General features: G+C 64.1%; 799 protein-coding genes, 21 tRNA genes, 3 rRNA genes, 2 other RNA genes, 5 pseudogenes and 1 riboswitch (2 of these 831 only partly in view). Of the genes and pseudogenes, 389 read left to right on the top strand and 441 right to left on the bottom strand.

Going from position 1 to position 922746, the window contains the following annotated elements; translation table 11 throughout:
- Both hpf and secA read left to right on the top strand, forming a co-directional pair.
- Positions 1 to 475 carry the 3' portion of a ribosome hibernation-promoting factor, HPF/YfiA family gene (gene hpf / locus ACTSLZ_RS06605; protein WP_129314119.1) on the top strand. It extends 227 nt beyond the left edge of the window, so only the last 475 of its 702 coding nucleotides appear in the window; its start codon lies off the left edge, out of view; its stop codon occupies positions 473 to 475.
- Positions 476 to 692: 217 nt separating this feature from the next.
- Entirely contained in the window at positions 693 to 3449 is a 2757-nt protein-coding gene (gene secA, locus ACTSLZ_RS06610; protein ID WP_443094519.1) for a preprotein translocase subunit SecA, read from the top strand.
- 114 nt (positions 3450 to 3563) lie between these two features.
- Here the strand turns inward: secA and ACTSLZ_RS06615 are convergent, their stop codons facing one another.
- Together ACTSLZ_RS06615 and ACTSLZ_RS06620 are read right to left on the bottom strand one after the other, a co-directional pair.
- A complete protein-coding gene (locus ACTSLZ_RS06615; protein ID WP_443094520.1) occupies positions 3564 to 4049 on the bottom strand; it encodes an Rv3235 family protein in 486 nt (161 codons plus the stop codon).
- 521 nt (positions 4050 to 4570) lie between these two features.
- Entirely contained in the window at positions 4571 to 4792 is a 222-nt protein-coding gene (locus ACTSLZ_RS06620) for a helix-turn-helix domain-containing protein (RefSeq protein WP_443094521.1), read from the bottom strand.
- 201 nt (positions 4793 to 4993) lie between these two features.
- On the opposite strand from ACTSLZ_RS06620, the gene ACTSLZ_RS06625 reads away from it, so the two are divergent.
- Entirely contained in the window at positions 4994 to 6571 is a 1578-nt protein-coding gene (locus ACTSLZ_RS06625) for a sensor histidine kinase (protein WP_443094522.1), read from the top strand.
- Positions 6572 to 6682: 111 nt separating this feature from the next.
- Here ACTSLZ_RS06625 and ACTSLZ_RS06630 read toward each other — a convergent pair whose 3' ends face one another.
- Complete coding sequence (locus tag ACTSLZ_RS06630) at positions 6683 to 6931, bottom strand: WhiB family transcriptional regulator (protein WP_030014762.1); 249 nt, start codon at positions 6929 to 6931, stop codon at positions 6683 to 6685.
- Positions 6932 to 7231: 300 nt separating this feature from the next.
- On the opposite strand from ACTSLZ_RS06630, the gene ACTSLZ_RS06635 reads away from it, so the two are divergent.
- On the top strand, positions 7232 to 7690 hold the full coding sequence (locus ACTSLZ_RS06635) for a hypothetical protein (RefSeq protein WP_443094523.1): 459 nt from the start codon (positions 7232 to 7234) through the stop codon (positions 7688 to 7690).
- Between the two features lie 818 nt (positions 7691 to 8508).
- Here the strand turns inward: ACTSLZ_RS06635 and ACTSLZ_RS06640 are convergent.
- Together ACTSLZ_RS06640 and ACTSLZ_RS06645 are read right to left on the bottom strand one after the other, a co-directional pair.
- Positions 8509 to 10203: an FtsK/SpoIIIE domain-containing protein gene (locus ACTSLZ_RS06640; RefSeq protein ID WP_443094524.1), complete on the bottom strand. Its 1695-nt coding sequence runs from the start codon at positions 10201 to 10203 to the stop codon at positions 8509 to 8511.
- Positions 10190 to 11719 (bottom strand): hypothetical protein, encoded by a 1530-nt coding sequence (locus ACTSLZ_RS06645; RefSeq protein WP_443094525.1) that lies wholly within the window; start codon positions 11717 to 11719, stop codon positions 10190 to 10192. Before ACTSLZ_RS06645 ends, ACTSLZ_RS06640 begins: the two co-directional genes overlap by 14 nt.
- Positions 11720 to 12090: 371 nt before the next feature.
- Here ACTSLZ_RS06645 and glf point away from each other — a divergent pair, with 371 nt between their 5' ends.
- From glf to ACTSLZ_RS06670, 5 genes are all read left to right on the top strand, one after another.
- Positions 12091 to 13278, top strand: coding sequence for a UDP-galactopyranose mutase (gene glf, locus ACTSLZ_RS06650; RefSeq protein WP_129314125.1), 1188 nt, complete (start codon positions 12091 to 12093; stop codon positions 13276 to 13278).
- Complete coding sequence (locus ACTSLZ_RS06655; RefSeq protein ID WP_178979655.1) at positions 13275 to 15308, top strand: glycosyltransferase; 2034 nt, start codon at positions 13275 to 13277, stop codon at positions 15306 to 15308. Before glf ends, ACTSLZ_RS06655 begins: the two co-directional genes overlap by 4 nt.
- The gene (locus ACTSLZ_RS06660) at positions 15305 to 16171 is read left to right on the top strand and encodes an ABC transporter permease (RefSeq protein ID WP_178979656.1); all 867 of its coding nucleotides are present in this window, start codon (positions 15305 to 15307) and stop codon (positions 16169 to 16171) included. Before ACTSLZ_RS06655 ends, ACTSLZ_RS06660 begins: the two co-directional genes overlap by 4 nt.
- Positions 16172 to 16216: 45 nt before the next feature.
- The gene (locus ACTSLZ_RS06665) at positions 16217 to 16972 is read left to right on the top strand and encodes an ABC transporter ATP-binding protein (protein ID WP_129314487.1); all 756 of its coding nucleotides are present in this window, start codon (positions 16217 to 16219) and stop codon (positions 16970 to 16972) included.
- 94 nt (positions 16973 to 17066) lie between these two features.
- Complete coding sequence (locus ACTSLZ_RS06670) at positions 17067 to 18143, top strand: hypothetical protein (RefSeq protein ID WP_321201219.1); 1077 nt, start codon at positions 17067 to 17069, stop codon at positions 18141 to 18143.
- Here the strand turns inward: ACTSLZ_RS06670 and smpB are convergent.
- Positions 18140 to 18616, bottom strand: coding sequence for an SsrA-binding protein SmpB (gene smpB, locus ACTSLZ_RS06675; protein ID WP_443094526.1), 477 nt, complete (start codon positions 18614 to 18616; stop codon positions 18140 to 18142). The genes ACTSLZ_RS06670 and smpB overlap by 4 nt on opposite strands.
- A gap of 46 nt (positions 18617 to 18662) precedes the next feature.
- Entirely contained in the window at positions 18663 to 19781 is a 1119-nt protein-coding gene (prfB, locus tag ACTSLZ_RS06680; RefSeq protein WP_443094527.1) for a peptide chain release factor 2, read from the bottom strand.
- A 180-nt stretch (positions 19782 to 19961) separates the two neighbouring features.
- On the opposite strand from prfB, the gene ssrA reads away from it, so the two are divergent.
- Both ssrA and ACTSLZ_RS06690 read left to right on the top strand, forming a co-directional pair.
- Positions 19962 to 20335: a transfer-messenger RNA gene (gene ssrA / locus ACTSLZ_RS06685) on the top strand.
- A 134-nt stretch (positions 20336 to 20469) separates the two neighbouring features.
- Positions 20470 to 21243 (top strand): DUF4190 domain-containing protein, encoded by a 774-nt coding sequence (locus ACTSLZ_RS06690; protein WP_443094528.1) that lies wholly within the window; start codon positions 20470 to 20472, stop codon positions 21241 to 21243.
- Between the two features lie 114 nt (positions 21244 to 21357).
- Here the strand turns inward: ACTSLZ_RS06690 and hisN are convergent, their stop codons facing one another.
- From hisN to ACTSLZ_RS06710, 4 genes are all read right to left on the bottom strand, one after another.
- Complete coding sequence (gene hisN, locus ACTSLZ_RS06695; RefSeq protein WP_129314131.1) at positions 21358 to 22197, bottom strand: histidinol-phosphatase; 840 nt, start codon at positions 22195 to 22197, stop codon at positions 21358 to 21360.
- A gap of 37 nt (positions 22198 to 22234) precedes the next feature.
- The gene (locus ACTSLZ_RS06700; protein ID WP_397554889.1) at positions 22235 to 23344 is read right to left on the bottom strand and encodes a ribosome small subunit-dependent GTPase A; all 1110 of its coding nucleotides are present in this window, start codon (positions 23342 to 23344) and stop codon (positions 22235 to 22237) included.
- Complete coding sequence (aroA, locus tag ACTSLZ_RS06705) at positions 23344 to 24699, bottom strand: 3-phosphoshikimate 1-carboxyvinyltransferase (RefSeq protein WP_443094529.1); 1356 nt, start codon at positions 24697 to 24699, stop codon at positions 23344 to 23346. Before aroA ends, ACTSLZ_RS06700 begins: the two co-directional genes overlap by 1 nt.
- 126 nt (positions 24700 to 24825) lie before the next feature.
- The gene (locus ACTSLZ_RS06710; protein ID WP_443094530.1) at positions 24826 to 25338 is read right to left on the bottom strand and encodes a DoxX family protein; all 513 of its coding nucleotides are present in this window, start codon (positions 25336 to 25338) and stop codon (positions 24826 to 24828) included.
- 331 nt (positions 25339 to 25669) lie between these two features.
- On the opposite strand from ACTSLZ_RS06710, the gene ACTSLZ_RS06715 reads away from it, so the two are divergent.
- Together ACTSLZ_RS06715 and rsrA are read left to right on the top strand one after the other, a co-directional pair.
- Positions 25670 to 26332: a sigma-70 family RNA polymerase sigma factor gene (locus ACTSLZ_RS06715; protein WP_238692249.1), complete on the top strand. Its 663-nt coding sequence runs from the start codon at positions 25670 to 25672 to the stop codon at positions 26330 to 26332.
- A gap of 29 nt (positions 26333 to 26361) precedes the next feature.
- Positions 26362 to 26607 (top strand): annotated as a pseudogene (rsrA, locus tag ACTSLZ_RS06720) (mycothiol system anti-sigma-R factor); the annotation flags it as partial.
- 279 nt (positions 26608 to 26886) lie between these two features.
- On the opposite strand, the gene ACTSLZ_RS06725 reads toward rsrA, so the two are convergent.
- From ACTSLZ_RS06725 to ACTSLZ_RS06735, 3 genes are all read right to left on the bottom strand, one after another.
- Entirely contained in the window at positions 26887 to 26961 is a 75-nt protein-coding gene (locus ACTSLZ_RS06725; RefSeq protein ID WP_443096107.1) for a 50S ribosomal protein bL37, read from the bottom strand.
- Positions 26962 to 27143: 182 nt separating this feature from the next.
- Positions 27144 to 27743 carry a GDSL-type esterase/lipase family protein gene (locus ACTSLZ_RS06730; RefSeq protein ID WP_129314137.1) on the bottom strand — a complete coding sequence of 200 codons (600 nt, stop codon included), beginning with the start codon at positions 27741 to 27743 and terminating at the stop codon, positions 27144 to 27146.
- 170 nt (positions 27744 to 27913) lie between these two features.
- Positions 27914 to 31771, bottom strand: a complete 3858-nt coding sequence (locus tag ACTSLZ_RS06735) for a multifunctional oxoglutarate decarboxylase/oxoglutarate dehydrogenase thiamine pyrophosphate-binding subunit/dihydrolipoyllysine-residue succinyltransferase subunit (protein WP_443096108.1) — start codon at positions 31769 to 31771, stop codon at positions 27914 to 27916.
- Between the two features lie 352 nt (positions 31772 to 32123).
- Here ACTSLZ_RS06735 and ACTSLZ_RS06740 point away from each other — a divergent pair, with 352 nt between their 5' ends.
- The 6 genes from ACTSLZ_RS06740 (at position 32124) to ACTSLZ_RS06765 (ending at position 39334) form a co-directional block, all read left to right on the top strand.
- Positions 32124 to 33602, top strand: coding sequence for a GuaB1 family IMP dehydrogenase-related protein (locus ACTSLZ_RS06740; protein ID WP_443094531.1), 1479 nt, complete (start codon positions 32124 to 32126; stop codon positions 33600 to 33602).
- Between the two features lie 225 nt (positions 33603 to 33827).
- Positions 33828 to 35216 (top strand): hemolysin family protein, encoded by a 1389-nt coding sequence (locus tag ACTSLZ_RS06745; protein ID WP_443094532.1) that lies wholly within the window; start codon positions 33828 to 33830, stop codon positions 35214 to 35216.
- Positions 35213 to 36403 (top strand): hemolysin family protein, encoded by a 1191-nt coding sequence (locus tag ACTSLZ_RS06750; protein ID WP_178979660.1) that lies wholly within the window; start codon positions 35213 to 35215, stop codon positions 36401 to 36403. The genes ACTSLZ_RS06745 and ACTSLZ_RS06750 overlap by 4 nt, the downstream gene beginning before the upstream one ends.
- Before the next feature lie 93 nt (positions 36404 to 36496).
- Positions 36497 to 37471: a metal ABC transporter solute-binding protein, Zn/Mn family gene (locus ACTSLZ_RS06755; RefSeq protein WP_443094533.1), complete on the top strand. Its 975-nt coding sequence runs from the start codon at positions 36497 to 36499 to the stop codon at positions 37469 to 37471.
- Between the two features lie 94 nt (positions 37472 to 37565).
- Positions 37566 to 38396, top strand: coding sequence for a metal ABC transporter ATP-binding protein (locus ACTSLZ_RS06760; RefSeq protein WP_443094534.1), 831 nt, complete (start codon positions 37566 to 37568; stop codon positions 38394 to 38396).
- Positions 38396 to 39334: a metal ABC transporter permease gene (locus tag ACTSLZ_RS06765; protein WP_443094535.1), complete on the top strand. Its 939-nt coding sequence runs from the start codon at positions 38396 to 38398 to the stop codon at positions 39332 to 39334. The genes ACTSLZ_RS06760 and ACTSLZ_RS06765 overlap by 1 nt, the downstream gene beginning before the upstream one ends.
- Here the strand turns inward: ACTSLZ_RS06765 and ACTSLZ_RS06770 are convergent.
- Complete coding sequence (locus ACTSLZ_RS06770) at positions 39301 to 39765, bottom strand: Fur family transcriptional regulator (RefSeq protein ID WP_397554881.1); 465 nt, start codon at positions 39763 to 39765, stop codon at positions 39301 to 39303. The genes ACTSLZ_RS06765 and ACTSLZ_RS06770 overlap by 34 nt on opposite strands.
- A gap of 178 nt (positions 39766 to 39943) precedes the next feature.
- On the opposite strand from ACTSLZ_RS06770, the gene ACTSLZ_RS06775 reads away from it, so the two are divergent.
- The 4 genes from ACTSLZ_RS06775 to ACTSLZ_RS06790 all read left to right on the top strand — a co-directional run bounded on the left by ACTSLZ_RS06775 (position 39944) and on the right by ACTSLZ_RS06790 (position 43196).
- Positions 39944 to 40618, top strand: a complete 675-nt coding sequence (locus ACTSLZ_RS06775; RefSeq protein ID WP_443094536.1) for an MBL fold metallo-hydrolase — start codon at positions 39944 to 39946, stop codon at positions 40616 to 40618.
- Positions 40615 to 41040, top strand: coding sequence for an HIT family protein (locus ACTSLZ_RS06780; protein ID WP_443094537.1), 426 nt, complete (start codon positions 40615 to 40617; stop codon positions 41038 to 41040). Before ACTSLZ_RS06775 ends, ACTSLZ_RS06780 begins: the two co-directional genes overlap by 4 nt.
- A gap of 141 nt (positions 41041 to 41181) precedes the next feature.
- Complete coding sequence (locus tag ACTSLZ_RS06785) at positions 41182 to 42543, top strand: sensor histidine kinase (protein WP_443094538.1); 1362 nt, start codon at positions 41182 to 41184, stop codon at positions 42541 to 42543.
- Positions 42534 to 43196, top strand: coding sequence for a response regulator (locus ACTSLZ_RS06790; protein ID WP_436594255.1), 663 nt, complete (start codon positions 42534 to 42536; stop codon positions 43194 to 43196). The genes ACTSLZ_RS06785 and ACTSLZ_RS06790 overlap by 10 nt, the downstream gene beginning before the upstream one ends.
- A gap of 33 nt (positions 43197 to 43229) precedes the next feature.
- On the opposite strand, the gene hrpA is transcribed toward ACTSLZ_RS06790, so the two are convergent.
- From hrpA to ACTSLZ_RS06805, 3 genes are all read right to left on the bottom strand, one after another.
- Positions 43230 to 47348 carry an ATP-dependent RNA helicase HrpA gene (hrpA, locus tag ACTSLZ_RS06795; protein WP_443094539.1) on the bottom strand — a complete coding sequence of 1373 codons (4119 nt, stop codon included), beginning with the start codon at positions 47346 to 47348 and terminating at the stop codon, positions 43230 to 43232.
- Positions 47349 to 47443: 95 nt separating this feature from the next.
- Positions 47444 to 48322: an alpha/beta hydrolase fold domain-containing protein gene (locus ACTSLZ_RS06800; protein ID WP_443094540.1), complete on the bottom strand. Its 879-nt coding sequence runs from the start codon at positions 48320 to 48322 to the stop codon at positions 47444 to 47446.
- A 74-nt stretch (positions 48323 to 48396) separates the two neighbouring features.
- A tRNA-Arg gene (locus tag ACTSLZ_RS06805) sits at positions 48397 to 48469 on the bottom strand.
- Between the two features lie 201 nt (positions 48470 to 48670).
- Here ACTSLZ_RS06805 and ACTSLZ_RS06810 point away from each other — a divergent pair.
- The 16 genes from ACTSLZ_RS06810 (at position 48671) to ACTSLZ_RS06885 (ending at position 67559) form a co-directional block, all read left to right on the top strand.
- Positions 48671 to 49426 (top strand): urease subunit gamma, encoded by a 756-nt coding sequence (locus ACTSLZ_RS06810; protein WP_443094541.1) that lies wholly within the window; start codon positions 48671 to 48673, stop codon positions 49424 to 49426.
- A gap of 16 nt (positions 49427 to 49442) precedes the next feature.
- On the top strand, positions 49443 to 51158 hold the full coding sequence (ureC, locus tag ACTSLZ_RS06815) for an urease subunit alpha (RefSeq protein WP_443094542.1): 1716 nt from the start codon (positions 49443 to 49445) through the stop codon (positions 51156 to 51158).
- A 28-nt stretch (positions 51159 to 51186) separates the two neighbouring features.
- Positions 51187 to 51675 (top strand): urease accessory protein UreE, encoded by a 489-nt coding sequence (gene ureE, locus ACTSLZ_RS06820; RefSeq protein ID WP_436594251.1) that lies wholly within the window; start codon positions 51187 to 51189, stop codon positions 51673 to 51675.
- Entirely contained in the window at positions 51656 to 52369 is a 714-nt protein-coding gene (locus ACTSLZ_RS06825) for an urease accessory protein UreF (protein WP_443094543.1), read from the top strand. Before ureE ends, ACTSLZ_RS06825 begins: the two co-directional genes overlap by 20 nt.
- Before the next feature lie 24 nt (positions 52370 to 52393).
- Entirely contained in the window at positions 52394 to 53008 is a 615-nt protein-coding gene (ureG, locus tag ACTSLZ_RS06830; RefSeq protein ID WP_397554871.1) for an urease accessory protein UreG, read from the top strand.
- Positions 53009 to 53911 carry an urease accessory protein UreD gene (locus tag ACTSLZ_RS06835; protein ID WP_443094544.1) on the top strand — a complete coding sequence of 301 codons (903 nt, stop codon included), beginning with the start codon at positions 53009 to 53011 and terminating at the stop codon, positions 53909 to 53911.
- Between the two features lie 34 nt (positions 53912 to 53945).
- Complete coding sequence (locus tag ACTSLZ_RS06840; protein ID WP_443094545.1) at positions 53946 to 55037, top strand: HoxN/HupN/NixA family nickel/cobalt transporter; 1092 nt, start codon at positions 53946 to 53948, stop codon at positions 55035 to 55037.
- A 93-nt stretch (positions 55038 to 55130) separates the two neighbouring features.
- Positions 55131 to 56789: an arginine--tRNA ligase gene (argS, locus tag ACTSLZ_RS06845; RefSeq protein ID WP_443094546.1), complete on the top strand. Its 1659-nt coding sequence runs from the start codon at positions 55131 to 55133 to the stop codon at positions 56787 to 56789.
- Positions 56790 to 58277: a diaminopimelate decarboxylase family protein gene (locus ACTSLZ_RS06850; protein ID WP_443094547.1), complete on the top strand. Its 1488-nt coding sequence runs from the start codon at positions 56790 to 56792 to the stop codon at positions 58275 to 58277.
- Between the two features lie 29 nt (positions 58278 to 58306).
- Complete coding sequence (locus ACTSLZ_RS06855) at positions 58307 to 59605, top strand: homoserine dehydrogenase (protein WP_178979672.1); 1299 nt, start codon at positions 58307 to 58309, stop codon at positions 59603 to 59605.
- Between the two features lie 64 nt (positions 59606 to 59669).
- The gene (gene thrC / locus ACTSLZ_RS06860; RefSeq protein WP_443094548.1) at positions 59670 to 60770 is read left to right on the top strand and encodes a threonine synthase; all 1101 of its coding nucleotides are present in this window, start codon (positions 59670 to 59672) and stop codon (positions 60768 to 60770) included.
- 10 nt (positions 60771 to 60780) lie between these two features.
- A complete protein-coding gene (thrB, locus tag ACTSLZ_RS06865) occupies positions 60781 to 61806 on the top strand; it encodes a homoserine kinase (RefSeq protein ID WP_129314155.1) in 1026 nt (341 codons plus the stop codon).
- Between the two features lie 363 nt (positions 61807 to 62169).
- The gene (gene rho, locus ACTSLZ_RS06870; protein WP_443094549.1) at positions 62170 to 64314 is read left to right on the top strand and encodes a transcription termination factor Rho; all 2145 of its coding nucleotides are present in this window, start codon (positions 62170 to 62172) and stop codon (positions 64312 to 64314) included.
- Positions 64315 to 64442: 128 nt separating this feature from the next.
- Entirely contained in the window at positions 64443 to 65525 is a 1083-nt protein-coding gene (prfA, locus tag ACTSLZ_RS06875; RefSeq protein ID WP_443094550.1) for a peptide chain release factor 1, read from the top strand.
- 3 nt (positions 65526 to 65528) lie between these two features.
- A complete protein-coding gene (gene prmC, locus ACTSLZ_RS06880; RefSeq protein WP_443094551.1) occupies positions 65529 to 66482 on the top strand; it encodes a peptide chain release factor N(5)-glutamine methyltransferase in 954 nt (317 codons plus the stop codon).
- A 54-nt stretch (positions 66483 to 66536) separates the two neighbouring features.
- Positions 66537 to 67559 (top strand): L-threonylcarbamoyladenylate synthase, encoded by a 1023-nt coding sequence (locus ACTSLZ_RS06885; protein ID WP_443094552.1) that lies wholly within the window; start codon positions 66537 to 66539, stop codon positions 67557 to 67559.
- A gap of 23 nt (positions 67560 to 67582) precedes the next feature.
- Here the strand turns inward: ACTSLZ_RS06885 and ACTSLZ_RS06890 are convergent, their stop codons facing one another.
- Positions 67583 to 68638, bottom strand: a complete 1056-nt coding sequence (locus ACTSLZ_RS06890; protein ID WP_443094553.1) for an NAD-dependent epimerase/dehydratase family protein — start codon at positions 68636 to 68638, stop codon at positions 67583 to 67585.
- A 221-nt stretch (positions 68639 to 68859) separates the two neighbouring features.
- On the opposite strand from ACTSLZ_RS06890, the gene ACTSLZ_RS06895 reads away from it, so the two are divergent.
- The 13 genes from ACTSLZ_RS06895 to ACTSLZ_RS06955 all read left to right on the top strand — a co-directional run bounded on the left by ACTSLZ_RS06895 (position 68860) and on the right by ACTSLZ_RS06955 (position 81742).
- Positions 68860 to 70845 (top strand): glycosyltransferase, encoded by a 1986-nt coding sequence (locus ACTSLZ_RS06895; RefSeq protein WP_443094554.1) that lies wholly within the window; start codon positions 68860 to 68862, stop codon positions 70843 to 70845.
- Entirely contained in the window at positions 70842 to 72746 is a 1905-nt protein-coding gene (locus ACTSLZ_RS06900) for a polysaccharide biosynthesis protein (protein ID WP_178979677.1), read from the top strand. The genes ACTSLZ_RS06895 and ACTSLZ_RS06900 overlap by 4 nt, the downstream gene beginning before the upstream one ends.
- A complete protein-coding gene (locus tag ACTSLZ_RS06905; protein ID WP_443094555.1) occupies positions 72743 to 73771 on the top strand; it encodes an MraY family glycosyltransferase in 1029 nt (342 codons plus the stop codon). The genes ACTSLZ_RS06900 and ACTSLZ_RS06905 overlap by 4 nt, the downstream gene beginning before the upstream one ends.
- Complete coding sequence (locus ACTSLZ_RS06910; protein ID WP_129314161.1) at positions 73768 to 74256, top strand: hypothetical protein; 489 nt, start codon at positions 73768 to 73770, stop codon at positions 74254 to 74256. Before ACTSLZ_RS06905 ends, ACTSLZ_RS06910 begins: the two co-directional genes overlap by 4 nt.
- Entirely contained in the window at positions 74253 to 74534 is a 282-nt protein-coding gene (locus ACTSLZ_RS06915) for a hypothetical protein (protein ID WP_129314162.1), read from the top strand. The genes ACTSLZ_RS06910 and ACTSLZ_RS06915 overlap by 4 nt, the downstream gene beginning before the upstream one ends.
- A gap of 155 nt (positions 74535 to 74689) precedes the next feature.
- Positions 74690 to 75424 (top strand): F0F1 ATP synthase subunit A, encoded by a 735-nt coding sequence (gene atpB / locus ACTSLZ_RS06920; RefSeq protein WP_178980665.1) that lies wholly within the window; start codon positions 74690 to 74692, stop codon positions 75422 to 75424.
- Between the two features lie 115 nt (positions 75425 to 75539).
- Entirely contained in the window at positions 75540 to 75749 is a 210-nt protein-coding gene (gene atpE, locus ACTSLZ_RS06925; protein WP_129314164.1) for an ATP synthase F0 subunit C, read from the top strand.
- 52 nt (positions 75750 to 75801) lie between these two features.
- Entirely contained in the window at positions 75802 to 76353 is a 552-nt protein-coding gene (locus ACTSLZ_RS06930) for a F0F1 ATP synthase subunit B (RefSeq protein ID WP_238692252.1), read from the top strand.
- Positions 76353 to 77171, top strand: coding sequence for a F0F1 ATP synthase subunit delta (locus ACTSLZ_RS06935; protein WP_436594238.1), 819 nt, complete (start codon positions 76353 to 76355; stop codon positions 77169 to 77171). Before ACTSLZ_RS06930 ends, ACTSLZ_RS06935 begins: the two co-directional genes overlap by 1 nt.
- A 144-nt stretch (positions 77172 to 77315) precedes the next feature.
- The gene (gene atpA / locus ACTSLZ_RS06940; RefSeq protein ID WP_129314166.1) at positions 77316 to 78953 is read left to right on the top strand and encodes a F0F1 ATP synthase subunit alpha; all 1638 of its coding nucleotides are present in this window, start codon (positions 77316 to 77318) and stop codon (positions 78951 to 78953) included.
- 60 nt (positions 78954 to 79013) lie between these two features.
- Positions 79014 to 79943: a F0F1 ATP synthase subunit gamma gene (locus ACTSLZ_RS06945; protein ID WP_129314167.1), complete on the top strand. Its 930-nt coding sequence runs from the start codon at positions 79014 to 79016 to the stop codon at positions 79941 to 79943.
- Positions 79944 to 80012: 69 nt separating this feature from the next.
- The gene (gene atpD, locus ACTSLZ_RS06950) at positions 80013 to 81473 is read left to right on the top strand and encodes a F0F1 ATP synthase subunit beta (protein ID WP_129314168.1); all 1461 of its coding nucleotides are present in this window, start codon (positions 80013 to 80015) and stop codon (positions 81471 to 81473) included.
- A gap of 2 nt (positions 81474 to 81475) precedes the next feature.
- A complete protein-coding gene (locus ACTSLZ_RS06955) occupies positions 81476 to 81742 on the top strand; it encodes a F0F1 ATP synthase subunit epsilon (RefSeq protein ID WP_129314169.1) in 267 nt (88 codons plus the stop codon).
- 87 nt (positions 81743 to 81829) lie between these two features.
- Here the strand turns inward: ACTSLZ_RS06955 and nucS are convergent, their stop codons facing one another.
- Positions 81830 to 82525 carry an endonuclease NucS gene (gene nucS, locus ACTSLZ_RS06960; RefSeq protein WP_129314170.1) on the bottom strand — a complete coding sequence of 232 codons (696 nt, stop codon included), beginning with the start codon at positions 82523 to 82525 and terminating at the stop codon, positions 81830 to 81832.
- Between the two features lie 60 nt (positions 82526 to 82585).
- On the opposite strand from nucS, the gene ACTSLZ_RS06965 reads away from it, so the two are divergent.
- Complete coding sequence (locus ACTSLZ_RS06965) at positions 82586 to 82921, top strand: ATP/GTP-binding protein (protein ID WP_129314171.1); 336 nt, start codon at positions 82586 to 82588, stop codon at positions 82919 to 82921.
- An 84-nt stretch (positions 82922 to 83005) separates the two neighbouring features.
- A complete protein-coding gene (locus ACTSLZ_RS06970) occupies positions 83006 to 83800 on the top strand; it encodes an alpha/beta hydrolase (RefSeq protein ID WP_443094556.1) in 795 nt (264 codons plus the stop codon).
- Positions 83801 to 83812: 12 nt separating this feature from the next.
- Here the strand turns inward: ACTSLZ_RS06970 and ACTSLZ_RS06975 are convergent, their stop codons facing one another.
- Positions 83813 to 85174 carry an AI-2E family transporter gene (locus ACTSLZ_RS06975; RefSeq protein ID WP_238692253.1) on the bottom strand — a complete coding sequence of 454 codons (1362 nt, stop codon included), beginning with the start codon at positions 85172 to 85174 and terminating at the stop codon, positions 83813 to 83815.
- Between the two features lie 144 nt (positions 85175 to 85318).
- Between ACTSLZ_RS06975 and ACTSLZ_RS06980 the strand changes: the two genes are divergently transcribed.
- The 5 genes from ACTSLZ_RS06980 (at position 85319) to ACTSLZ_RS07000 (ending at position 91279) form a co-directional block, all read left to right on the top strand.
- Positions 85319 to 86278, top strand: coding sequence for a tetratricopeptide repeat protein (locus ACTSLZ_RS06980; protein WP_129314173.1), 960 nt, complete (start codon positions 85319 to 85321; stop codon positions 86276 to 86278).
- 208 nt (positions 86279 to 86486) lie between these two features.
- Positions 86487 to 87368, top strand: a complete 882-nt coding sequence (locus tag ACTSLZ_RS06985; protein WP_436594235.1) for an ABC transporter ATP-binding protein — start codon at positions 86487 to 86489, stop codon at positions 87366 to 87368.
- Complete coding sequence (locus ACTSLZ_RS06990; protein ID WP_443094557.1) at positions 87350 to 88927, top strand: hypothetical protein; 1578 nt, start codon at positions 87350 to 87352, stop codon at positions 88925 to 88927. Before ACTSLZ_RS06985 ends, ACTSLZ_RS06990 begins: the two co-directional genes overlap by 19 nt.
- An 84-nt stretch (positions 88928 to 89011) precedes the next feature.
- Positions 89012 to 89338, top strand: a complete 327-nt coding sequence (locus tag ACTSLZ_RS06995) for a DUF3039 domain-containing protein (RefSeq protein ID WP_443094558.1) — start codon at positions 89012 to 89014, stop codon at positions 89336 to 89338.
- Positions 89339 to 89467: 129 nt separating this feature from the next.
- A complete protein-coding gene (locus ACTSLZ_RS07000) occupies positions 89468 to 91279 on the top strand; it encodes a DEAD/DEAH box helicase (RefSeq protein ID WP_443094559.1) in 1812 nt (603 codons plus the stop codon).
- On the opposite strand, the gene ACTSLZ_RS07005 is transcribed toward ACTSLZ_RS07000, so the two are convergent.
- The gene (locus ACTSLZ_RS07005) at positions 91263 to 91898 is read right to left on the bottom strand and encodes an isochorismatase family protein (protein WP_443094560.1); all 636 of its coding nucleotides are present in this window, start codon (positions 91896 to 91898) and stop codon (positions 91263 to 91265) included. The genes ACTSLZ_RS07000 and ACTSLZ_RS07005 overlap by 17 nt on opposite strands.
- Positions 91899 to 91950: 52 nt before the next feature.
- The gene (locus tag ACTSLZ_RS07010) at positions 91951 to 93213 is read right to left on the bottom strand and encodes a nicotinate phosphoribosyltransferase (protein ID WP_443096109.1); all 1263 of its coding nucleotides are present in this window, start codon (positions 93211 to 93213) and stop codon (positions 91951 to 91953) included.
- Positions 93214 to 93339: 126 nt separating this feature from the next.
- Between ACTSLZ_RS07010 and clpS the strand changes: the two genes are divergently transcribed.
- From clpS to ACTSLZ_RS07045, 7 genes are all read left to right on the top strand, one after another.
- Complete coding sequence (clpS, locus tag ACTSLZ_RS07015) at positions 93340 to 93687, top strand: ATP-dependent Clp protease adapter ClpS (RefSeq protein WP_129314178.1); 348 nt, start codon at positions 93340 to 93342, stop codon at positions 93685 to 93687.
- A gap of 4 nt (positions 93688 to 93691) precedes the next feature.
- The gene (locus ACTSLZ_RS07020; protein WP_443094561.1) at positions 93692 to 94246 is read left to right on the top strand and encodes a DUF2017 domain-containing protein; all 555 of its coding nucleotides are present in this window, start codon (positions 93692 to 93694) and stop codon (positions 94244 to 94246) included.
- A 137-nt stretch (positions 94247 to 94383) separates the two neighbouring features.
- Positions 94384 to 95439, top strand: a complete 1056-nt coding sequence (gene murI / locus ACTSLZ_RS07025; RefSeq protein WP_443094562.1) for a glutamate racemase — start codon at positions 94384 to 94386, stop codon at positions 95437 to 95439.
- Positions 95430 to 96224: an MBL fold metallo-hydrolase gene (locus tag ACTSLZ_RS07030; RefSeq protein ID WP_129314181.1), complete on the top strand. Its 795-nt coding sequence runs from the start codon at positions 95430 to 95432 to the stop codon at positions 96222 to 96224. The genes murI and ACTSLZ_RS07030 overlap by 10 nt, the downstream gene beginning before the upstream one ends.
- 67 nt (positions 96225 to 96291) lie before the next feature.
- Positions 96292 to 97053 (top strand): ribonuclease PH, encoded by a 762-nt coding sequence (gene rph, locus ACTSLZ_RS07035; RefSeq protein ID WP_129314182.1) that lies wholly within the window; start codon positions 96292 to 96294, stop codon positions 97051 to 97053.
- Positions 97050 to 97715 carry a non-canonical purine NTP pyrophosphatase gene (locus ACTSLZ_RS07040; RefSeq protein ID WP_129314183.1) on the top strand — a complete coding sequence of 222 codons (666 nt, stop codon included), beginning with the start codon at positions 97050 to 97052 and terminating at the stop codon, positions 97713 to 97715. Before rph ends, ACTSLZ_RS07040 begins: the two co-directional genes overlap by 4 nt.
- A gap of 15 nt (positions 97716 to 97730) precedes the next feature.
- Positions 97731 to 98594 (top strand): phosphotransferase family protein, encoded by an 864-nt coding sequence (locus ACTSLZ_RS07045; protein ID WP_443096110.1) that lies wholly within the window; start codon positions 97731 to 97733, stop codon positions 98592 to 98594.
- Positions 98595 to 98625: 31 nt separating this feature from the next.
- Here the strand turns inward: ACTSLZ_RS07045 and ACTSLZ_RS07050 are convergent, their stop codons facing one another.
- On the bottom strand, positions 98626 to 99723 hold the full coding sequence (locus ACTSLZ_RS07050; RefSeq protein ID WP_443094563.1) for an ADP-ribosylglycohydrolase family protein: 1098 nt from the start codon (positions 99721 to 99723) through the stop codon (positions 98626 to 98628).
- Between the two features lie 79 nt (positions 99724 to 99802).
- Between ACTSLZ_RS07050 and ACTSLZ_RS07055 the strand changes: the two genes are divergently transcribed.
- Genes ACTSLZ_RS07055 through ACTSLZ_RS07065 form a run of 3 tightly spaced genes read left to right on the top strand, consistent with a single transcriptional unit; the run spans position 99803 to position 105443 of the window.
- A complete protein-coding gene (locus tag ACTSLZ_RS07055; protein WP_443094564.1) occupies positions 99803 to 100969 on the top strand; it encodes an exonuclease SbcCD subunit D in 1167 nt (388 codons plus the stop codon).
- Positions 100966 to 104061, top strand: coding sequence for an AAA family ATPase (locus tag ACTSLZ_RS07060; RefSeq protein WP_443094565.1), 3096 nt, complete (start codon positions 100966 to 100968; stop codon positions 104059 to 104061). The genes ACTSLZ_RS07055 and ACTSLZ_RS07060 overlap by 4 nt, the downstream gene beginning before the upstream one ends.
- The gene (locus tag ACTSLZ_RS07065) at positions 104058 to 105443 is read left to right on the top strand and encodes an MFS transporter (protein WP_129314188.1); all 1386 of its coding nucleotides are present in this window, start codon (positions 104058 to 104060) and stop codon (positions 105441 to 105443) included. The genes ACTSLZ_RS07060 and ACTSLZ_RS07065 overlap by 4 nt, the downstream gene beginning before the upstream one ends.
- 28 nt (positions 105444 to 105471) lie before the next feature.
- Here ACTSLZ_RS07065 and ACTSLZ_RS07070 read toward each other — a convergent pair whose 3' ends face one another.
- From ACTSLZ_RS07070 to bcp, 8 genes are all read right to left on the bottom strand, one after another.
- The gene (locus ACTSLZ_RS07070; RefSeq protein WP_178979694.1) at positions 105472 to 106125 is read right to left on the bottom strand and encodes an MBL fold metallo-hydrolase; all 654 of its coding nucleotides are present in this window, start codon (positions 106123 to 106125) and stop codon (positions 105472 to 105474) included.
- A gap of 2 nt (positions 106126 to 106127) precedes the next feature.
- Positions 106128 to 107228, bottom strand: coding sequence for an S-(hydroxymethyl)mycothiol dehydrogenase (locus tag ACTSLZ_RS07075; protein WP_129314190.1), 1101 nt, complete (start codon positions 107226 to 107228; stop codon positions 106128 to 106130).
- Positions 107229 to 107348: 120 nt separating this feature from the next.
- Positions 107349 to 108188 (bottom strand): alpha/beta fold hydrolase, encoded by an 840-nt coding sequence (locus tag ACTSLZ_RS07080; RefSeq protein WP_443094566.1) that lies wholly within the window; start codon positions 108186 to 108188, stop codon positions 107349 to 107351.
- Positions 108189 to 108192: 4 nt separating this feature from the next.
- Positions 108193 to 109269 carry a YihY/virulence factor BrkB family protein gene (locus ACTSLZ_RS07085; protein ID WP_443094567.1) on the bottom strand — a complete coding sequence of 359 codons (1077 nt, stop codon included), beginning with the start codon at positions 109267 to 109269 and terminating at the stop codon, positions 108193 to 108195.
- Positions 109270 to 109508: 239 nt separating this feature from the next.
- Entirely contained in the window at positions 109509 to 110996 is a 1488-nt protein-coding gene (locus ACTSLZ_RS07090; protein ID WP_443096111.1) for a malate:quinone oxidoreductase, read from the bottom strand.
- Between the two features lie 172 nt (positions 110997 to 111168).
- On the bottom strand, positions 111169 to 112791 hold the full coding sequence (locus tag ACTSLZ_RS07095) for an ABC transporter substrate-binding protein (RefSeq protein ID WP_443094568.1): 1623 nt from the start codon (positions 112789 to 112791) through the stop codon (positions 111169 to 111171).
- Positions 112792 to 112903: 112 nt separating this feature from the next.
- A tRNA-Leu gene (locus tag ACTSLZ_RS07100) sits at positions 112904 to 112986 on the bottom strand.
- A gap of 99 nt (positions 112987 to 113085) precedes the next feature.
- Positions 113086 to 113565: a thioredoxin-dependent thiol peroxidase gene (gene bcp / locus ACTSLZ_RS07105; protein ID WP_443094569.1), complete on the bottom strand. Its 480-nt coding sequence runs from the start codon at positions 113563 to 113565 to the stop codon at positions 113086 to 113088.
- A gap of 191 nt (positions 113566 to 113756) precedes the next feature.
- Here bcp and ACTSLZ_RS07110 point away from each other — a divergent pair, with 191 nt between their 5' ends.
- Entirely contained in the window at positions 113757 to 114272 is a 516-nt protein-coding gene (locus tag ACTSLZ_RS07110) for a MarR family winged helix-turn-helix transcriptional regulator (RefSeq protein ID WP_443094570.1), read from the top strand.
- 223 nt (positions 114273 to 114495) lie between these two features.
- On the opposite strand, the gene ACTSLZ_RS07115 is transcribed toward ACTSLZ_RS07110, so the two are convergent.
- The 3 genes from ACTSLZ_RS07115 to ACTSLZ_RS07125 form a co-directional block, all read right to left on the bottom strand.
- Positions 114496 to 114567 (bottom strand) — tRNA-Lys (locus ACTSLZ_RS07115).
- Between the two features lie 34 nt (positions 114568 to 114601).
- Positions 114602 to 114673, bottom strand: a tRNA-Lys gene (locus ACTSLZ_RS07120).
- Between the two features lie 112 nt (positions 114674 to 114785).
- Entirely contained in the window at positions 114786 to 115241 is a 456-nt protein-coding gene (locus ACTSLZ_RS07125) for a hypothetical protein (protein WP_443094571.1), read from the bottom strand.
- Between the two features lie 426 nt (positions 115242 to 115667).
- Between ACTSLZ_RS07125 and ACTSLZ_RS07130 the strand changes: the two genes are divergently transcribed.
- From ACTSLZ_RS07130 to ACTSLZ_RS07155, 6 genes are all read left to right on the top strand, one after another.
- On the top strand, positions 115668 to 117485 hold the full coding sequence (locus ACTSLZ_RS07130) for an acetolactate synthase large subunit (protein WP_443094572.1): 1818 nt from the start codon (positions 115668 to 115670) through the stop codon (positions 117483 to 117485).
- A 2-nt stretch (positions 117486 to 117487) separates the two neighbouring features.
- Complete coding sequence (gene ilvN / locus ACTSLZ_RS07135; RefSeq protein ID WP_129314198.1) at positions 117488 to 118000, top strand: acetolactate synthase small subunit; 513 nt, start codon at positions 117488 to 117490, stop codon at positions 117998 to 118000.
- Positions 118001 to 118175: 175 nt separating this feature from the next.
- Positions 118176 to 119201 (top strand): ketol-acid reductoisomerase, encoded by a 1026-nt coding sequence (ilvC, locus tag ACTSLZ_RS07140; protein ID WP_178979700.1) that lies wholly within the window; start codon positions 118176 to 118178, stop codon positions 119199 to 119201.
- Between the two features lie 119 nt (positions 119202 to 119320).
- The gene (gene serA, locus ACTSLZ_RS07145; RefSeq protein ID WP_129314200.1) at positions 119321 to 120925 is read left to right on the top strand and encodes a phosphoglycerate dehydrogenase; all 1605 of its coding nucleotides are present in this window, start codon (positions 119321 to 119323) and stop codon (positions 120923 to 120925) included.
- 134 nt (positions 120926 to 121059) lie between these two features.
- On the top strand, positions 121060 to 122613 hold the full coding sequence (gene metG, locus ACTSLZ_RS07150) for a methionine--tRNA ligase (protein ID WP_443094573.1): 1554 nt from the start codon (positions 121060 to 121062) through the stop codon (positions 122611 to 122613).
- A 102-nt stretch (positions 122614 to 122715) separates the two neighbouring features.
- Positions 122716 to 122955 carry a hypothetical protein gene (locus tag ACTSLZ_RS07155; RefSeq protein ID WP_443094574.1) on the top strand — a complete coding sequence of 80 codons (240 nt, stop codon included), beginning with the start codon at positions 122716 to 122718 and terminating at the stop codon, positions 122953 to 122955.
- On the opposite strand, the gene ACTSLZ_RS07160 is transcribed toward ACTSLZ_RS07155, so the two are convergent.
- Positions 122943 to 124253 carry an ISL3 family transposase gene (locus tag ACTSLZ_RS07160; RefSeq protein ID WP_179628043.1) on the bottom strand — a complete coding sequence of 437 codons (1311 nt, stop codon included), beginning with the start codon at positions 124251 to 124253 and terminating at the stop codon, positions 122943 to 122945. The two genes, ACTSLZ_RS07155 and ACTSLZ_RS07160, sit on opposite strands and share 13 nt — an antisense overlap.
- A 277-nt stretch (positions 124254 to 124530) precedes the next feature.
- On the opposite strand from ACTSLZ_RS07160, the gene ACTSLZ_RS07165 reads away from it, so the two are divergent.
- The 8 genes from ACTSLZ_RS07165 to ACTSLZ_RS07200 all read left to right on the top strand — a co-directional run bounded on the left by ACTSLZ_RS07165 (position 124531) and on the right by ACTSLZ_RS07200 (position 130630).
- Positions 124531 to 124764, top strand: coding sequence for a hypothetical protein (locus ACTSLZ_RS07165; protein WP_443094575.1), 234 nt, complete (start codon positions 124531 to 124533; stop codon positions 124762 to 124764).
- Positions 124761 to 125498: a hypothetical protein gene (locus tag ACTSLZ_RS07170; protein ID WP_443094576.1), complete on the top strand. Its 738-nt coding sequence runs from the start codon at positions 124761 to 124763 to the stop codon at positions 125496 to 125498. The genes ACTSLZ_RS07165 and ACTSLZ_RS07170 overlap by 4 nt, the downstream gene beginning before the upstream one ends.
- Positions 125467 to 126531 (top strand): 3-isopropylmalate dehydrogenase, encoded by a 1065-nt coding sequence (locus ACTSLZ_RS07175; protein ID WP_129314204.1) that lies wholly within the window; start codon positions 125467 to 125469, stop codon positions 126529 to 126531. The genes ACTSLZ_RS07170 and ACTSLZ_RS07175 overlap by 32 nt, the downstream gene beginning before the upstream one ends.
- 77 nt (positions 126532 to 126608) lie before the next feature.
- Positions 126609 to 127727, top strand: coding sequence for a branched-chain amino acid aminotransferase (locus tag ACTSLZ_RS07180; protein WP_443094577.1), 1119 nt, complete (start codon positions 126609 to 126611; stop codon positions 127725 to 127727).
- Positions 127728 to 127826: 99 nt separating this feature from the next.
- A complete protein-coding gene (locus tag ACTSLZ_RS07185) occupies positions 127827 to 128603 on the top strand; it encodes a fumarylacetoacetate hydrolase family protein (RefSeq protein WP_129314206.1) in 777 nt (258 codons plus the stop codon).
- A 65-nt stretch (positions 128604 to 128668) separates the two neighbouring features.
- Positions 128669 to 130186, top strand: a complete 1518-nt coding sequence (gltX, locus tag ACTSLZ_RS07190) for a glutamate--tRNA ligase (protein ID WP_443094578.1) — start codon at positions 128669 to 128671, stop codon at positions 130184 to 130186.
- Between the two features lie 173 nt (positions 130187 to 130359).
- A tRNA-Gln gene (locus ACTSLZ_RS07195) sits at positions 130360 to 130431 on the top strand.
- 126 nt (positions 130432 to 130557) lie between these two features.
- Positions 130558 to 130630: transfer RNA gene (locus ACTSLZ_RS07200), tRNA-Glu, on the top strand.
- A 349-nt stretch (positions 130631 to 130979) separates the two neighbouring features.
- Here ACTSLZ_RS07200 and ACTSLZ_RS07205 read toward each other — a convergent pair.
- On the bottom strand, positions 130980 to 131705 hold the full coding sequence (locus ACTSLZ_RS07205; RefSeq protein WP_129314497.1) for an IclR family transcriptional regulator: 726 nt from the start codon (positions 131703 to 131705) through the stop codon (positions 130980 to 130982).
- Between the two features lie 200 nt (positions 131706 to 131905).
- On the opposite strand from ACTSLZ_RS07205, the gene leuC reads away from it, so the two are divergent.
- The 6 genes from leuC (at position 131906) to ACTSLZ_RS07235 (ending at position 138678) form a co-directional block, all read left to right on the top strand.
- The gene (gene leuC, locus ACTSLZ_RS07210; protein ID WP_129314208.1) at positions 131906 to 133333 is read left to right on the top strand and encodes a 3-isopropylmalate dehydratase large subunit; all 1428 of its coding nucleotides are present in this window, start codon (positions 131906 to 131908) and stop codon (positions 133331 to 133333) included.
- 12 nt (positions 133334 to 133345) lie between these two features.
- On the top strand, positions 133346 to 133945 hold the full coding sequence (gene leuD, locus ACTSLZ_RS07215; protein WP_129314209.1) for a 3-isopropylmalate dehydratase small subunit: 600 nt from the start codon (positions 133346 to 133348) through the stop codon (positions 133943 to 133945).
- Positions 133946 to 134181: 236 nt separating this feature from the next.
- Positions 134182 to 135513 (top strand): UDP-N-acetylglucosamine 1-carboxyvinyltransferase, encoded by a 1332-nt coding sequence (gene murA, locus ACTSLZ_RS07220; RefSeq protein WP_129314210.1) that lies wholly within the window; start codon positions 134182 to 134184, stop codon positions 135511 to 135513.
- A gap of 2 nt (positions 135514 to 135515) precedes the next feature.
- Positions 135516 to 136328: a lysophospholipid acyltransferase family protein gene (locus ACTSLZ_RS07225; RefSeq protein WP_178979708.1), complete on the top strand. Its 813-nt coding sequence runs from the start codon at positions 135516 to 135518 to the stop codon at positions 136326 to 136328.
- 56 nt (positions 136329 to 136384) lie between these two features.
- Positions 136385 to 137497 (top strand): NAD(P)H-dependent glycerol-3-phosphate dehydrogenase, encoded by a 1113-nt coding sequence (locus ACTSLZ_RS07230; protein WP_443094579.1) that lies wholly within the window; start codon positions 136385 to 136387, stop codon positions 137495 to 137497.
- 53 nt (positions 137498 to 137550) lie between these two features.
- A complete protein-coding gene (locus ACTSLZ_RS07235) occupies positions 137551 to 138678 on the top strand; it encodes a D-alanine--D-alanine ligase family protein (protein ID WP_443094580.1) in 1128 nt (375 codons plus the stop codon).
- A 39-nt stretch (positions 138679 to 138717) separates the two neighbouring features.
- Here the strand turns inward: ACTSLZ_RS07235 and ACTSLZ_RS07240 are convergent, their stop codons facing one another.
- Entirely contained in the window at positions 138718 to 139236 is a 519-nt protein-coding gene (locus tag ACTSLZ_RS07240; RefSeq protein ID WP_238692259.1) for a DUF3515 family protein, read from the bottom strand.
- 145 nt (positions 139237 to 139381) lie between these two features.
- On the opposite strand from ACTSLZ_RS07240, the gene ACTSLZ_RS07245 reads away from it, so the two are divergent.
- The 5 genes from ACTSLZ_RS07245 to rsmD all read left to right on the top strand — a co-directional run bounded on the left by ACTSLZ_RS07245 (position 139382) and on the right by rsmD (position 145627).
- Positions 139382 to 140569 (top strand): hypothetical protein, encoded by a 1188-nt coding sequence (locus tag ACTSLZ_RS07245; protein ID WP_443094581.1) that lies wholly within the window; start codon positions 139382 to 139384, stop codon positions 140567 to 140569.
- 2 nt (positions 140570 to 140571) lie between these two features.
- Complete coding sequence (gene thiL / locus ACTSLZ_RS07250) at positions 140572 to 141708, top strand: thiamine-phosphate kinase (protein ID WP_443094582.1); 1137 nt, start codon at positions 140572 to 140574, stop codon at positions 141706 to 141708.
- A gap of 10 nt (positions 141709 to 141718) precedes the next feature.
- Complete coding sequence (locus tag ACTSLZ_RS07255; RefSeq protein ID WP_443094583.1) at positions 141719 to 142681, top strand: DAK2 domain-containing protein; 963 nt, start codon at positions 141719 to 141721, stop codon at positions 142679 to 142681.
- Positions 142682 to 142684: 3 nt separating this feature from the next.
- Entirely contained in the window at positions 142685 to 144970 is a 2286-nt protein-coding gene (locus tag ACTSLZ_RS07260) for an ATP-dependent DNA helicase RecG (RefSeq protein WP_443094584.1), read from the top strand.
- Positions 144971 to 145063: 93 nt separating this feature from the next.
- Positions 145064 to 145627, top strand: a complete 564-nt coding sequence (gene rsmD, locus ACTSLZ_RS07265; RefSeq protein WP_443094585.1) for a 16S rRNA (guanine(966)-N(2))-methyltransferase RsmD — start codon at positions 145064 to 145066, stop codon at positions 145625 to 145627.
- A gap of 9 nt (positions 145628 to 145636) precedes the next feature.
- Here rsmD and ACTSLZ_RS07270 read toward each other — a convergent pair whose 3' ends face one another.
- Complete coding sequence (locus ACTSLZ_RS07270; protein WP_443094586.1) at positions 145637 to 146905, bottom strand: aminotransferase class I/II-fold pyridoxal phosphate-dependent enzyme; 1269 nt, start codon at positions 146903 to 146905, stop codon at positions 145637 to 145639.
- A gap of 106 nt (positions 146906 to 147011) precedes the next feature.
- Here ACTSLZ_RS07270 and coaD point away from each other — a divergent pair, with 106 nt between their 5' ends.
- From coaD to mutM, 5 genes are all read left to right on the top strand, one after another.
- The gene (coaD, locus tag ACTSLZ_RS07275; RefSeq protein ID WP_129314218.1) at positions 147012 to 147482 is read left to right on the top strand and encodes a pantetheine-phosphate adenylyltransferase; all 471 of its coding nucleotides are present in this window, start codon (positions 147012 to 147014) and stop codon (positions 147480 to 147482) included.
- Positions 147483 to 147698: 216 nt separating this feature from the next.
- Positions 147699 to 148211, top strand: coding sequence for a YceD family protein (locus tag ACTSLZ_RS07280; protein WP_129314219.1), 513 nt, complete (start codon positions 147699 to 147701; stop codon positions 148209 to 148211).
- A 2-nt stretch (positions 148212 to 148213) separates the two neighbouring features.
- Positions 148214 to 148417: a 50S ribosomal protein L32 gene (rpmF, locus tag ACTSLZ_RS07285; protein ID WP_129314220.1), complete on the top strand. Its 204-nt coding sequence runs from the start codon at positions 148214 to 148216 to the stop codon at positions 148415 to 148417.
- A 9-nt stretch (positions 148418 to 148426) separates the two neighbouring features.
- The gene (gene rnc / locus ACTSLZ_RS07290; RefSeq protein WP_129314221.1) at positions 148427 to 149161 is read left to right on the top strand and encodes a ribonuclease III; all 735 of its coding nucleotides are present in this window, start codon (positions 148427 to 148429) and stop codon (positions 149159 to 149161) included.
- A complete protein-coding gene (mutM, locus tag ACTSLZ_RS07295) occupies positions 149154 to 150101 on the top strand; it encodes a bifunctional DNA-formamidopyrimidine glycosylase/DNA-(apurinic or apyrimidinic site) lyase (RefSeq protein WP_443094587.1) in 948 nt (315 codons plus the stop codon). The genes rnc and mutM overlap by 8 nt, the downstream gene beginning before the upstream one ends.
- Before the next feature lie 96 nt (positions 150102 to 150197).
- Here the strand turns inward: mutM and ACTSLZ_RS07300 are convergent, their stop codons facing one another.
- From ACTSLZ_RS07300 to ACTSLZ_RS07315, 4 genes are all read right to left on the bottom strand, one after another.
- Positions 150198 to 150908 (bottom strand): alpha/beta fold hydrolase, encoded by a 711-nt coding sequence (locus tag ACTSLZ_RS07300; RefSeq protein WP_443094588.1) that lies wholly within the window; start codon positions 150906 to 150908, stop codon positions 150198 to 150200.
- An 89-nt stretch (positions 150909 to 150997) separates the two neighbouring features.
- Complete coding sequence (locus ACTSLZ_RS07305; protein ID WP_443094589.1) at positions 150998 to 151591, bottom strand: dihydrofolate reductase family protein; 594 nt, start codon at positions 151589 to 151591, stop codon at positions 150998 to 151000.
- Positions 151592 to 151660: 69 nt separating this feature from the next.
- Positions 151661 to 151810, bottom strand: coding sequence for a hypothetical protein (locus tag ACTSLZ_RS07310; RefSeq protein WP_443094590.1), 150 nt, complete (start codon positions 151808 to 151810; stop codon positions 151661 to 151663).
- A 20-nt stretch (positions 151811 to 151830) separates the two neighbouring features.
- Positions 151831 to 152394 (bottom strand): dihydrofolate reductase family protein, encoded by a 564-nt coding sequence (locus ACTSLZ_RS07315; RefSeq protein WP_443094591.1) that lies wholly within the window; start codon positions 152392 to 152394, stop codon positions 151831 to 151833.
- Positions 152395 to 152500: 106 nt separating this feature from the next.
- Here ACTSLZ_RS07315 and ACTSLZ_RS07320 point away from each other — a divergent pair, with 106 nt between their 5' ends.
- Complete coding sequence (locus tag ACTSLZ_RS07320; RefSeq protein ID WP_443094592.1) at positions 152501 to 153133, top strand: TetR/AcrR family transcriptional regulator; 633 nt, start codon at positions 152501 to 152503, stop codon at positions 153131 to 153133.
- A gap of 646 nt (positions 153134 to 153779) precedes the next feature.
- Here the strand turns inward: ACTSLZ_RS07320 and ACTSLZ_RS07325 are convergent.
- Positions 153780 to 154766, bottom strand: coding sequence for a LacI family DNA-binding transcriptional regulator (locus ACTSLZ_RS07325; protein WP_443094593.1), 987 nt, complete (start codon positions 154764 to 154766; stop codon positions 153780 to 153782).
- 146 nt (positions 154767 to 154912) lie between these two features.
- Between ACTSLZ_RS07325 and ACTSLZ_RS07330 the strand changes: the two genes are divergently transcribed.
- The 3 genes from ACTSLZ_RS07330 (at position 154913) to ACTSLZ_RS07340 (ending at position 158210) form a co-directional block, all read left to right on the top strand.
- A complete protein-coding gene (locus ACTSLZ_RS07330; protein WP_443094594.1) occupies positions 154913 to 156319 on the top strand; it encodes a cation:dicarboxylate symporter family transporter in 1407 nt (468 codons plus the stop codon).
- A gap of 49 nt (positions 156320 to 156368) precedes the next feature.
- Positions 156369 to 157718 carry a class-II fumarase/aspartase family protein gene (locus ACTSLZ_RS07335; RefSeq protein WP_443094595.1) on the top strand — a complete coding sequence of 450 codons (1350 nt, stop codon included), beginning with the start codon at positions 156369 to 156371 and terminating at the stop codon, positions 157716 to 157718.
- A gap of 306 nt (positions 157719 to 158024) precedes the next feature.
- Positions 158025 to 158210, top strand: coding sequence for a hypothetical protein (locus ACTSLZ_RS07340; RefSeq protein WP_443094596.1), 186 nt, complete (start codon positions 158025 to 158027; stop codon positions 158208 to 158210).
- A gap of 57 nt (positions 158211 to 158267) precedes the next feature.
- On the opposite strand, the gene ACTSLZ_RS07345 is transcribed toward ACTSLZ_RS07340, so the two are convergent.
- From ACTSLZ_RS07345 to ACTSLZ_RS07360, 4 genes are all read right to left on the bottom strand, one after another.
- Positions 158268 to 159167, bottom strand: coding sequence for a dihydrodipicolinate synthase family protein (locus ACTSLZ_RS07345; protein ID WP_443094597.1), 900 nt, complete (start codon positions 159165 to 159167; stop codon positions 158268 to 158270).
- Positions 159168 to 159260: 93 nt separating this feature from the next.
- On the bottom strand, positions 159261 to 160385 hold the full coding sequence (locus ACTSLZ_RS07350) for an NAD-dependent epimerase/dehydratase family protein (RefSeq protein WP_129314226.1): 1125 nt from the start codon (positions 160383 to 160385) through the stop codon (positions 159261 to 159263).
- Positions 160382 to 163195, bottom strand: coding sequence for an alpha/beta fold hydrolase (locus ACTSLZ_RS07355; protein ID WP_443094598.1), 2814 nt, complete (start codon positions 163193 to 163195; stop codon positions 160382 to 160384). Before ACTSLZ_RS07355 ends, ACTSLZ_RS07350 begins: the two co-directional genes overlap by 4 nt.
- Positions 163196 to 163226: 31 nt before the next feature.
- Positions 163227 to 164258 carry a 3-oxoacyl-ACP synthase III gene (locus ACTSLZ_RS07360; RefSeq protein ID WP_443094599.1) on the bottom strand — a complete coding sequence of 344 codons (1032 nt, stop codon included), beginning with the start codon at positions 164256 to 164258 and terminating at the stop codon, positions 163227 to 163229.
- Between the two features lie 250 nt (positions 164259 to 164508).
- On the opposite strand from ACTSLZ_RS07360, the gene smc reads away from it, so the two are divergent.
- A complete protein-coding gene (gene smc, locus ACTSLZ_RS07365; RefSeq protein WP_443094600.1) occupies positions 164509 to 168126 on the top strand; it encodes a chromosome segregation protein SMC in 3618 nt (1205 codons plus the stop codon).
- Positions 168127 to 168135: 9 nt separating this feature from the next.
- On the opposite strand, the gene ACTSLZ_RS07370 is transcribed toward smc, so the two are convergent.
- Positions 168136 to 169428, bottom strand: a complete 1293-nt coding sequence (locus ACTSLZ_RS07370) for an MFS transporter (protein WP_443094601.1) — start codon at positions 169426 to 169428, stop codon at positions 168136 to 168138.
- A 94-nt stretch (positions 169429 to 169522) separates the two neighbouring features.
- Between ACTSLZ_RS07370 and ftsY the strand changes: the two genes are divergently transcribed.
- From ftsY to ACTSLZ_RS07475, 21 genes are all read left to right on the top strand, one after another.
- Positions 169523 to 170626 carry a signal recognition particle-docking protein FtsY gene (ftsY, locus tag ACTSLZ_RS07375; protein WP_443094602.1) on the top strand — a complete coding sequence of 368 codons (1104 nt, stop codon included), beginning with the start codon at positions 169523 to 169525 and terminating at the stop codon, positions 170624 to 170626.
- A gap of 249 nt (positions 170627 to 170875) precedes the next feature.
- Positions 170876 to 172195, top strand: a complete 1320-nt coding sequence (locus ACTSLZ_RS07380; protein ID WP_443094603.1) for an ammonium transporter — start codon at positions 170876 to 170878, stop codon at positions 172193 to 172195.
- A gap of 176 nt (positions 172196 to 172371) precedes the next feature.
- Positions 172372 to 173955, top strand: coding sequence for a signal recognition particle protein (ffh, locus tag ACTSLZ_RS07385; RefSeq protein ID WP_443094604.1), 1584 nt, complete (start codon positions 172372 to 172374; stop codon positions 173953 to 173955).
- Between the two features lie 10 nt (positions 173956 to 173965).
- Positions 173966 to 174457 (top strand): NUDIX domain-containing protein, encoded by a 492-nt coding sequence (locus ACTSLZ_RS07390; protein WP_436594209.1) that lies wholly within the window; start codon positions 173966 to 173968, stop codon positions 174455 to 174457.
- A 76-nt stretch (positions 174458 to 174533) separates the two neighbouring features.
- Entirely contained in the window at positions 174534 to 175634 is a 1101-nt protein-coding gene (locus ACTSLZ_RS07395) for a hypothetical protein (RefSeq protein WP_443094605.1), read from the top strand.
- A gap of 8 nt (positions 175635 to 175642) precedes the next feature.
- Complete coding sequence (locus tag ACTSLZ_RS07400; RefSeq protein WP_443094606.1) at positions 175643 to 177079, top strand: sensor histidine kinase; 1437 nt, start codon at positions 175643 to 175645, stop codon at positions 177077 to 177079.
- Positions 177076 to 177810: a response regulator gene (locus ACTSLZ_RS07405; RefSeq protein WP_443094607.1), complete on the top strand. Its 735-nt coding sequence runs from the start codon at positions 177076 to 177078 to the stop codon at positions 177808 to 177810. The genes ACTSLZ_RS07400 and ACTSLZ_RS07405 overlap by 4 nt, the downstream gene beginning before the upstream one ends.
- Positions 177811 to 178023: 213 nt before the next feature.
- Positions 178024 to 178461: a 30S ribosomal protein S16 gene (gene rpsP / locus ACTSLZ_RS07410; protein WP_129314238.1), complete on the top strand. Its 438-nt coding sequence runs from the start codon at positions 178024 to 178026 to the stop codon at positions 178459 to 178461.
- Between the two features lie 2 nt (positions 178462 to 178463).
- A complete protein-coding gene (locus ACTSLZ_RS07415; protein WP_178979738.1) occupies positions 178464 to 178706 on the top strand; it encodes an RNA-binding protein in 243 nt (80 codons plus the stop codon).
- 122 nt (positions 178707 to 178828) lie between these two features.
- Positions 178829 to 179425, top strand: a complete 597-nt coding sequence (rimM, locus tag ACTSLZ_RS07420; RefSeq protein ID WP_129314240.1) for a ribosome maturation factor RimM — start codon at positions 178829 to 178831, stop codon at positions 179423 to 179425.
- Positions 179422 to 180249 carry a tRNA (guanosine(37)-N1)-methyltransferase TrmD gene (trmD, locus tag ACTSLZ_RS07425; protein ID WP_443094608.1) on the top strand — a complete coding sequence of 276 codons (828 nt, stop codon included), beginning with the start codon at positions 179422 to 179424 and terminating at the stop codon, positions 180247 to 180249. Before rimM ends, trmD begins: the two co-directional genes overlap by 4 nt.
- Before the next feature lie 240 nt (positions 180250 to 180489).
- Complete coding sequence (gene rplS, locus ACTSLZ_RS07430) at positions 180490 to 180840, top strand: 50S ribosomal protein L19 (RefSeq protein ID WP_129314242.1); 351 nt, start codon at positions 180490 to 180492, stop codon at positions 180838 to 180840.
- Positions 180841 to 180845: 5 nt separating this feature from the next.
- The gene (lepB, locus tag ACTSLZ_RS07435; RefSeq protein ID WP_443094609.1) at positions 180846 to 181511 is read left to right on the top strand and encodes a signal peptidase I; all 666 of its coding nucleotides are present in this window, start codon (positions 180846 to 180848) and stop codon (positions 181509 to 181511) included.
- Between the two features lie 57 nt (positions 181512 to 181568).
- Positions 181569 to 182357 (top strand): signal peptidase I, encoded by a 789-nt coding sequence (gene lepB / locus ACTSLZ_RS07440; RefSeq protein ID WP_129314243.1) that lies wholly within the window; start codon positions 181569 to 181571, stop codon positions 182355 to 182357.
- Positions 182354 to 183112: a ribonuclease HII gene (locus tag ACTSLZ_RS07445; RefSeq protein WP_238692262.1), complete on the top strand. Its 759-nt coding sequence runs from the start codon at positions 182354 to 182356 to the stop codon at positions 183110 to 183112. The genes lepB (ACTSLZ_RS07440) and ACTSLZ_RS07445 overlap by 4 nt, the downstream gene beginning before the upstream one ends.
- A 197-nt stretch (positions 183113 to 183309) precedes the next feature.
- The gene (locus ACTSLZ_RS07450; protein WP_178979740.1) at positions 183310 to 183681 is read left to right on the top strand and encodes a YraN family protein; all 372 of its coding nucleotides are present in this window, start codon (positions 183310 to 183312) and stop codon (positions 183679 to 183681) included.
- On the top strand, positions 183681 to 185216 hold the full coding sequence (locus ACTSLZ_RS07455) for a YifB family Mg chelatase-like AAA ATPase (protein WP_443094610.1): 1536 nt from the start codon (positions 183681 to 183683) through the stop codon (positions 185214 to 185216). Before ACTSLZ_RS07450 ends, ACTSLZ_RS07455 begins: the two co-directional genes overlap by 1 nt.
- A 44-nt stretch (positions 185217 to 185260) precedes the next feature.
- Positions 185261 to 186553: a DNA-processing protein DprA gene (gene dprA / locus ACTSLZ_RS07460; RefSeq protein WP_443094611.1), complete on the top strand. Its 1293-nt coding sequence runs from the start codon at positions 185261 to 185263 to the stop codon at positions 186551 to 186553.
- Between the two features lie 115 nt (positions 186554 to 186668).
- Positions 186669 to 187520, top strand: a complete 852-nt coding sequence (locus tag ACTSLZ_RS07465) for a uroporphyrinogen-III synthase (RefSeq protein ID WP_443094612.1) — start codon at positions 186669 to 186671, stop codon at positions 187518 to 187520.
- Entirely contained in the window at positions 187517 to 188467 is a 951-nt protein-coding gene (locus ACTSLZ_RS07470) for a tyrosine recombinase XerC (RefSeq protein ID WP_274542730.1), read from the top strand. Before ACTSLZ_RS07465 ends, ACTSLZ_RS07470 begins: the two co-directional genes overlap by 4 nt.
- Positions 188468 to 188645: 178 nt before the next feature.
- Positions 188646 to 189152 carry a DUF3145 family protein gene (locus ACTSLZ_RS07475; protein WP_129314249.1) on the top strand — a complete coding sequence of 169 codons (507 nt, stop codon included), beginning with the start codon at positions 188646 to 188648 and terminating at the stop codon, positions 189150 to 189152.
- 169 nt (positions 189153 to 189321) lie between these two features.
- Here ACTSLZ_RS07475 and fabF read toward each other — a convergent pair whose 3' ends face one another.
- The 5 genes from fabF to aceE form a co-directional block, all read right to left on the bottom strand.
- Entirely contained in the window at positions 189322 to 190590 is a 1269-nt protein-coding gene (fabF, locus tag ACTSLZ_RS07480; protein WP_129314250.1) for a beta-ketoacyl-ACP synthase II, read from the bottom strand.
- A gap of 133 nt (positions 190591 to 190723) precedes the next feature.
- Positions 190724 to 190966 (bottom strand): acyl carrier protein, encoded by a 243-nt coding sequence (locus tag ACTSLZ_RS07485; RefSeq protein WP_129314251.1) that lies wholly within the window; start codon positions 190964 to 190966, stop codon positions 190724 to 190726.
- A 212-nt stretch (positions 190967 to 191178) separates the two neighbouring features.
- Positions 191179 to 192210: a beta-ketoacyl-ACP synthase III gene (locus ACTSLZ_RS07490; protein ID WP_443096112.1), complete on the bottom strand. Its 1032-nt coding sequence runs from the start codon at positions 192208 to 192210 to the stop codon at positions 191179 to 191181.
- Between the two features lie 27 nt (positions 192211 to 192237).
- On the bottom strand, positions 192238 to 193140 hold the full coding sequence (locus ACTSLZ_RS07495) for an ACP S-malonyltransferase (RefSeq protein WP_443096113.1): 903 nt from the start codon (positions 193138 to 193140) through the stop codon (positions 192238 to 192240).
- A gap of 105 nt (positions 193141 to 193245) precedes the next feature.
- Positions 193246 to 195987 (bottom strand): pyruvate dehydrogenase (acetyl-transferring), homodimeric type, encoded by a 2742-nt coding sequence (aceE, locus tag ACTSLZ_RS07500; RefSeq protein ID WP_443094613.1) that lies wholly within the window; start codon positions 195985 to 195987, stop codon positions 193246 to 193248.
- Between the two features lie 349 nt (positions 195988 to 196336).
- On the opposite strand from aceE, the gene ACTSLZ_RS07505 reads away from it, so the two are divergent.
- From ACTSLZ_RS07505 to gndA, 3 genes are all read left to right on the top strand, one after another.
- Positions 196337 to 196750 (top strand): DUF3052 domain-containing protein, encoded by a 414-nt coding sequence (locus ACTSLZ_RS07505; RefSeq protein ID WP_443094614.1) that lies wholly within the window; start codon positions 196337 to 196339, stop codon positions 196748 to 196750.
- Positions 196751 to 196880: 130 nt separating this feature from the next.
- Positions 196881 to 196956 (top strand) — tRNA-Val (locus tag ACTSLZ_RS07510).
- Between the two features lie 198 nt (positions 196957 to 197154).
- On the top strand, positions 197155 to 198684 hold the full coding sequence (gene gndA, locus ACTSLZ_RS07515; protein ID WP_443094615.1) for an NADP-dependent phosphogluconate dehydrogenase: 1530 nt from the start codon (positions 197155 to 197157) through the stop codon (positions 198682 to 198684).
- Positions 198685 to 198885: 201 nt separating this feature from the next.
- On the opposite strand, the gene epsC is transcribed toward gndA, so the two are convergent.
- From epsC to msrA, 3 genes are all read right to left on the bottom strand, one after another.
- Complete coding sequence (epsC, locus tag ACTSLZ_RS07520; RefSeq protein WP_178979747.1) at positions 198886 to 199470, bottom strand: serine O-acetyltransferase EpsC; 585 nt, start codon at positions 199468 to 199470, stop codon at positions 198886 to 198888.
- 210 nt (positions 199471 to 199680) lie between these two features.
- Positions 199681 to 200616 carry a cysteine synthase A gene (gene cysK / locus ACTSLZ_RS07525; RefSeq protein ID WP_443094616.1) on the bottom strand — a complete coding sequence of 312 codons (936 nt, stop codon included), beginning with the start codon at positions 200614 to 200616 and terminating at the stop codon, positions 199681 to 199683.
- Between the two features lie 84 nt (positions 200617 to 200700).
- Positions 200701 to 201228, bottom strand: coding sequence for a peptide-methionine (S)-S-oxide reductase MsrA (msrA, locus tag ACTSLZ_RS07530; protein WP_443094617.1), 528 nt, complete (start codon positions 201226 to 201228; stop codon positions 200701 to 200703).
- 130 nt (positions 201229 to 201358) lie between these two features.
- On the opposite strand from msrA, the gene ACTSLZ_RS07535 reads away from it, so the two are divergent.
- Entirely contained in the window at positions 201359 to 202252 is an 894-nt protein-coding gene (locus ACTSLZ_RS07535) for a Nif3-like dinuclear metal center hexameric protein (RefSeq protein ID WP_129314259.1), read from the top strand.
- Between the two features lie 206 nt (positions 202253 to 202458).
- Here ACTSLZ_RS07535 and rnpB read toward each other — a convergent pair.
- Positions 202459 to 202827: RNase P RNA component class A (rnpB, locus tag ACTSLZ_RS07540), an RNA gene on the bottom strand.
- A gap of 28 nt (positions 202828 to 202855) precedes the next feature.
- Here rnpB and ACTSLZ_RS07545 point away from each other — a divergent pair.
- Positions 202856 to 203620, top strand: a complete 765-nt coding sequence (locus ACTSLZ_RS07545) for a YaaA family protein (protein ID WP_443094618.1) — start codon at positions 202856 to 202858, stop codon at positions 203618 to 203620.
- A gap of 35 nt (positions 203621 to 203655) precedes the next feature.
- Here the strand turns inward: ACTSLZ_RS07545 and def (ACTSLZ_RS07550) are convergent, their stop codons facing one another.
- The gene (def, locus tag ACTSLZ_RS07550) at positions 203656 to 204240 is read right to left on the bottom strand and encodes a peptide deformylase (protein ID WP_129314262.1); all 585 of its coding nucleotides are present in this window, start codon (positions 204238 to 204240) and stop codon (positions 203656 to 203658) included.
- Between the two features lie 285 nt (positions 204241 to 204525).
- On the opposite strand from def (ACTSLZ_RS07550), the gene ACTSLZ_RS07555 reads away from it, so the two are divergent.
- The 7 genes from ACTSLZ_RS07555 to ACTSLZ_RS07585 all read left to right on the top strand — a co-directional run bounded on the left by ACTSLZ_RS07555 (position 204526) and on the right by ACTSLZ_RS07585 (position 210291).
- Positions 204526 to 205161, top strand: coding sequence for a sigma-70 family RNA polymerase sigma factor (locus ACTSLZ_RS07555; protein WP_129314263.1), 636 nt, complete (start codon positions 204526 to 204528; stop codon positions 205159 to 205161).
- The gene (locus ACTSLZ_RS07560) at positions 205148 to 205969 is read left to right on the top strand and encodes an anti-sigma factor domain-containing protein (protein WP_443094619.1); all 822 of its coding nucleotides are present in this window, start codon (positions 205148 to 205150) and stop codon (positions 205967 to 205969) included. Before ACTSLZ_RS07555 ends, ACTSLZ_RS07560 begins: the two co-directional genes overlap by 14 nt.
- A 136-nt stretch (positions 205970 to 206105) precedes the next feature.
- Positions 206106 to 206699: a biotin transporter BioY gene (locus ACTSLZ_RS07565; RefSeq protein WP_443094620.1), complete on the top strand. Its 594-nt coding sequence runs from the start codon at positions 206106 to 206108 to the stop codon at positions 206697 to 206699.
- Positions 206696 to 207844 (top strand): AMP-binding enzyme, encoded by a 1149-nt coding sequence (locus ACTSLZ_RS07570; RefSeq protein WP_443094621.1) that lies wholly within the window; start codon positions 206696 to 206698, stop codon positions 207842 to 207844. The genes ACTSLZ_RS07565 and ACTSLZ_RS07570 overlap by 4 nt, the downstream gene beginning before the upstream one ends.
- Positions 207845 to 207872: 28 nt before the next feature.
- Positions 207873 to 208994, top strand: coding sequence for a thiolase family protein (locus ACTSLZ_RS07575; RefSeq protein ID WP_443094622.1), 1122 nt, complete (start codon positions 207873 to 207875; stop codon positions 208992 to 208994).
- The gene (locus ACTSLZ_RS07580) at positions 208991 to 209683 is read left to right on the top strand and encodes an energy-coupling factor ABC transporter ATP-binding protein (protein WP_443094623.1); all 693 of its coding nucleotides are present in this window, start codon (positions 208991 to 208993) and stop codon (positions 209681 to 209683) included. Before ACTSLZ_RS07575 ends, ACTSLZ_RS07580 begins: the two co-directional genes overlap by 4 nt.
- Positions 209680 to 210291, top strand: coding sequence for an energy-coupling factor transporter transmembrane component T family protein (locus ACTSLZ_RS07585; RefSeq protein ID WP_129314269.1), 612 nt, complete (start codon positions 209680 to 209682; stop codon positions 210289 to 210291). Before ACTSLZ_RS07580 ends, ACTSLZ_RS07585 begins: the two co-directional genes overlap by 4 nt.
- A 91-nt stretch (positions 210292 to 210382) precedes the next feature.
- Here the strand turns inward: ACTSLZ_RS07585 and ACTSLZ_RS07590 are convergent.
- Together ACTSLZ_RS07590 and orn are read right to left on the bottom strand one after the other, a co-directional pair.
- Positions 210383 to 210458: transfer RNA gene (locus tag ACTSLZ_RS07590), tRNA-His, on the bottom strand.
- 120 nt (positions 210459 to 210578) lie between these two features.
- On the bottom strand, positions 210579 to 211196 hold the full coding sequence (gene orn, locus ACTSLZ_RS07595) for an oligoribonuclease (RefSeq protein WP_443094624.1): 618 nt from the start codon (positions 211194 to 211196) through the stop codon (positions 210579 to 210581).
- A 134-nt stretch (positions 211197 to 211330) separates the two neighbouring features.
- On the opposite strand from orn, the gene mptB reads away from it, so the two are divergent.
- Together mptB and ACTSLZ_RS07605 are read left to right on the top strand one after the other, a co-directional pair.
- Entirely contained in the window at positions 211331 to 212860 is a 1530-nt protein-coding gene (gene mptB / locus ACTSLZ_RS07600; RefSeq protein ID WP_443094625.1) for a polyprenol phosphomannose-dependent alpha 1,6 mannosyltransferase MptB, read from the top strand.
- Positions 212861 to 212921: 61 nt separating this feature from the next.
- Positions 212922 to 212997, top strand: a tRNA-Arg gene (locus ACTSLZ_RS07605).
- Positions 212998 to 213549: 552 nt separating this feature from the next.
- Here ACTSLZ_RS07605 and ACTSLZ_RS07610 read toward each other — a convergent pair.
- On the bottom strand, positions 213550 to 213885 hold the full coding sequence (locus ACTSLZ_RS07610; protein ID WP_443094626.1) for a hypothetical protein: 336 nt from the start codon (positions 213883 to 213885) through the stop codon (positions 213550 to 213552).
- 494 nt (positions 213886 to 214379) lie between these two features.
- Positions 214380 to 214805, bottom strand: coding sequence for a CBS domain-containing protein (locus ACTSLZ_RS07615; RefSeq protein ID WP_443094627.1), 426 nt, complete (start codon positions 214803 to 214805; stop codon positions 214380 to 214382).
- Positions 214806 to 215203: 398 nt separating this feature from the next.
- On the opposite strand from ACTSLZ_RS07615, the gene ACTSLZ_RS07620 reads away from it, so the two are divergent.
- Entirely contained in the window at positions 215204 to 216514 is a 1311-nt protein-coding gene (locus ACTSLZ_RS07620) for an ISL3 family transposase (protein WP_179628043.1), read from the top strand.
- Between the two features lie 159 nt (positions 216515 to 216673).
- Here the strand turns inward: ACTSLZ_RS07620 and ctlX are convergent, their stop codons facing one another.
- On the bottom strand, positions 216674 to 217687 hold the full coding sequence (ctlX, locus tag ACTSLZ_RS07625; RefSeq protein ID WP_443094628.1) for a citrulline utilization hydrolase CtlX: 1014 nt from the start codon (positions 217685 to 217687) through the stop codon (positions 216674 to 216676).
- Positions 217688 to 218019: 332 nt separating this feature from the next.
- On the opposite strand from ctlX, the pseudogene ACTSLZ_RS07630 reads away from it, so the two are divergent.
- From ACTSLZ_RS07630 to ettA, 3 genes and pseudogenes are all read left to right on the top strand, one after another.
- Positions 218020 to 218370: pseudogene (locus ACTSLZ_RS07630) on the top strand (single-stranded DNA-binding protein); the annotation flags it as partial.
- Between the two features lie 466 nt (positions 218371 to 218836).
- On the top strand, positions 218837 to 219223 hold the full coding sequence (locus ACTSLZ_RS07635) for a DUF6993 domain-containing protein (protein ID WP_443094629.1): 387 nt from the start codon (positions 218837 to 218839) through the stop codon (positions 219221 to 219223).
- Between the two features lie 23 nt (positions 219224 to 219246).
- Entirely contained in the window at positions 219247 to 220929 is a 1683-nt protein-coding gene (gene ettA, locus ACTSLZ_RS07640) for an energy-dependent translational throttle protein EttA (protein ID WP_129314285.1), read from the top strand.
- Between the two features lie 93 nt (positions 220930 to 221022).
- Here ettA and ACTSLZ_RS07645 read toward each other — a convergent pair whose 3' ends face one another.
- A complete protein-coding gene (locus ACTSLZ_RS07645; RefSeq protein ID WP_443094630.1) occupies positions 221023 to 221943 on the bottom strand; it encodes an acyl-CoA thioesterase in 921 nt (306 codons plus the stop codon).
- 120 nt (positions 221944 to 222063) lie between these two features.
- Between ACTSLZ_RS07645 and ACTSLZ_RS07650 the strand changes: the two genes are divergently transcribed.
- Complete coding sequence (locus ACTSLZ_RS07650) at positions 222064 to 222726, top strand: hypothetical protein (RefSeq protein ID WP_129314286.1); 663 nt, start codon at positions 222064 to 222066, stop codon at positions 222724 to 222726.
- Between the two features lie 49 nt (positions 222727 to 222775).
- On the opposite strand, the gene ACTSLZ_RS07655 is transcribed toward ACTSLZ_RS07650, so the two are convergent.
- Positions 222776 to 223171 carry a globin gene (locus tag ACTSLZ_RS07655; RefSeq protein WP_443094631.1) on the bottom strand — a complete coding sequence of 132 codons (396 nt, stop codon included), beginning with the start codon at positions 223169 to 223171 and terminating at the stop codon, positions 222776 to 222778.
- 56 nt (positions 223172 to 223227) lie between these two features.
- The gene (pepN, locus tag ACTSLZ_RS07660; RefSeq protein WP_443094632.1) at positions 223228 to 225774 is read right to left on the bottom strand and encodes an aminopeptidase N; all 2547 of its coding nucleotides are present in this window, start codon (positions 225772 to 225774) and stop codon (positions 223228 to 223230) included.
- A gap of 112 nt (positions 225775 to 225886) precedes the next feature.
- On the opposite strand from pepN (ACTSLZ_RS07660), the gene ACTSLZ_RS07665 reads away from it, so the two are divergent.
- A complete protein-coding gene (locus ACTSLZ_RS07665; protein ID WP_178979766.1) occupies positions 225887 to 226381 on the top strand; it encodes a ribose-5-phosphate isomerase in 495 nt (164 codons plus the stop codon).
- A gap of 47 nt (positions 226382 to 226428) precedes the next feature.
- Complete coding sequence (locus ACTSLZ_RS07670) at positions 226429 to 227322, top strand: Fpg/Nei family DNA glycosylase (RefSeq protein ID WP_443094633.1); 894 nt, start codon at positions 226429 to 226431, stop codon at positions 227320 to 227322.
- Between the two features lie 201 nt (positions 227323 to 227523).
- On the opposite strand, the gene ACTSLZ_RS07675 is transcribed toward ACTSLZ_RS07670, so the two are convergent.
- A tRNA-Gly gene (locus tag ACTSLZ_RS07675) sits at positions 227524 to 227594 on the bottom strand.
- A gap of 118 nt (positions 227595 to 227712) precedes the next feature.
- On the opposite strand from ACTSLZ_RS07675, the gene ACTSLZ_RS07680 reads away from it, so the two are divergent.
- The 7 genes from ACTSLZ_RS07680 (at position 227713) to ACTSLZ_RS07710 (ending at position 233917) form a co-directional block, all read left to right on the top strand.
- Positions 227713 to 227785, top strand: a tRNA-Pro gene (locus ACTSLZ_RS07680).
- A 156-nt stretch (positions 227786 to 227941) separates the two neighbouring features.
- Entirely contained in the window at positions 227942 to 229282 is a 1341-nt protein-coding gene (tig, locus tag ACTSLZ_RS07685) for a trigger factor (protein WP_129314291.1), read from the top strand.
- 344 nt (positions 229283 to 229626) lie between these two features.
- Entirely contained in the window at positions 229627 to 230229 is a 603-nt protein-coding gene (locus tag ACTSLZ_RS07690) for an ATP-dependent Clp protease proteolytic subunit (protein ID WP_129314506.1), read from the top strand.
- Positions 230230 to 230286: 57 nt separating this feature from the next.
- Positions 230287 to 230970: an ATP-dependent Clp protease proteolytic subunit gene (locus ACTSLZ_RS07695; protein ID WP_129314292.1), complete on the top strand. Its 684-nt coding sequence runs from the start codon at positions 230287 to 230289 to the stop codon at positions 230968 to 230970.
- Positions 230971 to 231248: 278 nt separating this feature from the next.
- On the top strand, positions 231249 to 232544 hold the full coding sequence (clpX, locus tag ACTSLZ_RS07700) for an ATP-dependent Clp protease ATP-binding subunit ClpX (protein WP_129314293.1): 1296 nt from the start codon (positions 231249 to 231251) through the stop codon (positions 232542 to 232544).
- 184 nt (positions 232545 to 232728) lie between these two features.
- Positions 232729 to 233223: a hypothetical protein gene (locus ACTSLZ_RS07705; RefSeq protein WP_443094634.1), complete on the top strand. Its 495-nt coding sequence runs from the start codon at positions 232729 to 232731 to the stop codon at positions 233221 to 233223.
- A gap of 73 nt (positions 233224 to 233296) precedes the next feature.
- Positions 233297 to 233917 (top strand): mycothiol-dependent nitroreductase Rv2466c family protein, encoded by a 621-nt coding sequence (locus ACTSLZ_RS07710; RefSeq protein WP_178979769.1) that lies wholly within the window; start codon positions 233297 to 233299, stop codon positions 233915 to 233917.
- Here the strand turns inward: ACTSLZ_RS07710 and ACTSLZ_RS07715 are convergent.
- Positions 233914 to 235380: an LssY C-terminal domain-containing protein gene (locus ACTSLZ_RS07715; RefSeq protein ID WP_443094635.1), complete on the bottom strand. Its 1467-nt coding sequence runs from the start codon at positions 235378 to 235380 to the stop codon at positions 233914 to 233916. The genes ACTSLZ_RS07710 and ACTSLZ_RS07715 overlap by 4 nt on opposite strands.
- Before the next feature lie 133 nt (positions 235381 to 235513).
- Positions 235514 to 238132 (bottom strand): valine--tRNA ligase, encoded by a 2619-nt coding sequence (gene valS, locus ACTSLZ_RS07720; protein WP_443094636.1) that lies wholly within the window; start codon positions 238130 to 238132, stop codon positions 235514 to 235516.
- Between the two features lie 147 nt (positions 238133 to 238279).
- On the opposite strand from valS, the gene ACTSLZ_RS07725 reads away from it, so the two are divergent.
- From ACTSLZ_RS07725 to cobA, 7 genes are all read left to right on the top strand, one after another.
- The gene (locus ACTSLZ_RS07725) at positions 238280 to 239071 is read left to right on the top strand and encodes an SDR family oxidoreductase (RefSeq protein ID WP_443094637.1); all 792 of its coding nucleotides are present in this window, start codon (positions 238280 to 238282) and stop codon (positions 239069 to 239071) included.
- A gap of 8 nt (positions 239072 to 239079) precedes the next feature.
- Positions 239080 to 239826 (top strand): sirohydrochlorin chelatase, encoded by a 747-nt coding sequence (locus tag ACTSLZ_RS07730; RefSeq protein WP_443094638.1) that lies wholly within the window; start codon positions 239080 to 239082, stop codon positions 239824 to 239826.
- Between the two features lie 75 nt (positions 239827 to 239901).
- Positions 239902 to 241623: a nitrite/sulfite reductase gene (locus ACTSLZ_RS07735; RefSeq protein WP_443094639.1), complete on the top strand. Its 1722-nt coding sequence runs from the start codon at positions 239902 to 239904 to the stop codon at positions 241621 to 241623.
- Positions 241620 to 242324, top strand: a complete 705-nt coding sequence (locus ACTSLZ_RS07740) for a phosphoadenylyl-sulfate reductase (protein WP_443094640.1) — start codon at positions 241620 to 241622, stop codon at positions 242322 to 242324. The genes ACTSLZ_RS07735 and ACTSLZ_RS07740 overlap by 4 nt, the downstream gene beginning before the upstream one ends.
- Before the next feature lie 29 nt (positions 242325 to 242353).
- Positions 242354 to 243316, top strand: coding sequence for a sulfate adenylyltransferase subunit CysD (gene cysD, locus ACTSLZ_RS07745; protein ID WP_129314301.1), 963 nt, complete (start codon positions 242354 to 242356; stop codon positions 243314 to 243316).
- Positions 243317 to 244693: a sulfate adenylyltransferase subunit 1 gene (locus tag ACTSLZ_RS07750; protein ID WP_443094641.1), complete on the top strand. Its 1377-nt coding sequence runs from the start codon at positions 243317 to 243319 to the stop codon at positions 244691 to 244693. It begins immediately after the preceding gene.
- A 13-nt stretch (positions 244694 to 244706) separates the two neighbouring features.
- Complete coding sequence (cobA, locus tag ACTSLZ_RS07755) at positions 244707 to 245912, top strand: uroporphyrinogen-III C-methyltransferase (RefSeq protein WP_443094642.1); 1206 nt, start codon at positions 244707 to 244709, stop codon at positions 245910 to 245912.
- A 20-nt stretch (positions 245913 to 245932) separates the two neighbouring features.
- Here the strand turns inward: cobA and ACTSLZ_RS07760 are convergent, their stop codons facing one another.
- Positions 245933 to 246322: a DoxX family protein gene (locus tag ACTSLZ_RS07760; RefSeq protein ID WP_178979777.1), complete on the bottom strand. Its 390-nt coding sequence runs from the start codon at positions 246320 to 246322 to the stop codon at positions 245933 to 245935.
- Between the two features lie 471 nt (positions 246323 to 246793).
- Between ACTSLZ_RS07760 and ileS the strand changes: the two genes are divergently transcribed.
- The 5 genes from ileS to ndk are packed head-to-tail and all read left to right on the top strand — an operon-like array spanning position 246794 to position 253758.
- The gene (ileS, locus tag ACTSLZ_RS07765) at positions 246794 to 250099 is read left to right on the top strand and encodes an isoleucine--tRNA ligase (protein ID WP_443094643.1); all 3306 of its coding nucleotides are present in this window, start codon (positions 246794 to 246796) and stop codon (positions 250097 to 250099) included.
- The gene (locus tag ACTSLZ_RS07770) at positions 250096 to 251625 is read left to right on the top strand and encodes a bifunctional folylpolyglutamate synthase/dihydrofolate synthase (RefSeq protein WP_443094644.1); all 1530 of its coding nucleotides are present in this window, start codon (positions 250096 to 250098) and stop codon (positions 251623 to 251625) included. Before ileS ends, ACTSLZ_RS07770 begins: the two co-directional genes overlap by 4 nt.
- Positions 251626 to 251634: 9 nt before the next feature.
- The gene (locus ACTSLZ_RS07775) at positions 251635 to 252078 is read left to right on the top strand and encodes a DUF4233 domain-containing protein (RefSeq protein ID WP_443094645.1); all 444 of its coding nucleotides are present in this window, start codon (positions 251635 to 251637) and stop codon (positions 252076 to 252078) included.
- 2 nt (positions 252079 to 252080) lie between these two features.
- Entirely contained in the window at positions 252081 to 253334 is a 1254-nt protein-coding gene (locus ACTSLZ_RS07780) for a hypothetical protein (RefSeq protein ID WP_443094646.1), read from the top strand.
- A gap of 10 nt (positions 253335 to 253344) precedes the next feature.
- The gene (gene ndk / locus ACTSLZ_RS07785; RefSeq protein ID WP_443094647.1) at positions 253345 to 253758 is read left to right on the top strand and encodes a nucleoside-diphosphate kinase; all 414 of its coding nucleotides are present in this window, start codon (positions 253345 to 253347) and stop codon (positions 253756 to 253758) included.
- Positions 253759 to 253880: 122 nt separating this feature from the next.
- Here the strand turns inward: ndk and ACTSLZ_RS07790 are convergent, their stop codons facing one another.
- A complete protein-coding gene (locus ACTSLZ_RS07790; protein WP_321201242.1) occupies positions 253881 to 254528 on the bottom strand; it encodes a vitamin K epoxide reductase family protein in 648 nt (215 codons plus the stop codon).
- 463 nt (positions 254529 to 254991) lie between these two features.
- Here ACTSLZ_RS07790 and ACTSLZ_RS07795 point away from each other — a divergent pair, with 463 nt between their 5' ends.
- The 13 genes from ACTSLZ_RS07795 (at position 254992) to ACTSLZ_RS07855 (ending at position 266611) form a co-directional block, all read left to right on the top strand.
- On the top strand, positions 254992 to 258075 hold the full coding sequence (locus ACTSLZ_RS07795; protein WP_443094648.1) for an Rne/Rng family ribonuclease: 3084 nt from the start codon (positions 254992 to 254994) through the stop codon (positions 258073 to 258075).
- 293 nt (positions 258076 to 258368) lie between these two features.
- The gene (rplU, locus tag ACTSLZ_RS07800; RefSeq protein WP_129314510.1) at positions 258369 to 258683 is read left to right on the top strand and encodes a 50S ribosomal protein L21; all 315 of its coding nucleotides are present in this window, start codon (positions 258369 to 258371) and stop codon (positions 258681 to 258683) included.
- A gap of 48 nt (positions 258684 to 258731) precedes the next feature.
- Positions 258732 to 258989 (top strand): 50S ribosomal protein L27, encoded by a 258-nt coding sequence (gene rpmA / locus ACTSLZ_RS07805; RefSeq protein WP_129314310.1) that lies wholly within the window; start codon positions 258732 to 258734, stop codon positions 258987 to 258989.
- A gap of 140 nt (positions 258990 to 259129) precedes the next feature.
- Positions 259130 to 260737 (top strand): GTPase ObgE, encoded by a 1608-nt coding sequence (gene obgE, locus ACTSLZ_RS07810; RefSeq protein ID WP_443094649.1) that lies wholly within the window; start codon positions 259130 to 259132, stop codon positions 260735 to 260737.
- Positions 260730 to 261935, top strand: a complete 1206-nt coding sequence (proB, locus tag ACTSLZ_RS07815) for a glutamate 5-kinase (RefSeq protein ID WP_129314312.1) — start codon at positions 260730 to 260732, stop codon at positions 261933 to 261935. Before obgE ends, proB begins: the two co-directional genes overlap by 8 nt.
- Positions 261936 to 262043: 108 nt before the next feature.
- Complete coding sequence (locus ACTSLZ_RS07820; protein WP_443094650.1) at positions 262044 to 263351, top strand: glutamate-5-semialdehyde dehydrogenase; 1308 nt, start codon at positions 262044 to 262046, stop codon at positions 263349 to 263351.
- Positions 263352 to 263426: 75 nt separating this feature from the next.
- Positions 263427 to 263666 carry a hypothetical protein gene (locus ACTSLZ_RS07825; RefSeq protein ID WP_129314314.1) on the top strand — a complete coding sequence of 80 codons (240 nt, stop codon included), beginning with the start codon at positions 263427 to 263429 and terminating at the stop codon, positions 263664 to 263666.
- A gap of 148 nt (positions 263667 to 263814) precedes the next feature.
- On the top strand, positions 263815 to 264474 hold the full coding sequence (nadD, locus tag ACTSLZ_RS07830; RefSeq protein WP_238692296.1) for a nicotinate-nucleotide adenylyltransferase: 660 nt from the start codon (positions 263815 to 263817) through the stop codon (positions 264472 to 264474).
- Between the two features lie 86 nt (positions 264475 to 264560).
- The gene (locus ACTSLZ_RS07835) at positions 264561 to 265406 is read left to right on the top strand and encodes a hypothetical protein (RefSeq protein ID WP_443094651.1); all 846 of its coding nucleotides are present in this window, start codon (positions 264561 to 264563) and stop codon (positions 265404 to 265406) included.
- Positions 265407 to 265438: 32 nt separating this feature from the next.
- Entirely contained in the window at positions 265439 to 265864 is a 426-nt protein-coding gene (rsfS, locus tag ACTSLZ_RS07840; RefSeq protein WP_178979788.1) for a ribosome silencing factor, read from the top strand.
- Positions 265865 to 265989: 125 nt separating this feature from the next.
- Positions 265990 to 266062, top strand: a tRNA-Ala gene (locus ACTSLZ_RS07845).
- Positions 266063 to 266188: 126 nt separating this feature from the next.
- Positions 266189 to 266473: an antibiotic biosynthesis monooxygenase family protein gene (locus ACTSLZ_RS07850; protein WP_129314317.1), complete on the top strand. Its 285-nt coding sequence runs from the start codon at positions 266189 to 266191 to the stop codon at positions 266471 to 266473.
- A gap of 65 nt (positions 266474 to 266538) precedes the next feature.
- A tRNA-Ala gene (locus ACTSLZ_RS07855) sits at positions 266539 to 266611 on the top strand.
- 67 nt (positions 266612 to 266678) lie between these two features.
- On the opposite strand, the gene ACTSLZ_RS07860 is transcribed toward ACTSLZ_RS07855, so the two are convergent.
- Complete coding sequence (locus tag ACTSLZ_RS07860) at positions 266679 to 267671, bottom strand: alpha/beta hydrolase (RefSeq protein WP_443094652.1); 993 nt, start codon at positions 267669 to 267671, stop codon at positions 266679 to 266681.
- 301 nt (positions 267672 to 267972) lie between these two features.
- Between ACTSLZ_RS07860 and ACTSLZ_RS07865 the strand changes: the two genes are divergently transcribed.
- From ACTSLZ_RS07865 to ACTSLZ_RS07875, 3 genes are read left to right on the top strand one after another with little or no spacing between them, the layout of a single operon-like run.
- Complete coding sequence (locus tag ACTSLZ_RS07865; protein WP_443094653.1) at positions 267973 to 268956, top strand: metal ABC transporter substrate-binding protein; 984 nt, start codon at positions 267973 to 267975, stop codon at positions 268954 to 268956.
- Positions 268953 to 269726, top strand: coding sequence for a metal ABC transporter ATP-binding protein (locus tag ACTSLZ_RS07870; protein WP_443094654.1), 774 nt, complete (start codon positions 268953 to 268955; stop codon positions 269724 to 269726). The genes ACTSLZ_RS07865 and ACTSLZ_RS07870 overlap by 4 nt, the downstream gene beginning before the upstream one ends.
- A complete protein-coding gene (locus ACTSLZ_RS07875) occupies positions 269723 to 270619 on the top strand; it encodes a metal ABC transporter permease (RefSeq protein ID WP_443094655.1) in 897 nt (298 codons plus the stop codon). The genes ACTSLZ_RS07870 and ACTSLZ_RS07875 overlap by 4 nt, the downstream gene beginning before the upstream one ends.
- On the opposite strand, the gene ACTSLZ_RS07880 is transcribed toward ACTSLZ_RS07875, so the two are convergent.
- Positions 270616 to 271290, bottom strand: a complete 675-nt coding sequence (locus ACTSLZ_RS07880) for a metal-dependent transcriptional regulator (protein WP_178979793.1) — start codon at positions 271288 to 271290, stop codon at positions 270616 to 270618. The two genes, ACTSLZ_RS07875 and ACTSLZ_RS07880, sit on opposite strands and share 4 nt — an antisense overlap.
- A 77-nt stretch (positions 271291 to 271367) precedes the next feature.
- Positions 271368 to 272771: a DASS family sodium-coupled anion symporter gene (locus ACTSLZ_RS07885; RefSeq protein WP_129314512.1), complete on the bottom strand. Its 1404-nt coding sequence runs from the start codon at positions 272769 to 272771 to the stop codon at positions 271368 to 271370.
- A 256-nt stretch (positions 272772 to 273027) separates the two neighbouring features.
- On the opposite strand from ACTSLZ_RS07885, the gene ACTSLZ_RS07890 reads away from it, so the two are divergent.
- The 6 genes from ACTSLZ_RS07890 to ACTSLZ_RS07915 all read left to right on the top strand — a co-directional run bounded on the left by ACTSLZ_RS07890 (position 273028) and on the right by ACTSLZ_RS07915 (position 279539).
- On the top strand, positions 273028 to 274128 hold the full coding sequence (locus ACTSLZ_RS07890) for an App1 family protein (protein ID WP_129314322.1): 1101 nt from the start codon (positions 273028 to 273030) through the stop codon (positions 274126 to 274128).
- A 314-nt stretch (positions 274129 to 274442) separates the two neighbouring features.
- The gene (nrdH, locus tag ACTSLZ_RS07895) at positions 274443 to 274679 is read left to right on the top strand and encodes a glutaredoxin-like protein NrdH (RefSeq protein WP_129314323.1); all 237 of its coding nucleotides are present in this window, start codon (positions 274443 to 274445) and stop codon (positions 274677 to 274679) included.
- Positions 274680 to 274856: 177 nt separating this feature from the next.
- Complete coding sequence (nrdI, locus tag ACTSLZ_RS07900) at positions 274857 to 275321, top strand: class Ib ribonucleoside-diphosphate reductase assembly flavoprotein NrdI (RefSeq protein ID WP_238692269.1); 465 nt, start codon at positions 274857 to 274859, stop codon at positions 275319 to 275321.
- Entirely contained in the window at positions 275291 to 277471 is a 2181-nt protein-coding gene (gene nrdE / locus ACTSLZ_RS07905) for a class 1b ribonucleoside-diphosphate reductase subunit alpha (protein ID WP_156265289.1), read from the top strand. The genes nrdI and nrdE overlap by 31 nt, the downstream gene beginning before the upstream one ends.
- 148 nt (positions 277472 to 277619) lie before the next feature.
- The gene (gene nrdF / locus ACTSLZ_RS07910; protein WP_443096114.1) at positions 277620 to 278594 is read left to right on the top strand and encodes a class 1b ribonucleoside-diphosphate reductase subunit beta; all 975 of its coding nucleotides are present in this window, start codon (positions 277620 to 277622) and stop codon (positions 278592 to 278594) included.
- Between the two features lie 210 nt (positions 278595 to 278804).
- A complete protein-coding gene (locus ACTSLZ_RS07915; RefSeq protein WP_443094656.1) occupies positions 278805 to 279539 on the top strand; it encodes an SRPBCC domain-containing protein in 735 nt (244 codons plus the stop codon).
- Between the two features lie 81 nt (positions 279540 to 279620).
- Here the strand turns inward: ACTSLZ_RS07915 and ACTSLZ_RS07920 are convergent, their stop codons facing one another.
- Positions 279621 to 281075 carry a SulP family inorganic anion transporter gene (locus ACTSLZ_RS07920; RefSeq protein ID WP_443096115.1) on the bottom strand — a complete coding sequence of 485 codons (1455 nt, stop codon included), beginning with the start codon at positions 281073 to 281075 and terminating at the stop codon, positions 279621 to 279623.
- Positions 281076 to 281243: 168 nt separating this feature from the next.
- On the opposite strand from ACTSLZ_RS07920, the gene ACTSLZ_RS07925 reads away from it, so the two are divergent.
- Together ACTSLZ_RS07925 and ACTSLZ_RS07930 are read left to right on the top strand one after the other, a co-directional pair.
- Entirely contained in the window at positions 281244 to 281939 is a 696-nt protein-coding gene (locus ACTSLZ_RS07925) for a lipoyl protein ligase domain-containing protein (protein ID WP_443094657.1), read from the top strand.
- Complete coding sequence (locus ACTSLZ_RS07930) at positions 281918 to 282691, top strand: SOS response-associated peptidase (RefSeq protein ID WP_443094658.1); 774 nt, start codon at positions 281918 to 281920, stop codon at positions 282689 to 282691. Before ACTSLZ_RS07925 ends, ACTSLZ_RS07930 begins: the two co-directional genes overlap by 22 nt.
- 38 nt (positions 282692 to 282729) lie before the next feature.
- Here the strand turns inward: ACTSLZ_RS07930 and ACTSLZ_RS07935 are convergent, their stop codons facing one another.
- From ACTSLZ_RS07935 to ACTSLZ_RS07945, 3 genes are all read right to left on the bottom strand, one after another.
- Positions 282730 to 283239, bottom strand: coding sequence for a GNAT family N-acetyltransferase (locus tag ACTSLZ_RS07935; protein WP_129314329.1), 510 nt, complete (start codon positions 283237 to 283239; stop codon positions 282730 to 282732).
- Positions 283240 to 283388: 149 nt separating this feature from the next.
- The gene (locus tag ACTSLZ_RS07940; RefSeq protein ID WP_443094659.1) at positions 283389 to 284801 is read right to left on the bottom strand and encodes an alpha/beta fold hydrolase; all 1413 of its coding nucleotides are present in this window, start codon (positions 284799 to 284801) and stop codon (positions 283389 to 283391) included.
- Positions 284802 to 284826: 25 nt separating this feature from the next.
- Positions 284827 to 287436: a DEAD/DEAH box helicase gene (locus ACTSLZ_RS07945; RefSeq protein WP_443094660.1), complete on the bottom strand. Its 2610-nt coding sequence runs from the start codon at positions 287434 to 287436 to the stop codon at positions 284827 to 284829.
- Between the two features lie 110 nt (positions 287437 to 287546).
- Here ACTSLZ_RS07945 and ACTSLZ_RS07950 point away from each other — a divergent pair, with 110 nt between their 5' ends.
- Positions 287547 to 289247 carry a formate--tetrahydrofolate ligase gene (locus tag ACTSLZ_RS07950; RefSeq protein WP_443096116.1) on the top strand — a complete coding sequence of 567 codons (1701 nt, stop codon included), beginning with the start codon at positions 287547 to 287549 and terminating at the stop codon, positions 289245 to 289247.
- A gap of 96 nt (positions 289248 to 289343) precedes the next feature.
- Here ACTSLZ_RS07950 and ACTSLZ_RS07955 read toward each other — a convergent pair whose 3' ends face one another.
- Positions 289344 to 290009 (bottom strand): MBL fold metallo-hydrolase, encoded by a 666-nt coding sequence (locus tag ACTSLZ_RS07955; RefSeq protein WP_443094661.1) that lies wholly within the window; start codon positions 290007 to 290009, stop codon positions 289344 to 289346.
- A gap of 181 nt (positions 290010 to 290190) precedes the next feature.
- Here ACTSLZ_RS07955 and uvrA point away from each other — a divergent pair, with 181 nt between their 5' ends.
- The 11 genes from uvrA (at position 290191) to secG (ending at position 303705) form a co-directional block, all read left to right on the top strand.
- Complete coding sequence (uvrA, locus tag ACTSLZ_RS07960) at positions 290191 to 293076, top strand: excinuclease ABC subunit UvrA (RefSeq protein ID WP_443094662.1); 2886 nt, start codon at positions 290191 to 290193, stop codon at positions 293074 to 293076.
- Positions 293076 to 293816: an HAD hydrolase-like protein gene (locus tag ACTSLZ_RS07965; protein ID WP_443094663.1), complete on the top strand. Its 741-nt coding sequence runs from the start codon at positions 293076 to 293078 to the stop codon at positions 293814 to 293816. Before uvrA ends, ACTSLZ_RS07965 begins: the two co-directional genes overlap by 1 nt.
- Positions 293817 to 293949: 133 nt before the next feature.
- Positions 293950 to 294597, top strand: coding sequence for a lysophospholipid acyltransferase family protein (locus tag ACTSLZ_RS07970; RefSeq protein WP_443096117.1), 648 nt, complete (start codon positions 293950 to 293952; stop codon positions 294595 to 294597).
- 18 nt (positions 294598 to 294615) lie between these two features.
- Positions 294616 to 296598, top strand: a complete 1983-nt coding sequence (uvrC, locus tag ACTSLZ_RS07975; protein WP_397554721.1) for an excinuclease ABC subunit UvrC — start codon at positions 294616 to 294618, stop codon at positions 296596 to 296598.
- Positions 296599 to 296687: 89 nt separating this feature from the next.
- On the top strand, positions 296688 to 297605 hold the full coding sequence (gene rapZ / locus ACTSLZ_RS07980; RefSeq protein WP_397554720.1) for an RNase adapter RapZ: 918 nt from the start codon (positions 296688 to 296690) through the stop codon (positions 297603 to 297605).
- A gap of 8 nt (positions 297606 to 297613) precedes the next feature.
- A complete protein-coding gene (locus ACTSLZ_RS07985; protein WP_129314336.1) occupies positions 297614 to 298639 on the top strand; it encodes a gluconeogenesis factor YvcK family protein in 1026 nt (341 codons plus the stop codon).
- Positions 298640 to 298711: 72 nt separating this feature from the next.
- On the top strand, positions 298712 to 299686 hold the full coding sequence (gene whiA, locus ACTSLZ_RS07990; RefSeq protein WP_443094664.1) for a DNA-binding protein WhiA: 975 nt from the start codon (positions 298712 to 298714) through the stop codon (positions 299684 to 299686).
- A gap of 384 nt (positions 299687 to 300070) precedes the next feature.
- Positions 300071 to 301075, top strand: a complete 1005-nt coding sequence (gene gap, locus ACTSLZ_RS07995) for a type I glyceraldehyde-3-phosphate dehydrogenase (protein ID WP_443094665.1) — start codon at positions 300071 to 300073, stop codon at positions 301073 to 301075.
- A gap of 49 nt (positions 301076 to 301124) precedes the next feature.
- Entirely contained in the window at positions 301125 to 302348 is a 1224-nt protein-coding gene (locus tag ACTSLZ_RS08000) for a phosphoglycerate kinase (RefSeq protein ID WP_443094666.1), read from the top strand.
- 131 nt (positions 302349 to 302479) lie between these two features.
- Positions 302480 to 303295 (top strand): triose-phosphate isomerase, encoded by an 816-nt coding sequence (gene tpiA, locus ACTSLZ_RS08005; protein WP_397554716.1) that lies wholly within the window; start codon positions 302480 to 302482, stop codon positions 303293 to 303295.
- Positions 303296 to 303456: 161 nt separating this feature from the next.
- Positions 303457 to 303705: a preprotein translocase subunit SecG gene (gene secG / locus ACTSLZ_RS08010; protein ID WP_129314341.1), complete on the top strand. Its 249-nt coding sequence runs from the start codon at positions 303457 to 303459 to the stop codon at positions 303703 to 303705.
- A 204-nt stretch (positions 303706 to 303909) separates the two neighbouring features.
- On the opposite strand, the gene pgl is transcribed toward secG, so the two are convergent.
- The 5 genes from pgl to tkt form a co-directional block, all read right to left on the bottom strand.
- Positions 303910 to 304671: a 6-phosphogluconolactonase gene (gene pgl / locus ACTSLZ_RS08015; protein WP_443094667.1), complete on the bottom strand. Its 762-nt coding sequence runs from the start codon at positions 304669 to 304671 to the stop codon at positions 303910 to 303912.
- Positions 304664 to 305650 (bottom strand): glucose-6-phosphate dehydrogenase assembly protein OpcA, encoded by a 987-nt coding sequence (locus tag ACTSLZ_RS08020; RefSeq protein WP_129314343.1) that lies wholly within the window; start codon positions 305648 to 305650, stop codon positions 304664 to 304666. Before ACTSLZ_RS08020 ends, pgl begins: the two co-directional genes overlap by 8 nt.
- Complete coding sequence (gene zwf, locus ACTSLZ_RS08025) at positions 305650 to 307161, bottom strand: glucose-6-phosphate dehydrogenase (RefSeq protein WP_443096118.1); 1512 nt, start codon at positions 307159 to 307161, stop codon at positions 305650 to 305652. The genes ACTSLZ_RS08020 and zwf overlap by 1 nt, the downstream gene beginning before the upstream one ends.
- 119 nt (positions 307162 to 307280) lie before the next feature.
- Positions 307281 to 308381, bottom strand: coding sequence for a transaldolase (gene tal / locus ACTSLZ_RS08030; protein ID WP_129314344.1), 1101 nt, complete (start codon positions 308379 to 308381; stop codon positions 307281 to 307283).
- An 83-nt stretch (positions 308382 to 308464) separates the two neighbouring features.
- Complete coding sequence (gene tkt / locus ACTSLZ_RS08035) at positions 308465 to 310585, bottom strand: transketolase (RefSeq protein ID WP_443094668.1); 2121 nt, start codon at positions 310583 to 310585, stop codon at positions 308465 to 308467.
- Positions 310586 to 310878: 293 nt separating this feature from the next.
- Between tkt and ACTSLZ_RS08040 the strand changes: the two genes are divergently transcribed.
- Positions 310879 to 311934 (top strand): heme o synthase, encoded by a 1056-nt coding sequence (locus tag ACTSLZ_RS08040; protein ID WP_443094669.1) that lies wholly within the window; start codon positions 310879 to 310881, stop codon positions 311932 to 311934.
- Positions 311935 to 312261: 327 nt separating this feature from the next.
- On the opposite strand, the gene ACTSLZ_RS08045 is transcribed toward ACTSLZ_RS08040, so the two are convergent.
- From ACTSLZ_RS08045 to ACTSLZ_RS08055, 3 genes are all read right to left on the bottom strand, one after another.
- Positions 312262 to 313275 (bottom strand): COX15/CtaA family protein, encoded by a 1014-nt coding sequence (locus ACTSLZ_RS08045; RefSeq protein WP_443094670.1) that lies wholly within the window; start codon positions 313273 to 313275, stop codon positions 312262 to 312264.
- A gap of 92 nt (positions 313276 to 313367) precedes the next feature.
- Positions 313368 to 314186, bottom strand: a complete 819-nt coding sequence (locus ACTSLZ_RS08050) for an ABC transporter permease (RefSeq protein ID WP_129314348.1) — start codon at positions 314184 to 314186, stop codon at positions 313368 to 313370.
- The gene (locus ACTSLZ_RS08055; protein ID WP_443096119.1) at positions 314183 to 315088 is read right to left on the bottom strand and encodes an ABC transporter ATP-binding protein; all 906 of its coding nucleotides are present in this window, start codon (positions 315086 to 315088) and stop codon (positions 314183 to 314185) included. The genes ACTSLZ_RS08050 and ACTSLZ_RS08055 overlap by 4 nt, the downstream gene beginning before the upstream one ends.
- Before the next feature lie 244 nt (positions 315089 to 315332).
- Between ACTSLZ_RS08055 and ACTSLZ_RS08060 the strand changes: the two genes are divergently transcribed.
- The 5 genes from ACTSLZ_RS08060 (at position 315333) to ACTSLZ_RS08080 (ending at position 320045) form a co-directional block, all read left to right on the top strand.
- Positions 315333 to 316106, top strand: coding sequence for a helix-turn-helix transcriptional regulator (locus ACTSLZ_RS08060; RefSeq protein ID WP_443094671.1), 774 nt, complete (start codon positions 315333 to 315335; stop codon positions 316104 to 316106).
- A gap of 12 nt (positions 316107 to 316118) precedes the next feature.
- Positions 316119 to 317576 (top strand): Fe-S cluster assembly protein SufB, encoded by a 1458-nt coding sequence (sufB, locus tag ACTSLZ_RS08065; protein ID WP_129314350.1) that lies wholly within the window; start codon positions 316119 to 316121, stop codon positions 317574 to 317576.
- 93 nt (positions 317577 to 317669) lie between these two features.
- A complete protein-coding gene (sufD, locus tag ACTSLZ_RS08070) occupies positions 317670 to 318896 on the top strand; it encodes a Fe-S cluster assembly protein SufD (protein ID WP_443096120.1) in 1227 nt (408 codons plus the stop codon).
- A 46-nt stretch (positions 318897 to 318942) separates the two neighbouring features.
- On the top strand, positions 318943 to 319707 hold the full coding sequence (sufC, locus tag ACTSLZ_RS08075) for a Fe-S cluster assembly ATPase SufC (RefSeq protein WP_129314351.1): 765 nt from the start codon (positions 318943 to 318945) through the stop codon (positions 319705 to 319707).
- A complete protein-coding gene (locus tag ACTSLZ_RS08080; protein WP_129314352.1) occupies positions 319704 to 320045 on the top strand; it encodes a metal-sulfur cluster assembly factor in 342 nt (113 codons plus the stop codon). The genes sufC and ACTSLZ_RS08080 overlap by 4 nt, the downstream gene beginning before the upstream one ends.
- A 206-nt stretch (positions 320046 to 320251) precedes the next feature.
- Here ACTSLZ_RS08080 and ACTSLZ_RS08085 read toward each other — a convergent pair.
- Positions 320252 to 321400 (bottom strand): annotated as a pseudogene (locus ACTSLZ_RS08085) (PhoX family protein); the annotation flags it as partial.
- Positions 321401 to 321462: 62 nt separating this feature from the next.
- On the opposite strand from ACTSLZ_RS08085, the gene ACTSLZ_RS08090 reads away from it, so the two are divergent.
- Complete coding sequence (locus ACTSLZ_RS08090) at positions 321463 to 322773, top strand: ISL3 family transposase (RefSeq protein ID WP_179628043.1); 1311 nt, start codon at positions 321463 to 321465, stop codon at positions 322771 to 322773.
- Here ACTSLZ_RS08090 and ACTSLZ_RS08095 read toward each other — a convergent pair.
- On the bottom strand, positions 322742 to 323506 hold the full coding sequence (locus ACTSLZ_RS08095) for a PhoX family protein (RefSeq protein WP_443094672.1): 765 nt from the start codon (positions 323504 to 323506) through the stop codon (positions 322742 to 322744). The genes ACTSLZ_RS08090 and ACTSLZ_RS08095 overlap by 32 nt on opposite strands.
- Positions 323507 to 323935: 429 nt before the next feature.
- On the opposite strand from ACTSLZ_RS08095, the gene ACTSLZ_RS08100 reads away from it, so the two are divergent.
- The gene (locus tag ACTSLZ_RS08100; RefSeq protein ID WP_443094673.1) at positions 323936 to 325534 is read left to right on the top strand and encodes an ABC-F family ATP-binding cassette domain-containing protein; all 1599 of its coding nucleotides are present in this window, start codon (positions 323936 to 323938) and stop codon (positions 325532 to 325534) included.
- Here ACTSLZ_RS08100 and ACTSLZ_RS08105 read toward each other — a convergent pair.
- Genes ACTSLZ_RS08105 through ACTSLZ_RS08115 form a run of 3 tightly spaced genes read right to left on the bottom strand, consistent with a single transcriptional unit; the run spans position 325521 to position 327343 of the window.
- Positions 325521 to 326525, bottom strand: coding sequence for an SURF1 family cytochrome oxidase biogenesis protein (locus ACTSLZ_RS08105; RefSeq protein WP_443094674.1), 1005 nt, complete (start codon positions 326523 to 326525; stop codon positions 325521 to 325523). The two genes, ACTSLZ_RS08100 and ACTSLZ_RS08105, sit on opposite strands and share 14 nt — an antisense overlap.
- A gap of 37 nt (positions 326526 to 326562) precedes the next feature.
- Positions 326563 to 326799, bottom strand: a complete 237-nt coding sequence (locus ACTSLZ_RS08110; protein ID WP_420852865.1) for an acetone carboxylase — start codon at positions 326797 to 326799, stop codon at positions 326563 to 326565.
- A 40-nt stretch (positions 326800 to 326839) separates the two neighbouring features.
- Positions 326840 to 327343, bottom strand: a complete 504-nt coding sequence (locus tag ACTSLZ_RS08115; RefSeq protein WP_129314355.1) for a DUF3099 domain-containing protein — start codon at positions 327341 to 327343, stop codon at positions 326840 to 326842.
- Positions 327344 to 327547: 204 nt separating this feature from the next.
- On the opposite strand from ACTSLZ_RS08115, the gene ACTSLZ_RS08120 reads away from it, so the two are divergent.
- Both ACTSLZ_RS08120 and ACTSLZ_RS08125 read left to right on the top strand, forming a co-directional pair.
- Positions 327548 to 328294: a beta-ketoacyl-ACP reductase gene (locus ACTSLZ_RS08120; protein ID WP_129314356.1), complete on the top strand. Its 747-nt coding sequence runs from the start codon at positions 327548 to 327550 to the stop codon at positions 328292 to 328294.
- Between the two features lie 83 nt (positions 328295 to 328377).
- Positions 328378 to 329121 carry an SDR family oxidoreductase gene (locus tag ACTSLZ_RS08125; RefSeq protein WP_443094675.1) on the top strand — a complete coding sequence of 248 codons (744 nt, stop codon included), beginning with the start codon at positions 328378 to 328380 and terminating at the stop codon, positions 329119 to 329121.
- A gap of 86 nt (positions 329122 to 329207) precedes the next feature.
- Here ACTSLZ_RS08125 and serB read toward each other — a convergent pair whose 3' ends face one another.
- A complete protein-coding gene (gene serB, locus ACTSLZ_RS08130) occupies positions 329208 to 330155 on the bottom strand; it encodes a phosphoserine phosphatase SerB (protein WP_443094676.1) in 948 nt (315 codons plus the stop codon).
- A gap of 110 nt (positions 330156 to 330265) precedes the next feature.
- Here serB and ACTSLZ_RS08135 point away from each other — a divergent pair, with 110 nt between their 5' ends.
- The 5 genes from ACTSLZ_RS08135 to ACTSLZ_RS08155 all read left to right on the top strand — a co-directional run bounded on the left by ACTSLZ_RS08135 (position 330266) and on the right by ACTSLZ_RS08155 (position 334375).
- Entirely contained in the window at positions 330266 to 331060 is a 795-nt protein-coding gene (locus tag ACTSLZ_RS08135; protein WP_443094677.1) for an ABC transporter ATP-binding protein, read from the top strand.
- Positions 331057 to 331839 (top strand): sulfite exporter TauE/SafE family protein, encoded by a 783-nt coding sequence (locus ACTSLZ_RS08140; RefSeq protein WP_178979812.1) that lies wholly within the window; start codon positions 331057 to 331059, stop codon positions 331837 to 331839. Before ACTSLZ_RS08135 ends, ACTSLZ_RS08140 begins: the two co-directional genes overlap by 4 nt.
- A 29-nt stretch (positions 331840 to 331868) precedes the next feature.
- On the top strand, positions 331869 to 332768 hold the full coding sequence (locus tag ACTSLZ_RS08145; protein ID WP_443094678.1) for a TrmH family RNA methyltransferase: 900 nt from the start codon (positions 331869 to 331871) through the stop codon (positions 332766 to 332768).
- A 198-nt stretch (positions 332769 to 332966) separates the two neighbouring features.
- Positions 332967 to 333227 (top strand): type B 50S ribosomal protein L31, encoded by a 261-nt coding sequence (locus tag ACTSLZ_RS08150; RefSeq protein ID WP_129314361.1) that lies wholly within the window; start codon positions 332967 to 332969, stop codon positions 333225 to 333227.
- Between the two features lie 143 nt (positions 333228 to 333370).
- Entirely contained in the window at positions 333371 to 334375 is a 1005-nt protein-coding gene (locus ACTSLZ_RS08155) for an LCP family protein (RefSeq protein ID WP_443094679.1), read from the top strand.
- Positions 334376 to 334385: 10 nt separating this feature from the next.
- On the opposite strand, the gene ACTSLZ_RS08160 is transcribed toward ACTSLZ_RS08155, so the two are convergent.
- The 5 genes from ACTSLZ_RS08160 to ACTSLZ_RS08180 all read right to left on the bottom strand — a co-directional run bounded on the left by ACTSLZ_RS08160 (position 334386) and on the right by ACTSLZ_RS08180 (position 343334).
- Positions 334386 to 336077 carry an ABC1 kinase family protein gene (locus ACTSLZ_RS08160; RefSeq protein WP_443094680.1) on the bottom strand — a complete coding sequence of 564 codons (1692 nt, stop codon included), beginning with the start codon at positions 336075 to 336077 and terminating at the stop codon, positions 334386 to 334388.
- A 9-nt stretch (positions 336078 to 336086) separates the two neighbouring features.
- Complete coding sequence (locus ACTSLZ_RS08165) at positions 336087 to 337538, bottom strand: hypothetical protein (protein ID WP_443094681.1); 1452 nt, start codon at positions 337536 to 337538, stop codon at positions 336087 to 336089.
- A 157-nt stretch (positions 337539 to 337695) separates the two neighbouring features.
- The gene (gene pepN / locus ACTSLZ_RS08170) at positions 337696 to 340323 is read right to left on the bottom strand and encodes an aminopeptidase N (protein WP_443094682.1); all 2628 of its coding nucleotides are present in this window, start codon (positions 340321 to 340323) and stop codon (positions 337696 to 337698) included.
- Between the two features lie 76 nt (positions 340324 to 340399).
- Positions 340400 to 342571 (bottom strand): acyl-CoA dehydrogenase family protein, encoded by a 2172-nt coding sequence (locus tag ACTSLZ_RS08175; protein WP_443094683.1) that lies wholly within the window; start codon positions 342569 to 342571, stop codon positions 340400 to 340402.
- A gap of 61 nt (positions 342572 to 342632) precedes the next feature.
- Positions 342633 to 343334, bottom strand: coding sequence for a TetR/AcrR family transcriptional regulator (locus ACTSLZ_RS08180; protein ID WP_443094684.1), 702 nt, complete (start codon positions 343332 to 343334; stop codon positions 342633 to 342635).
- A 135-nt stretch (positions 343335 to 343469) separates the two neighbouring features.
- Here ACTSLZ_RS08180 and ACTSLZ_RS08185 point away from each other — a divergent pair, with 135 nt between their 5' ends.
- The 16 genes from ACTSLZ_RS08185 to ACTSLZ_RS08260 all read left to right on the top strand — a co-directional run bounded on the left by ACTSLZ_RS08185 (position 343470) and on the right by ACTSLZ_RS08260 (position 361029).
- On the top strand, positions 343470 to 344774 hold the full coding sequence (locus tag ACTSLZ_RS08185; protein ID WP_129314366.1) for an acetyl-CoA C-acetyltransferase: 1305 nt from the start codon (positions 343470 to 343472) through the stop codon (positions 344772 to 344774).
- A gap of 34 nt (positions 344775 to 344808) precedes the next feature.
- The gene (locus ACTSLZ_RS08190; protein WP_443094685.1) at positions 344809 to 346155 is read left to right on the top strand and encodes a 3-oxoacyl-ACP reductase; all 1347 of its coding nucleotides are present in this window, start codon (positions 344809 to 344811) and stop codon (positions 346153 to 346155) included.
- Positions 346155 to 347162, top strand: coding sequence for a MaoC family dehydratase (locus ACTSLZ_RS08195; protein WP_443094686.1), 1008 nt, complete (start codon positions 346155 to 346157; stop codon positions 347160 to 347162). The genes ACTSLZ_RS08190 and ACTSLZ_RS08195 overlap by 1 nt, the downstream gene beginning before the upstream one ends.
- Positions 347163 to 347280: 118 nt before the next feature.
- Positions 347281 to 347369, top strand: a tRNA-Leu gene (locus tag ACTSLZ_RS08200).
- A gap of 212 nt (positions 347370 to 347581) precedes the next feature.
- Positions 347582 to 347905 carry a hypothetical protein gene (locus ACTSLZ_RS08205; RefSeq protein ID WP_129314369.1) on the top strand — a complete coding sequence of 108 codons (324 nt, stop codon included), beginning with the start codon at positions 347582 to 347584 and terminating at the stop codon, positions 347903 to 347905.
- Between the two features lie 111 nt (positions 347906 to 348016).
- Entirely contained in the window at positions 348017 to 348847 is an 831-nt protein-coding gene (locus tag ACTSLZ_RS08210) for an undecaprenyl-diphosphate phosphatase (protein WP_129314370.1), read from the top strand.
- 43 nt (positions 348848 to 348890) lie between these two features.
- A complete protein-coding gene (gene mshC, locus ACTSLZ_RS08215; protein ID WP_443094687.1) occupies positions 348891 to 350195 on the top strand; it encodes a cysteine--1-D-myo-inosityl 2-amino-2-deoxy-alpha-D-glucopyranoside ligase in 1305 nt (434 codons plus the stop codon).
- A 6-nt stretch (positions 350196 to 350201) separates the two neighbouring features.
- Complete coding sequence (locus tag ACTSLZ_RS08220) at positions 350202 to 351314, top strand: M50 family metallopeptidase (RefSeq protein WP_443094688.1); 1113 nt, start codon at positions 350202 to 350204, stop codon at positions 351312 to 351314.
- A gap of 84 nt (positions 351315 to 351398) precedes the next feature.
- Positions 351399 to 352442: a tRNA (adenine-N1)-methyltransferase gene (locus ACTSLZ_RS08225; RefSeq protein WP_178979823.1), complete on the top strand. Its 1044-nt coding sequence runs from the start codon at positions 351399 to 351401 to the stop codon at positions 352440 to 352442.
- A 68-nt stretch (positions 352443 to 352510) separates the two neighbouring features.
- Positions 352511 to 354178 (top strand): proteasome ATPase, encoded by a 1668-nt coding sequence (gene arc / locus ACTSLZ_RS08230; protein WP_443094689.1) that lies wholly within the window; start codon positions 352511 to 352513, stop codon positions 354176 to 354178.
- Entirely contained in the window at positions 354175 to 355761 is a 1587-nt protein-coding gene (dop, locus tag ACTSLZ_RS08235; protein WP_321201023.1) for a depupylase/deamidase Dop, read from the top strand. Before arc ends, dop begins: the two co-directional genes overlap by 4 nt.
- Positions 355762 to 355779: 18 nt before the next feature.
- The gene (locus ACTSLZ_RS08240) at positions 355780 to 355980 is read left to right on the top strand and encodes a ubiquitin-like protein Pup (protein ID WP_129314375.1); all 201 of its coding nucleotides are present in this window, start codon (positions 355780 to 355782) and stop codon (positions 355978 to 355980) included.
- A gap of 5 nt (positions 355981 to 355985) precedes the next feature.
- A complete protein-coding gene (gene pafA, locus ACTSLZ_RS08245) occupies positions 355986 to 357419 on the top strand; it encodes a Pup--protein ligase (RefSeq protein WP_443094690.1) in 1434 nt (477 codons plus the stop codon).
- Between the two features lie 103 nt (positions 357420 to 357522).
- The gene (locus tag ACTSLZ_RS08250; protein ID WP_178979826.1) at positions 357523 to 358530 is read left to right on the top strand and encodes an FKBP-type peptidyl-prolyl cis-trans isomerase; all 1008 of its coding nucleotides are present in this window, start codon (positions 357523 to 357525) and stop codon (positions 358528 to 358530) included.
- Positions 358531 to 358564: 34 nt separating this feature from the next.
- On the top strand, positions 358565 to 358966 hold the full coding sequence (locus tag ACTSLZ_RS08255; protein WP_443094691.1) for an FKBP-type peptidyl-prolyl cis-trans isomerase: 402 nt from the start codon (positions 358565 to 358567) through the stop codon (positions 358964 to 358966).
- Positions 358967 to 359004: 38 nt separating this feature from the next.
- Positions 359005 to 361029, top strand: a complete 2025-nt coding sequence (locus ACTSLZ_RS08260) for a helix-turn-helix transcriptional regulator (protein WP_443094692.1) — start codon at positions 359005 to 359007, stop codon at positions 361027 to 361029.
- 221 nt (positions 361030 to 361250) lie between these two features.
- Here the strand turns inward: ACTSLZ_RS08260 and ACTSLZ_RS08265 are convergent, their stop codons facing one another.
- Positions 361251 to 361448 (bottom strand): hypothetical protein, encoded by a 198-nt coding sequence (locus ACTSLZ_RS08265; RefSeq protein ID WP_129314380.1) that lies wholly within the window; start codon positions 361446 to 361448, stop codon positions 361251 to 361253.
- Between ACTSLZ_RS08265 and tatA the strand changes: the two genes are divergently transcribed.
- The 5 genes from tatA (at position 361447) to ACTSLZ_RS08290 (ending at position 367347) form a co-directional block, all read left to right on the top strand.
- A complete protein-coding gene (gene tatA / locus ACTSLZ_RS08270; RefSeq protein WP_129314381.1) occupies positions 361447 to 361737 on the top strand; it encodes a Sec-independent protein translocase subunit TatA in 291 nt (96 codons plus the stop codon). The genes ACTSLZ_RS08265 and tatA overlap by 2 nt on opposite strands.
- Before the next feature lie 94 nt (positions 361738 to 361831).
- Positions 361832 to 362674, top strand: coding sequence for a twin-arginine translocase subunit TatC (gene tatC / locus ACTSLZ_RS08275; protein ID WP_436594133.1), 843 nt, complete (start codon positions 361832 to 361834; stop codon positions 362672 to 362674).
- Between the two features lie 88 nt (positions 362675 to 362762).
- Entirely contained in the window at positions 362763 to 365612 is a 2850-nt protein-coding gene (locus ACTSLZ_RS08280; protein WP_443094693.1) for a DEAD/DEAH box helicase, read from the top strand.
- Positions 365609 to 366463 carry a hypothetical protein gene (locus tag ACTSLZ_RS08285; protein ID WP_443094694.1) on the top strand — a complete coding sequence of 285 codons (855 nt, stop codon included), beginning with the start codon at positions 365609 to 365611 and terminating at the stop codon, positions 366461 to 366463. Before ACTSLZ_RS08280 ends, ACTSLZ_RS08285 begins: the two co-directional genes overlap by 4 nt.
- Positions 366464 to 366591: 128 nt before the next feature.
- The gene (locus ACTSLZ_RS08290) at positions 366592 to 367347 is read left to right on the top strand and encodes a polyprenol monophosphomannose synthase (RefSeq protein ID WP_129314385.1); all 756 of its coding nucleotides are present in this window, start codon (positions 366592 to 366594) and stop codon (positions 367345 to 367347) included.
- Positions 367348 to 367444: 97 nt separating this feature from the next.
- Here the strand turns inward: ACTSLZ_RS08290 and ACTSLZ_RS08295 are convergent, their stop codons facing one another.
- From ACTSLZ_RS08295 to ACTSLZ_RS08305, 3 genes are all read right to left on the bottom strand, one after another.
- Entirely contained in the window at positions 367445 to 367798 is a 354-nt protein-coding gene (locus tag ACTSLZ_RS08295) for an RNA polymerase-binding protein RbpA (protein WP_129314386.1), read from the bottom strand.
- Between the two features lie 138 nt (positions 367799 to 367936).
- Entirely contained in the window at positions 367937 to 369115 is a 1179-nt protein-coding gene (locus tag ACTSLZ_RS08300) for an SPFH domain-containing protein (protein WP_443094695.1), read from the bottom strand.
- Between the two features lie 49 nt (positions 369116 to 369164).
- On the bottom strand, positions 369165 to 369653 hold the full coding sequence (locus tag ACTSLZ_RS08305) for an NfeD family protein (protein ID WP_443094696.1): 489 nt from the start codon (positions 369651 to 369653) through the stop codon (positions 369165 to 369167).
- 160 nt (positions 369654 to 369813) lie between these two features.
- On the opposite strand from ACTSLZ_RS08305, the gene ACTSLZ_RS08310 reads away from it, so the two are divergent.
- Positions 369814 to 370233, top strand: a complete 420-nt coding sequence (locus ACTSLZ_RS08310; RefSeq protein WP_129314389.1) for a DUF3054 domain-containing protein — start codon at positions 369814 to 369816, stop codon at positions 370231 to 370233.
- A gap of 51 nt (positions 370234 to 370284) precedes the next feature.
- On the opposite strand, the gene trpD is transcribed toward ACTSLZ_RS08310, so the two are convergent.
- A complete protein-coding gene (gene trpD, locus ACTSLZ_RS08315; RefSeq protein WP_129314390.1) occupies positions 370285 to 371340 on the bottom strand; it encodes an anthranilate phosphoribosyltransferase in 1056 nt (351 codons plus the stop codon).
- 252 nt (positions 371341 to 371592) lie between these two features.
- On the opposite strand from trpD, the gene ctaE reads away from it, so the two are divergent.
- The 4 genes from ctaE to qcrB are packed head-to-tail and all read left to right on the top strand — an operon-like array spanning position 371593 to position 375862.
- Positions 371593 to 372231 (top strand): aa3-type cytochrome oxidase subunit III, encoded by a 639-nt coding sequence (gene ctaE / locus ACTSLZ_RS08320; RefSeq protein ID WP_129314391.1) that lies wholly within the window; start codon positions 371593 to 371595, stop codon positions 372229 to 372231.
- Positions 372232 to 372286: 55 nt separating this feature from the next.
- Complete coding sequence (gene qcrC / locus ACTSLZ_RS08325; RefSeq protein WP_129314392.1) at positions 372287 to 373081, top strand: cytochrome bc1 complex diheme cytochrome c subunit; 795 nt, start codon at positions 372287 to 372289, stop codon at positions 373079 to 373081.
- Positions 373082 to 373139: 58 nt separating this feature from the next.
- Positions 373140 to 374231, top strand: a complete 1092-nt coding sequence (gene qcrA / locus ACTSLZ_RS08330; RefSeq protein ID WP_129314393.1) for a cytochrome bc1 complex Rieske iron-sulfur subunit — start codon at positions 373140 to 373142, stop codon at positions 374229 to 374231.
- A gap of 2 nt (positions 374232 to 374233) precedes the next feature.
- Entirely contained in the window at positions 374234 to 375862 is a 1629-nt protein-coding gene (qcrB, locus tag ACTSLZ_RS08335) for a cytochrome bc1 complex cytochrome b subunit (protein WP_443094697.1), read from the top strand.
- Between the two features lie 98 nt (positions 375863 to 375960).
- On the opposite strand, the gene ACTSLZ_RS08340 is transcribed toward qcrB, so the two are convergent.
- A complete protein-coding gene (locus ACTSLZ_RS08340) occupies positions 375961 to 376374 on the bottom strand; it encodes a VOC family protein (protein WP_397554693.1) in 414 nt (137 codons plus the stop codon).
- A gap of 302 nt (positions 376375 to 376676) precedes the next feature.
- Between ACTSLZ_RS08340 and ACTSLZ_RS08345 the strand changes: the two genes are divergently transcribed.
- Complete coding sequence (locus ACTSLZ_RS08345; RefSeq protein ID WP_443094698.1) at positions 376677 to 377855, top strand: Cmx/CmrA family chloramphenicol efflux MFS transporter; 1179 nt, start codon at positions 376677 to 376679, stop codon at positions 377853 to 377855.
- Positions 377856 to 378137: 282 nt separating this feature from the next.
- Here ACTSLZ_RS08345 and ACTSLZ_RS08350 read toward each other — a convergent pair whose 3' ends face one another.
- The 5 genes from ACTSLZ_RS08350 to ACTSLZ_RS08370 all read right to left on the bottom strand — a co-directional run bounded on the left by ACTSLZ_RS08350 (position 378138) and on the right by ACTSLZ_RS08370 (position 383350).
- Complete coding sequence (locus ACTSLZ_RS08350) at positions 378138 to 378539, bottom strand: cytochrome c oxidase subunit 4 (RefSeq protein ID WP_129314397.1); 402 nt, start codon at positions 378537 to 378539, stop codon at positions 378138 to 378140.
- Between the two features lie 11 nt (positions 378540 to 378550).
- A complete protein-coding gene (gene ctaD / locus ACTSLZ_RS08355; RefSeq protein WP_129314398.1) occupies positions 378551 to 380254 on the bottom strand; it encodes an aa3-type cytochrome oxidase subunit I in 1704 nt (567 codons plus the stop codon).
- A 10-nt stretch (positions 380255 to 380264) separates the two neighbouring features.
- On the bottom strand, positions 380265 to 381122 hold the full coding sequence (gene ctaC / locus ACTSLZ_RS08360) for an aa3-type cytochrome oxidase subunit II (RefSeq protein ID WP_443094699.1): 858 nt from the start codon (positions 381120 to 381122) through the stop codon (positions 380265 to 380267).
- 294 nt (positions 381123 to 381416) lie between these two features.
- Positions 381417 to 381779: a HesB/IscA family protein gene (locus ACTSLZ_RS08365; RefSeq protein WP_178979837.1), complete on the bottom strand. Its 363-nt coding sequence runs from the start codon at positions 381777 to 381779 to the stop codon at positions 381417 to 381419.
- Between the two features lie 149 nt (positions 381780 to 381928).
- Positions 381929 to 383350, bottom strand: a complete 1422-nt coding sequence (locus ACTSLZ_RS08370) for a dipeptidase (protein ID WP_443094700.1) — start codon at positions 383348 to 383350, stop codon at positions 381929 to 381931.
- 129 nt (positions 383351 to 383479) lie between these two features.
- On the opposite strand from ACTSLZ_RS08370, the gene ACTSLZ_RS08375 reads away from it, so the two are divergent.
- Positions 383480 to 384016 carry a DUF3043 domain-containing protein gene (locus tag ACTSLZ_RS08375; protein ID WP_238692276.1) on the top strand — a complete coding sequence of 179 codons (537 nt, stop codon included), beginning with the start codon at positions 383480 to 383482 and terminating at the stop codon, positions 384014 to 384016.
- A 90-nt stretch (positions 384017 to 384106) separates the two neighbouring features.
- Here ACTSLZ_RS08375 and ACTSLZ_RS08380 read toward each other — a convergent pair whose 3' ends face one another.
- From ACTSLZ_RS08380 to ACTSLZ_RS08420, 9 genes are all read right to left on the bottom strand, one after another.
- Positions 384107 to 385198 carry a quinone-dependent dihydroorotate dehydrogenase gene (locus tag ACTSLZ_RS08380; RefSeq protein WP_443094701.1) on the bottom strand — a complete coding sequence of 364 codons (1092 nt, stop codon included), beginning with the start codon at positions 385196 to 385198 and terminating at the stop codon, positions 384107 to 384109.
- Between the two features lie 65 nt (positions 385199 to 385263).
- A complete protein-coding gene (locus tag ACTSLZ_RS08385) occupies positions 385264 to 386049 on the bottom strand; it encodes an isoprenyl transferase (RefSeq protein WP_129314403.1) in 786 nt (261 codons plus the stop codon).
- Positions 386046 to 386804 (bottom strand): DNA repair protein RecO, encoded by a 759-nt coding sequence (gene recO, locus ACTSLZ_RS08390; RefSeq protein WP_178979839.1) that lies wholly within the window; start codon positions 386802 to 386804, stop codon positions 386046 to 386048. The genes ACTSLZ_RS08385 and recO overlap by 4 nt, the downstream gene beginning before the upstream one ends.
- A gap of 98 nt (positions 386805 to 386902) precedes the next feature.
- Entirely contained in the window at positions 386903 to 388642 is a 1740-nt protein-coding gene (leuA, locus tag ACTSLZ_RS08395) for a 2-isopropylmalate synthase (protein WP_397554688.1), read from the bottom strand.
- Positions 388643 to 388872: 230 nt separating this feature from the next.
- A complete protein-coding gene (locus tag ACTSLZ_RS08400; protein ID WP_443094702.1) occupies positions 388873 to 390354 on the bottom strand; it encodes an LCP family protein in 1482 nt (493 codons plus the stop codon).
- A gap of 110 nt (positions 390355 to 390464) precedes the next feature.
- A complete protein-coding gene (locus ACTSLZ_RS08405) occupies positions 390465 to 391538 on the bottom strand; it encodes a GTPase Era (RefSeq protein ID WP_443094703.1) in 1074 nt (357 codons plus the stop codon).
- Positions 391535 to 392821 carry a hemolysin family protein gene (locus ACTSLZ_RS08410; protein ID WP_443094704.1) on the bottom strand — a complete coding sequence of 429 codons (1287 nt, stop codon included), beginning with the start codon at positions 392819 to 392821 and terminating at the stop codon, positions 391535 to 391537. The genes ACTSLZ_RS08405 and ACTSLZ_RS08410 overlap by 4 nt, the downstream gene beginning before the upstream one ends.
- A gap of 6 nt (positions 392822 to 392827) precedes the next feature.
- Entirely contained in the window at positions 392828 to 393328 is a 501-nt protein-coding gene (gene ybeY, locus ACTSLZ_RS08415) for an rRNA maturation RNase YbeY (protein ID WP_129314530.1), read from the bottom strand.
- Between the two features lie 29 nt (positions 393329 to 393357).
- On the bottom strand, positions 393358 to 394437 hold the full coding sequence (locus ACTSLZ_RS08420) for a PhoH family protein (RefSeq protein ID WP_238692301.1): 1080 nt from the start codon (positions 394435 to 394437) through the stop codon (positions 393358 to 393360).
- A 227-nt stretch (positions 394438 to 394664) separates the two neighbouring features.
- Between ACTSLZ_RS08420 and ACTSLZ_RS08425 the strand changes: the two genes are divergently transcribed.
- Positions 394665 to 395582, top strand: coding sequence for a GerMN domain-containing protein (locus tag ACTSLZ_RS08425; RefSeq protein ID WP_443094705.1), 918 nt, complete (start codon positions 394665 to 394667; stop codon positions 395580 to 395582).
- Positions 395583 to 395589: 7 nt separating this feature from the next.
- Here ACTSLZ_RS08425 and ACTSLZ_RS08430 read toward each other — a convergent pair whose 3' ends face one another.
- The 3 genes from ACTSLZ_RS08430 to hrcA form a co-directional block, all read right to left on the bottom strand.
- Entirely contained in the window at positions 395590 to 396357 is a 768-nt protein-coding gene (locus ACTSLZ_RS08430) for a 16S rRNA (uracil(1498)-N(3))-methyltransferase (protein WP_443094706.1), read from the bottom strand.
- Positions 396358 to 396366: 9 nt separating this feature from the next.
- On the bottom strand, positions 396367 to 397497 hold the full coding sequence (gene dnaJ / locus ACTSLZ_RS08435; protein ID WP_129314410.1) for a molecular chaperone DnaJ: 1131 nt from the start codon (positions 397495 to 397497) through the stop codon (positions 396367 to 396369).
- A gap of 66 nt (positions 397498 to 397563) precedes the next feature.
- Positions 397564 to 398577 (bottom strand): heat-inducible transcriptional repressor HrcA, encoded by a 1014-nt coding sequence (gene hrcA, locus ACTSLZ_RS08440; protein ID WP_443094707.1) that lies wholly within the window; start codon positions 398575 to 398577, stop codon positions 397564 to 397566.
- Positions 398578 to 398779: 202 nt separating this feature from the next.
- On the opposite strand from hrcA, the gene ACTSLZ_RS08445 reads away from it, so the two are divergent.
- Together ACTSLZ_RS08445 and ACTSLZ_RS08450 are read left to right on the top strand one after the other, a co-directional pair.
- Entirely contained in the window at positions 398780 to 399643 is an 864-nt protein-coding gene (locus ACTSLZ_RS08445) for a DUF3097 family protein (RefSeq protein WP_129314412.1), read from the top strand.
- 141 nt (positions 399644 to 399784) lie between these two features.
- The gene (locus tag ACTSLZ_RS08450; RefSeq protein ID WP_238692278.1) at positions 399785 to 400201 is read left to right on the top strand and encodes a DUF4870 domain-containing protein; all 417 of its coding nucleotides are present in this window, start codon (positions 399785 to 399787) and stop codon (positions 400199 to 400201) included.
- A gap of 33 nt (positions 400202 to 400234) precedes the next feature.
- Here ACTSLZ_RS08450 and hemW read toward each other — a convergent pair whose 3' ends face one another.
- Positions 400235 to 401461, bottom strand: a complete 1227-nt coding sequence (gene hemW, locus ACTSLZ_RS08455) for a radical SAM family heme chaperone HemW (RefSeq protein ID WP_443094708.1) — start codon at positions 401459 to 401461, stop codon at positions 400235 to 400237.
- On the bottom strand, positions 401458 to 403314 hold the full coding sequence (gene lepA / locus ACTSLZ_RS08460) for a translation elongation factor 4 (protein ID WP_178979847.1): 1857 nt from the start codon (positions 403312 to 403314) through the stop codon (positions 401458 to 401460). Before lepA ends, hemW begins: the two co-directional genes overlap by 4 nt.
- Positions 403315 to 403415: 101 nt before the next feature.
- Here lepA and ACTSLZ_RS08465 point away from each other — a divergent pair, with 101 nt between their 5' ends.
- Both ACTSLZ_RS08465 and rpsT read left to right on the top strand, forming a co-directional pair.
- Complete coding sequence (locus ACTSLZ_RS08465) at positions 403416 to 403946, top strand: type II toxin-antitoxin system PemK/MazF family toxin (RefSeq protein ID WP_443094709.1); 531 nt, start codon at positions 403416 to 403418, stop codon at positions 403944 to 403946.
- Positions 403947 to 404165: 219 nt separating this feature from the next.
- The gene (rpsT, locus tag ACTSLZ_RS08470) at positions 404166 to 404429 is read left to right on the top strand and encodes a 30S ribosomal protein S20 (protein WP_129314416.1); all 264 of its coding nucleotides are present in this window, start codon (positions 404166 to 404168) and stop codon (positions 404427 to 404429) included.
- Positions 404430 to 404525: 96 nt separating this feature from the next.
- On the opposite strand, the gene holA is transcribed toward rpsT, so the two are convergent.
- The 5 genes from holA to leuS all read right to left on the bottom strand — a co-directional run bounded on the left by holA (position 404526) and on the right by leuS (position 411782).
- Complete coding sequence (gene holA, locus ACTSLZ_RS08475) at positions 404526 to 405536, bottom strand: DNA polymerase III subunit delta (protein WP_443094710.1); 1011 nt, start codon at positions 405534 to 405536, stop codon at positions 404526 to 404528.
- Positions 405505 to 407205 (bottom strand): ComEC/Rec2 family competence protein, encoded by a 1701-nt coding sequence (locus ACTSLZ_RS08480; RefSeq protein WP_443094711.1) that lies wholly within the window; start codon positions 407203 to 407205, stop codon positions 405505 to 405507. Before ACTSLZ_RS08480 ends, holA begins: the two co-directional genes overlap by 32 nt.
- Positions 407202 to 408137: a helix-hairpin-helix domain-containing protein gene (locus ACTSLZ_RS08485; RefSeq protein ID WP_443094712.1), complete on the bottom strand. Its 936-nt coding sequence runs from the start codon at positions 408135 to 408137 to the stop codon at positions 407202 to 407204. The genes ACTSLZ_RS08480 and ACTSLZ_RS08485 overlap by 4 nt, the downstream gene beginning before the upstream one ends.
- 111 nt (positions 408138 to 408248) lie before the next feature.
- Positions 408249 to 409199: a DegV family protein gene (locus ACTSLZ_RS08490; protein ID WP_443094713.1), complete on the bottom strand. Its 951-nt coding sequence runs from the start codon at positions 409197 to 409199 to the stop codon at positions 408249 to 408251.
- Positions 409200 to 409208: 9 nt separating this feature from the next.
- A complete protein-coding gene (gene leuS, locus ACTSLZ_RS08495; protein ID WP_443094714.1) occupies positions 409209 to 411782 on the bottom strand; it encodes a leucine--tRNA ligase in 2574 nt (857 codons plus the stop codon).
- A gap of 115 nt (positions 411783 to 411897) precedes the next feature.
- On the opposite strand from leuS, the gene ACTSLZ_RS08500 reads away from it, so the two are divergent.
- Positions 411898 to 412896 carry an alpha/beta fold hydrolase gene (locus ACTSLZ_RS08500; protein ID WP_443094715.1) on the top strand — a complete coding sequence of 333 codons (999 nt, stop codon included), beginning with the start codon at positions 411898 to 411900 and terminating at the stop codon, positions 412894 to 412896.
- Between the two features lie 26 nt (positions 412897 to 412922).
- Complete coding sequence (locus tag ACTSLZ_RS08505; protein WP_443096121.1) at positions 412923 to 414014, top strand: glycosyltransferase family 4 protein; 1092 nt, start codon at positions 412923 to 412925, stop codon at positions 414012 to 414014.
- Positions 414015 to 414020: 6 nt separating this feature from the next.
- On the opposite strand, the gene ACTSLZ_RS08510 is transcribed toward ACTSLZ_RS08505, so the two are convergent.
- The 34 genes from ACTSLZ_RS08510 to ACTSLZ_RS08675 form a co-directional block, all read right to left on the bottom strand.
- Positions 414021 to 416177, bottom strand: coding sequence for a primosomal protein N' (locus tag ACTSLZ_RS08510; protein WP_443094716.1), 2157 nt, complete (start codon positions 416175 to 416177; stop codon positions 414021 to 414023).
- Positions 416178 to 416179: 2 nt separating this feature from the next.
- Entirely contained in the window at positions 416180 to 417382 is a 1203-nt protein-coding gene (metK, locus tag ACTSLZ_RS08515) for a methionine adenosyltransferase (protein ID WP_178979855.1), read from the bottom strand.
- Between the two features lie 4 nt (positions 417383 to 417386).
- Complete coding sequence (coaBC, locus tag ACTSLZ_RS08520; protein ID WP_129314423.1) at positions 417387 to 418676, bottom strand: bifunctional phosphopantothenoylcysteine decarboxylase/phosphopantothenate--cysteine ligase CoaBC; 1290 nt, start codon at positions 418674 to 418676, stop codon at positions 417387 to 417389.
- 57 nt (positions 418677 to 418733) lie between these two features.
- The gene (rpoZ, locus tag ACTSLZ_RS08525; protein ID WP_443094717.1) at positions 418734 to 419153 is read right to left on the bottom strand and encodes a DNA-directed RNA polymerase subunit omega; all 420 of its coding nucleotides are present in this window, start codon (positions 419151 to 419153) and stop codon (positions 418734 to 418736) included.
- A 220-nt stretch (positions 419154 to 419373) separates the two neighbouring features.
- Entirely contained in the window at positions 419374 to 419958 is a 585-nt protein-coding gene (gmk, locus tag ACTSLZ_RS08530) for a guanylate kinase (RefSeq protein WP_238692281.1), read from the bottom strand.
- A 4-nt stretch (positions 419959 to 419962) separates the two neighbouring features.
- The gene (mihF, locus tag ACTSLZ_RS08535; RefSeq protein ID WP_129314426.1) at positions 419963 to 420277 is read right to left on the bottom strand and encodes an integration host factor, actinobacterial type; all 315 of its coding nucleotides are present in this window, start codon (positions 420275 to 420277) and stop codon (positions 419963 to 419965) included.
- A 321-nt stretch (positions 420278 to 420598) separates the two neighbouring features.
- Positions 420599 to 421471, bottom strand: a complete 873-nt coding sequence (gene pyrF, locus ACTSLZ_RS08540) for an orotidine-5'-phosphate decarboxylase (RefSeq protein WP_443094718.1) — start codon at positions 421469 to 421471, stop codon at positions 420599 to 420601.
- Positions 421471 to 424788 carry a carbamoyl-phosphate synthase large subunit gene (gene carB, locus ACTSLZ_RS08545; RefSeq protein ID WP_443094719.1) on the bottom strand — a complete coding sequence of 1106 codons (3318 nt, stop codon included), beginning with the start codon at positions 424786 to 424788 and terminating at the stop codon, positions 421471 to 421473. Before carB ends, pyrF begins: the two co-directional genes overlap by 1 nt.
- Before the next feature lie 4 nt (positions 424789 to 424792).
- The gene (gene carA / locus ACTSLZ_RS08550; RefSeq protein WP_129314429.1) at positions 424793 to 425980 is read right to left on the bottom strand and encodes a glutamine-hydrolyzing carbamoyl-phosphate synthase small subunit; all 1188 of its coding nucleotides are present in this window, start codon (positions 425978 to 425980) and stop codon (positions 424793 to 424795) included.
- Between the two features lie 97 nt (positions 425981 to 426077).
- Positions 426078 to 426575 (bottom strand): PH-like domain-containing protein, encoded by a 498-nt coding sequence (locus tag ACTSLZ_RS08555; protein ID WP_443094720.1) that lies wholly within the window; start codon positions 426573 to 426575, stop codon positions 426078 to 426080.
- A 6-nt stretch (positions 426576 to 426581) separates the two neighbouring features.
- The gene (locus tag ACTSLZ_RS08560) at positions 426582 to 427904 is read right to left on the bottom strand and encodes a dihydroorotase (protein WP_443094721.1); all 1323 of its coding nucleotides are present in this window, start codon (positions 427902 to 427904) and stop codon (positions 426582 to 426584) included.
- A complete protein-coding gene (locus tag ACTSLZ_RS08565) occupies positions 427901 to 428896 on the bottom strand; it encodes an aspartate carbamoyltransferase catalytic subunit (protein WP_443094722.1) in 996 nt (331 codons plus the stop codon). The genes ACTSLZ_RS08560 and ACTSLZ_RS08565 overlap by 4 nt, the downstream gene beginning before the upstream one ends.
- Positions 428893 to 429597: a bifunctional pyr operon transcriptional regulator/uracil phosphoribosyltransferase PyrR gene (pyrR, locus tag ACTSLZ_RS08570; RefSeq protein ID WP_443094723.1), complete on the bottom strand. Its 705-nt coding sequence runs from the start codon at positions 429595 to 429597 to the stop codon at positions 428893 to 428895. Before pyrR ends, ACTSLZ_RS08565 begins: the two co-directional genes overlap by 4 nt.
- Positions 429598 to 429956: 359 nt before the next feature.
- On the bottom strand, positions 429957 to 430370 hold the full coding sequence (gene nusB / locus ACTSLZ_RS08575; RefSeq protein ID WP_129314433.1) for a transcription antitermination factor NusB: 414 nt from the start codon (positions 430368 to 430370) through the stop codon (positions 429957 to 429959).
- Positions 430367 to 430930 carry an elongation factor P gene (gene efp / locus ACTSLZ_RS08580; protein WP_129314434.1) on the bottom strand — a complete coding sequence of 188 codons (564 nt, stop codon included), beginning with the start codon at positions 430928 to 430930 and terminating at the stop codon, positions 430367 to 430369. The genes nusB and efp overlap by 4 nt, the downstream gene beginning before the upstream one ends.
- A gap of 89 nt (positions 430931 to 431019) precedes the next feature.
- Complete coding sequence (gene aroB, locus ACTSLZ_RS08585; RefSeq protein ID WP_443094724.1) at positions 431020 to 432120, bottom strand: 3-dehydroquinate synthase; 1101 nt, start codon at positions 432118 to 432120, stop codon at positions 431020 to 431022.
- Positions 432121 to 432189: 69 nt separating this feature from the next.
- Positions 432190 to 432753, bottom strand: a complete 564-nt coding sequence (locus tag ACTSLZ_RS08590; protein ID WP_178979864.1) for a shikimate kinase — start codon at positions 432751 to 432753, stop codon at positions 432190 to 432192.
- Complete coding sequence (gene aroC, locus ACTSLZ_RS08595; protein WP_443094725.1) at positions 432750 to 433970, bottom strand: chorismate synthase; 1221 nt, start codon at positions 433968 to 433970, stop codon at positions 432750 to 432752. Before aroC ends, ACTSLZ_RS08590 begins: the two co-directional genes overlap by 4 nt.
- 77 nt (positions 433971 to 434047) lie before the next feature.
- The gene (locus ACTSLZ_RS08600; RefSeq protein WP_443094726.1) at positions 434048 to 435007 is read right to left on the bottom strand and encodes a shikimate dehydrogenase family protein; all 960 of its coding nucleotides are present in this window, start codon (positions 435005 to 435007) and stop codon (positions 434048 to 434050) included.
- The gene (gene mltG / locus ACTSLZ_RS08605) at positions 434998 to 436212 is read right to left on the bottom strand and encodes an endolytic transglycosylase MltG (RefSeq protein ID WP_443094727.1); all 1215 of its coding nucleotides are present in this window, start codon (positions 436210 to 436212) and stop codon (positions 434998 to 435000) included. The genes ACTSLZ_RS08600 and mltG overlap by 10 nt, the downstream gene beginning before the upstream one ends.
- Complete coding sequence (gene ruvX, locus ACTSLZ_RS08610; protein ID WP_178979866.1) at positions 436209 to 436730, bottom strand: Holliday junction resolvase RuvX; 522 nt, start codon at positions 436728 to 436730, stop codon at positions 436209 to 436211. Before ruvX ends, mltG begins: the two co-directional genes overlap by 4 nt.
- A gap of 28 nt (positions 436731 to 436758) precedes the next feature.
- Positions 436759 to 439443 carry an alanine--tRNA ligase gene (alaS, locus tag ACTSLZ_RS08615; RefSeq protein WP_443094728.1) on the bottom strand — a complete coding sequence of 895 codons (2685 nt, stop codon included), beginning with the start codon at positions 439441 to 439443 and terminating at the stop codon, positions 436759 to 436761.
- Positions 439444 to 439529: 86 nt separating this feature from the next.
- The gene (locus tag ACTSLZ_RS08620) at positions 439530 to 439991 is read right to left on the bottom strand and encodes a hypothetical protein (RefSeq protein ID WP_443094729.1); all 462 of its coding nucleotides are present in this window, start codon (positions 439989 to 439991) and stop codon (positions 439530 to 439532) included.
- Positions 439988 to 440425, bottom strand: a complete 438-nt coding sequence (locus ACTSLZ_RS08625; RefSeq protein WP_178979869.1) for a DUF948 domain-containing protein — start codon at positions 440423 to 440425, stop codon at positions 439988 to 439990. The genes ACTSLZ_RS08620 and ACTSLZ_RS08625 overlap by 4 nt, the downstream gene beginning before the upstream one ends.
- A 163-nt stretch (positions 440426 to 440588) precedes the next feature.
- The gene (rpsD, locus tag ACTSLZ_RS08630; protein WP_129314441.1) at positions 440589 to 441230 is read right to left on the bottom strand and encodes a 30S ribosomal protein S4; all 642 of its coding nucleotides are present in this window, start codon (positions 441228 to 441230) and stop codon (positions 440589 to 440591) included.
- 294 nt (positions 441231 to 441524) lie between these two features.
- Positions 441525 to 442172, bottom strand: coding sequence for a hypothetical protein (locus ACTSLZ_RS08635; RefSeq protein ID WP_443094730.1), 648 nt, complete (start codon positions 442170 to 442172; stop codon positions 441525 to 441527).
- The gene (locus ACTSLZ_RS08640; protein ID WP_179628043.1) at positions 442169 to 443479 is read right to left on the bottom strand and encodes an ISL3 family transposase; all 1311 of its coding nucleotides are present in this window, start codon (positions 443477 to 443479) and stop codon (positions 442169 to 442171) included. Before ACTSLZ_RS08640 ends, ACTSLZ_RS08635 begins: the two co-directional genes overlap by 4 nt.
- A gap of 675 nt (positions 443480 to 444154) precedes the next feature.
- A complete protein-coding gene (locus ACTSLZ_RS08645) occupies positions 444155 to 445543 on the bottom strand; it encodes a replication-associated recombination protein A (protein WP_443094731.1) in 1389 nt (462 codons plus the stop codon).
- Between the two features lie 32 nt (positions 445544 to 445575).
- Positions 445576 to 446013 carry a D-aminoacyl-tRNA deacylase gene (gene dtd, locus ACTSLZ_RS08650; RefSeq protein WP_129314442.1) on the bottom strand — a complete coding sequence of 146 codons (438 nt, stop codon included), beginning with the start codon at positions 446011 to 446013 and terminating at the stop codon, positions 445576 to 445578.
- A 36-nt stretch (positions 446014 to 446049) separates the two neighbouring features.
- Complete coding sequence (locus ACTSLZ_RS08655; protein ID WP_129314443.1) at positions 446050 to 446364, bottom strand: DMT family transporter; 315 nt, start codon at positions 446362 to 446364, stop codon at positions 446050 to 446052.
- Positions 446361 to 446729: a DMT family transporter gene (locus ACTSLZ_RS08660; RefSeq protein ID WP_129314444.1), complete on the bottom strand. Its 369-nt coding sequence runs from the start codon at positions 446727 to 446729 to the stop codon at positions 446361 to 446363. The genes ACTSLZ_RS08655 and ACTSLZ_RS08660 overlap by 4 nt, the downstream gene beginning before the upstream one ends.
- Complete coding sequence (locus ACTSLZ_RS08665; protein ID WP_443094732.1) at positions 446726 to 447286, bottom strand: TetR/AcrR family transcriptional regulator; 561 nt, start codon at positions 447284 to 447286, stop codon at positions 446726 to 446728. Before ACTSLZ_RS08665 ends, ACTSLZ_RS08660 begins: the two co-directional genes overlap by 4 nt.
- Positions 447287 to 447381: 95 nt before the next feature.
- On the bottom strand, positions 447382 to 447777 hold the full coding sequence (locus tag ACTSLZ_RS08670) for a DoxX family protein (RefSeq protein WP_443094733.1): 396 nt from the start codon (positions 447775 to 447777) through the stop codon (positions 447382 to 447384).
- A gap of 114 nt (positions 447778 to 447891) precedes the next feature.
- Complete coding sequence (locus tag ACTSLZ_RS08675) at positions 447892 to 449292, bottom strand: sugar porter family MFS transporter (protein WP_443094734.1); 1401 nt, start codon at positions 449290 to 449292, stop codon at positions 447892 to 447894.
- A gap of 350 nt (positions 449293 to 449642) precedes the next feature.
- Between ACTSLZ_RS08675 and ACTSLZ_RS08680 the strand changes: the two genes are divergently transcribed.
- The 4 genes from ACTSLZ_RS08680 to ACTSLZ_RS08695 all read left to right on the top strand — a co-directional run bounded on the left by ACTSLZ_RS08680 (position 449643) and on the right by ACTSLZ_RS08695 (position 455949).
- Positions 449643 to 451298 carry a fucose isomerase gene (locus tag ACTSLZ_RS08680; RefSeq protein WP_443094735.1) on the top strand — a complete coding sequence of 552 codons (1656 nt, stop codon included), beginning with the start codon at positions 449643 to 449645 and terminating at the stop codon, positions 451296 to 451298.
- A gap of 122 nt (positions 451299 to 451420) precedes the next feature.
- The gene (locus tag ACTSLZ_RS08685) at positions 451421 to 452425 is read left to right on the top strand and encodes a LacI family DNA-binding transcriptional regulator (protein WP_443094736.1); all 1005 of its coding nucleotides are present in this window, start codon (positions 451421 to 451423) and stop codon (positions 452423 to 452425) included.
- Between the two features lie 930 nt (positions 452426 to 453355).
- On the top strand, positions 453356 to 454477 hold the full coding sequence (locus ACTSLZ_RS08690; RefSeq protein WP_156265363.1) for a glycoside hydrolase family 172 protein: 1122 nt from the start codon (positions 453356 to 453358) through the stop codon (positions 454475 to 454477).
- A gap of 62 nt (positions 454478 to 454539) precedes the next feature.
- The gene (locus ACTSLZ_RS08695; protein ID WP_443094737.1) at positions 454540 to 455949 is read left to right on the top strand and encodes a sugar porter family MFS transporter; all 1410 of its coding nucleotides are present in this window, start codon (positions 454540 to 454542) and stop codon (positions 455947 to 455949) included.
- On the opposite strand, the gene ACTSLZ_RS08700 is transcribed toward ACTSLZ_RS08695, so the two are convergent.
- From ACTSLZ_RS08700 to ACTSLZ_RS08710, 3 genes are all read right to left on the bottom strand, one after another.
- Positions 455935 to 457125 carry an acyl-CoA dehydrogenase family protein gene (locus ACTSLZ_RS08700; RefSeq protein WP_443094738.1) on the bottom strand — a complete coding sequence of 397 codons (1191 nt, stop codon included), beginning with the start codon at positions 457123 to 457125 and terminating at the stop codon, positions 455935 to 455937. The genes ACTSLZ_RS08695 and ACTSLZ_RS08700 overlap by 15 nt on opposite strands.
- A gap of 90 nt (positions 457126 to 457215) precedes the next feature.
- On the bottom strand, positions 457216 to 457980 hold the full coding sequence (locus ACTSLZ_RS08705; protein WP_443094739.1) for a crotonase/enoyl-CoA hydratase family protein: 765 nt from the start codon (positions 457978 to 457980) through the stop codon (positions 457216 to 457218).
- A gap of 191 nt (positions 457981 to 458171) precedes the next feature.
- A complete protein-coding gene (locus tag ACTSLZ_RS08710) occupies positions 458172 to 460115 on the bottom strand; it encodes an aconitate hydratase (protein WP_443094740.1) in 1944 nt (647 codons plus the stop codon).
- A gap of 1252 nt (positions 460116 to 461367) precedes the next feature.
- On the opposite strand from ACTSLZ_RS08710, the gene ACTSLZ_RS08715 reads away from it, so the two are divergent.
- The gene (locus tag ACTSLZ_RS08715) at positions 461368 to 462912 is read left to right on the top strand and encodes a sulfatase-like hydrolase/transferase (RefSeq protein WP_443094741.1); all 1545 of its coding nucleotides are present in this window, start codon (positions 461368 to 461370) and stop codon (positions 462910 to 462912) included.
- Between the two features lie 130 nt (positions 462913 to 463042).
- Positions 463043 to 463900 carry a sugar phosphate isomerase/epimerase family protein gene (locus ACTSLZ_RS08720; RefSeq protein ID WP_443094742.1) on the top strand — a complete coding sequence of 286 codons (858 nt, stop codon included), beginning with the start codon at positions 463043 to 463045 and terminating at the stop codon, positions 463898 to 463900.
- Here the strand turns inward: ACTSLZ_RS08720 and ACTSLZ_RS08725 are convergent.
- Together ACTSLZ_RS08725 and ACTSLZ_RS08730 are read right to left on the bottom strand one after the other, a co-directional pair.
- On the bottom strand, positions 463894 to 465087 hold the full coding sequence (locus ACTSLZ_RS08725) for a Gfo/Idh/MocA family protein (protein ID WP_397556145.1): 1194 nt from the start codon (positions 465085 to 465087) through the stop codon (positions 463894 to 463896). The genes ACTSLZ_RS08720 and ACTSLZ_RS08725 overlap by 7 nt on opposite strands.
- 13 nt (positions 465088 to 465100) lie before the next feature.
- Complete coding sequence (locus tag ACTSLZ_RS08730; protein WP_443094743.1) at positions 465101 to 466672, bottom strand: glycoside-pentoside-hexuronide (GPH):cation symporter; 1572 nt, start codon at positions 466670 to 466672, stop codon at positions 465101 to 465103.
- A gap of 223 nt (positions 466673 to 466895) precedes the next feature.
- Between ACTSLZ_RS08730 and ACTSLZ_RS08735 the strand changes: the two genes are divergently transcribed.
- Together ACTSLZ_RS08735 and ACTSLZ_RS08740 are read left to right on the top strand one after the other, a co-directional pair.
- On the top strand, positions 466896 to 467723 hold the full coding sequence (locus ACTSLZ_RS08735) for a sugar phosphate isomerase/epimerase family protein (RefSeq protein ID WP_129316466.1): 828 nt from the start codon (positions 466896 to 466898) through the stop codon (positions 467721 to 467723).
- 11 nt (positions 467724 to 467734) lie between these two features.
- Positions 467735 to 468778: a Gfo/Idh/MocA family protein gene (locus tag ACTSLZ_RS08740; protein ID WP_443094744.1), complete on the top strand. Its 1044-nt coding sequence runs from the start codon at positions 467735 to 467737 to the stop codon at positions 468776 to 468778.
- A 109-nt stretch (positions 468779 to 468887) separates the two neighbouring features.
- Here the strand turns inward: ACTSLZ_RS08740 and ACTSLZ_RS08745 are convergent, their stop codons facing one another.
- Together ACTSLZ_RS08745 and ACTSLZ_RS08750 are read right to left on the bottom strand one after the other, a co-directional pair.
- A complete protein-coding gene (locus tag ACTSLZ_RS08745) occupies positions 468888 to 469385 on the bottom strand; it encodes an ureidoglycolate lyase (protein WP_443094745.1) in 498 nt (165 codons plus the stop codon).
- A 60-nt stretch (positions 469386 to 469445) separates the two neighbouring features.
- Positions 469446 to 470111 carry a DUF2848 domain-containing protein gene (locus ACTSLZ_RS08750; RefSeq protein WP_443094746.1) on the bottom strand — a complete coding sequence of 222 codons (666 nt, stop codon included), beginning with the start codon at positions 470109 to 470111 and terminating at the stop codon, positions 469446 to 469448.
- Between the two features lie 145 nt (positions 470112 to 470256).
- On the opposite strand from ACTSLZ_RS08750, the gene ACTSLZ_RS08755 reads away from it, so the two are divergent.
- Positions 470257 to 471594: an MFS transporter gene (locus ACTSLZ_RS08755; protein ID WP_443094747.1), complete on the top strand. Its 1338-nt coding sequence runs from the start codon at positions 470257 to 470259 to the stop codon at positions 471592 to 471594.
- 19 nt (positions 471595 to 471613) lie between these two features.
- On the opposite strand, the gene ACTSLZ_RS08760 is transcribed toward ACTSLZ_RS08755, so the two are convergent.
- The 4 genes from ACTSLZ_RS08760 to ACTSLZ_RS08775 all read right to left on the bottom strand — a co-directional run bounded on the left by ACTSLZ_RS08760 (position 471614) and on the right by ACTSLZ_RS08775 (position 477071).
- Positions 471614 to 472264, bottom strand: coding sequence for a GntR family transcriptional regulator (locus ACTSLZ_RS08760; protein WP_443094748.1), 651 nt, complete (start codon positions 472262 to 472264; stop codon positions 471614 to 471616).
- A gap of 183 nt (positions 472265 to 472447) precedes the next feature.
- Positions 472448 to 473911: an NCS2 family permease gene (locus ACTSLZ_RS08765; RefSeq protein WP_193554057.1), complete on the bottom strand. Its 1464-nt coding sequence runs from the start codon at positions 473909 to 473911 to the stop codon at positions 472448 to 472450.
- A gap of 166 nt (positions 473912 to 474077) precedes the next feature.
- Positions 474078 to 475400: a guanine deaminase gene (guaD, locus tag ACTSLZ_RS08770; protein WP_129316463.1), complete on the bottom strand. Its 1323-nt coding sequence runs from the start codon at positions 475398 to 475400 to the stop codon at positions 474078 to 474080.
- Positions 475401 to 475463: 63 nt separating this feature from the next.
- Positions 475464 to 477071: a nucleobase:cation symporter-2 family protein gene (locus ACTSLZ_RS08775; protein WP_321201259.1), complete on the bottom strand. Its 1608-nt coding sequence runs from the start codon at positions 477069 to 477071 to the stop codon at positions 475464 to 475466.
- A gap of 757 nt (positions 477072 to 477828) precedes the next feature.
- On the opposite strand from ACTSLZ_RS08775, the gene ACTSLZ_RS08780 reads away from it, so the two are divergent.
- Genes ACTSLZ_RS08780 through xdhC form a run of 3 tightly spaced genes read left to right on the top strand, consistent with a single transcriptional unit; the run spans position 477829 to position 482773 of the window.
- Positions 477829 to 479466: a xanthine dehydrogenase small subunit gene (locus ACTSLZ_RS08780; protein WP_443096122.1), complete on the top strand. Its 1638-nt coding sequence runs from the start codon at positions 477829 to 477831 to the stop codon at positions 479464 to 479466.
- Complete coding sequence (xdhB, locus tag ACTSLZ_RS08785) at positions 479463 to 481976, top strand: xanthine dehydrogenase molybdopterin binding subunit (protein ID WP_443094749.1); 2514 nt, start codon at positions 479463 to 479465, stop codon at positions 481974 to 481976. The genes ACTSLZ_RS08780 and xdhB overlap by 4 nt, the downstream gene beginning before the upstream one ends.
- Positions 481976 to 482773, top strand: coding sequence for a xanthine dehydrogenase accessory protein XdhC (gene xdhC / locus ACTSLZ_RS08790; protein ID WP_443094750.1), 798 nt, complete (start codon positions 481976 to 481978; stop codon positions 482771 to 482773). Before xdhB ends, xdhC begins: the two co-directional genes overlap by 1 nt.
- Positions 482774 to 482785: 12 nt before the next feature.
- Here xdhC and ACTSLZ_RS08795 read toward each other — a convergent pair whose 3' ends face one another.
- Together ACTSLZ_RS08795 and ACTSLZ_RS08800 are read right to left on the bottom strand one after the other, a co-directional pair.
- Complete coding sequence (locus ACTSLZ_RS08795; RefSeq protein WP_443094751.1) at positions 482786 to 483442, bottom strand: ATP-binding cassette domain-containing protein; 657 nt, start codon at positions 483440 to 483442, stop codon at positions 482786 to 482788.
- Complete coding sequence (locus ACTSLZ_RS08800; RefSeq protein ID WP_443094752.1) at positions 483435 to 484976, bottom strand: hypothetical protein; 1542 nt, start codon at positions 484974 to 484976, stop codon at positions 483435 to 483437. Before ACTSLZ_RS08800 ends, ACTSLZ_RS08795 begins: the two co-directional genes overlap by 8 nt.
- Positions 484977 to 485962: 986 nt before the next feature.
- Here ACTSLZ_RS08800 and ACTSLZ_RS08805 point away from each other — a divergent pair.
- The 5 genes from ACTSLZ_RS08805 (at position 485963) to ACTSLZ_RS08825 (ending at position 491021) form a co-directional block, all read left to right on the top strand.
- On the top strand, positions 485963 to 487273 hold the full coding sequence (locus ACTSLZ_RS08805) for an ISL3 family transposase (protein ID WP_179628043.1): 1311 nt from the start codon (positions 485963 to 485965) through the stop codon (positions 487271 to 487273).
- A 328-nt stretch (positions 487274 to 487601) separates the two neighbouring features.
- Positions 487602 to 488096, top strand: a complete 495-nt coding sequence (uraD, locus tag ACTSLZ_RS08810) for a 2-oxo-4-hydroxy-4-carboxy-5-ureidoimidazoline decarboxylase (protein ID WP_443094753.1) — start codon at positions 487602 to 487604, stop codon at positions 488094 to 488096.
- Positions 488093 to 488419: a hydroxyisourate hydrolase gene (gene uraH, locus ACTSLZ_RS08815; protein ID WP_129316446.1), complete on the top strand. Its 327-nt coding sequence runs from the start codon at positions 488093 to 488095 to the stop codon at positions 488417 to 488419. Before uraD ends, uraH begins: the two co-directional genes overlap by 4 nt.
- Before the next feature lie 73 nt (positions 488420 to 488492).
- Positions 488493 to 489377 (top strand): factor-independent urate hydroxylase, encoded by an 885-nt coding sequence (pucL, locus tag ACTSLZ_RS08820; RefSeq protein WP_129316447.1) that lies wholly within the window; start codon positions 488493 to 488495, stop codon positions 489375 to 489377.
- A gap of 90 nt (positions 489378 to 489467) precedes the next feature.
- Positions 489468 to 491021, top strand: coding sequence for a nucleobase:cation symporter-2 family protein (locus tag ACTSLZ_RS08825; protein WP_443094754.1), 1554 nt, complete (start codon positions 489468 to 489470; stop codon positions 491019 to 491021).
- 22 nt (positions 491022 to 491043) lie between these two features.
- Here the strand turns inward: ACTSLZ_RS08825 and ACTSLZ_RS08830 are convergent, their stop codons facing one another.
- Positions 491044 to 491805 (bottom strand): IclR family transcriptional regulator, encoded by a 762-nt coding sequence (locus ACTSLZ_RS08830; RefSeq protein WP_129316449.1) that lies wholly within the window; start codon positions 491803 to 491805, stop codon positions 491044 to 491046.
- 262 nt (positions 491806 to 492067) lie between these two features.
- On the opposite strand from ACTSLZ_RS08830, the gene ACTSLZ_RS08835 reads away from it, so the two are divergent.
- The 12 genes from ACTSLZ_RS08835 (at position 492068) to ACTSLZ_RS08890 (ending at position 508112) form a co-directional block, all read left to right on the top strand.
- Positions 492068 to 493462, top strand: a complete 1395-nt coding sequence (locus tag ACTSLZ_RS08835) for an NAD-dependent malic enzyme (RefSeq protein ID WP_178979893.1) — start codon at positions 492068 to 492070, stop codon at positions 493460 to 493462.
- A gap of 37 nt (positions 493463 to 493499) precedes the next feature.
- Complete coding sequence (gene aceB / locus ACTSLZ_RS08840; protein ID WP_443094755.1) at positions 493500 to 495107, top strand: malate synthase A; 1608 nt, start codon at positions 493500 to 493502, stop codon at positions 495105 to 495107.
- On the top strand, positions 495104 to 496498 hold the full coding sequence (locus ACTSLZ_RS08845) for a DUF6986 family protein (RefSeq protein ID WP_443094756.1): 1395 nt from the start codon (positions 495104 to 495106) through the stop codon (positions 496496 to 496498). The genes aceB and ACTSLZ_RS08845 overlap by 4 nt, the downstream gene beginning before the upstream one ends.
- Positions 496495 to 497337 carry a bifunctional allantoicase/(S)-ureidoglycine aminohydrolase gene (locus ACTSLZ_RS08850; protein WP_443094757.1) on the top strand — a complete coding sequence of 281 codons (843 nt, stop codon included), beginning with the start codon at positions 496495 to 496497 and terminating at the stop codon, positions 497335 to 497337. Before ACTSLZ_RS08845 ends, ACTSLZ_RS08850 begins: the two co-directional genes overlap by 4 nt.
- A 1403-nt stretch (positions 497338 to 498740) precedes the next feature.
- Positions 498741 to 499526, top strand: coding sequence for a hydroxypyruvate isomerase family protein (locus ACTSLZ_RS08855; protein WP_443094758.1), 786 nt, complete (start codon positions 498741 to 498743; stop codon positions 499524 to 499526).
- 31 nt (positions 499527 to 499557) lie between these two features.
- Positions 499558 to 500493, top strand: a complete 936-nt coding sequence (locus ACTSLZ_RS08860) for a 2-hydroxy-3-oxopropionate reductase (RefSeq protein WP_443096123.1) — start codon at positions 499558 to 499560, stop codon at positions 500491 to 500493.
- Between the two features lie 54 nt (positions 500494 to 500547).
- Entirely contained in the window at positions 500548 to 502323 is a 1776-nt protein-coding gene (gcl, locus tag ACTSLZ_RS08865; RefSeq protein WP_129316587.1) for a glyoxylate carboligase, read from the top strand.
- 88 nt (positions 502324 to 502411) lie between these two features.
- On the top strand, positions 502412 to 503611 hold the full coding sequence (locus ACTSLZ_RS08870; RefSeq protein WP_443094759.1) for a glycerate kinase: 1200 nt from the start codon (positions 502412 to 502414) through the stop codon (positions 503609 to 503611).
- 532 nt (positions 503612 to 504143) lie between these two features.
- The gene (gene allB, locus ACTSLZ_RS08875) at positions 504144 to 505463 is read left to right on the top strand and encodes an allantoinase AllB (protein WP_178980702.1); all 1320 of its coding nucleotides are present in this window, start codon (positions 504144 to 504146) and stop codon (positions 505461 to 505463) included.
- 70 nt (positions 505464 to 505533) lie between these two features.
- Positions 505534 to 505995 (top strand): peroxiredoxin, encoded by a 462-nt coding sequence (locus tag ACTSLZ_RS08880; RefSeq protein ID WP_443094760.1) that lies wholly within the window; start codon positions 505534 to 505536, stop codon positions 505993 to 505995.
- 53 nt (positions 505996 to 506048) lie between these two features.
- On the top strand, positions 506049 to 506882 hold the full coding sequence (locus ACTSLZ_RS08885) for an arylamine N-acetyltransferase family protein (RefSeq protein ID WP_443094761.1): 834 nt from the start codon (positions 506049 to 506051) through the stop codon (positions 506880 to 506882).
- A 912-nt stretch (positions 506883 to 507794) separates the two neighbouring features.
- Positions 507795 to 508112, top strand: coding sequence for a hypothetical protein (locus tag ACTSLZ_RS08890; RefSeq protein ID WP_443094762.1), 318 nt, complete (start codon positions 507795 to 507797; stop codon positions 508110 to 508112).
- 5 nt (positions 508113 to 508117) lie between these two features.
- On the opposite strand, the gene ACTSLZ_RS08895 is transcribed toward ACTSLZ_RS08890, so the two are convergent.
- Positions 508118 to 509425: a permease gene (locus tag ACTSLZ_RS08895; protein WP_443094763.1), complete on the bottom strand. Its 1308-nt coding sequence runs from the start codon at positions 509423 to 509425 to the stop codon at positions 508118 to 508120.
- On the bottom strand, positions 509422 to 510138 hold the full coding sequence (locus ACTSLZ_RS08900; protein WP_129315838.1) for an ABC transporter ATP-binding protein: 717 nt from the start codon (positions 510136 to 510138) through the stop codon (positions 509422 to 509424). Before ACTSLZ_RS08900 ends, ACTSLZ_RS08895 begins: the two co-directional genes overlap by 4 nt.
- Positions 510139 to 510310: 172 nt before the next feature.
- On the opposite strand from ACTSLZ_RS08900, the gene ACTSLZ_RS08905 reads away from it, so the two are divergent.
- Positions 510311 to 510865 carry a hypothetical protein gene (locus tag ACTSLZ_RS08905; RefSeq protein ID WP_443094764.1) on the top strand — a complete coding sequence of 185 codons (555 nt, stop codon included), beginning with the start codon at positions 510311 to 510313 and terminating at the stop codon, positions 510863 to 510865.
- 181 nt (positions 510866 to 511046) lie between these two features.
- Here ACTSLZ_RS08905 and aspS read toward each other — a convergent pair whose 3' ends face one another.
- Positions 511047 to 512858, bottom strand: a complete 1812-nt coding sequence (gene aspS, locus ACTSLZ_RS08910) for an aspartate--tRNA ligase (protein WP_443094765.1) — start codon at positions 512856 to 512858, stop codon at positions 511047 to 511049.
- A 110-nt stretch (positions 512859 to 512968) separates the two neighbouring features.
- The gene (hisS, locus tag ACTSLZ_RS08915; RefSeq protein ID WP_397556123.1) at positions 512969 to 514315 is read right to left on the bottom strand and encodes a histidine--tRNA ligase; all 1347 of its coding nucleotides are present in this window, start codon (positions 514313 to 514315) and stop codon (positions 512969 to 512971) included.
- 226 nt (positions 514316 to 514541) lie between these two features.
- Here hisS and ACTSLZ_RS08920 point away from each other — a divergent pair, with 226 nt between their 5' ends.
- Both ACTSLZ_RS08920 and ACTSLZ_RS08925 read left to right on the top strand, forming a co-directional pair.
- Positions 514542 to 515915 carry a DUF349 domain-containing protein gene (locus ACTSLZ_RS08920; protein ID WP_443094766.1) on the top strand — a complete coding sequence of 458 codons (1374 nt, stop codon included), beginning with the start codon at positions 514542 to 514544 and terminating at the stop codon, positions 515913 to 515915.
- Between the two features lie 156 nt (positions 515916 to 516071).
- On the top strand, positions 516072 to 516746 hold the full coding sequence (locus ACTSLZ_RS08925) for a hypothetical protein (protein ID WP_443094767.1): 675 nt from the start codon (positions 516072 to 516074) through the stop codon (positions 516744 to 516746).
- On the opposite strand, the gene ACTSLZ_RS08930 is transcribed toward ACTSLZ_RS08925, so the two are convergent.
- A complete protein-coding gene (locus tag ACTSLZ_RS08930; protein ID WP_129315843.1) occupies positions 516737 to 519124 on the bottom strand; it encodes a RelA/SpoT family protein in 2388 nt (795 codons plus the stop codon). The genes ACTSLZ_RS08925 and ACTSLZ_RS08930 overlap by 10 nt on opposite strands.
- Positions 519125 to 519663: 539 nt before the next feature.
- On the opposite strand from ACTSLZ_RS08930, the gene ACTSLZ_RS08935 reads away from it, so the two are divergent.
- Entirely contained in the window at positions 519664 to 520320 is a 657-nt protein-coding gene (locus ACTSLZ_RS08935; RefSeq protein ID WP_443094768.1) for a hypothetical protein, read from the top strand.
- 107 nt (positions 520321 to 520427) lie between these two features.
- On the opposite strand, the gene secF is transcribed toward ACTSLZ_RS08935, so the two are convergent.
- From secF to ACTSLZ_RS08980, 9 genes are all read right to left on the bottom strand, one after another.
- Positions 520428 to 521612 (bottom strand): protein translocase subunit SecF, encoded by a 1185-nt coding sequence (gene secF / locus ACTSLZ_RS08940; protein WP_443094769.1) that lies wholly within the window; start codon positions 521610 to 521612, stop codon positions 520428 to 520430.
- Complete coding sequence (gene secD / locus ACTSLZ_RS08945) at positions 521605 to 523365, bottom strand: protein translocase subunit SecD (RefSeq protein ID WP_443094770.1); 1761 nt, start codon at positions 523363 to 523365, stop codon at positions 521605 to 521607. Before secD ends, secF begins: the two co-directional genes overlap by 8 nt.
- Before the next feature lie 69 nt (positions 523366 to 523434).
- A complete protein-coding gene (yajC, locus tag ACTSLZ_RS08950) occupies positions 523435 to 524025 on the bottom strand; it encodes a preprotein translocase subunit YajC (RefSeq protein ID WP_129315846.1) in 591 nt (196 codons plus the stop codon).
- Between the two features lie 113 nt (positions 524026 to 524138).
- Positions 524139 to 525197: a Holliday junction branch migration DNA helicase RuvB gene (gene ruvB, locus ACTSLZ_RS08955; RefSeq protein ID WP_129315847.1), complete on the bottom strand. Its 1059-nt coding sequence runs from the start codon at positions 525195 to 525197 to the stop codon at positions 524139 to 524141.
- A gap of 18 nt (positions 525198 to 525215) precedes the next feature.
- Positions 525216 to 525863: a Holliday junction branch migration protein RuvA gene (gene ruvA / locus ACTSLZ_RS08960; RefSeq protein WP_178979908.1), complete on the bottom strand. Its 648-nt coding sequence runs from the start codon at positions 525861 to 525863 to the stop codon at positions 525216 to 525218.
- A 113-nt stretch (positions 525864 to 525976) separates the two neighbouring features.
- A complete protein-coding gene (gene ruvC / locus ACTSLZ_RS08965) occupies positions 525977 to 526639 on the bottom strand; it encodes a crossover junction endodeoxyribonuclease RuvC (protein WP_129315849.1) in 663 nt (220 codons plus the stop codon).
- A gap of 26 nt (positions 526640 to 526665) precedes the next feature.
- On the bottom strand, positions 526666 to 527427 hold the full coding sequence (locus ACTSLZ_RS08970) for a YebC/PmpR family DNA-binding transcriptional regulator (RefSeq protein ID WP_129315850.1): 762 nt from the start codon (positions 527425 to 527427) through the stop codon (positions 526666 to 526668).
- 218 nt (positions 527428 to 527645) lie between these two features.
- The gene (locus ACTSLZ_RS08975) at positions 527646 to 528368 is read right to left on the bottom strand and encodes a type 1 glutamine amidotransferase (RefSeq protein WP_443094771.1); all 723 of its coding nucleotides are present in this window, start codon (positions 528366 to 528368) and stop codon (positions 527646 to 527648) included.
- Positions 528365 to 529660, bottom strand: coding sequence for a Mur ligase family protein (locus tag ACTSLZ_RS08980; RefSeq protein ID WP_178979911.1), 1296 nt, complete (start codon positions 529658 to 529660; stop codon positions 528365 to 528367). The genes ACTSLZ_RS08975 and ACTSLZ_RS08980 overlap by 4 nt, the downstream gene beginning before the upstream one ends.
- 50 nt (positions 529661 to 529710) lie before the next feature.
- Here ACTSLZ_RS08980 and ACTSLZ_RS08985 point away from each other — a divergent pair, with 50 nt between their 5' ends.
- The 3 genes from ACTSLZ_RS08985 to ACTSLZ_RS08995 all read left to right on the top strand — a co-directional run bounded on the left by ACTSLZ_RS08985 (position 529711) and on the right by ACTSLZ_RS08995 (position 531430).
- On the top strand, positions 529711 to 530079 hold the full coding sequence (locus ACTSLZ_RS08985; RefSeq protein ID WP_443094772.1) for a hypothetical protein: 369 nt from the start codon (positions 529711 to 529713) through the stop codon (positions 530077 to 530079).
- Positions 530025 to 530702, top strand: coding sequence for a hypothetical protein (locus tag ACTSLZ_RS08990; RefSeq protein ID WP_443094773.1), 678 nt, complete (start codon positions 530025 to 530027; stop codon positions 530700 to 530702). Before ACTSLZ_RS08985 ends, ACTSLZ_RS08990 begins: the two co-directional genes overlap by 55 nt.
- 104 nt (positions 530703 to 530806) lie before the next feature.
- Positions 530807 to 531430 carry a TIGR00730 family Rossman fold protein gene (locus ACTSLZ_RS08995; RefSeq protein WP_238692406.1) on the top strand — a complete coding sequence of 208 codons (624 nt, stop codon included), beginning with the start codon at positions 530807 to 530809 and terminating at the stop codon, positions 531428 to 531430.
- A 3-nt stretch (positions 531431 to 531433) separates the two neighbouring features.
- Here ACTSLZ_RS08995 and ACTSLZ_RS09000 read toward each other — a convergent pair whose 3' ends face one another.
- On the bottom strand, positions 531434 to 532009 hold the full coding sequence (locus tag ACTSLZ_RS09000) for an HIT family protein (protein ID WP_443094774.1): 576 nt from the start codon (positions 532007 to 532009) through the stop codon (positions 531434 to 531436).
- Positions 532010 to 532114: 105 nt separating this feature from the next.
- On the opposite strand from ACTSLZ_RS09000, the gene ACTSLZ_RS09005 reads away from it, so the two are divergent.
- Positions 532115 to 532618 (top strand): FBP domain-containing protein, encoded by a 504-nt coding sequence (locus tag ACTSLZ_RS09005; RefSeq protein ID WP_129315855.1) that lies wholly within the window; start codon positions 532115 to 532117, stop codon positions 532616 to 532618.
- 3 nt (positions 532619 to 532621) lie between these two features.
- On the opposite strand, the gene bioD is transcribed toward ACTSLZ_RS09005, so the two are convergent.
- The 4 genes from bioD to thrS form a co-directional block, all read right to left on the bottom strand.
- Positions 532622 to 533392, bottom strand: a complete 771-nt coding sequence (gene bioD, locus ACTSLZ_RS09010) for an ATP-dependent dethiobiotin synthetase BioD (RefSeq protein WP_443094775.1) — start codon at positions 533390 to 533392, stop codon at positions 532622 to 532624.
- On the bottom strand, positions 533389 to 535218 hold the full coding sequence (locus ACTSLZ_RS09015; RefSeq protein WP_443094776.1) for an aminotransferase class I/II-fold pyridoxal phosphate-dependent enzyme: 1830 nt from the start codon (positions 535216 to 535218) through the stop codon (positions 533389 to 533391). The genes bioD and ACTSLZ_RS09015 overlap by 4 nt, the downstream gene beginning before the upstream one ends.
- The gene (gene bioA, locus ACTSLZ_RS09020; protein WP_443094777.1) at positions 535215 to 536558 is read right to left on the bottom strand and encodes an adenosylmethionine--8-amino-7-oxononanoate transaminase; all 1344 of its coding nucleotides are present in this window, start codon (positions 536556 to 536558) and stop codon (positions 535215 to 535217) included. Before bioA ends, ACTSLZ_RS09015 begins: the two co-directional genes overlap by 4 nt.
- Before the next feature lie 265 nt (positions 536559 to 536823).
- Complete coding sequence (gene thrS / locus ACTSLZ_RS09025; RefSeq protein ID WP_156265572.1) at positions 536824 to 538866, bottom strand: threonine--tRNA ligase; 2043 nt, start codon at positions 538864 to 538866, stop codon at positions 536824 to 536826.
- A gap of 273 nt (positions 538867 to 539139) precedes the next feature.
- On the opposite strand from thrS, the gene ACTSLZ_RS09030 reads away from it, so the two are divergent.
- The gene (locus tag ACTSLZ_RS09030) at positions 539140 to 540222 is read left to right on the top strand and encodes a pirin family protein (RefSeq protein WP_443094778.1); all 1083 of its coding nucleotides are present in this window, start codon (positions 539140 to 539142) and stop codon (positions 540220 to 540222) included.
- Between the two features lie 40 nt (positions 540223 to 540262).
- Complete coding sequence (locus ACTSLZ_RS09035; RefSeq protein ID WP_443094779.1) at positions 540263 to 540619, top strand: GNAT family N-acetyltransferase; 357 nt, start codon at positions 540263 to 540265, stop codon at positions 540617 to 540619.
- A gap of 42 nt (positions 540620 to 540661) precedes the next feature.
- Here the strand turns inward: ACTSLZ_RS09035 and ACTSLZ_RS09040 are convergent, their stop codons facing one another.
- The 6 genes from ACTSLZ_RS09040 to ACTSLZ_RS09065 form a co-directional block, all read right to left on the bottom strand.
- A complete protein-coding gene (locus tag ACTSLZ_RS09040) occupies positions 540662 to 544114 on the bottom strand; it encodes a DNA polymerase III subunit alpha (RefSeq protein ID WP_443094780.1) in 3453 nt (1150 codons plus the stop codon).
- Between the two features lie 97 nt (positions 544115 to 544211).
- Positions 544212 to 545150 carry a fumarylacetoacetate hydrolase family protein gene (locus ACTSLZ_RS09045; protein WP_443094781.1) on the bottom strand — a complete coding sequence of 313 codons (939 nt, stop codon included), beginning with the start codon at positions 545148 to 545150 and terminating at the stop codon, positions 544212 to 544214.
- Between the two features lie 44 nt (positions 545151 to 545194).
- Positions 545195 to 545509: a hypothetical protein gene (locus ACTSLZ_RS09050; protein WP_178979921.1), complete on the bottom strand. Its 315-nt coding sequence runs from the start codon at positions 545507 to 545509 to the stop codon at positions 545195 to 545197.
- Between the two features lie 474 nt (positions 545510 to 545983).
- Entirely contained in the window at positions 545984 to 547444 is a 1461-nt protein-coding gene (locus tag ACTSLZ_RS09055; protein WP_443094782.1) for a sodium:solute symporter family protein, read from the bottom strand.
- Positions 547441 to 547758: a hypothetical protein gene (locus ACTSLZ_RS09060; RefSeq protein ID WP_443094783.1), complete on the bottom strand. Its 318-nt coding sequence runs from the start codon at positions 547756 to 547758 to the stop codon at positions 547441 to 547443. The genes ACTSLZ_RS09055 and ACTSLZ_RS09060 overlap by 4 nt, the downstream gene beginning before the upstream one ends.
- On the bottom strand, positions 547755 to 548963 hold the full coding sequence (locus ACTSLZ_RS09065) for a M20 family metallopeptidase (protein WP_443094784.1): 1209 nt from the start codon (positions 548961 to 548963) through the stop codon (positions 547755 to 547757). The genes ACTSLZ_RS09060 and ACTSLZ_RS09065 overlap by 4 nt, the downstream gene beginning before the upstream one ends.
- Before the next feature lie 1043 nt (positions 548964 to 550006).
- Here ACTSLZ_RS09065 and ACTSLZ_RS09070 point away from each other — a divergent pair.
- Positions 550007 to 551317, top strand: a complete 1311-nt coding sequence (locus ACTSLZ_RS09070; protein WP_443094785.1) for an ISL3 family transposase — start codon at positions 550007 to 550009, stop codon at positions 551315 to 551317.
- A 382-nt stretch (positions 551318 to 551699) separates the two neighbouring features.
- Here the strand turns inward: ACTSLZ_RS09070 and ACTSLZ_RS09075 are convergent, their stop codons facing one another.
- The gene (locus ACTSLZ_RS09075) at positions 551700 to 553010 is read right to left on the bottom strand and encodes an ISL3 family transposase (RefSeq protein WP_443094785.1); all 1311 of its coding nucleotides are present in this window, start codon (positions 553008 to 553010) and stop codon (positions 551700 to 551702) included.
- Between ACTSLZ_RS09075 and ACTSLZ_RS09080 the strand changes: the two genes are divergently transcribed.
- The 3 genes from ACTSLZ_RS09080 to ACTSLZ_RS09090 are packed head-to-tail and all read left to right on the top strand — an operon-like array spanning position 553002 to position 557211.
- The gene (locus ACTSLZ_RS09080) at positions 553002 to 554057 is read left to right on the top strand and encodes an ABC transporter permease (protein ID WP_443094786.1); all 1056 of its coding nucleotides are present in this window, start codon (positions 553002 to 553004) and stop codon (positions 554055 to 554057) included. The two genes, ACTSLZ_RS09075 and ACTSLZ_RS09080, sit on opposite strands and share 9 nt — an antisense overlap.
- A complete protein-coding gene (locus tag ACTSLZ_RS09085) occupies positions 554054 to 554962 on the top strand; it encodes an ABC transporter permease (protein WP_443094787.1) in 909 nt (302 codons plus the stop codon). Before ACTSLZ_RS09080 ends, ACTSLZ_RS09085 begins: the two co-directional genes overlap by 4 nt.
- Positions 554959 to 557211: a dipeptide ABC transporter ATP-binding protein gene (locus ACTSLZ_RS09090; RefSeq protein WP_443094788.1), complete on the top strand. Its 2253-nt coding sequence runs from the start codon at positions 554959 to 554961 to the stop codon at positions 557209 to 557211. The genes ACTSLZ_RS09085 and ACTSLZ_RS09090 overlap by 4 nt, the downstream gene beginning before the upstream one ends.
- Before the next feature lie 544 nt (positions 557212 to 557755).
- On the opposite strand, the gene ACTSLZ_RS09095 is transcribed toward ACTSLZ_RS09090, so the two are convergent.
- A complete protein-coding gene (locus ACTSLZ_RS09095) occupies positions 557756 to 558952 on the bottom strand; it encodes a TerC family protein (RefSeq protein WP_443094789.1) in 1197 nt (398 codons plus the stop codon).
- Between the two features lie 229 nt (positions 558953 to 559181).
- The gene (locus ACTSLZ_RS09100; protein WP_436594062.1) at positions 559182 to 560204 is read right to left on the bottom strand and encodes a TerC family protein; all 1023 of its coding nucleotides are present in this window, start codon (positions 560202 to 560204) and stop codon (positions 559182 to 559184) included.
- A gap of 272 nt (positions 560205 to 560476) precedes the next feature.
- Between ACTSLZ_RS09100 and ACTSLZ_RS09105 the strand changes: the two genes are divergently transcribed.
- Positions 560477 to 560749: a hypothetical protein gene (locus ACTSLZ_RS09105; protein ID WP_156265597.1), complete on the top strand. Its 273-nt coding sequence runs from the start codon at positions 560477 to 560479 to the stop codon at positions 560747 to 560749.
- Positions 560750 to 561324: 575 nt separating this feature from the next.
- Here the strand turns inward: ACTSLZ_RS09105 and ACTSLZ_RS09110 are convergent.
- The gene (locus ACTSLZ_RS09110; protein ID WP_443094790.1) at positions 561325 to 562956 is read right to left on the bottom strand and encodes a long-chain-fatty-acid--CoA ligase; all 1632 of its coding nucleotides are present in this window, start codon (positions 562954 to 562956) and stop codon (positions 561325 to 561327) included.
- A gap of 244 nt (positions 562957 to 563200) precedes the next feature.
- Between ACTSLZ_RS09110 and ACTSLZ_RS09115 the strand changes: the two genes are divergently transcribed.
- Both ACTSLZ_RS09115 and ACTSLZ_RS09120 read left to right on the top strand, forming a co-directional pair.
- A complete protein-coding gene (locus ACTSLZ_RS09115) occupies positions 563201 to 564538 on the top strand; it encodes an MFS transporter (RefSeq protein WP_129315875.1) in 1338 nt (445 codons plus the stop codon).
- Positions 564539 to 564549: 11 nt separating this feature from the next.
- The gene (locus ACTSLZ_RS09120) at positions 564550 to 566142 is read left to right on the top strand and encodes a TIGR03767 family metallophosphoesterase (protein ID WP_443094791.1); all 1593 of its coding nucleotides are present in this window, start codon (positions 564550 to 564552) and stop codon (positions 566140 to 566142) included.
- Here the strand turns inward: ACTSLZ_RS09120 and ACTSLZ_RS09125 are convergent.
- The 4 genes from ACTSLZ_RS09125 to ACTSLZ_RS09140 all read right to left on the bottom strand — a co-directional run bounded on the left by ACTSLZ_RS09125 (position 566135) and on the right by ACTSLZ_RS09140 (position 570422).
- Entirely contained in the window at positions 566135 to 566398 is a 264-nt protein-coding gene (locus ACTSLZ_RS09125) for a type II toxin-antitoxin system prevent-host-death family antitoxin (RefSeq protein ID WP_443094792.1), read from the bottom strand. The genes ACTSLZ_RS09120 and ACTSLZ_RS09125 overlap by 8 nt on opposite strands.
- Before the next feature lie 128 nt (positions 566399 to 566526).
- Complete coding sequence (gene uvrB, locus ACTSLZ_RS09130; RefSeq protein WP_443094793.1) at positions 566527 to 568674, bottom strand: excinuclease ABC subunit UvrB; 2148 nt, start codon at positions 568672 to 568674, stop codon at positions 566527 to 566529.
- A gap of 78 nt (positions 568675 to 568752) precedes the next feature.
- Positions 568753 to 569718, bottom strand: coding sequence for a D-erythronate dehydrogenase (gene denD, locus ACTSLZ_RS09135; protein ID WP_129315879.1), 966 nt, complete (start codon positions 569716 to 569718; stop codon positions 568753 to 568755).
- On the bottom strand, positions 569715 to 570422 hold the full coding sequence (locus ACTSLZ_RS09140; protein WP_443094794.1) for a FadR/GntR family transcriptional regulator: 708 nt from the start codon (positions 570420 to 570422) through the stop codon (positions 569715 to 569717). The genes denD and ACTSLZ_RS09140 overlap by 4 nt, the downstream gene beginning before the upstream one ends.
- A 139-nt stretch (positions 570423 to 570561) precedes the next feature.
- Between ACTSLZ_RS09140 and ACTSLZ_RS09145 the strand changes: the two genes are divergently transcribed.
- The 3 genes from ACTSLZ_RS09145 (at position 570562) to ACTSLZ_RS09155 (ending at position 574385) form a co-directional block, all read left to right on the top strand.
- Complete coding sequence (locus ACTSLZ_RS09145) at positions 570562 to 571953, top strand: GntP family permease (protein ID WP_443094795.1); 1392 nt, start codon at positions 570562 to 570564, stop codon at positions 571951 to 571953.
- 24 nt (positions 571954 to 571977) lie between these two features.
- On the top strand, positions 571978 to 573333 hold the full coding sequence (locus ACTSLZ_RS09150; RefSeq protein WP_443094796.1) for a four-carbon acid sugar kinase family protein: 1356 nt from the start codon (positions 571978 to 571980) through the stop codon (positions 573331 to 573333).
- A gap of 164 nt (positions 573334 to 573497) precedes the next feature.
- Positions 573498 to 574385 carry an NAD(P)-dependent oxidoreductase gene (locus ACTSLZ_RS09155; protein WP_397556094.1) on the top strand — a complete coding sequence of 296 codons (888 nt, stop codon included), beginning with the start codon at positions 573498 to 573500 and terminating at the stop codon, positions 574383 to 574385.
- A gap of 602 nt (positions 574386 to 574987) precedes the next feature.
- Here ACTSLZ_RS09155 and coaE read toward each other — a convergent pair.
- Positions 574988 to 575599: a dephospho-CoA kinase gene (coaE, locus tag ACTSLZ_RS09160; RefSeq protein ID WP_443094797.1), complete on the bottom strand. Its 612-nt coding sequence runs from the start codon at positions 575597 to 575599 to the stop codon at positions 574988 to 574990.
- Between the two features lie 105 nt (positions 575600 to 575704).
- Between coaE and ACTSLZ_RS09165 the strand changes: the two genes are divergently transcribed.
- Positions 575705 to 576391, top strand: a complete 687-nt coding sequence (locus tag ACTSLZ_RS09165; RefSeq protein ID WP_443094798.1) for an IMPACT family protein — start codon at positions 575705 to 575707, stop codon at positions 576389 to 576391.
- Between the two features lie 398 nt (positions 576392 to 576789).
- Here the strand turns inward: ACTSLZ_RS09165 and rpsA are convergent, their stop codons facing one another.
- The 5 genes from rpsA to ACTSLZ_RS09190 form a co-directional block, all read right to left on the bottom strand.
- A complete protein-coding gene (gene rpsA / locus ACTSLZ_RS09170) occupies positions 576790 to 578283 on the bottom strand; it encodes a 30S ribosomal protein S1 (protein ID WP_129315562.1) in 1494 nt (497 codons plus the stop codon).
- Positions 578284 to 578527: 244 nt separating this feature from the next.
- The gene (locus ACTSLZ_RS09175) at positions 578528 to 579874 is read right to left on the bottom strand and encodes a GNAT family N-acetyltransferase (protein WP_443094799.1); all 1347 of its coding nucleotides are present in this window, start codon (positions 579872 to 579874) and stop codon (positions 578528 to 578530) included.
- Between the two features lie 31 nt (positions 579875 to 579905).
- The gene (gene polA, locus ACTSLZ_RS09180) at positions 579906 to 582680 is read right to left on the bottom strand and encodes a DNA polymerase I (protein WP_443094800.1); all 2775 of its coding nucleotides are present in this window, start codon (positions 582678 to 582680) and stop codon (positions 579906 to 579908) included.
- A gap of 101 nt (positions 582681 to 582781) precedes the next feature.
- Complete coding sequence (locus tag ACTSLZ_RS09185; protein ID WP_443094801.1) at positions 582782 to 583423, bottom strand: ANTAR domain-containing response regulator; 642 nt, start codon at positions 583421 to 583423, stop codon at positions 582782 to 582784.
- A 1015-nt stretch (positions 583424 to 584438) separates the two neighbouring features.
- The gene (locus ACTSLZ_RS09190; RefSeq protein WP_129315559.1) at positions 584439 to 584903 is read right to left on the bottom strand and encodes an SRPBCC family protein; all 465 of its coding nucleotides are present in this window, start codon (positions 584901 to 584903) and stop codon (positions 584439 to 584441) included.
- A gap of 248 nt (positions 584904 to 585151) precedes the next feature.
- On the opposite strand from ACTSLZ_RS09190, the gene ACTSLZ_RS09195 reads away from it, so the two are divergent.
- Positions 585152 to 586228, top strand: coding sequence for a GmrSD restriction endonuclease domain-containing protein (locus ACTSLZ_RS09195; RefSeq protein ID WP_443094802.1), 1077 nt, complete (start codon positions 585152 to 585154; stop codon positions 586226 to 586228).
- 115 nt (positions 586229 to 586343) lie between these two features.
- Here the strand turns inward: ACTSLZ_RS09195 and ACTSLZ_RS09200 are convergent, their stop codons facing one another.
- Positions 586344 to 587654, bottom strand: a complete 1311-nt coding sequence (locus ACTSLZ_RS09200) for an ISL3 family transposase (RefSeq protein WP_179628043.1) — start codon at positions 587652 to 587654, stop codon at positions 586344 to 586346.
- 709 nt (positions 587655 to 588363) lie between these two features.
- Between ACTSLZ_RS09200 and ACTSLZ_RS09205 the strand changes: the two genes are divergently transcribed.
- Positions 588364 to 589674: an ISL3 family transposase gene (locus ACTSLZ_RS09205; RefSeq protein WP_179628043.1), complete on the top strand. Its 1311-nt coding sequence runs from the start codon at positions 588364 to 588366 to the stop codon at positions 589672 to 589674.
- Here ACTSLZ_RS09205 and ACTSLZ_RS09210 read toward each other — a convergent pair.
- Positions 589654 to 590097, bottom strand: a complete 444-nt coding sequence (locus ACTSLZ_RS09210; RefSeq protein ID WP_443094803.1) for a hypothetical protein — start codon at positions 590095 to 590097, stop codon at positions 589654 to 589656. The genes ACTSLZ_RS09205 and ACTSLZ_RS09210 overlap by 21 nt on opposite strands.
- Before the next feature lie 266 nt (positions 590098 to 590363).
- Positions 590364 to 591101 carry a ZIP family metal transporter gene (locus ACTSLZ_RS09215; protein WP_443094804.1) on the bottom strand — a complete coding sequence of 246 codons (738 nt, stop codon included), beginning with the start codon at positions 591099 to 591101 and terminating at the stop codon, positions 590364 to 590366.
- Between the two features lie 248 nt (positions 591102 to 591349).
- Between ACTSLZ_RS09215 and ACTSLZ_RS09220 the strand changes: the two genes are divergently transcribed.
- The 4 genes from ACTSLZ_RS09220 (at position 591350) to ACTSLZ_RS09235 (ending at position 595907) form a co-directional block, all read left to right on the top strand.
- The gene (locus tag ACTSLZ_RS09220) at positions 591350 to 592369 is read left to right on the top strand and encodes an LCP family protein (protein ID WP_443094805.1); all 1020 of its coding nucleotides are present in this window, start codon (positions 591350 to 591352) and stop codon (positions 592367 to 592369) included.
- Positions 592370 to 592584: 215 nt separating this feature from the next.
- Positions 592585 to 592830: a hypothetical protein gene (locus ACTSLZ_RS09225; RefSeq protein WP_443094806.1), complete on the top strand. Its 246-nt coding sequence runs from the start codon at positions 592585 to 592587 to the stop codon at positions 592828 to 592830.
- Positions 592827 to 594290: a sodium:solute symporter family protein gene (locus tag ACTSLZ_RS09230; RefSeq protein ID WP_443094807.1), complete on the top strand. Its 1464-nt coding sequence runs from the start codon at positions 592827 to 592829 to the stop codon at positions 594288 to 594290. Before ACTSLZ_RS09225 ends, ACTSLZ_RS09230 begins: the two co-directional genes overlap by 4 nt.
- Positions 594291 to 595907 carry an amidohydrolase gene (locus tag ACTSLZ_RS09235; protein ID WP_443094808.1) on the top strand — a complete coding sequence of 539 codons (1617 nt, stop codon included), beginning with the start codon at positions 594291 to 594293 and terminating at the stop codon, positions 595905 to 595907. It begins immediately after the preceding gene.
- 31 nt (positions 595908 to 595938) lie between these two features.
- Here ACTSLZ_RS09235 and ACTSLZ_RS09240 read toward each other — a convergent pair whose 3' ends face one another.
- Positions 595939 to 596427, bottom strand: a complete 489-nt coding sequence (locus ACTSLZ_RS09240; RefSeq protein WP_443094809.1) for an ASCH domain-containing protein — start codon at positions 596425 to 596427, stop codon at positions 595939 to 595941.
- A 115-nt stretch (positions 596428 to 596542) separates the two neighbouring features.
- Here ACTSLZ_RS09240 and ACTSLZ_RS09245 point away from each other — a divergent pair, with 115 nt between their 5' ends.
- Positions 596543 to 597520 carry a glycosyltransferase family 2 protein gene (locus tag ACTSLZ_RS09245; RefSeq protein ID WP_443094810.1) on the top strand — a complete coding sequence of 326 codons (978 nt, stop codon included), beginning with the start codon at positions 596543 to 596545 and terminating at the stop codon, positions 597518 to 597520.
- A 78-nt stretch (positions 597521 to 597598) separates the two neighbouring features.
- Here ACTSLZ_RS09245 and ACTSLZ_RS09250 read toward each other — a convergent pair whose 3' ends face one another.
- Together ACTSLZ_RS09250 and ACTSLZ_RS09255 are read right to left on the bottom strand one after the other, a co-directional pair.
- Complete coding sequence (locus ACTSLZ_RS09250; protein ID WP_443094811.1) at positions 597599 to 597856, bottom strand: hypothetical protein; 258 nt, start codon at positions 597854 to 597856, stop codon at positions 597599 to 597601.
- A 9-nt stretch (positions 597857 to 597865) separates the two neighbouring features.
- Positions 597866 to 598396: a RelA/SpoT domain-containing protein gene (locus tag ACTSLZ_RS09255; protein WP_443096124.1), complete on the bottom strand. Its 531-nt coding sequence runs from the start codon at positions 598394 to 598396 to the stop codon at positions 597866 to 597868.
- A gap of 62 nt (positions 598397 to 598458) precedes the next feature.
- On the opposite strand from ACTSLZ_RS09255, the gene ACTSLZ_RS09260 reads away from it, so the two are divergent.
- The 5 genes from ACTSLZ_RS09260 (at position 598459) to ACTSLZ_RS09280 (ending at position 602624) form a co-directional block, all read left to right on the top strand.
- The gene (locus ACTSLZ_RS09260; RefSeq protein WP_179628043.1) at positions 598459 to 599769 is read left to right on the top strand and encodes an ISL3 family transposase; all 1311 of its coding nucleotides are present in this window, start codon (positions 598459 to 598461) and stop codon (positions 599767 to 599769) included.
- A 363-nt stretch (positions 599770 to 600132) separates the two neighbouring features.
- A complete protein-coding gene (locus tag ACTSLZ_RS09265) occupies positions 600133 to 600396 on the top strand; it encodes a hypothetical protein (RefSeq protein ID WP_443094812.1) in 264 nt (87 codons plus the stop codon).
- Positions 600397 to 600614: 218 nt separating this feature from the next.
- Positions 600615 to 601298 (top strand): Ltp family lipoprotein, encoded by a 684-nt coding sequence (locus tag ACTSLZ_RS09270; protein ID WP_443094813.1) that lies wholly within the window; start codon positions 600615 to 600617, stop codon positions 601296 to 601298.
- A gap of 430 nt (positions 601299 to 601728) precedes the next feature.
- Positions 601729 to 601962 carry a hypothetical protein gene (locus ACTSLZ_RS09275; RefSeq protein WP_443094814.1) on the top strand — a complete coding sequence of 78 codons (234 nt, stop codon included), beginning with the start codon at positions 601729 to 601731 and terminating at the stop codon, positions 601960 to 601962.
- A 65-nt stretch (positions 601963 to 602027) separates the two neighbouring features.
- Positions 602028 to 602624: an Ltp family lipoprotein gene (locus ACTSLZ_RS09280; RefSeq protein ID WP_443094815.1), complete on the top strand. Its 597-nt coding sequence runs from the start codon at positions 602028 to 602030 to the stop codon at positions 602622 to 602624.
- Between the two features lie 652 nt (positions 602625 to 603276).
- Here the strand turns inward: ACTSLZ_RS09280 and ACTSLZ_RS09285 are convergent.
- The 10 genes from ACTSLZ_RS09285 to ACTSLZ_RS09330 all read right to left on the bottom strand — a co-directional run bounded on the left by ACTSLZ_RS09285 (position 603277) and on the right by ACTSLZ_RS09330 (position 615984).
- On the bottom strand, positions 603277 to 604131 hold the full coding sequence (locus ACTSLZ_RS09285) for a peptidoglycan recognition protein family protein (RefSeq protein WP_443094816.1): 855 nt from the start codon (positions 604129 to 604131) through the stop codon (positions 603277 to 603279).
- Positions 604132 to 604467: 336 nt separating this feature from the next.
- Positions 604468 to 604905 (bottom strand): hypothetical protein, encoded by a 438-nt coding sequence (locus tag ACTSLZ_RS09290; protein WP_443094817.1) that lies wholly within the window; start codon positions 604903 to 604905, stop codon positions 604468 to 604470.
- A gap of 249 nt (positions 604906 to 605154) precedes the next feature.
- Positions 605155 to 606048: a hypothetical protein gene (locus tag ACTSLZ_RS09295; RefSeq protein WP_443094818.1), complete on the bottom strand. Its 894-nt coding sequence runs from the start codon at positions 606046 to 606048 to the stop codon at positions 605155 to 605157.
- Positions 606049 to 606106: 58 nt separating this feature from the next.
- A complete protein-coding gene (locus ACTSLZ_RS09300) occupies positions 606107 to 607216 on the bottom strand; it encodes a Gp37-like protein (RefSeq protein WP_443096125.1) in 1110 nt (369 codons plus the stop codon).
- A gap of 19 nt (positions 607217 to 607235) precedes the next feature.
- Complete coding sequence (locus ACTSLZ_RS09305; RefSeq protein WP_443094819.1) at positions 607236 to 608123, bottom strand: hypothetical protein; 888 nt, start codon at positions 608121 to 608123, stop codon at positions 607236 to 607238.
- Entirely contained in the window at positions 608110 to 613290 is a 5181-nt protein-coding gene (locus ACTSLZ_RS09310; protein ID WP_443094820.1) for a tape measure protein, read from the bottom strand. The genes ACTSLZ_RS09305 and ACTSLZ_RS09310 overlap by 14 nt, the downstream gene beginning before the upstream one ends.
- Before the next feature lie 79 nt (positions 613291 to 613369).
- Positions 613370 to 613609, bottom strand: a complete 240-nt coding sequence (locus ACTSLZ_RS09315; RefSeq protein ID WP_443094821.1) for a DUF5361 domain-containing protein — start codon at positions 613607 to 613609, stop codon at positions 613370 to 613372.
- Between the two features lie 149 nt (positions 613610 to 613758).
- Entirely contained in the window at positions 613759 to 614040 is a 282-nt protein-coding gene (locus tag ACTSLZ_RS09320) for a hypothetical protein (RefSeq protein ID WP_443094822.1), read from the bottom strand.
- A gap of 143 nt (positions 614041 to 614183) precedes the next feature.
- Positions 614184 to 614654 (bottom strand): phage tail tube protein, encoded by a 471-nt coding sequence (locus ACTSLZ_RS09325; RefSeq protein WP_443096126.1) that lies wholly within the window; start codon positions 614652 to 614654, stop codon positions 614184 to 614186.
- A gap of 19 nt (positions 614655 to 614673) precedes the next feature.
- On the bottom strand, positions 614674 to 615984 hold the full coding sequence (locus ACTSLZ_RS09330) for an ISL3 family transposase (protein ID WP_179628043.1): 1311 nt from the start codon (positions 615982 to 615984) through the stop codon (positions 614674 to 614676).
- Positions 615985 to 617107: 1123 nt separating this feature from the next.
- Here ACTSLZ_RS09330 and ACTSLZ_RS09335 point away from each other — a divergent pair.
- Complete coding sequence (locus ACTSLZ_RS09335) at positions 617108 to 618430, top strand: ISL3 family transposase (RefSeq protein WP_443094823.1); 1323 nt, start codon at positions 617108 to 617110, stop codon at positions 618428 to 618430.
- 274 nt (positions 618431 to 618704) lie between these two features.
- On the opposite strand, the gene ACTSLZ_RS09340 is transcribed toward ACTSLZ_RS09335, so the two are convergent.
- The 31 genes from ACTSLZ_RS09340 to ACTSLZ_RS09490 form a co-directional block, all read right to left on the bottom strand.
- The gene (locus ACTSLZ_RS09340) at positions 618705 to 619148 is read right to left on the bottom strand and encodes a hypothetical protein (RefSeq protein ID WP_443094824.1); all 444 of its coding nucleotides are present in this window, start codon (positions 619146 to 619148) and stop codon (positions 618705 to 618707) included.
- 31 nt (positions 619149 to 619179) lie between these two features.
- On the bottom strand, positions 619180 to 620112 hold the full coding sequence (locus ACTSLZ_RS09345) for a phage major capsid protein (RefSeq protein ID WP_443094825.1): 933 nt from the start codon (positions 620110 to 620112) through the stop codon (positions 619180 to 619182).
- Between the two features lie 11 nt (positions 620113 to 620123).
- A complete protein-coding gene (locus ACTSLZ_RS09350; RefSeq protein ID WP_443094826.1) occupies positions 620124 to 620588 on the bottom strand; it encodes a hypothetical protein in 465 nt (154 codons plus the stop codon).
- Between the two features lie 73 nt (positions 620589 to 620661).
- Positions 620662 to 621462, bottom strand: coding sequence for a VG15 protein (locus ACTSLZ_RS09355; RefSeq protein WP_443094827.1), 801 nt, complete (start codon positions 621460 to 621462; stop codon positions 620662 to 620664).
- Positions 621431 to 622957: a phage portal protein gene (locus tag ACTSLZ_RS09360; RefSeq protein ID WP_443094828.1), complete on the bottom strand. Its 1527-nt coding sequence runs from the start codon at positions 622955 to 622957 to the stop codon at positions 621431 to 621433. Before ACTSLZ_RS09360 ends, ACTSLZ_RS09355 begins: the two co-directional genes overlap by 32 nt.
- A complete protein-coding gene (locus ACTSLZ_RS09365) occupies positions 622957 to 624279 on the bottom strand; it encodes a hypothetical protein (protein ID WP_443094829.1) in 1323 nt (440 codons plus the stop codon). The genes ACTSLZ_RS09360 and ACTSLZ_RS09365 overlap by 1 nt, the downstream gene beginning before the upstream one ends.
- An 88-nt stretch (positions 624280 to 624367) precedes the next feature.
- Positions 624368 to 624679, bottom strand: coding sequence for a hypothetical protein (locus ACTSLZ_RS09370; RefSeq protein ID WP_443094830.1), 312 nt, complete (start codon positions 624677 to 624679; stop codon positions 624368 to 624370).
- 142 nt (positions 624680 to 624821) lie between these two features.
- Entirely contained in the window at positions 624822 to 625139 is a 318-nt protein-coding gene (locus ACTSLZ_RS09375) for an HNH endonuclease (RefSeq protein WP_443094831.1), read from the bottom strand.
- A gap of 618 nt (positions 625140 to 625757) precedes the next feature.
- Positions 625758 to 627206 carry a glycosyltransferase family 2 protein gene (locus ACTSLZ_RS09380; protein ID WP_443094832.1) on the bottom strand — a complete coding sequence of 483 codons (1449 nt, stop codon included), beginning with the start codon at positions 627204 to 627206 and terminating at the stop codon, positions 625758 to 625760.
- Between the two features lie 38 nt (positions 627207 to 627244).
- A tRNA-Gln gene (locus ACTSLZ_RS09385) sits at positions 627245 to 627319 on the bottom strand.
- Positions 627320 to 627493: 174 nt separating this feature from the next.
- Positions 627494 to 628075 (bottom strand): hypothetical protein, encoded by a 582-nt coding sequence (locus ACTSLZ_RS09390; RefSeq protein ID WP_443094833.1) that lies wholly within the window; start codon positions 628073 to 628075, stop codon positions 627494 to 627496.
- On the bottom strand, positions 628072 to 628212 hold the full coding sequence (locus ACTSLZ_RS09395) for a hypothetical protein (RefSeq protein WP_443094834.1): 141 nt from the start codon (positions 628210 to 628212) through the stop codon (positions 628072 to 628074). The genes ACTSLZ_RS09390 and ACTSLZ_RS09395 overlap by 4 nt, the downstream gene beginning before the upstream one ends.
- The gene (locus ACTSLZ_RS09400) at positions 628209 to 628589 is read right to left on the bottom strand and encodes a hypothetical protein (RefSeq protein WP_443094835.1); all 381 of its coding nucleotides are present in this window, start codon (positions 628587 to 628589) and stop codon (positions 628209 to 628211) included. The genes ACTSLZ_RS09395 and ACTSLZ_RS09400 overlap by 4 nt, the downstream gene beginning before the upstream one ends.
- Before the next feature lie 241 nt (positions 628590 to 628830).
- On the bottom strand, positions 628831 to 631386 hold the full coding sequence (locus tag ACTSLZ_RS09405; protein ID WP_443094836.1) for an N-6 DNA methylase: 2556 nt from the start codon (positions 631384 to 631386) through the stop codon (positions 628831 to 628833).
- Positions 631387 to 631604: 218 nt separating this feature from the next.
- Positions 631605 to 632534 carry a hypothetical protein gene (locus tag ACTSLZ_RS09410; RefSeq protein ID WP_443094837.1) on the bottom strand — a complete coding sequence of 310 codons (930 nt, stop codon included), beginning with the start codon at positions 632532 to 632534 and terminating at the stop codon, positions 631605 to 631607.
- On the bottom strand, positions 632527 to 633621 hold the full coding sequence (locus ACTSLZ_RS09415) for a DNA methyltransferase (RefSeq protein WP_443094838.1): 1095 nt from the start codon (positions 633619 to 633621) through the stop codon (positions 632527 to 632529). The genes ACTSLZ_RS09410 and ACTSLZ_RS09415 overlap by 8 nt, the downstream gene beginning before the upstream one ends.
- 264 nt (positions 633622 to 633885) lie before the next feature.
- On the bottom strand, positions 633886 to 634374 hold the full coding sequence (locus ACTSLZ_RS09420) for a single-stranded DNA-binding protein (RefSeq protein WP_443094839.1): 489 nt from the start codon (positions 634372 to 634374) through the stop codon (positions 633886 to 633888).
- Complete coding sequence (locus ACTSLZ_RS09425) at positions 634367 to 634594, bottom strand: hypothetical protein (RefSeq protein ID WP_443094840.1); 228 nt, start codon at positions 634592 to 634594, stop codon at positions 634367 to 634369. Before ACTSLZ_RS09425 ends, ACTSLZ_RS09420 begins: the two co-directional genes overlap by 8 nt.
- A 127-nt stretch (positions 634595 to 634721) precedes the next feature.
- Positions 634722 to 634886, bottom strand: coding sequence for a hypothetical protein (locus ACTSLZ_RS09430; protein WP_443094841.1), 165 nt, complete (start codon positions 634884 to 634886; stop codon positions 634722 to 634724).
- The gene (locus ACTSLZ_RS09435; protein ID WP_443094842.1) at positions 634883 to 635194 is read right to left on the bottom strand and encodes a hypothetical protein; all 312 of its coding nucleotides are present in this window, start codon (positions 635192 to 635194) and stop codon (positions 634883 to 634885) included. Before ACTSLZ_RS09435 ends, ACTSLZ_RS09430 begins: the two co-directional genes overlap by 4 nt.
- On the bottom strand, positions 635191 to 635415 hold the full coding sequence (locus tag ACTSLZ_RS09440) for a hypothetical protein (RefSeq protein ID WP_443094843.1): 225 nt from the start codon (positions 635413 to 635415) through the stop codon (positions 635191 to 635193). Before ACTSLZ_RS09440 ends, ACTSLZ_RS09435 begins: the two co-directional genes overlap by 4 nt.
- A 357-nt stretch (positions 635416 to 635772) precedes the next feature.
- Positions 635773 to 635988: a hypothetical protein gene (locus ACTSLZ_RS09445; protein ID WP_443094844.1), complete on the bottom strand. Its 216-nt coding sequence runs from the start codon at positions 635986 to 635988 to the stop codon at positions 635773 to 635775.
- Between the two features lie 378 nt (positions 635989 to 636366).
- On the bottom strand, positions 636367 to 636708 hold the full coding sequence (locus tag ACTSLZ_RS09450; RefSeq protein WP_443094845.1) for a hypothetical protein: 342 nt from the start codon (positions 636706 to 636708) through the stop codon (positions 636367 to 636369).
- A 72-nt stretch (positions 636709 to 636780) separates the two neighbouring features.
- Positions 636781 to 637233, bottom strand: a complete 453-nt coding sequence (locus tag ACTSLZ_RS09455) for a hypothetical protein (protein ID WP_443094846.1) — start codon at positions 637231 to 637233, stop codon at positions 636781 to 636783.
- A gap of 2 nt (positions 637234 to 637235) precedes the next feature.
- Positions 637236 to 637520, bottom strand: a complete 285-nt coding sequence (locus ACTSLZ_RS09460; protein ID WP_443094847.1) for a hypothetical protein — start codon at positions 637518 to 637520, stop codon at positions 637236 to 637238.
- Positions 637521 to 638577: 1057 nt separating this feature from the next.
- Positions 638578 to 638937, bottom strand: coding sequence for a hypothetical protein (locus ACTSLZ_RS09465; protein ID WP_443094848.1), 360 nt, complete (start codon positions 638935 to 638937; stop codon positions 638578 to 638580).
- Positions 638934 to 639134, bottom strand: a complete 201-nt coding sequence (locus ACTSLZ_RS09470) for a hypothetical protein (protein WP_443094849.1) — start codon at positions 639132 to 639134, stop codon at positions 638934 to 638936. Before ACTSLZ_RS09470 ends, ACTSLZ_RS09465 begins: the two co-directional genes overlap by 4 nt.
- Positions 639112 to 639600, bottom strand: coding sequence for a hypothetical protein (locus tag ACTSLZ_RS09475; RefSeq protein WP_443094850.1), 489 nt, complete (start codon positions 639598 to 639600; stop codon positions 639112 to 639114). Before ACTSLZ_RS09475 ends, ACTSLZ_RS09470 begins: the two co-directional genes overlap by 23 nt.
- 11 nt (positions 639601 to 639611) lie before the next feature.
- Positions 639612 to 640199, bottom strand: a complete 588-nt coding sequence (locus ACTSLZ_RS09480) for an ERF family protein (protein ID WP_443094851.1) — start codon at positions 640197 to 640199, stop codon at positions 639612 to 639614.
- 278 nt (positions 640200 to 640477) lie between these two features.
- Positions 640478 to 640681, bottom strand: coding sequence for a hypothetical protein (locus ACTSLZ_RS09485; protein ID WP_443094852.1), 204 nt, complete (start codon positions 640679 to 640681; stop codon positions 640478 to 640480).
- A gap of 115 nt (positions 640682 to 640796) precedes the next feature.
- Positions 640797 to 641087 (bottom strand): hypothetical protein, encoded by a 291-nt coding sequence (locus ACTSLZ_RS09490; protein ID WP_443094853.1) that lies wholly within the window; start codon positions 641085 to 641087, stop codon positions 640797 to 640799.
- Between the two features lie 64 nt (positions 641088 to 641151).
- Here ACTSLZ_RS09490 and ACTSLZ_RS09495 point away from each other — a divergent pair, with 64 nt between their 5' ends.
- Positions 641152 to 641439 (top strand): hypothetical protein, encoded by a 288-nt coding sequence (locus tag ACTSLZ_RS09495; protein ID WP_443094854.1) that lies wholly within the window; start codon positions 641152 to 641154, stop codon positions 641437 to 641439.
- A 141-nt stretch (positions 641440 to 641580) separates the two neighbouring features.
- Here the strand turns inward: ACTSLZ_RS09495 and ACTSLZ_RS09500 are convergent, their stop codons facing one another.
- The 3 genes from ACTSLZ_RS09500 to ACTSLZ_RS09510 form a co-directional block, all read right to left on the bottom strand.
- The gene (locus tag ACTSLZ_RS09500; RefSeq protein WP_443094855.1) at positions 641581 to 641820 is read right to left on the bottom strand and encodes a hypothetical protein; all 240 of its coding nucleotides are present in this window, start codon (positions 641818 to 641820) and stop codon (positions 641581 to 641583) included.
- Positions 641821 to 641907: 87 nt separating this feature from the next.
- Complete coding sequence (locus tag ACTSLZ_RS09505) at positions 641908 to 642099, bottom strand: helix-turn-helix domain-containing protein (protein ID WP_443094856.1); 192 nt, start codon at positions 642097 to 642099, stop codon at positions 641908 to 641910.
- Positions 642096 to 642233, bottom strand: a complete 138-nt coding sequence (locus tag ACTSLZ_RS09510) for a hypothetical protein (RefSeq protein WP_443094857.1) — start codon at positions 642231 to 642233, stop codon at positions 642096 to 642098. Before ACTSLZ_RS09510 ends, ACTSLZ_RS09505 begins: the two co-directional genes overlap by 4 nt.
- A 153-nt stretch (positions 642234 to 642386) precedes the next feature.
- On the opposite strand from ACTSLZ_RS09510, the gene ACTSLZ_RS09515 reads away from it, so the two are divergent.
- On the top strand, positions 642387 to 642614 hold the full coding sequence (locus ACTSLZ_RS09515; RefSeq protein WP_443094858.1) for a hypothetical protein: 228 nt from the start codon (positions 642387 to 642389) through the stop codon (positions 642612 to 642614).
- Between the two features lie 417 nt (positions 642615 to 643031).
- Here ACTSLZ_RS09515 and ACTSLZ_RS09520 read toward each other — a convergent pair whose 3' ends face one another.
- The 3 genes from ACTSLZ_RS09520 to ACTSLZ_RS09530 form a co-directional block, all read right to left on the bottom strand.
- Positions 643032 to 643340 (bottom strand): hypothetical protein, encoded by a 309-nt coding sequence (locus ACTSLZ_RS09520; RefSeq protein ID WP_443094859.1) that lies wholly within the window; start codon positions 643338 to 643340, stop codon positions 643032 to 643034.
- Positions 643341 to 643542: 202 nt separating this feature from the next.
- The gene (locus ACTSLZ_RS09525; RefSeq protein WP_443094860.1) at positions 643543 to 644289 is read right to left on the bottom strand and encodes a BRO-N domain-containing protein; all 747 of its coding nucleotides are present in this window, start codon (positions 644287 to 644289) and stop codon (positions 643543 to 643545) included.
- Between the two features lie 70 nt (positions 644290 to 644359).
- Positions 644360 to 644629, bottom strand: coding sequence for a hypothetical protein (locus ACTSLZ_RS09530; protein ID WP_443094861.1), 270 nt, complete (start codon positions 644627 to 644629; stop codon positions 644360 to 644362).
- Between the two features lie 174 nt (positions 644630 to 644803).
- Here ACTSLZ_RS09530 and ACTSLZ_RS09535 point away from each other — a divergent pair, with 174 nt between their 5' ends.
- The 4 genes from ACTSLZ_RS09535 to ACTSLZ_RS09550 all read left to right on the top strand — a co-directional run bounded on the left by ACTSLZ_RS09535 (position 644804) and on the right by ACTSLZ_RS09550 (position 646911).
- Positions 644804 to 645241: a hypothetical protein gene (locus ACTSLZ_RS09535; protein WP_443094862.1), complete on the top strand. Its 438-nt coding sequence runs from the start codon at positions 644804 to 644806 to the stop codon at positions 645239 to 645241.
- Positions 645242 to 645253: 12 nt separating this feature from the next.
- Entirely contained in the window at positions 645254 to 645661 is a 408-nt protein-coding gene (locus ACTSLZ_RS09540; protein ID WP_443094863.1) for a helix-turn-helix transcriptional regulator, read from the top strand.
- Positions 645654 to 645779 (top strand): hypothetical protein, encoded by a 126-nt coding sequence (locus ACTSLZ_RS09545; protein ID WP_443094864.1) that lies wholly within the window; start codon positions 645654 to 645656, stop codon positions 645777 to 645779. Before ACTSLZ_RS09540 ends, ACTSLZ_RS09545 begins: the two co-directional genes overlap by 8 nt.
- A gap of 106 nt (positions 645780 to 645885) precedes the next feature.
- A complete protein-coding gene (locus ACTSLZ_RS09550; RefSeq protein WP_443094865.1) occupies positions 645886 to 646911 on the top strand; it encodes a tyrosine-type recombinase/integrase in 1026 nt (341 codons plus the stop codon).
- 61 nt (positions 646912 to 646972) lie between these two features.
- Here ACTSLZ_RS09550 and ACTSLZ_RS09555 read toward each other — a convergent pair whose 3' ends face one another.
- The 3 genes from ACTSLZ_RS09555 to pyk form a co-directional block, all read right to left on the bottom strand.
- On the bottom strand, positions 646973 to 647386 hold the full coding sequence (locus tag ACTSLZ_RS09555) for a hypothetical protein (RefSeq protein ID WP_443094866.1): 414 nt from the start codon (positions 647384 to 647386) through the stop codon (positions 646973 to 646975).
- A gap of 266 nt (positions 647387 to 647652) precedes the next feature.
- Positions 647653 to 647734: transfer RNA gene (locus ACTSLZ_RS09560), tRNA-Leu, on the bottom strand.
- Positions 647735 to 647893: 159 nt separating this feature from the next.
- Positions 647894 to 649363 carry a pyruvate kinase gene (gene pyk / locus ACTSLZ_RS09565; protein ID WP_129315494.1) on the bottom strand — a complete coding sequence of 490 codons (1470 nt, stop codon included), beginning with the start codon at positions 649361 to 649363 and terminating at the stop codon, positions 647894 to 647896.
- Between the two features lie 379 nt (positions 649364 to 649742).
- Here pyk and ACTSLZ_RS09570 point away from each other — a divergent pair, with 379 nt between their 5' ends.
- Entirely contained in the window at positions 649743 to 650279 is a 537-nt protein-coding gene (locus ACTSLZ_RS09570; protein WP_129315493.1) for a flavodoxin domain-containing protein, read from the top strand.
- A gap of 209 nt (positions 650280 to 650488) precedes the next feature.
- On the opposite strand, the gene ACTSLZ_RS09575 is transcribed toward ACTSLZ_RS09570, so the two are convergent.
- A complete protein-coding gene (locus ACTSLZ_RS09575) occupies positions 650489 to 651268 on the bottom strand; it encodes a hypothetical protein (RefSeq protein WP_443094867.1) in 780 nt (259 codons plus the stop codon).
- A 28-nt stretch (positions 651269 to 651296) separates the two neighbouring features.
- Here ACTSLZ_RS09575 and ACTSLZ_RS09580 point away from each other — a divergent pair, with 28 nt between their 5' ends.
- Together ACTSLZ_RS09580 and ACTSLZ_RS09585 are read left to right on the top strand one after the other, a co-directional pair.
- Entirely contained in the window at positions 651297 to 651452 is a 156-nt protein-coding gene (locus tag ACTSLZ_RS09580; protein ID WP_436593988.1) for a hypothetical protein, read from the top strand.
- Positions 651445 to 651657 (top strand): hypothetical protein, encoded by a 213-nt coding sequence (locus ACTSLZ_RS09585; protein ID WP_397556070.1) that lies wholly within the window; start codon positions 651445 to 651447, stop codon positions 651655 to 651657. The genes ACTSLZ_RS09580 and ACTSLZ_RS09585 overlap by 8 nt, the downstream gene beginning before the upstream one ends.
- 221 nt (positions 651658 to 651878) lie before the next feature.
- Here the strand turns inward: ACTSLZ_RS09585 and ACTSLZ_RS09590 are convergent, their stop codons facing one another.
- From ACTSLZ_RS09590 to hisI, 11 genes are all read right to left on the bottom strand, one after another.
- Positions 651879 to 652016, bottom strand: a complete 138-nt coding sequence (locus tag ACTSLZ_RS09590) for a hypothetical protein (protein ID WP_443094868.1) — start codon at positions 652014 to 652016, stop codon at positions 651879 to 651881.
- Positions 652017 to 652352: 336 nt separating this feature from the next.
- A complete protein-coding gene (locus ACTSLZ_RS09595; RefSeq protein WP_443094869.1) occupies positions 652353 to 653813 on the bottom strand; it encodes a glutamate synthase subunit beta in 1461 nt (486 codons plus the stop codon).
- On the bottom strand, positions 653806 to 658467 hold the full coding sequence (gene gltB / locus ACTSLZ_RS09600) for a glutamate synthase large subunit (RefSeq protein WP_443094870.1): 4662 nt from the start codon (positions 658465 to 658467) through the stop codon (positions 653806 to 653808). The genes ACTSLZ_RS09595 and gltB overlap by 8 nt, the downstream gene beginning before the upstream one ends.
- A 418-nt stretch (positions 658468 to 658885) precedes the next feature.
- Entirely contained in the window at positions 658886 to 659731 is an 846-nt protein-coding gene (gene lgt, locus ACTSLZ_RS09605; protein WP_443094871.1) for a prolipoprotein diacylglyceryl transferase, read from the bottom strand.
- 5 nt (positions 659732 to 659736) lie between these two features.
- Complete coding sequence (gene trpA, locus ACTSLZ_RS09610) at positions 659737 to 660594, bottom strand: tryptophan synthase subunit alpha (protein WP_443094872.1); 858 nt, start codon at positions 660592 to 660594, stop codon at positions 659737 to 659739.
- Positions 660591 to 661976, bottom strand: a complete 1386-nt coding sequence (gene trpB / locus ACTSLZ_RS09615) for a tryptophan synthase subunit beta (protein WP_443094873.1) — start codon at positions 661974 to 661976, stop codon at positions 660591 to 660593. The genes trpA and trpB overlap by 4 nt, the downstream gene beginning before the upstream one ends.
- Complete coding sequence (gene trpC, locus ACTSLZ_RS09620; protein WP_443094874.1) at positions 661966 to 662805, bottom strand: indole-3-glycerol phosphate synthase TrpC; 840 nt, start codon at positions 662803 to 662805, stop codon at positions 661966 to 661968. Before trpC ends, trpB begins: the two co-directional genes overlap by 11 nt.
- 115 nt (positions 662806 to 662920) lie before the next feature.
- Complete coding sequence (locus ACTSLZ_RS09625; protein WP_129315485.1) at positions 662921 to 663169, bottom strand: HGxxPAAW family protein; 249 nt, start codon at positions 663167 to 663169, stop codon at positions 662921 to 662923.
- Positions 663170 to 663267: 98 nt separating this feature from the next.
- Complete coding sequence (locus tag ACTSLZ_RS09630; protein ID WP_397556064.1) at positions 663268 to 663909, bottom strand: Trp biosynthesis-associated membrane protein; 642 nt, start codon at positions 663907 to 663909, stop codon at positions 663268 to 663270.
- A 2-nt stretch (positions 663910 to 663911) separates the two neighbouring features.
- Positions 663912 to 665492: an anthranilate synthase component I gene (locus tag ACTSLZ_RS09635; RefSeq protein ID WP_443094875.1), complete on the bottom strand. Its 1581-nt coding sequence runs from the start codon at positions 665490 to 665492 to the stop codon at positions 663912 to 663914.
- Positions 665493 to 665522: 30 nt separating this feature from the next.
- Positions 665523 to 665909, bottom strand: a complete 387-nt coding sequence (gene hisI, locus ACTSLZ_RS09640; RefSeq protein ID WP_420852877.1) for a phosphoribosyl-AMP cyclohydrolase — start codon at positions 665907 to 665909, stop codon at positions 665523 to 665525.
- A gap of 1412 nt (positions 665910 to 667321) precedes the next feature.
- On the opposite strand from hisI, the gene ACTSLZ_RS09645 reads away from it, so the two are divergent.
- Entirely contained in the window at positions 667322 to 668002 is a 681-nt protein-coding gene (locus ACTSLZ_RS09645; RefSeq protein WP_443094876.1) for a maleylpyruvate isomerase family mycothiol-dependent enzyme, read from the top strand.
- A 121-nt stretch (positions 668003 to 668123) separates the two neighbouring features.
- Here ACTSLZ_RS09645 and hisF read toward each other — a convergent pair whose 3' ends face one another.
- The 14 genes from hisF to ACTSLZ_RS09715 form a co-directional block, all read right to left on the bottom strand.
- Positions 668124 to 668888 (bottom strand): imidazole glycerol phosphate synthase subunit HisF, encoded by a 765-nt coding sequence (gene hisF, locus ACTSLZ_RS09650; protein ID WP_443094877.1) that lies wholly within the window; start codon positions 668886 to 668888, stop codon positions 668124 to 668126.
- Between the two features lie 31 nt (positions 668889 to 668919).
- Positions 668920 to 669765 carry an ATP phosphoribosyltransferase gene (gene hisG / locus ACTSLZ_RS09655; protein ID WP_129315776.1) on the bottom strand — a complete coding sequence of 282 codons (846 nt, stop codon included), beginning with the start codon at positions 669763 to 669765 and terminating at the stop codon, positions 668920 to 668922.
- Positions 669766 to 669817: 52 nt separating this feature from the next.
- Positions 669818 to 670081, bottom strand: coding sequence for a phosphoribosyl-ATP diphosphatase (locus tag ACTSLZ_RS09660; protein ID WP_129315777.1), 264 nt, complete (start codon positions 670079 to 670081; stop codon positions 669818 to 669820).
- The gene (ribH, locus tag ACTSLZ_RS09665) at positions 670078 to 670581 is read right to left on the bottom strand and encodes a 6,7-dimethyl-8-ribityllumazine synthase (protein ID WP_443094878.1); all 504 of its coding nucleotides are present in this window, start codon (positions 670579 to 670581) and stop codon (positions 670078 to 670080) included. Before ribH ends, ACTSLZ_RS09660 begins: the two co-directional genes overlap by 4 nt.
- Before the next feature lie 9 nt (positions 670582 to 670590).
- Positions 670591 to 671319, bottom strand: coding sequence for a GTP cyclohydrolase II (locus ACTSLZ_RS09670; RefSeq protein WP_443094879.1), 729 nt, complete (start codon positions 671317 to 671319; stop codon positions 670591 to 670593).
- The gene (locus ACTSLZ_RS09675) at positions 671316 to 672611 is read right to left on the bottom strand and encodes a riboflavin synthase (RefSeq protein ID WP_443094880.1); all 1296 of its coding nucleotides are present in this window, start codon (positions 672609 to 672611) and stop codon (positions 671316 to 671318) included. Before ACTSLZ_RS09675 ends, ACTSLZ_RS09670 begins: the two co-directional genes overlap by 4 nt.
- A gap of 5 nt (positions 672612 to 672616) precedes the next feature.
- Positions 672617 to 673696, bottom strand: a complete 1080-nt coding sequence (gene ribD, locus ACTSLZ_RS09680; protein WP_443094881.1) for a bifunctional diaminohydroxyphosphoribosylaminopyrimidine deaminase/5-amino-6-(5-phosphoribosylamino)uracil reductase RibD — start codon at positions 673694 to 673696, stop codon at positions 672617 to 672619.
- The gene (gene pnuC / locus ACTSLZ_RS09685; protein ID WP_178979966.1) at positions 673693 to 674400 is read right to left on the bottom strand and encodes a nicotinamide riboside transporter PnuC; all 708 of its coding nucleotides are present in this window, start codon (positions 674398 to 674400) and stop codon (positions 673693 to 673695) included. The genes ribD and pnuC overlap by 4 nt, the downstream gene beginning before the upstream one ends.
- A gap of 110 nt (positions 674401 to 674510) precedes the next feature.
- A riboswitch (FMN riboswitch) is annotated at positions 674511 to 674650 on the bottom strand.
- 13 nt (positions 674651 to 674663) lie between these two features.
- The gene (rpe, locus tag ACTSLZ_RS09690; protein ID WP_443094882.1) at positions 674664 to 675356 is read right to left on the bottom strand and encodes a ribulose-phosphate 3-epimerase; all 693 of its coding nucleotides are present in this window, start codon (positions 675354 to 675356) and stop codon (positions 674664 to 674666) included.
- Between the two features lie 87 nt (positions 675357 to 675443).
- On the bottom strand, positions 675444 to 677066 hold the full coding sequence (locus ACTSLZ_RS09695) for a transcription antitermination factor NusB (protein ID WP_443094883.1): 1623 nt from the start codon (positions 677064 to 677066) through the stop codon (positions 675444 to 675446).
- Positions 677063 to 677998, bottom strand: a complete 936-nt coding sequence (gene fmt / locus ACTSLZ_RS09700; protein ID WP_443094884.1) for a methionyl-tRNA formyltransferase — start codon at positions 677996 to 677998, stop codon at positions 677063 to 677065. Before fmt ends, ACTSLZ_RS09695 begins: the two co-directional genes overlap by 4 nt.
- Positions 677998 to 678618, bottom strand: coding sequence for a peptide deformylase (gene def / locus ACTSLZ_RS09705; protein WP_443094885.1), 621 nt, complete (start codon positions 678616 to 678618; stop codon positions 677998 to 678000). Before def (ACTSLZ_RS09705) ends, fmt begins: the two co-directional genes overlap by 1 nt.
- A 19-nt stretch (positions 678619 to 678637) precedes the next feature.
- Complete coding sequence (locus ACTSLZ_RS09710; protein ID WP_178980710.1) at positions 678638 to 679525, bottom strand: PD-(D/E)XK nuclease family protein; 888 nt, start codon at positions 679523 to 679525, stop codon at positions 678638 to 678640.
- 305 nt (positions 679526 to 679830) lie between these two features.
- Positions 679831 to 679902 (bottom strand) — tRNA-Val (locus tag ACTSLZ_RS09715).
- Between the two features lie 273 nt (positions 679903 to 680175).
- Here ACTSLZ_RS09715 and ACTSLZ_RS09720 point away from each other — a divergent pair.
- The 3 genes from ACTSLZ_RS09720 to ACTSLZ_RS09730 all read left to right on the top strand — a co-directional run bounded on the left by ACTSLZ_RS09720 (position 680176) and on the right by ACTSLZ_RS09730 (position 680472).
- Positions 680176 to 680248: transfer RNA gene (locus tag ACTSLZ_RS09720), tRNA-Gly, on the top strand.
- 54 nt (positions 680249 to 680302) lie between these two features.
- Positions 680303 to 680373: transfer RNA gene (locus tag ACTSLZ_RS09725), tRNA-Cys, on the top strand.
- A 27-nt stretch (positions 680374 to 680400) separates the two neighbouring features.
- Positions 680401 to 680472: transfer RNA gene (locus tag ACTSLZ_RS09730), tRNA-Val, on the top strand.
- 581 nt (positions 680473 to 681053) lie between these two features.
- Here ACTSLZ_RS09730 and ACTSLZ_RS09735 read toward each other — a convergent pair.
- Positions 681054 to 681866, bottom strand: coding sequence for a sulfite exporter TauE/SafE family protein (locus ACTSLZ_RS09735; protein ID WP_238692401.1), 813 nt, complete (start codon positions 681864 to 681866; stop codon positions 681054 to 681056).
- 69 nt (positions 681867 to 681935) lie between these two features.
- Positions 681936 to 683006: a cell division protein ZapE gene (gene zapE, locus ACTSLZ_RS09740; protein WP_129315786.1), complete on the bottom strand. Its 1071-nt coding sequence runs from the start codon at positions 683004 to 683006 to the stop codon at positions 681936 to 681938.
- 179 nt (positions 683007 to 683185) lie between these two features.
- Here zapE and ybaK point away from each other — a divergent pair, with 179 nt between their 5' ends.
- Entirely contained in the window at positions 683186 to 683692 is a 507-nt protein-coding gene (gene ybaK / locus ACTSLZ_RS09745; protein ID WP_443094886.1) for a Cys-tRNA(Pro) deacylase, read from the top strand.
- Positions 683693 to 683695: 3 nt separating this feature from the next.
- Here the strand turns inward: ybaK and ACTSLZ_RS09750 are convergent, their stop codons facing one another.
- The gene (locus tag ACTSLZ_RS09750) at positions 683696 to 685051 is read right to left on the bottom strand and encodes an alpha/beta hydrolase family protein (protein WP_443094887.1); all 1356 of its coding nucleotides are present in this window, start codon (positions 685049 to 685051) and stop codon (positions 683696 to 683698) included.
- A gap of 106 nt (positions 685052 to 685157) precedes the next feature.
- Here ACTSLZ_RS09750 and ACTSLZ_RS09755 point away from each other — a divergent pair, with 106 nt between their 5' ends.
- The 7 genes from ACTSLZ_RS09755 (at position 685158) to ACTSLZ_RS09785 (ending at position 691520) form a co-directional block, all read left to right on the top strand.
- Positions 685158 to 685652: a hypothetical protein gene (locus ACTSLZ_RS09755; RefSeq protein ID WP_129315789.1), complete on the top strand. Its 495-nt coding sequence runs from the start codon at positions 685158 to 685160 to the stop codon at positions 685650 to 685652.
- Entirely contained in the window at positions 685639 to 686115 is a 477-nt protein-coding gene (gene msrB / locus ACTSLZ_RS09760; protein ID WP_129315790.1) for a peptide-methionine (R)-S-oxide reductase MsrB, read from the top strand. The genes ACTSLZ_RS09755 and msrB overlap by 14 nt, the downstream gene beginning before the upstream one ends.
- An 80-nt stretch (positions 686116 to 686195) precedes the next feature.
- A complete protein-coding gene (locus ACTSLZ_RS09765; RefSeq protein WP_129315791.1) occupies positions 686196 to 686780 on the top strand; it encodes a DUF3000 domain-containing protein in 585 nt (194 codons plus the stop codon).
- 128 nt (positions 686781 to 686908) lie between these two features.
- Complete coding sequence (locus ACTSLZ_RS09770; RefSeq protein WP_443094888.1) at positions 686909 to 688282, top strand: HRDC domain-containing protein; 1374 nt, start codon at positions 686909 to 686911, stop codon at positions 688280 to 688282.
- A 57-nt stretch (positions 688283 to 688339) separates the two neighbouring features.
- A complete protein-coding gene (locus tag ACTSLZ_RS09775; protein WP_443094889.1) occupies positions 688340 to 690478 on the top strand; it encodes a 3-hydroxyacyl-CoA dehydrogenase NAD-binding domain-containing protein in 2139 nt (712 codons plus the stop codon).
- Between the two features lie 95 nt (positions 690479 to 690573).
- The gene (locus tag ACTSLZ_RS09780; protein ID WP_443094890.1) at positions 690574 to 691053 is read left to right on the top strand and encodes a Rieske (2Fe-2S) protein; all 480 of its coding nucleotides are present in this window, start codon (positions 690574 to 690576) and stop codon (positions 691051 to 691053) included.
- 116 nt (positions 691054 to 691169) lie between these two features.
- The gene (locus ACTSLZ_RS09785) at positions 691170 to 691520 is read left to right on the top strand and encodes a DUF488 domain-containing protein (protein ID WP_443094891.1); all 351 of its coding nucleotides are present in this window, start codon (positions 691170 to 691172) and stop codon (positions 691518 to 691520) included.
- Between the two features lie 300 nt (positions 691521 to 691820).
- Here ACTSLZ_RS09785 and acnA read toward each other — a convergent pair whose 3' ends face one another.
- The 3 genes from acnA to ACTSLZ_RS09800 all read right to left on the bottom strand — a co-directional run bounded on the left by acnA (position 691821) and on the right by ACTSLZ_RS09800 (position 698260).
- Positions 691821 to 694625 carry an aconitate hydratase AcnA gene (acnA, locus tag ACTSLZ_RS09790; protein WP_443094892.1) on the bottom strand — a complete coding sequence of 935 codons (2805 nt, stop codon included), beginning with the start codon at positions 694623 to 694625 and terminating at the stop codon, positions 691821 to 691823.
- 216 nt (positions 694626 to 694841) lie between these two features.
- Positions 694842 to 696305 (bottom strand): class I SAM-dependent RNA methyltransferase, encoded by a 1464-nt coding sequence (locus tag ACTSLZ_RS09795; RefSeq protein WP_443094893.1) that lies wholly within the window; start codon positions 696303 to 696305, stop codon positions 694842 to 694844.
- Positions 696302 to 698260 (bottom strand): APC family permease, encoded by a 1959-nt coding sequence (locus tag ACTSLZ_RS09800; protein WP_443094894.1) that lies wholly within the window; start codon positions 698258 to 698260, stop codon positions 696302 to 696304. The genes ACTSLZ_RS09795 and ACTSLZ_RS09800 overlap by 4 nt, the downstream gene beginning before the upstream one ends.
- A gap of 122 nt (positions 698261 to 698382) precedes the next feature.
- Between ACTSLZ_RS09800 and ACTSLZ_RS09805 the strand changes: the two genes are divergently transcribed.
- Both ACTSLZ_RS09805 and ACTSLZ_RS09810 read left to right on the top strand, forming a co-directional pair.
- Complete coding sequence (locus ACTSLZ_RS09805) at positions 698383 to 699186, top strand: potassium channel family protein (protein WP_129315799.1); 804 nt, start codon at positions 698383 to 698385, stop codon at positions 699184 to 699186.
- A gap of 1 nt (position 699187) precedes the next feature.
- The gene (locus tag ACTSLZ_RS09810) at positions 699188 to 699934 is read left to right on the top strand and encodes a potassium channel family protein (RefSeq protein WP_443094895.1); all 747 of its coding nucleotides are present in this window, start codon (positions 699188 to 699190) and stop codon (positions 699932 to 699934) included.
- A gap of 34 nt (positions 699935 to 699968) precedes the next feature.
- Here the strand turns inward: ACTSLZ_RS09810 and ACTSLZ_RS09815 are convergent, their stop codons facing one another.
- The 4 genes from ACTSLZ_RS09815 to dut are packed head-to-tail and all read right to left on the bottom strand — an operon-like array spanning position 699969 to position 702461.
- Positions 699969 to 700706 carry a DUF3159 domain-containing protein gene (locus tag ACTSLZ_RS09815; RefSeq protein ID WP_443094896.1) on the bottom strand — a complete coding sequence of 246 codons (738 nt, stop codon included), beginning with the start codon at positions 700704 to 700706 and terminating at the stop codon, positions 699969 to 699971.
- A 21-nt stretch (positions 700707 to 700727) separates the two neighbouring features.
- Complete coding sequence (locus ACTSLZ_RS09820) at positions 700728 to 701162, bottom strand: hypothetical protein (protein ID WP_443094897.1); 435 nt, start codon at positions 701160 to 701162, stop codon at positions 700728 to 700730.
- The gene (locus ACTSLZ_RS09825) at positions 701155 to 701994 is read right to left on the bottom strand and encodes a DUF3710 domain-containing protein (RefSeq protein WP_156265376.1); all 840 of its coding nucleotides are present in this window, start codon (positions 701992 to 701994) and stop codon (positions 701155 to 701157) included. Before ACTSLZ_RS09825 ends, ACTSLZ_RS09820 begins: the two co-directional genes overlap by 8 nt.
- 11 nt (positions 701995 to 702005) lie before the next feature.
- Complete coding sequence (gene dut, locus ACTSLZ_RS09830) at positions 702006 to 702461, bottom strand: dUTP diphosphatase (RefSeq protein ID WP_129315804.1); 456 nt, start codon at positions 702459 to 702461, stop codon at positions 702006 to 702008.
- A 174-nt stretch (positions 702462 to 702635) separates the two neighbouring features.
- Between dut and ACTSLZ_RS09835 the strand changes: the two genes are divergently transcribed.
- Positions 702636 to 703199, top strand: a complete 564-nt coding sequence (locus tag ACTSLZ_RS09835) for a DUF3093 domain-containing protein (protein WP_129315805.1) — start codon at positions 702636 to 702638, stop codon at positions 703197 to 703199.
- A gap of 131 nt (positions 703200 to 703330) precedes the next feature.
- Here ACTSLZ_RS09835 and ACTSLZ_RS09840 read toward each other — a convergent pair whose 3' ends face one another.
- Positions 703331 to 703630, bottom strand: a complete 300-nt coding sequence (locus ACTSLZ_RS09840; RefSeq protein ID WP_129315806.1) for a DUF4193 domain-containing protein — start codon at positions 703628 to 703630, stop codon at positions 703331 to 703333.
- 310 nt (positions 703631 to 703940) lie between these two features.
- Between ACTSLZ_RS09840 and sepH the strand changes: the two genes are divergently transcribed.
- Both sepH and ACTSLZ_RS09850 read left to right on the top strand, forming a co-directional pair.
- On the top strand, positions 703941 to 705089 hold the full coding sequence (sepH, locus tag ACTSLZ_RS09845) for a septation protein SepH (protein ID WP_443094898.1): 1149 nt from the start codon (positions 703941 to 703943) through the stop codon (positions 705087 to 705089).
- Between the two features lie 106 nt (positions 705090 to 705195).
- Positions 705196 to 706584, top strand: a complete 1389-nt coding sequence (locus ACTSLZ_RS09850; RefSeq protein ID WP_443094899.1) for a hypothetical protein — start codon at positions 705196 to 705198, stop codon at positions 706582 to 706584.
- A 36-nt stretch (positions 706585 to 706620) separates the two neighbouring features.
- Here the strand turns inward: ACTSLZ_RS09850 and ACTSLZ_RS09855 are convergent, their stop codons facing one another.
- From ACTSLZ_RS09855 to ACTSLZ_RS09865, 3 genes are all read right to left on the bottom strand, one after another.
- Positions 706621 to 707862: an alkaline phosphatase family protein gene (locus ACTSLZ_RS09855; protein ID WP_397556039.1), complete on the bottom strand. Its 1242-nt coding sequence runs from the start codon at positions 707860 to 707862 to the stop codon at positions 706621 to 706623.
- Positions 707862 to 708461, bottom strand: coding sequence for a DUF5998 family protein (locus tag ACTSLZ_RS09860; protein ID WP_129315810.1), 600 nt, complete (start codon positions 708459 to 708461; stop codon positions 707862 to 707864). The genes ACTSLZ_RS09855 and ACTSLZ_RS09860 overlap by 1 nt, the downstream gene beginning before the upstream one ends.
- Positions 708462 to 708590: 129 nt before the next feature.
- Positions 708591 to 711308, bottom strand: a complete 2718-nt coding sequence (locus ACTSLZ_RS09865) for a bifunctional acetate--CoA ligase family protein/GNAT family N-acetyltransferase (RefSeq protein ID WP_443094900.1) — start codon at positions 711306 to 711308, stop codon at positions 708591 to 708593.
- Positions 711309 to 711393: 85 nt separating this feature from the next.
- Between ACTSLZ_RS09865 and ACTSLZ_RS09870 the strand changes: the two genes are divergently transcribed.
- Positions 711394 to 713952, top strand: a complete 2559-nt coding sequence (locus ACTSLZ_RS09870; RefSeq protein WP_443094901.1) for a DNA gyrase/topoisomerase IV subunit A — start codon at positions 711394 to 711396, stop codon at positions 713950 to 713952.
- A 25-nt stretch (positions 713953 to 713977) separates the two neighbouring features.
- Here ACTSLZ_RS09870 and ACTSLZ_RS09875 read toward each other — a convergent pair whose 3' ends face one another.
- The 6 genes from ACTSLZ_RS09875 to ACTSLZ_RS09900 all read right to left on the bottom strand — a co-directional run bounded on the left by ACTSLZ_RS09875 (position 713978) and on the right by ACTSLZ_RS09900 (position 724906).
- Positions 713978 to 715009, bottom strand: coding sequence for an endonuclease/exonuclease/phosphatase family protein (locus tag ACTSLZ_RS09875; protein WP_443094902.1), 1032 nt, complete (start codon positions 715007 to 715009; stop codon positions 713978 to 713980).
- A 66-nt stretch (positions 715010 to 715075) separates the two neighbouring features.
- Entirely contained in the window at positions 715076 to 718819 is a 3744-nt protein-coding gene (gene cydC, locus ACTSLZ_RS09880; RefSeq protein ID WP_443094903.1) for a thiol reductant ABC exporter subunit CydC, read from the bottom strand.
- Between the two features lie 9 nt (positions 718820 to 718828).
- Entirely contained in the window at positions 718829 to 719893 is a 1065-nt protein-coding gene (gene cydB, locus ACTSLZ_RS09885) for a cytochrome d ubiquinol oxidase subunit II (protein WP_129315815.1), read from the bottom strand.
- A gap of 12 nt (positions 719894 to 719905) precedes the next feature.
- Positions 719906 to 721489, bottom strand: a complete 1584-nt coding sequence (locus ACTSLZ_RS09890; RefSeq protein ID WP_443094904.1) for a cytochrome ubiquinol oxidase subunit I — start codon at positions 721487 to 721489, stop codon at positions 719906 to 719908.
- Between the two features lie 172 nt (positions 721490 to 721661).
- Complete coding sequence (locus tag ACTSLZ_RS09895; protein ID WP_443094905.1) at positions 721662 to 722699, bottom strand: malate dehydrogenase; 1038 nt, start codon at positions 722697 to 722699, stop codon at positions 721662 to 721664.
- A 98-nt stretch (positions 722700 to 722797) separates the two neighbouring features.
- Positions 722798 to 724906, bottom strand: coding sequence for a DNA gyrase/topoisomerase IV subunit B (locus ACTSLZ_RS09900; protein ID WP_443094906.1), 2109 nt, complete (start codon positions 724904 to 724906; stop codon positions 722798 to 722800).
- 255 nt (positions 724907 to 725161) lie between these two features.
- Here ACTSLZ_RS09900 and ACTSLZ_RS09905 point away from each other — a divergent pair, with 255 nt between their 5' ends.
- Positions 725162 to 725374, top strand: a complete 213-nt coding sequence (locus ACTSLZ_RS09905) for a DUF7455 domain-containing protein (protein ID WP_443094907.1) — start codon at positions 725162 to 725164, stop codon at positions 725372 to 725374.
- Positions 725375 to 725516: 142 nt separating this feature from the next.
- Here the strand turns inward: ACTSLZ_RS09905 and ACTSLZ_RS09910 are convergent, their stop codons facing one another.
- From ACTSLZ_RS09910 to ACTSLZ_RS09920, 3 genes are all read right to left on the bottom strand, one after another.
- Positions 725517 to 726914 carry an RNA polymerase sigma factor gene (locus ACTSLZ_RS09910; protein WP_129315820.1) on the bottom strand — a complete coding sequence of 466 codons (1398 nt, stop codon included), beginning with the start codon at positions 726912 to 726914 and terminating at the stop codon, positions 725517 to 725519.
- 248 nt (positions 726915 to 727162) lie between these two features.
- A complete protein-coding gene (locus ACTSLZ_RS09915) occupies positions 727163 to 728509 on the bottom strand; it encodes a hypothetical protein (protein WP_443094908.1) in 1347 nt (448 codons plus the stop codon).
- Between the two features lie 140 nt (positions 728510 to 728649).
- Entirely contained in the window at positions 728650 to 729579 is a 930-nt protein-coding gene (locus tag ACTSLZ_RS09920) for a proteasome assembly chaperone family protein (protein ID WP_129315822.1), read from the bottom strand.
- 255 nt (positions 729580 to 729834) lie between these two features.
- On the opposite strand from ACTSLZ_RS09920, the gene ACTSLZ_RS09925 reads away from it, so the two are divergent.
- The 4 genes from ACTSLZ_RS09925 to ACTSLZ_RS09940 all read left to right on the top strand — a co-directional run bounded on the left by ACTSLZ_RS09925 (position 729835) and on the right by ACTSLZ_RS09940 (position 735279).
- The gene (locus tag ACTSLZ_RS09925) at positions 729835 to 731355 is read left to right on the top strand and encodes a leucyl aminopeptidase (protein WP_443094909.1); all 1521 of its coding nucleotides are present in this window, start codon (positions 729835 to 729837) and stop codon (positions 731353 to 731355) included.
- Between the two features lie 187 nt (positions 731356 to 731542).
- Entirely contained in the window at positions 731543 to 732916 is a 1374-nt protein-coding gene (gene lpdA, locus ACTSLZ_RS09930; RefSeq protein WP_129315824.1) for a dihydrolipoyl dehydrogenase, read from the top strand.
- Between the two features lie 68 nt (positions 732917 to 732984).
- On the top strand, positions 732985 to 734784 hold the full coding sequence (gene sucB, locus ACTSLZ_RS09935) for a 2-oxoglutarate dehydrogenase, E2 component, dihydrolipoamide succinyltransferase (protein ID WP_178979990.1): 1800 nt from the start codon (positions 732985 to 732987) through the stop codon (positions 734782 to 734784).
- Between the two features lie 144 nt (positions 734785 to 734928).
- A complete protein-coding gene (locus ACTSLZ_RS09940; RefSeq protein WP_129315826.1) occupies positions 734929 to 735279 on the top strand; it encodes a hypothetical protein in 351 nt (116 codons plus the stop codon).
- Positions 735280 to 735282: 3 nt separating this feature from the next.
- Here the strand turns inward: ACTSLZ_RS09940 and ACTSLZ_RS09945 are convergent, their stop codons facing one another.
- A complete protein-coding gene (locus ACTSLZ_RS09945) occupies positions 735283 to 736890 on the bottom strand; it encodes a protein kinase domain-containing protein (RefSeq protein WP_443094910.1) in 1608 nt (535 codons plus the stop codon).
- Between the two features lie 132 nt (positions 736891 to 737022).
- On the opposite strand from ACTSLZ_RS09945, the gene lipB reads away from it, so the two are divergent.
- From lipB to ACTSLZ_RS09960, 3 genes are all read left to right on the top strand, one after another.
- Entirely contained in the window at positions 737023 to 737703 is a 681-nt protein-coding gene (gene lipB, locus ACTSLZ_RS09950) for a lipoyl(octanoyl) transferase LipB (protein ID WP_178979993.1), read from the top strand.
- Between the two features lie 53 nt (positions 737704 to 737756).
- Positions 737757 to 738764, top strand: coding sequence for a lipoyl synthase (lipA, locus tag ACTSLZ_RS09955; RefSeq protein WP_443094911.1), 1008 nt, complete (start codon positions 737757 to 737759; stop codon positions 738762 to 738764).
- 166 nt (positions 738765 to 738930) lie between these two features.
- Positions 738931 to 739677 (top strand): DUF4191 domain-containing protein, encoded by a 747-nt coding sequence (locus tag ACTSLZ_RS09960; RefSeq protein ID WP_397556151.1) that lies wholly within the window; start codon positions 738931 to 738933, stop codon positions 739675 to 739677.
- 90 nt (positions 739678 to 739767) lie between these two features.
- Here the strand turns inward: ACTSLZ_RS09960 and ACTSLZ_RS09965 are convergent, their stop codons facing one another.
- Positions 739768 to 740244: an RDD family protein gene (locus tag ACTSLZ_RS09965; protein WP_443094912.1), complete on the bottom strand. Its 477-nt coding sequence runs from the start codon at positions 740242 to 740244 to the stop codon at positions 739768 to 739770.
- Positions 740245 to 740473: 229 nt separating this feature from the next.
- Between ACTSLZ_RS09965 and glnA (ACTSLZ_RS09970) the strand changes: the two genes are divergently transcribed.
- Complete coding sequence (gene glnA, locus ACTSLZ_RS09970; RefSeq protein ID WP_443094913.1) at positions 740474 to 741898, top strand: type I glutamate--ammonia ligase; 1425 nt, start codon at positions 740474 to 740476, stop codon at positions 741896 to 741898.
- A 192-nt stretch (positions 741899 to 742090) separates the two neighbouring features.
- Positions 742091 to 742408 (top strand): hypothetical protein, encoded by a 318-nt coding sequence (locus tag ACTSLZ_RS09975; protein ID WP_321201047.1) that lies wholly within the window; start codon positions 742091 to 742093, stop codon positions 742406 to 742408.
- Positions 742409 to 742467: 59 nt separating this feature from the next.
- On the opposite strand, the gene ACTSLZ_RS09980 is transcribed toward ACTSLZ_RS09975, so the two are convergent.
- Together ACTSLZ_RS09980 and glnA (ACTSLZ_RS09985) are read right to left on the bottom strand one after the other, a co-directional pair.
- Positions 742468 to 745554 carry a bifunctional [glutamine synthetase] adenylyltransferase/[glutamine synthetase]-adenylyl-L-tyrosine phosphorylase gene (locus tag ACTSLZ_RS09980; protein ID WP_443094914.1) on the bottom strand — a complete coding sequence of 1029 codons (3087 nt, stop codon included), beginning with the start codon at positions 745552 to 745554 and terminating at the stop codon, positions 742468 to 742470.
- A 4-nt stretch (positions 745555 to 745558) separates the two neighbouring features.
- A complete protein-coding gene (gene glnA / locus ACTSLZ_RS09985) occupies positions 745559 to 746899 on the bottom strand; it encodes a type I glutamate--ammonia ligase (protein WP_129315314.1) in 1341 nt (446 codons plus the stop codon).
- 170 nt (positions 746900 to 747069) lie between these two features.
- On the opposite strand from glnA (ACTSLZ_RS09985), the gene panB reads away from it, so the two are divergent.
- Entirely contained in the window at positions 747070 to 747852 is a 783-nt protein-coding gene (gene panB, locus ACTSLZ_RS09990) for a 3-methyl-2-oxobutanoate hydroxymethyltransferase (RefSeq protein ID WP_443096127.1), read from the top strand.
- Between the two features lie 19 nt (positions 747853 to 747871).
- On the opposite strand, the gene ACTSLZ_RS09995 is transcribed toward panB, so the two are convergent.
- Positions 747872 to 748084: an SPOR domain-containing protein gene (locus tag ACTSLZ_RS09995; protein WP_129315316.1), complete on the bottom strand. Its 213-nt coding sequence runs from the start codon at positions 748082 to 748084 to the stop codon at positions 747872 to 747874.
- A 43-nt stretch (positions 748085 to 748127) separates the two neighbouring features.
- Between ACTSLZ_RS09995 and map the strand changes: the two genes are divergently transcribed.
- Positions 748128 to 749042 carry a type I methionyl aminopeptidase gene (gene map / locus ACTSLZ_RS10000; protein ID WP_443094915.1) on the top strand — a complete coding sequence of 305 codons (915 nt, stop codon included), beginning with the start codon at positions 748128 to 748130 and terminating at the stop codon, positions 749040 to 749042.
- Between the two features lie 37 nt (positions 749043 to 749079).
- Positions 749080 to 749964, top strand: a complete 885-nt coding sequence (gene ppgK / locus ACTSLZ_RS10005) for a polyphosphate--glucose phosphotransferase (protein ID WP_129315318.1) — start codon at positions 749080 to 749082, stop codon at positions 749962 to 749964.
- Positions 749965 to 750354: 390 nt separating this feature from the next.
- Here the strand turns inward: ppgK and nrdR are convergent.
- From nrdR to dinB, 25 genes and pseudogenes are all read right to left on the bottom strand, one after another.
- A pseudogene (nrdR, locus tag ACTSLZ_RS10010) lies at positions 750355 to 750810 on the bottom strand (transcriptional regulator NrdR); the annotation flags it as partial.
- Between the two features lies 1 nt (position 750811).
- Positions 750812 to 752143 (bottom strand): histidinol dehydrogenase, encoded by a 1332-nt coding sequence (gene hisD, locus ACTSLZ_RS10015; RefSeq protein ID WP_443096128.1) that lies wholly within the window; start codon positions 752141 to 752143, stop codon positions 750812 to 750814.
- An 84-nt stretch (positions 752144 to 752227) separates the two neighbouring features.
- Positions 752228 to 755743: a DNA polymerase III subunit alpha gene (gene dnaE, locus ACTSLZ_RS10020; protein WP_156265408.1), complete on the bottom strand. Its 3516-nt coding sequence runs from the start codon at positions 755741 to 755743 to the stop codon at positions 752228 to 752230.
- A 69-nt stretch (positions 755744 to 755812) separates the two neighbouring features.
- Positions 755813 to 756787, bottom strand: coding sequence for an RluA family pseudouridine synthase (locus tag ACTSLZ_RS10025; RefSeq protein WP_397556023.1), 975 nt, complete (start codon positions 756785 to 756787; stop codon positions 755813 to 755815).
- Entirely contained in the window at positions 756784 to 757338 is a 555-nt protein-coding gene (lspA, locus tag ACTSLZ_RS10030) for a signal peptidase II (protein WP_443094916.1), read from the bottom strand. The genes ACTSLZ_RS10025 and lspA overlap by 4 nt, the downstream gene beginning before the upstream one ends.
- Before the next feature lie 121 nt (positions 757339 to 757459).
- Positions 757460 to 758266: a DivIVA domain-containing protein gene (locus ACTSLZ_RS10035; RefSeq protein ID WP_443094917.1), complete on the bottom strand. Its 807-nt coding sequence runs from the start codon at positions 758264 to 758266 to the stop codon at positions 757460 to 757462.
- Between the two features lie 236 nt (positions 758267 to 758502).
- The gene (locus ACTSLZ_RS10040; protein WP_443094918.1) at positions 758503 to 758805 is read right to left on the bottom strand and encodes a YggT family protein; all 303 of its coding nucleotides are present in this window, start codon (positions 758803 to 758805) and stop codon (positions 758503 to 758505) included.
- Between the two features lie 45 nt (positions 758806 to 758850).
- A complete protein-coding gene (sepF, locus tag ACTSLZ_RS10045) occupies positions 758851 to 759588 on the bottom strand; it encodes a cell division protein SepF (protein WP_443094919.1) in 738 nt (245 codons plus the stop codon).
- Between the two features lie 110 nt (positions 759589 to 759698).
- Positions 759699 to 760508, bottom strand: a complete 810-nt coding sequence (locus tag ACTSLZ_RS10050) for a YggS family pyridoxal phosphate-dependent enzyme (RefSeq protein WP_443094920.1) — start codon at positions 760506 to 760508, stop codon at positions 759699 to 759701.
- Between the two features lie 49 nt (positions 760509 to 760557).
- On the bottom strand, positions 760558 to 761352 hold the full coding sequence (locus ACTSLZ_RS10055; RefSeq protein WP_443094921.1) for a polyphenol oxidase family protein: 795 nt from the start codon (positions 761350 to 761352) through the stop codon (positions 760558 to 760560).
- 104 nt (positions 761353 to 761456) lie between these two features.
- The gene (gene ftsZ / locus ACTSLZ_RS10060; protein WP_443094922.1) at positions 761457 to 762716 is read right to left on the bottom strand and encodes a cell division protein FtsZ; all 1260 of its coding nucleotides are present in this window, start codon (positions 762714 to 762716) and stop codon (positions 761457 to 761459) included.
- Between the two features lie 246 nt (positions 762717 to 762962).
- Complete coding sequence (locus ACTSLZ_RS10065) at positions 762963 to 764072, bottom strand: cell division protein FtsQ/DivIB (RefSeq protein ID WP_443094923.1); 1110 nt, start codon at positions 764070 to 764072, stop codon at positions 762963 to 762965.
- Positions 764069 to 765577, bottom strand: coding sequence for a UDP-N-acetylmuramate--L-alanine ligase (gene murC, locus ACTSLZ_RS10070; RefSeq protein ID WP_443094924.1), 1509 nt, complete (start codon positions 765575 to 765577; stop codon positions 764069 to 764071). The genes ACTSLZ_RS10065 and murC overlap by 4 nt, the downstream gene beginning before the upstream one ends.
- Before the next feature lie 2 nt (positions 765578 to 765579).
- Positions 765580 to 766695 (bottom strand): undecaprenyldiphospho-muramoylpentapeptide beta-N-acetylglucosaminyltransferase, encoded by a 1116-nt coding sequence (murG, locus tag ACTSLZ_RS10075; RefSeq protein WP_443094925.1) that lies wholly within the window; start codon positions 766693 to 766695, stop codon positions 765580 to 765582.
- A gap of 69 nt (positions 766696 to 766764) precedes the next feature.
- Positions 766765 to 768024: a putative lipid II flippase FtsW gene (ftsW, locus tag ACTSLZ_RS10080; protein ID WP_443094926.1), complete on the bottom strand. Its 1260-nt coding sequence runs from the start codon at positions 768022 to 768024 to the stop codon at positions 766765 to 766767.
- Positions 768021 to 769583, bottom strand: coding sequence for a UDP-N-acetylmuramoyl-L-alanine--D-glutamate ligase (murD, locus tag ACTSLZ_RS10085; protein WP_443094927.1), 1563 nt, complete (start codon positions 769581 to 769583; stop codon positions 768021 to 768023). Before murD ends, ftsW begins: the two co-directional genes overlap by 4 nt.
- Entirely contained in the window at positions 769583 to 770704 is a 1122-nt protein-coding gene (gene mraY / locus ACTSLZ_RS10090) for a phospho-N-acetylmuramoyl-pentapeptide-transferase (protein WP_129315334.1), read from the bottom strand. Before mraY ends, murD begins: the two co-directional genes overlap by 1 nt.
- Before the next feature lie 18 nt (positions 770705 to 770722).
- The gene (locus tag ACTSLZ_RS10095) at positions 770723 to 772204 is read right to left on the bottom strand and encodes a UDP-N-acetylmuramoyl-tripeptide--D-alanyl-D-alanine ligase (protein WP_443094928.1); all 1482 of its coding nucleotides are present in this window, start codon (positions 772202 to 772204) and stop codon (positions 770723 to 770725) included.
- Positions 772201 to 773901: a UDP-N-acetylmuramoyl-L-alanyl-D-glutamate--2,6-diaminopimelate ligase gene (locus tag ACTSLZ_RS10100; protein WP_129315336.1), complete on the bottom strand. Its 1701-nt coding sequence runs from the start codon at positions 773899 to 773901 to the stop codon at positions 772201 to 772203. Before ACTSLZ_RS10100 ends, ACTSLZ_RS10095 begins: the two co-directional genes overlap by 4 nt.
- A 91-nt stretch (positions 773902 to 773992) precedes the next feature.
- Positions 773993 to 775843, bottom strand: coding sequence for a peptidoglycan D,D-transpeptidase FtsI family protein (locus ACTSLZ_RS10105; protein WP_443094929.1), 1851 nt, complete (start codon positions 775841 to 775843; stop codon positions 773993 to 773995).
- 207 nt (positions 775844 to 776050) lie between these two features.
- Positions 776051 to 776806 carry a hypothetical protein gene (locus tag ACTSLZ_RS10110; RefSeq protein WP_397556015.1) on the bottom strand — a complete coding sequence of 252 codons (756 nt, stop codon included), beginning with the start codon at positions 776804 to 776806 and terminating at the stop codon, positions 776051 to 776053.
- Positions 776803 to 777813 carry a 16S rRNA (cytosine(1402)-N(4))-methyltransferase RsmH gene (rsmH, locus tag ACTSLZ_RS10115; protein ID WP_321201261.1) on the bottom strand — a complete coding sequence of 337 codons (1011 nt, stop codon included), beginning with the start codon at positions 777811 to 777813 and terminating at the stop codon, positions 776803 to 776805. The genes ACTSLZ_RS10110 and rsmH overlap by 4 nt, the downstream gene beginning before the upstream one ends.
- Positions 777814 to 777982: 169 nt before the next feature.
- Positions 777983 to 778414: a division/cell wall cluster transcriptional repressor MraZ gene (mraZ, locus tag ACTSLZ_RS10120; protein WP_129315338.1), complete on the bottom strand. Its 432-nt coding sequence runs from the start codon at positions 778412 to 778414 to the stop codon at positions 777983 to 777985.
- A 328-nt stretch (positions 778415 to 778742) separates the two neighbouring features.
- On the bottom strand, positions 778743 to 779138 hold the full coding sequence (locus ACTSLZ_RS10125; protein WP_443094930.1) for a DUF3040 domain-containing protein: 396 nt from the start codon (positions 779136 to 779138) through the stop codon (positions 778743 to 778745).
- Between the two features lie 94 nt (positions 779139 to 779232).
- Positions 779233 to 780534, bottom strand: coding sequence for a DNA polymerase IV (gene dinB / locus ACTSLZ_RS10130; RefSeq protein ID WP_443094931.1), 1302 nt, complete (start codon positions 780532 to 780534; stop codon positions 779233 to 779235).
- A gap of 98 nt (positions 780535 to 780632) precedes the next feature.
- Here dinB and ACTSLZ_RS10135 point away from each other — a divergent pair, with 98 nt between their 5' ends.
- Positions 780633 to 781772 (top strand): polyprenyl synthetase family protein, encoded by a 1140-nt coding sequence (locus tag ACTSLZ_RS10135; RefSeq protein WP_443094932.1) that lies wholly within the window; start codon positions 780633 to 780635, stop codon positions 781770 to 781772.
- Between the two features lie 54 nt (positions 781773 to 781826).
- Here the strand turns inward: ACTSLZ_RS10135 and ACTSLZ_RS10140 are convergent, their stop codons facing one another.
- A complete protein-coding gene (locus ACTSLZ_RS10140) occupies positions 781827 to 782195 on the bottom strand; it encodes an Rv2175c family DNA-binding protein (RefSeq protein WP_321201051.1) in 369 nt (122 codons plus the stop codon).
- Positions 782196 to 782261: 66 nt separating this feature from the next.
- Here ACTSLZ_RS10140 and ACTSLZ_RS10145 point away from each other — a divergent pair, with 66 nt between their 5' ends.
- Entirely contained in the window at positions 782262 to 783671 is a 1410-nt protein-coding gene (locus ACTSLZ_RS10145; protein ID WP_443094933.1) for a protein kinase domain-containing protein, read from the top strand.
- An 89-nt stretch (positions 783672 to 783760) separates the two neighbouring features.
- Here ACTSLZ_RS10145 and ACTSLZ_RS10150 read toward each other — a convergent pair whose 3' ends face one another.
- The gene (locus ACTSLZ_RS10150; protein WP_443094934.1) at positions 783761 to 785152 is read right to left on the bottom strand and encodes a class II 3-deoxy-7-phosphoheptulonate synthase; all 1392 of its coding nucleotides are present in this window, start codon (positions 785150 to 785152) and stop codon (positions 783761 to 783763) included.
- A gap of 124 nt (positions 785153 to 785276) precedes the next feature.
- The gene (locus tag ACTSLZ_RS10155) at positions 785277 to 786257 is read right to left on the bottom strand and encodes a 1-acyl-sn-glycerol-3-phosphate acyltransferase (protein ID WP_240896349.1); all 981 of its coding nucleotides are present in this window, start codon (positions 786255 to 786257) and stop codon (positions 785277 to 785279) included.
- Between the two features lie 143 nt (positions 786258 to 786400).
- On the opposite strand from ACTSLZ_RS10155, the gene ACTSLZ_RS10160 reads away from it, so the two are divergent.
- Together ACTSLZ_RS10160 and ACTSLZ_RS10165 are read left to right on the top strand one after the other, a co-directional pair.
- On the top strand, positions 786401 to 787258 hold the full coding sequence (locus ACTSLZ_RS10160) for an alpha/beta hydrolase (RefSeq protein ID WP_129315345.1): 858 nt from the start codon (positions 786401 to 786403) through the stop codon (positions 787256 to 787258).
- A complete protein-coding gene (locus ACTSLZ_RS10165; RefSeq protein WP_129315346.1) occupies positions 787255 to 789090 on the top strand; it encodes an AMP-dependent synthetase/ligase in 1836 nt (611 codons plus the stop codon). The genes ACTSLZ_RS10160 and ACTSLZ_RS10165 overlap by 4 nt, the downstream gene beginning before the upstream one ends.
- 101 nt (positions 789091 to 789191) lie before the next feature.
- On the opposite strand, the gene ACTSLZ_RS10170 is transcribed toward ACTSLZ_RS10165, so the two are convergent.
- Together ACTSLZ_RS10170 and ACTSLZ_RS10175 are read right to left on the bottom strand one after the other, a co-directional pair.
- Positions 789192 to 790610, bottom strand: coding sequence for a mycothione reductase (locus ACTSLZ_RS10170; RefSeq protein WP_443094935.1), 1419 nt, complete (start codon positions 790608 to 790610; stop codon positions 789192 to 789194).
- Positions 790611 to 790805: 195 nt separating this feature from the next.
- Positions 790806 to 794252 carry a pyruvate carboxylase gene (locus tag ACTSLZ_RS10175; protein WP_443094936.1) on the bottom strand — a complete coding sequence of 1149 codons (3447 nt, stop codon included), beginning with the start codon at positions 794250 to 794252 and terminating at the stop codon, positions 790806 to 790808.
- Positions 794253 to 794523: 271 nt separating this feature from the next.
- Between ACTSLZ_RS10175 and ACTSLZ_RS10180 the strand changes: the two genes are divergently transcribed.
- Positions 794524 to 795321 (top strand): ParA family protein, encoded by a 798-nt coding sequence (locus tag ACTSLZ_RS10180; protein ID WP_178980017.1) that lies wholly within the window; start codon positions 794524 to 794526, stop codon positions 795319 to 795321.
- 69 nt (positions 795322 to 795390) lie between these two features.
- Here ACTSLZ_RS10180 and ACTSLZ_RS10185 read toward each other — a convergent pair whose 3' ends face one another.
- The 5 genes from ACTSLZ_RS10185 to ACTSLZ_RS10205 form a co-directional block, all read right to left on the bottom strand.
- Positions 795391 to 795972 (bottom strand): MerR family transcriptional regulator, encoded by a 582-nt coding sequence (locus ACTSLZ_RS10185; RefSeq protein WP_129315404.1) that lies wholly within the window; start codon positions 795970 to 795972, stop codon positions 795391 to 795393.
- A gap of 258 nt (positions 795973 to 796230) precedes the next feature.
- Positions 796231 to 796974: a transcriptional regulator FtsR gene (ftsR, locus tag ACTSLZ_RS10190; RefSeq protein WP_443094937.1), complete on the bottom strand. Its 744-nt coding sequence runs from the start codon at positions 796972 to 796974 to the stop codon at positions 796231 to 796233.
- Positions 796975 to 796986: 12 nt separating this feature from the next.
- Positions 796987 to 797439, bottom strand: coding sequence for an FHA domain-containing protein (locus ACTSLZ_RS10195; RefSeq protein WP_129315351.1), 453 nt, complete (start codon positions 797437 to 797439; stop codon positions 796987 to 796989).
- Positions 797440 to 797689: 250 nt separating this feature from the next.
- A complete protein-coding gene (gene gcvH / locus ACTSLZ_RS10200; protein ID WP_129315352.1) occupies positions 797690 to 798076 on the bottom strand; it encodes a glycine cleavage system protein GcvH in 387 nt (128 codons plus the stop codon).
- Positions 798077 to 798175: 99 nt separating this feature from the next.
- Entirely contained in the window at positions 798176 to 801622 is a 3447-nt protein-coding gene (locus ACTSLZ_RS10205; RefSeq protein WP_443096129.1) for a bifunctional proline dehydrogenase/L-glutamate gamma-semialdehyde dehydrogenase, read from the bottom strand.
- A 206-nt stretch (positions 801623 to 801828) separates the two neighbouring features.
- Between ACTSLZ_RS10205 and ACTSLZ_RS10210 the strand changes: the two genes are divergently transcribed.
- The gene (locus ACTSLZ_RS10210) at positions 801829 to 802566 is read left to right on the top strand and encodes a LysR family transcriptional regulator (RefSeq protein ID WP_443094938.1); all 738 of its coding nucleotides are present in this window, start codon (positions 801829 to 801831) and stop codon (positions 802564 to 802566) included.
- Between the two features lie 160 nt (positions 802567 to 802726).
- On the opposite strand, the gene ACTSLZ_RS10215 is transcribed toward ACTSLZ_RS10210, so the two are convergent.
- On the bottom strand, positions 802727 to 803713 hold the full coding sequence (locus tag ACTSLZ_RS10215) for a sugar-binding transcriptional regulator (RefSeq protein ID WP_178980019.1): 987 nt from the start codon (positions 803711 to 803713) through the stop codon (positions 802727 to 802729).
- A gap of 141 nt (positions 803714 to 803854) precedes the next feature.
- Here ACTSLZ_RS10215 and ACTSLZ_RS10220 point away from each other — a divergent pair, with 141 nt between their 5' ends.
- The 5 genes from ACTSLZ_RS10220 to ACTSLZ_RS10240 all read left to right on the top strand — a co-directional run bounded on the left by ACTSLZ_RS10220 (position 803855) and on the right by ACTSLZ_RS10240 (position 809766).
- Positions 803855 to 805606, top strand: coding sequence for an FAD-dependent oxidoreductase (locus ACTSLZ_RS10220; protein ID WP_443094939.1), 1752 nt, complete (start codon positions 803855 to 803857; stop codon positions 805604 to 805606).
- 142 nt (positions 805607 to 805748) lie between these two features.
- Positions 805749 to 806555 (top strand): MIP/aquaporin family protein, encoded by an 807-nt coding sequence (locus ACTSLZ_RS10225; protein ID WP_129315356.1) that lies wholly within the window; start codon positions 805749 to 805751, stop codon positions 806553 to 806555.
- A gap of 96 nt (positions 806556 to 806651) precedes the next feature.
- Positions 806652 to 808181 (top strand): glycerol kinase GlpK, encoded by a 1530-nt coding sequence (glpK, locus tag ACTSLZ_RS10230; protein ID WP_129315406.1) that lies wholly within the window; start codon positions 806652 to 806654, stop codon positions 808179 to 808181.
- A gap of 131 nt (positions 808182 to 808312) precedes the next feature.
- Entirely contained in the window at positions 808313 to 809038 is a 726-nt protein-coding gene (locus tag ACTSLZ_RS10235; protein ID WP_443094940.1) for an alpha-ketoglutarate-dependent dioxygenase AlkB, read from the top strand.
- Positions 809035 to 809766 carry a DNA-3-methyladenine glycosylase I gene (locus tag ACTSLZ_RS10240; RefSeq protein WP_443094941.1) on the top strand — a complete coding sequence of 244 codons (732 nt, stop codon included), beginning with the start codon at positions 809035 to 809037 and terminating at the stop codon, positions 809764 to 809766. Before ACTSLZ_RS10235 ends, ACTSLZ_RS10240 begins: the two co-directional genes overlap by 4 nt.
- Before the next feature lie 70 nt (positions 809767 to 809836).
- On the opposite strand, the gene ACTSLZ_RS10245 is transcribed toward ACTSLZ_RS10240, so the two are convergent.
- From ACTSLZ_RS10245 to ACTSLZ_RS10255, 3 genes and pseudogenes are all read right to left on the bottom strand, one after another.
- Complete coding sequence (locus tag ACTSLZ_RS10245) at positions 809837 to 811294, bottom strand: MFS transporter (RefSeq protein WP_443094942.1); 1458 nt, start codon at positions 811292 to 811294, stop codon at positions 809837 to 809839.
- Between the two features lie 179 nt (positions 811295 to 811473).
- Entirely contained in the window at positions 811474 to 811962 is a 489-nt protein-coding gene (locus ACTSLZ_RS10250) for a GntR family transcriptional regulator (RefSeq protein ID WP_443096130.1), read from the bottom strand.
- Positions 811963 to 812037: 75 nt separating this feature from the next.
- A pseudogene (locus tag ACTSLZ_RS10255) lies at positions 812038 to 812211 on the bottom strand (GntR family transcriptional regulator); the annotation flags it as partial.
- 230 nt (positions 812212 to 812441) lie between these two features.
- Here ACTSLZ_RS10255 and ACTSLZ_RS10260 point away from each other — a divergent pair.
- Complete coding sequence (locus ACTSLZ_RS10260) at positions 812442 to 813131, top strand: HAD family hydrolase (protein ID WP_443094943.1); 690 nt, start codon at positions 812442 to 812444, stop codon at positions 813129 to 813131.
- A gap of 175 nt (positions 813132 to 813306) precedes the next feature.
- Here ACTSLZ_RS10260 and ACTSLZ_RS10265 read toward each other — a convergent pair whose 3' ends face one another.
- The 3 genes from ACTSLZ_RS10265 to ACTSLZ_RS10275 all read right to left on the bottom strand — a co-directional run bounded on the left by ACTSLZ_RS10265 (position 813307) and on the right by ACTSLZ_RS10275 (position 816217).
- Entirely contained in the window at positions 813307 to 814632 is a 1326-nt protein-coding gene (locus ACTSLZ_RS10265) for an MFS transporter (RefSeq protein WP_397556000.1), read from the bottom strand.
- Between the two features lie 169 nt (positions 814633 to 814801).
- Positions 814802 to 815281, bottom strand: a complete 480-nt coding sequence (locus tag ACTSLZ_RS10270; protein ID WP_162421382.1) for a MarR family winged helix-turn-helix transcriptional regulator — start codon at positions 815279 to 815281, stop codon at positions 814802 to 814804.
- 33 nt (positions 815282 to 815314) lie between these two features.
- Positions 815315 to 816217 carry an alpha/beta hydrolase family protein gene (locus ACTSLZ_RS10275; RefSeq protein ID WP_443094944.1) on the bottom strand — a complete coding sequence of 301 codons (903 nt, stop codon included), beginning with the start codon at positions 816215 to 816217 and terminating at the stop codon, positions 815315 to 815317.
- A 162-nt stretch (positions 816218 to 816379) separates the two neighbouring features.
- On the opposite strand from ACTSLZ_RS10275, the gene ACTSLZ_RS10280 reads away from it, so the two are divergent.
- Positions 816380 to 817228, top strand: a complete 849-nt coding sequence (locus tag ACTSLZ_RS10280) for a PhzF family phenazine biosynthesis protein (RefSeq protein WP_443094945.1) — start codon at positions 816380 to 816382, stop codon at positions 817226 to 817228.
- A gap of 10 nt (positions 817229 to 817238) precedes the next feature.
- Here ACTSLZ_RS10280 and ACTSLZ_RS10285 read toward each other — a convergent pair whose 3' ends face one another.
- Positions 817239 to 818255, bottom strand: coding sequence for an NADP-dependent oxidoreductase (locus ACTSLZ_RS10285; protein WP_443094946.1), 1017 nt, complete (start codon positions 818253 to 818255; stop codon positions 817239 to 817241).
- 77 nt (positions 818256 to 818332) lie between these two features.
- On the opposite strand from ACTSLZ_RS10285, the gene ACTSLZ_RS10290 reads away from it, so the two are divergent.
- Both ACTSLZ_RS10290 and ACTSLZ_RS10295 read left to right on the top strand, forming a co-directional pair.
- The gene (locus tag ACTSLZ_RS10290; protein WP_443094947.1) at positions 818333 to 820021 is read left to right on the top strand and encodes an ABC-ATPase domain-containing protein; all 1689 of its coding nucleotides are present in this window, start codon (positions 818333 to 818335) and stop codon (positions 820019 to 820021) included.
- 85 nt (positions 820022 to 820106) lie between these two features.
- On the top strand, positions 820107 to 820292 hold the full coding sequence (locus ACTSLZ_RS10295; protein ID WP_129315365.1) for a PspC domain-containing protein: 186 nt from the start codon (positions 820107 to 820109) through the stop codon (positions 820290 to 820292).
- Here the strand turns inward: ACTSLZ_RS10295 and ACTSLZ_RS10300 are convergent.
- Positions 820289 to 821818 carry an FAD-dependent oxidoreductase gene (locus ACTSLZ_RS10300; protein ID WP_443094948.1) on the bottom strand — a complete coding sequence of 510 codons (1530 nt, stop codon included), beginning with the start codon at positions 821816 to 821818 and terminating at the stop codon, positions 820289 to 820291. The two genes, ACTSLZ_RS10295 and ACTSLZ_RS10300, sit on opposite strands and share 4 nt — an antisense overlap.
- 70 nt (positions 821819 to 821888) lie before the next feature.
- Between ACTSLZ_RS10300 and ACTSLZ_RS10305 the strand changes: the two genes are divergently transcribed.
- Together ACTSLZ_RS10305 and ACTSLZ_RS10310 are read left to right on the top strand one after the other, a co-directional pair.
- Positions 821889 to 822461 (top strand): helix-turn-helix domain-containing protein, encoded by a 573-nt coding sequence (locus tag ACTSLZ_RS10305; protein WP_443094949.1) that lies wholly within the window; start codon positions 821889 to 821891, stop codon positions 822459 to 822461.
- A gap of 1 nt (position 822462) precedes the next feature.
- A complete protein-coding gene (locus ACTSLZ_RS10310; protein ID WP_443094950.1) occupies positions 822463 to 823503 on the top strand; it encodes an arsenic resistance protein in 1041 nt (346 codons plus the stop codon).
- Here the strand turns inward: ACTSLZ_RS10310 and ACTSLZ_RS10315 are convergent.
- Complete coding sequence (locus ACTSLZ_RS10315; RefSeq protein WP_443094951.1) at positions 823500 to 824906, bottom strand: MFS transporter; 1407 nt, start codon at positions 824904 to 824906, stop codon at positions 823500 to 823502. The genes ACTSLZ_RS10310 and ACTSLZ_RS10315 overlap by 4 nt on opposite strands.
- A 201-nt stretch (positions 824907 to 825107) precedes the next feature.
- Between ACTSLZ_RS10315 and ACTSLZ_RS10320 the strand changes: the two genes are divergently transcribed.
- On the top strand, positions 825108 to 825680 hold the full coding sequence (locus ACTSLZ_RS10320) for an RNA polymerase sigma factor (protein ID WP_443094952.1): 573 nt from the start codon (positions 825108 to 825110) through the stop codon (positions 825678 to 825680).
- Positions 825677 to 826282 carry a methylated-DNA--[protein]-cysteine S-methyltransferase gene (locus ACTSLZ_RS10325; protein ID WP_443094953.1) on the top strand — a complete coding sequence of 202 codons (606 nt, stop codon included), beginning with the start codon at positions 825677 to 825679 and terminating at the stop codon, positions 826280 to 826282. The genes ACTSLZ_RS10320 and ACTSLZ_RS10325 overlap by 4 nt, the downstream gene beginning before the upstream one ends.
- On the opposite strand, the gene ACTSLZ_RS10330 is transcribed toward ACTSLZ_RS10325, so the two are convergent.
- The 12 genes from ACTSLZ_RS10330 to ACTSLZ_RS10385 all read right to left on the bottom strand — a co-directional run bounded on the left by ACTSLZ_RS10330 (position 826279) and on the right by ACTSLZ_RS10385 (position 838941).
- Positions 826279 to 826785 (bottom strand): hypothetical protein, encoded by a 507-nt coding sequence (locus tag ACTSLZ_RS10330; protein ID WP_443094954.1) that lies wholly within the window; start codon positions 826783 to 826785, stop codon positions 826279 to 826281. The two genes, ACTSLZ_RS10325 and ACTSLZ_RS10330, sit on opposite strands and share 4 nt — an antisense overlap.
- A gap of 65 nt (positions 826786 to 826850) precedes the next feature.
- Positions 826851 to 828692, bottom strand: a complete 1842-nt coding sequence (recQ, locus tag ACTSLZ_RS10335; RefSeq protein ID WP_443094955.1) for a DNA helicase RecQ — start codon at positions 828690 to 828692, stop codon at positions 826851 to 826853.
- Positions 828693 to 828760: 68 nt separating this feature from the next.
- A complete protein-coding gene (locus ACTSLZ_RS10340) occupies positions 828761 to 829750 on the bottom strand; it encodes a serine hydrolase (protein WP_443094956.1) in 990 nt (329 codons plus the stop codon).
- 297 nt (positions 829751 to 830047) lie between these two features.
- Positions 830048 to 830121 (bottom strand) — tRNA-Pro (locus tag ACTSLZ_RS10345).
- Positions 830122 to 830195: 74 nt separating this feature from the next.
- Complete coding sequence (gene der / locus ACTSLZ_RS10350) at positions 830196 to 831758, bottom strand: ribosome biogenesis GTPase Der (RefSeq protein WP_129315374.1); 1563 nt, start codon at positions 831756 to 831758, stop codon at positions 830196 to 830198.
- On the bottom strand, positions 831751 to 832551 hold the full coding sequence (gene cmk, locus ACTSLZ_RS10355; protein ID WP_443094957.1) for a (d)CMP kinase: 801 nt from the start codon (positions 832549 to 832551) through the stop codon (positions 831751 to 831753). Before cmk ends, der begins: the two co-directional genes overlap by 8 nt.
- A gap of 49 nt (positions 832552 to 832600) precedes the next feature.
- The gene (locus ACTSLZ_RS10360; protein WP_443094958.1) at positions 832601 to 833731 is read right to left on the bottom strand and encodes a prephenate dehydrogenase; all 1131 of its coding nucleotides are present in this window, start codon (positions 833729 to 833731) and stop codon (positions 832601 to 832603) included.
- A 2-nt stretch (positions 833732 to 833733) separates the two neighbouring features.
- Entirely contained in the window at positions 833734 to 834804 is a 1071-nt protein-coding gene (locus ACTSLZ_RS10365; protein ID WP_129315377.1) for a pseudouridine synthase, read from the bottom strand.
- Between the two features lie 76 nt (positions 834805 to 834880).
- Positions 834881 to 835576: an SMC-Scp complex subunit ScpB gene (gene scpB / locus ACTSLZ_RS10370; RefSeq protein ID WP_443094959.1), complete on the bottom strand. Its 696-nt coding sequence runs from the start codon at positions 835574 to 835576 to the stop codon at positions 834881 to 834883.
- Positions 835573 to 836400 (bottom strand): segregation and condensation protein A, encoded by an 828-nt coding sequence (locus tag ACTSLZ_RS10375; protein WP_443094960.1) that lies wholly within the window; start codon positions 836398 to 836400, stop codon positions 835573 to 835575. Before ACTSLZ_RS10375 ends, scpB begins: the two co-directional genes overlap by 4 nt.
- Positions 836401 to 836498: 98 nt before the next feature.
- On the bottom strand, positions 836499 to 837362 hold the full coding sequence (locus ACTSLZ_RS10380; protein ID WP_238692364.1) for a ParA family protein: 864 nt from the start codon (positions 837360 to 837362) through the stop codon (positions 836499 to 836501).
- A 148-nt stretch (positions 837363 to 837510) separates the two neighbouring features.
- Positions 837511 to 838941 (bottom strand): cation:dicarboxylate symporter family transporter, encoded by a 1431-nt coding sequence (locus ACTSLZ_RS10385; RefSeq protein ID WP_443094961.1) that lies wholly within the window; start codon positions 838939 to 838941, stop codon positions 837511 to 837513.
- Positions 838942 to 839113: 172 nt separating this feature from the next.
- Here ACTSLZ_RS10385 and ACTSLZ_RS10390 point away from each other — a divergent pair, with 172 nt between their 5' ends.
- Together ACTSLZ_RS10390 and ACTSLZ_RS10395 are read left to right on the top strand one after the other, a co-directional pair.
- Entirely contained in the window at positions 839114 to 840409 is a 1296-nt protein-coding gene (locus ACTSLZ_RS10390) for an ATP-binding protein (RefSeq protein WP_443094962.1), read from the top strand.
- Positions 840406 to 841095: a response regulator gene (locus ACTSLZ_RS10395; RefSeq protein ID WP_129315382.1), complete on the top strand. Its 690-nt coding sequence runs from the start codon at positions 840406 to 840408 to the stop codon at positions 841093 to 841095. The genes ACTSLZ_RS10390 and ACTSLZ_RS10395 overlap by 4 nt, the downstream gene beginning before the upstream one ends.
- 13 nt (positions 841096 to 841108) lie before the next feature.
- Here the strand turns inward: ACTSLZ_RS10395 and ACTSLZ_RS10400 are convergent, their stop codons facing one another.
- On the bottom strand, positions 841109 to 843022 hold the full coding sequence (locus ACTSLZ_RS10400) for a propionyl-CoA synthetase (protein WP_443094963.1): 1914 nt from the start codon (positions 843020 to 843022) through the stop codon (positions 841109 to 841111).
- Positions 843023 to 843208: 186 nt separating this feature from the next.
- Between ACTSLZ_RS10400 and ACTSLZ_RS10405 the strand changes: the two genes are divergently transcribed.
- From ACTSLZ_RS10405 to ACTSLZ_RS10425, 5 genes are all read left to right on the top strand, one after another.
- Complete coding sequence (locus ACTSLZ_RS10405) at positions 843209 to 844519, top strand: ISL3 family transposase (protein WP_179628043.1); 1311 nt, start codon at positions 843209 to 843211, stop codon at positions 844517 to 844519.
- A gap of 175 nt (positions 844520 to 844694) precedes the next feature.
- Positions 844695 to 845369, top strand: a complete 675-nt coding sequence (locus ACTSLZ_RS10410; protein ID WP_443094964.1) for a GntR family transcriptional regulator — start codon at positions 844695 to 844697, stop codon at positions 845367 to 845369.
- Positions 845370 to 845416: 47 nt separating this feature from the next.
- Entirely contained in the window at positions 845417 to 846937 is a 1521-nt protein-coding gene (locus ACTSLZ_RS10415) for an MmgE/PrpD family protein (protein ID WP_443094965.1), read from the top strand.
- Position 846938: 1 nt separating this feature from the next.
- Positions 846939 to 847862, top strand: a complete 924-nt coding sequence (gene prpB / locus ACTSLZ_RS10420) for a methylisocitrate lyase (RefSeq protein ID WP_129315386.1) — start codon at positions 846939 to 846941, stop codon at positions 847860 to 847862.
- A gap of 50 nt (positions 847863 to 847912) precedes the next feature.
- Positions 847913 to 849058: a bifunctional 2-methylcitrate synthase/citrate synthase gene (locus tag ACTSLZ_RS10425; protein ID WP_178980046.1), complete on the top strand. Its 1146-nt coding sequence runs from the start codon at positions 847913 to 847915 to the stop codon at positions 849056 to 849058.
- Between the two features lie 100 nt (positions 849059 to 849158).
- Here the strand turns inward: ACTSLZ_RS10425 and ACTSLZ_RS10430 are convergent, their stop codons facing one another.
- From ACTSLZ_RS10430 to ACTSLZ_RS10440, 3 genes are all read right to left on the bottom strand, one after another.
- Positions 849159 to 850151 carry a site-specific tyrosine recombinase XerD gene (locus ACTSLZ_RS10430; protein ID WP_443094966.1) on the bottom strand — a complete coding sequence of 331 codons (993 nt, stop codon included), beginning with the start codon at positions 850149 to 850151 and terminating at the stop codon, positions 849159 to 849161.
- The gene (locus ACTSLZ_RS10435) at positions 850144 to 850839 is read right to left on the bottom strand and encodes an NUDIX domain-containing protein (protein ID WP_443094967.1); all 696 of its coding nucleotides are present in this window, start codon (positions 850837 to 850839) and stop codon (positions 850144 to 850146) included. The genes ACTSLZ_RS10430 and ACTSLZ_RS10435 overlap by 8 nt, the downstream gene beginning before the upstream one ends.
- A gap of 489 nt (positions 850840 to 851328) precedes the next feature.
- A complete protein-coding gene (locus ACTSLZ_RS10440; protein ID WP_179628043.1) occupies positions 851329 to 852639 on the bottom strand; it encodes an ISL3 family transposase in 1311 nt (436 codons plus the stop codon).
- A gap of 149 nt (positions 852640 to 852788) precedes the next feature.
- Between ACTSLZ_RS10440 and ACTSLZ_RS10445 the strand changes: the two genes are divergently transcribed.
- On the top strand, positions 852789 to 854243 hold the full coding sequence (locus ACTSLZ_RS10445) for a hypothetical protein (protein WP_443094968.1): 1455 nt from the start codon (positions 852789 to 852791) through the stop codon (positions 854241 to 854243).
- On the top strand, positions 854240 to 854905 hold the full coding sequence (locus ACTSLZ_RS10450; RefSeq protein WP_443094969.1) for an ABC transporter ATP-binding protein: 666 nt from the start codon (positions 854240 to 854242) through the stop codon (positions 854903 to 854905). Before ACTSLZ_RS10445 ends, ACTSLZ_RS10450 begins: the two co-directional genes overlap by 4 nt.
- Positions 854906 to 854978: 73 nt before the next feature.
- Here ACTSLZ_RS10450 and ACTSLZ_RS10455 read toward each other — a convergent pair whose 3' ends face one another.
- The 18 genes from ACTSLZ_RS10455 to ACTSLZ_RS10540 form a co-directional block, all read right to left on the bottom strand.
- Positions 854979 to 856676, bottom strand: coding sequence for a CTP synthase (locus tag ACTSLZ_RS10455; RefSeq protein WP_321201057.1), 1698 nt, complete (start codon positions 856674 to 856676; stop codon positions 854979 to 854981).
- A gap of 67 nt (positions 856677 to 856743) precedes the next feature.
- Positions 856744 to 858468 (bottom strand): DNA repair protein RecN, encoded by a 1725-nt coding sequence (gene recN / locus ACTSLZ_RS10460; RefSeq protein WP_443094970.1) that lies wholly within the window; start codon positions 858466 to 858468, stop codon positions 856744 to 856746.
- Positions 858465 to 859409 (bottom strand): NAD kinase, encoded by a 945-nt coding sequence (locus tag ACTSLZ_RS10465; RefSeq protein WP_129315393.1) that lies wholly within the window; start codon positions 859407 to 859409, stop codon positions 858465 to 858467. The genes recN and ACTSLZ_RS10465 overlap by 4 nt, the downstream gene beginning before the upstream one ends.
- A gap of 81 nt (positions 859410 to 859490) precedes the next feature.
- Entirely contained in the window at positions 859491 to 860285 is a 795-nt protein-coding gene (locus ACTSLZ_RS10470) for a TlyA family RNA methyltransferase (RefSeq protein WP_443094971.1), read from the bottom strand.
- Positions 860282 to 860626 carry a hypothetical protein gene (locus ACTSLZ_RS10475; protein ID WP_443094972.1) on the bottom strand — a complete coding sequence of 115 codons (345 nt, stop codon included), beginning with the start codon at positions 860624 to 860626 and terminating at the stop codon, positions 860282 to 860284. Before ACTSLZ_RS10475 ends, ACTSLZ_RS10470 begins: the two co-directional genes overlap by 4 nt.
- Positions 860623 to 861621, bottom strand: a complete 999-nt coding sequence (locus tag ACTSLZ_RS10480) for an HAD-IIA family hydrolase (RefSeq protein WP_443094973.1) — start codon at positions 861619 to 861621, stop codon at positions 860623 to 860625. The genes ACTSLZ_RS10475 and ACTSLZ_RS10480 overlap by 4 nt, the downstream gene beginning before the upstream one ends.
- Positions 861622 to 861628: 7 nt before the next feature.
- Positions 861629 to 862852: a hypothetical protein gene (locus tag ACTSLZ_RS10485; RefSeq protein ID WP_443094974.1), complete on the bottom strand. Its 1224-nt coding sequence runs from the start codon at positions 862850 to 862852 to the stop codon at positions 861629 to 861631.
- 142 nt (positions 862853 to 862994) lie between these two features.
- Positions 862995 to 864197 carry an acyl-CoA dehydrogenase family protein gene (locus ACTSLZ_RS10490; protein ID WP_443094975.1) on the bottom strand — a complete coding sequence of 401 codons (1203 nt, stop codon included), beginning with the start codon at positions 864195 to 864197 and terminating at the stop codon, positions 862995 to 862997.
- A gap of 12 nt (positions 864198 to 864209) precedes the next feature.
- Positions 864210 to 865427: a CaiB/BaiF CoA transferase family protein gene (locus tag ACTSLZ_RS10495; protein ID WP_443094976.1), complete on the bottom strand. Its 1218-nt coding sequence runs from the start codon at positions 865425 to 865427 to the stop codon at positions 864210 to 864212.
- 95 nt (positions 865428 to 865522) lie between these two features.
- Positions 865523 to 866833 (bottom strand): ISL3 family transposase, encoded by a 1311-nt coding sequence (locus tag ACTSLZ_RS10500; protein ID WP_179628043.1) that lies wholly within the window; start codon positions 866831 to 866833, stop codon positions 865523 to 865525.
- Between the two features lie 322 nt (positions 866834 to 867155).
- Positions 867156 to 867273, bottom strand: a 5S ribosomal RNA gene (gene rrf / locus ACTSLZ_RS10505).
- Between the two features lie 183 nt (positions 867274 to 867456).
- Positions 867457 to 870563, bottom strand: a 23S ribosomal RNA gene (locus ACTSLZ_RS10510).
- Between the two features lie 346 nt (positions 870564 to 870909).
- Positions 870910 to 872439 (bottom strand): 16S ribosomal RNA (locus tag ACTSLZ_RS10515).
- The 16S, 23S and 5S rRNA genes sit together here, the layout of an rRNA operon.
- A gap of 615 nt (positions 872440 to 873054) precedes the next feature.
- Entirely contained in the window at positions 873055 to 874383 is a 1329-nt protein-coding gene (gene tyrS, locus ACTSLZ_RS10520) for a tyrosine--tRNA ligase (RefSeq protein ID WP_443094977.1), read from the bottom strand.
- Between the two features lie 56 nt (positions 874384 to 874439).
- Entirely contained in the window at positions 874440 to 876779 is a 2340-nt protein-coding gene (locus ACTSLZ_RS10525) for a HelD family protein (RefSeq protein ID WP_443094978.1), read from the bottom strand.
- Positions 876780 to 876835: 56 nt separating this feature from the next.
- Complete coding sequence (locus ACTSLZ_RS10530; protein WP_443094979.1) at positions 876836 to 877387, bottom strand: adenine phosphoribosyltransferase; 552 nt, start codon at positions 877385 to 877387, stop codon at positions 876836 to 876838.
- A gap of 154 nt (positions 877388 to 877541) precedes the next feature.
- On the bottom strand, positions 877542 to 878993 hold the full coding sequence (argH, locus tag ACTSLZ_RS10535) for an argininosuccinate lyase (protein WP_443094980.1): 1452 nt from the start codon (positions 878991 to 878993) through the stop codon (positions 877542 to 877544).
- 94 nt (positions 878994 to 879087) lie between these two features.
- A complete protein-coding gene (locus ACTSLZ_RS10540; protein ID WP_397555768.1) occupies positions 879088 to 880290 on the bottom strand; it encodes an argininosuccinate synthase in 1203 nt (400 codons plus the stop codon).
- Positions 880291 to 880527: 237 nt separating this feature from the next.
- Between ACTSLZ_RS10540 and ACTSLZ_RS10545 the strand changes: the two genes are divergently transcribed.
- Entirely contained in the window at positions 880528 to 880947 is a 420-nt protein-coding gene (locus ACTSLZ_RS10545) for an ankyrin repeat domain-containing protein (RefSeq protein ID WP_443094981.1), read from the top strand.
- A gap of 44 nt (positions 880948 to 880991) precedes the next feature.
- On the opposite strand, the gene ACTSLZ_RS10550 is transcribed toward ACTSLZ_RS10545, so the two are convergent.
- From ACTSLZ_RS10550 to argC, 6 genes are read right to left on the bottom strand one after another with little or no spacing between them, the layout of a single operon-like run.
- Positions 880992 to 881465: an arginine repressor gene (locus ACTSLZ_RS10550; RefSeq protein ID WP_129315468.1), complete on the bottom strand. Its 474-nt coding sequence runs from the start codon at positions 881463 to 881465 to the stop codon at positions 880992 to 880994.
- Positions 881466 to 881467: 2 nt separating this feature from the next.
- The gene (gene argF / locus ACTSLZ_RS10555) at positions 881468 to 882412 is read right to left on the bottom strand and encodes an ornithine carbamoyltransferase (protein WP_129315467.1); all 945 of its coding nucleotides are present in this window, start codon (positions 882410 to 882412) and stop codon (positions 881468 to 881470) included.
- A gap of 47 nt (positions 882413 to 882459) precedes the next feature.
- Positions 882460 to 883683, bottom strand: coding sequence for an acetylornithine transaminase (locus ACTSLZ_RS10560; protein ID WP_443094982.1), 1224 nt, complete (start codon positions 883681 to 883683; stop codon positions 882460 to 882462).
- On the bottom strand, positions 883680 to 884675 hold the full coding sequence (argB, locus tag ACTSLZ_RS10565; RefSeq protein ID WP_129315482.1) for an acetylglutamate kinase: 996 nt from the start codon (positions 884673 to 884675) through the stop codon (positions 883680 to 883682). The genes ACTSLZ_RS10560 and argB overlap by 4 nt, the downstream gene beginning before the upstream one ends.
- Before the next feature lie 35 nt (positions 884676 to 884710).
- Complete coding sequence (argJ, locus tag ACTSLZ_RS10570; protein ID WP_443094983.1) at positions 884711 to 885925, bottom strand: bifunctional glutamate N-acetyltransferase/amino-acid acetyltransferase ArgJ; 1215 nt, start codon at positions 885923 to 885925, stop codon at positions 884711 to 884713.
- Positions 885922 to 886983, bottom strand: coding sequence for an N-acetyl-gamma-glutamyl-phosphate reductase (gene argC / locus ACTSLZ_RS10575; RefSeq protein ID WP_443094984.1), 1062 nt, complete (start codon positions 886981 to 886983; stop codon positions 885922 to 885924). The genes argJ and argC overlap by 4 nt, the downstream gene beginning before the upstream one ends.
- A gap of 122 nt (positions 886984 to 887105) precedes the next feature.
- On the opposite strand from argC, the gene ACTSLZ_RS10580 reads away from it, so the two are divergent.
- Positions 887106 to 888068, top strand: a complete 963-nt coding sequence (locus ACTSLZ_RS10580) for a quinone oxidoreductase family protein (protein WP_443096131.1) — start codon at positions 887106 to 887108, stop codon at positions 888066 to 888068.
- A gap of 163 nt (positions 888069 to 888231) precedes the next feature.
- Here the strand turns inward: ACTSLZ_RS10580 and ACTSLZ_RS10585 are convergent, their stop codons facing one another.
- The 9 genes from ACTSLZ_RS10585 to infC all read right to left on the bottom strand — a co-directional run bounded on the left by ACTSLZ_RS10585 (position 888232) and on the right by infC (position 896771).
- Complete coding sequence (locus tag ACTSLZ_RS10585; RefSeq protein ID WP_129315463.1) at positions 888232 to 888849, bottom strand: hypothetical protein; 618 nt, start codon at positions 888847 to 888849, stop codon at positions 888232 to 888234.
- A gap of 64 nt (positions 888850 to 888913) precedes the next feature.
- Positions 888914 to 891466: a phenylalanine--tRNA ligase subunit beta gene (gene pheT / locus ACTSLZ_RS10590; protein WP_443094985.1), complete on the bottom strand. Its 2553-nt coding sequence runs from the start codon at positions 891464 to 891466 to the stop codon at positions 888914 to 888916.
- Between the two features lie 3 nt (positions 891467 to 891469).
- Positions 891470 to 892600, bottom strand: coding sequence for a phenylalanine--tRNA ligase subunit alpha (gene pheS / locus ACTSLZ_RS10595; protein WP_129315461.1), 1131 nt, complete (start codon positions 892598 to 892600; stop codon positions 891470 to 891472).
- A gap of 119 nt (positions 892601 to 892719) precedes the next feature.
- Positions 892720 to 893154, bottom strand: a complete 435-nt coding sequence (locus tag ACTSLZ_RS10600) for a (deoxy)nucleoside triphosphate pyrophosphohydrolase (RefSeq protein ID WP_443094986.1) — start codon at positions 893152 to 893154, stop codon at positions 892720 to 892722.
- Positions 893151 to 894113 carry a cation diffusion facilitator family transporter gene (locus ACTSLZ_RS10605; RefSeq protein ID WP_443094987.1) on the bottom strand — a complete coding sequence of 321 codons (963 nt, stop codon included), beginning with the start codon at positions 894111 to 894113 and terminating at the stop codon, positions 893151 to 893153. Before ACTSLZ_RS10605 ends, ACTSLZ_RS10600 begins: the two co-directional genes overlap by 4 nt.
- A gap of 57 nt (positions 894114 to 894170) precedes the next feature.
- Positions 894171 to 895106, bottom strand: a complete 936-nt coding sequence (locus tag ACTSLZ_RS10610) for a TrmH family RNA methyltransferase (RefSeq protein WP_443094988.1) — start codon at positions 895104 to 895106, stop codon at positions 894171 to 894173.
- Between the two features lie 143 nt (positions 895107 to 895249).
- Positions 895250 to 895630 (bottom strand): 50S ribosomal protein L20, encoded by a 381-nt coding sequence (gene rplT, locus ACTSLZ_RS10615; protein WP_129315457.1) that lies wholly within the window; start codon positions 895628 to 895630, stop codon positions 895250 to 895252.
- An 85-nt stretch (positions 895631 to 895715) separates the two neighbouring features.
- The gene (gene rpmI / locus ACTSLZ_RS10620) at positions 895716 to 895910 is read right to left on the bottom strand and encodes a 50S ribosomal protein L35 (RefSeq protein WP_129315456.1); all 195 of its coding nucleotides are present in this window, start codon (positions 895908 to 895910) and stop codon (positions 895716 to 895718) included.
- A gap of 147 nt (positions 895911 to 896057) precedes the next feature.
- Positions 896058 to 896771, bottom strand: a complete 714-nt coding sequence (gene infC / locus ACTSLZ_RS10625) for a translation initiation factor IF-3 (RefSeq protein WP_129315455.1) — start codon at positions 896769 to 896771, stop codon at positions 896058 to 896060.
- A 249-nt stretch (positions 896772 to 897020) separates the two neighbouring features.
- Here infC and ACTSLZ_RS10630 point away from each other — a divergent pair, with 249 nt between their 5' ends.
- Positions 897021 to 897539 carry a DUF1844 domain-containing protein gene (locus tag ACTSLZ_RS10630; RefSeq protein ID WP_238692371.1) on the top strand — a complete coding sequence of 173 codons (519 nt, stop codon included), beginning with the start codon at positions 897021 to 897023 and terminating at the stop codon, positions 897537 to 897539.
- Between the two features lie 128 nt (positions 897540 to 897667).
- On the opposite strand, the gene ACTSLZ_RS10635 is transcribed toward ACTSLZ_RS10630, so the two are convergent.
- The 7 genes from ACTSLZ_RS10635 to ACTSLZ_RS10665 are packed head-to-tail and all read right to left on the bottom strand — an operon-like array spanning position 897668 to position 902426.
- Entirely contained in the window at positions 897668 to 898525 is an 858-nt protein-coding gene (locus ACTSLZ_RS10635) for an SseB family protein (RefSeq protein ID WP_443094989.1), read from the bottom strand.
- A complete protein-coding gene (gene priA, locus ACTSLZ_RS10640; protein WP_443094990.1) occupies positions 898522 to 899268 on the bottom strand; it encodes a bifunctional 1-(5-phosphoribosyl)-5-((5-phosphoribosylamino)methylideneamino)imidazole-4-carboxamide isomerase/phosphoribosylanthranilate isomerase PriA in 747 nt (248 codons plus the stop codon). The genes ACTSLZ_RS10635 and priA overlap by 4 nt, the downstream gene beginning before the upstream one ends.
- A 15-nt stretch (positions 899269 to 899283) precedes the next feature.
- Positions 899284 to 899451 (bottom strand): hypothetical protein, encoded by a 168-nt coding sequence (locus tag ACTSLZ_RS10645; RefSeq protein ID WP_178979083.1) that lies wholly within the window; start codon positions 899449 to 899451, stop codon positions 899284 to 899286.
- Positions 899448 to 900209: an imidazole glycerol phosphate synthase subunit HisH gene (gene hisH / locus ACTSLZ_RS10650; protein WP_129315452.1), complete on the bottom strand. Its 762-nt coding sequence runs from the start codon at positions 900207 to 900209 to the stop codon at positions 899448 to 899450. The genes ACTSLZ_RS10645 and hisH overlap by 4 nt, the downstream gene beginning before the upstream one ends.
- Complete coding sequence (gene hisB / locus ACTSLZ_RS10655) at positions 900210 to 900824, bottom strand: imidazoleglycerol-phosphate dehydratase HisB (protein ID WP_129315451.1); 615 nt, start codon at positions 900822 to 900824, stop codon at positions 900210 to 900212.
- 58 nt (positions 900825 to 900882) lie between these two features.
- A complete protein-coding gene (locus tag ACTSLZ_RS10660) occupies positions 900883 to 902010 on the bottom strand; it encodes a histidinol-phosphate transaminase (RefSeq protein WP_443094991.1) in 1128 nt (375 codons plus the stop codon).
- Positions 902011 to 902036: 26 nt separating this feature from the next.
- Complete coding sequence (locus ACTSLZ_RS10665; RefSeq protein WP_178980072.1) at positions 902037 to 902426, bottom strand: LysM peptidoglycan-binding domain-containing protein; 390 nt, start codon at positions 902424 to 902426, stop codon at positions 902037 to 902039.
- Between the two features lie 327 nt (positions 902427 to 902753).
- Between ACTSLZ_RS10665 and lexA the strand changes: the two genes are divergently transcribed.
- A complete protein-coding gene (lexA, locus tag ACTSLZ_RS10670) occupies positions 902754 to 903494 on the top strand; it encodes a transcriptional repressor LexA (protein WP_443094992.1) in 741 nt (246 codons plus the stop codon).
- A gap of 104 nt (positions 903495 to 903598) precedes the next feature.
- On the opposite strand, the gene ACTSLZ_RS10675 is transcribed toward lexA, so the two are convergent.
- Both ACTSLZ_RS10675 and hflX read right to left on the bottom strand, forming a co-directional pair.
- Positions 903599 to 905638, bottom strand: a complete 2040-nt coding sequence (locus ACTSLZ_RS10675) for an ATP-dependent DNA helicase (protein ID WP_443094993.1) — start codon at positions 905636 to 905638, stop codon at positions 903599 to 903601.
- A 19-nt stretch (positions 905639 to 905657) separates the two neighbouring features.
- A complete protein-coding gene (gene hflX, locus ACTSLZ_RS10680; protein ID WP_443094994.1) occupies positions 905658 to 907214 on the bottom strand; it encodes a GTPase HflX in 1557 nt (518 codons plus the stop codon).
- Between the two features lie 176 nt (positions 907215 to 907390).
- On the opposite strand from hflX, the gene ACTSLZ_RS10685 reads away from it, so the two are divergent.
- On the top strand, positions 907391 to 908008 hold the full coding sequence (locus ACTSLZ_RS10685; RefSeq protein WP_129315445.1) for a class I SAM-dependent methyltransferase: 618 nt from the start codon (positions 907391 to 907393) through the stop codon (positions 908006 to 908008).
- Here the strand turns inward: ACTSLZ_RS10685 and dapF are convergent.
- From dapF to miaB, 3 genes are read right to left on the bottom strand one after another with little or no spacing between them, the layout of a single operon-like run.
- On the bottom strand, positions 908005 to 909018 hold the full coding sequence (gene dapF, locus ACTSLZ_RS10690) for a diaminopimelate epimerase (protein WP_443094995.1): 1014 nt from the start codon (positions 909016 to 909018) through the stop codon (positions 908005 to 908007). The genes ACTSLZ_RS10685 and dapF overlap by 4 nt on opposite strands.
- Positions 909019 to 909024: 6 nt before the next feature.
- Positions 909025 to 909984, bottom strand: a complete 960-nt coding sequence (gene miaA / locus ACTSLZ_RS10695; RefSeq protein ID WP_443096132.1) for a tRNA (adenosine(37)-N6)-dimethylallyltransferase MiaA — start codon at positions 909982 to 909984, stop codon at positions 909025 to 909027.
- Positions 909985 to 910013: 29 nt separating this feature from the next.
- The gene (gene miaB / locus ACTSLZ_RS10700; protein WP_129315478.1) at positions 910014 to 911579 is read right to left on the bottom strand and encodes a tRNA (N6-isopentenyl adenosine(37)-C2)-methylthiotransferase MiaB; all 1566 of its coding nucleotides are present in this window, start codon (positions 911577 to 911579) and stop codon (positions 910014 to 910016) included.
- Positions 911580 to 911880: 301 nt separating this feature from the next.
- Between miaB and ACTSLZ_RS10705 the strand changes: the two genes are divergently transcribed.
- Complete coding sequence (locus tag ACTSLZ_RS10705) at positions 911881 to 912681, top strand: hypothetical protein (RefSeq protein ID WP_443094996.1); 801 nt, start codon at positions 911881 to 911883, stop codon at positions 912679 to 912681.
- 98 nt (positions 912682 to 912779) lie between these two features.
- Here ACTSLZ_RS10705 and ACTSLZ_RS10710 read toward each other — a convergent pair whose 3' ends face one another.
- The 9 genes from ACTSLZ_RS10710 to dapA form a co-directional block, all read right to left on the bottom strand.
- The gene (locus ACTSLZ_RS10710) at positions 912780 to 913511 is read right to left on the bottom strand and encodes a regulatory protein RecX (RefSeq protein ID WP_443094997.1); all 732 of its coding nucleotides are present in this window, start codon (positions 913509 to 913511) and stop codon (positions 912780 to 912782) included.
- The gene (recA, locus tag ACTSLZ_RS10715) at positions 913511 to 914662 is read right to left on the bottom strand and encodes a recombinase RecA (protein WP_129315442.1); all 1152 of its coding nucleotides are present in this window, start codon (positions 914660 to 914662) and stop codon (positions 913511 to 913513) included. The genes ACTSLZ_RS10710 and recA overlap by 1 nt, the downstream gene beginning before the upstream one ends.
- Positions 914663 to 914876: 214 nt before the next feature.
- Positions 914877 to 915098, bottom strand: coding sequence for a DUF3046 domain-containing protein (locus ACTSLZ_RS10720; protein WP_129315441.1), 222 nt, complete (start codon positions 915096 to 915098; stop codon positions 914877 to 914879).
- A gap of 247 nt (positions 915099 to 915345) precedes the next feature.
- A complete protein-coding gene (locus ACTSLZ_RS10725) occupies positions 915346 to 915798 on the bottom strand; it encodes a helix-turn-helix domain-containing protein (RefSeq protein ID WP_129315440.1) in 453 nt (150 codons plus the stop codon).
- A 221-nt stretch (positions 915799 to 916019) separates the two neighbouring features.
- The gene (locus ACTSLZ_RS10730; protein WP_443094998.1) at positions 916020 to 916529 is read right to left on the bottom strand and encodes a CinA family protein; all 510 of its coding nucleotides are present in this window, start codon (positions 916527 to 916529) and stop codon (positions 916020 to 916022) included.
- Positions 916526 to 917146: a CDP-diacylglycerol--glycerol-3-phosphate 3-phosphatidyltransferase gene (gene pgsA / locus ACTSLZ_RS10735; RefSeq protein ID WP_443094999.1), complete on the bottom strand. Its 621-nt coding sequence runs from the start codon at positions 917144 to 917146 to the stop codon at positions 916526 to 916528. The genes ACTSLZ_RS10730 and pgsA overlap by 4 nt, the downstream gene beginning before the upstream one ends.
- Before the next feature lie 34 nt (positions 917147 to 917180).
- Positions 917181 to 920198: a DNA translocase FtsK 4TM domain-containing protein gene (locus ACTSLZ_RS10740; RefSeq protein WP_443095000.1), complete on the bottom strand. Its 3018-nt coding sequence runs from the start codon at positions 920196 to 920198 to the stop codon at positions 917181 to 917183.
- Positions 920199 to 920312: 114 nt separating this feature from the next.
- Positions 920313 to 922019: a ribonuclease J gene (locus ACTSLZ_RS10745; RefSeq protein WP_129315436.1), complete on the bottom strand. Its 1707-nt coding sequence runs from the start codon at positions 922017 to 922019 to the stop codon at positions 920313 to 920315.
- A 51-nt stretch (positions 922020 to 922070) separates the two neighbouring features.
- Positions 922071 to 922746: the 3' portion of a 4-hydroxy-tetrahydrodipicolinate synthase gene (gene dapA, locus ACTSLZ_RS10750; RefSeq protein WP_178980081.1), read on the bottom strand. Its footprint extends 254 nt past the window's final position; 676 of the gene's 930 nt are visible here — the last part of the coding sequence; its start codon lies off the right edge, out of view; the stop codon is at positions 922071 to 922073.

The following is a 922746-nucleotide window of genomic DNA, read 5'->3' on the forward strand; positions in this document are numbered from 1 at the left end:
TTTCGAGGACGCCTACTCGAAGTTGTTGGAGAGGCTTCGCAGGGCCCGAGACCGCAGGAAGATCCACCGCGGCCACCACCGTCCGGTCTCCGTTTCCGAGGCCACGGGGTCCATTCCCGTGATCGACGGGTCGTCCGGGGGAGAGGTCCCGATCGAGGAAATTGTCCTCGAGAAGAACTCGGACACCGGAGAGAGCGATGCGTTCGATGCGGAGTACCCGCTGACTGACGATGTTCCGCCGGTTGAAATCCGTCGCAAGACATTTCCCACAGAAAAAATCACCGTTGACCAGGCGGTGGACAGGATGGAGCTCGTGGGGCACGACTTCTACCTGTTCGTCGACGCCGAATTGGACCAGCCTGCCGCCGTGTACCGTCGCAAGGGGTGGACGTACGGAGTGATCGTCCTGGGCGACGACGCCCCTCCCGAAGGCCTCAATGAGACGCGACTCTACAAGTCGGTTCCCGAGGGATAATTCCTTATCTCATCACCGGAGACGCTTCGCCCGGGCCCACGGCCCGGGCGATTCGTCTGCGGTCCACAAATTTGTTCTCTTCTGAGGCAAAACCCAGCCGGCATGTTTACACTTGCGTAGACTGGGCTGTCGAGGTCGATCCTCCGGTTGCCCTCGGGCGAGCCGCGGATGCGGCCGCCGAACTCGGAATCTCATCAGCTACTAGGAGTAAGTGCACGTGGCATCCTTCTTGGAAAAGGTTCTCCGCACAGGGGACAAAAGACTGCTCAAGAAATTGAGAGTCTATGCCGATGCCATCAACTCGTTGGAAGAGGATTTCAAGGAGTACACGGACGCGGAGTTGCGCGCGGAAACGGACTCCTTCAAGAAGCGTATCGAAGACGGCGAATCTCTCGACGTTCTGCTTCCCGAAGCCTTCGCGGTGGTCCGCGAGGCGGCGAGCAGGACGCTGGGACAGCGTCACTACGATGTTCAGCTGATGGGTGGCGCCGCGTTGCACCTGGGCAATATCGCCGAGATGAAGACCGGTGAGGGCAAGACGCTCGTGGCCACCGCCCCCGCATATCTGAACGCCCTGACCGGCAAGGGCGTCCACGTCGTGACGGTCAACGACTACCTTGCCGAATACCAGGCCAATCTGATGGGCCGTGTCTACCGGTTCCTGGGCTTGGAAACGGGCGTCATCCTGGCCCAGCAGACCCCCGAGGTCCGCCGCAAACAGTATGAGGCGGACATTACGTACGGCACGAACAACGAATTCGGTTTCGACTACCTCCGCGACAACATGGCCTGGACCGTGGACGAACGCGTCCAGCGGGGCCACAGTTTCGCCATCGTCGATGAGGTCGATTCGATTCTGATCGACGAAGCACGTACTCCGTTGATCATCTCCGGTCCGTCCTCGGGAGAGGCCAACCGTTGGTACAACGAGTTTGCCCGCGTGGCCAAGACACTCGTGAAGGACCAGGACTATGAGGTCGACGAAAAGAAGAAGACCGTCGGCGTGCTCGAGAGCGGCATCGAGAAGGTCGAGGACCACTTGGGAATCGACAACCTCTACGAATCCGAGAACACGCCCCTGATCGGCTTCCTGAACAACGCCATCAAGGCCAAGGAACTGTTCATCAACAACAAGGATTACGTCGTCCTCAAGGGCGAAGTCCTGATCGTGGATGAGCACACCGGGCGTATTCTTCCCGGCCGCCGGTACAACGAAGGCGTACACCAGTCGATCGAGGCCAAGGAACAGGTCGAGGTCAAGGCCGAGAACCAGACTCTGGCAACCGTGACTCTTCAGAACTACTTCCGCCTCTACGACAAGCTCTCCGGCATGACCGGTACGGCCGAGACCGAGGCAGCGGAATTCGTCAATACCTACGAGCTCGGCATCGCCGTGATCGATCCCAACAAGCCGCTGATCCGCAAGGACCAGCCTGACCTCGTGTACAAGAACGAGGTCGCGAAGTTTGCGGCTGTGGTCAAGGACATTGCCAAGCGCCATGAAAAGGGCCAACCGGTTCTGGTCGGTACCACGAGCGTCGAGAAATCCGAGTACTTGTCCAAACTGCTGGTCAAGGAAGGCGTTCCGCACGATGTTCTGAACGCCAAGAACCACGCGAGAGAAGCTGCCATCGTCGCCCAGGCGGGCCGCAAGGGCGCCGTGACCGTGGCGACGAACATGGCCGGACGTGGTACGGACATCATGCTCGGCGGCAACGCCGAGTTCGACGCCGTCGACCGGATGACGGAGCTTGGGTACGACTCCCAGGAGCGACCCGAGGAATACGAGGCCAAGTGGCCTGAGGTCCTGGCCGAGTGCGAACAGGCGGCCAAGCAGGAGCACGATGAGGTCACCGAGCTCGGCGGCCTGTACGTGCTGGGAACCGAAAGGCACGAATCGCGCCGCATCGACAATCAGTTGCGTGGGCGTTCGGGCCGTCAGGGAGATCCCGGCGAATCGCGCTTCTACCTGTCCTTGGCGGACGACCTCATGCGTCTGTTCAACGGTGCGGCCGCGGCGCGTCTCATGGCCGGCGCACCGGATGACACCGCTCTGGAGCATCGTATTGTCACCCGAGTGATTGCATCGGCCCAGAACCAGGTTGAGGCCAGAAACGCCGAGCAGCGCAAGAACATCCTCAAGTACGACGATGTTCTGAACCGTCAGCGCGAGGCCATCTACTCGGATCGCGCCAAGATCCTTGAGGGCGATGACATCCGGGAACAGATCCAGAAGTTCATCGAAGAGGTCCTCACCTCGGCGATCGAGGACAAGACGAAACAGGGGCATGCCGAGGACTGGGACCTCGAACGCCTGTGGGAGTCCTTGGAGACCATCTACCCCGTGTGCATTTCGATCAAGGAGCTCGAGGACTCGGTCGGCGGGCGTTCGAAGATCACCCAGGAGAAACTCATCCAGGAGATCCTCTCCGATGCGAAGGTCATCTACGAGACCCGTGAGGAAGAGGTCGGCTCCGACGCGATGCGCAACATTGAGCGCCGGGTCGTCCTGTCCGTGATCGGTCGTCAGTGGCCCGAACATCTCTACGAGATGGATTATCTCAAGGAAGGCATTGGTCTGCGGGCCATGGCCCAGCGCGATCCGTTGATCGAATACCAGCGCGAGGGCTACGCCATGTTCCAGTCGATGATGGATGCGATCCGTGAGGAAACGGTTGCGTACCTGTTCAACCTGGACCTGACCAAGCAGCGCACCCAGATGTCCTCTCAGGCTCTGACCATTCCGCAGCAGCCCAAGTTCCTCCGTGTCTCGGCACCCAGCGAGGACGGCGGGGAGGAATCACACGTCGAGGCCAACCCGGAGGAGAGCGGCGCGGGCACGAATTCGTCCGGGAAGGATTCGAAGGGCGAGTCTTCGAAGGCCGGAGCGTCCTCCTCGGAGACCGATGCTCCCGCATCGGAAGCACCGCGTAGCGGCGGCGCCAAGAAGAAGGGCCGCAAAAAGCGCAAATAGGCAGCTGGCTCGAGTCGATTCCATCGTTCGTCGGGCCGACCATGAGGGCCGGGACCTGTATTATTCGGGTCCCGGCCCTTATGCGTCCTACCCGATTTCCGCTTGAATGATCTGTCACTGGCCTTTGGGCTTGTGGATGCGCAGGGCCAAGGCTCGGCTTCTTTCCCCATTGTCCACGACCACGCTGGCCTCGTATTCGTCATTCCCCACCGGAATGGCCCGAACTCTCCGCGGCCTCAGGTTCTCCGGATCGAATCGTCTGCCCCCGAACGGAGGCTCGGAGACGACAGGATGCTCGGCGGTCTCCAGGTGAGCTCGTCTCTCGATGCGGTCAAGAACGTCCGGGTGGACCCACCGACTCAATTGGCTCGAGGACCGTTTGCCTGAGACCACCTCGATGATGGCGACTCCCATGGCGCCAGCAATCGCGTGAACTCGGCGCAATTCTTCACGGTAGTCCGTGGTGCGGTTGCGCCACTTGTAGAACGGTGGCGGACCCTCAGGATGTGCACGAGGCGTACCTCGCAGACTTTCGATGGACAGGACGGTGCCCCTTTTGGTGATTCGCCGTCGTCCATGGTGTTCCGGTCGTGAACTCATCGGAGATCCTTTCGTGATGACAGGAGATGGATGAGGCCCACCCTGCGGGCGAACGCTCAAGGCGTCCCGATCCGTTCGGGACAGCCGCGCAAGAGGTATCTGAGGACGCGTCCGGGCTCACCACACGTATGGTGAGCCCGGGGCGGCCGTTGGTCATGGCGGCACAGTACAGTTCGGGGAGCAGGAGTATCCGTGTGCCGAGACTCAAGACCGGAAGCGTGTAGCGGCACCAGCGGGACGTCGTAGCGCGCGAAGCATCTTTCGCCATGCATGGTGGGACAGGGTTTGGTTCGACATGGCGCCGTGGAGGGCTCGTGGCCATCATGGAAGTCCTTTGATGCCGTTTGGTGCGAGTAGATGCCTTTTATATTTACCGCCCGTCTCGCCCCTCGTAAAGACCTGTGGATAACCAGTAGGCCCGAAAAATCAGAGTGTCACGCAATACAGAATGCGCAACAATGGGCGGTGATTCGCTGCTCGTGGCATACCGGGCAGGGTCGTTCGCTCGGGCGGGTCGGCGTTCAGACCTGGTCGGGGTCCTGCGACCCCGTGGCCGCAGCCGACCGGCGGTAGGCCTCGGCGATGTACTCCTCCAGAACTGCACGCTCGACGCGCCATTGTCCGCGGCCTCCTACCTGGATGGCCGGCAGCTCGCCCGAACGGACCATGGCACGTGTTTGGGACACCGAGACGTTCAGGATCTCGGCGACGTCGACCAGCGTGAGAAAGCGTTGCGCGACCATGAGCGAAATCCCTTCGATGAGAAGTCCTGTGGTTCCGAGTCCATTGCTGAGGTCGTGTATATCTCGGGCCGTGCCGTCCGGCAAGTTGCTGGTTGCGGTCGCGGGGCGGCCCGGCGGCCGGACTCCGGACGGGCGAGGACAGGCGCGGTGCTGGGGACCTAAGATGGAGGCTGACCGCCAGATTTCTATCCCGAGGACGACATGACGCTCGCAGAACCTCTGCTCAAGACCGGCGAATTCGGCCCGGGGGATTCGGAATGGCTCCACCTCTTGGTGGGTGACTGGCAGATGATCGCGGATCTGGCGCAGGGGGACCTGGTCCTCTGGTTCCCGGAAGAGTTCCTGTCGAGCGAGAGGAGCGGGCGGGGGCAAGGCGGCCCGGCCCCGGATGCGGGGTTCTCCGGTATGGCGCACGTCCGGCCATCGACGACGCAGACCGTGTTCCATCGGGACATGGTCGGGTTGCGGATGAGCACGCAGGTGGAGGCGGCCGCTCGCGCGTGTTGGTTCGACCAGGCCACACAGTTTTTGGACCGCGTCGACTGGAATGCGGAGTCGACCATGAGGGTCGTGCTCTACCCGCTGGTCCGCAACGGTCGCACCGTGGCTCTGCTCTCTCTGCACCACGGTGAGCAGTCGGGACGCATGCAAGGTCGGCTCGACACGGTGTTCCGGGAAACCGCACGCGAAATACTCAGCATGGTCGCTCGAGGCGCGTGGCCGGACTTCAGCTCATCCAATGAAGCATCCCGGGGGAACCCTCGAGTCAGCGATGGGGTCATCCGGTTGGACGCGGAGGGTCGAGTCACCTTCGCGTCCCCCAACGCGGTGTCGGTCTATCGGCGGCTCGGGTTTGCCGACGCTCTCACGGGAAATTTGTTGGCCGAGCTCACGAGGGATCTGCTTCCTGCGGCCGAAAAAGCGGACGAGACCCTGCCCCTGGTTCTGACGGGTCGCATGCCCTGGAGGGGCGAGGTCAGTACAACAAAGGTCAGCATCACGTTCAGGGCGGTCCCTCTCAGGCGTCAGACTCGTCGAGGCGAAGAGCGATTCGGTGCTCTTCTCCTGTGTCGTGACGTGACCGAACTGCGCCGTCGGGAACTCGAGCTCATGACCAAGGACGCGACGATCCGCGAAATCCACCACAGGGTCAAGAACAACCTGCAAACCGTCTCGGCGCTCCTGCGGCTTCAGGCACGCCGTATGTCCTCACCCGAGGGGAAGCAAGGGCTTGAACAGGCGATGCGCCGTGTGGCCACGATTGCCATGGTGCACGAGGCGCTGTCCCAGGGACTGACTCAGAACGTCGATTTCGACGATCTGATCAATCGGCAGTTCCACCTCGCGGCGGAGGTCGCGTCGCCCGGACAGGCAGTCTCGACGGAGATGACGGGGGAGTTCGGGCACCTCCCCAGTGAATTGGCCACTCCTTTGGCGCTGATCATCAACGAAGTCGTCGCGAACGCGGTCGAGCACGGGTTGGACGGAGAATCCGGAACCGTCACCTTGGACGGCCAGAGGGCCGAGACGGGCGATGGGCAGGAACTCGTGGTCACGGTGGGGGACAACGGCGTCGGCATGGGCGTCAGCTACATCGAGGAGTCAGGGGTCTCCGCGTATCGTCCTCCGTCCGACGGCGAGGGACTGGGCATGCAGATTGTTCGCACTCTGGTGGCCAGCGAGTTGAAGGGCTCCATTGTCTGGCGCCCGCGTGCCGGCGGCGGAACAGAGGTCGTCATCACGGCCCACATCCCCGAGGGCTCGGTCGACAGAACATAGCGCGGGGACGGGCCCGAGCTGTCACGCTTGTCCACGCGAGAACGCCCCCGGCAGAAAGGATCTGCCGGGGGCGTTGACTCCCTGAGGAGCGCTGAGGATCTGTTGCAGAGCCTAGGAAGCGCGGCGGGCGCGAGCTGCGCGGCGCTTCAGCGCGCGTCGCTCGTCCTCGCTCATTCCTCCCCAGACTCCTGAGTCCTGGCCGGTTTCCATGGCCCACTGCAAGCAGGTGTCCATGACGGTGCAGCTGCGGCAGACGGCTTTTGCCTCTTCGATCTGCAGGAGGGCCGGACCGGTGTTCCCGACCGGGAAGAAAAGCTCAGGGTCCTTTTCGAGACAGGCTGCGCGACTGCGCCAATCCATCGATGCACGCTCCTTGTTTCACATGTGATGCCTCGCCCTGAGCGGCCAGTGCGGACCCCAAGGCGAGTGATACAAATAAAGAGCCCCCAAGATCAGGGGGCTTGTCCGAGAACTGTTTAAAGGTTCGCACGTAAACTTCTCGTGAACAAGGGAAACCGTCGACAGGTTGACCCCATACGTGATGTTTTATCTCACACGCGACAGTGCTTGACACGGAAAGTTTGTCCGGCGCAATAGATGGGATCCGGTCCCGAAATCTGTGCGGCAGGAGAGGCCGGATGGCCTCGTTAGAATGAGGTTATGACTGACACCCCCTCGGACGGTACCCGGCACGAAACCGGGCCCGAATCACCGGCTTCGCGACGCCCGCCCCTGCCCGTTGTCGTCCTGGCGGGACTCGTCGCGATCGAGGGGCTGGGGCTGGTTGTTGCCGGCCTGGTGCAGACGGTCGAGGTCTTCTTCCAGGACCACGCGATGCCTTTCGGGGCCATCGTGATCATGTCGCTTCTCTACATCGGATATGGCCTGTGGCTCCTCGGAGCTGCGCGGAGTATCACGAAGGGAAGTTTGTGGCCGCGGGCCCTGATTCTGCTCACGCAGGTCTTCCTGATCGTGATCTTGTTGCAAATGATCTCCGCGTGGGGCCTCTTCCTGGCTCTGCTTCCGGTGGCCTACGGCGCGCTCGTGGGGATTCTCCTGTTCAGCTCTCCGGTCCAGAATCATCTGTTGCGGGCCAACGACCTCCCCGAGAGACGCTGACCGGTACGAATGCCTGGGCGCGGGGCCTCCCCTCCGAACAGCGGGAATCCTGAACCTTGTCCAGGATCCGCGTTCGACCAGGAGTCCTTCCGTCTGGTCGAGAGCCAGCCTGTGCGGCGGAACCGGTTCCGACCGGAAGCTCGCGCAGCCATGACTGAGAGGACCCACGAAGATCGCGGAATGTGCACTGCGGATCGTCTCGGTCCAGGGCGAGGCGACGATGGCGGACGAGTCCATCGGAAAAGTCATGATGCACGCGTCGTGAGAAGCAATGATGTCCGCAAGGATGTGGCGAGGCGCCACCGTCCACGCGGGAACATTCCTCACGACGGCCACGCAGGCATCCGCCCTGCTGATCGTCTTCGCGTCCGGCCCCGTCGGCTTCGCGTGCCGGTGGTTTTCCGGGGGAACGAAAACTCTGAACTGAAGATGTGGATTGAACGCCTCCAGCGCGTCGATCATTCTTTGCTCACCACCGGACGTCGAGTGGACCAAGGCGGTACCTTCCCCTTGGTGCACCCGGGTGCGGCATTCCTCGCCGAGTGGGGATGAGACCCCGAGCAGGATTTCTGTGCCACGGGGAAATTCGGACGTCGCAGTGGGATCAACGGGCCGATCGTGAAGCGACCGTGAGGGCTGGGCGCGGTCCCGCCCTGCGTCGTCGAACGGAACCCAGGACAGGTCCGAGTCGACCCTCCTGAATCGGGGCAGCTGACACGTGTCCTCTGGTGGAGTGAGGCGTGAACGACGGCGGTGGGCCGCGGTGCGGTCGGCATCGTCTTGGGCAATGATCCTGCTGACGGCCGCGGCAAGATGGGTCAACAAGGATTCGGGCGGAGTATTGAGCCCCACGGGGCGCGATTTTCACACACCCGTCCGTCCGCGATCGACAATTCGGCAAGGATTTCCAGGCTCTCACGCGGATGCGCCGCCCTGTACTCGTTGGTCTCGGCACGGTGGGCAAAAACATGGGACGAGCAGTACGGTCTCAGCTCCGGTGGCACCCTCTTTGCACCGAGCAGGACCACATTGCACGGTGCGTCCCCGGCGGTGAGCAGGTTCAGTATCTCAACGCCCAGGTCGTGTCCGCGTGACAGGAAAGCCTCGAAGAGCCGGTCCACTCCCTGGACGATCACGAGCGCATCGGGCCGACTGCCACCTGAAATGACGGGTGCCAGACGACGCAGGACTTCGAGTACGAAGAGAGGGTCGTCCAGACCCGCAATGCCTCGGAGGTCCGAACCTGCGTGACGAGCACTCACGCACGCAAGCCGAGTCGCCTCGTCCGCGGCAAGCACGTACACCACGGATGAGGCGTGGGAGGCGGACAGGACCAGCCGTGCAACAAATGCTCGCTGCTGGGGGACCGTGCCTACCACCTCGAGGACTCCGTGGTCGCGCGCTCGCCAGAACAGTGGACCCTGCCATGCCCGTGCCGGCGCCTCTCCGAGGCCGAGGAACAGCCCCGATGGGTGCCGGCCCGGATCGGCGCCGGTCGGCGGGGGAAGAAGGGGCTGGGAACAGTCGACCTGCGTGGATCGGGGCGGGACGGCGAAACGCAAGGCAACTCGCCCCGGGGCGATGAGGTCCCCGAAGCGAACAACGTCGTCGCCTATCGACGACTCTGGGGGAGACCCTCCCACGACCGGGTCGCCCGAGGGGAAAGTCAAGTGACCCTCGACGATGTGCGGTGCGCCAGGAGGAAGGGCCGGCAAACGGTCCACGAACCACGCGCGGAACCCGAGGACGACGCCGTCCACCTTGACGAGACCGGCTCCGGGCCCTTCGGAGCTCAACGACGCCGCCTGGGGCGTGCCGATCACGCTGATGGAATCCGCGTCCGAGGCCACGCGAAAACAGACATTCACGGACACATTCGCCCGAATGTCGGCGGAGATGGCTCCCTGGGGCCTCTGGGTCGACATGATGAGGTGGAAACCAAGCGAACGACCCGTCGTCGCAATGTGGAGGAGCCGGTCCATGGCCCGGGGAAAAGAGTCCACGAGGACTCGGAATTCGTCCACGACCACGGCGATCTCGGGGAGCACCTCGTCCCGGCCAGGTTTCGTCGCACAGTGCTCGAGATATTCGACCCAATTGCGGGCGCCCACCGTGGCGAAGAGGGCTTCCCTGCGGCGCAGCTCGGCGCGCAAAAAGGCCAAGTCCCTCAAGACAGCTGTTTCATCCAGATCGGTCAGGGTCGCGTGAACATGCTGCAGTCGGCACAAGGGGCCGAAACTCGCCCCGCCCTTGAAATCGATGAGCACGAATCCCAGTCGTTCGGGAGGATAGCGCAAGGCCATACCCAGCACGAGGCTCCGCAGGAACTCCGATTTGCCCGACCCGGTCGCCCCCGCGACCACGCAGTGGGGCCCGACCTCGTTGAGATCGACCACGACGGGAGCACCCGAAACTGGCGCGCGGCCGAGGTCGGCGAGAAGAGCGCGGTCGTAGCGTGTCCTGTTCCACCGCTCCGGGGCCGTTTCCACGGCCAGATCCTCACGCGATGACATGAGGCAGCCGGTATCTCCACCAACCGACCCATTCGAACGGTGTCCCTGAGCGAGTCGTTCGAGGACCTTCGAATCCGGGACGTCCGGGGCAAGGCACTCGACAGCGGACCCGTTCGCGAGGCCCGGACACCGTCCGCCCGCATTGCCATGAGGTACCAGCCGGAGTCCCCGTTGCGTCGGCACGATCACCATGCCTCGCCAGCCCGGGCCGACGGGGACCGGGTCCCTGTCCGCACCGACATAAACCTTCCAGACGGCGGGCCTCGGCCCTTCCTCGGCGGCACGAACCCCGCGACGCACGCACGTCATCTGGAGGACGGGGCTCGTGCGTGCCGAGTCTGCCGGAAGCCGGGACGCAGAGCCGGCCCCACCGACGCAAGAACTCGGTGCAGATCCGGCAGTCCCCGGCGCACCCGACCCATTCGAGCACAAGATGCTCGGCGAGGGCGTGCCCGATGAGCACAGGCAGACCGTCGGTACGCACGCCATCGCTCATGACCAGGACATGTGGAAGAGACAAGCTGGTCACCAGCGGCATGTCCTTGACCTGAGGCCCGGTCTGAGGGGAATTCGGCGAGATGTGCAGGTGACGGGTCCCTCGACCCCAACGAATCCAGAGCTCGTCGCCCGATAACGGGGACGACGCCGTATCTGTCATTCCATTCGACCGGGCCGGCAACGTTCCTTCGATACGGGCCACCGCATCGGCGAGCCTGAGCCCCACCGGAGGTATCGCCTGCGCGAGAACATCCAGCTCCCTGACTCGTGCGTCATGCAAACGACGACGGTTCCGTGCCGCTCCACCGCCTCTCGTGAGCCAATGGGCCCCACTGACCAGGGCGCTCATGGCGCCGAAGAGCAGCATGAACCACATGCCCCACAGCCACGCGGCCACGGCGCCGAAGGCAATCGGCATCAGGCTCGTCGCGAGCATCACCGCCCACCCCTGGGAAGGAGCGAACAAGCGGACCTCATGGGCCGGGATGGGGCTGCGCGAAGCGGCGTGGGTGGGGTGCCCCTGAGCGTCCTCGATGACCAGCGACGATCCGTGGAGACCGAGACGGTGCCCGGGCAGAAGCCGGATGCCACTGAGCCGGCCCACGGGTCGAAGGGTCACGCTCTCTCCACTGACGGAGAGGAACGCCGCACATGGCGGCAGGTGAGGGTTCTCCAACCGGATGTCGACGTCGTCGCGGCCGACGGCGTGGACCCCTCGACCGATGCGCGACCTGAAACCTGCCCCGAATCCCTCCGCGCACGCGATGGACAGTCTGGCCATGTGATCGACGTCCTCGGTGAGCGGACGCGCCCGGACCACGGCTCCGTCGACCAATGGAGCCGTTCCGAGGCTCGTCCCGTCCAGGGGCAGGTCGCCGATGTACCACGAAGCGTTCCTGTCGAGGCGCTCGCTGAGGATTTCCCCGACGAGTGCTCCCGGGGACCCCGTGCGGCCGGAGATCCTGACGGGCCAGCTGAGGGAGGCCTCAGGATCGAACACGGCGAGAGTCAGTTCCATACGGTGATTGAACGCCGAGGCGGCATGAACGGGGGATGAAATCCTGGCAAGGGCGCGAGAATGTGCATTCTCACCCCGCAATCCCCGAGAATTCGGGACTGTGGATGAATCGGTTCGTTACCGCACGTCGGAGACCGGATGAAAATCATGCTGACCATCCGCTGGGGATCGAGGCAAGTTCCCTCGCCGTGTTGTAGCTTGGTAGGTCGGGACTCCCGGTGAAGAGGTGTGGCGGACCGGCAGATGAATGGCCGTCGCGTGCTTTCTACTAGGATCACAGTCGAGAGGTCCGTGCCCGCACCCCGGTCGGGAACGGACAGGTCAGTCGGGGCCTCCCTCGGGCACCGGCTCAAGAGCAACAGGAGTTTTGCGTGAACGCAGATCTAGTGGTCGTAGGATCTGGTCTTTTCGGATTGACCATCGCCGAGCAAGCGGCGACCGAGTTGGGACTCAAGGTTGCCCTGCTTGACCGTCGCTCGCACATCGGCGGAAACGCCTACAGCGAGAAGGAAGAGAAGACGGGAATCGAGGTCCACCGGTACGGTGCGCACCTATTCCACACGTCCAACGAGCGGGTCTGGGAATACGTCAACCGGTTCACTCAGTTCACCAACTACGTCCACCGCGTCTACACGCGCCACAACGACGAAGTCTTCCCCATGCCGATCAACCTGGGGACCATCAACCAGTTCTTCCGTTCGGCCTACAGCCCGCAGGAAGCTCGCGACCTGATCAAGGAACAGGCCGGAGAACTCGCCGGAACGGACCCGGAGAACCTCAACGACAAGGGCATCCAGCTCATCGGCCGGCCCCTCTACGAGGCGTTCATCAAGCATTACACCGGCAAGCAGTGGCAGACGGACCCCAAGGACCTTCCGGCCTCGATCATCAATCGCTTGCCCGTCCGGTATACCTACGACAACCGCTACTTCAGTGACACTCACGAAGGACTGCCGGTCGACGGATACACCGCCTGGCTCGAGCGCATGGCCGACCACCCCAATATCGACGTGCGCCTCGACACCGATTTCTTCGACGACAGCCACGAATTCTCGCGGTCCAAGGTCCTGGGTCAGGTGCCCGTGGTCTACACCGGCCCCGTGGACCGGTACTTCGACTTCGCCGAGGGCGACTTGTCGTGGAGGACCATCGACCTGGAGGAAGAAGTTCTGCCGATCGAGGACTTCCAGGGATGCTCCGTAATGAACTACCCGGACGAGGGAGTTCCCTTCACCCGCATCCACGAATTCCGTCACTTCCACCCCGAGCGCGACTACACCAAGGACGCGACGGTCATCATGCGGGAGTTCTCCCGCTTCGCCGACAAGGGCGACGAGCCGTACTACCCGATCAACACCGATCTGGACCGCCAGAAGCTCCTGAAGTACCGGGACCTGGCTCGCGGTGAGAAATCCGTCCTCTTCGGCGGACGCCTCGGCACCTACAAGTACCTGGACATGCACATGGCCATCGGCTCGGCACTGTCCATGTTCGACAACAAGATCAAGCCGCACTTCCAAGGCGGGGCCAAGCTCGAAAGCGGGGGAGTCGACGCATGAGCAATCATCTGACGGAATCCAAGCCCGAAAACCTCAAGACCCTGCAGCGTGTCATCTTCCCGCCGGCTGAGCAGATGGACACCGTTCCGCTGTACGTCGACTCCGGTCAAGCGGCGGGCGTGCAGCTGTCGACCATGAACGGTGCCCTTGGAACCGATGACTCGCTTCCCACGGGAAAGAAGAAGTCCTCGGACCAGGACAGCTCGGGGTCCTCAGCGGCTTCTTCGGAAGCCCACGCGGAAGATTTCATCGACCGCAGATCGACCCTGATTCGCGCAGGCTCTCGACTGTCCTTCGCGACCTACTTCAACGCCTTTCCCGCGTCCTACTGGAAGCGGTGGACGAGCATCGATGACATCCGGCTGTCCGTCCACACTCAGGGCGAAGGCACGGTCATCATCTACAAGTCCAACGCTCGCGGATCGCTCCAGCGGGTGGACTCGCGCCGGGTGACGGGAAAGACCCATTCGACCTTCGACCTGCCGCTCAAGCCCTTCGGCGACGGCGGCTGGTACTGGTTCGACCTCATTGCGGGCAATGACACGCTCACGCTGGAAAAGGCGGACTGGGAGGGATACACGGACTCCACGTCGGCACCGGGCCGGATCACCCTCGAGATCACCACGCTGAACAAGCCTGACTTCTGCCTCAACAACCTCCGGTCTCTGGCCCAGTCTCCCGAGGCCATGGACGCGATCGAAGAGCTGCTCATCGTTGACCAGGGCAACAAGAAGGTCCAGGACGAGGAGGACTTCGAAGAGGTCGCGGCGAGCCTCAAGGGCAAGCTGCGGATCATCAACCAGTCCAATTTGGGCGGTTCGGGCGGGTTCTCCCGCGGAATGTACGAGTCCGTCCAGAACGGCAGCGACTATGCGCTGCTGTTGGACGACGACGTCGTGGTCGAGCCCGAGTCGATCATTCGGTTGCTGACTTTTGCCGACCTGTGCCGGAAGCCGACCATCGTCGGTGGGCACATGTTCGACCTGTACAACCGCACGGTGCTCCACACCTTCGGCGAGATCGTCAACACCTACCGGTTCCAGCCCGATCTGCCGCACGAGGACCAGACGCTCGGCCACGACTTCATGAAGTCGAACCTGCGCAACACGCCGTGGCTGCACCGCCGAGTTGACGTGGACTACAACGGGTGGTGGATGGACCTCATCCCCACCAAGGTCATCAAGGAGCTCGGGCTCGCACTGCCCGTCTTCATCAAGTGGGACGACGCCGAATACGGGCTGCGCGCCAAGAGGGCCGGCTACCACACGGTGTCGTTGCCGGGTGCAGCAGTGTGGCACGTGTCCTGGATCGACAAGGACGACCTGGTCGGATGGCAGGCCTACTTCCATATCCGGAACCGCATCATTGCGGCACTTCTCCACTCGCCGTACGAGCGTGGCGGCCGGCTGCTGCGGGAGTCGTCCTACGCCGACGTCAAGCATCTGATCTCGATGCAGTACTTCACCGAGCACGGTCGCATCATGGCCTTGCGCGATGTTCTGGCCGGTCCGGACCGATTGCACGAAATCCAGCCCCAGCGGCTCCCCGAGATCCGGTCACTGACGAAGCAGTACTCGGATGCCCAGTTCAAGGAGGACATCGAGGAGTTCCCCGAACCCCACATGAACAAGCCTCCGCGCAATGGGCGGGGCTTCAAGGCACCGTCGTACAAGACGCTCGTTCCCTGGGCGCTCAAGACGGTGACCAAACAGCTGGTCAAGCCCGTGGACGAAGAAACTCACGAGCATCCGCAGGCACACATTGCTCACCAGGACAACCGTTGGTGGCGTATGTCCCAATACGATTCGGCCCTGGTCTCCAACGCGGAGGGCACTGCGGTCTCGTGGTACCGTCGCCAGCCGGAGCAGTTGCGCACCAAGCTTTTCGAAGCCACGCGGCTGCACGCCGACATCTTGCGGAACTGGCCTTCCCTGAGGAAGCAGTATCGTGAGGCGGCATCCCGCATCACATCACTCGAAGCCTGGAAACAAACCTTCGATCAGCATACGGATTCCGAACTCAAACGATGACCACAGAAATCGCCAACAGAGACTTCCGGAGGCCCGGTCGTGGCCGAGGCCTCCTGGACGTCCCCAAGCACACCTTCCTCCTGCGGCTCCTGGTCGACAAGGAACTCCAGGTTCGATATCGGGGCTCGATCCTCGGCATCCTCTGGTCCTACGTCAAGCCGGGCGTGCAGTTCATCGTCTTCTATCTGGCCCTCGGCGTGTTCCTGGACCTCAACAAGGGGATCGAGAACTATGCGGTCTACCTGTTCTCCGGAATCGTGCTCATCAACTACTTCGGTGAGGCCTTCGGAAACGGTGCCCGCTGTTTCGTGGGCAACGGTGACCTGATCAAGAAGATCTATCTGCCGCGAGAACTGTTCTCGGTCTCGACCATCGGGGTGGGCCTGATCCACTTCGTTCCCCAGCTTCTGGTTCTGTTGATCGCCGACTTCGTGGTCGGCTGGCACCCGAACCTGATGCAGCTCGCGTGCGCCGTCGTCGGAATGTGCATTCTCACCGCCTTTGCGTACGGGCTGGGGCTCATCTTCGGCGTGGCCAACGTGTTCTTCCGGGACTCGGAGAACCTGGTGGACCTCCTCGTGATGGTTCTGACCTGGGTGTCTCCGATTATGTACGGCTGGGAACGTGTGGCCGAGAAGGCCCCGGAGTGGCTCCTGCACCTGTACCTCGCGAACCCGATCACGGTGTCCGTGGAGCTGTTCCACTACGCCTTCTGGTTCCCGTCTCTCGAGCACGAGTGGCATGTGCCGCCGCACCTGCTGACCACGTGGACGCCACTTGCCGTTGTCATCGCCCTCGTCACCGTCGTTGTCGGCGACTTGCTCTTCCGCAAGTTCGAGGGCAACTTCGCCCAGGAGCTCTGATTCATCGTGTCTTGGCTCGACAATGATCCCGAACTCTCGAAGCCGATGCCGCCGTACGTTCCCTCCACGGAACCGGTGGTCATCAAGATCGACAACCTGGTCAAGCGCTTCGTCCTGCGGCACACGAGGTCGATGAAGGAAGCCTTCGTCTGGCTCCTCAAGGGCCGCAAGGGCGATCTGTCGGAGAAATTCAACGCCCTGGACGGGGTCTCCCTGGACATCCACGAGGGGGAGAGGGTCGCCCTGCTCGGGCTCAACGGCTCGGGCAAGTCGACCCTGCTCAAGTTGATCTCGGGGGTCATGCACGGCGACCAGGGTGAGATCCTCGCCCGCGGTCGGATCGCCGGCCTGATCGAGGTCGGCGCCGGTTTCCACCCGGATCTGACCGGACGCGACAACGTCTACCTCAATGGCGCGATCCTGGGTATGACCAAGAGCGAGATCGACGAGAATTTCGACTCGATCGTGGAGTTCTCCGAGATCGAGCAGTTCATCGACACCGAGGTGAAGTTCTACTCCTCGGGTATGTACCTGCGACTGGCCTTTGCCGTGGCGGTGCACACCGACCCCGAGATCTTCCTGGTCGACGAAATTCTGGCCGTGGGCGACGAACCCTTCCAGAAGAAGTGCATCAAGAAGATCAAGGAACTCTCCCAACGCGGCAAGACGCTGATCGTGGTGAGCCACGACCTGGACATGGTCAAGCGTTTGTGCGAACGCGGCGTGGTGCTCGAGAACGGAAAGATCGTGGAGGACGGCGACATCCGTGACGCCGTCAGCCACTTGCGTCCCGACGGGTAGAGCACGAATCGCAACGACCCGTGGTGTGGCCCACTGTCATGTCGACAGTGGGCCACTTCTCATTCTGGTGCCAGGCAGGAGTAAAGTATTGGCAATGACGAATGTGCCGGGCCCCGCTGAGATGGTTGTGTACGTGATCGCCGATCCCGGCCTGCCCACCGGGCGAGTCTCGGCGATCCAGGATTCCCTGGAGAGCCGCCTCCAGACCCTTTCCTCTCTGAAGGTCCGGGTCGAGTCTCAGAGCGAGCTCATCAGGATTCGTCCCGACAACACCCTGGAAACCCGGGTCGTGGAACATCTGTCGGAGGGGCGGGTCGACGTCGTCATCCTCCTGACGGAGATCCCGAGGTACCTCGACAAGCGTCCACTCATTGCCGAGGCCTACCCGGAAGAGCGCGTGGCCGTGATTTCCTGCCCCACGCTGGGGGCGTGGGCCACCAAATCCAAGCTGATGAGGGTCGTGACGGACTGCGCGTACCGACTCATGAGCGACGAGCATGTTGCCGAAACATACGTCGATGACGGCTGGGGCAAATGGATCGTCCGCGACGACCGGGCGAGCCAGATCATGCTCGCTGATCCCCGCACGGGCCTGCCACGGACGGTCATGGGTGTGATCATGGCGAACGAACCGTGGCGTACCGTGCCCAAACTGTCCAGAGCACTCGCGGCCGCCTCGGCCACGGGGGCCTTCGGCATTTTCTACAACTCGATCTGGCAGATGTCGGAGGCGCTCAGCACAGGTCGTCTCTTCGTGATCTCGGCGCTGGCCGTCATCTCGATGGTCGGTTGGTTGCTCATCAGCAACCGACTGTGGGAGCGACCCAAATACGACAGGCTCTCGGTCATCGTGCTGCTGTACAACCTGTCGACCGTCACGACCCTCGTCTTCTGCGTGGTCACCCTGTACATAGCCCTCTGGGTCTTTATTTTCGTGGCGGGGGTGATCGTCATCGACCCACGGTTCATGGCGACGGTGATCGGTGGCGACGTCGACCTGGTCAACTATTCGGCGATCGCGTGGCTCAGCGCCTCGATGGGCGTGGTGGCGGGCGCGCTGGGCTCCGGATTCGACGATCAGATGGACTTGCGGCACATCACCATGGGAGCCCGGGAGCGGCAGCGGGCATACACGCAACAGGAGCCGCCCGCGGGACCCACCGTGTCCTAACCGAGATTGCGGTAGCGCATGGCGCGCTCGGCCTCGCGCTTGTCCTGTGCCTCGCGCAATGCGTGCCGCTTGTCGTACTCGCGCTTGCCCTTGGCCAGCGCGATCTCGATCTTCGCCTTCCCGCCACGGAAGTACAGCTGCAGGGGCACGATCGTGTAACCGGTCTCCCGGGACTTCTGGTCCAGCTTGTTGAGCTCCTGGCGGTGCAGGAGCAGTTTGCGGCGGCGTCGGGCCTCGTGGTTGGTCCACGATCCGCGGCCGTACTCGGCGATATGGATGTTCTCGACCCAGAGTTCGCCGCGGGTCAGCTGGCAGAAGCCGTCGGCAATCGAGGCCCCGCCATCACGGAGGGACTTCACCTCCGTGCCCATGAGGGCGATTCCGGCTTCGTAGGTTTCGATGATGTGGTAATCGTGTCGGGCCTTGCGGTTGGTCGCGATGACCTTGCGCCCGTCGTCGTTCTTTGTGGCCATGAGTCTAGTTCTGGTTCTTCTGCCCGTTGGGGCATCGGTGAATGGTCTATGAATGATCCGTCTGGCGCCCACTGGCGCGCCAACGGATTCCGGCATCGATGAATTCCTCGATGGATCCGTCGAAGACCGCGCTGGGGTTGCCCTCTTCGTGATTGGTCCGCAGGTCCTTGACCATCTGGTAAGGGTTCAGCACGTAGGAACGCATTTGGTCGCCCCACGAGGCCTTGACGTCGCCCGCGAGCTCCTTCTTCTTCGCGTTCTCTTCCTCCTGGCGCTGGAGAAGCAGGCGAGACTGAAGCACGCGCAGGGCCGCGGCCCTGTTCTGGATCTGCGACTTCTCGTTCTGCATCGACACGACGATGCCGGTCGGAATGTGGGTCATGCGCACCGCCGAGTCCGTGGTGTTCACGGACTGTCCACCAGGGCCGGAGGAGCGGAACACATCCACTTTGATTTCGTTCTCGGGGATATCGATGCTGTCCGTCTGCTCGATCAGGGGGATGACTTCGACCGCGGCGAACGAGGTCTGGCGACGTCCCTGATTGTCGAAGGGGGAGATGCGCACGAGCCTGTGCGTCCCCGCCTCCACGGACAGCCGACCGAAGGAGTACGGTGCCTTGACCTCGAAGGTCGCGGATTTGAGGCCGGCTTCCTCGGCGTACGAGGTATCGAGGACCTTGGTGGCGTAACCGTGCTTCTCCGCCCAGCGCAAGTACATCCGCATCAGCATCTCGGAGAAATCGGCGGCGTCGACGCCGCCCGCTCCCGCTCGAATCGTCACCACGGCTTCCCTGGGATCGTATTCTCCGGACAGCAGGGTCACGATCTCCAGGTCTGCCAGGGCCTTCCGCACGGAACCGAGTTCTGACTCCGCCTCCGCGAGGAGGTCGGCGTCCTCTTCCTCCTGGGCCAGCTCGACCATCGTTTCGAGGTCGTCGATCCGGCCGGACAGCTTCTCCAGGCGATCCAGTTCGGATTGCCGGTGGGAGAGCTCGGAGGTCACCTTCTGAGCGGCCTCGGGATCATCCCAGAGGCTCGGAGCGGCCGCGGCCTCGGAGAGGTCCGCGATGGTTGCGCGCAGACCGTCGACGTCGCTGACCTGCTCGATCTGGGCATAGGTGGCGCGGAGATCCTTGAGCGCTGCGGAGAAATCGGTGGAAGCCATATTCATCAAGTCTAGTCGATCCGGAGGCTCCCGGTCTCCGCACGGCTGGGGTCGACGGTTCGAGGCTTGGCGGCGTGGGGTTTTCAAGGGCTCGCGGACGGAGTATAGTGAAGAGGCCCGGAGGGGGCGGGGGCCGGCAGGCAACCCAGTCATCCGATGGGATGTTTGAAAAATGCATATGGGGATGATCGGTTTCGACGATGCCAGTTGCGGCAGGTGAAGCGGGCCGAGAATGCAGGGTCATCTCGTAAACGTTCTCTGCAAAACAATAAGTGCCAAATCTGAAAAGCGCACTGACTTCGCTCTCGCTGCGTAAGCAGCCAGAGCAGTCTGCTAGCCCGGGTTCGCTTTCGACCCGGTTCCTAGTATCAGTTTAGAAAGCCACTGCTCCAGTCCCTCTCCGTAGGGGGCTGGTGAACATTTTGTACGGATAGGTTCGGCGGCAACCCGTTCGTGGGAGTGCCGGAGCCGAGAACACCGTGACACGAACTGCGCCCGGAGAAACCCTGGCAAAGCTGCATCGGACCGGGGTTCGATTCCCCGCATCTCCACTCGCTCAATGCCCGGCTCCCCTTCGGGGGAGCCGGGCATTGTTGTACCCCGGGCCACGGGCCGGTGTGATTGAATAATAAATAGTTGACATATGGAAAGACGGGCGTCGAGCCAACGGAAACGAGGAGAAGTCACCGTGACCAACAACCCCTCATCTGAGAACCACGAACCGGAGTCCGGAGGCAGCAGCTCAGCCCCGCGGTTCGGCCAGAACGACCCCCAGGAATCCACGGGCGGTTCCATCCCGTGGCGCGGTTCGGAAAACCGCGAGCAACCCCAGTACGGCACCTACGGAGATGATGGTTCGCCGTCTGGGCGCAATCAGCCCTCGTACGGTCAGTACGGCGAGTCCGGACAGGCCCAGCCGCAGTATGGCCAGCAGAGTCAGCCCGGCTACGGCCAGCAGGGTGGCTACCAGCCCATTCAGGACAACGGCTACGGTCAGCAGGCCGGTGGCTCATACTACGGCCAGCAGGGCGAGAACGGCTACTACAACCAGCCCCAGTACCAGTCGGGCAATTACGCCCAACCGAATTACCAGCAGTATCCGGCTCGTGCCGGAGACCGGCCGAACGGCTGGGGAATGGGCCTGGCTGCCCTGATCTGCGGTATTGCCAGCGTGGTCCTGTGCTGGCTGGTCCTCCCCGGCCTCGCCGGGATCGTGGCGATCGTCCTCGGCATCGTCGCTATCGGGAAACTGGCCAAGACCCCGGGAGCGGGGAAGGCCATGCCGATCATCGGCATCGTCCTGGGCGCGATCGGCGTGATCCTGTCCGTGCTTCTGGGCGTGATCTTCGCGATCGGCTTCTCGGTCGCCAACGAGGCGGCCGAACACTGCGGCGGCTACTCCGCGGCCAACAGTGCAGGCTTCGAAGAATGCGTGAATTCCTACATGGAATCGGATTACTGATTTTCCGAGCATCCTCTTCTCGGATATGCAACGAGGCCCCGTCACCACTCGGTGACGGGGCCTCGTTGCATATGCGGGGACGGAACGGTGCGAACGGACCGTTTCAGGAAAGAGTCAGACCTCGTCCTCGGCGGCTTCGTCGGAGGAGGCCGGTTCCGGTCCCTCGGCGGCCAGTTTTTCCAGGACGCGATGGTGCAGATGCCCGTTCGTTGCGACGGCGTTTCCTCCATGAGGACCGTCCGTGCCGTCCAGCGACGTGAACCGGCCCCCGGCCTCGGTCACGATCGGAACCAGCGCGGCCATGTCGTGGAGACTCAGATCCGGCTCGCAGGCTATGTCCACGGCGCCCTCGGCCACGAGGCAATAGGACCAGAAGTCCCCGAAGGCGCGGACTCTCCAGACGTCATCGGCCAGGTCCAGGAATTGCTGGCGTCGGCCGAGATCCTTCCACCCGGAGAGGGACGAGAAGGACAGGGACGCGTCGCGCATCGAGGTGACCTCGGAGACGCCGATTCGGCGTGCCTTGGCAATCGAACGGCCGGTGAAGGCGCCGCTGCCTTCGGCGGCCCACCAACGACGTTGCAGCGCCGGGGCCGAAACCAGGCCGACGACCGGCTTTCCCTCATCCATCAGGGCAATCAAAGTGGCCCACACGGGGACACCGCGAACGAAGTTCTTCGTTCCGTCGATGGGGTCCACGACCCACTGGCGGGGTGAGGAACCGGTCGAACCGAATTCTTCGCCCACGACGGCGTCCCGCGTGCGTGCCCGGGACAGGTGGGAGCGGATCAGTTCCTCGGCCTCACGGTCCGCATCCGTCACCGGGGTCAGATCCGGCTTGGTTTCGACCGTGAAGTCCTGAGCCTGAAATTTCCCGAGCGTGTAGCGATCGACCGCATCGGCCATGACGTGCGCCAGGCGCATGTCATCGTTGTAGGGGCTCATTGAATTCATAAATTCCAGGCTATCCCATGCGTGGGACACCACCCTGTCAGGTCGTCGTGCCGAGCTCCTTCATCTGGTCCAGCCCGTCCTCCGCCGCGACGCCCAAGAGGCGTCGAAGCGATTCGAGTCGCTGCGCGCCGTACGGCCCTGCGTGCCCCGAATCCACGAGCCGCTGAATGCCGCACCCCGCGGCGTCGGCCGCGTGCGTACACCCCTTGGGACAGTCGGCATATCCGGGGGCCAGATCCTCGAAGGCCTCGACGATGGACTCCTTGGGAACATGCGCCAGACCGAAGGATCTGACGCCGGGCGTGTCCACGACCCAGGTGCCGACGCTGCCCCACGAAGGAGATATGGCAAGGGCGGACGATGAGGTGTGGCGCCCGCGCCCAGTGACCTCGTTGACCCCGCCGGTCGACCGGGATGTTCCGGCCAGAGCGTTGACCAGCGTCGACTTGCCGACCCCCGAATGCCCCAAGAACACGCTGACGTGACCGTCGAGGAGCGACCGCATGGTCTCGACCGTCGTCGGGTCGAGCGGCAGGCTCTCGTGCCGGCCCGCCGGAGCCGCGGCTTCCTCAGGACGTTCGGGCGAGCTCGAAAGGATCCTCAACGAGGTTTCGGCGTAGTAGTCGCGCAGGGGAGCGGCGTCGCCCAGGTCCGTCTTGGTCACGCACAGCACGGGTTCAAGGCCTGCGTCGTAGGCCGCGACGATGCTGCGGTCGATGAACCCCGTCCGAGGCGTCGGGTTGGCCGCTGCGACCACGATGACGAGCTGTCCCGCGTTGGCGACAACGACCCGCTCGACCGGGTCGGTGTCGTCGGCGCTGCGACGGAGGACCGTGGCGCGGTCTTCGATCCTGACGAGTCTGGCCAGGGAGCCTTCCGCGCCCGAGGTATCGCCCACGAGCCCGACCAGATCGCCCACGACCACAGGGACGCGGCGCAAATCCTTGGCACGGACCGCTGTGACTTCGGTTCCTGGCCCCTCGGAGCCGAGGTCGACGGTGTACCGGCCACGGTCCACAGTCACGACACGACCTATCACGGCGTCCTCGTGGGCCGGCCTGTCCTTGGTCCGCGGCCGAGAGCCCCGCTTGTTGGCACGGATCCGTACATCCGATTCGTCCCAATGGCCCGACGAACGACGACGCATCACACGTCCCCTCCGCGGAGCATGGCCTCCCACATTCCGGTGAAGCCGGGCAGGGTCTTGGAGGTTGTTTCGACGTTCTGGACCACGACGTCGGGGACGACGAGGCCGATGACCGCTCCCGCCGTGGCCATGCGGTGGTCCTCGTAGGTTCTGAACACATCTCCGTGACGTACGGGTGAGGTGATCCGCAAACCATCGGTGGTTTCTTCCGCCTCGCCGCCGAGTCGATTGATTTCGGTGACCAGCGCCTTGAGCCGGTCCGTTTCGTGACCTCGCAGGTGGCCGATGCCCCTCAGCCGCGAGGGGCCCGAGGCCACCGCGGCGATGGCCGCGACCGTCGGCGCGAGCTCTCCGCACTCGGAGAGGTCGAGGTCGACGCCGCGGACGCGACCCTCCCGAGCGCCGCCTTCCGGGCCGATCACGGCCAGGTCCGAGCCGACGGTGCGGACCCGGGCGCCGAATTCAGGGAGGATCCGACGCCATTGGTCGCCACCCTGGGTGGTCTTCGAGGGCCAGTCCGGGATCACGACGCTGTTGCCCGTGACCACGGCGGCGGCAAGGAACGGGCCCGCGTTGGACAGGTCCGGTTCGACGGCGACGTCGTGGGCGTGCGGCACGCCAGGAAGCACGGTCCAGGCGGTGGGTGCCTCGGCGCGCACGTCGATGCCGTATTCGGCGAGCGTCTGAGCTGTCATCTCCACATGGGGGAGGGACGGGACCTCGTCGCCGACATGCTCGAGGCGCAGCCCGCCGGGCAGGAAACAACCCGTCAGCAGGGCCGCGGAAAGGAACTGGCTCGAGGCGCTCGCGTCGATCCGGACCGTCCTCGGTGACGCGGAGGAGTCCTCTGGGCCATGGTCGGCCGGGCGCGGACGAACGGCAAAGGGCAGGGTCCCGGTCCCCGCGTCGTCGACCTCGCACCCCAATTGGCGGAGGGCGTCGATGACCGGGGCCATCGGGCGACGCCGCGCGCCCTCGTCCCCGTCGAAGGCCGCCGGAACGTTCAGGGCCGCGGCCAGCAGGGGTACGAATCTCATGACGGTTCCGGCGAGACCGGTATCGATGTGGAGGATCTCATCACCGCGCGTGCCGGTTCCAACCGGGATCGGCGTGACCCGGACCGTCCCGCCGTCCCTGGAGAACTTCGCTCCGAGGCTCTCCAGGGCGGTCATCATCAGCGCGGAGTCCCTCGAGTCGAGAGCCCCCCGAAGAGTGCTGGGACCATCCGCGGCGGCGGCAAGAAGAAGATACCGGTTCGTCAGCGATTTGGAACCGGGCACGCGGACTCGTGCATTCCAGGAAGTGGTCGGGAGGACCTGGGGAGCGGGCCAATCGCCGGTCGCGGGAAGGGTCAAGAATCTACCTCGGTGTCGATGTCTGCGTCAGGGTACATGGCTTACTTTAAGCACCATCGGGGGCCCGTGCGAAGACGGGCCCCCGATGGAATCACGGACAATTACTGCGTCCGAGCACGGCGTGCATCAGTTTCCGAAGACGTCGTCGGACTTCTTCTTCAGATCGTCACCGAATTTGTTGGACTTCTTCTTGACGTCCTCGCTGAGCTTGCCGGCGCGCCATGCGAGAGACGGGTTGCCCTCGGTATCGACCGAGGTCAGTGCGACCGCTCCCACCAGGGACGCGTTCTTGACGCCGTCGGCAATGCGTGCTTCCTGCTGCTCCTTCGTGTCGGCTTCGGCGCTCACGAAATCGATGTAGGCGTTGATCGTGCCGGCGGCCAGCAACAGCGTGGAGGACAGACGCGGGAAGCGGCCCAGGGCGAAGAGTGCACCCGCACCGACCTGGGTGGCGGCGATGGCCTGACCGACGAGGCGTTCCTGGCCGCGCAACGGAGCGAGCTGCGGGGAGGCCTTCGCCGCGGCATCGATCGCCGGCTTCAGGTGCTGGGTCGATTCGGGGGAGCGAAGGCGGTTGACGCCGTTGTAGATGAAAGAAGCTGCCAGGACGGGACGGGCGAGCTTGCGAACAATGGTCATGTTTCCTCCTCAACGTGGGCTGGCGCGCCCCGGCACCGGTGGGATGCCGCACGCCAACCCGTGGGTTCTCCATCATCCTATGTGATGGGGTCAACGAACGTACAAGCTGCCGTGGCGTTTCTTCTCCTGCGAACATCGGCCGAATGTGTCGGAATACAACGCGGTCCGGAGCCGTTGCAATCCACGACAAGCTCATGGAACCGATCTGAGGGAGGGGTGTCAGGTGGTCGCCACCGTCGAGACGCCGTCGAATCCGACGCGTCGAGCATCTGAACCGCCAAACCTTCTAGACTGGGGTGAATTCATCAGTAGGCCCAAGCGGAAGGAATCCGTGGACTCAGTCGATCTGTCCCGTGAATCGGACGAGGAGCGCAAGGCTCGTTTCGAACGGGAAGCAATGCAGTACATCGATCAGCTCTACGCCGCCGCCTTGCGCATGGCTCGCAATCAGGCGGATGCGCAGGATTTGGTCCAGGAAGCGTACACGAAGGCTTTCTCCGCCTTTCACCAGTACAAGCCCGGGACCAATCTCAAGGCGTGGCTGTATCGGATCCTGACGAACACGTACATCAACCTCTATCGCAAGAGGCAGCGTGAACCGCATCAGGCGAACACCGACTCGGTCGAGGACTGGCAGCTCGTCCAGGCTTCGGCTCACACCTCGTCGGGGCTGAAGTCGGCAGAGTCCGAGGCCCTCGAACACCTGCCTGATTCGGACGTCAAGAGCGCATTGCAGTCCCTGCCCGAGGACTTCAGGATGGCCGTCTACTATTCCGACGTCGAAGGGTTCGCGTACAAGGAGATCGCGGAGATCCTCGACATTCCCATCGGGACCGTGATGTCCAGATTGCACCGGGGCCGGCGACTGCTGCGCGAGCAGTTGGCGGAATATGCCTCCGGATTGGGTTTCAGCACCGAGGGGGGCCGGAAGGCGTCCTCGGGGACCCGGAAGAACAAGAATTCGAGCGGCGCCCAGGGCGCCGAACAGCGGTGAGAACGCCCATCGTGAGGAAGGAAAGGATTATGACAGACTGCCAGGAAAGCGGCGGGTGCCGCGACGAACAGATCCAACGGATCTACGAATACCTCGACGGCGCTCTTTCCGCGGAAGACATCGAAGACATCTGCACCCATCTGAACGAGTGCGAGACCTGTGCGAGGGAATACGACCTCGAGTGCGTGATCCGTTCCGCGGTCAAGCGGTCGTGTTGCGAACCCGCCCCGGACGAGCTCAAGCAGTCGATCCTGCACAGGATCGACTCTCTCCGGGACAGCACCGAGTCCACCGAACATGACCACTCCGGTCTGGGCACGCAGAAGCCGTCCGACCCCACGGATCGCCCGATGGCCTCGTGACAGGGGAACGGACCGGCCCATAACGGGCCCCTCCGGGACTCTCCGGTTCGACCAGGGCAGCAAAGGTGCGGGCCCGTATACAGCGAAGGGCTGAGATGCATTCATGCATCTCAGCCCTTCGCTTTCAACCGGACCGCTCGTCACGAGGTGATCAGCGGCTCCGCGGCTGGCCGGGATCCTGAGGTCAGTGACTCAGGAGTTGGGGCGCTTGCCGTGGTTGGCTGAATTCTTGCAGCGATCCTTGCGCTTGCGTCCACGCTTGCTCATATGAGCCTCCTTCCGCGCATCGTCGCCCGATGGGGCGACGTGCGGCCATGGTGCTGGTCAACCCAGTGCGAATCGTCTCCGTGCGCAGGCACGGACACGGGGCATTGGGCACTGTGTTCAATTGTGCCAGATCCTACGAGCCGGGTGCACATTCTCACCCGGGGTCCGGCTGTGACGTGCGCTCAGTGCTGTTCGGGCAGCTGCAACCAGGAGTACCAGCCGCGGTGCAGAACCAGCCACGCCATCAAGCCGTACCCGGCCTGCCCCGGGCGGCCGTCATTCGCCGCCAGGTCCTGGCGCCATTGCTCGTGGTGCTGCAGGGGGTTGAACGTGTCGACGTAGACATGACGACGGCGCGTGGTCACATCCGCGTAGGCCGCGGAAAGATCGGCGATGCGTCGGTTGCGCTCGGAATCGAGGGTCGGCGGGGGACCGACGACCAGGACCTTGATGTTGTTCTGGGAGGCCAGATCCACCATATTGGCGAGGTTGAGGCGACTGCGTGCGCTGGTCAGGCCCGTGTCGATGTCGAAGGTCGAAGGGGCGACGACGAGACGATTGTCCGCGCCGCTGGCAAACCGCCGGCTTGCCTCCTCGAACCAGCGCTCGTTCAGCGTCTCGCTTCCCTCACCGGGAGCCGCCAGGTTGTACGAGACCACCGGTGCCACATTCTGTGGTGTGCGCGCCATGACACGACCGAACCACCCGAGGGCGCGCGGGTCACCAATACCTGCCAGCAAGTCGTCTCCGACCGCCACGATCCGAATGTTTCGTTGCTCCACGAGAATCTTTCTGTTGTTTCCGGCGTCAGACCGATGGGAACCCGTCGAGGGGGAGTCCAACGATCGCATCTAACGTAACGATAAACGTTCTTTGGGGTCTCCGCATGTCCGAGCCCCCGCTCCCACCATGGAACCACGGCGAGAGCAGGGGCTCGACGGCGACATGCCGGTTACTGCTCGACGGCCTGCTGCACGAGATGCTCGAGTTCGGCCTGGTGGCGTTTGCCGGTACCGGTTGCGGGCGACGCGGAGGCCGCACGGGACACCAGACGGATGTCGCGGTCCAGCAGAGGAAGCAGCGACGTCGTCAGGTACGGCCACTGGCCCTGGTTGGCGGGCTCGTCCTGTGCCCACAGAACCTCTGCCTCCGGGTAACGGGACAACTGCTCCTTGATTTCCTCGAGCGGGAGCGGATAAAGCTGTTCGACCCGGACGATGGCCGTCCGGTTCGCGTTCTTCTTCTCCCGCCGCGCGGCCAGATCGTAGTACAGGCGGCCCGAGGCCAGGATGACGCGGTTGACGTCCGCATCGTTGAGTCCCGCCTGGTCCGGAATGACCGTCTGGAAATCGCCTTCCGTGAAGTCCTCGACGCTCGACGTCGCGGCCTTCAGCCTCAGCAGCTGCTTCGGCGTCATGATCACCAGCGGCCGGTGCGGCCTGCTGTACACGTGGCGGCGCAGCAGGTGGAAGTGGTTGGCCGGGGTCGAGGGGACGGCGATCGTCATGTTGTTCTCGGCGCACATCTGCAGGAAACGCTCCATGCGTGCCGACGAATGGTCCGGGCCCATGCCTTCGTAACCGTGCGGAAGCATGAGCACGAGCGAGGAACGCTGCGCCCACTTCTGCTCGGCCGATGAGATGAACTCGTCGATGACGGTCTGTGCGCCGTTGAAGAAGTCGCCGAACTGGGCTTCCCAGATGACCAGCGAGTCGGGTCGCTCGACCGAGTATCCGTACTCGAAGCCCATGGCTCCGTACTCCGAGAGCAGGGAGTTGTAGATCATGAACTTCGCCTGGTCCTCGGAGAGGTTCCGCAGCGGGACCCACTCGTCATTGGACTGGGTGTCATGCAGGACCGAGTGCCTCTGGACGAAGGTTCCGCGCTGGACGTCCTGTCCGGACATGCGAACCTGGATGCCCTCCATGAGCAAGGACCCGAACGCGAGCAGCTCGCCGAAGCCCCAGTCGATGTTTCCGGCGGAGGACATCTCGAAGCGCTTCTTGACCAGTTGTCCCAGCTTCTTGTGAACCTGGAAGCCCTCCGGCATCTCGTTGTGGACCTCGCCCACGCGGGCGACGACGTCCTTCGAGACCGCGGTGGTCTCGGGGGAGTAGACGGAGTCCTCGATCTGCTGGGCCGCGGGGCGTTCGATGTTCGACACCGCGGCGGCGTCCCCGGTGACGAGGGGCGCGGACGAGGTCTGTGCCTCGTGGGTCTCGGTGAAGACCCGCTCGAGACGTTCCTGGTAGTCCTGGAGCGCCCGGTCCGCTTCGTCCTGGGTGATGTCACCGCGACCGACGAGGGATTCCGTGTACAGCTTGCGGGTCGAGCGCTTGGCCTCGATCAGCTGGTACATCATCGGCTGCGTCATCGACGGGTCGTCGGCCTCGTTGTGGCCGCGACGGCGGTAGCACACGAGGTCGATCACGACATCCTTGTTGAACCGCTGACGGTATTCGAAGGCCAGCTGACCCACCCGGACCACGGCCTCGGGGTCGTCCGCGTTCACGTGGAAGACCGGGGCCTGGATCATGCGGGCGACGTCGGTCGAGTATGTCGAGGAGCGGCCCTCGCCCGGCGTCGTGGTGAAACCGACCTGGTTGTTGACCACGATGTGCACGGTGCCGCCGACCTTGTAGCCGCGCAGCTGCGACATCTGCATGGTCTCGGCCACGATGCCCTGGCCGGCGAATGCGGCATCGCCGTGGACCAGGATCGGCAGCACGCCGTAGGAGTTCTCCGAGTCGCCGCCCTCGTCCAGGAGATCCTGCTTGGCACGCACGATGCCTTCGAGCACCGGATTCACGGCTTCGAGGTGGGACGGGTTCGCGGCGAGGTAGACCTGTGTTTCGTTGCCGCCGTCGGAGGTGAACACGCCCTCCGTGCCGAGGTGGTACTTGACGTCCCCGGAACCGCCGACAAGGCGGGGATCCTGCTCGCCCTCGAACTCCCGGAAGACCTGGGCGTAGGACTTGCCGGCGATGTTGGTCAGCACGTTCAGGCGACCGCGGTGGGCCATGCCGATGCCGACTCCGGCGAGCCCGTCGTCCGCGGCCCCCGAGATGATCGAGTCGAGCAACGGGATCAGGGACTCGCCGCCCTCGAGGGAGAAGCGCTTCTGGCCGATGTACTTGGTCTGCAGGAAAGTCTCGAAGGCTTCCGCCGCATTGAGCTTGCCCAGGATGCGCAGCTGTTCATCGCGACTGGGCTTGGTGTACCCGTGCTCGAGTTGTTGCTGGAACCACTGGCGTTCGCTCGGCGATTCGATGTGCATGTACTCGACGGCCAGCGTGCGGCAGTAGGCGTCGCGCAGGAGCTCGAGGATGTTGCGCAGGGAGAGCTTGGGCGCGTCACCGAAGCCGCCCGTGGGCCATTCGCGGTCGAGGTCCCACAGCGTCAGGCCGTAGGTCGCGATGTTGAGGTCCGGATGCTTGCGCATCACGTATTCCAACGGGTTGACCTCGGCGATCAGGTGGCCACGGACCCGGTAGGCGTGGATCAGCTGCTGGATCCGGGCAACCTTGTTGACCTCTTCTTCCGGGTTGACCTGGTTGTCCACGGCCCAACGCACCGGTTCGAACGGGATGCGCAGGACCTCGAAGATTTCGTCGTAGAACCCGTGCTCGCCGAGCAAGTACTGGTCAATGAGCTTCAGGAACTCGCCGGAGCCCGCACCCTGGATCACGCGGTGATCGTAGGTCGAGGTCAGGGTCAGGATCTTCGAGACGCCTTCCCTGGCCAGGGTCTTGGGGGAGGTTCCGCGGCGCTCGGCCGGGTAATCCAGGGCGCCGACGCCGATGATGCACGCCTGGCCGGCGGAGAGGCGGGGCACCGAGTGGACGGTACCGATTCCGCCCGGGTTGGTCAGTGAAGCGGTGGTTCCCTTGAAGTCCTCGACCGAGAGCTTGTTGTCCCTGGCCCGCTTGACCATGTCCTCGTAGGCGTTCCAGAACTCGGCGAAGTTGAGGTTCTCCGCCTTCTTGATGTTCGGAACCACGAGATTGCGGGAACCGTCCGGCTTGGGCATGTCGATGGCCAAGCCGAAATTGATGTGCGCGGGGTGGATGGCCGCGGCCTTGCCCTTGTCATTCTGGCCGTACACGACGTTCTGCGACGGGAAGGCCTTGAGCGCCTTGACCACCGCATAACCGATGATGTGGGTGAAGGAGACCTTGCCGCCTCGGGAGCGACGGAGATAATCGTTGATCAGCGTGCGGTTGTCGATCAGGACCTTGGCGGGCACGGCGCGGACCGTGGTTGCGGTCGGAACCGAGAGGGACTCCTCCATGTTCGTGACCACGGCCTTGCCCGGGCCCCGGAGGGTCTCGACGCGGTCCTCTTCGGTCTCGACGTCGTTCTTCCCGCCCTCCGGCAACTGGGCCGGGATCGGACGCTTGGTGGTGGGGGACTCCTTGGCGTCCGCACCCGCCTGCTGGGGTGCGTCGGTTTCCTTCTTGGCGCCCGCCTTGGGGGTCTCGGCGCTCTGCGCGGGCTGCGAGGACTTCTGCTCCGGCTGGGAGGACGCGGCCTGCTTCGCGGCCGCGGGCTTGCTCGGCGCGGCCTGGGGCTTGGCAGCCTGAGACTTGTCCGCCTGGGGTTGTGCGGGAGCCTGCTGTGCGGGCTTCTCAGTCTTCGTCTCGGTACCCGCCGAGGATCCGTTGTCCTGCTCCTGCATGGATTCGAAGATGGGCCACCACTTCTTGTCCACCGAGTTCTTGTCCTGCTGGTACTTTTCGAAGAGCTCGTCCACGAGCCATTCGTTACCCGCAAATTCCTCAGGGATCTGGTGATGTGGCTGATCTGGCACTAGCTTCACGCCTCTTCCATTAGCTGTTTATGCCGGCAGGGCTGAACTGCTCAGCCTTCCGTATCCTCTTGTGGATCCTACCGAATTCCGGATGCCGCCGAAGCGCGGTGGTTCTCGGGGCGAGCAGGCCCCGGGGAGCCGCCGAAGATCTCGCGACAGTGCGAGATGGCGCAACCTCTCGGGTCGAGTCTATTAGGGTTCGCTCGACGTTATCCACCCGAATACGGGCTGTGTCACGACCGAGATCGGGACATCACGGAACCATGTGTCGGCCGACACGGAATGGGCCAGGTTCTCCACAGGGCGGACGACTCTGTATCGGAAACCGCCGGGCCTGGGTAGCATGGGGCAAGTGCGATTTTTGAATACCCCCACGACCGACCTGACGTACAACGATGTCTTTCTCGTTCCCTCGCGCTCCGAGGTCTCGTCCCGCTTCGATGCCGATCTCGGGACACAGGACGGGACCGGCACCACGGTCCCCCTCGTGGCCGCGAACATGACCGCCGTCTCCGGCGCCAGAATGATGGAAACTCTGGCCCGCCGCGGCGGTCTGGCCATCCTGCCCCAGGACGTTCCCGCCGACGCGGCGCAACGCATCATTGAGGAAGTCAAGGGTGCCGACCCTCTGCTCGAGTCGGCCGTGATCGTCTCACCGGACACATCGATCGATCATGCGCTGCGTCGTCTGGGCGACCGGCGCTTCGACGAGGCCGTCGTCGTCGACGAGGACGGTCGCCCCGTCGGCATCCTCCGGCGGGACGAGAGCCAGAACGAGGACCCGGCCGCCTCGGTGGCGTCGGTCATGCACCCGATTCCCCTTCTTCTCGATGCGTCCGATCTGGCTCCCGGCGCCGCATGGGGAAGCGCGGAGCGCAACGCGGCGCTGCGACAAGTATTCGCCGAATGCGAAGAGCTGGGCATCGAGTTGGCCGTCGTCGTGCGCGAGGGTCTCTACGCCGGTGTCATGTCGACCTCCGGTGCAGTTCGTGCCGCCACCTACCGGCCCGCCCTCGATGCCCGGGGCTCCCTGATCGTCGGCGCGGCCGTCGGGATCAACGGCGACGTCGCGACCAAAGCCGAAGGTCTCCTCCGGGCGGGCGCGGACGTGCTGGTGGTCGACACTGCCCACGGGCACCAGCAGAAGATGTTCGATGCCCTCGCCGCGGTGAAGTCTCTCGACCCCGAGGTGCCGATTGTGGCCGGAAACGTGGTCTCCGCGGACGGAACGCGGGACCTCATCGAGGCCGGAGCGGACATCGTCAAGGTCGGTGTGGGACCGGGGGCCATGTGCACGACCCGGATGATGACGGCCGTGGGGCGTCCGCAGTTCAGCGCGGTTCTCGAATGTGCGACCGCAGCGCGCGAGATGGGCAAACATGTGTGGGCCGACGGCGGGGTCAAGCATCCGCGCGACGTCGCCCTCGCGCTGGCCGCCGGCGCGAGCCAGGTCATGGTCGGCTCATGGCTCGCGGGAACCTTCGAGTCGCCGGGCGAACTGCACCGGGACGACGACGGCCGCCTCTACAAGGAGAGCTTCGGCATGGCCTCGACCAGGGCCGTCAAGCACCGGACCCGGGAGGAAGATCCGTTCACTCGTGCCCGGAAGGCCATGTTCGAGGAAGGGATCTCCAACTCGACGATGTACATCGATGCCGCGAGCCCCAGCGCAGAGGACATCGTCGACAAGATCACGGCGGGTCTGCGATCCTCCATGACCTACGCGGGGGCATCGGACCTGCAAGAGTTCCACGACCGCGCCGTCGTCGGAGTCCAGGCGGCATCCGGGTACGACGAAGGGCGTGCGCGCTCCCAGTCCTGGCTGGTCTGATCTTCGGGCGGCGCCCGAGACACCCGTCTCGGGCGCATCCCGGGCGACTCCAAGTGTCCCCGGAATGTTCGCTCGGATCGAAAACCCCGGACTCCCAGGTTCTTCCCATACCTTCGCGGGTTTCGTCGCGCTAGACTGAAACCCTTATGGACGACCCTTTCAGTTGCTCTTGCTCCGGGCCGCCTTCAGCGCGCCACCATCACCGCGGGATGGTGAATTGATTCCGTGGAATGGTTACTCATCCTCGCCGGTATCCTCCTGATCCTGGGAACCGGGTTCTTCGTCGCGGTCGAGTTCTCTCTCGTGGCGCTGGACCAGCCGACCGTCGTGCGGCACATCCAGGACGGCGACCGGCGAGCCGAACCACTGCTCCGTTGCCTCAAATCCTTGTCGACCCAGTTGTCGAGTTGCCAGCTGGGCATCACGATCACGACTCTGCTGACCGGCTACACGCTCGACGTCGGCATCCAGGGCCTCCTGCGCGAGACGGTCGATGGGTGGGGAATCCCCACCGGCATCGCCTCCGCCGTGACGCTGGTGGTCTCGATGCTCGTGGCGACCCTGCTCTCGATGGCGTTGGGCGAGTTGATCCCCAAGAACCTGTCGATCGCCGAGTCCTACAAGATCGGACGAGCGCTCGCGAGGTACCAGCTCGCCTTCACCGCCGTCATGAAGCCCTTCGTGGTGGTCATGAACGGGACGGCCAACAAGATCCTGCACCTCATGGGCCTGGAAGCGAAGGAAGAACTCTCCGGCGCACGGTCGCCCGAGGAGCTGTCCTCAATGGTCCGGCGATCCGCTGACCTGGGCACCCTGGATGCCGGAACCGCCAACTTCGTGGCGCGGACCCTGAACTTCTCCGAACACACCGCCTCGGACGTCATGACGGCGCGCCGGCAGGTCGTGATGCTCCCGACCACGGCCACGGTCAACGAGATCATCGACGAAGCCCGTCGGACGGGGCACTCCCGTTTTCCCCTGTACGAAGAGGACCAGGACGACGTCAAGGGCGTCGTCCACATCAAGCGCGCGGTGGGCGTTCCCAATGAGCGGAGGGACACGGTCCAGGCCGGGGCGCTCAAGGACGACGTCCTGCGCGTTCCCGAGACGATTCACCTCGACGCGTTGCTGCGCCAGCTGAGGGAATCGGCCCTGCAGGTCGCCGTCGTCCTGGACGAGTACGGCGGTACCGCGGGGATCACGACGCTCGAGGACCTCGTCGAAGAGATCGTCGGCGAGGTCGCGGACGAGCACGACAGGGCAGTTCCCGGAGTGCTCGAGACCGCCGACGGCCGCTGGCATTTCCCCGGCCTCCTGCGCCCCGACGAGGTGACCGAGAAGGTGACCCCGTTGGACGTTGATGACGATCCGGCCTTCGAGACGATGGGCGGATTCATGATGGACCGGCTCGGACGGATCCCCGAGGTGGGTGACACCGTGCCGATCGAGACCGGAATCCTCGAGGTCGAGCGGATGGACCACCGACGCGTCGACAGGATCCTGTTCACGCCGTCCGCCCACGACGCCGACGAGACCATCAAGGAAGATCTCGGGCCGCGTCGGGCCGTGGACGGCGCAGACCGCTTGCCCGCAACGAACGGGGGCTCACGATGAACGACTGGGTTTCTCTGGCTCTGCTCGTGGTCCTGCTCGCAGGCAACGCATTCTTCGTCGGCGGCGAATTCGCCATCATGTCCGCCCGGCGGTCGCAGATCGAGCCGCTGGCCGAGAACGGCAACAAGCGTGCACAGACCGCGCTGAGAGCGATGGAGCACGTGTCCCTCATGCTGGCGTGCTGCCAGCTCGGTATTACGGTCTGTTCCCTGCTGATCCTGAACGTGGCCGAACCGGCGGTCCACCACCTCGTGGCCCTGCCTCTGACGCACCTCGGGGTCCCGACCTCGGCGGCGGACGGTATCGGGTTCCTTCTGGCGCTCCTGGTGGTCACGTTCCTGCACGTGATCTTCGGCGAGATGGTTCCGAAGAATATCTCGGTATCGGTGGCCGACAAGGCCGCGTTGTTCCTTGCCCCTCCGCTGGTGATGATCTCGCACGCGGTCAAGCCGGTCATCGTTTTCCTGAACTGGCTGGCCAACGGCGCACTCAGACTCATGAAGATCGAGCCCAAGGACGAGGTCTCCTCGACCTTCACGCTCGAGGAGTTGCAGACCATCGTCGAAGAGTCCACCGCCGAGGGCCTCGTCACCGACGCCGACGGGATGCTCTCGGGCGCCCTGGAATTCTCGGAGAAGAGCGTCGGAGACGTCATGGTTCCGGTGGACCGGCTGGTGACCCTGCCGTCCGACTGCTCCCCGCACGACTTGGAGAAGGCCGTGGGCCGAACCGGGTTCTCGCGGTTCGTGCTCCGGTCCGAGGACGGCAGCTACTTGGGTTACCTGCACGTCAAGGACGTCCTCTCGATCCCGGACGAAAGGTACCGACGGCCCACTCCGCTGACCCGCGTCCGATCACTCATCAACCTCCGCCCGGACACGACCGTCGAAGCCGCGCTCGGGTCGATGCAGCGCACCCACGGGCACGTGGCCCGAGTCATCGCGCGTGGGGGAGACACCATCGGGGTGCTGTTCCTGGAAGACGTCCTGGAAGAGCTGATCGGAGAGATCAAGGACTCGACGCAGGCCATGGATCACCGACGGACGGGCACGCCGTACCGGGAGGAGACCCAGCCCGTCACGGTTTCGGAGGCACCTCGGCCCCGCCGCGGGCGAGGCCGGGGGACCGGGGACAACGGGTCCACCGCCGCTGCGACCAAGAGGCCGCGACCACCGAAGAACACATAAGTCCGCGCTAAATTGTGAACGATTCGCATCTGAGTAGACTTCTTGCAGATGCGATTCGTTCGCTTAACGAACTTCTAGATCAAGGAGACATACATGCGCGGAACGGGCTGGATGAAGACGGTTGCGGTCGCGGCGGCTTGCGGGATCGCACTGAGCGGATGCTCGAGCGCGAACTCGGACACGAAGAAGGACGACGACAAACTCACCGTGGTGACGTCCACGAACGTCTACTCCGACATCGTCAAGTCGGTCGCGGGTGACGACGTCGACGTCAAACCCGTGATCGACTCGACCAGCCAGGACCCGCACTCCTACGAAGCAACCTCGCAGGACCGCCTGAAGGTCAAGGACGCGGACCTGATCGTCGAGAACGGCGGCGGATACGACGCCTTCATGGACGACATCAGCAAGGATTCGAAGGCGACGAAGATCGACGCGGTCAAGCTGTCCGGCCTGCCCGGTGCGGAGGACGCCGCCGAGCACCATCACCACGACCACGACGAGGACTCGGCCTCCGAGGAACACCACGACCACGATCACGGGTCCTTCAACGAACATGTCTGGTACAACCCCGAGGTCATGGCCAAGGTCAGCCACAAGGTCGCCGAGGAGCTGGGCAGCCTCGACAAGGACCACAAGGATGACTACACCCAGCGCGGAGACCACTTGGCCGACGAGATCGACAAGGTCAAGGACCGGGCCGCAGGGCTCAATGGAGAAGACCGCGAGTACCTGGCCACCGAACCCGTCCCCGGATATCTCTTGGGGGATGCCGGGCTGAAGGATGCCACCTCGAACGACTTCTACGAAGCCATCGAGGGAGACACGGATGCTCCGGCGTCGGTCATCAAGTCCATGAAGGACCAGCTGGCCTCCGGCAACATTGCGATGCTGGGCTTCAACTCGCAGACCGAGTCCTCTCAGACCAAGGACATCAAGACCTACGCCGAGGAACAGGACGTTCCGACCGTCTCCTTCACCGAGACCTTGCCCGATGGCGAGAACTACGTCGACTGGATGAACAAGAACCTCGACAACGTGTCCAAGGCTCTGGAGAAGAAGAACTAGGACAACCATTCACGACGCACGGTGACGCCGTCCCGGACCGGGGCGGCGTCACCGTGTGCCGTTCCCCACCCCGACTCGTCAAGGAGTATTCACCGTGTCCGAACACCGCACGCCGAGCGTCGAGCTCGAGGCGGCCGCCCTGTCCTTCGGGGACCGGACGCTGTGGAAGGATCTGACCCTGGAGATCGACCAGGGGGAGTACTTCGCCGTGCTCGGGCCCAACGGCTCCGGCAAGTCGACATTCCTCAAAACACTTCTCGGGCTGCTGCCTCTCTCCGAGGGATCCGTCCGCGTGCTGGGAGACGGTGTCCGGCGGGGAAATCCCCGCATCGGATACGTGCCGCAACAACGTGCCTTCGGGCCGGACACTCCCCTCCGGGCCCGAGACCTGGTGGGACTGGGGCTGGATGGCCACCGTTGGGGCCCCGGGTTCCCGTCCCGACGCCGCAGGGCCCGCGTCGACGAACTGCTCGAGCGCGTCGGCGCGACCGAATACGCCGCGGTCCCGGTCGGCCTCCTCTCCGGTGGCGAACAACAACGACTGCGGGTGGCCCAGGCGCTGGCCTCCAGGCCCAGACTCCTGCTCTGTGACGAAGCCTTGCTGTCCCTCGACCTGCGACACCAGAGCGCGGTCAGCCAACTGATCGAGGAGTACCGTCGCGAGTCCGGGGCGACGGTCGTCTTCGTGACCCACGAGATCAACCCCATCATCGACGACGTCGACCGGGTGCTGTACCTGGCCAATGGGCGCTTCACGGTGGGAAGCGTCGAGGACGTCATGACCACCGAGACCCTGAGTCGGGTCTACGGGGCTCCGGTTCAGGTCTTGCGAGTCGACGGGCGCTACGTCGTCGTCGGGTCGCAAGCCGCGTCCGAAGCGCCGGGAAACGACTGCCATGCCCACGACGTCGGAGGGGAAGCCTGATGCCGATCGATACCATCGCCCCCAGCGCGCTCGCCGCAGGAGACTTCCTGGGGCGCATCTTCGTCTTCGACGACTACGGCGCACTGTTCTCCCTGCTCAGCCAGTCCATCGTGGCGGGCGCCGTGCTCGCCCTCATCGGTGGTTTCATCGGAACCTTCGTGATGATGCGCGAAGGGTCCTTTGCGGTGCACGGCATCGCGGAGCTCTCCTTCGCGGGAGCCGCGCTGTTCCTTTTCGTCGGTTTGGACGTGATCACCGGTTCACTCGTCGGATCGATCGCGGCGGCGGCCATCATCGGAATCCTGGGAGCGAGAGCGAGCCACAACAGCTCGTTCATCGGGGTGCTGATGCCGTTCGGACTGGGCCTCGGGATCCTGTTCCTGTCCCTGTACCAAGGACGGTCCGCGAACAAGTTCTCGTTGCTCACCGGGCAGATCGTTTCCGTGGACGCGGCCCAGGTCTCCGAGATGGTGATCGGAGCAGTCGTCGTGATCGGCGGACTGCTCGCGGTTTGGAGGCCGCTGACCTTCGCGAGCCTCGACCCGGACGTCGCCACCGCCAAGGGTGTCCCGCTCCGGGGACTGTCCATGGTCTTCATGCTTCTGCTGGGCGTCTCGGTGGCCCTCTCGGTCCAGGTCGTCGGTTCCTTGCTGGTCCTGGCGCTGCTGATCACCCCGGCGGCCGCCGCGATCCAACTGACCGCGTCACCGGTCAAGGCGGTCGTACTGTCCGTCGTGTTCGCCGAATTGTCCACGGTGGGCGGGATCATGCTCGCGCTCGCGGGGTCACTGCCGATCAGTCCCTACGTGACCACGATTTCGTTCCTGATCTACATCGTGTGCCGGGTCATCGCCATGATGCGGCGTCGCCTGACCGGCTCGGGCAGGATCTCGGCTCAGGAGAATCAGGAGGAGCCGGCAACCTCGCGGGTGCACTGAGCGCACAAGCCCGTCAGCTCGATGGTGTGGGCGATCTGGGTGTAGCCGGATGCGGCTCCCACCTGTTCCGCCCAGCGCTCGACGACGTCGGCCTCGATGTCCTCGGCCGCGCCACAGCGCCTGCACAGCAAGTGGTGATGGTGATCGTCGGCCGAGCACTTGCGGTACAGGGCCTGGCCGTCGTCGCCCTGCACCACGTCCACGTCTCCGGTGTCCTCGAGGGACTGGAGAATTCGATAGACCGTCGCCAAGGAGACCCGTCCGCCCCGGTCGGCGACGATGCGGTGGAAGTCCTGCGCCGAATGGAAGTCTTCCAGGGTGTCGAGGGCCTCCACCACGGTCCTGCGCTGACGCGTATTCCGGTGCTCCTGGCTGGAGCGCGCGTCGGTGGACCTCTCCCGTCCCTCGTGCGCGGGTCGTTGCGCCGCCATGCTAGTCCCTCTTTCTGCCGGTTCCTGGAGCGGGCTCGTCCCAGCCCGGTCGGTTGCGGTTCACCGCCGCATCCCATTGTGCACATTCTAGGTGCGACGAGGTCGTCCATCGCGCAGGGCGTAACGGCTCCGACAAGCCCCTTCGCCGTGATGGCGCTGGCGAGATAGTCTGGGTGTCATGCGACTCACCAAGTTCACGCATTCGTGCGTACGCCTGGACAAGGACGGTTCCGTCCTGGTCCTCGACCCGGGCAATTTTTCGACCGCCGAGGAACTCAGGGAGGCGCTGGACGGCGTCGACCACATCCTCGTGACCCACGAGCACCCGGACCACTACGACGCCGACGTCGTCAACGAATTTCTCGACCACCATCCGGACGTCCAGGTCCATGCTCCCGGTTCGATCGCCGGCGACATCAAGAGTGCCGTATCGGCCCCCGATCGCGTGCACGAGGTGCGCGGCGAAGAATCCTTCGACCTTGCCCCGTTCTCGGTCCGGACCTTCGGCGGTCAGCACGCTCTGATCCACCCACTGGTTCCGATCGTCGAGAACATCGGTTTCATGATCGACGAAACCCTGTACCACCCGGGGGACAGCCTCATCGTTCCCGACGGCGTCCACGTGCGGAACCTCCTGGTGCCGATTCACGCTCCGTGGAACAAACTGCACGAAGTGGTGGATTTCGTGATCTCCGTCGGCGCCGACCATGCCTATCCCATCCACGACGGTCTCCTCGCGGAGGAGGGCCTCGCGATGCTGACCAACCATCTGAAGACTTTCGGCGGAAAGTACGGAACAACGTACGCGCGCCTGGACCCGTACGAGTCAGTCGACCTGGAGGAGACACCGTGAGCACCGTATTCACCAAAATCATTGAAGGCGATCTGCCCGGCCGTTTTGTCTGGAAGGACGACAAGGCCGTGGGCTTCCTTTCCATCGCGCCGTTGTCCATGGGTCATGTGCTCGTGGTGCCTCGCGATGAAATCGACCACTGGGTCGACCTTCCCCAAGACCTTGCCCTGCATCTGATGGCCGTGTGCCGGACCATTGGTCAGGCGATCAACGAGGTCTACGACCCGGTTCGCGTCGGACTCATGATTCAGGGCTTCGAGGTTCCCCACGCACATCTGCACGTCTGGCCGACCAACTCGATCGAAGAGTTCAGCTTCGATCAGGTGGACAACGATCCCGACCAGGACGCCATGGACGAGGCCGCCGCATCGATTCGTGACGCGCTCACCCGTGCGGGGCATTCCGAGGCAGAGGTCGGCTGACGGCCCAAGCCGGAGTCGACACCGAAGGGAGCGGTCGCAAGCGCCCGTCGGGCTGGCCCGACACCGTATTGACCAGCTGGTCGGATGGTCCGGGGGCTCCGATGTCACGACGATGGAACCATGAACGCATGTGCCGATGACATGAGCGAAGAATCCGCCTCCGCGACCGACCCGCGGTGGGGGGATGGAGCTGACCTCCAGGGCACGGTCCCGAGAACCCGGGGTGGTTCCTGGTTGCGCCGCTGGGGTCGCGCGAGCGTGTATCTGCTGGGCAGTTTTCCCGTGTCCCTTGTTTCCTTGATCGTGGTCGTCACGCTGCTGAGTGCGGGGGTCGGGTTGCTGCCGGTGTTCCTGCTCGGCGTGTTCCTGCTGTGGGGCGCGATCTATTACGGTCGAGGGGTCAGCTGGATCGAGAGGAGCCAGGTCGCGTGGCTCCGGGGCCGGCCACTGCGACGGCCCATCCCGCCGCGTCCCGGCCAGGGTCTGATCGACAGGTTCAAGGCCGACGCCGGCCACGGGCAGTCGTGGATGAATATTGCGTGGATACTGGTGGACTTCGTGGTCTCCACGGTGGTCTTCTGGGTGGTCTTCGCCTGGTGGTGCGTGGTCTTGGCCGGAATCGCCGGTCCGATCACCTTGATGATCCGGTCCGGGTCGGACAATCCGCTGAACTACGGGTCCCTGGCCGACCTGCTCTCCTGGTCGCAGACGGGAATTCCGTTCGTGTCCGATCACCCGTACCTGACCGAAGCGTTCGGTTACATGCTCCTGGCTCTCGTGTTCCTGGTGACCCTGCCGTGGCTGACCCTCGGGCTGGCCAGAATCCGCTCCGAACTGTCCTCGGCCATGTTGTGCTTGCCGGAATCCGCGCGTCACCGGGTCGCCGCGTTGCAAGGGTCCCGTGCCGCTGCCCGGCGGGCCGAAGGAGATGCCCTCCGTCGCCTCGAACGCGACATCCACGATGGACCGCAACAGCGACTGGTTCGACTCGGCATGGATATTTCCAGGGCCCAGCGTTTCGTGTCCACGGATCCGGAGAAGGCCGACCGCATTCTCCGGGAGGCCGGCGCACAGAACCAGGAAACACTCCAGGAGCTTCGTCAGTTGTCTCGAGGCATCGCGCCGGCCCTGCTGGTGGACCGGGGCCTCCGTGCCGCGGTCAGCGAATCCGTGGTCCGTTCCGGGGTTCCCGTGGCCCTCCGGTGGGATGCGGACGAAAACCTCCCGTCCCACGTGGAGATGCCCGCCTACTTCCTGATCTCCGAGGCTCTGGTGAACGTCAACAAGCACTCCGGTGCCTCGGAAGCCCTCGTGGCGGTTCGCCGGGAGGCCGACCGCCTCGTCGTCGAAGTGCGCGACGACGGCGTCGGGGGCGCCTCCGTGGCCAAGGGCCACGGCCTGGCCGGCCTGGAGGACCGTCTGCGCGGCGTCGACGGCGAGCTCAACATCGAATCCCCGGCCGGGGAAGGAACCCTCATCAGGGGAGTCATACCGTGCGAATAGTGATTGCCGACGACTCGGCGCTCTTGCGGCAAGGGCTCCGGCTCATTCTCGAGGACGACGGGCACGAGGTCATCGCCGATGTCGAGGACGGTCCCTCGATGAAGCGGGCCGCGCTCGAGCTGGACCCTGACCTGACGGTGTGCGACATCCGTATGCCGCCCTCCCACACGGACGAAGGGCTGCGCGCCAGCGTGGAGGTGCGCCGTGAACGCCCGAATGCCCCGATCCTGCTGCTGAGCCAGTACGTGGTTCTCGCCTACGCCGAGGACTTGGTCGCTTCGGGCACGGGATCCATCGGCTACGTGCTGAAGGATCGCGTCTCGGACATCGATGCCTTTCTGGACTCGTGCCGCCGGGTTGCCGACGGCGGGACGGTGCTCGATCCGCACGTGGTCCAGCAGCTCCTGCTCCGGGACAAGCACGGGGGCGACGCGCCGCTCGCCTCGCTGACGGCCCGTGAGACCGAGGTCCTCGGACTCATGGCCGAAGGGCACACCAACGCCGGGATCGCCGAGGCTCTCTTCATCGGCGAGGGCGGGGTCGAGAAACACTGCCAGAGAATATTCGCGAAGCTCGGGCTGACCGAGGCCGACGACGTCCACCGGCGGGTCACCGCGGTCCTGCGGTACCTCAAACGAGGCGGGGCCACCTGATGACCGGCCCCGGGCAACGACCGTGACGGCGTCTCAGGCGTGGGCGATCTGCTCGATCGCCTGCTTCTGCGCTTTTCGGATCCTCTGCGCGGAGACGGGCCGGGCCGTGCCGAGCTCCTGGGCGAAGTAGCTGACCCGGAGTTCCTCGATCATCCATCCGACATCCGCGAGCGGTGGGGGAACGACTCCGTCGACCGAATACTTCTCCGCAGCGGCGTCGTAGTCGTCCTCCAGGGCCTGGACTTCGAGCATCGACGTCGTGTCCTTGGAGAGGCGCTCGCCCATCTTCTCGATCCTCCGGCTCATCCCGTCGAGGTAGCGGGGCACGTGAACGAGCCGGTCGTACCCTGTGGCGGCCACGAACCCGGGATAGACCAGGCTCTCGAGTTGGGCCTTCATGTCGTTGACGTTGTTGATCACCGCCAACGACGCCGAGGTCTTGAGTTGTTTGCGCACCTGAGTGGCCGTCTTGAGGATGCGTGCGACGAGACTCGTGACCGCGAAGACCGTATCGATCAGTTCGGCGCGGACCTCATGGAACAGTGCCTCGAACTCGGTTCGGGTCTTCGGCGCGGTTGCGGGCGTGAGCTTGTCCAAGGCGGCGACCGTACAGTCCGCGATCAGCGATTCGACCGATCCGTGGGGATTCTGCGTGAAGACGATTTTCTCATCATTCTTCAGGTGGTCGGAGACGTACTTCTGCGGGGACGGCACGCGCAGCGAGAGCAACCGGATCGTGGCTTGTCTCTGGGACCGGTCCCGTTCGTCTTCGGAGGCCATGACCCGCACGGCGACGCTCCGGCCCTCGTCCACGAGACCGGGGTAGCCTTCGACCCGTTGCCCAGCAATGGTGCGGGTAATCCTGGGTGGAACATCCGTTTCCGGCCAGTCGTTCAAACCGGACACCTCCACGACTCCCGAGCCTTCGGCGGATCCCGATCCGGCTCGGTCGTTCCGCGAGGCCACGGCGGCTTCTGCCGACGTCCCGGAACCGGGTCCGCCCTTCGCGATGTCGGATGCGCCCTCGCCGGACCCCTGGCCCTGGGAGGCCACCCGGGCCAGTGCGTCCGGCGACGCACCCAGCGATGCGGCCAGCGCGGATCGGATCTGCGGGCGCAGATCCTCCTGGAGCGCCGTCAGGTCCTTCCCTTCGCCGAGAAGCTTGTTCCCGGCATCGCGCACCTGGAACGTCATGCGCAAGTGGTCGGGGACTGCATCCCAATTCCAGGACCCCGGAGGTATCACGTACCCCTTGAGGCGCCGGAGAACCAGCTCGAGGGAAGGCAGAAGCTCGTCGTGCAACGGCTCGAAGTCGGCGTCGAGAGCCTGGACGGCCTGTCTGGCGACGTCGGGCGCGGGTACGAAATTCTTCCGAGAAGCCTTGGGCAACGACTTGATCAGTGCGGTCACGAGTTCGTGGCGGAGCCCCGGAATCATCCACTCGAACGGCTCGGGCTGGATCTGGTTCAGGAAGACGATAGGAACCTGCACGAATACCCCGTCGGCCTCCGGCCTGGTTCCTGGGGCCGCCGGTGCGAACTCGTACGTGAGGTCCAGTCGCAACTGCGAATCCGAGGTCGGAAGGACCCAGGTCCTCGGGAACTGGGATTCGTCGTAATCCCGGGCTTCCTCGTCGATGAGGTTCTCGGGATCCAGGTCGAGCAGATGCTCGTTCTGTGGCCGAGTCTTCTTCCACCACCGATCGAAGTGGCGTTCCGAGACCACGTCCGCGGGGATGCGGGCGTCGTAGAAGTCGAAGATGACGTCGTCGTCCACCCGCAGATCACGACGCCGCAATCGGGCTTCGAGCTGGTCGATCTCGGCCAGCCGTTTCTGATTGCGGTGGAAGAACCGGTGCCTGGTCCGCCAGTCGCCCTCCACCAGGGCCTTGCGGATGAACAGCTCGCGGGACAGGACGGGGTCGATGCGCCAGTAGTTGACGGGCCGATCGGTCACGACCGGAACCCCGAAGAGCGTGGCCTTGTCGTAGGCCATGACCGAACCTCGCTTGGCCGACCAGTACGGTTCGGAGTACGTGTGCTTGAGCAGCGACCCGGCGGCTTCCTCGATCCAGCGCGGATCCACCGAGGCATTGACGCGGGCCCACAACTTGGACGTCTCGACGAGTTCGGCGGACACGATCCAGTCCGGATTCTTCTTGAACAAGGACGATCCGGGGAAGATGGAGAAGCGTGTTCCCCGCGCGCCCTGGTATTCGTGCCTGCGTTGGTCCTTCAATCCGATGTGGCTCAACAGGCCGGCCAAGAGGGACCGGTGGACGGCCTCCTCGGTTTCACCCACTCGAATGGTCCGACCGCGGGACACCTTGACCCCGGCCCGCGAGCCCAGGTTCCGCAACTGCTCGTAGAGGTCCTGCCACTCCCGAACCCGCAGGTAGTTGATGTACTCCCGCCGACACATCTTGCGGAACTGGGACGAAGAGAGCTCCGTCTGTTTCTCCTGGAGGTACTGCCACAACAACAGGTATCCGGAGAAATCGGAGGTCTCGTCCTTGAACCGTGCATGTCGTTCATCGGCTTGGGCCCGCTGTTCGGTCGGTCGCTCGCGCGGGTCCTGGATCGTCAGCGCGGCGGCCAGCACCATGACTTCCTTGGCAACGCCCAGTTCCTGAGCTGCAACGATCATGCGTCCGAGCCTCGGGTCCACGGGGAACGCCGAGAGCTTGCGCCCGACGGCGGTCAGGGGAGAGTCAGTCCTGGAACCGCGGGACCGTCCCTTCTTCTTGGTCCTCTCGGCCCGTTCCGCGTCCCGATCGGAGGAATCCTTGAGGGCGCCGAGCTCCCTCAGCACGTTGACGCCGTCGGAGATCGAACGCTTCGCCGGAGGCTGGACGAAGGGGAACCGTTCCATGTCTCCGGGGGAGCGGACGACGCCGATCGACATCGTGTGCAGGATGACCGACGCCAAGTTCGTGCGCAGTATCTCGGGGTCGGTGAACTCGGCCCGGGAGAGGAAATCCTCTTCCGAATAGAGCCGGATCGCGATGCCGTCCGACACGCGACCGCAACGGCCCGAGCGCTGATTCGCGCTGGCCTGCGAAATCCTCTCGATGGGCAACCGCTGGACCTTGGTCCGCACGGAGTAGCGAGAGATCCTGGCGGTCCCCGGATCGATCACGTACTTGATCCCCGGAACCGTCAACGAGGTCTCCGCGACGTTGGTGGCCAGCACGATCCGGGGCTTGCCGGACGGGCGGAAAACCTTGTGCTGCTCGGACATCGAGAGCCGTGCGAACAGCGGCAGGATCTCCGTCCCGGCCAGCGACCGGTGCTTCTTCGCGAGGTCCTCGAGGGCATCGGCCGCGTCCCGGATCTCGCGCTCGCCGGAGAAGAAGATCAGGATGTCCCCTGGATCCTCATTCTTGAGTTCCAGCACGGCATCGCAGATGGCGTCCAGGGGGTCCCTGTCCTCGGCGTCGAGATCATCGGAGTCGTCGTCGGACTGGGCCGAGCCCTCGAGCGGCCGGTAGCGGATCTCCACCGGATAGGTGCGACCCGAGACCTCGACGACCGGGGCCGCGTCCTCCGGCATCGGCTCGTCCTCCGTGTGCTCGGCAACGGGGTCGAAGCTCGGGGCGAAATGGCGAGCGAAACGGTCCGGGTCGATGGTCGCGGACGTGATGATGACCTTGAGATCGGGCCGCTGCGGCAGGATTCTCTTCAGATACCCCAGGATGAAGTCGATGTTCAGGGACCGCTCGTGCGCCTCGTCAATGATGATGGCGGAATACTTCTTCAGAAGGGGATCGTGAGGGATCTCCGCCAACAGAATGCCGTCGGTCATGAGCTTGATCGAGGTCTGTTCGCTGACTTCGGCGGTGAAACGGACCTGGTAACCGACCGTTTGCCCCAGATCCTCGCCCAATTCCTCGGCGATCCGTTCCGCCACGGATCTGGCCGCGAGCCGGCGGGGCTGGGTGTGCCCGACCATGCCGCCGGCGTCCAGGCCCAGATCGAGGCACATCTTCGGGATCTGCGTGGTCTTGCCGGAACCGGTCTCGCCGGCGATCACCACGACCTGATGGTCCCGAATGGCATTCATGATGTCTTCCCTGCGGGCCGAAACGGGCAGGGACTCGGGGTACGTGATGTGGCGGCGAACGGGGTCGGAATGCACGGGCTGGTCAGACATATCGCTCCCAGTTTACCGGGCGGAGCCCGAGGTGCGGTCGGCCCGGTCCGCACGAATATTCGGTCGGCCGGCGCTTGTGGGGCACCCCGAAAACTTCAGGACAGGTTGGCGGCGCTCCGTTCCTCGACCCAACGGACGATTCTGCGCAATCGCTCGTCGTCGTGGAAAATTCGTGCGTCCGAGTGCTCGGCGTCCGGGACGACCTCGAGCGACGTCGGCACTCCGCGGGCACGCAGGGCGCGGTGCGGAGTGCCGGACTGGATCCAGGGAACGCAGGAATCGTCGGCCCCGTGGACGTAGAACACCGGACGGTGACGCGGAGCCAGTTTCTGGTCCTTCGCGTAGTCGACGGGGTGCGCCCACGTCCACGCCTGCTCCGCCGCGCCGGAATCCGGGGCCGGATATCCGGACCCGAGCAGCCTGGCTTCGGCGCCGTCGTCGTCGGGATGATCCTTCGGGAAACCGCAGGCGATCCTGTCGTCGAATATGGTGCGCAGGTCGCTGACCCCGTAGAAGCTCACGGCGCCGGCGACGTCGCTCGAGGCGACATCGGCATCTGGGCCCTCGAGATAGGCGTTTCCGGAATCGGGAGTCGCCGCGAGCAGCTGGGCGAGATGGCCGCCGGCCGAGGCCCCGGAGAACATGATGCGCTGCGGATCGACGCCGAATTGTTCGGCGTGGGTGCGAAAGTAGCGCACCGCGGACTTGGCGTCGTGCAGCTGCGCGGGAAACAGCGCCCGATGGGACAGCCGGTAGTTGACCGACGCCACGAAATATCCGCTCGCCTGCAGGCGCTCGCGCCCCCTGTGCTGCCCGTTGACCGAGAAGAGCATCGAAGATTTGTCCCCGAACCGCCACGCGCCTCCGTGGAAATGAATCACCAGGGGCGCGGGCCCGGGGAGCGGAACAGTGGGGGAGTGAAGATCGAAGGAGCGGTCCTCTTCCTGCGCGGAAGTGTAGAAGCCGCTCATCATGGGTTCGTCTCCGCTCGGTCCGGCTCGGTACGAAACGACCCCGTTCCCGCTCGGGCGGGACGGGGTCTTGACCGTGCCCTCGATAGGATTCGAACCTACGACTTCTTGCTCCGGAGGCAAGCGCTCTATCCACTGAGCTACGAGGGCAACGCAGAACAGCATACCAGGAAATGGACCTGGTGGAGACCAGGCCGAGAACAACGGTCCGACCCGCACGGATATCTCAGCCTGCTCCCAGACTGCGGGAGTAGTACATAGACTGCTCGATACATAGACTCACTATCTGAGGATCGGTTTGGCCAGCTCACGGCCGCACCGAGGCCCACACCGGACTGAGGAGCGTCTGCTGTGCATCTGCAACCCCGTGAACAAGACAAGCTGATGACGGTCGTGGCCGCCGACCTCGCTCGACGGCGCCAGGCGCGGGGCCTGCGCCTCAATTACCCGGAGGCTGTGGCAATCATCACGTATGAATTGCTCGAAGGAGCTCGTGACGGACGCAGCGTCGCCGATCTGATGAGTTGGGGAACCACGATCCTGAGCGTGGACGACGTCCAGGACGGGGTGCCGGAGATGATCCCCGATGTTCAGGTCGAGGCCACTTTCCCGGACGGGACCAAGCTCGTCACTGTCCACGAGCCCATACGCCCCGCGGGCGAATCGCGGTTCGTGCCGGGAGAGTACCGATTGGCCGAGGAACCGATCGAATGCACGACGGATCGGGAGACCATCAGCCTGGAGGTGCTCAACCGCGGTGATCGACCGGTTCAGGTCGGTTCGCACTTCCACTTCGCCGAGGTCAACCGATCGCTTGCGTTCGACCGTCAGGCGGCCCGTGGGTTCCGTCTCGATATTCCCGCAGGCACGGCGGTCAGGTTCGAACCGGGGGACCGGAAATCGGTCTCCCTCGTGTCCATCGGTGGCGACCGCACCGTCTTCGGCTTCCGTGACCTCGTGGACGGCCCGTTGGATGCCGGCCGACCCACCCATCTCAAGGACGACTCCATGCCTGCGAGGCATGAGTCGGCGGCCGGCGATGCCCCCGCCCCCTTGCCCGCCAGGGATGAGGACGATTACTCGAACCAAACCCGGCCGGACGCCTGAACGGAAGCGAGACCGCATGAGTTTCCATATGAACCGTGACCAGTACTCCAACCTGTACGGCCCCACGGCCGGCGACGCCGTGCGTCTGGCGGATACCGACCTGTACGCCGAGGTCGAACGTGACCTGACGACGCCGGGAGAAGAGGCCGTGTTCGGTGGCGGGAAGGTGATCCGGGACGGAATGGGACAGAACGGACAGCTCGTCCGAGACGTCGGAGTCCCTGATCTGGTGATCACCAACGTGATCATCATCGATTCGACGGGTATCTACAAGGCTGACGTGAGCGTGCGGGACGGCCACATCGCTGGAATCGGCAAAGCCGGGAACCCACACACCATGAACGGTGTCGACATCGTGATCGGTGTGGCCACGGACGTCGTCTCTGGTGAGGGAAAGATCCTGACGGCCGGGGGAATCGATGCCCATATCCACTTCATCAGTCCCGATCAGATCGAGACCGCACTGGTGTCCGGGATCACCACGATGATCGGTGGAGGAACCGGGCCCAGCGAATCGTCCAAGGCGACCACGATCACTCCGGGCGAGTGGAACATCCACAACATGCTGCGATCCTTCGAGGCGTTCCCGATGAATTTCGGCCTCCTGGGCAAGGGGCACGGTTCGTCGGTCTCGCCGTTGAGCGAGCAAATCCGGGCCGGCGCGATCGGTCTGAAAGTGCATGAGGACTGGGGCGCGACGCCGTCGTCGATCAACACGTCGCTTCAGGTCGCGGACGAATACGACGTCCAGGTGGCGATCCATACGGACACCCTGAACGAAGCCGGGTTCGTCGAGGACACCAAGGCCGCGATCGACGGTCGGGTGATCCATACCTTCCACACGGAAGGCGCAGGCGGGGGACACGCCCCGGACATCATTGAGCTCGCGGCCGAGTCCAACATCCTGCCTGCCTCGACGAACCCAACCCTGCCGTACACGCGGAATACGGCCGAGGAGCATCTGGACATGCTCATGGTCTGTCACCACTTGCGGGCCGATATCCCGGAAGACGTCGCCTTCGCCGACTCGCGCATCCGCAAGGAAACCATCGCGGCCGAAGACGTGCTGCACGACATGGGCATATTTTCGATGACGTCATCCGACTCGCAAGCGATGGGGCGGGTCGGAGAGGTCGTGATCCGGACCTGGCAGGTAGCCCATTCCATGAAGAGGCAGCGCGGCAAATTGCCGGAGGACGAAGGCACGGCCGGAGACAACTTCCGAATCAAGAGGTTCGTGTCGAAATACACGATCAACCCCGCGATCGCTCACGGGATCTCAGATTCCGTGGGGTCGGTCGAGGTAGGAAAATTCGCTGATCTCGTGTTGTGGGAGCCGAAGTTCTTCGGGGTCAGGCCAGACCTCATCATCAAGGGCGGCCAGATGGTCCACGGCCCGATGGGAGACCCGAACGCTTCGATACCGACCCCTCAGCCCCGCAACTACCGCAAGGCCTTCGGCGCATACGGAATGGCGACGGCTTCCTCGTCCATCACCTTCGTGTCCCAAGCAGCGGAAAGGTCCCAGGTTCCCCGTCTGCTGGGGCTCAACAAAACGATCCGTACATGCCACGGCATCAGGAACCTGACCAAGAGTGATCTTCGGTTCAACGACAAGACCCCCAGGTTGTCCGTGGACCCGGAGACCTACGAAGTCAGGGTCAATGGGGACGTGATTTCGTGTGACCCGGCACGTGAACTGCCGATGACCCAGCGTTACTACCTGTTCTGACCACACCCCTCGCACAAGGAGGAAATCAATGATCGTGACCCGAATACTGGGGAACGCGCAACAGGACGACATCGCGGCCCGCCTCCGGGAGAGACATGTGGAAAAGGTGTCGTTGGCCGGCGAAGACCTCGTCAAGCGGATACAGCGTTTGAGCACGGACCACGGCACCGAGTTCGGGCTCCGGCTGCCGCCCCGATCTCCCGACCTGAAGGATGGAGATGTGCTGGCGCTTCCCGAGCGCAGCGACGAATCGGCGATCGTCGTCTCGGTCCTTCCGACCGATGTGCTGGTGATCAGGCCGAGGTCGGTCCTTGAGATGGGGAGAATCGCTCACAGTCTCGGGAACCGGCACCTCCAGGCGCAGTTCTTCGCGGACGACAGCGAGTACGAGGCGCAAGTCATGGTCGTGCAATACGACCATACTGTGGAGAGCTATCTCCGCGCCGAGGAAGTCGACTTCGTGCGGCAGTCGCGCATCATGCCCGAGCCGTTCCGCCATGCAGAACACACCCACTGATCCCTCCGAGCCGGAGATGCTGAGCCGGCTGATGGGGCTGTTGCAGTTGACCGATTCCGCTCTCCCCACCGGAGCGTTCAGCCACTCGCTGGGCTTCGAGACCTATATGGCGCGCGGCGAAGTGGACGGCGAGGACACCTTTCGGCAGTGGCTTCGGATGTTCGTCGAACAACAACTGACGTTCACGGATGCGACGGCCGTGCGTTTGGCGTACAGGGCCTCGGAGGACGGTGACCTCGTGGATCTCGACGAGCTGGTGACAGCTCAGTCGTTGCCCCGACAGATCCGGGACGGCGGGGTGACCATGGGGCGGAGGCTGCTCGCGATTGGGGCCGAAACCCACGGGGGGCGGTGGACCGAAGCGTACGGGCGGGCGGTCGACGACGGGCGATGCCAGGGGCATCAGGCCGTCTCCCTCGCGGTCCTGGCCCGAGACCTCGGAGTACCCGTCGATCAGGCAGTGACGGCCCACGTTTTTGCCTCCGTCGTCTCCCTCACGCAGAACGCTGTGCGAGGCATCCCGCTGGGCCAGAACGCGGGTCAACGCATCATCGCGGCCCTGCAACCGGACGTCTTGGGGGCGGTCGAAACCTCACGGAGCCTGGACATCAGAGACCTGGGTGCGGTCTCACCCGGTCTGGAAATAGCCCAGATGGTTCATGAGCGCCAGAGAGCGCGACTGTTCATGAGCTGAGATCACAGGACAAGAAGGAGAATCATGACGCAACCGATCATCATCGGTATTGGCGGCCCCGTCGGGGCCGGAAAGACACAACTCATTGAGCGCATCTCGCGGGCTGTCAGCGAGCAGATCCCGATGGCAGCGATCACGAATGACATCTACACGATTGAGGACGCGAAAATCCTCGCGAGGAATTCGGTGCTCCCCGAGGACCACATCATCGGGTTGGAAACCGGGGGATGCCCGCATACGGCCGTGCGCGAGGACACCTCGATGAACGAAGCCGCGATCGAGGAGATGCGCAAACGGCACCAGGACCTTCAGATCATCTTCGTCGAGTCCGGAGGAGACAACCTCTCGGCAACCTTCAGCCCCGAACTCGTGGACTTCTCGATCTACGTCATCGACGTCGCCCAGGGGGAGAAGATTCCTCGAAAAGCCGGACAGGGCATGATCAAATCGGATCTGTTCATCATCAACAAGACGGACCTCGCCCCCCACGTCGGAGCCGACCTGTCCGTGATGGAGGCCGACTCACGGGTCTTCCGAAAGGACAAGCCCTTTGCCATGACCAATCTGGTCACCGACGACGGTCTCGGGGACGTCCTGAACTGGTTGCGCAACGACGTACTCATGGTGGATCTCGCCTAGATGACAGGCATCGCCCACGGCTCACGGTTGCTCGCCGGACCGACAAGCCCGGACGACCGATACGCTGGCAGGCTGCGACTCGGCATCGACGTGCGCGGCGGTCGATCCTACGTATCGGAGCAGTACCACGAGAGGGCGCTGCGAGTGCTCAAACCTCTTCGACTCGACGATTCGGGGCAGGTGGTCTGCACGATGGTCAACCCCGGGGGTGCCTACTTCGGCGCGGAGACCTATGACATCGACGTGACCGTCACCCCGGGTGCGGCCCTGCTGCTCACCACCCAGTCCGCGACCAAGGTCTACCGGACCCCCCAGGGACCCGCCCACCAGAACATGCGGGTCGTGCTCGGGCGCGGCGCGAGTCTCGAATCGGTACCCGACCAATTGATCGTGTACAGGGACGGCGAGTACGTCCAGGACACCGTGATCGACATGCATCCGGAGGCATCCTTGCTGACCGCCGAGATCATCACCCCGGGGTGGTCTCCGACGGGAGCGGAGTTCGCCTATTCGGAACTCAGGATGCGGACAGAGATCAGGGTCCATTCCGAGGAGCGTCCGAGGCGATTGGCCGTGGACCAGTTGCGGATCAAGCCAGGAGAGGGCTCGGAGATCTCCGGGGTGGGGTTCATGGAAGGGCACAGTCATACGGGCCAACTTCTGTTGGCGGATCAAGGCCTGGACGAGCACTTCTACGAGGCCTTGTGCGACATCATGGACGCCTCCCGGACTCTCTCGGGGCTGACCCGCGTGGGCATCGAGCGGCGGGACGGGCTCAAGTGCTGGGCCCTGCGCAGCCTGGCACACAGGACGGAAGACATCCAGGAACTCCACCTGGCTGCAGCGAACGAGGCCCGGAAGCGATTGCGCGGTCAGCAACCGATGAACCTGCGCAAGTACTGAAAAAGTTTCCGGCGACCAGCGAAGGACTATTCCCATGACACAAGCGTTCACCACGAATTTCTTCACCCATTACGTCCGGCGTCGGGAGCAACTGCCGCTGAGGACGAGGGTCGTCTTCACCGTGGGTGCGGTCGTCCTTCTGCACCTGGCTGCCCTGGGACTGCTCCTGACCGCGGTGGCCCCTGGAGCCCAGCCGCTGGCCCTCGGAGTGGTGCTGACGGCCTACGTCGCCGGTATGAAGCACAGTTACGACTGGGACCACATCGCTGCGATCGACAATTCGACGCGGAAATTCGTGTCCGAAGGCAGGAACCCGGCCAGCGTCGGCTTCGCATTCAGCCTGGGCCACTCCATGGTTGTGACCCTGGCCGGGGTCATGGTCATTGCCGGAGCACAATTCGTGCACGGGGCCTTTGAGGAAGGCAGCACGGCAAATCTGGTGCTCGGACTGATCGGGGCGGGAGTCTCGGGCTTGTATCTGCTGATCCTGGGCCTGTTCAACAGCGGTATAGCCTGGCGGCTGACCCGCAGGATCCGGACAGGAGATGTCGTCCCGGAAGGCCTGCCGGCTCAGGGGGCAGACGAGACCTGGGGCTTGATCTCGCGTTTGCTCAGGAAGCCCTTGTCCAAGGTCCGGCGACCCAGAGACATCTTCGTCATCGGCTTCCTGTTCGGCCTGGGATTCGACACTGCCACGACGATCGGGCTGCTCCTCCTGACTGCCAGTGCCTCGCTGGCCGGCGTTCCGGCCCTGGCCCTCCTGGGACTTCCCCTCGCATTCACGGCCGCGATGACGCTCTGCGACACGATCAATGGTCTCGGGATGATGCGTTTGTACTCTTCGGCTATCGCGGACGGAATGACCAGGATCCGATTCAACGCGAGCGTGACCGCGGTGTCCTCGGTCGCAGCGCTCGGGATCTCCGTGCTGACTCTCGGCGGGTTCGTCCACGATCTCTTTGATCTCGACGACCCGATGACAACCTGGATGGCTGACGTGGATCTCGGTGACGCCGGTCTGGTGCTCGTGGGCTGTTTCGTGGTCCTCTGGGTCGGATTCGTCGCGGCCCACCGTCGCCAGGCAAACCGTCTGGAGGCTATGGAGCCGGCCACGGATCGCCGATGAAAGTCCTGCAAGGAATCCTTGGCTCCGCCGGGGTGTTCGGGCGAGGCGACGTCACGAAACCGGCGGCCGCGGCATTCCTTGTAGACTGACCGGGTGACTCCCGAAGAACTCTCCGAAGCAATTTCCGCGTGCCTGCACGAGGCCATCGACGCCGGCCAGCTCGTGCTGTCCGAAGGCCAGACGCTCCCCGAGATGAGGGTCGAACGACCCAAGAATCGGGCGCACGGCGACTGGAGCACCAATATCGCCCTGCAACTCGGCAAGAAGGTCGGCAAGAATCCGCGCGACGTCGCGCAGATCCTCGCGGAACGGATCGCTTCCGTGGACGGTGTCTCGGGCGTGGACATTGCGGGCCCGGGCTTCCTGAATGTGGTTCTCGACGCCGCCGCGGCCGGCGTCCTGGCCAAGAACATTCTCGCGGCGGGACCAGCGTACGGGCGTTCCTCGAAACTCGAGGGAACGCACATCAATCTGGAGTTCGTCTCGGCCAACCCCACGGGCCCGATCCACCTGGGCGGCACCCGGTGGGCCGCCGTCGGTGATTCGCTGGCGCGCATCCTGGAGGCGAACGGGGCCGACGTGACCCGCGAATACTACTTCAACGACCACGGGACCCAGATCGATCGTTTCTCGAACTCGCTCCTGGCGAAGGCGCGCCAGGAACCGGCACCCGAGGACGGCTACGGCGGCCAGTACATCGAGGACATCGCCCAGCGCGTCCTGCGCGAGGTGCCCGACGCCCTGGACGCGGACGACCCGCAAGAAATTTTCCGGTCCTACGGGGTCGACATGATGTTTGCGGACATCAAGAAGTCCCTGCACGAGTTCGGCGTCGACTTCGACGTCTACTTCCACGAGAACTCGCTGTTCGAATCGGGGCAGGTCGAGAAGATCCTGGAGCAGCTCAAGGGCAGCGACAAGCTCTACCACGCCGATGGCGCGTGGTGGCTGCGCTCGACCGACTACGGGGACGACAAGGACCGGGTGGTCATCAAATCCGACGGCAACGCCGCGTACATCGCCGGCGACATCGCCTACATCGCCGACAAGAGAGCGCGCGGCGCACACCTGGCGATCTACATGCTCGGGGCCGACCACCACGGATACATCGCACGGCTCAAGGCCGCGGCGGCCGCCATCGGGGACGACCCGGACGCCGTCGAGGTCATGATCGGCCAAATGGTCAACCTGGTCAGGGACGGCGAGGCCGTGCGCATGTCCAAGCGTGCGGGAACCGTGGTGACCCTGGAAGATCTGGTCGACGCCGTCGGCACGGACGCCGCACGGTATTCCCTGACCCGGTTCTCGGTCGACTCGAACATCGACATCGATCTCGACCTGCTGACCCGTCGTTCGAACGAGAACCCGGTGTTCTACGTCCAGTACGCTCACGCCCGGACGTGCGCCGTGGCCCGGAACGCGGCCGACGCCGGCGTCGTGCGTTCGGACGAGACCTTCGACGCGGCGCTGCTGAACACCCCGGCGGACGAGGAGCTCCTGGCGGAGCTCGGTCAGTTCCCGAGCGTGATCGCCGAATCGGCCGAATTCCGCGAACCCCACCGAGTCGCCCGCTACCTCGAACGCCTGGCCGGGGCCTACCACCGCTGGTACGACGCCTGCCGGGTGACCCCGAAGGGCACCGAGGACATCACCGACACGCACCGTACGCGGCTTGCGCTGAACGACGCCGTGACCCAGGTTCTGGCCAACGGCCTCCATCTGCTGGGTGTGACCGCACCGGAGAGGATGTAAATGGCGAACTCACCATCTGCCGCCGTGCCCGAGTGGCTGCGGCTGCCCTCCGACCCGGCCGCCCTCGACCGCCACATCTGGACCCCGTCCTTCGAACGGTCGACCGGAGGAGAACTGACCATCGACGGGCACACCGTCTCCGATCTGGTCGATGAATTCGGGACTCCCGGATACATCTGGTCCGAGGACACCTTCAGAAGCCGCGCCCGCGAATACCGGCAGGCCTTCGAAGAGGCCTTCGGCGACCACGGGGCGGAAGTCTCCGTCTACTACGCGGGCAAATCCTTTCTGTGCGCCGCGGTGGTCCGGTGGGCCCAGGAGGAGGGCCTCAACCTGGACACCGCGTCGGGCGGCGAGCTCGGCCTCGGTCTGGCCGCGGGCATGCCCGGCCAGCGCATCGCCCTGCACGGCAACAACAAGTCGGGGTCGGAAATCCGGCGCGCCCTGGAGAACGGCGTCGGCAGGATCGTCGCGGATTCCGTGCCGGAACTGGTCCAGATCGACCGCATTGCGCGGGACATGGACACAACGGCGCCGGTCATGATTCGAATCACCCCGGGTGTCCACGCAGAGACGCACGACTTCATCGCGACGGCCCACGAGGACCAGAAATTCGGTCTCTCGCTGGCCGACGGGACCGCCGCGCTGGCCGAGGCCGACGTCGATCCCGCGCTCCGGTCGGAAACGGCCGTTTCCTCGTCAGATTCGGTGGCGATGCTGGCGGCCCTGGTCGCGGAGGCGCTGGGCGGGATCGACCTGCGCGGTTTCCATTGCCACATCGGGTCCCAGATTTTCGAGGCCGATGGGTTCGCCCTGGCGGCCGAACGGCTCCTCGCGTTCATCGCCGAGGTCACCGGACGCATCGAGCGGGAGATCCCCGAACTCGACCTGGGCGGCGGATACGGCATCGGATACATTCCCGGGGACGCGCCTCGTCCGGCCCGGGACATTGCCAAAGACCTCGCGGACAGCGTGGCGAAGTCCTGCTCGGCGCTGGGGCTTCGGATTCCGCACCTGTCGATCGAGCCGGGACGTGCTCTGAGCGGGCCCGCGGGAACGACGCTGTACACCGTCGGCACGATCAAGGATGTCGCGATCGACGCCGAGTCCGGCCGCACCCAGGTCAGGCGTTACGTCGCGGTGGACGGCGGCATGTCGGACAATGCTCGTCCGGTTCTCTACGACGCCGACTACAGCGTGGTCCTTGCCAACCGGGAACCGCTGGGCGAACAGGTCCTGTCCCGTGTCGTGGGCAAACACTGCGAATCCGGAGACATTCTGGTCCGCTACTGCTATCTTCCCGCGGATCTGCGTAGCGGCGACATCCTGGCGGTCGCCGCGACGGGGGCATACTGCTGGTCCCTGTCGAGCAACTACAACTACCTGCCGCGGCCCGGAGTGGTCGCGACGTCGTCCGGGCAGACACCGCGCACCATCGTGCGCGGCGAGACCGAGGACGATCTTTTCGCCAGGGACGCCGCCCTCTGAGGACGCATCCCGACGCAATAGGAGAGACTATGACCGAATCGACGATCAAGGTGGCACTCCTGGGTGCCGGAACCGTGGGCTCGCAGGTAGCGAAGGCCCTCACGGAGGATTCCGAGGAACTGTCCCGACGCATCGGTGCCGTTCCGGAGCTGATCGGCATCGCCGTCCGCTCGCTCGACGCCGAGCGGGACTACCAGGCGGACCCGGGCCTCTACACCACGGATGCGGAGACCCTCATCGATGGGGCCGACGTCGTCATCGAACTCACCGGTGGCATGGAGCCCGCCCGGACCCGCATCCTTCGGGCCCTGGAGCAGGGCAAGCACGTGGTCTCGGGCAACAAGGCCCTTCTGGCCGCGCACGGTGCGGAACTCCACCGGGCAGCGGCGGAGAACGGCGCCCAGCTTTCGTACGAGGCCGCGGTGGCCGGCGCGATTCCGATTCTGCGTCCGTTGAGGGACTCTCTCGCGGGGGACCGGGTCACCCGAGTCCTCGGCATCATGAACGGGACCACCAACTTCATGCTGGACGCGATGGATTCCACGGGCGCCCAGTTCGACGACGCCCTGACGGAGGCGCAGAATCTCGGCTACGCGGAGGCGGACCCGACCGCCGACGTCGACGGTCTCGACGCCGCGGCCAAGGCCGCGATCGTCGCATCACTGGCCTTCCACTCCGAGTTCACGATCGACGACGTGCACTGCCAGGGCATCAGGGACATCACGGCCGACGACGTCGCCGCCGCGGCCGAGGACGGCTACGTGATCAAGCTGCTCTCGGTGTGCGAACTCGACGGGGACGGGGTCAACATTCGCGTCAATCCCACGCTCATCCCTCGGTCCCATCCACTGGCCAGCGTCCGGGACGCGTACAACGCGGTCTTCGTGGAATCCCGCGATGCCGGAGAGCTCATGTTCTACGGTCCGGGCGCCGGAGGAGCGCCCACGGCCTCGGCGGTGCTGGGCGATTTCGTCTCGCTGGCCCGCCGATCGGTCCTCGGCGGTCCGGGTGTGCCGGACTCGTCCTATGCCGGGCTGAAGGCGACGTCACTGTCCAACGTCGTCTCCCGGTACACCGTCGGTCTGCGGGTGAGGGACAAGCTGGGGGTGCTGGCCGCCATCGCGAACGTGTTCGCCGAACACGGCGTCTCGATCCAGACCATGCACCAGACCAAACATCGGGAAAAGGAGGACGTCGAAGGCGATCACGCCACGATCCGCATCGTGACCCACAAGACCAGCGACGAGAGCCTCCGCTCCACGATCGACGAGTTGTCCTCCCTGTCCACGGTCTACGACGTCACCTCGGTGATCCAGGTCGAGGGCTGAACACACTGTCCACCAGTCCGACCGGGCACCGACCCGGTTTCGTTCAACACAGAAAAGGAAATCCATGGCACACGTCTGGCGAGGGGTCGTCCACGAGTACCGCGATCGGCTCCCCGTGACCGACGAGACCGAGGTCGTGACGCTCGGCGAAGGCGGAACCCCCCTGATCCGCGCGCCCAAGCTCTCGGAACACACCGGCAACGAGGTCTACATCAAGTTCGAGGGGATGAACCCGACCGGGTCGTTCAAGGACCGCGGCATGACGATGGCCATCACCGCCGCCAAGGAACAAGGGGCCGAAGCCGTGGTCTGTGCCTCGACGGGCAATACCTCGGCCTCCGCCGCCGCATACGCGACCCAGGCGGGTCTCAAGTGCGGCGTCCTGGTGCCGGACGGAAAGATCGCGATGGGCAAACTGTCGCAGGCGATCGCGCACGGAGCCGAGCTGCTCCAGGTCGAGGGCAACTTCGACAACTGCCTCGAGGTCGCCCGCAAACTCGCGGAGAGCTACCCGGTGTTCTTGGTCAATTCCGTGAATCCCGCCCGCATCGAGGGGCAGAAGACGGGCTCCTTCGAGGTCGTGGACGTGCTGGGCGATGCACCGGACTACCACTTGCTGCCCGTGGGCAATGCCGGGAACATCACGGCCTACTGGAAGGGGTACAAGGAGTACGCGGCTCCGTACGTCAACGACGCCGGCGAGACGATCGCGCCCGTCGCCACGAAGACGCCGGCCATGTGGGGTTTCCAGGCCGAGGGCGCGGCCCCCATCGTGCTGGGCCATCCCGTCAGCGAGCCCGAGACGATCGCCACCGCGATCCGCATCGGCAACCCGGCGTCGTGGGACAAGGCGGAAACCGCACGGGAGGAGTCCGGCGGGCTCATCGAGTCCGTGACGGACGATGAAATCCTCGAGGCACATCGGTGGCTCTCCTCGCGGGAAGGCGTGTTCGTGGAACCCGCCTCCGCGGCGGGGGTCGCAGGTTTGCTCAAGAAGCACCATGCGGGCCAGGCGCCGACCGGGGCGACGATTGTCATCACGGTGACCGGGCACGGCCTCAAGGACCCCCAGTGGGCGCTTCGTGGTGCGGATGGCGATGACATCGAGCCCACGAAGGTTCCTTTCGACGTCGTGTCCGTGGCCGACGCACTCGGCCTGGAGTAAGGAACCGATCATGGATATCAGCTCATCACCCCTGGTCGACGGCGAATCCGCGGCTTCCTACGGGACGGACCTCATTCCCGTCGGAACGGCGGTCCGGGTGCGTGTCCCGGGATCTACCGGCAACGTCGGGCCCGGGTACGACAGTCTCGGGCTTGCGCTGGGCAGGTACGACGAGCTGACCGTGGAGAGAACCGACGAGCCGCTGGTCCTCGACGTACGGGGCGAGGGCAGCGGATCGGTTCCCCGGACCGAGGAACACCTGGTGATTCGGGCCATGCGCACGGCCTGGCGGGCCATCGGGATGCATGCCCTGCCGGGGCTTCGGGTCGAAGCCGTCAACGGCATCCCCCATTCCCGGGGGATGGGGTCTTCCGCGTCGGCGATCGTCGCGGGCGTCGTTGCGGCCAACGCGATGGTTCCCCAAGACCTTCGATTGTCCGAGAATGCGATGCTCCAGATCTGTTCCCAGATGGAGGGGCACCCCGACAACGTCGCGCCCTCACTCTTCGGCGGCCTGGTGATCTCCTATTCCGGAGCCGATGGTTTCCATTCGGTCTCCGTTCCCGTTCACGACGACGTCGTGCCCGTCGTCGCCGTGCCGGACTATGAGGTCCCGACGCGAATTGCGCGCGGTCTGATCCCGGAATCGGTTCCGCACCGCGAAGCGGCGGTCAATTCCGGCAGGGCCGCGCTCTTGGTCCATGCGATGAAGGATGAGCCCTCCGAGCTGTTTGCCGGGACGGAGGACTCTCTTCATCAGCAGTACCGCGCCAGCGCCATGGGGCCGAGCGCCGCCCTGGTCGCCCACCTGCGGGGCAGGGGGCTGGCAGCTATCGTTTCCGGTGCGGGACCCACGGTCCTGGTGCTCGCAGCTAATGTCTCCGAAGCCGAACGCGCGGCGGAGGCGATGGACGACTTCTACGACACGCCGGCCAACGTCCTCGATGATCGAATCGTGAATTGGGATGTCGAAAGGCTGACCGTGGACGGCAACGGTGTTATAGTTGACCACATTGAGCCCGGAACGCTTCGTTGAAGAACCGGTGCTCGCCGACCGGATGGTCGATCTCCGGGATCGATGTTTTCCTCCGATCGGGACATGAAAATCCGCTGTTCTGGCGGATCGACGCGTCAGTCTCTTGTTCCTGAGCCGTGGTCGTCGCGGAATGACAGCGTGCTCTGCCGTGGGCCGAGTTCGCATGATCAAGCCGCGAGGATCGTTGCACCTCGTCTCGAATTTCTTCGAGTCGACGAGGACTCAGACCGCGTCATTGATTTCCGCACTCTCTGGTGCGGGGATTTCGTACGTATCGCGTTATTTTCTGGCGGCGCGTACTGACCATTAATATTCGGATTCCGCTTCACATGCGGAACCCACGTCGAGGGGGAAGGATCCTTCGTGACCGTATCGACCGACCTATCGGGTGCGGACCAGCCAACCAACGGTTCGGCTGAACAGACTCGCAGCAGCGAGTCCCCAGAATCTCAGAATACGCAGGGCGCCGCTTCTGCCCAGTCCTCCGAGCAGGGCAAGGGCAACGGAGGACTGAGCGCTCTCAAACTGGCCCAATTGCAGGCCCTCGCCTCACAGCTCGGCATCGTCGGAGCCCGCCGGATGCGCAAATCCGCGCTCGTCGACGCGATTTCCGCACACCAGCGGGGATCAGCGGTCGCCGATCGCGAGGAGAAGTCGTCCCAGAAGAAGGGCTCGGACCAGAAGGCTTCGGGCCAGGCCCAGGTCGAGGCGGGCTCCGACGACAAGAAGTCCACGGAGAGCGATTCCGCGTCGGACAAGAACCAGTCGGAACGCTCCTCACGCGGCCGGTCCCGCAGGGGTGCCTCCGGCGGGGACGCGAAGAACGACGCCGCAGGGACCGGGAGCACCGGCCAGGCCGCCGAGACCGGCGACCAGCAGCAGAGTGAGGCCCAGCAGGGCGAGTCCACGAAGGGCGACTCACAGAAGGGCAATCACAAGGAAGACCGCGAGCAGGACCAGAACCGCGGCAAACGCAACGACCAGCGCGGTCAGAACCAGGGCGGCTCCCAGGACCAGGACGGTCAGAACGACCGTCGCAATGACTCCAAGGGAGACGACAAGGGTAACAACGACCGCAACCGCCGCAACAAGAACAACCGTTCCAAGGACAACAACAACTCCGAGGACGGCGGCAAGAACGACGGCGGCAGGAACAACAACAACGACAAGAACGACGGCGGCAAGAACAACAACGACCGTCGGAACAACCGCAACAAGGGCGGCAACAACGGTCCGGAGGACGACGACAACCGCAAGGGCCGGAATCGTCGGAACCGGAACCGGAACGACCGTCGCGACCGTCGGCGCGGCCGCAACAACGGTCCGGAGGTCGACGACACCGAGGTGACCGAGGACGACGTCCTGCTGCCGGTCGCCGGAATCCTGGACGTCCTGGACAACTACGCGTTCGTGCGGACCTCGGGGTACCTGCCCGGTCCGAACGACGTCTACGTTTCGCTCGCCCAGGTCAAGAAGAACCACCTGCGCAAGGGCGATGCCGTCGTCGGTGCGATTCGTGCGCCGCGCGAGGGCGAGAACCAGAACAACTCGCGCCAGAAGTTCAATGCTCTGGTCCAGCTGACCAGCGTCAATGGCAAGAAGCCGGAAGAGTTGAACGAGCGCGTCGAATTCAACAAGCTGACGCCGCTGTACCCCAACGAGCGTCTGCGCCTCGAGACCGAGCAGAAGAAGATCGGTCCTCGCGTGGTCGACCTCGTTGCCCCGATCGGCAAGGGCCAGCGCGGCCTCATCGTTTCCCCGCCCAAGGCGGGCAAGACGCTGATGCTGCAGTCCATCGCGAACGCGATCACCACCAACAATCCTGAGGTCCATCTCATGATGGTTCTGGTGGACGAGCGTCCCGAGGAAGTCACCGACATGCAGCGCACGGTCAATGGCGAGGTCATCGCTTCGACGTTCGATCGTCCCGCAGACGATCACACGACCGTCGCAGAGCTGGCGATCGAGCGAGCCAAGCGTCTCGTGGAGATGGGGCACGATGTCGTCGTCCTCCTCGACTCGATGACCCGCCTCGGCCGGGCCTACAACCTGGCGGCACCGGCCTCCGGCCGGATCCTCAGCGGTGGTGTTGACTCCGCCGCGCTCTACCCGCCCAAGCGTTTCTTCGGCGCCGCGCGGAACATCGAAGAGGGCGGCTCGCTGACCATTCTCGCGTCGGCCCTGGTCGAGACCGGATCCAAGATGGACGAGGTCATCTTCGAGGAGTTCAAGGGAACCGGCAACATGGAGCTGCGCCTGTCCCGTCAGCTCGCGGACAAGCGGATCTTCCCGGCCGTGGACGTCAACGAATCCGGCACCCGCCGCGAAGAGAATCTGCTCTCGCAGGACGAGATCAAGATCATGTGGCGTCTGCGTCGCGTTCTGGCGGGCCTGGATCAGCAGCAGGCCCTGGAGGTGCTGACGAGCAAGTTGCGCGACACCCCGACGAACGTGCAGTTCCTGCTCCAGGTGCAGAAGACCACGTTGGGCTCCAAGTCCGACGACTAGCACCCCACGACCGGCGCCCGGATCCACTGTTGGTGGGACCGGGCGCCGGTTTTTCGCGCTCCGTCCGTGCGGCCCGGAGCGAGTGAGACAATGGAGGCCGCACCAGACTTTCGATCACCGAGGACCTCATGCTCGATTCCATCCAATCCTTGTTCGATGAGCACCAGGAGTTGCAGCAGCAGCTCGCCGACCCGGCGGTTCATGCCGACCAGGGACGGGCTCGTAAGCTCGGGCGTCGGTATTCCGAGCTCAACGGCATCGTCGAGGCATATCGAAGGGTCGAGTCCCTCAAGGGAGACCTCGAGGCCGCACGCGAGATGGCCGAGGAAGAACCGGAATTCGCCGATGAGATTCCGACCCTCGAGGAGTCGCTCGAAGAGGCCGAACAGCGCCTGCACCGGCTGCTCATCCCTCGGGATCCCGACGACGGCCGGAACGTGATCCTCGAGGTCAAGGCCGGCGAGGGCGGTGACGAATCGGCCCTGTTCGCGGGCGACCTGTTGCGCATGTACGCTCGCTACGCCGACCGCAAGGGGTGGAAGACCGAGATCCTGTCGTCGACCGATTCGGACCTGGGCGGATACAAGGATGTCCAGATGGCCGTGAAGACCTCCTCGACCGACCCGGCCGAGGGCGTGTGGGCGCACCTGAAGTACGAAGGCGGCGTGCACCGCGTGCAACGCGTCCCGGTCACCGAATCCCAGGGGCGGATTCATACCTCGGCCGCGGGCGTTCTCGTTTTCCCCGAGGTGGATGAGCCCGAGGAGATCGACATCAGCCAGAACGATCTCAAGATCGACGTGTACCGGTCCTCGGGGCCCGGCGGTCAGTCCGTCAACACGACCGATTCGGCGGTGCGCATCACGCACTTGCCGACCGGAATCGTGGTGGCCATGCAGAACGAGAAGTCGCAGCTGCAGAACCGCGAAGCCGCCATGCGCGTGCTGCGCGCCCGGCTCCTGGCGCACCAGCAGGAGCATATCGACGCCGAGGCCGCCGAGCACCGAAAGTCCCAGGTCAAGACCATGGACCGTTCCGAGCGGATCCGCACCTACAACTTCCCCGAGAACCGGATCGCCGACCACCGGACCGGGTACAAGGCGTACAACCTGGACACCGTGATGAGCGGTGACCTAGAGGCCGTGATCCAGTCGGCGATCCAGATGGACGAGGAACACCGCCTCGCCGCCCTGGGCCAGGACGCCGAGTAGGCCGTGTCGGAACACTCCTCGGACGCCGAACCCGGAGTGGCTTTCTCGGGACGTGACCTCGACGACCTGCCGCTTGCCGAGGCCCTGCGCGAGGCGGCGCGGCGGCTGAAGACCGTGGGTATCGAATCCGCCAGAGCCGACGCGGAACTGCTGGTCGCCCACCTCGTGGCCACCGACCGCGGTGGGGAGGTCTCGCGGGGAGAGGTCATGGCAGGAGCGGCGGCAGGAACCTTGGACACGCCGAAGGGCTTCGACCAGATCGTCGCCGCCCGGGCCTCACGTGTTCCCCTCCAGCACCTGACCGGGCGGGCCTATTTTCGGAATCTCACGCTGCACGTGGGCCCCGGCGTCTTCATCCCCCGTCCCGAAACGGAAGTTCTGATCGACCACGTCAACGCGCACCTGCGTCGACGTGCTCATGAGGCCGAAGCGGCAGGCCGGGACCGACTCGTGGCCGTGGACCTGGCCACCGGGTCCGGAGCCCTCGCCCTCTCGATGTCCCAGGAGAACCCGGGGTGCGAGGTCTACGGCGTGGAGCTGTCCCGCAGCGCGGCGGAATGGGCGACCAGAAACACGGAACTGACGGGCCTGCCGGTATCGATACTGGTCCAGGACGCGACCCGGGCGCTCCCGGGGTGGGAAGGGCGCGTCGACGTCGTCGTGTCCAATCCGCCCTACATCCCGACCACGGCCGTGCCCAAGGACCCCGAGGTCGCCGATCACGACCCGTCCATGGCACTCTACGGCGGGTCCGAAGACGGCCTCGCGATACCGAAGGACATTGCCCAGCGGGCATCCGAACTCGTCCGCCCCGGTGGCCTGTTCGTGATGGAGCACGCCGAGGTCCAGGCCGAGGCAGCAGCGCGCATGTTCTCGAAGCTCGGATTCCACGACGTCGAGACCATCCACGATCTGACCGGGCGGCCACGAGCAACCAAGGGTTACTCTGGTGTCTGAGGATTCCGTCGACCACGGACCGCAACAACCGAAGCAACGAAAGCCGCATCGAACGTGACAGCAACCGTATACACCGTCGCCACCGACGACGAGCGCGAGCAGGCCATCGCCGCCATCGAGAAAGCCGTTCTGGACGGACGGACCGCAGTGATACCCACGGACACGGTCTACGGGATTGCGGCCGACGCCTTCTCGCGCGGGGGCGTGCAGCAGCTTCTCAACGCCAAGGGCAGGTCACGGAGGATGCCGCCTCCCGTGCTGATTGCCGATTCGAGTGTTCTGCCCGGGCTCGCTGATGACCTGAGCGCGGATGCCCACGCCCTGGCCGAGGCGTTCTGGCCCGGAGCCCTCACCCTCATCGTGTTTTCCCAGCCCTCGCTGAATTGGGATCTGGGGGAGACCCAGGGGACCGTGGGGTTGAGGGTTCCGGACGACGAGCTTGCTCGGGAGATCCTCAGACGGACAGGACCGCTGGCGGTATCGAGCGCGAACAGAACCGGGCAGCCGGCGGCAACGACCGGTGACGAGGCCGTTGAACAACTGGGCGAGCGGGTCGAGGCCATCGTCGACGCCGGACCACGGCCGGAGGGCCGCGGAGCCGAAGCCCGCAGCTCCGATGCTGCCCCGTCCACGATCATCGACGTCACGGGCCAGCGCCCGGTCGTGGTGCGGCTCGGCGCCCTGTCCATGGAACGCATCAGGTCCGTGGCACCAACGGCCGTGACCCAGGACGAACTCGATCGGGAGAAGTCCGCAGAGGCGGAAACCGAGCACAGCCCCGCGGACCCGGACGACGCCGGGGGCGAGGACGCCTCCGAAACGCGGGACCCGATCAACGGGCCCGGAGACGGCCCCCGGGCCGCGGACGCCGCGGACGGCTCCGTCGAGGCCGGGCTGTTCGCCGCCGGGACCACGGCGGCGACCCCGTCGCGCACGGAACCGGTCGATCAACTCAGACGCAAGGTCACGGACGGAGCCGGGAGCCCCGGCCGCCCGCGGCCCGCTGCGACGCGTCCTCTCGGGGTCGAGGAAGCACGTCATCTGCTCTTCCCCGACCAGGAGCGAGGCGAGGACTGAGCCCCCCCCGAGGGCTCAGAATCTCAGCGGGTCGACCCCGTAGCGGTGTGCGCCTCCCTGAGGACCGAACCGATGCGACGCTCCGGCAGGAGGCCGTTCTCGACGGCCCAGGTATCGTCCTGGGGCTGACCGAACCACATCAACTCCGCGCGCCGCACGGCGCCCTGAAGACGCTCGTTCATCGCGGAGGACAGCAGGTGCCCGAAGGACACCCCCCAGCGGAGGGCGAATACGGGAATCCTGCGGGGTTCGCGACGTCCGGCATCCCGGATCACGGAGGCAGTCGTGGCACCCTCCCACGGCTGAAGAACGATCGGGGGAAGATCCCCGTCGAACGAGCCGACGGAGACCACGAATTCGGCGAGTGCGTGCACCGAGGTCACCGGCGTCGGACGATCGCCCCTGCCCGCAACCATGGCGAGGGGCGAGGACGCGACACGCGCGAGGTTCGACGTGGTCTTCCGGCCGGAGCCCTGGACCGACGTGGCACGCAGAATGCACAGTTCGGCGGCATGATTCGGCTCGACCCTGGCCGGGGCGTTGCTGGGAGCGGGCGGGAAATCCGACGCAGCGGAGCCCGGTGCGGCCCCGGCCTGGGCGGTGGCATTGATGAAGTCCCGAAGTCGGAGCACGCAGTCCTCACCCAAAGCCTTGGAGAAGGAATACTCGGAGAAGGGCGACGTCGCGTCGGTGGCGTCCAGCTTCGGGCGGGAGCCCTGAACGGCCGAGGAGCTCAGGTGGATCACGCGCCGGACGCCGGTGCGCTGGGCGGCCACGGCGACGATGGTGGGCAGCAAGGCATTCGCTCCGACCAGGGACGGAAGATCGTTCTGGTCCGGTGCCGAGAGACCCGCGGCGTTGACCACGACCTCCGCACCCGCGAAAGAATCGGCCAGGTAGTCGACCACGGATTCGAGGCGGCGTGCCTCGGCGATGACCTGGCCGGACGATTCCGACGACGTGGCCAGCCGCGGCGCCGAGACCGGAGCCGCGCCGATGCCCTCCTGCTGGAGTCTGGTCATGATCGCAGAACCCGCGAAACCCGTGGCCCCCAGAACCCTCCAGGTGCTCTGACTCATGCTTCCTCGCTTTCATCCGCGCGACAGCCCGACGATAGACCGAGTTTGCATCGGGTGCCGGGGTAAACTGTCACGTGCCGTTCCATGGGTGCAATCTTCGCACCTTCTGGACACCACCTTACTGACCGAATCGCCCTAACTTCACCTGACGGGCCTGCGGGCCGCAGGAAGGAAGACCAGCTCGTGCCGTCCGATCGACGAGCACGAGGGGAGAGGAAAGAGTGCAGCCGAACAGCGATGCCGGGCCGGGAGACACCCCGAGCCCACGAGTGGTTGCCGTAGTGGTGACCTACAACCGTCTCCGTCTGCTGAGAACCACTCTCTCGGGCATCGCCGGGGGCCGCGTGGTTCCCGATCAGGTCGTGCTCGTCGACAATGCGTCGACCGACGGCACACCGGAATTCCTCGACGAGTTGGACTACAGCCTGCCGATCGATGTGGTCAGCCTGAGAGACAACCTCGGGGGCGCCGGCGGATTCACGGTGGGCATTGACCGCGCGCTCGCCGTGCACGACGCCGACCTGGTGTGGGTCATGGACGACGACACCGAGCCGCTGGCCGAGACCCTCGCGGAATCCGTGGCCGCCTGGTCCTCCTACGCGGAAGCGCCCGAGGAGCGGCCCGCGTTCGTGGCGAGCAACGTGGTATGGACGGACGGCCGGGAACACCCCATGAACTCCATGATCCAACGCATCGGGGCCACCCACGAACAGAAGGCGCGGGCTGCTGCGGTCGGCGGGACGACGATTCGCTCGGGATCCTTTGTCTCACTCCTCATGGATGCGGCAGCCATGCGGAGAATCGGCTTGCCCTGGGCGGACTACTTCATTTGGAACGACGATTTCGAGTATTCGACCAGGCTCGCGAGGTTCCGCGACGCCGTGTCGCTGCCGGCCTCCGTGGTCGTGCATCACACCAAGACGTTCGGTACGACGGACGCGGACCCCGGGCCCCGGTTCTACAACGACGTCCGGAACAAGCTGTGGGTCTTCACTCGAAGCCAGTCCCTGGCTCCGTGGGAAAAGATTCTGTACGCGGGCGCCACGGGGCGGCTGTGGCTGCGCACCTTCCGCAACAGCGAGGACAGAACGGCGGTACTGCGGTACCTGTCCCAGGGTGTTCGCGATGCCCTGCGCGCGCCCCGGAGCAACGAGGAAGTTCTCGGGGGAAACTACGACCTGACCATCCACGCGGCGCCCCATGGTTCCTCGGATGCGGACCCGGTGCACGGCGTCGAGCCGACCGGAAAAAATAAGCCTGAACTTGAACATGAGGGTTTTTCCCTTCTCATGCCGGTCTACCACGGTGATACCCCGGACGGGTTGCGCCGGGCCATTGCCTCCAACGTCCATGAGCAGACCCAGCCCCCGGCCGAGGTGGTGCTGGTCGTCGATGGGCCGGTCGGCCCCGATCTCGAGGAGGCCGTTCGGGAATCCGTCCGGGGCATCGAGCAGAAGGGGATTGCAGTCTCCGTGAGGAGGCTGGGCCGCAACGGCGGGTTGGCCAACGCCCTCAATGTGGGGTTGAAGCTTTGTTCCTATCCCGTGGTGGCGCGGGCCGACGCGGACGACGAGTCCTTGCCGGAACGCTTCGAAACGTTGGTCCCTTCCGTGAGGGATGGGCGATTCCACGCCGTGGGATCGGCGATGTTCGAAATGGATGAATCATTCTCCGAAATTCAATCTGTACGTGAAGTCGAGACTGGGTCGGAGCAGATTCGCCGCATTGCTGCGCTGCGCAACCCGTTGTGTCATCCCACGGTGGTTTTCGATTCCGAAGCGGTGAGTGCCGTGGGGGGATACGAACCAATCCCTGGGGCCGAGGACTACGGGCTGTGGGCCAGGATGCTCGAGGCCGGGTACGCGGTCGGGAACGTCGCCGAGCCGCTCGTGAAGTACAGGGCCGGTCATGCCTCCTGGGATCGCCGGGGAGGCTGGGGCGCCGCGCGGCGGGAACTGGTTCTCCAGAGGCATCTGCGTGCCTCCGGTTTCATCGGCCCCGTCCGGTGGGCGCGTAATGTGGTGGTGCGCGGCGGGTACCGCCTCGTTCCGAGATCGGTGAGGATCGGCGCATACCGCGCGCTCATTGGTTCCCGGGGCTCGCGCGACACCGAAGGCGCCGACGGTCCGTCCCATGGCCCGACCCGGGAGTCGCGGACGTCCCGCGGTGCCCATGACCCGCGACAGGAAGGAAGCCACCTCGAATGAGCGGTTCCGAACAGTATGGTGACCGGTCGAGCACCGGTTACGAACGTCCACGGTTCTGGATCTGGACCCAGATCTTTCTGGACGCCCTGGCGTGGGTCGTGGCGGTTCTGCTGAGTCTTTTCCTTCGGTACGAGATGGACTACAAGCTGGTCCACGTGCCGGGACTGGTGCTGGTGTGCGTCGTCGCCGTGGCAGCCCAACTCATGGTCGGCAGCCTCTTCGCGCTGTACCGAGGTCGGTACAGCTTCGGCAGCTTCGACGAGGCCAAGGCGCTCATGCTCGTGACGGTCATCGTCACCTCGCTGGTCCAGATCGTGTTGCTGATTTTCGGTGTGTCGTTGCACATGCCCCGGTCGATCCCGCTCATCGCCTTCCCGTTCGCGCTGTTGTTCATGGCCGCGGTGCGCTATCTGAAGCGCATGTACGTCGAGTCCAAGTCGAAGCCCAGCGCGCATGCGCCGCACGCGGTCGTGTACGGTGCGGGGTTCCTGGCCAACACCCTCATCACCCAGATGGTGCAGGACAAGGATTCGCCGTACCTCCCGGTTGCCCTGATCGACGACGACCCCGCGAAGAAGCATCTGCGCATCAACTCTGTTCCGGTGTCCGGCAATATCACGAACCTGCGACAGGTCATGAGGCGCTCCAACGCGAGTGTGCTCATCATCGCCATGGCCAACGTGAAGTCTTCGCTCATGACGCGGGTCAATGAGGAACTCGAGGGCATGGACGTGCGGATCCTGACGGCGCCCCCTCTGCGAGATGTCTTCGGGAACACCACGGGCAGCACCCTCGACCTGCGCGATATCAGGCTCGAGGACATCGTGGGTCAGCGCGCCGTCGACATCAACGTCGAAGGCATTGCCAAGTACCTCACCGACAAGCGGGTCCTGGTGACCGGGGCGGGCGGCTCCATCGGGTCGGAGTTGTGTCGCCAGATCGCGCACTTCTCGCCCGCGGAATTGATCATGCTGGACCGCGACGAGTCGGCGCTCCAGGCGACGCAGATTTCCATGACGGGTCGAGGGCTCCTGGACGGTCAGGACACGGTGCTGGCCGATATCAGGGACCAGGAGGCCCTCTCCGGGATCTTCGCTCTCAGGAGGCCGCAGGTGGTGTTCCATGCCGCGGCCCTCAAGCACGTGTCCTTGCTCGAGCAGTACCCGAACGAGGCCTGGCAGACCAATGTCGAGGGCTCCCGCAACGTGCTCCAGGCGGCGGCGTCGGTCGACGTCGAGGTCTTCGTCAACGTCTCCACGGACAAGGCCGCCGACCCCACCACGGTCCTGGGGCATTCCAAACGCATGGCCGAACAGATGACCGCGTGGATGGGCAATCACACCGACGGCCGGTACGCCTCGGTGCGCTTCGGCAATGTCTTCGGGTCCCGAGGGTCGATGCTGCCCCTGTTTACCGAGCAAATACGCCGTGGCGGCCCGATCACCGTCACCGACAAGGACGCCACCCGATACTTCATGACCATCCCCGAGGCCTGCCAGCTGGTGATTCAGGCGGGCGCCATCGGAGCTCCGGGCGAGGTCCTGATTCTGGACATGGGCCAGCCCGTGCGCATCTACGACGTCGCCCGGCATCTCATCCAGATGAGCGGCAGGAACGACATCGAGATCGTGTTCACGGGACTGCGCCAGGGGGAGAAGTTGCACGAGGACCTCGTCGGCGCCGGAGAGGTCGGTACGCACCGCGGGCACCCGCAGATTTCTCACACCCAGTCCGTCCAGCTCGATCCCGAGAGCCTGGACCGCCACGAATGGAAGGTTCGCGGAAACATTCCGACGACGCAGGAGATACCCGTCGTCCCGCCGCCTGAGAAGGGCACGACCTCGAATCCTTCCGACCTGCCGGACGTCGATGCTGACGGCGAGAGGGGAGAGACGGCGTGATCGAGACGACGTCGCCCGGACTGACCCAATTCCTTGTTCCAGGACTCGTGGCCCTGGTGCTCGGGCTCGCCCTGCCACTGGCCATTCTGCCGTTTCTGCGCTGGCTCGGGATCGTGGACGTTCCTGGCCACAGGTCCTCCCACACGGTTCCGACCGTCCGAGGCATGGGGCTGGCAACCGCGCTCGCCGCGCTGCTCTCGCTGGGCGTCAGCGCGGTCATGGCGCTCGTCGACGTCGATCGTTCCGTCATGACCACCGTGGTCGTCGGAATGATCTGTTCCGCGGCCCTCGGCTGGATCGAGGACTACCGAGGGCTGCCGGTACGGTCCAGGGCGGGTCTCCAGCTGCTCATCGGGCTTGCCATCACCTCGGCCCTGACCTTCGTCCTGGGGACGCCCGCCTGGTGGATTCCGGTGGGAATGCTCGCGATCGCCGGTTACATCAACGTCGCCAACTTCATGGACGGGCTCAACGGAATTTCGGGGCTCCACGGCTTCGTGGTCGGCGCGGCCTACGCCTACGCGGGGTGGGCTACCAATCTGACGTGGCTCGTGGTGTGCGGTATCGCGATCGCGGGCGCCTTCCTGGCCTTTCTCCCCTGGAACCTGCTGGGAAAGCGGGTGTTCCTGGGGGACATGGGCTCGTACTTTCTCGGCGGGGCAATCGCGTGCTGCGCGGTCGGCGCGTTTCTGTCCAACATCTATGTCGAGTACATCCTTTCCCCGCTCATCATCTACCTGGCAGACACCGGATTCACCCTGGTCAAAAGGATCTATCGGGGAGAGGCCTGGTACCAGCCACATCGGCAGCACGTGTACCAGCAGCTGGCGGATTTGGGTTTCGGGCACATCGGTTCGGCCCTGACCGTGACGGCGGCGACCGTCGCGGTCACCATCATCACCGTGCTGGCCCTGCCCTTCGAGGTCGACGGGCTCATGTGGATGGGGTTGCTCGTGGTCTGCATCGTGGTCCTGTACCTCGCGCTGCCCATCATCATCGGTCGAATCCTGGGCCGCCGGCGATGAAGCCCCTCCCGTGGCTTCGGCATGACAGGCAGACGGACACCCCGGGGCGAGCCCTGAGCGAGGCCGCCCTGGGCAACGTCTGCCTTGCCGCTGTAACGTTCGTCACGATCGCGGCACTTTGTGACGCCCCCCGCGCGGCGCCGGCTGCGGCATTCGGCACAGGGATTGTTGTTCTCGCCTCGGCCGTCGCGTGGCTGCTGAGCGTGGTGGTAGCGCGCCTCGAACAGGACCCCGCGCTGTACCTGCTGATCGGCTACGTCCTCAAGGCCATGGTCGGCGGCGTATTTCTGTTGCTGATTCCGTTCCCGCACGGATGGTCCGGGGGATGGGCTCTGTCCGGCGCGATCATCGGCGTCGTCGTGGTCCTGGGCACTCAACTATGGGTCATCCGCCGACTCCGGATACCATATTTCTCAACGGTCGAATCGTTGCCCGAACGGCACGACGAGGCCTCGGACCACGATGAGGACGGCAGGAATCTATGACCTCGGACCGACAGAACGGTGCTGCGCGCAGCGGCGACCAGCCGGATCGGAAGGACCTGCGCAGCGCAGGCGACCTGGTCCAGCAGGGCGGGCTGTCCGGAGCGGTCATGATTCTCGTTTACCTCGTGATCGGTACGGCCTTCTGGAGTTTGGTAGGCTTTTTGCTGGATCGCTTGCTGGGAACGCACTGGATAGTGTGGCTCGGCGCTGGCATAGGGGCCTCCGCCGGCTTGTACCTGGTGTACCTCCATATGCGGCCGCAGGACGGCGACGAATAGTCGCTAACAGACCTCCCTCAAGCAACTGACCGAATACTTGATCGAGGCCTTGAGCAAGCTCTGGCTTCGAGGACGCTAACCTTCCTGAGAAAGGACACGCCTTGCTGGAAACCGGGCACGTCGTCGCGGAATATCAGGCCCCCACGATCGAGGACATGCATCTGCCTGATCTGTTCCACATCGGCAGCTTCGGCTTCGGCAAGCAGATGCTCCTGATGCTGTTGGCGGTTGCCGTGGTGGCCGTTTTCTTCATGGTCGCCGGCCGGCGCCGCTCGATGGTTCCCGGGAAAATGCAGTTCGCCGGTGAAATGGGCTACGGCTTCGTCAGAAACTCGTTGGCGAAGGACATCATCGGCGTCCATCACTTCAAGCCGTTCGTTCCGCTCCTGTTCGCGTCCTTCTTCTTCATCCTGGTCAACAACCTCTGGGGATCCATCCCGTTCCTGCAGTTGCCCACGTTCTCCCACGCGGGCAGCGCCTACTTCATGGCCGGATTCGCCTACCTCTGCTGGATTGCCGCGGGCATCAAGAACAAGGGCCTCGGCGGCTTCCTCAAGGCCATGACAATGCCCTCGGGAGTTCCCCCGGCCTTCTACGTCATCCTGATTCCGATCGAGTTCCTCTCGAACCTGATCATTCGACCGATCACCCACTCCCTGCGTCTCTTCGCCACGATGTTCGCCGGGCACATGGCCATCATGGTGGCCGCGAGCCTCACTGCCTTCCTGATCCAGGAAGTCGGCGGTTTCGGGATTGTGGCTTCGCTGTTCTCCGGCGTCTTCGGAATCTTCCTGTTCTTCCTGGAGCTGCTCATTCAGGCCATCCAGGCTTACGTTTTCACGCTTCTGTTCGCGGTCTACCTCCAGGGAGCCGTGGCCGAAGCACACTAGAATTCCGGGGAAACCTGGATCTGGGTCCCGCCCTGACATGAGCGGACCCACCGCCATAGACATGCCCTCGCGGCACACAGAGCCCGGCATCGGGCATCACGAAAGGAAAAAGCCAATGGAAATCACAGGTTCGCTCAGCGCCATCGGTTACGGTCTCGCAGCCATCGGCGGCGGTGTCGGCGTCGGCCTCATCTTCGCGGCCTACATGACCTCCGTTGCACGCCAGCCCGAGTCCCAGCGCGTCCTGCAGCCCATGCTGTTCCTGGGCTTCGCCGTGGTCGAGGCTCTCGCGATTCTTGGTCTGGTTCTGGCATTCATCCAGTAGCCCCAACCGGTTGCTCAATCCAAGACAGAACTAGAGAACAGGAATCTCCTTTATGTCACTCTTGATGGCAGCGGAAGAGGGTGCAAGCCCTCTTCGCCCTGACTGGTGGGAAGTTCTCATCACCGGCCTCGGGTTCCTGATCCTTCTGTACATCGTCGTCAAGTTCATCGCCCCGACCTTCGAGAAGATCTACCAGGATCGCAAGGAGGCAATCGAGGGTGGATTGGCCAAGGCCGAAAAGGCCCAGGCCGAGGCTGCGGCTGCTCGTGAGGAGTACAACCAGCAGCTGGAGTCCGCTCGACTCGAAGCGCAGAAGATCCGCGAGGACGCTCGTGCGGAAGGCGAACAGATCGTCGCCGAACACAAGGAGCGTGCCGCTACCGAGGCGGCGAGGATCACCGAGAATGCGCAGAAGACCATCCAGGCCGAACGTTCGGCCGCGTTGGTTTCCCTGCGCACCGAGGTGGGCACCCTGGCCACCGAACTCGCCAGCAAGATCGTTGGGGAGTCGTTGAACGACGACGAACGCTCCAACCGCGTGGTGGACCGCTTCCTGGCCGACCTCGAGTCGTCCCAGCAACGAAGTGCAGGTGCGACCAAGTAATGGCAGGCGTATCGACTGAATCACTCACGAAGCTGAGCCGGCTGTTCGAGCAGCGTTTCTCCACCGAGGCCAATGCCTCGATGAGCGAGGAGCTCTTCTCGGTCGCCGATCTGGTGGACAACAACGGCGCACTGCGCCGCGGTCTGACCGACCCCTCGCGAGAGCAGGAAGTGCGCGGCAAGATCGCCTCTTCCGTTCTGGAGGGCAAGGTTTACCCCGCCGTGCGTGAATCCGTGGCGCGCGCGGCGGAGGCTCGTTGGTCTGCCGAGCGGGAACTCGGCGATGCCCTGGAACACCTCGGGGTGCTCGCGGCGGCCTTCGCCGCGGAGAACCGGGCCGGCAAGGATGCACTCTCCGAAGTGATCGACGACGTCCTGGGCTTCTCCAAGGCGGTTCAGGCATCTCCGGAGATCCAGACGGCATTGACCGACCAGCGTGCGGACGCATCGGCGAAGAAGCAGTTGGCTGCGCGAATCAGTCCCGCCAGGACCGAGGAAGGCCGTCTGCTGATCGACCAGATCGTGGAGCACCCGCGTGGGGTTCTTCCGGCCGACCTCGCCGAGAAGTTCGCGGGAATCCTGGTGTCGCTTTCGCAGCGTTTCATTGCGAAGGTCACCACCAGTGTTCCCCTCGACGACCAGAGGCTCGATCGCCTCGAGAAGGCCATCTCCGGCGTTTACCAGCGGGACATGACCCTCGACGTCACGGTGGACCCGGACGTCGTCGGCGGTCTCAAGGTTCAGGTCGGGGACGAAGTCATCGACGGAACCATGTCCACCCGCATCGCGAATTTGGACCAGACACTGTCTGCCTCGTGACGACCGCCCGCAGCGATTCAGTCTGATACACAGTTGGATCACTCGTGAGGCCGTCCGGAATTCACGGTGCGATCCACCCCCATACACGTACACTCGGTTCCAACAGCACGTGGGACCACCAATCAAGGAGAGCAGGGACACAAGATGGCCGATTTGACCATCAATGCCGATGATGTCCGCAGCGCGCTCGACGAGTTCGCGGCATCGTACGAACCCGGCGACGCACAGCGAGTGGAAGTCGGACGCGTCAGCAGCGCAGCTGATGGCATCGCCCGTGTCGAGGGCCTTCCCTCGGTCATGGCGAACGAGCTTCTTCGCTTCGAGGACGGAACGCTGGGCCTGGCCCAGAGCCTCGATACTCGCGACATCGGAGCGATCGTACTCGGCGATTTCGCCGGCATTGAAGAAGGACAGGAAGTTCATCGAACCGGGGAAGTCCTTTCGGTTCCCGTGGGCGATGCATTCTTGGGCCGCGTCGTCGACCCGTTGGGCCAGCCGATCGACGATCTGGGACCCGTCGAGTCGGAAGGTCGCCGTGCCCTGGAGCTCCAGGCTCCGGGCGTGACCCAGCGCAAGTCGGTTCATGAGCCCCTGCAGACCGGTACCAAGGCCATCGACGCCATGATCCCGATCGGTCGGGGACAGCGTCAGCTGATCATCGGTGACCGCCAGACCGGCAAGACCGCCCTCGGCGTGGACGCCATCCTGAACCAGAAGGACAACTGGGAATCGGGAGACGTCAACAAGCAGGTGCGTTGCATCTACGTCGCCGTCGGCCAGAAGGCGTCGACCATCGCCTCGGTTCGCCAGACCCTGGAAGAGAACGGCGCCCTCGAGTACACCACGATCGTTGCCTCCCCGGCATCCGACGCCGCTGGTTTCAAGTATCTGGCTCCCTACGCCGGTTCCGCGATCGGTCAGCACTGGATGTACGGCGGAAAGCACGTGCTCATCGTCTTCGATGACCTCTCCAAGCAGGCCGAGGCCTACCGCGCGGTGTCCCTCCTCCTGCGTCGTCCTCCGGGACGCGAGGCCTACCCGGGTGACGTCTTCTACCTGCACTCCCGTTTGTTGGAGCGTTGCGCGAAGCTCTCGGACGAGCTCGGTGCGGGGTCGATGACCGGTTTGCCGATCATCGAGACCAAGGCGAACGACGTCTCGGCCTTCATCCCGACCAACGTCATTTCGATTACCGACGGTCAGATCTTCCTTCAGTCGGACCTCTTCAACTCGAACCAGCGCCCGGCGGTCGACGTCGGCGTCTCGGTCTCGCGTGTGGGCGGTTCGGCACAGATCAAGGCGATGAAGAAGGTTTCCGGCACGCTCAAGCTGGACCTCGCTCAGTACCGGTCGATGCAGGCATTCGCGATGTTCGCCTCCGACCTGGACGAGGTGTCCCGCCGGCAGCTCGTCCGGGGCGCACGCCTCATGGAGTTGCTCCGTCAGCCCCAGTACACCCCGTACCCCGTCGAGGAGCAGGTCGTCTCGATCTGGGCCGGAACCAAGGGCCATCTCGATGACCTCGAGGTGTCGCAGGTGCTGGACTTCGAGGAGCGCTTCATCGACCACCTGCGTCGGCAGACCAACGTGCTGGACAGCATTCGGGATACCGGAAAGCTCGAGGACGACACCGTCTCCGCGCTGCAGACTGCGGTCGAGAGCGTCAAGCGCGACTTCACGGCGGGCCAGAACAACGCCTCGGGTTCGGTGCAGGCCGGGAACGAGGAGGCCACTCCCGTGAACGATGCGGACGTTGATCAGGAACAGATCGTCAAGCGATAAGACCTGAGGGTGCGCGGTTCCGGAAGGGGCCGCGCACCGTCCGGGCTGAAAGGAAGCTCTATGGGAGCCCAGATCAGGGTTTACCGTCGGAAGATTGCTTCGACGTCGTCCATGAAGAAGATCTTCAAGGCGATGGAGATGATCGCGACTTCCCGCATCAACCGTGCCCGCAGGCGTTCGAACGAGACCGGTCCCTACGCGAACGCCCTGACCAGGGCCGTCAGCGCAGTGGCCACCCAGACGTCGATCACGCACCCGCTCATCAGCGACGGTTCGGAATCACGTCGGTCGGCCGTTCTGGTCATGACGAGTGACATGGGCAAGGCCGGGTCCTACTCCGTCAACGCGATCAAGAAGGCCGAAGGCCTGATTGAGCGGTTGCGCCAGGACGGTCGTGAGGTCGAGCTCTACATCGTCGGGCGCAAGGCCCAGCAGTACTACGATTTCCGCAACCGTACCTACGAGAAGGTGTGGACGGGGGACACGGACAATCCCCACGTCGAGACGGCTCGGGAGATCGGAGAGGTCCTCCTGGACCGTTACTCGACTCCGTACGAGGAAGGCGGCGTGGACGACCTCCACATCGTCTACACCCAGTTCCAGTCGATGGTCTCCCAAGAGCCCAAGATTCTCCGGTTGCTGCCCCTGACCGTCGTGGACGCGAAGGAGATGGGCGAGGAGATCGTACCGGGCGAGGACGTCAGCGACGACGAATTCGACAACGCCGCATCCTTCGAGTTCGAACCGAGCGCGGAGGAAGTCCTCGACCAGTTGTTGCCCAGGTACATCGAAACGCGGATCTTCTCCTGCCTGCTGCAGGCGGCCGCGAGCGAATTGGCTTCCCGCCAGCGCGCGATGAAGTCCGCGGGCGACAACGCCGACGATCTCGTCAAGCAGTACACGCGCCTGATGAACAACGCCCGCCAGGCGGAGGTCACCCAGGAGCTCAGCGAGATCGTTGCGGGTGCCGATTCCTTGGCCGCCTCCTGACCATCCCATCCACAGACACCACGTACAGAACGTGCGCACAGAGATTTCTGCGAAGAGGTAAGTGAAAGAATGACAGCCACCATGAACGAATCGACCAACGCGTCGGTCCAGGGCGGCGTCGGACGCGTAGCTCGAGTGATCGGCCCCGTGGTCGACGTCGAGTTCCCGGCCGGCCAGGTCCCCGACATCTACAACGCTCTGACCACCGAGCTGACCATCGGCGGCCAGACCAAGAAGATCACCTTCGAGGTTGCGCAGCACCTCGGTGACAACCTGGTCCGCGCGATTTCCCTGCAGCAGACCGACGGACTGGTCCGTGGCACCCCGGTCCAGGACACCGGGGCCGCCATCTCCGTTCCCGTCGGTGACGGCGTCAAGGGGCACATCTTCAACGTTCTGGGCAATTCGCTCGACGTCGACGACGACCAGATCGAGGCCAGCGAATTCTGGCCCATCCACCGCAAAGCACCGAACTTCGCGCAGCTCGAGGGCTCGACCCAGATGCTGGAGACCGGCATCAAGGTCATCGACCTGCTGACCCCCTACATCCAGGGCGGCAAGATCGGTCTGTTCGGTGGCGCCGGCGTGGGCAAGACCGTGCTGATCCAGGAAATGATCACCCGTGTTGCCCGCAACTTCGGTGGTACGTCGGTCTTCGCCGGTGTCGGCGAACGTACTCGTGAGGGCAACGACCTCTGGGTCGAGATGGACGAGGCCGGTGTTCTCAAGGACACCGCCCTGGTCTTCGGCCAGATGGACGAGCCCCCGGGAACGCGTCTGCGCGTCGCGCTGAGCGGCCTGACCATGGCCGAGTACTTCCGCGACGTCAAGAACCAGGACGTGCTGCTGTTCATCGACAACATCTTCCGCTTCACCCAGGCGGGCTCCGAGGTTTCGACCCTTCTCGGTCGCATGCCCTCGGCGGTGGGCTACCAGCCGACCCTGGCCGACGAGATGGGCGTGCTCCAGGAGCGCATCACCTCGACCCGCGGCCACTCGATTACCTCGATGCAGGCGATCTACGTTCCCGCGGACGACTACACCGACCCGGCACCGGCCACGACGTTCGCTCACTTGGACGCGACCACCGAGCTGTCCCGTGACATTGCCTCGCGCGGTCTGTACCCGGCCGTGGATCCGCTGACCTCGACGTCGCGAATCCTCGACCCCCAGTACATCGGCCAGGACCACTACGACACCGCCGTGCGCGTGAAGTCGATCCTGCAGGAGAACAAGGACCTGCAGGACATCATCGCGATCCTCGGTGTCGACGAGCTGTCCGAGGAGCAGAAGGTCGTTGTCTCGCGCGCACGCCGCATCGAGCAGTTCCTGTCCCAGAACACTTACACCGCGAAGCAGTTCACCGGTGTCGAGGGCTCGACCGTCAACATCAAGGACACGATCGAGGGCTTCACCGCGATTTGCGACGGCGAACTGGACCACGTCCCCGAGCAGGCGTTCTACAACGTCGGTGGCCTGGACGACGTCGAGCGCCAGTGGGCCGAGCTCAAGGAACAGGGCGGTAACTGATCATGGCATCCGTTCTGAAGGTAGAAGTGGTTTCCCGCGAGGCCGTCGTGTGGAAGGGCGAAGCCAAGTATGTGCGCGCCCGCACCGCCGCCGGTGACATCGGCGTGATGGCGGGCCATGCGCCGACCCTCGCCCTCCTAGCGGAGGACGGGGAACTCGTGATCGACCCCGTTGACGGTGAGCGGAAGACGGCTCGTCTGCAGGAAGGATTCCTCACGGTGTCCAACGACAGCGTCGTGATCGCTGCGACCAGCAGCTCCGACCTGTAGCAGCCCGCGACGCAGAAGTCGTTCGGAACGGACCAAGGGCCCGGCACTGACCACAGTGCCGGGCCCTTGGTGTACACCGCCGGTGATTCAGAACAGGCGGCCCTCGGAATCGTCGACGCCGCGCATCGCGTCGTAATCGAGAGTCACGCAGGCGATGCCGCGGTCCTCCGCGAGTGTCCGGGCCTGGGGCTTGATGAGCTGGGCCGCAAACATTCCGCGCACCGGGGACAGGACGGGGTCGCGGTTGAGCAGTTCGAGGTACCGAGTCAACTGCTCGACGCCGTCAATGTCCCCGCGCCTCTTCAACTCGATGGCCACGGTGTGCCCGGTGGCGTCGCGCGCGAGGATGTCCACGGGACCGATGGCCGTGGGATACTCCCTGCGGATCAGGCTGTACCCGTCGCCCAGCGTCTCGATCTGGTCCGCGAGCAGTCTTTGGAGGTCCGCCTCGACGCCGTCCTTGATGAGCCCGGGATCCACCCCGAGCTGGTGGTCGGACTCGTGGTGTTTGGCAAAGATCCGAACCACGAGCCGGTCATCCGACTTGGCGGCCTGGACGATCCACCGCTCGACGGCGTCGTCGTCGAAGTCCTGGTCCTCGCGGGTCTCGATCCGGGTGGTCGCCGGTGGGGACATCCAATTCAGCGGCTTGTAGGAACCACCGTCCGAGTGGACCAGCACGGATCCGTCGGCCTTGACCATGAGAAGACGCGTGGCCAGAGGGAGATGGGCCTTGAGTCGACCTTCGTAATCTACGGAACAATCAGCTATTACTAGACGCACCCGGCTCACTCTACCGGGACGGCCGAACGGGCGCAGTTTCGCCTGTGCCACAATGATGACATGGCACGATCTCGGAGAAACCCCCGGCGCACCCAGTCGGGGCACGGCAAGGCCGGTCCGAGCAAATGGCAGAGATTCTCCGGGTCCTCGGGAGGGGACATCTCACGTGCCCTGGACCCGGCGCCCCGCATCGAGAGGGATGAGCTCGGCGAATGGTACGTGCGTTACGTCCCGGCGTCGGGAGCGAGGAAGCCGTACACCTGCCCTGGCTGTGGCCGGGGCATCCCCGTAGGGACCGCGCATTACGTCGTGTGGAAGAACGACCATCTCTTTGGGGACCAACGAGCGATCGAGGACCGTCGGCACTGGCACGCCCGGTGCTGGGAGATTCGCTGACTCGCAACGCCGCCTCGGCACGACGACGCACCCCTCGATCTTCACGGGACGTTCGGGGAAGCGTGCGCCCGTAGAATCGAGAGCATGGCGACTTCACAACCTGCTCAGGCCGATACCCGCACCGACGGCCCCATCGAGATCGGGCCGACGACGGTCCTGCCCGCCCGACGGGAGAACATCGAGTTCACGACGGACGACGGCAAGACCTTGGTCGGTGAGCTGGCCCTTCCGGACCGCGCTGACCCTGCCGCGATTCTGCTGTGCCTTCACCCTCTGCCCACGCACGGAGGCTTCATGGACTCCCACGTGTACAAGAAGGCCTCCTACCGGCTGCCCGCCCTGGCGCACCTCGGCGTGCTCCGCTTCAACACGCGCGGAACGAGTTCGCCGAGGGGGACCAGCGACGGTTCATTCGAGGACGGTGTGGGGGAGCAGGCCGACGTCCTGGCAGCGATGCGGTTCCTCCGCGATCGCGGGTTGTCGAACATCTGGCTCGTGGGGTGGTCCTTCGGAACCGAGCTCGTGCTCCGATACGGATCGAGGGAACCCGTGGTGTCGCAGGTCAGCGGCGGCATTCTGCTCTCGCCGCCTTTGCACCGTGCGACCGAGGAGGACCTGGGTGCGTGGGCCGAGAGCGGCCTTCCCCTGACCGTGCTGGTCCCCGAGAAGGACGACTATCTGCAGCCCGACGCGGCCCGCGAACGCTTTGCCACGATCCCTCAGGCCGAGGTCAAGGGAATCGACGGGGCCAAGCACCTGTGGGTCGGTGAAAAATACGTCCGTCGCGCTCACGACGAGATCGTCTCGAGGGTTGCCGGTCGGCCCGTACGTCTCAAGACCAGTTGGGAAGGCGATGTCGGTACCGAAACGAACGACTGACCAGGCCTGTTGCTACCTGCGGTCCTGGCGGGGGATGAACACCTCGCGGATCAGAAGCATGGCGGAAGCCGCCACCGGAATCGCGATGATGGCACCGAGAACGCCCCACAGCGCTCCGCCTCCCGCGACCGCGATGACCGCGACGGAGCCGGGGACCGCCACGGCTTTGCTCATGATTCGGGGCGAAATGAAATAGGCCTCGATCTGGAGGTATGCGAAATAGCAGATGGCATAGACGGCGGCCGACTGCCACCCGTTCAACAGGGCGATGAACGTGACGAGGATTCCGGCCACGACCCCGCCCACCAGGGGCACGAAGGCGAGCAGCAACACCACAAATGCGCACAGCAGGGGAAAATTGACGCCGACGAGGGACATGACGATGAGGGCAAAGGTCGCGTTGAGCAGGGCGACAACGGCCTGCCCCATGACGTAGTTGCCCACGGACTGGGTGATCTTTTCCGTGAGTTCGGCGACGCGGCGACGTCGGGACCGGGGCGCCAGGCGGATGCCCCAGGCCTTGATCGTCGGCAATGAGGTCACGAAGTACAGGGCCAGGAACATGACGATGAGTGTTCCCGTGATGACCTGCGCGACGGCTGACCCGGCGTTGATCAGATTATTGAGGAAGTTGCCGATCAGGCTCGAATCGCTGAATGCCGTGTCGAAGAATTTGCCGGCCTCGTTCTCGACCTTGTCCCTGATACCGAATTGGTCGTCCAATTCCCCCATGAAATTCGAGGACAGGAAATCGTCGAAGGTCTGGGGAAAGCCATTGATGAATCCCAGGGCCTGCCGGGCAATGCTCGGAATCACGACCGTCGCCATGAGCACCACGATGCCGGCGAACCCCAGGAGCACGATCGCGACGCCGCCGATGCGCGGCAGACCCCTGGACTCGAACCACCGGACGATCGGGTCCAGGCCGAGGGCGATGAACATTGCGCCCGTGATCCATCCGCCGAGGGCACCGACGTTGGCCGCGAGGTAGTAGACCAGTAGCGCCAGGCCGACTCCCACGGTGACCAGGAAGCCGAATTGGACGGGATTGCGGACCGGCATGGTCTCATCCATCGCTGTGGAGGCAGTCGTCGCGTGCCCGGGGTCGGCCTGGTCCGGACCGGTCCTCGGGGCGTCGTCGAACTCCTCGGACGCTGAATCCTCCGTCCCGGACGGGGCCCCCAGGGGCGCCTCGTTGCTTGCCCCCTGGCCGCTCGGTCCATGCTGAGGTACATCGACGTCGGGCAGGCCGAACCGCGGCCGTGGCTTGGCCCCGGGGAAGGAAGGAGCGCCGCCCTTCTTTCCCAGCAGAGAACGCAACCGGCTCACTGCGCCCCGGCCCTGGGCCTTGTCCGGCCGTTTGCTGCCTGGCATGCAGCTCCTCTCTCCGACGACGGTCCTCCAGGACCGAGATTACCCGGACGGCGTACGTGGTTGGGACCGCTTCCGCGTGTTTGAGATGATTGTGCCAATATCGTGAGTCTCTCAGGGACATCCCACGGCGAAAGGATTGATGACATGACTTCAGGACCGTTCGGCTCGACCGACGCGCAGCCGCAGCCGGAGGAGAACATTCCGGATTCGGTGCGATCGGCTCCCGACCTGTCGCAGATGAGCGGTTCGGCCCAGCCGGAGGGCGCCCCGAGCCAGACCGGCGGAGGGACGACGTACCGTCGCGCGGTCACCACGACCGAAGAGTTCCAGGAAGTCGCGCAGCTGTCCGGGCGGGGCCCCGTTGTTTTCGCCCTGTACAGCGGCAAGGACCAGCAGGCCGTCGACTCGGTCGCCCAGCTCGAGCAACTCGTGAACCAGGCAGGCGGTCGTATTCTGCTGGCGGCCGTGGACATCGACCAGGCCCCCGAGATAGCGCAGGCCTTCCAGATCCAGGGAACACTTGGGGTCGTCGCCATGCTCGGCGGTCGGCCCGCGCCGATGTACAACTCTCCGGTGCCCGCCGAGCAGATCCAGGAGCTGTTGGGCCAGGTTCTGCAACTGGCCCAGCAGTCCCAGCTCACGGGAACCTTCGAACCCGTCGCCGCCGGGGGAACAACCGAGCCGGCCCCCTTGCCGCCCGAACACCAGAAGGCCCAGGCCGCTATCGAGCAGGGCGATTACGAGGCCGCGGCCGATGCCTACAAAGAAGCCTTGCGGGACAAGCCCGCCGATCGGGAAGCCAAGATCGGGCTGGCGCGCGTCGGCCTCCTGCAGCGTGTACAGGACCAGGACCTGGATCAGGCCCGAGAAGCAGCGGCCTCCCGTCCGGACGACGTCGAGGCCCAATTGGCCGTTGCAGACCTCGACGTCTCCGGTGGCCATGTCGAGGACGCCTTCAACCGGTTGATTCGCCTGATCCAGCGGTCCGATGCGCAGACCAAGGACACGGTGCGCGAGCGACTGCTCGAACTGTTCGAGGTCGTCGGTGCGGAGGACGAGCGAGTGGTCAAGGCGCGGGGAGCCCTGATGCGGGCTCTGTTCTGACCGACTGCGGCAACGGAGCCACCGGACTCCTCCTCGCGAGGCGGCAGCATGGTGCAGGATGAGGCGTGAATTCTGCACGAGACTGCCGCCTCGCTCCGTGTCGATCGACATGGCAGGATCCACACGGCGATGCACGTCGGCCTGCGAAGCTCACGGATTCAACCCGTGGGCTGATGACGCCGGGGTGCGCACGTGATGTGATATTTCCATGGACAGAGACACGAATCACCTCAGCACCACGGGGCAGCAACCGGCCTCCGACGCCGGTGGCCCGCCTCCCTTTGATACGACGTCGCCGGATCGCCAAGGGACCGACGCGGCTTCGGCCCCATCCGTGCGAGAAGCGATCCGCATCGACAGCCTGTCGCGGGCCTTCGGCGACCGCGAAGTCGTCCACGGCATCGATCTGACGATCCCGTCAGGATCGATGTACGGCCTCGTCGGCCGCAACGGAGCGGGCAAGACGACAACCCTTTCCATGGCGACGGGCCTGCTGCGGCCCACCAGTGGCACCGTAAGCATCCGCGGAATCGATGTCTGGCAGAGGCCCCGCGAGGCCAAGAGCCTGGTGGGCGTCCTCCCGGACGGAGTGCATCTTTTCGATCGGCTGACCGGGCGGCAACTCATTACCTACGCCGGCTTGCTGCACGGCCTCGACAAGGAAACGGTCTCCGAACGGTCCGAGGACCTGTTGAAAGCGATGGACCTGACGGACTCCGCAAACACGACCGTGACCGATTATTCGGCCGGAATGCGCAAGAAGATTGCGTTGGCTTCCGCGATGGTCCACGCTCCCAAGGTCCTCGTGCTGGACGAACCCTTCGAATCCGTGGACCCGGTCTCGGCCTCCAATATTCGGGACATCTTGGCAGGATTCGTGAGGAACGGCGGGACCGTCGTCGTCTCGAGCCACGTCATGGACCTGGTCCAGCGCATGTGCGACCACGTGGCCATCATGAACCAGGGGTCGATTCTCGCAGCCGGAACGGTCGACGAGGTCCGGGGCGAGTCGAGCCTCGAGGACGTGTTCGTGGACCTGGTGGGCGGTCGCGTCGAGTCGGAAGGGATTTCATGGTTGGGAACCTCCTGAGCCTGAAGTGGGCGCACTTCGTGGCCTCGCTCAAACGCAGTGGCTGGGCGCTCGCCGGAACGATCATCGGAGCGGTGTACGCAATGCTCGGCCTGTTCGCCGTGTTCGCGGTCTTCATGGCCCAACGCGGTGGCGAGCCCGAGACCGTGCAGGGCCTCGCGGTGATCCTCGGGGCGCTGGTGACGGCTCTGTGGTGCATCGTCCCGGTCGTCATTTCCGGCCAGGACTCGACCCTGGACCCGGACATTCTGGCGCCGTTCCCTCTCAAACCGGGGGAGATCCTCGGGGGCCAGCTGGCGGGGTCCGTGATCAGTATCTTCGGGATGATGACGCTGATCGGATCGTTCTTCCCGGTGCTGGGGTGGGCATCCCCCTTGCCAGCACTGGTGTCGGTGTTCTCCGGATTCCTGGGATTCCTGATCCTCATGATCTGCTCCCGCCTGATGAGCGCGCTCGGCATGGCCATACGCCAGAAACGCTTCTTGGCGGAAGGCATTGGAGCCGTGTTCTTCCTGGCGCTGCTGTGCGCCGGACCCATCGCAGGGTCCTTGACGGAGAGCCTGTTCTCGCCCTCGTGGGTCCACGCCGTCGCTTCGGTTCTGGGATGGACCCCGCTGGGTGTCGCTTGGGCGCTTCCCGGCGACGTGGCACAGGGCCAGTTGCTCGTCCTCGTGCTCCGACTGGTCGTGACGGCCGTGTGCCTGGTCGGGGGCCTTCTGCTGTGGCGGGCGGTCATTGCGCACCAGATCAGCCATGTGGGCGCCGGCGGGGCATCGTCGAAGAGCAGGAGCAAGTCCGGATCCGCGCTCGGACTGTTCTCGAGATTCCCCGCATCACCGGTGGGCGCCGTGGCGGCGCGAACCGCCACCTACTACTTCAAGGACCCTCGTCTGAACCTGAACCTGCTGGTCGCCCCTGGTTTCCTGGTGGTGTTCTGGTTCGTGGGGACCGCGAACGGCGGAGCATCCCTGACCATGGTGGGGCCGCTGGTCGGGTGGATGCTCGCCTGGCAGAGCTCCTACTCCGTCTCCTACGACAACACCGCTTTTGCGCTGCACATGACGGCACCGGTCACGGGGCTCCAGGATCGTTGGGGGCGCACCCTCGGCATGGTCGCGATCTTCGTGCCGCTCGTCGTCGTGGTATCCGCGGTGGCGATGCTCCTTCAGGGCACCCCGGGAGGTATTCCCACCAATCTCGGCGCCTCGATGTGTATGCTCCTGGCCGGTTTGGGCGTGGGCGCCTGCGTCTCGGTTCGCTACGCCCTGCCGGTCGCCGCCCCGGGGGAGAGCCCCTGGAAATCGCGGAAGAACAATTCCGGGATGGCCAACATGCTCATCCAATTCGTCACGAGCTTGCTCATCGTGGGACTGGCGCTCCCGGTCTGGATCCTTCTGGGCGTGGGGGCTCTCACGGGGAACCCCGTCTTCGGCTGGATGGCGCTCGTGGTCGGCTGTCTGTATGGGGGAGCCATGCTCTGGGTCGGCGTTCGCCTCGGGGGAGCCTGGTACGACAAGAGGGCCCCCGAGCTCTACCAGGACCTGGCCAGAATCCGGTAGACACTCATGGAGCGGTTCTGTGCCCCGGACGAGCGACGACAATTTCGGTTCAGCGCGTCCGGGGCACGAGCGTAGAATGGTCGCATGATGTTTGACCGAGCCCTCGAAGTCCTTGACACGTCCGAGCCGCTGGACGATACCGGTTACGGGACGACCCCCGGCGGCACCGCGACCATCGAACGCGAAGAGACGCGTCAAGTCGCCGAGCCCGGAGACCACGAACGGTTCGCGCACTATGTGCGCAAGGAGAAAATCATGGAGTCGGCGCTCTCCGGCGATCCCGTGATCGCGCTCTGCGGCAAGGTGTGGACGCCGGGCCGGGACCCCGAGAGGTTCCCGGTGTGCCCCGAGTGCAAGGAAATCTACGAATCCATGCGCGGCGGCGACGACAACAACGACAACGACGAGTAACCGCTCTCGATCGTGAGTGCCCGACGGCGCGTCATCCCCCGTGACGTGTCCAGCCGGGTGGACGAGTGACGACGCCGCGACAGGACGACGTCGTCACCGGATGCAGTGCGTCCATTCCGCGCAGAACCCGTGACGATCAGGAGTGACCAGACACCAGTGCCCGACGACCTCTCCCAGCCATCGCTTTTCGGCGGATCAGCCGCCGACCTTCCCCCGGCCTATCCAGATCGCGCGGCGTGGGGCACGGCTCCGAAACTGCGTGCCTGGCAGGCCGAAGCGCTGGAGAAGTACTTCGCTGACGAGCCCCGAGACTTCATGACGGTGGCAACACCCGGCGCGGGAAAGACGACCTTCGCACTGCGCGTGGCCAAGCAATTGCTGGACCGGGGGACGGTGTCCCGCGTGACCGTCGTGGCACCGACCGATCACCTGAAGTCCCAATGGGCCGACGCGGCGGCCCGTGTGGGCATCGCGATCGACCCGAACTTCAAGAATTCCGACGGGCACCACGCGCAGGGATACCTCGGCGTCGCCCTGACGTACGCCCAGGTCGCGAACAAGCCCCTGTTGCACAGGGCGCGGACCGAGAACGCCAGGACCCTGGTGATCCTCGACGAGATACACCACGCCGGTGACTCGCTGACCTGGGGCGACGGCCTCCAAGAAGCCTTTGAGCCCGCGCATCGTCGGCTTGCCCTCACGGGCACGCCCTTCCGATCGGACTCCTCGAGAATCCCGTTCGTGAGTTACGAACGGGACCAGGAGGGTTTGCTGCGCTCGCAGTCGGACTATTCCTACGGCTACGGTCCAGCCCTGCAGGACCACGTGGTCCGACCGGTGATCTTCATGGCGTACTCCGGCACGATGCACTGGCGCACGAGCGACGGCGACGAGATGGCGGCCGACCTCGGGGAGGGGTTCACCAAGGACATCACGGCGCAAGCTTGGAGAACCGCGCTCGATCCTCGGGGTGAATGGATCCCGTCGGTGCTGGCCGCGGCCGACCGCAGGCTTTCGGAAGTTCGGCGCACGGTTCCGGACGCCGGTGGTCTGGTCATCGCCTCGAATCACGAGGATGCCCGGGCGTATGCCGAACGGTTGGCCAAGATCACGGGCTCCCAGCCCACGCTGGTTCTCTCCGACGACAAGACCGCTTCGGACCGGATCGACCAGTTCTCCGCCTCCGAGGACCGGTGGATGGTCGCCGTCCGCATGGTGTCCGAGGGTGTTGACGTTCCCCGGCTCGCGGTGGGCGTCTACGCGACCTCGACATCGACCCCATTGTTCTTCGCCCAGGCCATTGGGCGTTTCGTCCGCGCCCGGAAACGTGGCGAAACCGCTTCGGTGTTCCTGCCCTCGGTCCCGATTCTCATGTACCTGGCGCAGGAGATGGAGGCCGAACGGGACCACGCCCTGGACCTGAAAGACAGTCCGGACGAGGAAGAGATCATCGCGGCCGACGAGGGACTCGACGACCACCTCATTGATGAGGCCAATCAGGAGGAGAACGCGAGTTCGCGGTTGGCCTCGGGCAAGTTCGAGGCCATCGGATCCCAGGCGTCCTTCCACGGGGTGCTCTACGACGGGGAGGACTACCACGGGTACGAGGTCGGTTCGGACGACCAAGACTTTCTCGGAATTCCCGGTCTGCTCGACGCCGACCAGGTGGGAACCCTGCTCAAGCAGCGTCACCAGCAGTCACGGGGGAAAGCACCTGAACCCGCGGCCGCGTCCGTTCCCGATCATCGGCAGCTGAAGGATCTGCGCCAGAAACTCGCGAAGAATGTCTCGGCGTGGGCGGCCCGGACGGGGGAGCCGCACGGGTCCGTGCACAATGCCCTTCGGCGCGAGTGCGGCGGCCCCCCGGTGGCCCAGGCGACCGCCGAACAGATTCAGGCCCGCATCGACAAATTGCAGAACTGGTTCATCGGCCGACGCTAGCGGACTCGATGACCTCCACTCCGGCGTCTTCCATTTCTTCGACCGCCTCCTCCGCGGAGTCGTCGTGGATGCTGGCGGTCAGGTCGAGGAGCACGCGGGTGTCGTAGCCGGCGTCGATCGCGTCGAGCGCGGTCGCGCGCACGCAGTAATCCGTCGCAATGCCCACGACGTCGACGTCGGTCACCTCCTGCTCCTGCAACCAGTCGTCGAGCGAAACCTTGAGGGTGCCCTCGGCCGTTTCACCGGGCTCGTGTTCTCCCGGCATGACGGACTCCTCGGGCGCCAGAAGACCTTCGAAACCTGAGTAGGCGGCCTCGTGCTCACCCTTCCGGAAGTATGCGGAGACATAATCCGTTTCGAGATCCGGGTGCAGGGCGGCACCCTGGGTCTCCGCCACGCAGTGCACGGGCCAGGAATCCTGGAAATCGGGGGTGTCGCTGAAATGGTCGCCCGGGTCCACGTGCCAGTCCTGGGCCGTGACGATCACTTCGTAGGCCGCCTGGTGGGTCTGCAGGTAGCCGGAGATCAGGGAAGCGACCTCGGAGCCTCGCGGAGTCGCGAGGGGGCCGCCTTCGCAGAAGTCGTTCTGGACGTCGACGATGAGCAACGCTCTGGTCATGCTGGACCTTTCTGAAGGATTCAGGATCAGTGGTCGGTACGAAGAATTGATGTCAGTGATCGAGGAATTCGGTCGGTACCGCGGGCTCCCCCTCGGAGAGCCGTCGGATGGCCCGCGGGAGTTCCCGAGTCGACTCGTGGTGCCGTGCAACCGCCGAACGCAGTCCTTCGGGCCCCGTGGACCCCGGGAGGATGTCGCCGTCGATCACGAGCGGTTGCATCAGCTGCCGGAAGTCGGGCCCGCCCACCAGGTCCGGTGACAGAGCGACCGATTCCGCGATGGCGGTGCCGTCGCGGTCCAGCCGTCGAGCGGCGTGCTTGCGGCCGCCCGTCGAGCCCTTGCCCCGGGACCGTTTGGCCACGGAAACCAAACGGCCGTCCGCGTCCTCCCGGGCGACCATCTTGTAGACCATAGACGATGTGGGGGCTCCCGACCCGGTCACGAGGCGGGTGCCCACCCCGTAGGAGTCCACCGGCGCCGCGGCCAGGCCGGCGATCGCGTACTCGTCCAGGTCGGATGTGACGGTGATCTTCGTGTCCCGGTTGCCGAGGTCGTCGAGGAGCTGCCGCACGGCGACGGCCTGGGCCGCCAAGTCTCCCGAATCGAGCCGGACGGCGCCCAGCTCGGGCCCGGCGAGATCGACGGCGCGCCGGACGGCCTGCTCGACGTCGTACGTGTCGACCAGAAGGGTCGTGCCGCGCCCCAGGGAATCCAGTTGCGCGCGGAACGCGGATTCTTCGTCGTCGAAGAGGAGCGTGAACGCGTGTGCCGACGTGCCGATCGTCTCGACGGCGTAGCGACGGCCCGCTTCCAGATTGGAGGTTCCCGAGAATCCCGCGACGACGGAAGCCCGCGCAGCAGCGACCGCGGCCCGTTCGTGCGCCCGCCGTGAACCCATTTCCAGGCACGGGCGGCCGTTGGCGGCCCCGGTCATGCGCGAAGCCGCCGAGGCGACGGCGGAGTCGTAGTTCAGGATCGACAGCAGCAAGGTCTCCAGGACACAGGCCTCGGCGAAAGGAGCCTCGACCTGGAGAACCGGCGAATGGGGGAAGAAGGCCTCGCCTTCCGCGTAACCACGAATCGACCCGGAGAAACGGAAATTGGCCAGGTACTCGAGGGTCGGACCGTCCACCACGTGGTGGTCCTGGAGGAAACTCAGCTGGGCGTCGTCGAAGACGAAATTGTCCAGTTCCTCGAGGAAGCGTCCGGTCCCCGCGAGCACCCCGTACCGTCGACCGGCCGGCAGGCGACGCGTGAACGTCTCGAAGACGCAACGCCGTTCGTGCACGCCGGCGCGAATGGCGGCCTGCAGCATCGTGAGTTCGTAGTGGTCCGTCAGGAGCGCGGGGGAGTCTGATGTCACCCCCCAAGCCTACCCAGGGCTCCCGACGGAACCAATGGGGAAGGCGTGACCGCGGCGAAACGTCTAGGATTGAGCATTATGGTCAGTCAGTCTGCACAGAATCTGCCCGTGGCCAGTGAGTCCGCCCCGGGAACGTCCCCGGAGACCACGCCATCGGCGGATGTCGGCCTCTTGGACCGGCCCGCCGAAGACAACCCCTGGCGCGTGATCGTGTGGAACGATCCCGTCAACCTCATGAGTTACGTGACCTATGTCTTTCGTGCGCATTTTCATTACTCTCAGGACAAAGCGAGGACCCTCATGATGGCCGTCCACCAGGAGGGTCGCGCCACGGTGTTCACCGGCGGCCGGGAAGACGCGGAACGGCACACGAGTGCTATGCACGGGTACGGTCTGTGGGCGACATTCGAACGGGACGGAGGCTGAGACCATGGCCAAGGAATTCAGGAGCGGGCGCAAGGGCATCACCGGCGGCCTCGAAGGGCCGGAACGCGAGCTGCTCATCAAACTGTTCCAGGACGTCATCACGACCCTGGAGCCCGATACCCCGGAGGACGAGGACCCGCTGGCCTCCTTGGTGGGCATCTCCGAGGATTCGTCGGTCCCGGAGGACCCCGCCCTGGCCCGGTTGCTTCCGCAGGCCAGCGACGACGACGAGGAAGCCGCCGAATTCCGGCGGCTCACCGAGCGTTCCGTCAGGGAAGCAAAAATCGGTCACCTGAGGATGGCCGCGATGGACTGCGAGTCTCCCAAACTTCTTCTTGACCACGAGCACTCCATGGCCTTCGCCTCGGCGCTCAACGACGTCCGGTTGGTCCTGGCCACCCGGCTGGGCATCGAATCCGAGGAGGATGCACAACGCGTTGCCTCCTACACCGATTGGTCCCAGGCGCAGGACGTCGAATCCTATATGTCCCTGGTCTACCAATTCGTCTCCTGGTTGCAGGACTCACTCGTCGAAGCCATGCTTTCCGACCTCGAGTGATCGGGCATGACGGTGCAATCAGTCCTCCGATCAGCGGATATGCTGTGGTCGGACCGGAGTGAGTTTTCCCGCAATGCCGATCCGATGACCCCGTCGGGCCCCGGTCGAGACCAATAGCCGCTACCCTCGAAAGCACCATGAACAGCCACTTGACTGCCGACGATTCGCAGAAGCTCACCGCGTGGGGCAGTACCGCCCCTTCGGCCCCCACGCCGGGCGCGCCGATCGGCGTCTTCGATTCCGGGGTCGGTGGGCTCACGGTGGCCCGGGCGATCATGGATCAGTTGCCGCACGAGAAGGTCATCTACGTCGGCGACACCGCAAACGGTCCCTACGGACCCCTGCCGATCGCCCAGGTTCGCGCCAACGCCCTCAGAATCATGGACGATCTGGTGGATTCGGGCGTCAAAGCCCTGGTCATAGCCTGCAATACCGCCTCGGCAGCGGTGTTGCGCGACGCGAGGGAAAGATACACGAGGAAGTACGGCATCCCCGTCGTCGAGGTGATCCAGCCCGCGGTTCGTCGTGCGGTCGCCGCGACCCGCAACGGCAAGATCGGGGTCCTGGGGACTGCGGCCACCATTTCATCCAGAGCCTACGAGGACTCTTTCGCCGCGGCCCCACATCTGACGGTTCGGTCGGAGGCCTGCCCCGAATTCGTCGATTTCGTGGAACGCGGCGTCACGACGGGCCCGGAGCTGCTCGAGACCGTGGAAAGACACCTCGTCCCCGTTCAGGACGCCGGGGCGGACACCGTGATCCTCGGATGCACCCATTACCCCCTCCTGACCGGCGTGATCTCCTACGTCCTGGGCCACGGGGTGACCCTGGTGACCTCCTCGGAGGAGACGGCCAAGGACCTGTTCCGCGCCCTGACCAACGAAGGGTTGCTCCGAACCGACGGCGCAGCGCCGGAGCACGAGTTCGTGGCCACGGGAGACCCCGAGGCATTCCAGCAGATCGCCCAGCGGTTCTTGGGCCCCGCCGTGACGGGAGTCAGACACACGCGCAGCATCGCGGAATCCTTTCCGACGGCGTCCCTCGCCGTCGTGACACCCGAGCAGCAGATGCAGGCCAGCGTGACCCTGCCCGCCGAACAGCGCGTCCACTCGGCCGCTGACCCGAGCCCGTCACGGAGCAACCCCGATCCGCACGGAGACCCCGACACGCCGAGAGGAACCTCATGGAACTGAAAGTCATCGGGTGCACCGGCTCGTTCGCCGGGCCGCAGTCCCCGGCGTCCTGCTACCTGGTCTCATCCACTGATTCCGCGGGACGGACCTGGCGGGTCCTGCTCGACATGGGAAGCGGCTCGCTGGGGGAGATCCAGAAGCACATCGAGCTCACGGCGATCGACGCCGTGTTCGTGAGTCACCTGCACCCCGATCACTGTGTCGACCTTGCCGGACTGTACATTGCGGCCCGGTGGGACCCTCGTGGCTGGTCCACCGGACCCATCGACGTCTGGTGCCCCAAGGGAACGGACTCCTACCTGGCCCGGACGCACAGCATGCCTCCTGAAGCGACCCTCGGCGACCAGTTCACCTTCCACGAATGGGCGGACGAGGAAATCGTCGAGGTCGGCCCGCTGTCCGTCCAGCCCTTCCGAGTCGTGCACCCCATCGAGGACCCCTTCGCCCTGCGCGTGACCGAACACGGCGAGCGTGGCGACGTCGTCCTGACGTATTCGGGAGACTCGGATGCCTGCGAGGGACTGACCCGGGCCGCGGAAGGCTCCGACCTCTTTCTCTGCGAAGCCGCCTACATGGAAGGACGCGATGACGGACTCCGGGGCATCCACCTGACGGGGGCCAGAGCCGGACAGACGGCCCAGGAGGCCGGAACCCGGCGACTCCTCCTGACCCACTTGCCCATCTGGAACGACAAAGCCACGGTGCTCGCCGAGGCCCGTGATCACTTCGATGGTCCGGCCGACGTCGTCGCTCCGCTGGCCGAATACACACTCGGCCGGTCCTGACCCGCGGAGTGACTCAGCGGGCCTGTCACCGTGGGTCTTTCCCGCCGGGCGGCGGTATGGTGAAGACATGACTTCTCAGACCTCCCCGAACAGCGCCACGACGAGAGCCGACGGGCGAGCCGTCGACGAACTCCGGCCCATTTCCATTACCCGTGGCTGGTCCCGCAACGCGGAAGGCTCCGCGCTCATCGAGTTCGGCAATACCCGAGTCCTGTGCACCGCTTCGCTGACCGAGGGAGTGCCCCGCTGGCTCAAGGGCGAGGGCAAGGGATGGGTCACCGCCGAATACGCGATGCTTCCCCGGGCGACCAACACGCGCTCCGCCCGCGAATCCGTCAAGGGAAAAATCGGTGGACGCACCCACGAGATCTCACGCCTGATCGGACGGTCCCTGCGGGCCGTGATCGATACCGAGGCCCTCGGCGAGAACACGGTGGTTCTCGACTGCGACGTGCTCCAGGCCGACGGCGGAACGCGCACGGCCGCCATCACTGGGGCGTATGTTGCGCTCGCAGAGGCCGTCGCGTGGGCACAACGCGAGGGGATCGTGGATCGGAAGAAGAGCCCGTTGACCGATTCCGTGTCGGCCGTCTCGGTCGGGATCATCGACGGTACCCCCATGCTGGATCTTCCTTACGTCGAGGACGTCCGAGCCGAGACGGACATGAATGTGGTGGTCACCGGATCGGGTTCCTTCGTCGAGGTCCAGGGAACGGCCGAAGGTACCCCCTTCGACCGTGACGAGCTCAACCTCCTGCTGGACCTCGCGTTGGCGGGCACCTCGGAACTGGCCACGATCCAGCAACAAACCCTCGAGGAGTCGGCATGAGCCCCGAGGGACAGCCTGAACCGGTGCTCGTCCTGGCGAGCCACAATGCCGGGAAACTGGTCGAACTGCGTGAAATACTCCGCGGCCGAGTCCGCGGCCTGGACGTTGACACCCAGGTGGTGGACGCCGGCGCCGTCGGCGCGCCCGACGTCGTCGAGACGGGCGTGACGTTCGCGGAGAATTCTCTCCTCAAGGCGCGCGCGGTGGCAGCGGCCACGGGTCTCGTGGCCGTCGCCGATGACTCCGGCCTGTGCGTCGACGTCATGAACGGTGCACCGGGGATCTTCTCGGCACGCTGGTCGGGCCGGCACGGAGACGACGACGCCAACATCGAGTTGCTCCTTGCCCAATTGGGTGACATTCCCGAGGAACACAGGACGGCCCACTTCGAGTGCGCGGCGGGGCTGGCCGGTCCCGGCGGCGTCGAGGTCGTCGAATACGGGCGCATGCCCGGGCGACTCCTGAGGAGCGTCACCGGAACCAACGGTTTCGGCTACGACCCGATCTTTGCACCCGACGAACTGACGGGTGAGGACGCCGGCCTTTCGGCGGCCCAGATCTCCGCCGAACTGAAGAATGCGATCAGTCATCGGGCGAGGGCCTTCGCGGCGCTCGTCCCGCATATCGACGCTGCGCTCTCATCGGATCTCGCACAGAGGTAGTCATTCGTGTCCCGCATGTCCAGATTCGCCCAGATGCGATACTTCCCCCTCATCAAGGCCGTATTGGACCAGGCAGGTGCTCCCGTCGGGCCCGATGAATGGGACGTGCACTCGAACGGATCCGCGCACATCGTGGTCAACGCTGGCCACCGGCTCAGCGTGAGAGTGGCCAAGAACCTGACGGCCGGCGAGGCCATGGAGACCAGGACCCGATTGCTGCGGGCACTTCCCGACGACCTTCCATTCGCCGTTCCTCGCCCGCTGACCCGGGTGATCTCACGCGCCGGGTACACGGCCGTGGGCCTCAGCTGGATTCCCGGCGAAGCCAGGGACATCGGGCCGGCGCCGGCCCGTCAACTCGGACGAGCCCTGAGGGCCATCGGACGCATGGACCCGGTGCCCCTCGAACCCTATTTGGAGCCGGTCCACCACCACTGGGGCGGGGACGACTGGGAGAAGACGCTGAGAGAGCAGGTCGTGCCGCGGTTGCTCCCCGGCAATCGGCACGTGGCGGAGCGCCTGATCGAGGAAGTCCTGGAGATGGAACCGGTCACGCCGCGAATCATTCACTCGGACTTCTCCGGGCACAACATCCTCTGGAACAAGGACAAATTGACCGGCGTCATCGACTGGGACCATGCGGCTCTTGGGGACCCGTCCTGGGACATTGCCGCCGCGGCGAACTGGTACGGCTGGGATGTGCTGACGAAATGCGTCGGCAAGGAGTGGGCGGAACGGGCACGAACCGTCTACCACCTCATGCCCCTCCAATCCGTCGGCTACGCCATCGTGAACGGGGGCGGGGGAGCGATTACGCGTCAGTCCCTGGAGAGAGCCGATGCGTGGTTCGAGGAGCACCGGGGCGAGCTCCCCGCGTGACCCTGCGGCGTCGGACCGGGCGCTCACGATCTCAGGGTCGCGGCAAAAGGTCATCCCAGGTACGCACGGCGGATGTCCACCGCTCGACGCCGGCATCCACGGCACGCGGCACGACCGAACCGAGACTGGGGGAACCTGCCTGGCCCAGGGAACGCAGGCCGTGCCCTCGGTCCACCGAACGAGCGGCCTCCCTGAGCACCCGCGTGAGGCACCCCGCGACGGTTCCTGATTCGACGGGCGCCTCAGCCTCCATCGCGGACCGGACGGCGTGGACCAGGACCGAAACACATTCGGTTCGGCTGGGGTCTTCCGCCGAAGGGTTCCGAGCCAGACTCTTCACGGCGGCCGTGGTCTCCGGAGCCTCGGCGAACAGGGCGCCGAAGCCTCGGTCGGAGCTCCCCGTCGCCGCATATTGCTGCCGGAGCCCGCGCGGGGCCGGGGCACGTTCGGCGTCGTCGTCGGGCAGGACAGCGGCAACGTCGGCCAGGGCTCGTCCGATTCTCGACGTCGGCGCGGTGGTCTGTGCGGCGTCCTCGGATGAATCAGCGGCGGACGAAGCGAGACACGTCCTCACGAGAAAGACCCAGGCAACCCCGCAGGCAAGGGCCTCGGGCGACCCGTGGGTCAGGCTCGTGACATTGGCGACCAACTGTCCCAGGTGCGGAGTCGAATCCTGCGGGTACAGCGCCAATGGAGTGAGCCGGGGAATGAACGCCGGCGAGACGGCATCCGGAAAATCGTGACGTGCGGGATATTGCATGTCAGCCCGCCCCAGGGCCTGTGCCGTCGTCGGGTCGAGATGGGCCAATTCCACATCGCACCCCCAAAGGTCCTGACCGGCCGTCGTCTCCCAATCAGCCCGGGGCGGGAGGGGAGCCGATGGCTCCACCGTGAGTCCAATGACACGTGCCCATCGAAAGTTCTGCAGCCAGATCGACGCCGTTTCGTCGGCGGACTGGCCCCTGCATGCCCACTCGACGATGTCGCTCATGCCCTCCACGGTCGCGATCGTGCCCACCGCCAGGGCGGGGCCGGTACCGGTCGCGGCTTCCAGTACTCGGTGGACCATGACCCGGTACTCGGTGCTGGCGGGCGACGGCAGGGCCGGAAGGCTGGTTGTTTCGGGCATGGGGATTATTCTAGTCGGCGCCTGCGGGCCGTCCCTCGGGCTGTCTTAACTTGTCGGTCGGGCGGGATAGGTTGAGCGTATGAGAATCCTTCATACCTCGGACCTTCACCTGGGCAGGTCCTTCCACGGTCGCTCTCTGTTCCGGGAACAAGAGGCGTGGGCGCGCGAACTGGTCGCCGTGTGCGAGGCGCAGGAGGTCGGCGCCGTCATCATGGCGGGGGACATCTACGACCAGGCCTCACCCAGGACCGATGTCATCGACCAGTTCTCGCGGCTTCTGACCCGCCTTCGGGATCTCGACGTCGAGGTCGTGCTGACCAGCGGAAACCACGATTCCGCGGCTCGTCTGGGTTTTGCGTCGAACCTTCTCGAGACTGCCGGCGTTCACTTCAGGACGCGTATTGAGGACATCGATCGCCCCGTGCGCCTGGCCGACGGCACGCTGGTTTACGGGATCCCCTATCTGGATCCGCGCTCGTCAGCGGCCGTTCTGGGAACCGGCCCGACGCATCACGAGGTGCTGTCCGCCGCCGTCGAGCGGGCACGCGACGACAGGCTGCGTCAGCCACACCACACCGCCGTGATCGTGGCCCACTGTTTCGCGAGCGGGGCGGAGGGCACGGATTCCGAACGGATCCTCGATACCGGCAACCTCGGCGTCGTCTCCGCGGACATCTTCGATGGGTTCGACTACGCCGCGCTGGGTCACCTGCACGGGAGACAGGCCATACGGGACACGGTCCGGTACAGCGGTTCCCCCTTGCCGTTCTCCTTCTCGGAGGCCAACCACCGGAAGGGATATTGGCTGCTGGATACCTCGGCGGAGACATTGCAGATCGAGGCGGGAGAATGGACCAAGGCGGTCGACTTGGCGTGCATCTCCGGGGAGCTCGAAGATCTCTTGTCCTCGGAGGATGTCGCCTGGGCCGAAAACTGCCTGTGCCAGGTCACCCTGACCGACCGACGCCGGCCGGCCCACCCGATGGAGCGATTGCGCGACCGATTTCCCGAAACCCTCGAACTCAAGTTCTCGGGCCTCGAGGCGACCGAACGGGACACGTACGCCTCACGAATGGCCAGAGCCCAGTCTCCGGTGGAAGCGTGCGCGGCCTTCTACGAACAGGTCAGGGGCCGAGAACTCGATACGAGGGAACACGAAGAAATCACCTCGGCGGTTGCCGAAGCGGAAAGGCTTCGGGCCGCAGGTGACATGGACTCACCGAGCGGGGAAGAGGGGCACGCATGAGGCTGCATCACTTGGAACTGTGCGCGTTCGGACCGTTCCCGTCGAAGGAACGCGTCGACTTCGACGCCTTGAACGAGGCCGGGCTCTTCCTGCTCAGCGGCCCGACCGGGGCCGGCAAGTCGACCGTCTTCGACGCCATATGCTTTGCCCTCTACGGCTCGACCACGCGCCCGGAGAACACGAAGAGCCTCTACTCCGATTTCGCGAAGCCCGGGACCGAACCGTACGTGGACCTCGAGCTGACCGTGGGAGGCCACCGCTACCGAATCCGTCGAACCCCCGAATGGGCCCGCCCCTCCACCAGGGCCAAGAGCGGCTGGGTCACGGAACATCCCCAGGTAGCTCTGTATCGCTGCCTCGCGGAGGACGCCGTCGCAGCCTCCGAGACGGACTGGGAAGTCCTGTCGGTACGCAACGACGAGGCCGGCAGGATCGTCGCGGAAGCATTCGGCCTGACCAGGGAGCAGTTTGCGCAGGTCATGATGCTTCCCCAGGGGCAATTCGCCCGCTTCCTCTCGGCATCATCGGATGAGCGCGAGAAACTCCTGAGACGCCTCTTCCCCGTGGACCTCTACGCCGATGTCCGGGATGTCCTGAAGCAACGCTCCGATGCCGCAGCTCAGCGATTCCGCGACTTGTCGGCCGAAGTCCGGCGGGGCCATGAGGAGGTTGCGGCGCTGCTCGAACGCCTCTCGTTGGCCGAAGGGTCCCAACCCGACCAGGCCGATGGCACGGTGTTCGTCGACATGCAATCCGCGGTGGATCGCCTGGAGCGTGCCCGGTCACAGGCCGCGACGGCCCGTGAGCACGCGGCCGAGCAATCCAGCACAGCCGGTCGACACGCTGATGCTGTGGAAAGAGGAATCGGGGAATGGCGGGAACACGATCGGCTCGTGGCGCGCAGAACCGCCGTGCAGGACGCCGAACAACGGACTGCCAGGGACAAGCACACGGCCGAACGCGCCGCCGCAGCGACTCCGGTCCATGAAGCGCTGGAGCGGCTTCGACAGACACGGCAGCAAGTGGCCGACAAGAAGAAGCAGCTCGCGGACCTTCTGGCTCGTGCTCGCACGCTGACCGAGGAGCCGGTTGCAGCGGTGGCGGAATCGGAATCAGAGCGCGACGTCGAGCGTGCCTACTGGTCGTCGGCCGATCAGGCCGAGGGCGAAGAATACGACGCGCTGCTCGAGCGGCGTCGTGAAACCGTGGGGGAACTGCTGCGCAGGATCCGGGACGCCGAGGAACTCGAGACGGCATTGCTGGAGCCGGTTCGAAGGAAAACCGACGCCGAAACGCAACTTCTTCGCGTGGTCGAACGAGAGAAAGAGCTCGGGCGGACACGCGAGAGAATGGTTCGCGAGCGCGACGAACTCTCCGAGGCGATCTCCGACCTGCCGGAAGCTGCCGCGGCCGAGGCAGAGACCTCCCGGGTGCTCGAGCTGACACGCCGTGCGCAGGGAACCCGAGAGGACCTGGGGAAGGCAACGCAGGAGGCCGAGCGGGCGGAATCACGCCGCAAGGAGGCTTCCGGCCACTACGACGACCTGATGAGCAGGAGATTCCGGCAGGCCGTCATAGTTCTTGCCGACGATCTCGAAGCCGAGCAACCGTGCCCCGTGTGCGGGTCCACCGAGCACCCCGACCCCGCCCGTGCCGAAACACCGGGTCGTGACCACATGGTCTCTGAGGAGGACCTCGAACGATCCGCCCGAGAGAGGGACAGAAGCGACGCGCTCGCGAAGGAAACGTTCGCTCGGTGTGCCGAACTCAGACGCGCGCTCGAGGAGCTGGAGTCCCAAGGTGCGCGACCTCGTCTCTCTGAGGCCGAAGACGCCGCGCGCGAGGCTCGAGAACGGCACCGAAAAGTTCACGATCAGAAACAACGGTGTACGGACATCGAAGGCCGCCTGGACGGCTTGTGGCAGGAAATTCGCGACGCCGAATCACGGTCCCAAGAACTCAGAGTGGAGATCAGTGGGCTCGACTCCACGATCCAGGAGCTTCGGGACCGGCGGGCCAACCTCTCGTTCGCCCTCGACGATGTGCCGGGCCGAGAAGAGCTGGGCAGGATCACGGCGCGAATCGACAAACTTCGTGAGCACCGTTCCGCGGCCGACCGCCTGCGAGGCCACGTGCAGGGTCTGAGAGAAAACGAGCGTGCCGCGGAAGCGGACCTCAACCGAGAGGTGGCCGAGAGCGTCTTCGACGATGCAGTCGAGGCAGAACGGCACTGGCTTCCCCCGCAAGAGCTCGCGGCAATGCGCGAGAGGCTGCGGGTTTTCGAGGAGGAGCGGGCTCGCATCGACGAGGCCTGGAAAGCCGCGTGGCACGAGGCCATGCTGGAACGCATCGATGCAGGAGAATCCAGGCCGGATCCCGAGGATGCGGAACGGACCCGGAGGGCCGCCGAGGAAGCCAGAAAGATCTATGAGGAGGAGTTGGCCAGGGAAACAACGTTCCGTGAGGGCCTGTCCACGGTGGAACGGATCCGGTCCGGCGACCGGAATCTGCAAGCGGAGGTCCACCAGGCCTCGGATACCGCGCAGATGCTCAAGGACTTGGCGGATGTGGCCTCGGGCCTCGGTGGGGAAAATCTGCAGAGGATGTCCTTGACCACTTTCGTGCTCGCCGCGCAGCTCGAAGACATCGCCGAGGCCGCGACCGTCAGGCTGAAGAACATGACCAATGGCCGGTACAGCCTGAGACATTCCGACGCCACGGCGGGAAGGAACAAGAAGTCGGGCCTGGGGTTGGAGATATTCGACTCCTGGACCTCCGAAACCCGGTCGACGTCGTCGTTGTCCGGGGGAGAGACGTTCATGGCGTCATTGTGCCTGGCCCTGGGCCTGGCGGACGTGGTCCAAGCCCGTGCCGGAGGCATTGAAGTCGATACACTCTTTGTCGACGAAGGTTTTGGATCCCTCGACGAGGACACTCTCGAGGACGTCATGGACGCCATCGACGGCTTGCGCGAGAATGGCCGGGTCATTGGTCTCGTCAGCCACGTCGCCGACATGAAAACCAGAATCCCTGAGCACGTGAGAATCACCAGGTCCCCGAGCGGGTCCTCATTGGAGTCGAAGTCAACATGAGTATGCCGCCAGTGACCGGGCCGCAGCCCCAGCTTCCCGAGCGTGACGAGCGCCGGTCTGCGAACGATCGCTTCAGCGACGACGGCCAGGAGAGCGGCAACAAGCGGCCCACCGAGAGCACCATGGACCGGTTGCGGATCCTCACCGGGCTGGCCGGGCTGGGATACTTGGCGATTTCGGTCATTGCACGATTGCCGGTAGCCATGCTTCCGCTCGGAACCCTCATCATGATCGTTTCGTGGACGGACGAGATCCTGCTCGGGGGATTCGCTGCGGGCGCCATGGCGCTGAGCATGGCGGTCATCGTGCCCATCTACGGTGCCATAGCCGAGAAAATCGGCCAGCGGCTCGTCCTCATGTTCTGCGTTCTTTCGAACATCGCGGCCATATTGTGGCTCATCAGCGAATCCGTGGAGCTGCAGAAGCCGTCGGGCGGAAGCGTGACCGGTTTGCTCTCGGCGTGCATCGTGACTGGAGCAACCTCGGCTCCCGTGGCGGCCCTGGCGCGGATCCGTTGGGCCGACGAATCACACCGCCTCGCCGACCGGTCGCTCCTGAGCTCTTCCCTGGCGTTCGAGTCGGTGGCCGACGTCGTCGCGATCGCGCTGGGAGCCGCGGTGACGGGCGTGGCCTCCCTGCTCTGGCACGCGCACTCGACCCTGCTGCTGGTCGGTGCCATCAACCTCGTTTCGGTGTCGGCCTTCGCCCTGACCAGGCTGAGGCACAGTGCGGCACCGCTGCCCAAGCCCGAACCGCCGAGCCCGGAAAAACAGCGGGACAACGCGGCGCGGCGCAAACTGATGTGGTTTCCCGTGGTCGGAATGGGAACGCTCGGCCTGCTTCTGGGCTCGATGCAGTCGTCCCTCGTGAGCCTGAGCCAGAATTTTGATTCGGTCGAAGGCGTGGGGCTGCTCTACGCGGTGCTCGGTCTCAGCTCCCTGGTCGCGGCGATCACGGCGAATCTTCTGCAGGTCCGGACCTCGACGTGGGGTGCTTGGCTGTTCTGGGCCTGCGCTCTGACGCTGGTGTCCCTGCCCGCTTCGATGCCAGGATCCATCCCGACCATGGCCCTGGCGCTCGTCTTCTTGGGATTCGTGGTGGGCATTGCCCTCATTGTGACCGACTCCGTCGCGACCGCGGTCACGCCCAACGGCACCCTCGACGTCGTCATGGCCTCGACTTTCGCCGCGCTCCTCAGCGGGACCGCCCTCGGGCTGGTCTGGGGTGCCGTCCTCGGGGATTCCCAGGGATACAACACCGCGCTGTTGTTGCCGGTGCTCAGCGCGACTGCATACCTCATCCTGGGTCATACGTACGGCTACCTCTGGCGCCGATACTTCGAGTCCAGCATTCTCGGCGGCAAGCACAGTGCTCAGCCCTGATGCCGCCGCCGAGATGCCGGACGCGTGATCACTCTCCGCGGTCGATCCACTCCTGCCGATGCGGGGCCTCCGCCCCGATCGTGGTCGAATCGCCGTGACCCGTCAGCACCACGGTGTCCTTCGGCAACACGAGCAACCGATCGGTGATCGACGCGATGATGGTCGGAAAATCGCTGTACGACCGACCGGTGGCCCCGGGGCCGCCCTGGAACAGGGTATCGCCCGAGAACACAACGGGAGACGCCCCGTTCCATTCGAGGTCTTGCGAATAAAAGCAGACCGACCCCGGTGAATGCCCCGGAGTATGAATCACGGTGAGCGTGGCGTCCCCCACAGGGATCTGGAACCCATCGGTCAGCCTGTGGAATGACGGAGCAGGTTCGCTATGAGTCAACTTCCACAGCGGTTGTTCGTCAGGGTGCAGGAAAATCGGGGCGCCGAAGCGGCCTGCCGCCTCCACCGCGAGGCCCGCGTGGTCGTCGTGCGCGTGAGTCAGGAGAATCTTCTCCACGGTCCGCGATCCCACGGCGTCGGCCACCGCGTCGAGATCGTGTGCCGGATCGATGACGACACAACCCTGGTCGTCCCCGACGACCCAGACGTTGTTGTCCACATCCCACGTACCGCCGTCGAGACTGAACGTCCCGCTCGTCTCGCGATGTTCGATGGTGCTCTGTGCCATGGTTACGCCTCCGCCACTTCAACGACCGAGCGCAGGACCTTGCCCTGCGTCATCTTCTCGAAGGCCGGTTCGATGTCTCCGAGTCCGATCTTCTCGGACACGAACGCATCAAGGTCCAACCGTCCGAGGAGGTACTGGTCAACGAGCATGGGGAAATCACGGGACGGAAGGGTGTCGCCGTACCACGCGGACTTGATCGAACCTCCCCGCGAGAACACCTCGTCCAACGGCATCTGCAGGGTAGTACCCGGGTCGGGAACACCGACGAGTACCACGCGGCCGGCGAGATCGCGGGCCTGGAAGGCCTGTTCGAAGGTCTTCGCGATTCCGACCGCATCGATGACCAGGTCGGCTCCATAGCCCCCGGTCAGCTCCCGAATGGCCTCGACCGCATCCCGCGACGAGGAATTGACCGTGTGCGTGGCTCCCAGCGACTGGGCTGTGGCGAGCTTGTCGTCGTCGATGTCGACGGCGATGATCTTCGTGGCCCCCGCCAGGGCAGCGCCCGCAACGGCGGCGGTGCCGACGCCTCCGCACCCGATGACAGCGACCGACTCCCCGCGCGCGACTTGGCCCGTGTTGATGGCGGCGCCGATTCCGGCGGTGATGCCGCACCCGAGGAGTCCCACGGCGGCATACTGGTCGGTGTCCAGGTCTCCCTCGATCTTGGTGCACTGACCGGCGGCCACCAAGGTCTTTTCCGCAAAAGCGCCGATACCGAGGGCTGCCTCGAGCTCGGTGCCGTCCTCGAGGGTCATCTTCTGCTCGGCATTGTGAGTGTCGAAGCAGTATTGCGGTTGGCCCTTCTTGCACGCCCGGCATTCGCCGCAGACGGCGCGCCAATTGAGGATCACGTGGTCACCGGGCTCGACGTCGGACACGCCGTCGCCCACCGCCTCGACCACGCCGGAGGCCTCGTGGCCCAACAGATAAGGAAAGTTGTCTCCGACTCCGCCACGCTTGTAATGGAGGTCGGTTTGGCAGACGCCGCACGTCAGAATCTTGACGAGCGCTTCGCCGGGGCCGGGATCGGGAACGTTGATGGTCGTGACTTCGACCGGCGCGTCCTTCTCCCGCGAGATGACGGCCTTGACCTTCTGCATGAGAGCCTCCTTGGAGATCAATGTGTGGTCTGGGCGGCGTCGAAGGACGTCCTTCGGAACCGCTTCGACATCAGTCAATCACAACGGATCGGGGACACGCCGCGTCGATCTCTTCTCGGCTTAATCCTCGTCAAGGTGGGCGGTGACCGCGCGTGCGAACGCGCCGGAGGTGAGAGCGTTGACGTGTGTGCGACCGGGGAGCTCACGGTAGACGGCGTCCGGGCCGAGGTATTCGACCAGGTCGGGGGAGTCCTGGGCCACGTTGTCCTCGCTGCCGGTGACGACCAGCGTGGGCTGAGTCGGAGCATGTTCTGCGGACGGTCCGAATTCGGGGATGGACAGCCGGCCGGCGCACGTCAGGAGGCCGCCTCGATCGAGCTCCGAGGAATCGACGAACTCGAGGACCTCTCGCGCGGCGGGAGACATGGTGGGATCGTTCCGGAGCGAACCTGTGCGTACACCGTGGGCGAATTCGGACAATTCATCGTGAGCCGGCAGGCCTCCCAGAACCAGTCGCCGAATCAATCGGTCCTCCTGGCAGGCGAGATCCCAGGCGAGCCGTGCTCCCAGCGAGTAACCGAACAGGTCGACGACGCCGTGGTCAGAGTCCAGGGAAGCGTTCGCCTCGTGGCCGAGGGACCGGCGAATCGCCTCCGACATCGCATCCAGGACGTCGAGGGAGGTCAGGGCGTGGTCCGAGGAGTCTTCGAGACCGAGGACGCCTTCGGTGACCGATCTCTGTCCGTAGTGGGCGCGAATGCGAGCTGCGGCCGAGGCGTCGTCGTGCCAGGGAAGGTGGAGGAATACGAGGGTTCTCTGGGGCCCGAGACGCCGGAGCCAGCCGGTGGCCAACCAACACTGCGTGACCGTGGTCGCGAAACCGTGGACGAGGACCAGAGGCACCGAACCCGCGCCCTCGGCGTGTTCGCCGGAGACGCGGGTCCATCGAAGATCGGGCACGGGATCAGCCCTGGTCGGAGTAGTCCAGGCGATCGTTCTGGAGCCTCAGTCTGCGCCCTTCGTCCACGAACTTCTGGCGGGATTCCACCAGCTTGTGCGCCTGCCGCGTGTCGCGGGGAGGAAGCTGAAGGTGTTCCTCGGCGCGGATTCCGGCCTCGAGTTCACGGGCCCGTTCCAATTCGGAGTCCAGCACGGCGCCGAAGAGGAGGACGTTGTTCATGATCCAGATGAACAGCAGCATCACGATCACGCCGCCGATGGTCCCGTAGGTCGCGTTGTAGCTTCCGAAATTCGATACGTAGAAGCCGAAGGCCGCGCCCGCGATGGCCATAGCGACGAGTGAGAATGCGGCACCCGGGCTCAACCACTGGAGCTTCGGCTGCTTGACGTTCGGGGTCGCGTAGTAGAGGAGGGCGATGAAGGCCACGGCAAGGATCAGCATGACGATCCACCTGGCCCAGCTCCAGACCGCCACGGTCGTGTCGCCGAGGCCGATCCAGTCGCCCGCGGCGTGAAGAATGTTCCCGGACAGAAGGAGAACCAGCATCATGATCACCACGATCACGACCATGAAAAAGGTGACGACCAGATTGATCGGCCGCAATTTCCAGATCGGCCGTCCCTCGACGACGCCGTAGATCTTGTTCAGGGCACGGCCGAATCCGCCGACGTAGCCGGACGCGGTCCAAAGGGCACCGACGACACCGGTGATCAGGGCGATCACGCCGGCTCCCGTGGAGCTGGTCAGTTGCGTGATGGGTTCCTTGATCAGTGCCATCAGTTCTTCAGGCGCATAAGGCCGGATGAAGTCGAGAATCGCTGTCGTGGTGGTGTCTCCCTCGCCGAACACGCCGAGCAGTGAGACGACGGCCAGCAGACCCGGGAACAGGGACAGCACCGCGAAATACGTCAGCGAGGCGGCGAGGTCGGTCCCGCCATCGGCGGTGAACGAATTCACTGACCTCTTGAACACGTATCCCCACCCGGGTTTGCTGATCTGGGACAAATTCTTCGCTTTGTCCCGATGAGCCGCTTTCGGGGCGTGTTCCGATTTGTGAATTGTCTGTTCCGAAAGATCCATGAATAACGATCCTGTGGTTTCTAGGGGCACGACCTCATCGCGCGGTGCAGTGTGCAGGCAAGGGATATTGCCTTTCTACAACGTACCCGAAAACAGGCCGAACCCCGGCTGGTTGGGGAGAATGTTGCTCAGTTCTTGTGGGATGGCCTCGGCTGGCGGGTACCCGGGCCGAGAACGCATCGTGCCCGCCGTCAACGGGTGACGGCGGGCACGATGCGTATCGGTGGCGGACGGGTCCGTCAGTTCCGGATTCCAAGAACCTTCGCCGTGTGGGCCATGATTTCGTCCGCGAGATCGGGTTCGTCATTGAGCCTGTGACCGTACGCCGGGACGAGCTCCTTGATGCGGGGCGACCACGCGTCGAACCGATCAGGGAAGCACTTCTTGACGAGGTTCAGCATGATCGGGACCGCCGTCGACGCACCGGGAGATGCCCCCAGCAGTGCCGCGATCGAGCCGTCGCCCTTGGTGATGAGTTCCGTGCCGAACTGCAGGACGCCGCCCTTCTTGGTATCCTTGCGCATGACCTGGACGCGTTGTCCGGCCTCGATGAGGTCCCATTCGCCTCCGGCGGCCTCGGGGTAGTACTCCCGCAGGGCGTCGATTTTCGCCTGACGGGTTTTGGTCAGCTCGGTCAGCAGGTACTTGACCAGGCCGAGATTGTCCAGGCCGGCGCGTGCCATCGGGTAGATGTTGTCGGGCTTGACGGACTTGAAGAGGTCCAGCAAGGACCCCTGCTTCAGGAAGTTCGTCTTGAAACCCGCGTAGGGGCCGAACAACAAGGAGCGTTTGCCGTCGACCCACCGCGTATCGAGGTGAGGCACGGACATCGGCGGCGCACCTACGGAAGCCTGGCCGTAGACCTTGGCGTTGTGTCGCGAGGCCGTCTCTTCGTGGGAGTTGCGCAGGAACAGACCCGAGACGGGGAATCCGCCGAATCCCTTGCCCTCCGGTATGCCGGACTTCTGCAGCAGGGGCAGCGCACCGCCACCGGCACCGAGGAACACGAACTTCGCGCGTACCAGGAGATCATCCTCGGCGTTGAGCCGGTTCGTCACGCGAAGGCTCCAGGAGCCATCGGATTCCTGACGGAGGTCCTGGACCTCGTGGCCGAACCGAACGTCGGCCCCTTGTTCCTCGAGGTGATGGGTGAACTGGAGGGCCAGGTTGCCGAAGTCGACGTCAGTACCCTCGCGCGAGTAATTTGCCGCGACCGTCTCCTTCGGATCGCGACCCTCCATGGTCAAGGGGGCCCACTCTGCGATCTTTTCCGGATCCTGGGAGAACTCCATTTTCTCGAAGAGCTTCTGGGCGCTCAGGGACTGGTAGCGAGTTTTCAGGTATTCGCTGTGGTCCTTTCCGAATACCAACGACATGTGCGGTACCGAATTGATGAAGGAAGGATTCGCAATCTTTCCCTCCTCGACCAGGGTTGACCAGAACTGACGGCTGGTCTGGAACTGCTCGTTGATGTTGAGCGCCTTGGCCGGGTTCACGGTGCCGTCCGACCCCATCGGAGCGTAATTGAGCTCACACAGCGCGGAGTGGCCCGTACCGGCATTGTTCCACGCGTTGGAACTCTCAGCGCCGACTCGATCCAGGCGCTCGAACAGGGTGATGTCCCAATTCGGTTCGAGCTCCTTGAGCAGAACGCCAAGGGTCGCGCTCATGATTCCGCCGCCCACGAGGACGACGTCGGTCGTGTGAGTCTGAGTCACTGTGGATATCTCCTGTGCTGGTTTCCGCGTCGGCGCGCGGTTTGGTTCCCGCCGAGGTACGTCGGGGCGGGCCGCGTCCTGACCGGTTGCAAAGGACGCATTCACTTCTCAGGTTAGCCCTTCCGAATCGCGCCGGTCGAACGGGCGCGTAGCATCCTTCAATGATGCGGGCCGAGGCGGATCATTTCTCCTCGTGTACTTCGATTTTGGAGAAATCGGCCACGCCCGTGGCGGTGAGCGGATACGAGACGACCCGCGAGTTGAGGGCCACCGCAGAGATGGGGAATGCCAACGGGATTGCGGGCATCGCTTCTGCCACGGACTTGTTGATCTTCTTGTACAGCTCGTTCCGTTCCCCGCCGTCGGACATCGAGGAAGCCTTCTGCACCTGGTCGAACAGGTCCGGATCGGAGAACCCGAACTGGGGGTTCTCCTGGCGGAACAGGGGCGACAGGAAGTCGTCGGGATCCCTGTACGCACCCATGTAGCCGGTCAGGGCGAAGGCCCGGTCCGAATTGGCCTGATTGATCTTGCTCAGGTAGTCGTCCGTCCACCGAATCGGGACGGGTTTGATGTTGAAACCGACCGAGGTGAGATCTCCCGCGATCTGGGCGAAAACCGCCTCCGGGCTCTGGACGTAGGCCAGGGACACGTCGGTCGGATAGTAGAACTGGAGTTCCTTGCCGTCGTACTCCGACTCTTCGAGGAGCTTCTTGGCGAGGCTCTGGTCCTGCCGATACGCGGATTGCGTGTCGGAGCCGCTGACCTTGAACAATTCCGGGACGAAGTCGTTGGCGACCTTCGTTCCATCGGGATAGTACTTGTCAGCGATGGGGGAGCGCGTGATCGCGTGGGCCGCCGCACGCCGGACTTTGATGTCTGACAAGGGGCCGGCTTGCTGATTCATGCTCACGTAGGCCACCGAGTACGGGTCGCGCTGCTGGATCTGGTATCCGCGGCGCGCGAGATTCACGAAGTCGTCGATGCCGATCTGGTCGTAGGCGTCAACGCCGCCCTCGAGGATCTCGTAGTACCGCTTCTGGGTACTGGTCACCGTCACGAACGTCAGTTTCCCGAGGTGCGCGGCCTCGCCCCAGTAATCAGGGAAGCGGGTCAGGGTCGCGGTCCGCCCGTCCCAGTCCTTCAGTTCGAACGGACCCGTACCGACCGGGTGGGAAATGTATTCGCCGTGGTCCTTGAAGGCCCGGGGAGATCCAATGCCGAAGGCAGGTTGCGTCAGGGCCTTGATCACGGACGGGTACGGCGTGGAAATGGCCAGTCGGACGGTGTGGTCGTCGACGGCGGTGCATGACCGATAGATCGACTCCCTGGACGAGCCATCGGCCTTGGTCGACCGAAAGATGGTTTGGTACGCGGTCTGATTCACCTGTTCGGTCTGGGTGTTCTCGGACCACCGGCGGAAGTTCTCGCACACGACGTCGGCCGTGAGATCCGTACCGTCGTGGAACGAGACGTTCTTCCGCAACGTGAACGTGTAGGTGAGGCCGTCGTCGGAGACCGACCAATCCGTGGCCAGTCCCGGGACCGGCTTGCCCGTGTCCTGATCGGCTTTGACCAGAGGCTCGAGAATTTGGGCCGCGATGCGCGAGGTCTCGAGGTTTGAGGTCAGCGACGGATCCAAGGTCGGTGCGGCGGCCGCGTTGCCGAAAACGAATGACGGTCCGGCCGGACTGGCCGAGCCGCTGGACGACGGAGACGGCCCCGACGAGTTGCCGCAACCGGCCAGGGCCACGGCAGCGACTCCCAGAGAACCGGTCAGGAATCCGCGCCGGGTGGTTCTCACGTCTCACTCCTCATGAAGGGTGCCATCTTGGAATCGCCCCCGGGATGCGGGGACGTACGGCCGGCCGAACCGGGCGCACGGGGCCGACGCCCACCAAGGGGCCGGCTGTCGGTGCGCGAGGCGGGACTTGAACCCGCACGCCTCCCCGGCACAGGAACCTAAATCCTGCGTGTCTGCCTATTCCACCACTCGCGCATGCCGCTCACTTCGGCGAGTCCACAGTCTACATGAGGGTGCGAAGCGGTTCGGCGCGGTGGGGCCGCGGGCACGGGGCCGGCGGAACGGCGTCGACCGTCAGGCGTCGATGCCGAGATCTCGCCGCAACTTGGCCACATGCCCCTTGGCCCTGACGTTGTATTGGGCGAGCTGGATCGTGCCGGAGCCGTCGATCACGAACGTCGATCGAATCAGGCCGACCGAGACCTTTCCGTAATTCTTCTTCTCGCCCCAGGCCCCGTAGGCTTCGGCGACCTCGTGGGAGGGATCCGAGAGCAACGGGAAAGTCAGGGACTGGTTGTCCACGAATTTCTGCAGCGCCCCCGGTTTGTCGGGCGAGATTCCCAGGACCCGGTATCCCAGAGACTCCAACGAGTCGAGATTGTCCCGGAAATCGCAGGCCTCGGTGGTGCACCCGGGGGTCGATGCCTTGGGGTAGAAGTAGACAATGACCGTTGAGCCGGCGTAGTCGGCGAGTGAGACCTGCTTGCCCAGGGCGTCCTCGAGGGTGAAGTCCGGGGCAGGGTCTCCCGGCGACAGTCGAGTGGAATCGGTCATGCAAGAACCTCCGGTCGTGACGGCCATGGCGCTCCAGCGTTGTCGGTGCTGGGACACCACGTGGCCTGATTGTTTGTGCTGTTGGCCATTGTACGAGCGTAATATCGGCCGTTGGCTCAGTGCCCGGGTTCCGCGTGGTGCTTATAATTTCAGCCATGCCTCACTTCCAGGAATGGTCCATCAGTCGCCTGATGTCCACCGCAGCAAGGATGCTGGAACACAATTGGAACCGACAGCTGCAGTCTCTCGGACTCACGCACGCCGGTGTCATGGCCCTCGACGTCATTTACCGAGAGGGCAGCCTCACCCAGGCCCAGGTGGCCCACAAGGTCGGCGTCCAAGCGCAGACCATGGGCAAGACCCTGACGCGCCTCGAAGTGCACGGGCATATCGCACGGCAGCGCAGCACCCAGGACCGTCGTAGTTACTTGATGGTCATCACCGACAAAGGGAAGCGCGCCCTGGCCGAGGCCACCGAAGTCGAGGAAGAACTCGCGGGCACGGGGGTGCTGGAACACGGTGAGCTCCGGGAAGCACTCGAGCAGGTCATCAGAGACCTGTCGAACACGGACACGATGCCGCTCAAGATCGTCCGGGACACCATGGAGAGCCTCCCGCAAGAGGCTCGATGGGTTGCTGAGGGCGTCGCATCCCAGCGCCCGGCGGGGGAGCCGACTGACGGAGCCCCCGAGAGCGCGGAGGACTGACGACGTCGGGCCGGCGGTCGGCCCGTCTGTCCCATCCGGTGTCTCGTGGGCACGCGCGCTGCGTCCAGGCCACCGGACCAGGCCCCGACGACGGCTCGTTCATCCCGAATCTCTGGCCACGTGCATGAATCCTGCCGCAGGGGTTGAGAGCGAGCAGCGCCCGTGGGAAAGACCTGAAGCACACGAAAAAACCCGGTTCGTTGCCGAACCGGGTTATCCATCGTGCGCCCCCCGGGACTCGAACCCGGAACCCATTGATTAAGAGTCAATTGCTCTGCCATTGAGCTAGAGGCGCATGCCCCAGAAGGGGCGAGAAGTGAAGACTTCCGTGCGCCCCCCGGGACTCGAACCCGGAACCCATTGATTAAGAGTCAATTGCTCTGCCATTGAGCTAGAGGCGCATACCTTTTGGCGGCTGGAAACCAGTGTCCCAGCGCGTCGGCAACGAAAAGAAACTATACGCAGAGCCCAGGACCCGTGCAAGTCGAATCGCCCGCTGTGATCAAGCGAACGTCAGACCGAAACCAGCTCGCGGACGTAGCTCAGGAAATCTTCAGAATCTGCTTCCTGCTCGAGCACTTCGGCGCCGTAGGCGGTCTCGATTTCGACTAGGGGCAAGACCTTGAGGTCGAACGCGGTCCGTGACGTGGTCTCGAGGCGCAACCGACCCTGCCCCGAGCTCGAGGCATCGATCAGGTTGGTGTTGTCGATCGCGTTGGGGAGCCCCAAGGACGCGAGGGCCGCCGGGTCGAACGGGGCCACGATGATCTCCGAAGGGTACCGGCGGTAGCCCACGATGAAGTGGCGTTGGGTCACCCCATGATGCTCCCCGTCCGAGGGCTGGCTCGCGTAGGTCGCACATCCGGTTGCGTAGACCAGGTTGTATGCACCGTAGTTCATGACCTGGCTGTCGAAGACGGTGTGCAGACGTTCTGCCAGGGTCGGCGAGGTTTCCGGTTCGGAGGACATATTTCAAAGTCTATCCAGGTCAGGCTCGTAATCGAATGGGTGTCGAACAACTTGTTGATCGATTGCAACGAGAGGACATCATGTAACCGGAGCAGAGGTCGCTCGGGTTGACCGTCGTGGGCGTGTGGCGCAGATTTCATATTCTGATACATTTTTGACCCCCTCAGGCGGGGACGTCGATCATGAATCCATGGCACATCACGAAGCTCTGGTTCTTACCGGCGTACGCGTCTCGCTCATTATTGCGGGTCGCGCGGCTGGGCTGGCCTAGAACCAGATATTTCGTACCGCGCAGACCCCTCACCGAGACTCAGGTTGAGGGGTTTTTTCGTGTCAGGTCGGATTCCACCGGATCAGGACTGGCTCATGGCGGACCCACAGGACCCGCCGCACCGCAGAACACAGCAGGAACAAAAGGACGATCACATGAGCAACGAAAAGTCGGCGACGCCGGCCACGGTTGCCGCCTCGACTTCCGGGTCGCAGAGCAGCGCCCCAAGAATTACTGGGTCCGAAGCGGTCATTCGTACTTTGGAGAAGCTCGGAGTCACCGATGTCTTCGGCCTTCCCGGCGGCGCCATCCTGCCGACCTACGATCCACTCCTTGATTCGGAGAGCATCAACCACATTCTCGTGCGCCACGAGCAGGGTGCGGGCCATGCGGCCGAGGGGTATGCCCTGGTGACCGGCAAGGTCGGCGTGTGCATCGCGACGAGCGGGCCTGGAGCCACGAACCTCATTACTGCGCTGGCCGACGCGAATATGGACTCCGTACCGATGGTGGCCATCACCGGGCAGGTGGGGTCCAAGGTCTTGGGAACGGACGCGTTCCAAGAGGCTGACATCGTCGGCATGACCATGCCGGTGACCAAGCACTCCTTCATGGCGACCTCTCCCGAGGACATCCCCCGAATCATCGCGGAGGCGTTCCACATCGCCGCGACCGGTCGGCCCGGACCCGTTCTCGTGGATATCACCAAGGACGCCCAGCAGGGGCTCATGACCTTCGAATGGCCCGTGGACATGCAGCTGCGTGGGTACCGGCCGGTGGTCCGCGGGCACAACAAACAAGTCAAGGAGGCCGCCAAGCTGTTGGCCGCGGCCGAACAGCCGGTTCTGTACGTCGGGGGCGGCACGCTCCGTGCCCACGCGAGCGAAGAATTGGCGGGGCTGGTTCGCACGACCGACGCCCCAGTGGTCACGACTTTGACGGCCAGGGGCGCATTCCCCGATTCCGATCCCCATCATTTGGGCATGCCGGGTATGCACGGGTCCGTTCCCGCGGTCACCTCGATGCAGAAGGCGGATCTGATCGTCGCCCTGGGCGCGCGATTCGACGACCGAGTCACCGGACACGTCGAATCGTTCGCTCCCCACGCGAAGGTCGTCCACGTGGACGTCGACCCGGCAGAGATCTCGAAGATCCGGGTTGCCGACGTGCCGATCGTGGGGGATCTCAAGGCAGTGATCCCCGAGCTCATCGATGCGGTGAGTGAACTGCAACGAGAGAACGGACCCGCGGATCTGAGCGGTTGGTGGGCCATCCTGAACCGGATCAAGGACGAGTATCCGCTGGGTTACGTCCCGACCGAGGACGGCCTCGGCTCGCCCCAGCACGTGATTCAGCGCATCGGAGAGCTGACGGGGCCCGAGGCGGTCTACGTTTCCGGCGTCGGACAGCACCAGATGTGGTCCGCCCAATTCATCGGGTACGAGCGCCCGCACCAGTGGCTCAACTCTGCTGGGCTCGGAACGATGGGTTACTGCGTTCCGGCCGCGATGGGCGCGAAGGTCGGCAACCCGGACAGGGTCGTCTGGGCGATCGACGGCGATGGTTGCTTCCAGATGACGAATCAGGAGTTGGCCACGTGCGTCCTGAATGACATCCCGATCAAGGTGGCCGTGATCAACAACTCCTCGCTGGGCATGGTCCGGCAGTGGCAGACGCTGTTCTACGACGGCCGGTACTCGAACACCCACCTGGATACGGGTCACGATTCCCGCCGAATTCCCGATTTCGTCAAGTTGGCGGAAGCCTACGGTTGCGCGGCCTTGCGTTGCACGAATGACGACGAGATCGACGAAACCATTCGGAAGGCCCTGGAGATCAACGATCGACCGGTTCTCATCGACTTCACCGTGAGCCCCGATGCCATGGTGTGGCCGATGGTTCCGGCCGGCGTCTCCAACGATGCGATCCAGATTGCCAAAGACACGTCACCCGATTGGGACGGAGAGGAATAACCATGTCTCGTCACACGCTGTCCGTCCTGGTCGAGGACACACCCGGCGTTCTCGCGAGAGTCTCGGGTCTGTTCGCACGTCGCCAATTCAATATTGACTCCCTGGCCGTGGGCGCCACCGAGGTTCCGGGCATATCCCGGATCACCGTGGTGGTCGACGCGGAAGGGGGCCTGCTCGAGCAGGTCACCAAGCAACTCAACAAGTTGATCCATGTTCTGAAAATCGTTGAACTGCCATCGGAAACCTCGGTGCAGCGCGACCACATCATGGTCAAGGTCCGTGCGGATGCGGCGACTCGCATCCAGGTCACCCAGGCCGCGGACCTGTTCCGGGCATCGATCGTCGACGTCTCCACAGAGTCCGTCGTCATCGAGGCCACGGGAGCCCCGGAGAAGCTCCGGGCCTTCCTGGAAATTCTGGAGCCCTTCGGCATACGCGAGATCGTGCGTGCCGGGACCCTTGGCATCGGGCGCGGTGTGCGCTCGATGAGCGAGAGGGCTCTGCGCCATCAGTAATCCACTTCGCACGTGAAGCCATTTCGTGCGAGGCGTTCACAAACCTGTCATGCGCCGGCAGAATCCGGGGCATCGTGGGCCGGGAAGCTAGGCTTTTTATAGCAGTGGCCCGGGCCACCACGACCATAGTCCGCGGGCAAATGCCCGTGGGGAAGATAGAGGAGTTCTCAATCCCATGGCTGAAATCTTTTACGACGACGACGCAAACCTCGCGGCGATCCAGGACAGCTCCGTCGCGATCATCGGTTATGGATCCCAGGGTCACGCGCACGCGCTGAACCTCCGGGATTCCGGCATCGACGTTCGTATTGGCCTCGCCGAGGGCTCGTCCTCGCGCGCCAAGGCCGAAGCTGAGGGCCTGCGTGTCCTGACGGTCGCGGAAGCCGTCGAAGAAGCAGACGTCATCATGATCCTGACCCCGGACCAGGTCCAGGCCGCGATCTACAAGGAATCGATCGAGCCGAACCTCGAGCCGGGGAACACCTTGTTCTTCGCCCACGGGTTCAACATTCGTTTCGACTACATCCAACCCATCGAGGGCGTGTCCGTGGCCATGGTCGCCCCCAAGGGTCCCGGCCACACCGTGCGTCGTGAGTTCGAGGCCGGACGCGGTGTCCCCGCACTGGTCGCCGTCGAGGTCGATGCCTCGGGCAAGACCTTCGAGCTCGCTCTGGCCTACGCCAAGGGCCTCGGCGCAACCCGCGCCGGCGTCATCAAGACCACCTTCACCGAGGAAACCGAATCCGATCTCTTCGGCGAGCAGACCGTTCTGTGCGGTGGCGTTTCCCAGCTGATCCAGTACGGCTTCGAGACGCTGACGGAGGCCGGCTACCAGCCGGAAATCGCCTACTTCGAGGTGTGCCACGAGCTCAAGCTCATCGTTGACCTGATCAACGAGGGCGGGATCACCAAGCAGCGCTGGTCCTGCTCCGACACCGCCGAATACGGCGACTACGTGTCCGGGCCCCGCGTGGTGACCCCCGAGGTCAAGGACCACATGAAGGCGGTTCTCTCGGACATCCAGGACGGCACCTTCGCCAAGAGGTTCATGGACGACCAGGCCAATGGCGGCAAGGAATTCCAGGAGCTCCGTGAGAAGGGCGCATCCCACCCGATCGAGAAGACCGGCCAGGAATTGCGCAAGCTCTTCTCCTGGAAGTCCTCCGACGCCGACTACACCGACGGCTCGGCGGCTCGCTGAGAATCAGAACCCGATGACGGTTCGGCAACGGCCGGTCATCCGAACCCCCGGATGGCCGGCCGTTGCACTTGTGAAGTCTTTCCCCATCAGGCATCCAACCATTACCTAGGAATTCGACTGTGACTCAAACGCCCGTTGTCCTCCTCGCGGAGGAACTTTCGCCCGCCACCATCGACGCCCTCGGAGAGGGATTTGAGATCCGCACGACGGACGGATCCGACCGCCAGGCCCTCCTCCGGGACATTGCGGACGTCGACGCGATCATGATTCGCTCCGCGACCAAGCTGGATGCGGAAGCCTTCGCGGCCGCTCGCCGCCTCAAGGTCGTCGCCCGAGCCGGTGTCGGTTTGGACAACGTCGATATTCCCGCTGCCACGGCCGCGGGCGTGATGGTGGTCAACGCCCCCACGTCCAACATCATTTCCGCGGCGGAGCTGACCGTCGGCCACATTCTGGGGCTGTCCCGGAACATCGCCGCCGCCGACGCTTCCATGAGGGAGGGACAGTGGAAGCGCTCCCAGTACACCGGAATCGAACTCTTCGAGAAGAAGGTCGGCATCATCGGCCTGGGCCGGATCGGTGGACTCGTTGCCGAGAGGCTCCGGGCGTTCGGGACCGAGATCCTCGCCTACGATCCGTTCGTGACGAGCGCGCGGGCGGCCTCGCTCGGCGCCCAGATGGTCGAACTGGAGACTCTGTTCCGGGAGTCCGACATCATCACGATCCACATGCCGAAGACCGCAGAGACGACCGGAATGGTCGACGCCGCAGCCTTCGAGCTCATGAAACCTTCCGCCTTCGTGGTCAACGTGGCCCGCGGCGGCCTGGTCGATGAGGAGGACCTGGCGGAGGCGCTCAAGACGGGCAAGATCGGTGGAGCCGCCATCGACGTCTACGTCTCGGAACCGCCGCAGGGCGTCGAATTCGTGGGCATGGACAACGTGGTCACCACGCCCCACCTGGGTGCGTCGACTGCGGAAGCCCAGGAGAAGGCGGGGATCTCCGTGGCCAAGTCGGTCAAACTGGCCCTCGAAGGGGAACTGGTCCCCGACGCGGTCAACGTGGCCGGCGGCCCCATCGACGCCGACGTCCGACCCGGCATCGCGCTCGCCGAGAAACTCGGCCGAGTACTCACCGCGTTGACCCACGATTCACCGCTGACCAGCGTGGAGGTCAAGGTGGCTGGGGAGATCGCTTCCAAGGACGTCTCGTCGCTGAAACTCGCGGCCCTCAAGGGCGTTTTCACGGACGTCGTTTCCGAGAAGGTCTCCTACGTCAACGCCCCCATGATCGCCGAGCAGCGCGAGATCGAGACCACCCTGGTCACGACGTCCGAGGTGGAGGGTTTCCGCAATGAGACGACCCTCTCGGCCATTCTGGCCGACGGCACGCGCATTGCAGTCTCGGGGACGGTCACCGGCCCCAAGCTCGTGGAGAAGCTCACGGGTGTCAACGGCTTCGATTTCGAGGTCGGCCTGACGGATCACATGATGATCCTCGACTACCGCGACCGGCCGGGCGTCATCGCTTCGATGGGAACCCTGCTGGGAACCGCAAGCATCAACATCGCCGGCATGCAGGTCTCCCGCGGGGAAGGGCAGGACAAGGACCAGCGGGCCCTGTCCGTCCTGGCCCTCGATTCGCCGGCTTCCCCCGAAATGGTGGCATCGATCAAGTCGACCATCGAGGCCGATCGTACCGCGTTCGTCTCGCTCGTCGACTAGATACCGACGACCGACCACGACGCCGCCCGGCCCGACACTCGAGGTGGGCGGCGTCGTGACGGTTCAGTACCGCACTATCCACAGGCCGGCGTCCGGGGCAGGAGGACGCCGGCATCTGCCTTAGAGTAGGAGCCATGACTTCCACTTCAGCCGAGCCCTTCTACATCACCACGGCTATCGTTTACCCGAACGGTGATCCGCATATTGGCCATGCCTACGAGCACATCGCCACGGACGTCATGGCGCGGTTCAAGCGCCTGGACGGATACGACGTGCGGTTCATGACCGGAACCGACGAGCACGGTCAGAAGATGCAGACCTCGGCCGAGAAGCAGGGGGTGACCGCCAAGGAGCTGGCGGACAAGAACTCCGCTCGCATCAAGGCGATGGACGACCTCCTGGGTGTCAGCTACGACCGTTTCATTCGGACCACGGATCCGGACCATGTGGCTTCCTGTCAGGAGATGTGGCGGCGGATGGAAGCCAACGGGGACATCTACCTGGACAAGTACGAAGGCTGGTACTCGGTCCGTGACGAAGCGTTCTACGGCGAGGACGAGACCGAGGTCAGGGAAGACGGAGTCCGTTACGCGATCCCCACGGACACCGAGGTCGAGTGGACCGAGGAGGAGTCGTACTTCTTCCGGCTCTCCAAGTACCAGGACCGGCTGCTCGAGCTCTATTCCTCCGAGGGATTCGCCTACCCCGAATACCGTCGCAACGAAGTCGCTTCCTTCGTGCGGTCCGGGCTGAGGGACCTGTCCATTTCGCGGACGACGTTCGACTGGGGCATCCCCGTTCCGGGCGACGAAAAGCACATCATGTACGTGTGGGTCGATGCTCTGACCAACTACCTCACGGGACTGGGCTTCCCCGACACCGAGGGGGAGTTGTTCCAGAAGTACTGGCCGGCGAATTTCCACGTGATCGGCAAGGACATCACCCGGTTCCACACGATCTACTGGCCGGCTTTCCTCTGGTCCGCGGGGCTGGAACTTCCCCGCGAGGTCTTCGCTCACGGATTCCTGCTGGTGGACGGCGCGAAAATGTCCAAGTCCGTCGGAAACGTGCTCGACCCTGCGCAGTTGGTGGAGAGTTTCGGCGTGGATCCCCTGCGGTTCTTCCTGCTTCGCGAAGTGACCTTCGGCCAGGACGGTTCCTACAGTGCTGCCGCGATCGTTTCTCGCATCAACTCGGACCTGTCGAACGACCTGGGGAATTTGGCGCAACGATCCCTGTCCATGGTTGCCAAGAACTGCGGATCCGCCGTTCCTGAGCCGGGGGAGTTCACGGCCGAGGACCGCGAGGTGCTGGACGCAGCGGATGCTCTGTACGCTCCGGTGCGCGAGGACTTCGACCGCCTGGACTACCACCGCGCCCTGGAGCGCGTGTGGAAGGTCATTGCCCAGGTCAACCGGTACTTCACGGCGCAGGAGCCCTGGAAGTTGCGGAAGACGGATCCCGCGCGCATGGCGACGGTCCTCTACGTGACCCTGGAATCCCTGCGCATTGTGGCCACTCTCGTCCAGCCCGTCATGCCTGATTCAATGGGTCGACTGTTGGACCAGCTCGGCCAGCCAGAGGGGGAGGCCCGTGCCTTTGCGGCCCTGGACCATCGGATCGTTTCAGGCACGGCCTTACCGGCGCCCGAAGGCATCTTCCCCAGGTATGAGGCGGCCACAGAATAAAGGTATCCGCCTTGTATCCAGATAAACAAAGTTGGAACCTTGTTATGCGTTTCATCGAGTTCCACCCTTGTATCGAACCGTAGCGGCTGGCAGGATCGACACATGTTCGTTCTGACCGTGGACCAAGTGGGTTCGAGGGAGGCCGCGGATGCCGTGCCTCATCTCGAGCGAGCCCGCGGCGTCGAGGAGGCCGTCCTCCGCTTCGACAGGACGGCCGGGGACGAGGCCCAAGCAGTCTTCGATGCGGCGGATCCTGCGATTGAGTGTCTGCTTGCCCTCGCCTCGAGCGGCGAGTGGCACTGCGGTCTCGGCCAGGGGACTATCGAGGCTCATCGCATTTGAGGGTGTAGGTGGTTCCTGAAGCCGCCGGTGTCGAGCAGCGATCGGGCTATGTAGTTCGTGAGGTTCCGGAATCCGAGGGCGGAGCCGCGGAGGTGTTCCAGGCGCCCGTTGATCGCCTCTGTTGGCCCGTTGGACGTGCCGGGCCGGTCGAAGAACGCGAGGATGTCGGCGGCGCGCTGCTTGAGCGTGCGGCCGAGCTTGCGGACCTCCACGAGCGCGGCGGGGACGCCGCTGGAGACGGAATCGATGACGGCTGTCATCAGCTTCTTCGCCGTCTTCCGATCGGGTTCGCGGTAGGCAGCGATCACGCGCTGGTAGATGCCCCAGGTCGCCTCGACCTCGACGTGCTCGGAGACCGCGAACAGTGCCTCGAGACGGGTCTGCTGCCGGTCAGTGAGCAGCTGCGCGCCGGTGTGGAGGATGCGGCGGGCCTTGTAGAGCGGATCGTTTTTGCGGCCCCGCCGGCCGTGCAGGCACTGCTGGACGCGACGACGGCAGGTGTCGAGGGCGTCGCCGGCGAGGCGGACGACGTGGAACGGGTCCATCACCGCCTGCGCGTCCGGGAGCTCCTCGCTGACGGCGGTCTTGAAGCCGGTGAACCCGTCCATCGCGACGACCTCGACACCATCGCGCCAGTCCTGCGGGCGTGCGGCGAGCCAGGTCTTGAACACGGCTTTCGAGCGACCCTCGATCATGTCCAGCAGACGGGCGGGGCCGGTCTTGTCGCGGTTCGGGGTGAGGTCGATGATGACGGTGACGTACTTGTCGCCGACTCTCGTGTGGCGCCAGACGTGCTCGTCGACGCCGATCACGGCGACGCCGTCGAACCGGGCGGGATCGTCGATCAGCACTCGACGCCCTTCAGCGAGGACCGCGTTGTTCGCCGTGTGCCAACCGACACCGAGTCCGGCGGCGACGCGGGCGACGGTGAGGTGGTCGATCACGAGCGCTTCCAACGCCCACCGCATCCCGCTACGGGACAGCTTGGCTCGCTCGGGCGCCGCTGCCGTGAGGTCCTCACGCCAGGACCGTCCGCATCCCGAGCACTTGTAGCGGCGGACCCGGACCAGCAGCGTCGTCGGGCGATGACCGAACGGCTCGTGGGCGAGACGCCGCGTGTCCGTCCCGCGCGAGAGCGCCTGGCTACCGCATCCCCGGCACCACGGATCCGGCTCGGCGACGCGGCACTCGATCACCGCGCGATCCGGCTCAAAAAGCTGACCGGTGGCCACGAGGCCGAGCTCGTCGAGATGGCAGAACACGGTCAGATCAGGGGTCGCGAAGGTAGCGTGGTGCACGTCGAGGTCTTCCGGCAGATGGTCAGTGTGAGAACTTCCATCATCGGAAGGCCTCGACCCTCATCCGGCGACCGACGCGCTCAGCCACCTACCCCCTCAACTGCGAAGAGCCACTATCGAACCGCCCTGGCCGAAGACCGCCCGGGAGGGGAGGGGCTCGGCCTACATCAATGCGCGGGCTGCCGTCGAGGATGCCAAGCGTCCCGGTGCACATCACGTCGGATTCACCGCAGACTCGGATCTGGGCGCCGGAGTCCGGTCCGGATTGCGGGCAATCGTGACGATGTGGAGCAAGAGAGGGGCAAAAGCCCGAGAGGCCTACGACCTCGCCGTGACCGGAATGACCCAGGCCGACATGGCGCGTCGCCTCGGGATCAGTCAGCAAGCGGTGTCCGGCAGGTTGTCCGCGAGCATGTACCGGGAGACAGAGGATCTCCGCCGCGAGATGATTCGCTGGGCCCAGCACCTGGACTCGACGGACGGTCTCGCGAGGACAGCGGGGTCATCATGACTCTGATCGCCCTCTCGATCATGATCCTGGCGGCCGTGCTCGGCGCCATCGTGTGCTTCCGCGTCCCCGCGGTCAGTGTTCGAACACGCCGCACCTGGGCCCTGGTGTTCCTGATTCTGCTGGTCGCGGCCGCAAGCGCCGCCACGGCCAGTGCCCTTCAGGGGGAGGGCATCGGGGTCGAACCGTGGGCCGCCGTGGTTGCCATCGTCTCCGGGGTTGCGGCTGCCGCGCTGACCGGGTCGCCCGTGACCGCCGCTGTGCTTCAGTTCTCCCAACGGAGCGGAAAGCTCTACCGATCGGGCAGGCGCCGCGAACCATCGGAGGCGCCCGCAGATCCCGAGCGCGATTCCGACCTGCACGGCGGATTGTGGATCGGGGTCCTGGAGAGGGTCGGTGTGGCCGTCACCCTGATCGCGGGGTGGCCGACAGGGCTCACGGTGCTCGCCGCGATCAAGGCCCTGGGCCGGTTTGCCGAGCTCAAGCAGCCCGGCCGTCGAACGGTTCATCCTCGGAACCTTCGGCTCATTCCTCTGGGCGGCCGCCTGGGCCGGGGTCGCGATGCTCCTGACTCGAGGGCTGTGATCTTGTTCGAACCGAGGAATGTTGGCCCGGAACCCCGACCGGGCCCGGGCCATGGCTCACATACTGAGATCGCATCCTACTATGTGGGCGTGACGGGCTCCAAGGGGCTACCTTGTCTCTATGAGCGACACCACGGATACCCGCACCCTTGACCTGGCCGTCATCCCCGGAGACGGCATCGGCCCCGAAGTCACGGAACAGGCGTTGGCCGTCCTCACGAAGGCCGCGGGCCGTGCGGGCCTGCGTGTCTCGCCGACTCACTATGAACTCGGTGCCGAGGCCTGGCTTCGCACGGGGGAGACGCTGACGGACGAGAAGCTCGCCTCGCTCCGTGAGCACCAGGCCATCCTCTTCGGCGCAGTCGGGGCCGATCCGCGATCGACTCAGGTTCCTTCGGGGCTCATCGAACGCGAAATCCTGTTGCGACTGCGATTTGCCTTCGACCACTTCATCAACCTGAGGCCGTCACGGCTGTATCCCGGTGCCGTGTCCCCGTTGTCCGCGCCGGGCGACATCGACTTCGTCGTCGTCCGTGAGGGTACGGAAGGGCCGTATGTCGGCAACGGGGGAACGGTCCGCGAGGGCACGGAGCACGAAATCGCGACCGAGGTCTCCGTCAATACGGCCCATGGCGTCGACCGGTTGATCCGCTACGCCTTCGACCTGGCGGCCTCGAGGGACAGGAAGCACTTGACCCTCGTTCACAAACACAATGTGTTGGTCCACGCCGGTGGCCTCTACCGCCGCACCTTTGACCGGATCGCCCAGGAATATCCGCAGGTTTCCACGGACTACATTCACGTCGATGCCGCGACGATCTACATGACCACGGATCCGGCCCGGTTCGACGTGATCGTGACGGACAATCTGTTCGGGGACATCCTCACCGACCAGGCCGGCGCGATTTCAGGCGGCATCGGCTACGCCGCCTGCGGCAACATCAACGCGGAATTCACGGCGCCGTCCATGTTCGAACCCGTGCACGGATCGGCGCCGGACATTGCCGGACGGGGAATCGCGGATCCCCGTGCCGCGATCCTGGCCGGAGCTTTGTTGCTTCGTCACCTGGGCCACGAAGACGCAGCGAGTACCATCGAGTCAGCAGTCGAGGACGATATGCGGGACCACGGCGCCGAGCAGCGATCGACCGCAGACATCGGTCGAGCTGTTCTCGCCGGGATCTGAGCCTCTCCTCTCTTCCCCGATAGTCCGGGCGCCGCCGCAAGGACGCGGCGGTCGCGCGGTACAAGACACACACGCACATGCTGGAAACGGAGCCCACGTTGAGCACTTCGACCTTCACCACCACCGAGAACCAGGAACCGACCACACCGGAAAGGCTGGCCGAGATTCTGGCGGCTCCCGGGTTCGGTGAATTCATGACGGACCACGTGGCCAAGGTCGAGTGGAGCGGCGAGAGCCCGGACGGCGGCGAATGGCGGGATGCCCGGATCGAGCCGTACGGCCCCCTGAGCCTCGATCCCGCGACGTCGGTCCTGCACTACGGCCAGGAAGTCTTCGAGGGGCTCAAGGCGTACCGTCACCAGGACGGCTCCGTCTGGTTGTTCCGGCCCGAGGCGAATGCCCAGCGTTTCCAGAAATCGGCGAGGCGACTGGCCCTCCCGGAGCTTCCGGTCGACCTCTTCGTCGACGCCGTCCGGAACCTCGTGGAGAAGGACTCGCGGTGGATCCCGGAGGGAGAGGGGACTTCGTTGTATCTCAGGCCCTTCATGATCGCGACGGAAAAATTCCTCGGCGTTCGGCCGACGCACGAGGCGCTGTTCGAGGTCATCGCCTCACCCGCGGCCAACTACTTCGGAACTCCCGAGCCCGTCGACATCTGGTGGGCCCGAGACTACGCCCGAGCTGGCGAAGGCGGCACGGGCGCAGCCAAGTGCGGCGGCAACTACGCGGCCAGCCTTCTGCCTCAGACAGAGGCGGAGGAGAAGGGGTGCAAGCAGGTCATCTTCACCGACCCCCACCGGGACAACGCCGTCGAGGAGCTCGGGGGCATGAACGTCTTCTTCGTGTTCAGCGACGGAACACTGGTGACCCCGGAATTGACCGGAACCATTCTGGAAGGAATCACTCGCACCTCGATCATCCAGCTCGCCGAGGAACAAGGACACCGGGTCGTCGAGCGAAAGATCACAGTCGACGAGTGGCGTGACGGCGTGGAGAGCGGCGAGATCGCGGAAGTCTTCGCGTGCGGCACGGCCGCCGTCGTCGCGCCCATGGGGCGTCTGCTCTGGGAGGACGGCGAGATTCCGGCGGCGAAGAACACCAACGGTGAAGTGACCGAACTGTTGCGGACGCAACTGACCGGGATTCAGACCGGACGGGTCGAGGACCGTTTCGGGTGGTTGACCCGCGTCGTCTGATCCGACCCGTGTTCGTCCTCGCGGCTCTCTTCCGAGGGCCGAACGTCACACCTGTGGATTGCTGAGCTGTGTCTGCGGTATAGGCGCTAACCTGGATTCATGCGCATTGCACGATTTACAGCCGAGGACCAACTGTTCTACGGACGCGTCGACGGCGAGGACGGTCAGGAGACCGTGACCGTACTCGCGGGCGACCCGTTCTACACAGGGATCAACCCCACAGAAAAGACCTTCCCGATGGCCGACGTCCGTCTGGTCGCGCCCATCATTCCCCGTTCCAAGGTCATTGGTGTGGCCAGAAACTGGAACGAGCACGCGAGCGAGCTCGGGAACGAAGCACCCACCTCGCCGCAATTCTTCCTCAAACCGAATACCTCCGTGGTCGGTCCCGGGGATCCCGTGACCCTGCCGGATACCAGTGAGGAAGTTTCCTACGAAGCCGAACTGGCCGTGGTCATCGGGCGCATGTGCAAGTCGGTTCCGGTCGAACGTGTTCCCGAAGTGATCTTCGGATACACCTGCGGCAACGATCTGACGGCGCGTGATCTCCAGGCCACCGACCTCCAATGGACTCGCGCCAAGGGATTCGACGGTTCGTGCCCGCTCGGGCCGTGGATCGAAACGGATCTGGACACAGAGAACCTCAGCGTCAGGTCGTGGGTTGATGGTGAATTGAAGCAGGACGGCTCCACGAGCGACATGATCTTCGGCGTCGCCGATCTGGTGTCCAGGATCTCCGATGCCTTCACCCTGCTGCCCGGTGACGTCATCCTCACGGGCACACCGGCGGGCGTCGGCCTCGTCGAGGACGGGCAGGAAGTCGAAATTGAGGTCGGCGGTATCGGCGCACTCGTCAACCGGATGCGGCGGGCCTGACCACACGACGGCGGGGCCACGCCCCGGAAACCTCTGAGAACGAAAGCGATGAGTATCCAAGAATCATGACAACCGAAGCCATTAAGCCGACGGTGAGCGAAGACCGTCCCGTACGCGTACGCTTCTGCCCCTCACCGACCGGCACACCCCACGTGGGCATGGTCCGGACCGCGTTGTTCAATTGGGCTTATGCCCGTCACACGGGCGGGCGGCTCATCTTCCGCATCGAAGACACGGACGCGCAGCGGGACTCCGAAGAATCCTTCAACCAGGTCATTGAGTCGCTGCGGTGGCTGGGCATCGAATGGGACGAGGGGGTCGGCGTCGGAGGACCTCACGAGCCCTATCGGCAGTCCGAGAGGGGCGAGATCTACCAGGACGTCATCGGCCGCTTGAAGGACGCGGGCTATGTCTACGAGGACTTCTCGACTCCCCAGGAAGTCGAAGAGCGCCATCGTGCCAAGGGCGAGGACCCGAAGCTGGGCTACGACAACTTCGACCGTGATCTCACCGAGGAGCAGAAGGCAGGCTTCCGTGCTGAGGGGCGTGAACCGGTCCTGCGTCTGCGCATGCCGGACGAGGACATTACGTTCAACGATGTCGTTCGCGGGGAGATCACGTTCAAGGCCGGGTCCGTTCCGGACTATGTGGTGGTGCGGGCGAATGGCAACCCGTTGTACACGCTCGTCAACCCCGTGGACGACGCCCTGATGGGCATCACGCACGTGCTCCGGGGAGAGGACCTGTTGTCCTCGACGCCGCGTCAGATCGCCCTGTACAGGGCTCTGGTGGGCGTGGGGATCGCCGAATTCATCCCGGAATTCGGGCACCTGCCGTACGTCATGGGCCAGGGGAACAAGAAGCTCTCCAAGCGGGACCCGGAATCGAATCTCTTCCTCCTGCGGGACGAGGGATTCATCAAAGAAGGTCTGCTCAACTATCTTTCCCTCTTGGGTTGGTCGCTTTCCGCGGACGAAGACATCTTTACCGTGGATCAATTGGTCGAGAATTTCGATGTTCACGATGTCCTCGCCAACCCCGCTCGGTTCGATGTGAAGAAGGCCGAAGCGATCAATGGTCAGCACATTCGCATGCTCGATGCGGCTGATTTCGAAGAGCGTTTGTTGCCCTATCTGAGAGACGCCGGAATCGTTGACGAGGAACTCAGCGACAGGGAACGGCAGATCCTGCACGAGGCGGCCCCCCTGGTCCAGGAAAGGATGCAGCTTCTCGGTGAGGCGCCCGGGCTCCTCGGGTTCCTCTTCCGCGGCGACCAGGAGATCGTCATCGCGGATGATGCGCGGAAGCAGCTCAAGGAATCCGCTCCGGACGTCCTGCGCGCCGCTCACGAGGCGCTGTCGCAGCTCGAGACCTGGGAGAGCGCATCGATCGAGCAGTCGTTGCGTTCGGCCATCGTCGAGGGCCTGGAGATCAAGCCGCGCCTGGCCTTCGGCCCGGTTCGCATTGCCGTCTCGGGCGCGCGGATCTCGCCGCCCCTTTTCGAATCGCTCGAAATCCTCGGCAGGGAGTCCTCGTTGCGTCGGATCGACGCCCTGATCCGGGACCTGGCGGACCGGTCCTGAGGTTCCGGCCAGGCTGTCGCCGGTCGCGCGTCTCTCCGCCGGAGTAGGGGCGCGACCGGCTCGCCTGAGGGTGGCCGAGGCCACGTTGTGCGAGGTTGCGTGGGTCGGGTGGGGGCTGTAGAGTATTTACTCGTTGCGGAGATGAGGCCGGAAGGTCGAAACGCCGCAAACAGTGGGATATGGTGTAATTGGCAACACAGCGGTTTCTGGTACCGTCGTTCTAGGTTCGAGTCCTGGTATCCCAGCGAACATAGCTCTGATATAAAAATCACGTGTTATGATTCACATCGGTCGATTTGGAAACAAACTCCAGAGTGTGTAAGATAAATCGAGCGGTCATGAGGAAGACAGTAATTCCGAAATGACATTCTGGCCCCATCGTATAGCGGCCTAGTACTCCGCCCTCTCACGGCGGCAACACCGGTTCGAATCCGGTTGGGGTCACAGGTCAAAGAGCCCGGCACAACAGTGCCGGGCTCTTTTTATTGTCGGTCAGGGATTCACTCCAATCATTCTGGATTCATGGACGATGGACGCAGCGTAGGGCCGAGCGGGCGGCGTGACCGAGTCGCAGGAGCGAATATCCTGGGCGAACCGAATTGCCGCTCCGGACGGACCGAAGCCACTCCGCGCCCCGTCCGGCACGGCACAGACCCGCAAGCAGTGCCACCCAGACAGGCGGTGATGGTCCCGCAGGGACAGATCAGGGTCCCCCGGAGGGACAACCGGGCCGCAGGGATCACGGAGTCGCGCAGAATCATGGGGGAGTGAATTCTCCCGGCAGAGCGCGGATCTACTGAGGAGCCCTGAGCGCTTCGGTCAGCTGGCGGGCGGCCTGTGCGACGACGTCGGAATGCAGCCGACCGGGCTGGCGAGTCAGGCGCTCGATCGGTCCCGAGATGGAGACGGCCGCGATGACCTTGCCCGAAGGGTTGCGGACCGGGGCGGACACCGAGGCAATGCCGCGTTCGCGTTCACCGACCGACTGGGCCCAGCCGCGGCGTCGAACCGCGGAGAGAACCGTCGCGGAGAAGCGGGCCTGCCGAAGGCCTTCAAGGAGGCGATTGTGATCCTCCCAGGCGATGAGCACCTGAGCCGCCGAACCGGCTTTCATGGACAACTGGGTGCCCACGGGGATGGTGTCGCGCAGGCCGATGGGGCGCTCTGCTGATGCGACGCAAATGCGCCATTCTCCCTGGCGTCGATAGACCTGGGAAGATTCGCCCGTCAGATTCCTGAGCTGGTTGAGCACGGGGCCTGCCGCGGCAATCAGGCGGTCCTCGCCGGCGGCGGAGGCCAATTCGCCGAGTCGGGGCCCGAGAACGAACCGTCCCTGAACGTCTCGCGCGACCAGCCGATGATGGGCGAGGGCAACCGCCAGACGATGCGCCGTGGGCCGGGCGAGGCCCGTGGCCTCGACCAGCTGCGACAGGCTGGCCGGACCGGCCTCGAGGCAGTCCAGAATATGGGTGGCTTTGTCCAGAACCCCGACCCCGCTCGGGCGGGCCCGGACGGACATGGGGTTCGCGGTCCCCATGCCACCAAGAATCTCGTCGCTGCCCGACGCGGCCTCGACGGTGGCAGGAGTGGTCTCGGAAAGTTCGCTCATACCCACCATAGTGAGTTCTCAAATACTGGAATGCAAGTCCACGTTCTGGAAGACCTGCGTGTTCGTGGGCAGAATGAGTCTCGCAAGCACACAGGAATTCGGAGGACAACATGACGGATTCATCGGCCCGCCCCAGGACCCTGGCCGAGAAGGTTTGGGCCGACCATCGAGTCGTCGCGGGGCAGGATGGCAAACCCGATCTGATTTACATCGACCTGCACCTCGTTCACGAGGTCACCTCGCCCCAGGCATTCGAAGGGCTCCGCCTGGCCGGACGGCAGCTTCGCCGCCCGGACCTCACGATCGCGACGGAGGATCACAACACCCCGACGCAGGACATCTTTTCCCGCATTGCGGACGAGACCTCACGCCAGCAAATCGAGACCCTGCGCGCGAACGCCGAAGAATTCGGGGTCCGCATCCATTCGCTGGGTGATGAGGAGCAGGGGATCGTCCACGTGGTCGGCCCCCAGCTCGGTCTGACCCAGCCCGGGATGACCGTGGTCTGCGGCGATTCCCACACGTCCACCCACGGGGCTTTCGGTGCCCTGGCCTTCGGTATCGGCACGAGCGAGGTCGAGCACGTCATGGCCACCCAGACGCTCTCGCTGGCGCCGTTCAAGACCATGGCCATCACGGTCAACGGCCACCTCCGCCCCGGGGTCACGGCGAAGGACATCATTCTGGCCGTGATCGCCAAGATCGGCACCGGCGGGGGGCAAGGATACGTCCTCGAATACCGCGGAACCGCGATCGAAGAACTGTCGATGGAAGGGCGGATGACGATCTGCAACATGTCCATCGAGGCGGGTGCCAGGGCCGGCATGGTCGCTCCGGACCAGACAACGTTCGACTACGTCCGCGAACGGCCTCACGCGCCACAGGGTGAGGACTGGGACCGGGCCGTCGAGTACTGGCAGTCCCTGCGCACGGACGAGGGCGCAGTCTTCGACCGAGAAGTCACGATCGATGGCAACGAGCTCGAGCCGTTCGTGACGTGGGGGACGAACCCCGGCCAGGGCGTACCCCTGTCGGAATGCGTCCCCGATCCCGAGGACGCTGCCGACGAGGGATCCAAGGCGTCCGCGGCCAAGGCGTTGGAGTACATGGACCTGAAGGCCGGTACCCCGATGAAGGACATCGCGGTGGACACCGTGTTCCTGGGGTCGTGCACCAACTCCCGCATCGAGGATCTGAGGGCCGCGGCCGAGATTCTCAAAGGCCGGTCCAAGGCCGAGAATGTGCGCATGATGGTGGTCCCCGGATCTGCGCGCGTGCGTCTCCAGGCCGAGGAGGAGGGCCTGGACCAGGTCTTCAAGGAATTCGGCGCTGACTGGAGGTTTGCCGGCTGCTCGATGTGCCTGGGCATGAACCCGGACCAGCTCGCACCCGGCGAGCGGTGCGCGTCGACGTCCAACCGAAATTTCGAAGGCCGACAAGGCAAGGGCGGGCGCACGCATCTCGTGTCGCCCCTCGTGGCGGCCGCGACGGCCGTCAGAGGGACACTGAGCTCGCCCTCGGACCTGACCGACGCATAGGAGGAGAACCCGATGGAACCCATCACTACCCATACCGGCGTCGCCGCCCCGTTGCGCGCGTCGAACGTGGACACAGACCAGATCATCCCGGCCGTCTACCTCAAGCGCATCACCAAGACCGGTTTCGACGACGCCCTGTTTGCCGGGTGGCGCAAGGACCCCGAATTCGTGCTCAACCAGGAGCCCTATCGGAATGCCTCCGTGCTGGTCGCAGGGCCGGACTTCGGCACGGGATCTTCCCGTGAGCACGCCGTCTGGGCGCTCAAGGATTACGGCTTCCGGGTGGTGCTCTCGCCCCGATTCGCTGACATCTTCCGAGGCAACTCCGGCAAACAGGGGCTGGTGGCAGCCCAGGTGGATCAGCAGGACATCGAGTTGATCTGGAAGTCCATCGAGGAGAACCCGGGAATGGAGGTGACGGTCGATCTCGAAGGGAGAACCGTCACCTGTGGGTCGCTCGTGGTGCCGTTCCAGATCGATGAGTACACCCGGTGGCGGCTCATGGAAGGACTCGATGACATCTCCCTGACGCTTCAGCAGGAGAGCGACATCACGGAGTTCGAGCAGACGCGCCCCGAGTTCAAACCTCGTACGCTACCGGCGAAGTCCTGAGCGGGGTACGACAGAAACAGCGCTCGGTCCACGCTCACGCCGTGCGTATGACGGGTCGAGACCGCCGATCACGTGATCAACAGCCGGGGTCCGGTATCGTGTTCGCTGCACCATTGAGGCAGCAGGAATTTGACTGCCCGATGGTGCCGTAAAATAGTTCTAGAATGCGTGTCACTTGCGGACACGTAGGAATCACGGGGACCGCTGAGGTCCAAAGACACGAAGATTGGAACTTTATGATCGGCGCATTGCACATTGAAGGCGGCGAACCGCTCCGCGGAGAAGTGACGGTTCGCGGGGCCAAGAATCTTGTCCCCAAAGCCATGGTGGCCGCCTTGCTCGGTGCAACGCCGTCGGTGCTTCGCAGCGTTCCGGAGATCAAGGACGTCAACGTCGTGACGGATCTTCTGTCCCTCCACGGGGTCACGGTCGGCAAGGACCCGGAGAACGGCGATCTGAGCCTGGACCCCACGAACGTGTCCGTGGCCCGCCATGCGGACATCGATGCACATGCGGGGGATTCCCGTATCCCGATTCTGCTGTGCGGTCCGTTGCTTCACGCCATCGGCGAAGCCTTCATTCCTGATCTCGGCGGTTGCAAGATTGGCGATCGGCCGATCGATTACCATCTCGAAGTTCTCAGGAACTTCGGTGCAGAGGTCAACAAGCTTCCCTCGGGTATCCGCATGACGGCCCCGAAGGGGCTCAAGGGCGCCAAGATCGACCTGCCCTACCCCTCGGTCGGAGCAACGGAGCAGGTGCTCCTGACGGCAACCCGCGCCGAGGGCAACACCGAATTGCGTGGCGCGGCCACCGAACCCGAGATCATGGATCTCATCGCGATCCTGCAGAAGATGGGCGCCATCATCACGGTCCAGACCGACCGCGTCATCCATATCGAGGGTGTGCCCCATCTGAGCGGTTACAACCATCGTGCCCTGCCCGATCGCATCGAGGCGGCTTCCTGGGGGTCGGCAGCGCTGGCGACCGGGGGCGACATCTTCGTCCGGGGCGCCCACCAGTCGGACATGATGGCCTACCTCAACACCTTCCGGAAGATCGGTGGCGGTCTGGACATCACCGACGAAGGAATTCGCTTCTACCACCCGGGCGGCAAGCTGAACTCGCTCATCGTCGAGACCAATGTGCATCCCGGATTCATGACCGACTGGCAGCAGCCGCTCGTCGTGGCCCTGACCCAGGCGGACGGCGTCTCCATCGTCCACGAGACAGTGTACGAGAACCGGTTCGGCTTCACGGGTGCTCTGAACCGGATGGGAGCGTCCATCCAGCTGCACCGCGAATGCCTCGGATCCGTGCCCTGCCGTTTCGGCCAGCGCAACTTCCTGCATTCCGCGGTGATCTCCGGTCCGACGCCGCTGCACGGTTCCGACATCAACATTCCCGACCTCCGCGGCGGCTTCAGCCACCTGATCGCCGCCCTGGCTGCGGAGGGACAGTCGCACGTGACCGGCGTCGAACTGATCAACCGTGGGTACGAGCGATTCGTGGAGAAGCTCGAGGGTCTCGGGGCCCAGTTCGACCTCGAGACGATGGCGGCCAAGTAAGGATGTCGACGGACGAGCGCAAGTCACGGGGCACGTCGCGAAAGACCCGTCCGATCAGGACGACGACGCCGAGCAAGAGCGGCGACCGCCTCTTTCGCTGTGTCGCCTTCGGGGTCCGCCACGTCTTGGACCTCATGTTGTCCAAGACGTGGACCGGCACCGAGAAGCTTCGGCGCGACGAGGGCTACATCGTCGTGGCGAACCACGTGACGGAGATCGACCCCACGTCCGTGGCGTACCCCGTGTACATGACGGGCACGATTCCTCGGTTCCTGGCCAAGGAATCGCTGTTCCGCGTCCCCGTGCTCGGAACGGTGCTCAGCCGGACGGCGCAAATCCCCGTGTTCCGAGGGTCGATGGAAGCCAAGAAGTCCTTGGAGAGCGCACGCGCGGTGATCGACGCCGGCGGCGCGGTTCTCATCTACCCCGAGGGGACACTGACCAAGGACCCCGACCTGTGGCCCATGGCGGGGCGGACCGGTGCGGCCCGGCTGGCCATGGCCACCGGCGCTCCCGTGATTCCCATAGCCCACTGGGGTGACCAGGAATTCCTGGCACCGAAGGCGACGCGTCCGCGGCCGTTCCCGCGGAAGCACGTCCACGTTCTGGTCGGTGACCCGCTGGACCTGTCGGATCTGCGCGGTGAGGACCGCACGGATCACGTGAGCCAGCAGGCCCTGGCCGAAGCAACGGACCGTATGATGGACGCACTGACGTCGCTCGTCGAGCAATTGAGGGGCGAAAAGGCCCCGGACGGTCGGTGGGATCCTCGCCTGAAACAGCGGGTGCCCAGAACGCGAACGAACGAGGAATAACGCGGATCCGGCCCACGCCGGCCGTACCGCAACGGCAATCGACCGGAAGGAACATCGTGAGCGAGACCGTTCGAGCCCCAACAGTTCCCCCGACCGTCCCGACGCCGCGCAAGGTTGCGGTCCTCGGTGCGGGCAGCTGGGGGACCGCGTTCGCGAAGATTGCAGCCGACGCCGCGCGAGTCGATGCGGACAGCGACCCTGCCTGGAAGGTCGTGCTCTGGGGGCGTGACGAAGCCGCCATGAACCTCATGGCCGAAACCGGAACCAACGACCGGTATTTTCCCAACGTGCGTCTGCCCGGGAACCTCGAGTTCACCGCGAACCAACGCGAGGCCCTGACCGGCGCCGACGTCGTCGTTCTGGCACTGCCCGCCCAAGTTTTGCGCGACCAACTGGTGTCCGTCGCCGACGCCGTCCCCGAGGAGGCCGTGCTCGTGTCCCTGGCCAAGGGCCTCGAGCGCGGGACGGGGCTGCGCATGTCCGAAGTCATCGCAGAGGCACTGCCCGGAAGCGAGGGGCGGATCGCCGTGCTCTCCGGGCCGAACCTGGCCCGCGAGATCATCCAGGAGCAGCCGACCGCGTCGGTGGTGGCCGCGGTCTCGGAACCCTCTGCCGGTATGGTGAGCCGTGTCTGTGCGACGCCGTACTTTCGCCCTTATACGTCGGCAGACGTGGTCGGCGTCGAGATCGGGGGCCTGGTCAAGAACGTCATCGCCCTGTGCGTGGGAATCTGCGAGGGGCGTGACTACGGGGACAACTCCAAGGCCTCGATCATGACCCGCGGACTCGCTGAGACGACGCGGCTGGCGAGCGCGCTCGGGGGAAGACCTGAGACCCTGGCCGGGCTGGCAGGGATGGGCGACCTCGTGGCGACGTGTTCTTCTCCCTTGTCACGCAACCACACGGCGGGTCGACTCCTTGCCCTGGGACTCAGCGTGGAGGAAGTCTCCGCACGCATGACGCAGACCGCCGAGGGCATCAAATCAGCTCCTGTGGTCAGAGACCTGGCCCGGCGCCACGGCGTCGAAATGCCGATCGTCGAAGCCGTGACCTCCGTGTTGGCCGGCGAGATCACCGTGGACCAACTCCAGCCGATGCTGCTGGGTCGTCGACTCAAGGCCGAGACCCCGCACGGCGGCCCCGAAGGAACCAACGCTCCCGGCCAGTAGTATGGCCCGAAACTCCTGAGACCATCAGACCCCAAGACCTCGAGAGAGAGCCCATGACCACCAACGCAGACAACGGTCGCACCACCGTCGGGATCCTGTTCGGGGGAGTATCCTCCGAGCACTCGATCTCCCTCATCACCGCCAAGGGCGTCCTCGGGGTCCTCGACCACGAAAAGTATGAGCCCGTGCTCATCGGGATCACCCCGGCGGGAACATGGCATCTCAGCAGCGAGGAAGAACTCGGCCGCCTCATGGACGGCGTCGCTCTTCCGCGGTTCACCGGCGAAGGCCCCCAAGTTTCCCTCCCGATGGGTGACCCGAGCGAGGGGCTCAGCCTGAAGTACGACGATGCGAGTTTCGAGACCGGACCGCACCTCGACGTCGTCTTCCCCCTCCTGCACGGGCCGTTCGGGGAGGACGGAACGGTCCAGGGCCTGCTCGAACTCGCTGGTCTGCGCTACGTCGGTGCGGGCGTGACAGCATCCGCGGTGGGGATGGACAAGCACTTCATGAAGATCGCCTTCGAATCCGCCGGACTCGAGGTCGGTCCGTACACCGTGGTCACGGCCCGAGACTGGGCCAACGATCGGGCCGGCGCGATCGAACGCATCAAGAAACTGCAGCTTCCGGTGTTCGTGAAGCCGGCCCGGGCCGGCTCCTCGATGGGAATCACGAGGATCGAGGACTGGGCGGACCTGGACGAAGCCATCCAGAGCGCCCAGAAGCTCGACCCGAAGCTCGTGGTCGAGGAGGGCATCAGCGGACGCGAAATCGAGTGCGCCGTGCTGGACGGATTCGGCCACGAAATGCCGCAGGCCTCCCACCCCGGCGAAATCGAGATGGTCGGAGACGAACACGTCTTCTACGATTTCGAGGCGAAATATGTGGAGACGGCCTCTTCCGAACTGCGTTGCCCGGCCGATCTCCCGCAGGACGTCCAGGACTCGATACGCGACAAGGCGGTGCAGGCGTTCCTGGCCCTTGACGGGGAAGGGCTGTCCCGGTGCGACTTCTTCTACACGGACGACGGCCGCGTGGTCATCAACGAAGTCAACACGATGCCGGGCTTCACGCCCATTTCCATGTACGGCATGATGTGGGCGGAATCCGGGATCGGGTACGGCGAGCTGGTGGACCGACTGATCCGGCTCGCTCTGGACAGGGAGCCCGGCCTCCGCTGATCTGGAGGATGGGGCCGGTTCGTGCAAGCCGGCCGGCCCTCAGCCGTCCTTCGAGAGGTCCAGGTCGTCGGACACCGAGGTGCACTGCTTGGTCTGGTCGATCCTGCCGACGGCCGACTGGAGATCCACCAGAAGGGTCGAGGAATTGACCTTGGCGGCGTCGAAAGTGACCTGGACGGCGGGGGACCGACCGAAGGACGTGGCCGTCCACGTCCCTTTGCCGTTGAGTGTCTCGCCCTGGTCCTGTCCCGTACCGCCCGACTGAGATCCCTTGCTCTGAGACGTGTCGTCGGTTCCGTCCTCCTGTTTGAGCGTCCAATCGACGTCGTTGACCCGAACGCAGGGGTCGGTGACCGGTTCCTTGACCCGCGCCCCGCACTTGAGAATGATCGAGGCCGGATCGCCCCAGGCGGCGGTGGCCTGGGCCGTGGTTTCCCGCTTGTCCTGCCCGGCAAGAGTGTCCGGCATGGCCACCATGGCACGGGCGCAGTCCGGGTCGGTCGCGTCCGGAGCGGCGTCCACGGTCACTGCCGAGGAGCAACCGCTGATCAGGAGCACTGAGGCAACCGCGCCGCAGAGTAACGTTCTGCGGGCCGGCCAGCCTTTCTGTACCTTTGCGGCGGGGCGTTCTACACTGGTCGATCGAGAGCGACCGAGACGATGGGGCATCACGTCCTCGAGGATACCCCAGCGTTCCTGGTCAATGCCCGGTGAACCATCCGGGGGAGACACACCACGAGCGGATCTGGACAGCCAGACGGGACCATCCGGAAAGGCCACTATCATTCGCAACAGCGACAGGTCGGACGAGAAGTGCCGAACGGGGCAGCGCGCCGTCTACTACGGCGCGACCTGCGCCGCCGTTATCGGTGTGGCAGGTCTCACCGCCGCGAACGCGGCGCAGGCGTTGGATGGTCCGGAAGACGGAGGCGCCACGCCGGCAGCCCCCACGGCCACTCCCAACCCCTCGGGCGGCACCAACGAGAAGCCGTCGGATGACGGATCACATCGTGAACCCCAACCGGGCCCCTCGCCTTCCTCCACGGAACCGGCCACCGAACCCACCGTGAACCCGACGCAGGATCCGTCCACGGAGCCGACGCAGAATCCGACCACCGATCCGTCCACGGAGCCGACGCAGGATCCTTCGCCGCCACCGACACAGGACCCCGCACCCTCGCACGAGCCGGCACCGGACCCGACCTCGGACTCCGGCACCGGCCAGTCTGACCAGCCCACTGGGGCTCCCACTGCCGATCCTTCACCGGCCCCCACGGCCCAGCCGGCGCCCGAACAGACCCAGGATGCCGTCCCGCCTCAAGCGCCGACCGGCAATGCCGGTCATGGACCTGCCGCAGGAGATCCGGGGACCCAAGGCTCTGGGAACCAGGGTTCCTGGAATCAGGGGGACCAGAACCAAGGGAACCAGGAACAAGTTCCTGATTCCCAGGCCGGGAGCGGACGGAACGGGTCCGCACAGGGTTCTCAGGGCGGAACGCGTTCCGAGAACGGATCCGAGACGTCGTCGTCGGACCAGACGGGACGCGGGGGCAACACCACCGAAGGACAGGACGGGAGCTCATCCCAGTCCAACGACTCCGTGGGCGATGTCTCGGGCCTGTCGAGCTGGGTCAGCCACTACCTCAACAGCAAGGACTCCGACAAGGACTCGGCCGAGCCCGTGGATTCGGACACCAACGCCGGCGTCAACGACGTCGGTCAGCAGGCAGACGGCTCCGGCAAACAGCAGCAGGCGGGGAGCCAACGGAACCTGTCCGCTCTTCGTGGTCCGCTTCCGATCGCCATTTTCACGATCCTCGCCCTCGGTGGCGTCGGAACGGTCGTGGCCAGGGCGTCCAAGGCCCTTTCGCACTCGAAATCCGGGAAGTAGGAGTGGCCGGACCCTGGACGGTCGCTCAGGTGAGCGAGGAAGAGCTTCTCCGTCCCGTTCTCGAGATCTTCTCCGCGCACAATGAGCGCGCGGAAGCCGCACGGTCGGGAAGGCTCCTGCTCGGCCCGGGAGACGATTGCGCCGTCTATGACCTGACCCCCGGCCGGACCGTGGTCACGGTCGATACCCAGACGCAGGGGCAGGACTACCTCATGACCTACCCCTGCGGGTATACCGTCCGCGGGTGGGAACTCGGGTGGAAGTCCGCGGCGCAGAACCTGGCAGACGTCGCCGCGATGGGTGCCCTGCCCACGGGGCTCGTGATCAGCCTGACCTTGCCCCCGGAGACCCCGGTCGACTGGGTGACGGACATGGCGCGCGGCTATTGCGCGGCCATCCGGACCCTGGGGGCCGCGCACTGCACCGTGGGCGGCGGCGACGTCGGGTCCGGAACGGAACTCTCCGCGACCGTCGCCGCATTCGGCACGGTCCCGGAAGGCGGCCCGTTGGATGCCTCCCATGGTTCGGCCCGCGGTCCCGCCTCCGGCCCAGTGCTCCGATCAGGAGCCCGACCCGGTGACGTCCTGGTGCTTGCGGGAACGGTCGGACGCGCCGCCGCCGGACTGGAAATTCTCATGGACCGCCAGGGGGCCTTTCCGATGCCGGTCCCGGAGCACGCGGAGACAGGGCCCGCGTGGGCGGCGCCCGAGGACGACCCGTCGGCACTTGCGGCCTCGCAATTGCGCCCGCTGCCGCCTCTCCATCTCGGACCGGACCTTGCCGCGGCCGGGGCGACCGCGATGATCGACGTGTCCGACGGACTGCTCAAGGACGCCGAGCGGGTCGCGCGGGCATCAGGAGTTGCCATCGACGTCGATTCCTCCCTGTTGACCCCGCTCGTCGAACCCCTGCGGAGGGCCGCGACGTTCGTCGATGAGGACCCGCTGGAATGGGTACTCCACGGGGGAGAGGATCACGGGATCCTCGCTGCGCTGCCATCCACAGCTGACCTTCCTGCAGGTGCGATTGCGATAGGCTCGTGTGGAGAATCTACCGATCGGGCGCCACAAATCAGCGTGGACGGAAGGCCCCGAGACCAAAGGGGATGGGATCATTTTGCAGCAAAGGACCGGGTCTAGCGCCGTTTTCATGCGTCGTTGGCTGTCGGACGCGGCCGATGCTCTCGAGAGGCATCAGGAAGAGCTCAATGCCCTGAATGTCTTCCCCGTGGCGGACGCCGACACCGGCACGAACCTGGCGATCACCGTGCGGGCCGGCGCCCAGGCGGGCGAAATGGTCAACACCACGCTGGTGGGCGAATTGTTCGAAATCTGCGGCCGTCATTGCCTCGAAGAGGCCAAGGGAAATTCCGGCACACTGTTCGCCGTGATCCTTTCCGGCTTTGCGGACCCCTTGAGGGAAGAATCGAGACTTACCGCCTTCGGTCTGGCCAGAGCCTTGGAACACGCTCGGACGCGAGTCTCCGGTGCGCTGCACGATCCGGTTGAGGGAACGATTCTGTCCTTCATCGACGACATCACCCAGGCCGCGGGCGCCTGGGAGGATGCGGAGGACTCGAACAAGAACCTGTGCACGATGCTCGAGCATCTGGTGGGCGTGGGAAACAAGTCGGTGCGGCGGACCAACGCCCAATTGGAGATCTTGCGCGACACCGGATGGGTCGACGCCGGTGCATTGGGGATGCTTATCATTTTCGACGTCCTGGCCCACACGGTTCGGGGCGAGGACTATCCGGGTGGGGAAGCCCGGCCGTATGCCGAATTGCTGACTCCTCAGGATGCGGAGCCGCAGCGTGCGAAGGAGAGGTCCGCCGCGAGCTCGGCGGCCGGATCCTCGGAAGCCGACGACGACGGCGTCGAATTCATGTGCTCGATCGACCTGGATGCTCTCTCTGCGGCCCAGGTCAGACACGAACTGTCCGAGATCGGGGATTCCGTGATCATGTCCGCGGTGTCCCAGAACGAGGGCGAGAAGATCCGATGGAAAGTGCACGTGCATGTCCGCGAGGCGGCGGAAGCCATGGCCGTTCTGAGCCCTCACGGGAAGCCCCTGGGAATCACCACGGAGCCCCTGACCGCGGAGGACAAGTAGGTCATGGCCGGCGCGCCCGAGCGTCGTGAGGACCAGCCGCTTCGGACGGTTCTCCATCCCAAGACGGCAGACGCCGTGACACGCCATCTCGGCCTGGAAACGGTCGGCGAGGTGCTCGAGTACTTTCCTCGGAGGTATTTGCCGCGGGGCGAGCTGACCCGTTTCTCCGATCTCGTTCTGGGGCAAGAGGTCTCGATCATCTCTCGGATCCTCTCCGTGAGCACCCGCCGCCTGCACACCCGGCGCGGCTCGATCGCCGAGGTCACCGTGACCGACCAGCTCGCTCCGGAGGAGAACGTCGCCTCGACGGGCCAGGCCTCGTCGGGGCAGGGCAGCTTCGCGCCGCGGCTCGACGGCTTGGCCGGGGGCGGCCTCGCCACGCCGGATGTCGGACCCATCGGGGAAACCATGACGCTGTCCTTCTTCAACGCGTGGACGGCGTCCAAGGACTTGGCCGTGGGGGACCACGTCATGTTCTCGGGGAAGGTCAATGAATACAGGGGCCAATTGACCCTGACGAACCCTCATTACGCGGTTCTCGAGGACCCCGCCCCAGGGGACGCCTCGGAGGACGCCGACATGGCAACTGCACCCCTGCCCGTCTACCCGGCGACGGCAAAATTCACGACCGACCGCATCGCCACGGTCGTGGGGCGCGTACTGGACTCGATCGATCTGTCACTCCTGGATGACCCGGTACCTGACGACCTCCGGGCCAAACACCGCTTGATGTCCTTGCCCGACGCTCTCGAGGCCGTGCATCGGCCTCGGGACGAGGACGAGCCCCAGCAGGCCATGCGGTACTTCAGGTACCGGGAGGCGCTGGTTCTTCAGACCCTTTTGGCCAGGAGGTCCGCGGTGCTCGACGCCCAGAAGACGCTGTCCTTCCAACCTCGGGAGGAAGGACTGCGCGAGAGGTTCGACCAGATCCTGCCCTTCCGGCTCACGGACGGGCAGCGGCAGGTCGGCGACGAGATCGCCGGCGACATTGCGCTGGAGAAGCCGATGAATCGCCTGCTCCAGGGGGACGTGGGGTCGGGCAAGACGCTGGTGGCCCTGCGAGCGATGCTCCAGGTCGCCGACGCCGGGGGCCAGTCGGCCATGCTTGCCCCGACCGAAGTGCTGGCATCCCAGCACTACAGATCCGTTATCAAGACCCTGGGCCCGCTCGCCGAGGAGGTCGGCGTGGTCGTGCTGACTTCGTCGATGCCCACAGGAGCCAAGCGCCAGGCGTTGCTCGACATCGCCAGCGGCAGCGCGGGCATCGTGATCGGAACGCACGCGTTGCTGGGGGACGACGTCCTCTTCGCCGAGCTCGGGCTGGTGGTCGTGGACGAGCAGCACCGATTCGGCGTCCGGCAACGTCATTCGTTGACGGCTCGGGACGGCGGCCCCGTGCACCGACTCGTGATGACGGCCACTCCCATCCCTCGCTCCGTGGCCATGACGGTGTTCGGGGACCTGGCGGTCTCGGTCCTGAACGAGCTTCCGGCAGGAAGGCAGGACGTATCCACGCACGTCGTCTCGCTGGCGGAGCACCCGAAGTGGGAGACCCGTCTGTGGGAGAGAGCCCGAGAAGAGATCGACGCCGGGCACCAGGTCTTCGTGGTGGTCCCGACCATCGGAGAGGACGCTCCCGGACCCCGCCTCCCCGACGGCGACGGCCAGGAGACTCCGCTCCAGTCCGTGGAAGGCATGGTTCGCAAACTGTCTGCTCTGCCGGTTCTTTCGGGGATACGGCTGGGGTCGGTTCACGGACGCATGGATGGCGCGGAGAAGGCCGACGTGATGACCCGTATGGCCGCCGGCAGCGTGGACTTGTTGGTGGCCACCACGGTCATCGAGGTCGGCGTGGACGTGCCCAACGCGAGCCTCATGATCATCATGGACGCCGACCGACTCGGCATATCGACGCTGCACCAGTTGCGCGGTCGTATCGGCCGCGGAGAGCTCGAGGGAACGTGTCTGCTGGTCACCGAGCAGGACCACGACGGCCCGTCCATGCCGAGGCTGCAGGCCGTGGCGTCGACTCGCGACGGTTTCGAGCTTTCGACCTTGGACCTCGAGCAACGCAGGGAGGGCGATATTCTCGGAGACAACCAGTCCGGCCGACGTTCGACCCTCAAGAACCTTTCCGTGCTGCGCCACGTGAAGACGATCGAACAGGCCCGCGAGGATGCGTGGCGCCTCGTGGACAGGGAGCCGGACCTGTCCGGGCACCCATCACTGCTTCGAGCGGTGCAGGACGCCGGTGAGCAGTCGACGACCCAATATTTGTACCGAGGCTGAATCGCCGCGTCCGTGGTTGGACCGAATCGAGAGCGCGGAACCGTGGGCCGCGGAGCCACAACGGCCGCACAGAAATGAAGAAGGAGACCCGTGATGAGTCGAATCATTGCCGGCCGGGCCGGCGGAAGCCGCCTCGCCTCGGTCAAGGGCAAGAACACCCGGCCCACCACGGACAGGGTCAAGGAAGCGCTCTTCTCCCGGCTTGAGGGCTACGACGTCCTGAGCGGTGCGGACGTGCTGGACCTGTTCGCCGGGACGGGGGCACTGGGGCTGGAAGCGGCGAGCCGAGGAGCGAGGGCAGTGACGCTCGTGGATCGTGACCGGTCGGCGCTCGAGGCGTGCTCCAGGAACAAACGGGCCCTCGAAGCCTCAGGGACGGACGCCCGGATCGACGTCGTGAACTCCCCGGCGGAAAGCTACGTGAAGCGGAGCCAGGGGCCGTGGGACCTGGTATTCGTCGATCCGCCGTACTCGATGACCGATGCAGAGATCGCCCCACTCCTGGCAGCCGTGACGCCTGGCCTGCGCGACGGCGCCGTCCTCGTCGTGGAACGTTCCGCGCGCGACCCCGAGCCCACGTGGCCCGCCGGTCTCAGACGATTCGGGCACCGGAGCTACGGCGAGACCGCGTTGTGGTTCGCGGAGCCCGAGGACTGAGCGCCCGCTTCAGAGACCTGAGTCGGAGAGCCGTTGGGTTGCCTGGCGCAGGACCTCGGGCCGTTTGCAGAAAGCAAACCGCACCCAATCGGTGTAGAGGTGACGGTTCTCCGGCGTCGCGAAGGCCTGCAGGGGCACGACGGCGACGCCGGCGTTCGCGGTCAGTCTCTCCGAGATCTCGGTCCCGTCCCGTCCCCAGGAATCCGGAACGTTCTCCGTCGAGGCGACCGAGAAAAAGGTCCCCGCAGGGCTGACTGCATCGAATGAGGTGGCGCCCAAACCGTCGAGCAGTATCTTTCTCTGGTCCTCGTACTGTGCCCTCAACCGGTCGTAGAAGTCGGACTGACGCGCCCACCGCAGGGCCTCGGCCACCGCGGCCTGCAGCGGAGCCGCCGCGGAGTGCGACAAATAGCCCTTGGTCACCCGCAGCCCTCGGGTCAGCTCAGGGGGAGAAATCGCCCAACCGACCCGCCACCCGGTGATCGAGAACGTCTTGGACGCCGAGGACACCCTGATCGTTCTGTCCCGTCCCGCATCCGTAGTGGCCGGGTCGGTACTGGGAGCGTCGAAGGCGAGGTGTTCGTAGACCGAGTCCGTCAGGATGATGGCGTCGTGTTCCCGGGCGAGCTCGGCGATCTGGGACATCTCCGATGGATCGAGCACCGTCCCGGTCGGGTTGTGGGGGTCATTGACCACAATCATCCTGGTCCGATCGGAGAATGCTTCCCTCAACCGGACGGGGTCGGGACGGAACTCCGGGGGCGCCAGGGGTACCGTGACGATGCGGGCGCCGGTCAGCCCGGCAATCGCAGGATAGAGATCGTAGAACGGTTCGAACAGAATGACCTCGTCGCCGGGGGAGAGGAACGCCAACATCGACACGCTCAGCGCCTCGGTCGCGCCGGCCGTGACGGTGATTTCGGAGTCGGGGTCGGGGCGACGTCGCCCGTTCAATGCCTCGTGCTCGGCCAGCTCCCCGCGCAGATCCGGCGATCCCGCGATCGTCGCGTACTGGTTCTTTCCACCCGATACTGACTCGGCCAGAGCGCGTGAGAGAACCTCCGGCCCGTCGGTGTCCGGAAAACCCTGCCCCAGGTTGATTGCATCATGGGCGACGGCCAGAGCACTCATCTCTTCGAAAATCGTCGAGGAGAGCCTTCCCGACTCATTCAACAGCCCGGCTGTCTCTGCCAGGCGCTTCCACGGCGGCCCGGCCGGGGTCCGGGACTCCTGAAGGGTTGCCGATGAGGTCAGGGTATGAGTTGAATGATCGCGCATGGTTCCATCGTAGGTGGATCACACGTTTCCGCCGATCAGTACGTCATGACCCGCATCTGCAGGTCGTGGGCCTGTCATACGTGGCCCCGACTGTTATTTTGGGGACATGAGTCTTGCCGTTTGCCCGGGTTCCTTCGATCCTATTCACAACGGACACGTCGAAATCATCACGCGCGCCACCAAAATCTTTTCCGGCGGAGTGATCGTTGCTGTGTCCAACAACCCCGCCAAGAAATACCGATTCCAGTTGGAAGAGAGACTGGAAATGGTGACCGAGGTTTTTGGGTGGCTCGACGGCGTCGTCGTCCAACCCATGTCGGACGGCCTCCTCGCGGATTTCGTACGGTCCCAGGGAGCCACCGCGATCATCAAGGGACTCCGGGACTCCAAGGACTTCGAGTACGAAGCACCGATGGCAACGATGAACCGCAACATCAGCGGCGCCGAGACCGTATTCCTGGCCGCGGACCCCAAGAACGGCCACCTTTCCTCTTCCCTCATCAAGGAAGTTGCCTCTTTCGGCGGCGACATCCGAGGTTTCGTTCCCCGTTCGGTGGCCCGGCGGCTGGTTCCCTGACCGGACCGCCTGGTCGCACGACACGGTACGAATCGCGGCAAGCATGATGTTGCGCACAGCGACACATCGTACCGCTGGCGGGACTTGTGAGCTCACGCGGACCTGGGTAGGCTGGTCAGTCGGTCATGACGTCAGAATCAGGAGTTCATCATCAAGAATGACAATTCATCGTCCCTGAGGATCGAGGTCAGGGACCTGGCCCATCGTCCCGGGACCATGAATGCTCTCGAGAAGACGGTGGCCGCGCCCCAAGACTTCGGGAATGCTCTGATCGGAGCGCCCGAGGGTTCCGACATTGTGCTCGATCTCCGCCTCGAATCGGTTCATGATGGTATCTTGGTCAGTGGTGTTGCCTCCGTGGACGTACATGGGGAGTGCAGCCGTTGTCTGGATCCCATCGATTTTCCGGTTTCGGCTGACATTCAAGAGCTCTATGTTTTTGAACCTGCACCAGAAGGCCCGTCGGAAGACGAAGCAGACGAGCAGTACCGCGTCGAGGACGATTCCATCGATCTCGAGCCGGTTCTGCGGGATGCGGTCATTACGCAACTGCCGTTCCAGCCCGTGTGCCGTGAGGATTGTCAGGGACTGTGCTCCGAGTGCGGAGTGCGACTTGATGAGAATCCCGGTCATCACCACGAGATTCTGGATCCTCGCTGGTCGGCCCTTTCCGGGCTGTTCGGTGCGGAGGCCGCAAACGAGACAACCGAGACGAGAGAAGAGAGATAGCCGTGGCTGTTCCCAAGCGGAAAATGTCCCGCGCCAATACGCGAGCACGTCGCTCCCAGTGGAAGGCATCCGCGCCTCAGCTGGTCAAGACCGTTGAAAACGGCAAGGTGACCTACAGCCTTCCGCACCAGGCGAAGGTCGTCACCGACTCCGCCGGCACCCCGCTGTACCTCGAGTACAAGGGTCGCAAGGTGGCTGACGTCTAAGACGTCCCCATGACTACCGTGGACAACGGAGAGCTCCTGAAGCGTCTCGGCGTCGATATCGATGCCGAGACGCTTCAGCTGGCTCTGACCCACAGATCCTTCGCCTACGAGAACGGTCCGCTCCCTCACAACGAGCGGCTCGAATTCCTGGGCGATTCCGTGCTCGGCCTGGCCGTGACCACGGAGCTCTACACGCGCTTTCCCGACCTGTCGGAAGGCGAACTCGCCAAACGGCGTGCCGCCGTGGTGTCCGAGCGTTCCCTGGCTGCCATTGCCCGGTCCCTCGGCCTCGGGCCGCACATACGGCTCGGCCGCGGCGAATCGATGACCCACGGGGACGACAAGGACTCGATTCTCGCGGACACGATGGAGGCACTGTTCGGTGCCACCTATATCTCGTGCGGGGGAGACCGCGCCCGTGACCTGGTCCTCCGGCTCACCAGTGCCCTGCTCGACGACGACTTCGTCCTCGGAGCAGGTCGTGACTGGAAGACCGAGATCCAGGAGCTGGCTGCGGAGCTCGACCTGGGAGAGATCCAGTACGTGGTCACCGGTACCGGCCCGGACCACGCGCGTGTGTTCGAAGCCGATCTCCGCATCGGAGACAAGACCTACGGCGTCGGGACGGGATCGGCGAAGAAACACGCCGAACGGTCCGCCGCCGAAGCCGCGTACCGGTACCTGACCTCCCAGGAAGACGCCCCGACGACGCTGCTGATCGAGGATTCCTCGGACGGTGCCTGAACTTCCCGAAGTGGAGGTCGTGCGCTCCGGACTCGCCCGGCACATTCTCGGCGCGCGCATTGATGCCGTGGAAGTTCTCGAAACACGGTCTCTGCGGCGGGACCCCGGTACGGCCGCGGAATTCGCCGCCTTCCTGCGCGGCCAGAAGATCGTCGACGTCTGCCGTCGAGGAAAATACATGTGGTTGCGGCTGTCTGCCGGGCCAGAAGACGCGGCCCCGCAGTCGGGCCCGTGCGACCCGACGGCCTTGGTCGTTCACCTGGGCATGAGCGGCCAGGTCCTCCTCACCGAAGCAGGCGCGCCGGACCACCGACATCTGCGCCTCAGGCTGGCCCTGACCGGTCCGGACGGCGACCGCCTCGACATGCGGTTCGTGGACCAGAGAATTTTCGGTGGGATGTATCGCGACCCTGTGGTCGGCGTCGTCGACACGGAAGGGCAGGCCGTGCCTGCGGCGTCGAGGAGTGTTCTCGACCTGGCCGAAATCCCCGCTACCGTCTCCCACATCGGCCGTGATCCGTTGGACGCGCACTTCGACGAGGCATCCTTCCGGCGTCGTCTGAGCCGGACGAGCAGCGGAATCAAAAGAGTCCTCCTGGACCAGACCACGATCTCCGGGATAGGCAACATCTATGCCGACGAGGCCTTGTGGCGGGCCGGTCTGCACTACGCCACGCCGGCCCGGTCCCTCACGCAGCCCCAGGCGGAAGAATTGCTGGCGGCCTGTACGGAGGTCATGACGGCGGCCCTGGCCGAAGGCGGGACCAGCTTCGACGCGCTGTATGTCAACGTCAACGGCGAGTCCGGGTACTTCGAACGTGGGCTCAACGTGTACGGACGTTCGGGGGAGCCCTGCAAGCGGTGCGGGGCCTTGGTGGTCAGGGAACGATTCATGAACCGTTCGAGCTACTTGTGCCCTGTGTGCCAGCGAGGACGTTAGCCAAAACTAGTGTCCTTGGCGTTTTGCCTCAATCCCCAGCGCATCAACGTGTACAGACTGGTGCGTGACCCGAGAACCGGCGCTCGGTCTCCATCGTTACAGCCGCATGAAAGAACGTAGGGCCGGCAGAATCGAATCGGCGGACGGGTCGTGCCCTTGGTCCTCGACGACCCCGTGGTGGGCACCTGGCAGAGCGTCGCGCACCGCGCGAGCCGATTCGGTCAGCCACGGTTCGGTGGCGCTACCGCTCATCACCAGGACCGGGGTGTGGACTCCGCTGTAGCGCCGGAGACTGTCGGCGTTGCCAGTCGAAACTGCTGCCATCACCTGGGCGTCGAATGGAAGGCTCCGGGCGCTGGCGGCACCAGCCTGAAAGCCGGGATCGGCGCTCATCTGCTCGACGACCGCAGCGGGCATGCCGACCGGTTGGATCATGAACAGGGCGAGGGCAGCGATGTGCTCCCCTTCATCGACGAACTTGCTGACACGTTCCGGGTAGTCGGCCGGCACCGGTTCGCGGTCATCGGAGACGACACAGGGCGGTTCGTACAGCGCGAGGCGCGTGACGGGCAGCCCCGCCCGTGCGGCCTCGAGCGCCAGGATTGCGCCGGAGGAGAACCCGCACAGCGCCGCCTCGCCGCCGACGTCTTCGATGATGGCCGCGAGATCCTGGACCTCAGCATTCACACCCGCTGCGCCCATGTCGCTGCGACCACGGCCGCGCCGGTCGTAGCGGACCACGGTGCACTTCTCGCTCAAGGCGTCTTCCAGGCCTGGCGCAGACGGGCGCGAATCCTGGGAAGACATGGCTCCATCCACCAGCACCAGAGCAGGCCCCTTGCCGGCCACCGCCACAGCCAGCCTCGTCCCGTCTATCGATCGGACCATGTGCACGGTTACTCGCTCTCTATGTCGCGCGTGTAGGTGAGAACGACGACGCCGTTTGGCGTGACGGCGCTGCCGGACAGCTTGAGCCGGGCGAAGTGACCGCGCTCGTCGAACATGCGCTTGCCGGCGCCGAGGACGACCGGGAAGAGCAACAGGCGGTACTCGTCGACGAGTTCGTGCTCGACGAGCCCGCGCGCCAGAGCCGCGGAACCGAAGACCACGAGCTCGCCTTCCGTGCGGTCCTTGAGGTCCGCGACCGCGGAAGCCAGGTCGCCTGAGACCAACTGCGAGTTCTGCCACGCGAGATCGTCCAAGGACGACGAGACGACGTACTTCGGTATGCGGTTCATGGCCGCGACCGCTGGCTCGGCGTCGTCAGCGTCCGACCACGCGTTAGCGAGGATCTCGTAGGAGCGGCGGCCGAGCAGCATACCGCCGGCACCGACCGTCGCGTCCTGCATGAAAGCATTGATCGTGTCGTCGCTGGACGGCGGGACCCAGCCACCGTGCTCGAAGCCGCCGTCGCGATCCTCGTCGGGGGACAACGGTGACTGGATAACCCCATCGATGCTGATGAAATTCGCGATAACTACCCGGCCCATGATCAGCCTCCTCAGCTTGGGGTCCTCGGCAACGTTCCACTACGAGATCTCTGTTCGGTCGTCGGTCGTTCAGTTTCCGGTGAGGACAACCCGGTTGCCGTCGGCGATCGGGAGGCCCATCAGCCCGGACCACAACGCGGCGAGGCGGGACGGATCCGGCGACATCATCGAGATCATGCCGATGACCGGGAGGCCGGTGGCGGGAGGGTTGTCAGCCATGCGAGGTCCATCCTTGTTCGTTACAGCGGGCGGTAGCGGGTGAGCACCACGCCGGAGCGGAACGACTTCGTCTCCAGCAGCTCGAGCCGGGGAATGGCGTGGCCGTCGGGAAAGAGTCGCCGGCCGCGTCCCTGGACGGCCGGGTAAGTGAAGAGGCGGTACTCGTCGACCAGTCCGGACGGGACGAGTGCGTGGACGAGGCTGATGCTGCCCGTGCAGACAATGTCCTGCCCGCCGGTGTCCTTCAGGCAGCGCACCTCCTCGACCGGATCGCCGGTGAGCACCACCGAGCGCTCCCACTCCGGGTCGACCATCGTCGAGCTCACGACGTACTTCGTCACCCTGTCCAAGGTCTCGGTGACCCCGGTGTGGTCATCGGTCTGCTGCGGCCAGTAGCCCCGCATGTCCTCGAAGGTCTGGCGACCGAACAAGACGGCGTCGTTGGTGGCGTCCTGGCGGGCCATCTCCTCGACCAGGTCGTGCTGGTCGTTCTCGGCCTCGGGCGAGAACCAAGGCCCGAGCATCTCGATCGATCCGTCGAGGGTGACGTTCTGGGTGATAATCAGCTTGCGCTGGGTGGTCATGGCCGTCTCCGTCCGTCTCGGCCCCGGGGCTCGCAGTCGCGATGTTCACCCCGTGAACATAGACGCTATGATGGTTCCTGGGCGAGGTCAAGGATAGGAGGGGCGGATGCCGGTGTCCGAACCGCGGACCAGCTATCACCATGGCGATCTACGGGCGGCGCTCATCGCAACCAGCCTGGACCTCACTCGCGCAGGGGGCCCGGACGCACTGCGAGTACGTGAGGTCACTCGCCACATCGGGGTCTCCCCGAACGCCGCCTACCGGCACTTCGCGAACCACCGCGCGTTGCTCGCCGCCGTCGCCGCTGACATTCAGGACCGGATGGCGCAGAGCATGCGGGAGAAGATGACCACCCGAGCGCGGGACGCAGCCGGTCGCGCAGTGTCGGGTCTGCGAGGAGTCGGCCTGGGCTATGTGAGATTCGCTCTCGACGAGCCCGGATGGTTCCAGCTGGCATTTTTTGGCCCTGAAGGTGTCGCGAGGCCCGGCGGAGGGATTCCGCCGCCACTGGTGCTGCTGCACGAGGCGCTCGACGGCTTGGTGGAGGCCGGCGTGCTTGCTCCGGAGCGACGAGCCGGGGCGGAGTGGTCGTGTTGGTCGACCGTGCACGGGTTTGCCGAACTGGCCATCCACGGCCCGCTGCGCGACCAAGCACCTGAGGACGTCCGCAGTCTGGCCGAGCGCGCCGTCGACGACATCATCGTCGGCCTCATCGGCGCGCAATCTTCTGAGCGCTAGGAGCGCGAGGGCCTGAAGCTCTTCTCTTCGGCGTCGTACAGATATAGCCTTTTGGAGGCCCAAAGAAGTAGAGCTGAGACAGTCACGCGTCTGTAGTCTGACCGCCTCCGGCGTGCCCGTCCACTGTGATGGCGGACGAGCGCTCATGGCCGAACGGGAGCAGCGCTGGCCCCTTGCGTTGAACTGGGGAATCGCGGCGTGGGGGCTGCGTGTGCGGACGTTTTAGGTACCCCCGCAAGCGGTGCGGGGCCTTGGTGGCCAGGGAGCGATTCACGAATCGCTCGGGCTATTTGTGCCCTGTGTGCCAGCGGGGTGTTCACGAGCGGCGGGTATTGGCTGGTCCAGGTGGTTCGGTGGAGGTGCCGGGCTCAGATGCGTCTCTTCGCGCCAACGATCTTCTTGATCGTTGGCGTCAGGCGACCTGTTCATGTGAATCGCCGTCCAGTGAAGCGAGCCATCCTGCGATCAGCTCAATGTCCACCTTCCACACGGCACGAGTTTGGACCATGCAAGGTCTATTGGTCATGAGCAGATCGGCGTTCACGTTCGCGCCCGTGACCGGGTCGCCTGGGCGACGTCGACGGAGACAGACCCGCCGGGGGCGTAGAAAGAAGAGGGGACGCAGAACAGCCGTGATCGGCGACGGTTATTCAGGCGGCGCGGTGGTGCTCTCGCGGACGATGACGCGTCCCGAGACACGCACATGGGAGGCGTCCGCTGCTTCGTCGGCCCCCATCCTGCCCAGCAGCAACTGTGCAGCGATCATGCCCACCTCACGAACCGGTTGTTCGAAAGTCGTCAACGGTGGATCGGAGACCAGGAACCACTCCGGGTCTCCAAAGCACACCAGGGAGATGTCTTCGGGAATGCTCACTCCCATTTCCCGTGTTCGATGGAGCACTCCCAGAGCGATTTCACTGCCCGCGGCGAAGATCGCGGTGGGCCGCTCGCCGGCCGTCCACAGGTCATCGAAGGCCTGTGCTCCCCACGAGCGGGAGTGGGTCCCAAAGAGGACGCGTGTGGGGCCGGCAAATGCATCGGAAGAGTCATACGCGTCGCGGACCCCCAACATGCGGTCCTGAGTGGTGCTGAAGTTCTTGTCTCCGATGAGAACGGCAATTCGGCGATGCCCGAGGTTGAGCAGGTGTGAGATGAGTTCGCGTGCCCCGTAGGCCTCATCACTTTGGACAATATCGGCGCGAGCAGATTTCGTATGACGATTCATCTGTACTGCGGGGACACCGCGAATGTGGTCTTGCCATCGTCGCGCGGTTGGAACGATGACGAGCCCGTCGATTCTTTCCGACTCAAGACGTGCCAGAGCCTCTCGCTCCCGATCGACCGAATTTCCCGTTACGGCGAGCCTTATGCCGTACCCCTGTGCTTCGAACTGGTCCTGGAGGATGGCAGTGCACTTGGCATAGAAGGTGTTGAGCATGTCTGGAAGCACGACGCCGACCGTTCGACTGGATCTGCTGCGCAAAGCCCGAGCGGCATTGTTGGGTCGGTACCCGAGTCGTTGCGCAGTGGCCACGATCTGCTCGCGGACTTCAGGGCGAATGCTCGTGCTGCCATTGAGCGCCCTGGAGACTGTCGAGATCGCCACTCCGCATTCGCGGGCGATCTGCTTCATCGATGCAACCATTGTGCAAACGTTAGCGCAAAAAAAGTTCGTTGACACCCCTATCTCCTGAAACCAAACATTGAATATGGAAAAACGATTGCACTGTGTTGCATCGAAACCGCCCTCAACGTCGAAGGCAAATGAAGGAGGAACCCATGAAGGTTCGCAGGAGTCCGCACGGGGAAGCCCCACCAGGAAAGAAAGCGTGGTGGGCTGGGTTGCCCGCACAGGTAGTCCTCGCCATGATCCTGGGAGTCGCCGTCGGGATTCTGTTCCCGACGTTCGCGAAGAACATGAAAGTCCTCGGCGACATCTTCCTCGACTTGCTGAAGATGGGCATTGCCCCGCTCGTCTTCTTCACCATCGTGCAGGGAATCGCCAAGGCAGGGGACCTCAAACAGGCGAGTAGGATCGGCCTGTTCGCGCTCATCTACTTCGAGGTCATCTCGACAGTGGGTCTCGGAATCGGCCTCGGCTTCGCAAACATATTTCCCATCGGGCAGCATGCGAACGGGCTGGCTGATTCCGTTCCCGCCTCCGATGTTCCCGAGGCCGACGGCCCCCACGGATTCAGCGACTTCGTGGCGAGCATCGTTCCCGACAGCTTCGTCGGCGCCTTCACGACCGGCCAGCTCCTCTCAGTAGTCATCGTGGCGGTCTTCTTCGGCATCGCCGTCCTCACCCTTCCTACCAAGACCCAAACCACCCTCAACTCCGGAATCGACACCATCTCCGGGGTATTCTTCGCGCTCATCAACGTCATTATGAGGCTGGCTCCCATCGGCGCCTTTGGCTCGCTTGCCTACGCCATTGGGGCCTCGGGGACGGATCTTTTGGTCTCCCTGGCGGCCTTGGTCGGGCAGTATTGGCTGCTCAGCGCCGTGTTCTTCATCTTGATTTTCGGCGGCGTGCTCGCCATTGCGGGTGTCAGCCTCTGGAAAATCGTGCGCTACCTCCGCCTGGAAATCGGTCTGACGCTGAGCACGGGCTCATCCGAGGCGGCGCTGCCCGGGATCCTCGAGAAGCTGCCGCGGCTCGGCGTCGACAAGCAGGTTGTCGGGCTTGTCGTGCCGACCGGATTCGCATTCAACCTCGACGGCACATCGCTGTACATGTCCGTATGTACCCTCTTCCTGGCCCACGCCTACGGTGTGCCCATGGGCCTGACCGACCAGTTGGCTCTCGTCGCCATCATGATGGTCACCTCAAAAGGGGCAGCCACGGTCAATGGCGGTACCTTCGTCGTATTCGCAGCAACCGTCACTGCGACTGGCATGCTGCCGACCTCGGGGCTTCCGATCCTTTTCGGCATCTATCAGTTCATGTCACGCGCTACCGCCACCGTGAACACGTTCGGCAACGTCGTCGCGACGGTAGCGGTGGCGAGGGCAACGGGACAGATCGATCGTCAGCAGATGAACGCCGGACTCAACGCGAAACCTCACGTCGAAGCAGCTCGCTCCACCGGTTCGACCACCGCGGGGTGCGACCTGATTCCACAGAATGACTTCGAAACCAGGCAATCGCAGACTTCTGACTCGGCATCGGGAACCTGCCCCTGATCGTGCCCCACTAGCTCTCATATTTGGTATCCGACTCACAGAGGAAAACATGACAAGCGCATTCGACTCACAACTGTTCAAGAACGTCTTCGGGACCCCGGATATGCGGAAGATCTTCGGTGATACGGGATATCTCGAGCGTGTGGTCGCGACCGAGACGGCCCTGGCCCGGGCGCAGGCTCAGGTGGGGCTCATCCCCGTAGATGCTGCTGCCGCCATTACCGATCGAGCTGACGCATCGCAGATTGATCTCGAGCGTCTGCGGATAAGCACGGAGAACGTCGGGTATCCGATCCTCGACATCGTCGAACAGATCTCTGCGCAGGTCGGTGAGATGGGCGGGTTCGTGCACTGGGGAGCGACCACCCAGGACATCATGGACACCGCCACTGTGCTCCAGATCAAGGACGGGATCGACCTCATTTCGTACCAGCTCGATCAGGTGAGGGACGTGTTGCGCCGGCAGGCGGCAGAGCACGCGGAAACCGTGACGGCCGGTCGAACCCATCTGCAGCACGCTCTTCCCGTGACCTTCGGGTATCGCTGTGCCGTCTGGCTATCGGCCCTCGACCGCCATGCCGAGCGCTTGCAACAGGTCCGTCAGCGAGCACTCAAGGTTCAGTTCGGTGGAGCGGCCGGGACCCTGGCTTCTTTGGGAGACCGTGGCCTCGACGTTCGACAGGCATTGGCCAGCGAGTTGGGGTTGGGAGAACCGGAGATTACCTGGCACGTTGCCAGAGATGGGTTCGTCGAAGTGGTCGGATTGCTCGCTATGATCGGGGGGTCCTTGGGCAAAGCGGCCTATGACGTGACGATGATGGCTTCGAGCGAGTTCGCCGAAGTGGCAGAACCGTTTGTCGAAGGCCGTGGCGCGAGCTCGACCATGCCTCAGAAACGCAATCCCGTCTCCAGCGAGATCATGCTCGCTGCCGCAAAGCTCCTCCGTGATCGCCACAGCAGCATGCTTGATGCCATGCTCCAGGACTTCGAACGTGCCACGGGGCCATGGCATGTCGAATGGGTTGCTCTGCCCGAAGCCTTCCTCCTGGCAGGATCAGCCTTGAGCCAAGCGTTCGTTGCTTTCGACGGCCTTGTTGTCGACGCCGACCGAATGCGGAAGAACCTCGACGCGACTGGGGGTCTCATTGTTGCCGAGAGGGTAATGATGGAACTCGCCGAGCACGTGGGTCGCCAAGAGTCTCATCACATCGTCTACGCCGCGAGCCAACGAGCCATCGAAGAGGGAAAACGACTCGCGGAAGTTCTCGTCGATGAGCCCCGAGTGTCGGAGGTTTTTGATGCCCAGGAAGTCGACCAGCTGACGGACCCCGCCAGCTACCTTGGAACCGCACGGACGATGATTGACCGCGTCGTCACTCCGTCAGCTGACCACTCGTAAGGATTTATTGACGTTTTACGGCGATTTCGGATCCGTGGCCGCCTCCATACGGCCACGGATCCAGGCCATGAGGGCAGGATCGGCGCGCTCCGGAGCAATTGAGTATGCACCACACGGTTGTTCGGACCGGTACCTGTGGCATCATTCCGATAAGCCGATCTAGTACTGAAACGTCCAGCTTCAGTCACCCATTAATCTCCCGGACGTTCCGATGCGATACCGAACAACAATTCCCTTACGGGTGATCAGGGCGCGGACTAGCATTATCAGAAGATCTCGGACGAACAAGCGGAGAGAAAACGGCCCATGGCACTCAACGATCAGCCCGGCTATGTCATCAGGATGCGAGCGAAGTCCGGGAGGGGTGATCGCCTGTTCGAGCTCGCGACCGAGGGCACGTTCAAGTTCGGTGCCTCCGACCGGTTCATCACGTCGCGCGTGGATGTGCACCCGCACGCGGTGATTCCGGAGCTGCCCGGCGACTCGGCCTGACCCAGTCGTGGACCGGCGTGCCCTCTTTGGGCACCGCCGATCGTTCGGTGGGGGAATTCAGTCGAGATCCAAGTGGCTCAGCACGTCGGAAATCTTCGCGCGCTGGCTGGCCGAAAGTGGTTGCAGAGGATCGGGCAGACAGTTGTCGGGCGCCAGGCCCAGATGCTCGGCTATCGCCGCCACCACGCGCAGGCTCCCTCCGAATTCGGCGAACAGATCCCACAGTGGGGCCAGTCGCTCCGACTTGGCGACGGCGTCGGCCGGCCTGCCCTGCTGCACGGCGCGGGTGATGGCGAGCGCGGGTTCGGGCAGCGTCCCGGCGATGACCGAATACCAGGCGTCGCATCCCGCCGCGAGACCGGCCGCACCATACGCATCTCCCGAGACGCCAATGGTCACGTGCTCGGGTACGGCCGCTCGGATGGCTGCGACGTGAGCACGTGCGGCGTCCGGATCGGTGGGAACGCCCGGGATCTTGATCGAGCAGATCCCCGGCAGCTCGGCGATGCGGGCGTAGAGCTCATGGGTGAACGAGAAGTGCGTGGTCCCGGGATTGTCATAGACGATCACAGGAAGATCGGTGTGCTGGGTGACCGCACGATAGAGCTCGACGACGTCGTCGTGCGTCAGAGGCTGATAGGTCATGGGGGCCAGGAGCAGCCCCGAGGCGCCGGCGGCCTGCGCGGCCTCGGCGTTGGCCACAACGTGCGACGTCCGCAGCGCGCCGATGCCGACGACCACGGGTGTCTCCCCGGCGTGCTCGACAGCGATGCGTGCAACGTGGGCACGTTCTTCCGTGGTGAGGTAAGCGTACGAACCCGTCGAACCCAAGGCGGTGATCGAATCGACGCCCGTGGAGGACAAACGTTCCACAAGTCCGGCGAATGAACGATCGTCCACCGCATCATCCCGGAGCGGGGTCAGCGGAAAAGCGCTCAATCCGGTGAATCCAGTCATGACCACTTCCTGTTCCTGTTCATGCCCCTTGCGATCCGGTGGACCACATCGAGTGATTCCTCATCGCCCCCGAAGCGGCGTGCGGACGCCGTCTCAGACGAGCGGGCGCAACGACGCGGTGTTCTCGCTGCTGCGCGGGCGATAGTACCGACGCAGGCTCTCCATGCCCTCGTCGATCGAAACCTCGGGCTTCCAGTCGAGCAATTCGTGCGTCTCGCGCTGATCGAACCAGTGGGAGGTCGACAATTGCTCGGCCAGGAACCGAGTCATGGGAGGTTCGTCCGCACCCGGTCGCCGAGCCCAGATCTTCTCCACCACACTGCCTGCCAGCTTGGCCACGGACGCGGGGACCGTGCGTTGGGGCGGCTGGACTCCGGCGGCCTCGCACATCATCGTCATGAGTTCCCCGACGGTCCGCGGCTCACCGTTGCTGATGACCAGGGGTTTCCCGTGCACGGTCTCGAGGCGTTCGAAATCACGGAGCACGGCCTCGGCTGCATTGTCGACGTACGTCGAATCGATCAGTGCCGCCCCGGCGTCGAGCAGGGGAATCCCTCCGCGTGAGGCGCGTTCGATGACACGCTCAACGAGCTGGGTATCGCCGGGTCCCCAGACCAGATGCGGACGGACGACGCCCACCAGGAGGTCTTGCGAATCGTAGTCGAGGGCCAGCCGCTCCGCGTATGCCTTGGACCGGGCATAATTGCCGCGCGCATTGTCGGGATCGGCCGGTTGGTTTCCCTGCCCCATGAATGCGGAGCCCGCGTGGGACACGGACGGCGAGGAGACCTGGACGAACCGGCCGATGCCCTCCGCCCGGGCCCCCTCGAGCAGAATGCGGGTACCCGTCACGTTGGTCTCGACATATTCTTCCCAAGGGCCCGTGACGGAAACCTTCGCCGCCAAGTGCACGACGGCGTCGGCACCGTCGAGGGCGCGGGACACGTGATCGGGATGGGTGATGGATCCACGATGCTGCTCGAATCGTTCGAGCCCCTTGGGCTGCAGGGATTCCCTCACCGCGACGGCGTCCCTGCGCTGGAAGCACCGCACGGTGTACCCGGCCCGGATGAGCTTGAGGGCCACGCGCGACCCGAGGAGGCCGCTCGCACCCGTCACGACGACGGTCCGGTCCTTGGAGTTTTCCAAGGAGCTGTCTGGCAGAATCGCCCGCCGCCCGCTCGGATCGGGAGCCGTCCATGCTGCGGTCTTGCTCATGGTTTCCTGACCTTTCCGCCGGAGAGAACCGAATCCGCCCACGCTGCGAGGCGCGGCCTGTCGATCTTCGAATTGTGCCTGATGTCGGTCGGATGCTCGCGAACCTGCAGAATGGCCGCGACCCGGACCCCCGTGGCCGACTCGACGACCGAGCGCACGGCCCGAGCGAGCGCCTGGGGCGCGGGGCCGTCCTTGATCGCCCGAGAACCGTTCCGGGCCGGCGCCGACTCGCGTTCGACCACGACCACCGGGACCTGGGCCCCCCATGGTCCGACTCCGACGACGGCGGCCCGGCGAACCCCGGAAATCTTTTCGGCGGCCGTTTCCCCGGCCACCGGAGTGAGCAATCCGCTCTCTGTCGAGATGAGGTGCGACAGGCGTCCCTCGACCCAGAGACGGCCCGTCGCGTCGAAATGCCCGACGTCGCCCGTCCTGTGCCACCCGGGGATCGAGGCGGAAGTCCGCTCGGTCCACCAGAGGCGGTCATAATGATCCTTCGCGTGGGGTGCGGCGGCGATGATCTCACCGGTGATTCCCGGCGTGTGTGTCGGCTCGCCCGTGGCCGCACCGGCGTCGTCGAGCGGCACCACCTGGACGCGCGCGCCGTACACCGGGGTGCCGACGCACACCCCTGCTCCTGCGCCTTCGACGCCGTCCTGAGGGTCGGCATCGCGTTCCGCCTCGCGGATCTGATCCAGGTTCACATCGGTCAGGGGGAGGCATTCGGTCATGCCATAGGGGGTGTGCAGTTTGGCGTGGGGACAGATCTCCTCCATGCCCTCGAGGAGGGGGACCGTGATCGGCGCCCCGGCGGAGAGCAGCCGTTCCACGCCCTGCATCGCCGCCTGCTCGTCCTCGTTCATGTCCTCGCGTGTCTCCACGACATTCATGAGCGCCGCCGGGCTGGCGAAGACCACGGTCGCGGAAATGGCCCGGACGGCTTGGGCCAGGGCTTTCGCGGTCAGGGTCTTGGGCTGGGTCACGTCCATGTCGGGGGTGACCGATGTCGCCCCCAGAGCGGGCCCGAGCAGCGCGAAGGGTGCGAAACCGGCCACGAGGCCGGCCCCTTCTCCGAGACCGTAGGTGTTCTGGATCGCGTCACGCATCGACGAGAGCTGACGGTGCGTGTATGCGACTCCCTTGGCCGGGCCGGTCGATCCGGAGGTGTACAGGATCGCGGCGACGTTGTCGGGCTGAGGTGCGTTCCACGGCGTCGTCGGTTGGGCCGCGGAGACCTCGTGCGACTCGATGCCCGTTTCCGCGCCCAGGAGGCGCAGGGTCGACGAATGCGCGGTCCCCGCGAGAACCCGACGCCCGGGCCACCCCGCCGTCTTCGCGGCCAGCAGAGCCTGGGGGATGCCCACCAGGAACTCCGGCGACGCGCCACGGAGGGCTCTGGTGAGCCCCTTGATTCCGAGCCCGGTGTCGGCGACCACGATGACGGCCCCGATCTTGAGGCACGCATAGATCAGCGTGGTGAGCCGTGATCCCGGAGGAACCATGAGATTGACCCGCGTGCCTGCCTGGACACCCAGATCCCTGAGAACCTCCGCGGTACGGTCGACCTGTTCGGCCAGTTCGCGCCAGGACAGTTGGCGGCGGATCGTGGCCTGCCGAGTCCGGGACCGACGCTCCGAGTCGCCGGACCTGTCCTTGAGCCCGCGGCCGGCGGGACCCATATCGACGACGGCCAGCGAGTCGTCGTCGCGGCGTTCCTCCAGCTCGGAGACCATGGGCCTGTAATCCAGGGCCAGGGGAGAGGCCTTCCGGTCCTTCTCGCGGACGACCCGGTGACGTTCCACGACGTCGGGAGCCCCCAGATACGCCTCGTCCAACCAGGTGAACAGGACCGTGGAAATGTCCTCTTCCTCGGCGACCAGGTGCCCTGCCTTGTCGAACCGGTGGAGGGTGGCCTCCGGGTTGCGAGCGAGGATGTCGTCCAGATAGCGCTGTTTGAACACCGGATCGCCGGGCCCCCAGAGGACGAGGCAGGGGAGGTCGTCGTCGGCGACGGCTTGCGCAATACGTTGCATCGCGGCGTAGGAACGGTGTCCCTCGTCCACGGGAATGTCCGCGACGAAGTTCTGGATCCCTTCCCTGGCCGCGGGGCTCGTGTAGGGGGACCGGAAGGTCTTCCTGACCTCGGGATCCCAGGTTCCCTTGTGCAGGGAAAGTGTCACGTCGAGGAACGCCGTCGTGGACCGTGTGCCCTTGCCGTGCACGGCCGGGTGCAGAGCCAGACGCAGGGCTCCCGGGATCTCTTCGCCCTGCGCGTGGTGGAGAGCGGTGTTGGTGAAGATACGACCGCGGTGCAGGTCGGGGTGTTTCATTCCCCAACCCTGGGAGATCAGGCCACCCCAATCGTGGCTCAGCGTCACGACGCCTTCAGGGCCCGCGGCGTCGTCGAGGCCCAGGGCTCGCGTGAAGTCCCCGAGGTCCCGGACGCGGTCCTCGAGGCTGCGCTCGAGGCCCGTACGCTCGGAATACCCCATGTCGAGCTGGTCCACTGCGACCACTCGCCAGGGCTGGATTCCCGAGCTCGCACCGGCGGCGACGACGTCCCTCCACAGGTAGGACCATGTCGGATTGCCGTGCACGCAAAGAATCGTGCCCACGGGGTCGAGCCCCTGGCGTTCGAGTTCGGGCCCGTTGTCCAGGAAATGCCAGGTACGCAGCGACCCGGAATCCACGGGGGCGGTCGATTCGACGTCGATCACCCTGCTGGCGTCCCTGGCCACTCCAGGCCAACGCTTGAGCGGGATCGGCCCAGGTCGTGGTGTGGGGCGAGTTGTCCGGTTCGCGGTGGCCATGAATACCTCTTTACGTGCTGTGGTCCTGTTGCTACCAGTCGATTTCCATGAGGGCGGTGTTCAGACCCGACCCGACACCCATGCACAGGACGCGCTGCCCCGGTTTCAGGCGTTCTGCCTCGAGTGCGAGCGTCATGGGCAGCGCAGCCGCTGCAACATTTCCCCAATAAGGGAAGGTCACGGGAATCCTGTCACGCTCGATACCGACGGCGTCGATGATCGCGTTGGTGTGGGAGGTCGAAATCTGGTGCGTGACATAGGAATCCATGTCCGTCCAGTCCCAACCGTCCTCGTGAGCCTGGTCCCACGCGTCCGTGACGAGTTCGAGACCGTACTTCAGCAGGCCGGTGGCGTCCGTGCTCATTCCCTGGCCGGCTTCGCCGCCGATGCAGAGGTCCTTGTGCTCCGTCCCGGCGCGGGAGATCGAGCCGAGGATGCGGTGGCCTTCCGGGTGGCGATCCGATCGCCCGACGACGGCGGCAGCGGCCCCCGACCCCAGGGTCAGCGTCGCGAACTGTGCGAGGACGTCGTCACGGGTCGATGCGGACTGGTTGAGCATGTTCAAGGCCGTCTCGTGCCACGGCGAGGGGTCCTCCCCGCACACGATCAGCGCGTAGTCGATCGCACCGGCGTCGATCATGGAGGAGGCGACCGTCAGACCGTTGACGAACCCGAGGCACGCGTTGGTCATGTCGAAATTCAGCGCGTGACGGGGCAGGCCGATCTCGTGGTGCACCCCGACGGCGACGGCCGGCTCGAAGTTGTCGCGGGTCACCGACGTGTTGATGAACAGACCGATGTCCTCCGCGGAGATCCCGGCTTCCTCCAGGGCCGCACGCCCTGCTTGGGCCGCTCCGTGTTCGAAGGAGCTGTCTGCAGACCACGAGCGCCGCTCGCTGATGCCTGCCAGACGTTCCAGAAGACCCTTAGGCATCCTGAGGCGTTTGTACGTGTCAGCCAGCTGTTCGTCGAAGTATGAAGAAGGCAGTACCTCTTCGGCCTCCACCTTCGTCACTGAAAGTAGTGCGGAATTGCGATGGTGGATAGACGAGTTAGCGGTCAATTAAACGAGCCTTCATCCGTGAGTCTGTGGGTCTGTGTCGAGAACACCGAGGGCGGCACTCGAGGTACTACTCTACAACCAGGATTCTGCCTGTCCTGCGATTTCACCCTTGACAGAAAAGTTCCCGGGGTGGGATCGCGCACGGCCGTCCTGTCAGGGTGGTCCCTGCAGGTCGCGATACAGTGGGCCGTTGTGGCTCAGATGGCGAGACCACGCGGACCTCGGTCGCACCGACAGGAAAAGAGGCGATGTGCACCTCAAGACGTTGACGGTCAAGGGATTCAAGTCCTTTGCATCAGCCACTTCCTTCGAGTTCGAGCCCGGGGTCACCGCCGTCGTCGGGCCCAACGGCTCGGGCAAGTCGAACGTCGTCGACGCCCTCTCCTGGGTCATGGGAGAACAGGGCGCGAAGTCCTTGCGCGGCGGAAAGATGGAGGACGTGATCTTCGCGGGCACGTCCGGTCGTGCACCCCTGGGGCGCGCGCACGTATCGCTGACGATCGACAATTCCGACGGCGCCCTCCCGATCGAGTACTCCGAAGTCACGATCTCCAGGACACTGTTCCGCACGGGCGGGTCCGAGTACGCGATCAACGGCAATTCCTGCCGTCTGCTGGACATCCAGGAGCTGCTTTCCGACTCCGGGCTCGGGCGGGAAATGCACGTCATCGTGGGGCAGGGGCAACTGGACCGCATCCTGCATGCCACTCCGGAAGAACGGCGCGGTTTCATCGAAGAAGCCTCTGGCGTGCTCAAGCACCGGCGCCGCAAGGAGAAGACCCTCCGCAAACTGGCCTCCATGGAAACCAATGTGTCCCGCCTGGAAGACCTCACGGGAGAAATCGGTCGTCAGCTGACACCCCTGGGGCGGCAGGCCAAGGTCGCACGCCGGGCCCAGAGGATTCAGCACGACGTCCGAGACGCTCGGGCCAGGCTCTTTGCCGACGACTGGATCCAGGCCTCGACCGCGTTGGATTCGGACGCCGACGAACTCCAGAGGCTCCGCGACCAACTGGCGGAGCGCGAGCGGGCCCACGACGAGATCACCCGCGTCATCACCGAGCTCGAGGCCGAAGCATCGACGCTGAGCCCCCTAGTCACCCGGGCCCGCGACACCTGGTACTCGTTGTCCCAGACGCGCGAGAGGTTCGAGTCCCTGACCCAGCTGGCCCAGGAACGGCTCCGGACCCAGTCGACGCCGGTGGGCCGGGCACACCTGCGCGACCCGGAGAAACTGCAGGAAAACGCGGACCGCATTGCCCGGGACCTCGAGTCCACCGAGGCCTCCGTGGAAAGAGCCCGCGAAGACCACGAGTCCTCGGGCACGACCAGAGCGCAGAAGGAAGAGGCGGCGTCCGAGGCTGAAGAGCACCACGCCAACCTTCTCGCCGCAGCCGCCGAACGGCGCGAGAACATCGCCTCACTCCGCGGGGCCATGGCCACGGCCCGGTCCGAACACGAAACCCTCGTGGCCCGCCGCGAGGAACAGGAACGCGAAGTCGAGGCCGTCGACCGGCGACTCGAGGAATACCGCGGTCAGTTGGCCCAGCAGACCGAGGCGTCCGGACCGACCGAGGAGGACACCACGGCTGCCTCCGAGGCCTCCGAGGCCGCACATGCCCAGACCGAGACGACTCAGGCCGCCCTCGACCATGCTGCGTCCCGGTTGAACACCGTGAGACGAGACCACGACGCCGCCAGGGCACGAGTCGAAGCGCTCGAGGAATCCCTTCCCGCGGCCGACGCGACGGAGGCGATCATGGATCGCTTCCGCGACCACGTGTCCAGGGTCCGGGAGCGCCTGACCGTGGACCCGGAACACGCCGCCGCCGTCTCGACGGCGATGGGCACGGTCGCGGACGGCCTTGCTCTCTCCGAGGGCGCCGACTTCGAGGCGGTTCTGGAGGAAGCACGCACTTCGGACCTCGGCGTCGTCAGCCTCCTGCTCGAAGCGGAGAAGACACATACGGCGGCGGGCACCGACCCCGAGCCTTCTGACAGTGCCTTCGGCACATACCTCGAGGAACTCGCCTCGAACGGCACGGACGTCGTCTGGGCCCCTCGAACCATCACGGGCGGGGCCTCCGCGCGAGAGGTCCAGGCGCTCCTGAGCCGGTGCGCCGTGGTTCCCGACGCCGCATCGGCCGCCAGACTGCGCTCGCGTCTGCTTGCCGACGCCGACGCGCCCGAAGTCCCCGCGGCCTGGAAGATCGTGGCAGCCGACGGAACCGTCCTCGAGGAACACCAGGCTCGGGGCGGAAGCTCCGGCGGCACGTCCGGCCTGGAAATCAGCGCACGGATCGAGCTGGCCAGGGCCAGGGTCGAAGAGCTCGGTCAAGAATTCAGCGCCGCGGAGAAAGCGCACGAGCAGGCCTCCGAAGAACATCGCACGGCCCGCGAGAAGGCCCGCACCGCCCGCGAGGAGTTCGCACGGATCAGCCGGGAATCGACCGCGAGCGCCGCGGCACTTTCCCGGGCCAGAACGCTGGTGTCCTCGACCGAGGAAGAGGCCGAGCAGGCGCGGGGGCGTCTGGAGGAGCTGAAACGGCAGGAGCCCGACGCCGCCGACAAGCTCAAACAGGCGGTCGGTGCGGTCTCTGCCGCCCTGGAGCTCCAGGACCAGGACGGCGGCGAGGCGCTGGAACGAGCCGAGCGCATTCGCGACGAAGCGGTCGAGGAAGCAAAGGCGGCTCGCACACGAGAGACCGAAGCCTTGCTGAGCCTTCGTGGCGTCGAGGGAGAGATCGATCAACTGCGGCAGAGGCACGACGCCGCCTTGCGGACGGTGGCCTCGGAGCGGGCCGCCCACGCCGAGGTCGAACGGCAGGAAACGCGACGAAAGGCCCAGTACTCGGCCACCAGCAGGGTTTTGTCACTGATCGGCAAGGTCAGCGAGCGCATTGACGCATCCTCCGACCTGGCCAGGGTCGAACGAGAGAGCATGCAGACCAGGCGTGCCGGCGTCGAGACCCGACTGGCGGAGGCCCGCGAGAAGGAGAAGAAGCTCCGCGAAGAGCTGGACTCGACTCGGTCCAAGGCCCATTCGGGTGAGCTCGAACGGGCCACGAGGGAGGCAAAGCTCGAATCCCTGCGCGAGACGATTCTCGAGGAACTGAGCCTCACCGCCGAGACCCTGGTTGCCGACTACGGCCCGCACTTGCCCATCCCTGTCCTCGACGAATCGGGCGAAGTGGTCGGGGAGGAGCCCTTCGTCCGCGCAACGCAGGAGAAACGACTGGGCACGGCGCGCAAGGAATTGAAGTCGCTCGGCAAAGTCAATCCGCTGGCCCTCGAAGAATTCGCAGCCCTCGAGGAACGACACACCTACCTCGTCCAGCAACTCGAGGACCTCAAGGCCTCGAGGGCGGATTTGGAAGAACTCATCCGCGATCTCGATGACCACGTCCGAGACGTGTTCACCCAGGCGTTCCACGACACCCAGGAGCAGTTCGTCCAAGTATTCTCGACCCTGTTCCCGGGCGGCGAGGGCAAGCTCGTCCTCACGGACCCGAACGACATGCTGTCCACCGGAATCGAAGTCCACGCCAAACCCGCGGGCAAGAAGGTCAAGAGGCTGTCGTTGCTCTCGGGCGGCGAAAGGTCGCTGACCGCCATTGCCATGCTCGTGGCGATCTTCAAGGCCAGGCCTTCGCCCTTCTACGTCATGGACGAAGTCGAGGCGGCGCTCGACGACAGGAACCTGGGCCGGTTGCTGACGATTCTGCGCGAGCTGCAGACCAGCTCGCAGCTGATCATCATCACGCACCAGAAAAGAACCATGGAGATCGCGGACGCGCTCTACGGCGTCTCGATGCGGGGCGACGGCATCACCCAGGTCATCTCGCAGAAGCTCGCCGACCTGCGCTGAGCTGAATCCTCAGTCCGACGTCGGAAAAGAGGCCTTGGGAGTCAGCAGGAAAACGACCCCGGCGACCGCCAGGAGACCTCCCGAAATCAGGAACGCGACTCCGAAGCCCGTGACATCGACGACCGTGCCCAGCACGATCGGCGCCACGATCTGACCGACGTCGGCACACGCCTGGTAGGCCGACATCACGTTCCCACCCGACCGGCGGGAACCGACGACGTCGGTCAGGGTCGCCTGCATCGACGGCGTGTAGAGCCCCGTGCTGAGTCCGGCCAGGAGACAGAGGCCCCAGAACGCCCACGGTCCCGGTGAGTACCCGACGAGGCCGGTCAGCACCGCCGACAGGCCGAGACCCGCGACCAGCAACGGCTTGCGTCCCCACCTGTCGGACAGCCCTCCGAACACCATCTGCGACACCGCCGACCCGCCGGCAAAAATACCCAGTGCGATCCCCGCAATGCTCGAACCGGACCCGAAGCCTTGCTCCGGTGCGCCGACGGAAACCGCCAGCGCCGCAGCCAAGAGCGGAATCAACGCGACTCGGGCCCCGAGGTTCGCCCAACCGTGGACGAAACTCGTGAGCAGGAGCGAACGGTAGCTCCCGACGCCGAGGGCCTGCGAGAACTTCATCGGCAGAAGCACGGACCCCGTGCTCGTGATCGGCGGGGCGGGACGAAGCTTCCAGGCGGCGACAACAATCGCCAGGAGAAGGGCAACCGCGTAGACCACGAACGGCGCTCGCAACCCCCACGCGGCCGTGAGACTCCCGATCACCGGTCCCATGATGCTTCCCAGCATGAAGGAGGTCGCGTAGTAGCCAGAGACCTTGGCCCGGATCGTCGGCGGCGCCAGCCTGGCAATGAGACCCATGGCGGACACGGAGAACATGACCGAACCGACCCCACCCAGGCCGCGCAGGACGACCAGGAGACCGTAGTCCGGGGCGAAGGCCGTCGCCGCGGAGGACGCCGCGACAACGCCCAAGCCCGTCAGGTAGGTTCGGCGTTCGCCGATGCGCGACATGATGGGTCCGGCCACCGGAGCCCATGCGACTCGCATCAAGGCGAAGGCTGACATGACGGCCCCGGCCGCGGCCGCACCGACGCCGAAGGACGTCGCGAACTGCGGCAGGACGGGGGCGACGACGCCGTAACCGGCGGCGATCACGAATGCGGCCACCACCAGGACCCTGAGGTCAGCGGGTACGCGCTGACGCCCCGGGGTATCCTTGCTCGGCCGCGGGTTTCCCTCCGATGCGCGGTGGCCGTCGGGGGCATTGTTCTCAGGGGGTGGGGCACTCACCAGAGGCACCTTACTCGCGGCGCACATTTCGGGCGACAGATGAACCGTCCACAGGGCGCTGCTGGGAGCCGAACAGGTATGGCAAGCTGGAAATGTGAATGACACACTCATCCTGATTCTGTACATCCTGGCCGGCGTCGTGGTTCTCGGCGGCCTGGCCTTCGTGTTCCTCAAAGGCCCCAAGGCTCCCAAGGGCGGTTATCCCGAGACGCGGGACGAGGACGACACGGCTCCTCCCGTGGGAGAGAAGGCTGAACCGGGGTACGAAACTCCCGCTCCCGTGGCGGGACGGCTGCAGAGACTCCGCGCCCGTCTCGCCAGGTCCAATTCGATGCTCGGCAAGGGCCTCCTGGCATTGCTCTCGAGCGAGAAGATCGATCAGGACGTCTGGGACGAGATCGAGGAGACCCTGCTGATGGCGGACCTCGGGTCCGAGCCGTCGCAGCGTTTGGTCGATGCGCTCCAGACCCGTGTGCGCGTCGAGGGCACCGATGACCCGGTGCGCGTCAAAACGATGTTGCGTGAGGAACTGCTCAAAATCGTCGATCCGACCATGGACCGTGAGCTCGGCCTGGACGGGGAAGGCGAGAATCCCGGCGTCGTACTGGTCGTCGGGGTCAACGGCGTGGGAAAGACCACCACGGTCGGCAAGCTCGCGCGAGTAATGGTCGCAGAGGACAAAACGTTGCTGTTGGGCGCGGCCGATACCTTCCGCGCCGCCGCGGCGGATCAGCTCGAAACCTGGGGCGGACGGGTCGGCGTGGACACCATTCGTTCCGAACAGGAAGGCGCCGATCCGGCGTCGGTGGCCTATGAGTCTGCGGCCGAAGCGAAGAAGCGCGGGGTCGACACCCTGATGGTGGACACCGCGGGCCGCCTGCAGAACAAGGCGGGGCTGATGGACCAGCTCGGCAAGGTCAAGCGCGTCGTCGAGAAAGTGTCGCCGGTCACCGAGGTCCTCCTGGTCATCGACGCGACGACGGGCCAGAACGGCATGGTCCAGGCCAAGGTTTTCGCCGAGGTCGTGGACATCACCGGGATCGTGCTGACCAAGCTGGACGGCACGGCCAAGGGCGGCATCGTGGTCGCGATCCAGAACGAGCTCGGGGTGCCGGTCAAGCTCGTCGGGCTGGGAGAGGGGCCGGACGATCTGGCCCCCTTCGATCCCGAAGGCTTCGTGGACGCCCTCATCGACTGAACGAACGTGTCTCCTGCGCGCCACGTTCGGCGCGCACCCGGCCCGGCCGATCCGCATCTGTGCGGAATCGGCCGGGCCGTTCTCGTGTCCCGGGGCGGCCCGCGCTGTTACCTCCGGGAAACATGGGCGACAAGACGTAACACGGTGGCAATCCGATCGGAGGCCGGGCGAAACATCGCCGACGCAGACTGAACCCGTATTCCTCCGGGCACGACCCCGGAGAAAGCGCACCGTGAAAGGGAATCGGTCATGAACCAATTGTCCGCAACCGACGTATGGACCGTCGTCGCCGCCGCGCTCGTTCTGCTGATGACGCCGGGACTCGCCTTCTTCTACGGCGGCATGACCAGGGTGACCGCGGCCCTGAACATGATGATGATGAGCTTTGTGTCCATTGGCCTGGTGGGCGTTGTCTGGGTTCTGTGGGGATCCTCGATGTCGGCAGAACCCGGCTGGGTTCCCGGAATCGTCGGAAGCCCGTGGCGGGACTTCGGACTCGGTGAATCATCGGCCAGCGGTGACCTCTTGGCCGCCGGGTTCTCCGGGACCTTTGCGATCATTACCGTCGCCCTGGTCTCGGGCGCGATCGCGGACCGGACCAAATTCGGTTCCTGGTGCGTCTTCGTTCCCGTGTGGATCACCTTCGTCTATGCGCCCCTGGCCTTCATGGTGTGGACGGATGGCGGCCTCTTTGCCGCGGATGGCTGGATCGGCAAGGCCCTCGGCGAAACCATCGACTTCGCCGGAGGACTCGTGGTCCACGTCAACGCGGGCGTCGCCGGGCTCGTGCTGTGCCTGGTGCTCGGGGTGCGTCGCGGGTTCGGCAAGGATGCGGACCACAGGCCGCACAACTTGCCTTTCGTGATGCTGGGGGCCGCACTGCTGTGGTTCGGCTGGTTCGGTTTCAACGCCGGAGCGGCCGCCGATGCCGAGGAAGCGGGCCTGATCTGGATCAACACTCTGGTCTGCCCCGCCGCGGGCATGCTCGGCTGGCTTCTGGTGGAGCGGTTGAGGGACGGACACCCGACGTCGTTGGGATCTGCATCGGGCATCGTCGCGGGCCTGGTGGCCATTACGCCGGCCTGCGCGAACGTGGACCCCGGGTGGTCGATCGTGCTCGGCCTGGTCTCGGGTGCGGCATGCTGCCTTGCCGTCGGGCTCAAATACCGGTTCGGGTACGACGATTCCCTCGACGTCGTGGGCCTGCACCTCGTAGCCGGCGTGATCGGTACGGTGGCGCTGGGATTCATCGCGACGGACGACAACGGTCGTGCCGGCCTGTTCTACGGGGGCGGGGTGGGGTTGCTCGTCGCCCAAGTCGTTGCCACGATCCTGACGGCTGTCTTCACCGCGGTCGTGACCTTCGTCATCGCCATTGCCGTGAAGAAGACGATCGGATTCCGGGTCACGCCGGAGGTCGAGGAGCGAGGAATAGACGCGGTGTCCCACGCGGAGAGCGCCTACGCGTTCCTGTCCGGCGCGTCCGCCTATCCGGGGGACCGGGACCGGGCCGCCGTCGCAGAGCATCGCGTCTCCGACGGAGAGCAGGGAAAACACACGGCGTCGTAGGTCGCCGGCGGTGCGGTCGAGGACGAGTTCGCGCTGTGGAAAAGCTGCCGTCAGTGGGGAGTCGGCGGTGCTAGTCTTGGAGTCCGAGCGACCAACCGTGGCCGGCGGTGCTCCAGGCGCGTCCGGCCCGGAAAGCACAGTACCGATACGACTGCATCGAAAGTAGACCACGTCACGTGTTCAATTCTCTGTCCGACCGCCTAGCATCGACCTTCAAGAACCTGCGCGGCAAGGGCCGCCTGTCCGAGGCCGACGTCGACGCCACCGTCCGCGAGATCCGACGCGCCCTTCTGGATGCCGACGTCGCAGTTCCCGTGGTTCGCGAATTCACGGCATCGATCAAGGAACGCGCAACCGGCAGCGAGGTCTCCGAGGCCCTCAACCCGGCCCAGCAGGTCGTCAAGATCGTCAACGAGGAGCTGCAGGGCATCCTCGGTGGCGAGACCCGACGCATCAACATGGCCAAAACCGGGCCGACCATCATCATGCTGGCCGGTCTGCAGGGTTCGGGCAAGACGACCTTCGCGGGCAAGCTGGGCAAGTGGCTGGCCGCACAGGGACACAAGCCGATCCTCGTCGCTTCGGACCTGCAGCGCCCGAATGCCGTGACCCAGTTGCAGGTGGTGGGGGAGCGAGCCGGCGTCCCGGTCTTCGCCCCGCACCCCGGCACGACCAGCGAGTTCGACGATCCGACCGGGGACCCCGTCCAGGTTGCCCGAGACGGTGTTGCTACCGCACGTGCCAAGCTGCACGACGTCGTCATCGTCGACACCGCGGGTCGACTGGGCGTGGACCAGGAGCTCATGAAGCAGGCGCGCGACATCCGCGATGCCATCGTGCCGAACGAGGTCCTGTTCGTCATCGACGCCATGATCGGTCAGGACGCGGTCAACACGGCCCTTGCATTCAACGAGGGCGTGGACTTCACCGGCGTCGTCCTCTCCAAGCTGGACGGCGACGCCCGAGGAGGTGCCGCGCTCTCCGTGGCCTCCGTGACGGGCAAGCCCATCATGTTCGCCTCGACGGGCGAGAACGTCTCCGACATTGAGCAATTCCATCCGGACCGCATGGCCAGCCGCATCCTGGACATGGGCGATGTGCTGACCCTGATCGAACAGGCGGAGGCCAGCTGGGACAAAGCCGAAGCCGATCGGATGGCCAAGAAGTTCCAGGATCGTGAGGACTTCACCTTCGAGGACTTCCTGTCCCAGATGCAGCAGATCCGCAAAATGGGGTCGATGAAGAAGATGCTGATGATGATGCCCGGTGCGGCTCAGATGCGTCAGCAGCTCGAGAACTTCGACGACCGCGAGATCGACAGGGTCGAGGCGATCGTCCGCTCGATGACCCCTCACGAGCGGGTCGCTCCCAAGATCATCAACGGGTCCCGCCGTGCGCGCATTGCCAAGGGCTCGGGCGTCACGGTGTCTGAGGTCAACCAGCTCATGGAGCGGTTCGGTCAGGCGCAGAAGATGATGAAGAAGATGGCCTCCGGTCAGGGCGGTGGCATGCCCGGAATGCCCGGCGGAATGCCCGGGATGGGAAGCGCCGGCGGGGGAAAGAAGAACCGCAAGGGTGCCAAGGGCAAGAACGCCAAGAAGGTCCGGTCGGGCAACCCTGCCAAGCGCGAGGCGGAGCTCAAGGGTCAGGCGCAGAAGCCCAAACAGACGGACGGTTCGAGCTTCGGCAAGCAGCAGGACTTCGACATGGACTCGATGAACCTGCCGAAGGGCTTTGAGAAATTCCTCGGGGACAAGTAGACCTGGGTCCATGGCTAATACTTACTTGTCCGAAGAGGATTTCAGAGCTTTCGTCAATTCGTTGCCGCGACGCCGCATGGCCGCCGGAGCACTGATCACGGACGAGTCCGACCGGCTGCTGGTCGTCAAGCCGAACTACAAGGACGGCTGGGCTCTGCCGGGCGGGACGGTCGAAGCCGGCGAAGCGCCGCAGGACGGGTGCTTCCGGGAGGTCCTCGAAGAGGTCGGCCTGGACCTTCCGCGCGGTCGCATGCTCTTGGTCTTCCATGGCCTGAACATGGGGGACTGGGGAGACTCCGCCTATTTCATCTACGATGGCGGCACGATCCCGGCAGACACGAGGATCACGTTGCAGGAAGAGGAACTGACCGATTACGAATTCGTCGAGCTGAATCAGCTGGACGACTACCTCGGTTCCGGATTCTCCGACAGGCTCAGGCAAGCCCACGGGGTCAGGGGAACGGACGCGGTCGTCGAACTCAGCTCCGGCCAATGGAATTGATGTGCCCCGAAGACCCGGGAACCGGTCTCTGACGAGTACCGTGAAAGGAACCGACGCACGAAAGGACAGGCAGACAGTGACCGACGACCGTCGCACCCCCAGGACACCCGACCAGGGCGGTATCACCTGGCAGTGGGTCCCCGTGCGTTTGGACCTCCACCGACGGCTCACCGAGACCCCGGAGGGCGGAGTCGTCGTCACGAGCGCAGGAGCCGAAGCCGAACGGGAACGGATCCTCAAGCTCATCAGGGAGCAGTCGGTCCCGGCCCTGTACACGACGGGTGACCACAACCTGCGACTGATGGTTCCGGTGCACATTCAGGGAGAGGTCACCCACGTGGCCCGCGCGGACGCTTCGGGCGAACTGAGCCTGGGCGGAGAACTCGGCGAATTCATGGAAACCATCCTTGCGTTCCCCGGCCTCGAGTACGCCTCGTGGCAGACGGGCGACGGACTGAGCCACGCACCCAGCGCGGTCGCGATGTTCGAAGGGTCGGCGCGCTCGGTGCGCCACGCCCTCGGATCCGTGCGGCCGCAGGGGTGGTTCGAAATGACCCCTTCGGGCGACCGGTGGATCGTGGTGACCGGCGAGTTCTACGAAGACCTGCTGGCTTTGGTGGACGAGCTGCCTCGACGCGCCGTCGTCCTGGACACGGACGGCGAACATCGGGCCGCGACCTTCTGTCCTTCGGTGGGTGAGCCGGTGTCCCTCGCGTGGGGTCCGGTGCGCGGTGCGGTGGCAACGTATCCTTCGGACTCGCCCGCAGGTGCCCTCCAGTCCGAAATCGCGGGTCAGGAAGAGGCCGAAGTGCGCGAGGCGGCCCGCACCAGGGCGGTCGAGAATCTGACGGAGGCCTTCGGACTCGACGACGTGGGTGCCCGACGTCTCGAAAAGTATGCCGCCGACGACAACGGCCGGTACGCACCCGAATCCGTGTTGCAATTGCTCGGTCTGTCGGACTTGCCCGCGAAGGTCATCGACGGGCGCAAGTCCCTGTCGGATCAGCCCGGTTACGAGAAGTTCGACCCCTCGGCCGAATCCGAGGACGCACCGGATCCGGTGTCCGACCTCCACGCCTCCGTCCGTCTCTCGGAGACGGTCCGGCGCGGGGGATGGGCCCTGGCCACCGCGGCCGGAGTCGGGCTCGGGGCGTGGATCCTGCGCCGAAAGAGATAGGGGATTCTGTGTCCGCCTCAGCGCCGGGAGTCTCGCGTCTCCGTCGATGGCTGGACGACGACGAGCACCCGAATTGGAGGCGACCCGGTCCCAGCCGGCGCCAGATGCGCAACGACGTCGTGCTGGCCCTGGTGCTCGCGATCGCAGGACTCGCGAGTCTCGTGCTCATGTCGAGTTATGGTCTGGTTGCCGCCGGCGGCCCCGTGAGTCTGCCGGAATACGTCGTCGCGGCAGTCTCCCCGCTGACGCTGGTGGTTCGGCGCCGGTTTCCGCTGAGCACCCTGATCGCCTCCAGTGCGGTCTTCGTTCCCCTGTTCTACACCTCGTTCTCGGTCTCGTTGTCCGTGGTGTTCCAGGCCAGTTATTTCGCGGCCATTTACACCACGGTGGCCTGGGCGGCCCACCGGCGTGCCACCTGGATCACCCTCCTGGTCATCACGATCATCTTCACCTCGTGGCTGGGGATCACATGGGCCGCTTCCCCAGAAGTCCTGGAAGACCTCCAAAGCAACCTGGCCGAGTCCGCCGGTCCCATCAACCCCGTCGTCGCGTACGCGATCTATGCGACATTGCTCAACCTCGCGTACCTGTGCGGCGCGGCGGCCTTCGGTCGCGGCGCCTGGCGCGCGGCCTTGCGGCGGGACCGACTCGAGCACCAGGCCCGGACCATCCGCGACCAGGCCCAACGCCTCGCGCGGAACGCCGTGGTCGAAGAGAGATTGCGTCTGGCCCGGGACCTGCACGACTCGATCGGTCACCACTTCACCGGGGTCGGGCTCCAAGCGGGCGGCGCACGCCGAATTCTGGCCGCGAGCGACGACGGTACGGAGGTCCGGCTCAGCCCCGCCCAGGCCGGCCTGGTCAGAGAATCCATGGCGGCCATCGAAACCAGCACTCGAGAGGGGATCGGTGAACTCCAAACGGTCCTCAGGCTGCTGCGGGACCCGGATGAGGTCGAGACCGTGGCCGGGGGACCGAATGGGACGACGAAGTCCATCCAGGATCTTCCCGAACTCGTGGCCGGCTTCGAGCGCATGGGACTCAGCGCACGGTTGTCGGTTTCGGACCGGGACCGTGCCCACCTCGACAACCGCAGCGAATCCCTCTCCACGGTCTACCATCACGGCGTCTACCGGATGGTCGAAGAATCTCTGACCAACGTGCTCAAGCATTCGGACGCCAACGAAGCCCAGGTGCATCTGTCCGTGAACGAAGAGACCGAGGAACTCTTGGTCGATGTCGTCGAGCACGGCAAGCCGGTGTCGCACGTGGACCAGGGCGTGGTCCCCAGCACCGGGTCGGGGCTACGAGGGATGCAGGAACGCGCGTCGGTGCTCGGAGGGCGCGTCGAGAGCACATCGCTGTTTCCCTGGCCGGGGTGGAGAACCAAACTCGTGCTTCCCCTGCCCACCGACCAGCATTCACCTCGGGAGGACACCGTATGACTTCGCCACTGCGTGTATTCCTCGTCGATGACCAACACATGGTTCGCTCGGGGTTCTCCATGGTCCTCTCCGTGGAACCGGGGATCGACGTCGTCGGGGAAGCCTCGAATGCTGCGGAGGCGTTGGAGAAGCTGCGCCGCGAACCGGCCGACGTCGTCCTCATGGACATCCAGATGCCCGGCATGAGCGGACTGACCGCGACTCGCCACGTGGTGGACGAAGGGCTCGGGCAGGTCATCATGCTCACGACCTTCGACCGGTCGGATTACCTCTTCGGGGCCCTTGAAGCGGGCGCGAGCGGGTTCCTGCTCAAGACCGCCAGCGCGGAGGACCTCGTGACGGCGATCGAAGCGGTCGCCGACGGGCAGGCGCTCCTGAGCCCTGAAGTCACGTTGCCGTTGATTCGACGCATCGTGGACCAGAACACGACACACGCTGTGGACCATGAGGACAGCCAAGCGGCGCCCGAGGGCAGGACCAGCGACGGGCCTTCTCAGGTACTGCTGTCGAATGACGACGTCGCCGTGCTCGAGACCCTCTCGGAGCGAGAGAAGGAAGTCCTGGCCCTGATGGCCGAGGGAAGGACGAACGGCGAGATCGCGGAAGAGCTCTTCCTGGGGCTTGCGACGATCAAGACCCATGTCTCCCGCATTTTCGCGAAGACGTCGAGCCGGGACCGGGTTCAGGCCGTGATTTTCGCCTACCGGACGGGTATCGCCCGACCGGTCTGATCCCGCTCGTGGGGGCGTGACGCACGCGACGCGCAGAGCAGGGAGCGGCGCTGGTCATCGTTGCACGGCTCTGGCATACTTGGTGGGTACTCGATGTGCGTGGCCCCTCTCACCGCGCAGCATTTGGTCCGCAGGTTCCTCGCCGAAAACCCCGCCCCACGGGTGTATCCGAGCGAGAACCGACCTTGTATAGATACAGGAGAGTCCACACAAGTGGCTGTAAAGATTCGTCTGAAGCGTCTGGGCAAGATTCGCGATCCCCGTTACCGCATCGTCGTCGCCGATTCCCGCACCAAGCGGGATGGCCGTGCGATCGAGGAGATCGGCATCTACCAGCCGACCGAGAACCCTTCGCTGGTCGAGCTCAATTCCGAGCGCGCCCAGTACTGGCTGTCCGTCGGCGCCCAGCCGACCGAACAGGTCCTGGCACTGCTCAAGCTGACCGGTGACTGGGCCAAGTTCAAGGGCGAGGGCTCGACCGAATCGACCGTGAAGCCGGTCGAGGGCAAGCCCGAGTTCCAGGTCCCGGAGAAGGATTCCGTGGTCATCCCCGAGGCCATCACTCCCAAGAGCGAGGAGAAGGCCCCGGCCGCCGAATCTTCCGAGGAGAAGGCCGAAGAGGCCGAGACCTCCGAAGAGTCTGCTGAGTAATTATGCTTTCCGAAGCTGTGGAGCACCTCGTCCGTGGGATCGTCGATCATCCCGACGACGTCCAGGTTCGTTCGCGGTCAGGCCGTCGCGGCCAGACCCTCGAGGTCCGGGTCAACCCGGAAGACCTCGGTCGCGTCATCGGGCGTGGCGGTCGGACCGCGAAATCGGTACGGACCGTTATCGGTGCCCTGGCTGACGGCGAACAGGTGAGGGTCGATGTGATCGACACCGATCGTCGTCGATAGCAGGCGCGGCGGTATGATGCCGTGACAACAGGCCCGCTCCCACCTCGTGGTGGGAGCGGGCCTGTTATATTCCCGGTGTACGGTGCGGGTCCTTTCGGCCCGTCAGAAAGGAGTCCAGCCCGGTGCAGGTCCAGGTTGCAAGAATCGGCAAACCCCATGGGATCAAAGGGGAGGTCACGGTCCAGCTCTATACGGACGACCCCTCGACCCGGTTGGTGCAGGGTGCCACCCTTCGGATCGAACCTCCCACGCGATTGGCCCCCTCGGGGCAGGTGCGCATCAGGTCGGCCCGGTGGAACAAGAACATCCTGGTCCTGGGGCTGGAGGAAGCCGCCACACGCAACGATGCCGAAGCCTTGCGGAACCACACGCTCGTGATGGACACCGAAGAGGCGGAGGACACCGAAGGCTACTACGAGCACGAGCTCTTGGGCCTCGACGTCTACTCCGTACCGACCCCCGATGTCACCGAGCTGACGCATCGCATCGGCCGCGTGACCGGACTGACCACAGGCTCCACCCAGGATCTCCTGGCGGTTGAACTCGACAACGGTACCGAATCCCTGATTCCTTTCGTCGAGGAACTCGTACCGGACGTGGACCTGGACCAGGGCTTTGTGGTGGTCTGTCCGCCTCCCGGCCTCCTCGAGTTGAATGCCGAGACCGATTCCGACGTCGAGCCCGACGGCGATGCATCAGGCCGAGGGAACGCCGAATGAGACCGCGTTATGACGTCCTGTCGATCTTTCCCGAGTATCTGCAGCCCCTGGAGCTCTCGCTCATCGGCAAAGCCAGAAAATCAGGTCTTCTGAGCCTTACCGTGACCGATCTTCGCGACTTCACCACGGACCGGCACCGGACCGTGGACGACACCCCGTACGGGGGCGGCGCCGGCATGGTCATGAAGCCCGAACCATGGGCGCAGGCCCTCGAATCCGTTCTCGAGGCCCGTGGGGACGCGGACGTCGCGGACGAACCCCCTGCCGAAGGGGAGGAGCGGCACGACTCGCGTCCGCTGCTCGTGGTTCCGTCTCCCGCGGGCAGCGTCTTCACCCAGCGCACGGCCGAGGCATTCGCGCAGGAACGGCACATCGTCTTCGCCTGCGGTCGTTACGAGGGCATCGACGAGAGAGTTCTGGACTGGGCCGGGGAGAGGTTCAGGGTCATGCCCGTGAGCCTGGGAGATTATGTGCTCAACGGTGGGGAAGTCGCCGTCATGGCGATGGTCGAAGCTACCGCGCGGCTGCTGCCCGGCGTCATCGGCAATCCCGAGTCGTTGGTCGAGGAATCGCATTCCGACGGCCTGCTCGAGTACCCGGTCTACACCAAGCCGGCGGTCTGGCGTGACAGGGCGGTCCCGGATGTCCTCCTTTCCGGAAACCACGCGGTCATTGCGCGGGCGAGGAGGGACTGGCAGATCGAGCGGACGGCCCGGCGTCGCCCCGACCTGATCGAGGCCCTGGACGAGTCCGACCTGAACGCGAGAGACCGTAGCGTCCTCGACGCCGCACGGTCCGAAGGTGACGAGGGCAATATCGAATAGTTCGCGACGCCGCCGGATTCTGTGGAAGTTGCATCGGCGGTGTGGCAAAATAAGAAATCGCGCCGTGTTCGGGCACGCCCCTGCCGCAGGGGGAAGAGCGACCAAACGGACACAGGCACCGGGACACCAATCCTGTCCCGGCTGAAACACCACTTCGGAAGCATTCTCGGCGCACGCCGGGAGCCTCCGTCGCAGCAATCGGTCGGTGGCCTGCGGCATTGACCGAGGAGAAAAATCGTCATGCAGACTCTGGATTTCATCGACCAGAAGAACCTCCGCACGGACATCCCGGACTTCGGCCCGGGTGACACGCTGGACGTTCACGTCAACATCACCGAGGGCAACCGCTCCCGTGTTCAGGTCTTCCGCGGCTTCGTGGTCGGCCGTCAGGGTTCGGGCGTCCGCGAGACCTTCACGGTGCGCAAGATTTCCTTCGGTGTCGGCGTCGAGCGTACGTTCCCGCTGCATTCCCCGATCTTCGACAAGATCGAGGTTCGTGCCCGCGGTGACGTTCGTCGCGCCAAGCTGTACTACATGCGCGATCGCCACGGCAAGGCCGCTCGCATCCGCGAGAAGCGCGAATCCGCATAAGGTTCTTGACGAACTCTTCGCAGGCCGCTCCGGCGGCCTCGGACACCAAGCGCCGGCTCCCTCCGAGGAGCCGGCGCTTGGTCGTGGTGGCCCTTGCCATCGCGGTACTGATCGTGATTCTCGTGCGCAGCCTCGTACTGGAGATCTTCTACATACCCTCGGGCTCCATGGATCCGACCCTGCGCAGCCACGACCGTGTCGCCGTCTGGCGGCCGGGAGCCGATGATCCACATCGGGGCGACGTCGTCGTCTTCGACGGGAAAGGGTCGCTCGCCCCGTACGATTCCGGCGCCAACTGGTTGACTGAAACCGTGTCCGACCTCGGCTCGTGGCTCGGTCTGGGCACGCGGCAGGGTGTGTACGTCAAAAGGGTGATCGGGGTTGCTGGGGACCACGTCACGTGCTGCAGCGCTGACGGGCGGATCACGGTCAACGGAGAGCCGTTGGACGAGCCCTACGTTGCGCCGGGCGACAAACTCTCCGAAACCCCGTTCGACGTCGTCGTCCCCGAAGGCCGCATGTGGGTCATGGGGGACCATCGGTCGGATTCCGTGGATTCGAGATCCTTGATCGGGTCGCCTGGTGGCGGGCTGATCAGGACGAACAAAATTATCGGCAGGCCGGTGGCCGTGCTGTGGCCCCTGGACCGGATGACCAGAATTGACCGCTGAGGCGCTGATCGTCAGTAGACTGTTTCAGACCGAAGCACGTGAAAGAAGGACACTTCCATGACACCAGGCCAGCATTCGGCATCGGGCGACTCAGCAGACGGCACCGTGGATCCGGCGTCGTCGTCCTCGCGTGCCTCGCGGCGCAGGAAACCCCAGGAAGAACCTCAGGGCCTGTGGCCCAAGGTCAAGGAAGTTCTTCTGGTCATCGTCTACGCACTGATCATCGCGTTCCTGGTCAAAACCTTTCTGGTCAGAGGGTTCTATATTCCCTCGGGCTCGATGGAGAACACCTTGCAGCTCAATGACAGGATCTTCGTCAACGTCGCGGGCAACTATTTCAAGGACCCGGATCGCGGGGACATCGTGGTCTTCAAGGACTCCCAGCACTGGATTCCGGAGAACCAGAATCCTGCGAGCACCAACCCCGTGCGCGAAGCGCTGTCCTTCGTGGGCGTGCTTCCGGATTCCTCCCAGAATTACCTCATCAAACGCGTGATCGGTAAGGGCGGGGATCACGTGAGCTGCTGCTCGTCGGACGGCAAGGTACAGGTCAACGGCAAGTCCATTGACGAGTCCTCGTATCTGTATCCCGACGCGAAGCCTTCGGACTTTCCCTTCGACGTGACGGTCCCCGACGGCGAGTACTTTGTCATGGGGGACCACCGCAATGCTTCGGCCGACTCCCGGTACCACATTGCCGAAGGCAATGAATTCGTGAAGAACAAGGACATCGAGGGCAGGGCGTTCACAATCGCCTGGCCCATCAGCCGGTGGACGTGGCTCAGTACGCCGGATGACGTCTTCGGCGACATCCCGAGCCCCGAGGCCAGCCACAGCGGTCAGTGACGCCCGACGACGTGACACGCACGGCGAGCGACCTGACCATTGAACAAGGGCTCTTTGAGCGCGGATTCGCGGGCGTCATCGGTATGGACGAGGTCGGACGCGGGGCTTTGGCCGGTCCCGTCACCGTCGGGGCCAGCTGGGTTCCCGCATCGGCCACGCTCGAGGTCCCAGGGCTGACGGACAGCAAAGCCCTGACACCTGCCCGACGCGAGGCCATGGTTCCGGCCATTCTCGAGTGGGTCCACGTCGCCACCGGATCGGCCTCACCCATCGAGATCGATGCCCTCGGGATGACCCAGGCCCTGCGGCTGGCCGGCACGCGGGCCATCCACGCGCTGGCATTGAGGGTCGGTGAACCCCTCATCGAATCCTCGGCCGTCCTCCTCGATGGCAAGCACGATTGGCTGACCCATGTTCCGGATCTGCTGTCCCTGGCCGAACCCGACCCGGTGGACCGTTACCTGAACGCCGCGGATCGGTCGTGGGATCTGCCGGTCACGATGCAGATCAAGGGCGATGATCGGTGCGCGAGCATCGCCGCGGCCAGCGTGGTCGCCAAGGTCGAACGCGACGCCGAAATGATCGACTTGGCGTCGGATCATCCGGCGTACGGGTGGACCGGCAACAAGGGATACGGATCCACGACGCATCGGGAGGCTTTGGTCAGCCAGGGGCCGTGCCCCCTTCACCGACTCTCCTGGTCCCTCGGTGCTTCCCCTGACACGGTGGACCGCGCCTGGGCCTTGCGGGGCTGATCCCCGCGATGTGATGCTCCTCGAACGAGGCAACCGCCCCGGTGAGGCGTCTCGGTCCGGGGGCTTCCGTTCGGTTGATCCACTGCGCGACAGGCTATGGCCGTTTCCTGGCATCTGTCCACAGCCGTGCGGCGTACCGGGGTTCGGGCTGCGGACCGTGTCGACTCCAGATGCACTCTTGCATCAGGAGGTACACCATGAATTCACGAGCAGCGACCGGCAGGTGGGGAGAAGACCTGGCCGTCGCGGTCATGCACGTCCGTGGGTGGAGCATTCTGCATCGGAATTGGCGGCCGAAAACTGCCGCCCATGGGCTGCGGGGAGAGCTGGACATCATTGCGCGGGAGAACAACTCCTACGTGGCCTGCGAGGTCAAGACTCGGTCCACCGTGGACTTCGGGCATCCGCTGGAGGCCATCGATGAGAACAAGGCTCGTCGCCTATGCCTCTTGGCCAATGCGTGGGCCGTGGAGGAAGGGATCCCGCCTTCGTCGATGAGGATCGATGCCATCGCGGTGATCGGCGAGCCGAACACGTTTTCCTTCGAGCATCGCATCGGTGTCCTCTGATGGGTTTCGCACGCACGTACTCCGTCGCCCTGCTGGGCCTGAACGGGCACGTGGTCGAGGTGGAGGCGGACGTCGGAGGGACTCTGCCGTCCTTCGTGCTGCTGGGGCTCCCGGATGCCACGCTCAAGGAGTCGAGGGAGAGAATCCGTTCCGCCGCGAAGAACTCTGGGGCGCCGTTGACTCCCCGGAAGGCAACGGTCAGCCTGACGCCGGCAACGTTGCCGAAGACGGGATCCGGATTCGATCTGGCCATTCTCATTGCAGCCCTTCAGGCCTCGGGGCGGTGCGGTGCTTCCGGGGACTGCGTCTTTCTGAGCGAATTGGGCCTGGACGGTTCGTTGCGGCCGGTCTCGGGGGTTTTCCCCGCGGTGAGCGCCGTCGTCCGGGCGGGTCACCGGAAGGTTGTCCTGGCCTCTGAGAACCTGCCGGAGGCCGAATTGGTTCCTGGGGCAGAGGCACACGGGTTCGAAGCACTGTCCGAGGTCCTCGAGTGGTTGGGCGCCGATCCGATGCATTTGGTGAAACCTCCGGTGCGGCGCGAGGTGCCGGAAGACGAACCCGTCGTGCGCCCGAGGGCCGACCTGGCCGACGTCGTCGGACAGGCCGAGGGACGATGGGCCCTGGAGATTGCCGCGGCCGGCGGGCACCATCTGGCAATGATCGGGCCGCCGGGTTCCGGAAAGACCATGCTCGCCGAGCGATTGCCGGGAATTCTTCCGCCACTGGATGCGCAGGCGACCCACGAGGTCACCGCCGTCCACTCGGTCGGAAACCAGAATTCACGGGTCCGCAGGCTGATTACCGAACCCCCGTGGGAGGCGCCCCACCATACGGCCTCGGCGGCGGCGATCGTCGGGGGTGGCAGCGGAATCCCCCAGCCAGGGGCCGCTTCGCGCGCCCACCATGGCGTCCTGTTCCTCGACGAGGCCCCGGAGTTCAGGCGCGGTGTCCTCGATGCCCTGCGCCAACCTCTGGAATCCGGGTGGGTCATGATTGATCGTGCCCGGGCCTCCGCGCGTTACCCCGCACAATTCCAGTTGGTTCTGGCCGCGAATCCGTGCCCGTGTGGCCGGACGGGCGGCATGGGAAGCCGGTGCACCTGTTCTTCACGAGCCCGAAGGGCGTACTTGGCCAAATTGTCCGGCCCCTTGATGGATCGTGTCGATCTCAGGATCGCCGTCCCCAAATTGTCCGCGGCGGACCTCGCGACCCGTCAGCGTGCGGAGACCTCCGCCGAGGTCCTGTCTCGCGTGACCGAGGCGCGTCGAATAGCCCGTGAGCGTCTCGCCCCGTGGGGAATTTCCACGAATGCGCAACTGCGCGGCCCACATCTGAGGAATGAACTCAGGCTCCCGGATGCGGCGCTGACGTCGCTCACCCGGCTTCTCGACCGCGGTGAGACGACTCTCAGAGGCTGCGACAGGATCCAACGGGTCGCATGGACCCTCGCCGATCTGGACGGCTGCGGAACCCCCAGAGCGGAGCATGTCGATGCCGCCATCGGACTTCGCATGAACGCAGGAGCGTTCTCCTGACGTCGTTGACGACCCCTGCACACGTTACTGAGAGAGGAAAGCCCATGGCACACCGACCCCCACCAGCAACTCATGACGCCGCCGAAACCCGTCCCGACACAGCGGTGTCCCAGGATCGAGAGGTCAGGAATGCCAGGATCCAGCTGATGCACCTCCTCGAACCCCAGGATTGCGCCGGCATGGCCTTGGTCGAAGCCTTCGGGCCCACTCATGCGCTTCGTATCGTTCTGGAGCACCGGGACTTGGCACCGGAGGAGTACGCTGTCATCAGGGAGACGGGCACGGACGCCCTGCCGACATTGACAGGCAGAGGGTGGCAACGGACCAGAGCCAGGTGGGCCGCACGCACCCCACTGGATGATCCCGAGCGCATCGAGGAGCTCATGGCCGCCCGCGGCGCGTGGCTCGTGACCCCTGAGGACCCGGAGTGGCCCGTGGCGTTCGGTGACCTCGGTGCCCAGCAACCGCTGGCGCTCTGGGGCCGTGGCGACAGGACCGGACTGTCGAAACCCGCGGGGGAGAACGTTGCGATCGTCGGGTGCCGGGACTCGACGCCCTACGGAACCTCCGTGGCCGCTCGATTGGCGGGCGACTTGGCCGCGCAGGGCTACGGGGTGCTTTCGGGAGCGGCCTTCGGTATAGATGCGGCGGCGCACCGCGCCGCCCTGGACTCTTCGGTGCGTCGGCCGTCCACCGTGGCCTTTCTCGCTTGCGGCATTGATCGGTCCTATCCGAGAGCTCACGCGGAGCTGCTCCGCGAAATCTCCGAATCGGGCCTGGTCCTGACGGAAATCGCTCCCGGATGCAGCCCCATGAGACATCGGTTTCTGCAACGCAATCGGCTCATTGCCGCCCTGGCCTGCGTCGTGGTCGTCGTGGAGGCGAGATGGCGATCAGGGGCACTGAACACCGCCCACCACGCTATGGACATGGGGCACGAAGTCGCCGCTGTCCCGGGGTCCGTCTTCAGCGCCCAGTCGGCAGGATGCCACCGGCTGATTGCCGAGACACCCTCCCGAATCGTGACCTCGGCGAGGGACGTGACCGACCTACTGGACGTGCCCGCCCCGCCAGGGACTCCGGACGGAGCGGGGCAGTCCGATCACGGACATCGAACACCGTGCGAAGAGCGTGGGCCGCAGGAATCCAGGGACAGCTCGATGATGGGCCTGACACAAAGTCAACAGCTTGTACTCGATGCGCTTCCGGTGGGACACCACGTTCCGGCTGAGAAACTCTGTGCGGTCGCGGGTCTCGGGATCCGCGAGGTCATCCCGGCTCTCGCCCAATGGAAGCCTACGGGCTCGCGGAAATGCGCGAGAACCGCTGGAGGATGAGGCGACCGTGACGACTCGTGAACAACGCCAGCAGGCGGAATGCGGGGCCCGAGCAGATCGGTACAGTAGAGCAAGTCCCTTGGACACCGTCGAAGGATCACGGAGGAAAGAGAACATGACGTCCGCACCGCCGAAGGACCGGTCGGTCTGCATCCACGTGACGGCTCAACGCAAGGCCGACGAGATCGAAGCCGCTCTTGTCCGCAACGGTCTGAATGTTCACCACTGTCCAACGATCACGACCACTCCCGTGCTCGAGGACCAAGACCTCCTCGAGGTGACCAGGGAGATCATCCGGGTGCACCCGGACCTGCTGGTGGTGACCACCGGAGTAGGATTCCGCGGTTGGATGTCGGCCGCCGAATCGGCGGGGCTGAAGGAGGAGCTGACCAAAAGCCTGCGCGGCGCCATGATTGTTGCCAGGGGAGCCAAGGCCCGGGGCGCGGTGGTCGGCGAGGGCCTGGAAACAGCGTGGGTTTCCCCGGAAGAGACGGCCGCCGACGTCGCCGAGCACCTCCGGGGCCTGGACATGGCCGGTCGCTCCGTCGTCGTCCAGCATCATGGAATGGGCGTGGACGGCCTCGACGACGTCGTACGTTCGCTCGGCGGAACCGTGACTTCCGTGGTGACCTACAGGTACGCTCCGGCGACGAACACCACGGACATCGACCGTAGCATCAGGGAGTCCGTGACCGGCAGGCCCGTGGGAGTTCTGTTCACCTCGGCCGGGGGAGCCGAAGCATGGTTGGATCGAGCGTCGACCGCGGAGATCGATGCTCTGACGAGGCTGTCTGCGGTAGGCACCACTGGCCTTTTCGCGGTCGGCTCGGTCACGGCACAACCGCTCGTCGACGCCGGACTGACCCCCATCATCCCTCACCGATTCCGGCTCGGCACGCTGCTGAAGAAGGTCATCGAATGGTCCGAGGGTTTTCCGGGAGAGCACGTTCAAGGAGAAGAGTCGTGAGCACACGCGAGGACCGCACGGACCAGACAGAGCTGAATGAGGATTTTGCCGAGGCCCTCGGCGCCTTCGAGAACTATCTGCTGTACGAAAAAGCGCGCAGCCCAGAAACCGTGAGGGCCTACACCTCCGACCTGCACAGCCTCTTCAGCTCGGCCCAGGCCCGCGGAGCGGCAGGCGTCCGGGAGATTGAGCTCGACCGACTTCGCACCTGGCTGGCCGAAGGCTACGACCGTGACGAATCCCGGGGAACCATGGCGCGCAAGGCGTCGAGTATTCGGTCCTTCTTCTCCTGGGCCGAGGGGAGAGGGCTCGTCGCATCCAACCCGGCCGCCCGGCTCAAATCGCCACAAGGGCGAAGGAGCCTCCCGAAAGTCCTCTCGACCCAGGACATGGGGGAGATCCTTGGCGTCCTGGCCGCCGATCTTTCGGAACGACCTGGCGATGCCCAGGTTCTCCGAACCATCGCCGTGATCGAGCTGCTTTACAGCGCCGGGCTGAGAATTTCCGAGCTGTGTTCGGCGGACCTCAACAGCATCGATCAAGAACGACGAACCGTCAGCGTGGTCGGCAAAGGCAACAAGCAACGGACCGTGCCTCTGGGGATCCCCGCCATGCAGGCCGTTCAGGCCTGGATCACGCAGGGGAGGACCCAATGGGTCCGGGGAAACCAGACCGCACTGTTCCTGGGCCCCCGGGGTCAGAGGGCAGGGCAGAGGCAGATCCGGGAGGACCTCAACGCGATCCTGGCACGGGCAACCAGCACGGGTGCATCCGGGGCACACGTTTTCCGCCATACGGCGGCAACACATATGGTGGACGGCGGCGCGGACATCCGAGCGGTCCAGGAAATGCTGGGGCACTCCACGTTGGCAACCACGCAAATCTACACTCACGTCTCCGTCGACCGTCTGGCCCAGACCTACCGCCGCGCGCATCCTCGGGCCTAGCCAGGCTCGGTCGGACGACCCATGGAACGAACTGAGAATTCGCCGGGTATCGGTCCGTTCCTCTTTGTGCGGAGAGGCATCATCAGGCACAATGGTGACCGTTGAGAATCTCCTCACACGTGGAATCTCGGGGATAGATCGTAGGGGAAGACGCATCTGTCGATTGCAGGGAGCTACTGTGAGCAAGATATTGACGCAGGGGGTTTTGCACGTTCACGCGGCCCCACAAGCTTTGTGCCCTCACATCCGCTGGGCACTCGAATCCGTGGCTGGACAGTCAACGGATCTTCAATGGTGCGCTCAGACCGCAACCGTCGATGAAGTGCGAACCACTCTGGAATGGGAGGGACCCCAGGGCACTGGCGCCCTGATCGCTTCCGCGCTGGGTCGTTTGAAGAATATCCGGTTCGAGGTCTTCGAAGAAGCCAGTCCGGGTGCGGACGCCGGCCGGTGGGCGTACACCCCCGAATTGGGAATCTTCTATTCCATGATTGACGCCTCCGGAAACACCGTCATCACCGAGGACCGTGTCCGGTACGCCTACGAGGCCGCACGGGGAGACTCGAACGCACTGTTGCGGCAATTCTCCCTGGCCTTGGGAGAAGCCTGGGACACCGAGCTCGAGCCATTGCGGGCCTGCGCCACGGAACCCTCGAACATTCGTTACCTGCATCGGGTGGGGTGAGCCCGAAGGCCAGAAAGGCCCCTCGGGCATCGAATGGAGAGGGCCCCGACCAAGACTTCCCGCGCCGCAACGCTCAAGGGACGACAACGCCCGGACAGGAAACCCTGTCCGGGCGTTGTCGTCAGTGGGCGGGACACCGGTCGTCGAGGACCGGTCGCCACGGGAGCTGTCAGTCGACGGACCGGAAGGCCGCGACCGAGTTGTGACCACCGAACCCGAACGACGTCGAGAGAGCGACGATTTCGCCCGACGGCAGATCACGGGCCTCCGTGACGACGTCGAGGTCGATGTCCGGGTCCTTGTTCTCCAAGTTGATGGTGGCAGGAGCCGTGCGGTCCTTGAGTGCCATGACGGTCATGACGGCTTCCAAGGCCCCGGCGGCCCCCAGAAGGTGCCCGGTCATGGACTTGGTCGCCGAAACCGCGACCTGGTCAGTATGGGACCCGAGAGCGACCTTCAGAGCAGTTGCCTCCGCGGGGTCACCCACGGGTGTCGAGGTCGCGTGGGCATTGACGTGAACCACGGAGCTCGGGTCGATCTCACCGGCCTTCAGGGCTTCGTCGATGCTTCTGGCCGCGCCAGAACCCTCCGGATCGTTGGCCGTGATGTGGTAAGCATCCGAGGACACCCCCGTCCCGGCCAGTTCGGCATAAACGCGGGCACCGCGCGCCTTGGCGTGTTCCTCGGACTCGAGCACCAAAGCTGCCGCGCCCTCACCCATCACGAAGCCGTCGCGATCGACGTCGTAGGGCCTCGACGCACGCTCGGGATCGTCGTTGCGCTTGGAGAGTGCTTGCATCTTGGCGAAGGAGGCCATGGTCATCGGGTGGATCGCGGACTCTGTGCCGCCGGTGATCACGACGTCGGCCTTCCCGCTGCGAATGAGGTCGAGCGCCACGTGCAAGGACTCGGTGCTGGAAGCGCAGGCCGAGACCACGGTCTGGGCCGCCGCGCGGGCCTTGTGGTTGAGGGCGATGGCTGCCGTCGAACCGTTGGGCATGAGCATGGGGACCGTCATGGGCAGGATGCGACGAGGTCCGCGTTCACGCAACGTGTCCCAGCTGTCGAGGAGCGTCCACACGCCGCCGATGCCGGTTCCGAAGGAGACCGCCAGGCGTTCAGGGTCGAGCTCGTCGGCCTCTTCGGCGTCTCCCGCGCTGAAACCCGCGTCCTGCCACGCTTGGCGCGCGGAAATGACGGCGAATTGCCCCGAAGGGTCCAGGCGCTTGGTCTCGACCTTGGAAATGAACTCGGAATCCTCGACCGACTGGGCGACCCTGCCGGCGATGTACACGGGCAGATCGTACTGGGAAACCCAGTCGTCGGTGATCGCCTTGATACCGGAGACACCCTTGACGGCGTTCTCCCACGTCTCGGTTGCGGTGCCGCCGATCGGGCTGAATGCCCCGAGGCCGGTGACTACTACTTTCTGACTCATCTCACGTCTTTCTCGTCTCCGCCCGAGTGTACAGGCCGTGGTCCGCACCGGACGGCTTCTCCTCGGGCGGGTAAATACTTGGGGAGAAGCCAGGGCGCGGTGCCACGGAGCACCGCGCCCGAATCAGCACCTCTTAGGAGGCGTTCGCGATGAAGTCGACGGCCTCGCCCACGGTGGTCAGGTTCTTGACCTCTTCGTCCGGAATGGTCACACCGAACTTTTCCTCGGCGTTGACCACAATGGTCATCATCGAGATCGAATCGATGTCGAGGTCCTCGGTGAAGGACTTCTCGAGCTGAACGTCCGAGGTCTCGACGCCGGTCTCTTCGTTGACGATCTCGGCCAGTCCGGCGAGAATCTCGTTCTTGTCAGCCATGATGTGTACTCCTTTGATTCATGATCACGCGAGCTTTCCTGCCGCGTGGGATTCTGGCGGCTCCAGGGGAGCCGGGGTGTTCCCGCGTTCGCGGGCTTGATCCGGTATTCACTGTATCGTTTCGAGACCTGACGCGCCGGTAGATGTCCGCCCCCGACGTGCAGGGATTTGCGTCTCATTGCCCCGCGACGCCGCGGATCCCGGCGTCGGGTTCAGGGAAGGACCACAACCTGGGCGGCGTAGACCAGTCCGGCACCGAAACCGATCTGAAGGGCCAGCCGCCCGGAGAGCTCGGGATGCTCGTCCAGAAGTCGCCGCGCGGCCAGCGGAACGGACGCCGCCGAGGTATTGCCCGCGTCGGCGATGTCCCGACCGACCACGACATGGTCGGGCAGTTTCAGCGTCTTGACGAGTTGGTCGATGATGCGCATGTTCGCTTGGTGGGGTACGAACGCGCCCAAGTCCTCCGCGGAGACGCCGGCTTCGTCGAGCGCTTGTTGAGCGACCTTCGCCATTTCCCAGGCTGCCCAGCGAAATACCGTCGGGCCGTCCTGGTACAGGGTCGGCCACACCTGCTCGTCCTCTTGGACGGGATTGTTGATCCAGTCGCGGTTCCTCACCTCGAGCAACGAATGAGTCATGTTGATGGTTTCCCACTTCGACCCGTCCGATCCCCAGACCGTGGGCCCGATGCCGGCCTCCTCCGAGGGCCCGACGACGACCGCACCGGCCCCGTCGCCGAGCAGGAAGGAGATGGAGCGTTCGGAATTGTCGATGAAGTCGGAGAGCTTCTCGACCCCGACGACGAGCACATTCCTTGCCGCCCCGGCCCGGACGAGCGCATCGGCCTGTCCGACCCCGTAGCAATACCCGGCGCAGGCCGCCGAGATGTCGTAGGCCGCCGCGGGGGAGACGCCGATCTCGTGGGCCAATTTGGCGGCCAGGGAAGGGGTCGCATAGGGATGCGAGATCGTCGAAACGATCACGCCGTCGATCTCTTCCGGCGGTACGGCCGATCGCTGGAGCGCGTCCCGAGCCGCCGCGATGGCCAAATCCATGGCAGAGGTTTCGGAGTCCGCACGGTGGCGGGTGCTGATGCCGGTCCTCGTGCGGATCCACTCATCGGACGAGTCGATCCACTCGCAGACGTCGTCATTGGTCACGACCACGTCGGGTCGCGCCGTCCCGAGGCCCAGGATCTTCGAGAACTTCTGTACGGGTCTGGTATTGAGAGTCACCACGATGGTCTCTTTTCCTCGTTGGCCTGGACCCTATTCGGCGACGACGTCGTCCAGCTCGTCGGGTGAATTCAGCGCGGTCGCGGGCACGCCCTTCATCCCGCGCTTGGCCAGCCCGACCAGGGTGCCTGCCGGCGCGAGTTCCACCATGCTGCTCACGCCCTCGTCGACCATGGTCTGCATGCAGAGGTCCCATCGCACCGGACGCGTGACCTGGTCGACCAGGGACTGCAACGCCGCGGCGCCCGAGGTCACCGGCTTGCCGTCCCGGTTGGACAACAACGTGGTCACGGGCTCGTGGGCGTGGAGTTCGTGGGCGATTTCCTGGAGAGGACCGACAGCAGGGCGCATGTGGGAGGTGTGGAAGGCCCCCGCGACCTTCAGGGGGACCACGCGGGTCTTGGCCGGAGGGTTGTCCACGAGGGACTGGATCTTCTCCGAGGAGCCCGCGGCCACGATCTGACCGGGACCATTGGAATTGGCGGCCGTGAGACCTGTTTCTTCGATCGCGGAACGAACTTCCTCTTCCTTGCCGCCGAGGACGGCGGCCATACCGGAAGGCTCGGCCGCCGATGCTTCGGCCATGCCGTTCCCGCGGACCTTGATGAAACGCATCGCGTCCTCGGGCGACATGACGCCGGACAGCGCGGCGGCGGTCACTTCGCCGACCGAGTGCCCGGCCCAGAGCAGTGGGCGTTCCCCGATGCGTTCGACGAGCAGCTCGCCGACCACGATTCCTGCGGCGACGATCAACGGCTGCGCGACGGCGGTGTCCTTGATGGTTTCCTCATCGGCTTCCGTGCCGTAATGAATCAGATCGAGCCCGGCCGCGTGACCCAGGGTCGAGAGCCGCTCGGATACGCCGTCCAATTCCAGCCACGGGGTCAGGAACCCGGGTTTTTGTGAGCCCTGTCCGGGGCAAAGTATCGCTAACACGCTGTCCAGCATTCCAGAATCCTTCTTATCAGTCACGTCACGTCAAAAAAAAGCGCTGCGGTCGGACTCTGCGAGAGAGACCGACCGCAGCGCAGTGGTCGTTGATCAGGCGTCGCCGCCGGCGGTACCGCTGGTACCGGCATTGACGTCGAACAGGTCGTACTTGTCGATGGCCTTGGCGGGGATGTCGGCGTCGATCTCTCCGCGTTCCGCCAGCATCTCGAGGGCCCGCACCACCATGGAGTGGGCGTCGATGTGGAAGAACCGGCGTGCACCGGCACGCGTGTCGGAGAATCCGAACCCGTCGGCACCGAGCGTCGCGAACTCGTTCGGGAGGAACTGTCGGATCTGGTCGGGAACCTCGGACACGAAGTCGGAGGAAGCCACGATCGGTCCGACCGCTCCTTCCAGCTGCTGGGTCACGAAGGGAACGCGTGCGTCGTCCTTCGGGTTCAGCATCGACGCGCGTTCGGCCTCGAGGCCGTCACGGCGCAACTCGTTCCAGGAGGTCACCGACCACACGTCGGCGGAAACCTTCCAATCCTTGGCGAGGAGTTCCTGGGCTTCGAGTGCCCAGGGAACGGCCACACCGGAGGCGAGCAACTGGGTCCGCGGCCCGTCGACCTCGGCGGGCTTGAGCAGGTAGATGCCCCGGACAATGCCCTCGACGTCGACGTCGGCCGGTTCTGCGGGCTGCACGACCGGCTCGTTGTACACCGTCAGGTAGTACATGACGTTGTGGTCCTCGTCGCCCGTGCCGTACATGTGTTCCAGGCCGCGCTTGACGATGTGCGCGATCTCGTAGCCGTAGGCAGGATCGTAGTGACGCACGGCCGGGTTGGTCGCAGCGATAACGGGCGAGTGGCCGTCCATGTGCTGCAGGCCTTCGCCGGTCAGGGTGGTCCGCCCCGCCGTGGCGCCAATGATGAAACCACGGGAGAGCTGGTCGGCCGCTGCCCAGAAGGCGTCGCCTGTGCGCTGGAAACCGAACATCGAGTAGAAGATGTACACGGGCACCATCGGAATACCGTGTGTCGAGTAGGAGGAACCCACGGCGGTGAACGCCGCGGTCGCCCCGGACTCGTTGATGCCGACGTGCAGCAACTGCCCCTGGGCGGACTCCTTGTACGCGAGCATGAGCTCGCGGTCCACCGACAGGTAATTCTGTCCGTTCGGGTTGTAGATCTTCGACGTCGGGAAGAACGAGTCCATGCCGAAGGTGCGTGCCTCGTCGGGAATGATCGGCACCACGTGCTTGCCGAATTCCTTCTCCCGCATCAGGTCCTTGAGCAGGCGTACGAACGCCATCGTGGTCGCGGCCATCTGCTTGCCGGAACCCTTCTTGGCGACCGAGTAGGCCTTCTCGGACGGGAGCACGAGTTCGCGCTGGGATCCATCCCGATGGGGCACGAACCCGCCGAGTTCCTTGCGGCGCTCGAGCATGTACTCGATCTCGGGGGAGTCCTTGCCGGGGTGGTAGTAGGGAGCCCCGTAAAGATCCTTCTCGAGCTCTTCGTCGCTGATCGGGATGCGCAGGCGGTCGCGGAAGACCTTCAGGTCATCGAGGGTCAGCTTCTTCATCTGGTGCGTCGCGTTGCGCCCCTCGAAGTGGCTGCCGAGGCCATACCCCTTGACGCCCTGGGCCAGGATGACGGTCGGGCGACCCTTGGTCTCCATGGCCTGCTTGTAGGCGGCGTAGACCTTGCGGTAGTCGTGGGCTCCGCGCTTGAGGGCCCAAATGTCCTCGTCGGACATGTCCGAGACCATTTCCTTGGTCTCGGGGGAGCGGCCGAAGAAGTGCTCGCGGATGAACCCGCCCGATTCGGCCTTGTAGGTCTGGTAATCGCCATCGAGCGTCTCGTTCATGATGCGAACGAGCTCGCCGTTCTCGTCCTTCTCGAGGAGCTGGTCCCACTCGCGGCCCCACAGGACCTTGATGACGTGCCAGCCGGCACCGCGGAAGAACGCCTCGAGTTCCTGAACAATCTTTCCGTTGCCGCGAACCGGCCCGTCCAGGCGCTGGAGATTGCAGTTGACCACGAAGGTCAGGTTGTCGAGCTTGTCGTTGGCCGCCAGCTGGAGTGCGCCGCGCGATTCGGGCTCGTCCATCTCGCCGTCGCCGAGGAACGCCCAGACGTGCTGCTGGCTCGTGTCCTTGATCCCGCGGTTGTGCAGATATTTGTTGAACTGTGCCTGGTGGATCGCGTTCAGAGGGCCGAGACCCATGGACACGGTCGGGAACTGCCAGAAGTCTTCCTTCGACCGGGGGTGGGGATAGGAAGGAAGTCCGTTCTCACCCTTGGTCTTCTCCTGCCGGAAGCCGTCCAATTGTTCTTCGGTCAGACGACCCTCGAGGTAGGCGCGGGCGTAATTGCCCGGTGAGGAATGGCCCTGGAAGTAGACCTGGTCGCCACCGCCCGGGTGATCCTGGCCGCGGAAGAAGTGGTTCAGGCCGACCTCGTACAGAGTGGCCACACCGGCGTAGCTGGAAATGTGGCCGCCGACGCCGATTTCCGGGCGCTGGGCGCGATGCACCATCACGGCGGCATTCCAGCGGAGCAGCGCACGGTAGCGACGCTCGATTTCCTCGTCGCCCGGGAACTCCGGTTCCTGGTCCACGGGGATGGTGTTGACGTAGTCCGTGGTGGTCACGGTCGGGACCTGGATGCTCTTGGCACCTGCTCGCTGGAGGAGGCGTCGAATGATGAACTGTGCACGTTCCGTGCCCTGGGACTCGACCAAAGCATCGAATGCCTCGATCCATTCCGACGTCTCTTCGTGGTCCTGATCCGACAGGCCCAGGGTGAGGGCGCTGAGGATGTGGTCATTCGTCTCTGAGGGAGCCACGTTGAACCTCTCTTTGTCGATGTGAGGAGAAAGCTCACATCCCGGAAGGGATGATAACGGCAGGCACACTCGACCCACCTGGGCTTTGCTCCTATGGTGTCACACCTCGCCGAATGACAATGACTCCTGACCGGATTCCGGACCGGGCTCCCGGCGTCGTGGAGGCTCCGATCCGCATGGAATGAGGGTTTTTTGCGTCGGACAGTGTTCGGGATCACGCACGCCTACCGAGTACTTGATAGTGTGGGCAATCCAGTGTTGGCTTGGTGTCAACACCATTGCGGTGTACCCATCGCAATGCTCGGTGCGGAGGATGTCCGGACCGATCCGATATTCAGGAGGAAAATACGTGAGCGAGACCAAGACCGCCGGCGATCGCCCGGCTGTCCTGCTTGGTTTCAAGGATGGGGATCTCATCCAAGAGTTCGGCTATGACGACGACGTCGACTTCACCCTGAGGGACGATCTCGAGGACGTCACCGGTTCCGAACTCCTCGACGAAGAAGACCAGGAAGTCGTGGATGCCGTTCTCTTCTGGTGGAGGGAAGGCGAAGGTGATCTGGTGGACGCCCTCGTCGACTCACTGACCGCCCTGGACGAGGGCGGCGTGGTCTGGGTGATGACACCCAAGGCGGGGCGTGACGGACACGTGGCGCCAGCCGACATTCAGGAAGCTGCGCCGACCGCCGGCCTCAAGCTCACGACGAGTGCGCAGGTCAGTGAAGAATGGTCGGCCACGCGTCTGGTGACGACTCGTTTCTGACGCCGACATGGTGTGTCGAAAGACACTGTCTGGACGGGGCCTCTCAAGTTTGGGCCTCTGTTCAGCTCATGTACTGTAATCAATCAGATCGGGTGCTGGCCGCTGTGCAAGCGGCCCACTCGGTTGTCAAGGGTCTTTAGCTCAGCTGGTAGAGCGCCACGTTTACACCGTGGATGTCATCGGTTCGATCCCGGTAGGACCCACCACAGAATCGGCCGGACCCCACCTCAGGGGTTCGGCCGTTGCTCGTTCAACGCGCTGGTCGCGTCGCATGGGGGTTGGGCACTGGAATGGGGCGTTGCGTCGTCGTCATCTGGGGTCGATCTGTCCGCCAGAGGCGATACCCTCCAGATTTTTGGGAGTGCCCCTGCTCGTCGGACCGGTATTGCGCGTAATCTGGGCTCATGGCAGTTGATAGCACTTCTCCCCAAAATTCCGAGGCACAATCAGGCAAGGCGCAGATCGGTGTCACCGGCCTGGCGGTCATGGGCGCGAATCTGGCGCGCAATCTGGCGCGGAACGGGTACACGGTCGCATTGCACAATCGCACCATTGCGAAGACCGACGAACTGTTGGACAAGCATGGCGGCGACGGAGACTTCATCCGTACCGAGACCCTCCAGGACCTGGTCGACTCCCTGGAGCGCCCGCGGCGCATCCTGGTCATGGTCAAGGCCGGAGCGCCCGTGGATGCCGTGATCGAGAACCTGATCCCGTTGCTGGACACCGATGACATCATCATCGACGGCGGCAACTCCTACTTCAAGGACACGATCCGCCGCGAGAAGGAGTGCGCCGAGCACGGGCTCCACTTCGTCGGCGTCGGCGTCTCCGGTGGCGAGGAAGGTGCGCTCAACGGCCCCTCGATCATGCCGGGCGGATCCAAGCAGTCCTACAAGTCTCTCGGCCCGATGCTCGAAAAGATTTCGGCGAAAGCCGACGACGGCGCCCCGTGCTGCGCCTGGATCGATACCGACGGCGCCGGTCACTTCGTCAAGATGGTCCACAACGGCATCGAGTACGCGGACATGCAGGTGATCGGTGAAGCCTTTGATCTGCTTCGTTCCGTGGCCGGGATCGAGCCCCAGGACCAGGCCGAGGTCTTCCGGACGTGGAATACCACCGACCTGAACTCCTACCTGATCGAGATCACCAGCGAAGTCCTTTCCCAGACGGACGGCAAGACCGGAAAACCACTGGTCGATGTGATCGTGGACCAAGCCGGTCAGAAGGGAACGGGGCGCTGGACGGTCCAGTCCGCATTGGACCTCGGGTCCCCGGTTTCTGCGATTGCGGAGTCGGTCTTTGCCCGTGCGTTGTCCTCCTCGAATCCCGAGGCGCGAGAGGAGGCTCAGCAGAATCTTCCCGCGGGGCTGATCTCGACGACAGGCGTCGCACAGGGAGATCCCGAGTTCGTCGAGGACGTGCGCAGGGCCTTGTACGCGTCCAAGCTGGTCTCCTACGCCCAGGGCCTGGATATGCTCTCCGCCGCGGGCGAGGAATTCGGATGGAGCCTGGACCTGGACGTCATCGCGTCCCTGTGGCGCAATGGCTGCATCATCCGGGCGGAGCTTCTCGGCGAAATCATGGAGGCCTACAAGGGCGACAACGCGCCGGTCAACATGCTTCTCGCGCCGGGTTTCCAGAGCATCCTCCAAGACCTGGCCCCCTCGTGGCGCCGCGTGGTCAGCAAGGCGACCGCTTTGGGCGTTCCGGTGCCGGTCTTCTCATCGGCACTGTCCTACTACGACGGACTGCGCCGCGACCGTCTCCCGGCCGCACTGATCCAGGGGCAGCGCGACTTCTTCGGCGCCCACACGTACCAGCGCGTGGACGAGGACGGCACGTTCCACACTCTGTGGTCCGAGGACCGCTCCGAGGTCAACAGTGCTGGTGAAAAGGCCCCCGCTCCCGTGGACAGGGAAACCAAGTAACCCTACAGGTCAACGACGTCGCCCGCTCGCCTTCTTGACGGCGAGCGGGCGACGTCGTTGTGCCAGAGATTCTCAGTGGCTGAGGCGCCACGCCCCGCGCTCGGGCCACCGGATCAGGCGGTTCACCTGTACGACGCGTTGAACCCGGCCGTGGGGCAGGGGACCCATTTCAAGCCACGAGCCGGTATCAGACCCGTACCCTCAGATCCACATGGCCGGGTCGATGTACGTCACGGGGTCAACCAGGGGTTGCTTCTTCTCCGGGGTTCGCGGACGAGCCTCCGCGGGGATGCCCGTGACGATGGAGGAAGCGGGGGCATCGTGCACCACGACGGCGTTGGCCCCGACGGCCGAATCCTCACCGATCGTAATGGGGCCGAGAATCTTCGCACCCGCGCCGACCGTCACACGGTGCCCGAGCGTCGGATGCCTCTTGACCTTCTCCAGGGAACGCCCCCCGAGGGTCACTCCGTGGTACAGCATGACGTCGTCGCCGATTTCCGTGGTCTCTCCGATCACGATGCCCATACCGTGGTCGATGAAGAAGCGACGCCCAATGGTCGCACCCGGGTGAATCTCGACGCCGGTCAACCAGCGCGTCACCTGGGACAGAGACCTGGCCACGGTGCGCAATCCCTCCGTCTGCCACAAGCGGTGGGTGAGCCGGTGGACCCAGATGGCGTGCAGTCCGGAGTAGTTGAGGATGATCTCGAGGTCGCCCCGGGCGGCCGGATCGTGGGTGCGGGCTGTGGTCAGGTCTTCCCTGAGACGGCTGAGAAAACTCACGGTGTCGCTTTCATCGTGCGTGGGTGAAGTGGGGCAGGGTGCGGCTTTCCCGGTCGCCGGAGGGGGCGTCCGACGAGCAGGCTGTTCACTGTTGGTGCAACCTCGGAACGGTGGGCGCTATTCCCGGGTGTACGTGCGGTGGATCCCACGCACGTGTGCCCACACGATTTCTCGTGCGGGCACAAGCAGCGTTTCCGGGGCGGTGTGGCGTCAGCCGCGGATGTCCTCGTAGAGAACGGTCGAGATGTACCGTTCGGCGAAGTCGCAAACGACCGTCACGATCAGTTTGCCCTCGTTCTCGGACTTCTTCGCCTCCTCGAGAGCGGCCCACACGTTGGCTCCGGACGAGATGCCGCCGAGGATTCCTTCCTTGGCGCCCAGTTCACGGGCCACCCGGACGGCGTCGTCCAGGTTGACGTCGGTCACCGAGTCGTAGATCTCCTGGTCCAGCGTATCGGGAAGGAAATTCGCCCCGAGGCCCTGGATCTTGTGCGGGCCGGCCTTGCCTTCGGTCAGCAGCGGCGAGTCGGAGGGTTCCACGGCGACGATTCTGACGCCGGGCTTCTGCTCCTTGAGGTACTTTCCGGCTCCGGAGATGGTTCCGCCGGTTCCGATGCCGGCAACGAAGAGGTCGACGTCGCCGTCGGTGGCGTCCCAGATCTCGGGTCCGGTGGTGTCGTAGTGGACCTGGGGGTTCGCCTCGTTCTCGAACTGGCGGGCGAGAACGGCATTGTCGGAGGTCTCGACGATCTCGGCCGCCTTGTCGACGGCGCCACGCATGCCTTCGGCGCCCGGGGTCAGCACGATCTCCGCACCGTAGGCACGCAACATCACGCGACGTTCGGTCGACATGGTCTCCGGCATGGTCAGAACGACCTTGTAACCGCGTGCCGCGCCGACCATGGCCAGGGCGATACCGGTGTTGCCCGAAGTTCCCTCGACGATGGTCCCTCCCGGACGAAGCTGCCCGGACTTCTCGGCCGCGTCGACAATCGCCTTGCCGATACGGTCCTTGACGGAGTTGGCGGGATTGTAGAACTCGAGCTTGACGGCCACGTTGCCCGGAAGGTCCTTGTCCAGTTGGTTGAGCCTGACCAGAGGGGTCGCCCCAATGGCCTCGGTGACGTTGTCGAGGATTTTAGCCATGGTGTCGCCTTTCTAGAGCTGAGTAAACGGCGGAATCGGGCGTTCCAACCCGTTCTGCCACTACGGTAGTCCGCGAGAGCCTGGTCAGGTGTCCCTGAGCCACATCTTGTAATATTCCCGGGCCTTGCGGAGTTTGGGGTCGATGATCACTTGGCAGTACCCGTTGTAAGGGTTCCGCTGTTCGAAGTCCTGGTGAATGTCCTCGGCAGGGTAGAACGTTCCGAGGGGTTCAAGGGTCGTGACAATGGGCTTGTCGAACATGGCCTGGGCCCGTTCGATCTGTGCGTGGAAGAATTCTTTCTCTTCCTCGTTGCTGTAGAACAGCGCCGAACGGTACTGGGTGCCGACGTCGTACCCCTGACGGTTGAGGCTCGTCGGGTCGTGAGTCGTGAAGAACATGTCCATGATGACGTCTTCGGGGACCACGGTTTCGACGAAGCGGACTCGTATGGCCTCAGCATGCCCGGTCTCGCCGGTGCACACGGACTCGTACGTGGGCTCGAAGGTGTTGCCACCCGTATACCCGCAGACGGAGGATTCCATGCCGCGAGTTCGTTGGTAGACAGCATCCAGGCACCAGAAGCATCCGGCGGCTACGGTGAATTCTTTCATGGGCCCCATTGTGGTCCCGGCGGAGCGTCTTCGTCATGGTCTTTCGCTGTTGGGGGAGCCCTTCCAACCCGGGCCCTGCCGCGTCCGGCGGGTGCCTGGAGCGCCGCAACCCACGTCCTAGACTGGGTGCATGACTACTCCCAGCTTGAACGACGTCGTCCGTTCGGCCCACGAATTGTGGCCGGTTGCCCTGGCCGAACCGTGGGATGCGAGCGGCCTCGTCTGCGGCCGAGGGGATCAGCCGGTTCGGAGGATTCTGTTCGCGGTCGACGCCGTACAGGCTACGGCGCGCGAGGCGGTGGAATCGGAGTGCCAATTGCTTCTCACTCATCACCCTCTCCTGCTCAGGGGAGCGAAATTCCTGCCGACCTCGAACGACAAGGGCGCGGTGGTGCACACGCTCATCGAGAACGGCTGCGGTCTCTTGGCATCGCACACGAACGCGGACAGCATGATCGGTGGAGTATCGGATGCACTCATGGGTGCGTGCGGCATCACGGAATCCGTGCCCCTCGGGGATGCTGAGGCTTTTACAGGAATCGGCCGCGTCGGGGACCTCGCCGAAGAGATCACTCTGGAGGAGCTGGCACAGCGCCTGGCCACGGCTCTTGTGCCCACGGCGGGCGGTCTGCGAATCGCCGGGCCCAAGGAGGGAACCGTCAAGCGCGTGGCGGTGTGCGGAGGAGCCGGTGATTCTCTGTTCGATGATGTTCGGGCTTCCCGGGCCGACGTGTTCGTGACGGCCGATCTGCGCCATCATCCGGCGTCCGAGGCACGGGAGCGGGCGCTGCTCGACGGCGGCACGCCGTACTTGATCGATTGCTCCCACTTCGCGAGCGAGGAACTGTGGTTGGCGTCCGGTGCCAAGATGCTCAGAGACCATCTGGCTGCCCGTGGCTTCGAGGTCGAGACCCTTCTGAGCAGCCTGAATACTGACCCCTGGGACTTCCGGGTCTCCACGGGTGAGGCACCCGCATCGGCGTCGACCGCTCCGGAAGGCGACGGATACGCCCGCGACCTGTGAGAGTCTCCCACTCGCCCCGGACGAGCGGGTGGGAGACTCATTGCGCCTACTCGATGCGGATGCCGTACTCCATGAAGCAGTACTGAATCTGGCCGGACGGGGCCGTTTCTGGGTCTGCTGCCTCGGCGTCAGCTCCCGGTCGTGCAGAGTCGTCGGCCTGCATTCCTGTCATGGAGCCGACGTGGTCCGGTTTCTGCGGGATGAGGCGGACGGGCCGGTCATAAGCCGGGTTCTGTCGACGCGAGGTTGACCTCGCGCCGTGACGATCATCCATCTAGCCCCTTGGTTGCCCGAGGGGTCGAGCGGCCTACCCGAATGCCTGGGGCGAGCAGCCCTCGTCACGCATTCTGTCTGGCCTTGCTCCGAATGGGGTTTACCGAGCTTCCCGCGTCGCCGCGGGAACTGGTGGTCTCTTACACCACCGTTTCACCCTTGCCTGCCGAAGCAAGCGGTCTGTTTTCTGTGGCACTGGCCTGCGGGTTTCCCCGAGTGGACGTTATCCACCATCCTGCTCTGCGGAGCCCGGACTTTCCTCGGGGCGTCGAACACGCCACGCGATCGTCTCGACCGACCCGTCCGGGGATCAATCCTACACTGGTAAGGATGTTGATTCTGCTTCCTCCCTCCGAGTCCAAGACGGCGCCCAGTGTCGGGCCGAGCGTCGATCTGTCCGATATGAGCTTTCCGCAGCTCACCGAGGCCCGTGAAGCCATGCTTGACCGGTTGATCGAGGTGAGTTCGGGGGAGGATGCAGGTGACCTCCTGAAGACGGGCCCCAGCCTGGCGGCGGAAGTTGAGCGAAACACACGATTGCTCCGGGAGCCGACGGCGCCGGCGCTCGAGGTCTACACGGGGGTCTTGTTCGATGCTCTCGACCACCCGCACCTGAGCCCGAAGGCCCAAGAGCGCGCCCGGACCCGTGTCGTGATCATCTCCGCACTCTGGGGCGCCGTGACCCCCGCTGACTTCATCCCCGCGTACCGACTGTCCATGGGTGCCAAGGTTGCGCCCGCGGGTACGCTCGCTGCGTGGTGGAAGGCTGAGCTCGGTCCGGTCCTGGATGCGCATGGTTCCGGACAGGTGATCGTGGACTGCAGGTCCTCGAGCTATGCCGCGGCGTGGAAAGCCCCCGCCGAGAGAACCGTGGGGATCAGGGTCGAGCGCGAGCTCAACGGCAAGCGACAGGTGGTCTCCCACATGGCCAAACATTACCGGGGCGAGGTAGCTCGAATTCTCCTGGAGGCCGAAGTTGAGCCACAGTCCGTCGACGACGTCGTCGAAATCCTTAGACCTCATTGGCAGGTTGAACTTGAGTCGGACGGGACCAAAGGCCATTCGCTGACGCTCGTGGCCCCCTCCGACGGCTGATCATCCGACCGGATCAATCAAGCTGAACTTGAGGTCTACTCTTCGTCCGAATGTCCGAAGGGATCCTCGTCGACCCCGGGCATCCACGTCAGATCGGGCTTGCCCCAGCCTTCCTTCTTGATCGCCTTCCTCGCCTTTTTCGCCCAACGGGCGTTGAGCCGGTCGACGTAGAGCTTGCCGTCAAGGTGGTCGGTCTCGTGCTGCATGACGCGCGCGAACCATCCGGTGGCCTCGAATTCGATCGGGCGTCCGAATTCGTCCTGCGCGCTGACCTTGGCCCAATCCGCCCGCTTGAGCGGGTAGGCAAGTCCGGGCACCGACAGGCAGCCCTCAGCCTCATCCTCCTTGTCCGGCTCGACCTCGGAGATCTTTCCGAGGGTCAGCCGAGGGTTGACGAGGACCCCGCGGTTGGGCGCGTCGTCGTCGTTCTCGTGGACGAAGGTGAAAAGGCGCAACGGCACGCCGACCTGTGTCGCCGCAAGCCCGACGCCGTGGGCCGCGTCCATGGTCTCGTACATGTCTGCGATGAGACCTCGCAGTTCGTCGTCGAAGTCGGTGACGGGCCGCGTCGGGCTGTGCAGAACGGGGTCGCCGGTAATGACAATCGGGCGAACGGACATGTGGCCTCCTGGGCGGTTCGAGCGGAATACACGCACCACCGTATCGGGAATCTCCGGACATCGACTCACCGCGAACGAAGCGATTCGACGCAACGTGAACGCGTGCTACTAGGATGACGAAAGACAACAGTCGGTGACCAGCAGTGCGACTTCTACGGAGGATCGCTTGCTGCGGCCCTGTCACCGCCGGAAAATCTGGCGCGTGATGATTCTGAAGCAGGGCAGCCGTCGGACCCGGGTCAGCCCGGTGCCGACTTCGACGTCGGCGGAATGGCAATGGTGGTTATGTCCCGAAGGTTTGGGGTCGCCGAGGGGAACTCCCGCGACCCGGACGTCGCGCGAGCGGTTCGCGAAGCGCGCGACGAGCACGAGTTGCTCCAGAACCTCATGGAATGCGCCTCGAACGGCAACCAGAACTGTTTTGAGCAGCTCTACGATGCCCTGGTTCCTCGGATTTACGGCCTCGTTCAGCGGATTCTCCGCAACGTCGCGCACGCCGAGGAAGTGACCCAGGAAGTGTTTCTCGAAGTCTGGCAAAAGGCGCCCCAATACGATTCCACGCGAGGGGCAGTGGGATCCTGGGTTACCGTGATCGCCCACCGTCGTGCCGTCGACCGTGTCCGAGCTGCTCAGTCGGCATCGGAGCGGGACATGCGGATGGGGGCAGCCGAGTTCGAGGAAGCCTACGAGCACGTGGAGTCGACGGTTCAGCAAGGTCTCGACAACGCCTCGGTGCATGCGGCTTTGTCCAGGGTTCCTGAATCTCAGGTTGAGGTCGTAACCCTGGCATATTTTGGCGGGCTGTCACAGAGTCGGATTGCGCAGGCCCTGGGTGTCCCGCTGGGCACCGTCAAAACAAGGATGAGGCTTGGTCTCATGCGACTGCGGTCAGAGTTGGGAGGCGAGTATGAAATCGGATGAGAACGCCGTGGACGACGCAGCTGCGTACTCCCTCCATGCACTCGATCCCGAGGAGAACGAACGATTCGAGGCTCGGGCCGGCCGGGCCGAAAAAGATCTCGCCGCGGAATGGGCACTGGTAGGGGCCCGCTTGGGGAAGGCGGTCGCTCCCGAAGAGCCGCCTGCGCGCCTCAAAGAAAATCTCATGCGGCAGGTTGCCCAGACAGAACAGGTCGACCCCTCCGTCCCACCCGAACCTGCTGGGAGTTCGAAAGCGCCCGCATCCGGCGCCCGCAGCCGGGCCCGACGACGCTGGGGCATGGTGCCCGTGACCGTTGCCGCTGCTTGCGCGGTGCTGGCCGTTGTGGCCGGTGTGTGGGGGGTGGACCAGAAGCGCCAGGCGGATGAAACGCGGTCCGCACTTTCTGCGGCCGAGTCCGAATCCGGGTCGAAGACCGAGTCGCCATCGATTCTGGACCAGATCTCATCGGCGTCGGACGTCTCCCTGGCCAAGGGAAACATGGACGGGGCGAATATCTCCGTGATGTATTCCGCGTCCCACAACATGGCTGGGGTCTCGACGTCGGACATGCCGTCGTTGCCGGAGGGCAAGGTCTACATGCTCTGGCTCCTGGACAAGGACCACAACGTGGTCGGATCGGGGTCGATCTCGGGCGGCACGAACGGAGAGGGACAGAACGGGGGCGGTGACCTGACGACCATGACGGACCAGGACCTGAGCTCCGTTGCGGCCTTCGGGATCACGGTCGAGAACCGCGATGCCAAGGCGCCCACCGGCGATCCCTTCATGCTGGAATCGGACAGCTGACTCGGTTGCCGCCGTCCGATGCGGCAGAGCCTGGTGCTATCCGATAACCTGAACACTGTTCAAAATCACGCGACGGTCATCGGTGCCCCGGACATCCGGCGATCCGAGCAGACCGCGCACGACAATGGAGGAGACAGTGAATTCAGTACCCGGAGGGACCCGCCCGGCCGCGACCGTGCAATCGACGTCGGTAGCGCACTCGATCGCTTATATTGCGGTTTTCGCGGCATTGGTCGCCGTCCTGGGGTTGCCGGGAAATATCCCCTTGCCCGGGCTCGTGCCGATTACGGCGCAGACCCTCGGAGTCATGCTGGCCGGCGCGGTTCTCGGGGCGCGCAGGGGAGCCCTGTCGATGATCCTGTTCCTGGCCCTCGTTGCGATGGGCTTGCCTCTGCTCTCCGGGGGGCGCGGGGGACTGGGTGTGTTCGTGGGCCCGAGCGCGGGGTACATGATCGCCTGGGTCGTGGGAGCGGCGGTCGTCGGTCTCGTTGTTCGATCGGGGTCGGGGCGACCGACCCGGTTGAAAGCATTCGCCGGGTGCGTCCTCGGCGGAATGATCACTCTCTACGTCATCGGAATCCCTGTCCAAGCAGCGGTGACAGGGATGTCGCTCGGCCAGACGTTCACTGCCTCACTGCTCTTCCTGCCCGGAGACCTGATCAAGGCCGTCATCGCGAGCATCGTGACCATGGGGCTGTGGAAGGCCTACCCGAGAGCCTTCCACCAGTGACGCACCGGCCAGAACCTGTCCTCGCCGGCCGCGTCCGGCCGCTCCGAGACCGGGACCACGAACGGGTGCTGCGCGAAGCCCTCGCTGTTCGACGCGCAGGCGACATCCCGTTGATCGGAGACGAGCGTTGGAGCGAAGACCAGTGGCGCGGCGTCGTCGAGCACGCGACTGGTGCGATCGTCCCCGACGAGGCGGAATGGGCGGCATTGACGTCAGGAAGCACCGGGCGTCCACGGATCATCCTGAGAACCCAGCAATCGTGGGACATTTCCTATCCGTTCCTGGATGAGTGGGGCGAGCTGACCTCAGCGGACACCATGCTGATCGCGGCCCACCCGGTGTCGTCCATGGCCTCCTACGCCGCCTCCCACGCGGCTCATAGCGGAATCCCCTTCAATACGCCGGTGAAGCACCGCATGGGACCTGGAGATATCGCGAGCGCCACGATCCTCCACGGGACGCCGTGGCACCTGCGTGACCTCCTTGATCTGTTCGATGCCGGACACCCCAGCCCAATGCGGGTGGCGTTCGTGGGAGGAGACCGGTTGCCCCAGCAATTGCGCCACCGGGCAGAACACCGCGGCATCCGGGTGTTGGGGTACTTCGGGGCTGCCGAGCTGTCCATGGTAGCGATCGACGACGGCGACGGCCTGCGAGCTTTCCCGGGTGTGGACCTGCAGACCCGGGACGGCGTCCTCTGGGCGAGAACTGACCAGCGGGCAGTGGCCGTGCTCGGTACCGGCGGCGCCTATCGAGTCCGAGGAGCCTGGGCCACGGTCGGGGACCGTGCTGTCATAGCAGATGCCCGGCTGAGTCTCCGCGGCCGGAGCGACGACGCGATACAGACGGCTGGCGCCACCGTCCTCCCCAACGACATCGAGGAAGTCCTCGCGTCGGTCCATGGGGTGCACGCCGCAACCGTGATCGGCGTTCCGGACGAACGTGCCGGTCAACTCGTCGCCGCCGCCCTCGAAACCGACGGCGGGGACACCGCACAGGTTCTGGAACGCGTCAAGAGCATCGCCAGATCGCAACTGACCCCCGCACACATTCCGCGCCGGTGGAAGACGACAACCCGATTGCCACGTACCGGTTCCGGCAAGATACGCAGACCGACGCCCGAAGAATTCGAGGCACTCCGATGAGACTCCCCAGACTCGCCCCAGGAACACCATGCCCCACGCAGCGCTGACCGCGACCCGCCGAACCCCTATCACCGCCCGCTCGCGAGCCCTGGCCCACTACCGCGTCGAAGAACTCGCGGCCACGGTCCTTGCTGACCTGGCGACGGACTGGGGGCGGGCCCCCGACGGCGTCATGCTCGGCAACTGCACCGGTCCGGGCGGGAACCTGGGACGCAATGCGGCCCTTGCGGCAGGTTTCGGAGGAAGCTGCGTCGGGTGGGGGATAGACGTCCAATGCGGCTCGGGACTGGCGGCCGTGCAGCAGGCCGCCCACCAGGTCGCCGCAACCGGCACCACGATCTTTGCGGGCGGGGCCGAATCGGCCTCGACGGCGCCCACACGTTCCTACAACGGCGTGCCCTTCGACCGGGCCCCCTTCGCACCTCAGGGGTTTCCCGACCCGGACATGATCGAGGCGGCCGACGCTCTGGCCCGCATCACGAGGATCTCCCGGGAAAGGCAAGAAGGCTACGCCGTTCGGAGTCACCGACTCGCCCTGGCTTCGGAGCACCATCGATGGGCGGAAACGAGTCGGATGGTGGGGAACGATCGGGCCGCCCGAGTCGTCGACGACGGTCCGCGACGACTGACCTCAGAAAGACTGAGGAGGTTTTCACCCATCATCGACGTGGAGAACGCCACCGTGACACCGGGAACGACGGCACGCATCTCGGATGGGGCCGCGGGCGTCGTCGTCGCTCCCCTGGAATCGACGGACGGACCGCATTGGCGCATCATCGCGTCGACCCTGACCGGCGGCGACCCAGCGGTCCCGGGCCTCGCCCCGGTCGAGGCCACTCAGCAGGCCCTTGCCCATGCAGGGCTCGCGATGGACGACATGGACGTCATTGAGGTCGTCGAGGCGTTCGCCGCCCAGGTCATCGCCTTTCTCGAGCCCTTTCACCTCGCAACAGACGATGCCATCGACCCGCGCGTCAACGCACGCGGAGGGGCGATCGCCCTGGGCCACCCCTGGGGTGCCTCGGGCGCCATCGCCCTGGGCACTCTCATGAATCGGCTCTCGGAAGCAGGGCCGGGAGCCCGAGGGCTCACGACATGTGCCATTGGAGGGGGTATGGGCGCCACCATGATCTTGGAGTACAACGCATGAGCATCACCATCGACAACCTGACGGTCGAAGTTGACGACCCGGAGGGGCGGACCCTCCTGCTCGACTCGTTCACGGCCAACCTCGACGCGCCCCGCATCGCCATCATCGGGGAGAACGGTTCCGGGAAATCCACGCTGACCAAAGCCATCGCCGGGCTCGTGCAGCCGACCGCCGGAAAGGTCGCCGTCAACGGAATCGACACCGTGGGGCAGGCCAAGCGGCTGCGGCGCGCCGTAGGATTTGTGTTCGCAAACCCCGGGGCGCAGACCATCATGCCCACGGTGCGCGAAGACATCGCCCTGACGCTTCGCGGAAGAAAACTGTCCCGAGAGGAGATCTCGGCGAGAGTCGAAGAAGCCATCCGAGAACACGAGCTCGAAGATCTGGCGGACCGCCCGTGCCATGCGCTCTCGAGCGGCCAGATGCAGCGTCTGGCTTTGTGCTCCGTGCTGGTCGGCGAACCCGATCTGGTCATCGCTGACGAGCCAACCAGTCTGTTGGATGCACGGCATCGACGCATCATCGCGCGGCGATTGCTCGAACCGGCGGCCCCGCAGGTGCTCCTCGTGACGCATGACCTCGACTTGGCCAGACACTGTGATCAGGCAGTGCTGATCGCCGATGGCTCGCTTGCGGAACAGGGCGACCCGGCGCACGTGATTGATTGCTACGAACGGATTCTGGCGTGATCTCCCTCTACTCTCCGGGAAACAGCCCCGTTCACAGGATGCCCGTGGGCGGCAAGCTTGTGTCCTTCGCACTCGTCGCCCTCGGGCTCTCCTTTGCACCGGCGACGTGGTGGACGATCGGCGTGTGTCTGGTCATCGCGCCCGTTGCATACGCGCTTGCGGGGCTCGGAATGCGGTTGTTGTTCAAGGATCTGCGCGGACTCCTGCTGATCCTTGTTTTCCTGGCGGTGACCCAGGCGATATTCCTCGAACCGATCGACGCCGTCCGCAACACCGTGCGGGTCCTGGCGATTATTTTGCTGGCCCAGGTCGTCACCCGAACCACGCCGGTCCAGGGGATGATCGAAACCTGCGAACGAGTCCTGGGGCCATTTCGACGTTTTGGTGTGAACCCGGAACGCATTGGCCTCGCCATGGCTCTGACATTGACGTCCGTCAACCAGCTCGGAGCGATCGTCAAGGAGGTCAAGGACGCGCAGAAGGCCAGGGGAGTGCGGATCGCACCGTGGGCATGGGTCATGCCCGTCCTGGTGCTTACTCTGCAGCACGCAGACCAGGTCGGCGACGCCCTGGAAGCAAGGGGTTTGGGCGGGTCGGACGAGGACTGAAGCCCGGGTCACGGAAGAGGCGGCCCGGAAACAAAAAACGAGGTGCGAACCCTCACTGGATGACCAGCGGTGGGTACACACCTCGCTTATCTGGGGTGAGCGACGGGGTTTGAACCCGCGACCTCCTGGACCACAACCAGGCGCTCTGCCGACTGAGCTACGCCCACCAAGAATCGGTGCCCGATCAGCAATCGGACAACGAATTAGAGCTTACATGAGCCCCGCCAGGGGTGCCAATCCGAAGCAGTGAGACCTCAGTGAGAACTCTCACACCCGCGGGGCCGAGCTCAATCCTCCGCCCGGTCGGGAGAGAAGCGGCGCGAGATCTCGCGGGCGTCGTCGGAACTCGGTCCCGGTTGGGGAACGAAAATTGCTTCCCGGTAGTACTGGAGCTCGACGATCGAGTCCTTGATGTCTCCCAGGGCGCGATGGTTCCCCGTCTTGGCCGGCGCCTGGTAGTAAGCACGCGGGTACCAGCGGCGGGACAACTCCTTGATGGTCGATACATCAATCACCCGATAGTGCAGGTGCTCGATGACCTTGGGCATGTCCCGTGAGAGGAATGTCTTGTCGGTGCCGATGGAATTGCCGCCCAGCTGGGCCTTGCCGGCATCCGGGACGTGCTTGCGAATGTGTTCGAGCACCTGGTGTTCGGCTTCCTCCATGGTCAGCCCCTGATCGAGCTCCTCGAGCAGTCCCGACGTCGTGTGCATATCCCTCACGAAATCGTTCATCTGCTCCAATGCCTCCGGCTCGGGCCTGATGAGCACATCGAGACCCTCGTCCAGAATGGTGAGCTCGGCATCGGTGATCAGAACCGCGACTTCGATCAGAGCGTCCCGCTCCAGGTCGAGACCCGTCATCTCGCAGTCGATCCATACTATGCGTTCATTCGTTTTTGACACTCTCCCAACCTACCTCCCCGCTTCGATCGTGCCTAAGCGTCCGCGCCGTCAGTGCGGGACCTGTAAAATCGATCGAAGTCTTGCCCGAGTTCCGGCGGACTTCCGGCACGAGACCACAGCACAAAGGGGGAAGCTTGAGCCACAGCGCGATGCTTCGGAAACGGCGCAACCGGGAACCTCGGTTCGTGCAACGAAGCCCGCTCAGGACCGTCATCATGGGCACGATCGGTTCTCTTCTGCTGATGTTCGGGTCTTTCGGCATCGGGTGGCTCGCGCCCATCTCCTCCCTGCGGTTGCACCCGTGGATTATTTCGCTGAGGTACACGGATGGTGCCGTCGTCGTGTGCATCATCGTGACTTCGATCGGCGCGATGGCTCTTACCCGCGAGTGGATGCGTTTGAGCCAGAAGGTTGACTGGGCCAGCAAATCCGCGAAGAAGTGGGTCACGGCCGCGATCATTTCCTGGTCCGTCCCACTGATGGCGGCCATACCGCTGTTCAGTCGGGACGTCTATTCGTACTTCGCCCAAGGGCGCGTGTACCAGTCAGGACTCAACCCCTACGAGTCGGGCGTCTCCTCGGTCAACAACTTTCTCCAGAACGGCGCGGACCAGCTCTGGAGCCAGTCTCCACCGCCGTATGGCCCGGTCTTCCTCTGGATCGAGGGTGTGGTCGTCGGGATCGCCGGCGACTCGCCCGACGTCGGGTTCTACCTTTTTCGGTTCGTCGCGCTCCTCGGCGTGGGGCTGATTGCTTACTTCTTGCCCAAGCTCGCCACATTGCACGGTGTGAATCCCACACGGGCCTGCTGGCTGTGCCTGGCCAACCCCATGTTTCTGGTGCACTTCGTGGTCTCGGCGCACAACGATGCCCTGATGATCGGCCTCATGATGGCCGCTGTCTACGTGGCGGCCCGGTGGCGCACCACGGCGGGGGGACTCGGCGGGATTACGCTCACGACATTGGCCGTCGCGGTCAAGCCGATTGCCTTGCTCATCCTTCCGTTCGTCGGCCTGCTGTGGGCGGGCCGCGGGGCCTCCTGGCCCCGTCGCTTCCTTTTCTGGTTCCTGACCGCCGGGGTGGCCCTGCTCGAACTGTGGCTCATGGGGCTTGCGAACGGTTTCGGTTTCGACTGGGTCGGAGCGCTGACGACGACGGGCGGCGTCTGGATCTGGTACGCCCCCGTCGGACTGGCGGGTTTCCTGATGCGGTTGTGGGGCGATTCGCTGGGGCTGCCCGGTGGCGACTTGCAATCCCTGGTCCAGAAGGTTGGCCAGATGGCAGGTGTCCTGGGTGCCGCGGTGCTCGCATTCCTCGGCCGGGACGAAAAGCTGATCCGGCGGTTGACCATCGCACTGACCCTCGTCGTCATCCTGAACCCGATGATTCAGGCCTGGTATGTGGTCTGGTTGATCCCGTTCTTTGCCGCCACGGGGATCCGTTCGGACTGGCACGTGGACTTCTTCCTGCTGACCACGCTCTTCTTCATGATGTGGGCCGTATCCGACCAGTTGGATGTTTTCCCGTACTTGAGCCTCGACATCAACATGGGCCGACTCGTGGCGGCCGTGGTGGCACTGCTGTACGGGCTGTACATCATGTTCATCGACCCCTCCACGCGCCGTGTCTTCAGGCGGTCTCGACGGATCGGCACGATCGTGTAGCTTCCGGAAGTGGAGAGCCGAGGCCATCTCGCGGTAGTCTGTACGAGGTCGCGATGGCCAAGCCTCAGTAGCTCAGTGGATAGAGCAGGAGCCTTCTAATCTCTTGGTCGGGGGTTCGACTCCCTCCTGGGGCACCAATAGAAACCGCGGAAAATCAGCGAACAACCTGCTGCACATCTTGATACGCAAACGGTTTTCGGGACGATCTGCACACCGTTCTGCACACCATTGACCGAGAAGAGCCTCGCCGGGAACATCTTCGAGCGGGCCTTTCGTATGCCACCACACGGGCGTCTTGCCCATCTCCATCACCCGGCCTACGCTTGCACCGCGCCTTTGCCTCGCTGCGCGCTCTGTGATTCGGCCGCCAACGATCTGCCCCACAACAACCGGGCAAGGTGGTTGCCACCGGCCTCCGAGGGAGAACCGAACTAAGCCTTGTTCGGAGTTTCTTATAAAGCCCAATTCGCTGACCGCCCGCAAGCTTGCATACGAAGAAAATGAGACAAGCCTTCTGAGACTCGTGGAAGAGAACTGCGGGAATCCGGTCTTGGTGCAAGGGATCTTCTGGTCGGCCGGAGGGCTCATGCCGGAACGCCTGCTTGGTCCCTGAGACCTGTTCAGGCAGTTTCGTTTCTCGCCCGGCCGGTGGTCCCAGAAGCAGCTGAGCATGTGCGGTGATGGCCGTTCTACCCCTTGGGGTCGCTGTTTGCCTTGCCCATAACACGGACTATCTCGGCTTTGGCTGCCCCGCTTTCAGCCGGGATCAGGCGCCACACGATACCAGCCGTGGTCTCACCTTCCTCACGGGGAACGATCCACCCCAGGGTCACCAGGGAAGCGGTCAAAATATCTAACCCATCAGCCAACAGTTCGCCTTGTCCGTCGCAAATCTCACCGGTGGCCGCGCAGAATCGCCATCCCCGTCGGGCGCAAATTTGGCTGGCCCACTGACGTTCATGGTGGACGTACCTTGGTGGGATTGTCAGTAACGTTGCACTGATCGGTTGTGTCTCATAAACCATGGTGGCTCCTTTTGCCCCACCGGAAGCAGCAGCCTCACCACGTCCTGCCTCCTGTCGCGCACGATGTGGTTAAAAGGATCGGGCCGGGGAGTGTGTTGCGGGAATTCTCAAGCGCAACAACTCCGCCGACCCGATCTGCCAGCTAGGAGCAGGAGGACTCAGCTGGACCCGTTGCCGCTGTGGCGGCCGCCTTTTGCCTTGTCCTCTGTGGACTGGGCTTGGGCCCCCTCCTGACCGGCTTCGTGCGGATCGGCAGCATTCTTTTCGTCGAAGCTGCCCGAACTCTGCTCGCCGCCCTTGTGGGCTTACTCTTCGGTGTCGTTGCGGTTTCCGAACTGTCCGGGATTGTTCTTGTCAGCCATCGTGATACCTCTTTCGCTACGGATTGGGTTCCTTCTTCTTGCCACCGTGTGCTTCAACCCTTGTCGAAGACCGGTAGATTTCATGTGCCAGCGGATTCAGTCGAAGAACACACCTGAACCGGGTCTCTTGACTCACGTCACGTCCGCGTCCGAAATGAACTCGATCAGTTCTCCGGCGAGATCCTCGGTGCAGTTGCGAGCAACATCGGCTTGAGTGACCATTCCGACCAAGTCATGTCCGTCGATGGCTGGAAGCCGGCGTACCTTGTGCTCGCTCATGGTCCGGATGGCTTCTTCGATGCTGTCGTCTGCTCCGACGGTCACGAGCTTCGATTCACCGAGCTCTCCAGCAGTGACCTCGCTGGGGTTGCCTCCTTCGGCGGTGCATCGGACCGTGATATCACGGTCGGTCACCATTCCCTTGAGGCGATTGTCGTTGCCACAGATTGGCACGGCACCAACGCGCAGATCACGCAATAAACGTGCTGCATCGGTCAGGGTGTCCGATTCCCCGATGCACTGGGCATCAGGGGTCATGATGTCGCGTATTGCCACCATGATTGCCTCCTCTCCACCACCTCCCGGTCGTTGGGTGGTGAGGTCCCGTTCCTTGGGCGCTTCACCGCCTGGCCCGTGGGCTGTGCGAAGGTGAAACCATAAGCAACCGAGTCCGCTCGACCGGGACTACCTGTGAAGGTGAAACAGGATAGGACGGTCACGGTTGACGGAAGGGGCCGATGGCGGGCACAAACCATTGCATTTGCGGATATATGCCCGTCCATCGGCCTACCAGCTCATGGTGATTCAGCTGGTCTGGCTACCGCTGTTGCGGCCACCCTTTGCCGGCTCTTCGCAGTTGAGGGGGTAGGTGGCTGAGCGCGTCGGCCGCCGGATGAGGGTCGAGGCCTTCCGATGATGGAAGTTCTCACACTGCCCATCTGCCGGAAGACCTCGACGTGCACCACGCTACCTTCGCGACCCCTGATCTGACCGTGTTCTGCCATCTCGACGAGCTCGGCCTCGTGGCCACCGGTCAGCTTTTTGAGCCGGATCGCGCGGTGATCGAGTGCCGCGTCGCCGAGCCGGATCCGTGGTGCCGGGGATGCGGTAGCCAGGCGCTCTCGCGCGGGACGGACACGCGGCGTCTCGCCCACGAGCCGTTCGGTCATCGCCCGACGACGCTGCTGGTCCGGGTCCGCCGCTACAAGTGCTCGGGATGCGGACGGTCCTGGCGTGAGGACCTCACGGCAGCGGCGCCCGAGCGAGCCAAGCTGTCCCGTAGCGGGATGCGGTGGGCGTTGGAAGCGCTCGTGATCGACCACCTCACCGTCGCCCGCGTCGCCGCCGGACTCGGTGTCGGTTGGCACACGGCGAACAACGCGGTCCTCGCTGAAGGGCGTCGAGTGCTGATCGACGATCCCGCCCGGTTCGACGGCGTCGCCGTGATCGGCGTCGACGAGCACGTCTGGCGCCACACGAGAGTCGGCGACAAGTACGTCACCGTCATCATCGACCTCACCCCGAACCGCGACAAGACCGGCCCCGCCCGTCTGCTGGACATGATCGAGGGTCGCTCGAAAGCCGTGTTCAAGACCTGGCTCGCCGCACGCCCGCAGGACTGGCGCGATGGTGTCGAGGTCGTCGCGATGGACGGGTTCACCGGCTTCAAGACCGCCGTCAGCGAGGAGCTCCCGGACGCGCAGGCGGTGATGGACCCGTTCCACGTCGTCCGCCTCGCCGGCGACGCCCTCGACACCTGCCGTCGTCGCGTCCAGCAGTGCCTGCACGGCCGGCGGGGCCGCAAAAACGATCCGCTCTACAAGGCCCGCCGCATCCTCCACACCGGCGCGCAGCTGCTCACTGACCGGCAGCAGACCCGTCTCGAGGCACTGTTCGCGGTCTCCGAGCACGTCGAGGTCGAGGCGACCTGGGGCATCTACCAGCGCGTGATCGCCGCCTACCGCGAACCCGATCGGAAGACGGCGAAGAAGCTGATGACAGCCGTCATCGATTCCGTCTCCAGCGGCGTCCCCGCCGCGCTCGTGGAGGTCCGCAAGCTCGGCCGCACGCTCAAGCAGCGCGCCGCCGACATCCTCGCGTTCTTCGACCGGCCCGGCACGTCCAACGGGCCAACAGAGGCGATCAACGGGCGCCTGGAACACCTCCGCGGCTCCGCCCTCGGATTCCGGAACCTCACGAACTACATAGCCCGATCGCTGCTCGACACCGGCGGCTTCAGGAACCACCTACACCCTCAAATGCGATGAGCCGTTAATCCCGTTTTTCTGTGGATGGCATCGTCAGGTGATATTGAATGTTCCCCTGCAATTTCCTCGCCGGATGTCCGCCCAACGGGAATTCATCAATGACAGGGGGCCGCACGGGTCAGTTCCCGAAATCGGGCACCGGGACAACGATTCCTGTGATCACAACGACCGCGGCGCGAGATGGTTGCCGGCGATCATGCAACGAACCGAGCCTCCCGCCGACTCGATCGTGGATACATCTACCGATTCGATGGTGACGTACCGGGACATGCGATTCAGCTGATCGGGCGTGAGGGCCTTCTCCGCGGTCGTGGACATGATCATCGTCGGGCCGTCCGCTCCCACAACTTCGAGACAAATGCCCGCGAATTCATGGATCTGGGACTCCTGGAGGTCGATGATTTCTCTGCCCGTAGACCGCAGCGTTTCGAGGACTTCGGCCCTCTGCTGCTCATCTCTGATCATCTCCGCGCCGATGACCGCGACGTTCGTGCCGACCGACATCAACACGTTGGTGTGGTACACGGGAGAACCGAATGCATCCACGGCGTCGAAGACCAGGGCTCGAAAACCGAGGTCGTCGCAGAACTTGTCGAGAACGGGCAGTGATGCCCGGTGGGACCGGCATACATAGGCCATCCGGTGAACGTGGTCCAGAACCATGGCACCCGTGCCCTCGAGGTACATGCAGTCCGTTTCGGCGGAGCTGTAATCGATGATTCGCGTGACCACTCCCGACCGGTTGAGGTGGGACACGATGTCTTCTCTGCGCTCCGCCCGACGGTTGGGTGCGTGCATGGGGTAGATGACCACGGTTCCGTCGTCGTGCGTGCTGAACCAGTTGTTGGGGAACACGCTGTCGGGAGTCTCGACGGTTGCATCCTCGAAGACCGTCACGCCGAGTCCTACCCGATGCAGAGTGCGCTCCAGATTCGTGACCTCGTCGAAAGCGGCCTGGGCGACCTGATCCGGATCGCCGGAGGGTGTGCTCTGGAATCTGTTGTCCGTCTCCGTGAGCGGATTGGGCGTGAACTGATGAGGGCGTACCAGGATGACGCGTGAAGGGCTCTGCTTCGACTCGAGGTCGCCGTTGCGCTGTGCGCAGACCTTCGTGGGCTCCGGGCCGTGGGCGTGGGTGTTTCGGGTTGCTCCGCGAGTGATGGTGGGGGCCAATGGATCTCCTGTGCGCCGAATGATGGATCGCTTGCCTGGTGAAAACGCTACAAAACAGCACAATCTGTCCGAAATGGGCAAGATGATCACATATTGCTCACTCAATGCGCGAAGTGGCACCGGCCAATTGCCAAAGTGTCGAGTCGGCTGCGCAGGGGAATGACGTACACGACTCATCCACAAGGCCTGATTTCGCGGATCGGTCGAGGCGTGCATCCACAGCAGGCCGGGTTATCACCTCTCGCCCCTGCGCCCAGGGGACCGGCTGGGGCACTCTGTTGGTGACATGAGCGATCGCGGTCGACGCGACGCCGAGGATCGGAGGACAAGCAATGACAGATCACCTGACAATACGCGGCTTTGTCGCGACCATCCCGGACCTGAGAACACTGCCTGATGGCACACCGGTCTGCTCGTTCCGGGTGGCGTCTACGGCGCGGTGGTTCGACGGCCGGACGGGCGATTGGGCCGAAGGGCATACCAACTGGTTCACCGTGACCTCGTTCCGGACTCTGGCGACCAACGTCGCGGCCAGCGTCAAGGTCGGGCACCCTGTCCTTGTCCGCGGGAAGCTCAAGGTCAGGTATTGGACCACGGCCCAGCAGGAAAGACGCACGAGCGTAGATATCGAGGCCCAATCTGTCGGACCCGATCTGGCCTTCGGCACGGCCACGTATGCCCGGAGTTCGGGGAAGCGCGGCACACGGACGGAGATCAAGTCTCCGGCGAGTGCAGACCCCGAGAACTCGTGGGAGGCGGCGGCCGAGAGGCACGGCCTGTCCACCAACGACAACCCGAGGATTGCCCCGTCCGGTGACACGCTGGCGGAGGGCCAGGAATCTCTGGACGACATTGGTCTGACGGGCGAATCCGATGTCTCGGTTTGGCGTGCGAAGGCGCCGGCGTGGGAGGCAGCGAGGAATCGGCCTCCTCGGACCAATGAACCCAGACCGTTCCACCAACCGTGGCTCGGTCGAAGGGAGTGGGCCCGATCCAGGGCGGTCGGCGAAGATATAATTGCCGCCCACAGGCCCTTGAGCGCGCCGCGGGCCGGAGATTCTGCAGACAGTGACCCGAGGGGGATTCGTGGGTGGGGTTCGTGGCCGGTGGCAACGTGCGGTGATGAGGATTTCCGTCTCTGTGGGGGCGATGAGTTTCCTCGCCGGGTGCCACGCGCCGGTCTCCGAGCCTGCCAACAGCAACGCGGATGCCTCAGCCCACACCGCGAGGCAGGAAGCTGGGCATCAGGACACATCAGCCATCGAGAGCGCCGTCTCCGCGGCCGTCGCGGAAGGAGACGTCACGGAATCCCGTGTACGCGAGGCCCTGATCGGCATGGGTTGGGACGCAACGGGCATCGAGACGGGGCAGAACATCACACCGACGGGTCTGGACGTCGATAACGTCGATGCCGCCATCAGGGACCACCAGAACTGTCGCATGGTCGACGTGCGGCCGAATCGGACGGTGACCGTCGTGACAGTTCCCACTCTTGGTTCGGGGCGTTGCATGGTCGGACACGTCTACACGGAATAAGCAAAGATAGTAGCCTTGGCCATATGGCTGAATTTATTTACACGATGTCTAAAGCCCGCAAGAAGGTGGGCGACAAGGTCATCCTGGACGACGTCACCATGTCGTTCTACCCAGGCGCCAAGATCGGCGTCGTCGGCCCGAACGGTGCCGGTAAGTCCACCATCCTCAAGATCATGGCCGGCCTGGACGAGCCGTCCAACGGCGAAGCGCGCCTGAGCCCCGGCTATTCAGTGGGCATCCTGTTGCAGGAGCCGCCCCTGAACGAGGAGAAGACGGTGCTCGGCAACGTCGAGGAAGGCGTCGGCGAGATCAAGGAGAAGCTGGACCGCTACAACCAGATCTCCGAAGAGATGGCGAACCCGGATGCCGACTTCGACGCGCTCATGGAAGAAATGGGCAAGTTGCAGGGCGACATCGATGCGGCCAATGCCTGGGACCTGGACAGCCAGCTGGAACAGGCCATGGACGCCCTCCGCTGCCCGCCCGGTGACGCGGAAATCGCTACCCTCTCCGGTGGTGAGCGTCGCCGAGTTGCCCTCTGCAAGCTGTTGCTGCAGAAGCCCGATCTCCTGCTCCTCGACGAGCCGACCAACCACCTCGACGCCGAGTCGGTCCTCTGGCTCGAACAGCACCTTTCCAACTACGAGGGTGCCGTTCTGGCAGTGACCCACGACCGCTATTTCCTCGACCACGTCGCCGAATGGATCTGCGAGGTCGAGCGGGGCCGCCTCTACGGGTATGAAGGCAACTACTCGACCTACTTGGAGACCAAGCGCAAGCGCATGGAGGTCCAGGGCAGGAAAGACGCCAAGCTCGCCAAACGACTGGCAGACGAACTGGACTGGGTCCGTTCCAACTCCAAGGGCCGTCAGACCAAGTCGAAGGCTCGTTTGGCCCGGTACGAGGAAATGGCCGCCGAGGCGGAGAAGACCAGGAAGCTGGACTTCGAGGAAATCCAGATCCCGCCGGGACCCCGACTGGGCAATCTCGTGATCGAGGCGGACAACCTCCAGAAGGGTTTCGGCGACAGAAGCCTGATCAAGGACCTGTCCTTCTCCTTGCCTCGCAACGGCATCGTGGGCGTGATCGGGCCGAACGGCGTCGGCAAGTCGACACTGTTCAAGACCATCGTGGGCATGGAACCGCTGGACGGCGGGGACCTCAAGATCGGTGAATCCGTCAAGATCTCCTACGTGGACCAGAACCGCGCCAACATCGATTCCGAGAAGTCGCTCTGGGAGGTCGTTTCCGACGGACTCGACTTCATCCAGGTCGGTCAGGTCGAAATGCCCTCACGAGCCTACGTGTCGGCCTTCGGTTTCAAGGGACCGGATCAGCAGAAGAAGGCCGGAGTGCTCTCCGGTGGTGAACGCAACCGTCTGAACCTGGCTCTGACCCTCAAGCAGGGCGGCAACCTGCTGCTCCTGGACGAGCCGACCAACGACCTCGACGTCGAAACCCTTGCGTCGCTCGAGAACGCGCTGCTCGACTTCCCGGGTTGTGCCGTGGTGGTCTCGCACGACCGCTGGTTCCTGGACCGCGTCGCGACCCACATTCTCGCTTGGGAAGGCACCGAGGAAGAGCCCGACAAGTGGTACTGGTTCGAGGGGAACTTCGAAGCATACGAAGAGAACAAGGTCGAGCGGATGGGCCCCGAAGCGGCCCGCCCGCATCGTCTCACCCACCGCCGGTTGACCCGCGACTGACCCGCAGGACACCACGACGACGGCCGCTCACCCGAGAGGGGGAGCGGCCGTCGTCGTGTGTGCTGATCGGGGGGACGCGCGATCCGGCCCGAGTCAGGTGCGGTCCGCGCCGGGCCGAACTCGGACCATTGCCTCCTGTATGGTCGTGGCGACCAGGGCCCCGTGCCGGTCGAAGATCCTTCCACAGGCCAGTCCCCGAGAGCTCGACGCATTGGGGGACGCCTGGGTGTAAAGGAGCCAATCGTCGGCGCGCGCGTCCCGATGCCACCAGATGGCGTGGTCCAAAGAAGCCATCGTCAGGTGGGGATCGATCCAGGCCATGCCGTGCCGCCGGAGAATCGGGTCCATCGGGGTGTAATCGGAGGCGTAAGCGATGGCGGCTCGGTGCACCACGGGATCATCCGGGAGCTTCCGATGGGTTCTGAACCACACCGCATTGACCGGCTCCCGGGACTCCGAGGGTTTGAGGTAAATGGGTTCCGTGACGTATCGGATCTCGAACGGCCTGCCGTGAACGACTCGCTGCGCCAGCGGATGGTCGACGTGACCCCAGAGCTGCTCGGGACTCGGGAGAGTATCCGGGTCGGGAACGTCGTCGGGCATCGGTTCGTGATGCTCGAGCCCTTCGGCGGGAGTCTGGAATGAAGCAATCGAGGAGAGGATGACCTGACCCTCCTGATACGCGTGGATCCGTCGTGCCGAGAAAGACCGACCGTCGCGCATTCTCTCGACGCCGAAGACGATCGGCTGGGTGACGTCCCCCGGACGAAGGAAACAGCCGTGCATCGAGTGGATCGGCCGGTCGTCGTCGACGGTGCGACTGGCCGCCATGGCGGACTGCGCGAAGACTTGGCCGCCGAAGACGCGCGGGGTTTCCGGAGCCAGCGTGTGTCCCACGAAGATGTCCTCCGTGGTTCGCAACGGAGTGCTCGGCTCGACGTCGAGCATCCTGACCAAGGAATCGGTGGGATCATCGTTCTCGGACGGAAACTGGGAATCCTGGAAAGTGCTCACTCCACGATCTTAGAGCTCGATCAACGACGTGTCACAAGGTGCAAAGCGGCGTCTCGGAATCCGGCGCGGGCAGGGGACGAGGACATAATGGAACAAACGCCCCCTATCGATCGTGGACTCATGACCGTTTCTCCATCTCCGACCGCCCTCCAGTTTGCCGACCTCGGGCAGGCCAAGGATCTCGCAACCCTGATATCCCGCGTCAGGTCGATCGACTCCGGCGCGGCCGTCCGGCTGCAAGCACGCGGCAACGTGTTGGGGGTGTGGGTCCCGGTCATGAGCGCCGAAACGCTCCTTGAACAGATCCCCACCGTCCTGGGCATGCGAGCGATCCACTTGGACGTTGCATCCGAGGCCGACGTGACCGTCGAGTCCGCGGCGCTCCTGGACCGACTGGCCAGGATCGAGAAGACCGACGGCGCTCTCGACATTCCGCCGGTCACGGTTCACGCAGCCTGGTCCGGGATCATTCCTCCGGCCTCCGGATGGAGCCACGTGGGAACCATGAGTTCTGGGGACGTCGACGCCGCGGCGCGCGAAGGCATGAGCGCCGTCGAACAAGCGCTCCCGGCCAACCCCGGTGGGGCCGTGGTCAGTACGGTGAGGGCACGGATCTGGGGGAGTACGACGTCGTTCGACATGGTCACTGGCGCGGCCTTCGGCGCCACGGTGCTCGGGTTCAACGACTCCGGCCAAGACTTCGACGTCTACCAGTCCGGGCCGTGGCACAGGCTGAGCGGGCCGACCGGTCACATTCTGTCCCGTCCGGGAAACACCCTCTGACTCCGTTGCGGAATCTGGGCGAGGAGCCTTGGGGAGCGTGTCCGGCTGATTAGCCCGGAGTGTTGGTCATGGCTCGGGCAGCCCGCTCGAAATAGTCCCACATCATTCCATCGAGGAGCGGCGGCAGGTGGAGGGTATCCATGGATTCCCTCATGTATTTCAGCCACGTCTCCCGCGCCCAGGAATCGATGGCGAAGGGTGCGTGGCGCATCCTGAGCCGGGGGTGTCCTCTGCGGTGACCATAGGTGCTCGGCCCGCCGAGGTACTGCTCCAGAAACATTTCGAGTCGTTCCCGAGCCGGTTCCAGATCATCCTCCGGGTACAGCGCGCGAAAATCAGGATCCGCAGCCACACGGTCGTAGAACTCCGTGGTGAGCTGGTGGAATGCCTCGTGGCCACCAATCTGGTCGTACAGGCTGGAAGCCGATGATGCCGGATTCGTCATAGGTTTCCCACTCTACTCCGAATCCGGCATCCCACAGATGCGTCGAGGGCGGAGGGTCAGGAGATCACGTCGGCCGCCTGAACCCTCAGAGCTCGTTCGATCGCGTCGCGGCCCTCCATGACCTGCCTCTTCAAGGAGTCCTTGCCCTCGCCGAGTTGCACGAGAAATTCTTCTGAAGCCTCGAGAACATCGCGGTCGACGATCTGGGGGAACAACCCACCGATGATCTGCTGCGAGATCTCGTGGGAAAGCTCGGTCCAGACCCGTTCGATCGACTCGAAGTACCGGGAGACGAAGGGCCGAATCAGGGAGTCCTTGGTGGTCATGGTGAAGCCGGTGATGGCCGCACGCTGGATCACATTGGGCAGTTCGTGGCTCTCCACGACCTGCTGCCACACCTTTTCCTTGGCCTCTGCCACGGGAATCGCCGCCCTGGCCTGGGCCGCGCGCTGAGCCCCGGTCGAGGTATTGTCCTTCTCCGCAGCGGCCTCGATGTCCTCCGAGCCTCGGCGCCCCGCGGCCACGAGGGAGGTCAGCAGTTTCCACGCGAGGTCCTTGTCGATGGACAACCCGGGCAGCGTGGTGTTTCCCGCCAGCAGGGCTTCGACGGTGTCGAGCTGTTCGTCGCTGGTCGCGTGGGCGGCGAAGGCCTGGACGAACTGGAGCTGCTGGTCCGACCCTTCCTCGGCACCCTGCGCGATGTCCCACAGGCCGGCCGCGGCCTTTTCTCGGGTTTCCTCCTGTGCATCCGGACGCACGTACATGCGCAACGTCGTCGCGAGGTTCCGAAGCTGGGTCAGGATCGTGGTGGAATCCGTTTCCGCGCCGATGTTGTCCAGAAGGAGGTCGACGAAGTGGCGCGCGGGGATCTGGCCGTCGCGTGTTCCGTTCCACGCGGCACCCCACACGACGGCGCGGGGCAACGAGTTCTCGAAGTCCCGCAGGTGCTTCCGGGCCGTGTCGAAGGAGGCATCGTCCAGACGGACCTTCGCGTAGGCGAGGTCATCGTCATTGAGGAGAATCAGTGCGGGCCGCTGTCGTCCCGCGGTATCGGGGACCTCGGTGTGCTCGCCGTCGACGTCGAACTCGACGCCGTGCACGCGAACCAGCTTGCCGTCCACGAAGTCGTAGAAGCCGGCGGTCATCCGGTGCGGGCGCAGCGTCGGGTATTCGTTGGGGGCCGTCTGGATGACGTCAAGACGGGTGATCATCCCGGAGTCATCGACCTCAACCGAGGGGGTGAGCGTGTTGACCCCCGCCGTCTCGAGCCATGCCTGGGACCACGACTTCAGTTCGCGACCCGAGGTAGTCTCCAACTCGGCCATCAGATCGGCGAGAGTCGCGTTGCCCCAGGAATGCTTCGTGAAGTAGGAGTTCATGGCCTTCATGAACTCTTCCTGTCCGACCCAGGCCACCAGCTGTCGGAGGACGGAGGCACCCTTGGCGTAGGTGATGCCGTCGAAATTGACCTGCACATCGTGCAGATCCTTGATGTCCGCGACGATCGGATGCGTGGAGGGAAGCTGGTCCTGACGGTAGGCCCACGTCTTTTCCATCGCCGAGAATGTGGTCCATGCGTGTTCGAACCGGGTGTTCTCGGCGGCACTGAGGTGGGACATGAACTCCGCGAAGGACTCGTTGAGCCACAGGTCGTTCCACCATTTCATGGTGACCAGATCGCCGAACCACATGTGCGCGAGTTCGTGGAGAACCGTGATCGCCCGGCGCTCGATCATTGCCTGGGTCGTCTTGGACCGGAAGATGTAGTCCTCGAGAATCGTCACGCAGCCGGCATTCTCCATCGCCCCGGCGTTGAACTCAGGCACGAAGAGCTGATCGTACTTGTCGAAGGGGTAAGGGACGCCGAACTGGCGCTCGTAGAAGTCGAAGCCCTGTTTGGTGAGTTCGAAGATTTCCTCGTGATCGAGATACTCCATGAGGGACCGGCGCGCGTAGATGTCCAGCGACACATTGCGTCCGTCGGAGGTGGTCAACGAGTCGGAGACCTTCGCATAGGGGCCCGCGACGAGTGCGGTGATGTAGGACGAGATCCGCGGCGTCGTACCAAAATGCCAGACGTCGGAATCCGCCCCTTCGTCGCGAACATCCACGGGCTGGTTGGAAATCACGTTCCACGTCTTGGGAGCCCTGACCGTGAACGTGTATTCGGCCTTGAGGTCCGGCTGCTCGAAAACGGCAAAAACCCGGCGGGAATCCGGAACCTCGAACTGGGAATACAAGTAGACCTCGCCGTCGACGGGGTCCACAAAGCGATGGAGGCCCTCACCGGTGTTGGTATAGGCGGCGTCGGCGACGACGGTCAGCGTATTGCTGCTCTCCAGAGCGGGCAGGGAGATTCGTACGCCGTCGGAAACCTCGGACGGGTCGAGTTCCTTGCCGTTGAGCGTCACCGAGTGAACACGCTCGGTGATGGCGTCGATAAAGGTCGAGGTGCCGGGTTCTGCGTTGAATTCGACCGTGGTGGTCGAAGGGAAGCTGGTCTCCGAAGCCGTCAGATCAAGATCCACCCGGTAGGAGTGCACTCTTGTCACGGTCTCCGCGCGTTGGGAAGCTTCCTGGCGCGTCAGATTGAGTCCCGGCATATGGGTCACCTTTCAGAGAGAATTCCGTCTGCCCCTCAGGTTATTACAGGAGCCGGTAGGCTTGAATTCGCCACACTATTCCAGCGCTTAATCTACGAGGACGGTGTACGACGTGCGCGTTCACATTGCCACTGACCATGCGGGGCTCGAGCTCAGCCGCTACCTGGTCGACTCCTTGACGGAACTCGGGTACGAGATGGTCGATCACGGGCCTGAGGCCTACGATCCGCAGGACGACTACCCGAGTTTCTGCATCAACGCCGCCCTGGCCGTCAGGAAAGATCGCGAGAATGGGGAGGACTCCCTGGGCGTCGTCCTCGGTGGATCGGGAAACGGGGAACAGATGGCGGCCAACAAGGTTCCCGGGATCCGTGCCGCATTGGCTTGGAACCACGAGACCGCCGCCCTCGCCCGCGAGCACAATAACGCCCACATTGTTGCGGTGGGTGGCCGCCAGCACACCAACGACGAAGCGTTGGAGATCATCAAGGTCTTTCTGACCGAAGGATTTCCAGGGGAGGAACGTCACGTCCGCCGCATTGGGCAGATGGAAGAGTTCGAGGCGACCGGACGCATCGAAGGCAAGCATCTCGAAACCGATGACTGAGACGGTCGGCCTGAACTCTGACAGGCCCACCCGAGGGCGGTCGTCCGGTGCCTGAGGGACATTCGATCCATCGTGTGGCGCGCAGGTTCCAGGACGCCTTCGTGGGACAGCGCCTGAGTGCGTCGAGTCCCCAGGGCCGGTTCGCGCAGGGCGCGGCGCTCGTGGACGGCGCACGGGCCGTGGAGGCATATGCGCATGGCAAGCATTTCTTCCTGGTCTTCGACAACGACCTGACGCTCAACGTCCATCTGGGGATGTACGGCGCCTGGACCTTTGGTGGTGATGCCACGTTTCGGGCGTCGTCCTCAATAGGCGCTCCGCGGAAAATGGGGGAGGAGGAGTCGTCCGATTCCGAGGAGGCCGAGCGTGAATACGTCGGCCCTCCGGCCCCGAGACCCACGACGCGCGTGCGCCTCGAATCCGACAATGGATGGGCGGACCTGATCGGGGCGACGACGTGCCGCATCCTCGAGCCCACGGGTGTGGCCGAGTTGCGGAAAAAGCTTGGCCCCGATCCCTTGGACCCGGACGCCGACCCCACGCCCTTCTACAGTGCGTGCCGGAAGACATCCAGACCGATCGGTGCGGTTCTGATGGACCAGCAGGCGATCGCCGGCATCGGGAACATCTACCGGGCCGAGTCGCTCTTCCGTGCCGGACTCGATCCGCATACGCCCGCCCACCGGGTATCCGATGAGACCACGGCCTTGTTGTGGCGGGACAATGTCCGTCTCATGAGTACCGGGGTGGAACTCGGTCGCATCGTGACAACGGCGCCCGAGCACCGTCTCGGCGTCTCGTCCCACCATGCGTGGCCCACCCATGCGAATTACGTCTATGGCCGTGTGGGCCACACGTGCCGGGTGTGCGGCAACGACGCGATCGTGATGGAAGACATGGGCGGCAGGAAATTGTATTGGTGCACGGTCTGCCAAACGTGAAGGCCGGCTTCGCCCGGGGTCGAGGTCTGGACGCATCTCCCGCCGTCGTGGCAATTCTGGGACGAAAACCGCCTCGATCGTGCACGGCAGTGCCACCTCGCGGAGCCTCGTCCCACGGAGGTGCCGGCTCGCGGGGCCCGGGCCGCGACGGGCAACAAAAAATCCGCCCCCGGACAAGACCGAGAGCGGATTTCTCTGGAGAGGGGATGACGGGAATCGAACCCGCGTAATCAGTTTGGAAGACTGAGGCTCTACCATTGAGCTACATCCCCGTGTGGACCTCGACAATATAACCGCACCTTTTGGCGGTTCGTCAAATCGATCCGGCACCGTGTCGCCGGAAAGATTCGCACATTTGGCCCATTCACGCATAAACTGGCATATGCCTTACGGGGCGTAGCGCAGTGGCTAGCGCGCCTGCTTTGGGAGCAGGAGATCGCAGGTTCGAGTCCTGTCGCCCCGACGTTGGAACACCGAACCGACCTGTTGCCGGCCGTGAGGCCTCGGCAGACGGTCGACCAGGTGTGACTCTGACGCCTGATAATCAGAGGTATTCGACACATCCGCCCGGCACACCGCAGGGCGGTTCCTGACCCCGAATCGTAGGAGATCAACGGAAGTGAAGACCGCCGTCGAGAAGCTGAATCCGACTCTGGCCAAGATCCAGGTCGACGTTCCCTTCGAGGAATTCAAGCCGTTTCTGAACAAGACGTACAAGGAACTGGCCGAGCAGATCCAGATGCCTGGCTTCCGAAAGGGCAAGATCCCCAACCAGCTCATCGAGCAGCGCGTTGGTTACGACTTCGTGGTGGAGAATGCACTCAATGAGGGGCTCAACGGTTTCTACCAGCAGGCCCTGACCGAGAACGAGCTCACCCCGCTGGCACAGCCCGAGGTCGATGTCCAGAAGAAGCCCGAGCAGAACGATCGCGAGGCCGACGTCTCCGTCGCCATCGAGGTCGTCGTGCGCCCCGAGGTTGAGCTGCCCGACTACGAGGGTCTCAAGGTTGAGGTGGACGCCGCAGAGGTCACCCCCGAGGACGAGCAGAAGGCACTCGATGAGTTGCGTGGCCGTTTCGGCACGCTGATCAATGTCGAGCGCCCCGCCGCTCAGGACGACTTCGTGACCCTCGACCTGAACGCCCTGATCGGTGAGGAAGAGGTCGACGCCGCGAACGACCTGTCCTACCAGGTGGGCGCCGGCACCATGCTGGATGGACTCGACGAGGCCATCACCGGCCTGTCCGCTGGTGAGGACGCCACCTTCGAAACCACTCTCGCCGGTGGTGAGCACTCGGGCGAGGCCGCGACCGTCAAGGTCAAGGTCACTGCCGTCAAGGAGCGTGAGCTGCCCGAGGTCGACGACGAGTTCGCCCAGCTGGCCTCGGAATTCGACACCATCGACGAGCTCAAGGAAGACCTGAAGAAGCAGGCCGCCCAGTCCAAGATTGCCGAGCAGGGCAACGCCGCTCGTGACAAGGTCCTGGACAAGCTCGTGGAGCTGGTCGAGGTGCCCGTTCCGGAGAAGGTCGTCGAGGACCAGATCGAGCAGCACTTCAACAACCCCAACGCCGAGGCGGACCACGACTCCGAGGAGCACCGCGCCGAGGTTCGCGAGAACACCGAGCGTGCCTTCCGCAACGAGGTCATCCTGGACGCCGTGGCGGACAAGGAAGAGGTCGGCGTCGAGCAGTCCGAGCTGATCGACTACATCATCTCGATGTCCTCGCAGTACGGCATGGACCCCAACCAGTTCGCCCAGATGCTGGATTCCTCCGGCCAGGCCGGAATGATGGTCGGCGAGGTGCGCCGCTCGAAGGCGCTGGCCGCCGTCCTGGAGAAGGCCGAGGTCGTTGACACCGAGGGCAACGCCGTCGACCTGTCCTCCTACATCAAGCCGCAGGGCGAAGGAGAAACGGTCGAGGCCGAGAAGGACGTCGAGGGTGCCGACGAGGCGTAATCGACGTTTTGCGGACACTGTCCGGAGCGGGTGAATCCGCACCGACAGTCTGACGACGTACAGGGGCGACCCACCGGTTTCGGTGGGTCGCCCTTTCGCGTCGGGACCGCGTGGAAGCGTGGGCGGTCGAGGTCGCACTGGCACGCCATCAGCGAACGAGGGGCGGTATCCCGGCCGTGAAGGCCGTTCGGATACTAGTGTCGATCCCAGACACCCAGAGGCCGGGTCGGGTCATGGAACCGACCCGGCGACTCCGAAGATCGAAAGAGGTCAGACGCACTATGGCTCACAACCTTCCGTACGATGCGGGCACCCGGCAGGGTACCGCGCAGCAACAGCCCGTCATGAGTCGCGAAACCGGCAATGGGCAGGACGACCACGTCTACAACCGGTTGCTCAAGGAACGCATCATCTGGTTGGGCTCCGAGGTCCGCGATGACAACGCCAATCTCATCTGCTCCCAGATGCTCCTGCTCTCGGCCGAAGACCCCAAGTCGGACATTTACCTGTACATCAACTCGCCCGGTGGCTCAATCACCGCGGGCATGGCCATTTACGACACGATGCAGTTGATCCCGAACGACGTCGTGACCATCGCGACCGGCATGGCCGCATCCATGGGCCAGTTCCTGTTGTCCTCCGGGACACCGGGCAAGCGGTACGCTACGCCGAACGCACGCATCCTGATGCACCAGCCGTCGGGTGGCATCGGGGGCACCGCCTCCGACATTCGCACCCAGGCCGAACTGATCCTGTCGATGAAGCGTCGCCTGTCCGAACTGACCGCGCAGCAGACCGGCAAGACCGTCGAGCAGATCCTGGAAGACAACGACCGCGACAACTGGTTCACCGCGGACGAAGGCCTGGAATACGGGTTCTTCGACCACATCGCCCAGAGCGCCGGTTCGGTTTCCGGTGGCGGCGGAACCCTCAAGGACGAGAAGTAGCACCGAGAGGGCCACAGCCCAACGGTCAACGCAGAGACTTTTCAGGAGAAAGAACACATGAACTTCAACGCACCGCAGGCCAAGGGTGACGCCGCAGCCGGCGTCCCCATGCCCTCCAACCGTTACGTCCTCCCCAGCTTCGAGGAGCGGACCCCCTACGGGTACAAGCGCCAGGACCCGTACGCGAAGCTGTTCGAGGACCGGATCATCTTCCTGGGCGTCCAGGTCGACGACGCCAGCGCCGACGACATCATGGCCCAGTTGCTGGTCCTCGAGGCCCAGGACCCGGACCGTGACATCACCATGTACATCAACTCGCCGGGCGGTTCATTCACCGCGATGACGGCGATCTACGACACCATGCAGTACATTCGTCCGGAGATCCAGACGGTGTGCCTGGGGCAGGCCGCCTCCGCGGCGTCGGTTCTCCTGGCGGCAGGAACACCGGGCAAGCGCCTTGCGCTCCCCAACGCGAGGGTCCTGATCCACCAGCCGGCCCTCGCCGGACAGCAGGGCGGCCAGGCATCGGATATCGAAATCCACGCCAACGAGGTCATGCGCATGCGCACGTGGCTCGAGGACACCCTCGCGCTGCACTCCGGCAAGGACTCGAAGACGGTCAACAAGGACATCGAGCGCGACAAGATCCTGACCGCCAAGGATGCCCACGAGTACGGTCTGATCGACCAGGTGCTCGACTCTCGCAAGATCAACAAGCCGCAGATCAATACCCAGGACTGAGGCAGGGCCGGCCGAGAGGTCGGTCGATGGTGATGACGGCCGGTTCAGGGTGACCTGAGCCGGCCGAAGTCATCTCCCACCACTCGGGGGAGGCAGGGGAGATGACATCCTCTGTCGGGTGCGGCCACAACGGCGGAGACCCCTCGGGCGCGCCTGACAAGGGGCGGTATCTTCGCTCCGAGGGGAGCCAACCTGTAGCCTAGGAAGTGCGAGCCAACCAGGTGCACGGAACCCGTCACGTGGCTTCCACGCAAGACCTTCAGATTTGAGGAGCCAGCATGTCGAGAATCGGTGAGAGTACCGACCTGCTCAAATGTTCTTTCTGCGGAAAGTCTCAGAAACAGGTGCGCAAGCTCATCGCGGGCCCCGGCGTGTACATCTGTGACGAGTGCATCGAGCTGTGCAATGAAATCATCGAGGAAGAGCTTGCGGAAGTCTCGGAAATCACCTCGATGGAGCTTCCTCGGCCCCGCGAGATCTTCGACTATCTCCAGGAATACGTGATCGGTCAGGAGCCCGCCAAGAAGGCACTGTCCGTGGCCGTGTACAACCATTACAAGAGAATCCAGGCCAAGGATTCCGGCCAGCCGCAGAGCGGGCAGTCATTGCTCGCCACGGGCGGGGAAGACGTCGACCTGGCCAAGTCCAATATTCTCCTGGTCGGTCCCACGGGGTCCGGCAAGACCTATCTCGCACAGACCCTCGCCAAGAAGCTCAACGTGCCCTTCGCGATGGCGGATGCCACGAGCCTGACCGAAGCCGGGTACGTCGGGGAAGACGTCGAGAACATCCTCCTCAAGCTCATCCAATCGGCCGATTACGACGTCAAGAAGGCCGAGACGGGCATCATCTACATCGACGAGATCGACAAGATCTCCCGCAAGTCCGAGAACCCCTCGATTACGCGGGACGTCTCCGGCGAGGGTGTTCAGCAGGCTCTGCTCAAAATTCTCGAGGGCACCGTGGCGGCCGTTCCGCCCCAGGGCGGGAGGAAGCACCCCCAGCAGGAGTTCTTGCAGATCGATACGACCAATGTTCTCTTCATCGTGGCGGGAGCCTTCGCCGGCCTCGAGGACATTGTGGGCTCCAGGGTCGGCAAAAAGGGCATCGGCTTCGGGGCGCCCATCGAAGAAGCATCCAAGGAAGCCGACATCCTCCAGAAGCTGCTGCCGGAGGATCTTCTGAAATTCGGGCTGATCCCCGAATTCATCGGTCGGCTTCCCGTGCTGACAAGCTTGTCCACCCTGGACGTGGACACCTTGGGTCGTGTGCTCACGGAACCACGCAACGCACTCGTCAAGCAGTACAAGCGCATGTTTGCCCTGGACGACGTCGAACTCGAGTTCGAGGACGACGCAATCCGGGCGATGGCCGAACTGGCCATGGAGAGAGGCACAGGTGCTCGAGGGCTGCGCGCGATCCTTGAGGACCTGTTGCAGTCCATCATGTTCGACATTCCGTCACGTGAGGACGTCGCCCAAGTGATCATCACGGGGGATGTGGTCCGTCACGGATCCGAGCCGGAGCTCGTCACCAAGGACATGCTGGATGAGCAAAAGAAGGACGCTTCCTGAGGTCCCTCCCGTTCACTGACAGGAGTGGTACTGGCCACCGCTGAAAGATCACGGTTCGGTCTCTGTGACGTGTTTTCGTCCCGTTTGGATCACGGTTTTATCAAGATTTTCCCCACAGTTTGAGGCCCGTGACGGCAGGTGCTTAGCTGGTTTCTGTCACGCACGGAACCACAGGGGAGAACACATGCATCGGACCGTTCGCAAGGCGGTTACCAGCTTCCTCGCTATCACCGGACTCTTCGCGATCACCGTCCTGACCGACTACGGCATGATTGCCCGGGACGAACAGTCCTTGGCCATGGTCGGTCTGGTCGTCGTCGCTGTGGCGGTTCGTGGTCTCATGTACCTCGACTCGGTGCGTCACGGCAGAGAACCGGAAATCCAGACCCGGGACACCGTGACGGGAAATCTGATCGTGGTGCTCAGCGCGGTCGCTTACGGATGGTTGCTCATGGGTATCCTCGTGGGTACCGGAGTCGTCAGCTCTGCCTACGAATCGGCGCTCAAGGAATTCTACGGTTGGCTCTCGCTCGCTCTGTTCGTGGTTGCCATCGTGGTCTACACCATCGACACCTTCAAGCTGAGGAAAGGCCGCGGCAACGAGGCCAAGGCCGACCCGGCCCCGGCCCCGACCGAGACGGCGCAGCCCCGTGAACTGATTCACCAGGGTCGGGCATAAACCCTCCCGGTCGCATGTTGCTATGGGCGGAACCCATTCATGTACGAGCAGCACGACAAGGAGCCGGAACATCATGACCCAGCACGCAGACTTTTGGTTCGACCCGATTTGCCCTTGGGCCTGGATGACGTCTCGGTGGATGACGGAGGTCGAGCGCCTTCGCGACGTCGAGGTGACGTGGCATCCCTTCAGCCTCTCGATCCTGAACGACGGCAAGGACCTCGACCCGGACTACCGGAAGCACCTCGAGGCCGCACAGGGCCCCGCCCGCGTTGCCATGGCCGTGCGCGAGGAGCACGGCCAGGAGAAGGTCAAGGCCTTCTACGATGCGGTAGGTACCGCGATCCATCCGGAGAAGACGGATGAGCCGGACGAAGCGCGTCGGTTTCACGAGGCCATCGTCAAGGCGCTGGACGAGACTGGACTTCCGGCCCAGCTCGCCGATCACGCGGACTCGGAAGCCTACGACGAGAAGTTGCGTGCCTCCAACAGGGAGGCCCTGGACCTCGTGGGCGACGACGTGGGAGTCCCGATCATCGCGATTGAGGGGACCGCGTTCTTCGGGCCCGTGATGTCACCGGCACCCAAGGGCGAGGACGCGACCAAGGTCTGGGACGGGGCCGTGGCGCTCGCCTCGTACCCGGGATTCTTCGAGCTCAAGCGGTCCCGGACCAGCGGACCGATCTTCGACTAGACGCGTTGGTCCTCGGGCGAGGACATTTCGCGGGATTGGCGCCGGGCCTTCTTGGCTCGGCGCCTTTCTTGTGAACTGGCCCAGGTGTAGTTGACCGCCTCGTCCGAGGTGTAGGAGAGCATCGCGAAAACCTGGCTCGCCATGAGCACGAAGACCGCGTAGACGTTGCTCGAGTCGGCGGTATCGGTGCCGATCTGGATCGCGACGACGATGAAGCTGATACCCAGGAACGCCAGATTGAACTGCCGGGCCATGTGGCGTCCGCGAATCACATTGATCGACAGAAGAACTTGGAACACGGCCAGAAGCGTCACGCCGAGGCTCATGAAAGTGAGCACGAAGTTCCACAGGTCGTTGCCGGTGTCGCTCACAAAATTTCTGGCAGAGACGGCCAGGTCATTGTCCAGCTGGTCGACGACCCCGGGGGTCATGAGCCGGTACACCGAGCGAGCGACTTGCAACAGGGCCACGAGTGTCACGAGCCCGCCGGCGAGCCAGACGTCCGGCGGGGCCTTCCTGGCCAGCTCGGACAGGTTGCGGTGCTTCCGGCTCGGGTCCTTCTGTTCCTCCGACAAGTGGTCTCCGGGCACGACGTCGTCCAAGTCCAGGATCGGCATGTCCCCGTCGGTGTTGATGCTGTCGCCGCCGCCATTGCGCGAGTTGTACCCGCCCATGAAGTCGTTCAGAACCTCGTGGGAGACCTCGGGGTTCCTGTACTCGAGGGTCGAGACGACGTAGTCGCGCTCCTGATCCGTGTCAGGATCCACCTTGTGCGTGACCTGGAACGTGAAGAGGGACAGGCCGACGGCGTGGTCGTACGTCGCGGCTGCCAGCCAGTCGACCTCGATGCCGCCGGGCAGCTTCCAGCCCTTGGGGGTCTTCCAGAAGCGCACGTGGTGGCGTTTGCTGGGATTGCCGTCCACTTCCTGCTGGTACGCGAAGTCCTGTTTCCTGCCGAACAGCATGAGGGGACTGACCGGCGCCTCCGGATAGGACGTCTTGCGGAGGGACGAGACGACGATGCGCCACGAACTCTTCAGCGTCACGTCCTCGGCCTTGGTCCAGCCGGCCTTCTTCATGGCTTCGTGGATGTCGTCCTCTTCGGCCTTGAGCGCCAGGTTGACCGGATCGCCGAGGAGCCCGTCCGCGGTCTGTGTGCGACCGAAGAAATAGTCCGGAACGTAGATGTTGGTCATGATCCGGTGCATGCGGGGCAACGTCAGGTAGGAGGCGAGGCCCCAGAAAATGAGGATGAACAGAACCGACCACCAGCTCAGATGCACGGCTTCCGTGAGGGAGACGACTGCGAGCCACAGTGAGGCCAACCCGGCAAACACGAAATAGATCTCGTCCGACAGTCCCTCGACCAGCCGCCGGCTGTCGGAGAACTGCTGTTTGATTCGGCTCTCGCCCGCTTTGTCGGTGTCGCCCTTGTAGACAGGGTAGTTGGGGTCGTCTGTCACGTTCGGGATCTTCTCCTCAGGCTCTGCGTCCCGGGCCTTGCTGGTCCAGGCCGCGTTCTCACCCGTTCGGCGGGCCGATGGTTCAGGGGGGGGGAGATGGGCCTCCGGCGGCCGGAGGCCCATCTGATGCCGACTACTCGCCGGGGACGAGCTCGACATTCGTGACGGTGATGTCCTCGTCCGATTCGGTCACATCGATCTTCCAGGCGTTGCCGGCGGCCTTGAGGTCGTCCAGACCAGCATGCAACCGGGGGACGCTCTCCGAAGGAACGGCAACGGTCGCCGAAGCGACTTCGGTGCGCTGCTTGACCTTGGCCTCGGACTTCGACTTGCGGAGCCCGGAGAGGGCGCGACCGACGACGTCGAGAACCTCGGCGTCTCCCGAAGCGGCGACCTCGGCCCAACCCTGGGTCGTCGGCCACTCGGAGCGATGGACCGATCCGTGACGCCACCAGGACCAGACCTCGTCGGTCGCGAAGGGCAGGAACGGTGCGAAGAGTCGGAGGAGTGCATCCAAGGTCGTGGCCAGGGCCGCGTGCACGGACGCCTGCTCGCTCTCCCCACGAGCGCCGTAGGCACGGTCCTTGACCAACTCGACGTAGTCGTCCGTGAATCTCCAGAAGAACGACTCCGTCAGCTGGAGCGCGCGAGCGTACTCATATTTTTCGAAGGCTTCCGTGGCCGCGGTGACGAGATCGCCCAGCTGGGCCAGCAGCGCCCGGTCGAGCCCGCTCGTGACGGTGGCCGCCGTTGCCCCGTGCCCGATGATCGAGGATTCGTCCACGCCTTGCATGAGGACGAATTTGGACGCATTGAGCAGCTTGATGGCGAGGCGCCGCCCGATCTTCATCTGGCCCTCGTCGTAGGCGGTGTCCGCGCCGAGGCGTGCCGAAGCGGCCCAATAGCGAACCGCGTCCGCCCCGTGCTTGCTCAGGACCTCGTCCGGAACCACGACGTTGCCCTTGGACTTGGACATCTTCTTGCGGTCGGGGTCGAGGATCCAGCCGGAGAGTGCCGTATTGGTCCACGGAATCGTCGAAGCGAGCGTTTCGGCGCGGACGACGGAACTGAACAACCATGTCCTGATGATGTCGTGGCCTTGCGGACGCAGGTCCATGGGGAAGGTCTTCTCGTGAAGGCTCGCATCCACGGCCCACCCCGTGGCAATCTGCGGGGTCAACGACGACGTGGCCCACGTGTCGAGGACGTCGGGATCCGCCGTGAACCCACCGGGCTGGTCACGCTGGGACTCGTCGTACCCTGTGGGGGCCTGTGCCGCCGGGTCCACCGGCAAGAGGTCCTCGCTGGGCAGCAAGGGCCTCTCATAGTCTGGTTCGCCGGCGTCGTCGACCGCGTACCACAGCGGGAAGGGCACACCGAAGAATCTCTGGCGGGAAATGAGCCAGTCGCCGTTGAGCCCCTCGACCCAGTTCTCGTAGCGGGATCGCATGAATTCGGGGTGCCATTGGATCTCGCGGCCGCGATTGACCAGGTCCTGCCGGCGGTCCGCGTCCCGGCCGCCGTTGCGGATGTACCACTGGCGTGACGTGACGATTTCGAGGGGCTTGTCGCCCTTCTCGTAGAACTTGACCGGGTGAGTGATCTTCTTGGGATCACCGTCCATTTCCTCGGTCTCGCGAAGCATCTCGACGACGGCTTTCTGTGCCGAGAACACGGTGGCCCCGGCCATGCGCTGGTAGCGTTCGCGGGCGTCGTCGGCGGTGATCCACTCTGGGGTTTCCCGAGCGAATCGACCGTCGCGCCCGATCAGTGCACGGGTGTCCAATTGGAGCTCCCGCCACCAGGTGACGTCCGTGGTGTCGCCGAACGTACAGATCATGGCAATGCCCGACCCCTTGTCGGGTTGCGCGAGCTCGTGAGCCTTGACCGGGACCTCGACCCCGAACAAGGGGGAAGTCACGGTTGTCCCGAAGAGCTCCTGGTAGCGCTCGTCATCGGGATGGGCCACCAGTGCCACGCACGAGGGCAACAATTCCGGCCGCGTGGTTTCGATCCAGACCTTGCCGCCGTCGTGGCGATGGAAGGACACGCGGTGGTAGGCGCCGTCGCGCTCCTTGTCCTCGAGCTCGGCCTGCGCGACGGCGGTCCGGAAGGTCACGTCCCACATCGTCGGGGCCTCGGCCATGTAGGCATTGCCCGCTTCGAGGTCCTTGAGGAAAGCCAGCTGGGAGACCTTGCGGGAGTGGTCGTCGATCGTGCGGTAGGTGCGGTCCCAATCGACCGAGAGACCGAGAGTCATGAACAGGTTCTCGAAGACCTTTTCGTCCTCGACCGCGAGCTCCTCGCAGAGCTCGATGAAGTTCTGGCGCGAGACCACGTCCCAATCGCGCTGGTTCTTCGCCGGCTTCTCGGGCGGTCGATAGCCCTCGACGTAGGGCTTGGACGGGTTGCACCGCACGCCGTAGTAGTTCTGCACGCGGCGTTCGGTCGGGAGGCCGTTGTCATCCCACCCCAAGGGGTAGAAGACGTTCTTGCCCTTCATTCTCTGGTAGCGCGCGACAACGTCGGTCTGGGTATAGGAGAACATGTGGCCGACGTGCAACGACCCCGAGGCCGTCGGGGGAGGCGTATCGATCGAGTAGACGGAGCCTCGCTCGGTGTTTTCGTCGAAGGCGTAGGTTCCGGAGGATCGCCAGAGCTGCGAGTACTTCTCCTCCAGACCTTCGAGTCCGGGCTTGTCGGGAACGGAAAGTGTGGTGGGCGTGTCTGTGCCCTGATCGAATTCAGCCATACTGCCCATTCTCTCATGCACCCGGCGAAACCCTCGATGCGGCGCATCACCCATGAAGCACCATCCGCACGGGACGTATTTTGTAATAATGTCCGGACAAATGGCCTCAAGCTGTTCGGCCGCCGGTGGCCTTTGTAGTCTGGTTCCATGACGCTACTCAGCACCCATGATTCAGCCACGAAGAAGCTCTCAGCGAAGGTCGCGGTCGTGACCGGCGCGAGTTCCGGAATCGGCCGGGAATCCGCACGCCAACTCGCAGACGAGGGGTGGACCGTCTACGCCGTCGCGCGTCGTGCCGAGCGACTCGAGGAGCTGGCCAAGGAGACCGGGGTCATTCCCCATTCACTGGACATTACGGACCGAGACGCGGTGGACGATCTCGCCGAGCGTGTCATCGAGGAACAGGGAACCATCGACGCACTGCTCAATATTTCCGGTGCCGCGATCGGCGTCGACTCGGTTGGGGACGGCGACCCCGCGGACTGGGAATCGATGTTCAGGCTCAACGTCATCGGGACCCTCCACGTGACGCAGGCCTTTCTCCCGGCTCTCCGGTCCAACGGGCACGGCACCGTCATGAACCTCACCTCCACGGCGGCAGAGGCCGGTTACGAAGGGGGCGGGGGATACAACGCCGCCAAATTCGGCGAACGGGGCATGACCCAGGCGCTGCGCCTCGAGGAGGCAGAGAACAACCTTCGTGTCATCGAGATCTGTCCCGGCATGGTCCGGACGGAAGAGTTCTCGGTCAAGAGGCTCGGCGGCACCCAGGACGCCGCGGACAGTGTGTACCGCGGTGTCGACGAACCGCTGACCGCTGAAGACGTCGCCCGGGTGGTTACGTTCTCGGTCACCCTCCCTCACCACATCAACCTGGACCAGATCACGATGAGACCCGTGGCGCAGGCATCCCAGTTCAAAGTGATCCGCCGGTCATAGGCGAGAGCGTGGACGCGAACACCTTCTCCGGGGTCAGCCTGATTGCGTGCGGCCACGGCACCCGGAATGCCCAGGGGCAGGAGACCATGGCTGCCCTGGTCGCGGCCATCGGACGTCGAATCGGGCGGCCGGTTCTGGGTGCGTCGGTCGACGTCCAGACCCCCGCGGTCGGCGACGTCGTCGCCGACTTGCCCACGGACCGTCCGGGGATCATCATGCCGCTGCTTCTTTCGACCGGATACCACACGAACATCGACCTGCGTGATGCGGCAGCACGATTCGGGGCCGGGGAGGCGAGCGGGACGGGCGTGCGAACGGATCGGATCCGGATCGCGGATCCGTTGGGTCCCTCCGAGCGACTTGCGCACCTCCAGGCCCGGCATCTCGATGAAGCCGGGTGGAAGCAGGGCGACGGCGTCGTGATGGCCGTCGTCGGCTCGTCCGTCGCCGCCGGAGGCGAAGACGCCCGGGCGCAGGCGAGGAATCTCGAACGCGTTCTCGGACAACGGGTGGACGTCGCCTTCGGGGCCGCGGCCGACCCCACGGTTCCGGTCGCGGTCGAGGCATGTCGCCGGCGAGGGGCCCCACGGGTCTTCGTCTCCTCATACATCCTCGCCCCGGGCACTTTCCAGGACCGCTTGGACCAGGCCGGGGCCGACGGCGTCACTCGGACGCTGCTCGACGTCGGCGACCCCGACTCCTTGGGCACCGTGGCGGGCATCGCCCTGGACCGGGCGATTCACTGCACTGTGTGACTCTGCGAGTCCTTGTGTTGATGCGTGTTGAGACGGGACTTTGGATAGAGCGGTAACGTTCCTAGAGTTCCATGCATGGTTGCACAGACACGGGAGAACCAAGAGGGCGGCGCCAGCGCCAAACCTCGTGCGAAAAAGCCGAACGCCCAGTGGAAGATCGACGGCACCGAGCCGATGAACCACAACGAGGAGTTCAAGCTCGAGGACAGCGGGCTCAACGTGCGCCGTCGCATCGAGGAGAAGTACGCCCACGAGGGCTTCGATGCGATCTCCGACGACGACCTTCACGGCCGTTTCCGCTGGTGGGGGCTCTACACGCAACGCATGCCGGGTATCGACGGCGGCCGCACGGCCAAGCTGGAGACCCGCGAGCTCGAAGACCGGTACTTCATGATGAGGATCCGGCTGGACGGCGGGCAGCTGAGCCTCGAACAGTTGCGCACGATCGCCGGAATCTCCGAAGAATTCGCCCGCGGAACCGCGGACGTGTCCGACCGGCAGAACATCCAGATGCACTGGATCTCGGTCGAGGACGTGCCCGAGATCTGGCGACGGCTGGAGAACGTCGGGCTCTCGACCACGGAGGCGTGCGGTGACGTCTCCCGAGTGATTCTGGGTTCGCCTCTGGCCGGTGTGGCCGAGGACGAAATCCTGGATCCGACGCCGGTGATCGAGACCATCAAGGAACGGTTCATCGGTGACCCTGACCTGGCGAATCTGCCGCGCAAGTTCAAGACCGCGGTGTCGGGTCACCCGAGTCAGGACGTCGTCCACGAGATCAACGACATCTCGCTCATCGGCGTCGAACATCCCGAACACGGTCCCGGGTTCGACCTGTGGGTCGGTGGAGGGCTCTCGACCAATCCGAAACTCGCCGTGCGGCTTGGGGCCTTCGTGAGCGAAGAACAAGCCCCCGACGTGTGGCACGGGGTCATCCGGATTTTCCGGGACTACGGCTACCGGCGCCTGCGCAATCGCGCAAGACTCAAGTTCCTGATGGCCGGTTGGGGGCCCGAAAAGTTTCGCGAGGTACTCGAGCAGGAGTACTTGGGATATGCCCTCGAGGACGGGCCCGAGCCGTCTGCCCCGAAGCACTCCGGCGATCACGTCGGAACGCACCGGCAGAAGGACGGCAAGTACTACGTCGGCCTGAGCCCGATGGTCGGTCGAGTCGGAGGGGGACTGCTGACTCGGCTCGCCGACCTGATGGAGAAATACGGTTCCGCGCGATTGCGCACGACGCCGTACCAGAAGCTCGTGGTTCTCGATCTGCCTGCAGAGTCGGTCGAGGACTTCGTCGCCGAAGCGGAGGAGCTGGGTCTGTCGGCGTCTCCATCGGTGTTCCGACGCGACACCATGGCGTGCACCGGCATCGAGTTCTGCAAGCTGGCCATCGTCGAAACGAAGAACACCGCCGAGCGTGTGGTCGGCGAGCTCGAGGAGCGATTGGCTGATGTTCGGGACCAGCTGCCGGAGCAGTTGAGCCTCTACGTCAACGGTTGCCCCAACTCCTGCGCCCGGATCCAGACGGCCGACATCGGCCTGAAGGGACAGATCATTCCCGACGGCGAGGGCGGCCAGACCTCCGGGTTCCAGGTGCATCTGGGTGGCGGACTCGCGAACTACCGCAACGATGCCGAGGGAGAACTCGGACGGACCGTGCGTGGCCTGAAGGTCGCCGCAGATGACGTCTCCGACTACGTGGAGCGTCTGATCCGGCGCTACATCGACACCCGGACGGAGGGCGAGACCTTCGCCCGGTGGGCCAAGAACGCGGAAGAGGAGGAACTGGTATGACCACCGACACCGAGAATGACCTTCGCACTCTGGCGGACCGGGCCGAGGATCGTCTGGATTGGAAAGCCAGTGCGGAAGAGGTGATCCGTTGGGTCGCCGAGAACTTCGAGACCTCCGATGTTGCCGTCGCCTGTTCCATGGCCGACGCCGTTCTGCCCGCCCTCGTCGCCAAACACCTTCCCGGCGTCGACGTGCTCTTTCTCGATACCGGGTACCACTTCCCGGAAACCATGGGTACCCGCGACCTGGTGCAGGAATCCCTCGACGTCAACATCGTGGATCTGAAGCCCGAGCTGACGGTTGAGGAACAAGACCGTGAGTACGGGAAGGACCTGTTCGCCTCCGACCCCGCAGCGTGCTGCCGGATGAGGAAAGTCGAACCGCTCAACAAGGCCCTTGCAGGCTACAAGCTGTGGTTCACCGGAGTACGGAGGGAAGAAGCACCCACACGCACCAATACACCATTGGTCACCTGGGACGACTCCCACGGCCTGGTCAAGGCCAACCCGATGGCGACCTGGTCCTTCGACGACCTGGTCGATTACGCGAATGAGAACGGCGTGCCGGTCAACATGTTGCTGACCAACGGATATCCGTCCATCGGATGCCAGCCCTGCACCCGGCCCGTTGCCGAAGGGGAGGACCCGCGCGCCGGTCGTTGGGCGGGTCTGTCCAAGACGGAATGCGGGATACACCTGTGAGCGCGACGAACGAAGGAACGAATCCGTCTATGACCACTGAGATTTCCCCTGGGAGGGGCGGCCCCGCCGTGGCACTCGCAGAGTCCGATGCCGATGTCCGTACTCTGACTGACCTGGACATCCTGGAATCGGAGTCGATCCACATCATCCGCGAGGTCGTAGCGGAGTTCGACCGTCCGGCCATGCTGTTCTCCGGCGGCAAGGACTCCGTGGTGATGGCGCACCTGGCGGCCAAGGCGTTCTTCCCGGGACGGGTTCCGTTCCCGTTGGTGCACATCGATACGGGACACAACTTCCCGGAGGTCCTGGAGTTCCGGGACCGCGCCGTCGAAAGGCTGGGAACCCAACTGGTCGTCGGCTCCGTGCAGGAGTACATCGATCGGGGAGAACTTGAGGAACGAGCGGACGGGACGCGCAATCCGTTGCAGACGGTCCCGCTTCTGGACACAATCGCGAGCAACCGTTTCGACGTCGTCTTCGGCGGAGGACGCCGGGACGAGGACAAGGCGCGTGCCAAGGAACGAGTGCTGAGCCTCCGGGACGACTTCGGGCAGTGGGATCCGCGCAGTCAGCGGCCCGAATTGTGGAACCTCTACAACGGCCGTCACACGCCGGGACAGCACGTCCGGGCATTTCCACTGTCCAACTGGACCGAGCTCGACGTCTGGCGCTACATCGAGCGCGAGAACATCGAGATACCGAGTCTCTACTATGCCCACGAGAGGGACACGTTCCTGCGGGACGGGATGATCCGCGCGGTCGGCACGGTGTCCGTGCCGGGCCCCGATGAGACAGTTGAGCGCCGGGTCGTGCGGTACCGCACGGTGGGGGACATGTCCTGCACGGGCGCCGTCGAGTCCTCGGCCGCGGACGCGTCCCAAGTGGTCCAGGAGGTTGCCGTGTCCACCCTGACCGAACGGGGCGCGACTCGTGCGGACGACCGCATTTCGGAAGCGGCCATGGAAGACCGCAAGAAAGACGGGTATTTCTAGATGACGATCACCGACACGCTCGCCGCCTCGACCGGGAGCACCAGGACCCTGTTCCGCTTCGCCACGGCCGGGTCGGTCGACGACGGCAAATCCACCCTGGTGGGAAGGCTTCTCTTCGACTCGAAGGCGATCCTGGCCGACCAGTTGGAAGCCGTTGCCAGGACATCCGCGGAACGAGGCTTCGGCGCCTCGGGCGAAGAGATCGACCTTGCCCTGCTGACCGACGGTCTGCGGGCGGAACGCGAACAAGGCATCACGATCGACGTCGCCTACCGGTACTTCGCGACCGACGCACGCAACTTCATTCTTGCCGATTGCCCCGGTCACGTGGAGTACACGAAGAACACGGTCACGGGCGCCTCGACCGCCGACGCCGTGGTGCTCCTGGTCGATGCGCGGAACGGGGTCCTTGAACAGACCCGACGGCACTTGGCGGTGACCAGGCTCCTGCGGGTCCCGCATGTCATCATCGCGGTGAACAAAATTGACCTCGTCGACTACTCGGAGTCCGTGTACGAGGAGATCTCCGCGGACATTGATCGTGTGGCGAGAGAGCTCGGGATCAACGGCGCACTGACGGTCCCTGTATCGGCTCTGAAGGGCGACAACGTGGTGACCGCATCCTCCAGAACCCCGTGGTACACCGGTCCGACGCTGCTCGAACTCCTGGAGGAGCTGCCCGACCGCGATCGCTCCCTCCAGGCGACTGAACCGTTCCGCATGCCCGTGCAGACCGTGATCCGGCCCCAGGGCTCCCTGGCTCCGGGTCTGGAGGAGGACGACTACCGCGATTTCCGGGGCTACGCGGGGCAAATCTCTGCCGGATCGATCCGGGTGGGGCAGAGTATCGCCGTCGCCGGAACCAGCAGAACCACCCGCGTGACCGGCCTGTGGAGCGGCACGGAACGCGTGGATGAGGCGCGATCGCCGCAGTCGGTCGTCCTGGAGATCGAGGACCAGTTGGACCTGGCCCGTGGGTCGATGCTTGCCGCCGCCGAGTCCGCACCCGCTGGGCACCGTGAATTCGGCGCCAGGATCGCGTGGCTGAACGACAAGCCGCTCACTCCCGGAGCCAAGGTTCTCATCAAACACGGGGCCGCCACGGTCAAGGCTCTGGTCGAGGAGGTGCACGCCCGGCTCGACCTGACCGATCTCACGGACGCTCCGGCCAACGCCCTCGAGCTGAACGACATCGGATCCGTGGCGATCAGAACGGCGACCCCGTTGCCCGTGGAGGACTACGAACACCATCGTCAAACCGGCGCCTTTCTGGTCATCGATCCGCTCTCGGGAGACACCTTGGGGGCAGGCATAGCGGCCCCCGGCGTCGTCGAAGCCGAGGATCCTCTGGAGGACTGGCTCGGGGACGAGGGCTGACGACCCCGGACTCATGACCTATCCACTCGGACTGCAGCTGCGAGGGTTGGATGTGCTCGTCGTCGGCGGCGGACCCGTCGCCACGCGGCGCATCGGCCCGCTCCTCGAGGACGGGGCACGCGTGACCGTCGTCGCACCGACCGTGAGCCAGGAGATCCGCGACTGGACCGGACGCGGCGAACTGCGCTGGCAGGCTCGGGACTTCATGCCTTCGGACCTGGACCAGGTGTGGCTCGTTCTGACCCACACCTCGGATCCGGCGACCCAGGACCTCGTGTCCGAGGAGGCGACACGCCGGAAAATCTTCTGTGTCAAGGGCGGAGACCCGGAGGCGGGGACGGCGTGGGTCCCCAGCGTCGCCGAGTCGCACGGCGTCACCGTGGGAGTCAACGCGAACAAGGACCCCCGCCGGGCCAAACGCATCGCGGCATGGCTGGAGGCGGCCCTCGAATCCGGGACGGCCCCCGTGGATCCCCAATCCGAGAGGGTCTCCGTCGACGACGCCCAGAAACCCGGAACCGTGGCCCTCGTCGGTGGCGGACCCGGCGCCGTCGAGCTCCTGACGGTCCGGGGAAGGTTCCTGCTCGCCATGGCCGACGTCGTCGTCGCCGACCGTCTCGGCCCGCGGGACGTGCTGCCGCGGCTCCGGGAAGACACGGTCATCATCGAGGTCGGCAAGAAAGCCGGCCATCACCCGGTGCCTCAGTCCGAGATCAACGAGATCCTGGTGCGCGAGGCCCGCACCGGCGCCCGGGTCGTCCGGCTGAAAGGTGGCGACCCCTTTGTCCTCGGTCGTGGGGGAGAAGAGGTCGAGTACTGCGCGTCCCACGGGATCGAAACCGAAGTCGTCCCGGGGGTGACGTCCGCGATCTCTGTCCCGGCGGCGGCGGGCATCCCGGTGACGCACAGGGGCGCCGCCACAGGGTTCACGGTCATCACCGGGCATCAGCAATTGGATGCCGCGCCATCCGGAACGGACCACACCCTGGTGCTGCTCATGGGCGTCACGCGGCTCGCAGAGACCGCCGAACGGCTGATGATGGCCGGGCGTCCTGAGTCGACACCGGCGGCCGTGATCGAGCGCGGCTGGACGCCCGAGCAGAGGACAACGTTCGGAACCCTGTCCGACATTGCCGCTCGCTGCGAAGCGCGCTCAGTGGCCGCGCCCGCGGTCATCGTGATCGGCGACGTCGTTCGCCTGGCACCTGATGATCCGTGACGTCAGCCGGTACATTCGGCTCAGGCCGCGTGTCGGGCCACGTGCAATCCCGAGGAAATCATCGGCAACTGCAAGGGCAACCGTCCCCAAGCGATCAGTTTCGGAAGCGGGGCCTTGTTGCGGTAGTCCCACGCCATCTGGAAATTGCCCGGCCATACACCGAGGTAGAGGGCAACCGCGGCCCGACCGCCCGTGCGTCGGGTGCGGCGGTTGAGCAAGAGCGCGGCCACCCCCAGCTCGGCCACGCCCGAACCGAGCGTCCAGGCCCTGGCCGACCCCGGAAGGGACGCCGGAATCAGAGCATCGAAATGCTCCGGACGGACAAAATGCAGAGCACCCATGGCGGCCAGCGCGGTTCCCTGGACGAGGGCGGACCGTGTGGCTGTCTTGCGCTGTTCGGGAGTCGTCATGCCCTCGATTCTAGGCCGTTGATCGGCCCCGATGTCACTTGGGGACTCACATCCGTTCCGCCGCGAACGCGCCCCGACGGCGTCTTTGAGGGCCTCGTGACGGACCGGAACAGCGGCGTCGAATTCGTCGGCGATAGGGGTTAGACAGGGATCGCCCAACTGCTTAGACTGATATGCAGTGCGACGACCCGGCCATCACCGGCGAGCAATCCGGAAGAACGGGCAGTACCTGTGATGTCCCATTCGGCGTTGCGGCGCGGGAGATCACGGAATAGATACAGCCTCACTAGACCCGGACGGGTAGGCCCGAGACAGCCGTCATGAAGCGGCCGTGGCCGCTGAGACACCCCCGCGGTGACCTTCTTTGGTCACCGCGGGTCGTCCCAGTTTTCACGGCAAGTGAGGTGGTACCGCGTCGTCATGGCGTCCTGACGCAAACGAATGTTCGATTTCGAGATCCAGGATGACCACGTGAGTACTCACTACCCCAAGGCCACCACCGACTCCGCCAACGCAGCATCCGGTGGCGTTCCGGCCTCGCCTTCTTTCCCGAAACTGGAAGAAGGAGTCCTCGACTACTGGAGCGAGGACGGGACTTTCCAGCGCAGTATCGAGCAGCGCGACAGCGCCGAAGGCACCCCGGACGAGTTCGTGTTCTACGACGGTCCTCCCTTTGCGAACGGCCTGCCCCACTACGGCCATCTCCTGACCGGTTACGTGAAGGATCTCGTCGCCCGGTACCAGACGCAACGCGGCAACAAGGTCGATCGCCGCTTCGGGTGGGATACGCACGGCCTGCCCGCCGAGCTCGAAGTCATGAAACAGCTCGGCATGTCCGAGAAGAAGCAGATCGAAGAAATGGGCATCGACAAGTTCAACGATGCCTGCCGGTCTGCCGTGCTCAAGTACACCGACGAGTGGCAAGAGTATGTGACCCGCCAGGCCCGCTGGGTCGACTTCGAGAACGATTACAAGACGCTCAACGTCGAGTACATGGAGTCGGTGATCTGGGCTTTCAAACGCCTTCACGACCAGGGCCTGACCTACCAGGGATTCCGCGTCCTTCCGTACTGCTGGAAGGACGAGACGCCGCTGTCCAACCACGAGCTCCGGATGGACGACGACGTCTACAAGGACCGTCAGGATCCCACAATCACGGCGACGTTCGTTCTCAAGGAAGGAGACACGCCGGCGAGCCGTGAACTCGACGGAGTCGCCGCCATCGGCTGGACCACGACCCCTTGGACGATCCCCGCCAACTTGGCGCTGGCGGTCGGACCGGAGATCGATTACGTGGCCCTGCCCGCCGGCCCCAACGGAACCTCGGCCAAGGCCGATCGCTTCCTGCTGGCCTCCGAGCGACTCGAGGATTACGCGACGGATCTCGGCTACGAGGACGCCGATTCGGCGCGGGAGGCCATCGAGGCCCATTACCTCGGCAAGGACCTCGAGGGCATCCGGTACGAGCCGCTGTTCGACGCGTTCACCGACACCGAGAAGTTCGGAACCGAGAACGCGTGGAAAATCCTCGTGGCCGATTACGTCACGACCACGGACGGCACCGGAATCGTCCACCAGGCCCCGGCCTACGGTGAGGACGACCAGGCGACGTGCGAGAAGTACGGAATCCCGGTGATCCTGACCGTCGACGAGGGCGCGCGGGTCCTGCCCCTTTTCAACGGGACGGAGCTCGAGGACGTCGTCGGAATGCAGGTCTTCGAATCGAACACCCCGATCGTGCGTCACCTGCGCGCCAAGGGACTGCTCGTGCGTGAGAGCTCGTACGTCCACTCGTACCCGCACTGCTGGCGGTGCCGGAACCCCCTGATCTACCGCGCGATCACGTCCTGGTACGTGTCCGTCACCCAGTTCAAGGACCGGATGGTCGAACTCAATGAGGAGATCAACTGGATCCCGGAGAACGTCAAGCACGGCCAGTTCGGCAAGTGGCTCGAGAACGCCCGTGACTGGTCGATTTCCCGCAACCGTTACTGGGGGTCGCCCATCCCCGTGTGGGTTTCGGATGATCCGAACTATCCCCGTACCGATGTGTACGGTTCGCTGGCCGAGCTGGAGGCCGACTTCGGCCGCCTGCCGCTGAACAAGGACGGCGAACCGGATCTCCACCGGCCGTACATCGACGAGCTGACTCGTCCGAACCCGGATGATCCCACGGGCGCGTCGACCATGCGCCGCGTCCCGGACGTCCTCGATGTGTGGTTCGACTCGGGATCGATGCCTTACGCCCAGGTCCACTATCCGTTCGAGAACAAGGACTGGTTCGAAGGCCATTACCCGGCCGACTTCATCGTCGAATACATCGGCCAGACGCGGGGATGGTTCTACACGCTGCACATCCTGGCCACGGCTCTGTTCGACCGTCCGGCGTTCACGAACGTGATCTCCCACGGCATCGTGCTCGGGTCGGACGGGCAGAAGATGTCCAAGTCGCTCCGAAACTACCCGGACGTGACCGAGGTGCTGGACAGGGACGGATCCGACGCGATGCGTTGGTTCCTGATGTCATCGCCGATCCTGCGGGGCGGCAACCTGATCGTGACCGAGCGCGGTATCCGCGAGGGAGTCCGGCAAGTCATGCTTCCCCTGTGGAACGCCTACCACTTCTTCGCGCTGTACTCGAACGCCGCCTTCGACGGTCGGGGCTACGATGCCCGTTTCCGGTACTCGTGCGAGAACGTGATGGACCGCTTCATCCTTGCCAAGACACGGCAACTCATCGAGGAGGTCACGGACGATTTCGACCGGTACGACGTCTGGGCGGCGTGCGAGCACTTGCGGGTCTACGCGGACGCGCTGACCAACTGGTACGTCCGTCGGTCCCGGGAACGTTTCTTCGACGAGGACATCGCGGCCTTCGACGTCCTCTACACGTGCCTCGAAACCGTCTGTCGTGTGGCGGCGCCCCTGCTTCCGATGGAGACCGAAGCCATCTGGCGCGGACTGACCGGCGGCAGGTCGGTGCACCTGACGGATTGGCCGCAGAAGGGTGTGCTGGCCCAGGAACACGATCTCATCGCGTTGATGGAAGCCACCCGTGCCATCTGCTCGGCGGGGTCCGCGTTGCGAAAGTCCGAGAACATCCGCGTGCGGCAGCCGCTGGCGTCCATGACCGTTGCCGTACCGCGCGGCAAGGAACTCGCGGGCACCTTCTCGAGCATCATCGCCTCCGAGCTCAACATCAAGAGCGTCGAGGTTCTCGATGCCGCGGAGGTCTCGGCGGAGTCCTACGGGATCTCACGGAGCCTCAAGGTCAATGCAAGGGCTGCTGGGCCGAGGCTCGGCAAGCAGGTGCAGGTCGCCATCAAGGCGTCCAAATCCGGTGACTGGGACATCGACGCGGACGGCACGGTCGTCGTCGGCGGCTCAACGCTCGACGAGCCTCTGCCCCTCCATGAAGGGGAGTACGAGCTCGAGACGGTCGTGTCCGAAGGTGAGAACACCGATCGGGCCGTGTCCGTGATCGACGGCGGGTTCATCGTCCTCGACACGAGGCTGACTCCGGCCCTTCGTGCCGAAGGCACCGCGAGAGACATGATCCGCGTGATCCAGCAGGCCCGGAAGGACGCGGGTCTGCAGGTCTCGGACAGGATCCGTACAGTGGTCCGGGACGCTGACGAGGTGCTCAATGCGCTCCGCGAGAACGAACGACTTGTGTCCGGGGAGACGCTGACCCAGGATCTGGTCCTCGAGACGTCGTCCGAATCTTCGGTGACCGTCGAGACGGTCCCGACCGAATCCGCAGAGAGTGATGCATGAGCGACCAGCCTTTCAAAGACGACGACGACTCGCAGGACGGCTCCGAGGAGCTGCCCGACGAACTCAGTCCGCTGACCCCCGAGGACATCGAGGACGCCGAGGAATCGGACCTGGACGAGGAACCGGACGGTCCGCACCCGGCGGCCGATGATTCGGGCGACCTCATGGACGCGGCGTTCTCGGTCGAGTCCATCTATGCCGAACTGAGGGGGCGTGCGCCGGAAACGCGGATGGCGCCACGGCTCGAGGCCATGCGTCTGGCCATGGATTTTCTGGGCGACCCGGCGCACAGCGCACCGGTCATCCAAATCACCGGAACCAACGGCAAGACGTCCACGGCACGTCTCGTCGAGCGGCTGCTCATGGCCCATGACCTCCGGCCCGGGCGGTACACCTCGCCTCACCTCGAGCGTGTCAACGAGCGCATCTGCGTGGACGGGGAGCCCGTCGACGACGCGACCTTCGTGCGCGTCTGGGACGAAATCCGCCCCTACCTGGAGATGGTCGATCGGCAGCTCGGCGAACAGGGCGAAGTCCCTCTGACCGAATTCGAGGCGATGACGGCCTTGGCCTTTGCGGTCTTCGCGGATGCGCCCGTGGACATCATGGTGCTCGAAGTAGGACTGGGCGGGGAATGGGACGCGACCAACGTCGCGGACGCCCAGGTGTCCGTGGTGACTCCGATCGACTTGGACCACACCGACATGCTGGGGGACACGGTGGAGGAGATTGCGGCAGAGAAGGCCGGAATCATCGCTCAGGGTGGCTTCCTGGTCTCGGCTGCACAACGCCCGTCGGTGGCCGAGGTGCTGCTGGACCGGGCCAGGCGCGAAGAGGCGGAGTTCCGCTTCGAGGGGGTCGAATTCGGGGTGACCGAACGGATCCCCGGCGTCGGCGGCCAGGTCATCACGATCCAGGGCCTGGCGGGTCGCTATTCCGAGGTCGCGCTTCCGCTCTTCGGGGAGCACCAGGCGGAGAACGCTTCCCTGGCGGTCGCCGCGGTCGAGGCGCTCCTCGGCGGGGGCGAGAAGGAGCTGTCCATCGACCTGATCCGTACCGCATTCGAAGAGGCGACGTCGCCCGGCCGGCTCGAAACCGTACGGACGGCACCGGTCGTCGTGCTCGACGCCGCTCACAACCCGCACGGGATGAGGGCATCGGCCGCTGCCGTCCGCGAGTCCTTCGACGTGCGCCAACTCAACATCGTCGTCGGGATTCTGCGTGACAAGGATGCCCTCGGGATCTTGGAGGTCATGAGGGAACAGTACGCCGAGTCGACCGAATTCGAGACGCGCTTGTACGTCACCGCGTCGACCTCTCCACGGGCGATTCCGGCTCAGGAGCTCGCCGACCTGGCCCTGACGGCCGGATTCGACGACGACGCTGTCGAGGTCCACGAACGCATCGACGACGCTTCGGTCGCGGCCATCTCCGATGCGGCTGCCCGCGAGGAGCTCGATGCCGCGGTCCTCATCACCGGGTCGATCACCGTGGTCGGCGAAGCACGTGTACTGCTCGGACAGTAGGAGACTGTGATGGCACGCCTGACCAAGGCACAACGCGAATGGCGCCCCGGACAGATCAAGAAGCCGGGATCGGTCAAGGTCATGTTCGCTTCGACGGTCCTTCTGCTCGAGGCTTTTGTGGTGTTCTTCGGGACTCTCGCGTATTTCGGACTTGAGCATCTTCACTCGGGAACCGGAACCAAGGTCTCCGTCATGATTGGCGGCCTGGTCCTGGCGGCAGCGTTCGTCTACAACTGCGCGGTGCTCCGGAAGCCTTGGGGCTACGCGATGGGGTGGATTCTCCAACTCCTCCTGGTGGGGACCGGCTTCCTGCTTCCGGCCATGTTCGTGATCGGTCTCTGCTTCATGGCGGCCTGGTGGTACTCGATGGTCACCGGCACCAGGATCGACCGCGAGAAGAAGGAGCGCTGGGAGGCCGAACAGGAGTGGGACCGCACGCACGGCCAGGGCTGAGGATGGAGTGGGCAGGCGGTGCCGCCGGAACCCCGGATCCGCGGCTGATCGAGACAGACCTCGAGTCGAGAGCGGTTTTCGGCTCGTGGTCCGGCAAGAGGGCCGACAGCACCCGCGACGTCGGCGCCGCCCTCGAGCTCCTCGAGGCACTTGGCGGATCCCAGCGAACTCCGACCGTGCTCGTCACGGGCTCCAAGGGGAAGGGCCAGGCCGCCGCGGTCGCCGCCGCATACTTGAGCGCAGCGGGATTCAGGACCGGCCTGGTGTCATCGCCCGGAACGGTATCCAACCTCGACCGGTTCGCCCTGGACGGCACGGTGATCGGAGCCGCGGAGTACAATCGCTGGTTGCACCGCGTCGAGCCTGCCGTCTCCGAGGTGGACGTTTCCCCGGGGAACTATCTTGCCCCAACGGGGATCTTCACGATCATGGGACACGCGATGCTCGAAGCCGCTGGCGCAGAGGTGATCGTGCACGAGGCAGGCATGGGTGGCGCCCACGACGAAATCTCTGTCCTGGACCGAATCGCCGTCGGGTTCACGAGTGTCTTTCCGGAGCACCTGGACGTCTTCGGGCCCACTCTGGCCCATGTCGCACGCGAGAAATTCGGCCTCATCCGGGACGGCGACCGCGTGTTCAGCGTTCCCCAGTCGCCCGTTCCATCCGAGATTCTTCGTCGGACGTGTGATCGTATGGACGCTTCGGTCCACCAGGTGCCACCCGGGGACTTCCTGTCCCAGAACCACGACCTGGGAAAGAGTTTGGCCGACGACGTCGCGCGACGACTGGATCGCGAGCCCTGGACCGGGGGCATCGAGCTGTGCCGGCCGGGACGTGCGGAGTTCTGCCGGACGGCGGAAGGCACCGAATTCTTTCTGGATGCGTGCATCGATCCTGTGGGAATGGCCGCTGCACTGAGCGGGGCCGAGTCCCGGTGGGGCGTCGTCGACACGGTGTACTGGTCGATTCCGGCGACCAAGGACATTTCGGGCATCGCGGATTTTCTCGACGGCCGGGGAATCGATCATCGGTTCGTGCCTCTGGATTCCCACCACCTCGACTATGAACTGCCCACCGACCTTCTGCAGAGGTTGCGCTTCGCTCCGCGGGAGACGCTGCTCGACGACATGAGGGATCGGTCCATGGTTGCGGGAACCGTTTCCTTCGGCTCCTCGGTGCTGAATGAGATCGGGGTCATGCCGACGCGCCTGTACGACCCGGATAGGATCGGTAGCGGAGAGATACCCCATATTTAGGAGTGCACAGATGTCCGAACGTTCGCTGGTCCTGGTCAAGCCCGATGGGACGGAGCGCAACCTGATCGGTGCCATCCTGGCCCGCATCGAGACCAAAGGCTACAAGATCACCGATCTTCGACTGGTGACACCGTCCCGCGAGGTCCTCGAACAGCATTACAAGGAACATCAGGGCAAGCCGTTCTACGAGCCCCTGCTCGAATTCATGATGTCCGGGCCCGTGGTCGCGGCCGTGGTCGAGGGCGATCGTGTCATCGAATCCGTGCGCACGCTGATGGGTCCCTCCGACCCGACCGCCGCGGCCCCGGGGACCATCCGCGGTGACTTCGCCCGTGACTGGGGAGAAAAGGTCCAGAAGAATCTGGTCCACGGTTCGGACTCCACGGAATCCGCGGAGCGCGAGATCGGCATCTGGTTCGGCTAGACCGACTCCGGGCGCACAGCCCCCTACGGGGTTGGTGCACACAGAAGAAAGCCCCATCCGTCATTGACGGATGGGGCTTTCTTGGTCCGAGCTGGTTCATGCCACGGCGTCGTGCTCGCGCATCAGGAGAGCATCGAGAGGATGTTGGAGAAGAACCGGATGAAGATGATGCCGAACAGGACCAACAGGATCATGACGACCAGGAACCACGACCAGGCCGGCAGCGTCTCGGCCACGCGCGGCGACACCGGAATCACCCCGGTTCGGATGTTGCGCATCGTCACGTTGACCGCGAGGGCCGTCTGCACGATCCAGACCACCATGCAGTACAGGCACAGTGCATCGATCTGGAAGGTGGTCTGGTACCAGAGCCAGAAAGTGAACAAGGACCCCAGCACGACGCCGACCTCGATGCTCATCCAGTACCACCTGGCGAACCTGGCACCCGCGAAGATCGCCGCGCCAATAGTCAGAACGATCGCGTAGGCGACGATGCCGATGAACGGGTTCGGGAATCCGAAGAGCTCGGCCTGAGGCGTACGCATCACGGTGCCGCAATTCAGCAACGCGTTGATGTCACAGCTCGACTTGTGGCCGGCGTCGAGAAAAACCTGGAGCCTCTCGAAGACGAGGGCAGCGGAAGCGATGAAGCCGATGCCGCCCGTGACGATCAACAGCCACGCAAAGCTTCGTTCCTGCGGCTGATTGGTCGACGGAAGCGTGGTCCTGTCGCTGTGCCTCGGCGCGGGGTCGACGCTGGATGTGCTCACAAGTCAGTCCTCGGGGTCGGGTCGGCACAGAACGGGCTGTGCGCGTACTGCATTCATCCTAACGACGCCGGCTCAGAGGTCTGGGCCCGAATTTTCGAATTCGTCTCAAAACTTGCTGTCAATTCGATGAGCAGCAAGCCAGCGCCTAGCTGTGCGATACTGAGAACGGTGAGAGCCGCGCCGCACGCGACTCTTCATCCAATGTGACGCCGACAGGTGCCGTGCACCGCTTCGGGCAACGGAGCGAAGACCACCTTTCACAAGACTTCAGCGGGATGCGAAGCTCGGCGAATCCATTGGCCCGGGTGGTGCCCTTCGCCGGCATATTTCGCCGCCGGCTCGACGAGCCCCCTCGGGTAGGGAACGGACTTCCGGCCGTCGCGCACGTCGCGGCAGGACCGATTGAGAACGGCCGAATCCCGGGTGCGGCCCGGTAACGGCTCCATAGGAGTACTGACTGAATATGAATACGCAGAACGAAGGCACCGCCCCTCAGGGTGGGGCCGAAGAGAACGAACCCACAACACCCCCGACAACACCTCCAGAACCCCAGGGCGAAGAATCGAACACGCCGGAAACAGAAGCGGCCAAGGCTCCGGCGGAGGACGAATCGCCGGCGACCTCGGACTCGGACGAGTCTTCCACGAACCCCGTGACGGCGCCGCTCTCGGCGCCCTCTCTCTTGTTCCACGCTCCCGATTTTGACGAGATCAAGGCGGCCGCCAGCAAAAAGAACTCCGAGGATTCCGAAGACGAGGAACCGTCAGACGACGACGCTGTCGAGGACGGCGAAGTTGTTTCCCGGAGGCGGCGTCGTCGTCGCCGGGGTGGGGAAGACATTGAGCTGACCGGGGGGAGCGATGAGGATCCGCCCAATACGGTCACCAAGGTTCGAACCCCGCGGGTGACCGAGAGCGCCTCATCGAACAAGGTCGCCTCCGTCAAGGGGTCCACCCGTCTCGAGGCCAAGCGTCAGCGTCGCCGCGATTCCCGAGCGTCCGGACGCCGCCGCCACGTCATCACAGAGGCCGAGTTCCTCGCACGCCGCGAATCCGTGGACCGACAGATGATCGTCCGTCAGAAGGATGACAGGATCCAGATCGGCGTTCTCGAGGACGGCGTGCTTGCGGAGCATTTCGTGTCGAAGACGCAACAGGATTCCCTCATTGGCAACGTCTACCTGGGCAAGGTGCAGAATGTCCTGCCGTCCATGGAAGCCGCCTTCGTGGACATCGGCCGCGGTCGCAATGCCGTGCTCTATGCGGGTGAGGTGAACTGGGACGCTTCCGGTCTCGACGGCCAGCCTCGAAAGATCGAGAATGCGCTGAAGTCCGGCGATTCGGTCCTGGTCCAGGTGACCAAGGACCCCATCGGTCACAAAGGTGCACGACTGACCTCTCAGGTCTCCTTGCCGGGCCGGTTCCTCGTCTACGTTCCGGGCGGTTCGATGACGGGCATCTCCCGCAAACTTCCGGACACCGAGCGGGCCCGCCTGAAAAAGATCCTCAAGGACAAGCTGCCGGACGGGGCCGGCGTCATCGTGCGCACCGCCGCCGAGGGGGCGGCCGAGGAAGAACTCGCCCATGACATCAACCGGCTCCGCGCCCAGTGGGAGGACATCGAGTCGAAGTCCAAGGGCAAGAAGACCCTCGCCCCCGAGATGTTGTACCAGGAGCCCGACCTGACCATTAAGACCGTTCGGGACGTCTTCAACGAGGACTTCTCCGCAATGGTCGTCCAGGGAGACCAAGCCTGGGACAACATCGAGGCCTACGTCACCTACGTGGCGCCCGACCTGATCGACCGACTCAAGAAATGGGACGGCGACGAGGACCTGTTCGATCACTACCGGATCGAGGAAGGACTCGCCAAGGCTCTGGACCGAAAGGTATTCCTTCCGTCCGGGGGCTCGCTCGTGATCGACCGGACCGAAGCCATGACCGTCATCGACGTCAACACGGGCAAATTCACCGGTTCTGGCGGAAACCTGGAAGAAACCGTCACGAAGAACAATCTGGAGGCGGCCGAGGAAATCGTCCGCCAACTCAGATTGCGGGACATCGGCGGGATCATCGTTATCGACTTCATCGACATGGTCCTGGAATCCAACCGAGACCTGGTCCTGCGCCGGCTGATCGAATGCCTGGGCCGTGACCGGACCAAGCATCAGGTCGCCGAGGTGACTTCGCTCGGCCTGGTCCAGATGACCAGGAAGCGAATGGGCACCGGTTTGCTCGAGGTCTTCTCGGAGACCTGTGAGCACTGCGCGGGTCGTGGACTCATCGTCCATGACCAGCCGCTCAAGGGCCGTTCCGGGGGAGCCCCGGGTCCGGACAACCACGGCCGCGGTGACCGGAAGCGCAACAAGGACCGGAACAAGCAACGTCGTCAGGACGAACAGACCAAACAGGACGAAGCCAAAGCCGAGGCGACACGCCACGCACTCGCCAACATAGCCGCGGCGTCCTCGCACCAAGAGGATTCCGAGTCGCAGGCCAAGGAGGACGAAGCCCGCCGCACTCCGGAGTCCGGCGAGTCGAAGTCGGCCAAGAAGCGCAAGCGTCGCAAACGCAACAAGGGTCGTGGCGGAGCCGAGTCGGAATCCAACCAGAGGCCGGCCGGAGATGACACAGGGGCGGAGCCGACCAAGGGCGACCACGCCGCTGGCGTGGCCCAGGGGGAGCCCGACGCCGTCGTGACGATCCAGGGCGAGGTCGTGACCCTGCCGCACGGATCGCAGAAGCAGGAAAACCCCAACGGTGGGTCGGAGAAGCAGTCCGAGGAATCCCAGGGGGAGCAGGGGCCGTTCAGCCTCGACTCGCTCGCCGCGGCCTTCGAGCGGAAGCCCGGGGGAGAGCGGCCGGAAGATCGGGAAACGGCAGACACCGACAGGACGACGCCGGAAGATACCTCCGGGGACGAGGCCTCGGACGAGCGACCAGTTCGACAGGCACGCCGCTCACGCCGGGAGCCCCTCCGCAATCGATCGGGACGCGAAGGTGCCGAAGCTGCCAGGCGGGCCGCGTTGGAAGCGCTGCAGGACATGAAGCCGGGTCGAGGCGGCCGAAAGAAGCCCGCCCAAACAGGCCAGGCGTCCAGCAAGACCCAGGACGGCACATCCGAAGCCGCAACCTCGCAGAGGCCCGCCGCGGATTCATCGTCCGGAGAGTCGACCCCCTCTCGGAAGCCTCGCCGTCAGGCCTCGCGTCGGGCGACCACCGGACCGAGTGCGGAACCGCACACCGAGAAGCCGGTGACCGGCGTCGCAAACCCGGGACAGGGGGCATCCGGTGAGACCACCGAGCCCTCGAAGAGCGAGGCGCCGAAGGAGCCCGCACAGTCCGCACCCAAGAAACGCCGCAGCAGGCGTGCGGCCTCCAGTACGGGTGTGGGCGGGTCGATCCATACTGAGGAAACCGGTTCGGCCCAGGGCGGTTCTGTCTCCACGGCCTCGTACTCCGCTCCGGCATCGGATGCCTCGCCGGCGGAGGACGTCCCCATGCTGGGAGTCGGGGTCAAGGCGTCGGACATCAAACGGCCCGAGTGAGTGTGTGACGCGTGTCGCGCTGACACAGCGGCGACACGCGTCACCTCCGCTTGCCCGTCATCGTGCGGTATCGTAGGCTTGATAGCCGGTGCTCATTGCCACCTCATGACGGACGTCAGGGTCCGGGCCGTTCGACACGGGCTGAGTCGGGAGATGAGCATGAGAGCGCAACTACCGCGGGTCATCCCGTTGGAAGCGACACGGACGGCCCTCCCCCTCAATGAGGAGTCGCCTGAGCAGGCGCCCTCCCCAGAAACTTTGTACATATAACGTCGAGAGAAGTGAGTTCCCAAGTGGTGTACGCGATTGTCCGCGCTGGCGGCCGCCAAGAAAAGGTTTCCGTCGGAGACCTCGTGACCCTTGACCGCGTCGCCGGCGAGGCCGGCAGCACCATTGAGCTGCCCGTGCTGATGCTGGTCGACGGCGACAAGGTCACCGCCGACGCCAAGAATCTGGCGTCCGCAAAGGTCACTGCGGAGAAGGTCGAAGACCTCCGTGGTCCGAAGATCGTTATCCAGAAGTACAAGAACAAGACCGGTTACAAGAAGCGCCAGGGCTTCCGCGCTGATCTGACTCGCGTCAAGATCACCGGCATCGACGCCAAGTAACCGACAGCACGGTTTCCGTCAGAACATTTTTACCGAAGGCAGGCAGGTATGGCACACAAAAAAGGTGCAAGCTCAACCCGTAACGGTCGCGATTCGAATCCCCAGTTCCTGGGTGTGAAGCGTTTCGGCGGCCAGGCCGTCAACGCCGGCGAGATCATCGTTCGCCAGCGCGGCACCCACTTCCACCCGGGCGACAACGTCGGCCGCGGCGGTGACGACACGCTGTTCGCTCTGGCCGCCGGCCAGGTCGAATTCGGCCGTCGTCGTGGGCGCAAAGTCGTCAACATCCTGGCAGCGGCCGAGTAGTCGGACCGCAGAGCCAACGCTGGTCCGTGTGACCGTCGAAAGAAAGAGGGCATGTGCTCATGTGCAGCACAGGCCCTCTTTTTTCTTTTAAAGTCGATAGAATCGCCCAAAGGGCACGTGAAGTATTTCGAGGAGTCTGAGTGGCGAATTTCGTGGACCGAGTCGTCGTGCATGCCAGCGGCGGCTCAGGTGGCAATGGTTGTGTGTCCGTGCGCCGGGAGAAGTTCAAGCCCTTGGGAGGGCCTGACGGAGGCAATGGGGGCCACGGCGGCAACGTGGTCCTGCGCGTCGACGGCCAGTCCACGACCCTGCTGGAATACCATCACTCCCCGCACCGTACGGCCCCCAAAGGCGATATCGGCCGAGGAGCCCTTAACCACGGCCGCCACGGGGAAGACCTCATCCTCTCGGTCCCGCAGGGGACCGTCGTCAAAACCAAGGACGGTGACATCCTCGCGGATCTCGTGCGGGAGGGAGACGAGTTCATCGCCGCGCGGGGCGGAATCGGCGGGATGGGCAATGCCGCCTTGGCCTCGGTCAAGCGCAAGGCGCCCGGATTCGCGCTGCTCGGTATCGAGGGGGAAACCCGCGACATCGTCCTGGAGCTCAAGTCCATCGCCGACGTCGCCCTCGTCGGCTACCCCTCGGCCGGCAAGTCCTCGTTGATCGCAGCGATCAGCGCGGCCCGCCCGAAAATCGCGGACTACCCGTTCACGACCCTCGTACCCAACCTGGGCGTGGTGGAAGCCGGGAGCACCCGTTTCACCGTGGCCGACGTCCCGGGGCTGATCGAAGGCGCATCGGACGGCAAAGGGCTCGGACACCGTTTCCTGCGCCACGTCGAACGGTGTGCCGCAATCGTGCACGTGATCGACTGCGCGACCCTCGAACCCCGCCGTGACCCCGTCAGCGACTTCGAGACGATCAACGGCGAGCTCTCGCGGTACGAGGTCGACCCGTCGGCCGGGACGTCGACGCCGTTGGTCGAACGTCCTCACATCGCCGTGCTGAACAAGATCGATGTGCCCGAGGCCCGCGAACTCGCGGATTTCGTCCGCGAGGACTTGGAAGAGCGTGGCATGCGGGTCATCGAAGTCTCCACGGCCTCGCACGAGGGTCTCAAGGAACTGACATTCGCCATGGCCGAACTGGTCGAGGAGTCCAGGGCCAAGCAGGAAGAGGTCGCCGTCGAGGAACCCCAACCAGCGGTCGTCCGGCCTCGCGGACATCGCAGGAAGAAGGAAACCGAGTTCATCATCCGTCATGAAGAGCGGAATCTCGAGCCGTTGTTCCGCGTCCTGGGGGAGAAACCGGAGCGGTGGATTAAGCAAACCGATTTCTCGAATGATGAAGCCGTCGGGTACTTGGCGGATCGTCTGGCTAAGCTCGGTGTGGAAGACGAACTGTTCAAGCAGGGCGCCAAGCCCGGCGATGCCGTGGTCATTGGGAACGAGGCGGATGCCGTGATCTTCGACTGGGAGCCGACCATGCTCTCCGGTGCGGAGAATCTCACGAGTCCGCGCGGTACCGATGTCCGCCTCGAAGAACTGATCCGACCCACACGAGCAGAGAAGCGCGAAGACTACCAGCAGCGCAAGGATGCACGGGCGGCTGCCCGTGACGAGCTGGAAGCCGAGCGACTCGCGGGCAAGTGGACCGAATCGGTTGAAGAGAGGCGCGAGCGCAAAGCCCGGGAAGCGGCCGCAGAGACGAGCGAATCCCAAGGAGACGAATCAGACCATGAGTAAGGCCAGAGGGAAACTCAAACGGACCGAGGTGCAGCGTTCGGCCGAGAACCGGGGAAAGAACCGGATCAGCCCCATCGAGAGCCGAGCCGACATCCCGAAAGCGCGGCGCGTCGTCGTCAAAGTCGGGTCCTCCTCTCTGACCTCCATCGCCAATTCGCTCGATGAGCTTGCGGTCGCGACCATCACCGATGTGCTCGCCAAAGCCCACGAGCGAAACGTCGAGGTGGTGTTCGTGTCCTCGGGCGCCATCGCGGCGGGGCTTGCCCCATTGGGCCTGAGCCGACGCCCCAAGGACCTTGCGACGCAGCAGGCCGCCGCCTCCGTCGGGCAGTCCCTGATCATGACCCGATACACCGAGCTCTTCAGCCGGTACAACGTCACCATCTCCCAGGTCCTGGTGACGGCAGAGGACCTGATGCATCGCAGTCGCTATCACAACGCACACCGACAACTGGAGCGACTGCTGGACCTCAACGTCCTGCCGATCGTCAACGAGAACGACGCCGTCGCGACCCACGAACTCAAATTCGGTGACAACGACCGCATCGCCGCTCTGGTCGCCCACACGATCAAGGCCGATGCGCTTCTGCTGCTGTCCGACGTCGACGCGTTGTACACCAAGCACCCGGCCGAGGGTGGGGAACGGATTCCGGAGGTCACGGACCCCGAGAAGGATCTCGACGGCGTCGAGGTTGGGACCATCGGACGGGCCGGGGTCGGCTCCGGCGGCATGGTCACAAAGGTCGAGGCCGCCAAGATCGCGTCCTCCTCGGGAATTCCCGCCCTGGTCACGTCGACCGCGAACGCATCGGCCGCTCTGGAGGGCCAGGACGTGGGCACGTGGTTCAAGCCCACGGGCGGTCGGCGTTCCGTGCGGTTGGTCTGGTTGGCCCAACTGGCGAAGACCAAGGGCGCCCTGACACTGGACGCCGGCGCGGTCAAGGCCATTCGACGGCGGACGTCTCTTCTGGCCGCGGGCGTCACCAAGGTCGAAGGCATCTTCCGCCCCGGCGAACCGGTTGCGCTGAAGGAGCCGAGCGGCAAGACCATCGCGCACGGTATAGCCGCCTATTCCAGCGAGGAATGCGCCAAGACGGCGGGTCAGCATACCGACGACGTCGTGGACGACCTCGGCGAGGGCTTCGACGGGGTCCTGGTCCACGTGGACAATCTGGCCTTGTTGCGGCGTAAGTACTAGGGCGGCGCGGGAGCGTCTCCCGGGTCAACGGCCCGCTGCCGAACGGACAGATGTCCGTAGTGGTCCGCGCGGCTGAAACTGCGCGGCGCTCCCGCTACAGTGGGATTCATGAGCCAAAACGCACAGGCAAACCAGTCCGCCTTCTCCGTTCCGGAGGACATCCAGTCCGCCGTGACTGCCATGGCCGACGACGCCCGCACGGCGTCGCGCGCTCTCGCAACGGCCGATCGGAGTCGCAAGGATCGAGCCCTCCGGCGAATCGCCGAGGCCATTGATGCGCAACGCGAAGTCATTCTGCGCTCGAACGCCTCGGACGTCTCGCGCGGCAAGGACAAGGGATTGGCCGAGAACCTGGTGGACCGGCTGACCCTGACCGATGAACGCATCGACGGACTCATTGATGCCCTGCACAACTTGGCGTCCCAGGTGGACCCGATCGGCGAGATCCTGGACGGCCAGACGCTCCCGAACGGCCTCCGAGTCTCCCGCGTCAGGGTCCCGCTCGGCGTCGTCGGGGCGATCTACGAGGCACGCCCCAACGTCACGGTCGACATTGCCGGCCTTGCCCTGAAGTCCGGAAACGCCGCCATGTTGCGTGGGGGATCGGCCGCACTGGAGACCAACAAGACTTTGGTGGGCATCATCCGTGACGCCCTGGACAACGCCGGATTCCCCATGGATTGCGTGCAGACGGTCGATGAATTCGGCCGCGACGGGGCCAATGCGCTCATGCTCGCGCGGGGCAAGGTGGACGTACTGATTCCGCGCGGCGGCGGAAACCTGATCCAGTCGGTGGTGAACAACGCCAGGGTGCCCGTCATCGAAACCGGTGAGGGCAACGTCCACATTTACCTGGACAGCACCGCGACCGAGGAACAAGCCGTACCGCTGGTCGTCAATTCCAAGGTCCATCGCCCCTCGGCCTGCAATTCCGCCGAAACCCTGTTGATCCAGCGGGATGCTCCCGCGGCCGGCTCGGTGCTCCAGGGCCTGCTCGACGCCGGCGTTCGCCTCCACGTGGACGACGACGCAGCCGAATTGGCCGGCGGTCTTTCCGACCAGGTGGTTGCAGCGCAGTCAGACGATTGGGACTCCGAGAGCCTGGCCCTCGACATGTCGGTCCGAGTGGTGGACTCGATGGACGAGGCGCTGGACCACATCAGGACGTACTCGACCGGTCACACCGAACTGATCATCACCAACGACCTGGCAAAGGCCGACGCCTTCGTCTCGGAGGTGGATTCCGCAACCGTGATGGTCAATGCTTCGACGCGTTTCACCGACGGCGGCGAGCTCGGCCTGGGGGCCGAGGTTGGGATCTCCACGCAGAAGCTTCACGCCCGTGGGCCGATGGGCCTCGCACAGTTGACGTCCTCACAATGGGTCGTGCGAGGACAAGGCCACACGAGGGGCTAAACTGGTGGACGACTTCATCGCACCGGATACAATCGGCGGCGGCCACGCGCCAACCGTCGGAAGGGACCAAGGAATATGCTCAGCTCAGCCATTCTGGCCGCCGCTCCCGTAGCGGAAGAAAGCGCCGGTTACGATCTCGGCATCCCGCACTGGCTGGTGGCCGTGATCTTTTTCGTCGCTTTCCTGCTGATGATGATGGTGGTCGTCTCCTTCTCCGGCCGAGGCATTCGGCGCGACGGGCTCACCAACCCCTCGGAACTCTCTCCTGAGGAGCAGGACGCCATGACCCAGTACACCGAAAAGCATCACCGCTAGCCGGCGGTCCGAAGAGGGCGGGGCCCACGCGGGTGTTTCTCCGCGTGCGGCCCCGGTGCCGTATCCCATGAATCCCCAGCTCAAAGCCACAACCAAAGACGGGCTGACCGTTCCACCACGGCGTCCGGGCCGCACGCGCCTCGGAGTCATGGGCGGCACCTTCGACCCCATTCACCATGGCCACCTGGTGGCCGCGAGCGAGGTCGCATCCGTGTTCGACCTTGACGAAGTGGTCTTCGTCCCCACCGGCCAACCGTGGCAGAAGGCGGACAAACGGGTATCCGCGGCGGAGCACAGGTACCTCATGACCGTCGTCGCCACGGCGTCGAATCCGCGATTCACCGTCTCCCGGGTGGACATCGATCGGCCGGGGCCGACGTACACGATCGATACGCTGAGGGATCTCCGTCAGCTCAGGCCGAAGGCGGACTTGTTCTTCATCACCGGCGCCGACGCCATGGCGCAGGTCCTGTCCTGGAAGGACGCATCCGAGATGTGGGACCTGGCCTACTTTGTGGGGGTCACACGTCCCGGCCACGAGCTGGCCGCACCGTACCAGGGTGACGGAGTGGGCCTGCTCGAGGTCCCGGCCATGGCAATCTCGTCAACGGACGTGCGGCGTCGTTCGGCGGCCGGAAAACCGGTGTGGTACTTGGTTCCGGACGGGGTCGTGCAGTACATCAACAAGTACGACCTGTATGATCCGCACGAGGACGACGACGCGGACGACGGACGGAGGAATCCCGACCGTCTGCCCAAGGAACACGAAAACGGGCCGACCCCGGTAGACTCGGGAACAGCACGGTAGAGTGCGCGACGAGCGCATACGTCAAGGAGTTTCAGCTGAGTAGCAATATCCCCACCACGACCGATCTGTACGCGGATCCGGACAAGGTGTACGTTGCGGAGGACGGAACACGGGTTCCGCCGCCGCCGGAGCCCTATGGGCCGAGGCGTCTGGCCCGGTACCGTCGCGACCAGTTGTCCGAACTCCGGGGAGAGCCGCCGCTCCACGCCCAAGGCACGCCCGTGGTACCCGTCCAGGAGCCGGCACCGGACGTCCTGGAGATCCAGAAACGATTCCAGGCGCTGTCGGACACCCTGGAAGAACAGGGCGAGTTCATCGAGCTCGGCGAACGGGCGGAATTCGACGCTTTCATCGCCAACGACGCGTCGGCGGTGAAGTTCCAGGAAGAGGATGTCCTGAACGCCGTTCAGCGGCACATTCTGGGCGAGTCCGGAACCGTTGCGGACACCCCGGCCTTGTCCATCAATCCGGCGCATCTGTCCGGGTTCAGCAGCACGGACGTCAAACGGGACTACGACGAACACGTCCTGGGTCCGGTGACCATGGGTGTTCCCGTGGTGCTCGGGCCGGCCAGCACGGAGGCCTCGGACAACGTGCTTTCCGGTGAGTTGCCGGTCCAGGAGGCTCCGTCGACGTCGTCGCCCACCCAGTCGACGTCCCATGCAACGGCAGGCGAGGCCGCAGCCGTTGCTCCGGAGCCTTCCCCGACCACCGAGGCGACCCGGCCAGGGCCGGCCCCGACGAATCAGAATTCAGGGCCGGACCCCGAAACGGCGAACGCGAAGCCGGTGCGTGCAGTCGATGCGCACGGTTTGGACCTCTCCGGGATGGACCGGAAGGCGCCGAAGTCCGGCGGCCGGATCGCCCTGATCACACTTCTTCTTCTCCTTCTCGTGGCGGCCATTGTCCTGGGAATCATCTTCCTGCTCTGAGCCAGCCACACTATCCGTTCCGAAAGGACACCATGACCGCAACACAAGAATCGGTCGAAGCCATCAGGCTCGCGGCCCGGGCCGCGGAATCCAAGCAGGGGACTCAGCTGAATGCCTACGACGTCTCCGAGACCATGGGGCTCATCGACGGCTTCCTGGTCGTCTCGGCGTCGAATGAGCGCCTGGTCGACGCGATTGTCGACGAAATCGAGACGCAGCTGAGGGAACAGCTGGAACTGAAACCGTTGCGCCGCGAAGGCAAGTCGGGCGGCCGGTGGGTCCTCCTCGATTTTGCCGACATCGTGGTGCATGTGCAGCACCAGGAAGAACGAGAGTTCTACGCCCTGGACCGGCTCTGGGCGGAGGCCCCACGCATCCCGCTCGACGTCGAGGGTGAAGTCGACGAAGTGGACGAGCTTCCGGACGCCAGTGAACTGGCGCCCGAACCGAGGTCCTAGCAACGACGGGCCGCGGGGTGGGGCAGATCACCTTTTCTCGGTTTGCACCCCGCCCCGGCGTGCTCGTATAGTAAAGGAGTTGCCTCGAGGGGCAACGGAAAAAGCATTGATCTCAATGCTGGTATGGGGCTGTGGCGCAGCTGGTAGCGCATCTGCATGGCATGCAGAGGGTCAGGGGTTCGAGTCCCCTCAGCTCCACTCATGACAAGGTCCGGATCCTTGGCCATTTCGATGATGGCCGGGGGTCCGGATTTTTTTGTCGGTTCGGCATCGATCGGGCACCGTGGCCTAGAATTCGAACCATCGTGAGTAAGGAGAGTTTCGATGACCGTCGTCAAGATCAATAGGCTGTCCGTTCCCTCAGGTGCCAACGAGGAACTGGAACGCCGATTCGCCGCGCGCAAGCATTCGGTCGATTCCGCCCCGGGGTTCGAAGGATTCGAGTTGTTGCGACCTGCCGGGGAACAGACCGAATATTTCGTACTGACGCGGTGGGCCGACGAAGAAAGCTTCCGTGCTTGGGCCGCACAGCGGCAGCCGCGCGACCCTCAGTCGACGGTGTCCACGTCCGAGGGAATGCTCGAATTCGAGGTTGTCGACCTGGGATGACAGTCGCACGCCGCCGTCGGATTCGGCGTCCGGCGGCGGGGTCTGCTAAGCTATAACAGTTCTTTGGGGCTGTGGCGCAGCTGGTAGCGCATCTGCATGGCATGCAGAGGGTCAGGGGTTCGAGTCCCCTCAGCTCCACTGCATACGAAAAATTGCCTCGCCACACGGCGGGGCAATTTTTTGTGTTCGCCATCCTTCCGGCCCATCAGGCCGCAGACACGACACGCTTCAACCACTGCCTCCGGGCGACAACGGCGTCCTTCGACAGTGTTGCTTCAGGGGCCACCGAGTCGAAACCGTGGAATCCACCGGGCCACACGTGCAGTTCGCACGGCCCGCCGGCCTGCCATATGCGCGACGCGAATCGCACGTTCTCGTCACGGAAAGTCTCTGCCGAACCGACCTCGATGAAAGTCGGTGGTAACCCGGAAAGATCGACCGCTCGGGCGGGAGCCGCATAGGGGGAAACATCATCGCGGCCTCGCGAGCTCCCCAGCAATGCGGTCCATCCCGTCAGATTGTCGGCCCGATCCCAGACTCCTTGCCCCTCCATCTGCACCGCAGAGAGCGAGTCATTGCGATCGTCAAGCATCGGACACAAGAGCAACTGTCCGATGACCTCGGGGCCTCCGCGATCTCTCGCGAGGAGAGTCGTGGCCGCGGCCAGTCCACCTCCGGCACTCTTTCCCCCAACGATCAGACGATGCGGGTCGATGCCGAGTTCGGAACCATGGGCGTACACCCACGTCAATCCTGAGAAACAATCCTCCACGGGGCCAGGGTGCGGGGTTTCGGGCGCAAGGCGGTATTCCACGGACACTACTGCGGCGCCCACGGTGGACGCGAGGCGCACCATATCGGCCAGGCCCTTGCGTGCGTCCCCGGAGATCATGCCACCACCGTGCATGTAATAGAGCGCCGGCCGGGGCTCTTCCGCGCGTACAGGCCGGCAGACCACCAGCGATACGCCAGGGGCGCCGACGGGGCCCGGGATGACGAGATCGACGACGTCGTAGGTTCCGCCCAGGGTCAGGTCTTCGATATCCGAGTCGCGTACCGCCGCCCTGACTTCCGCGATGTTCTCCAGTGTCCTGTAGGTGGGGATATGAGGCCTCGCGATGTCGAGGGCTCGGGCCAGTTCCGGGTCGAACGGCGGGGGAGGACCCACTGCTTCTCCTGTCGAGCGTGATTCGCGCACTGTGCATCCTTTCCCGGCGCCCGACTGCGGGCCGACCGTTCATGGCTACATTACCGTCCGGAACCCAACCTTCTCCTCCGCTACTTCGGGCGCGACGCCCGGTCCTGGAGTCGAAGGCGCGGGAGATGAGAATGAGGCCAACACATAGAGTCGAGACACAAAACTAGAAACTACGGCGCCCCGAACATATGATGTACGCAGGCGGGTGGGCCCCGGGGTGCACCTTGATGACGATCCAGCTTCCGTTCCTGGGACCGGCCCACCCGCCGTCCACCGCACCGACAAGAGGCAAAGGACCACCATGCCCGTATTCCACTCTTCCCGGTCGCGCGAGGATGCTGCTGTCGACCGCATTCGCGCGCCACGTAAAAAACTCGCCCGCATCATGTCCCTGTTGGCGATTCCACTGCTTGGAACGTCATGCGCGTACGCAGGCAACGGCGCCTCGGACGCCAAGGAGAAACCGACGGTGCTGACCACGTTCACCGTTCTGGCCGATATGGCGCAGAGTGTCGCCGGCGACCACGTCACGGTCGAATCGATCACCAAACCGGGCGCGGAGATCCACGAATACGAACCGACTCCCGAGGACATCAAGAAAGCTGCAACGGCGGATCTGATCCTCGAGAACGGGATGAATCTCGAAGCCTGGTTCGAGAAATTTACCCAGGATTCGAAGGCGCCCAAGGTGACGGTATCCGACGGAGTGCAACCCATCGACATCGCGGAAGGTGAGGGCCGCGGTGCACCGAACCCGCACGCGTGGATGAGTCCGGTGGCTGGACAGACTTACGTCGACAACATCGAAAAGGCGCTGGCCGAACTGGCCCCCGAGCACAAGGACGACTTCCGAAAGAACGCGGAGGACTACAAGAAGAGACTGCAGGGAATTCACGGTCAGCTCACGGATCGTTTGCACCAGGTCCCCGAGGAGCAGCGCACCTTGGTGACGTGTGAAGGCGCCTTCTCCTATCTCGCCCAGGACGCAGGCCTCAAGGAAAAGTACCTGTGGGGTGTCAATTCCGATGCCGAGCCTTCGGCGCAACGCGTGTCAGCGATTTCCGATGATGTGAAGGCAAGCCGGACTCCCGCAGTGTTCTGCGAGTCCACGGTGTCCGACAAGACGATGCAACAAGTGGTCCGTTCCTCCGGCGCCGATTACGGAGGAACCTTGTACGTGGATTCCCTCTCGGAGTCCGGCGGTCCCGTGCCCACCTATGTGGATCTGTTGAAGTACGACACCGAAACCATTGCCAAAGCCTTGACCGGTGATGCAGCGCAATGAGAGTTCGGGCTCAGCAGGATTCACTGACACGGAACAACCGACAAGACAGCCACGAAGCGGCGCTGCTGATCGAGGGCCTCAGCGTGGACTACGGAAACCTTCGCGCTCTGAGCGACGTGAACCTGAGGCTCGATGCCGGCACGGTATGCGCGGTTCTCGGGATGAACGGCTCGGGCAAGTCCACCCTGTTCAAAGCCATCTCGGGGATGATCAGGCCTTCCGCCGGAACCGTGAGGATTGGGGGACAGAGCACGAGGCAGGCCCAGCGAGCCGGAATCCTCGGGTACATGCCGCAGGCGGAGTCGGTGGACTGGGACTTTCCGGTGTCCGTGCGCGACGTCGTCCTCATGGGGCGATACGGAGCGATGGGCCCCAGCCGAAGGCCGCGCCGGGAGGACAAGGACCTCACGGAACGTGCGATTCGGATCGTGGGCCTGACCGATCTGGCGGACCGGCAGATCGGAGAATTGTCCGGTGGCCAGAAGAAACGCGCGTTCTTGGCGCGGGCGCTTGCCCAGCAGGCAAAGGTGCTGCTGCTCGACGAACCCTTCGCGGGCGTGGATACGGTCTCGGCCACCACGATGATTCGCGTCCTGCGTGACCTCGCCTCGGAGGGTGTCGCGGTGCTCATCACCGTGCACGACATCGAAAACATCGACCGCCTCGCCGACAGCGCCGTCCTGCTGCGCGGTCGGGTGGTCTACCAGGGGACTCCCAAGAGCGTTGTGGAACCGGAGAACCTTGCCCTGGCGTTCGGAGGCGGACAATGAACCTGCTGGAACTGATCACGCAACCCTTCGAATACGGCTTCATGGTGCGGGCGATCGTGGCGACCCTTTTGGCGGCCGTCCTCTGTGCCGTCCTGTCCTGCTGGCTCGTGCTGACGGGCTGGTCGCTGTTGGGAGATGCTGTCTCGCATGCGGTGCTCCCGGGCGTCGTGCTGGCTTACGCGCTGGGCTGGCCCTTCGCGGTCGGGGCATCGATCTTCGGTGTGCTCGCCGTCGCCATGATCGGTGGAGTCAGGGCAACCAGTCGGGTCAAGGAGGACGCCGCCATCGGGATCGTGTTCACGACCTTGTTTGCCCTGGGACTCGTCCTGGTCTCGGTCACCCCGTCCCAGGTCGATCTGAACCACATCATCTTCGGAAATCTTCTGGGCGTTTCCCCTGAGGACCTGGTCCAAGTGGTCGGCCTGGTAGCTGTGTGTCTGGCGGTGCTGTTGTTCAAACGCAAGGACCTGACGCTGTTCGCCTTCGACCCGGGCCATGCGCGGACCATCGGCCTGAGCCCAAGACTTCTTGGCTCGATCCTCTTGGGCGTTCTCGCGCTGACCTGCGTCGTCGCCCTCCAGGCCGTCGGAGTGGTGCTGGTGGTCGCGATGCTCGTGATCCCCGGGGCCACCGCGCGGCTGTTGAGCCAGAGCATGTCCCGCATGCTGTGGATCGCGCCGTCGGTGTCTGTGATCGGGTCGCTGGTCGGTCTCTACCTGAGCTACTACCTGGACATTTCCTCGGGCGGCTCCGTGGTGCTGTGCCAGGGCTCGATCTTCGCGCTGGTGTATCTCGTCGCCCCGCGCGAGGGCCTGGTATGGCGAATGATTGCACGTCGAGATCCCAGGCAGCAGCCGCTCGAAGCGGACGCCCCGGAGAAGACCGCTGTCTAGGCCGATTCCGCGACGAAGACGGAGTCGGTGGCCTCGCGCCCGAGGGTGAGGCGGGCCCCGTCGTCGACCGAGATGTCCACCGTGCCCGAGTAGGGCGCACCCTCCGACGTGCTGATCTGTGTCCCGACCGCCAAGCCCTGGGCGGAAAAATACTGGAGCAGGCGAGGGTCGGCGTCGGAGATCCGGACGACGCGGACCGTGGCCCCCGGGCGGACGTCCGTCAGACGCGTGGCGTCGGGGGAGTCCACGATCCCGTCGGCCGATGGAATGGGATCTCCGTGCGGATCGCGGTCGGGATGTCCCAGGAGCTCCGCTATGCGCTCGACCATGAAGTCCGAGACGGAATGCTCCAGGACCTCGGCTTCGTCGTGCACCTGGTCCCACGTGTACCCCAGGGTCTCCACGAGGAAAGTCTCCAAGAGTCGGTGCCGCCGGACCATGGCCACGGCGTGGGCGCGGCCTTCGTCCGTCAGGGCCACGGCGCCATAGGGCGCATGCTTGAGCAGGCCCTGTGTGGTCAGCTTGCGCACGGCATCTGACACGGAAGACAGCCTGAGCCCCGTGGCCGCGGAGATGGCCGACGCGGTGACCGGCTCCTCCGACCACTCATTGAGCGACCAGATGGTCTTGAGATAGTTCTGCGTGCTTTCGGTCAATGAGGAGACGGACATGAGCACCATCGTACGGAATCGGCGATCTCGCCTCGACCCCGCGGGTACGAGAGTACTCCGTCACACCATCCCCTGGATCAGTTCCACAGGCCCATCACGAACATCCACCCGGAGCCGACCACGGTCCAAATGAGGATGTTGACCACCGAAGCAATGAACCCGACCTTGAACCACTCGGCCGTAGTCACATAGCCGGAGCCGTAGATGACCCCCGCAGGACCGGAGGCGTAGTGCGAGATTCCACCAATGAGATTTCCGATGAAGCCGAAGGCCAGCGCGGCGAACAGGGCTGGCGTGCCGGCTCCAATGGCTGCCCCGAGGAAGACGGAGTACATGGCAACGATCTGCGCCGTATTCGAGGCGAAGAAGTAGTGGACGTAGAAGTAGACCAGGGCCAGGATCCCGAAGGCAATCGGCCAGGGCATCCCGCCGACCAACGAGCTCACCGTGTTGCCGATCCAGTCGATGACGCCCAGCGTATTGAGGTGAGTGGCCATTCCGACCAGGACCGAGAAGAAGATGAGCGTGGACCAGGCACCGGAATTCTTGGCCATATCCTTCCACGTGAGCACCTTGGTGACCAGAAGGATGGCGACGCCGAGGAAGGCGGCCGCCGTCGCATTGATCCCCAGTGTGCCGCCGAGGACCCACAGGAGGAGAAGAACCACGAAGGTCGCGAGCATGATCCACTCGGCACGACTCATCGGACCGACCTCGCGCAGTTGCTGACGTGCCTGGGCGGGTGCCTCCGGCGTGCTCCGGAGAGAAGGCGGGTACACCTTGGACATGACCCAGGGCATGGTGGCCAGAGCCACGAGCCCGGGGACGATCGCGGCGAGCGCCCACGTTCCCCACGTAATGGTGACCTGTTGGTGGGAGGCAAAACTGACGGCCAGGGGGTTGCCGGCCATGGCGGTTACGAACATCGCTGACGTCACCGTGTTGACCTGGACCGAGGTCAGGGACAGGTAGGAGCCGAGGCGTCGTCGGGATTCGTCGCTCGTGGGCTCCGAATCGTTGACCGTCGCCAAGGACGTGACGATCGGGTAGACGACGCCGCCGGCCCGCGCGGTGTTCGAGGGGGTGGCCGGCGCGAGCACCAGGTCGGTGAGTGCCATCCCGTAGGAGAGTCCCAAGGACGAACGCCCCAGGACAGAGACGAAGAGCAGTGCGATGCGACGACCCAACCCCGTGATCAGGAAGCCATCGGCAATGAAGAACGCGGCCACGATGAGCCAGATGGTCGCATTTCCGAATCCCTGAAGGGCCTCTTTCTCCGGCGTCATGGTTCCGGTCATCATGGCCGCTGCCAACCCGACCAGCGCCATGGACGCCGTCGGCAGGGGTTGGAGGATCAGGCCCAGAATGGTTCCGACGAAGATGCCGGCCATGTGCATGCCGCGCGGATCGACCCCGTCCGGGACGGGGAGGAAATAGATCACAAGGGTCACGATCACGATCGCGGCGATTTTGATGGGCATGGTCCGGCGCGGACGCGCTGGGCGTGCCTGTGGTTCTTTCGTGCGGGCGGGTGCGCTGCTCACGGTGTTCCTCTGGCGTGTAGAAGATCTGTTGTGGCTGGTCAGGCGGCTGTTGGCCGTATCGTGACGACTCCCGATCCTAGAAGGTCGACCTGGGTTTGCAGCCTCGAATCCGCCGATCGGGACGGTTCCGTTCGCCACATTTGCCGGCTCGTCACGCGCCGTCCGGTGCACCCCGGTGTGACACACTGGACCCATGGCAGATTCCCGGCCTCCGGCCCGACGGTTCCTCCCGAAGAAGCGCCGAACGCCCTCCGTGGGTCGTGAAGCCGTCAATATCGCCTACCGCGTGGCCGACCGCATCCACGAGAGCCGCGAGAAGTCCGCGGTCAGGGCGGGCAACGAACCCGTCATCGTGCCGTTCGTCGGATACGGCAAGACCAGCTGGGTTCGGGTTCTGGGGAGAGCCGTCTACAAGACCATGATGTTCTCCGACATCATCGATTCCTTTGCGGGCGATCAGCGAGCGACGAGCCCGGCCCGGGGGTGGCGGTCCTTCACCTCCGTTCCGATTGCCAACGCCGAGATCGACGTCGTGATCGGCGACCAGCACTTTCAGGTTTCCGCGGACCACGGGGGAGTGATCGACGTCGAGCTCGCCATCGAGCTTGCCCCTGGGGTCCACACGGTCAGGATGAGCACAGCCGGATCCGACGTCGTCTCCTCGACGGTCTACGTGGTTCCCGATGACGAGAAGATCGGGATCATTTGCGACGTCGACGACACGATCATGGTGACTGCCCTTCCGCGCCCGCTCCTGGCTGCGTGGAACTCCTTCGTGCTGAGCGAGCACGCCAGGATGCCGACACCGGGAATGCCGGTCTTCCTCGAACGGTTGCACAGGGCCCACCCGCATGCACCGATCATGTACCTGTCCACCGGCGCCTGGAACGTGGCCCCCACGTTGCGCCGGTTCCTGTCCAGGAACGCCTACCCGGAAGGCACCTTGCTGCTCACGGACTGGGGGCCGACCAGGACGCGATGGTTCCGGTCGGGCGCGGCCCACAAGGTCGATTCGCTCAAGCGACTGGCCAGGGAGTTTCCGGACATGAAATGGATTCTGGTGGGCGACGACGGACAGCGGGACCCCGACATCTACAACGGCTTCGCCCTGCGCTACCCGGAGAACGTGGCCGCCATCGTGATCCGGAACCTCACCGTCGGGGAGTCCGTTCTGGCCTCTGGACGGGTCTGGGGCGACGACCGGGCGCGGGAGATCGCGGCGGGGTCCCTCTGGATGGAGGCCAATGACGGTGGCACGCTCTCGGACAAACTGAGGCACTCTGGGCTGCTCTAGTCGACGGGGTGCGACACGACCGATTCGGACTCCGGAAGAAATTTTTGGACGGATCGTCTGTGGACAATCTGTGGTCGGAGCGCCATGAGGAAAGCATCGTCCGCGTCATTCCGCGCCACGACTACAACGGTGTCATTTGCACAGGGTGGGGATAACTTCTCGGCGAAAAAACCTAATATGTTGTGGGGGCTTTTTCGGTGCGACACTAGATGTAGTATTGAGCGGAACCCTTCAACCGGACCCGCACCGTCATCCCACCCCCGGGAAACGGAGCTCGGAGCAGAGGTTGCCGCCACACTGCAAAAGGAGAATGCATGTCCATCACCGTTTACACCAAGCCCGCCTGCGTCCAGTGCAACGCGACCTACCGTGCCCTGGACAAGCGCGGCATCTCCTACGACGTCGTCGACGTGACCGAGGATGCCCAGGCCCTCGAGCACATCAAGGGCCTCGGATACATGCAGGCCCCGGTGGTGGAGACCGAGGATGACCACTGGTCGGGTTTCCGCCCGGACAAGATCGGGACCCTGGAAGCGGCTCTCGCTTCCTGATCCTCTCGTCCGGTGCCATCCGCGAGAGCGGATGGACCGGGCCGCGGCCGCGGGACACGAGGAACAACATCGACCCCGCGAGTGTTGAACACCTATAGGGTGGCGGTGCATCAGACCCCCACCCGCGGCCGGTCACGCATACCTCGACATCGCCAGATTATTTGGGGGGCGACCACTGTGGAAACCGTCCTTGAAGACCACCGCGACATACCGGCGTCGGCAAACGAGCCCGTGCTCGTCTACTTCTCCTCCGTCTCCGGGAACACGCACAAGTTCGTGGACAAGTTGGACGCCGAATCGATTCGGCTTCCGCTTCGCACCGGCGAGGACACGATCCTGATGGATCGGCCCTTCGTGCTGTGCATTCCGACCTACGGACGTCCTCGCTCCGGCGGGGCCGTGCCGCCTCAAGTCATGAAGTTCCTTCGGGAACCGAAGAACCGGGCTCTGATGCTCGGGGTCATCGGAGCCGGGAACACCAACTTCGGGGAACTGTTCTGCATCGCCGCGGACAAGATCGCGGCAAAGTGCGAGGTTCCCGTTCTGTACAAATTCGAGCTCATGGGCACCAGCGACGATGTTGCCCGCGTCAACGAAGGACTGAAAGCGTTTTGGACACAAAACTTCCAACTCTCGAAGTGAACGCCGAGCGCGGTCACGACGACCCGTCGATCCCCGAGAAGTACAAGGGGCTCGGCTACCACGAACTCAACGCGATGCTGAATCTCTACGACGCGAACGGGATGATCCAGTTCGACGCCGATCGGCAGGCCGCGCGCCAGTACTTCCTGCAGCACGTCAACAACAACACCGTGTTCTTCCACGACCTCGAGGAGAAGCTCAAGTACCTGGTGGAGCACCAGTACTACGAGCCGGAGGTCCTGGAGCAGTACTCGATGGATTTCATCCGGTCGCTCTCCAAGCTCGCATACTCCAAGAAGTTCCGCTTCCCGACCTTCCTGGGCGCCTTCAAGTTCTACACCTCGTACACGCTCAAGACGTTCGACGGGCAACGGTACCTCGAGCGCTTCGAGGACAGGGTGGTCATGGTGGCCCTCGCCCTGGCCAGGGGCGACGAGCGGGTGGCCACGAGCCTCGTGGAGGAGATCATCTCGGGTCGTTTCCAGCCGGCGACGCCGACCTTCCTCAACGCGGGCAAGAAGCAGCGCGGTGAACTCGTGTCCTGCTTCCTGCTGCGCATCGAGGACAACATGGAGTCGATCGGTCGTTCGATCAACTCTGCGCTGCAGCTCTCCAAGCGCGGGGGAGGCGTCGCCTTCGCCCTGACGAACCTGCGCGAATCGGGGGCCCCGATCAAGAAGATCGAGAACCAGTCCTCGGGCGTGATCCCCGTGATGAAGCTGCTGGAGGATTCCTTCTCCTACGCGAACCAGCTGGGTGCCCGCCAGGGTGCCGGGGCCGTGTACCTGCACGCCCACCACCCGGACATCTACCGCTTCCTGGACACCAAGCGCGAGAACGCGGACGAGAAAATTCGCATCAAGACCCTCTCGCTCGGCGTCGTCATCCCGGACATCACGTTCGAACTGGCCAAGCGCAATGAGGAGATGTACCTGTTCTCCCCGTACGACGTCGAGCGCGTCTACGGCATGCCGTTCTCGGACATCAGCGTCACCGAGAAGTACTACGAGATGGTCGACGATCCCAGGATCGAGAAGAAGAAGATCAACGCTCGCGAGTTCTTCCAGACTCTCGCCGAGATCCAGTTCGAGTCCGGGTACCCCTACGTCATGTTCGAGGACACGGTGAACCGGGCCAACCCGATCGACGGCAAGGTCATCATGTCCAACCTGTGCTCCGAGATCCTTCAGGTCTCCCAGCCGTCCGAGTACAACCCGGGACTGGACTACGAGAGCATCGGCAAGGACATCTCGTGCAACCTGGGCTCGCTCAACGTTGCCCAGACGATGGACTCCCCGGACTTCGGTCACACCATTGAGACGGCGATCCGTGGGCTCACCGCCGTGTCGGACATGTCAGACATCGAGTCGGTTCCCTCCATCGCGCGCGGCAACTCGATGTCGCACGCGATCGGGCTGGGCCAGATGAACTTGCACGGGTACCTGGCGCGGGAGCGAATCTTCTACGGCTCCGAAGAAGGCATCGACTTCACGAACATGTACTTCTACACGGTGCTCTACCACGCGTTGCGGGCCTCCAACAGGTTGGCGATCGAGCGCGGGGAAACCTTCGCGGGCTTCGAGAACTCGGAGTACGCCTCGGGCGAGTTCTTCGACAAGTACACGAAGCAGACGTGGGAGCCGGCCACGGAGCGGGTTCGGGAACTGTTCGCCGACGTTCACCTTCCGACGCAGTCGGATTGGGAGGATCTCCGGGCGAGCGTGATGGAACACGGTATCTACAACCAGAACCTCCAGGCCGTCCCGCCGACGGGCTCGATCTCGTACATCAACGGTTCGACCTCGTCGATCCACCCGATCGCTTCCAAAATCGAGATCCGCAAGGAAGGCAAGCTGGGTCGCGTCTACTACCCGGCCCCTTACTTGGACAATGACAACCTGGAGTACTTCCAGGACGCGTACGAGATCGGCTACGAGAAGATCATCGACACCTACGCCGCGGCCACGCAGCACGTGGACCAGGGCCTGTCCCTGACGTTGTTCTTCCCGGACACCGCGACGACGCGCGACATCAACAAGGCCCAGATCTATGCGTGGCGCAAGGGGATCAAGACGATCTACTACGTGCGCCTGCGGCAGCTCGCCCTCGAGGGAACCGAGGTCGAGGGCTGCGTGTCCTGCATGCTGTAAGGCCGAGGAGCGGCCGGCGGTCGACGTGCCGCCGGCCGCTCCGGGCGACGTCGTGCTCTGATCCGAGCGGACTCGCCGTATCTTCGATACACCCCCACATCCCACGCGACGAGGCGCCGCGAGCGCAAAAGGAGTCATGCCCGTCATGATGAGCGAAAAGGTCGAACTGGTCCACAACGTCGAGGCCATCAACTGGAACCGCATCCCCGACGAGAAGGACCTCGAGGTCTGGGACCGGTTGACCGGCAACTTCTGGTTGCCCGAGAAGGTCCCGCTGTCCAACGACGTCCAGTCCTGGGCGACGTTGAGCGACGAGGAAAAGCAGCTGACGATGAGGGTCTTCACCGGTCTGACCCTTCTCGACACGATTCAGGGGACCGCCGGTGCGGTCGCGCTTCTCCCGGATGCGCTGACACCGCATGAGGAGGCCGTCTACACGAACATCGCGTTCATGGAGTCGGTGCACGCGAAGTCCTACTCCTCGATCTTCTCGACCCTGTGCTCGACCAAGGAGATCGACGAAGTCTTCCGGTGGTCCCGTGAGAACGAGTACCTTCAGAAGAAGGCCAATATCATCATGGACTTCTACCAGGGCGACCACCCGCTGAAGAAGAAGGTCGCCTCGACCCTGCTGGAGTCCTTCTTGTTCTACTCAGGCTTCTACTTGCCGATGTACTGGTCCTCGCACGCCAAGCTGACCAATACCGCGGACCTGATCCGGCTCATCATCCGCGACGAGGCGGTGCACGGCTACTACATCGGGTACAAGTACCAGCGCGGCCTGGAGAACGAGACCGAGGAGAGCCGGCAGGAGCTCAAGGACTACACCTTCGAGCTGTTGTTCGAGCTGTACGAGAACGAGGTCGCCTACACGCACTCGCTCTACGACGGCGTCGGCCTCTCCGAGGACGTCAAGAAGTTCCTCCACTACAACGCGAACAAGGCCCTCATGAACTTGGGCTACGAAGCGATGTTCCCGTCGTCGGTGACCGATGTGTCCCCGGCCATCCTGTCGGCCCTGTCGCCGAATGCCGACGAGAACCACGACTTCTTCTCGGGTTCAGGTTCCTCCTACGTGATTGGCAAGGCCGTCAACACTGAGGACGAGGACTGGGACTTCTGAGCCGCTGATCTCACCACGCGCACTTCCGCGTGGCGATACGGGCCGGGCACGCAACCAGTCGCGTGCCCGGCCTTTGCGTTGGACGGGGTGCCGACGACGCCAGCGCAATGCAGGGAGCGCAGGTTTTTCAGGTTGCGCGCCGAAGTCGCCATGTTCCGGCGCTGCGTCGTATTCTCGAAGAGGCAGTCACATCGAGATGAGGAGTGCAGAGTGGCACACAGTGCGTCATCAGTGGAAGAAGCCCCAGCCGACAAGAACGCCGAGCAGGCCGCGGGAGAGCCCGCGGGCGACAAGGACCCATTCGGCCGTCCGGGGGCGCCCAAGCATCCTGCGGACCTTCAGCTCGAGCGCGTATACCGCCAGGTGGGGAACAAAGAGAATCACCACGTGATCGTGGTGGAACAAACCTTCACGAATGCACCGCACGAAATCTGGGCGGCCCTGACGGATCCCGAGAACCTCGCGGTGTGGTTCGAGCCGGTCACAGTCACCTCGAAGGAAGACCGCCGGTTCCGGACCGAGAAGACCGGGACCGAAGGCACTGTCCAGATCTTCGACGCTCCCAGGCTCCTGCAGCTCACGTGGACCAACGATGGTCAGGACAGCGAGTTGCAGATTTCGATCACCCAAACCGCGGCAGGGTCGTCGTTGACCCTTCGGCATCGTGTACCGGCCAATGAACACTGGGACACGTACGGGGCGGGCGCGACCGGCGTCGGCTGGGACGGTGCTTTCCTTGCCCTCCACGCCTTCCTGAGCGGCCGAGCCGCGACGGTCCGCCAGCGGATGGAAGAACTCGAAGGATCCGAACGAGGCAAACGATTCATCGACGCGACCGCGAAGGCCTGGGAGAAAGCCCAGATCGCCGCAGGGTCCGACGAGGACACTGCCCATGCTCAGGCCGAACGCACCGCCGCGTTCTACAAGGGCGAGGCAACCGCATGACCCCAGTTGCCCCAGGCACCGACTGACCACGTCGATCGCTGAACCGGCCACGAGCTACGACGCATCGAGTCACGGCACCGATCAGAGGCTGCCGCTCAACCGGCCATGCAAACGAGCGGACGCGGGGTCCAGGCCCACCACCTGGACCTCGTGTCCGTTCTTTTCGTATCGGTGGGTGATGGAGTCCACGGAGGCAACCGTTGAGGCGTCCCAGATGCGTGCGTCATTGAAGTCGAGGACCACCTCGTGCGGGTCCTCGGCATACCTGAACGAGTAGTAGAGGTCATTCGAGGACGCGAAGAACAGCGTTCCGTGAATCGTGTAGGTCGCCGTCGTCGGTACGTCGCCTTCCTCGTTGGTCACGGTTCTCTCGACGTGGACCACGTGCGCAACCCTCCGGGCGAAAGCGATCATTGCCGCGACGACTCCGACCCCGACGCCGAGAGCCAGATTGTGCGTCAGCACGGTCACCAGAACCGTGAGCACCATGATCAATGTTTCCGCCACCGGCATCCGACGGAGCAGGCGCGGACTGATCGAATGCCAGTCGAAGGTCGTGAAGGCGACGTAGATCATCACCGCGACCAAGGCCGCCATCGGAATGATCGCCAGGACGCCGTGGAGACTCATGATCAGGGCGAGCACGGAGAGGGCCGCGGCCACGGACGAGAGCCGAGTCCGGGCCCCCGCCTTCACGTTGATCATGGTTTGCCCGATCATGGCGCAACCGGCGGAACAGCCGAACAGCCCGGAAACCGTGTTCGCGATCCCCAGGGCCCAGGATTCTTTGGTCTTGGACGAATGGGAATCCGTCAGATCGTCTACCAGCTTCGCGGTCAGAAGCGACTCGATCAGGCCCACGATCGCCATGGCGACCGCAATCGGGGCGATCGTGACGAAGGTTTCCGCCGTCCACGGGACGTCGGGGATGCCGGGCACCGGCAGCGCGTCCGGCAGGGAGCCTTTCTGTCCGACCGTGGGCGCGGCGCCGCCGGCCAGCACCGCAACCCCGGTGACGACGACGATCGCAACCAGCGGCGCGGGAATCACCGTCGTGATTCGAGGAAGCACGAAAACGATGACCAGACCCAGGGCCACGAGGGGGTACACGAGCGATGGAACTCCCATGAGTTCCGGCAACTGGGAGCTGAAGATCAGGATCGCCAGGGCGTTGACGAATCCCTTCATGACCGACCGGGGAATGAACCGCATGAGCTTGGCGGCCCCGACGGCTGCCAACAGGATCTGGATGACCCCGGAGAGGACCACCGCGGCCAGATAGTACTGGAGACCGTGGCTCATGATGAGCGGCGCGGCGACAAGAGCCACCGACCCTGCGGCGGCGGAGACCATCGCGGGCCTGCCGCCGAGCACGGAGGTGACCAAAGCGATGATCACAGCACCGAAGAGCCCTGTGCGAGGATCCAGGCCGGTCACGATCGCGAAGGCCGTGGCCTCCGGGATCAGCGCCAGAGAGGTCACGACGCCGGCGAGCAGTTCGGTCACCCCCTGCCGCGGGTGACGGACGGCGCTCATCACGGTACTGGGGCGGGGCGACGAGGTGGAGGACGATGCCACGGGGAAAGCTCCTGACCTGGAGGTACGACGGATACCAGGGTATAGCAGCCCACGTTGTGCTCATGAATCAGAGTGCGGGCCGATCCAGGTATCCTCGGAGAGTCCGATTCCCAGAGCGGAGGCGCCATGCTGATCGAACGTCACCTCGGGTCCGTCGCGGAAGACTATGAATCGACGCTGTCCCGGCTGCGTCGAGTCGCGTCGGGGGATGAACAGCCCATCCTGAGGTTCTCGAGACCCGGTCCCATCATGGGATTCGGGCGGCGCGACGAACTCAACCCCGGATTCGACGCAGCCCGCCAGGCATGCGAGGTGCACGGTTTCGTCCCGTGGGTCCGAAAAGTCGGCGGACGTGCAGCTGCTTACCATTCGGACTGCATGATCGTGGACCACCTGGTCCGTACCCAAGACCCCACCAGCGGGACGATGGCCAGATACCGCAGCTTCGGCCGACTCTGGGCACGCATTCTCGACGGCCTGGGCATGCCGGCCGACGTCGGCGAGCTGCCGGGGGAGTACTGCGCGGGAGAATACAGCGTCCACGGAATCGCGCCGGGCGGTCAGAAGGTCAAAGTGGTCGGCACCGCGCAACGTGTCGTCTCAGGTGCGTGGTGGTTCTCGGCCGGCGTCGTCGTCTCCCGCCCGGAGCCCCTCCGAGCGGTCCTCAATGATGTCTACAGGGCGTTGCACATACCGATGGACCCGCGCACCGTGGGCTCCGTATCGATGGCCGTTCCGGAGGTTCGGTGGGATGATGTGGAGGACGCGGTACTGGAAGCCTACGAGGAATGGGACAAGCGATGTGTGGACGATATGTCATAGCCAGGGCCCAGGGAGATCTGCTCGGCGGCGTCGAACTGGACGAGTCGATCGCCGACTACAACGTCGCTCCGACCCGGACCGTACCGATTCTGGTCGATCACCAGGAGAACGACTCGTGGACGCGCCGGATCCACTCCGCCCGCTGGGGGCTCCTGCCCCGGTGGGCCAAGGACGAATCCTTTTCGTCGAGGGCATTCAACGCGCGCTCCGAAACCGTGGTCGAGAAGCCAACCTTCCGTCACGCCGTGAAAACCCAACGATGCGCTGTCCCGGCCAACGGATACTACGAATGGGCCAAGCACACCGAGGAGAGCGGGTCGGGTCGTGGCAAGACCCCCAAGACCCCGTACTTCGTCCACCCGCGCGATCCGCAGGTCAGCATCTACTTCGCCGGGCTCTACGAATGGTGGAAGATCCCCTCGGGAGAGGACGCAGGCCAATGGTTGCTGTCGACGACGATCCTGACCACCGCCTCACCCGATGACGAGGCCGCACGGAAGGACGAGACGCTCGGCGAACTCGCCCGACTTCACGATCGTTTGCCCATACCGCTGCGATTCACCGGGGACAACGACGACGAATTGACCTCGTGGCTCCGCGCCGAGCACAGCCCGGAGGAAGCCGTCGAGCGGGTTCGTGACAACGCCTACGACGTCGCGAGCCACTGGATCCTCACCGAAGTCGGCCGCGAGGTCGGCTCTGTGGCAAACAACGGGCCGGACCTGATCGAACCCGTCTCTCGGTTGATCTAGCCCGGCCCAGCGTCATCGCGGGAGCCCGCAGGGGACGATCAGAGCTCCGAATCGTCCTCCGGAATCCATCGTTTGAAGTCCAGGGTCAAGTACAGCGCCAGAGCAGGTGAATTGTCCTCCGCGATTCGCAGGGCGACCTCTTCGTGACCCAGACGGTAGAGCTCGTCGATCGCAATACGCAGCAACTGCTCGGCGAAGCCCTCACGCCGCCGGGACGCCGCGGTGAACAATTCGAAGATATAGGGCGCATCCGGAACGTCGTTGCCGACCCGAGAATCCAGGACGAGAGCCGCGGCGACCAGGCGCCCGGAACCATCGACCACCACGGGTGACGCAGACTCGATCAGAGCGCCGAAATCCCCGTTGAAAACCTTGTGAATGATTTCGAGGGCTTCCGCCTGGCTGCCGACGACGGACTGGTCGTCGTAGGAAGCGAAAAAGAGCTTGGCGAGGCCGTCCGCGTCTTCCTCGGTGACCGGTCGCGTGGTGACCTTCAGGGGGCGCGTGTTTGCCCACGTTTTTCCGATAAGTGTGATCGTGCCGCTCACGATAACCTCCCGCGTTCTGCCGTCCGGTCACGCCATGCAACCGGGAACTGTCACTTAACAGCCTAACCGTCAGAAGCCCAATGCGGGATTACTGAGGAAAATGCGCTTCAAAATTCAGCCGGCAGAAACGTCAGAATTGGGGGATGAGCTCATCGTGAAGGAACAGATACGGGTGATTCCGACAAAGCCCCGGATTCGACCAACACTTCGCCCAAACGGCCCAGGACTTCCTCGGTGTTGTGTCCCAAAGCGTCATGGTGCATGGAATTCGAGGTCCACGTCCGCAGATTCGGGACGCTCGCAGCAGTCTCCATCGCGTGGTCGAAATCCACGTACACGTCCGGCCGATAGGCGCTCGCGGCGACCGGAACCTCGTTGCGGGCCAACCGGTCCAGATCGTACAAATCTCCCCAGTCGTCCTTCGCGGCCAGCAGGCGGGCGGCGTCGGCCAAGGGCGTCAGGGCAGGGTCTTCCTCGAAATACCACGGGTGGATCATTTCGCCGGTGAAGAGCAGCGGATCGGCCTCTTCCGAGTAGTCCGGCCGCGTCGCGCGGATCCTGTCCGCTGCCCACTGACTCGAGACGCCGGGGCCATCGCAATAGATCGCTTCGTGCATGAGCGCGTACAACGGTTGCCCCGCGAAGGAGACGGCGCGGCCGACGTCGGTCAGGAAACGTTCCGACGGAAAGCCACCGCCTTCCACGAAGGCGGACTCGAGCAGATAGTGCAAACCATGCACCCTGGAGTTTCCGCCCAGATGATTGCCCAGCATTTGGAAACGGTGGGGCGTCAGTCGTTCGCCCGAGGACAGTCGGACCTCGTGGTCTCGGAGAAATGCAGCAATCTCCACCGCCCGCGACCTGTCCTCCGGGTACCAGTCGTAGTACTCGAGGTTGCGCTCGGACACGCGGTCGAACGTCGACCGGTACACATCGGTCGGCGAGCTGTGAATGGGCGCGAGGCCCGCGGTCATCCAGGAATGCAGCAGGGAGTCCGGCGCATAGGACAAATACGAGAGAGTGATGAATCCGCCGAAGCTCTGGCCCAGGCTCGCCCAGCGTTTCTCGGGCTCATCCGCCGTCAGCGTCGCCCGCACGCACTCCGCATCGGCGACGATCGAGTCAGCCCGGAAATGTTCGAGCCAGGCCACCTGCGCCGCTGCGTCTCCCCGGCGCGCGAGCGCATTCGCGGACAGGGGAGAGGACAGGCCGGTTCCCCGTTGGTCGGGCAACACCACCCGGTAGGCACGGGCCAGGTGTCGGACCCATCCGGAGTCGGTCAGGGGCCGGGGAGACGGCATGCCCGGTCCGCCTTGCAGATACACCAGAAAGGGCCGGTCGTCGGGTTCGCCCCATGACTCGGCGTCGTGCCGCGTCACCACGCGGGCGAATATCTCGATGGTTTCGGAAGCCGACGCCGACGGGGCGGCTTCCCCATCGTGACTCCACGGCCAGGCGTGGGCCAACGGCACCCGGAACCGGTGCTCGGTCAGCTCCAGCTCACCGATCCGATGGGTCGGGCCGGCGCGGTGGGGGACTGGGGTCGATCCGGGGAATGCCATGCGACCATTCTACGGTCACAGCCCCTCAGGGGCGTGGGGCGTCCTTCAGCGCACCGACGTGATCGACGCGAATCACAGGGGCGCCGACGTCGTCAGAGGACAACAGGTCCACGGTCGCCGTGATTCCGTAGTCGAAGTTGTCGGCAGGATCCGAAAAGGCCTGACGTACCCTCCAAACCTCGGGATCGGACCTGTCCATGGTCAGGTGGCGTGGCGCCCGGGCATCGGCATCGGTGTAGATGTCGTCGTACTCGTCGAAGTACTCGTCCAGTGCGTCGGCCCACCGGTCGGCGTCCCAGCCGTGCTCTCCGTCCAGCTCACCGAGGAGTTTCTCCTTCTCCTCCGCGAAGAGCTCGACCCGCCTGAACATCGCGTTCCGGACCATGATCGTGAAGGCACGCACATTGTCCGTGACCTTCGGTGCCTGCTCCGCCACCAACTCCTCGAGAGAGTCCTGGGTCGGTTCCGCGTCCTCCCCGGCCGTCATTTTCTCCCACTCGTCGATCAACGAGTTGTCCGTCTGCCGGATCAGCTCACCGAGCCACGCGACGAGGTCCTCCAGTTCCTCGGTCAGAGACGAGACCGGAACCGTCTGCCGAAGCGCCCGGTACGCATCGGACAGATACCTCAGCAGAATCCCTTCGGACCGAGCCAACTGGTAGTACTGCACGAAGTCCCCGAATCCCATCGCCCGCTCGTACATGTCACGGACGATCGATTTCGGTGCCAGATCGAATTCCGCAATCCACGGCGCACCCGAACGGTAGGTTTCGAACGCGTCCTCCAGCATTTCGGCCAATGGCTGCGGGTAGGTGATCTGATCCGCCGCGTTCATCCGCTCCGTGTAGTCGAGGCCCTCGGCCTTCATCGTCGCGATGGCCTCGCCACGGGCCTTCTTCTCTTGGGCATTCAGGACCTGGCGGGGTTTCTCCAGCGTGGACTCGATGACCGATACCGCGTCCAGCGCATAACCGGGGTCTTCCATGTCCAGCAAGGACAAAGCCGCCAATGCGAACGGCGACAACGGCTGGTTCAGGGCAAAATTCTCCTGCAACTGGACCGTCAGTCGGACAGTCCGGCCGTCCTCGTCCGGTTCGTCCAGCTTCTCCACGACGCCCGCCGCCAGCAGTTCCCGGTAAATACCCAGGGCCTTTCTCATCAACTGGCGCTGGCGCGGCCTGGGCTCGTGGTTTTCGGTCAACAGCTTCTTGGCCGCCGCAAAGGGGTCACCCGGCCGTTCCAGCAGGTTCAGGAGCATCGAATGCGACACCGTGAATGACGAGGTCAGCGGCTCGGGCACGGCCTGAACCAGCTGGTCGAAAGTCTTCCGCGACCACGCCACGAACCCCTGCGGCGGCTTCTTCTTCTTTCCGCGGGTCGCCTGCGCGACCTTCTTCTCGTCCCCATCGAATTTCTGCTGGGCTTTTTGTACGATCCGGGCGTTCTCGATGTCGTGTTCCGGGGCCTGGACGACCACGGTCCCCGCCGTGTCGTACCCGGCCCGCCCGGCGCGCCCGGCAACCTGATGGAACTCGCGAGCCTTGAGCCGGCGGGTGCGCTCGCCGTCGAATTTGGACAGCGCGGTGATCAGGACGGTGCGAATCGGTACGTTGATCCCGACGCCGAGAGTATCGGTTCCGCAGATGACCTTGAGCAGCCCGGTCTGGGCCAGCTGCTCGACGAGTCGACGGTATTTGGGAAGCATCCCGGCGTGATGGACGCCGACGCCGTGCCTGACCATCTTGTTCAGCACCTTGCCGAAGCCCGAGGAGAAGCGGAAACCCGCGATCGCGTCGGAGACCTGTTGCTTTTCATCTCTGGTCAGGAGATTCAGGCTCATGAGCGATTGGGCCTGGTCCATCGCCTGCAACTGGGAGAAGTGAACCACGTACACGGGAGCTTGGCCGGTTTTCACGAGTTCTTCGATGGCCTCGTGGACGGGTTCCTCGGAGTAGTAGTAGTGCAGCGGGATCGGCCGCTCGGAACTGGTCACGTAGGCCGTCTCCCGCCCGGTCAGCTCGGTCAGCTCGCGCTCGAAGCGAGTGACGTCGCCCAGGGTTGCGCTCATCAGGAGAAACTGCGCCTGGGGCAACTCGAGGAGCGGAACCTGCCATGCCCATCCCCGCTGGGGGTCGGAGTAGAAATGGAATTCGTCCATCACCACTTGGGTCACATCCGCACCCTCGCCTTCCCGGAGGACCACATTGGCCAGGATCTCCGCGGTGCAGCAGACAATCGGTGCCTGGGCATTGACCGAGGAATCCCCGGTGACCATTCCGACGTTCTCCGCCCCGAAGATCGCGCAGAGGTCGAAGAATTTCTCCGAAACCAGCGCCTTGATTGGTGCCGTGTAATAGGAACGCTGACCCTGGGCGAGTCCGGCGAAGTGAGCGGCCACCGCGACCGTCGATTTGCCGGAACCTGTGGGGGTGGCCAGGATGACGTTCGCCCCGGAGGCTATGCCCAGAACGGCTTCGTCCTGCGCAGGATACAGCTCCATGTCCCGTGATGAGATCCAGTCGGTGAAGCCGTCGTAGATCTCCTCCTGGTTGAGGGGATTGGAAGCGTAGTCCCCACGGAAGTAGTGGTGATCCGATTCCGCGAATTTGGGGTCCAGGGCTTCGAGAAGTTTCATCGTTGACCATCGTACCCGCGGACCATGACATGCCGGTCCCCGGATTCGCCGTTCGGGAAGAGCGCCGGGACATAATGAATACGGCTGTTCCCGGAACACAGGAGTCAATCATGAACCTGCCTTTCCCCTCGGACCTCGAGATCGCCCAGGACGCGAAGCTGGAGCCCATCGCGGCGGTCGCTGCGCGCGCCGGAATACCGGAGGAGAGGCTTGAGCCCTACGGCAAGCACGTGGCCAAGATCGAGTTGGAGGCGACCTCCGGCGGAACAGCAACGGGCAGCAAATATGTGGTCGTTACCGCGGTGACCCCCACGCCCCTCGGGGAGGGCAAAACGGCAACGAGCGTGTCTCTGGCCCAGGGGATGGCGGCCAGGGGACGCAATGCCATGCTTGCGCTCCGTCAGCCGTCCATGGGCCCCACGTTCGGCATCAAGGGCGGAGCCGCCGGGGGAGGCTATTCCCAAGTCGTTCCGATGGAGAAGCTGAACCTGCACTTGACCGGAGACTTCCACGCGGTCACCGCGGCCCACAACATGCTGGCCGCAATCCTGGACAACCACCTTCATTTCGGCAATGAGCTGGACATCGACGAGCGCTCCATCACGTGGCGCCGAGTGCTCGATGTCAACGACAGATCACTGCGCAACATCGTCGTCGGACTCGGGGAACGCACCGACGGGGTCACCAGGCAAACCGGCTTCGACATCACCTCGGCCAGCGAAGTCATGGTGATCCTCTCCCTGGCCACGAGCCTGAACGATTTGCACGAGCGCCTGGCCCGCATCGTCGTCGGCCTGACGAGGAGCGGAGAACCCGTCACGGCCCGCGACCTCAAGGCCGACGGCGCGATGTCAGTCATTCTGGCCGACGCGATCAAACCCAACCTGATGCAGACCCTCGAACACACGCCCGCGCTGATCCACGCCGGCCCGTTCGGAAACATCGCGACGGGCAACTCGTCGGTCGTCGCCGACTACGTCGGTCTGGAACACGCCGATTACGTCATCACCGAAGCCAGTTTCGGTGCGGATATGGGAGCCGAACGCTTCTTCAACGTCAAATGCCGTACCAGTGGGCTGCGGCCGGACGCCGCCGTTCTCGTGGTCACCGTCCGCGCCCTCAAATCGCACTCCGGCAGATACCGCATCGTCCCGGGACAGCCACTGCCCGAGGGAATGCTCTCCGAAAGCCCCGAGGACGTCGATGCAGGCGCGGCCAATCTTCGCAAGCACATCGACATCGTCCGGTCCTTCGGCGTATCTCCCGTCGTGGCCATCAACGCATTCCCGACGGACCACGAATCCGAGCACGAGGCAATCCGAACGATCGCCGCAGAAGAAGGAGTCGAAGTCGCGGTGCACAGGGGAGTCTCACAAGGAGGGGCCGGCGCGACCGACCTGGCCGACGCCGTCGTGCGAGCCTGTGACGAGCCAGGGCGTCTCACGTTCACCTATGGCCTCAACGATCCTCTGACCACCAAGATCGAGAAGGTCGCGACCGAGGTGTATGGCGCGGACGGAGTGGATCTCAGCCCAGCGGCCGCACAGCAACTCGAACGCTACGAACGGCTGGGGTTCGGACGGTTGCCGGTCGTGATCGCCAAGACGCATCTTTCACTGTCCTCGGACCCCGGGCTGAAAGGGGCCCCGACAGGGTGGCGGCTTCCGGTGCGCGAGGTCCGGCTCGCGGCCGGAGCCGGATACGTGTACGCCCTCTGCGGAACGATCAGGACCATGCCCGGGCTGTCCCGCCATCCCGCCGCCGAACGGATAGGGTTCGACGAATCAGGGAATATCCAGGGTCTTTTCTGACCCCACCGCCGGGGCCGGACGCGTGAAACAAATCTGCCCCGGAAAACCGGGAGACCGGCGTTCCGGGGCAGAGGAGCCTCTGGCAGGGCGCAGCTTCTACCAGCCTCGCTGGGCCCACTCATCCAGATGGGGCCGCTCGGCGCCCAGAGTGGTGGACTTGCCGTGGCCGGGAAGGATGACGGTGTCGTCGTCGTAGACGTCAAAGATTTTCGTGGTCACATCGTGCAGGAGGGACTCGAAGGCTTCCGGGGAACCGGTCTTGCCCACGCCACCCGGGAACAGAGAATCGCCCGTGAAAATGTAGGTCGGGCCCTCCTCCGGGGTATAAGCCAGCGCAATGGATCCGGGCGTGTGACCGGCCAGGCCGATCACGTCCAAGGAGAAGCCTTCCAAATCGGCCGTGTCGCCGTCCTCGAAGGTGATGTCCATGGGTACGTCGATGTCGGACTCATCGGCATCGCCGCACGCGGTGAGCGCCTCCGAACGGGACTTGATCTCGGGCAGCGCTCGCACATGGTCCCAATGAGAGTGGGTCGTCACGATCAGCTGAACGTTTCCGCAGCAGGCGCACTGGGCGTCGACATCGTGGGCACCCGCGGCCACGAGTCGTGAAATCGAATCGGGGTCGTCCGCCGCATCGATCAACAGCTGGGTGCCGGTCTGCTTGCACGTCACCAGGTAGACGTTATTGTCCATGTCGGAGACGCTGATATAACGGATGGTGACCTTACCCAGGTCGATCTTTTCGGTAGCGATTGCCATCATGCCTCCGAGTGTAGGTCTTCCGACCCGCTCGCGCGCAACCCGCGCGCGAGAGACGTTCACCCTGGGCCGATTTCTCCACCGCGAGCCGCAGATTCGTTAGAATAAATCTTCGAATGGGGAGTGTTCGCGCCAGTCGCACGACCTCCCGGTCCGGAGCAACCACGCAGACAGGCAGGTCATGACCATTCAGCACGTTGAGGGACACGAACCCGGTATGCCGCAGGACCTCACCAGGATTCTGGTCAAGGGCGCACGGGAAAACAATCTCAGGAATGTGGACCTGGATATTCCGCGCAATGCGATGATCGTGTTCACCGGGCTCTCCGGATCGGGAAAGTCCTCTCTGGCCTTCGACACGATCTTCGCCGAGGGGCAACGTCGGTACGTCGAATCGCTGTCCGCGTATGCGCGCATGTTCCTGGGCCAGGTCGACAAACCGGATGTGGACTTCATCGAGGGCCTCTCGCCGGCGGTGTCGATCGATCAGAAGTCCACGTCGAAGAATCCGCGGTCCACGGTCGGCACTATCACCGAAATCTACGATTACATGCGTCTGTTGTGGGCGCGGATCGGGCACCCCCACTGTCCCATCTGTGGGGAGCCGATCGAGAAGCAGACTCCTCAGGCCATCGTCGACCAGCTCATGTCCTCTCCCGAGCGGACTCGATTGCAGGTTCTGGCGCCTATGGTGCGTTCCAGAAAGGGAGAGTTCGCCGATCTGTTCGCCTCACTGACCCAGCAGGGCTATTCCCGTGCAGTGGTTGACGGTGAGCAGATCCAGCTTGCGGAGGCGCCCAAGCTCAAGAAGCAGTACAAACATTCCATTTCCGTGGTGGTCGATCGTCTGGTCATCAAGGACTCGATCCACCAGCGCCTGACCGACTCCATCGAGACTGCGCTGGGACTTGCGGACGGAAGGGTCGTGGTCGATTTCGTCGACGACGATTCGGACGCAGGCCAGCGCACATTCAGCGAGAACCTGGCCTGCCCCAACGAGCACCCGATCGAAACCACGGAGATCGAACCGCGCGCCTTCTCCTTCAACAGTCCGTTCGGCGCCTGCCCTGAATGCGACGGCATCGGGTCTCGTCTGGAGGTCGATGAAGACCTGGTCATTCCCGATCCGGACAAGACCTTGGGTGAAGGGGCCATCGCTCCCTGGTCACAGGGCAAGTCCACGACCGAGTACTGGCTGCGCCTTCTGGCGGGTCTCGGAAAGGAAGTGGACTTCGACCTCAACACCCCATGGAAGAACCTGAGCAAAAAGGCCCGTCAGGCGATCCTCAACGGAAAAGACTTCAAGGTCGAGGTGTCCTACCGCAACCGGTTCGGCCGCGAACGCAGGTACACCTCCGGCTTCGAAGGCGTGTACGCCTACATCAAGCGCAAGCATGAGGAGACCGAGTCCGATTGGGCGAAAGATCGCTATGAACAGTACATGCGTCAGGTTGCCTGCCCCGCGTGTGACGGGGCCCGTCTGAACCCGACCATGCTCGCCGTCACCGTCGGTGGGGCCTCGATTGCCGAGGTCACGGCAATGTCGATGACGGACACCCAAAAGTTCATGGCCGGTCTGGAACTGTCGGAGCGCGAGACGAAGATCGCCGACCAGGTTCTGAAAGAGATCAATGCGCGCCTGCAGTTCCTGCTCGACGTCGGGCTCGACTACCTGAACCTGGAGCGTGCTGCAGCCACGTTGTCCGGCGGCGAGGCGCAGCGTATTCGACTGGCGACGCAGATCGGTTCCGGACTCGTGGGTGTTCTCTACGTCCTCGACGAGCCCTCGATCGGCCTCCACCAGCGGGACAACCGTCGCCTGATCGAAACCCTGAGCAAACTCCGGGACCTGGGCAACACCCTCATCGTGGTCGAGCACGATGAGGACACCATCAAGGAATCGGACTGGATCGTGGACGTCGGGCCGGGTGCCGGCGAGCACGGCGGCGAAATCGTCCACTCGGGCACGTACGAGGATCTCTTGTCGAATCAGCGGTCGCTCACGGGTGCCTACCTCGATCGACGCCGCGAGATCTCTCTGCCCTCGAACCGTCGCCCGATCGACAAGAAACGCACGGTCAAGGTGGTCGGGGCCAAGGAGAACAACCTGACGGGAATCGACGTCGAATTCCCCTTGGGCGTCTTCACCGCCATCACCGGTGTGTCCGGCTCGGGCAAGTCAACCCTGGTCAACGACATTCTCTATACCGCTCTGGCCAACAAACTGAACGGTGCCAAGCAGGTGCCCGGGCGGCATCAGCGCGTCGAGGGATTGGACCATCTGGACAAGATCGTTCACGTGGACCAGAGCCCCATCGGGCGCATGCCGCGATCGAACGCAGCCACGTACACGGGGGTCTTCGACCACATCCGCAAGTTGTTTGCAGAAACCAACGAGGCCAAAGTTCGGGGTTACCTTCCGGGCCGATTCTCCTTCAACGTCAAGGGTGGCCGCTGCGAAGCGTGCCATGGGGACGGCACCTTGAAGATCGAGATGAACTTTCTGCCGGACGTTTTCGTGCCCTGCGAGGTCTGCCACGGTGCCAGGTACAACCGCGAAACCCTCGAGATCCGGTACAAGGGCAAGACCATCGCGGATGTCCTGGACATGCCGGTCGAGGAAGCCGCCGAGTTCTTCTCCGCGTTCACTCCCATTGCCCGGCACCTCAACACCCTCGTCGACGTCGGGCTGGGGTACATTCGCCTCGGCCAACCCGCCCCGACGCTGTCGGGTGGCGAAGCTCAGCGCGTCAAGTTGGCGACGGAACTCCAACGGCGGTCCAACGGCCGGACCATCTATGTTCTGGACGAGCCGACCACTGGCCTCCACTTCGAGGACATCAGCAAGTTGTTGAACGTGCTCCAGGGACTGGTCGACAAAGGAAACACGGTACTGACGATCGAGCACAACCTCGACGTCATCAAGTCGGCCGACTGGATCGTGGACATGGGACCCGAAGGCGGCAGCGGGGGCGGCCAGGTGGTGGCCCAAGGCACCCCCGAACAGGTCGCCCGTGTGGACGGAAGCCATACCGGGTATTTTCTTTCCGAGATTCTGGAGGACTGATGAGCACATCTCGTACCTCGGCTGTTCTGTTCGATCTGGACGGGACGTTGCTCGACCCCGCTGGTGCGATCACGGACGGGATATCCGATGCGATCGCGGCGCACGGGTTCGATCGCCCCGAGCCGGACACGCTCCGCAAGTTCGTGGGGCCGTCCACGGACGAGTCCTTGACCGCCTACACGGAGATTCCGCCCGAATTCCACCGGGACATATTGGCCACGTACCGCGGAGGCTACCTGGAGCGGGCACGGAAGTCTTCGATGTTGTACCCGGGGGTCATGGACTTGTTGCGGGATCTCGCGGAACTCCCCGTTGTCGTCGGCCTGGCGACCCAGAAGCCGCTTCCGACCACGGAAATTCTTCTGCGAGACTTCGGGCTGGTTGAGTATTTCGACGTCGTCTCGGGCTCGAGGGACGAGCTCAAGCCGGAGACCATGGATCTGCCCGCCGACAAGGCCGGGGTCATCGACCGGGCTTTTCGCCTGATTGAGGACCGAGCCGTCAGGGACCCCAGTCTCGGCGTCGTCGATCCCGAGAGGACCGTGATGGTCGGTGACCGGGAGTACGACGTCGCCGGCGCACTGGCCCACGGGATCGACTGCATCGGAGTGTCCTGGGGGTTCGCCTCGGGAACCGAACTCGCGGACGCGGGAGCCGTGAGCATCGTCGACGACATCATGGGGCTGCGTACCGTGATGGCGCGGCAGACCGGGCTGGAGGACCTCATCGGTCCGGCGTGACGGCCTCGGCCTCACCCGTCTCTCCAGAGCGGGATCGTGGTCCGGGAACGGGTACAGTGTTTTCGACGATTCTTTGTGAGGAGAGCAACCCGTGAAGCTGTACCACTTGGCGCAAACCACCGTCACCGGCCTGATGAAAATTGGTTTCCGTGCCCGGGTCACAGGACTCCACCATTTTCCCGAGTCCGGACCGGTGATCGTCGCGTCGAACCACAAGGCGTTCCTGGACAGCGTGATCATTTCCGCGCTCATGCCGCGCCGAGTGGCCTTTCTCGCGAAGGCGGAATACGTGAATTCGCCGGGCCTGAAGGGCCGCGCCATGAAGACCCTGTTCGAACTCATCGACATCATCCCGGTGAATCGATCAGACCAGACCGGACGCCTCAAGGCCCTGGACAAGGGACTGGAACGATTGGAGGACGGACAAGTCTTCGGGATCTACCCCGAAGGCACCCGGTCGAGGGATGGTTTCCTCTACCGGGGAAGAATCGGGGTCGCGTGGTTGGCTCACAAGACCGGCGCACCGGTCGTTCCCATCGGCCTCATCGGCACCGACAGACTCCAGCCCCCGGGGTCCAGGATGATCCGACCGGTTCGTTTCACCGTCCGTGTGGGCGAGCCGCTCTACTTCGACAAGCTGGGGGACCAGCAAACCGGGAAGCAGCGGCGCGAGACCACCGAAACCATCATGGACCGCATCGCGCAGCTTTCCGGCCAGCCCCGCAAGAACGAATACAACACCTCGCCGTCGTTGGACAAGGACGCGGGAAACGACGACTGAACGAAGGAGAAGGAGAAGATGGCGGACCCGGCAAGCTACAGGCCAGGATCGGGCGAGATTCCCACCCAACCGGGCGTGTACCGCTTTCGAGACGAATTCGGCCGGGTCATCTATGTCGGCAAGGCCAAGAACCTCAGAAATCGCCTGAACTCCTATTTCCAGAAACCACAGCAACTCGCACCGAAGACCTACGCCATGGTCCATACGGGGGCGAGCGTGGAGTGGACAGTCGTTGGTTCCGAAATGGAATCGCTCCAACTCGAGTACACGTGGATCAAGCAATACACGCCGCGTTTCAACATCATGTACCGGGACGACAAATCGTACCCGTACATGGCGGTCTCGATGGCGGACCGCTTTCCGCGAGCACAGGTCACACGCGGTGCCAAGAAAAAGGGGACGCGATACTTCGGCCCGTTCTCGCAGGCGTGGGCCATCCGTGAGACCCTCGATTCGCTCTTGAGGGTGTTCCCGGTCAGAACGTGCACCCGGTCTGTCTTCAAACGCGCTGAGCAAGCGGGAAGACCCTGCCTGCTCGGATACATCGACAAGTGCTCGGCTCCGTGCGTCGGTCGCATCAGCGAGGAGGACCACAAGGACCTTGCGGACCAACTGTGCCGGTTCATGGCAGGGGATTCCGAGAAGTACATCCGGAAGCTCACCTCCACGATGGAGACGGCCGCCGAGAACATGGAGTTCGAGCACGCTGCCCGACTGCGCGATGACATTGCGGCCCTTCGCAAGGCATTCGAGCGCAACGCCGTCGTACTCTCGGACTCCGTCGACGCGGACCTCTTCGCCTTTCACGAGGATGAGCTCGAAGCGGCCGCCCAAGTCTTCCACGTCCGAGGCGGCCGCATTCGTGGACAACGAGGGTGGATCGTCGAACGGGTCGAGGACCTCTCTGCACCCGAAATGGTCGAGCAACTGCTCCAGCAGGTCTACGGTGAGTCGGCGGTGACCATGGCCAGCGCACCGGTCGACGCCGAGCTCAACCTCAACGAGATCCCGCGGAACGTCCTGGTACCAGTCATGCCCGAGAACGCCGAGCAGCTCCAGGAATGGTTGTCGGGTCTTCGTGGCAGCAAAGTGACCATCTCGGTGCCTCAACGCGGCGAGCGCGTCCAGCTCATGGGAACCGTGGCGGACAACGCCAAGCAGGCATTGAGTCTGCACAAGTCGAGGCGCGCCGGTGACCTGACCACGCGCAGCGCGTCTCTCCAAGAGCTCCAGGAGGCTCTCGATCTCCCCGACGCACTGATGCGCATCGAGTGCTACGACATCTCTCACGTCCAAGGGACCAATGTCGTGGCTTCCATGGTGGTCTTCGAAGACGGACTGCCGCGCAAATCCGATTACCGGAAGTTCTCGATCCGCGGTGAGGCGGCTCGGGACGACACGGCGTCCATGTACGACGTGATCACCCGACGCTTCAAACGTCACCTGGCCGAGCAGCAGGAGCGGGAGAGCTCGCCCCAGGCTTCGGGAGAGGTCGACCAATCGGAGGCGACGGAACCTGCCAAATTCGCGTACCCACCGAACCTGGTGGTCGTCGACGGCGGGCCCCCGCAGGTCGCTGCCGCCCAGCAGGCGCTCGACGACCTGGGTGTCACCGACGTCCATGTGGTTGGCCTGGCCAAGCGGCTTGAGGAAATCTGGGTCCCGGATGACGACTTTCCGGTGATCTTGCCGCGTTCATCCCACGGACTGTTCCTGCTGCAGCGCCTTCGGGACGAAGCCCACCGATTCGCTATTACGTTCCACCGATCGAAACGGGGCAAGGCCATGCTCGCTTCTGCCCTCGACGGCGTCGAAGGACTGGGAAAGGCCAAGAGGGAAGCGCTCCTGAAGGAATTCGGCTCTCTGAAGGCCATTCGCGAGGCCTCCGCGGAGGACCTGACACGCGCCCAGGGGATCGGTCCTCGGCTTGCCGAAAAGATCCGGGCGCACTTGTCCACAGATGCCGAGCACTCCGAGGACTCCGGGCCCGTATCCGAGTAGGCTTGGGTTCAGGACGCATCGCCGAGTCTTGTCCTCGGTGAGGCGGACACGCCGACATCTCGACACTTTGCACCAGCGGGAGCCAGCCTGTGAGCCAAGACAATCCAACGATCGACCCCGAACGATTGACGCCTGAGAAGCCCGAGCAGACGGAAATGCTGGTCATCACCGGAATCTCCGGCGCAGGGCGCTCGACCGCCGCGCATACTCTTGAGGATGCGGGCTGGTACGTCGTGGACAACATTCCACCGAACTTGTTGGGCCCACTGGTGGACCTGGTGGCCAGAGCCCCGCAGTCGATGCCGAAACTGGCCGTGATCATCGATATCCGTGGCAAAGCGCTGTTTGCTGACTTCAAGGAAGCGCTCGACGTACTGCAGAACGCCCCGGTCGAGTTCACGATGTTGTTCCTGGATGCGACGGACGAGACGATCATTGCCCGCTACGAGGCCCAACGGCGTCCGCACCCGCTCCAAGGGAACGGTCGCATCCTGGACGGCATCCGCGCGGAGAGAGATCTTCTGGCGGATCTCAAGGAGCGGGCCGACGTCGTCCTGGATACCACGAAGTACAACGTGCACGAACTCTCCACGGTCATTTCCCAGACGTACTCGGTGGACGGTCCTTCGATCGTGAACATCACGGTCATGAGTTTCGGGTTCAAGTATGGCGTCCCGGCTGATGCAAACTTCGTCGCGGACGTCCGATTCATCCCGAACCCTCATTGGATCGCCGAACTTCGGCCGCACACCGGCCAAGACGCACCGGTCAGAGACTTTGTGCTCGGCAATGACGGAGCCAATCAGTTCGTGGACTTGTACGTTGAATCCCTGAAGCCGGTGATCGATGGATACCGGACAGAGAACAAGCACTATGCGACCATCGCCGTCGGTTGCACGGGCGGAAAACACAGGTCCGTGGCGGTGACCGAGGAGATCACCAGGCGACTCGGACAGTTGGAGAACGTCACCGTCAACTTCCAGCATCGAGACCTTGGTCGTGAATAGAGGCAGACATGGTTTACTCTTCCCATCGGCTGGACCACCGGGTTCCGGGATCACGACATTCACCCAAAGTTGTGGCGTTGGGCGGCGGACACGGACTGTACGCGTCTCTCAGCGCGCTGAGGCTCGTGACCCCGCACATCACCGCCGTGGTCACGGTGGCGGACGACGGCGGGTCCTCGGGTCGGCTGCGAGACCAATTCAACGTTCTGCCCCCTGGCGATCTCAGGATGGCCCTTTCCGCGCTGTGTGATGATTCCGAATGGGGTCACCTGTGGCGGGAGGCCATCCAGCACCGGTTCTCTGCTCTTCCCGAAGCACCCCGTGAAATCGACGGTCACGCGATGGGCAATCTCCTTCTGGTCAGTCTCTGGCAACTCCTGGGGGACCCTGTTGCCGGTTTGGAATGGGCTTCCCGCCTGGTCGAGGCGCGGGGGCGCGTCCTTCCTATGGCACTGGACCCGCTCGTCATCTCCGGCGAGGCCGTGGCCGAGGACGGCTCGCGCGAGCGACTCATCGGTCAGGCAAAACTCGCCAAGGCCGAGAGGGTCGAGAACCTCGTTCTGGAACCGGTCGATGCCCGCGTGTGCGAGGCATCCGTACGGGCCATCATGGACGCGGACTGGGTCATTCTCGGCCCGGGCTCATGGTTCACCTCCGTGGTTCCTCATCTTTTGCTCCGGGAGAGTCGTGAGGCACTGTGCGAGACCAAAGCAAAAATCTGCGTGTCCATGAACTTGGGCCTCGAGGAGAAGGAAACCGCGGGCCTCGGTGCTATCGGGCACCTGGAAGCATTGGAAAAGTACGCTCCCGACCTGAGCATTGGGGCCGTAATCGGTGACCCGACGTCCATCCAGGAGCAACAGGCCTTCGAAGAGGCCGTTCGCCGACGCGAGGCCAAAATGGTGTGGAGCGACCTGCGGACCCGACGGGGCGAGAATCTGCACAACCCTCTGAGGCTCGCGGCTGCCTACCAAGAGGCCATGCGAGTGCCCGACAACTCTTTCGGCGTGGAACCTGACTCACCGAGCGTGTAATCTCGCGTAGGGACCGGCGGCCCCCGAGGCCCGGTCCGTACTCCACATACCATCAGTCCGGAGGAATACTGAATGGCCCTGACGGCTCTCGTAAAGGACGAATTGGCGAAACTCGAGGTACCCAAATCCTCGACTCGCCGGGCCGAGGTAGCAACCGTGCTCCGCTTTGCAGGTGGCCTGCACCTTGTATCGGGCCAGATCGTCATCGAGGCCGAACTGGATCATCGCGAGACCGCGCGGCGGGTCCAGACGGCCATCGAAGAGCTCTATGGCCATCATTGTGAACTCATCACCGTGTCCGGCGGTGCGCTCAAGCGCGGCGGCCACTACGTGCTCAGGGTCCAGCGTGGGGGAGAGGCATTGGCGCGGCAGACCGGCTTGCTCGATACCCGCGGTCGTCCGGTGCGAGGGCTTCCTCCCACGGTGGTCAACGGTTCGCTCGCCGAATCCGAAGCGGTGATGCGGGGCGCGTTCATGGCCCATGGTTCGCTCACCGAACCGGGCCGTTCCTCCGCCATGGAGTTCACGTGCCCCGGCCCGGAAGCGGCTCTCGCTCTCGTGGGTTCGGCACGCCGCCTCGACATTTTCGCCAAAGCCCGGGAGGTCCGCGGCGCGGATCGGGTGGTCGTTCGCGATGGCGAGACGATCGGGCAACTCCTGCGCCGTATGGGGGCCAGCGGTGTCCTGTCCCAGTGGCAGGACCGTCGAACACACCGGGAAGTCCGTGCCACCGCGAACCGGCTCGCCAACTTCGACGACGCCAACCTGCGGAGATCCGCACAGGCTGCGGTGGCCGCAGGCGCCAGGGTCGAGCGCGCGCTGGAGATCCTCGGTGACGATGTCCCCGAGCACCTTCACTACGCCGGCCGGCTGCGCCTCGCCCATCGCCACGCGAGCTTGGACGAACTGGGGCGGTTGGCCGATCCGCCGCTGACGAAGGACGCCATCGCGGGCCGCATTCGCCGTCTGCTGGCCATGGCGGACAAACAGGCCGCCGCCGAAGGCATCCCCGGGACAGACACAGCACCACAGGGCGCCTCTCGCTGAGGACCTCGACGTCATTGCTGTTTTTCGATGCGGAATGTCCTCGCGCGTCCATGAGCGGACCAACCCGTCGAGTGACTTCAGCTCTGAGCGCAAATTAGCCACACGATCCCACAGAACCACAGGCAGAACCCCGGGAAGCCCCGTCTTCCCGGGGTTTTCGCATGGCTGCACGGGGTGTACGAGGAGCGGAAACGGTCTTCCGTCCCAAAAAATCCCGCAGAAACACACCCAAACACACACAAAATCACCTAAACTGGGATCAGAACCGAACGGACGGTGTCGTCATCGATTCCCAAACCATCCGACGCCTCGCGTTCGGCAGGGTGCATTTCTCCGGAAAGCACTCCCAACGATAAGCACTCAAACTGAGGAGTTTGATCTCAAGTGACTGTACGTATTGGTATCAATGGTTTTGGTCGAATCGGCCGCAACTTCTTCCGGGCCGTTCGTGAGCAGGGCGAGAACATCGAGATCGTTGCGGTCAACGACTTGACCAGCCCCGAGACTTTGGCTCACCTCCTCAAGTACGACTCGATCCTCGGGCCCCTGAAGGCGGACGTCGAGGTTCAGGACGGCAGCATCCTGGTCGACGGCAAGAAGCTTCAGGTTCTCTCCGAGAAGAACCCTGCTGACCTTCCCTGGAAGGACCTCGACATCGACATCGTGCTCGAGTCGACCGGTCTGTTCACGGACGGCGCCAAGGCCAAGGCCCACCTCGACGCCGGCGCCAAGAAGGTCGTTATTTCGGCTCCGGGTTCGAACCTGGACGGTACGTTCGTGATGGGCGTGAACGATGACACGTACGACAACGACACGCACCACGTCGTGTCGAACGCATCCTGCACCACCAACTGCCTGGCACCGCTGGCGAAGGTCCTGGACCAAAAATTCGGAATCAAGGCCGGTCTGATGACCACGATCCACTCCTACACCGCGGACCAGCGTCTGCAGGATGCTCCCCACAAGGACCTGCGTCGTGCACGCGCCGCGGCGGTCAACATGATCCCGACCTCGACCGGTGCCGCCCGCACCGTGGGCAAGGTTTACGAGCCGGTTGCCGGCAAGCTGGACGGCATGGCGTTCCGCGTGCCGACCATCACCGGTTCGATCGTCGACCTCTCGCTGACCCTCGAGAAGGACGTGACCGCGGAAGAGATCAACGCCGCCGTCAAGGAAGCCGCCGAGGGCGACTACGAAGGCATCATCAAGTACACCGAGGACCCGATCGTCTCGACCGACATCGTCGGCGAAGAGATCTCCACGGTCTTCGACGCCGAATTGACCTCCGTGCTCAACGGCCAGGTCAAGGTCTTCGCCTGGTACGACAACGAGTGGGGCTTCACCTCCCGCACCGTGAAGTTCGTCAACAAGTTGGCTGCAGAGCTCTAAGATAGGGAACGGTTCGCTTTCCCTACAACGAGGTTTGGAGAAAAACACCATGGCACATGCTCTGGACGAGCTTTTGGCCGATGGTGTCGAGGGCAGGCACGTTCTGGTCCGTTCGGACCTGAACGTGCCTCTCGACGGCACAACGGTGACAGATGACGGTCGCATCAAGGCGTCCTTGCCGGTCCTGAAGAAGCTGGCCGACGCCGGGGCGAGGGTCGTCGTGATGGCGCACCTCGGCCGGCCCAAGGGCCAGGTCGATCCGCAATTTTCCCTCGCGCCCGTGGCTTCGAGGCTGTCCGAATTGGCGGACTTCCCGGTGACCACCGCGGAGGACACCGTCGGCAGCGACGCGCAAGCGAAGGCCTCCTCGCAGCAGAACGGCGAAGTGCTCGTTCTCGAGAACGTCCGCTACGACCCGAGGGAGACCAGTAAGGACGATTCCGAACGCGGTGCGTTCGCGGATGAACTGGTTGCCGTGGTCGGGGGCGACGCGGCCTACGTCGACGATGCCTTCGGCGCGGTGCATCGCAAGCACACCTCGGTCTACGACATTGCGACCCGCCTTCCGGCCTTCATGGGAGACCTGGTCAAGACCGAAGTAGATGTGCTGTCCAAGCTCATCGAGAACCCTGAGCGTCCCTTCGTGGTCGTGATGGGCGGATCGAAGGTCTCCGACAAACTCGCGGTGATCGACAACCTGATCGGCAAGGCTGACGCATTGCTCATCGGCGGCGGCATGGGGTACACCTTCACCGCAGCCCAGGGCTACAACGTCGGCAAGTCGTTGCTGGAGAAGGACCAGATCGACACCGTCAAGGAGTACCTGGAGCGAGGCAAAGCCGAAGGAACGGAGTTCGTGCTCGCCACGGACGTCGTCTGGGCATCGGCGTTCGCCGCGGACGCAGACCACGAGGTCCGTCCCGTGGAATCGCTCGAAGACGGGAAGATCGGGGCGGAAGGCCTGGGACTGGACATCGGCCCGGAAACGCAGAAGACCTTCGCGCGATACATTTCCGAAGCCCGGACAGTTTTCTGGAACGGCCCCGTCGGAGTCTTCGAAATGGAAGCTTTCGCGCAGGGTACGAAGACGGTTGCCCAGGCTCTCGCCGACACGGAAGCCATGACCGTCGTCGGCGGTGGCGACTCCGCCTCCGCCGTGCGCAACCTCGGATTCGACGACGACCAATTCGGGCACATCTCGACCGGTGGCGGAGCATCCCTCGAATATATCGAGGGCAAGGATCTGCCGGGTCTGGACGTTCTCGGAGCGTGATTGGTTTCGCGGCGGTTCGAACCACGGATGTGGTCGGCCCGCCGTCTTGCGTCGGAGGATGTGCGGATCCGACGGAAGTTTCGCCCGCACACCAGACATCAGCGACGATGCTCACCGAAAGGACATAGATTTTGACGACTCAGACCAACGGAGCCTTCGATCGAACCCCACTGATCGCCGGCAACTGGAAAATGAATATGGACCACGCGGAGGGCGTCGCGCTGGTGCAGAAGCTCGCGTGGACCCTCGACGACGCCAATTTCGACTACGACCGTGTCGAGGTGGCCGTGTTCCCGCCGTCCACCGACCTGCGATCAGTACAGACCTTGGTCAACGGGGACAAGCTCAAGCTCGAGTATGGCGCCCAGGACCTGTCGGACCAGGACTCGGGGGCATACACCGGTGACATCTCTGGCGCATTCCTGAAGAAGCTCGAGTGCACCTACGTTCTGGTCGGCCACTCCGAGCGCAGAACCATCCACCAGGAAGACGACGAGCTGTGCTCCAAAAAGGTTGATGCCGCATATCGGCACGGTCTGACCCCCATTCTGTGCGTCGGGGAAGGACTGGAGGAGCGCAAGGCCGGGAACCACGTCGGGTTCACCCTCGAACAGCTCCGCGGCTCGCTCAAGGGCCTGTCAGCGTCCAACGCCAAAACTCTGGTCGTGGCGTACGAACCAGTGTGGGCCATCGGTACCGGCGAGGTCGCGGGCCCGGAAGACGCCCAGGAAATGTCAGCTGCCATTCGGGCGGAGCTCGAAAACCTCTACGACGCCGAGACTGCATCCGCTGTCAGGATCCTCTACGGGGGTTCGGTCAAGGCGGCCAACGCGGCGGCAACTCTCGCTGAGAAGGATGTCGACGGCGTCCTCGTCGGGGGTGCGTCTCTCAAGGCCGAGGAATTCGCGAACATCGCACGCTTCGAGAAGCACGTGGTCTCCGAATAGGCAGTTGGCGGGGGACAGCCGCGTGCTCTGTTCCCTGTCCACCGGATGCACCAGTCAACGAGGCACCGTCTTGACCCATGGCGTATAGTCGGGTCGGAGGAACAGAGCCCGGCGTCTGCTGAGCAGGCCGGGCTGAGACACGAAGGCACCGAAAGGTCGAAGTGGAAATTGTACGTTGGGTCCTCTTGGGGATCATCGCGCTGACCAGCATCATGACGGTTTTCTTTGTCCTGCTCAACAAGGGCAAGGGCGGCGGACTGTCCGACATGTTCGGCGGGGGAATGAGCACCTCCCTGAATTCATCCGGCGTCGCTTCGAAGAACCTGATACGCCTGACCGTGACAACGGCTGTCATCTGGGTTCTCGCGATTATCGGCTACGCCCTCTTCCTGCGCTTCACGGCCGTCTGAGACGAGTTACGTTCAGGACGTTGCATCGCGGCGAACAGTCGCACCGTAGCGATCAGCTGCCCCGCGGCGATCAGCTGAGCTCAACGTCCTGAACACATCAAAGGAGCCCGGTTGCCATGCAATATGGCAACCGGGCTCCTTTGTGCGTCGTGTCGGACCATGCGCCACCGGAGAATTCTGGCCGCCGGTCGGCGCCGATCTGGCTCAGTCCAACGAGTCCCGCGAAACCAGGTACAACGTTTCTTCGGTTCCCCGGGCGCCGGACGCGGGTGTCTCCACCAAGGCGTCCGCGGATGGTTGCCCGTCGCGCTGGGACAATACGCGGCGGAAGGCATCCTGTTTGTCCTCTCCGGAAACCAGGAACCAGATCCTGTCCGAGGCATTGATCATGGGGAGGGTCATGCTCACGCGATCCGGTGGCGGCTTGGGGGAGTTCTCGACGCCGACGACGTCGGGCTCATCCAGGCGGATGTCCGGGCCTCCCGGGAACAGGGAAGCCAGATGTCCGTCCGGGCCCATCCCGAGCAAGGAGAGGGCAAACCGTGGCGCCCTGTGGCCGCGCTCGGAGAAGTCGGCGAGCTCGCGAGCGTACGCACGGGCCGCCTCGTGCTGCGTCGAGTACTGGTCCGAAGCACCGATGACGTGCAGGTTCGCCGCAGGCACGGGCCCGTTGTCGAAAAAGGCCTCGAAGACCTGATGCGCGTTGCGCTCGGCATCGCCCGTGGGCAGAAACCTCTCATCCGACCACCAGACGTGCACACACGACCAGTCGACGGTCTCAACCAGAGGGCTCTGACTCACCTTCTCCCAAATCGCGGTCCCGAGGGATCCTCCGGTGATGCTGATGTGGACGGGGTCGCCCTCCACCGTGCGGTCACCGAGCAGCAGCAACAGCCTCGCTGCGGCCGCTTGTGCGACGAAATCCTTCGTCGGATAGGGGATGACCGCGGTCCGGTTCTCAGGCATCGTACACCTCCGTGTAGTCGCTCGGGTCTCCTGCCGGGACGGGCGCACTGCCCTGCGTGAATCGCACCTCCGACCGGCTGAGGGCCTCGTTGAGGACCTCCCCGAAGACTTCGTCCGGATCCAGACGGCGAAGTTCTTCCGCCAGGCATTCCGCGAGAGATCGGACGGGCAGGGCGATCTGCTGATCCGCGCTTCCCGGGATGGAAAGCGTCGCGATATTTCGGCCGGGTCGGTAGATGGTGACTTCCCCGTCGTCCCGGCACAGCGTGACCCGGTAGAGGCCTCGAGGCTGCGGGCTCTCACGGATCTCGACCGTGGCCCCCAGCCGATAGCCGATCCATGTGCCCAGGAGCAGGACGGAAGGCGACTTTTCGGAGCCCTCCACGATGACCTTGTTGATGCGATGCTTCTGCGGCTCGTCCATGACCGCGGCCAGCTGAATGCGCCACAGGGTCAACCTGGTCCAGGCAAGATCCGTGTCCCCGGGGGTGTAGCGCTTCCGCAGTTCGTTCAGCGAATCCCAGGGGACCTCTGCCCTGGCCGAATCGGTGATTCGACGGTGGGCAATGCGGCCGATGGAATGGTCAGCCGGGCAGTCGGGAAGCGAATGGGGCCACCATGCGACGATCGGCGCATCGGGAAGCAGCAGTGCCGCAATCAGGGACTCCGAGGCGTGGGCCGATTCGCCCCAGCCGCGAAGGACGACGATCTCGCTGGCGCCGGCGTCGCCACCCATGCTGGCCTCGGCATCCAACCGATTCGCCGCCTTCGGATCGTGGGAGATGTGCACAATGATCCGGCACGGGTGCTCGTGGCTGGCCGCGATTGCGGCTTCGATGGCCCTCTCCGAGTGGCCCATGTCGGCCATGATCACGAGAGTGAGCACGCGTCCGAGTGTTCGGATGCCCGTCTCCTCGCGCATTTTGGCCAGTTCTTTGTCGACGTCCGAACTCGTCGTGTCCTTGAGTGTTCGAATCATTACGGCCTCCTCCAAGCACGTCCGTCACGAGCCAGTAGTCGATGCGCGGATTCCGGCCCCCATGACCCAGGAGCATACTCTTCGGGCGCGACCCCATGGTCTCCCCAGTACTTTTCGAACGGGTCGAGGATCTTCCACGACAGCTCGACCTCTTCGTGCCTGGGGAAGAGCGGAGGTTCGCCGAGCAGAACGTCCAGGATCAGGCGTTCGTAGGCTTCGGGGCTGGATTCGGTGAATGAGTGACCGTACCCGAAGTCCATGCTGACGTCCCGCAATTCCATCTGCGTTCCCGGAACCTTGGACGCAAAACGAATGGTCACGCCTTCGTCGGGCTGAATTCGGATCACGATGGCGTTCTGGCCGAACTCCTCATAGGAATTCTCGCGGAACAACAGGTTGGGGGAGCGCTTGAACACCACGGCGATCTCGGTGACCCTTCGGCCCAAACGCTTTCCGGCACGAAGATAGAACGGGACGCCGGCCCACCGTCGGTTGTTGATGTCCAATTTGATGGCGGCAAAGGTCTCGGTGCGGGAGTCCGACGGAATGTCCTGTTCCTCCTTGAACCCCTTGACCTCTTCTCCGCCCTGGAACCCACCGGCGTACTGTCCGAGGGACGAATAGCTCTCCAAGTCATCGGGCAAAGTGACGGCAGCCAGGACCTTGGCCTTTTCGTCGCGCAAGTACTCGGCGTCGAACCGGATAGGTTCTTCCATGGCGGTCAGCGCCAGCAGCTGCAGAAGGTGATTCTGAATCACGTCACGCGCGGCACCGACGCCTTCGTAATATCCGGCTCGAGAACCGATCCCGATGTCCTCGGCCATGGTGATCTGAACGTGGTCGACGTAGTTCGCATTCCAGAGGGGCTCGAACATTTCGTTGGCGAACCGCAGTGCAAGGATGTTCTGAACCGTTTCCTTGCCCAAGTAGTGGTCGATCCGGAACACGGAATCGGCGGGGAACACGCTCTCGACGATCTCATTGAGTTCACGTGCGGACTCGAGATCGTGACCGAAGGGCTTTTCAATGACTACGCGCCGCCAGCCCTCGGTCTGCTCCGGGGAGGCCAGACCGTTCTCGGCCAGCTGCGTGCAGACCGCTTCGAAGGCGTTCGGGGGAATGGACAAGTAGAAGGCGTGGTTCCCCAGCGTCCCTCGGGTCTTGTCCAGTTCCTCGAGCGTTGCCTTGAGACGGCCGAAGGCTTCCGCGTCGTCGAAAGCGCCCTGGACGAACCGGATGCCCGCGGTCAACTGGTTCCAGACATCTTTTCGGAAAGGCGTCCGCGCGTGGTTTTCCACGGCTTCCCGGACTTGGGCCCGGAAGTCGTCGTCCGACCAGTCGCGCCGGCCGAAACCGACGAGGGCGAACCGGGGTGGGAGAAGCCCACGGTTCATGAGGTCGTAAATGGCCGGCAGGAGCTTCTTGCGCGCGAGGTCACCAGTGACGCCGAAAAGTACCAGGGCCGAGGGACCGGCGACCCGCGTCAGTCGGCGATCCTGTGGATCGCGCAGGGGATTTGAATCTTGTGGAGCGGACACACCATTCCTTTGTTCGAAAAATGTGACGGGGTCGCGTCACCGGCCGGGAAGCGCCGTGGAGGACCCACGAGAGGTCCTCCACGGTGCCCGTGTTACTGGCGCAGGGCCGAGGACACGGTATCGAGCAGTTCTTCCCAGGAATCCTCGAATTTCTTGATTCCTTCGGTTTCCAGCTTCTCGACGACGTCGTTGTAGGAGACCCCCACCTTTTCCAGCGCGTTGATGTCGGCTTCCGCCTGATCGTAGGTTCCGGACACGGTGTCTCCGGTGATCTCCGCGTGATCGGCCGTGGCCTCGAGGGTCTTTTCCGGCATGGTGTTGACGGTGTTCTGGACCACGAGCCCGGTCACGTACATCGTGTCCGAGTACGCCGGGTCCTTCGTGCCGGTGGACGCCCACAAGGGGCGTTGCGGCTGGGCGCCAGCTTCTTCGAGACGCTTCCACCGTTCCGTCGAGAATGCTTCCTCGTACACCTGATAAGCGAGCCGCGCGTTGGCGAGACCGGCCTTGCCCTTGAGGCCGAGTGCCTCGTCCGTACCGATCGACTCCAACTGCTTGTCCACCTCGGCATCGACGCGCGACACGAAGAACGAGGCGACCGAGTGAATCTTGCTGAGGTCATGACCGTTCTCCAGAGCACGCTCGAGCCCCACCATGAAAGCGTTGATCACGGCCCGATAGCGTTCGAGGGAGAAGATCAGCGTCACGTTGACGCTGATTCCTGCGGCCAGCGTTGCTGCGATGGGTTCGAGGCCCGCTTCCGTCGCGGGAATCTTGATCATGACGTTCTCGCGACCGACGCTCTCGTGCAACCGCTGGGCCATCGCCACGGTGTCGTCCGCCTTGTGGGCCAGGCGGGGGTCGACCTCAATCGACACGCGCCCGTCGACTCCCTGGGTGGCGTCGTAGATGGTGGCAAAGACATCGCACGCATCACGGACGTCGTCGGTCGTCACGGTGAAGACCGCATCCTCGACGTCGGCTCCGGCCTGAGCGAGTTCCTTCATCTGTTCGTCGTAGGCGTCCCCCTGGGACAGCGCCTGAGCGAAGATCGTCGGGTTGGTGGTCACTCCAACGACGTTGCGATTCTCGATGAGCTCGTCCAGATTCCCCGAGCTGAGCCTTTCGCGGGACAGATCGTCCAGCCAGATGGAGACGCCGGCATCCGAAAGCTTCTGAGTTGGTGTTGACATGATGTTCTCCTCTTGACGATGAGTGGGGCCGATGCGATAAGGAAGCGGGGCAGCCCGAGACGATGGGCGGCCCCGCTTCGAAATCAGCCCTGTGAAGCGTTGATGGATTCCTTGGCAGCCTCGACGACCGCCTCCGGGGTGATCCCGAATTCCTTGTACAGCGTCTTGTAGTCGGCGGACGCCCCGAAGTGGTCGAGCCCGACGGCGCGACCCGTGCTTCCCAGCAGGTCGTTCCAGGACATCGGCAATCCGGCTTCGACGGCGACCCGAGCGGTGATCCCGGAGGGAACCACGGACTCCCGGTAGGAGGCGTCCTGGCGGTCGAACCATTCACGGCAGGGCATCGACACCACGCGAGCCGAGACTCCGTCCTGGCCGAGCGTCTTTCGTGCCTTGAGGGCCAACTCGACCTCGGAGCCTGTCGCAATCAGGATCACGTCAGGCTCTGCCTCGGTATCGGCCAGGACGTAACCGCCGCGAGCCGTGCCTTCGGCGGATGCGAACTTTTCGCCGTCGGCGTCCGGGTGGAGGTCCTCGCGGGCCAAGGTCGGCAGACCCTGGCGAGTCAGAGCGAGACCTGCGGGTCGATCCTTCTGCTCGAGAATCGTGCGCCATGCAACGGCCGTCTCGTTCGCGTCTCCTGGGCGGACGACGTCGAGGTTCGGGATCGCACGAAGCGTCGAGAGCTGCTCGACCGGCTGATGGGTCGGGCCGTCCTCACCCAGGCCGATCGAGTCGTGTGTCCAGACGTAAATCGACGGGATCCCCATCAGCGCCGAGAGGCGGATGGCAGGCCTCTGGTAGTCGCTGAAGATGAGGAAGGTCCCGCTGAATGCGCGAGTCGGGGACGAGAGCACGATGCCGTTGACGATGGCCGCTGCGGCGTGCTCGCGGATGCCGAAGTGCAAAACCCGTCCGTAGGGGTTCGCGGTGAACTTCTTGGTCGAACGAGCCGAAGGGTTGAACGAATCGGCCGATTCGATCGTGGTGTTGTTGGAACCGGCCAGATCGGCAGAACCGCCCCAGAGCTCGGGGAACGTCTCGGCGATCGCATTGATGACCTTGCCGCTGGCCGCGCGTGTGGCCAGTGCAGATCCTGCCTCGAAGACCGGGAAGGAGTCCTTGTAGTTCTCGGGCAGTTCGCCCTGGGAGAGCCGGGCGTACAAGGACGCCGCTTCGGGATTCTTGGCCTGCCACGCCTCGAACGACTTGGTCCATTCCTCACGTTCCCGGCGGCTCCGCTCCTGGACTTGCCGGGTGTGGGAAAGAATGTCCTCCTCGATCTGGAAGGACTTGTCGGGATCGAAGTCGAGAATCTCCTTGACGGCCTTGACCTCGTCGCCGCCCAGTGCCGAACCATGGATTCCGCCGGTGTTCTGCTTGTTCGGGGCGGGCCAACCGATGACGGTCTTGAGCGCGATCAGCGTCGGCTTGTCCGTGACCTTCTTGGCATCGCGGATCTGTGCGTAGAGTTCCTCGACGTCCTCCGAGTAGCCGGTTCCGCCGTTGGTCCAGTCGACCGAGCGAACGTCCCAGCCGTAGGCCGCGTAGCGCTTCTCGACATCCTCGGTGAACGCGACGTCGGTATCGTCCTCGATGGAGATCTGGTTCTGGTCGTAGAAGACGATCAGATTGCCCAGCTGCTGGTGTCCGGCGAGCGAGGATGCTTCGGACGTCACGCCTTCCTCCAGATCGCCGTCCGAGGCAATCGTGTAGATGGTGTGGTCGAAGGGGCTTTCGCCGGCGGGAGCCTCAGGATCGAACATGCCCCGCATCCGACGCTGCGCGTAGGCGAAGCCCACGGCCGAGGAGAGCCCCTGTCCCAGGGGGCCGGTCGTGATTTCGACGCCCTTCGTGTGCTTGTACTCCGGGTGTCCCGGCGTCAGCGAACCCCAGGTGCGCAAGGCTTCGAGATCCTTCATCTCGAGGCCGTATCCCGAGAGGAAGAGCTGGATGTAGAGGGTCAACGAGGTGTGGCCGGGGGACAGGATGAAGCGGTCCCGCCCCGCCCAGCGATCATCCGTCGGGTCGTGGCGCATGACCTTCTGGTGCAGCAAATAGGCGAGGGGTGCGAGACTCATGGCCGTTCCCGGGTGCCCGTTTCCGACCTTTTCCACGGCGTCGGCCGCCAGTACCCGCACCGTGTCCACCGCGCGCTGGTCCTCGGTCGTCCATTCGAGCTTTTCATTCAGGTTCGGCACCATTTGCCCCTTTCTCAGAAAACACAGGCGAGGCCGCGCCATCGGATGGCCACGCTTTCGCCATTTTCGATTCCAACCATAATTGACCTGAGCTCATGAGGTCAGGGGTGTGAGCCGACAGCGGAAGAAAGATTCGCATTCGGCGGAAGAGACCGAAATATCATGCGGCCCTCTAGGGCGGTAACCCCCTTCCGTTATATGATGAGAGATGCTTTCGAAACCGCGGACCACGACATTGCGCACCGCGGGACCTGGTCTCCATCCGGTCAGCGGAGTCAATCACGAAGGGTCGATGAGTGAAGCGCCAAAGTTCCAGCGACACGAGGCCGGCAGCGACGACGAACGTTGCCGCCGGGGCGGACCATGGGATCCCGAGCCCGTCGCTTCCGACGGGTCCTCCCGAGTCAGCGACCCACGACGCCGCCCATCACGGCGCCGCGACGAGCGCGGGAAAAGTGGGACTGCGTCGCAAGATCAAGGGATTCGTCCTCCTGACAAAGCCCGGCGTCATCGAACTCCTGCTGGTCACCACGGCCCCCACCATGATCTTCGCCGCGGGTGGCCTGCCGAATCTGTGGCTCATCCTCAACACCATGATCGGCGGCGCCATGGCGGCGGGCGGTGCCGGGGCATTCAACTGTTACATCGACCGCGATGCCGACCGTCTCATGAAGCGCACCGAGCGTCGCCCGCTTGTGACCGGTGAAATCACCGACCGCCAAGGACTCGTGTTCGCGTGGGCGTTGTCCGTCGTCTCCGTGGCGTACCTGACTCTCCTCGTCAACCCTCTGGCCGGCGCGCTCGGCCTCGGCGCGATCTTGCTCTACGTCGTGTTCTACTCGATGTTCCTGAAGCGCCGCACCACCCAGAACATTGTCTGGGGCGGGATCGCCGGTTGCATGCCGGTCTTCATTGCCTGGGCGGCCGTGGAGAACAGGCTGAGCTTCTCCTCGTTGGTTCTGTTCGTCATCATCTTCCTGTGGACGCCGCCGCATTACTGGCCGCTCTCGATGAAGTACGCCGAGGACTACCAGAGAGCGGGAATTCCCATGCTCGGTGCCATCGCCTCTGCGAAGGCCGTATCGGTACAGGTCGTGCTCTACGCGTGGGCCACCGTGATCTGCTCTCTGATGCTCGTTCCAGTCGGCGGGGCCGGCTGGGTGTACGGCCTGACGGCGTTGCTCTCCGGCGCGTGGTTCATTTGGAAGTGCCATCAGCTGCACCAGCGTGCTCTCGCCGAGGAAGCGACCTCGCGCACGGCCATGGTGGTGTTCCACGCTTCGATTACGTACCTGACGCTCGTCTTCGTGGCCCTGGCCGTGGACCCCTTTGTGGGAGGCCCGGTCCTGTAGCCCGAGTTCGTAACTCGAGCTGATCCGCGGAAGCCACCCCCCCCCGCGGGATTCATGGGCTCACGTGGCCCTCTCGGGTGCCGGCACGATGAGGTTCATGGATTCCAGGGCGAACGCATTGGATTCACCCCAGGAGAATAGTCACAGCCGGTCGCTCTGGTCCGGCATGGACCACGGGGGAGCAGGAGCGATCCATGTTCCGTATGTGATGTGGCCTGACGGCCGTTCCGACGAGTTGTGGCAGCTCACCAAGCAAGGCATGGTCGCCGGATGCCGGATAATGTTCGTCGAGGTGCCGACCGGGTCCGGCTCCGTCGCCAGCTCCGGTCAGACTATGCCGTTGGCCTCAGCGATCTCCACGCGACTTTCGGCGAGGTCGCGGAGTGCTGGGGTGCCCAGAACCACCATGCGTTCCAGCAGCGCGGTGACTGACCAGATGAGCAGGCCAGCACCGATGAGGTGGAACCAGACCAGGAACCCGGGCGAACCGGTGAAGTACTGCGTGTAGCCGATGGCACCCTGGAACAGCATCACGAGCACGATGATCCATGCATTCCGGGACACCGCGGGCGCCCAATTCTTGCGCTTGGCCAAGACGAGAGTCGCCATCACGAGAACCAGCAGGACCCAGACGGGGATGCTGTGCAGCCGGGTGACCACCTGGGGATCGAAGGCGTGTCGGGCGCTGTCCGTGTCGCCCGAGTGCGGTCCGGTTCCGGTGACCAGCGTTCCCATGTAGACGGCAACGATGGTGACGGCGGCGATCACGATGCCCAGGAACCTCTGGACGTTGTCCGCTTCCGGACGGTCGCTCAGCCGCTCGGACTCGATGACCTTCCTCATCGAGTACCGCCTGACCCTGGCGTAGAAGATGGCGGCAAGTGCCACCATGAATCCGGACAACATGAAGTGGACGCCGACCATCCAGGGATTGAGCCGCAACCACACGGAAAGCCCTCCGACGACCGCCTGGACAATGACACCCAGGCCGAGGACGAAGGCAATGCCGAACAAATCGGTGTATCGTCCGCGCAACCGCCAGACCGAGATGAAGGTCAGGAGGGCAATGATGCCGACCGCTCCGGTCAGGGTGCGGTTACCGAATTCGATGAACCCGTGAATGCCCATGGCCGGGACGTTGGTCCAGGAATCCGAGGTGCATCGCGGCCAGGTGGGGCAGCCGAGGCCGGATCCCGTGAGCCGAACCAGGCCACCCGTCAGGACCAGAAGGAAGTTCACCAAAATCGAAGCTATGCCGAGGGTCCGGACCCACCCGTTGACGTTCAGCGGAATGAACCGGTCGAGGAACGAGCCCCGACGAATGGCGGATGTGGTGGTCATGAGTGCACCTCGGCTGGAGAACGACGTCGAATACGCAATGCCTTACCCATTATTCGTGGTCAACCGCCTCGAAGCGAATGGAACGGACGTGGTCATGACCACTTGAACCAGCGCCTCGCGGCAAGACCCGCGATGACGATCCACGCGATCAGCACCAGATGCGGGCCCCACGCCACGTGGTGAGCGAGCATTCCCGCCCGCAGCGCTTCGCCCAGTGCGCCCGACGGAAGCAGCTCGATGAACCAGGAACCCCCACCAGGGAAATGGTGGGCAGGTATGAGAGATCCCCCGAGCGCAGCGAGGACGACCCACAGCGTGTTGACGACGGCGAGCGTTGCCTCGGCCCGGACCGTCCCCGCCACCAGCAGGCCCACCGCCGTGAACGCGGCGACTCCCAGGACGAGCGCCGGAAGGGACAGGAGGAATCCCGGGACATCAGGTTTCCACCCCAGGAACAGTCCGACGACGCCCATGACGACGTACTGAATGGCCACGACAGTCAGAACGGCAACGGCCTTTCCTGCAACGAGGCCGCCGCGTCCGAGCGGCGTCGTCGACAAAAACCTGAGAACTCCGTACCGGCGGTCGAACCCCGTGGCAATTCCCTGTCCGGAGAGAGCTGTGGACATCGCGCACAGGGCCAGAACCCCAGGCATAGCGACGTCGATCCGAGAACCTCCGAACTGCTCGGCCCATCCGTCCAGAAAACCGGTGAAAGCGAGTCCGAAGAGCGCCATCAGGGGGAAGAGGATCAAGAGCATGAGCTGCTCGCCGTTCTTGAGCATCGCCAGGGTCTCGTATTTGCCTTGTGCGAGGATTCGGCTCGATACGGAGGCGGGCTCCCGTGCTCCATCGGTCGGCCGGAATGTGTCCGAATCGACTGGTGCGCCGGTCTCGGTGCTGTGGCTCATCGAATGGTCCTCCCAGAAATGTCGAGGAACAGGTCTTCCAGGCTTCGGGGCTTCAGCTCCAGACTCGTGGGAAGTTCTCCGAGCTCTGCCCAGGTTCCGGTCAGGTGGGACAAATGCTCTGGGCGGATCGGACCGGAGATTTCGTAGGACCCGGCATGTTCTTCCCTCAGGGTGAGGCCTTCCGCCAGGGGTGCCGGGAAGACATCAAGCAACTGCATGCCACGCCGTGATACGGCGAATCGAAGGGTCTTCCGGTCCTGGCTGTTGTTGAGCAAGTCGTCGACCTGACCCTCGACGACATTGCGTCCTTCGTCGACGATGTAGACGTCGTCCGCGAGTCGTTGGGCGTCGTCCATGAGGTGAGTCGTGAGAACGATGCACGTGCCGGATTCCTTGACCTCGCGGACGAGGTCGAAGACGACGTGCCGGGACTGGGGATCAAGGCCGGCGGAGGGTTCGTCCAGGAACAGGACTTCCGGGTCGCCCACGAGGGCAGCGGCCAGTGCCACGCGCTGTCGCTGGCCGCCCGAGAGGCGCCGAATATTGGTGCGGTCGAACCCGTCGATGCCCAGCCGGGATACCAGGGCATCGACGTCGGCAGGTTTGCGATACATCGAGGCCACATGGCGCAGAAGAGGGATGGGGCGTATCGCCTGGGGCAGGCCCCCTTCTTGGAGCATGATGCCGACTCGGGCCCGCAGCGAGGGGCCAGCCCTCCAGGGGTCTTCGCCCAGCAGTCTCACCCGTCCCGCGGTGGGCTTGAGCAGCCCCTGAGCGCACGAGAGAGTCGTGGATTTCCCCGCGCCGTTGGCTCCGAGAAGGGCCGTGACTTTGCCGGGGGCCGCACGTAGACTGATCCCGTCGACGGCCCTCAACGTGGCCTGGCTCTCGGCGCCCGGCATCGCCCGGTTGCGTTTTCTGCGGGGTAGGGAGAAATCCTTGCGCAGATCGTCGATCAGCAACGCTGGTTCGAACTCTGACGGCGAGACCCGCTGCCGGTTGTCATCATGAAGTGGCACTGTCACAGTCTACGATGCAGCGCGGTCACCTGGGTGCATTGTGATGCAGGCCGCCGCTGGTCACGGGCAAGGTCGCCCTTACTGGATGCGCGGGAATAGATTAGGACATAATTTAGTTGTGTATTTCGTGAAGGAACAAGCCCAAGCCCAGGGCGCCTCTCAGCAGGGAGGTGCCGAAACCGAAGAAAGGACCCGGGATCGGGTCCTCCAGGGAGTGCTGGCACACGGTCCCGTGTCCGCGGCAGATCTGGGTCGACACCTCGGCCTGACGCCCGCGGCCATCCGCAGGCATCTCGAAGCGCTCGAGAAGGACCAGCTGATCGAAATCACGATGGTCCGCAAGCAGGGTGCCGGTGCCGGGCGTCCGGCCCGACGGTACGTCATCGCGCCGCAGGGGCACGCGAGGCTCGGCAACGACTATCTGGACATCGCCATCGACTCGCTCAAGACGTTGCGCGGTGCCATGGGGCACGATGCACTCGAAGAATTTGCTCACCGTCGCTTCAAGGACATGGAGGAACGCTATCGACCAATTGTCGACGCCGCCGGTCCGGACATCTCGGACCGCGCCAAAGCGCTCGGCGACGCCATGACTCGTGACGGCTTCGTGGCCAGCACCTCGGTCATGGCCATGGGCGAGGCTGCCAAGACGGTCGAGTTGCCCGAGCACTTGCTCTCCAGCATCCAGTTGTGCCAAGGCCACTGCCCGGTGCGTGACCTTGCCGAAGAATTTCCCGAGTTCTGTGATGAAGAGACCCGAGTCATCGCATCCCTTCTGGGTGTCGATGTCCGAAGGCTCTCCACCATGGCCGGGGGAGCCCACGTTTGCACCACACACATCCCGTTGGCTCGCGGGACACATCAAGCCACCGCTTCCTCCCGGGGAAGCGACACTCAGTAAGGAAAGGTCTCAATGACTGAACAAGTTGAGCGCAATGCCGACGGAAACGTCATTTCAGACGTTCTGGAGAAGAACCCGGAGCTGGAAGGCATCGGGACGTATCAGTACGGCTGGTATGACTCGGACGACGCCGGCCAATCGGCCAAGCGCGGTCTGAACGAGGACGTTGTCCGCGACATCTCCGCAAAAAAGAACGAACCGGAATGGATGTTGAACCTGCGGCTCAAGGCCCTGAAGTTCTTCGATCGCAAGCCGATGCCGACCTGGGGTGCCGACCTCAACGAGATCGACTTCGACAACATCAAGTACTTTGTCCGTTCCACGGAAAGCCAGGCCGAGACCTGGGAAGATCTGCCGGAAGACATCCGCAATACGTACGAGAAGCTCGGCATCCCCGAGGCCGAGAGGAACCGCCTGGTCGCCGGCGTGGCAGCTCAGTACGAGTCGGAGGTGGTCTACCACCAGATTCGTGAGGACCTCGAGCGCCAGGGCGTGATCTTCATGGACACGGATACCGCGCTGAAGGAACACCCCGAATTCTTCGAGGAGTACTTCGGTACGGTCATCCCGGTGGGTGACAACAAGTTCGCCGCGCTGAACACGGCGGTCTGGTCCGGAGGCTCGTTCGTGTACGTGCCCCCGGGAGTCCACGTGGAGATCCCGTTGCAGGCCTACTTCCGGATCAACACGGAGAACATGGGCCAGTTCGAGCGGACCCTCATCATCGCGGACGAGGATTCCTACGTTCACTACATCGAGGGCTGCACGGCACCGATCTACAAGTCGGATTCGTTGCACTCCGCCGTCGTCGAGATCGTGTGCAAGAAGAACGCACGAGTTCGCTACACGACCATCCAGAACTGGTCGAACAACGTGTACAACCTCGTGACCAAGCGTGCTATCGCACACGAGGGCGCGACCATGGAGTGGATCGACGGCAACATCGGTTCCAAGGTCACCCAGAAGTACCCGGCCGTCTACATGACAGGCGAACATGCCAAGGGCGAGACCCTCTCGATCGCTTTCGCGGGCGAGGGCCAGCACCAGGACACTGGTTCCAAGATGGTGCACATCGCGCCGAATACCTCGAGCTCGATTGTCTCCAAGTCCGTGGCCCGCGGTGGCGGGCGCGCGGCCTACCGAGGCCTCGTTCAGGTCAGAGAAGGCGCCAAGCATTCGAAGAACAATGTGGTCTGCGATGCCCTCCTCGTGGACACGATCTCCCGGTCGGACACGTATCCCTACATCGACATCCGCGAGGACGAAGTCACTCTGGGGCACGAGGCGACCGTCTCCCGGGTCTCCGAGGAGCAGTTGTTCTATCTCCAGCAGCGCGGTCTTCCCGAGGACGAGGCCATGGCGATGATCGTGCGCGGCTTCGTCGAGCCGATTGCGCGCGAGCTCCCCATGGAGTACGCCCTCGAGCTGAACCGTCTTATCGAACTCCAGATGGAAGGATCCGTAGGCTAAAAGATGACTGATCAGATCAAACAGGATCAGACGGAGACCCCCGAGAACGTCGGCGGAGTCCACGTTGGTGAGGCTCGCCCGGCAATCCCGGGAATGGACCAGGAGGGTGAGAAGCTATCCCCGGATCTGGCCACGGATGACACCATTGGGGCCAGAAAGTCCGCGAATGCGGGCGAGAACGGATCGCAGGTCATGCACTCCCGCGCCGAGCGGCCCTGGAGTTTCGACGTCGCCGACTTCTCCGTGCCGAACGGGCGCGAGGAAGAATGGCGTTTCACCCCGATCAAGAAGCTGGCCCCGCTGTTCGAGGACGTTGCGACTGAGGAGGTCGAGGGCGGCCCCGCCGTCGAAGTGAGTTTCGACGGACCGGAGTCGTGGTTGTCGGGCGAGCTGGCCTCGGGTCAGGCCCCCAGGGACACCGTGCTTCGCCCGGCCGACCGCGCCGCGGTCGTGGGATCGGCCAACGCGCCCCAGGCCACCTACGTGCGGATTCCCGAGAACGCGGAGCACGAAGCTCCCGTCGCGGTCCGGATCGAGGGCAAGTCGGCCTCAGCCAGGTCCAACAGTCATGTGGTCATCGAGGCGGGCGAGAACTCGCACAGCACCTTGGTCATCGAGCACACCGGGTCGGCGATCCACAACGGCAACGTCGAGATCATCGTCGGACAGGGAGCCACGCTCACCGTGATTTCCTTGCAGCGTTGGCAGGATGACACGCTCCACGTGGGTCAGCACGATGCCGAGGTCGGCAAGGACGCGCACTACAAGCACATCAGTGTGACGCTCGGCGGCGACGTCGTCCGCCTGAACTCGAACGTGAGGTTCAGCGACGAGGGCGGCAATGCGCAGCTGTTCGGACTGTACTTCGCCGACGCAGGCCAGCACCTCGAGCACCGCTCCTTCGTGGACCACAATGCTCCCCGCAACACGTCCAACGTGCTGTACAAGGGTGCATTGCAGGGGGAGAAGGCCCACACGGTGTGGGTTGGCGACGTCCTGATCCAGAAGGCCGCTGAAGGCACGGACAGCTACGAGAAGAATCAGAACCTGGTGCTGACCGACGGCGCCCGTGCGGATTCGGTGCCCAACCTCGAAATCGAGACCGGCATCATCGAGGGTGCGGGGCACGCCTCGACCACCGGCCAGCTCGACGACGAGCACCTCTGGTACCTCATGGCTCGCGGCATTCCCGAGAAGCAGGCCCGACGCCTGGTCGTGCGCGGCTTCCTCTACGAGATCATCCAGCAGATCGGCGATGCCGACCTCGAGGACTCCCTGATGGAAGCCCTGGAGGACGAGCTGGCGATCAGCAACAACTAAAGCCCGTCCGGCACTCGAAGAACTTCACAACTTTCAGAGGAGAACAATGTCCACTCTTGAGATCAAGGATCTGCACGTATCCGTCATCCTCGATGATGAGAACACCAAGCCGATCCTCAAGGGCGTCAACCTGACCATCAAGTCGGGCGAGATCCACGCGATCATGGGCCCGAACGGTTCCGGCAAGTCCACCCTGGCCTCGACCATCGCCGGTCACCCGAAGTACACGGTTGATTCCGGCGAGATCCTGCTCGACGGCGAGGACGTGACCGCGATGTCGGTCGACGAGCGTGCTCGTGCGGGTCTCTTCCTGGCCATGCAGTACCCGGTCGAGATCCCCGGGGTCACGATGTCCAACTTCCTGCGTTCCGCGAAGACGGCCGTGTCCGGTGAGGCCCCGGCCCTGCGCACCTGGACCAAGGACGTCAAGGGCGCGATGAACCAGCTGAAGATCGATCCCGACTTCGTCTCGCGCAACGTCAACGAGGGATTCTCCGGCGGCGAGAAGAAGCGTCACGAGATTCTTCAGCTCGAACTCCTGCAGCCGAAGTTCGGAATCCTCGACGAAACCGACTCCGGCCTGGACATCGACGCCCTGCAGGTGGTCTCCGAGGGCGTCAACCGCGCCCACGAGGCCAATGACCTCGGCGTCATGCTGATCACCCACTACACGCGCATTCTGCGCTACATCAAGCCCGATTTCGTCCACGTCTTCGTCGACGGACACGTCGCGGACCAGGGCGGTCCCGAACTGGCCGAACGTCTTGAAGAGGAGGGCTACGTCGGTTACCTCCAAGGAGCCAAGGCATGAGTGAAACCGCAACCGAAGCACCCGAGGGCCAGCCCGGTCGTCAGGAAATCGAGGACGCTCTCGCGAATGTGATCGACCCCGAGCTCGGCGTCAACATCGTCGACCTCGGCCTGTTGTACGGCACGCGCTGGGACGACGAGGGCGGTCTGATCATGGACATGACCCTGACGACGGCCGCATGCCCGCTCCAGGACGTCATCGAGGAACAGGTGGCTCAGAACCTCGAGCCGCTCGTGGACGAATGGCACGTCAACTGGGTTTGGATGCCGCCGTGGGGTCCCGAGCGCATCACGGAGGAAGGGCGCGACCAAATGCGTGCCCTCGGCTTCAACATCTGACGGACCTGTCCCAGGCAGAACGGAAGGCCCGGTTCCCGCACACCATCATGTGCGGGAACCGGGCCTCTGCCGTGATCAGGCCCCGATCGGGCCGTAGTCCTTCTTCCAGACGACCGCCGTGGACGGACGAGCAGTCGAGGTGCCTCCATCGGCCAGTGGGACGTCGTGGACTCCACCGTCGCCTCCTCATCCTCACCGGGGTGCTGCACATTGACCAGGACCCGTTTTTCTCGCACGACCGGTCCGCAGGTTTCGGCTCCCTTCGGCACCGTCAGGAATTGTTTGGTCAGTCCTCGCGTGGGTGCCTCCAACGAGACGGCAAACAGGCCGTCGTTGGACTTCAACGCATTGCCGTCAGTCGAAATCCACAGATTGCCGTGCTCGTCGAAGGCGACATTGTCCGGGCAGGAAATGGGGGAGACGGAGGACTTGTCGAAACCGCCGAAGTAGGTTTCGGCGTCGTCCGGATCGCCACAGACCAGCAGCAGGTTCCAGCCGAAGGAAGTGCCGGTGTGGTCATCAACCATCTCGAGGACCATGCCGTTCTTGTTCTCCTTGATGGGAGCGTATTCGGCCGTCGGGGCGTCATCCTTGCCCGGCCGGTTGGCGCCTCGATAGGAATTGTTGGTCAAGGCCGCGTACACCTTGCCGGTTTTCGGGCTGGGCTGGACGTCTTCCGGTCGGTCCATCTTGGTCGCTCCTGCCTGGTCCGCGGCAAAACGTGTGAACACCAGAACCTCTTCGCCGGTCATGCCTTCCACGTGGGAGGTGACGGCGCCGTCGGCGGTGCACGTCGCCAACTCGAGCCATTGGCCGGTGCCGTCGAACGCGCCGTCCTCGGGTAGCCTGCCCTCGGTGAAGTCCGCCGAATTCCCCTCGAAACGGGCGACGTACAGCGTGCCCTCGTCGAGGACCTTCATGTTCTGCTTCCTGGCCTCTTCCGAGGCGCCCTGTGCGATCTTCCGCGCACTGACGAACTTGTACAGGTACTCGAACCGTGTGTCGTCACCCGAGTAGGCGACCACGGAACCATCGTCCGTCACGTGAATGGCCGCGGCCTCGTGCTTGAAGCGGCCCAGGGCGGTGTGCTTGACCGGGGTCGACGTGGGATCCCAGGGATCCACCTCGATGATGTAGTTGAAGCGGTAAGGCTCCTGGGGTTCCTTGCGAATGTCGAACCGGTCGTCGAAGTTTTCCCAGCGCCGCGCGGTCACGGAGTCTTCCATGCCGTATCGCTTGTAACGACTCCTCGCCGTTTCGTCCCGAGCTTCCGCGCCACCGGCGAAGTACTGGTCTACGTTTTCTGGCTCTTCGCAGTTGAGGGGGTAGGTGGCTGAGCGCGTCGGTCGCCGGATGAGGGTCGAGGCCTTCCGATGATGGAAGTTCTCACACTGACCATCTGCCGGAAGACCTCGACGTGCACCACGCTACCTTCGCGACCCCTGATCTGACCGTGTTCTGCCATCTCGACGAGCTCGGCCTCGTGGCCACCGGTCAGCTTTTTGAGCCGGATCGCGCGGTGATCGAGTGCCGCGTCGCCGAGCCGGATCCGTGGTGCCGGGGATGCGGTAGCCAGGCGCTCTCGCGCGGGACGGACACGCGGCGTCTCGCCCACGAGCCGTTCGGTCATCGCCCGACGACGCTGCTGGTCCGGGTCCGCCGCTACAAGTGCTCGGGATGCGGACGGTCCTGGCGTGAGGACCTCACGGCAGCGGCGCCCGAGCGAGCCAAGCTGTCCCGTAGCGGGATGCGGTGGGCGTTGGAAGCGCTCGTGATCGACCACCTCACCGTCGCCCGCGTCGCCGCCGGACTCGGTGTCGGTTGGCACACGGCGAACAACGCGGTCCTCGCTGAAGGGCGTCGAGTGCTGATCGACGATCCCGCCCGGTTCGACGGCGTCGCCGTGATCGGCGTCGACGAGCACGTCTGGCGCCACACGAGAGTCGGCGACAAGTACGTCACCGTCATCATCGACCTCACCCCGAACCGCGACAAGACCGGCCCCGCCCGTCTGCTGGACATGATCGAGGGTCGCTCGAAAGCCGTGTTCAAGACCTGGCTCGCCGCACGCCCGCAGGACTGGCGCGATGGTGTCGAGGTCGTCGCGATGGACGGGTTCACCGGCTTCAAGACCGCCGTCAGCGAGGAGCTCCCGGACGCGCAGGCGGTGATGGACCCGTTCCACGTCGTCCGCCTCGCCGGCGACGCCCTCGACACCTGCCGTCGTCGCGTCCAGCAGTGCCTGCACGGCCGGCGGGGCCGCAAAAACGATCCGCTCTACAAGGCCCGCCGCATCCTCCACACCGGCGCGCAGCTGCTCACTGACCGGCAGCAGACCCGTCTCGAGGCACTGTTCGCGGTCTCCGAGCACGTCGAGGTCGAGGCGACCTGGGGCATCTACCAGCGCGTGATCGCTGCCTACCGCGAACCCGATCGGAAGACGGCGAAGAAGCTGATGACAGCCGTCATCGATTCCGTCTCCAGCGGCGTCCCCGCCGCGCTCGTGGAGGTCCGCAAGCTCGGCCGCACGCTCAAGCAGCGCGCCGCCGACATCCTCGCGTTCTTCGACCGGCCCGGCACGTCCAACGGGCCAACAGAGGCGATCAACGGGCGCCTGGAACACCTCCGCGGCTCCGCCCTCGGATTCCGGAACCTCACGAACTACATAGCCCGATCGCTGCTCGACACCGGCGGCTTCAGGAACCACCTACACCCTCAAATGCGATGAGCCCGTTTTCTTCGCCGGAAAGAATCGTTCCCCAAGGGGTGAGGCTGCCGGAGCAATTGATCAGGGTTCCCCGGACCTTGGTTCCGGAAGGATCCGACGAGGTCTTCACGAGATCCGATCCTGCAGCGGGACCGACGAGGGCGAATTCCGTGGTAGCCGTGATGCGCCGGTTGTATTTGCCCATGACCGGCCGCAGTCTCCCGTCCCGGTCGTTGCCCTGCACCTCGACGATGCTCAATCCGTGGGATTCCCATTCGGTCCGGACCTGTTGTTCTGTGGGGTTCTCGGGGTCGTATCCGGGAAACATCTGTTGCGGCGTCGTGTACTCGTGGTTGCTGACCAGGAGGAACCTGTTGCGTTGGCCCTCGAACGGCAACAGTTCGGCGAAATCGCAGTTGAATCCGAATTGGCCGGCGGCCGATTCGGGGGACTGGTGGTTGAGGTCCCAGTTCGGCGCACCGGGGACCACTGGGTCGCCCCAGCGAATCACGACGTCGCTCGTGTAACCTTGCGGGACTTTGAGTGCGTCTTCCGTGTTGGGGGCCACCGCCTCGAATCGCAGTCCTGGTGGTGTGGAGGACGACGCACCGGCGGACGCTCCTCCCGACGCGCCACCGGGCGCGCTTGCCTGGGCGTCCGGACCGCGCGCCGCCAGAACGCTGGCGCCGCCAACGGTTACGGCGGCCGCTCCGAATCCCTTGAGGACGGAACGTCGGTCGAATGTGCGTCTCACAACGTCGCGAAAGTATTCGTTGTCCGACGTGTTCGGGACCGGCTTGGCGCACGCGTTCCCACACTTGTAGACGCAGGTGCGATGAGAGCGACCGGACGTGAAGTCCAACAAGTTCAACAGAGTACGGCCTTGAGGGGACAAATTTCCTCCTGTGCGGGATCGTGTGATGCATGGGGTGGTCGAAGCCACGCCTAGAACCTAGGCGTGAGCCGTTACTCGGAGCCGGCCGCGCGGTGTAGGACACGGCAACTCAGGGTTAACGGCACGCGGGTCCGCGCGGAGTTCCTCGTCTCACGTCGGCGGAAGGGTTCGTGATGGCGCGCTGTCCCGTAGTATGGCAAGGATGTGCGTGCTCGTCGTGGCAAATGAGCCGGCGTTCGACGCAAACACTCCTCCTTCCCTGACTTTTCGAAAGGCCCGTTCACTCCATTGATTACCGTTTCCAACCTCGAATTGCGCGTCGGCGCCCGTCTCCTCATGGACGAGGTGAACTTCCGGGTGAACAAGGGCGACAAGATCGGCCTCGTCGGGCGCAACGGTGCCGGCAAGACCACCATGACCAAGGTCTTGGCCGGTCAGGCTCTGCCGGCGGACGGTGAGGTCTCGAGAAGCGGGAGCATCGGGTATCTGCCGCAGGACCCCAAGGTCGAGGACATGGAGCAGACGGCGCAGGACCGCATTTTCTCGGCGCGGGGCTTGGCCGGCGTCGTCGGACGGATGCGTCGGGCCCAGGACCAAATGGCTTCGGAGGACCCGAAGATCCAGGCCAAGGGGATGAAATCCTATGACCGGCTCGAGGCCGAGTTCATCTCCGGCGGCGGCTACGCGGCGGAGTCGGAAGCGGCAACCATCACGCACAACCTCAACCTGCCCGACCGGCTCCTCCAACAACCCCTGCGGACGCTCTCGGGCGGTCAACGGCGGCGCGTCGAGCTGGCCAGGATCCTCTTTTCGGATGCCGACACGATGCTCCTCGACGAACCGACGAACCACCTGGATGCCGACTCCGTCGAGTGGCTGCGCGAGTTCCTGAGGAACTACCAGGGCGGGCTTCTGGTCATCAGCCACGACGTCGAACTCATGGAGCTCGTGGTCAACAAGGTCCTCTACCTGGACGCCATGCGTTCCACCGTGGATGTCTACAACATGGACTGGAAGCACTATCAGCAGCAGCGCGAGCAGGACGAGCACCGGCGCAAGCGCGAACGGGCCAACGCCGAGAAGAAGGCCGGCGCGCTCATGGAGCAGGCAAACAAGATGCGGGCCAAGGCGACCAAGGCCGTCGCGGCACAGCAGATGATCAAGCGCGCCGAGCGCCTGATGCGTGAAGTCGAGCCGGAACAGGCCCATGACAAGGTCGCTGCCATCCGGTTCCCGGCACCGACGTCCTGCGGCAAAACGCCGCTGCGAGCGAGCGGTCTGTCGAAGTCCTACGGATCGTTGGAGATTTTCAATGACGTGGACCTGGCCATCGACCGTGGTACGCGAGTCGTGGTCCTGGGCCTCAACGGCGCCGGAAAGACCACGTTGTTGCGTATGCTTGCGGGCGTGACGGAGCCTGATTCGGGCCAGGTCGAGCCCGGCCACGGGCTCAAGCTCGGGTATTTCGCGCAGGAGCACGACACCTTGGATGCCGACCGGACCGTGTTGGAGAACATGAGAACCGCCGCTCCCGATCTTCAGGACACTCAGGTCAGGACCATTCTGGGGTCCTTCCTCTTCCAAGGCGACGACGTCAGCAAGCCTGCGGGGGTCCTTTCCGGCGGGGAGAAGACCCGTCTGGCCCTGGCAACCCTGGTCGCCTCGAGCGCGAATGTTCTGTTGCTGGACGAGCCCACCAACAACCTGGATCCGGCGAGCCGCGAGGAGATCCTCAACGCGCTGAAGACCTACGAGGGCGCGATCGTGATGGTCTCCCACGATGAGGGCGCCGTGGAAGCATTGTCCCCGGAAAGGGTCCTCATGCTTCCGGACGGAATCGAGGACCACTGGACCAAGGAGTACCAGGACCTGATCACCCTGGCGTAGGGCCTCGCCCGGAGTCTTCCGCGCGTGATGCGCGATCCCGCTCGAGGGCGTCCATGTAGGCGTCCTCGAGTTCTTCGTCGGTGACGTGCTTGCGCTGGCGCGGGGGCTTCGGTCGGACGATCGCCTTCATGTGGGAGGGCATGTCGTCCATCATCTCGATCTGACGCAGCACGATCGCCTCGTCGACGTCGCCGATATAGCGGCCCTGCTCGTCGTAGAACTGCCCGTAATACTGCTCGAGTTCCGCCGCAAGCTGCGCATCGAGACGATCATTGCGGACCTTCTGCCGCGCGCACCACCCGTAGGCCACGTAGACCAGGATCGCGAAAGCGTACCACTGCATGGAGTAGGACAGGTTCGGCCCCGCGTCCTGCTCGGGTTCGCCGAGGGCACTGGGAGACGTCGGGGGAGCCGGATCCTCCGAGGCCATGATCCCGTATCCGGACTCGGCCATTGGATAGGAGACGTCCTTCGCGAAGTCCTTCAGATTGATCGAGGCGATCTGCCCCTCGGGGGCACCCTTGCCGGTGTCGGCCTCGCCGGCCTGGAGCCGAGCCGTCAGCTGGATCTCGCCCTCGGGCGGGGCAGGAACGTCGGACTTGGGCGCCGCGTTCGAATCTCCGGATCCCACCCAGCCACGGTCGATGAGCACCGTCTGGCCGCTCGTGGTGGTGAAGGGGACCAGGACCTCGAAACCGACGCTGCCGTCATGCGGTCTGTTCCGGACCAGCTTCTGGTCCTCCGGGTGATAGCTGCCCTTCATGGACACCGGGGTCCACTGTTTGCTGGACGTGTAATCGGAAAAATACTTGCCGGCCTGATCGAAGGATTCGGGTTCGGCGTTGTAGTTCTGACTGATGCGGCTGTTTCGGTAGTCCAACGCTTCCTTGCGATCCATCTGCCATCCGGCCAAGTAGACGCAGATCAGCGAGAACAGAATGCACAGGATGAACGCGCCGATCCACTTGCCGGACAGAAGGAATTTGTACACGAAAGGTCTTTCTCGTATGGGCTCCGGACGAGCCCGGTCAGTCGTGCGTGTCCTCGAACGGCACGACGTCTTTCAGGAACCCGCGTGCCCTGAGGAAATCCGCCAGCCAATCCCGGTGTTCCTGGCACGCCAGCCATACTTTACGCCGTTCGGGTGTGTGGATCTTGGGATTGTTCCATTCGATGCGGAATGAGGCATCTCTCGTGCAACCCTTGCGCGAGCACATCGGGGTGTCGGGTGCCGCGGATGTTCCCATCAGGTCATCGAGATCCACTCAACGCTCCTTCTTCCTCGAATGATCATGGCGACTGCGGTCAGTGGTGGTGACCGTGGTGTCCGGTCCGAAACTCGCCCTCGATGATTTCGTCCTCATACATGGGGGCGTCCCGCGATCCGGCGTCCGAGTCGGCTGTCCGCGTGTCGTTCTCCGCATGGTCCTGATGCTCCGAATCCTGGGAGTCCTCATGGTCCGACGTCGCGGATGAGCCCTGTTCTTCGTCGTAGTCCTTGCCGGGGATCAGTTCGCGCGGAGTCGCCCCTGGGACGTAGGAAACGTCCTTGACCTCGGCTCGATCATTGCCGTTGGCCAGAACCACGGCCACCCAGGGCAGAACAGCGACGCCGACCACCGCAACCCACCGGATCCACCCGTCGAAGACGACGGCAATGATCAGACAGACAATGCGCAGGCCCATTTGCAGTGCATACCGCTTCATGCGGTGATCGATGCCTTCGCTCTGCGGAGCCTGAGCTTCGGTAATCGTGTGGAGATCCTCGGTCTCTTCCTGAGGGACGTGCTGATGGCCGCGTCGAGGCATGATGGGTCCCTCCTGAAACCGTCGATCGATGGGTCGTTGCAGTTGATTCCATTCTTCCACCCCGGTCAAGGTCGAGCGTGCCCGACCGAGGCATTTTCGGGCGGGCCAGGTGTTCTTGGGGCCCAAGGGGTCTCCGATAGGATGAACCACTGGGAAGACTAGGCCACGTCCAGCTGCTTGGCTGGATCGATCCGGAAGGACAGCATGACAGCAGAGAACACGACGGCGGGTTCCGGGGACGAATTCGTACCCAGGACCGTTCTGGTCACGGGCGGAAATCGGGGCATCGGACGCAGCATCGCAGAGGCATATCGTGAGCAAGGTCACCGGGTGTGTGTCACATACCGGTCCGGGGAGGCTCCGGAAGGATTTTTTGCGGTCCAAGCCGATGTGACGGACTCCGCGTCCGTTGACCAGGCCTTCACACAGATCGAGGCCGAGTACGGGCCGGTCGAGATTTTGGTGGCCAACGCAGGCGTCACCCGAGACACCCTTCTGCTGCGCATGAAGGAAGAGGACTTCACCGACGTCGTCGACACGAACCTCACGGGCGCCTACCGCGTGGTCCAGCGAGCCGCCAAAGGGTTCCTGCGCAAAAAGTTCGGGCGCGTGGTTCTCATCTCTTCGATCGTCGGCCTCTACGGCTCCCCGGGCCAGATCAACTACGCCGCGTCCAAGGCAGGCCTCGTCGGGATCGCTCGGTCGTTGAGTCGCGAACTGGGTTCCCGCAACATCACGGCCAACGTGGTGGCCCCGGGGTTCATCGACACGGACATGACGGCGGTTCTTCCCGAAGAAACTCAGGCGAAGTACTTGGACGCCATCCCCGCGCACCGCTTCGGCCGACCCGAGGAAGTTGCTCGGGCCGTTCGTTGGGTCACGAGCGACGAGGCCGCCTACATTACCGGTGCCGTGATCCCCGTCGACGGCGGCGTCGGGATGGGTCACTGACCCGAAAAGGTTCACGGCGCAGGTCGCGTCGGACAGCACGAGAAACCGCAACCGAACGCGTTGCGACGAGTCGAAAGGACATCATGGGCACGTTGGACAACAAGTCCGCCATCATTACGGGATCCTCCCGCGGGGTCGGAGCCGATACGGCGAAGATCCTCGCTGGTGAGGGCGCGGGCGTCGTCGTCAACTACCGACAGAAGGCTCCCCGAGCGAACAAGGTAGTCAAGGAGATCGAGGAAGCGGGCGGTCGGGCGGTGGCCGTCGGAGCCGATATCACCCAGCACGGCGACGTACAGAACCTGGTCGATGCCGCGGTCGAGGCCTTCGGCGGTCTCGACATCCTGGTGCTCAACGCGTCCGGCGGAATGGAGACGGATCTGGGGGAGGACTACGCACTCCGCCTGAACCGCGATGCGCAGCTCGACCTGATGCGTACGGCCGCCGAGGTCATGAAGTCTGGTTCTCGTATCGTCTACGTGACCTCGCATCAGGCCCACTTCATCAACGATGTCGAGACGATGCCCGAATACGAGGCCGTCGCGCGGTCCAAGAGGGCCGGCGAGGATGCCCTGACGGACGAAATCCCGGCCCTGAGCGAGAAGGGCATCGAGTTCGTGGTGGTCTCCGGGGACATGATTGAGGGCACCGTGACCGCGACCCTGTTGAACCGTGCACGCCCCGGAACCCTCGACGAACGACGCAGCGAGGCCGGCAAGCTCTACTCCGTGGAGGAGTTCGCCCAAGAGGTGGCCGCGATGGTGACCGCCGACGTCGACACCGGGCACGTGGAACTCGTGGGTGGCGCACGAGGATTCGTGGACTGAACGCTTCCCTCCCAAGGCGCGAAAGGGCGGGCAACCGGGCCTCAATGGCCCGTTGCCCGCCCTTTCGTTGTGCCGGGACTTCTCTTCTACAGGTCCACGAAGTGACGCACGGCATCGAGCCGCGGGATGTTGACTTGGGCGTCAGCCGTGCCGCGGAGGGCGTCCTTGGCGTTGAAGGCGACGCCGAGCCCAGCGGCGTCGAGCATCAAACGGTCATTGGCCCCATCGCCCACGGCGACAATATTCTTGGGTCCGACGCCGTACTCCTTGGCCCACTGTCGCAAAGATGTCTGCTTCACGTGCGCATCGACGACTTGCCCGGTGACCCGGCCGGTGAGCATCCCGTCCGCGACGTCGAGGCGGTTGGCGCGGGCATATTCGAGGTCGAGCTGACGGGCAATGGGTTCGAGTATCTGGATGAAACCGCCGGAAACCACACAGACCGGGAAGTCACGCGCGTGGAAAGCGTCGACCAGGTTCTTCGCTCCCGGTGTCAGAGTCAAAGCGCGGGAGACTTCGCCCAGAACGTCCTCGGGGTGTCCTTCGAGGGTCGACACGCGTTCCCGGAGTGACTCGGCGAAGTCCAACTCGCCTCGCATGGCCCGTTCCGTGACCTCCGCGACGTGTTGCCCGACCCCAGCCCGTTCGGCCAGCTCGTCGATCGCCTCCTGGCACAAGAGCGTCGAATCGGCGTCCAGTATCAGCATGAGCTTGTCGGCGCCGCGTAGGGCGGGATCGACCACGTTGATGTCGTAACCGCTCACGGCTTGGTCCAGGGGATCCGGCCGCAACGTGCGCCGCAACTCCGCGAAATCGTTCTTCCACGCGACGTCGATCAGTACCGCGGTGTAGGCAGGCCCCGCCGCCTGCGGAATCCGTGTGCCGTCGGCTTCGACCTGCTGCACCGAGGGCGAAGTCAGGGACAAGGCATTCAGAATCTTGGCGCCCGAACGCTCCACGAACGAGTACAGAGACCGATGGTCGTCTGTTTGGGGGGACGGTGCGAGGGCCACGACGCGGAAAGTTGTGCTCATGGTGTCCATCCTATGAACCCCTCGCGGCATAAGCCCAGGGCATCCGGTGACGCGCCGGTCGATGCGTCACAGCTGGCTCGAGGGCAGGTCCGTGGCTTAAGGTCGTGAGTATGAGTGCAGTTTTGGAGTTGGTCGACGTCTCCGTCGTCCGAGGCGGGCCGAACAACCGATTGATCGATGGGATCACCTGGACCGTCAATGAGGGCGAGCGCTGGGCCGTTCTCGGTCCGAACGGTGCCGGCAAGTCCACGTTGATGAGCGTCTGCGCCGCCCGACTGCACCCGACCACGGGGATGGTGGATATCCTCGACGAAATCCTGGGGGCCGTTGACGTCTTCGAACTTCGGCCTCGCATCGGTCTGACATCCGGTGCCATCTCCCAGCAGATTCCCCGGAACGAAACGGTGCGCGACGTCGTCGTGACGGCGGCCTACGGCGTCACCGGTCGGTGGCGTGAAGGCTACGATCAGATGGATCACGAACGGGCGTCCGAACTCTTGGGCCAGTGGGGTGTCGAACACCTGGCCGACCGCACGTTCGGCTCCTTGTCCGATGGTGAACGCAAACGCGTGCTGACCGCACGGGCCCTCATGACCGACCCGGAACTGATGATCCTGGACGAGCCCGGGGCCGGGATGGACATTGCTGGCCGCGAGGACCTGGTCTCCCGATTGACGGACTTGGCCAGGGACCCGCAGGCGCCCACAACTATTCTGGTCACTCACCACATCGAGGAGCTTCCCGAGGGCCTGACGCACATGCTGTTGCTCAATCACGGCCGCATCGTGGCCAAAGGGCCCATCGATGAGGTCCTGACCAGCGAGAATCTCTCCACCGCATACGAAATGCCCCTGGAGCTGACCAAGATCGGTGGCCGTTACACGGCCTTTGCCGCGCATTCATGACTCCTCTCGAAATAGGAATCATCCTGGTCGCAGGCCTGTGGGCGGGGGCCATCAACACCATCGTCGGGTCGGGCACACTGGTGACCTTCCCGGTCCTGGTGTCCATGGGAGTTCCGCCGGTCACGGCGACGATTTCCAACGCGATGGGCCTCATTGCCGGCAACTTCACCGGTGCTTGGGGCTATCGCAAGGAGTTGCAGGGTCTGGGCAGGACCCTGTGGAAACTCATTCCTTGTTCTCTCGTCGGTGGGATCATCGGCGCCTACCTGCTGCTTCACCTGCCGGAGTCGGTTTTCGAGGCCATCAGCCCCGTGCTCATCGGGGTCGCTCTGTTGTTCGTGATTTTCCAACCAAAGCTGCAGGCCGCGGTGCGCCGGCGCCAGGAACGTTCGGGCGTGCCCAATGACGACGACCAGAAGCAGCCGATCATCCTGTACGCCCTGGTGTTCTTCGCCGGAGTCTATGGAGGTTACTTCGTTGCGGCCCAGGGTGTCTTGCTGCTGGGGATCCTCGGCGTCTTCCTGATGGCCTCGCTGCAAGGCTCCAACGCGATCAAGACCGTCCTCGTCGCCGCGGTCAACCTCATCGCCGGCATCTCGTACCTGCTCTTCGCCTTCGATCGCATCGATTGGTGGGTCGTCCTTCTGATTGCCATCAGTTCGATGGTCGGGTCCCTGGTCGGCGCCAAGATCGGCCGGCGGATGAAGCCCGTGGCTCTTCGCATCGTGATCGTTGTTCTGGGCCTGGCCGCGATCGTCAAAATGGTGTTCTTCGACTGACGAAGAGCGCAAGTAATCTTGGATCCGTGATGAAGAATCCCCAGTACTCCCCGGCCGATCTGGCCCGCCGCCGGGAACATGTCAGCACGATTCCGAGCGTGGTCCGGGTTTCGGGCGAACAGCTCTCCGCGTCGGACGGGCGTTCCGAAGACCCGGTGCTCAGAGACCTTCGTTTCTATCGAGGTCTGACGGACGTGCGGATGCGCACCTCCCGCGAGTCCGAGTGGGGCGTCTACATCGCTGAGTCATCCAAGGTGGTGCGCCGGGCGCTCGACGCCGGCCATGAGCCGCTGTCCTTCCTGACGTCCGACAAGTGGGCGGCCGATCTCGAGGACGTGCTCCGCTGGCACCCTCACGCGCCCGCGTACGTTGCCGACGACGATGTTCTGGAGGAGCTGACCGGCTTCCACCTGCATCGGGGAGCTCTGGCCGTCATGCGGCGGCCTGAGCCGAAGCCGCTCGAGGAAATATTGGACGGTGCGAGGCGCATCGCGGTCCTGGAGGACATCGTTGACCACACCAACGTGGGCGCCGTGTTCCGTTCCGCCGCGGCGCTCGGCGTCGACGCGGTCCTCACCACTCCACGATGCGCGGATCCCCTGTATCGCCGTTCGATCCGGGTCTCGATGGGCACGGTGTTCCAGGTGCCGTGGACTCGGTTGGGGGACTGGCCGGCCGACCTCCAGGAGCTTCGAAGCCTCGGATTCACTACCGCGGCCCTGGCTCTGACCCCTGACTCGATCACGATCGGTGAGCTCGCACGGAAAAACCCCGAGAAACTGGCCCTGATTCTGGGCACGGAGGGGGACGGCCTGTCCCGGACCACGATTGACGGAGCGGATGAGACGGTCATGATCCCCATGGGCCACGGAGTCGACTCCTTGAACGTGGCGGCCGCCTCGGCGGTCGCGTTCTATGCGACCCAGTAGACCGACCGTTTTACCGGCGAGACGCGAGTTACACGGGCTTGGCTCGCGGATTCCTTCTGCCCGAGGGTTCTCCGTGGTAGCGTGGTTTGGTCGTCGGTCCTCGACGGCCGAGTCGTGGCGTCGCAATGACCGGCGTCCGACCTCATTCATCCCAAGACCCAGGGCCTGGCAAAATCCAGTCCACAGAAGAGGCACATTATGCAGACCGATATCCACCCGGACTACCATCCGGTTCTCTTCCGCGACCTCGCGTCCGGAAAGACCTTCCTGACCCGTTCGACCGCTACCAGCTCCAAGACGGAGACCTGGGAAGACGGCAACGAGTACCCGCTCATCGAGGTCGAGATCTCCTCCGAGTCCCACCCGTTCTACACGGGCAAGCAGCGCATCATGGACTCGGCCGGCCGTGTCGAGCGCTTCAACGCTCGCTTCAAGAACTTCGGCAAGACCAGCAAGTAAGGGTCTGCCACACCGAGAGGTGCCGGGAATCATAATTGATTCCCGGCACCTTTTGTATGCGCTCGGGCTAAAATTCAGAGAAGCCCGAGACAGTATGCCCTACGACCCCACGGAGTCAGCCCAAGTCGCTCTCGAACGACCTCATGGACCACGAGGAACAGCCCAGGCCGCGTCGCAGGAAGAAGCGCCGCAAAGGTTTGGTCGCCATGGGGATCGCCGGGTCGCTGCTGCTCGTCGCCGTGATCGCGGTCGGCGCCTACTTCGCCAACCTTGCCCACAACTTCGATGCGGGCACACAGAAGTTCAGCAATGCACTGCCCAACGACGACGATCGTCCGGCGGAAACCGGGGCCTACAACGTTCTGTTGCTCGGTAGCGACTCCCGCAAGGGCGAAAAGGACGAAGCCGATGTGTCCGGCGAACGGGCCGACACCATCATGCTCCTCCATGTTCCCGACGACGGGGGACAGGCCTACATCATCTCGATCATGAGGGACACCTGGGTCGATATCCCGGGTCACGGACAAGCCAAGATCAACGCTGCGTTGGATCTCGGAGGCGTGCCGCTCGAGGTCAGGACCATCGAGAACATGCTCGACACCCGCATCGACAATGTCGCGGGCATCAACTTCGAGGGCTTCAGGGATCTGACCAATGCGCTAGGAGGCGTGACGGTCGACGTCCCGGTCGGATTCACCAATGGTGACGGAGAGACCTTCGAACAAGGTCCTCAGAAGATGGATGGTGATCGAGCGCTCACCTTCGTGAGGGAGAGGTACAGCTTCACGGATGGCGACTACCAGCGTGTCAGGGACCAGCGAGCGTACATGCGCGGGGTGCTGAAGGAAATCGGCAGCCCCCAGACGCTCGCCAACCCGGCCAAGGTCAACGATCTGGTCAAGAAATTCTCGCCCTTCATGCAGGTCGATGATTCGTTGAGCTCGACGCGTGCCGCCAAAATCGCCATGAAAATGGGGCCCAATGGTCTTCGGAACATGAAAATGATGACCCTCCCCAACTCGGGAACCGGCTGGTCTCCCGACGGCCAATCGATCGTGAACCTCGACCAGGACTCTGTCGACAAGTTGGGCAAGGCCATGAAGGACGGCACCATGGAGGACTACTCCAAGAGCGTCGGTACCGACTGAATCAGTCGATTCATCGGCTCCGCAGGCGACGACGCCGCCCCGGTCTGCGGAGCCTCAGCCCCGCGGTGCTCAGCAGATACCCACCGAGCAGACCGGCACTTCCTGCGCCTGAACCGATGAGGAGAGACTGCCAGTGCCTGAACCGATCAGGCTGGTAGGAGATCACCTTGGCCGACCCATTGATCACGGCGGCCAGGACCGCGCCGGCCACGAGCCTGTTGCCCACGACCTCGACCCGGTCGATGAGTTCTTCGAGCTCGTCGGCGCGCAAATGCACGTCGAAGCCGCCGTTTTCGATCACGCCCATGATTTTCCGGAAGGAACTGGGCACCTCGACGCCGAACTCCACGGCTTCCCGGGTCAAGGAAGACAATCGTTTCGCCAGGGCATCGAGGGATATCCTGCTCGTCACGAAAGCGGACGCGTAGGGGGAGAGCACGGCGATGAAATCGAATTCAGGATCGATCAATTCGCCGAGTGACTCGGCCGTGGCGATCATGCGAATCAGAAGCGCCGCTTCCGGGGGAAGGCTGAGCTGATGGCGATGCAGCATCGCCATGACGTCCGCGAGCACCTTGCCGATGTTGAGATCATCGAGGCTCTGCCCCGAGTAGTGGCTCAGGAGCCGAGCCATCTCCGGCTCGACTTCCTGGGGCGTGACGTTCCGACCGTGCGAATTCGTCAACCGGACCACGGCCCTGCTGCACTGGCGCGCGTTCTCCGTCGTCAGCCCGATGAAGAGGGGGAGCATGTTGTCCCGGAACTCGTCGTCCAGCTCGCCGCACATGCCGAAATCGATGAGGTTGATCGTCCCGTCGGGCCGCACGAAAAGGTTCCCGGGATGAGGATCCGCGTGGAACAAGCCGAATTCGAAGACCATCCTGCACATCGCGCCCGTTGCATTCACCGCGAGCCGATGCCGATCGACCCCGTTGGCCTCCAACTGTTCGACATCGCTGATCTTGATACCGCTGACCCGCTCTTGGGTCAGCATGCTCGAGGTCGTGGCTTCCCAGAAGATCGTGGGGATGTGCAGTTCGGGGTCGTCGTCGAAGTAGGTTGCGAAACGGTCGCAGTAAGTGGCCTCGATCGTGTAGTCGAGTTCTTCCCGAAGCGTGCGGGCGAATTGTCGGCTCAGTTCGACGACGTCGTACTGCTTGGCGATCGGTACATAGCGGCTCAACAACGCAGCGATGTCCGAGATGATGTCGAGATCCTGCTGGACGTCCTCCAGGACCCCTGGCTTCCGGAACTTGATCACGACCTGTTCTCCCCGCAGAACACCCGCGTGGACCTGGCCTATTGACCCGGTGGCCAGTGGCTGCTCATCAATGGACGCGAATTGCTCGAGCATGGCCTCTTCCGGCTGCCCCGAGAGCGCATTGACCAGTTCAGCGAACGGTATCTGGGACGAATCGTCCTGAAGCTTGGCCAACTCACGCGTGTATGCCGGCGGCAGGAGATCCTGGCGCGTCGAGACCAACTGGCCGACCTTGATGAAGGTCGGGCCCAACTCTTCCAGGGCCATGCGCAGATGCTCGGGTTGGGTGTGGCGGGCCTGAGGATCCAACCTCCGGACGCGACGCAACGACCCAGCCAACGGACCGCCCAGCCCCTGGACGAGGAAGCCCAGCCCGTGTTTGACGAAGACCTCGCCGATCTGCATCAGCCGATCGGCACGGGTCCTTGCCCGTTCAAGCATGGAAAACCGTCAGTCCCTGGGGTCGCGGTGTGTCGCGTGGTATTGGTCCTGACCTACGGTTTCGTAACCGTCGTTCTCCTCGAAGGCGTATTCGTCGTCTTCGTATGCTTCTGTCCCGGGCTCGTCGACGTCGAATTCTTCGACCTCGTCTTCCGGGAAGCTCTCGGTGTCCTCGGCCAAGTACTCCTCGTCGTCCTCGAAGGATGCGGACCCATGGAGCGACGGATCTTCGTCCCTCTCGTCGGTCGAGGAGCCGACGTCGTCCACGTCCTGATCGGCCGGGTCCAACTCGTCATCGTCGACGTCGTCGTCCGGCTCGTCATAGGTGAAGTCCTCGTCCAGCCGTGCCGGTGTGCGCAAGCGACCGAAATAGAGCCCAGCCAGGCCGAGAACCGCTCCGACGATGATCGCCACGACCCCCAGGCCCGGTTTGAAGAAGACGCACACGATGCCCAAAACCAGGATCAGGGCACCAAGAATTCCGAGGCCGAGCAACGCGCGGGAATCATTGCCCAGCGAGCTCCCCGGACCGCGCATGGCGGTACTGCCGTGCGTGGAGGGATACGCCCGATACGGTTCCTCTCCGGGTCTCGGCGGACGCCGCAGATCCGGATCTTCTTCCGCATCCGACGGCACGAAGGCAGGATCCAGTTCGTAGTAATCCTGCTTCGGCTTGAGCTGGGGCAGGGAATTCGGCAGATCCAGGTACCAGGACCGAGGGAGGTCCTCCGCCCGAACGGCCTGGACGGTCAAGGACAGTTCGAAGGAACTGCCTCGGATCGTGCCCCATACGGCCGTGAGCTTGTTGTTCTCGAAGGCATACCGAACCACTGGGGCCAGTTGTTCGGACATCTGGGTGCTGAGACGGCCGACGATCCTGCGATCGTGCAGAACGTCCACGGTATCCACTTCGCTGCCATCGGCGAGCTTGTGCCGGTTGGCTTCGAGCGTCAGAATCACTCGTCCCTCACCGGAGACCGGCAGGACGTCGTGGAGGTATTCGGCGTGGTCGTTCTCGTTCAGGACTTTGACGCTCGGGCCCTGGGGGAGTAAGGCGGCCCGAGTGGGCGACGTGTTGATCGGGAACAGGAGTTCGGGACGGGACACGGAAAGAACGGCCTTGGTCTCGAGACGAACCTGCCCCTTGTCCCGACGGAGGGTGGCCCAGTAGCGGATCGGCGCCACCGGCACATATCCGGAGACGACGATGCGTGCCAGAGGCTTCCAGTATCGCTCCGAGTCCTCCTGGGTCATCCGTGCCACCTTGTGACCATTCACCCAGATCGCGACGCTGTCCGGGGAATGGGGGTTATCAGGTTCGGGCACCAGATGAGCCACCGAATCCACGACCTGCTCCCGGTCCAGGCGATAGTTCTCGAACAAACGCAGAATCTCGGCGTCGTAATAGTCCTCTGTGACAAGCTCCAGGGATCCACGATCATTGAGCGCGTATTCTGTCACGGCGAAACTCCTCCAACGTCCCTTGGTGCTCGAAGCAACTTGTACAAGAATCTCACAGTTTCCCGCCGTGGCACCGGTATTGGCCCTTGAGAAGCGCATGTCGTGTTGCTCTTGACACGAGACTTCCATATCGGAGTCGCTGTTGTGGGACTTGGGCTCACTCCCACGTCGATCGGATGCTGGCGGCCCGTCGGGCATCTTCGAGCCTCTCGGTCAGCTCCCGCCGGAGCGAACGAGGGGCATCGCCGTGTTCCGCGAGCCAGGTCTCTGCACCCGCCACGGCGTCGACGTCCTCATCCGGCCCCGGGAACAGGCCATTGATGATCCGCGTGGCCATACCGATCGAGTGCTTCTGCCACACATCCTCCAGGCGAGCGAAGTAATCCTCGGCCAGACCCGTGCGGAGCGACGACGGCCCGATGCGGAATCCGCTGGCGGAGGCCGAGAGGAGGTCATTGGAGAGATCGTCGTCGAAAATGCTGGACCAGGCGCGCCTCTTGTCCTCCGCGTGGGGCAGGGCAGCGCGGGATCTGGCTGCCCCGAGGGCAGCATGCTGGCTGGGCGTTGACCCCAGAGAGGATTCAATGTCTTCTCGGGTCAGGGCACCGTGGGCCGCGAGGGCTGTCCTGGCCGACCAGACCAGTTCGTCGCTCAGGCTCAGTCCGTTCCAGCGAGGCTGCTCAGGATTCTTCTCGGCAAAGTCCACCAGTTCCTGTGCGAACCGTTGCAGCCGAACATCATGCCTCGCCAGGATGAGTGCGTGACGGGCGAGGATACTCTGTCTGTCGCTCTCTTCCTCGCAGAGCGGCAATTGCTCGGCGACCGCTGTGGCGAAAGCGCTCAGCGGTTCGTGCCTCGCAGTGGGGGACATGTACACCAGGAGCGCCGTTTCGGCATGGAGGAGCATCGTATCGAGCAACGTTGCGGACTGTTCGGCGCCCAGCCCCTTCTCGACGTGGGCCGTGTAATCGCGCGGGTTGAGCGCTCCGCTCCTGACCATGCTCCATAGGGCGCTGCCGAGAACGGCACGATCGATGGGGGCGGCGAGCGTGTGTCCGTGGAGGAGAGCCGTTCGGAGCTCATCCTCACCGAACGAGGTCAGCGCGTACGTCTTGTCGTCCCGGTTGACCAGCACGATGCCCGACCCGGCTTCTACGGGCGGAACCTCATCCGTCGGCGTCGACATGCCCTCGGGCCCCGAGGGGATCTCGATGGACTGCTCGGCGGTTTCGCGCAGGACGCCGCCCTCGAGTCGGAAGGACGCAATGGTGAGCACGTGAGGGCGGCCGAGTGATTCCGAGACGGAATCGGGAAGCCGCTGTTCCAGGACGTGTGGTTGCGGGGCGTACGTCAGCGTGGTGACGCCGTCGGTCTCCAGCCACGCCCGCGACCATTCACGCAGATCCCGTCCGCACGATTCCTCGAGGACGTCCAGAAAGTCGGAGAACTCGGCCGTCCCGAACTCGTGGCGGGAGAAGTAGGTGCGGGCGGCGTCCACGAATCGGTCGAAACCGACGAATGCGACCAGTTGCTTGAGGACGGCCGCGCCTTTGGCGTAGGTGATTCCGTCGAAATTCTGTTTCGCCGCCTCGACGTCGGTAATGTCGGCAACCACGGGGTGAGTCGTCGAATAGAGGTCCTGGGTGTAGGCCCAACCCTTCCTGCGGTGCGCGAACGTGACCCAGGATTCCTCGAAACCGCAGGCTCGTTCGGCGGCGAGCGCCCCCATGAATTCGGCAAAGGACTCTTTGAGCCACAGGTCCGACCACCAGCGCATCGTCACGAGGTCGCCGAACCACATGTGCGACATCTCGTGCATGATCACGTTGGCACGTCCCTCGCGTTGGGCCAAGGTCAAACCTCCCGGGAAGAGGTACGCCTCGGTGAAGGTCACCAGCCCCGGGTTCTCCATGGCACCCAGGTTGTATTCGGGAACGAAGGCCTGGTCGTACTTTCCCCACGGATAGGGGTAGTCGAAGAGTTCCTGGAAGAAGTCGAGCCCCTTCGATACCAGGTCGAAGATCGCATCGGATTCCATGTGAACGGCCATCGATGCGCGGCAGTACAGGGACATCGTGGTCTGCTCAAAGCGATCGTTGTCGGGCCGGTGGAGCGCGCTGACCGTGTGGTACTGGCCCGCGAGGAGCGTGGTGATGTAGGTCGACATACGCAGGGTCGGAGCGAAGACTCGTTTGCTGACACCCGGTGTCGCCGGGTCCTCGTGGGTTGAGACGATCTCGGTATTCGACGCGACCGTCCAGTCCTCGGGCGCCGTGATCGAAAAGCGGAACACCGCCTTGAGGTCCGGTTGCTCGAAGGCAGGAAACACCCGTCGACAGTCACTCGGCTCATACTGCGTGTACAGGTAGGTGCGCCCGTCCTCGGGATCGATGAATCGGTGCAGGCCTTCCCCGGATCGGGAATAGAGGGAACGCCCACGAACGGTGAGGGTGTTCGTCGGCGCCAGCCCGGGAAGCCGGATCCTGCTGCCTTCCACGACGTCGGACACGCGCAGTCTGCGCCCGTTCAGCTCAACGGAGTCCACGCTGTGATGGATGTACTCGATGAACGTTTCCGCTTCCGTCGCTTCTTCCGTGTCGGCACGGAAGGTGACGGTCGTCGAGGTAGGAAAGGCCTGCATCGACGGGTCTGCGGCATGGGTGAGGTCGATGTCGACGTCGTACCTGTCGACCTCGAGGAGATCGGAACGGAAGCGGGCTTCTTCGGCAGTCAGATTGTCGTTGCGCACCATCAAAGTATAGGTGGCAAAAGTGTTCTGGGTCATTCGGCCAGGGACGAGGGACACGAAAGCGGGCCGCCTGCGCAGAGACGGCCCGCTCCGTGGTGAGTCAGGGAATCCGTCAGCGCTTCTTCCGCGCCGAACCCTTGTTCGATTTTCCTCGGTTCATCTTCTTGAGCGTCTTCTCATCGATCGGAGCATCCGAGGACGCCCTCAGCTTTCTGAAGTACTCTTCGGCATCGGCCTGGCGCACGGCCTCGATGCCGCTCGAGATCTCCGCACGCAGGTGGGCCTGCTTGTAACCGAAGGCTTCCACGAGCTGCAGCGAATACGGCTCGATCTTGTCCAACAACCTGTTGATGTACTCACCGAGAACACGGCCTCGTTGCGTCGAGACCAGGCCATAGGAGATGTACCAGCCGAGATTTTGCTCGATCAGGGTCAGGCCGAACAGGTCTCGCAGAGACGTCATGATCTCCGCGGTCTTGCCTTCCATCGTGCCGACCGCTTCGGTCATGGCTTCCCATTGCAACAGCTCGGCGTGCGAGCGCGCTGCGTCGATGAGTTTGACCTGCTGGGAGTTGAAGAGCTTGGTTGCGTCCTCCGGACGCATCTTCCTCGCCGGGCGCAGGGCATCGGCTGCTTCCGAGATCAGGGTGTGCACCCGGTCGCCCAGGAGGTCCCGCTGGATCTTGGGATCCTTGAGAGCTTGCGCCGATTTCTTGCTTCCTCCGGTGTCCTGGATGATCTGTGCGGCCCGGCGGAGCCCGGTCCTGTTGACCGCCAGATCCTCGGCCCGCGAGGACACATACTTCGTGATCGTCCCGAAATCGAGGCCCGCGAACTCCTTGGAATAGTCTCCGAGCAGACGCTTGGCCACCAGCTGCAAGAGAATATGGTTGTCGCCCTCGAACGTCGCATAGACGTCGAGATCCTGGTACAGGGACGTGAACCGGTTCTTGGTCAGGTATCCCGATCCGCCGCACGCCTCGCGGCACACTTGGAGGGTCTCCAGAGCATTCCACGTGGACATGGGCTTGAGGGCGGCCGCCAGGGTCTCGAGCTCGGCCCGGTTCTCCGGGGTATCCTCCCGGCCGGAGAACACACCGTCGAACGTTTCGAGCAGATCGTGGTGAGCGAAGGCTTGCGCGTACGTGCGAGCCAGCAACGGCAGGAGCCGACGCCGATGGAGCTGGTAGCTCATCAGCGTGGCCTCGCTGTCTCCGCCCGAAGAGAACTGGCGCCGTTCATAGGCGTACCTGATTGCGATGCTCAGCCCGATCTTGGCGGCATTGACTGACGATCCGTCCAAGGAAACACGCCCCTGCACCAGGGTGCCGAGGGTCGTGAAGAACCGCCGGCCGGGGGAGTCGATGGGAGAGGTGTAGGTCCCGTCCTCGGAGACCTGTCCGTACCGGTTCAAGAGATTGAACCGCGGAATCCGGACGTGGTCGAAAGCCAGGCGTCCGTTGTCGATTCCGTTGAGGCCGCCCTTGCGGCCATCATCCTCGGAGCTGACCCCGGGGAGGTTGTATCCTTCTTCGTCACGAATCGGTACGTAGAAGGCGTGCACGCCGTGATTCACGCCGCGAGTGATGAGTTGCGCAAAGACGACCGCTGCCACGCCGTCCTGGGCCGCATTGCCCAGATAGTCCTTCCACGCCGCCTTGAATGGAGTATGGATCACGAATTCGTCCGTGTCCGGGTCAAAGGTCGCGGTGGTCCCGACCGAGGCGACGTCGGAGCCGTGACCGATCTCCGTCATGGCAAAGGCTCCTGGCGTCTTCAACGACATGATGTCGGGCAACCACGCCCGATGGTGCTCTTCGGATCCCAGCTGATGAACCGCGGCACCGAACAGGCCCCACTGCACTCCGGCTTTGATCTGCAGCGAGGGGTCCGCGGCCACGAGCTCTTCGAATCCGGCAATGTTTCCGCCGGGGTTCTCCTGGCCACCCACATACTCGGGGTAGGCGCGGTGCACGGCTCCCTGGTCGACCAGAATCTTGAGCTGCTCCAGGACGCGTTTCCTCTGGTCCTGGTACGACGCAGTCTCGTCCTTGTGCAGGGCAGGGTCCTCGATCATGTCCCGAGTCGTCTGGCGGATCTCCTGCCACTTGCCCATGAGCTCATCGTGGATTGCCTCAACGTCGATCCGTTCCGTGCCGTGAGGATCCTGAACCGGACTGATCTCCTCGACCGGTCCTTGGGACGACGGCTCCGGGGAGCCCTTGTGCCGAGGCGCTGATTCGGTCTCCTGCGCCGTAGGCGCAACGTTGTCATTGAGCGGCATGGTTCCTCCTGTGGTCGAAATTCTGAAGTGTTTTGGTTCGTGTTGGTTCGATGGCCACGGCTCACGGCCCGTACTGGAGCGGCATGAGTATCCACTGGGTCAGCCGGGACACCACGACTTCCCGCGAGGGACCGTCTCCCTGTGCATTTGCGCGGCTCCACTTCTCCGTCACGGAGTTGACCATCCCGACGACGGCCCTGGCCCAGTAGTCCAGCATGAGCTCGTCGTCCATCGACGTCGCCTCAAAACTGTGGGGGACCGATCGCAGAGACGAGATGAGGAGCGCGGCAATGTGGTCGGCGAAGTGCCCCAACGACGCCGTCGGAGCGTCGTCGTTCGTGGTCCTCGACCATCCGAGTCCCGCTTGAGTGGTCACGAATTCGTGGATCGCCGGCGAGCGCTGGACCATCGTCAGGTACACATCGATCATTCGTTCGACGACGTCCTGCGGCGTCGAACCGCTCTTGGCCGCCTGAGCGATCTTCGGTTCGATGCCGGCCAGCAGAAACTCTCCCAGAGCCTGGCTCAGGCCGGCCTTGTCGGTGAAGTACCTGTAGAAGACGGATTTTGAGGTTCCGGAATGCTGTGCGATCTCTTCCATCGAAGCTTGCGGTCCGAGCTTGTGGATGGCCTTCCGAGCCTCGCGCAGGAGTTGACGGCGACGTACTCGGCGGTGCGAGTCCCATCGCGCAACTCGTCCGTCCCGGTTGCTTGCCGGAGACGGCGACCTTTCGCGGTCATCGATGTTCTGTTCGGTGTTCACGATACGCAGAGTATCAGGTACTCTTGTCTTTTGTAACCCCAATCACAAGGGCTGCACGTGTTCGGTCATGACCTGCGGTAAACAAGGGCAGGGGCCTCGAACGGCGGCACGCCCCAACAAAGATCCGGAGGATCCATGTCCCAGGCCTACGTACTCGGCGGCAACCGAATTCCATTCGCACGCTCCAATGGGGCCTATGCGTCCTCGAGCAATCTCGAGATGCTGACCACCGCCTTCGACGGACTGGCTGCCCGTTATGGGCTCGCCGGTCAGCCGTTGGGCGAAGTGGCCGCCGGGGCCGTGCTCAAGCACTCGAAGGATTTCAACCTGACGCGTGAGGCGGTGCTGGGCTCGGCCTTCGAGTCCTCGACACCCGCATACGACGTCCAGCAGGCCTGTGCGACCGGGCTCGAAACGGTCTGGGGGCTGAGCAACAAGATCAGACTCGGCCAGATGGACTCGGCCGTTGCCGGCGGCGTCGACTCCGCATCGGACGCACCGATCGTGGTCTCCGAGGGCCTTCGTCGCAGCCTTCTCGAGCTGGCCCGGGCCAAAACGCTCAAGCAGCGCCTGGCCGCGGTCTCGAAGCTGCGCCCCGCGGACATCAAGCCAGCGGCTCCGACCACCGGCGAACCCCGCACCGGGTTGTCGATGGGGGAGCACCAGGCCATCACCACAGCGGCCTGGGAAATCTCGCGGGAGGATCAGGACGAGTTAGCTTTGGCCAGCCACAAGAACCTCGCGGCGGCCTACGAGCGCGGATTCTTCGACGACCTGTTGACGGGATTCCGGGGACTGGGCAAGGACAACAACCTGCGCGCCGACTCGACACTCGAAAAACTGGGCGGGCTGAACCCTGTCTTCGGTCGGAACCTCCCCGAAGAAGCGACGATGACGGCTGGCAACTCGACGCCGCTGACCGACGGCGCATCTGCCGTCCTCCTGGGCAACCGAGAGTGGGCGGACGACCACCAGCTCACTCCGCTCGCCCGCGTGGTCGATGCACAGACCGCCGCGGTCGACTTCGTCCAGGGTGAAGAAGGTCTGTTGATGGCTCCGGCCTACGCCGTCCCCCGTTTGCTCGAGCGAAACAACCTCGAGTTGAAGGACTTCGACTACTACGAAATCCATGAGGCATTCGCATCGACGGTCCTCTGCCACCTCAAGGCCTGGGAGTCGGAAGAATTCGCTCGCGAGAAGCTGGGCCGACAGACCGCGGTCGGAAGCATCGATCGGAGCAAACTCAACGTCAACGGCTCCTCTCTGGCGGCCGGACACCCCTTCGCCGCCACGGGCGGACGGATTGTGGCCACGCTCGCCAAGCAATTGCACGAATCGGCTCAGGAAACGGGCAAGGCCCAGCGCGGTCTGATTTCGGTCTGTGCCGCGGGCGGACTCGGAGTGACGATGATTCTCGAAGCAGATCAGCCCACCCGGTAGAAGAGCGACCCGAACAGGGAGGATATTGCGACAAATGAAGGACTCATACGCACAGATCGTGAACTCGTCCGTCGGCAAGAAAGTCGCGGGGGCCCTCGGCCTTCCGCAGCCGGTTGAGCTCCGGCGCTATGCACCGGGCCAGGACCTGCTGAACGACCGGAAGGTCCTCGTGGTCGGCGGGCAGAGCGCCGACGGACTCGCCGAAACGCTGCTCGATTGGAACCTCGAGGTCCGGAGACATCCCGAGAGCCGGACACGCTACGGGGCGATCATCGCCGACTTCACCGATGCGGCGACGCCGGCCGATCTCCAGAACGGAGCGTTGGCTGTCGGGGCCGCGCTGAGGAGCTTGGGGGCATGCGGGCGAGTGATCGTGCTCGGCCGATCCACGGACCATGAGGACGACGAGTCGTCACCCGAGCTGGTGGCGACCCAGAAAGCGGTCGAGGGGTTCATGAGGTCCCTCGCCCACGAGATGCGCAAGGGGTCGACGTGCAACCTGCTGAAGCTCGCCCCCGAGCTCGGCCCGGAGCACGAGAGCGTCCAGGGGCCCTTGAAGTTCCTGCTGTCCGCTCGCTCGGCCTACATCAGCGGCCAACCCTTGTCGGTCGACCCTGCCAAGCCGCACACGGTGGAAGCCGACGCGCCGGTGGACGGCAAGGTGGCCCTGGTGACGGGCGCCGCCCGCGGAATTGGTGAAGCCATCGTGCGGCGCCTCCACGACGACGGTGCGGAGCTGATTCTGGTTGATGTCCCGGCGGCGGGCGAGGCGCTTTCGAAGGTTGCCAACAGCGTCAACGGCGTTGCCCTCCAGCTGGACATCACCCAGAAGGACGCAGGATCGAAGATCGCCGAGGCGGCCCGCAAGCACTTCGGGCACCTCGACATCGTGATCCACAATGCGGGCATCACCCGGGACAAGATGCTTGCAAATATGGACGAGAACAAGTGGGGGTCGGTCCTCGCGGTCAACCTGGCCTCGCAATTGGCGATGAACCGCCAGCTCTTGGACTCCGGAGCGCTCGGCCCGAATCCCAGGGTCGTTTCCTTGGCGTCGACGAGCGGTATCGCCGGCAACCGCGGACAGACCAATTATGGTGCGTCCAAGGCAGGAATCATCGGATTGGTCTCGGCCATGGCCGTCGACTTCGCGCAAGCGGGAGGAACGGTCAATGCGGTGGCCCCAGGTTTCATCGAGACCGAAATGACCAAGGCCATGCCGACCGTGACCAGAGAGGTCGCTCGGAGGCTCAATTCGCTGCAGCAAGGCGGCAAGCCGGAGGACGTCGCTCAGGCCGTGGGCTTCCTGGCCTCGAACGCCGCGGCCGGAATCAACGGTCAGACCTTGCGTGTCTGCGGTCAATCCATGGTGGGAGCGTAATGAAGATTCCTCGCATACCGATCAAGGACAGCAGGGGCCGCGGCGCCAAGGGCGGATTCGCCGATGCCGTTCGGGACAAGGCCGGACCTGCGGGCATGTACGTGAACATTCTGGGCAAGGAAGCAACCTCCCTCGTCGGCAGGCGCCGAACGGACCGCAAGGGCCCGAGCGACGCCGCCATTCCGAGCCCCGCCTCGTTGCCTCCTGTCGAGCGCCGCATTCGCATTGCCGCGACCCACGACGCCGCATTTCGGAGTGTCGTCGCAGCCAGGGAGGGGGAGTGCGCCCACGGTGGGTATCTGCACGCCGTGACGTTCCCGATTGCGATGGAACTGATGTCCAAGAAATCATTCCCGCTCCCTCTTCTGGGCCTGATTCATCTCGAGAACTCGGTGACCCAGCATCGGCCGGTCACGTTGGACACCACGGTCAAGGTCAGGGTCCGAGTCAAGGAATTCGGGAGTCACCGTCGGGGGACCACCGTGCGAATCCTGGCCGAGATCTGGGACAGCAGCGGCGAGCTCGCCTACACGGACGAGTCCCTCTATTTGTCGAAGCAGGCGTCTGGAGGAGCGGAGAAGTCGCATCGCGCGACAGCATCCGGAAATTCTGCTCGAGATCACAGGCCGGATCCCAGAGTCGGACTGACTCTGATCGGCCAGTGGCGGTTGCCCTCGACCACGGGTCGCGCCTATGCCAAGGTTTCGGGTGACGCGAACCCGATTCATCTGAGCAATGCCTCGGCGAAGCTGTTCGGCATGAAGGGCGCCATCGCACACGGCATGTATTGCGCGTCGCGGGCTCTGAGCCAGGTGACGTCCGATCCCTCGGCCCCCTGCGAGTGGACCGTGGAATTCGGCGCGCCCGTGCAGTTGCCCTCGACCGTCAGCATCTGGCGTGATCTGTCCTCCGAATCGTCCGGCACGCGCACGCTATTGCGCGGCGTCGGCCCCAAGAAGAGGAAGAATTTCGAGTTCTCGTGGCAGAGCGCAGGCACCTCCGGCTGACCGGAGGAAACAGGGTGTGACAACTGTCACCTTGCGTGGGCTATTCAGGATTTGCGCAGGCCTGAGGCATCAAGTAAGTTATTACTCGTTGCCCGGAAGCAAGCTTCCGAGATCACCTGCGCGGGTGGCGGAATAGGCAGACGCGCTAGCTTGAGGTGCTAGTCCTCGTATTAGAGGGTGGGGGTTCAAGTCCCCCCTCGCGCACCACGGAACCGGTTCGTCGTTCAACTCTCATGGTTGAGCGGCGAACCGGTTTTTTCGTTGTTCGAGCGTGTTCCGACGTCGCATGCTCCATCGACAGGTTCCCTCGTGCTGGCAGTGGGACCGGTGGCCGAGCTCGTGACCGGGTGCGATGTGACCAATCCACGCCCTTCCAAGGCGGTGTTTCCCCGAGGGGGAAAGTCGGATAGTTTAGATGCATGACTACCGATCCGCGCGTCGCGCTCAACTCGCTCATCCAGGCCTTCGAAGAACATCTGACTGCCCTGGCCGCCAAGCGCGGCGAGCAGGACACGGCCGTCGAGAATGCCTACTTGGGCATTGCGGACGCGTTCGAGGTCTACGAGGACGCCATCTACGTCGCCTACAACGAGGTCACACCCCTCGAAGTCTTCGTCGAGGACGAGGATGAGGACGACGAGGATGAGGACGAGTTCGATGAGGACTACGAGGACCTCGACGAGAACGAGGACGACGACCTCGACGAAGACCTGGACGATATCGAGGCGGAAGACCTCAAGTAGCGTTTTCGCACGTGGGAGCCGCCTGAACGGAATCGGCAAACTGGCTGTAACTTCACCCACAGCCGGCAATGACTGACACGGTAGCCACCGCCTTTTGGGTAAAGTCGAACCGTGGCATGGTTTCAAGCAATTATTCTCGGCCTTGTTCAAGGCCTGACAGAGTTCATCCCGATTTCGTCATCGGCGCACATCAGCATCGTGGGGCAACTCCTGCCGAATGATCAGGACCCAGGATCGGCCTTCACGGCGGTGACCCAACTGGGCACCGAATTGGCGGTCCTGCTGTTCTTCTGGCGTGACATCGTGCGCATCATCTCGAGATGGTTCGGTTCCCTGTTCGGAAGGGTGGACAAGTCCGATCCTGACGCCAGGATGGGCTGGTTCATCATCATCGGTTCGATCCCGATCGGAGTCCTGGGCCTGCTTCTGCAGGACTACATCGACACCGAATTCCGGAGCCTCTGGATCACGGCGACGATGCTCATCGTCTTCGGCGTGTTCCTCGCGATTGCGGATCGGATCGGTCGGGAACAACTGGAGACCAAGGATCTGACGGTCAAGCACGGCATCTTCTACGGCCTCGGTCAGGCACTGGCTCTGATCCCTGGGGTGTCCCGCTCGGGCGGAACGATCATGACCGGCCTTTTCATGGGATACACCCGTGAAGCCGCTACCCGGTACTCCTTCCTCCTCGCTATTCCAGCCGTCTTTCTGTCCGGCCTCTACAAGTTGGCCACGTCGCTGACCGATGGCTTCGACGATTACTACTCCGTGGGTCCGACTCTTCTCGCCACCGTTATCGCCTTCGTCGTCGGCTACGTGATGATTGGGTGGTTGCTCAAGTTCATCTCGAACCACAGCTACAACATCTTCGTCTGGTACCGGATTGTCCTCGGCGCCGTCGTCTTCGCGCTGTTGGGCACGGGAGTGCTCTCCGCCTGATTCCGCCCCGCAACGCTGCACACGTCTTCACTGAAAGGTACATATGCGCGCCTGGTCCGCCCCCGAAATTCCAGCGCTCCACGACAGAGCCCCCGTACCGTCGATCTTCGACTCCCGCCTCAACGAAATCGTCGGACTTCCCCGGGACACCGACTCGGCAAGGCTCTATGTTTGCGGGATCACGCCTTACGACGCGACCCACATGGGTCACGCGGCCACGTACGTGGCTTTCGACCTTCTGAACCGTGCGTGGCGCGATGCGGGGTACCAGGTCACCTTCGTCCAGAACGTGACCGACGTCGACGACCCCTTGATTGAGCGGGCAAAACAAACCGGTGTCGACTGGAAAGCTTTGGCCGAGGACCAGACGGATTTGTTCAGGGCGGACATGGAAGCGCTGTCCGTGATTCCTCCGGAGCACTACATCGGAGCGACCGAGTCCGTCGACTGGATCGTCCCGTGGGTCGAACAAATGGTCGACGACGGCTTGGCCTATCGGGCGGAAGGGTACGTGGACGCTGAGGGGACCGAGCATCCTGCCGGGGATGTCTACTTCAGCGTTCGCAAGGCAGCAGACACGCACAATGACCCCGCTCGCTGGTATCTGGGGTACGTGTCCAATTATTCGGAGTCCGACATGGCCCCGTTGTTTGCCGAGCGCGGGGGAGACCCTGACCGTCCTGGCAAGCACGATCCTTTCGATGCCCTCTTGTGGAGAGCTCACCGCGAGGGGGAGCCCGAATGGGACGGCGGCCCTCTCGGACCCGGGAGGCCCGGCTGGCACATCGAGTGCACCGTGATCGCCGAGAAATACCTGGGTATGCCCTACACCGTGCAGGGCGGGGGCAACGATCTTCGCTTCCCGCACCACGAGATGGGTGCAGGGCATGCCTTCGCGATGACCGGCGAGCTCATGGCCGAACACTATGCTCACACGGGAATGGTCGGGCTCGACGGCGAGAAGATGAGCAAGTCCAAAGGCAACTTGGTGCTCGTTTCTTCCCTGCGTCAGCAGGGCGTCGACCCGGCGGCCATCAGGTTGGCGATCCTGTCCAACCATTATCGGGCCGACTGGTCGTGGAGCGAGGCCTTGCTGGCGGAGGCCACCGAGAAGCTCGCCCGGTGGAGGGAAGCGCTTCGACAGGAACCGACGGAACCCGAGCCGGACACGTCACCGAGCGATCGTTTGGTCTCCGATGTCCGTGACGCACTGGCGGACGACCTCGACGCGCCCTCCGCGGTCCGAGCCATTGACGGGTGGGCCTCGGCCGCCCTGTCCGGGGAACCGGCAGGCAGCAGGGACGACGTCGCCGCCCTCATCACCGCCCGCCTGGGCATTGCGGTGTGATGACTCATGACTTCGGCTGACGGGCTCTCCCTCGGGCGCATCGCGGGCATTCCCGTGCGGCTCTCGCGGTCATGGTTCCTTCTGACTCTTCTGATCGTTTTCGGCTACGGCAGTTTCCTCTCGTCCAGATTCCCGTGGCTGGGGCCGGGTGCCTACGGAGCTGCACTGGTTTTTGCCGTGTTGCTTGCGGTCTCAGTCCTGATCCACGAGCTGAGCCACGGTCTCACCGCGAAAGCGTTCGGGTGGTCGGTGGCCGGCATCAATCTGACCCTGATGGGAGGTCATACGACCTTCCCCTCGGGCCGCGCCAGCGCGGGCCGCTCGGCGCTGGTCTCGCTGGCTGGTCCGGTTTCGAACCTGGTTCTGGCCGCGATCGGGTGGGCGGTACTTGCCTGGGCCGACGTCGGGGGATGGCCGGCCCTGGTGCTGTACCTGTTGACGACGTCGAACGGTTTCGTCGGCATTTTCAATCTGCTGCCCGGCATCCCACTGGACGGAGGCTACGTTGTGGAAGCCCTCGTCTGGAAGGTCACGGGGTCACGGGATGCGGGGACGCGCGCAGCCGCCGTTCTGGGATTCGTTGCTTCGGCGGGCCTCCTGGTCTGGCTCGTGGCATCAGGCGCGTGGCACAGCCTGGGAATGATCGTCCTGACGGTCATGGTCGCCTTCATCATCCTGTCCGGCTCCCTTCAGGCGTACCGGAACATCGCCATGCGCAAGGCCGTCGGGACCCTCTCCGTGGCGGGACTGGCCAGGCCGACGGTTCCCGTCGACCGGATGCAGCCCCTGAGCGACTTCCCGTCCCTCCCGGATCCCAGGGCCGTTTTCGTCGTCACCGGAACGGACGGCAAGGGACTCGGTGTCGTGGATGGCCAGGCCATGATGGCCGCGGATGCGGCGGGAGACCTGTCTGCGACCGCGGAATCCCTCATGGTCTCCGTCGCGTGGGACAACCCGGTTCCGGGCAACCTGAAGGGACAGGCGCTCGTCTCCCAGATCGCCAGACTACCCGGGCGCATTTGGCCCGTAGCATCCTGGCAAGGACGCGGTTCGGTCCTGTTCGAGACCGACGTCATCGACGCCGTCAAACGCGGTCAGTCCGATCGGAACCACCCGTAGTCGCTGGCGGGGCGAGGTCGGCGACGATACCTCGTGAGACAATAGGCGACGATCCTCAAGCCCTACACCAGGAGATCCACTTCCATGGCCTCAGACACCTCGGCATCCCACGACGAAACGGCGACCGGCGCCCACAACCGGCGCGGTCCTTTCCGATCGGGAGACCGTGTCCAGTTGACGGACGAGCGCCGCCGAATGAATACGATCACGCTGGAAGAGGGCGGGGAATTCCACACCCACCGCGGTGTCCTGGTGCACGATGATCTCATCGGTCAGCCCGAGGGCACGGTGATCACCAATTCGGTGGGCGTCCAGTACCAGGCGCTGAGGCCCCTGCTGAAAGACTTTGTTCTCTCGATGCCTCGGGGCGCCGCGGTGGTGTACCCCAAGGACGCGGGCCAGATCATCACCATGGCCGACATCTTCCCTGGGGCCCGCGTCATCGAAGCCGGGGTCGGATCCGGTGCGCTCAGCATTTCGCTGCTCCGCGCGATCGGCGACACCGGTCACCTGCGGTCCTTCGAACGTCGCGAAGAATTCGCGGAGATCGCCCAGGGAAACGTTGAAACCATGTTCGGCGGACCCCACCCGGCCTGGAGCCTCACGCTGGGGGACCTCGCCGAGCAACTGGGGGAATATGAGGCCCCGGGCACGGTCGACCGAGCGGTCCTGGACATGTTGGCCCCCTGGGAATGCGTCTCGGCGGTGGCCACCGCGCTCGTTCCCGGCGGCGTCGTCATCTGCTACGTCGCCACGGTGACCCAGCTTTCCCGGGTGGCAGAGGCCTTGCGGGCTGACGGAAGGTTCACCGAACCGGAGTCCTTCGAGACCATGGTCCGTGGGTGGCACGTCGAAGGCCTTGCGGTTCGCCCCGATCACCGAATGGTTGCGCACACCGGCTTCCTCATCTCCGCACGGAGGCTCGCGGACGGATCGGGGCGGCTTGCTCCGAAACGACGTGCGTCGAAGACGGAATTCACCGAGGAGGACATGAACGCGTGGACTCCCATGGCATTGGGTGAGAGAAATGTTTCCGATCGAAAATTGCGGCGGGCTGCGCGAGATGCTCGCAAGCTTGCCGATCGCGCCGCGGACCAAGGCCACGATGCGGACCCGAGTGGAGACTAGCCTGCCCTCAGTGCCATGCTTGATGCATGGCCGAGTCTGACTCCACAGTGAACCAACGAGATTTCGAGATGACCCAGCGACAGGTGAACACGTTGCGCGACCAGCGCACGGAGCTGAACCGCCGCCTCAAGGACACCACGGACCGCAACGAGAAGCTCGTTCGTGCGCTGGAAAACGCCAGGGGAGACATCCAGCGCCTGAAGCAGGTCATCGCCCAGGATCTCGAGGCGCCCATGAACCAGGCCAAGGTGGTGAGCGTCAACCGCAGAAACCTCTCCGCGGCGTCGATGGCGGAAGACGCTCCTCCGCTGATCGCCACGCAGGAGAGTCTCGACGTCGTGATGGGCGGACGTCGCGTCCGGGTCCCGGTGAGCCCGGTTCTGGACATTGAGGACGTCCAGGTGGGTATGACCGTGCTGTTGACCGAAACCGTGGGCGCCTGCGCCTGTGTGGGTTTTCAGCAGACCGGCGACATCGCGACAGTCCGCGAACTCCTGGGACACGAACGGCTCGTCCTGGGGACGGGGTCGAATACGCAGGTCGTCGTTCTGCGTTCCGGCCAACTGGCCCACCAGGAGATCAGAGTCGGCGACGCCGTCGCCTACGACCCCTCCAGCGGAGTCGCCCTGAGTATGGTTCCCAAGACGGACGCCGAGGATCTGGTGCTGGAGGAAACTCCGGACGTGTCCTACGAGAATATCGGCGGTCTCTCGTCCCAGATCGAGCAGATTCGTGACGCCGTCGAATTGCCCTTCCTTCATCCGGACCTCTACCGCGAATATGATCTCAAGCCGCCCAAGGGCATTCTGCTGTACGGGCCGCCAGGAAACGGCAAGACCATGATCGCCAAGGCCGTGGCCAAGGCCCTGGCAGATCGCATGACCGGGCAGAAGCCTGACGGGACGCTCCGCGGATACTTCTTGAACATCAAGGGGCCGGAACTGCTGGACAAGTTCGTGGGCGAAACCGAACGGCAGATTCGCGCCATCTTCTCCCGCGCCAGGGACAAGGCCACGGCGGGCAATCCGGTGGTCATCTTCTTCGACGAAATGGAATCCCTGTTCCGCACGCGGGGCGCGGGGAAGTCCTCGGACGTGGAGACGACGATCGTTCCGCAACTCCTGGCCGAGATCGACGGAGTCGAGTCGTTGGACAACGTAATCGTGATCGGCGCGACGAACCGTGAGGACATGATCGATCCCGCCGTCCTGCGCCCCGGTCGCCTGGACGTCAAGGTCCGCGTGGACCGCCCGGACTACCAGGGCACGGCCGAAATTTTCGGCCTCTACGTTCATCCCGGACTCCCTCTCGAGGAGCAGGAGCTTGCCCGCCACGCGGGCGACAGGGACGCGACGGTCTCGCGTTTGATCCATGAAGTCGTGGCCGAGATCTTCTCGAGGGACGAGGACCGGCGCTACCTGGATGCCGTGCTTGCCGACGGGCGCCGTATCACCACATACTGGTCGGACTTCCTGTCCGGAGCGCTGATCCGGAACATCGTCGATCGTGCCAAGAAACTCGCGATCAAGGACTACCTGGACCACGGGCGCCGGGGCCTGAGCCTCGAGCATCTGAGGACCAGTGCCCGCGACGAATTCGAGCAGCAGCGTGACTCCGCATCCCGTGGAGACATTGAGGACTGGCTGAACTACATCGGATATTCGGTCCCGCTGACGGGCATCGAACCGCCTGAAAGCGGTACGCGCGCTCGGGAGGACGAGAGGGCGGCGTCGTGATTTTCGAGCGCATCATGGGCACCGAAACCGAATACGGCGTCGTGTGCCCGTCCAAGCCATCGGCTCACGAGACGGTCCTCTCGACTCTCGTGGTCGATAGCTATGAGGACGCCGCGGCGGAAGCCGGATGGGACTACGAATCGGAGAGCCCTCTGGAGGACGCCCGGGGCTACAGCATGGGCGCCGCAGAAGCCCACCCGAGCCAGCTCACCCACCAGGGACATGTGTTGACCAGCGAGGACGTCGCGCGGGAGCTCTACGAGGAATCCCCGGACATGCTCAGCCCAGCGTTCTGGGACAGGGCGGTCATGAACCGTGTCCTCCCCAACGGTGCCCGGTTGTACGTCGACCATGCGCATCCGGAGTATTCGGCTCCCGAGACCACCGACCCGTGGGCGGCGACCGCCTGGGATCTCGCGGGAGACCGCATCGCGGCAGCGGCTGCGGCGTCGGTGACGGACCGATACGGTTCGAGCTGGCCGGAACCGATCAACCTGTACAAGAACAACACCGACAACAAGTCCGTCTCCTACGGTGCCCACGAGAACTATCTCGTCCCGCGCAGCCAAGACTTCCAGAGTCTCGCCAGGGACTTCATCCCGTACCTGGCCACACGCCAGGTCATCGCTGGTGCGGGCCGTGCCGGTATCGGCGCGGACGGAGTGCGGCCCGGCTTCCAAATCAGTCAGCGTGCGGATTTCTTCGAACGGGAGATCGGTCTCGAGACAACGATTCGCCGGCCCATCGTCAATACCCGGGACGAGCCGCACGCGGATTCCGACAAGTACCGCCGTCTGCACGTCATCACCGGGGATTCCAACCTCGCGCACACCTCCGTCCTTCTGAAGCTCGCGAGTGCGGCCGCGGTGCTCACACTCATCGAACACGGTTGCGCACCTGACCTCCGACTCGCCCGGCCGGTTGAAGCAATGCGTATTGTCAGTCATGATCCCGACCTCCGGGCGACGCTCGAACTGCAGGACGGACGTCGCATGACCGCGGTCCAGATGCAGCGCTCCTACGCGGAAGCCGCTCAGGACCTCGCCGACCGCGAAGGGTGGGACTCGGAGTCGAGCCGCAAGACCTTCGGAATATGGTTCGAGGTGCTCGAAGGGTTGGAGAAGGACCCCCTCTCACTCGCCGACCGTTTGGATTGGGTCGCGAAATATTCTCTGATTCGCCAGTACGAGGCGCGCGGCATCGGCGTCGATCATCCGAAGATCCAGGCGCTCGACCTCCAGTATTCGGATCTGCGTCCGGAGAAGAGTCTCTACACCAAGCTGGAATCGCTCGGACGGATCAGAAGACTGATCGAACCGGAGCGGATCGACGCCGCCGTCTCGACGCCGCCGGAAAACACCCGCGCGTATCTGAGAGGAAAACTGATCGGCCGCTGGCCCCAGCAGGTCGTATCGGCCGGCTGGGAGGTCCTGTCCGTCAAGGACCCGAGCACGGACAGAACCCACCGATGGCTCATGGACGAGCCAACGAACTGCACCAGCGAGCAGGTTCAGCACGTGCTCGAATCGAGCAACAACGCGCATCAGGCGCTGAGCCGCATCGGTCTCCGAAGAATCCCCTGATCAGAAAGGACCACAGACATGGCACAATTTCGTGAATCCTCGCAAGACCGTCAGCAGAACCAGGCACGTGAGGAGGACCAGGAACTGATCGGCGCCCAGCAGCCGGTCGATCAGGGTCTCGTCAACGACACCGACGACATCCTCGACGAGATCGACAGCGTCCTGGAGGAGAACGCCGAGGACTACGTGCGCGGTTTCGTCCAGAAGGGCGGCCAGTAGGCCCCATGGAGCAACGAATCTTCGGTATCGAAACCGAATTCGGTATCCGGTACTCAATGACCGGAATGGGGCAGCTCGGCCCGGAGGAGGCTGCGCGCAAGCTGTTTCGTCCCGTCGTCGAGTGGGGGCGGTCCTCCAACGTGTTCCTGGAAAATGGCTCGCGTCTCTATCTTGATGTCGGGTCCCATCCGGAATATGCGACCGCTGAGTGTGCGGATCTGACTGATCTCGTCCGCCAGGACAAAGCAGGGGAGCGGCTCTTCGAAAAGCTCGCAGACCAGGCCGAGGAAGCCCTCAACCGGCAGGGGCTGGAGGGCAAGCTGTATCTGTTCAAGAACAACGCGGATTCGGCCGGCAACTCCTTCGGATCCCACGAGAACTATTTGCTCTCACGCAAGGCCGAATTCTCCAGGCTCGTGCGGTTCCTGGTTCCGTTCCTGGTGAGCCGACAGTTGGTTGTCGGTGCGGGCCGTGTCCATCCGTCGGGTCCTCCCCAGATCAACGGCGCGCCGGAAAGCGGACAACCTTCATACTCCTTCTCCCAGAGGGCGGACTATGTGTGGGAGGCGGCTTCCTCTGCCACCACGCGATCACGACCGCTCATCAACACGCGGGACGAACCGCATGCCGATGCTGCGCAGTATCGCCGCCTTCACGTGATCGTGGGGGACTCGAACATGTCGGAGACGACCACCTTGGCCCGAGCCGGGATGACCGACCTCATCCTGAGAATGATCGAGGACCGGCAGGGTCTGGACGATCTCGAGCTGGCGAACACCGGTCAAGCGCTCCGAACCTTGTCCCACGACCTGACCGGGCGGACCACCGTCGAGTTGAAGGATGGCCGGAAGATGTCCGGCCTCGACCTGCAGAGGCTGTATCTCGACGCTGCGGTTTCCTACACGGATCAGCAGGGGGCACCTCGCCCGGAGACCGAATACGTCCTGGACCTCTGGGGTCGCACCCTGGACGCGATCGAAACGCAGGACACCTCGGCGATTGATACCGAAATCGACTGGGCCATCAAGAAAAAGCTCCTGGACCGGACCGCAGAGAAGCTCGACGCCGACTATTCTCACCCACGCATCGCACAAGTGGATCTCGCCTACCACGACATCAAGCAGAACCGAGGAGTGTTCTACCTGTTGCAGGCCAAGGGGTTGGCCCGCCGCTGGGTCAGTGAGGAGTCCGTGAGCAGGGCGGAGACCGTACCTCCGGAGACCAGGGCTGCTCTTCGCGGGCGGTTCATCGCAGCGGCCCGTGCCGCGGGTCTGGATTACACGGTCGATTGGGTGCATTTCAAGATCAATCAGCAGATTGCGCTGTCTCACTCATGCCAGGATCCCTTCGCGACGGAGGACGCCGAGGTGGAAAAATCGATCCGTGCAATGCAGGACGCGACGCGCCGGGATCAACGGGCCATGCCGCCGTTGATCTGACCGGCCTCTTCGGCTGTGGCTCAGGTGTAATACAGTCATTCAGGGCGGTGGCACGTCACTCACGAGCTCTCACCGCTCACTCACGACGACGAGGAAACCAACAGTGCGCAAATCTCTCAAACTTTCTGCCGCCGCAATCGCTCTCACCCTCGCTCTGGCAGGGTGCGGCGGCAGCAACGATCTCGAATCCGTGGACTTCAAGGATCAGGGCAAAGGCAAGGCCCCCTCGGTGTCCTTCGACACCCCCCTGTCCGTCAAGGACGAAGACAGCCGTGTCCTGGACAAGGGCGACGGCGAGGACGTCAAGGAAGGCGACACGGTGCTCGTGGACGCGGCCGTCTTCAGCGGTGCGGACCAGAAGAGCCAGGGCGATACCTATTCCGGCTCTCCGATCACGATCACCGTCAACGACCAGCTCAAGGAAAAGCTTCCCAAGGTCTACGACATCCTGAAGGACACCAAGGTCGGAACCAGCTTCGCCTATGCCAAGAAACCCGAAGACAACTCATCCCAGGGTTCGTCGGGTGGTTCCGACGACAAGGATGCGAGCGCCGTGGAGATCTACACCGTCTCCAAGAAGCTCAAGAAGTCCGCCGAAGGTTCCGAGGTCCCACCCCAGGAGGGCCTCCCCAAGGTCACGATGAAGGACAGCGGCCCGGAGATCTCGATCCCCGAGGGCCAGGAAGAGCCGAAGAGCGTCACCGCCCAGAACCTCATCGACGGGAGCGGAGACGAGGTCAAGGACGGCGAGAAGGTCTACGTCAAATACTCGGGCGTGACCTGGTCCGACGGCAAGCAGTTCGATTCGAACTGGACCAAGGACCCCACTGGCTTCCCGCTGGACCAGGTCATCAAGGGGTGGGGCGAAGGTCTCAAGGGCAAGAAGGTCGGCGACCGAGTCCTCCTCGAAGTTCCCACCGACAAGGCCTACGGGAGCAAGGAACAGCTCGGTTCCGAGTCCCAGCAGCCGGCCGGTCCGTTGGTCTTCGTGATCGACATCCTGGGGACCTCCAAGGCGGATCCGCCGGAGGATTCCCAGGGCGGCTCCGGCATGCAACAGGGCGGCCAGCAGGGCGGTGCCCAACAAGGCGCGCAACAGGGCGCCCAGTAGCAGCGATTCACGATCCATTTCTGAAAGGAACCCCATGTCATTCGGACAGCGCAATCTCGACCGCACCAAACCCGAGATCGATTTTCCTGAAGGGCCTGTGCCCGTGTCGCTGCGCGTGACCGACCTGATCGAGGGATCAGGCCGGGCGGTGGAGCGCGGAGACCAGGTCACGTGCCATTACGTCGGAGTGACATTCGACGGCGGCGAAGAATTCGACGCGTCGTGGAACCGGGGAGAGCCGCTGGCGTTCCAGGCCGGCGTCGGACAGGTCATCCAGGGTTGGGACGAAGGTCTGATCGGAATGAAGGTTGGTGGGCGCCGCCGATTGGAGATTCCGTCCGAGCTCGCATACGGCAAGCGCGGCGCCGGGAACGTGATTGGCCCGGATCAGGCCCTCGTATTCGTGGTCGACCTCGTCGAGGCCCGCTCATCGTGAACTCGAAGTCAGCAGACCCGCAAAGTTAGGCCGATCCTGTGCCCGTCAAGGTTCCCGAGCGCTTGTTCGCGCTGTACGGTTTCATGCTCACCCACGAGCGGCCGGTTCCGAGGCAAAGGATCCGGGACAGCATCGACGCGTACCGGAGCATCGGTTCGGACTCGGCCTTCGAGCGAACCTTCGAGCGAGACAAGGCTGCCCTGCGACATCTGGGCATGAAGATTGCGGCCATCCAAGATTATGGCGAGACCCTGTATCGGATCGAGCGGGAGAATCTGTGGCTCGGTCGCGAGGAATTCACCCCGGCGGAAAGGCTGACGCTCGGAATTGCGGCACGCCTGTGGTCCGATCCCAATTATGCGAACGACGCCGAGCGGGCCGTCCGGCGGCTCGGCTACGGTGAACAGGATGCTGACGGCGCCGTTGCGCTGACGCACGTGACACCGCGCCTCAGCGGGGGCGGGGGACATCTCGAAACGATTCTCGGGGCGCTGGCGCACGGCTCCGAGGTTTCCTTCTCCTACAGGTCCGCCCATTCCCTGGACACATCACGACGCCGCTTTCGCCCGTGGGGTGTAGGTCAGCGATTCGACCATTGGTATGTCAGCGGGTGGGACGCCGATCGGCAGGCTCTGCGCAACTTCCGTCTGTCGCGAATGACGTCCATGTCGGTGCGCGAATCGAGCCTTCCCGGAGCGCCCGAGGACTTCTCGATGCAGTCCGTGTTGGAGGGCATTTCGGAATCGCCCGCGCCGGTGGTCGTCCTCCGTTGCACGGTCGGTGCAGCCCCCGTGATCTTGGACTGGTCGGAATCGGGTACGGGATTGCGGCTCCAGGAAGCTTTCCCGGAGACCGACTCCGTGACGCGAATCGTTGAAGCGGCTGTCGATGTTCCGGATGTCCTCGAATTCGTGCGTTGCCTGGCCGAGTTGGGCTCCGGAGTCGAGTTCAGCGTCCCCGAGGGGCAGGAGCTCGATGAGGACTCCGTTCGTCGCGAGGTAGATCGCACCATACAGAGGGCGGTCGACCTCCAGGGGCGCGTTTCCGCGGCCGTCACCGACCGGGATACCGAGATCATCGAGCCCAAGCGTGGCAGGAACAGAGAGTCCAACGACCGTCGATTCGTGCGGCTCGTGGATCTGGCGTCTTACGTGGGAAGCAACCCGGGGTGCGCAATCCGGGACATCTCTCGGCATCTACATGTCAGTGCGGCCCAGGTCAGGCAGGATATCGACGCCCTTGCCAACGCGAGCGACGAGATTCTCGGCGGAGCGTATCTTCGGGTCACGGCGTACGACGACGAAGTCTTCGTCGAACTTCCCGAGGAGCTCGGGCGTGCACTGAACTTGTCGCCGGACCAGACGATCCGACTATTGCTGGCAATCCAACTGCTGGGCCAGGTTTCCCCGGACCACGCGCGCACCGTTGAGGAGATCTCCCGAAAACTCGTCAGTGGCGCCAACGGCGCGGGCGTGTCCTCCGACCAGCTGTCGATTCGCTTGGAACCACAGATCGCGAAAACCGTGGATGCCCTGCGAGCAGCTGCCGATGGCGGACGGATGGTCGAGATCGATTACCGCTCGCGTGGCCAGACGGCCCCCAGCGAACGACGGGTGAGACCCCACGACGTCTATTCACGAGGAAATACCTGGTACCTCGAGGCGGAAAGTCCTGCTCATGCAGAGATCAGGACCTATCGGATTGAGGCGATTCGTGGTCTTCGGGTGGTCGAGGCCGCTGAGGACGACGTCGTCCCGGCGCAACGGGAGTCTCGCCCTGAGCCCGCTCGAACCCTCGTGTGGGTTGCCGCCGATGCCGAGCCTCTGGCGGAGGCGTTGGGGGGAGAGATCCTCGGTCACGCGGCCGTTCCGGGCTCGGCGGGCGACGTCGAAACGCCGCAATCCGGACTCGTGATCGAGATCGATGTCATCGACTGGTTCAGCCTGTACCGATTGATGCTCCATCATGCCGGGTCCATGGCATTGTGGAGGGCGCGGCCCTGGACAACGCAGTGGTACGAATCCGCGAAGGCGCGGGGGATCGATGTCGCCGGGTCCTGGTGACCAGTTCAACCCTGCCTGACGGTCAGGGGAGCGGTATCGATGTTTATAATGAACGTATGCCTTGGTGGTTTTGGATACTCTTGTGGACGGTCCTCGTCCTCGTATCCGCGGCGATTCTCGGGTGGTTGGCCTGGCGAACCGTACAGCGGTTCCTGGGTGCTCTCGAGGACGTCGGTTCACTCGGGGAAGATATGACCAACCGGTGGGAGACATCGGCCAGTTCAGTGGCTACGGGAATCCGTGAGGCACCCGTTCCCGGAATACTCGTCCCAATCCACCGAGCTCGTGAAGAGTATCTTCGCGAACGCTCGACGCGACATCAACGAAAAGCAGCCCAGCGCATCGCGCGGCGGGACCGTCTCGGTCAGCCCCAGAACTTCAGGGATCTGATGCGAGGCGACAAGAAAGGAAGAACCCATGCTCGGTAGGCTCTTTGACCACCCCGTCTATCTCCTGATTCTCCTGGTCATCATTCTCTTGCTCTTCGGCGCCCCGAAACTTCCCGGCATGGCGCGCAGCCTGGGCCAGTCGATGAAGATCTTCAAGTCCGAGGTCAAGGACATGAAGGATGACAAGGACGAGACCTCGGCCAAGAATCACGTCGTCAACGGTGAAGTCGTCGACAACGGAACCGGACGGGGCTCGCATTCCACCGAGTCCTCGACCGATGCTTCCGATGTCCGGGATCAGGGCACGACGAAGAATTAGCCGCTGATGCTCCGGCCGCAAGAACCTCCATCGCAGAGACGGTGAGGTGAGACAGCGGCCGGAGTTCTGCTGACTCGAGGACACGGACCGAAGCATGGCATCCAAATACAGTCGCAAGGGCAACCCCCAGGCGCAGATGGCGTTGCGCGAACACCTCCGGGAGTTTCGCAACCGAGTGATCAAGGCGGCCATAGCCACCGTGTTGGCAGCTGTAGCCGGGTTCTTCTTCTATTACCCGGTCATGCGCGCGATCACTGCGCCGATCGCTGATATTGCTCAGGACCACGGGCGACACGCCAGCATCAACTTCAACGGCGTTGCCTCGGCGTTCGACGTCATGGTCCAGGTTTCACTGGCCATCGGTCTGGTTCTGGCATCACCGGTCTGGCTCTACCAGCTGTGGGCGTACATCACGCCAGCTCTCCACAAGAAGGAAAAGCTGTACGCCGTCAGTTTCGTGTGTGTCTCGGTTCCGTTGTTCCTTCTGGGCATCTGGATCGCTTGGCTGTGCATGCCGACTGCTGTCAAGACCCTGACCGCGTTCACACCCGACGGCCAGTCCAACTTCATTGAGGCGAAGACCTACATCTCCTTCGTCGTCAAGCTGATCATCTCCTTCGGCATCTCCTTCGTTATTCCGGTCGCTCTGGTGGGCGTGAACATGATGGGGCTGATCCGGGGGCGCACCATCCTCAAGTCCTGGCGTTGGGTCGTGGTCGTCGTCGCTCTGCTCGCCGCGATGACGGCCCCGGGCACGGATGTGATGACGATGTTCTATTTGATGGCACCGCTGTTGATCCTGTTCTTCCTCGCCATCGCCATTTGCATGTTCAATGACAAGCGCCGGGACAAGAAGAACGCAAAACTCGTGGAGTCCTACGGCGCCGATTCCCACCAGGCCACGGACGAAGAGGGCCTGGAACAGATCGGTCGGTAGGAGAGTCTCAAGCCTGCACTCCGTAGCCGAGTGCGGCGTAGAGCTGAATCGGTACGTGCGCGTGCGCGCGTGCCGATAGGCTGGAGTCATGCCCAGTTACGCCGAGAAATACGAAGCGGCCAAGGCCCGCAGCGAGTACCTCAAGAGCTCTGTCGGGCTTTTCGAAAGCTCCCTCGACTTTCCGCTCGATGATTTCCAGCGGGAGGCATGCGAGGTATTGCAGGACGGCGACGGCGTCCTGGTCGCCGCGCCCACAGGCGCCGGCAAGACGGTCGTGGGCGAATTTGCGGTATTCCTGGCCCGACGTCAGGGCAAAAAAGCCTTCTACACCACGCCCATCAAGGCTCTGTCGAACCAGAAATTCCATGACCTCAGTCGGATTTACGGAGCCGAGAACGTCGGACTTCTCACGGGGGACATCTCCGTGAACTCGGAAGCCCCCATCATGGTCATGACCACGGAAGTTCTGCGCAACATGCTGTATGCGCAGTCTTCGACCCTTTCCTCGCTCGGTTTCGTGGTGATGGACGAGGTCCATTACCTGGCCGACCGGTTCCGCGGAGCCGTCTGGGAAGAGGTCATGATCCACCTGCCCGAATCCGTGGCCGTCGTATCACTGTCCGCCACCATCTCGAACGCCGAGGAATTCGGACAGTGGCTCGACACAGTGCGTGGGTCCACCCGAGTTGTCGTCTCGGAACATCGTCCCGTTCCGCTCTGGCAGCACGTCATGGCCGGACACCGCCTGTACGACCTGTTTGCGGACAACACGACCATTTCGAAGGCGGCGGACATCGTGCGCCGGGACGGCGCCGAGAAGATCAAGGTCAACACGGATCTGTTGAAGGCCACGTCCCGTCGGGGCCCGGGACCCCGCCGCGGGCCCCGACGCGGCAAAGGAAAGGGCCAAGGCCGCAGCGGTCCGCCGCCCATGCGGCGCGCCCCTCGGCCCGTCGTTCTGAGGTCTCTCGACGAGAACGGGCTGCTGCCCGCGATTTACTTCATCTTCTCCCGCGCAGCATGCGACGACGCCGTGCTGCAATGCATCGCCTCGGATATCCGATTGACCGACCAGCGCCAAGCCCAGATGATTCGTGCCTACATCGCCGAGGCCACGGCGTCGGTGGACCTGAAGGATCTCAGGGTCCTGGGCTTCGAAGACTGGCGCGAGGGCCTGTCCCGGGGGATTGCCGCCCACCATGCCGGAATGCTTCCGCTGTTCAAGGAAATCGTCGAACATCTATTCACTCTGGGGCTGGTCAAGGCGGTCTTCGCGACCGAAACCCTGTCCTTGGGCATCAACATGCCGGCCCGGAGTGTGGTGATTGAGAAACTCTCCAAATTCAATGGCGAGCAGCACGTCGATATCACTCCCGGTGAGTACACCCAGTTGACGGGGCGCGCCGGACGCCGGGGCATCGACGTCGAAGGTCACGCCGTGGTGCTCTGGAATGACGGGATGGATGCCAAGGCCATCGCCGGACTCGCTTCTCGACGCACGTACCCGCTCTACTCGAGCTTCAAACCGACCTACAACATGTCGGTGAACCTCCTGGACCAGTTCGGGGTCGACCGCGCGATGAGCATCCTGGAATCCTCTTTCGCCCAGTTCCAGGCAGACAAGTCGGTGGTCAGCCTCGCGTCCAAGGTGAGACGACAAGAGAAGGCCCTGTCCGGCTACGAAGAGTCCATGACCTGTCACTTGGGCGATTACGTCGAATATGCCAACTTGAAGTACAAGTTGAATCAGACCGAGAAGCGTCGCTCCAAGGAGCGGAAGCGCATGACTCGATCCGCCGCGGAGTCAACGATGCAGCTGCTGGTTCCCGGCGACGTCGTCGATATTCCCCGTGGGCGGAACTCGGGACCCGCGGTTGTGGTGGGGAAACCCCAGGGCGGATTCGAGACTCGAATCGGAGTCGTGACGATGTCTGCCCATCTTCGTGTGATCGGCCCGTCCGAATTCGACGGAAGCATTCAACCTATATCCAAGGTAAAGGTTCCCAAGCACTTCACCGGGCGGACGCCCCAGGACCGACGCGACATGTCAGCGCGGGTCAAGTCTGCACTCGACGAGGGGAAGCCCGGTCGAACCATCAAGCCGCCGAAATCTCCGGACTTCGAATCCCCGGAGGAAGACCAACGCGAAATCGACAGGCTGAGGCGGGCCGTCGAGTCCCACCCGTGCCACGGTTGTTCGGAACGGGAAGACCACGCTCGATGGTTCAACCGATGGGTCAAGTTGAAGAAGGAAACCGACTCTCTTCGGCATCAGATCGATTCGAGAACCAATACGATCGCCCAGCGATTCTCGAATATCCTCGATTTGCTCGCGGATTACGATTACGTCGGTCCGGACGATTCGGGGGAGCCCCAACTGCGTAGCGCGGGGGAGACTTTGCGGAAAATCTACGGCGAACGGGACCTCCTGACGTCGCTGGCGTTGCGTGACGGCTACTTCGAGGGACTGGACCCGGCGGCACTGTGCGCGGCGGCGTCATCCTTGGTCTATTCGGGGAAGCGTGACGAGACCGTCTTCCTCCGGAACTATCCGGCAGGCCTGCAGGACAGGGCGAACCAACTGCACGGCTTGTGGACGGACCTCGCGGGTCGTGAACGCCATCACCGACTGCCAGAGACTCCCGTTCCGGATGTCGGGCTCATGTGGTCCGTCTATCGCTGGGCCAGGGGAGACTCGTTGTCGAAGAGCCTGGAAGGTTCGGGCCTGGTCGCCGGGGATTTCGTGCGCGCGACCAAGCAAGTCATCGACGCCTTGGATCAGTTGGGGCACGCCGTGGACGATCCGATGTGGCGCACCGGATGCGAAGCGGCCACCAATCTCATCAAGCGCGGCGTCATTGTCCACGAATTGGAGACTCCCGCCGGCTCGGACGACGACGTCATCGGCCAGGAATGGGAAGAATCGGAAGAAATATGAGCATGATCACACACAACTACGGTGACGCGACGGTGATGTACAGGAACGGGTCGGTCTACAGCCTCGCCGACCCCTTTGCGACGGCCGTCCTGGTTCAAGGCGACCGCGTCGTTTGGGTCGGAGAAGAAGCAGGGGCCGACTCCCTGACGGATGACAAAGTGACCACGGTGGACCTGGACGGTCTCGTGCTTGTTCCCGGGTTCGTCGGCCGAGCGGACTCGACGCCGGGGGAGAGCGATCGATCGGCCATGATCGCGGCCGGATACACCGCATGCATCGTCGATGACACGCAGCGTTCCATCCAGTTGCATTCCTTTTCGGAGGAACCCGATCGTGAGCTTCCGGCCGAGGTTGTCGTCCGGCGTCAGTCTCAACCAGCCGACTCGTCGGGGAAGAGCGAGATGCTGATCGAGGCCAGTCTGTCGGATACCGGCTGGATTGACCTGGTTCGGGAGGAATTGCGGCTCGGCTCCGCTGTCGGGTTGCTGCCGGGCGGTCAGATGGTGGACGCGGAGAGCACCGTCAACCCGTGGGCCTGGGCGACCTTGGGCCTCCGGAGCGACGTCGACGAGGTCGGGCTGCCCACCCGTGCTACGTTCACGGCGCAGACTCGTGGCGTGAAGAGGCTGTTTCGCGCAGGAGGTCCCTTCGGCGGTCAGATCGTTCCTGACTCTCTGGCGGAATTCACCGGATGGCGGGCCGAGGCCCTCATGGTTCAAACGGCGGACTCCCGAATTGCCGCATGGAGCACGGACCCTCGTGCGCGGACCCCATTGCTCCCGGAACTCGTGGGGGAGAAATATCCGGTCTTCGAGCTGTCCCGGATTGGAAGAACCGAGTACCGGATGTGACGGACAAGCCGGAACAGCTCGTCAGGATATTGTGCACGAGTTGGGATAAAGTAGCGCCGGAACTGAATATCACGAAGTGACACGAGGGCGACCTCACTGACTTCAAGACCTCCGCAGGAGCATTCACAGTGGAACTCAAGACCCTGACAGTGATCCCCACGTACAACGAGCTCGAAGCTCTTCCCGTGGTGATCGAGCGCCTGCGTGCCGCACAGCCCGAGGTCCACGTCCTCGTGGTCGACGACAACAGCCCGGACGGAACCGGTGAGCTCGCCGATCGGCTCTCCCACGAGGACGAGAAAATTCATGTGCTCCACCGGAAAGGCAAGGGAGGCCTGGGGGCGGCCTACATCGCCGGATTCACGTGGGGCATGGAGCGAGACTACGACGTCCTCGTCGAGATGGATGCTGACTGTTCCCACCAGCCGGAACAACTGGGGCGTTTGCTCGAGGCCGTCGAGCGAGGCGCGGACCTCGCCATCGGCTCTCGGTACGTACCCGGGGGAAAGACCGTCAATTGGCCCTGGCACCGTCAGTTCCTCTCTCGCGGAGCCAATTTCTATGCTCAGACGATGTTGGGAACTGATGTTCGCGATATCACCGCTGGATACAGGGCATTTCGTCGCGGGACTCTGGAACGCCTCGATCTGGAAACGATCGACTCGGTAGGCTACTGCTTCCAGATCGATCTCGGGTGGCGAGCCGAGTTGGCGGGACTCACCATTACTGAGGTTCCGATCACGTTCGTTGAACGTGAGGTCGGGGATTCGAAGATGGACTCCGGAGTCATCCTGGAATCGATGACGAAAGTGGCCCGTTGGGGGCTCGGGGCTCGCGCCAAGACCCTGTGCAACAAGCTTCGCGCCGTGCGCGCCACGGCGTAGGCGGCGGACCGGGCGGAGAGACAAAGATCGGGGCGACACCCACTGGGTGTCGCCCCGATCTTTGTCGTCTGCTCGTACGGCGTTGCCAGAACTAGGGTCAGCTCTCCTGGTCGGCCGGAATTTCGTGACGTTCACGGTAGTAATCGATGCGCTTCTGCAAGGTCTCCTCAAGCTCTTCCATCGATCGACGCTCGAGCAACATGTCCCAGTGCGTACGCACGGGCTTCTCATTGCTCGTGTCCGGCTTGCTGCCGTCCATGAGCAGAGCCTCCTTGCCCGACTTCGCGGTCCAGGTTGCCGGGATCTCGGCCTCCGCAGCGAAGGTCACGAAAACCTGTTCGCCGTCGTCGGTCCGGTACTCGACCCGCTGGCGCGGAGCAGGCTGCACGCCCTGTTCGGACTCCATGGACTGGGAGCCCAAGCGCATACCTCGAAGGCTGCGGTCACTCATAGATCATTTCCTTCCCGAGTAGGAACGGGGTCACGGCATCATGTTCAGCGACACAACGCCCACGTTTATTCCTGACTATGGTCTCATTCTCCCGAGCGGAGGCTAAATCAACGCTCCGCAAGGGGAGAGGACCGGTGGCTACTGGCGCCCCGGAATGCCGTAGTCATCGCCGTCGTTCCCGGAATCCTCCGTGGTGGTGGGTGCACCGGAATCCGGGCCCGGCTGATCGTCCATCGCGGGCGAAACCGGCTCGTCCGGGTCGATGCTCGAGGGCGGCATCTCGAAGTCGTCAGGGTTGACGCTGGTCTGGTTGACGTCCGGGTTGAGGTCGTCCTCGGTGACCTTGAGATCCGGGGAGTCGACGATGGGGTCTTCCGAATCGTCGGATTCCGCGGACGTTGGTTCTTCCTCCGACGCCGGGGCAAAGGGATTCATCGGGTCGACACCCTGACCGTCTCCGAAGGCCTTGCCGATGCCTCGCAGCGCGTCGCCCAGCTCGGTCGGGACGAACCACAGCTTGTTGGAATCGCCCTCGGCCAGCTTCGGAAGTGTCTGCAGGTACTGGTAGCTGAGGAGTTTCTGCGACGGATTTGCCTTGTGAATGGCGGAAAACACCTTGTGAATGGCCTGCGCCTCGCCGTCGGCACGCAGGATGGCTGCTTTCGCGTCACCTTCGGCCGAGAGGATCGAGGCCTGGCGTTCGCCTTCGGCCGTCAGAATCGAGGACTGTTTGGCGCCCTCGGCGGTCAGGATGGCCGCACGACGATCACGCTCGGCGCGCATCTGCTTCTCCATGGAGTCCTGGATGGACACGGGCGGCTGGATTTCCTTGATGTCGACGCGAGAAACGCGAAGACCCCAACGACCCGTGGTGCTGTCCAGAACACCGCGCAACTCGGCGTTGATCTGGTCGCGCGAGGTCAGGGCCTGCTCGAGGTTCAACCCGCCGACGACGTTGCGCAGCGTTGCGCTCGTGAGCTCGTCCACGGCGTGGATGTAGTTCGTGATTTCGTAGGTTGCGGCCCGAGGGTCGGTGACCTGGAAGTACACCACGGTGTCGATGCCGACCACGAGGTTGTCCTCGGTGATAACCGACTGGGACGGGAAGGAAACCACCTGTTCGCGCAAATCGATGAGCGGCAGGACGCGGTCGATGAAGGGGACCACGAAGTGCAATCCCGGGTTGAGGGTCGAATAATATTTTCCAAGTCGCTCAACGATGCCGGCCTTGGCCTGGGGAATGATGCGCACCGCCTTGAACAGTGCGATCACGACCAGCAGGATCAGCAGCACGAGCACAATGATGAGTGGTGCCATGGGGATGTACCTTCCTTGGTGGTGCCTCGAGTCGGGAACGTTTCGCCGGTTATTCGGGCCTGTTTTCTCCGGTGGAAGCATCGACCACGGCGGTTGCCCCGTCAATGCTCTGAACGACCGCGGTCGACCCTGCGGGAAGGACCACGTCATGATTCGATGTCCGTGCTGTCCAGTGGTCACCCTCGAGTCGGACGAGCCCGGAGACCTGGGAGACGTCTTCGAGCACCTCGACGCGCTGACCGACCAAACGATCGACATTGCTCAGCGTCTGGGGCGTGTTCCGGTTCAGACGCCGCACAATAATCGGTCGGACCAGGAAGATCAGCAGGACCGACGCCACGGCGAAAACCAGAACCTGTATGGTCCAGCTGTCGGTGGCCAACGCAGTCAATGTCGCGGCGAAACTTCCGCCGGCCAGCATGAGACAGAAGAAATCCAGGGACAGCATTTCGACCACCGCGAGAACAATGGCGGCGATCAGCCACACCGCAAAAGGATTTTCCACGATCCAGGTCAGCACGAGCGACGTTCCTTCCATCGGTTGTACTCACCATGTTGCCTGCAAAACTGCTGGGGACCAAGGATCACCGCACCACATCAACCATCCCACTAACGCCGATAATCTACATTATGTAAAGTAATGCTTTCGGCCCGGCCCCCGATCGCTCCTGATCTCAGCGCTGGGATAGATTCGATACATGCCCTCCATCGAATCAGCTCATACCGCGAACCGCACCGACCAGCGCCAGACGACGTCGGCATCCGTGTGGCCCTATGTCGCGGCCGACCTCGTGCTCGTCATCCTCTTCGCTGCCATTGGCCGCAGTTCCCACGGCGAAAGTCTCGCGGGAACGGCCCTGACGGCATGGCCATTTCTCGTGGGCGCCATTGTTGGTTGGCTGTTGTCCAAGGCCTGGCGCGCCCCTGCAAGCCTGATCCCTTCGGGTGTGACCATCTGGCTTGCGACGGTCATCGTCGGCATGCTTCTGCGCGCTGCGACAGGAAGCGGGACACATTGGTCCTTCATCATCGTGGCAACCATCGCCAATGCGGTCTTTCTGCTGGGTTACCGCGTGCTGGCACGAGTCATAGCGAAGATCGCCCAGCGGCGGCCGTGAGTCCCGGCCTCGTCGACTCAGGGTATCACTCATTCACCTTAAAGTATAGATTTAATCTTTGAGGAACCTGATCCACGACGTCAGGACTTCCTCCGCACGTCCGGAATCCAGCGCATCCTGAGCCCGAGAGATTGCAGCATTGAGGCGATCGGTCAAGGGGCTCGATGCTTCCTTCTCGGCGGCGACAAGGCCAGCGGCCGCATTCAGCACGACCGTGTCGCGAATGGGGCCGCTCTCCCCCGCCATGACCCGCTGAATGACTTCGGCATTGAACTGCGCATCCTTGCCGGTGATGTCGGCCAAGGTGTTCGACGGGAGGTCGAGGTCGGCCACCTCGATCACGCTCTCTGTGATGTGACCGTCGTGGGCCTCCCACATCTGAGTCGGCCCGATCAGGCTCAACTCGTCGAGATTCAGCGGTCCCGTGAATACCAGTGCGTGGTCACCACGGCGGGCGAAGACATCCGCCATGAGGGGTGCGATGCGTGTGCTGGACACCCCGATCACGGATGAGGCGACGCGTGCCGGATTGGCCAGTGGTCCCAGATAATTGAAAACGGTGGGAACCCCGAGCGTCTTGCGAATGGGGCCGATGTACCGCATGGCCGGATGGTAGGTGTTGGCAAAAAGGAACGAGATGCCGACCTCGCCGACGGAGGCCTCGACCCTCGCCGCGGGTGCGTCGAGAGGCAGGCCCAGCCGTTCCAGGGCGTCCGCAGATCCTGTTGACGACGACGACGCCCGGTTGCCGTGCTTCACGACCTTGACGCCTGCCCCGGCAATGACGAGAGAAGCCATCGTCGAGATGTTGACCGTGTTGTGCTGATCACCACCGGTTCCCACGATATCCACCGCATCTCGTGGGCCGCCGTATGGCTCCGCCATATCCAGCATCTGCTCCGAAAGTCCGTGGAGCTCCTCCGCCGTCTCCCCCTTGGTGTGCAGTCCAACCAGGAAGGCGGCCACCTGGACGGGGTCGGCCAGGCCGGACATCATCTCTCGCATGGCCCACGCGGCCTCGTCATAACTCAGGTCTTCGTGCCGTTCGATCGCGTTGATCAGACTCTTCCACGTTGGCTGCGCGCCGGCGCTCTCGGTGTTGCTCATACGACAACCCTAGACGATGAAATACCCCTTCCTGTGGCCCCTACGCCGATGTCCTGTGCGGAAGCTGGATGAAGCCTGGGTCTTCGACTGTGGCGGCCGTCCCACCATTACGTGACTTTAAAGGCCAGAACCGAGACGAAGCCCTGCAAATCCGCGCCAGCGAGGCGATCCGCGGGGCTCAGGATGACACGCCGGAGCAACGCGCACCGGCTCCTGTTGGTTCGGCGGGAGTTTTACCGACATAATGTCTATGTGACAACTGCAACCCATACTCCCAGTAAGTCGGCACAACCGACGCTCAATCGCCCCAACATCGTGTCCGTCGGCACGGTGGTATGGCTCGCGAGTGAGCTGATGTTCTTTGCCGGACTGTTTGCCATGTACTTCACCCTGCGGGCCACGTCGCCCGACGTGTGGGCGGAGAACACTCACCACCTGAATATCCCGCTGGCCCTGACGAACACGATCGTGCTCGTCCTGAGCTCGGTCACCTGCCAGTTCGGCGTGTTCAAGGCCGAGCAGCTCAAGGCCCGTCGCACAGGATCGATCTTCCAGGTCGGCCAGTGGGGCATGGTTGAGTGGTTCCTCCTGACCTTCGTCATGGGCGCCTTCTTCGTCAGTGTCCAGGCCATGGAGTACGCGACCTTGGTCTCCGAAGGCGTTTCCATCGCGGCCAGCGCCTATGGTTCGGCGTTCTACATCACGACAGGCTTCCACGCATTGCACGTGACCGCCGGTTTGATCGCGTTCCTCTTCATCATTGGACGCGCGTACGTCGCCAAGCGATTCGGACACTACGAGGCAACCTCGGCGATCGTGGTTTCCTATTACTGGCACTTCGTCGATGTGGTCTGGATCGTGCTGTTCATCGTGGTCTACTTCGTGAAGTAGCTCCGCGGATCGCCCGCCCACACATCAATCACACACAGACAAAGGAACTCTTGACGTGAAGGCACTCTCCCAGAAGCGGCGTCACCCGCTGGCGGCCATTATTCTGTTGGCTGTCGCCCTCGTCCTGACTGGTGGCCTCTATGCAGTTGCCTCCGCCACCAATCAGGCCAAGGCCGACTCGGAACAGAACTACACTGCCGACGACATCGCCGCAGGACAGAAGCTGTTCCAGTCGAACTGCGCAACCTGCCACGGAACCAGCGGCGAGGGCACCGACAACGGCCCGTCGCTGGTCGGCGTCGGCGCCGCTGCGGTTGACTTCCAGGTCGGAACAGGACGTATGCCCATGCAGATGCAGGGCACTCAGGCTCAGATCAAGCCGGGTCAGTTCACTGACGATCAGACCAAGCAGCTGTCCTCCTACGTCGCTTCCCTCGGTGCCGGTCCCGGAGTTCCGGACAAGGAATCCCTGGACACCAGCAAGGGAGATGCCGCCAACGGCGCCAAGGTGTTCCTCGCGAACTGCGCAATGTGCCACAACGCGGCGGGCTCCGGCGGTGCGCTGACGCGCGGCAAGTTCGCTCCCACCCTCATGAATGTCTCCGAGGAGCACATCTACGAGGCCATGGAAACCGGTCCTCAGAACATGCCGGTGTTCAACGACGCCAACATCACCCCGGATGAAAAGCGTGACGTCATTACCTACCTGAAGGCTCAGGAGAGCAACAGCTCCCCCGGCGGTCTGGCGCTCGGCTCGCTCGGCCCCGTGTCGGAGGGCCTGTTCATCTGGACCATTGGTCTGGGTCTGGTCATCGGTTTCACCGTGTGGCTGACCTCGCGGTCCGCGTAAGCCCGACCGCGCATCACACACCTACCAGCAGCTCGTACCAAGGAAGTTAGAGGATCACATGGGCAACCATCGTGACGGAGCACCGGAGCGTTCCGGCGCCGTTGCTACCTCAGGAGACCAGAATCAGGAACAATTCCCGGATCCCGGTCTCCCTCACCACGAACCGCGTCTGACCGATCTGGACCCCAAGCGCGCCAAGCGCGCCGAACGCCAGGTCTCCTGGCTCTTCATCCTGTCTATCGTCGGAGCGTTCGTATTCTGGATCGGCTTCTTCGCCATCAAGGCGGACGGGGACATGTTCAACGTGAACAATCCGGATCCGACCAGCAACCTTCGGCTCCAGAACCTGTTGCTCGGCCTCGGCATTGCGTGCACGATGTTCGGTATCGGCATCGGAATCGTGCAGTGGGCTCGTACCCTGATGCCCGACCACGAAATGGTCGAGATGCGCCACGAGATCAGCTCGGAAGAATCCAGGGCTTCTGCTCAGGAGATCGTCGAGACGATCATCGACGAGTCCGGGATCAAGCGCCGTCCGTTGCTGCGCAACACGATGATCGGCGCGATCATTCTTGCGCCACTGACTTTCATCACGCTGTTCCGCGAGCTCGGCCCCATCGATCCCAAGGTTCTCTCGCACACATTGTGGGACAAGGGTGTCCGGCTGGTCCGTGACCCCTCCGGGACTCCCATCAAGGCCTCGGATGTCACCTTGGGCTCCGCTTACCACGTCTTGCCGGAAAACATCTTGGACATTTCCCATGAGGACGGATACCTCGAGGAGAAGGCCAAGGCAGTGGTTTTGCTGATGCGCATGGATCCCGAAGAGCTCCATGTGTCCGATGACCGCAAGGATTGGAACGTCGACGGGATCATCGCCTACTCCAAGGTGTGCACCCACGTCGGTTGTCCCATCGCCCTGTACGAGCAGCGCACGCACCACTTGTTGTGCCCGTGCCACCAGTCCACGTTCGACGCGGCCAACGAATGCGCTGTCGTGTTCGGCCCCGCCGCGCACGCTCTGCCCCAGTTGCCGATCACCGTCGATTCCGAGGGATACCTCGTGGCGCGCAGCGACTTCCACGAGCCGGTCGGCCCGGCCTACTGGGAGCGGGGCAAGCAGAAGCAAGAGATGGCGAGTGAGGCCTAAACATGTCTAATGCTGTAAACGAATACCAGGCCTCGACCACCCCGGGGCGCATCGCAAACTTTGTGGACACTCGCGTGGGCATGTCCGGCATTGTCCGCGAGTTCGGTCGGAAGATCTTCCCGGACCACTGGACGTTCATGTTCGGCGAGGTTGCTCTCTACAGCCTCGTGATCCTGATCCTGTCCGGGACGTACCTGACCTTCTTCTTCGACCCTTCGATGACGTCGAAGGTCTACGACGGAAGCTATGTCCCGATGAAGGGCGTCGAGATGTCGGCCGCCTACGCTTCCGCATTGCACATTTCATTCGACATACGTGGCGGCCTGTTCATGCGACAGGTTCATCACTGGGCCGCGCTGATGTTCGTGGTTGCCATTGCCGTGCACATGATGCGCGTGTTCTTCACCGGTGCGTTCCGTCGGCCTCGTGAGCTGAACTGGGTTGTCGGTGGCATGCTCTTCGTGTTGTCCATGGCGGCAGGCTTCACCGGGTACTCCCTCCCTGACGATGTGCTCTCCGGCAACGGTCTGCGCATCATCGACGGCGTCATGAAGGCCATCCCCCTCGTCGGCACTCACTTGTCCCTGTTCTTCTTCGGAGGCGAGTTCCCGGGTCACGCCGTCATCGGGCGCCTGTACACGTTGCACATCATGATCATCCCCGCGCTGATCCTGCTGACCGTGGCCACTCACCTGTTCATGGTGGTTGTTCACAAGCACACCCAGTACCCGGGCCCGGGCCGTACCGAGAAAAACGTGGTCGGGTTCCCCGTGGGGCCGGTGTACGCGGCCAAGGCCGGCGGGTTCTTCTTCGTGGTCTTCGGAATCATTGCTCTCATGGCTGGCACGGTGACGATCAACGCGATCTGGAACTACGGCCCCTACGATCCCTCCCCCGTTCAGGCTGGTACGCAGCCCGACTGGTACATCGGTTGGGTCGACGGCGCCCTGCGCCTCATGCCCGGTGCATGGCCCTGGCACTGGCAGGTCCAGGCCGGCGGAACCTGGGTCCTGGCAGTTCTGCTTCCGATGGTTCCGGCCGCAATCCTCCTGGGTCTGTTCTTCACCTGGCCCTGGCTCGAGCGCTGGGTCACCAAGGACAATCGCGAACACCACATCCTGGACCGTCCTCGCAACGCTCCTTTCCGGACGGGTGCGGGCGTCGCGGGCGTCACCTGGTACTCCATCATGATGATGGCTGCGAGCTCTGACCTCATTGCGACCCACTTCCATGTGGCGCTGAACGATGTGGCCTATGTGCTTCGGTTCTTCTTCTTCTTTGGACCGTTCATCGCCTTCGAGATCACTCGCAGAATCTGCCTCTCGCTGCAACGCAAGGACCGCGAACTGGTGCTTCATGGCATCGAAACAGGCCGAGTGGTCCAGTTGCCGCACGGTGAATTCATCGAGGTCCACGAACCGCTCAATGAGTACGACAGGTACCGCCTGGTGAACTTCAATTCGCCCGTGGTCTCCCCGGCTCAGCCGGACAAGAAGGGCAAGATCAGCGGTGGTGAGAAGGTTCGCGGCCGGTTGTCGCGCCTCTTCTTCGAAGACCGTGTTGCCCCGGTTTCGCCCGAGGAACTGGAAGCAGCGCACAAACACCACGAGCTGGAATCCGGTAGCCACTGAGCGTCGGACACAGTGCCTGAGAGAAGGCCCCGCCCCCTGCCAGGGGCGGGGCTTTCGTGCTTTCTGAGCCCTTGGGAGAACGACGTGAACTGCGTGCCTCAAGGCAGGACGGCGTCATTGACGGGTCCAGGTGCCCAAGCGATCTCCCAGCGGTACCCATCAGGGTCGGCAAAATATCCGCTGTACCCGCCCCACTCGCGATGGGCCGCCACAGACACGAAGGGCGCGCCGGCCTCGCGGGCAGCTCGCAGGACCCCATCAACCTCCTCTGCTGACCCAACATTGTGAGCGAGTGTGAGTGGCGCAAGCCCCGGCCCCGGAGCAATAGCTCCAACCTCCTCCTCGAACGCTTCCTGACGCCACAGGGACAAGATCAGATGCTCCCCGGCTCGCATCATCAGGACGTCGTCGGCCTCCAGATCAGGGGCCCATCCGAGACCGTCGACATAGAACCGTCGAGACGCGTCCAGATCCGAGGTGGCCAGTGTGATGAGTGATATTCGCTGCTCCATCGGTCCAGCCTACCCATGACGACACTCCGCTGACGGCGGGCTCGGTGGCAGGGATATCACCATGATTGCCAGGTCAGCCGACCATGATGACCCACCGTGCGAAGCACTGAGGGCCACCGCGTGTAGAGTCTGAGGCATGCAGAGTCCCGAATCAGACAAGTCAGGGGTTGTCGGATCAACCGCCAACCCCTTGAACATGTAGATATGCTGTCCGCCGCCTGAAGGCGCGCGCATACCCCTTCCAGGGCGTTGGCCGTGGTCCGAGAAGAGTCATCTTCAGTCATCTCATCTCGGAGTATTCAATGCCTTTCGCTCTCTACATGCTTGCCCTGGCCGTTTTCGTCATGGGCACCTCAGAATTCATGCTCGCGGGTATTCTGCCCGCCATCGCGGCCGATCTCGATGTGCCGATGGGCACCGCGGGACTACTCAGCTCCGCTTTTGCCCTGGGCATGATCGGCGGGGCGCCGCTCATGGCCGCCTTCAGTCGTAGTTGGCCACGTCGGGTCACACTGGCAGTGACCCTGCTGCTCTTCGCTGCCAGTCATTGCGTTGGGGCCATGACAACCGCGTTCTCGCTCCTCCTCATGTCCCGGGTGCTGAGCGCTGTCGCCAACGCGGGATTTCTCGCCGTAGCACTGAGCGCCTCAACCGCCGTGGTGCCAGAGCAGCAGAAGGGCCGTGCGCTGTCGGTGCTGCTCTCCGGAACGACGATAGCCACCGTCGCTGGAGTTCCCGCAGGAGCACTGCTCGGTTCGCTTGGGGGCTGGCGAATGACGTTCTGGGCGATTGTCGTCTTGTGCGCGCCGGCCCTCTACGGCGTAGTGCGTGGAGTACCAGGTGGTACCGAACAGGATCCTCCCCCGTCGGACTCCCCGAAGTTGCATACCGAACTCCGGCAGCTGACCGACATCCGGGTCATTCTTGCCATGACCCTTGCAGCTTTGGTCAACGCGGGAACCTTCGCGGTTTTCACCTACCTGGCGCCAGTGGTGACCGATCTGGCCGGGCTACCCGAAGCGTGGGTGTCCGTCACCCTGGTGCTTTTCGGCGTCGGGTCATTCATCGGCGTATCGATGTCCGGCCGTCTGTCGGACACTCGATCAGGTCTTGTCCTTTGTCTTGGAGGACCGCTGTTGCTGATGGGATGGACAGTTCTCGCGCTCGTCGCCGCCGATCCTGTTGCCCTCATGGGGATGGTCTTGATCCAAGGCGTACTGTCTTTCGGAGTAGGCAGCACACTCATTGCCCGCGTCCTGTATGTTGCCTCGGGCGCACCGACCATGGCCGGGGCGTACGCCACGACGGCGTTGAATATGGGAGCTGCTGCTGGTCCCGCGCTGGGGGCCTTGGCGCTGGGATCAAGCTTCGGGTTGCTCGGCCCGGTGTGGGTGGCCTGCGGGCTGACGACCGCTGCCCTGATCATCGTCCTGTCCGGGGGAAACCTGATCACGAAGAGCGCGGACGACTCAGAGTCCTAAACCCACGAGAACGTGCCGCTGATTGCGTGTACGCGTCGGCAACGCAGGGTCAATGTCGGGGTGGTTCCGGTTCTTCACAGCGGCGGTGGCCGCTGAACGTCAGGGGCCATATGCGCTCACGCCCGGACGGGCAGAATGAGGGCGCACCCCGTGTGGCACGGACCATGGCCTGTGATGGTACGCCGTTGCTTGCATCCACGGTTACTCGGATAGGAAAGAGCCCCGATCCTCGTACGGATCGGGGCTCTTTCCTATCTAATAAGTCGCAGTGCGGTGATCACCTTAGTGGGCGTGGTTACCGCGGCTGTACTCGTAAACCCAGCCGACCAGGCCGATGAGCGCCACCGGTGCGGCCAGCATGAGCATCCACCAACCGATGGCCATCGCGACGACGCCGATCGCGGCAGCAATAGCCAACAGCAACGGCCACCAGCTCCAGGGAGAGTAGAAGCCATAGTCGCCGGCGGCGTCGACGATCTCACCATCGAGGTTGTCCGACGGCTGGTTCGGGTGCTTCTTCGCGGTGAAGCTGAAGAAGAACCCGAGGAAAGCCGACATCAAAGCCGTCAGGAGCAGGGCCGGGAAGCCGACCCACTCGGTGAACCCCGTCATGAATCCGTACACGATCGTTACCGGAATCAAGAAGATGAACAAGATCCAGAACAGAATGGCATTTTCGCGCATCTACGTGCCTCCTACGAGTTGACCGTGGCGGCCTGGCGGGCTGCCGAGGCGACATCGTGGTTGGTGGACAGCTCCGGATGGTGCAGGTCCAGGGCCGGACGCTCGGAACGGATCCTGGGCAGGGCCGTGAAATTGTGGCGAGGCGGCGGGCACGACGTCGCCCACTCCAGCGAGCTGCCGAAGCCCCACGGATCGTCGACCTCGACCTTCTTGCCATTGCGGGTGGTGATGTAGACGTTCCAGAAGAACGGCAACATCGAGACCGCCAACAGCATCGCACCGATCGTGGAGAACTGGTTCATCCAGGTGAATCCGTCCTCGGGCATGTAGTCCGCGTAACGGCGAGGCATACCGTCCACACCCAGCCAGTGCTGGATCAGGAAGGTTGCGTGGAAGCCCGTGAACAACAACCAGAAGTGGATCTTGCCGAGACGCTCGTTGAGCATCTTGCCGGTGAATTTCGGCCACCAGAAGTAGAGACCGCCGAACATACAGAACACGACCGTACCGAACACCGTGTAGTGGAAGTGGGCCACCACGAAGTAGGAATCGGAGAGGTGGAAGTCCAACGGCGGGGTGGCGAGGATGATGCCGGTGACGCCGCCGAACAGGAAGGTCAGCAGGAAGCCGAAGATCCACAACAGGGGCGTTTCGAAGGTAATGGAGCCTTGCCACATGGTGCCGATCCAGTTGAAGAACTTCACACCCGTGGGCACGCCGATCATCATCGTCATGAAGGAGAAGAATGGGAGCATGACCGCACCCGTGACGTACATGTGGTGGGCCCACACGGTGACGGACAGCGCGGCAATCGCGATGGTCGCGTAGACCAAGCCCTTGTACCCGAAGATGGGCTTCCGAGAGAACACGGGGATGATTTCCGAAACAATGCCGAAGAATGGCAGCGCCAGGACGTACACCTCGGGGTGTCCGAAGAACCAGAAGAGGTGCTGCCAAAGCATCGCACCACCATTTTCAGCGTCGAAGATGTGGCCGCCGAGCCTGCGGTCCATACCGAGGGCGAACAGCGCCGCCGCGAGCGGCGGGAAGATCATGATCAGCAGAATGGCGGTAATCAGGGTCGTCCACGTGAAGACCGGCATACGCCACATCGTCATGCCCGGAGCACGCATGCACAGGATCGTGGTCAGGAAGTTGACGCCACCCATGATGGTGCCGAAGCCCTGGAGCGCGAGACCGAAGACCCAGAGGTCACCACCCACGCTGGGGCTGTATGTCGTGGAGTTCAACGGCGCGTAGGCGAACCAACCGAAGGATGCCGCGCCCTGCGGGGTGATGAAGCCGGAGATGGCGACCAGCGAGCCGAAGAGGAAGAACCAGAACGCCAGGGCGTTGAGCCGCGGGAAGGCGACGTCGGGGGCACCGATCTGCAGAGGCACGATGACGTTCGCGAAGCCGATGAACATGGGCGTGCCGAACATCAGCAGCATCAGGGTGCCGTGCATGGTGAACAGCTGGTTGAACTGTTCCTTGGTCTCCAGGATCTGCATTCCGGGCTCGAAAAGCTCAAGGCGCATCACGAGCGCCATGATTCCTGCGAGAAGGAAGAAGACGAAAGACGAAATCAGGTACATGTACCCGATGGTCTTGTGGTCGGTCGAAGTCAACCAGCTGACAACGATCCGACCCCGCGAGCGGGGTACGGTGCGTTGCGCAACCGTTGTTTCTTCAGCTGAATACTCGAGTGTTGACACCGGTACTCCCCTACTTCGATTCGTTCATGTTGGGATTGCGGTTGTACTCATCGCCCAGGCGGCCATTGTTGCCCTGGTCCTTGAGGTCCTGCATGTGCTGGTCGTATTCCGCCTGGGACACGACCTTCACGTTGAAGAGCATCTCGGAGTGGTACTCACCGCAGAGCTCGGCGCACTTGCCCTGATAGTCACCGGGGCCGCCGGTCTTGAAGTCCATGTAGTTGGTCTGACCCGGGATGGTGTCGATCTTCTGCAAGAATGCCGGCACCCAGAACGAGTGGTTCACATCGCGGGACTTGAGCTGGAGCTCAACCTGGGTGTTCTCGGGCAGGTAGAGGGTCGGCAATTTGTCTTCCTTGCCGGGTTGGCCGTCAAGACCTGCCTGCGTGCCCGAAGTGTAGGTGTCGCTGTCCAGGTAGTTGAAGTCCCACGCCCACTGCTTGCCGTAGACCTCGACTGTGACGCCGGGATCGTCCCAGCGGCTGTCGACGGAACGCTCTGCTTTGTCGGAGAAGGCGAAGAGGCTCACGATCAACACAATCGGGATGACCGTGTACATGATTTCGAGAGGAAGGTGGTAACCCAGCTGGCGCGGGTACCCGGTCTCGCCCTTGCGGCGGCGGTACGCGATGATGCACCAGAGCATGAGGCCCCAGGTAACAAGACCAACGGCCAGTGCAGCGACCCAGGAACCGATCCAAAGATCCATGATCGTGTCGACGTTGTCGGTCGTTCCGCGCTTGGTCGGCAAGAACCCGACCTTGGCAGTGTCCGAACAACCCGTCAACAGCAGCGTGGCGGCCGCGGTCGCGCCAATGGCTACGATGCCCTTGGTGCGGCTGCTACCGGTTCGTTTCTGCGAACTCACAGACTGCCCTTCCTCTAATATCCGTGCGTGTGATGAACACTCGCTCTCCCACCGCTGATGTGTGGTCGGGCCATAGCGTTCCTGTCTCGGTACGAGCTTACTCGCACCTGCGGATTCCCGCTGACAGTGTGTCACCACAGTACCCCGAAAACGGAGTGGGATTCAGCTTCGACATGGCCGCCATGAGCGTGTTGGAGCCCGCATTACCGACTTCTACAAGCCTATGGCCCGGCAGTTCCCCTGCCGGGAACTACCGGGCCATATTACGCATCGACCGGACGCGATCTATGTCACTCAGTTGAAGGAGTCACCGCATGCGCACGATCCCTGAGCATTCGGGTTGTCGATGGAGAACCCTTGCTTCTGGATAGTGTCCTCGAAATCGATCGTGGAGCCCTCGAGGTAAGGGGTGCTCATGCGATCAACGATCACCTCGACGCCGTTGAAATCGCGTACGGCGTCGCCGTCGAGCACGCGCTCGTCGAAGTACAGCTGGTAGATGAGACCCGAGCAACCACCGGGCTGGACGGCGACGCGCAGTCGAAGATCCGTGCGTCCTTCCTGCTCCAGAAGTGCGCGGACCTTCTCCGCCGCGCCATCGGTGAGATTCACACCGTGAGTCGGCATCTCGGTCTTCGTATCGGGTGCAACAGTCATATCGCGACCTGCCTTTCTGCTCGCCTCAAGCCTAGCCATTGCTCTTGGGCCAGTGTAACCCCGCAGACAGCGGATCTATTCCTCGGCAGAAGCCGAGGACGGTCGGGCCCGCGGTCAGGACGGATTCCCGCGCCAGACGTGGACCGGGACTACAGTTTTGCGTTCATTCGGGACAGGAAGAGCGCCTCGGACTCGATGGCGCGCTGGAAATCGGGGATGTAGAGAGACTCGTTGGCGCTGTGTGCCCGCGTGTCAGGATCCTCGATGCCCGTGATGAGAATCGCCGCATCGGGGAACGTCCGGGTCAGCGACGCGACGAACGGGATGGATCCTCCCATGCCCATCAACGCGGCGTCGGTGCCCCACGCATCCCGCATGGAATCCAGCACCGCACGGGCAGGTTCGCTGGTCACGTCCGATTCGAAGGGCTGGCCTGCCTCGCCGCCGTCGTATTCCACGGTCGACCCCCACGGAGCGTGCTCGGACAAGTGCTTTTCGAGGAGTCGATGCGCTTCGTGAGGATCCTGGCCAGGGGCCAGTCTGAGGCTGACGCGGGCGCGGGTACTGGCCGCCATCGTGTTCGAGGACTGATCCACCGAGGTGATGTCCATTCCGATCACGGATAGGGCAGGCTGGTTCCAGAGTCGGGACGAAATACTGCCTCGTCCCGTCAGCCGGAAGTCCTCCAGCGCACCGGCGTCCTCACGGAAATCCTTCTCGGCGTAGTCGAGGTCGGGTTCCTGCCCCCGGACCAGTCCTTCGATTGCGACGGCGCCGTCGTCGTCGTGCAAGGAGGCCAGGAGCCGGACCATCGCCGTGTTCGCGTCGACCAGAGGTCCACCGAACATTCCGGAATGCAGGGCATGGTTCAGGGTCCGCACCGTAATCGTTCCGGAGATGACACCGCGCAGGCTCGTGGTCAGGGCAGGGACTCCCGCCCGCCAGTTCGAGGAATCTGCCACTACGATGACATCCGCCTGCAGCTTGTCCCGATACATCTCGAGAAAGTTCACGAAACTCGGCGAGCCCGCTTCTTCCTCGCCCTCGATGAAAAGAGTGATGCCGATCCCGAGATCGTCGCCGAGCACGTCATCGACGGCTTGCACCGATGCCAGGTGGGTCATCAGACCGGCCTTGTCATCCGCGGCGCCCCGTCCGAAGAGCCGGTCCCCCTGTCGCGTCGCGACCCAGGGATCGGTGTTCCAGTCGGCGCCATCGCCCACGGGCTGGACGTCATGGTGTGCGTACAACAGGACCGTGGGGTATCCGGGCTTCGGGTGTTTTCTCGCGACGACGGCGGGCATGCCTTGGCCGCCCTCCGGCTTGGGAGCCGTCAGGATCTCGACGTCGTCGAAGCCGCCGTTGCGGGCCAATTCCGCGACGCGTTCGGCGCTCTCCCGAACGCGGGAGAGATCGTGGCTTTCCCAGGCGACCGACGGGATGGACACCAATCCCTCGAGAGTCGAGAGTGTGGCATCGAAATTCGTCTCCACGTGTGCCTTGACCTCGGTTGTGACCGAAGATTGAGGGTTGGCTGCCTCGCTCGTGCTCTTCTCAGCGTTTTTCTCCATATGCGCCACTGTATGCTCCGGGCTGGTCGGAAGATAACAGGGCGCGCCATCAAGTATCCTGGTCGAGTGTTCGGAAGCAAGAAGAAATCCTCAGCCGCAAGTGACGCGGCAGATCAGTCATCGGAGCCGATGAATTCTGCCGATCAGACGATGCCTCAGGGCAAGGGCCGCCCCACTCCCACGCGCCGAGAGCGCGAGGCGGCGCGCAAACGGCCTCTCGTCCCCGACGACCGCAAGGAGGCGAAGCAGAAGGAACGGGAAGCCGCCAGGGAAGCACGCCTTCGCCAGAACCAGGCGATGCAGACCGGCGATGACCGTTACCTTCCGGCTCGCGATCGCGGCCCGCAACGTCGCTACGTTCGCGACTACGTCGACGCCCGGTTCAACGTCGGCGACTACTTCATCATCATTCTGATCGTGATCTTCGTGCTGGGGCTCGTGATGCCCTTGCCGATCCAGCAGTACACGATTTACGTCATGTGGATCTTCATCGCGATCTGGATCCTCGATTTCTTCCTGTTGTGGCGAAAGCTCAAGAAACTCGTCGTGGCCAAGTTCGGTTCGGTCGAACCGGGATCCGCCATGTACGTGTTCAACAGGGTCATGATGATTCGCAAGTTGCGGATGCCGAAGCCCCAGGTCAAGCGCGGGGAATACCCCTCCTGATCGATCCTGGGCAATCCTTGTCGGCGCTGAGGGCGGCGGACCACGAAGAAGTGGTCCGCCGCCCTCAGTCGTGCACGGGTGCCCTCATCGTCAGTGTCCGCGGTGCTTCATCTGCTTCTTGAGACGCCGATTGATGGTGGCGGCCCAGAACGGCCCCTCGTAGAGAAAAGCCGTGTACCCCTGGACCAGAGTTGCGCCTTGTCGGAGGCGTTCTGCCACGTCGTCGCCAGAGGTGACACCCCCGACCGAAATGATCGTCATGTCCGGTCCCACACGTTCCCGCACCATCGCCAGGAGCTCCGATGACCGCGCCGCCACCGGTTTCCCGGACAGCCCACCGGCACCGCACGACTCGATCTCCTCGGTTGTTGACCGGAGACCAAGCCCTTCCCTCCGGATGGTGGTGTTCGTCGCAATGATTCCTTCGAGACCGAGCTCGACCGCCAGGTCAGCAATCGCGGCGATGTCCTCGTCCGACAGGTCGGGGGCGATCTTGACCAATACGGGCACATGCCGGCCCGCCGCCTTGTCCGCTTCCTCCGACACGGCGCTCAGCAGCGGCCGGAGAGCATCGATGTGCTGAAGATCGCGCAGGCCGGGCGTGTTCGGCGAGCTGACGTTGACCGCAAGGTAATCCGCCTGGGGCGCCAGGGTTCGAGTGCTGTGGAGATAGTCATCGATGGCTTCGTCGACCGGCACCACCTTGGTCTTGCCGATGTTGACGCCGACGATCGGTCGGGTGCCCCGTTCGTAGTCGTGCCACAGGTCCGCGTGGGCGGCGGCGAGACGAGGGCCGATCTGGTCGGCGCCGTCATTGTTGAATCCCATCCGGTTGATCACGGCTTTGTCCTTGATCAGGCGGTGGAGACGAGGACGAGGATTTCCGGGTTGGGGTCGGCCCGTCACGGTGCCCACCTCCACGTGGCCGAATCCCAGATCGGTCAGCGCGTTGATCCCTGTCGCTCCCTTGTCGAAGCCCGCCGCCAGCCCGAACGGCGAAGGGAAAGTCAGGCCCATGGCTTCCGTTCGCAGGGACGGATCGGGTGCGGTGATGCGACGGAGGATGCGAGACACGCCCGATGCCCGGCATGCCCTGATGGCAGCGAAACCGAGAGCATGTGCCTTCTCGGCGTCCATGCGGGTGAACACTGCTTTGAAAAAGGCTGGATAGAGTTTGGCCACGACGTCTCCTGAACGCACGACGGATGGTTGAACGTTAACTTATAGTTTAAGGATGCGGATTAAACTTATACTTTAGGTTTGGATACGGAATCGATGGCTCCCCCGTATCTGCGATCCCGTTGGGCATATTCTTCGACGGCGTCCCAGAGGACCAACCGATCGACATCCGGCCAGAGGATGTTCATGAACACCATCTCGGCATAGGCGCTCTGCCACAACAGGAAGTTGGAGAATCTCTGCTCTCCCGATGTCCTGAGGAACATGTCCACGTCCGGCAGGTCCGGTTCGTCCAGGTATCGGGCGAATGTCTTCTCGTTCACCTGGCCCGGTTTGATCTTTCCCGCCGCGGCATCGGCGGCGATCGTGGCTGCGGCGTCGGCGATCTCGGCCCGGCCCCCGTAGTTCACGCACATGACCAGGGTGCAGACCGAGTTGCCTGCCGTCTCGCGTTCGCAGACCTCGAGCTGACGGATGACGGATTTCCACAGTTTGGGGCGACGTCCTGCCCATCGGATGCGGACTCCCCACGATTTCAAAGTCTCGAGTTGGCGTTCCAGCACATCCCCGCAGAAGGTCATCAGGAAGTTGACCTCATCCAGGGAGCGCTTCCAATTCTCCGTGGAGAACGCATACGCGCTCACCACAGGTATTCCCATCTCGATCGCTCCGGCCACGACGTCCAGGAGGGCCCGCTCCCCTGCTTTGTGGCCCTCATTGCGCGGGAGCCCCCGTTCGTTGGCCCACCTGCCATTGCCGTCCATGACGACGGCCACGTGCCGTGGAACGAATTTCTGGGGTATAGACGGTGCGCTCTGGCCGGAAGGGTGCGGATAGGGGGTCTGAGCGGTCATGAGGTCCTTTCGAGCAGAGCAAAAGAGCGGAACTCGCGTTCCAGGTGCCACTGTACATAACGCCTCAGGAGGGCTCCGACCCGCTGACCCGCGGTGGGATCCCCGATGCCTTGGAGAACTTCCCAGGACCCTGTGGCGACGCCACGCAAGTACTGCATCATGTCCCCGCTCAGGGGCCGGTCCCCTGCTTGAGCACATTCGGTACAGACGATCCCTCCTCCGGCCATGGACCATGACACAAGACCGTCCCGAGTGCCGCAACGCACGCAGGCCTCCGTCTCGATGTACCAGCCCGCGATCCGCATGGACCGTGCGAGGTAGGAATTCAGCACGTCCTGTGCGGCGTGCGTTCGTCGTGCCAGGGCCGAGAGAGCGCCCGCGGTCAGGGCAAAGATTTCGGAGGCAGTCTCGCCGTCGCCCTGGGCCACGTACTCAGCCACCTCGGCGATCGCAGAGGCGTGGGTGTAGGCATCGTAGTCCGCAACGATCGGGGCGGCGTAGGCCTTGCGGGTCACGGCCTGGGTCACCGTATCCAGATTGCGCCCGTGGACCAGCGACACGTCGCTGATCATGAAGGGCTCGAGACGGGCTCCCAGTTTGGAACTGCTGCGGCGGACGCCCTTGGCCACGGCCCGAAGGAGTCCGTGGCCCGACGACAGGCAGACGACGATCCTGTCCGACTCTCCCAAAGGGTAGGTGCCGAGAACGATCACGGTCTCTCGGTACGTCCTGGAAGCAGCTGTTGTGGTCGGCACGGACCCATTGTCCCACGCCCTGAGGGCAGCAGGACGACGCCGTGGGCACGAGGTTCTCCTCCGACGTCGTCCTGCGGGCCCTGCAAGGACGGGATCTCTTACCTGAGGGCCCTGTTCACGGCCGAGATGAGTGCCTTCAGGCCGGCTCGAGTGGTGTTGGCATCGATACCGATGCCCCACAGGACCCTGTCACCGACGGCGGCCTCGACGTAGCTCGCGGCCTGGGCATTCTCGCCCGCCGACATCGCGTGCTCCGAATAGTCCATGACGCGAACGTCGACTCCCTCGTGGGCCAGGATCCGCGTGAGCGCGTCAATCGGGCCATTGCCCACCGCCGAACGCTCGACCTGTCGGTCGTTGACGTCCAGCTTGATGCGCAGCGTCGTGTCGCCGGTATCCGTGGCTTCTGTGGTCATCGAGGCGATGCGGAACTTGCCCCAGCGACGTTCACCATGGTCTTCCTCGGCGGGCAAGTACTCGTCCTTGAAGATATCCCACAGGGCGACGCTGGTGATTTCGCCGCCCTCGCTGTCGGTGCGATTCTGCACGACGCCCGAGAACTCGACCTGAGCCCGCTTGGGCATGTCCAGGCCCTTCTGCTGCTTGAGCAGGTATGCGACACCGCCCTTGCCCGACTGGGAGTTCACTCGGATCACGGCCTCGTAGTTCCGACCCAAGTCCATGGGATCGATGGGCAGGTACGGGACCGCCCATTCGGTCTCCTCGACCTTCTGGTCCTTGGTCTTCGCATCGGCCTCCATGGCCTCGAAGCCCTTCTTGATGGCGTCCTGGTGCGATCCCGAGAAGGCCGTGAAGACCAGGTCACCGCCGTACGGCGACCGCTCGTGGACCTTGATCTGGTTGCAGTATTCGACGGTCTGACGAATTTCCTCGATGTTCGAGAAGTCAATCTGCGGGTCGATGCCCTGCGTGAACAAATTCAGGCCCAGCGTGACCAAGTCGACGTTGCCGGTACGCTCGCCATTACCGAACAGGCAACCCTCGATCCGGTCCGCACCGGCCAAAAAGCCCAACTCGGCGGCGGCAATGCCCGTGCCCCGGTCGTTGTGAGGGTGGAGCGAGAGAATGACGTTGTCCCTGTTGTCCAGGTTCCGGTTCATCCACTCGATCGAATCGGCGTACACGTTCGGTGTCGCCATCTCCACGGTGGCAGGCAGGTTGATGATCACCTGGCGGTCGTCGCCGATACCCAGCTCATGGGTGACGGCGTTGGCAACACGTGCCGCGTACTCGACCTCGGTGCCCGTGTAGGACTCCGGCGAGTACTGGTACGTGATCGGAACCGGGGTGCTCAACTGTTCTTCGTACTTGGTGCACATGCGGGCACCGTTCAGCGCGATGTCCATGATACCGTCCTGCGACTCCTTGAACACCACGCGGCGCTGGAGCACCGACGTCGAGTTGTAGAAGTGCACGATGGCCGAGGGTGCTCCCTCGATGGCCTCGTAGGTCCTTTCGATCAAATGCTCACGGCACTGGGTCAGAACCTGGATCGTGACGTCGTCGGGGATGTAATGGTCCTCGATCAGGGTGCGCACGAAATTGAAGTCGGTCTGTGAGGCGGCCGGGAAACCCACCTCGATCTCCTTGTACCCCATAGCGACGAGCAGGTTGAACATCGTCAGCTTTCGGTCCGTGTCCATGGGATCGACCAGGGCCTGGTTCCCATCACGGAGATCGACGGCGCACCAGCGGGGCGCGTGCGTCATGACCTTGTCCGGCCAGGTGCGGTCAGGAAGGCTGACGGAAATTTCCTCGTGGTACGGGCGATATTTGTGGATCGGCATGCCCGAGGACTTCTGCGGGTGAATCAACATGAGTGACCTCTCGAAAATGTGTTCAGGGGTTGCGGCCGGCGCAACTGACCTCCGCAGCGAGGTGTCGGCCTTGTGGGATTACGAGGCCTCGCTGCGGCACATAAGGAGGAGGTTCATTGTTGTATGACTCACGAGAATCAAAGTATCACTCGCCTGGGACGCCACGCGCGACCGGCCCCGTGCCGTCCCACAATGTGGACGTCGCGGGGCCGGGTCGGTGTCGGCGGGGATCAGTAGGAGAACGTCTGCTGGCAGGTCTGCTGATCAGCGGTCTGCCCGTTGGCGCCGCCCACGATCGAGGAATCGTCCTTCTTGACGGTATCCCCGGACGTGAAGTCCTGGCCTACCGTCACGCCGATACCCGAGATCGCGGAGCTCTCAACCACCTGGTCCTGGGAGACTCCGAACTTGTTGGCGATCTCCTGGGCCTGATCCTGGTAGCCGGGGGCGTACTGGATGGTCGTGGACTCCGACGGTTGCCCCAGGTCCTGGTAGGTCACGTTGGAGTATCCCATCTCCTCGACCTTGCCGCTCAGGGACTTGGCCCGGCCCTCGGTACCCGAAGCATCCGTCATCGCAACCGGTGCGGAACGGTCGATGTCCTTTTTTTCCTCGTCTCCCCCGCCCTGGGAAGAGTCGTCGTTCTTGTCGGCCAGCGATCCGTCCTTCTGGAGCGTCTTGAACACCTGATCGGACTCGGCGGACAGCTGCAGCTTGTTCTCGTCATTGACGTACGGCTCGGTCGGCGCAGTCGCGAAGACGATGTCGGACAGATCCACGCCCGAGAGAATCTTTCCGATGTCGACGAAGGTCGCAGGATCCGTGAACCCGTTGTCCACGGTGACGTTCTGCGTGATGGCTTCCGCAATGCCGTACATCTTGCCGGGGTTCGACAGCGTTCCCTGCTCCTTGACCTTCCTCATGAGGGAAGCCAGGAAGCCCTGCTGGGCCTGGATGCGGCTGGTATCGGACCCGTCGCCGAAACCATGACGCGACCGCAAGAAGGACAGTGCCTGCTCGCCCTTGACATCGGAATGTCCCGCCGGAAGGTCCAATCCCGAGTACTCGTCCTTGACGGGTCGCGTCACGCACACGTTGACGCCTCCCACGACCGTGCTGAGCTGCTTGACCGCGTTGAAGTCAACGAGCATGAAGTGGTCGATATTGACGCCGGTGATCTTGTTGATCGTCGCCACGGTGCACCCCGGTCCCCCGTTGTTGAGGGACTCGTTGATCTGGGTGTCCTCGGACGGCGGGTACGTCTTTCCGTCGGAGCCCTTGCACTGCGGAATGTCCACCATGAGATCGCGAGGGAAGGACAGGACGTTGACCTTCTTGTGGTCTTCGCTGATCTGCATCAACATCATGACGTCGGACCTGGCGCCGCCTTCGGCGTCCGCTTGGTCTCCGTAGTCTCCGTTGTTGCCCGTACGGGTGTCCGAACCGATCACGAGGATGTCCAGAGGACCGTCCGAGAGCTCCTTGTCGCCATTCATCCCCGAGCCCAGATTCAACGCTTCGGTCGAGACGTTGGACCGCAAACGCATTGCGGCAAAGCCGCCAGCGCCCATGACGACGATCAACAAGCCTACGCAGCACAGCGAGAGCCAGAGGCCACGCTTCGACTTCTGCGCACGGTTCTTGTAGTGGCGACCGCGGGGATCGACGCGCGGCGTTCGCGCTTCATTCGATGTCTCGGGCGACTGGGGCACAAACATTCCTCTCGAAAAGGCCTCAAAATTCTTAAGACACTGTACGGGGCCGGGTCGTCAGATTCCCAACCCTTCCGCGCAGAGTTTTCTTCCTCTTCCGTGTGAATGTGCTAGAAGCCGAGCCGTCCCAGGGCCCTCGGATCACGTTGCCAATCCTTGGCCACCTTGACGTGGATGCTCAGATAGACTTTGGCGCCCAACAACGGCTCGATACCTTGCCGCGCCTTGGTTCCGATCTCGCGCAACCGCGACCCGCCTTTGCCGATGATGATCGCTTTCTGGGAATCCCGCTCCACGAAGAGGTTCACGTGGACATCCACCATGGGGTCGTCCTCGGGACGGCCCTCGCGGTCGTTCATTTCTTCCACGGTGACGGCCACGGAATGGGGCAACTCGTCGCGGACTCCCTCGAGTGCGGCCTCACGGACGAGTTCGCCGACCATCACGGCCTCGGGCTCATCGGTGAGGTCACCATCGGGGTAGAGCGGCGGAGAATCTGGCAGGTGGTGGCTCAGGACCTCGGACACGCCGTCGACCTGGTAGTCCTTGACCGCCGAGACCGGAATGATGTCGGCCCAGCCGCCCTGGCCGTCGTCGGCGGGCTGCGAGGACGAGACGGCGTCCATGGTCTGTTCGGCGCGAACGTCGACCGTTGTTCGCCCGCGACGACGGGACTGACGCTGGGCACGCTCTGCGCGGGCGCGTCTTTCGGCCGTCATGACCTCATTGCCGAGGGCCGTGACGGCGATGAGCTGTTCGGCAAGACGGTCGGAAGGGACCTTGTCGGCCTTCGTCACGATGGCGACGATCGGCTTGTTGCCTGCCGCCGCGAGTTGGGCGGCAATGTACCGATCGCCGGGACCGATCTTCTCGTCGGCAGGGATGCAGAAACCGATGACGTCCACCTCGGACAGCGTCTCGGCAACGAGGTCGTTCAGACGCTCGCCCAAGAGGGTGCGGGGACGGTGCAGTCCTGGCGTGTCGATCAGGATCAGTTGCGAGTGCTCCCGGTGCACGATGCCGCGAATCGTGTGACGGGTCGTCTGGGGTCGGTTCGATGTGATCGCGACCTTCTGACCTACCAGTGCATTGGTCAACGTGGATTTTCCCGCGTTCGGTCGACCCACCAGGACGGCGAATCCGGCGACGTAGTCCTCCGGTACGCTTGCAAATTCCATGTTCATTCCTCCGGGGTCTCCTGCCCGTCGCTGTCTTCCTCCGAGGGTTCCCGCCACGCGAGCACGGTGCCGACCCGGTTCCGCCGTCCTTCGAGTTTAACCGCTTTGAGCCGGATCCCGTAGATCGCGGCGGTCGATCCGACGATCGGGACTCGTCCCAGCGCCTTGGCCAGAAGGCCCCCGACGGAGTCGACGTCGTCGTCCTCGAGGTCGATATCGAACAGTTCGCCGAGGTCCCCGACGCTCATGCGGGCCGAGACACGGTACGCGTCGCCTTCGGGTGTCACCTCCGGTTCGACCGTGTCGTACTCGTCCACGATCTCCCCGACCAGCTCCTCGATCAGATCCTCGAGCGTGACCAACCCGGCCGTTCCGCCGTATTCGTCGACGACGACGGCCACGTGAGTGCCTTCCCTCTGCATTTGGGGAAGCAGCTCCGAAACCTTCTGGGACTCCGGGACGAATCGCGCCGGCCTGAGCAACACCTGAACGCTTGCCCCGGTCCGACGGTCCTGCCGGGGCAGGATGGCCTCCGCAACGTCCTTGAGGTACAGAAAGCCCCGGACGTCGTCGAAATCCTCGCCAAGAACCGGTATACGGGAGTAACCCGAACGGAGAAACAGATTGAGGGCGTTCTCCACGGTGTCGTCCAGGTCGAACGTCACGGTGTCCGTCCGAGGGACCATGACCGCGCGGATACGGGTGTCGTCCAGTTCGAAGATCGAATGCAGCATCGCCGCCTCGCTGTCCTCGATGACGTCCGTCCCGCTGGCCCGGTCGACGAATTCGCGCAATTCTTCTTCCGTGAAGAACCCCGCGTTCTCGTCCTCGGGCTGCGAGAATGCCGATCCGCCACGCATGAGCCATCGAGGCAGTGGGCCCAGAATTGCGGTAATCACCAGAAGGAACCCTGAAGTTCTCGCGGCAACGGTCAACGGATGCGATCGTCCGACGTGGCGGGGCGAAACCCCGATCAGCACGAATCCGAGCAACGTTGCAATCACGACGGCGATCAGCGCGGAGAGCCACACCATCGGGATGAATTGCAGGAACAGGATCGTCAGAATCACCGAGACCAGGGACTCGCAGAAAATGCGGGCGAACCTCAGGGCGTGCATGCAGGGTCGGGGATCCTCGAGAACCTTTTTCAGGCTCCGACGCGCGTCGGCCTGCGAGGCCTTTTCGGCATCGTGTCGAGGCAGGTAGGTGAAAGCTGATTCCGCGGCTGTCAGGACGAAAGCGACGCCCAGCAGCAGCAGTGTCGCCAAGGCGAGAAGTGCCGTGATCATGCCTGGTCAGTGCCTCGTTTCCACGGGTGCCGCGTGGCCCAGGAATTCTTCGAGGATCCCGCGCTGGAGAGCGAACATTTCTTTTTCCTCGTCACGGGTGCCGTGGTCGTAGCCCAGGCAGTGCAGGATACCGTGCACCGTGAGCAGGCACAGTTCGTCGGCCGTACTGTGGCCTGCGGCCTGTGCCTGGCGGGACGCGACCGTGGGGCACACCGCGATGTCGCCCAACGTGCCCTCGGCCGGTTGGTCCGGGGAACCGGGACGCATCTCGTCCATCGGGAAGGACATGACGTCCGTCGGTCCGGCCAGATCCATCCAACGGAGGTGGAGCTCTTCCATCTCTGCTTCCCCGACCAGGGCCACCGAAGCCTCGGTACGGGCAGACACGTGCAATGCGTCGAAGGCAAAAGCGACCAAGGCCCGCAATTGTGCAAGATCTGCCTCGGCGAAGGCGGTCTCCTCCGCCGGGGTCTCAGGTTCGGAGGCTTCTATCTCGACGAACGGCAACCTTTCCTCCGCGTCAGCCTGGTCGGCGTTCACTGCGCGTCTCCTTCCGGACGGTGATCCCGCTGCGAGTCCGTTCCGCGCCGCTCACGGCGGCCTCCCGACCGTCGGTGGGACACGGACTGCTGCTGATCCTCCCACTGCCCGTAAGCCGTCACGATGTCGCTCACGAGCTGGTGCCGAACGACGTCGACGGCCTCGAGCTGCGAGAAGTGGATGTCCTCGACGTCGTTCAGAATGTTGCGCACCTGCCGCAACCCCGACGCCGAACCGGTCGGCAAATCGACCTGGGTCACATCTCCGGTCACAACGATCTTGGAACCGAACCCCAGGCGCGTCAGGAACATCTTCATCTGCTCGGCCGTGGTGTTCTGGGCCTCGTCCAGGATCACGAACGCATCATTCAGGGTGCGACCACGCATGTACGCCAGGGGTGCCACCTCAATGGTTCCGGCCTCCATCAGGCGCGGGATGGATTCGGGTTCCATCATGTCGTGCAGCGCATCGTAGAGCGGCCGGAGGTAGGGGTCGATCTTCTCATTGAGACTGCCCGGCAGGAACCCGAGGTTCTCCCCCGCTTCCACGGCCGGACGGGTGAGGATGATGCGGTTGACTTCTTTCGACTGAAGGGCCTGCACGGCCTTGGCCATGGCCAAATACGTCTTGCCCGTGCCCGCAGGCCCGATGCCGAAGACGATGGTGTTCGAGTCGATGGCCTCGACGTACTTGGACTGGTTGAGGGTCTTCGGTCGGATCTTGCGTCCGCGAGAAGAAAGAATGTTCTGGGTCATGCTCGGAGAGGCCGCCGACATGTTCTTGATCAGCAAGTCCACCAGTCGTTTGACGACCTCAGCACTGATCACACCTTCCTGGGAAGACAGGACCTCCAATTCCTCGAAGAGCCGAATGACCAGGTCGACCTGCGCCGAGGGGCCGGTGACAACGACGTCGAGTTCCTTGGCCGCCACGGAGACCTCCGTGAAGGACTGCTCGATGATCAGCAACGACGAATCCTGCGGTCCGAGGACCTCCACCATCGACTCTCGGCTTCGGAACGTGTAACTCCTCGAAACGGACAGGGGGCGAGAAGAACCTGGTGTGGATGCTGTCATCAAATGCGGAATAACCTCTCCTTCAAAGGGTTGCGAACCCGCCGTGCTGGGGATCCGGTGATTGTTCCAGACTACCGGTCCCGAGTCAGGGTCACCACGAGTCTCCTCTGACAGCTGAGCGACGGGCTCGGAACACACCGAGGCCACCCGGATACCACCCGACACCGTAGACTGGACCCACGGACCCCGCGGCCCAGAGGCCGCGACCTGATCTGGAGGCCGAGGACATGATCTCACGCGCATGGCGCCCCGCCGCCGGGGTTGTCGCGGGCCTCTTCGTGCTCCCCAGTGTGCTGAGCGGTTGTGGTTTGCTCGATGCCGCGAACCAGGTGGGTGAGTCCGAAGAATCGGCGTCCCCGACCTCGGAGGCCTCGCCGTCGGCCCTCAAGGTTCCGCTGTACTGGATCGGCGCCACCGGCAAATCCTCGTTCCTCTACCGGGAATATCACGACTACAAGGCGGACGACGCCGCGTCGAGGGGCGACGTCGTGGCGACCGCGGTGTCCATGCTGACACGGGTCCAGCCTCGCGACCCCGACTACCACAACCCATGGAATCCCGCGAGCTCGGTCGGATCCTCCATGTCGAAGGACGGAACCCTGACGCTGGACCTGTCCTCCGACGCCTTCGACCACTCGATATCTGCCGACGAGGCCAACCTGGCCGTGCAGCAACTGGTGTACACCGCGACCGCCTCAGCCGCCGTGGGCGGAATCTCGGATGCCGGGCCCAGCACCAAGGTCATCGTGCTGGTCGACGGGCACCGCGGATACAAATTCGGAAATCAGACGCTGGGCCAGACCGTCGTCAGGGACGAAGCCGTCGCGGCCCCGCTGTGGATCATCGATCCGGAGCAGAATTCCGTATTCGGCACCACGACCACGGTCAAAATGGTGGCCACCAATGTGGCGTCCCGGGTCTACTGGGACATCCGCAAGAATGGTTCCGAAGTCGCGGCAGGATCGGAAGATCTCTCCGGCGACGACTCCGGGCTCCAGGAGATTCAGTTCAGCCGAAACCTGGCCGAGGGAGACTACACGATCCGGATCTACATCAAGACCGAGGACCTCAAGGACCCCGGGCTGGCCGTATCGGATCAGGAGGTCAGTCTCTACGACGACCACCAGTTCACGGTCAACAAGTAGACGGCTGTCACTGCCACAGGCCGGTCACGGCGTTGATCACCGCGATCGCCGCCGCCCCGGCCGTGGAGCTCCTCAGGACGTCGTGACCCAGAACTGCGGTTCGGGCACCGACGGATTCGAGGCTCCGAAGTTCTTCCGGACCGATCCCACCTTCCGGGCCGACGACGACGAACAAACGTCCGTCTCCTGAGAAGCCGCGCGAGACCTGCAGGTCGTCCAATACAGCGAGAAGACTCTGCCCGGCCTGCTCGTGGAGAACGATCATCGAGTCCTCGGGACCGACGGCCCGCGCCAACTGGGCGGTCGAGACCAGGTGGTCGACATCAGGTACCAGCGAACGCCGGGCCTGCTTCGCGGCGGCCTTCGTGGTCTTGGCCCATTTCGCGTGTGCCTTGGCGGCGCGGTCCTGTTTCCACCTCACGATGCTGCGGTCTGCCTGCCACGGGACAATGGCTCGGACGCCCAGCTCGGTCGCCATTTCCACGGCCATCAGATCCCGGTCGCCCTTGGCGAGGGCCTGTACGAGAATCACCGGACTCCGCGGGTCCCGTTCGGGTCCCTCCTCGACGGTGATCGCGAGTCCGTCCTGGAGGATCTCGCTCACGGTACCGACGATGCGCCGCCCCTCGCCGTCGACCAGGTCGAGGGCCTCGCCCGCCCCGAGTCGTTTGACCGTCTTGGCGTGATGGCCTTCGTCTCCCGTCAGCTCGAACCGGTCCCCCGGGGCCAAGGCCACGAGGGACTCGGGATCGATGTAGAAAACCGGATGCGTCACGGCGTGCCTCTAGTCCTGGAAGCGGTCGCGCAGGCGGGAGAAGAACCCCTGGCCGGTGTTCTGCAGAGTCTCGCCGACGGCGTCGTCCTCCCCACGCAACTCGGCCAGCCGCTTCAGAAGCTCGCGCTGTTCGTCGTTCAACTTCGACGGGGTCTCGACGTCGAAGTGCACCACGACGTTGCCGCGGCCGTTGCCGCGCAACTTGGTCACGCCCAGGTCGCGGAGCGTAGTGGTCTGGCCGGTCTGCGTACCGGGCTTGACCGTGACGTCCTGAGGGCCGTCGAAGGTCTCGAGGCTGATGGTCGTGCCGAGGGCGGCCGCGGTCATGGGCACCGTCATCGTGGCGTGGAGGTCGTCGCCCTCGCGGGTGAAGGTTTCGTCCGGGTTGACCCGCAGTTCGACGTAGAGGTCGCCATTCGGCCCGCCACCCGTTCCGGCCTCGCCTTGGCCTCCCAGACGGATGCGGGTGCCGGTCGCGACGCCCGCCGGAATCTTGAGGGTCAGGGGCTTGCGCTGGCGAACGCGTCCCTCGCCGTAGCACTCGGGGCAAGGATGCTTGATGACGGTTCCGAAACCGCGGCAGCTCGGGCATTCGGCGGTGGTGACCACGTTGCCCAGAATGGACTGGACCTGGCGCTGAATGTGCCCCTGGCCGTGGCAGACGTCGCAGGTCTCGGGCTCGGTCCCCTTCTCGGTTCCCTGGCCCTCGCACAGCGTGCACGTCACGGCGGTGTCCACCGTGACCTCCTTCTCGGTTCCGAACACGGCATCGCGGAGGCTGACCCGAACGTTGATCAGTGCGTCCTGACCCTGACGGACCCTGCTCTCCGGTCCCCGGGCGCCACCGGCGCCCTGGAAGAAGGTCTCGAAGATGTCCGAGAATCCGAATCCGCTGCCCGGGAATCCGCCGCCGAAGCCGGTATTGTTTCCGTTCTCGTTTCCGGTCGCGTCGTAGACGCGTCGCTTGTCCGGGTCGGAGAGAACGTCATGGGCGTGCGAGACCCGCTTGAATTCCTCAGCGGCCTCCGGCGAGGGGTTCACGTCCGGGTGGAGCGTTCTCGCCTTCTTGCGATACGCCTTTTTGATCTCTTCCGGGCTGGCGTCCCTGGAGACGCCGAGGGTCTGGTAGTGGTCGCTCACTGAACTTCCTTGATCTGCGGTGGGCACCGCGTGGGTTCCAATTCGTCAACGGCTGTGCGTGCCGATTTATTCGTGCAGGATGCGGGAGAGGTACCGCGCGACGGCCCTCACCGCGGACATTGTTCCCGGATAATCCATGCGAGTCGGTCCGACGACGCCCAATTTCGAGGCAAGTTGCGGCCCGTACCCGGTGGCCACCACCGACGCGTCCGACAATGGGCTTTCCGCGTTTTCCCTCCCGATCCTCACGGAGACGCCACGGGCGTCGTCGTCGATCTCGGAGAGCAACCGCAACATCACGACCTGTTCTTCCAGGACATCGAGGATCGGGGCGATGTTGCGATTGAAGTCCTCGGTGGATTCGGCCAGATAGGAGGTGCCTGCCATGAGCAGCCTTTCCTCCTGTTCGTTCCGACCCAGGATAGTCACCATTCCGGCCAGGATCGCGGCGGATTTCTGGTGCATCGGCTCACATCTGGTCACGGCCGGGACCAGTGCTTCCTCGAGTTCGCCGACGGGTTGGTCCAGGATGGCGTCGAGGAACTGCGCGCGCATGGTCTTGAGCGTTTCCTCAGTCAGGTCCTCCGGGACCTCGACCACACGCTGCCCGACTCCGCCACGAGTGGTGATCATCACGACGAGAACGAATTTCGGCGCCATGGTCACCAGCTCCAGGTGACGAACGCGGGCACCGGTCCTGGTCGGATACTGGACGAGAGCAACTTGGCGGGTCAGCTGCGACAACAGCCTGACCGTCTTCTCCATCATCTGGTCGACGTCGTCGGAGGAATCCAGGAAGCTCGAGATCGCACGACGTTCCGCCACGGACAGCGGTTTGACCGACGCGATCTGGTCGACGAATGCCCGGTATCCCTTGTCGGTGGGGATCCTCCCGGCACTCGCATGGGGCGCCATGATCATGCCCGCTTCTTCCAGGGCTGCCATGTCATTGCGAACGGTAGCGCTGGAGACGCCGAGCCGATGCCGATCGACTAATGCTTTGGAGCCGACGGGCTCCCGCGAATGGACGTAGTCCTCGACGATCGCGCTCAGGACGTCGAGCCGGCGCGGCTGATTCACGGTCTCTCTCCCTACTGGCTCGTCCTGGTCATGGTGGCGGAGGGCCATGTGCACTGGCACTCTCCGCGCTCGACTGCTAAGTCTACGCCGCGAAACCGCCGTCGGAAAACGCTTCCGGCGTGCTCAGCTCTCGGCGGAGCGACTATATTGGGTCGGTACCTATGTCCTCGATCCAGGACCGTCATCACACAAGGAGAAGCGCATGGACCGCTACGGATGGGGGCCCCAGGACCTCGGCAGCGCGGGGTTGAGCCACCGTCCCCCTGAGCCGCGGGATCTCGAGGTCAGGCAGGGAATGGTCATCGAAGAGGTCCAATCCGGCTGGGTGGGTGCGGCGGTGTCCCTGCAGTCCGTGGGCGGTCAGCGCGTCGTCGGCCTCGAGGACCGGCACGGCGCCGTACGGTCCTTTCCGCTCGGTGACGGGTTCCTGTATGAAGGCGAGCCGGTGCGTCTGGTGGTCCCGCGGCCGAAGAAGACGACGACGCCGGGGCGCACCCGGTCCGGTTCGGTGGCGGTGCCCGGGGCCAAAGCCCGTACGGCGCGGGCTTCCCGCATGCTGGTCGAGGGGCTCCACGACGCCGAGCTAATCGAGAAGGTCTGGGGAGACGATCTCAGGATCGAAGGCATCGTCGTCGAGCCCATGCACGGCCTGGACCACGTCGAAGAAATCATCGAAGAATTCGCGCCCTCCCCTCAAAGACGCCTCGGAATCCTGGCGGACCATCTGGTCGAGGGAAGCAAGGAGTCGCGGTTGGCCGACCAAGCCATGAAACTGGCCGGGGCCCAGGGGAATGTGCTGTTCGTGGGTCATCCCTACGTGGACGTGTGGGAATCGGTCAAGCCCAAGGCGGTGGGCCTGCGCGAGTGGCCGTCCGTGCCTCGCGGCGAAGACTGGAAGACCGGAATCCTGCGTCGCATCGGTTGGCCCCACGAGACACCTGCACAGCGGGCCAGAGCGTGGAAAAAGATCCTCGCGAGCGTGAACACCTACGCCGACCTCGATCCGGGGATCCTGGGGCCGGTCGAGCACATCATCGACTTCCTGACGGCGGCGCCCGAGCATTGAGGCGCCGAGGTCCCCTTGGCCCGGAAACGACTTCCGTGACATTGTTTGGGGGAATGCATCCCCTTTTGCGGCGACCAGCCGGTAATATTTGAGTGCGTGTCCCCGACACGCATGTATCTGCCCGAAAGACAAGGCGAGGTTTTGACGATCACTTCCACTGATAAGAAGCCACCGTTCGAGGGTGTGTCCGCGAACCCGGAGCCCCTGAGCGTCAAGGATGACCGCTCGATGGCCACGATGGCCCATTTCGGCGGGGTCATCGGGTGCATTCCGGCCGCCATCATCTACTCGACGTTGCGCACCCGCGGCCGTTTCACGGCCCAGGAAGCGCGCGAGGCACTGAACTTCACGTTGCTGCCGTCGGTGATCATCGTTGTCAGTGTCGGGCTGTCGGTCCTGCCCGGCATCGGCTGGATCTTCGGCCTGATCGCCGCGCTCGTCTGGGTCTACCTCGCCGTGTTCTCGCTCATTGCGGGCATCCGGGTCAACAGGGGGAACCCCTACCAGTACAAGTACAACACGCGCACCTTCGACTGGTTCTCGCACCGGAGGCGCTGACAGGCCGGTGCCCCGCCGGGGCACCGAGACCTTTCATGCAGTGAGCTCTCGGACCACGGCGTCGCCCAACAGACGGCCCTCGAGGGTGAGGCGAACGACGTCGTCATTGAGCGCCTGCGGGTCGATCAGACCCTGTTGCGCGAGCCAAGGCGTCCTGTCTCTGCCCTCAGCTCTCAACCGGTTCAGGGGCAGGCCGTCCCGAATCCTGGCAGCCAGCATGACGTCCTCCATGTAGCGCGTGTCCTCGTCGAGAATCTCTCGGGCCGCAGCCGGCGAGGACCGATCACGCAGACGTTGCGCGTACGGCACGGGATGCTTGACATTCCACCACCGGGTCCCGTTGACGTGGGAGTGTGCGCCCGGCCCGATACCCCACCAGTCCTGGTTGTGCCAGTACGCGAGGTTGTGGGCGGAACGTTTCTCCACGGACGCAGCCCAGTTCGAGACCTCGTACCAGCCGTAACCGGCCTCCTCGAACAGGCGGCTGGCCAACAGGTACATGTCGGCCTTCTGGTCGTCGTCGACCGGGGTGTGGACGCCGCGCGCTATCTGTGCTGCCAGCTTGGTCCCGGGCTCCACGATGAGTGAATAAGCGGAAATGTGATCCGGCCGGTAACTGATCGCCGCTTCGACCGACGTCTGCCATTCGTCGAGGGTCTCGCCCGGGGCACCGGAAATCAGATCCACGGAGACCTCGAGGCCGATCTCACGGGCCCAGCCGACGACCTTGGGCACGTTCGCCGGCTCGTGAGTCCGTTCCAGAACTTCGAGGACACGGGGAACGGCCGACTGCATCCCGAAGGAGACCCTGGTGAATCCCGCCTCCTTGAGCGCAACGAGATCCTCGCGCTCCACCGAGTCCGGGTTGGCTTCCGTGGTGACCTCGGCGCCCGATTCCAGTCCGAAGATTTCGATGGCCGTGCCCAGGATCCGCACCAGGTCGTCGGTGGGGATCCGTGTGGGCGTGCCTCCTCCGAAAAAGACCGAGTGCAGCGGCCGGGCTGGCAAGCCCGATTCCTTGAGCACCTTCTCGGCGAAGCGCAATTCCGCGAGGGCATCCCTCACATAGGTGAGGCGCCCGACGTCGTCGCCGAAGTCTTCCTTGGCGTACGTGTTGAAGTCGCAGTATCCGCAGCGCACGGAGCAGTAAGGCACATGGACGTACAGACTGAGGGACCGGCCGTCGGCTCCCTCCAGAACGGAGGCGGGCAACCGCCCGTCGCGGGGTGCGGGGTCTCCCGTGGGTTGGGCCGGGCTCACTTCTTCGCTTTGTCCTTGGTCTCCTCCGAGGAGCTCAGAGCGGCCACGAATGCTTCCTGCGGCACGTCGACCCGTCCGATCGTCTTCATTCGCTTCTTGCCCTCCTTCTGCTTCTCGAGGAGTTTGCGCTTGCGGGAGATGTCGCCGCCGTAGCACTTGGACAAGACGTCCTTGCGGATGGCCCGGATGTTCTCGCGTGCAATGATGCGCGATCCGATGGCCGCCTGGATCGGGACCTCAAATTGCTGCCGAGGAATGAGTTCCTTGAGCTTCGAGGCCATGGAGGTGCCGTAGGCGTACGCCTTGTCCCGGTGCGTGATCGCCGAGAAAGCGTCCACGCGTTCTCCCTGGAGGAGAATGTCGACTTTGACGAGGTCCGATTCCTGCTGCCCGTCGAGCTTCCAGTCCAGGGAGGCGTAGCCGCGAGTCTTGGACTTGAGCTGATCGAAGAAGTCGAACACGATCTCCGCCAACGGAAGCCGATACCGCAGTTCGACGCGTTCCTGCGAAAGATAGTCCATGCCGCCGATCTGACCGCGGCGGGACTGGCACAGTTCCATGATGGCTCCGACGAATTCGCTGGGGGCGATGATCGTGATGGCCACCATGGGTTCCGCGATGGTTTCGAGTTTGCCTTCGGGGAATTCGCTGGGGCTGGTGACCCGCATGGACGAACCGTCCTCCGCGACAACGTCGTAAATGACGTTCGGGGCGGTAGAGATGAGGTCGAGGTTGAATTCCCTCTCCAGCCGCTCGCGCACGATCTCCAGGTGGAGCAGGCCCAGAAAACCGCAACGGAACCCGAATCCGAGCGCACCGGAGGTCTCGGGCTCGTACATGAGGGCGGCATCGTTGAGCTTGAGCTTGTCCAAAGCATCACGCAGCACGGGATAATCGGACCCATCGATCGGGAACAGCCCCGAGAACACCATGGGTTTGGGGTCCTCGTAGCCACCGAGCGGCTCATCGGCCGGCTTCTTCCCGTCCGTGACGGTGTCCCCGACTCGGGACTGCCGGACGTCCTTCACACCCGTGATCAGATACCCGACCTCCCCCACACCGAGGCCGTCGGTGGCCTTCGGCTCGGGAGATATCACGCCGATCTCCAGAAGTTCGTGCTCGGCACCCGTGGACATCATGGCGATCCGTTGCCTCGGATTCAGCTTGCCGTCGACCACGCGGACGTAAGTCACCACACCGCGGTAGGAGTCGTACACGGAATCGAAGATCATCGCTCGGGCCGGTGCGTCCGCGTCGCCTTCGGGGGCAGGAATCTCCCGAACGATTCGGTCCAGGAGTTCCTCCACGCCTTCACCGGTCTTGCCCGAGACCCTCAGGACGTCCTCGGGCTCGCCGCCGATCAGGTTGGCGATTTCCTCGGCGTACTTGTCCGGCTGGGCCGCGGGCAGATCGATCTTGTTCAGCACGGGGATGATGACCAGATCACTCTCCATGGCCAGATACAGGTTGGCCAACGTCTGGGCCTCGATTCCCTGTGCAGCGTCCACGAGAAGGAGCGCGCCTTCGCACGCGTCGAGGGAACGGGATACCTCGTAGGTGAAGTCCACGTGGCCCGGCGTGTCGATCATGTTCAACGCGTAGGAGGTCCCGTCGACCTCCCAGGGCATGCGCACGGCCTGAGACTTGATGGTGATGCCGCGTTCGCGCTCGATGTCCATGCGGTCCAGGTACTGCGCCTTCATCTCCCGCGGGGTCAGGACACCGGTGGCTTGGAGCATCCTGTCGGCGAGGGTCGACTTGCCGTGGTCGATGTGGGCGATGATGCAGAAGTTGCGCAGAATCGCCGGATCGGTTGCGGCGGGCCGTGGGGCCTGACTCGCCTGAGGTGCCACGGATGTCTTCCTTTCCTGGATGGACGCACACGGGTGCAGATTGTATCCCAGTTTCCCATGTTTTCGCGCGGGGTGCGAAGTTCTCCCCTAAGCTTGGGGGCATGAATGTCGACGCGAACACGATCAGCCGTATTTTCAGGCTGACCAGGAAGGTCTTTCGTCAGGTCAGGAAGGCGCAGAACCCATCCGGACGTTCCGGTCACAGCGGCGGCCCGCGAGGTAACCGGCGTGGGGCCGCGCAGGGATACAACGGTGACTACACGGGTCGAGTCACCGCGACTTACTCCCCCAACCCGGATGGTCGGCCCGATCCAGGAGAGATTGTGTGGACGTGGGTCCCCTTCGAAGAGGATTACTCGAAAGGCAAGGACCGGCCCGTGCTGCTCGTCGGTCGCGACGGTGACGACCTCCTTGCCCTGATGCTGACGAGCAAAGACCACAACAACCCGGCCCACCATGATGACCGGTACATGGATATCGGAACCGGACCTTGGGACCGCCAGGGACGGCCCTCGGAGGTCAACGTGGACCGGGTCATCCGGGTCCAGGCCGAGAACGTCCGTCGCGAGGGCGCGACCCTCGACCGTCGGCGGTTCGACGACGTCGTCGGGCGCCTGAACTCCCGCCGGTAGCGTGCGTATCGAATACTGTGGGTGACGCCCGCGGGGTGGCATACGTCATCGCGTGTCCGCTCTGGCTCGGTCCGCGAGCCTCTGATAAACTCGACAGCTGTGTGTCCGATGGTCATCGGGCACTGCGGGCCGGATTGCCATAGGCATCCCCACGCCGCTCAGTCAAGATCCGGCTCGTTTGCCCTCACTGACCTATTAGACAAAACAGAAAGTTTTTAAGTGGCTAACATCAAGTCTCAGAAAAAGCGCGTCCTGACCAACGAGAAGGCACGCCTCCGCAACAACGCCTACAAGTCGGAGTTGCGGACTGCCGTTCGCAAGGTCAACACCGCTGTGCAGGCCGGCAACAAGGAAGAGGCCGACCAGGCCCTTCGTCTTGCCAGCAAGAAGTTCGACAAGGCTGTGAGCAAGGGTGTTCTGCACAAGAACAACGCTGCGAACAAGAAGTCGGGCCTCAGCAAGCGGGTCAACGCTCTGTCTTAGTCTGCAGCTAGAGAAGTGAGCCGAAGGGCCCCTCCGTTCTCGGAGGGGCCCTTCGTTGTCTCACGCGGCGTTCGTCGGTTTCTTCCGATCCGCCCCCTACCTGCGGGATCCGGCGGTGGAAAGATTCAGAACCGCACGTTCCAAGGCATAGACGGGATCCTGCGCCTCTCCTTTGACCTGGGCGTCTGCCGTGGCGAGACCGCGGATGACGTGGCTCAGTGACTCGGAACTGAACCTCCTCGCGTCCCGTTGGGCCTGTTCGACCTGCCACGGGGCCATGCCCAACGATTTCGCCAGAGAATTCGGGTTCTCCCGCCGCCCATGGACCTGGGCGATGTGTCTGACGCGCGCCGCGAGGGCCCCGACCAGCGGAACGGGGTCTACCCCGGAGTCCAGGGCCTGCCTCAGTGCCCGGAGCGCAAATCCGCTGTTGCCGCCGACCGCGGCATCCGCAACCTTGAACGCGGTGACCTCGACCCGTCCGCCATAGTACTTTTCGACAACCTGGTCGGTGATCGTGGCCGGGCCATCGGCGATCAACTGGTGGCAGGCGGCCGCAAGTTCGGAGACGTCGCTCCCGGCGGCAGCGATCAGCATGCGGGCGGCATCCGGTTCGATGCGCCTCTGCTCGACCCGGAATGTGTGGTGAACGAAGTCCGTCTTGTCCCGATCCGTTTTGAGAGGCTTGCACTCGATCACCGGGTGCCCTTGCTTCTTCAAGGAGTCGATGAGCCTCTTGCCTCGATTTCCGCCACCGTGGTGCAGGATCACGACCGATTCCGGATCCGAGGCTTCCACGTAGGGTACTGCCTCCGCCAGAAAATCGTCATTCATCTTTTCGACCTCGGAGACGACGACCACCCGTGCGTCTCCGAACAAGGACGGGCTGGTGGCCATCGCCAACGAGCCCGAAGAGTAGTCCTTGGCCGACATCTCGTGAACTTCGACGTCACCGCGCGATGCCCGGACCTCGGCCACGATGCGCCGTCGCGCTTGGGCGGCGAAATACTCCTCGGGGCCGTAGAGCAGGATCACGGGCCCGGGCTCGACGTCACGCCACGTGGGTCCCGTGGATTCACGATTGCTTCGGCGAGGTGGCACTGGCATCTCCGGAGGATAGGAACGGTGGAGCGAAACGGACCGATCGGTCACACATCTGAGGCGAGTCGGCGGCCCGGATCGTTTCCATACTATGGCTTCGGGCCGGGTCCAGACGAACAATGATGAGGGCGGAAACTGTGCTGAGCAGCGTGGCGATCGCGACGGGTGCGAGTCCCCCAAGGGCGGGGATGCGAGCCCCAGGCCACCGCGCCACGACCTCTGCGACGCTCTCAATCCAGCCAGCACCCCATCCCGCGCACATCGTCGTGGCGTCGGCCACTAGGGGCAACGGTGTGGCAAGTATCCCGACGATCGCGCAGACCGTGGCGACCGGAACCACGGGTGCGACCGCCACGTTGGCCGCAACCGAATACCCGCTCCAGAACCCACTGACCCACAGGAGAACCGGCGTGCACCACAGGGTCGCCACGATTGTCATGGCCACCACGTCCGCGACGATCTCGGGCAGGACCACGGACAGAATCCTCTGCGCCGAAGGCCCTTGGAGCAGGATTCCGGCGGTGGCCAGAGCCGAGAGAATGAACCCCACATTGCCCGCCATCGAGGCATCCGCGCACAGCAATGCGATGATGCTGAACCAGAGAGTCGCACTCGCCGTTCGTCCCCGCCCGAGAACCATCGCAGTTCCGCTCAAAAGTCCCATGGATGTGGCTCGCAGAACGGACGGTTCCGGTCCCACGAGTGCTGCGTAACCGCCGACGACGACGCCGCCCACCGCGAGCGTCACAGCACGCGGACAGCGTGTCCAGCGCAGTGATTGCACGCCGAGAAGGAACACGAGTGCCACGTTGGATCCGCTGACCGCCGTCAGATGGGTCAGGCCCGCTGTTCTGAGCGCTTCCTTGGCTCCCGCCGAGAGGGCGGAATCATCGCCGTAGGCCATCCCCGTGACGAGGGCTGCAGTATCCGGTGTCAGCAGGCGGGAGGTTCTTGCGGACATCGTGTCCCGCATTCTTGCTCTCCACCACTGATCCGGACGGGTCCGGGAGTCGTTTCCGGCGGGAGACGTGAGCTGTGCAGAGACAATCCGGAGGTCAGGAGGCCCTGCGTCGTGTCGGAGCGGTACGGCCGTGACCTGGTAGGTGCCCGGCTGAGGCCCACCCATCGCTTCCTGTACATGACCCGCCCCGAACCTCGCGGTATCTCTGTTCGCGTGCGGAGCCCCTTCTCCCCCGGATCTCGCGGATGTCGGCCACCACGTGGTTACCCTCACAGATCCGGAGGCCCTTTCGCCCCCTGATTCGATGGCGACCACGCGGGCGTTCACCCCTGGAGCGTGGTTGTACCGTACCGCCCTGGCGCGCCGGTCCGGCTCAACGACGAGGTCCAACCGGGCCGTAGTTGTTCCCTCGGCGGCGACTCGGAGCGCGCGGTGAAGGTCCGAAGCAGGCGGAAGCGCGAACCAGAGGACTGAACCTGCCGCCACGCACATCGTCGACATGGCGGCCAGGCATCCGGACAGGACCTGAGCGCGTGCCCACCCGCGGCTGGCTGTCAGGGCGGCGGCCCCGGCTCCGGCGGCTCCCAGGATCCAGAACATCACGACGACGGGAAACTGATGTCCCGATCCCGTCACGCCGACCCAGGCCGCCGTGCACCACGAGGCGGCCGCGGCAGGCAGCAACCGGAGGTCCAGCACTCCACCCGGCCTCATACCGTGACCAGGGGTTCCAGCGACGCCAAGAGTATCGGCCCTATCCCGGGCACGGCGTCCAAATCCGAGACGGATCGGAACGGCCCGGACTGATTTCGCCAGTCCACGATGCGCTGAGCCAGTTTCGGACCGACCTTGGGCAGCGTCTGGAGTTCCTCGACGCTGGCCCTGTTCAGGTTGACCTTGCCGTGCGACGTCGCGCCGGGAGCCCCGCTCGACGCAGACGCCCCCGGACCTGGCGCAGTACCCGTCCCCGAGGCCCGAACGGATTCGGCTTCGGCATGGGTCGGGACGCGAATTTGTTGCCCCCCCCCCCGAGAAACCGTCTCCGCGAGATTCATGGCGTCCAGGTCCGCGTCGCCGGACGGACCGCCCGCTGCCCGGAGGGCATCATCGACGAGAGCGCCCTCCGGCACGTGCACCAGCCCCGGCCGGTTCACGGCACCGATGACATGCACGACAACGTCGCCCTCCCCGTCGCGCTCCGCGCCCTCCCCAGCCCCTCCGGTCCGGCCTGCGTCCGAGCCATGGGACCGATCCGGTGCCGCGCCGGTCGCAGCGGTCGAGGCCCCGGGGTTCCAGGGCACTGGCGTGCCGGAAACCATGACCTTCGCGCCCTCGAAGGACGTGTCACGCGGGCTCACGACAAAGGAAACGAGGAGACCGAGGGCCGCCAGACACACCAGGCCGAGCACCGCTCGGGGCGACACGAACCACCGGACGCCGCCGGTATTCCTCGACGCGTCCAGGTCGGTGCCCGGTGCGTCCCGCGGCGAGGCCTCTTCCGCGACGCCGTCGGTTTCGCGTGCCCTGGCACGGGCCATCATCGCTTCGAGTCGCTCTCGTGCTTCGGGCCTTCCGACGCGACGGGCCGTGTGGACGCGGCGCCGACGGACCGAGCCACCGGGCCGGGATGTCCGGGAAGGGTCCACGTGTCCTTGCTGTTGCATGCCGGCATCGTAGGTACACGTTGGGCTCCCGGACGCAGGCGCTTGACGCCATTGTCCCGGAATTGTGGAGGGGCCCGATGGTTTGTTGCCGGCTCAGCGCTCTGTGGAGGACAATCCGGGCACCCAGCGGGACGGAACGCTGACGGCACAGACGGGACCGAGACCCGTGTGCACAGCCAAAACCGGTGGGATGTTCGAGCGAAGAATCTGAATCGACTCCCCGAACTCACTGCGCAGCCTCTCGACCAGCAGGTCGGCCAGGCTGCCACCATAGAAATCCTGCAGGGCGACGACGGCCCGGCCATCACCACGGCTCGACAGGTCGGCGTCCTTCGCCACCGCGGTCGAAGCATCCTCGATCACGAGCTCGATGAGTCTCTTGACCGCCGCTGTTTCCTGGCGGGGCCGCTCAAGGTACTTGAGCTTCCCGTCCGCGATGGTCGCGATCGGGCGAATGCTGAACATCTGCCCGACCATGGCGAGGCTCTTCGGGATTCGCCCGCTCCTGGCGAGGGCATCGAGTCGTGGAACGTAGAAGATGAGCCGGGCAGACTGCGCGGCCTCGATCGCGGCCCGTTCGACCTCGTCCGGCCCGCCGCCGGCCCGTGCGGCGTCCAGGGCCGCAGCCACGGCGAATCCTTGCCCCATGGCCGCGCTGCGTGAATCGACCACGCGCACGGGTACGGGCGCCTGACGAGCACTTCCACGAGCCGAGTCGACGGTCCCCGACAATTCCCCCGAGAGATGGATCGAGACGATGTGTTCGTGCCCGTCCGCGGCGAGCGCCTCGTACACGGAGGCGAAGGCACCCGGAGATGGTCGCGACGTCGTCATGCGCCGGCCCTCGGCCGTGGCGACCACCAGGCGTTCCTGGACGCCGGGGTCGTCATTGTTCGTGTAGATCTGGCTGTCGATCATCAGCGGCAGCGAGATCCGTGCGAACCCACCGTCCTCGGCCCAGCGCTCGGTCACGGACGGATCGAGCCCCGCCGCCGAGTCCGTCACCACGGCGACCCGGCGGCGAGGCTCGATTCCGGTATTCATCGTTTCAGCCTAGACCACGATGTTCACGAGTTTCGGCTCGCGCACGATGACCTTGCGAATCGGCGCTTCGCCGATGTGCTTCCGGACCGCGTCGTCCTCGAGAGCCAGGCGCTCGAGTTCTTCGGCGTCGATATTCTTGGAAACCTCGAGGCGGGCGCGAACCTTCCCCTTGATCTGGACCACGGCCGTGACCGTGTCCTCCACCAGGAGCATCGGGTCGACGGTCGGCCAACCGGCCGTCAGGACCGGGGTGTCGTGGCCCAGCTCGTGCCAGAGATCTTCCGCGGTGTACGGAGCGTAGAGCGAGAGCAGGACAGCCACGGCCTCGCTCGCTTCCCGGACTGCAGGATCGGAGGTGCCTGGTCCCGAATCGATCGCCTTGCGGGTCGCGTTGACCAGTTCCATGGTCTTGGCCACGACGACGTTGAACTTGTGCGCATCCACCGCCTGCTCGGCCTCGTGGATGGTCTTGTGGGTGACTCGGCGCAGTGCCTCGTCCCCGCCGTCCGCGGCAGTGTCCGGATCGGACGAAACGTCCTGTCCGAGCCGCCAGGCGCGGGCCAGGAACTTGCCGGCGCCTCCGGGAGAGACGTCTGCCCAGTCGACGTCGTCCTCGGGCGGGGACGCGAAGACCATGGTGGTGCGGACCGCGTCCACCCCGTACTCGTTGAGCTGCTGGCCGAGATCCACCCCGTTGCCGAGGGACTTGGACATGGCCTTGCCCTGGTTGAGCACCTGGCCCTGGTTCAGCAGGGCACGGAACGGTTCGTCGTAGTCCAGGTACCCCAGGTCGCGAATGACCTTGACGAAGAACCTGGAGTAGAGCAGGTGAAGGATCGCGTGCTCGACGCCGCCCACGTACTGGTCGACCGGCTCCCACCGGCGAAGTGCATCGGGGTCGAAGGCGCCTGTCTCGAGATTAGGCGACACGAAGCGGAGGAAGTACCAGGAAGAGTCCACGAAGGTGTCCATCGTGTCAGTGTCGCGCTGTGCGGGTCCCGAGCAGTTCGGGCATTCGACGTTGACCCAGTCCTTGGCCGCGGCCAGAGGCGACTGCCCCTTGGGCGCCAGGTCCTCGCCCTTGAGATCGGACGGAAGCCGCACCGGCAGTTGGTCTTCAGGGACCGGGACCTCACCGCACTGGGCGCAATGGATGATCGGGATGGGTGCGCCCCAGAATCGCTGGCGAGAGAGCAACCAGTCGCGGAGCCGGAAGATGGTCTGGCCCTCGCCGTGTCCCTTCTCCTCGAGCAGAGCGATGGCCCGGGATATGGCTTCTTCCTTGCCCAATCCGTTCAGGGGCCCCGAGTTGACCAGCGTCCCGGCGCCGGTCGTGGCCTCTCCCGTGTCCGCCGGGTCGCCTTCCCCTGTGTCCACCACGACCCGCACGGGCAGGTCGAAGGCTCGGGCGAAGTCCAGGTCGCGCTGATCGTGGGCGGGTACCGCCATGATGGCGCCCGTACCGTAGTCGGCGAGCACGTAGTCGGCGGCCCAGATCGGCAGTTCCTCGCCGGTCAGCGGGTTCACCGCGGTGCGGCCGAGGAAGACCCCGGTCTTGGGGCGATCGCTCGACTGACGCTCGATGTCGGAGAAGGCCTTGACCTCTTCCCTGTACGCATCCAGAGCCTCGGCCTGCTCCTCCGCGACCAAGTCCAGAGCGAGCTCGGAATCCGCAGCCACCACGAAGAACGTATTGCCGTACAGGGTGTCGGGACGGGTCGTGAAGACCGAGAGTTCGTCGGCGGGCTTACCGCCACCCGCGTTGATCGTGAAGCGAACCTGGGCGCCCTCGGAGCGGCCGATCCAGTTGCGCTGCATGGCCAGCACCCGATCCGGCCAGTGGCCCTCGAGCTGTTCCATGTCGTCCAGGAGCTGGTCGGCGTACTCGGTGATCCTGAAGTACCACTGGTTCAGGGACTTCTTCGTCACCTGCGTCCCGCAACGCTCGCAGGCCCCGTTGACCACCTGCTCGTTGGCGAGCACCGTCTGGTCCTTGGGGCACCAATTGACCGGCGAATCCTTCCGGTAGGCCAAGCCCTTGGAGTAGAACTGCTGGAACAACCATTGGGTCCACCGGTAGTACTCGGGGTCCGAGGTGTGCAGCCGTCGGGACCAATCCACCGCGATCCCGTACCGCTTGAACGACGCCGCCTGCGTCTCGATGTTCTTGTAGGTCCACTCCGCAGGGTGAGTGTTGTTCTTGATGGCCGCGTTCTCCGCGGGGAGGCCGAAGGAGTCCCATCCGATCGGGTGCAGGACGTCGTAACCCTTCTGCATCCAGAAGCGGCTGACCACGTCACCCATCGCGAAGGCCTCCGCGTGCCCCATGTGAAGATCTCCCGAAGGGTACGGGAACATGTCCAGGACGTATCGGCGTTCCTTGGAACCGTCGTCGAGCGGGGCGAAGACGTTCTCGCGCTCCCAGTAGTCCGCCCACGTGGCTTCCATCGAGGCGAAATCGTAGGACTTCTCCTCGGCGTCTCGTGAGGGATTCTCTCCAACCGTCTGCGGCACAGTGTTTCCTTTGCGCTTGTCTGTGGTGAAAGTCCGTGTTCCGGGCACGCTCCCGCCTGGACATCTCATCAGGGTTGCTCACAGTCTAACGTGTCGGCGCGTCCCCGCCCGATTCGCTTGTAAGGTGATGACCGGTTGCCCGTGCCTACGGCGGGCACCGTTTCCCTACCCCAGGAGCCCCAGCGTGCCACGTTCCCGGAGAATTCCTCAGACCCCGGCGCCCTCGCGTCCCACGACAGTCTTCGAGAAGACACCCGTCGGCGGGCTTTTTCCCCACGAGGCGGAATTCGCGAGCAACGGCGCCCGCGTGCGCTACTGGACCTACACGGGGCGTGATTCCCGGGACGAGGACGCCGTGATGTTGATGGTCCACGGATTCCGCGGAGACCACCACGGCCTCGCCCTGATCGCCGAGGCTCTGGCCTCGCGGTGGGACGTCGTGGTCCCGGACCTTCCCGGGTTCGGAAAATCCGAGCCCCTCACGACACGTGAACACGATGTCGCGGCCTACGCCGACGTCGTCTCCGACCTTGTGCAGCTGATCGGCAGTCGCCCGGTCGTGCTGGTCGGACATTCCTTCGGGTCCGTGGTTGCCGCCGCCGTCGCCGCCCAACGCCCAGCCCCCGTGGCGGGTCTGGCCCTGATCAATCCGATCTGCGAACCCGCGCTGGAATCCTCCGCACGGATCCCTTCCCTGGCCGCGGCCGCGTTCTACCGCGTGTGCGCTGCCCTCCCCGGCCGGTGGGGCAACGCGCTCGTCAGATCGTCCGTCGTGACCCGGATTTCCTCGCTGCTCATGATGAAGACCGAGGACCCGGAGTTGCGGCGCTTCATCAACGGCCAGCACGATGCCTATTTCGGCAGCTTCGCATCCCGCACCGTGGTGCTCGAGGCCTACAGGGCATCGATCCGGGACACCGTTCGGGACTCCGCCCCGCGAGTCGCCGTGCCGACCCTCCTGGTGGCTGCCGAAAAGGACGATCTCGGGTCCGTTCCCGGTCAGGAAAGTCTCGCCCACACGTTCCCGAACGCCCGGCTTGAGGTGATCCCTGACGTCGGCCATCTCATTCACTACGAGACGCCGCGCAGGGCGGCGGCGATGATCGACGGATTCGCCGACGAGCTGGAACTCGCCCAGAACGGCTCGTCCCCGACCACGCGGAGACCGGAGGCCGCACGATGACGCACCAGAATCCCGGCCGCGCAGGTTTGCGCCTGCTCGTGGACGCCCGCTACGTTCGCCCCGTCCACGACGGGATCAGCAGGTACACGGCGAGCCTTCTGCACAGCCTCGCTCGCTGCATCGAGTCGGGCGAGTATCCGGACCTCGCGGTCGCGATGCTCGTGAGTGACGACGCCCAACTCGGCCAGTTGCCGCCCCTTCCGAGCGTGCGCGGTTACTCGCCCACCGGCCCCCTGGAACCGCTCAGCGCGCTCGCCGTCAACCGGTTCCGGCCCGACGTCGTCTTCTCTCCGATGCAGTCGATGGGGTCGTGGGGCCGAAAGTACAAGCTGATCCTGACCCTGCACGACCTCATCTACTACGACCACCCGGAACCACCCGGTTTCCTTCCGGCGCCCGTGCGAATCGGCTGGCGCTTGTTCCACCGGTCCTACCTGCCCCAGCGGCTGCTCCTCAACCGGGCCGACGCCGTGGCGACCGTGAGCAGGACGACGGCATCACTCATCCGGGAGCACGACCTGACGACCCGCCCGGTCACAGTGATCCCCAACGCTCCGCCGAGAGGGATCGGCGTCACCCGGGAGCAGGCCCTCGACCGAGCGGCACACCGGCGCAAGAGCCTCGTCTACATGGGTTCCGCGATGCCGTACAAGGGAGTCGACCTGCTGATCCGCGGCATGGAGCGCCTCCCCGACTATGAGCTCCATCTGCTCTCGAGGTACGACCCGCGCCGGAAGGAAGAGCTCCGGGCGATCGTGCCCCAGGGGGCCTCGGTGATCTTCCACGACGGCGTCACGGACGAAGACTACCGGCGTCTCCTCGGGACCTGCACCGCCCTGGTGACGGCCAGTTCGGCGGAAGGCTACGGGCTGCCTCTCGCGGAGGCCGCGGCGGAAGGAACCGCCCGCATCGTCTCCGACATCCCGATTTTCCGCGAAATAGCCCCGAACGCGGCTCACATCGATTTCTCGCAACCCGGAGAATTCGCGGAGGCCGTTCGGAACCTCGAAGACCCGGACACCTACCGAGCGGCGGCTCTCGGCGCGCTCGACGACGCCGCACGATACAGCTGGGACGACTCGGCACGGGAACTCATCGGACTCGCCCAGTCGCTCTGAACGGCGTCAGAGCACATCCAATGCATCGCATCGGATCTGGACGGGCTCGTATTTTCTGGACGCGGAAAATGCCGCCCGGGTTCCACGAAGGAGCTCCGTGATCCGTGGGGCCAGTCCGTAGGACATGAAGATGATCGCGCGGTATTCGTCGTCCTCGTCGTCGCCGCTCGTCGGAACGGGATCGATCAGGCGCAGTGCGGGAGCCTCGCCCACATCCGACAGGTTCAGGGAACGGACGAATTCTTCGACGGCGACCCTCGGCCCCGTGATCGCCGCCGTCCTCACCGCGGGCGGAAGACCCAACTCCTGCCTCTCCGCCATTTCCCGGGCGGCAAAACCCGCGGGATCCCACCGGACGAGAGCCCCGAGTGCAGCCGAGTCCTCGGCCGTGCAGATCACCTGACCGCCCGAATCCCGGTCGGCCACGAGCGCGCTCGCGTTCATCCACCGCCGCAGAACCTGCTCGGAAACCCGCAGGGAATCGCGCGCGAGCATCCGGTCCCCGTCCAGCAAGAGCGCCGCCCGATAGCCGCCCTGGGCACGCGGTTCCGCACCGGACGTGGCCACGACCAGGGCGGGACGATCACTGACCGAGGCCTTGATGTTCTCGCCGCTCGAATTGACCACCGGAACCTGGGGGAAAGCACGTCCCAGTTCTTCGGCGGTGCGCAACGCCCCCACCGTGGTGAGCCGCCAGGAATCGTTGCCGCATTCCGAACAGGCCCATTGCGAAACCCCCCGATGGCACCAGCGGCACACCGCCTGGGACCGCGAATCCTTGTGAAGACTGAGGGGGCCCATGCAGTGGGGGCAGCGGGCCGAGGCGCGGCATCTCTGGCACGCGAGAGTCGGGGCGTATCCAGTGCGCGCGACTTGGACCAGTACCGGGCCCGATTGCAGCGCTTCCCGAGCCACCTGATACGCGAGATGCGGAATCCTGGCGATGGCGGCCATCGGGTCCCGTTCACGGGTGAAGCTGTCCGACGTGGCACGGATCAGCGGGGAATTCTTGCGGAGCGCCTCGCGGCTGGGGGCCACGGCTCGGGCCCACCGGGTGTGGACGAGCCGCTGCGCTTCCGGGGTCACGGCGTGACCCATGAATATCGCGGAACATTCCTGGAGCTGCGACCTGAGCAGCAGGACGTCGCGCGCATGGCAGTACGGTGCCTGCCGCTCGATGAGGTTCTCGTCTCCGTCGTCGAAGCAGGCGACGAGCCCAAGATTCGGGACCGGTGCGAAGGCCGCCGAGCGGGTTCCGATGACGACCCAGGCCTGCCCGGACAGTCCCTTCAAGAAGGATCCGTAGCGGGCGGCGAGGCCGGCGCTGTTGCTCAGACGCGCGATCCGGTCCGCGTCAAGATACCGGTTCATCGCCGCTTCGAGCAGGTCCAGGGCCGGATTGTCGGGGACGACGACGACCGCCCGCTTCCCGCCGGAAACCGTTGCGGCACACGCGCGGGCCATCAGGGTGGCCCAATCCTGCTCCGCCGACGGCGCGACGGAGACGACGCGTCTTACGATCGGCCCCGCTGGGTCGCTCTGGAGTCGGAGTGTCTCGGGCCCTCCCTCGTAGAGTTCCCAACCGTCCGACTGTTCTTCGCCCTCGGGAGACCATGAGGGATCCGGGATGGGGGTCGGCTCGGGGACGGATTGCTCCTGCGCCGGTGCCCCGTCCTCCTTCGGAGTCTCTGCGGCCCGGCCCAGGCCCAGGACGTCGCGCTCGTACTGTTTCTCGGCGCGTGCGGCGCGCGGCGGCACCGCCAACCTCAAGACGTCGGAATTGAGCCCGGCGTACCGCGCGGCGACCGCCTGGGCCAGGGACCAGATTTCCGGTGCCAGAGCGCGCACGGGTGAGACGACCCCGCGAAGAGGCTGCAGTTGGACGGGAGATTCGGTGCGGTCCACCCGTTCGACGAGCCAGGCAACGGTCTCTCGACCGTGAAAGGCAACGCGCACCCGCACCCCTGGGTGTGCGGATTCTCCCAGATGCGCGGGAACGGAGTAGTCGAAGAGACGATCCAGGTGAGGAACCCGGGTATCGATCGCGACCCGGGCCACGGGCTTGTCCTCCGCGACGGGCACCGCACCGAGCTGGTCGGCGTCCTTCTCACGCGGTTCCCATCCTTCCAGCCCCGGAAGGACGCCGTCGGGATGGTCGGTCATGACTACAGGGCGGCCCGCAGGGCCTCGGCCCGGTCGGTCCGCTCCCACGTGAATTCGGGCTCGTCACGACCGAAGTGGCCGTGGGCCGCGGTCTTGGCGTAGATCGGACGACGCAAATCCAGGTCGTTGATGATGGCCAGTGGCCGGAGGTCGAAGACCTCGTTGATGGCCTTCTCGATGCGAACCGGGTCCTCGTGGTGGGTACCGAAGGTTTCCACGTAGAGGCCGACGGGACGTGCGCGCCCGATCGCGTAGGCGACCTGGACTTCCGCGCGGTCCGCGAGACCGGCCGCGACCACGTTCTTGGCGATCCAGCGCATCGCGTAGGCGGCCGAACGGTCGACCTTGGACGGGTCCTTGCCGGAGAACGCCCCACCACCGTGTCGCGACATGCCGCCGTAGGTGTCCACAATGATCTTGCGTCCGGTCAATCCAGCGTCACCCACCGGTCCGCCCTGGACGAACTGGCCCGCGGGATTCACGATGAAGTCTGCGGACCGCGTGTCCAGGTCGAGATCCTCGAGCACCGGGTCGATCACGAACCGCTGGACCTCCTGCTGGAGGTCCTTGAGCGCGTATTTTTCGTCGTGCTGCGTCGAGAGAACCACGGTGTCCACCGAGACCGGCGTGTGGCCGTCGTATCCGAGTGTCACCTGGGTCTTGCCATCGGGTCGCAGACCCGGCAGGACACCGTCCTTGCGGATTTTGGTGAGTCGTTCCGACAGGCGATGCGCGATCCAGATGGGTGCCGGCATCAGGGCTTCGGTCTCATTCGTCGCGTAGCCGAACATGATGCCCTGGTCTCCCGCACCCTGGCGGTCCAGTTCGTCTTCGGCGACGCCGGTCCGTTGTTCCAGGGACGTGTACACGCCGGAGTTGATGTCGGGCGACTGCTCCCCGATCGATACAGACACTCCGCAGAAATCGCCGTCGAATCCTCGCGTCGAGTTGTCGTAACCGATGTCCAGGATGGTGTCACGCACGATCTTCGGGATTTCGACGTACGCCGTGGTGGTGACCTCGCCCGCGACCATGACCTGACCAGTGGTCACCATGGTTTCGACGGCGACGTTCGCCAACGGGTCACTGGCCAGCAATGCGTCCAGGATCGAGTCGGAAATCTGGTCGCAGATCTTGTCCGGATGGCCCTCGGTCACAGATTCTGAAGTGAACAGGCGAAGATGCTGATGGTCGTTGGAAGTCACTCGGCTACTCTACTCGTTCGATACTCTCGTTGGACGACTGCGGCGGAATGTTGAAGTGTGACGCGATACGTGTCATCAGGCGACGCGCGAGGTCCGCTTTGGTGCCTCTGACTTCGGATTCCTCACCGGGTTCGGCACCACGGGTCAGCAGTGTGGCCGCGGTCCGGTCCTTCCCGAACACGAGGTCCGTACCGACCTCGTTGACGACCAATACATCGCAACCCTTGGACTCGAGTTTCAGCCGCCCGAGTTCGGCCACGGACTGCTCCGGCGACCCGGTCTCGGCGGCGAACCCGACCAGGAACGCCTGGTGCTTCCCCTCGGATTTCTTCCTGACCAAGGTCTTGAGAATGTCCGGGTTGCGCACCAAATCGATCGTGGGTGCGTCCTGGGCCTCGGGATCCTTCTTGATCTTGGTTTCCGACAGATCACGGGGGCGGAAGTCTGCGACGGCGGCCGTCATGACCACGACATCAGCACGGTCCTCAATCGCGGCCCTTTCCGTGGCCTCAAGGAGCTCCAAGGCCGACGACACACGAGAAATCCGAAGCTTCTCCGTCTCGTCCGGGTCCGGAACCTCCGTGTGGGCGAGAATCAGGTGGACGTCCGCTCCGCGGTCCGCCGCGGCCAGTGCGATGGCGAGGCCCTGTTTCCCCGAGGAACGGTTTCCCAGGTAGCGCACCGGGTCCAGGGCTTCGCGCGTTCCGCCGGCCGTGACCACAATTTTCTTGCCCGTAAGGTCCGCCGGTTCCGTCTCGTTCTCACGGTGGTCCGCGTGGGCCGCCATGGCTCGACGATGGATTTCGGCGGGCTCGGGCAGACGCCCCGCCCCGCTGTCTCGGCCCGTGAGCCGGCCGACGGCTGGTTCGATCACGGTGTACCCGTAGTCGCGCAGCAGGCCGACATTCCTGACGGTCGCCGGGTTCTCCCACATCTGGGTATGCATCGCAGGAGCGAAGACCACGGGACAGCGCGCGGTCAGGATGGTCGCGGTCAGCAAATCATCCGCCCGGCCGGAGGCGACCCTGGCCATGAGGTCGGCGGTCGCTGGGGCGACGACGATCATGTCAGCCTCTTCGCCCTGGCGCACGTGATTGACCGACTCGACGTCCTCGAACACGGTGGTCCGCACGGGCGATCCGGACAGGGCCTCCCACGTGGGGGCGCCCACGAACTCGAGGGCGGACCGTGTGGGCATGGCCACGACGTCGTGACCGTCCTCGCTGAACAAACGCAGAAGCATCGCGGCCTTGTAGGCCGCGATGCCTCCACCAATTCCCAAAATTACTCGCACGGCCCCAGTCTAACGGTCAGGCGGGAACCACGCGGTCACCACGGGTGACGCTGTGGATTACTCGGCGTCGTCATCCGGCGTGGCGGACTCTTCCGATGCGTTCGAGCTGAACTCGACGAACGGGTCCGAGGCCTCGCCCTCGGTCGCGAAAATGTCCGAGCCGAAGAAATCGGCGACGGGCTCGTCGTCGTGGATCAACTGGCCGTTCTCGTTGTACCGGCCGCCTTCGACCTGGTGGGCCTCGAGGACATCCTCTTCGATCTCACGCATGGCGATCGACAGGGACTTCTCGTTCACCGCGGTGTCGACGAGCGGCCCGACGTGCTCAAAGAGCCCTTCCTGGAGCTGGGCATAGTACGCATTGATCTGACGGGCCCGGCGGGCGCCGAAGATGACCAGGCCGTACTTGGAATCGGTCTTCTCGAGGAGCGAATCCACCGAGGGATCGATGATGCCTTCGTGTTCGGAAAGTGCCAAGAAATTCTCCCGTGACGTTGATTGAATACCGCCGGCTCTGCAAGCCAGGCGTTCTTCCGGTGCTCACGCTCAATGGAGCCACCGGGCAAAACTAATACACCATGGTACAGCCGAGGACGGGCGAAAGCACGCTCCCGAGGAGGTCAATCGCCCTTTGTCCGACATCTCACCGTTCCTCGAGGGCCGCCCGATGCCTGCGACGCCGCCCCGCCCCCCCCTCTCACACCTCGGTGGGTTGCTGGACAATCCCCATGATGTCCACGAGTTCGCTCGCGGCCTGTTCGACGGTTTCGTTGATGACCGTCTGATCGAATTCCGGTTCTGCCCCCAGCTCTTCCTTCGCGGTGTCCAGGCGAACACGTTGCTCGGTGTCGGTTTCGGTGCCGCGAGTCTGCAGACGGCGCACCAGTTCTTCCCAGCTCGGCGGTGCCAGGAAAACCATCTGGGCCTCCGGCATGGCGTTCCGAACCTGACGTGCCCCCTGGATGTCGATCTCCAACAGGACGTGCCGGCCGGCAGCCAGGGCATCCTCGACCATCGTCTTCATGGTCCCGTACCGGTGATTGTTGTGAACCTTGGCCCACTCGAGCATCTGGCGGTTTTCCACCATGGAGTCGAACTCTTCGTCCGAGACGAAGTAGTAGTGGACGCCGTCCTGTTCACCCGGTCGAGGATCCCTGGTTGTTGCGGATACTGAGAGCCACACCTCGGGGTAGTGATCCCGGATGTATGCAGAGACCGTCCCCTTCCCCACGGCCGTCGGCCCGGCGAGTACGGTCAAATGCGGGGACTGGGTCTCTGTCACTGGATTACCCTTCGAGATGTTCGATGAGATTTCTGCGTTGGTGGGCTCCCAAGCCACGAAGACGCCTGCTGGGAGCGATCCTGAGTTCCCTCATGATCGCCGCTGCCCGGATCTCCCCGATGCTCGGGATGGACTTCAACATATCCTCGACACGGATGCGTTGCAAAGCCTCGTCCGCATCCGCTCGATCGAGAAACTCGCTCACGGTGATCTTTCGATTTTTAAGGGCCAATTTGGCATCGGCACGTGCCTGGCGAGACTGCTTGGCCTTTTCGCGGGCCGCGGCGCGTTCTTCGTCGGTCAGAGGGCGCAGAGCCATAGTTACTTCCTCTCCTAGTTCTACGAGGCAATAATCGAGGTCCCCCACTCAATCCTCGTGGATACAGCCCTTAAATTACCTCAGAGTAGCCTTCGAGACCAGTCAATCCATGGTCGAGGACAGAATGTTCCAGAATTCCGGACGTCACATTGTGGGAGATAGTCCGAGGCACCGTTGGGCCTTCCCGCGTGACGGGCCTGCCCCCGGTTGCACGGCGACCAAAGGCGATCATTTCTGCAAAAGATTTGGCAGACCCCGGGAACACATCAATGTGTATTGATAAGTTCCCGGGGTCTTGTACCGACCGGTAATCGGTGATTCTCAGCTCGAACTTCCGGCCTCCTGGCCCAGGGCCTGGATCAGCTCTTCGTTGCACCGTCGCGCGGCGGAGGACAAAGCGTCTGGATCCGGGCCGTGGCGCAGTACGCCACGTGAATTCGCGACCACGACCCTATCGCCCGCACCGTTGAATACCCGTGCGAGGTCGTCGGCCGTGGCCCCCTGTGCTCCGTACCCGGGAGCCAGGATCAGGCCGTTGAAGTTCGCGAGGGAAATTCCCAGGGCATCCAGGGCCGGCCCGACGGTTGCACCGACGACCAGGCCGCAGGGGCCCGCATGGGTCCACTCATGTCGCCCGTTCTCCGCGGCCGCCTGGTCGACGACCGACTTCGCCACGGAGTCCTGTCCGCCCCGGTGCTGCACGCCGGCACCTTCCGGATTGGAGGTCAGCGCGAGGACGAAGGTCCCCCGACCGTGCTCCGCGGCGGCGTCCAGCGCGGGCGACAATGAACCGAACCCGAGATACGGGCTCAGGGTGACCGCGTCCCCCGCCAGGCCGGATCGCTCGGACAACCAGGCGTCAGCGTATGCGGCCATCGTCGACCCGATGTCCCCACGCTTGGCGTCGCACACGACTTGTGTCCCCGAGTCCTTGCCCCGGGCAATCACTTGCTCCAGGACACCGAGTCCAGCAGCGCCGTGCCGTTCGAACAAGGCGACCTGAGGTTTGACCGAGGCGACCTCTCCCCCGATCGCGTCCATGACCGTCAGGGCGAAGGTTTCGAGCCCTCCGACGTCGTCCGCCAGCCCCCAGGCGTCCAGGAGCCCCGGGTGCGGATCGATCCCGACGCACAGGGGACCCTTCTCCCGCATGGCCAGGTACAGGCGGTCTCCGGCAGGAGATGCCGTGCCCATCACTGCTGGGCCTCACGTTCGGCCGCGGCAGCCGCGGACAACGTCGCCTCGTGATCCTGCAGGCTCATCACGTCCCAGGAGTGACGGCGCTGTGCATCGATGGACTGGATCGTGGCGCCGAACTCGGAGATCGTGGTCATGAGCGGGCACCCGATGCTGGTCGCGGCCGCGCGGATCTCGTACCCGTCTCCGCGTGCCTCGCCGGCGCCGGACGGGGTGTTGAAGATCAGCGCGATCTCACCGTCGGTGATCATGTCGACGATGCTCCGCTCGCCCTCCTTCGCGTCACGAAGTTTGGGGACCACGGTGCACTGGATGCCGTTCCGCCTCATGACCTGCGCGGTTCCGCCGGTCGTGATGATTTCGAAGCCGAGCTCCTGAAGCATCTTGACGTACACGATGGCCGCGCGCTTGTCCCTGTCCGCGACGGTCACGAACACGCGACCTTCCGTGGGGAGCACGTTGCCGACCGATGCCTGTGCCTTCGCGAAGGCGGTGTCGAAGAACGCGTGCAGGCCCATGACCTCGCCGGTCGACCGCATCTCCGGGCCCAGGAGCGAGTCCACGGCCGCCCCCGAATGGGTCCGGAATCGGTTGAAGGGCAGAACGGCTTCCTTGACCGCAATAGCGGTCTCCTCGGGCAGCCTCGCGCCGTCCATGTGAGTCGGCAGGTGGCCGGAGGCCTTGAGGGACTCGATGGTCTCCCCCGTACCGATCAGGGCCGCCGCCTTGGCCAGCTGGACGCCGGTCGCCTTGGAGACGAACGGGACCGTCCGGGAGGCACGAGGGTTCGCTTCGATCACGTACAGAACGTTCGAGGCGACCGCGAACTGGATGTTGATGAGCCCCCGCACTCCGACGCCCTGCGCAATGCCCAGGGTCGCTTCACGGACACGTTCGAGCACGGAGGGACTGAGCGTCACGGGCGGCAAGGTGCAGGCCGAGTCGCCGGAGTGGATGCCGGCCTCCTCGATGTGCTCCATGATGCCGCCCATGTACAGCTCGTTCCCGTCGAACAGGGCGTCGACGTCGATCTCGATGGCGTCCTCGAGGAACTTGTCGATCAGCGCGGGCTGAGAGGGAGACACCTCGGTGGCGTTGGACAGATAACGGGCCAGGTTCTCTTCGTCGTAGACGATTTCCATGCCCCGACCGCCGAGGACGTACGACGGCCGGACCAGAACCGGGTAACCGATCTCGTCCGCGATCACCTTGGCGTCGGTGAAGGTCGAGGCCGTTCCGTTCTTCGGGGTCATGAGTCCCGCGTCCGCGAGGACCTGGGAGAACTCGCCGCGGTCCTCCGCCAGGTCGATGGCCTCCGGCGAAGTACCCAGAATCGGGACGCCGGCCTCCTTGAGCTCGCGCGCAAGTTTGAGCGGCGTCTGCCCGCCCAGTTGCACAAAAACGCCCAGCAATCCGCCGGTGCGGCGCTCCGAGTCGATGACCTCGAGGACGTCCTCCAGGGTCAGGGGCTCGAAGTACAGGCGAGTCGAGACGTCGTAGTCGGTCGAGACGGTCTCGGGGTTGCAGTTGACCATGACCGTCTCGTAACCGGCGTCGCGCAGAACCATCGAGGCGTGCACGCACGAGTAGTCGAACTCGATGCCCTGGCCGATCCTGTTCGGGCCGGACCCGAGAATCATGATCGACTTGCCCTCGTGCGGGGCCACCTCGTCCTCCTGGTCGTAGGAGGAGTAATGGTACGGGGTGAAGGCCTCGAACTCCGCGGCGCAGGTGTCCACCGTCTTGAACACGGGACGGACCCCGAGGGCGTGGCGGACGCCGCGGACCACGTCTTCGCGACTGTGGGTCAGCTCGGCAATCTGCTCATCCGAGAAACCGTGGCGCTTCGCGAGCTCCAGGGTCTCCTTGGTCAGGTTCGTGTCATTGCGGACCTCGTCCGCGACCTCGTTGATCAACTGGAGCTGATCCAGGAACCACGGGTCGATACCGGTGGCATCGTACATCTCGTCGATCGTGGCGCCGGCGGCCAGCGCGCGGCGCACCTGGTGCAGGCGCTCCGTGGTCGGCGTCTTGGTCGCCTCGACCAGCTCTCGCAGGGCCGAAGGCTCGAGGCGGTCGTGCGCGAAGGAGAACGTGCTGTTCTTCTGTTCCAGGGACCGCAAGGCCTTCTGGAGCGCTTCGGTGAAGTTCCTGCCGAGCGCCATGGCTTCGCCCACCGATTTCATGGTGGTGGTCAGCGTCGGGTCGGCCGCCGGGAACTTCTCGAACGCGAACCGCGGAACCTTGACGACCACGTAGTCGAGCGTCGGCTCGAAGGACGCCGGGGTCTTCCGCGTGATGTCGTTCGGGATCTCGTCCAGGGTGTAGCCGAGCGAGAGTTTGGTGGCGATCTTGGCGATCGGGAAGCCCGTCGCCTTGGAGGCCAGCGCCGAGGACCGGGACACGCGAGGATTCATCTCGATCACGACCACGCGTCCGGTCTTCGGGTCCACGGCGAACTGGATGTTGCAGCCGCCCGTGTCCACGCCGACCTCGCGGATCACGGCGATCGCGACGTCGCGCATCTTCTGGTACTCACGATCCGTCAGCGTGAGCGCGGGCGCAACCGTGATCGAATCGCCCGTGTGGACGCCCACCGGGTCGAAGTTCTCGATCGAACAGACGACCACCACGTTGTCGTTCTTGTCCCGCATCATCTCGAGCTCGTATTCCTTCCACCCGAGGATCGACTCCTCGAGCAGGACCTCGGAGGTCGGGCTGTACTGGATCCCGGCGCCGGCGATGCGGTGCAGGTCTTCCTCGTTGTAGGCCATTCCGGAGCCCAGGCCACCCATCGTGAACGAGGGCCGGACGACCATGGGGTAGCCCAGCTTCTCCGCGGCGGCCAAGGCCTCATCCATCGAGTGGACGATTTCCGACCGTGCCGACTCGGCACCGCAGCGTTCGACGACGCCCTTGAACGCCTCGCGGTCCTCACCGAGATTGATGGCCGCGATGTTGGCGCCGATGAGCTCGACGTTGTGCTTGGCGAGGGTTCCGCGGTCGTCCAGGGCGATCGCGGCGTTCAGCGCCGTCTGACCGCCCAGGGTCGGCAGGACGGCGTCGGGCCGCTCACGATCGATGATGCGTTCGATGGTGTCCGGCGTGATCGGCTCGATGTAGGTCGCATCCGCGAACTCGGGGTCGGTCATGATGGTTGCCGGATTCGAGTTCACCAGAATGACCCGGATGCCCTCTTCCTTGAGCACCCGCAGCGCCTGCGTCCCGGAGTAGTCGAATTCCGCGGCCTGGCCGATGACGATCGGGCCCGAACCGATGACCAGGACGCTCTTGAGATCTTGACGACGAGGCATAGAGTTACTTTCCTGCTTTCTGGCGTGCGGCCGAATCGGTTGAGGTCATGAGTTCGATGAAACGGTCGAACAGGTAGGCGGCGTCGTGCGGTCCGGCCGCGGCCTCCGGGTGGTACTGGACGGAGAACGCGGGGATGTCGAGGCAGCGAAGGCCTTCGACGACGTCGTCGTTCAACCCGACGTGCGAAACCTCGACCCGGCCGAATTCCGACTCGGGTGCGGTCACCGGTCCGTCCAACGGCGCGTCCACCGCGAATCCGTGATTCTGCGCGGTGATCTCGACCCGCCCCGTCGACCGGTCGAGCACCGGTTGGTTGATACCCCGGTGCCCGAAGGGCAGTTTGTAGGTGCCGAAGCCCAGGGCCCGGCCCAGCAGCTGGTTGCCGAAGCAGATCCCGAAGAACGGGATTCCCGCGCGCAGGATGCCGCGCAGAACCTCGACCTGATCCGTGGCCGTCTCCGGGTCCCCCGGCCCGTTCGAGAAGAACGCCCCGTCCGGACCGAGCTGCTTGATCTGCTCGAGCGTGGTGTTCGCGGGGACCACGTGCACGCGGATGCCTCGCTCGGCGAAACGTCGGGGCGTCATCGACTTGATGCCGAGGTCGACGGCGACCAACGTCCCGAGGACCTCGCCGTCCCACCCGTGGTCCGCCGGCTCAATGGTCAGGGTGTTCTCCGCCGTGACCTGGTCCGCCAGGCGCTGTCCCTGCATCGGGGAGGACTGACGGACCCGTTCCAGCAGGTCGGACTCCGGGGCCTCGGCCGCCTCACCTGTGAAGATGCCCGACCGCATCGCTCCGGCGCTGCGCAGGTGACGAGTCAGCGCCCGGGTGTCGATGCCCTGGATCCCGACAATGTTCTGCTCGGCAAGTTCTTCGTCCAAGGACTTCTCGGAACGCCAGTTCGAGGGCAGGCGGGCGGCATCGCGCACCACGTAACCGCTGACCCAGATGCGGCGCGACTCGGCGTCGTCGGCGTTGACGCCCGTATTGCCGATGTGCGGTGCGGTCTGGACGACGATCTGGCCCGCGTAGGAGGGGTCCGTGAGGGTTTCCTGGTATCCGGTCATGCCGGTAGAGAAAACGGCCTCACCCAGCGATTCGCCGACGGCCCCGTAGGACCGGCCGCGGAACACCGTGCCGTCCTCCAGGACCAGCAGCGCCCGTTCGGATGTTCTGTATGCGTTGGTCATGAATTCACTTCCTCTGTTCTTCGGCGGACGCGTCCGACGAATCGTGCTGGCCCGCTGGGGCCTGAGTGTCTGTGGAGGCGGGGAGCTCGTCTCCGGCCTAAGGCGCGATCTCGCGCAGCTTCTCGATCAGGGCGGGGGTGTCCGAACCGGTTCGCGTTCGGAGCCCGGTGTCGACCAGTCGACCGCCCAGTCGCCAGGAGACGACCGCAAGTCCGCCCTTCTCCACGAACTTCCCGGCCATCCCGGATTCGCGTCGGATCACCTCGATGCCTTCGCCGGGAATCCAGAGGTCCTGAGCTCCGTCCCTGGTCACGATCAAGCCGGTCGGATAAACCATGGCCTGTCCGTTGGCCTTCATGCCCAGGCCATGGACCGCGATCCGGTCGAGCCAGTCCCCCGCCGTGGTGGTGCACACGTACTGGACGTCGCACGCGAAATCGGCAGTCTCTCCGTCCAGCTCGCGCGGAACCTCGGGGATGTCCGGTATGTCCGATTGGCGTCGGGCGCGTGACCTCCACCCCACGACGATCAGCACGAGAACGAGACCCGCGAGGACCAGCGACGAGATGAGGGTCAGCAGATGATTGGTGGACATGAGTTCCTAGTCTGCCTGGGCTTCGAGCGCCCGAGGCGTGTTGATGTGACCGTCGAGCACGGTCGGATGGCCCTTGAAGAACGTGGCCTGGACCGCGCCCGGGATCTCCAGCGAACGGTACGGCGAATTGCGTCCCTTCGACTGGTGCTTCTCGGGTTCGACCACGCGATGGGCCGCCGGGTCCACCAGGACGATGTTTGCGGGTTCCCCCTCGGCCAGAGGTCGGCCCTGGTCATCGATGCGCGCGATCCGTGCGGGTTCCGTGGACATGATGCGGGCGACGTCGCCCCAACCGATCCGGCCCGTCTCGACGAGGGTCTGCTGGACGATGGACAGCGCGGTCTCCAGGCCGGTCATGCCCATCGCGGCGCACGCCCACTCGCATTCTTTGGCTTCCACCGGGTGCGGGGCGTGGTCGGTTCCGACGACGTCGATGGTTCCGTCGGCCACGGCGTCGCGCAGGGCCTCGACGTCCTCCCGGGTCCGCAACGGCGGATTGACCTTGTAGACGGGGTCGTAACTGCGGACGGACTCGTCGGTCAGGAGCAAGTGGTGGGGCGTGACCTCCGCGGTGACATCCACGCCTCGTTGCTTGGCCCAACGGATGATCTCCACGGAGCCCTGGGTCGAGACGTGACAGATGTGCACCCGCGAACCCACGTGCTGGGCCAGCAGCACGTCCCTGGCGATGATGGCCTCTTCGGCCACGGCCGGCCACCCTGCCAGTCCCAAATTCGCCGAGACGCTGCCCTCGTTCATCTGGGCGCCGTCGGTCAGCAGCGGTTCCTGGGCGTGCTGGGCGACGACGCCGTCGAAGGTCTTGACGTACTCGAGCGCGCGACGCATGAGCACGGCGTTGTGGACGCACTTGCCGTCGTCGGAGAACATGCGGACTGCGGCGCGGGAGTCGGCCATGGCCCCGATCTCGGAGAGCCTCTCTCCCTCGAGCCCCACGGTCACGGCCCCGATCGGATGGACGTCTGCCCATCCCGCCTGGCGTCCGAGCTCCCAGACCTGTTCGACGAGTCCGGCCGTGTCCGCGACCGGGTTGGAGTTGGCCATGGCGCACACGGCGGTGTACCCGCCGGCAGCAGCCGCACGGGTTCCGGTCTCCACGGTCTCGGCGTCCTCACGTCCGGGTTCCCTCAGATGCGTGTGGACGTCCACCAGGCCGGGCAGGGCAACGAGCCCCTGGGCCTCGACGACGTCCGCGCCGTCCGCCTCGATCCCCTGCCCGACGCGGGCAATGGTTCCGTCCGCCACAAGGATGTCTGCGGTGTCCTCTCCGAGCAGGCTTGCGCCGCGGATGAGATATTTCTGATTGCTCATGATGTCCTTTGGAGTGCCGGGATCCGGTCCTGCTCCTGCGGACCGGTCATCAGGTGGTAGAGAACGGACATGCGGACCGAGACCCCGTTGGTGACCTGGTCCAGGACCAGGGATCGCGGGGAATCCGCGGCGGCGGAGCTGATCTCGAGCCCACGGTTCATCGGGCCCGGGTGCAGGATGGCGGTTTCGGCGCCTCGTGAATCGAGGAGGGCGAGTCGCTCAGGGGTCAGGCCCCAGAGCCGCGCGTACTCCTCCGACGACGGGAAGAACGCCGCGTGCATCCTCTCCCGCTGGATGCGAAGCATCATGATCGCATCCAGCTCCTGGGCCATGGCCTCGTCCAGGCTGTATCGGACCTCCACGGGCCAGTCCTCGATGCCCACGGGCAGCAGAGTCGGGGGCGACACGAGGGTCACGTGGGCTCCGAGCAGGGACTGCAACCACACGTTGGACCTGGCCACCCGGGAATGCAGAACGTCTCCGACCAGGGCGACCCGCATGCCCCGAAGATCGGAGCCTTGGGTCGGCCGCCCGTCGAGGCGGGACCTGTGCTGGCGCAAGGTCATCGCGTCCAGCAGCGCCTGTGTGGGGTGTGCGTGCGTGCCGTCACCCGCGTTGATGACCGGGGACGAGATCCAGCCGCTCGATGCGAGCCGCGCCGGCGCGCCCGAGGCCGGGTGCCGGATCACGATCGCATCGGCGTTGATCGCCTCGAGGGTCTGCGCGGTGTCCTTGAGGGACTCGCCCTTCGATACCGAGGAGCCCTTCGCGGCGAAGTTGATGACGTCGGCGGACAACCGCTTCTCGGCGGTCTCGAACGAGATCCGGGTCCGTGTCGAGTCCTCGAAGAACAGATTGACCACGGTCCGACCGCGCAGGGCGGGAAGCTTCTTGACCTCCCGAGTTCCGACCTCGGCCATCGAATCCGCGGTGTCCAGGACCTGGACGGCTTCCTCGAGGCTCAAGTCCCTGGTGTCCAGGAGATGCTTCATGATTCGACCGTCCCTTCGGCGTCGTTGCCGGTGGTCTCTTGCTTTCCGGCGTCGACGGCGTCTGCCCCCGATGCGGCGGGGACCAGAAGAACGCAGTCGCCGAGATCGCGGTCGGCGTCGCCCGCGGCGAGGGCAACGGGCTCATCGGTTTCGCGGAGGAATACCTGAACGGATTCGTTCTGGGAGGTGGGGAGGTTCTTTCCGACGTGGTCGGCGCGAATCGGAAGCTGACGGTGTCCACGATCGGCCAGGACGGCCAAACGGACCACCTCGGGTCTTCCGAAGTCGCCGAGGGCATCGAGGGCGGCCCGAATGGTCCGGCCCGAGTAGAGGACGTCGTCGACGAGCACGACGTTCTTCCCGTCGATTCCGCCCGCGGGAATTCGCGTCGGTTGCGGCGTGCGGGACGTGTTGCGTCGAAGGTCGTCCCGATACATGGTGATGTCGAGCTGCCCGAGACACGATTCGGGGTCGAAATGCGCTTCGGTCGAGGCGATCTTCTGGGCAATGCGCTGGGCCAGAGGATAGCCCCTCCGCGGAATGCCCAACAGGACCAAGTCCTGGGTGCCCTTGTTGGCTTCGACGATCTCATGGGCAATACGGGTCAGAACCCGGTTGACATCCGCAGAATCCAGAATGACGCGCGCGTTCTCGGAAACCCTGTGATGAGGGCTGCCGTGACGGCGTGAGATTTCGGTCATCGCGTTTGCCTCCTTCCCCGCCTCACGGGACGGAATTTAAAGGTCAGCAAGATGTTCTCATCTGCGCCCAAAATTACCACAGGGCAGGTGCGGCCTTCGGCTTCGGGTCGAATTGTGTAGCGGCCGTGACGGCGCAGTCTCCCTCCCCCTCGAAGTGGCGCATTTTCCCCCGCGAAGTGGCGATTTTGTGCACTTTTTGGGCCATTTTCCGCTCAAAATTGCCACTTCGGCGGAGAGAACGCCGCCCGGGCGTACGAAGACGCCGCCGGATGTTCGTCCAGCGGCGTCGTCACGCTCTGATGTGTCCCGACCCGGAGGCCGTGTCGAGGGCACAACCCCCATCGGTTCGGGCCGAAGACTCAGTCCGTCAGCAAGGTCGGCTTGACCTTCTGCAGCCGGCCGAGGACCCCGTTGATGAATCGCGGTGAGTCGTCGGTCGAGTGGGTCCGTGCCATCCCCGTGGCTTCGGAGACGGCGACGGCGTCGGGGATGTCGTCGTTGTACAGCAACTCCCAGGCACCCAGCCGAAGGATCGCACGGTCGACGGCCGGCATGCGGTCCATCGTCCACCCCTTCGAATACGTTTCCACGTACTCGCGGATCTCCTCATCGCGCTCGACGACGCCCCGAACGATGCGCTCGGAGTAGTCCGTAATCAGCGCGGAGGTATGGAGACGGCGCCGGTGCAGGACCTCAAGCGTGTCCTGACCGCGCGACTCCGCCTCGAACAATACTTCCAGGGCGCGAACACGCGCCTTCGTTCTCGAGTTCACTCGTTGACGCGCCCCAGGTAGTCGCCGGAGCGGGTGTCGACCTTGACCTTGGTGCCCTGGTCCACGAACAGGGGAACCTGGATGGTCGCGCCGGTTTCCAGGGTCGCAGGCTTGCTGCCACCGGTCGACCGGTCGCCCTGGAGGCCCGGCTCAGTGTAGGTGATCTCGAGGACCACCGACGGCGGCAACTCGATGTACAGGGGCTCGCCCTCGTGGAGCGCCACGGTCACGGTCTGGTTCTCCAGCATGAAGTTCGCCGAATCCCCGACCACGCTTCCCGGGACGGTGATCTGGTCGTAGGTCTTGTTGTCCATGAAGACGTAGTCGGCACCGTCCTGGTAGAGGTACTGGTACTCCGAACGGTCCACCGTGGTGACATCGACCTTCGAACCGGCGTTGAACGTCTTGTCGACCACCTTGCCGCTGTTCACGTTGCGCAACTTGGTGCGCACGAAGGCACCGCCCTTGCCCGGCTTGACGTGCTGGAACTCGATGACGCCCCAGAGGTTTCCGTCCAGCTTGAGGATGGTCCCGTTCTTGATGTCGTTGGTCGTTGCCACGAACACTCCTTCTGGCATGTTTTCCGACGGCGCGCGTGCACCCTGAAAAATGAATCGCTAATTATTGTAACGCCCTGTCGAGAGGCGGTTCAGGAAGCAATCTCCTGATACGTCGCGAAGAGGATGGACTCGTCAGGGACCTCCATGATCCGCGGCGCCCCGATTCGGTCCAGCACCACGAACCTCAGGAGGTTTCCCCGTGCCTTCTTGTCCCGGTGCATTCCGTCCAACAGCTTCTTCCACTGGTCTCCGCGGTAGGTCGTGGGCAGCCCGACCTTCTCCAGGATCGAGCGCGTGCGGTCGACGACGTCGTAGGGAAGGTTCCCCGCCGCGCTGGAGAGCTCTGCGGCGAACATCATACCCACGGAAACCGCCGCCCCGTGGCGCCACTGGTACCGCTCGTTCAGCTCGATGGCGTGCCCCAACGTGTGACCGTAGTTGAGGAACTCGCGTCGACCCGACTCCTTGAGGTCCTCGGAGACGACCTCCGCCTTGACCCTGATCGACCGCTCGATCAGTTCCCGGATCAGTGCCGATTGGGAATCCTGGACCTTGTCCGGTCGGGCCTCGATCAGATCGAGGATCTCTGGGTCGGCGATGAACCCGCACTTGATGACTTCCGCGAGACCGGTGACGAGCTCGTTGACCGGCAGGGTCCGCAGGGTCCGAATGTCGCACAGGACGGCCGCGGGCGGGTGGAAGGACCCGACCAGGTTCTTGCCCTCCGCGGTGTTGATCCCGGTCTTGCCCCCGACGGCGGCGTCGACCATCCCCAGCAGCGTGGTCGGGATGTGCACCACGCGGACGCCACGCAGCCAGGTCGCGGCGACGAATCCGGCGACGTCCGTGACGGCCCCACCGCCCACAGAGATGATGGCGTCCGACCGGGTGAAGTCGTTCTGGCCGAGAACCTGCCAGCAGAAGGCGGCGACCTGAACATGTTTTCCCTCCTCCGCGTCGGGGATTTCGGCGCTGAAGGACTCGAGGCCCGCGGCCTTCAGGTCGTTCATCACCAATTCGCCGGTGGAACGCAGGGCGCGCGGGTGGATCACGAGCACCCGTTGGACTCTGGGTCCCAGGATCTCGGGCAGGCTGCCGAGCAGGTCGTGGCCCACGTGGACCTCGTAGTTCTCCGACGGCTGCTTGCCCGTCACGGCGATGCGCGTTGCCTCTGTTGGCTCGTCGGCCATGTGTTCCTCCTGGTACGACGCTCGGCGAACGATGGGCCGCGCGTGGGGTTTCCCGCCGGCCCGCATCGTTCAGGCGGAGCGTGTCGAGCGAATGATGTCGTGCAGTTCCTCGGCCATCGTGGAGATTTCTCGATCGCCGCGGGCGTCGAGAATCACGGTGGCCAGCTCTTCGTAGGTCTCGCGGCGTTCCCGGAAGATTTCGTTCCACCGTGCGATGGGGTCTGGTTGGAGCATGGGACGCGTGGTGTTTCCCTCGATCCGGGGTCTGACCGTGTCCACGTCCACCTGGACGTACACCACCGTATGCTTCCTGAGCAGTTCCTGCACACGCGGGGTCATCGGAGCGCCGCCCCCGACGGAGACCACGGCGTTCTGGTGTTCCGGCGAACGGAGAATGGCCTCGATCGTGTCCGCCTCGATATCCCGGAAGTACTTCTCACCGTACCGGGTGAACAATTCCGCGATCACCCCGTGGCGTTCCACGATCTGCTGGTCCGTGTCCACGAAGCCGTATCCGTGGAACTTGGACAGGTGCAGTGCCAGGAACGACTTCCCCGCCGCCATGGGACCGATCAGGACCACGGGGCCGGCAGGTTCGGAGGAGGGCTGCGGCTCCTGCCCCGCCTGGCTCATGCGTCCCAGCCTTCGGTATTCGGCGCGAAATCCAGCTCCTCGGGGATCGAGTCCAGGTAGCCCTCGACGTTGCGCCGGGTTTCCTCGATCGAGTCTCCCCCGAATTTCTCGGTGTAGGCGTCCGCGAGGACCAGGGCGACCATCGCTTCCGCAACCACGCCGGCGGCCGGCACCGCGCACACGTCGGAACGCTGTTGGTGCGCGGTGGTTGCCTCGCCGGAGGCCGTGTCCACGGTCTTCAGCGCGCGCGGGACGGTGGCGATCGGTTTCATTCCGGCGCGGACTCGCAGGGCGTCACCGATGCTCATGCCGCCCTCGATGCCGCCCGCGCGGTTCGTCGTGCGCCGGACCCGTCCCTGCTCGTCCTGGGTGATCTCGTCGTGCGCCTCCGTGCCGGGACGGGCTGCCGTCAGGAATCCGTCACCGACCTCGACGCCCTTGATCGCCTGGATGCCCATCAGGGCGCCGGCGAGTCTGGAATCCAGGCGACGGTCCCAGTGCACGTAGGATCCGAGCCCCGGGACCAGGCCGTACGCGAGGACCTCGACGACGCCGCCGAGCGTCTCGCCGTTCTTGTGGGCGGCGTCGACCTCCTCGACCATCGAGTCCGAGGTCGGCTTGTCGAAGCAGCGCAGCGGGTCGGCATCGAGGGATTCGACGTCCCGAGGCAACGGACGTTCGGCGTCTTCGGGGGCCGAGACCGATCCGATGGCGGTGGTATGGCTGACCATCCCGACCCCGAGAGCGGCCAGAATCTGCGCAGCAACCACGCCGAGGGCAACGCGTGTGGCGGTCTCCCTGGCGCTGGCCCTTTCCAGAACGGGCCGGGCTTCGGAGAAACCGTACTTCTGCATCCCGGTGAAGTCTGCGTGGCCGGGGCGGGGGCGAGTCAATGGTGCGTTTCGGGCCCGGCCCTCGATCAGTGAGGGGTCCACGGGGTCGGACGACATCACGTCGGTCCACTTGGGCCATTCGGTGTTGGCGATCTCGATCGCGACGGGCCCGCCCTGCGTGAGTCCGTGACGGACTCCGCCGAGGATCCGGACCTTGTCCTCCTCGAATTTCATCCGGGCACCGCGACCGTATCCGAGACGACGGCGGGCCAGTGCGCGGCGGATGTGTTCCGAGGTGAGCTCGACGCCGGCGGGAACCCCCTCGATGATTCCGACCAGGGCCTCTCCATGGGACTCTCCGGCGGTCAGCCAACGCAATGTCACGGTTCTACCTCATCTTTCGGTGATCATGTGTGGCGCGCGGCCCCGCAGTTCCGGGCGCAACGACGTGATGGTGTCCTTCATCGTCTCGGTTGGAGCAAGGCGTCGTCGTACACCGTCCGCGGAACGAAGGTGCGCGCCGGGAGGCCGAGGGCAGATGCCATGGCCGAGATGACGTCCTGCTGATGCGGCAGGTCCTCGACGAGGCTCTGTCCGACAAATAGTTTGATCTGGTCCACGGCCTGGTACAAGAGCATTTCACGACCCGAGACCGCGGTGCCCCCGCGGGCTTCCACGGCCGTGGACAGCTCCGACGGCCACGGATCGTAGGAGACGTCCAGCACGGCCGTTCCACCGAGGTCACCCGTGATGTTCGGGGCGTACTCGTCGAAGGCCCGGGCCGGAAGAGTCGAGACGACGTGGTCGAAATCCTTCAACCGTTCGGGGGCCCGGTCAAGGGGTTCGAAATCCAGATCCATGCCGATCCGGTCAGCGACGTCGGCCACGCGGTGTGCCCGCGACTCGTCACGGACGAATACCGTGCACCTGGCTGCGCCCAGGACGTGCAGGGCCGCGGCCGCGGCCGTTGCCGTGCCACCACCACCCACGATGGCGGCCCGGGGGTCGGGACCTGCGGACAGGCCGGTCAACGACAACGCGTTGACGATGCCGGCCACGTCCGTGTTGTGTCCGAGCACTCGCCCCTCTCCCCCGGCCTGGTCTTCCTGGGCCGGATCGCCCACGCGGGCGAGGGTGTTGATGACCCCTACCTTCTGCGCGAAACCCGTGAGCCGATCCGCGAACCGGATGGCCTCCGACTTCAGGGGCATCGTCACGGAGAAACCTCTCCATGACGGGTCCCGAAGTGCCGGAAGGACCGTGTCCGCCAACGCGGATTCCTCGACGTCCTCGGACCCGTACCGGATGCCGACGTCCAGGACCTGGTAGGCGGCGCGGTGCATGACCGGTGACAGGCTGTGCCCCACGGGGTGACCGAGAACGCCCGCCCAGGGACCCTGCGTTCCCTCCGTCAGACGCATTTGCCCTCATGTTCGGAGCACCACTGGTCGTACTCGTCCACGTTCTTCTGGTGTTCGTCGTAGGTCTTCGCGAACTTGGTTTCGCCCGTGTCCAGGTTCACCGTCACCCAGTAGTAGTAGTCGTTCTTCTCCGGGTGGGCAGCGGCCTTGATCGCGTTGGACGCCGGCGAGCCGATGGGCCCCTGGGGCAGACCCTTGTTCGCAAAGGTGTTGTACCCGTTGGAGGCGTCCTGCTTCTGTTCGTCGCTGATCTGGTAGGTCTTCTTGCCCAGTCCGTAGGCGACCGTGGCGTCGGACTGCAGGAAGCCCTGGGTCTCTCCGTCCGGGTTGTCGATGCGGTTCTCAATGGCACCGGCAACGCCCTTGTAATCCTTCGGCGTGCCCTCGAATTCGAGGATCGAGGCGACCGTGACCACGTGGAAGATGCGGTCGTCGCCCTTCACGCCGGCATTCTTCAGGTCCTTCTTGGTCTTGTCGACCATTTCCTGCACCACGTCCTTCGCGGAGGCGTCGGCGTCAAAGCGGTATTCGCCCGGGTGCAGGAAGCCTTCTAGGGACGTGAACTTGTCCGGGACGCCGAATTGCCCGGGGTCGTTGTCCAGGGCCTTGAATTCGTCCACGCTGATGCCCGTGCCCTTGGCCAGGGCGTCGAAGGTTTCGTCCTTGCGCTGGTTCTGGCTGATGGCGACGTAATGTTTCGCGCTGCCGGAGCCGATGAGGGAATTCATCGCGGATTCGGAACTCATGTGTTCCTGCAGTTCGAATGTTCCCGGCTGGATGAATTTGTTGGAGGCCTTGTCCTCCATGACATCCACGAATTTCTCGGAATTCGCGATGACGCCCTTCTGCTCGAGGCGCTGGCCCACGGATGCGTTCGAATCGCCTTGGCTGACCCTGATGCTGACGTTCTTGCCGTTGCCGTCCCCGTGATAGTCCTTGACCTCGAACAGACCCATGCGCGGTCCCAGGATCGACGCGGAGACCACGAAAGCGATGACGAAGACGATGGTCGCCGAAACCAGGACCTGACGACGCCGCGCGTAACGACGCCGTGCCTGCTCCGGGGTCAGGTGCTCCTGCTCGATGCGCAGGCCACGAACGCCCGCTCTTCGTTCGGCTTCAGTCGGGGAGAAAAGTCCGTGAAAGGACTCGTTGTCATCGCCCGAAGACTCCCCACGGCGTTGGCGTGATGAATCTTCGCTCACGGAAGTTCTCCATTCTTTTCGACGTCATCGGTCACCGAATCATTGTCAGCGGCGTGCGGTTCCGAGTTAATACAATAACCGGCCACCGCCCGATCGGCTTTGAGCGCGTCGAGCGCCTGCTGAAGAATATTAGCCGCTGCCACCTGATCGACCACGGACTTGAAGTCTCGTGAAGACACGCCCGCGTCGTGGAGGGACCTGTGAGCAGAGACTGTGGTGAGCCTCTCGTCCACGAGCCACACGGGAATGTCTGTAACGCCTTCGTCACGAAGTTCCGCGACCAGGGCGTTGGCGTACTCCTCCGCCATCTGCGTGGAAGCACTCGATCCGCCGCTCATGGTGCGGGGATGGCCCACGAAGATTTCCGTGACCTCGTGGACCGTAACCAGTTTGCGCAGGACTCGGCGATCCGAATTCGTGTTGGCGTTGCGCTTCAGGGTCTGGAGCGGCGTCGCGAGGATTCCGTCGGGGTCGCTCAGAGCCAGGCCGACGCGGGCATTGCCCACGTCGACCCCCATGCGTTTGCCTCGTTCGAACACGGTCTCTTTACTTGCCCGCCTGGGCTACCTGGCTCTTGACCTGGGTGAAGGCCTCGTCGATCTTCGAGGGGTCCTGTCCACCGCCCTGAGCGAGGTCGTCCTTGCCGCCGCCGCCACCGCCGAGGGCACCGGCCGCGGTCTTGACCAGGGCCCCGGCCTTGACGCCGAGGTCGCGCGCAGCCTGATTGGTGGCCACGACGACCACGGGCCGCCCGTTGTTGGTCCCGGCGACCATGACCGTGGCAGCTTCCTCGCCGAGGCGGTGCCGCAGGTCGGTGGCCAGGTTGCGGACGTCGTCGGCGGCGAGGTCTCCCGCGTTGTGGGCCAGCAGCCGCACTCCCCCGATGAGTTCGGCGGATTCGACGAGTCGCCCCGCTTCCGCCTGGAGCTTCTCCTTGCGCAGCTTCTCGAGCTCCTTCTCCGCCGACTTGAGCCGGTTGAGCGTCGAATTGATCTTCTCCGGCAGGTCGGCCGAGTTCTGGACCTTCATCAGGTCGCTCAGCTGGCTGACCAGGGTCCGTTCTGCCGCCAGGTGGTTGAAGGAATCCAGGCCGACCAGCGCCTCGACGCGGCGGTTGCCGGACCCGACGGACTGCTCGGAGATGAGCGAGAGCGAGCCGATTTCGGACGAGCTGCTCACGTGCGTTCCGCCGCAGAGTTCGCGGGAGAAGTCGCCGTTCATTTCGACGACGCGCACGACATCGCCGTACTTCTCGCCGAACAGCCCGATGGCTCCCATCGCCTTGGCCTCGTCGTAGGGCATTTCGCGGGTGATGACCTCGTAGTTGTCACGGATCGCGGTGTTGGACAGCCCCTCGACTTCCTCGCGGACGGTCTGCGAGAGCGAGTCGGTCCAGGCGAAGTCGAAGCGCAGGTAGCCCTCCTTGTTGAAGGAGCCGCGCTGCATGGCTTCGGGGCCGAGCACGCTGCGCAGGGCCGCGTGCACGATGTGCGTGCCCGAGTGGGCCTTCTCGGCGTCCTTGCGGCGCTGCACATCAACCTGGGCCTGGGCCTCGACGCCGGCGACGACCTCGCCCTCGGTCACCTCGCCCTTGTGGACGCTGAGCCCACGGACGGGCTGCTGGACGTCATGAACACGGATCGCATAGCCGTTTCCGGTGATCATGCCCGAGTCGGCGGCCTGACCACCGGCTTCGGCGTAGAACGGGGTCTCGTCCAGGACGATCTCGACCTGGGCGCCCTGGGACGCGGCCGGGACGGTCACCCCGTTCTGCAGGATCGCGCGGACGCGGGTGTGACCGCTGAGCTCGGTGTACCCGGTGAACACGGAACCGCGCTCGTCGACCAGCTCGCGGAACGCACCGAGGTCCTCGTGCGAGCCCTTCTTTGCCTTGGCATCGGCCTGGGCGCGCTGCCTCTGCTCCTGCATCAGGGAACGGAAGGCCTTTTCGTCCACGCCGACACCGGCCTCGGAGGCCATCTCCAGGGTCAGGTCGATCGGGAAGCCGTAGGTGTCGTGCAGGGCGAAGGCTTCTTCGCCCGTGACGGATCCGCCGCCGGTCTTGGCGTGCTTGACGGCCTCATTGAGGCGCGTGGTCCCGGACTCGATGGTGTGCAGGAAGGCCCGCTCTTCCGCGTAGGCGATGCGGGAGATGCGGTCGAAGTCGTCGGCGACCTCGGGGTAGGCGCCCTTCATGGCGTCCCGGGAGGTCGGGAACAGCACGGGCAGGCACGGTTCGGTGACTCCGAGCAAACGCATGGCGCGGATCGCGCGGCGCAGCAGGCGACGCAGGATGTAGCCGCGGCCTTCGTTCGACGGCGTCACCCCGTCGGAGATGAGCATCAGGGACGAACGGATGTGGTCGGCGACCACGCGGAGCCGGACGTCGTCCTCGTAGCCTTCGTCCTCGGCGGACTCCGAGCCGAAGTACTTCTTGCCGGACAGCTCCGAGGCGGCGTCGAGCACGGGGCGGACCTGGTCGGTCTCGTAGAAGTTCTCGACTCCCTGGAGGAGCATGGCCAGGCGCTCGAAGCCCAGGCCGGTATCGATGTTCTTCTTGGGGAGCTCGCCGAGGATTTCGAAGTCGTCCTTGCCGATGCCCTCACCACGCTGGAACTGCATGAACACGAGGTTCCAGATCTCGATGTAGCGATCGTCGTCGGCCGCGGGTCCGCCCTCCTTGCCGTAGGCGGGGCCGCGGTCGTAGAAGATCTCCGAGTCGGGGCCGGCAGGTCCGGGCTGGCCCGTGGACCAGTAGTTCTCCTGCATGTTCATGCGCTGGATGCGTTCTTCGGGGAATCCGACGTCGCGCGTCCAGATGTCGAAGGCTTCTTGGTCGCCTTCGTACACGGTGACCCAGAGGCGCTCGGGGTCCAGGCCGAAGCCGCCCTCGGACTGCGGCGAGGTCAGCAGCGTGTAGGCGAAGGGAATCGCCTGTTCCTTGAAGTAGTCGCCGAAGGAGAAGTTTCCGGCCATCTGGAAGAAGGTGCCGTGGCGGGCGGTCTTGCCGACTTCGTCGATGTCCAGGGTGCGGATGCACTTCTGGACGGAGGTCGCGCGCTTGTAAGGGGCCTTCTCCCGGCCGAGGAAATACGGGATGAACGGGACCATTCCGGCGATCGTGAACATCGCACCGGCTTCGTTCGAGACCAAGGAGGCGGAAGGGACCACGGTGTGTCCGCGTTCTTCGAAGAATTCGATCCAGCGCTGCTTGATTTCCTGAGAGAGCATATCGGCTATTAGTCCTTCGTCCTGAGTGTCTTGAGTGACGTTGTCGTGTCCGTGGGATTGGGGTGCTTGGTGCGCCGCGTGCGGCGCTACTGACCGTTCCTGGGGTCCTTGCCGGATCCCAGGAAGAAGTCGGGTGGGAGTTCTTCGATGGACTCCGCTTCTTGGGCCGAGGCCTGTGGCTCGGTGACCTCCGCGTCCACGGGACGGCTTTCGAGGGGCCTGTCCCAGGTGTCGAGTGAACCGGGGCGGATGTCCTTCTTCTGGTTCGCGTACTTCTGGGTGAGTTCTTCTTCTCGTTCGGCCATGCCCTGTTTGACGGTGGCCGTGAATTTGAGGGCCTTGAGTGCACCCTGCCGGACCGGTGTCATGGCGCCGGAGAACCAGATCCTGCTGACGGTTCCGTGGCCCTCATCCCTTTTCTCGACCTGCATGGGGTCCCTCACCACTAGTTCCTGTGCGGTCTGGACGATCTGCCCGCCTCGCTTGGAGGCAACGTATCCGGCCGCCGCCCCCGCGAGCAGCAAACCTGCTTTGGACCACCAGCTCATCGACCTTCTCCTGTCTCTGAGGTCCGGCCGGCTCCGGTCGCCGTGCCGGCGTCCTGCCCTTGGGCCTGGTGCCCGTTCTGTTTGCCGTCGCTCTCGGTGCGGAAGGCCTTGCGGACGCCGTAGGAGAACGAGGCGACCTTGATCAGGGGCTGTCCGACGGTGGAGGCGACGAGACTCGAGAGAGCGGACACGTTGGCCGAGGCATCAGAGACGTTGTCGGTGATGCCGTCCACCTTGGCGAGCTGCGAGTTGGTGGTGGTGACGGTTCTGGTGACTTCGTCGATGAGCGGACCGGTTCCGGCATTGATCTGCCGGACGGTCTCACGGATTTCGTCGAAGACCTTGCCGAGTTTGATGATCGGCATCGCGAGGAGGGCCACGAGGATCGCGAATACCCCGGCCGCGATGAGCCCTGCGATTGCTCCGCCCGTCATGAATGCACCGTCTCCTCTGGTGGAATCGATTGGGTCCCGACGGTCGCTGGCTGCTTTTGCCGGGACGAGTGACAGTTTACGGCATGCCACTGTCATTCATTGCCCTATTAAAGCGGCGATGGCCCGGGCATTTGCCCGGGCCATCGGAGCAAGGCTGGACGCCTTAGGACATGCGCGAGTAGTACTCGACGACGAGCTGTTCCTCGCACGTGACGGGAATCTCGCTGCGCTGGGGCTTGCGCTCCAGCTTGGCGTGCAGCTTGTCGATCTCGACATTCAGGTACGCCGGGGTATCCGGGAGGACGTCCTGGTTGGCGCCGGTGGCGGCAACCTGGAACGGGTCCATCTTCTCGGACTTCGGGTGCACGTGAACCAGCTGGCCTTCCTTGACGCGGAAGGAGGGGCGGTCCACGCGGACGCCGTCGACCATGATGTGACGGTGCACGACCATCTGGCGGGCCTGAGCGATCGTGCGGGCGAAGCCCGCGCGGAGGACCAGTGCGTCCAGGCGCGACTCGAGGATCTGGAGCAGGATTTCACCGGTCCGGCCCTCGGTGCGCTTGGCTTCCTGGTACGCGCGGAGCATCTGGGTCTCGCGGATGTTGTACTGCGCGCGGAGACGCTGCTTCTCGCGCAGACGGACGGCGTAGTCCGAGTCGGCCTTCTTGCGGGCACGGCCGTGCTGGCCGGGACCGTAGGGGCGACGCTCGAAGTACTTCTCGGCCTTCGGAGTCAGCGGGATTCCGAGGGCGCGAGACTTGCGCACCAGGTTACGGGCGCGCTTGCTCTTGGGAGTTGATGCCACAATGTGCCTTTCATGCGGTTGACCGTGCGACGCGGTGGAGCACGATCATTTGTTCTGCTGTTACTGGCCTCCATGGTTCCGTGCACGTTTCGCACGGTGGAGAGCTGTGGGTCAGCCGCAACCCTCACTACAACTGCCCCGGTGATCACCCATGGGGGTGCGTTTTGGGGAGCTTGCCAGCCAACGCCCCAGTCTAGCTTCTTCATGTGCTCCCGACCAGGAGGAACAGAGCCGGGTGCGTCACACCCTCCCGACGAGGAGGGGACGCACCCGGCTCCTGATACTCAGGTGTGGTTACTTGCCGTGCACTGTGATCCTCGGGTTCCACATACGGCCACGGACTAACCCGGCACCGGCCCTCCAACCATCCAACAGCTCGCATTTGAAGTCGAGGACACATGCGTGCTCTCCGCCGTCGTCACTCCAGCTGAATTCGAGGGGCAGCGTGAGGGTCGCATCGTGCCAGTCGAGCTTGTCGGCATGGGCCGAATCTCTCCACTGGAGGTTGGGCGACACCGGGACTCCCTGCCTGATTCCCCACCGGCCGCGACTCGCCAGGGAGGCCCGCCCTTTGAACGTCTTTCCGCCCGCCCGGGGAAGGGTGATCGACGGCGCCGGAACGTGACGGTTCCATCCCTGGCCGTTGTAGGTCTTGACGCTCATGGGCTGCGCATACGGCCAGCCCTGGGCCTGAATGGTGACGGCGATGTTCATGTTCGCATCGGCATAGCCGCCAAAGGTGTGGCTGTAGTTCCGGAGGCCGTCGAAAGTCATGGCCTCGGCAATGCGCGCGCAGTTGCCGCTTTGGACTTCCTCCTTGGTCAACTGCTTCGGATCTCTGGGCTGCGATGCCGCGAGGGCCGGCACGGAAGCGGAGGCGGCCGCCAGGGGGACCGACCATGCCGCGCCCTTGCCCAGGGTGCGGCGAGACAAGTGGCTCATCGCATTTGAGGGTGTAGGTGGTTCCTGAAGCCGCCGGTGTCGAGCAGCGATCGGGCTATGTAGTTCGTGAGGTTCCGGAATCCGAGGGCGGAGCCGCGGAGGTGTTCCAGGCGCCCGTTGATCGCCTCTGTTGGCCCGTTGGACGTGCCGGGCCGGTCGAAGAACGCGAGGATGTCGGCGGCGCGCTGCTTGAGCGTGCGGCCGAGCTTGCGGACCTCCACGAGCGCGGCGGGGACGCCGCTGGAGACGGAATCGATGACGGCTGTCATCAGCTTCTTCGCCGTCTTCCGATCGGGTTCGCGGTAGGCAGCGATCACGCGCTGGTAGATGCCCCAGGTCGCCTCGACCTCGACGTGCTCGGAGACCGCGAACAGTGCCTCGAGACGGGTCTGCTGCCGGTCAGTGAGCAGCTGCGCGCCGGTGTGGAGGATGCGGCGGGCCTTGTAGAGCGGATCGTTTTTGCGGCCCCGCCGGCCGTGCAGGCACTGCTGGACGCGACGACGGCAGGTGTCGAGGGCGTCGCCGGCGAGGCGGACGACGTGGAACGGGTCCATCACCGCCTGCGCGTCCGGGAGCTCCTCGCTGACGGCGGTCTTGAAGCCGGTGAACCCGTCCATCGCGACGACCTCGACACCATCGCGCCAGTCCTGCGGGCGTGCGGCGAGCCAGGTCTTGAACACGGCTTTCGAGCGACCCTCGATCATGTCCAGCAGACGGGCGGGGCCGGTCTTGTCGCGGTTCGGGGTGAGGTCGATGATGACGGTGACGTACTTGTCGCCGACTCTCGTGTGGCGCCAGACGTGCTCGTCGACGCCGATCACGGCGACGCCGTCGAACCGGGCGGGATCGTCGATCAGCACTCGACGCCCTTCAGCGAGGACCGCGTTGTTCGCCGTGTGCCAACCGACACCGAGTCCGGCGGCGACGCGGGCGACGGTGAGGTGGTCGATCACGAGCGCTTCCAACGCCCACCGCATCCCGCTACGGGACAGCTTGGCTCGCTCGGGCGCCGCTGCCGTGAGGTCCTCACGCCAGGACCGTCCGCATCCCGAGCACTTGTAGCGGCGGACCCGGACCAGCAGCGTCGTCGGGCGATGACCGAACGGCTCGTGGGCGAGACGCCGCGTGTCCGTCCCGCGCGAGAGCGCCTGGCTACCGCATCCCCGGCACCACGGATCCGGCTCGGCGACGCGGCACTCGATCACCGCGCGATCCGGCTCAAAAAGCTGACCGGTGGCCACGAGGCCGAGCTCGTCGAGATGGCAGAACACGGTCAGATCAGGGGTCGCGAAGGTAGCGTGGTGCACGTCGAGGTCTTCCGGCAGATGGTCAGTGTGAGAACTTCCATCATCGGAAGGCCTCGACCCTCATCCGGCGACCGACGCGCTCAGCCACCTACCCCCTCAACTGCGAAGAGCCAGACAAGTTCTGCTGTGTCATGGGGTGCTTTCATATCGGGCGGACGGGATGTCCGACAGGTCTGCGAGGGGCGTTCCCGGATAGGCAAAAAGGAGTCCACCCGGAAACTCACTCGGTAGCTTAGATGCCATCCTTTCCCATAGCGAGTGAACTATTGCACACGGTGACAACAAAATCTTCGTTCAACTAATCGATTATTCTTTCCATTAGCGCAGACACCGTCGCTCTGCGTCCGAAAATATTTCGATCGAGACACGCCGAGACGGCACGAGAAGTCCACTTCATGGACACCACTTCGGGAGGCTCATCATCCCGCCTGTGCCGCCCGCTAGCGGAGCTTCTGGGCCACCTCGGAACCGGAGGCCGATCCGCACTCCCTTGATATGTACCCACCCCAGAACGAATTCATCTCAGATAGTTTTGTATCGAAATACATTCTTGGGAATGACATGCGAAAACACTGCAGGAGTAGTGGTTGCAGATCAAAGAAAGGCACAATATTGATGTGAAGAGGAATCCCACTGGGATTTCCTCCCGATGCAGTATCGACTCTCGTCAAGGGGCTATTTGACGCCGAAGGTACCCAGAATCCTGCGAATGATCCCCAGCCGTTGCCGGAGGGGTTTCTCCGAGCCGTACTCCGTGGGTCGGTAGTATTCGCGCCCGACCAGCTCATCCGGGGCATACTGCTGGGCCGCCACGGCGTGGGACACGCTGTGCGGATACACATACCCCTTGCCGTGTCCGTGCTGGGCGGCGCCCGGATAGTGCGCGTCCCGGAGGTGCGGCGGAACCAGACCTGCCTTGCCGGAACGGACATCGCCCATGGCCTCGTCGATTGCGGTGATCACCGCGTTGGACTTCGGGGCCGTGGCCAAATGGATCACGGCCTGCGCGAGGTTGATTCTCGCTTCGGGAAGACCGATGAGCTGGACGGCCTGGGCCGCGGCAACGGCCGTCTGCAACGCCGTCGGGTCGGCCATCCCGATGTCCTCACTCGCGTGGACCACGAGCCTTCTGGCAATGAACCTCGGGTCCTCACCGGCCTCGATCATGCGTGCCAGGTAGTGCAGGGCGGCGTCGACGTCGGAGCCTCTGATCGACTTGATGAACGCCGAGATCACGTCGTAGTGCTGGTCGCCGCCCTTGTCATAGCGGAGGGCCGCCTTGTCCAACGCCTCTTCCGTGTGCTTCTCGGTGATCTCGACGGCGCCGGACCTGTCCGTGGCCTCACCGTACGCGACGGCGGCCGCCGCCTCGAGGGCGGTCAGGGCCCGGCGCGCGTCTCCCCCGCACAACTCGACCAGGTGGCGTCGGGCGGCGTCGGACAAGGACACCTGGTCGCGCAGCCCTCTCTCTTCGGAGACCGCGCGATCCAGGAGGCCACTGATCGCCTCATTGTCCAAGGGTTTGAGCGTGACCAGGATCGAGCGCGAGAGCAACGGGGAAATGACCGAAAAGGACGGGTTCTCGGTCGTGGCCGCGACCAGCACGACCCACCTGTTCTCGACTCCCGGCAGCAACGCATCCTGCTGTGCCTTGGTGAAGCGATGGATCTCGTCCAGGAACAAGACCGTGGTGATGCCCCGCAGGTCACGGTCGTTCAGAGCCTGGTTGATCACGGCCCGGACGTCCTTGACCCCTGCGGTCACGGCCGAGAGCTCCGTGAACTTGCGGGAGGAACCGCGGGCGATCACGTGGGCAATCGTCGTCTTGCCCGTACCAGGCGGGCCCCACAGAATCACCGAGGAAGGCCCCGCCGGGCCGGCGTCCTCCCCCGCCAGCACGCGCAAGGGAGAGCCCGGTTTGAGCGCATGCTCCTGCCCCACGATCTCGTCGACCGTGCGCGGACGCATTCTCACGGCCAAAGGACTCCGGGGGCCGGTCGAGCGGCCACTCGCGGACTCCTCAGGGGAGGATTCGTCGTCGCTGTCGAAAAGAGATTGGGTCACGCACCCAGCCTATCGGAGGGGCCGGCGGCGCGTCAGAGCAGGTCGGCGCTGTCCAGGACGACGGTGAACGGGCCGTCGTTGACCAGCTCGACCTTCATTTCTGCGCCGAAACGACCCGTCTCGACCGTGGCACCCAAACCGCGGAGGGCTGAAACGTACTGCTCGAACAGTGGTTCGGAGACCGGCCCCGGCGCCGCCTTGGACCACGAAGGACGCCGCCCCTTCCTGGCGTCGCCGTACAGGGTGAACTGGCTGACGGCCAGGATCGGTGCCTGTTCGTCCGCGCAGGACTTCTCCCCGTCCAGGAGGCGCAGATTCCAGGTCTTGTCCGCGAGTTTGGCGATTTCGGCGTCACCATCCTCATGAGTGATGCCGACCAGCGCCACCAGCCCCGGCTCGTCGATCCGGCCGACGACCTCGCCCGAAACCGTCACCTGTGCACGTTCGACTCTCTGAAGGATCACACGCATGGGGCCAGTCTAGACAACGTCTCGTCCGCGAGCGGCTCATCCGAGATCGACGAGAGCGACCCCGGCAATGATGAGCACGATACCCAGAACCATGCGCTTGGTGAGGGGATCCTTCCAGATCGCGCGGGCCAACAGGGCGATCAGTGCAATACCGATCGCCGTCCAGATCCCGTACGCCACGCCCACCGGCATCCCGGCGTGCAAGGAGAGCCCGAGGAACGTGAATCCCGCCGCGTAGAAGATCATGATGGGCGCAATCCAGCGCTTTTTCCTAAATCCGTCCGATCCGCGCAGACTCAGCGTGGCCGCGACCTCGGAGACTATTGCACAAGCCAACCAGATCCAACTCATGGGCGCTCCTCGGAAACGACCGGGATCGGTACCGTCGCCGGATAATGGGATTCGGTGCCGGTCTCGATCACCAGCACCCCCAGCATGATCAGGCCGATGCCGAAGATCCCGGTCAGAGACAAAGCCTCGCCGAAAAGCGCCCAGCCCAGGATCGCGGTCAGGGCGACGCCGACAGAGCTCCAGATTCCGTACGCCAACCCGACCGGCAGGCCCGCGCGCAGCAACGACCCGAGCAACAGGATCGCTCCCACGTATCCGACGACGGCCACGGGCACCCACGCCGGGTTGTCGACGGCACCGCGCAAGGACATGGTTCCGGTGACCTCGGCGAAGATCGCGCTCGTGAGCAACCACCACTTCTTCATCGGTGACCTCCTTTCGCCTCGGCGTGATCGATCAATTCCTGGGCACGGACCCCCACGGCCGCAAGGTTCTCCGCAGGGAACACACCGGTGGCCTCGGACATCCAGGCACCATCCGCGCAGAACCGGGCTGCCGTGAGCAGGGAGCGGGCCTCGTCCGCGACGTCGTCGACCGCGAACCACGGCGACAGGAATCTGTGCCATGGCTCCCCGAGCTTCGGGTGATAGAGCGCCTCCGAAAACACCCAGTAGTCCGCACGGGAAACCTCGGCGCTCGTGGCAACGGCGGCGTAGGCCCGATACCGCTCGAACACGGAGAGGGCTTCCGGTGCAGCGCCCGTGTGGTCTCGCAACAGGCCGTCCCACCGGGCCGCGGCGTGCTCGACCATCCCGAGCATCAGATTTTCCTTGCTCGAGTAGTAGTACATCAGGCCCTGCTTGGTCAGGCCCGCCCGGCGAGAGACGGATTCCAGGGACACCGTGACCCCCTGGACCGACTCCTGTTCCTCCGCAAGTTCCTTGGCCGCGCGCAGGATGCGCGCTCTCGTATCTTCGCTCACCCCGGTCACTTTACCTGCCGGGAGGTAAAGTACGCCAACCAGTCCTCATATGGGGACACAGACGTGTGGACTGCCGGTTCCCGCTCCCCTCGCGATCAGGCGCCGACGAGGCCGGGTACCGAGAGGGCGCCCGGACCCAGAACCACGATGAGAGCGGCCAGCGTGAGCAGAAGGATGTCATATTCGGGTCCACCCTTGGTCGCCCAGTACGGGCTGTGCCAGGCCATGACATGCAGGCTCGTGGTGATGATCATCAGGACCACCACGCCCAGTCCTGCCCATTGCGCCAGCACGCCCGTCGCGAAGGCCACGGCGGCCGCCAGTTCCGCAATGGTCACGAACCAGGCCACAGGAACTGCCAGGCCGTCGGCCTTCGCGAACGCCGGAACATCCTTGGCCTTGACCAAGAACTCCCGGACGAAGGCCACGGTGAGCATGGCGCGAACCAGCAGAAGAACGATGGAGACGAGGGCGGGTGAGACGGCGAACATGGTCAACGACCCCTTTCGCCACGAGCAACTGCCGTGGTGCGAGTATTCCGGGCCCTCGGATGGTCCGGTGCGGCCATGCTACGCCCATCCGGCCCGGACGCGGCAGGGGCGAGGTCAGGACTTTCCGAGCCGGAAGTCCTCCTCGAGCTCTTCCAGGCTCCTGTCCTTCGTTTCGGGGACCCACCGCATCACAATCGGCACGATCACGACGCCGATCACCGCGAAGGCCAGCATGATCGGCCCCGCTCCCACGTGGGACTGCAGCACGGGGAACGACTGCGATACGGCGAATGCGGCCAACCAGTTGAACAGTGTCGCGATTCCCATCGCGAACCCGCGGATGCGCAGCGGAAAGATCTCGGCCAGGATGACCCACAGCACCGGGCCCCACGTTGCGGAGAAGACGTTCGTGAACAGGACGAAGGCCAGAATGGTGACCACGACCTGCACCACCGAGCCGGGCTCGCCGAAGATCGTAACAAGGCCGATCGCGGCCGTACTCACGATCAAACCGGCGACACCGGTCAGGAGCAGCGGCTTGCGGCCGCGCCGATCCACGATCTTCATGTGCACGACCACGGCGATCGTGGCGATGTTCAGCATCCCGTTGAGGAAGGAGAACAGCAGGGACTGAGTGGGCGTCAGGCCCAGGTCAGTCAACACGCTCGGCGAGTAGTAGACCACCGCGTTGATGCCCGTGACCTGCTGGAACACGGCAAGGAGCACGCCGATGACCAAAAGCTTGGCGACCCAGCCCTCGCTCCATCGGCCCGAGGCTTTTCCGCTCCCGGTGCCATCCGGACCCTTGTCGGACCGGTCCTCCATATCCTTCGCGGCAACCGCGCTGATTTCCGCGTATTCTGCGTCCGCCTCTGCGGGATCGTTGCGGATGGTGCGCAGCACGTCGTGTGCCCTCTCGGGATAGCCCCGCCGCGTCAGGGACCGAGGCGTATCCGGCATGAACAGCATTCCGAGCAACAGGACCAACGCCGGGAAGACTCCGATCAGGAGCATCCAGCGCCAGGACCCACTGAAGGACAACACGAACCCGACGCCGCCGGCCACGCCCGTGCCGACCACGATGAGGTACTGGTTCATCGAGGTGGCGATCCCCCGGCGGCTTGCCGGCGCTATTTCCGCCAGATAGAGCGGCACCACCACGGAAGAAATACCGATCCCCAGACCCAGGACGAGTCGGGATGCGACCAGGACCTCCGCCGTCGGCGCGGCACCGGCCCCAGCGGCCCCGATCAGGAAGACGACCGCGGCCGCCAGGAGCATGCGCTGCCGTCCGATCTTGTCCGCAAGGGGCCCGCTGGAGATGGATCCGACCATGGCTCCGATGACGCCGGAACTCACGACGAGCCCTTCGACCGTCGGCGACAGCGGGAGTTCGTCCGGGACGAAGAAAATGGCGGCGGCGACGATGCCGTTGTCGTATCCGAACAGGAGCGCCCCCAGTGCGCCCAGCACAAAGACTGTTTTCGTGGTGATCAGGCGATGGTGTTGTCGCACGGTAGAGGCCTTTCTCGGTGTGCCGGCCCCGGCGTCGGCTCGATGCGGGATCCGGACTCTCATGGGCTGCGAGGTGAGTAATCGATTTATTGCCTGCGGCACACCATAGTTGAGGGAACGTGCTCCAACAAGACCTGGATCACATTTTTCGCCCCTTCCCTGCCGCCTGCGATTCTTGGTCCCTCTGCCCTGTTTTTCCTTGTGTCAGGTGCGTTGGCGGCGTCGTGCTCACCAGACGGAGTATTGACATCACATATCTCCGCTCGTACGGTTTCGGTCAGTAATCGTTTTCCCACGGAAAGCGAATCACGATGCGGTCACCCGTATCGACGAGCTTCGAAGGAGATGCCATGACTGACTCTGCACCCACGACCTACCGGTTCCCACCGCAGGCGCCGTCTCCGGAGGCCCCCGAGCAGACGGTCATCCTGATTCCCAGCGGTGACTTGCGGGAAAGCGCCAACACGGCGAGTTGGTCGGCCCAGCAGGAGCTGGAACGGCTCGTCACCGACGCCGTCGAATCGACCGGATGGTCGGTGCAGCGCGGGTTCGAGCCCGACCAGGAGCGGGGCCACGGCTTCATTCGGTCCCAGCGAATGGGGATCGACGTCTTCCGCGACATCCCCCGCGACGCTCCGCTGATCGTGGCGACCGCCAATTGGCAGTACAGCCACCACGTCCTCGCCGGCCTCCGCACGCACCGCGGCCCCATCCTCACGGTGGCCAATTTCGCCCCCGAGTGGCCCGGCCTGGTGGGTCTGCTCAACCTCAACGGAAGCCTCACCAAGATGGGCCGGGAGTACTCGACCCTCTGGACCGTGGACGGCACCGACGACTGGTTCAGGGACGGCGTTCGGGAATGGCTCTCGACCGGATCGGTCACCCAGGACGCGTCCCATGTTCGCGACCTCCCCGCTTTGGAAGACAGCGAGGAGAAACGTCTCGGCGAGGCCCTCGGCGACCAGTTGCTGACCGACAAGGCGATCATCGGCGTGTTCGACGAGGGGTGCATGGGAATGTACAACGCGATCATCGACGACGAATTGCTCAACCCCATCGGCGTCTACAAGGAACGCCTCTCTCAGTCCGCGCTGGTCGCCGAGATGAGCACGGTGTCCGACGAGGAGGCCGACGCCGTCGGACGGTGGCTCGAGGACGCCGGCATGACGTTCCGGCTGGGCGAGGACGAGGCCACGGAGCTCACCCCGAAGCAGCTTCGTGCGCAGTACAAGATGTACATCGCGGCGATGCGGATCTCCGACGACTTCGGGCTCGACGCCGTCGGGATCCAGTATCAGCAAGGACTCAAGGACACCTGCCCCGCCTCCGACCTGGTCGAGGGCTTGCTCAATAACGAGTACCGGCCTCCGGTGACCAGTCGCGACGGCTCCCGCGTGCTGTGGGACGGCCAAGCTCTGCCGAACTTCAACGAGGTGGACGAAGGCGTGGCCGTGGACGCGTTGGTCACCAACCGGGTCTGGACCGCGATGGGTATGGACCCGGCCACGACACTTCACGACGTCCGCTGGGGAGAAGAATTCGACGGAGCATACGTCTGGGTCTACGAGATCTCCGGTTCGGTCCCGGCCTCCCACCTGCCCGGCGGCTACAAGGGCGCGGAAGGCTGGCGGCAGGACCCGGTCTTCTTCCCCGCGGGAGGATCGACGATCAACGGCGTCTCGAAGCCCGGCGAGATCGTCTGGTCCAGGGTCTACATCCAGGACGGTGCCCTGCACGCCGACGTCGGCCGCGGCAGCGTCGTCGAACTCCCGGACGAGGAGACCCAGCGCCGCAAGGAAGCGACCAACCCCGAGTGGCCGGTCGCGAACGTCGTCCTGCACGGGGTCGACCGCAACCAGTTCATGGCTCGCCACAAGGCGAATCACGTGCAGATCGTTTACGGTGACGACGCCGACGCCGCCGACCGCGCCCTGACCGCGAAGGCCGCACTGTTCTCCCGCATCGGTGTCACCGTGCACGTGTGCGGCGACGTCCGGATCGCCTGACCGCGGGCGGGTGCGACGGCAGAGCATGTGCGTCCAGTAAGCTGGCAGATGTCCGTGTGACGCGGGAGGCCACACCGCGGCCTCCCGCGTCCCGCACCCCATCACAACCCCTCGGAGGATCCATGTCCCGGTCCGAACCGACAGTCCGCGACGTCGCAGAGCGTGCGGGAGTCTCGTCGGCCACGGTCTCGCGGGTCATGAACGACGCCCCCAATGTGGACAAGCAACTCGCGCGCCGCGTCCGGGAGGCCGTGAAAGCCACGGGATACGTGCCCAACGCGGCCGGCAGGTCCCTGCGGGCTCGCAGCAGTTCCCAGATTGCCGTGCTGATCCCGGACGCCGACAACCCGTACTTTTCGCAGGTGGTCAGCGAGGTGGAACCTGCGGCCCGAAGCGCCGGCTACTCCGTGATGCTGTGCCACACGGGCAATGAGCCGGACCAAGAGCAGACGTACCTCGACCAGATCGTCGCCCGGCGCATGGCCGGCGTGATCGCGATTCCCTCCGACGAGAGCTGGTCGGGGCTGACACCCCTGACGGAGGCCAACATCCCGGTGGTTCTGGTCGACCGGCGCCTGCCCGACGTCGAGGTCGACCGCATCGCCACGGACAACATGGACGCCGGCCGACAGGCCGCGGTTCACCTTCGCGACAAGGGATTCCGCAGGCCGGCGTGCATCACCGGTCCGGAAACCCTGACGACCACCGAGGACAGGCTGCTGGGCTTTTCCCATGCGTGGTCGACCTCTGCCGGTGGCGCGCCGGCCCTCTACCGCGGGGATCTGCACTTCGACTCGGGCTTCACCGCGATGACCGGGATCCTGGACGACGGCGACATCGACTGCGTGTTCGTGACCAACAACCGCATGTCGGCGGGTGCTTTCCAAGCCATCCGTGGGCTCCCCAACCCGCCCGCACTCCTCGCGACCGACGACGACATCTGGACCCGTCTGGTCACCCCTTCGGTCTCCGTGATCCAACAGCCCATCCGCGACACGGGCCGGTTGGCCGCGCAGATGCTCATCGACCGCATCGCTGCACCGAACGAGATGCCCCGGACCACGCTGCTGAGTTCGAAAGTCATCGAGCGAGAATCCACGGCCGGCGGGCCTCCTTCGCGGGGGTGATGTTTGGGTTCGGGGGCGGCGGCGTCGTCGGGTTTGGGATTGGGCTTGGGGGCGGCGTCGGGTTTGGTTTTAGGGGCGTCGTCGGAGGCTCGGGTGCGCGGGGTGTGAGGGCGGCGTCGGGCGCTCGGGTGCGCGGGGTGTGAGGGCGGCGTCGGGCGCGGGTTACTGCGCGCAATTGTGTATTTCCTAGTCAATACAGATCCTTCGGGCGACGTCAGAAGCTCGTCGCCACCTCCGGCCTTCCTGGTACAGCCCATGACTCCGGTCGAATTCCGTCCGTGGGTGGGGTTTGGCCGATTCGGTGCCGAGTCCCGGCGTTTCTCTCGCGTTGTTGCCCCGCGATTCTGGCGCGTTGGGTGGGGGTTGACCGATTGGGTGCCGAATTCCGGCGTTTCTCTCGGGTTTTTGCCCCCTTAATTCCGGCGCGTTGGGTGGGGGTTGGCCGAACTGGTGGCAGTTACCGGCGTTAGGAGGAGGCTAAAGCACCACCTAACGGCAGGCATCGCCTCGCAATCGGGCAACCCCCTCCCGACCGAGGCCCTTCGCCAACCTGAAGACGACTGTGCCACCACGCGCGCCACCCCACCACCGTTCACAACCGCCTCACGAAGCACGACGTCGTCGCCGCGGGCCATCAGCGAATCGAGGTGGCAATGGCGTGCGTTTTCGGCCCTGCTCGGCCCGCGAAGTGGCAGATTTGAGCGGTTTTGGGTGCAAAAACCGCACGAAAGTGCCACCTCGGCAGGTTCGACCGCCGAAACCGCCCGCGGCACTCGTGGCGTCCGGAAGTAAACGATTTCTCCCATCAGAAGAATACCCCGCCCAAGACGCGCAGTTGCCCTATTGACACCCCGGCCCTCCGCCCGTAGCGTGTCGGTAATCGATTACTCAGATGATGTTCCCCGTCACAAGGAAGTGTGGTGAACCGTGATGGCCGCAGATCTCGCCGGCATCTCTCGCCTCCGCAATGTCTCGACCCGTTCGATCAGTCCCGAAAACTTCGACGGTTCCCCCGGAGGCGGGGGCCGCGCCACGGAAGGGACCGGGGCCGCGGCCGCGCGGGACCTGGGGCCCGGGTGGAAGATTTCGCCCAGCGTCGATATCGCCCCTGGTGAGACGTTCGACCTCGCCAACATCCGCGAACCCGGCCGCATCACTCACGTGTGGATCACCACCCACACCGATCACTGGCGGACACTGCTCCTGCGCGCCTTCTGGGACGGCGCCTCCGAACCTGCCGTCGAGGTCCCGTACGGAGACTTCTTCTGCAACGGGTGGGGCGAGTTCTCACAGGTCAGCTCCCAACCGATCGCGGCCAACCCGCAGGGCGGCTTCAACTCCTACTGGCCCATGCCCTTCAAGGAATCGGCCCGATTGACGCTCGAGAACACCTCCGAGGTCGTCGCGACGGTCTACTTCCAGATCACCTACGAAATCGGTGGCGACTACAGCGACGAGGCCTACTTCCACGCCCAATGGCGGCGCAGCAACCCTCTGCCTGACAAGACAACGCACACGATTCTGGACGGCGTCGAGGGATCCGGGCACTACGCGGGCACCTACATTGCCTGGGGCAGCAATTCCAGCGGCTGGTGGGGCGAAGGCGAGATCAAGTTCTACCTCGACGGCGACGACGCCTACCCCACCATCTGCGGCACCGGCACGGAGGACTACTTCGGAGGCGCCTGGAACTTCGACGTACCCGGCCACGGGTACCAGGAGTTCTCGACCCCCTACCTCGGGATGCCCCAGGTAATTCGACCCGACGGGCTCTACGCAAGTCAGCAGCGATTCGGCCTGTACCGCTGGCACCTGCCGGACCCGATCCGTTTCCACCAGAACCTGTCGATCGATATCCAGGCCCTCGGATGGCGGAGCGGGTGGCGCTACCTCCCGCTCCATGACGACATCGCCTCGACCGCGGTCTTCTACCTGGACCGCCCCACGGCGTCCAGACCGACGACGCCGGGCTTCGACGACATGGAAGTCCACATCGGCAAAGAACCGGTCCCCGATCTCGGGGCGACTCCCCCGCGGGAACCCCGCAGCTGAACACTTCGACCATCAGAATCGGCCCGTCCTCCAGCGGCGGGCTCGCCGGAGAGGAACACGGCATGAGCCAGACATCGACGTCGCCCCAGAAGACCCTCGACAGAGCCCACGAAAAGATCCCGCCGCGCGTATACCTCATCGCGCTCCTGGCGGGCCTGTCCGGGCTCCTGTACGGATATGACTCCGGGGCCATTTCGGCGGCCCTACCACCCATGATCGAGGACTTCGGGCTCTCGGAGGGCTCGGTCGGAGCGATCACGTCGATGCTCCTGTTCGGGTCCCTTCCCGCGATCGTCGTGGCCTCCGTGGCCGCCCTTCGCTTCGACCGGCGGCACCTGCTGCTCGTGGCCGGAGTGATCTTCGTGGTCGGGTCGATCGGCTGCGGTCTGGCCACCTCGGCGGGCCTGGTCGGCGCCTGGCGGTTCTTCCTGGGCCTCGGCGTCGGAATCGCCAACATGTTCGGGCTGATCTACCTGTCGGAACTGGCGCCCACGAGAATCCGAGGCATGTTGTCCGGCCTGTACCAGCTGGCGGTCAACTGCGGGATCCTCTCGGCGTACGTCGTCGGCGGCACCCTCGCTCCCTCGGGGGCTTGGGAGTGGATCCTGGCCCTGGGCGCCGTCCCGGCCGTCGTCTTCTTCATCGGCATGTACATTGCGCCCCCGAGCCCCCGCTGGTTGCTGACCCGGGGACGCGAGAACAAGGCACTCAAGGTTCTCCGCACGCTGCGCGGGACACCGCAGATCGCGGAACTCGAAGTCCGCGAGATGAAGGAAATGCTCAACACGACCCGTGGTGGGGTCAAGGACCTTGTCTCGCACGCGCGCAAACCCGTGCTCCTGCTCCTGGGGCTGACCTTCTTCCAGGTCTTCACGGGGATCAACGCCGTGATCTACTACGCCCCGATCATCTTCGGCAAGCTCGAAGGCCTCGGCAGCAACTCGGGCCTGATCGCGAACTACAGCGTCGGCATCGCCCTGGTGGTCTCCACCGCCGTGGCCCTCCCGATGATCGACAGGGTCGGCCGAGTCACGATGCTCGCCTGGTCCATGGCCGGCCAGACCCTGTCGATGGTTGCACTGTGGGTCCTCCCGGAATCGGGATGGATCACGGTGGTGCTCGTCTTCCTCTACACGTTCTCCTTCGGATTCGGCATGGGACCCGTGTTCTGGCTCCTGGTCCCGGAGCTTTTGCCGCTGCGTCTGCGCGCCGTCGGCATGGGCGTGGTCACGTTCGCCCAGTACCTGATGAACGCGATCTTCTCCTCCATGGTTCCCCCGGCCATCGCCTCGTACGGGTCCGTGGTCTTCCTGGTGTTCGGAGTCCTCTCGCTCGCGGCGTTCTTCTACGTGCTGCGCCTCGTCCCCGAGACGAGCGGGCAGTCGCTGGAGAACATCGAGAACTACTGGAAGACAGGGTCCTTCGAGATCTTCAGCGAGCCCGCACAGCGCAACGGCTCACGCAAAGGCTGAGAGCCCCGTGATGTTCTTGCCCACGATCAGGGTGTTCATCTCGCGGGATCCCTCGAAGGAGTAGATGGCCTCGGCGTCGGCGAACAGCTTGGCGATCTCGTACTCGAGCACGATACCGTTCCCGCCGAACAGCTCTCGGCCCCAGGCGACCGTCTCCCTCATGCGGGTCGTGCAGAAGGCTTTGGCCAGCGCCGCCTGTGCCGAGGTGTCCTCCTTGTTCTCGGCCAATTGGCCCAGACGAATGACCATGCCCAGCATGGCCGTGACGTTGCTGAGCATCTTGACCAAGAGGTCCTGGATCATCTGGAATCCGCCGATCGGTTTCCCGAACTGGACGCGGGTGGTGGCGTACTCCCGGGCCACCTCATAGGCACGCATTGCGACGCCGGTGGCCTGCCAGGCGACGTCGCCCCTCGTGTCCCGCAGGATCTTGGCGACGTCCCGGAACCCGTTGATGTTCTGCAGCCGGTTCTTCTCGGGCACCCGAACATTGGTCAGGGTCAGGTCCGCATTCTCAACCGTGCGCAGGGAGATCTTTCCCTGGATCTTCTCGGCGTGGAACCCCTCGGTCCCCTTCTCGACCACGAAGGCCTTGACCTGGTCGTCCGCGGTGTCCCTGGCGTAGACCACCACCAGGTCCGCGAACGTTGCGTTGCCGATCCAGCGCTTGGCGCCGTTGAGCACCCATTCGTCGCCGTCGCGCGTGGCTGTGGTCCGCATTCCGCCGGATACGTCCGATCCGCCCTCCGGCTCGGTCAGTCCGAACGCGCCGATCAGGGACATGTCCACCATGTCCGGCAACCAGCGCTGACGCTGCTCCTCGTCGCCGCCACCGGCCACGGAGCCCATCGCCAGGCCCGTGTGCACACCTGCCGCGACGGCGAAGGAAGGATCGGTCTTGTTCATCTCGATCCGGATGAATCCGGCCAACAATTCGCTGTGGGGCGTGACCTGGACCCTGCTGTACTCGGGGTAGCTTCCCGCCGCGGTTCCCAAGGGTGCCAGCTTCTTGAACAAGTCTTTCGGGAACTCGCTGGCTTCCCATGCCTTCTCGGCCAGGGGCTTGATCTCCGTGGCAAGGTACTCGCGGATACGTTTCAGCTCAGACTGCTCCTCCGAACTGAGGAGCGAGGCGTAGTCGAGAAAATCGGACGTCGTGTTGGCTGGTTTGGACATGGTTGGTCCTTCTTTCCGTCTGGTCATGGTTCGTTGCGGGTCTGGGTCGCCGTCGTTCGGCCGGGTCGCCGTTCGGCCCGTGGAGATGGATCAGCGTCCCTGCCACTGGGGTTTCCGGCGCTCGGCGAATGCCGCGGCCCCCTCGGCGAAGTCCTCCGACAGCTTCAAGGAATCGACGATCCGCGCCTGCCCCGCGAAAGCCTCCTGCTCCGTGGTGTTCTCGGCCATCCTGGCCACATCCTTGACCGCGGCCAGGGCCAGCGGCGCGTTGGCGGATATCACGGCGGCGAGCTCGGTGGCGGTTTCGAGAGCGCGTCCTTCCTCGGTCACCCGGTTGACCAGGCCGATCTCGTGGCCTCTCTCGGCCGTGAAGGTTTGGCCCGTCAGGAGCAGCTCCATCGCCAGGTGGTGCGGGATGCGTTGCGGAACACGAATGGCCCCGCCTCCCCCGGGAATCAGACCGCGCGTGACCTCGGGCAACCCCAGGGTTGCGGCTTCGGCGGCAACGATCAGGTCGCAGTTCAGCGCAATTTCCAGGCCTCCGCCCAGCGCGAAGCCCTCGATCGCGGCGATCATGGGCTTGCTGGTGACCGTCTGCACGAATCCGGCGAATCCGTGCCCCTCGATGCTCACGTTCTCGCCCTTCGCAGCGGCCTTGAGGTCCATCCCCGCGCAGAACGTCCCCGAGGCCCCCGTCAGGATGCCGACGCGCAGATCCGGATCGGATTCCAACTTTTCGACCGCGGCTCGCAACTCACCGGCCACCTCGGCGTTGATGGCGTTCTTCTTCTCCGGCCGGTTCAGGGTTATGACCAGCGCGGAATCCTTGGTTTCGGTCGTAACAACTTGGCTCATGTGATCTAGATCCCTTTCACTCTTCCCCCGACTCTATGCCCGCGGGTCGGTGATTCCAGGATTCCGACTCGGCGGCGTCACACGTAACAAGGACCTACGGACGTTCGGGCCGCGGCGTCGGCCGGCAGGCACGGAACACGACCGAAAGGCGCGGGGCCGGCATCCGCAGATCGGAAGGGTGGGACAAGCCTTCAGACCGACTGCGCCGTCAGCGGAATGCGTCCGCCCGCCAGAACCATCGACACCTGACGCTCGGACAGGCTGTGGCGCAGTGTGGTCTCGCGACCGCCGATGGTTGCCTTCACAGTGCGGCCGCCCGTCAACGCGTTGCGCAGATCCTCCAGCACGACGACCTCGCCCTGCTGCGCGGCCTCGTAGTCGGCGTCGTCGTCGAACTGAAGCGCGAGGATGCCGAAGTTGGCCAGATTCTGCCAGTGGATGCGGGCGAAGGATTTCGCGATGACCGCCCGCAGCCCGAGGTACCGCGGGGCGATCACGGCGTGCTCGCGGGAGGATCCCTGGCCGTAGTTGTCGCCTGCGATCACCACGTGGCCGCCGTCCACCTGACCGGCACGCTCCGGGTAACTCGGGTCGATCCGTGTGAAACTGAACTCCGAAATCTTCGGAATATTGCTGCGATACGGCAGGACGCGGGACCCGGCGGGCATGATCTCGTCCGTCGACACGTTGTCCCCCATCACCAACAGGGCCGGGGCCTCCAGGTGGTCGTCGAGCGGCTCGAACTCGGGCAGGGAGGAAATGTTCGGTCCCTTCACGAGCTCGACCTGCAACGACTCTTCCTTCTCCGGTGGGGGCAGCAACATGTCGTCGTTGACGCTGTACTTCTCCGGCATTTTCGGCTTGGGGCAGTCGATGCCGTGGCTCTCGCCCAGGGTTCGCGGATCCGTGATCTTGCCCGTCAGCGCGGCCGCGGCGGCCGTCTCCGGAGAACACAGCCACACGGCGTCCTCCTCCGTACCGGAACGACCCGGGAAATTGCGCGGCATCGTGCGCAACGAGTTGCGACCCGTGGCCGGTGCCTGCCCCATACCGATGCACCCCATGCACCCGGACTGGTGAATACGGGCCCCAGCCGACACCAACGACGTCAACCAACCTCCCGCGATGAGGTCCGCCAGAACTTCGCGGGAGGTCGGATTGGCGTCCACCGAAACCTGCGGGTGGGTCTGCTGTCCGTGAAGAGTCTCGGCGACCACCGCGAAATCCCGCAATCCAGGATTCGCGGACGACCCGACCACCACCTGGAACACGTCCTCGTCCTCGACCTCGGCCACCGGGACCACATTGCCGGGTGAGGACGGCTTGGCGATGAGAGGCTCCAGGGAAGACAGGTCGATGTGCTCTTCGACGTCGTAGGTCGCGCCGTCGTCGGCCTCGATCCGTTGGAAGACGTCGGGTCGGCCGACGGCGTCGAGATAGTCGCGCACGGCGTCGTCGGCGGGGAAAATGCTCGTCGTGGCGCCGAGTTCGGCACCCATATTGGCGATGACGTGCCGGTCCATCGCCGTCAGCCCCTTCAGACCGGGGCCGTGGTACTCGATCACGCGACCGACGCCGCCTTTCACATCATGGCGACGCAGCATTTCCAGGACGACGTCCTTCGCGGAAACCCAATCCGGCAACTCGCCGGTGAGTTCGACGCCCCAAACCTCGGGCATCGAAACGTACAGGGGCTGACCGGCCATGGCCATCGCGACTTCCAGTCCCCCGACGCCGATGGCCAACATTCCCAGGGCACCCGCGGCGCATGTGTGGGAGTCGGAACCGATCATGGTCGCGCCGGGGCGCCCGAAACGCGACTGGTGCACCGGATGGGAGACTCCGTTGCCCGCCTTGGAGAACCACAACCCGAATCGCTGTGCCGCGGATTGGAGGAACAGATGGTCATCGGGGTTCTTCTCGTCGGTCTGCAACAGATTGTGGTCCACGTACTGGACCGACAATTCCGTCTGGATACGGTCCAGGCCCATGGCCTCGAGTTCGAGCATCACCATGGTCCCCGTGGCGTCCTGAGTCAGGGTCTGGTCGACCTTCACGGCGATCTCCTCACCCGGGGTCATGGTCCCCTCGACCAGATGGCTCGATATGAGTTTCTGAGCAACGTTCTGTGACACTTCTCTGCCCTCCCGGCTCTGACGAGCACCGGGTCTTCTCTGACCCGGGATCTGATCCCAGGCTATGCCCCACGTCACAAAAGGTTAAGTCGGGGGGGGGTCGGGATGGGGCGGGGCGGCGTCGTGGGTCGGGGCGGCGTCGTGGGTCGGGGCGGCGGCGTGGGTTCGGGCTTTCACTGCCGAGGTGGCATTCCCGTGCGGTCCCACTTCACGAGGTGGCACTCCCGTGCAATTTCAGGCCCCAAAACCGCACAAACCTGCCACCTCGCGGACAGACCACCCCCGAAAACGCACGAAACTGCCACCTCGACCGACAACCCCGCCATCCCGGGCACGAAGTGGCATTCCCGTGCGGCCCCACTTCACGAAGTGGCACTCCCGTGCGATTTCAGACCCCAAAACCGCACAAACCTGCCACCTCGCGGACAGACCACCCCCCGAAAACGCACCAAACTGCCACCTCGACCGACAACCCCGCCATCCCGGGCACGAGGTGGCATTCTCGTGCGGCCCCACTTCACGAGGTGGCACTCCCGTGCGATTTCAGACCCCAAAACCGCACAAAGCTGCCACCTCGCGGGCGGGGCACCCCCAAAACCGCACAAACCTGCCATCTCGCGGGCGGGGCACCCCCGAAAACGCACGAAACTGCCACTTCGACCCGAATACCGACGACGCCGGCGCCCCGTTCGGCTCCGTTGGGTGGCGGTTGCCGGATACGGAGGAGTTTTCAGTCGTTAGGTGGTGGCTCAGCCCCCACCTATTGGAGGCCAACGGCTCCGGATCGGGTAACCGCCACCCAATGCGGGGCGGGGCGGGGCGGGGCGGGGCAACCAGCCGAGGCCCCGCGCCACAGCCGAGGCCCCGCGCCACAGCCGAGGCCCCGCGCCACCACCGGGGCCCCGCGCCACCGCCGAAACCGCGCAGGCACAGCCGATTTCCGAGGTGCTCATCCGAAACCCTGCCCGCCAGAAGCGCCACCCAACCACCCACGGCGCACCCTCACCGAACCGAACCCACCCCACGCCCCGAACCCGAAGTCGAACCCGGCGCACCCCCACCAAACCCGGCCCGCCGCTCACACCCCGAACGCAACGGCAAGGCAACTTAAGGGGAATCGGGAGCTTGTGCCAAGGTCGTCCCACTTGGTGAGACGAGGGCACCGCATGCGGAGTTCCGTTCAAAATTCGCTAGGGTGGTCCACCGTGTGCCACCTACGGGTGGCTAGGGCGAACTATGCCGAGGAGTGACTGTGCCCGCGAAGAATCCTAAGTCGAGCCGTGGATTCGGCTCTGCCCTGGGGACGACTGTCGTCTACGTCCTGATCTGGCTGGGACTTGCGCTGCTCAGCGCCGCCCTGTTCATCCGGTGGAACTGGGGCTCCGTCAGCGTTCGGCAGATGGCCATGAGCATCAAGGGCGTTGAACTGCAGAGCGGGTATCCCCGGGAGTGGCTGGGGATCGGGCTGATCATCGTGCTCCCCCTCCTCATTACCCTCCTCATCGCCCTGGCACACTGGGCCCGCAATCGTCGCAAAAGGCTCGGTGCCTGGGATCCTCGCCCGAAGAAGGGGCGCCGTGTCGCTCGCGGCGTCGCCTCGGGGCTGGTGCTGATCCTCGTGGTCACCGGCGCCTCACTCTTCTCGTCGAGCGTGAACCTGTCCGACTGGGTTCGTGCCACACGTTCGGACAAGGACATCGGCGATTACTACGCCGAGCCGCAGACGACCGACACGTCGAAGAAACGCAACATCGTCAACATCTACCTCGAGTCGGGCGAACAGACCCTCTCCGACGAAAGTCTCTTCGAGAAGAATCCGTACCCGCCCCTCGAGGACCGCACCCAGGACTGGCAGAAGGTCGATGACTACCAGCAGTACGAGGGCGGTGGCTGGACCATGGCCGGACTCGTCTCCACACAGTGCGGGATTCCCCTGAAGGGAACGGACACCCCCTGGTACGGCGGCGGAGACACCGCTCCACCTGACGACATCGACACGTACCTCAACGGGACCACGTGCATGGGCGACGTCTTCAAACAGCAGGGATACAAGAACGTGTTCATGGGCGGCGCCGGTGCCGAATTCGCGAGCAAGGACACCTTCCTCCAGAACCACGGCTACGACGAAGTCAAGGACCTCAACGACTGGAAGAAGGCCGGGGAGCCGCAGAAGAACTTCCGCAAGGACTGGGGACTCAACGACGAAAGGCTCTTCGACCACGCCAAGGACGAGATCGACCAGTTGCACGCCGAATCGGAGCGAACTGGTCAGCCCTTCAACCTCTCCGCGCTCACTCTGGACAGTCACGAACCGGCCAAGGCGTACGACTACTGCAACGTGGACACGGACAGCAAACTGACGTCCGTGTACCAGTGCTCCATGGACAAGGTCGGCGACTACCTGGACTACATGAAGGACAAGGGGTACCTGGACGACACCGCCGTGGTGATCCAGGGCGACCACCTCAAGCACATGAAGTCCAGCGACTCCTTCCACCAGCAACTCGACAAGAACAACAACCGCTCGATCTTCAACCGCGTCTGGGTCCCCGGCGAGGACAACCAACGTCGCCTGCGACCCGGTATCGATCAGTTGAACATGTATCCGACGATGCTCGAAGCGGCCGGCCTCGAGGTCAAGGACCACCAGGCCGGACTGGGCGTTTCGGCCTTCACCGACACGATTCCGGACGATTCGGCCCAATCCCTCGACCCCGACGACTACAAGGAGTTGCTCACCACGGATTCCAAGGACTTCTACACCAAGGCCTGGGCCGGGGAGCACTTCTGCAGCTGACCTCCCCTCGACATCGCACTCTGCAACCGGCGGCAATCACGTGACCTGCACTACACCATGTCGGTAGATCTGAAACCGGATCCCGCATCTTCGCGGGCAACGGCGACACAAGAGCAGACAAGGAGTCGAGATGACGACGCTGGGCGTGCAGATGATGATGCTCAAGGACCGAGTGTCCGAGGAAGGCATGTATCCGGTCCTGCAAAGGATCACCGACCTCGGGTACGACTCGGTCGAGGTCTCCCAGATCCCCATGGACGAGGCGAATACCCAGGCCCTCGAGCGCGGCGTCGTCGACCTCGGTCTGCGGGTGGGAGCCCTCTCCGTGGCCCTCAGAACGACGCCGACGGCGACCGGCGATGCCCTCGACACCGACATGGACAAGGTCGTCTCGGACTGTTCGCGTCTCGGCGTCGAATTCGTCCGTATCGGCATGATGCCCTTCGACGCGATGGCGTCCAAGGAAGCCTGCGAGGCCTGGGGACGCGACTGCGAGGCCGCGGCCCAGAAGCTCGCGGCCCACGGCATCACTCTCTGCTACCACAACCACCACGTGGACCTCGCGCAGTTCGACGGCGAGCGCATCTTCGACGTCGTTCGCCGGGTCGCGCCCACCGTCCGGTTCGAGGTGGATCTTCACTGGGTCCAGCGTGGTGGCATGAACCCGATCGACATGCTTCGCGAGTATTCGGGCGTCTGCAAGCTCATCCACGTCAAGGACTACCGGGTGGTGCCGTTGCCGGCGGCGGACATGGCATTGCTGGAGGACAAGTCGCCGGAGTCGCACGCAGAGTTCATGCGCAGGTTCGCCCTCTTGCCTCAGTTCGCAGAGGTGGGGGCCGGGAACATGAATTGGCCGGAGATTCTTCCAGTGGCGCTCGAGGCGGGTGCCGAGCACTTCTTCGTGGAACAGGATGAGCTCTACGGGCGCGATCCGTTCGACTGTCTCGCGGATTCGAGGGCCTACTTGAGGTCGATCGGTTACTGAACCGTTCCGGTACGCTGCGGGTACTCGCCCTCCTCGAGGATGCGGTCGTTGAGCATGGACAAGTGCTCCGCGGCGTCGAAGTCCAGGGGGACTTCCTCGTTCTTCCAGGCGGAGAGGTGGATCGCGTTGGCGAGCCTGACGCCGTTGATGCCGTCCGAACCGGGGGCGAGCAAGGGTGTTCCGTCCAGGAGATGGAGAGCGAAGTTCTCCAGGACGCCGGTGTGTTGTTCGCCCCAGACCGAGTCGAATTCGATGTCTTCCTCCTCGTAGAACTCGTGGGGATCGAGCTGGCCCTGGAAGAGACCGCGCACGGCGTCCATGCCCAGGTCCTGGGAAATCCGTTGCTCATCCTCGCGGAGGCGGAAGACGTGAGCCTTCTTGGAGCCGTCCACCACGATCTTGCCCTTGTCCCCCAGTATTTCCAGGCGGTCCGTTCCGACGAGATCGTGGGTCGCGGTGATGAAGACTCCGGTTGCCCCGTTGCCGTAGTCCAGGAGGGCAGTGACCTCGTCCTCCACGGGGATATTCCTCTTGTAACCGAAAGCGGCTTTGGCGAAGACCGTGCGGGGCACTCCGCACAGCCATTGGATCAGGTCGAGCTGGTGCGGCGCCTGGTTCACGAGGACGCCGCCGCCCTCGCCTCCCCAGGTCGCTCGCCAGGCCGACTGGTCGTAGTAGCCCTGGGGCCTCCACCACGTGGTGATGATCCAGTTGGTGCGCCGCAAGGCCCCGATATCTCCCGCGTCGATGATCTCCTTGATCCTGCGATACAGGGGGTTGTTGCGCTGGTTGAACATGATGGCGAAGGGGACGTCCGGGGTTTCCGCGGCGACGCGGTTGAGCTCGGCCACCTGTTGCGTGTAGACGCCAGCGGGTTTCTCGACCAGGACGGGTGTTCCGTGTCGCAGGGCGCGAATTCCCATGTCCGGGTGCAGGTAGTGGGGCACGCACGTGACGACGGCGTCGACCGTGCCGGATTCCAACAGGTCGGAATAGTCCTCGAAGGTCGTGACCCCGGGGTGGTCCTGTTCGGCCTGGGCCCTGCGGGCAGGATCGGTGTCGCAGACGGCCCCGATGCTCATGTGGGGCACGCGCCCTTCGGCAATGAACCCGGCGTAGGTCGTGCCCTGGGCGCCGTAGCCCACGATGCCCAATCGGATGGTCTGGTCTGTGGTCACTGTGTTCATGGTTGTCCTTTGTCTACTTCTCGTTCTCGGAGGCTGACTGCTCGGGTGCGACGGCACGTCCGTCGACCATGGCGGGCTTTTGTTGCTTGCGGGTCTCGTTCTCTTCCACGATTCGGCTGAACAGGGAGTCGGTCAACGGGTAGCGCAGCATCACGAAGAACGCGATGAGGCACAGTGCGGCCGGGAGAATTCCTGCGGTCAGCCTGATGCCCATGACCGCGTGGTCGGATTGGACCGCTGCTCCCCCGACGTAGCCGGTCAGGCCGATGAGTCCCGCCGCGGCCGCGCCGCCGAAGGCCTGGCCCAGTTTGCGGACGAAGGAAAAGACCGCGTAGGTGGTTCCTTCCGTGCGGCGTGCCGTCTTCCATTCGCCGTACTCGACCGTGTCCGCCTCCATCGCCCACATGAGGGTGTTGAGCAGGCCGATTCCCAGGCCCAGGAAGAAGAACGCGACGCAGGCGAGCCACGGCATGGACGGTGGGCACAGGAACACGATCAGGCCGCCGATCATGAAGGAGACCGCCCCGGAGAGGTAGACGAAACGCTTGCCGAATCGTGCCACGGCTCGTCCGATGAACGGGGCGGCAACGAAGATCGACGCCGTCTGGATGATCGTCAGGATCGAGAAGAGTCCGGCATTGCCCATGACGTCGCGGGCGAAGTAGATGCTCATCGTCTGGAGACAGACGTGCGAGGTGAGAACGACGACCGACCCGACGGAGAGCCAGATCAGTGCCTTGTTCTTGGCCAGCACGGATACGGCCTGTTTCAGACCGATCTGATCGTCCGCGGGGCGGGTCACGCGCTCCTTGGCGGTCAGGAAGGTGAAGACGTAGAGGGCGACGCCGAGAACCACGAAGATCGCGGTGATCGTGGTCAACGACCCCTGGAGGCCCGTGGTCGCATCGTGTGCCGCGGCCGCCTTGGCCGCGGAGAGCTGAGCGTCGGTGGCCCGATCCTCACCACCGAGGGCCGCGACCTTCTCCTTGTAGAGATTCTCGGAGCTGAATCGTTCCACGAGCGGCGAGACCACCACCGCGATCAGCATCACGGCGACCTGGGAGCCCACGGTGCGGAACGTCGCGAGTTTTGCGCGCTCGACAGGGACCTGCGTCATCGCCGAGGCGAGCGACCCGTACGGAATGTTGACCATCGAATAGAACATCATCATCACGCCGTAGGACAGGTATGCCCAGAACAGTTTCATCGTGAGACTGTCCACCTCCGGCAGGGTGAAGACCCAGACCGAGCACAGCATGAGAGGCAAGCAGGACCACAGGATCCAGGGCCGGAATTTGCCCCATCTGCTGGTCGTCTTGTCGACCCACCGGCCGACGATGACGTCTCCGATACCGTCCCAGATCCGAACGATCAGAAAGATGGGCGCGGCGTAACCGGCCGGAATCCCGACGACGTCGGTGTAGTACAGCAGGAGGAACGTGCTGACCATGTTGAACGCGAGGTTGTTGCCCGCATCCCCCGCGGCATAGCCCAGGAAGGATCGTAGGGGCAGTTTGCTCGTCGCACCTTTCGAGGGCGCCGTGCCCTGTCGCTCGTCGGTTTGGGTGGCTGCTGCATGTGACATCGTCGTCGCCCTTCACTCTCACAGCGTGGCGCAAACCACACTGTGCGGTTGCTTTTCTACATCCTGGGGTCGTCGCTCCGACCGGACCAGCGGTTGCCGTCAGTTGCAGTACCTCCACCATGAACGCACTGGTGATTCCGGCAACAAGTGGCAACCCGTTGTCGTGGGCGGCGTCGTCCGCCAGGCTGGTCCGAAGGTCACCGACTTCGACGAGGAGCAGAGCATGTGGACGCTGTCCGGTTTTACCGACGAGATCTCCCCCGACATGGAACGGCAGTGCTCCCACGCACGGTCACTGGGGCTGGGCCACATCGAATTCCGCAGCGCCTGGGACACCAACGTCCTCGATCTGGACGACCAACAGCTCGAGCAGGCCGCTGAGATCCTGGATCGCTACGACCTCAAGGTGTCGAGCATCGGTTCACCCATCGGAAAGATCGGGCTTCGGGATCCCATTGATGCGCACCTCGAGCGAGCCCAGCATGCGGTCGACGTCGCCCGGGTTCTCGGGGCACCCTACGTGCGCGTCTTCTCCTTCTTCGTTCCCGAGGGCGTGGACCCGGATGACTGCAGAACCGAAGTGATCGACCGGATGCGCGCTCTGGCCGACGTGGCCGAAGAGGGCGGGGTGACCTTCCTCCACGAGAACGAGAAGAAGATCTACGGCGACATTCCCCGCAGATGCGCGGACCTGCTGGCCGGCGTCGACTCGCCACGACTCAGGGCGGCCTGGGATTCGGCCAATTTCGTCCAGTGTGGGGTGCGCCCCTTCACCGAGGGCTACGCCGCGATACGGCCGTACCTCGAATACGTCCAGGTCAAGGACGCTCACCTGTCCGATGGCGAGGTCGTGGTCACGGGCGAGGGCGACGGCGAGCTGCGCGAAACCATCGACGCCCTCGTCGACGACGGCTTCGACGGGTTCTTCTCCCTGGAACCGCACCTCTCCGCCGCCCACGAACTCGGCGGATTCTCCGGCCCGGAGCTATTCACCGAAGCCCACACCGCCTTCACGGGGCTGCTCCGGGAGAAGGGCATCAGGTACCAATAAGTCTGCGCGCCGTGATCGTCGGCTACGGGTCGGTCAGCGCCGTTCACGCCGAGGCCCTCCGGTCCTTGCCCGACGCCGATGTGGTCGGCGTGTGCGACGTCGACCCGGAGCGCCGCGACGCCGCGCAGCGCGAACTGGCAGTTCCGACCGCATCGACCGTTGAGGATGCGATACGTTGGTTCGCGCCCGACGTCGTCCATGTGACCACCCCGCACCATGAGCACGAAGGCGTGATACTGACAGCCCTTGCGGTCGGCTGCGATGTCCTGACCGAAAAACCGATCAGCTCGGATCTGAGCAGCGCCGACCGTATCGTGGCCGCGGCCGAGAACGCACAGGGCCGGAACGGGCGATCACCTCGCGTGGGCGTGTGCTTCCAGAACAGGTACAATCTCTCGGCCCAGGCCATGAAGGAGACGGTCGACTCCCGCCGATTCGGGGCACCACTCGGTGCAGTTGCCACCGTCGCGTGGCACCGCCCTCCCGAGTACTACACCTCGAAACCGTGGCGCGGTGCGTGGTCCACGAGCGGCGGAGGCCTGCTGATCAACCAGGCCATTCACACCGTGGACCTCCTCCAGTGGATCATGGGCCCCGTGGTCGAGGTTCGGGGACGTGTGGGCACCGACGCTCTGGGTGACGTCATCGAGGTCGAGGACACCGCGGCCCTCACTCTCGTTCACGAATCGGGGATCCGCAGTGTCCTCATGGCGACCAATGCGGCCCCGACCAATCTCCCGGTGACCATGGACATCGCCATGGAGCACGGAAACATGCGGTCGGGAACGGAATTGCTGATTACCGGTGACGGCGCGCCCGACCAGGTGATCAAGGAGCGGCTCCCCTCGGATCGGGCCAAAGTCTATTGGGGCGCTTCCCACGGCGAGCTCATCAAGGACTTCTACGGCGGATTCGGTTCCGGAAAGCCCTTCTGGATCGATCCCGGTGAGGCGCTCCACGCGCTGCGCATTGTCAAAGCCGCCTACGACGGCGCCGGTGGATTCCCCCACAGGGCCGCTCGAGACTTGGACCTGGACAATCCCTATTTGAGGTGACTCCACTCGGCAGGCCGCACGGGAACCCATGTCGAAGTTCGCGTACACGTCCCGCATCGGCGGGGCGCATCGAGCACCGATTACTGCCGAACGGCGACGGCTTGCCTGCTCAGGTCGCATCACCCGACGAGGAACAAGGTCCGTACACCGTTTCTGTCGGCTCGACGCCGTGGCTGAGTGAATCGGCCAAGTCCTGTGTCGTGCTTGCTCGACTGACCATGAGACAGAGTGCTTTGCCGGCGACGGACGTGGTGGTGTGCAGGCATCCTCGGTCCATGACGATCCCCTGACCGGGCTGGATGAGGAAGGATTCGACGGCACCGTCCCGATGATCGGGCCGGCGGACGTGCTGGACCACGGAACCCGAAATCGGAATGAGCGCCTGCTCGGTGAGAAGGTGCGATTCCAGTGTCTCGGGTATTTCGGTGCGGTCGTACGTGACCCAGAGAAGGTCGACCTCCCCGTCCTCGCCCGGGTCGAAGAGCGCGGCACGGTAGAAACTGCTCGACACCGAATGGAACGCCGGGGCCGAATCGTCAACCTGGAGCGTACTGTCCAGGACTTTTCCGTACGGGGCAAAGGCATCCGCAGCAAGATGGTGGATCATCGTTCTCCTGAACGAGTAATTGCGGACGGTCGTCAGTCCGTTGTGTTCGTCGTGGGGTCCTCAGCCGATCGGCTCGGGCATCTTCTCCACGGTGTACGACAGCTCGATCGTCTCGTCGTTGGTCGGATCGGTCAGGCGGACCCGCCACCCGGGCGCGAATTGGTCGACGTCCGGGGCCATGGGAATCGTCCCCGAAATCAGCACGGTTCCGGGCCGGGCGTATCCCTGGTCCTTCAGCTCGCGAATCCAGTGAGCCGGTGGCAGCAGGTCCCCCAGCGTGCCGTCCTGAATACGCGATTCGGACCCGCGGGAGTCGGTGACCCAGGCTTCGATCCGGATATCGTCCACGTGGTCCTCGACGTCGTCGAGCCGCCATGCCTTCTTCGCCAGAACATCCGGTGAGGCGTTCTTGCTCCAGGCCACGCCGTAGGTTTCGAGATCACGGTCCGTCTGGTCGCACGCGGCCGTGAGGAGGACGCCGTCGTCCGTGAAAACAATCGCCCACTCGGCTTCCCCGGACGACTTCTCATTCTGGACTGCAACCGAATCCGCTTGCTGCGCCAGGTACGGCGACACGGGGTACAGCGCGGGAACCTGACTCGGTCCCGGGACGCCGAGCTCGGCCAATTCGTCGATGTGGGCTCGCACCGAGGCCTGGTCCCGGCCGGCGTACCCTGCATTGAAGAGCCGGGTGACCGCGACGTCGACGGTCGGTCCATCGATCAATTCGAACCTCAACACTTGTGCCCTGCTTTCATCTCGCCTTGTCCTCGACCGGTCGGACGGGGTTGTCTCATTGTATACAACGCGTATAACGTTAACGCAATCACAGCGTGTGGCCGGTCACACGCCCACGGCATGAAAGGCAGTCATGACCTCCACCCCCACGGCCCGTCCTCCCGTAGCCAGAAAGGACCTGCTCAAAGCGTTCACCGCGAGCCTCAGCGGCACGACGCTCGAGTGGTATGACTTCGCGATCTATTCAGCCGCCGCCGCGATCGTTCTTCCGAGCCTGTTCTTCCCCTCCGGGGACCCGATGGTCGGCGTGCTGCTCGCGTTCTCGACCTACGCCGTCGGGTACGTGTCCCGTCCGCTGGGCGGCGTGGTCTTCGGCCGGCTCGGTGACAAGATCGGACGCAAGAAGGTGCTGGTGTGGACCCTCTTCCTGATCGGCGTCTCGACGTTCCTCATCGGTGTTCTGCCCACCTACCAGAGCATCTCGGTTGCCGCTCCACTCATCCTGGTACTCCTGAGATTCGCGCAGGGAGTCGGCGTCGGTGGCGAATGGGGCGGAGCCGTGCTGCTCTCCAGCGAGTACGGCAACCCTCATTACCGGGGCTTCTGGTCCTCGGCCGCGCAAATAGGCCCACCCGCGGGAAACCTCCTGGCGAACGGGGTCTTCGCGGGTCTCAGCCTGGCCCTCCCCGAAGACTCCTTCTTCGCGTGGGGATGGCGCGTCGCTTTCCTGCTCTCCGCCGTTCTCGTCCTGTTCGGGCTGTGGATCAGGCTCAAACTCGAGGACACTCCCGTCTTCAAGGCCGTCGAGAAGACCGGGCAGAGGGCGGAGAAACCCATCTCCGAGCTCTGGACCGAAGAACGCCGCCCGCTGATGTCGGCGGTGCTCTCCCGGATCGGCCCCGATGTCACCTACGCCCTCTTCACGGTGTTCACGCTGACCTACGGGACGATGATCCTGGGCCTCGACAGGGCCACGGTCTTGGGAGCCGTGATGTTCGGCTCGGCCTTCCAGGTGGTGTGCATCCCCCTGGCGGGGTTCGTCTCCGACCTCATCAACCGGCGTCTGCTGTACGGGATTGCGACCCTCGGCACCGTGGTGTGGACCTTCGTCTTCTTCGCGAACCTCGACGCCGGTGGCGCAGCCTGGATGTACATCGGGATCCCGATCGGTCTGTTCTTCCACTCGCTCATGTACGGCCCCCAGGCGGCCTTCGTGGTCGAACAGTTCTCCCCACGGCTGCGGTACACCGGCGCGTCGCTCGCGTACACCATCGCTGGGGTTCTCGGCGGCGCCCTGGCGCCGATGATGTTCACCCTGCTGCTCGACGTCTCGGGCTCGTGGGTCTGGGTGGCCGCCTACCTCGCCGGAACCTGCGTGCTCACCCTGATCGGGCTCGCCATCGGACGGGACAACGACGTCCAGGAGGACCTCGACCACCTGGACACGGCCCGGCCCGGGGCCGCCGTGTGACGGGCAGTTCGCGGCCGGTTCACCGCACGTCGTCGAGCAGGAGGCATTGGGTCCGCTCGATGTGGTGCCGGATCGCGGCCTCCGCAGCGTCCGCGTCTCCCGCCTTCAGCGCGTCCAGGATGCGGGTGTGTTCCTCGAGCACCTCGGCCGGACGCCGGGGGCTGGTCCATGTCGCGGAAATGCCGAATCGAACGTGCATCACGCGCAGGCGGGTGTAGAAGTCCGACATGACCCGGTTTCCGGGGGCATCGACCATGGCGGCGTGGAACTTCTGGTCGATCGAGATGAAGTCCGGGAGTGTCTCAGGCGAGACATCGAGTCGGGCCTGCTCTTCGAGGAGGTCGCTCATGATCCGCACGGGGGCCCGCCCCGACGCAAGAATCTGCCTCGCCGCCTCGAGCTCGATGAGAGTCCGCATTTCCATGGTTTCGCGGATTGACCGGTCGTCGCTGGGCCTCACATAGGCGCCGCGGTGGGTGATGAGTTCGACCAATCCGTCCGAGGCCAACATGATGAGCGCTTCCCGGATCGGCGTGCGGGACAGTCCGAATCTCTCCACGAGGTCCACTTCGTTGAGGAAGGTCCCCTGCACGGAAGGGTCGGTCAGCACCAGGTCGCGCAGTCGATCATAGGCATTCTGCCGCGCCGTGAGCCCCGTTGTCCTCTGCATATTCCACAACCCTACCTTTCCGCGCGAGCAGGATCGGCCTTGTCCCGGTGCGCTGTGTTCGACAGGGATCATTCGACCGGCCGGGACTCGGACCCGGACCCGCGTCGCGACCATCCTGCGGACAGACCGATCCGGGGCGCAGAACCCTGCACCCCGGATCAATCAGATGCCACGAAGGAGACGTCAGCCCCCCAGCATGGCCGTGATGCCGTCGCGAGTGAAGTACAGCAGGAAGCCCGCGGAGACCACCCACATCAGCCAGTGGACTCGCTTGCCTCGGCCGGTCAGCACGTGGATCAGCGCCCAGGAGATGAAACCGACGCCGATTCCGTTCGCGATCGAATAGGTCAGCGGCATCGAGACGATCGTGAGGAACACGGGCAACGAGACGCGGAAATCCTTCATCTCAATGTCCTGGATCTGGATGACCATCATGGCCCCGACGATCACGAGCGCTGCGGCCCCCGCTTCCATCGGAATGACTTCGATCAGGGGCGTGAAGAACATCGATACCAGGAAGAGTCCACCGCTCACACAAGCGGCCAGACCCGTTCGGGCGCCCTCCGCGACACCGGCGGCTGAATCCACGAACACGGTGTTCGAGGAGGCTGATGCGGCACCACCACCGATGGCACCGATGCCCTCGACGATGAACGCCTGACGGATCCGCGGGAACGTTCCGTCCGGCCTGGACAGGCCGGCGTTCCCCGCGAGTCCTGTCATGGTTCCCATCGCGTCGAAGAAGTTGGTGAACAGCAGAGTGAACACGAGCATGACCACGGACAGCATGCCGACCCTCTGGATCGAGCCGAACAAATCGAATTGGCCGACCAAACCGAAATCCGGCAGGGCGACGATGTGGCTGGGCAACTCGGGCGCGCTCAGGTTCCAACCCTGCGGGTCCGGATTCTTCGGATCCCCGACGGTCCCCAGGTGGGCGATCGCCTGAACGATGATGGATACGACGGTCGCGACGACCATGCCGATCAGGATTCCGCCCGGGACGCGGCGCACCACGAGCACGCCGATCAGCAACAGGGCGAAGACGAAGATGATGGTCGGCAGCGCGGTGATCGATCCGCCCTGGCCCAGCTGCACGGGCGGGCCGTCCGGTGTTCTGGTCACGAATCCGGAGTTCACGAATCCGATGAAGGCGATGAACAACCCGATGCCAACCGTGATCGCTGTTTTCAACGGTGCCGGGACTGCGTGGAAAATCGCGGTCCGCACCCCGGTGGCCCCGAGGAACACGATGATCACACCGTTGATGATGACGAGTCCCATGGCCTCGGGCCAGGTCACGTCGTGCACCACCGAGACGGCCAGGAAGCTGTTCATGCCCAGTCCGGCCGCGAGAGAGAACGGGAGTCGGGCCACGAGACCGAAGAGCACCGTAATGCTGCCGGCGACCAGGCCGGTCACCGCGGTGAGCTGGCCGAAGTCGAGACCGTTGCCTTCGACGTCCGTGGCGGCGCCGAGAATCTGCGGGTTGAGGACGACGATGTACGCCATCGCCACGAATGCGACGAGACCGCCGCGCAACTCCTGTTTGACCGTGGAGCCGCGTGCGGTGATTTCGAAAAAGCGGTCCAGGGCGGAGCGTTTGTCCGTGGATTGTTGTTCGGTTCTGACATTGGTTGCAGCCATGGGGTGCCTCTGTTTCCCTGCCATTCCGGGACATCGGAACGGAGATTGTTTCTGGGGACTGGCGAATAGGATTTCGTGCCCTTGCGGAGCGCCTCTCACCGGGCGGCGTCGGGCTCCGAGCGTGTGACGGTCAAAAGCAGGTCGGCAGGTGTCGACGGGGTCCCCGTCACCTGACCTTCGCCCCAGCGACGTAAACGCTGTGGACGGCCCGGTCGTCGCCGAGAAGCATCATCGCGAAGAGCAGTTCCTCGGTGGTCTGTGCGTAGTCGGTCCTCTGGCGCAGCACGGGAGTGGATTCCGGGTCGAGCACGACGACGTCGGCCTCCTTGCCCGGTTCGAGACTGCCGACGGCGTGATCCGTCCCCAGAGCCTCGGCTCCGTCCAGGGTCGCCAGGCGGAGCGCTTCGAAGGATTCGAGGGGTTCGCCGACGGAACGACTGACCTTGTAGGCCTCGTTCAACGAGGCCAACGGAGACAGGCTCGTTCCCGCTCCGACGTCGGACCCCAGCCCGATTCTGAGCCCCGGGGCCCGCCGGTTCTCCTTGAGCCGGAAGAGCCCCGACCCGAGGAAAAGATTCGACGTCGGGCAGTGTGCGAGGGATGCCTGGGCCGCGCCCAGACGGTCGAGTTCGCTCTCCGACACGTGAGTCGCGTGCCCGAAGACTGATCGTTTCCTGACCAGACCAAATCGCTCGTACACGGCGGTGTAGTCGGACTCGTCCGGAAACAGCTCCCCGACCCATTCGCATTCCGAGGGGTTCTCGGACAGATGGGTCTGGATCGGTATGTCGGGATGTTCCTCCGCGATCCGGCCGAGGAGTTCCAGCTGGCGGGAGGACGACGTCGGGGCAAATCGCGGCGTCAGGGCGTATTCGAGACGGTCCACCCCATGCCATTCCTCCAGGAGCTCGAGGCTCTGTTCATAGGCTTGCTCAGGGGTGTCGAGCAGGTAGTCGGGAGCGTTGCGGTCCATGCAGACCTTGCCCGTCATGATCCGCAAGCTTTTCGACCTGGCCGCGCGGAAGAGCGCTCGCGCCGATTCCGGATGCACCGTGGCGTAGACACAGGCGGAAGTCACCCCGTGTGCCACGAGCTGGTCGGTGAAGAAGTTCGCCATGGCCGCGCAGTGCGACCGATCGGCGAAGAGACCTTCGGCGGGGAACGTGTAGTTCTTCAGCCACTCCAACAGCTGCAGCCCGGGGGACGCGATCATCGTCATCTGCGAGTAGTGGGCGTGACAGTCCACAAAACCCGGTACGACCAGGCGGTCCCCGTGGGCCTCGACCGACGCCGAAGGGTACTTGTCGAGGACCTCACCGGCGGGGCCGACGGCGAGAATGCGGTCGCCCTGCACGGCAATTCCGCCGTGCTCGAGGTCGATCGTCCGCCCCCGGTCCCGTGTCGGGCTCACGACGTGGCCGGTGATGATGCGGATGGGTGCGGCCGCGGCGTCGTCCGCGAGGCCCTCATCCCATTCGATGATGTTCATCGTTTCCTTCCTCCATTCACTGTGATGCGTGTGCGATTGATGTCCTGTGCGAGGTGACCGCGATCAGTTGCCGCGGCGGTCGGCCGGAGTCTTCTTGGTCCCGTCCAGAATGAGCCGGATCTCGCTCGTGTCGGTGACTTCCCCGGAGTCGATGGCTTGCCGGATCTCTTCGGTTCTCGAGTCCGGCACGGTCGGAACCTCTTCCCCATCGCGATCGAGGAGCTTTCCGTCCGTCACCACGTCACCTTCCTGCAGCTTCTGGAGATCCGAGGACGTCATGTACCGGACAGGCCGCGCCGCGAAGACGGACGCACCCTTCGGGTTGCCGAGGTGCAGCTCGTTGAACACGAGATTCAGGAGAACCGCCATGAACGCCGTCGAAGAGATCCCCGAAGTGAAGATGGTCTGGAACCAGGACGGGAAGCCCTCGTAGATATCGGGCTGAACCACGGGGACCATGCCGAAGGCCAAGGACACGGACACGATCACGAGGTTCATGTTGCCCTCGAAGGAGACTGATTTCAGGGTGCGGATCCCCGATCCGGCCACGGTCCCGAACAGGACCATGCCCGCCCCGCCCAGCACCGGCATCGGGATCGCGGCGACCACCTGGCCCAGGATGGGCAAGAGTCCCATGATCACCAGGATCACGCCGCCGGTTGCGACGACGAAGCGGCTGCGCACGCCTGTCAGGGCAATCAGCCCGATGTTCTGGGAGAACGCGGTCTGGGTGAACGACCCGAACACGGGTGCCACGGCGGAGGAGAGCATGTCCGCGCGCAAGCCGCGGGAGATGCGGCGTCGTCCTACGCGGCTACCGACCACTTCCCCGACGGCGAGCAGATTCGCCACGGATTCCGTCATCGCCACGAGGATCACGATCACCATGGAAATGATCGCCGCGGGGTCGAAGGTCGGCCACCCGAAACCGAAGAATTCGGGCAGGGCCGCCCAGGCGCCGTCGCCCACCTCGGAGAAGTCCGTGAGCCCCATGAAGATGCCGACGACGGTGCCGAGCACGAGCCCCAACAGGATCGACAGCCGCGACAGTGCCGCGGAACCGATCTTGCTGAAGAACAGCGTGATCGCGAGCGTCACGAAGGCCAGGATGACGTGGGGCATCGACCCGTAGTCGCCGGACTCCGAGTCACCACCCATGGCCCAGTCGGAGGCGACGGGAACCAGGCTCAACCCGATGCCCGCGATGACCGTTCCGGTCACGACGGGTGGGAGAAACCGGACCACGGACGCGAAGAACGGTGCAATCAGCAGGCCGATGATGCTCGCGACGATCACGGCGCCCAGGACGGTGGTGATGTCGCTGCCGGGTGTGGCCAGAATGGCCAGCATCGTGGCGACGCCGCCGAAGGTGACGCCCTGGACCACGGGGAGCTTGGCACCGAGGAACGGGACGCCCACGCTCTGCAGGATCGTCGCCAGTCCCCCGACGAACAGGCTCGCGGTGACCATGATGGCCGAACGCCCTGGTGAGAGATGCATGGCGTTCGCGACCACCAGCGGTACCGCGATGATGCCCCCGTACATCGTCAGGACGTGTTGGAAACCGAAGGTGATCAGTTTGCCTACTGGTAGCCACGCGTCTTCCGGCCTGTCGGAAGACGCGGGTATCGAGGATCTGCCGCCTGACCGTGGGATCTTCTGGCTGCTCATCATGTGGGAACCTTCCCGAACGCGGAGGCGAGAGTGGCTCGATGCCCGCCCGGGTTCCATGGAAACTGATCGGTAATTTCATGATGCGGTATTTGCAGTCCGCATTGTGGAGACCAGTGTAGCCTGAGTCACGTAGATTTTGACAAGGCCGTTCGAATAAGTGCGCAGGTCGGCGTGTTGCGGGCGGGGCGATGGCAGTCGCGGGGGCGGGTGGCGCAGGTGGGCCGGCGGGCAGGCGGGGCGCTGCGACTAGGGTTTCCCTGCGCGAGGTGGCAATTCCGTGCACCCCCGACCCGCGAGGTGGCAATTTTGGGACGAAAATGACCCAAAAACCGCACGCCACTGCCACCTCGACACCTCGCCCACGGCGCACGCACCCGAAATACTCACCAGTTTTCCGCGATGTGGATTCCAAATTTCATTATCGGTGCTAGGATGACCGAAAATCCATATTTGTAGAGAGTCAGGTCACACACAGGATGGGTCGGAGTGGTTTGCCTCACTCAATAGTAGAGGAGCGCGGCATGGACTCGCGACGTCGTCGCGGAACCGCGGCGCTGAGGATGTCACCTCACGAGGCCGCAGATCATGCGACTTCGACGTCGTGGACCACCGGGCATTGACCACCGGGGGCCCAGGCCATCGGTACGGGGACGGCACCTTGCGGGGCATCACCACAAGTGCAGGTCGCCCCGGTTCGCACACACCACACCGGCCCCAGGCTTTCTCACACCACCACAACAAGGAGGACGTGATGATGGGTTCATTCAGCATCACCGTCAACGGACAGCAGCACGTTGATACCGACGTACCGGTTTACCTCAACCTGCTGGACTGGCTCCGCAATCTCGGCCTGACCGGCGCCAAAGAAGGATGCGCCGAGGGCGAGTGCGGCGCATGTGCGGTACTGATCGCACGCCCCGACGGCGACGAGGCATCCCGGTGGACTTCGATCAACGCGTGCCTCGTGCCCGCTCTGGCCTGCAATGGCCAGGAGGTCGTTACCTCGGAAGGTCTCGGGACCAGCCCCGGCCCGGGCTCCGCGGAGAATCTGCACCCGGTTCAGAAAGAAATGGCTTACCGGGGCGGTTCGCAGTGCGGATTCTGCACGCCGGGATTCATCTGTTCGATGGCCGCCGAGTACTACCGTCCCGAACGGACCCCGACCGGCGGTGCTCCCGCATCGGCCACCGCGGCATCAGCTTCGGCCCCTGCCAGCGCCACGACGCCCACGGACGCTTCGCAAAGCATCACGTCACCAACCGCCGCGTCCCCCACCGCCGCCGCTTCGCCAACCGCTGCGCCATCCGCCACCTCTCCAACCTCCACCTCAACCTCCACCTCCGCCTCATCCGGCGAACTCGGGGAGAACGGCTTCGACCTCCACGCATTGAGCGGAAACCTGTGCAGGTGCACCGGATACCGCCCGATCAAGGACGCCGCCTACGCGTTGACGACCCCGGATGCCAACGACCCGCTGGCGCTCCGGCAGTCCTCGTCTGCGCCGGTCGTCGATCGCGGCGAGATCCGCAACGGCGAAGCGCTCTTCGCCCGCCCCCAGGATCTCGATGACCTGGCCGGTCAATACGCCGAAACCCCCGACGCCGTGCTGCTGGCCGGATCGACCGACGTCGGCGTCGAGACGAACATCCGTCACACGCGCCCCGAGAACGTGATCGCGATCGACCACCTCGAGGAACTCCGCTCCCTCCGATATGCAGACGACCATGTGGAGATCGGGGCGGCTTTGACCCTGTCCGAGGTCGAACGTCGCCTCGACGGCCGCATCCCCCTTCTCGCGCAGCTCTTCCCGCAGTTCGCCTCACGTCTCATCCGCAACAGTGCGACCTTCGGCGGCAATCTCGGGACCGGCTCCCCCATCGGCGATTCGGCGCCCGTGCTCCTGGCGCTGGATGCTGCACTCGTCCTGTACTCGACCGACGGCGAACGCACCGTCCCGATCTCCGAATACTTCACCGGATACCGGCAAACCGTCCGGAAAACCGGGGAATTCATCCGGGCCATCCGTATTCCCCTGCCCCTGTCCGAAACCACGGCGTTCTACAAGGTCGCCAAACGGAGATTCGACGACATTTCCTCCGTGTCCACGGCGTTTGCGATGCAGGTGGACGACGGCCGCATCTCATCGATCCGGATCGGCATGGGAGGCGTCGCGGCGACACCCATCCGGGCGGAGGCCGCCGAACAGTACCTGGTCAACAAGCCGTGGACCGAGGAAACGGTCCGCGAGGCGTCGTCGCTCATGACCGCCGAGAGCACGCCCATGGACGACCACCGTGCCAGCTCCAGGTACAGGTCCTCGATGCTCGAGCAGTCTGTACTCCGGTTCTACGCCCAATTCCGACCCTCCGAATTCGTAGGAGCGAACTCATGAAGACAATCACGCACGCACCCGCCGACCCGAGTCCGGCCGGCGTCGGGACGAGAGTCGCGCACGAGAGCGCCGCGCAGCACGTCACCGGCGAAGCCCTGTACACGCATGATTTGGCCACGAGGGACAAGAGCAGCCTGCACGCCTGGCCGGTCCAGTCCGCCCACGCGCACGCACTGGTCACGAAGTTGAGCACCGACGCAGCCAGGAAGGTTCCGGGCGTCGTCGAGATCCTGACGGCCGACGACGTCCCCGGCCTCAACGACGCCGGCGTCAAGCACGATGAGCCCCTGTTCCCGTCCGAGGTCATGTACTTCGGCCACGCGATCTGTTGGGTTATCGGCGAGACGACGGAGGCCGCACGGCGAGGCGCCGAAGCGGTCGAGGCGGAGTACGAGCCGTTGTCCTCAATCGTCACCCTTCCGGAAGCGATCGACGCGGCCAGCTTCCAGGGGCCGCAGCACGTCATGGAACGCGGCGAGCCCGACGAAGCGTTGGAGAAGGCCACGCATCGATTCCGTGGGACCTTCGAGTTCGGCGGCCAGGAGCACTTCTATCTGGAGACCCACGCGTCCTTCGCCAGGGTGGACGAATCCGGGCAGGTCCTGGTCAACTCGTCGACCCAGCACCCGACGGAGACCCAGGAGATCGTGGCCCACGTGCTCGGCCTGTCGAGTCACGAGGTGACGGTCCAGTCCCTCCGGATGGGCGGGGCCTTCGGCGGCAAGGAGATGCAGCCGCACGGACTCGCAGCCGTCGCGGCCCTGGCGGCGGTCCGAACGGGCAAACCCGTGAGCCTCCGTCTGACCAGGACCCAGGACATCACCATGACCGGCAAGCGCCACCCCTTCCACGCGGAATGGGATATCGGCTTCGACGACCAGGGCCGCATCACGGGCCTGGATGCGACGCTGACCGCCGACGGCGGATGGGCCATGGACCTGTCCGAACCGGTTCTCTCCAGGGCCATGTGCCACATCGACAACGCGTACATGGTGCCCAACATCCACGTGCACGGACGGATTGCGAAAACGAACAAGACCTCCCAGACGGCGTTCCGCGGATTCGGTGGGCCCCAAGGGATGCTGGTCCTGGAGAACATTCTCGGCCGGTGCGCCCCACTGCTCCGAATCGACGCGGGCGAGTTGCGGCGTCGCAACTTCTACCAGCCGGGCGACACCACGCCGTACGGTCAGCTCGTGCGTCACGCCGAAAGGCTCCCCGATATTTGGGGCACGCTGTCCGAGAGGGCCGACGTCGTGCGCCGGAAGGCCGAGATCGCCGAGTACAACGCCGCCCACACGGACACCAAGCGATCGCTCGCGATGACGCCGGTCAAATTCGGCATCTCCTTCAACTTCGCCGCATTCAACCAGGCCGGTGCCCTGGTGCACGTCTACAAGGACGGCTCGGTGCTCATCAACCACGGCGGAACCGAGATGGGGCAAGGTCTCCATACGAAGATGCGTCAGGTCGCGGCGACCACCCTGGGCGTGCGTCTGGACCGCGTCCGGCTGGCGCCGACCCGTACCGACAAGGTCCCGAACACCTCGGCGACCGCCGCGAGTTCCGGCGCTGACCTCAATGGTGGGGCCGTGAAGAACGCGTGCGAACAGATCCGAGAACGACTCGCTCAGGTCGCCGGCGGCATTTTCGGCGCGAACCCACACGACATCAGGTTCGATGACGACGGCGTCGCCGCGATGGGCAAGGACCCCGTACCTTTCGAGGAGGTCGTCTCGGACGCCTACATGCAGCGCGTGCAGCTCTTCGCAGCCGGCTATTACCGCACGGAGGGCATCCACTGGGACTCCTCGACCATGAGCGGTTCCCCCTTCAAGTACTACGCCTACGGCGCGGCGGCCACCGAGGTCGAGGTCGAGGCCTTCACCGGTTCCTACCGCGTGCTGCGCACCGACATCGTCCACGACGTCGGCGATTCCCTGTCGCCCCTCGTGGACGTCGGTCAGATCGAGGGCGGCTTCGTCCAGGGCACCGGCTGGCTGACCCTGGAAGAACTGCGGTGGGACACCTCCGACGGCGACCGGCGCGGCCGTCTCGCGACCCAGGCTGCCAGTACGTACAAGCTCCCGAGCTTTTCGGAACTGCCCGAGGAGTTCAACGTGCACCTGTACGAGCGGGCGACGGAAACCGGCGTCGTCTATGGTTCGAAGGCCGTCGGCGAGCCGCCCCTGATGCTCGCCATGAGCGTGCGCGAGGCCCTCCGGACTGCCGTGGAAGCCTTCGGCCCGGAGGGTGCGGAGGTGGATCTCGGATGCCCGTCCACCCCCGAGAAAGTCTTCTGGGCGATCCAGGAGGTCCGAGGCGCGGAGCCCGAAGGAGAATCCGAACGAGCCGAAAAGGAGAAACAAGAGGTCGGCACGGCGCCGGGAGCGGGCCCCCAAGCGGCCAAGCCCGAACCCACCACGGATCCGACGAGCAATCAGGCAACGTCACCTGTCCGGACGGGTCGGCCGCCCCAATCGCCGCAGCCAGAGAGAGAGTCGGTCTGATGGAGTGGCTCACCGGCCTCGAGTCCCTCACGTCCGAGGGCACGAGCGGGATCCTGGTGACCCTGACCTCGGTGCGCGGCCATGCCCCGAGAACAGCAGGAACCAAAATGGTCGTGTCCGCGGACCGGACGTGGGACACCATCGGCGGGGGCAATCTCGAAGCCACCGTCACCGACAGCGCTCGCCGCATGTTGCGTGACGGCGAGGCTGAGCCCCGGACCGAGGAGATGTCGCTGACCGAACACATGACGACGCGCTTCGGCCGACAGTGCTGTGGAGGGAAGGTCGAGGTTCTCTTCGAGCCCATCGCCGCACCGCCGGTCGTGGCGGTCTTCGGGGCCGGGCACGTGGGAACCGAGATTGTCCGGTTGCTGTCCCGTCTTCCCGTCACGGTTCATCTTGCGGACAGCCGGCAGGTCGCCGTCGACGCGGCCCGGGCTCTGGAGTCGGCCGACGGACCGGCGAGACTCCGGGTGCACCATGCGCCCGCCCCCGAAACCGTGCTCAAGGATCTTCCCCCGGACAGTCACGTGCTCATCATGTCCCACGACCACGCCGAGGACCTCATCCTCTGCGATACGGCTCTGGGGAGGGACGACCTTGCCTCGGTGGGCCTGATCGGGTCCTCGGCCAAGTGGACCCGATTCAGGAAGCGGTTGCGGGAGCAGGGCCATGAGGATGCCGACATCGACCGCATCACCTGCCCCATCGGGATTTCCGGTATCGACGGCAAGTCCCCCGCGGTCATCGCGATCAGCGTAGTCGCGGCACTCGCTCAGGACGTCGCCTGGCCGTGATCCGTTGCGGCTTCAGGGGCGGAAGCGGCCGACGTCGATGGTCCGGTCACACAGGTCCATGACGTGCGCGTTGTGCGTCGCGATGACCGCCGCGCCGCCGCGTGAGACCATTTCTCGCAGCTTGGTCAAGACCAGCGAACCGTTCTCGGCGTCGAGCGCGCCGGTGGGTTCGTCGGCCAGGATCATGCTCGGACGTTTGAGCATCACACCGGCCAGAGCGACCCGTTGCTGCTCCCCGCCGGACAGGTGGTACACCTTGCTGTTCTCTCGCCCCTCGATTCCGACGTCAGCCAACACCCGCGAAATCTCCTCACGATCGGGGCGGTCATGTCGTGGAAGGAGACGCAATGGTTCCTGGAGGTTCTTGAGCACCGTGTCCGACTCGACCAAAGCGTAATTCTGGAACAGATATCCGAGATGACGGCGCCGGAATTCCCTTTGTCTCCGTCGAGCACGCCGGGAGAAATCAACCCCCATCATGGTCAGTCGACCCGAGGTCAATTCGCTCAGGCATCCGAGGCAGTTCAGCAAGGTGGTCTTGCCAGACCCGGACGGGCCGACCAGAGCGACCATTTCGCCGCGTTCGATGGAGAGGTTGACGCCTCGCCAAATGACTGAGGAGCCGATGGTTTTCTCTCCTTCGGAGACGACGACGATCGATTCAGGCATCTCGAGACCTCCTGGAGATGTGGTGACGGTAGGCGCGATTCAAGGAGCCGAGCATGATCGAGACGCTGACAATCATCAGGAGAGCTCCGCATACCAGCATTACGGTGTTGTACTCGAAGGATTCCTGGCTCGAGGCTCCGAAATATACTGCTGTCTCCACTGCTGATCTGGTTCTCCGAAGAATCCAGCATCCTAGAGCGAGGCCGACGACCGTTTCCATCCACAGGACCGGACGCAGCCCGCGTGACCAGGATTCGCCGAAGAGGTAACCACGGAAGAGCCTCTGGTCCCGTTCCGAAACATGAATTCTGGAGAATTCAATCGTTGCGAAGAGCAAGAGGAGCAGCAGAAGGCAGACGGAGTAAACGGAGAGCAGCACATCGGTTCGCGCTTCCCGAGCGTACTTCGCTTGTTGGAGCCTTGCGTTCGTGATGCCGTGAACCATGGACTTCACCCCGGATTCCTTCAACCGGATTTGGGCGGATTCCCTGTCGATCACCAACGCATCTCCCTGCGTGGCCCACGCAGATACGTCTCCGGGGATAGCAGCTATTTGTTCGGGAGGAAGGTACACAACCACCGGGTTGAAGGAGTCGATACGGTTGAGCCCCAGAGACCATCCGTAGTCGAAGACCGGTTTCGTCGAATCGTAGTGGGCAATCTGGATATCGCCTGTTTTGGTCCTATCGACTCCGTAGGGAAGGTAATCCATGACTTGCTCCACGGTCGTTTCGGACCGCTCCGGAAGGAAGAGCCGCATCGAGTCCGGGTTCTGACGAATGGCCCGTTCGGCCTCCGGGAAGCGCTGAGCATTGTGATGAACGTACTGATCGTTGACGAACAGCACCGCCCCCTCGGACCGGGGAGCTTCGTTGGCTGTCGCGGTCATGAGATTGTCCCGGTGCGCAACGATGATGTTGTCCAGCTTGGCCTCGCCGGCGAACCATTGGGCCAACCTGTTTTCCTCATCCTGACCGCGAACGGCGCCAGCAATATCGACGAAGTACGCCTGATTGTTGGACTCCCACGACGACCGCGATTCAGTGTGGGATCGAAGGACGAGGGCCGTTTGGACAGTCCCGAACGACGTCACGAGAATCATGAGGATCGCGAAACCCCTGGCCAAACCCATCGATACATAAACGAATCGTGCCGGCTGTTTCCCCTTCAGCGCGTCTGCCACGGGTACGCGCATGCAGAACATAACGGTGACGGCGTGAACCGCCAGACAAACGACGACGAGTACGACGAGGGCGGGGACGGTGAGGCGAAAGAACAGGGACGCAAAGGCGAGATCGTTGTAGGCCGCGAGAAACACAGTGGACAGCGTGCCGGTGATGGCGGTGGATCCCAGGAGCGGAACCTGGATGTCGGCTATATCGTGCCTGAAGACCTCCCACGGACTGGCTCCGTTGAGACGCTTTCGGGCGTATCTCCGGCTGCCCAACAGGATCGATGACGAAATACTGAACACGATGATGCCGACGCTGGAAACGAATGCCGAAACCAACGGGGTACCACCCATGGAGCGCATGACGTTGTCCGCCAAAACATTCCGTACTGCATGCCCGAATACCCGCTGATAGAGCCCACCTGGGAGAGAAGGCCCTGAGCTCGCTCACGATCCCCGTAGATCAGATACCACCCGAGCGGATCGTCTTCGGCTCGTTGCCTCACCGCAACGTTCACGTCTTGGCTTTGGTTGAACCTGGGGTATCCGGAATCAGGCCACCGTGCCGAAGAGATATCGGCATTCCCCACCATCATGTCCAGTTGCTGCCCGGTTTCGGGATGCGCTGAATCAGCCCCAATCTTGGCTATATTGATCCCCCGGCGTTTCGCCTCCGACGTCAAGGAGTCGAAGAACTTTTGGGGGTCGGCGTTCTCTTCTGCCTTCTTGACCCAAGCAATATCACTGAATCCCAGCGTGACTTGGGAGTCAATGGAGAACAGAGCTCCGAAAACAAATACCACGGCAACTAAGGGCAGAAATGAATACGCGACGGAAAGTCTCAGGTTATTTTTCATGTCTCGCAGGACAGCGCCCCGACTCCTTGAGACCGGGGCGCTCCTATCCAGAATGATCAGCAGTAGTTCCAGTAGGCCTTGTCGGCCGCATACCACCGCGAAGGCGCCGATGCCTTCGCCCAACGCCCGGCGTGCGTGTTGCCCAGAAGCCGCCTCCTACGTGGTCGGAAGCTTGAGCGGCAACCATGGCCCCGAAAGCAAGCGCGGCACCAGTTGCTATGGACAGAATCCTCTTTTTCATGATGTCTCCCCAAAGACAAAAGAACAGAATGGCTATGATATCCCTCACTTTGTCATGAGAGCATGAATGATATTAGGCCGCTCTCCGTGTGCCGTCAAGACTCTTCTGAACAAATTTACTCGAGTAAAGCTATATAAGTGGCTCTTCGCAGTTGAGGGGGTAGGTGGCTGAGCGCGTCGGTCGCCGGATGAGGGTCGAGGCCTTCCGATGATGGAAGTTCTCACACTGACCATCTGCCGGAAGACCTCGACGTGCACCACGCTACCTTCGCGACCCCTGATCTGACCGTGTTCTGCCATCTCGACGAGCTCGGCCTCGTGGCCACCGGTCAGCTTTTTGAGCCGGATCGCGCGGTGATCGAGTGCCGCGTCGCCGAGCCGGATCCGTGGTGCCGGGGATGCGGTAGCCAGGCGCTCTCGCGCGGGACGGACACGCGGCGTCTCGCCCACGAGCCGTTCGGTCATCGCCCGACGACGCTGCTGGTCCGGGTCCGCCGCTACAAGTGCTCGGGATGCGGACGGTCCTGGCGTGAGGACCTCACGGCAGCGGCGCCCGAGCGAGCCAAGCTGTCCCGTAGCGGGATGCGGTGGGCGTTGGAAGCGCTCGTGATCGACCACCTCACCGTCGCCCGCGTCGCCGCCGGACTCGGTGTCGGTTGGCACACGGCGAACAACGCGGTCCTCGCTGAAGGGCGTCGAGTGCTGATCGACGATCCCGCCCGGTTCGACGGCGTCGCCGTGATCGGCGTCGACGAGCACGTCTGGCGCCACACGAGAGTCGGCGACAAGTACGTCACCGTCATCATCGACCTCACCCCGAACCGCGACAAGACCGGCCCCGCCCGTCTGCTGGACATGATCGAGGGTCGCTCGAAAGCCGTGTTCAAGACCTGGCTCGCCGCACGCCCGCAGGACTGGCGCGATGGTGTCGAGGTCGTCGCGATGGACGGGTTCACCGGCTTCAAGACCGCCGTCAGCGAGGAGCTCCCGGACGCGCAGGCGGTGATGGACCCGTTCCACGTCGTCCGCCTCGCCGGCGACGCCCTCGACACCTGCCGTCGTCGCGTCCAGCAGTGCCTGCACGGCCGGCGGGGCCGCAAAAACGATCCGCTCTACAAGGCCCGCCGCATCCTCCACACCGGCGCGCAGCTGCTCACTGACCGGCAGCAGACCCGTCTCGAGGCACTGTTCGCGGTCTCCGAGCACGTCGAGGTCGAGGCGACCTGGGGCATCTACCAGCGCGTGATCGCTGCCTACCGCGAACCCGATCGGAAGACGGCGAAGAAGCTGATGACAGCCGTCATCGATTCCGTCTCCAGCGGCGTCCCCGCCGCGCTCGTGGAGGTCCGCAAGCTCGGCCGCACGCTCAAGCAGCGCGCCGCCGACATCCTCGCGTTCTTCGACCGGCCCGGCACGTCCAACGGGCCAACAGAGGCGATCAACGGGCGCCTGGAACACCTCCGCGGCTCCGCCCTCGGATTCCGGAACCTCACGAACTACATAGCCCGATCGCTGCTCGACACCGGCGGCTTCAGGAACCACCTACACCCTCAAATGCGATGAGCCATATAAGTACGCGGTCATCGAGGCGCGGACATTTCTGTGATTCATCAGCTCAAATACACTCAGTCCAACAACCTCCGTGCGCACCCCACCAGCACCTCTAGAGCCCATATGGCGCCCTGTTGTGGACTTTCAGCTCAAGCGGGGCCAGGCGCGCCACATGCCTGACAGCGATGATTACCGCCCTCCCCTTCCCTCAGCGAGGCCTTCCGGCGGACCGACCTCGAAAATCCCCACCCGCCCCTTGACTTCCCGCTCGTGATCCAGTTCACTGATTAGCAATGGAATTTAAGTTTCACGATCCGAAATCTGGCAACGGGAGGTGTCGATGAGACTCACGGAGTTCAACGCTCTCGATCCAGCCTCCGCGGCAGAGGCCATCGGACCCGCCCTGGACATTCCACGCTGGGTCGGGGAGATCGTGGCGGCCAGGCCGTACGGCTCGGTCTTGGACGTCGTCGAGGTCGCCCGACGCGCGGCCCACCCGTTCACCGACGCCGAGATCGACCAAGCCCTCTCCCACCATCCGAAAATCGGTCAGCGGGACGAATCGGAGTCCGAGGAGGCCAAGCATTCCCGGTCCGAGCAAGCCAGTCTTGGCCCGTCGTCGGAATCGACCCGTGCATCCCTCGCCGCCGGCAACAGGGACTACGAAGACCGCTTCGGCCACGTCTTCCTGATCCGCGCCGCAGGTCGTTCGCACGAGGAAATCTTGTCCGAACTCCACCGGCGCCTGAACAACTCCCCCACGGCAGAGCGCGTCGAAGTGGCCGAGCAGCTGCGCGAGATCGCCGTCCTGCGTATCGAAGGGATGCTTTCATGAGCTTCATTTCCGCCCACGTTCTCGATTCCGTCCACGGCCGACCCGCCGCGGGAATCGACGTGACGCTCCTCCGAGGCTCCGGCGAGGAAATCGCCGCGGCCACCACCAACGAGGACGGCCGAGTCAACGACCTCGGCCCAGAGACCCTGGAATCCGGCCATTACCGGATCATTTTCGCGACCGAACCGTACTTCTCCGGGCAGGGCCTGGAGACGTTCTACCCGTTCGTCGCGGTGGATTTCACGGTGCAGGAACAGCAGGGGCACTACCACGTGCCTCTTCTGCTCAGCCCGTACGCGTATTCCACATACCGCGGCAGTTGACCCAGGAGCCGACCCCTCGTCGACGATTGCCGGTCCACCCCATCCAACGAAAATGCAGCAGGAGCAGAACACCATGACCAACGTTGTCCTCGGAAAGACCCAGTACGGCAAGGCCGAGAACCACGTGGTGCGGGTCAACCGCACCACGGACCGACACACGCTCCGCGACCTCGTGGTCACCTCCCAATTGCGAGGCGACTTCGACGCCGTGCACACGCACGGCGACAACGCGCACTGCGTGGCAACGGACACCCAGAAGAACACCGTGTTCGCGTTGGCCCAGAAGCACGACATCACCACCCCTGAGGACTACCTCGGGATCCTCGCGGACCATTTCACCTCGGAATTCGACTGGGTCAGCGGCGGACGCTGGGCGGCCGATGAACACGCGTGGGCCAGGATCAACGACCACGACCACTGCTTCGTCCAGAACAAGGACGAGATTCGCACGGCGGTGGTCGTGGCCGACGGCGATCAACGCACGGTGATCTCCGGATTCAAGGGCCTGACGGTGCTCAAGTCCACGGAGTCGGGGTTCGTCGGCTATCCCAAGGATCAGTACACAACCCTCCCGGAGACCGAGGACCGCGTCCTCTCGACCGACATCGCGACCAGGTGGAGGTACAACACCGACGACGTCGACTACGACGCCGCCTACGAGGACGTCAAGTCCATCATCCTGGACAAGTTCACGGACCACTACTCGCGCGCCCTCCAGGAGACGCTGTACCTCATGGGTCAGGCCGTGATCGAGGCCCACCCGGAGATCGACGAGATCAAGTTCTCCTGCCCCAACAAGCACCACTTCGTCTACGACCTGGGCTTCTGCGGGGAGTCGAACAACAACGAGACCCACTACGCCGCCGACCGGCCCTACGGCCTGATCGAGGCGACGATCCGCCGTGAAGACGCCCCGGAGGCGGAAGCAGCCTGGGACGGAATCGCAGGGTTCTGCTGAACCGACCGGCGAGAGGGGCCGTGCCCCGTCCCTGACGGACGGGGCACGGCCTTTTTCTTACCCGGACGATGCACAAGGAAGGTCATTCCCATGTCCACACAGATCCAGGCCGGAAGCAGCCCGCGCTCCGAGGACGAGTATCTCGGCGTCGGCGCGAGCTTCGGCTACGGTTTCCAACACGTCCTGACGATGTACGGCGGGATCATTGCCCCACCCCTGATCGTCGGCGGCGCCGCAGGACTGTCCGGAGGCGAGCAGGCGCTCCTCGTCGCCTGTTGCCTGTTCATCGGTGGCCTGGCCACCGTTCTGCAGTCCTTCGGCATTCCGTTCTTCGGCTCGCAATTGCCGTTGGTCCAGGGCACGTCGTTCGCGAGCGTGGCGACCATGACGGCCATCGTCACGGGGAACGGAGGAATCCAGGCGGTCTTCGGGGCCGTGATGGTCTCCGCATTCATCGGTTTCCTGATCGCACCGTTCTTCGCCCGGATCATCCGATTCTTCCCACCGGTGGTGACCGGCGTCGTGATCACGACCATCGGCCTGTCCCTGTTCCCCACCGCGGGCGAGTGGATCATGGGTGGCGCCGACGTCGCGGCCTCGGGGGACTCCTCGACGATCGTCAAGAGCGTATGCCTGGCGGGCATCACACTGCTCATCATCCTGCTGCTGTCGAAAGTCGGCAGCGCGGCCGTTTCTCGACTGTCCATCCTGGTCGGAATCGTCCTGGGCACCGTGGTGGCAACCCTGCTCGGCATGGCGGACTTCTCCGATGTCGGTCAGGGCGCCGTGTTCGCTTTTCCGCAGCCGTTCGCCTTCGGGCTGCCGACCTTCGACCTGGCATCCATCGTCTCGATGACCATCGTGATGCTGGTGATCCTCACCGAAACCACGGCGGACGTGCTGGCCGTCGGGCAGATCGTCGGAAGCCGGGTCGACCGGCGACGCATCGGCGACGGCCTCCGGGCCGACATGGCCGCATCCTTCGCCGCCCCCGTCTTCAACGGATTCACTCAATCCGCCTTCGCACAGAATGTGGGTCTGGTCGCCATCACCGGGGTCAAATCCCGGTTCGTGGTGACCTGCGGTGGCGTGATCATGCTCGTGCTGGGGCTGCTCCCGGTGCTCGGGCGCGTGGTTGCCGCGGTTCCGCCTCCCGTCCTGGGCGGCGCCGGAATCGTCTTGTTCGGCACGGTCGCCGCCTCAGGCATCAGGACGCTGAGCACGGTCGAGTACGAGGGCACCTCGAATCTGATCATCGTCTCGGCTTCGCTGGGAGTCGGGCTACTTCCGGTGGTCAAACCGGACATCTACAGCGGATTCCCGTCCTGGTTCGAGACGATTTTCCACTCTGGGATCAGCTCGGCGGCCGTCGTCGCGGTCCTGCTGAACCTCTTGTTCAACGAGTTGAAGCTGGGCAATCCGCCGGCAGGCGAGAGCTCGGTCTTCGCCTCCGCTCCCCCACGATTCGTACCCATCGAAGCCCTCGAACAACTTCGGGGACGACTGCACGAGGGCGACGTCGTGCGGGACGGCAAGATCGTGGACGCGAGCGGCGTCGAGGTCCCGTGTGTCACGGCTTCGGGCCAGGTGGTGGAATCTCCCGTCATCGACCCACCGCCCCAGACGGCGAACGAGCGGACGTGATCGGGGCGGTCCCCGACGCCGCTCAGCCGACCTGAGCGAAATGGGCAGAGAGCTCGTCCGCGGCTTCGCGCAGCAGCGGCACCGCGCGCTCCCCGAAGTCCCAATCGACCCGGGACACGGGACCGGAGACCGAGATGGCCGTCGGCGTCGGCGCCTCGGGAAGGGCCATGGAGAAGCAGCGCACGCCTACCTCCTGCTCCTCGTCATCGATCGCGTACCCCCGTTCGCGGATCTTCTCGAGGTCCGCGAGCAGGTCCTCCATGGTGCCCAGGCTCTTCTTCGTCGGCGTCGGCATGCCCATCGACGAAACGATCGAGACCACCTGGGACTCGGGCAGCGTGGCGAGAATGGCCTTCCCGACGCCGGTGTCGTGCGCGTGGGCCCGGCGCCCGACCTCGGTGAACGTCCTCATCGATTGCGAGGACTGCGCCTGGCCGACGTAGACGACCATGTGACCGTCCAGCATCGCCATATTGGCGGACTCACCGAGCTGGTCGACGATCCTCCTGAGAACGGGTTGCGCGTAGGCACCCAGTTGCAGACTCGCCGTGTATCCGAGCCGTATCAGGCCCGGCCCCAGGGCGTAGCTCCTGTTGGGAAGCTGCCGCACGTACCCCAGGAAAACCAAAGTCCTGAGCAACCTGTGGATCGTGGGCAGGGGCAACTCGGATTTGGCGGCCAGCTCGCTCAGCGAGCTCTCTCCGCCGGACGCCGTAATGATGTTGAGCAGATCGAAGACGCGCTCGACGGATTGGACACCGCCCGTGGTCTTGCTTTCTGTCATGGATACTCCTTTGTATGGTCACCGCACGGTGGTGGTTCACTCCGGTCCAGCCCGGTCCAGCCCCGGCCCGGAATTTCTGGCGGTCCGCCGATCCCCCGGAATGGCTGGGTTCCGAGACCGGCAACCCGAGAATCATATTTCAAAAACTCTTGTCATGTGTTGCATACTACATTTAGAGTTCACTAAATGGAATTGTTTTTCCACAATACGGATTCTGCGGAGGGTGAGTCATCCCCCGCTTCACGGAAGGAAACATACCCCCATGCCTAATCCCAGCCCCGGATATTCCATGGTGCTGCGCATCGAGGCGCCCGCATCGTTCACGTCGACGAGTGAGATCACCACCGCGGCCTCGGGCGCCGGCGCCCAAGTGACGGCCCTCGACGTCGTGGAGTCCCACGCCGACAGCGTGATCGTGGACATCAGTTGCAACGTGTCCAACGCAGAACACCGGGACGAAGTCCTGGACGCGATCAACGCCCTCGACGGCGTCGCCGTCCACCACATCTCCGACCGGACCTTCCTGATCCACCTCGGCGGCAAGATCGAGGTCACTCCCCGAGTCTCCCTGCGGAACCGTGATGACTTGTCCCGCGCCTACACTCCCGGCGTCGCTCGCGTCTGCACCGCCATCCACGAGAATCCGGAAGACGCACGGCGTCTCACGATCAAGCGGAACACGGTCGCGGTGGTCACGGACGGAACCGCCGTTCTGGGCCTCGGCGACATCGGTCCCGCCGCCGCGCTCCCCGTCATGGAAGGCAAGGCGGCACTTTTCAAGGCTTTCGCCGAAGTCGATGCCTGGCCCGTCTGCCTCGATACGACGGACACGGAGGAAATCATCCGGACCGTCAAGGCACTCGCCCCGGTCTACGGCGGCGTGAACCTGGAGGACATCGCCGCGCCACGGTGCTTCGAGATCGAGGCCCGGTTGCGGGAAGAACTCGATATCCCGGTGTTCCACGACGATCAGCACGGCACGGCGATCGTCACGCTCGCCGCCCTCTACAACGCGTTGCGCGAGGTCGGGAAGAAGGTCGAGGACGTCAAGGTCGTCGTCTCAGGCGTCGGTGCCGCCGGCAACGCGATCGTGCAGCTTCTCCTGGCCAACGGTGTGGCCAACGTGATCGCCTGCTCTCGCCACGGAGCCATCCACGCCGGCGAGACCTATACGGACCCGCACCGTCAATGGCTCGCCGAGAACACCAACAAGAACGGTTTCAGCGGATCGCTCAAGGAAGCCGTCGAGGGAGCGGACGTCTTCATCGGCGTCTCGGCACCCAATCTGCTCTCCGGGGAGGACATCGCGACCATGGCCGAGGACGCCGTCGTCTTCGCCATGGCCAACCCGGACCCCGAGGTCGATCCCGTCGAGGCCGCCAAGCACGCCGCCGTGGTGGCCACCGGGCGCAGCGACTACCCGAATCAGATCAACAACGTCCTGGCCTTCCCGGGTCTCTTCCGCGGTCTGCTCGACGCCGGCGCGACCGACATCACCGAGGACATGTTGGTCGCCGCCGCGCAGGCCATCGCCGACTGCGTGGACGAAGAAGAACGGAATCCGAACTTCATCGTTCCGAGCGTCTTCGATCCCGCGGTCTCCCAGGCCGTCGCCGACGCCGTCGAGACGACCGCCCGCTCCCACTCGCGGCGCTGAAGACCAAGCGCAACAAACCACAGATCAGGAGGACATCATGACCATCTCCCACAGCACACCGGACAACCTTCCCGTTGCGGACGAGATCCTCACCGACGAGGCCCTCACCTTCGTCGAAGCCCTGCACCAGGAATTTGCCGACCGCCGCAACGAGCTCCTGGACCAGAGGGAGGTCCAGCGACGCAAGGCGGTGGAGCAGGGAGGCCTCGACTTCCTCCAGGAGACCCGGAGCGTGCGCGAGAGCGATTGGACGGTGGCCCCTGCCCCGGAGGCACTCCGTGACCGCAGGGTCGAGATGACGGGCCCGGCGTCCCCACCGAACATGGCCATCAACGCCCTGAATTCGGGCGCCAAGGTCTGGCTCGCGGACCTCGAGGACGCCGCGAGCCCGAGCTGGCACAACCAGATCGAATCCGTCGCCAACCTGCGCGACGCCGCCCGGGGATCCCTTCGGTACACGTCGGCCAAGGGCAAGGAATACGCGCTGCGCGAGGACGGGCCGCGGGCGGTCGTCGTCGTCAGGCCCCGCGGTTGGCACCTCCCCGAAAACAACATCACGGTCGACGGCAGAACCGGAATCGGTGCCCTGACAGACTTCGGGCTGCACTTCTTCCACACGGCCCAACAGTTGCTCGACAACGGCGAGGGCCCCTACTACTACCTGCCCAAGATGGAGTCCTACCTCGAGGCCCGCCTCTGGGACCACGTCTTCACCTTCGCCGAGAAGTATTTGGGTATCGACCACGGGACCATCCGGGCCACGGTGCTCATCGAGACCATTCCGGCAGCATTCCAGATGGACGAGATCCTCTACGAATTGCGCGACCACGCGTCAGGGTTGAATGCCGGACGGTGGGACTACCTGTTCTCGATCATCAAGTACTTCCGGGATGCCGGCGAGAAGTTCATCCTCGCCGATCGCTCCTCGGTGACCATGACCTCGCCCTTGATGCGGGCCTACACGGATCTGCTCGTGCAGACCTGCCACAAGCGCAACGCCTTTGCGATGGGCGGTATGGCGGCCTTCATTCCTTCGCGCAAGGATGAGGAGGTCAACCGTGCGGCCTTCGACAAGGTTCGCAGTGACAAGACTCGGGAAGCAGGCGACGGCTTCGACGGTTCGTGGGTCGCCCACCCGGACCTGGTTCCGGTGTGCAGGGAGGTCTTCGACGACGTGCTGGGTGATCGTCCCAACCAGGTCGACCGTCAACGACCGGATGTCGAGGTCACCGCGGACCAGCTGCTCGATGTTCCCTCCGCCGGGAACGCCCGCACGGAGGCGGAGATGAACGACAACCTGTACGTCGCGATCAAGTACATCGCCGTCTGGCTCTCCGGCAATGGCGCCGTCGCGATCCACAATTTGATGGAGGACGCGGCCACCGCGGAGATCTCACGGTCCCAGGTATGGCAGCAGATCAAGAACTCGGTGGTGTACTCCGACACCGGGAACACCGCGACGAGGGAACTCGTCTCGGACGCGCTCGACCGGCAGCTCGAGGTGCTCCGGGGAGAGATCGACGCCGAGAACTTCGAGAAGTGGTTCGTCCCGGCGGGCCGACTGATCGCTGACATGGTTCTGCGTGAGGACTACCCCGACTTCCTGACGCTGCCCGCATACCAGTTGATGGAGGGATCCGAGTGAACAGGCCCATTGCCGCGCAGGACGCGTCGGTCCGGGCCCAGGCCGGCACGAGCAGAGGAAGTCTGCCGGAAGAATTCGCTGCCCGAGCCGACCGGTTGCTCGCTGGCACGGACGCCGACCTCGAACGGTTCTTTCCGGGAGACACCGGCAGACGACAACCCGTCCACACGTGCTACGTACCCGCCGATCTGGTCAACGAACAGACGCCGTCCGAGTGGGGCCGGGCGGCCCTCGACGCCGCCGAGGCCGCCGGTGGCCTGGGCGTCCTGGCCGAGCTCGCCGAGATCGATCGCGAGGGTTCCGACGACGTCGTCGACCGCGTGGCCGAGAAACTGCGCACGGAACCCGTCGAAGACCTCCGCCTGGACCTCGAAGACGGCTTCGGGCTGCGCTCCGATGCGGAGGAGGACGACGCCGCCGTCGAAGCCGCACGCACCGTGGCCGCCTTTGCCCTCAATAGGCACCACGGGCTCTCCCCGGCTCCGGCCTGCGCGGGCATCCGGTTCAAGAGCTTCGAGGCGTCAACGCGCCGCCGGGGGCTCCGGTCCCTGGACCTGTTCCTCACCACGTTGGTGCGCGAGGGCGGTCTGGCCGAGGCGGGTGTCAGCGCGGACGGTCTTCCGCCCGGCCTGGTCCTGACCCTGCCCAAGGTTTCCGACACGGACCAGGTGCGGGTCATGGTCGAGGCCTGCCGCGCGCTCGAAGACGCCCTCGGCTTGCCGCTCGGTCGGCTCGCATTCGAGATCCAGATGGAAACGGCCCCGATGATCCTGGGACTGGACGGCACCTGCCCGATTCCTGCGATGCTCCGGGCCGCCGAAGGTCGAGTGTCCTCCCTGCATTACGGCACGTACGACTACTCGGCGTCGCTCGGGATCTCCGGGGAATTCCAGTCCCTGGAGCATCCGGCCGCCGACCACGCCAAGAACGTCATGCAGGTCGCGGTCGCCGGGACGGGCGTGCACCTGTCGGACGGTTCTACCAATCAGCTCCCCGTCGGGGACGCGGACCAGCGGTCGAGGACGTGGGCGCTGCACGCGCGACTGGTCCGCCGTTCCCTGCGTCGGGGCATCTATCAGGGTTGGGACCTGCACGCTCATCAGCTCGCGACTCGATACCTCGCGACGTATGACTTCTACCGACGTGCATTCCCCGATGCGGCCCGACGACTCGTGGCCTATTCAGGCCGTTCCGTTCCGGGCATCGAGGCCGCGGATGTGGCGGACGAGCCCGCCACGGCCCGTGCCCTGGCGGTATACGTGCACCGTGGGCTTCTCTGCGGGGCCGTGACCGAGGACGACCTGGCCCGCGCCGGACTGGATCGGCAGACCGTCCGGTCCGTGGCGGTGCCCGGGCCCGCAGCACCACCGACGACAGGAGAGACACCATGAGCGATCGCACCTATTGGGCCACCCACGGCGGCCATCCCCCGCAGACCGATCTGCTCACCGACCGTGCGCTCTTCCGCGAGGCCTATGCCGTCATCCCCCGCGGCACCCAGCGGGATATCGTGGCCTCGGTCCTGCCCTTTTGGGAACACACCCGCCTCTGGGTGCTCGCGCGCCCGCTGACCGGTTTCGCGGAGACCTTCTCCCAGTACATGGTCGAGGTTTCCCCGGGCGGGGGCTCGGACAGACCGGAAGAAGATCCGGACGCCGAAGCCGTCCTGTTCCTGCTCGAGGGCACGCTCGACCTGACCCTCGACGGACAGAGCCACCGGCTCACGGACGGAGGATACGCATTTCTTGCCCCGGGTGCCGACTGGTCGGTTCACAACCATGAGGAGTCACCCGCACGATTCATGTGGATCAGGAAAAGGTACCAGGAGGTCGCAGGGCTCGATCGCCCGGCGTCGTTCGTCACGAGCGACCGGGACATCGAGCCCACGCCCATGCCGGACACGGAGGGCCGATGGGCGACGACGCGCTTCGTCGACCCTGAGGACCTCCGGCACGACATGCACGTGACCGTGGTGACCTTCCAACCGGGCGGCATCATCCCCTTCGCGGAAACCCACGTGATGGAGCACGGCCTCTACGTCCTCGAAGGCCAGGCCGTCTATCGGCTCAACGAGGACTGGGTCGAGGTCCAGGAGGGCGACTTCATGTGGCTCAGAGCGTTCTGCCCTCAGGCCTGCTACGCCGGCGGGCCAAAACCATTCCGCTACCTGCTGTACAAGGACGTCAACCGCCACGCGCCACTCACCCTCGGGGGCCACGCCCGCGGCTGAGTCGGGGGGGGGTCTGGGGGCTGGGGGCTGGTGTGCGGCTGGGGGCTGGTGTGCAGCTGGGGCGGGGTGCGGCGGCGTCGTGGGGTCGGGCGTGCGTGCGTGCGGCCGGCGGCGTCGGCGTCGTACTTGCGGCCGGTTCGCGGTCGCGTGCCATTGATCGACGCCGGAGCCTGTTCGAGGATGCCAACGTGACATGCAGCAGTTTGCCCTAGTCAGCGGTCCACAGTGCGCCACCCGAGACGAGATGGACGGTTCCGGCCTTGCATCGCTCTGGCCAGGAGACCGCGCACTTGGGACCCCGGGGAGGTGCAACCCGCGGACTGCCTGTCCATGCAGCCTTTGGCGCTGCCCAAGTTCGGTCCCACGCGTGTTACGTGGCGGTTACCCGATTCGGCGCCGGTTAACCATCGGTGGAGGAGCTTGAACCCCCACCTAACACGGGGTCGAAGCCACCCAGTCGGGCAACCGCCACATAGCTGGAGCCCGCACGTCCCTGAGATCGGCGGTAACCCCCTCCAGGTGGCAATCCTGTGCGTCTTTACCCGCGAAGTGGCAGGTTTGTGCGATTTCGGGCCCAAATTCCGCACAAATCTGCCACCTCGCGCCAAGAACCGCACCAGATTGCCACCTCGCACCCGGGAGCCGTACGAAACTGCCGCCTCGGGCCCCGGCATGGTTGGTAACCCCTCCACGTGGCAATCCTGTGCGTCTTTACCCGCGAAGTGGCAGGTTTGTGCGGTTTCGGGGCAATTTTCCGCACAGGATTGCCACCTCGAGCCGGGAACCGCACCAGATTGCCACCTCGCGCCCGAGAGCCGCACGAAAATGCCACCTGGCCCCTCGATGTCTTCGGTGGCTCCCTCCACGCGGCAATCCCGTGCGTCTTTGACCGCGAAGTGGCAAATTTGTGCAGTTTCAGAGCAAATTTCCGCACAGGATTGCCACCTCACGACGACGGACGCACCAGATTGCCACCTCGCGCCCGACGTCCGCACGAAACTGCCACCTCGCACCCGATGTCGCCGGTAACCCCCGCCACGTGGCAATTCTGTGCGTCTTTACCCGCGAGGTGGCAGGTTTGTGCGGTTTCGGACCGAAATTCCGCACTAGATTGCCACCTCGCGCCCGGGAGCCGCACGAAACTGCCACCTCGCGGACGTTGACGCGCCCGAACCCTGCCGCGCCCCCGCGACCCCCGCACCCCACTCGCCCCACTCGCCCCCACGCAGCCCCCCGCGACCCACTCGACCCGCGCCGGCCACCGCCCGCCGGGCAGGGAGCGCCGGATTTGATGGTTGACGCACATCACAACCTCACCTAGTGTTTTCATACAACAGAAGTTCGCTTCCGCATCCCGAAATTTATAGAGGACGGGACACGCTACCGCACACAGGAGGAACACCGTGAGCTATACCGTCAACGCCTCGATCTTGCTGACAGACCGCCCCGTCAATGAGCGACCACAGGCCGTGGCGGACGCCGGGTTCACTCGAGCAGAGTTCTGGTGGCCGTTTCAGACGCCGACCCCGTCCGACGCCGAGATTGAGGATTTCGTGGGCGCCCTCGATGGCGCCGGCGTGCAGCTGACCGGATTGAACTTCTACGCGGGCGATATGCCCGGCGGGGAACGTGGGGTCCTCTCCCAGGAGTCGCGCTCGGAGGAATTCCGCGCCAACATCGACCCCGTTCTCAAGATCGCCCGCGCTACCGGTTGCAAGGCATTCAACGCGCTCTACGGCAATCGCGTGGACGGCGAGAACCCCGCGGCCCAGGACCGCTTGGCCGTCGAGAACCTGCGTCGCGCGGCAGACGCCGTGGCCGCAGCCGACGGCGTCGTCCTGGTCGAGCCGGTGTCGGGAACCGACGCCTACCCGTTGAAGACCGCGGCCGACGCCCTGGCCGTCATCGCCAAGGTCGACCGGGACAACGTCAAGCTGCTCGCCGACTTCTACCATTTGGCCGCCAACGGTGACGACGTCGCACGCGTCGTCGAAGACCACGCCGCCGAATTCGGCCACATCCAGATTGCGGACCACCCGGGCCGCAACGAGCCCGGGACGGGCGACCTTCCCCTCGAACAATGGATCACTCGTTCCGAGGAGCTGGGGTACCAGGGCGTGATCGGTCTCGAGTACAAGGCCTCGCAGGAGGACCCGTTCGCGTGGCTTCCCCGCGAACGCCGGTCCTGAACGCCCGGCTTGAACGCCCCCCAGCACTCAACTGCCCGAGCACTACCGAGAAAACGCAGCAAGAACTCAGAAGGAGAAGGACATGACCAGGATCGCAGTCATCGGATTGGGAATCATGGGACTGCCCATGGCAAAGAACCTCGTCGCGGCGGGCCACGACGTCGTCGGCTTCAACCGCTCACCGGAGAAGGCGCAGACGCTCGCCGAGGCCGGCGGAACCGCGGCCGATTCCGTGGCCGTCGCCGTCAAGGGCGCCGAGGCCATTATCACCATGGTCCCGGACTCCCCCGACGTCCGGGCCGTGGTCGAGGGCGACGACGGGGTCTTCGCGAACGCCGACAACGGTGCGCTCTGGATCGACGCCTCCACGATTCGACCCGACATCGCCGGCGAATTGGCTGACGCGGCACGCAATGCCGGGTTGCGTCCCTTGGATGCCCCGGTGTCCGGCGGCGAACAAGGCGCGGTCGACGGCGTCCTGTCCATCATGGTCGGTGGCGAGAACGCAGACTTCGAGGCCGCCAAGGACGTGTTGGACGTCGTCGGCTCCACGATCGTGCACGTCGGACCCTCCGGTTCGGGCCAGACCGTCAAGGCGGCCAACCAGCTCATCGTCGCGGGAAACATCGAACTCCTGGCCGAGGCGGTCGTGTTCCTCGAGGCCTATGGAGTCGACACCGACGCGGCGCTCAAGGTCCTCGGTGGCGGACTGGCCGGGTCCAAGGTTCTGGACCAGAAGGGCCAGAAGATGCTCGACCGCAATTTCGACCCCGGGTTCCGGCTCGCACTGCACAACAAGGACATGGGGATCGTCACTGCCGCAGCCCGGGAGGCCGGGGTGACCATTCCGCTGGGCGGTCTGGTGGCCCAGTTGATCTCGGCCCTCGTGGCCCGTGGCGACGGCGGCCTGGACCACTCCGGGCTGTTCAAACTGGCCCAGGACCTCTCCGGAACCGACCAGAAGTAGGGACGTCGAGCCCGCGATCGGACGCGGAGCGGACCCGAAGACAAGGAGAACATCATGAGCAAGATGCGCACAGTCGACGCCATCGTGGCGATCCTCGAGAAGGAAGGGGCGACCGAAGCCTTCGGCCTGCCCGGCGCCGCGATCAACCCGCTCTATTCGGCCATGAGAGCCCACGGCGGCATCCGCCACACGCTGGCCCGCCACGTCGAAGGGGCCTCGCACATGGCCGAGGGCTACACCAGGGCGGCTCCGGGCAACATCGGCGTCTGCATCGGCACGTCCGGGCCCGCCGGAACCGACATGATCACGGGCATGTATTCGGCCTCCGCCGACTCCATCCCGATCCTCTGCATCACGGGTCAGGCTCCGGTGGCGAAACTCCACAAGGAGGACTTCCAGGCCGTCGACATCTCGTCGATCGCCGAGCCTGTCACCAAGATGGCCATGACGGTCCTGGAGCCCGGCCAAATTCCGGGTGCCTTCCAGAAGGCCTTCTACCTCATGCGTTCCGGACGTCCAGGACCGGTTCTTCTGGACCTGCCACTCGATGTCCAGCAGGCGGAGATCGAGTTCGACATCGACCTGTACGAGCCGCTGGTGGTCCCGCGGCCCTCGGCGAGCCGTGCGCAAGCCGAAAAGGTCCTGGACATGCTGTTCTCTGCGGAGCGGCCCCTGATCGTGGCCGGCGGCGGCGTCATCAATGCGGACGCATCGGACAAGCTGGTCGAACTGGCGGAGCTGCTGAGTGTGCCCGTGGTCCCCACCCTGATGGGATGGGGCACCCTTCCGGACGATCATCCGCTCATGGCGGGGATGGTCGGCATTCAGACCTCGCACCGATACGCCAACGAGACGTTCCTCGAATCCGACTTCGTTCTGGGGATCGGAAACCGGTGGGCCAACCGCCACACCGGGTCGCTCGACAAGTACCGGGAAGGCCGGACGTTCGTGCACATTGACGTCGATCCGACCCAGATCGGTCGGGTCTTCTCCCCTGATCTGGGCATCGCCTCCGATGCGGGCGCGGCCCTCGACATGCTTCTCGAGGTCGCGCACGAGCGCAAGGAAGGCTTCTCGGTTCCGGACTTCGGCGTCTGGGCCAAGGAATGCGCGCACCGCAAGGGGCTCATGCAGCGCAAGACTCACTTCACCGAAACCCCGATCAAGCCCCAGAGGGTGTACGAGGAGATGAATTCGGTCTTCGGCGAGGACGTGACCTACGTTTCCACGATCGGTCTCTCACAGATCGCCGGCGCCCAGTTCATGCACGTGTACGGTCCGCGCCGGTGGATCAATGCCGGGCAGGCCGGCCCCTTGGGATGGACATGTCCAGCGGCCCTGGGTGTGGTCCGGGGGCAGCCGGGCCGTACCGTCGTCGCCCTGTCCGGGGACTACGACTTCCAGTTCATGATCGAGGAATTGGCGGTCGGGGCGCAGTTCAACCTTCCGTACGTGCACGTGGTCGTCAACAACTCGTACCTGGGGCTGATCCGTCAGTCGCAGCGGGGTTTCAAGATGGAGCAGGACGTCTCCCTGGCGTTCGACAACATCAATTCCCCGGAGACGCAAGGATACGGCGTCGACCACCTGAAGGTCGTCGAAGGGCTCGGCTGCAAGGCCATGCGCGTCACGGATCCGGAGAAACTCAACGAGACGCTGTCCTCGGCGAAGGCTCTGTCACAGGAGCACCAGGTGCCCGTGGTGGTCGAGGCGGTCCTGGAGAGGATCACGAACATCTCGATGGGCACCGAATTGGACAATGTGACGGAGTTCGAGGCCCTGGCCGAGTCCGGCGAGGACGCCCCGACCGCGATCTCGGTCATGGACTGACCACGGATCATCATCAATCACGGGACGTCGGGGCGGGCTCGCCTTGAGCACCCCGACGTCCCACTGCACCGAGTCTTGGGAGGCAGCAGTGCGCATTGTGGTCGCACCGGACAAGTTCAAGGGGTCTGTCACGGCCCGCGAAGCGGCCGAGCACATGGGCGAGGGCATGCGACAAGCCCTCCCCGACGCCGACGTCGTTCTTCTGCCCGTCGCCGACGGCGGCGAGGGCACGCTCGACGCCGCGGTCGAGGCCGGGTACGAGCGGCGCGAGATGTCCGTGACCGGCCCCGTCGGGCGCGCCGTGGACGCCGCATGGGCCCGGCGCGGAAACGAGGCCGTGATCGAGATGTCCCTCGCTTCGGGGCTCGCGGCCCTCCCGCAGGACGCACAGGGCGAGCCCGTACCGGCTCCCCTGGACGCCACGAGCCGCGGCACGGGAGAACTGGTGCGCGCCGCGCTGGACGCCGGATGCACCCGCATCGTTCTCGCCGTGGGCGGCAGCGCAACGACCGACGGCGGCGCCGGACTGCTGGCCGCGTTGGGGGCTCGGCTGTTGGACGCCGCAGGCCACGACCTCCCCGATGGTGGTGGTTCCCTGGCCGAGCTGGACAGGGTGGACGTCACGGGGATTCACCCGGGGGTCGCCGACGCCGAGTTCGTACTCGCGGCCGACGTCGACAACCCGCTCACCGGCCCCCGTGGAGCGGCGACCGTTTTCGGGCCCCAGAAGGGAGCCTCCGAGCGGGACATCGCCCGGCTCGAATCCGGCCTCCTCCGCCTGCGGGACGGGCTCGCCTCGACGCTCGGCAAATCCGCCCGGCGCGCCGCGGATGCCGCGGGAGCGGGTGCTGCGGGCGGCACGGGCTACGCCGCACTTGCCGTCCTCGGGGCTGTACGCCGACCCGGTATCGACGTCGTTCTCGACCTGGTGTCGTTGCGGGATGCCGTCCGGACTGCGGATCTGGTGGTCACGGGCGAGGGCAGCCTCGATGAGCAGAGCCTGGGCGGAAAGACACCTCTCGGGGTGCTCGCGGTCGGCGATGCGGCCGACGTGCCGGTCGTTGCCGTCTGCGGCAGGACCACGTTGCCCTGGCCTCTCCTGCGTGACACGGGGTTCCGGGCGGTGTACGTGCTGTCGGCGCTGGTCGACGAGCCGCACGCTGCGATGCGAGAGGCTCCTCGACTGCTTCGGGAGGTCGGCGGCTCCGTGGCTCGGGAGCACACGACCGACATGCCGTGGGCTTCGGGCAACTCTCCCGAGCCCGATCATTCGACCACGTCGCTGTGACGGGTATCATTCCCAGTCACGGAAGGAGACCATCATGAACGCCAAGAACGGTTCCAAGAATTCCGGTTCCACGGATCGCAACCCTTCCGGCCGCCGCGCCAAGGGTGCGTCGGGCGCGACCGCTTCAGGGCAGACCTCGGCCGAGGATTCTACGACGCAGACCTCGCGCGACTGGGCGGTCACGCCCGAGGACAACGCGAAGAAAGCGATGAGAACGGTGCGTTCGAAGGTCAAGGACTCCGCATCCTCGCCGGAGCCCGAGAACTCCCCTCACGCGACCGCACGGGAGAATTCCCAGAGGTCCGCGGCCGAAGACCGGCAGTCCCAGATGGAATCCGCGCGGGCCGAGCAGCTTCGCTTGGCCGAACGGGCCAACGACCCGGAGCGCATCCGCGAACTCATCAGCACCTACATCACGCGACACGGCTCCGGGGGCGAATCCGCGGACGCATCTGTGGAGGCTTCCGCCCGGGATACCGGGGTTGCCGCGGGCGACGCCGGGGCTTCGGGCCGCTCCACGGGTTTCGACCTCGTGGTCCGCGGCCGCCAGGTGTCCTGCGGCGACCATTTTGCCCCGCGCGAGGTGGCCGTCCGGGACGGGAAGATCGTGGCGATCGAACCGCTGGGCGCGAACCTCGAAGCCTCCGAGGTGGTGGACCTGGCCGACGACGAAACCCTGATTCCCGGCCTGGTGGACACGCACGTGCACGTCAACGAACCAGGTCGGACAGAGTGGGAAGGTTTCGCCAGCGCCACTCGGGCGGCCGCCGCGGGCGGTGTCACGACCATCGTGGACATGCCGTTGAATTCGGTTCCCGCCACCGTGAACGCCCCGGCCCTGGAGTACAAGCGGTTGTTCGCACGCAACAACGCGTTCGTGGACGTGGGATTCTGGGGCGGCGCGATTCCGGGGAATCAGAAGGATCTGCGGTCCCTTCACGACGACGGCGTCTTCGGGTTCAAATGCTTCCTGCTGCACTCCGGGGTGGATGAATTCCCGCACCTCGAGGCGGACGAGATGGAAGCGGACATGGCCGAAGTCAAGACCTTCGATTCGTTGATGATCGTCCATGCGGAAGACTCCCGCACCATCGACAAGGCCCCCAGTCCGAACGGGGACGTCTACGACAGGTTCCTGAAATCCCGGCCTCGTGGAGCGGAGAACATCGCGATCGCCGAGGTGATCGAAAGGACCCGGTGGACGGGCGCCCGATCCCACATCCTCCACGTTTCCTCCTCCGACGCACTGCCGATGATCGCCACGGCGAAGCGCGACGGCCTCGACATCACGGTCGAGACCTGCCCTCATTACCTGACGCTGTTGTCCGAGGAGATTCCCGACGGCGCGACGGCGTTCAAATGCTGCCCTCCCGTCCGCGAAGTCGACAACAGGGAGAAGCTCTGGGAGGGGCTGCTGGACGGAACCATCGACTTCATCGTCTCGGACCACTCCCCCTCGACGATCGAGCTCAAGGACCTGGGCAACGGGGACTTCGGCGTGGCCTGGGGCGGCGTCTCCTCACTGCAACTCGGCCTGTCCCTGATATGGACCGAAGCCCGACGCCGCGGCATACCGTTGGGCCGGGTCCTCGACTGGATGTCACGACGTCCCGCCGAACGCGTGGGTCTGCGCTCGAAGGGTCGTTTGTCCCTCGGATACGACGCCGACTTCGCAATCTTCGCCGCGGATGACAGCTTCGTGGTCGATGCCGCGCGGCTCAACCACAAGAACCCCATCACCCCTTATCAGGGCAAGGTTCTCTCCGGTAGGGTTCGCAAGACCTACGTCGGTGGCAAGCCCGTGGACTTCGAGACGCCCACGGGACGGTTGCTCGACCGGGGAACGGCCTGAGCACGCACTCTGGAACGCCAGGGGCGGCGTCGTCGTCCTCGGAATGTACGGATCAATCGAAGGAGTTTTCATGTCGAACGAACTCAGCACAGGCGATGTCGCGCCCGCCGTCGATCTGACGGCCCACGACGGCAGCACCGTCACCATCGGTGGCATGCACGACCAGGATTCTGTGGTTTACTTCTTTCCCAAGGCCTTCACCCCGGGCTGCACGACCGAAGCCTGCGACTTCCGCGACAACCTCTCCTCCTTGCCCGCCAAGGTTTACGGGGTCTCCGGAGACAGCCCTGAAGAGCTGGCTCGTTTCGCCGAGGAATACGATCTGGCCTTCACTCTGCTCTCCGATCCCGATCACGCGGCCGCAAAGCAATGGGGCGCGTGGGGCGAGCGGACGATCAACGGCGAGACGTCGGAAGGTCCGTTGAGGTCGACTTTCGTGATCGACGCCGCCGGCACGGTTGCGCGCGCCGAGTACAACGTGAATGCCGAGGGCCACGTCGCGCAGCTCGCGTCGGAGCTGAACAGCCAGTAGTCAGGCCGACGATCATTCCTCGGGTCGCGGCCTCCGCGTGAGAAGCTGGGAGCATGACTGTGCATCAGGAGTCGCCGTGGGGCATCGATGAATACGATGTGCCGGAATACCTCCTGTGCATCGGGCAGTCGGAAGCGGTCCACGGCGAACCGAGCGCGGACCTACTGCGAGACCTGCACCGAGCGCACGTCGAGACGTTGCCGTTCTCCAACGTGCAGGTGCTCTTGGGTGACCATCCGGGCGTCTCCCCCAGCAGCGTGCAAGCGTCCTTGATCACCAATCGTCGCGGGGGCTACTGCTTCGAACACGCCCAGTTGTTCTCCGGGGTCCTGGAACGCCTGGGTTTCGACGTGCGGCGCTCCCTCGGGAGGGTCGGTTCCCCCAGCAACACCAGGACCCATATGACGGTTGTCGTGACGATAGACGAGGTCCAGTACCTGTGCGACCCGGGATTCGGTTTCAGCGTGCGTGAGCCGATGCCGTTGATCGACGGGCGCCCCCATGTGGAGGGCGACCGCGAATTCACCGCGGTACGCCACGCCGAGACGGCAGGGCAGGTGTGGGAGTTGCGGCGGGACGGCGAACCGCAGCACTTCAGCGACGGCCTCCCGGTGGTACCGGTGGACGTGCATGCAGGGCATTTGACCACGTCCCGCGACGGTTTCGGGCCATTCATGGATCACCTGATGGTCATGCGCCACACCACTGAGGGCCACGTGACGGTCACGGAGGAAGCCCGGACGGTCCGCCGAGCGGGACGCCCGACCCGGAGGGAACGCCTGTCGCCTGAGGCCACGATCGACGCCGTCCAGGAACTCGGGGTGTGTATAACTGACCCCGAAAGTGAGACCCTGATCGAGCAGGTCGCAGAGATGCGCCGCTCCTGATCCCGTTGCCGGAGTGCGTTGCCGGAGTGCGGTTTGCTTGGGGGTTTCCGTGTGTGGGGCGGGCGAGCGGGGCAGGCGGGTGCGCGGGTGCGTTCGTCCGGGCGGGTTCGTCCGGGCGGGTTCGTCCGGGCGCGAACGTCCGGGCGGGTTCGTCCGGGCGTTGGGTGGTGGTTAGCCGATTCGGCGGCTTTTACCGCTGTTGGGTGGGGGTTGCGAATGGTGGCTCCGTTCCCCGTGAGGCGCGGTTTACCCGATTCGGTGGCGTTTACCGCCGTTGGGTGGGGGCCACGAAGAGCGGCGTCATCCCGCGTGAGGTGGGGTTTACCCGATTCGGTGGCCGTGGCCTCCGTTGGGTGGGGTTTACGAAAGGCGGCATCGTCTCGCGTGAGGTGGGGTTTACCCGATTCGGTGGCTCTGGCCGTCGTTTGGTGGGGGTTGAAGCACCACCTAGCGTGGGTCATTGCCTCTCTATCGGGCAACCCCCACCCAACAACGCTCGGGGCGGCCCGTCATGCACACGACGTCGGCCCGTAGCGACCAGGCATGCGCACGACGTCGGCCCGTAGCGGCCCGTCATGCGCACGACGTCGGCCCGTAGCGACCAGGCATGCGGCCGACGGCGACCCGGCGTCGTTCCAGCCTCGGTGCCGGCTGTTCGAGGTGGCAATTCCGTGCATCTGCGCCACTCCCGCTTCCACTCGCCACCTCCCCCGCCTCCCCCGCGAGGTGGCAGGTTTGTGCAATTTTCGGTGCGAAAAACGCTCAAAACTGCCACTTCGGCACGCGGCCGCCGGCGTTTCCCCTGGTCAGCCGATTCCCACAACTCTTGAAAATTCGTAAGAATCGGCGTTCCATGGACAGTGAGGCCCGGGTCACCGGTCCTCGTCCAGGGCGGGTAAGGAGTTGATGAAAATGTCGTACGAAACCCAGCCCATTACCGAAACGATGCTGACCATTCCCCCTCGGTACGTGCAGAACGAGTCGCAGTGGGCCCGCCAGATCTGCGTCCGTCACCGGTGGAGACTCAGCACCTCCACGGGCGAGATCTTCGACGGAGACGGTCGGCTCCTGGCCGGTTCCCTGCAGTCCCTGACGCAGACCCTGGTGGTCCTCGGCTGGATCGTTCCCAGGGAGGACGGCCGAGCCCAAGCCGGAATCGCATGGACGCGCATACCGGATGAGGCAGAGGCCGCCGTCTCAAGGCTCTTGGAGATCTCGACGCCGCAGTAGGCCGCCTAGTCCTCGAGGGTGCGCCTGAGCACGGGTGTGGTCGACGCGCACGCTGCCCAGACGGTGCAGATTCCGAAGACGATGGCCGCAGCAATGACCGCCATCGTGACCGGTTGCGCGACCAGACCCGCGCCGACCAGCGGGAACAACGTCACCACTGCGACCAGGCCCGAGATGATGACCACGAGCACCAGAGGCCGCATCACCGAGAGCCGGCGGACCCGTCCGAGACGGTCGATCGACATTCCCATGCGGGAGAGCGCCCGGTACATCTCCTGGCGGTCGAGAACCTGCGCCGTCTGGTTGATGCCGACCGAGAAAGCGACCATGAGGAAAGACATCACCAGCGTCACGAGCACTCCGGTCCGGACGTCGTGAACCAGGATCAGATCCTGGCGGTCGGCGTCGGCGGTGCTGCCAGCCATCGACATCGCAACGCCCGATCCCAGCATCACGGCCATGTACACACTGAACGCGATGCTGCCGATCTGGCGCCACATCTCCTGGGGCGACTCGAGGAGGTTTCGCGCCGCGATCAGGCGTTCGGCGCTGCGGGCGGTCTTCGCGTCGGCGGTGCCGATCCATTTCAGGACCAAGGGCCCCAAGAGGTTCACGGCGATCAGAGGGATCGACAGTGAAATCACGATGAACGCGAAAACCATGGCACCCCCGAGTCCCGAGGACACGGCCACGGAGCAGACCAGCGCGACGAAGATCAACAGGCCGCCCGCGACGAGCCGGATCCAGCGCACCCTGCGGGGAAGTTCCCGTGAACGGACGCTCAGCGGGGTGATCTCGAGCCGGCTGAGCCCGCTCAACGCGCTGACAAGGGCCAACGCCAGAAGCAGGATGCCGACGACGAGCAGCCCCTCGAACCCCAGCCACAGACCCGAAGCCCCGATCGCGTGCCCGGTCAGGTGCACCAAACCGACCAGAGGGGTCAGCAGACCGTATAGCACGGCACCGAGAACGATGCCAGTCACGGCCAGCGTGCCCGATTCGATCAGTGACAACGCCCTGAGTTTCAACCCCGAGGCACCGAGCAGGCGGAGGGTGGACAGGCGTCGTTCGCGCTGGCGTGCCATGAGTCGGGCCGCCGAAGACATGAGGGAGCTCATCGGGACGGCCAGCAGTATGGCCGCCAGGGCCGCGCAGAGCATGTAGAACAGCTGGTTGCTGCTCTCGTCGTTCAGCAGGAACGAGACACCGCCCACGACCGTGTAGGCCATGGCGCTCGTGAGCATGAAGGCGACAACCGGAAGTGCCCACGTGGCGGGGTCAGAGAAAGTTTTGCGGAGGAAGAGCAGATTCACCGCGGACCACCTCCCAGTCCGTCGTCGACAATACGACCGTCCTGAAGCCGAATGGTTCGGGCGCATCCGGCGGCCACCGCCGGGTCGTGAGTCACCACCACCAGGGAAGCTCCCCGGGACACGGTGGCTTCGAGCAGCGCGTCCAGGACTCGTTGCGAGGTCTCCGTGTCCAACGCGCCCGTCGGTTCGTCGGCGAACACGAGATCCGGACGAGTGACTTGGGCGCGGGCGATCGCGACACGTTGGGCCTGCCCGCCGGAAAGCTGCCCGGGACGGCGGTCTTCCATGCCGTGAAGACCCAGGGCCGACAGCCAACGACCGGCTTCGGCCTCCGCCTGTCTGCGGGACGTTCCGGAGGTCATCAGGGCCACCGCGACGTTCTCCAGCGCGGTGAGTTCCGGCAGGAGCAGTCCCTCCTGGAACACGAACCCGATGCGGTCCCGGCGCAACCGAGTCCTCTGGTTCGACGACAATCCGGTGATATCGATTCCGGATCCCGAGGCTGCGTCGTCGAGAATCACCGATCCGCGGTCCGCGCCGGAAATGCCGGACAGGATGTGCATCAGCGTGGACTTGCCGGAACCGGAAGGTCCCATGATGGCCACGGACTCCCCATGTCCGATGGTGACTGACACGTCGGTGAGGGCACTGGTCGTACCGAAGGCTTTGCTGAGCCCGTGGGCTCTGACGAGGTGAGTCGTTGTCGTTTTCATACTGAAAACGCTATGCGTCGCCGAAGCGTCGGGGATCAGTGCCAACGATGAAACCGAGGGTCCAGCGGGCACCCGGGCCTTCGGTAGAGCCAGGTATGCCTATAAGCTCGGTACCACGAAGTACCCGGCGAGGCACGAGCGCCTGCCTGAGGACCGCGGAAGGACGAAGGGCATGGGAAGAGCACAGGCTGAGCGGACGTGGGACGAGTTCAGGAGGACCGGAAGGTCCGTCATCCGGACCAGTCCGGCAAAGGCTGTTCTCGCTGCCGTGGGGCTGGGGCTGCTCGTGATCCTCGCGGCCGGCATGGCATACAGCGATTTCGCGAAGAACGGTGTGGCGTCCTTCCAATTCTGGGGGTGCTGCCTCGTCGCCGCTCTGCTGGTCGTCGGTATGATCGCGACCATCCACCCATTGGTCCGGCAACGGCGACTCGTGCTGGAGGTGCCCGGATTCTTCGTGGAGTCACGCCGACGCGGCGCGTGGCACGACGAATTGCGGGTCAGGTGGGAGAACGTCTGGAGCGTCGAGGCGCACAGCTCGTCCAATGGTGAGTCGACGACGACGCGCGCACGCGTCACGCTGCATCCAGGAACGCGCCCCGAAGTCGGGGTCACCACCGACCAGGGTTACGTGGAGATGCCAACGGGTCTCGGAATCTCCGTCCGCCAACTCGCCGAGGTCATGGCCCGGATCGCGGCCCAAAGCACGTCCACGGACAGGGCGTGACTCGCCCTCGTCCCGCACAGGCACCAGGCCCCGCCGACGACAGCCTGCGGGGCCTGGTGAAGCGCAATGGGGACAGCGCACTGGGTGGCAGCGCAATGGCGCGGGAAGCTCCTGATCCACCGGGCTCCAGGGCCACCGGGATGGCCCCGAAGCCGTGGACTTCCACGCCTCCTGCAGCGGACTACTTGGTCCCGGCGCTCTGCCCCTGGTCCGGCGCCTGCTTCTTCTCCGTGCTCTTGGCCGGCTTGGCGTCCACCCCGGTTTCCTTGCGCTGTTGGGCCGTGATCGGCGCCGGAGCAGCCGTGAGCGGATCGTAGCCGTTGCCGGTCTTCGGGAACGCGATCACCTCACGGATGGAGTCCGATCCTGCCAGCAGGGCGACGACGCGGTCCCAGCCGAAGGCGATTCCGCCGTGCGGGGGTGCACCGTATTTGAAGGCCTCGAGCAGGAAGCCGAATTTCTCGTCGGCTTCCTCCTGCGAAATGCCCATGACGTTGAAAACACGTTCCTGCACGTCGCGACGGTGGATACGGATTGAACCGCCACCGATCTCGTTGCCGTTGCACACAATGTCGTAGGCGTAGGCCAACGCGGATCCGGGATCTTCGTCGAACGTGTCCATGAATTCGGGCTTCGGCGATGTGAACGCGTGGTGCACGGCCGTCCATGCGGAGTTGCCCAGGGCGACGTCGCCCGAGTCCTCGGCGTCGGCGGCGGGTTCGAACATCGGTGCGTCGACGATCCACACGAAGGCCCAGTCTCCATCCTTGATGAGTCCGGTCCGGTGTCCGATCTCGACTCGAGCAGAGCCCAAGAGGGCACGGGAGGACTTGGCGTCACCGGCCGCGAAGAAGATGCAGTCGCCGGGCTTGGCCCCCGCGGCTTCCGCGAGGCCTTCGCGTTCGGTCTCGGTGATGTTCTTGGCCACGGGGCCGGTCAGGCTGCCGTCCTCCTGGACCAGAACGTAGGCGAGGCCCTTGGCTCCGCGCTGTTTGGCCCACTCCTGCCATGCGTCCAGGGTCCGGCGCGGCTGCGAAGCACCACCCGGCATCACCACGGAACCGACGTACGGTGCCTTGAAGACACGGAAGGTCGTATCGCGGAAGTAGTCCGTCAGCTCCGTCAGTTCCAGGCCGAAACGAAGATCCGGCTTGTCCGAACCGTATTTCTCCATGGATTCGCGATAGGTCATGCGGCGAATCGGGCGCGGAATCTCCACATCGATCAGTTTCCACAGAGCCGCCACGATCTGCTCGCCCAGGTCGATGACGTCGTCCTCCTCCACGAAGGAGGCTTCGATGTCCAGCTGGGTGAATTCCGGCTGACGGTCGGCGCGGAAGTCCTCGTCCCTGTAGCAACGAGCGATCTGGAAGTACCGTTCGATCCCGCCCACCTGGAGAAGCTGCTTGAACAACTGGGGCGACTGCGGGAGGGCGTACCAGGAGCCCGGCGCCAGGCGCGCGGGCACCACGAAGTCACGTGCACCTTCGGGAGTCGAACGAGTCATCGTCGGTGTTTCCACCTCGAGGTACCCATCCTGGTGGAGCAGCTCCCGCACCACGCGGCTGGCTTCAGAGCGCAGCTTCATGGCGGCCGCCGGTGCCGGGCGGCGCAGGTCGAGGTAGCGGTGCCGCAACCGGGCCTCTTCCCCGACCTCGACGTGCTCGTCCACCTGGAACGGCAGCGGCGCGGAGGTGTTCAGCACCTCTACCGAGGTGACCTCGACCTCGACCTCACCGGTCACCAGGTTGGGGTTGTCGTTGCCCTCGGGGCGGCGGGAGACCACTCCCTCGACCTTGAGCACGTATTCGTTGCGCAACGCATCGAAATCTGCCTCATCGTGGAACACGCACTGGGTCACGCCCTCCCGGTCGCGCAGATCGACGAAGGCCACCCCTCCGTGATCGCGCCGGCGGGCGACCCAGCCGGCCAGGGTGACGGTTTCTCCGATGTTCTCGGCGGTCAATTCACCGAGCGTATGCGTGCGTAGCACTCACGGTCCTTTCGATGTGGCGGCGGGGTCCCGCCGAGCTGATTCTGTGCAGAGTCTACCTGCCCCGGCGGCTGGCCAGGATCGTTGTCCACAGCCGCGGCAGAGACGGTCTATTCCTCGGTGCCGTACACGCGAGGGCGGAGATCCTCCTCGGCGGGAGTCCAGGTCGAGGGATCCGCGGCAACCTGCTCTCCCGAGCGGATGTCCTTGACCTCATGCGTGGTCGTGCCGGACTCGTCGGTGCCCAGGAACCAGACGAAGGGTATCCCGCGCCGATCCGCGTACTTGATCTGCTTGCCGAATTTCGCGGCACTCGCAGAGACCTCGCAAGCGATGCCGCGGTCCCTCAGCTGATCCGCGACGTCTTGGGCCTCCGACCAGGCCTCGTCGTTCGTGAGGGCCACCAGAACCGCGGAGGGAACCGAACGTGTCGGTCGCGCCAGACCCTGAGAGAGCATCCGGGCGACGAGACGGGTCACGCCGATGGACAGTCCGACCCCCGGGTACGTCTTCTTGCCGTTCGAGGCCAGGGACTCGTACCTGCCACCGGAGCAGATGGATCCGAGCTGTTCGTGGCCGAGCAGGACTGTCTCGTAGACGGTCCCGGTGTAGTAGTCCAGGCCCCGAGCGATCGACAGGTCGGCGATGACCTTGCCGGGCGCGCGCTTCGACGCCTGCTCGATCACTTCGGTCAGCTCCGCCAGCCCCTCCTCGAGCAGGTCGTCCTGGACGCCGAAAGAACGTACCCGGTCCGCGAACGAGGTGTCCTCTGCTGTGATCGAGGCAAGGTCCAAGGCGGCTTGTGCCTGCTCGTCCGTGGCGCCGAGCTCGTCCTTGAGCAGCTGGGCCACGGCATCGGGGCCGATCTTCTCCAACTTGTCGATCGAGCGCAGGACCCCCGCGGTATCGGTCAGTCCGATGCCCCGGTAGAACCCTTCGGAGAGCTTCCTGTTGTTGACCCTGAGCCTGAATTCTGGGAGCGGCAACCGCGAGAGCGCGTCCACCACGATCAGGGCGAGCTCGACGTCGTACCGGAACGGCAGCGTGCCTTCCCCGACGACGTCGATATCGGCCTGCGTGAATTCTCGGGCACGGCCCTCCTGCGGCCGCTCGCCGCGCCACGACTTCTGAATCTGGTACCGCATGAACGGAAAGTTCAGGTAGCCGGCGTTCTCGACGACGTACCGGGCGAACGGAACGGTCAGGTCGAAGTGGAGAGCGAGCTTCTCGGCCTTCTTGCTGTCACCGTCCTCCTGGAGCCGCGAGACCGCGTAGACCTCTTTGTCGATCTCGCCCTTCTGCAGGAGTTGCTCGACGGTTTCCACCGAGCGGGTCTCGATCGAGGAGAACCCGTGCAGCTCGAAGGTATGGCGCAGAACATCCAGGACATGGTTCTCTACCACCCGTTCCTCGGGCAGCAATTCCGGAAAACCTGACAAGGACGCCTTGCGGGCCATGAGCCACTCCTCAAAGTCTTGGTTCTTGGGCGCGCCGGGAGGCGCGCAAACACCTTCAAGCCTAAACCGTGGCCAGTCCCCAGGCGAACCGTGGGGACCGTGATCCCGGCCCCTTCCAGGGAAAACCGTTCATCTTTCCACGAAATAGCCGGTTCACGTGACGCACACCCCATATATATTGGAGTCCAGTGCCCGGTCCGTTCCGGGCGACGTCGACCATCGATACATGAGGCCGACAGGCCCTTCCACGGAAAGAGTTTCAGCGGTGACTGAGAAGAAGCCCGACGACAAGCCCACCCCGGCCAACCTGCCGGGTTCCCCCATCGTTCCCAAACCCGCCGCACCCCCAGCAGCCCCGAGGTCGCTGGACGAGGCCAAGAAGTTCGGCTCGGTAGGAGCAGACGGCCACGTCTACGTCACGGTGCGCGGCGAGGACATTCCCGTGGGGGCATTTCCCGAGGCCAGCGACGACGACGCCCTGACCTACTTCGCGCGGAAATTCTCCGAGACGGAGACTCAGATCGCGCTCCTCGAGAACCGCGTCTCCCAAGGCGCCGATGCGGCATCTGTGGAGCGGTCCGTCCGTTCCCTCAGGGAACAGGTCGAGGCACGCGGCATGGTCGGCGATATCGAGAACCTCGAGAAGCGTCTCGATGACCTCGACGCCGCCGCGACCCGCCTGACCGAGGAGCAGAAGCACGAGGCCGAGGAAGCCAAGCAGCGCGCGCATCAAGAACGTGAAGCCATCGTCAAAGCCGCCGAAGATGTCGCGGACCAGGATCCGTCCGACACGCATTGGAAGAACTCGAGCGCCCGCATGAACGACCTCTTCGATGCGTGGAAGGTCGCTCAGAAGGAGCATCGCCTGCCGAAATCCGTGGAGGACGCGCTCTGGAAGCGTTTCCGCACGGCACGGTCCACGTTCGACAAGCACCGCCGCTCCTACTTCTCCCAACTGGACCAGAACAACGCCAAGGCCAAGAAGGCCAAGGAAGCGCTTATTGCCGAGGCGGAGTCGTTGTCAGGGTCCACGGACTGGAGCGAAACGTCCGCCAAGTACCGGGACCTGATGGATCGCTGGAAGCAGGCGCCCCGGGCCTCGCGCAAGGAGGACGACGCGCTCTGGGCTCGCTTCCGGGCCGCCCAGGACGTCTTCTTCAATGCACGGGCGGCCGCCAATGCCGAGACTGACCGCGAGTTCGCGGAAAACCTCAAGGTCAAGGAAGCGTTGCTCGAGAGGGCCCGGGCGATCCTTCCGGTCAAGGACCCGGGTGCGGCGAAGGCCCAGCTCGCGCCGATCCTGGACGAGTGGGATGCGGCCGGCATGGTTCCCCGCAATGACCTGCGACGGATCGAGAATGAGCTCAAGAAGGTCCAGGACGCCATCTCCGAGGCGGAACAGGCCGAGTGGGAACGGACCAATCCCGAAACCCAGGCCAGAGCCGATTCCATGGTCAGCCAGCTCAGGGACGCCATTTCGGAGCTGGAAGCGGACCTTCGCAAGGCCGAGTCCGCGGGGGACGCCACAGCTGCCGCCAAGGCCCGGGAAGCGCTCGATGCTCGTCGGGCCTGGTTGGACCAGCTTGACGCCGGTGCCTGATATCCGGTCCTGACCCCGGGGCCCGACCCGGTGGCCGCGGCTCCCGACGGCCACCGCCCGATCGTCGTCCCGTCCGAAGGGTACGGATTCGAAGAGACTGTCCACAGATTCGCTGAATCCGTACCTTTCGGCCCAAGCATGAGGTCTCATGGACCCATGCACGAACATCATTCCCCGGATCGGGTTTGCCGCCTCGACCCGGTGTCACGGACGGCCGCTCATTATCGTGACCTCGGGGCCCCGCCGTGGCTGGTGATTGCCGGCCTCCACCTCACACAGGCGGAAGCTCTGCTCCTCGCCGCTCGCGGTCTGCTGGTCCCGCATGTGAACTCTGTGTACGGCAGCACGCCGCCGTGCCCCGAATCCCGTGCCACGGCGGCGGCACTGCACCTGCGGCCACTGAGCCGACAACGAGCGATACTCCACCGCCTGACCGCGGCCTGGATCTACGGCTGCGCTCCCCCGCCCACGCTCCTGGAGTGCACGGCTTTTGGCCCGTTTGGCCTCACCTTGGATCCGGTGGAATCCGCCGTCGTCCACCACCGGTACACGACCTACACCAAGTACGAGGCCCTGCGAATCGGACCCTTGAGGGTCACCACGCCCCTCCGCACATGCGTGGACGTTGCGGCCTTCGACCAGGGCAAACACGGCGACGCCGCCCTGGCGACATTGCTCCGCGCGCCAGGTCTGGGTTGCCCTCCTGGGACGGTCTGTGCCGCCCTGGAAGCGGTTCCACGTCTGGCGTTCCGACAACGGGCCCTCCGGCGGATTCATGCGCTGTCGGAAGCGCTTCGCCGGGGGCTACCGGGAGATACGTCTCACTCCTGACCGTGGGTCGACGGGGTCGGTCGGGACCCGGTGATGCGGTAGACGTCGTACACGCCGTCGATGCCGCGCACAGTGTTGAGGACGTGGTCGAGGTACCTCGGATCGCCCATCTCGAAGGAGAAGCGCGAGATGGCGAGCCGGGAGACATTGGTATGCACGTTGGCCGACAGGATATTGACGTGGCTCTCCGAGAGGATCCGAGTCACGTCGGACAGCAAGGATTTCCTGTCGAGCGCCTCGACCTGGATCTCGACCAAGAACACGGAAGATTTGGTCGGAGCCCACTGGACCTTGATCCGGCGAGGATCGTCCTGGGCCTGCCTCATATTGGGACAATCCACGCGGTGCACGGAGATGCCGTTGCCGCGAGTCACGATGCCCATGATCTCGTCCGGGGGAACCGGAGTGCAGCACCGTGCCAATTTGGTGTAGACGCCGTCGGCACCGTCGACCACCACGCCCGAGTCCGCGTGCTTGGGCCGCGCATGGGTTGTGATCGAGGTTTCTTCTTCGAGGTCGTCCTCCGCCTCGGATTCGCCTCCGAGGAGATCGACCAGGCGGTCGATGACGTCCTGGGCCTTGATCTGGCCTTCGCCCACGGCTTCGTACAGCGCGGCGACGTCGTCCTTGTGCTGTTCCTCAGCGACGGACAGAAGGAGTTTGCTGGTCAGAAGACGCTGAAGAGGCAGGCTGTGGCGCCGCATCGAGCGGGTCAGGTTGTCCTTGCCCTTCTCGATGGCCTCTTCTCGACGTTCCTTGGTCAGGTAGTGCCGGATCTTGGTGCGGGCCCGAGGGCTGGCCACGAATTTGAGCCAGTCCTCGCTCGGGCCGGCGTCCTCCGCCTTGGTCGTCAGGATCTCGATGCGGTCACCATGGTTGAGTTTGGAGGACAACGGAACCAGTTTTCCGTTGACCCGAGCACCGATGGTGTGTTCCCCGACTTGCGTGTGAATCGCGTAGGCGAAGTCCACCGGGGTCGATCCCGCCGGCAAGGACAGCACATCGCCGGCCGGGGTGAAGACGAAGACCTCTTGGGCGTTGACCTCATAGCGCAGGGAGTCCAGGAATTCGGAGGAATCGCGGGTCTCCGACTGCCAGGACATGAGCGACTGGAGCCACTTCATGGCCTCGGCCGAATCTTCGGTATGCTGTCCGGCGGCCGATGCCTCGCCACGGGCCGCAGCCTTGTACTTCCAGTGCGCGGCAATACCGTATTCGGCCTTGCGGTGCATGTCGTGCGTCCGGATCTGGACCTCGACGGGTCGACCGGCAGGGCCGATCACCGCGGTATGCAGGGACTGGTAGGTGTTGAACTTGGGAACGGCGATGTAGTCCTTGAACCGTCCCGGGATCGGCTTCCAGACTTCGTGGATGGCGCCGAGCGCCGCGTAGCAGTCCCGCACCGAGTCGACAAGAATCCGGATCGCGAGGAGATCGTAGATCTCGTCGAATTCCTTGTCGCGCAGAATCATCTTCTGGTAGATCGAGTAATAGTGCTTCGGTCGCCCAGTCACCTCGCAGGAGATGTTGGACTCCTGAAGTTCGTCCTTCACGCCGGTGCGGATCTCTTGCAATTGCCGTTCCCGCTCCGGGGTCCTGTCCCCGACCATGCGCACGATCTCGTCGTAGATACGAGGCTCCAGGGCCGCGAAGGACAGGTCCTCGAGTTCCCATTTGATCGTATTGATGCCCAGGCGGTGGGCCAGCGGCGCGAAGATCTCGAGGGTCTCCTTCGCCTTGCGTGCGCTGGACTGAGGAGAGACGAAGCGCCAGGTCCGCGCGTTGTGCAGCCGGTCGGCCAGCTTGATCACGAGCACCCGAATGTCCTTGGCCATCGCTATGACCATCTTGCGGACCGTCTCGGCCTGAGCGTGTTCCCCGTATTTGACCTTGTCCAGCTTGGTCACGCCGTCGACGAGCTCCGCGACCTCTTCCCCGAAGTCTTCGGTGAGCTCTTCGAGCGTGTACTCGGTGTCCTCGACGGTATCGTGCAACAGGCCCGCAATGAGCGTGGCACCGGAGGCCCCGAGTTCGGCGAGAATCGTGGTGACGGCGACGGGGTGCGTGATGTACGGATCGCCGCTCTTGCGCTTCTGTCCGGTGTGGTACTTGTCCGCGACGGCGAAAGCCCGCTCGATCGCGGCGAAATCCTCTTGGGGGTTGTTGGCCTTGACGGTCCTCAACAAGGGAACGAGGACCGGCGACACCGGTTTGGTCTTGCTCGCGGCTGAGGAATCTCCGGCGTTCACGGTTGGTTCCGCTCTTTCTGCGGCCGGCACGGCGGCCGTCTTCGGGAAGGCACGGCGTTCCGGCGTCCTCGTTGACGCTGAAATGACCCGATGGGTCCCGTGACTCTGCCGATCATCTGACGATGCCATGATGAACCTCCTGACCGTGTGATGGACCCAGTTTAGTCCCCCGCCGTCAATCCTCCGTCCCCTCGAGGTGGCAGGTTGGTGCACTCCACCCTGCCGAAGTGGCAACCCCGGAACCAAAATGACCAGCGGCAGGTCCCGATCTGCTCTCTCGACGTCGTGATGTGCGGTCGCTGTGATCTCGTCGCACGGCTCTCGCAGCAAGGTTCGATCCGGTGTGGGCGGACCGTGCTGGGCATCGAGGCGGCCCTCGTCACACTCCGACTTATTCGGAAGGCGAAGTATTCGACCCCGACCGCACGACGACGCCGCGAAAGTTTCTGACGAGTAATGAATGCCCAAATCAGACCCGTATTCGAAGATGGCGCCGGCTTGTTGGGCCGCACTTGGCACATCTCTGATCCGTGCGGACACGCCCTCAGATACTTTACTGATCAATTGAACCTTGGTGTTCAGAACTCTACTTTGAGGACTGTTCCCCCCCCCTCCTCTCGCCCTCGGTGCAGGGACGAGAGTCACCCCCTTTTGCGAAAGGTTCACCCATGCATCAGAACATCACTCGGCGTTCCGTGGCCAAGGGCGCGGCGTGGTCGGTCCCCGTCATCGCCGCCACCTCGGACGTGCCCACGATGGCCGCCTCAACCCCGACCCCCGAGGGGTGCGCGCTCACAGATGATCAGCTGAACAACGGATACTGCGGCACCCGAGTCGCGGATTCGTGGACCATCGAGGGGTCGCGAACCTTCGGCAACCAGTTCGGCGGCGCCGCGAACGCCCAGACATCCCTGAATATCGGTTTCCGGTCCACCTGCAACTATCGCGGGTCGGTGACCTTCAAGCTCAAGAACGCGTCCGGCGAGAGGACCCTTCCGTCGCCCACGCTCACGCTGAACGACAGGCGCAGCTTTTCGGGCGTCGCCACGCTGGGCAACGTCGGATCGGGAGGAGCCCGTGCCGGTTTCCTCATGGCGTCCACGATCCAGTGGCTCGATTCCGCGGGCACCACGAATCGAGCGAACCGCCAGTCCTGGGACGGTGCCACCGTCAGGGTCCCCACCGAGATCTCGTACACCGCCCCCAACGGCACCCTGCATCGTTGCCTGCTGACGTACACCTTCACCATGCAGGGCTCCTGGAATGCCAGCGGCAGCCAGGCCATGGTCAGCCCTCGTTGGGCGTCCGCGGCGCCACTCGGCTAGGTCGACATCGACGCGGCAGAGTTGCTCGGAAGTCAGGTAGTTGGCGTGTGACATGAGTCTGCAGCCGCCCCTCGGCGAGGGGCGCGAGGGCCTCTTGGCAGGCTCCGCTAGATCACCGCGCCATTGTCCGGCTTGTCCCTGCCACTCGGGTCATAGCGCGGTGTGGGGCTGTCCGCCGACCTCCCGCCGCCGCGGTCGGAACGCCGGCCTTCTTGTGCCGACTCCGCTCCGGCCGACGCCGAACCGTCGCCGAATGGTCTCGTCGACCCCGAGGTCGTTCCTTCGCTGATCTCCGCTCCGGAGTCGGCGACGTCGGTGTCCGCGACGCCTCGTCGGACTCTTTCGGCCTGTTCCTTGATGGGCTTCTCGCCCTGACGCAGCAGTGCGTAGAGGGGAGCTGAGACGAACAAAGTGCCCAGCGTGCCCATGATGATCCCGATGAACAGTGCCAGGGAAAGATCCTGCAAGGTTCCGGCACCCAACAGGAATGCCCCGATGAACAGAATCGAGCCGACCGGCAGGATCCCGACGACCGAGGTATTGATTGACCTGACCAAGGTCTGGTTGACCGCCAGATTGACCTCTTCGGCGAAGGTCGTCTTCGTGTTTTCCCGGTAGCCCTTGGTGTTCTCGCGAATTTTGTCGAAGACCACCACAGAGTCGTACAGCGAATAGGACAGAATCGTCAGGAAACCGATGATCGCCGACGGTGTGACTTCGAACCCGACCAGGGCGTAGATCCCGGCCGTCGTGATGACGGTGAACAGCAGGCCGGCGATGGCCGACAGGGACATCTTCACGGTTCTGAAGTACAGGGCCATCCCGACCGTCGCCAGGACCACGAACGCGATCAGACCCCACGTCGCCTGGCGGGTCACTCCTTCGCCCCAGGTTGGTCCCACGTAGGAGGAGGTGACGTCGTCGGCCTTGACGTCGTAGGCCTTCTGCAGGGCCTGTTTGACGGCGAGCGTGTCGTCGTCGCTCAATTGCTCGGTTTGGACGCGTACCGTATCCGAGGCAATCTTGGTCACTTCGGTCTCGGAGGCACTCGCGTGCTTCGAGACGGCGTCCTTGCCCGTCTGGACGTCGGTGCTCTGGGAATCGGAGACCGTGAACTCCGAACCGCCACGGAAATCGATGCCCATTTTGAAGCCACCCGTGAACACCGGGATGAGCACCGCAATGATCACGAGCACCGCGGAAATTCCGAGCCACAGTTTCTTCTTCGGGATGAAGGGCAGTGAGGTCTTGCCCGTGTAGAGGTTGCTACCGAACTCTGCGAACTTAGGCATTGTCGGCTCCTTCGGGATTTTGTCCTGACTGCTCTTCCGGGTCCTGTGGCGGTTTGTTCCGGGATTCGAGCGCCTCGGCCCTGCGTCGTTCGGCGATGGTCATCGGCCGGTCCTCGGAGTCTTCGTCATGATCGGACCGGCGCTTCCTCGCTCGAGGCGAGTCCTCGGGGTCCCGCAGACGTCCGGCCCCTCGATACAACGGGACGTAACCGAGCGCGCGAGCATCCAGTCCGGACAATTTGTGCCCTTCACCGAAGAACTTGGTCCGCGAGAGCATCACCATGACCGGATGGGTGAACCAGAAGATGACCATGAGGTCAGCGATGGCCGTGAGTCCCAGGGTGAAGGCGAAACCTCGAACGTTGCCGACCGCCACGAAGTACAGGACGACGGCCGCCAGGAGGTTGACGCCCTTCGACGCCCAAATGGTACGCCGGGCGCGCATCCACCCGTGGTCGACGGCCGAAGGCACACTGCGCCCATCGCGCAGGCCATCCCTGATGCGTTCGAAGTAGACGATGAACGAGTCAGCCGTCTGTCCAATAGCCACGATCAGTCCGGCCACGCCCGCAAGCGACAGCCTGTAATTGACGCCCCACCCGAGCAGGGTAATGGCCTCGTAGGTGACCACCCCCGCGACAAGCAGGGATGCGATCGTCACGAATCCGAGGAGTCTGTACTGGAACAGTGAGTACACGCAGACCAGCAACAGACCGATGATGCCGGCAATGATGCCCATCTGCAGTTGGTCCGTGCCCAGCGTCGCGGAGATCTGTTGCTCGGACTGGATGTCGAAGCTGATGGGCAGCGCACCGTACTTGAGCTGTTCCGACAGTCCCTTGGCATCGTCCTCGGAGAAGTCACCGGTGATCTGTGCCTTGCCGTCCGCGATCACGTTCTGCGCGCGTGGTGCCTGGAGCACCCCGCCGTCGAGCATGATGGCGAAGGATGCCTTCGGGTCTTCCTGGTTCTTTCCGTAGAACCCGTACAGGCGCTGCGTCACGTCCTTGAACACGTTCTTGGCGTGATCGTTGAACGTGATGTTCACGCCCCATTGGCCCGTGCTGACGCCTCCCCCGGACTCGGCCTGGGAGTAATCGGCCGTTTTGATGTCCGAACCGTTCAGTTCGACGGGTCCCAGAATGTACTTCTGTTGGCCATCCTCGGAACACGCGACCACGGCCTTGTCGGGATCCAACTGATCGTCCTTGCCCGGGTTGGCCTTGCAGTCGCGTTGTTCGTACTGCTTCTGGAGATCCCCCGTGATCCAGTTGGAATCCGATCCGTTCTGGGGCTCGCCATTCGGATGCGGCAGATCCGCGTCCGCGGTGCGTTGGTCCTCGGGAACAGCACCCCCATCGCCTTGCATCAGGACAGATCGGAAGGACATCTGTGCCGATGCCTGGATCAGATCACGGGTTTCCTGGCTCGGAGTTCCCGGCATCGACACGACGACGTTCCGGCCGGACTGGGTGCTGACCTCGGCCTCGGAAACGCCGGCGCCGTCGACGCGCTGTCGGATGATGTCGACCGCTTGGTCGAGCTGGTCCTTGCTGATGTCGCCGTCGCCATTGGTGACCTTCGGGGAGAGGATCATCTCCGTGCCGCCGGACAGGTCCAGGGCGAGCTGGGGTGACGCGGAGCCACCCAGTTTGGTCGCAGACAGGCCGATGACACCGCCGAGGACCACCACAATGGCGGTCAACAGGAGCAGGGCCTTTCGGGCACTGGACGTGCGCTTTTTCCGAGCCATGAGGATTCCTGAGGATCATAGGTCGAGGTGCTCACCCCGTGGGCAAGCACCTCGAAAATTGCGTATGTTTTAGCGGTTCGAGCCGGTGGGATCGTCGCCGCGGGGGTCGTCCCGGTAACCCGTACCGTCCTGCTCGCCCAGACCTCGAGTCGTTTCGTCGCTCGGCTCACCGTTGAGCCGCGGTCCGTTCTCAGCAGAGGTCGACGTCGATCCGAGACCGCTCTCGGCTGCTGACTCGTTCCCGAAGGCACCGGATCCGCTCTGGGGCTCCTCGGCAACGCCTTGGGCCGCAGCGGCCCGCGCCGCCTCGGGAGTTCCGGGGACCTGCCCGTTGTCGTCCAGAACCGTGGTCACGGCGCCGAGGTGGACCGTGATCTCCGTCTTGGGTGCGACCTCGATGACCGCACGATTGGCCTCGCGGTCGATCGACACGATGGTTCCGAAGACGCCGAACTGCGTCATGACGCGCGTTCCCGGGGTCATCGCGTTCTGGCGCTCCTGCATCTGCTGCCTGGCCTTCTTCTGGCGGCGCATCGGAAGAACGAGGAACACGATGACAACCACCAGCATGAGGCCGAGGAGCAGGAAGTTGGATCCACCGCCCCCGCCCTGGTCGGCTGCCTGCAGGCTTCCGGTCGAATTGATGGTGGAAAGTAGCATGAGTTCCTTACGTCGGTATCTGCGTTGTTCCCGGTCAGCATCCCACCGGGATAAGGGGAAAAACTTTTTAAAGTCTAGAGGAAGATTCTGGGTATCCGGTCAGAAACCGTGGCTCAGGATTCCGGCGGTTCCAGGTCCAGGTGCACCCACGCGGAGGGCAGCGCCACGCGTCCCCGCGGCGTCCGGCCCATCAGCCCTTCACGCACCAGATAAGGCTCTGCCACCGTTTCCACGGTCTCCGTCTCCTCGCCGACCGCGATGGCCAAGGTCGACAGGCCAACAGGTCCCCCGCCGAATTTGTGGATCAGGGATTCGAGAACGGATCGGTCCAGCCGATCGAGCCCCTTCGAATCGACTTCGTACATGTCCAGCGCGGTGGCCGCGGCCCGTGCGTCGATATCGTCCACCGAGTGGACCAGAGCCCAGTCCCGGACCCGACGTAGGAGACGGTTGGCGATACGGGGCGTGCCGCGTGATCGCGAGGCGATCTCGTGGAAGCCTTCGGTGGTGATCTTCAGGTCCAGGAGGCCGGCAGAACGGCGGAGAACGAGCTCGAGCTCATCGACGTCGTAGAACTCCAGGTGACCCGTGAACCCGAAACGGTCCCGCAGGGGCCCGGGCAGGAGGCCTGCACGCGTGGTTGCGCCGACGAGCGTGAAGCTGGGCAGTTCCAGTGGAATCGAGGTGGCCCCCGCGCCCTTGCCGACCACGATATCGACGCGGAAATCCTCCATGGCCATGTAGAGCATCTCTTCCGCGGGGCGTGACATGCGGTGGATCTCGTCGAGGAACAGCACCTCGCCGGGCGTGAGCGAGGAAAGGATGGCGGCCAGATCACCCGAGTGCTGGATGGCCGGACCCGAGCTGATGCGCAAGGGCGAGCCCATCTCCTCCGCGATGATCATCGCCAAAGTGGTCTTTCCGAGTCCCGGAGGACCTGAGAGGAGGACGTGGTCCGCGCTCTTCCCCCGCAGTTTCGAGGCCTCCAGAACCAGTGACAATTGTTGGCGCACGCGCTTCTGCCCGACGAAATCGTCCAGGGCCTTCGGCCGCAACGCCGCCTCGATCGCCTTGTCCTCGGGCTCGACCTCGGCGTCAACCAGCCGCTCCTGCCCCGAGCGCTGCTGGCCCGGCAGATTCTGCGTGTCGTTCTCCGGGAATTGCTGCGTCATTCGTTCCTTTCCGCCCCGCTATTTGGACCGATGGCCCATGCCGCTGGCTCGGCCGAGACTGGCCAGGACGCCCCTCAGGGCATCGGGGACCGTCATGGATTCGGCATCGGGTTCGGCCTCGACGTAGGAATCCACCGCGCCGGCGGCATCCTTCTCCTGCCAGCCTAGGCCCACCAGGGCATCCATGACTTGCGACCGCCACGATGGGCCGGCGCCTGCCTTGCCTCCGGCGTCCGTGGACGAGGCCTCCGCGCCCTCCGGCTCGGGCAGGACGAGCTTGCCCGCGAGTTCAAGGACGATCCGGCGGGCACCCTTGGGGCCGATTCCGGGAACCTTGCTGAATGCTTTGTCATCACCCTCCGCGACGGCCTGGGCCACCTCTGCGGGGGTGTGGACGGACAGAACCGCCAGGGCGATGCGAGGACCGATGCCGGAGACCGAGAGCATCGTGGTGAACACTTCTCTCTCGCTGTCGTCCCGGAATCCGAACAGGGTCAGCGAATCCTCCTTGACGATCAGCGAGGTCTCGAGCCGAGCACGCTCGCCGAGACGCAGGGTCGCCAATGTGCCGGGGGTTGCCTGGACCAGCATCCCGACACCACCGACCTCGATGACTGCCTCGTGGAGGCCAACATGGGTCACGGTGCCCGTCAGAGAAGAAATCATGCGTCCATCTTAATCGAACAAAGTTACGAAAAACATTCACCGGCGCGCCTGTGGACGGAGGTCGTGCCCGCGGCTCCACCGACTCGACCTGTGGCGTGTCCTCGAGGCTCCCGTTATTTTCCGCGACGGGACCGTTCCTCCGCCGCCTTCCACGCCCGCTGAGCGGGCGTCATGGAGCCTCCCTTGGCGCGAGAAGGGATCGACCCCTGGTGCGTCTGGACACCGGTGCCCATGTTGATCCCCGTGCCGATGATTCCGGAGCGCCATCCGTGGCAGATGGCCAAGGCGACGGCGTCGGCGGCGTCGGCCGGCTTCGGCGCGGCGTCCAATTCGAGGATGCGGGCCACCATGCGCCCCACAGATTTCTTGTCCGCCCTCCCGCTGCCGGTCACGGCCGCTTTGACCTCGGATGGGGTGTGCCATGCCACGGGGATGCCGGCGGCGGCAGCTGCCGCAATGACCACGCCGGAGGCGTGCGCGGTTCCGATCACGGTGTTGACGGATTCCTGGGCAAAAATGCGTTCGATGGCCATCACGTCGGGGCGGTAGGTCTCGACCCAACCCTGCATCGCACGCTGGATGTGCAGGACTCGGGCGTCCAGTGACTCACTGGCCTGGGTTCCTGCGGCCCCCGCGTCGACGAAATGCGCTGTGCGGTTCCCGGACATGTCGACCACGCCGAACCCGCACCGTGTGAGCCCCGGATCGACCCCGAGGATGCGCAAGGGACCGGCGGAGGCTGGTGATGCAACGGCTCCGACCGGTCCCTTGTTCATAGCACTCTCCCGAATATGCTCAGCGACTAGTCGTCGGCTTCGAGCTCTTCCATCACGGCGGGCGAGATGTCCGCGTTCGAATAGACGTTCTGGACGTCGTCGAGGGCCTCGACCGCGTCGGCCAGGCGCAGGAACTTGCGTGCACCCTCGGCATCCAGGTCCACTGTCATGGTGGGTCGCCACTGGGGGTCGTCGTTGTTGTAGTCGAGTTCCGCCTCGTCGAGTGCCTTGCGGATCTCCGGAAGGTCGGTCGCCTCGGAGATGACCTCGAACATCTCTTCTTCTTCCTTGACCTCGTCGGCGCCCGCGTCCAGAACGGCCATCAGGACGTCGTCCTCCGTGAGGCCGTCCGTCTTGGCAACCTCGACCACGCCCTTGCGCTCGAACAGGAACGAAACCGACCCGGGGTCGGCCATGGTTCCGCCATTGCGCGTGACCGCAACCCGAACGTCAGATGCGGCACGGTTCTTGTTGTCCGTGAGGCACTCGATGTACAGGGCAGAGCCCTGGGGTCCGCGGGCTTCGTAGAGGATCTCGGAGTACTCGACGACCTCGCCGGTCAGGCCGGCACCGCGCTTGACCGCGCGGTCGATGTTGTCATTGGGCACCGAGTTCTTCTTGGCCTTGGAAATGGCCAGGTCCAGCGCGGGATTGCCGGAGACATCGGCACCGCCCATGCGGGCGGCCACCTCAATGCCCTTGATGTACTTCGCGAAGGCCTTGGCCCGCTTCGCATCGATCGCGGCCTTCTTGTGTTTGGTGGTGGCCCACTTGGAGTGACCCGACATAGATGTGCTCCTCGAATATAGACAATGTCCTTGCGCGGCCGTGCCTGTTCGCCCCGGCCCGGTTCCTCACGCGGATCCCCTCGACGCGTCTGTCGGGCGGCGACAGGGCGTGCCGACCACGCACAAGCCTCAAACCATTGTAACGACGCCAGCAAACGACCAGTTGCCGCCGTGTCGATCCACGGAGGCGTCACCGGCATACCGGGGCCGGAACGGTTTCAGCGCGGTCGGGACGCCGCGACCTCACGGGCACGATCCGCCAAGGAATCGTCGATCTTCGCCGGCTCGAAAGAGCCGAACTTCCGCTCGGCGGCGTGGCGTACGAGATAGTCGGAGATCCGGGGATTCTTGGGGAGCAGGGATCCGTGCAGATAACTGCCGATCACGTGGTGCACGCGGGCCCCCTCGCCGTCGTCGTCGAGGTTGTTGCCCTCGCCCTTGGTCACGGTGCCCAGGCGCTCGACGCCGTCGCCCAAGTAGGTCAGGCCCGAATGGTTCTCGTAACCGACGACCGTCCCGAACTCCTCGGACTCGATCACGATGTTCCCGATCAGGCGTTCCTCACTGCCCACGGTGTGGGCATCGAAGAGCCCGATCCCTTGGAGCACCTCGCCCCCGACGGTGGTGAACTGGTTTCCGAACAGCTGGTAGAGACCGCAGATGACCAGCATCGGTGCCCCGGACTCGGCCGCCGACCGCAGCACGGGTGCGATGCGGTGGAGATCGTCCTGGATCACGGTCTGCCCGGAATCCTGGCCCCCTCCGCCCACGAGAATGTCGAAGTCCTCGGGGAAGATGTCTCCCGGGTTGTAGTCGACGATTTCGGTGGCCAGCCCGTGGGCGTGTGCTCTCCTGGAGAGGGACAGGACGTTGCCCCAGTCTCCGTAGATGTTCATGTCCCGCGGGTACAGCTGCAGGATCTTCAGGGTCTTCTCGGTCATCCGATATCAGCCACCTCGGTGGTCTTGGCCAGCTCCCGGCGCAGGGCGAGCATGGACGTGTACGTGCAGAATACCCGCATGGGTTTGTCCCCCGATCCGCGGACGAATTCGTCCAGGGCGCTCGGTAGGTCCGTGTTGACCGCACGCACGGAAACATCGTCGTGATCGAGGCGCAGGGCCATGTCGTAGGCGCGCGTCCCGGAGACCACGTCCACACCGCCGTGCTGCAACGATTCGAAGTCGACGTCCCACAGCCAGGAGACATCCCGTCCGTCGGCGTATTCGTCGTTGATCGTGATCATGGTCGCGTAGTCCTCTCCCGTGGCCGAGGCCAGGGATAGGCGAAAACCCGCCGGGTTCTTCACGAGCAACAGTTGCAGGCTGCGGTCCCCGATCCGGACGGATTCCCCTCGCCCGAAGGCGGGGGTGACCTTGGACAGTTCGGCCAGCAGCGCGGCCTCGTCGGCGTCCTCCCCCATGATTTCGAGAGTCAGCGCCAGGGCTCCCGCGGCGTTGTAGATGTTGTAGATGCCGTAGAGGTTGATATCGGTCGTGACCTCCCGGTCACCGATCATCAGGTGAGTCCGGGTTCCCTCGAAGGAAGTCAGCGCGACCGAAGCCTCCGGCAGGTTCTCCGCCTGCTGGGGGGTCCGGTTGTCACGCATTTCGTCGTCCGAAGGGAATCGCGATCGAAGACCCTCGGACAGACCGTAGTAGGCGACCTCCGTGCCTTCCTCGACGTCCTGGGAGATTCGGCGGATTCTCGGATCCTCCCGGTTGAGAACCACCGTTCCCGTGGTCGCGCGAGCCAGCTGGGTGAGCATCTTGCGTGTCGTGTCGATTTCGCCGAAACGGTCCAGCTGGTCACGCATCACGTTCAGCAAGAGCGAGTACTTGGGCTGCACCATTTTCACGAAGTGCACGGCGTGGGCCTCGTCCAGCTCCAACACGGCAATGTCCGCGTCGAGCTCACCCTTGAGATTCATTTCGCCCAGCAGGGCCGCCGCGACACCACGCACGAAATTCGATCCGGTGCGGTTGGTGAAGACCTTGAGACCCTGGGATTCGAGGAGCTGAACGGCCATTTTGGTGGTCGTCGTCTTCCCATTGGTCCCGGAGACCACGACGACGCCGCGGGGCAGAGCCGAGAGTTCCCGCTCCACGAATCCGGGGTCGAGCTTCTCCATGAAGAGTCCGGGGAAAGCGGACCCGCCCCCGCGGAATTTGGATGCGTACCGGATGCCTTGGCCGATCAGGCGGGTGGCATGTCCGAAGATGACTGGTCTTGGCATGGGACCAATCCTAACCCTTGGCCGCGACCGATATTTGCCATGATGGGCTCATGAATTCGTCACCCGTCGACACCTTCCCCGACTCTCCTTTCGTATGGCGGGACCTCACGTGGCCCGAACGTCAACCTGTGGCCAAAGTCGAGCCAATGGCCGGGGGCGCTCCGACGGGGGAGGTCGTCCGCGTCCGGGTGACTCCGAATATGGCCCTGGGAGTCGTCCTGCTCGACGAAACCTTCGCGGAAAGCGGGCTCTGGTGCAGCGGCTTCGCCCACGCCGAGCTCGACGACGCCGGCCGCCCTCCTTCCGCACCGTGCCGTGCCCCCGCACAAACCGCCTGGCACGAGGTCAGCAATGCCCTCTGTGCATGCACCTGGACCGGTTCCGCCCCATTCACCGGGCGCACCAGGGTGCCGAGTTGACCGAGGCGGCCCGGGCCTACATCGAGCTCCCGCACTGGTTGTACGTCGCGACCTTTCCGGACGGCACCTCCAAGGTGGGCACGGCCCACGAAAGGTCGAAGACCACCAGGGTGGACCAGCAGGCGGTCGCTCGGGCATCGTACGTTGCCCTCGCCGACGACGGCCTGATCGTGCGTCACCTCGAGGACCACCTCACCCGGGCTCTGGGGCTGACGCAGGTCAAACGGGTAGCCAGCAAGGTCAGGGCCTGGTCCGGCCCTGAGGACCCGCGGGAGATCGACGATCTCCACGCAGCAGCCGCCGAGGGCGCCAGACGATACCTGGAACGGCTGGAAGAGCCCGGGTTCCGGGTGGCGCACGACGATTGGTCTCCCGCGGAATCGATGCTCGATGCCTACGAACACTTGGAACGTCCCTCCGATCGACCGTTGCATCCGCACGCATCGTGGGAAGGCCCGGAGCTGTTCCGTGTCGCTTCCGGCACCGGGCCGTTCCTCACCGCAGCCCTCGTCCAGGATCCCGGAGCCGGCGACTACCTGCTCAATACGGCGAGCCTGAAGAACCGGGCAAGCATGGCCGTCCAGGACGATGGGTCGACCACCGTCCAGACATCACTGTTCTGATCCCTTCGACACGGTCACCACGTCGGGACGTTGCCCGCCCACGCGACGAGGGTGCGGGTGTCGCAGCAGGTCCGAAGAAGCGATCCGGGACTATGGTGGGTTCCATGACCGTCGATGACCCAGCCCCCTTGCCCTCCTTGCCTCCCATGCCACCGCGTCAGGTTCGCACGATCACGGCCTACACTGGTTCGGCGGTCGGAAGCGATGCCGTCTACTCGGAAGCTGTCCGGCGGCTCGCCGTAGCGATTGCCCAACGCGGGATCGACATCGTCTACGGTGGCGGCAAGGTCGGACTCATGGGCGTCCTCGCGGATTCCGCGCTGCACGCCGGAGGTACCGTGCGTGGCGTCATCCCTCAATCTTTAGTTGAAGGCGAGATTGGCCACCCCGGGCTCAGCTCGCTCGACGTCGTCGACGACATGCACCAGCGCAAGAATGCAATGGCCGAAGACGGAGACGCCTTCGTGGCCCTTCCGGGAGGGGCCGGAACGCTCGAGGAGCTCTTCGAGACGTGGACCTGGCAACAGCTGGGGTTGCACTCGAAACCCGTAGCGCTCTACAACGTCAACGGATTCTGGAACCCCCTGCTGGACCTTCTCGATCACATGGTCGAGGAGGGATTCCTCAGCGAGAAATTGCGCCACTCTCTGGTCATCGAATCTGAACCTGAACCTCTTCTTGAAGCATTGACTCGCTGGCAGCCGCCCGAGCCCAAATGGGCGAAATAGGCATCATTGGTCGTCATTGGGATTCGCCAGGTCTGACGGCCAGGCCTCCGCTACGAGATGGCGGATCTCATCGAGTGTCTGCGTGACGGTTTTGGTCCCGGCGACGATCGGCAGGAAGTTGGTGTCCCCGTTCCACCGCGGGACCACGTGTTCGTGCAGGTGAGCAGCGATACCCGCGCCACCGACCTTCCCTTGGTTCATCCCCATGTTGAAACCGGCGGCGTTCGACGTCTGACGGAGGACCCGCATCGCGGTCTGGACGCACGCGGACATTTCGGCCGTTTCCTCCGAGTTGATCTCGTCGAAATTGGACACGTGCCGATACGGGCAGACCAGCAGGTGACCGGGGTTGTACGGGTACAGGTTCAGGACCACGAAGACGTGCTCGCCCCTGTAGACGATCAGCGAGTCCTGGTCCGAGCGACCGGGGGCTGCGCAGAAGGGACAGGAGTTCTCCGTGTAGTCCTGCTGTCCCCCGCTGACGTACGCCTTGCGGTGCGGGGTCCACATGCGTTGAAAAGCATCCGGGGCTCCGGGCAGCACGAAGTCGTCGGTCGAGTAGTCAGGTTCCTCCGTCATGCATCCAGCTTAGGCCGTCGATTCCCCTGGCTGTGGGCGGGTCGTAGTGAGCCTTCATGACATCGACGCATTCACCGTCGCCGCCCGGGGTATAGGTTGGGAACCATGCGCCCCCTCTCAGAAACAGAGATCAGACACAGCTTCATCAATTGCAGTCAGGGCGAGGCCCAGCGGATTCATCTCCCGGGACAGCTTGCGCGGACCGACTGGGGATCGCAGGCCTTCCTGGGGTGGATCGACCCGAAGAGTCCCCATCGGGGGTATGTGGTCGCCGAGACCGCGAACGGTCCCGAGGGCGTGGTCCTCCACCGCACGCCCCACCGCGGCAAGCCGATGGCACAAATGTGCCAGTTCTGCCTGACACTGCACGGCGGCACCGGTGTTTCGATGTACTCGGCCCAACGTCCCGCCACGAAGAAGGAACGCTATTCCTCCTTGGGCACGTACCTCTGCTCGGATCTGGGCTGCGCGGACTACGCCGTGAGCCGCAAACGCCCCGAAGGCATCCGTCAGATGGAGGAAACCATCACGATCGAGGACCGCAAGGAACGGACGTCCGACAACGTCGAACGCTTCATCCTCCGGCTCAAGGAACGTTCCCGTTCGTGAGCCTCAGCCATCGACTGTGCCGGTCGGGCGAGCCTCGCGTGGAAATTCCTGGAGACACAGGCAATCGCGCCGGATCGTGAACAGTCTCGACCGGTGCTCTGCGGCGAGGCTTGCCAGGAAGTCCAGGTTGGCGCGCTCGACGTCGTCCGGCCGCTCCGAAGTGCCGGATACCACCAGGCACGTGGGGAGCACGCCTCGACGACTCAGATGCTCCAGGGCCAATTCGGTGTGGTTCTGAGTTCCCAGCCCGGGGCGGCACACCAGCACCAGATGCGCCCCAGGATCGACCGAGACCCCGCCGCCGGAGCGTCCGCGCAGTGCTCGGACGGCGTCGACGGTCGTTTCGCCGTCCGAGGTCAGGGCCACTGTCACTCCCCCGGATCCTTCGATGACCAGCGAGCGCGACGTCGTCAGGTGCGCGGACCAACGTGACACGTGCGTTCCGAGTGTCGGCAGCTCGGTGGCCGGTGCATCGGAGTATCGCAGGGCGTCTCGTGGCGCCATGGCCGGACCGAGCCGCACGCCTTCCGAGCCGGTCACCCCGCCCGGATGCCCCAACAGTTCCAGGCACTCGTCGGCGTCTCCCGGCTCCCCCGGTTTCAACCCCGTTTGGACGGGCTTGTCGATGTGGACCCGCCCCGTTCGCCGCAGGATTTCTCCCGCGAGCGCCGCCGTGGTCCATGTCTTGCCGATGTCCGTGTCGGTGCCCGTGACCACCCAGGTCTGGCCCGGTGGAAGGGAGGTCGAGGCGCAGGTGTCGGAGTGTGTGGTCATGGGTTCTCCACGATGACGTGTTGTGGTGCTTGGAAGGACAGGAGGGTGAGCCACGACGGCGGGGCTCCGCTGGGCCGCAGTCCGGGCATGCTCCGGGCGACGTCGTGGACCACGAGCGATGCTTCCTGCTCGGCCAGTGTCGCGCCGAGGCACCGGTGGATTCCGTGGCCGAAGGCCAGTCGGTGATCCGGCAAGGTTTCCCCGGAGAGTCGGAGGAGCAGGTGATCTCCGGGGTCGGCACGCAGGCCGGGGTTGTCGACCGAGACCGCCGATTGCCGCCTCCAGGTGGGCACCGATGAGTTGGCTCGAAGGGTCTGGCGAATGAGCTCGTTGGCTGTGCCCGGACCGGATTGGGGGTTCCCGAGGGCCGACCACAGGGAACGATCTTCGAGGGCTCGATACAGGGCGGTGCTGATGAGCATTCTGGTGGTCTCCTGGCCCGCAATGACCAGGAAGTATCCCAGGGAGACCACCCTCTCGAGATCGATGCCTGCGGCGAGCAGGTCCGCGAAGAGGTTCTCTTCGCCGCGCGATTCCTTGACCTCGTTGCTGAGCCAGGCGTAGAAGTCGGCGGCCGAGCGCGCGAGCTCCACTTGGCGGGACGGTTCGGGCCATCCCCAGAACAGTTCGAGCGAGTCCGCGCCCCAGGCCCGTTCGACGGCGGAGGCAACCTGTTCGAGCGCGAGGACGAGCTGGTCGGGTCGGTGGTCGGCGTGGACGGAGAGTCGCAACCGGGAGATATTGTCCGGAACGCTCGGAGGCCGGAACACCGCCACCCGGATACCGGCCTCGTCCAGTTCTCGTGCCGCCGCGAGCGCCGAGCCCGGGGACGGCATGCGCAAGGACAGAATGGGGCCGGCTCCGCCCTCGAGGACGCGTTCCACGGCGGGCCGCCGGCCAAGAATCGACAGGGCGCGGCGACGTCGTTCGTCGAGCGCGGCGGCCAGGTTCTCGCCGCGCGCGGCGGTACAGGCTTCGAGGGCCGCCTCGGCGACCAGCGGGGACAACCCGGTGTCGTAGATGAAGGGCCTGGCCGTGTTGACCACGTGGTCCCGCCACAGCGCCGCTTGGTGGGCCGGGCCACCGAAGAGGATGACGCCGCCCTGTGCCGCGAGCGCTTTGGACAGGGAGGCCGTGACGATTATCGGTGCCCTCGCGTCCCGTTCGTGGTTCCACAGGTCGTGCGTGCGAGCGAGCGTTCCTTGTGGCACGGTCGCGAAACTGTGGGCCTCGTCGACCACGAGCAGGGCGTGGTGGGTCGCGCAGAGTCGCGCGAGGGCATCCAGGTCGGTCGCATCTCCGACCACGGAGTACACGGATTCGACGATGACGGCGATGCGTCCCCCGGGGCGTGCCCGGCCGGTGTGCTCGAGCCGGTGTGCCAGCTCGGCGAGGTCCTGGTGGGGGAAGAATTCGTGGTGGGATGCCGCTCGCGCCGCGTCGCGGAGGCTCGCGTGCACGTGGTCGTCCATGAGCAGTGTGGTGCCCGGGGCGTCGAGGGCGCCGATGATGCCCAGGTTGGCGAGGTATCCCGAGGAGAACACGAGGGCATCCTGGGCTCCGGCCAGCTGGGCAAGCTCTGCCTCGAGCGTCCGGTGCTCAGGGTGCGTTCCGGCGACGACGCGGGAGGATCCGGCGCCCGCGGGGGCCGAGGTGCGACGGCTCGGCAGACCGCGTGCCCCCAATCCCAGGTAGTCGTTGGTCCTGAAGTCGATGGCCAACGCCGTCGCCCGTGGTGGAGGCGGAGGTTCGGCCGTTCGGACGAGGGCACGGCGGTTTCGCACGCGGTGACGATTTTCCGCCCACGCGGTCCAGTCGGCGCTCATCCGTGGACCTCACCGATCGCTTCGATGAGCCCGTGACAGATCTGCCGGGCTTGGTCGTCGGTGGTGATGTAGGGCGGCATCACGTAGACGAGTCGCCGGAAGGGTCTGATCCAGACTCCGCGTCGCACCGCTGCCCGTGTCACGGCGGTGACGTCGACGTCTCGGTTCAGCTCGATGACTCCTACGGCGCCGAGGACTCTCACGTCGGAAACCGAGTCCAGGTCCGCGGCCGGTGCCAGTCCGTGGGCGAGTGCTCTTTCCAGGCGGGGCACGGTGCTGGCCCACCCTGTTTCGTGATCCGTCAGCAGTTCGAGGGAAGCCAGGGAGACGGCGCAGAACAACGGGTTGCCCATGAAGGTCGGGCCGTGCAGCAGGGCGGCAGGCATGCCGTTCGTTCCCGCGGATACTCGACGCGCGACACGTGAGGTCGTGAGGGTCGCGGCGCCGGTCATGGTCCCGCCGGTGAGGGCCTTGCCGAGGCACATGATGTCCGGGGCGATTCCGGACCATTCCGAGGCGGTCCATCGTCCGGTTCGGCCGAATCCCGTGGCGATCTCGTCGAGAACGAGCAGGCAGTCGTGGGCGTCGCAGACTCGCCGGGCGACGTCGAGGGCTCGCGGATCGTACACGCGCATGCCGCCGGCCCCTTGGAGGACCGGTTCGAGGATGACGCCACCGATACTTGCCGTGTTCTCGGCGAGGATCGCCCCGAATTCGGGGGCCCACGCCTCCAGGGCTTGGTCGTCCCAGGTCCAGGTGGCGTGGTCGACGTCGTAATGGCCGCTGGGCGGGCGTGGGGCGAAGAAATGATGTGTGGCCAGTGGGCTGAAGGCGTGGTGCATGCCGTCGACCGGGTCGCACAGGCTCATGGTCGCGAAGGTGTCCCCGTGGTACCCGCCGCGGACCGTCAGCATCCGATTGCGCTCGGGTCGGCCCGAAGCCGCCTGGTACTGGATGACCATTTTGAGCGCGATTTCCACCGAGATCGACCCGGAATCCGAGAAGAAGACGTGCTGCAGGCCTTCGGGAGAATTGGCGACGAGGTTCTCGGCCAGGCGGACGGCCGGTTCATGGGTCAGGCCTCCGAACATGACATGGGGCATGACCTCGGACTGTCGTTGCAGGGCGCCGGTCAGCTTCGGATGCGAGTGCCCGTGCACCATGGCCCACCACGAGCCCATCGCGTCGATCGCCGTATGTTCGTGCCCCTCGGCGTCTTCGAGCCTCAGCAGTGCCCCCTCGGCGGAACGGACCGCGTAGAGCTGCTCCTCGCCGGCGGGTGCGTACGGATGCCACACGTGGCGAGCATCCCGGGCAATCAGCCCCTGCACCTCACGCACGGCCTCGCTCCTTGGCAACATAGCGGGCTGGTTCGGCGCCCCATGTCCGGAGGGTGGTTCGTGGGCGCGAGAGGCGGTGGTGCGGAAGGAGCATGCAAGTACCGTAGCCAGATTTTGAACGGTGTTCAAATCACGTGGGGCTGCCCTCCGTTGCGGGGCAGAACCCTCGCTCGGGGCCTTGGATACGACGAGGGCCGGGCGGGACCCGCAGTGGGGTTCCCGCCCGGCCCTCGGAGATCGGACGCGGCGAATTCAGCGCGTCGGTCTAGGCGTCGTCGGCCTCCGGCTCCGCTTGGGAGGTCGGATCGGTGTTGACCCGGTTCCGAACGTGGTCGACGATGCGTGCGACGGCGTCGTCGACCGTGACCCCGTTGTCCTGGGAGCCGTCCCGGAATCGGAAGGACACGGCACCGTTCTCGGCGTCCTCCCCGCCGGCGATGAGCACGAAGGGAACCTTCTCCTTCGAGGCGTTGCGGATCTTCTTGGGGAACCGGTCCGTTCCGTAGTCGACCTCGACCCGAATGCCCTGGGCCCGCAGCTTGTCGGCGATCTCCGCCATGTAGTCGTTGAAAGCCTCCGCGACGGGGATCCCAATGACCTGGACCGGGGAGAGCCACGCGGGGAAGGCACCGGCGTAATGCTCGGTCAGAACGCCCATGAAACGCTCGATCGAACCGAACTTGGCCGAGTGGATCATGACCGGTTCCTGGCGGCTGCCATCCGCGGCCTGGTATTCGAGGCCGAACCGTGCGGGCTGGTTGAAGTCGTACTGGACCGTCGACATCTGCCAGGTGCGGCCGATCGCGTCCTTGGCCTGGACCGAGATCTTCGGGCCGTAGAAAGCGGCTCCACCCGGATCGGGGACCAGTTCGAGCCCGGTCTCCCGGGCGACGTCCTCCAGGACGGCCGTGGCCTCGTCCCACTGCTCGTCCGTGCCGATGAACTTGTCCTTCTTGTCCCCCTCGGTCTCGCGGGTCGAGAGCTCGAGGTAGAAATCGGTGAGGCCGAAGTCGGTGAGCAGGGAAAGCATGAAGTTCAGCAGGTGCCGGACCTCGCCCGGGGCCTGCTCCTTGGTCACGTAACTGTGGGAATCGTCCTGGGTGATCATCCGGACGCGGGTCAGCCCCTGGAGCACACCGGACTTCTCATCGCGATAGACCGTTCCGAACTCGAAGAACCGCAGGGGCAGTTCGCGGTAGGACCGCCCACGGGCCTTGAAGATCTCGTTGTGCATCGGGCAGTTCATGGCCTTGAGGCGATAGTTGCCATTGTCCAGCTCCATCGCGGGGAACATGCCCTCGGCGTAGTACGGAAGGTGCCCGGAGGTGTAGAACAGGTCCTCCTTCGTGATGTGGGGCGTCCCCACGTACTGGAAGCCCTCCTCGAGGTGACGGTCGCGGACGTAGTTCTCCATCTCGCGCTTGATCACCCCGCCCTTGGGGTGGAACACGGGAAGACCCGGACCGATCGTCTTCGGGAAGGAGAACAGGTCCAGTTCCTCCCCCAGCCGCCGGTGGTCGCGCCGCTCGGCCTCGGCGATGCGCTCCTTGTACGCCGTGAGCTCTTCCTTGGTCGGCCAGGCGGTCCCGTAGATGCGTTGCAGCATGGGGTTCTTCTCGGAGCCGCGCCAGTAGGCCCCGCCCGAACGGGTCAGGGCGTACCCGTTGGCGATGAGTTTCGTGTTCGGCAGGTGCGGCCCGCGGCAGAGGTCCTTCCAGACCGTCTCGCCCTTGCGGTCCACGTTGTCGTAGATCGTGATCTCGCCCTCGCCGACCTCGACGGATGCGCCTTCGGCGGCGTCGGAACCGGAGCCCGGGCCCTGTGAGAGGCCGAGAAGTTCGAGCTTGTACGGCTCGTCCTTCATTTCCTCGACGGCTTCCTCCTGGGTCACGGAGCGCCGCCGGAAGGTTTGGCCCGACTTGATGATCTTCATCATCGACTTCTCGAGCTTCTTCAGGTCCTCCGGCGTGAAGGGCTCCTCGACGTCGAAGTCGAAGTAGAAACCGTCCGTGATGTAGGGACCGATGCCGAGCTTCGCGTCGGGACGCATGGCCTGCACCGCCTGGGCCATGACGTGAGCGGCCGAGTGGCGCAGCACCTCGAGCCCCTCCGGCTGGTCGATGGTGACCGGCACGACGACGTCGCCCTCGGCCACCTCGGTGCTCAGATCCTTGAGGACGTCGTTGATCCTGGCGACCACGATCGTCGAATCGTCGGCGAACAGGTCCGCGGCAGTGGTGCCCGTGGTCACCTGCTGGGGCTCGCCGTGGACGGTGATCTGCAGGTTTTCGGCCGGGTTCTCGGCCATGGACACTCACTCCTCGAGTCGTTGGGTGCACGCCGGTACCTGGGGCGTGCCATGCGGGGATGTTCTTCGCCGGTGGGGAGGAACGTGGTGATTCTACCGCGATCGGACGACGCCGCCAGAAGCACCCGTGCACCTGCCGGAGTCGTGGTTCCGCAAGCGGCCGGAATGAACCGGTTGCCGATACGGTTGTGATGTGCACGATCGTCCATATCGGTCGCTTCGCCGAACCCCCTGGCGAGGGCATGATGGGACGTGCGAGGGAGTGAGACAGCGGTGAGCAATGTCGAGGCGAACCCCCAGGAGGCCGTGTGCGCCTCGAACCCGGACCGCGGTCGGTTCTCCTCCGGTCTGCGCGACGGCGTGACGGTCGAACGCTGCGAGGCCGGCGTCGTCGAACTCCTCGAGCCCCGGGAGGTTCCCCTGGGCGGACCCCGGGCGATGACTGTTCGACGAGCCCTGCCCCAGCGGGCCCGTTCGCTGATTGGTGCCTGGTGCTTCGTGGACTCCTTCGGACCGGACGACGTCGCCCGCACCGGCGGCATGTCGGTGGCCCGCCATCCTCACACTGGGCTGGCCACGGTCTCGTGGTTGTTCGACGGCGCCATTGATCATCTCGATTCCGCAGGTCACTGGGCCACGGTCAGGCCCGGCGAGGTGAACCTGATGAACGCGGGACGGGGCATCACCCACTCGGAGTTCTCTTCCGCCGAGACCACGACCTTGCACGGGCTCCAGCTCTGGTACGCGCTCCCTGACGCGGCCCGCTTCTCGGAACCGGGGCTCGAGTCCTATCGTCCGGAAACGATCCGGGGAGAAGGGTACGAGGCCGAGGTTTTCCTGGGGTCCTTGCTCGGGCAAACCTCTCCCGTCCGCACGGCCATCGCCCTCACGGGCGCCGAGCTCCGGCTCGATCCTCACGCCACCATCGACCTTGCCGTGCCCGAAGAGCATGAGCACGGCCTGGTCCAGGTCGGCGGGGCTGTATCCGTCCATGGCGTGCCCGTGCCGGAGGACGCCATCGGGTTCGTCCCGACCGGTCACCGGTCGATCAGGATCAGCGCGGGGGCCGATCCCGCGGTCGCCCTGCTTCTCGGGGGCGAGCCGCTCAACGAGCAGATCGTGATGTGGTGGAACTTCGTGGGACGCAGCCACGAGGAGATCGTCGAGTGGCGCAACCGGTACATGCGCGAAATGGGTTTCGGGACCGAAGAGGAGCGGACCTCGTCCGACTCCCCCGATGCCGCCGATGCCTCTGTGGAGGCGGCCCGGTTGCAATTCGGACATTTTCCGCCGAACACCCCCGCACCTTTGCCCGCGCCTGCCATTCCGAAGACACGGTTGAAACAGCGCGGCTGACCGGCGATCGGTCGCCGAGGGACACACAGAAGGAGTAGTCATGACACAGCCGACATCGGATGATCCCCAGGTGGTCCGCGACCGACAGGAGGGTCGGGATGCCTTCGAGATCCACGTGGACGATTCCGGTCGGGCCGCCGGGTTCACCCAGTTCGTGGATCATACGGGGCGGGATGGAGAACGGGCCCGGATTTTCCCGCACACCTTCGTCGACGAGAAGTTCTCGGGTCAGGGGCTCGCCTCTGCCCTGGTCCGCCGGGCCCTGGACGAGAGCATCGACGAGGGACTCACGATCGTTGCGGTCTGCCCCTACGTCAGGACCTGGATTCGCAGGCACCCCGCGTACGAGGAATTCTCGACGGCGCCCACGTCGGAGCATCTGCAGGCGCTGGACTGACCGGTCAGCGATTGGCCGGGCCCGGCGCGCCGAGGTTCCGGTTCAGCCGGCCCTGGGCCAATCCCGCGGTTCCTTGAGGGCCGACGGCGGGAAGGGCAGCGGCGTCTCCCCTTCGACCAACGCGGCCAGATCCCACGCCTGAATCGCCGTCAGCGAGATTCCGCGCGGGCCCGTGCGTCGAGTGGTTCCGTGGATCAGCATCATCGGGGTTCCGAACAGGTCCGGACCCGTGAGCTTCTGCGCTTCGTCGAAGAACGCGGTGTCCACGCACCCGGTGCCGTCGTCGAGGGAGATGAAGACCACGCGTTTGCCGTTCTTCATGGGCGGGGTCATGGTCGAAACCCGCACGCCCGCGACCCATACGTCGGATTTGTTCCGCATTCTGATCAGGTCGGCCGCTCGCGTCAGTGGCCAGGTTCTGGTCCTCTCGCGGTATCCGACCATCAGGTGCGCGGAGACGTCCAGGGCCAGCAGGTCCAGCTCGGTGCGCACGGTCGATGTCACGTCGCCGGTGTCCCTGGCTTCGTACGGGGTTTCGAGGTGGGCGCCCAGGGGCAGGGAGAGCTGCACGGGCACGGCCTCGACCGCCCCGGGCCGGTCGGCGGCGTCGGGCGCCCCGGGAACGACGTCGTCACGTGAACCGCCCTCGGAATCCACGACGACGCCGGCCCCACCCCCTTGCTGGCTGACGCCGCGGAAGACGTCAGTATCGAGGGCACCGACCGCCGCGAGCCGGTCGAGCGTCGGCGCGTGGGGTCGGGCGCGCGCCTTCAGGTCGGCCACCGAAACATAGGGCGCCCGGGCCGTGATCCTGTCGATCTCGGCCCGGCTGATTCCGGACAGTTGGGTGAGTGGCAACCGGATTCCCCACTTCTCCACCGGGGCGTCATACCCCGTTCGGTCGCCCCGGCCACGACCGCTGCCGCTCTCGGTCACACGTTCGGATCCCCCGATGCGTTCCACCCGGTAGTACCGGCCGGATCTGTTGACGTCCAGGGGCAGCAGCTCGATGCCCAGGCGCCTGGCCTCGGCCAGGATCAGTCGCTGTGGGTACATCCCGGGGTCGTGCTCGAGCAGTCCCGTCATGAAGTGCGCCGGGTAGTGGGTCTTGAGCCAGGCCGACTGGTAGGTCGGGATCGCGAAGGCGGCGCCGTGTGCCTTGCAGAAACCGAAGGATCCGAAGGCCGCGAGCGCCGTCCAGGTCTTGTCGATGACCTCGCGTGAGTACCCTTTGTGCGTGGCGTGGCGGCGAAAGTATTCTTCGACGTCGTCTTGGCCCGGGCCCCCTAGTTTCCTGCGGAATTCGTCCGAGGACGCGAGGCCGCATCCTGTCATGGTGCTGAAGACGTTGAGGATCTGCTCGTGGAAGACCATGACCCCGGAGGTTTCCTCCAGATATGGCACGAGGTCTTCTGCAATGTAGTTGGGGGTTGCGAAGCCGTGGCGGGATTCGAGGTACGGCCGGACCATGTCGGATTGCATGGGGCCCGGCCGGAAGAGCGAAATATCGATGATGAGGTCCCCCACGCTGGAGGGTTGCATTTTTCCGATGAGTTCGCGCTGTCCCGGGGACTCGATCTGGAAGCATCCGAGGGTCTGGGTGGACTGGATGAGGTCGAAGGTTTTCTTGTCGCGGGTGTCGATGCTCTCGAGGTCGGGTTTGTGGCCTTCGGTACGTTCGATTTCCTGGAGCGTGTATGCCATCGAGGACTGCATGCGGACCCCGAGGATGTCGAGTTTGAGCAGGCCCATGGGATCCATGTCGTGCTTGTCGAACTGGCTCATGGGCAGCCCCATGCCGGAAGGCTGCACCGGGGTGCGCCGCAGCAGCGAGGCGTTGGAGAGGATCACGCCGCACGGGTGCATCGACAGGTGACGCGGTAGGCGGTCGAGCCTTTCGGTGAGGTCGATGAGCAGGTTGACCTTGGGGTCTTCCTGGGCTTCCCGACGCAGTTCGGCGAGTTCGGGTTTGATCTCGAGGAGTTCGCGGAGCTCTCCGGCGGGGACGCGCCAGATGGTCTTGGCGATACGGTCCGTCTGCTCCGGGGTGAGGCCGATGGCCCGGGCGGCGTCCCTGACCGCTCCGCGGGCGCGGTAGCCGTTGTGCATGGACATGAGGCTGACCCGGTGGTCGCCGTAGTGGTCGAAGACGAGCCGGTAGATTTCGTGGCGTCGCGCAGATTCGACGTCGATGTCGATGTCCGGGAGGGTGGATCGCTGGTCCGAGAGGAACCGCTCGAAAACCAGCCCGTATTCGAGGGGGTCGACCACCGAGATGTTCAAGAGGTAGTTGACCAGGGAGGACACCCCGGACCCGCGTGCCGCGTGGCGGATTCCCAGGGATTCGATGAGCCCGGAGACGTGACCCACGGTCAGGAAGTAGGCGCAGAACCCGAGGTTCTCGATGGTGTTCAGTTCCCGGTCGAGACGCTCTCGAGGTGTCTCCCAGTCGCGGCGGGCCAGGCCGGGTCCGTGAACCGTCCGGTCTGCCTCCGTGCCGTATACGCGTTCGAGGGCGGCTTCGCAGCGGGCTCTGAGTTCGGCCGCTGGGGCGCGCGTGACTCCGGTCAGGTGTGCCTCGGGCACGGTGGGTGTCCCGTACCCCATGTCCGTGGCGGGGTCGATGGAGCACCTGTGGGCGAGCTCCGCGGTGAGGGTGATGAGTTCCGAGGCCGTGACGCCGGCGTCCGCGGCCCGTGCGATCTCTGTTGCGATGGATCCCATGTCCTGAGGGGATTTGAGCCATCCTTGCCCGTTGACCTGGTGGGGGCCCTCCCCGAGTGCGGTGAGGCCGCGAGCGGCGTCGAGGATGTCCGCGGTCACGGCCTGGTCCTCCGCGGCGTAGCGCACGGCGTTGCTGACGACGGCGCCCACCGCGCAATCTGCCGCGATGCCGAGCATGCGTGCGGCGTGGGCTATGCTCCGGCGCTCTCCCGGCTTGGTCAGGTGGTTGACGAGGTTGACCCGCAGACGGTTCTCCCCCACGAGTTTGCGCCATGCCTTCAAGCTGGCCCGGGCCGAGCGGTATTTGCGGGCCGCCGCCAGTCTTCCGTAGTCGGATTCCGGGCCGAGCAGGACCGTGAAGTGGCCTTCGCCCATCGCGACGGCTCGGCCGAGATCGGCGGCCGTGATGCGGGGCCTGTCCCCCAGTCGTGCGGGCTCGGCGCGTTCTCTGCTCCGGTGCGCCCGGGTGATGAGCTGGCAGAGGTCCCCGTACCCGGCGCCGGCGTCGTGGCCGTCGGCGAGCAGGACGACCCGTCCGATGATTTTCCGGTCGGAGGGGTCCGCAAGCGCGAGATCCACACCGAGCACGGGGGCGATGGAGCGTTCCATGCAGGCCCGGACGTGTTTGACGGCGCCGTAGAAGCCGTCCCGGTCGGTCACCCCGAGGTGGGTTGCCCCGTGCGCCACGGCGACGTCGGCGAGCTCGGAGGGTGCGGAGACGCCGTAGTGCGCACTGTAGGCGCTGTAGGTGACCAGGTGCGGAAACTTCACGCCTTAATCGAACATATATTCGAATAATAAGTCAACGCGGACGGGCGAGAGACAACCGGGCGAGGCCCAGCCGGGTGGATGCGCGCGAAGAGTTTGCCTAGTGGGCGTCCCGTGCCGCGGACGCGACCCCGGGACCCCACCAGGACTTGCCCTCGAAGTGCTCCACGGTTTCCGCTTCGGGGACGCACTCGTTGGTGATCTCCCCGATGCCCTCGATGCGGACGGTGACCTTGTGGCCGGCCTTGAGCCAGAAGCGGCGGGGCTTCTTGGACATTCCCACGCCGGCGGGTGTTCCGCAGGCGATCACGTCGCCGGGTTCCAGGGTCATGAAAGTGCTGAGGTAGGAGACGATCTGGGCCGGGGTGAAGATCATGTTGGCCGTGGTCCCGGACTGCATGACCTCGCCGTCCACGAGGCATTCGATGGCGAGCCCCTTCACGGGGTCCACCTGGTCCTTGGCGACGATGTGCGGCCCGAGGGGCGTGCTGTGGTCCCAGTTCTTTCCCTGGAACCACTCGCTCGTGCGCCCTTGCCAGTCGCGGACCGAGATGTCGTTGAACACGGTGTATCCGGCGATGGCATCCAGGGCTTCTTCCTCGTTGGCGCGCCGCACGGACTTGCCGATCACCACGCAGAGCTCGGCCTCATAGTCGATCTTGGTCGATTCCGCCGGCATGGCGATGGGATCGTCCGGCCCCACGAGCGAGTTCGAGTACTTGGTGAAGATCGTGGGGTACTGAGGAAGCTCGGCACCGACCTCTTCCGCGTGATCGTGGTAATTCAGCCCCACACAGAGGATCTTTCCGGGCTCCAACGGCAGGACGTCCGTCGAGGAGCGCACGTGCGGCAAATCGCTGGTTCCGAGATTCGAGTAGAACTTCGCCCTCGCGGCGTCGTCCCCCTCCCGGAAGAGGCTGCTGTCCACCACGCTCGCCGGCCCGACCTCCGGCAGATAATAGCGATTGCCCGAGACTTCGACCCAGGTGTACAGACCGGTCTGCTGCTCGAACAGACTCTCGACGTATGCGCGCCCCATTTTCATTGCTCAACCACCTCACGTGACGGAAACTTCGTTTCAGGCTACAGGTTCTCCACCACGTCCCATCCCCCTGTTGCGCGGTCTCGCTCCAGATGAAGCGTCCGCAGTTCCCGATCCCGCACAGCGCCCCGACGTCGCCTGGCCCCCGCCGGAAGATCAACCGTCACCTGAACCTGCCACACCTCCCGGTCCACCAGGTACGGGCACTGATCCTTCGGGGCACGGTCGACCTCGGTCCACCAGGCACGTCGCTCGTACCAGCGGACCGGGTCGGCCGCGACCCTGTAGTGGTGTCCGTCCACCTCCACGCGCAGGGGTTGCCCGGCCGTCGTCGTCATCACCTGAGTATTGGGCATAGCGCCTCCTAGCTCTTCTTCGAATATATATTCGAATCGTAGGAAGGGCGACTGACAACTTAAGCGGATTTTGGGGAGGGCCAGCTCGCGGACTGGAAGGACACCGGGCCCGTCGAGGCAGGCCCCAACGACGACGTCGCGCGAGGTGGCAGTTCCGTGCGCTCCCCCATCGCGAGGTGACTGCGGGGGTGGGGGCGGCGCGAGGTGGCAGTTTCGTGCAGGCCCCCGGCTCGAAGTGGCAGTTCCGTGCAGACCCCGCCGCGAAGTGGCAACCTCGTGCAGAACCCGTGACGAGGTGGCACTCACGTGCGAAATTGGGCCCGTTTTTCGCACAAAGTTGCCACCTCACGGAAGAAGCTGCACGGGATTGCCACCTCGCCGAAGAAGCTGCACGAGATTGCCACCTCGCCGAAGAAGCCGCACGAAACTGCCACCTCGACCGGTAGCACGACCGGTAGCGCGACCGGCCCCGCGCTACCGGCCCGAGCCCGCCATGGAACCCTCCGCGACAGGCCACTCCGCCGCAGGTCGACCGGACATCGACCGACGAACGATCTCCACGATCACGACCACCACGACGTTCGCGGCCAGTCCGATGATCCCTTCGCTGATCGCCCACGGGAGCGTCCACCAGAAGGTGTACCCGATCACGATCGCCATTCCCACGAGGGCCCCGGCGAGAATCGACGACGCACCGACCTGCCTGCGGAACAACAGGGCCGCGGCGATAGCCGGGGCCAGCTGGTCCAGGCCGGAGAAGGTCAGCAGCAGGAGGTTCGCCAGCAGGTCCGGCATGGCGATCGACAGGAACAGTGCCAGCCCGGTCGCCACCACCACGGTGACCTGAGTGACCGTGAACTGGGCCTTCTCGGATCGGGCACGCGCCAGATTTCGGGAGACCAGGGTACTGATGGCGATGAGCAACGACGCCGAAGGCACCATCGCCGTCGCGATACCGGCCACCGCGGCAACCCCCATGAGCCAGTCGGGCAGAACACCGGAGGCGAGGTCCAGGAGAGCACTGTCCGGGTCGGCGCCGCTCCCCAACACCACCAGAGCCACATAGCCCACGACCAGCGGCATCACGATCAAGGTGTTGTAGAACGGCAACCACAGGTAGTTGCGTCGAAGAACCGTGGAGTTGCGGGCGGACATGATCGGCGGCCAGTTGTGGGGCATCGTCGCGAAGGCGACCCCGATGGCGCTGATCGCCATGTTGGACAGGTACCACGGGATCCCGTACTCCGATGTGCCACGGACCGAGAGCATATCGGGCATCTTCTCCCGAATCACCTCGAAGGCGCTGGTGAATCCGCCCGTGTAGTGAATGGGCACCGAGATGCAGATGACGAACAGCATCACGATCATCAGCACATCCTTGAAGTACGCCGTCGTCGCGACTCCCCGAAGCCCCGCCCAGAGCACGAAGGCGACCACGAGGACGAACGCGATCACCATCGACCACGCACCCATCGAGTGGTTCCCCGTGACCACCTGCACGATCAGCCCCAGCCCCGTGATCTGGAGCTGCAGATAGGGCAGCAGGAAGACGACGCCGGCCAGCGCAACCAGGATCCCCACCGCGCGGGACGAATACGCGTCCTCCAGGAAATCCGCTTGCGTCAGATGGCCGCGAGCGCGCGCCATCCGCCAGATCCTGGGCGCCAGGAAGTAGAGAGCCAGGTAGCCGAGGGGAACGTAGGGCATCGAGTAGAACGACGCCGCCCCACCGGAAACGACCAACCCCGCGGTTCCGAGGAACGTGAAGGTCGTGAAGACCTCCCCGGCCTGGAGGAGCCACGTGGTCGCGACGCCGAATTTGTGACCACCCACGGTCCATTCGGCCAGGTCCAGGTCCGGTTTGCGTCGGCCGAGGAACCCGAGCAGACCGATGACGACGATGCCGCCCAAGGCGACCCATGCAATGACGCTCATGACGCATCCCCCTGATTCTTCCGTTCCTCGCCGAGGGCAATCGCCTCGCGGTCGAGGCGTTCCTCGTGGTCGGCGTCGGTGCGGGTGAATTCGACGATGGCCAGGACGAGGCTGACCATCAGGCTTCCCGGGACACAGGTCCACCACATGATCGTCGGAATGCCCAGGAAAAGGTGTGGCCCGTTGAAGATCGGAAGCCACTGGAGAACGAAGGCGCAGACGAGAGGAGCCAGGCACACGACCCACCACAGGGTCCTGCGTGCCGTGGATGCTTTTCTCCGCCCGTGCGGTGTGCTCGGCGCGGCGGTGCTCATGATTCCGCCTTTCTCGATGCCATCAGGCGTTCCCGCTGGTCGGCGTCGGTGGCCATATCGATCGCCGTCCAGCAGAGGGCGATGCCCCCATCGGTTACAGCGCGATCGGCGTCCGGCCCCACGCAGTACTGGGCGAACTCGGGCTGGTGCGGGGTCGACCCCTGCCCGTCCACGACGATGCTTGGATGGATCGCGGGAATTTCCAAGGACACGTTCGCCATGTCGGTCGATCCCGCCTGCCGTTGACGTTGTTCGGCAGGCACGTCGGAGAAGGTTCTGCCCAGCGCCTCGGCGTTGCGTCGATAGGCAGCGACCATGGGCTCGTCGTTGCGGAATTCCGAGAAAGCTGGCCAGTCGTCCTTGATCTCGACGTCGCACCCCGTCGCCACGGCGCCCGCCTCGAAGCAGCGGATGAGTCTTTCCTTGACTCCGCCCGGGCCCTCGAGGTCGGCGATGGTATCGGCGCGGGCGTCGTAGAGCAGTGACGAGCTATGGGGCACCACATTCGGCGCGTGCCCGGCCTCGGTGACAATGCCGTGCACGAGTTCCCCCGGCCGCAAGTGCTGACGCAGGAGGCCGATGGAGACTTGAGCGATCGTTGCCGCGTCGCCCGCGTTGATCCCTTCGAAAGGCGCCATGGCCGAGTGCGCGGGGCGCCCCGTGTAGCGAACCTCCAGGTCGACCACCGAACGAGTGAAATGGGTGTCGTGCTCTTGGTCGCCGGGGTGGACCATCATCGCGGCGTGGACGCCGTCGAACACCCCAGCGCGCAGCATGAAGATCTTTCCGCCACCGAATTCTTCGGCAGGGGTTCCGAAGACCTTGACCGTGATGCCTGCTCGATCGGCGACCGAGGCAAGGGCCAGCCCCGCAAGCACTCCCGAGGCGGCGATGATGTTGTGGCCGCAGGCGTGGCCGACTCCGGGGAGCGCATCGAGCTCGGCGCAGACACCGATCACCAGATCGCCCGATCCGTAGGAGGCGACGAAGGCCGTCTGCATATCGGCCACTCCGGTCTCGACCTCGAACCCGTGCCTTCTCAGGACGTCGGTCGCTTTCCTGGAGGTCTCGATCTCCTCGAAAGCGGTTTCCGGTTCGGCGTGGATGCTGTGGCTCAGGGCCAAGACCTCTTCCGCCGCCCGACGTGCAGCCGCCTCGGCCGTTGCCTTGAGTTCACCGATTGCGTCCGTCTTCTGCGCTGCCACTGCGCCTCCTCCGCCTCGTGGTTTAGAACATAGTAAGCCTAAGCTCACGGGGCGAGCTGCCGAAAACGCGTCTCAGCATGTGCCGATGCAGTGCGTCGAGGGAGGAACTGTATCGGCACCGGGGCGAGGAGGAGCGGCCCGCCGCGGGGTCAGCGCGAGGAGAGGACCCCGGGTGCGGCGTCATTTTTGGGTTGGGGCGGTGCGGCGTCAGACCCGAGGGGGGTCAGGTCCGGGGGGGGCGGTGTCAGGTCCGACAGGCTCGATCTGTCGCCTGGCCGACGGTCGAATCCGCCTGGCCACACGGCAACACGGCCAGTTGGGTGGCGGTTGGCCGATTCGGTGCTGCTTCCCAGTCGACGGAAGGCAAGATCCGACGACGTTGGGTGGTGATTACCCGTTTCGGCGCTGCTTCCCGGCCGGCGGAAGGCAAGGTCCAGACGACGTTGGGTGGTGGTTACCCGTTTCGGTGCTGCTTCCCGGCCACCAGAGGGCAAGATCCGGACGACGCTGGGTGGCGGTTACCCGATTCCGAGCCGTTCACCTTCGCTTGGAGGGGGCTAAAGCCCCACCTGATGAAGGACAACGCCCCTCAATCGGGTAACCACCACCCAACGGGGGCCGACCGGCCCACCACCCCAACAGCGCCGACCGACCCACCAAACCCAACGGCGCCAACGCATTTCGAGTCGTCGTGGTAGGCCGGCCGCAGAGTGCCGCCGGAGACCGGGGCTGCGACGTCATCGCTCACTTGGAGGTCCCGGAGCACCACATCCAACCACCACGAGAATGAAGCTCAGGCCAAAGGTCGGCTACCAGGCCCGTGCCGCTCGGACAGATACGTGTGACACAAAACTTCTTCGGCTATTGAAGAATGTGATGCAAATAACCGAATTTCGCCCACGATTCATGGGGTGTAGTCCCAGTATTTAACGGCTCTTCGCAGTTGAGGGGGTAGGTGGCTGAGCGCGTCGGTCGCCGGATGAGGGTCGAGGCCTTCCGATGATGGAAGTTCTCACACTGACCATCTGCCGGAAGACCTCGACGTGCACCACGCTACCTTCGCGACCCCTGATCTGACCGTGTTCTGCCATCTCGACGAGCTCGGCCTCGTGGCCACCGGTCAGCTTTTTGAGCCGGATCGCGCGGTGATCGAGTGCCGCGTCGCCGAGCCGGATCCGTGGTGCCGGGGATGCGGTAGCCAGGCGCTCTCGCGCGGGACGGACACGCGGCGTCTCGCCCACGAGCCGTTCGGTCATCGCCCGACGACGCTGCTGGTCCGGGTCCGCCGCTACAAGTGCTCGGGATGCGGACGGTCCTGGCGTGAGGACCTCACGGCAGCGGCGCCCGAGCGAGCCAAGCTGTCCCGTAGCGGGATGCGGTGGGCGTTGGAAGCGCTCGTGATCGACCACCTCACCGTCGCCCGCGTCGCCGCCGGACTCGGTGTCGGTTGGCACACGGCGAACAACGCGGTCCTCGCTGAAGGGCGTCGAGTGCTGATCGACGATCCCGCCCGGTTCGACGGCGTCGCCGTGATCGGCGTCGACGAGCACGTCTGGCGCCACACGAGAGTCGGCGACAAGTACGTCACCGTCATCATCGACCTCACCCCGAACCGCGACAAGACCGGCCCCGCCCGTCTGCTGGACATGATCGAGGGTCGCTCGAAAGCCGTGTTCAAGACCTGGCTCGCCGCACGCCCGCAGGACTGGCGCGATGGTGTCGAGGTCGTCGCGATGGACGGGTTCACCGGCTTCAAGACCGCCGTCAGCGAGGAGCTCCCGGACGCGCAGGCGGTGATGGACCCGTTCCACGTCGTCCGCCTCGCCGGCGACGCCCTCGACACCTGCCGTCGTCGCGTCCAGCAGTGCCTGCACGGCCGGCGGGGCCGCAAAAACGATCCGCTCTACAAGGCCCGCCGCATCCTCCACACCGGCGCGCAGCTGCTCACTGACCGGCAGCAGACCCGTCTCGAGGCACTGTTCGCGGTCTCCGAGCACGTCGAGGTCGAGGCGACCTGGGGCATCTACCAGCGCGTGATCGCTGCCTACCGCGAACCCGATCGGAAGACGGCGGAGAAGCTGATGACAGCCGTCATCGATTCCGTCTCCAGCGGCGTCCCCGCCGCGCTCGTGGAGGTCCGCAAGCTCGGCCGCACGCTCAAGCAGCGCGCCGCCGACATCCTCGCGTTCTTCGACCGGCCCGGCACGTCCAACGGGCCAACAGAGGCGATCAACGGGCGCCTGGAACACCTCCGCGGCTCCGCCCTCGGATTCCGGAACCTCACGAACTACATAGCCCGATCGCTGCTCGACACCGGCGGCTTCAGGAACCACCTACACCCTCAAATGCGATGAGCCTATTTAACAGACATTAGAAGTCAAGCTCGCGTCATCGATCTGAGACTCCGGAGGGGGTGTCTTAAATCGACACTATGGAATCATGGCGCATTTCTGGCCTCGCCCTCCTTTTTCTGGCCTTGCCCTCCTTGCCAGGTATTGCCCGGCATCCAGACGACCGCCCCCGTCCTGTTCGAGATGCGCAGCGCCAGAGAACCCGCCCTCTTATACTCCTTGCCTTCGCAGTCAACAGACAGCGTAATGATCGATTCCGGCCACTGCGAGTGTCGCGTCAGAAATCTTAACGGGACATTTATTCAGATTTGTGTCGCATTCTGACGCGCCCCTTCCTTCGTCTTGGACGGGTCGATAATGTCTCCCATCAGCTAGTTTTGTTGGCTCATCGCATTTGAGGGTGTAGGTGGTTCCTGAAGCCGCCGGTGTCGAGCAGCGATCGGGCTATGTAGTTCGTGAGGTTCCGGAATCCGAGGGCGGAGCCGCGGAGGTGTTCCAGGCGCCCGTTGATCGCCTCTGTTGGCCCGTTGGACGTGCCGGGCCGGTCGAAGAACGCGAGGATGTCGGCGGCGCGCTGCTTGAGCGTGCGGCCGAGCTTGCGGACCTCCACGAGCGCGGCGGGGACGCCGCTGGAGACGGAATCGATGACGGCTGTCATCAGCTTCTCCGCCGTCTTCCGATCGGGTTCGCGGTAGGCAGCGATCACGCGCTGGTAGATGCCCCAGGTCGCCTCGACCTCGACGTGCTCGGAGACCGCGAACAGTGCCTCGAGACGGGTCTGCTGCCGGTCAGTGAGCAGCTGCGCGCCGGTGTGGAGGATGCGGCGGGCCTTGTAGAGCGGATCGTTTTTGCGGCCCCGCCGGCCGTGCAGGCACTGCTGGACGCGACGACGGCAGGTGTCGAGGGCGTCGCCGGCGAGGCGGACGACGTGGAACGGGTCCATCACCGCCTGCGCGTCCGGGAGCTCCTCGCTGACGGCGGTCTTGAAGCCGGTGAACCCGTCCATCGCGACGACCTCGACACCATCGCGCCAGTCCTGCGGGCGTGCGGCGAGCCAGGTCTTGAACACGGCTTTCGAGCGACCCTCGATCATGTCCAGCAGACGGGCGGGGCCGGTCTTGTCGCGGTTCGGGGTGAGGTCGATGATGACGGTGACGTACTTGTCGCCGACTCTCGTGTGGCGCCAGACGTGCTCGTCGACGCCGATCACGGCGACGCCGTCGAACCGGGCGGGATCGTCGATCAGCACTCGACGCCCTTCAGCGAGGACCGCGTTGTTCGCCGTGTGCCAACCGACACCGAGTCCGGCGGCGACGCGGGCGACGGTGAGGTGGTCGATCACGAGCGCTTCCAACGCCCACCGCATCCCGCTACGGGACAGCTTGGCTCGCTCGGGCGCCGCTGCCGTGAGGTCCTCACGCCAGGACCGTCCGCATCCCGAGCACTTGTAGCGGCGGACCCGGACCAGCAGCGTCGTCGGGCGATGACCGAACGGCTCGTGGGCGAGACGCCGCGTGTCCGTCCCGCGCGAGAGCGCCTGGCTACCGCATCCCCGGCACCACGGATCCGGCTCGGCGACGCGGCACTCGATCACCGCGCGATCCGGCTCAAAAAGCTGACCGGTGGCCACGAGGCCGAGCTCGTCGAGATGGCAGAACACGGTCAGATCAGGGGTCGCGAAGGTAGCGTGGTGCACGTCGAGGTCTTCCGGCAGATGGTCAGTGTGAGAACTTCCATCATCGGAAGGCCTCGACCCTCATCCGGCGACCGACGCGCTCAGCCACCTACCCCCTCAACTGCGAAGAGCCCCTATGCATTGCGCCGGGTCGCTGAGTCCGTGCTGGTAGTGCTCCTGGCCTACGTACTGGTGTTCCTCGTTCTCTCGGCGATCCCCGGAGACCCGGTTTCCTCACAGCTGGACAACCCGCAAAACGGGTACAACGACGAAGAAAAAGCCCAGATTCGTTCCTTCTACGGGCTCGACCAGCCGATATTGGTTCAGCTGGCCCTGGCGCTGGGGAATTTCTTACGCGGTGATCTGGGAATCTCGTTGTCGATGAGTCTGCCGGTGGGGGATCTGATCGGCACCGCGCTTCCGTCGACGCTGGTCCTTGCCGGGACTGCCTTGGTCCTGGCGCTCCTGATCTCCCTAGCCCTGGGGTATCTCTCCCAACGTCTTCCCACCGGAGCCGCGAACACTTCCGTACGGTTCTTGCCTACGGTTTTTCTCTCCACCCCGAACTTTCTCATCGGCCTGATTCTCATCCAAGTCTTCGCGGTACAACTGCGACTGTTCAATGTGATCGATCCAAACGGCCTCGGATCCACCCTTTTCGCGGCGCTCACCCTAGCCATACCGGTCTCGGCGCAGATCGCCCAGGTATTCATCACCGCCCTGGACGAAACAGCAGCCCAAGACTATACGGAAGTCGCGGTTTCCCGCGGCCTCAAGCCAGGTGCTGTGATTCTGCGGCACTTGATACGCCCCTCACTACTACCAACCGTCACCGTCTGTGGGCTCGCCGTCGGTGAGCTGCTGGGAGGCTCCCTCATCACCGAGACCATCTTTGGGCGCAACGGCATCGGCACCGTGGTTCAGAAGGCTGTCAGCGCCCAGGACATACCGGTACTGCAGGCGACCGTAGTGTTCTCGGCCGTCGTGTTCGTGCTCGTCAACCTGGCCATCGACCTGATCTACCCGCTGCTCGACCCGCGTTTGCGGAGCAAGGAGAAAGCGGCATGACCGCGGCAATCCTCACCACCGACGAATCGGCAGTCGGACACCAGCAGTCCGACGGACCCAACCATGCCGGACAAGACATATCGACCGGTTCGGGCCTCAGACTCCGCGGTCGTATCCCGCTGAGCGTGGGCATCGCCTTCACGGTTATCGCCATCGTACTGGCGTGGTCACTGTTCCCAGACCTGTTCACCTCTCGCAATCCCGCTGCCGGAGTGCCGAACCGCAAGTTCACTTCTCCTGGCCTGACCTACTGGCTGGGCACAGACCACCTTGGACGGGATTTGCTCGCGCGAATCATCCACGGTTCAGCGTCTTCGATGACCAGCGCCTTGATCGCGGTAACGATCGGCGTCGTCGTCGGCGGGCTGATGGGCTTGGTCGGTGGACATCTCGGGGGATGGATCGACGCGGTTCTGGGCCGTGTCGTGGACGTTCTGCTGGCGATCCCCAGCTTCCTCCTGGCGGTCATCGTCGTCACGGCTCTGGGATATGACACGCGCAATGCCGCGATCGCTACCGGCCTCTCCGCCGTCGCGGTCTTCGCGCGCCTCATGCGCTCCTCAGTGTTGCAAGTACGAACCAGCGTATTCATCGAGGCCGCCCGCGTCAACGGAGGCTCCGGCATCTACATCCTGTTCCGGCATATCCTGCCCAACGCCGTGCGGCCTGTGCTTTCCCTGGCGGTGCTGCAATTCGGCCTGGCCATCCTGACCATCGCAGGCTTGGCATTCCTCGGCTATGGGGACCCACCACCGGCCTCTGATTGGGGCCTCCTGGTCGCCGACGGCCGAGAACACCTCCTGCACGCGCCCTGGCTGGTGATAGCACCAGGTTTGGTGATCGCGATCGTCGTACTCGCCGTCAGTCGTATCAGCCGCTGGCTTGACCAAGGAAGGAACCAATGAGTCGCGCACCTGTTGCCATCGCCCCCGCCCCTGCCCCTTCAGCACCGCCGTTCCATGATGCCGAGGCCTCGGGCCAGGAAAAACCCTTGCTCGATGTCCGCAATCTGACAGTTGCCTACGGTGACAAGACCGTGGTGCGTGATGTCTCATTCTCCGTACCCGCCGGAGGCACCCCCGCCCTCATCGGCGAGTCAGGCTCCGGAAAATCAACGATTGCCCGCGCCGTGTTGCGACTGCTTGCCGGGCGGAAAGCCAGTGCGACCGGGCAAATCGATATCGGAGGCGAGGACACCACCGCGCTGAGCGACCGGGCGTTCTTGCGCTTGCGCGGCAGAGTCCTTGGTTTCGTTCCTCAGGACCCAAGCAATTCCTTGAACCCGGTCAGAACCATCGGGTCGCAAGCTCTCGAGGCGGCCGCTCTGGTCACGACCGCGCGGACTGGTGCTCTTCGGCGCCGGTTGGTCCTGGAAGCGCTGGAACGCGTCGGGTTGCCGGATCCGGAGCGAGTCTTCGAATCGTTCCCCCACCAGCTCTCCGGCGGGCAGCTGCAGCGTGTACTCATAGCCTTGGCGATCATCCCCGGTCCTGATCTGATCGTCGCTGATGAACCCACCAGCGCCTTGGATGCGACAGTCCAGCAACAGATTCTTGACCTGCTCGCATCATTGCGACAAGAGCTGGGTCTCGGGATTCTGCTGATCACCCACGATCTGGCGGTGGCGGCCGAACAAGCCGACGACGTCGTGGTCCTCCGTGACGGGCGTATTCAGGAGACTGGGCCAACGGCACAGGTTTTCGCCACACCGGCCACCACCTATACCAGGAAGCTGCAGGCCGACGCGCCGGGGTTGCATCCCCATCGATTCGACGAGATCCGAGAAGCTCGCGACAAGAAACCTTCGGAAGGCGCCAACGACGAATCGGGGAAGACTCAAGGCACCTTCCCCCATCTTGGGGCTGCACCGGTTGAACCGCCGGTGCGTGTGAAGCTACGCGACGTTTCGCACTCGTTCCATACCCAAAACCGCTCCGTGCGCGCGCTTGAGGATGTCTCTTTCAGCGTCCAACGAGGCCGCACCCACGCGCTGGTCGGTGAATCGGGATCCGGCAAATCGACGGCCGCGCGGATTCTCCTGGGTCTGGAGGTCCCCGATGCCGGGAGCATTCTGATTGACGACCGACCAGTCCAGGTCAATGATTCCCGCGAACTGCGCGCACTGCGCCGGAACCTGCAAATCGTCTACCAGAACCCCTACACTTCCTTGAACCCTCGCTTCACGGTCGGACGTATCGTGCGCGAACCACTGGATTTGTACCGGGCAGGTGACCCTTCCACACGCCGGCAACAGGTCCGATGGGCCCTTGAGGCCGTCCATCTTTCTGCGGAGCTGGCCTCGCGGCGCGCTTCGGAGCTCTCCGGTGGGCAACGACAGCGTGTCGCGATCGCGCGTGCGCTGGTCCTGCATCCAGAGGTTTTGGTGCTTGACGAGCCAACGAGCGCGCTGGATGTCACCGTGCAGGCAAGCATCCTGGAAGTCTTGGCGAAATTGCAGCGGGATTTGGGCCTGACGTACCTTTTCATCTCCCATGATCTTGGTGTGGTGCGTCAGTTTGCGGACACCATGACGGTGCTGCGTCGTGGCCAAGTAGTAGAGTCAGGCCGCGTGACGAATGTTTTCACGTCCCCCGGAGACGACTACACGCGCCGCCTCATCTCCTCGATCCCGGCGAGGCGACACGAAGCGGAAGCCCCCACGCCGAAGGCCCCGAGCAAAGAGCGCGACGCCGAACGGATCACGTGGGTCCACACGGATTGGGATGATGAACGCGTCAGCGACCTGCAACGGTCGATGCGGGAAGAAATCGGCCCTCGCTATGCTGCCCTGCGTGAGGCCGGAAGCCCACCAGCGATGGTTCCTCAGAGAAAGGACGTCGCCGAAGTGGTGCTCGCCCTGGTCGATGATGTGCCCGCAGCGACCGGGACACTTCACCGTTTGCCTGATCGATGGGAAGTCAAGCGTCTCTTCGTGGACCCTTCGCACCGGGGACTCGGTCTGGCTCGGCAGACGCTCGCCCGGGTCGAGCAGGCCGCACGTGATCGAGGAGCCGCAAAGATCTACCTGCAGACGGGGAACCGTCAACCAGAGGCGATCAGCTTGTATCAGCGAGAGGGATGGATTCGCACCGACGTCTACGAACCCTACGATCCGGACGATGGCATCAGTGTCTGCTTCTACAAGGAATTGTGATCAACTTTTTGGCGTAGCTCATTGGGCCCGGGGGCTGTCTCCTGGGCCTTTGGGTTGCAGGCATGGAGCAACACGAATCATGAACCGGGTAGGCGGCCACCCGCTCGTCGTGCGCATCGAGGGCCAGCAGGTCATCCTCTGCCAGCCAGGTGCCGGGGGCGCCCGGGGCATGCGTTCCATTCGACCTGCCGCCTCATAAGGTGGCGGTTGGTCGATTCGGCGCTGCTTCCCGGCCGACGGGCAGTGAGATCCGGACGACGTTGGGTGGCAGTTACCCGATTCCGAGCCGTTTACCTTCGCTTGGAGGGGGCTAAAGCCCCACCTGATGAAGGACAACGCCCCTCAATCGGGTAACCACCACCCAACAGCACCCGCCGACCCAACAACGCCCCCCCCCTGACCCCGGCGCGAGGTGGCAATATTGTGCGGTTTTCCTCGCGAAAAGCGCACAAATCTGCCACCTCACGGCCCGGCGCGACCCGGGCCGCAGCCAGGCAGCGCCACCGCCCCGCGCCGCCCGGCCCCGCGGCCGGGCGCACCACGCTCAGGACCCCAGGTGTTCCTGGTGCTTGCCGTGGGCCCGGTTGAGGACGTCGCGGAAGCGTGACTCGGATTCGATGAGCTGGTCCTTCCGGGATTCCGGAAGGGCCGCCAGCTTCTGCTGGTAGTCGGTGAGTCGGTCGTGCAGCTCGGTTCTTTTCTCTTCGGGGGCATCCTCGGGCAGATCGAGGTACTCGTTGGCAGCTTTCTCGGTTCCACCAATGACCCGCAGCGCGCGCCCCTTGAGGCTGAGCAGGGACGCGAGGACCGTGACGACCAGGATCCCGATAATCACGCCGAGCGACATTCCGATCCCGACTTCGATCACGTGGACGGGCTGGCCGTCATTGATGAACGGGAGATTGTTCTCGTGCAAGGCGTGAAGAATCAGTTTGACCCCGATGAAGGCCAGGATCACGGAGAGGCCCCACGAGAGGTAAATGAGCCGGTCCAGCAGACCATCGATCAGGAAGTACAGCTGACGCAGTCCCATCAGCGAGAACGCCGTGGCCGTGAACACGATGTAGGTTTCCTGCGTCAGACCGAAGATCGCCGGGATCGAATCGAGGGCGAACAGGATATCCGTTCCGCCGATGGCGACCATGACCAGCAGCATCGGCGTCATGACCTTCTTGCCGTTCTCCATCGTGAACAGCCGGTCGCCGTCGTAATTCTCGCTCGTGTGCATGAAGCGCTTCGCGATTCGGACGACGACGTTGTTCGCCTCATCCTTCTCGCCGTCCCCGACCTCGCCCTTAATCAGGTTCCCGGCGGTCAGCAGAAGCACGAGGCCGAAGAGGTAGAAGACCCAAGCCCAGGCGTTGATCGCGGCCGCACCGACGAAGATGAACACGGTGCGTGCGATCAGGGCGAAGATGATCCCGAACAGGAGCACCTTCTGCTGGTCGGCCCTCGGGACCTGGAAGGAAGCCATGATGATCAGGAACACGAACAGGTTGTCGACCGAGAGGGCTTTCTCGGTGATGTACCCGCCGTAGTATTCGGCGGCGAACTGGCCGCCGTCGAAGACGAGGATCACCAGGCCAAAAAGCAGCGCCAGACCGACGTAGACCGCCGACCACACCGCGGCTTCCTTGATCGTGGGCTCGTGCGCTTTGCGCACGTGAAAGAAGAAGTCGTAGGCGAGCAGGCCCAGGATGAGGGCGAGCGTCACGACCCATTGGATGAGGGGAATCTCCACAGGAACTCCTTGTGCATGTCACGAATGGCACAAGTCTCTCCCCCACGGGAAAGGGCCGACGGCGCCATTCCTGGTCGTGGACCGTGCCCGGCCGGGCGTCTGCACCCGACGTATTGACGTGCACGGTATTCGAGGGATACTCCCTTGCTTCGAGTCCCAAGGTTACGGGAGATACGGGTCCCCGTCCATACCTCCCGGCGTCCTCCCCGCATCCCCTTGGGGCCGGGAGTCACTCTCCCGTCTGGGTTTCCTTCTTCTCCTGGCTCTCTCGTCGCAACGCCCTGCCCTTGGGGCTGTACAGCGAGGCGAGCACCGTGATCGCGAGGACGCCGACGATGACGGCCAGCGAAACGCCCGTGGAGACCTCCAGGACGTGGACGGGTTCGCCGTGGTTGATGAACGGGAGATTGTTCTCGTGCAACGCATGGAGCATCAGCTTGATGCCGATGAAGCCGAGAATCACGGCCAGCCCCCACGACAGGTAAATGAGCCGGTCCAGCAGACCATCGATCAGGAAGTACAGCTGACGCAGTCCCATCAGCGAGAACGCCGTGGCCGTGAACACGATGTAGGTTTCCTGCGTCAGGCCGAAGATCGCCGGGATCGAGTCGAGGGCGAACATGATGTCGGTCAGGCCGATGGCGACCATGACCAGCAGCATCGGCGTCATGACCTTCTTGCCGTTCTCCATCGTGAACAGCTTGTCGCCGTCGTACTCGTCCGTGGTCTTGAGGAACCGCTTGGCGAGTCTGACCATGACGTTGTTGGCTTCGTCGTCGTTGTCCCCACTGTCCTTGACCTCGTCCTTGACCAGGTTGCCGGCGGTGTAGATCAGGAACAGGCCGAAGACGTAGAACAGTGCCGCCCATCGGTTGATCGCGGCGGCTCCGATGAAGATGAACAGCGTGCGTGCGATCAGGGCGACGACGATGCCGAACAGCAGCACCTTCTGCTGATCTGCCCGCGGCACCTTGAAGGAAGCCATGATGATCAGGAAGACGAACAGGTTGTCCACGGACAGTGCTTGTTCCGTCACGAAGCCCGCATAGTACTGAACGGCGAAGTCAGCCCCGTCCCAGAAGAAAACGAAGAGCCCGAAGAGCAGCGCAATCGTCACGTAGAACGACGTCCACAGCGCGGCTTCCTTGATGGTCGGCTCGTGGGGCTTGCGGACGTGAAATACGAAGTCGTAGGCGAGCAGCGCAAGAATGACGACGATGGTCACGATCCATTGCAGGGACGAAACTTCCACGGTGCCTCCTCAGGGCGCGGGAAACGGCACAAGTCTCTCCCACGGTCGCAATCATTCGGCTGGTGCGGCGGTTCCGTGCCCGGCCAGGCTTCGGTGCCTGACGTGCTGACGTTCACGGATCGGAGGGGTACTCCCTTGCTCAGTGAGCAATTGTACAGGCATCCCTGAGCCGATTCCGGACCCGAAGCTCGCCCAGTCCACGCACGACAGGAATCAATTAGATAAGCTATATGGCGAGGTCACCCACAGAATTTGAGAGAAGGTCCGACATCATGCCCACCCCCTGGTTGCGCGCCCGCCGTTACATCATCGGAGCAATTTTCGTCGCGGGAGCGGCATTCTTCGTCTGGGCCATCCCCAGCGACGGGACCGTCGGCCACTTCGCCGACTGGACCATCGGGTTCTTCCTCGTCTGGGCCGTGTTCTTCGTGATTGCCGGAATCTACGCGGCGGCGAAGCCGACCCGCGCCGAGAAAGAGGAAGCCGGTCAGCTCGAGGCCATCGAGGGCTCACACGACTCCGACCGCCCCCAGCTCTCCAAGTAGTCCGCGTGGAAGGGGCCGACGGCGGGGCTCGGCTCTCCTGCGTCTCGCCTCCTCTGCATTGGGTGGAGGTGGCCCGGTTTAGCGGGTGCAGTCGGGTGGCGGGTGGCGGCTGGCAGTTACCCGATTGAGAGGCGGCTACCACCCGCCGGAGGCCCTCCCGACGCCGCCAACACCCCGCGTTAGGTGGCGATTACCCAATTGGGAGGCGATCACCCCTGTTAGGTGGGGTCGCAACCGCCACATAACGAGGTTTTCCGCCACCGAATCAGGTATCCCCCACCCAACGAGCATTGCTCACCGCCAACACCCAGCGTTAGGTGGCAGTTACCCGATAGAGAGGCGGCTACCACCCGCCGGAGGCCCTCCCGACACCGCCAACACCCCGCGTTAGGTGGCGATTACCCAATTGGGAGGCGATCACCCCTGTTAGGTGGGGTCGCAACCGCCACATAACGAGGTTTTCCGCCCCCACATCGGGTATCCCCCACCCAACGGGCATTGCTCACCGCACGACGACAGATCTCGCCGCCTCCGGATCCGGCAACGGCCGCGCCCCCAGCACGCGACACCCCCCCTCACACGGCGTCGTCCGAACGGAGCTTCTTCTTGTTGAGTTTGCCGACCGAGGTCCGAGGAAGCTCGTCGACCACCACGACCCTGTCGGGCAGCTGCCATTTGGCGAATCGTGTCGAGAGCGTGGTGCGCACGGTGTCGGCGTCGACCGTGTTTCCTTCGCGCGCAACCACGTAGGCGACCGGTCGTTCGTCCCATTTCTCGTCGGGCACGCCGATCACGGCCGCCTCGGCCACGGCCGGGTTGTCCAGGATCGCGTTCTCCATGTCGGTCGACGAGATCCATTCGCCTCCCGACTTGATCACGTCCTTCAACCTGTCCGTCAGCTTGAGGTAACCGTTGGGGTCGATGACTCCGACGTCGCCGGATCGCCACCAGCCGTCCTCGAACGCGTCGGCCGCCTCGGGGCGGTCGAAGTACTCCTGCGTGATGTAGGGACCCTTGTAGTAGACCTCGCCCGCGGACACGCCATCGTGGGGTTGCTCGATCCCGTCCAGGGACATGATCTTGATGTCCGTGCCCGCGCTCGGCAACCCCTGGGACCGCTTCAGGTCCCACCAGTCGGCCTCGGCCATGTCATCCAGAGATCGCTTGCGCATCCAGTTGATCGCGACGATCGGCGACGTCTCTGAGGCGCCGTATCCGTGGACGATGTCCGCGCTCGCGGCCTCCTTGAAGCCCTTCATGAGCGCGAGCGCGGGTTCCGACCCGGCCACGACGACGCGCAGTCCGGACAGATCCACGGGTTCGGCGCGCGCCCGGAAGTATTCGAGAATCGGAGTCCAGATCGCCGGAGACCCGTTCGAAACGGTGACGCCTTCATCCACGAGTGCTTCCGCGAGCGGGCCGACGTCGGAGGCCGCGTACTGCCCCGGCATCACGACCTTCGATCCCGCCAGGACCGCCGCGTGGAGAAATCCCCAGGTCATGGCGTGGAACATGGGTGTCACCGGCATCAGGCAGTCCCGGTGGGTGAAGGACAGGGCCGTGTGCAGCGCCCATGAATGAACGCACACGGATCGGTGGGAATAGAAGATCCCCTTGGGGCGGCCCGTGGTCCCGGTCGTGTATCCCGCGTAGGCCGCGGACGATTCCTCGATCTCCTCCCAGTCGTAGCTGTCGGACTCGTCGATCATGAGGTCCTCGAGGTACACGGGGTTGGGCAGCGACGTCTCGGTCCGGCCTCCGGGGGTGTCGGAAGCGATGATCCAGCCCTTGATGTTCTCCGCGTCCTGGATGCCCTCGGCCAGCGGAAGCAGCGATTCGTCGACCACAACCCATTGCGCACCCGAGTGTTCGACCACATAGGCCAAGTCCTCGCGCGAGAGTTTGATGTTCAGTTGGAGGTGCGTGGCCGCAAGCCCCGGGAGGGCGAAGTAGAGCTCCAGGTGACGTCGGGAGTTCCAGTCGAGCACGCCGACGACGTCGCCCGGCGCCACCCCGAGCCCGGAGAGGGCGTGTGCCATCTGCGCGACCCGGCCGTACTCGACGGCGTAGTTCGATCGTTGCCACGCCCCACGGTCGTCCCGGTACACGATCTCAGTCTCCGGGAAGGATCTTGCCGCGTGACGCAGCATCGTGGTGACGTTGAGCTGGTAGTCGTCAGCCATGGTCGACGGATGCCCGGTGAGCATGGGGTCCCCTCTCATCGATGGTGTGAGAATCGCCTATGATGTGATCCACGTCCCAAATATAGTTCACCTATGGGGCCGGTCACACCTGTTCGATCGAGGAGGCGCTCCCTTCTTCATCGACAGTTCACCGAGGTGTACCGATACTTTGGTCCGAGGTCGTACCCAGGTCCCGGAAGAGCCCTACCATCGCACAGTCAGGCGCCGGCCAGCGCACCACCAACCACGAATGCACGAGGACGAGCCCATGGACTTCGAAGGCTTCGACAGCCCGCGAACACGGAAATTTCAGCGCAAGGTCACCCTTCTCTCCGCGGGCGGAGTGTTCCTGGACGGCTTCGACCTGACGATCATTGCCGTGGCCATGCCCATGATCGTCGGCGAATGGGGTCTGGGTGCCGGCGAGCAGTCCCTACTGACCAGCAGCGCGATCATCGGTTCTTTCGTCGGGGCCGTGACGCTCGGCAACCTGACCGACAAATTCGGCCGCAAGGCGATGTACATCATCGACCTTCTGGCCTTCGTGCTCTTCGCGGTTCTGACCGCCTTCGCTCCGGGACTCTGGTGGCTGATCGCTTTCCGTTTCCTCCTCGGCATCGGCATCGGCGCCGACTATCCGATTTCCGCGACGCTGGTGTCCGAGTTCGCGCCCAAGGCGGGCCGCGGCAGACTCTCGACGTCGCTCGGTGCCATGTGGTTCGTCGGCGCGGTCGTTGCCTACATCATCGGTCTGGCGACCCTCCCCCTGGGCGAATTCGCGTGGAGGGCGATGCTCCTGGTCGGTGCCGTCTTCGCGCTGGTCGTCTTCGTCTTCCGTGTCACGTTGCCCGAATCGCCGCGCTGGCTCGTGGCCCACGGACGCGTGGAGGAGGCCCGCGACGTCGTCGAGAAGATCACCGGGATGCGCCCGAGCCAGGACGAGGTCGAGCATGAAGCGGCCCACCCGGCGAATGCGCCAGCGCGCTCTGCCCGGTTGCTGAGCCTGTTCACGGGGCGGCAACGAAACCGAACACTCTTCGTCTGCGGTTTCTGGTTCTGCTACGCAACGGCCTACTACGGCATCTCGATGTACACCCCGACGATCCTGGCGCCCTTCACCCAGGGAAGTCACGTGGCGGTCATCGTCGGCTCCGGCATCGTGGCTCTCCTGGGCCTGATCGGTTCCGTGATCGGTATGAACCTGGTGGATTCGTGGGGTCGCCGTCCGCTCATCATAACGTCCTTCAGCGGGCTGACGATCGCTCTGGCGATCCTGGCCCTGACGGTCAATCCGCACCTGGTGTTCCTCATCATTCTGTTCAGCGTTGCGGTGCTCTTCGCCAATTCGGGCGGAGGAATCCTGAATTTCGTGTATCCCACGGAGCTGTTCCCGACCGAGTTGCGCGCGACCGGTTCTGGACTGGCGACGTCGGTCAGCCGCATCGGGTCGATCCTGGGCGTGGTCGCGTTCCCGAATATGGTTGCCGCATGGGGCAACAACACCGCCCTCTGGGTCTTCGCCGCCGTGGGCCTCGCGGGCCTGCTGATCTGTGTGTTCATGGCACCGGAGACCAAGAACCGCGGCCTCGAAGAGATCAACGCGTAAGGAGCATCCCCATGACCGAATCTGATCGCACCCCCGAGTCGTCGCATCTCGTGACCACCGCGTCCCGTCGCGTCGTTCCTGACGAGTCCTCCCCCTTCCGCCGCCTCCGCAAAGGAGCCGGCGAAGAGCACCTCGCACGGACAGATCTGGTGGACGCCGCGCCTTCCGAGGAATCGAGCGCGGAGGATCGCACCCGGGACGAGCAGCAAGTGCTCGGCCTGGTGCACTTCACGGACTTCCAGCTCGCGGATCTGGCCTCTCCCGCCCGCCTGGAGTTCCTCCAGGAGCTCGATGGCTCCCCCGAATGGGCGGGGATGACCCCGTCCTACCGGCCGCAGGAATTCCTCCAGTACCACGCGATCGAGGGCATGGTCCGGGCCATGAACGAACTGGTCGAGGCCCAACCCGGCGTTTGGGACCTCGCCCTCACGACGGGCGACAATGCAGATTCGTCCCAGCGCAACGAGATCCAGGCCTATCTGCGGTCGCTGACCGGGGGCGACGTCGAACCTGCTGCCGGCAGTCGCGAGTTCCGGGACGCGCCGGTCGACATGGACGATCCGCGCTACTACAGCCCCGAACCCTCCTCACACGACCACTACAAGACCAATCTCGGTTACCCGGATGCCCCGGGGGCCCTGGCGGAGGCCGCGAAGCCTTTTCGGACCGATGGCCTGAGCCTTCCCTGGTTGACGTGCTTCGGAAACCACGACTGCCTGGTGCAGGGCCGCGCTCGTCTGCCTCAGGAGTACAACGATTTTCTGGTGTCCTCGCGGAGACCTGTGGATCTGGACGCCTCGTCGGTTCCGGAGGGCCGCAAGACCCCGGCGTACGTCGACGACCCGACGTGGGCCTCCCGCGGGCCGGCGCGGGACATCGACCCTTCGGACGGTCGGGCGGTCTGGGGCAAGACCGAGTACGTGCAAGCGCACCTCGACTCCCCCGGCGCGCCCCGGGGCCACGGATTCACTGAGCAGAACCTCCGTGACGACGTCACCTATTACACCTACGACCCGAACGATTCCGTGCGCCTTGTCGTCCTCGACACCACCAATTCCGCCGGTCACGTGGACGGATGCCTCGACGACGCCCAGTTCCGGTGGTTGCGGGACCGTTTGGACGAAGCTCAGGCGGAGGAATGCCTCGTGGTCCTGGCCTCCCACCACGGCCTGTCCACCCTGAACAATGACCACGGCGCCGGGGACGGACGCGGCACGCCGCACCTCGCGGACGACGTCGAGGGCCTCCTTCATTCCTTCCCGAACGTGATTCTGTGGCTCTCCGGCCACACCCACGTCAACAAGGTCACGCCGCGCCCGGGAAACTCCCCGGAGAGCGGGTTCTGGGAGGTATCGACGGCCTCCATCGCCGAATGGCCGGTCCAGTTCCGCGGGATCCAGATCTTCCGGAACGCTTCGGAGGTGAGGATCCGCACGACAATGGTCGACTCACAGGTCCCCGTGGAACCCACGTCCCTGACGGGCGTCGACAACCTCGCCGCGCTTCACCGTGGCCTCGCGGCGAATGACACGGGATCGGTCGGAGGCCTCCACGCGGAGGGCGGCCCAGAGGACAGGAACGTGGACCTCCTGGTCGCTACGTGAGAGAGGAATCGCCCGCGGCGTCGTGATACCACGGGTTGACCAGCGGCACGCCCGTCTCGACGGGATCGAAATCGATGTCGAGGTCGTCCTCCATGCTCAGCCGGTCTACCAAAGACTCGCCGCTGCCCTGTTGTTCTCGATATTCCTGAGTGGACAGCACCACGTACGCAGGCTCGCCACGATCGGTGATGACCACGGGACCCTGGTCGGCAGCCCTTGTGGCCGCGCTGACATCTCGGTTGAAATTCTCGAGCATTCATCGTGGTCACGGCACACCTACGGAGGGCGAGCAGATAAGTACCTGCTTCAAGCTGAGAACGAGGAGTCCAGGAAGATGAACGGTACCGGCATTACCGGGCTGGACCCGATCCGCTGCCGGCCCTCCTAAGCGTGGCCCGCCTGCTGCATCTGCCGCAGTTCCTTCTTGAGGTCCGAGACCTCGTCCCGGAGCCGGGCGGCCAGTTCGAACTGGAGCTCCGACGCCGCATGGCGCATCTGCTCGTTCATCTGCTCGATCAGTTGCACAAGATCCTCGGCGGGAGCGGCCGCGAGGCCGTCCTGGCGAATCTTTTCCGCCGCGGCCAACGTGGCGTTGTCCCGCTCGGCCTCCGCGTTCTTGGCCTTCTTGCCCTTGCCCTTGACCGGTGCGGTGTGGTCGTTGGCGGCGGACCGCTTCGCGAGCAGCTCCTTGGTGTCCTCTTCCTCGCGCGCGATCTGGTCGGTGATGTCGGCAATCTTCTTGCGCAACGGCGTCGGGTCGATGCCGTGCTCCTTGTTGAACGCCATCTGGATCTCGCGGCGGCGGTTGGTCTCCTCGATCGCCGTCTCCATCGAGTCCGTCACCTTGTCGGCATACATATGGACCTGGCCGGAGACGTTGCGGGCGGCACGACCGATCGTCTGGATGAGCGACGTCGTCGAACGCAGGAATCCTTCCTTGTCCGCATCCAGAATGGCGACGAGCGAGACTTCCGGAAGGTCCAGGCCCTCGCGCAGAAGGTTGATGCCCACGAGCACGTCCACCTCGCCCAGGCGCAAGGATCGGAGGAGCTCGACACGCTTGAGCGTATCGACGTCCGAGTGGAGGTATTGGACCTTGACGCCGTGCTCGACCAGATAGTCCGTCAGGTCCTCGGCCATGCGCTTGGTCAACGTGGTCACCAGGACGCGCTCGTCCCGTTCGGAGCGCTGCTTGATCTCGTCCAGGAGGTCGTCGATCTGTCCCTTGGTCGGCTTGACCACGACCTCCGGGTCCACCAGGCCTGTCGGACGAATAATCTGCTCAACGTACCCATCGGCCTGGGACATCTCGTACTTGCCCGGCGTCGCGGACATGTAGATCGTCTGGCCGATCCTTTCCAGGAATTCGTCCCACTTCAGCGGCCGGTTGTCCATGGCGGACGGCAGACGGAATCCGTGCTCGACGAGAGTCCGCTTGCGCGACATGTCGCCCTCGTACATGCCACCGATCTGGGGCACGGTCACGTGCGACTCGTCCACGATCAGCATGAAGTCGTCCGGGAAGTAGTCCAGGAGGCAGTGCGGCGCCGATCCGGCCTCGCGGCCGTCTATGTGCCGCGAGTAGTTCTCGATGCCGTTGCAGAAACCCATCTGCTCCATCATCTCGAGGTCGTACGTGGTCCTCATGCGAAGGCGCTGCGCCTCGACCAGCTTGTTCTGGTCCTCGAGTTCCTTGAGCCGCTCACCGAGCTCCTGGTTGATGTCCTCGACGGCGCGCGCCATCCGCTCGGCACCGGCCACATAGTGCGAGGCCGGGAACACGTACATCTCGTTCTCTTCGCGAATCACCTCGCCGGTGAGCGGGTGCAGGGTGTGGATCGATTCGATCTCGTCGCCGAAGAACTCGATGCGAATCGCGTTCTCCTCGTACATCGGAATGATCTCGACCGTGTCTCCGCGAACCCGGAAGGTTCCGCGGTGGAAATCCGTGTCATTGCGCGCGTACTGCATGTTGACGAACTGCCGGAGCAGGTCGTCCCGGTCGATTTCGTCACCCTGCCGGAGGGTCACCATCTGGTTGACGTATTCCTCGGGCGTACCCAGACCGTAAATGCACGACACGGTGGAGACGACGACGACGTCGCGGCGCGTGAGCAACGCGTTCGTCGCCGAGTGCCGGAGCCGCTCGACTTCCTCGTTGACCGAGGAGTCCTTCTCGATGAAGGTGTCCGTCTGCGGAACGTACGCCTCGGGCTGATAGTAGTCGTAGTAGGAGACGAAGTATTCGACCGCGTTATTGGGCAACAACTCGCGCAACTCATTGGCCAACTGCGCCGCCAGGGTCTTGTTCTGGACCATGACCAGGGTCGGCCGCTGCACGGACTCGATCAGCCAGGCCGCCGTCGCCGACTTGCCGGTACCGGTGGCGCCCAGAAGAACCATGTCCTTCTCGCCGTTCTCGACCCGCTCGGTCAGCTCGGCGATGGCCCGTGGCTGGTCACCGGCGGGTTTGTAGTCGGAAATGACCTCGAATGGTGCGACGACGCGGTTGATCTCCTGTGCCAGACTCATAGGTCCCAGGCTACTCCGATTCGCACGAATGTTCGATCGATACGGAGACTTCCGCCCGGCCCGCGGGACCGACCGAATTCAGGCCCGCGCCACGAACTCCCGCTCGTACTGCCGGACGACGTCGTCGAAGTTCTCGTCCCGCACGAATCCCAGGTTCACGAGTCGTTCCACGTCGAATTCCCCCGGCCACGAGCAGACGATGTCCATGACCTGCTGGTCGGGCTCGTCGGTGACCAGGGCTCTGGCCTCGCTCCCGCCGACACGCTCGAGGGAAGCGAGCATGTCTTCGACCGTCACGCAGATTCCTGGAATGTTCATGCCCCGCCACGGGCCGATGTCCTCCCCCGGCACCTCGAGCGCGTGCACGAGGTTCGCGACCGCCGCATTCGGCGAGGAGAGCCACATCCGCGTCCCGTGGGGCACCGGGCACGTCGAGGCGATACCGTTCAAAGGCTCCCGGATGATCCCCGACGCGAAGGACGACGCCGCAGAATTCGGTTTGCCCGGCCGAACCGAAATCGTCGGCAGACGACAGATGCGCCCATCGACAAAACCCTTGCGGGAGTATTCATTGACCAGAAGCTCGCCCATGGCCTTGAACGCGCCGTAGGTCGAATCGGGCTGCTCCGCCCACGTGTCCGTGACGACCTCCGGCATCTGCCCGCCGAAAACGGCCAGGGAGCTCGTGAAGACGAAGTAGGGCCGGTTCTCGGCGCGGCGGGCGGCCTCCAACAGTCCGCGGGTTCCGTCCAGGTTGACCCGGAGGGCAAGGTCGAAATTCTCCGCCGACCCTCCGGAGAGCACCGCGGCCAGGTGGTACACCGCCACGGTGTCGTCGCCCAGGGTCTGCGCGAGCAGATCGGGGTCGGCCAGATCGCCGACCACGGAACGGACCCGGGCGTCGTCGTTCGTGTTCTCCGCGAGATCGAGCGAGACGATGTGGTCGAAATCCACGGTGAGGTCCCCCGCGTCCTGTCGCCTGAGCAGCTCGGCGATGACTCTGCTCCCCAGGAAACCCGCGCCTCCGGTCACCACAATCTTCATTCCGAATCCTCCCTGACGGCTCCCATGGTCTGGCCCATGTGCGATCTCATGGCCTCGCGGGAACCCTTCGTGTCCTTGTTCTCCAGCTTGTTGAGTATTTCTCCGTGCCAATGGATTGCCTCATTGCGCACCTTGGCCGTCGCCGACGTGTCCATGCGCACCGCCTTGAGCACCTCTTCCAGGGGCCTGTAGGTCGCGGCGAGGTACTCGTTGCCTGCCGCCTCGATGATGATCCGGTGGAACGCAATATCGGCTTCCACGGCGCGGGCGACGTCGGGCTCGCCCTCCTCCGCTTCCACCTGGATCATGGTCCCGAGGTGCCGCCGCATCTCCTTCAGCTGCTCCGGAGTGATCCTCTCGGCGGCGAGTTCGGCGGCGCCGATCTCCACGATTTCCCGCACCTCGGTCAACTGCTCCACGAGGTTTCGGCTCTCGCCGCGCATGCGCCCGCGGAGCTCCATGAGCTCGACGTTCAGCAGGTCCCAGTTCTCGACCGGCGCAATGCGGTTCCGTTTCCCGTGCTTGACCAGGATGACTCCCCGACCCGCCAAGGTCTTGATCGCTTCGCGAATGGTCAGCCGGGATACATCCAGCTCATCGGCCAGGACGCCTTCGGGCGGCAATTCGTCCCCCACGGAAACGACCCCCTGGGCGATGCGGTCCAGAATGGACCGGGTGACGCGGTCGGCAAGGTTCCTCGACACGGACGGACTCCTTAGCAAAACAGTCGGTGTGAGCTCATTGACACTATCGCACACGAAGCTAAACTTATCAGATATCTGATAACAGCCAGTGGTGAGCGTCTCACCGTTCCTGGCAGGAAACGAAGTCGATGGAGATTTCATGTCCCCGGTAACCCTCGTCCTTTTGGGACTGGCCGCAGTCGCCGTGATTCTGGCGCTGATCATCAAGGCCAAGGCCCATCCGTTCCTTGCGCTGCTTCTCGTCTCCGTGGGTCTCGCCCTGGCTGCGGGCGTGCCCCTCGAGAAAATCGTTCCGATGCTGGAAGAAGGCATGGGCTCCACTTTGGGGTCCGTCGCCCTGATCGTGACCCTCGGCGCCATGATGGGGCGCATCATCGAGGTCTCGGGCGGCGCCGACGTCCTGGCCAAGATGCTGCTGAACAAATTCGGCCCGCACAGGGCGCCCTGGGCCCTCGGAGCGGCCGCCTTCATCTTCGGGATACCCGTCTTCGTGGACGTGGCCCTCATCGTTCTCATGCCGATCATCCTGTCGGTGGGCCGCCGGCTGCAGGGCAACATGCTCAACTACGCCCTGCCGACCGTCATGGGCCTGTTGACCGTCCACGTGGTCCTCCCTCCCCACCCCGGCATCGTCGGCGGCGCACAGGTCATGGGCGCGAACATCGGCATGGTCCTGCTCCTGGGACTGCTGCCCGCGATCATCATGTGGCTCGCGGCGCAATTCACGATCCCGTTCATCACCCGGCGCATCTTCTCCCCCGTTCCCGGGATCTCCGCCGCCGAGATGCAGGAGGCGGGCGAGGATTTCGACGAGGAATCCACGCAGTCCTTCCCGAAGGTCGACAATCCGCCTCGCGCATGGGTCGTGATCGCCATGATCCTGATCCCGCTCGTCCTGATCATGTCGCAGACCATCACCTCGATGACGTTGCCGGAGAACAACCCGGTCGTGAAGTTCTTCTCCTTCGTGGGTGCATCACCGATGGCGCTGGTCATCGGCGTCGTCGTCGCGACCGTCGTTCTCGGGTACCGCCGCGGCTGGGGCCTCACCCAGGCCGAGGACGTCATCAATTCCTCGTTGCCTCCGGTGGCCGCGGTCATCCTGATCACGGGTGCCGGCGGAACCTTCGGCCACGTGCTGAAGGAAACCGGCGTCGCCGACGCCGTCGCCCACGCCCTGGCCGGAACGGGCCTGCACATCCTGGTCCTCGCGTGGCTCATGGCCGCGCTGATCCGTGCCGCCCAAGGCTCCGCGACGGTATCCACCCTGACCACAGCCCCGCTCATCGCACCGATGACTTCGTCTCTCGGGCTCGAACCGTTGCAAGTGGCTCTGGTCGCCGTGACGATCGGCATCGGTTCCATGGCTCTGTCCCACGTCAACGATTCGTTGTTCTGGGTGTGGTCCAGGTACAACCAGGTCAACACCGCCACGGGTCTGAAGTCCTACACCCTCCTCACCACAACCACCTCGATCGTCGGATTCCTGGTCGCACTGCTCATGTGGCCGGTCGTCTCCGCGATCGCCTGACACGCTTGAAGAAGGAGTTCACCCATGCTCAGCTCGCCCCGGCGCCTCCTCGTTCTCGACGATGACCCCACCGGCTCGCAGTGCGTCCACGACGTGCCCGTCGCCTTCGAGCCGGATCCCGAGATCCTGGCCCACGCCCTCCAGGAGCCCGGCTCCACATGCTTCACCCTGACCAATACCCGGGCACTCGATGAGGACGACGCCGTCGCCCTCAATCGAAGCACCCTCGCACATTTCCTGGACACCTTGGACGCCGACGACGACGCGCCGTTGCACGTGGTCTCGCGCTCCGACTCGACCCTGCGCGGTCACGTCATCGCAGAGCCCCAAGCACTCGCGGACGTGCTGTCCGACCACGGAGTCCAGGTCGACGCGTTCCTCTTCTGCCCCGCAATGATCGAGGCCGGACGCTACACCGAAGGCAACGTCCACCACGCCGTGGTCGACGGCACGCCCCGGCGCGTCGAAGACACCGACTTCGCGCGGGACGCGACCTTCGGCTACAGCCACTCGGAACTCGCCGAATTCCTGGCGGAAAAATCCGGCGGCGCGATCGAGGCCTCCGACGTCCTGTCCCTGTCCCTCGAGGACATCCGCACGGGAGGCACGAGCCGCGTCGAGGAGATCCTGTCCGGGGCAAGCAACCGTGCCTGGGTCGTGGTCAATGCGACCGAATACTCCGACATGGAGGTCGTGGCCGACGCCGTCACCCGACTCGAAGCGCGGGGCCATCGCTTCGTCACGCGCTGCGGGCCGTCCTTCGTCCGGCCCCTCGCCGGCCAGTCCGGACCGCGCATTCTCGACCCCGCCGACATTCGGCTGAGTCCGGACAGGCGGAAGCACGGCCTCGTCGTCATCGGTTCGCACGTGGGGCTCACCACGCAGCAACTCGACGAGGTCCGGCGTCGTGGGCAACTGACCGAAATCGAGCTCGACGTCGAAAAGCTCCTCGACCCCGAACAGCGCGATGAGCACCTGTCCCAGACGGTACGGGCCGTTCACGACGGACTCGAATCCAACGACGTCGCCGTCTACACCAGCCGGACCCTCGTCAGGACCGACGACCCCGCCGAGTCCCTCGACATTGCCAGGAGCATCTCGGAGGCCGTGGTCGAGGCCGTGCGCCGCAGCCGCGACGCCCTTCCGGCCTGGGTGGTAGCGAAGGGCGGGATCACGTCCCACGAGGTGGCCCACCGCGGCCTCGGGATCCGACTCGCCCAGGTCACCGGCCAGTTCTTCCCCGGACAGATTTCAATGTTCCGCCCCGAGGACGCGCCGGACACCGTGCGCGACTGCCCCTACGTGGTCTTCCCGGGCAACGTCGGAACCCGGGAGGCCCTCGCCGACGTCGTGGAACGCCTCCAGAACGCGGCGGGCTGAACCGCGCCCCGGGACCCGGCTCGGACACGGTTGGGTAGGCCCGGTTGGGCCGGGTCCGGTTGACGCGGGCCAGGTTGGGCCGGGTCCGGTTGGGCCGGTTCCGACTCTTCTCGGAATTAACCATCGTCCGCCGGTTTCTCGGCGGCCAGCACGGAATGGACATCATGGACCAGAACACGAAGAACATTGCTTGGATCGGACTGGGGGCCATGGGCTCTCCCATGGCATCGATCGCGGCGGGCTCAGGCCACACGGTCACGGCGTTCGACCTCAATCCGGCGGCCCTCCAAGGTCTCGGACCGGAGGTCACGCCCGCCGGCACCGCGCGGGAGGCGGTGGACGGGGCCGACGTCGTCGTCATCATGGTGGCAACCGGCCCGCAGCTCGACGCCGTCCTCTTCGGCGACGGCGGGATTGCGACGTCGCTGTCTCCCGAAAGCGTCGTGGTGGTCATGTCCACCGTGGGGGTGACCGCGGTCCAGGGTGCGGCGTTGGCGCTCGAGCCGTACACGCGACATGTCGTCGACGCACCCGTGTCCGGCGGTGTCGCCCGCGCGCGGAAGGGCGATCTCCTCATCATGGTCGGCGGCGACGCGGAGGACGTCGCCTCGGTCCAGTGCCTGCTCGACGTGCTGGGCTCGCAGTGTCCGGTCGTAGGCCCCGAACCGGGCGACGGGCAGAAATTCAAGGTCGTGAACCAGCTGCTGTGCGGCGTGCACATCGCGGCGGCAGGTGAGGCGCTCGCGCTCGCGGACTCCATGGGACTGGACGTGGCCCAATGCCACGAGGTGCTCAACGGCGGGGCGGCGCAGTCCTTCATGTTCCAGGATCGTGGATCGCGCATGGTCGCCGAAGAGTTCGACGAGGTCCGCTCCGCTCTCAACATCTTTGTCAAGGACATGGGCCTGGTCACCGACGCAGCACGCGCCGCCGAACAACCCGTACCGCTCGCTTCGGCCGCGGAACAACTGTACGTGCGGGGGCGCCGCGAAGGTCTGGGCCGGAAGGACGACTCCGTGGTCTACCAGCTGCTGCGGCAGGGACGCGACTAGGGCCCCGCCGGCGAGGTGGCGGTTTCGTGCAGAGCCGGGCGCGAGGTGGCAGTTTCGTGCAGGCCGCCCGGCTCGAAGTGGCAGTTCCGTGCAGACCCCGCCGCGAAGTGGCAACCTCGTGCAGAACCCGTGACGAGGTGGCACTCACGTGCGAAATTGGGCCCGTTTTTCGCACAAAGTTGCCACCTCACGGAAGAAGCTGCACGGGATTGCCACCTCGCCGAAGAAAACGCACGAAGTGGCGAATTTGTGCAGGACCCACCCCGAGGCGGCAGTTTCGTGCAGGCCCCCCGGCTCGAAGTGGCAGTTCCGTGCACATCGCCCCGATCGAAGTGGCAGTTCCGTGCAGACCCCGCCGCGAAGTGGCAACCTCGTGCAGAACCCGTGACGAGGTGGCACTCACGTGCGAAATTGGGCCCGTTTTTCGCACAAAGTTGCCACCTCACGGAAAAAACCGCACGAGAATGCCACCTCGCGGAAGAAGCCGCACGAGAATGCCACCTCGCGGCACGTCCCACACGCGCAGCCCGCAGCCCCCAGCCGGACAGCCGGAGCCAGCGAACCCGCCAACCCGCCCCGCCGCCGGACGAGGGCGCCTACGCCTACGCCGTCAATTCATCCCACAACGTGGCGACTTGCGCCGTCGTGGTCTCGCGGTCCCCGGAATTGTCGATGATCCAGGTCGCGACGGCTCGCCGCTGATCGTCCGTGGCCTGGGAGCGGATGCGCGAGCGGGCGTCGTCCTCCTTCATCCCTCGGGCAGTCACCAGCCGATCGATGCGTACGGACTCCGGCGCCTCGACCACGATGACCCCGTCGAAGGAGTCCGCCTGCCCCGTTTCGACCAAGAGCGGAATGTCCTGGACGACGACGCCGGAAAAGGTCTCGGCGCGAGCAGCTTCGTCGACCAACCGCGCGGATTCCCGGCGGACGGCCGGATGCACGATGGAATTGAGACGCTCGCGAGCGGTTTCGTCGTCGAAAACGATCTTTGCCAACGCGGCCCGATCGAGTTCGCCCGTATCCGTCAGCACGTGAGTTCCGAAGGCGTCACGGATCTGGTCGAGCACGGGCGATCCTTTGGCCGTGAGTTCCCGAGATATTGCATCGGCGTCGATCACCACGGCCCCGTGCTCCTGGAGCAATTGCGCCACGGTCGACTTCCCTGAGCCAATGCCGCCCGTCAGGCCGACTCGACGAAACTCTGCTGCCACGTCTCTCCTCTTCCCTACCGAAACAATCCCCTGCCGACACAGTTCCGTCCCAGCATATCCGCCGCGTCCCGGACCACGAGGTACGACCCCGAATAGATTGGTCGGGTGACTGGTACCGACGAAACACGCGCCCGCAAGTACACCGTGCTCTCGGAGCCCCGCCCCGCCGAGATCCTGCTCGAGATCAAGAAGAGCGAGTTCATCGGTCACGTGGCGCGCGTCGAGTCCGAGGATGAAGCCCGAGAATTCCTCGATGCCCTCCGCAAGAGATATCACGACGCCCGCCACGTCTGTTCCGCCTTCGTGATCGGGGCCGATCGCGATATCCAACGATCCTCCGACGACGGTGAACCCGCCGGTACCGCCGGGATCCCCATGCTCCAAGCGGTGCTGGCACACAGGACAACGGAGGAGGCGTTGCAGGACCTCTCGGATGTGTGTGTCGGTGTCGTGAGGTATTTCGGTGGCATCAAGCTCGGTGCCGGAGGGCTGGTTCGTGCCTACACGGATGCGACCGTCCAAGCTATCGACGCCGCCCGCCTCACCACCCGGGAACGCCTGCGTTTGGGACGGATCGAGGTGCCCCACGCCGACGCCGGCCGTCTCGAGAACGAGCTCCGAGCCTCCGACGTCGCTGTCTTGGGCACCGACTACGGTTCAGCGAGCGCAAGCCTGAACATCGCCGTCACCGATTCGGAGGAAGCCCGGGAGGGTGCCGAGGCTCATCTGGCGTCGTCGTCCTCCGGGCAACTCGACGTGACCTGGGGCGAAACCGAGTGGGTCGACCGATAGCCGCAAGTTGACGGGCTGTGAGCAGTGCGGCTCGGGGCGGGGCTGCGCAGTGCCGAGGTGGCAATCGCGTGCGTTTCTTCTGCCGAGGTGGCAATCGCGTGCAGATTTCGGGCCGAAAACCGCACAAAACTGCCACTTCGCCGGAAATTCGGCCCGAGATTGCCACCTCGCCGGAGATTCACCCCAAAACTGCCACCTCGCGGTCGGCCACACGCCCCCACCCACCGCAATCATCGGGACCCCCAACGCCTGACCACACGCCCACCCCAACACCCAACCCAACGCCCCCGCCCCCGGACACGCGAAAGGCCCCTCATCGATCAACGATGAGGGGCCTTTCGTTCAAGCGTTCACCCGCGGTGCAACTCGGTCACGTCGCGGGCGGCTCCGGCAACCGATCAGTTGTTGCCGGTGAGCTTCTCGCGCAGGGCGGCCAGGGCCTCGTCGGAAGCCAGCGTGCCGGAATCGGACGCCGGGACCTCGGAGGAGTAGCTCGACGGCGCGGGGGCCGCGTTGGACGGAGCGGAGGAGGAAGAGGAGGACGAACCGGTCGCTGCGGTGGCGGCGGCGTCGGCATCCTCGGCCAGGGCCTTGCGGACCTGCTCCTTGTGGGCCTCCCAGCGGGCCTGGGCGTCGGCGTACTGCTGCTCCCAGGCGGCGCGCTGGGCCTCGTAGCCCTCGAGCCATTCGTTGGTCTCGGGGTCGAAGCCCTCGGGGTACTTGTAGTTGCCCTGCTCGTCGTACTCGGCGGCCATGCCGTACATGGCCGGGTCGAACTCGGAACCGTCCGGGTCCACGCCCTCGTTGGCCTGCTTGAGGGACAGCGAGATACGGCGCCGGTCCAGGTCGATGTCGATGACCTTGACGAAGAGCTCGTCACCCACGGAGACGACCTGCTCGGCCAGGTCAACGTGGCGAACGGCCAGCTCGGAGATGTGGACGAGGCCCTCGATGCCGTCCTCGACGCGAACGAACGCACCGAAGGGAACCAGCTTGGTGACCTTGCCGGGAACAACCTGACCCAGCGCGTGAGTGCGCGCGAAGGTCTGCCACGGATCTTCCTGAGTCGCCTTGAGGGACAGCGAAACACGCTCGCGGTCCAGATCCACCTCGAGAACCTCGACGGTGACTTCCTGGCCGACCTCGACGACCTCGGACGGGTGGTCGATGTGCTTCCAGGACAGCTCGGAGACGTGAACCAGTCCGTCCACGCCGCCCAGGTCCACGAAGGCACCGAAGTTGACGATGGAGGAGACAACGCCCGTGCGGACCTGTCCCTTCTCCAACTTGTTGAGGAAGGAGGAACGGACCTCGGACTGGGTCTGCTCGAGCCATGCACGGCGGGACAGCACCACGTTGTTGCGGTTCTTGTCCAGCTCGATGATCTTGGCCTCGATCTCCTGGCCGATGTACGGAGCCAGGTCACGCACACGGCGCATTTCAACGAGGGATGCGGGCAGGAAGCCGCGGAGACCGATGTCGAGGATGAGGCCGCCCTTGACGACCTCGATGACGGTACCGGTGACGACGCCGTCTTCTTCCTTGACCTTCTCGATGTCGCCCCAGGCACGCTCGTACTGAGCGCGCTTCTTGGACAGGATCAGGCGGCCTTCCTTGTCCTCCTTGGTCAGGACGAGAGCCTCAACCTCATCACCAACGGCAACAACTTCACCGGGATCGACGTCGTGCTTGATGGAAAGTTCGCGGGAGGGGATGACGCCTTCGGTCTTGTACCCGATATCCAGCAGAACTTCGTCGCGGTCGACCTTGACAACTTCGCCAGAAACAAGGTCGCCGTCGTTGAAGTATTTGATGGTCTCGTCAACGGCCTTGAGGAACTCGTCTTCGGTTCCGATGTCGTTGATCGCGACCTGCGGGGTGTTGGTGGTCATGTAGTAGGGGCTCCGATGTGGATAGTTTGCTTACTCGGTCGGCTCCACCGCGTCCTGTGACGGTTGCTTCGCGAAGCCGAACATTTATTGGACTGTGCGCAGATGATGCGCCCACTCAGTCTATGGGCTGATGCAAGTCCGGTCAACGCACAGATGCCCGTCATGCGCGGTTTCATGCCCTTCGAAAGGGTAATTCGTCACACCTCACGTCCTTCGCGCAATGTGCTGGACGAAGGACTCGCGTTCAGAACTCGAAATCGCAGTACGGTTCGCGGTTCACAGCGAAAATTTGGGCGGCCTCCTCGGCCCCGTCGCCGACCACGACGCCGAGCCTCGCTTCGATCTCGCAGCCGCGGAACACGGCGGTGGCCAATCGGTCGACCGGAAAGCGCACGCGCGGCGCGTTGGGCGCGAGGGCGACGTCGTCCCTGGCCCGATCCCCGCGATCTTGTGTTCCGGACACGTCGGACGACGGCGTGACGGTCGCCGTGCCCTGTTCGATGTGCATCGCGTAGGCCCCAGTCACCAGGCCCATGGGGTCATCGACCAGGAGGACGATGTCTCCGTCATGCGGGTACCGCCGTGATTCGAGAACGGACACGACATCGAGGATCCGGGTCCAGATGAGGTCGGCTTCCCGGTTGGCCGTCACCGCACGAGGGTTCTCGAGGATCGAGGACAGGGCCAAACCCGGGGCATCCTTGAACTCGACGAGCTCCAGCAGGTCCACATTGAACAGGTGGTTCCACAGGCCGACCCACGCGGCCGGTGTGACGGCTTGGACGTCGATGATCTTGGCCTTCCACGGGTCCGAGTCCATTCCCTCGTGGTCAAGGGTCATATACCCTTCGGGCCCCGAGTGCCCGACGTAGACGAACGCCTCCCTGCCCCGGACCGGATCGAGGGAATCCTTGTCGAGACTGGTTTGCCCCAAAAAATTCCGGATATGCCCCCTGAGCCGGTTGATCTTGCCCGCGCGGCCGGCGTCGGACTGCGCACAGATGTCTTCGGCCAGATCCAGCATTCGTTGCGGGTCCGCCTCCACGACCCGGCCGGAAGCAGCGCCCGTCGATTCCATGACGCCGGGCAGGATGCGCGGGCGACGCCGGAGATCGAGTTCGTAGGTACCCACTCGCGTCGCGACGCCGAATCCGAACCGACCGTAGATTCCGCCCTCGGACACGGTGAGTCCCGCGAGCCCGTAGCCGTCACGCTGCGCCTCGGTCAGTTCGTTGGTCATCATGGTGCGCAACAGCCCACGACGCCGGTAGGAGGACGACACCCCGACCTCCGAAATCGCCCAGAGGCCCACCGCCTTCTCGCCAACTTCCATACGCCGGGGGAAACCCACGATCGTGGCGACCGGCTGGGACGATTCACCGGCCCATTCGGGAGCGTCCTCGGTCTCCACGAACCCGCGGTGCACGAACCCGGCGTCCTGGTACAGCCCGGCCACGTAGTCCTGCACCTCAGGCGTTCCGGGCTTTTCGTGGAATCCGCGTTCGACTCGGGCGTGGAAACGTCGGTACTCGTCGGTGGCTTTCCCGTCGCCATCGACGATGGTCCTCAGCTCAAACGGTTTCAGGGACATGTGGTTCCTCATGATTCCTGTCTCGTAGCGGTCAGTGGGCGGCGTCGTTCCAGGAGCGGCCGTGGCCGACCTGGACTTCGAGCGGGACGCGAAGTTTGACGGCGGTGGACATCTCTTCGCGCAGGATGGCTTCGGCGGCGTCGTACTCCCCCTCGGCGACTTCCAGGATCAGTTCGTCGTGGATCTGGAGGACCATGCGGGTTTCGAGCTTCTCCTCCTGCAACCGACGATGGACGCCGAGCATCGCGATCTTGATGATGTCGGCGGCCGACCCCTGGATGGGCGCGTTCAGAGCGGCGCGTTCGGCGTTGTCGCGGACCTGCCGGTTCGAGGAGTCAAGGTCCGGAAGGTAGCGACGCCGGCCGAACATCGTCTCGGTGTAGCCGACCTTTTTCGCCTCGTCCACGACTTCCCGCAGGTAGGTGCGCACGGCACCGAAGCGTTTGAAGTAGTTGCTCATCAGGCCGCGGGCTTCATCGACCGAGATGTTCAGCTGCTTGGACAGGCCGTAGCTGGACAGCCCGTAGGCGAGCCCGTAGCTCATGGCCTTGACCTTGGCACGCATTTCGGAGGTCACGTCCGCCGTTTCCACGCCGAAGACCTGCGAACCCACGAACCGGTGAAGGTCCTCCCCCGATTCGTAGGCCTCGATCAGGCCCTCGTCCTGGGAGAGGTGGGCCATGATCCGCATCTCGATCTGCGAGTAGTCCGCGGTCAGGAGCGTCTGGTAGCCCGGTCCGCAGACAAAGGAATTGCGGATCCGTTTTCCTTCGGACGTCCGACCCGGGATGTTCTGAAGGTTCGGGTTGATGGACGAGAGGCGGCCCGTGGCTGCCGTCGTCTGCCCGAAGGTCGTGTGCACCCGGTTGGACGCCGTCGTCGCGTCCTTGAGTCCCGTCACGAATTGCTGAAGCTTGCTGAACTCCCGGTACCGCAACAGGTAGCCCATGAAGTCGTGCCCCTTGGTCCCGGGTTCGAGCTTGGTCATGAGCTCCTGGAGGGACGAGGCGTCCGTGGTGTAGCCCGAGGAGATCTTGCGGGTCTTGGGCAGGTCCAGCGTTTCGAACAGGACGGTCTGCAACTGCTTCGGCGAGGACAGTTTCACGGCCTCGCCGACCACCTGGTCCGCGTTGCGTTGCGCAGTATCGATTTCGGCCTGGAAGGCGTCCTGGAGGGTGTCGAGCTCCTGGACGTCCATCGCGATGCCGTTGGTCTCCATCGCCAGGAGCACGTGCGTGAGGGGAACTTCGATGTCCTTGAGAATCGTGGTGGCCCATTCGTGCTCGGCCAGGCGGGCCGAGACGGCCTCGGCGACGTCGTGCATGAGCCAAGCCGAAGCCGCGAACCTGTCCAGGTCGGCCGCGGTGTTCTTCTCCCGCACCTCGTCGGATTCCTTCTTGAGGGCTGCGGCGGTCGGTTTCTTGGGCTTCGCACCGAAGTCGTACGTCGTGAATTCCGCCGCGAGTTCCTGGGGGCTGTACCCGCGCGCTCCGGGACGCAGGACGAAAGCTTCGAGGGCCAGATCGCGTCCGGTATCCGGCAGTTCGTAGCCGACCTCCCGCAGGGACCGTACGAGCTCCTTCAGGTGGGAGACCAGCAGGTCGTCGCCACGGTCCTTCAATGCGTCGGCGAGGGCACCGGACAGGTCGGAGTCGGCCTGCTCGAGACGGACCGATCCGACGGCCTCACGCGTCGCGAGGAATACGACGTCGCCCGCCCGGTAGTCGGTCTCCAGCGTGAGGGCGACTGCGGTTCCTTTGCTTCCCAACAGGTTCTTGAGGTCGTCCGGGGTGACGACGTCGCGGCGCTCGGGAATCTCGATCTCGGGCTCAGGCTCGGTTTCGACGAGGTCCGCCCGGACCCGTTCCCGAATCCGGTTGAACTCGAGTTCGTCGAAGAGCTTGTCCATCGCTTCGAGGTCGGGTTCGTTCCGCTCCATCTGTGCGAAGCTCAGAGGCAATTCGATGTCGCGTTTGAGCTCGTTGAGACGGAAGTTGCGGCGGACGTCGTCGAGATGCGCCCGGAGGTTCTCGCCGACCTTGCCGCCGATCTCGTCCGCGTGGTCGATGACGCCTTGGAGGTCGCCGTACTGGTTGATCCACTTCGCGGCCGTCTTGGGCCCGACCTTGGGAACGCCCGGCAAGTTGTCCGCGGATTCCCCGACCAGAGCGGCCACGTGGCGATACCGGTCGGGGCCGACGCCGTACTTTTCCTCGATGTCCGAGGCTGTTCTGGGCGGAATCTCGGAGATGCCCTTGGTCGGGTACAGCACGTGGGTGTTCTTCGAGATCAGCTGGAACGCGTCCCTGTCCCCCGAGACGACCACCGTGTCGGCCCCTGCCTGTTCGGCCAGCATGGATCCGGTGGCGATGATGTCGTCGGCTTCGAATCCCTCGACCGTGATCCACGGGATGTTCAGGGTTTCGAGCACCTTCTGGATGTACTCGATCTGCCCGGAGAACTCCTTCGGAGTCTCCGCGCGGCCGCCCTTGTATTCGGTGTACTCCTCCGAGCGGAAGGTGGGCCCGCTCAAGTCGAAGGCCACGGCGATGTGCGTCGGCTGCAACTGGCGCACCATCGTCAGCAGCATGGACGTGAATCCGTGGATCGCGTTGGTGTGCTGACCCTCGGAGTTCGTGAAGCGGTCTGCGGGCACCGCAAAGAACGCCCGGAAGGCCATCGAGTGGCCGTCGATCAGCAGGAGTCGTTTGCGCTCCCCCGCGTTCTCGGCGGGATCGGCAGGTTCGGGGGTGTGATCGGCCACGGTGGCCTCCTCGTCGGGCGTTGTCTCGGGGGCGGAAGTCACCTACCAATCCTAATCACAGGCGGCAGGGATTGGTCCGGACCCTCGTTCCCGAGCGGGACGCCTGACCGGGATGTCACCTCAGGAAGCTCCCACGGGCCGGTTCAGGACACCTGGGAAACGATGGTCTCGGCGACCTCACGCATCGAGAGCCGACGGTCCATCGAGGTTTTCTGGATCCAACGGAATGCTTCCGGTTCCCTCAGTCCCATCTTGGTGATGAGCAGAGACTTCGCACGTTCCACGAGCTTGCGGGTCTCGAACTGCTCCTTGAGATCACTGACCTCACCTTCGAGGGCTTTGATCTGTTCGTAACGGCTGACGGCGACCTCGATCGCGGGAATCAGGTCGTTTTCCGTGAAGGGCTTGACCACGTACGCCATCGCGCCGGCTTCCGTGGCCCTGTCCACGAGTTCCTTCTGGCTAAATGCGGTCAGCAGAACCACGGGGGCGATGCGGTCCTTGGCGATGGCCTCGGCCGCGCTGATGCCGTCCATCTTCGGCATCTTGACGTCCATGAGGACGACGTCCGGGTCGTGCTCCCGCGTCAGCTCCACGGCTTCTTCGCCGTTGCCGGCCTCGGCGACGACGTCGAACCCCTGCCCCTTGAGGATCTCGACGATATCGAGACGGATCAGCGCCTCGTCCTCCGCGACGACGACGCGGCGCTTCTCGGTCTGGCCCTCTTCGACGGGTGCTGCTTCTTCGACGTCAAACTTCTCTTGTTCAGAGGTCGGCTCGGTCACGGTGTACTCCTCTGACGTGGTGTCTTCGCCCGGTCTGGCCTTCCAGCTCGGACGTCGTTCAAGGTTGAGAGGCCAGTTTACGTCCAATCCCGCGCCGACGCGTCGCCCCTGTGTCCTGGCTCGCGTCAATCCCCTTCGTGGCGGGGATGCTGGGATTGTTCGTCTTTCCGCCGCACTCGGGCGATTTCTCGCGTGCCTCGGTCACGGGGGCGAGACGGCGTCGGGCGGCGCGAGGTGGCAGATTCGTGCCGGTCCGACCCGCGAAGTGGCAATTTTGTGCATGTTGCACGGCGAAATATGCACAAATGTGCCGCCTCGCGGTGCGGCCCCGCGAGGTGGCAGGTTTGTGCACGCTCGCGGCTCGAGGTGGCAATTTCGGGACGATTCCCCCGCGAGGTGGCAGGTTCGTGCACACTCCCGGCTCGAGGTGGCAGGTTCGTGCACGCTCCCGGCTCGAGGTGGCAATTTCGGGACGATTCCCCCGCGAGGTGGCACATTTGTGCACGCTCCCGGATCGAGGTGGCAATTTCGGGACGATTCCCCCGCGAGGTGGCACATTTGTGCGGTTTTCGGCTCGAATTCCGCACGCCACTGCCACCTCGGCACGCCGGGCGCACGCCGTTGCCACCTCGGCACGCCGGGCGCACGCCGTTGCCACCTCGCCCGAGCCGCCACCGGACCGACGACGACGTCGACGCGATGCGCCCTGCCACGACGAGGTCCCGGAGAGTTATCGAGCCACATTGGGTGGCGCTTACCCGAATGAGAGGCGTTTTCCGCCGTTAGGCGGCGGCTCAACCGCCACCTAACGACGGAGACCGCCACCGAATCGGGGATCCACCACAGAACCTCAGCCAGAGGCCCCGCCCGAATGACCGGAAACCAGCACTCAATCGGGCGACCCCCCACGCCACGCACGAGCCCCCCCTCTTCCCGAAACGACGTGGGCCCGGCGCCGTCTCGCGCGAGACGACGCCGGGCCCACGGGTTGCTCGTGGTTACGGGTTTCGGGCGACTACTCCCCGGAAACCGCGTTGGCCAACTGCTCGAGTGACTCTTCGAGCTGCTCCTGGGAAACCAGCGGCATACCGAGGTCCTGAGCGGCCTGCGGGTCCATCTTGGACCAGTCGTAGGTCAGGGACACCTCGGTCTGGTCCGAGTCCTGCGACTGCAGCTCCCACGTCCACTCCCAGCCGGGAGGCTGTTCGCCGGCCGGTGCCGTCTGCCAGGCGATGAGCTTGTTCGGGTCGAAGCCGGTCACGTAATTGTCCGTCTTGTAGTCCCCGCCCATGTGCGGCCCGTTCATGTTCATCCGAAATACCTGGCCGGACTTCTGAATGCGGTCGGTCCTGTCGTCGGAGACCACGTAGCCGGACCCGTCGAACTCGTTGTGGCGTTCCGGGTTGCTCAGGAGGTCGAAGATCTTGTCGGACGGCTCGTCGATGGATCGGGTGACTGTGATCGATGTCGTCTCAGCCATATGGTTCTCCTCTGCTTTGACTGCAGCGGTTTCCGCGGCAACTTCGGTTCCCGTGGAAACCAGGACACCATCAACCCTAGTGGCCGTCCCCACAGTTGACGATCAGCCAAGAGCTGATTCCCGAGAGCCCGGAGGGCGCTGCACAGCATCGCCGCAAGACACGACACGAAGTACTTCGTGTCAGATGCCTATTCCCACGCATTCTGGCCATACACTTCGAATGTCCCTCACTTCACTTGGAGCCACCCATGTCTTCTTTTCTTGGATTCCCCCTGCCCGATTTCACTGCCCGACGCGGTCGCGGCGTGCGAGTCGCGGGCGCCGGCGTCGCCCTTGTCCTCGCCCTCGCCGGCTGCGCAACCAATGCATCCTCGGATGCCGCCGATGCGGCGTCGGACTCTGCCTCGCCGACTCACGTCACGCAGGTGTCGGACGTCGAGGGCTCCGGTTCCGACGATGCCCTCACCGCCCTCGAGGCCCTGCCCGTCAAGGGGAAGGCCCCCAAGACGGGATACAAGCGCAAGAATTTCGGGCATGCTTGGGCCGATACGGACCGGAACGGGTGCGACACCCGAAACGATGTTCTGAATCGCGATCTGACCTCGGTGTCCCACAAACCCGGCACCCACGACTGCAAAGTGACGTCGGGCGACCTCGTTGACCCCTACACCGGCAAGGACATTTCCTTCACAGCCGGCAAATCCACGAGCAGCGCGGTGCAGATCGATCACGTGGTCAGCCTCTCCAACGCCTGGCAGACGGGAGCCCAGCAGCTCTCCGATGATGAGAAGAAGGAGCTGGCGAACGACCCGCTGAACCTCCTCGCCGTGGATGGCCCGACGAACCAGGGCAAGAGCGACGGCGACGCCGCCACCTGGCTGCCTTCCAACAAGCAGTTCCGCTGTGACTACGTGTCCCGTCAGGTCGCGGTGAAGACCAACTATCGCCTGTGGGTGACCCAGGCGGAGAAGGACGCCATCGCGGGCGTTCTCGAAGGATGCCCCGGCGAGGTTTTGCCGACCGGCGACGACGCCCCGGAAGTCGGGACCACGACGGGGTCGACCCCGGAGGCTACACCGGCGCCTGAGCAACCGGCTCCGGCGGCAACCTCTTCGGCGCCCGCACCTGCACCGGCCCCTGCCGAGCCTGCGCCCGCGGAACCTGCCGCTCCAGCTCCGGCTGAACCCGCTGCACCAGCCCAGGGCGACTCCTCCTACCCGAACTGTTCCGCAGCCAAGGCCGCGGGCGCGGCGCCACTGCACGCTGGCTCCCCCGGTTACAGCAGCAAGTTGGACCGTGACGGCGACGGCGTGGCCTGCGAATAAGGCCGCTGCCTCAACGCCGTGGATGCGGCGGACGTGGGAAAACACGGTGATCTCTGTGTTTTCCCGCGTCGCACCCACCTCTCCCACCGCGACACGAAGCCCTCGTTTTGCGGGCTCATCGCATTTGAGGGTGTAGGTGGTTCCTGAAGCCGCCGGTGTCGAGCAGCGATCGGGCTATGTAGTTCGTGAGGTTCCGGAATCCGAGGGCGGAGCCGCGGAGGTGTTCCAGGCGCCCGTTGATCGCCTCTGTTGGCCCGTTGGACGTGCCGGGCCGGTCGAAGAACGCGAGGATGTCGGCGGCGCGCTGCTTGAGCGTGCGGCCGAGCTTGCGGACCTCCACGAGCGCGGCGGGGACGCCGCTGGAGACGGAATCGATGACGGCTGTCATCAGCTTCTTCGCCGTCTTCCGATCGGGTTCGCGGTAGGCAGCGATCACGCGCTGGTAGATGCCCCAGGTCGCCTCGACCTCGACGTGCTCGGAGACCGCGAACAGTGCCTCGAGACGGGTCTGCTGCCGGTCAGTGAGCAGCTGCGCGCCGGTGTGGAGGATGCGGCGGGCCTTGTAGAGCGGATCGTTTTTGCGGCCCCGCCGGCCGTGCAGGCACTGCTGGACGCGACGACGGCAGGTGTCGAGGGCGTCGCCGGCGAGGCGGACGACGTGGAACGGGTCCATCACCGCCTGCGCGTCCGGGAGCTCCTCGCTGACGGCGGTCTTGAAGCCGGTGAACCCGTCCATCGCGACGACCTCGACACCATCGCGCCAGTCCTGCGGGCGTGCGGCGAGCCAGGTCTTGAACACGGCTTTCGAGCGACCCTCGATCATGTCCAGCAGACGGGCGGGGCCGGTCTTGTCGCGGTTCGGGGTGAGGTCGATGATGACGGTGACGTACTTGTCGCCGACTCTCGTGTGGCGCCAGACGTGCTCGTCGACGCCGATCACGGCGACGCCGTCGAACCGGGCGGGATCGTCGATCAGCACTCGACGCCCTTCAGCGAGGACCGCGTTGTTCGCCGTGTGCCAACCGACACCGAGTCCGGCGGCGACGCGGGCGACGGTGAGGTGGTCGATCACGAGCGCTTCCAACGCCCACCGCATCCCGCTACGGGACAGCTTGGCTCGCTCGGGCGCCGCTGCCGTGAGGTCCTCACGCCAGGACCGTCCGCATCCCGAGCACTTGTAGCGGCGGACCCGGACCAGCAGCGTCGTCGGGCGATGACCGAACGGCTCGTGGGCGAGACGCCGCGTGTCCGTCCCGCGCGAGAGCGCCTGGCTACCGCATCCCCGGCACCACGGATCCGGCTCGGCGACGCGGCACTCGATCACCGCGCGATCCGGCTCAAAAAGCTGACCGGTGGCCACGAGGCCGAGCTCGTCGAGATGGCAGAACACGGTCAGATCAGGGGTCGCGAAGGTAGCGTGGTGCACGTCGAGGTCTTCCGGCAGATGGTCAGTGTGAGAACTTCCATCATCGGAAGGCCTCGACCCTCATCCGGCGACCGACGCGCTCAGCCACCTACCCCCTCAACTGCGAAGAGCCGTTTTGCGATGGGTTTGCAATATATTCAATTTTTCAAATAGAATTTCACAAGTTCGCCTGAACGGGAGTCGCATGACACGCCTTCAGGCGGCAACAGTGCGCGCTTTTTTGTGTTTTGCGTCACACATTGGCTTGGGTCGAGGCAATCGATAGCATCGCTTGTTACCCATGAGAATGACCGACTGGCCGCTAGAAGAATTTCAACTCCTCGTTGACCTGCAGAAATGCGCTCGTCCGGCCTAACGCGAAGCTGGTTGATGCAATTCCTTAATCCTGAAATGTGCACATTTTCATGGCTACGCTATTTTCTTGTGACGCTTGGCTTCCGAAACTAGAATCCTTGACGTCACACACCCACGGTCATTGAGGAAGCTATGGAAACGGTCAACAAAAACACGTTGTCACGTCGAACCTTGGCAAAAGGCGCCCTGTGGTCCGCCCCGGTGCTTGCCGCCTCGTCGACAGTGCCTGCCCTCGCCATATCAGGCTCTTCGCAGTTGAGGGGGTAGGTGGCTGAGCGCGTCGGTCGCCGGATGAGGGTCGAGGCCTTCCGATGATGGAAGTTCTCACACTGACCATCTGCCGGAAGACCTCGACGTGCACCACGCTACCTTCGCGACCCCTGATCTGACCGTGTTCTGCCATCTCGACGAGCTCGGCCTCGTGGCCACCGGTCAGCTTTTTGAGCCGGATCGCGCGGTGATCGAGTGCCGCGTCGCCGAGCCGGATCCGTGGTGCCGGGGATGCGGTAGCCAGGCGCTCTCGCGCGGGACGGACACGCGGCGTCTCGCCCACGAGCCGTTCGGTCATCGCCCGACGACGCTGCTGGTCCGGGTCCGCCGCTACAAGTGCTCGGGATGCGGACGGTCCTGGCGTGAGGACCTCACGGCAGCGGCGCCCGAGCGAGCCAAGCTGTCCCGTAGCGGGATGCGGTGGGCGTTGGAAGCGCTCGTGATCGACCACCTCACCGTCGCCCGCGTCGCCGCCGGACTCGGTGTCGGTTGGCACACGGCGAACAACGCGGTCCTCGCTGAAGGGCGTCGAGTGCTGATCGACGATCCCGCCCGGTTCGACGGCGTCGCCGTGATCGGCGTCGACGAGCACGTCTGGCGCCACACGAGAGTCGGCGACAAGTACGTCACCGTCATCATCGACCTCACCCCGAACCGCGACAAGACCGGCCCCGCCCGTCTGCTGGACATGATCGAGGGTCGCTCGAAAGCCGTGTTCAAGACCTGGCTCGCCGCACGCCCGCAGGACTGGCGCGATGGTGTCGAGGTCGTCGCGATGGACGGGTTCACCGGCTTCAAGACCGCCGTCAGCGAGGAGCTCCCGGACGCGCAGGCGGTGATGGACCCGTTCCACGTCGTCCGCCTCGCCGGCGACGCCCTCGACACCTGCCGTCGTCGCGTCCAGCAGTGCCTGCACGGCCGGCGGGGCCGCAAAAACGATCCGCTCTACAAGGCCCGCCGCATCCTCCACACCGGCGCGCAGCTGCTCACTGACCGGCAGCAGACCCGTCTCGAGGCACTGTTCGCGGTCTCCGAGCACGTCGAGGTCGAGGCGACCTGGGGCATCTACCAGCGCGTGATCGCTGCCTACCGCGAACCCGATCGGAAGACGGCGAAGAAGCTGATGACAGCCGTCATCGATTCCGTCTCCAGCGGCGTCCCCGCCGCGCTCGTGGAGGTCCGCAAGCTCGGCCGCACGCTCAAGCAGCGCGCCGCCGACATCCTCGCGTTCTTCGACCGGCCCGGCACGTCCAACGGGCCAACAGAGGCGATCAACGGGCGCCTGGAACACCTCCGCGGCTCCGCCCTCGGATTCCGGAACCTCACGAACTACATAGCCCGATCGCTGCTCGACACCGGCGGCTTCAGGAACCACCTACACCCTCAAATGCGATGAGCCCGTTTCACTGTAGTTGAGTGAATTGCCATCTTTGTCGAAGAGGGCAGTGAAGTTGCTCGTCGTTGTGTAGTCACCATTGGTCGGCACCGTGACGGATGTAAACGTCTGGTCGCCGGAAGTTACTTTGTAGACTTTCGTCCTGTTGAAGTCCAAAGATGATGACCCTGCGTGGCTGGTGTAAGTCCCGTCATTCATACCTGCTACCACCTTGTCGGTCAGGTTCTTGGGTTCGTTACCACTGAGCAGGTTCATGTCTGTCGATCCCTGCTGGGTGGAGGATGTGTTTGCTACGGAGCAGGTTCCCCCATTGTCTGGGCTGGACTGGGTTGCGTGGGCGGGGGCAGTCGCTAGCCCCAGGCTGGAGACGGCCAACGTTGCTGCAATGGCTGTTGCGGTGATTCTGCCGCTTTTCGTGTTCACTAGTCCTCCCGGGTCAAGTTTACTGTCCAACAAATCGAACCGTAGCATCTGTCACAGAAAAGCGACTAGGAAGAGATTGAATCGTTATAAAATTGTTATATATGAAGAACAAAATGGGGATTTTGTTTACTGGCTTGTGACTTACCGATGGATTTTCAGGTCATTTATTTGAGCCTCAGAATCGACCGAAGACAGGCTCAGGGCTTCGGCCGGGAGCTACGACCGTCCCCCTGGCCCCGACGAAGCATCGTGGCCAGTACGGCGTCCTAGTGGGCCACCGTCATGATGGCGCCCATGAAGACGACGCCGCCGAGGGTGGCCCCCAGCGTCCCCCACGCGGGGTGGTCGGCGTGGGCTTCGGGCAGGATGTGGCTCGTGGCGATGTGGAGCAGGAATCCGGCGAAATAGGCGAGGTACAAAGCAATAGCAGACGGGCTGAGATGCAGTGCCGACCCGACCACGGCGCCGACGATCGGAGCCAGTGCGTCGAGGACCAGCACGACGACGGCGCGCCGCCGGCCGTTGCCGAACATGGCCGTGAGCGTGAAGGTGTTGAACCCGTCGGCGAAGTCGTGGGCCAGGACGGCGATCCCTACCGTGACGGCCAGCCCCGCTCCTGCCGTCAGGCTGACGCCGAGGCTGAGCCCGTCCATGAAGCTGTGGGCAACCAGCGCGCCGCCCGCGAGCAGCCCCAAGGGTTTCAAGGAGTGACTATGCCGGGCGTAATGCTCCTCATTGGCGCTGTGCATTTCGAGGGATTTTTCCACCACGTGAATGGTCATGAATCCGGCGAGAAAGAGCACCATGACCCATGGGATTCCGAAAAGCTCTTGGGTGTTCCCCTCGAAGGCTTCCGGCAGGAGATCGAAGGCCACGACGCCCAGGATCACGCCTCCTGCGGCGCCCAGGACCAGGTGCTTCCTGTCCTGGACCCGTATGGCGACCAGCCCGCCAATGAGAGTTGCTGCGGCTGCGCTGGCGCCCAGCAAGAGTGCGATCGCCATTCCTGTCCTCCATTCGCGACTCGACCCATGCAACACCTCCCTCCACACGGTGAGCAACTCGACGCCCCATTTTTCTCGACGAGCATGATCTGCCGAACACGGTTTGTCCCTGACAACCTTCGGGGGAACGTCGACGCTTTTTCCACGCTTTCCCCAGCAACGTTGGATTGAATTCGATATGCAGGACGCAGCGTCCCCCGCGCTCTCCGCTCCCCCGCTTTCCTTTCTTCTCACCGCAAGGATTGCCTATGTCCTACGGCCACCAGAACAGCCAGCACGAATTCCCGACCGAGAGCCTCCCGGTGGCTCCCCCGCCCGCGCGACGTCCGTGGTACGCCAGAAAAGGCTTCAGGATCGCGGCCGCAACCACGGCGATCACGGTCACGGCCGCGACGATTGCCGGCATCGGCGTCGTTCATCACCTCTCCAACAACGTCCGGTCGACCGCCGTGGATGGGCTGAATTCCTCACCGGATATGGACGGTCCATTGAACATCCTGGTCGTGGGCTCGGATGAGAGAGACGGATCGATCGAGGCGGGCGACGCCGAGGGCCGCCGCAGCGACTCGATGATGGTGGTCCATCTCAATGCGGCCCACGACAAGGCCACGGGTGTTCAGATCCCTCGTGACACGATGGTCACCCCGCCCAAGGGGTCCGCGGAGTACTCGTCGAACCCCAACCAGCCCATACAGATCAATTCTCTGCTCGAAGAAGGTGATTCCCAGTTGGTCGCGGCGGTCAGCGACCTGACGGGCATGAAACTCGACCACTACGTCGACGTCAGTTTCGGAGGATTCATATCGATCGTCGATTCCCTCGGAGGCATCGACATGTGCCTGCCGGAAGCGCTCAACGACCCCGATGCCAACCTCAAGGTGCAGGCCGGCTGCCATACCCTGCACGGGAAGGATGCCCTGGCCATGGCCCGTACCCGGCACGCCATCGGCGACGGGAGCGACCTTGCCCGCATCGGGCATCAGCAAAGCGTCATGAAAGCGATTCTGAAAAAGGCCGACAAGGATTCTGTCCTGAGCGATCCGATGAAAATGTTCGACATCTTGGACAAGGCGTCCTCCGCGATAACGGTCGACGACGGTCTCAAGAATCCTTCCGACCTGACGGCGCTCCTTCATGCCTTCGCGACCGTGGAACGCGACCACGTCGACTTCGAGCAGTTGCCCGTCGTCCCCTATCCGTGGGATAGCAACAGGGTCGAGCTGTCCGACGAAGGCGCTGCACTGCTGAAAACCCTTCAGCACAGCTGACCGACAACAGACTACGCGCGGCGGAGTCACTCCGCGTGTCCCTCCCCGACCGCCCCTCCCAGATCACCCCTCCCAGGCCGTCCGCCCGCGCACTATCACGGTGCGCGGGCTTCCGCGCGCATTGTGATCGTACGGTCAGCGAAAAAGTATCTCGCCTTGTGCCGCAGTGCGACAGGGCATAGAACTGTGATCAGGCCTACATCCAAGGAGGGGCAATGATTCCCAGAATGGCGAGCGTGACGATCGCGCTCATCGTGCCAGGGATCCTTCTGATCACAGGGATTCTGCTTCTCGGCAGTTCACCCGCGAAGTTCCTCGGAATACCCGCGGTCCTGGCATTCATGTTTGCGATGTTTCCGTTCATGAGCCTGGCCATGTGGATCAGTTGGCGGCTCTTCGACAAGGACGCCGACTACCAGCTCGACGACGTGGACGAGCAGACCGGAGAGATGCATTCATGACCATTGCGATGTTTATCCTGGTCCTGCTGGTCGCCGTCGGTCTCGGTCTGTATTCACGAGTCGGCGCCGGCTCCTCGACCTCGGACTTCATGGTCGGCGGTCGAAGCTTCGGCTCCATCGTCATCTTCATCATGGTCGTGGGCGAGGTCTATTCGATCGGCACGATCATCGGATTTCCCGGGGGCGTCTACGCAGACGGTGTGATGTACTCCGTCTGGTTCATGGGATACATCCTGTTGGGGTATCCCATCGGCTACTTCCTCCTCCCCCTGCTGTGGAAGGCCGGCCGCAAATACGATGCGGTCAACCTGCCGGATATTTTGCGGGGTCACTTCAACTCGCGGACTTTGGAACTGACGGCCGCCGTGCTCGGTGTCGTGTTCATGGTCCCCTGGGCCCAATTGCAATTGACCGGCCTCGAAGTGGCCCTCAGCGGGCTCGGTCTGGGGCTGAGTCCCCTGGTGACGGTCCTGATCGGCGTCGGCATATCCCTGGTGTTCGTGCTGCTGTCCGGAATCAGGGCACCGGCCTACGTGAGTTTCCTGAAAGACTTCGCGCTGGTTTTCGTGATCGTCTTGGTCGCCGTCTTCGTCCTGAGCAAGGGGCCGAACGTCGCGACCATCGTCGCCGAAGCCGATCTGGGGTCCTCCCACAGCACGATCCCCGCCGGGCCGCCCATGATCAATACGATCTCGACGCTGCTGTTCCAGACTCTGGGCTTCTATATGTTCCCCTTCGTGGTCCAAGCCGTGGTCAGCGGAAAATCACCCGTGGGAATCAGGCGCAGTCAGATCGCCATGCCGCTGTACATGCTCATGTACCCGTTCCTGCTGTTGACCTCCTTCTTCGCGATCTCCGCGGCCCCCGGGCTGAGCGGGGCGGACACCAACCTGGCTTTCATCGAGGTCGCCCGACAGTTGCTGCCCGACTGGCTGCTGGGCCTGGTCGCCGGCGGCGCCGCGTTGTGCGCGATCGTCGTGCTTGCGGCATCAGCGCTTGTCATCGGCACGCTGGTATCGAGGAACATCGTCCCCCACGTCAGTGAGGCCAGGCAGAAGCCACTCACTCAGGCGGTCATCTTCGTGTATCTGGCCATCTCCATCGTGCTGACCCTCGCCGCTCCCTCGATCATGGGAACGCTGATCAACACCTCCTACTACGGAATCACCCAGTTCATTGTCCCCGTGGCGCTCATGATTTTCCCCGCCCGGGTCAGGCCGAGTGTTATCGCGCTCGGGCTCGCGGTCGGCTCGGTCGCGTCGATCGGTTTCTACGTCTCGGGTGCCACATTCGGCGGGGTCAAATATCGGAGTTCCCGCGCTGGCCGCCAACCTGCTGGTGATCCTCATCGGCAGGTTCGTGGCCCCGGCCCCCAAAGCTCTCCGGTCCATCGCACTGCGGGGAGGTACCAGCTCCCCGGATACGCGCACGACAAGCAAAAAAAAGTGAGGTCCTCCTGAATGCCAGCCACCACGTTCTTCAACGGAACCATCCGCACCGATGCCTGGAGCGAGCCGGTCGAGGCCTTGGCGGTGGACCAGGGCCGCGTGCTGTCGGCCGGTACTCTTGACGAGGCCCGGGCGGCCACCGGGTCCGGAGCCAGGCAGGTGGACCTCGAGGGCGCCGTCGTCGTCCCCGGTCTCATCGAGTCCCATGTCCACCCCATTTTCTTCGGCCTGACCCAGAACTGGACCGACTGCCGCAGCACGGGTGAATACTCCATCGCGGATCTCCAAGATGCCCTCCGTTCCGACCTGGCGTCCGTGTCGGACGGGCAGTGGTTGCGGGGATGGGGGTACGACAACACGCTGCTCACGGAAGGACGTCACCCGACCCGGGATGACCTGGACGCCGTGAGCGTGGACGTGCCCGTGGTCATCTCGCACATTTCGGCCCACTTCGTCGTGGCCAATTCGAAGGCCCTCGACCTGGCCGGCATTCACGAGGACCGTCCGGACCCGGCGAACGGCCACTTCATCCGTGATGAATCCGGAAGACTGACCGGTCTGATGTGGGAAATGGGAGCCGTGCACGCGGCGCTGGACGCGATGCCACAGCCCTCGGAATCCGACATAGAACAGGCGGCACGAGAAGCGGCCGACGTCGCCATCCGACGCGGCATGACCTCGATCCACGACCTCGCCGTCGGAATCATGGCGGGAGACGACGAACTCCGGACATGGCGGTCGCTGGCCGACCAGGGCAATATCCCGTTGAGGGTCACCGGATATATCAGGGCAGATCTCGCCCAGGAATACTTGAACGATTCACCCGACCTCTTCGCACAGCCCGCATCCGGAAACTACCGGGTCGCGGGCGCCAAGTTCTGGTCCGACGGCTCAATTCAGGGTCTCTCCGGAGCGCTCAAAGAACCGTATTCCTGCCTCGACACCGAATGCGGCGAGCTTCTCTATTCCCCCGAAGAGCTCGTGGATATTCTGCGGCACATCGACGACGCCGGGGGCCAATGCGCAGTCCATGCGAACGGCGACCTCGCCATTTCGACAGTGGCCCGCGCATTCGCAGCATTGCGCGAGACGTCGGGGCAGCAAGACCCCAGGCACCGGCTCGAACATCTTCAAATGGCGTCGGTCGAAGACATTTCTTCCCTGGTCGAATCTGATTCCGTTGCATCAATTTTTGCGAATCATATCTATTACTGGGGAGACCGTCATCGGGACCAATTCATCGACGCCGATCGGGCCTCCAGAATCGACCCGACGCGGGATGCGCAGAAGGGCGGGCTGCACTTCGGAATGCATTCCGACTGCCCGATCACGCCCATGGATGCCTTGTCGACGTTCCACACCGCGGTCACGCGACGGACCAGTGGCGGTTCCACCTTGGGCGAGGACCAGCGGATCGACCAGCGGGCGGCGCTGCATGCCTTGACCTCGGACAGCGCCTACCTGACCCACGACGAAGACCACCTGGGGACGCTCAGGGCCGGCATGGACGCCGACCTCACCGTGCTCGATCGCGACATCGTGGGATCCGCTGCCGAAGACACCGGAGACGTTTCGGCGCTGGCCACGGTGGTCGGAGGGCAATTCGTGTACAACGACGGCGGATTCTGAGGGGCCGCCGACTACGCCCGGCAATGCCCGGTCAGGCGCGAACGGCCGGATACACCACGCGGAAGCGTTCGCAGACCACCGGCATGTCCTCACGAAAGCCTCGGTCGTGGCTGGCGAACCGTTCGAAGAAATCGCGGTGCACGTCTCGCCAGAATGCCAGCGTGCGGTCCCCCTCTCCCTCCGCGAAGGCGTGGTCTTCGCCGACCAGTCCGAACGGCACGACGTCGACCCGGGTGGTTCTCAGCACCGCGCGGGCTGTGCCCGAACCGTCCAGGACGACGTCGTATTGGCCCATTCGCGGGAGGGATTCCTGGTCGGCCTCGTAGTCCCAGAGGGAGCTCGACGTACCCGTCTTGGTTCCCTCGAGCACCAGACGGAGCAGTTCGTCGGCTTGCTCAGCGGTGGCACCGAAGGCCCATACGTGCTCCCGACCGGGCGGCTCCTTCGGCAGGTCGGGAACCGTTCGCCGGACGTCCTCCCAGAACGGCGCGAGCCGGGGGTCACGTGGTTCCTTGGGCATGCTCATAGTGTAGCCGGACGCACGTGAAGAGCGATCGGCGTCACAATGGACCAGCCGTGGTCTCCTCCCACGTATAGTCGAATCACCGTCTAGAACCACGGGAGAACCACACATCATGTCACCTCGAACGAGTGTGATCATGCCTGCCTTCAACACGGCGGGCACGATCGAACGCGCCATCAAGAGTGTCACGGGCCAAACGGACCCGGACTTCGAACTGCTGATCGTCAATGACGCATCACCCGATGACCTCAAATTGGTGGTCGCCCAATACCTCGGGGACCATCCGGACCCCCGAATCCGCTACCTGGAGAATCAACAGCATCTCGGTCTGGCGGAGACCCGGAACCGTGGGCTCCGGGAGGCGGAGGGGCAATGGATTGCTTTTCTCGACTCGGACGACCAGTACACGCCGACGTTCCTGGAAACCATGCACAACGCGGTGACGCCGACGAGCGATGTGATCGTGTGCGCGCATTGCCTGCACCACGAATCGGGCGAGACCACGTATCGACGCCGGGGTGAACCGGGGACCTGCACCGGCCACGATGCGATGTTGCAGGTGCTGCGGGACGAAATGACTCCCTACGCCTGGGACAAGATCTATCGGGCAAGCCGCATTCGCGGCGTGACTTTTCCTCCGATCGGCAATATCAAGGACGAAGCGTTCACGGTCCCGGCCTTCAAGCGGGCACGCAGGGTGAAGGTTTTGCGCGATGCCCTGCACTGGTACTCGGTCGACGAATCGCCCGTCACATCATCAGCCTGTCCTCCCTTGGAGGACTGCTGGCGCCATGTCGAGCACCTCAAGATGACGACGAATGCACACCTGGGAACCGAGACGGAGAAGAACGCCCTCGCGGTCGCGTGGGTTCTGTGCTTCTTGAACGCCGCACAAACCGCCCTCAGGCTGCAGCCGGAGAACCTGCGCGGCTATGTGAAGGGTTGCCGGGAGGCCCTGCGGCTGCCCCTGGTGCTGAGGACGCTCAAGACGGCCCCGTTCTTCGGTGCCGCGGGCCTTCTCCTGCGCCTGTCCCCCTCCGCCTATCGCACGCTGTACGGCTCCTACGTCCAGCGGTCCCGGCGGGCCTGAATATGGCAGGCTCGGCGAAGCACCTGGTGCTGCGACGGCCATCGTGACCTTGGAGGGCTACAAGCTGACGGCAGAGGACTAGAAGTCGATAGACATGGCTTCGGCCATGAGATGCTTTGACATCCCGGTGAAGTAGTTCTGATGAGTTACCTTGACGGTTTCAAGGGAATCGGACCCCACCAGGACGATGTCGATTGCCGGATCAGTGGAGTACTTGCTCTCCGTCTCTGAGTATGCGGCCACTGCGTTGTCGCCGTCTCCAGCGAACTCCCGCAGGTCGATGAGCTCGTCGCGCCTGTGGTCAAAGACCAACAAGAAATGATTGATCTCGCTCATGATTGCTCCTTAGAAGAGAGGTTGCTGCGACCGTTCGTCTAGGATCGCTCGGACCTCGGGTAGTAGCTGATTGTATCTGTCCCTGACCGAAGGTTCTATGCGACTGCCTACTTCAAGGCAGCGGTATATCTCTGACGCGACTGCGAGGAAGCGTTGGACAATGTGGTCGCCGTCTTGTTTCAGGTTGATTCCGAGCTCTTTCGAGAACCCTTCCGCAGTCTCCGCCCAGCGGTGCATCATCTGGCTGCGTAGCTGGATCTCTATGGGTAGTGAATCGTTGCGCGACACCACCAGGTGGACTGCTCTGTAGCCTGAGTACCTCGGGGTTTCGATGTAATCTCTAGCCTTTACGAGCTTGTTCCTCGGGTCATCTCGGATGCGATCCTCGAGTTTTCTCACAGTTGCGATGTCCCCGACGATGACCCTACAACCGCCGATATCGTGAAGTCGTGATAGATCTGTGGTGGTTTCACGCTCTGTAAGTTTTTCCGGCTCTTCGCAGTTGAGGGGGTAGGTGGCTGAGCGCGTCGGTCGCCGGATGAGGGTCGAGGCCTTCCGATGATGGAAGTTCTCACACTGACCATCTGCCGGAAGACCTCGACGTGCACCACGCTACCTTCGCGACCCCTGATCTGACCGTGTTCTGCCATCTCGACGAGCTCGGCCTCGTGGCCACCGGTCAGCTTTTTGAGCCGGATCGCGCGGTGATCGAGTGCCGCGTCGCCGAGCCGGATCCGTGGTGCCGGGGATGCGGTAGCCAGGCGCTCTCGCGCGGGACGGACACGCGGCGTCTCGCCCACGAGCCGTTCGGTCATCGCCCGACGACGCTGCTGGTCCGGGTCCGCCGCTACAAGTGCTCGGGATGCGGACGGTCCTGGCGTGAGGACCTCACGGCAGCGGCGCCCGAGCGAGCCAAGCTGTCCCGTAGCGGGATGCGGTGGGCGTTGGAAGCGCTCGTGATCGACCACCTCACCGTCGCCCGCGTCGCCGCCGGACTCGGTGTCGGTTGGCACACGGCGAACAACGCGGTCCTCGCTGAAGGGCGTCGAGTGCTGATCGACGATCCCGCCCGGTTCGACGGCGTCGCCGTGATCGGCGTCGACGAGCACGTCTGGCGCCACACGAGAGTCGGCGACAAGTACGTCACCGTCATCATCGACCTCACCCCGAACCGCGACAAGACCGGCCCCGCCCGTCTGCTGGACATGATCGAGGGTCGCTCGAAAGCCGTGTTCAAGACCTGGCTCGCCGCACGCCCGCAGGACTGGCGCGATGGTGTCGAGGTCGTCGCGATGGACGGGTTCACCGGCTTCAAGACCGCCGTCAGCGAGGAGCTCCCGGACGCGCAGGCGGTGATGGACCCGTTCCACGTCGTCCGCCTCGCCGGCGACGCCCTCGACACCTGCCGTCGTCGCGTCCAGCAGTGCCTGCACGGCCGGCGGGGCCGCAAAAACGATCCGCTCTACAAGGCCCGCCGCATCCTCCACACCGGCGCGCAGCTGCTCACTGACCGGCAGCAGACCCGTCTCGAGGCACTGTTCGCGGTCTCCGAGCACGTCGAGGTCGAGGCGACCTGGGGCATCTACCAGCGCGTGATCGCTGCCTACCGCGAACCCGATCGGAAGACGGCGAAGAAGCTGATGACAGCCGTCATCGATTCCGTCTCCAGCGGCGTCCCCGCCGCGCTCGTGGAGGTCCGCAAGCTCGGCCGCACGCTCAAGCAGCGCGCCGCCGACATCCTCGCGTTCTTCGACCGGCCCGGCACGTCCAACGGGCCAACAGAGGCGATCAACGGGCGCCTGGAACACCTCCGCGGCTCCGCCCTCGGATTCCGGAACCTCACGAACTACATAGCCCGATCGCTGCTCGACACCGGCGGCTTCAGGAACCACCTACACCCTCAAATGCGATGAGCCGTTTTTCCAGAATCGTCGGTATCTTCTTCAACCGCTGGCTTACTTGACCGTCGATGCCCTCGCACATACCGTTGGCTGACCAAATTCTCCCGGTCCCTGTACTTGTCATGCCTATAGGTGGCCCAAGCACCCGCCTACTGTTGCCCACCCGGTTATGACCTCGCAGAACTCATGCGCGGGCGATTCGACGCCATCTACCCCGTCATCCGACACAAAATCGCCTTGCAGAGAACGTTCAAGGTGATGGCGTGGCGCCGCACAGCGACCGGACAGACCGGACGATGTGACCATTTGGAATCGCAAGAAGGGGAAGGTGAGCCGGCAAGATCCTCTCCGACTGACCCAGAAGGGACGCACAGCGTGAAAACCGCGCGCCGTGAAACTCACCCGATCGATATCGTGGCCGGCAAACAAAGAAAAACGAGCCTTGCGCAGTACGTTGTGTACCGTGCAAGGCTCGCTTTTTACCTGCTGGTGCCCAAGGTGGGACTCGAACCCACACTCCGTGAAGAACCGCATTTTGAGTGCTCCAGAGGGGGGTTTAGGGGTGTCGACTACCGTCCAAAACCCTTGCAAAATCAAGGTTTTTACTTACCACTGTTCACCCGTGTTCACGCCGCGTGACTAACTCGTGACTAACAATTAGTCACGCCCCTAAGCCGCGCAACGCCCGGTCCATCGCTTCCGCCGCCGCCTCGGATAATTCCGGCACCACATGCGAGTACGTGTTCATCGTCAACTGGATCGTCGAGTGCCCCAAAATCTCCATCCCCGGACACACTCATTCAAATTTGTGGCATATCATCATCTCTGCCCCACTCAACGACAGGCAGGAAGAAACCATGTCCGACAACCCACACGACCCGCAGAACCACCCTCATCCCAACCAACAGCAATGGCAACCACAACCCGGCAACGAGCAACCGCCCAAGAAGAAACGCAAGGGCCTGTTCGGGTGCCTCGGCTGCCTCGGCATCATCGTTGTCGTAATCATCATTGGCACCATCATCACCATGGCGAACAGTGGCGGCTCGAATGACAATTCGAACTCCAGCGGCACATCGCAGACAGCAGATGCAGCACCTGCCAAACCAGACTCACCCAAGAAGGAATCCAAGAAGGAATCCAAGACTGATGCAAACTCCCCGTCGTCGCAGGTAGTGGATGTGCCAGAGGCTCAGCAAGCCGCAGCCCCAAAGGGCAATCAGAGCGACGATGTGCCCAAAGAAGACAAGTCAGCCCTAAAGAGTGGCGAATCCTACGCCAAGACAATGCACATGTCCAAACAAGGCGTATACGACCAGCTAACATCCTCCTACGCCGACAAGTTTTCTCCCGAAGCAGCGCAGTACGCGATCGACAACCTGAATATCGACTGGAACAAGAACGCACTAGAAGCAGCCAAGAGCTACCAGGACACGATGCACATGTCGCCAGAAGCAATCCGAGGTCAACTGACGTCAGACGTCGGGGATAAGTTCACCCCTGAGGAAGCCGACTACGCAGTCCAACACTTGGGCGACTAACCCCGTCTAGACACGAACAAAGCCCCCCCCACCCACCGTATGGTGAGTGGGGGGTCCTTTGCGTCTCTGCAGCTTTTCGAGCAAGTCTAAGAGCGGCCGAGACGCACGCCCAGTCCAGTCTTTGAAGCCCCTGAGAACCACATGATCTGACAATCAGGGCCGCACTGCGTCTAGCCCAGTTAGCAACATGGGAGGATCGGCTAGACCGTACCCACCTTCGCCGAACCATCCAGGTTCGGGTCGGCCTGCAAAATGTCCCCGGCAACAGAAGCGTACCCTGGGGCCTGGCTGTGTCCCTGCTCAGACGAACAGCCCACTGATGGGTGGACATGGCGCTCAGCAAGTGAGACGAACTTCACATAATTCGACCTACTGAACCTGGCACCTGGACCATACAATCAAATTTGAAACTTCCAGATCAAGGATCATAATGAGCCAACCACCCAGCATCGAACCATGGAAATCCTCGCCTTCCACCATGGAACCGCAAGACCTCAGACCTTACCAAGATGACACTAACCAGAAATGGCAGACATGGCGATTACTCCTGCTTCTCATGGCCGTCACCACCCTCATCGTTGTCGCTGCAGGGTTCTTCGTCGCCGAGTTTTGTATCGGCTGGCTCAATCTCATAGGCAATGCCTCAGCTGGGCAACGCCATTGATGCCCCACCCCTCATCGTTCTAAGCGTGGAAGTTACTCGCCTGCCCCTAAATCGAGGATCATTTCGTGAGCAAGCTACATTTTCCCCCCATCAAAAACCAGAACGTGGACCAACCATGGCCCGGCGAGCGCACCCAATACCATCCCCCTAAGATTGGTCGGAGGCGACTCTATATCCAGCTGGTTTTTCTGGGCCTGACGGCCATTGTCGTCAGCACCGGGGTTATCGCCGCCAACGTCAAATCTGAGGGTACCGAGCAGCAAGCCCTTTCAGCCTCAACAGTAGCTGCATCAGCAACTGCCCCAGACCCCGATCTCGACCTTTCCGACGCCACAGCTGCTAACAACACGGGTAACGCCCCGCCCGAGGACACGTTAGCATTGAAAAAAGGTAAATGTTATTTAGAGACTTTACATATGTCCAGAAAAGGGTTGTTCAAGCAGCTAACATCTGATGTAGATAAATTTACACCTGAGGCAGCACAGTACGCCATCGACAATGTCGATAATACAGATTGGGATAAAGCTGCCTTGACGAAGGCCAAAAGTTATGTCAAAACGATGTCACTGTCTCCCGACGCAATACGTGGGCAACTCATCTCAGATGCCGAGGGCTTCTCCCCTGGCGAAGCCGACTACGCTATCCAGCACCTAAACGACTAAATCTAATCTCAAGACAAAGAAGCGCCTGCCCAAGATAGGGTAGGTGCTTCTTTGTCTTTGCGAGCAACGAAACGGTCCAAGGAAATATCCCGTCGCCGGCACCCGTAATTACTGTAGATCCGATGGGGGGATCTTACACGTCCAATCAAGAAATAGGTGCGGCCCCTATAGGAACCACCCAGACAAGGGACCGCACCATGTCTAGCCATGTAATGTGAATACGAAATCGTCTAGACAAGATCGATTATACCCTAATGCGTAGTCACAAGTTGTCTCTTATCGATGTATTAAGCGTGGTCGGAGCATAAACTCAGGACGCGCAACACCGGGCCCTCCACCCAAAGGTGCATAATAAACGGAGACCCGCATTGCGGCCCAAACACAGAACCATCTAGAGGTTCTCGTAAGGATCACGAGTGGGGCTTACGCAGAGACACACTCGAAGCAAACGGCGAAGACACAAAACGGGGCGAGGTCGCCGCTCCCCGTACCCAAAACGGAAAAACGAAAACCCCACCCCGCCACCTAGCGATTAATCACAATCCTCAAAGGTTACCCGAACCCATGAGCTAGGCAATAAGAAACTATATCAGAGTGTCACTCAAAATCGAATTGCGACGGCGTGTCGCTTCGGAATGCATCGACCACGAGATCAGCTCCCGGACTTGCCCTCTACCGCCCGGAAGTTCGCGTCCGCCCACGCAGCTTCCTGAACCACGCTGGTCTTGCCCGTCACCGGCTTCCCACCAATCTTGCCTTGCTTATCGAACTCTTCGCGCAACGCCGTCCTGGCCCCGGCCAGCGCCCGCTCGTGCAAGTAATCATGCAACTCAGAACGCAAGACCTTATTTACCACAGCATGGAAAAACCCCTCATTATCATGAATCACTTTATTCAGGGCCACTTCCAAATCGTGCTGCGTTGCCATACTCAACCAATCTCCTTTATCCGGTTTATCCGTCTTATTCACCTGATCGACAATCCACTCGATCTTCTCTGAGTACCGGCCAGGACAAGCCGTGTTGAACCAGTCCTTATGCCGGTAGATCTTCAAGTCCCCATACTGGGTCTGCAACCACCGGATCAGCTCCACCAACGTGCGCAAGTCCCCGTCCGTCATCTCCGGGCGGCACTCGATCCCAATGGTCGTCGCGTTACCCTTGGCCGAACCTGCGTGCCAGGCGGCATCAGCCGGAGACACCAGGCAGTAAACCAGCCCGTCCTGCAGCGTGAAGTGGGCCGAGGTATTCCCACCCTGTCTGCACAGGAAGGAACTGATCCCGTCGATAGTCTGGCCATCAGCACCCCAATGATGAATCGTGACCCCGGTGATCTTGCGTTCCATCCCGTACACCGCCGGCACTCGGGCCGCTGGCGTATAGTTCGGGGAATTATATTTCGTCTCATTCAACACGAATTTCATCTGATGAATCTCCTCAACATGTGATGTACAATATAACAAAACCCCCACCATGATGGCAAGGGCAAACACTAATACTCCGGCCATGACGGCAAATCCTCCTCAGGCACCTGCCACCGGGTGATACATTCCCGCCGTAAGAGCGCATACGCCTCTTCCAACACCCGACGAGCCCTGGCCTCGGCGTCAGCCCGCTCACGTTCACTTACCGCCATATCACGTTGCCCATCACGTTCGACGAGCGCGGTATCCCTCTGCTGGACCAACGAAACATTCCGCCGCTCCTCAGCCCTGACACGGCCCGACCGGTAGTCCTGGACCCCTTTGACCAACAGACCAATAAACCCACCGCCAGAAACCGAACCCAACAGGTACGGGGCTGCATCCAACCACAACTGCGACATCAGTGGCCCTCCCCTCCGGCTAGCTCTCAACCAAGACTTCCGGGTCGATCCGGTAACGACGGATCCGCAAGAACCGGATCACCAGCAACACCACCAACGCCACCGTCACTGCCACCTGAGGCCACCGGTTGCCCACACCGTCCTCAATCTGGAAATCAACCAGAACAGCGCCATAAACCAGGCCACCACCGACCAGCAGGCACAACCCGGCCTTCTCCAACCACCACCAGCCCCCAAACACCGACACAGCACCCGTGACACCACCGACAGCAAGCATCAACCCCCATGCCAGGGAAAACCAGTAGCTCGTCGAATTCACCAACGCCCCCGGAGGGCAGGGCAAGCAACAGACCCCACCAGCGGCCAATGCCGCATACACCGCGACCAGCAGCGCCGCAGTCAGCCACCCGTCAGCGACACTGCGCCACCACCCAGTGACCGGGTCACGCACCTGCATCAGTACCGTCCTCACCATGGTCCGTGTGTTGCATAGCCAGCTCCACCCCTCGGATCGCAGCCATCGTTCTGCCCAGTGCGGCCTCCGCTACTGCCTGGGCAAGCTTCGCCCTGTCATGTTCAGCCCCGACCGATGCCGTATGGGATACTGCTTCCGAAACTGCCCGCTCCTGTCCCGTCCGGGTCGTAGCCAGCGACGACAACAACACCTCCAATGTTGCTTGATCCATCCAAAAACCATCTTCTTTCTCTACATACTGGTTTCCGGGTTCACCGGAACGAACCAACTAAAATTGAAATGAACCGGAAAATCTTTCTCCACCACCAGGGACGAACCCAAACCAGAAATCAAGATCTGGCCAGAATCGGTAACCGCCACCCCGATCACCCGGTCACTGTACAACCCGGTCGTATATTGATTCGTACGAGGCCTATACCCACCGGGGATCGGCGCCCCTATCGACGACCAGCTCCCAACAGTGTAGGTCTCGGCCGTACGAAGATACGCTCCGGCCATGGTGCACTCCCACCCACCGCTGGTCGGACGGACAAGTATCCCGTCAGTTGACAGCACCTGTTGCCACCCACCAATAGGATCAGGTCTGACCATGTTCCCACTGGTGGGAACCCATTTGCCCCACGAAGCACGGAACGTTGTTTTCTCCCTCCAACAGTGCCCTTGAGTTCCCCACAGCACAGAAGCAGCATCAGGTAGTTGATCCTGATAATCGACCTGGATCACAGGTGTGATCCTTTGCCGACCATCGCGACGAACCGCGTCTGTGAGCAACTGATTCGGTTTCCTCACAATCCGGGACAGCACCAGGTGGTATTTACCACCAGTCTGGTCCAGGTCTGTTCTGACCGCCAGTTTCACCGGAGTATGCCGGTCGGCGGGATCGTAGCTGAGCACGACATAATAGGTCGTCTCCACTGACACGGCCGGCACACTCAGCTTCACTGGTGTATCCATATGATGGTAAAAGCCACGCAATATTGCATGATTGAACCCCGTGAAGCTGTCCACCTGAACCGTGGCTTCATCTGTTTGGTTAGACAATTCAATTTTGTACGGGTTGCCACCCTCGTCCAGGATCCCGTCACCAATACCAAGAGTTACAGATTTCCATTGGTCATCGGTCATCGGTTTGTCAATCACGGGAAATGACGTCTGCGCCAACTCCCCCACCGCCTTCTTACATCTATATCGCTTCTAGTTTGCGTTGGGCGTCAATGATCGGGCGTACCCGTCGAACCCATAGTGGGTCTGCATTATCCCTTGCCTGATCAGGGCCGACTGTTACTTTGACCTCTCGACCGTTCTCAGACCAGGACACTTTCGCGGCCTGCACCCGGTCAGCGAACCTGACAGATCTCAGAACAGCGGTAACAGTATCGCCCAAGAAAAAATCTCTCCCGAAAACACGGTTAGTTTCTTTAATGGTCATCGTCACTGCAGCAGACCCGCCGGTCTTAGCCACCAACTTCCGGCCCGCCTCATCCAATTTCTTTTGGTCATCTGCATCACGCTGGTCCTTGAAGGCTTCGATACGGTACCCCCAGGTATCAGATACCGGAATATCGTAGGAACGAATCATCCTGTTCTTGCCCTCGCCCTGACCGGCAAGCACGAAAGTGGTAGCTTCCGGAGCCGTCCGAGAGACCGTCCACGCCCCCAAAGCGGCCGTATCCTGGTGAAAAACGACCGAGCGGGACCGGTCAATGCATTCCCTGATTCGGCCATGGATTCTCCGGTCCTGCTCATAGCAGACATCCACCGCGACACCACCAGAATCAGCAGTTCGAGAAACCACCGAAAGCAACGTTTCCAGCCTCGTCTGGACTGTCACCTGCCGGCCAATTCCCGGCTCTGGGTCCCAGCAAAACCCACGCCACCGTCTCTGCGGCAAAGCAGCAGCACCACAGTTGCGCAACACCAACGACCCGATCACATCCGCGGCAAACCCAGAATCCTGATAATGGTCCACTTGCTGCCGATCAACAGGGTTTAATGGATCGGGGTAAGTAATCCGGTAATTCAATAGACCCATGTCCTGGACCCCGGAGAGGTTCAGGTTCAACACCCCGTCTTGCGTTTGGGAATGTTCCATAGTGGTCACCAGCCCAGAAAACCTCAGTCCCTCCGGATCGCAAATATATATACGCGACCCCTCCACCACACGTTCCGAGACCGGATGATGCCCGGGCACTTGGACGTTGAACGTCCCTGCACCGTTAAGCTTGACCACGATCTCCGCCGACAGCCAGACCAGACGCCCTGCAGGGGCCAGATCCGGGCCAATCACGAACATTTCCACGACAACCCCCTCATCAGTAGGCAGACAGGTACTGCGGGCGATAGGAAAGCGTCAGTTGCGAAGCTGGCGAAGCACCAGTAAACCGCACCTGCACATGGTTAGCCGCTGGCTCCAACGACCCCAACCGGGTATCCAAAGACACTCGAGACCACAACTGCCCTTGAGCCTGCACCTGGTCGTAGACATCTCCTCGGGCGGTATCAAAGCAAACTATCTGCCCTTCTTTGATTTCGCCCGAGAACCCAATAGGACCGGCAGGTGTTTGAATCCGCAGGTCCGCCCCTGGCCCGCTCACGGACCAGATCGGTGCCACCGGCTGATCCCCCTCAACATGGATGATGAAATCGCCGGTGATCGAGGAGGACGTCAGTACCACCGGGAAAAACGACGACGACGTCGACAGGAATGGCTTCACCCCAGGGGCAATCTGCCACATCCGTTCGACAGGATCTGCCGACCAGAATGGTGCCAGCATCTTAAACTTCAAACCAAACGACTGGCAGGTGCCGTTGTACCGACCAGAATAATCACCTTCCAAGCCTCCGGCATAGTAGACATCAGCCCACCGGGTGCCGGCGTCTCGGGTCTTCGATGTCACGGAGATCCGCACGGGCCCGGCAACCGGATCACAGAGCCGATACAACCGGTCCCTGAGCATGTCGCAACCCTGAAACGAATCGCCGAAGACATGGACCGGCAAAAACACCTCCCTTTCGCCCACACGTCGGTGCCGCAACAGTGACCCGTGCGCTGCCGGAATCGGAACGGACTGTATATCCACAGGACCGATGCCCAAACCCGTGGACCCGTACCCAAGCAGGAACCCATCAACCACACGAGGACCCAACACCACCGTGTCACTGCCGCGGCTGATAGTAACGATCGGATCAGACAAGGGCATGCAAAGCCTCCTCCTGCTTTTGTCTCAGAACCACACTCTCTGCCACCGCATCGACGTCATGGCCATGAACACCACCGTTGATGACAACTCGCGCCCCGCCTTCTGCCAACTGGATAGCACGATGCGCTACATCCCACTCCCGATCCGTGAGCACGAAATCCGGGGTGTCTCTGCGATGATCAATGACCTGAACTCCAGACTTAGCCGGAATCACACCACCCTGGTCAAACAATTTCGGAGTGACTAGACCGCCTTCGGCATACCCGTGACCGTGCCCGATCACTCCCAGCATCCCTTGAGCCCCATACGTGGCCTTCGCGTAGTTCATTCCAGCCACCAGGTTCGCCAACGGGTCGAACCGGTCATCAGGCAGCCCGCGGTCACGGTAGGCGGCAAACGTCGACCCAATAACCTGAACCAGCCCCTCAGCCAGGTCACCAGTGACGTTATTGATGTCACCGATATTGCCCTGAACGGCTCTGGGATTACCAGATGACTCCACCGCAATCTGATTGACCCATGCATTGACGAAATCATCAGAATCAGGCAACCCCGCACGGTGCAGAGCCTGTATCACGGTAGAACGCCATGCCGAAGCCGAAGACCCGGAGCTGCTTCCAGCCATCCGTTCAGCCCAGTCCAGTGCGCCATCAATAGCCTTCTGCCCCAGACCCAGTGGCAAATCAACGAACTTATTGTCTTTGAAGTGTCCCCTGGCGGTATTGATCCACCCGTCAACCATGTCCTTGATGTGGCTGATCAGCCCGTCCAGGACGGAAAAACCCCCTCCCGGGTTTTCGTAGGTTTTTACGCGCCCGCTAGGCGGGCCCCAAACATCGACCAATGCTTCGTAGTCCCCTCCGTGGGGCCAGTCGCCTCCGGTCATCATGTGGTCCATCACCGATGACGAGTCCCCATCAACGACGTGCCCCAGACCGAGGGCATGGCCGATTTCGTGAACCAGAACGCCTCCACGCCGGTTCGCTGGGACGCTCGGGTTCATCTCAATTGTGTCGTCATGGTAAAGCCCCCATCCGCCACCGGCCCCGGGCACCCAGTTGTGCACTCCCGGGCCATTACCACCGACCCGGATGTCCAGTGCCGAACGGCCGACCCAGGCTTTGATGGCTTGGGAGACCGAGGCACCAAACAGATCTTGATCGGAAAAAGACATGTACCCGGCGTGCGCGGCATCAACCTGCATCTGACCCCAGGAGATCGACCCCGACCCGTGCGGTGGCACTGATCCCGCATAAATCCCGTTGGCAGTCGCTTCTCTAGTCTGCTGCGGGGAGGAGGGCAGGTCGCCGGTGGTGTTGATCGTGTCCAGAAACCCCGGGTACTTACGTTCGAAAGCCTGCCTGGAGGCTTTGTTGACGACGAACTCGTCAGCGTGAACGAACCCGGCCACATCGTATTTCTCGCCAGGACCGGTCCAGCCACCGGCGGACCATCCCCTGGTATCGAAAGGCTGCAAGTGCTCACCATGCCAGGTATCGGCAATACCGTTGTAGTTGTTGATGAATCGGTTCACGACTTCATCTACGACCCACTTGATCGGGACCTTCACTGCATCGCGCAGTTTGTCCCAAGCGTTAGCAATCAAATCCGCTGCATGGTGCCATGAATCAACAAACACCCCGGTCACGAAATCACGAATGGGATTGAGAATATTATCCCTCATCCAAGACCATGCCTTAGAGACCGCGTTCGATATGGCGTCCCAGACGTCAGCAATTCTGTCTTGCATCCATTTGAACGCCGGAACCAGCACGTTTTCGATGAACCATTTGATTCCATCCCAGACGGGTTTGATGATGTTCTCCCAAACCCATCGAATAGCGGAAGCAATGCCGTCCCAGACCGGACGAATCACATGATCATACAGCCAATGAAACACATCAGCCAACGGGCCGTAAATGAAATCCATGATCCACCCGAAGATGGCTTTGATTCCCTGGATTTCTGTGTCGATGAACCACTTGATCGCATCCCACACAGGGCGGATGACATTATCGTAGAGCCAGTGAAAGACCGGCCCCAGGGTATTACGAACCACATCCACAATCCAGTCAAAGGTGATCTTTATACCCTGGATTTCGGTGTCGATGAACCATTTGATCGCATCCCACACAGGGCGAATGACACTGTCGTAGAGCCAGTGGAACACGCCTCCAACTGCATCGATCGCATTGTGGAAGATCGGGCCCACAACGTCACGGAACCAGTTCGCCACCGCCTCGATGCAGCCCTTGATTGCGCCCCAGACCGGGGCGATGACCGCGTTATGGAGCCAGGTGAACACCGCCGACAGGGTCCCGCCCGCACCCTGGAAGAACGGGACCAGGACAGTCGAGAACCACTGGGCTACGGCGTCGATGCACCCCTTGATTCCGTCCCAGGCCGGTTTAATAGCTGCGTTATACAGCCAGTCCCAGATCGGGGCGAAGATTGCAGTAATTATGCCAATCACAATCTGCGCCATGGTCATCACCGCGGCCGCAAGGGCAGTGAAAATCACCATGATAGCTGTGAATACGGGCCGAATAATATTTTCATACAGCCACGTAAAGACGTCCCCGACACCATGAACAACTGCCATAAAAACGGGGGCAACAGTTTGCGCAAACCAATCCACGCAGTGGCGAATTGCGTCAAAAATCCCTGTCCAAAGTTTTACGGCTATGCTAAATAGGAATTTGTAATACGCAATGATCGCGTGGACAACAATACCAATTGTCGGGCCAACATGTACTTTGAACCAGTCGACCACCACATCAATAGCGGTTTTAATGCCGGACCAGGCTGCGTTGACCGCGTCTTTGAACCAACCGATCTTGTTATACGCCACCACCAGTGCAGCAATCAATGCGGCCACCCCCAGGACAATCAGCATCACCGGATTCATTGCCATCACAGCGTTGAACACACCCATGACACCAGTGAATATACGAACCACAGCGGTCACAGCCTTGAAGACTCCAATACCCGCAGCGATCGCACCAGCCACTACGGTGATCGGCCCGGCCAGCGCCGACAGGGCCGGCGCCAAACCACTAATCACGTCCCCCAAAACCTGGGTTGTTTTGACCGCGACCTGGACAGCGACCCCCAGTACGGTCCCGATCGCGGGCGCCAGGGCGTTGATGATGTTGGTTACTACCGGCAGCGCCTGGGTAAGGAAACCAGCCATGACTTCGACCAGGCTCTGGAAAATACCGCCGACGTGGCCCCCGTCGCCGCCCAGTTGCTTCAAAGCCGGAGAGACAGCACCCCAGACAACAGTGGCCAGGTTCACGATTGCCTGCCATAGCTGTCCGAAGGCCTGACGCACAGGTTCAGAGGTCGTATACGCCGAGACCAGCAACGAAATCAGGGTGCCCCATGGCCCGCCAATGAGCCTCAAGACACCGGTCAACCCACCCAGCGCCCCCGTAACCGGGAGCACATGAGTCAGGAAACCGCCGAGCAAACCATCCAGTGCACTTACACTTCCGGATATCGACTCCAGCAGCGCAACCACCGGCGACAGCCGCACCATTAGCGGCCCGAACGCAGCCACCAAGCCACCCATTTCTACACCAGACAGATGACTGAAGGCATCGACCAGTCGGTGCAGACCAGCACCCACACGTTCGAAGAATCCGACAACAGCGGACGAGCTGACTTGCCCGTCCATTTTCTGCCAGCCGTCACCGAAACCACGAACAGCACCAATCAGACCGCCCAACCCTTGACCGAGCGGGCCTTCCGGGTTCAGCCCCATCTTGGCCACAACATCCTGGCTCAGGACACTCGTGTTCCCCAGTTGCGACAAACCGTCTTTGAACTGCTGCAATCGTGTTGCGAGGTCCTGGAACACCGGGCCTGCTTTGGCCGCGATGGCATCGAAGCCACCGGTTAGTTTCGTAAACAGTGCAGTTGCCAGCGGCAAGAAGGGCGTCACAGCCTCGGCACCGAGTCGACCGATCGAGGTCCGAAGGTTCATAAACGACCCGGCGGTCGTTGTCCCCATGGCTTTGGCGGCACCGGTCACGTGGTGTTTCATCGCGTTTTCAAAGGTTTGAAAATCAATCTGGCCCTTCGAGACCATGTCCCGGACTTCTTCACGCGTATGACCAGTTTCTTCGGCCAGATACGACAGGGCAGGTACACCGCGTTCGGAGAGCATCATCAGGTCCCCGCCGGTGACATGCCCGATGGCCGCGACCTGATTGAAGATGTATCCCATCTCCCCCATTGAGGACCCGGCCTGAGCGGCGGTGTCGGTGACTGTCCCAAGGACATCCTCCAGCTGCTGGCCCGGCTGGATACCGGCCGCCACGGCTGTTTCAGCTACCTTGGCTGCGTCTCCGAGACCGAACGAGGTACCTTTGACTGCAGTCAGGGCATTGTGCATGATCACGGTGACTTCGTCACTGGTATGGCCCAATCCCGCCAGTTTCGCCTGAGCGCCCTGAATCTGCAAGGCCCGGTTTACACCGCCGGTGATCGCAATGGCCCCCACCCCTGTAGCAACAGTGGCCAGGGTTGTGCCGGTTTTGACACCGAAATTGCCCATACGGGTCCCGAGGTCCCCCAGTCCTGCCCCGACTCTGTCCAGCCCAGGTCTAGCTTGGGTGTGGAAGGACTGAAAGGATCGCCCCATGGCCCCTGCCGCGAAACCGACTCGCCCCAACATGGAGGAAAACGTCTGGGCGGTGCCTTCGGCATCGGCGACCCCGCCCCGGAAAGCACGGACCCCGCCAGTGGCCGCACCGGCACCGGCCCGCGAGACCTCCCAGGCTCGATTCACCGTCCGCCCGAACGCGTTGAACCCACCTTCGGCGGCCGACAACTCGACATGGGCCTGACGCATACCATCGCCCAACCCCCGGGAAAAGCCCTTCGCCAGGCTGGTCACGTCCTGGAACACACCGCTGAAGGCACGATCCAGCCCGGCCGCTCTGGCCATCCCCGCGCCAACCCCGACCATTGAACGGGACAGGGCTGCAGAAAGCCCACCCAAACCAGTCACGACACTGTTTTCCAACGAGCCGGCCGCACGGGCCCCGGCATGGGCGCCAGCCCTGTCAGAGGCCACGCCCAAGGATTGTTTCAGCTGAGCTTCAACACCCTTGAACGTCGGCACAATTGAGACGTAGGCGACACCTAGTTCAGTGGCCACAACAACACACCCTCCCTCTCAAGAGGCCAAGCCCTTCAAAGCCAGGTCTCGTCGTAGATACCGACTGTTGATACACCTGCTACCGTGGCCCGTTCTTCTGCACCAGCCACTGCATCGCCGCGTCCAGGTCCATCCCGTCCTGCTGCGAGCCGGCTTGGTCCTGGTCATGCGGACGAGGCAACAGCTGCGGGACATTCATTCCCTGCTGAGCGTCCTCAGTTTTCGACCACTGCAACCACCGGACCGAGTCGACCAGGCAGGCCAACAGATGCGTCCCGGCATCCCAATCCCACCCCTCAGGATCAAGGCACCTGTGCAACGCCGAATCTTGCGGCAAATACTTAACCACCGCCAAGAAATCGCCCCAGGTAAACGCCGCCGACCCGACCTGACGCAGCCGCAACCCACGATCAATCAGGTCGGCTTCGATAGCTTGCCCGTACTGATCAATCAGCCGGGCAAGCTCAACTATTCCCCCAGCTCAATCCCCGAAGCCTCTTCCCAAGCCTTCATGAACTCTCCCAGTTCCTCACCAGGGTCCAGCTGGTCGATGGTCTGGAGCGCCTCTTCCCCTGCGAATTCTTCAATCAGAGTCCACATCTGGTCCTGCTGAGACAACTTCCGGTTCCGACGCAAGAAACCCGTCGAAGGGCGCAGTGGATAAACCTTCACCTCGCCCCGTGCCGTATCAAAGGTCAGCACATCACCTGCAGCGGGCTTATGATCACTCGGTTTCTTTGTTGCAGCCATAATTTGGCCTCCTTCATCGTGGTGAATATCGAATTTGAGACGGCTCATATCTGTTGCCCCGTCCGTGCCGAGGCCGCCTCATCAAAACGGGGATCAACAATCCCTACCCATTCCTTGGGTAAGGCAAAAAAGAAATAATCGCCCTAGGAACCTGCAACAACATCCGAAGCCAGGTCGTATTCGTACTGGAACTGGTCACGCTCGTCCTTGTACGCAGTAATCGTAACTTCGTACGAGATCACGTCCTTTGTCACATACTTAGTATCCCCAACATCAGTAACCTGAGCATTGGGATAGACCTTTCGAATCTGGTTCTTGCCATCCTGCAACTCGATCACGAAACACCGGGCCTCGAGCATCTTCTCGTTGTACAAGATCGTCCTGGCCCGTCCAGCCCGGGTGTCTTGGATTTTGACGTTGTCTTGGCCGAAGACTTCCTTCAGCGTCTGATCAGTACGCTCAATGAAAGTCAGTTTCAGCTTCAGCGAATACTCCGACTGGACCGTACGAACAATCGAACCAGACCAGTCTTTGATGTCCTCAGTTTTCCGGTCAACCGTCTCTTTCATTCCGTCATCGGAAATAAGTCCCACCAGCTGAAACTTCCCGTTCAGTGGGGTAACACAATCTGGCTCATCGCATTTGAGGGTGTAGGTGGTTCCTGAAGCCGCCGGTGTCGAGCAGCGATCGGGCTATGTAGTTCGTGAGGTTCCGGAATCCGAGGGCGGAGCCGCGGAGGTGTTCCAGGCGCCCGTTGATCGCCTCTGTTGGCCCGTTGGACGTGCCGGGCCGGTCGAAGAACGCGAGGATGTCGGCGGCGCGCTGCTTGAGCGTGCGGCCGAGCTTGCGGACCTCCACGAGCGCGGCGGGGACGCCGCTGGAGACGGAATCGATGACGGCTGTCATCAGCTTCTTCGCCGTCTTCCGATCGGGTTCGCGGTAGGCGGCGATCACGCGCTGGTAGATGCCCCAGGTCGCCTCGACCTCGACGTGCTCGGAGACCGCGAACAGTGCCTCGAGACGGGTCTGCTGCCGGTCAGTGAGCAGCTGCGCGCCGGTGTGGAGGATGCGGCGGGCCTTGTAGAGCGGATCGTTTTTGCGGCCCCGCCGGCCGTGCAGGCACTGCTGGACGCGACGACGGCAGGTGTCGAGGGCGTCGCCGGCGAGGCGGACGACGTGGAACGGGTCCATCACCGCCTGCGCGTCCGGGAGCTCCTCGCTGACGGCGGTCTTGAAGCCGGTGAACCCGTCCATCGCGACGACCTCGACACCATCGCGCCAGTCCTGCGGGCGTGCGGCGAGCCAGGTCTTGAACACGGCTTTCGAGCGACCCTCGATCATGTCCAGCAGACGGGCGGGGCCGGTCTTGTCGCGGTTCGGGGTGAGGTCGATGATGACGGTGACGTACTTGTCGCCGACTCTCGTGTGGCGCCAGACGTGCTCGTCGACGCCGATCACGGCGACGCCGTCGAACCGGGCGGGATCGTCGATCAGCACTCGACGCCCTTCAGCGAGGACCGCGTTGTTCGCCGTGTGCCAACCGACACCGAGTCCGGCGGCGACGCGGGCGACGGTGAGGTGGTCGATCACGAGCGCTTCCAACGCCCACCGCATCCCGCTACGGGACAGCTTGGCTCGCTCGGGCGCCGCTGCCGTGAGGTCCTCACGCCAGGACCGTCCGCATCCTGAGCACTTGTAGCGGCGGACCCGGACCAGCAGCGTCGTCGGGCGATGACCGAACGGCTCGTGGGCGAGACGCCGCGTGTCCGTCCCGCGCGAGAGCGCCTGGCTACCGCATCCCCGGCACCACGGATCCGGCTCGGCGACGCGGCACTCGATCACCGCGCGATCCGGCTCGAAAAGCTGACCGGTGGCCACGAGGCCGAGCTCGTCGAGATGGCAGAACACGGTCAGATCAGGGGTCGCGAAGGTAGCGTGGTGCACGTCGAGGTCTTCCGGCAGATGGTCAGTGTGAGAACTTCCATCATCGGAAGGCCTCGACCCTCATCCGGCGACCGACGCGCTCAGCCACCTACCCCCTCAACTGCGAAGAGCCCACAATCTGTCGGCGTACTCGTCCCGGCAGGGGCAGAGTAGAACCCGCCGCCAGCTTTAGGGCCACCCACACGTGTCTTATTAGCCAATATATTCTCCTTAAAAATGAAGGGACCGTCAGAGGCTGATGCCCGACGGTCTCTTGTACTCAATGTCTAATTCTTTTAGTGGGTGCTCTGAACTGTCATATCCATCAGCTCGGTACCCATCTCGGCGACAAACTGCATCCTGTACAGCTCTGGGGTCTGCTGATCGTCAAGAGACCGTGCAGGAGTAAGCTCCAACCACGCCAACGGAGCCTGGTCGTGAATGAATCCACGGTCCTTGAAGGCACGGAAGACAGCCCAGACCGGAGTAATCAGGTCAAAGGCAGCCACCGAGTCGCTGCCCCAGGCCTCAACCAGAACCTTAGGGTGGTCCCTGCAACCAGACGGTGCCAGATTCCCACCCAACCGTGATACCCGCACGCAGCCGGCGGTAATACTGGCTGGTACCAGAGTTGAGGCACGGACCCCGTACTGGGCCAACCCGATCAGTACGTCAGTTTCAATGTCCCTGGGAACTTCGACTATTTGACAGGATCCCAATTATGCCAACTCCCATCCATATGCCTCAGTAGAGTTTCCCGTTTAGCGTTGTCTTTGCGTGCTTCAAACGTCGCCGTGATCACTGACCCGTGCACGCGGTTTCGTCCAAGCACCGCGGAAGGCTCGTATCCTGAGCCCAGCGTTGCCGCGAACTTTTCGGACCTGTCAGCGATGACTTCTTGCATCTCGGCGGATTTCAGCATGTTCGCTTTCGCATCCGGATTCAGCACCAGCCGCACCCGCCTCACCCGACCCTTCGCTCAATTTTGAACTGAATGCCACCTTGGGCTTGAAACAACGCGTGAGGATTATGGGCTCTTCGCAGTTGAGGGGGTAGGTGGCTGAGCGCGTCGGTCGCCGGATGAGGGTCGAGGCCTTCCGATGATGGAAGTTCTCACACTGACCATCTGCCGGAAGACCTCGACGTGCACCACGCTACCTTCGCGACCCCTGATCTGACCGTGTTCTGCCATCTCGACGAGCTCGGCCTCGTGGCCACCGGTCAGCTTTTTGAGCCGGATCGCGCGGTGATCGAGTGCCGCGTCGCCGAGCCGGATCCGTGGTGCCGGGGATGCGGTAGCCAGGCGCTCTCGCGCGGGACGGACACGCGGCGTCTCGCCCACGAGCCGTTCGGTCATCGCCCGACGACGCTGCTGGTCCGGGTCCGCCGCTACAAGTGCTCAGGATGCGGACGGTCCTGGCGTGAGGACCTCACGGCAGCGGCGCCCGAGCGAGCCAAGCTGTCCCGTAGCGGGATGCGGTGGGCGTTGGAAGCGCTCGTGATCGACCACCTCACCGTCGCCCGCGTCGCCGCCGGACTCGGTGTCGGTTGGCACACGGCGAACAACGCGGTCCTCGCTGAAGGGCGTCGAGTGCTGATCGACGATCCCGCCCGGTTCGACGGCGTCGCCGTGATCGGCGTCGACGAGCACGTCTGGCGCCACACGAGAGTCGGCGACAAGTACGTCACCGTCATCATCGACCTCACCCCGAACCGCGACAAGACCGGCCCCGCCCGTCTGCTGGACATGATCGAGGGTCGCTCGAAAGCCGTGTTCAAGACCTGGCTCGCCGCACGCCCGCAGGACTGGCGCGATGGTGTCGAGGTCGTCGCGATGGACGGGTTCACCGGCTTCAAGACCGCCGTCAGCGAGGAGCTCCCGGACGCGCAGGCGGTGATGGACCCGTTCCACGTCGTCCGCCTCGCCGGCGACGCCCTCGACACCTGCCGTCGTCGCGTCCAGCAGTGCCTGCACGGCCGGCGGGGCCGCAAAAACGATCCGCTCTACAAGGCCCGCCGCATCCTCCACACCGGCGCGCAGCTGCTCACTGACCGGCAGCAGACCCGTCTCGAGGCACTGTTCGCGGTCTCCGAGCACGTCGAGGTCGAGGCGACCTGGGGCATCTACCAGCGCGTGATCGCTGCCTACCGCGAACCCGATCGGAAGACGGCGAAGAAGCTGATGACAGCCGTCATCGATTCCGTCTCCAGCGGCGTCCCCGCCGCGCTCGTGGAGGTCCGCAAGCTCGGCCGCACGCTCAAGCAGCGCGCCGCCGACATCCTCGCGTTCTTCGACCGGCCCGGCACGTCCAACGGGCCAACAGAGGCGATCAACGGGCGCCTGGAACACCTCCGCGGCTCCGCCCTCGGATTCCGGAACCTCACGAACTACATAGCCCGATCGCTGCTCGACACCGGCGGCTTCAGGAACCACCTACACCCTCAAATGCGAAGAGCCGGATTATGACTCCAGTGCTGAAGACCACCAACCATGTGAACACGCCCAACACCCGGCAAACTCATACGATCCCGAGGGTCAATGACTGTGCCAACGGGAGCGTAAACGTCCCAGGCCTGAATACATGCATGAGGCCGATCCTGCGTAGAGGTCTGTGAGCTCTGAGTGGGTGCAATAGCGATCACGGCAACCCGTTCTTCATCGGCCCACGTATCGATCTGGTTGCGATGCCGGTCTTCGCCATAACCGGTATACCGTTCCACCAATAAGTAGCAACCAGTCATCAGCCACCTTCCGGGCAGTCGCAGGGCAAACACGTCACCGGTCCGCACCATCGGTGGCGTACTATGCCTGGCTCCTCCGGTCCCAGCGAGACTCCGAACGCAGCGGGACGGCCACCACCACCCAGGGCTTTCAGTTCCAGCTTCGTCAGGTAGAAGTCACCGTTCGGGTTCACCGGCGAGTAGGAGGCACTGAACGGGCCGGTAGCTACATGCGCGGTTTTCATTCCTACCATTTCGCTGGACCCTGCCAGCATGCCCCGCCTAGCTACCGCACACGTGATTCGCCGCAACGTCGATTCCGGAGCCTGCGCTGCCAGGGGGCACACGTCCACAATGAACTGGGAAACATCCTCCAAAATGGTTTGAGCCCATTCCTGCCCACCGGGCGGGAAGTCCGGCCACCGGTTCTTCAAATCATCAATGGTGGCAAAAGGCATCTTCATGGCTGATCCACCTTTCAGTGTTGCCGGGCGCTCAGGACCCAGCCGCAGGAACCACGATTTTGGAAAAACGCTCCACGAAGGCATACCAGCCGTAAACGATCTCCAGACGCAACGCGATCTGGTTCTTGCGCTTGAGGTCACCCTGACCGTCCGGGTCACCGGTCGTAATCAGCTCCAGTGGCAACTCTCGCTGAATGCCCCACCGGATACCGTTTTTGAAGTCACCGACGATACCTCGCACCCCAGTGTCCTTCGTTTCGGGTGTACCGGCTACAGTGTTGCCCTGAGCTGCATTAATACCCATAAACTGACTGATACTGGTGCCCAGACCCAGGTTCGGGTAACGCTGAACACCTGAGGGGGACCCGTCTGCATTCTTGGTCTGCAGATTCGACAGGGCCCACGTCAGTCGCGGGTCGACCGCGAACCCGTTGACGTCTACCGGGGTCTGCTGCTCGATGAGCAGCCCCGCTGCTTGGCGGAAGACCTGGTCAGCTTCGGCCTTGGGGGAAAGTTTTACCGTCTTAGTGGTCGCGCAAATGTAATTATCCCACGCATGAAGCACTTCACCTGTCAAAGGCTGAACTCGGTGATACATGCCCAAATCCAGGGCCCTAGACAGCGCCTCAGCACCCTTATTCGCGAGCTGGTTGAGGATGTCCAACTGGTAGTCTTCGTCCATCCACTGGACTTCCTGGTTGAACCGCATCGTGACCTGGGCCTTATGCGGCTTTGCGGTCACCGCGCCGAAGCCGCCAGTGGTCGGGGATTTGTCCTGGCCTTCGCCAACGAATTCGGCACGCGGAAAATCGTCGAAGGTAATGTAATCAACGTTGCCAAACTTCATGGGTTCCTGGCCGGAGAGCTGGGCGATCGTCGACAAGGTTTGTGCGCGAGTGATCATACCATCAGCGATCTCACGAGGCATCAGGATTTTGGATTCTTTAGTACTAAAAACAGACATAGGAACTCCTACTAGTTAGTAAACAGGTTTTTGACAGCTTCACGAGCCGGGTCATCACGCACTGTCTCGTATGGCGCCCGCCCGTTAGAGGGGACGTTAGGCACCGCAGGGAAATATTTTCTGATTGAGGTGGCATGAGCTTGGATTTCTTCTGCGCTCTCTCCGCGCAGCAGATCGGCGTCCAGGCCGAACTCAGCAGCAATATCATTTCGCAGCTGCCGAAGCTTCTGGTCCTGTTCCATGACACGGATCCGCTCCACGAGCTCGTCCCGCTCAACGGTCAACGCCTGAGCCTGATCGGCACGTTGTTTGTACTCATCGAGACCGGAAAACTTCTCCCGCTCCTGAGCCACTCGAGACTGCACCAGGTTCTCTAGGTCTTCCAGAGTTTGTGGAAGCGTCGCCTGCAACTGGTCCGATTCATTGCCCTCCCCAGAGCTCGTTTCATTAGTCTCATTGGGTTCATTCTCAGCCATGCTGACCTCCTTATCAGTGCGCTTCCGCGCAGATCAAAAACGGGCACACCTCACCACGGCAGCCCGCATACTTTTAGGTGCCCATCGAAGTTCGCATCAGGTTCAAAATCATCTTTTGCTTCTGTTGGGCCGTCATAACCCCTGCTTCCTCAGCCTGGTCGCGGGCGTGCTGGTAAATCTCGAAGTGCGACTGTGCGGCATGGTCTAGTTCGACCTGGTTGCCCTCAGCCAACGGCACAGCAATGCACTGGCACTTGTCATGAAATTTTTCTCCTGCCCGACGCGAGGCTCTCATCCCGTCACCACGGCCATCAGCACCAGGTTTGAGGATTGGGCGTCCATCATTACGGAACCGGCCCGTTAGCTTCGACTCGGTGCCCTCGGGCCCACTACCTGCATACAACGCTTGCCGTTCTGAGCAATATTGAGCCCCACGGGAGGCCAACATGGCGCAGAATGCGCAACATCCGGGCCTAGCAACGCGCTGATAGTAGGCCATCCCGGCCCGCTGACCACCACCGGCCACCGTGTCAAAGGCCACCTCAGTCAGTCTGCGAGTAAACCCACCCGCCAGGAAATCGATGAACAGCCTCGACGCATTCTCCTGCGCCAGACTCCGTGCCGTAGCGACACCAATCAATGCCCGCCACGACGCTGGAGGGTCTGGATCAGCCTGCCAGAACCCGTCCACGGCAAGGTTCTGGCAGGCCCCGGCTTCTTGGACGAACCGTGCCGCCACCGAACTCGCCGCTCCCTGATAGGTGGCCCCTAACTCCGGCAGGACACGCATGAGCGATTCGGACCGGTCTTCGCCAGGAAGACTGTTGCAAGTGTCAACCAGGCTAGTTAGGTCCGCCAGGCCTGCGTCGTTCACGGTGCCCAGCAGACGACGGTACCCCTCGGTCAGTTCCCGCGAAAGAATCATCGTTCACCGCCTCAGGACTATCCGTGCCCGCCGTAGATTCAGCAGGCACTTGTGGGTTTGTCTGTGCACCTAACCGAGAAATCAGGTCTCCCACCTGCGCTGACTGCGCATCAGCTTTGACACGCTCCACCTCGGCGTCAGTGAACATTCGCTCCATCAACACTGGCCACTTCGCCAGCTCAGACATCGACGAAGCAATCTTCTGGATACCATCGGCTTCCGAGAACATGGACCCATGCTCCGGATCAACGAAACGGACAGAGAGCTTCCAAAAATTCTCCGGCACACGCAGCCCACCGGCAGATGACGCCAAAAACGCCAGGGCAGCGACCTCTTTAACCGCATACGGAAAAATATTGTTGTTGTGGTTAGAAACATCAACCAACAAATCATGCTCGGCAGCTCGGATCGCCTCAGCCGAGGCTGGTTGATCATGAATCACACCCAACGATGACGGAGGAATAGAGGTCTCACCGCTAAAAGCCATCGCCAAGGTACGCAACATATCCGCATGAGGATTCATCGATGCCTGCCGCAACTGTGTCAGCTCTGGCCTGTCCCCATCAGCATCCTTCGACAAAGCAATCAGCCGGTCCGCCGCCAACCGGAACTTCTCGTTCTTCGACAGCCCATGACCGGCAAAGGTCTCCCTGTCCACCCCCAGAAGAGCCAGCTGCGGAGAGGAATAGAATTCAGCGTTCGTCTCCATGCGCGCCAGAGTACGAACCGCCATGTCATTGAGCCGCATCGCCGATTTCGTCAAACGAGATCGCCCCATCGGAGCATCCAGTTCCGGACAAGAAAGCACCGGCACTACCTGAACACGGCCCAAATGATGCATCACAGTCCGACCTGTCCAAGTACTGCCCCGAACCTGTTGGCAAGTGATCGTTCGATCCAACAAATACACGACAAACATCGTAGGTTTCCCATCAACATCAACGTCAGCGATCGTCAATGCCGAACGTAGCCGTCGCAATCTTTTATCCCAGACCCCTGCAGCCTCTTCCGCCGAATGGCCAACAATCTGAACCGGGCAGTCCCCTTCCGGATCCGAGTCCACGCTTATAAACGCCACACCGTGCTTATACGCTGAGTAAACCGCCTGCCCGAACTCCGAAGCAAAACGGTTCGCATCGAAAATAGCGTTCAACCCAAATGGGTCATCCACACCGGGAAGACGTAGCCCTTCAAGCTGTGTCCTCATCGCAGGCTTCTTCACTGCCTGCGCCGACCATCCCAATACGTGCTTCGCGGCCTGAATCGCTGGAGGAACACCGATACCGAGGTCGATGAAAGCCTGCTCCGAATCACAGTAAAGAGTCCGCGTCCTATTGGCCGAATAATGCCTCGAGTACACCGTCAACAAGTCTTTGACCTGCTGAGCCACTTCATCAGACAACTCCGGAACACGAAGCTGTCTGACCTCATCAACAGTGAACATCACAAAAACACCTGTTTCCTACCCGGCCTACGTGTTGTCGTTCTTGCGCCCCAGTACGCCAACGTCACCGCATCCACAAAACTGACGTTGCCGTCCTGGCTGATCGGTTCCCACCCAAAACCGCCGGCAGTACCAATCGGGCGACGAGAGGCATCCCTGATTTGAGCGTCCAACTCGACTTGCCCCGAATGCGACACCAACCCTTCAGCAACAGCCTGAAGAAACATCGCATGAGCGGTCACAGCTTGATCTACCGTCGGCGTGATAATCGCAGTCGCCGATACGCCCTCGTCACGTAAAGCTTGAGCCAAGAACCCAACACCTGCCCGACCGTCGATCACAAAACAGGCCGCCGTATCCTGACGTGCCGACAAAAACTCAACCAGCCAAGCAACCCCCTCCGAAACCGGGCGTAGCTCAACGGCCTCCACATGGATATCCCCGATCTCCGGCCTCAACGCAGCCCCCAAACTCACATGAGACCCATCAGCGGAGAACTTCACCCCAAAGACAGCCACCCCACCCAACGGAGCCGGAACATGACAAGCCCGCCACCGAACCATGTCAAAGGCACGATCAGTAACAGACTCGCGATCCCAAATACCCAAGCCTTCGCGCCTAAACGACTCAGCCGAGCCAAGCAACTTCCGCATACGCAAAATCGAAGTCTCAGAAGTTCGATGAGGAAACGACGGATTAGCTTTCGCCCACTGGGCCCGGTCATCAGGGCATGCATCCTGATCCGCCGAAAACTCGACAAAGAGAACATCCTCATCCTCACCCGACAACGCCGCCTCACGACGGTTCGAAAACACCTCGCCAGGATCCCCCGGACGCGGAGGCGTACCCATCATCAGCACAAGACCATTCGGTGCAGCATTGGTCGCCGGGACCATGTCCTCCATCGCTTTTTCGGACAGAATCTGAGCTTCATCCAAAACCAAAATGTCGACCTTCGCAAAGCCACGGCCAAAACCGTTCTCGCGAGCTCCAAACAAAATGCGAGACCCGTTGCCGAACTCAACGGCCTCAGTGCCGGCCCCCGTCAGCACCCGCCTGATAAACGGAGCAACAGCGGGTTTATGAGCCAGCGTCTGCATAGTACGGAACGTTTCGTTATGGGTCTTCACTCGATGCGCCGACCACAAAACCAACGTGTCAGGATTCGCAGAACACAACGCGAAAACCAGGCCCGCAACGTCATACGTCTTACCCGATTGGCGAGCAATCGAAAGAACAACACCACCGATACCGCAGGCATACTGACCATCAGCACGTTTCCCGAGAATCGCCTGATTCAGCCCCACCTGCCACTGGTCCAACGGGTAGTCCATCCGGGCCAGCTGACGGGCTACACCCGGCCAACCAGTCGTCACAATCCCCGACGGCAGTATCACATGACGAGCAACCTCAGATAGCTTGCGGTCTCCACTCTGTCTCGGCAACACCATAACCAGTGTCTACCCCCTCAGCAACACGACGTTCAGCCTCCTGGACCTCAAGTTCTTCGATATCCTTCGACATATCCGACAGTCGCTTAGTCAACGACGCCAGATCACGCCCACCAACGGAACCATCATCCAAATGGGCCGCGATCATTCGCCGCATAGCCTTCAACTCATCCAACCGCGACCCACTCTCGGCGGCTTCAGAGACCGTCAGAGGACGTTTTTTCTCCCCATCGTCAACGCAACGCAAGTTCTTAGATGCTGATACCACCACAACCTCCTCAACGGTTCCCACATGGTGGAAACGTCTGAAAATATATCGCAATGCCCGGGGGGCTTGATTTTCATCACATGGGACCGGGTTATGCCCCATTCATACGCTGTTTTGGGTATCGCATTGGGGTGACCTACGTGTGTCACCAGGCAACTTTCCCGGCCGGGCGTACCGGGTGAATAACACCCCTATTTTTTGCCCTCCTGGATGCACCCAATATGCCGCCCCGTCTCTGATTACACAACCGACAAATAATACGAATGTTTTCCAGGGTGTCCGGTCCGCCTTCTGCGTGGGCGATGATGTGGTCGGCTTCGGCGCTATTGGGGTGGCCTGGGTAGGTGAAGTCGAGGGGTGTTCGGCAGAGGGGGCATTGTGTTAGGTCGTGTTCGAGTGCCCTGGTGCGGGCTTGTTGCACGAGCCGTAGCCATTTTCTTGTTCCGGTTCGTGATGTGGTCATGCGGTGTTTATTTTTTGGGCTGTTGTGGTTGGAGGCGGTCTTCGTGGTTTGGGTTTGCGTGGGGTGGGTTCCATGCGACGCGGCCTGGTTGTCTTGGTATCCCGTCGGGGTGTGTTTCGACTGGTGTTCCGTCCGTGTGATCGACCAGTGAGGGGATCGTGTACAGGACGTCTTGTCCCCATGCGTCACCGATAGCGTAGTCAGCTGGGCCTTCTTTGAGGGAGGCGAGGACTGTGGGGATATTCGTTGGTGGGATGCTGTAGCACAGGCCGTGTATCAGTTGGGGTAGCCGGATGTGGTTGTTGGTTGTGGTGGCTAATTCCCGTTCGATGATTTGTTGCCATTGTGGGGGTCTGCCTCTGCCCAGGTACCCGGAGATCAGCGCGTGTGGGAACCGGTGCCCCCAGTCCAGGGCCAGCTGGTTGAATGCTGGGCCCGGGAGGGCGTCGTCTTCGAGTACCCACACCCGGTCCTCTGTTGTCGCTGCCCAGTGCAGGGCGCGCCGGTGGTTCCACAGGGACCCGTGGTTACCGGGATCGACGAATACCTTCGACGCGCCCACGGTTTTTGCCAGTGCTGTTGTTTGGGCTGTGCGGGTGTGGTGTGCGATGATCACGGTTACCGGTGCTGAAACCATGCGTATTCCTTCCCGAGCCCGTCGGTTTTGAACACGGTGTGCACTTGTGGGCCTGTAACAAGTTCTTGGTTGAAGTGCTGGTAGCCGACCATGTTGAACGCTGCCATGTCGCCGGTCTCTGGGGTGGAGTGGTCGTTGCCCCAGAATCTTTCGGCTTCCAGGTCGAAGAAGAACCGGGTGATTTTGTGGGCGTAGTCGGCGACATCGGCTCTGTCACCGCCCAGTAGGCCAGCGTTGAGCATGGTCGCGTGTTGGTGGGTTGCTAGGAACTCTTGGTATGTCGGTGACGGGTGGTTCGTGACCATCCAGTGGTCGTCCAAGGTTTTCGGTTCCGAGCCCACATAAACCTGGCCCGGTGTCATTTGCTCCCAAGGCGGCCGCAGCATCACCACGTCAGTGCCGTCAGTAACCCAGGCCTGGGTGATATCGGTGTTTCCGCGCAAGTACTGGTAGGCAAGAAGCCAGCGCCGGTAGTACGGGTTAGTTTCCGTTGCCGGGACACGGATGACGGTGACCCCGTCCAGGGGTTCGACCTCGTGGTCGACGAACACGACAGGTTCTGCGTCCTGGACGGATTCGGCCCATGTTTTGATGCTGGCCAGGTCCCCGTCCATGCGGGTTCCACGTTGCGGGTCCAGGGTGGCGGTGAGCAGGGAAGTGATCACTACCCGACGCGGGGCCGGTGGGCAGTAGCCCTGGTACCAGGTCCGCATCCGTTGGTTGTGGATCGTCGCGTTGGTCGCGGCCAGGTTGGCCCGCTCGTCATCTGCTACTGCCCGGGTGACTTGCTCGTGCTCGTCGAGTGAGTAAATAAGTTCATCGCCGTGGGCGACGTCAGCGAAACGGAAACTGGTCAGGCCGGCGTGGTAGATCCGGTTGGACCAGTCCCCGTGTTCCCATCCCCATCTGCCGTAGATTGTGTCCATCCCGCCGACAGTTTCGACGACTTTGCGTGTGGCATAGAGCATCACTCCACGCGGGCCGGTGTAGGCCATGGTCTGCCCGTCGTTGTAGAGGCATTCGATATCACCAAGTTTCCTGGTCCCCGACAGGTCGGGGAAGATCCGCATCAGATGCGGTTCCGGATGATTGATGTAGGTTTGGGCCCAGTTGTTTTTAATGGGGTAAGCGTCATCGTCGAACAGGAACAGGTGCTCGCATCCAGCGCCCATAAGCGCGGCAATACCTGCATTCTTGGCCGCTGCGATCCCTTCAGGGGTGGGGTGGCGAATCAGGTGCACGCCTTCAGGGACCACGACTGGGGTCTCTGATCCGTCATCAACAACGACGATCCAAGCATCAGGGGTGTGTTCGGTAATCTTCGCCAGGGTTCTTGCTAGTATGTCGTGGCGGTTCTGGGTGGATATGGTGATGCCGATACTGTCGCCACCAGCGGGTGCGTAGTCGACCCCGTCAATCGAAACTCGCATACCACCCCTGCTTTGTTTGTGGTTGTGTTCGTTCGTACTGGCATAGCCCCCAGGATTCGAACCTGGACTGACGGGACCAAAACCCGTCGTGCTGCCGGTTACACCAGAGCTATCCGCGCCGTAGAGGCTTGCCAAACTGCGTTAACGCAGAATGGCCCCGCCTACGTGATGTAGACGGGGCCTTCCTGACAACCCATGACCAACAAGAAAAGCCCCCACTTTGTGGGGGCTTGAAAGGAACAGCCGACCTATAATTGGGCACACCAAGAACAGGTGATTTAAGCATATCACACAGGTCTGATAGTCCTGGCAAGTTCCCTCATCGCGTCCAGTCCTTCCCATACTGCCAGGCAGTTAGCGCACGATGCGTATGTTTTCGATTGCACCCTGGTCACCGCGGCCTGCCAGATGTTCTCCCCATCGCTTTCCACCACGATCTCGTATTCCCCGCATTCAGGGCATCTACCGATCACATCTGCACGAGATTCGTCTAAGGCTCGGATTTGTCGGTTCCAGTTGGTCACCCAAGCCAAGCACTCGGCGGCTTCGTCTGGGGTTTTCTCGACGGTCTTAGCCCAATCTTGGATTCTCTCGGATAGTGGCGTCCGGGCCACTGCGCTGATTCCGTATCCTCGCCAGTGGTCGTTGGTAACGGTAACGATGTGTTCCCAGAGGTTGAGGGCGTTGAAGGAGATAAGCCCTTTTGGTCCGCTCGCTCCGGCCCCGGTTCCCCGGTTCGCGGTGAATGCTTCCCTGAGCTGCTTGAGTAGCGCGTATTCTTCGACCAGGTTAAAGGTTTTTCCGGTCTCGTCCGGGTTGACCTTGTGGTCCTCGGTCAGCACGTGCACTGCTTCGGATAGTGCAGTCATGGTGTCTCCTCGTGTTCAGTGATCCAGGTGTTAAGTTCGTCCAAGGTGTCGAACGCGGCGGCCGCTCCGCATTCGCATTTCCCGGCATGCAGACCGGCACCGGGCCATTGCGCCCAATCAGTGATGCGGTGGTTCATTCGGTGCTCCTAACTACGATCCTCAAACCCGGGTTGTCCTTGTCCTTGCCGCCGTGGTGGAGGAATGGGCCGGATACGTGCTTGTAGTCGTCGTCTTCAACCAGGCCGGCGTCCACGAGTCCATCAACGCAGGCTTTCGCGGTCGGGTACCGGTTGCCAGGGTCGTACCTGCGGTTAGTAGCCATGTGGACGTAGACGTCGATCCTGGCGTGTTCCATGAGGACAGGCGACCCGGACTCGATCGCGAGACGGGAGGTTTCTTCTCGCCATGCTTTGGTGCGTTGGCTGATTGCCATGCGGGCGCCACGACTGGTCGTGTGCTCGTTGGCGCTGATCCACTTCTTGGACCCGAGCGGGACGAACAGTTCGTAGGTCATGTGCCCTCCTTGTTGTTCCGGTTACCGAGTTGTCGGATGATGCTCATTCGTTTTGCCGTTCAGCGTCGGGCATGCCTTCCACGTACTTGCGGAAGGCCTCGACCTGGGCGTCGTCTGCTTCGCCAAGGGGTTTCATCTGGATCTCCTTAAATGCGGGTGCCCGCACACCATTGAGTGACGTGCCGGCACAAAAAAGGCCGCCTTATAAGGCGACCTCTAAAAATATTTGGTTTTAGATCATCTAACTTCTGATTTTTCCTACAACAATCCGATCGATACTCCTTTCAGCGCGTGCCCTCAAGTTACGTCCGTACTCAGTCATCCCCTCCCAGTCGACGACCTGCACACCAGAGTCGTCGGTCGCGACGGGAACCATTACCCGGGTCGCCTTGAGGCGGTCCAGCGATGCACCGTTACCCCACGCAAACTTGTGCATCTGATCTCGCAACGCAGCGACAAGTAGAGGGGCATTCAGCACGTTCAGCTCCGGGTGCCTCAAAACCTGAATCTCCTTGCTCGTGTAGAAGTCCGTCGGCTGGTAAAAAACGGTCGAAGTCGACACACCAATGGTGATCGCGTTCCCGGCATTCGGCGCATCAAACCCCTGGTGTGGAAGGAACGATCCGATGCCGTTTCCGCCACCTGAACGAGCGACGTACGGGACTGCCGGAGCGCCACGCACCCGAGCTTTACTCAGGTCAAACCACTTCCCGGCAGCCTTCATCGTTTCGAAGACATCCGTGATGAACATTGGCTCGAACCTCAGATCCGGGAGGTCCGCGTCAGCGACGACGCCCTCCTCGACAAGAGCCTCGGCTTCGTCCACTGCCAGGGCAGGCGTAATGAGGTCACCAAGTCCGTGGGTGTGCATGTCGACCTGCCAGGTGAGGTAGTCAGCAACCGTCGCGTAGAAATCCTCGTAACTGGGTGGCTGATCGTTGAAGTAGAAGTAGCTGTGCTGCCACTCATCGGATGCCGTGACCTCGGAGCGCACCACGAATGACGTGTCATCGGGTACGCCGTCCCGGATGACCTCCAGCAGGTGCTTGCGCCGGTCAGCGGCGCGCCCGTCGTCTACCAGACCGACATGCTGGCGGACCCTGTAACCATCGGCCTTGAAGTCGACGAAGGCTGTCTTCTTCGTCTCAGGGTGCGGCACCCCAGCGGTGAAGAGCGCAATCACGACGTGAGTACCCACGCCGTGGAAGGTGTCCGGATTCATCGTGAGTACGGCGTCTAACGTGTGGTGCTTGAGGATCTTCGCCTTAAGATCCCTGTCCTCCTTAGTCTTCCCGACCATGGCGGACTGGGGGACGATCGCGGCGAGGCGGCCCCGGACCTCCAGCTGCGAGAGGGCTCGCTCGATGAAGGACAGCTCGGACAGATGCCGCGTCATCTTATCCTTCGACTGCGAGTACGGCGGGTTCATCAGAACCTTAGTGAACCCCTCCAGACGACCGGGGCGCTCGGGGTTGTACGGGAAGAAATCGTCCCGGGTGGCGTCGAAGAAGCTCCGACGCTGGAAGTTCGCCTTACCGTCACCACGCAGGATCATGTTCGTGGTACCGACCGCGAAGAGCCTGTCTTGGAGCTCGACGCCGTGGAGCTGGAACTTTTTGATCTCATTGAGGTGATTGACGAGCCGGTCGGGCTTATGGTTGTAGCGCTTCTCCGCATCACCAAACATGCGACGCATCGCGGCAATGAGGAAGGCTCCGGAACCAGCGGTTGGGTCGAGCACCACGTCGTCGCTGTTGACGTCGATCAGCTCGGCCATGAGGTCAGTAATGTGATGCGGCGTGAGCACGATTCCTAGCGAGTTTCCGTCGGAACCGCCGTACTTGACGAACTCCCCGTAGAAGTTACCCAGCACATCGAACGCAGAGTGTGAAGGAGATGAGACGGCCTCGAAGACTTCGTGGTCGAGAATCTCCGTGAAATGCTGGAGCGGAGTCTTGCCAAGGTCTCGGTTTCGCTGGTTCAGCAGCACGTGGCGCTTGATATATGAGAAGCGGTCAAGCATGATTCCGATTTTCTGCTTCGGGCCAAGGTCAGCCTCCGAGCTCTCCAAGAACTCTTTAGCCGCATTGTAGACCTTTTCGCCGTCGCGGTACCCGCTTCGCTGATCCCCGGTGAGGTCTTCGAGTAGTTCGGGCCGATACTTCAACGCAAGCAGGATAGCGGAGACCAGCGTCGCTTTGTTTTCGTTCTCCAGGGAAGCGTAGTTGCGCATCCCTTCGTGGAGGTTGGCTGCCACCTTACGTATCTCGCGGACTTCTCGCTCTTCACGTGGAAGCTCACCCAACACTGCGACTCTGTAATATTCATCGATGCTGTCTTCAGCGAATGGGGCTAGCGTTTCGAGGTTGGCTAGTTCTTTGAGTTCACCGTTGGCTCCCACAGAAACGCAGGTCATATCGTAGTGACTCTCGCTCCCAGCAACACCTACACCGAAGACCCTCTTTTTGGTTTTTGAAGCAAGATGTTTGGCGTAGTGGGCCGCACCGTTGAGCGCGTACCCCGGGCAGGAGTCAGGCGTACACACGATGTTGTTGTCGTCTTCGCGCAAGGCCGAATCCTCATAGCTCCACTTATCTTCGATGACGAGAAGGAACTCTCCGGTCTCAATGAGGAATTCTGGTTGTCCGCGTTTGCCAGTATGGCGTTTCGATGCGCCTTCGAGGGCGTCGTAGATGTATGCGGGCGCATCGGAGCAACTCTTCTCCCAGGGCCGGGGGTGGCCGATTTCACGGAGCATGTCGCGGACGAACTGGTCTGTGGTGGGTTCGTTGGCCATCTGGGCCTCCTTGGGTGGTTGGGGTGCACCGTTCATTGAATCAGATGCTTCATTGCAGGATCGCATTTGGGTTGGGTGGATGCGTTGGGTCATGGGTTCCTCTGATTGACCCCGGCCCGGAGGTGGCCGGGGCACGAAAAAGGCCGCCCGAGTTGGGCGGCCCGCATCGATATCAGTTTTGACTAAATAAACGATCAATCATCCGAAGGCGTCAGGTGCTATAGCAATAAGTTCTCAATATCGTCCAACGCAGACAGTATCCGTGCTGCAATGTCGGGTGCCAATTCCTGATTTTTTATGTCCAGCCTCCGTTGTAGTTCATTCGCGATGAAATCTGGGTCAACATTATCCTTGTGCAGCTGCAGGAATTTAACCCATGAATCGGCCGCGATTCCGAGAATTGGAACGCTCATGGTGTCTTGGATGAATGTGTCCATGAGGGGCCTAGAACGAGGGAGCCGCCCGTAATTTTTGCCACCATCGTACGCCGGTATTGCTGTCACCCTGTCCGCCTTGGTCGGGTACGGAGCTGCGTCCTCGGGGTAGTCGATCGAGGTGTCATGGCTAGAGGTGCGCAAGTGCTGCCACCAATAGTCTCGCCATTCAGCGGCGTAGCGGGCAGATTCGACCCAGGGCGCGACAACCATGGCTTCACCGCTGACAGCACTTGAGAGGTGCCACGGAACGACGCATACCAAATCGAAGTCAGTACACGCATCGGGTGAAACCTGATACCGCAATGATGGAACACCCTCTTTAGCGAGCATCCACCAGCCTTTGAGTTCGATCCCTAAGGCAATATTTTCCTGTGTAGTCGAACTACGATCAACTAGCCGCACATCAGGAAAGGCCTGATTGGAGCGTTCGAACTTGTATGTTGACCACTCATTATCCGGATCCCATATAGGGCGTAAGGCGTTCAGTGTGCGCACAACTTCAAGTTCAATACCTGCGCCGAGAAACGTATTTAAATTGAACAGATCCGTGGCGGCGACGCCACTTACGTTGTGTTTGAACCGGAATTCACCGGGAAGCGCAAGGAGCGCCGCTCGAATTCCATTTTGCAAAGACGTACGTGGGTCATCATCGGCGAGTTGTGGCCGTGTAGGCGGCTCGGTCCGACGGTTCGATTCATTGGGTTCAACCATAGTGCAACTGTCTCACGTTTGCTTGGTCGGGACCTCCACCTAGCAAGTAGGTTTCCTCAGCGTCGTTAGTCGCAGCCTCGCTAGCGACCACCAATCGCTCCCCCGCCAGCTCCGCGAAATACGGGTCCAGTTCAGCAAAACAAGCTTTCCTCCCGAGGGCAACAGCTGCGACAGACCCTGTTCCGAGACCGCCGAACGGCTCCCATACTACGTCCCCTGGGCCTGTAGTTGCGTGGATGATCCGCTCCATGAGTTCGAGCGGTTTTTGATTCAGGTGCGTTGTGCTCGCTTTAGTCGGCTTGTAAACACGGGGAGCTGACCGTTTCATGGAGCCCTTCATCCGTTCCCGATCGTGGAGCGGAGGCCGGGTCCACACATTTGTTAAGCCATGAACATGGTTCCATGGATACCTGTACGAGTCCCACTCCGTTGCACGCACAGATCTAATGCCATCGAGCGAGAAGTAGGGCCGTTTGCTTTCAAAGCCATTTTCGTTGCAGTACTCTGCCATAGCCTCTACAGCCTCTCCTGGAGGCCAGTACCAGAGCCAGTCGCTGGTTAGGTATTTCCGTGTCGCCGCGTTCTTGACCCCGCATGCCTCGTTGGCTAGATACATCGGCAGGCCTGATCGTTTCCACTCATTCCGTAGCCACGCTTGTGCATCGAGAGTATCCTGTTGGACTTTAACCTCGAAGCGACGTTGGTACATAACGCAGACTTCAGTCACCACTGGGAATCGACGAATGGTGCGGCCGTTGACGTTTCCTGCGATGTGGCTGAGACCTTTGTCCCAAGTGACTGTCTGGACGTAGTCCCAACCGTGATCTCTAAGCTCCGGGTGTACGGTTGCCCAGCCTACCTCCGTCCCCCAGAACCAGAGGACAGTGCCAGGGCGGGACGCTTCCGTCCACGCTTTTATGTGGGGCAAATACCATTCCTGGAGACCTGCTTCATCTGTTGTGTCACCGTGGAAGCCGCGCACCCCATATGCGCCGTCGCTTATGATGCAGTCTGGTCTGGGCCAGGAGTCGTAGGCATCTTGCGCGTCTCCGACATGGATTGTGTAGTTGCTGGAATTTTCGTTCATGGGTCCTTCTGGTTCCTTGCCATTCTCGGTTGTCACCCTGCATGAAGCGCGCTCTGCATGCGCTTGGCCCACGATGACTGACTGGACGTTCCTGGAATGGTCGGGCGCACCTTCATTGAACCAGACAAGTGTCGAGTCTTGCGGACTTAGCGTCGTTTGGAGTCGCGGTCATGTGAGTGAGCGACAGGGATAGTCGGTGAGAGGTGAGGCTCCAGGCCGCCCCGACTGTGAGCGGCCTGGATAGTTCTTATTTAGACTGGCGGGTCAGAATGGGGGATTCTCGTCCTGCCCGTTGCCCCAGTCGTAGGACTGCTGCTGTCCCCCGCTCCATGGGTCGGCCTGCTGGCCCTGTGCGGGCCGCTGAGGTGGATTCTGGGCATTGCCCCACTGTTGGCCCTGTCCGCCTTGGCCTTGTGCCTGGCGCGGTGCCTTGAGGACCTTGGCGACCTGGAACGCATTGAACGCCAGCTTCGACCCTTGTGTGCCGTCTTTGCGCTGGAACTCTTGGAGTTCCTCCCGCCCGGTGATTTGCACGAGGTCGCCCTTGTGGAGGTGCTCGGCCGCATACTCCGCGTCATCGCCCCAGAGGGCTACCGACCGCCAGGTGGTGCCGGTCTGTTCCCACTGGCCGTTCTGGTCTTTGCGTCCGTGGTTCTCGGGGACGGAGAAGTTCAGGACCGCTTTCCCGGATTGCGTGAATCTCAGTTCCGGTTCCTGCGCGATGTACCCGGTGATGGTGATTGTATTAGCCATTGTTCTTGTTCTCCTTAATCCCGTACTTCGGGTTTTCAGGGTCTGAAACGGGTTGAGGCAAATCGTCGGTGTAGTAGGTCTTGTTGCTCTCCCATCGCCGTGGTGCCTGCATCGGCGGCAGCTGGCGGGGTGGCTGGTTCTTGGCGGCAACGATGGCGCTGATGGTGAAGCAGATGATCGCTAATGCGGCGACTCCTGCCCATACGATCCACGGGTTCATGAGGTCCTTTCGGGTACGAAAAATGCCGCCCGGTTGGACGGCTTGTGTTCTTCGGTGCAGAGGTCTGGGTACCCGGTCCTACACGGTAGGCAGGCGTCCCAGAACTCGGGCGGTAGTGGGTCGTGCGTCATTGGACGCTGTTGTCCTCCTTAGGGGTGTTGGTGAGGGGCTTTTCGGGGTCTCGGATCGTCTCGTAGATGAGCATTGCCAGGATGGTGATACCTGCTGGTACGAGGATCGCGGTGGCCAGGGATAGTAGGCCGATGTGGATAGCGAGTCCTACAAGGCTCATTGGTCCTCCTTTAGTGCGGCTTCGAGCGCGACGCGGGCCTGAAACCTGTAACCGGCACTCATACTCCCCGGCAAAACTTCGGAGTCCGTCCCGTAGCCACGTTCAGATATCGACATAGCGTCCGCGGCCCGCTCGATCATGTCATCGGTGATCTTGTAGGGGTCTCGCAGGCGATGGACCTCGGCAATAACTTCCAGGGCTTGTGCCGCGAGCACGAGCCCTGTCCTCTCTTCCGGGGTGTCCTGTCGATTGTCTTTGATGACGGCCTTAGCTCGTGCTTTGACAGCATGCAGGTCAAAATCATTCATTCTGGGTCGTCCTCGCTCTCGAATATTTCGCCACGTTCGGCCAGTTTCCCGGCCTGATAAGCGAGGACAACCTGCCCTCTCAGCCGTTCCACCTCTTCGAGCAAGTCGCTAACGTCGTACGCAAGTTGCGTTGTCGTGCTTTTGGAGGGGTTTTCATGGTCAATGCCTACAATGACGTCCAGGTAGCGGGCCTTTATTGCTTCGATGTCCAGGTCAGTCATTTTCGTTTCTCCAGGTCGTCGGCTATCCGCTTCTGTAGGTCATGAATCTTTTGCAGGGCTCGATCCCCCGCTTCCAGGGCAGCCGTTGACCACTCACCGGGTCCGTCATCCCAGATAGCCCGTGCCTCCGTGTTCGCGTGTCCCGCTCCGTCATGGTCAGCGGGTAGGTCGCACCTGTAATGTTCGCCTGCGATATTCAGTGCACCTTGGCACTGCTTCTCTGCTTGCCCCATTACCAGTCCACTCCTTCACTAACCCAAAAATCGTTCGTCTCGTGCCGTGTCTCGTCCTGCGGGAACGGCAGGTAGTCATCCGGGTACTTCGCCACACCGATCACCTCCTGCTCGGTTTGATTCCTCATTCGTTCCGCCATGCGGTGAAGAGAGCCGGCCCATGCTGGACCGGCTCGTAAAAATATTTGACGTCGTCGTCGAACATGACCGACTCGCCGTCGTTGAACGGGCCAGGGTGCAACCGCCAGAGGTCGCCGTCGTCCCACACGTACACGGCACCGTCTGGCCCGGTTGCTTTCCTGCCCGGTCTCCTCGCCAGATCAGTAAGCGACAGGCTCATGCCACCACCCGGCCCATCGTGCTCGGGACACATGTCCTCAGCCAATACGCGAGATCGTCGCGGATGACCTCGATAGTGGGCCGGTACCCCGTCGTCACAGGCTCATCCTTGGCCCTCGCTTTGTTCTCGCACTCCCGGCACAGATCCGAACCGCTCGCACGAAAATGCCCACACTCCGGGCACACCTGGCACGAAGGGTCAAACCTCTTACTCGGTCCCAACTTCCGGTCATTCGGGCGCCGGCGCCCGTTACGCCGGAAATAGTTCTCACACGTGGAACACCAGTTCGGGGAATTGAACGTCACCTGCAACGCTGACCGGCCACAATCCGGGCAAACAATGTCCTCCGGTTTCATGCCGCTGCCCACTGGATGATCGCTATGTCTTGAGGATGCTGTTCTCGGCGGTCAGTTCCGCGATTCTCGCTTGGTAGGACCTTCGCATTTTCTCGAACCAGTCAGCGCTCAGGTTCGGGGCTTCCTGCGCTTCGTTGGCTTTCTTGAGCTTCACGGTGAGGTCGTCGATGGTGGCGCGTTGGGTGTCGACAACAGTCTTGAGTCGCTGGATTTCGTGTCTCAGGGTCTCGTTCTCGGCTTTGTATCGTGTGGCTCGTCTGTGTGCTGAGTTGCGGTCCCTGACGGCTTGTCGGAGTTGTTCGCGCAGTTCGGTGAATGATTCGGTGTCTTTGTCGAGGGTCCGTTCCCCTCGGTATTGGTACATGGTGTGTGTTCTCCTAGGTACGAAAAAAGCCCCTGTGAGGGGCTAGAAATATGTTGGGTAGGTGTTGGGTCGTCAGAAGCGCCCGAAGCCGTCCAGTGCCGTCGTGCGCCCGTCACGGGCGGTCGTGGGTCGGTCCGCTGAGGTCCACCCGTCGCCGTCGTGCTCGACGTCGTGGGTCTCGCACCACCGCACACGGGCTTCCATCCTGATCCGTTGGAACTCAGGATCATCCAGATGAGAGCCGAGAGCTTTCTCGAATCCCGGCCCCTGATCCTTCGGCCCCTCCAAAGCACGCTGTCGTGCTTCGCGACGCTCAACCTCGGACATCGTCAGTCTGCGAATCTCGGACGGTGCGGGCTTCTCCCCCGACCGGGCGAAGTAATCCAGCATCACGTCCTTGAGCACCATGTTGTCGAATGCCCCGACAGCTCGACCCCAGACCTCCACGTTCACCGGAGACGTCTCAACCCTCGGGTCGTGCTGATTTACCCACGCCAAGAACTTGTGAACATCTTCCGGCGTCATAGTCACCTTCCTATAGAAAAGACCCCGTCATCGGACGAGGCCTTGTACTGCTGATTTTGTGTTGCTGCGTGTTCGAGGCGTTTCTGCCAACCGGGCTTGTACTCTTGCCGGGATTTGTCCACGCGGGCGTTGAGCATCCAGTTCTCCCAGGTTCGTCCCCAGTCCTTCTTTGAGGCGTCCTTGCCGGTCTTGGCGATCCAGTAGTTCATGAACTTGGTGTGCTCGAGGTTCAAGTCGATGTCCGGGCGCATCTGTTTGATCTTGTCGATGTGCTTCTGGTCTGGCATCCACCCGTCGACCATTCGTGACCCTTTAGAGGGAGCCGACTTGTCGGCGTCTCTCTCTGGGGTAGATACGTAAGTATCTTGGGGTAATGGGGTAGGTGGACACAGCTCTGTCCTACCGAAGGGCTGATTTTGTCCTAACGACTGGTCAGCGCTGACAGGGGTGTCATTTTGTCCTAGGTCAGAGCTGTGTCCTAACGACTTCGCCATCCCGGGGAGCGAATAAACGTTCGTTTGGTACAGACCATCTTTGCCTTCCAGTGCGATCTCTCCGGCATCCAACAGCTCTGAGATGTGTCTCCGCACTGTGCGGCCTGAAATCCGGCACATATCCCCAATCGTTTTTGCCGACTGGCACGACCGACGTCCCTGCTTGTTCGCCCCATCGGCGATTGCCAACAGAACGAGGCGTGCGTTGCCCTCTGCCTGGGAATGGTCCCAGACCCATGATGTGGCTTGTACGCTCACCGTTTCCTCCTTTCATTTCTTCGATGTCAGGTGCCAGCCTGCACAGGACGGGCACCGATAAACCCGCGTCTCGAACCTGTCGGCCTTCGCCCTCGCGGACTGGGTTTGCGCCAGTGCGAGACCGGCCGCGATACGATCCCGATACCGACGCTTCTTCGTATACCTGCACTTCACACGGCCTCCTTTCAGGCATAAAAAAGACCCGCCATCAGCGGGCATCAAAAGTTCGGATCGTCAGTCGGTGCTTCACGCATCGCCCCGTCCTCGTCCAGATAGAACGACAGCCCGAGCACCGGATAAAAACACGGCCTATCCAGCGCGGTCGTCTTCCACGTCGCCGGAATGATCCAGCCCCGCGACTTCGCGTGCAGCCGGTCCGATTCGATCGCCGCGTGGTGCTCTGCGCACAAGCAAATACCGTTCGATGCCGAGCCCACCCACTCGAGCGACGTCCCGCCCGACGATCGAGGTCGCCTGTGATGGATCTGTTCGGCGGGTCGCCCGCAAATGATGCACGCCCCACCGTCCCGGTCGTAGATGAGCTGTCGGACCTGTGGACTGAACGACCCATCGTGTTTGCTCCGTTTGCCCATCACGCCCCCGCAGGGTTCTCGGAGTAGAGCCGGTTTGCTTCGCGCTCGTCCACACGGTCAGACCGGAGCGAGTCCGCTTTGGCCCTGCACCAGAAGAGTTTCTGACGGTAAGCCTCGACCTCGCCGGCCTTCGCTTCCTTCTTCAACCGCAGGGTCATTACCGGGTCGTCGGCATCGGCCAGGGTTTCGGCCCCGGCCTGGGACAGTTTCGGGTCGGCGTCCTTGGCTCGGATGATGAACTTCGCCCGCTCCTGCCTGTACGTGTTCTCGGCTTCGGCGTGGGCGTTGATCGTGGACCGGTACGCCTGAGCGATCTTGTCCCACTCCAATAAATGCCGGTTGATGTCGGTCTGGATCACTTCGTCCGCTCCTTCCGGTACAACTGGCCCACGCCGTCGAGGATCTCCGTATCCAGCAGCTCCGCGACCTCACCAGGAGAAGTCCGATACGCGGGACAGGCCGCGACCTCGTCCAGAGCATGAAAAAAGGCGGGGCCATAACGGCCTTCCGCCCTCTTGAACAACCGGACCAACTCAGCTTTCAGCTGTGGGTTCAATGCCCAGCACCTCCCCTGTCAGACCGCCCAGGCGGCCCTCACGGTTGAGCAACGCCAGTTTCTCCGCGATGTCCTTCGCCGGAGTGAACCTGACATAGGAGCCGCCCGTGTTGTCCCACTCGATCCCGGGAATGACCTCGCCCTCACTGGTGATCGCCGCGTTCTGGTGCTTGACCGTCCGCAACAGCTCATCCACCCCCGACTTGTCCAGGGCCTTCTGAGTCACCACCAGATCCGGCATGTTCGCCTCGGCCCACTCCATCAGGGCGTCACTGTCGGTGACCTTCCACGCCGGACGAGGCTCCGTCCTGGTGGCCTTACCCAACGGCAGCTCTTGCCCATCCAAGTCATACCGGGCAGAGACCGAATCACCCGGGTTGAGCTCACGCATGAGATCGCCCTTGTGATCGTCCAGGTACTTCTTCAATTCGCGTTGCATGTAGTACGCCACCAACACGGCAGGCATGTTCTGATCCATTACTTCCCCCTCATCGTCGCGAGTCGTTTTCTCAACTCGTCCAAAGCCCAATCAGGCCAGCGGCCCTTGGCCCACGTCCCGAGCGACTGGACCGCGTCCGGGCCTTGCGCGGTCGCCTGTTCGATCCGGGACCGGATCTCGTCTTCAGGGTTCACCGATTCCTCATGGCTCTCAGCGTCCGGGTCCGTGTCATCCGTGGGTAGGCAGAGTGCTTGGAGTAGGCAGGTCCGCAACGCGACCGACATCGCCTTCGCTGTGCCCTTGTCCTGGGTATCCATGCTCTCGGCGGCCACCACGGCGTCCATACCGTCACCAGCCGGGCCAGTGAACCGGTACCGGACCGTCAACCGAGTGATGTAGTTGATCGCCCCGGACTTCGTCTGAGCCCGGTCCACCTCCCGAGCGATAACCTCGACCGGCATCACAACCACACCGTGCTTACGCAGCTTCGGGCCTACCGCGTTGACCACGGCGTCGACGCCACGGAACATGAACCGCTGGTGCGTATTCTGGTCACCCTTACGCACTGCCCGGACGTCTTCCATGACATCGGCCAGTGCCTCGTGAATCTTCTTCGGATCGCTCATGCTGCATCCTCCCGGCGGCGTCTTGTCCTCGACCGGAAGTACAGCGCAAGATGCAACCGGTTCACTTCTTCCCCGTAGGAGACCTCCGACCGGGACCTCTTCTCCGGCGAACCAGTACCGCGCTGCCGCCCCACCTCGTTGTTCCTCCGTGCCGCCCTACGTGTGCTCTCCACGGCGTTCTCCTTTCATGCATGAAAAAAGCCCCGGAATCCTCTTCCAGGGCTTGAACTCTTCCAACCACAACGTGGAACCGGTCAACCCGGCCCACACCACAAACATCACGAACCAAAACACGACCGCTCCTCCTGCTCGGACCGTTCCAGGGCATAGCCCAACGTGTCCATCAACAACCGCAGATCCGTCCGGTCCAAGTACCACACCGTCCCATCCGAAAACCTCAAATGCGCACCCGTCGGTACCGCCGCCGCCAACGTCGGCAACTCAACATTCCGCGACCTGTCCGGCGTGTACTCCTCAATCATTTCCCAGTCCTTTCTTCCCACAATTGCTCTTCCGAACCCTCACTGTCGGTCTCATGCGTGTGATGCAACCCAGGCAACCCACACGCATCACACGAATCATGCTTCGGATACGGCCTCATGCGACCTCATCCCAACCACGGCCCACGTAGACATAAGAAAGCCCGCCACGACGAGTCGGGATACTCGACGGACGGGCCTGTACCTTATCCACCAACGCCTTCACACGGTGCCGCTTCATCAACTGCCCATAATGATTCGGGTGTAACGCCTTCGGAAGCTCGCGGCGCACCATGTCGAACGAGAACGGCTGCCCAGACGCGGACAACGACTCAACGACGTCCTCGCCTCGGAGCATCCACTCCTCACGAGCCGCCTCATACTCCTCCGGCGTCATCTCCTCAGACATCGGTCTAGTCATTCGGCTCACCCGACTTAGAATCAGAAAACCCAACACCTGAAGGAGAACTCCGATGGCCGACCTCGTCTACGGGACAACCGCTTACACCATGAACGATTCCACCGCCCGAAAAGCCCAAGCCGCAATCCACGCGCTGCTTGAGGCGGGTCTTAGCTTCTTCGAGGTCGAAGCCAACCATGGCTCCACCGGGAAAGTGGTACTTCTTTTTACTCCTGGTGTTCCGGTTCAGTTCGTCTATGGAGACTCTGAGTCCTCGGACCTCACTGAGGATGAGACTCAAGAGATCAGTGGTTTTCTGTCTGCGTTTAAACAGAGTCATTACGTCCCTCTCCTTGGTTGATCTTCTGTGGCACCCCTCGAATTAGAGATGCCGCTTCTCTCCTGCCGCCGTACGCGGCGTTGTGCTAATATCCCGTTCCGCGGGGCACCCATAGACCCCGCTTGAGGCGGCCCTTGTCCCCCATGAAGGGGCGGCCTCTCATTACGCCGCCCTGGCCAACACATTCTCGACAGCTTGTTCCCCGGTGGGGTCTGAGTAATCCAGTATTCGCATAAGGTCCGGGTCGTACTGGTCCAGTCGGCCCCGCTTGTACTTATCGGCGAGCCGGGCAGCCCTGGAAGGGGACAGCTCCAATCCCAGGTGCATGGCGTTGCCCAAGAACGTCGCCCTGATCTGATTCTTAGTATCCGACCGGTCAACACCGGCAAGAAACGCGTGCATAGTCGTCTCCTATGAACAAGCCAAGCCGCGAACAGCAAGGCGAATTTGGGTAGAGCTCTCCCCTCGAAATGTGAAGGGGTTTTTGAATTAAGTTGCCTTCTGGCAACGATCCAGGAACCTCGCGAGTTCCTTACTCGTGATGCGCATCCCTTCAATACCGGGATAGCTCACCGTCTTGAGGTGGCCACGGTTCACAAGGTTGTACACGGTCCCTCGGGAGACCCCGAGCTGATCAGCGGCATTACTTATTGAGTAAGCCCGGTCGGCTTCAGCAATCACGCGGTCAACTCCAACGGGTACAACATCAAATCACGAAGCTTATACAGCCCCTTCGCCGTAACCCGGACCTGCGGGTCACCGCCGCTGTTCACGAGGGTGCGGATTGGTGTATCGTTGTACTTGAAGAGCTTCATCGTCAGAGCTTCCTTTTATTGATTGCCGCCCCTACGGGGGTGGCTTTCTGCTTTTCAGAGACGACCACCACGGCCTACTCCTTCCTGTTGCCCCCTCCGTCGGTAAGATCAAGTCACCACAACCGTGACCCCACCAACGAAGGAATTTTTTGAATGGATCTTGTATTCCAACCTCTCAGCGTGCGCCGAGGAATAAGGGAGCCCATCCCCCTCTCCGAAGAGCTACCGAAACGAATCTGGAAATATCTAGACAAGTGGTTGACCTTGGCGGACGAGCAGTACACGATCAGATGGCAGCGCTACATAATGGCCGCTCAATACGACGAAGATTCCTCATTTCAGAGACCAGACGATCTAGAGAACATCAGAATTCGCGCCTGATCGCTCGGATCCGACGAGTACCTTGATGTCTTGGACTTTGCACTCCATGAATTACCATCCCACTCCGGATCACCAAACCATTTTGCCGAGATACTAGAGAAGGAAATCCTCGCGCCCACAAACATCAATTGGGCCGTGAGCATGGACTCTCCCCACCGACTGATGCATCGAGTTCGCCCCGAAACTCTACACATGGCACAAACCACGCTGGACGCAGTACCAGACCATACGTATGAGCTACTCCGCGAAGCGTGGGCAGCGGCCTACGGACGAAGACCTGACGCAAAAAGGGCCTGGACACGCTCACGTGAAGCTCTCGAAAACTTGCTCGTCCCGATCGTGTGCCCGGACAACCCTCGGGCGACACTATCTATATGCCGTCGTGATCTACACGCAAGTCCATCAAAATGGACCTGCTCACTCCCACTTTTCCCCGGTGAGGACCCCGATCAAGCGGTAACGAAGCTCGCGGAACTGCTCAAATTCTTTCCGTACGAGCCTGGGCATCACGGCCAAGACGAGAGCGAACCCACGATCAACGAAGCCCGCACTCAGGTTCTTCTCGCTACGCCACTGTGCCAACTCCTGGCAGACGGTCTGCTCCAACGTGTATAAGAGCTGGTCGGCTGTCCTCGGGTAGATGACATCAAGCTCTTCCGCCGTCAGATTCAAAACTTCACTCAGATCCTCAGCTGGCAAGTTCCGCCAATCCGCGAAATCAGACATTCGATGACGTAAGGACTGGCGCGATGCGAATCTTGCGCGGTACGAGCACTTCCCTGCCCGCCTACGATGAAACGCATCCAGCACCAACGCTCCAGCCACAAATAGGCCAATACCCGAACACTTACTCATCGCGCAACCTCTCTCCTTTTATCGATTGCCGCCCCTACGGGGGCGGCTTTCTTTTTGCCCTCATGCGCGCAGATCATGCCGCCACTGCCTCACGCGAGTAATACTCAGACCAAATTTCGTCCATCAACCCCCGGTCAGCCTCCGTATAAGCGTTCACCTGAGTGATCCGCCCATTCGGCAACGTCATCGGATACTTCTCCGGATCCCGGCCGCACAACGCCCTATAAGCCACCTTGAGACGCTTCCCAAAAACCGGCGCCGTAGACTTCAACGACTTCCCCGACAGCCCGCGTTCCTTCAAATAATCCTGCGTATACAACGGACGACGCATAGGGTCCAGCTCCGGCGCCTCACCCATATCGCGAGCCAGAATGATCCTGGCCTTCGCCTCAAGGTGGTCATCCGAGATCAGACCCTTCGCAGCCTGACACAACTCCATCTGAGCCCTGGACTCGAACACACGAGCCTTCGACTTATGCTCCTCAAGCTCAAACGCATTGACCTGGTATGAACCAGTCTTACGAATGGCGGGCAGAACCTCATGAGTGATCCAACGTCGGAAAGACACTGCTTCTTGCTTCCGAGACATGAACACGATTTGGTACATACCTGCCTCGGTCACGGTTTTGGCCGACTGCGCCCTGCCCATCGAGTCGATGACCTCACTAGTAGTTAGGGCATCTGCATCTACTTGGGTGGCAACTTTCGAAGGGTTGCTAAGGTCAAGCACTTTGCAGAGGTCGGCCAGGACGAACAGCGGATCACCGTCGCTGTTCACGAACGTGCGGATTGGTGTATCGTTGTACTTGAAGAGCTTCATCGTCAGAGCTTCCTTTCATTGATTGCCGCCCCTACGGGGGCGGCTTTCTTTTTGCCTTCACGTGTGGAGATCATGAAGCGACCGCCATCTGTGGTTCTTCCACATGCCAGAGGCCATCTGTAATCTCCGGGTGTTCTGCAAACTTCTTCATTACAGCGGCGATCATCGTGTTGGGAACCTTCCCGCCGCCCTTCATCCTCGTAAGCGATGACTGCGAGATGAGAAGCAAACCTGCTAGCTCTTCATCGGTAATGATCCTCTTTGGCCCGCCCATGACTCGCCAGGCTTCTTCTTTCAGCATCTCGATGTTGTGACGCTTGATCTTGAGTGAGTAACTCACATCCACCTTCTTCTAGCTCGATCCGGCTAATTCTGAATCGAATAAGGCAACAGTAGCTAGCCTCGAACTTCCTGTCAAGCCACTTTTGAACTTTTTTTAAGACATTTCGGACATCTAGGTCATTTCTGGCTAGACGGCTAGCCGTACCAGGCTTACGCTAGGTGTATGACTACCATGGCAACAGCCCTCAAAAAGCTAACCAGCCGATCAATCGCAGCAATCTCAGCCGAGACTGCCCTCCCCCAGACCACCCTCAACCGTCGAGCAGCCAACAACACAGTTCCGATCCAAGACCTGCTCACCATTTGTCGCCACTACGGTCTTAACCTCATCGACGTCCTGCATGAAGCAGGGATGGTAACCCGCGACGAAGCCAGACAGATGAGAGGCATGGAAGGACTCGGAGAGTACACCACAATGGAGCTCTCCGAAGAGGTCTATAACCGAGAGCTCAAGAGGACGTTGGAAAGACAGCAACGTTCGGATGTCACTAGCTTGTCGGCTCGTCGTCGACCGGTCACCGTTGCTGATGTCACCGAAGAGGACCTCATGTGCGAAGCCGCCCACCCCCCAGAAGAAGGCAAAGCACCAGACCGCGACAACTACTGCTGAGCCTCAGGGCCCATGAGCACCACCGCATCAGCAGGCGATAGCATCTACCATGCACGTCGGGAGCAACGTATGACGCAGGATCAACTTTCGAAAGCATCCGGCGTCTCCCGAAAGACCATCAGCAACATTGAGACCGGTAAGACGACAGGCCACCCAAGAATCCTGAGCATGATCAGCGAGGTCCTCAACATTGACCTCGGAGATGCCCGAATTGATCACGATGCAGACATCGACGCCGTGCTCCTCCCGTTCAGCCGGCTCCTCGAAGAAGTACCGGCCAGAGACCGACCCAAAGCGATTGCAGACATGTTTAGGGCTCTCTCCAGATGGTTGCCGGAGGATCGCGAAACGGACCGTACGGGCGTCAATCTGCCAGAAAGGACAGGACTAGAAGCCGCCCCGAGGAGTAGCCATGCATGACACCGAAGACCCCACCCTCACAGCCGGGATCACCGACGTGGCCGAATGGTGCCGCATCTACGACGTGCTCCCCTGGGTCATCACCACATACCTAGAAAGACAAGCCAGTGTCGCCTAAAAAACGTGACGACGGTGACGGGTCGATCTTCCGTCGCAAAGACGGCAAATGGGTCGGCCAATTCACCAACGGCTGGACCGCCACAGGCCGCCGCAGATACAAAACCGTGACAGGCCGCACCCGAACCGAAGCCAAAAACAAACTCAAGACAGCTATCGCGGCAGGCCAAAACGGTCTCGTCACCGACAACCCATACCTTCACGAATGGTTGGACTACTGGCTCAAGCACATCGCCAAACCCAGCCTAGAACCGGGCACCTGGAACGCCTACCGATCCCAAGTCAACAACATCAACGACACGCTAGGGCGGGTACGGCTCGAAGACTTGCGCCCCGAACACATCGAAAAGCTCCACCGCAACCTGAACCGAGCACCAGCAACAGTCCTGAAAGCGCACCGTGTACTATCACGCGCCCTCAAAGTAGCTGAACAACGCGGGAAGATCAGCCGCAACCCGGCCACCCTCGTAGATGCACCGAGCATTCGTCAGCACGAAGTAACGCCCTTGACGGCCGACGATGCCCGATCCATCCTCCGCGTCGCCGAGGGCCGCCGGAATGCACCCCGCTGGACCGTGGCCCTGAGTCTCGGTCTAAGGCAGGGTGAAGCGCTCGGACTCCGCTGGGATGACATAGACCTCGATGCCGGGACTTTAACCGTCAGACACGCTCTCAAGCGCTCCTTTGACGGTAAGGGTTCCGTCCTGGGGGAACCCAAGACGAAGAGGTCCAAGCGGACAATCCTCATGCCAAGGTCGTTGCAACAGGCAATGCGACGCCATCGAACAGAGCAAGGGCAAGAGCGGTTGAGGTACGGCCCGAACTGGACAGGTGATCCGCGGGGCGATTTCGTGTTCACCACGCCGAAAGGCACAGCAGTATCCCATCAGCCGGATTACGCGGAGTGGAAGAAGATTCTGGACCTCGCGGGAGTCTCGTCAGCCCGGTTGCATGATGCCAGGCATACAGCGGCGACTCTCATGATGGTTCAGGGCGTCCCGGCTCGTGTGGTCATGGAGATTTTGGGCCACTCAACGATCCAGTTGACGATGAACACGTACTCGCATGTCGTCCCGGAACTGTCAGAGGCCGCAGCGGAAGCGATGGACCGGGCGCTGCGCGGCCAGGGGTAGGGCAACCACATACAAATATCCCCTCTCACAAGCCAGCGAGAGGGGATATTACGCTTACCGTCTAGGCTGTGACTAGGTCATACTGACCAAGACGAGAGTTTATCCTCGGAGGCAAACTGGGGTCATTCACCGTGAACCTCTCCATCTGGAGAGAATCGTAGACGAGACCAATCGTAGAGTTGCTGTGCATCTCAGATGCGGGGACACCCACAGAGCTCTCGGGTGTATCACCAGTTGTAGCGAACAGGGTCAGAATCTCATCACCTCGACGGATCAGAATAATCACGTGGTCGGTACCATCCTGGGCACGTAGCATACCCAGCACCTCTCCCACGGGAGAGCCCCATTCACAGGCCACAACCGGTGATTGAGGAGCGAACCCGTGCGCCTTGAGGTGCTTTCGTGTATCGCGTTTCATCAGGTGCCGCATCACCAGCTTCGCAGTAGCTTTCCGTTCAGCAGTCAGCTCAGCCATGATTCCACCTCCGATAATTTTCTTCCCAGTTGTCAAGGGTACACGTAAGCGTGAGTCGCGAGTTGAACGCTTGCTACTGGTTCAGTGAGCCCGACGGGATGGGCAGGCACAGGTCGTCGAAGAGGCACGCCGCAAACCTTGGATTGGGGTGTGGATCGGGCGTTGGTTAAGGCCGCGTGACTAACGGCGTGACTAACTTAAGTGAAAAAGGCGGGCCTTGCGTAGTACGTTTTGTACCATGCAAGGCCCGCTTTTTTATTGGCTTGTGCCCAAGGTGGGACTCGAACCCACACTCCGTGAAGAACCGCATTTTGAGTGCGACGCGTCTGCCAATTCCGCCACTTGGGCAAGTTGGACAGTGACCCTCGGGCCACCTCCGAACCACGATTACTTTACACAATCGCTCACACAACACGAAATCTCTCACGGAGCCCAGTGCCCATGAGACGGCGAGACGGGGCGTGAACCCCGTCCCGCCAACGCGCGGTCAGGTTGTGCGAAGTGGCCTTAGTGCTGGTACGGCCCCAGCTTCTCGCGGCTCTCCGGGGCGCGGGCGCCGTGATCGTCCAGGTCGCCGACCCTGTGCACCTTGACCATGTTGGTGGATCCGGCCACACCGAGAGGTGAACCAGCGGTCAGGACCAACAGCTCGTCCTTCTGCACCAGGTTGTGCTTGAGCAGGTAGCGGTCCACGGCTTCCGTCATGCTGTCGGTGTCCGAGTGCTCCTCCTGCAGGGCGGCGTCGACACCCCAGAACAGGGCCATGAACGCCTTGACCTTGGGGTCCGGGGTGAAGGCCAGCACCGGCTTGGTCGGGCGGAGGCGGCACAGGCGCCGCGCCGAATCGCCCGACTGGGTGAAGGTGCAGATGTAGTTGACGTTCAGCTGGTCGGCGATGTTGACCGCCGCCAGGGTGACGGCACCTCCACGGGTCCGCGGGCTCGATCCCAGCTCCGGCATACGGTCCATGCCGTGCTGCTCGGTGGACTCCACAATGCGGGCCATGGTCTGGATCGTGATGATCGGGTACTTGCCGACCGATGTCTCGCCCGAAAGCATGACGGCGTCGGCACCGTCGAGAATCGCGTTGGCGCAGTCCGAAGCCTCGGCGCGCGTCGGCATTGGGTTGTTGATCATCGACTCCAGAACCTGGGTCGCCACGATGACGGGCTTCGCCCACCGGCGTGCGAGCGTGATTGCGCGCTTCTGCACCAACGGAACGTCCTCGAGCGGGTACTCGACGCCCAGGTCGCCGCGGGCCACCATGATGCCGTCGAACTTGTCCACGATGTCCTGCAGATTGTCTACCGCCTGCGGCTTCTCGATCTTGGCGATCACCGGGAGGCGCAGGCCTTCCTCGTCCATGATCTCGTGAACGCGCGAGATGTCGTCACCTGACCGGACGAAGGACAGGGCGATGATGTCGACGCCGGTTCGCAGCGCCCAGCGCAGGTCGCCTTCGTCCTTTTCGGTCAGGGCAGGCACCGAGACGGCCACGCCGGGAAGGTTGATTCCCTTGTGGTCCGATACCGTGCCGCCGACGACGACGCGCGTCGTCACCGTGGTCGCATCCACGTGGGTCGCTTCGAGGCGGACCTTGCCGTCGTCGATCAGGAGGGCATCGCCTGGGCGGACGTCGCCCGGGAGGCCTTTGTAGGTGGTCCCACAGATCTCCTGGTTGCCAGGAATGTCTTCGACGGTGATCTTGAAAGTGTCGCCGGGTGCGAGGTCGATCGGGCCGTCGGCGAAGGTCTCAAGGCGGATCTTGGGGCCCTGGATATCGGCGAGGATGGCGACGTTCTTGCCGAGGTCTTCGGCGGCACGCCGCACGTTGTCATAGTTCTGGATGTGGACGTCGTGGTCGCCATGGCTCATGTTCAGGCGGGCGACGTTGAGTCCTGCGGAGATTGCCTCCGAGACTTTGTCGTAGCTGGAAAGGGCGGGTCCTAGGGTACTTACGATTTTTGCGCGTCTCATGTCTTCAACTCTAGTTCGACAAAAGCCACATGAACAGTCAGGCACGCACCCATATCGGTGACTCGCGGTCGCCGGCTCACCGCGACACAGGTGTTGATCCACCTCACTATCGATCCGGTCAACCCCGCATTTTCAAGGCGAAGCGTGTGAAATGTCTGTGTCCATTCGGCGTCGGCGTCGGCCCAGGTCGCCTACCAAAGAATCCAAAAAACCCACATTTCCCCACACGCGAGCGGTGTCCCGTCGGGAACAGGCCCCGACGAATCGATAGGGTTGAGGAAGAATCCCCGGGCTCGGGAGGTGGTCGGGTTCCGCATGCATCACCGGAATCTTCAGGTCTCGCCTCTGGTCCGGACTATTGCCTGACACAGGAGAATCCATGACCAGCACCCTCGTCATCTACGGTTCGAACTACGGCTACACACGCACTTACGCGGAATGGATCGCCGAGGACACCCATGGCCGCGCCGTCGCAGCAGATCAGGTCGGTGCCGCTGAGGTAGACGCGGCCGACGTCGTCGTCATCGGAGCCAGCGACTACGCGGGAAAGCTGACGGCGGCGGACCGGATCCGTGATCTGGCCGCGAACCTGCGCGAGAAGAAGGTCGCCTACTTCACCGTTTCGTTCTCGGGGGACGTCTCACAGCCGAGTGAAAAGCTGGACGGGGTCCTGGCGAAGAATCTCGGCGAGGCCTATCACGATGGCGCCCCGACCGGTCATTTCCGTGGCGGGATGGACTATTCGCAGCTGTCTCGCGCACACAAGACCGCCATGATGGGCGTGCGCACCTTCCTCAAGTCCAAGCCCAACAAGTCTGAGACGGACCTCCAGATGATCGAGTGCTACGGCGGCTCGGCAGACTACCGCGACCGCGCCTCGATCGCGCCGTTGGTCTCCGCCATCAAGGCGCTCTGACCGCGCACTCACTCCCCCGCGAGGTGGCAGGTTTGTGCAGTTTCAGGCCCTGATACTGCACAAACCTGCCACCTCGTCCTCGGCAAGCTAGGCCGTGTAGCGACGTCAGGGCTTGAAGGCATCCTCGGAGTTCGCGGCGTCATCGAGGCTTGCAGCCCATAGACATTTCCGCGCGGGCCTCGAACCACTGGCCTCTGTGCCGCCATCTCCTACCGCGAACCGAGGTAACCACCATGACTGACCAATAGTTCAATCCACCAGGACTCGGATACGCTCTTTCGGGGTCGACCATGACCGGCGTGCTCATCAGCATCCCAGTCTTCATCGTCGGCCTGGTACTCAACCTGGTCTTGTTCAATCACCCGTACCAGGTTGGCGCCCTCGTACTCTTGGCGTTGCTTATTGGTGTGCTCGGTAGTTGCCTGCAAGTGTTCCTGAACCGGCCCGTGCAGTACAGGCAACGAAAGACGTTGCCGCATGGTGCAGCAGTCACCGTAAACACGCTGTTGGCACCGGCGATCGTAGGTGCGGTCTTTGCCCCGCTCTTCGGCGGAGCTTTTTCCCTCGTGATCTTCGGGATACTTTGCGGGGTCATTGGGTTTCTCCCTGACTTGCTCCTTACCCAGCCCTGGAAGGAAGACATGTCCGAGGATGAGCTGGACCGTAGGAACAAAGAATTCGGTGACATGACGCGGCGGCACGTCAGGGAGTACAAAGACGAGCTCCGAGAAAAGGAACGCGAGAGACGTCGCCAGAAGCACGGTGATCCCTGGGATCAGTCTGGCAAACAGGGTTGGTGGAAGTAGGCGGCTCTGATTTGGTGTTGCCCCGCCGTGGTGGTTTGCTTCCTTGGTTTCCCGAACAAGCCGCCGCCAACCGATCAACTTTCCGCCAGACCTGAGTTCCTGCCCAGCAAAATCAATCAATCGACCTTGAATTTTAGTAAAATGGTGAGATGGACCCGCACATGCCCTCAAGAAGACATCCACGAGGGCCTCTTGCAAGAGGAAGGACGCTATGAAATCCAGCCCCGTGCTCGCGATAGCACTCACCACTACCAGCCTGACCACGGTCTCCCTGCTGAACACCTGGTCGCCGTGGACGACGGCGATTCTCGCAGGGTTCAGCGGCCTTGAATGGGCCGCTTACATCGTGGAGCGCAAACATGCCTAAGCTCCCACCCGTCACCGAGGATGAGCAGAAACGCCTGGACGAGGTAACCGCCGCCGTGGAAACCAAAAACCAAGCCGAGGGCGCCTATCGTGAGACTGTGCTCAAAGCGCACCAGGCCGGTATCGCCACCTCACGCATCGCCAAAGCTGCCGGAGTCAGTACACAATCGGCATGGCTCATGATTCAGCGGCACACCGACGCCTAGCCGCAGTATTCACGCGCCTGCTAGCGTCCCGAAGCACGCGACTGAGAAATGAAGCACCGCGACAACGCTGCCGCTGGTGCATTCACTGCCGGCTGCGGTGGTGATCGAGGTTCTTGGCCATTCGACCTTCGTGATGATGTCGCGGTTCCACCTTGTTGTGCCCGATGTGACATCCCAAGCCCTTCTGGACGCCTGTCCACCGAAGATCCAATGGAAACGGGTTACTTCTTTCTCAGCGAGATGATCCAGGCGATGATCGCGACGCCGGTAGACCCCACCGCGAATGGAAATAACAGGACCGCGATTCCGGCCGGGGCCATCCACCATTCGATCTCCAGCTGGGAGACGATTGCTGACATCGCAACCAGACACCACAACACGGTCGACACCACTCCGAAGACAACAGCTATCTGCCTGCTCGTCTTGTCCGGTCCTTCCACCGGCTCAGTGGTCCTTTCCCGGCCGATGCCGTCTCGCCTCCGACCTGCTTCGGGAGCAGATCCGAACCAGAACAACACTAAGCCGCGCAACCGCATTCTGGAACCTCCACCGTATGCCGTATTAAAAAGGACCCCCACTCGACCGTGTTCGGCGAGTGGGGGTCCTTTCTGGTTGCTTCGGAAGCCCGAGGCCCCCGGCTGGGTTCACCGCGTTCTCCGTGGAGTCCGCCCCAGCATCGGGACTCGAGCCGCCCTCTACAGAAGGTCGATCGGTCGATCCGTCGGTGCGACGGGTTCGGGGAGCAGCGTGCCGCCGACCAGATGGCGTTCGACGGCGGCCGCGCAGGCACGCCCCTCAGCGATCGCCCACACGACCAGCGACTGTCCACGACCGGCGTCGCCACAGGAGAAGATGCCAGGAACGTTGGTCATGTAGTCCTCTCCCCGGGAGACGTTGGAGCGCCGGTCCAACTCGGCACCGGCCTGCTCCGCTATGGCCTCGGAATCCTGTCCCGTGAAGCCCAAGGCCAGGAACACCAAGTCTGCCGGGATGATTCTCTCGGAGCCTTCCTTCGGGCCTCGGGTTCCGTCCTCGCGATATTCCGTCTCGGCGACCTTGATGCCCGTGACCTGACCGTTCTCCCCCACGAACTCCACGGTCGAAGCGAGGTAATTGCGTTCCCCGCCTTCTTCGTGCGCGCTCGCGACCTCGAAGAGGTTGGGGAACATCGGCCACGGCTCGTGCTCGGCGCGGTCCTCGGGCGGCTTCTTGCCAATGGCAAGGGTCGTGACCGACGCGGCCTTCTGGCGGTTCGCGGTTCCGATGCAGTCGGCACCCGTGTCGCCGCCACCGAGGATCACCACGTGCTTTCCCTCGGCGTTGATCTGGTCCGGAACCTCGTCGCCTGCTCCGACACGGTTGGACTGCACCAAGTACTCCATCGCGAAATGGACCCCTGACAGGTCACGGCCCGGGATCGGCAGGTCGCGCGGTTTGGTTGCACCCGTGGCGACCACGACGGCGTCGTACCTCCGGCGCAACTGGTCCCACGTGATGTCCCTGCCGATCTCCACGCCGGCGCGGAACCTCGTGCCTTCGGCGCGCATGACGTCGAGGCGACGGTCGAGAACGGATTTCTCCATCTTGAAGTCGGGGATCCCGTACCGGAGCAGGCCTCCGATGCGGTCGTCGCGCTCGTAGACCGCGACCGTGTAGCCCGCTTGTGTCAGTTGCTGGGCGGCCGCGAGGCCCGCAGGCCCGGAGCCGACCACGGCAACCGTCTTGTCCACCAGGCGTTCCGGCAGGTGAGGCTCGATGAGACCCTCGTCGAAGGCCTTCTCCCCGATCGTGTATTCGATCTGCTTGATCGTAACCGCAGGCTGATTGATCCCGAGCACGCACGAGGACTCGCACGGCGCGGGGCAAACACGGCCCGTGAACTCCGGAAAATTGTTGGTCGCGTGCATTCTCTGCACGGCCTCGTCCGTTCTCCCCCGCCACATCAAGTCGTTCCACTCGGGAATCAAGTTCCCCAAAGGACAGCCCTGATGGCAGAAGGGGACGCCGCAGTCCATGCAACGGGACGCCTGCTGCTTGAGTGTCGCCGAGTCCTGCTCGACCTGGACTTCCTTCCAGTCCAGGATCCTGACCGGCACCGGCCGCTTGGGCCGGTCAGCGCGATGTTCGTACGTCAGAAAGCCACGGGGATCAGCCACGCGCGGTCACCTCCAAAATCTCCTGCCACACCGGATCGCTGTCCGGATCGTTTCCTTCGGCCTCGGCCCGGGTGCGAATTCCTTGGACCGCCGCGAAATCGCGGGGAAGAACTCGGGTCAGCCGCGCCATGGACCCGGCAGGATCTGCCAGCATCGTCTGGGCAACCGTGGAACCGGTTTCCGCGAAATGCTTCTCCAACAGGCTCCGGACGAGCTTTTCGTCCTCCTCGTCCAGACCGGAGAACGTCAGCTCACCCGATTCACGCGCGGCCTTGTTCACGTCGGCCAGATCCAGGTCCAGGACGTAGGCCACGCCACCGGACATCCCGGCGCCGAAGTTGCGACCGGTCTGACCGATGATGAGCGCAACACCGCCCGTCATGTACTCGCACCCGTGGTCGCCAATGCCTTCCACCACGGCGGTGGCGCCTGAATTGCGCACGAGGAATCGCTCCCCCACCTGCCCCCTCAGGAACAGTTCTCCGCTGGTTGCGCCGTACCCGATCACGTTTCCCGCGATCACGTTGTCCTGGGCCTCGAACAGGGCGTCGGCCTCGGGCCGAATGATGATGCGTCCGCCGGAGAGTCCCTTGCCCGTGTAGTCGTTCGAGTCGCCCGTCAGCCTCAGGGTGATTCCCCGGGGCAGGAAAGCACCCAGGGACTGTCCTGCTTGGCCGTGGAGATTGACCGTGATCGTGTCATGGTCCAGGAACTCCGCACCGAAGGTCTTGGTCACCCGGTGGCCGAGCATCGTTCCGACGGCTCGATCCGTGTTGATGATGGGGTGATCCATCGATACCGGCGTGCGGTACGTCAAGGCCGGCTCGGACAGCCGAATCAGCTCGTTGTCCATGTGCTTCTCGAGCTCATGATCCTGCGGCCTGGTGTTCCTGGTCCCCTGGTTGCCGTATTCGTCGGCGGTGGACCGCAGTATATGGCGCAGGTCGAGCCCCTCGGCCTTCCAGTGTGCGACCGCCTTGCGGGTATCCAACACCTCGGCGTGGCCGATGGCCTCGTCCAGGCTCCGGAAACCCAGCTCGGCCAGGTATTCGCGGACTTCTTCCGCGATGAACTCGAAGAAGTTGACCACGTGGTCGGCCTTGCCGGTGAACCGCTCGCGCAGCTTCGGATTCTGGGTCGCGACTCCGACCGGACACGTATCCAGGTGGCACTTGCGCATCATGATGCACCCTTCGACCACCAGGGGCGCCGTTGCGAAGCCGTACTCCTCCGCGCCGAGCAGTGCGGCCACGACGACGTCGCGTCCCGTCTTGATCTGCCCGTCCGCCTGCACGACGACGCGGTCGCGAAGCCCGTTGAGCAACAGGGTTTGCTGGGTCTCGGCGAGGCCGAGCTCCCAGGGTGCACCCGCGTGCTTGAGGGAGTTCATGGGCGCGGCACCGGTCCCGCCGTCGTGCCCCGAGACGAGGACGACGTCGGCCTTCGCCTTCGTCACACCGCTTGCGACCGTGCCGATCCCGATTTCGGAAACCAGCTTGACGTGCACCCGGGCCTCCGGGTTCGCCCGTTTGAGATCGTAGATCAGCTGGGCGAGGTCCTCGATCGAGTAGATGTCGTGGTGAGGAGGCGGCGAGATCAGAGAGACTCCAGGAGTCGCGTGGCGCGTGCGGGCGACCCAGGGGTAGACCTTGGCGGACATGAGCTGGCCGCCCTCGCCCGGTTTTGCCCCCTGCGCCATCTTGATCTGAATGTCCGTGGCGTTGGTCAGGTACAGGCTGGTCACTCCGAACCTGCCCGAAGCCACTTGCTTGATGGCCGAACGCCGCTCGGGGTCGAGAAGGCGTTCCAGGTCCTCGCCACCCTCACCCGTGTTGGACTTGCCGCCCAGCCGGTTCATCGCGATCGCCAGCGTCTCGTGCGCCTCCTGCGAGATCGAACCGTAGGACATCGCGCCGGTGGAAAACCTCTTGACGATCGAGCTCACCGACTCGACCTCCTCGAGAGGCACCGGCTGTCGCCGGGGCGCGAAATCGAGGAGCCCACGGAGGGTCATGAGGTCCCGGGACTGGTCGTCCACGAGCTTCGTGTAGGACTTGAAGATGTCGTATCTGCGGGTCTTGGTCGAGTGCTGGAGCCGGAAGATCGTGTGCGGGTTGAACAGGTGCGGGGCACCGTCCCTGCGCCAGTCGTATTCACCTCCGGACTCGAGGTCACGGTACGGAACCTTGACCCCGTCCTGCGGGTACGCGCGGTCATGCCGGGCCTTGACCTCGTCCGAAATCACGTTCAGACCGACGCCGCCCATCTGCGAGTGCGTTCCCGTGAAGTATTCGTCCACGAATGCCTGGGACAGGCCGAGTGCTTCGAAGGTCTGGGCGCCGCAGTAGGAGCTCACGGTCGAAATGCCCATCTTGGACATGATCTTCTGCAGGCCCTTCCCCAGGGCCTTGATCAGGTTGCGCGTCGCCTGCTCGGCCGTGACACCTTCCAGGGCACCGGTACGCACCAGCTGCTCGACCGATTCCATGGCCAAGTACGGGTTCACCGCGGAGGCCCCGAAGCCGACGAGTGCGGCGACATGGTGGACCTCGCGGACGTCACCGGCCTCCACGACCAGGCCGACCTTGGTCCGGGTGGCGGACCGGAGCAGGTGGTGATGCACCGCGGCGGTCAGCAGCAGGGAGGGAATCGGAGCCCAGTTGGCGTTCGCGTTGCGATCCGAGAGAACCACGTACTCCACGCCGCGGTTCACGGCGGCCGAGACTTTCTCACAGATTTCGGACAGCCGAGACCTCAGGGACGCGGCACCGCCGGAAGGCTCGTAGAGGCCCCGAACCTTCAGGGCGGTGGCCATACCGTCCTCGTCCTCGATGTGCATGATCTTGTCGAGCTGGTCGTTGTCGATCACTGGAAAGTCGAGTTCGAGCTGGCGCGACGTGACATAGCCGTTGCGCAACAGGTTGCCGTTCGGCCCGAGGGAACTGCGCAACGAGGTCACGAGTTCCTCGCGGATCGAGTCCAGGGGCGGGTTCGTGACCTGCGCAAAGGACTGGATGAAGTAGTCGAACAGGAGCCGCGGCCGCTTCGCGAGCACCGCAATGGGGGTATCCGTGCCCATCGCGTAAATGGGTTCGGCACCCTTGGCTGCCATGGGCCCCAGGATGGATGTGAGTTCTTCGTGGGTGTACCCGAAGATCTGTTGCCGCACCAGGATCGACTGGGCCGGCGGGTTGCGGTGCTCACGCTCCGGAAGGTCGTCGAGCGTGAAGATGTTCTGATCGGCCCATTCCTTCCACGGGTTGCGGGCCGCGACCTGGTCCTTGATTTCTTGGTCGGGCACGATGCGCCCTTCCTTCGTGTCGACCAGGAACATCGTGCCCGGGGACACTCGGCCCTTGGCAACGATCTTCGTGTCCCCCAGGTCGACGACGCCGACCTCCGAGGCGAAGATGACCAGACCGTCGTCGGTCTGCCAGTAGCGACCGGGGCGCAAGCCGTTCCGGTCGAGCACCGATCCGACCATGTCGCCGTCGGTGAAGGTGACCGCGGCCGGGCCGTCCCACGGTTCCATGAGGCTCGAGTGGTACCGGTAGAACGCGCGACGGTTCTCGTCCATCGTCTCGTGGTTCTCCCAGGCCTCCGGGAGCATCATCATGATCGCCTCGGGCATCGAGCGGCCCGAGAGCATGAGCAATTCGGCCACCTCGTCGAGTGACTGCGAGTCGGAGGCGCCCACCGAGCAAATCGGGAACAGCTCCTCCGGGTGCCGGCCGAGCAGCGGTGACTTCAACTGCGACTGGCGGGCTCTCATCCAGTTCCGGTTGCCCTTGACCGTATTGATTTCACCGTTGTGGGCGATGGTCCGGAAAGGCTGCGCGAGGGGCCACGAAGGGAAGGTGTTCGTGGAGAACCTCGAGTGCACGATCGCCAGTCGCGTGGAGAACAGCGGATCGGACAGGTCGGGGTAGAACGGCTCGAGCTGAGCCGTGGTGAGCATGCCCTTGTAGGTGATGGTCCGCGTCGAAAAGGACGGGAAGTAGATGCCGAGCTTGTGCTGGGACCGCTTCCGGATGCGGAATGCCTTCTGGTCCAGTTGGCGACGTTCTTGGTCGGGGTCCAGATCGACCACGGGAATGTGCCCGGTGAATGCTTCTTCGGTGACCTCGTTGACCGCCTCCGAGACGAACATCTGCACGAAGTGCGGCATAACCGCCCGCGCAGAGGCGCCGACCACGGTTTCGTCCACCGGGACCTCGCGCCATCCGAGCACCTGAAGGCCTTCGGCCTCGGCCATCTCAGTCAGGGCATCCTGGAGTTCCTCCGCGTTCTCACCGTGCGTGGGCAGGTACGCCGTGCCGACCGCGTACTTGCCAAGTTCCGGCAGGGAGAAGTCAACGCTCTTCCGGAAGAATTCGTCCGGGACCTGGGTCAGAAGGCCCGCACCATCGCCGGTGCCTTCGTCGGCGCCTACCGCCCCGCGGTGTTCGAGCGAGCGAAGAGCCGTCAGTGCTTTGTCGACGACGTCGTGCGTCGCCTCGCCGGTCAAGTTCGCGATCATGGCAAGACCGCAGGCATCCTTCTCGAAATCCGGGTCGTAGAGACCGTCTTTCTCGGGGATGTCCGCGAATGCGGTGAACGGTGAGCGCACCTCACCTGGTTCCGTGGTGGAACGGGGCGTTTCGAAGCGAGTCACGCTGAAGCCTCTCTTCCTCGTGTGAGTCCGTGAGCTCGGTTTCGGGTCATGCCCTGACCGAGCTCCTGGGCCCGCGCAGCGGACTGCGCGAAACCACGTTCGGCGGCCAGACGAAACGTCCCTCGGACAGGTGGCCGGGCATTTGGATCCAGCTCCGGCACCGTACGGGAAGAAAAGAGTGCTCATCGCGTCCGCAACGAGCGCTTCACCCGGGCAGTGCCCTACGTTTCGGTGGTGGCCGCTTCATTGCAGCAATCACGAGACAAAGTGTCGGCGTTCCTAGGTGTCGACGCCGAATCGGTGGTGGCTCCCGTCATGTGATGCGTGAGCGGGCAGCCCAACTTGCCTATGTGTTGTTGACCAAAACTACCACGGACCGTGGTGGGCGGCGTCATACGCTTCCGTGGGCCCGGTTGTGTTACGCGGTCAGCTCCTCGTGTTCCTGGGGTTCACGCGGCCGACGGCGCGAGACGACGACCAGCATGACCAGGGCCAAGAGGACCAGTATTCCCGAGGTCCAGACGTGGATGCGCAGACCCAGAATGACATCGGATTCGTCGATGCGGAGGAACAATTCGATCAGGAAACGGCCGATCCCGTAGTACATGACGTACGTCCAGAACACCTGACCGCTCTTCACCAGGATCCGACGCGAGAGCCACAGGAGGATCAAACCGCCCAGCAGGTCCCAGAGGGATTCGTACAGGAAGGTGGGATGGAACAGCGTTCCTGGTGGGTACTGGGCCGGGAAATTGTGCGACATGGGGTCGATCTCGAGCCCCCAGGGAAGGCTCGTGGGCTTGCCGAACAGTTCCTGGTTGAACCAGTTGCCCCAGCGCCCGATACCTTGGGCGATGATGATTCCCGGGGCCGCGGCGTCGGCGAATTTCACCAGAGAGAGGCCCATTTTCCGGCACGCGATCCACGCACCGAGGCCGCCCAGGGTGACGGCACCCATGATGCCGATACCGCCCTCCCAGATCTTGAGGGCGTCCACGGGGTTCCGGCCGGGCCCGAAGTAGTCCCCCGGAGCCGTCACGAACACGTGGTACATTCTGGCCCCCACGAGGCCGAACGGGATCGCCCACAGGGCGATGTCCCAAATTCTCTCCGGGTCCTCGCCCATGGCTCGCCAGCGCCTGGAGGTCAACCAGATGCAGATGACGATCCCGAGCAGGATGCACAGGGCGTAGGCATGAATGGTCAGGGGCCCCAGATGGAACGCCGACCATGTCGGAGAGGGAATGGCAGCCGTGGGGGTCATCGGGTTCACGCCGGCTGTTCGGGACGGCCGGCCAGTTCGCGCGCGAGACGTCCCACGGCCTCCGGTCCGCCGTCGCCCAGTGCTTTGACCAGGGCGGTACCCACGATGACGCCGTCGGCGTATGCTCCGATCTCGTCCACGTGCTCGCGACGCGACACGCCGAGGCCCACGCACACGTTCTCCGCCCCGGCGGCCCGTATGTCCGTGACCAGGCGCTCGGCGACGTCGGAGACCGACGATCTCGCGCCCGTCACGCCCATCACGGATACCGCGTACACGAAGCCGCTCGAGGCGTGGGCGATCATGTCGAGTCGTTCGACCGAGGACGAAGGAGCCGCGAGGAAGATGCGATCGAGACCATGCGCCTGGCTCGCCTCGAACCACTCGCCCGCTTCATTGGGGACGAGATCGGGCGTGATGATGCCGGCACCGCCGGCTTCGGCGAGCTGACGAGCGAATTCATCGACTCCCTTGCGCAGCACGGGGTTCCAGTAGGTCATCACGACGACGACCGCGTCCGTCTGATCGGTGATCTCGCGGGCGGCGCGGAAGACGTCATCGACCTTGAAGCCATTGCTCAACGCCACCGTGGTGGCGTCCTGGATCACGGGTCCGTCCATCACGGGGTCCGAGTACGGGATGCCCAGCTCAATGATGTCTGCCCCGTTCCGTCCCAGCTCGATGCCGGCACGGATCGACTCGTCGACCGTCGGGTAGCCCACCGGCAGGTAGCCAATCAGCGCGGGTCTCCCCTGGTCGCGGCAGTCCCGGATCCGGGCGGAAACCTTCGAATCGGGGTTCGGCTCCGGAAAGCGTTTCGTGGCGGCGCTGTAGCGGCCGGCGTCCTGATGCGGTGTCGTCATTTCTGTTCCTCCGAATCGGCGGGGCCGGACTCCGATGCTGGTGCGTCGGCGTTCCCGGATTCCTGGCTGCGCAGGTTGGCCGCGTTGACCTCGGAACTCGGGGTTGCCTTGCCCAGCCCGAACCACTCGACGGCCGTGCTCATGTCCTTGTCCCCTCGTCCGGACAGGCAGACCGCAATGATCTTGTTCCTTGCCGTCTCCGGATCCTCGGCCTTCCACTGTTCTGCCAGGCGCAGCGCACCGGCCAGGGCGTGGGCGGATTCGATGGCGGGGATGATGCCCTCGGACTCGCACAGGGCGCGGAGAGCGTCCATGGCTTCGGTATCGGTCACGGCCTGATAGGAGACTCGCCCGATGTCGGACAGGTACGCGTGTTCGGGGCCGACGCCCGGGTAGTCGAGTCCGGCCGAAATCGAATGCGACTCGATGGTCTGGCCGTCGTCGTCCTGCATCAGGTAGGTGCGTGCCCCGTGGAGCACACCGAGCCTGCCGAGGTTGATCGTCGCGGCGTGGCGGTCGGTGTCGATTCCGTCGCCACCGGGCTCCAAGCCGTAGAGCTCGACGGACTCATCGTCCAGGAATGCGTGGAACATGCCGATCGCGTTGGATCCACCGCCCACGCAGGCCGCGACCGCGTCGGGCAACCGACCCGTCCTGTCCAGGAGTTGCTGACGCGCCTCGGTACCGATCGCATCGTGGAAGTACCGGACCATGGCCGGGAAGGGGTGCGCCCCCGCGGCCGTGCCGAGAAGATAGTGGGTGTCCTCGACGTTGGCGACCCAGTCACGCAGCGCCTCGTTGATCGCATCCTTGAGGGTGCGTGATCCGTTCTGCACAGCGATGACCTTCGCGCCCAGCAGCTGCATCCGCGCCACGTTGAGTGCCTGACGGTTGGTGTCCACCTCGCCCATGTAGACCACGCAGTCCATGCCGAAGTACGCCGCGGCAGTCGCCGTTGCCACGCCGTGCTGGCCCGCCCCGGTTTCCGCGATCAACCGTGTCTTGCCCATTTTCTTGGCCAACAGGGCTTGGCCCAGAACGTTGTTGATCTTGTGGGATCCGGTGTGGTTCAGGTCCTCGCGCTTGAGGAAGATGCGAACGCCGGCCTTCTCGCTCAGCCGTTCTGCCTCGGTGAGCAGCGACGGCCGATTCGAGTATTCGCGGGACAGCCGCTGAAATTCCTCGAGAAACTCCGGGTCCGCCTTGGCCTTCTCGAAGGTGTCCTCGAGTTCGTCCATGGCCTGGATCAAGGATTCGGGCATCCACTGTCCGCCGAAGTCCCCAAAGTACGGACCGGTCGCGTTTCTCAACGAACCGTTCTGGGCGCCCAGAAAGGGCTCGGCGAGTTCGGTGTCCTGCTCCGGCGTGGAATTATCGGCCATCTCGTGCATCCTTCTCTTCCCAGTACGCCGCGCGTGCCTTGCGGCCTTGGTTCTTGAATTCGCCCACAGCGTCGCGCGGATCGGAGTGCCTGACCAGGGCCTCGCCCACGAGGACCACTTCGGCGCCCTGGCGTCCGTAGTCGGCGACGTCGCTCGGTTCGGCCACGCCGGACTCCGCGATGATCACGGGGCCTTCCGGAAGGTGGGATGCGAGGGACGCGAAGTGGGTTTTGTCGGTCTCGAGCGTCTTGAGATTGCGGACGTTCACGCCCACGATGTTGGCATCGGCCTCGACAGCTCGCTCGATCTCGTCGGCCGTGTGGGCCTCGACGATCGCATTCATCCCGAGACGATGGGTCAGTTCGAGATATTCGTGAAGCTCCTGGTCACTCAGGGCAGCAACGATCAGCAGGACCAGGTCCGCACCATGGGCCCGGGCCTCCCAGATCATGTACGGATCGATCGTGAAGTCCTTGCGCAGGATCGGGATCGAGACTTCCGACCTGACGGCGTCGAGATCTTCGAGCGATCCCTTGAAGCGGCGCGACTCCGTGAGCACGGAAATCGCGGCGGCTCCCCCGGCCTCGTATTCGTGAGCCAACGTGGCCGGCTCCGGGATACCGTTCAGATCTCCTGCGGAGGGGCTCGCGCGTTTGACCTCCGCGATGATCTCCACGGTGTCCCGGTCCGGACCGCGCAGGGCCGAAACGGCGTCTCGGGCCGGTGAGACCGACGAGACGCGGTCCTTGAGCTCGTCGAGGCTCACAGCCCGACGCCGCTCCTCGAGGTCCTCGCGGACTCCGGCGATGATGTCGTCCAAAACTGTCATGAAAGCGGTGATCTCCGGTCTACTGCTCTTCGTGGCCCGGGGCCACTCTGGTCATAGAGAACAGCGCCCCGCTGACGACCATGCCGATCAGGGAGCGCTGCCAGAAGCCCAATGCTCAACTGTGGGTCTTCGTGCGGGATCCGAGTTTGCCGAACCCGAGGGCCTTGAGAATTCCTCCGGCCACGCACCCGCCAGCGATGATCGCCAATCCGACGATCAGCCACGGGATATTGCCCAGGCAGAACGCCACGCATCCCACAATCGAACCCAGCATGACCAACAGGACGAGAGTCCATGCGGAGACGGTATTGCCGTGGCCTTCCACGGCGACCGGCGTGAGTTCGAGTTGTTGTTCAGAGCTCACTGGCCCTCCTTCGATGAAGCGATCAGCGCGATTTCCAGCGCGCACTACCGTGACATTCTATGCCATCGATGACGAGGGCGAGCGATGTTTCGTGTTCGCTAACGAGTGGGGTCTTCCCCTTCGGTGAGCGAATCCCAGGTGTCGATGTCGTCGGCGTGAGGGTTGTCACCTTTTTGGACCGAATGTTGCGACTCGCGTTCGTAACGCCTCGACGTGGTCTTCCAGTGGCGGCTCGACCACCACAACCACAGCGCCACCACGATCGTGGCCAGTCCCAGGACGAAGGTCAGCCACGGCCACACGGTCACGACATAGCTTCCGCCCGGCCCGTTGGTCCCGGTGGCCTCGCCCACTTTGGTCATCGCCGCATCCTGCGGGTTGAGGGCCGCGGTCAGCGCCGAAATTGCGGTGCCCGCGCCGGCCAACGCGATGACCGCGCAGATCACGGCGCGCAGAACCTTGCCCGCGATCCGGACGGCGACCACCCCGGCGAGCGCGACCAGACCCAGTGCGGAAACGGCAGGCGCCGCGTCGGTCCCTTTGACGTCGACGTCGACCTGCGACATCACGCTCGAGACGTTCGCGTGGATCCACGGAAACAGGGTGGTGACGAACGCGAGGATCGGGACCAGAAGGCTCGTGAGAATGACTCGTCCGGAACCCGCCTTCTTCGTCTTGTCGTCCGTGTTTCCGTCCACCCGTGCGACGGGGGCAGATCCTTCGGCGGGATCCTCGCTCATGGTCAATCCTCCTCGGCGAGGCTCGTCAGGTGCTGGGCACGGAGCACGGCTCGCAACGGGGCCGCGGCCTTGCTGACGGTCTCATCGGCTTCGGTCTCGGGGTCGGAATCTGCCACGATACCGGCTCCCGCTTGGATGTACGCCCGCCCTTTCCTGAGCAGCGCGGTGCGGATAGCGATCGCCATGTCCATGTTGCCGGCGAAGTCGAAATACCCCACCACGCCAGCGTAGACGCCGCGTCGGTGAGGCTCGTAATCGTCGAGCAGTTGCATGGCTCTCGGTTTCGGGGCCCCGGAGAGCGTGCCGGCCGGGAACGTGGCTTTCAGGACGTCGTAGGCGTTGGCGTCCTCCCGGATGCGTGCCTCGACCGTCGAGGAGATGTGCATGATGTGACTGAATCGCTCGATGTCCATGAATTGGGTGACCTCGACCGTACCGGGGTCCGCGATCTTGGACAGGTCATTGCGGGACAGGTCCACGAGCATCAGGTGCTCCGAGCGTTCTTTCTCGTCGGCCAACAGTTCCTCGGCGAGGGCGACGTCGTGCGCATGGGTGTCGCCTCGCGGTCTGGAACCGGCAATGGGATGGGTCGTGGCGCGGTCCCCGGTCACGGTCACAAGGGCTTCGGGCGAGGACCCCACGATCGAATAGGGCTCACCTTCCGTGTCCTCGAACGCGTACAAGTACATGTAGGGCGACGGGTTGGTCTGCCGCAGCACCCGGTACACGTCCAGGGGCAGTGCATCGGTCTCCGCCTCGAAGCGGCGTGAAATGACGATCTGGAAGATGTCGCCATCATGGATCGCGTGTTTTCCCTCGACGATCGAGTTCATGTACTGCTGGCGGGTCCAGGTCTCCGTGACGTCCTGCCCGAAGGGTCCCTCTTCCTTGTCGGGTTCGGCCATGAAGGACACGGTGGTCCGGCTCAGGGGCTCGGCCAGGCGCTCGAGCATCGAACGGACGCGGGAGACGGCGTCGTCGTACGCCCAATCCACGCGATCGGAGGTTCCGTCCCAGTTGATGGCGTTGGCCACCAGGGTCACGCATCCGTCCTTGTGGTCGTGGATGGCCATGTCGGACACGAGGTTGAGGGCGAACTCCGGGAGGTGGACGTCGTCGGTCGGCGGGTGCGGCAGCTTTTCCCAGTGGCGCACGGTGTCCCACCCCAGGTACCCGACGAGCCCCGAAGTCAGAGGCGGAAGGTCCTCGAATGGTTCGGTGTGGAGCATCTCGAGAGTCTCGCGGATCGCGTCGACCGGGCTTCCCGTGGTCGGTGCTCCTTCCGGAACGGTGCCCTGCCAGAAGGGTTTGCCGTTCTTGGTGGTCAGGGTCGAGCGCGAAGATACGCCGATGAACGAATACCTCGCCCACTGTGCCCCTGCGTTCGCGGATTCGAGGAGGAACGTGCCGGGGCGAACGTGGCCGTCACGGGCCACGAGCGAACGGTAGATGCCGATGGGCGTGAGTGAATCCGCAACCACGGTAATGCTCACGGGCACCACCCTGCGGCGGGCGGCCAGGGCTCGGAATTCCTCGCGGGTGGGTCGGATCTGGCCGGAGAGGTCGTTCTGCTGAGTAGTCATGGGAATGTCCTTACAACGATGGGGCGAGGCTCAGTCTTCTTCGTGGCCGACCACGGCCTGCAGATCGCGTCCGTCGAAGCAGGTGCGCGTCCCCGTGTGGCACGCCGCACCGATTTGGTCGACCCGGACGAGCAGGGCGTCGCCGTCGCAGTCCATGGCCACGGACCGGACGTACTGGCGGTGGCCGGAGGTGTCTCCCTTGCGCCAATACTCCTGACGCGACCGTGACCAGAAGGTCACCCGGCCACTCGTGAGGGTCCGATGGAGGGCTTCGGCATCCATCCACCCCAGCATGAGGACTTCACCCGTATCGTGCTGCTGCACGATGGCTGCGACCAGCCCCTGGGCATCGAAAGTGAGGCGCTCCTCGACCTCTGCGGGGAGCGCGGAATCCTGGGATTGCGACTGGCTCATCATCAATCAACAACTCTACCGCCTGATAGCGGCACGTATTCTTTTTCCTCGATCGGCGGACGTGTGGACGGCGCGGGGTGGGGTGGGTTTTTTGGGGGGCTTTTTTTGGGGGGGGTCGATTTTTTCCGGGGGGGGGCTCGGGGTGGCGGCTTGGGGTACTGGCACAAGGTTCGTGGGCGACGGTTCGCTCGGTCAGGTGGGTCTGCGCGGGCCGCGTGGCTTTGGCGGTCGGTGCGGCTGTGCAGGGGCCGCTCGGCTTGCGCGGTCGGTGCGGCTAGGTGCGCGTCGGGTGGCTCTGTCGATCCGTGTGTCCGGGAGCCCGCCGCTCGGCTCAGTCGGCCGGTTTGTGCGGGAGCCCTCCGCTCGGCTCAAGGGTGGTGGTTACCCGATTCGGTGGCGTTGTCCGCCGTTGCGTGGCGGTTGAAGCTCCACCTAACGGGGGAAAACGCCACGTAATCAGGTAACCGCCTCGCAAGGGCTCGACCCAAACGGCCGGGAACGTCGGTTTTCCGCCGGTCAACGCCTCCCCATCGGGTAACCACCACACAAACGTGCCGGACACCCGGCCAGTCACGACGACTTTCCGCGGCTATTCGCCACGTAATTCGGTCATCGCCACGCAAGTGTTCCGGTCATTCGGGAGAGTACGTCGGATTTCTGTAGGCAAACCCCTCACGATCAGGTAACCACCACACAGCGTCCTCGCTGCGCCTCGCTCAACGGGATCACCCGACGAGCCCACTCCGTGATGGCACTCGACGACGGTACTCGGTGGCGGCACTTGGCGACGGGGCGGTGTCGGGCGACGTCGTCTTGATCGCCTCGACGCAACCGCTCGACCCGAGGGTGGTGGTTACCCGATTCGGTGGCGTTATCCGCCGTTACGTGGTGGTTGAAGCTCCACCTAACGCGGGAAAACGCCTCGCAATCCGGTAACCACCACGCAGCAGTCCCGCGCATTCGGCCCGGTACGCCGTTTTTCTGCGGGCAAGCCCCTCGCAAGCGGGCAACCGCCACGCAACAGCGTTCAGCTCTCCGCTCTCGGTGCCCAACGGCGGGGCGACGTCGCACAAAACTGCCACCTCGGCGGCTAGCCGATGCGCACCCCGCATCGAAGCGGCCCGCGGCAGACGTCCGCCGCCACAGACACCCGCTCGCCAGGCGTCCCCGCCCACAAACGCGCTCCCCGCCCGAGGTCCCGCCCGCGCACTCCCGCAGTCAGGCGCTCCGCGCACACGGGCACCTGCCCGCCAGACGTACTCGCCGCCAGACGTCCCCACCCACAAACACCTTCCCCGCCCGAGGCCCCCGCACCCGCACCCGCCAGCACACCCACCCCGACCCCGGCAAACATTAATGGAAAGGCCCCAGGTCCTGGCCGGTTTCGTCAGTTGCGCATCGCTTAGACTGGCACCATGAGCGCTATCACAGACCTCAGGAACCAACTCGTCTCCGTCCTTCTCAGGACCGGGCCCGGGAAGCCGACCCTGTGCGAGGGGTGGAATACGGAGCACATGGTTGCGCACCTGGTGTTGCGCGAGACTCGCCCGGACATCGCGGCCGGCGTCGTGATTCCGCCGCTCGCCTCGCGCACGGATCGTAAGACCGAAGAACTCGCCGGCCAGCTGACCGACGGACGCTCCTACATGGAGGCGGTCGAGAAATTCGGTTCGGCCAATGCCCCGCAGCGCAAGAACGAGACCGTGGACTACGGCATGAACTTCGCCGAATACGTGATCCACCGCGAGGACGTGCTGCGAGGCTCGCCCGACTCGACCGAGATGAACGGCGCGGAATCGCGGATCGAGGGTGAGAACGAGCGAATCTGGAAGACCATCGGTTCGCAGGGCAAGATGTTCGCGAAGGACTACCCCGACGGCCTGACCGTGGTCGGGACCGACGACGACGGCGGACCCGCCTACGGCACGAAGACTCTGCGCGAACCGTCTGCGTCCTCGCGAGTCAGTGGACTGGTTCAGAAGGTCGTCAAGGCTCCGAGCACGGGTGAGCACGTCACGATCACGGGCACCCCGCTCGAGATTCTGCTGTACCTCTTCGGGCGTCGCGAGGCCGCGAACGTCCGGATCAGCTACTGACGCACAGCCCCGGGCGCCAGCCCGGGCTCCGGGTACCGAACCCGAGCTCAGGCACCGACCCCGGGCTCGGTACCCACCCCGGGCCCGGGCGTCGAACCCGTCCACCGATCCGCGCGCAGGGTCAGCGCACGGGGAACCCGGCCTCGCGAATGGCGGTCTTGACGTCGCGAATCGCAGTGTCGGGGCCGAAGTGGAAGATCGACGCCGCAAGCACCGCGTCGGCGCCGGCCCTGACGGCGTCAGGAAAGTGAGCCGGTTCGCCCGCGCCGCCGGAGGCGATCAGCGGAATGCCGACGACGCCGCGCACCGCACGAATCATCTCCAGGTCGAAACCGTCACGGGTTCCGTCGGCGTCGATCGAGTTGAGAAGGATCTCGCCGACGCCGCGCTCGGCCGCCTCGGACGCCCAGTCGAGCGCGTCGATCCCGGTTGAGCGACGTCCTCCGTGGGTCGTGACCTCGAAACCGGAAGCCGTATTGTCTGTGCGCTTGGCATCGACGGACAGGACCAGAACCTGGTTTCCGAACCTCTCCGCGATCTCGTTGATGACCTCGGGTCGGTTGATGGCCGCGGTGTTGATCGAGGCCTTGTCGGCGCCCGCACGCAACAGCCGGTCGACGTCCTCGGCGGTGCGCACTCCCCCACCGACGGTCAACGGGATGAAGACTTCCTCGGCCGTTTGGGCGACGATGTCGTAGGTGGTCTCCCGGTCCGAGGACGACGCCGTGACGTCGAGAAAAGTCAGTTCGTCGGCGCCGACGGCGTCGTACCGTTTGGCCAGCTCCACCGGGTCACCCGCATCGCGGAGACCCTCGAAGTTCACGCCCTTGACCACCCGCCCGGCGTCGACGTCCAGGCAGGGAATCACTCGCACAGCTACGCTCATCGTGCTTTCCTTTCGAGAGGCGTCCCGCGCGTCAGAGTCGGGCCGCACCGATCGGCGACACCAGGATGGCCCGCGCCCCGGCTTCGTACAGACTGTCCATCAGCTGGTTGGTCGAACGCTTCGGGACCATGGACCGCACCGCGTACCAGCCCTCGCGCTGCAGGGGCGAGACGGTCGGCGCCTCGAGGCCCGGCGTGATCGCGGTCGCCGCCTCGAGATTCTCCTCGCTCACGTCGAAATCCATCAGCACGTACTGTCGCGCGACCAGTACCCCGCGCAGGCGGCGACCGAGCACCTCGAGGCTCGCACCGTCCTCGAGCCCACGCCTCTTGATGAGCAAAGCCTCCGAGCGCATGATCGGATCACCGAAGGTCTCCAGCCCTGCGGCCCGCATCGTGTTGCCGGTCTCGACGACGTCGGCGATGGCATCGGCTACTCCGAGCCGGATGGATGACTCGATGGCCCCGTCCAGTCGGACCACCTCGGCGTCGATCCTCTGTTCCTTCAGGTAGTTGCGCACCAGGTTCGAGTAGCTCGTTGCCACCCGCTTGCCCTGCAATTCCTCCGGCGAGGTGAAGCGGCCGGTCGGGCCGGCGAAGTGGAAGGTCGAACGAGCGAAGTCCAGCCCGAGCGCCTCTTCGGCGTCGGCCTCGGAGTCCAGGAGCAGATCCCGGCCCGTGATGCCCACGTCCAGGGTTCCGTGCCCCACGTAGACAGCGATGTCACGCGGCCGGAGATAGAAGAACTCGACCTGGTTCTCCTCATCGACGATCGCCAGTTCGCGGCTCTCGCGCCGCTGGAGGTATCCCGCTTCCGAGAGCATGGTCTGGGCGGCCTGGGAGAGTGCCCCCTTGTTGGGCACGGCAATTCGCAGCATGAAAATCCTTTGGTTCCGGGGAGGATCCGGACGAGTCCGGGGTCAGGTCGGGTCAGAGAAACTTGTAAACGTCTTCCGGGGTGAGACCGCGCGCGATCATCAGGACCTGAAGATGATAGATCAACTGTGAGATCTCCTCGGAGAGCTCGTCGTCGGTCTGGTACTCGCCGGCCATCCAGACCTCAGCGGCTTCCTCGACCACCTTCTTGCCGATCCCATGGATCCCGGAATCGAGCTCGGCGACGGTCTTGGAACCCGCCGGCCGATCGGTGGCTTTGGTGGTCAGTTCAGAGAACAGGTCTTCGAAGGTTTTCACCCGCCCAGGTTACCCCGGGACCCTCCGACATGAGCGAGTGTTACCGCCGTCTGGATCGCGGCGACCGTGGCTTCGTAGCCTTTGTCCTCGCTGGACCCCTCCAAACCGGCCCGATCAAGCGCCTGCTCGTCGACGTCGCAGGTCAGGACGCCGAAACCGACGGGTGTACCAGTCTCGACGCTGACTTGGGTCAGTCCGGCCGTCGCCGCATCGCAGACGTAGTCGAAATGCGGGGTTCCGCCACGGACCACGACGCCGAGCGCGACGACGGCGTCATGGGTCTCGGCCAGGCGCTTCGCGGCCACCGGGAGTTCGAAGGATCCCGGAACACGAACGATCGTCGCGGCTTCCTCGATCGATGCGTCCGCGAGCGCTCTGCGCGCCCCATCGACCAGGCCGTCCATGACCTGCTCGTGCCATGATGCCGCGACAACGGCAATTCTCAGTCCCTCGGTCGGCAGCTGTCCCAGTTCGGTGGTTGGGGCTCCGATTCCACTCATGATGTCTCCTCAGTCGGTAGTCGGTTGGTTGGTGTTGGGATCGTCCGACGACGCGGCGTCCACGGGCCCGCGCGGCGTCGGTTCGTCCTGGTCTGTCTCCACCGGCACGAGGACCAGGCGGTGATGCATCCGGTCTCTCTTGGTGGCCAGGTAGCGCGCGTTCTCCTTGCGCGGGGAAATTTCGTCCGGTTCCAAGGATCCGACGACGAGGCCCAGTTCGGTCAGCGCCTCGGCTTTGGCGGGATTGTTGGTGATCAGCCGCAGGGTGGTGATGCCCAGTTCGCGCAGGACGCGCGCGGCCTGGCGGTAGGCGCGGCCATCGGCCTGGAAGCCGAGGGCGAGGTTGGCGTCGACCGTGTCGAGGCCGTCGTCCTGAAGTCGATAGGCCTTCAGCTTGTTGACCAACCCGATGCCCCGGCCCTCGTGCCCCTTGACGTAGATCAAGGTTCCGCCGCGCGCGGAGATCTGGTCGAGGCCCTGGTGCAGTTGCGGTCCGCAGTCACATCTGAGGGACCCGAAGACATCGCCGGTCAGGCATTCCGAGTGGATCCGGACGAGCGGTGCCGGGTTGTCGGCGTCGATCGCCTGACCGGCGTCGTCCAGCGCGGTCGCGCTCATGAGCTCGTGACCGTCGGGGAAGGACCATGCCCTCATGCTGAAGTTGCCCTGCGGGGTGGGCACCACCACGGGTTGCGAGGAGTCGATGGGCTCGTCGGGGTCTGAGTGGGCAGTGGTCATTCGGCGTCGGCGCTCTCGTCGTCGAGCTGGGCCAACCGTTCGGCGAGCGTTTCGATCGAGATCATGGGCAGGCCGTACAGGTCGGCGAAGGCCCGCAGGTCGTCGAAGCGCATCAGCGTTCCGTCGTCGTGAATGATTTCCGCGATGTAGCCGACCTCCGGGAGCCCCGCGAGCCGCACGAGTTCGACCGCGGCTTCCGTGTGTCCGGCTCGTGCCCGGACACCGCCCTCAACGGCGCGCAACGGAAGGATGTGGCCCGGACGGGTGAGATCCGCGGCGGTCGATGATGAACCTGCCAGCACGTTCAAGGTTTTTGCTCGGTCCTGGGCGCTGATTCCGGTGTCGATTCCGTGGGCGGCATCGCAGGTGATCGTGTATGCGGTGGCCTTGGGGTCCTCATTGGTGGCGACCATGGGCGGCAGGTCCAGGGCGTCGGCTCGTTCGCCCGTCATCGGTGCGCACACCACTCCGGAGGAGTACCTGACCATGAATCCCAGACGCGCGGGGTCCGCGAGCGCGGCGGCCCCGATGAGGTCTCCCTCGTTCTCGCGGTCCTCGTCGTCGACGACGACGGCGAGGCCGCCTGCGGCGATGCTCCGGATGGCGTCGTCGATGGAGTCGAAGCTGCCGTTCGCGTGCCCCGGAGACTCCGGGACGGATACGGCGTTCTGCGATCGGGTCAGGTCGAAGTCACGGGCGCGCAGGAGGTACTTGGCCACGGCGTCGGTTTCGAGATTGACCGTGTCTCCCGGTTGCGCGGTTCCGAGCGTCGTCGCCCGGAGCGTGGTCGGTATGACGCCGATCTCGAACCAGGCGAACGGGTCGGCGGGCGCGCTGACCGCGGTGACGGTCAGTGAGATCCCGTCGAGGGCGATGGATCCCTTTTCGGCGATCTGGGGCGCGAGGTCTTCCGGCACGGCCACGCGAATCACGGACCACTCGGGGTGTTCCTCGATGGACAGGATGGCGCCGGTCGCATCCACGTGTCCTTGGACGATGTGGCCGTCGAACCGCCCGTTGGCGGGCAGGCATCTTTCCAGGTTGACTCGGGATCCTTCGCTCAGTTCGCCCAAGTTGGTGCGGTCCAGAGTCTCTCCGATGACGTCGGCAACGAAGAGTCCGTCCCCTGTGTGCGTTCCCGTCGCGGTCAGGCAGACGCCGTTGACGGCGAGGGATCCCCCGGCGGGCAGGTCCGAGGCCAGGTCGCCGGCCCGGACGCGGAGCACAGCAGAATCGGCCTGCCTGTCGATGGCTTCGACCGTTCCCAAGGATTCGATGATTCCGGTGAACATGGCTACTACTTTCTTTCGGTCGCCGGAGCGGGCTCGGCGGCGAGATGGGTGAGTGTGTCCCGGCCCAGGAGGCCGATGCCGTGGGTTGTTGCGTCCGCTTCCGCCCCGGCAGGGTCGACGGTCAGGGGCAGCGCGTCGGAGAGGGTCGTCGCGGCCAGCTGCGCGATCGCGCGTCGCCCGGAACCGAGAAGTTTCGGGGCGGTGTACCAATAGAGCTCGTCGACGAGACCTTCGGCAAGGAAGGCCGAAACGATTCCGGGGCCGCCTTCGATCAGTACGTGCCGTGAGTTTTCCCTGGCGAGACGGTCCAGGGCCTCGCGTGGCGAACGGGTCGGGAGCCGGAGGGCTTCTTCTCCGTCATCGAGTGCGGCCCCAGCAGGAAGTCGCCTCAGGCCCATGACGGCCCGGCGAGGTTGCTCGGGCAGCGTCTCGCCTTCGGGTCCACGGGCCGTGAGCCGGGGATTGTCGGTGAGCGCGGTTCCCGTACCGACCATGATCGTGTCCGCCCTGGCGCGGAGTCTGTGGCCGTGGGCGCGTGCTTCCGGCCCCGTGATCCACTGGCTCGTTCCGTCCTCGGCGGAGACGACGCCGTCCTGCGTCGCCGCGATCTTGGCGGTCACGAAGGGGCGGCCCTCTTCCTGGCACGTCCACCAGCGCGCGTTCATCCTGCGGGCACGGTCGGCGTGCAGTCCCGACCGGACGTCCACGCCGTTGGCCGCGAGAAATCGGGCGCCTCCGGCAGCGGTCTCGGTCGTGTCCGCGGTCGCGCACACCACCGAACGGATCCCGACCTCGAGAATCGCTTGGGAGCAGGGCCCTGTCCTGCCCGTGTGATGGCACGGTTCGAGCGTCACGTACAACGTGGTCCCGCGCAGGTCCGTACCGGCGGATCGGGCCGCCGCGATGAGATCGACCTCCGCGTGCGGGGTTCCGCTTCCCATGTGTCGACCCGTGTGCAGTATCCGTCCCGTCTCGTCGGTGAGCACCGCCCCGACCAAAGGATTGGCGCCTCGGGGCCCGCGCAGGGCGGCGTCGAGAGCCGCGTCCATCGCGGACTCGTCACGGGCATCGAATTCGGGCGTCATTTCCGTTTCCCTTCGGTGACTTCGACCGTGGGGTCGGGGAAGCGCGTCTCGACCTGGACTCGACGTTGGCGATTTCGAGTGCGCCACCAGACGAAGAAACCGGTCAGGGTGAAGCAGCCGTAGAACAGGTACATCAGGCCCGAGGCGTAGTAGCCGGCAGAGAAGAGAAGGGGCACTCCCACGACGTCGACGGCGACCCAGATCAGCCAGAACTCGACCCACCCGCGGGCCATGCCCCAGGTCGCCAGGAGCGATCCCACGAAGATCCAGGCGTCGGACCACACGGGCTCGTAGGACCCGAGAGCCCTGAACACGGGGGTCAGGACGGCGGTGCCGCCGAACAGGGCGACGAGCAGGATCAGCCGTTCCTTCCAGGTGGCCCACCGGGGAGAGACCGCCGCATCGCCGCGCGAGGTGGCTGCCTTCCACTGGTACCAGCCGTACACGGAGACGATAATGAACATGACCTGCCGACCGGCCTGGCCGAGGAGATTCACGGGATTGGGAGAACCGAACACGGCTCCGAGAAAGACGGTGAAGAGGAGCAGGTTGCCGATGATTCCGATCGGCCACGCCCAGACCTTGCGTCGCATGCCGCCGAGGGCGGACGCGAGGCCGAAGAAATTGCCCAGGACCTCTCGCCAGAGGATGAAGCCTCCACCAATGGTCAGCTGAGCGTCGAAGAGCCACCGCAGGATGTTCACTGTTCTCCTTCCGAGCTGCGGAGGCTCCGGGGAGAACACAACGTACGACATCGTCTGCGGATGGTCGGTGCCGATTCGGTCCGACCGCCCACGGCATGTGCCGCGTTCTGCTCGTGCGCCTTTATCCAGACTGTACTGTCGGTACCGGAATTTCGCCGGTTCGGCCGCAGGCCCCGAAATCATTCGAGTGCGCTGTGGGTCGCGGACTATGACCGCCGGTTCGGAATTTCACCGACCCCCGGAGCACGATTGCGTGACAACGATTATGGCATATTTGTGATTCGCGTCGAATTCTCGGCGGCACGCTCCGCAACGGAGCGCAATCCCTCGATCGCCGCGGCCGGATCGTCGGCGCCGTAGACGGAGGATCCCGCCACGAAAACATTGGCCCCGGCTTCGGCCGCCCGACCGATCGTCTCCTCGGACACCCCGCCGTCGACCTGCAGGGCCACCGAGGCTCCGCTGCCCCGGACGGCCTCGGCCGCACGGCGAAGTTTGGGAAGGGTCAGGTCGAGGAATTTCTGGCCGCCGAAGCCGGGTTCGACCGTCATGATGAGCAGCAGGTCGAGCTCCTCGAGCATGTCCAGATACGGTTCCACCGGCGTGGCCGGGCGCAACGCCATTCCCGCCTTGGAGCCCTGGGCCCTCAGCTCCCTCGCGAGTTTGATCGGTGCTATGGCGGCCTCGGCGTGGAAAGTCACCGATTCGCACCCGATCTCCGCATACCGCGGCGCCCAGCGATCGGCGTCCTCGATCATGAGATGCACATCGAAAGGGATGGGAGAGATCTCGTGCAGGCGTTCGACCACGGGAGGCCCCCACGTCAGATTCGGCACGAAGTGATTGTCCATCACATCGATGTGGGCCGCGTCGGCATCCGTGATCGCCCGCAGCTCATCCCCCAGCCTGGAGAAATCGGCGGAAAGAATCGAGGGGTTGATGTGGAGATGGCTCACGGGTCCTCCTGTCGACGCGTCGCTTCGGGTCTCGACCGGCCCTGGACGGCTGAACGGTACGACTCCAGCCTATAGGGCGGCCCCGCTCTACTTCTTCCGCAGCAGAGCCATGAACATCGCGTCGGTTCCGTGAACGTGCGGCCAGAGCTGGACCGTCGTTGCTGCCTCCTGGCCTTCGGCCGGTTCGATGCCTGGGACTGCGGTGCCGGGATCGGCGTCGCCCTCGAGAACGCCCGGGAGGGCAACCGACCGCACGGCAGCAGCGGTGTCCAGCAACTCGACCTCGCCCCCGTCGAGGACATCGAGCAGAATGTTCTGCGTTTCTGCCGGGTGGGGCGAGCACGTCACGTAGGCGACGACGCCTCCGGGCCGCGTGACCGAGATGGCGGCTTGGGTGAGTTCGAGCTGCAGGGGCAGAAGGTCGGCGACGTCGCCCGGTTTCTTCCTCCACCTCGCCTCGGGACGACGACGCAACGCTCCCAGCCCCGAGCAGGGAGCATCGACCATGACACGGTCGAAGACGTCTCCGTCCTCGCCGAAGGCCTCAACCGCGAGCCCGATATTCTTCGGCAGGTCGGCGTCCATGATGTTCTCCCGGATCTTTCTGCCGTCCCCGGTCATCACCGTGAAGGCGCTCTTCGGGAGGGGCTCCAGGGCGTGGGAGACCAGGTCCGCCCGGTGCTTGGCCGACTCGTTGGCCACCAGTTCCGCGTTCCGCTCGACCGCGAGAGCACCCATCAGTGCCGCTTTGCCGCCGGGCCCCGCGCACAGATCGAGCCACGCTTGGTCGGACCCCTCGATCCCGACGCCGGCCAGGGCCCGAGCAACGAGCTGCGACCCGACGTCCTGGGCCCGGACCCGGCCAGATCGCACCGACTCGAGGCGCCCCAGGTCGCCGTGGCTGTAGACCGCGGAGCCTTCGACGAGTTGGCCCGGGACGGCGTCGTTGTCCAGCGCCTCCCCCAGGTCACCGATGCCGGGCAGGGCCACCAGGTGCACGGACGGGCTCTCGTTGTCCGCGGCGAGCAGATCCTGGATCTCCGTGGGTACGCGCCCGTGGGCGGCGAGCGCCTGACGGAACGCCCGCACGATCCACACCGGGTGGGATTCTTCGATCGACATCCTCTTGATGTCGTCGGTCAGGTCGGCGGTGAGCTCATCCATCCATTCTTCGCGGCTCTTCTCGCTCACCCGGCGCAGCACGGCGTTGACCATGGTCGACGGCCCGGCCCCGATGACGCCGCGTGCCAGGCCGACGGTCTGGTTCAGCGCGGCATGGTTCGGGACCCTCATGCCGAGAATCTGGTGGGCCCCGAGACGCAACGCATTGAGAATTTTCGGATCGGTTTTCTCGAGAGGACGGTCGAGACACCGGGACAGGACCGCGTCATAGGTTCCACGTTCGCGCAGCGTCCCGTAGGCCAGTTCCGTCGCGAAGGCGGCGTCGCGCCGGTCCAGGCGATGCTTCCGAATGGTCTGTGGAAGCACGAGGTTCGCGTAGGAATCCTGGTTGTCGACCGCTTGCATGACCTCGAAGGCGACCAGGCGATCCGGGTCCGCGACGCGACGCCGCGCGCTGGGCCCCGAGGCCGAGAAATCCCGTCTGCCCTGGGACTTCCTGTTTCTCTCGCGCCCCTGGGCGTTGCGCCGCGAATTCCTCCCGCCGGAGTTTTCGTTCCGCTGTCCGCGTCGGTTGAAGTTGTCACTCATTCGAAGATCACGGTCTCCTGATCGATTCGTCCTGCTCCACGAGCCCAGTCGGCCGCGTTCATCATCTTTTTCCCGGCGGGCTGAATGCGCTCGACGAGCACTTCGCCGTCGCCGCAGGCCACCAGAACCCGCCGGCCCTCCGATCTGGCCGTCCCCGGGGCGGCGGAGTCCGACGGCGCCCGCGAATCGACCGGGTACACGCCCTGCATCTTGACCCTTTGGCCCGCCAGAAGAGTCCACGCCCCGGGCTCCGGGGTCGTCCCGCGGACGTGTGCCTCGATGTCCGCCGCGGGCCGGTTCCAATCGATGCGTCCGTCCTCGATGGACAGTTTCGGGGCGAAGGTCGGCTCGCCGGTCTGCTCCGCCGGCCTCGCCCGGCCGTTCTCGATGTCGCGAAGAGTCTCTGCCAGGAGCGATCCGCCGCTCGCAGACAGTGAGTCGAGCATGGTTCCGGCTGTGTCCTCATCCCCTACCTTGTGGAGGATGGTTCCGTACACGGGACCCGTGTCGAGACCTTCCTCGATCAGGAAGGTCGAGGCCCCGAGCTCGCGTTCGCCGGCCATGAGCGCCCTCTGGACGGGCGCAGCGCCGCGCCACTGAGGCAGGACCGAGAAGTGCAGGTTGATCCACCCGCAGGGAAGCAGGTCGATGGCTCTGCGCGGAAGGATCGCACCATAGGCCACGACTCCCGCAACGTCCGGTGCCAGGTCGGCGACGGCGGCGTGCGCGGCGTCGTCGTACCTATTTGCCTTGACCACCGGAAGACCCAGGGCCTCGGCCCGCTGGGCGACCGGCGAGGCCGTCATGATCCTCTTCCGCCCCAGCGGCGCGTCCTGCCTCGTCAGGACGCCGACGACGTCCAGTCCCGCGTCCACCAGGGCGTTCAGGGGGCCGACGGCGGTCTCCGGCGTTCCGGCAAAGAGCACTCGCATCAGCGTGCTCCCCCGCCGAATGCCGCCCCCGGTGCGGAACCGGCGGTCCGGCCGAAGGAAGCGCCGGCCCCGAATCCGCTCGAGACGTTGCCGGCGCGTTGGCGCTGCACCCCGGCGGAGACGTCGTTGTAGTCGGCGGCGCGGATCGCGCGCATGGCCTTCTTCCGCTCCTCGCCGACCATGCGATCGATATAGAGTCTGCCGTCCAGGTGGTCCGTCTCGTGCTGGAGGCACCGGGCCAGAAGACCTTCGGCCTCGACCTCGACCGGTCGGTTGTCACGGTCCACGCCAGTGACCCTCGCCCAGTTTCTGCGTGGGGTCTCGCCGCTCAGCCCGGGCACGGACAGACACCCCTCGCCGCCTTCCTGCGGTTCCTCGCCGATCTCGAGGACGGGGTTGATCACGTGGCCGACGTCGCCGTCAGGGCCTTCGATGCCATAGGTGAACAGCCGGAGCGAGACACCGACCTGCGGGCCGGCAAGTCCGACGCCGTCGATGTCGAACATGGTCTCGACCATGTCGTCGATCAGCCGAGAGAGATCGGCGTCGAACTCCGTGACGGGCTCGCACACGGTGCGGAGAACCGGGTCGCCGATCGTGCGCACGGACAGAACGGTCATGAAATTTTTCTCCTGGCGACTAGCTGGCGTCTTGTTCGGGCATGTGGATCCTGGGCGGCGGCGGAACCACGGGCATCAGAGGCTGGAGCGAACTCTCTTCGAGGGCCGCGTCGACCGACCGGTGATACTCCCATACCTTACGGAGAGCGCAGAACTTGAACCAGTTGTGTTTGAGAAGATCCGGATTGGCTTGCTGGGGTTTGACCTCGGTCTCCCCGAGGGCCACGCCGAGCAGGACCGGTGCGTCACCGAACTCCCAGTCGACCCAGTGCCCCGTGTCCGGATCCGCCAGGGCCTCTTCGGCCTTGACCCCGGCCACCAGCTGCATGATGACCTTCGTGTCCAGGGGCTTGACCCGGTTCTTGCGGTCCGTCCCCTTGGTCTTGTAATCGATGATGCAGACGCGTCCGCCGATCTTGGCCACCAGGTCCAGGGTCCCCGCGTAGCCGACCGTGCGGTTCCAAATGGTGACTTCGGCGGCCAGAGGCTCCGGCGCGTACAGATCCCACCATTCGTCGAATCGGTCGGCCCAGGCGGACTCGCCGTACTGCCTTAGCTCTTCCCGGGCGTCGTCGACGGCGTGATCCATGCCCATCGCACGCAGGGCAACGTTTTCGCAGTAGTTGTGGACCCGGTCCCCGCGGGCGGCCGCCTGATCCCGGTAGCGTTCCGCCGCGGCCGCAGCGTCCCTGATGACCGCGTGCTTGAGGCCGACCGAACGGGACGCTCGCATGGCCCGGTCGTCTTCGAGGGCCGCTTTGGCCGCCATGTATCCGTGCCAGCCACCGAGGTCCTGTGCGTACTGCCCAATGACGGTGGTGATAGAAGGAACCTCGGGCTCCCCGCCGACCGACCGCGCGTACATGCGCCCGTGCTCGGTCTGGGTTGCAAGCCTCGGCTGGGTCATGTCCTCGAAATCGTCCTTCTGCATTGCGATGTGCTCGCCGCGGATCGCGGCCTGGGGCGTGGGCCCCGCCTTCAGCCAGTCTGCCGCCCGACGACCTCCGTCCCGTGCATTGACGCCTCGCGCATGTCACACGACGCCTGGCCTCGCCGAGGCACCATGGGGCTCCGTGGGCCGCCGTGGGGCCGCCAGGTCGGCCCCATGGATTCATCAAGACTCATGGAAGATCCATCGGGGCTCATGGAAAAGGCCCCCAACCGGAAGCTTCCGATCGGGGGCCTAGTCCACGCTGTCCAGAGCGAATATCGTGCGCGATACTGGGTTCGAACCAGTGACCTCTTCGGTGTGAACGAAGCGCGCTACCACTGCGCCAATCGCGCTCAGCACTCGCACCATCTTAGAGACGCTCCCCGGGAGAGTCAAAGCGGCGCAGGTTCTGCCGTTGGTGACACACAACACATGCCGCAAATATCCGGGATTTGCCGATTCATGTCGCTCGATCCCCTGTTATTCCGCGGATTCCCGGGGCAAGTGGCGTGAGGTGACGCGATTTTGCATCACCCGCCAGGGTGTGTAGAGTATTCATCTGTCAGCGCGACGGACTGATGAAAGTTCGCCGGGACTCGGGTATGGTTTCCGAGGTTGCTGAATATGCGGTTGTAGCTCAGCTGGTAGAGCACCACCTTGCCAAGGTGGATGTCGCGGGTTCGAATCCCGTCAACCGCTCGCAGATTGCTTCACGCAGTGGGGCATAGGCCCTGAGTCCTTCGATCAGGACATGGTGAGGTGGTCGAGTGGTTAGGCAGCGGCCTGCAAAGCCGTGTACGCGGGTTCGAATCCCGTCCTCACCTCGCAGTACATAATCAAATATGTATCCAGCGCGATTGGCGCAGCGGTAGCGCGCTTCCCTGACACGGAAGAGGTCACTGGTTCGATCCCAGTATCGCGCACAGACAAGGCCCCGGTTCTTCGGAACCGGGGCCTTCGTGCATCCGGAGGCGACTCGCCCGGCGTCGGTATTGCCGGGCGGCGGGTCGTGCGCGGCGGTCGGCGGGTGTTGGTCGGCGTGTGTCGGTCGTCTGGTGTCGGTCGTCTGGTGTCGGGTGTCGGGCAGACCGCGCGCCGCGAGGCGGCGGTTCCCTGCGGTCAGGCCCCCGCGAGGTGGCAATTCCGTGCACTCTTGCCCGCGAAATGGCAATCTCGTGCGTCTATGGGCGCGAGGTGGCAATCTCGAGCACTTTTTCCCGCGAGACGGCACTCCCGTGCGGAAATCGACCCCGCAACGTCCCAAAATTGCCACCTCGCGAGAAAATTCGCACGAGACTGCCACCTCGACCGACGAAGCGCTCAAACTTGCCACCTCGGCCGTGCCCAGGGCTCCGCCTCGGTCACGGAGCCGCTCAAAACTGCCACCTCGCCGCGTCTGGCGCTCCGCGTCGACCGCCGAAGCGCTCAAAACTGCCACCTCGGCGCGCCCGGCATGCCGCCTCCCCCGCGTCCGGCGCCCCGCGACACCAGCCGCCCCCAGAAATCAGCCGAGCAGCCCGAGAAGTCCCTTGAGAATGGCGACGACGGCTCCCGCCCCCGCCAGGACCAGCGCCATGGTCCGGGCCGTGGATGCTGGGATGCGACGCGCCAACGGGGTCCCGGCGGCCAGGCCGAGCAGGACCATGCCGGCGACTCCGACGAAAAGCCAGGGGGTGGGCATCGTCGCGTGTTCCACGGCTCCGACCGCAGATTTTGCGGCCAGCGACGTGACCCCGAGGGTCATGAAAACGGGTTGCATCGTGGCGGCGTACTCGGTCTGCCTCCACCCGGTCACCCGGGAATAGACGACCATGGCCGGGGCGGCAACACCGGCCGTCACATTGAGCAGGCCTCCCGCGGCTCCGTACAGCGTCGTCGTACCCGCGCCGGACCGCTCGGGACCGGCTGGCTTGCGTGCCCCTCCGCCGGACAGGAGCACCACCATTCCGAGGAGCACCACGCTGCCCACCACGAGTTGCAGAACCGCGCCAGGCGTCACCCGCACGACGACGGCGCCGATTACCGTCCCGATCAGCGCACTCGAACAGAGTTTGGCCCATTGGCTCCAATTGACTGTTCGCCACAGGGCGCAGGTGAGGAGAAAGCCGGAAACCGCCGTCGTGACATTGGTCAGGAAGACCCCGTTCGAGCCACCCAACGAAATCGCGAAGGCCGGGGCCACGACCAGACCGACCCCCGTGCCTGAAATACGTTGAAGAATCGTCCCCACGAGAACGGCAGGAAGAACCATCCAGAGCATCCTCTTCTGTCCTTCCTGCCCGGCCGGACCGCGCTCCTTGGCAAGGGCGGCGAACATCGTGCCGCCGTCTCTCTGGTTGTCGCGCGGCTTTCGCGCACGACGTCGTCAACTACACGACGTCGCCATCTACTTCTCGACGGGCTCCTCGAGCAATCCTTCTCTGGCCAGGGCGGTCAGGCGGGACACGGCGCGGAAATACTTCTTCTGGTACCCGCCGGCCATCATTTCCTCGGTGAAGACTTGGTCGAACGGCACGCCGGAGGAGACGATCGGCAGATCCCTGTCGTACAGGCGGTCCGCCAGGACCACGAATCGCAGCGCCACAGCCTGCGCGGTGATGGGGGTGACGTTTCGCCAGGCGATTCCGTCCAAACCTTCCACGAGCTGGCGGTACCGGCTGGGGTGCACGCGAGAGAGATGTTCGATGAGCTGGTCGAAATCGTCGATGGCCACGGTTTTGTCGTCGCCGAACCTGGCCGCCACGGCGTCGTCGAACTCCTCGGAAGCCACCGGCCGGGGCGCTTCGGGCAACCCACGGTGGCGGTAGTCCTCGCCGTCGACGCGGATCACGTCGAACTGGTCGGAGAGGACCTGAATCTCGCGTTTGAAGTCGGCCGCCGCGAACCGTCCTTCGCCCAGCGACCCGGGCAAGGTGTTCGAGGTCGCGGCCAGTTTGACCCCGGCGTCGGCGAGTTCCCTCATGAGCCGAGACATCAGTACGGTATCCCCAGGATCATCGAGTTCGAATTCGTCGATGCACACCAGGTTGTAGCCGGAGAGGGCGTCCACCGTCTTGCGGAAGGTCAGTGCGCCGACCAGGTTCGTGTATTCGACGAACGTGCCGAAAGCCTTGGGCCCCGGAACCTGGTGGTACAGAGAAGCCAACAAGTGGGTTTTGCCCACGCCGAACCCGCCGTCGAGGTAGATCCCTGCTTTCGTGTCCTTGGCCGAGCCCTTGCCGAACAATTTGGAGAACAGTCCGCCGGAGCCCTTGGACCCGCCGACGGAACGACCGAATTCCTGCAGGGCCTCCACGGCATGGGCCTGTGACGGCTGGTTGGGGTCCGGAATATAGGTGTCGAAGGAGACTTCGCCGAAACGCTCGGAGGGTGTGAACCCCTTGAGCAGTTCCTCGGCGGACACGCTCGGGCGACGATCGACCAGACGGATGGCGGCTTCGGACACCTTGCTCCTCATTCGCTCTTTGCTCTGTTTGTGGTGCGGACAGCGTGCCAGCGCACCTTTTCGCGGTTCCGGCCTCCTCGGTCGGTCCCCCTGAGAGTGTAGTCGTCCGCACGTCGGGTTGCCGTCTTCCGACCGTAGGGGCCGCCTTCGTACCCTGGAGACGCACAATATTTCGTCAGAAAGGCCAGATTGTGTCCAAGAAGAAGAAGCCAGCTGCGGAAGGGGCGGCCTCGACGTCGGCGATCGCTGCCCTGCAGAGCGCGGGGGTCGACTTCGGTCTGCGCCCCTACGATCACGACGACGACGCTCGTTCCTTCGGGAGCGAGGCGGCCGAGAAACTGGGCCGGGACACCGACCAGGTGTTCAAGACGCTCATGATCACTCACGACAAGGAATTCGCGGTGGCCGTGGTTCCGGTGTCGAGCTCGCTGAACACCAAGCGCGCGGCGGCGGCCATGGGCTGGAAGTCCGCATCCATGGCCGACCCGGCCACCGCAGAGAAGCGGAGTGGCTTCGTCGTCGGCGGGATTTCTCCGTTGGGACACAAGACCCCCGTGACGGTCCTTCTCGACAGCAGCGCGGCGGAACACCCGACCGTTCTGGTCTCCGGTGGCAAGCGAGGCCTCGACGTCGAACTGTCTCCAGATGACTTGCTCATGGTCACGAAGGGACGCTACGCCCAGATCAAGGCGGACTAGCGGTCAGTAGTCCACCTGGCGCCGCGACATCTCGACCGGTGATTGGCCTTCCTCCGGCTCGACGGCGGGGTTGTCGTCGGACAGATGGTCCGGAAGCCACTCGGTGACCGCGGCGGTCCAGCGCTCGGGGTCCACGTTCCACTCCTTGGTGTGTCGGGCCTTGGCGAAGGGGACCATGGTCACGAACTCATTGCGCGCGGCAAGTTTCGCTGAAGCAGATGAGGGCACGAACTCGTCATCCGTCGAATGGATGATGAGGGTCGGCGTCATGAGCTCGTCGCTCCTGGAGAGCCAGTCGAGGTCGGACAGCACGATGGGAGAACGCAGTCCCGTCATCATGGCCGCGCGGGGTTCGGACAACAGGTCGGCAACCAGTTGGCCGGCACGGAGGGGCAGACGCTGCATCTTCGAGTGATATCGGATCAGTTCGAACCAGTCGACCACGGGCCCGTCCAGCACCATGGCTCGGATCAAGTGTTGGAAGGCCGATTTGTCCGCCGTTTGCAGCGCGATCGCACCTCCCATGGACCAACCGAACAGGACGACGTCGTCCGCTCCGTGATCCAGCGCGTACCGGATCGCGACGTCGATGTCCTGCCATTCGGTGAAACCCAATCCGTACCGTCCGTCTTCCGACGGCGGGGCGTCCCTGTCGTTCCGGTAGGAGACGTGGATGCTGGGCATGCCCAGCGTCTGGGTCGCGGCGAGCGATCGAAGAGTCTCCTGACGGGCCGCTCCTCGCCCATGGATCATCACGGCCCACGTTCGACACGTCGGGGACTCCGGGGCCGGAACCACCCAGGCCGGCGCCTCACCGACGGGCAGCTCCAGGACCACGTCCGTGAAGTCGAACCCCGCATCGGCCGGCGTGTCATAGACCGCCCCGGACCAGCGGCACCGCTTCGCCACGGTGAGATCTCCCTGCCGGACCTCGAGAACTCTCCGGGTCACCGACTCGAGCCGCGGGGAATAGGAAACCACGTCCCCGATCAGAGCCCTCCCCCGCCCGGCGTCGAAAAAGAGCATGTATCGACCCGGAACCAACGTTTCGGCGTCCGCCGGAAGACTGACCGTGGCAGGGATCTGCCCTTCGACGGGCTCGGGCGTCTCGTACCCCACGCCGAGAATCCGCATCGTCTCGTTGCCCGGCTTCGGCGGTGTCACGATCGTCCGCGCGTAGAACCCCGCGGCGGCGGCCACCGTGCCGACGGCGAGGCCCGCGGCCCCGGCTCCAGCGACTATCCCGGTGCGCAGTCCGGAGAGCCATGGCCTGACCGCGGCCATTCGCCCCGCACCGGAGTGGTCCCCCGGCCCCAAAGCCTTCGTGGTCGATGCTTTCCGAAAGTCGATCCAAGACACGTTCGATTACCGACCTTTCCCCGGTGTTCCCGGACACCATCATCCTTGGGGTTCAGCCGCAGAACAACTGATGATTCGGTCGTGTCCTGACGAGTAGTATCGGGACATGAGCAATTTGCTGGTGGTGACCGAGGCAATTCTCGGCGAGACCGAGATCGAGAACATCAATATCGTGAGGTCCGGAGAGGATCCCGATGCCCGTGACGATATTCGCGTCATCGTCCCCACGGAGATGAACAAGCGCCTCTGGTTGGAATTTCTGGACCAGCTCGCGTTGTTGGACTTTGAGGAAGCATTTCGTGTGGTCTCGCACGCCGAGAAAGGACCCGCGACGTTGCGAGCGGATGCCGAGAAGATCCTCGAAGGATCCCTGCAGACGCTCAGTGACGCGGGACTTCCGGGCCGGGGCAGGGTCGTCGAAGGCGAGCCGCTCCGTGCCATGCGGGAAGAGGTCGACGACGGTATCGACCAGGTACTCATCATCACCGAGCCGCATCCGGTCGAGGACACGCTGAATATCCATTGGTCCAATACAGCGGAAAAGACCCTGGGGGTGCCGGTACTGCACCTGTACTGGGGCACAGGACATGTCGATGACTAACAATCCATTCAAGCGCTCAGCGCTCCACACCGATGCCGCGACCGAGGACGGCGGCGCAGGCACCTCTGCCGCGAACCGGTCCGAAGTCGAGTGGCGGGAAATCCTCTCCCCCGAGGAATACTCCGTGCTGCGCGAAGCGGGCACGGAACGGCCCTTCAGCGGCGAATACTGGGACGAGTTCTCCTCCGGGACCTACTCGTGCCGGGCCTGCGGCGCCGAATTGTTCACAGCGGACACGAAATTCGATGCACGGTGCGGTTGGCCCTCCTTCTTCGCACCCCTGGCCGAGGACCGGGTTCGTTACATCAAGGACTCGAGCCTCGGTATGGAGCGCATTGAGGTCCAGTGCGCTCAGTGCCATTCGCACCTCGGCCACGTCTTCGAGGGCGAGGGTCTCGGCACACCGACCGACCTGCGCTATTGCATGAACTCGGTCTCCCTGGCATTCACCCCGGAGAACTGAGTACGTAACCTGGACGGAAGAGTGGGCCCGACCGGCGCGCCTTGCTCAACGGTTCTTGCCACCACCGTAGCCTGACATACGTGACGGCTAGTCAGGACCAGAAAAGCGCACCCAGCCAGTTCAGGGAGGCCCTGAGCTCGTTGCGTCGTGCCCGTTTCCAGCCCGAGTTATCGCTTTCCAGCATCGACGCTCCGACGCACCTGGCGCCCTACGGCGTCGGTTTGGGGGCCGACGTCGTCGACCCATCCAATGAGGAGCGGCAACTGGCCCTGGGTCGGTTCATGCTGCTCTATGATCCGCGGTTCCCCGAAACGTGGGGTGGGGACTTTCGCGTCGTGAGTTACATCCGCGCGAGCATCGAGCCCGACGTCGCGGCCGAGCAGATGCTCGCGTCCGTCGCCTGGGACTGGCTCATCGAGGCCCTCGAGCGCAAGGGCGCGAGCCACAAGCGGGCGGGCGGAACCGCGACGCGCGCCTTCTCACAGGGGTTCGGAATCCTCGCCGAAGACAACGAGCGCATCGAAATCGAATTGCGGGCATCATGGACGCCGAAGGGCCCGGACATGCAGCAGCATCTCGAGGCCTGGGCCGACATGGTCTGCACCTATGCAGGGTTGCCCCCGCTGCCGACCGACGTCGCCCGGTTCCCCGGCCGAGGCAGGTAGGCACCGCTTCCCCACGTCGGCAACCCAGTAGACTGTGACAACGTGCCACCAGGTGCCCCTGACCCAGCGGGAAACAATCGACCCGCTCCCCCGAGACGAAGAATGGATTTCCGACCCGTGATTGCGCCATGACAGAGACTTCGGCGAACAACCACGACGATGGACGGTTTCGCAGCGGGGAAGGACTCAGCGCGAACGAGTTGGAGGACCAAGCGGTCGAGTCGGACGGCCTCGTGGCGGCCGATCTCGGACTCGCCTCCGACCTGGTGATCCCTCCCATCAAGCCCCTGAACGCGCCCGCCGGCGGTGTCCCGCCCGTGACCGATATCTCCGCCGGGCTCGCCCGGGTCGCAGACATGCTGCATTCCCACACGGGACCGGTGGCCATCGACACCGAGCGAGCTTCCGGGATCCGTTACGGCCAGCGCCCATTCCTGGTTCAGATCAAGCGAGGCAACTCCCCCATCGCGCTCATTGACCCGGAGGCCTTCGGAGACCTGAGCGTCATCAACGAGGCCCTCCGGGGCTCGGAGTGGATCATCCACGCCTGCACCCAGGATCTGCCGAGCCTGCGCATGGTCGGCATGAACCCGGATTCCCTGTTCGACACGGAACTCGCCGGCCGCCTCGCGGGGCTCGACCGAGTGAGCCTGGGCGCGATGACCGAGGAACTGCTCGGGTACTCGCTGGCCAAGGAACATTCCGCGGCCGACTGGTCGACCAGGCCGCTGCCGGAGCCCTGGCTCGTCTACGCCGCCCTCGACGTCGAACTCCTGGCCGATCTCCGCGAGGCCGTCATCGACCTCCTGCATGCCCAGGGCAAAATGGAGTGGGCCCGGGAAGAGTTCGAGGCCATCTGCCAAGCGCCCGAACCCGAGCCCAAGCCGGATCCCTGGCGGAAAACCAAGGGGATTCGGCAGGTCCGGTCGGTCAAACAGCTCACGGCCCTGCGGAATCTCTGGTACGAGCGCGACCGGGTGGCGCAGCGCAAGGATCTTGCACCCAAGAAGCTGTTGCCCGATTCCGCGCTGATCGGTGCCGCGAAGACCATGCCCCGGTCCGTGCCCGAGCTCCAGAAGATTCCCGGGTTCCACTCGAAACACATGCGGCGTGAGTCGGTGCGCTGGGTCCGAGCGATCCGCGACGCCGCCTCCGGACAGGACGAGGTGCCGTTCACGGTGCCCAGCAATTCTCCCCCACCGGTCAAGGCTTGGGCTTCCAAACGCCCCGAAGCGGCCGAGGTCCTGAGAGACGCGAAGGACGCCGTGGCCGACCTGGCGGAATCGCACGAAGTTCCCCAGGAGAACCTCCTCACCCCGGAGCATCTCCGGCGCCTGGCCTGGGAGCATCCTGTGGCATCGCCCGAGGAGATCGCCGACCGCTTGACGGAGTACGGGGCTCGGGCATGGCAGGTTGGCCTGGTCACCCCGGTTCTGACACCGGTGTTCTCCGAAGCAGCACGCAATCCGACGACTTCTTCCGGTACTCGGAGTATCGAGTAGATTGCGGACGGCGGTCTCGGTAACGTGGTGCAAAACACGTTCGTTGAGAGGAACACCATGTCCGAAACCCGCCCCGATTACTCGCCGTTGACCGAACGGTGCCCCGACGAAGTGGTCACCCAGGTCTCGCAGGAGATCCTCGAGCTCGACCAGGGCACCAGAATCGCGGTTCTGACCCTGCACAACGACGCCGACCGTCGGCCGGAAACTTTGGGGCCGCGGTCCATTCAGGCGTTGCTCGACGCCGTCGAGGGGGCCCGAAAGCTCGCCGAGAACGGCGACGTCGACGGCATCATGCTCGAAGGCACCGCCCCGACCTTCGCCGCCGGCCTCGATCTGACCCTCGTTAGCACGCTGGCCGAGGATCCGGAGACTCCGTTGGAGCTGGTCGGACGCATGGGGCACGATTTCGTCGAATCCATCCGTGCCCTGCCCGTTCCGACCTGCGCCCGGGTGAACGGGACGGCCCTCGGCGGAGGACTCGAACTCGCGCTGTCGGCCGACTACCGCGTGGGTCATCCGGGGACCAAGAACATCGGGCTCCCTGAAATCCGCCTGGGTCTGATCCCCGGCTGGACCGGAATCTTCGCCCTTCCGCGCCTCATCGGCCCGGAGAATGCCGCGCGCGTCATCTTCCAGAACCCGCTGAACAACGGAAAGATGCTCACGTCTGCCCAGGCGAACGAGATCGGTATTCTGGACGCGCTCACCAGCAGTGACGTGAAGTCCGACGACGCGCGGACCGAGGCCGTCGAATGGTTCGGGAGGGTGATCCGCGGTGAGATCCGCCCCGAACGTCCGCAGGAATCCGATCAGGAATCCCCGCTCTGGTCCTCGGACGGGCAGGACGGCGGTGAGCTGCGCACCCGGTTCGAGGAGGTCGCCGACGCGACCGACACCCTCATTCGACGCAAGACGTCGGGCGCCAGCGAAGCGTGCTGGGTAGCGCTGGATATCTTCCGCAAGGGCCCGCTCGAAAGCAGGGCCGAGTCCCGCACGCGGCAACTCGATGTGCTCGAGGGCCTGGCCCGCGGGGACCAGTTCTCCTCCAGCGTGTACTCGATGCTCGAACTCGTGCAGCGGCGCTCGAAGCATCCCTCCATGGTCCCGCCCGAAGTGACCCCGGCGGAGATCGAGAAGGTCGGCGTCGTCGGTGCCGGCCTGATGGCTTCCCAGCTGGCCCTCCTGTTCCTGACCCGTCTTCAGGTCCCGGTGCTGATCAGCGACGTCGAACAGTCCCGCGTCGACAAGGGCCTCGACTGGATCTCCAAGGAACTCGACAAGAACGTCTCCAAGGGCCGACTCACCCAGGAGCAGGCGGAACAGCTCGGCACACTCGTTTCGGGGACCACCGACACGTCGGAATACGCCAACTGCGACTTCGTGATCGAGGCCGTCTTCGAGGAAACCAAGGTCAAGCAGGAGGTCTTCGCGGACCTGGAGAAATCCGTCAAGCCTGACTGCATCCTGGCCACCAACACTTCCTCGCTCCTGGTCAGCGAGATGATCGAGCACCTGGAGCATCCGGAGCGCGTGGTCGGGTTCCATTTCTTCAACCCTGTGGCCGTGCTTCCCCTGGTCGAGATCGTTCGCACCGACTCCACCACGGACGCCGCGATCGCGACCGCATTCGCGCTGGCCAAGAAGCTCGGCAAGATCGCGGTGGGCGCCCGCGATTCCTCGGGTTTCATCGTCAACAGGATCCTGGGCGTCGTCCTCTCCGAAGCGGGCAAGGCTCTCGACGACGGTGCCCCGGCCGAACGCGTGGTCGAGGCCTATCAGCCCTTGGGCTTCCCGATGGATTCGTTTGCGCTCATCGACCTGGTTGGTCTTCCGATCGGTGTTCACCTGCTCGAGTCGCTCAACACCTACCAAGGCGATCGCTTCCACGTCTCGGAGAACTTCAAGAGACTCAACGACTCGAAGATCTCCCCCATCTCCAACCAGAAGGGCGGGTTGAGCCCGGAGGCCCAGGAGCTCATTTCCGCGTCCGGCGAGGGCAGCTCGGTCGAGGAGATCCGGACGGACGTCGAGAATGCGCTGGCGTCCGAGATTTCTCGTATGCTGGATGAGGGCGTGGTCCCGGACCGTCAGGACATCGACCTCGCCATGATTCTCGGTGCCGGGTGGCCCTTCTTCAACGGCGGCATCACCCGTTACCTGGATCGTGTGGGGGCCTTCGAACGCATTCGCTGAGCCGATCACGCCCGGCCGTTGCGAGACGGCCGGGCGTCGTCGTGCGGGCCGCGCCTGCCCGATCCACGATCCGACTCACCCACGAGGTCCTTCCTATGAGCCACCAGTCCCACAGCACCCACGAATCCGCGTCCCCATCGACCGCTCGCCGCGGCACGGAGGGGCCCACGCGGCGTCGCACTCTCGCCGGGTTCGGCCTGCTGGCCGGTTCGTCGGTTGCAGTGAGTGCGTGCGGGACGGGCGGTGACTCGTCGTCGGACACGTCCAACATCGATCCGAACAATCCGGTCGACATTGCGGCGACCTCCGACGTCCCCGAAGGCGGCGCGATCAAGGTCTCCTCCGACGGCGTGACGGCCGTCGTCGCCCAGCCCTCCCCGGGCCAGTACAAGGCCTACAGCTCGTCATGCACCCACCAAGGGCGCTCGGTCACTGTGCAGGACACGACCATCACCTGCCCGTGCCACTCCTCCACGTTCTCCATCCAGGATGGTTCCGTGCAAGGTGGGCCGGCACCCAAACCATTGCCCCAGTACAAAGTCACGGTCGACGGCGGTCGGATCACGTTGAGCTGACAGGAGGCGGGGCCCGACGTCGGGAGCGCCCCGGATGCCCACAGGCGCAGATGTGCACCACGCCGCCACGTCGCGGCCCTGTTCTCGGTCTTGCGCCCGGGTGTATACCTGGAAGCATGAACGTCGTCGTCAAGCGCATCTACGAAGAGGCTGGCCACAACGACGGGACCCGTGTTCTGGTCGACCGCATCTGGCCCCGCGGGGTCCGCAAGACCGAGGCGGATCTCGACGCGTGGAACAAGGACGTCGCACCATCCACGGAATTGCGTCAGTGGTACGGGCACGATCCCGAGAAATTCGACGAATTCTCGCGACGATACCGCAAGGAGCTCGACTCCGATGCGGGGCGTGAGGCCCTCAAAACACTTCGCGACACGGTCACAGGAAAGCGCCTCACCCTCCTGACCGCTGCCAAGGACGCCGACCACAGCCAGGCCGCCGTCCTCGCGCATCTCCTGTCCGACTGACCCTGGGATCACTCCCGCCAGCACCGCCTGGTCAGAACCGGACGGTCCCCGTGCCAGTCGAGGCCGTCGGGCCGCCCGGGCTGTCAGTCCACAAGACCTCCGTCGCTCAGTGCCAAAGACCTCCGGCACTCAAGCCAAAGGGCCTCCGGCTCTCAATCCAAAGGGCCTCCGGCACTGAATACAAAAGACCTCCGGCGCTGAATGCAAAAAACCTCCGGCACGGTGGCGGGTCCGGAAACCCACCACCATGCCGGAGGTCATTCCGGCAGTCCAGAGGCTCAGGGCCTCTGGGTTCTGCTCCTAGTTGTTGCGCACCAGGTTCCGCAGAACGTACTGGAGAATTCCGCCATTGCGGAAGTACTCCCGCTCACCTGGGGTGTCGATGCGGACGTCGGCGTCGAACTCGGTCGTCGTGCCGTCCTCCGCGGTCGCAGTCACGTGGACCGTCTTGGGCGTCTTGCCCTCGTTGATCTCCGTGACCCCCGTGATGGTGAAGGACTCGGTACCGTCGAGACCCAACGACGCATGCGACTCGCCCTCAGGGAACTGCAACGGCAGAACGCCCATACCGATCAGGTTCGAGCGGTGAATACGCTCGAAGGACTCGGCGATCACGGCCTTGACGCCCAGCAAACGGGTGCCCTTGGCCGCCCAGTCACGCGAGGAACCGGTTCCGTACTCCTTGCCACCCAGGACCACCAGCGGGGTGCCCTCGGCGGCGTAGTTCTGCGCAGCGTCGTACACCGTGTTCTGCTCGCCGCCCTGGGTGAAGTCGCGAGTGAACCCGCCCTCGACGCCGTCCAGCAGCTCATTCTTGATGCGGATGTTCGCGAAAGTACCGCGGATCATGACCTCGTGGTTACCACGGCGGGAACCGTAGGAGTTGAAGTCCTTGCGCTCCACGCCGTTGTCGATGAGGTACTTGCCCGCCGGTGTGTCCGACTTGAAGGAACCGGCCGGCGAGATGTGGTCGGTCGTGACCGAATCGCCCAGCTTGAGCAGAACCCGAGCGTTCTCAACGTCCTCGACCGGGTCCGGATCCATGGTCATGCCCTCGAAGTACGGTGGCTTGCGGACGTAGGTCGAAGCCTCGTCCCACTCGAAGGTGTCACCGGTCGGGGTGTCCAGGTTCTTCCAGCGCTCGTCGCCGTCGAAAATGGTTCCGTACTCATCACTGTACTGATCGGTCGAGACCGAGTCATCAATGATCTGCTGAACCTCGGTCGGGTCCGGCCAGATGTCCTTGAGGTAGACCGGGTTGCCGTCAGCGTCCTCGCCCAAAGCGTCGTTCTCGAAGTCGAAGTCCATGGACCCCGCCAACGAGTACGCAATGACCAGCGGAGGCGATGCCAAGTAGTTCATCTTGACGTCGGGGTTGATACGTCCCTCGAAGTTGCGGTTGCCGGAGAGGACCGACGTGACCGAGAGGTCGTTGTCGCTGACCGCCTTGGAGACCTCGTCCTCGAGCGGACCCGAGTTACCGATGCAGGTGGTGCAACCGTAGCCGACGATGTAGAAACCGACCTTCTCGAGCTCCGGCAGCAAACCGGCCTTCTCGTAGTAGTCGGTCACGACCTTCGACCCCGGAGCGATCGACGTCTTGACCCAGGGCTTCGCCTTGAGGCCCTTGGAAGCGGCGTTGCGTGCCAGCACACCGGCGGCCATCATGACCGACGGGTTCGAGGTGTTGGTGCACGAGGTGATCGAAGCGATGGCGACGGCGCCGTGGTCCAGCTCGAATTCGCGCCCATCCGGCATGTCCACGTCGATCGGGTTGGACTGACGACCCTTCGCCGACGCTGCGGCCGAGACGCGACGCGGGCGCTGCTCCTCGGTGGCCTGCGGCGATGCATCCGCTGCGGGGGCATCGGAGGCCGGGAAGGACTCGTCCCCCGCCTCGGGCTCCTTCTGGCCCACGTAGTTGTTCAGGTCCGAACGGAACTGGTCCTTCGCGCTGGTCAGCTCGATGCGGTCCTGGGGACGCTTCGGGCCGGCGATCGAGGGAACCACGGTCGAGAGATCCAGCTCGAGGTACTCCGAGTAGGAGGCCTCGTTGCTGGGATCGTGCCACAGGCCCTGTTCCTTGGTGTACTTCTCGACCAGGGCCACCTGGTCCTCGCTGCGGCCGGTCAGGCGCAGGTAGTCCAGGGTGACGTCATCGATCGGGAAGATCGCCGCGGTCGAACCGAACTCGGGGCTCATGTTGCCGATCGTCGCGCGGTTGGCGAGCGGGACCTCGGTGACGCCCTCGCCGTAGAATTCCACGAACTTGCCGACGACGCCCTGCTCACGGAGCATCTGGGTGATCGTCAGCACGACGTCGGTCGCGGTCGAACCGGCCGGGATCTTGCCGGTCAGCTTGAATCCGACGACCTTCGGGATCAGCATCGACACGGGCTGGCCGAGCATCGCGGCCTCGGCCTCGATGCCGCCCACGCCCCAACCGAGCACGCCCAGGCCGTTGACCATGGTCGTGTGGGAGTCCGTACCGACCAGGGTGTCCGGGTATGCGCGGAGGACGCCGTCGACCTCGCGGGACATGACCGTACGAGCCAGGTACTCGATGTTGACCTGGTGCACGATGCCCATGCCCGGAGGAACGACCTTGAAGTCCTCGAATGCGGTCTGTCCCCAGCGGAGGAACTGGTAGCGCTCACCGTTGCGCTCGTACTCGATGTCCATGTTCCGCTCGATGGCGTCCTTGTTGCCGAACGAGTCGATCTGGACCGAGTGGTCGATCACGAGCTCGGCGGGTGCCAGCGGGTTGATCTTGGTGGGGTCGCCGCCCAGCGACTTGACGGCCTCGCGCATGGTTGCGAGGTCCACCACGCAAGGAACGCCGGTGAAGTCCTGCATGATCACGCGGGCCGGGGTGAACTGGATCTCCGTGTCGGGTTCCGCGGTGGGATCCCAATTGGCCAGGGCCTTGATGTGCTCGTCGGTGATGTTCGCGCCGTCTTCGGTGCGCAGCAGGTTCTCGAGCAGAACCTTGAGGCTGAACGGCAGCTTTTCGGCGCCTTCGACCTTGCTGAGTCGGAAAATTTCGTATTCGGTTCCGTTGACGTCCAACGCGCCCTTGGACCCGAAGCTGTCCACAGTGCTCATTGCTTGGGACTCCTCTCGCCACTGTCATTTCCAGGCGTAGTTCAGGTCCCCAGGTGAGTCCTAGCGGTGACGCGCTCTTCCCGAGCGCCGTTGTTAGGTGTGATGCAAACCTTTGGAGACACAGTGACACTAAGCCTTCAGTTCTGCAGTCTACCTTCTGGGCTCGGAGGTGTTCTCATGTGACGACACCTTTTGCGCTGGACGAACCTCGTCCCTTCAGCCCTTTTCGAAGACCACGATCGTCTCCACGTGATGGGTGTCCGGGTACATGTCGACCCCGCGAAGCCACGTCGGTTCCCACCCGTGGTCGCGGAGAAAACCTGCGTCACGCCCCAGGGCTGCGGGATCGCACGCGACGTACACGATGCGCGAGGGTTCCGCGCTCGCAATCACCTCGACGACCCGGCGGCCGGCTCCCTGGCGCGGCGGATCGAGCACGACGACGTCCGGGCTGCCCTGGGGCACGTCGACCCGGGGGCCACCCCTGCGCGACCCGCCGCGATGTGGTCCCCCGTCGCCCGCGGCCCACCGCCGCAGCGCCTGCTCGACGCCCGATCGTGTGACGACAACCTCAGTATCGCGAGCGCCACTCGTGCGCGCTCGCCCTTCCGGGGAGAAGTTGTGCGCGGCGTCGTCCGCGGTCACGGGCGATCCTTCGACCGTCCAGACCGTGCCGCGTTCGCCGACGCGATCGGCCAAACCGGCGGCGAGCAGCCCCGCGCCACCGTAGAGATCCCATGCCGTCTGGCCGGGCTCGAGCCGGCTGGCCTCGGCTACCGTATTCATCAGCCAGTCGGGGGCCTTCGCGTGGTTCTGCCAGAACCCGCCGGCACCGACTCGGAACATCAGCTTCTCGCCGCCGGGAGCCGTGACGGCCTCGTGGACCTCGGATGTCCCACGCACGAGTTGGGACTCCGGTTTCTCGCCTCGCTGCCTTCCCGACACGGGAGCGGGCACGATGACTGCCGAAACCTCCTGGCCGGCCGGGAGACACGTGGCCAGCTCGACGTCGACGTCGTCGACGATTTCCTCCGGGATGATCCCCTCGGCGGCGGTGAGGACCACGAGCGCGGGGTCGCTCGACGACGGTGCTGCGACGTCGACCCGCTGGATGTTGCGCCACTCCCCTTCCCACAGGTGCAGGGCGTTGATCGCCTCGACCGCGAACGGAAGCTCCTGGACGGGGAGGACGTCGGCCCCGTGGTAGGGGTGCATGCCGAGCCGACCGGTATCGTCGACGGCCCAGTGCACGCGGGTGCGCCACCCACCGTCCGGTGTCCGGTCCAAGGCATCGACGACCAGTCCACGGAGGAGGTCCGATTCCGGGTCCATGCGACCCAACCGGGTGAGTTGCTCCGCGATGACCTGTTTCTTCAGCCGGGTCTGCGTGTCCGGAAGAATGTGGCCGTAATCGGCCCCTCCCACGGGCTGTGGGGTGAGCAGCGCGTCGGCCTCGGGCCACGGGTGAGTCCGCCTGGACGGTGAGGGCTCGAGAACCTCGATCACGTGTGCGTGAGCGAACCGATTGCCCTTGCCCATCGAGTCGATGTGCACCCGGAGGCGCTCCCCCGGGACGGCATCGCGGACGAAAACGACCTGTCCCTCGTGGCGTCCGACGCACGCCCCACCATGGGCGATCGTGTCCGTCACGATCTCGAATTCGTCTCCTGGTTCGATCACGATAGTTTCTCCTCGTCCTCGTGTCCCAGGCGCCACGGAACCATCGCCGTGACGACCCCGGGTTCTCTTCTCAACGCCGCCGCAATCTTGCTTCCCGAACGGTGGTGCAAGAACTTGTCCCACCAGTGTTCCAGAACGTACTCGGGTACGTAGACGATCACGACGTCGCGCGGTGACGCCTTCCGGACCTCGCGGACGTGCTCGACGACCGGAGTGACCGGGTCGCGGAAGGGCGAGGCGAGGATCGTCAGCGGGACGGGGACTTCGTATTTGTCCCACAGTTGCCGGATCTTCCGTGTCTCCGCCTCGTCCACGTTGAGCACGAGCCCTTCGATCGTCGACGGGCGGGTGGCCCGGGCGTAGGCCAGCGCCCTGAGCGCGGGCTTCCGCAGTCGTGGCACGACGACCATCGCGTGGACCCGCGAGGGAAGGGCCTTGAGCGGGTTCTTCTGCTTCACGGCAAGCTCCTGGTCGATGGTGGTGTAGTGCTTCTTGATGGCCAGAGTTGCCAGGGTGAGGAACCCGACAACCAGTACCGTGACCCAGGCTCCTTGCGCCAATTTGGTCACCAGAACGACGACGGTCGCGAGAACCGTGGCCACCAGGCCGATCATGGTCACGACCTGGTCCCGCAGGAGACGACGTCGCGGCAGCCTCGCGAGAACCACTCGAATTTCCTGGTGCCTGCTCAGGAACACGGCCGCCTGGGTCAGAGACATCGAGAACAGGACGCCGACCACATACAGCTGGATCAGATCGTTGACGTCCGCTCGGAAAGCGAGGACCACCACCACGGTGGCGGCTCCCAGAACGAGCTCACCGTTGGCGTACAGCGACCTGTTGCTCCTGGCCCGGAAGTGCACCGGCAGGTAGCCCTTCTCGGCCATGGTCGAGGCCAGAATCGGGAAACCCGCGTAGGCTGCGGCCGGAGCCAGCAGGAGGAACAGCACCGTGCTGGCCAGGAAGACGCCGAGCAGGATGTTGTGTCCCGTGACGGCTTGGGCGACCTGCGCCAGCACGGGCATCTGTGGGTAGTCCTCGGTCATCGCGTGACCATTGATCACCAGTTGCGAGGAATCGAGCGTCACGACGGCGCCGCTCGCGTCCGCGAGGTAGAGGATGCCCACCAGGGCGACGGCGGTCGAAAGCCCCATCGCCACGAGGCTGTATGCCGCGTTGCGGGCCTTCGGTGCCCGGAAGAACCGGACCGAATTGCTGACTGACTCGACACCGGTCAGGGTCACGGCGCCCGATGAGAAGGACCGTGCCACCAGGAGGAGCAGCCCAAAACCGGTGAGGGAATTCGATTCGGCCGTTTCGGGCCTGACGTGGAACCCGGCGCTGGGAGCCGCGTCCAGGGCACCGAACCAGGACTCGATGATCCCGATTCCCAAGACCGCCACGAGGCAGAGTACGAAGAGCAGTGCCGGGAGGAGGGCAATCCGCCCCTTGAAGTGCAGTCCCCGAACGTAGATCAGGGTCAGAGCGACGACCAGGAGCACGGCCACGACAACCCGGTGTCCCGCAAGAACCGGGATCAGAGTGGTCACGTAGGACGACGCCGAAGAGACGGACACGGCGACGGTCAGGACGAAGTCGAAGAGCAGGCTGGCCCCGGCCGCCGCGCCCGTCCTCGGGCCGAGGCGGTCGCTGACCACGTGATAGTCGCCGCCCGACGCGGCGACGTCGCGAATGTTGTAGCGATAGGTGCCGATCACCAGCAGAAGAGTCACCGCCACGCCCACGCCGACCCACGGGGACATGACGAGTCCCGCCGACCCCGCAAGGGCCAGCACCATCATGATCTCGTCGGGCGCGTAGGCGATCGCGGAGAAGCCGTCGGCCCCGAAGATCGGCAGTGCCGCGCGTTTGGGCAACGTCAGGCCACGGATCTGCTCCGTCTCCTTGGGCGCCCCGAGGAGGGCCCGCCGAGTGCGCGTTGGTAGTGATTGCACAATGCCATACGCTACCCCACCGCGACCTGACGGAAGCGGGTGCATTACCCTGGTGAGGAGAACGACTGGGTCGAGAAGCGAACGCTTCCCCAGCCCCCGCGACCTTCAGGAGCCAATGCACCGTGCCTCACTTCGTGATTATGGGCGCCGGACGAGTCGGAGTCATGCTCGCCCACTCCCTCGAGGCCGCGGGACACACCGTGGCCGTGATTGATCAGGACGAACGCGCGTTCCGAAGGCTCCGGAAGGATTTCGACGGCAAAAAGGTCAAGGGCGTCGGTTTCGACCGGGAGACGCTCAAGCGGGCCGATATCGAGCACGCGTACGCTTTCGCGGCCGTGTCGAACGGGGACAATTCGAATATCCTCGCCTCCCGTGTGGCACGGGAGACCTTCAAGGTCGCCCACGTGGTCGCCCGCATCAACGACCCGAATCGGGCCGAGTTCTTCCAACGCCTCGGGATCCCCACGGTCGCGGCCGTCCGTTGGAGCACCGACCAGGTTCTGCGCCGAATCCTGCCCGAGCAGTCCATGACCGGTGACTACCGCGAGGCCTCGGGCCGCCTGGTTCTTGCCGAATTGCAATTGCACGAGGACTGGACCGGCCATTCCCTCACCGATATCGAGGAGGCGGCGGACGTCCGCATCGCGTTCATCACCCGTTTCGGCGAGGGCATGCTTCCCGGCCCGGACACCAGCTTTCAGCAGGGCGACGTCGTGCACGCGATGATCCGTACCCAGGAAATGAACGCCGTGGCACGGGTGCTGTCCTCCCCGCCGGGAGACCTCGAGGACGAACCCTTCGAACCGCGCCTCAGCCAGCGGTCCTGGGGCAAGCCGGCGTCCACCGTCGAGCGAACCGAAGAAGCGATCCGCCGCGACGACTCCCCCGAGTCCGGGTTGCAGCGCGGCGAAGAGGAGGAGTGACGTGCAGGTTCTCATCGTGGGCGCGGGTTCCGTGGGATCGTCCATTGCTTTCGAGCTACTGGGCCACGGCCATCGAGTGACGATTCTCGACGAAAAGCCGGAGGCCATCGGCCGCTCCGATCTCCGGGGTGCCACCTGGTTGATCGGCGACGCGTGCGAGCTGTCCGTGCTGCGCCAGGCGGAACCCGAAACGGCCGACGTGATCGTGGCCGCGACCGGCGACGACAAGACCAACCTGGTCGTCTCGCTCCTGGCCCGTTCCGAATTCGGTGTGCCTCGAACCGTGGGGCGGGTCAACAACCCGAAGAACGAGTGGCTCTTCGACGACGCGTGGGGCGTCGACGTCGCCGTGTCGACGCCGCGGCTCATGACAGCGTTGGTCGAGGAAGCCGTGGAGGTCGGAGACGTCGTGCGTCTGCTGGACCTCCAGGCGGGCGGGGCGACGCTCATCGAATACACCGTGCCCACCGATCACGCATTCATCGGCTCGACCGTCGAGTCCGTCGAGTGGCCGGCCGAGACCACGCTCGTGGCGATTCTCCGCGACGGGATCCCCGTGACCCCCACGGGCGACGACGTCCTGGAAGGCGAGGACGAACTCTTCCTGATCACCACGCCCGCCGGAGAACAGGACCTGCGTTCCCTGTTCAACGCGGAGCAGGCTCAGGAGGAACCCGTCGTGCAGGACCAAGATCTCGTTGCCGAAGAGCCCGGTCTGGACGAGACGGCCCACGGCCAGGAACTCTGATGGCACCCTCACGCCGTCGGCGAGCGGCGTACGGCTAGGCCGGTTCGTCGCTCCGCGCCACGGATTCCTTGGTCCTGGTCATCATCCACGTGAACCAGAGGCAGAACGCGTAGAGCGGGATGCCCATGACCAGTCGTGTGATCCCCAGTGCGGGAAGATTCTCGGCGAAGAAGAGCGGCAACTGCACGGCCAGGCGCAGCGCGAACATCGCGGCCAGAACCCCGGTTGCCAGCTGGTAGACCCGCATCCGCTCCCGACGCTTGCGCCATCCCGTCTCCTCGCCGCGGAGCATTCCGTAGACGACGCCGAGCAGGGGCCACCGGAAGAGCATCGACAGGGCCAGGCCCACGGCGTACGCGCCGTTGGTCCAGAACCCGACGACGTAGTAGTCGATCGGCTTGCCTCCGGCGTGTGCGAAGAACGCGCAGATCAGCACGCCCACGGCCCCGGAAAAGGCCTGGATCTTCTGGCCGCCGGTGATGAACCGGATGATCGACAGGACCACGGCCAGACCGATCGCGATCGCCAGGGAAAGGCCCAGCGAGGACGTGATCACGAAGCTGACCAGATACGCGATCGAGGGCAGGACCGCCTCGAGCAGACCGCGGAGTCCGCCGATCGCGTGCATGACATCGATCTGCCCGTGCTCGTCCCGCCTGAAGGCTCCGGATTTGTCGTACGCGGCAGCCATCTGCTGCCCGAAGGACGGCGAGCCGCCGGGTCGCTCGGAGTCGTCCGGTCGGCGTGAAGACTCGCCGTTGTTGTTCTGCATGTGGTGATGCTCTCCGCTCTTCTACAGTTCTTGGTGGCGGGACACGATTTCGTACCGAGGATTGTAGATGACTGGCGCCCCCGATACGGAGGCCAGCAGGCCGGAGCACCGCAATCGTGTGCCCGCGCCGATCCCGGGAACCGTGCGCTGGCCGTGCCACACGAGTCGGACGTGCGTCCCGGGGCCGAGTGGGGCGTCGTCGTCATCCAGGTGCGGCATGTCCATCGCGATGGCCGACGTCGGTGCCGTCACCGAGCCGCGCGGCAAGCGTCCGCGCACGTCCGAGGAGACGGCCCGGTAGCTCGCGGTAATATCCACCTCGGCCTCGTACCTGGGCAGTTCGTTCCGCGGACGGATGCGAACTTCGCTGATGCGCCCTTCCACGAGAACCCGGATCCTGGCCGGCTCCCGGCCGTCGCGGTCCGCGGGCCGGTGGACCGAGGGCGATTCAGCCAATCTGGGTGATCTCCGGGCCTCGTTCCGGCACCTCGTTGCCCGGTTTCGCCGGGGTTTCTGCGGCCTGGTCGCGCGGGACGGCGTTGTCGGGAATCCGGAGCGGCAGGAGATCCCGGGGCGCCATGGGGTTGTTCCCCCGGACCACGACCAGGCTGCGGAAGACACGCTCCATGTCCCGAGCGGCGCTGCGCTTGACCGCGGCGTCGCCGGAGAACACTCCGCGCAGGAACCAGCGGGGCCCGTCGACGCCCACGAATCGGGCCACGCGGTAGCCGCGGTCCCCATTGGGCAACGACGCGGGCAGTTTCGCGATGACCTGTCGACCGAGTGTGCCGTCCAGGATGTCGACGACGCCGTTCTGGTCACGAACGGACTTCGCGAGTTCGGTCCGGATCTCCGACCAGAGGCCCCGACTCTTGGGCGCAGCGAACGGTTGGACCTGCAGAATCGCCCCGTCCTTCTGGAATGTCACGGAAACGACGGACTGGTTCTTCTGATCCACGTCGATGCGCATGCTCACGGACTCCTCCGGCTTGATGCGCAACCCACCGAGATCGATGTAGGTCTCGTCGGTTTCGATCTCGGACACGTCGAACGGACCGGTGACCGATCGTGAAGTCTCTTCGGTGTTGCCCTCTTCGGCCGCCGCTGCGGCGGCCTCCGCCTGATCAATGTCCTTGTCGGCCTTGGCATTGATCAAGTCACGGTCGGGGCGTTTCTCGTCCTCGACAGCCGGCGCGGGCGCCTGCTCGGTCGTGGCCTCGCCGACGTCCTCGGACGACTTGTCCTCGGAGGCTTCGGTGTTCTGTTTCTTCTTTCCGAATCCCAGCACGATTGTCCTTTCTAAAGGCTTCCTGTCGAGCCGAACCCCGCGGTTCCCCGCTCGGAGCTCGGCAACTCTTCCACGACCTCGAAGGCCGCGTGCTCGTACTTCTGGATCACGAGTTGCGCGATCCGGTCGCCACGATGGATGTCATAGGGCTCATTCTGGTCCGTGTTGAGCAAAGTCACCATCAGTTCGCCGCGGTAGCCCGAATCGACGGTGCCGGGAGCGTTCACGATCGTAATGCCTGACTTCGCGGCAAGCCCGGATCGCGGGTGGACCAGTCCCACGTATCCGTCGGGCAGAGCTATCGCCACCCCGGTCCGCACCAGGGCCCGCTCGCCGGGCCGCAAGGACAGATCCTCCCGGGACCTCAGGTCGGCTCCGGCGTCGCCGTCCTGGGCATACGAGGGAGCCGGCAGCTCCGGGTCCAGCAGCGTGATCTTGACGTCAACGGTCGGCAGCATGCTCGTCATTCCTGGGTCGGTGGCAGTTGTTCGGCGTGCGGCAACCGCCCGTGCCGGACGCAAGTCCGTGCCGGTGGGACCGCTTCGCCCTAGGCCACTGTAACGGCTGCGGCCGGGCACTGGCTGAGTCCTCGCCCACTTTCGAGTACCGGGGGCCCGGCTCCGACGCGTATTCTGGTGGACATGTCTGACTCCGTCTCCCCGAATTCCGACGATCCCGCCGGCTTCGGAGCCCCATCCGCCGTCGAATTCCACGAAAAGCTCTACCCGTCGATCGGTGTGTGGATCTGCGTGGTCGTCTTCGGCTTCGCGTGTTTCGCCGTCGGCGCGCCGATCAATGTGCCCATAGCGATCCTGGTGGCCATCGTCCTGGCGGCCACCCTCGGCCTGATTCTCTATTCGTCCTCGCCGGTCCTCGAGGTCACCGAGGATTCCCTCCAGGTCGGTCGGGCACACATCGAACGCGACTACGTGGGCACGGTCGAGGTTTTCCGCGGGGAGAACGCCCGCATCGCGTGCGGACCCGGCGCCGATGGTCGGGCCTACATGAATTTCCGCCCGTGGGTCTCCCCAGTGGCCAGGATTCACCTGGTGGACCCGGCAGACCCGACGCCGTACTGGCTCACGAATTCTCGACGCCCGGAGGAATTGGCCCTGGTCCTGGGGTCGGACCCGGAGCACCAGGCGGTGCGTACGCCGGAGGTGGATCAGAGCGTCGTCGAGCCCGACGACGACGAGGGCCGGTAGCGGATGCACAGCCGGTAGCGGACGCACCGCCGGTCGCGGATGCACGGCCGGTAGCGGATGCACAAAGGGGAGGACCTTCTCGGTCCTCCCCTTTGTCAACGTCTCGCGCGTTCCGCGCCGTCAGCCGCGCCCTACGCCTCGCACTCGATGCAGTAGTAGAGCCCGCCTTCCTCGCGGGCAATCTGCGAACGGTGGCGCACAAGGAAGCAGGATGCACAGGTGAACTCGTCCTGCTGGGCCGGAAGAACGACCACGGAGAGTTCTTCGTGCGAGAGGTCCGCTCCCGGAAGCTCGAAGCTCTCGGCGGCAGCGTTCTCGTCCTCGTCCACAACGTTGGACTGCTGGTCGCTTCGGTGCGACTTCAGCTCCTCAATGGAGTCCGAGCTGCTTTCTTCGTCTTGCTTGCGCGGGGCGTCGTAATCGGTAGCCATGTTTCTGTCACGCTTTCGTCGGTAGCTCTCAGCACGCCCACACGGCCGTGCCGATCATCGTGTGGTTCTTGTACCGGTGTGGGCACCTGTTGGCCAGCTCATGAGAGATAAACAGAACTCGATGCGTGCCGGTATCGCGATGATTGTTCACTATCGGGCCCCGCGATGTCCAGCCGATTTTACTGTGAGCGGATTCTTCGGGTCGCGGGGTGTCTGGCCACAAGACCGCAAGGCGGTATTCTGTCAGGAGCAATGGGCGCGAATGGCCTGGTCGTGCACGCGTCGCAAGCGGTATCACTAAGGAGAACTGATGGATCGGCTGACTTTCGTGGGAGTCCAAGACGACGGCGAGCACCTCGTTCTCGAGTCTCCGGACGGTGAGCACCGATACCGTGTCGTCATCGACAACAGCCTGCGCAATGCGGTGGTCAAGGCCAAGAGAGCACAGACCCCTCGCGGACTCAGCGGACGGGGCGATTACGGCCCCCGCGATATCCAGACCCGATTCAGGCAGGGCGCGAGCGTCGATGAGATCGTCGCTGAGTCAGGGTGGAAGCCAGAGCGCGTGCGCCGGTACGAGTGGCCGATCCTGGCCGAACGCGCCCATATCGTGACCGCCGCTCGCAACGTCGTCGTCCGTCCCCTCGACCCCGCGTCCAGGGGCCGCAAAACGCTCCATGACCAAGTCGTCGGTGTGCGCGAGGACTGGAACTTCGCTGAAGGCGATGCCCAGTGGAATGCGTGGCAGCGCGAGGACGGACAGTGGAACGTGACTGTTTCGGTCGATTACTCCCAGACCGCGCTCTCCCAGATTCCCTCCGGGGCCGATTTTCCCGCGCGCTTCGTGTACAACCCAGCGAACCAGACGGTCGTTGCCGGCAACGCCGTGGCCGAGTTCCTGATGGGTCGCCCGCACGGTGCCGAAGAGGAAGAGGCCCTCGAAGAGCTCGACGACGAGCCCGCGCTCGAGACCGAAGCGGACCAGGACCCCGATCAAGAATCCGTCGAATCGCCGACGGACGAGGGTTCCCTCGCATCGACCGACGTCGCACCCGATTCCTTGACGGAGGAGGAGGACGACGACGACGCCTCGACCGCGGGCCCTGCCGGCGAGGATTCCGCGTCCGATGAGGACGACGACGCCCAGGGACCGCGCAATCACCTGCGGGCCGTGGGCGCGGACGAACCGAGCCCCACCGAGAGCCTCCTGGACGAACTCGAATCGCGCCGGGGAACCCCCGCCGGCAGCGACCCGGCCAGCGACCGTCGGGTCTCGGGACTGACCCAGGAGCTTCCGGGACAGGGCACACTGACCGACGAAGGTACGGACTCCGAGCAGCCTGGTGGCTCCACAGGGCAAGGATCCGAGGGGCAACGCCCCGGCAAGTCGCGCTCCGGCCGCCCCTCCGTGCCGAGCTGGGACGACATCCTCTTCGGGCAACAGCGCCCCAAGGAGTGATGACGAAGAATTCGTCACCGGACTCGCCATAGCGACCGGCGCACGGTATTTTGTGTGTTACAGGTAGTCATGAACTTGTTACGGCACGCAACGCACAAAGGTTTTCATGGGGAAGAAGCGCCGCAAGGCACGTCCGGGGAGCGGCACCGACTCATCGCTCCCCCAGAATGTACAGGGATCGAAGGATCAGGCGGCCAAGGGCACCGATCATTCGAATCCCGCGTCCGATGTGTCCGGCAACGGCCCTGAACGCGACAAGGCTTCGACGGAGTCGGCCGAGACGTCGTCTCCCGAATCTCCCGTCACCGAGACTTCTTCGGACGAATCCTCGAACGCGCCGACCACGGGGGCAACCCAGGAGCTGGCGCCAGGGTACGAATACGTCGAGCAGACCCAGGCCCACAATGCCCTCGAAACCGAACCCATGCAGAGCCTCAACGACGAGCTCTTCTCCGACGCGACGTTGCCGCAGTCCAAGCGCGAGCGCCGGCGGCAGGAGCGGATCGAGCAGGAGCGCCGTCGTGAGGCAGCGGCCGCCGAGGAACAGCGACGTCGCAGGCTGGCCGCCCTGACCGAGGGGCAAGCCCCTCGCACCTCCTCACAGAATTCTGGCTCCTCGGACGGCGCGAGCTCGTCCGGTTCCGGCTCTGCTCCGGCCGCCGGTGCGGGAGCGGCAGCCGCGGGTGCCGGCGCCGCGGGTGCAGCGGCGGCTGGCAGGCACGCGGACGGGAACGAACCGACGGATGCCACCCCCACGGGTCCCATCGTCCCGGTCAGCCCCGGTGAACCCACCGGTTGGATCCACCACGAGGACTCCGAGGGCGATGATTCCATTGCGGCGACCGCCGCGGCGGGTGCCGGTGGGGCCGGCGCGTCGGCCGCTGCCCACGATGCACCTGACTCGGAGGACGAGCGTCCTTCGCGGAAGGGTCCTCTGCTGTGGGCAGGAGCGGCCGTCCTGGGCATCGCCGTGATCGGAGGCGGGGCCACGATCGCCGTACTCAACTCCGATGACGACAACCCCAAGGGGACCGCCACGACAGCGTCGCCCTCGTCGACGTCCTCGACGCCCTCGAGCTCCTGGTCCAAGCCCGCATGGTCGAGCCCTGCTCCGGCTCCGACGCCCACCGTGATCGAGCAGCAGCCGGAACCGACCGATCCGTACGGTCAGGTAACCCAGGCGCCACCGACGGTTGCTCCGACGCAAGCGCCGCCGGCTCCGACCCAGGAACCGACGCAACAGCCCACCCAGGAGCCGACCCAGGAACCCACGCAGGAGCCGACCCAGGAACCTACTCAGGAACCCACGCAGGAGCCGACGCAAGAACCTACTCAGGAACCCACGCAGGAGCCGACCCAGGAACCGACGCAACCTCCCACTCAGGAACCGACACAGGCTCCCACGCAACCACCCCAGCCTTCGAATCCTGGCCAGCCCGGCGGTAGTTCCGGCAACGGCCAGGGCAATGGCGGGTCAGCGGGTCCGAACCGCTGAGCCGTTCGGCCTGGTAGCGGCCCGTCTCCGCGGGAATCAGGCCCCCGTCCACGCTCTCAGGGGAACGAATCTTTCGTCGTCCGTCCATGAGCCGTGCTGTCCGACCATGGACAGTGCCCCAGGGTTGGAGCGGCGCAGGTCGAACAGGGCCAGCGAGCCGTGGGCGGCAATGATGAGGTCCCCTATACGGTCCCGCACTTCCGGGCGGACGTCGTGACCGAAGTACCCCGCCGCGATCAGGTGGTCCCTGTCCAGGACCCACGCGCGGTCCCCGAAGCGATTCGCCCAGGCGGTCGAGAGTCTCGCCCGGGCATCGGCGTCTTCGGGATCCTCGAGATGCAGCTGCACCATCCTGGGCTCTCCGGCGGTGAGCCTGACGCCGTCGACCAAGTCGGGGAATTGTGAGTAGTCCACCCGGTCCTCGGAGGGTATGTCGACCATGCCGTGGTCCGCGGTGAGCAGCACCAGGGTTTCCGGGCCGAGACGGGAGGTGAGCCTCTTGAGGCCGTGGTCGAGCTCCTCGAGGGACTCGAGCCAGCGTTCTGACGTGCACCCGTGCTTGTGCCCCGCCTGATCCAGCTCTCCCCAGTACAGGTACATGAAGGTCGGGGTGCGTTGGCGCAGGATTTCGGACGCCTGGCTGATCCGCGCCAGGGTGGATCCTGCGCCGACAAACCGGCCTCCGCGCAAGGCTGCCCGGGTCAGGGCGCTGCCTTCGTACGCGGGCATCGATACGGTCACCGCATCTCCCATGCCTTCCAGTCGCTCGAAGACCGTGGCATGGGGCTGCCATTGCAGCGGGTCCACCGCGGGGTCCCATCCCGACAGCTGGTTGACCACGACGTCGCGTTCGGGGTCGACGACGTCGTACCCCACCATTCCGGTCTGGCCCGGGGGAAGTCCAGTGCCCAGCACGGCCAAGGAAGCCGCCGTGGTCGAGGGCAGGGCGGCGTCCAGATCACCGAGATCCATGGACTTCCGGAGATTCGGGGCGTGCCCGGCGCTGCGTGACAGGAGCGCGCTGCCCAGACCGTCGACGAGGACAACGCACACGTTCCGGAAAGGACCTTTGCGGCCCCGGTCGGCCAACCTGGTGCCCAGTCCGAGAGCATCGGGGAATTCCGCGCGTCGAGAAGAGTCAGCGACGGGTCGGTACATCGAGGCGGCCGAGGACAGCACGTCCCCGATCGAGTTGCGACCGTACCGGGGCGGGGGCGGGAATGTCCGGCCGGTCAGGTCCTGCCCCGTGGGTCCCGAGCTCGGGTGTTGCGTCGTCATCAGGAGTGCGAGGTCCCAGAGAGGGCGGTATTGGCTCGACGGAGGGCTCGCGCGAATTCCTTGGCGTCCTGCACGGCCTGTTGGCCATCGGCCTCCGCAGAGATTCGGAGGACGACGTCTTCCCGTGCGGCGACCCCCGTGTACCCGTGGTCGGCCTCGCACTGGGGGTCGGAGCAGCCCGCGGGCTGGAGGTCCAGCCGATGGCTGCCCGTCCAGGACATCATCAGCGTCACCTCCGCGGCCAGGGAATCGGGGGTGTAGTTCTGCGGCTGGCGATAGGCGTAGGACAGAGTCACCGAGGTCAGGTTGCGGACCGGGACCGTTTCGGTCGAGACGTGAGCCACGACCTGGTTACCGTCCTCGTCCAAGGACTGGTCGTCCACGTGGGTGATCTGGACGATGTCGCCCGCCAGGGCCAGCACGGTCACGTGGCGGTGGACCTCGGTCTGGTCGAAGTGCGTCTCCAAGTGGACCAGGTGCGAGGACGGGATTTGCCCGTCCAGGGCGTCCCGCACCACGTCACTGACCAATTGGGGGTAGAACCCCGCATTGACGATGTCGCGGTCCAGATACTTGCCCATATTTCCTGACTCAGCCATGCACTCGCTCTCGATGTTCGACGACGACGCGGGGCCGTCTCTCCCCTGGCCGGGGAATTCTTCGCCCTCGGACCCGGGCGCTTCCGCCCCATTCTACGACCCCACTCGGGCGCCGTCAGACCGAGGTCGTCACGAGCGCGACATGGTCCTGCGTGCGCTGTCCGTCCGTTGCTCCGGATTCCCGAGTTCGACCGTGCAGTCCAGGACTGTCAGGGCATTCTCCGAAATCATCACGGGATTCAGTTCCAGGAGGGCGATTTCGGGGTGCCGGTCCTTGAGCTCCGCCACGCGTCGGATCAGGTCCTCGAGAAGTTCCACGGCAACCGGCGGCAGACCGTCGTACCCGAAGAGCTTTCGTGCCGCCTTCGGGGATCTGACCAGCTTCTCGACGTCGCGCTGGGTCAGCGGCGGCACGCGATGCGCCCAGTCGTCCAGCAGGTTCACGGTGTCTCCGGCGATTCCGAAGGACAGGACCGGTCCGAGCAGGGGATCTTCCATCGCCCGGATCACGCAGTTCTGACCGGTGGGAGCCATGCTCTGGACCTCGAGGTCGAAGTCACCGTATGTGGCCAGCGTCCGGTGCATCAGGTCGATGTCCCGGAGGAGGGTTTCTTGGTCCTCGATGCCGAGCCTCACTCCCCCGAGGTCGATTCGATGCCGCATGGTCGGGTCGATCGCTTTGAGGGCCACCGGATACCCGAGTCTGTCGGCGGCTTCCACCGCCTTTTCCTTGGTTTCGAAAGGGACGGATTCCAGGACGGAGATGCCGTATTCGGAGAGCATGTCCGCGGCATCGGATGGGGAGAGTTCCAGAAGTCCTTCACCGGGAATCCGAGGGCTGAGCCTCTGGATCTGCCGGTCGACTTCCTTCGCGTTCGTGCCCTCGATCTCGGCGACGAAGACGCCCTCCTGGGCCCGCCATGCCATGTAGTCCATGACCGCGGCCAACGCCCCGATGGCCGCGCCCGGGCTCTCATAGCAGGGAACGCCCGGATAGGTGAGGGACTCTTCCCCGTCCGCCCCCGTCCACGTGCGCGGGCAGGGACAGATCCCGCGCTGATAATCCGTGGGTTCGACGACGCCGGTGTAGGCCGCGAGAACGGGCTTGCCGGTCTCGACGCCGCAATCGGCAAGCACCTCGGTGATCTCGTCCTGTCCGACAAAAGGCGACGGCAGGAAGGAGGCCACCGCGGCATCGACGTCGGAGGAGCGCAACGCGGTCAGAACGGAATCCCGAATCATGTCGAGGATGTCGATGTCCGGGCTCGCCGTGTCCAGGACGTGCTCGGTGTGCGTTGCCTCGACCCCGTAGCTCGCGCAAGCATCCGAAATGACCCTGCCCAGGGCGAAGGCGTTCGAGAAGACGGCGACCCGCCGTCCCCGGGGCAAAGGCTGGGAGACCACGAGCTGTGCAATGTCCATCAGGTGTTCCGAAGTCTCGGCCCGAATCACACCCGACTGGCGGAACATCGCGTTGAGGGCTTCCGGCGGGGCCGAGCTGGTGCGCCCCGTGTGCCCGGGTGGCAACTGGACCCCGGTGACATCCGATTTGGCCACGATGACCGGCTTGGTCCTGGCCAGGCGCCGGGCGATGCGCGAGAACTTGCGCGGGTTGCCGATCGACTCGAGGTACATGCAGCACGCGGTGGTCCGGCCGTCGTCCTCCCAGTACTGCATCATGTCGTTCCCGGAAACATCCGCACGGTTCCCGCCGGAGAGAATCGTGGAGAATCCGAGGTCCCGCCGGCGGGCCGAGGTGTACAGCAACACCCCGATGGCGGCGGACTGGCTGAAGAGCCCCAACCCTCCCGGCGTCGGGGGCGAAGGGCTCAAGGACGCGTTCAACGAGACCGCCGGGTCGGTGTTGATCAGGCCCAAGGACGCGGGACCGATGACCCGCATGCCGTAGCTGCGCGCGGTACGGACCAAAGACTGCTGCCGGGTGCGCCCCCGGGCGCCGTCGTCGGCATACCCTCCCGTGACGATGCAGACACCGCGGACCCCCGCGCGCCCGCATTCCTCGACCACGCCCGCCACTTCGGAGATCGGAACCGTGATGATCGCGAGATCCACGGGCTCCGGAACCTGGCCGATGCTCGGGTAGGCTTTCATGCCCGCAAGTTCGAAGGCTTCCGGATTGATCCCGTAGACCGGTCCCGCGAAACCGCCCTCGACCACATTGACCAGGATCTCGTGACCGACCTGGCTCCAATCCCGGGAGGCACCGATCACCGCGATCGACCTCGGTGCGATCAGCGAAGAGACCGATTTCGCCTCGGCACGGTGCTCGCGGGAGGCCATGACCTCGCGTGACTTCTCCGTGGGGTCGATATCGAAGTTGACCATGACGACGCCGTCGTCAAAGACTCGCGCAACCTCGAAGCCCGCTTCAGAAAAGACATTGAGCATCTTCCGGTTCTCGGGGAGCACCTCGGCCGAGAATTTGGTGATGCCACGCTCGAGGCCGGCCGCGGCGAGGTGTTCGAGCAGGATGGAACCGATGCCCCGGCCGTGGTGGGCGTCCGAAATGAAGAATGCGACCTCCGCCTCGTGAGGGTCGTTGGTCCTGTCGAAGCGACCAATACCGATCATTTCCGCGCCGAGCATGATCACGAAGGCGACGCGGTCCTGGTGGTCGACCGTGGTGAAGCGTGCGAGCTCCTTCGCGCTCAGAGAGGACTTGTAGGTGAAGAACCGCAGGTAGATGGTGCGTTCGGACTGCCTGGAATACATCGCTGCCAGTGCGTCCTGGTCTGTCGGGAGCACGGGTCGCAAGTGAGCGGTCGCGCCATCGCGCAATACGACGTCGGCTTCCCAGTGGGAGGGGTACGCGTTCTCTTCGGGCATGCTCCCAGTCTAGTATCGCAAGTCACAGGTTCCTATTGTTCTACACTGGTGAGGCCCATGACCGTCAGACCGTGAGGATTCACAGATGGCCCCCCGCCGCAAGTCGTCGCACACTCCCGAGGATTTCCCGCTCGACGTCGTCGAGAACATCGTCGATATCGATGTGTCCTCCGAAATGGAGACGAGCTTCCTCGAGTACTCGTACTCGGTGATCTATTCGCGGGCGCTCCCGGACGCGCGGGACGGCCTCAAACCGGTCCAGAGACGAATCCTCTACATGATGACGCAGATGGGCCTGCGACCAGACCGGGGGCACGTGAAGTCGGCCCGCGTGGTCGGCGAAGTCATGGGCAAGCTCCACCCCCACGGCGACGGGGCGATCTACGACGCGATGGTCCGCCTCGCCCAACATTTCGCGATGCGGCTGCCGCTCGTGGACGGACACGGCAACTTCGGCTCCGTCGACGACGGCCCCGCCGCGGCGCGGTACACCGAAGCCCGCATGGCTCCCGCGGCCCTCGCGCTGACCGGTGACCTGGACGAGGACGTCGTCGACTTCGTCCCGAACTACGACAACCAGTTCACGCAGCCAGGGGTCCTCCCGGCCGCCTTCCCCAACCTTCTGGTCAACGGCACCTCCGGCATCGCCGTCGGCATGGCCACGAACATGGCCCCTCACAACCTCCGCGAGGTCATCGCCGGGGCGCGGCACCTGATCGACAACCCGGACGCGAGTCTCGAAGACATCATGCGGTTCATTCCCGGGCCGGATCTGCCCACGGGAGGCAAGATCGTCGGCCTGTCCGGGATCAAGGACGCCTACGCGACCGGCCGCGGCTCCTTCAAATCCCGCGCCAAGATCACGGTCGAACAGGTCACCGCGCGCAAGCAGGGCCTGGTCATCACCGAATTGCCGTACCTGGTCGGGACCGAAAAGGTCATCGACAAGATCAAGGACGGCGTCCAGTCGAAGAAACTGTCCGGAATTTCCGACGTCGTCGACCTGACCGACCGCAAGAACGGCACCCGGCTCGTGGTCGAACTCAAGAACGGATTCAACCCGCACGCCGTCATGCAGTCCTTGTTCAAGCACACGCCGCTCGAGGACTCCTTCGGCATCAACAACGTCGCCCTGGTGGACGGGCAGCCACAGACCCTGGGGCTCCTGGACCTGCTCAGGGTCTACGTGGAGCACCGCATCGACGTCGTTCGTCGACGCACGACCTACCGGCTCGGCAAGTCCAAGGACAGGCTGCACCTGGTCGAGGGCCTGCTCGTTGCCATCCTCGACATCGACGAAGTCATCGAGATCATCCGCTCCTCCGACCAGACGGCCCAGGCTCGGGAACGACTCATGATGGTCTTCGACCTGAGCGAAGCCCAGGCGAACCACATCCTGGAACTGCGTCTGCGTCAGCTGACCAAGTTCTCCCGCATCGAGCTGGAGGCCGAGAGGGACGAGCTCAGAGCCACCATCGCCGAGCTCGAGTCGATCCTGGCCTCGGACCAGAAGTTGCGCGGCGTCGTCTCGGATGAGCTGGGCGAGGTCGCCGAGCGGTACGGGACCGACCGACGGACCGAGCTGGCGGACTCGGACGACCTGGCCGCGCTCGCCTCGGCGGCCACGGACAGCGGCGCCGCCTCCACGAAGAAAGGGCTGGGTCTGGCTCTGGAAATCGCGGACGACCCGTGTTGGGTCGCCCTGTCCACCTCGGGACAACTCGGTCGCACCCCTGGGGGCCCACGCGGGCGGGAGTCCTTCGAGGATCCGGGCAAGAGGATTAAGCACGATGCGCTGCGCTCGCTGGTTCCGGCCACGGCGCGTGGGGAAATCGGTGCGGTTGTCTCGTCCGGGCGCATGGTGCGGCTCAATGTGATGGACATTCCGCTGATGGAGTTGTCGGGCAGCGCACCGAACCTCGGAACCGGGGTCAAGGTCAAGGAATTCCTGACGCTGGAGAAGAATGAGTCGCTGATTGCGTTGGTCCCCCTGAATCAGGTCATCGCGCTGGGCACGGCCCAGGGCGTGGTCAAGCGGGTCAACCCGGACTACCCGTTGAACAGGGACGACTGGCCGATCATTGCGCTCAAGGTCGGAGACGAGGTGGTGGGGGCCTGCCACGCATCGAATGACGACAACCTGGTGTTCATCACCCGCGAGGCCAAGTTGCTGACCTTCGACGCCGCCAAGGTGCGCCCGCAGGGCAAGAGCGCCGGTGGCGTGGCGGGCATCAAGGTCGCCGAAGGCGACAGAGTCATCTACTTCGGTGCGTTGTCCCCCACCGAGTCGGCCGTGGTCGTGACGGTCTCCGAAGCCGACGAATCGTTGCCGGGGACGGAAGCCGGATCGGCCAAGATCACCGAATTCGGGGAGTATCCGGCCAAGGGCCGTGCGACGGGCGGTGTCCGGGCGCATCGTTTCCTGAAGGGCGAATCCGGTCTGAAGCTCGCCTGGGCGGGCAGAGGCCCGGCGAAGGCTGTCTCGGCCGCGGGCGTCGCCCGATCCCTCCCGACCGAGTTCGGCGCTCGGGACGGTTCCGGCGTGCCCCTGTCCCAATCGATCGACGCGATCGGCCCCGCTCTCGGGTCCGGCGCCGAGGACGGTTCGGTCCGGGACGACGCCGACGACACCGTCGACCCCTGAGCGCGCTCCGGGTCCTGGGCCCTTCTCAGAATCGGAGGGTCGCCCGGACCGGAACGTGATCCGAGGGTCCTTCGATGGGCATCACGTCGGCGTCGTCGACCCGCATGTCGCCGTTGACGACGACGTGGTCGATCTGGGTTCTGGTCCACGCGGCCAGGGAGCTGGGCCACGTGCCCCGGGAGACGCCTGATGCGGGAAGTGCGTTCGTGCACCCGTCGCGCCCCGGGATCGTGGCCATGTGTCCGTGCCACGGGTTGGCGTTGTAGTCGCCGGCGGCAATGACCGGGCGCGGCGAGTCGTCGCGACGTGGCGTGCACACGTCGTCCAGGACCGAGCCGACGTCGCTGTCCCACTGGTCCATCCATCGCGGAACCGGGCTCGCCGTGTGGACTCCCAGAACCACGGGGTTCGACGACGCGGGGTCGGCCGGCCGGAGGGCGAGAGTCCCCACTGTCGGCTCCTCGCCCTCGGCGATCTGGTACGTACCGAGGCTCTTGGAAATCAGCACGCTGGTCGGTGAGAGGCCGGAGCCGGTACTCGTGGAAAAGACTTGGTAGTCCGAGTCCTTGCCGAGCTCGGAGAGGTACTTCTCGAGCGGGCCCGTGCTGGCCTCGGGGAGCACGACGACTTCGGGGTTGCCCCGGACCACGTGCCCGAGGTCGGCTCGGGTGAGTTCGTCGTGGACATTCCAGCTGACCACCGACATCGTCCGCCCCTCGGTCGGCCCCTCCTGCGGACCCGACACCGGGTGGAGAGCCAGAGCCACGCACATCGCCGAGACGAGGAAGCCCACCAGGGGCGTCCCGTTGGGCCGTCGGTTCCGCCCGGACACGCGTCGCAGAAGCCATCCGGCGGCGATCCAGACGAGGAAGAATATCGCCATGATTCCGCCGATGATCTGCGGAAATGCGAGGACCTGCCCCACGACGAGACTCGTGGTCCACGGGGCGGCCAGCCCCGTTCCCTGGCGCTGGAGCCATGGGGTCAGCAGCACGAACAGAAGGTAGAAGGCGGGGATCAGGGCGACGGTCGAGAGAACCTTCAGTGTGCGGCGCATGTGCTGTGCTGCTCCTTGAACGCCCGCAGGCGCGCTCGGGGTTCGACCCTGCCGCACGCGACCCAACTACTGGCCTGCGCCACGTCCCAGGGTGACGACGGACCGGCAGTGGCCGAGATCGGTGGGGCGATGTGAAATGACTATAGTACCCGGGCCCGCTTCGTCGGAGGAGCCTCGGGTTGCCCTGTCGAGTTCCTCGACCAGAGCCGCGGCCGAAGGCTCGTCAAGGTGGGCCGTCGGTTCGTCGACCAGGAGGAAGGGCGCATTGGTCAGAAGCGCTCGGGCCATCGCGAGCCGTTGGCGCTGTCCCCCGGACAATCGCGATCCGCCGGCGCCGACGCGGGTGTCCAGCCCGTACTCCATCGAGTCCAGGAGACTTCCGAGACCGACCCGGCGCACCATGGTGTCGAGTTCCTGGTCCGATGGAGCCGACTCCCGGGGTCTGGCCAGCAGCAGGTTTCCGCGCACCGTCGAATCGAAGATGTAGGCATCCTGCGGGCACCAGGCGGAGGCGCCGCGCAATTGCTCGGGCGCCATTTCACGGCCGTCGACGCGGATTGAGCCACGCTCCGGGCGCAGAAATCCGAGGAGGACAGCGAGGGTGGTCGTCTTGCCCGCCCCGGACGGGCCGGTGATCCCAAGCGCCTGGCCGCGGCCGACCCGGCCGGTCACGCCGCGAATCGCAGGTTCTGCCATCCCGGGCCAGCGCGCCGAAATATCGTCAAGGCACAGCTCCCGTGCGTCCGACGGCTCCGTTGGTTCCCGATCATCTCGCTGCCCGGGAATTCCTGCGGGATGCGATGGTGACGCAGGTGCTTCCGACATGGGGCTGATCTTGGCGACCAGCCGGGCGAATGCGGGCCAGGCCCGCACGGAATCAATGGCCTGGGAGGAGGGTTCCACGAGGGCCGTGCACAGCAGAACGGGTATCGCGGCGACAGGTGCCGCGATATCGCCCGTCGACACCGGGTCCCATGCAATGACCGCGATCCCCAGTGCCGCCGCCCACCAGGTCGCCAAGGACAGAGCATTGCCCAGCCCCGTCGCGGTCGCGGAACGCCGGGCGGCCGCGAGGGCGAGGCGATCCTGGCCGGCAAGGACCCTGAGGACGGCGTCGCCGAGACGGTTGCCCTTCAGGTCTTCGGCGCTTTCCATCGCGCCCAGAGCGCCCCTCAGGGTTCGTTGAACGGCGTCGCGACTTGCCGTTTCGGCACGTCGGTCGGCCACCAGGACGAGCCACGGCGCCAGCAGGCTCGTCACGAGTGCCGCCGCGGCGACAACCCACGTTGCGGAGGGCACGGTCAGGTATGTGGCGATGACGGCCGCGATCATCGTGGGAACGTTGGTCGCAATCGGGAGGAGAACGCGGGGAAGAGAATCACGGACTTCGTCCACGTCCCCGACGAGCCTGTCCAAGAAGGTACCGCCCCGCAACAGCGATCTGAGGCTCAGCGCGGTCTCCCCCATGGAATCCCACGCGTTCGACCGAAGTCTGTTGGCCGCCTTGAGGACGACGTCGTGAGTCAGGAGACGTTCGAGATAGCGGAAGACCGCCCGCCCCAGACCGAAGAACCTCACCCCCACGATCGCGACCATCAGGTACATCATCCCGGGTTGCTGTGAGGCCCTGACGATCAGCCAACCGGACAGGGCCGTCAGGGATGCGCCGAATGCCACCGTGAGGAAGGACAGGAGGACGGGCGCCCACACTTGGGACGCACGGAGGCCCGTCACCCGGAACAGGGTTCGCAGTGTTCCCCGGACACCGGACGTCCAGGAGCCATTGCGGCCTCCGTCTGCGCTCCACGAGCCGTGGTGCGGGGTGGCACGTCGCTCACGGTCACCGCACTCGGTTCCCAGGGCGTCCGCGGCAGTCGTGCATCCCTTCGCCGGAGCGCTCGTGACCCGTTCACTCCGGGTGGCCTGGACATGTCGGACGAGGCGACCCGCCTGGTCGAGGTCTATGCGGCCCGCAGAGCTCGGGGCCGCCGCCGGATCGTGGGTTACCCACAGAACAGTCGCCCCCGATTCGGTCAGCTCCCGCAATGCGTCGCTGACCATGCCGGCGGCCCGGCGGTCAAGGTGCGCCGTCGGCTCGTCGACGAGCACCAGCCACTGGCTCGGCCCCGTCGAACGCCCTTGCAGATCTCCCCCGGCGGGGCGTACCGCGGCCAGAACGCGGGCAATCGCGAGGCGACGTGCCTGGCCCGCGGACAACGCCGCGGGTGCCACGGAGCCGAGGTCTTCGAGGCCGACCGACCTGAGCGAGGCGTCGATCACCGGCCCCCACAGTGCCCGAGCCCGAGTCGCCTCCTCCTGGGATTCTCCGTTCTGCCCCGTCAGGTCGCCCAGCCACGTGGAAGCGTTCTCCGGATTCGCATAGAGGCCCACCTCCTCCACGACCGTGGCCGCAAGAAAACTGGGCGACTGTCCGATCCAAGCGACCGAGTCGGGTACGAAGACGGAACCGGCGACGGCCGTCCGGTCGCCGGCCCGGGCGTCGTGTCCGTCGCGCACCATGTCGGCCATGGTCTTGAGCAAAGTGGTTTTCCCGCAGCCGGAGGGGCCGGTGAGGAGGGTCGTGGTTCCCGGTCCCAGGACGAAGGACACATCGTCGAGCGCTCGTCCTCGGCCGGGGTACTCGACCGTGAGCCCCGATACCGAAATTGCGGCGTCCGAAGAAGGCGAAACCACGGATGCGCCGGTGGGTTCCTCGAGGATCTCTTCCGAGCGGCGCAGGGCGTCGACGCCGTCCTGGGATTGGTGGAAAGCGGTCCCGACATCTCGCAGGGGCTGGAAGCACTCCGGTGCCAGCAACAGGACCAGCAACGCGGTGTCGAGACCGATCTGGCCCGAGACGAGACGCAATCCGATGAACACCGCCACGAGAGCCACCGAGATGGTGGTAATCAGCTCGAGGGCGAGGGAGGACTGGAACGCCGAGCGCAGGGTCGTCATGATTCGCTTCCGGTACGACTCCCCCAAATCGTTCAGGGCCCGGGACTGCGCTTGCTCCCTCTTCAGACCGACCAGGACGGGCAGGCCGCGAGAGAGCTCGACGATGTGCTGGGACAGCCTCAGCAATTGGGACTGGGCTTCGCGCGTGTCGTTCTGGGTCGTTTTCCCGATGAGGACCATGAAAACGGGAACCAGCGGCAGGGTCAGCACCAGCACCAAGGCGCTGATGGGGTCGGCCAGAAGCACCACCACCAGCAGGATCGCCGGGATGACTCCTGTGGAGACCAGTGCCGTGATTGTTCTGACGTAGTAGTCGTCCAGGGCGTCCAACCCGCGGGAGACGAGGACTGCCACGGCGCCGTCGGATGCGGCCGTTCCGCCGGCGGTCCGGGAGCGCGGAGCTGAGAGAACTCGACGCAGCACGCCCTGACGGATCGTCGACTTCGTCTCGGTCGCCGCGCGCTGCGCTGCAACCGAGAGACCCCAATCCGCGAGCGCCCGAAGGGCCAGACCCGCCACGCCGAGAACCACGGCACCCCAGGACCACGAGCCGGGATCGGACCCTGTCAGCCAGTGAGGGAGGATACCGTCGGCCCCGGCGGAGTGGGACCCGATAAAGTCGGTCCACCCGGTGGAGGCCGTTTCGCCCACCCCGTGGGAGGCCGCGGTGAAGGCCGCCTGCGCGAGAGCGGTCATCAACGACCCCACGGCCGCGGAGAACCCAACGAGTCCGAGGGCTCTCAGCGCGCTCAGGGCACCCAGAACCGGGAGGACTCGTCGTGCATGCGGGCCCACCGGCGGACGCCGGTTCGCCCGCCGCCGGTCCTGTTGGTCGTTGTCGGCGACGCTCACAACAATCGGTCAGCCCGCGTTGGGGTGCTCGGAGAGTTCCGTAATTCTGTGCGCCTCGGGAATGTGCTCCGCCGAGAGCCGCTTGCGGAACACCCAGTAGGTCCACCCCTGGTAGAGAAACAGCACGGGGAGCCCTATGGCTGCCACGATGGTCATGATCTTCAGCGTGTACGGCGAGGACGACGCATTCGCGATGGTCAATGTGGTCCCATCCGCCATGGTGGTCGGCAAGACGTTCGGGTAGGCGGCCATGAAGATCGACAAGGCCCCGAAGACCGCGAATCCCGCAATGGCCGTGAAGGCAATACCTTCCCGCCCCCTGATCGCGAAGATCCAGGACGCGAGGGCCGCTGCAGCCGCGATGACCAGCAGGGTCAACGACAGCGGGGTCGCGCCGATCACCTGGAGCCACACGGCCCACGCAACCATCGGCAGCAGGGCCACGGGAAGGATCCGAACCATCATGGTTCGCGCCCGATGACGCACCTCGCCGTCCGTCTTGAGGGCCAGGAATGCCAGCCCGTGGACCAGACTGAAGCCGACCATGCCCAAGCCGCCGATCACGGCCGGCACGGTCAGCCACGCGAACGGACCACCGACGCGGTCCGCATTGTCGTTCAGCGGAAGCCCCGTCGTCGTGATGGCGAGGGCCGCTCCGATGAGGAACGCGATGAAGAACGACGCCACGGACATGATCGCGTTCCACCGGGGCTCCCACCGAGGGCCCGTCAACTTGCCCCTGTATTCGATCGACACTGCTCTCAGGATCAATGCCAGGAGGATCAGGGTCAGCGGAATGTACAGCGCCGAGAACAGCGCGGCATACCACATCGGGAATGCGGCAAAGATGGCCGCGCCACCGGTCACCAGCCATACTTCGTTGCCGTCCCATACGGGACCGATCGTGTTCAGCAGCAGACGGCGTTCCTTCTCATTGCGGGAGAAGATCCGCCCCATCAGCATGCCGACGCCGAGGTCGAACCCATCGAGAACGATGTATCCGATGAGAAGCACTCCGACCACGAGGAACCACAGGGTCGGCAATCCGGGTTGTCCAACAAATTCTTCGAACATGATGGGTTGCTCCTAGTAGGCGAAGGCCAGGACGTCGTCGTTCTTGTGGCTGTCGGGGTCGTTCGTGTCGTCGTCGTCCTTGTCGGACGTGACCAACTCCGGCATGGAGGCGACAACTCCTGTTCGGACGTACCTGGCGATCAGGAATACCTCCACGACCATCAGGACGGCATAGATGAGGACCAGGGAGATGAGCGAGAACAGCAACTCGCCCGCGGACACATTCGGCGAAACCGCCGCCTCGGTGAACATGTAGATCCGTTGTCCGAGGGGCAGATCCGGGTTGGGGGCGACGACGAATGGCTGCCGCCCCATCTCGGTGAACACCCACCCGGTGACATTGGCGCCGAAGGGCGCGAGGATGCCGAAGACGGCCAGGCGCATGAGCCACTTGGATTGTGGGACCGTCCCCTTTCTGGTCAGCCACCACGCCAGAGCGCAGGCGAGGGCGGCCAGGCCCCCGAAGGTGATCATGAGCCGGAATCCCCAGTAGGTGACGATCATCAGCGGCACGTAGTGGATGTCTTCACCGGAACGATCCCCGTACTGGGGTTCGTCTCCCAAATTGGTTCCGTACATGTGCTCGTACTCGGGCTGCAACGTGTTGATGCCCTTGACGTCCGTGTGGAAGTTGTCGTGGGCCAAGAAGGACAGCAGACCCGGAATCTCGAAAATGGTGTCCACGTTCGAGCAGTTGCGTGCGCTGGGGTCGGAAAGGGTCAGCACGGAGAATGCGGTGCCGTCGTGGCATGCGGCCTCGGCGGCCGCCATCTTGAGAGGTTGCTGGTGGATCATGAGCTGGGCCTGGGCGTGGCCGCTGAATGCGGTCCCGAGGAAGCCGATGACTCCGATGAGGATGCCGATGCGAAGGGAGCGGAACCACACCGCGTAGTCCTTCTTGTCCTGGGCGCCCTTGCCGGAGTCTCCGACGACCACGTAGCCGTTCTCATCGACCGTGTCGATTCCCTGGCTGCGCCGCTTCCACAGCTTGTACCAAGCGATGCCCAGCAGGAACGATCCGGCGACGGCCACCGAGCCGAAGAGCGTGTGGATGATGGCCACGATCGCCGTGTTGTTCGTCAGCACAGCCATCACGTCGTTCAGGATGGGGCGACCGTCCACGATGTCGTACCCGACGGGATGCTGCATCCACGAGTTGGCGATCACGATGAAGAACGCGGACAGCCACGAGGCCGCGACCGCGGCGAGAAGGCAGAGGGCGTGGATGGCGGGCTTGAGTTTCTTCCACCCGAAGATCCACAGCCCGAGGAACGTCGACTCGACGAAGAAGGCCAGCAGGCCTTCCATGGCCAAGGGAGCACCGAAGACGTCACCCACGAATCGGGAGTACTCGCTCCATGCCATTCCGAATTGGAATTCCTGGACGAGGCCGGTGGCCACGCCCATGATGAAGTTGATCAGGTACAGCTTTCCCCAGAATTTCGTCATCCTGAGGTACTCTTCTTTTCCTGTCCTGACCCACATGAGGTTCAGGATCGCGACGACCATCCCCAGTCCCAGGGTCAGTGGAACCATCATGAAGTGATAGACGGTGGTGGTCCCGAATTGCCAGCGGGCGATTTCTACAGTATCCACGGTTCTCCTCGCGCTACTGAAAGCACTCGACCGGTCCGAACGGGCCGGATACCTACAAGGTAGCAACCGGTTCTGGGCGTCCGACGAGCCCGTCGGGCCGACGTCTTGACAGCCCGGAAAGGGTAATTTTCACCCTTTGGGGCCCGCCACGAGGCCCCAAAGAGCGAATCACCTAGTGTCCCGCTTTGGGTCCCAACAACCCTTTCGCTCGGACCGTGTCGCGTTCTTCCCGAAGCTCGGAAACGCTCGATTCGAGCCGGCGTCGGGCGTCCTCGGACAAATCGACACCATGATTAATCTCATACTCACCCGACCTGCAGGTCACGGGGAACGAGCTGATCAAGCCTTCGTCCACGCCGTAGGAGCCGTCGGAGACCACGGCCATGGACGTCCAGTCCCCATCGGGGGTGCCCAGAACCCAATCGTGGACGTGTGCGAGTGCCGCATGAGCGGCCGAGGCCACCGATGAACCGCCGCGCACGGCGATGATTTCGGCACCCCGCTGAGCCACGGTCGGAATGAAGGTCGTGCGGACCCATTCCTCCCCCAGCCCGCGTTCGGAGAGGACATCACGCACCGGACGTCCCGCAATGGTGACCTGATCCAGGTCCGGCACCTGAGTGGCCGAGTGGTTTCCCCAGATCGTCATGCGCTCGACCTCGCCGACGGGCGATCCGGTGGCGTGCGCGATCTGTGCGAGAGCCCGATTGTGGTCCAGTCTGGTCATGGCGGTGAATCGCTCGGACGGGATGTCCGGGGCGTGGGAGGACGCGATGAGCGCGTTGGTGTTCGCCGGGTTGCCGACCACCACAATCCGGACATCGTCCGCGGCCGCCTCGTTGAGTGCGGCGCCCTGGACGGAGAAGATTCCGGCGTTGGCCCCGAGGAGGTCCCCTCGTTCCATGCCTTTTTGGCGGGGTTTCGAGCCGATGAGCAGACCGAAGCCGGTCCCGTCGAATGCTTGAGCGGCGTCGTCGAAGACGTCGACGGATTCGAGGAGCGGGAAGGCGCCGTCGGCCAGCTCCATCGCAGTGCCTTCGGCGGCCTGCCTGGCCTGCGGAATTTCGAGGAGACGCAGTCGCACGGGCTGATTCTTGCCGAGCATGTCGCCGTTGGCGATGCGGAACAGACTTGCGTAACCGATCTGACCGGCCGCGCCGGTCACGGTCACGGTGACGGGTGGAAGGAGGGTGTCAGCAGAGGTACTCATGCGGCACAGTATAGTGCCGTGTGACGTGGGACCCGCCGTTCGACGTACGGGGCTCCGGGCACCTGCCCGTGGCCGCGGGCCGGAGGAGGCCGCCGCGCTCAGGCGTCGATCTGCTCGAGGTCCAGCTGATCAGCATTGCTGATCAAGAACTCCTTGCGCGGGGCCACCTCCGACCCCATCAACAGCGAGAAAGCACGTTCCGCGGCCTCGGCGTCCTCGATCCGGACGCGACGCAGCAGACGATGCCGCGGGTCCATCGTGGTCTCCGCGAGTTGGTCGGCGTCCATTTCGCCCAGACCCTTGTACCGCTGAATGGGTTCCTTGTACCGCTTCCCTTCCGCCTCGAGCCGCGTCAGGACCTGGTGGAGCTCCCGCTCGGAGTAGGTGTAGAGCATCTCGTTGGGCTTCCCCCCGCCCGTGACGACCTCGACGCGGTGCAGCGGCGGCACCGCCGCGTACACCCGTCCCGCATCGACCAGCGGACGCATGTAGCGATAGAACAGCGTGAGAAGAAGGGTCCTGATGTGCGCGCCGTCGACGTCGGCGTCGGTCATCATGACGACCTTGCCGTATCGGGCGGCGTCCAGGTCGAAACTCCGCCCGGAACCTGCCCCGATCACCTGGATGAGTGCCGCGCACTCGGCGTTGGCCAACATGTCCGTGATCGAGGCTTTTTGGACGTTCAGGATTTTGCCGCGGATCGGCAGCAGGGCCTGGTACTGAGAGGACCGCGCCAACCGTGCGGTGCCGAGCGCGGAGTCACCCTCCACGATGAACAACTCGGAATGGTCGACGTCGTTGGAGCGGCAGTCCACGAGCTTGGACGGCATCGTGGAGGTTTCCAGAGCGTTCTTGCGACGCTGGGTTTCCTTGTGGACCCGCGCCGAAATGCGGGATTTCATCTCGGCGACGACCTTTTCCAGGACCGCCGAACTCTGTTGTTTCTCCGTCCGGTTCCGCGAATTCAGCATCTTGTCGAGCTCACGCGACAGCACCTTGGTCACGATCGAACGAACCGCCGGGGTTCCCAAGACTTCCTTGGTCTGCCCCTCGAACTGGGGCTCGACGAGGCGCACGTTGAGCACCGCGGTGAGTCCGGCGAGGGCGTCGTCCTTCTCGATCTTGTCGGATCCAGCCTTGAGCTTTCGGGCGTTCGCGGTCACTTCCTTGCGCAGGGTTCGCAACAGGCCTTGTTCGAAGCCCGTGACGTGTGTTCCGCCCTTGGGGGTCGCGATGATGTTTACGTAAGAACGCAGGTTGGTTTCGTACCCGGTTCCCCACCGCATCGCGATGTCGACTTCGCACTCGCGTTCGACTTCGGTGAGCTGGCTGTGACCGTTCGAGTCCAGGACCGGGACCGTCTCCTTGAAGCTGTCCGCCCCCTGGAACCTCCAGACGTCGGTCAGTGCCGAGTCCGGGGCGAGGAACTCCACGTATTCCGAGATTCCGCCATCGTGCTGGAAGACCTCTTCGTGCGGCCCGTCGGCCCCCGGCGTGCCTGGCAGCCGACGTTCGTCGCGGATGGCCAGACGCAGGCCGGGAACCAGGAAACTCGTCTGACGTGCTCGTTCGAGGAGTCGCTCGTAATCGAATTTCGCGTCCGGGGTGAAGATCTGTCGATCCGCCCAATAACGAACCCGCGTTCCGGTCGCTCCCCGACGAGCCTTGCCAACCACCTCGAGTGCGGCCTTGCCTTCGGCCGGGGTGAACGGCACGTCAGGTTGGGGAACTCCCCCGTCGTCGAAAATTCCGGGAATCCCTCGTTGGAAGGACATTTGGTAGGTCTTCGACCCCCGGTCCACCTGGACGTCGAGTCGGGACGACAGCGCGTTGACCACGGAGGCGCCGACGCCGTGCAGGCCACCGACCGCGTTGTAGGTTCCGCCACCGAACTTTCCGCCCGCATGCAGTTTGGTGAAGACCACCTCGACGCCGGTCAAACCGGTTCGCGGTTCGATGTCGATGGGAATGCCTCGGCCGTCGTCGGCGACCTCGACGGACCCGTCCCGATTGAGCACGATCTCGATGTTCTGGCCGTATCCGGCGAGGGTCTCGTCGACCGAGTTGTCGATGATCTCCCAGAGACAGTGCATGACACCGCGCGAGTCGGTGGACCCGATGTACATACCGGGTCGTTTCCGGACGGCTTCCAGCCCTTCCAGTACGGAGAGCTGGTGGGCGGTGTACTCGGACTTCTTCGGCGACACTGAGACGGGGCTCCTGACAAACTCGATGTGGTGGTGGGCCGCAAAGGCGCGACCTCCAGTCTAAGCGCATCCGGCATCTCTGCGGGTCAAAGCCCACAGCGAACGACGCCGAATGGGGATGAAATCAGCGGCTCCGCGTGTTTGCATGGATGAACACTCAAACCGGTCAGCGATTCCGCAGTCGGCCCGCCACTTCCGGACGGGAACGGTGGAACCCGAAGGCACTGATCGGCCGTAGACGTCAGGAGGAAAATCATGACGGCGACATTGGAAGCTCGAGAGCTCAACGCAACCGACCGTTGCGATTCCTGCGGGGCCCAGGCCTACGTTCGCGTGGTCCTCGAGAACACCGGTGGCGAGTTGCTGTTCTGCGCTCACCACGCGACCACCAATGAGGGAAAGCTTCGCCCCATGGCTGGCTTGTGGCAGGACGAACGTGATCGTCTGACCACGACTCCGTCCGTCTGATTCCGCAGTATCCTCGTCCCGGGGGCGACCCCTCGGGACACGAACAAGGCCCCGGACCGCTCGAGCGGTCCGGGGCCTTGTTCTTTCCTCCGGCAGGTTCCCGGCTTTCGCCGAACCCGGGAACCTGCCGGATTGCTGCCCATCAGTCCAAGTAGTCGCGCAAGACCTGCGAGCGCGAAGGATGCCGAAGCTTCGACATCGTCTTGGACTCTATCTGTCTTATACGCTCGCGGGTGACACCATAGACCTTCCCGATCTCGTCGAGAGTCTTGGGCTGCCCGTCGGTCATACCGAACCTCATCGCGACGACGCCGGCTTCCCGTTCGGACAGGGTGTCCAGGACGGAGTGCAACTGCTCCTGCAACAGGGTGAAGGAGACGGCGTCGGCCGGGACGACTGCCTCGGAGTCTTCGATCAGGTCACCGAATTCGGAGTCGCCGTCTTCGCCGAGGGGCGTGTGGAGCGAGATGGGCTCGCGACCGTACTTCTGAACCTCGACAACCTTCTCCGGAGTCATGTCCAGTTCCTTGGCGAGTTCCTCCGGGGCAGGCTCACGACCCAGGTCCTGAAGCATCTGGCGCTGGACGCGGGCCAGCTTGTTGATGACCTCGACCATGTGGACCGGGATGCGGATGGTGCGAGCCTGGTCGGCCATGGCGCGGGTAATGGCCTGACGGATCCACCACGTCGCGTACGTGGAGAACTTGAACCCCTTGGAGTAGTCGAACTTCTCGACCGCACGGATGAGGCCGAGGTTGCCCTCCTGGATCAGGTCGAGGAACAGCATCCCGCGACCTGTGTACCGCTTGGCCAGCGAGACCACGAGTCGGAGGTTGGCCTCCAGCAAGTGGTTCTTGGCGCGCTTGCCGTCGTGGATGACCCAACGCAGTTCCTTGCGCTCTTCGCGGCTCAGCGAGTCCTTGTTGTCCTTGAGCTTGTGCTCGGCGTACAGACCGGCCTCGATGCGCATCGCGAGGTCGACTTCCTGCTCGGCGTTCAGCAGAGAGACCTTGCCGATTTGCTTCAGGTAGTCCTTGACCGGATCCGCGGTCGCCCCTGGGGCGATGACCCGTTGGGCGGGTTCGTCGTCGTCGTCGGTCGTGGAGATCACGAAGCCGTTGCCGCGTGCGGCAACCGTCTTCTTCTCTTCGGTGTCCTGGTCCTCGTCGCCCTGTTTCTCCGTGGCCAGGGCGTCGACGGTCTCGGTCTCGACCTCGCCTTCGACGATCTCCTCGGTCTCCTCCGGGGCGGTGTCGGCCGTCGTGACTGACGTGTCCGTCGTCTCCTCCGGGGAGTCGGCGTCCACCCGCTTCTTGCCCGAAGTCTTCGCGGCCGTCTTCTTCGGTGCGGACTTCGTGGCAGTCGACTTAGAAGTGGCCTTCTTGGCCGTGGTCTTGGTCTGAGCCGTGCTCTTGGAAGCCGTGGAGGTTTTTGACGACGACGCCGAGTCGGCGCTCTTCTTCGCCCCGGCGGACACCGTGGTCTTTTCCTTGACCTGGGTATCGCCGGATTCCGACTTCTTGTGTGCAACTGGTGACACTCAAAAACCTTTCTTCCATGTCCTGTGTGCGCAGGTGGTTGAAACACCTATGACCCTGTCAAGCCCGGGATCCCGCGTACGCGGGAATTTCACGTGGGCTTGCAAGGCCGTACACACAGGACAACTTGGCATACGCCGCATTTATTCCCTGATCGGAACGTCAATTCGCCGGGCCACGTGAGGTGCGGTGCACCATAGGCAAGACGGGGTCTTCGGTCAGTCATTGTGTCAGATTTTTCCTTCGCAGCCTATTTCTGACCTGCTCCGTTCCTGAAGCCCGCCAGCCACGTGGGCAAGGGGCGCTCGTTCATCGCGACACGCAACCTGACGGCGGCCGCCCTGGCCCGCTGCGTGCGCACCACGTCCAGGTACCGCCCGGCCTGGCTGCTCAGGCCCATGAACCAGCTCAGACAGGCGTTCGCCACATGAGCATCGTCCACGACGGGTCCGGCCTCCAGATGTTCCACCGCGTTGAGAACCACCCTGAGGGCTCGAATCCGTTCGACAGGCGGGGGCGTGCCTCGCTCTCCCCGCATGAGTGCGGCCTCGTCCTCCGACGTCGCCATGGCCGGGCCGCGCCGCAGAGCCAAGGCATCACGAGGCCCAGCGTTCTGCTCGGCCCTGCCGACGTCCAACAAGACAGAGGACAAGAGATCGGACGGCCCGACCGAACGTTCCAACCACCTCGCGGCCGAGGCACAGTCCTCGGCTCTCAGAGCTGCGGTGGCCGAGTACGCCGCGCTTCGAACATCCTGCGGTGCGTCGAAGAACGAAGTCAGTCTGTCCACCGCATGGCGGACCAGATGATCGGCGCCATCCGCTTGTCGGCCACGATCGCGGACGCCCCGGTACCGCATTTTCAGCGATGCGGCCGCCTGGTCTCCGATGGCCGAGGCGAGAGCCCATCGACCGGGCAGACGCCGGTCGTCCATCACGGCCACCTCCGACTCCCGCACGACAAGCCCCCGAAAGGCCAGGGCGGCGCCGAGTGGACTTTCGAGGATTGCGCTCGTCTCCCCGCCGTACAGGATCGGCCACCACTGGCCTGTCGCTCCGGCAGAGCGCTCGTCTGGTCGCACGGAGTCCGCTCCCTGGTTCCCAGGGAGGGGGCCGAACCCCTCGACAACACTCCCCCAGGACCCGTGGGCCCGGTCGACGACCCACAGCCCTTCTCTCGAGACTCCGAGATCCGCGCACCTTCGGAGCGCGACCATCATAGCCGAGACCCCTTCGGCGTGACGGGGAACGCCCGGCCGCGTCGGGCTCGTTGCGTCCGTCTCCTCGGCAGCGGAAAGGTCGAGGCCGGATCCGCTCGTGAACACGGCCGCGAACACTCGGGTGGTGGCAGGCGACGAAACCAGGGTTTCGACGATCCGATGCAACCCGTCGGCCCATTCCAGCAACTGTTCAGGGTGGGACGGCAGGTCCATACGGGCGCAACCACGCAATTCGGTGTCCGTCGCTGAAACGAGCATCAGAGATTCTTCGGGCCAGTACCCCAGGGCATAGACCATGTAGGCCAGAATGTCCTCCGGTTCTCTGGCCGGTGTTTCGTCCGCCGCGGTGTACGCACCCGGTGTCATTGGTCGGTTCATGCCCTCACCATGCCTCAGCCCTTGCGGAGGGCAGACCCGAGATCTCGCCAAGGGTCCCAGGACGTGGACAACCTCCCGTTAAACACGTGAAGCCACCTCCCTGTGGAGATGGCTTCACGTTCCCGCGGTTGAGCGGACGGTCAGGAACCGGGTTCGCTGTCATTGTCCTCGTGCTCCGCCAGGAAACGCTCGATGGTCTCCCCGAGTTCGTCTGCGTCGGGAATCTCGGATTCGTCCCGCGCCAACAGGGACCGCGGGCCGGACTCGGTGATGGTCTCGTCGTATCGCTTCTCCAAATGGCTCACGACACCCTGCACCTCTGCCGAACTTCCGACCTGTTCGTTGATCTGTTGTTCGACGTCGCGTCCCGCCTCCCGGAGGTGGTCGGTGGGCAAGTTCAGCTTGGTGGCCGCGCTGAGATGCTCCAAGGCCGTCACGGCGGCCTGCGGCAATTCGGCCTCGGACAAATACTGCGGCACGTTAACGGTGTAACCGACGGTGTCGAAACCGCGACGCCCGAATTCGACCTCGAGCAGGTGCCCGGCGGATGCCCCCAGTTCGGCCAGGGGTTTCCACGGCGAGATTCCCTGAATCAAGTCGTGTCGGTTGCCGTGCGCCGTGACGGGCAGGGGACGCGTGTGCGGAACCGGCATCGGCATCGAAGCGACGGACGCGACGAGACGCACCCGAAGCTTTTCAGCAAGCTCTGTCACGGCTTCGCTGAACCGTTGCCACTGCAGGTCGGGCTCCGGGCCGGCGAGCAGCAGGAACGGCTGCCCCAGGCCGTCGGTCACGGCATACAGCTTCAGCTCCGGCATGCTGACGTCCTCGAAGTGGTCCTCGATGAAGCGGACTCGCGGCCGACGCGACCGGTAGTCATAGAGCTGATCGACGTCGAACTCGACGACTTCTTCGGCGTCCAATTCAGCCAGGATCGCTTCCGAAACCTGTTGTGCGGTGAATCCGGCCTCGGCAAAACCCGTGAGGGAGACCACGAGGTCGAGTCCCTTGAGCCGCGGGTCGTTCAGCAGACCCTGGTGACCCAAATACAGCTTCTGTGGATCTTGCATCGGCTTACCCCTCACCTCGTCTCGAGTCGGCCGTCCTGACGACGGTCCGGCTGCTTCTGGCAAATTATCCCCGCCTTCCTCTCCATCCACCAAGCGCAACGCCTAGGCTGGAGCATGGGAACCAGCAGAAATCCTTGTACGACTACAACAAATTCAATGAGCTGAGTATTTCCCGCAACGCTGTGAGGCAGGGCGCATTGACTCGCCCACAGCGGAATCGCTTCCGTATCCACCGTTCACAGCAAGGAGCATGGTTTGACTGAGTCCACCGACCTCGCATTTTCCGTCATCAGCCCGGATGCCGACGCCATTGAGGCGCAAGCCCTCGTCATCGGCGTCGTCAAGGGCGACAACGGGCCCGAGCTGGCCCCTTCCGTCCTCGACGCCGACAGCGCGGACGCCATCGAAGCCAGCCTGGGGGACTTGGGCGTCACGGGGGCCGAAGACAGCCTCCAGCGCCTTCCGGGCTATGGAGACGAAGGCCCGGGCCTGATCGCCCTCGCGGGGCTGGGCTCGTTGCCTCGGACCGGCCCCGGACGGCTGGATGCCCTGCGGTCGGCCGCAGGCAGCGCCGTCCGACAGCTCATCGGGCTGGATTCGGTTGCGCTGAACCTGCCGGCAGAGAGCCTCTCGGAAGTCGCGGCACTTGCCGAAGGTGCCGCCTACGGGGCCTTCTTCGACCCGGGGCAGCGCACTGACGAGGAAATCCGGTCTCGGCGCCCGGTATCCGACGTCGCGATCGTCAGCGGCATCGACCGGGAGGCCGCCGATGAGGCGCTGGCCCGAGCTCTGGTCCTGGGCGAAGCGGTGGACAACGCTCGCCGCCTCGTCAACCAGGCTCCCAATGACCTGTACCCGGAGACCTTCGCCGATCGCGCGGTCGAGCGGGTCAGCGGAATCGACCACGTGACGTGCGAGATTCTCGACGAGAAGGACCTGGAGGCCGGCGGGTTCGGAGGCATTCTCGGCGTCGGGCGGGGCTCGGCACGGACCCCGAGACTCGTCAAGGTCGACTACAACCCCGACAATGCGCGAAAGAGCGTCGCGCTGGTCGGCAAGGGCATCACCTTCGATTCGGGCGGCATCTCCTTGAAGCCCGGCGCATCCATGATGACCATGAAGTGCGACATGGGCGGAGCCGCCGCCGTACTCAACGCGGTCGCCGCCGCCGGGGAGCTCGAGCTGCCCGTCCGCGTCACCGGGTACCTGTGCATCGCGGAGAACATGCCCTCCGGGACCGCAACCAAACCGAATGACGTGCTGAGCATGCGCGGCGGAAAAACGGTCGAGGTCCTCAACACCGACGCGGAAGGCCGACTCGTCATGGCCGATGGGCTCGCCTACGCGTCCGAATCGGATCCGGACTACCTGCTCGACGTCGCGACGCTCACCGGAGCCCAAATGGTCGCCCTGGGCACGCGCCACTCGGCCGTCATGGGTGAAGAAGAGCTCCGGGGCCGGGTCATCGAAGCCTCCGAACGCGCGGGCGAACAGTTCTGGCCGATGCCCCTGCCCCCGCACATGAGGGGCGAGCTGAATACCGAGGCAGCCGACCTGAAGAATATCGGCGCGGGTCGCAATGGTGGAATGCTCATCGCCGGCCTGTTCCTCCAGGAATTCGTCGGTGAATCCGAAGGGAAGAAGATTCCCTGGGCCCACCTGGACATTGCCGGGCCCGCCTACAACGAGGGCTCGCCCTATGGTTTCGTGCCCAAGAACGGCACGGGCGCTTCCGTGAGCACGCTGGTCAGTCTGATCGAGGATCTGGCTGACTAGGACCTGTTCACGCCGGACGGCACACCGGGGGCGCTTTGGGGATGTGAGTAGCCTCTCCAGGGCGCCCTTTGTGTCAAGGTGTCAATAAGTGGAGTCGGAGCCGACCTGAGTTATAAGGTGGGATCGATTCATCATCAGCGACGGGCAGTGAAGTAGCCCGTACCCAACGCGCGAGGGAGCGTTTCACGTGGCCGATTCGGCAAATGCTTTCGACATTCTCATTCTTGGCGGCGGCAGCGCCGGTTATGCTGCCGCTCTTCGATCCGTTCAGCTCGGTTTCAGCGTCGGGCTGATCGAGAAGGAAAAGGTCGGCGGAACATGCCTCCACTGGGGCTGCATCCCCACGAAGGCGTACCTCCACTCTGCTGAAGTCGCGGAAGAGGCCCGTGAGTCCGAGAAGTACGGCGTCAAGGTCAAGTACGAGGGCATCGACATGGGTGCCATCCGCAATTACAAGGACGGCATCATTGCCGGCAAATTCAAGGGTCTCCAGGGCCTGTTGAAGATGCGCGGCGTGACCGTGATCGACGGCGCCGGCAAGATGACCGGGGAAAACACCATTGAGGTGAACGGGACCGAATACACCGGAAAGAACATCATTCTTGCTTCCGGATCCGTCTCGAAAACCTTCGGCCTGGAGATCGGCGGCCGCATCCTGACCTCGACCCAGGCCCTCGAAATGGATTACCTGCCGAAGTCCGCCATCATCCTGGGCGGCGGCGTGATCGGCTCCGAATTCGCCTCGATGTGGAAGGCGATGGGCGTGGACGTCACCATCATTGAGGGACTGCCCCACCTGGTTCCCAACGAGGACCCCTCGATCATCAAGGTTCTCGAGCGCAGCTTCAAGAAGCGCGGGATCAAGTCCAATTTGGGGACCTTCTTCGAGAAGGTCGAACAGGACGACGACGGCGCCAAGGTCACCCTGACCGACGGCAAGGAATTCGAGGCGGACATCGTTCTCGTCGCCGTCGGACGCGGTCCGAACACCGAAGGACTCGGATTCGAAGAAGCCGGCGTGACCATGGACCGAGGGTTCGTCATCACCAATGAGCGCCTCCACACCGGCGTCGGCAATGTCTACGCGGCCGGCGACATCGTCCCCGGCCTGCAGCTAGCCCACCGTGGTTTCCAGCAGGGCATCTTCATTGCCGAGGAGATCGCGGGCCAGAACCCCGTGATCGTCGAGGACATCAACATTCCCAAGGTGACGTTCTCGGACCCCGAGATCGCCTCCGTGGGCTATACCGAGCCCAAGGCCAAGGAGAAGTTCGGCGACGACAACATCGAGGTCGCCGAATACAACTTGGCAGGAAACGGCAAGAGCTCGATCCTCGGAACCGGCGGCATCATCAAGTTCGTGCGCGAGAAGGAAGGCCCCATCGTGGGTGTCCACGCGATCGGCAAGCGCATCGGTGAGCAGATCGGTGAGGCCCAGTTGATCGTCAACTGGGAGGCATACCCTGAGGATGTCGCCAAGCTCATTCACGCGCACCCGACCCAGAACGAGGCACTGGGTGAGGCGGCCATGGCCCTGGCCGGTCACCCCCTGCACGGTTAGCACCGGGCTCGTCCGCAGATCGCCAGAACTTACACAGGCACTATTCACAAGGAGAACGGGAAGAGACGATGTCTGAAACCGTAGAACTGCCCGCACTGGGCGAATCCGTAACCGAAGGAACCGTTACCCGCTGGTTGAAGTCCGTGGGCGACACCGTCGAGGTCGACGAGCCGTTGGTCGAGGTCTCGACCGACAAGGTCGACACCGAGATCCCGTCCCCGGTCGCGGGCACGATCGAGGAAATCCTCGTCGACGAGGACGAAGAGGTCGAGGTCGGCGCTCCTCTGGTGCGTATCGGCGACGGATCGGGAGCTTCCGGATCCTCCGATTCACCGGAACCGGCGGCTGAGGAACAGCCCGCAGAAGCACCGGCCGAGCAGCCCGAGCAGGAAGAGGCTGCCGCGGAGACACCTTCGGCACCGGCCGAGGACACTCAGGAATCTTCCGGTTCCGCCGGCGGGGAAGGCCAGGAGGTCACCCTGCCTGCTCTCGGGGAGTCCGTCACGGAAGGCACCGTGACCCGTTGGCTCAAGTCCGTCGGCGACACCGTCGAGGTCGACGAGCCGTTGGTCGAGGTCTCGACCGACAAGGTCGACACCGAGATTCCCTCCCCCGTTGCCGGCACCTTGCTCGAGGTCAAGGTCGACGAAGACGAAGAGGCCGAGGTCGGTCAGGTTCTGGCCATCGTCGGGGACCAGGGAGCATCGGCGCCCTCGAGCTCCTCGGACTCCTCCGGTCAGGACGAGGCTCCCCAGCAGGAATCCGCTCCCCAGGCTGAGCCGGAACCCAAGCAGGAGTCCGCGGAACCCGCCCAGGAGAAGGTCAAGGAAGAACAGCCGACCGCGACGCCCAAGGCCGAGGACAACGCCTCGAACCAGGCATCCCAGGGTTCGGACTCGACGAAGAACTCCGGCGAGATCTATGTGACCCCGTTGGTTCGCAAACTGGCCAAGCAGGAAGACATCGATCTCTCGACCATCGAGGGCACCGGTGTGGGCGGACGCATTCGCAAGCAGGATGTCCAGGCCGCGATCGACGCCAAGAAGGCGGCTGCTCCCTCGGAGAAGCCGGCACCGGCTTCCGAGGCACCCGCCGCATCCTCCCAGTCCTCCGCTCCGGCTCCGACACCCGCCGTGGACACGGAGAAGCGAGGCAAGAAGGAAAAGGCCCCGCGCATCCGGCAGACGATTGCCAAGAGGATGAAGGAATCCCTCGACGTGTCGGCCCAGCTGACGCAGGTCACCGAGGTCGACATGACCCGCGTGTCCAAGTTGCGCGATCGTGCGAAGAAGTCCTTCCAGACTCGCGAGGGCGCCAAGCTGACGTTCCTCCCGTTCTTCGCCAAGGCTGTGGCCGAGGCGCTCCAGCAGCACCCCAAGCTGAATGCCTCCTACGACGCCGAGGCCAAGGAAATCACGTACCACGACTCCGAGGACATCGCGATCGCGGTGGACACGGAGCGCGGTCTGCTGGTTCCCGTGGTCTCCAACGCGGGAGACCTGAACTTGGCTGGTCTGGCCAAGAAGCTGGCCGATGTCGGCGAGCGGACCAAGTCGGGGCAGATCGGACCGGATGAGCTCTCCGGAGGCACGTTCACCATCACGAACATCGGCTCCTTCGGTGCCCTGTTCGACACCCCGATCATCAACCAGCCCCAGGTCGGAATCCTTGGAACCGGTTCGATCGTCAAGCGTCCCGTCGTCGTCACCGACGCCGAGGGCAATGACACGATCGCCGTCCGCCAGATGTGCTACCTGTCGCTGACCTATGATCACCGACTGGTCGACGGTGCCGACGCCGGCCGTTTCCTCCAGACCCTCAAGAAGCGTCTGGAGGACGGCAACTTCGAGTCCGAGGTCGGACTCTAGGAGTCGTATCGACAGATCCCCGAAAGCGGCCGTTCCCTTCCCTGGGAGCGGCCGCTTTCGTCGGTTTCGGCCTCGGGTGCGACCCCGCGCACATTTTGGTGTCACTGCGTCAGCAAAACCGTCGCACGAGACTAAAATGAAGGCATGTCTTTTCTCATGTCAGTTCTCCTCTTTCTGCACATCGTAGGAGCGGCCCTGGTCTTCGGCCTGTGGGTGGCTTACTTCAAGCCTCCGCGAGTGGTGCCGGCACAGTACTATGCGGCACTCCTTCAGGTGGTCACCGGCCTGATCATGTTCGGAATGCTCGAAATGCAAGGCGGCGCGGTGAACCACGCGAAGCTGGGAGTCAAGCTGGTCATCGGCCTGGTGATCGCCGTGGTCGCCTTCATTGGTCAGCGCAAGTACAAGCGTGGCGAAGAGGTACCCACGGGAATTGCGCACGCGGTCGGTGGCTTGAGCCTGATCAATATCGCGGTCGCAACCTTGTGGAACTAGGTCTCAGTTCGGAACAGATTCCACGGCCTTGATTCTCCAGGAGCCGGTGGCCCGGTCCAGATGCAGACGGATGCTTTGGGTCGTGCCACCGGCTCCTTGCGCGCCGGGAGTGGTCTTTTCCCACCCGGAGACGACAAGTTTCGCCCTGACCCGAGCCAGGCTGTCGTTTTCCTCTTCGACCACGATGTCCTCGGCTCGGGTCCTGAGGTCGCCCCACACCACCGATCTGGAGCGAAGGGTATCGATGCAGTCCCTGTCTGCCTTCTCGACGTCGCTGCCTGCCACGGCATATCCTCCGATCAGTGAAGGGTCCCTGTCCCTGAGCGCCTTGCCCCTCTCCGCGACCAGATGCTCGACGGCCTCGGCGGCTCCCGCCGGCTCATGCGTGTCGGTTGGGTCGCCCCCACCATCGACGGTCGGTGCCGCGAATATCGGCGAGACTTCCTCGACATCCCTCGGGTGAGGCGCCTTGTCCGAGGTGGGCAGAGGGCGAGAAGCACCGTGGACCGCGGCGGCGACCAGCAGGAGCCCTATCACCATGGCCTTCCACCGCCGTCGTGCGGCGTGCACCAACGGCGCAAGGCACCGAAGTCTGGACAGCGGGCCAAGCCTCGCGGCGACCCGAGCCCGTCCCCTGGATGCCGTCGGTTCGACATCCGGCTTCCTCACCGTCACACCTCCGCGCGTCAAAGAACGTCCCCTCGATGGCCCTGGCCTTGCCGGGAGGCGAGGGGCGAAGTCGGCATCGGCCGTGGAATGCAGGTCGATGGGAAGGGCATCCCATGCTCCCCGTACCACCAGCGCAAGCTCCTGCGCCTCGGGGCGGGCCGACGCATCGGGGTCCAGAGCCGCTTCCAACACCTGGACCACATTCTTTGTCGCGCTCGGGCAACTCATCGGCAATGGAATCCGATGTTCCCACGGGCCTGGGCTCCGACCGGTCAGCATCCTCCAGGTGAGCTCCGCGAAACGGAGGACATCATCCGCGGGCGTTCCCGCGGATCCCGGAGCGCCGCCTCCACCCGACCACGGATCCGGCCACGGAGGCATCACCACGGACGCCGCTCCCCTGGTCAGAAAGATGTTGGAGGCATCGACTCCTCCGTGGACCAGGCCCTGACGGTGCAGCCAGGACAGGGCCCGGCCGACGTGCGCGACCACCCCGGCACACTCTTCCGGCTCGAGTCTCCGGCGGCTCTGCAGCACCCGGTCGAGGCAACCGCCCTCCGGGAATTCCAGGACGAGGAAGGGCAGGAACGGATCGCTCGCGGAGGCTTCATAAGTGTGCAGGATGTGCGGGTGCCGCATCGAACTCCGGTGCGTGTTGACCTCCGACGCCCACATCGTGGGCGCATTCTCGAAGGCCGCTGCTTTTCCGCCCGGGCGCGGATGGATCGTGATCAACCGTTCCGTGCTGGCTCGGTGCCGGGCCGCACGCTCGAATTCGTTCCGGGACGTGATTCCGGCGGCAGGCAGGGCTCCGTCCACGCCTGCCTCCCGAAGCCGCGCGTACCAGAGCGAGGCCCCTGAGCCTTCACCCACCTTTTTGATGAGTCGGTACCTGTCCAGATCCGCCGCCGCGAGGTCGGCGGCCTCGGGCGTCTCCACCATGCTTCGATCCATGCTTCAGAAATACACCCTCGATCATGAGAATGATCACGTTATCCACAGGCCTCCCGCATCTTCGCGCATTTCGTCGACATGCGATTTAGAGCGCCCGAAGCCCAGTTGTAGGCTGGTCACATGTCATTGGTCATGAATCGGGTCGGTCTCGCACCCGAGTACGTGGACTATCGTGAGGCCCTCGCACTTCAGGAGGAGATCCACCACCGCGTCAGCAACGAGGAACAGGACAACACCGTGCTGCTCCTCGAACACCAGCCGGTATACACGGCCGGCAAACGCACGGAGAAGCACGAGTATCCGAACGACGGCACGGATGTGGTCCCCATCGACCGGGGCGGGAAACTGACCTGGCACGGGCCCGGAATGCTGGTGGGCTACCCCATCCTCAAACTTCCGGAACCTATCGACGTCGTTCGCTATGTCCGGATCCTGGAAGAAATTCTCATGAAAGTCGTCCGTGATCTCGGCATTGACGGACAACGCGTCGAGGGACGTTCCGGCGTCTGGGTCCTTGGCGAAGGCATCGAGCCGGACAAGAAGATCGCCGCGATCGGGATCCGGGTCTCGCGCAACACGACCATGCACGGGTTCGCCCTGAACTGCAACAACGACCTCGGGTCGTTCTCCAATTTCATCCCGTGCGGGATCACTGACGCTTCGGTCACCACCATCAGCGAGCAGCTGCAGCGGAACATATCGCCGAGCGACGTTGTTGACCGAGTTGAACAGGAACTATTGGCCAATGCGGACCGCTTGGCAGCGCAATTCGTTCCGCGTGGCGAAGAGGCTACGGCCTGATCAATGACTCGCCAGCCGCTTTGCGGCGAGCCGTGGACATCGAAGGAGAGACCATGCCCATCGCCCCAGAAGGACGCAAGCTCCTCCGCGTGGAAGCGCGGAACGCCGAGGTCCCCATTGAGAAGAAGCCCTCGTGGCTCAAGAACACCGCCAAGATGGGGCCCGAATACCAAGAGCTCAAGAAGATGGCCCGGAGCCAGGGGCTGCACACCGTGTGCGAGGAAGCCGGCTGTCCCAATATTTATGAATGCTGGGAGGACCGGGAAGCCACGTTCCTGATCGCCGGAGACACCTGCACGCGCCGGTGCGACTTCTGCGACATCGCGACGGGGCGTCCCGCTCCCCTGGATCCCCTGGAACCCGCCAAGGTCGCTCGCTCCATCCAGCAGATGGACCTGCGGTATGCCACCGTCACGGGCGTCGCTCGCGACGATCTTACGGACGGATCGGCCATGCACTATGCGAAGACCATCGAAGCGATCCACGAGCAGAACCCCAATACCGGTGTCGAGATTCTGATTCCGGACTTCCAGGGCAAGCCGGATCGCCTGGACATGATCGTGGATGCCGGTCCGGAGGTCTACGCGCACAACGTCGAAACCGTTCCGCGCATCTTCAAGAAGATCCGCCCGGCCTTTACCTACGAGCGGTCGTTGGACACCATCTCGCACGGCAAGGAACGCCGGATGATCACCAAGTCCAACCTGATTCTCGGGATGGGTGAGACCAACGATGAGGTCTACGAGGCGCTCTGCGACCTGCACGACGCCGGGACCGACATCATCACGCTGACCCAGTACCTGCGTCCGTCCCCGCTGTTCCACCCGATCGACCGGTGGGTCAAGCCCGAAGAATTCGTGGCGCTCTCCGAGGCCGCGGAAGAGATCGGTTTCCTCGGGGTCATGGCGGGCCCGATGGTTCGTTCGTCCTACCGTGCCGGTCGCCTCTGGGCTCGCGCCATGGACAAGATGGGGCGGCCGATCCCAGAGCACCTGGAACACATTCAGGACACCGGTTCGGCGCGCCAGGAAGCTTCTTCCCTGGTGGCGGCCGGACTCTGACCTTCCGTCCTCCGCCACGGCAGGATGGCGACGACGCGGCCCCGGGCTCTTCCGCCCGGGGCCGCGTCGTCGTCGCATCGAGTTCGCGAGTCTCGGACACTCCCGTAGAATGGTCGCGAATGCCGGGCACACCGGCGCCGCCCGTACCCGACTGCATTGAGGAAAAATCGTGTCGTCCCAGTCTGCCAAGAACGGCAAGCTCACGCGTGAGGAGAAGCGCGAGGAGAAGCGAAAGAAAAAGGGGTCCAAGCCGGGCTATTTCGCACAGATGAAGCAGGTCTTCACCATGACGCGGAAGTCGGATCCGAACATCACCTGGATCCTCCTTCTCGCCGGTCTGGTGACCCTCCTGGTGTTCTTGCTCGTGGGGGTCCTGTTCCACAACTGGATCACATGGCTGATCATCGGCGTGCCCGTTGCGGTCCTGGTCTGCGTGATGATCCTGTCCCGGAGGGCGGAGAGGGCCGCCTTCGGTCAGATCGAAGGCCAAACGGGCGCGGCCGGCGCTGCACTGTCCACGTTGCGCCGTGGCTGGATCGTCGAGGAGCAACCGGTCGCGGTCAATCCCCGAACCCAGGACCTCGTGTTCCGGGCGTTGGGTCGACCGGGCGTCGTCCTCGTGACGGAGGGACCCGCGGGACGGGTGAATTCCCTGATTGCGCAGGAGAAGAAGAAGTTGAACCGGGTTGCCCCGAACGTTCCGATCCACGTGATCAAGGCCGGCAATGGCGAGGGCCAGACCCCGCTGAAGAAGATCACCAAGGTCATGAAGAAGTACCCGAAGAACCTCACCCAGCAGGAGGTCCACGCGGTGAGCAACCGTTTGGCTTCGCTGAACAAGGGCATGCCGATGCCCAAGGGCGTTGACCCCATGAAGGCCCGTCCGGACCGCAAGGGACTCCGCGGACGATAAGACGGCGTTCCTCACCGTGGATGGGCCCCGACCGATGACGGTCGGGGCCCCTTTTCGTCTTTCGTCGCCGCGCGCGGACCGATGGATCAGTCAGCGGATGCGCACAAGGATTGTACCGATGGCCCTGTCCTGCAACCCACGGCCGTCCTCGTCCACCACCAGAATCGGGATGATCACCGTGACCAGGAGGCCCCGGATGAAACCCTTGCCGAATCCCGCCGGCCTGCCGTCAACGGTCTGAACCTGCATCCCGCAGAGAAAATGACCGAGCGTGTGCCCCATGAAGCCGACCAACAGTCCCTGGTACACCCAGAAAATCCCGGACGTGGCCAACGAATGCACGAGAGAATCTCCCGACCCGAAGAGGACCGAAGAGATTCCCAGACAGATCAGCCAATCGATGACGAGCGCAAGAAATCTCCACGGCACGGTGGCCAGGGAACCCCGGCCGCCCTCCGGCCTCCCGAACCGCTGACCCGGGTACTCCGAGCGTTCCCCGGAGGCGTGGTTCGATGATTGCTGGCCCTGCGGACCACTGGATTCGGAAGGGGGTCGGGAAGATGCCATAGCTCCAGGATATCCAAGGTGGTTCGGCCATACGGGTTATGGTTTAGACAGCGTTCACGCCGTTGCGGTGGTGCACACGACGTCGCCCGAATTTACACGTCCGAAACAATTCGGATACAGCCGGGCAACGTCGCCTGCCTACCGTGAGCAACAGAAAGCGTGAGGGCGTCCACAGTCATGAGGCGTCCGGCGTGATTGCATTGAGCAAATCTAGAGGAGTACTCCGACCATGTTCGAAAATGCCCAGGAAGTGCTGGACTACATCGAGAACGAGGACGTCGTCTTCATCGACATCCGGTTCACCGATCTTCCCGGTGTCCAGCAGCACTTCAATCTTCCGGCCAAGTCCATCGACGATGACTTCTTCGTCAACGGGCAGCTCTTCGACGGGTCGTCGATCCGGGGCTTCCAGGGAATCGCAGAGTCCGATATGCAGCTCATACCGGACCCCAAATCGGCTTTCGTGGATCCTTTCCGCCTCGAAAAGACCATTGTTCTCACGTGTTCGATCGTGAATCCCCGAACCGGGGACCCGTACCACCGCGATCCCCGCGGTGTGGCGGAACGAGCCGAGGCCTACCTGAATTCCACGGGCATCGCGGACGTCGCCAATTTCGCGTCCGAGGCCGAGTTCTTCATCTTCGAGGACGTCCGCTACCAGGTCTCCCCCGAGCACACGTTCTACCGTGTCGATTCCGATGAGGCCCCCTGGAACTCCGGCCGCAAGGAAGAAGGCGGCAACCAGGGCAACAAGACGCAGGTCAAGGGCGGTTACTTCCCGGTCGCGCCGCAGGACAAGCAGGCCGATCTGCGCGACGCCATCTCGGTTACCCTGGACGAGGTCGGTCTCGAGGTCGAGCGCGCCCACCACGAGGTCGGGGCCGCCGGTCAGGCCGAAATCAATTACAAGTACAACACCATGACCCTGGCGGCCGATGATCTGCTGAAGTTCAAGTACATCGTCAAGAACGTCGCGGATGCGTACGGAAAGTCGGCGACGTTCATGCCGAAGCCCGTATTCGGCGACAACGGCTCGGGCATGCACTGCCACCAGTCGCTCTGGAAGGGCGGCGAGCCCTTGTTCTTCGACGAGCGCGGCTACGCCAATCTCTCCGACCTCGCCCGCTGGTACATCGGTGGACTGCTGGAGCACTCGTCCTCGGTTCTTGCCTTCACCAACCCGACCGTGAACTCGTACAAGCGGCTGGTCAAGGGGTACGAGGCGCCGGTCAATATGGTGTACTCCCAGGGCAATCGCTCGGCCGGTATCCGTATTCCGATCACTGGGTCCAACCCGAAGGCGAAGCGCCTCGAGTTCCGCGCCCCGGACCCGTCCTGCAACCCGTACCTGGCCTTCTCGGCTCAGCTCATGGCAGGCCTGGACGGCATCCGCAACCGCATCGAGCCGCCGGAGCCGATCGACAAGGACCTGTACGAGCTCCCGCCGGAGGAAGCCAAGGACATCAAGACGGCGCCCGCCAGCCTCGACGAGGCCTTGCGAGCACTCGAGGAGGATCACGAATTCCTTCTGGCCGGGGATGTCTTCACCGAGGACCTGATCCAGACGTGGATCGAGTACAAGCGTGAGAACGAGCTCGAGCCGCTCTCGCTGGTTCCGCACCCGTTGGAGTTCCAGCTGTACTACGGGGTTTAACCCTTAAAGAGGCTTGGATGCCTGGTATTTCGGGGGTAGAGCGATTCGCTCTACCCCCGATTTCTGTCCATTGCCCCCCCCCCGACCAGAGGGTCAGTCCGGTCAGACCGATCGTGGTGGCTCCAGCTCTGAGCCCGAAAGGTAGACCATGGTGTACTGCCTTTCCTCCTCGCCCCGAATATCGTGGGCACCATGACGACATACCACGAAGGTTTGAACCACAACTCCCACGACGTCGACGACGCAGGTCGCCGCCCCGTCGCCGTCCACGGCGGCACTGGTCTCGGTACAGCGAGTCTGGTGCTCGGGATCTGCTCGATCGCGGCCGGATGGCTGGTGGTGGCACCGTTGATCGGCCTGGTTCTGGGCATGAAATCTCGGCAACGGGAGCCGCTGGCGCGGGGCAGGTCGCTGTGGGGCATCATTCTCAACGGAGCGTGCCTGGCAGTGTGGATCGTGCTGGGCATCATCATGCTCGCAGGCATCATCCTTGGAGCCGTCAACAGATAGGCAGACCGCCGCCGAGACGTCCGTCGGCAGAGCCGCCCGGCTTCTGGACGTCCCGGCCGCTACTCCATGTGGCCGTAGAACAGCTTCTCGACGACGGACCGGGCTCGACGAGTGAGCCTGAGGTAGTCCTCCTCAAGATTCGCGGCATTCCCGGACCCGTATCCGCTCCAACGGGCGGTTGCCTCCAAATCCTTGCGGGACGACGGAAGCGAATCCGACGCGCGGCCGTGCCGCAGCACGTTGGCCCCTCGAATACGAGTCGCGAGTCTCCAGGCGGATTCCAGAATGGCGGCATCCTCGGCGTCGACGATGCCGACGTCCACCGCGGCCTGGAGAGCACGGAGCGTGCTGGTCGTCTTGAGCTCAGGATGTTCATGGGCGTGTTCGAGCTGAATGACCTGGACCAACCACTCGACGTCGCTGAGACCACCGCGCCCGAGCTTGACCTGCCGGTCGGGATCGGCCCCTCGGGGCATACGTTCCGCCTCGACTCGAGCTTTCATGCGTCTGATCTGCCGCAACTGGTCCTCGGAGAAGTTCGCCGGATACCTGTACGGATCGATCAGCCTGATGAATTTGTCGGCGACCTCGGCCGACCCAGCCAGCGGGCGCGCGCGCAGCAACGCCTGGTATTCCCAGGTATCTGCCCACCGCGCGTAGTACTCGGCGTAGGAATCCAAGGTTCGGACCATCGGACCGGATTTTCCCTCCGGTCGAAGGTCGGCGTCGATTTCCAGTGCCTTCTCCGCCCGGATGGCGGGTTTCATGGGGATCTTCAACAGTTGCGTCGTGCGGCTGATCAGCGCGTTCGCCTGCGCCACCGCTTGGCCCTCATCAGCACCTTCTCGCGGCTGGTGCACGTACATGACGTCCGCATCCGAACCGTAGCCGATCTCGGCACCTCCCTGACGCCCCATGCCGATCACGGCGACGTCGGTCAGGACCTCCTCGCCCTTCTCCTGGTAGAGCTCCCGTTCGGCGGTGTGCAGGGCCCCCAGGATGGTTGCCTGGTCGGCGTCGGAGAGTCCCTTCATGACGTCGTCCAGGTCGGTCACGCCGGCGGTCTCCCCCAGCGCCGTCCTCAGGATCTCCCGACGGCGGATGAGCCGGATCATCCGGATCGCGGACATGGCATCGGAGTGCCTGGATATCTTGGATCTGATTTCGGCCCAGAGCGTCTCGAAGGTTTCCGGTCGGAGCCTCTCGTCCCGGTCCAACCAGGAAATCGACTCGGGCTCGTCCTCCAGGAGGTCCATGACGAACCTGGACGACGAGAGGACCGCGCACAGGCGCTCGGCGGCCGCCGGCGAGTCCCGAAGCATTCGCAGGTACCACTGGGTCTGGCCGAGCGACTCGGAGACACGACGAAAGCCCAACAGCCCGGCGTCGGGATCGACCCCCTGTGCGAACCAGCCGAGGAGCACCGGCAGAATCGTTCTCTGGATCTCGGCGCGGCGCGAAAGCCCCTTGGTCATGGCCTCGATGTGGCGCATCGCTCCCTTGGGATCCAGGTAGCCCAACGCCGCCAGACGATCCTGGGCCGCCTCCGGGGTCAGCGCGACTTCGTCCGCCGACAGCTTGGACACGGCGGCCAGGAGCGGGCGGAAGAACAACCGTTCGTGGAGTCCCCGCACGGTCCGTTGGGATCGCCGCCGCTGTTTGAGGAGGTCCTCCGGCGTGACCCTCGCCCTGTCGCCCAGCCCTCGCATTCCGCGAGCGACGGCCGCCTGTTCGCTCTCCTTGACCGGCATCAAATGGGTGCGCCGCAGACGCAACAATTGCACCCGGTGTTCGAGAGTGCGCTGCCAGCGGTATTCGTGGTCGAGGCTGCTCGATGCGTCTCTGCCCACGTAGGAGCGGTCTCTCAGTGCGGCGAGCGCTTGCGTCGTCGAGCGTTCACGCACGCAGTCGTCGGTTCGGCCGTGGACCAGCTGCAGAAGCTGGACCGTGAATTCGACGTCGCGGAGCCCGCCCGGGCCCAGTTTGATCTGGCGATCGCGTTCGTCGTCGGGGATATTGTCCGTGACCCGGTGGCGCATGGACTGGACCGAGTCCACAAAGTGGGGTCGGCCGGAGGCGTCCCAGACGAACGGCCAGATCGCCTCGATGTACTCTTCTCCCAGAGGCCGGGACCCGGCCACGGGCCTGGCCTTGAGGAGCGCCTGGAATTCCCAGTTCTCGGCCCACCGCTCGTAGTAGACGCGGTGGGATTGGACGGTCCTGACCAGTGGGCCGTCCTTGCCTTCCGGGCGAAGGTTCGGGTCGACTTCCCACAACCCCGGCTCCGGTCCGACGCCGTGGACCACTTTCGTCATGGCCTTGACCAGTTCGGTGCCGATCCTGCCCATGGCTCGTTCGTCCGGCTCGTCGAGGTCACCGCGAACCTCGACCGGTGCGGGACCGACGGCGTAGACGACGTCGACGTCCGAAATGTAATTGAGTTCTCGGGCGCCGCATTTGCCCATGGCGATGACGGCCAGGTCCACCGAGGCGGTGGCCGGTTCCTCCTCGGAGACCTCTGCTCGCGCCACCGCGAGAGCGGCGTCGAGCGCGGCACCCGCCAGATCGGCGAGGGCCGCACCGACCTTGGGCAGATCCTCCACCGGGTCGTCCGACATGAGGTCTGCCAAGGCTATTCGCGTCAGATGCTCACGATACGAGGTCCGTACGGCCAGTTTGGCGTCGTCGCCGGTCATCGTGGCGACGGGCTGCGGGGACGCGGCGTCCGCGCCGACCGCCCCGAGCAGTTTGTCGCGGTACTCGTCGGCCAGGTCGGTATCCGAGGGGTCAGGCAGGGGGCGCGGTTCCCCGTCGAAAAGACGCAGGTGTTCCGGGTGTCGCATGAGGAACTCGCCGAGCGCTTCGGAGGCCCCCAGGACCCTGAACAGGCCCGCTGCCTCACGGCCTCGTTCTACGTATTTCCGCAGCTCGGGAGAATCCGTGAGCATGCGGACAATGGCTTTGAGCGCCAGGTCCGGTGACGGGCTCAGGGTGAGCCCGTCGAAGAGCGCCGCCTTGTCGATGCCCTCCAACTCGGGCGAATCCAACCACCGGTTGGCACCGCCGAGATCGCTGAACCCGACGGCGGCCAGGCGTCTCTTGGCCTCGGGCCCGGCGTGGTCCTTGCTGCTTTCCTGGGCCACCATGTCGTTACAGGAGACCCAGGTTGTACTTCAGCTCGTACGGGGTCACTTCCATGCGGTACGCCGTCCAGTCGTCCTGCTTGTTGCGCAAGAACTGGTTGAACACCTGCTCCCCCAACGTCTCGGCCATGAATTCCGAGTCCTCGGTCAGGCGGATGGCGTCATGCAGGGAAGAGGGCAACGGATCGTGCCCCAGGCTGCGCCGCTCGGTTGCCGACATCGACGCGACGTCCTCCGCTTCGGCCTCCGGCAATTCGTACTCGTTCTCGATGCCCTTGAGGCCGGCGGCGAGCAACACGGCGTAGGCCAGGTAGGGATTGGCCGCCGAGTCGATGCCACGGTATTCGATGCGGGCCGACTGCATCTTGTTGGGCTTGTACAGCGGCACTCGGACGAGCGCGGAACGGTTGTTGTGGCCCCAGGACAAGTAGCTCGGCGCCTCGCCGCCGCCCCAGAGCCGCTTGTACGAGTTCACGAACTGGTTCGTGACCGAGGTGAATTCCGGTGCGTGCTTCAGGATGCCGGCGATGAAGTGACGTGCGGTGCGGGACAGCTGATACTCGGCTCCCGCTTCGAAGAACGCGTTGGTGTCCCCTTCGAAGAGGGAGAAGTGCGTGTGCATGCCGGACCCGGGGAATTCGGTGAACGGCTTGGGCATGAAGGTCGCGTAGATGCCCTGCGAAAAGGCGACTTCCTTGATCACCGAACGGAACGTCATGATGTTGTCGGCCGTCTGAAGGGCGTCCGCATGGCGGAGATCGATCTCGTTCTGGCCCGGTCCGCCTTCGTGATGGCTGAACTCCACGGAGATCCCGACGGCCTCGAGCATCGTGACGGCCCGGCGTCGGAAATCCTGGACGACGCCGCCGTACACGTGGTCGAAATACCCCTCACGATCGACCGGGACGGGGCTGCCCTCGGCGTTCAGCTCGGCCGACTTCAACAGGTAGAACTCGACCTCGGGAGCCGTGTAGCAGGTGAAACCCATGTCGCCGGCCTTGGACAGGATGCGCTTGAGCACTCCGCGGGAGTCCGCCGACGAAGGCTCCCCGTCCGGGGTAAGGATGTCGCAGAACATGCGCGAGGTCGGTTCGGTCTCGCCTCTCCACGGAAGCAGCTGGAACGTGGACGGGTCGGGTTGGAGGAGCATGTCGGATTCGTGGACACGGGAGAGGCCCTCAATGGATGAGCCGTCGAAGCCCAGCCCTTCCTCGAAAACCGTCTCGACCTCGGCGGGCGCCAAGGCGACGGATTTCAGCGTGCCGACGACGTCGGTGAACCACATGCGGACGAACCGAACGTCTCTTTCCTCGATCGTCCGGAGAACGAATTCCTGCTGACGGTCCATGACACTCCTCCGTGGTCGATGTGCCGGGTTGGCGGTCTGGTTCCAACTCTATCCGAGACGCGACCTCGGCCCCGCGTAGACTGGTCACCATGGCTTCGTACCTCCAGGACCCCCAGCAGAACACTCCCGACGACGACGATTGGCTCGGCTCCGTGCGCAGGATCCGAACCATGCACCTGCAGCGGTGCAAGGACCGAGACCAGCGCTTCTCCATGCTGACGTGCTACGACGCCCTGACGGCAGGGATCTTCGACGAGGCCGGGATCGAGGTTCTCCTGATCGGCGATTCCGCGGGCAATACCGTCTACGGGTACGAGTCCACGGTCCCTGTGACGCTGGATGAACTGATCCCCCTGACCCGAGCCGTGTCAGGGGCAGCTCAGCGGGCCATGGTTCTCGTTGATCTGCCGTTCGGCAGCTACGAGCAGTCCCCCGCCCAGGCTGTAGCCAGCTCGGTCCGCCTCATGAAGGAAGGCGGAGCCCACGGCGTCAAGATGGAAGGCGGCGCCTACTACGCCGACCATGTCCGCGCCATGGTTCAAGCCGGCATCCCCGTGATGGCGCACATCGGGTTCACCCCGCAATCCACGAATTCATTGGGCGGCTTCCGCGTCCAGGGCAGAGATGACGCCGCCACCGCGCTCCTCGAGGACGCTCGTGCCCTGGCGCAAGCGGGCGCCTTCGCCGTGCTCATGGAGATGACGGCCAGCCCCGCCGTGGAAACTGTCACGTCCGAGATCACCGTGCCGACGGTCGGTATCGGTGCGGGCGCCTCGACCACGGGTCAGGTTCTCGTGTGGCAGGACATGGTGGGGCTCACCCCTGGGAAGGCACCGCGTTTCGTCAAGAAGTACGCCGACCTGCGCTCGGTCATCGCCGAGGCAGCGGGGTCATACAGAAAAGACGTGCTCAAGGGCAGTTTCCCAGCCCCGGAGCACGTCTTCGACGAGTGAGTAGTTGCTCACGCTCTGATCAGGAGTCGCCTCTCCAGCGAGCGTCTTCCTCGTCCCACTTCTCGTTGCGCTCCTGCGCGGTCTCCAAGGCGTTCTCCGCGTCCTTGCGGGTCGCGTAGGGGCCCAACAGCTTGCGGTAGTCCGACTGCGCGCCCTCCTCGACCTGATGCGTGTAGGTGTTGAACCAGAACTGCCGGTCTTCCTCGCCCTCAGTGCTGTCGATGATGCCCATCCCATGACCTCCTCGTCGACGAAATTGTCCTAGAGTTGACTATATGTCCCGTACCAATACTTCCACGACATCCCACAATGTGCCCACGGGCAAGGGCGGCGCTCCTCTGGGCAATCTGACGCCCGGCGTCGTCGGTCCGACCCGGAAGGTCCCCCGGACCATCGAGCGTCCCGAGTACGTCGGCAAGGCGACCGCGCAGGAGGGCCAGGGCTCGAATTTCTACACCCCGGAAGAAGTCGAGCTGATCCGTGAGTCTGGGCGGATTGCCGCCGGATCGATCGTTGCCGCGGAAGAGTACTGCGTCCCCGGGCGGACCACGGAGGAGATCGACCGCGTCGTCCACGAGTACATGTGCGACCACGGGGCCTATCCCTCGACTCTCGGCTACAGAAATTTCTGGAAGTCGGTCTGCACGTCCCTCAACGAGGTGATCTGCCACGGGATCCCCGATTCCACGGTCCTCGAGGACGGGGACATCATCAATCTCGACGTCACGGCGTACAAGAACGGGATGCACGGGGACACCAACCGAACGCTGTTGGTCGGCGACGTCGACGAAGAATCCCGTTTGCTGGTCGAGCGGACCGAGGAATCCCTCAACAGGGCCATGAAGGCCGTGAAGCCCGGCCGCGAGATCAACGTGATCGGGCGCGTCATCGAAAAATACGCGTCCCGTTTCGGATACGGAGTGGTCCGTGACTTCACCGGGCACGGGGTCGGTCGGGAATTCCATTCGGGCCTGATCATCCCCCACTACGACGCCGCTCCGGCCTACAACACCGTGATCGAGGAGGGCATGGTCTTCACCATCGAGCCCATGCTGAACCTGGGCACCGTCGATTGGGAGATGTGGGACGACGACTGGACCGTCGTGACCAAGGATCGCAAGCGGAGCGCCCAGTTCGAGCACACCATGCTCGTGACCGCCGACGGCGTCGACGTCCTGACCCTCCCGTAGTTCGCCCGAGACACACAGAACACCCTCTAGGAGCCTCATGCCTCATTCTTCGCCGGACCGCCCCGAGGTCGCAGTACAGCAGGATCTCAGCGCCGGTCACGAGCTGCCCCAGCCCAAACCGCACGAACTGGCCATCGGCGTCGACATCGGCGGAACCGGAATCAAGGGTGGCGTGGTGGATCTGCGCAACGGTTCGCTGGTCGGCGAACGGTACCGGATCGACACCCCGAGTCCCGCGACTCCGGACAATGTGCTCCCCGTCGTGCGCGACATCGTGGAAGAGCTCCAGTCTCGCGAGACCGTCCCTGTGGCCGAGAGCGCCATCGGTGTGGACTTCCCTGCGATCGTCAAGAATGGCGTCACCTGGTCCGCCGCCAACGTGGACGAGTCCTGGATCGGGGCCGAGCTGCGGAATCTCGCCGAGGAGCATCTGGGAAGAACCGTCTACGCCGTCAACGACGCCGACGCCGCCGGGCTCGCCGAGGGGATCTACGGACAAGGGCGGGACAACGACGGCCTGATCATGGTCATCACGCTGGGCACCGGCATTGGCTCCGCGATCGTCCACAACGGCGTCCTGGTTCCGAATTCCGAGCTGGGCCACCTGGAGATCGACGGCTACGACGCCGAGTCCCGCGCTTCCGTGAGGGCCCGCGAACGCGAAGACCTGTCTTGGAAAGAATACGGCGCACGGTTGCACACCTATTTCTCCCGCGTCGAGGCCCTGTTCTCCCCTGATCTGTTCGTGATCGGTGGCGGCGTGTCGAAGAAGCCGGAAAAGTTCATGCCGTATCTGGAGGACATCCGGACCCCGATGGTTCCCGCCGCGCTGCGCAACAACGCCGGAATCGTCGGTGCGGCGCTGTGGGCTGCGGGCCAGCCAGGAGAACGCGAGCATCACGACCAGGACCTGCGCGGCTGACCCGCTCTGCCGGGGTCACCTGCCGGTCCCACCACGAGGCACGAGAACGGGCCAGGTCGAAGACCTGGCCCGTTGCCCGTTGAAGTGAAGCGCCGGTACCTGACGGCTTCCCCTCCGCAAGTACCGGCGACTGATTCCTATCTAACCACACTCTGTCCTCGAGGTCTAGAGCAGAGTTGGCTGATCCGGATCTTCCGGTTCCTGGGGAGGCTTGGCGGGCGACGTCCGGCCGCGCTTCTGCGAGGCCGTCCTGGGTTTCTTCTGGGTTCCCTCGACCTTGTTCCCGGCCTCGGCGCGTGCAGATCCGTCGGACTCGTCCGATCCGGTGGCCGCCCCGGCGACCCCGGTCGCGGAACTCGTCGGGTCGTCGTCTGACTGGGTCATCGCCGCGGCAGGCCTCTCGGATCCCTCGCGCAGGTTCTCGATGGCCCTCTCGAAGTCCGACAGACCGTCGAAGGCCTGATAGACACTCGCGAACCGAAGATAGGCGACCTCGTCGAGGCGCTGGAGAGGATTCAGAATCGCCAGGCCGACGTCGTTCGCGTCGATCTCGGCCAGCCCTTGGGCGCGAATGGATTCCTCGACTTCCTGGGCGAGCAGAGCCAGATCGTCCTCGCTGACCGGACGACCCTGGCAGGCCTTGCGCACCCCGGAAATGATTTTGGCGCGTTTGAAAGGTTCCGTGGCCCCCGAACGTTTGATCACGTTCACGGAGGTCGTCTCCAGGGTCGAGAAGCGACGTCCGCACGAGGAGCACTGTCGGCGACGCCGGATCGACGAACCGTCGTCGGCGACCCGCGAGTCGACAACGCGCGAGTCGGGATGGCGGCAATACGGACAATGCATATCAGGAGTCCCCTTCGGTGTCGGATTCCTTGGTTCGGGCCGCAACGGCCGCCCCGTGGGCCGGGAGATTTTCTGCGCGGGACAGGGCCTCGACGGCCGGGCCCACGTGTTCGAGGGCCTCCGCGGAGTAGTCGATGATCTGCACGGCCTTCATGAACGACGTCGTGCAGAGCCCACTGCTGTACCTCGCGGAACCACCCGTGGGCAACACGTGGTTGGAACCCGCGGCGTAGTCACCCAGCGGGACCGGGCTGTAGGGGCCCAGGAAAATCGCGCCGGCGTTCCTCATCCTCGCGGCCACATCACCCGGGTTCTCCGTCTGGATCTCGAGATGCTCGGGTGCGTAGGCATTGGCGACGTCGATGCTCTGGTCCAGGGAATCGGTCAGGATCACCCCGGATTGCGGACCGGTCAGGGCCGTCTCGACCCTTTCGCGGTGCTTGGTGCGGTTGACCCGCTCTGCGAGCGCCAGGGCAACTCGATCCGCCAGGTCTTCGGAATCGGTGATGAGCAAGGACCCTGCGTGAGGGTCGTGTTCGGCCTGGGACAAGAGGTCGGCCGCCACGTAGTCCGGGTTCGCGTGCTGATCCGCGATGACGGCGATCTCCGTGGTGCCCGCTTCGCCGTCGACGCCCACCAGAGATCGCAGTTGCCGCTTGGCCATCGCGACGAAGATATTGCCCGGTCCTGTCATCGTGTCCACCGGTTCGAGGGTTTCGGAGTCGTCGAATCCGTAGGCCATGGCCCCCAAGGCTTGGGCGCCTCCGATGGCCCAGACCTCGTCGATGCCCAACAAGCCGGCGGCGGCCAACGTGGTCGGGTGCGGCAGCCCGCCGAATTCCTTTTGCGGCGGCGTGCTCAGGACCACCGACTCGACGCCGGCCGCCTGGGCCGGAACCGCGTTCATGATCACGGAGGACGGGTACACGGCCAGGCCGCCCGGGACGTACAGTCCCACGCGCCGGACGGGAGTCCACCGGTGTGTCAGGCGCGCGCCGGGGGCCACCTCGAGGTGTGCGTCGTCCGGTCTTTGGGCCGCGGCGAAGGCCCGCGTCCGTTCGATGGCGGTCTCGAGTCCGTCGCGCACCGCGGGATCGAGCTCTTCGACGGCCCGATCGATCGCGTCCTGAGGCACCCGGAGATCCGCCTGCTCGACGCCGTCGAACCTGGCCGCGAGCTCTCGCAGGGCGGCGGATCCGCGGGACTTGACGTCGGCGAGAATCGAGGCCACGGAGTCCTCCGCCGAGGAGACGAACTCGCTCGTCTGACGGGGCACGATCGACCTCAACCGGGCCTCGCTCGGCCGCTGTCCTCGAAGGTCGAGAACGCGCATCGACGGGGGCTGGACGGGTCTCGGTTCTGTAGTAGTCACCCCTCCAGCTTATCGCCCGTCGCCGTCACGCATGGCCCGGAGGGTTCACACACCGACTTCGACGGCCGGCGACGATGACTTCTCCAAGCACGAGGACCCGAAAAGGACTTTCAGGTCTCCGTACAGCGCCGGATTCGGATTCACCCTCAGCCTCGGCGAGAGGCGCATCAGAACATCCTTCGTCCTGCAGGTCAGGTTGATGCGCACCTCGGCGTCGCCCCGATGATTCAGCAGGATCGTCTCGAGTTCGCGCAGGTTCTGCTCGGTCGCACGGTGCTCCGGGAGCGTGAGGATGATCGGCCCCTTCTGCCCGTCGGCGTCGATGTCGGGGACCTTGAGCTCCATGGCGGTGATGGTGACGCTTCCGTCGTCGCGGCGTTGCAGGCGTCCCTTGATCGTGCAGATCAGGTCCTCGGAGAGCACGCCCGAAATCGGGGTGTAGACCTTCCCGAAGAACATGACTTCCATCGAACCGGTCCGGTCCTCCAGCTCGACCCGCGCGTAGGCATTGCCGCTGGTCTTGGCCACCTTGCGCTGGACCGAGGTGATCATGCCGGCAATCGTGACGATCGAGCCGTCCGGTTTGCCGTCCTCGTCCAGAAGCGACTGCACGGAGGAATCGGAGAGCTGGCCCAGCGTGTCGTCGAGGCCTCTCAAGGGATGGTCGGAGACATACAGCCCGAGCATTTCCCGCTCGAAATTCAGTTTGTCCCGGCGCTCCCATTCGGGAACATCGGGAATCGCCACGGAGAGATCCGTGGTGGGATCCTCTTCTTCCGCCCCGAATCCGCCGAACAGGTCGAATTGGCCGGCGGCCTCCTGGCGCTTGACCGAGACCGTGGAATCGATGGCTTCCTCATGGATCAGTGACAGCGCACGACGCCGGTGCCCCAAGTCGTCGAAGGCACCCGCCTTGATCAACGACTCGATGGTCCGCTTGTTGCAGCACACCGCCGGGACCTTCTTGAGGAAGTCGTGGAAGGAGGCGAATTTTCCTTTCTCCTCCCTGGTCTCCACGAGTGCGGAGACCACGTTGGCGCCGACGTTGCGCACCGCTCCCATACCGAAACGGATGTCGTCCCCCACTGGCGTGAAGTTCAGGGCCGACTCGTTGACGTCCGGAGGCAGCACGGTGATGCCCATGCGCCGGCACTCGTTGAGGTAGAGAGCGAGCTTGTCCTTGTCGTCCCCCACCGACGTGAGCAACGCGGCCATGTATTCCTGCGGATAGTGGGCCTTGAGGTACGCGGTCCAGTAGGAGACCAGCCCGTAGGCGGCCGTGTGGGCCTTGTTGAAGGCGTAGTCGGAGAAGGGCAGGAGAATGTCCCACAACGCCTTGATGGCCTCTTCGGAGTAGCCGTTGTCCAACATGCCCTGGTGGAACGTCACGTACTGGCGGTCCAGTTCGGCCTTCTTCTTCTTGCCCATGGCTCGGCGGAGAATGTCTGCCTCACCGAGGGAGTAGCCGGCGACCTTCTGCGCGATGGCCATGACCTGTTCCTGGTAGACGATCAGGCCGTAGGTCGTATCCAGAATCTCGGCGAGCGGCTCCTCGAGCTCCGCGTGAATCGGCGAAACCTCCTGGAGCCCGTTCTTGCGCAACGCGTAATTCGTGTGCGAGTTCGCACCCATGGGTCCGGGGCGGTAGAGGGCCAACACGGCCGAGATGTGCTCGAAGTGATCCGGCTGCATGAGCTTGAGCAGCTGCCGCATGGGGCCGCCGTCGAGCTGGAAGACGCCGAGGGTGTCGCCGCGAGCCAGGAGGCGGTACGACTCGGCGTCGTCGGTCTCCAGACTTTCGAGGTCCAGCGAGAAATCTCGGTTGGCCTGAATGTTCTCGATCGCATCCGAAATGATCGTCAGGTTCCTCAGGCCGAGGAAGTCCATCTTGATCAGGCCGAGGCCCTCGCAGGTCGGATAGTCGAACTGCGTGATGACCTGGCCGTCCTGCTCGCGACGCATGATCGGGATGACGTCGATGATGTCGTGGCTGGACATGATGACGCCGGCCGCGTGCACTCCCCACTGGCGTTTGAGGCCCTCCAGCCCCTCGGCAGTCTCGAAAACCTTCTTGGAGTCCTCGTCCGAGGACAGGAGCTCCCGCAGCTCCTCGGCCTCACCGTAGCGCGGGGCTTCCTTGTTGTAGACGTCCTGCAGGGAGATGCCTTTCCCCATGACGTCCGGCGGCATGGCCTTGGTCAAGCGCTCCCCCATGGAGAACGGGTAGCCCAGCACGCGGGACGAGTCCTTGAGGGCCTGCTTGGCCTTGATGGTCCCGTAGGTCACGATCTGTGCGACCTTGTCCTCGCCGTATTTCTCGGTCACGTAATGAATGACCTCGGACCGGCGGCGGTCGTCGAAGTCGACGTCGAAGTCGGGCATCGAGACACGATCCGGGTTGAGGAACCGCTCGAAGATGAGGTCGTGTTCGAGGGGATTGAGCTCGGTGATGCGCATCGCGTACGCGACCATCGAGCCAGCGCCGGATCCGCGGCCCGGACCGACCCGGATCCCGTTGTTCTTGGCCCAGTTGATGAAGTCCGCCACCACCAGGAAGTAGCCCGGGAAGCCCATCTGGGTGATGATCCCGACCTCGTACTCGGCCTGCTTGCGCACCTGGTCCGGGACGCCGTCCGGGAAACGGTAGTGCAGCCCGTTCTCGACCTCCTTGACGAACCACGATTCCTCGTTCTCACCGGGAGGGCACGGGAAATTGGGCATGTAGTTCGCGCTCGTGTCGAACTCGACGTTGCAACGCTCGGCAATCTCCAGGGTGTTGTCACAGGCCTCAGGAAAATCCCGGAAGAGTTCCCGCATTTCCGCGGCTGACTTGAGGTAGAACTCGTCCGCGTCGAACTTGAATCGCTTGGGATCCTGGATCGTCGCGCCGGATTGGACGCAGAGCAGGGCCGCATGGGCCTTGGCGTCCTCGGCGTGCGTGTAGTGCAGGTCGTTGGTGGCGACCAGCGGGAGCTCAAGATCCTTGGCCAGGCGCAACAGGTCGCTGGTGACCTGCTTCTCGATGCCCAGACCGTGGTCCATCAGCTCGCAGTAGTAGTTCTCTTTGCCGAAGATGTCCCGGAATTCCGCGGCGGCTTCGCGTGCTTCCTTGTACTGCCCCAGGCGGAGTCGGGTCTGCACCTCGCCCGACGGGCATCCCGTGGTGGCAATCAGCCCGTCCGAATAGAGGTTCAGGAGTTCGCGGTCCATGCGGGGCTTGTACAGCTGCCCTTCCAGCGACGCTCTCGAAGACGCCCTGAACAGGTTGTGCATCCCGTTGGTGGTCTCCGCGAGCAGGGTCATGTGCGTGTAAGCACCACCGCCGGAGACGTCGTTGCGGCCACCGTCGGCAAACTTCACGCGGGTACGGTCCTGCCGAGCGGTCCCGGGAGTCACGTATGCTTCGACACCGATGATGGGCTTGATGCCGGCGTTGCGGGCCTTGTTCCAGAAATCGAACGCGCCGAACAGGAACCCGTGGTCGGTCGTGGCCATGGAGTCCATGCCCAGTTCGTGGGCGTGTTCGAACAGGTCGTCGAGACGCGCCGCGCCGTCGAGCATCGAATACTCGGTGTGGACGTGGAGGTGGGTAAAGCCTTTGGATTTTGCCGCGGAAGTCACTGAACCATTTTAGGACTTCCAGGTGCCCAGGGCATCCCCGGACCTCATCGACTCGAGGGCAAACCGCAGGTCAGGCGAGTATTGGCTCTCGAATTCGGTGTACCGACCCGTGCCGGGGTGTTGGAAGCCGAGTCGGTGGGCGTGCAGCCACTGACGTGTCAGGCCGAGCCTCGCAGCAAGTCTCGGGTCGGCCCCGTACGTCAGGTCCCCGCAGCACGGGTGGTTGAGGGCCGAGAAGTGCACGCGGATTTGATGTGTTCTGCCGGTCTCCAGGTGAACCTCCGCCAGGGAGGCAGGCCCGAACGCCTCAATGACCTCGTAATGCGTCACGGCGGAGCGGCCGTCGTCGACCACCGCGAACTTCCACTCGTGACCAGGGTGGCGGCCGATCGGTGCGTCAATGGTTCCCTGGAGGGGTTCCGGGATGCCCTGAACCAGCGTGTGATAGACCTTCGTGACGGTCCGTTCCTTGAAGGCACGTTTGAGCAGGGCATAGGAGTTCTCGTTCTTGGCCACGACCATGAGGCCCGAGGTTCCGACGTCCAACCGGTGCACGATCCCCTGCCGTTCGCCGGCTCCGGAGGTGGTGATGGCGACTCCCGCAGCGGACAGGGCACCCAGGACGGTCGGGCCGTGCCAGCCGGGCGACGGGTGGGCGGCCACGCCCGACGGCTTGTCCACCACCACCATGTCCGAATCCTCATGGATGATGCGGAAGCCGTCGACGCTCTCCGGAACAATCCGGACCTTGTCCGCCGGGTCCGGCACATCAGCCGCAACCACGGCTCCCTCGCTGACCTTGAGCGACTTGGCGACCTTGACCGCCCGCCCCCGTTCGGTCACCGTGACCCGGCCGTCCGCGCACCACGACGCCGCCGCGGAGCGGGACTGGTTCGTGCGATCCGCGAGGAAGGCATCCAGTCGGGCACCGGCATCCTCGGAGGACACCGTCCATTCGTGCTGTCCCACGACGTATTCGCTCACGAGGCGCCTCCTTCGGTCTCGACGTCCGCGGTATCATCCTGGCGCCCCTCGAGGGGAATCCCCCGGAGCACGAGTATGGCAATCACGGCAATGCTCACACAAATACACGCATCGGCCACGTTGAAAATCGCATAGTGCGGCACCGACACGAAATCCACCACGTGTCCCCTGCCGAATCCGGGCTCCCGGAACAGCCGATCGGTGAGGTTGCCCAGAACACCCGACAAGAGCCCGAACAGGGCCAGTATCCATCCTCGGGTGCCCGCGCGCGGCAGGTAGTAGAGAACAATCACGGCGACCACGGCCATAATGATCGTGAAGACCCACGTCACCGACTCGCCCATCGAGAATGCGGCGCCGGGGTTGCGGATGAAACGCCACCACAGGAGACCGTCCACCACCGGTATCGCTTGTCCCTCGACCATGTGAGTCACCACGGCCAGTTTGGACAGCTGGTCCCCGAGGTAGAGGACCACCAGGAGCACCAACCCGGCCATTCGGTAGGCACAACGACGCCCGGTGGTCGCATTTCGTGCGGCTGCTTCGCTCACGCTTGCTCGTACTCCTGACGCTGCTCTCGAAGGGATCATGGTGCCCGATCCGGCAACGGGGCCAGCAGAGAAACTCTGCTGGCCCCGTCAATGCTGGTCACGCGCTGTGCGGACTGTCGGCTCAGCGGGCCTCGGTCGGCTCCACGCGGGGCGACTGTTCCAGATCCGAGAGCTTGCCTTCCAAGTAGGCCTTCAGATCGCGACGGTACTTGGTCTCGAAACTGCGCAGGGTCTCGACGTCGGTCTCCAGGTTGGTCTTGGACTCCTCGAGGGAGGCCAGAATCTCGGAGCGCTTGGCCTCGGCCTCGCTCAGTATGGAGTTGGCCGTGGTCTGGCCTTCTTCGATGAGGCGTGCCTTCTCGGACTCGCCCTGCGACACGTAGTCGTCGTGCAGTCGCTGGGCCATCGCGATGACGGCGGCGGCGGAGGCGGCGGACTCGGTCGACTGTCCTTGGACTGCGTTCTGCCCGGTGGCATCGGAGGTCTGGACGCCGGCCGAGGAAGCGGAGTTCGCACCCGAAACCGAGGAATCGGTCGATGCAGACTCATCCTTCTCGGCAGCGGCCGGGACCTGCTCGTTGCTGGGGTGGATTTCCGAATCGAGGTTCTCCGGTTCGACGTCGGAGCTCGAGTCCGACTCGACGTTCAAGGCTGCCACGGAGGCGGCTTCGGCGCCCTGGGCGCCGGCCAAATCAGTGCCCTGCGAGCTCGAGGCGCTGCTGGCACCCTCGGCGGAGGCTCCACCGGCCGCGGGGTCAACACCCGATTCCTCGAGCTTTCCACGAAGCTCTTCGTTCTCCTTGTTGAGGCGGCGCAGTTCGTCGACGACCTCGTCCAGGAAGAGATCGACCTCTTCCTGGTCGTACCCCTCGCGGAATTTCGTGGGTTGGAAGGTCTTGTTGATGACCTGTTCCGGAGTCAATGCCATGAATAAACACCTCTTGTTTCGTCGATGCGGCGGCAGTCGCACCATAGGTCTGCGCGGGCAACCATCATCGGTAGAAGATTCCCGCAAGTCTGTGTCCTACGAGCCCAGGGCCAATGACGCGTGGCTCGTTCCTGCATCACATCTTAATGATTCACACGCGAGGCTATGAGAATTATCTGGGTATACGCTGAGCGCCGAATTCGGCGTCCGGCCCAGGCGCGCGGCCCGGCGACCGTCTACATGACCATGGAGCCCAGGGACGAACCAACGATGGCACGTACGATGCTCAACGCGATCAACAGGACCAGGAACCCCATGTCCAGGGAAACGGTCCCAATTCGCAGCGGCGGGATCCACTTGCGCATGAGCCTCATCGGAGGATCGGTGACGGTGTAGACCGATGAGGCGAACACCAGGGCGGCACCCTTCGGACGCCAGAAACGCGCGAAGGTCTGCACCCAGTCCAGGATCAGCCTGAACATCAGCACCAGGAACGCCAAGTAGAGGACGAAATCAATGATGGCCAGAGCCGAGATCACCTGGTTGCACCTTTCTCACGCCGGACGGATCGATAACTATCGGCCTTAGCTCTGGTTGAAGAGCGAGTCGTCCGTATCGGGAGCCGACGACGAAACATCTTCCGAAGCGAGGACCTCGAGATTCGCGGGGGTGAGCAGGAAGACCTGCTCCGTGACCCTCTCGATGCTTCCGTTCAGCGCGAATGTCAGGCCGGACGAGAAGTCGACCAGTCGCTTGGCCTCGGCCACATCCATGTCCGTGACGTTCATGATCACGGGGATGTTGTTCCGGAAAGATTCTCCGATCACCTTCGCATCGTTGTAGGAGCGAGGGTGAATGGTGGTGATACGTCGCAATTCGTTGTCGCTTTCGGTCTGTGCCGCGGCACGGTTGATCGGGGTCACGGGAGCGCGATAGTCATCGCGCACCTCGTCCCTGGCTGGTTCGGTGTCTCGACGAGCAGGAGCCGCGGAGCCTTCGGAGGACCGAACGGACGGGGCCGCCTCGCGGACCTCCCGCTCAGCAGCGGGTCGGCTCGCACCATTTCTCCGGTCCTCGGTTCTGACGGGTTCCGAGCGACGCGGTTCGGCCTCGGCCTCGGGTCGCGGCGCGACTGCGGTCGCGGCTCCCCCGGCGTCGGTCTTGCGCGGCGCTCGTTCCTCGTACTGGGCATAAGGCTGTGCCGCAGTTTCGGGCTCGGCCCGGCGCTGTTGGGACGCGGGTTGTTGCGACGCGGGCTGGGCCTCGTACCCGTCGTCGGCGAGGCCAAGAAAGACCATCGCCTGGCGCAGTGTTCCGGCCATGTGAACTCCTCGAGAATTGTTCGTTGAGACGGGCGCTACCCGCCAATGGCTCCATTATTCCCACCGACTTGGGCAATTGCAGTCGGCAACACGCCTGATCCAGGGAATACTCAGGTGTTGCTGGGACGTCGACCCATGATCGCGCTGCCCACGCGGACACTGGTCGACCCCCATCGTATCGCCTCTCGCATATCGGCGCTCATCCCCGCCGAAATCTTCCAGGCCTCGGGATGACGACGCCGCAATTGCACACTGAGGTTCCACAGTTTTTCGAATGCCTGCGCCGGGTCCGCTCCGAGCGGGGCCACAGCCATCAGTCCACCGACCCGGAGCCCATCGGCCTCGGCAATGTGGTCCGCGATTCGCCAGACGTCGTCGGGGTCGGCCCCGCCACGGGCGCCTCGGGCGGCTTCTCCCGGCGTGGCTCCGGTGTCGTCAAGGCCGACCTGGATCAGGCATTCGAGTCCGCCGTTGGGCGCGGAGGCCGGCTCGGGCCCTTCCTCGGACTCGTACTGGGCCACGGCAGACCGGTAGGCCTTGCCCAACGCGGTCGCGAGTGAGGATCGATCGACCGAGTGGACCGCCGTCGCGTACTTGACCACGGACTTGGCCTTGTTGGACTGCAACTGACCAATGTAGGTCCACGCGGGTGGGTCCCCCGCCGCATAGTCGGCCAACGCGGCCGCCTTGGCGGACGCCTCCTGGTCGCGGTTCTCTCCGAAGACGCGCACGCCGACGTCGTAGAGGGCCGCGACATCCGAGGCCGGGAAGAATTTCGTCACGGTCATCAGTTCCACGCCAGATGCCGGGCGGAGATCCCGGGGCGTCTCTGCTGCCCATTCGTCGATCTCGGCCCGGATGCGGGCGTGCGCTTCGGCGAGCTCCTCCGCCCGCTCGGGGGCGTACGTCAATTCACTCACGGTGTGTTTTCCTTCCTTGGCAGACAGGGGGCCACGGCCGAGAAGCGGCCTACCGCGCCGAGACCTCCGACCGCCACACGAGGCCCGCAATTCGTCCTTGCCCCGGGGCACGTCGGTGCGAGTAGAGATCCTCCGTCTCGTACGTGCACTCATGGTGCTCCCCCGATTCGACCTCGACCCCCAGGTCATGGAGCTGGATACGGGCCGCCCGAGGCAGATCGAGTCCGGGCGTGTTCCAGCGCGTGGTCGAGGCGATGCCCGCATGCGTACGACTCGACGCGGCGACCATCTCTTCCGGAACCTCGTAGCAGTCGCCACAGATCGCGGGTCCAATCCATGCGCGGATCTCCCGAGCATCGTGTGACCTGAGGGCATCGACGACGTTCGGCAGGACCCCGTCCAGCAAGCCCTTGCGGCCCGCATGGGCCACGGCGAACAGATCCTCACGTTCGGTGGCCAGAACCACCGGCAGGCAATCGGCCGTCATGACCGCAAGAGGTCGGCCCGTGGCCGTGGCAGCGGCATCGGCAACGGGAGCGAATTCGCGTTCCTCGTGCGGACTCAGCCCTGCGGGCACCACGGGCGCTGCATCGGCGTCGGCCACCCGCGTTCCGTGGACCTGCTCGAGGAAAAGCAGCGTCCCGCGCCGAACTCCCATGGCCTGTTCGAGGAGGCGGCGATTCTCCTGCGGGTCGGACGTCCCCTGCACGTGCAGACCGAGATTGCCGGCTCCCAGCCCGGTGAAACCGATGGATACCCCCTGGGGCAGGTCCACGCGGTGGCGAAGGACTTCCGGGCCCGGACGCGGAGCCGCCGTGTCGACGGAGGATGGATTGTCGGTCATGGTTTCTCCTCGGCTGTGGGTCAGGTTCTGTCCGGGACAGAAAGAACGGGGCGGGACGATCATCTCGTCCCGCCCCGTCGGCTTCACACGCGTCTCGTTATGGGTTACTTCAGGAAGTCGGGGACATCCAGGGAATCCTTGCCGGACTTCTTGGACGACGAGGAGCTCTCTCCTTCATTGCCCACGACCGGGGGCAGGTCCAGATCGAAGCCGGCGTTGGCCGGAACGTCCGAGTCGTCCTGCCACTGGGACCCCGACCCGCCACCGAAGGAGCCGCTCGAGTAGGAGCCGCTGCCGCGCTGGGGGTTCTCGGCGACCTTGGCGGGCTGCGATGCACCGCCGCCGTAGGTCTGCTGGGTCTTCTGGGCCTGGTTCGCCGCCGCGTTGTTTTCGTTGCTGTTCGTCTCGGGGTTGAGCGAGTCGAAGCCCGCAGCGATGACGGTGACACGGGCTTCGTCGCCCAGGGCGTCATCGATCACGGCGCCGAAGATGATGTTGGCATCCGGGTGGGCGACCTCCTGCACCAGGCGAGCGGCCTCGTTGATCTCGAACAGGCCGAGATCCGATCCGCCCTGGATCGACAGAAGCACACCGTGTGCGCCGTCGATCGAGGCCTCGAGCAACGGAGAAGCTATCGCCAGCTCGGCCGCCTTGACGGCCCGGTCCTCGCCCTGAGCGGAACCGATTCCCATCAGAGCGGAACCGGCCCCCTGCATCACGGACTTGACGTCCGCGAAGTCGAGGTTGATCAGACCGGGAGTCGTGATGAGATCCGTGATGCCCTGGACGCCGGAGAGCAGGACCTGGTCTGCCGACTTGAAGGCGTCCAGCATCGACACGTTGCGGTCGGAAATGGACAGGAGCCGATCGTTGGGAATCACAATGAGCGTGTCGACCTCGTCGCGCAGTGCTTCGATGCCGGTCTCGGCCTGGTTGGACCGACGACGACCCTCGAAAGTGAACGGACGGGTCACGACGCCGATCGTCAGGGCACCGAGCGACCGTGCGATGCGGGCGACAACGGGCGCGCCGCCCGTACCGGTTCCGCCGCCCTCGCCGGCCGTCACGAAGACCATGTCGGCCCCCTTGAGGACCTCCTCGATCTCTTCGTCGTGATCCTCGGCGGCCTGACGGCCGACCTCCGGATTCGCGCCTGCGCCGAGTCCGCGTGTCATTTCGCGCCCGACGTCGAGCTTGACGTCGGCATCCGACATCAACAGTGCCTGGGCGTCGGTGTTGATCGCGATGAATTCGACACCGCGAAGACCGACCTCGATCATGCGGTTGACCGCATTGACGCCGCCGCCGCCGATGCCGACGACCTTGATGACGGCGAGGTAATTCTGGGGAGTTGTTACGTCCATGGGGATCCTCGTCTTAGCGTGTGAAGCCGAAACACATGATTCCGTAGCTTGAACCGTCACTTGAAGGTTGAGATTCAATGCTCGGCACCTGCGCCCAGCTTGTTCCTATACCAGGTCTACAGTACCAACCACCTGTTGCCGTGTCGCACCGATTTGCCCATCGGAGTCTAAGAATTTCCGGCAAATATTGTGTTGTGACTCAGAAAGTTAAACCTTCACTGGAACATTCAATTCTCGGTTCAGGAACTATTTGGTGACCGGTCGGTCTGGGCTCGAGACGTCGTAGACCGACGCACCACCACTGTCCTTGAGGCCTTGCACCAGGCTGTTCAGGACCTCGGCCTTGTAATCGCTGTTTTCACCGGTGCCCCACTTGACCTTCGAACCGTCCTTCATGTCGAGCTGAATGTTGTTGGATGATTCGGCGTCGACCTTGTTGAGCTGGTTGAGCAGGGAGCGCGGCAGCGTCTGCAGGGCCTGCACCGCGGAATCGAAGGCGTCGCTCTTGACCGCGTCCGGGCCGCCGTCGAGCAACGGCACACCGGCCTCCTCGACCGACTTCTTCGACCCGATGGCGACGCCGTCCTTGTCGACCAGAATGTACTGGTCCCCGGACTTGACGACCGCGACGGGGGCGCGCTCGTGGATGGTCACCACGAGTTCGTGCGGCGGGTGCGCCTCGATGCTCACGTTTTGCACGGCGATGTCGTCGCCGACCTTGCTCTCCACGTCCTTCGTCGTGACACGCGTCAGAGGCTTGCCTTTGAGGGAGTCCAGGGACTTCTGGAGGGACGCCTTGTCCGTCAGGTTGGCGCCCTCGATCGTGACCTTCTGTGTCGCGAGCAATGGCGAGAAGAACACGATGCCGAGGAAGAGGACTGCGGCCACCACGAAAACGCCCAGGCTCACCAGGACTTTCCGTCGTCTGCTGCGCCGAGGCTTCTCATGGGAATCCCCGCCCGACGACGATGACGCCGCACTGCTCGTCCCGGCTGTGCGGCCACGATCGGCGCGGCGTCCCGGGAACGCGACAATGTTGTCCTGATCCGCCTTGTCACCGGCAACGTTTTCTTCGGGGTCAGGATGGGATGAACTATCAGTCCGAGTCCCCTCACCGCCCTCTGCCCGCGATGCCGCGTTCTTCGTCGAGGCGTCAGGCGTGGTCTCTGCGGTGTCCGGCTCGGCCCGACTCGAATCCTCGACCGGCACCACACGGACCTTCGACGGATCGTTGACACGAACCGTCGCTGGTTCTCCGGTCTCTGAAGAGGCCGGTGTGTCCGCGGCCGGCTTCGTCCCGGTATCGTTCTTGCCCTGGTTGCTGCGGGGCAGGCGCGGCCTGCGTGCCGGACTCACGATTCGTCCCGGGCCGTGGCCGGCCCGCCCTCGGAGAGTTCGTCGAGGATCTTGTCCCCGAACGTGGTCACGTCACCGGCTCCGATCGTCATCACGATGTCGCCCTCGGAGGCCGCAGAGGCCACGCGGCCTGCTGCTTCGCCCGAGCTGGACGCGTACCTGACCTCGGTGTGACCGGACTCGGTGATGAGCCGACTCGTCACGCCCTCGATCGGCTCCTCACGCGCGGGGAAGATATCGACCACGTACGCCCGGTCGGCAAGGGACAGGGCTTCGGCGAATTCGGCGGCAAATTCCCGAGTGCGGGAGAACAGATGTGGCTGGAAGACCGCGTACACGTTGTGCCCGCCCGACGCCGTCCGGGCGGCTTCGAGGGCAGCGGCGACCTCCGTGGGGTGGTGCGCGTAGTCGTCGTAGACCCGGACCCCCCGGCGTTCGCCCTTGAACTCGAACCGGCGCGCCGATCCGGTGAACGCTGTCAGAGCCCTCGCCGCGTCGGCCGCGTCGAAACCCCCGATGAGCGCGCAGCACAGAGCCGCCGCGGCGTTCCTCAGATTGTGCTGGCCCGGGACCGATAGCTCCAGATCGCACGTCCCGGCCAGGGCCGTGCTGCCCGTCCGGAAGTCCCAGTCCACCCTGGCTGTGCTTCGGGTGCCTTCGCCGCTGATGTCCGTGATGCGGACGTCTGCGCCCTCGGCTGTCCCGTAGGTAACCACGGGGCGGTTCTCGGCCCGCTGGACTTCGGCGAGCGCCCGGGAGCCGGCGTCGTCCTCGCACGCGACCAAGACTCCGTCATCGGTCATGGTCTGTACGAACCGATCGAATGCAGCGGTCACGGCCTCGGGGCTTCCGTAGAAGTCCAGGTGGTCGGGTTCCACATTGGTGACCACGGCGACCGAAGGATTGTATTTGACGAAAGAACCGTCGGATTCATCCGCCTCGGCGACGAACCAGCTTTCGGGTCCTGTGGCACCCAGCGCGGCATTCGTACCGAGAGCAGCGACCGTCGAACCTACTGCGAATGACGGACGGGCACCCAGCCCGTCCAGCATCACAGCAATCATGGAACTCGTGGTCGTTTTTCCATGGGTGCCGGCAACGGCGATCGTCTTCGAATCCGCCATCGCCGAGGCCAGAGCATCCGAGCGGTGGATCACGCGGAGGCCCGCGGACCGCGCCGCGGCGAGCTCCGGGTTCGACTCCTTGATCGCGGTGGAGACGACCACGGTCTGGGCACCCTCGATGTTGGCGGCGTCCTGCGGCACGAAGACGCGAGCGCCCTTGCCCTCGAGGACGTCCAGCGCCGCGTTGTGTTTCATGTCGGATCCGCTGACGTCGAGGCCGCGGGAGACCAGCAGGTCCGCCACGGCGGACATTCCGGTCCCACCCATCCCGATGAAGTGCACGCGTCCGAGCTCCTCGGTGCGGATGCGTTCGGGAAACGGAGGGTTCATGGAGTCGGGCAGCAATCCTGGCTGCTCCCCCGATCTGTGCGATGAGCCCATGCTCAGGCGCTCCCTTCGTGTCGCGCCGATTGTGCGATCAATCGGGCCATGTGCTGTGCAGCATCCCGAATACCGTGACGGTAACCGTTCGAGGACATTCGGTCCAAACGCTCCTGGTCGGTCACCGTGGGCAGCACGTTGTCGACGAACCAGTCGGCCGTGAATTTCTTGTCCTCGACCATGAGGCCGGCCCCGGAATCGACCAGGTCCTTGGCGTTGAGGGATTGTTCGCCGTTGCCGATCGGCAGCGGCACGAAAACAGCCGGGCATCCGACTGCGGCGACCTCGCTGACGGTCGCGGCTCCGGAACGGGCCACCAAGAGGTCGCAGGCGGCATAGACGTTCTCCATGCCGTCGATGTATTCGACCTGATGGTACCCCGGGGCCTCGAGGGGCGCCCCGTCCGCACCGCGAAGCTGTTTCCCCCGACCGGTGATGTGAAGCATCTGGACGCCGGACTCTTGCCACTCGGGCCGCCCGACGACGTCGGAGATCGTTCGGTTCATGTTCTGGGCGCCCAGCGATCCGCCGGTGACGATGATGGTCGGCACATCCTCCTGGAGCGAGAGGAGCTGCCGGGCACCCGCGCGCTCGGCGGCCCGGTCGCAACCGGAGATCTGCGGACGCATCGGCATGCCCACGTATTGACCGTGAGGAATCGGGGTCCCTTCGAAGGCCGTGGCCACGACCGCCGCCCGACGCGCACCGACCTTGTTGGCCAGACCTGGACGCTGATTGGCCTCGTGGATCACGACTGGGATTTTCTCCTGGGCGGCCGCCAGATACATGGGCGTGCACACGTACCCGCCGACACCGACCACGACGTCGGCGTCATTGCGTCGCAGAATCTCGCGACCTTGGTTCACGGCGCGACGCAGTCTGACCGGAAGTTTGAGCAGATCCACCGTGGGCTTCCGCGGCATGGGCACTCGATCGACGAATTCGAGGTCATACCCTGCCTCCGGGACCAGACGGGTTTCCATACCCGACGCCGTCCCGACCGCGACGATGCGGGATTCGGGCTCCATCTCCCTGACGGCGTTGGCGATGGCGAGCATCGGAGAGATGTGCCCCGCGGTTCCGCCTCCCGCAACGACTACGGACAGTGGCTTGGTCATGGTCTCGTCTCTCCCAATGGTCGAATGGTCTGTCAGTCCTCCCCTGAATCGGGGCCCTGCGAGCGGTCCCTAGTTTACGTGTGCGTCGGGGTCGAGGGATGTGAGGCTCATAGCCGGGTGCGTGGGCGTCTTGGTCAACGACATCGCGAACCCGGAGGCGAATAAGGACATCATCAATGATGTACCTCCGTACGAGATGAACGGCAACGGAATGCCGATGACGGGAAGCAACCCGGTGACCATGCCGATATTGACGAAGGTCTCGCCGACGAACCACGCCATGAGTCCCGCGGCGGCCAACCGGACGAAGCGGTCGCTCGACCGGAGGATGATGCGTGCCAGGCAGAGCGCCAGGACGGTGAACAGAGCGATCACCACGCAGGTACCGATGAATCCGAGCTCCTCACCGAGGATCGCGATGATGTAGTCGTTGTGCGCCTCGGGCAGGTAGCTGTACTTCTGCCGGGACTGTCCCAGGCCTTCTCCCCACCAGGAGCCCGTGGCCAGCGCCGCCATGCCCGAGTTGGCCTGGTAGCACTCCTGCCCCTGCGTGCAGGTCGAGGGGAACAGCCAGGTGATGACGCGGGACAGGCGGTGCGGGCGAGCGACGACGATCAGGACCATCAGCGCCGCACCGATCAGCAGGGACCGGGTGAAAATCTTGCGCGGAGCGCGGGCGAACCACAACGCACTGGCGTAGATCAGAGCGAAGACGATGCACGTACCGGCGTCACCACCGACGATCACCAGCCCGCAGACACCGAGAAAACCAAGGCACGAGGGCAGCAGTGCTTCTCGGGCACTGGTGGCGACGCGCGTGGACTTGGCCAGTGACCAGACGACCCAGAGAAGCAGGGAGAACTTGGCGATCTCCGAAGGCTGGAAGCTCAGCGGTCCGAGGCCCAGCCAGTTCCTGTTTCCGTTGACCTCCTTGCCCAAGGGGGAAAGCACCAGCAGAAGCATGAACAGCGAGATACCCATCAGCCAATACGTCAGCTTCCGGTTCTTCCAGACGGAGATCCTGATCCGGCTGGCCACGAACATCGCGACGATGCCTGTCAGCGCGAAGAGACCCTGCCTCAGGAACAGGCCGTACGGGGACTGACCGTGGCTGAGCTGCTCGACCGACGACGCCGAGAGCACCATCATGCACCCGAGGATCGTCAGACCGATCGAGGAGACCGCGATACCCACCGACGCGCTCGTCATCGACCCCGTGGCCACCCAGCGGTAGAGGGGCCTGGTCACGTGCCGGTAGCCCTCGGCGAGTCGGGTCCACAGGGTGTCCTTGCGGCGGTTCCGCGGTTGTTCCGGGGCTGCGGTACTCATGAGGAGCGGTCGCCTTCGTCGGGGTCGTGGTCCTGGATGCTTTCTACGAGCTCGGTCACCGATTCGATGAAAGCGTTGCCGCGTTCGGCGTAGGTCGTGAACTGGTCCATCGACGCCGCCGCGGGAGCCATGAGCACCGTGTCACCGGGTTCGGACAGCTCGTGTCCGAGACGCACGGCCTGGGCCATGACGGCCCGGCCGTCCTCGACGGGTGCCGAGATTCCCTCGGCGGCACGGAGCACCGGAACGTCCGGCGCATGGCGGTCCAGCGCTCGGAGCAGTGATTCCGTATCGGTGCCGATCAGCACGACGCCTTTGAGCCGGTCCGCGTGCTTCTCGACGAGTTCGTCATAGGCGACGCCCTTCGACAGGCCTCCGGCGATCCAGATCACCGGAGAGAAGGACGCAAGCGAAGCGTCCGCGGCGTGAGGGTTCGTGGCCTTGGAATCATTGACCCAGAGAACGCCGTGCGTGGTGGCGACAGGCTGAATCCGGTGTGCCCCGGGTTCGTACGAACGCAGGCCGTCGCGCACGGCGACGGCCTCCACGCCGGCCGCACGGGCGAGCGCCGCCGCGGCCAGAGCGTTCTCCACGGTGTGTCTGGTCGGCAATTCGCCCGTGTCCTGGACCGAGGCGAGTTCGGCCGCGGAACTCCGCCGTTCCTCCACGAAGGCTCGGTCGACCAGCAGACCGTCCACGACCCCGAGCTGGGACAAGTACGGCGTGTCGGTCGTGAAGGACACCGCCCGGCACCCCTCCTGCACGTCCGCGTCCTCGACCATCTTCTCGGTGAGGGGTGCGGAGGCGTTGTAGACGCAGGCGACTTTGGTGTTCTCGTAGATCCTGGCCTTGTCCGCCTGGTAGTTCTCGTAGCTGCCGTGCCAATCGATGTGGTCCTCCGCAATGTTGAGGACCACGGAGGCCAAGGGTTCGAGCGATGAGGACCAGTGCAATTGGTAGCTCGACAGCTCCACGGCGAAGACCTCGTACTCGACCGGGTCACGAAGCGCGTCCAGGATGGGCGTGCCGACATTGCCGACGGCGATGGCCTTGAGCCCGGCCGCCTGCAGTATGGATTCCGTCATTCCGACCGTCGTCGTCTTGCCGTTGGTCCCCGTCACGCACACCCATTCGGCGGTCTTCCTGCCTTCGCGTCGGCGCAGCCTCCAGGCCAACTCGACCTCACCCCAGATTTGGATGCCTTCGCGCGCGGCCTGGGCCAGGATTCCGAGGCTCGGGCGCAGGCCCGGTGAAGTCACGACGAGGTCCGGACGCTGCCCCTCGACGTCGGGCAATGCGTCCATCGCGCCGTCGCCGAGCGTGACGTCCGCCGCGCCAACGATCTCGAGGGTCTGGCGCTTGTAGCGGTTCTCCTCGGTGTCCTTGCCGTCGACGACGACGACACGCGCACCGAGTTCGATCAGCGTATCCGCGGCCGCGAAACCTGACACCCCGATCCCGGCGACCACGACTCGCAGGCCGGCCCAGTCGGAGTCCCAGGTCGTCAGGGACTCGAGGCGAGGGTTGCCGACGTCCGGGTTCTCTTGGGTCGATCGCATCAGAGCGTCACACCTCCATGACTGATGAGCCAGTCACCGTAGAAGACCCCCAGGGCAAGGGCGACGAAGAGGCCGGCAATGATCCAGAAGCGAACCACCACGGTGACTTCCTTCCAGCCCTTGAGCTCGAAGTGGTGCTGCAGCGGTGCCATCTTGAACACGCGCTTTCCTCCCGAGATCTTGAAGTATCCGACCTGGATGATCACGGATGCCGAGATCATCACGAAAAGACCGGCCAACAGGACCAGGAGGATCTCGGTCCGGGTCAGCATGGCGAACGCCGCAAGGGCCCCGCCGAGTCCCAGGGATCCCGTGTCGCCCATGAAGATCGTCGCGGGAGACGTGTTCCACCAGAGGAAGCCGATCAGCGCGCCCACGAGCGCCGCGGCGACCACGGACAGCTGGGCGGGATCGCGCACCTCGTAACAAACGGCACCGGGTGAGACGGATTCGCACAGGTGATTGGCCTGCCACATCGAGATCATGAGATACCCGGAGAAGACCAGGATCGATGCGCCCGTGGCGAGGCCGTCGAGCCCGTCGGTGAGGTTCACGGCGTTGGTGGTCGCCGTCGAGATGAGGTTTGCCCACACCACGAACAGAATGATGCCCAGGATCGGGAGGCCGAAGGAGAGATCCAGCCAAGGGATGTCCCTCGTGAAGGAAATGTGGGTCGAGGCCGGCGTCCATCCGTTCTCGTTGGGAATCGTCAGGGCGAGGACACCGAAGATGATCCCCACCGTCCCCTGCAGCACGATTTTCCCCTTGGGCGTCAGGCCGAGGGACTGCTTCCGAGCGATCTTCTTGAAGTCGTCGATGAACCCGACGCCGGCCATGCCGATCATCAGGAACAACAGAAGCAGGGCGGACACCGACGGAACGGGGTTTCCCCCGAACACGAGGCCGTTGATGGCCAAGGAGAGGAAGAACGCCAGGAGGGTCGCGACAATGATGACGACGCCGCCCATAGTCGGCGTGCCGCGCTTCGTCTGGTGGCTCGTGGGGCCGTCCTCACGAATGAATTGGCCGTACTGCTGCCTGACCAACAATTTGGTGAACAGCGGCGTTCCGACGAGCGAGAGGATCAGGCCAAAGGCCGCCGCCAGCAGAATGGAGATCATGCGGTACTTTGTGCCTTTCTACCGTGTTTCGGGTTCGGTCGGGTCGTCGGTTCGGTCCTGAGCAACTCTATCCCCCAAGTGGAGCAAGCCGGCATCTCTGGAGGACTTGAAGAGGGCAATGTCGCCTTCTCGCAGGTCGCGTCGGAGAATGTCGAATGCTTGCTCGGTCGTCTCGACCCACACGGCTTCTTCTCCCCAGGAACCCTCCAGATGGGCGGCGTTGAAGATCGGCGCCGCTTCCTGGCCGATGGCGATCAGTTTGGGGATGTTCAGGCGAACGACGTCCCGCCCGAGTTTATCGTGTTCCTCGCGCGAGGCGTCGCCCAGTTCGAGCATGGCGCCGAGCACAGCCCAGGTGCGCCGTGGCGGTTCGGCATCGCGCCCCATCTGGGCCAACGTCCGGAGTGCCGCGGCCATCGACTCGGGATTCGCATTGTAGGCGTCGTTGATCACGGTCACGCCGTCGGACCGATCGGTGCGTTCCATGCGGTACCGGCTGGCCGCCCCCAGCTCGCTGAGGGCTCGGGCGATGTCCCCCGTCGGAATCCCCGCATCGTGCGCAAGGGTCGCGGCCGCCAAGAGGTTGTACACGTGGTGTTCGCCGATGAGTTTGGACGCGACCTCGTACGTGTCCCCCTCGGGGAACGTGAGTCTGAACTGGGGACAGCCGCTGTGGTCGGTCCTCAGCTCCGAGGCGCGGACCACGGGCGCCTCGATGTCCCGGACGTGGCGTCCTTCGACCCCGAACCAGGTCACCTCGGCCGTGGCCTTGTTCTCCATGGCAGCAACCCTCGGATCGTCGAGATTGAGCGCGACGCCGCCGGTCGGCACGACGCCGTCGGCCAACTCCGACTTGGTGATCGCGATGTTCTCGACGCCGCCGAATTCACCCGCGTGGGCGGTACCGACTTTGAGGATGGCCCCGAAATCGGGGTTCACGATGTCGCAGAGGTATCGGATGTTCCCGACGTGGTTGGCCCCCATCTCGATCACGAGATACTGGGTGTCCCAGTCTGCGCGGAAGACGGTCAACGGAACGCCGACCTCGCCGTTGTAGGAGCCGACGGGTGCCACGGTGGGACCGTGTTCGCTGAAGATGCCCCGGAGCAGGTCCTTCGTGGTCGTCTTGCCCGCCGACCCGGTGATACCGAGCACCGTCACTTCGCCCTCGGACTTGAGACGCCGGACGATCTCGTGGGCGAGTCGGCCCATGGCCTCGACCACCTCCGGAACGATCACGCTGGGAAGGACCCGGCCTTCGTCGTCGCGAATCTCCCGTTCGGCGAGGGCGAGCGGGGAACCGGCCTCCCGCGCGGTGCCGATGAACCGGTGGCCGTCCGTGGTCTCTCCCGGCTTGGCGATGAACAGGGTTCCTTCGACGACCTCGCGCGAGTCGGTGGTGGCGGAGGTGCACCGCACCGAATCCTCTGCACCCTCTTCGAGCCCGACCAGGGTGCCCTGGACGGCCTCGGCGATTTCTCGTGCTGACAGTTCGATCATCGGTTTCCTCCTGCGGCGTGTCGCCGCGCCTGCCACGTGCGAAGCGCACTCCGCAATTCCTCACGATCGTCGAGAGCGTTGTCCACCCCGGCGATGTCCTGACTGACTTCATGACCGCGGCCCGCGACGAGGATCGAGTCCTCGGGTCCGGCCAGTTCCACGGCGCGCTCGATGGCTCTCGCCCTGGGGGCTACGTTCTCAACCGTTCCGGCCCGAGCACCGGCTTCGACAGCCTCTCGCGCGCCGGCCGCCACCGCGTCGCGAATGGGGCCCGGTGCCTCGTTGTGGGGGTCGTCGTCGGTCACGATCACCACGTCCGCGTTGCGGGCAGCGACCGCACCCATCATGGGGCGCTTGGTCTGGTCGCGCTGCCCCGTGGCCCCGAAGACAATAATGACCTTGCCCGAACTGTCGCTGCCAGGATCCACCGCGCCCAGTGCTCGCTCGAGCGCATCGGCGTTGTGGGCGAAATCGACAATCGCCACCGGCTCCTGGGAAATGACCTGCATCCGTCCCGGGACCAACGGCGTCAGGGATTCCGGGTGGGACAGCACGTCGCGGAGGGCGCGGTCGTCGACCCCCGACTCTGCGATCATGGCCACCGCGAGGGCGGCATTGGAGACGTTGAAGTCGGCCGGCAGACCGGTCGTTGCCCGAAGTTCCCGCCCGTCGCGATGCGTGAGCACGAAGTCGTGACCAATGCCGTGCGGTCGGACGGCCGTGAGCGCCCAGTCGGCGGGCTCCTGGTCGGCAGGTTGTTCGCCTCCTCGCCCGTAGTCGGTCCAGAGGGTGACCACGGCTTCTTCTCCCTGGGCGCTCCGGGCCCTGTCGGCCATGGCACGCCCCCAGGCGTCGTCGACCGTAATGACATTGCGGCGGGAGTGGGACGGTGTGAACAGCTGGGCCTTCGAAGAAGCATAGGCGTCCATGGTGCCGTGGAGATCGAGATGGTCCTGGGTCAGGTTGGTGAATCCGGCGACGTCGTACACGAGCCCGTCCACCCGCTTGTAGTCCAGCGCGTGGGAAGAGACCTCCATCGAGGCGGACGTGATCCCGTGTTCCCTCATGACCGACACGAGCGAATGGACGTGTGTGGACTCGGGGGTGGTCAGCTGGCTGGGGATCGCTCGGCCCCCGGCGAGGATTTCGATGGTCCCGATGAGACCGGTGGTGTGCCCGAGAGCCGCCATGATCGCGTTGATCATGTACGTGGTGGTCGTCTTGCCGTTGGTGCCGGTCACGGCGAACAGGCGCTGGACCTCGGGCGAGGACGGCTGGCTCGCGTACATCAGGGCAGCCAGGGGCCCGACGACGTCGCGGACCCGATCGACGACGAGGACCGGGAGCTGAAGCCCCAGCGCCCGGACGGTCGACAGCCCGGCCTCATCCGTCAGCACGGCGACCGCGCCCCGGTGTGTCGCGCCCTCGACGAAGTCGGCTCCGTGCGCGTTCGCCCCCGGAAGGGCCACGTACAGGTCGCCCGGCTGCACTTCGCGGGAGTCCATGCTGATACCGGTCGCGGTCACCCCAAGGGTTCCCTCAGTCCGAACTGTGTGACCCTGAGCGCCGATCGCGTCGGTCAGCTCTCGCAGGCTCCGAGGGACAACGGACTGCGGACGCAAGCTCTGTGCGGTCCCCTCCAGACCGGTACTTCCGATACCGGAACCACTCTCCGTTGGCTCATCCTCAAGGGGCATGGGGTGCGATCCTTCTCTTCCGTGCGGGTTGTGTGTGATTCGTGGGGGGTTGCGCCGGGCGCTCCCCCGAGCAATAGCTTAGTATCGCGTTCTATTCATGGTCGCCGTCCGTGAACTTCGGTATCTCGACGGGCTTCGAGGTCGAGTGCGGAACCTTGTAGTACTGCAGGACCTTCTCCATGATCTTGGAGAACACCGTGGTGCACCCAATGGCGGTCACCTCGCCCTGGGGTCGTTGGAGCACGATACCGACCAGGTACTGCGGGTCGTCGATGGGGGCGACGCCGATGAACGACGTCGTATACCCGTCATAGCCGCCGCCCTTGTCCGCCGGGGCCTCGGCGGTACCGGTCTTGCCGCCGACGCGCCACCCCTCGACCGCGGCCTCCTTGGCTCCGCCTTCGGTGACGACCGTCTCCATAATGTCCTTGACCTGCTGGGAGGTCTTCTTGGAGATGATCCTCTTGCCCTCGGAGACGGGATGCTTGTCTTCCTTGCCGTCCTTGTCGACCACCGCATCGATGATTCGGGGCTTGAGCTGGACTCCGTCGTTGGCGACGGCCTGGTAGGCCATCATGGTCTGCAGTGGAGTCTGGGACACGCCCTGCCCGAAGAGGACCGTGTACTGCTGGCGTTCGTCCCATTCCTTGGCGGGGGTCAGAATACCTCGGCTCTCGCCCGGCAGCTCGATACCGGTGAGGGAACCCACACCGAACTTCTTGAGCCAATCGTGTCGCTGGTCCTTGTCCAGTTGCTTGCCCGCGAGCACGGTTCCCGTGTTCATCGAGTCCGCAATAATACCGGTCAGAGTTCTCTTCTCGGCGCCGTGGTCGAAGGCATCGGTGAACGTCTGCCCGTCGATGTGCAGCTCGGCCGGAACGTCGAATCCTGAGGTCGGCGTGGACAGGCCTTCCTCGAGGACGGCCGACGTCGTGAGGATCTTCTCGGTCGATCCCGGCTCCGTCGCTGCGCTGACCGCTCTCGCGGCGAAGTCGCCGGAGTCGGCGTCCTCGTAATTATTGGGGTCGATCATCGACGAATCGGCCAGGGCGAGGATCGAGGCGTCCTTGATCCGCATAACGACCGCGGTCCCCCATTCCGCCTTCAGTTCGTCGGCTCGGGCCTTGACCTGCTGCTGTGCGAAGTACTGGATGTCCCGATTGATGGTCAGCCGAACGGTCTTGCCGTCTTCGGCGGGCTGGTTGATGTCCTCGCCCACCGGAATGCGGATGCCGTCCGCGCTGATTTCGTAGACTCGTTCGCCGTCCTTGCCCGTGAGGTCCTTGTCGAATTGGAGTTCTATGCCACCCGCGGCGCCATCGGAATTCAGGAAGCCCACCACGGATCCACCGATGGATCCGTCGGGATAACTGCGCTTTGATACCGGCTCACCGTAAATGTAGTCCGCGCCGATGTCCATGATCGCGTTGTAGACATCAGGCGTCACCTCTTCGGCGACGACGGCGTACTTGCTGTCCCCGTCGAGGCTTTCCTTGACCTCGTTGTCGGACTTCTTGAGGATGTCGGCCAATTTGTAGACGACGTCCTGGACACTGAGCTCTTCCTGCTTCTTGTCCTTGGTGAACCGCTTGACCGGAGCCACCGCGGTCTGGTCGGCGGTGATTTTGTAGCGTTGGATGGACCGGGCCAGGACATTGCCCTCGGTGTCGTGGATTTCGCCACGCAGGGCCGGGATCTTCTGGGTGCGGCGTCGATCGTCGAGGGCTTTCTTCGCGCGGCCCGTGGGATCGATGGCCTGGACATAGAAGAGGCGCCCGACCAGAAGCGCGAGCATGGCCAAAAACGCCGAGATGCCGATGAAGCTGCGCCGCAGGATTCCCTGCGCCTCTCCCGTCTGGGGATCGTGATCCCCTTCGGCGTAGCGCCCATCGCGGGGACCCTCTTGGCTGGGGTCGCCCGGCCGATCCTCCGTAGAATCCACTGACTCCTCTTCCTGCCCCGGGCCTGCCGACCGGGGGAAACGTCGCAACGGGTGGTTGGCTCGCGCCTCACTTCACGGTGACCGGCGCGTCCGGTACATGACGTGCCGTCGTGGCGGAAGTTATCAGTCTAAAGCCTGGCACGGACGATACGGCATTACGTGGGCCTGTATGCTCCGCCACGGCCGTGGTGCGGGTGTCCCCGTGGGTCAGCCGTTGCCGTGGTTCGCGTTCTGGCCGTTGCCGCCCTGGTTTCCACCGTTGTTCGCCTGCTGGTCGGAGGTGGAGGATCCCTCGTCCTTCGTGGAATCGGAGTCCTTCTTGTCCTTGTCCTGCTGCTTCTTCTGTTCCTCTTCGGCCTGCTTCTTCTGCTTCTTGGCATCCTTGGCAGCATCCGTGTCGCTGCCCTTGGGCGGATCGATGAGGTTGGTCTGGCCGTTCTTCTTGGCCTCTTCCGGATCCGACGGTGCCTTTTCGGCGGGAGTCGGCGTCCCGGAGACGGTCGAGTTCTTCAGGTCCAGTTGGGCCTGGTCGGAGGCGGAGACCATGCCGAGCTGCGAGGCCCTGATGGCCAGGTTCTGCGGTGCCTGGTGGTACTCATTCTCCTGGCTGATCTTCTGGTTCTCCTCGGAGAGGCTGCGCTCCTGGTCCCGCAGCTGCACCAGGTCGTACTGATTGGACGACATCGAGATGTTCAGCAGCAGAACCACGCCCAGCGTGACGCAGACACCCAGGATGGTCGCGACCACCATGGACAGCCGACGACGCCGACGAGCGACCGGCTGCACGGCCAGTGGCTTGCGACGGCGGGGTTCCGCGGCCTCGGCGAGCTCATGCTGCTCGTCCTGGATCTCTGCGTCGCCGACGACGCGAAGGTTGCGACGCTCCTTGACCGCGCTCAGATGGAGGGCGGCGGGTACACCGTTCTCGGTTTCCGAGTCTGTGTACTGCGGTTCTGCACTCATGCTGCCGTCCTTGATTCACGGATACGTTCGGCGGCACGCAGTTTCGCGGATGCCGCACGCGGGTTGCTGTCAACTTCTTGGTCGGTTGGACCTTCGGCGCCTCGTGTCAAGACCTTGACTTCGGGCTGATGCTCTTCCAACTCGACCGGAAAACCTTTGGGAGCCTTGGATACGGCCAACGCCGCCACGGCTCGTTTCACAATTTTGTCCTCAAGTGAGTGATAGCTCACGGCTACGACACGGCCGCCAACACTGAGAGAATTCAGTGCATCGGGGACGGCCCGTTCGAGAGTCTCAAGCTCACCGTTAACTTCAATGCGGAGCGCTTGAAAAGTGCGCTTGGCGGGATGCCCCGAATTGCGTTGCGCGGCGGCTGGAATGGCTTTCTGGAGGATGCTGACCAACTCACCGGTCGTGGCAATTCGGCGTTCTTGGCGAACCTCAACCAGAGCTTTGGCGATTCGACCGGCGAATTTCTCCTCGCCCCAATTCCTCAGGATGCGCCGGAGGTCGTTTTCGTCATATTCGTTAACGATGATTTCAGCGGTCAGCGCATCGCTCGCATTCATGCGCATGTCCAGGGGCGCATCGTACGAATACGCGAAGCCCCTCTCCCTCTCGTCCAATTGCAAGGAGGAGACGCCCAGATCGAAGAGGACCCCGTCCACGCTCGGAATTCCTCGCGTAGACAGGACTTCCGAAATCTCGTCGTAGACGGCCTGGACCGGCACGAACCGACTGCCGAAGCGCTTCAGACGCTGGGCGGCGAGCGCATGCGCCTGTGGGTCACGGTCGATTCCGATCACGGTCAGTCGCGGGAACCTGTCCAGGAGATTCTCGGTGTGCCCGCCCATACCCAACGTCGCGTCGACGACGATCGGGGATGATCCCTGCAGTGCGGGTTCCAGGAGGCCGATGCAGCGCTCGAGCAGAACCGGCACATGGCGCTCATGGGCCGGACGCATACCGGCTGAGGTCTCTGCGTGCACCCAGGGCCTCCGTTCCATGGTCCGGCCAACGCCCGGTCGTTGGCTTTCGCTGCGTGACATCCCACGGCGATGCAGAGCTCTGATACCTGATCCCCATCCAAACAAGTTCGGCCCTCATTCGGCCTGGCTCAGGGGAAGTTGAGCCAGGACGATTCCGAACTGCCGGCTGGAGACCACATACCAGAGGTCACATCAGACCGGGAATGACTTCTTCGTCGGTCGCGGAGAATTCCGATTCCTTCTCCTGCAGGTACTCGTCCCAAGCCTGAGCGTCCCAAATCTCAGCCCTGGTCCCGGCGCCAATCACGGCGAGCTCTTTCTCAAGTCCTGCGTACCCCCGAAGCGACGGCGGGATGGTGACCCGCCCCTGCTTGTCGGGGACTTCATCCGAAGCGCCGGAGAGGAACACGCGAATGTAGTCCCGGGCCTGCTTCGACGAAATCGGCGCCTGGCGCATCTGTTCGTGCACCCGCTCGAATTCCGCCTCGCTGAAGACGTACAGGCACCTTTCCTGCCCCCTGGTCAGAACCAAACCCTCCGAGAGCTCGTCCCGGAATTTGGCGGGGAGGATCAGTCGCCCTTTGTCATCGAGACGGGGCGAATACGTTCCGAGGAACATCTCGCCACCGCCTCCCCTGGTTGCATTCCGTGCATCCGCCGTTTCGGATGCGAGGGAAGATAAGGAACCACCCTTGCCTCCCCTGCTTGCCCCACTTTACTCCACTTCCCTCCACACGCAACACCTTCGCCCCCATTCGTTCCCTCTTTCCGCAGATCAGCCCCAGAATTCCGCGAGTTTCCGGGGGTGGAGCGTGGTGGAGGAAAATATGCCGGCGCTTCGAACCGCCCCGGATTGCAGCCGATTCGGGCACGAAAAAGGGCCGATACCGTTTCCAGGTATCGGCCCTTCGCCCTCGTGGAGGAAAGTGGGGCGGAATGTGGAGGACTTAGCTCAGGCCCCCGCGCTCCTCCCATTTTTTCTCAAGTTTCTGTATCAGAGTGGATTGGTTCTGGGGAGAAGTGGGGCGGCCGCCGCGGCTCTTCTCCCCTCCCCTCCCCTTGCGGGAGGATCCCTTGCTCGTGGCCATGTAGACGCCGAATCCCATCAACAGGAATCCGACGACCCCCAGGACGATGAGTTTGGTGGCTACCCCGGCCAAGACAACGGCCAGGCCAACGATCGCGACGACGATGCCGAGCACCAGATAACGCACGGACACTCCACCCGAAGCGCGCGACGACGAGCCTTCGGAATCCATCGATCGAGCGAACTTGGGATCCTCCGCGTTCAGCTGTTGCTCCAGCTGCTCGAGAAGCTTCTGCTCGTGTTCGGACAGTGGCATGGTCATCTCCTCTTCCCGGGATGGGGGATGTCGAAACGGTTGGGACCACCGTGTTCCATCCGTCCATTAAGAATAGTGCTTCTGGCGCACAATTTCACTGCCGAGAAGGCCCTTCCTCGCTCTCCTGCCCATCACTGGTCCGGGACCCATCCACTTTTTCCTGCTTCCTTTCGTAGCGAGGGGAAATGGTGCCTTCCAAGAGCGTCGCCGGACGAAGACCGCTGGGCCCGAATTTTGCCCAGATCAGGTCCATGGTGGATTCGGCCTGCCCCCACTCTGCTTCGTGCACGAACGTGTCCTCCGACGCTTGGTCCCACAGCGACAGCTGCCGACCGGCGTCGTGGGCATCGAACCTTTCCGCTCTGACCCCGACCAGCCGGATCCTGCACGGAAGCGGCCCGAGGTCGTCGAAGAGCCTGGCGGCAGCCTCATAGACTTCACGTCCCGTGGTGGCCCCCTGCTCGAGAGCTCGTGCCCGACTCACGGTGTGAAAGTTTTCGTCGCGGACCTTGATGGCCACACCGTAGGCACGTCTCTCCGCGGCCCTGATTCTTCTGGCCACATCGTGACTGAGTTGGAGCAACGCGGACTTGATCTCGCGTACGTCGTCGGTGTCGTAGCTGAAGGTGTGCTCCGCACCCATGGACTTCTCGACCCGCTCAGTGACCACGGGGCGCTCATCGATGCCCCGGCACAGTTCGTACAAGTGGGAGCCCGCAGCTTTGCCCAAGCGGCGCTGGAGGAGGGAGTACGGCGCCTCCTGAACCGCCCCGACCGTATCGAACCCGGCGTCGTGGAGGATCCGCGCCGTTTTTTCGCCAACGCCCCAGAGCTTTCGAACCGGCAGCGGAGCGAGAAACTGCTCGGCCATGGACCCGGGCACCAGCCACAGTCCATCCGGTTTGGACCCGGTCGAGGCCATCTTGGCCAAAAACTTGTTGCTCGAAATGCCGATCGAAGCGACCAGCCCGGTTTCTTCGGTGATCCTGCGGCGGATATCCCGTGCGATCCCCACCGGAGGCCCCAACCGCCGGATTGCTCCGGTGACATCCAGAAAGGCCTCGTCCACGCTGACTTGTTCGAGCTGGTCGGTCACCGATCCCAGGATCTCCATGATCTTCTGCGAATACTTTCGGTATTGGCCGTGGGAGGGATCGATGTACACCGCATGAGGGGCCAGTTGTCGGGCCTTCGTCGTGGGCATCGCAGATCCGACGCCCAGGGCCCGCGCCTCGTAGGACGCGGAGAGCACCACGGATCTGGGCCCGGATCCGGCGACGACGACCTGTCGCCCCACGAGTTCGGGCCGGGTCAGCAGCTCCACGCCCACGAAGAACGCATCCATGTCCACGTGCATGATGACGCGGTCGCGGGAACTCTCCCTCTGTCTCGGCACTGCTCCTCCCATCGCGCATCCGACCAGTAAAGTGGAACGTGCTCTCCGCCCCTACTATTCCTGCTCGCATCGCTTGCAGGAAGTCAGGAACCGCCGCCGTGAATGATTCCGGACCCAAGCCTCACGCATCCACGAACCCTCCCCCGGACGCCGCGCGCGCGGACCGGGCGGAAGCCGAGAAGCGTTACATCGAATTGGTCGACGAAGCCATCACGGATTTTCTGACCAGGCAGCGCTTGGTGATGCTCGAGATCTCTCCGGAGGCCATGCCACTGGTGGATCATATCGAGACGCTGTGCTCCGGCGGCAAACGCATGAGAGCGCTTCTCGCGTACTGGGGATGGCGGGCCGCGGGAGGTTCCGCTCGCGCTCCCGAGGTCGTCCTTGCCGGAGCAGCCATCGAACTCTTCCAGTCGGCAGCGCTGATTCATGACGACATCATCGACCACTCGGACACCCGTCGCGGACGTCCTTCCGTGCACCGCGCCTTCGAGGCGATGCATCGGGACGAGGGCTGGTCCCTCAATGAGGAGGAGTTCGGAGTGATGGGCGGGATCGTCGCCGGGGACCTTTGCCTGTCCTTCTCCGAGGCAGTCTTCGCGTCGATCGGCAGCCAGCAAGCTTCCACTGGTCGTGCCCGTCGCATATTCGACATCATGCGAACCGAAGTCATGGCCGGCCAGTACCTCGACGGCCTTTCCGAAGTCATGGGGACGGAAGACCCGGAGGAAGCCATCCATCGGGCGTCCACGGTGATTCGGTACAAATCGGCCAAGTACTCCTGCGAACATCCCCTGACCCTCGGAGCCGCTCTGGCCGGGGCGGAGGAGACGCTTCTGAAGGGCCTCTCGGACTTCGGGCTCCCCCTGGGGGAAGCCTTCCAGCTTCGGGACGACGTCCTCGGCGTCTTCGGGGAACCAGAGGTCACCGGGAAGCCGGCGGGTGACGACCTGCGTGAGGGCAAGCGCACCGTACTGATCGCTCTCGCGGAAAGAACCGCCACGGAAGAGCAGGCCGCATTCTTGGAGAGCCACCTCGGGCATCCCGACATGGACGAAAAGACGGTGGAGGCGATGGTGGACATCATTCGAGACACGGGAGCCCTGGCCGAGGCCGAGAGCATCATCCGGACCACCGAGAGACAGGTCCAGGCCGCGTTGCGGAAGATCGATACGGAACCGTCGATCATCGGGGCGCTGGAGGATGTGGCCTCCAGGGCCTTGCACCGGTCCTCGTGACCCCGCGGCAGTCCCCCGGGCCAGGGACCGGAGGGACTGCCGCGGTCGAGCGGCTCACCAGGCCAGTGCCTGCGCCCTCCGTCGGATCTCGGTCTTCTTTCCCTCGTGCAATGCATCGATGGGCCGTCCGGGGAGGGACTCGTCCTGCGTGTACAGCCACCGGATCGCTTCTTCGTCGTCGAACCCCGAATCCTTCAGCACGGTCAGGGTGCCCTTGAGGGAATCCAGGACGCCGTCCTCGCGCATGAACAACGCGGGCACCCGGCGAACTCCCTCCTGGTCTCGGACGGCAATCAGCTGTCCTTCGGTGATCAGGGTGTGGACTCGTGTGACCTTGACGTCCAGGGTCTCGGCGATCTCGGGGATGGTCGTCCATTCCCCCACGAGGTCGAACAGCTCGGCAATGTTTTCGTTGGAATTCACGTCTCCAGGCTAAACCAGTATGGCCCCTCGCTCCTCATCCCCCGGCGATCCCCTAGAATCGGTTCAATGAAAAGGACTGCACCGGGGCCTTTGACCGGCCGGAGACTCGAGGGCAGATATCTCCTCGGCGACCTCATCGCGCGCGGCGGGATGGGAGTCGTCTACCGTGCCCAGGACACCCGACTCGCCCGCCCCGTGGCGATCAAGGTGCTCAAGGAATCCGTGGGTGCGGCACCGGACACGCGGGAACGATTCGTCCGCGAGGCCCAGGCCGCCGCGGCCATCTCGGATCCCCACGTTGTCTCCGTGTGGGACCAGGGCGTGGACGAATCCGCGTCCGAACCGGTGGTCTATCTCGTCATGGAACTCGTGGACGGGGCCACACTGCGCGACCTGATCAAGCGTCGGTCTCCGATGACCGTTCGGGAAGCGCTTCGCGTTCTGCGGCCACTGAGCCAGGGCCTGGCCGCGGCGCACCGGACGGGACTCGTGCACAGGGACGTCAAGCCCGAAAACGTGCTCACCTCCCCGGAGGGTTCGGTCAAGGTCACGGATTTCGGCCTGACGCGCCACGTCCAAGCCGAATCGGCCACCTTGAGCCTGGTGGGATCGGCCAATTACATCGCCCCAGAACTCGTTCGGCGGCAGCCCGCGGGCAAACCTGCCGACATATACTCCGTGGGAATCATCCTCTACGAGATGCTCACCGGCGTCCCGCCCTTCCGAGGCGACTCCCCCTACGCCGTGTCCATGGCTCACGTCGACGACCCCATGCCCGACCTGCGCCAGAGGTTCCCCGACGTCGACCCCGAGATCGCGGAGGTCATCGCCTGGTGCTGCGCCAAGGATCCGGAGGCAAGACCTCAGGATGCGGATGCACTCCAGGGCGAGCTCGAGCATCTGCTTCAACGGTTCTCGGACGAGGCCCTGGATCGCCGTCCGCCCGGCTATCGAGACGACGCTTCCGACCTCTTCAGCGGCTTGGAGACCGCGAGCCACACGAACGCCATGCAATTGGCGCCTTTCGCTCACGGCGGTCCCCCGGGCTCGTCGCAGGGCGAACACGAGGCACCCTCCGCTGCGTCGGAGGACGAGGCACGGACCGCTGACGACGCCGACGAGCCGTCAGGCCCGGACACCACGAGCGTGCATGCGCGGAGGTCTCTGGACGATGCCACCCGGGTGCTTCCCGAAGGAGCCGTGGCCGATGAGCCGGCCGGCCCGTCGTCCGCGCACGCGGCGGGGTCGGTGGCTTCCGGGGCAGATCCCGGTGCCCAGCAGGACCCCGCGGTACCGACCCATGTCCTCGGCTCGACCGAGCCGTATCGGGCCTGGGTATGGTTGCTCATCTTCGTCCTGGCGGCTTGCATGGTCGCGTACCTCGGCTGGCTGGCCGGGGTGACTTTTCTGTCCCAGGGGTCCTCCGACCCGTCCGTCGGGGCCGCGGCATTCACCATTCAGGCTCCGCCCGCCTAGCTCACGAAACAGGCGGGCGGGCCCAGCGGGCGAGCCGGACCCGCCTGCCCCGGTGTGCACCATGACCGGGCGACGTCGCCCCGATGCAACTACCGCTTCGAGAGGTACTCGGCAACCAGGAAGGCGACCTCGAGCGACTGCATGTGGTTGAGCCTCGGATCGCACAATGTCTCATAGTGGTCGGCGAAAGCCGTCTCGTCCACGGCATCCGATCCTCCGAGGCACTCGGCGACGTCGTCGCCTGTCATCTCCACGTGGATTCCGCCGGGAACGGTGCCGAGGGCCTCGTGGACCTCGAAGAATCCGCGAACCTCATCCACCACGTCATTGAACCGACGGGTCTTGTACCCCGAAGGCACCGAGATCGTGTTGCCGTGCATGGGGTCGGTGACCCAGACGACCTTCGCCCCAGAGTCCCGGACGCCCTCAACGATCGGGGGCAGGCTCTCGCGGATCTTCGACGCACCCATGCGGGTGATGAAGGTCAGACGCCCCGGGCGACGCTCGGGGTCCAGGGTATCGATGAGACGGAGGACGTCGTCGACGTCCGTCGTCGGCCCGAGCTTGACGCCGACAGGGTTGTGGACCTTGGACAGGAAGTTCACGTGGGCATCTTCCAGGTCGCGGGTGCGCTCCCCGACCCACAGGAAGTGACCGCTCGTCCCGTACGGAAGATGCGTTCGTGAATCGATGCGCGTCAGGGCGCGCTCGTAGTCCAGGAGCAGGGCCTCGTGGCCCGCGTAGAACTCGGTCCCCTTGATCGCCTCGAAGTCCGCGCCGCACGCGTCCATGAAACGGATCGCGCGATCGATTTCTCGCGCCAGGGACTCGTACCGAGCGTTGGCCGGGTTGGACACGAACCCCTTGTTCCACTCGTGGACGAGGCGGAGATCCGCGAAACCACCGGTCGTGAAGGCCCGAATCAGGTTCAGCGTCGATGCGGATGTGTGGTAACCGCGCAACATGCGATTCGGGTCGTGTCGCCGCGATTCCTCGGTGAAGTCGAAGCCATTGACCATTTCGCCACGGAACGAAGGCAACGTGACGTCCCCGCGTGTCTCGCTGTCGGAAGAACGCGGCTTGGAGAACTGTCCCGCCATGCGCCCCATCTTGACCACGGGCATGGAGGCCCCGTAGGTGAGAACCACGGCCATCTGAAGCAGAGTACGGACCCTGGCGCTGATTTTGTCGGCCGTCGCGTCCAGGAAGGTTTCAGCGCAATCCCCTCCCGTGAGGAAGAACGCTTTTCCTTCGGCGACGTCCGCCAGACGCTGCCGCATCTGGTCCACTTCACCCGCGAACACGAGCGGGGGCACGGACTCGAGCTCCGAGACCACCGTGCCGAAATCGGGGTGGTCGGCCCAGTTCGGCTGCTGGTCGGCAGACAACTCGCGCCACTCGTCCAGTCCCGGATAATTCTTGGCCTCGGGAGCGGGCTGGTTCCGGAACGGGGTGAGCGGATTCTGATTCTGTTCTGCCATGTCGACCAGTTTACGGACACACGTCAAAACGTGCGCACTCAGAACATTTGTGTCGAATATCGAGACGAGGAATCAGACCGTACTGCGACCGGTGCCACATGTGCGCCCACGCGGTGGGCCGGGATCACTGCTTCGACGAGCCGGCGTCGTCCTCCGCGGAACCGTGCGAACCGGTGCGTCGATTCTGCGCCTTCTTCACGCCGTCCTCAACACGCATCCTGGCCTCGTGGAGTTTGTCCTCCACGCGGTCCAGACCGGGGCGGATGCGTTCGCGCGCCTGGTCCAGGCCGGGTTGGATCCTGTCCCGCGCGGTCTCCACGCTCGCTCTGGCGGAATCGACCGAGGCCTGAGTCCGCGACTTCGCGTTCTCCAGGATCTCGGCCACGGCGGCCTTCGCATCGGCCACCCGCTGCTTCTCCATGGCGTTCTTGACCGTGGACGCATACAGGTCCACGTACTCCTGCCCGGACAACTCCTGAATGGCTCGAATGATCTCGTCCGCAACCTCACGCTGAACGGAATGTTCGGCCTCGCGACCGGCAAATCGGGAGAAATCCAGGGGCTCCCCGATGATCGTGCGGACGGGCGCGATACGACGACCGTCGCGCGACGTCCGGCGCGGGAGCTTGCTCCCCTTCGGCTGGACCTTCTCGGTGTTGACCATGGCCACAGGAATCACCGGGACCCCGGTCTGGATCGCGAGCCGGGCGACGCCGATTTTGGAACGATACAGCCGACCATCGGGTGAGCGTGTACCTTCCGGATAGATTCCCAAGAGCTTTCCGTCGCGCAGGGTCTGCGCGGCCTGGCTCAACGACTTCGCGGACTTGTTCCCGCCGGACCGGTCCATGGGAATCTGGTTGATTCCCTTGAAGAATGCTGCGGTCGCACGTCCGACGAGGCCCTGGCCGGTGAAGTATTCCGATTTGGCCAGGAAGTACACCTGACGGTCAACGGCCACGGGCAGGAACACGGAGTCCGCGAAGGACAAGTGGTTGGACGCCAGGATGGCACCGCCGCGATCCGGTATGTTCTCCAAGCCTTCCGCCTCGGGGCGGAATACTCCATTGACCAATGGCCCGACGACGAACCGCTTGAGGAACATGTAGAGCACAGGTGTTTTCCTTTCGGGTGGCTGCTGCACGCCATGGTTGCGCCGCGTGACGTATAAGAGCCTAGCGGCTCCGGAGCATGTTGCCCACGATTCGGTTGCGGCTTCGATTCTGTATGACGTGACACAATGATTCTATGGGCCACATCACAGATCACTTCGGGAAACGGCGCGACGTCGCTCCCGCCGGCCGGGGCTATTCCGGCGACGTCGACGTGTCACCAGCCCAATGGGACGGCGGCCCGGACGGAGTGCTGGTACTCCATGGCTTCACGGGGTCCCCGCACAGCGTCCGCCCGTTGGCCGCGAACTTCGCGGAGGCCGGCTTGGCCGTCGAGATGCCGCTGCTCCCCGGACATGGCACGACGGTGCACGACATGTCGACGAGAACGTGGCGGGAGTGGACCCAAGCGGTCGATGAGGCGTACTGGAATCTCCGCTCCCGTGCGGAGAAGGTAGCGGTCGCGGGCCTCTCGATGGGAGGGGCGCTGGCGCTCCACCTCGCTGCCAGGCGCAGCGTCGAGGCTGTCGTTCTGGTGAACCCCGGCGTCGTCGATCCCGTCAAAGGCATGGCCTGGGCCCGTTGGCTGGCCTACGCGATTCCGAAAATACGCGGCGTCGGTGACGACATCGCGAAGCCCGGAGTCACGGAAGGCTCCTATCCCCAGGCGCCCCTGAGGGGCGCCGCGCAGCTGCACGAACTGTTCAAGGAGACCCGCCGAGTCCTGCCCGCGGTCACCGCTCCCGTGCAGATCTACCGGTCCCTCGTGGACCACGTGGTCTCGGACGCGAGCCACGAGTACCTCATGACGCATCTGGTTCCCGAACCCGAGCTCGTTCCGCTGCCCTCGAGCTACCACGTGGCAACCCTCGACCACGACGCCCCGACGATCTTTCGGGGCTCCCTCGCATTCCTGGATCGGTGCGGTCTGCGCCTGCCTGTCCACGATTCGTCACCGCTCCCCACTCTCGAAACGAAAGAAAGGACGTCATGAAGGAAACCACGGTTGAGCTCTATCAGCAGTTCGATCCGCGTTCGAACACGACCGATCTGCTGGAGTCCAAGTTCCCCGAGCTGATGGATCAGCTCCTGTTCAAGATCCAGCGCTCGGAGGGCCAGTGGGAGGGGATCACGGCCGCTCGCTTCCGTCAGGACGTCGTGTCCCTGGCCAAAGGCCTCATCGCCGCGGGCATTCGGCCCAAGGACCGGGTCGGGATCATGTCCCGCACCCGCTACGAATGGGCGGTCGCGGACTTCGCGATCATGTACGCCGGCGCCGTGACGGTCCCGGTCTACGAGACCTCGTCCCCATCGCAGGTGGCCTGGAACCTCGGGGACTCCGGGGCCACGGCCGTCATCGTGGAATCGCGGCAGCACGCGGCGGCGGTTCGCCGAGCAACTCAGCACGAGGACCTCGATGTTGAGAATGTCTGGCAGATCGATGCCAAGGACTCGGACAAGGCCTCGCTGGCCTCACTGCGAGCGCTGGGATCCGATGTGGACGACGAGACTCTCGAAGCCGCGCGAACCTCGAGCGGGCTCGAGGACATGGCGACCATCATTTACACCTCCGGAACCACCGGCAGGCCAAAGGGATGCGTGCTGACCCACGCCAATTTCGTCAAGCTGTGCGCCTCGGCTCGGCAAGCGATTCCGGAGGTCGCCAACGAAGAGAACTCGACGCTGATGTTCCTGCCATTGGCACACGTCTTCGCTCGGTACATCCACGTGCTGTCGATCGACGTCGGGGTCGTGGTCGGCCACAGTCCGGATCTGAAGAACCTCACGAGCGATCTGAAGAGTTTCGCCCCGACCTTCCTCCTCGTGGTGCCTCGGGTGTTCGAGAAGATCTACAACGGTGCCCGCGCCCAGGCCCACGACGCCGGCTCGTTGAAGGGAAGAATCTTCGACGCGGCCGAGAAGATCGGCGTCGCGTGGTCGGAGGCCTTCATGTCCGGGGGCAAGGTCTCGCCGGTCCTGAAGGCCAAATACGCGCTGGTCGACCGGTTGGTCTTTTCGCAATTGCGCGCGGCGATGGGCGGACGTGTCCAGTTCGCCGTCTCCGGGGGCGGCCCTCTCGGGCAGCATCTGGGGCATTTCTTCCACGCGGTCGGCATCAAGATCCTCGAAGGGTATGGCCTGACCGAGACGACCGCCCCGGCCTCTGTCGGAACGGTCAAGGACTTCCAGATCGGAACCGTCGGTCCCCCGCTTCCGGGCATCGGGATCAAGATCGCCGACGACGGCGAGGTTCTGTGCCGCGGGGTCGGAGTGATCGATACCTACTACAACAATCCCGAGGCCAACCGGCAGAGCTTCACCGAGGACGGCTGGTTCCGCACGGGGGACGTCGGAGAACTGACGGATCGCGGAATGCTCAAGATCACCGGGCGCAAGAAGGAGATCATCGTGACCGCCGGGGGCAAGAACGTGATTCCGGGAGCGGTCGAGGACGAATTGCGCAAGTCACCGCTGATTTCTCAGTGCCTCGTCATCGGTGATCAGAGGCCGTTCATTTCGGCCCTGGTGACCTTGGATGCGGAGTCGCTCGAAAGAGAGCTTCCACGTCTCGGCCTCGATCCCGGGCTCACCCCGGAGCAGGCCGCCGAGGAGGACGCGGTCAAGGACGAGATCCAGAATGTCATCGATCGGACGAACGAGAACGTGTCCCGCGCGGAATCAATCCGCGCGTTCCGCATCATTGCCCAGGACTTCACGGAAGAATCCGGGCACATGACGCCGTCGCTCAAGATCCGCAGGCCTCAGGTCCTCAAGGACTACTCCGACGTCGTGGAGGACATTTACACGGCCGGCAAACCCTCATGACTCGCAGCGGTCGCGATCGGGCGGTGACCGGTCCGCCGAAGGCCCGATGAGCCGAGCCGGCCCCGCGCTGCCTGGCGCGGCCGGCTCGGCTCATGAACGACTCAGTTGCCCGGGACCTCCAGACCGAGGAGCGCGTTCTCGACGACCTCGGTCAGCGCCGGGTGGATCCAGAACTGTCCTCGAGCCATCTCGTGGGCGGTCAGCCCGAAGCTCATGGCCTGGATCAGAGGCTGGATCAGCATGGACGCCTCGGTGCCGATGATGTGGGCGCCGAGGAGCTCCCCCGTGTCCTTTCGGGCCACGAGCTTCACGAAGCCTTGGCTGTCCTCCATCGCCCAGCCGTAGGCGACGTCGCCGAAGTCCTGGACCTTGACGGTGACGTCGAACCCCTGGACGGCCGCGAGATCCCTCGCGTCGCTCTCGCTCATCCCCACCGAGGCAATCTGGGGGTTGGTGAAGACGGCGTGCGGAACATACCGCTGATCCGTGCTGCGCAGATCATCCGGGTGGAGCAGGTTGTGCTGAACGGTGCGTTCCTGGGCATTCGCCAGGTGCTTCAGTTGGGTCACGGAGCTGACATCACCCAAGGCCCACACGCCGTCCACGGGTTCCCCGGATGAGAGCACCCGCTGGTACTCGTCCACGGCGAGCACCCCGTCCCGAATGTCCAGCCCGGCACCCTCCGCGTCCAGGCTGTCCGCGTTGGAGACCCGCCCGGTGGCGACCAGGACGACGTCGGCCGCGAGCGTTTCGGAGGAGCCACCCGATTCGAGGGTCACATCCAAACCGTCCGACCCCTGCTCGATCGAGGAGATGGTGGTGTCGAGCCGCAGGTCCCACTGCTGCGAGGCTTCCCGCGCAAACCGCTCGGCGATCTCCTCGTCGTGGTCTCGCAGGAGACGACGGGACCGGTTGACCTGCACGACCTCGGTACCCAGCCCGTGGAAAATGCCCGCGAACTCCGCGGCGATGAATCCGCCGCCGAGGATCACGACCCGTCGCGGAAGATCGTCGATGCGCATGATCGTGTCCGACGTGTGCACGCCCGGGAGATCGATTCCCGGGAGGTCCGGGAGCACGGACCGTGATCCTGCCGCCACAACCACCTGTCGGCCGCGCAGAAGCTGACCGGAGGCGGTTTCTACGGTGTGGGGGTCGCGCAGGGTGACGAATTCGGTCCACAGATCCACGTTCGGGAGCTTTTTCCGGTACTCCAGACCGGACTCGGAAATGGCGTCGATCCGCCCGAAAATGCGGTCCCTGATCTCGCGCCACCGGACGTCGGTGCGCTCCATCGAGACCCCCAGACGGTCGTCGTCGAGCCCGTGGACCGCGGTCGTGGCCGGGTAGGCGAACATCTTGGTCGGGATGCACCCCTTGTTGAGGCAGGTGCCACCGAAGACGCCGCCGTCAACGATCGCGACCTTCTTGTCCTGCCATTCCTCGTCGATCAGGCTGTTGCCCGATCCTGACCCCACCACGATCAGGTCGTAGTCATGTACCCCATGCGTCTCGGTCACGTCAGCTCCTTCTCGTGCGACTATCAAGCGGTCATTTCCGGGGCCTGCGTCAGCACGAGGCCCCCAGGCCTTCCATCCATGCGAACGCACCGGGCCCCGGCTTCATTCCATGGAGCCGGGGCCCGGTGCGCCCATTTCGATCGCGGCCCGGGTCCGTCACCGCAGCGCGGCGACGGGACAAGGGCGATCGCTGGTTCAGCTCTCGATCACGATGACGAGGTCTCCACCGGCGGCCTGTCGGATGTCATTGAACATGACACGCGAGACCTTGCCGGATGTCGGCGCGGTGATCGAGGCTTCCATCTTCATCGCTTCGATCGTCGCGACCTGGTCGCCTTCGCTGACCTCGTCACCCTCCGCGACGGTGATGGTGACGGCCCCGGCGAAGGGTGCTGCCACGTGTCCCGGATTCGATGTATCCGCCTTCTCCGCGGCCTTGACGTTGGACTCCACGGATTCGTCCCGGACGTCGATGGACCTCTGCTGGCCGTTGAGGGTGCACATCACCTGGCGCACGCCCTTCTCGTTCGGTTCGGAGATCGCCTGGAGCGTCGCGAGCAGTCGCACACCCTTGCCGAGGGAAATGACGTGCTCGCGCTTCTCGACCATGCCGTACAGGTAGTCCCTGGTGTGCAGTACCGAGACGTCCCCGAATTCTTCGGTCGCCTTTTCGAAGTCTCCCGTGGGTCCGGGGAAGAGCAGACGGTTCAGCGTCGCACGCAGGGTCGCCGAATCCCCCTGGAGCGCCTCCTTGTCTTCCGGGGACAACTCGGTGATCTTGGGTTCTTCCTTGCGACCTTCGAGCGCCTTCGACCGGAACGGTTCCGGCCACCCCGCGGGCGGGGTCCCGAGCTCGCCGTTGAGGAAGCTGATGACCGACGCCGGGATGTCGAACTTGGCGGGGTTCTCCTCGAATTCCTTCGGATCGACGTTCATGCCCACGAGCTGAAGTGCCAGGTCGCCCACCACCTTGGAGGACGGGGTGACCTTGACGATGTCTCCCAGCATCCGGTTCGCCGCCGTGTACATGTCCTCGATGGCTTCGAAATGCTCTTCCAGACCGAGGGAGATGGCCTGCTGACGCAGGTTCGTCAACTGACCGCCCGGGATCTCGTGCTGGTAGACACGGCCCGTGGGAGCAGTCAGCCCCTTCTCGAACGGTGCGTAGATCGATCGCACGGACTCCCAATACGGCTCGAGGGAGGAGACGGCGTCCAGGGACATCCCCGTGTCACGCTCCGTATTGGCCATGGCCGCAACCAGGGCCGAGGCCGATGGCTGGCTCGTGGTTCCGGCCAGCGCGGCACAGGCGACGTCGACCGCGTCGACGCCGGCGTCGGAGGCGGCCAACAAGGTCGCCAGCTGGCCTCCCGCGGTGTCGTGGGTGTGCAAGTGGACCGGGATGGTCGGGAACTTCTCGCGCAGGGCGGAGACCAGACGACGAGCGGCCTCGGGCCTGAGAAGCCCGGCCATGTCCTTGATCGCGAGGATGTGGGCGCCGGCGTCGACGATCTTCTCCGCCAGATCCAGGTAGTAGTCGAGCGTGTAGGTCTGCTCGTCCGGATCCAGCAGATTGCCGGTGTAGCACATGGCGACCTCGGCCACGGCAGTCCCGGTGCCGCGGACAGCCTTGATGGCGGGCTCCATCTGCGACACGTCGTTGAGGGCATCGAAGATCCGGAAGATGTCGACGCCGGTTTCGGCCGCTTCCTGGACGAAAGCGTCCGTCACGTCGGTCGGGTACGGCGTGTATCCCACGGTGTTCCGTCCGCGCAGCAGCATCTGGATCGGAATATTGGGCATCGCCTCGCGCAGCAGGCGGAGTCGCTCCCACGGGTCCTCGCTCAGGAACCGCAGGGCGACGTCGTAGGTCGCGCCTCCCCAGGCTTCCATCGAGAACAGTTCCGGCGTCACGTGCGCGACGGCAGGTGCGGCCGCCAAGAGGTCACGGGTGCGGATGCGGGTCGCGAGCAGGGACTGGTGGGCATCGCGGAACGTCGTGTCCGTGACCGCGAGGGGCTTGTAATCGCGCAGAGCCTGGGCAAAGCCCTCGGGACCGAGGTCCAGCAGCTTCTGCCGCCACCCGGCCGGAGGGACATGGTCAGATCCGTCGAAGGGGCTGCGGAAGGGCTCCTCGACCTTGTCGCCCGGGAACCTCGGCAGTTTCGTCCGGGGATCGATGCCCTCGATCCTGGGCCCATTGGGCTGATTGACCGTGACATTCGCCAGGTAGGTCAGCGCCCTCGTCCCGCGGTCCGAAGAATGCTTCTTGGTCAGCAGTTCGGGGTGCTCATCGATGAACGGTGTCGAGACGTCGCCTGCTTGGAAGGTCGGGTCCTCGAGCACCGCGGCGATGAACGGGATATTCGTGGCGACGCCTCGAATCCGGAATTCGGCCAACGCGCGCTGAGCCCGCTGGACGGCCGTGTCGAAATCCTTGCCTCGACAGGTCACCTTGCACAGCATCGAGTCGAAGTGCGGGGAGATTTCGGCGCCCGCGTAGACCGTGCCGCCATCCAGGCGCACCCCCGCGCCACCGGCCGACCGGTAGGCGTTGATCTTTCCGACGTCGGGCCGGAAGCCGTTGGTCGGGTCCTCCGTGGTGATGCGGCACTGGAGTGCGGCACCTCGGATGCGCAACGAATCCTGGCTGATGCCCAGGTCCTTGAGGCTCTGCCCTGCGGCGATCCTCATCTGGGACTGGACGAGGTCGATATCGGTGATTTCTTCGGTCACGGTGTGCTCGACCTGGATGCGCGGGTTCATCTCGATGAACACGTGCTGTCCGGCGCGTTCACCGACCGTGTCCACCAGGAACTCGACGGTTCCCGCGTTGACGTAGCCCAGCTCCTTGGCGAACTTGACGGCGTCCCGGTAGAGGTTCTGCCTGATCTCCTCATCCAGGTGGGGTGCGGGAGCGATCTCGACGACCTTCTGGTGACGGCGCTGGAGCGAGCAGTCGCGCTCGAAGAGGTGAACGGTCTCCCCCGCCGCGTCGGCCAGGATCTGCACCTCGATGTGGCGCGGCCGCAGCACGGCCTGTTCCAGGAAGACCGTCGGGTCTCCGAATGCGGTCTCCGCTTCGCGCATGGCCGCGGCGAGCGCATCCGGAAGCTCCTCACGGGTGTTGACCCGCCGCATGCCTCGTCCGCCACCGCCGGCAACGGCCTTGACGAAAATCGGGAAGCCGATGTCATCGGCTTCCTTGATGAGCTTGTCCTTGTCCGCTGAAGGTTCGGTCGAATCCAGGACGGGAATTCCGGCTCGTCTCGCCGCCTTGAGCGCCTCGACCTTGTTTCCTGCGAGGTCCAGGACGTCAGCGGGAGGTCCGATGAAGGCTATGCCTTCCCGCTCCGCGGCCTTGGCCAGGTCGGGGTTCTCCGACAGGAATCCGTAGCCGGGATAGATGGCATCGACGCCGGCTTCCTTGGCCACACGAATAATCTCGTCCACATCGAGGTAGGCCCGTACGGGATGGCCTTCCTCGCCTATCGGGTAGGCCTCATCTGCCTGCTGGCGATGAATGGAGTGACGGTCCTCGTAGGGAAATACGCCAACAGTCTTGGCGCCCAACTCGTACGCCGCGCGGTAAGCACGGATGGCGATCTCGCCGCGGTTGGCGACCAGGATCTTGGAGAACATTGATAACCGTTTCCGCCCCGGCTCGCGATAGGTTTGCGAGCACCGGACTTGTCTCGACGATCGGAGCTCTTCAGCTCAGTGGTATGTCGTATATTACGGGTTTCCGTGATTGCACTAACCTAGTAGACCACCCCGCCGTCCGAAACTTTGTGACGTCCGACCAACACTCGCATTCCGGACTCCGCGGGTGCGGATCCAGCGGTCAGGATTTCGGGTCCGGGCCCGGTATGATGTTGGGGCATTTGGTCGTCGACATCATCGCGAGGTTCGTGTGACGCAGGTTGTCAGTATCAGTTCCCTCAAGGGCGGCGTCGGGAAGACCTCGGTAACTTTGGGGCTGGCCTCTGCCGCCGCCGTTCGAGGCCTCAACACTCTGGTGGTCGACCTGGATCCTCATGGAGACGCGAGCACCGGCCTGGCGGTCTCCACCCACACTTCGGAAGGTGCCGACGCCGCCGCGGTGCTGAGATCGCCCAGAAAAAAGGCCATCGGCTCCGCACGTGTTCCCGCGGGCTGGCGCTGGGACCCCGCGGCGGGCCCTCGACCCCGCCTGGACGTCATCGTCGGCTCCTCCGGGTCCGTGGCCTTCGACCACCTCCCGGCAACCCGGAAGAACTTGAGCCGATTGCGTTCGGCGCTGTCCGCGACGGAGGACTATGACCTGGTCCTGATCGATTGCCCGCCCACACTCAACACGCTGACCATGATTGCCTGGGCAGCATCGCAGAAGGTCCTCGCTGTCGCCGAGCCGAGCCTGTTCTCCGTTGCCGGCACCGAGCGAACCATGCGCGCGATCGCCAGGTTCGAATCCGAGAACGAGTTCAAGGTCGAGGCGGCCAGCGTCGTCGTCAACAAGGTCCAGGAGGGATCGGCCGAGCACCGGTACCGGATCGAGGAGATGAAGGGGATGTTCGGCCGTCTGGTGGTCTCTCCGACGATCTCGGACGACTCCTTGTGGCAGCAGATTCAGGGTTCGGCCTCGCCTGTCCACGCGTGGACCGACTACCGGGCGGCGGCAACCATGGCCGAGGCTTTCGACACGATTCTCAAGGGTCTCGTGGCCGGCTGATCCCGTCGCGCGGCCTCACGGCGGGGCCTGTTCGCCAACTGGTCCGGGACCAATTGCTGGCTGCGCTGATCAGCCCGCGGCGTTGTTCCGGGCGGCACGTCGTGCCGAAAGCTCGTCCCCGGGGAAGTCCTTGCCCTCTTCCGCGAGAGGTCCGCGCATGTCCTCGCCGGGCATGGTCGAAAGGTTGGTCTCCAGCTCCCGCCAGACTCGCCCGACGGCGATTCCGAAAACACCCTGTCCGGCCTGGACGAGATCGATGACCTCATCCGGTGACGTGCATTCGTAAACACTCGCACCATCGGACATGAGCGTGATCTGGGCCAGGTCTTCGACACCCCTGGTGCGCAAGTGTTCGACCGAGGAACGAATCTGCTGGAGCGAGACTCCCGTGTCGAGCAGGCGCTTGACGATCTTCAGGACCAGGACGTCACGAAAGGAATAGAGACGCTGGGTCCCCGACCCCTTGGCTCCGCGGACCGTGGGCTCGACCAGTTTCGTCCGTGCCCAGTAATCCAGCTGGCGGTAGGTGATACCCGCGGCCTTGCAGGCGATGGGGCCCCGGTACCCGATGTTTTCGTCGAGGGCCACGAGATCGTCGTCGAACAACATGCCCTGGCGACCCGTCGGAGGGGCCGGAACGATGCCTTCCATTCCGGGAAGAAGCTGCTCGTCGAACTCGGGAGGCTCGACCGTGTGAGGGATCTCCGAGGATGCGATGGTAAGACGATCCCGCTGCGGGTCGTTGTCCGATCCATGCTGGCCCACGCGGGTCCTCCTTCAACCAGTGAGGTCATCGTCCGAATTAGACGTTAGAGCGACGGAGCGGGCTAATCAAAGACATTCGTCCGTGTCTTGCCGGTTGCTCGTCGGTCACGTCCCCCGCGCCTTGCCGTGCGAGTGTGCCCCACTCTACCAACTCTTCTCCACGAGGTCCGCGACCAGCGTGGCGTGCAGGTTCGTGCACAGTGCCGAAAGCTCGCGTGCCGTGCGCGACGCCTTCTCCTGGGACTCCTCGTCCCGGCGGCTCGCCATCGGCGCTATCGTCTGCCCCACCAAGGCGACTTCCCGATCGGCGGCCGCACGGAACGGTCGCAAGTGCCTGGGCTGGAGACCATGCGCGGTCAATTGGGAGCACAGGTTTGTCACCTGGGCCGCGTATTCGTCGAAGGTTCCGTCCGACTGCTCCTGAATCAGGCCGTAATTGATCAGTTCGCGAAGCATGGGAAGATCCACCGAGGTGTGACGGGACAGCTCCCGCATCGTGTATCGACGCGGCTGCTGCGGGCGTGCCTTCACCGCGGGGACTTCCCCACCAGGTTCACCGGCTTCGGATCCGCTCTCGGGGAATCCCTGGCGTTCGAGCTCGTCCACCTTCGCCTTGATGACCTTGAGCGGGAGGTACTGGTCGCGCTGGAGGGTCAGGACAGTGCGGAGACGTTCGATGTCTTCGCTCGAATACTTGCGGTATCCCGTGTTGGTCCGTTGGGGGAAGACCAGACCTCGATCTTCGAGGAACCTGATTTTGGAAGCGCTCAGGTCGGGGAAGGACTCTTCGAGGTGGCTCAGAACCTGGCCAATGGTCTTGTCCTTGGTTTTCCTGCCGGAATCCTGCTCGGATGATTCGTCGTTGCTCTCGTGCTGCGTCGTCGTCATTTCGACGCCGCCCTACTGAGCGTCGCTCGCGTAGTAGATGAAAGCGAACTTCCCGATGCGGACCTCGTCGCCGTTCTTGAGCGTCACGTGGTCCACGCGATCCCCGTTCACATAGGTTCCATTGAGCGAGCCCACATCCGTGAGGTCGAAACGACCCGCGTTGAACTGGAACAGGGCGTGGCGGCGCGAGACGGTGACATCGTCGAGGAAGATGTCCGCCTCCGGGTGACGGCCGGCGACGATGCCCTCGTCGTTCGTGCCGCCCTTGGCCATGCTCGCGTCGAGCAGGAAGCGAGCGCTGTGCTGAGGCCCTTCCTGCGCGATGAGCAGCGCCGATTCGGAGGGCAAGGCCTTGATCGCCGCGATCTCCTCTTCGGCCAGTTGTCGTTGGTGCCCGGCATTCGCGCCGGGTGCGGTCACGCCGAACGCGGTCGTATCCGGGCTCGGATCCTGATGATCGGTCATATGTTTCTTCCCCTTCGATCGTGGGCGCACACGAGCGCCCCAGCATGGCTCAGCAGGAGAAGGCTGAGGGGCCTTCCCCTGGAGCCGGGTCCGTCCGCTCCGACACGGCCTCATGCATTCTCCCGTTGCGAGAGAAAGCGACGCGCGAGCTTGGACCTGGACCTGAGACTTAAAGTCTAGCGTTCAGACCTGAAAAGGACTGCCCACCAGGCTAGGCAATAGTGATGAATTCCCTGACAACGCGATCGGATCAGGAGATCTCGGCTTCGTAGGCCTTCGCGTCGAGCAGCCCCTTCAGGGACTCGGGGTCGGAAGGGCGCACGCGGACGAGCCAGCCGGCACCGTACGGATCCGAGTTGAGAACCTCCGGCTGATCCGCGAGTTCCGTGTTGACCTCCACGATCTCGCCCGCGACCGGCATGTAGAGATCCGAGACCGACTTGGTCGATTCGACCTCGCCGAAGGATTCGTTGGCCTCGAATGTCGACCCGCTGTCCGGAAGATCCACGTAGACGACGTCGCCCAAGGAGTCCTGGGCGTGATCGGTGATGCCCACGCTGACGACTCCGTCCGAGTCCGCGGCCGAGATCCATTCGTGCTCAGAAGTGTAGGAAAGTTCGGCGGGGATAGTGCTCATGAATCGCCCTCTCGACAATGAAGGATTGCAGTGATGATGCCGGTGCCGACCAAGGTCGGCACCGGCATCAATATTACACGGGCCACGTGGGGCGGGGTGCTAGATCACACCATCCGAGAAGTGGTTCGGATTGCCGAAACGATGGGCCGTGATCGACACTGCCTGTTCGCGAACGAACGGAAGCATTTCGACCCGGCCGGCTTCGGTGACCTCCCCGTGGTAGACCGCGACGTCGGAGCGGCCGTTGAGGGCATCGAACACCGACCCCGAGTCGTTTCCGATGTAGCGGATCCGACACCCCTCGAAGCGGGTTCCGTCGAGGTCCCTGGGCTTGATGTCCCGGATTCCGCGCAATGCGGTGCGCCAGGCCTCGTCGGTCTCCACGGTGATGTTCACCCCTGCCGAGTCGAGGGCACCCCGGACGTAGACCGGCAACTGCCGCGAAACGGAGAGTTCGACGGGGGCCTCGGCGGCCAGCCCGGCTGCCACGACGCGCAGAACCTCCGCCAACGAGGCCTCCTCGTCCCCGCGCACATGCACCTTCTGCGGGACGTAACGGAGAATGTTCCGTTCGATACCCAGCTGGGACGGATCGTGGCGCACGCCGAACTCCGAGCTCCACGCTTCTGCGTCCGCCGACGCGGACCGCGAGAGGAACTCGATCTCCTCGCGGGTCAGGGCGTGCGGCTCGCGCGCCCTGTTGAGGAGCTGGTTCACGTTCTCGTTGGACGGCGAGGCAATCGCGGAAGCGGGCTGGGACGTCCACTCGCCCAGGGCGACCAGGTAATTGGGCCCACCCGCCTTGGTTCCCGAACCGACCGTGGACTTCTTCCACCCGCCGAAGGGCTGACGGCGCACGATCGCTCCGGTGATCCCCCGGTTCACGTACAGGTTTCCTGCCTGAACGCGGTCCAGCCAGGTGGCCAGCTCGTCCGAGTTCAGCGAATGGAGGCCGGCGGTCAGGCCGTACTCCGGCGCGTTCTGGAGCTCGATGGCTTTCTCGAGCGTCTTCGCCGTCATGACGCCGAGGATCGGACCGAAGTACTCGGTCATGTGGTATTCGCTCCCGGGCTTCACGCCGGCGCGGACCCCTGGGGACCACAGCTTGCCGGAGTCGTCCAGCTGCTTCGGCTCGATGATCCACTGCTCGCCGTCGCCCAGAGTGGTCAGGCCGCGCTTGAGCTTCCCTTCCGGAGCCTTGATCACCGGCCCCATTTCGGCGCGGATGTCGGTCGGGTATGCGATGTGGAGGGACTTGACCGCATCGACCAATTGGTTCCTGAAACGCTGTGAGGTCGCTGCCGTGCCGACCAGAATCACGGTCGAGCAGGCGGAGCATTTCTGGCCGGCATGGCCGAACGCCGAGTTCACCACGTCCTTGACCGCGAGGTCCAAGTCCGCGTTCGGGGTCACGATGATCGAGTTCTTCCCCGAGGTCTCGCCGAGAAGCGGCAGATCCTTGCGGAAGGACCGGAACAGTTCGGCGGTCTCGTATCCTCCGGTGAGGATCAGCCGGTCGATGTCGGGGTGGGAGACCATCGTGCGCCCCAGATCCCTCTCGGACAGCTGGACCAGCTGGAGAACGTCCCGCGGCACACCGGCCTCCCACAGGGCATCGGCGATGACGGCACCGCAACGCTTCGATTCGCCGGCGGGCTTGAAGAGGACCGCCGACCCCGCCGCCAGAGCCGCCAGGGTCGAGCCCGTGGGGATGGCCACCGGGAAGTTCCACGGCGGGGTGACCATGGTGACCTGGGAGGGGTGGTACTGGGCGCCGTCGACCTTCTCCAGGGCTTCGGCAAGTCCCGCGTAGTAGTTGGCGAAGTCGATCGCCTCGGAGACCTCCGGGTCTCCCTGGTCCAGCAGCTTGCCCGCCTCGGAAGCCATGACCTCGAGCAGCTCCGCGCGCTTCGCGCCCAGAACTCGGCCTGCCTTCCGCAGGATCTCGGCACGCTCGTGGGCCGGTCGCGATCCCCATTCCCGGCCGCCCTTCTTGGCGCGTGCGACGGCGTCGAGGACCTGATCCTCTGAGGTGAGAACCGACTTCTCCACGAGTTCGCGCCCCAGGTCCGAATTCTCGGCCCGGGCCAGGATCTGTTTGCCCCACTCGCGGTTGTGGGCGAGGGACGTGTCGGTGTCCGGCGTGTTCTCGAAGACCTCGCCCGGGGAGTAGACGTTGTCCACGGTCTCCTCCGAACGGTTCTGCTGCCTCTTCGGCGCGGGAATCTCGGAGGTGACCTTCTCGAGCGAGCGCTCGAAGCGTGCCTTCTCGCGGTCGAAGAGGAACTGGCTGTCGTTCAGATCGAAGATGGCCGACATGAAGTTCTCGCTCGAGGCGTTCTCCTCGAGGCGGCGGACCAAGTAGGAGATCGCGACGTCGAATTCTTCGGGACGGACCACGGGCGTGTACAGCAGCAGTTGGCCGACGTCGCGCCGGACCACCTCGGCCTGCTGGGCCGCCATGCCGATGAGCATTTCGTACTCGACGTCGTCGAGAACGCCACGGTGTTCGGCCAGCAACCAGGAGAAGGCGATGTCGAACAGGTTGTGGCCCGCGACGCCGAGGCGGATGTTCTTGGTGTGCTCCGGCCTGAGCGCATAGTCCAGGACCCTCTTGTAATTGGTGTCCGTGGCTTCCTTCGAATCCCAGGTGGTCAGTGGCCACTTGTGGACCACGGCCTCGACCATTTCGAGCGAGAGGTTGGCGCCCTTGACCAAGCGGACCTTGATCCGCGAGCCGCCGTTCTCGACGCGCCGCGCCGCCCACTCCTGAAGGCGTTCCATGGCCTCGAGGGTGTCCGGCAGGTAGGCCTGGAGCACAATTCCGGCCTCGAGGTTCTTCAGGTGCGGCTGGTCCAGAATCCGGGTGAAGACCTCGATCGTCATGTCGAGGTCTTTGTACTCCTCCATGTCCATGTTGATGAACTTCTGGGTTCCGGCCTGGGCCGCGTACTCGTAGAGGGGCGTCAGGCGTTCGACGGCGCGATCGACGACCGCGTCGAAGGACCAGGGAGAGTGCGGTCCCGAGACGGCAGAGACCTTGATGGACACATAGTCGACGTCGTCCCGGCGCAGGATGCGCTCGGTCTCGCGCAGGCGACGCTCGGCCTCCTCGTTGCCGAGAACGGCCTCGCCGAGGAGGTTGATGTTGAGCTTGTTGCCCCCCGCCGTCAGGTGCTTGATCGCGGGACCGAGCTTCTCGTCCCGGGCGTCCACGATCAGGTGTCCCACCATGTCCCTCATCGCCTTGCGCGCGACGGGGATCGTGGGCCAGGGCATCTTGGGGGCCACGACTCCGCCCGCGCGGACGGCCGCGCGCAGGTGCGGGGGAAGGAATTTGGGCACGATGGGCGCGAGTCGCCCGAGGTTCTTGCCCGCCGCGGCGTCGTCCTCGGGGCGAATGACCTCGTCAACGAAACCTACAGTGAATTCGAGCCCGTGGGGGTCCTTGAGGACGCCGGCCAGCTGGGCCGCAGCCTTGTCCTCCGGAACGTCCCGAGAGGCTTCCAACCAGCCCCTGACAATCTTTCCGGCCTCGGTGGCCATCTTCTGGTATTCCACGGAAGCGAAAGGGTTCGACGACAAAAAATGCCTCCTCTAGAAGTAGCGGTGCCGCAAAGACAGCCGACAGCGTACGTCTCCATTGACGTGTGCGCACAGCGCGCTCCGGTCCAGTATGTACCATGATTTCAGTTAGAAAAAGTTACTGAAATTTACGATTATTCGTAAGCTCGGCTCATGAATTGAGGAACATGCTCGACGTCCGGAAATTGCGCGTCCTCCAGGAACTGTCCGCCCGCGGAACCCTCGCGGAAACCGCGGATGTCCTGGGGTACACCCCGTCAGCCGTTTCCCAGCAGCTGACCGCCCTGGAGAAGGAATGCGGGCACCGCCTTCTCCTGAAACAAGGGCGGACGGTCGCACTCACGCCGAAGGCCCGGATCCTCGTCGAGCATACCGAGAAGATACTGCACGAGCTGACGCTTGCCCAGACAGCCCTCGAGTCCACGGACGACTCCCCCGCCGGCACCGTGCGTCTCGCCATTTTCCAGACCGCGGCGATGGCGTTGCTGACGGACACGCTCGAGGCCCTGGCCGAGACGCATCCTGACCTCAAGGTTGAAGTACTGCAACGCGAACCGGAGGCGGCCCTCGAACACACCTACATGAGAGACGTGGACCTGGTGATCGCGGAGCAGTACCCACACCACGCGGTCAGGGAATTCGCCGAGCTCGACTCGCGCCCCCTGAATGAGGATCCCGTCATGCTGGCCGTTGCACCCGAGTCCGAGGTCTACTCGATCGCGGACGCCGCCAACGCACCATGGGTCATGGAGACTCGTTCGAATGCCAGCCGCAGCTGGGCGGAACACGTCTGTCGGTCCGCAGGATTCGAACCGGATGTCCGGTTCGAATTCGACGACGTCCGGACGCACATCGACCTCGTGGAATGCGGCCAGGCTGTAGGCCTTCTCCCGGGGTTCGCCTGAGCCGGGTCCACGCCCCGTGTTCGGCTCATCGAGCTCCCGAATCTGCCGCACCGGCGAGTCTTCACTTCGGCCAGGCGAGACATGGCCCAGAGACCGGCCATCGAAGCCGTACGACGCGCACTCGAAATCTCGGCCATGAAGGTCAAGCTCTTGTAGAAGTTCACTCGTGGCCGCGAGGCTGGAGGGTGCGCGCGGCCGCAGTCTTATCGAGCAGAATCTTGGCGGTCAAGGAGTCGACGACGAGGTCGGTCACCGCTCTGGCTCGCAGAGCGCCGAGGAGCGCACCGGCTCGGTGCGGACCGGAAACGACGCACAACCGCCGACGGACGCGGGACAGCTCGACCGGCGTCGGCCCCGACGCCCTTCTGTTCATCTCAATGTCCTGCCACGTACCGTCCTCCCTGAGAAGCACGGTACAGATGTCGCCCACGACGCCCTCCTTGGAGAGCACGTCGAAGTCCCTTTCATCGAGGTATCCGGAACTGTAGACGTGGGACGGAACCGGGCCATTCAGAGCCCCGACCCCGAACACGGCAACATCGACTTGAGATTGAAGGTGGAGAACGCTCCGAATGCTGCGCTCCCGCCACATCGCCTGCTTCGTGTCGGCGTAGTCGAAGAAGGCCGGCACGGGAAAGTGGACGATCTGGGAACCGAAGGCCTCGGCCACCGAGTTCAGGATCGCCCCCGTGTACGGGATTCCCGATCGACGGGCATTGCCCGCCCCGTTGAGCTGCACGACGACCGAATCCGGGACCTTGCGGGGCACGAGGTGACGGGACATCTCGGTCACGGTCGACCCCCAGGCCATACCGAGAACCGTGCCCGGCTCCATCATCCCATCGAGAGCCGACGCCGCAACCCGTGAGACCTGCTCCATCTGCCCGATCGGCGAGGAACTCCCCCGGACCGGAACGACTTGCGCGTGGATCCCGAAGATCTTTTCCAGACGCCCACCCAGCTCATTGCGTTCGCTGGGTGCGTCGGCGACCGTGATTCGGACCAGCCCAGTATCGCGGGCGTACTTGAGCAACCGGGACACGGTTGCCCGGGAGACGTCGAACTCCTTGGCGACCGCGTCCATCGTCTGCTCCTGGACGTAGTACATCGTCGCCGCTTTGTGAGCCAGGTCATCACGTTTGTTCATGTCGGAACCCTTGAGGTGAACGTTTGTGCAGAAGTGATGATCATTCTTTCACGTTTGAGTAAGAATGGAGGAATCGGGTCCTCGGCGTCACCGCGCCGCGCGGACGCGATCGGAATGAACCACCACGATCAAGGAGGCTCCATGAAAACCGCCGCAACCCACCTCACCGCGGCTTCCCGCCACAAGGCTCTGCAGGAAATGTCGGATGCCGAAGGTGTGGACGTCCTCATCATCGGCGGTGGAGTCACGGGGGCAGGCATCGCTCTCGACGCGGCGACGCGCGGTCTGCGCACGGCCGTCGTCGACGCCGGCGACTGGGCATCCGGCACGTCGGCCTGGTCCTCCAAGCTCGTCCACGGTGGCCTGCGCTACCTGCTCAACTTGGACTTCAAACTCGTCGCGGAGGCCCTCAAGGAGCGCGGACTGCTCCTGACGAGCCTGGCCCCGCACCTCGTCAAGGCCCAGCCCTTCCTGTGGCCACTCAAGATGCCGGTCATCGAACGCAGCTACTCGGCCGTCGGCATCGGAATGTACGACGCCATGGCCATTGCCGGCGCCCGCGGACACAAGACCGTGCCGACGCAGAAGCACTACTCCAAAAAGGGTGCCAAGCAGATTTTCCCGGACATCAAGGACTCCGCCCTGACCGGCGCCATCCAGTTCTACGACGCCCGTGTCGACGATGCCCGCCTGGTCATCGACCTCATCCGCACCGCGGCCGGCTACGGCGCGCTCGCCGCGAGCCGCACCCAGGTCACCGGCCTCCTGAAATCCGAGACCGGACGCGTGGTCGGTGCCAAAATCACCGACCTGGAGACCCAGGACGTCCACGAGGTCAAGGCGAAGCACGTCATCAATGCGACAGGCGTGTGGACCGAGGAGACCGAAAGCCTGACCGGCGAGGAACGCGGCCTGCAGGTCCTGGCGTCCAAGGGCGTGCACATCGTGGTACCCCGCGAGCGCATCAACGCGGAGTCGGGGATCTTCCTGCGAACCGAGAAGTCGGTGCTGTTCATCATCCCGTGGCAGCGCTACTGGGTCATCGGCACCACGGACACCCCGTACGACCAGGACGTCGCCCGTCCAGTGGCCACCGCGGAGGACATCGACTACATCCTCGATCACGCCAACGCGATCCTCGATACCCCTCTGACGAGGGACGACATCATTTCGACCTACGCGGGTCTCCGCCCCTTGCTCCAGCCGGGAGTCAAGGGCCAGGATTCGACCCAGTCGACCAAGGTTTCGCGTGAGCACACGGTGGCCGAGGTGGTCCCGGGCATGTCGGCCATCGCGGGCGGCAAGCTCACGACCTACCGCGTGATGGCCAAGGACGCCGTGGACTTCGCGCTCGGCTCCGTCGCCGGTGCCCGGCCCTCCGTCACCGAGGACATCCCCTTGGTCGGGGCCCAGGGCTACCGGGCCGCCGTGGCGCGTGCCGGCGAGATCGCGGAGGAGAACGGCTGGACCGCCGCTCGCGTCGAGAGCCTTCTGGATCGTTACGGTTCCGAGATCGACGACGTGCTCGATCTCGTCCGCGAGGACCCGGAGCTCGGCAAGCCGCTGAGCCATGCCCCCATGTTCCTTCGGGCCGAGGTTCTGCTTGCGGTCCGCTACGAAGGTGCGCTCCACCTCGAGGACGTCCTGATGCGACGGGTCCGCCTGGACCTTGAACAGCGGGACCGCGGTCTTGCCGCGGCCCCCGAAATCGTCGACATCCTGGCGGCCGAGCTCGGGTGGGGCGAGAACGGACGCCAGCGCGAGCTGGACAATTATGCGCAGCGGGTTCGCAACATCGCCCGCGCGGAGGAGGAAAAGGACGACGCCGGCGCGTCCGACGTCGTCACCTCCGACCCGGAGATCATGCCGCGCAAGATCCTGGGTTCCGACTGATCCGATGCTGCCGGGCCGGGCGGGAGGACAGAGCGCCAACCGCCCGGCCCGTGTTCCACCCATCCGACATCTACCCACCGGTCGAGAGCCGGTGTCAGTAACACAGAAAAAGGCACGAAGACGTGCCGGAAAGTGAGCGGTCATGACCGGTTCATTGCTCGCCGACGGGTCCACCGGGATCCTCGGCTTCGCCCCGCAACTGCTGGACAACGGGGTACCGACAACGCTCGGCATGTTCGCCTCAGAATTCATCGGCACCCTACTGCTGGTGCTGCTGGGTTGCGGCGTCGTGGCCGGTCAGGTCCTGTCTCGCACCAAGAACAACGCCGGTGGCTGGCTCATGGTCGCCTTCGGTTGGGCACTCGGCGTGTATGCGGGAGCGTACGCGGCCTACGCGACCGGCGGCCATCTGAACCCCGTGGTCACCTTGTCCTTCTGGGCCGCCCACAAGGATCTCAGCGACGGAATCCCCGCGACCTTCGGCAATGTGGTCATCTACATTGTTGCCCAGATGGTCGGCGCGATCGTCGGCGCCATCCTCGTCTATCTGACGCACAAGAAGCACTTCGACCTCGAGGCACCTGCCGCCGACAAACTCGGCGTCTTCTCGACCGGTCCGGAGATCCGGGCTTACGGCTGGAACTTCTTCACGGAGGTCATCGCGACCTTCGTGCTGATTGCATTCATCCTCTTTTCCGACAAGACTCCTAGCGAGATCGGGCCGCTTCCGGTCGCTCTCGTCGTGCTGGCCATCGGCATCTCGCTCGGCGGACCGACCGGCTATGCGATCAACCCCGCCCGTGACCTGGGGCCGCGCATCGCTCACGCGATCCTCCCGATTCGTGGCAAGGGGTCCTCCGACTGGTCCTACTCCTGGATCCCGGTCTTCGGACCGATCGTCGGCGGTCTCCTCGCGGCCCTGGTGGTTCCGCTCATGGTGGCCCTCTAGAAAACCGGGCCGCAAGGACGCGGCCCATCAGGAAAGGCAATCCGAATGACCAACCAGAAAGACGGCACAAGGAACAACGCGTTGTTCTCCGAGACTATGAATACAAACAAGAAATACATCCTCGCCATTGACCAGGGAACGACCAGCTCCCGGGCCATAGTCTTCGACAAGAACGGCCAGATCATCACGGTCGGCCAGTACGAGCACGAGCAGATTTTCCCGCGGGCCGGCTGGGTCGAGCACGACCCGCTCGAGATCTGGCGCAACGTCCGCAAGTCCGTTGCTGACTGCTTCTCCGACGCCGAGATCAACCACCACGAAATCGCATCGGTTGGTATCACGAACCAGAGGGAGACCGCGGTCGTCTGGGACAAGAACACCGGCGAACCCGTGTACAACGCGATCGTGTGGCAGGACACCCGGACCCAGAAGATCTGCGACGAGCTCGCCGGCGACGAGGGCTACGACAAGTACCACGATCGCGTGGGCCTGTCCCTGAACACCTACTTCGCCGGCCCCAAGGTCAAGTGGATCCTGGACAACGTCGAGGGTGCCCGCGAGCGCGCCGAGAAGGGCGACCTGCTGTTCGGAACCACGGACTCGTGGGTCCTGTGGAATCTGACCGGCGGACCCGAGGGCGGCGTGCACGTGACCGACGTGACGAACGCTTCGCGCACGATGCTCATGAACATTCGCACCCTCGAGTGGGAGAAGGACATCGCGGACGACTTCGGAATTCCGATGTCGATGCTGCCGGAGATCAAGTCCTCCGCCGAGGTGTACGGATACGGTCGCGCCCGTGGCTTCCTGCGGGGAACCCCGATCGCCGGCATTCTGGGCGATCAGCAGGCAGCGACCTTCGGCCAGGCCTGCTTCGGGGAAGGCCAGTCCAAGAACACGTACGGCACCGGCAACTTCATGCTCATGAACACGGGCACCGACCCGGTGTTCTCGGAGAACGGGTTGCTGACCACGGTCGCGTACAAGATCGGGGACCAGAAGCAGGTCTACGCGCTCGAGGGGTCCATCGCGGTCTCCGGGTCACTGATCCAGTGGCTGCGCGACAACCTCGAGCTGATCGACAGTGCAGCGGACTCCGAGGCCCTCGCGACATCGGTTGAGGACTCGGGCGGGACCTACTTCGTCCCGGCGTTCTCGGGGCTGTTCGCGCCGTACTGGCGCCCGGACGCGCGCGGGGTGCTCGTCGGCATGACCCGGTACGTCAAGAAGGCTCATATCGTCCGGGCGGCCCTCGAGGCGACGGCGTTCCAGACCCGCGAGGTCATCGACGCGATGAACGCGGATTCCGGGGTCGATCTGACCGAGTTGCGCGTCGACGGCGGCATGACCGCCAACGAATTCCTGATGCAGTTCCAGGCGGACTTGTTGCGTGTACCGGTGATCCGGCCGAAGGTCGTCGAGACCACGGCCCTCGGCGCCGCGTACGCCGCTGGTATCGCCGTCGGCTTCTGGAAGGGCGAGGACGACGTCGTCGCCAACTGGCAGGAGGACAAGCGCTGGACGCCTGAGATGGACAACAAGGAAGTCGAGCGCCAGTACCGGCTCTGGAAGAAGGCCGTCACGCGGACCTTCGACTGGGTGGATGAGGATACATCCACCGAGTAGCCTGTGAGGTGCTGATTCGAACCCCGGATCGCGCTCGGTCGGGTCAACCCGACCGGCGTGGTCCGGGGTTTCGCTCGTTATGGCCCGGAGTCCGTGTTCGGCTCCGGGCCCCGGTGCGGAAAGGACGCGCGATGACCGAGACCGAAGGACTGTTTTCGGACGATGCCTTCGACCGCGAACCGCGGGAGGTCGTGCCGGGCGTCATGCATCTGCCCGGATGGTTGACGCCGCGGAGTCAGTCCTGGCTCGCGCGGCAATGGGACGACTGGGGTCGGGGCCCGATTCCTCCGCATTCACCCCTCATCAATGGACACCCGATGTCGGTCCGGTTGACGACGCTCGGCTGGCATTGGGATTCGAGCGGTCTCGCCCCGAGGGCGAGGCACTTCGATGATGCGGCACCGCTCCCGGTTCCCAACTGGCTCGTCCGTTGGGGAAGGAAAGCCGTCCAGGAGGCCTACTCCCCCAGCCACGGCGGAAGTTGGCCCGCCCTCTCCGAAAAGGAGGTTGCGGCGTGGGCCGGCGACTACACGCCCGACGTCGTGCTCATCAACTACTACGAGCCGACCGCCAGAATGGGTATGCACCAGGACAAGGACGAGCGTTCCGGCGAACCCGTGGTCAGTTTCAGCGTTGGGGATACCGCGATTTTCAGGGTCGGAAATCCACAAACGAAGTCCAAACCGTACCAGGACGTCCGACTGGCCTCCGGCGACCTGATAGTTTTCGGTGGACCGAGCCGCTACATGTTCCACGGTGTGCCACGAATTCTGCCGAATACGGCACCTGCGGACTGCCCTGTACGGAGCGGCCGGTTCAACATGACCCTGCGAATGACGGGATGGGACAAGCAATGACGGCTTCGCCTTCTTCAGGCACGGCGGCCTCGGACGATTCGACGGCGGACAGCCGGAATCTGCCGCGGACCGCATGGGCCAACGGCAGCGCAATGATGCGGGAGTACTACGACCACGAGTGGGGCCTGCCCGTGATCTCGGAAGCGGGCCTCTACGAACGCGTGTGCCTGGAGGGTTTCCAGGCCGGGCTCTCCTGGGCGACGATCCTCGCCCGGAGGGACGCATTCCGCCGAGCTTTCGCCGATTTCGACCCCGACGTCGTCGCAAAGTACACCGATCAGACCGTTGAGGAACTTCTCCAGGACGCTTCCATCATCAGAAGCAGACCCAAGATCATGGCCGCGATCGGCAACGCCCGGGCAACTCTGGAACTTCGGGAAGCAGCGGAGCGGGATCCGATGCTCCAAGGGTTCTCGCTCCCGCTGCAGGACGGCGAATCCTTGCAGATAGCTTCCGGACTTCCGGCTCTCGTGTGGTCCCATGCCCCGGAGACCACGCCCTCTCCGACTCGCGCCGACGAGGTTCCCACCCAGTCCCCCGAGTCCGTTGCCCTCGCCCGAGCGCTCAAGAAACACGGATTCCGCTTTGTCGGACCCACGACGATCTTCGCGCTCATGGAAGCGGTGGGCATCGTCGACACACACTGGGTGGGAAGCCACAAGCGGGCCGTGTCGAAGATCTATGCGCCAGACGGTCACCGCCACGCGTTCGTGCCTTTGCCGCTGTAGACCACTTGCCAAGGGTCACGCGATCAGGGCGTATCCCTGATCCGTCGGATTCGGAAGCGGGATTTGGTTGTCAGGATGAGGCCGGGCGCGTGTTCCAGCAGCGGATCAGAAGTGCCGCAGCTGCTCCGGCCGTGACCGCGAAGATCGTGAATACGGTCGAGGCCCCGAAGAATCCCGGCAACAGCCCGCCGAGTATGGCTCCTACGGAGCCACAGCCATTGATAAAACCCGTTGCTCCCGCCGCATGTCGACTGGATCCGAAATCAACCGCCGCCACCCCTGAGACCATGCCGTCCGCGCCATACGCCGTCAGCCCGACGACGCCCAGAAGCACGGCGACCAGGACCACTGAACCAGTGTTCGCAAACGGACGCCACGCCAAGAAGGCAACGACAAGGACCAGAAGGGAAATCACTGTAGGAGGCACGCGCCTGGCACCGAACAACGTGTCCGAGAGCCACCCCGTCACTATGGGGGCCGTCACGCCTGCAATACCGAACGCCACGGGAGCCATCACCGCAGTGACTCCGTCCAACTCCGGGATCGCATCCGTCACCAGAACCGGGCCCCAAAGCAGGACAGCGTATCGTGCCGGCTTGAGCAAGAAGTAGACGATCCCGAGCCGCAGAACCATCGGATCGTGGCGAACCGCGGCCAACAGGTCACTTGGTCTGAAGCCATCCCGCGAAACCCCTCGCTGTCCCCTCCCTCTCGGCTTCGCCTTCCGCTCGCCATGGAACTGATCTGCATCATAAGGCTCGTCCCAGAACGCCTCCGGGTCGTCGACGTCTGGCAGGCCGACGTCGCAGGGGGCATTGCGTTGCATCAGAAGAAAGCCGGCGAGCGCCGCGACCATGACAGCGGATCCGACGAAGAATGCCCATCGCCACGAATCGAAGACCGAATAGGCAAACCACCCCATCACCGGCACCGCGACGAGGCCGCCGAAGGCGTAGCTGCTTGCGAAGAGGCCCATGGCCCTCCCCCGAACACGGGTCCCGAAGAAGCTCGCGATGTTCTTGCTGAACGCGGCCCACCCGGTGGACTGCGCGAGCCCCTGCGCGATCATCAAAGGGACGAACAACCACAGGGCAGGGACCAGCCCCATCCCTGCGGAAGCCACCGTGGCCAGAACCATGCCGCCAGCGATGACGATTCGGGCACCCCAGCGTTCGGCAACCGTGCCCCAGATGAATTGTCCCACCGCATAGGCCGCGAGATAAGCCGAGTCCAGCACGCCCAGGGCCTCGCGACTCATGTCGCCGTCGTCGAGGACACCCACCTTTGCGGCCGAAAAGGCGTTGCGCGGAAAGTAGTAGGCGGCGTAGCCGACCCAGGAGATGAGAAATATGCGAAGCTGCCAGCTCTTGAGGACCTGACGATACGTACGCGGCGCCGTCGTTCGGTCGCCGGAAGATCCCGTCGGGTCCGATGTGTGAACCCCCGAGAGGGTTGGCTTCGTGGCATGTGAACGGTCCGAGTTGTACCCCGCCCGGTCCTCGGGTCTGTCCGTCGAGGGCTGTCTCATGGCATTGTCCCTTCGGTGTTTCTCTTGTCTGCAGAGTTGCGGCCCGCCTGATCTGTTCGCTGTCCCTGGCAGGCCTGCGGGCACCTTGTCGGCTTGGCAGGGAGATGACTCGTCCGGGTCACGAAGGACGCGCCGGACGCATGAGACGGTTCGCGATCATGATCACGTCGGGACCAGGATCAACGACTCGTGGTCGTCAATCTGGTCAGGTCAGCCCGGAAGAGATCCCGGGAAATTTCGAAGCATGCACCGCGGGAGTCATAGGCCCGCCGCCGGATGTCGTGCAGAGCGGATCCTGGCTCCACGCAGAGAAGTACGGCGGATGCAGGCGATGCGACCGCGGAGAGAATGGTCTCTTCACAGCGGGCCACCCTGACGCCGTATTCGCGATCCATGAGCTCGTAGACCGACGCAAGTGAATCTTCGAGCAACCCAGGGAAACGCTGGGCAGGCAGCGTCATTTCCTCGAGGGACACCGGAATTCCGTCGGCCGATCTGACCCGTTGGATCGCGAAGACCTTTCCGTCCTCCGGATCCAAGGTTTCTTGCTCCACGGGGTTCGCCCGTCGTTCGGTCGCGCGAAGCACCCGAGTCCCGGGCGCATGCCCCTGTTCGGCGAGCCACGTAGGCACGCCTGCGGCACGGTCGAGGTCACGAGTGATCAGCATTGGCGGTTCAGGGAGAGGCTCGACGTAGCGCGGTCGGTCGACAGACCGTATGAAGGAACCGCCGCCTCGTCCGGTGCGACGCTCCAGACAACCCGATCTGACCAGCTCCGTGAGTTCCTTGCGGAGCGTTCCGCGGGCGACTCCGAACTTCCGCGCAAGGTCCCGCTCCGGAGGGAGCCTGACGCCTCCGTCGAGGCGAACACGCTCGATGAAGAGCAGCAGGTCATGGCGTAATTCCCACATGATCATCCTCCCGAGTCCCGAGCTGGGTTGGCCCTCAGATTCCAATCACCCAACGATCATCGAATATGAGTGCTATGTCTCACATGTTCAATAAGTTATTAGCAGACTTCGATGGTGTCCAGAGGCATATGGTCCATTTATTTAAACCTTTTATAAGCTTTCGCGCCATGACCACACCGACCATTTCATCGGTGCTAGCATCGCCTTTGACTCAAATAAGCGAAGGAGTGTCTACGATGCCCGCAGCCCCGAGGCAGAGCGCCGATCTGAGGTCCCGGATTCGACAAGCCGATGCTCTATTACTCGATTACAACGGAACGCTATCTGATGACGAGGATTCATTGGCAGAGCTCATCTGCCATGTTTCGTCGGAGCACTTGGGAATCCATCTCAGCCGTGACCGATATTACGCCGATTTTGTCGGCTTCACCGAGGAATACATGTTCGGGATTCTTCGCGAGGAAGCAGGCGTGTCACACCTCTCAGGACACGAATTGTTGCAGATCTTCAACGGGCTCTATCTTGAGCGAACTCGGGAAGAGAGTACTATCTCCCCAGCCGCCAAATCATTCGTAAAAGAGGCCCGCCGCATGGGCAAACGCCTCATGGTAGTGACAGCCGCCAGCCGAGACGTCGTGATTCCCGCACTGGAGCAGGCAAGCCTGTTGGCTGACCTGGACGGCGTCGTCGCGCTCGAGGACGTCACCAGTCCAAAGCCCGACCCCGCAGGATATCTGCACGCACTGGACCGCCTCGGTCTCCATGCATGTCGAGCAGTAGCGTTCGAGGACTCGCGAACCGGCATCATGGCCGCTCGCGCAGCAGGCGTGGAAACGGTCGGCGTCGCCGGCAGTCTGCCCGTCGACGCTCTGCACACTCTTGCACACCACACCATCACATCGCTGGACCCGCACCTTCTGCACTGATCTCCGCGCTGTCACCTGCCTACAACCGGGCTCACCACGCGGCTCATCTGCCAGAGGCTCCTGGCCCATGACCCAGCAAGCCAACCCTGGGCCGACAACAAGAAAGCCGACCGCAGGCAACCCTGCGGTCGGCTTTCTTCCTCGGCGACGTAGCCACTCACCTACTCACGAACTATCAGTCGGCCCCGCGGGTGATCGCCTCGGCCTCAGCAACGGCCGTCTCGTGAGGACGTTGGGCACGAGTCAGGAGGTGGCCGCCGAAGACGAGCACCAGGATGGACACCGCAAGAGTCGCCACAGCCATCCAGTAGGGGGCGCCGGCTCCCACCGCGTCGGACACGGGCCCGGCGACCGCGGGGGCGATAGCACCGCCGATGAAACGCACACCTGAGTACGTGGACGACGCGATCGACCGCGGCAGGCTTGTCGCTTCCATGACCGTCTCGGTGAGCGCGGTGTTCATAACACCCTGCCCCAGACCGGCGATCACGATGAACACGATCAAGGCGACCACGGATTCGTGCCATACCGCGGCACACGCCATCATGACCGCCAGAAGCCCGAGCATCGCGAACAGTACCGGGCGGAGCCCGAACCGACGTGTCAGGATCGGCGCAAGGAAGACGGAAGCGATGGCCAGGGCGACGCCCCAACCGAAGAAGACCAGGCCGAGTTCGTGGGCTCCGAATTCAGTGCCGTGCTTCGCCGCGGCCGCCTCGAGCGGGTAAGGGCTGTAGGCCAGGAGCACGAAGAAGGCGAAGTTGTAGAACAGGGCCGTAAAAGCCAGAACGCGCAGCGCAGGGTCCTTGAGGGCCTTGAGACCAGCGGTGAAGGCGTGCTTCTGAACGGGTGCGGACGCGTCCTTCTTGGGTGCCCGCAGAAGGCTGATGATCGCGATGAACCCGATGGCCATGAGTGCCGCCGTACCGAAGAACGGACCACGCCAGGAAATGGAGCCCAACAGCCCACCGACGAGCGGCCCCACGGCCATACCGACGCCGAGAGCGGCCTCGTACAGCATCACGGCCTGACTGCTTCCACCCGCCGCGGCTCCGACGATGGCCGAGAGCGCCGTGGAAATGAACAACGCGTTGCCCAGGCCCCACCCGGCACGGAAGCCGATGATCTCGCCGACGGTTCCGGATGCGCCCGCCAGCGCGGCGAAAGCGATGATCAGAATCAGACCGACCAGAAGGGTCGTCTTGACGCCAATGCGACTGGATACCCAGCCGGTGAAGAACATGGCAATGCCCGTGATGAAGAGATAGCTCGTGAAGAGCAACATGGTCTGCCCCGCACTCGCGTCCAACTCCTTGCTGATGGCGGGCAGGATCGGGTCGACCAACCCGATGCCCATGAAGGAGACCATGCAGGCGAATGCGATCGCCCATACCGCAATGGGCTGACGCAGGATGGACTGCTTCTTCTCCGGGGCCGGTTCGGGCTCCTGAATCCGTGTCTCCACCACGGGATGCGATCCGGTAGGTGTACTGGTACTCATTGGGTTTTTCCTCCACTGCGTGCGACCGCCTCGGTGCGAAACCGTCACACATTGCCTCACTATATAAATATGCAAAAGAAAGCACCCTGGCAACTCCAGAGTGATTTCCCGGTGGATCCGACCGGAGCCTCGCCAGTTCGCGCGGACCCCGGTCGGATTCTGGTGATTGCTACAAGACGTCGAGCTGCTTGCTCAGGGCCTCGAAGATGCCCGAGGCCCTCCACAGGGTCTGCCGCTCTTCGAGGGTCAGCTGGGCCAGCGCGGGCTGAATTCGCCGCGTGGCCTTCTTGCGGAAGTCGTCGAGAGCCTCCTTGCCCGTCGGGGTGATATCGATGAGCTGAGCACGACCGTCGAACGGATCCGCTTTCCTCTTGACGAGGCCTTCGGCCTCCAGACGCTTCAGCACACCGGTCATGGTCGGCTGAGTGATGTGTTCCGCACTGGCGAGGTCGCCGATCCGCATGGGTCCCGCCAGGCTCAGGTTCGAGAGTGTGCGCAGGACAATGGTCGAGCGCTCACGGCCGCTGTGACGGGATGCCGCGCGAACGAATCGGCTGGCCAGCACGATCAATTCCGTAGCTTTTTCGGAGTCGGAAGCGGACAGTTCGTGGGCTTCCGAAGGACTGGTATTCAGGTGCGAGTCTGACATGCCACCCATTATACCCCAAGAAACTTAGCTTTGCTAATTATCTGCCGGTGACCCCCGGCGTTTCGCGAGAAATGGAAGAAAAACGGCACTCCAGATGCCGGCGCTCGCGGCCCGGAACGACCCCATGTGGCCGATTGACCCGACCCCCAACCTCTTCGGCGAGAACCGAAAATGCATCTTTCGGGCCCCCGAATAGAAGGACAGCAACATCCGCAGCGCCGCCTTGGACATGACGACGTCGTCGGTGAAGGACACCGCGATGATCGGCGACGTGATGCTCGCGTACCGCGGAGCCAGACACGGCCGCTCCCCCAGGATATACCGAGGGTAGGCGACCCATGTTCTCCACTGACTCATCACACCGGAGGGAAGGTTCCCGAAGAACCTGAGCCGGCGCCCCGGATAGTAGCCGCAGAGCTTCTGAGCGATCGGCCCGACGAGGAAAAACATCACCATTCCCGGCACTGCGGTCTGCCAGGGTGACTTCCAGCCGGATCCGACACCGGTCGCGACAAAAATGCTCTGTGTTACGCCGCGGTCACCGGCAAGGCCCAGAAGTTGGCCGCCCAGGCTGTGACCCACCCAGGTCACGGGCAGCGTCGCATCTTTCTCAGCGACCCAGTCGAGAACCGTGCGCGCGTCCCGCGCCCAATCCAGGATGTTCACCGGCGAGTCCTTGAGCGGTCCCCGGAGGGAATCCCCGTAGCCGGAAAAGTCGAAGGTCACGGCCACAAACCCTTGGCCCACGAGCCAGCGAGCAAACGCGTTGTAATGCCGAGCGCGAGTGGCTATGGCCGGAACCACCAGGACCACACCTTCGGCCGAAGCCCAGTCGCCCCAGCTCGACACCGAAATCGGCAGGCCCCGCTCACTGGTCAGTTCGAAGCGCTCGGGTTCGGCAACCGTCTCCGCGGTCGTGGACGATTCGGCTGTCACTCGAGGCTCCTCCCCACGGCACCTTCCAGCGCCGCGTACTCTGGATCCGGAGGGGTGAACCCACCGATCACTTCACGATACCGAGCGTATCGGATATGAGCCACCTCACCACAAGCACCGGGGTGCCTGGGCAACGGCTTCGGGCGAGAAGAGAGGAAAACTATGTCACGAGCATTCCGACAGGTCGACGTCTTCGCACCGGGACCGCAACCCGGAAACCCCGTTGCCGTGGTTCACGATGCCGACCGGCTCACGGACCAGCAGATGCAGACCTTCGCCCACTGGACCAATCTCTCGGAGACCACGTTTCTGTTGAGGCCGACGCAGCCCGGTGCCGACTACAGAGTTCGCATCTTCACTCCCCAGAGGGAACTGCCCTTCGCGGGCCATCCCACGCTCGGCACGGCCCACGCGTGGCTCGAAGCCGGCGGCCGGCCCGGCTCCGAGACCGAGCTCGTCCAGGAGACCGCCGCCGGACTGATCACGGTGCGCCGATCCGACGACGCGCTCTTCTTCGCGGCGCCGCCTCTGGTGCGGGACGAGCCGGCCGACGAGAGCACGCGAAGCACGGTTGCTCGGCTCCTCGATATCGACGTCGCCCGCATCGAAGCCATGCGCTGGATCGACAACGGCCCCGGGTGGGTCGGCGTCGTCCTTCCCTCGGCCGATGACGTGCTCGGCCTCCGACCGCGCATGAGCGAGATCGGAGAGAGCCAGTTCAAGATCGGCGTCGTGGGATTCTTCGACTCTCCCGATTCCCCCGCGGACGTGGAGGTGCGCGCCTTCGGCGCGGGTGACGGCAGTCAGGAAGATCCGGTCACGGGAAGCCTCAACGCGGGATTGGCGCAGTGGCTGATTCGCGAGGGACGAGCCCCCGCCGCCTACGTGGCACGCCAGGGCACGGCCCTGGGTCGACGCGGCATGGTTCGCGTCGAGGCCGATCACGAGAACGTGTGGGTGGGAGGGGCCACCCGAACGATCATCCGAGGCTCGGTCGATCCGTTCGGGTAGCCCCACCGGCTCAGTCCTGGATACGGACCACCATCTTGCCCGTATTGGCTCCCTGCATCATCGAGATGAAGGCGTCGGTCGCGTTTTCGAGGCCGTCGACGACGGTCTCGTCGTACCGGATCTTGCCCTCACGGATCCAGGCGCTCATCCGCTCCTGGAATTCGCCGGCGTACTCCATGTAGTCGCTGACGATGAACCCCTTGAAGCCCAGCGACTGCTTGACGAAATTCGCCATGTTGTCCGGGCCCGGGTCCGGTTCCGTGTTGTTGTACTGGCTGATCGCACCGCACAGCGCCGCCCGGCCGTAACGGTTCAGAACATCCAGGGCGGCCTCGAGGTGGTCGCCGCCGACATTGTCGAAGTAGACGTCGATGCCGTTCGGAGCTGCCTTGGGCAGCTGTTCCCGGATCGGTGCGTCCTTGTAGTTCAGCGCGACGTCGTACCCGTACTTCTGCACGAGCACGTCCGTCTTCTCCTTGCTCCCTGCCGAACCGATGACCTTCGACGCGCCGAGCAATTGGGCGATCTGGCCGACAGCCGAGCCCACGGCGCCGGCCGCGCCCGACACGAACACGACGTCGTCCTCCTGCATCTTCGCGACCCGGGTGAGCCCGACGTACGCCGTCAGGCCCGTGAGCCCCAGCATGCCGAGGTACAAGGACGGTGCAACCCCGGGGATCTCCGGGACCTCGTTGAACTGTTCTGCCGGAGCCTGAGCGACGTCGCGCCAGCCGAACTGGTGCAGCACGAGGGCACCCTCGGACAGGTCGTCGCTGCGGGATTCCACGACCTTGCCGACCGCTCCGCCGGTCATGGTCTCGCCGACCTCGAACGGTGCGACGTAGCTCTTGGCCGCGGACATCCGACCGCGCATGTACGGGTCGACGGACATGTACAGGTTCTGGACGCGAACCTCTCCCTCGGACAGGTCAGGAAGGTCGACCGACACGGTCTCGAAATTTTCTTCGGAGGGCCAGCCCTTGGGCCGGGACGCGAGTTGGATCTGCTTGCTGACTTGGGTAGTCATGAATCAATTCCTCTCCAGTGATTTCGTGACCGACTATACTTCCAAGCACCGATGTCCCCGATCCGAATTAGCTATCAATGAACCAAACCTCGCAGGATCTCAGGTCGTCTCTCCAGCGTCTCGACGGCAATGGGTACGGCGCCTACAAACGCATCAGAGGCACCTACGACTTCGGGACCTTCGACCTCGCGATCGACCATGTGCAGTCCGACCCGTACGCCCCGCCGTCCTCGGCGCGCGTGATTCTTCCGCTGAACGGGACGTCGCTGCCAGAACGTCTGGAGAACGAGCCCGACGAGCGCGTCGCCGCCGCGGACTTCATCGCGCGTCATCTCACCAAGACTCTGTGCGGATGCTCCTACCGCGGCATCAATATCACCAAACCCGGCCAAGAGGTTCTCGAGCGGTCCAGCGTGGTGGTCCGGCCTGATTCGGTCGAGGTTCGCCTCTCGGTTTCTCTGCCGGCGGCAGGGCGCCGCATCAAGGGGCGGGCCGCGGCGCACCTTTTGACGGACGACCTGCCCGAACTCGTTCAGGGATCCGCACTGTTGGACGGTTTGGATCCCGAGGCCCTCGAGCGCCACATGGAGCTGTACACGGACCAGCTCGCGCTCCAGGCCGAGCTGAAGGAGCGCGGTCTCATATCCTTCGTGGGCGACGACGCCGTTCTTCCCCGCGCATCGGGCAACTCCGACGTGCCCCTTCGTGACGCCGTGGCCTTCCGCTCCCCCGACAGCATGCGAGTCGACTTCTCGCTGCCCAGCGGGCGGACGGTGTCCGGCATGGGCGTTCCCCGCGGGATCACGGTGATCGTGGGCGGCGGCTACCACGGAAAATCCACCCTGCTCAGGGCCATGGAACGCGGGGTGTACCCGCATATCGGTGGCGACGGCCGCGAGTGGGTGCTGACTGTGCCCGATGCGATGAGCATCCGTGCCGAAGACGGACGGGCCGTCACCGGCACGGACATCTCGCCTTTCATCTCGAACCTGCCGTCCGGCGCCGACACCTCTCATTTCACGACCACGAATGCCTCCGGCTCGACGTCGCAGGCCGCCAATCTGGCGGAATCCTTGGAAATCGGGACGTCACTGCTCCTCATCGACGAGGACACCTCGGCCACCAACTTCATGATTCGCGACCCGGCGATGCGGCAGCTCATCCCCTCGGGCTCCGAACCGATCACCCCCTTTGTCGAACGCATCCGCCCCCTGCTGGATGAACGGGATATTTCGACGATCCTGGTGGCCGGAGGCACGGGGGCCTTCTTCGGCATGGCAGACTACGTCATCGCCATGGACGCATACACGCCCTCGGAGGTCACCGACCGGGCCCATCGCATTGCAGCCGATGACGCCTCCGAGAACGCGGGCACCACGGAATCGGCCGACAGTGTCTTCGTCGGGTCCGACGAGAGAATCCCCACGGCCGGCGCCTTGGACCCATCGGACAAGAAAAAGAGCGCCCGCGCCCGGGGACTCGGGACGATTCAGGTAGGCCGGGAGGATATCGACGTCGCCTACCTTGCCCAGCTGGTCGATCCTTCACAGACCAGCGCGATCGCCCAGTGCATCGAGGCGGTTTCGCGGGAACTGGACGGACAGCTGGGCCTCGTGGACGCCGTGGAGCGTGTCTGGCGTCGAATTCGGAAGAAGGGCCTGGACGATCTGACCGGCGGTGGCCGGCCCCGCGGTGACCTGGCAATGCCCCGTCCGCAGGAAATCCATGGGGCCATCAGCAGGTACAGGAAACTGAAGCTGCGTTGAGATCATGCGCGTGGAGCGGGCACTACCCACAAAGGTAGTGCCCGCTCCACTGCGTCCGTCCCCGTGAGCCCCTAGCGTGGGAACCATGGCACTCAAGAGATCACGCAATCACAAAGTCATCGCCGGCGTCTGCGGAGGCATCGCAGAGGCACTCGACTGGAGCCCGAACTGGGTCCGGTTCCTGTTCCTCCTGTCCTTCCTGATCCCCGGCCCACAGGCGATCTTCTACGTGGTGGCCTGGATCATCATCCCGAAGGAGAACAGAATCTAGGCCTTCTTCCGCAGCACGACCACGGCATCCTCGAGAACCGCCGGATTCCCCTCGGGGTCGGCGGCCTCGCGCTTCCGGACCTCCTGGACCTCGGTCTCCCATTCGGGTCCGAGGTCCAGGGCCCGCACTTCCTCACCCAGATCGGGGAAGTCCGCGTCGTGATGATGTTCTGCCCACGGCGGAGGCGCCGCGTGGGACAGGAGGCATATCCGGCCGCCACGGACCACGGCACGGCTTGCCCGCCGAAGGACGGCCACGCGGTCCAATGCCACGGGTGATTGGAAGAAACTGCCCGTGACCAGGTCGAGGTCCTCCGATGGCGTCCACTGCTCGAGGTCCTCGGCCACAAACGCGGCGCGATCCTCGAGCTGTGCCTCCCGGGCCGCCCGACGTGCCCTGTCGACCGCTGTTTCGGAGATATCGATCCCCGTGGCCTTCCACCCGCGGGCGGCGAGCCACAGCACGTCGCCACCTTCGCCGCACCCGAGATCCACCGCGCGCCCGGGCTCGATCCCATCGAGCAGCTCCACGAGGGTCGCATTCGCGTTCCCCGACCAGATCCTGTCTTGGGACCGGTACCTGTTCTCCCAGAAGTCCTTCGCGGGCTCGGGAGCGGCGTCGTCGAAGTCCTGCCCGACCAGGTACATGTTCACCATGCCTCCGGTCGTCGATCCCGCGCCCATCGTTCCCGGAACCGTCAGCGCCGGATTGACGACATTGCCGATCGCCCAGAGCCCTGGGACCGAGGTGGCCCCGAACTCGTCCACGGACAGAAAGTTGCCCATGGGTCCGTCCGCTCGCTCCGGCCCCAGGGGTTCGAGGAAATCGTCGTGCGGACGGAAGGCTCCGCCGGCGAACAGGGCGTCGATGGGATACACGCCCTTCTCGGTGCGAACCTCCGTCAGGTCCTGCCCGGGACCGTCCACGCCGACCACCGGCTCAGGCACCAGGCGGACCCCCCGCGATTCGAGGCGCGCCTGCGTGACCGGGTCGACCCCGCCGATTCCGGAGGTGAAGACGGTCAGGTCCTCGGACCACTGCCGCAGCAACTCGGCCCGCATGATGTCGTGCGGGGCCGTGGCCAGCAGGCCGAGGCGCCGGTCGCCGAATTCCCAGCCGTGGCAGTAGGGGCAGTGCAGTACGCTGGTTCCCCACCGTTCGGCCAGCCCCGGGATCTCGGGCAGAACGTCGGTCAGGCCCGTCGCCACGACGACGGCGCGAGCGCCCCGTCGATTCCCGTCGGTGTCCGTGAGTACGAAGTCGCGCCCGTCCCGGTCGACCCGCTCGACCCTGGCCTCGGAGAATTCGACGCCGTAGGCTGCGACCTCCTCTCGTCCCTCGCGCAACAGCTGTGCCGGATCCTTTCCTTCGTGCCCGAGCACTCCGTGCATGTGGTCCGCGAACCGGTTCCGCGGCATCCCTTCGTCCAGGACGAGAGCCCGACGCCGCGAGCGCCCCAGCATCAGCGCGGTGCTGAGCCCGGCGGACCCGCCGCCAACAACAATGACATCCCATGTGTTTTTCATGATCTCGACGCTAGACCTGAGAACTCAGAAATGGCAAACTGTTTTGCTGAAATGGCAAGGAGTGATTTCTGTGGACGAACAGTTGTCCAAGGTGGGCCCACGACTGCGGGCGGCACGGCAACGGCTGGGATGGACCCTGGATGAGTTGGCGGATCGCGCAGGCTTGTCCGTGAGCACGCTGTCCAGGCTCGAGTCCGGCAAACGACAATCGAGCCTCGAATTGTTGCTGCCCCTGACCCGGCAGCTCGGCATCGGGATCGACGAGCTCGTCCGCGCGGACACCCCGGACCCGCGGGTTCGTCGTCGCGCATACCGTCGCAACGGGACGCTCATCGCGCCCCTGAGCCCGGAGGCTTCGCCCGTCAACGCATTCAAGATGACCTACCCACCGCAGAGCACGATGCCCGAACCGGGAGTGCACCCTGGGTTCGACTGGGTGTATGTGCTGTCGGGAAACCTGCGGCTGCGACTCGGGGACGACGAGCTCACGCTCCACCCCGGCGAAGCGGCCGAATTCGACACCACCACCCCGCACAGCATGTGCGCTGCCGGGCCCCAGGCAGCCGAGGTCATCAGTATCTTCAACCGGGACGGTGCACGCTTTCACACCCACGGGGCGGATGGGTTCCCGGATGACGACTAGGGTGTCTTCGTTCCGAAACCGGATGGAAAAGTACCAGGTCTGGGCATACCTGCTCGCCATTGCGATCGGCCTCGGTCTCGGCCTGTGTCTTCCCGGCTCTCGGCCATTCGCCGAGGCGCTGATATGGCCCGGGCTCGCCCTCCTGATGTATGCGACGTTCTCTCAGGTATCCCTGACCGAGATTCCGCACGCGGTCCGGGACGGTCGGTTCCTGGCGGCGGCGCTGGTCGGCAACTTTCTTCTGATCCCTTTGGCGGTGTGGGGGCTGGTCCACTGGGCGCCGGACTCCCCCGCCGCCCGTCTGGGCCTTCTCATGACATTGGTAGCGCCCTGCACGGATTGGTTCATCACTTTCACACACCTGGGTCGAGGGGATTCCGTCCGTGCCACGGCTCTGGCGCCCCTGAACATGCTCATTCAGCTGCCGCTCGTACCCTTGTACATCAGCCTGTTCGGCCGTGATTCCGCCGGACCGATCCTGACTGCCGGCGCCGTGATCCCGGCCGCCGCCGTCATCCTGGTTCCGTTGGCGACGGTCGCGGGCACTGAGGTTCTGATGTCGCGGGTCTCCCGCGCGGAGGGCCCCGAACGTTCGCACGGGCACCGAGGGCGACGCTCCGTGGCCCTCGGCCGGCGTGCCGCTCTGTGGCATGAGAAGCTCGGCGTCCTGCCCGTACCGCTCCTCGCCGCGGTCATCCTGTGCGTGATGACATCGCACGCGGGCGAGGTCGTGGCGTCGCTGGAGCTGTTGCCGCAGGTCGGACGCGTGTGCGTGGCCTACCTGGTGGTTGCCCTGGTCCTGGCCAAGGCCATGGCCAGCGCCCTGCACATGACGAAGGAGCCCGCACGCACCCTGGCTTTCACCTTCGGTACGCGGAACTCCTTCGTCGTTCTGCCCCTCGCGCTCGCTCTTCCGGCCGGGTGGGGCCTGGCGGCCGTCGTCGTGATCATGCAGTCGATCATCGAGTTGCTCGGGATGATCGTTTTCCTGTGGTTCGTTCCCCGGATCCTCTTTCCGGACGACGACGTCGCGGCCGGTTAGCGCGCCGCCCCGGCCACGGGCTCGAAGACCGGAACCTTGCCCGTCTCCGGGACATCGGTTCCGCGCAGGGACGCACCCTTGGTCTCCTTCATGAACAGGGACGCGACGAAGCCAATCAGGCAGGCACCCATCATGTAATAGGCCGGGACCAGGTCGTTGCCCGTCGCACCGATCAGGGCCTCGTTGACCATGGGCGAGGTACCGCCGAAGATCATCGTCGAGACGTTGTAGGAGATGGCGAAGCCGGCGTAGCGCACCGGGGCGGGGAACATGGCCGGGAACGTCGCCGAAATGGTGCTGAGCTGAGGAATGTAGAGCAGGCCCAGTACCGCGAAGCCGATCAGCGCGAACCAGAACCCCTGGGCCATGAGCATGTACATCGGCACGGCCAGCACGAACAAGGCGATCATCGAGGTGAACCACATCGGTTTGCGGCCGATCTTGTCCGAGAGCGCTCCGCCGAGGGGCATCACGAGCATCATGGCGAACTGGGCGATGAACATGACCGTCAGGGTCGTGGAGCTCTCCATACCGACCGAGCTCTCCAAATAGGTGGGCATGTAGGTCAACAACGTGTAGTTGACGACGTTGACTGCCACGACGAGACCGAACACGATCGACATCTGACGGAAGTGGCCGGTGAACAGGTCCCTGAGTCCGCCGCCCATGGAGCTTTCCCTCTGCGTGTCCTCGAGCTCCTCGAAGATCGGCGATTCGGAGAGTTTTGACCTCAGGTACCAACCGATCAGGCCGAGGGGACCCGCGACGAGGAACGGAACGCGCCATCCCCATTCCATCATCGTGTCGTTGCCGAGCGTGAGCTCACCGATCAGCACGATCAGCGAGCCGAAGGCGAAACCTCCGAGAGTCCCGAATTCGAGGAAGCTTCCGTAGAATCCGCGGCGCTTGTCCGGGGCGTACTCGGCCATGAAGGTCGCAGCACCCCCGTATTCGCCGCCGGAGGAGAAGCCCTGGATGACACGCAGGACGGCCAGCGTGATCGGTGCGAAGACTCCGATGGTATTCACATCGGGGATCAGGCCGATGCAGAAGGTCGCCCCCGCCATGAGCACGATCGTCATGGCCAGCACGCCCTTGCGCCCGAGCTTGTCGCCGATCGGCCCCCAGACCATGCCACCAATGGGGCGCATGATGAACGAGAGGGCGAGCAGGGACAGCGTCCAGAGCTGCCCGTTTCCCCCGGGGAAGAAGTGATGCGTCAGGTAGGCGGTGGACACCGCGTAGAGACCGTAATCGAACCACTCCGTGGCGTTGCCGATCGCCGATGCTCCCACGGCCTCCCGAACCGTCTTCAGGTCCGGTTCCACCGGGGCGGGCGCGGTCGAGGGGTCGCTGACGCTGGTACGACTCGCGTGAATATGGTTCTTCGATTCCTGTGCCATAGTTGGCCAATGCCTCGCTGTAGACCCAACCGCACTCATGCGGCGTACTTTGTCCCGACTGACGCTAGAGGGAGGGTCTGTGACAGTCAACACGAATACGGACCCTCGGAACCGGTGTTCCGCGGTATAGATGGGAAGTAGGCTGATGAAATTAATTTTGGGACGACACCTCACTTCCGCGCGGTGAGACGCGACTGCCTCATGATGAATCAGAAAATTCCGTTCGAGACGATTGTTCGGCGCCACGGCCCCACGGTGTGGCGGGTGTGCCGCGCCGTCCTGGGCCCCGGCCAGGACGCGGAGGACGCCTGGGCCGAGACGTTTGTGGCGGCCCTGACCGTCTGGGAGGGGCTTCCGCCCGAGACCAACGTCGAGGCGTGGCTCGTCCGTGTCGCACGGAACAAGGCCGTCGACGTCGTCCGCTCCTCGGCACGGCGCGCGGCGCCGACCGCTTCCCCGCCCGAATCCACCACGCACGACGACGCGGGACCCCGGACCGGAATCGATCCCGCGGACGCCGCCGTAACGCGGGAGCGCGAGGACATGCTGTGGGTCGCCGTCGATGCGTTGCCCGAGCGGCAACGACTCGCGGTGGCCTATCACCACCTCGGCGGGCTGCCCCACGAAGAGGTCGCCGGCATCATCGGAGGCACACCGGCGGCGGTGAGGAGAGCGTCGTCGGACGGAATGCGGGCCCTGCGCCACCGACTCGGCGCATCGGGCAGGGCAGACGATCCCCTGGATCTCGACGCGAACACAGGAGGCACATCGTGACATCCCCAGAGGAACTCACCCCGGACAAGTTCCCGGTGAATGATCAGACCATGAAGGCACTGCATCGGCGTCTGGAACGACGAGCCCCGGAAGACGGCGTCGTCGACATTTCCTACAGGACTCTTGAGACCCCTCTCGGTCGGTTGATGCTCGCCGCCACGAACAACGGGCTGCTCCGCGTGGCATTCGAGAACGAAGGGTTCGACGCCGTCCTGAATACCCTTGCCGACAGCGTGAGCCCACGCATCCTGGAGGCGCCTGCGGCGTTGGATGCCCCGGCACGGGAGATCGACGAGTACTTCGGGGGCCGACGTCGGAGCTTCGACCTGCGCCTGGACCGGACGCTGTCCCACGGGTTCCGGGGTGAGGTGCACGAATTCCTCCCCCGGATTGGGTACGGAGAGACCCTCAGTTACAAGGATCTCGCCGAAAGGGTCGGGAATCCTCGCGCGGTCCGGGCCGTCGGTTCGGCCTGCGCGACCAACCCGCTGCCGGTCGTCGTCCCCTGCCACAGGGTCCTGCGAACCGACGGAGCCTTGGGAGGATATGTGGGCGGGCTCGAGGCCAAGTCGACACTTCTGGAGCTGGAAGCCTCGGCCTAGGAGAACCGCTCCTGGAGATTCCGAACCGTTACTGCAACCTTCTCAGGATCGACCACCGGGAATCCTTTGGCCTCGAGGACCTTGGGATCCGTGATGTCCGACCAGTCGCAGTAGTTGGTCACTGACGTGCCGCCCTCGGCCGTCTCGAAGAGCCACCCCCATCGCCAGCCCTGCGGGTCGTTGCCGTAATCCGCGACCAACCATTCGATGCCGTCGTCACCGATCCGCGTCACGGTGTTCTCGACCTGGTACTTCGTGGTGCCGTCGGTCCAGAGCATGTCCATGACGAAGACTTGGCCCTCGCTGTCCAGGGCTCCCGGCACGGCGTCGCCCTCGGACCCGGGGTCCGCGCTGGCCGCCCGAATCATTCCGGATCCGTCCACAGCGGCCTGGTTGCGCGGGTCCCGCAAGTATTCGTACAGGGCGTGGGGCGACGCCGCCACGAACCCGGACGCCGACACGGATTTTTCTGCGGTGTGAGTCTGTGCCTGTGGTTCGTTCATTCCCCCATCGTTGCAGTCAGTCCATGGGGCGTCCAGAGCGATCTCGGGAAGGCGCGTGGGTGCGGTCAGGCCTCCCGGACCACGGACAGCACGGCTTCTCCGTAGTGTTCGAGCTTTTTCTCGCCGATCCCGCTCACTGCGCCCAATTCGGCGAGGCTGGACGGTGCCAAACGGGCGATCTCGATCAGCGTCGCGTCCGGGAAGACCACGTAGGCCGGCACTTGCTGCGCCTTGGCCTGGCCGGTCCGCCACGTCCGCAGGCTGTCGAAGACGGCCTTGTGCGCGTCGTCCAGCTCCGCCGAAGCCAGCGACGCACCGCTCGCCTTCCTGCCCCGACCCTTCTTGGTCACCGGGCGATCCGGGGCAGACCGCAGCATCAAGGTTTCTTCGCCGCGGAGAATCGGCCCGGCCGCGGGTGTCAGGACCAGGGCGCCGAACTCCCCCGTCGTCGAGATGATGCCCCTGGCCAGAATTTGCCGGACGACGGCGCGCCAGGAAACCTCGCTCATGTCGGCGCCGATCCCCCACACGGTCAGTTCATCGTGCCGGTACTGCGTGGACCGATCGTTCTCCTTGCCACGGAGTATGTCGATGATCTGTCCGGCCCCGAACCGTTGCCCGCGTTCGCGGTCCAGCCTCACGATGGCGGAGAGCAGCTTCTGGACAGGGACGGTCGCGTCCCACGAGGCGGGCGGGTTCAGGCAGGTGTCGCAATTCCCGCAGGGTTCGATCTCCTGACCGAAATAACGCAGAATCTGCACGCGGCGACAGTCGGTGGTTTCGCACAGGGCCAGCATCGCGTCGAGGTGGCGTCGCTGTATCCACCGGAAGTCTTCACTGCCATCGGAGTCGTCGATCATGCGACGCAACTGGACGACGTCCTGGAGCCCGTACGCCAACCAGGCGGTCGCCGGGAGGCCGTCGCGTCCGGCGCGGCCCGTCTCCTGGTAGTAGCCCTCAATCGACTTGGGGAGGTCCAGGTGGGCCACGAATCTGACGTCGGGCTTGTCGATGCCCATGCCGAAGGCGATGGTCGCGACCACCACAACCCCGTCCTCCCGCAGAAACCGACGCTGCCCTTCGGCACGCTCCGATTCGCTCAGCCCGGCGTGGTACGCGACGGCGTCGACCCCCTGTTTCCGCAGCCAGGTGGCGGTCTGCTCGACGCGTTTCCTGGAGAGGCAGTAGACGATCCCGGCGTCGCCGTCGTGCTCGGTGCGGATCAGGCCGAACAATTGTTGGCGGGCGTTGTTCTTCTCGGTGATGCGGTACTGGATATTGGGGCGGTCGAAGCTCGAGACGAAGTGTCGCGCACCGTCGAGCTCCAGGTTCTGGGTCAGCTCGCGGTGGGTTGCCTCGGTCGCCGTCGCGGTCAGGGCTATACGCGGGACCCGGGGAAAACGACCGGCCAGCACGCTGAGGCCGAGGTAGTCCTTGCGGAAGTCGTGGCCCCACTGGGCCACGCAGTGCGCTTCGTCGATGGCGAAGAGCCCGATACGCACCCTGTCCAGGAGGTCCAGCGTTCGGGCCTGCACCAGACGTTCGGGGGCCAGGTACACGAGGTCGTATTCGTTGTTGACCAGCCCCTGTTCTACTGCCCGAACCTCTTCCGGCCCCAAGGTCGAGTTGAGGCAGGCGGCCCTGACACCGACCGCTTCCAAGGCATCGACTTGGTCCTGCATGAGCGCGATCAGAGGCGAGATGACGATTCCGACGCCTTCCCGGACGATCGCGGGGATCTGATAGCACAGCGACTTGCCACCGCCTGTAGGCATGAGCACGACGGCGTCGCCACCTCGGGTCACATGGTCGATGATCTCGGCCTGGTCTCCGCGAAAGTGCTCGTACCCGAAGGTAGTACGAAGGACATCCTGGGGCGTGGTGGGCGTTTCTGGTCCGGGGTTCACCCGTCCACGGTATCGGTTCTGGCACGCGACCGGGCGCGGGCCTGTGGATATATGAGCTTCCGAGCCCGTCACAGTGCGTCGAAGTAGGTTTTGACCGCCTGGTTGGCGATTTTCTGGCCCTCTTCGAAGGATTCGAATCCTACCGAGACCACGGCGACGGAGTAGGCGGCGTCGTCCGTGAAGACCGCTCCCATGGACGTGATGTTCCAGGTTCCGTCGTCGTTGGGAAGCCAACCATTCTTGACCTCGACGGTACGCACCTGTTTGTTTCCGGCACGCCCGTTCTTCATGGACCCGACGCCCCAGCCCTGGGATTCGTCCTCAGGTGACATGAGGGATCTCAGGTACGCCATGTCGTCCGGGTGAACCCAGTCGACGCCGTCAACCAGCCCGCGGGCCACCTGCACCTGGTCTGCCGAACAGGTGGTGTTGTCACCCCATGTCTTGGCGGAACGCGTGTACTGGACGCCCAATCTGGTGTAGGTCAGGTTGATGGCGTTGGCAGAGAGTGCTTCGCGGTCGTTTTGGCTGGACGAAATGGTGTCCGACGGGTTGTCCGCCAACGAACTGAACAGCTCGGCGGTGGCTTCATTGTCGGATTGTTCCACCGAGCGGCGGATCAGCTCCCGCTGGTCGTCGTCGATCTTGCCGCCGTGCTCCGCCGCCTGCCTCATCACGGACAGTGCGATCGGCACCTTGACCACGCTGGCCTCGTAGCTCTCCGTGTCGCCGTGGTCGTCGAATTCCTTCTGCCGCGAGTGATCGAACACGGACAGGCCGATTTTGGCCGAGTACTCCGTGCGGAGGGCATCCAGGGTGATCTTGGGGTCGCGTCTGTCACCGTTGGTGCCGGAGATATCGCCCGAACATGCCGCGAGCAGCCCAGTCGCGGCCGCTCCCCCGGCCAGCCCCAGGAAGGATCTGCGGGACAGTTCCCCGGCAGGGGTCATTCCGATGCCACGGTGCCCGTGCATCGGAGAGGCGTTGCCCGCCTCGCGCTGCTCGCCGCGGGAATTCCCCGCGTTGTCGGCGATGCCGTCTCGCCTGTGTGGAAACATAACCTTCCACGATACGTCTCTTGCCGGTACTTCTCGATGCCTCGGATGCTTTTGCGCCATGTCCTTGGGCACAGGACACGATGACGTGAACAACGACGCCGGCGGATTCGCTCGTTCGCCGAATCGTCGAGCCGAGGCGGCAGTGAGGTGGCATTTTCGGGCGCCTGAGCCCGCGAGGTGGCAGTTTTGGGACGAAAATCCGGGTTTTTTGTCCCAAAACTGCCACCTCGCGGGTCACCCCGGACACAAAAAAGCCCCGGATCACCAACACACGGTTGGCAATCCGGGGCAGTTCCGTCGGGTTGACAGGATTTGAACCTGCGACCCCATCACCCCCAGTGATGTGCGCTACCAAGCTGCGCCACAACCCGAAACCTTGCTCGGACAACGCCCGAGCACTCGATCAATAGTACAGGATCCGGCGCCCGAACGCACATCCGAGGAACTAGCGGCGTCGACCGCCCTTGCCGTCGCGGGAGGCCGATCGACGCTCGCGCACACGCATCGAGATTTCGAGCGGGGTCCCCTCGAAATCGAAGGTCTCACGCAGTCGTCGGATGATGAACCTCCGGTACCCGGGGTCCAGGAATCCGGTCGTGAACAGCACGAACTTCGGCGGGCGGGAAGAAACCTGTGTACCGAAGAGAATCCGCGGCTGCTTGCCCCCTCGCAGCGGGTGCGGGTGCGCGGCCACGATCTCCCCCAGGAACGCGTTCAGGCGGCCCGTCGGAATACGCGAATCCCACGCATCGAGAGACCTCAACAGGGCCGGGACCATCTTGTCCTTGTGCCATCCGGTCTTCGCCGAAATATTGACCCTGGGTGCCCACGAGACGTGGGACAGGTCCCGGTCGATCTCGCGCTCGAGCTCATCACGACGGTCCTCGTCCAGGGTGTCCCACTTGTTGAAGACCAGGACCATGGCCCGCCCGGAGTCGATCGCGAGCTGGAGGATACGGACGTCCTGCTCCGAGAGCGGCTCGGAGACGTCCAAGAGCACCAGCGCGACCTCCGAACGCTCCAACGCGGTCTGCGTCCGCAGGGATGCATAGAACTCCGCGCCCTTGGCCATGTGCTGACGACGTCGGATCCCCGCCGTGTCCACGAACCGGAAGGGCTGCCCGCCCAATTCGATCAGTTCGTCCACCGGGTCACGGGTCGTGCCCGCGATGTCGTTGACGACGGCTCGGTCCTCCCCCGCCAGCTTGTTGAGCAACGACGACTTGCCCACGTTCGGTCGGCCGATGATCGCGACGCGTCGGGGCCCTTCGAACAGCTCGGGCTCGGCGTACTGCGAGTGCTCCGGCATGACCTTGAGCAATTCGTCGAGAAGGTCGGCGATGCCGCGACCGTGAACACCGGAAACCGGGTGGGGTTCGCCCAACCCGAGGCTCCACAGGGCGGCGGCTTCGGGCTCTTGGTACGAATCGTCGATCTTGTTGGCTGCCAGGAGCAGGGGCTTCTTGACGCGACGGAGCATCTGGACGATCGCTTCGTCCATCGTCGTGATGCCCACGAGGGCGTCGACCACCAGCACGACGACGTCCGCGTGCGCGACCGCAATTTCCGCCTGCGCCGCGACCTGGGCGTCGATGCCCTTCGCGTCGGACTCCCACCCGCCGGTGTCCACCAGCGTGAAGTGCTTGCCGTTCCATTCGGCCTTGTAGGACACGCGGTCGCGGGTGACGCCGGGCTTGTCCTCGACCACGGCTTCGCGCCGACCGAGGATTCTGTTGATCACCGTGGATTTGCCCACGTTCGGCCGGCCGACGACGGCCACGACGGGATCGGGCTCGTCGGTGGGCTCGGAGCCGATGTCGAATCCCCAGTCGACCAGCAGTTCCCGGTCTTCGTCCTCGAGTTCGTACTCGTCGAGCCCCGCGCGAAGCGCCTCCGCACGTTTCTCGGCCTCTTCGTCGTCGAGATTCGCCAGGTGCTCCTCGACCTGGTCGTCGGCGTCGGCGCCGCCCAAGTACTTTTCCTGGTACTCGTCGAAATTCTCAGTCATTGTCGTTGCTCTTGTCGCTCTCTCCATGGTGCTGGGCGGTCGTCGTCCGAATGACGTCGATGACCGCCTGCACCGTCTGGTCGAAATCCAGCTCGGTCGAGTCCACCAAGGTGACCCCGTCGGCTGCTTCGGTGAAATTGTTGACCTTGGAATCCGCGGCGTCGCGCTGGGCGACCTCGAGCTTCAGCCGGTCCTCGTCCCCGGTCGCTCCGATCTGCTCTCCGCGGCGCTTCATGCGCGCCTCCTCGCTGGCGGTCAGCAGGATCCTCACGGAGGCGTCCGGGGCGACGACGGTCGTGATATCCCGTCCCTCCGCCACGATCCTGCGCCCGTTGGACACGATCTCCATGCGCTGCCGACCGATGAGGGCATCGCGCGCCTTCTGGTTCTTGGCCACCGCCGACACGTTCTCGGTGACCCGGGATTCCCGGATGGCTTCGCGGATGTCGATGCCGCCGACCATGATGGTTTCGACGATCGGATCGGTGCCCATCTGGAGCTGGAAGTCGTTGGCCGCCGAGGCGACGGCGTCTTCGTCGTCCAGATCCACGCTCGCCTCGAGGCACCACCAGGTCAGGGCCCGATACATCGCTCCCGTATCCAGGTACGCGAGCCCCAGGCGGTTGGCGACCTCCCGTGACACCGAGGACTTGCCCGATCCGGAGGGGCCGTCCACGGCCACGACCAGCTCGGTCCGCCATGCTTCGGTCTGGTCCTCGTGCTTGAACTGGGAGGCGGCCGGTTCTGCGGGCACTGCCGCTTCCTCGAGGGCCTCCTGATTGTCCTGGCTCATGGTGTCCTCCAATTCGTCGTTGCCGGCCCGTGGCCGGGCGCTGCAGTGTCTATTCTGCGATTTTCCAACCGCGCTCCGTCAGCTCGTGGACCAGGCCGTCGCGGGCCGTGGGGACCACGGATATCTCGACCATACCGACCGGTTGGCCCTGGGAGTGCTCCATCCGCATGTCTTCGACGTTCACGCCGATCTCTCCGACCTCCGCGAGGAGGCGAGCGATCTGGCCCGGAGTGTCGTCCACGAGCACCGTGAGCGCGGAGAATGCCTTGGGTGCGCCGCCGTGTTTGCCGGGGATCCGCGCGACGCCGTCGTTGCCTTCCGTCATCAACTCCGCGATGTCCAGGCGGGCGCCGTCGGCCGTGGGCCGCTCGAGGGTCGCGATGAGCCGGTTCAGGTCCTCGCGAACCCCGTACAGGGTCTCGACCACGGGCCGGGCATTCGCGGACAGGATCTGGACCCACAGGCCCGGGTCCGACGCCGCGATGCGCGTGGTATCCCGGAGCCCCTGGCCGGCGAGGCTCAAGGACTCGAGCGGTGTTTCGCGCAGACGGGACGCCAACAGCGACGACATGACCTGCGGGACGTGTGAGATCAGGGCGACCGTCGCGTCATGCTCCTGGACGTCCATGGTGGCCACGTTCGCGCCCAGGTCCGTGGCCAGCCCTCGGGCCAGACGCACCGTCTCGGGGGCGACGTCGTCGTGTTCGCAGATCACCCACGGGCGGGACATGAACAACTCGCCGCGCGCCGCGACCGGCCCGGACTTCTCCCGACCCGACATGGGGTGGGTACCGATGTATCTGCTGAGATCCGCCCCGGTCTCGCGCAGAGCCAGAAGGACCGGTTCCTTGACGGAAGCGATGTCCACGACCGCGGCCTGCGGGTAGTCCTCGAGTGCCTGGGCCACGGTCTGCGCCGCAACATCCGGAGGGGTCGCGACGACGACCAATTGCGGATCGATGTCGGCTCGCGCGATCTCCGGCCCGACCTGTTCGACCAGGCGGGACAATGACCGACCGGCCCCGATGTCCGCGGCGACGGCTTCGGTGGTCGGAGAGATGTCGGAAACCCACGTCTCCACACCCTGCACGGACAGGCCGAGCCCCACGGAGGCGCCCAGGAGTCCGGAACCGATGACCAGCACCGGCCCTGAAACCGTGGCGGCAGAATTCCGATGCATCGTCACAGACCCACCGAGGACAGCAGGGCACCGATTTCGACCTTCGACAGGTTGCGCACCGTCCCTTGCTTCTGGGATCCGATCCGTACCGGTCCCATCTCGGTGCGCACGAGTTTCTCCACGGGGTGACCGACCGCGTCGAAGAGCCGGCGAACAATACGGTTCTTGCCGGAATGGATCGTGACCTCAACCAGGAGGTGGCCCGGCGTCGAATCGACGAGCCGGAACTCGTCCACCCGTGCGACGCCGTCCTCGAGGCGAATCCCCTTCTTCATTTCCAGACCGACGCCGTTTTCCATAGGCCCGCGAACCTGGACCAGGTATTTCTTCGGCACCTCGTAGGAGGGGTGGGTCAGTCGATTGGCGAGTTCGCCGTCGTTGGTCAGCAGGAGCAACCCTTCGGTCGCGACGTCGAGACGGCCGACGTGGAAGATTCTTTCCTTGCGCTGCGGATTCAGGTAATCCGAGATGCACGAACGGCCCTCGGGGTCCTCCATGGTCGCGATGACGCCCTCGGGCTTGTTGAAGGCGTAGTAGACCTTGGAATCGTCCGTCTGGATGGTCACGCCGTCCACCTGAATGTGGGCCTTGCTCGGGTCGACTCGCACTCCGAGCTCGGTGACGACCTCGTCGTCGACCATCACGCGGCCCTCCGAGATCATCATTTCGCACACACGACGCGAGGCGACGCCGGCCTGCGCCATGAGTTTCTGCAGACGGACGCCGTCACGGTCGTAGACGTCCAGCCGGTCGGCCGGTTCGGCGCGCGGGCGCCGGGGACGGTGCGGTCCCTTGTATTCGTGGTCGGGACGGTATTCGCCGCGTTCCCGCGCGAAGATCTTCCCGGCCTGCCCTTTCTTGGGCTTGAACTTCTTGGCGTCGGACTTGTTGGCGCCCGATTTCACGGACGGTTTCTGTGACCGTCCCGGCGCTCCGGGGCGCCCCGTACCCTTGAAATCCTTGTTGTTCTTGGACGCACCACCGCGCGCAGAGGGTTTTCCCTGCGCTCCTCGCGAGGTTCCGCGCGAGGAATTCTTGCCGGTGTTCTGACGTCCCGTCGATCTGTTGGCCATGATGTGTTCTTTCGGTGGTGTTGATCCAATTCTTCGGTGTGCGGCAACCGTGCCGGGTTCGGCACGGCTCCGCCGATCAGCCGCCCTGGAGGCGCTGTTCGTATTCGCCGATGTCTTCCACATCGGGAAGGTACGGCGAAATCTTGGGGAGTTCGTCCAAGGACTCCAACCCCATTTTCTCGAGAAACAACGGTGTCGTCACGTAGAGAATCGAACCGGATTCCCCCGGTACGTCGTCTTCCGTGACAAGCCCCCTGGTCTTGAGGGTCCGCACGACGCCGTCCACGTTGACCCCGCGGATGGACGAAACTCGTGCTCGGGAAACGGGCTGGCGGTACGCGATGACCGCGAGGGTTTCCAGTGCGGCTTGCGACAACTTCGAGGTCTGGCCCTCGAGGATGAAACGTGAGACCCACGGCGCAAACTCCGTCCGCGCGTACAGTCGCCACCCTCCGCCGACGCGACGCAGTTCCATGCCCCGCGGCTCTCGGGGTCCCCGGCCGTCCGAGGAGTCCTCATCCGCGACGCCGTCGTTCGCGAAGGATCCAGTATACCCGTCATAATCCCTGGCCAGTTCATCGAGGGCACGTTCGACTCGGGACACGGGCACCAGCAGGGCTTCGGCCAGCTCGAATTCGTTGACCGCGGTCTCCGTGACCATCAGAATCGCCTCGACGGCTGCTTTGACACCGCCCGGCACCAGATCCACGCGGCCCGGTTCCGGCTTCTCCGGGGACGTCGTCTCCTGGTCGGGGTCCGTGGTCTCGCTCATTCTCCGTCCTCCCCCACGTAGTCGTCGTCGGCCAGACGCGCCGCCGTCCAGCCCTCCTCCGTGCCGACCCAGCGCACCGACAGTTCTTCCAGGGGACCTTCCTGGGCGAACCCGACGACGCGGTCCCGGTACATCTCGAGCAGGGCGAGAAAGCGGACGACGACGACCAGCATGTCCTCTGCATCCGATACCAATCGTGTGAACGTCGCGGGTGTTCCGTCCATGATGAGCGCTGCGATGTGTTCGGCCTCGTCGCGCACGGTCACCCGAGCCCCGTGCAGGTGGTCCAGACCGACCTCGGTCGATTCCTCGCGTTTGGGTCGCATCGCGTTCTCCGCGATCTCGGCCAGTCGTTGAGGGCTGGTGGTGACGATGAGCTCGGGGAGCAGATTCGCGAATTCGGGTTGCAGACCGCCCGGCCGGGGGAACCTGCTGTTCTCGGCCTCCATGCGATCCGCGAGAACGTATGCGACGTCCTTGAACGCCTTGTACTGCAGGAGCCGCGCGAAGAGAAGATCGCGTGCCTCGAGCATCGCGATGTCTTCCTCGTCCTCGACCTCTCCCGCGGGCAGGAGACGAGCGGCCTTGAGGTCCAGGAGGGTCGCGGCGATCACCAGGAACTCGCTCGCTTCGTCCAGGGCCTTCTCCAGGCCCGTGTCGCGCAGCGCTCGAACGTATGCGATGAATTCGTCCGTCACGGCCGCCAGCGCGACCTCCGTGATGTCCATTTCCCGCTTGGAAATCATCGAGAGCAGGACCTCGAAGGGCCCCGCAAAATTCTCCAGGGACACCGCGAACCCGGTGCCCGCAGACTCTGCGGGCACCGGGTCCTGGGCGACGGCCTCGTCCGTGCCCTGGGATCCCGACCGCTTGTCGTCCGGAACGAGTTCCGGGTCGGTGGGAATCCCCTCAGCGGTCGGTCTCAGCGAGATCCTCCTCGGCTGATGAGCTCCTTGGCCAGCTCTCGGTAGGCGACCGAGCCGGTGTGCGTGGGCGCATAGCTGAGGATCGGCTCGGCGGAGACCGTCGCGTCCGGGAACTTGACCGTGCGCTTGATCACGGTGTCGAAGACCTTGTCCCCGAATGCGTCGATAATGCGCGCGATGACTTCCTTGGAGTGGAGTGTTCGCGAGTCGAACATGGTGGCCAGGACGCCGTCGATCTTCAGGTCCGGGTTGAGCCTGTCCTGGACCTTTTCGATCGAGTCAACGAGCAGAGCAACCGCACGCAGGGCGAAGAACTCGCAGATCAGAGGAATGATGACGCCGTCCGCCGCGGTCAGGGCGTTGACCGTCAGGAGACCGAGCGAGGGCTGGCAGTCGATCAGGATGACGTCGTAGTCGTCCTTGAGCTTCCGGAGAGCACCGGAGAGCACCTGTTCGCGAGCCACCTCGTTGACCAACTGCACTTCGGCGGCAGACAGATCGATATTGGCCGGCAGAAGATCCATGTTCTCGAATTCGGTGCGACGAACAGCCTCGTGGACCTCGACCTTGCGGTCCATCATCACGTTGTAGACCGTCGTGTCCAGTTCGTGGGGGTTGACGCCGAATCCTGCCGAAAGGGCACCCTGCGGGTCGAAATCGACCATGAGAACGCGTCGGCCCAATTCGGCGAGCGCCGCACCGAGGTTGATGGTCGAGGTCGTCTTGCCGACGCCGCCCTTCTGATTGACCATTGCGATCACCCGTGCCGGCCCGTGGGAGTCCAAGACGGCCGGTTCCGGGAACTGCCGGAGGGGACGCCCGGTGGGGCCGAGTTCTGGTTCGGAGTTCTGAGTACTCACGCACACCCTTTTCAGATCGTTGGGCACATATGACTGCCCTTAACCCTACAACCCGCCATCCCTCAGATACGGATCGAGGTGGCCCCGAAGCGCACTCCCCTTGTGTGGGGTGCGGCTCGGTGCCACCTCGATACTCGGGAGGAGCAGGTTATCGGTCCTGGACCGCGGTCGCGGGGCCCGCGCCCCCGGAAGAGCTCGACCCGTGGGTCGCGCCCGCCGCGGCGCTCTCGACGGGGACGGCTTGTTTCTCCTCACCGTCGATGTCGACGTGGAAGTCACCACCCATCGTCGATTCGTCGAATTTCAATTTCCCGTCGAGCACGTCATGGACTCGGCCCATGTCAATTTCCCTCGACCACTTGCCCATGAGGAGGGCGGCCACGGCGTTGCCCGTGAAGTTGGTGAGCGCGCGGGCCTCGGACATGAAGCGATCGATGCCGAGAATGAGGCCGACCCCGTCCACCAGATCCGGGCGGTGGGATTTGAGCCCGGCCGCGAGGGTCGCGATTCCCGCGCCGGAGACGCCGGCCGCACCCTTCGAGGCGATGATCATGAACACCAGCAACGAGATCTGCTGTCCGAGTTCGAGGGGCTTGCCCATCGCGTCGGATACGAAGATCGACGCCATCGTCAGGTAGATCGCGGTCCCGTCCAGGTTGAAGGAATAGCCGGTCGGGACCACGATGCCGACCACGGGCTTGGATACTCCGACGTGTTCCATCTTGGCGATCAGACGGGGCAACGCTGCTTCGGAGGACGACGTCGAGAAGATCAGCAGGTACTCGCGCGCCAGGTACTTCATGAGCTTGAGGATGTTGACCCCGGTGGCGAACTTCAGCAACGCACCCAGGACGACGACGATGAACAGGATGCAGGTGACGTAGAAGCCGATCATGAGGATCGCCATCTGTCCCACGGCCTTGAGCCCGGTCGAGCCGACCACGGCGGCCATGGCACCGAAGGCGCCGACCGGTGCGGCCCACATGATCATTCCGAGCAGGCGGAACACAAGGGCCTGGACGTAGCCGACGAATTTGAGAATCGGCTTGCCCGCCTCCCCCATGCGCTGGAGAGCGAAGCCGACGAGGAGCGCCACCAGCAGAGTCTGCAGGATCTTCCCGGAGGTCAGCGACGAGAGCAGGGAGGTGGGAATGATACCCATCAGGAACCCGGCGAGCCCCCCGGCCTCTTCGCCCTCGGAACCGCCCTCGGGCGTGTATCCGGTGGGCTCGTAGTGGAGGTTGTCCCCCGGGTGGAGCACGTTGCCCACGATCAGGCCGATGGCGAGAGCGAACGTGGACATGACAAGGAAGTAGATGATCGCCATGCCACCGACTTTCCCGACGGTGACGGCCTTGGCCACCGAGCCCACACCGAGAACGAGGGTGCAGAAAATGATCGGTGCGATCATCATCGTGATGAGCTTGACGAATCCCTTGCCGAGCGGCTCCAGGGACTTTCCGACACCCGGAGCTACGAGGCCGACGATGACTCCGAGGACGACAGCCAGGATCACCGAGACGTAGAGCATGTGGGTACCGTCTTTGTACCACGGCTTCTTCGCTGTGGACTGGCCCATGACGCTCTCCTTTCAGGTTCGAGTCGATTGGTGCTTCGTGGTCCGAACCACGGTCGGGCTCGGCGAAGGTATTCAAGAAGTATGGTGGTCTAGACCACAAGGAGACAATTGTGGTCATTAAGTTCTTGACCGTCCACTGATACCCGTCCGCATCCGCCCGTGAGGAGAGCCCGTGTCGCCCCAGGAAACGAGCCGTCCCCGCCTCGTCGCAGGGACGAGGTCCTCGTGGGCCATCGCTCGGATTTTCCTGCTGACTCAAATGGTGATCGTGGTCGTCGTCTGCGCGTCGGTCGGTGCTCTTCTCTATTGGCAGATCCAGGACTCGGCGCGGGAGCAGGCCTCGGAGATTACGCGCGCCGAGAGCGCGACCCTGGCCCACGACCCGTTCGTGGTCGAAAACATCGCGTCGGGCCACCCGACGGATCGACTCCAGCCGTACGTCAAGGACGTCCTGTCGAACTCCTCGGTCAGCTTCATCACCATCATGTCCCCGGACGGAATCCGTTACACGCATCCCACCGAAGACAAAATCGGCCAGCATTACATCGGGGACATTTCCCGCGCCCAACATGGCGAGACCATGACCGTGGAAGAAGAAGGCAGCCTGGGCGTCTCGATGCGGACCATCACTCCGATCCGTGACGACGACGGCTCGATCATCGGGCTCGTGTCCACCGGGGTGACCATCAGCGAGATCGCTGCCGTGGCCCGCAACGGCGTGCCCGCCGTCGCCATGATCGCGGGTCTTTTGCTGCTCACGACCACGTTCACGACGCTGCTGCTCTACCGGTACCTGAATCGCGCAACCCTGGGATACAGCCGCGACGACATTCTGAAGTCCGAAGCCACCCGCTCGATGGCGGCGATGCTGCGAACCCAGAATCACGAGCACCGGAACCGGATGCACACCGTGCTGTCCCTCTTGGACCTGGGCAGGCTGGACGACGCCCGAAACTTCGCGCGCGAGGATTTGGCCTCCTCCGAGCAGAACGAGGTGCATTGGGGCAACTACAAGCAGCTCCCGGGCGTCACCGCGCTCCTTGCAGGCAAGAAGACGGAAGCGGAGGAACGCCGCATCGATCTCGGCCTCAAGATAGAGGGCGAATGGTCCGGCATCCCGTTGTCCGAGGTCGAACTCGTATCCGTGGTCAGCAACCTGGTCGACAACGCGATGGACGCCGTGGCCGACGCACCCGAACCGCGGGAGGTGGAGGTCGACCTGGCCGAAACCCATGAGGGGTGGGAGATCGTCGTCGCCGACACCGGACCCGGCGTATCCGGGGAAGACGAGCGGAAGGTGTTCGAATGGGGATACAGCACCAAACCTTCGGGCCCCGAAGGTCGCGGCGTCGGCCTGGCCCTCGTCCGCGACACGCTCCTCCGGCACGGTGGCAGCATCGAGGTGCTCAGTGACGGCGGGTCGGTGTTCACCGCCAGAATCCCCAGGCCCCGGAAGGAGATCCGATGACCACCTACCGCGTGATCGTGATCGACGACGAAGAAGTCACCGCGTCCGCCCACGCCCAATTCATCAGGGAACGCCCCGACTTCGAGGTCGCCGGCACCGCGTACAACGCGCAGGGGGCCATTGCGGCCATCAAGGCTTCCTTCGCCAGAAAAACCCCCGTGGACCTGCTTCTTCTGGACATCAATCTTCCGGATCGGTCGGGTCACGAGGTCGCCAAATTCTTGCGCGCAGAAGGGCTGCCCGTCGACGTGATCATGGTGACGGCGGACCGGGACGCCTCGAGTCTGCGCACCGCCTCCCTCCATGGGGCGTTCGGGTACCTGGTCAAACCGTTCACGCTGGAGCATTTGGGCAGAAAGCTCGACTCCTATTCGGCCCATCGGGGCAGGGTCCCCGACACGGGGGAACTCGATCAGGCCGCGATCGACAGTTTCTTCCACAGGAGCGAGGACGAAACGCGGGACCTGCCCAAGGGACTGTCCCAGGAGACCCTGGTCAATATCGTCGAGACGCTCTCCGACCATGATTCGGCCTATTCCGCGCGGGAGATCGCGGACCGCATGACTCTGTCCCGGGTCACGGCACGTCGGTACCTCGAGTACCTGCACGCCTCCCGCCGGGTCGAGAGGCGACCGCGCCACGGCACCCCGGGCCGCCCCGAGCTCGAGTACGCGTGGCGCGGTTGACCCCCGGAGGCCCCTACGACGATTCGCGGGTCAGGATGTCCCTCAGGTTGTCGAGCACGGCCATGTCCTCGATCGTCGAGGGAACCTTGTAGTCCTCCCGATCCGCAATCTGTCTCATGGTCTTCCGAAGGATTTTCCCGGATCGGGTTTTGGGCAGGCCCTCGACCACACGGACCTCCTTGAAGTCGGCGACGGCCCCGATCCTGGAACGGACCATCCCGACCAGCTCGGTCGCGAGCTCGTCCTCCGTGATGCTCTCGCCCTGCTTGAGTACCACGTAGCCGGAAGGCCGTTGCCCCTTGAGCGGATCGGCGACGCCGATGACCGCGCACTCGGCCACCGCCGGGTGGGAGCCGAGCACCTGTTCCATGGCCCCGGTCGACAGGCGATGCCCCGAGACGTTGATGACGTCGTCGGTCCGCCCCATCACGAAGACGTACCCGTCCTCGTCCAGGTATCCCGAGTCCCCCGTCGCGTAGTAGCCGTCGAAAGCGGTCAGGTAGGAGGAGATGAACCTGTCATCATCGCCCCACAACGTGGGCAGAGTCCCCGGAGGCAGCGGCAGCTTCAAGGCGATGTTGCCCTCCGCGCCGGCCTCCACCGGATCGCCCGAGGGGTCCAGAACGGCGACGTTGTACCCGGGCACCGGCACGCTCGGCGACCCGGATTTGATGGGCAGGGGTTCGAGACCCCGAGGGTTGGCCGCGATCGGCCATCCGGTCTCCGTCTGCCACCAGTTGTCGACCACCGGCACTCCGAGCAGTTCTCCCGCCCACTGGTAGGTGTCCGGGTCGAGCCTCTCCCCCGCCACGAAGAGGGTTTCCAAGGAGCTGAGGTCGTAATCCGCGGCCAGTTCTCCGCTCGGATCCGCCTTGCGGATGGCCCGAATCGCGGTTGGAGCGGTAAAGAGGACCTTGGCTCCGGATTCCTCAACCACGCGCCAGAAGGCCCCCGCATCCGGGGTGCCGATGGGCTTGCCCTCGTACAGGACCGTCGTCGCCCCCGTCAGCAAGGGTGCATAGACGATGTAGGAATGGCCCACGACCCACCCGACGTCGGAGGCGGTGAACATGACCTCGCCGGGGCCGACGTCGTAGATGTTCTGCATGGACCATCGGAGCGCGACGGCGTGGGATCCGTTGTCCCGGACCACGCCCTTCGGCGACCCGGTGGTGCCGGAGGTGTAGAGGATGTACAGCGGATCGGTCGCCCGGACGGTCGTGCACTCTGCCGGGTCTGCCTCGTGAACGGCCTCGTCCCAGTCCAGCCAACGGGTCGGCGACCCCTGCGCCCTGGAGGCCGCTTCCGCGACCGAGGTCTCGAAACCTGTCCGCGCTGTGACGAACACCGTGCCGACCGGTTGCTCCGCCAGCTTGAGCGCCTCCTCGACGGCCGGAATGTATTCGACGCGCCTCTTCGGTTCAACACCCCCGCTCGTGGTCACCACGGCCTTCGGCTCGCAGTCGTCGATGCGGGCCGCGAGCTCCGCAGGAGCGAAGCCTCCGAAGACCACCGAGTGGATGGCCCCGATTCGCGCGCAGGCGAGCATCGCCACCATGGCCTCGGGGATCATCGGCATGTAGAGAAGCACTCGATCGCCGTGTCCGATACCGGCATCGGCGAGCGCGCCCGCAAAGCCACTCACCCGTTCGAGAAGTTCACCGTAGGTGATGTCCCGTTGGGTCCCGGTCACGGGCGAGTCGTACCGGATGGCGACTTGGTCTCCGCGACCGGCTTCCACGTGTCGATCGACCGCGTTGTAGCAAGTGTTCAGTTCGCCGTCCGGGAACCACCGGTAGATCGGTGGCCTGGATTCGTCCAGTGCCCGGGTGGGAGGAGTCGCCCAGTCGATGCCTTGGGCGGCCTCGAGCCAGAATTCTTCGGGTTGCTCGACGCTTCGTTCGAAGACTTCGCGGTACGTGGTCATGTCACCGGTTCCTCACATGTGCTCCGTTGCAAATGGTTCCGCGCCCGGAGGGTCCGAACGCGGGGAAGATTTTCGGCTCTTCGCAGTTGAGGGGGTAGGTGGCTGAGCGCGTCGGTCGCCGGATGAGGGTCGAGGCCTTCCGATGATGGAAGTTCTCACACTGACCATCTGCCGGAAGACCTCGACGTGCACCACGCTACCTTCGCGACCCCTGATCTGACCGTGTTCTGCCATCTCGACGAGCTCGGCCTCGTGGCCACCGGTCAGCTTTTTGAGCCGGATCGCGCGGTGATCGAGTGCCGCGTCGCCGAGCCGGATCCGTGGTGCCGGGGATGCGGTAGCCAGGCGCTCTCGCGCGGGACGGACACGCGGCGTCTCGCCCACGAGCCGTTCGGTCATCGCCCGACGACGCTGCTGGTCCGGGTCCGCCGCTACAAGTGCTCGGGATGCGGACGGTCCTGGCGTGAGGACCTCACGGCAGCGGCGCCCGAGCGAGCCAAGCTGTCCCGTAGCGGGATGCGGTGGGCGTTGGAAGCGCTCGTGATCGACCACCTCACCGTCGCCCGCGTCGCCGCCGGACTCGGTGTCGGTTGGCACACGGCGAACAACGCGGTCCTCGCTGAAGGGCGTCGAGTGCTGATCGACGATCCCGCCCGGTTCGACGGCGTCGCCGTGATCGGCGTCGACGAGCACGTCTGGCGCCACACGAGAGTCGGCGACAAGTACGTCACCGTCATCATCGACCTCACCCCGAACCGCGACAAGACCGGCCCCGCCCGTCTGCTGGACATGATCGAGGGTCGCTCGAAAGCCGTGTTCAAGACCTGGCTCGCCGCACGCCCGCAGGACTGGCGCGATGGTGTCGAGGTCGTCGCGATGGACGGGTTCACCGGCTTCAAGACCGCCGTCAGCGAGGAGCTCCCGGACGCGCAGGCGGTGATGGACCCGTTCCACGTCGTCCGCCTCGCCGGCGACGCCCTCGACACCTGCCGTCGTCGCGTCCAGCAGTGCCTGCACGGCCGGCGGGGCCGCAAAAACGATCCGCTCTACAAGGCCCGCCGCATCCTCCACACCGGCGCGCAGCTGCTCACTGACCGGCAGCAGACCCGTCTCGAGGCACTGTTCGCGGTCTCCGAGCACGTCGAGGTCGAGGCGACCTGGGGCATCTACCAGCGCGTGATCGCCGCCTACCGCGAACCCGATCGGAAGACGGCGAAGAAGCTGATGACAGCCGTCATCGATTCCGTCTCCAGCGGCGTCCCCGCCGCGCTCGTGGAGGTCCGCAAGCTCGGCCGCACGCTCAAGCAGCGCGCCGCCGACATCCTCGCGTTCTTCGACCGGCCCGGCACGTCCAACGGGCCAACAGAGGCGATCAACGGGCGCCTGGAACACCTCCGCGGCTCCGCCCTCGGATTCCGGAACCTCACGAACTACATAGCCCGATCGCTGCTCGACACCGGCGGCTTCAGGAACCACCTACACCCTCAAATGCGATGAGCCAGATTTTCACCAATGTAGTGTTCTGACTCACACAAAACAAGACTCTGTATACACACTGAAGAAAATCGACCACTGACCTCCCGCGATATTGCGGTGACGTTGCGTGACGAGGAGCACTTCTGTATACATAGAGGCACGAATCAGACGACGCCGACGCAGGGAGAACAAGTTCATGAGGGCCTCCGAGCGCGCATACCAGACCCTGCGGACCGACATCATCGAATGGCACCTCGAGCCGGGAACCACCGTCAGCGAGGTCGAGCAGGCCCAGCGACTCGGGGTCTCCCGAACACCCGTCCGTGAGGCCTTCTCGCGGCTCATGTCCGAAGGGCTGGTCGAACCCGGACCGGGGCGCGGCGTCGTCGTCACCCCCGTCTCGGTGACCAATGTGAAGGCCATGTTCGAATTGCGCATCGCCCTGGAGACTCAGGCGGCGGCCCTCGCGGCGCTCAAGGGCCGATCCGAAACCTTCGAGCAACTGGCCGCCCGGCTCGACGAGGCGGCCACGTTCCTGGATGACGACGACGCAGACCGCAGCTCCTACTACCTGCTCGTCGAGGAGATGGACACCGAGATCGACCTCGCAGCCCAGAACACGTATCTCACCCAGGCCCAACGGCAACTGCGCACCCACCTCGGGCGAGTCCGGAAGCTGTCCAAGGGCAACGAGAACCGCCTCATGGCGGCCGCCCACGAGCACGCCGCCATTTCCCGGGCCATCGGGGCGGGCGACGTCGAACTCGCTCAGGCCGCCGTGCGCATCCACCTGTCGAACGCGTTGCAGGCGATTCTCGACGCCGTCCCGGAGCGTCACCATCACGAAGGCGACCGCATCGACGCCGCCTGAGGCAATCCACCGAACGAACACCTCGACCGAGGAAGAAAGGACATACCGTGACCGCCAATCATCACGTGCGTGTGCACCGCAGCGAAGAGAACCTGGCTCGCGAGGACCAACTCGCGCACAAGATCGCCGAGGTCGCCTCCGATCCCGTGGCGATCGACCCCGCCGTCGAGGACATGGTCATCAACCGCATCCTGGACAACGCGTCCGTCGCGATCGCGTCCCTCAACAGGGGTCCCATCATCGCGGCACGTGACCAGGCGCTGACCCACCGACCGGGGCCTGGGGGCTCCGGCTCGACCCTCTACGGCATCGACCCGAAGCAAACCAAGGTTTCCCCCGAGTGGGCGGCTTGGGCCAACGGTGTGGCCGTTCGGGAGCTCGACTACCACGACACGTTCCTCGCCGCGGAGTACTCGCACCCGGGGGACAACATCCCGCCGATTCTCGCGGTCGCCCAGCATGCCCAACGCTCGGGTGCGGACCTGATCCGCGGTATTGCCACCGGGTACGAAATCCAGATCGACCTGACCAAGGCGATCTGCCTGCACAAGCACAAGATCGACCATGTGGCCCATCTCGGTCCCTCGGCCGCGGCGGGCATCGGCACCTTGCTCGGCCTGGACACGGAGACGATTTTCCAGGCCGTCGGCCAGGCTCTGCACACCACGACCGCAACCAGGCAGTCACGCAAGGGCGAGATCTCGACATGGAAATCCCACGCCCCCGCCTTCGCCGGAAAGATGGCCGTTGAAGCAGTCGACCGCGCGATGCGGGGCCAGACGTCACCGGTACCGATCTACGAGGGCGAGGACGGCGTCATCGCGTGGATGCTCGACGGGCCGGACGCCTCCTACGACGTCCCCCTCCCCGAGTACGGCGAGGCGAAGCGCGCGATCCTGGACTCCTATACCAAGGAGTACTCGGCCGAGTACCAGGCCCAGGCCTGGATCGATTTGGCCCGCAAGCTGCATCGCGAGCGCCCCGAGATCGCCGATCCGGAGAAGGTCGAATCGGTGGTCCTCCACACGTCCCACCACACCCACTACGTGATCGGTTCGGGCGCCAACGACCCCCAGAAGTACGATCCGAAGGCCTCGCGGGAGACCCTGGACCATTCGATCCCCTATATCTTCACCGTGGCTCTGCAGGACGGCGAGTGGGACCACAATCATTCCTACGACGCCGAGCGCGCAGGCCGCAGGGACACCGTTGCCCTGTGGCACAAGGTCACGACCGAAGAGGACCCCGAGTGGACGCGTCGTTACCACTCGCTGGATCCGGAGGAGAAGGCCTTCGGCGGTCGAGCGGAGATCACACTCACCGACGGAACGGTCGTGACAGAGGAGATCGCGGTCGCCGACGCCCATCCGCTTGGGGCGCGCCCCTTCGCCCGCGAACAATACATCGGCAAATTGAGGTCTCTCGCGGAAGGGGCGGTCGCCGACGCAGAGCTCGATCGCTTCATCCAAGCGGCCGAGAATCTTTCGGACCTGGGCCCGGGCGACCTCGATACGCTGACCGTGACCGCGGCCGGGGAGCTGGCCACCGGAGCGAAAGGACTGTTCTGACATGCTGTACCCCTCAACATCCCCCGCACAGAAACGGCTCGATCTGCGCCGAATTCTGGCGGACGGGCCGCGCAACGGCGGAACGATCAAACAGTTCCCGGGCGCGTACACCCCGATCTCGGCGAAACTCATCGAGGAGAAGGGGTACGACGGCGTCTACATCTCCGGGGCGGTCATCGCCAACGAGCTGGGATTCCCCGACATCGGTCTGACAACCCTCACGGAGGTGGCCCACCGGGCCGGCCAGATCGCGCGCATGACGAACCTTCCGGCCATCGTCGACGCCGACACCGGGTTCGGGGAGCCGATGAATGTGGCCCGGACCGTCCAAGAGCTCGAGGACGCCGGCCTGGCCGGTTGCCACATCGAGGACCAGTTCAATCCGAAACGTTGCGGCCACCTGGACAACAAGAACATCGTGGACGAGGACACGGCGATCAAACGCATCCGTGCCGCGGCCCAGGCTCGCAGGGACGAGAACTTCCTGATCATGGCTCGCACGGACCTCCGCGGGGTCGACGGCTTGGATGCCGCCGTCGACCGCATGAAGGCGCTGGTCGACGCCGGAGCCGACGCGATCTTCCCGGAGGCCATGAAGGATCTGGGTGAATTCGAAGCGGTCCGTGAAGCCGTGGACGTCCCCGTGCTGGCCAATATGACGGAGTTCGGCAAGTCCAGGTTGTACACGACCGATGAACTGTCCGGTTCCGGCGTGGATATGGTCATCTACCCGGTGACCCTGTTGCGCAGCTCCCTCGGAGCCATGGAGAGAGTCCTGGACGACATCGGAGCCCACGGTACCCAAGAGGCGTCCGTGGATGAGATGCTCACCAGACAGCGTCTCTACGAACTGGTGGACTACGAAGCCTACAACGCGTTCGATACCGGAATCTTCAATTTCGAGGTGCCTGAACGGTTCCAGTAGCCCGAAAGCATCTGCACGACACAGGCACAACCGATTCGAAGGAGAGTCACATGACCACGCAAGACGACATCAAGAAGGGCCTGGCCGGCGTTGTCGCGGACACGACCGCGATCTCGAAGGTCAACCCCGATTCCAATTCCCTGCTGTACCGCGGTTATCCCGTCCAGGAGCTTGCCGCGAATTGTTCTTTCGAAGAGGTCGCGCTGCTTCTGTGGACGGGCGAGCTTCCCGAGGCAGCTGACCTGAAGGAGTTCTCGGAGTTCGAGGCGGCACACCGTGAGCTCTCCCCGGAGCTCAAAGCGGTCATCGACGCGCTCCCCACGGACTGCCACCCCATGGACGTCTGCCGCACCGCGGTCTCGGTGCTGGGCGCCCAGGACCCGGCCTCGGAGGACGACTCCCAGGAAGCCAACCTCACGAAGTCCAAGAAGCTGTTCGCCGCGATGCCCGCCGTGGTGGCCTACGACCAGCGTCGGCGACGCGGCGAGGAGATCATCCCGCCGCGTGCGGATCTGGACTATTGCGACAACTTCCTCTACATGACTTTCGGCGAGGTTCCTGCCCCGGAGGTCAAGAAGGCTTTCCAGGTCTCGATGGTTCTCTACGCCGAGCATTCCTTCAATTGTTCGACGTTCACCGCGCGCACGATTGCATCATCGCTGTCCGACCTGCATTCGGCCATCACCGGTGCCATCGGCGCCCTCAAGGGGCCCCTGCACGGTGGCGCCAACGAGGCTGTGATGGAAACCTTCGACGAGATCGGGATCCGGAAGGACGAGTCCGAGCAGGAGGCCGAGAAGAGGGCCAAGGAGTGGATGGACGATGCTCTGGCCCAGAAGAAGAAGGTCATGGGGTTCGGACACCGTGTGTACAAGAACGGCGACTCCCGAGTCCCCACGATGCAGGACGCCCTGACCGACATGATCAAGTACTTCGGCCGGGAAGAGATGCTGGGCCTGTACAACGGTCTGGCCAAGTCGATGGACGAGGCCAAAGGCATCAAGCCCAATCTGGATTACCCCGCCGGGCCGACGTATCACCTGATGGGTTTCGACACCCAGACGTTCACGCCATTGTTCGTGGCCGCCCGCATGACCGGCTGGACGGCGCACGTGATGGAGCAGCTGGCTGACAACTCCCTGATCCGGCCGCTCTCGGACTACGACGGCCCGGAGGAGCGCCACGTCGAGAAATAAAGACTGCTTCGTAGTGCCCGGGCCATCGCGGGAGCAACGCAGTCCTTGACGGTTGCGCCCGGTCCGGGCCGCGGGCGGCGTCGGCCCCTCGGCCCGGCAACTACCCCAGGGCGCGGGGATGGCTGGTCAGGAACACCTCGCGAAGGGTGTCGGCGGTGACCTTGGTGTATATCTGCGTCGTCGTCAGCGACGAATGCCCCAGGAGCTCTTGGACGACCCGGATGTCGGCGCCGCCCTCGATCAGGTGCGTCGCAAAGGAGTGCCGGAGCGTATGGGGCGAAAGCTCGTCGACGACGTTGGCCCGTTCGGCGGCCTGTTTGAGCACCAGCCATGCCCCCTGTCGTGTGAGGCGCCCTCCCCGGGCGTTGAGGAAGAGGGCCGGGGTGCCCCGGCCTTTTGATGCGAAGAGCGGCCGGGTGCGCACCACATAGGATGAGATGGCTTCCCGGGCATAGGAGCCGACGGGAACCAGGCGTTCTTTGCCTCCCTTGCCCTTGAGTCGGGCGACTCCGCCGGGCCCCGGCTCATCGCCCTGCGCGGCCGGCCCTGACGGCTGATCGAAATCCGCCGACAGGTCGTCCCGGTCCACGCCGACGGCCTCCGAGATGCGCGCACCGGTCGAGTACAGGAACTCGAGCAATGCCCCGTCGCGAAGACCCCCTGGGGTCGACCGGTCGGGTGCTTCGAGGATCCTGGTCACGGTCTCGACGGGGAGAGCCTTGGGCAGCCGCTCCCCCGCGCTGGGCGGAGTGACCGAGTCGGCCGGGTCCTGGGCCGTCAGGCCCTCCAACAACCAGAATTTGTGGAGACCCCTGACGGAGACCACGCCTCGCGCCACGCTTCGGGTCGAGAGTCCGCACCCGCCGTCGTCCGTCGGTCGGGCGAGATACTGGACGAAGTCGCGGACGTCCTCGGTCGCGATGTCACGCGGGTCCGCAACATGCCTGTGGCCCGCGAGAAAAGCCAGATAGCGGCTCAGGTCCCGGCGATACGAGGTGAGGGTGTTCCGGGACAGTCCGCGCTCGACCGTCAGATGCTGGAGGTACCTCCCCAGGGCGCGCTCCAGGCCGTCCGGGAGGTCCCGATCATTCACCGGTACCCGATTCCCGCAGCAGCTTGTGGGCAGGCCACGGCTTGTCAGGGGCCTGAAGATCTGCGTGTCCGCGTTGAATGCTCGCCCACACAGCCAGGATCGCGAGGTTCGACGTCGGCGAATGCAGTTCCGAGGAAAGCACCGCACTCACGGCCCGTTCGATCGGGACCCAGCGGGTGACGATCTCTGCCTCCTCGGCCTCGCGCTCGATGAGGTCCCCCGCGGCCGCGTCCTCGATCCCTCTGGCCAAGAAAATCCTGTTGGCTTCGGTCGAGCACCCGGGCGAATTGTTGAATTCTGCGAGTGTGTGCCAGGTTCTCGCGCTGAGGTCGGTTTCCTCCGCGAGCTCGCGCTGGGCCGCGTGAAGAGGCGATTCGCCGTCGATGTCCAGCAGGCCGGCCGGAATCTCCCACATATTCATCTCGACCGGCTGGCGGTACTGGTTGATCAGCAGGATCTCGTTGTCCTCGTTGAGGGCTGCAATCGCGACGGCGCCGGGGTGCTTCATGTAGTCGCGGACGAGTTCGTCACCGCCCTCGGTGAGGGCGAATGTCTCGCGGACGACGTCGAAGATCTGCCCGGTGAATGCGGTCTCCCGGGAGACGAGGGTTCGAGGGTTGACCCTGTCCTGGGGCAGACCATCGGCCGAGAGGTGGAGATTCGGGGTCTCGTCGCTGGGTGCAGTCATGCTCCCAGGTTACCGCCGGGGCGGGCGGGCCACCCAGCCATGACCTGATTCGACGCGGTCCGGGGCCCGCGTTCCGGACCAGCCCGAACCCTGCGGCCGCCGCGACGACTGATCAACATCGTCCGTGGTGAAGACATGTCGTCGCCGGACTCCACGGAGTCCCGGAGAACACTATTCCGAACCCCAGTGGTTCGGATTACAATTTCTTTGCCGATCCCAACATCACAAGAAACGGAAACAATTGTGAACCGAACAATATACCCACTTCTTCGCGCATGGAGTGACCGCTGAGGAACCAACCAAAGCCACCCTATTCATAGATCACCCATGAATTTTCTGCGAAGATCACTCACTCTGCTTTTCGCTCCGCTGGCGGCGGCCATCTTTTCCTTCGCATCACTCTGGATTGTTGAGACTGACGCACCTCTCATCGCGAATCACATTCTGTGGATTGCCTCGGATATCAGCGATCCGGCGGCAAAAACCGGCTCATCGCATTTGAGGGTGTAGGTGGTTCCTGAAGCCGCCGGTGTCGAGCAGCGATCGGGCTATGTAGTTCGTGAGGTTCCGGAATCCGAGGGCGGAGCCGCGGAGGTGTTCCAGGCGCCCGTTGATCGCCTCTGTTGGCCCGTTGGACGTGCCGGGCCGGTCGAAGAACGCGAGGATGTCGGCGGCGCGCTGCTTGAGCGTGCGGCCGAGCTTGCGGACCTCCACGAGCGCGGCGGGGACGCCGCTGGAGACGGAATCGATGACGGCTGTCATCAGCTTCTTCGCCGTCTTCCGATCGGGTTCGCGGTAGGCGGCGATCACGCGCTGGTAGATGCCCCAGGTCGCCTCGACCTCGACGTGCTCGGAGACCGCGAACAGTGCCTCGAGACGGGTCTGCTGCCGGTCAGTGAGCAGCTGCGCGCCGGTGTGGAGGATGCGGCGGGCCTTGTAGAGCGGATCGTTTTTGCGGCCCCGCCGGCCGTGCAGGCACTGCTGGACGCGACGACGGCAGGTGTCGAGGGCGTCGCCGGCGAGGCGGACGACGTGGAACGGGTCCATCACCGCCTGCGCGTCCGGGAGCTCCTCGCTGACGGCGGTCTTGAAGCCGGTGAACCCGTCCATCGCGACGACCTCGACACCATCGCGCCAGTCCTGCGGGCGTGCGGCGAGCCAGGTCTTGAACACGGCTTTCGAGCGACCCTCGATCATGTCCAGCAGACGGGCGGGGCCGGTCTTGTCGCGGTTCGGGGTGAGGTCGATGATGACGGTGACGTACTTGTCGCCGACTCTCGTGTGGCGCCAGACGTGCTCGTCGACGCCGATCACGGCGACGCCGTCGAACCGGGCGGGATCGTCGATCAGCACTCGACGCCCTTCAGCGAGGACCGCGTTGTTCGCCGTGTGCCAACCGACACCGAGTCCGGCGGCGACGCGGGCGACGGTGAGGTGGTCGATCACGAGCGCTTCCAACGCCCACCGCATCCCGCTACGGGACAGCTTGGCTCGCTCGGGCGCCGCTGCCGTGAGGTCCTCACGCCAGGACCGTCCGCATCCCGAGCACTTGTAGCGGCGGACCCGGACCAGCAGCGTCGTCGGGCGATGACCGAACGGCTCGTGGGCGAGACGCCGCGTGTCCGTCCCGCGCGAGAGCGCCTGGCTACCGCATCCCCGGCACCACGGATCCGGCTCGGCGACGCGGCACTCGATCACCGCGCGATCCGGCTCAAAAAGCTGACCGGTGGCCACGAGGCCGAGCTCGTCGAGATGGCAGAACACGGTCAGATCAGGGGTCGCGAAGGTAGCGTGGTGCACGTCGAGGTCTTCCGGCAGATGGTCAGTGTGAGAACTTCCATCATCGGAAGGCCTCGACCTTCATCCGGCGACCGACGCGCTCAGCCACCTACCCCCTCAACTGCGAAGAGCCCCTCATCTCGGCTTCGTGTGCCTCCCTCACGACCACCTTGGTAGGCTCCAAGAAAATCGCGCGCCTGCGGCTCGCCGGATGGTCGATCTGGCGGATTCTTGGTCGTGATCTTCGGTCCGGGGCGTTCCCGCTGATCGCGGGTTTCTCGGCTACCGCCGGAGTCGCTGGCGTTGCTCTGTACTTCTACAACGGGCTCGCATCATTCGGCATCTATCTTGCCGTCTGCGCGGCGTTCACTGTTGTCTTCATCGCCGCGGTGCTTGCATGCAGGCTCATCGCTCTGGGGCTGTTGTGTTGGATTCTGGTTCCCGCGACGCTGACCGGCAAGAGACCCGTCAGATCGTTGTACGCCCTGCTCTGCCTCCTCGAAGTCAGTTGCGTAGTACTTCTTCTCGCATCGATCAGTTCCTGGTCCGAGGACTATGGTCTCGCGGCCTCGCACCTTCGAGCCCACGGGCAATGGCAGTCAACGCCCAAGGCCGCCTTTCTTCCCGTCGCGGGGTCGACCTGGAGCGAGGCCGAGGGCAAGCCCATCGAGGATTGGCTGGCTCGGGAGCTTCGGCAGAGGAACGTGATCATCAGCTACTCGGATATCAGTCAACAGAATGACGACGGCGACGCCGTCCCCGAGTCCAGCTACCCGATCGTCTACGTCAACCCCGAATACCTGAGGCACCACAAAATCCAGGAGGTTTCGGATCGCCTGGTGATCGAGGACGTGGAACGGTCGAAGACGACCCAGACCTTCGTGCCCCGCGGTGCCCCGAGCAAGGGCCTGACGGCGGACAGCCTGATCCCCGGCGTCGAACTGGATGATCCAAAAATGTCGGCCATCGACACGACGGGCGAAGTCTTCACCCATGGGGATTTGGACAATTTCGACCGCGAATTCGTCGAAAACCCCATCGTAGTGGTCGTACCGGATCAGGTCCTGATCGACCACCCCAGTCCGCTCACTTGGTGGGTGACTCGCGGGGGCGTCCTCCTGGAAGACAGTGGGGTCGCGGCAGACCGTCTGCGCGGATCCGCGGCGGAACACTACGTCGCACCGATGTCGCCCGGACTGGCCCACCAGGCACACGCACTCAAACTGACGATCGTGAACCTTCAGGCCACGGGTTTCGCGATCGTAGTCTATGCCGTGCTGGTCGCGTTCTCGTGCCTGGGCTTCGCTGCGACCTACGCGGCGGCCCGCAAGGACCAGCTCTTCCGAAGGCAGCTCTTCGGTTGGCGGCCGCTCATGGCCGCGTGGCCCGCTCTCGCCGGCGTGGGTGCCGTGTGGCTCTCGATACCGGTTTTCACCTGCTTCCTGATTCAGCAGGCCATGGATCCCATGGTCCTCATAGAAAAGTCATCCGGGGAGGTCAGAACCTACATCGAGTACATGGCACAAGCAGGAATGATGGTGGGCGCCGTTGTCCTCCTGCTCTCGGGCGGTGGGATCGTTGTCTTCGCTCGCCGTGCCGTCCAAGAGAGAGGAAGAATTCAGTGAAGTCCGACCTTCGATTCGAATCCGGTCGCCTGGAACTCGGCGGGAGGCCGATCTGGGGCGGGCTCGAGATGTCGGCCGAGCCACGGGAAATGGTCGCGATCATGGGGCCATCGGGGTCCGGGAAGACGACGCTGCTCAACTGCTTGGGAGCGCTGACGCGACCCGCCAGCGGCGCGCTCACGATCGGCGGCATCAGCGTGCACCCCGCATCCGCGGCAGTCAGGAGAAAATTCCGGCGGGACCACGTCGGGTACCTGTTCCAGAATTTCGCGCTCGTCGAATCGGAATCGGTCGAGAGGAACATCGTCGACCCGCTCCGCATCATGCCGCGAGAACGCCGCGCGAGCACCTCGGACATATCGCGGGCCCTGGGAGAGTTCGGACTGCCTGGCCGGGAGAAGGACAAGGTCTGCCGGCTCTCGGGTGGTGAACAGCAAAGGGTCGCTCTGGCGGCCGTGCTGGTCAAGAGGCCCTCGTTGATCCTCGCGGATGAGCCGACGGGCTCCCTCGACTCCGCGAACGGGCACGTGATCATCGAATCGATACGTCGTCTGACCGATCAGGGGGCCTGCGCCGTGATCGCAACCCACGACCGCGACGTCGCCGACTGCTGCGATCGCGTCGTGGACCTCGAACAGTTCGCGGTCTCGGCCAGGACCTGACCGCACGGAGACGCAGGGCCGCCGTCATCCCTCGATCGGGAGACGGCGGCCCTGTGTGCTCTGGACAGGAGGCCTACTTGATGCGTTCGAGGGCCGCCGCGACCAATCCGCTGAACAGCGGGTGCGACCGTGTCGGGCGCGACAACAATTCGGGGTGGGCCTGCGTCGCCACATAGTACGGGTGTTCCGAGGCGGGCAACTCCACGAATTCGACGAGACGCCCGTCCGGGCTCGTCCCGGAGACCACGAGGCCCGCCTTTTCGAGATCCGCGCGGTAGGCGTTGTTGACCTCGTAGCGGTGACGGTGCCTCTCCTCGACCTCCGTCGTGCCGTAGGCCTTTGCGGTCACGGACCCCTCGACCAGTTTGGCCGGGTACAGACCCAGTCGCATGGTTCCGCCCAAGTCACCGGCGCCCTCGACGAACTGTTTCTGTTCCTCCATGGTCGCGATCATCGGGGTCGTCGTTTCCGGCTCGAATTCCGTCGAGGACGCATCCTCGAGGCCGACGACGTTCCGGGCGTACTCGATGACCATGCACTGGAGTCCCAGGCAGAGGCCGAGCGCGGGGATGCCGTTCTCCCGGGCGTAGGTGAGCGCACCGAGTTTTCCTTCGAGACCACGGATCCCGAATCCGCCGGGGACACAGATCGCGTCCACGTCGCCAAGCTGGTGGGCGGCGCCCTCCGGCTGCGCGCAGAGGTCAGAGGCGATCCACTTGATCCTGACCTTCGCGTCGTTGGCGAAACCACCGGCCCGGAGCGCTTCTGAAACCGAAAGATACGCATCGGGCAGGTCGATGTACTTGCCGACCAAACCGATCGTGACCTCGTGCGTGGGCTCGTGGACCACCTTGAGCAATTTGTCCCATTCCTCGAAGTCGGCGTCCTGGTAGTCCAGACCCAGGTAGTCGAGGACGTAGGTGTCCAGATCCTGATTGAACAGCGTCTTGGGGATGTCGTAGATGCTGGGCGCATCGGGGCAGGAGATCACGGCTTCGGTATCGACGTCGCACGCTCCCCCGACCTTGGCCTTGAGCGGCTCCGGAATGTCCTGAACGCACCGGAGAACCAGGGCGTCCGGGATGATGCCCAGGCCGCGGAGCGCGGCCACGGAGTGCTGGGTCGGTTTGGTCTTGAGCTCGCCCGAGGGCCCGATGTACGGGATCAGTGAGACGTGGAGGAAGAAAACGTTCTTGCGTCCGACGTCGCGACGCACTTGGCGTGCCGCCTCCAGGAAAGGCTGGGACTCGATGTCCCCGACCGTTCCGCCGATCTCGGTGATGATGATGTCCGGGGCGTCGGAGGCGCCTGTGGCCCGGCGCCTCATGCGGGATTTGATCTCGTCCGTGATGTGCGGGATGACCTGGACGGTGTCCCCCAGGTACTCGCCTCGGCGCTCCTTCGCGATCACGGAGGAGTAGACCTGCCCGGTCGTCACGTTGGCCGAGGCGTCCAGGTTCTCGTCCAGGAAACGCTCGTAGTGCCCGATGTCCAGGTCGGTTTCGGCGCCGTCGTCGGTCACGAAGACTTCACCGTGCTGGAAGGGGTTCATGGTTCCCGGATCCACGTTCAGATAGGGATCCAGTTTCTGCATGGTCACCGAAAGACCGCGGGATCGCAGAAGGCGACCGAGGCTTGACGCGGTCAGACCCTTGCCCAGGGACGACGCGACACCACCCGTCACGAAGATCTGGCGAGTCAATTTTTCGTCGTTTGGAGTGCTTGCCGGGGATGTCTGAGTATCGTTCACCACGGAATTCAAGCCTAGCACGCGAGGGTCTCGGCCTGCCCAGGAATTGTGACCGGAGACAGGTGTCCGCGAGGGGTCGGACGGGACGTCAGAGCTGGTCAGCGTCCTGCAGGAGCTCCTTCGCGTGGGCGCGTGCGGCCTCGGAATTCTCGTGCCCCGCGAGCATTCGGGCCAGCTCCACGGTTCGTTCTTCGACCGAGAGCACGTTGACCTGACTCACCGTTGAATCATCGGATTTCAGAACCAGCACGTGACGATCCGCATAGGCCGCGACCTGCGGCAAGTGCGTGACCACCAGGACCTGGACGTGCTTGGCCAAATGCGCGAGTCGTTTTCCGATCTCGACCGCGGCCTTGCCGCCCACGCCGGCGTCCACCTCGTCGAAAATGAACGTGGGCACCGGGTCGACCTCCGCGAGGACGACTTCGAGAGCCAGCATGACGCGCGAGAGCTCGCCGCCCGAAGCGCCCTTCCCCAGGGGGCGGGGGGTCGCGTCCTGATGGGGCGCGAGTTTGAAGGCGATGGTGTCCTTGCCGTCCGGCCCGAATTTCTCGGCCTCTTCGATCTCCACGACCAGCGATGCGTTGGGCATCGCCAAGGCTTTCAACTCGGTGGATACCGCCGCGGCAAGTTTCTTCGCCGCAGCGCGTCGCAAGTCCATGAGTTCCAGCGACTGCTGGTTCATGTCCTGGCGGAGGGTCCGCAATTTTTCCTCGAGAGCCTCGGAACGCGCGGGATCATCGCTGAGTTGGTCGAGTCTGGCCCTGTTGGTCTCGGCCCATTGCAGGACCTCGGCGATATCGGCACCGTACTTCCGCGTGAGCTTCTTCAGCGCCGAGCGCCGGGCCTCGACCTCGCTCAGCTTCCCCGGGCCCTCGGCGTTGAGGTCCGAGAGGTAGCCCGAGAGCTCATCCCCGATGTCCGAGGCCTGGATCATCAGGTCACGGACCCTTTTGGCGAGTGCGGCGAGCGCGGGGTCCTCTTCCGCTTCCTGGGCGAGCGCTCTGTGCGCCGAATCCAGGAGCACGGACACGGTAACGGCTTCCAGGTCGGCGTCGTTCCCGCCCACGAGTGCGCCCTGGGCCGTTTGAGCAGCCCCGCGCAATTGCTCGAGGTTGGTCAGGCGCGCGGATTCGGCGTCGAGGGATTCCTCCTCCCCCGGTTGCGGCTTGACGGAGTCAATTTCCTTGAGCGCCTGGCCGAGGCTCTGAGCCTCGAAGGCTCGCGCCCTGGCGTTCTCCCTGACCTCACGGAGTTCTCGAGCCGCCGATCGGTATTCTTCGTAGTTCGCGCGGTATTTCTTGAGAGCGGTTGCCAGCTTGTTGCCTGCGTAGGAGTCCAACGCGCTGCGTTGCGCCTCGGCGGAGCGCAGACGGAGTTGGTCCGACTGCCCGTGGACGGCCACGAGGGTCTCGCCGACGCGTGCCAGGACACCGATGGGGGCCGCGGCACCACCGATGGTCGCCCTGGACCGCCCCGAGGCGTTGACGGTGCGCGAAAGGATCAGCTCGTGAGGGAGCTCGTCCGCGAGGTCGTCACCTTCGATCGGGTGGGCTTCTCCCCCGGCGTCATCCGTCAGTTTCAGGGCAGCGTGATCATCCGGAAGGCGGACGACGGCCTGGGACAACGCCGACTTCGCGCCGGAACGTACCGCGGCGGCGTCGGACCTGGCGCCGAGGAGCATGCCCAGCGCGGTCACGACCATGGTTTTGCCCGCGCCGGTTTCGCCCGTCAGAACCGTCAGTCCCGGCCCCAGCGGGAGGGTCGCATCCGTGATGACGCCCAGGTCCCGGATGTGGATTTCTTCGATCATGAGTCCTGTATCTCCCCACGGTCGTTCTCGCCACGGTGTCGGCGTACGGGTCCTCTCCAGCCGCGCGTCGGGAGGTCGAATTTCTTGACCAGCCGCTCGGAGAACGGGGCCGGGTGGATCCGGGCGAGCCGTACCGGCTTGTCCGAGCGCTTCACTTCGATGCGTGAACCCGGGGGCAGCTCATTGGTCCGGCGCCCGTCACACCACAGGACCCCGTAATGTCCGTTGGCCGGGAGCACTTCCACGGCCATCGTCGAGGACGGAGCGGTCACCATCGGGCGGGCGAAGAGCGCGTGGGCGCTCAGCGGGACCATGAGCATGGCCTCGACCTCCGGCCACACGATGGGCCCCCCTCCGGAGAAGGCGTACGCGGTGGACCCGGTGGGGCTGGCCAGCACGACCCCGTCGCAGCCGAACGTGCTCAGCGGCCGTCCGTCGACTTCGATCACGACCTCGATCATCTTTTCCCGGTTGCCCTTTTCGATGGACGCCTCGTTGAGAGCCCACGTGTGGGTCAGGATCTGGCCCTGGCACCACACGACGACGTCGATCGCCATGCGTTCCTCGACCGTGTACGTCCGGTTGACGATGTGGTCCACCGTCTCGTCCAGATCACTCCGCTCGGATTCCGCCAGAAATCCCACGTGGCCCAGGTTCACGCCGATCAGGGGAATATCGGTGTGACGGATGATTTCGGCCGCCCGCAGGACGGACCCGTCACCGCCCAGGACGACGCCCAGTTCAATGTCGTCCAGAGCAACGTTTTCGTTGATCACCTGCACGCCCACGGATTCGGCCTCGGTGCCCCGGAGTATCTCCAGGTCCCCTCGGCTCATGACCGGAATCAGCCCGGCCTCCCGGAGGCGCACGCACGCCTGGGCCGCCGCCGTGGTGGCTTCCGGGCGACCGGTGTGCGCGAACAAGAGGATCTTCCGACTCATGTGCTGTGTGCCTTCCGATGGGAGCAAGTGTGGTTCCGACGCGGAATCCGTATTCCTACATTAGGCGACGAGACTGACACTTTAAGGCTTTCCGGATGCGGTACCCGCCGGCGGCGCGTTGGACTCTTGCCCCGTCGGATCGGTGTCCGGTCTGCGAAGATGCAGGAAGTATTCGAGGTTTCCGTCCTGGCCCGGCAGTCTCGAATCCTGGCCTGCCACGATCTGCAGACCATGGTCCTCGGCGGCAGCTCGGACCGCCTCGATGGCCGCGGCGCGGTCCTGCCTGTTTCGCACCACGCCGCCTTTGCCGAGCTTCGACCGACCGACCTCGAACTGCGGCTTGACCATCAGGATCAGATCGCCGCCGGGGCGTGTGACATCGGCCAGGGGGCCGATCACCAGGGTCAGGGAGATGAAGGAGAGGTCCCCGACCGTCAGGTCCACCGGTCCGCCGATCGCCCCCGGAACGATGTTCCGAACGTTCAGTCCCTCGATGGACTCGACCCGCGGGTCGCGTTCGACCATCGGGCTCAGCTGTCCGTGCCCCACATCCACCGCGACGACGTGGCGGGCTTCTGCTTCCAGCAGGACCTGGGTGAATCCGCCCGTCGAGGCGCCCGCGTCAAGGCACCTGCGGTCGCGAACGACGACGTCCGGGAAGGCCCGGAGCGCCCCCGCGAGCTTGTGGCCGGCGCGGCTGACGTATTCGTGGTCGACCGACGGAGAGACCGTGATCTCGTCCTCTGCGCCCACCTCGTGAGCGGCCTTGCGGATGGTCTTCCCGTTCACGGCGACCCGCCCATCGGCCACGAGTTTCGCGGCCAGTGTGCGCGACGATGCGCTCCCGAGCTGCACCAGGTGCTTGTCCAGCCTCACTCGGTCCCGTCCGTGGTCTCCGGGTCGTCTCCCCCGGCCGAGGCCGGCCTGGCGATGCTGTCCACGAGCCCCTTCGGGAGGGCCGAGGGGTCCTGGTCCAGCAGGCGACGCAATTCCCCGTGCAGCCTGTCAAAGATTTCGGCGTGCTCGTCCACGGGCGATTCATCGAGCAGATCCAGAATCTCGTCGAGCGAGTCCGCGGTGCCCCGATGCGCGAAAGCGTCCAGAGCCGCAGTTCGTTGCTCGGCGCGGGCCGACGCCGCTTCGGAGAGTTCTTCCGCGGTGTCGTTGACCCGTTCGGCGTCGTTCGCCTCGCCCGCCGCGTTCTCTTCCTCGCTCATGACCACACGACCTCCGGACGGGTCTCTTCGTTCTCCCGAGGATGTGCGGCCCACCATGCGGCCATGGCCGTCCGCCAACCCAGGAGACTGGGGGTTCCCTCTCTCACCTGGGTGCGGACGGTGGTCGCGTCGGCCTCCGCGCGGGCCGCACCGTCGATCTCGGCGACCGCGGCCCCCTCACCCCCACTGACCTCGGGCTGCCGGTATTCCTCGAACAGTTCCCTCAGAGTGCCCACGACGTACGTGGGGCGCTCCTCGGTCCGTGCCTCGAGCACGTCGCTCATCGTCTGGACACCTGTCATGACGGCGATGCTGGGGAGGCCCGCCTGGTGTGCGCCGGAAATGTCCGTGTCCAGGCGGTCACCGACGACGACGGGGCGTTCGACGTCGAGCCTCTCGACGATCGTGGTGAAAATCGTGGCACCGGGCTTGCCCGCAACGAGTGGTTCCCGACGCGTGGCTGCGGACACCGCATGAACCAGGGTCCCGTTCCCGGGAGCAATCCCGCGCTCCTTGGGGATCGTCATGTCCGTGTTGGAGACGACCCACAGAACGTCCCTGTCGGCCAGCGCGTATGAGGCATCGGCAAGCTCCTGCCATCCCAGACCCGGATCGAATCCTTGGAGAACGGCCTGAGGACCGTCCTCGAGTCCGACCACCTCGAGCCCGGCCGACCTCGCACAATCGGCCAGAGCCTCGGAACCGCAGATGCCCACCGACGCGCCGGATCCCAAATGGTCGACTGCGAGGCTGGCGGCCGCCTGGGCGGAGCTGACGACGTGGTGACCATCGGTCGTCAGCCCCAGGGAGTTCAGATGTTCCGCCACGGCATCGACCGAACGTGAGGCGTTGTTGGTCACGTAGGCGACCGCGATGCCGTCGGCGACCGCGCGGTTGAGTGATTCGACCGCGCCGTCGATCGGATCAGGTCCCGCGTAGACCACACCATCGAGGTCGGAGAGTATCGCGTCGAAAGAGGAAATCAGCCAACTCATGGACGGATCAGTCGTCCTCTCCACGGGTCTCCTGGACGGGTTGCGTCTCCGGATCGAGGCCCGTCTCGTCTCGTTCGACGACGTCGCCCTCCTCTTCCGCCTCCCGGGAAGCCTCCTCGACGGCCTCAGGGTCAGGGGTCGGTCCGCCGGCCGGGGTCAGCTCCTCATGGTCGGGAGAGGACAGCTCGTCCGTCGGGCCCGGAGCGCCTGTCTCCTTCTGGTCGATCATGGCTTCGGTGAGATCGACGCCTTCTTCGTCGTCCGGAGCAGGGGCGGCGGGCTCTTCGTCCGGAAGGACCTCGATCTCGTAGATTTCCGGCTCCTCGAACTGCCCCTGGCCCAAGGCCGCTTCGGCGACGACGGCCAGGCGCGCCCACGAGGTTGCTTCCTTCGCGCGACCCATGTCCTCGAGAACGTCCGCGTAGGCGCTGAACAGGCGCGGGCTGTAGGAAAAGGCCTTGTTGCGGTTCAGCTCAGGGATCTCGAGCGCTGACTTGGCCTTCTCGAGGTCACCCTGGTCCCGGTGGATTCCGGAGACGACCATGGCCAGCTCCGCCTTCTGGGAACCGGTCAGATCGGTCAGGCTCGGGTCCTGGGCCGTCTCGAGGGCCTTCTGCCCCCGTCCGAGGGCTCTCTCCGAGTCGACGATCAGCGCAATGTGCTCGTTGCTGCCGGTCATGCGGCGGTGGGTTCTGAGCTCCCGCAAGGCCGTGTCGAAGCGCTCGGCGACATAGGCCGCGATCGCGGCAGCTTCCCTCACGGCTGCGACTCGGCCCCCGCGACGCACCGCCGCCTGAGCGTGCTCAAGGGCGAATTCCGGGTCGACCTCGAGGTACTGGCTGGCCATCACGAGGTGTTTGCCGACGGCCTCCGCGTTGTCCTTCTCCAGGACACGCAGCTCGCGCAGGACCGACTTGTCCAGCTCCTTGCCGGTGACTTCTTCGTCGATTTCGGGTGCCTTGGGACGGGACTGACGGTATCCGGCCCTGGACGGCTTCTGCTCGCGGTGGTCCCGTTCGAATCGGCCCTGAGGATCCTGGTCGCGACGCCGCGGGTCCCTGTCGGAGCTGCCGTACGGTTTGCGGTCGTTGAAGCGGCGCTCCCGATCGTTGCCGCGGCCGCCGTCCCTGTTCCGGTAGGCCTTGCCGCCCTTGCGATCGAAGGCACCCCGCTCCGACCCACGGTTCCGGTTTCCCCCGCGTTGCGAATCCCTGCGGTCGTCCTGAGCCAAATTGGTTCTCCTCTGTCTGCGTTGTACGGGCGGCGTCGACGTCGGTCGACGCCGTCCGGTCCTGGGACAAAGTTTACGCACCCCGGATGCCGTTCAGGGCATCCGGGGTGCGGACTTCGCGCATGACGTACGCCTCGGCGTCCTACCGGAAGGCGTTCTGCCCCGTGAGCTTCTGCCCAAGAATCAGCGTGTGCACCTCATCGGTACCTTCATACGTCCTGACCGACTCGAGGTTGTTGGCGTGCCGCAGTGGCGGGTAGTCGCCGGTGATCCCGTTACCGCCCAACACGGTGCGCGCTTCGCGACAGATCTCGATCGCGGTCCGGGCGTTGTTCAGCTTCCCGACGGAGATCATGTGGTTCTCAATCGTGCCTTCGTCCTTGGCTCGTCCGATCCTCAGCGCCAGAAGCTGACCCTTGTTGTTCTCCAGGGACATGTCCACCAGCTTCTTCTGGGTCAACTGGTAGGAGCTCAGCGGCCGGCCGAACTGTTCGCGCTCCTGCGCATAGTCCAAGGCGGCCTCCACGGAGTCACGGGCCGACCCCATGGCTCCCCAGATGATCCCGTACCTCGCTTCGGTCAGGCACGCGAACGGTCCGCGCAATCCGGGGTTCTCCGGGAGGATCGCGTCGGCGGGCAGGCGCACGTTGTCGAAATCGATGGTGCACTGCAAGGACGCACGCATGGAAAGTTTCTGCTGAATGGGCTCCGCGGTGAAACCCGGTGTATCGGTGGGCACGATGAATCCGCGAACGACGTGACCGTCTTTCCCGTGACCGGGGGTACCCGAATCCTCCGCAGGCACTTTGGCCCAGATCACGGCGACGCCGGCGATGCTGGCCAGACCGATCCAGCGTTTGTGGCCGTTGAGCACCCACTCGTCGCCCTCTTTGTGGGCGTTGGTCAGCATGGACGACGGGTCGGAGCCCGCGGTCGGCTCGGTGAGTCCGAAGCACCCGATGATCTCGCCCGAGGCCATCTTCGGCAGCCACTTCTGTTTCTGCTCCTCGGAACCGTTCTTGTAGATCGCCGACATGGCCAGCGAGCCTTGGACGGAGACGACGGTGCGCAACCCTGCGTCGCCCGCCTCGAGCTCCTGCATCGCCAGACCGTATTCGACGGCAGATCGTCCCGCGCAGCCGTATCCGTTCAGGTGCATCCCGAACAAACCCAGCTCCGCCATCTCGGGCAGGAGCTCGGTGGGAAGTATCGCCTGATCGAACCATTCGGCGATATTGGGGCGGATCCTCCGGTCGACGAACTCGGCTACCCGGTCCCTGACGTCGAGCTCGGTGTCCGAGAACTGCGATTCGATGTTGAGCAAATCGGTGGGGTGTTTCGACATGAGATGAATTCCTTACTCTGCTGTGGTCTGTTCGAAGGGGGATCCGGTGCCGTGGTCGGCGCGCTGCGCCAACCAGTCCAGGATCGCTTCGCGGTCCTGGTCAACGCCCGGGGGCCTCTTCGAGTAGGAAGTCTGGGTGCGACTGAAGCCAATAGGATTCTTGATGCCGGGGACGGCGTCGTCGTCCGAACCTGCATACACCACAGGCTCGAGTCCGAGTTCATGGGCGAAGTCGACTCCGCCGGCGACGTCAAGAATCGGAGAGCACGGGAGCCCTGCTTCCCTCAACTGGCGGAACCATGCGTCGGAGCCACGACCTCGCAGAACGTCTTCGATGATCCCCCTCAGCTCGGAACGATGCCGATTGCGCTCGGGCATGGTCGAGAATTTCGGGTCCTCTGCGAGTTCCGGCCGTCCGAGCTCTCCTGCAAGCACGCGGAACTGGGCGTCGTTGCCGACACAAATGACGAGCTGCCCGTCGTTCGTATCGAACGGGCCGTAGGGAAAGAGGCTGGGGTGTTCGTTGCCCATCCTGTGGGGCACATTGCCCGCACCGACGTAGCCGGACGTCTGGTTCGCCAGTCCGGACAGCGCCGAGGAGAGCAGATCGAGGGACAGATGCTGGCCCTGGCCGGAGGTCTCCCGCTCACGCAGGGCAGCCAAAATTCCGACGGCCGCGTGCAACCCGGTGACGACGTCGAAGAGCGCGACACCCATGCGCTGAGGAGGACCATCGGCTGACCCGGTCAGGTCCATCATGCCGGAGACAGCCTGTGCCAGCAGATCGTAGCCCGGCAGTGAGGCGCCGCCTTGGGTCCCGAAACCCGTGATGCTCGCATGGATGAGACGGGGCCACCGTCGAGCCACGGATGCCTCGTCCAACCCGAATTTCTCGAGGCCGCCGGGCTTGTAGTTTTCGATGAAGACATCCGCGGTATCAATCAGCCTATAGGCCGTTTGCAGGTCGTCCGGGTTCTTCATGTCCAGTTGGAGGCCATGCTTGCCACGGTTGACACCGAGATAATATGTGCTTTCGCCGTCTCGCTGAGGGGGCTTCCACTGCCGGGTATCGTCCCCGGTTGGCCCTTCGACCTTGATGACCGTCGCTCCGAGGTCCGCCAACAGCATCGTGCAATACGGTCCCGCCAACACGCGGGAGAAATCCGCAACGACGATACCGGACAATGGTCCTCCGGAATCGCGATCGAGCGTGGTTCCCTGATCGGACATCCATAGCCTCCTCATCGAGATGTGCCAGGGACCACATAACCACCGGCGGGATGTGGATCACAAATCGCTGAGGGAAGGACGGGTCACAAAGGGGCTCATCGCATTTGAGGGTGTAGGTGGTTCCTGAAGCCGCCGGTGTCGAGCAGCGATCGGGCTATGTAGTTCGTGAGGTTCCGGAATCCGAGGGCGGAGCCGCGGAGGTGTTCCAGGCGCCCGTTGATCGCCTCTGTTGGCCCGTTGGACGTGCCGGGCCGGTCGAAGAACGCGAGGATGTCGGCGGCGCGCTGCTTGAGCGTGCGGCCGAGCTTGCGGACCTCCACGAGCGCGGCGGGGACGCCGCTGGAGACGGAATCGATGACGGCTGTCATCAGCTTCTTCGCCGTCTTCCGATCGGGTTCGCGGTAGGCGGCGATCACGCGCTGGTAGATGCCCCAGGTCGCCTCGACCTCGACGTGCTCGGAGACCGCGAACAGTGCCTCGAGACGGGTCTGCTGCCGGTCAGTGAGCAGCTGCGCGCCGGTGTGGAGGATGCGGCGGGCCTTGTAGAGCGGATCGTTTTTGCGGCCCCGCCGGCCGTGCAGGCACTGCTGGACGCGACGACGGCAGGTGTCGAGGGCGTCGCCGGCGAGGCGGACGACGTGGAACGGGTCCATCACCGCCTGCGCGTCCGGGAGCTCCTCGCTGACGGCGGTCTTGAAGCCGGTGAACCCGTCCATCGCGACGACCTCGACACCATCGCGCCAGTCCTGCGGGCGTGCGGCGAGCCAGGTCTTGAACACGGCTTTCGAGCGACCCTCGATCATGTCCAGCAGACGGGCGGGGCCGGTCTTGTCGCGGTTCGGGGTGAGGTCGATGATGACGGTGACGTACTTGTCGCCGACTCTCGTGTGGCGCCAGACGTGCTCGTCGACGCCGATCACGGCGACGCCGTCGAACCGGGCGGGATCGTCGATCAGCACTCGACGCCCTTCAGCGAGGACCGCGTTGTTCGCCGTGTGCCAACCGACACCGAGTCCGGCGGCGACGCGGGCGACGGTGAGGTGGTCGATCACGAGCGCTTCCAACGCCCACCGCATCCCGCTACGGGACAGCTTGGCTCGCTCGGGCGCCGCTGCCGTGAGGTCCTCACGCCAGGACCGTCCGCATCCCGAGCACTTGTAGCGGCGGACCCGGACCAGCAGCGTCGTCGGGCGATGACCGAACGGCTCGTGGGCGAGACGCCGCGTGTCCGTCCCGCGCGAGAGCGCCTGGCTACCGCATCCCCGGCACCACGGATCCGGCTCGGCGACGCGGCACTCGATCACCGCGCGATCCGGCTCAAAAAGCTGACCGGTGGCCACGAGGCCGAGCTCGTCGAGATGGCAGAACACGGTCAGATCAGGGGTCGCGAAGGTAGCGTGGTGCACGTCGAGGTCTTCCGGCAGATGGTCAGTGTGAGAACTTCCATCATCGGAAGGCCTCGACCCTCATCCGGCGACCGACGCGCTCAGCCACCTACCCCCTCAACTGCGAAGAGCCCACAAAGGGAACACCGGCCTGGTGGCACGAAAAAGGGCCGCGCTTCCGGCAGCCGCCAGGAGCTCCAACCCGGCAACCGACAGAAACACGGCCCCAACAAAACTGGCGGTGCGCCCGCCCTTTTGTGGTTAAACAAAAGAAGGGGGGGAGTGAGCACACACACAAGGAGCAAAAACCCCTCGCGCACGTACGCACTCCCCCAAAGAATATTTTCGGCGGCGACCTACTCTCCCACACACCTTCCGGGTGCAGTACCATCAGCGCTAAGAGCCTTAACTACCGGGTTCGGAATGAGACCGGGTGTACCCCTCTTGCCATAACCACCGAAAAAACCAACCACACACACCAACCCACACAACACGCGGGACTGGCATGGTGAAAACCAATCAAACAACACACCCACAACAGGTTGTTGTTTCAAAACCATACAGTGAACACGAACACACAACAATCATCTACAAACCCTCGCAGCAACCACCCAACAGCCCCACCACAAAGCGGGGAGTGTATTGTGTATAAACCTTCGGCCTATTAGTACCGGTCAACTCCACCAGTCTTCAGTCCTGGCTTCCATACCCGGCCTATCAACCCCGTCATCTACAGGGAGCCTCACACCCACAAAAGGGGCAAGGAGAACTCATCTCGAAGCAAGCTTCCCGCTTAGATGCCTTCAGCGGTTATCTTTCCCGAACGTAGCCAATCAGCCATGCACCTGGCGGTACAACTGACATACCAGAGGTTCGTCCGTCCCGGTCCTCTCGTACTAAGGACAGGCCTCCACAATTCTCCAACGCACGCAGCGGATAGGGACCGAACTGTCTCACGACGTTCTGAACCCAGCTCGCGTGCCGCTTTAATGGGCGAACAGCCCAACCCTTGGGACCAACTCCAGCCCCAGGATGCGACGAGCCGACATCGAGGTGCCAAACCATGCCGTCGATATGAACTCTTGGGCAAGATCAGCCTGTTATCCCCGAGGTACCTTTTATCCGTTGAGCGACGGCCATTCCACAATGAACCGCCGGATCACTAGTCCCGACTTTCGTCCCTGCTCGACCTGCCAGTCTCACAGTCAAGCTCCCTTGTGCACTTGCACTCAACACCTGATTGCCAACCAGGCTGAGGGAACCTTTGGGCGCCTCCGTTACTCTTTAGGAGGCAACCGCCCCAGTTAAACTACCCATCAGGCACTGTCCCTGACCCAGATCATGGGCCGAGGTTAGACATCCAATATGACCAGAGTGGTATTTCAACAACGACTCCACCACGACTAGCGCCGTAGCTTCACAATCTCCCACCTATCCTACACAAGCCACACCGAACACCAATACCAAACTATAGTAAAGGTCACGGGGTCTTTCCGTCCTGCTGCGCGAAACGAGCATCTTTACTCGTACTGCAATTTCGCCGAGTTCATGGTTGAGACAGCAGGGAAGTCGTTACTCCATTCGTGCAGGTCGGAACTTACCCGACAAGGAATTTCGCTACCTTAGGATGGTTATAGTTACCACCGCCGTTTACTGGGGCTTAAATTCTCCGCTTCGACCCCCAAAAAAAGGGGCCTAACGAGTCCTCTTAACCTTCCAGCACCGGGCAGGAGTCAGTCCGTATACATCGTCTTGCGACTTCGCACGGACCTGTGTTTTTGATAAACAGTCGCTTCCCCCTGGTCTCTGCGACCCCTACACGCTCACCACCGCACGGGCAGCTCACGCTCAAGGTCCCCCTTCTCCCGAAGTTACGGGGGCATTTTGCCGAGTTCCTTAACCATGATTCTCTCGAACGCCTTAGTATTCTCTACCTGATCACCTGTGTCGGTTTAGGGTACGGGCAACTAGAACCTCACGCCGATGCTTTTCTCGACAGCATAGGATCACCGGATCCCCCCACAATAAGGGGTCCCATCACATCTCAGGCACACAGGCCGCGCATTTAACAACGACCAACCCTACATGCTTAGACCACGACAACCACCGCGTGGCCCGGCTACCTTCCTGCGTCACACCCGTTAATGCGTTTACCGCCCCGGATCAGGTCCCGTGCAGGCACGCACCAGCACTCCACAAGGAAGCACACAGCACGACCCGGACGGTTAGTATCACCGGCTTGGTATGGACGGTCCTTCGTCGGTACGGGAATATCAACCCGTTATCCATCGACTACGCCTGTCGGCCTCGCCTTAGGCCCCGACTAACCCAGGGAAGATTAGCTTGACCCTGGAACCCTTGATCATTCGGCGGATACGTTTCCCACGCATCATTCGCTACTCATGCCTGCATTCTCACTCGCGTACACTCCACCATACGTTCACACGACAGCTTCACCGCAGTACACGACGCTCCCCTACCCAACACCACAACGGTATTGTCACGACTTCGGCGGTGTGCTTGAGCCCCGCTACATTATCGGCGCAGAATCACTTGACCAGTGAGCTATTACGCACTCTTTCAAGGATGGCTGCTTCTAAGCCAACCTCCTGGTTGTCTCAGCAACTCCACATCCTTTCCCACTTAGCACACGCTTAGGGGCCTTAGTCGATGATCTGGGCTGTTTCCCTCTCGACAATGAAGCTTATCCCCCACTGTCTCACTGCCGCGCTTACACTTGCCCGCATTCGGAGTTTGGCTGACGTCAGTAACCCGTAAAGGCCCATCAGCCAACCAGTAGCTCTACCTCAGACAAGCAACACACGACGCTGCACCTAAATGCATTTCGGGGAGAACCAGCTATCACAGAGTTTGATTGGCCTTTCACCCCTACCCACAGCTCATCCCCTCCATTTTCAACTGAAGTGGGTTCGGTCCTCCACGCGCTCTTACACACGCTTCAACCTGGCCATGGGTAGATCACTCCGCTTCGGGTCTAGACCGTGCCACTGATACGCCCTCTTCAGACTCGCTTTCGCTACGACTACCCCACACGGGTTAACCTCGCGACACAGCACTAACTCGCAGGCTCATTCTTCAAAAGGCACGCCATCACACCACAACGATGCTCTGACGGCTTGTAGGCACACGGTTTCAGGTACTATTTCACTCCCCTCACGGGGTACTTTTCACCATTCCCTCACGGTACTGATACACTATCGGTCACAAGAAAGTATTCAGGCTTACCAGGTGGTCCTGGCAGATTCACACGAGATTCCACGAGCCCCGTGCTACTCGGGAACACACACAATGCCAGTACCATGGTTTCGACTACGGGACTCTCACCCACTCCGGTCCACCATCCCAGATGATTCGCCTACCACAACACTGCACACCACCAGCCAGACAAGAACCAGTAAAAGTGCGCCCCACAACACCCGTGATGCAACCCCTTGCCGGTATCACACACCACAGGTTTAGCCTCATCCGCGTTCGCTCGCCACTACTAACAGAATCATTATTATTTTCTCTTCCTGAGGGTACTGAGATGTTTCACTTCCCCCCGTTCCCTCCACACACCCTATACATTCAGGTGCGGGTCACTGCCCTTGACAAGCAGCGGGGTTTCCCCATTCGGACACCCTCGGATCACAGCCCAGTTATCGACTCCCCGAGGCTTATCGCAGATTCACACGTCCTTCATCGGCTTCTTGTGCCCAGGCATCCACCGTGCGCCCTTAACGATTTACACACAAATGATCACCACAAAGGCATTCACATAAACAATCACCAGGGAACCCACCCACAACAGGCAGGAACCCCAAGATGCTCGCGTCCACTATATAGTTCTCAAACAACAACCCATCACACCACACCAAACACCCCCAACCAGGAGGCACCCAGCACGGCGCACAGGCACCAAGACAACAACCACACGGCTCATTGCCTCAAAACCCAACAGTGCACTCTGCCCAGCCACACAACAACACCACAACGATGCCACCATGCAACCACTGAATATCGCATTCCACCCATGAGCAAACCACCCGCACAACACTCGTGCACGGACATGGCCAACCAAAAGTTGAGCTCCTTAGAAAGGAGGTGATCCAGCCGCACCTTCCGGTACGGCTACCTTGTTACGACTTAGTCCCAATCGCCAGTCCCACCTTCGACGACTCCCCCCACAAGGGTTGGGCCATCGGCTTCGGGTGTTACCAACTTTCGTGACTTGACGGGCGGTGTGTACAAGGCCCGGGAACGTATTCACCGCAGCGTTGCTGATCTGCGATTACTAGCGACTCCGACTTCATGGGGTCGAGTTGCAGACCCCAATCCGAACTGAGACCGGCTTTTTGGGATTAGCTCCACTTCACAGTATCGCAACCCATTGTACCGGCCATTGTAGCATGCGTGAAGCCCAAGACATAAGGGGCATGATGATTTGACGTCATCCCCACCTTCCTCCGAGTTGACCCCGGCAGTCTCCTATGAGTCCCCACCACAACGTGCTGGCAACATAGAACGAGGGTTGCGCTCGTTGCGGGACTTAACCCAACATCTCACGACACGAGCTGACGACAACCATGCACCACCTGTACACCAGCCCCGAAGGGAAACAACATCTCTGCTGCGATCCGGTGTATGTCAAGCCTTGGTAAGGTTCTTCGCGTTGCATCGAATTAATCCGCATGCTCCGCCGCTTGTGCGGGCCCCCGTCAATTCCTTTGAGTTTTAGCCTTGCGGCCGTACTCCCCAGGCGGGGCACTTAATGCGTTAGCTACGGCGCGGAAAACGTGGAATGTCCCCCACACCTAGTGCCCAACGTTTACGGCATGGACTACCAGGGTATCTAATCCTGTTCGCTCCCCATGCTTTCGCTCCTCAGCGTCAGTAACAGCCCAGAGACCTGCCTTCGCCATCGGTGTTCCTCCTGATATCTGCGCATTTCACCGCTACACCAGGAATTCCAGTCTCCCCTACTGCACTCCAGCCTGCCCGTACCCACTGCACACCCGGGGTTGAGCCCCGGGCTTTCACAGCAGACGCGACAAACCGCCTACGAGCTCTTTACGCCCAATAATTCCGGACAACGCTTGCGCCCTACGTATTACCGCGGCTGCTGGCACGTAGTTAGCCGGCGCTTCTTCTGCAGGTACCGTCACTTTCGCTTCTTCCCTGCTGAAAGAGGTTTACAACCCGAAGGCCGTCATCCCCCACGCGGCGTCGCTGCATCAGGCTTGCGCCCATTGTGCAATATTCCCCACTGCTGCCTCCCGTAGGAGTCTGGGCCGTGTCTCAGTCCCAGTGTGGCCGGTCACCCTCTCAGGCCGGCTACCCGTCGTCGCCTTGGTAAGCCATTACCTCACCAACAAGCTGATAGGACGTGAGCCCATCAAGAACCAGTACAAACCCTTTCCACCAGCACCCCATGCGAGGACTGGTCGTATCCGGTATTAGACCCAGTTTCCCGGGCTTATCCCAGAGTCCAAGGAAGGTCACTCACGTATTACTCACCCGTTCGCCACTCATCCACCAGGTGCAAGCACCCAGCTTCAGCGTTCGACTTGCATGTGTTAAGCACGCCGCCAGCGTTCGTCCTGAGCCAGGATCAAACTCTCCGTTAAAAAACAAAAAGAAAAACCCGTGGCCCAACAAAATAAAACCCCAACAGGCCACCATCACGGAGGTGACAGCACCACGCCTGCCAGGCAATGTTGAAACCAACAAGAATTCAAAAAACTTGGTACAACATTCAAACAAAGCACACTATTGAGTTCTCAAACAACAAACCACACACCAACCAACCCCACACAAAAAATGAGGAAAAACCAGTGCCGGTCGCACCACCACGAAAAACCATCGCGGCAACTTCTCCAACCTACCAGAACCAAACCCAGCCCGCAAACCGAACCCGAACCCCCTACCCAGCCCACCAGACCACGACACACAGCCGCACCCAGCACACCAGGCAAAAGAATGAAGAAAAACCTTCGAGAACAGTCACGCACCAAGACCAGAACCGGAAGAACCTGTCAGAACAAGCCCCCGAGCCTCGCGGCGACAACAAAAGACTCTACACACCACCACCACCAAACACCAACCCACACCCGAGTGAAACACAACACAAACCACACAACCCCACCACCACAAGGAAAAACAGCCCGGTTGCCGCCTCCGAGGAGGCGGCAACCGGGCTGTTTTCGACTGAGGCTCCTGGTCCTCTGGCGACGAGCGGACCCCTAGGGACGCACGGTCACCACGGCCATGTTCTTCTTTCCTCGCCTGATGATGGCGTACTTGCCGTGCAGGAGCTGGTCCGCCTCGACGACGGCTTCCTCCCCGCTGACCCTGACGTTGTTGACCGCCGCTCCGCCTTCCTTGAGGGTCCGGCGGGCGGCCGACTTGGATTCGCACAGTTCGGTGCTGACGAGGAGGTTGACGAGGGACAAGTCGCTCCCGTCGACCTCCGCGTGGGGCAGTTCGGCGGTTGCGGCCATGAGCGTCTGTTCGTCGAGGGCGGCGAAGTCCCCCTTGCCGAACAAGGCTTGTGAAGCCTCGATGACCTTCTCCGTGGCCTCCACGCCGTGCACCAGTGAGCACACGTCATAGGCCAGGACGCGTTGCGCCTCCCGGCGGAAAGGCTCCTCTTCGGTCTTCCGCCCGAGTTCTTCGATCTCGGCGCGACTGCGGAACGTGAACACCTTGAGTCGATCGACGACGTCGGCGTCGGCGGTGTTGAGCCAGAACTGGTAGAACGCGTACGGGCTCGTCAGCTCCGGGTCCAGCCAAATCGCATTGCCCTCGGACTTCCCGAATTTGGTTCCGTCGGCATTCGTGATGAGCGGCGTGCCGATCGCGTGGACCGTTTCGCCCTCGACCTTGCGCACCAACTCCGTACCGGACGTCAGATTGCCCCACTGGTCCGATCCCCCGGATTGCAAGGTGCATCCGTACTGCCTGTAGAGCTCCAGGAAGTCCATGCCCTGCAGGATCTGGTAGCTGAACTCGGTGTAGGAGATCCCTTCCTCCGAGTTGAGCCTCTTGGAGACGATCTCCTTCTTGATCATCGTGCCGACACGGAAGTTCTTCCCGATGTCGCGCAGGAAGTCGATGGCCGAGAGTCCGCCCGTCCAATCGAGGTTGTTGACCATCCGGGCCGCGTTGTCCCCCTCGAAGGACAAGAAGCGACGAACCTGCCCACGCAAGGCCTCGACCCACTCGGCCACGACTTCGCGGGAGTTCAGCGTCCTTTCGGAGCTCTGTCGCGGGTCGCCGATGAGCCCGGTCGAGCCGCCCACGAGCCCCAGGGGCTTGTGTCCATCCAGCTGGAGCCGCCGCATCACCAGGAGCTGCACCAGGTGTCCCAGGTGCAGGGACGCCGCGGTGGGATCGAATCCGCAATAGTAGGTGACCGTCTCCTCGGCCAGGGCCTTTTCCAGGGCCTCCTGGTCGGTCGATACGTGGACGAGACCACGCCAGGTGAGTTCCTGCCAGATGTTGTCGAAACTCGGGTCGTTGGACTGCTCGTTCAGCCCGTGCACGGAGTCGATCACTGAATTATTCGTCACGTCGTTCACGCTACCATTCGCCATCCGTCTGTTCTTCCTTCGTGGCTCTTCCTGGCCTAGTGTGCCGGGGATTCCCGGCCGTCGGTGGTCCACTGTTCCAGCCCCGCAGGCACCCCACGGGACGCGATCAGAGCGAGCCGCTGGGTCGGTCGGGTCATGCTGACATAGAGATCGCCGACGGTCCCGTAGGCCGCTTCCACCACCGAGGTCGGTTCCACGATCACCACGGTGTCGAATTCCAGACCCTTGGCCTCCCACGGCGTCAGCACCAGAATCTGTCGTTCGAGCGCGGACTCCGAGGTGCCGGTGAGATCCGAGAATTCCTCGCTCACTGCCCGAACGACGTCGTCGTATTCGGGCTGGGCAACGATGACACCGACGAGTCCGCCCGCCACAGCATCAAGGTCCTGTCGCAGCCTGCGAGACAACGTGCCGAGAACGTCGTCGGTCGCGATGACCTGTGGCGACCACTCCCCCTCCCGCACGGCGCGCGGTGCGGATACTTCCAGGCCCGCGGCCCGAGCCATGGACACCGCGGCCTCCGAAATCTGTGACGGGGTCCGGTAATTGACCGTGAGCTCGTCCAGGCGATACCGGTCCTCGACGAAGGGCTCCAGGGCCTCGCCCCAGCTCGTCGAGGAAGCGGCCGCGGAGGCCTGCGCGATGTCACCGACCACCGTGAACGATTTCATCGGGCACCGACGCATGAGCAGACGCCACTGCATTGGGGAGAGTTCTTGGGCCTCGTCCACGACCACATGCCCGTAGGCCCACGTCCGGTCCGAGTTGGCCGCTTCCGCAGCGGTCATGCGCGTTGCCCCGGTCTCGTTGATCCCGGCCAGCATCTCGGCCGTGACGACGCCGTTGACGCCCATCTCCTCCAGGGCGGCGTCGACGTTCTCCAAGGTCTTCGTCGCATTTTCCAGGTTCGAGTTCCGCTCCGCCGCGGCACGCGCTGCGGTGTGGCCGACGGCGGCCTCAAAGTCACCAAGGAGCTCAGCCGCCTCGTCCAGCAAAGGCACGTCCGACTCCGTGAACGGCGCATCCTTGGGACGCAGCAACGCCTCGACGTCGTCCTCCGAGAGGTGGGCTCCCGCGGACTCGAGGTAGTGGCGCTTGGACAAGAGGTCCCTGACGAGGGTCTCCGCGGTCATCGGCATCCATGCCAGATTCAGGGCGACCCGCACGTCACGGGCTTGCCGCACGTCCTCGAGCAAGTAGGAACGGTCCATATCGTTGCCGCTGGACTCGTTGAGTTGTTTCTCCAATTGGTCAGCCAGATCCTGCACGAGGATCTTCACGAAGGTTTCCCGCGCCTGGTTGTGGGGTTTCCCTGTGGCGCGGGCGCGTTCCCGGGCGTGCTTGATCTGTTTGGGCCTGAGCTCGACGCGCGACGAATCCACCGAGAGGGTCTGCACCTTCTGCGGCACCTTCTGCCGGTCCGCCACGGCCTTCTTGATTAAGGCAACCATGTCCAGGGAACCCTTGAGACGGCCGATCCGGGGATCGCTTTCGGGCACGGCCCTCACGCCCGGGTACAGGGTCGCCAGTGAGGACATCACGACACCCGTCTCCCCGAGGGAAGGCAGAACACGCTCGATGTACCACATGAAGGACGACGACGGCCCGACCACCAGAACCCCGGACTTCTGGAGCCGCTCGCGATTCGTGTAGAGCAGGTACGCGGCACGGTGGAGCGCCACGGCCGTCTTGCCCGTGCCCGGGCCGCCCTGAACCACATGGACACCGGCGAGATCCGCACGGATGATGCGGTCCTGCTCCGCCTGGATCGTCGCGACAATGTCAGTCATTCGACCCGTGCGCTTGCGATTGAGGGCAGCCAGAAGGGCGCCTTCGCCGTGGAGGACCTCCTCGTGCTCGAGGAACTCGGGGTCGAGAACGTCGTCCTCGATGTTTCGCAGGGTGCGACGCTCCAGGATGAGGTGACGGCGACGCTGCACGCCCTGCCGGTCGAAGGCCGTGGCCTGGTAGAACGTGCCTGCCTCCGGAGCGCGCCAATCGACCATGAGGCGCTCGTGGTTCTCGTCCGCCAGCCCGATGCGTCCGATGTACCGCGTGGACGCGTCGTCGAGATCCAGCCGGCCGAAGACCAGACGATTGTCGACCGCGTCGAGCTGGCCGAGCCGGTCCTCGTAGAAGGTCGCGTACGCGTCCCTCTCGGAACGGTTTTGGTGGCTTCCGGACGACCCTGTGCGGCGAACGTCGGCGAGTTTCTCCCGATTCTCCTCGCGGAGCTCATCGAGACGACCGTACAGACGGTCGACGTACTCGCGCTCGTGCTTCAGCGCCTCTTCGAGCTGTCGCTCATAGGCCTGATGATCTGCCGTGGTTTCGGGGTTCGTCTGCTGCGAGGTGTCCTCGCGAGAGGTAGACATGGGAATCCGTGTTTCCTTCGGAAAAGCCGTGCTGTGAGTGGTCAGGACTGAAAAGTCTAGACCGTATAGAGCGCGCTGACCTCATGGCCAGTGAGATTGGTCCGACCGGCGAGCCCCTCGAGTTCCATCACGACGCCAATTCCTGCGACGTGCAGCCCGGCCCGTTCCACGAGTTTGACCGCGGCCCCGAGCGTCCCACCCGTCGCCAGAATGTCGTCCAGAACCAGGACCCTCGCCCCGGCAGGGATATCGTCCCGGTGGATCTCCAAGGTCGCCGTCCCGTACTCGAGCTGGTACGACTCGGCGTAGGTCTCGCGCGGCAGCTTGCCTTCCTTCCGGACGGGCAGGACGCCGACGCCGGCCGCGTACGCCGCCGCGGAGGCGAGCAGGAAGCCACGGGCCTCGACCCCGGCGACGACGTCGAACTGCCCCTCGAACCGACGCAGAAGTGCGTCCACGACCTCGCGCAATGCGGCGCCGTCGGCGAACAGAGGGGTCAGGTCCCGGAAGATGATGCCGGGTTCCGGGTAGTCCGGGATGACCGCGCAGACCTTGTCGATGGTCGTCGCGACACGCTCATCCGCGGTCGGCGTCGTGGATTCGTTCATAACTCGCCTGGCTTCCGGGCATGCGAGGCCCCATTGGACGAAAAGTGCACCTAACAGAGTACGCCAGAGTTCACCGGCGGGATAACCGACCTGTGCAGTTCACCCGACCGCGAAGCGATCGGGGAACTCACGCTCGGTCACGCAAGACCTTGAACTAGTCGATCACCCGGGAGCGGGCCGCAAACTGCCGGTCCGCCGCCGACGCATCCTTCAGCGCCTGGAGCTGGGCGGCGACGGCCGACGGCGCCGTCCCTCCTTGGGAGGCCCGCGAATTGAGCGACCCCTCGACGGTGAGCACCTCGCGCACCGCCGGAACCAGGTGCTCGGAGATCGCGGCAAAGTCCTCGTCGGTCAGATCCCACAGTTCGCAGTCCTTCTCCTCGCACACGCGGACGGCGTCGCCCGCGATCTCGTGTGCGACGCGGAAAGGCACGCCCTGACGTACAAGCCATTCGGCGACGTCGGTGGCCAGCGCGAAGCCCTGGGGCGCCAATTCGGCCAAACGGTCCGTGTTGAATTCCAGCGTGTCGATCATGCCGGAGACCGCCGGGAGGAGGGTTTCGAGCTGATCGATCGCGTCGAAGATCGGCTCCTTGTCCTCCTGCAGGTCCCGGTTGTACGCGAGGGGCAATGCCTTGAGGGTCGAGAGCAGACCGGTCAGGTCGCCGATCAGGCGCCCGGCCTTGCCTCTGGCCAGCTCGGCGATGTCCGGATTCTTCTTCTGGGGCATGATCGATGACCCCGTGGAGAAGGAATCGTGCAGTTTGACGAAGGAGAACTCCTTGGTGGCCCAGAGGATCACTTCTTCGGAGACACGAGACAGGTCCACGGAGATCATGGCCGAGATCCAGGAGAATTCCGCGTAGACGTCGCGGCCTGCCGTGCCGTCGATCGAGTTGTGGGTCGCCGAATCGAATCCGAGCTCCCGAGCGACGGCGTTGGGGTCCAGCCCCAGCGAGGAACCCGCGAGCGCGCCCGACCCGTAAGGCGAGACCGCCGCACGGGAGTCCCAGTCGCGCAGGCGTTCTAGGTCACGGGACAGCGCCCAGGCGTGGGCCAGGAGCTGATGCGACAACAGAATGGGCTGCGCGTGCTGGAGGTGCGTGCGCCCCGGCATCGGCGCATAGGGGTGGCGTTCCGACTGGGACACCAGGGCGTCGATCACGCCCAGGACCCCTTCGGCAAGGATGGAGGCGTGGTCGCGCAAATACATCCGGCCGAGGGTGGCGATCTGGTCATTGCGCGAACGTCCTGCCCTCAGCTTGCCGCCGAGATCGGGGCCGGCACGCTCGATGAGCCCCTTCTCCAGGGCACCATGGACGTCCTCGTCCGAGACGGCGGGTTGGTAGGCTCCGGTCCGGACGTCCTGTTCGAGCCTGTCCAGGGCATCGATCATTCCCGAGAGCTCCGCGTCCGAAAGAAGGTTCTTGGCGTGCAGGACCCGGGCGTGAGCACGCGAACCGGCGATGTCATAGGGTGCGAGTCGCCAGTCGAACTGAGTCGACTTGCTCAGCGCCGCCAGGGCGTCGGATGGCCCTCCGGCAAAACGACCGCCCCAGAGAGCACCTTCGTTGGTTCCGTGCTTGTCCTGCTGTGAAGTCACCATTCGCCTTTCTTCCGCGTCCGCCTCGGACGCGCGCACGTGATCCGCCTCCGCCCGTCGGCCTGGGCAGACGGGCGGAGGCGGAAGATCTTGCTCGTTACAGTCCCAACCGCTGGTCGCGCGACGAGGCGACCTTCGATGACATCCCGAAGAGCTCGATGAAGCCACGCGCATGGGACTGGTCGAAGCTGTCGCCCTCATCATAGGTCGCCAGGTTGAAGTCATACAGCGACGTGTTGGACCGGCGCCCCGTCACGGTGGCCCGGCCGCCGTGCAGGTCCATCCGGACCTCTCCGTTGACCATCTTCTGGGTGTCCTCCACGAACACGTCCAAGGACTTCTTCAGGGGAGAGAACCACTGGCCGTCGTAGACCAATTCGGTCCACCGCTGGTCCACGGTCTTCTTGAACCGGGCCTGTTCGCGCTCGATCGTCACGTTCTCGAGTTCCTTGTGCGCGGCGATGAGAGCCATTGCCCCGGGAGCCTCGTAGATTTCGCGGGACTTGATGCCCACGAGCCTGTCCTCGACGACGTCGATCCGGCCGATGCCCTGGGCTCCGGCCCTGCGGTTCATGATCTCGATGGCCTCGAGGGGAGTCACGGATTCGCCGTCGATGGCGACCGGGACACCCTGGTCGAAGGTGATGGTCACTTCGTCGACGGCCGGCGGGAAGGTCGGGTCATCCGTGTAGTCGTAGACGTCCTTGGTCGGCCGGTTCCAGATGTCTTCCAGGAAACCGGTCTCCACTGCCCTGCCCCACACGTTCTGGTCGATCGAGAATGGGTTGGATTTGGTGGTGACGATCGGCAGGTCGTTGTTCTCGGCGTAGGTGATGGCCTTTTCCCGCGTCAGGGCGAGGTCCCGGACGGGAGCAATGCACTTCAGGTCGGGCCCGAGGGTCTGGATGCCGACCTCGAAACGCACCTGGTCGTTGCCCTTGCCCGTGCAACCGTGAGCGACCGTGGTGGCGTTGAACTGCTTGGCCGCTTTGACCAGGTGCTTGACGATCACCGGCCGAGACACGGCGGAGACCAACGGGTAGGCGTCCATGTACAGCGCATTGGTCTTGAGTGCCGGCATGCAGTATTCGGTCGCGAACTCCTCCCGAGCATCCGCGACATAGGCCTCAACCGCACCGCAGTCCAGGGCTCGCTGCCGGACCGTCTCCAGGTCTTCTCCGCCCTGCCCGACGTCGACCGCCACGGCAATGACTTCGGCACCGGTGGCTTCTCCGATCCAACCGATGGCCACGGAGGTGTCCAAGCCTCCGGAATACGCAAGTACAACCCGATCCGTCATGGGGTGTGCCCTTTCTGCTCGTGCTCCCCCAGTGCGTGCACCGGAGGTCTGTCATGTCATCTTGTATGACTATACAGCATGAATTGTATTTATACACATCAGCGTCGGTGCACCGTGGCACCCTCAGTCCGAAACCCGGGCTCGAACTGCACGAGCCCTCCCCCCTCGTAGCCCATGGGCGGAGCACATCCTGTAGAGTTATTCTGAATAGCTCACAATAAGAGGATGGTTCTTTCGATGACCGACAGCAGTGACAACGCGAGCGAGTTGAGCGACCAGGAGCTGGAGGCTCTGCACCAGATCTTCGACCTGGCCCGCGAAGGACAAACCCAGCAGCTCGCCACCGTCCTCGACCAGGGTGTCCCGGTGAACCTGACCGACCCCAAGGGTGACACTCTGCTCATCCTGGGCGCCTACAGAGAGCACCCGGACGTCGTCGCCTTGTTGCTCGAACGTGGCGCCGATGTGGACCGTCTCAATGATCGGGGGCAGACGGCCCTGGCCAGTGCGATCTTCCGGAACAATCGCGAGATCGCCGACGCACTCCTGGACGCCGGAGCCGACCCCTCCCTGGGATCGCAGTCGGCCGGAGCGATCGCCGAATTCTTCGATATCGACGACATGAAGGCCTTGCTCCGCGAACGCGGCATTCTCTGAACCTGCCCGTCGTCCACCAGTCGCCCAGTGATCACCTCACCGGTCTACTCGGACCACTCCAGGAACCGTTGCGCGAGTCTCTGGCCCCCATTCGGGTCCCGGGACACGACCATGACAGTGTCGTCACCGGCTATCGTGCCGATGGCTTCGGGAATCTCCGTGTGATCCAGTGCCGACGCGAGGAACTGGGCGGCGCCGGCCGGCGTCCTGAGCATCACAATGTTCCCGCTGGCCTCGGCCATGATCAGCAAATCGCGGAACAGCCCCTTGAGCCTGTCGGGAGCGTCCCGTTCCTTGACAGGGTCGATACCGGCCACCGAATAGATCAGCACCCCATCGGTACCGCGGATCCGTTCGGCACCGATTTCGACGAGGTCACGCGAGAGCGTCGCTTGCGTGACCTGGACCCCGTCCTTCTCCAAATAGTCCGCAAGCTCTGATTGGGATCGGATCTTGGCCGTCTCGAGCAGGGAGATGATGCGGGCCTGGCGTGCAGCCTTGGTCGAGGGGATTCCCATGTCTAGCGTCGTTCCTTTCCGGCGCGTGAAGTCTCCAACAACCATGTCATCAGGGCCTTTTGCGCGTGCAACCGGTTCTCGGCCTCGTCCCACACCACCGAGGACGGCCCGTCGATCACCTCGGAGGTGACCTCGAACCCGCGGAAAGCGGGCAGGCAGTGCATGAAAATGGCCGAGTCCTTGGCCTTCGCCATGGACTCACCTGTCACTCCGTACGGAGCAAAGATCTTCCGGCGCTGTTCGGTTTCGTCTTCCTGACCCATCGAAATCCAGGTATCCGTGACGACGACGTCGGCACCGTCCAGGGCGGCGTCGACATCTTCGGTCACCAGAACCGAACCACCGGTCTCTTCGGCCCGGCTGCGCGCGGAGACCAGAATGTCCTCGCGGGGAAGGTACCCCTTCGGGCCGGCAATACGGACGTTCATCCCTGCCGTGACGCCGCCCAGAAGGTAGGAGTGGGCCATGTTGTTGGCCGCGTCCCCCACATAGGCCAGGGTCAGGCCTTCCGTCCGGCCGAAGCTCTCCCGAACCGTCAGGAGGTCGGCCAGGATCTGGCACGGGTGGTAGTCGTCCGAGAGCGCGTTGATCACCGGAACCGTCGAGTTCTCGGCCATCTCCTCCAGCCCGGCCTGTTCGAACGTTCGCCAGACGATCGTCGAGACCATACGGGACAAGACGTGTGCCGTGTCTGCGATCGACTCCTTGTGGCCGAGCTGCGATTCGCCCGGATTCACGATCAGCGGGTTGCCACCGAGATCGCTGATGCCGACGCCGAAGGAGAAACGCGTTCGTGTGGAGGTCTTGTCGAAGATGACCGCGACCGACTGCGGTCCGGCCAGGGGTTTCTCGGACCAGCGATCTGCCTTCATCCTCTCGGCGAGGTCGAGGACGGTCTTCTGCTCGTCCGGGGAAAGGTCGGTGTCCACCAGGAAATGGCGTGTCATGGTCTCAATTCTTTTCTGGGTCAATGATTCGGTCGCGCACCGTGGCTTCACACGGAGCGGACGGCGTCCAGGATCGTGGGGAGCGCCTCGAGGAACGCGTCGATGTGCGCTCCCTCGATCACCAACGGGGGCGCCAGGCGCAGGGTCGCGGGTCCGGTGGCATTGATGATGAACCCACGGTCACGGGCTTCTGAAACGACGGCCGGGGCCGGGGCGTCGGTCGAGAACTGCGAGAGGTCGAGATCGATGCCGATGAGCAGCCCCTCTCCCCGAACCTCGGCAACCCCATCGATCGGGGCCAGGCCGTCGCGAAGTCCTTGGCCGACGGTCCGAGCGCGCTCGAGCAGGCCCTCGTCTTCGATGACCTGAATGGTCGCCAGGCCCGCCGCCATGGCCAGAGGATTGCCTCCGAAGGTCGTCCCGTGATTGCCGGGACCGAGAACGCGGGTCGCCTCCGGGGTCATCACCAGCATGGCACCGATCGGGAAACCTCCCCCGAGGGACTTCGCCAGCGTGACGACGTCGGGAGTCTGCTCGCCCGTGAGCACATCCTGGCTCGCGAGCCAGCGTCCCGTACGCCCCATACCGGTTTGGACCTCGTCGACCACCAGGAGGGCCGCATGCTCCCTGGTCAGTCGCCGGGCCGCCGCCAGGAATCCCTCCGGGAGAGGATGGACCCCGGCCTCGCCCTGGATGGGTTCGAGGATGAGGCCGGCGACGTCGTCGTCGAACGCCGCTTCGAGGGCCTCGGTGGTCGGTTCCACGAAGTCGACGCCGCCCGGCAACGGCTCGAACGGGGTCCGATAGGCCTCTTTGGAGGTTGCGGCCAGCGCGCCGGCCGTCCGACCGTGGAAACCGTGATCGAGGGCGAGGATGCGCTTCTTGGCCGGCGTCGCCGAATTCCCGTGGGACCTGACCAGCTTCAACGCGGCCTCATTGGCTTCGGTTCCGGAGTTCGTGAAGAACACCTTCCCCGAGGACGGGGCACCGGTGATGTTCAGGAGCTTGTCGGCCAGCGACACCTGTTCCGGTGTCGTGAAGAAGTTGGAGACATGCCCCAGCCGACCGGCCTGACGGGATACGGCCTCGACCCACACGGGGTGACCGTACCCCAGAGCGTTGACCGCGATGCCGCCCAGGAGGTCGACGTAGGTGCGGCCGTCCGCGTCCGTCACCGTCGCCCCCTTGCCCGAGGTCAGGACAAGGCTCGGATCGCCGAATACTCCCAAGAGATTCTCGCGGTAGTCGTTGAGCAATTCCTGCTGGTTCATGAGGTTTCCTCCTCGGTCGTCCGGAACGGGTTGACCAGAACGAAATCGGCCAACGGTTTGGGCTCCGTTGCCTCCCCCGTGACCTGGGTTCCGATCCCGGAATCCGTAAAAATTTCCAAGAGCGGTGAATGGGCACGTCGGCCGTCGACGATCGACGCCGCGGGGACACGGTTCTCGACGGCCGCCAGGCAGGCGCTCATCTTGGGGATCATGCCTTCCGAGAGGCTGGGAATGATCCGCCGGAGTTCTCGGGCCGTCAGCGAGCTGATCAGAGAATCCCGATCCGGCCAGTCGGCGTACAACCCCTCGACGTCGGTCAGCATGACCAGCTTCTCGGCCCCGATCGCGGCGGCAACGGCCGCCGCAGCCGTATCGGCGTTGACGTTGAGGACCTCCCCCGTGGGCGTGTCCAGAGGCATCCCCTGCTCGACGGCTCGCCCGTCGGCCAGGATTTCGGGGGCAATCGAGGAAATCACGGGGATCTTCCCCGCGTCGATCATCGAGGAGATGGCCGTGGTGTTGACGCCAACCACCTCACCGACCAGTCCGAGATCGGTTTCGACCCCGTCCACGACGGTCGTGATGCGCCTGGCCCTCAAGAGCCCGCCGTCCTCGCCGGACATACCGACGGCGTAGGGCCCGTGCTGGTTGATGAGCCCGACGAGCTGCCGGGCGACCTGTCCGGTGAGAACCATGCGCACCACGTCCATGGCCTCCGGAGTCGTGTACCTGAGCCCGCCGCGGAACTCGCTCTCGATGCCGAGTCTTTCCAGCATGGACGAAATCTGCGGCCCGCCGCCGTGGACCACGACCGGTTTGATTCCCACGGACCTGAGGAAGACCATGTCCTCCGCGAAGGCCTCGCGCAGTTCTTCGTTGATCATGGCGTTGCCGCCATATTTGAAGACCATGACCTTGCCCGCGAACCGCTGGATCCAGGGCAAGGCTTCCATGAGCGTGCCGGCCTTGCTCTGCGCCGAGGCGTACCGCATGTGATCGCTCTGTTGTGGCACCGTAGTCACCCCTCCTAGCTCGAGTAGGCCGAGTTTTCCTCGACGTAATCGTGGGTCAGGTCGTTGGTCCAGATGGTCCCGGATTCGGATCCGGCACCAAGGTCGATGACGACGTCCACCGTGCGGTCCGCGGCCAGGTCGACCAGCGACCGGTCCTCACCGATGGCGCCTCCCCGGCAGACCATGACTCCGTTGATGGATACGTTGACGTCCGAAGGGTCGAAGTCCACCGACGTGGTCCCCACCTCGGAAAGGACGCGCCCCCAATTCGGGTCGTTGCCGAAGATCGCGCACTTGAAGAGGTTGGACCGTGCCACGGCACGGGACACCTCCAGCGCCTGGGCCTCCGAGGCGGCCCCGGCGGTGGTGACGTGAATATCGTGGCTGGCCCCTTCGGCGTCGCCGATCAGCTGGAGGGCCAAACTCACGCAGACCCGCGTGAGGGCGTCCGTGAACTCTTCCTGTTCGGGGACCGCGCCGCTGGCACCCGAGGCCAACAGCGCGACGGTGTCGTTCGTGGACATGCAACCGTCCGAGTCGGCCCGGTCGAAGCTGCGCTCCGTGGCCGAGCGCAGGGCCGCGTCCAGGTTGTCCGCTGACATCGAGGCATCGGTGGCGAGGACAACGAGCATCGTCGCCAAGCCTGGGGCCAGCATTCCGGCGCCTTTGGCGATCCCTCCGATACGCACGGGCCCCTGTTCGGTCTGAAGCGTCACGGAGGCCTTCTTGGACACGGTGTCGGTGGTCATGATGGCCGACGCCGCGGCGTCGTCGTGCTCGGGTCCTTCCCCCAGCGAGCCGGCCGCGTCCCGAAGCCCCGGCAGCAGCAGATCCATCGGCAGTTGCTCGCCGATGAGACCGGTCGAGCAGACGAGCACATCTCCCGCGGCCGCATCGGTCAGCGAGGCGACTTCCTCGGCGGTCCGGTGGGTATTGCGGAACCCCTCGGTCCCCGTGCAGGCATTGGCCCCACCGGAGTTGAGAACGACGACGTCCACGCGCCCGTCACGCACAACCTCGCGAGACCACTCGACCGGCGCCGCGGCGAAACGATTCGTAGTGAACACAGCCGCGGCAGTGAATTCGGGGCCCACGTTGCGCACGAGGGCGACGTCCTTCCCACCGCTGGCCTTCAACCCCGCGGACACCCCGGAATATTCGAAGCCGCGGATTCCGGCCAGCCCGTTCTCGACGTCGATCTCCGCAGCGTTCTTCGGTTCTGAACTCATGGCACGAGTCCTTCCTGGTCAAGGCCCGTGGTCTCCGGGAGGCCCAAGGCAATGTTCATCGACTGGACGGCACCGCCCGCGGTGCCCTTGGCCAAGTTGTCTATCGCGCACGTGACAATCACGCGCCCGACATGCGCATCGAGCGCCAGTTGCATCACGGCGTGATTGCTGCCCTGCACCGACTTGGTGGTCGGCCACTGGCCTTCTGGGAGCACATGGACGAACGGTTCGGAGTCGTACGCCGCATCCCAGGCGGCCCGAAGGTCGTCCTCGCTGGTACCAGGGCGGATCCGGGCCGTCGCTGTGGTCAGAATGCCGCGAGGCATCGGAGCGAGGGTCGGGGTGAAGCTCACGCTCACGGACTCGCCCGAAGCGTCGCCGAAGCCCTGCTCCATCTCGGGCGTATGGCGGTGCACGCCGCCGACACCGTACGGAGACATCGACGACATGGCTTCGCTGGCCATCAGGTGCGGTTTGGTGGCTTTGCCGGCTCCCGTGGTTCCGGACGCGGCCACGATGACGATGTCCTCCGGGTCGAGCAGGCCGGCGGCGAGACCGGGGGCCAACGCGAGCTGAGCGCTCGTGGGGTAACAACCCGGCACGGCGATCCTCGAAACACCGGCCAAATCTTCTCGTTGTTTGGTCGGCGATCCTGTCTGGAACGGCGCGGTAATCAGTTCGGGCAGACCGTACGGCCAATGGCCTGCGTGCTCCGTTCCGTAGAAACGGGCCCAGGCGTCCGGATCCCGCAGGCGGTGGTCCGCCCCGGCATCGATGACGAGGGTCCCTTCTGGCAGTTCGGCCGCCACGGGGCCACTGGCTCCATGGGGCAGGGCAAGGAAGACGACTTCGTGCCCGGACAAGGTCGCCGGGCTGGTCTCCTGGACCGTGAGGTCGGCCAGGGATCGCAGGTTCGGGGCCAGCTCTCCCAATCGCGTGCCCGCGCTGGAATGTGCGGTCACGGTGGTCACGTCCACCTGGGGATGTTGGGACAAGAGGCGGAGGACCTCTCCGCCTGCGTAGCCCGTGGCACCGGATACTGCTACCGAAAATGTCATGACGACACTGTACCGCAGATTTATACATGGGTCTAAATCTTTATGCATAGGGCGGCTAGGATGGCCGCGAGATCACTTCACGACCGAAGGAGTTGGCTTTGTCAGAGCAGATACCGGAGTCCATGACCGCAGTCGTCGCGCCGTCCAGCGGTGGGCCGGAGGTCTTCGAAGAGAGGACCGTGCCCGTTCCTGAGCCTTCGGGCACCCAATTGCTGGTCAGAACCAAGGCCACGGGCGTGAACTTCATCGAGACCTATCAGCGCTCGGGCGTGTACGACGTGCCCTACCCCTTCGTCCCGGGCAGCGAGGCCGTCGGCGTCGTCGTGGCGGCCGGGCCGGGGGCCGGCAATGCCGCGGTGGGCGATCGCATCGCGACGAGTCAGGCCGCGGCCACATACGCCGAATATTTCTTGGTGGATGACGACAAGGCCGTGAGGATTCCGGAGGGCATCGATCCGGTCGACGCCGCCTGCTTGCCTCTCCAGGGCGTCACGGCGCACTACTTGGTTCGATCCACCTACCCGGTCAGTGCATCGGACACGGTTCTGTTCCACGCGGGTGCCGGCGGAGTCGGCGGCCTGGCCATCCAGATGATCAAGAACCTCGGGGCACGGGTGATCACCACGGTGTCCTCGGACGAGAAGGAACGGATTGCGCTCGGCCATGGGGCCGATCACGTGGTGCGCTACGAGGACTTCGCGGATCGGACCCGCGAGCTGACGGACGGCCGCGGCGTCGACGTCGTGTACGACTCGGTCGGGAAGACGACGTTCGAGGACTCGCTGACAACCCTGAAGCCGCGTGGAATGGCTGTCCTCTTCGGAGGCGCGAGCGGCCAAGTACCGCCATTTGACCTTCAGCGGCTGAACTCGATGGGTTCACTGTACGTAACGCGTCCGTCGACGGGGGCGTACCTGCGCGACCGGCGCGAACTCGAGTGGCGCATGGGCGAGCTCTTCGACGACATCCTCGCCGGGCGGCTGAAGATCTCCCACGACCAGAGCTTCCCGCTCACGGATGCCGCCGGCGCCCACGAGTACCTCGAAGCCAGAAAGACTCGCGGCAAGGTTCTCCTGGAGCCCTGAGCCGGTAGCCGGTAGCCGGTTGCCGGTCGACTCAGCGTGGGGCACGAAGCCCATGTCCCGAAACCCGTGACGGGACACGCACGAAGGACCGCCCAGCGAATGCTGGGCGGTCCTTCGTTGCTTCTCCGACATGGGGTCATCGAGCCGACGACCACGCCTGTTCCTAGGCCTCGATCTCCTCGCGACGTGTCCTGCGCCCGGCGTAGACGGCGCCGGCAATACCGGCGAGGAACACGAGGATCGCACCGGCAATCATCAGCCACCCGTTGCGTTTCTCCGCGGATACGGAATCGTCGGTCACGGGTTTGAGTGATCCCGGGTCGTCCGTCTTGACGACCTTCAGCACGCCGTCGTCCACGGCCATCAGCGCATCGACGTTCTTGGGAAAGTCGTCGTCCTGGGCCCCGGTCTGGGTTCCGCGGAATTGGACCTGCTGCCCCGGCTTGACGTCGATCGGGTCGTTCACGCCACCGTCGAACCGCTGGTAGGACACGTTCGTGTCCTTCGGCAGGTTGCCTTGGTAGACACCGTTGAACGTCTTGGTCTGCAGATCATTGGTCGAGGTCAGGAACTGACCGGAGACCACCCAGGAATGGCCGGCATGCGGAGCGTCCTCCTTCGCCGCGTGCAGCGCGCGAACGCCCCCGTAGGTCAGCAGCCCGGCCAGCAACAGAGCGAGAATGACGATGAGAACCCCCAGCCATCGCCATTTCGACCGGCGGCGGAGATAGCGCCCCGACTGCTCGTCGTCCTCGTCAAAGCCAAAGAAGTCTTCTGACACGATTCTCCTCGTCTACCGGATCATGCTGGGGAAGCCCGGTCTCGTGCGGTGGATTCCGAACAGTCTACCCGCGGAGGACGGCCCCGTGGCGTTGCGAAGCAAGCTCGATCGCGGCCTCTCTGATCTCGCTTGCCTCGTCGTTCGTCAGTGTGCGGTCAGGAGCGCGGAAACGCATGGCGCATGCCAACGATTTCTTGTGCTCTTCGATGCCCGATCCACGGTAGTCGTCGAAGACGCGCACGTCTTCGAGCAACTCGCCCGAGCCTTCACGCAACGTCTTCAGGACATCGGCCGCCGGGATGTCGGCGTCGAGCACCAGGGCGACATCCTGGGTCACCGCCGGGTACCCGGAGATGGCCTCTGCCGAAACAGGTGCACCCGCAGTACGGGCCAGCTCGGTGAAGTCGATTTCGACCGCAACCGTCCTCTCGGGCAGGTCCAAGTCTTTGAGGACCTGAGGGTGCAATTCGCCGGCCCAGCCGACACGCCGACCCTCCGCAACGAAGAGCTCCGCGGTTCTGCCGGGGTGGAAGGCCTGGTGACGTCCCTGGCGGAGGTCCAGACGAACCCCTGCCGTATCGGCCACCATTCGTGCGACATCGAGCGCATCCTGCCAGTCGTACGCGCGCGGGGTTACTCCTGGCGAGACCTGAGCATCGTGGCCGGTCAGGATCGCGGCAATATGGCGCGGCTGCCGCGGCAGACCCGCGTGCAGGTCTGCCAGGACACCAGGATCGGGCTTCTGCCCGACCGCAGGAATGTTCTGCGTTCCCAGGTGTTCACGGGGATGGAAGACCAGAGCCGACTCGTACAGCGCCAGATCACGGAACCCTCGTGAATGGTTGCGCTTGAGCACCTGGACGAGGCCGGGAAGCAACGACGTCTGCAGCGATCCGAAGGATTCGCTGATCGGATTCGCCAGCGCGATGGCCGGGACGGATTCGCCTTCCTCGGGGGTGCCGAAGAGACGGTTGTCGGCCTCGCTGACGAATGGATACGAAGCCACCTCGGTGAGTCCCGCGGCCGCGAGGGCATTGAGACAACGCCGGCGCACCGATTGCTCGACCGTCAGGCCGCGGCCGCTCGGCGGGACAGGAAGGGTGGACGGAATCTTCTCGTACCCGGAGAGCCTTGCGACCTCTTCCGCGAGGTCCTCGGGTTCAAGCAGGTCGGGACGCCATGAAGGCACCGTCACCTGGAGAACGTCGCCCGTGCGGACAACGGTCGCACCGATGTCCTGCAGAATCTTGATGACATCCGATTCGGCAATCTCCATGCCGATGCGTTTGCTCGGATAGTCCACGGCGCAGTGGATTTCGTGCGCGTAGTAGTGGTCGAAGACGTCGGTGACTCCCTCTTCGGCCGTGCCTCCTGCCAGTTCTTCGAGCAGCTCGACGGCGCGCTCGGCCGCAGCGGCGGCAACGAGAGGGTCAACCCCGCGTTCGAAACGCTTGGATGCTTCGGAAGGCAACCGGTGACGACGCCACGTCCGGGCGATCGACACTTCCTCGAACCGCGCCGCTTCCACCAGGATGCGACGGGTCGAAGCAGTCACCTCGGTCGAGGCTCCGCCCATGACGCCGGCCAGACCGATCGGGCCGGTCTCGTCGGTGATGAGCAGGTCCTCGGGGTCGAGGGAACGTTCTTTCCCATCGAGGGTCGTCAGGGTCTCCCCCGCATGCGCACGTCGGACCTCGATGGCGCCGGTCAGTCGATCGGCATCGTAGAAATGCAGCGGCTGCCCATATTCGAGCATCACGTAGTTGGAGATGTCGACCGGAAGTGAGATCGAACGAATCCCAGCGAGCCTCAGGCGAGAGGACATCCACGTGGGTGTCGGAGCCTCGGGGTCCACTCCGGATACCGTCCTGGCCACGAACCGCGTGGCACCCTGACGGTCGTGGATGGGGGCGTCGTCACGGATCCTCACCGGCTGACCCGATCCGTTCGCGGCGGGAGCGCGTTCTGCGAGGTCGGCCGCGGGGTCCACGAATTCCTCGTTGACGGCGTGGCAGTACTCGCGGGCAACGCCACGGATCGAAAAAGCGTATCCGCGGTCCGGCGTCACGTTGATTTCGGCCGCTTCGTCGTCGAGACCAAGCAGTGCCAGCGCGTCCGAACCGATCTCCGGGTCGAGCCCCAGGGTGGACAGCACCAAAATCCCGTCGTGATCATCGCCGATTCCCAGTTCGCGAACCGACGCGATCATTCCGGCGGACACGTGACCGTAGGTTTTGCGGGCCGCAATCGCGAAGTTTCCGGGCAGCACGGCCCCGGGGAGAGTCACCACGACCTTGTCCCCCGGCGCGAAATTGTGTGCGCCGCACACGATGCCCTGGATTCCCGACGGGTCGATGCCCTCTCCGGTCAGGGTCTGTTCCTGGCCTTCGGGAACCACCCGAACCGTGCACCAGTTGACGGTCTTGCCGTTGGAGTGTTCCTCCGGTTCCATCGTGAGCACCTGCCCGACGACGACGGGTCCGGAAATATCGTCCGACGGCCGGTGCACATCTTCTTCCTCGAATCCCACACGGACGAGGGTCTCCATCAGGTACTCCGCGGAGGCGCCCTCGGGGAGGGGCGCATACTCGCGCAACCATGACAGGGGAATACGCATGAACTAAATCTCCATCCCAAAATGCTCGCTGAAGCGAACGTCGCCTTCGATCATGTCCCGCATGTCCGGGACGCCGTTGCGGAACATGAGTGTCCTCTCGACCCCCATGCCGAAGGCGAAACCGGAATACTGGTCCGGGTCGACTCCCCCGGCCCGCAGAACATTCGGGTGAACCATGCCGCACCCGCCCCACTCGATCCATTGCGGCCCGCCCTTGGCGTTGGGGTGCCATACGTCCATTTCGGCGGAGGGCTCGGTGAACGGGAAGTAGTTGGGCCGGAGCCTGATCCTGGCCTCCGCGCCGAACATCTGGCGGGCGAAGTGCTCAAGGGTCCCCTTCAGATCGGCCATGGTCAGGCCCCTGTCCACGGCCAGTCCCTCGATCTGGTGGAACACCGGGGTATGGGTCGCGTCCAGCTCGTCAGTACGGTAAACCCGCCCCGGGCACACGATGTACAAGGGCACATCACGCTGGTGGAGAGCGCGCATCTGGACCGGCGACGTGTGTGTGCGGAGCACGAGATGCGCCTCGGCCGGGTCCACGAAGAACGTGTCCTGGAGCTCTCGGGCAGGGTGGTCCGGCTTGAAATTCAGCGAATCGAAGTTGAACCACTCCGATTCGACCTCGGGGCCGTCCTCGACTTCCCACCCCATGGAAACGAACATGTCCGCGGCCTGCTCCTGCAGAAGAGCCACCGGATGGCGCCCGCCGATGGAGCGATGCCCCGAACCTGCCGTGACGTCCACGGCCTCTTCGACGAGAATCCGCTCCGCATGCTCCGTCTCGAGCTGCTCGTTGCGGGCCTCCAGAGCCTGGGTGATTCTGGCCCGAGTCTGGCCGAGGAGCTTGCCGATCTCCTTCTTGTGCTGATTCGACAGCGAGCGCATCTGCCGGTTGGCGACGCCGACGCCGGACTTCTCCCCCGTGAACCGGAGCCGAACCTGCTTGAGGGCGTCGAAGTCCGGGGTCCGGTTCTCGATGCTCTCGATGGCCTGGTCGACTTCCGCGGAAAATGCTTCGCGAACTCGTTCCAGGCCCCGTTCGGGTTCTGTGTCCAGAACGCCGGCCATGTCTTCGAGCACCGGATCGGGGCCCGGCAATGGCGCGGCGTTGTCCGGCGACGTTTCAGTCATGAACAACTCATCTCTTGGATCTGATTCGTACTGCGGGGTGCTCGAGGGGCGATCGGACGCAGGGCTGCTGATCGACGTGTTCGCTCGAGCACCACCAGTCTAGAGGATATGGAGGCCGCTCAGCTCACCCTGTGGACGAGCGCCTCCACGATCGGCAGGTCCGCCGGGATCCAGCCCAAGTTCCGGATTCCGTCCACGTCAGAAAGGTTCATCCAGCGAAGCTCGCTATGGTCCTCCAGAGGCTCGGGGACGCCTTTCGACACCGAGCCCCAGAAGACCCTCATGGCCATGCGTTCGTTGAGCGGCCACCCCTGGGCGTGCGGTCCCGGAATTTCGGCACCGAGGTCGGCCTCCACCCCCAGCTCCTCTCGCAGTTCCCGGCGAAGTGCTGCCACTGCGTCTTCCCCCGGCTCGGTCTTGCCGCCCGAGAACTCCCAGAGCCCGGCCAGGGCTTCAGGGGCGGACCGACACGCGACAAGCAGACGAGCCGGATGGTCCAGGTCGTCGACGAGCGCGGCGCCGACCACCTGGACCGGATAGGTTTTCTGCGTCATCGGTTGCTTCCCTCGCCGTCGTCGCGCTCCGGCCCCTGGGGGACGTAATTCTCCCGGTAGACGTCCGGCTCAATGTAGATGAGGCGAGCCTCGGGCAGCTCGGACCTGATGCGCGCCTCCGCATCGTTGATCGCATCGACGAGGCCCAGGGTATCGACGCTGCCACCGACCGCGATCTTGGCCGCGACCAGGATCTCCTCGGGTCCCATGTGCATGGTCTTGAGGTGGATCAGCTCGATTCCGTCTTCCGAAGTGACCGCTTCCTTGATGATCCGTTCCTTCTCCGGGCCGGCCGATTCGCAGACGAGCAAGGACTTGATTTCGATGGCCAGGAAGATGGCGACGACGACCAGGAGCACCCCGATCGCTCCCGATCCGGCCGCGTCCCAACGTCCGTCTCCGGTGATCACCGTCATCACGACTCCGACGAGGGCCAGGCAGAGGCCCGTCACGGCGGCGGAGTCCTCCAGCATCACGACCGGCAATTCGGGCGACTTGGCGGCACGGAGGAAACCGAACCAGCTCTTGCGTCCCCTCTTCGTTCGGGCCTCCTTGGACGCCACGAGAAGGGACCGCCCCTCGAGGAGAATCGACCCCACCAGAACCGCGATAGGGACCCACGCCCATGACTCGATGGCGTGGGGTTCGTGCCACTTCTCCCAACCCTCGTAGAGGGAGAAGAGTCCACCGAGGCTGAACATGACGATCGACACCAGGAAGGCGTAGATGTATCGGTTCTGACCGTGGCCGAATGGATGTTCTTTGTCGGCCTTCTTCCTGGACGCCTTGCCCCCGATCAGGAGAAGAATCTGATTTCCTGTGTCGGCGAGCGAATGGATCGATTCCGCCAACATGGACGAGGACTTGGTCAGCAGGTACGCCCCGAATTTGAGGACGGCTATGCCCAAGTTGGCGCCGAGCGCCGCGAAGATCGCTGTGTTTCCGCCTTTGTCTGCCATTCTTTCGCTCCCGGTCGATGATGGGTTCTCAGGGTGAATGCACCTACCGGCGCCGCATCAGTTCCGTCTGGCTCGGGCGCTGGCATAGAGGCAAACGGTCGCGGCCGTGCCCACATTGAGAGATTCGGCCCTTCCGTGGACGGGAACCGCGACGCGAGCGTCCGCCGACAATTTCTCTTCATCGCTCAGTCCCTGGGCCTCGTTGCCGAAGAGCCAGAGCGTGGGTCGACGCAGATCAATGCCGGTTGAGGGCACCTTTTTCTCTCCACCGAGTCGGGCCTGAGCGGCGGCGTCGGCCAGGTCGTCAAGGTCATGGTCCCCGTGCCCGTCGGCGGCGAGGATCATCATGCCGCGATCCCGGGCCCTGCCCACGAGTTCATGAAAGTCCATGCCCGCTGTTACCGGCAGGTGGAACACCGATCCCGCGGTCGACCGGACGGTTTTCGGATTCAGGACCTCGACGCTCCCCTTGGTGGTGACAACCGCATCCGCACCGACCGCATCCGATGCACGAATGAGCGTTCCGGCATTCCCCGGGTCCTGGACCCGAACCATCGCGGAAACCAGTCCGGGGGCAACGTTCGTCGCCCAGGGCCCCGAGCCGAGAACTTCCCGCCCGTGGGCAACGGCCAGTACGCCCTGGGGTGTCAGCGCGTCCGACATCGCCGCGAGGACCTCGTCCGAGACGAGCCGCACGAAGAGTCTCCGCGGTTTGCCCGACGTCGACGGCGCATCGCTCCCCGCGGCCGCCGCGATGGAATCGCTCAGATCAGGGTGGCGCTCGAGCGCGGCTTCGGTGACGTAGACGGCGTCCAGAATCGGCCGGTCGCGGTGAGCGGCCAACGCCTCGCGGACCCCTTGCGGCCCTTCCACCACGAAGAGTCCGGTCTTGGCTCGAGCCCTGGAACGCGCGAGTGCCGCGACGTCCTTGACGCGATCGGCACGTGGGTTGATCAGCGTTCGTTCGCGAGAGAGCAATTCGAAAGTATCCACCGTGTCAGGCTACCCGACGCCGGTTCTCCGTCCGTTGCGGTGACAGAGGTGTGGAGACGAAAGACGCCGCCGCACCGTCACCGGGTCGCTGATCGACCGGGTGGGTGCGGCGGCGTCTATTCCTCGAGTCGAGGCGCCAGACTTCAGGCAGCCTTGGCGGAGGTGTCCTCGGGGAGGTTGTTCTTGGCGATGTCGACGAGCGCCTTGAACGCGGTCGGCTCGTTGACGGCCAACTCGGAGAGCATGCGGCGGTCGACCTCGACCTCAGCGGCCTTGAGGCCCTGGATGAAACGGTTGTAGGTCAGGCCCTCCGCGCGAGCAGCGGCGTTGATGCGCTGGATCCAGAGCCGGCGGAAGTCGCCCTTCCTCTTGCGGCGGTGATCGTAGTTGTATACGAACGAGTGGGTGACCTGCTCCTTGGCCTTGCGGTAGAGCCGCGAGCGCTGACCGCGGTAGCCGGACGCGCGGTCCAGGGTCGTACGACGCTTCTTGTGGGCGTTGACCGCCCTCTTCACACGTGCCACTTGTGCACTCCTATCTGTTCTGCGAACCGCACCCGGGCGGTCCAAAAATGTTGGCGGAACGGCATCAGCCGATCGGGACGAGTGACTACTTGGTCAGCATCTTCTTGATGACCTTGGACTGACCGCCCGTGACGATCTGGTCGCTCGCGAGGCGACGGGTCAGACGGGAGGACTTGTGCTCCAAGTAGTGGCGGCGGTTCGCCTGCTGGCGCTTCACCTTGCCCGTGCCGGTCAGCTTGAAGCGCTTCTTGGCACCCGAGTGAGTCTTCTGCTTCGGCATATCAGCCGTTCTCCTTACGTTTTCTCCCGACACGCTCATCAGGGAGCGCACGGGGTCGGACTTGCAACGACCGTTCAGGCCGCTGCTGACGGGGATCCAGCCGCGGGCAACCTGGTCCGGTCCTGCGACCGACCGGTTGGCACCGGGTCATTCGTTGGAGGAATCGGTCTTCGGCTCGGCCGAAGTTCCGCTCTCCTGTCCCTTGGCTTGCTCTTTGAGCTCGGAAGGCATGGCGTCGGCCATGCTGTTGGTGACCGGCTCGGCAGTCTTGGTGTCCACTCGCTCGCGCGACTTGCGGCCACCACCCTGCTGGTTCTTCTGTTCACGGCGCGCCTGCGCACGGCTTTCGGCCTTGTTGCGCAACGGACCGAGGACCATGACCATATTGCGGCCGTCCTGACGGGGGTTGGACTCCACGGTCCCCACCTCTGCCAGGTCATCGGCCATGCGTTCCAGGAGACGGACCCCCATCTCGGGACGCTGCTGCTCGCGGCCGCGGAACTGGATCATGGCCTTGACCTTGTCACCGGCGGAGAGGAAACGCTTGGCGTGTCCCACCTTGGTCTCGTAGTCGTGGTCATCGATCTTCAGCCGGAAACGGATTTCCTTGAGCACCGTGTTCGTCTGGTTCCGCCGGGATTCGCGAGCCTTGACCGCGGCCTCGTACTTGTACTTGCCGAAGTCCATGAGCTTGCATACCGGCGGCTTGGCGGACGGTGCTACCTCGACCAGATCAAGATCCGATTCGCGCGCCAGACGCAGGGCGTCTTCTACGCGGACAATCCCAACCTGTTCGCCGCTTGGGCCTACCAGGCGGACTTCCGGGACGCGGATACGGTCATTGATACGTGGATCGCTAATGTGGCACTCCTGTAGTCAGCGGGTTTCCCCATAGGTTGTTGATGACTGCAACGGCAACAAAAAAAGCCCCCGTTGCTTTCAAACGGAGGCTGAACCACGATACGAACAGTCCTCACCCAATAATGAGGCGAGTCCACGAAATCGTGACACAACCCGGCAATCCGAGGGATTGGCGCGGGTGGGAGCTCAGCTCCGCTTGAAACTGCTGACCACTATACACCATGGGCAGGTCCGCTCCCAGTGGTGTTCATGACAAACCCCGTCACGGGAGGCCCGATCACCGTGCCCCTGTGGGAAGCTGGACTCATGACCAACAATTCTTCTTCCCAGGACTCCGGCCGCGATACGAATTCGCGGGAGACCTTCCGATTCGACGAGTCCGTCGCGGCAGCGCACAACCCGTCGGCCTCAGAACCTACGCCCGAGGAGGTCGAAGCCATCGGGCAGCAAATGCGCGATATCGCCGACGTCGCGGCCGTTGAGGTCATCACCACCTCCGCGGTGCACATGATGAGTGCCGCGGCCGTGAAATGCGGTTTGGCTGCCGAAGAAGATGCGGACGACGTCAAGGATCTCGACGAGGCTCGGAAGCTCATCACGGCGTTGGCCGGACTGGTCACGGCGGCGGCCCCTGAAATCGGGTCCCAGCATGCTGGTCCCCTGCGCGATGGCCTCCGCTCCTTGCAACTGGCTTTCCGCGAGGCATCCATCTCCCCGGACGCACCGGGTCAGGGCCCCGGAGAAAAATTCACCGGCCCCGTCTTCTGAGCGACGCCGATCCCCGGCTCGGCCGAGCCGGGGCGGCCGAGTCCCGGGGTCGGTCCCCGGACGCCGAGTCCGCACTCAACAGTGCGACGGCGCCCGCTATGGGTTGAGCCGGCGGTCCCGTGCGACCGTCAGGATCCGGCTCGCAGACGAATGTCAGCCGAATCGACCCGATCCGCAAGGGTCTGATGGGCCGAAAAGCGTTTCTGGAATTCTTCGACCGCCGTGTCGAGTTCCCGCTGGTCCAGTCCGGGGCGAATCGTGAGTTCGACGCTCAGCTCCGGCCCCGGCCCTCCGCCGGGGAGGAGGTGGCCTTCGGCATCGCGGCAGCCCACTCCTCGTCCGGGAGCCATGGTGACCGACAAAACGGACGGGTCCGGCTCCCCGCATTCCTGCAACGCCTCGAGCACTTCGGGATCGGAGTAGGCGGGACGCCACCTGGCGCCTTTGGCGATGGCCCACAGGGCCGGCCTGCGAACCACGAAGGTCAGCGCCGAGCCCGGGTTCAGCACAAGCAGCTGGTTCTCGTCCTCGACCGCGGAGAGCGCCATTTTTCTGGAGTCCGCGGCCACGGGGCGGGCCTGATCATGCCAGGAAGTCAGGTCCTCCACATTGGAGAACACGGGCAGGGCCTTGCGTCCGTCCGGGGCCTGGATGCTGACCAGCGCCATGTCCGACTCCTTGTCGGAGACGAGCCCTTCCTCTGTGACGTGGGATTGGGACAGCTCTGCGACCACCGGCGCAAACAGCCGCACGTTCGCGAGGGCGTCGACGACGACCTCCTCCGGAGCCTCCCCGCGCGCGAAACGTCCGAGGGCGGCGTCGAGGTCTGCGGGCGTCAACCCGTCATCGGAAGGATACGCGTGGGTGTGGGAGGTCCCTTCCCCCAGGTTTCGGCCCTCCCAGGGCTGTCCCCCGGTGTCCGTCGACCGCCCCGCACTCGCGAGCTGGGCGCGAATGTGGGCGGGCAGATCCTTCTTGCCGGTCATGGGCGCTCCGGACGCCCGGCGACGTCGAGGGCCTCGGCGAGCGTGAATTTCCCTGCGTAGAGGGCCTTGCCCACGATGGTGCCCTCGACACCGTGGGGAACCATCGCGCGCAGGGACTCGATGTCCTGCAAAGAGGAGATGCCGCCGGAGGCAACCACCGGCTTGTCGGTGCGACGGGCCACCTCGGCGAGAAGGTCGGTGTTGGGACCCTGCAACGTCCCATCCTTCGTCACGTCCGTGATCACGTAGCGGGCGCACCCGTCGTCGTTGAGCCGATCGAGGACCTCCCAGAGATCGCCGCCCTCTTGCGTCCACCCGCGCGCCGCCAACGTGGTTCCCCGCACGTCGAGGCCCACGGCGATGACGTCGCCATGTTCGGCGATGACCCGCTTGGTCCACTCGGGGTTCTCCAACGCGGCCGTTCCGAGGTTGATACGCGCAGGTTCGAGGGCCAGGGCTCGCTCGAGTGACTCGTCGTCGCGAATCCCGCCGGACATCTCAATCTTGAGGTCCAACGACTGGGACACGCGGCGAAGCACGTCAGCGTTGTTGCCCCGCCCGAACGCGGCGTCCAAATCGACCAGGTGGAGCCACTCGGCCCCGGCCTCCTGCCAGGCCAGGGCGGCCTCGACCGGGTCGCCGTAGCCCGTTTCCGATCCGGCCTCGCCCTGCACGAGCCGCACGGCCTGGCCGTCGGCTACGTCCACAGCAGGAAGAAGCTCGAGTCCTTCGTTGATCGTCATGCGAAGTGGTCCCCTCTAATCCAGAGTTGTCACGTAAAAGCCATAGGCGAAGAAGGCGACCGCGAGCACCCAGAGGACGATCTGGGCGATGACGGTGATCTTCTGCCTGCGGAAGGAAATGGCGCCTCCGGCGAGGAAGGCGCCGAAGGTCATGAGCAGCAGTCCTGAGACTATGGGGCTCACCGCGGGTCACGTCCTCTCGGGTCGATGTCCTGATGTTCGAGGTCGACCTTGGCGCCGGCGGTTTCGAGCCGCCCGGCGCGCGGAAGGGTGCCCAGCCAGTTCCGCAACAGCTGAAGGCCGGCCGCCGAGGACTTTTCGGGATGGAATTGCGTCGCAGACAACGGGCCGTTCTCGACGGCCGCGATGAACGGTCCACCATGATCGGACCAGGTGACCTGCGGAGGCTTCATGGCTTCGATGGTCTGGTCGAAGTCCCATTCCTGGACCCCATAGGAATGGACGAAATAGAACCTTTCGTCCTCCACACCGCGGAACAGAGTACTGCCCTCCGGCGGCTGGACCGAGTTCCATCCCATGTGGGGCACGACGTCGGACCGCAGTCGCTCCACTCGGCCGGGCCACTCTCCCAAGCCGTCGGTCTCCTGCCCATGCTCGGACCCGTGCTCGAAGAACACTTGGAGACCCACGCAGATGCCGAGGACGGGACGCCCGCCGGCGATTCGGCGCCCGATCATTCTGGGTGCGTCAGCCGCTCTGAGAGCGCTCATGACTGCCGAGAAGGCGCCGACCCCGGGGACCACAAGACCGTCGGCCCCGAGGACGTCGGACTCCGACCGAGACAGGACGACGTCGGCACCAGCGGCCTCCAATGCACGCACGGCGGAACGGACGTTACCGGCCCCGTAGTCGAGAACGGTCACGGTCGGGCGCGAGCTCTCAGCCTGCTCGTACGAATCCTTCGCTGGTCCGGACACCATTTACAGGGCCCCCTTCGTGGAAGGGATGCCCTCGACTCGGGGGTCCGACTCCACGGCTTCGCGCAACGCGCGGGCCAAGGCTTTGAACTCGGCCTCCGCAATGTGGTGGGGATCCCTGCCGGAGACGACATTCATGTGCAAGCAGATCCCCGCGTGGAAGGACAGGGCTTCCAGGACGTGGCGCACCATGGAACCGGTGAAGTGCCCGCCAATCAGGTGAAATTCAAAGCCTTCCGGCTCCCCCGTGTGCACGAGGAATGGACGGCCGGAAATATCCACGACCGCTCGGGCCAGCGCTTCATCAAGAGGCACCGCGGCTTGACCGAACCGACGGATTCCGCTCTTGTCCCCCAGAGCTTCCTTCAAGGCCTCACCCAGGACGATAGCCGTATCCTCCACGGTGTGGTGCACGTCCACGTGGGTATCGCCCGAGCATCGAATGTCCAGGTCGATCAGGGAATGCTTGGACAGCGCCGTGAGCATGTGATCGTAGAACGGCACGGTCGTCTCGATACGGGACCGCCCGGTTCCGTCCAGGTTGATGTCGACGGAAACCTTGGATTCGCTGGTTTCGCGGCTCATGCTGGCCGTGCGGGCCGATGATGGGGTCGTCATGACTCTCCTGCGGTCGAGAGGGCTCGGGCCCTCACTGTCTGGCTCGGTTCCGAAAGTCTCAGGTGCCGGCGGGGTCCAGGTCCCGCCGTCGCTCGATGTGCCTGTCCAGACTATCGAGAAAAGCGGTGGTTTCTTCCTCGGTCCCCGCCGTGACGCGCAGATGCCCCGGAATTCCGACGTCGCGAATCAGGACGCCGTCCTCCAGAAGGTCCTGCCACAGTCCGTGGCTGTCTCCCACCCCGCCGAAGAAGACGAAATTCGAATCCGAGGACGCGGGACTCAAGCCCAGGTCCCGCAAGTGCTCGACGATGCGGTCCCTCTGCTTCTTGATGTCCTCCACGTTGGCCAGGAGCCTCCCGCGGTGACGCAGGGCGGCCAATGCCGTGGCCTGTGTGACGGCGGACAAGTGGTACGGGAGCCTGACCAGCTTGATCGCATCCACCACGGCAGGAGCCGCCGCGAAGTACCCGATCCTGGCGCCCGCGAGGGCGAATGCCTTGCTCATGGTTCGGCTGACGATGAGTCGTTCGCGCCCCGGCAACAACCTGAGCGACGTCCGGTCGGGGTCCCTCGCGAACTCAGCGTAGGCTTCATCGACCACGACGATTCCGTCGAAGGATGTCGCGGCGTCGTACACGGCCTCGACGACCTCGGGGTCGAGAGCCGTGCCGGTCGGGTTGTTCGGGGAGCAGAGGATCGTGATGGCCGGCTGCTGATCGGCGACCTGACGTGCCGCGGATTCGGGAGACAGCGAGAAGTCCTCGGCCCTTTCCCCCGCCACAAACTCGGTGTTGGTCCCCGAAGCCAAGAGCGGATACATCGAATACGTAGGAACGAAACTCATGAGCCGGCGTCCCGGTCCCCCGAAAACTTGCAGGATCTGCTGGAGAATTTCGTTCGACCCATTGGCCGCCCACAGATTGTTCTGGTCGAGGCCGTGTCCCACGAACGCGGCGAGTTCTGAACGGAGCTCCGTGAAATCACGGTCCGGATAGCGGTTGAGCGAACGAGCCGCTTCTCGCACTCCTTCGGTCACCGCCTCCACAACCTCGGTCGGCATCGGATGCGTGTTTTCGTTGACGTTCAACGCGTACGGCACCTCGAGCATGGGGGCACCGTAAGGGGACCGACCGCGAAGGTCGTCCCGGAGGGGCAGGTTGTTCAGCGCGTCCAATGAGTCAGTCACCCCACTATGCTAAGGACCGCCGATCCTCACTCCGAAATTATCGGGACAATAAGACGCTGTCCGGGAGTAACCTGCCCGCTGCCCAGATCGTTCAGATCGTTGATCTTGTCCATGGTCACTCGAACATCCGCACTGGAGTCCACGTCCCGAGCGATGTCCCACAGCGTGTCCCCGCTGCCGACGACAACGGACTGCGTGGTCGAGGCGGCACTCTCCGTACCCGCCTGCGCGGTGCCGGGCACGAGGAACATCATGAGAGCCACCGCGACGACGACGACGGCGGAGAGCACCGGCACCCCGAAGAACACGAAACGGCCTCGGCGAGTCAGCGAGATGCGCGAGGTTCGAACACGAGCGGTCCCCACGTGACGGATCCATTCCGCGTCGCGGCTTGTGGTCTGAGTAAACGTGCTCATGCGAAGATCCCTTCGTATTCGGCGAGAGTGATGAGTATTCGAACTGGAGTTCGAGTTCGTACGTCTGTTCTACCAAAGTCTTCGAACACTGTCGAGAAAAATAGAACACATGTTTGATTTGCCACTTCCTCTGGCTTAGCCTGAGGGGTAAAGAAAATCGGTTGTACCGGCCGGAGCGCCTTCCCTCCGGGGAGGACTCCTCACGGTGCGACTTTCACCAAGCGCATCCGAACGGGCGACTGCACGATGACCGTTGTCGCCCGAGCCGTAGTTCCAGTACACACGGGGCGACTGACAACTTAAGCACCTCCAGGGAAGGACGAACCGGTGGCCACCCAGCTTCCTCACCAGGCCAAGCCGCTCACCCCGCGACAGCGCAAGATTCTCGAGGCGATTGCATCGTCCGTCGAGACGCACGGCTATCCACCGTCCATGCGAGAGATCGGCGACCTGGTCGGCCTGTCCAGCCTGTCGAGCGTGACCCATCAGCTCTCGCGGTTGGAGGCCCTCGGCCTCATCCGTCGCGATCCGAAGCGGCCGCGGGCCATCGAGGTGCTCTGCGAAACACCCGTGGGAGAAGACAGCCCCCGGTTCCCGGCTGCCGCGCCTCGGGAACGACCCGCCCCGGAACCGTCACGAGAAAAATCGAACGACAAGGTCGTGCCGCTCTTCCCGGAGACCCAACCGGATGGGGCCACGGCCCAGGTGCCGCTGGTCGGCCGGATCGCGGCAGGTGTTCCCATCACTGCTGAACAGCACGTGGACGACGTCGTCGCCCTCCCCCGTCAATTGGTCGGGCAGGGCCAGCTCTTCATGCTCGAGGTGCGAGGAGACTCGATGGTCGAGGCCGCGATCTGCGACGGCGACTGGGTTGTGGTCCGCCAGCAGAGCGACGCGGAGAACGGCGACATCGTCGCTGCGCTGCTCGACGACGAGGCCACGGTCAAGACCTTCCGGCAACGGGACGGGCACACCTGGCTGCTGCCTCAGAATCGACAGTACGAGCCAATTCTCGGAGACCACGCGACGATCATGGGCAAGGTCGTTTCGGTCCTGCGCTCCGTGTAAGTCCCGCCCCAGCCGGCGTCACTCGCTCCGGGGCACGCGCGCCTACGCCCGCGGCCTCGCCGCGCGTCCGCATCGGCCCGTCGGTGTGCGCCGGAGCCGCGGGATCACCCGGCGGCGAGCCTCCGCAGGGCGGCAGTGACCGTTGGCAGATTGTCGGTGGTCCACAACGGGGGCAGTGCGCTGCGCAGGAACCCGCCGTAGCGTGCCGTGGCGAGCCTGGAATCCAGGACGGCCACGACGCCGCGGTCGTCCTGCGAGCGAATCAGCCGTCCGGTCCCCTGGGCCAACCTGATGGCCGCGTGATAAGCCGAGACGGCCATGAATCCGTTCCCTCCGGTCTGGCTCACGGCCCGGGCCCGGGCGGAGGACAGAGGATCATCGGGACGCGGAAACGGGATCCGGTCGATGATCACCAGCCGACACGATTCGCCCGGAACGTCGACTCCCTGCCACAAGCTCATGGTCCCGAAGAGGCAGGTGTCGGCGTCTTCCGTGAATTCCTTGACCAGCCCGCGCAGTGAGGACTCGCCCTGGACGAGGACCTCCAGGTCAGAATTGTTCCTCACGTACTCGGCCGCCTGCTCGGCCCCTCGTTTGGAAGAGAACAGGCCCAAGGTCCCTCCGCCCGAGGCCTCGACCAGTTGGAGCACACGCTCGAGCTGTTCCTCTGAGACTCCCCGCGCCGGCTTCGGCAGGTCCGACGCGAGATACAGCATTCCCTGCTTGGGATAGTCGAAGGGTGAGCCCACGTCGAGGCCCTCCCACACGGGTGCCTTCTCGCCCATGAGTCCGAGCGAGCCGGCCACCGAGTCGAAGGAGTGACCGATGGCGAGGGTGGCCGAGGTCAGCACGACCGTACGGTCCTGGAACAAGCCTTCCCGGAGCCTCGACGCCACCGACAACGGCGCCACGTGAATGGTCGCCGGGTCGGTGTCTGCCGCGGCAACGTAACCGCGTCCCGGTTCCCAGCCCCCGACCCGGCTGATCCACACGACCTCGTACTTGCCGTCGGCCCCGAGCGTCCTCTCGGCCAGCTCGAGGATCTCGGTCAGGCGGGCTCGGGCGGTCTGTCGGCCGGCGTCGGCATCCTTGCCTTCGGGCTTGGTGTCGGACAGAGCCGCGCGGCTCGCGTCACGCACCAGTTCCATGGCTCTCTGCAGATCCGGGGTCAGACCGTGCGCCATGAGCTCCGCGGGCTTTCCGGTGCACGCGGCGTCCAAGGCGTCGGCGGCATCGGTCAGCGGGTCGTGGGAGGCGCTCGTGTGCTTGCGCACCGCTCTGGCCGCGGAGCGCACCATGATGGGAGAAATCGCCCCTGTCACGGCACCCGTGACCCGGTCGACGAGTTCGTGGGCCTCATCGACGATCACGGTGTCGTGCTCAGGAAGGACGCCGATTCCTTCGAAGGCGTTGATGGCCAGGAGTGCGTGGTTGGTGATGACGATGTCGGCCTCGCCGGCTTTCTGCCTCGCCAGTTCCGAGAAGCACTCTTCGACCAGGGGGCACTTGCGGCCGAGACATTCGGACGCGGTCACGGAAACCTGTCTCCACGCCTTGTCGCTGACCCCGGGCAAGAGTTCGTCCCGGTCTCCGGTGTCGCTCGTTTCCGCCCAGGAGCGGAGTCGCACGATTTCCTCGGCGAGACCCGTGCCGCCGCGAGACGGATGCCCGGATGCGGACGCCCCCTCGGAGTTCAGGGAGAAGAGCGCGTTGGGGTCTTCTTCCTCGGGGTACCCGCCCTCGAGTTTGTGCAGACACACGTAGTTGTTCCGCCCCTTGAGCAGGGCGACGTCGACCGGTCGCTCGAGCTGGTCGTCCAAGGTCTCGAGCAGGCGCGGCATGTCCCGGGTCACGATCTGCGCCTGGAGGGCCAAGGTCGCGGTCGCCACCACAATCGGGGACTCGGCGTCGATCGCGCGCCGGATCGCCGGAATCAGATAGGCCAACGACTTGCCCGTTCCCGTACCCGCCTGAACCAGCAGATGTTTGTTCGTCTCCAGCGCCTGGGCCACATGAGCGGCCATGCGCCTCTGCCCGTCGCGCCGTTGCCCGCCCGTCCTGTCGACGGCGGTGTCCAGCAGCTCCAGGACATCTTTGGCCCCTGGCAGCGTCTCCGGCTCCTCGCCCGTCGGAGCAGTATCCATGAATCCAGCCTCCGACAGCTCAGGCGTTCGAAATCGTGTAATCGTGCAGATCTGCCGCCATGTCCTGACGGACCAGAACGCTCATCCGCGTTCCGCCCTCTTCGAACTCGGTCGAGAGGATCTCGGCATCCCACGAATGCAACCGCGAGACAACCTCTCCGTGGGAGTAGGGCACAAGGAGTTCGAGCCGAACGTCCGGCCTCGGAATGGTGTCCGAAATCAGCTGTTTGAGCTCGTCGATCCCCTCTCCGGTACGAGCCGACACGACGGCGTGTCGAGGTTCCCGTTGGCGCAGACGCTCTACAACATACGGATCGGCCGTATCGGCCTTGTTGAGCACAATGATTTCCGGGACGTCGTGGGCATCCACATCGGCCAGCACGTCGCGAACCGCCCGGATCTGGCCCTCGGGCTCGGGATGGGAGACGTCGACGACGTGCAGGATGACGTCCGAATCGGCGACCTCCTCCAACGTGGATCGGAAGGCCTCGACCAGCTGCGTCGGCAGGGAGCGCACGAACCCCACGGTGTCCGAGAGCGTGTAGCCGATCCCGTCAGGAGTCACGGCCTTGCGGACCGTCGGATCCAAGGTCGCAAACAGCGCGTTCTCCACGAGCACGCCGGCATCCGTGAGCCTGTTGAGCAGCGAGGACTTCCCGGCGTTGGTGTACCCGGCGATCGCGACCGAGGGAACATGGTTGCGACGACGATTCTGACGTTTGGTCTCTCGGGCCGGTTTCATCGCCGCGATCTCACGCCGCAGCTTCGCCATGCGGGAACGAATACGACGCCGGTCCAGTTCGATCTTGGTCTCACCGGGACCACGGGAACCGATGCCTTCACCGCCCGCGGCACGACCACCGGCCTGCCGGGACATGGAATCGCCCCAGCCGCGGAGCCGGGGCAGCAAGTACTCGAGCTGAGCGAGTTCAACCTGGGCCTTGCCCTCCCGCGACTTGGCGTGCTGGGCGAAGATGTCGAGGATCAGCGAGGTCCGGTCGATGACCTTGACCTTGACGATGTCCTCGAGGGCGCGCCGCTGGGAGGGTGCAAGTTCGGAATCAATGATGACCGTGTCCGCGCCGCTCGATTGCACGATCTCGCGGAGTTCCTGGGCCTTGCCCGACCCCAGGAAAGTCCCCGGATCGGGCTTGAGGCGACGCTGGACCAGGCCGTCGCGCACCTCCGACCCGGCGGTCTCGGCCAGCGCGGCCAGCTCCCGCAATGAGTTCTCCGCTTCGGCCTGCGTTCCTTCCGACCAGATCCCCGCCAGGACGACCTTCTCAAGCCTCAGTTGGCGGTATTCCACCTCGGTGACGTCCTCGAGCTCCGTGGAGAGACCGTGGACGCGGCGCAACGCGCGACGTTCTTCGAGTTCCTGCTGGTCGCCTTCCGCGGCGGTTGGTTCCTTGCCCTCGCGGGCCAATTCGGGGGCCTTGCGGTCGAGGATCGCTTCCTCGTGTTCTTCTTCGGCGGAGCATCGACCGAGGACTCGATCCACGCTGGCCCTGAGCTGGGCGTCGGTCGGCCGCGAACCGCCCTGGTCCGCGGAACCTGTGGTTTCGTTCTGGGGCATAGTGCCTTTCTTGGGGTGCCGCACGGCTTTCCGGCGACGTCGTGTTCTGCAATTCTATCCGCGTCGCCACGTCGTGCACCGTGGCGCGCGTCCATCTGTGGATGACCGCCCGGAGCGGCGGCGGTCTGTTTCCGGTCGGGTCCCGCAGTGGCGCTCATGCCGTAAAATCGCTCTTCATGGCCGAGCACTACTTTTCCTCCCACGACGAGGACGGGCTGACGCCCCGCCCCCTGACCGTCGAGCTCGAGGGCTCCGAAAGACACCTCGTGACGGCATCGGGCGTTTTCAGCCCCAAGGGACTCGACAAGGGGACCGCTGTTCTCCTCAGAGAAGCGCCCGAGCCGCGAGGAAATTCCCTCCTGGACATAGGCTGTGGCTGGGGGCCGATCACCCTGACTCTGGCGCTCAGGAGACCCGGCGCCCAGGTCCTTGGTGTGGATGTCAATCAGCGCAGTATCGAGCTGACTCGGCGCAATGCGGCGTCGATGGGACTGGACACGATCTCGACCGCGTTGCCCGACGACGTCGACCCCGGCCTGACCTTCGACACCATCTGGTCCAACCCGCCCATTCGCGTGGGCAAGGACGTTCTGCACGACATTCTGATGACCTGGTTGCCCAGGCTCTCGGTCGGGGGCTCAGCCTACCTCGTGGTCCAGAAGAACCTCGGCGCGGATTCGCTGATTCCGTGGTTGGCCCAGAACCTGGGTGCGGAGTTCGCCGTCCACCGGTATGCCACGTCCAAAGGGTTTCGTGTCATCGAGGTCCGGCGGGGACCCGCCCAGGAAGTCTAGCCCAGAACAATCTTGCCGACCAGGACGGCCGGTCCTGACAGGACCACGTGTTCCAGCTCGTCCGGGGCCATGACGAATGTTGCTGCTACCGCGCCTCCAGGCACCTCGACGACCCATTCATCGGGCGCGTCGTCGCCCGCCCAGAAGCGAGTCGCCGCAGCCGCCGCGCAGGCTCCAGTGCCGCAGGATTGGGTCTCTCCCACACCGCGCTCGTGAACCCTCATTGCAATGCGGCCGATCGTGTCGTTGTCCTCAGAGTCCACCGGAACCACGAACTCGACGTTGGTCCCCTGGGGCGGAACCGGACGTACGTTCGGGACCTCCTCGAGCCCGAGCTTGCCGAGCTTCTCCTCGCCGGCCAGGGCGACCACCGTGTGCGGATTGCCCATGGTGATCGACAGGCCGGGGCGGGGCGTCCTCAGCCCGCGAGCCGTCACGAGACTGTCCGAACCCGAGTCGCGAGCTTCGTCGCCATGGATGAAGCCCCACGGTCCCATATCGACCGCGTAGTCGTCCTCGACCTTTGCCACGACCTTCGCCCCTCCCCGGGTCCCGATGGTCAGGCTCTGGCCGGGTTCGAGGGAAACGAGGCCCTCCGTCAGGAGGTAGTGGACGAACACGCGCACACCATTGCCGCACATTTCCGACAATGAGCCGTCCGCGTTGCGGTAGTCCATGAACCACTCGGCATCGGGCGACGTTTCCAACACCTGCCGGCCTTCGGGAAGCTCTTCCGACCGGATCGCACGGATCACACCGTCCGCACCGATACCGCGGTGACGGTCGCACACCGACTCGACCAGGGAGCCCTCGAGTGAAAGTCGCCCCTGGGCATCGGTCAACAGCACGAAATCGTTGCCTGTGCCGTGTCCCTTCGTCAGGCTGATGCCGGACAGTTCACCCCACGGGGAGTCCTCCCCCGCCCGCTCTGTCTGGTGAGCAGCGTCAACAGGGGCGGCAGATTCTTCGACGGAGTGATCGGGTGCGGCGGTTCGATGAGAAGTCACCATTCCAGTTTAACCCGCCGCCGTCCGACGGAACAGCTCCACCACACGCGTCACGTTCTCGTCCAAGGGGTCCGAGAAATCCAGCCAATGAATTCTCGGATCGGCCCGGAACCACGTGCTCTGGCGACGGGCCAGTTGGCGAGTAGCGATGACGGTTTCCTCGATCGCCGTCTCGATCGACGTCGTCCCCTCGACGACGCGGAGGAACTGCGAGTACCCCACCGCACGCGATGCGGTCTTGCCCTCGCGGAGCCCATGGTCCGCAAGGCGGCGAACCTCATCGATCAAGCCGTCCCGGACCATGGTGCGGACGCGAGCCGCGAGACGCTCGTGCAACACATCTCGGTCGCCGTCCAGGCCGACTTGGAGGGCCGGCTGAAAATACTCGCGCCGCGGCATGTAGGAGGAGAAGGGCCTCCCGGTGACCTCATGAACTTCGAGTGCGCGCACGAGTCGGCGGTCGTCTTTGACGCGATCCGCCGACTCCGGATCGACCTCCGTCAGCCGGGCGAGCAGAGGCCCGCGCCCCCGAGCTTCCAGCTCGACTTCGAGCCGCTCACGGACCCCCGGGTCCGTCCCGGGAAAGTCCAGGACGTCGAGGGCGGCTCGAACGTAGAGCCCGGAACCGCCTACCAGTATCGGGACGCGGCCTCGGCCGCGGATCTCCTCGATGACCTGTCGCGCTCGCTGCTGGAAGTCCGCCACGGAGGCCTCTTCCCGAATATCGAGCGTGTCCAGAAGGTGATGCGGCACGCCGCCCCGCTCGGCCACGGGCAAGGTGGCAGTACCGATGTCCATCCCGCGGTAGAACTGCATCGAGTCAGCGTTGATCACTTCACCGTGCAGGGCGTGCGCCAAGGCCACGGCGAGGTCCGATTTGCCAGTGCCGGTGGGGCCGACCACGGCAAGGACCGGAAGGACGGGCAAACCATCGTGACCCGTTTCCTGGGGCGCCGGCGCATTGTCCATGGCGTCGCGACGAACCGAGCGATCCACTGCTAGCGGGCGCCGGTGAGGGCCGACGACCGGCCAGGTATCGATGGCATGCCCAGAAGGGTCGTGCCCGGCTTGCCGCCGCCCGTTCCGCAGGATTCTGCTTGGGCCCGGTCCCATGCGTCGCCGGCGCGGGAACGCCGTACGGAGTAATCAGCCGGGGACGCCGAAGCCGGGTCCGAGATCACGTGGAATGCAGCGGCCTCGGTGATCGTGAGCGTCACGAGGTCGCCGGGTCTCGGCGACTCGGCACCAGCGGGCACCGAGAAGTGAACGAGGCGCTGGTCCTTGCTTCGGCCTGACAAACGGTGCGTCTCGCCGCTCTTGCGGCCCGTTGCGGCGCTGACCATGACCTCGACCTGGGTACCGATCAACCGCTCGTTCTCCTCGCGGCTGATGCGGTCCTGGAGAGCAGTCAGCCTCTCGTACCGCTCCTGGACGACCTCCTTGGGCACCTGATTTTCCATCTCGCCCGCGGGGGTTCCCGGCCGGATCGAGTACTGGAAGGTGAATGCGGAGGAGAAGCGGGACTTCTCGACCACATCCAGGGTGGCCTGGAAGTCCTCCTCCGTCTCGCCCGGGAACCCGACGATGATGTCCGTGGTGATCGCGGCGTGCGGGATCCGTTCCCGGACCTTGTCCAGGATCCCCAGGAACTTCTTGGAGCGGTAGGACCGGCGCATATCCTTGAGCACCTTGTCGGACCCCGATTGCAGGGGCATGTGCAGCACGGGCATGACGTTCGGGGTCTCCGCCATCGCATCGATGACGTCGTCGGTGAATGCGGCCGGGTGCGGACTGGTGAATCGCACCCGTTCGAGTCCTTCGATCTGTCCGCAGGCTCGAAGCAGTTTCGAGAAGGCCTGCCGGTCGCCGAATTCGACGCCGTAGGAATTCACGTTCTGGCCCAGGAGGGTCACCTCGATGGCGCCGTCGTCGACCAGGGCTTGCACTTCCGTGAGGATGTCTCCGGGTCGACGGTCCTTTTCCTTGCCCCGGAGGGACGGCACGATGCAGAACGTGCACGTGTTGTTGCATCCGACGGAGATGGAGACCCACCCCGAATAGACCGAGTCCCGCTTGGTCGGCAACGTGGACGGGAACACCTCGAGGGACTCGAGGAGTTCGGTGGCCGCTTCTTCGTTGTGCCGCGAGCGTTCGAGCAGGGCCGGCAACGAACCGATGTTGTGCGTACCGAACACGACGTCGACCCAGGGGGCCTTCTCCACGATCGTGTTCTGGTCCTTCTGGGCCAGGCAACCGCCGACGGCGATCTGCATGCCCTTGTTCTCGCGCTTCGTGGGCGCAAGGTTCCCCAAGTTGCCGTACAGCTTGTTGTCCGCATTCTCCCGAACGGCACACGTATTGAATACGACCAGGTCAGGGGCGTCCTTCGAGGACGTCTTCTCGGGCACAGTGCCTTCCGGGAGCGCGGTCTCGGAGAAGGGGACATATCCTGCCGACTCGAGGAGCCCGGAGATCCTCTCGGAGTCGTGCACGTTCATCTGGCACCCGAAGGTTCTGACCTCGTAGGTGCGGTGCTCTCCGGTCTGCTCGTCGATGCCCGGCATGGGTGCTGCGGCATCGGGTGCAGGAGTCTCGCGGTCTTCGTCGGTGGGGTTCGCAGTCACCCTGTCAGCGTACAAGACACCGGGCACCTCTCGCTGACGGCCTTGACGTCGATCACGGGGGCCGGTTCGGGGCGCTTCGACCCGCCCTGGGCCCACGCATTCGCCGTATTCTGGGGGTGTGGCCGACCACAGCATCTCCCCCGCCCTTCCCGGCGCCACGGATCCCCCGGTCTTCACGGGGTTCGATGATCTCGTTGCGTGGTCGAGTCCGCGGGCACGCCCTCACGTGAGTCGAGGAGGGGTGATTGCAGCGGAACGGTTGGGTGGGGTCACCGACGTCGTCGAGGTCCTCTCCTCTACTCCCCGTTCGATCGTGGCGCGCTGTCGGTCGGGGCAACGGTCAGTGGTTCTGAAATATTTTCGGCGAAGGGACTCGGCGCGGAATGCGAGTGACTTCGGCTATTTGCGCGCCAAATTCGGCGCGAAGGTGCTTCCCGGAGCCGCCTCGGTCCTGGCTTACGATGACGAAGCCAGGGTGCTCATCCACGAGGACCTGGAAGTTCGCCCGGGGCGGCGGTATTCCGCCGCGGAGCTGCTGAGGTGGGCCCGGTCCTGGCCGGACCTGGTGGTTCCTGCGACCTCCACGGCCTCGGAAGAATTCCGTGCCTCGTTGGGCCGGTCAGATCCGGTGTCCGCCGTGAAAGGCCACCCGGGGGCGCTGCCGTCTTTGGGGCTGGCACGTCGGGCGAGTATCACCGATGACCAGCTGAGGGATTTCCTGGACCCGGCCCTGTCGGTCATGTGGTGCGGCGACATGAACCCAGCCAACTTTGCCCTGGACCGCGATGGTACCTATCGGCAATTGGATGGTGAGGGAACCGGATACTGCGATCCGGCGCTCCTGGTGGTCGAGGCCAGGCTGGGGCTGCCCTCGGCACCGGACCTGGGCACGATCGACGCAAGTCCGAGCCCGGACCAGTGGAACGAGATCGGGGACTTCCTGGCGTCTCGATGGAATGTTACTCCCGAGCGGGAAAGCATTGCACGCCTGATCCTGGCATCGATCCTCAGGGAACTCGCGCCGACCCGCACCGACCCCTAGCCACTCGAGATCGGGGTCCCGTCAGCAATAGCTATTCGAGATCTTGGCCCGTCAGCGACGGTTCGCCTGCACGGGCTGACGGGTCAGGGCAGGACGGGTCAGGGAAGATCGTCGAATTCTTCCTCGCCGACGATGTGAAGCTCCTGCTTGGCCACGTCAAAGGCAACACCGGGCGAATAGCCTCGACGGGCCAGCATCGAAGCCAGCCGTCGCAGCTCCTTCTCCCTCACGGTCCTGTCATTCAGATCCGCACCACGCTTGATCTTTTTTCGGACCAAGGTGCCGGCGTCCTCCCGCTCGTCCTCGTCCGTGCGCTGGGCCAGCGCTTCGTCCGCAATGTCCCCCGTGATGCCTTTGTCTGCGAGTTCGCGGCGCAGGGCCGGGCGTGCGAGCTTGCGGCTCGTCGATCGGCTTCTGACGTACATCTCCGCAAACTCTTGGTCGTTGACCAGTCCCCAGTCCTCGTATTTGTCGAGGATCTCGGTGATGGTCTCCTCCCCGATCTGCTTCGAACGCAGTTTGTCCTCCAGCTCGGCACGGCTTCGCGCAGCCATAGTGAGCTGCCGGAGAACGATGTCCTTGGCCTGGTCGTACTCGGTCTTCTCATCGGTCGGTGGGGCGGACTTTTCTTCGCCCGCCCGTGGACTCTGCCCCGCGTTGTAGTTGCGAAGGTGAACCGAAGAATCCGAAGCTCCCGAGCTTTCGACCCCGAGGCCCCGTGATGCCGAGGACGTCGTGGAAGCTGCCGGGCCACCGAGCCGACTACCGTTGCGACGACGACCGGCCCCAGAGCGGTTCCGGCCGTCGCCACGACCTGAGCGAAGACTCATCAGAAGTTCTCGGGCAACGCATCCAGCGGGTCATCGCTCAATTCGGCAGAATTCTCGCTGTCTTCTCCTGCGGACGCGTCGATCGGAGTGGAGCCAGCATTGACGTCCTCGTCTTCCGAATCGATGATCCCGGCCTTGACGAGAGTCTTCTGCTGTATTTCTTCTGCGAGCTCCGGGTTGTCCTTGAGGAAGCGCCGCGCATTCTCCTTGCCCTGGCCCAATTGGTCCCCGCCGTAGGTGAACCAGGCTCCGGACTTCTTGACGATATTGTGCTCGACCGCCATATCGATAATGCCGCCCTCAACAGAAATTCCTTCGCCATACAGCATGTCGAATTCGGCGATCTTGAACGGTGGTGCCATCTTGTTCTTGACGACCTTGGCCTTGGTGCGCGCGCCCACCGGATTCGCGCCATCCTTGAGCGTTTCAATGCGACGAATATCAATGCGCACCGAAGAGTAGAATTTCAAGGCCTTGCCGCCTGTGGTGGTCTCGGGGCTCCCGAAGAAGACCCCAATCTTTTCGCGCAACTGGTTAATGAAAACGGCCGTCGTATTGGTCTGCGACAAACGACCCGTGATCTTGCGCAGGGCCTGGGACATCAGCCGAGCCTGCAACCCCACGTGGGAGTCCCCCATTTCGCCTTCGATCTCGGCGCGAGGGGTCAGTGCCGCCACGGAGTCGACGACGATGATGTCGATGGAACCCGAACCGACCAACATGTCCATGATCTCCAGCGCCTGTTCACCCGTATCGGGCTGAGAGACGAGGAGGGAGTCGGTGTCCACACCGAGCTTTTCCGCGTAGACAGGGTCGAGAGCGTGCTCGGCGTCGATGAAGGCCGCGATACCGCCGGCCTTCTGGCAATTCGCCACAGCATGCAGTGCGAGGGTGGTTTTACCCGAGGACTCCGGGCCGTAGACCTCGACCACGCGGCCCCGGGGAAGACCCCCAACGCCCAATGCCACGTCGAGTGCGAGGGCACCGGTCGAAATGGTCTCTGTCTTGACCGCTTCCCTGTCCCCCAGCCGCATGACCGAGCCCTTGCCATAGTTCTTGTCGATCTGCGCAAGAACCGTGTCCAGTGCTTTCTCCCGGTCCGAACCGGTCGCGCGGGATACGGAAGCCGTGTTTCGCGATTTAGCAGCCATGATTACCTCAATTCCGTGGCCCGTCGATGACGACGAGCCTGCTGTCGTGCGTTTCAGTCCTCACGCTAGTCAAGGGGACTGACAAGTTAAGCGGTTTGGGGCATCTGTGGAAAACCCGCGCCACGCCTCTGGCCTCGAGTCTAACCGATCTCGAACACGAATTCGAATATATTTTCGATGTTCCGGAACGGCCGATTCGACCCGGATCCGCGCCTCACCTGGGTTCCCCCGGGTCTGTGCCCAACCACCGCGACTCGGGCAGATCGTGCTGACGACACACCGCCTGCCACACCCGGAGCGGGGCAACACCATCGTCGAGCGCTTCGTTCGCGGTTCTGCTCCCGACGGCGTCGAGCACCGTCTGGTCCCCCACGACTCGCGCGTAGCCGAAGCCGAATTCGTCTTCCATGCTCCGCCAGAACTCCGACATCTTCATGGTTCAGCCTTCCTCTGGATCCGTCATCACGATATCCGCACGACAGGGCACAAAAAATCGTCGTGGGTCGTTCGGTTCGTTGTAGTCCGGGCGGCCTGCCCCGAGGGTCTCCTCTCACACGAAAATCCGCGCCGTCCGCGATTTTCTCGCGATGACAACACGGATTTTCTGTCCAACCCACGGATCGCATCCCGCCGGGCTCCAGCTTCTCAGGTGAAACCCGATCGGGATGCGACGCGCTCTGCGGTTACCGGACGATCGGGCGAGTTCGCTGCGTATGCGGCAAATCCATCGACCCGGTGGCGTTCATGCCGTATTCGCGGCGGAACTCCTCGGAAAGTTCGTTGGGGACGGTATCGGGAACATTGAGCCCCTCGGCTGCCGCGAGACGGTCCGAGACCTCTCGAAGCATCTGGGACAAGGGAATCTCCAGTGCCACACAAATGGAAGCGAGCAATTCTGAGGAGGCTTCCTTCTGACCGCGCTCGACCTCACTGAGGTATCCGAGCGAGACGCGGGCACTGTGGGACACCTCGCGCAGGGTGCGTCCCTGTCGCTGGCGGATGTCTCGAAGGACCTCACCGATTTCGTGGCGAAGGACAATCACTTTGGGCTCCTGCGGTTCGGGCGTGAAATCTTCTGACTGTCCCACGTCCTTCCAACGGACGACGCCGTTCACGGACACGGGTTGCTTAGTCATCTTTATGCCTATCTCCCTTTTCGATGTGGCCTCTCAGTGTTGAGTGCCACGTGGTTTCTTCAGCCTAATGCAGTTCGCATCTGTGCGTCAGGCCTGTGGACGGATTGTTTTTGCACCGTCACGTTCATTCAAACCAAGTTCCCTGGGAATTCATTCCCGCTCTCGGCGAGAGAAGGCTGTGAATATTCTGGGTACATCGTGTATCCCGGAATCTCCACCGATTAGCTCTCCCTGGCCATGGATTCCACCATCAGACGCAGGGCCGCCCACACGGTCTGTTCCCGAATCTCCGCGCGATCGCCTTCGAGCCTCAGTTCCCGGGTCGCGTATCCCTGAGGCCCGGCGCACCCCAAGTACACCAGGCCCACGGGTTTGCCGTCATGAGGGTTCGGGCCCGCTACTCCGGTCGTGGACACACCCCAGTCCGTGCCGCAGACTCGCCGAGCCCCCGCTGCCATCGAGCGGGCGACGTCGGGATCCACCGAGCCCTTGTCCGCCAACAGGCCCTCTCGCACCCCGAGCACGCCGGACTTGACCGAGTTGTCGTAGGAGACAATCCCGCCCCAGAAGACGGCGGACGCGCCGGACACCGAGCAGATGGTGGAGGCCAGCATCCCGGCGGTCAATGACTCCGCCGTGGACACGGTCTGACCCGACACCGTTCCGGACGCGACCACGCGCGCTGCCAGGGCCGATGTCGTCTCGTCCTCCGGAAGAGGAAGCCGACTCATGACTTTCCGTTCCCGGCCAGGTAGTCGCGCCTGAGTACCACTGCCTTGACCACGTAATCCACGCCGGTCACCACGGTCACCACGACCACGGCGGCCATGACGATCCACCCGGGAATCATCAGCCACCAGCCCACTGCCCCCAGCGGGAGGATGAACAACACAAGGGCGACCGTCTGCAGGACGGTCTTGAGCTTGCCGCCCTTGGATGCGGCCATGACCCCGTAGCGGATCACGAAGAACCGCATGATGGTGATGCCCCACTCGCGCACGAGGATCACGATCGTGACCCACCACCACAGCTCCCCCAGCATGGACAGGACCACGAAGGCCGCTCCGGTCAGGAGCTTGTCTGCGATCGGGTCGGCAATTTTCCCGTAATCCGTGATGAGGTTTCTCGACCGTGCGATGTCGCCGTCGAGTTTGTCCGTGTACATCGCGGCACCGAAGACGATGACCGCAGCCCAGCGCATCCCCATCGACACCTCGCCGAAGTGGCCCCCGGCCAGGAGGAACCAGACGAAGAACGGAACCATCAGGATCCGGAGCGTCGTCAGCGCATTCGGGAGATTGAGGTTGGACTGCTTGGGGGTAGACCCCGATGATTCTGCGCTGCTCATGAGTGCCCCTTCTTCGCGCCGTCCGGTACCGAACTCATCGACCGGTCAGTTGCCACGCGTCTTCGTCGTTCGGTTCGTCCGCGTGATCGTTGTAATCAGTCGCGACGTTCTGCAGAGACTCCTCGACGGGGTCGTCTCCCTGCCCGCTCTGGTCATCGCCCGAACCGGCCGGAGGTTCCTCACCGCGAATCTTCGCAAGGGCCGCCGGAAGGTCATCGGGAGCCACCAGAACATCGCGTGCCTTGGACCCCTCGGACGGGCCGACGATCTCCCGAGATTCCAGCAGATCCATGAGGCGCCCGGCCTTCGCGAAACCGACGCGAAGCTTGCGCTGCAACATCGAGGTCGAGCCGAACTGCGAGTTGATGATCAGTTCCGCCGCCTGGAGCAGCACGTCGAGGTCGTCCCCGATGTCTTCGTCGATCTGCTTCTTCGGCTGGTCCTGGATGACGTCGGCGCGGTAGCTGACCGGCATTTGCGTCTTGACGTGCTCGACGACGTCGTGGATCTCCGACTCCGAGACCCACGCGCCCTGGACACGCATCGGCTTGGAAGCGCCCATCGGCAGGAACAGGGCATCGCCCTGGCCGATCAGTTTTTCTGCCCCAGCCTGGTCCAGCACGACTCGGGAATCCGTGACGGACGAGGTCGCGAACGCCATCCGGGAAGGCACGTTCGCCTTGATCAGACCCGTCACCACGTCGACCGACGGACGCTGGGTGGCCAGGACCAAATGGATTCCCGCCGCACGGGCCAACTGCGTGATTCGGACGATCGCGTCCTCGACGTCCCTGGGGGCGACCATCATCAGATCGGCCAGCTCGTCGACAATCACCAACAGATACGGGTACGGACGGATCTTCCGTTTGGACCCCGGTTCCGGTTGGACCTTGCCCTCACGGACGGCCTTGTTGAAGTCGTCGATGTGCTTGAACCCGAAGTGGGAGAGGTCGTCATACCGCGCGTCCATTTCGCGAACAACCCACTGCAGGGCCTCAGCGGCCTTCTTGGGGTTCGTGATGATCGGCGTGATCAGGTGAGGCACGCCCTCGTAGGCCGTCAGCTCCACGCGCTTCGGGTCCACCATGACCAGGCGAACCTCGTCGGGCGTAGCCCGCATCAGGATCGAGGTGATCATCGAGTTGACGAACGAGGACTTGCCCGCGCCGGTGGCACCCGCCACGAGGATGTGCGGCATCTTGGCCAGGTTGGCCACCACGAATCCGCCTTCGACGTCCTTGCCCACGCCCATAACCATCGGGTGCGGCGAAGCATGTGCCTTGTTGGACCGCAGAACGTCCCCGAGCGCAACCGTTTCACGGTCGGTATTCGGGATCTCGATGCCGATCGCCGACTTCCCGGGAATCGGGGAAAGGATTCTCACGTCCGCGCTCGCCACGGCGTAGGAGATGTTCTTCGACAGTGCGGTGACGCGCTCGACCTTGGTACCGGCACCGAGCTCGATCTCGTACCTGGTCACGGTCGGGCCACGGGAGAAACCCGTGACCTGGGCGTCGACCTTGAACTGGTCGAGGACGTTGGTCAGTGCCTCGACGACCGAGTCGTTGACCTCGGAACGCTCCTTGGCGGGAGGACCCTGGACCAGCATCTTCTGCTGCGGAAGGACATAGTCAGTGGTCGACAGCGCAGCCTCACGTGCCGCACCGTTCTGCGGCTGGGCGTGCGGGATCGAATCGTCCGACGACGAGGCATCATCCGCGGAGAATGTCTCGGCTTCCTTGGGGTTCGACTTCTCGACCAGCGGCGAGACGCCTTCGTGCGGATTCTCGGACAACGTTTCAGTGGTGGATGAACTCCGCGACGGCTTCCGGGCATCCGGGGCGGGCTGGCCCGAGTCGATGACCTCGGTCGCATCGGGATCGGCGCCACCGATAACGCGCGTTCTGTCCATGTCCTCGAAGGAACTCTGCTCGGGTTCGGCCTCCCGCTGCTGCTCTACCCGGGCCGACTTGGCCCGGTTGAACTTGCCCAGGTCGAACAGTTCGGACTTCTTCTTCTTGGGCGCAGACCCGGGTTCCCCGGCGGAATTGTGGTCGAAGACCTCGGTGGGTGCGGTGCCCAGACGTCCGCCGTTGGGGTCCCCCTTCGGCGCGTTCTTGTCGACCACGGCCCTCGTGAAGGCCTCGTCCCCGGCGTAGCCGTCCAGGGGCTCGGTTTCGTTCCCGGACTTCTCGCGCCGGCCGAACAGGGACCGCTTCGGCTTGGCGGATTTCTGCTCCCCGTACTCGTCGTCGAGGTAGCATCGATCGTGCTCAGGAGCCGAAAGATCGGCCCCCTTCTCCTGCGGTTTGTCCCCGACGAGGCGTCCGAAGGCGGACCTGATGTTCGGAATGATCGAGCGTATCGGCGTCGCCGTGACGATGAGGACCGAAATCAGGGCCAGAAGAATGTGCAGGGTCATGGTCCCGGGCACCGTGATGAGCTTGGACAGCGTGGCTCCGGCCAACAGGCCGACAATTCCGCCACCGCTCCGGACGGCGTCCAGGCCCGCCTCCACGCTCGGAGAACCGGCGGCCAGGTCGAAGAGCGCGGAACCGCTGATGACCATGAGCAACAGTCCGACGGCGATGCGGTTGTTGGCCCCCATCTCGGTCGGGTGTCTGAAGGCGCGGATCGAGAATCCGCCGAGCAGAACCGGGGCCAGGAGGGCCATGCGCCCGAAGGTCCCGGCAACCACGGCGTGCCACGCCATGGCCGGCCAGGACACGGCCTGCAGGCCCACGGAGGCAAGGCTCCACCATTCGACGGCCGCGGTGATCAGCGCGAGCACAAGCATGAGCAGGGCTCCGCCGTCGCGCCGGTCCTCCGGGGCGAGTTCGGTGCGCAGCGTGCCCATGCGACGGATTGCACCGCCGACCAGGTGGGCACAACCTACCCAGGCACCGAGAATCGCCCGGACGAGCCAATTGGGCTGGTCAGGTGCGTCAGTGGTCGCACGCGAAGAACGAGTGGCGGCTTTCTTGGTGCCGCTCGACGAACGCCGCGACTGCGATGCGCCCTTCTGAGGGGTGGGGGAAGTACGAGTCGCCATATGTTCCAGGGTAGACGATGAGGGCGGAACCCACACTCGCCCGGGTCGAAACCGGCCGAATCTGTGGATCACCGCCCCATCGATGCGGGGGTCGTCCCCGCGAGTTTCCTGGCCTCAGCCCTCCTGGTTGTGCTCGACCACCACGGGGATGATCATCGGCTTCCGGCGCAGCTTGCGGCCGATCCACTGGCCGATCGTCCGGCGCACGATCTGCTGCATCTGGTGATTGCTCAGGCGCTTGGACGACTTCTCGTTCAGGGCCTCTTCCAGGGCCTCGGTGATCTTGGGAATCATCGGTGTGAAGACCGAGTCCTCTTCCGCAACACCGCGGGCGTGGATGTCCGGACCGGCCACGACACGTTTGGTCTTGCGGTCGACCACGATCACGATCGAGACGAAACCCTCTTCGCCCAGCGTGCGACGATCCTTAAGATCCTGATCCGTGATCTCACCCACGGACTTCCCGTCGACGTAGACATACCCGCAATCGACGGCGCCCGAGATGCGCGCCTCGCCGTTTCTCATGTCGACGGCGACACCGCTCTCGCCCAGAAGGACATTCTCTTCCGGCACGCCGGTCTCCATCGCCAGCTTTCCGTTCGCGATGAGGTGACGAACTTCACCGTGCACCGGAAGCACGTAATTGGGTTCGAGGATGTTGTAGCAGTACAGCAGTTCGCCGGCGGCCGCGTGACCCGACACGTGGACCTTGGCATTGCCCTTGTGGATCACGTTGGCGCCGAGCTTGAGCAGCCCGTTGATGACCCGGTACACGCTGTTCTCGTTGCCGGGGATCAGGGACGAGGCGAGCACGATCGTGTCGTCCTGCTCGATCTGGATCCTGTGGTCACCGCTGGCCATTCGCGAAAGGGCCGCCATGGGCTCTCCCTGCGAGCCGGTGCACATGAGGACGACTTCGTCCTCGCGGTAATTGTCCACGTGCTTCAGATCGATCAGCACGTTGTCCGGCACCTGCAGGTAGCCAAGCTTCTCGGCGATGGACATATTGCGGACCATCGAACGACCGCACAGGGCAACCTTGCGACCGCGCTCGACCGCCGCATCGATGACCTGCTGAACCCTGTGCACGTGCGAGGAGAAGGAAGCGACGATGATTCGCTTCGGAGCATCGCGGAAGACGTCCGAAAGCACGGGGCCGATGTTCTTCTCCGTGGGCGTGAAGCCGGGCACCTCGGCGTTGGTCGAGTCCGGGAGGAAAAGATCCACGCCTTCCTCGCCGAGACGAGAGAAATGCCGGAGGTCCGTGATCCGGCCGTCCAGCGGCAGCTGGTCCATCTTGAAGTCGCCGGTGTGCAAGACCTTTCCGGCCTTCGTCCTGATAAACACCGCGAGCGCGTCCGGGATCGAGTGGTTCACGGCCACGAATTCGCATTCGAAGGGCCGCAGATCCTCGACGTCGCCCGCCTCGACGGCGATGCTGGTTGACCGGATGCGGTGCTCCTGCAACTTGGCTTCGACCAGCGCCAGGGTCAGCTGCGAACCGATCAGGGGAATGTCGGGGCGACGCTTGAGCAAGTACGGAACCGCGCCGATGTGGTCCTCGTGACCGTGCGTCAGCACAATGGCGACGATGTCATCGAGGCGGTCCAGGATGTGGTTCAGGTCGGGCAGAATCAGGTCGACGCCGGGCTGGGTCTCTTCGGGGAAGAGAACCCCGCAGTCCACGACCAACAGCTTTCCGTTGAGTTCGTAGACCGTCATGTTGCGGCCGACCTCTCCGAGTCCACCCAAAGTCAGGACACGCAGCGTGTCCTTCTTGAGCTTCGGAGGCTTCGGCAAATCGGTGGGTATCTGGGTCACGGGACCCCTTTCTGAAGGTGAGGGCCCCGCCTCAGCAGCGGGACCCGGATATTATCTGATGCTTGAGGCGGCAATCGAACCCTCGAGGTCGGACCGGATTCGTGCGGTCTCGGCCTCGGTGGGTTCGACATGCGGCAGGCGCACCGTGGAGGTTGCGAGCCGTCCCTGCCATTGAAGAATTGTTTTCGCGGCCACAGCGCCGGGAACCCGGGTCATGGTCGCCGTGACCACCGGATGCGTCTCCTGGTGGAGGCGCTGGGCGGTTGCGAGATCGCCGCGGACCACCGCGTCGATGAGTTCCCGGAACTGTTCGGGGACCACATGGGTGGTCACACCGATCAGTCCCGTGGCACCCACGGACATCCACGGGAGGGTCAGGCCGTCGTCGCCGGAATAGAACTGGAGGTCCGTGCGGGACAGAACCTCGGTAGCGCTCGCGAAGTCCGCCTTGGCGTCCTTCACCGCAACGATATTCGGGTGCTCGGCGAGCGCAATCAGGGTTTCGGCCTCGATCTGGATTCCCGCGCGGCCCGGAATGTCGTAGAGCATGATCGGGGTCGTGACGGCGTCGGCGACGGCCCGGAAGTGCGCCAGCAGGCCCGCCTGGGTCGGCTTGTTGTAATACGGGGTCACGACCAGCAGGCCGTCGACGCCGACTTCTTCCGCGAGCCCGGCCACGTGAATCGTGTGGCTGGTGTCGTTGGACCCGACGCCCGCGATGATGGAC

Source organism: Rothia koreensis, assembly GCF_052232265.1.
Classification (GTDB): domain Bacteria; phylum Actinomycetota; class Actinomycetes; order Actinomycetales; family Micrococcaceae; genus Rothia; species Rothia koreensis.

Coding starts and splice junctions, on each gene's coding strand:
- ACTSLZ_RS06750 (WP_178979660.1), top strand. CDS start 35,213: ATGAACGACTGGGTTTCTCTGGCTCTGCTCGTGGTCCTGCTCGCAGGC.
- ACTSLZ_RS10185 (WP_129315404.1), bottom strand. CDS start 795,972: ATGGAAGGCATCGTTCCGGCCCCTCCGACGGGTCGCCAGGGCATGTTG.
- ACTSLZ_RS09225 (WP_443094806.1), top strand. CDS start 592,585: ATGATTCCCAGAATGGCGAGCGTGACGATCGCGCTCATCGTGCCAGGG.
- ACTSLZ_RS07560 (WP_443094619.1), top strand. CDS start 205,148: ATGAAATCGGATGAGAACGCCGTGGACGACGCAGCTGCGTACTCCCTC.
- sucB (WP_178979990.1), top strand. CDS start 732,985: ATGTCTGAAACCGTAGAACTGCCCGCACTGGGCGAATCCGTAACCGAA.
- ACTSLZ_RS10550 (WP_129315468.1), bottom strand. CDS start 881,465: ATGGGAATCCCCTCGACCAAGGCTGCACGCCAGGCCCGCATCATCTCC.
- ACTSLZ_RS09695 (WP_443094883.1), bottom strand. CDS start 677,066: ATGAGTGACAACTTCAACCGACGCGGACAGCGGAACGAAAACTCCGGC.
- ACTSLZ_RS10095 (WP_443094928.1), bottom strand. CDS start 772,204: ATGATCGAACTGTCAGCACGAGAAATCGCCGAGGCCGTCCAGGGCACC.
- carB (WP_443094719.1), bottom strand. CDS start 424,788: ATGCCTCGTCGTCAAGATCTCAAGAGCGTCCTGGTCATCGGTTCGGGC.
- ACTSLZ_RS10465 (WP_129315393.1), bottom strand. CDS start 859,409: ATGAGTCGGAAGATCCTCTTGTTCGCGCACACCGGTCGCCCGGAAGCC.
- ACTSLZ_RS10630 (WP_238692371.1), top strand. CDS start 897,021: ATGACAAACCCCGTCACGGGAGGCCCGATCACCGTGCCCCTGTGGGAA.
- ACTSLZ_RS06775 (WP_443094536.1), top strand. CDS start 39,944: ATGCGACTCACCAAGTTCACGCATTCGTGCGTACGCCTGGACAAGGAC.
- ACTSLZ_RS10280 (WP_443094945.1), top strand. CDS start 816,380: ATGTCACGAGCATTCCGACAGGTCGACGTCTTCGCACCGGGACCGCAA.
- ruvB (WP_129315847.1), bottom strand. CDS start 525,197: ATGACGCAGCAATTCCCGGAGAACGACACGCAGAATCTGCCGGGCCAG.
- ACTSLZ_RS07065 (WP_129314188.1), top strand. CDS start 104,058: ATGAGTATGCCGCCAGTGACCGGGCCGCAGCCCCAGCTTCCCGAGCGT.
- ureC (WP_443094542.1), top strand. CDS start 49,443: ATGAGTTTCCATATGAACCGTGACCAGTACTCCAACCTGTACGGCCCC.
- ACTSLZ_RS09250 (WP_443094811.1), bottom strand. CDS start 597,856: ATGAGCGAGATCAATCATTTCTTGTTGGTCTTTGACCACAGGCGCGAC.
- ACTSLZ_RS07725 (WP_443094637.1), top strand. CDS start 238,280: ATGACGCTACTCAGCACCCATGATTCAGCCACGAAGAAGCTCTCAGCG.
- ACTSLZ_RS07775 (WP_443094645.1), top strand. CDS start 251,635: ATGGCACGCCTGACCAAGGCACAACGCGAATGGCGCCCCGGACAGATC.
- ACTSLZ_RS07930 (WP_443094658.1), top strand. CDS start 281,918: ATGTGTGGACGATATGTCATAGCCAGGGCCCAGGGAGATCTGCTCGGC.
- ACTSLZ_RS08905 (WP_443094764.1), top strand. CDS start 510,311: ATGGGAAGAGCACAGGCTGAGCGGACGTGGGACGAGTTCAGGAGGACC.
- ACTSLZ_RS09920 (WP_129315822.1), bottom strand. CDS start 729,579: ATGCAAGATCCACAGAAGCTGTATTTGGGTCACCAGGGTCTGCTGAAC.
- ACTSLZ_RS07255 (WP_443094583.1), top strand. CDS start 141,719: ATGCGTCGTTGGCTGTCGGACGCGGCCGATGCTCTCGAGAGGCATCAG.
- ACTSLZ_RS07865 (WP_443094653.1), top strand. CDS start 267,973: ATGCCCGTATTCCACTCTTCCCGGTCGCGCGAGGATGCTGCTGTCGAC.
- ACTSLZ_RS08125 (WP_443094675.1), top strand. CDS start 328,378: ATGGGCACGTTGGACAACAAGTCCGCCATCATTACGGGATCCTCCCGC.
- miaB (WP_129315478.1), bottom strand. CDS start 911,579: ATGCCGGGCATCGACGAGCAGACCGGAGAGCACCGCACCTACGAGGTC.
- ACTSLZ_RS09395 (WP_443094834.1), bottom strand. CDS start 628,212: ATGAACCACCGCATCACTGATTGGGCGCAATGGCCCGGTGCCGGTCTG.
- ACTSLZ_RS07710 (WP_178979769.1), top strand. CDS start 233,297: ATGACCCAGCACGCAGACTTTTGGTTCGACCCGATTTGCCCTTGGGCC.
- ACTSLZ_RS07655 (WP_443094631.1), bottom strand. CDS start 223,171: ATGACGAATCCGGCATCATCGGCTTCCAGCCTGTACGACCAGATTGGT.
- ACTSLZ_RS08240 (WP_129314375.1), top strand. CDS start 355,780: ATGGCACAATTTCGTGAATCCTCGCAAGACCGTCAGCAGAACCAGGCA.
- scpB (WP_443094959.1), bottom strand. CDS start 835,576: ATGAGCGAGACCACGGACCCCGACCAGGAGACGACGTCCCCGGAGAAG.
- ACTSLZ_RS09980 (WP_443094914.1), bottom strand. CDS start 745,554: ATGGTGGCCCAGGAAAGCAGCAAGGACCACGCCGGGCCCGAGGCCAAG.
- ACTSLZ_RS06915 (WP_129314162.1), top strand. CDS start 74,253: ATGACCTCGGACCGACAGAACGGTGCTGCGCGCAGCGGCGACCAGCCG.
- trmD (WP_443094608.1), top strand. CDS start 179,422: ATGAGACCGCGTTATGACGTCCTGTCGATCTTTCCCGAGTATCTGCAG.
- ACTSLZ_RS10270 (WP_162421382.1), bottom strand. CDS start 815,281: ATGTCAGACTCGCACCTGAATACCAGTCCTTCGGAAGCCCACGAACTG.
- rpsA (WP_129315562.1), bottom strand. CDS start 578,283: ATGACCACCAACACCCCGCAGGTCGCGATCAACGACATCGGAACCGAA.
- ACTSLZ_RS07225 (WP_178979708.1), top strand. CDS start 135,516: ATGTCGACGGACGAGCGCAAGTCACGGGGCACGTCGCGAAAGACCCGT.
- ACTSLZ_RS10295 (WP_129315365.1), top strand. CDS start 820,107: ATGGCACTCAAGAGATCACGCAATCACAAAGTCATCGCCGGCGTCTGC.
- ACTSLZ_RS09785 (WP_443094891.1), top strand. CDS start 691,170: ATGAACGTCGTCGTCAAGCGCATCTACGAAGAGGCTGGCCACAACGAC.
- ACTSLZ_RS07345 (WP_443094597.1), bottom strand. CDS start 159,167: ATGACTGGATTCACCGGATTGAGCGCTTTTCCGCTGACCCCGCTCCGG.
- ACTSLZ_RS09840 (WP_129315806.1), bottom strand. CDS start 703,630: ATGGCTACCGATTACGACGCCCCGCGCAAGCAAGACGAAGAAAGCAGC.
- ACTSLZ_RS09860 (WP_129315810.1), bottom strand. CDS start 708,461: ATGGCTGAGTCAGGAAATATGGGCAAGTATCTGGACCGCGACATCGTC.
- ACTSLZ_RS08185 (WP_129314366.1), top strand. CDS start 343,470: ATGTCCCAGGCCTACGTACTCGGCGGCAACCGAATTCCATTCGCACGC.
- ACTSLZ_RS10635 (WP_443094989.1), bottom strand. CDS start 898,525: ATGACCGGCAAGAAGGATCTGCCCGCCCACATTCGCGCCCAGCTCGCG.
- ACTSLZ_RS07085 (WP_443094567.1), bottom strand. CDS start 109,269: ATGGATCTTTCGGAACAGACAATTCACAAATCGGAACACGCCCCGAAA.
- cysK (WP_443094616.1), bottom strand. CDS start 200,616: ATGGCTAAAATCCTCGACAACGTCACCGAGGCCATTGGGGCGACCCCT.
- ACTSLZ_RS10365 (WP_129315377.1), bottom strand. CDS start 834,804: ATGGCCAACAGATCGACGGGACGTCAGAACACCGGCAAGAATTCCTCG.
- ACTSLZ_RS06995 (WP_443094558.1), top strand. CDS start 89,012: ATGATGTTTGACCGAGCCCTCGAAGTCCTTGACACGTCCGAGCCGCTG.
- ACTSLZ_RS08900 (WP_129315838.1), bottom strand. CDS start 510,138: ATGAAAACGACAACGACTCACCTCGTCAGAGCCCACGGGCTCAGCAAA.
- ACTSLZ_RS09430 (WP_443094841.1), bottom strand. CDS start 634,886: ATGAGCCTTGTAGGACTCGCTATCCACATCGGCCTACTATCCCTGGCC.
- ACTSLZ_RS07465 (WP_443094612.1), top strand. CDS start 186,669: ATGACGTCCGCACCGCCGAAGGACCGGTCGGTCTGCATCCACGTGACG.
- ACTSLZ_RS07125 (WP_443094571.1), bottom strand. CDS start 115,241: ATGTCCTCCGAACCGGAAACCTCGCCGACCCTGGCAGAACGTCTGCAC.
- argH (WP_443094980.1), bottom strand. CDS start 878,993: ATGGTGACTTCACAGCAGGACAAGCACGGAACCAACGAAGGTGCTCTC.
- ACTSLZ_RS07780 (WP_443094646.1), top strand. CDS start 252,081: ATGGAGTGGGCAGGCGGTGCCGCCGGAACCCCGGATCCGCGGCTGATC.
- ACTSLZ_RS06985 (WP_436594235.1), top strand. CDS start 86,487: ATGGACAGAGACACGAATCACCTCAGCACCACGGGGCAGCAACCGGCC.
- ACTSLZ_RS09675 (WP_443094880.1), bottom strand. CDS start 672,611: ATGTTCACCGGAATCATCGAATCCTTGGGAACGGTCGAAGCCATCGAC.
- ACTSLZ_RS09635 (WP_443094875.1), bottom strand. CDS start 665,492: ATGACTACTCAGCAGAACGACCTCTCCGGCCAGATCCGACCCACCCGC.
- ACTSLZ_RS09630 (WP_397556064.1), bottom strand. CDS start 663,909: ATGAGCGAGGATCCCGCCGAAGGATCTGCCCCCGTCGCACGGGTGGAC.
- ACTSLZ_RS09965 (WP_443094912.1), bottom strand. CDS start 740,244: ATGGCATCTTCCCGACCCCCTTCCGAATCCAGTGGTCCGCAGGGCCAG.
- rpmA (WP_129314310.1), top strand. CDS start 258,732: ATGGCACACAAAAAAGGTGCAAGCTCAACCCGTAACGGTCGCGATTCG.
- ACTSLZ_RS09670 (WP_443094879.1), bottom strand. CDS start 671,319: ATGACCACTGCCCACTCAGACCCCGACGAGCCCATCGACTCCTCGCAA.
- priA (WP_443094990.1), bottom strand. CDS start 899,268: ATGACGATCAACGAAGGACTCGAGCTTCTTCCTGCTGTGGACGTAGCC.
- ACTSLZ_RS10100 (WP_129315336.1), bottom strand. CDS start 773,901: ATGCCCCTTGAGGATGAGCCAACGGAGAGTGGTTCCGGTATCGGAAGT.
- ACTSLZ_RS08190 (WP_443094685.1), top strand. CDS start 344,809: ATGAAGGACTCATACGCACAGATCGTGAACTCGTCCGTCGGCAAGAAA.
- glpK (WP_129315406.1), top strand. CDS start 806,652: ATGAATACAAACAAGAAATACATCCTCGCCATTGACCAGGGAACGACC.
- ACTSLZ_RS08140 (WP_178979812.1), top strand. CDS start 331,057: ATGACTCCTCTCGAAATAGGAATCATCCTGGTCGCAGGCCTGTGGGCG.
- ACTSLZ_RS10665 (WP_178980072.1), bottom strand. CDS start 902,426: ATGAGCACGTTTACTCAGACCACAAGCCGCGACGCGGAATGGATCCGT.
- ACTSLZ_RS09305 (WP_443094819.1), bottom strand. CDS start 608,123: ATGCCCTTGTCTGATCCGATCGTTACTATCAGCCGCGGCAGTGACACG.
- ACTSLZ_RS07925 (WP_443094657.1), top strand. CDS start 281,244: ATGCTGATCGAACGTCACCTCGGGTCCGTCGCGGAAGACTATGAATCG.
- ACTSLZ_RS08800 (WP_443094752.1), bottom strand. CDS start 484,976: ATGCGCTCCATGGGTGGTACCCCGTTGGTTTCGGCATTCGTTTCCAGC.
- cmk (WP_443094957.1), bottom strand. CDS start 832,551: ATGAGCCAGGACAATCAGGAGGCCCTCGAGGAAGCGGCAGTGCCCGCA.
- ACTSLZ_RS07305 (WP_443094589.1), bottom strand. CDS start 151,591: ATGGGCCGGGTAGTTATCGCGAATTTCATCAGCATCGATGGGGTTATC.
- ACTSLZ_RS10165 (WP_129315346.1), top strand. CDS start 787,255: ATGAAGGAAACCACGGTTGAGCTCTATCAGCAGTTCGATCCGCGTTCG.
- ACTSLZ_RS09120 (WP_443094791.1), top strand. CDS start 564,550: ATGACCGAATCTGATCGCACCCCCGAGTCGTCGCATCTCGTGACCACC.
- ACTSLZ_RS07635 (WP_443094629.1), top strand. CDS start 218,837: ATGAGTTTCCTCGCCGGGTGCCACGCGCCGGTCTCCGAGCCTGCCAAC.
- ACTSLZ_RS06970 (WP_443094556.1), top strand. CDS start 83,006: ATGGCGACTTCACAACCTGCTCAGGCCGATACCCGCACCGACGGCCCC.
- ACTSLZ_RS10110 (WP_397556015.1), bottom strand. CDS start 776,806: ATGAGTGCAGAACCGCAGTACACAGACTCGGAAACCGAGAACGGTGTA.
- ACTSLZ_RS10605 (WP_443094987.1), bottom strand. CDS start 894,113: ATGGCAGACAAAGGCGGAAACACAGCGATCTTCGCGGCGCTCGGCGCC.
- ACTSLZ_RS06990 (WP_443094557.1), top strand. CDS start 87,350: ATGGTTGGGAACCTCCTGAGCCTGAAGTGGGCGCACTTCGTGGCCTCG.
- ACTSLZ_RS09735 (WP_238692401.1), bottom strand. CDS start 681,866: ATGTTCGCCGCCCTTGCCAAGGAGCGCGGTCCGGCCGGGCAGGAAGGA.
- ACTSLZ_RS08835 (WP_178979893.1), top strand. CDS start 492,068: ATGCCTAATCCCAGCCCCGGATATTCCATGGTGCTGCGCATCGAGGCG.
- pucL (WP_129316447.1), top strand. CDS start 488,493: ATGACCAACGTTGTCCTCGGAAAGACCCAGTACGGCAAGGCCGAGAAC.
- hisF (WP_443094877.1), bottom strand. CDS start 668,888: ATGAGCGTAGCTGTGCGAGTGATTCCCTGCCTGGACGTCGACGCCGGG.
- ACTSLZ_RS08510 (WP_443094716.1), bottom strand. CDS start 416,177: ATGACCGACCATCCCGACGGCGTCCTTCCGGGGCTGGAAGGATGGGAA.
- ACTSLZ_RS07335 (WP_443094595.1), top strand. CDS start 156,369: ATGACAAGCGCATTCGACTCACAACTGTTCAAGAACGTCTTCGGGACC.
- ppgK (WP_129315318.1), top strand. CDS start 749,080: ATGCCTCATTCTTCGCCGGACCGCCCCGAGGTCGCAGTACAGCAGGAT.
- ACTSLZ_RS09410 (WP_443094837.1), bottom strand. CDS start 632,534: ATGGTTGAACCCAATGAATCGAACCGTCGGACCGAGCCGCCTACACGG.
- ACTSLZ_RS08265 (WP_129314380.1), bottom strand. CDS start 361,448: ATGGGTTCTTCCTTTCTTGTCGCCTCGCATCAGATCCCTGAAGTTCTG.
- ACTSLZ_RS06655 (WP_178979655.1), top strand. CDS start 13,275: ATGAGCAATCATCTGACGGAATCCAAGCCCGAAAACCTCAAGACCCTG.
- ACTSLZ_RS07010 (WP_443096109.1), bottom strand. CDS start 93,213: ATGCTGCAGGCCGCCATTCGCGCCGGCGTGCACGAACGGCGTTGCGTC.
- ACTSLZ_RS06975 (WP_238692253.1), bottom strand. CDS start 85,174: ATGCCAGGCAGCAAACGGCCGGACAAGGCCCAGGGCCGGGGCGCAGTG.
- atpE (WP_129314164.1), top strand. CDS start 75,540: ATGGAAATCACAGGTTCGCTCAGCGCCATCGGTTACGGTCTCGCAGCC.
- ACTSLZ_RS07820 (WP_443094650.1), top strand. CDS start 262,044: ATGAGCCAAAACGCACAGGCAAACCAGTCCGCCTTCTCCGTTCCGGAG.
- serB (WP_443094676.1), bottom strand. CDS start 330,155: ATGAGCACAACTTTCCGCGTCGTGGCCCTCGCACCGTCCCCCCAAACA.
- ACTSLZ_RS09485 (WP_443094852.1), bottom strand. CDS start 640,681: ATGATTGAGGAGTACACGCCGGACAGGTCGCGGAATGTTGAGTTGCCG.
- ACTSLZ_RS06910 (WP_129314161.1), top strand. CDS start 73,768: ATGAAGCCCCTCCCGTGGCTTCGGCATGACAGGCAGACGGACACCCCG.
- ACTSLZ_RS09060 (WP_443094783.1), bottom strand. CDS start 547,758: ATGAGCACCGCCGCGCCGAGCACACCGCACGGGCGGAGAAAAGCATCC.
- prfA (WP_443094550.1), top strand. CDS start 64,443: ATGCTCGATTCCATCCAATCCTTGTTCGATGAGCACCAGGAGTTGCAG.
- trpA (WP_443094872.1), bottom strand. CDS start 660,594: ATGACGACACCGCATCAGGACGCCGGCCGCTACAGCGCCGCCACGAAA.
- ACTSLZ_RS09375 (WP_443094831.1), bottom strand. CDS start 625,139: ATGACCACATCACGAACCGGAACAAGAAAATGGCTACGGCTCGTGCAA.
- ACTSLZ_RS08295 (WP_129314386.1), bottom strand. CDS start 367,798: ATGAGTGACCGCAGCCTTCGAGGTATGCGCTTGGGCTCCCAGTCCATG.
- def (WP_443094885.1), bottom strand. CDS start 678,618: ATGACCGTTCTGTCCGTGCGCACGATCGGCGACCCGGTTCTCCGCACC.
- ACTSLZ_RS07555 (WP_129314263.1), top strand. CDS start 204,526: ATGTCCCGAAGGTTTGGGGTCGCCGAGGGGAACTCCCGCGACCCGGAC.
- ACTSLZ_RS07050 (WP_443094563.1), bottom strand. CDS start 99,723: ATGCCCGAAACAACCAGCCTTCCGGCCCTGCCGTCGCCCGCCAGCACC.
- murI (WP_443094562.1), top strand. CDS start 94,384: ATGAACAGCCACTTGACTGCCGACGATTCGCAGAAGCTCACCGCGTGG.
- ACTSLZ_RS07545 (WP_443094618.1), top strand. CDS start 202,856: ATGTTGATTCTGCTTCCTCCCTCCGAGTCCAAGACGGCGCCCAGTGTC.
- ACTSLZ_RS09495 (WP_443094854.1), top strand. CDS start 641,152: ATGGCCGACCTCGTCTACGGGACAACCGCTTACACCATGAACGATTCC.
- ACTSLZ_RS06855 (WP_178979672.1), top strand. CDS start 58,307: ATGACCGAATCGACGATCAAGGTGGCACTCCTGGGTGCCGGAACCGTG.
- ACTSLZ_RS10175 (WP_443094936.1), bottom strand. CDS start 794,252: ATGTTCTCCAAGATCCTGGTCGCCAACCGCGGCGAGATCGCCATCCGT.
- ACTSLZ_RS08045 (WP_443094670.1), bottom strand. CDS start 313,275: ATGACCACCACATCCGCCATTCGTCGGGGCTCGTTCCTCGACCGGTTC.
- ACTSLZ_RS07705 (WP_443094634.1), top strand. CDS start 232,729: ATGCATCGGACCGTTCGCAAGGCGGTTACCAGCTTCCTCGCTATCACC.
- qcrB (WP_443094697.1), top strand. CDS start 374,234: ATGTCTAATGCTGTAAACGAATACCAGGCCTCGACCACCCCGGGGCGC.
- ACTSLZ_RS09350 (WP_443094826.1), bottom strand. CDS start 620,588: ATGGCTGAGAATGAACCCAATGAGACTAATGAAACGAGCTCTGGGGAG.
- ACTSLZ_RS09220 (WP_443094805.1), top strand. CDS start 591,350: ATGTCCTACGGCCACCAGAACAGCCAGCACGAATTCCCGACCGAGAGC.
- ACTSLZ_RS08280 (WP_443094693.1), top strand. CDS start 362,763: ATGCCCAGTTACGCCGAGAAATACGAAGCGGCCAAGGCCCGCAGCGAG.
- pepN (WP_443094682.1), bottom strand. CDS start 340,323: ATGACCCAGAACACTTTTGCCACCTATACTTTGATGGTGCGCAACGAC.
- ACTSLZ_RS07005 (WP_443094560.1), bottom strand. CDS start 91,898: ATGACCAGAGCGTTGCTCATCGTCGACGTCCAGAACGACTTCTGCGAA.
- ACTSLZ_RS08120 (WP_129314356.1), top strand. CDS start 327,548: ATGACAGCAGAGAACACGACGGCGGGTTCCGGGGACGAATTCGTACCC.
- ACTSLZ_RS10720 (WP_129315441.1), bottom strand. CDS start 915,098: ATGAAGATGTCGGAGTTCTGGCGGAGCATGGAAGACGAATTCGGCTTC.
- ACTSLZ_RS08305 (WP_443094696.1), bottom strand. CDS start 369,653: ATGGAAGGAACGTCGCTCGTGCTGACCTGGATCGTGGAAAATCCTTTT.
- ACTSLZ_RS06665 (WP_129314487.1), top strand. CDS start 16,217: ATGCCGCCGTACGTTCCCTCCACGGAACCGGTGGTCATCAAGATCGAC.
- ACTSLZ_RS06645 (WP_443094525.1), bottom strand. CDS start 11,719: ATGGAACTGACTCTCGCCGTGTTCGATCCTGAGGCCTCCCTCAGCTGG.
- ACTSLZ_RS10425 (WP_178980046.1), top strand. CDS start 847,913: ATGACCACGCAAGACGACATCAAGAAGGGCCTGGCCGGCGTTGTCGCG.
- ACTSLZ_RS09555 (WP_443094866.1), bottom strand. CDS start 647,386: ATGGCTGAGCTGACTGCTGAACGGAAAGCTACTGCGAAGCTGGTGATG.
- ACTSLZ_RS08410 (WP_443094704.1), bottom strand. CDS start 392,821: ATGATCACGGCACTTCTCGCCTTGGCGACACTGCTGCTGCTGGGCGTC.
- nrdF (WP_443096114.1), top strand. CDS start 277,620: ATGAGCGAAAAGGTCGAACTGGTCCACAACGTCGAGGCCATCAACTGG.
- ACTSLZ_RS07695 (WP_129314292.1), top strand. CDS start 230,287: ATGAACTTCAACGCACCGCAGGCCAAGGGTGACGCCGCAGCCGGCGTC.
- gcl (WP_129316587.1), top strand. CDS start 500,548: ATGAGCAAGATGCGCACAGTCGACGCCATCGTGGCGATCCTCGAGAAG.
- ACTSLZ_RS06620 (WP_443094521.1), bottom strand. CDS start 4,792: ATGGTCGCGCAACGCTTTCTCACGCTGGTCGACGTCGCCGAGATCCTG.
- ACTSLZ_RS07985 (WP_129314336.1), top strand. CDS start 297,614: ATGGTTTACTCTTCCCATCGGCTGGACCACCGGGTTCCGGGATCACGA.
- miaA (WP_443096132.1), bottom strand. CDS start 909,984: ATGGACAATGCGCCGGCGCCCCAGGAAACGGGTCACGATGGTTTGCCC.
- ACTSLZ_RS06980 (WP_129314173.1), top strand. CDS start 85,319: ATGACTTCAGGACCGTTCGGCTCGACCGACGCGCAGCCGCAGCCGGAG.
- ACTSLZ_RS09570 (WP_129315493.1), top strand. CDS start 649,743: ATGACCAGCACCCTCGTCATCTACGGTTCGAACTACGGCTACACACGC.
- pafA (WP_443094690.1), top strand. CDS start 355,986: ATGGAGCAACGAATCTTCGGTATCGAAACCGAATTCGGTATCCGGTAC.
- sepH (WP_443094898.1), top strand. CDS start 703,941: ATGGATCGGCTGACTTTCGTGGGAGTCCAAGACGACGGCGAGCACCTC.
- prpB (WP_129315386.1), top strand. CDS start 846,939: ATGCTGTACCCCTCAACATCCCCCGCACAGAAACGGCTCGATCTGCGC.
- ACTSLZ_RS09545 (WP_443094864.1), top strand. CDS start 645,654: ATGCATGACACCGAAGACCCCACCCTCACAGCCGGGATCACCGACGTG.
- ettA (WP_129314285.1), top strand. CDS start 219,247: ATGGCTGAATTTATTTACACGATGTCTAAAGCCCGCAAGAAGGTGGGC.
- ACTSLZ_RS08135 (WP_443094677.1), top strand. CDS start 330,266: ATGAGTGCAGTTTTGGAGTTGGTCGACGTCTCCGTCGTCCGAGGCGGG.
- ACTSLZ_RS07455 (WP_443094610.1), top strand. CDS start 183,681: ATGGGTTTCGCACGCACGTACTCCGTCGCCCTGCTGGGCCTGAACGGG.
- dapF (WP_443094995.1), bottom strand. CDS start 909,018: ATGGTGACTTCTCATCGAACCGCCGCACCCGATCACTCCGTCGAAGAA.
- ACTSLZ_RS06900 (WP_178979677.1), top strand. CDS start 70,842: ATGAGCGGTTCCGAACAGTATGGTGACCGGTCGAGCACCGGTTACGAA.
- ACTSLZ_RS10195 (WP_129315351.1), bottom strand. CDS start 797,439: ATGACCGATCATCAGGATCCGAGCCCGGATACGACCGCGTTCGGCGTG.
- ACTSLZ_RS07940 (WP_443094659.1), bottom strand. CDS start 284,801: ATGGCATTCCCCGGATCGACCCCAGTCCCCCACCGCGCCGGCCCGACC.
- ACTSLZ_RS08885 (WP_443094761.1), top strand. CDS start 506,049: ATGACTGTGCATCAGGAGTCGCCGTGGGGCATCGATGAATACGATGTG.
- ACTSLZ_RS07175 (WP_129314204.1), top strand. CDS start 125,467: ATGAGCGACACCACGGATACCCGCACCCTTGACCTGGCCGTCATCCCC.
- tatA (WP_129314381.1), top strand. CDS start 361,447: ATGCTCGGTAGGCTCTTTGACCACCCCGTCTATCTCCTGATTCTCCTG.
- ACTSLZ_RS07330 (WP_443094594.1), top strand. CDS start 154,913: ATGAAGGTTCGCAGGAGTCCGCACGGGGAAGCCCCACCAGGAAAGAAA.
- ACTSLZ_RS09590 (WP_443094868.1), bottom strand. CDS start 652,016: ATGTCAGCAATCGTCTCCCAGCTGGAGATCGAATGGTGGATGGCCCCG.
- ACTSLZ_RS09400 (WP_443094835.1), bottom strand. CDS start 628,589: ATGACCTACGAACTGTTCGTCCCGCTCGGGTCCAAGAAGTGGATCAGC.
- ACTSLZ_RS06890 (WP_443094553.1), bottom strand. CDS start 68,638: ATGAGTCAGAGCACCTGGAGGGTTCTGGGGGCCACGGGTTTCGCGGGT.
- ACTSLZ_RS09455 (WP_443094846.1), bottom strand. CDS start 637,233: ATGACGCCGGAAGATGTTCACAAGTTCTTGGCGTGGGTAAATCAGCAC.
- ACTSLZ_RS07735 (WP_443094639.1), top strand. CDS start 239,902: ATGGTTGCACAGACACGGGAGAACCAAGAGGGCGGCGCCAGCGCCAAA.
- ACTSLZ_RS07850 (WP_129314317.1), top strand. CDS start 266,189: ATGACCGTCGTCAAGATCAATAGGCTGTCCGTTCCCTCAGGTGCCAAC.
- mraZ (WP_129315338.1), bottom strand. CDS start 778,414: ATGTTCCTCGGAACGTATTCGCCCCGTCTCGATGACAAAGGGCGACTG.
- ACTSLZ_RS08385 (WP_129314403.1), bottom strand. CDS start 386,049: ATGACCGCTCAGACCCCCTATCCGCACCCTTCCGGCCAGAGCGCACCG.
- ftsZ (WP_443094922.1), bottom strand. CDS start 762,716: ATGGACGTAACAACTCCCCAGAATTACCTCGCCGTCATCAAGGTCGTC.
- ACTSLZ_RS06840 (WP_443094545.1), top strand. CDS start 53,946: ATGACACAAGCGTTCACCACGAATTTCTTCACCCATTACGTCCGGCGT.
- ACTSLZ_RS08220 (WP_443094688.1), top strand. CDS start 350,202: ATGACTTCGGCTGACGGGCTCTCCCTCGGGCGCATCGCGGGCATTCCC.
- ACTSLZ_RS07485 (WP_129314251.1), bottom strand. CDS start 190,966: ATGGCTGACAAGAACGAGATTCTCGCCGGACTGGCCGAGATCGTCAAC.
- ACTSLZ_RS06640 (WP_443094524.1), bottom strand. CDS start 10,203: ATGTCATCGCGTGAGGATCTGGCCGTGGAAACGGCCCCGGAGCGGTGG.
- ACTSLZ_RS06635 (WP_443094523.1), top strand. CDS start 7,232: ATGACTGACACCCCCTCGGACGGTACCCGGCACGAAACCGGGCCCGAA.
- murA (WP_129314210.1), top strand. CDS start 134,182: ATGATCGGCGCATTGCACATTGAAGGCGGCGAACCGCTCCGCGGAGAA.
- ACTSLZ_RS07870 (WP_443094654.1), top strand. CDS start 268,953: ATGAGAGTTCGGGCTCAGCAGGATTCACTGACACGGAACAACCGACAA.
- guaD (WP_129316463.1), bottom strand. CDS start 475,400: ATGAACATCATCGAATGGGATGAGGGCCTCGCGGACGACGCCGCGGCC.
- ACTSLZ_RS07055 (WP_443094564.1), top strand. CDS start 99,803: ATGAGAATCCTTCATACCTCGGACCTTCACCTGGGCAGGTCCTTCCAC.
- xdhB (WP_443094749.1), top strand. CDS start 479,463: ATGAAGACAATCACGCACGCACCCGCCGACCCGAGTCCGGCCGGCGTC.
- ACTSLZ_RS09940 (WP_129315826.1), top strand. CDS start 734,929: ATGTCTTTTCTCATGTCAGTTCTCCTCTTTCTGCACATCGTAGGAGCG.
- atpD (WP_129314168.1), top strand. CDS start 80,013: ATGACAGCCACCATGAACGAATCGACCAACGCGTCGGTCCAGGGCGGC.
- leuA (WP_397554688.1), bottom strand. CDS start 388,642: ATGTTGATTCACCCGCAGAAGTCCTCGGGCATGCCGATCCACAAATAT.
- pgsA (WP_443094999.1), bottom strand. CDS start 917,146: ATGAGCAGCGCAGAATCATCGGGGTCTACCCCCAAGCAGTCCAACCTC.
- ACTSLZ_RS10475 (WP_443094972.1), bottom strand. CDS start 860,626: ATGAGCGAGGAAGAGAACGCGGCGGGCGAGGCGAACGACGCCGAACGG.
- acnA (WP_443094892.1), bottom strand. CDS start 694,625: ATGAGCACTGTGGACAGCTTCGGGTCCAAGGGCGCGTTGGACGTCAAC.
- sufB (WP_129314350.1), top strand. CDS start 316,119: ATGACTGAACAAGTTGAGCGCAATGCCGACGGAAACGTCATTTCAGAC.
- rph (WP_129314182.1), top strand. CDS start 96,292: ATGACTTCTCAGACCTCCCCGAACAGCGCCACGACGAGAGCCGACGGG.
- ACTSLZ_RS08345 (WP_443094698.1), top strand. CDS start 376,677: ATGCCTTTCGCTCTCTACATGCTTGCCCTGGCCGTTTTCGTCATGGGC.
- ACTSLZ_RS09755 (WP_129315789.1), top strand. CDS start 685,158: ATGAGCAATTTGCTGGTGGTGACCGAGGCAATTCTCGGCGAGACCGAG.
- ACTSLZ_RS09125 (WP_443094792.1), bottom strand. CDS start 566,398: ATGCTCGAGAATTTCAACCGAGATGTCAGCGCGGCCACAAGGGCTGCC.
- ACTSLZ_RS08370 (WP_443094700.1), bottom strand. CDS start 383,350: ATGGAGAAAAACGCTGAGAAGAGCACGAGCGAGGCAGCCAACCCTCAA.
- ACTSLZ_RS09320 (WP_443094822.1), bottom strand. CDS start 614,040: ATGGCTGCAACAAAGAAACCGAGTGATCATAAGCCCGCTGCAGGTGAT.
- ACTSLZ_RS09015 (WP_443094776.1), bottom strand. CDS start 535,218: ATGAGCGCCGACTGGACCGCGTGGGCGGAAAATCGTCACCGCGTGCGA.
- ACTSLZ_RS07650 (WP_129314286.1), top strand. CDS start 222,064: ATGACCGTTTCTCCATCTCCGACCGCCCTCCAGTTTGCCGACCTCGGG.
- ACTSLZ_RS10490 (WP_443094975.1), bottom strand. CDS start 864,197: ATGTCGAAACACCCCACCGATTTGCTCAACATCGAATCGCAGTTCTCG.
- hisB (WP_129315451.1), bottom strand. CDS start 900,824: ATGACGACCCCATCATCGGCCCGCACGGCCAGCATGAGCCGCGAAACC.
- ACTSLZ_RS09815 (WP_443094896.1), bottom strand. CDS start 700,706: ATGCAGAACAACAACGGCGAGTCTTCACGCCGACCGGACGACTCCGAG.
- ribH (WP_443094878.1), bottom strand. CDS start 670,581: ATGAGTGGAATCGGAGCCCCAACCACCGAACTGGGACAGCTGCCGACC.
- ACTSLZ_RS08825 (WP_443094754.1), top strand. CDS start 489,468: ATGTCCACACAGATCCAGGCCGGAAGCAGCCCGCGCTCCGAGGACGAG.
- ACTSLZ_RS09055 (WP_443094782.1), bottom strand. CDS start 547,444: ATGAGCGTCATTGCATGGGTCGCCTTGGGCGGCATCGTCGTCATCGGT.
- ACTSLZ_RS09780 (WP_443094890.1), top strand. CDS start 690,574: ATGAGCCACCAGTCCCACAGCACCCACGAATCCGCGTCCCCATCGACC.
- ACTSLZ_RS07740 (WP_443094640.1), top strand. CDS start 241,620: ATGACCACCGACACCGAGAATGACCTTCGCACTCTGGCGGACCGGGCC.
- msrA (WP_443094617.1), bottom strand. CDS start 201,228: ATGAAAGAATTCACCGTAGCCGCCGGATGCTTCTGGTGCCTGGATGCT.
- ACTSLZ_RS07920 (WP_443096115.1), bottom strand. CDS start 281,075: ATGAGCGCCGTCCGTCACCCGCGGCAGGGGGTGACCGAACTGCTCGCC.
- tal (WP_129314344.1), bottom strand. CDS start 308,381: ATGTCAACACCAACTCAGAAGCTTTCGGATGCCGGCGTCTCCATCTGG.
- murD (WP_443094927.1), bottom strand. CDS start 769,583: ATGCGATCGACCCAAGAGAACCCGGACGTCGGCAACCCTCGCCTCGAG.
- ACTSLZ_RS07075 (WP_129314190.1), bottom strand. CDS start 107,228: ATGCAGAAGGTCAAGGCCGTCATCTCGCGGGAGAAGGACGCGCCGGTC.
- hrpA (WP_443094539.1), bottom strand. CDS start 47,348: ATGTCTGACCAGCCCGTGCATTCCGACCCCGTTCGCCGCCACATCACG.
- ACTSLZ_RS10125 (WP_443094930.1), bottom strand. CDS start 779,138: ATGCCACTGTCCGAACACGAGCAGAAGCTTCTCGAGCAGCTGGAGCAA.
- ACTSLZ_RS10400 (WP_443094963.1), bottom strand. CDS start 843,022: ATGACCACGTACCGCGAAGTCTTCGAACGAAGCGTCGAGCAACCCGAA.
- ACTSLZ_RS08205 (WP_129314369.1), top strand. CDS start 347,582: ATGACTACCGATCCGCGCGTCGCGCTCAACTCGCTCATCCAGGCCTTC.
- ACTSLZ_RS09490 (WP_443094853.1), bottom strand. CDS start 641,087: ATGTCTGAGGAGATGACGCCGGAGGAGTATGAGGCGGCTCGTGAGGAG.
- nrdH (WP_129314323.1), top strand. CDS start 274,443: ATGTCCATCACCGTTTACACCAAGCCCGCCTGCGTCCAGTGCAACGCG.
- ACTSLZ_RS10300 (WP_443094948.1), bottom strand. CDS start 821,818: ATGAAAAACACATGGGATGTCATTGTTGTTGGCGGCGGGTCCGCCGGG.
- mshC (WP_443094687.1), top strand. CDS start 348,891: ATGCGCGCCTGGTCCGCCCCCGAAATTCCAGCGCTCCACGACAGAGCC.
- ACTSLZ_RS09150 (WP_443094796.1), top strand. CDS start 571,978: ATGCTCAGCTCGCCCCGGCGCCTCCTCGTTCTCGACGATGACCCCACC.
- ACTSLZ_RS09215 (WP_443094804.1), bottom strand. CDS start 591,101: ATGGCGATCGCACTCTTGCTGGGCGCCAGCGCAGCCGCAGCAACTCTC.
- ACTSLZ_RS07325 (WP_443094593.1), bottom strand. CDS start 154,766: ATGAAGCAGATCGCCCGCGAATGCGGAGTGGCGATCTCGACAGTCTCC.
- ACTSLZ_RS07950 (WP_443096116.1), top strand. CDS start 287,547: ATGAACCTGCCTTTCCCCTCGGACCTCGAGATCGCCCAGGACGCGAAG.
- ACTSLZ_RS09175 (WP_443094799.1), bottom strand. CDS start 579,874: ATGTCCCTGAAACCGTTTGAGCTGAGGACCATCGTCGATGGCGACGGG.
- ruvC (WP_129315849.1), bottom strand. CDS start 526,639: ATGAACAAGGGACCGGTCGGAGCCGTTGCATCACCAGCCTCCGCCGGT.
- ACTSLZ_RS10545 (WP_443094981.1), top strand. CDS start 880,528: ATGACCGACAGCAGTGACAACGCGAGCGAGTTGAGCGACCAGGAGCTG.
- ACTSLZ_RS09085 (WP_443094787.1), top strand. CDS start 554,054: ATGACCGCGGCAATCCTCACCACCGACGAATCGGCAGTCGGACACCAG.
- tkt (WP_443094668.1), bottom strand. CDS start 310,585: ATGGTGCCGAACCTGAATGAAAAGCTCGAATGGACGACCGAGGACCAG.
- ACTSLZ_RS08600 (WP_443094726.1), bottom strand. CDS start 435,007: ATGCGTCTGACGGAGGGAACGCAGGGTCCCTGGGCGGGCGTTCTCGGT.
- ACTSLZ_RS07310 (WP_443094590.1), bottom strand. CDS start 151,810: ATGGCTGACAACCCTCCCGCCACCGGCCTCCCGGTCATCGGCATGATC.
- ACTSLZ_RS10340 (WP_443094956.1), bottom strand. CDS start 829,750: ATGTTTCCACACAGGCGAGACGGCATCGCCGACAACGCGGGGAATTCC.
- ACTSLZ_RS08405 (WP_443094703.1), bottom strand. CDS start 391,538: ATGAACATGGAATTTGCAAGCGTACCGGAGGACTACGTCGCCGGATTC.
- ACTSLZ_RS08020 (WP_129314343.1), bottom strand. CDS start 305,650: ATGATTCGAACACTCAAGGACACGACGAGTTCGGACGTCGACAAAGAA.
- ACTSLZ_RS08830 (WP_129316449.1), bottom strand. CDS start 491,805: ATGACAGAAAGCAAGACCACGGGCGGTGTCCAATCCGTCGAGCGCGTC.
- ACTSLZ_RS08695 (WP_443094737.1), top strand. CDS start 454,540: ATGAGCCAGACATCGACGTCGCCCCAGAAGACCCTCGACAGAGCCCAC.
- ACTSLZ_RS08055 (WP_443096119.1), bottom strand. CDS start 315,088: ATGCCGGGCGCCGAGAGCCAGGCCACGTTGAGGGCCGTCGACGGGATC.
- ACTSLZ_RS09995 (WP_129315316.1), bottom strand. CDS start 748,084: ATGGGCATCATCGACAGCACTGAGGGCGAGGAAGACCGGCAGTTCTGG.
- ACTSLZ_RS09405 (WP_443094836.1), bottom strand. CDS start 631,386: ATGGCCAACGAACCCACCACAGACCAGTTCGTCCGCGACATGCTCCGT.
- ACTSLZ_RS08195 (WP_443094686.1), top strand. CDS start 346,155: ATGAAGATTCCTCGCATACCGATCAAGGACAGCAGGGGCCGCGGCGCC.
- ACTSLZ_RS10235 (WP_443094940.1), top strand. CDS start 808,313: ATGACCGAGACCGAAGGACTGTTTTCGGACGATGCCTTCGACCGCGAA.
- ACTSLZ_RS10320 (WP_443094952.1), top strand. CDS start 825,108: ATGATGAATCAGAAAATTCCGTTCGAGACGATTGTTCGGCGCCACGGC.
- hisD (WP_443096128.1), bottom strand. CDS start 752,143: ATGCGCGTTCTCGACCTTCGAGGACAGCGGCCGAGCGAGGCCCGGTTG.
- uvrC (WP_397554721.1), top strand. CDS start 294,616: ATGGCGGACCCGGCAAGCTACAGGCCAGGATCGGGCGAGATTCCCACC.
- ACTSLZ_RS07280 (WP_129314219.1), top strand. CDS start 147,699: ATGAATGCTCTCGAGAAGACGGTGGCCGCGCCCCAAGACTTCGGGAAT.
- ACTSLZ_RS06835 (WP_443094544.1), top strand. CDS start 53,009: ATGACAGGCATCGCCCACGGCTCACGGTTGCTCGCCGGACCGACAAGC.
- gltX (WP_443094578.1), top strand. CDS start 128,669: ATGACAACCGAAGCCATTAAGCCGACGGTGAGCGAAGACCGTCCCGTA.
- ACTSLZ_RS08980 (WP_178979911.1), bottom strand. CDS start 529,660: ATGCCAAGACCAGTCATCTTCGGACATGCCACCCGCCTGATCGGCCAA.
- ACTSLZ_RS10495 (WP_443094976.1), bottom strand. CDS start 865,427: ATGTCCGATCAGGGAACCACGCTCGATCGCGATTCCGGAGGACCATTG.
- ACTSLZ_RS07060 (WP_443094565.1), top strand. CDS start 100,966: ATGAGGCTGCATCACTTGGAACTGTGCGCGTTCGGACCGTTCCCGTCG.
- ACTSLZ_RS07315 (WP_443094591.1), bottom strand. CDS start 152,394: ATGACCACCCAGCGCAAGCTGATTATCACCCAGAACGTCACCCTCGAC.
- ACTSLZ_RS09290 (WP_443094817.1), bottom strand. CDS start 604,905: ATGCAGGTGCGTGACCCGGTCACTGGGTGGTGGCGCAGTGTCGCTGAC.
- argC (WP_443094984.1), bottom strand. CDS start 886,983: ATGACATTTTCGGTAGCAGTATCCGGTGCCACGGGCTACGCAGGCGGA.
- ACTSLZ_RS10540 (WP_397555768.1), bottom strand. CDS start 880,290: ATGACGGATCGGGTTGTACTTGCGTATTCCGGAGGCTTGGACACCTCC.
- ACTSLZ_RS09045 (WP_443094781.1), bottom strand. CDS start 545,150: ATGGGGCGCGCATACGTCGAGAGTCTGTTCGAGCAGCAGACCGGTCTG.
- ACTSLZ_RS10600 (WP_443094986.1), bottom strand. CDS start 893,154: ATGACGCAGAAAACCTATCCGGTCCAGGTGGTCGGCGCCGCGCTCGTC.
- ACTSLZ_RS10290 (WP_443094947.1), top strand. CDS start 818,333: ATGAACCAAACCTCGCAGGATCTCAGGTCGTCTCTCCAGCGTCTCGAC.
- ACTSLZ_RS08625 (WP_178979869.1), bottom strand. CDS start 440,425: ATGACGGGCGGAGCAATCGCAGGGCTCATCGCGGCCGGGGTATTCGCG.
- ACTSLZ_RS07880 (WP_178979793.1), bottom strand. CDS start 271,290: ATGTCCGTCTCCTCATTGACCGAAAGCACGCAGAACTATCTCAAGACC.
- ACTSLZ_RS07260 (WP_443094584.1), top strand. CDS start 142,685: ATGGCCGGCGCGCCCGAGCGTCGTGAGGACCAGCCGCTTCGGACGGTT.
- arc (WP_443094689.1), top strand. CDS start 352,511: ATGACCCAGCGACAGGTGAACACGTTGCGCGACCAGCGCACGGAGCTG.
- ACTSLZ_RS06700 (WP_397554889.1), bottom strand. CDS start 23,344: ATGCGTCGTCGTTCGTCGGGCCATTGGGACGAATCGGATGTACGGATC.
- ACTSLZ_RS07750 (WP_443094641.1), top strand. CDS start 243,317: ATGACGATCACCGACACGCTCGCCGCCTCGACCGGGAGCACCAGGACC.
- ACTSLZ_RS09235 (WP_443094808.1), top strand. CDS start 594,291: ATGCCAGCCACCACGTTCTTCAACGGAACCATCCGCACCGATGCCTGG.
- ACTSLZ_RS08175 (WP_443094683.1), bottom strand. CDS start 342,571: ATGCCGCTCAATGACAACGTTGCGCCTACGGCGCAGGAGACCGAATCA.
- ACTSLZ_RS08680 (WP_443094735.1), top strand. CDS start 449,643: ATGACTGACTCTGCACCCACGACCTACCGGTTCCCACCGCAGGCGCCG.
- hisI (WP_420852877.1), bottom strand. CDS start 665,909: ATGATGAGCCAGTCGCAATCCCAGGATTCCGCGCTCCCCGCAGAGGTC.
- dtd (WP_129314442.1), bottom strand. CDS start 446,013: ATGCGTGTGATCCTTCAGAGAGTCGAACGTGCACAGGTGACGGTTTCG.
- nadD (WP_238692296.1), top strand. CDS start 263,815: ATGGGCGGCACCTTCGACCCCATTCACCATGGCCACCTGGTGGCCGCG.
- ACTSLZ_RS08365 (WP_178979837.1), bottom strand. CDS start 381,779: ATGACTGTTGCACCCGATACGAAGACCGAGATGCCGACTCACGGTGTG.
- ACTSLZ_RS08735 (WP_129316466.1), top strand. CDS start 466,896: ATGTGGACGCTGTCCGGTTTTACCGACGAGATCTCCCCCGACATGGAA.
- ACTSLZ_RS07110 (WP_443094570.1), top strand. CDS start 113,757: ATGTCCACCGCAGCAAGGATGCTGGAACACAATTGGAACCGACAGCTG.
- ACTSLZ_RS08425 (WP_443094705.1), top strand. CDS start 394,665: ATGATCTCACGCGCATGGCGCCCCGCCGCCGGGGTTGTCGCGGGCCTC.
- sepF (WP_443094919.1), bottom strand. CDS start 759,588: ATGGCCGGAACACTGCGCCAGGCGATGGTCTTTCTTGGCCTCGCCGAC.
- ACTSLZ_RS10035 (WP_443094917.1), bottom strand. CDS start 758,266: ATGGCATTGACTCCGGAACAGGTCATCAACAAGACCTTCCAACCCACG.
- ACTSLZ_RS09710 (WP_178980710.1), bottom strand. CDS start 679,525: ATGACCCAGCCGAGGCTTGCAACCCAGACCGAGCACGGGCGCATGTAC.
- ACTSLZ_RS10205 (WP_443096129.1), bottom strand. CDS start 801,622: ATGGCCACCGAGGCCGGAAAGATTGTCAGGGGCTGGTTGGAAGCCTCT.
- glnA (WP_443094913.1), top strand. CDS start 740,474: ATGTTCGAAAATGCCCAGGAAGTGCTGGACTACATCGAGAACGAGGAC.
- ACTSLZ_RS08620 (WP_443094729.1), bottom strand. CDS start 439,991: ATGAGCTGGTGGTCCAAAGCAGGTTTGCTGCTCGCGGGGGCGGCGGCC.
- ACTSLZ_RS07020 (WP_443094561.1), top strand. CDS start 93,692: ATGGCCAAGGAATTCAGGAGCGGGCGCAAGGGCATCACCGGCGGCCTC.
- ACTSLZ_RS09540 (WP_443094863.1), top strand. CDS start 645,254: ATGAGCACCACCGCATCAGCAGGCGATAGCATCTACCATGCACGTCGG.
- ACTSLZ_RS10685 (WP_129315445.1), top strand. CDS start 907,391: ATGGCCGAGCACTACTTTTCCTCCCACGACGAGGACGGGCTGACGCCC.
- carA (WP_129314429.1), bottom strand. CDS start 425,980: ATGACCAACGCATACAGAACATCCGAACGGGCGCTGCTGGTCCTGGAG.
- holA (WP_443094710.1), bottom strand. CDS start 405,536: ATGCCAGTGCCACCTCGCCGAAGCAATCGTGAATCCACGGGACCCACG.
- ACTSLZ_RS08285 (WP_443094694.1), top strand. CDS start 365,609: ATGAGCATGATCACACACAACTACGGTGACGCGACGGTGATGTACAGG.
- ACTSLZ_RS10435 (WP_443094967.1), bottom strand. CDS start 850,839: ATGACTGCACCCAGCGACGAGACCCCGAATCTCCACCTCTCGGCCGAT.
- ACTSLZ_RS09275 (WP_443094814.1), top strand. CDS start 601,729: ATGAGCCAACCACCCAGCATCGAACCATGGAAATCCTCGCCTTCCACC.
- map (WP_443094915.1), top strand. CDS start 748,128: ATGTCCCGTACCAATACTTCCACGACATCCCACAATGTGCCCACGGGC.
- ACTSLZ_RS10220 (WP_443094939.1), top strand. CDS start 803,855: ATGAAAACCGCCGCAACCCACCTCACCGCGGCTTCCCGCCACAAGGCT.
- ACTSLZ_RS07825 (WP_129314314.1), top strand. CDS start 263,427: ATGCTCAGCTCAGCCATTCTGGCCGCCGCTCCCGTAGCGGAAGAAAGC.
- ACTSLZ_RS07390 (WP_436594209.1), top strand. CDS start 173,966: ATGGCTAATACTTACTTGTCCGAAGAGGATTTCAGAGCTTTCGTCAAT.
- ACTSLZ_RS09535 (WP_443094862.1), top strand. CDS start 644,804: ATGGCAACAGCCCTCAAAAAGCTAACCAGCCGATCAATCGCAGCAATC.
- ACTSLZ_RS06710 (WP_443094530.1), bottom strand. CDS start 25,338: ATGACCATTGTTCGCAAGCTCGCCCGTCCCGTCCTGGCAGCTTCTTTC.
- ACTSLZ_RS09090 (WP_443094788.1), top strand. CDS start 554,959: ATGAGTCGCGCACCTGTTGCCATCGCCCCCGCCCCTGCCCCTTCAGCA.
- mraY (WP_129315334.1), bottom strand. CDS start 770,704: ATGATCTCCATTCTGCTGGCGGCGGCCTTTGGCCTGATCCTCTCGCTC.
- qcrA (WP_129314393.1), top strand. CDS start 373,140: ATGGGCAACCATCGTGACGGAGCACCGGAGCGTTCCGGCGCCGTTGCT.
- ACTSLZ_RS10530 (WP_443094979.1), bottom strand. CDS start 877,387: ATGAACGAATCCACGACGCCGACCGCGGATGAGCGTGTCGCGACGACC.
- ACTSLZ_RS10225 (WP_129315356.1), top strand. CDS start 805,749: ATGACCGGTTCATTGCTCGCCGACGGGTCCACCGGGATCCTCGGCTTC.
- ACTSLZ_RS09975 (WP_321201047.1), top strand. CDS start 742,091: ATGACGACATACCACGAAGGTTTGAACCACAACTCCCACGACGTCGAC.
- ACTSLZ_RS08930 (WP_129315843.1), bottom strand. CDS start 519,124: ATGGCATCGTCAGATGATCGGCAGAGTCACGGGACCCATCGGGTCATT.
- recN (WP_443094970.1), bottom strand. CDS start 858,468: ATGATCGAAGAAATCCACATCCGGGACCTGGGCGTCATCACGGATGCG.
- uvrB (WP_443094793.1), bottom strand. CDS start 568,674: ATGAGTCTGGCACAGGAGATCAACCGCGTCGTCGCACCATTCGAGGTC.
- lepB (WP_129314243.1), top strand. CDS start 181,569: ATGACACCAGGCCAGCATTCGGCATCGGGCGACTCAGCAGACGGCACC.
- tatC (WP_436594133.1), top strand. CDS start 361,832: ATGGCATCCAAATACAGTCGCAAGGGCAACCCCCAGGCGCAGATGGCG.
- ACTSLZ_RS09390 (WP_443094833.1), bottom strand. CDS start 628,075: ATGACTGCACTATCCGAAGCAGTGCACGTGCTGACCGAGGACCACAAG.
- ACTSLZ_RS08890 (WP_443094762.1), top strand. CDS start 507,795: ATGTCGTACGAAACCCAGCCCATTACCGAAACGATGCTGACCATTCCC.
- ACTSLZ_RS10710 (WP_443094997.1), bottom strand. CDS start 913,511: ATGAGTCTTCGCTCAGGTCGTGGCGACGGCCGGAACCGCTCTGGGGCC.
- ACTSLZ_RS08375 (WP_238692276.1), top strand. CDS start 383,480: ATGAATTCTGCCGATCAGACGATGCCTCAGGGCAAGGGCCGCCCCACT.
- pyrR (WP_443094723.1), bottom strand. CDS start 429,597: ATGACCGAAATCTCACGCCGTCACGGCAGCCCTCATCACAGGGTTTCC.
- ACTSLZ_RS10240 (WP_443094941.1), top strand. CDS start 809,035: ATGACGGCTTCGCCTTCTTCAGGCACGGCGGCCTCGGACGATTCGACG.
- lgt (WP_443094871.1), bottom strand. CDS start 659,731: ATGACCCCCACGGCTGCCATTCCCTCTCCGACATGGTCGGCGTTCCAT.
- ACTSLZ_RS07235 (WP_443094580.1), top strand. CDS start 137,551: ATGACCACCAACGCAGACAACGGTCGCACCACCGTCGGGATCCTGTTC.
- aceB (WP_443094755.1), top strand. CDS start 493,500: ATGACCATCTCCCACAGCACACCGGACAACCTTCCCGTTGCGGACGAG.
- fabF (WP_129314250.1), bottom strand. CDS start 190,590: ATGAGTCAGAAAGTAGTAGTCACCGGCCTCGGGGCATTCAGCCCGATC.
- ACTSLZ_RS10395 (WP_129315382.1), top strand. CDS start 840,406: ATGACCACCTACCGCGTGATCGTGATCGACGACGAAGAAGTCACCGCG.
- ACTSLZ_RS10730 (WP_443094998.1), bottom strand. CDS start 916,529: ATGAGTCGGCTTCCTCTTCCGGAGGACGAGACGACATCGGCCCTGGCA.
- hflX (WP_443094994.1), bottom strand. CDS start 907,214: ATGCCCCAGAACGAAACCACAGGTTCCGCGGACCAGGGCGGTTCGCGG.
- ACTSLZ_RS09415 (WP_443094838.1), bottom strand. CDS start 633,621: ATGAACGAAAATTCCAGCAACTACACAATCCATGTCGGAGACGCGCAA.
- ACTSLZ_RS08465 (WP_443094709.1), top strand. CDS start 403,416: ATGAATGTCGACGCGAACACGATCAGCCGTATTTTCAGGCTGACCAGG.
- thrS (WP_156265572.1), bottom strand. CDS start 538,866: ATGGCCGAGAACCCGGCCGAAAACCTGCAGATCACCGTCCACGGCGAG.
- ACTSLZ_RS08000 (WP_443094666.1), top strand. CDS start 301,125: ATGGCACATGCTCTGGACGAGCTTTTGGCCGATGGTGTCGAGGGCAGG.
- sufD (WP_443096120.1), top strand. CDS start 317,670: ATGGACCAGGAGGGTGAGAAGCTATCCCCGGATCTGGCCACGGATGAC.
- ACTSLZ_RS06930 (WP_238692252.1), top strand. CDS start 75,802: ATGTCACTCTTGATGGCAGCGGAAGAGGGTGCAAGCCCTCTTCGCCCT.
- gndA (WP_443094615.1), top strand. CDS start 197,155: ATGGCAGTTGATAGCACTTCTCCCCAAAATTCCGAGGCACAATCAGGC.
- ACTSLZ_RS08300 (WP_443094695.1), bottom strand. CDS start 369,115: ATGGCACCACTCATCATTGTGCTCGTGCTGCTGATCCTGCTGGTCGTG.
- ACTSLZ_RS09645 (WP_443094876.1), top strand. CDS start 667,322: ATGAGCGCTATCACAGACCTCAGGAACCAACTCGTCTCCGTCCTTCTC.
- cydB (WP_129315815.1), bottom strand. CDS start 719,893: ATGTTCGAAGAATTTGTTGGACAACCCGGATTGCCGACCCTGTGGTTC.
- ACTSLZ_RS09435 (WP_443094842.1), bottom strand. CDS start 635,194: ATGAATGATTTTGACCTGCATGCTGTCAAAGCACGAGCTAAGGCCGTC.
- ACTSLZ_RS08925 (WP_443094767.1), top strand. CDS start 516,072: ATGCACGAACATCATTCCCCGGATCGGGTTTGCCGCCTCGACCCGGTG.
- ACTSLZ_RS09855 (WP_397556039.1), bottom strand. CDS start 707,862: ATGACGACGCAACACCCGAGCTCGGGACCCACGGGGCAGGACCTGACC.
- ACTSLZ_RS06765 (WP_443094535.1), top strand. CDS start 38,396: ATGCCGATCGATACCATCGCCCCCAGCGCGCTCGCCGCAGGAGACTTC.
- ACTSLZ_RS07380 (WP_443094603.1), top strand. CDS start 170,876: ATGAACCAATTGTCCGCAACCGACGTATGGACCGTCGTCGCCGCCGCG.
- leuS (WP_443094714.1), bottom strand. CDS start 411,782: ATGAGATGTCCAGGCGGGAGCGTGCCCGGAACACGGACTTTCACCACA.
- ACTSLZ_RS08150 (WP_129314361.1), top strand. CDS start 332,967: ATGCAGACCGATATCCACCCGGACTACCATCCGGTTCTCTTCCGCGAC.
- ACTSLZ_RS09345 (WP_443094825.1), bottom strand. CDS start 620,112: ATGTCTGTTTTTAGTACTAAAGAATCCAAAATCCTGATGCCTCGTGAG.
- ACTSLZ_RS08635 (WP_443094730.1), bottom strand. CDS start 442,172: ATGAGCCACTTGTCTCGCCGCACCCTGGGCAAGGGCGCGGCATGGTCG.
- ACTSLZ_RS06965 (WP_129314171.1), top strand. CDS start 82,586: ATGGCACGATCTCGGAGAAACCCCCGGCGCACCCAGTCGGGGCACGGC.
- ACTSLZ_RS08700 (WP_443094738.1), bottom strand. CDS start 457,125: ATGTCCAAACCAGCCAACACGACGTCCGATTTTCTCGACTACGCCTCG.
- yajC (WP_129315846.1), bottom strand. CDS start 524,025: ATGCTACTTTCCACCATCAATTCGACCGGAAGCCTGCAGGCAGCCGAC.
- ACTSLZ_RS07130 (WP_443094572.1), top strand. CDS start 115,668: ATGAGCAACGAAAAGTCGGCGACGCCGGCCACGGTTGCCGCCTCGACT.
- prfB (WP_443094527.1), bottom strand. CDS start 19,781: ATGGCTTCCACCGATTTCTCCGCAGCGCTCAAGGATCTCCGCGCCACC.
- ACTSLZ_RS07180 (WP_443094577.1), top strand. CDS start 126,609: ATGCTGGAAACGGAGCCCACGTTGAGCACTTCGACCTTCACCACCACC.
- ACTSLZ_RS08880 (WP_443094760.1), top strand. CDS start 505,534: ATGTCGAACGAACTCAGCACAGGCGATGTCGCGCCCGCCGTCGATCTG.
- ACTSLZ_RS08160 (WP_443094680.1), bottom strand. CDS start 336,077: ATGCTTGAACGGGCAAGGACCCGTGCCGATCGGCTGATGCAGATCGGC.
- ACTSLZ_RS09440 (WP_443094843.1), bottom strand. CDS start 635,415: ATGACTGACCTGGACATCGAAGCAATAAAGGCCCGCTACCTGGACGTC.
- ACTSLZ_RS10265 (WP_397556000.1), bottom strand. CDS start 814,632: ATGAGTACCAGTACACCTACCGGATCGCATCCCGTGGTGGAGACACGG.
- ACTSLZ_RS10560 (WP_443094982.1), bottom strand. CDS start 883,683: ATGAACCAGCAGGAATTGCTCAACGACTACCGCGAGAATCTCTTGGGA.
- ACTSLZ_RS08350 (WP_129314397.1), bottom strand. CDS start 378,539: ATGCGCGAAAATGCCATTCTGTTCTGGATCTTGTTCATCTTCTTGATT.
- ACTSLZ_RS07610 (WP_443094626.1), bottom strand. CDS start 213,885: ATGGTTTATGAGACACAACCGATCAGTGCAACGTTACTGACAATCCCA.
- ACTSLZ_RS08935 (WP_443094768.1), top strand. CDS start 519,664: ATGCATCAGAACATCACTCGGCGTTCCGTGGCCAAGGGCGCGGCGTGG.
- ACTSLZ_RS08795 (WP_443094751.1), bottom strand. CDS start 483,442: ATGCCTGAATCGATCGTCGTCGTCTCCGAAGGAGAGAAAACCATCGGC.
- ACTSLZ_RS10245 (WP_443094942.1), bottom strand. CDS start 811,294: ATGAGACAGCCCTCGACGGACAGACCCGAGGACCGGGCGGGGTACAAC.
- ACTSLZ_RS08490 (WP_443094713.1), bottom strand. CDS start 409,199: ATGAATACCGGAATCGAGCCTCGCCGCCGGGTCGCCGTGGTGACGGAC.
- aroB (WP_443094724.1), bottom strand. CDS start 432,120: ATGGCCGACGAGCCAACAGAGGCAACGCGCATCGCCGTGACGGGCAAG.
- ACTSLZ_RS07795 (WP_443094648.1), top strand. CDS start 254,992: ATGAATACGCAGAACGAAGGCACCGCCCCTCAGGGTGGGGCCGAAGAG.
- pheS (WP_129315461.1), bottom strand. CDS start 892,600: ATGACTGAAACGTCGCCGGACAACGCCGCGCCATTGCCGGGCCCCGAT.
- ACTSLZ_RS07355 (WP_443094598.1), bottom strand. CDS start 163,195: ATGGCCACCGCGAACCGGACAACTCGCCCCACACCACGACCTGGGCCG.
- ACTSLZ_RS07760 (WP_178979777.1), bottom strand. CDS start 246,322: ATGACGACTCCCGAACAGCGCAAGACAGCCACACGGTCCGCCCTCGTC.
- ACTSLZ_RS09835 (WP_129315805.1), top strand. CDS start 702,636: ATGTCTGACTCCGTCTCCCCGAATTCCGACGATCCCGCCGGCTTCGGA.
- ACTSLZ_RS07690 (WP_129314506.1), top strand. CDS start 229,627: ATGAGTCGCGAAACCGGCAATGGGCAGGACGACCACGTCTACAACCGG.
- ACTSLZ_RS07300 (WP_443094588.1), bottom strand. CDS start 150,908: ATGTCTTCCCAGGATTCGCGCCCGTCTGCGCCAGGCCTGGAAGACGCC.
- ACTSLZ_RS09050 (WP_178979921.1), bottom strand. CDS start 545,509: ATGCCCAATACTCAGGTGATGACGACGACGGCCGGGCAACCCCTGCGC.
- ACTSLZ_RS06850 (WP_443094547.1), top strand. CDS start 56,790: ATGGCGAACTCACCATCTGCCGCCGTGCCCGAGTGGCTGCGGCTGCCC.
- dut (WP_129315804.1), bottom strand. CDS start 702,461: ATGACGAGCATGCTGCCGACCGTTGACGTCAAGATCACGCTGCTGGAC.
- fmt (WP_443094884.1), bottom strand. CDS start 677,998: ATGCGAGTGCTCTTTGCCGGAACGCCGGAGACCGCCGTCGGCCCCCTG.
- ACTSLZ_RS09190 (WP_129315559.1), bottom strand. CDS start 584,903: ATGGCTGAGACGACATCGATCACAGTCACCCGATCCATCGACGAGCCG.
- rplS (WP_129314242.1), top strand. CDS start 180,490: ATGCAGACTCTGGATTTCATCGACCAGAAGAACCTCCGCACGGACATC.
- ACTSLZ_RS07770 (WP_443094644.1), top strand. CDS start 250,096: ATGAGCGACCAGCCTTTCAAAGACGACGACGACTCGCAGGACGGCTCC.
- ACTSLZ_RS09475 (WP_443094850.1), bottom strand. CDS start 639,600: ATGCCTGCCGTGTTGGTGGCGTACTACATGCAACGCGAATTGAAGAAG.
- rsfS (WP_178979788.1), top strand. CDS start 265,439: ATGACCGCAACACAAGAATCGGTCGAAGCCATCAGGCTCGCGGCCCGG.
- ACTSLZ_RS07615 (WP_443094627.1), bottom strand. CDS start 214,805: ATGGTGGCAATACGCGACATCATGACCCCTGATGCCCAGTGCATCGGG.
- ACTSLZ_RS07045 (WP_443096110.1), top strand. CDS start 97,731: ATGTCCAGATTCGCCCAGATGCGATACTTCCCCCTCATCAAGGCCGTA.
- ACTSLZ_RS10250 (WP_443096130.1), bottom strand. CDS start 811,962: ATGCTGATCACTCGTGACCTCGACCGTGCCGCAGGCGTGCCTACGTGG.
- ACTSLZ_RS09865 (WP_443094900.1), bottom strand. CDS start 711,308: ATGCCCGAAGAGAACGCGTACCCCTCCCACTGGGAAGCCGACGTCGTA.
- ACTSLZ_RS10055 (WP_443094921.1), bottom strand. CDS start 761,352: ATGACCGACAATCCATCCTCCGTCGACACGGCGGCTCCGCGTCCGGGC.
- ACTSLZ_RS09000 (WP_443094774.1), bottom strand. CDS start 532,009: ATGACGGAGGAACCTGACTACTCGACCGACGACTTCGTGCTGCCCGGA.
- bioD (WP_443094775.1), bottom strand. CDS start 533,392: ATGACCACACACTCCGACACCTGCGCCTCGACCTCCCTTCCACCGGGC.
- ACTSLZ_RS08655 (WP_129314443.1), bottom strand. CDS start 446,364: ATGAGTTGGATCTGGTTGGCTTGTGCAATAGTCTCCGAGGTCGCGGCC.
- gcvH (WP_129315352.1), bottom strand. CDS start 798,076: ATGAGCACTATCCCCGCCGAACTTTCCTACACTTCTGAGCACGAATGG.
- pepN (WP_443094632.1), bottom strand. CDS start 225,774: ATGCCGGGACTCAATCTGACGCGCCAGGAAGCTTCCCAACGCGCGGAG.
- ACTSLZ_RS08780 (WP_443096122.1), top strand. CDS start 477,829: ATGGGTTCATTCAGCATCACCGTCAACGGACAGCAGCACGTTGATACC.
- metG (WP_443094573.1), top strand. CDS start 121,060: ATGACTTCCACTTCAGCCGAGCCCTTCTACATCACCACGGCTATCGTT.
- ACTSLZ_RS08990 (WP_443094773.1), top strand. CDS start 530,025: ATGCACCTGGACCGGTTCCGCCCCATTCACCGGGCGCACCAGGGTGCC.
- ACTSLZ_RS06670 (WP_321201219.1), top strand. CDS start 17,067: ATGACGAATGTGCCGGGCCCCGCTGAGATGGTTGTGTACGTGATCGCC.
- hisN (WP_129314131.1), bottom strand. CDS start 22,197: ATGAATTCAATGAGCCCCTACAACGATGACATGCGCCTGGCGCACGTC.
- ACTSLZ_RS09105 (WP_156265597.1), top strand. CDS start 560,477: ATGCCCACCCCCTGGTTGCGCGCCCGCCGTTACATCATCGGAGCAATT.
- ACTSLZ_RS09230 (WP_443094807.1), top strand. CDS start 592,827: ATGACCATTGCGATGTTTATCCTGGTCCTGCTGGTCGCCGTCGGTCTC.
- dprA (WP_443094611.1), top strand. CDS start 185,261: ATGGCACACCGACCCCCACCAGCAACTCATGACGCCGCCGAAACCCGT.
- trpC (WP_443094874.1), bottom strand. CDS start 662,805: ATGACAGTTTTGGACGACATCATCGCCGGAGTCCGCGAGGACCTCGAG.
- secF (WP_443094769.1), bottom strand. CDS start 521,612: ATGCCTAAGTTCGCAGAGTTCGGTAGCAACCTCTACACGGGCAAGACC.
- ACTSLZ_RS06785 (WP_443094538.1), top strand. CDS start 41,182: ATGAGCGAAGAATCCGCCTCCGCGACCGACCCGCGGTGGGGGGATGGA.
- ACTSLZ_RS09775 (WP_443094889.1), top strand. CDS start 688,340: ATGTCCGAAACCCGCCCCGATTACTCGCCGTTGACCGAACGGTGCCCC.
- ACTSLZ_RS07450 (WP_178979740.1), top strand. CDS start 183,310: ATGAATTCACGAGCAGCGACCGGCAGGTGGGGAGAAGACCTGGCCGTC.
- ACTSLZ_RS08590 (WP_178979864.1), bottom strand. CDS start 432,753: ATGAGCCAGGCGGGGCAGGAGCCGCAGCCCTCCTCCGAACCTGCCGGC.
- ACTSLZ_RS06755 (WP_443094533.1), top strand. CDS start 36,497: ATGCGCGGAACGGGCTGGATGAAGACGGTTGCGGTCGCGGCGGCTTGC.
- uraH (WP_129316446.1), top strand. CDS start 488,093: ATGAGCTTCATTTCCGCCCACGTTCTCGATTCCGTCCACGGCCGACCC.
- ACTSLZ_RS07040 (WP_129314183.1), top strand. CDS start 97,050: ATGAGCCCCGAGGGACAGCCTGAACCGGTGCTCGTCCTGGCGAGCCAC.
- ACTSLZ_RS06945 (WP_129314167.1), top strand. CDS start 79,014: ATGGGAGCCCAGATCAGGGTTTACCGTCGGAAGATTGCTTCGACGTCG.
- ACTSLZ_RS09580 (WP_436593988.1), top strand. CDS start 651,297: ATGAAATCCAGCCCCGTGCTCGCGATAGCACTCACCACTACCAGCCTG.
- ACTSLZ_RS09895 (WP_443094905.1), bottom strand. CDS start 722,699: ATGAGTACCTCTGCTGACACCCTCCTTCCACCCGTCACCGTGACCGTG.
- ACTSLZ_RS09115 (WP_129315875.1), top strand. CDS start 563,201: ATGGACTTCGAAGGCTTCGACAGCCCGCGAACACGGAAATTTCAGCGC.
- ACTSLZ_RS07535 (WP_129314259.1), top strand. CDS start 201,359: ATGACTACTCCCAGCTTGAACGACGTCGTCCGTTCGGCCCACGAATTG.
- ACTSLZ_RS06935 (WP_436594238.1), top strand. CDS start 76,353: ATGGCAGGCGTATCGACTGAATCACTCACGAAGCTGAGCCGGCTGTTC.
- ACTSLZ_RS08225 (WP_178979823.1), top strand. CDS start 351,399: ATGGCCTCAGACACCTCGGCATCCCACGACGAAACGGCGACCGGCGCC.
- ACTSLZ_RS08975 (WP_443094771.1), bottom strand. CDS start 528,368: ATGACCGAGAAGACCCTGAAGATCCTGCAGCTGTACCCGCGGGACATG.
- ACTSLZ_RS10145 (WP_443094933.1), top strand. CDS start 782,262: ATGAAAAGGACTGCACCGGGGCCTTTGACCGGCCGGAGACTCGAGGGC.
- cysD (WP_129314301.1), top strand. CDS start 242,354: ATGACCACTGAGATTTCCCCTGGGAGGGGCGGCCCCGCCGTGGCACTC.
- msrB (WP_129315790.1), top strand. CDS start 685,639: ATGTCGATGACTAACAATCCATTCAAGCGCTCAGCGCTCCACACCGAT.
- ACTSLZ_RS06625 (WP_443094522.1), top strand. CDS start 4,994: ATGACGCTCGCAGAACCTCTGCTCAAGACCGGCGAATTCGGCCCGGGG.
- ACTSLZ_RS09285 (WP_443094816.1), bottom strand. CDS start 604,131: ATGGCCGGAGTATTAGTGTTTGCCCTTGCCATCATGGTGGGGGTTTTG.
- ndk (WP_443094647.1), top strand. CDS start 253,345: ATGTCCGAACGTTCGCTGGTCCTGGTCAAGCCCGATGGGACGGAGCGC.
- ureG (WP_397554871.1), top strand. CDS start 52,394: ATGACGCAACCGATCATCATCGGTATTGGCGGCCCCGTCGGGGCCGGA.
- ACTSLZ_RS07415 (WP_178979738.1), top strand. CDS start 178,464: ATGCTTTCCGAAGCTGTGGAGCACCTCGTCCGTGGGATCGTCGATCAT.
- ACTSLZ_RS09520 (WP_443094859.1), bottom strand. CDS start 643,340: ATGTCTGATTTCGCGGATTGGCGGAACTTGCCAGCTGAGGATCTGAGT.
- murC (WP_443094924.1), bottom strand. CDS start 765,577: ATGGGCTCATCGCACAGATCGGGGGAGCAGCCAGGATTGCTGCCCGAC.
- ACTSLZ_RS08995 (WP_238692406.1), top strand. CDS start 530,807: ATGACCGTCGATGACCCAGCCCCCTTGCCCTCCTTGCCTCCCATGCCA.
- ruvA (WP_178979908.1), bottom strand. CDS start 525,863: ATGATTTCTTCTCTGACGGGCACCGTGACCCATGTTGGCCTCCACGAG.
- ureE (WP_436594251.1), top strand. CDS start 51,187: ATGATCGTGACCCGAATACTGGGGAACGCGCAACAGGACGACATCGCG.
- ACTSLZ_RS09460 (WP_443094847.1), bottom strand. CDS start 637,520: ATGCCAGACCAGAAGCACATCGACAAGATCAAACAGATGCGCCCGGAC.
- der (WP_129315374.1), bottom strand. CDS start 831,758: ATGACTGAGAATTTCGACGAGTACCAGGAAAAGTACTTGGGCGGCGCC.
- ACTSLZ_RS06800 (WP_443094540.1), bottom strand. CDS start 48,322: ATGATGAGCGGCTTCTACACTTCCGCGCAGGAAGAGGACCGCTCCTTC.
- ACTSLZ_RS09945 (WP_443094910.1), bottom strand. CDS start 736,890: ATGGTGGAGACGCCCGAGGCCGCCGACCTCGCGGCGGCGGATCTGGAC.
- ACTSLZ_RS08145 (WP_443094678.1), top strand. CDS start 331,869: ATGAAGAATCCCCAGTACTCCCCGGCCGATCTGGCCCGCCGCCGGGAA.
- ACTSLZ_RS10725 (WP_129315440.1), bottom strand. CDS start 915,798: ATGACTAAGCAACCCGTGTCCGTGAACGGCGTCGTCCGTTGGAAGGAC.
- ACTSLZ_RS07945 (WP_443094660.1), bottom strand. CDS start 287,436: ATGAAACTTCTCGAAGCCCTGGACCCCAAATTCGCGGAATCGGATCAC.
- valS (WP_443094636.1), bottom strand. CDS start 238,132: ATGGCTGAATTCGATCAGGGCACAGACACGCCCACCACACTTTCCGTT.
- ACTSLZ_RS07580 (WP_443094623.1), top strand. CDS start 208,991: ATGAGCATCACCATCGACAACCTGACGGTCGAAGTTGACGACCCGGAG.
- smpB (WP_443094526.1), bottom strand. CDS start 18,616: ATGGCCACAAAGAACGACGACGGGCGCAAGGTCATCGCGACCAACCGC.
- ACTSLZ_RS08555 (WP_443094720.1), bottom strand. CDS start 426,575: ATGTCCACCAATCATCTGCTGACCCTCATCTCGTCGCTGGTCCTCGCG.
- ACTSLZ_RS08050 (WP_129314348.1), bottom strand. CDS start 314,186: ATGAGCCACAGCACCGAGACCGGCGCACCAGTCGATTCGGACACATTC.
- xdhC (WP_443094750.1), top strand. CDS start 481,976: ATGGAGTGGCTCACCGGCCTCGAGTCCCTCACGTCCGAGGGCACGAGC.
- ACTSLZ_RS09245 (WP_443094810.1), top strand. CDS start 596,543: ATGTCACCTCGAACGAGTGTGATCATGCCTGCCTTCAACACGGCGGGC.
- ACTSLZ_RS07340 (WP_443094596.1), top strand. CDS start 158,025: ATGGCACTCAACGATCAGCCCGGCTATGTCATCAGGATGCGAGCGAAG.
- ACTSLZ_RS09870 (WP_443094901.1), top strand. CDS start 711,394: ATGGCCCCCCGCCGCAAGTCGTCGCACACTCCCGAGGATTTCCCGCTC.
- pheT (WP_443094985.1), bottom strand. CDS start 891,466: ATGCGTATTCCCCTGTCATGGTTGCGCGAGTATGCGCCCCTCCCCGAG.
- ACTSLZ_RS08420 (WP_238692301.1), bottom strand. CDS start 394,437: ATGACAGCATCCACACCAGGTTCTTCTCGCCCCCTGTCCGTTTCGAGG.
- coaD (WP_129314218.1), top strand. CDS start 147,012: ATGAGTCTTGCCGTTTGCCCGGGTTCCTTCGATCCTATTCACAACGGA.
- ACTSLZ_RS07205 (WP_129314497.1), bottom strand. CDS start 131,705: ATGTCCGTCCGGGCCCGCCCGAGCGGGGTCGGGGTTCTGGACAAAGCC.
- rsmD (WP_443094585.1), top strand. CDS start 145,064: ATGAGTCGAATCATTGCCGGCCGGGCCGGCGGAAGCCGCCTCGCCTCG.
- ACTSLZ_RS07070 (WP_178979694.1), bottom strand. CDS start 106,125: ATGGCACAGAGCACCATCGAACATCGCGAGACGAGCGGGACGTTCAGT.
- rnc (WP_129314221.1), top strand. CDS start 148,427: ATGACTACCGTGGACAACGGAGAGCTCCTGAAGCGTCTCGGCGTCGAT.
- ACTSLZ_RS08720 (WP_443094742.1), top strand. CDS start 463,043: ATGACGACGCTGGGCGTGCAGATGATGATGCTCAAGGACCGAGTGTCC.
- whiA (WP_443094664.1), top strand. CDS start 298,712: ATGGCCCTGACGGCTCTCGTAAAGGACGAATTGGCGAAACTCGAGGTA.
- ACTSLZ_RS09145 (WP_443094795.1), top strand. CDS start 570,562: ATGTCCCCGGTAACCCTCGTCCTTTTGGGACTGGCCGCAGTCGCCGTG.
- ACTSLZ_RS09380 (WP_443094832.1), bottom strand. CDS start 627,206: ATGCGAGTTTCGATTGACGGGGTCGACTACGCACCCGCTGGTGGCGAC.
- ACTSLZ_RS06660 (WP_178979656.1), top strand. CDS start 15,305: ATGACCACAGAAATCGCCAACAGAGACTTCCGGAGGCCCGGTCGTGGC.
- ACTSLZ_RS06770 (WP_397554881.1), bottom strand. CDS start 39,765: ATGGCGGCGCAACGACCCGCGCACGAGGGACGGGAGAGGTCCACCGAC.
- ACTSLZ_RS08310 (WP_129314389.1), top strand. CDS start 369,814: ATGCCCTCCATCGAATCAGCTCATACCGCGAACCGCACCGACCAGCGC.
- ACTSLZ_RS08080 (WP_129314352.1), top strand. CDS start 319,704: ATGAGTGAAACCGCAACCGAAGCACCCGAGGGCCAGCCCGGTCGTCAG.
- ACTSLZ_RS07155 (WP_443094574.1), top strand. CDS start 122,716: ATGTTCGTTCTGACCGTGGACCAAGTGGGTTCGAGGGAGGCCGCGGAT.
- ACTSLZ_RS07185 (WP_129314206.1), top strand. CDS start 127,827: ATGCGCATTGCACGATTTACAGCCGAGGACCAACTGTTCTACGGACGC.
- ACTSLZ_RS08115 (WP_129314355.1), bottom strand. CDS start 327,343: ATGCCTCGACGCGGCCATCAGCACGTCCCTCAGGAAGAGACCGAGGAT.
- rpmI (WP_129315456.1), bottom strand. CDS start 895,910: ATGCCGAAGCAGAAGACTCACTCGGGTGCCAAGAAGCGCTTCAAGCTG.
- ACTSLZ_RS10150 (WP_443094934.1), bottom strand. CDS start 785,152: ATGGCAGAACAGAATCAGAATCCGCTCACCCCGTTCCGGAACCAGCCC.
- atpB (WP_178980665.1), top strand. CDS start 74,690: ATGCATCTGCCTGATCTGTTCCACATCGGCAGCTTCGGCTTCGGCAAG.
- secD (WP_443094770.1), bottom strand. CDS start 523,365: ATGGCTCGGAAAAAGCGCACGTCCAGTGCCCGAAAGGCCCTGCTCCTG.
- ACTSLZ_RS07350 (WP_129314226.1), bottom strand. CDS start 160,385: ATGAGCAAGACCGCAGCATGGACGGCTCCCGATCCGAGCGGGCGGCGG.
- ACTSLZ_RS08685 (WP_443094736.1), top strand. CDS start 451,421: ATGTCCCGGTCCGAACCGACAGTCCGCGACGTCGCAGAGCGTGCGGGA.
- proB (WP_129314312.1), top strand. CDS start 260,730: ATGAGTAAGGCCAGAGGGAAACTCAAACGGACCGAGGTGCAGCGTTCG.
- ACTSLZ_RS08155 (WP_443094679.1), top strand. CDS start 333,371: ATGGACCACGAGGAACAGCCCAGGCCGCGTCGCAGGAAGAAGCGCCGC.
- ACTSLZ_RS09510 (WP_443094857.1), bottom strand. CDS start 642,233: ATGAAGCTCTTCAAGTACAACGATACACCAATCCGCACCCTCGTGAAC.
- ACTSLZ_RS08255 (WP_443094691.1), top strand. CDS start 358,565: ATGTCATTCGGACAGCGCAATCTCGACCGCACCAAACCCGAGATCGAT.
- trpB (WP_443094873.1), bottom strand. CDS start 661,976: ATGGCCGATAATTCCACGCCGGAGCAGGACACCGAACTCGCCGAGCCC.
- ribD (WP_443094881.1), bottom strand. CDS start 673,696: ATGACGCCCGAATTCGATGCCCGTGACGAGTCCGCGATGGACGCGGCT.
- ACTSLZ_RS10360 (WP_443094958.1), bottom strand. CDS start 833,731: ATGCATCGGAATTCTGCCGCCACGGTTTCAGGGCCGGTGCTGGTCATC.
- ilvN (WP_129314198.1), top strand. CDS start 117,488: ATGTCTCGTCACACGCTGTCCGTCCTGGTCGAGGACACACCCGGCGTT.
- ACTSLZ_RS07955 (WP_443094661.1), bottom strand. CDS start 290,009: ATGGCAATCGCTACCGAAAAGATCGACCTGGGTAAGGTCACCATCCGT.
- ACTSLZ_RS08765 (WP_193554057.1), bottom strand. CDS start 473,911: ATGGCTGCAACCAATGTCAGAACCGAACAACAATCCACGGACAAACGC.
- def (WP_129314262.1), bottom strand. CDS start 204,240: ATGTCCGTTCGCCCGATTGTCATTACCGGCGACCCCGTTCTGCACAGC.
- ACTSLZ_RS07970 (WP_443096117.1), top strand. CDS start 293,950: ATGAAAATTGGTTTCCGTGCCCGGGTCACAGGACTCCACCATTTTCCC.
- ACTSLZ_RS09240 (WP_443094809.1), bottom strand. CDS start 596,427: ATGCCCAAGGAACCACGTGACCCCCGGCTCGCGCCGTTCTGGGAGGAC.
- lipB (WP_178979993.1), top strand. CDS start 737,023: ATGTCATTGGTCATGAATCGGGTCGGTCTCGCACCCGAGTACGTGGAC.
- hisG (WP_129315776.1), bottom strand. CDS start 669,765: ATGCTGCGAATTGCCGTGCCCAACAAGGGGGCACTCTCCCAGGCCGCC.
- ACTSLZ_RS09420 (WP_443094839.1), bottom strand. CDS start 634,374: ATGGCTAATACAATCACCATCACCGGGTACATCGCGCAGGAACCGGAA.
- ACTSLZ_RS09500 (WP_443094855.1), bottom strand. CDS start 641,820: ATGCACGCGTTTCTTGCCGGTGTTGACCGGTCGGATACTAAGAATCAG.
- pgl (WP_443094667.1), bottom strand. CDS start 304,671: ATGCCTGAGAACCGGACCGCGGTCATCCCCTATCCGACGAAGGATTTC.
- ACTSLZ_RS06615 (WP_443094520.1), bottom strand. CDS start 4,049: ATGAGTTCACGACCGGAACACCATGGACGACGGCGAATCACCAAAAGG.
- ACTSLZ_RS08760 (WP_443094748.1), bottom strand. CDS start 472,264: ATGCAGAGGACAACGGGGCTCACGGCGCGGCAGAATGCCTATGATCGA.
- ACTSLZ_RS09770 (WP_443094888.1), top strand. CDS start 686,909: ATGACAGAGACTTCGGCGAACAACCACGACGATGGACGGTTTCGCAGC.
- ACTSLZ_RS06825 (WP_443094543.1), top strand. CDS start 51,656: ATGCAGAACACACCCACTGATCCCTCCGAGCCGGAGATGCTGAGCCGG.
- ACTSLZ_RS07270 (WP_443094586.1), bottom strand. CDS start 146,905: ATGCGCGATCATTCAACTCATACCCTGACCTCATCGGCAACCCTTCAG.
- ACTSLZ_RS10215 (WP_178980019.1), bottom strand. CDS start 803,713: ATGAACAAACGTGATGACCTGGCTCACAAAGCGGCGACGATGTACTAC.
- ACTSLZ_RS09905 (WP_443094907.1), top strand. CDS start 725,162: ATGACGGCGACATTGGAAGCTCGAGAGCTCAACGCAACCGACCGTTGC.
- ACTSLZ_RS08920 (WP_443094766.1), top strand. CDS start 514,542: ATGAGGCCGACAGGCCCTTCCACGGAAAGAGTTTCAGCGGTGACTGAG.
- ruvX (WP_178979866.1), bottom strand. CDS start 436,730: ATGGGGGTCGACGTGGGCAATGCCCGCGTCGGCCTGGCTCTGAGCGAC.
- ACTSLZ_RS09300 (WP_443096125.1), bottom strand. CDS start 607,216: ATGTTCGTGATTGGCCCGGATCTGGCCCCTGCAGGGCGTCTGGTCTGG.
- ACTSLZ_RS09875 (WP_443094902.1), bottom strand. CDS start 715,009: ATGCGCCGCACACTGAAGGTTCTCTCGACCGTCGCCCTGATCCCCGCC.
- ACTSLZ_RS08445 (WP_129314412.1), top strand. CDS start 398,780: ATGGACCGCTACGGATGGGGGCCCCAGGACCTCGGCAGCGCGGGGTTG.
- pyk (WP_129315494.1), bottom strand. CDS start 649,363: ATGAGACGCGCAAAAATCGTAAGTACCCTAGGACCCGCCCTTTCCAGC.
- ACTSLZ_RS09525 (WP_443094860.1), bottom strand. CDS start 644,289: ATGAAGCTCTTCAAGTACAACGATACACCAATCCGCACGTTCGTGAAC.
- ACTSLZ_RS09270 (WP_443094813.1), top strand. CDS start 600,615: ATGTCCGACAACCCACACGACCCGCAGAACCACCCTCATCCCAACCAA.
- ACTSLZ_RS09155 (WP_397556094.1), top strand. CDS start 573,498: ATGGACCAGAACACGAAGAACATTGCTTGGATCGGACTGGGGGCCATG.
- ACTSLZ_RS08755 (WP_443094747.1), top strand. CDS start 470,257: ATGACCTCCACCCCCACGGCCCGTCCTCCCGTAGCCAGAAAGGACCTG.
- ilvC (WP_178979700.1), top strand. CDS start 118,176: ATGGCTGAAATCTTTTACGACGACGACGCAAACCTCGCGGCGATCCAG.
- ACTSLZ_RS10580 (WP_443096131.1), top strand. CDS start 887,106: ATGACCGCAGTCGTCGCGCCGTCCAGCGGTGGGCCGGAGGTCTTCGAA.
- ACTSLZ_RS10160 (WP_129315345.1), top strand. CDS start 786,401: ATGGGCCACATCACAGATCACTTCGGGAAACGGCGCGACGTCGCTCCC.
- ACTSLZ_RS10285 (WP_443094946.1), bottom strand. CDS start 818,255: ATGACTACCCAAGTCAGCAAGCAGATCCAACTCGCGTCCCGGCCCAAG.
- ACTSLZ_RS08775 (WP_321201259.1), bottom strand. CDS start 477,071: ATGAGCAGCCAGAAGATCCCACGGTCAGGCGGCAGATCCTCGATACCC.
- leuD (WP_129314209.1), top strand. CDS start 133,346: ATGGAACCCATCACTACCCATACCGGCGTCGCCGCCCCGTTGCGCGCG.
- recA (WP_129315442.1), bottom strand. CDS start 914,662: ATGGCTGCTAAATCGCGAAACACGGCTTCCGTATCCCGCGCGACCGGT.
- ACTSLZ_RS08985 (WP_443094772.1), top strand. CDS start 529,711: ATGAATTCGTCACCCGTCGACACCTTCCCCGACTCTCCTTTCGTATGG.
- bcp (WP_443094569.1), bottom strand. CDS start 113,565: ATGACCGATTCCACTCGACTGTCGCCGGGAGACCCTGCCCCGGACTTC.
- ACTSLZ_RS07030 (WP_129314181.1), top strand. CDS start 95,430: ATGGAACTGAAAGTCATCGGGTGCACCGGCTCGTTCGCCGGGCCGCAG.
- ACTSLZ_RS08690 (WP_156265363.1), top strand. CDS start 453,356: ATGGCCGCAGATCTCGCCGGCATCTCTCGCCTCCGCAATGTCTCGACC.
- ACTSLZ_RS07885 (WP_129314512.1), bottom strand. CDS start 272,771: ATGCCCATCAAAATCGCCGCGATCGTGATCGTGACCCTTGTGATCTAT.
- ACTSLZ_RS08565 (WP_443094722.1), bottom strand. CDS start 428,896: ATGAAGCATCTCCTGGACACCAGGGACTTGAGCCTCGAGGAAGCCGTC.
- ACTSLZ_RS10675 (WP_443094993.1), bottom strand. CDS start 905,638: ATGGATACTGCTCCGACGGGCGAGGAGCCGGAGACGCTGCCAGGGGCC.
- ACTSLZ_RS09445 (WP_443094844.1), bottom strand. CDS start 635,988: ATGAGCCTGTCGCTTACTGATCTGGCGAGGAGACCGGGCAGGAAAGCA.
- ACTSLZ_RS09005 (WP_129315855.1), top strand. CDS start 532,115: ATGCGCCCCCTCTCAGAAACAGAGATCAGACACAGCTTCATCAATTGC.
- ACTSLZ_RS06955 (WP_129314169.1), top strand. CDS start 81,476: ATGGCATCCGTTCTGAAGGTAGAAGTGGTTTCCCGCGAGGCCGTCGTG.
- alaS (WP_443094728.1), bottom strand. CDS start 439,443: ATGCTCTCTCAGGAAATCAAGCAGCGCTGGATCGAATTCTTCGAAGAA.
- zapE (WP_129315786.1), bottom strand. CDS start 683,006: ATGAGGAGCAAGGTGTCCGAAGCCGCCATCCGTCTGGTCGATCGTCGC.
- ACTSLZ_RS08560 (WP_443094721.1), bottom strand. CDS start 427,904: ATGAGCAATCAGAAATATCTCATCCGCGGCGCAAGCCTGCTCGGAGAG.
- ACTSLZ_RS06630 (WP_030014762.1), bottom strand. CDS start 6,931: ATGGATTGGCGCAGTCGCGCAGCCTGTCTCGAAAAGGACCCTGAGCTT.
- ACTSLZ_RS08670 (WP_443094733.1), bottom strand. CDS start 447,777: ATGTTCGCCGTCTCACCCGCCCTCGTCTCCATCGTTCTTCTGCTGGTT.
- ACTSLZ_RS07320 (WP_443094592.1), top strand. CDS start 152,501: ATGCCGGTGTCCGAACCGCGGACCAGCTATCACCATGGCGATCTACGG.
- ACTSLZ_RS09035 (WP_443094779.1), top strand. CDS start 540,263: ATGACACAGCCGACATCGGATGATCCCCAGGTGGTCCGCGACCGACAG.
- ACTSLZ_RS09195 (WP_443094802.1), top strand. CDS start 585,152: ATGTCTTCTTTTCTTGGATTCCCCCTGCCCGATTTCACTGCCCGACGC.
- ACTSLZ_RS09915 (WP_443094908.1), bottom strand. CDS start 728,509: ATGAACCGACCAATGACACCGGGTGCGTACACCGCGGCGGACGAAACA.
- argJ (WP_443094983.1), bottom strand. CDS start 885,925: ATGAGTTCAGAACCGAAGAACGCTGCGGAGATCGACGTCGAGAACGGG.
- trpD (WP_129314390.1), bottom strand. CDS start 371,340: ATGAGCAACACCGAGAGCGCCGGCGCGCAGCCAACGTGGAAGAGTCTG.
- ACTSLZ_RS07170 (WP_443094576.1), top strand. CDS start 124,761: ATGACTCTGATCGCCCTCTCGATCATGATCCTGGCGGCCGTGCTCGGC.
- argB (WP_129315482.1), bottom strand. CDS start 884,675: ATGCGGTACGCCTCGGCGCAGAGCAAGGCCGGCACGCTCATGGAAGCC.
- uvrA (WP_443094662.1), top strand. CDS start 290,191: ATGACCATTCAGCACGTTGAGGGACACGAACCCGGTATGCCGCAGGAC.
- ACTSLZ_RS10740 (WP_443095000.1), bottom strand. CDS start 920,198: ATGGCGACTCGTACTTCCCCCACCCCTCAGAAGGGCGCATCGCAGTCG.
- ACTSLZ_RS10210 (WP_443094938.1), top strand. CDS start 801,829: ATGCTCGACGTCCGGAAATTGCGCGTCCTCCAGGAACTGTCCGCCCGC.
- ftsR (WP_443094937.1), bottom strand. CDS start 796,974: ATGACGACGACGCAGCACGAGAGCAACGACGAATCATCCGAGCAGGAT.
- ACTSLZ_RS10315 (WP_443094951.1), bottom strand. CDS start 824,906: ATGGCACAGGAATCGAAGAACCATATTCACGCGAGTCGTACCAGCGTC.
- ACTSLZ_RS09585 (WP_397556070.1), top strand. CDS start 651,445: ATGCCTAAGCTCCCACCCGTCACCGAGGATGAGCAGAAACGCCTGGAC.
- ACTSLZ_RS07575 (WP_443094622.1), top strand. CDS start 207,873: ATGCCCCACGCAGCGCTGACCGCGACCCGCCGAACCCCTATCACCGCC.
- mihF (WP_129314426.1), bottom strand. CDS start 420,277: ATGGCTCTGCGCCCTCTGACCGACGAAGAACGCGCCGCGGCCCGCGAA.
- ACTSLZ_RS10385 (WP_443094961.1), bottom strand. CDS start 838,941: ATGGGCCAGTCCACAGCGAAGAAGCCGTGGTACAAAGACGGTACCCAC.
- lipA (WP_443094911.1), top strand. CDS start 737,757: ATGCCCATCGCCCCAGAAGGACGCAAGCTCCTCCGCGTGGAAGCGCGG.
- ACTSLZ_RS10330 (WP_443094954.1), bottom strand. CDS start 826,785: ATGAACGAACCACAGGCACAGACTCACACCGCAGAAAAATCCGTGTCG.
- pyrF (WP_443094718.1), bottom strand. CDS start 421,471: ATGGGCACGGCATCTCCTGCCGGAGACCGCCTGTACCTGGCCATGCGG.
- ACTSLZ_RS09425 (WP_443094840.1), bottom strand. CDS start 634,594: ATGAACCCGTGGATCGTATGGGCAGGAGTCGCCGCATTAGCGATCATC.
- ACTSLZ_RS08705 (WP_443094739.1), bottom strand. CDS start 457,980: ATGAGCCAAGTTGTTACGACCGAAACCAAGGATTCCGCGCTGGTCATA.
- sufC (WP_129314351.1), top strand. CDS start 318,943: ATGTCCACTCTTGAGATCAAGGATCTGCACGTATCCGTCATCCTCGAT.
- thrB (WP_129314155.1), top strand. CDS start 60,781: ATGGATATCAGCTCATCACCCCTGGTCGACGGCGAATCCGCGGCTTCC.
- ACTSLZ_RS08850 (WP_443094757.1), top strand. CDS start 496,495: ATGAGCGATCGCACCTATTGGGCCACCCACGGCGGCCATCCCCCGCAG.
- ACTSLZ_RS09515 (WP_443094858.1), top strand. CDS start 642,387: ATGGATCTTGTATTCCAACCTCTCAGCGTGCGCCGAGGAATAAGGGAG.
- ACTSLZ_RS09850 (WP_443094899.1), top strand. CDS start 705,196: ATGGGGAAGAAGCGCCGCAAGGCACGTCCGGGGAGCGGCACCGACTCA.
- ACTSLZ_RS09340 (WP_443094824.1), bottom strand. CDS start 619,148: ATGAAGATGCCTTTTGCCACCATTGATGATTTGAAGAACCGGTGGCCG.
- cobA (WP_443094642.1), top strand. CDS start 244,707: ATGACCTATCCACTCGGACTGCAGCTGCGAGGGTTGGATGTGCTCGTC.
- hisS (WP_397556123.1), bottom strand. CDS start 514,315: ATGGCCCGCAAGGCGTCCTTGTCAGGTTTTCCGGAATTGCTGCCCGAG.
- denD (WP_129315879.1), bottom strand. CDS start 569,718: ATGAAGATTGTGGTGACCGGAGGCGCGGGTTTCCTGGGGAGCAGAGTC.
- ACTSLZ_RS09360 (WP_443094828.1), bottom strand. CDS start 622,957: ATGTTCACTGTTGATGAGGTCAGACAGCTTCGTGTTCCGGAGTTGTCT.
- ACTSLZ_RS10480 (WP_443094973.1), bottom strand. CDS start 861,621: ATGAGTTGGCTGATTTCCTCTTTCGACGCGATACTCTCCGACCTCGAT.
- rsmH (WP_321201261.1), bottom strand. CDS start 777,813: ATGGAACGGAGGCCCTGGGTGCACGCAGAGACCTCAGCCGGTATGCGT.
- ftsW (WP_443094926.1), bottom strand. CDS start 768,024: ATGAGTACCGCAGCCCCGGAACAACCGCGGAACCGCCGCAAGGACACC.
- hisH (WP_129315452.1), bottom strand. CDS start 900,209: ATGGTGTCCGGACCAGCGAAGGATTCGTACGAGCAGGCTGAGAGCTCG.
- ACTSLZ_RS08340 (WP_397554693.1), bottom strand. CDS start 376,374: ATGGAGCAGCGAATATCACTCATCACACTGGCCACCTCGGATCTGGAC.
- ACTSLZ_RS09480 (WP_443094851.1), bottom strand. CDS start 640,199: ATGAGCGATCCGAAGAAGATTCACGAGGCACTGGCCGATGTCATGGAA.
- ACTSLZ_RS08730 (WP_443094743.1), bottom strand. CDS start 466,672: ATGTCACATGCAGCAGCCACCCAAACCGACGAGCGACAGGGCACGGCG.
- ACTSLZ_RS08725 (WP_397556145.1), bottom strand. CDS start 465,087: ATGAACACAGTGACCACAGACCAGACCATCCGATTGGGCATCGTGGGC.
- uraD (WP_443094753.1), top strand. CDS start 487,602: ATGAGACTCACGGAGTTCAACGCTCTCGATCCAGCCTCCGCGGCAGAG.
- ACTSLZ_RS09110 (WP_443094790.1), bottom strand. CDS start 562,956: ATGCTCACCGGGCATCCGTCGACCATGGCTGACGACTACCAGCTCAAC.
- murG (WP_443094925.1), bottom strand. CDS start 766,695: ATGACCAAGCCACTGTCCGTAGTCGTTGCGGGAGGCGGAACCGCGGGG.
- atpA (WP_129314166.1), top strand. CDS start 77,316: ATGGCCGATTTGACCATCAATGCCGATGATGTCCGCAGCGCGCTCGAC.
- ACTSLZ_RS10410 (WP_443094964.1), top strand. CDS start 844,695: ATGAGGGCCTCCGAGCGCGCATACCAGACCCTGCGGACCGACATCATC.
- ACTSLZ_RS07890 (WP_129314322.1), top strand. CDS start 273,028: ATGGCAGATTCCCGGCCTCCGGCCCGACGGTTCCTCCCGAAGAAGCGC.
- ACTSLZ_RS08480 (WP_443094711.1), bottom strand. CDS start 407,205: ATGAGGCCGGGTGGAGTGCTGGACCTCCGGTTGCTGCCTGCCGCGGCC.
- ACTSLZ_RS09295 (WP_443094818.1), bottom strand. CDS start 606,048: ATGACCGATGACCAATGGAAATCTGTAACTCTTGGTATTGGTGACGGG.
- dnaE (WP_156265408.1), bottom strand. CDS start 755,743: ATGCTCGACGGCGCGGCGCGTCTCGACGACCTGTTCGAACACGCCCAC.
- ACTSLZ_RS09450 (WP_443094845.1), bottom strand. CDS start 636,708: ATGTACCAATACCGAGGGGAACGGACCCTCGACAAAGACACCGAATCA.
- ACTSLZ_RS07965 (WP_443094663.1), top strand. CDS start 293,076: ATGAGCACATCTCGTACCTCGGCTGTTCTGTTCGATCTGGACGGGACG.
- ACTSLZ_RS08660 (WP_129314444.1), bottom strand. CDS start 446,729: ATGAAGAAGTGGTGGTTGCTCACGAGCGCGATCTTCGCCGAGGTCACC.
- ACTSLZ_RS10260 (WP_443094943.1), top strand. CDS start 812,442: ATGCCCGCAGCCCCGAGGCAGAGCGCCGATCTGAGGTCCCGGATTCGA.
- ACTSLZ_RS10525 (WP_443094978.1), bottom strand. CDS start 876,779: ATGTCTACCTCTCGCGAGGACACCTCGCAGCAGACGAACCCCGAAACC.
- clpX (WP_129314293.1), top strand. CDS start 231,249: ATGTCGAGAATCGGTGAGAGTACCGACCTGCTCAAATGTTCTTTCTGC.
- ACTSLZ_RS08970 (WP_129315850.1), bottom strand. CDS start 527,427: ATGTCGGGTCACTCCAAGTGGGCCACCACCAAACACAAGAAGGCCGCG.
- clpS (WP_129314178.1), top strand. CDS start 93,340: ATGGTCAGTCAGTCTGCACAGAATCTGCCCGTGGCCAGTGAGTCCGCC.
- ACTSLZ_RS10155 (WP_240896349.1), bottom strand. CDS start 786,257: ATGTTCCTCAAGCGGTTCGTCGTCGGGCCATTGGTCAATGGAGTATTC.
- thrC (WP_443094548.1), top strand. CDS start 59,670: ATGGCACACGTCTGGCGAGGGGTCGTCCACGAGTACCGCGATCGGCTC.
- glnA (WP_129315314.1), bottom strand. CDS start 746,899: ATGGACCGTCAGCAGGAATTCGTTCTCCGGACGATCGAGGAAAGAGAC.
- ACTSLZ_RS07245 (WP_443094581.1), top strand. CDS start 139,382: ATGCCCGGTGAACCATCCGGGGGAGACACACCACGAGCGGATCTGGAC.
- ACTSLZ_RS07405 (WP_443094607.1), top strand. CDS start 177,076: ATGACTTCGCCACTGCGTGTATTCCTCGTCGATGACCAACACATGGTT.
- ACTSLZ_RS08745 (WP_443094745.1), bottom strand. CDS start 469,385: ATGATCCACCATCTTGCTGCGGATGCCTTTGCCCCGTACGGAAAAGTC.
- leuC (WP_129314208.1), top strand. CDS start 131,906: ATGACGGATTCATCGGCCCGCCCCAGGACCCTGGCCGAGAAGGTTTGG.
- argF (WP_129315467.1), bottom strand. CDS start 882,412: ATGACACGCCATTTCCTGGTGGACACCGACCTTTCCCCGGACGAGCAG.
- panB (WP_443096127.1), top strand. CDS start 747,070: ATGCACCTGCAGCGGTGCAAGGACCGAGACCAGCGCTTCTCCATGCTG.
- ACTSLZ_RS07875 (WP_443094655.1), top strand. CDS start 269,723: ATGAACCTGCTGGAACTGATCACGCAACCCTTCGAATACGGCTTCATG.